This is a genomic window from Streptomyces sp. NBC_01381, from assembly GCF_026340305.1.
Lineage (GTDB): Bacteria > Actinomycetota > Actinomycetes > Streptomycetales > Streptomycetaceae > Streptomyces.
Map to the genome: position 1 here is coordinate 1870469 of NZ_JAPEPI010000001.1, position 922746 is coordinate 2793214.

Genomic DNA, 922746 nt, shown 5'->3' on the forward strand with positions numbered 1-922746 from the left:
GCCGGTCCCCGATCGCGTACGCGATATAGCCGGAGAGGATCGGCACCATCAGCGTGAAGCCGATGACACCGATCTGGTTCACATGCATCCAGAAGGAGTCGTCCGGGATGACGAGTCCGCCCTTGGGGTCGGTGTGACCGCCGAGCGAGAGCGAGATGGCGATCAGCAGACCACCGACCACGACGAACGGAATCATGTACGAGACGCCGTTCATCAGCGCCTTGTACGCGACGCTGCGCTCCTTGCCGCCGCCTCCGCCCGTGATCGGATCGGCGGCGCCACCGCCGCCACCGGCCCCGTGCACCGGAGCGCTCTGCACCTGCTCGATCAGCCGCTCGGGGTTGCTGATGCCTTCGGAGACGCCGACGGACAGCACGCGCTTGCCCACGAACCGGCTGCGGTCGACGTCCTTGTCGGCCGCGATGATGATGCCGTCCGCCTCCCTGACATCGTTGTCAGTCAAGACATTCTCGGCCCCGATGGAGCCCTGCGTCTCCACCTTCATGTCGATGCCGAGGCTCTCCGCGGCCTGCGAGAGCTTCTCCGCGGCCATGTACGTGTGAGCGATACCGGTCGGACAGGCGGTCACCGCGAGCAGCTTGAGCTTCGTCCGCTCGCTGCCGCCACCGCCTATGGGGGGATCGGCCGGATGGTTCACGTGGATCTCCTAACGCCTAACGCCTTCGTCAAACAAGATCGCGCAAATGTTCCCGATCTCAAGGCATCCTGCAACACATGCGGGGAGGATCAAAAGAGCAAAGGTCCCGGCTTGCCCGGGTCTGTGTTCCTTTCTTCCACCACCCCATCCGTACCGGCTCTCCCACCACCCCATCCGTACCGGCTCTCCCACCACCCCATCCGTACCGGCGGGTTCGGAGGCGGGCTGGGGCAGGCTCGGCCAATCGGTGTAGCTTTGTGACTGAGCCAGACGTCGCTGCTGATGGCGGTCGGGCGGTCCGCACGCGGACCGGCCGAGGGAGAGAGGGCCTCCGACGGACTGCGCTGCTGCGCACCGGTGCACCTCTGTGCCGTTGTCGCAGGTCAGCCATGTCCACCCACCCTCGATCTACCCACGAGGAGCAGCTCGCACATGACGACTCTCATCAACGGCCAGGACTTCAAGGTCGCCGACCTCTCCCTCGCCGAGTTCGGCCGCAAGGAGATCACCCTCGCCGAGCACGAGATGCCCGGCCTGATGTCGATCCGCAAGGAATTCGCCGCCGCCCAGCCGCTGGCCGGCGCCCGCATCATGGGCTCGCTGCACATGACCGTGCAGACCGCCGTCCTCATCGAGACCCTGGTCGCCCTCGGCGCCGAGGTCCGCTGGGTCTCCTGCAACATCTTCTCCACCCAGGACCACGCGGCCGCGGCCATCGCCGTCGGTCCGAACGGCACCCCGGACAACCCCCAGGGCATCCCGGTCTTCGCCTGGAAGGGCGAGACCCTGGAGGAGTACTGGTGGTGCACGGAGCAGGCGCTCACCTGGCCGAACACCCCCACCGGCGGCCCGAACATGATCCTGGACGACGGCGGCGACGCCACGCTCCTGGTCCACAAGGGCGTCGAGTACGAGAAGGCCGGCAAGGTCCCGTCCGAGGACACCGCCGAGTCGGACGAGCACCGCGTCATCCTGCAGCTGCTCAACCGCACCATCACCGACGGCTCGCAGAAGTGGACCCAGCTCGCCTCGGAGATCCGCGGCGTGACGGAGGAGACCACGACCGGCGTCCACCGTCTCTACGAGATGCACCGTGACGGCACCCTCCTCTTCCCGGCGATCAACGTGAACGACGCCGTGACGAAGTCGAAGTTCGACAACAAGTACGGCTGCCGCCACTCCCTGATCGACGGCATCAACCGCGCCACGGACGTCCTGATCGGCGGCAAGACCGCCCTCGTCTGCGGCTACGGCGATGTCGGCAAGGGCTGCGCGGAGTCCCTGCGCGGCCAGGGCGCCCGGGTGATCATCACCGAGGTCGACCCGATCTGCGCCCTGCAGGCGGCGATGGACGGCTACCAGGTCGCGACGCTCGACGAGGTCGTCGACAAGGTCGACATCTTCGTGACGACGACCGGCAACAAGGACATCATCATGGCCTCGGACATGGCCAAGATGAAGCACCAGGCGATCGTCGGCAACATCGGCCACTTCGACAACGAGATCGACATGGCCGGCCTCGCCAAGATCCCCGGCATCGTCAAGGACGAGGTCAAGCCGCAGGTCCACACGTGGACGTTCCCCGACGGCAAGGTCCTCATCGTCCTCTCCGAGGGCCGCCTGCTGAACCTGGGCAACGCGACGGGCCACCCGTCCTTCGTGATGTCCAACTCCTTCGCGGACCAGACCCTGGCCCAGATCGAGCTGTTCACCAAGCAGGAGGAGTACCCGACCGACGTCTACGTCCTCCCCAAGCACCTCGACGAGAAGGTCGCCCGCCTCCACCTGGACGCGCTCGGTGTGAAGCTCACGACCCTGCGCCCGGAGCAGGCCGCCTACATCGGCGTAGAGGTAGAGGGCCCGTACAAGCCCGACCACTACCGCTACTGACCGAGCCGGTCTCCGGGCCCGACCCCGGCAACCACGCTCATCAGCAGGCCCTCGCCCAACCGGGCGGGGGCCTGCGCCCGTTGGAGCAACTTGAATGTTCGGGGCGCGCCATCTCGCGGGGCGCTGACCTGTGAACGCCGCCGGTCGGCCGGCTCACCTGCAGGCCGGTACGTGCGCAGCCCTGCGGTATCCGTGGACCCGTGAAGATCGGGCCGATCCTGCTGGCCACACGGCCCGCGCCGCCCTGCGGTATCCCTGGACCCGTGAAGATCGAGGCCGGTCCACCTGACCACTCGGCCTGCGCGCCCCGGGGCTTGCACCAGCAAGACGCCGGGGCCCACCGGCTGCCCCGCCTGCCCACGCGGCTACCCACCCCGGAAGCCTGTGCCCATGAGGGGGCCGGTCCAACTGGTCACTCGGCCTGCGTGCCCCGGGGCCTGAGCCAGCGAGACGCCGGGCCCACCGGCCGGCCCGCCCTGGCACCCGGCTGCCCACCCCCGGAGAGGCCTGTGCCCGTGAGACGTGCCGGGCCGGCTGCTCACTCGCCCCCATCCCATCCCAGCTCGCCCCAGCTGAGCCCAGCCCCAGCCTCTTCAGCTCGGCCCGGCCCAGGGGCGCCCCCGCCCCCAGCCACGCCACTGCCACCATGGTGCCGACAGCCAACAGCACTGCCCGGCTTGGCCCCGGCCAAGAACTCAGCCCCCGACGAGGACCGAACCCCCATGCCCCGCGGCCACTATTCGCTTCACGACCCGCACGACCACACCCCCCTCGGTGAGGAACACTTCCACTGCGCCCCCGGCCCCTCCGGCTGGCGCTACGTCTCCCAGCGGATCGCCCCGTCAGGCGAACACACCGGCTCCGTCGACCTCGCCCTCGACGAACTCGGCCGCCCCATCCGCCTCGAACTCCACGCAGGGGACTGGCAGATCCGCGCCGCCGCGATCGACGGCGTCACCTGGGTCCGCACCGACGCCACCGGCGCCCATGCCACCGAGAACAACGCCCCCGCCCACGCCTTCACCGGCACATCCCCCGCTTTCCTCATCGCGACCACACGCCTGCTGCGCCTCACCCCCGCTTCCCCCGCGACCCGCGTCCGCCTCGTCGCCTTCACCGACCCGGTCCTCGCCCCCCGCACCCTCGACCAGTCCTGGGCCCTGCTGAAAAGCGAAGCACACGCCACTGACAACGGCCCTCTGACCGTGGACGAATACCAGGTCACAGCCCTGGACACCGGCGAACAGCACGCCGTACACATCACCGGCGACGTGGTCCTCTCCGCCCCCGGCATCGAACTCGAGAACCTCGAAACCCCGCCCTCGACGTTCGCCTGACCCTCGCCCTACGCGGGCGGCACGAACCCCGTGCTCGGAGGCGCGGCCTCAGCACCTTCCTGCCCGACCACCGGACGGACCGCGGCAGTCGGCTGAGCCGGGTACGCCGCGTGAACCGGGGGAGAGGCGGCAACCGGCGGCAGAACACCGCCCGGGTACCCCGCAGCGCCCTCCGGCGTTTCATGCCCCGGACCAGCCGCACCCCCGCCGAACGCCCGCCGCGCATCACGAGCCTGCCGCTCCTGCACCACGGCGGCCAGGTACGCGGCCGGCGGAACCCCCTGCGGAGCAGGCGCCCCCGTCCTCTCCGCGAGATCCCCCGCCAGCCGCTCCGCCATCGCCCACCCCACCTGCGGATCCAACTGCCCCATCCGCGTCAGGTACTGCCGAATGGCGAGCCAGAGCCCCTCGGGCACCCCGGACAGATCGAGCCCGGAGAAGCGCCCCGCAAGCCAGGGCGGCGGCGGAGGAACAAAGGCCGCGCGCCCCGCAGGCACCCGCTCCCGCACGACGAGCGTCCCCGCGAACACATCCCCGAGGCGGCGCCCACGCGCCGACACCAACGAGGCGATACACGCCACGACCCCGAAGGTCAGCAGAATCTCGACGACCCCGACAGCCCCCCGCACCAACGCGTGCCGAAAGCGAATGGGCCCCCCGTCGTCCCGCACCACCCGAAGCCCGCACGCCATCTTCCCGAGCGACCGCCCATGACTGAGCGTCTCCACGGCAATTGGCCCACCGACCAGGATCAGTACGAAGGTGGCCACAGCGATCGCCGCGGCCGCCGCGTCGTCCAACGAGGACGTCGAGGCGACGATCGCCACGGTCACGCCCAGGTAGACCGCCCAGGCCACCACCAGGTCGATCAGTACGGCGAGCGCCCGGCTCGGCAGCTTCGCAGGGCGCAACTCCAGCGCAACCGCCTCGCCCGTCACAAGCTCACTCACGCCAGCCGCCCTTCCCTGCCCTGCCCTAGGAATGGCCAGTCTGCCAAGCTGAGGCAGCATCGCGCCGCAGTACGAGGAGCAGCCACCTGATGGACCTCGACGTCTTCGTGTCCGCCCACCGAGCCGAGTGGGACCGACTCGACGCCCTGCTGCGCCGCCAGCGCCGCCTCAACGGAGCCGAGACCGACGAACTCGTCGCCCTCTACCAACGCACGGCCACCCATCTCTCCCTCATCCAGTCCAGCGCCCCGGACCCGCAGCTCACCGGCCGCCTCACACACCTGGTGGCACGCGCGCGCAGCGCGGTGACAGGCACCCGCCGCTCCTCTTGGCGCGACGCGACCCACTTCCTGACCCACGGTTTCCCGGCAGCGGTCTACCGCAGCCGCCACTGGTGGATCCCCACCGCACTCCTCTCGACGCTCCTCGCCGCCGTCATCGGCTGGTGGATTGCCACACACCCCGAGGTCCAGTCCTCGATCGCCGCCCCCGGAGAATTGCGCGAGCTCACCCGCCCCGGCGGCGAGTACGAGACGTACTACTCAAGCCACCCCGCGGCATCCTTCGCCGCCCAGGTCTGGACGAACAACGCCCAGGCAGCGGCGATGTGCCTGGTCCTGGGCGGCTTCCTCTGCTTCCCGGTCATCTGGATCCTCTTCCAGAACATGCTCAACCTGGGCGTGGGCATCGGCTTGATGTCTTCCGCGGGGCGCCTGGACACCTTCCTCGGCCTCGTCCTGCCGCACGGCCTCCTGGAACTGACCGCGGTCTTCGTAGCCGCCGGTACGGGCCTGCGCCTCGGCTGGACACTCATCGACCCGGGCCCTCGAACGCGCCGCACGGCACTGGCGGAGGAAGGCCGAGCAGCCCTGGGCATGGCGGTGGGCCTGGCCCTGGTCCTCTTCGTCTCGGGCGCCATCGAAGGCTTCGTCACCCCTTCCGGCCTGCCGACCTGGGCCCGCATCGCCATCGGAATCGCCGCTGAACTGGCATTCCTTGCGTACGTCTATCTCCTGGGCGGCAGAGCGGCACGCGCCGGCGCCACCGGCGACCTGGACCCCACGGAACGCAGCGCGGCGGTTCCCACCGCCGCCTGATGTGCGTACGACCCCGCTGACCTGCTAGTCTCCTCGACGCCCCAAGAAAACCGTTGACACGGAAGGACTGGGGAGGTAGATTAGAACAGTTGCCTAGAACTGGACAAGTCCAGTGGCGGCAGTTAACATCTGCCTGCTTCTTGAATTTCATCAAGCAAGAAGCCACTCCCGATAAATCGGAAACTCCGAGCCGGTCAGTCCGGCGGAAAACTTCTGATAAAGTCGGAACCGCCGGAAAGGGAAACGCGCAAGGCCGAGAGGCCGGAGCGGAAACCTGAAAGGCACCGAGGAAATCGGACACGAAAGAGTCTGATAGAGTCGGAAACGCAAGAACGAAGAACAGAAACACCGAAGGGAAGCGCCCGGAGGAAAGCCCGAGAGGGTGAGTACAAAGGAAGCGTCCGTTCCTTGAGAACTCAACAGCGTGCCAAAAGTCAACGCCAGATTGACAACCCCGTCTCGACCGTCATGGTCGGACGCGGTTCCTTTGAAAAGTCCACCCTTTGTGGTGGCAACATCAGCGAGGACGCTGTGAACGAGGGGATTATTCCTCCCCTTTGTTCCGCTCAACGCGGATGCGCACCCGATTACGGGTAAACATTCACGGAGAGTTTGATCCTGGCTCAGGACGAACGCTGGCGGCGTGCTTAACACATGCAAGTCGAACGATGAAGCCCTTCGGGGTGGATTAGTGGCGAACGGGTGAGTAACACGTGGGCAATCTGCCCTGCACTCTGGGACAAGCCCTGGAAACGGGGTCTAATACCGGATGACATTCCCTCTCGCATGGGAGGGGATTGAAAGCTCCGGCGGTGCAGGATGAGCCCGCGGCCTATCAGCTTGTTGGTGAGGTAGAAGCTCACCAAGGCGACGACGGGTAGCCGGCCTGAGAGGGCGACCGGCCACACTGGGACTGAGACACGGCCCAGACTCCTACGGGAGGCAGCAGTGGGGAATATTGCACAATGGGCGAAAGCCTGATGCAGCGACGCCGCGTGAGGGATGACGGCCTTCGGGTTGTAAACCTCTTTCAGCAGGGAAGAAGCGAAAGTGACGGTACCTGCAGAAGAAGCGCCGGCTAACTACGTGCCAGCAGCCGCGGTAATACGTAGGGCGCAAGCGTTGTCCGGAATTATTGGGCGTAAAGAGCTCGTAGGCGGCTTGTCACGTCGGTTGTGAAAGCCCGGGGCTTAACCCCGGGTCTGCAGTCGATACGGGCAGGCTAGAGTGTGGTAGGGGAGATCGGAATTCCTGGTGTAGCGGTGAAATGCGCAGATATCAGGAGGAACACCGGTGGCGAAGGCGGATCTCTGGGCCATTACTGACGCTGAGGAGCGAAAGCGTGGGGAGCGAACAGGATTAGATACCCTGGTAGTCCACGCCGTAAACGGTGGGAACTAGGTGTTGGCGACATTCCACGTCGTCGGTGCCGCAGCTAACGCATTAAGTTCCCCGCCTGGGGAGTACGGCCGCAAGGCTAAAACTCAAAGGAATTGACGGGGGCCCGCACAAGCAGCGGAGCATGTGGCTTAATTCGACGCAACGCGAAGAACCTTACCAAGGCTTGACATATACCGGAAAGCATCAGAGATGGTGCCCCCCTTGTGGTCGGTATACAGGTGGTGCATGGCTGTCGTCAGCTCGTGTCGTGAGATGTTGGGTTAAGTCCCGCAACGAGCGCAACCCTTGTTCTGTGTTGCCAGCATGCCCTTCGGGGTGATGGGGACTCACAGGAGACTGCCGGGGTCAACTCGGAGGAAGGTGGGGACGACGTCAAGTCATCATGCCCCTTATGTCTTGGGCTGCACACGTGCTACAATGGCAGGTACAATGAGCTGCGAAGCCGCGAGGCGGAGCGAATCTCAAAAAGCCTGTCTCAGTTCGGATTGGGGTCTGCAACTCGACCCCATGAAGTCGGAGTTGCTAGTAATCGCAGATCAGCATTGCTGCGGTGAATACGTTCCCGGGCCTTGTACACACCGCCCGTCACGTCACGAAAGTCGGTAACACCCGAAGCCGGTGGCCCAACCCCTTGTGGGAGGGAGCTGTCGAAGGTGGGACTGGCGATTGGGACGAAGTCGTAACAAGGTAGCCGTACCGGAAGGTGCGGCTGGATCACCTCCTTTCTAAGGAGCATCTAGCTTCCGCAAGGAAGCCAGAGCCACTACGTCGGCAAATGTTCGACGGTGGTTAGCTCATGGGTGGAACGTTGACTACTCGGCACAGTCGGCCAACTCGGGCCGCAAGTACTGTCCTTCGGGGCGTGGAACGCGGATCTGGGGAGGGGACTGGGTCGGGCACGCTGTTGGGTATCTGAAGGTACGGCCGGGTTTTCGGCTGCCTTCGATGCCGACCCCAGTGAAGCACTGTGAATGCAGTGTGTGATGGGTGGTTGGTCGTTGTTTGAGAACTGCACAGTGGACGCGAGCATCTGTGGCCAAGTTTTTAAGGGCGCACGGTGGATGCCTTGGCACCAGGAACCGATGAAGGACGTGGGAGGCCACGATAGTCCCCGGGGAGTCGTCAACCAGGCTTTGATCCGGGGGTTTCCGAATGGGGAAACCCGGCAGTCGTCATGGGCTGTCACCCGCTGCTGAACACATAGGCAGTGTGGAGGGAACGCGGGGAAGTGAAACATCTCAGTACCCGCAGGAAGAGAAAACAACCGTGATTCCGGGAGTAGTGGCGAGCGAAACTGGATGAGGCCAAACCGTATACGTGTGATACCCGGCAGGGGTTGCGTGTGCGGGGTTGTGGGATCTCTCTTTCACAGTCTGCCGGCTGTGAGACGAGTCAGAAACCGTTGATGTAGGCGAAGGACATGCGAAAGGTCCGGCGTAGAGGGTAAGACCCCCGTAGTCGAAACATCAGCGGCTCGTTTGAGAGACACCCAAGTAGCACGGGGCCCGAGAAATCCCGTGTGAATCTGGCGGGACCACCCGTTAAGCCTAAATATTCCCTGGTGACCGATAGCGGATAGTACCGTGAGGGAATGGTGAAAAGTACCGCGGGAGCGGAGTGAAATAGTACCTGAAACCGTGTGCCTACAAGCCGTGGGAGCGTCGCGCATTGAGTTTACTCAATGCGTCGTGACTGCGTGCCTTTTGAAGAATGAGCCTGCGAGTTTGCGGTGCGTTGCGAGGTTAACCCGTGTGGGGAAGCCGTAGCGAAAGCGAGTCCGAATAGGGCGATTCAGTAGCGCGCTCAAGACCCGAAGCGGAGTGATCTAGCCATGGGCAGGTTGAAGCGGCTGTAAGAGGTCGTGGAGGACCGAACCCACCAGGGTTGAAAACCTGGGGGATGACCTGTGGTTAGGGGTGAAAGGCCAATCAAACTCCGTGATAGCTGGTTCTCCCCGAAATGCATTTAGGTGCAGCGTCGTGTGTTTCTTGCCGGAGGTAGAGCACTGGATAGGCGATGGGCCCTACCGGGTTACTGACCTTAGCCAAACTCCGAATGCCGGTAAGTGAGAGCACGGCAGTGAGACTGTGGGGGATAAGCTCCATGGTCGAGAGGGAAACAGCCCAGAGCATCGACTAAGGCCCCTAAGCGTACGCTAAGTGGGAAAGGATGTGGAGTCGCAGAGACAACCAGGAGGTTGGCTTAGAAGCAGCCACCCTTGAAAGAGTGCGTAATAGCTCACTGGTCAAGTGATTCCGCGCCGACAATGTAGCGGGGCTCAAGCGTACCGCCGAAGTCGTGTCATTCACACAATAGGGCCAACGCCTGTGTGGATGGGTAGGGGAGCGTCGTGTGCCGGGTGAAGCTGCAGCGGAAGCTAGTGGTGGACGGTTCACGAGTGAGAATGCAGGCATGAGTAGCGATACATACGTGAGAAACGTGTGCGCCGATTGACTAAGGGTTCCTGGGTCAAGCTGATCTGCCCAGGGTAAGTCGGGACCTAAGGCGAGGCCGACAGGCGTAGTCGATGGATAACCGGTTGATATTCCGGTACCCGCTGTGAAGCGTCAAACATTGAATCAGGCGATGCTAAGTCCGTGAAGCCGTCCTGGAGCCTTCGGGCAAAGGGAAGTGGTGGAGCCGACGGACCAGACTTGTAGTAGGTGAGTGATGGGGTGACGCAGGAAGGTAGTCCAGCCCGGGCGGTGGTTGTCCCGGGGTAAGGGTGTAGCCCGTCATCTAGGTAAATCCGGATGACATGAGGGTGAGACCTGATGCCGAGCCGATTGTGGTGAAGTGGATGATCCTATGCTGTCGAGAAAAGCCTCTAGCGAGTTTCATGGCGGCCCGTACCCTAAACCGACTCAGGTGGTCAGGTAGAGAATACCGAGGCGTTCGGGTGAACTATGGTTAAGGAACTCGGCAAAATGCCCCCGTAACTTCGGGAGAAGGGGGGCCATCACCGGTGATCGGATTTACTCCGTGAGCTGGGGGTGGCCGCAGAGACCAGCGAGAAGCGACTGTTTACTAAAAACACAGGTCCGTGCGAAGCCGTAAGGCGATGTATACGGACTGACGCCTGCCCGGTGCTGGAACGTTAAGGGGACCGGTTAGTCCGACTTCGGTCGGGCGAAGCTGAGAACTTAAGCGCCAGTAAACGGCGGTGGTAACTATAACCATCCTAAGGTAGCGAAATTCCTTGTCGGGTAAGTTCCGACCTGCACGAATGGCGTAACGACTTCTCGACTGTCTCAACCATAGGCCCGGTGAAATTGCACTACGAGTAAAGATGCTCGTTTCGCGCAGAAGGACGGAAAGACCCCGGGACCTTTACTACAGTTTGATATTGGTGTTCGGTTCGGCTTGTGTAGGATAGGTGGGAGACTTTGAAGCGGGCACGCCAGTGTTCGTGGAGTCGCCGTTGAAATACCACTCTGGTCGTGCTGGATGTCTAACCTCGGTCCGTGATCCGGATCAGGGACAGTGTCTGATGGGTAGTTTAACTGGGGCGGTTGCCTCCCAAAGAGTAACGGAGGCGCCCAAAGGTTCCCTCAGCCTGGTTGGTAATCAGGTGTTGAGTGTAAGTGCACAAGGGAGCTTGACTGTGAGACCGACGGGTCGAGCAGGGACGAAAGTCGGGACTAGTGATCCGGCGGTGGCTTGTGGAAGCGCCGTCGCTCAACGGATAAAAGGTACCCCGGGGATAACAGGCTGATCTTCCCCAAGAGTCCATATCGACGGGATGGTTTGGCACCTCGATGTCGGCTCGTCGCATCCTGGGGCTGGAGTCGGTCCCAAGGGTTGGGCTGTTCGCCCATTAAAGCGGTACGCGAGCTGGGTTTAGAACGTCGTGAGACAGTTCGGTCCCTATCCTCTGTGCGCGTAGGAATATTGAGAAGGGCTGTCCCTAGTACGAGAGGACCGGGACGGACGAACCTCTGGTGTGCCAGTTGTCCTGCCAAGGGCATGGCTGGTTGGCTACGTTCGGAAAGGATAACCGCTGAAAGCATCTAAGCGGGAAGCCTGCTTCGAGATGAGTATTCCCACCCCCTTTGAGGGGTTAAGGCTCCCAGTAGACGACTGGGTTGATAGGCCAGATCTGGAAGCCCGGTAACGGGTGGAGGTGACTGGTACTAATAGGCCGAGGGCTTGTCCTCAGTTGCTCGCGTCCACTGTGTTGGTTCTGAAACCACGAACAACCCCATGCCCGGGGCCACCGGGTGTGGTGCGGTTGACAGTTTCATAGTGTTTCGGTGGTCATAGCGTGAGGGAAACGCCCGGTTACATTCCGAACCCGGAAGCTAAGCCTCACAGCGCCGATGGTACTGCAGGGGGGACCCTGTGGGAGAGTAGGACGCCGCCGAACTATTTTTGAATGGGAAACCCCCGCACCGGGATACGGTGCGGGGGTTTTCTGCGTTTAAGGGGTGCTTCCCCTTTTCCATTTCAGGGGTTTCCCTTTTCGTCAGAGGCGGCCGGCCGCTTTCAGGGACAGGTATGCGTCCGCCAGAGCGGGGGGCAGTTCTGTGGGTGTTGCGTCTACGACTGTGACGCCGTGCCGGATGAGTTGTTCTGCTGTGCGGTGGCGTTCCGCGTTGGCCTGGGCGGCTGCTGCGGCGTCGTAGACGGCTTCAGTTGTTCCTCGGGCCTTGGCCATCTGCTCGATGTGCGGGTCCGCGACCGATGCCAGCAGGACCTTGTGGCGCTGGGTGAGGCGGGAGAGCACCGGGAGCAGGCCCTCTTCGATGGGGGCCGCGTCGAGGCTGGTCAGCAGCACGATCAAGGAGCCGCGGTTGGCGGTGCGGAGGGCTGTTGAGGTCAGGCCACGGGCGTCAGTTTCGACGAGTTCCGGTTCCAGTGTGGCCAGGGCGTTGACGACCGAGGGGAGGACTTCGCCCGCGGCTTTGCCCTGGACCAGGGCGCGTACCCGGCGGTCGTATGCGAGTAGGTCCACGCGGTCGCCGGCTCGGGAGGCCAAGGCGGCGAGGAGCAGCGCGGCGTCCATGGAGGCGTCCAGGCGAGGGGCGTCGCCGACTCGACCCGCTGACGTGCGGCCGGTGTCGAGGACCAGCAGGATGTGGCGGTCGCGTTCCGGGCGCCAGGTGCGGATGGCGACGGTGGACTGGCGGGCGGTGGCGCGCCAGTCGATGGATCGGGTGTCGTCACCGGGGACATAGTCGCGAAGGCTGTCGAACTCGGTGCCCTGACCGCGGGTCAGCATGCTGGTACGGCCGTCGAGTTCGCGGAGGCGGGCCAGCTTGGAGGGGAGGTGCTTCCGGCTGGTGAAAGGGGGCAGGACCCGGAGCGTCCAGGGCACTTTGTGGCTGCCCTGGCGGGTGAGAAGGCCCAGGGGGCCGTACGAGCGGATGGTGACGCGGTCGGACCGGTGGTCGCCGCGGCGGGTGGGGCGCAGGCGTGTGGTGAGGCGGCGGCGCTCGCCCGGAGGGATCGTCAGCCGGTGGCGGGACGCCTCGACTTCGGTGCCGGGTTGCCAGCTGCTGGGCGGCCAGGCGTCGCGGAGCTGGGCGCGCAGGGGGCGGCCGGAGGGGTTGGTGATGATCAGGTCGATGTCGGCGGTCTCGCCGAGACGTACGGAAGTGTCGCCCGAGCGGGTCAGGCCGAGGCGGCGTACGGGGGCGGCCAGGGCGAAGTCGCAGGCGCAGGCCAGGGCCAGGGGGGTGTTGACGGCGAGGATGCCGGTCCAGCTGGGGTCCCAGAGGCCCACGGGGAGGCTGCCGATGGCCGCCAGGAGGGCGGTGCGGCCGGTGAGGGCCATCAGCGGGGGACCGGGACGTGGGCGAGGATCGCGTTGATGACGGAGTCGGCTGTCACGCCCTCCATCTCGGCCTCGGGGCGGAGTTGGACGCGGTGGCGGAGGGTGGGGAGGGCGAGGGCCTTCACGTCGTCGGGGATGACGTAGTCGCGGCCGGTCAGCCAGGCCCAGGCGCGGGCCGTCGAGAGGAGCGCCGTCGCGCCGCGGGGGGAGACGCCGAGCGTGAGGGACGGGGACTCGCGGGTGGCGCGGCAGATGTCCACCACGTAGGCGGTGATCTCGGGGGAGACGGATGTCTTGGCGACTGCTGTGCGGGCGGCTTCCAGGTCCGCGGGGCCCGCGACGGGTCGTACGCCGGCGGCGCGCAGGTCGCGGGGGTTGAAGCCCTCGGCGTGGCGGGTGAGGACGTTGATCTCGTCCTGGCGGGAGGGGAGGGGGACCGTGAGTTTGAGGAGGAAGCGGTCCAGCTGGGCTTCGGGGAGGGGGTACGTGCCCTCGTACTCGACGGGGTTCTGAGTGGCCGCGACCAGGAAGGGTTCGGGGAGCGGGCGAGGGGTGCCGTCGACCGTGACCTGGCGTTCCTCCATCGCTTCGAGGAGGGAGGACTGGGTCTTGGGCGGGGTGCGGTTGATCTCGTCGGCGAGCAGGAGGTTGGTGAAGACCGGGCCCGGCTGGAACGAGAACTCGGTGGTGCGGGCGTCGTAGATGAGGGAGCCCGTGATGTCGCTCGGCATCAGGTCGGGGGTGAACTGGACGCGTTTGGTGTCGAGTTCGAGGGATGCGGCGAGGGCGCGGACGAGCAACGTTTTGGCTACTCCAGGGACTCCTTCTAGTAGGACGTGGCCGCGGCAGAGGAGGGCCACGACGAGGCCCGTCACCGCGGGGTCCTGGCCGACCACGGCCTTGGAGATCTCGGTGCGCAGGGACTCCAGGGAGGAGCGGGCGCTGCCGGAGTTCCCGGCGTTGTCAGTGGTCGGGTCCATCATGAAGAACGTACCTCTCTTTCGAGGGCGTCGAGTTGGTCGGCGAGGGCGATCAAGGCTGCGTCGTTGCCGGGGGGTTGGCCGAAGAGGAGGGGGAGCAGGTCCTGGCCGGGGGTGTGGAGACGGGCGGTCAGGGCGGGGAGCAGGGTCTCGGGCGCGTGCGCCTGGGCGGGGGATACGCCGACGAGGGGGGCGAGGCGGGTGCGGGTCGCCGAGCGGAGTGCCGCTGCCGCGCGGTCGCGGGCGTTCGCCTTGCGGTAGAGGCGGGCGCGGCCTTCGACGGTTTCGGAGGCGCGGATGGCGACGGGGAGGCGTTCGGGGACCAGCGGGCCGAGGCGGCGGGCGCGCCAGAGGGCGGCGAGTGCGGCGGCGATGGTGAGTTGCAGGGTGCCCCAGAGCCAGCCGGAGGGGATCAGGTCGAAGAAGTCGCGGTCTTCGGTGTCGGTCGCGGCGTCGTCGGAGAGCGAGGGGAGGTACCAGGCCAAGTGGGGGCGGGAACCGAGGAGTTGCAGGGCGAGCGAGGCGTTGCCGTGCTCGTCGAGGCGGTCGTTGAAGAGGATGTCGGGGGCGCCGAGTACGACGGTGTCGCCCTCTCCGTCGGCGGCCGGGAGCTGGAGGAGGCTGGGCAGGCCGTCGCTGAGGTAGCAGGCGTCGGCGTCCGGGGCCAGGGTGTCGTAGCGGAGGCCGCCCACGTCCGCGGAGCCGGCGCGCTGTGCGGCGGGCAGGGAGCAGCGGGGGGAGAGCGTCGAGTCGAGGCTGGGGGTGGCGTCTGCGGTGACCCCGGGGGCGAGTGTGTCGATCGACGGGGTTCCGGGGGTGAGGAGGACGGTGCGGCCTCCGGAGTCCTTGGTGGCCGCGTGGAGGCGCGACTGCTGGCGGTCGGTGAGCAGATCGGGGGAGGTCACCAGGAGCGTGGTGTCCGGGCCTGCCGCGGACCGGGCCTCTTCGGAGGTGGTGACGACGCGGGTGGACACGCCCCGGTCGGCGAGGAGTTCGGCGACGGCACGGCTGCCGTAGGGGTCGGCGGAACGTGGGTCGAGCCGGCCGTGCTGGGTTCCGGAGCGGACCGCGGCGATCGCGATGGCGGCAGCCAGGAGGACGACCAGGGCGAGCAGGATGCCGCGGGTTCGGGTCCAGATCCGGCGGGGGGTGGCCGAGATGGAGGTGGGGGCAGGCGCCGTGGTCGTGGAGGTGGTCGCGGGGGTGGACTGCTGAAGGGGGTCCGGGGGCGCGGTGGCGATGGGGGAGCCGCTTGGCGAGGGTGTCTCGCCGGGGTTCGGGGCGCTCGGGTGCGAGGTACTCGGGGCGGGCGCTTCGGGGATGCGGCGAGGTGTGTCGGGGCCGGGGTGGTTGGTGGGGGTGTCCGGCTCGGAAGGGTTCGCGGGGCCGGTCGGCAGGGGCGTCTCGCTCGGGTTCGAGGTGCCTGGGGCGGGCGTTCCGGGGGTATGGGGAGGCGCGTCGGAGCCGGGGTGGTTGGTGGGGATGTTCGGCTCGGAGGGGTGCGGAGGGCCGGGCGGTGGGGGTGTCTCGCCTGGGTTCGAGGTGCCTGGGGTGGGCGCTTCGGGGGTGCCGGGAGGGGTGTCCGAGCCAGGGTGGTTGGTGGGGGTGTTCGGGTCGGGAGGGTGTGTGGGGCCGGTCACTTGGGGGCTCCCTGGGGGAGGGGGCTGTGGGTGAGGGTCGGCTTGGTGTGGGTCAGGGTTTCGTCCAGGTCGGACATGAGGGCGTACGCGGCTTCGGTGGCGGTGCGGCCGCCGTATGTCACGTCGTCGAACTCCTGGGCGGCGGTGCGCAGTCGGGCCGTGTGCGCGGGAAGGGTGAGGGAGGCCTCGGCTGCCGCCTCGTCGGCGGTGCGGCCGGGGCGGGGGTCCAGGAGAGCGCGTTCCTCCAGGGAGCGGACGATGGCCCGCATGCGCTCCTGGACGGCCTGGTTCCAGTGGCCCTGGGCGGCGTGTGCCTCGGCGGCGGCGCGGTGTTCCGCAGCGCTGCGGGGGCGGTCGTCGAAGAGGGCGGGGGAGGAGGTGGGGGCCCGGCGGGGGGTGCCGAGGCGCCACCAGAGGGCCGCGACGACGGCCAGCACGGCGAGGACGATGACCAGGAGGCCGAAGCCGCCGCCCGGGGTCGCACCCGAGGCGGCGGTGAACAGGTCGTCGACCCAATCCCAGAAGCGGTTCAGGGCCCGCTGCAGGAGGCTGGGGTCGTTCTCGTGGTACATCGGCTTGGACAGTTCGCGCTCGGCCCCCTCCCGTGCGGGCCCGCGCGGAATCGTCACCGGTGGGTCCTCGCCGGTGCGGGGCAGGAGCGATGCCCCCGCCCCGAGTCCCCGCAGTACGTCCCCCGTCACCGCATCAGCTCCCGGGTGTGCCGGGGGCGTCGGATCCGCCCTGGAGACCCGCGGCGCGGGCGAGTTCCAGGTCGAGGGCTTCGCGGCGGATCCGCTGGTCGATGTAGAGCAGCACCGTCACGCCTGCGGTGATCGGGAAGGTGAGCATGGAGCCGATCACCGAGCCGATGCCGCTGACGATCAGGAAGGTCCAGCCGAGCTCGCCGGTGCCGCTGTCGAGGAAGCCGGTGACGCCGTCGCCGCTCACCGCGCCCGCGATGAGGGTGAACGGGATCACGATGATCGACGCGACGACGTTGGCGATGATCGCGGCGAGCAGCTGGATGCCGAAGACCCGCCACCAGGAGCCGCGGACCAGCTTCACGGAGCGGGTCATCGACTTCTTCACGCCCTGCTTCTCGAGCATCAGGGCGGGCGAGGCGAGCGAGAAGCGGATCAGCAGCCAGATGGCGACGATCAGAGCGCCGAATCCGCCGAGGACGGCGAGGCTGACGCCCGCGTCGGATGCGCCGGCCAGCGCGATCAGTACGCCCGGCATGATGCCGATCGCGACGACGGCGCCGCCGATGAGCGGGAGCAGCAGGGTCAGGCCGATCAGCCTCGGCAGCCGCGGCTTCGCGTCCCGCCAGGCCTCGGCCGTGGTCACCGACTTGCCGAGCACCGCGCGGCTGGTGACCATCGTGAGCAGAGCCGTGGCGACGATCGTGCCGAGCAGGGTGATCAGCAGGACCACGCCGGAGCTGAGCAGGGTGTCGCCGAGGGCTCGAGTCAGTTCGCCGACCGTCGCGCTCGGGTCGTTGAGGGCGTCCGTGTCGGCGGTGTCGTTGAGGACGAGCCCCTGCAGCAGGATGACGAGGACTTCCGTGAACACGGCCACGGCGAGGGAGATGCCGAGGACCGTGCGCCAGTGCGTGCGCATCGTGGAGACCGCGCCGTCCAGGATCTCGCCGACGCCGAGCGGCCGCAGCGGGATGACACCGGGCTTGGCGGCGGGCGGCGGGCCCTGCCATGCGCCCCAGCCGGGGTAGCCGCCGGGGCCGCCGGGACCCGGGCCGCCGGGGCGTCCGCCGCCCCAGCCTCCGCCGGGCGGCGGTGGTGGCGGTGGCGGGGTCTGGCCGGCGGGCGGAGGGCTCGGTGCGGACCACTGGGCGGGTGGCGGCTGCTCCTTGGACCACTTGGAACCCGGACCGTCCGGCTGGTCCGCGGGCTCGGTGGGTTCCTTGCCGGAGTCCTGTCCGTCGTCGGAGGGGGCAGATCCGGGCGAAGCCCAGCCCGGAGTGTCGTTCATCGTCGCTCCTTCACGGTGCCCGTCCGCGGTCGCGGCGGCAGGTTGCCAGCCATCGTGCCACGGCGTGCCCCGGTGGTGACCGGGTGCCGTAGGGGCTGCACATCTTCAATTGTCCGTCCGGTACGGGGCAGACTGGGCGGATGGCTGATCAGTACGCGCGATCCGGCGAGGACATACGGCCGACTCAGACCTCCGCGACCCCTGCGACGTCCGAGACCCCTGTGGCGCCCACGTCTCCCGCGATCCGCTGGGACGAGCCACCGGAAGGCCCCGTACTGGTCCTCCTCGACCAGACCAGGCTGCCGGGCGAGGAGACGGAGCTGGTGTGCACCGACGCGCCCGCACTGGTGCAGGCGATCCGCACGCTCGCCGTGCGCGGGGCGCCGCTGCTCGGGATCGCCGGGGCGTACGGCATCGCGCTCGCCGCCGTACGCGGCTTCGACGTGGACGAGGCGGCGGACGCGCTCGCGGGGGCCAGGCCCACCGCGGTCAACCTCGGGTACGGCGTGCGCAGGGCTCACGCGGCGTACCGCTCGGCGCTGTCGGGCGGGGCCGGCCAGGAGGGGGCGGCCGCGGCGGCGCTCGCGGAGGCGAAGGCACTGCACCGGGAGGACGCCGAGGCCAGCGCGCGGATGGCGGTGCACGGTCTTGCGCTGCTCGACGAGATGCTGCCGGGCGGCCAGCACCGGATCCTGACCCACTGCAACACCGGGGCGCTGGTCTCCGGCGGTGAGGGCACGGCGTTTGCGGTGGCCCTCGCGGCGCACCGCACAGGGCGGCTGCGCAGGTTGTGGGTGGACGAGACGCGTCCGTTGCTGCAGGGTTCGAGGCTCACGGCATATGAGGCGGCGCGCAGCGGAATGGCGTACACCTTGCTCACGGACAACGCGGCGGGGTCGCTGTTCGCGGCCGGTGAGGTGGACGCCGTGCTGATCGGCGCCGACCGCATTGCCGCCGACGGTTCGGTGGCCAACAAGGTGGGGAGCTATCCGCTCGCTGTGCTGGCCCGCTACCACCACGTTCCGTTCATCGTGGTGGCGCCGGTCACGACCGTGGACCCGGACACCCCGGACGGAGCATCCATCGAGGTCGAGCAGCGGGCGAGTCATGAAGTGACGGAGGTCACGGCACCCTATGTACCGGTGGCCGGCACGGAAGCGGGAGGCGGGATCGCGGTGGCACCTCTGGGGACCCAGGCGTACAACCCCGCCTTCGATGTGACGCCGCCGGAATTGGTGACGGCGATCGTCACCGAAGAGGGCGTCGTGTCTCCCGTGACGGCGGTGGGCCTTGCCGAGCTGTGCGCCGGATCCCGCTGACATCGGTGGGCGATATCAGTGGCTGATATCCACAGCTGTGGGCGACCGCAGACAGTAGTGGCCATATACGACTATCGTCACAGGTCAGTGACCTGCCTCACCAGCGCCCCGGTCACCGTTACGAGAATGGGATGATGTCAGGCATGAAGGGACGAGTCCTTGTCGTCGACGACGACACCGCACTGGCCGAGATGCTCGGGATTGTGCTGCGTGGTGAAGGTTTTGAGCCGTCGTTCGTAGCTGATGGCGACAAGGCGCTGGCCGCTTTCAGGGAGGCAAAGCCGGATCTTGTACTGCTGGATTTGATGTTGCCGGGCCGTGATGGCATCGAGGTGTGCCGCCTGATCAGGGCGGAGTCCGGGGTGCCGATCGTCATGCTCACGGCCAAGAGCGACACCGTGGACGTCGTGGTCGGGCTTGAGTCCGGTGCCGATGACTACATCGTGAAGCCCTTCAAGCCGAAGGAGCTCGTGGCCCGGATCAGGGCGCGGCTGCGGAGGTCGGAGGAGCCCGCGCCGGAGCAGCTGGCCATCGGTGACCTGGTCATCGACGTGGCGGGGCACTCCGTGAAGCGGGACGGGCAGTCGATCGCGCTGACGCCGCTCGAGTTCGACCTCCTTGTCGCGCTGGCGCGCAAGCCGTGGCAGGTGTTCACGCGTGAGGTGCTGCTCGAGCAGGTCTGGGGCTATCGGCACGCGGCGGACACCCGTCTGGTGAACGTGCATGTGCAGCGGCTACGCTCGAAGGTCGAGCGGGACCCGGAGCGGCCGGAGATCGTGGTGACCGTCCGTGGTGTCGGTTACAAGGCCGGACCGAGCTGACATGACCCGGGACAGTTCCCCCGTACCGCCCGGGGCTCCGGGTGGCCGCTCGGGGCGGACTGGAGGACCGGCGCGGCGCGGCTCCACGTTCGGGCGGCTCCTCGACGGCGGTCTGCTGTTGCAGGGCGGGGTGCAGGGCAGCCCCGTCCTGAGGCTCTTCTCGCGCTGGGTGCGGCGTCCGCTGCTGCCCGCCCTGCGGCTGTGGCGGCGCAACATCCAGCTGAAGGTCGTCGTCACGACACTGCTCATGTCGCTTGGTGTCGTGCTCATGCTCGGCTTCGCCGTCATGAGTTCCGTGAACAACGGTCTGCTCAAGGCCAAGGAGAAGGCCTCGCAGAGCCAGGCCGACGGCGGGTTCCGGGCCGCTCAGGAACAGGCGAATTCCGCCAGGCCGAGTGCCGGGCAGGAGAGCGGCACGCCGGACGGCCGGACCACACAGCCCACGGCCGTGTGGATGTCCGACCTGGTGGAGCAGCTCTCCAGCGGCGGTCAGAGCGCCTTCAACGTGGTGACGCTGAGCCCCACGTCCACGGGCGACGACGGCAGTGTGCGCGGACCGCGTGCCTCCGGGGGCGTGGACCCGATCCAGAGCGTGCCCGAGGAGCTGCGCGAGAGCGTCGACGAGGGCACCAGGGCCTATCAGGCCAATACGCGGATCGTCTTCAACGACGGCCGTGACGCTCAGCCGGGTCTGGTGATCGGCAAGCGGCTCAACGACCTCAATGGCGATGCCTACCAGCTGTACTACCTCTTCCCGCTGACGCAGGAGGAGGAGTCGCTCGGGGTGGTGCGGACGACGCTCGCCACGGCAGGACTGTTTGTGGTGGTGCTTCTCGGTGCCATCGCCTGGCTTGTGGTGCGCCAGGTCGTCACGCCCGTACGGATGGCGGCCGGCGTCGCCGAGCGGCTGTCCGCCGGGCGCCTTCAGGAACGTATGAAGGTCACCGGAGAGGACGACATCGCCCGGCTCGGTGAGGCCTTCAACAAGATGGCGCAGAACCTGCAGCTGAAGATCCAGCAGCTGGAGGAGCTGTCGCGGATGCAGCGGCGGTTCGTGTCCGATGTGTCGCATGAGCTGCGTACGCCGTTGACGACCGTGCGGATGGCGGCCGATGTCATCCATGACGCGCGCGTGGACTTCGATCCGGTGACGGCGCGGTCGGCCGAGCTGCTCGCCGATCAGCTGGACCGGTTCGAGACGCTGCTCGCGGATCTGCTCGAGATCAGCCGGTTCGACGCCGGCGCCGCGGCGCTCGAGGCCGAGCCGATAGATCTGCGGGAGGTCGTCCGCAGGGTCGTGGGCGGCGCGGAGCCGCTGGCCGAGCGCAAGGGCACGCACGTACGGATCGTCGGGGACCAGCAGCCGGTGATCGCCGAGGCCGACGCCCGGCGGGTCGAGCGGGTGCTGCGGAATCTCGTCGTCAACGCCGTGGAGCACGGTGAGGGCCAGGACGTCGTGGTGCGGCTCGCGGCGGCGGGCGGCGCGGTGGCCGTTGCCGTGCGGGACTACGGAGTGGGGCTCAAGCCCGGCGAGGCGACCCGGGTATTCAGCCGCTTCTGGCGGGCCGACCCGGCACGCGCGCGTACCACCGGTGGTACGGGACTCGGGCTCTCCATCGCGCTGGAGGACGCTCGGCTGCACGGCGGCTGGCTGCAGGCGTGGGGTGAGCCCGGCGGCGGTTCGCAGTTCCGGCTCACCCTGCCGCGTACGGCCGACGAGGCGCTCCGGGGATCGCCGATACCCCTGGAGCCCGAGGATTCGCGCCGCCACCGCGGCCTGAACGATGCCGGTCTTCCGCTCGGCGGTCTGAGCAAGATGGCCACGGTGCCGGCCCAGCCGTCGGCGGCGGATCGGGTGGCGCCGCCCGTCCCCGCGAGGGCGCCGATCGCGCCGAGGCTCGCGCAGGCGGCCATGGCGGTGGACCCGGCGGCGCTGCCCGGCAGCGGTGCGCGGGTGGTGCCGCGGCGGCCCCTGGACGACGAGGCGAGGCCGGGCGATGAGCCGCAGGGCGGTGCCTCCGGGGCGGACGACGGCTCCGGAGAGCCGCGTCTGCCGAGGGAAGCGGCATCCGACGCGGCGAGGGAAGCAGCGGCCGGGGAAGTTGAACCTGTCAGAGAAGGGGAGGCCTCTCGTGGGCGCTGACCACGATCGACGCGGTCACCGGCGTCCGCTGGCGGCAGGTGTGCTGTTCGGCTGCTGCGGGGCGCTGCTCGCGGGCTGTGCGTCGATGCCCGACAGCGGGAACCTGAAGGCGGTCGACGCGTCCCAGCGGCCCGACTCGCAGTCGCAGGTCCGCGTCTACGCGATGCCGCCGGGCGAGAACGCGGGCCCCACGGAGATCGTCTCGGGCTTCCTCGAGGCGCTCACCAGCGATGATCCTCAGTTCGACATGGCCCGCAAGTATCTGACCAAGGAAGCGTCCAGGAGCTGGCAGCCGGATCTGCGGACCACGGTGCTCGCGGACGGTCCGACCCAGGGCTCGGGGAACCCGGGCGACCGCGATGAGAACGGCCGTTCGTTCCCGCTGACCGGGCGCAAGGTCGCCATGGTGGACAAGCAGCACGCGTACCAGCTCAACAATGACGCGTACCGCGAGACGGTCCATCTCACCCGGCAGGACGGACCCAACGGCAAGGAGTGGCGGATCGACCGGGTGCCGCAGGGAGTGGTGCTTGGGCAGTCCGACTTCCAGCGCATCTACTGGTCCGTCAACAAGTACTACTACGCTTCGAATTCGTCCAAGACCGGTGCGGGCGGCGGCCAGGAGGCGCTCGTCGCCGATCCCGTCTACATACGGCAGCGAATAGACCCGCTGACGGAGACGGTCAAGGCTCTGCTCGAAGGGCCGACCAACTGGCTCAAGCCGGTCGTCACCACGATCTTCCCGGGCGGTACGCGGCTCAAGGAGGGCACCAAGACGCTGGCGCCCGACGACCAGAACAAGTTGACGGTGCCGCTGAACAAGGAGGCCGACAACTACGACCAGGGGTTGTGCACCAAGATGGCGGCGCAACTGCTCTTCACGCTCCAGGACTTGAAGTCGTCGAGCGTCAAGGAGGTGGAGCTGCAGCGCTCCAACGGGTCGCAGCTGTGTGTCCTGAGCGAGGACCGGGCCGAGACCGTGGCGCCGCACCGCACTGCCGACCACCCCGATTACCAGTACCTCGTCGACGACAAGAAGCGCCTGGTGCGGATGCCCGCGGGCGTCGCGGGCAGCAAGGCCGAACCGGTGCAGGTGCCCGGGCCGTTGGGCGATGGCGCGAAGTCGCTGCGTACGGCCGCCGTGTCGCGTGACGAGGAGCGTGCGGCCGGGGTGTCGCTCGACGGGCGCTCGCTGTACATGGGGTCGCTGACGCCGGGCAGTCCGCTGGGCAAGCCGGAGGCGCGCAGCAAGGCTAAGTCGGAGGAGGACGGTTTCTCCACGCCCAGTTGGGACGGCAGGGGCGACCTCTGGGTGGCCGACCGCGACGGGAAGGGGTCGCGGCTGCTCTGGCTCGACCAGGGCGCGGGCGAGCCGATGCAGGTGAAGATCGCGGGCCTCGACGGACGGATCGAGGCGGTGCGGGTGTCGGCGGACGGCGTGCGCATCGCGCTCCTGGTGAAGAAGGACGGCAAGACGTCCCTGCGGATCGGCCGCGTCGAGCGGACCGGCGCCAAGGGTGAGCAGCCGGACATCTCGGTGGTCGAACTGCGCCGGGCGGCACCGCAGATGGAGGAGGTCACCGCCATGTCCTGGGCGGGCGGCAGCCGCCTCGTGGTGGTCGGGCGCGAGTCCGGTGGTGTGCAGCAGATCCGGTACGTCCAGTCCGACGGCTCGGCGCTGCCAGGCGCGACGCTGCCCGGCCTGACCGGCGTGAAGGAGATCGCGGCGTCGGAGGACGAGCGGCAGCCGCTGGTGGCGCACTCGGACGACGGGATCGTGCGGCTGCCGACGGGCGCGCAGTGGCAGACGGTGGTCAAGGAAGGCACGGCTCCGGTCTATCCGGGCTGACGCTCCGGTCTGTCCGGGCCGGCCAGTCCCCCGTCTATCCGAGCCGACCTCCGGTTCATCCGGGCCGACCTGTCCCCCGATCGGGCGTAACGCCTCTGTCGTGCCGTGGAGTTGTCCACAGGCGGTTTTCCACAGGGGTGGCAGGGCTGTTCGCGCCTTGGCACAGTGGAGGACATGCGGGGGTGGTGGCAGGACCTCACCGATCTGGTGCTGCCGGCCGAGTGCGGAGGCTGCGGGAGGCCTCGTGCGGCGCTGTGTGCGGGGTGCCGCGAGGCCCTGTGCGGGGCCGTGCCGTGCCGGGTGCGGCCGGATCCTCGGCCGCCGGGGCTGCCGGTGGTGCACGCCGCGGCTCCGTACGAGGACGCGGTGCGGGCCGTGCTGCTCGCGCACAAGGAACGGGGCGCTCTGGCGCTTGCGGGGCCGCTCGGCGCGGGCCTCGCAGGGGCGGTGCGGGCTGGACTGCGGGCGGGGACGCGGGCCGGGACGCGGGGCGCTGCGGAGGGTGACGGGGCGGTACTGCTGGTGCCCGTGCCGTCGGCGCGGGGAGCCGTGCGGGCGCGGGGGCACGACCCGGTGCGGCGGATCGCGCTGGCCGCCGCGGGCGAGCTGCGCGGGGCAGGCACGCGGGCCCGGGTGCTCTGCGTGCTGCGCCAGCGACGTGCCGTGGCCGACCAGTCGGGGCTCAACTCCCGGCAGCGGCAGGTCAATCTGGCCGGAGCCCTGGAGGTGACCGCGGGTGGTCGCAGGCTGCTCGCCGGGGGTGGCCGGGTGGTGATCGTGGACGACCTGATGACCACGGGTGCGTCCCTGGCCGAGGCTGCCCGCGCAATGCGTGACGTACACACGGATTCGATAGGGCGGGCGGCGCCGGTAACAGCCCGTGAAATCACGGGTGAGAACGCGATCAGCGCGGCCGTTGTCGCCGCTTCACCGGAATCCTTCGAAATAAACCGGAACTGACTGGGAACTTGCATCGTTGCAGGTAGTGAGAGGGCCAATACCCCTGAATGGAGGTACGCGTCAGTAGAGGGTGACGACATCCGTCCGGGCGAGATATGTTCGGTTGTGAGGAATGGCGGACGCCGTCCCTCGCATATCGGAATGCCGGTCGCTGGGTTTTTCGCAATCACCCGGACCGGCCGGGGTGGAGATCTTGTTCGCGGGGGAGGAGGAGGTGGAAGTCACCGAGTCCGAGGCTCCGGGGAGTCACCGGGGCCTGGTGCAAAAGGGAGATGCTCCGCCGCCGAAGCGGAGCGATCCGGGAACGGAGTTCTGCGTGGACATCGTCGTCAAGGGCCGCAAGACCGAGGTGCCCGAGCGGTTCCGCAAGCACGTGGCCGAGAAGCTGAAGCTGGAGAAGATCCAGAAGCTCGACGGCAAGGTGATCAGCCTCGACGTCGAGGTGTCCAAGGAAACCAACCCGCGTCAGGCCGACCGTTCCGACCGGGTGGAGATCACTCTCCGCGGGCGCGGACCTGTGATCCGCGCGGAAGCCTCGGCAACTGACCCGTACGCGGCGCTCGACCTGGCCACGGCCAAGCTGGACGCCCGGCTGCGCAAGCAGCACGAGAAGCGCCACAACCGGCGAGGCACCGGCAGGCTCTCCGCCGCCGAAGTCGCCGAGCGGGTCCCGGACGCGGCGTACCTCAACGGAGACGGCACCGTCGCACGTGAGGAAGAGCCCGACGGCGTGCCGGTCAAGAGGATCGGCTCACTGGAGATCCAGGGCGAAGGCCCCCTCGTGGTCCGCGAGAAGACCCACGTCGCGGCCCCCATGTCGCTCGACCAGGCGCTCTACGAGATGGAGCTGGTCGGGCACGACTTCTACTTGTTCGTCGACTCGGAGACGAAGGAACCGAGTGTCGTCTACCGGCGGCACGCCTACGACTACGGCGTCATCCGCCTCAACACCGACCCGATGGTCGCGCAGGCCCAGTCGGCCGGCGGGGGCGGTGCGCTCGGCGGCTGACCTCAGCCGGCCGAGAGCTGAACAGGTGCCCCTGGAGCGCGCGTGCGCCCCCAGGGGCACCATCATGCGACCCCTGCGCGCACCGCACCGCGGCCCGGGCATGAAATCATGGGCGAGCCGGCCAACCGGCAGGCTGGTGCCTCGGGTTGGCGCAGCCAACGCACAACGGGCCATGGCCTTCAGGGGGAGGAACGATGGCGGACAGCTTCGGACCGATGCGGGATGAGGATGCCGACGACGGCATCGGCATCGGCACGGACGCGGGCGCACCGCGCAAGGAGCCCATCAGGGTCCTTGTGGTGGACGACCACGCGCTCTTCCGCCGGGGCCTGGAGATCGTCCTCGCCGCCGAGGAGGACATCCAGGTGGTCGGGGAGGCGGGGGACGGCGCCGAGGCGGTGGACAAGGCCGCTGACCTGCTGCCGGACATCGTCCTTATGGACGTACGGATGCCCAAGCGCGGGGGCATCGAGGCGTGCACCTCCATCAAGGAGGTGGCACCCAGCGCCAAGATCATCATGCTGACCATCAGTGATGAAGAGGCCGATCTTTACGACGCGATCAAGGCGGGGGCGACCGGTTATCTCCTCAAGGAGATTTCCACCGACGAGGTGGCCACGGCGATTCGCGCGGTGGCCGACGGGCAGTCGCAGATCAGCCCGTCCATGGCCTCCAAGCTGCTCACCGAGTTCAAATCGATGATCCAGCGCACCGATGAGCGCCGACTGGTGCCCGCGCCGCGGCTGACCGACCGCGAACTGGAAGTGCTGAAGCTGGTGGCCACGGGGATGAACAACCGCGATATCGCGAAGCAGCTGTTCATCTCCGAGAACACCGTGAAGAACCACGTGCGCAACATCCTGGAGAAGCTGCAGCTGCACTCCAGGATGGAGGCCGTCGTCTACGCGATGCGGGAGAAGATTCTCGAGATCAGGTGAGGCCGGGCGCGGGATCAGGTGAGGGCGCGGACGAGTTCCGCGGTCAGCTCCGGTCTGTTCACGCGCTCCACGCGTACGGAGTCGCAGTTGACCCAGGACGCCGCCTCGCGGATCGCCTGCGCCACCGCGGGCACGGCCTTGGGGCTGTCGAGGGAGATCTGTTTGGCGACCAGTGTGCTGCCCTCACGGGCCGGGTCCACGCGGCCGACCAGCTGTCCCCCGGCCAGGACCGGCATCGCGAAGTAGCCGTGGATCCGCTTCGGCTTGGGGACGTATGCCTCGAGCCGGTGGGTGAAGCCGAAGATCCGTTCCGTGCGCGCCCGCTCCCAGATCAGGGAGTCGAAGGGGGACAGGAGCGTCGTGCGGTGGCGGCCGCGCGGCGTGGTCTCCAGGGCCGCCGGGTCCGCCCAGGCGGGCTTGTCCCAGCCCTGCACCGTCACCGGGACCAGGCCCGAGTCCGCGACCACCGCGTCGAACTGCTCGCCCTTGAGGCGGTGGTAGTCCGCGATGTCCGCGCGGGTGCCGACGCCAAGCGCCTGTCCCGCCAGGCGGACCAGGCGGCGCAGGCACTCCGTGTCGTCCAGGTCGTCATGGAGCAGCGGGTCCGGGATCGCGCGCTCCGCGAGGTCGTACACCCGCTTCCAGCTGCGCCGCTCGGTGCAGACCACCTCGCCGTACATCAGCGCGCGCTCGACGGCGATCTTCGCGTCCGACCAGTCCCACCACTCGCCCTTGTTCTTCGCGCCGCCCAACTCGGTGGCCGTGAGGGGGCCTTCGGCGGTGAGCTGCTTGATGACCGTGTCGTACGCACCGTCCGGCAGGTCGTGGTGCCAGTGCGGCCGGGTGCGGTAGGCGCGGCGGCGGAAGGCGAAGTGCGGCCACTCCTCGATGGGCAGGATGCACGCGGCGTGCGACCAGTACTCGAAGGCGTGCGGCCGGGCCGGGCCTGTGCCGGACGCGCCGTCCCAGTACGCCGCCTCGATCCTGTCGCGGCCTACGGCGCCGAGCCGCGCGTACGGAATGAGCTCGTGGGAGCGGGCGAGCACCGAGATCGTGTCGAGCTGGACCGCGCCGAGGTGCCGCAACACGCCCCGCACGCCGGACCTGCGGTCCGGGGCGCCCAGAAACCCCTGGGCGCGGAGCACGATGCGGCGGGCCTCATCGGCGGAGAGGTCGGTGGCGGGGCGCGGCAGGCTCGTCATGCTCCGAAACGATAGGGGGCGGCACTGACAACGCGGCGGGCCTAAGCGGCCTCGGTGAAGTCCGGCGCGGTACCGCGCCCCGTAAGGGGCGCGGGGCCGTGACATGTGCGGCTCCGCCGCGGAGGGGGTCCTCCCTGTTCGAGCGAAGCCGAGAACTTGGGGGAGCGACCAGCCCCCACCGGTCCGCGGGTTCATCACCGCACTTCCCGCGGAGCGCTCAGCCGACCGGAGCCTGCCGTTCCGCCGGGGCGGGCAGGTAGGGGTGGCTCGACGGCAGGGACACGTCTGCCGGGAGCAGGGCGCCCACCCAGCAGTCGCGGAGTGTGCCCTTGTTCAGGAGGCCGGCCCGCAGGGTGCCCTCCACGGTGAAGCCCGCCTTCTCCGCGACCGTGCGAGAGCCCGTGTTGCCGACCTCGGCGCGCCACTCCAGGCGGGTGCAGCCCAGGTCGGTGAAGGCCCACTTGGCCAGGGCGAGGACCGTCTCCGTCATATAGCCGCGGCCCCGGTGCTCCTTCGCCGTCCAGAAGCCGACCTCCCAGGCGCCCGAGCGCGGGTGGTGCAGGCTGGCCGCGGCGACCAGCGGGCCGCCTTCCCGGGGACGTACGGCGAAGGTGTACTCCGTGTCGTGGCGCCAGCCGTCCGGGACCATGCCCCCGATGAAGCCCTCGGCGTCCACGCGCGCGTACGGCGAGGGAATCGTGGTCCAGCGCTGGATGTCGGGGTCCTGGCAGGCCTCGTACGTCTCGTCGGTGTCGTCCGGCGTGAACGTGCGCAGGCTCAGGCGCTCGGTGCTGAGTGTGACGGGCTCCATCCGGCGATTCTGGTGGCGTCCGGGACTTCGGGCCAGTGCTTTTCACCGGCGGTCATCGTCGGAAACCGGCACCTTCCAGGCCCCACGTCCGTTGACGTACTGGCAGACCTCCCGGCGCGGCCCGCTCCTCGCTTACGATGGCCGTTGCCCCATGAGTAAACCGACCATGCCAGGCCCGACCGGCAAGGAGACCAACCCTCGTGTCCGTCCTCTCGAAGATCATGCGTGCAGGCGAAGGCAAGATCCTGCGCAAGCTGCACCGCATCGCGGACCAGGTCAACTCCATCGAAGAGGACTTTGTCAGCCTCTCCGACGCCGAGCTGCGAGCGCTGACCGAGGAGTACAAGGGGCGTTACGCCGACGGCGAGACCCTCGACGACCTGCTCCCCGAGGCCTTCGCCACGGTGCGCGAGGCCGCCAAGCGCGCCCTCGGCCAGCGGCACTACGACGTCCAGATGATGGGCGGTGCCGCACTGCACCTCGGCTACGTCGCCGAGATGAAGACCGGCGAGGGCAAGACCCTGGTCGGCACCCTCCCGGCATACCTCAACGCCCTTTCGGGCAAGGGCGTGCACCTCATCACGGTCAACGACTACCTGGCCGAGCGCGACTCCGAGATGATGGGCCGCGTCCACAAGTTCCTGGGCCTGTCCGTCGGCTGCATCCTCGCCAACATGACGCCGGCCCAGCGCCGCGAGCAGTACGCCAGCGACATCACGTACGGCACGAACAACGAGTTCGGATTCGACTACCTGCGCGACAACATGGCGTGGTCGAAGGACGAACTGGTGCAGCGCGGCCACAACTTCGCGATCGTCGACGAGGTCGACTCGATCCTCGTGGACGAGGCCCGTACGCCGCTGATCATCTCCGGCCCCGCCGACCAGGCCACCAAGTGGTACGGCGACTTCGCCAAGTTGGTCACCCGCCTCACCAAGGGCGAGGCCGGCAACACCCTCAAGGGCATCGAGGAGACCGGCGACTACGAGGTCGACGAGAAGAAGCGCACCGTCGCCATCCACGAGTCCGGCGTCTCCAAGGTCGAGGACTGGCTGGGCATCGACAACCTCTACGAGTCGGTCAACACGCCGCTCGTGGGTTACCTGAACAACGCCATCAAGGCCAAGGAACTCTTCAAGAAGGACAAGGACTACGTCGTCATCGACGGCGAAGTCATGATCGTCGACGAGCACACCGGCCGTATCCTCGCCGGCCGCCGTTACAACGAAGGCATGCACCAGGCGATCGAGGCGAAGGAAGGGGTGGACATCAAGGACGAGAACCAGACCTTGGCCACGATCACCCTTCAGAACTTCTTCCGGCTCTACAAGCGCCATGACCACGACGGCAAGGAAACCCCCGGCCTCTGCGGCATGACCGGTACGGCCATGACCGAGGCCGCCGAGTTCCACCAGATCTACAAGCTGGGCGTCGTGCCGATCCCGACGAACCGGCCCATGGTCCGCGCCGACCAGTCGGACCTGATCTACCGCACCGAGGTCGCGAAGTTCGCCGCCGTCGTCGACGACATCGCCGAGAAGCACGAGCAGGGCCAGCCGATCCTGGTCGGCACCACTTCTGTGGAGAAGTCGGAGTACCTCTCGCAGCAGTTGTCGAAGCGCGGGGTTCAGCACGAAGTGCTGAACGCGAAGCAGCACGACCGTGAGGCGCCGATCATCGCCCAGGCCGGCCGCAAGGGCGCCGTCACCGTCGCCACGAACATGGCCGGACGAGGCACGGACATCAAGCTCGGCGGCAACCCCGACGACCTCGCCGAGGCGGAGCTGCGCCAGCGTGGCCTCGACCCCGAAGAGCACATCGAGGAGTGGGCCGCCGCGCTGCCCGCGGCCCTGGAGCGGGCCGAGAAGGCCGTGAAGGCGGAGTTCGAGGAGGTCAAGGACCTCGGTGGGCTCTATGTGCTGGGTACGGAGCGGCACGAGTCTCGGCGCATCGACAACCAGTTGCGCGGTCGTTCCGGACGTCAGGGCGACCCGGGTGAGTCGCGGTTCTACCTGTCGCTCGGTGACGACCTGATGCGGCTGTTCAAGGCGCAGATGGTCGAGCGCGTGATGGCCATGGCGAATGTTCCCGATGACGTGCCGATCGAGAACAAGATGGTCACGCGGGCCATCGCGTCGGCGCAGTCGCAGGTCGAGCAGCAGAACTTCGAGACGCGTAAGAACGTCCTGAAGTACGACGAGGTCCTCAACCGGCAGCGCGAGGTCATCTACGGCGAGCGCCGTCGCGTCCTGGAGGGCGAGGATCTGCAGGAGCAGGTCACGCACTTCATGGACGACACGATCGACGCCTACATCGCGGCCGAGACCGCCGAGGGCTTCGCCGAGGAGTGGGACCTGGACCGGCTGTGGGGCGCCTTCAAGCAGCTCTACCCGGTGAAGGTCACCGTCGAGGAGCTGGAGGAGGACGCGGGTGACCGCGCGGGTCTGACCGCCGAGTTCATCTCCGAGTCCATCAAGGAAGACATCACCCAGCAGTACGAGGCGCGTGAGGCGCAGCTCGGCTCCGAGATCATGCGTGAGCTCGAGCGGCGTGTCGTCCTTTCGGTGCTCGACCGCAAGTGGCGTGAACACCTCTACGAGATGGACTATCTCCAGGAGGGCATCGGCCTGCGTGCCATGGCGCAGAAGGACCCGCTGGTCGAGTACCAGCGCGAGGGCTTCGACATGTTCAACGCCATGATGGACGGCATCAAGGAGGAGTCCGTCGGCTACCTGTTCAACCTGGAGGTCCAGGTCGAGCAGCAGGTCGAGGAGGTCCCCGTGACGGATGCCGCCGCGGCGACGTCCCTGGACAAGAAGGACGCCGTTCCCGCGGGCGGTGGTCGTCCCGAGATCCGTGCCAAGGGGCTCGACGCTCCGCAGCGGCCCGACCGTCTGCACTTCCAGGCGCCGAACGCCGAGGGCGGGGTCGACGAGGGTGACTTCGAGACCGAGGACGCGGGCGTGCGGTCCGAGTCGGACGGCATGACGCGGGCCGAGCGGCGCAAGGCTCAGAAGGGCGGGCGGCGCCGCAAGAAGTAGCGCGTGGCGCTGCGCCGGCTGTAGCTGTGGTGTGAGGGGCCGGGTGCCGTAAGGTGCCCGGCCCCTCTGCGTTTGCCGGTGTTTCTGCCGGTGCTTCACCTGGCGGTACGGCTCTTGGGGGCGCCCACTTCCACCGCCGTGCAGCGCCACCTCTGGTCCGCGCCCAGGTGCAGGCGGAACGCCAGGGCCCGGAGCGCGGGGCCCGCGCCGATGCGGGCGAAGACCTCGTACACGCCGGGGCAGGGCTCGTAGTGGCCGATCCGGTGGATCGTGGGGCGGCGGCCGTCCACGTTCAGGGGCGTGTGCTCGGCCAGCCTGGCCAGGTCGTCGAAGGCCGTGTTCGCGATGTGGCGGGCCGCCCAGTGCACCGGCTTCTGGCCGCTGAGCACCAGGAGCAGGCGTTCGGTGAAGAGCTCCGTGGGGTGCGGTGGGGGCTGCGGGGCCGTCCTGGGCGGGCGGGTCTGCGCGGTGGGGCGGCGTGGGTCCTTGCGGCCCGGCGGGCGGGTGACCGCCGGTCGTGAGCGGGGCCTGGTCATCACCTTGTGCATGCCGCGTCGCCTCCGTCGCTGCCGTCCCGGTTCTGATACCGGGGGGTAACTTGTGTCGGAGATCTTGTACGGGGGCGTGGGGTGCCGTCGCAAGGGGCGTGGCCGCCGGGTGCGGGGCCGGGCGAATATCCCCTATCAGGGTGGCCGGGGGTGCGGGGTGCCTTGTGGTTGCCGGGTGGGGCCGGGTGACCCGCGGGCGCTTCGGGTGACGCGGGGGGAGGGTGTGGGGCGCACTCCGAAGGGGGACTCCCGGACGTATTCTGTAGGCCCTCCGGGCAGCTTCTGGAGGGTCATCCGGGCGGCTTCCGGCGGGAGTCCTTCCGACTACGAAAGCGGATCGTCATGCGCGTCTACGTTCCCCTGACCCTGCCCCGTCTCGCAGAGGCGTACAAGGCGGGCGAGCTGGGGCCCGGGCCGCTGACCGCGTACGCCGTGACGCCGGCGCTGCGTGAGTGGTACGTCTCGGACGACATCGAGGAGCTGGAGTACGCCGCCCTGAACCGGGCCGCGCTGGCTTCGCTGCGGCTGGTCGCGGGGGATCCGGGGGCGGCGCGGCGGCGGGTCGTGCTGGCGGCGGATGTGCCGGACGGGGCGGCCGTCATGGACCCCGACCGGGGGCTCGATCAGCGGGCGCTCGGTGAGGTGCGGGTCGAGGGGGGCCTGCGGCTGGGGAAGGTGGCCGCCGTGCATGTCGATGCGGGGGACGCCGAGGGGGATGTGGCCGCGGCTGTGGGGGTGCTGGGGGCTGCGGATCAGGGGGACGATGATGCGCGGTTCGTGGTGGACGGGGTCGAGGATCATGAGCTGCTGTGGTTCGCGACGCAGGAGATTCCTGGGCTGATTTAGCCCTGCGCTGCCCTGCGGGGCTTGGGCGGCTGGGGGGCGGGCCTGCGGGTTCGTTGCCGGCTGCGGTGCGGTGCGTCTTGGGGGCGGGGCCGCGCCGGTATGTCCGTACTCGCCATCTCGGTCTGGGCGTCTTGCTGCTGCGGCTGGGGAGTGCTGCGTACCGTGCTCCGTGCGGACATACCGGCACGTCCCCTCGCGTCCGCTGCCGGGTTCGGGTGGGTGGGGGTTTCTGTGCTCAGGCGTGCTGCGCGCCCGTAGGCGGTGGGGGTGTCTCCCGGTGGGAGGGCATGGGTACCGTTTCTGTATGGGGAAGCTGCAGCGCGGGGCGCACATCGTGTGGGACTGGAACGGGACGCTCCTGCATGACATTCATGCCGTGATCGAGGCGACGAACGCCTCCTTCGCGGAGATCGGGCTTGAGTCGATCACGCTTGAGCGGTATCGCGAGCTGTACTGCGTGCCTGTGCCCAAGTTCTACGAGCGGCTGATGGGGCGGCTGCCCACGGACGCCGAGTGGCAGGTGATGGACGCCGTCTTCCACAAGCACTACTGGGCGCGGGCCGAGGGGTGCGGGCTCGCGGACGGGGCCGCCGAGCTGCTCGCGGGGCGGCGGGCCGCGGGACGTACACAGTCGTTGCTGTCGCTCGCGCCGCACGAGCACCTGGTGCCGATCGTGCGGCGGCACGGCATCGAGGAGCACTTCGTGCGGATCGACGGGCGGATGGACGCCTCGCACGCCGGTAAGGCCGAGCGGATGGTGCGGCATCTTGATGCTCTTGGGGGAGTGGCTGCCGTCGAGCGGACCGTGGTGATCGGTGACGCCGTCGATGACGCGTTGGCCGCGGCGCATGTGGGGGCGCGGGCCGTGCTCTACACCGGGGGATCGCACAGCAGGGGCAGCCTGGCGGAGGCCGGGGTTCCGGTGGTCGACAGCCTGGCCGAGGCCGTGGAGGTCGCGGAGCGGTTGGCCGCGTAGGCGCCTCCCGCTGGGGGATCTGGAGTGGCTGAACCTGCGGTTGGCGTGGAGCCCGCTTCGGGTGCGGCGCCGTTCCCGCCTGTCCCGCCGCTTCGCGGCGGATCCTTTCCCGCCCGCCCACCCACCCGATCACCCCGCAGGGGCGCAACGCCCGGCGGACCGCCTGCCCTCGCCGACGAGGGCAGCCGACCGCTCTGTGCCGCTTCCTGGAGGTCCCGGGCGGGCGCCGTTAGCCATGACAGATGTGGGGGAGTTGACCACGTCACTGTCCGGCACCCCGCCCCCGGTCCGTCCGGGAAGCGGCACAGGAACAGCTTGGCGTTACGGGCGGGCGCCGCGCATCGGTAGCGCCTCGTACCCGTATACGCATTTCGCGGGAGTGGGCTTGATCGGTATACGTAGGGGAAGGGCGCGGCCGCCCCGCTACGTCACCGGCGCCTTCGCCCTCAGTACCGTGAGGAACTCCCTCATCCACCGGGAGTGATCGGGCCACGCGCGGGCCGAGACCAGTGTGCCGTCGACCACCGCCTCCGCGTCCTGGAAGGTCGCGCCCGCCGCCTGCATGTCCATCTCCAGGGCCGGATACGCCGTGACCCTGCGGCCGGTCAGGCCGCCGATCGCCGCCGTCAGGAGCGGGCCGTGGCAGATCTGGGCGACCGGCTTGTCGGCGTCGAAGAAGGACTTGAGGATCTTGCGGAGCTCGGGGTCGTTGCGCAGATACTCCGGGGCCCGGCCGCCCGGGATCACCAGGGCGGCGTACTGACCGGGATCCACTTCGGAGAAGGCGAGGTCCGCGGGCCAGGTGTAGCCGGGCTTCTCCGTGTACGTGTCGAAACCGGGCTCGAAGTCGTGCACCACGAACTGCAGCTTCTTGCGGGCGGGGGCGGCGATGTGCACGTCGTACCCCTCCTCGCGCAGCCGCTGGTAGGGGTAGAGGACCTCCAGTGACTCCGCCGCGTCACCGGTCACTATCAGGATCTTGGCCGCCATCGGTGCTCGCTCCCCAGGTGAGGTCTGCCCGTCGGGTCTGCTTCAACTGTCCGTCCGTCCCGCTCAACGTGCATCCGCCCGTCCGGTTTGCCAAGAGGGCCGGCAGCCGACGGATGGCGGGAAGTCTCTGTGCAGACTGTCAAAGTTGCACCCCCTCTTTTGTACACATACGGCTCATGACGAGTCCCGGGTGCGGGGCGATAGCCTTGACCCGTGATCAGCGCGATATCCCGCGGGGGCGCGAGCGCCCCCGTCCTGCGCCCGGTGAACACGGATGACATCCGTGCCCGGGCCGTCGCTGACGCTTCTTCGCGGTGCGGCCAGCCAGATCACCTCGGCCACCGGTCGGCGAACCCGCCGGCCATGCCGACAATGGCGCATAACCGCCCGCTCATCTCTCACCGCGGCATAACGTCGACTTCGACCGGAGACCCCGCGTCGTGGCGTTACGTCGAATCACTTCCTTCTACGTCACGCAACGGCGCGCGACAGGAGTCAGAGGACAATGCAGACCAAGCTGGACGAAGCCAAGGCCGAGCTGCTCATCGGAGCCGCCCGCGTAGCTGAGAACAGCCCGGTTGGGGGGCGCCTACCGAACGGGGCACCCACCGGGTCGAAGGGCGACGAGGCCACACCCGACCAGGACACGGTCCTCGCGTTCCTCCAGCGCTACTACCTGCACACCGCCCCGGAGGATCTGGAAGACCGTGACCCGGTCGACGTCTTCGGAGCCGCCTTCTCCCACTACCGGCTGGCCGAGAACCGCCCCCAGGGCACGGCCAACGTCCGGGTGCACACCCCGACCGTCGAGGAGAACGGCTGGCAGTGCAGCCACTCCGTCGTCGAGGTGGTCACGGACGACATGCCCTTCCTCGTCGACTCGGTCACCAATGAGCTCTCCCGGCAGGGGCGCGGCATTCATGTCGTCATCCACCCCCAGGTCGTGGTGCGCCGGGATCTGACCGGAAAGCTGCTCGAGATCCTGACGACCGATCTCGGTGCCGAGCGGCCGCACGACGCGGTCACCGAGTCGTGGATCCATGTCGAGATGGACCGCGAGACCGACCGCGCGGACCTGAAGCAGATCAGCGCCGATCTGCTCCGGATCCTGTCCGACGTACGCGAGACCGTCGAGGACTGGGAGAAGATGCGCGACGCCGCGCTGCGCATCGCCGATGAGCTCCCCACCGAGCCGACCGCCGACGACCTGCGCGACCAGGAGGTCGACGAGGCCCGCGAGCTGCTTCGCTGGCTCGCCGACAACCACTTCACCTTCCTCGGCTTCCGTGAGTACGACCTCACGGACGACGACTCGCTGACCGCCGTCCCCGGCACCGGCCTCGGCATTCTGCGCGCCGACCCGCAGCACGGCGGCGAGGACCACCACCCGGTGAGCCCCTCCTTCAGCCGGCTGCCCGCGGACGCGCGCGCGAAGGCCCGCGAGCACAAGCTTCTGGTGCTGACCAAGGCCAACAGCCGCGCCACCGTGCACCGGCCCAGCTACCTCGACTACGTCGGCGTGAAGAAGTTCGACGCCGAGGGCAACGTCATCGGTGAGCGGCGGTTCCTCGGGCTCTTCTCGTCCGCCGCCTACACCGAGTCCGTCCGTCGCGTGCCGGTCATCCGCAAGAAGGTCGACGAGGTCCTCAAGGGCGCGGGCTTCTCGCCCAACAGCCACGACGGCCGCGACCTGCTGCAGATCCTCGAGACGTACCCGCGCGACGAGCTCTTCCAGACCCCGCCGGATGAGCTCCGCTCGATCGTCACCAGCGTCCTCTACCTCCAGGAGCGCCGCCGGCTGCGGCTCTACCTGCGCAAGGACGAGTACGGGCGCTACTACTCCGCCCTGGTCTACCTGCCCCGCGACCGCTACACCACGGGCGTACGGCTGCGGATCATCGACATCCTCAAGGAGGAGCTCGGCGGCACCAGCGTCGACTTCACCGCCTGGAACACGGAGTCGATCCTCTCCCGGCTGCACTTCGTGGTCCGCGTCGCGCCCGGCGGCGGTCTTCCGCAGCTCACCGAGGCCGACACCGACCGCATCGAGGCGCGGCTCGTCGAGGCCGCCCGCTCCTGGGCCGACGGCTTCGCCGAGGCGCTGACCGCCGAGTGCGGCGAGGAGCGCGCCGCCGAGCTGCTTCGCCAGTACTCGGGCGCCTTCCCCGAGGGCTACAAGGCCGACCACTCGCCGCGCGCAGCCGTCGCCGACCTGGTGCACCTGGAGCGGCTGAAGGCCGGCCGCGAGGACTTCGCGCTCAGCCTGTACGAGCCGGTGGGCGCCGCCCCCGGTGAGCGCCGCTTCAAGATCTACCGCTCGGGCGCCCAGGTCTCCCTCTCCGCCGTGCTGCCGGTGCTGCAGCGCCTCGGCGTCGAGGTCACCGACGAGCGGCCCTACGAGCTGCGCTGCACGGACCGTACGAACGCGTGGATCTACGACTTCGGGCTTCGCCTGCCCAAGTCCCAGAACGGCAACGGCGACTACCTCGGCGACGACGGCCGCGAGCGCTTCCAGGAGGCCTTCGCCGCCGCCTGGACGGGCGAGGCCGAGGTCGACGGCTTCAACTCGCTGGTCCTGCGGGCCGGGCTGAACTGGCGCCAGGCGGTGGTGCTCCGCGCCTACGCCAAGTACCTGCGCCAGGCCGGCTCCACGTTCAGCCAGGACTACATGGAGGACACCCTCCGCAACAACGTCCACACCACCCGGCTGCTCGTCTCGCTCTTCGAGGCGCGGATGTCCCCGGACCGCCAGGGTGCCGGTGTCGAGCTGACGGACGCCCTTCTCGAGGAGCTGGACGCCGCTCTCGACCAGGTCGCCTCGCTGGACGAGGACCGGATCCTGCGGTCCTTCCTCACCGTCATCAAGGCGACCCTGCGGACCAACTTCTTCCAGGAGGCGGAGGGCGGCAAGCCGCACAACTACGTCTCCATGAAGTTCGACCCGCAGGCCATCCCCGACCTTCCCGCGCCCCGTCCGGCGTACGAGATCTGGGTGTACTCGCCGCGTGTCGAGGGCGTGCACCTGCGCTTCGGCAAGGTCGCGCGCGGCGGTCTGCGCTGGTCCGACCGCAAGGAGGACTTCCGTACCGAGATCCTCGGCCTGGTCAAGGCGCAGATGGTGAAGAACACCGTCATCGTGCCGGTGGGCGCCAAGGGCGGCTTCGTCGCCAAGCAGCTGCCCGACCCGGCCGTGGACCGCGACGCGTGGCTGGCCGAGGGCGTGGCCTGCTACAAGACGTTCATCTCGGCGCTGCTCGACATCACCGACAACCTGGTCGCGGGCGAGGTCGTGCCCCCGGCGGACGTCGTCCGGCACGACGAGGACGACACGTACCTCGTGGTCGCCGCCGACAAGGGCACCGCGACGTTCTCGGACATCGCCAACGAGGTCGCCGAGTCGTACAACTTCTGGCTCGGTGACGCCTTCGCCTCCGGCGGCTCGGCCGGCTACGACCACAAGGGCATGGGCATCACCGCCCGCGGCGCCTGGGAGTCCGTCAAGCGGCACTTCCGGGAGCTGGGCACCGACACCCAGACCGAGGACTTCACGGTCGTCGGCGTCGGCGACATGTCCGGTGACGTGTTCGGCAACGGCATGCTGCTCTCCGAGCACATCCGGCTCGTTGCCGCCTTCGACCACCGGCACATCTTCATCGACCCGCGGCCTGACGCCGCGACGTCGTACGCGGAGCGCCGCCGCCTCTTCGAGCTGCCGCGCAGCTCCTGGGCGGACTACAACAAGGAGCTGCTCTCCGCGGGCGGCGGGATCTTCCCGCGCAGCGCCAAGGCGATCCAGCTCAACGCGCACATCCGCGAGGCGCTCGGCATCGAGTCGGGCGTCGCCAAGATGACCCCCGCCGACCTGATGCGGACGATCCTCCAGGCGCCGGTCGACCTGCTGTGGAACGGCGGCATCGGTACGTACGTGAAGTCGTCGGCCGAGGCGAACACGGACGTCGGCGACAAGGCGAACGACGCGATCCGTGTCGACGGCGCCGATCTGCGCGTCAAGGTCGTCGGCGAGGGCGGCAACCTCGGTCTGACCCAGCTGGGCCGTATTGAATTCGCGCGCACCGGCGGGCACATCAACACCGACGCCATCGACAACAGCGCGGGCGTGGACACCTCCGACCACGAGGTGAACATCAAGATCCTGCTCAACGCGGTCGTCGCGAACGGCGACATGACCGTCAAGCAGCGCAACAAGTTCCTCGCCGCGATGACCGACGAGGTCGGGGAGCTGGTCCTGCGCAACAACTACGCGCAGAACACCGCCCTGTCGAACGCGGTCTTCCAGTCGCCGTCCCTGCTCCACGCCCACCAGCGCTTCATGCGGCGCCTTGGCCGCGATGGGCACCTGGACCGGGCCCTGGAGTTCCTGCCCACCGACCGGCAGATCCGCGAGCTGCTCAACTCCGGCCGCGGGCTCAGCCAGCCCGAGCTGGCCGTGCTCATGGCGTACACGAAGATCACGGCCGCCGACGAGCTGATCCAGACGTCGCTGCCGGACGACGCGTACCTGCGCCGGCTGCTGCACGCGTACTTCCCGCAGGCGCTGCGCGAGAAGTTCCCCGAGCAGGTCGACGGGCACGCGCTGCGTCGCGAGATCATCACGACGGTGCTCGTCAACGACACGGTGAACACGGGCGGTTCGACGTTCCTGCACCGTCTGCGCGAGGAGACCGGGGCTTCCCTGGAGGAGATCGTCAGGGCGCAGCTCGCGGCCCGTGAGATCTTCGGTCTGAGCAAGGTCTGGGACGCCGTCGAGGCGCTCGACAACGTCGTGGCGGCCGATGTCCAGACGCAGGTCCGGCTGCACTCGCGCCGGCTCGTCGAGCGCGGCACGCGCTGGCTGCTCAACAACCGGCCGCAGCCGCTGCAGCTCGCCGAGACCATCGAGTTCTTCAGCAAGGGCGTCGCCGAGGTCTGGTCCGAGCTGCCGAAGCTGCTTCGCGGCTCCGACCTGGAGTGGTACGAGGGCATCCGCGACGAGCTCGCGGGCGCGGGCGTCCCCGACGAACTCGCCCAGCGGGTCGCCGGGTTCTCCTCGGCCTTCCCGTCGCTCGACATCGTCGCGATCGCCGACCGCACGGGCAAGGACCCGATGGCCGTCGCCGAGGTCTACTACGACCTCGCCGACCGGCTGCGGATCACCCAGCTCATGGACCGCATCATCGAGCTGCCGCGGGCCGACCGCTGGCAGTCGATGGCGCGCGCGTCGATCCGTGAGGACCTGTACGCGGCGCACGCCGCCCTCACGGCGGACGTGCTCTCCGCGGGGAACGGCGAGGCCACTCCCGAGCAGCGGTTCAAGGCCTGGGAGGAGAAGAACACGGCGATCCTGAGCCGGTCGCGGACGACCCTGGACGAGATCCAGAGCTCGGACGCGTTCGACCTGGCGAACCTGTCGGTCGCGATGCGGACTATGCGGACGCTGCTGCGTACGCACTCGTAGTACGCCGTACGCCGAGAGGGGCGCCCCGAGCCGAGAGGCCCGGGGCGCCCCTTTCGCGTATCCGGACTGCGCCAATCACACCCCCCTGAAGGGCGCCAATCGGGCATTAGCGATAATTAGTAGGATGAGCCGGTATCTGACTGGAGGGACGCATGGGAGCGATAGGTGAGTGGGGGACGCCGGAGGCGCGACCCGATGTGTCCGTAGTGGTGATCGTCTACAACGACGCCGAGCGGCTGCCGACCGCCGTCGCCTCGGTGCTCGACCAGACGCTGCGCTCCGTCGAGGTCGTCATCGTCGACGACTGCAGCACGGACGCGTCGTACGAGACCGCCCAGCGCCTCGCGGCCGAGCACCCCGAACGGGTGCGGGCCTACCAGCTGCCGGAGAACAGCGGCGCGGGCGGCGAGCCCCGCAACGTAGGAATCGGGCACACCGTCGGCAGCCATGTGATGTTCCTCGACAGCGACGACGTCCTGGAGCGCAACGCCTGCCGCAACCTCCTGGAGGCCGCCGAGCGCGACGGCTCCGACATCGTCTCCGGGCTCTGCGTACGCCTCTCCATGGACACCCGCAACAAGAAGCGCGACCAGTGGTACCCCTGGCTCTACGCCACCACCCGCACCCTGGATTCCGTCACCGAGCTGCCCGACCTCTTCGTCTGGGACACGCTCTCCACGAACAAGCTCTACCGCCGCGACTTCCTCGTCGAGAACGCCCTGCGCTTCCCCAAGGGCATGTTCTACGAGGACCTGATGTTCATCGCCGAGGCCTATCTCGCGGCAGGACGCATCACGCTCATCCCGAACCAGGTCTACTTCTGGCACGTCCATGAGCGCGCCGCCGAGAAGTCGGTGACCAACCGGCGCCACGAGATGACCAACTTCCGGCACCGGATGGAGATCCACCGCCGGATCGACGCGCTGCTCGCCGAGCGCGGCCTGGACGAGCTGCGGCTCGCCAAGGACATCAAGTTCCTCAAGCACGACCTGGTGCTGCACCTGCGCGACCTGCCGTTCCGTGACGCCTCCTACCGGCAGGAGTTCGCGGGCCTTGCCCGTGACTACCTCGCCGGGCTCGACCGCGCCGCGTACGCCGAGGTGCAGCCCGTCCAGGCCATCTGCGCCTACCTCCTGGAGCAGGGCGACTGGGACAACCTGCTGCCCGCCGTGGACACCCTCACCAACCGCGACAAGATCTCCGCGCCGCTCGCCGAGCGGGACGGGCGCGTGTACTGGTGCGCCGAGCACCTCGACGACCCGTTCGGCCGCCAGGTCCTGGACGTGACCGCGCTCGGCTACCACGGCAAGCGCCTCGACCAGATGTTCCTGCGCAACGTCCTGACGCGTTACGAGGAGTCGGCAGGGACCGGGCAGTCGGCGGGGACCGTGCGGATGGCGGGCCGTGTCACCAACCCGCTCGGCATCATCGGCCCCGACGCCGTGCTCACCGCCGAGCTGGAGTTCAGCGCCCGGCGGCGCAGCCTGCAGTCCTTCCGCTTCCCCGTCTCCGAACTGCGCCACGAGGGCGAGGCGATCTCCTGGGAGGCCGGCGCCGATCTCGCCCGGCGGCTTCGCCCGCTCGGTGTCGTCGACGCGGTGTGGGACGTGCGGCTGCACCTCACCGCCGACGGGGTGCGCACCAGGACGCGGCTCACCGCGAGCACTCCGGGGCTCGCCGAGGGGCTGCTTCCGGTGCGGCCGCGGCTGACCCGCCTGGTCGCCGATCACATCGAGCCCGAGGTCTCGCAGCGCGGGCACCTCGCCTTCCGGCTCGTCACGCGGGACGCGGCCGGCGGCCGGATCCAGGACCTGGTGACGCGCGGCACCCACGGGATGCCGGGGCGGCTAGCCAAGTCCGGCTTCCGCAGGGCGAAGAAGCTGCGCAAGGACCTCACCTCCGGGCAGAGCAAACTGCGCGTCTACGACGAGGTGTTCAGCCGCCTTCCGGTCAAGAAGGGCACGGTCGTCTTCGAGAGCCACCTCGGCAAGCAGTACAGCGACAGCCCCCGCGCCATCTACGAGGAGATGCGCCGCCAAGGGCTCGACTTCGATGCCGTGTGGTCCTACTCCGGCAGCCCCAAGGGCTTCCCCGAGGACGCCACGCTGGTGCGGCGCTGGTCGCTGCCGTATCTGCGGGCCCTGGCGCAGGCCGAGTTCTGGGTCGACAACCAGAGCTACCCGCTCAAACTCACCAAGCGCCCCGAGACGACGTACATCCAGACCTGGCACGGCTCCGCGCTCAAGCGCATGGGCTTCGACGAGCCCGCCTGGAAGCTGCGCAGCAAGCCCCGGCAGGACGAGCAGCAGCGCGTCCTCGACCGCTTCGACCGCTTCCTGGTCCGCTCCGAGCACGATGTGCGCACCCTCGCGAAGGCCCTGCGGCTCAAGGAGAAGGTGCTGCTTCGCGTCGGCTATCCGCGCAACGACGCGCTGGTGCGGGCCAAGCGCCGCGAGGACGCGACGGGCGTACGCGAACGCGGCCCGCTGGCCGCCGAGTTGGGCATCCCCGACGACAAGCGGGTGCTTCTGTACGCGCCGACCTTCCGGCGGCACGGCGGCCGCCACGGACGCTTTGAACTGCCCTTCGACGTCGAGCGTTTCGCGGAGGAGTTCGGCGACCGGTATGTCCTGCTCGTGCGCTCGCACTACCTCAACCACGTCGTGCTCCCGCCGTCCGTGCGGGGCCGCGTCATCGACGTGTCGGCGCATCACGACGTCACCCCGCTCTATGAGCTCGCCGACGCGATGATCACCGACTACTCGTCCGTGATGTTCGACTACGCGCTCCTCGACCGGCCGATGCTCTTCTTCACGTACGACTACGAGGAGTACGTGCATGAAGGGCGAGGGACGTACTTCGATCTGCGGGAACGGGCTCCCGGCCCGGTGGTCGACACCGAGGAGGAGCTGTTCGGGGCGCTGAAGGCGCTGGACGAGCAGGCTCTGGAACACGCGGCGGCGCGGGCACGGTTCGTCGCCGAGTTCGGTGAGTACGACAAGGGCGACGCGGCCAAGAGCGTCGTCGAGCAGTTCTTCTCGCACTGGAGCGGCAAGTGATACAGACGGCGCAGCGCACGCGGGACATCTTCTTCGTCTCCAACAGCGTCAACGAGCTGGGCGGGATCACCAGTTGGTCGCACCAGATGGCGAAGCTCTTCGCCGGGCAGGGCCATCGCGTGCACGTCATCGGCATCACCGAGCCGGGCGTCCCGCAGGACATCGGCACGGATCTGCCCTACCCGACCACGACCCTGTACGACGAGCACCCGCCGCGCGTCGGCCCTGCGCGCGGCATCAAGGGGCGGCTCAACGTCGCCGAGCACCGGCTGCGGGCCCGGCGCCAGGAGGGCATGCACGAGCAGGCCGCCAGGCTGACCGCGCTGTTCGCGCAGGCCGGGCCCGGTGCCGTCGTCATCGTCACGCAGGTGTGGGCGATGGAGTGGGTCGAACTGGCCGACACCACTGGGCTGTTGGTCATCGGTATGAGCCATGAGTCGTTCGCGTACTCGCGGGCGTGCTCGCGCTTCGGGCGGGTGCGCAAGCACTACAAGGACGTCGACCGGATGCTCGCGCTGACCCGCGAGGACGCCGACCTGTGGATCAGACAGGGCCTGGACAACGCCTCCTTCATGCCGAACCCGCTGCCCTTCATGCCCGAAGTGCCGTCCAAGCGCACCGAGAAGGTCGTCACCAGCATCGGCAGGCTGCACGACCAGAAGGGCATCGACATGCTCCTCGACACCTGGGCGGAGGTCGCGCCGCTGCATCCGGACTGGACGCTGCGGATCTACGGTTCCGGCGAGGACGAGGAGATGCTCAAGAAGCAGTGCACGGCGCTCGGCCTCGACGGCTCCGTGGAGTGGATGGGGCGCACGAGCGACGTTCCGGGGGCGCTGCGCGGCGGCTCGGTGTTCGTGCAGTCGTCGCGCGGCGAGGGCTTCCCGCTGGCCCTGATGGAGGCGATGGCCACGGCGGTGCCGTGCGCCGCGTTCGACTGCGCGCCCGGCGTGCACGAGATTGTCCGGGACGGTGTGGACGGACTGCTCGCCCGGCTCGGCAACACCGCCGAACTCGCCCGCAGGCTGGACACGTTGATGTCCGACAAGGAGCTGCGGGACCGGATGGGCGATCTGGCGAGGGAGAACATCCGGCGCTATACGACGGACGAGATCGTGCGCCGCTGGGAGGAGCTGTTCCGGTTCCTCGAAAGGTGATCCCGGGGCGGTGATCCTGGGGCGGTGAGTTACTTCTTGCCGCCCGTGAACCGCTCGTACTCCTTGAGGACGTCCTCGGTCGGGCCGTCCATCCGCAGCTCGCCGTGCTCCAGCCAGAGCACGCGCTCGCAGGTGTCACGGATCGACTTGTTGTTGTGGCTGACCAGGAAGACCGTGCCCGCGCGCTTGCGCAGCTCGCGGATGCGGGCCTCCGAGCGCTTCTGGAAGGAGCGGTCGCCGGTCGCCAGGGCCTCGTCGATGAGCAGGACGTCGTGGTCCTTGGCGGAGCCGATGGAGAAGCGGAGCCTGGCCGCCATGCCCGATGAGTACGTCCGCATGGGCAGCGTGATGAAGTCGCCCTTCTCGTTGATGCCGGAGAAGTCGACGATGTCCTGGTAGCGCTCCTGGATCTGCTCGCGGGACATGCCCATCGCCAGGCCGCCGAGCATGACGTTGCGCTCGCCGGTCAGGTCGTTCATCAGGGCCGCGTTGACGCCGAGCAGGGAGGGCTGGCCGTCGGTGAAGATGCGGCCGCTCTCGACGGGGAGAAGCCCGGCGACCGCCTTCAGAAGCGTTGACTTGCCCGAGCCGTTCGTGCCGATCAGGCCGATGGCCTCGCCCTTGTACGCGGTGAAGGAGACCTTCTTGACGGCGTGCACCTTGCGTACGCCGGGGGACTCGCCCCGCTTCAGGATGCGGCCGAGCGCGGCGGTCGCGCTGCCGCGGCCCGTCGTGGCGCCGCCGTGGACGCGGTAGACGATGTCCACCTGGTCGGCGATGACGGTGGGTGCGGGGGCGTGGGCGGGTGCGGTTTCAGTGCGGGGTGCGATCGTCGTCTCAGCCACGGCCGTACGTCTCCTCTGCCTTCCAGAAGTAGATGAATCCGCCGACTCCGGCGAGCAGCGCCCACCCGATGGCCCAGGCCCAGACGTGCTGCGGGAGCTGCTCGTGCTGGAAGGTGTCGATCAGCGCGAAGCGCATCAGGTCGATGTAGACCGCGGCGGGGTTGCACTCCAGGAGGACCTTCACGAAGTGCGGCAGGTCCTTGCCCTTGAGGACCGTGTCGATGCTCCACATCACGCCGGACGCGTACATCCACGTACGCAGCACGAACGGCATCAGCTGGGCGATGTCCGGCGTCTTGCTGCCGAGGCGGGCCATCACCAGGGCCAGGCCCGTGTTGAAGGTGAACTGCAGGATCAGGACCGGGATCACCAGGAGCCAGGACGCGGTGGGCGGTACGCCGAAGCAGAGCAGGATCACCACCAGTGCGGCCATGGAGAAGAGCAGCTGCTGGAGCTGTTGCAGGCAGTACGAGATCGGCAGCGCGGCCCGTGGGAAGTGCAGGGCGCGCACCAGGCCGAGGCTGCCGGAGATGGCCTTGGTGCCGGCCATCACCGAGCTCTGCGTGAACGTGAAGATGAAGACGCCGGTGACCAGGAACGGGACGTAGTCGTCGACGTCGTGCTTGGTGTCCATCAGCACGCCGAAGATGAAGTAGTAGACCGCCGCGTTCAGGAGCGGGGTCATCACCTGCCAGACCTGGCCGAGCTTCGCCTGGCTGTACTGCGCGGTCAGCTTGGCCGTCGCGAAGGCGGTGATGAAGTGGCGGCGCTGCCAGAGCTGACGGACGTACGCCGGGAGCGTGGGGCGGGCGCCGCTGACGGTCAGGCCGTGCCGGGCGGCAAGCTCGGCCGGGTCGGGGGCCGCGGCCGCCGTGCGGGGTGGTGCGTCGAGGACCTGACTCACTGCCGCTGCTCCTTACTCGTTACGTCGTTACGTCGGGACGGACCCGTATCGTCGCAACGTCGAGAGTAGGGCGTCGCCACGTCGGAACGCAACCGTATCGTCGTCACGCTCTATGCTGTCCGCATGACGACGAGCAGGCCAGGAGATGAACAGCCGCGCCGCAGGGCGCCCGCGGGCGCCGCGGTGCTCCGTGAGGATGTGACCGAGGCCATCCGGGCCGCCGTCTTCGGGGAGCTCGCGGCGGTCGGGTACGCGCGCATGTCCATCGAGGGCATCGCGCGCCGTGCGGGCGTGGGCAAGACCGCCGTCTACCGGCGCTGGCGCTCCAAGCTGCACCTCGTGCTCGACCTGGTGTCGGCGATAGCGGTCCAGGGGCTCCCGGCGCCGGACACGGGCTCGCTCGAAGGCGACCTGCGTCTGCTGTACGAGGTGACGTCACGTGCCCTGCGGCATCCCGTGGCCTCGCAGGTGATCCCGGATCTGCAGGCGGAGGCGGCCCGCAATCCGGAGATCGCCGATGCCCTGCAGAAGGCGCTGCGGGAGGGGCAGTACGGGGTGGCGAGCGGCATCGTCAGGGCCGCGGTGGAGCGGGGCGAGATGCGCGACGGCGCCGACGAGGATCTTGCCCTCGACCTGGTGTCCGGGCCGCTCTACTGGCGCTCGGTCGTGGTGCGGGCCGAGTTGCCGAAGGGCTACCTGGGCAGGCTCGCCGCGGCCACGGCGGCGGGGCTCAAGGCGCTGTGAGGCGGCTCAGCGCTGGGCGGCGCGCTGCTTCTCGGCGCGCTTCATCAGGGCCAGGCCCACGCCCGACGCCAGGCACGCCGTGCCCGTGCCGACGCTGATCAGGACCTGCCGCATGCCGTCGACTGCGGCTGATGGCCGAGGGCCGGGACAGCGCGACGATCGCATCGCTGCTCGTAGTCTCCGACCGGGCGGTGAGCAAGCACATCGGCAACGTGTTCGCGAAGCTGGGCCTGCCGCCGAGCGACAGCGGGCATCGGCGGGTGCTGGCTGTGCTGGCGTATCTGAACAGGGGGTAGGGCGGGAGTCGATGTTGGCGGCGGGGGCGTTGCTGGGTCGGTGGTTTGTTGGCGCCGGGGCCGCCCGCTGTTACGAGGTTGGCGGTTCCGGGCCGGCCGTCAAGGGCGCTCCTTCGTCGCGTCGGCTGCGCCGATTGCGCTTCGCTTCACCCTTGACACCCGTCCCTCCACCGCGGGTGGACGTCGATCGGGCGGCCCGGGAAGTGGGCCTCTCGGGGACTGCCGGGAGGTTCATCCGGTGTCGCGGCCGGGTGCGGACTAGTTCGTCGCAGCGTGCCCCGGGTGGGAGGGGTGCGCGGCCGGTCCGGGGGTGGGTGCCGGTCTCGTCAAGCGTCTGGCGACCGGATCTTCCGGGGTGGCCGTCTCTTCTTGGTTGGGAGGGGGGGACCCTACTTTGGAAAAGTAGTGTTCTGGCACAAGGGGGGCGCACGCGACAACGAAACGCAACTTTCCCAAAGTAGCTTCCCCATACCCCCCTGCTCGGGCCGGGGCCGGGGCCGGGGCCGGGCCGGTTGGCAGATGCTTGACGAAGCCGGGACCCATCCCCGAGCGGACCGCGCACCCCTGCCCCTGACGGCCACCCCGGAAGAACAAGTCCGCACCCGGCGCTCAAACCGGATGGATCTCCCGGCAGTCCCCGTGAGCCCCGCTTCGTGGCCGCCCGGTCATCTCGCTTCTCGCGGTGGAGGGCTGGGTGTCAAGGGGGGAGCGCAGCGGAATCGGCGAAGCCGACGCGTAGCGCAGCGGAGCGCCCTTGACTCCCAGACCGGAACCGCCACCCTCAGGACAACCGGGCGGCCCCGGCGCCAATCAAAGCCCCAGGTGCAGCAAAATCCCGCCTACCGTGTCCGCGCCGCCTCAGGATGCAGCCGCACCCACCCCGCCCACGCCGACGTCACCATGTCGCGCACGTCCCGCTTGGCCGACCAGCCCAGTTCCCTGGCGGCGCGGTCCGCCGACGCCACCACGCGGGCCGGGTCGCCGGGGCGTCGTGCCGTGACCTCGGCCGCCGTGTCGTACCCCGTCACGTCGTTGATGAGGTCGGCCATCTCGCGGACCGAAACGCCCTCGCCCCGGCCGATGTTGAGGGTGAGGTCCGTGCCGGGCGCCGTCGCCGCCAGCTTGCGGGCCGTCACCACATGGGCCTCGGCCAGGTCGGCGACGTGGATGTAGTCGCGTACGCAGGTGCCGTCGGGGGTGGCGTAGTCCGCGCCGAAGATGCGGGGGGCCGCGCCGTCCGTGAGCTTCTCGAAGACCATCGGGACCAGGTTGTAGACGCCCGTGTCGGCCAGCTCGGGGGAGGCCGCGCCCGCCACGTTGAAGTAGCGCAGCGACGCCGTCGACAGGCCGTGCGCCCGGCCCGTCGCGCGGACCAGCCACTCACCCGCCAGCTTCGTCTCGCCGTACGGGCTCATCGGGAGACAGGGGGTCTCCTCCGTCACCAGGTCCACGTCGGGCATGCCGTACACAGCAGCCGACGAAGAGAAGACGAAGGACCGGACTCCCGCCTCCGTCACCGCCGAGAGCAGGACCCGCAGGCCCTCCATGTTCTCGTGGTAGTAGCGCAGCGGCTGTTCCACCGACTCGCCGACCTGCTTCTTCGCCGCCAGGTGCACGACGCCGGTGACCTCGTGCTCGGCGAGGGCGCGGGCCACGAGGTCCGCGTCCAGCGTCGATCCGGTCACCAGCGGCACACCCTGAGGGACGCGCTTGGCGATGCCCGACGACAGGTCGTCGTAGACCACCGCTCGCTCGCCCGCGTCCGTCATGGCACGGACGACGTGTGCCCCGATGTAGCCGGCGCCGCCGGTGATCAGCCAGGTCATGACGTATCCCGTCTTGTCGCGAGTGGAGTGCTTCTCGTGGACGTGCAGTTTCGCAGAGGCGGCGTGAGAGCCGCGTCAGCGGGCTCCGGCGCTCTGGTCCCCGCCGCCCAGGTCACGGACCAGGCGGGCAAGGCGCCGCTTCGCCACCCCCGCGACGCCCCGCATCCCCGGCGCGAGCCGCACCGCGAGGTTCCCCGCCTGCGTGGCGTACGGCTGGGCGAGCAGGATCCCGTGCCGCCCCGGCAGGACCGTGCGCCGCAGCAGTCCGGGGCCCGCGACCGCGCGCGCCGTGGTGTCACGCGTCGTCCCGTCGCCGAACTGCAGCCGAAGCCGCAGGTCCCACACGCCGCCGCGGAGCGAGCCGAGGTCGAGGACGGCTTCCGTCAGCCAGGTGCCGTCTCCTGCAGGGCTGAACGCGGCGGTGCGGCGCAGTCCGGGGCCCGTGCCGTCGCGGGCCGTCAGCTCCATGTCGACCGTGGCGGGGCCCGCGTCCGCGACCCGGCCGTACAGCTCGTGCAGCCGCAGGGTGAGACGGCTCCCGCCCGCGCGCGGCCGTAGCTCGGCGTCCACCGCGAGGGGGAGGAGCCGGACGGGGCGCACGAGGAGGTGCTCCAGCGTCACCTGGGGGAGGTCGTCCGACCAGATCGGCGTGGCGTCGGACGCCTGCGCGTACGGGGGCGAGAGGCGCGCGGGGCGGGCCGCCACCGCCTGCATCCGGGGCAGGTCGCGCGGCTCGGGGGACGCCAGGATCAGCCGGGCGATGATCCGGCCCGGCGCGGGCGCCGCGTCCAGGTCGGCGGTGTCGAACGTGGCGAGGTACGCACGCGTGGCCGTCCACCACTCCCGCCGGTACTCGGGGCTGCGCGTGGTCAGCTCGCGCGCGTACATCCGCAGGCCGTGGTCGAGGAACTTCGCGCGGGCCGCGCGCGCGAGCCGCTTGCCCGCCGTGCCCGTCGCGCTCGGCGCGTCCCGGAGGATCTCGACGGACTGGCGGTGGGATTCCATCCGGGCCTGCCAGTTGGCGATGCCCGTGCGGTCGAGGGAGATCGACAGCTTGGCCGCCGAGCGGCGCACGTTCCATACGTAGACGGGGTCGGGGATCAGCGCGATGCGCGGGCCCGCCGCGAGGACGCGGGCGGTGAAGACGAAGTCCTCGTACGTGAAGCGGCCCTCGGGGAAGCGGATCGCGTGGCGCCGCAGGAAGTCGGTGCGGTAGAGCTTGTTGACGCAGAGCGTGTCGTGGACGAGACGGGTGCGCAGCTCCGGGCGGGCGATGAGCTGCGCCTTCTTGTAGAGCAGCGGCTGCCAGGGGATCTCACGGCCGGACGGCAGCTCGCGGCGCACGCACAGGCCGGTGGCCACCTCGGCGTCGTGCCTGGCGGCGGCCGTCAGGAGCGCGTCGACCGCGCCGGGCGGCAGCACGTCGTCGCTGTCGAGGAACATCACGTACGCGGACGTCGTGGCCTCGACCCCGTCGTTGCGGGGAGTGCCGCAGCCGCCGCTGTTGGCCGCGCGGCGGATGGTCTTCAGACGTGGCTCCCGCGCGGCGAGCTCCGTGAGCAGCTCCCCGCTGCCGTCCGTCGAGCAGTCGTCGACGGCGATCACCTCGCGGACGGACGGGCCCTGGGCGAGCGCCGAGCGCACCGCGTCCGCGAGGTGCGCCGCGTCGTTGTAGCCGATCACGACGACGCAGACCTGCGGGGACGGGGACGGGGACGGGGACGGGCGCGGCGAAAGGGGCAGAGAAGGATCCACGGGGAAATCTTAGAGGTTACGGGTAATTATCCGATTAGGGGGTCTTTGTGGCGGACAGGACCGGACCGTACTGGACCGCCCTTACCCGGACACCCCGGACACCCGCGCAAGCACCTCTCCGGTCTGCGGCCCCCACGCCACCACCACCGCCTCGGACGGCACCCGCTGGTCCTTCGAGAGCAGCAGCCAGCGCACGTGGTAGCGGCGGGCGATCGCCTTGCGGTCGGCGCTGGTCGACTCCGGGGCGAGGTAGGCGCGCACTTCCTGGAGGCGGTGGTTGCGTTCGTCCTCGTCGAGCGCGGGGTCCGGCCAGGCCGGGGCGACGAGGTTGGCGCCGAACGCGGGGATCATGCGGGTGGGGCCATAGCCGTCGGTGAGGACGACGTCGCCCTTGTGCAGCCGGCCCGCCGCCCAGGCGTAGCTCGGCCAGCGCGGGGGCTGGTCGAAGCCGATGGGGTCGAGGGTGCGGGGGACGACGGCTCCCGCCTGGATCTGGAAGAAGCCGACGCAGGCGCCGAGCGTCGCGGCTCCCGCCAGGGCGGCGCGTCGGGTGCCCCACGGCCGGGGGGCCGCCAGCTCGATGGCGAGGGCGAACTGCAGGGGGACGAGGGTGAGCCCCAGGATGCGGCCGTAGGTGTAGTGGCCGCTGAGCCAGCCGTATGCGACGACCGCGAGCTCCAGGGCGAACATCAGGACCAGGGGGTCCTTGCGGTCCCTGCGCCAGCGGAGGTACAGGGCGGGCAGGCCGAGGAGCGCCAGCCAGAAGCGCTGGGGCATCTCCGTGTAGAGCTGCCGGTGGATCCAGTCGACGGACTCGTCTCCGACGAGGGAGAAGACGGAGAAGTAGGGCCAGGCGGCCGCAACTGCGGCTGCTGTCACGGCAGTTGCCGCCCAGCGCAGACGAAAGCTCGGGAGAGCGAAGGCCACCACCCCGATCACCGCCGCCACCGAAGAGATCGGGTGCACCAGCAGGATCGCCCCGCACAGCACCCCGAGCCCTGCGTACGACGCGATCCCCCGATCCCGCGAGGTCAGCGACCCCGCCCAGGCCCACGCCCAGAACGCCAGGCCGATCGCGAACGTCGACGGGTAGGCGAGGTTGCCCGTCATCGACATCAGGCCCAGATAGCCGCTCCACCACGCCATCCGGGTGCCCCACAGCACCACCATCGCGAACAGGGCGAGCACCGGCGCCCATTGACGAGGTGTCAGGACCTTCACGAACCGGCCGATGCCCGTGATCAGCACCAGCAGATTCAGCGGCCCCGCCAGCTTCACGACCTCCCAGCCCGCGAGCCCCGTCACCCGCGCGAAGACGCCCTGTGCCACCGCGTACGGCGAGTAGTACGGGCTACCCGCGCCCGGCAGGTCCGCCATCGGGTGGCGGGGGTGCAGGAGGTCGGCCTTGAGGCGCTCCACGACCGCCGCGTGCTGCCCGAAGTCGCAGCACATCGGCACCCGCCAGAAGGCGAGAGACATCACCAGCCAGAAGAGCCCACCGAAGACGACGTACGGGCTCGGCCGCCACCGCCTGCCGCCGTACAGGGCGGTCGCGCCCCGCAGCGGCCGGCGGGTGCGGCCCCCGGTCGCCGTGGTCGTCGTGGCCGTCATCGCATCAGCCTCTCCGCGACCCGGCCCGCGGCCCGCCCGTCGTCGAGGTCGCAGTAGGCCTCGCGGAACGCCGCGTACGCTTCCGCGTGCCGTGCGGTGATCGCGTCCAGGTCGCGCAGGGCCTCGACGACCTCGCCGGTGGAGGCGAGCAGCGGTCCCGGGGCGCGGGTCTCGAAGTCGAGGTAGAAGCCGCGGACCGTGTCGCGGTAGTGCTCCAGGTCGTAGGCGTGGAAGAGCATCGGCCGTCCGGTGTGCGCGAAGTCGAACATCAGCGAGGAGTAGTCGGTCACCAACACGTCGGCGATCAGGAGCAGTTCGGTGGTCCGGGAGTGCGAGGAGACATCGCGTACGAAGGGCGCGTCGGCTCCCGGCAGGCGGCCCGCCGTCAGCGGATGCTTGCGCACCAGCAGGACGTGGTCGTCGCCGAGCACGTCCCGCGCCGCGCGCAGGTCGAGCGCGGGCTCGTAGCGGAACCGGCCGGGAGAGCAGGCGAGATGGTCCCGGTAGGTCGGCGCGTACAGGACGATCCGCTTGTCGGGCGCGATGCCGAGGTCACGGCGGACGCGCTCGGCGGTCTTGTCGCGGTCGTCGGCGAAGAGCAGGTCGTTGCGCGGTGAGCCCGCCTCCAGGACCTCGCCCTCGTAGGCGAGCGCGCGTCCCAGGTGCGGGGTGGAGAAGCGATTCGGCGAGACGAGCACGTCCCACTGACGGGAGAGCCTGGGCAGCGCGTCGAGGTGGCCGTGGTCGGCGTAGAGGGTGTCGGTGAGGTCGGTGCCGATGCGCTTGAGGGGCGCGCCGTTCCAGGTCTGTACGACGGTCTGCCCCTCTCGCCTCTCGAAGAAGTCGGGCAGATGGCCCGCCGTGACGATGCGGCGGCAGCGGGCGAGCGCCTCGTACCAGTCGGCGCTGTGCTCCTCCACGCCCTTCGCGTCGATGGGTACGCGGGTCTGCTGGTCGTGGGTGACCCACAGGTGCTCCACGTCGGCGCCGCGCCGCACCAGCTCCTCGTGGACCGCGCGCGGCGAGTCCCCGTCGAAGTAGAGCACCGCGTCCCGCAGCGGCCGGGTGCGCTGCTGCGGATGGTGCGCGGTGCGCAGTTGGTGCTGCCGGTAGGCGCCGCGCTCGTCCCGCGCGAGCACCGACCCCGCCTCGACGAGCAGCCGGTCGCCGAACCGCCGGTCGACGGTGAACTCCCGCCCGTCGACGGTCCGATGGAGCGGAAAGCCCGCAGAAACGGAGGCAAGCAGCCGCACGGGCACACCGTCCTCGGCGCGCGTGCCACCTTCGACGTGGCTCCCGCCCTCGCCGGGCGTCTGGCTTTCGGCGCGGGGCCCGTCCTCGTCGGGTGTCCGGTCTTCGGTACGGGGCTCGCCCTCGTCGGGCGTGCGGTCTTCGGCGCGGGGCCCGTCCGTGGCGGGTGCTGCGTCCGTGGCGTGCGTTCCGTCCTCGCCGGGCGTTCCGTCCTCGGCGTGCATTCCGTCCGTGGCGTGGGGCTTGTCCTTGGCGTGCGTCCCGTCCTTGGCGTGCGTTCCGCTCTGGGCGCGGGGCCCGTCCGTGGCGGGTGCTGCGTCCTCGGGGTGCGTCCCGTCCTCGGCGCGCGTCCCGTCCCCGGTGTGCCTCTCGCCCTCGGCCCCCGCCCCGTCCCGCCAGGCCCCCCGCTCCCGCAGGAACGCGTACCACCGCCCCTCCCGCAGCACCCCGCCCCCCGGCGTCACGACCGCCCGGAAGCGTCCCGTGTCGCGCTCCGTCGGGATCGTCAGTTCCTCGTCGCGGCCGCTGTGCCGCAGGATGAGGTCGGCCTCGCCCCAGCTGGTGTCGGACACCGTGCCCTCGACCGTCAGGGTGCCGTCCGCGGCCCAGGCGATCCGGTCGGCGATCGGCTGCCGGGTCAGCTCGACGACCAGCTGGCCCAGGTCGTTGGCGGAGGCGCACAGCTCGCGGCCCGCGCGTGACGCGTACCGTCCCGGGGGCAGGGCGAGGGCCGCCGCCAGGGACTTCAGCTTGCCGTCCGGGAGGACCAGGTTGGCCTGCCAGCGGTCGCCGTGCGGGGGCTCGACGCCCTTGGGGGCCAGGTGCGGGGTCGGCGCGACGCCCTCCAGATCGGCGATGCGTACGCGGACGTCGAAGCGGTCGTCCGTCAGCGTGACGGGGTAGTCGAACTCGGCCGCCGCGTGCTTGTGGGTCAGGCGCAGGGCCGTCGGGCGCAGCCGGCCGGGGAGATGGCCGCTGAGGACCACGGACTCCCCGTCCCGGTGATGGGCGTCGACCCGTGCCACGTAATCCTGGATGCGAAGGACAAGGCGCCCCTTGCTGAAGCCGAGGACCAGGCGCAGCCCTTCGCCCAGTTCGCGTACGACGGACTGGGCGGACGAGCCGTCCAGGGGGCGCACGGCCGCCCGCCGCACCGAGCGGTGGCCGGCGACGACCACGCCGAGCAGCCAGTTCCCCGGGCGCCACTTGCCGCCGGTTTTCAGCTGCTCCGGGTCGATCGTCAGCTCGAACCCGGAGAGGTCGTAGCAGTGCAGCTGCTGCCGGGAGTTCTCGGTGGCCTGCGGCGCGGCGACCGTGCGGCAGACGACCTTCCTGAACTGCCCTTTGCTGTGCGCCGACTTGAGGATCGCCGCCTTCACGGAGTGACCGGGGCGCGTCGCCTCCAGGTTGCGTACGTACGCGTATCCGCTGATTCGCAGGAGGCCGTCGTCGCCCCAACCCGCCTCACTCACCCGGGAGATGACCGGCAGCTCCCGCCGCCCGAGCCGGGCCAGCTCCTGCGGCACGCGGATGTGACCGCCCGAGCTCTTCGGGTACGCGGCGCTGCGCCGCAGCACGCCACGGACCTGGAAGGCGCTTCCGTTGCGCTGCTCGAAGGTGAGCAGATCGATCAGGTCCTCGGTGCGTCCTTCGCGTACGAGATGCCATTTGACGCGCAGGGCCACCGGGAGCCCCGCGATGACGCCCGGGTCGGCGCGGCGCACGAACGCGGCGGCGTCCTTCATGAAGGCGGCGCGGTACTCGGGGCCGCCCATCGGCAGGCCCTCCAGGAAGTACACGAAGTCGTCGCGCAGGCAGGACACGTCGTACGTCCTGCGCATCTCGGGGTCGTGCTCGGCGAGGAACTTGCTGACGTGCGCGCAGGCGGCGATGCGGTCGCGGACACCCTTGACGTCGGTGCGCCGCCGGGTGATGGAACCCTCGCGCACCCGCCAGTAGTAGACGTGGTCGGACAGGACGTCCACGGCGCCCGCGAGGAAGTGCGCGGGGATCATGACGGGGGTGTCCTCGTAGAGCTTGCCCTCGGGGAAGGTGAAGCCGTGCCGGTCCCAGAAAGCGCGGCGGAAGACCTTGTTCCAGGCGACGCGGTCGGCGAGCAGGTCCAGATCACGGCTGATGTGGGTGCGCGAGCGCGGCTCGGTCAGCCATTTGTACTGCCAGGCCTGTTGCCGCCCGCGTTCGTTGAGCCGCCAGACGTTGCCGCTCGCGAAGTCGGACCCGGTGGAGTCCAGGCTTGCGGTCATCCGCGCGTACGCGTCGTGCGGCACGATGTCGTCGCTGTCGACGAACGCCAGGTACTCGGCGGTCGGGTTCGCATGCCGCACCCCGGTGTTGCGGGCCGCGCTGAGCCCCGCGTTCGGCTGGCGCACATAGACGAACCGCGGATCCTTCGCGGCGAACTCGCGGGCGATCCACGGGCTGCCGTCCGTCGAGCCGTCGTCGACGAGCACGGCCTCCAGGTCGGCCATGGTCTGCCCGGCGATCGACTCCAGGCACTCTTCCAGAAACTCTTCGACGTTGTAGATGGGCACGACCACGCTGAGACGGGGCTGCACGGCGACCGGCCTTTCGTACGCTCCCGGGGATGGGAGTAAGCAGGGGAGCAATCATGGGAGTACGGGCGTATTCATACCTTTTGCCCCCTTCGGGCCCCTTCTCGTCAATCCCTTTGCCTTCCTTCACTCCAATGAGTGAGGCAGGGTCTTCGACAGGCCGTGTCCGGCTGGCTACCGTCAGTGCCCATGTCGCGCTTCTCGGTTGTCGTCCCCGCCCATCGCGTCCAGGGCTACCTGCGGGAATGCCTGGACTCCGTGCTTGACCAGAGCTTCGGTGACCTGGAGCTGATCGTCGTGGACGACGCGTCGCCCGACGCCTCCGCGGCGATCGCCGCGGAGTGTGCGGAGCGCGACCCGCGCGTGCAACTCGTCCGCGCCCCCGCGCAGGCCGGACCCGGCCCGGCCCGCAACATCGGCGCGGACCGCGCCACCGGGGACTATCTGCTCTTCCTCGACGGCGACGATCTGCTGCTGCCGGGCGCCCTTGAGGCGATCGCGGCCGCCCTCGACCGGTCCGGCGACCCGGACGTGCTGCTCACAGGACACGACCGCGTCGACTGGTGGGAGAACGTGCGCGCGGGCGGCGACGACCCGGCCGGCGACCCCCTGGCCGTCACCGTGGCCGCCTGGAACCGTGTCTTCCGGCGCGTCTTCTGGCAGCGCCACCGCCTGACCTTCAGCGACGGGCCGTACGAGGACGTGATCCCCGTACACCGCGCGATCCTCACGCCGGGCGCCCGCGTCGCCGCACTCGACGAGCCCTGTGTGCGCTGGCGCGAGCGGCGCGGCGGCAGCTTCGCCAAGTCCCCGGGGCGGGCGCACTTCGCGGTCGTCGGGCGCTACGAAGAGCTGCTCGCCGCCGCCGACCCGGCGGGCCGCGAGCGGCTCCTGCCGCATGCCGCCGCGCATCTGCTCGCCGTGCTCGACGACCCCGGCCGCATCGCGCCGGGCGACCGCCGCGACTTCTTCCGCGCGGCGTCCCGCCTGTACCGCACCTACGCGGCCGCGCCGCCCGCCGGTGCGGGCGAGAAGGCCCTGGCCGCCGCCTCGTTCGCCGCCCACGAGGCGCAGCGCAAGCGGGAGTCCCGGCGCGAGGGCGTCGTCCGGCAGCTCAAGCGCCAGAAGAAGAAGCTCCGCGCCCGCGCCATGCGCGTCACCTACCGCACCGACCTGAGGCGCCCCCTCGACCCGCGGCTCGCGGTGTACGGCGCGTACTGGAACCGCGGCATCTCCTGCAACCCGGCCGCCATCCACGCCAAGGCCCGCGAAATCGCCCCGCACATCAAGGGGGTGTGGGTCGTGTCGAGCCGCAACAAGCACCGGGTGCCCGCCGGTGTCGAGTACGTCATCGAGGGCTCCCGGCGCTACTGGCAGACGATGGCCCGCGCCACCTACCTGATCAACAACTCCAGCTTCCCCGGCGGCTTCACCAAACGCCCCGGCCAGGTCTACCTCCAGACCCACCACGGAACCCCGCTCAAGAAGATGGGCCTCGACCAGCGCCGCTACCCGGCGGGCACACACGGCATCAGCTTCCAGAAGGTCCTCGACCACACCGACCAGTGGGACCTCAGCCTCTCCGCCAACCCGCACTCCACGGAGATCTGGGAGCGGGTCTACCCCTCGACGTCGTACGAGGCCCTGGAGACCGGCTATCCGCGCAACGACGTCTACTTCACGGCAGGGGAGAGTGAAGTCGCCTACATCCGCGAGGCGTTGGGGGTCGCGGACGGCCGGACGGTGCTGCTCTACGCGCCCACCCACCGCGACTACCAGAAGGGCTTCCTGCCCCGCGTCGACCTGGAGCGCTTCGTGCGCGCGCTCGGCCCCTCGTACGTGGTGCTCGTGCGCGCCCACTACTTCTACGGCGCCGAAGCGGGCCTGCGCGCTCACCCCCAGCTCATCGACGTCACCGGGCACGCACGCGTGGAGGAGCTGTGCCTGGCCGCCGACGCCCTGGTCACGGACTACTCGTCGCTGATGTTCGACTACGCCTGCCTGGACCGCCCGATCATCACGTACGCCCCCGACTGGCAGGCGTACCGGCTGGCCCGGGGGACCTACTTCGACCTGCTCTCCGGGCGGCCGGGCGAGACGCCGGGGGCCGTGGCCACCACCGAGAAGGAGCTCACGGACCTCTTCCGCGGCGGCGGCTGGGACACGGCCGAGGCGACGGAGCTGCGCGCGGCGTTCCGGGCGCGGTTCTGTCCGTACGACGACGGGGGCGCCGCCGAGCGGGTGGTGCGGCGGCTGTTCCTCGAAGGTCAGGCGCCCCGCTCGTAGGGGGAACGCACGGGGAAGTACGCCGTCAGGAACGCGCGGATGGCGAGCGCCATCTCCTCGTCGGACAGTTCGCTGTCCGGGGACTCGCCGATGCAGAAGGCCGTCTGGTTGCGGGACTGCAGCAGTTGGCCGAGGCGGGTGTGGTCCGCGCGCCGCCCGATGTCCACGAAGTCGTACGCGATGTCCCCCGGCACCGCGCGGCCGGTGAGATACGCGTAGTGGTGGTGCAGGGACGACACGAGCGCGAGGTCGCCGTTCGAGCGGAAGCGGCTGCGGGCGGTGGCCTCGAGCTCGTCCGCGAACCGTTCCGTGAGCTCGGCGAGCACGCCGCGGTGCAGGGCGTAGGGCGCGTGGAAGAAGCTGTGGGTCGCCGTCCTGCCGAACTCGCGGCGCAGCAGCTCGCGGTTGTTCTTCGCCGCCGCCAGATAGCCCTCGTCGTCCGGCGACACCGGGAGGGCGGGCACGGACGCCGTCGACCAGAAGAAGCGGGCGGTGCCGGAGCTGAGGAAGAAGGTGTCCGGGGTGGTGGGGCGGCCCAGGAACATGTCGTCGTTGAAGTAGAGGAAGTGCTCCGACAGGCCCTCGATGCGGTGCAGTTGGCTCTCGATGGAGTGCGAGTTGAAGGTGGGGAGCGCGGCGTCCGGGTCGGCGAAGAGATCGCGGTGGTCGACCACCGTCACGTCCGGGTGGTCCGTGTTCAGCCAGGAGGGCGTCTGGCCCGCCGTGACGAGGTAGATGTGCCGGATCCACGGGGCGTACATCGCCAACGAGCGCAGTGAGTAACGGAGTTCGTCGCGGTTGCGGAAGCGGACCGCGCCGTGGTCCGCGGACGAGCCGTCGTCGGGGCCGCCGAGCGTGGCCTCGCGGCGGGCGCGCCACTCGGGGTCGGAGTCGTCGACCCAGGTGTAGACGGCGTCGATGGGGAAGTCGACGTCTCTCATGAGGAGTTGGGAGAAGACGTCGAGGGTCGGGTAGGTGCGGTCGGCGACGCGCAGGGTCGCGGTGGGGGCGAGCGAGGGGAGTTCGGTCCCGGCGAGGGTGGTGCCGAAGGGGGCGCGGCGGGTGTCGGACCCGGGGTCGAGGCGCGGCCAGAATGCCACCGTGCAGGCCTGGCCGACGCCGTGCCGCAGGGAGAGCGTCGTCGTGGTCACCGGCTTGAAGACCCGGACGCCCGCGACCTCGCCGATGCGGTCGAGGCGTTCGGCGAGCACCACTCCGGGGGCCGCGTCGCGCGGGTTGACCAGCTCGGCGTAGACGGGCCGGCCGTGCAGGGACTCGGCGAGCGCCTTGAGGGCGCCGTCGCGCTCGTCGTCGGCCACGGCGATGGTGTGCGCGGTGCCGGCGTCGCGGACCAGGACGTACGGGATGTCCTGCGCCTCCAGGGCGGTGGCGGTGAGTTCGAGGTTCCAGTCGGCCATGTCGGGCGCGAGCACGTCGTCGCGCCGCTCGGCCAGGCGGCCCACCGAGCGGATGAGCGGTCCGCCGGTCTCGGCGGCGGCGATCTCGTCCTCGCGGGCGCGCTCGTCGGCGTCCGGGGCGGCGTCCAGGGTGTACGGGGTGGTCGGGCGGAAGCCGCTGCCGCCGGACGCGACGCCGAGCGCCACCCGGTCCGCCCGGTCGCGCAGCCGCTCGGGGGCGCCACGGCGGGCCACGAGCCGGGAGTACAGCTCCTGCCAGCGCGCGGTGACCTCGGCGGAGGAGAAACGGGCGTAGACGCCTTCGCGCGCGGCACGGGCGTAGGAGCGCCGGGTCTCCGGGTCTCCCATCAACTCGGCCATGGCGGCTGCCAGTTCACGTACCTCGCCGGGCGGTACGAGCAGTCCGTCCACGCGGTGCCTGACGATCTCGGCGGGCCCGGTCAGGACGTCGTACGCGACGACGGGCACGCCGGCCGCGAGCGCTTCGAGCAGCACCAGCGGGAACGCCTCGTTGTGCCCGGCGGTCATCAGGCTGAGCCCCGCCTTGGCCCACTCGGCGGCCATGTCCTGGCAGGGACCCAGGAGTTCGACGCGGTCCTGCAGGCCGAAGCCGTCGACCAGGCGGCGCAGCTGCTGCTCGCGGTGGCCGCCGCCGAAGATCCGCAGCGTCCAGTCGGGATAGGCGTCGGCCAGCTCGGCGAAGGCCCGTACGGCGTGGTCGACGCGCTTCTCGCCGGTGAGCCGCGCGGCCATGACGATGACCTTGCTCTCGCCGTCGGCGCGCGGCCGGAAGCCGTCGGGCACCGCGTTCGGGATGACCGCGAGCTCGGGGGCGGTGGCGCCGAGGGACTCCGCGATCCAGTCACGGGTGCGGTCGGTGAGGGCGACCAGGGCGTCCAGGCGCGGCGCGTGAAGCAGCAGGGGCTCGCCGGAGGGGCCGCGGCGCTGCGTCGGGCGGTGCTCCTGGTGCACGGTGACGACGTGGGCGGGGACCAGCTCGACGGCGGCGGCCATCAGGGCGGGCGTGGTGGTGACCAGGACGTCGGTGTCCAGCGTTGCGAGGGCGGCGGCCATCTCGACGTCGGAGAGCCGGTCGAACGCGGGCTCCCAGTCCGGCCTGATCAGCTCGCTGGGCAGCGCGGCGAGCGTCCGGCACGCCGCGTCGTCCAGGCGCGAACCGCGCACCGGCCGCTCGGGGGTGGCGCTGCGGTCCACCAGATAGCGGACGGGGAGGCTGCGGGCCTCGGGGAAGAACGGCTCGGGGCGGGTCCGGAAGACGGAGATGACCTCGACGTCGTGCCGGTCCGCCAGATGCTGCGCCTGGGTGTAGGTGGCCAGCTCGGTGCCGCCCATCTCGTCGCCCCAGCCGAGGAGGTACGTGATCTTCATGAGGTCTCCTGAGTGGGGTCCGGTCCGGACCCCGTCATGACGCCTGATCCGTGATGTCCCAGCAAGTGACCGCGAACGCCCCGGACTTGGTGAAGTGCGCGTGCGCCCGGACCAGGGCGCCGCCGGGCAGGGCGAAGACGCGGAAGGGGGTGGGGAAGGCGGTGGCGGGATCGCGTACGTCGTGGAGCCGGCGCCCCAGCGGCAGCGGGCCCTCGCCCGCGTCCGTGTCTTCGCCCTCCACGTGGAAGTCCCACACCCACTGGCCGGGGCTCGCCCCCGCCATCTCCCCGAGCGGCAGCCGGAAGCTGAACTCGGCGCCCTCCCACAGCGCCCCCACGGGGACGGTGACCCCGTCGCGCCGCCGCACCGCCCTCGCCCGCCAGCGCCGCCCCGCCGCCGTCCTGACGAGTCGCCCGTGCACGGTGATGCCGTCGCCGCCGGGCACGAACCGCACCAGCTCGGCACGCGGCCGCGACCGGGTCACCTGCAGCACGGCACGGCCGCTGCGGCAGCGGACGATGCGGATGAGCGTGCCGGTACGGGGGTTGGGGGCATGGAGGACGGTCGGCGTGGGCGGCAGGGCGGCGCCCCCGTCGATCCCGATGCCGCGCCGCCGCACCCGCCCCCGGGTATCGGCCGTGACCAGCGTCAGCCGCCAGACGCCGTCACCGAGGCGGGGCGAGCCCGCGGGGCCGCCGCTCGCCTCGTCGAGTACGTCGCGCAGCGTCGCCGTCCCGGTGAGCAGCGGCCCCCCGTCGGTGTGCCGCTCGAAGGCGAGCGGTACGCGGAAGCGCCGGTGTCCGCGCGACACCAGAAGATGCGCGCGTTCGATCCGCTCCCCGTCAGGGGCGGCGACCGCGAGGTTGAGCGTGCGGCTGTCCCGCAGCGAGAGGTGTACGGGAGGCGGAAGCAGCTCCGTCCGCCCGGTGGCGCGGCCCGCCGCGGCACGCTCCACGCGGAAGCGGGTCGTCCGTGCGGTGGCGAGGAACCGCCTGAACCGAATGTGGCGCATTGCACCACTTTGCCCGATGTTCACTCGCGGGCTCGGCGTGGCCGCGTACGGGTCACCCGGGTGGCGCAGGGGGGCGTGACCGGGCCGGGGGTGAGTGGGATAGGCACCCCAATGATCATTTCCCGTACGCGGCTTCGGCTGTCGCCGCACCTCCCTGCATCCCTTGCCCCGAGCCCCGGTCCCTTGCTCACCCGGCAGCGCGGGCACAGCAAGCGCGGCCGGAGTCCCGACGCACCCCGCGTCGACTCCCTCACCGGCCTTCGCTTTCTCGCCGCCCTCGCCGTCTTCGCCCACCACTTCACCGGACTCGGCGCCCAAGGCGGCGTCGCCCACGCGCCGCTGCTCTTTCCCTACTCCACGATGGGCGTGCACGGCGTCGGGTTCTTCTTCGTCCTTTCCGGCTTCCTGCTCACCTGGGGGCACCGCCCCGGCACCCGCGCCGGCCTCTTCTACTGGCGCAGGATCGGCCGCATCTGGCCCGCGCACCTGGCCGCCACGGTGCCCTGCGTCCTGGTCTTCTACTTCTGGGGCGGCGTCCCGACGGACCTCTTCAGCTCCGTCGCCTCGCTGTTCCTCGTGCAGGGCTGGTTCCCCGGCGTCGTCCCGACCCTGCCGGGCAACCCCGTCTCCTGGACCCTCGGCGTCGAGGCCTTCTTCTATCTGCTCTTCCCCTGCGCGATCCGCGCCGCCCTGCGGCACCGCACCCGCACCCTGGCCCTCGTCGCTGCGGCGGGCCTCGCCGCGATGTGGGTGCTCAACTGGTGGGCGGACAGCCACCTTCCGGCCCACACCGCCGAGTGGGTCATGCGGCATCCGGTGGCCCGGCTGCCCGAGTTCGCCGCCGGGATGGTCTGCGCGCTCGCCCTGCGCCGGGGGCATCGACTCCGGCTCGAACCGCCCGCCGTCGTCGCCACCTTCGCCGTGTACACCGCCGCGTACTGCCACCGCGAGACCTGGGCGTGGCCGCACCTCGCCGACCAACTCGGCTTGACCGTCCGGCCGTTGGCCGCCGTCTTCGCCGCCCTCCTCATCACCGCGTACGTCCAGCGTGAGCTGACCGGCCGCAGGGGCTGGCTCTGCTCCCGCCCCATGGTGCTGCTCGGGCTCTGGTCGTACGCCTTCTATCTGCTGCACCAGACCCTCAACCGGCTGTACATCGAGGCCTGGGACCGGCCGCAGCCCGAGAACTCCGCCCTGTTCACCCTGATCGGCGTCGCCGCCGTGGCGACCGCGCTGTCCTGGGCGATGTACACGTACGTCGAGGAACCGGCGAGGAAGTGGTGGGCCCGGCACACACCACGCCGGCTGACCGCCAAGCGGGCCTCCGCGGCGGTCAGTTGACGGAGTGACCCTTTGGGTGGATACGCGTTGAACGCGGGCACATCGAACAATCCCTGAGTCGAAGAATCCCTGAGCCGAACAATCCCTGAGTCGAAGAATCCCTGAGCCGAAGATCCCTGTGCTGGAGGAGACGTGCACCAGTCCGCGTACGAACAGATGGAACTCTGCGTCGAGCAGTACATGCCCAAGGGGAAACGTCACCGGGTGGTCGACCTCGGGGCCCGGATCTCCGACGGGCAGACCCGCACCCACAAGGCCCTGCTCGAAGGGCACGACACGGAGTACGTGGGCGTCGACGTGCTCGACGGCCGCAATGTCGACTCGGTGATGACCAAGCCGTACTGCATCCCCGTCAAGTCCCGCAGCGCCGACTTCCTCATCTCCGGGCAGGCCTTCGAGCACATCCCCTTCTTCTGGGCGACGATGCTGGAGATCGCCCGCGTCCTGAAGCCGAACGGCATCGCCTTCGTGACCGCGCCGTCGCGCGGCCATGTGCACGACGCGCAGGACTGCTGGCGTTACTACCCCGACGGATTCCGTGCCCTGGCCGCGTACACCCGGCTCGAACTCCGCGAGGCCTACACGGACTTCCCGCCGATGAAGGGCATCCGCCACGCCTACGGAAGGATCGACGCCAAGCACGCCTACTGGGGCGACTCCGTCGGCGTCTTCCAGCGGCCCGAGCGCTACCCGAGGCTGACGATGGCCCTGGTGCGGTCCACGACGAGGTGGTGGGCGAACAAGGTCGGCGGCGTCGAATCCGTCCCGCTGCCCAAGCCCCTCGAGGGCCGCGCACACTGCGGAAGGCCGAAGGTGGTGGCCCCGCGCGCGGGGGACGAACAGCCTGTATCGGCACCAAGTCAAGCCAGCTGACACCAGGTTGACGAAATGTGACATCACGGATGAGTCGCGCGTACTGTCCGCTCCCATGGCATGGCGACGCGCAGTGAACGGTGCTCTCAAGCAACTGACCGGATACCAGCTCACCCGCAACCCGGTGCCGGCCCAGCGGCCGACCGCGCCGGGCGCGGCGAAGCCGGCTCCGGCCTCGAAGTCGAAGGCCCTGAAACTCCCCGCGGACTACGACGACGAGGCGAAGGGCATCATCCGTGCGGTGAAGCCGTACACGATGACCTCTCCCGAACGGCTGAACGCCTTCATCCTGGCGACCCGGCACGTCGTCCGGCACGGCATCCCCGGCGACATCGTCGAGTGCGGTGTGTGGCGCGGCGGTTCGATGCAGGCCTGCGCCAAGACGCTGCTCGCCGCCGGTGACACCGAGCGCGACCTGTACCTCTTCGACACGTACGAGGGCATGACCCCGCCCACCGAAGAGGACCTGCGCCGGGACGGCAAGTCCGCGGAGGAGCTGCTCAAGGTGCAGGGCAAGGGCCGGCCGATCTGGGCGGTCGCCTCCCTCGACGACGTCAAGTCGGGCTTCGCGAAGGTGCCGTACCCCGAGGAGCGCGTCCACTACGTCCAGGGAAAGGTCGAGGAGACCGTCCCGCGCGAGGCGCCCGAGAAGATCTCGATCCTGCGCCTCGACACCGACTGGTACGCCTCCACCCAACACGAACTGGAGCACCTCTACGGCCGGTTGGTCAGCGGCGGCGTACTGATCATCGACGACTACGGCTACTGGCAGGGGTCGCGCCAGGCGGTCGACGAGTTCCTGGACAAGACCGGCGAGCGGCTGCTTCTGCTGCGCATGGACGAGGGGCGGATCGCCGTCAAACCCTGAACCGGACACACCTGTCATCGAGCCCCGTACCCGCAGGCCAACCGGCCGCGGGCACGGGGCTCGACGCGCGATCACTCGAATGGCTCGCGGCGGGTGACCCGTGAGGGCGGCCGTTGTTAACCAGTAGGTCCCCCGCAGGACGCGCAGCCGTGCCCGACAGTTCTCCGGAAGGAATGTGCGCAGCGCATGACACCCCGACTCACCGTCGTCGTCCCCGTCTACAACGTCGAGGAGTTCCTCGACTCCTGCCTACGGTCACTGGCCGAGCAGACCATGCCGGACCTCGAAGTGGTCATGGTCAACGACGGTTCCACCGACGGGAGTCCACGCATCGCCCGCGAGTTCGCCGCGCGGGACGGGAGATTCAGGCTGGTCGAGCAGGAGAACGCGGGGCTCGGCGCGGCCCGCAACGCGGGGGTCAGAACGGCGCGCGGCACCTTTCTGGCGTTCGTGGACAGCGACGACATTGTGCCGCCCGACGCGTACGAACGGATGCTGGCGGCGCTCCAGGAGTCGGGCTCGGACTTCGTCACCGGCAACGTCCACCGGCTGCGGTCCGACGGCGTGCGCAGGCAGTCCCCGATGTTCCGCAAGACGATGGAGACGGACCGCAGCGGCACCCACGTCACCCGCGACTGGGGTCTGCTCGGCGACCGCATCGCCTGCAACAAGGTCTTCCGCAGGACCTTCTGGGACCGGCACGACCTCTCCTTCCCGGAGGGCGTCCTGTTCGAGGACACCCCCGTGACGATCCCCGCCCACTTCCTCGCCGACGCCGTCGACGTGCTCAAGGACCCCGTCTATCTCTGGCGCGACCGCGACGGCTCCATCACCAACGGCCGCACCAGCCCGCGCGCCGTCCGCGACCGCACCGCCGCCGTCCTCGCGGCGAGCGGCTTCCTCGCCGGGAAGGCGGCGGAGACGGCGGGGACACCGGAGGGGGAGAGCTGGGCCGAGGCCAAGGGGCGCTACGACCGGACGGTGTTCTCCGGGGACCTGTGGCTGTTCATGGAGGCCCTGCCGCACGGCGACGCCGAGTACCACGAGGCCTTCCTCGACCACGCCAACGCCTTCCTCGCCACCGTCGACCGTTCGGTCGTGGACGCGCTGCCGCTCGCCCTGCGCGTCAGGTGGTGGCTCGTACAGCAGCGCCGCGCCGGCGACTTGATGGCTTTCATGGCGTACGAGAAGTCCAACCCCGGAGCCTTCCGGGTCCGCGGTCTGCGCCGGCGCCGGGCCGACTACCCCGGGATCGACGGCCTGCCGCGCGAGACGGTCACCCTCAAGCGCTCCGACGTGCCGCTCACCGCACAGCTCACGCACGCCGCGTGGGACGACGAAGGACTGCTGCGGCTCAAGGGCTTCGCGTACATCCGCAATCTGCCGGCCGGGCGGATCGGCGCACGGGCCAGGGCCGCCTGGCTGCGGTCGGGGCGGCGGCGGGTCCTGCCGCTGAAGCTGCGCACGGTGCGGGCGCGCGAGGCGACGTACCGCTCCAAGCAGGGTCTGCACAGCTACGACCGGTCCGGGTTCGAGACGGTCGTCGACCCGAGGAGGATCGTCACCAAGCGGCGCAGCACCACCTGGAACGTGGAGATGGGCGCGGTCAGCGGGCTCCTGCCGCGCACAGGGCCGGTCAGGATGAGCGGTGTTCCGGCGCTGCCCGTGCGGTATCTGGAGGACTTCCTGCGGGTGGCCGTCACGCACAGCAAGGGGCGGCTGCGGCTGCGCACCGAGCGGGTGGCGGCGCGGCTCGTCGCGCACGAGGGCTGCGGTGGTGCCGTCCGGTTGCACGGGCGGCTCGCGGCGGGCGAGTCCCAGGCCATCGACTCCGTACGCGTCGAGAACTGGCACACCAAGGAGGCACACGACGTCCCGGCCGTGGTGAACGGCAGGGATTTCAGCGCTGATGTGCCGCTCGGCCTCTTCCTGCCCGAGGTGGACGAGCGCACCGGCGAGCCGCGCAAGGCCGACCCGTGGGGCGTCGCGGTGATCCGCGGCGGCGAGGAGCGCACCCCGCTGGCCACCCGCCCCGAGGTGGCGCCGGGGCGGTACAGCCTGCGGCCGGGGCGTGAACTCCTCGTCCTCGCCAACAGGTCGGGCAACCTGGAGCTGCGCGACCAGACCGTGCGGCCGCTCGTCGACAGCGTGACCTGGGACGGCGCACTCGTCCTCGAAGGCAGCCACCCGGGCGAAGAGCCCCGCACCAGGGAGCTTGTCCTCGTCCACGGCGGCCACGGCGACGAGGCCGTCCTTCCGGTGCGGATCGACGGCGGCCGGTTCACCGCGGCCCTGCGCCCGGAGGCCGTCCGTGGCCACGCGGGCGCTCTGCCGCTCGCCGAGGGGCGCTGGAACCTCTTCCTGCGCGAGCCGGGCGAGAGCGACCCCGATGAGTACACCCCGGTGTGCGTGGCGCCCGGCACCTACCGCGGGCTTCCGCTCACCCGCACCCTGTCCGGCCGTGAGATCACCCTGAAGCGGCACGCCCAGGACGGCCTGCACCTGCGCTCCGGATCCGCGCTGCCCCTGGCCGACCGGGGCGGACCCCGGCAGCGGCGGCTGCGCGATGCGTACGCGGCACAGCGCGGCGGGCCGCTGCGGGACGCCGTCCTGTACGCCAGCTTCGACGGACGCCAGTACTCCGACTCGCCCCGCGCCATCCATGAGGAACTGGTGGGCCGCGACGCCGAGTTGGAGCACCTGTGGGTGGTGCGCGACCAGCAGGTCGACGTGCCCGAGAGCGCACGGCCGATCGCCATGTGGAGCGCCGACTGGTACGAGGCACTTGCCCGCTGCCGCCACATCGTGACCAACACCCAGCTGCCCGACTGGTTCGAGCGCGCCGAAGGGCAGTTCGTCGTGCAGACCTGGCACGGCACCCCGCTCAAGCGCATCGGCCGCGACCTGGCGGGACACGCGTCCGGGGACGCCGCCTACATGGCGACGCTGCCCGCCCGCGCCGCCCAGTGGAGCGTCCTCGTCTCCCCGAACCGCTTCTCGACGCCCCTGCTGCGCGGCGCCTTCGGCCACACCGGCGCGGTCCTGGAGTGCGGCTACCCCCGCAACGACCTGCTGCACGCCGTCGACCGCGAGAAGGTCGCCGCGTCCGTACGCGAACGGCTCGGCATCCCCGAGGGCAGACGCGTCGTTCTGTACGCGCCGACCTGGCGCGAGAACCAGCCCAAGAAGGGCGGCCGTTACGGCCTCGACCTGCAGATCGACCTGGCCGCCGCCGAGAGCGCCATCGGCGACGACCAGGTGCTCCTCGTGCGCAGGCACTACCTGGTGGGCGGCACCGTCCCCGAGTCCGACTTCGTCCGCGACGTCACGCGCTACCCGGACGTCGGCGAACTCCTCCTGATCAGCGACGTGCTGGTGACGGACTACTCGTCCCTGATGTTCGACTTCGCGCAGACCGGCCGCCCCATGCTCTTCCACACCTACGACCTCGACCACTACCGCGACACCCTGCGCGGCTTCTACTTCGACTTCGCGGCGCAGGCCCCGGGTCCGCTGCTCACGACGGGCGACGAGGTGATCGAGGCGCTGCGCGACCCGCGGGCTGCCACCGCCGCGTACGCCGACGCGTACGACAGATTCCGCGAGGTCTTCTGCGACCTGGACGACGGGCACGCGGCCGCCGGTGTCGTGGACGCCATGCTCGCCGGTGCCGTGCGCGGGGACGGCCTGCCCGAGGGAGGCCGCGCATGAGCACGCCCGATCTGCATGACGTCAGCTGTGTCGTCGTCGCCGGCGGCAGCGCGGCCGCACTGAAGGCCTCCGTGCGGTCCGTCGTCGGCCAGTCGATGGCGGGCGTCGAGGCCGTCGTCGTCGACCCCGGCACCGAGCCCGTGGTGAGCGAGGCGGCCGCCGCACTCGCCGCCGACCACCCGCACCGGGTACGCCTCGTGCCCGCCGACGGCGACCTGTCCATGGGGGCGGTGCGCAACCTCGGGCTCGACGCGGCACGCGGCCGGTACGTGATGGTTCTCGGCGCGGGCGAACGCCTCCAGGCGCACGCCTGCCGCAACCTCTTCGATGCGGCACGCACCACCGGCGCCGACCTGGTGGCGGGGCGCTGGACGCGGCTCATGGGAAGCGGCAAGAAGGAACGCGGCCCCGACTGGCAGGCTCAACTGCACGCCAGGACAAGGGTGGTGCACGACCTCGCCGACGCCCCCGAACTCGTCGTCAGGGACTCCCTGCTCACCGGGTTCTGCGTCCGCCGAGAGATTCTCGAACGGACGTCACTTCGGTACGCGGACGACCTCGCCCACAGCGAGGTCCTCTTCGGCGTCCGGGCCGCGCTCGCCGTCAAGGGCGTCGCCCTCGTGCCGAACCTGATCACCACCCGCCGTGCGGCTCCCGCCCCGGCCCGCGAGACCCCCGCCCTCGCGGAGGCCAACGCCCGCGTCGCCGCGCTCCTGATCGGCCTCGGCCGCCTCGACCTCTGCGACCGGCGCGAGCGGGCCTTCCTCGGCGACCATGTGCTGCCGTGCGCGCGGACGTTCCCGCGGCTCACCGCCGAGCAGCGCCACGAGACGGCATCCGCGCTCGCCCCGCACCTGAAGGGCAGCGTGGAGCTGCGCGCCCTGGACGAGCTCGCCCCGGTGGAGCGGGTGTGCGTACGGCTGCTCGCGGAGGGCGACACGGAGGGTGTCCTCGCGGCGGCGTACGCGCTCGCCAGGCCGGGGACGGTGGTCTCGGAGCTGACCGAGCGCGACGGCAAGGTCTGCTGGCGGGCCGACGGCCTCGACGACCCACGCGTGCGCGAGGTGCTCGACGTGACGGAACTCGGCCACCAGCACCGGCAGTTGAGCGACGTGCGGCTCCTCAACCGCCTCACCCGATGCGCGGTCGAGGGCGCCGAAGCGGTCCTCGAAGGCCGGGTCGTGCTGCCCGCCGAGCTGCTCCCGGAGCGCCCGCCGCTCACCGCACGGCTCCACGTCCGGGCACGCGGCACGGCACGGCGGGGCTTTCGCGTACCCGTCGAGGAGGTGCGCCACGACGGCGGTGCGATCGTCTGGCGGGCCAGGGTCCGGCTCACCGGCGGCCTGCGCGAACTCGGCACCGGTGACCGCGTGTGGGAGCCGCAGCTTCAACTGACGGCGGGTGCCCAGGACTTGACCACCGAACTCGTCGCCGAGCGGGAGACCGTGGGCCAGAGCCCGGGGATCACCGTCACCGGCGGCAACAAGGTGGAGCTGCGCCCGCACCCCCGCGACCGGGCCACCCGCGTCCTGCGCGCGGCACTGCACTACGCCACGCACTTCCGCCCCGCCCGCAAGCTGAAACTGCGGATCCGCGCCCTGCGCAAGAGGCTCGACCGGCTCGGCACGCAGCCCGTCAAGATCCGCTTCTACCGGCAGGTGCTGCGACGGCTCCCCGTCAGCAAGGGCTCGGTGGTCTTCGAGAGCCACATGGGCAAGTGCTACGGCGACAGCCCGCGCGCCGTCCACCAGGAGATCCTCGACCGGGGGCTGCGGCTCCGCTGCACCTGGTCGTACGCGAAGTCACCCGACGGATTCCCCAAGTCGGCCCGGCTCGCCCGCCGTTGGTCCTACCGCTATCTGTGGGCCCTCGCCCGCGCCGAGTTCTGGATCGACAACCAAGGCTTCCCGCACGCCCTGGAGAAGCCCCGCCACACCACGTATCTGCAGACCTGGCACGGCTCCGCGTACAAACGGATGGGCTTCGACGAGGCGCGCGTCAAGACGCAGAACGCACCCCGGCGCGCCCGGCTGCAGCGCGCCGTCGACCGCTTCGACCACTTCCTGGTGCGCTCCGAGCACGACGTGAACACCCTCGCCCGCGCCTACGGCATCCCCGAGGAGCGGCTGCTGCGCTGCGGCTATCCGCGCAACGACCGGCTCGTCGCCGCGCGCGCCGCGGACGAGACGTCGGGCCGCTTCCCGCGCCCGGCCACGGCCGTCGCACTCGGCATCCCCGACCACAAGACGGTCGTTCTCTACGCGCCGACCTTCCGCGGCCTGCCCAAGGGCAATAAGCCTGTACAACTCCCCCTGGACGTACGGAAGTTCGCCGACCGCTTCGGCGACACCCACGTACTCCTGGTGCGCGCCCACTACATGGAGGCCGCGAGCCTCCCCGTGTGCCCGCCCGGCACCGTCGTCGACGTCTCCGCCCACCACGACGTCAGCGAACTGCTCTGCCTCGCCGACGTCCTGGTGACCGACTACTCGTCGATCATGTTCGACTTCGCGCTCCTCGACCGTCCGCTGGTGCACTTCACCCCGGACCTCGACGCGTACGCGGCCGAGCGGGGCAGCTACTTCGCGCTGCGGGACGACGCGGGCGGACCCGTGGTCGAGACGCAGGAGGAGCTGCTGCGGACGCTCGCCACGCTGAAGCAGACCGACGGGGCGTGGGCCGACGCCCGGCGGACGTTCGCGCGGCGCTTCGGCGCGTACGACAAGGGGCGGGCCGCCGCGGACGTGGTGGACGCCCTGTTCGGGGAGCGGTTCGGGAACACGAAAGACGCAGCCAAGGGGGCCGGCACATGACCACCACGACCACGTCCGCGGAGCGCGGCCGCGACCTCTTCCTCGTCGCGAACACCGTCGACGAACTCGGCGGAGTCACCGCCTGGGCCCACCAGATGGCCCGCCTCTTCACGGCCGGCGGCCACCGGGTGCACGTCATCGGCGTCCACGAGGCCGAACTGAAACTGGTGCTCCCCGACGACCTCGGCTACCCCGTCACCAGCCTCTACCGCGAACACCCCCCGACACCGCGCCCCGTACGCGGTATCGGCCGCCTCAACGTCGTGGCGTGGCGCCGCGAATCGGCGCGGATCGCCGCCAAGAAGCGGACGGTCGACCGGCTCTCCGGGCTCTTCCGCGCCGCGCGCCCCGGAGCCGTCGCCATCGTCACGCAGGTCTGGCCGATGGGGTGGATCAGGGAGGCGGACACCGCGGGCCTGCGCATCATCGGCATGAGCCACGAGTCGTACGCCTACACCCGCGCCTGCCACCGCTATCGCTCGGTCAAGCGCAACTACCCCTCCGTGGACCGCTGGCTCGCGCTCACCCAGGAGGACGCCGACGACTGGATCGCCGACGGCATGCACAACGTGGGAGCGATGCCCAACGCCCTTGCCCATCTGCCCGAAGTCCCTTCGCAGCGCCGCCAGAAGGTGGTGTGCAGCATCGGCAGGCTCGCCGACCAGAAGGGCGTCGACATGCTCGTCGACACCTGGGCCCTGGTCGCCCCGCAGCGCCCGGACTGGACGCTGCGGATCTATGGCGCGGGCGCGGACGAGGCCGACCTCAGGCGCCAGTGCACGCGCCTCGGCCTCGACGGTTCGGTGCAGTGGATGGGCCGCACCGGTGATGTGCCGGGTGTGCTCGCGCAGAGCTCGGTCTTCGTGCAGTCCTCGCGCGGGGAGGGTTTCCCGCTTGCCCTGATGGAGGCGATGGCCAGTGCGGTGCCGTGCGCTGCCTTCGACTGCGCACCCGGCGTCCGGGAGATCGTCCGGGACGGCGAGGACGGTTTGCTTGCCCCCGCCGGTGACGTGGAGGCCCTCGCCGACAGGCTCCTGCGCCTGACCGGCAATCCCCGGATGCGGGATGCGATGGGAGAGCGGGCGCGGGTGAATGTGCAGCGGTTCTCGGAGGCGGCTGTGCTTGAGCGCTGGGAGGCGTTGTTCGAGCTTCTTGAGCGCTGAACGTTTGCTGCGGGTCGGTGGGGGCTTGTCGCGCAGTTCCCCGCGCCCCTTAAAGGGCGCGGGGACTGGCCTCTCTCAGTTACGTCCCGCGCGCGAAAGCAGCGACGCGAGCAGGCCCTTGGTGCGGGTCGGCTCGGGCGCCCGCTCCGGGGGCTCCCCGGCGTATCGGGACACCGGCTGCTCCGGTGACCGTGCCTGCTTGCCGCTGATTCGGATCATCGGGAACTCGGCGACCTCCTCGGCGCCGTGCCACATGTCGTCGCGCTCCTTCAGGAACGCCGCGAGATCGGTGTGGATCGCGTCGTAGGTGCCCCAGGTCCCGTAGAACTTGGTGGCCGTGATGCACAGCGGCTTGAGCCCCGTGCTCGCCACCGCGCCCCAGGTAGCCGCGGCCACGCCCGGACAGTGCTCGGCACGGAAATCGTCGAGGACGACGATCCCGTCGGCGCCGAGCACCTCGCGGGCCGCGGCGATGTCCGCGTGCACATGCTCGTACAGATGCGAGGCGTCGATGTGCACGAAGCGGCAGGTGTCCGGCTCCACGTGCGCGGTGATGCCGGCGGACGGCTCCTGGACGATCTGCGGCAGCTCGTCGTGGAAGGAGCGGTAGTTGGCCTCGAAGGCGCGGCGCGTGAGCGTGGACCGGTAGGAGCGGCCCATCTCCGCGGAGTTGGCCTCGTCGGGCGCGGGCGAGTCGAAGAGGTCGCAGACCGTGAAGGTCTCGTCCGCGCGCAGATACGTACCCATGAAGATGGCGCTCTTGCCGAGATAGGCGCCCAGTTCGAGGAGGTCGCCCTGCTCGGAACGTTCGTACTGGCGGCTCAGGATCCAGTCGAAGAGCACCTGGTCGACCGGATGGAACCATCCCTTCACGTCGGAGAGCTGGTGCGGCCGCGGCAACTGATCCGTGTCCGTGCCGTTCGTGGACGCGTGCGCTGTTGCTTGCTGCATGTCTGGGTCCTGGGATGGGGGGAGGCGGACAGTGCTGCCGGACGAGTGGGGGTCGTTTCGGCGCACGATGCTGTTGGAGCTGTCAGAAGCGCGGAGTGGGCTCGGAGACGTCGGCCCGCGGCAGCGGCTCATCGGCCACCCCCGCGGCCGGCGCGGGGTGCCGCTCCGCCAGTGGCGCCACAGACGGTAGACCCCCTGGCTCACCGAGCACCACATGCCTCACAACTCGTTCAGCCGCTCGCCCGTCGTCGTACACGCAGAAGCGGTTTCGGAAGGCCGTGCGCAGCTGGGCCGAGCGCGAGCCGCGCCAGTGGCCCGTCGCGAAGATGTCGGTGAGCTCGTCCTCGCTGCGTGCGACCGCGCCCGGCGGGAAGTCGCGCACGTCGAAATAGGTGCCGCGGGTCGCCTCGTAGGCCTCCCAGTCGTCGGCGTGCAGGACGACGGGCCGGTCGAGGTTGGCGTAGTCGAACATCAGCGAGGAGTAGTCCGTGACCAGGGCGTCCGATGCGAGGCAGAGGGACTCGATGCTCGGATGGTCCGACACGTCGATCAGGCGGCCCGACGAGGAGGCGAGCGGTGCCTCGTACGAGTGATGGGCGCGGGTCAGGATCACGAAGCGGGGGCCGAGCGCCTGCAGCACCCGCTCCAGGTCGAGGGCGCGCAGCTGGGAGCGGCGGTAGTCGCGGTGGGTGGGCGCGTAGAGGATGGCGACCGCGCCCTGGGGGATGCCGATGAGCTCGCGCTGGCGGGCCACGTCCGCGGAGGTCGCCCGCTGGTAGATGTCGTTGCGCGGGTAGCCGTACTCGAGGGTCGTGTACGAGGCGGGGAACACCCGCTCCCAGACCAGCGTCGAGTGCCGGTTCGCCGACAGGACGTAATCCCATTTGTCGGCGTTCTTCAGGAGCGCCCCGAAGTCCGTGTCCCGTGCGGCGGCCGGGCGGTCCTGGAGGTCGAGGCCCATCAGCTTCAGGGGCGTGCCGTGCTGGGTCTGGATCATCACCTGGCCGCGCCGCTTGACCAGCCTGCGGTCGAAGTCGACGTTGTTCACCAGGTACTTGGAGCGGGCGAGGGCTGTCCAGTACGCGGCCGTGCCGGGCCGGATCTTCCGGGTGGCCGTCGGCACCGAGTGGTGGTGGCTGGCGTCGGCGATCCACGCGGTGCGGATGTGCGGGGCGTGCTCGCGCACCGCGGCCTCCAGGGCGCCGGGGTTGCAGCCGTGGCCGCGCCCCCAGTACGCGGAGAACACCGCACGGTCGGCGCGCACCGGCAGGCGCAGCTGGATCCGGTAGTGCAGCTGGAGCGCGGCGCCCCTGGCGCGGCGGCGGGCGGTGGCCGCGTACCGCCTGGCCCTGGTCCGCACCCGCAGCGCCGTCCACAGGGTCCGGTAGGTGCGGTGCGAGCCCAGCCGCACAAGCGCGTGCCGCAGCCGGCTGCCGGGCCTGCCGCGCGAGCCGGGGACGCGGTAGCGGCGGTAGTGGGAGCGGGCCCTGCGCAGGAAGTCGGCGCGGGTGCCGCGCGGCAGCCGGTCGCGCTTGGTGAAGACCGTGCAGAAGTGGTCGACCATCCGCCGGAAGAGGACGGGCCGCCAGTCCGCCGAGAACTCGGGGTGCTCGTCGAGGAACGCGAAGACCCTCTCGTACTGGTCGAAGATGTCGAAGTGCCTGTGGCTCGTGGTGTTCAGGATGTTGCCGCGGCGCCGCTGCCGGTAGTGCAGGCAGACCCGGTCGAGGGTGCAGATCGAGTCCGCGGAGAGCATGACCGGCAAGGTCCAGGGGGTGTCCTCGTAGAACCCGGGCGGGAAGACGAAGCGCTCGCGCTCGATGAAGTCGCGGCGGTAGGCCTTGTTCCAGGCGACCATCAGGAGCCTCAGCAGGCTCGGCCGCTCGGCGAGCCGGAAGGGTGCTTCGCCGGCGTCCTCGTCGAGCAGGTTCGCGTACTGGTTGCGCACCGTCTCGCCCGACCAGTACGTACGCGCGTAGTCATAGACGAGGACGTCCGGCTCGTCCGTCTCCTTGAGGCGGTCGGAGATGGCCTGCAGGGCGCCGGGGGTGAGGGTGTCGTCGCCGTCGAGGAAGACCAGGTAGTCGCCGCCGGCGTGTTCCATGCCCGCGTTGCGTGCCCGGCCGAGGCCGACGTTCTCCTTCAGGTGGACGGCCTGCACGCGGATGTCGCGGGCCGCGAACTCGTCGATGAGGGCGCCGCAGGCATCCGGTGAGCAGTCGTCCACCACGATCAGTTCGAGATCCGTGAACGACTGGTCTAGGACCGATTCCAGACATGCGTGCAGATATGCCTGCACCTTGTACACGGGAACGATGACACTGAACCGGGGCAAGGCACATCCATGGGTCGGCGCGGGCATACTGCCCGAAAACGCCCGGAGGGCCGGTCGGGTTACGCCGGGTGCGGCAGACGGGGGATGGACGCAGGTGAGGCGGCCCCCGCCGGGGACCGCCTCACTCGGCGAACGAATGTACAAGTGCCTGACAAGTGCCTTTGTCGGGCGGCTACTTGACGGCTCCAGCCATCACGCCGGACACGAACTGCCGCTGGAACGCGAAGAACACGGCCAGCGGGATCACCATCGAGATGAACGCGCCGGGCGCCAGGATCTGCACGTTGTCGCCGAAGGACCGCACCTGCTGCTGGAGCGCGACCGTGATCGGCGGGCTGTCGGAGTCGGCGAAGATCAGCGCGATCAGCATGTCGTTCCAGACCCAGAGGAACTGGAAGATGCCGAGCGAGGCGATCGCCGGCGCGCCGAGCGGCATCACGACCCTGAGGAAGAGCCGCAGCTCACCGGCCCCGTCCAGGCGTGCCGCCTCCAGGAGTTCGCGCGGGATCTCCGCGAAGAAGTTCCGCAGGAGGAAGATCGCGAACGGCAGGCCGAAGGCCACATGGAAGACGACCACACCGACCGTCGTCTCGAAGATGCCGATCTCGCCGAAGATCTTGGAGACCGGAAGCAGCGCCACCTGCACGGGCACCACGAGCAGCCCGACGACGCCGAGGAACCACCAGTCGCGCCCCGGGAACTCCATCCACGCGAAGGCGTATCCGGCCAGGGACCCGATGATCACGACGAGCAGCGTCGCCGGGACGGTGATCATGATGCTGGACAGGATCGAGTCGGTGATCGTCTCGTCCTTGAGCAGGTTGGTGTAGTTGTCCAGCGTCATCTGCGACGGGGTGCTGAACACCTTCCACCAGCCGCTCTCGGCCATGTCGGACGAGGTGCGCAGCGAACCGAGAAGCAGCCCGATCGTCGGCACCAGCCAGAAGAGTCCGATGACGACGAGGAAGACGCGTACGGCACTGCCGCTGAGGACCCCGGCGATCCTGCTGCCGAGCGACTGCTTGGCCTTCACCACTTCGACCTGGGCACTCATCGCCGGGCCTCCCGTCGCAGCCGCCGGATATTGAAGAGCATCACCGGGATCACGAGGAGGAAGAGGAGCACGGCGATCGCGCTCGCCACTCCCGAATCCTTGTCGAGGAACGCGGAGTTGTAGAGCTGCAGCGCCAGCACGTTCGCGTCGTCCTTCGACGAGTTCGGCGCGATGATGAAGATCAGGTCGAAGATCTTCAGTACGTTGATCATGAGCGTGACCGCGACCACGGCAAGGACCGGCGCCAGGATCGGCACGGTGATCCGCCGGAACACCTGCCACTCGTTGGCGCCGTCCACGCGGGCCGCCTCCAGGAGTTCACGCGGCACGCTCGCCAGGCCCGCCGCGATCAGGACCATCGCGAAGCCCGTCCAGATCCACAGATACGAGCCGATCACCGCGGGCGTGATGAGGGACGGGCCGAGCCAGTCCACGCCGTTGTACGGCTCGCGGAAGTTCGATGCGGGGAACCGGAGTTGGGCCCCGTCGGCCTCCTTCGGCAGGGCGAAGGTGCCGTCGCCCGCCGCCTCGGCCGATGCCACCACCTTGCCGTCCTTGACGGCCTCGATCTTGATCCCGGGATAGCCGAACTCCGCCTTGTCCGGGGCGTTGAGCTCGCCCCGGCCCTTGCCGCGGGTGAAGTCCTGCCAGGCGGTGCCGGTCACCTGGTCCGGGTCCGGCTTCGCGGCCGCGGCCGACTTGGCGTTGTCCGGCATGTTGTCCGGTGCCACACCGGTCAGCGGCAGGGCGACGGGCGTGCCCGCCTCGACCGCCTCACGCGTGATGAAGGCGCCGCCGCCCGCCGACTTCAGCGGAGACTGCGTACTGGGATGCGCCTGCGGGAACGCGGACGACTCGGCGAAGGTGTCGTGCGCCGCCACGAACACGGCGTTGGCGACACCCCGGTCGGGATCCGACTCGTAGACGAGCCGGAAGATGATCCCCGCCGCGAGCATCGAGATCGCCATCGGCATGAAGATGACCAGCTTGAACGCCGTGCCCCAGCGGATCCGCTCGGTGAGCACGGCGAAGATCAGGCCGAGGCCGGTCGCGACCGTCGGGGCGACCACCACCCAGATCGCGTTGTTCTTGATCGCGGTGAGGATGGTGTCGTCGGTGAACAGGGTCTCGTAGTTGCCGAACGCCGTGAAGTCGCCCGACTTGTCGAGGAAGCTGCGGAACAGCGAGTACCCGATCGGGTAGAGGACGAGCGCGCCGAGCAGCACCAGGGCGGGCAGCAGGAAGAGCACTGCCACGGACTTACGGGTGCCGGTCACGCTCTTGCGCGGTTTGGCGGCCGGGGGCAGCGCCACGTTCGGCGTGCCCCCGGCGTTCGCGGACGCCATGTCGCGTCAGTCCTTGTAGGCCTTGGCGGCGGCCGTCTCCAACGCCTTCTGTGTGCCGGCGACGTCCTTCGGGTTCTTCAGGAAGTCCTGCAGCGCCTTCCACTCGCCCTTGCCGGGCGTGCCGCCGAAGGCCTGCGGGGCCTGGTCGGACATGTCGAAGCGGATGTCGTCGCCCGCCGCGATGAGCGCCTTGGCGATTGCCCGCTGCACGTCGTTCGGGTACGCCGCCAGGTCGAGGCTCTTGTTGGGGGACACGAAGCCGCCCGCCTCGGCCCAGATCTTCGCCGAGTCCGGCGAGGCCAGGAAGGTGAGCAGCGCCTGCGCGCCCTTGCTGTCCTTCAGCGCCACGGCCGCGTCACCGCCGACGACCGCCGGGGACTCTTCCCCGACCGCCGGGAAGGGGAACACCTTGGCGTCCGTACCGATCTTCGCCTTCGTCTCCGAGATCGGCAGCGAGACCATGTCGCCCTCGAAGACCATGCCCGCCTTGGGCTGGTCGCCGCCGGTGAAGGTCTGCTTCACCGAGGCGGGGAACTCGGTCTGCAGCGCGCCGTCCGCGCCGCCCGCGACGAAGCCCTTCTTGCCGTAGAGCTCGCCGAGCGTGGTCAGCGCCTCCTTCACGGAGGGGTCCGTCCACTTGATCTCGTGCTTGGCCAGCTGGTCGTACTTCTCGGGGCCCGCCTGCGAGAGGTAGATGTTCTCGAACCAGTCGGTGAGGGTCCAGCCGTCGGCGCCCGCGACCGATATCGGCGGCACGCCGGAGTCGTACACGGTCTGGGCCGTCTTCATGAAGTCGTCCCAGGTCTTGGGCTCTTCGGTGCCCGCGTTCTCGAAGACCTTGGTGTTGTACCAGACCAGGGACTTGTTGGCGGCCTTGAAGTACACGCCGTACTGCTTGCCGTCGACGGCCCCGAGGTCCTGCCAGCCCTTCGCGTAATTCTTCTCGAGCTGCTTCTGCGCCTCGGGCCCCACGGGCTTGGCCCACTTGTTCTTGACCGCCTGCTCGATGGCGCCGACCTGCGGAAGCATCGCGACGTCCGGCGGCTGGCCGCCGGCGACCTTCGACTCCAGGAAGCTGATGATGGGGTCCTGCGCGGGTACGAAGGAGACGTCGGCCCCGGTCCTCTTCTCGAACTCGTCGAGAACCTTGAGGAAGACCTTCCGCTCCGATCCGCCCCACACGGCGGCGACGGACACCTTCTGCCCGTCCAGCTTGGGCAGTTGGACCGCGGCCGCGCTCTCCTTGCCGCCGCCCTTGTCCCCGCCGCTCCCGTCGTCCTTGTCGTCGTCGCCACCGCACGCGGTGACGGTGAGGGTGAGCGCCCCCGCGACGACGGCCGCGGCGATCCTGGCGGTGGTACGCCGATGGTGCGGTGCCCTGCGTGTACGAAGAGTGCTGCGCATCACTGCCCCGTTCTCTTCACTGGCGAGCGAGTCCCGTGCGGCTTGTCTACGCCCGCCCGGGGAACACCGGCAAGAGCACCAACCATGACAACTAGCCGATCGTGATGCCGTTGTGACGTGCCGTCATGAACAGTGGGACCCTCGTCCGCCCCTGTTATGGGCAGGCGTTTCCGCAGGGCGCCCCCGCCCGCCCCTGTTGTGGGCAGGCGTTCCGCACGGCGAGTGGGGTCTCCCCTGCTCGAGCGAAGCCGAGAGCTTGGGGAAGGGTGGGCACAACGCAACGCTGCCGGGCACCGATTCAGCAGGGCGCCCGGCAACTGCAAGGTGCAGCGCTACAACAGGGACGGAACCTGCTCCGCGGAAACGGACCGCGCAGCCCGCTCCAGCGCACTGGCCAGCAAGGCCAAGTCAGTAGGCCCGTTCCCCAGCTCCCGCACCGGCCGCCGAGCCGGCGGATCCCCCATCCGCTCCCACTCCAGTGGAACAACAGTGGGCCGCAAGGTCGCCGTACGCGGAATGCGCCCAGTGACCCGCCCCGCCTGGAAGGCACTGACCCGCCCCTCGGCAGACCGCAACTCCCCCCGCCCGGGGGCAGGTTCCTCCGCCCCAGGAGACACCGCGTCAAGGACGATCCGCAGCGCGGCCCGCCGCCCCAACTCCGTCTCCGGAGTCCGCTCACTGCGCCCCGCTGTGGCCACCAGATGCACCCCCAACCGCTCCCCGTCCCGCGCCACAGCCTCAAGCGCCCGCACGACCGACCCCGCCGCAGGCCGCCCCGGCGACCCGAGAGCCGGCGAAAGCAACGCGTCGAAGTCGTCGACAAGAACGACGAGCCGAGGCAACGGCGGCCCCGGCTCGGCCCCCTTCCGCGCGGCGGCAGGCCGCAGCCGCATCGTGGAACTCGGCGGCGGATCAAGATCCCCGTCACCCGCGGCCGGAGCCGCCCCCGCGCCGACACCGCCACCAGCACTACCGCCCGCGCGCTGCGCGACCAGCCGCCCCGAAACCTCCTGCTGCGTATGCCACTCGGCGAACCCAAGCCGCCCGAGCAACTCCGCCCGCCGCTTCAGCTCGGCCGTCAGCGACTGCGCGAACTCCCGCATCCGGACCGGGTCGTTGGCGGCGAGATGCGTGGTGACGTGCGGCAGGTCGGTGCAGGACGACAGGCCTTCCCCGAGCCGTACGTTCCCCCCGCTCGTGCCGCTGCTCCCGCTCCCCGTGCTGTCCCGCCCGTCGATCAGCACGATCCCGAGCCGATCGGGCCGCTCGGCGGCGGCCAGCGACGCGGCGACGGACCGAAGGAGTTCGGTGCGGCCGCTTCCGGCGGGGCCCTCGGCCAGCAGATGGGGCCCCTCGGCGGCGAGATCCACGACCACGGGACCGCGCGGCCCCGCCCCGAGCACCGTCCAGGCCCGCCCGCCGAGCGCCTCCGGATCGTCGGCGGCCGCGGCCCACCGCGCCATCAGGGACGCGGGGGTGGCGCGGGCGAGCCCCAACTCGTCGAGCAGCCGCGCCATTTGGGGCAACGGCGCGGACACGCGCGCGTGCCCGTCACCGGGCGCCCCGTCCGTACGGAAGGGCGCAAGCGCGCGGGCGAACCGCTCGGCCCAGGCCTGCGACACCGCGTCCACCGCGGCGACCGTCCCGTGCCCCGCCGGATGCCCGTCCACCGTGCGCAGCAGCCGCAGCGCCGTCGCCACATCACCGCTGAGCAGCGCGACCGCACCGCAGGCACGGAAGGCGGGCGACACTGAGCAGGCGGCTTCGTACGTGGCGGACACCGGGGACGCGGGCGAGGCGGCCGGGGTCTCGGCGAGGCAGACGACATGGATGCCGGCCGCGGCCCCGTCCCGCGCGAGCCGCACCACGGCCTCCCGCAGCCCGGCGGCCCCGGGGTCGCCGTCCACCACCACGACGGTGCGCGCGGAGGGGCCGCCGGGCTCGGAACGGCCGGCCCCCGAGGTGTCCGTCAGGTGATCCTCCAGGCGGCGCAACAGCTCGTCCGTACGGGCAAGGGCCTGCTCGCGGTCGTAGGCGAGCAGGAGGCGGCAGTCCTGGCCGTGGGCGGGCCGCAGATGCGGGAGCCAGCCGAGCCAGGACCACTCGGCGACGCGCTCCGGCGCGGGCCGCGTGCGGTCGGTGCTCAGCAGCACGAGCTCCAGGGCGTCGGGGGAGTGCAGGGCCGCGAGCTGGGCGACGACCGCGCGGGCCAGGCCCGTGAGCCGCTCGCGCGGTCCGGCGAGGCCGAGGGCGCCCGCTTCCCGCAGGCTCACGGTCACGGGGACGGCGGGCAGCAGGCCGCGGTCGTCCGGCGTCGCCCTGTCGACCGTGCCGAGCCGGACCGTGAGCGCCTCGGGGTGGCCGGGGCCGCGCTCCCAGAGGCGGGGGCCGGGGCCGAGCGCGGTGAGCAGCAGGGCCGCGGGGTCGGGCCAGGACTCGGGGGTGCGTGCGGCGGCGGCCACCGCGAGGTCCTCGGGGGTGGGGTCGGCCGGTTCCGGGGAGCCGGTGTCGTACGCGTCGTCGTACTCGTCCTGGTCGGCCGGCGCGTGCTCGTCGTCCCGGCCTCCGGTCAACCGCCGGGCCCAGGCGGAGAGGCCGCCGCGCTTGCGCAGGCCGCGCGGCACGGTCGTCCCGCGCGGCGGAGTGCCGACGCGGGTCCGCTCGGCGTCGGGGGCGCCGCCCTGCTGGGGCACGAGCGGCACGTCGGTGACCGGCGTCTGCCCGTACGTGTGCGTGCCGTACGCCCCGTCCTCGCTGTCCGCGCTGTCCTGGCCGTCCCCGCCGGAGGCGCCCCACCCCGAGGTGCCGTAGGCGTGGTGTGTGCTCTCGGAGGGGGTGGCCGACTGGGGTGGGGTCTGCGGGGCGTCGGTGTCCTCTGCGGTCCGCACGCGCACGTGCCCCTCGCCGTCCGGCGCCGTCGCCAGCGCACCGCGCACGCCGTCCCCGCCGGTGAGCCGGAGCGCGGACTCGCCGAGCCGCAGCAGGGAGCCGGGGGAGAGGCGGACCGGGCGGCGGGTGATCTCGCGGCCGTCCACCGTCGTGCCGTTCGTGGAGCCCAGGTCCGTCACGGTCACCTGGCCGTCCGGGCCGAGCGTCACCGCGCAGTGCAGCCGGGAGACGTCCGGGTCGTCGAGGGGGACGTCCGCGTCCGCCGAGCGGCCGATGCGGATCTGCCCGCCGTGCAGCAGATGCACACCGCCCGCGTCCGGGCCCGCCACCACGTGCAACTGGGCCGCCGCGCCCGCCAGTTCGGGCCCAGGCTCGGCGGGGGAGCCGAGCGAGAGCACCGCTCCGTCGATCAGCGGGGGCTCGCCGAGGGTGCTGCGCTGGGCGTCGAGCCGCTCCGCTTCCGCGTACAGGACCAGGGGGCCTTCGCCGCCCGCGACGGCCGATGCGAGGCCGGAGGCGACGGCGGCGAGCGCGGTCCCTGCGGGGGCGGTCACCAGCACGTCACAGGCCCCGCGCGCGGGGCCGCCTTGGGGCTCGGTCCGGCCGCTGCGCGGCCCGAGGACGGTCAGCCGGATCTGCATCGCCGTCAGCGGTCCCTTCTGCCCTTGCCGCCGGGCAGGGGGACTCGCGCTGTGATTCCCCCACCACACACGGGCACGTCGGCCAGTATCAGGAAAGCATCCTCGCACCTGCCACTGACAACACGCCCGGCGGCCACCCGTAAGTGATCTTGATTGGTCGGCTCTGCTCGGAAAAGTGCCTGCTTGGACCGTTGCGATCAACGGTCGCCTGTTGGTGACGGAGGTCAATTCGCCGCCACCCGGCAACCAACGGCCCCGGTCGGGCGTCTTTCCACCGAACAACGATCCGGACACCTTGGGGCCGGCGCGGAATCTGACCCGCCGGTGCCCCGGACGGCGGCATTAGAGTGGGTCGGAACACCTTCCGGCGGGTAGCCGGGTCCGGACAGACCAGCCAGATCAGCAGGGAGCGCATGACGTGCGGCCGGTAGGCAGCAAGTACCTGCTCGAGGAGCCGCTCGGGCGCGGCGCCACGGGCACCGTCTGGCGAGCCCGCCAGCGCGAGACCGCGGGCGCCGAGGCGGCAGTCCCCGGCCAGCCCGGCGAGACGGTCGCGATCAAGGTCCTGAAGGAAGAGCTCGCCAACGACGCGGACGTCGTGATGCGCTTCCTCCGGGAGCGGTCCGTCCTGCTCAGGCTCACCCACCCGAACATCGTGCGGACCCGTGACCTCGTCGTCGAGGGCGATCTCCTCGCCCTCGTCATGGACCTGGTCGAGGGCCCGGACCTGCACCGCTATCTCCGCGAGAGCGGCCCGTTCACGCCGGTCGCCGCGGCCCTCATGACCGCGCAGATCGCCGACGCGCTGGCCGCGAGCCACGCGGACGGCGTCGTGCACCGCGATCTGAAGCCCGCGAACGTCCTGCTCAAGCAGGAGGCCGACGGCTCGCTGCACCCGATGCTGACCGACTTCGGCATCGCGCGCCTCGCCGACTCCCCGGGCCTGACCCGCACCCACGAATTCGTCGGCACGCCCGCGTACGTGGCGCCCGAGTCCGCCGAGGGCCGCCCGCAGACCAGCGCCGTTGACATCTATGGCGCGGGCATCCTGCTGTACGAGCTGGTCACAGGCCGCCCGCCGTTCTCCGGCGGCTCGGCCCTCGAAGTCCTCCACCAGCACCTCAGCGCCGAGCCGAGCCGTCCCTCCACGGTCCCTGACCCGCTGTGGACGGTCATAGAGCGCTGCCTGAGCAAGAACCCCGACCACCGGCCGAGCGCCGAGAACCTCGCGCGCGGCCTGCGGGCCGTGGCCGACGGCGTGGGCGTGCACGCGTCCAGCGCGCAGATCGCCGCCGCGGAGGGCGTGGGCGCCCTCCTGATGCCCGATCCGGCGCCCGCGGCGGTGCCGGGCACGGCCGGCGCCGCCGACCCCACCCAGGTCCTGCCGAGCAACGCGGGATCGTACGACCCGAACGCCGCGACGAGCCTCATGCAGAACACCGGCGGCCCGGGCACCGGGGACGCCGATCCGACGTCCGTGCTGCCGAACACCGGCGCCGCGGACCCGACGGCCGTCATGCCGCCGGTGCCGTCGAACCAGCCCGGCGCGAACCCCGACGACCCGCACCCCTGGCAGAACCAGATGCGGGCGGCCCGCGACCGCAACGAACAGACCCAGGTCCAGTACCTGGACCCGAGCCAGGATCCGCTGCGCCGCCGCCCCCAGCGCCAGGTGGCCCGCCCCCAGCAGCCGCAGCAGCGCCCCCAGCAGTACGCGCCGCAGCAGCAGCGTCCGCAGCAGTACGCACCGGCGCCGCAGCCCCAGCAGCAGCCGCGCCAGTACGCCGCGCCGCCGCAGCAGGCACCGCCCCAGCAGCCGCCCGCCGGGCGCGCGCCGCGCGAGCCGAGGCAGCGCAGCGCGAACCCGATGAAGATCCCGGGTCTCGGCTGCCTCAAGGGGTGCCTGTTCACCATCGTCATCCTCTTCGTGGCGAGCTGGCTCGTCTGGGAGCTGAGCCCGCTCCAGGAGTGGATCGGTACGACGAAGGGGTACTGGGACCAGCTGACCGACTGGTACGACTCGGTTTCCGGCTGGATAGGGAAACTGGGCGGGAACTAGCGCGGACCGAGAACCGAAAAAGCAGAGACCGGCCGGGAGCCACCAGCTCCCGGCCGGTCTCTCTTCTTCTCTGCCTTCTCTGTCTTCTCTGTCTTTATCGGCCCCTTCTTGACGAATCCCCTCCCGACTCTGGGGATTTGTCGACACCTGGGGGGTGATTTCTGCTCCTGGAGTGAAGGTTGGCGTCGAGGCCGCGTAGTTTTGTCGCCAACACGCATCCGTAGGAGCAGTCTTGGCACGCAAGATCGGCAGCCGGTACACCGCCCACCAGATCCTTGGTCGGGGCAGCGCCGGCACGGTGTGGCTCGGCGAGGGACCCGAGGGGCCCGTCGCCATCAAGCTGCTGCGCGAGGACCTGGCGTCCGACCAGGAGCTCGTCGGCCGCTTCGTCCAGGAGCGCACGGCACTCCTGAGCCTCGACCACGCGCGCGTGGTGGGCGTCCACGACCTGGTGGTCGACGGCAACGACCTGGCCCTGGTCATGGACCTGGTCCGGGGTACGGACCTGCGCACCCGCCTCGACCGTGAACGTCGCCTCGCTCCGGAGGCGGCGGTGGCGATCGTCGCGGACGTCGCGGACGGGCTCGCGGCGGCGCATGCGGCGGGGATCGTGCACCGTGACGTGAAGCCGGAGAACGTACTCCTGGACATGCAGGGTCCGCTGGGCCCCGGCGGGTCGCACCCGGCGCTCCTGACGGACTTCGGCGTCGCCAAGCTGATCGACTCCCCGCGCCGCACGCGCGCGACAAAGATCATCGGTACGCCGGACTATCTGGCCCCCGAGATCATCGAGGGCCTGCCCCCGCGCGCGGCGGTCGACATCTACGCCCTCGCGACGGTCCTGTACGAACTCCTGGCGGGCTTCACGCCGTTCGGCGGCGGTCACCCGGGTGCGGTGCTCCGCCGCCACGTCACGGAGACGGTGGTCCCCCTCCCCGGCATCCCGGACGAGCTGTGGCAGCTCATGGTCCAGTGCCTGGCGAAGGCCCCGGCATCCCGGCTTCGCGCCTCCGAGCTGGCCGCGCGCCTGCGGGAGCTGCAGCCGCTGGTGGCGGGGATGCCGCCGCTGGACGTGGACGAGCCGGACACGGAGCCGCTGCCGGAGGAGGCCGACGAGGAGCCCGCGCCGGACCCGGCCCCGGGCGCCCCCCGTCGGGGAGCGGTCCCTCTGGTCCCCGGAGCCGCCCCCGACTCGAACCGCGACACCCACACCTCGATGCGGGTCCCCGGCCCCGACGAGCTCGCAGGCGGTGCCCGAGGCACGGCCCGCGCCCCACGCGCCGCGGGTTCGGCCCGCCCCGGCTCGGCCCGCCACCGCGCCTCGGCCCGCCGCCGCAGGATCACGCTCGGCGTGGCGGGAGCGGTGATCGTCGCTGCCGCGGGCATCGGTACCTGGGCCGCCACCAGCGACGACGACGCGGACGCAACACCCCAGGACACGAAGAACTCGGCCCCAGAGTCCCCCTGACCCCCGCCTGCCCCACGGCGGGGCGCGCCCTTGTCCGCCGCTCCGCGCCGGATTCCCCACCCGCCCACCCGATCACCCGGCACCGGCCAGGAACCGTAGGGGCAGCCGGGCCGGGGTGTTCATCTGCCGCATGGTGGGGCGCGCTCCTGTCCCGCCGCTTCGCGCCGGATCTTTCCCGCCCACCCACCCGATCACCCGGCACCACGGCCTCACCGTGTGAAGCACCCCGCATGGGCGGGCAACCGCCCGAACCCATGAACGGCGTACACCCGCGCCCTGGCCCCCACCGCTCCGCGCCGGACCTCTCCCACCCGCCGCAGACCGGCGGGCAGACCCGAGCGGGCGGCGAGCGACAACCTGGGGTGGGTACTGCCTGCTCCTGCGGCCGGACAAGGCCCCCTGCGCCCCCTCGGTGCGGAGGCCGAGCGACAGCCCGGGGCGGGCACTGGCCGGTTCTGCGGCCGGGGCGGGATGCCGGGCAATCGGGCGGGTGGGTGGGGAAGATCCGGCGCGAAGCGCCGGGACAGGCTCCGCCCGCAGGGCAGCAGACGACCGACAGCCCGGGGTGGATCCGCCCCGCTCCTACGGCCGGGCCGTATGCCGGGCAATCGGGCGGGTGGGCGGGGAAGATCCGGCGCGAAGCGCCGGGACAGGCTCCGCCCGCAGGGCAGCACAAGCGTGACGTCCCCGCCCCACCGGGCAGCACACCCGCGACGCCCCCGCAGGGCAAGCACACCCGCGAGGCCCCCACAGAGCAAGCACACCCGCCCCGCCCCCGCAGGGCAGCACGACACCCCCGCAGGCCCGGCGACACCGTTCCCCCGCCCGGGAGGGCAGACCGCTTGCGCTCAGCCGTTAGGCTGGACCCGTGGCAGTCGTCGATGTATCCGAAGAGCTCAAGTCCCTCTCCTCGACCATGGAGTCGATCGAGGCCGTCCTGGACCTCGACAAGCTGAGGGCAGACATCGCCGTGCTCGAGGAGCAGGCGGCCGCGCCGTCCCTGTGGGACGACCCGGATGCGGCACAGAAGATCACCAGCAAGCTGAGCCACCTCCAGGCGGAGGTGCGCAAGGCCGAGGCCCTGCGCGGGCGCATCGACGACCTCGGCGTGCTCTTCGAGATGGCCGAGGAGGAGGACGACCCGGACACCCGCGCCGAGGCCGAGTCCGAGCTCACGGCCGTGAAGAAGGCGCTGGACGAGATGGAGGTCCGCACGCTCCTCTCCGGCGAGTACGACGCCCGTGAGGCGCTCGTCACCATCCGCGCGGAGGCCGGCGGCGTCGACGCCTCCGACTTCGCCGAGAAGCTGCAGCGCATGTACCTGCGCTGGGCCGAGCGGCACGGCTACAAGTCGGAGCTCTACGAAACCTCGTACGCGGAAGAGGCCGGCATCAAGTCGACCACCTTCGCCGTCCAGGTCCCGTACGCCTACGGAACGCTCTCGGTCGAGCAGGGCACCCACCGTCTGGTCCGCATCTCGCCCTTCGACAACCAGGGGCGTCGCCAGACCTCCTTCGCCGGCGTCGAGATCCTCCCGGTCGTCGAGCAGACCGACCACATCGAGATCGACGAGTCCGAGCTGCGCATCGACGTGTACCGCTCATCGGGCCCCGGCGGCCAGGGCGTCAACACGACCGACTCCGCGGTCCGCCTGACGCACATCCCCACCGGCATCGTCGTCTCCTGCCAGAACGAGCGCTCGCAGATCCAGAACAAGGCGAGCGCGATGAACGTCCTCCAGGCCAAGCTCCTCGAGCGCCGCCGCCAGGAGGAGCAGGCGAAGATGAACGCGCTCAAGGGTGACGGCGGCAACTCCTGGGGCAACCAGATGCGTTCGTACGTCCTGCACCCCTACCAGATGGTGAAGGACCTGCGTACGGAGTTCGAGGTCGGCAACCCGGAGTCCGTGTTCAACGGCGAGATCGACGGTTTCCTCGAGGCCGGAATTCGCTGGCGCAAGCAGCAGGAGAAGTAGCGGAAAGCGCTCGCGCCGCTTTATCGACAAGGCAACTGCTGCCACTGTGGCGGCAGTTGCCCTTTGTTGTGCCTCTTACGTCACAGTCACATCTCCGTACGCCGGTCAACTGATCCCATTTCAGACATCGCGCCCGCAACGACCTTGACGCTGTCATGAAAAGTGGAAAGGCTAGCGAGCGGCATGCGTATCTCTGGGACGCGTGTGATCTGTGGGGGCCGATCCATTGCCCCCGGCGAACGCAGTCCCGGACGCTGCCTCACTGACGATTCAGCTACTGGGGGTAGCAGCCAGATGACCAAGAAGACGCGGATCCGCGTGGCACGGATAGCGGCCGGTGCGGTGATCGCCGCGGGTGCTTCGCTGACCGCCGCCGGTGCCGCCTCGGCCCTGGACGTCGGCGTCGAGCTCGGCGGTGCGGGCGTCCACGCCAACGCCGACGAGAACGGCATCGGCGTCGACGTCGGCCTGGGCGATGACGACGACGAGCCCACCGAGGAGCCGACGGAGATCCCGACGGACCCGGAGGAGCCCACGGAGGAGCCGACGGAGCCCACCGAGGAGCCCACCGAGCCCACGGAGGAGCCGACCGAGCCCACCGAGGAGCCCACCGAGCCCACGGACGAGCCGACCGAGCCCACCACGGACCCGACGGACCCCACGGACCCGACGGACGAGCCCACCGCCGACCCGAGCGACCCGGGCAACGGCAACGGCACGGGCGGTAACGACAACGACCCTGACGGCGGCTCCAACCCCGTCGAGCAGGGCAAGGGCAAGGACAGCCTGACCGACACGGGCTCCACCCCGGTCGAGCAGGGCGGCGACAAGGCCGACAAGGGCGAGCTCGCCGAGACGGGTGCCGCCGAGACCACGTTCCTGCTGATCGGCGCCGCGACGATGATCGCCGGCGGCATCGGCTTCCGCGTTCTGCCGCGCTTCGTCGGCAACCGCGGCGCCGCTGCCTGATCCAGGGCACGCGGTTTGCGTACGTGATGTACGCGACGTACGTCAGAAGGGCCCGGAGCGCTGCTCCGGGCCCTTCTGGGTGTCCTGGCGCGCCCCTGGCGCGTGCTAAGCGGTCTGTTGCGCCAGCAGCGCCATCGCAGCGATCAGCACCACGAGGACCCCTATCAGGGCCGCGGGGCTGAGGCCGCCGAACGGCCCTTCTTGCTGCTGCTGCATGCGCTCGCGATTGGCCCGGCACACGGGGCAGCGGCCTTCGCTGACGGGCGCCGCGCAGTTCGCGCACACCAACCTGTCATAGGTCATGCGCTCCTCCTCCCGCACAGTCACAGCCTGCCCAACGCTAGGGGGAACCCAACCGTTCCCCTTCCACTGTGCCAGCTTCCACGGATTTCGGCGCGGCCCGCCCGGCACAGTCGGTTTCGGACTGATCTGTTCCGTGGTATATCCGCGACAATTCGCGCAACTCAGGACGCTGACTGCGCTCGCGCACCGCCTTCGCGTATGGTCACGCACACCTACCCCCGGCTACCCGTGGTGCATCCGTGATCCGATTCGACAACGTCTCCAAGGCCTACCCCAAGCAGTCCCGGCCCGCTCTCCGGGATGTCTCCCTGGAGATCGAGAAGGGCGAGTTCGTCTTCCTGGTGGGATCGTCCGGCTCCGGAAAGTCCACCTTCCTGCGGCTGATCCTCCGCGAGGAGCGCACCAGCCACGGCCAGGTGCACGTCCTCGGCAAGGACCTCGCCCGCCTCTCCAACTTCAAGGTGCCGCACATGCGGCGCCAGTTGGGCACCGTCTTCCAGGACTTCCGTCTCCTTCCGAACAAGACCGTCGGCGAGAACGTCGCCTTCGCGCAGGAAGTCATCGGCAAGTCCCGCGGCGAGATCCGCAAGTCCGTGCCCCAGGTCCTCGACCTCGTCGGTCTCGGCGGCAAAGAGGACCGGATGCCCGGCGAGCTCTCCGGTGGTGAGCAGCAGCGGGTGGCGATCGCGCGAGCCTTCGTCAACCGCCCCAAGCTGCTCATCGCGGACGAGCCGACCGGCAACCTCGACCCGCAGACGTCGGTCGGCATCATGAAGCTGCTCGACCGGATCAACCGGACCGGCACGACCGTCGTCATGGCGACCCACGACCAGCAGATCGTGGACCAGATGCGCAAGCGGGTCATCGAGCTGGAGAAGGGCCGTCTCGTCCGCGACCAGTCGCGCGGCGTATACGGCTACCAGCACTGACGACCCGTACTGATCCACAGCACTGATCCACTGAAAGGGAGCCATGCGCGCCCAGTTCGTCCTGTCGGAGATCGGCGTCGGTCTCCGCCGCAATCTCACGATGACCTTCGCGGTCATCGTCTCCGTCGCCCTCTCGCTCGCCCTGTTCGGCGGCTCGCTGCTCATGCGCGACCAGGTGAGCACGATGAAGGGCTACTGGTACGACAAGGTCAACGTCTCGATCTTCCTCTGCAACAAGGCCGACGCCGAGCAGGACCCCAAGTGTGCCAAGGGCGCGGTCACGAACGAGCAGAAGGAACAGATCCGCGCGGATCTGAAGAAGATGCCGGTCGTGGACAAGGTCGCGTACGAGTCGTCCGACGACGCGTACAGGCACTACAAGGAGCAGTTCGGCGACTCCCCGCTGTCCAGCTCGCTCACGCCGGACCAGATGCAGGAGTCGTACCGCATCAAGCTGAAGGACCCGGAGAAGTACAAGGTGGTCGCGACCGCCTTCTCCGGGCGTGACGGCGTGCAGTCCGTGCAGGACCAGAAGGGCGTCCTGGACAACCTCTTCGAGCTCCTGAACGGTATGAACTGGGCGGCGCTCGCGGTGATGATGCTGATGCTCGTCGTCGCGCTGATGCTGATCGTCAACACGGTGCGCGTCTCGGCGTTCAGCCGCAGACGTGAAACCGGCATCATGCGGCTTGTCGGCGCGTCGAGCTTCTACATCCAGATGCCGTTCATCATGGAGGCCGCCGTCGCCGGTCTCATCGGCGGCGGTGTCGCCTGCGGCATGCTCCTCGTGGGCCGTTACTTCATGATCGACCACGGTCTCGCGCTCTCCGAGAAGCTGAATCTGATCAACTTCATCGGGTGGGACGCGGTCCTGGCCAAGCTGCCGCTGGTGCTCGCCATCAGCCTGCTGATGCCCGCGCTGGCCGCGTTCTTCGCGTTGCGCAAGTACCTCAAGGTGTGACAAGACCCGCCTGTACGTAAGGGCGTCGTGCGGTTCAACCGGCCGTACGGCGCCCTTCGTTGTCCTAGACTCACCGGCATGTCAGGCCCCGACCGGTTCTGCGACCGGCTCTCCCGGCCCCGCCGCATCCGCCGTGGGGCCACGCTGACATTGGTCTTCGCGAGTGTCCTCGCCACCGGCGCGGCCACCGGATCCTGGAGCGAGGGCGCCGAGCAGGGCCGGAAGTCGCCCTCCCCTGCGACCCGTTCCGTCGCCTTGTCCGGCGACGCGGGCGACGCCGCCGATGAAGCGGCCGATGCCGCCGCCGAGGCGATGGCCGACGGCAAGTCCGGCGAGAAGGCCGCGGAGGACGCCGTCAGCCGCAGCGGTGACCGCTGGGGTTCGGTGTACTCCCCCGGGGAGTTCCAGGAGTTCGAGCAGGCCCTCGACGGCGCCTACACCGGAGTCGGCCTGTGGGCCAGGCGCGCGGCCGACGGGCGCATCGAGGTGTCCCGCGTCCAGCGCGGCGGCCCCGCCGACCGGGCCGGCGTACGCGAGGGCGACCGGCTCACGAGCATCGACGGCAGACGCGTGGCGGGGCTCCCCGTCACCGAGGTGGTGTCCCTGCTGCGCGGCGACCGCGCCGGCACCCCCGTCACCCTGGACCTGGAGCGGGGCACGCGCGCGTGGAGCGAGACGCTGCACCGGGCCCGCCTCTCCACGGACCCCGTCACGGTCACCCGGATCGCGGGCGGCGCCGTACTGATCAAGGTCGACGCCTTCACCAAGGGGTCGGGCGAGCGGGTGCGTTCAGCGGTGCGCAAGGCCCCCGAGGGCGCCGGGATCCTGCTCGATCTGCGGGGGAACTCCGGAGGCCTGGTGTCGGAGGCGGTCACCGCGGCGTCCGGCCTTGTCGACGGCGGCCTGGTGGCCACGTACGACGTGCGCGGCCGGCAGAAGGCGCTCCATGCCGAGCAGGGCGGGGACACCTCCAGACCTGTGGTCGCGCTGGTCGACGGCGGCACGATGAGCGCGGCTGAACTGCTGACGGGAGCGCTGCAGGACCGCGGCCGGGCGGTCGTGGTGGGCTCGCAGACCTTCGGCAAGGGCTCGGTGCAGATGCCGAGCCGGCTGCCCGACGGCTCGGTGGCCGAGCTGACGGTCGGGCACTACCGCACTCCTTCGGGGCGAGCGGTCGACGGCCAGGGCATCACGCCCGACCTGGAGGTCGACGGCGGGGCCGAGACCCGGGCCGAGACAGTATTGACTGGCCTCGGACCCCCCTCGTAGTGCGAAAATGGCCGCACTATGGCGAAGGAAAAGGTAAAGCGCAAGGCCGCGAAGGCCGCTGAGAAGGCCCCCGCCCGGAAGATGGTCGCGCAGAACAAGAAGGCGCGGCACGACTACCACATCCTCGACACGTACGAGTGTGGCCTCGTCCTGATGGGCACCGAGGTCAAGTCGCTGCGGATGGGCAGGGCCTCCCTGGTGGACGGCTTCGTACAGATCGACAACGGAGAGGCGTGGCTGCACAACATCCACGTCCCGGAGTACGTGCAGGGCACCTGGACCAACCACTCGGCCACGCGGAAGCGCAAGCTCCTGCTGCACCGGGCGGAGATCGACAAGCTGGAGTCCAAGTCGCAGGAGACGGGTCACACGATCGTGCCCCTGTCCCTGTACTTCAAGGACAGCCGGGTCAAGGTCGAGATCGCTCTTGCCAAGGGCAAGAAGGAGTACGACAAGAGGCAGACACTGCGTGAGAAGCAGGACACCCGCGAGACGAACCGCGCGATCGCGGCGGTCAAGCGGCGCCAGCGGAGCGCCTGAGGTGCTTGCCTCCTGAGGTCGCAAGGAATTGGCTGGCATCGTCGTGCGTTGGTCACGTACGATGGGTCTTGCTCCTCACAGCAGGGGCAAGCATTGAAAAATCAACATGGGGATGATCGGTTTCGACAGCGGATGTCGAAGCAGGGGAAGCGAGCCGAGGAAGCGGCAATGATCTCGTAAACCATATGTCGCAACCAATAATCGCCAATTCTAAGAGCGATTCCCAGTCCTTCGCCCTCGCTGCCTAATAAGCAGTGAGTGAAGGACCCTTAATGGGTGTCAGCCCGGGAGTGTTCCCGACCCGGATCCTGGCATAATTTAGGGAACTAAACCATCGAGCCCGGTCACGGGGTTCGATGGGAAATCAAACAGTGGCTGGGCCCGTCGGAGACTTGTTCGCGAGATCACCGGGGCCGAGAAAATCGAAGCGAACTGCGCTCGGAGAAGCCCTCCTTTAGCACCGTTGGACGCGGGTTCGATTCCCGCCATCTCCACAATTCCCATGTGAGGTTAAAGCCCCCTGGCCACCGGCCAGGGGGCTTTTTCCGTGTGCGGGGCACGGGTCGGTCGGGCACATCCTCTGGGCATGTGACTCGTTACTGCATCCGAGTGGAGGTTCACAGCAGCCGGCGGGGCAGAGGACGGCTGCGTACGCAAGAGCAGGAGGCAGTCGCTTGGATGCCACCGTCACTCTCTTCGGATCTTTTCTCGCCTGCCTGGGGGTGCTTGGCGCAGCAGTGGTGGCGTATCTGGGAAAGCGCGGGGAGAACGCGCTCACCGGCTTCTCCAGTCTGACGGAGAAGCTCCAGAGTGAGCGGGACCGGCTGGAGCGCCAGGTCGCCGAACGCGACGTGAAACTGGCCGAGTTAAACGCCCTGCACGCCCATGACCAGAGCGAGATCGCACGGCTTCTCATCGACAACCAACGGCTCGGAGGCACGCCGTGATCCAGCTCGAGCGACTCCTGGCCCGCCGTTGGCGCAGTGTGTTCCTCGTCTGCGTGCTCATTGCGCTCTCCGGTGTCGCGGCGATTCTCTGGGCCCGCATCGACGCCGGTGACCGCCGTGCCGACCAGCTCGCCGCGGAGGCCGACCGGCGCGGCGAGGCCGTGTCCACCCTCGCCCGGGATGTGCGCACGCTGCGTGCGCAGGTCAGGTCCCAGGGGGGCACGCCCGCGGCGCCGGACCCGTCCGACGCCATCGACGACCTGCTGGCCCGGGTGCGCGTGCCTGCCACGGCGCCCGGTTCGCCCGGCGAGGACGGCGCCGACGGTGCGGACGGCTCGGACGGGAAGTCGGGCGAGAAGGGCGCGCGCGGAAGCGGCGGGCAGCAGGGCGACCCTGGAGATCCGGGCGAGCCCGGGGAGCCGGGGAAGTCCGGTGAACCCGGAGAGCCAGGGCCGACGGGACCCCCGGGCGTGGACGGCCGGAACGGCGAGCAGGGGCCCGAAGGGCCGGCGGGCTCGGCAGGGTCCGACGGCCCTCCCGGCCCCGCGGGCAACGGCGGTGCCACGGGTCCCGCGGGACCGGCGGGACCGGCGGGACCCGCGGGGCCTCCCGGCGAGCGAGGCCCCAAAGGTGAAGCGGGGCCCAGCTGCCCCGAGGGCTACAGCCTTCAGCAGCCTCCCGGCGACCCCGACGCCCTGGTCTGCCGCCGCGAGGCCGGTGCCCCCGCCGACCCGGCACCGGCCCTGTTGCTGGCGGCCGCGCTGCAGGTCCGCTGCCGCCGGCCGCGGAGGACCGCGGAGTGGGGTCTGTCGCCGGGCGCCGGAGTCAGGGATGCTCCTGGGTCATGAGTAGACCCGTGAGACGCGTCAACACCCGTATGCGCCACTGGATCTGGCCCGCCGTGCTCGGCCTCGCGGCGGCCTCCCTCTCGCTGAGTGCCCCGGCCGGGGCGGACTCCGACCGCAGTGGTCTTCCCGAGGCGATCGACACGATCCTCGGCGATCCCCGGATGGAGGGCGGCGCCGCGAGCGTCGTGGTCGCCGATGCCACGTCCGGTGACGTGCTCTATCAGCACCTGCCCAGCGGGCGCCTGATGCCCGCGTCCAACACCAAGCTCCTCACATCGGCGGCCGCCATGGAGCGGCTCGGACCCGACCACCGCTTCACCACCGATGTCCTCACCGATGGCAAGCAGCACGGCCCCGTGCTCTCCGGCGATCTGTATCTGCGCGGCACCGGCGACCCGACGACGCTTGCCGAGGACTACGACCGGCTCGCCGCGAAGATCGCCGACGCGGGTGTCCGGCGGGTCTCGGGGCGCCTGGTCGCGGACGACACCCGGTTCGACGACCGGCGCATCGGCGACACCTGGGCCGGCGACGACGAATTCGCGTACTACGCCGCCCAGATCTCCGCGCTGAGCGTCGCCCCGGACACCGACTACGACACCGGGACGGTCATCGTCGAGGCGGTGCCCGGAGCGAAGGCCGGGGACAAGCCCAAGGTGACGGTGTCCCCGAAGACCGACTACGTAGACGTCGACATCAGCGCCGAGACGGTCGCGGCGGGCGGCGACGACACGCTCACCGTCGAGCGGGAGCACGGCACCAACACCATCACCGTCACCGGAACCGTCCCCGTGGGCGGCGACGCCACCAAGGAGTGGATAGCCGTCTGGGAGCCGACCGGCTACGCGGCCGCGATCTTCCGGGACGCGCTCGCCGCCCACGGGGTGCGGGTGAGCGGCCCCACCAAGGCGGGGATCGCGACTCCGAAGGGCGCGCGGCAGCTGGCCAAGCACGACTCCATGCCGCTGAAGGAGCTGATGATCCCCTTCATGAAGCTCTCCAACAACGTGCACGCGGAGAACCTCACGAAGGCGATGGGGTACGAGTCGACCGGTCGGTCCGGAAACTGGACGGACGGAATCGCCGCCATCAGCGGCTACTTGAAGACGGCCGGAGTCGATCCGGGCAAGCTGCGTCAGGTCGACGGCTCCGGGCTTTCGAGGAAGGACAACGCCCCTGCCGATCAGCTGATCAAGCTGCTTCTCGCGGCGAAGGGCGAGCCCTGGTACGCCGACTGGTACAAGTCGCTGCCGGTGGCCTGCGGCCCGGGCAAGTCTGTCGGGGGAACGCTGCGTTCGCGGATGTGCGGGACCCCGGCGGCCCTCAACGTGCATGCGAAGACAGGGTCGTTGACGGGTGCGTCGGCCCTTTCGGGTTACGTGAAGGACGCGGGCGGACGGGAACTGGTCTTCAGCATCGTCCTCAACAACTACCTGCCCTCCTCGGTGAAGGCCCTGGAGGACGCGATCGTGGTGACGCTCGCCAAGTCGACCGAGGACAAGGCGGTGTTGGTCAAGCCGCGTGCGAAGCGTGCGGGCGAGCCGAGCGGCGATCTGGAGTGCTCGTGGCGGAAGCCCGCGCGATGCTGAGCAGCAGCGCGCAGCACGCGGCGGTGACCGGGACCGCGTAACCCGTGGTGGCGCTCAGGTGCTCCACCACCCAGCCGCCGCCCGCAGCGCCGCAGGCGATGCCCCCGAGGAGGCCGGTCACGGCGAGGGTCATGCCCTCGTTCAACCGCCCCTCGGGGGTGAGCTGTTGGACGATGGTCATGCCGGTGACCATGGTCGGGGCGGTCGCCATCCCGGCGACCAGGAGGGCCCCGGCGAGCACCAGGAGCGAGCCGGTGAGGGCGGCCGCGAGGAGCGGCAGCGTCATCAGGGCTGCCATCGCGGTTGCGCACAGGATCTGCCGGCGGCGCAGCGAACCGCGCGGCCCGACCGCTCCGTAGAGCAGGCCCGCCGCACAGGAGCCCGCCGCCTGCAGGGCGAGGATCGCGCCCGCGGCGGACTTGTGGCCCTGGTCGTCGGCGTACGCGATCGTCACGACCTCCATCGAGCCGAAGACGGCGCCGGTGGCGAGGAACGCGGCGAGCAGGGTGGGCATCCCGCGCGCGTGGAGGGGCGATTTCCCCTTCGTGGCCGTACGTTCCTGGAGCGGCGGCTCCGTGGTGCGCTGGGCGGCGAAGAGGAGCACGCCCGTCAGGAGCAGCACGATGCCCACGAGGGTGCCCGCCTCCGGGAAGAACGCCCCGCACAGGAAGGCCGCGACGACGGGGCCGAGCATGAAGCACAGCTCGTCCGCCGCCTGTTCGAAGGAGTTGGCGGTGTGCAGGGCACGGGCGTCGCCCTTCAGGAGATGCGCCCAGCGGGCCCGGGACATGCCGCCGGTGTTGGGGGTCGTGGCCGTCGCCATGTAGGAGGCGAACAGGGTCCAGTCGGGCGCTCCGTAGTGCACGCACAGCAGCAGGGAGAGCGATCCGAGCGCGGCGATCGCGGTGGCCGGCACGGCGATCCGCGCCTGGCCGTGACGGTCGACCAGGCGCGCCGTCCAGGGGGCCACCACGGCGGTCGCGGCGAGGCCCGTCGCGGTGACGGCGCCGGCCAGCGCGTACGAACCGCGGGCCCCGGCGATCATGATGACGGCGCTCACGCTGAACATGCCCATGGGGAGGCGGGCGATGAGGTTGCCGACGGTGAAGGCGACGGCTCCGGGTATGCGGAAGAGGCGGGCGTAGGGGACACGGCGGGGGTGTTCGGCGGGCGGCATGGGATCACCATCACCGGGGCGGTGGCGCACGGTCCAACACCTTCTGGGTGCCGATTCACGCACCTGCGTTGTAAGTTCCCGGGGTGACCGGAGAGCCTCGTACATCTCATGACCTGGTGGGACCGCTCTCGCGCGACGTACGCGACCTGGTGGACCCGCGCCTTCTGCGGGCCTTCGTGGTCGTCGCCGAAGAGCTGCACTTCACCCGGGCCGCCGCCCGGCTGTACGTCGCACAGCAGGCGCTGAGCCGTGATGTGCGGCGCCTGGAACGGGAGTTGGGCGCCGGCCTTTTCGCGCGCACGACGCGGCAGGTCGCGCTGACGGCGGAGGGGGAGCGGCTGCTGCCGTACGCGCGGCGGGTCCTGGAGGCGCAGGACGATCTGGCGGCCGCCTTCCCGCGGGACCGAGGTGGGGCGGCGGCTTCGGCAAGGCCCCTCCTGGTGGACCTGAACAGCCCGGGGCTCGTCTTCGGGCGGATCCTGGAGCGGGCCCGCGAACTCGCCCCCGACTGCGAGCTGATGGCCCGCTTCGAGAGCGGTCTCACCTGGGCCGCGGCGGAGATCGACGCGGGGCGGCTCGATGTGTCCTTCGGGCGGTACGCCGGGCTCGAACCGGCGCTGCGGGCGCGGCTCGACCAGCAGCCCGTGCGGTACGAGCCGATGGCGGTGCTGCTGCCGCTCGGCCATCCGCTGGCCGAACTCGACGCGGTGCCGCTGGACGCGCTGGCCGGGGAGAGCGTGTACGCGGGTGCGGGCAATCACCGGACGCTGGAGTGGACCGACCTGGCGCACCGGCTCTTCGCAGGGCGCGGCATCGAGGTGGCGCCGCCCGCGCCGCTCGCGGTGGGCCAGGAAGAATTCGGGCGGATCATGGCCAAGAACCGGAACCCCGTGCTCGCCGTGGTGGACTTTCCGGCCATGCCCGGGGCCGTTCTGCGGCCTTTGACCGACCCTGTTCCCCTGTCGCCGGTGTCGCTGGTGTGGCGGAAGGGCCTGGTGCATCCAGGAGTGGACGCGCTGCGCAGGGCCGCCGCCGAGCTCGCCGCCGCCGAGGGATGGCTCCGACGGCCCGAAGACGGATGGGTTCCGGCCACAGATGCACTCATCATGATGAGACTGGACTGATGGATTAGTACGACTGTCGCCGCCGTGCGCTACATTCATAGCCCGGGCACGGTGTGATAGGGGGGCGCTCGGATCGGGTGGGGGCCCGGTCCGGACGGCAGAGTTGCCCGGAGTCGTGCGCGCCCGAGACAGGTTATGTGGGGGGTTGCGCGTACGCATGGACAATTGGCGAGAAGATGCCCTACCGGAACACACCCATGATCCGAACGAGGTCACCGTTCAGATCGACGGGGTGGGGCGACAGCTGGCGGACTTCTCCGCCGGGAGTGACCAGGACGCGCCGGACGGGCCGGTTTTCGTCGACGAGACGGGCCGCCGCAGTCGGCGGTACCGCCGCATCGGCGTGATCGTCGCCATCGCCTGTGCCGTCTACGCGGTGATCATCGTCGGCACACTGCTCTCGGGCAACTCCAGCGCGCCCTGGCTGCCGGTCAAGCCCAAGGACGACAAGCCGGCCAGCCAGGTGGACACCCCCGACCGCCCGGCGGACTCGGCCGACCCCTCGGCCTCGCCCGGCGTGACACCGTCGCCCGGCGCGACGGACGCCAGTGGCACCGCGCCCGCGCCCGGCGGCAGCGACCCCGCCGACCCCACGAAGCCCGGCGACGGCACCGGCAAGCCCGGCGAATCGCCCGACCCCGACCCGACGGACGACGGCAAGCCCGACCCGGACCCGACGGACGACGGCGGCGATCCCGACCCCACGGACAAGCCCACCACGCCCGACCCCGACCCGGACCCGACCGAGCCGACGGACCCGCCCACGGATCCCGACCCCACCGAGTCCTCCAGCGGCGGCGCGGGAGGCGGCGGCGAAGTCCCCGTGGTGAACCCCGCCGCCGACCAGCAGTCCACGAGCGCCCAGTCGGTCGGCTACCAGTCCCCGCAAAGCGCTGACCAGCAGCCCTCGGAGGCCGCACAGCGATGAACGCCCGCACCAACAGCCGCTCCGTTCCGGCAGGGCACGGGCGCAGTCGGTCCCGTCGTGCCCAAGGGCGCCGCGTCAAGGCGACGCGCACCGTCAGGCGGCGCAGACTCCCCATGCGCTATCTGCTGCCCTCGCTGCTCCTCGTCGCCCTGATGGCGATGCTGATGCTGCGCGGGTACACCCACAGCGAGATCCTCGCCGACCACCGTGTGCGCCCGCCCGCGGCCACCGACAAGGTGCCCCAGAAGGTCCTCGAAGGCGGCCCGGTCATCGACACCCGGGGCGGTCACGAGGAGACGCTGAGCGTCCCCGACCACCGCCTGGTCCTCACCTTCGACGACGGCCCGGACCCGGAGTGGACCCCCAAGGTCCTGGACGTACTGAAGAAGCACCACGCGCACGGCGTCTTCTTCGTCACCGGCACGATGGCGTCGCGCCACCCCGACCTGGTCGAGCGCATGGTCGCCGAGGGCCACGAGGTCGGCCTGCACACGTTCAACCACCCGGACCTCTCCTACCAGTCCACGAGCCGCATCGACTGGGAGCTCTCGCAGAACCAGCTGGCGCTCGCGGGCGCGGCAGGCATCCGCACCTCCCTGTTCCGCCCCCCGTACTCCTCCTTCTCGGACGCGATGGACAACAAGTCCTGGCCGGTCACGAAGTACATAGGCAGCCGCGGCTATCTCACCGTCGTCAACAACACCGACAGCGAGGACTGGAAGCGCCCCGGCGTCGACGAGATCATCCGCCGTGCCACGCCCAAGGGCGGCAAGGGCGCCGTCGTCCTGATGCACGACTCCGGAGGCGACCGCTCGCAGACGGTCGCCGCGCTCGACACCTTCCTGCCCGATCTGCAGGACAAGGGCTACCACTTCACCAACCTCACCGAGGCCCTGGAGACGCGCAGCGCGCACGCGCCGGTCACCGGCATAGAGCTGTGGAAGGGCAAGGCCTGGGTCTTCCTGGTCGGTGCGTCGGAGCAGATCACCGGCGGCCTCGTCGTCGCACTGGCAGTGATCGGCTTCCTCGTGATGGCCCGCTTCGCCCTGATGCTGCTGCTCTCCGCGGTGCACGCGCGCCGGGTCCGCAGACGCGGCTTCCGCTGGGGCCCCGACGTCACGGAACCGGTCTCGGTCCTGGTCCCCGCCTACAACGAGGCCAAGTGCATAGAGGCCACGGTCCGTTCACTCATGACGAGCGACCACCCCATCGAGATCATCGTCATCGACGACGGCTCGACGGACGGCACCGCGCTGATCGTCGAGGGCCTGCGCCTGCCGAACGTACGCGTCGTACGCCAGCAGAATGCGGGCAAGCCCGCGGCGCTCAACCGCGGGATCGCCAACGCCCGTTTCGACCTCATCGTGATGATGGACGGCGACACGGTCTTCGAGCAGTCCACCGTCCGCGAGTTGGTGCAGCCGTTCGGCGACCCGCGCGTGGGCGCGGTGGCGGGCAACGCGAAGGTGGGCAACAGGGATTCGTTGATCGGCGCGTGGCAGCACATCGAGTACGTGATGGGCTTCAACCTGGACCGCCGGATGTACGACATGCTCGGCTGCATGCCGACCATCCCCGGCGCCGTGGGAGCCTTCCGGCGCTCGGCACTTGAGCGGGTCGGCGGCATGAGCGACGACACGCTCGCCGAGGACACCGACATCACCATGGCGATGCACCGGGACGGCTGGCGGGTCGTGTACGCGGAGAAGGCGCGCGCCTGGACCGAGGCGCCGGAGACGGTGCAGCAGCTGTGGTCCCAGCGCTACCGCTGGTCGTACGGCACGATGCAGGCGATCTGGAAGCACCGCCGCTCGCTGATCGAATCGGGCCCGTCGGGCCGCTTCGGCCGGGTGGGCATGCCGTTGGTGTCGTTGTTCATGGTCTTGGCGCCACTGCTTGCCCCCCTGATCGACGTGTTTTTGCTGTACGGACTGGTCTTCGGCCCCACCCAGAAGACGATCATCGCGTGGCTCGGCGTCCTCGCCATCCAGGCGGTGTGCGCGGCGTACGCCTTCCGGCTCGACCGCGAGCGCATGACCCATCTGATCTCGCTGCCCCTCCAGCAGATCCTCTACCGGCAGCTGATGTACGTCGTGCTGCTGCAGTCCTGGATCACTGCCCTCACCGGAGGCCGCCTGCGCTGGCAGAAGCTCCGGCGTACGGGAGTGCTGGGATCGCCGCCCTCGATTCCGCAGCAGCGGGCGGGCGGCGCTGATCGGAGGCCCGTCGCATGACCTATCCCACGCAGCCGCTGCCGCAGGTGCCTCAGGCGGCGCCTCCTGTGGCGCCCGCTCCCGCTCCCGCTTCCGCTTCCGTTGCCGGAAAGAAGCCGGGCCGGGACCGCTATTTCGACGTACTGCGCTCGCTGGCCCTGGTCCGTGTCGTCATCTACCACCTGTTCGGCTGGGCCTGGCTGACGATCCTGTTCCCCTCGATGGGCGTGATGTTCGCGCTGGCGGGCGCGCTGATGGCGCGCTCGCTGAAGCGTCCGGCGTGGGGCGTGATCAGGGGCCGAATACGCCGACTGCTGCCGCCGATGTGGGCGTTCAGCGCGGTGGCCCTGTTCCTGCTGTTCTACGGCGGCTGGAACGTGACCAAGGACCCGGACCACGGGGACACCTGGGGCCTGGTGTCGATGCTCAACTACGTGTTCCCGATAGGCGCCCCGCCGTTCCCCTGGCACATCGGGGACAAAGCGGGCCTCCTGGAGGACACCTGGCCGGCGCAGGCCGCGGGCCCGCTCTGGTACATCCGCGCGTACCTGTGGTTCGTGATCGCCTCGCCGTTGTTGCTGTGGGCGTTCCGCAGGCTCCCGTGGGTGACGCTGTTCGCGCCGCTGGCGCTGACGGCGGTGCTCGCCACGGACGTCGTGAAGATCCCCGGTGAGACGGGCAACGCGGTGACGGACTTCGCGATGTACGGCAGCTGCTGGGTCCTGGGCTTCGCCCACCAGGAGGGCGTACTGGCGCGCGTCCCGCGCTACTTGGCGGTTTCGGTCTCGGCCCTGATCATGGCGTTCGGCCTGTGGTGGGCGTCGGGCCATCTGGGCCCGGACGGCTGGGACCTGAACGACATCCCGCTGGCCCAGGCGGCATGGTCCTTCGGCTTCGTCGTCATCCTGTTCCAGTACTCACCGTCGTGGCAGGAGCTGCCGGGCCGCTTGAGGAAGTGGGACAAGCTGGTGACGCTGTCCAACAACCGGGCGGTGACGATCTACCTCTGGCACAACCTGCTGATCATGGCGACGGTGCCGATCATCGACATGGCGTACGACTTGCCGTTCATGCAGGACGAGCAGTGGAGCTCGGCGCTGGACACGACGTACATGCTGTGGATGACGGTGCTGGTGTGGCCGTTGATCGGGCTGATGATTGTGGCCGTGGGCTGGCTGGAGGATGTGGCGGCACAGCGGAGGCCTCGGCTTTGGCCGAATGGGGCGAAGGCGGGGAAGGGGCGGCGGGCCGCTCGGTAGCGCGCGCGTCAGCGTGAGGGTGGCCGTGGATCGCACTTTGGTGTGGTGTGCGGCCACTTTTGTGTGTGGGGGCGACTCGTATGAACTGCGGGCCACCATCACTTGGAAGATCAGCTGGACCAGCACCACGGGTGAGGGCGGTGACCTTCCTGACCGTGAGTTCGGGGCGGAGCAGGGCGTCGTCGTTGAGGAGATCCAGACCGTCAACCGCTGACCGGCTCGTCGCGGCGTAAAACGCTGACGCAAATGTGCCTGGGTGCCCGGAAGTTCGGGCCCCCGTCAAGGAGGCGAGGGTGGTCTCACTCGCTCAGTGTGGAGAGGGCCGCGTTGCGCGTCGCCGGGGCTGATACGGGGTCCTTATGTGCCGATATGCCTGCTGCCCGGTGAACATGCTGCTGGCATCAGCCGTGGCCCGTGGATAGCTTCCGGGACTCCAGAGGATCTTCTCGCTCCAGGAGCTGACAGTGATTCGGCGTCCAACTTTGCTTGTAGCGGCTGCTCTGACTGCTGCTGTTGTGGTTGCTTCGCTCTCGGCTTGTGGGGGTGGGGACGAGAAGATCGCGGGGGTGGGGTCGGGGGAGACGGGGAGAACTTCGCCGTCTCCGGCCGTGTCGGGGGATGGGATCGATCGGCCTGAGATCCGGCTGCCGAAGGGTGTCGAGAACACCTTTGAAGGTGGTGAGACAGGTGATGTGAAGAAGGACGCGGTGCTTGCGGACAACCAGCGCGTGATCAACTCAATTGATGAGGCCATCACCGTCGATGCCAAGAAGCACCCGGCGCTGGAGTTCTACTCGGCGGGCGACGCGCTCGTCAGCGCTGCCACGTATGTCCAGTCGTTCTATGACGCAGGCGTCTCGTGGGTGGGACTGACTCGGTACTACGACCAGCAAGTCACGTTCCTCAAGGGCGGGGCCGCGGCTGTCACCTACTGCGGCGACGAGACGAAGGCGTACAGCGCGAACCGCAAGACCGGGGCGGTCAAGAAGACCCCCGGCGACTCGGATGACTACATCTCGTACAACGTGCGCATGGAGAAGAACACCGACGGCGTCTGGCAGGCGACGAGCGTGACCTCCGAGGAAGGCGCGCAGAAGTGTCAGCCATGAGCGGACTCAATCGACGGGCCCCGATGCTCGTGGCTCTGGTTCCGGTTCTGGCTTTGGCGCTGGTTGCGAGTGCGTCGTCTGTTCTTGCGTACGCGGGTGACAAGAGCCTGGGTGGAAGCCACGGGAGTGCTCGGGGTGGCAAGCAGGGCAAGACCATCACCGTCCGGACGAGTATTCAGACGAGGGTCAACGGACATTCAGGGGCCATCAGGAGGACGGGCAACCTCTCCTCTGTGGATGGCAACTGGACTCCTCCGGCGTGCTGGTACGAGCCCGCGTTCTCGCCCAAGGAAATCGAAGCGGTGGTCAAGCGGATGCGCGGTCTGGGTGTCGGCGTTCCGTTCATGGGCGGTATCGGCGCCGCTCTCGGGAACGTCTTCGACGCGTATTACAAAGACGGTCACCCCTACAAGAACTACAACCTCGACAAGCAGGGCGAGGGGATGTTCTGGGCCCGGGTGGTCAATCCCAATCGCAAGGACGACCCGGAGGCGATGGCCTGCGACCGGCCACCCTTCTGGGTCGACAAGGGGGAGTCGCCGGACGAGCCTCTCGCCGTGAGCCCGGCGGTTCTCGCCGCGTACGCGTACGACGAACTCCCCGTCCCCGACACGGAAGTCGCCATGGCGCCGCCCGGCGAGACCAAGGTCAATCTGCCGACCTGGATCTGGCTGGACAAGGCCAAGTTCAAGAAGGTCTCGGTGACCGCGAGTATTCCGGGAGCCGGGCTCTCCGCGACCACGACCGCTCGGCCCGTCTCCCTCACGATCGATCCCGGCACGGCGGACGCCGAGACGTTCCCACCCTCGGGAGAGTGCCCCATCAGAGGCGGGCGGATCGGTGCGCCACGGGCCAAGGGGACGCCGGCGGAGACGCTGCCGCCGTGTGGCGTGCGGTATTTGCGGGCCCCGGGCCAGGGCGGCGCGTACGAACTGAACGCCACTCTGACTTGGCAGATCAGTTGGACCAGTACGGCGGGTGACGGGGGTGGTCTGCCGGACGGGGTGTATGGGGCGGCGCAGGACGTCGTGGTGCAGGAGATCCAGTCCGTCAACCGGTGAGCGTGAGTGTCTACGTATTCGCAAGCAGAGGAGAAGCGCGCGCGATGGCGGATCGGCTCGTGGTCGACGGTGATGAGCTCGAACACTTCATGAAGCTGCTCAACAGATCGAGGGATTCGCTGAAGAGCATGCGCAAGGCGTTGGGTGATGCGACCACCATGGGCCTCGGGACGGACGACCTCGACTGGGCCTGCACGGACTTTCAGGACGACTGGAAGTACGGCACGGAACAGATCGGTGAGCAGGCCGAGGATCTCGCGAAGATCATCAATGCGAGCAAGGAGAGTTACCGCGAGGTCGACAAGGCGCTGGAGGAGTGCCTGAAGGAGAAGGGCAGGAGCAAGGCGAAGCGCGGCGGTTCTGGGGGCGCGGCTTGACGTACGATCCTGCTGCCGCGACGACGCTCCCGTCGAATTCGCCGGCCCGCCGCAACGGCCCGCTTCCGCAGGGCATGAAGTCCTCTCCGGAAGTCCCGAATCCTGACTACCCGGATCTTGGGTTCAACCCGGTGCCGGGCGACACCGACACGGTGGAGGCGCTGCGCCGGAAGCTGGTCGACTGCGCCACGACTCTCCATGAGACGCACGGTGTGGTGACTCGATTGATGGACGGCAGCTACTGGAAGGGCGACGCGGCCGTCGCCTTCCGGGAGCAGATCGAGGATGGCCCACTCCCGAAAAACCTTAAGGACGCGGCCAATTCCATCGGCAAGGCGGCCAAGCATCTGAATCGCTGGCACGGCGAGCTCGACGATTTCCAGCGCCGGGCCAAACGCCTGAATCAGGCGGCGAAGGATGCACGCGTTGCCCTGGAAGCTGAGAAGGGGCGCGCCGAGCGTGCGGGTGACGAACCGGACCTGGACAAGGCGGGCGCGGCCCGGCACGACGACGCGAAGAAGGCGTTGCGACGGGCCAACGGGCAGGTGCAGGACGCTCAGGACGAACTCGACCGGATTCTGAAGAAGGCCCGGGACCTGGCCAGCGAGCACGAAGAGCGGGCCAACTACCGGGCGGGCAAGATCCGTGACGCGACGCACCGGCTGGCGCCGAACGAACCAGGCTTGTTCGACAAGGCGACCGACTGGGTCAAGGAGAACCTGCCGGACATTCTCAGTGCGCTGTCTGGGGTCGTCGCCCTGGTGGCGATCGTCTTTTCCGGTCCGTTGGGGATCGCGATGGTGGCGGCGTTGATGTTGGCGTCTTCGGCGTTGAGTGCGGGTGCGCTTGGGATGAGGGTGTCGGATCCGGAGGTGCGGGCGTCGCTGATGGACGGGGTTACCAAGCGGGAGTTCGATGCGGACTTTTGGAGCAATGCGGTGTCGGTGGGGGCGGATGGGTTGGGGATGGTTCCGGGGCTTGTGGCTGTCATTAAGGGGGGTGTGAAGGCCGTGGATACGGTGCGCCGGAGCACTCAACTCATGAGTCTCGGACAGCGGATGGCCACTGTCGGTACCAAGACCATGGATGAGGCACGGACCATCGCAGCCCTGGACAACCGACTTATCGCGCACGTGGTCCGTGGTTGTAGCGACCCAGCCAAGGCTGCCAAGGCGGTAGCCAGCGGTTCAGGGGCCCTTGGTGTGGGCACAGCGAACTTCGGCCTGATCGACAGTGCCATGGACGGCGACGACACCAAGGTCAAGGACGGTGCCGTCGCCGGGATCGACGGTGCGCGGCTGGGCCTCGACAGCGGTGGGCTTCTGAGCCTCGCCCGCCATGCTTTCTCGTAGCCCTCTCGACGGAAAAGAGTGCCTAATGAATCCTGCCGACTTCGCCACTGCCTGGGACCACCCGCCGACCCGTCTGACCTGGCTGAGACATATGTGTATGAACGTGCTCGGGCTCATCGGGTGGGCGGGAGGCTGGATCGTACTCTTGGGCATCTCGACCTACACGCCCAACTGGGTTGTGTGGATCTTCATGCCTTACTTCTTCTACGGGTTTTACCGGGTAGCCATCCAGTTTAAGTACTTCCACCCGGCGCTGCGCATGCTGCGTATCCTCCGCACGTACCCATGGCAGGTGCTACGGGGAGTCCCGAATGGGCTGGGCGACCATCCTGACGTTGTCGGCAGCCAGTACGGGTGGTTCGAGTTCTCTAATCCGTCCTACCCCGATCAGCTACTTCCGTTGGTCTTTGGCCAGCACATGCGCACGGAATGGTGGCGCCGAAGGTTGGCCCCCCGCGCCAAGCCGAAGCTGAAGGCGCAGATCGAAGTGGTGTGGTTCGCCGGTGATCCCCGCTTCATCGGACTTATCGCTGCCCCAACGGCCAGTGGTCAGGCGCCCAGGCGTCTCCAAGTCATCAACCAGCAGATGGCGGCCGATGGTGGCCGCAGCTTCTCCAGCTGGGGCGCAACCCCCGATGACATCGAGCGCGGCCGACGCGTCGGCATCTACCCGGCCTAGCCCCTGAAGAGGCATGCCCCCATGAGTAGCGACACCTCCACCCCCTTCTTCACCCTCCACGAATCCGCCCAAGACCCCGACGCCGACCTCTGGTTCGTCGAACCGGCCGGCTTCACCACCATCCCGCTCGACGTGTTCCTCGCCCCGCAGGATTCCCCAGCCACCGAGAAGCTGCGCACCGCCCTCGCCCCACTCCTCGACGCGGCGCCCGATGGCACGGCTGCACGTCAGCAGATCATCGCCCAACTATCCGCAGGGAAGCAGATATTGGCAGCCCTGTGCCAAGCCGGGACAGTGCACTGCTCCGTAGGCCTGCATCGCGACGACGTAGGCGGAACAGGCGGCCCGCTGCTGCTCTCCCTCCTCACGCTCGCCTGGCGGGACATCGCCCTCGCGCCGCCCGCCGTCACCGCCGCCCGTGCCGTCGCGTCGTCCGAGGGGCACACACACGTCGAGTACGTCGAACTGCCCTGCGGGCCCGCGTCCGTAAGCGAGACCGTGCGCACGCCTTCCCTCGGCAGCGGCCTCCTGCAGCAGCAGCTCCTCCAGATTCACGCCCACCTCCCGCACCCGGCGGGCAAGCGACTTGCCGTCGTCACCCTGACCACCGCCGAAGTCGCTCGCCGGGAGCATTACCGCGCCATCCTCGGACAGGTCGCGGAGCTGGTCAGCTTCGATGATCCGCTCGCCGACGTCATCCCGCGGCCCGCCTGAGAGCTGCCGCGAGGAGTGCCGGGGGACCGTCCACCGCATTGCTGTGCAGGACCTCGGTGCGGTGAACCAGCCGTGGTGCGGAGACGGGGACCGAGTTGATGCCGGGGATGCCCTCGATTGCCGGCTGGGGCAGTAGCGCGAGGCCGTGGCCTGCGGCGGTGAGGGCGAGGAGTCCGCGTACGTCGGTTCCTTCGTAGCGCAAGGACGGGCGAAAGCCGTCGGTTCCGCTCGTGGTGCGCAGCTGTGCCAGTGGGATGGCGGTGTCGGGGGCGTCGATCCAGCGGGCGTCTGCGAGGTCGACCAGGCGGAGGCCGGCCCGGCCTGCCAGTGGGTGCTGAGCGGGGAGAGCGACGGCCGGCCGTTGTTCAGTGACAGCTGTCGCCGTGAGTGGGCCGACGTCGGGGAGGTGGAGTGGGTCGTTGGGCGCGGCCACGCCGTCGACCAGGCCGATGTCCAGTGCTGCGGTGGCGACTTGGCGGGTGATGACCTCACGACTCAGGACGCGTACGGTCACCTCCCAAAGGGGCTGCGTCCGGCGTATGTCGGCAAGCGTTCGGGTGAGCTGTGGCGTCAGGGCCAGAGGCGAGACGCCGATGACGGTGCGGGCAGCTGCGGGTGCCGCGGTGAGGCGCGCTATGTCCGCGCGGGCGGCGTCCAGTCGCAACAGCAGCGGCCCTGCGTGCTCCAGCAACCGGACGCCGACGCCCGTCGGAGAGACCGGTCGCCGCTGCAGCAGGACCGCTCCGAGGTCGCTTTCGAGCGCGGCGATGTGCTGGGACACCGCCGACTGGGTGTAGCCCAGTTCGCGAGCCGCCTCGGAGAAGGAACCGCAGCGCGCCACGGCAACGAACGTACGGAGAAGGTGCGGATCCATGCCCATCAGTATTGCCATCAGTATTGCTAATGGGAGGGTCGCGGATCATCGTTGGTGCTGAACTCGGCTGCCGGGTCAGGATGTTCGCATGCCTGAGCCTTCGAACATTTCGACGGCCCGCCTCGCGCTGGTGGGCGACCGCTCGCCCGGCGTGCGGGCCCACACTCGTATCCCCGGTCTTCTCGACGCGCTGGCCCAGCGTGACCAGTTGGTCCTGGACGCGTACTGGATCCCGACCCAGGACGCGGAAGCCGCCGACGGTCTCAGCGGATTCGATGCCATTTGGCTTGTGCCCGGAAGCCCGTATCGCAGCGAAGCCGGAGCGATCGCGGCGGCCCGCACCGCGCGTGAGCAGGGGATCCCGTTCCTGGGCACGTGTGGTGGCTTCCAGCACGCGCTCCTGGAGTTCGCGCGCGGCGTGTGCGGGCTCTCCGGTGTTGACCACGCCGAGAACCGACCGGAGGGGGACGACTTGCTCGTCGTCCCCCTGGCCTGCTCCCTGGTCGGGCACGAAGGCGTGGTCAAGGTGGTGGCGGGCTCGTTGGCGGAGCGTGTCCTTGGTGCTGAGCGGACTGTCGAGCGGTACCACTGCTCGTATGGCCTCAGCCCGGCCCATCTGAATGTGCTGCGTGCGCACGGGCTGCGCTTCAGCGGCGTCGACGAGGCGGGCGACGTGCGTATGGCCGAGCTGCCGGACCACCCGTTCTTCCTCGCCACCTTGTTCCAGCCCGAGCTCGCGGACGACGGCACTCGGCCCCACCCGATCATCCGGGCGCTGGCCGCTGCGGCGGTCGACCATGCGGCCGCGGCCGAGGGCTCTGTGCCGTTCAGTACCCGGCGGTGAAGCGAGTGCGCCGGTGCTTGGGGAGTTCGGCCTCGTCCAGGAGCGCCACCGCCAAGTCCTCCATGGAGAGGGACGAGTTGCCTTCCGCGTCGACGATGAGCTCATCCGTGCCGAGCCGGAAGGTGCCGGTGCGGACGCCCGGCTCGAGCAGGGCGGACGGGCTCAGATACGTCCAGTCGACCTCGGTGTCGGCGGTGCGGACGGCGTCGTACTGATCGTTGGAGGCGAGGGCGATGTGCCGCCAGGCGGTGGGGACGTAGGCCGGGTCGTCGATCGCCAGGACGCCTTCCTTGCCCGGCACGGTGAGGCTGCCGGCCCCGCCGACGATCATCAGGCGTACGCCGTTGATGTCCGCGAGTCCTGCGAGCAACGCCCGGCTGATGGCGGCGTGTTCGCGTTCGCGGCCGGGGGCGGGTCTGGTGGCGTTCACCACGAGGTCCTGGCCGGCACTCAACTCGGCGATCTGCTCGGGGTCTTGGGCGTCGCCGGTGCGGTGGGCGGCGTCCGGGTGCAGCTCGCCGAAGCGGGCGGGGTCGCGGACGACGGCGGTGACTTCATGGCCGCGGGTGAGGGCCTCGGTGACGACGCGGCTGCCGACGTTTCCGGCTGCTCCGAAGACGGTGATGCGCATGGGGACTGCTCCTTGGGTGGTGGCGTAGTGGGGTGGTGGGGTGGTGGGGTGGTTGATCGTGAGTGTTCCGTGAGTACGTGAGTGCTTTACGGGTGCTTCCGGGCTGTACGGCGGCCCTGCCCGACCAGGACGCTCGCCACGACGAGGACGAGCCCGCCCGCCTGCCAGAGGGTGAGGGTCTGCCCGAGCAGAACCAGCCCGGCGAGGGTGGCGACGACGGGATTGGTGAGCCCCAGGAACGACACGGACGAGGCGGGGAGGCGCTCGATGCCGCGGAACCAGAGGGCGTAGGCGATGGCGGTGCCGATGATGCCGAGGTAGGCGTAGCCGGCGAGGTTGGCGCCGGTGAAGTGGTCGGGGAGTCCTTCTGCGGTCAGCGCGATGGGCGCCAACACCAGGCCACCGGCGGTCAGTTGCCAGCCGGTGAGGGCGAGCAGTGAGACGCCTTCCGGGCGTCCCCATCGCTTGCTCAGTACGACGGCGAGGGCCATCAGCGTCGTCGCGACCAGCATGGCGACGATTCCCGCGAGGTCGACGGATGCGTTGCCGCGCAGCACGAGGAGGGCGACGCCCGCGACTCCGACGAGCCCGGCGGCGAGGGTCCGACGCGTGGGCCGCACCTTCAGAACCCCGATCCCGAATCCCGCGACCAGCAGCGGCATGACCGCGCTGATGGTCGAGGCGACGCCGCCGGGGAGGTGGTAGGCGCCGAAGAAGAGGAGTGGGAAGAACGCCCCGAAGTTGAGCAGGCCGAGGATGCCGGCCTTCCACCACCAGTCGCCGGTGGGCAGCCGCCGGGTCAGCGCGAGCAGGATGAGCCCGGCGGGCAACGCGCGGAGCGCCGCGGCGAGCAGCGGGCGGTCCGGGGGCAGCAGCTCGGTGGTCGTGACGTAGGTGGTGCCCCAGGTGGCGGGGCCGATGGCGGCGAGGCCTGCGGCGGCGAGGGCGGAGGTGCGGGGGCTGCGGGTGGCGCTGCCGGTGGGGGTGGTGGCGGTGCTGATGGTCCTGACAGTGGTGGGCATATCGGTTCCCCTCGTTTCCCCTCAACGCTGTTATTCTCAACGTTGAGATAAATATGGACCCCAGGGTCTGCGAACGTCAAGTATCTGAACGTTGAGATATCTGGTGATCCGGGGTCGGGGGCTTCGACGACGAGGAAGGAACCAGGCGTGGCGGCTGAGCAGGAGACGGACCGGCGACCCGAGGTGGCAGGCCCCGACGCCATCGACGAGCTGCGGGCTCAGTGGCACCGTGAGCGCCCGGACATGGCGGCCGCGGGCCTGGACGCGATGGCCCTGGTGGGCCGCATCAAACGGGCGGACCACCTGCTGAGCAAAGGCATGAAGCCGATCTTCGCCGAACACGGCCTGGAATTCGCCGAGTTCGACGTCCTGGCAACCCTCCGCCGGGTGGGCGCCCCGCATGAGCTGACGGCGGGCGGCCTCCTGAAGTCCGCGATGGTGACGTCAGGCGCGATCACCAACCGCCTCGACAAACTGGAACGCAAGGGCTTGATCGAACGCCACCCCGACCCGGCGGACCGCCGGGCGATTCGTGTGCGCCTGACGGAGGCGGGGCTGGAGTTGGTCGACCGGGCGGTGGTCGATCATGTCGCCAACGAGGAGCGGATGTTGGGGGCGTTGTCGGCCGAGGATCGACGGGCGTTGGACGGGGCATTGCGGAGGTTGTTGGTGTCGTTGGGGGATGTGCGCCTGGGGTGAGTGCCGCTGAGTTATCGCACTCTATGTATCTCCAGACACCGGTCACGTCTACCGACTCCCGAAGGGTTAGGTCAAGAGGGCATGATCTGGATCTACTGCGAGGATTGGAACACCCTCACCGAGGAGCCGATGGATCCGCTGAAGCCCAGGGAGGCTCAGGCCCGTCACTCTTCCGGAGAGCTGTACACCGCCGTCGCCTACCTCGCAGAAGGCTCAGCTCCAGAACTGCGCGTGCACATCCGGCTCGAAACGGGCTATGCCGCTGTTGCCTTCATGGACGGCTACGGCCGCACATCCCTGGAATACACTTTCACCGTCATCAACGGGTCGCTATTCCTTGAGACGGTGACCTCGTACGAGTACGGAACTTCTGTCGAACGCGGCGGATACGCGGACGCCGAGCGCATGGAATCTTACGACTTCACGCCGGACGGAATTGTGGTTCAAGAGATCGAGATCGGAGACGAAGTCTCCAGTGAGAGTCGTCGAAACATCGACATGACCAGCAACTGGGAGCGCATCCCCCAGTTCGGCGCCTACGACTCCCTGATCCGACGCGAACGTTGATCACCGGCGTCCCCTTCGCGCCGCTCCGCCCTTGAGGGTGCGTATCAAGGCGTGCAGAGGGTTGGGGGTGGTTGTCAGGATGATGTCCGGGGTGTCGCTTTCGCGGAGGCGGAGGGTGCCGTCCGGGGTGGCGGCTATGTAGACGCAGTTCGATGCGTCGCCGCTGTACGTGGACTTCTGCCAATTGTGCGTGTCCATGGTCGGTTCCTCAGAGTTCCTTGGCCAGTTTGTGGATCAGATGGCGTGATGGAGATGGCTCGAGCGCGCCCCTCTCCATGCGGTCCAGGACGGAGCGGTATTTGGTCAACTGTGCCTCTGCGTCCAGGAATTCGCACCCGTGGTGTGTGTCCAACTGGACGGTGTCGAGCCGTGGGACAGGCCCTGCGAGATAGTCGACGGACTGCCCTGTCCCGGGAAAGGGGACGTGGCCGAAGGGGATCACTCGGACGCATACGTTGGGTAGTTCACTCATCTCCACGAGGTGTTGGAGTTGCGCGCGACTGACGACCGCGCCGCCGAACCCCATCCGCAGGGCGGATTCGTGGATGACAGCGGTATACGGGGTCGGGGTTGCCCGGTGGAGGATCTCCTGGCGCTTCATGCGATGCGTGAGGCGGTGCTCGATCTCGTACTGCCGCATGGGCGGAACTACCTCGCGGAAGAGCGCGCGGGCGTGGTCCGTGGTCTGCAGCAGCGCGGGCATGTGGATCACGAGGGCGACGCGCAACGCAGTTGCGTGGTGCTCCAGTTCGGCGAGGTCGATCAGGCCGACGGGCAGGTATTCGCGGTAGTCGTCCCACCAGCCGCGCTTACGACCGCCGGTCATGGACGCCAAGGCCTCGACCAGGGGTTCGTCGGCGCAGCTGTAGCTGCGCGCGAAGGTACGCACGCGGTCTGCGCCTACCGGGTAGCGGCCTGCCTCGATGCTGCTGATCTGGCCCTGCTTGAGGCCGAGCAGTGCGGCGGCGGCTGTCGCGGTCAGCCCTGCGTGTTCGCGGAGCTTGCGCAACTCGGCTCCTAGTCGCCGTTGGCGCAAGGTGGGGCTAGTGCTGGGTGGCACGTTTGCCTTCTCTCTCCTGGTTCGCCCCTCGGTCACCCACACGAGGGAAACGTGAAGCTGAATGCCGATTCGGTATCAAGTATCACACCGACTGCTCTACGGTGAGGGCCAAGCCGCTCAACTGGCCGCGTCTGTAAGCCGGAAGAGCACCGTGTGATGCGGTACCGCCACCGCTGGACGCAGTTGCCGGGCGGCTCGAGTCCCTTCCTTTCAGGAGGCATCCATGCTCACCGTAGCCCCGCCCCAAGGTTGGTCGTACGCCCTTCATCTGCCCCACGATCCAAGAGCACCCCGCGTTGCCCGTATGACTCTGCGTGCCGCGCTCGCCGGACACGGGATGAGTGAACTCATCGACGTGGCCGAGCTCTTGGCGTCCGAAATGGTGACCAACGCCTATCGGCATACGAAAGGTCCCGCCTCGCTGCGGCTGCGGTCCGTGCGAGCCGGGCGGTTGCGGGTCGGGGTGTGGGACAGCAGTCCCTTCATTCCCGCTCCCTTCGACAAGCCTCCCGGCGTCTTCGGGGCTCCCATGCCGCCGATGGACTCCGATGGTGGGCGTGGGCTGCTTCTCGTACGGGAGTGTGCTGATGCGTGGGGCGGGTGGCCGCTCGGAGATCAACTCTTTGGCAGTGGGGGGAAGTTGTTGTGGTTTGAGGTGGGGGAGGGGGTGGCGTGCGGTGCGGGCGTGGCCGTCTGAAGGGTGGCTGCCGCTTGGGTCAGGTGGGTCAAGGTCGCCGTCAGTACCGGGTCCTGCTCCGTGCCCGTGCGGATCGCCGCGAAGACGTGGCGGACCGGGGGCTCGCCTTCGGGGGTGCGGAGGATCAGGGCGGGGCGGTGCAGGGGTTGGAGGAGGCGGGGGATCAGGGCTACGCCCGCGCCTGCTTCCACCAGCGCCGCCAGGGACTGCCAGTCGTTCACCGCGTGGCGGATCTCCGGGGTGAAGCCTCCCGCCGCGCAGACCGAACGGGTCACCGCGCCGCAGCAGCTGCGGGCGTCTCCGACTATCCAGGGGTCGGTGGCCAGTTCGCGCAGGGGGATGCGGGGGAGGTGCGCCAGGCGGTGCTTGGCCGGCAGGGCTATGTCGAGGATGTCCGTCAGGAGGGGCGTCCGGGTGTAGCGGCGGTCCGTGAACGGGGGTGCCTGTGCGAAGTCCACCGCCACGGCTATGTCGATCTCGCCCGCGTCCAGGCGCGTGAAGAGGTCCGGGGGTTCGGCTTCTACGACTGAGATCGATATGTAGGGGTGGGTTGAGGACAGGGTTGTCATCGCTGCCGGCAGCAGGCCTGAGATTGCGCTCGAGAACGCGCCGATCGTCAGGGCGCCCCGTTGGCCCTGGCCCCACGCGGCGAGTTCGGCTCGGGCGCGCTCCAGCTGGGCCGCTATTGCGTCCGCGTGCTGCAGCACCACCCGTGCCTGGCCTGTGAGTCTGACGCCGCGGCCTTGGCGTTCGATCAGGGGTACGCCCAACTCGCGGGAGAGGGCGGTCAGTTGCTGGGACACCGCCGAAGGGGTCAGGTGCATTGCCTCCGCGGTTTTCGCCAGGCTGCCCCTGCGGTCCAGTTCGCGCAGGGCGCCTAGGCGGCGCAGGTCTATCGTGAAGGTGCCGCTTACCTGTTCCATCCAGAAACATTAACTGGACCTGATGGGCGGCCGCCTCGACGATCGGTGTCATGACTCCGACCTCCGTGACTCCGGCCCCGTACTCCTCCTTTCTGATCCTCCACGGGTGGCAGAACCACCGGCCCGAAGGGCATTGGCAGCGGTGGCTGGCCGGTGAACTCGGCGGTCGTGGTGCTCGCGTGAGCTATCCGCAGCTTCCGGATCCTGATGATCCGGATCTTGAGGTGTGGCTGGGGCGGCTTCAGGCTCTTCTCGATGGTGAGCAGGTCGTCGTCTGTCACAGCCTTGGTGTTCTGTTGTGGTTGCACGCCGTGGCCCGTGGTGGGGGACGGGTTGATCGGGTGCTGCTGGTCGCGCCGCCCTCCGGCGACGTGCTCGCGCGGTACGAGGAAGTCGCGGGGTTCGGCGGGCCCGAGGTCAGCGCCGCGCAGGTGGCCCGTGCTGCCGGTGAGGTCCGGCTCGTGGCCGCCGACGACGATCCCTTCTGTCCCGGCGGTGCCGCCGCGCGGTACGGCGTGCCGCTCGGGCTCGACACCGATGTCGTACCGGGTGGCGGGCACCTGGATCTGGACGCGGGGTACGGGGCTTGGCCGTCGGTCCTGGAGTGGTGTCTTGATCCGGGGGTGCGGGTGTCCGGGCGAACAGACTAGAAGGTGAGGCCGTGCTTCGTGACGAGCGCCATCGTCGCTTCCATGTCCAACGAGCAGCCGTAGAGCTCCGCCTTCTGCTGCATCGCCTCCGGGGGCAATTCCTCGGTCAGGCGGTCGAGCCAGCGGAACAGTTCCTCCAGGCCTCCCGGAGAGATGATCTCCAGTAGCCGGGCCGGGGTGTCGCCCGCATTCCAGAACGTGTGCCACTCGTCGCGCGGCTTGAATACGAGACTGCCGGGACCTGCCACGACTTCCTCGTCGCCGAACCTCGCGCCGACCGAACCTTCGAGGATGAAGCTGAACTCGTCCTCGCGGGTGTGCTTGTGCACCGGGGCGGCGAGAACCTTTGGCGGCAGGCGATGTTCGACGAGTGTGAAGCGGCCGCCCTGCTCACGGCTGTTGATCAGGAACCGGTCCCCGCATGCTTGTGCGGGTTCGTAGAGCTCGCCGTCTTGTGGACCCAATATCCGATGCTCGATCACTGGGCGCGCACCGCCCTTCGAAGCAAGTCGTCCCAATTCGACCCAATTCGACGATACGCGTGCGGACTGCCTTGTGCCGCCGATGCCCGTGGTGGATGTTGGGGGAGGGCGGGGGCAGGGGGTCTCCGTCGGGCTCTGTTCAGGGGCCGGACAGCGAGGGGACCCGTACCGATATGACCCAGCCTCCCGGACAGCCGCCGCAGGACGGTTTCGGCCCCCCGCAGGAGCCCGAGTCGCCCGTACCGGGACCGCCCGCCGGTCCTTACGGCGCACCGCCGCCCCCGCCGCTGCAGCAGCCCGACGGGCAGAACCCGTACACGGGGGCGCCGCCCACCCAGCCGCTGCCCGCTCACCCGCCCTACGGCCAGCCCCCGCAGGGCACCACCCCCTACGGCCAGCCGCCCCAGCCCTCATACGGCCAGCAACCGCCCCCTTTCGGCCGCCCCGACCCCCAATACGCCGGCTACCCGCCGCCCCCTCCGCCCAGCGGCGCCCCCGGCAAGAAGAAGCTCGGCATCATCATCGGCTCCGTAGCCGTGGCCGCCGCCCTCATCGGCGGCGGCATCTTCCTCGCCACCAGCGGTGACAGCGACGACGGCGATCAGAAGCCCAAGGCCGACAAGAGCGTCTCGGCCGGCCCCTCGGAGCCGCCGGCCGAATCGGCGGAGCCCTCCGAGGACCCGGCCACGGAGGACCCCGTCACCGAGGCCCCCAGCGAAGACCCCGCCACCGAAGACCCCCTCGAAGAAGAAGAGCCGACCCGGCCCGCCGGGGACACCGGCTTCGAGGGGCAGTGGCAGAACGACGAGAACAAGACACTCACCATCGGCGCCAAGCTCACCTCCGGCGAGGGCAAGGGCAAGAACTCGGTGTCGTACATCGATGCCGGCGGCAAGGGCCTGTGCATGGGGCTCGGCCAGGCGCAGGGCACCGGTTTCCGCATCGCGCTCAAGTGCGGCACCGGCGACGACGCCAAGTTCATCGCCGCGAACCTCACGCAGGCCGACGACGAGGTGACGATGAAGTGGGACAAGGGCGGGACCGACGTCCTGCCCTGGGTCGGCTGACCCAGGCCTCGGGCCCAGGCCCCCGCCCAGGCCTCACGTCCAGACACAGGCTCCCCGCGCAAGCCCCCTCACCGCCCACCCCACCCCCACGTGAGAGCAACGTTCCCCGCCGGTCACCGCATGGCACAGGGCTGAAACCCGGTCTCCCTACCTTCGAGGCCATCAGCCCTAGCTGTGGGAGATGCGGAGGCCTGTCATGTCATGGATTCAGCGGTGGGACCCGGAAGACGACACGTTCTGGGAGGAGGAGGGGGAACGGGTCGCGCGGCGGAATCTGGTGTTCTCGATCCTCTCCGAGCACATCGGTTTCTCCATCTGGACCCTGTGGTCCGTGATGGTGCTCTTCATGGGACCCGAGTACGGGATCGACCCCGCAGGGAAGTTCTTCCTGGTGTCGATGGCGACCCTCGTCGGGGCCGTCGTCCGCGTCCCGTACACCTTCGCCGTCGCCCGCTTCGGCGGGCGCAACTGGACGATCATCGCGGCCAGCGCGCTCCTCATCCCGACGACAGCCGCCTTCGTCGTCATGGAGCCCGGTACCTCCTACACCACCTTCATGGTGTGTGCGCTGCTCACCGGCGTCGGCGGCGGCAACTTCGCCTCCAGCATGACCAACATCAACTCCTTCTTCCCCCTGAGGAAGAAGGGGTGGGCGCTCGGGCTCAATGCCGGCGGCGGCAACATCGGCGTACCCGTCGTGCAGCTCGCCGGGCTCGCCGTCATCGGGGCCGGCGGTGGGCCGCGGGTGCTGCTCGGGGTCTATATCCCCTTCATTCTCGTCTCCGCCGTCTGCGCCGCGCTCTTCATGGACAATCTCGCGACCGTGAAGAACGACACCGGGGCCGCCAAGGAGGCCGTCAGGGATCCGCACACGTGGATCATGGCCTTCCTGTACATCGGGACCTTCGGGTCCTTCATCGGGTACAGCTTCGCGTTCGGGCTCGTGCTGCAGACCCAGTTCGGGCGTACGCCGCTGCAGGCCGCCTCCATCACCTTCATCGGGCCGCTGCTCGGCTCGCTGATCAGGCCCGTCGGCGGGCGGCTCGCCGACCGGTTCGGCGGGGCCCGGATCACGCTGTGGAACTTCGTCGGGATGGGCGCGGCCACGGGCGTCGTCGTCATCGCCTCCATGCGGGAGTCGCTCGCCCTCTTCGTCGCCGCCTTCGTCGTGCTCTTCGTGCTCACGGGGCTCGGGAACGGGTCCACGTACAAGATGATCCCGGGCATCTTCCAGGCCAAGGCCGTCCAGAAGGGACTTGAGGGGGAAGCAGCCGCGGCTTACGGGCGGCGGCTCTCCGGCGCCTCGATGGGGCTCATCGGAGCCGTCGGCGCGCTCGGCGGGCTCGGGATCAACCTCGCCTTCCGGCAGTCCTTCCAGACCGTGGGGTCGGGGACCGGCGCCTTCGTCGCCTTCCTGGCCTTCTACGCGGCGTGCTTCTGCGTCACGTGGGCCGTATACCTTCGCCGCACCGCGGCCCCCGAGGCGGCCGAGCCGCACGCCGAGGCGAAGCCCCAGCTCACGTACGCGGAAGTCTGAGCGAAGCCTGACCGTAGCCTGGCGTAACACGTACGACATCGTGGTGATCCGGGGTTGTCACGGGCCCTTGGCAGGCTCGTTCAACCCCGGACCGGATACGAAGCGGCTCCGGAGCACGGAGCACCACACCATGCGGTACTAGCGGGACGAGAGCAGCCATGCACGCGAGCCAGCAGAACGGCCCCCTCGCCGGATTCACCGTCGGCGTCACCGCCGCCCGGCGCGCCGACGAGCTCGGCGCGCTGCTCCAGCGGCGCGGCGCCACCGTCCTGCACGCGCCCGCGCTGCGCATCGTCCCGCTCGCCGACGACAGCGAGCTGCTCTCCGCCACCAAGGAGCTGATCGACCACGCTCCCGATGTCGTGGTCGCCACCACCGCCATCGGGTTCCGAGGGTGGGTCGAGGCCGCCGACGGGTGGGGCTTCGGCGACGCGCTGCTGCGGTGTCTGCGCGGGGTCGAGCTGCTTGCCCGCGGGCCCAAGGTGAAAGGCGCCATCCGTGCCGCCGGGCTCACGGAGGAGTGGTCGCCCTCGTCCGAGTCCATGGCGGAGGTGCTCGACCGGCTGCTCGGGGAGGGCGTCGCCGGGCGGCGCGTCGCGCTCCAGCTGCACGGCGAACCGCTGCCCGGCTTCGTGGAGTCCCTGCGGGCCGGGGGAGCGGACGTCGTCGTGGTGCCCGTCTACCGGTGGATGCCGCCGGAGGACCTCGGGCCCGTCGACCGGCTGCTCGACGCCACCGTCGCCCGCGGCGTCGACGCCCTGACCTTCACCAGCGCGCCCGCCGCCGCGTCGCTGCTCGCCCGCGCCGAGGAGCGGGGCATGTCCTTCGAGCTCTTCGCCGCCCTGCAGCACGATGTGCTGCCCGCCTGCGTCGGTCCGGTCACCGCACTGCCGCTGCAGGCGCGCGGGGTCGACACCGTGCAGCCCGAGCGCTTCCGGCTCGGCCCCCTCGTACAGATCCTGTGCCAGGAACTGCCTTCCCGCGCCCGTACGTTGCCCATCGCGGGGCACCGCATAGAGATCCGCGGCCATGCCGTCCTGGTCGACGACGAGCTGCGTCCGGTGCCGCCTGCCGGCATGTCGCTGCTGCGGGCGCTTTCCCGCCGCCCGGGGTGGGTGGTCGGCCGCGCCGAACTCCTTCGGGCGCTGCCCGGTGCCGGGCGCGACGAGCACGCGGTGGAGACGGCGATGGCCAGGCTGCGCACGGCACTCGGCGCCCCGAAGCTGGTCCAGACGGTCGTCAAGCGCGGCTACCGGCTCGCGCTGGATCCGGCCGCCGGGTCCAAGTACGCCGACTGACGGGCCCTGCTGTCCCGGCCGAAGAGCACCAGCGCCCGTGCGAGCAGGCCCGTCGCGACGGTGCAGAGCAGGGCCCGCACGATGTTCCAGGCCACCCACGCGTCCTCGAACTTCTCGCGCACGGCGGCCGGATCGGCGATCTTCGCCGGATCGCCCGCGGCCGCGAGGTCGTCGTTCAACGGCACGTTCACGGCCGACGTGAGGGCGAAGGCCACGACGTAGACGACGAGCGCCGCGAGGACCCACCGGCGCGGGCCCGTCCCGCGCAGCTGCCACGCGGAGACCGCGGTGAAGACCAGCGCCCCGATGAAGCTCGCGAAGAAGACCGGGTTCTCGATGACGTCGTTGATGTTCTGCATGACCTCGATGTAGACGCGGTCACCGCTGCGCCCGAGTGCGGGCATGACGGCGCACGCGAAGACATAGAAAGCTCCGGCGATCAGGCCCATGGCGACCGTGGCCACCCCCAGCACGATCCCGGCGGTGCCCCGCCCCCGACTGTCCGCCTTGTCCGCCCTGTTCGTCACGCGTATGTCTGTCATGGGGCAGAGTCAATCGTGCGGGCGGGCGCCGGACCATCGCTTTAAAGCGCGCCTCCATAAGCGGGCGTCTCACCCGCGCCCGGTGGCAGGGGTTCCGTGCCCGCCCGCGGCGAGGCACTGTAGGGGGAGCACTCACCGGTAACCCCACAAGGCGGTGACAGGCGCATGGCGTTGGGCATGGACCCGGCCACGTACGAGCTGCGATTCGACTCCGGGCGGAGCTGTCTGGATCTCGTGGCGACGACCCATCCGGCGGAGCGGCTCGACTCGGTGGACCGGCTGCGCGCCTGGCTCGCGGGCGCCGGGCTCGTCCCGGACCGTACGGCGCTGCCGGGCGCGGGCCCCGGCTGGCTCATCGCCTTCCGTGAACTGCGGGGCAACATCGGGCAGTTGGTGCGCGGCGAGCTGGAGGGGCGGTCCGCCGACGGTGCGCTCGCCCGGGTCAACGCGTTCGCCGCGGCGGCCCCGCCGTCCGCCCGCGCGATCCGGCGCCCCGACGGCTCCCTCGCCCGCGTACTGAACGGCGACCCGGGCTGCGCGGCACTCCTCGCGGCGGTCGCCCGCGACACCGTCGACCTGCTCACCGACCCCGCGGCGCGCGCCCTCCTCCGGCAGTGCGAGGGCGACAACTGCCCCATCGTGTATCTGGACACATCGCGCGGGCGGCGCCGCCGCTGGTGCTCGAGCGAGGTGTGCGGCAACCGCGAGCGGGTGGCCAGACATCGGCGCAGGGCGGCGCTGGCGAGGGCGTGATCGAAGGCTCTGTGAAGGCGTGATCAGAAAAGTTCGAGACGCGATTGAACACCTGCGCTGTTTCCTGCGTACATCCCCGGTGAGCCAGTCAAGACGAGCCCGACGAAGTGCGGACACCGGAGGCAGACGTGCGCAAGGATTCCGCCGTGGCCGATGAGCGCCCCCAGGGGCGACCGCACCGACATCGTCTGGTCCAACGTGGTGGACCAGACGAGGAGTTGATGCGCGCGCTCTACCGCGAGCACGCGGGTCCACTTCTCGCCTATGTGCTCCGACTTGTGGCGGGAGACCGGCAGCGCGCCGAAGATGTCGTACAGGAAACGCTCATCCGTGCCTGGAAGAACGCCGGTCAGCTCAACCGAGCGACCGGTTCGGTACGCCCCTGGCTGGTGACGGTCGCCCGGCGCATCGTCATCGATGGCCACCGCAGCCGGCAGGCCCGGCCGCAGGAGGTCGATCCCTCACCGCTGGAGGTCATCCCCGCGGAGGACGAGATCGATAAGGCGCTGTGGCTGATGACTCTCTCGGACGCTCTCGAGGACCTGACTCCCGCACATCGGGAGGTACTTGTCGAGACCTACTTCAAAGGGCGTACGGTCAATGAGGCGGCTGAGACGCTGGGTATACCCAGTGGGACGGTGCGCTCGCGGGTGTTCTACGCGCTGCGCTCGATGAAGCTGGCGCTGGAGGAGCGGGGGGTGACGGCATGAACGAGTTCCCGTACGAGTCGGCAGGCGGGCACGGCGCTCCCGATGTGCACGAGACCGTCGGTGCCTACGCCCTCGGCATCCTGGACGACGCGGAGGCGACCGCCTTCGAGGCACATCTCGCGGGCTGCGATTTCTGCGCGCGCCAGCTGGAGGAGTTCTCCGGCATGGAGCCGATGCTGGCCGCGCTCGCCGACTTCCCCGGCGCCCGCGGCGTACGCCCCGTACCGGAGGTCGGCGAGCAGCTCGCCGCCCGGCCGAGCCCGCGCCTCGCTGACCGGCTCGTGGACGAGGTCGCGATCAAGCGCGAGCAGAAGCGCAGGCGTGGCTTCTACCTGGTGGCGGCCGCCGCGGCGCTGATCATCGGCGGTCCGCTCACGGTCCTCGCGGTGAGCGACGACGGCGGCGGTTCGAAGGACGTGGCGGGCGAGCCGCACCCCACGAGCCCCGCCGAGGACGCCTTCTTCAACCACATGGACGACAAGATCAAGGCCACCGACCCGACGACCAAGGTCAGCGCCACGGTCGGCACGGAGAAGAAGGCCTGGGGCACGCACGCGGTCCTGGAGCTGAAGAACGTGAAGGGCCCGCTCAAGTGCTCGCTGATCGCGGTCGGCAAGGACGGCGAGAAGGAGACGGTGACCACCTGGTCCGTCCCGAAGTGGGGCTACGGCATCGAGGACAGCTCGAACAAGTGGGCGCGCAATCCGCTGTATGTCCACGGAGGCGCCGCGATGGACCGGAACGACATCGACCACTTCGAGGTGACCACCTTCGACGGCAAGCGTCTGGTGGAGGTGGACGCGTAGTCGTCGCGTAGGAGAAGTGCACATCGGGGCCCCCTTTCGCGTACGGTAGACGGCTGCTCGGTAGGGCAGCTGCACGCAGGAAAGGGGCCTCGGTGGCCGACGTACGCGACCGCGAGATCAGCGTCGAACAGGAACATCTCGACCAGGTCTACCGGCGTCTCGAGGAGAAGATCCACGAGGCCGAGTTCCTGATGAACGACGCTGCCAAGCGCTCCCAGGTCGGCACGCCGGGCGCGCTTGCCGAGCGGGACGCGCAGGTCTTCCGCGCCGGCGTCCATCTCAACCGGCTCAACAACGAGTTCGAGGACTTCCTCTTCGGGCGCATCGACCTGCTGCTCGGCAAGGACGGCAAGAAGGGCCCGGACGGCGCGTACACGTCGGTCGAGCCGGCCGAGGACGCGGTCTCGGCGAACAACACCGCCGAGATCGCCGAGACCCTGCACATCGGCCGCATCGGCGTCCTGGACGCGGACTACTCCCCGCTCGTCATCGACTGGCGGGCCCCGGCCGCCGCGCCGTTCTACCGCTCGACGCCGGTCGACCCGGGCCGTGTCGTACGCCGTCGGGTCATCCGCTCCAAGGGCCGCCAGGTCCTCGGCGTCGAGGACGACCTGATGCGTCCGGAGCTCACGGCGACCCTGAAGGGCGAGACGCTGCCCGTCATCGGCGACGGCGCCCTGATGGCGGCGCTCGGCCAGGCCCGCAGCCACACGATGCGGGACATCGTGGCGTCGATCCAGGCCGAGCAGGACATGGTGATCCGCGCGCCCGCCGCATCGGTGACGTACGTCGAGGGCGGCCCCGGCACGGGCAAGACCGCCGTGGCGCTGCACCGCGCGGCGTACCTCCTCTACCAGGACCGCCGCAGGTACGCGGGCGGCATCCTCATCGTCTCGCCGACCCCGCTGCTCGTGGCGTACACGGAGGGAGTCCTTCCGTCGCTCGGCGAGGAGGGCCAGGTCGCGATCCGCGCGGTGGGCTCCCTGGCCGACGAGCAGGGCGCGGAGGCCACGGTCTACGACTCCCCGGCGGTGGCAAGGGTCAAGGGCTCTTCGCGGATGCTGCACGTTCTGCGGAGGGCGGCGCGGGGCGCCCTCGAAGGTACGACGACCGCTGTGGGCAGGCGTTCCGCGAACCCGCACACTGCAACGGCGAACACCCCCACCGAACCGGAGCAGCTCACCTTCGGCGAGGAAGAGGACGAGACGGCGCCCAAGGCCCCTGCCGAGCCCCCCACCCGCCTCCGAGTCGTCGCCTTCGGCCGCCGCCTGGAGCTGGAGGCCGACCAGCTGACCCGCATCCGCCGTAACGCACTCGGCGGCACGGCTCCGGTCAACCTCCTCCGCCCCCGCGCGAGAAAACTCCTCCTGGACGCCCTCTGGTCCCAGTCCGGCTCCGCGGGCCGGCACAGCGACCCGGAGCTCGCCGCCGAACTCCGCTCGTCCTTCGACGACGACATCACGTCCGAGGACGACTTCATCCGTTTCCTGGACGCCTGGTGGCCCGAGCTCACCCCGCGCGGGGTGCTCTCCGCGATGAGCGACGAGCGGCGCCTCGGCCGCTGGGCCCGACGCGTCCTGAACCCCGGCGAGGTCCGCAAGGTGGCCCGCTCCCTCAAGCGGGACGAGCTCTCCGTGCACGACGTGGCGCTCCTCGACGAGCTCCAGGCGATTCTCGGTACGCCGCCCAAGCCCCGTAAGAAGAAGGATCTGGACCCCCTCGACCTGCTCACCGGCCTCGACGAGCTGATGCCGCAGCGCGAGGAGTCGCAGCGGGAGCGCGCCGAGCGGCTCGCGGCGGAGCGCACCGAGTACGCGCACGTCATCGTCGACGAGGCGCAGGACCTCACCCCCATGCAGTGGCGGATGGTGGGCCGCCGCGGCCGGCACGCCACGTGGACGGTCGTCGGCGACCCGGCGCAGTCCTCCTGGTCCGACCCGGACGAGGCGGCCGAGGCCCGTGACGAGGCGCTCGGCACCCGCCCGCGCCGCCGCTTCACGCTCACCGTCAACTACCGCAACCCCGCCGAGATCGCCGAACTCGCCGCCAAGGTCCTCGCGCTCGCGATGCCGGGCTCCGAGTCGCCTTCGGCCGTCCGGTCCACCGGTGTGGAGCCGCGCTTCGCGGTCGTACGCGACGGAGACCTCGGCAGGTCCGTGCGGGACGAGGCGGCGCGGCTGCTCGACCAGGTCGACGGCACGGTGGGCGTCGTCGTGGCGATGAACCGGCGCGAGCAGGCGGCGCGCTGGCTCGCCGGGCTCGGCGAACGGGTGGTCGCGCTCGGCAGCCTGGAGGCCAAGGGTCTGGAGTACGACGCGACGGTCGTCGTCTCGCCCGCGGAGATCGCGGACGAGTCCCCGGCGGGCCTGCGGGTGCTGTACGTGGCGCTGACGCGCGCGACCCAGCAGCTGACGGTCCTGTCGGGCGAGCGCGACGAGCCGGACGCGGACGGGGTCCCGGACCTGCTCCGAGACTGACATCCGATGCCGACTTCAGGGACTTGTCGGGACGGGAATTGCCTTACGGGGATCGTTTGTTACCGTTGACGTGGCACCGGCTCGATCCAAGCCCCCGGGCCCAACCTTCGTCGCTACGAGCGACCACTTGCCGCGAGGCGAGCATGGCGGGTCGGTGTCATTTACGTAGGAGAGGTCCTCGTCACCCAGTGACGAGGACCTCTTTCCGTTTCCCGCACCTGCTTGCTCCTTCCCCCTACCGACACCCCGCAACTTCTCGTATGGTGGAAACAAGTTTCCGAAAACCTCGTGAACGAAACGTTCGCAATCCGGGGCGGCTACCACGTACTCAGTGGTAGGTGCGACGATCGGACGGCAAGAGCTACACGGTGAAAGCAGAGGAAGTCGGCCATGGCAACGGCGCCCAGCGTCTCCTACTCGAACACGGTCCGGTTGGAGGTGCCCGCGAGCGGCACCGCGGTCTCCCAGATCACCACGGCCGTCGAGTCCCACGGAGGCTCGGTGACGGGCCTCGACGTCACGGCGTCCGGCCACGAGAAGCTCCGGATCGACGTCACCATCGCGGCGACGTCCACGACGCACGCCGACGAGATCGTCGAGCAGCTGCGCACCATCGAGGGCGTCACCCTCGGCAAGGTCTCCGACCGTACGTTCCTGATGCACCTCGGCGGCAAGATCGAGATGCAGTCGAAGCACCCCATCCGTAACCGTGACGACCTCTCCATGATCTACACCCCGGGCGTGGCCCGCGTGTGCATGGCGATCGCCGAGAACCCCGAGGACGCGCGCCGTCTCACCATCAAGCGCAACTCCGTTGCGGTCGTAACGGACGGTTCAGCCGTTCTTGGCCTGGGGAACATCGGCCCGAAAGCCGCGCTCCCCGTCATGGAGGGCAAGGCGGCCCTCTTCAAGCGCTTCGCCGGCATCGACGCCTGGCCGCTCTGCCTGGACACCCAGGACACCGACGCCATCGTCGAGATCGTCAAGGCCATCGCCCCCGGCTTCGCGGGCATCAACCTCGAGGACATCTCGGCGCCGCGCTGCTTCGAGATCGAGGCCCGCCTGCGCGAGGCCCTCGACATCCCCGTCTTCCACGACGACCAGCACGGCACCGCGATCGTCGTGCTCGCCGCGCTGACCAACGCACTTCGCGTGGTCGGCAAGGGAATCGGCGACGTACGCGTCGTCATGTCCGGCGCGGGCGCGGCCGGTACGGCCATCCTCAAGCTGCTCATCGCGGCGGGCGTCAAGCACGCCGTCGTCGCCGACATCCACGGCGTCGTGCACGCCGACCGCGAGGACCTCGTGGACGCCGCGCCGGACTCGCCGCTGCGCTGGATCGCCGACAACACCAACCCCGAGGGCGCCCGCGGCACCCTCAAGGAAGCGGTCGTCGACGCCGACGTCTTCATCGGCGTGTCGGCTCCGAACGTCCTGAACGGAGACGACGTCGCGGCCATGGCCGACGACGCCATCGTGTTCGCGCTCGCGAACCCGGACCCCGAGGTCGAGCCCGCAATCGCCCGCCAGACGGCGGCAGTTGTGGCCACCGGACGCTCGGACTTCCCGAACCAGATCAACAACGTCCTGGTCTTCCCCGGTGTCTTCCGCGGTCTGCTCGACGCCCAGTCGCGCACCGTCAACACGGAGATGATGCTGGCGGCGGCGGGCGCCCTCGCGGACGTCGTCGCCGAGGACGAGCTCAACCCGAACTACATCATCCCCAGCGTCTTCAACGACAAGGTCGCGGGCGCGGTCGCCGATGCGGTGCGCAGCGCGGCGAAGGCCGCAGGGGTGGCTGTGACAGGCGCCACGGCCCCGTAGTACGGCGCGTCGTGGAACGCAGGGCCCGTAAAGGCCCTCTAGGGTGGCGTGGAAGCGCGCCCCCGACTGCCACCTTCCCAGGGGCGGTGAAGCTTTTCGTGTGACCCCCACGGGCCCCGGATTGGCTTTCCCGCCGCAGGTGGGGGCAGGATGCCTTTCTGGGCGCGAGGGTCTGGATGACGGACCCGGGTCCGGGGCCTGACCGAGGACCCTGGCAGCATCGGCTTCGCTGTGCCCATCATGCGGCCCTGCCGCGTGGCACGCCTCAACGGCAAGAAGAACACGGGAGTACAAACATGAACCGCAGTGAGCTGGTGGCCGCGCTGGCCGACCGCGCCGAGGTGACCCGCAAGGACGCCGACGCCGTGCTGGCGGCGTTCGCCGAGACCGTCGGCGAGATCGTTGCCAAGGGCGACGAGAAGGTCACCATCCCCGGCTTCCTGACCTTCGAGCGCACCCACCGTGCCGCTCGCACCGCCCGGAACCCGCAGACCGGCGAGCCGATCAACATCCCGGCCGGCTTCAGCGTCAAGGTTTCGGCGGGCTCCAAGCTTAAGGAAGCCGCCAAGGGCAAGTAAGCCTCAGGCAGTACGCAGAAGGGGCGGCCACCCGAACCGGGTGGCCGCCCCTTCTACATGTCCGACGAGGTGTCAGCCGAGCTGTGCCCGCCCCGGCAGCTCCACCTTCGCGCCGAGCGACACGAGCTTGTCCATGAAGTTCTCGTAGCCGCGGTTGATCAGGTCGATGCCGTGGACGCGGGACGTCCCCTGCGCCGCGAGCGCCGCGATCAGGTACGAGAAGCCGCCGCGCAGGTCGGGGATGACCAGGTCGGCGCCCTGCAGCTTCGTCGGGCCGCTGACGACCGCGGAGTGCAGGAAGTTGCGCTGCCCGAAGCGGCAGTCGGAGCCGCCCAGGCACTCGCGGTAGAGCTGGATGTGAGCGCCCATCTGGTTGAGCGCGGAGGTGAAGCCGAGACGGGACTCGTAGACCGTCTCGTGGACGATGGAGAGCCCCGCGGCCTGCGTGAGCGCCACGACCAGGGGCTGCTGCCAGTCGGTCTGGAAACCGGGGTGTACGTCCGTCTCCAGGGCGATCGCGTTGAGCGAGCCGCCCGGGTGCCAGAAGCGGATGCCCTCGTCGTCGATCTCGAAGGCACCGCCCACCTTCCGGTAGGTGTTCAGGAACGTCATCATCGAGCGCTGCTGGGCGCCGCGGACGTAGATGTTGCCTTCGGTCGCCAGGGCCGCGGAAGCCCAGGAGGCGGCCTCCAGGCGGTCCGAGAGGGCGTGGTGGTTGTAGCCGCCCAGGCTGTCGACACCGGTGATCCTTATGGTCCGGTCGGTGTCCATGGCGATGATCGCGCCCATTTTCTGCAGGACGCAGATCAGGTCTTCGATCTCGGGCTCGACGGCGGCGTTCGAGAGCTCCGTCACACCTTCGGCGAGCACGGCCGTCAGGAGGACCTGCTCGGTGGCGCCCACGGACGGGTACGGAAGGCGGATCTTGGTGCCGCGCAGCCGCTGCGGGGCTTCCAGGTACTGCCCGCCCTCGCGCTTCTCGATGGTCGCGCCGAACTGGCGGAGCACCTCGAAGTGGAAGTCGATCGGCCGGCCGCCGATGTCACAGCCGCCGAGGCCGGGGATGAAGGCGTGCCCGAGGCGGTGCAGGAGCGGGCCGCAGAAGAGGATCGGGATGCGCGACGACCCGGCGTGGGCGTCGATGTCCGCGACGTTGGCGCTCTCCACGTGCGAGGGGTCCATGACCAGCTCGCCCGGCTCCTCGCCGGGGCGGACCGTGACGCCATGCAGCTGCAGGAGTCCGCGTACGACACGTACGTCGCGGATGTCTGGGACATTGCGCAGCCGGCTCGGAGCGCTGCCGAGCAGCGCGGCGACCATGGCCTTGGGCACGAGGTTCTTCGCGCCGCGGACACGGATCTCGCCCTCCAGCGGGGTTCCGCCGTGGACAAGCAGTACATCGTCGGTGACGGTCATGAATCTCGCGTTCCGATGAGATGGACGGGTGGACCAAAGGGCAAGCGTAATGGGCGCGTACCCCCCTTCCGTAAGGCCAAGGGCGCGCCAAACCTGTCAGAAGTCCGTGACAACACGAACCGTTCGGAACCGGACACTCCGGGTCACCGGATCCGGCGTGCGCTCACGGCGCTCCTTTGCGCCCTGAGCTGCATTCACTCGCGTACGCGCATTGCCTCCCCCCGCGGGGCAAAGATGCGGGATCATGTCGTTCATGACCGAGGTGTCCTCGCTCACAGGGCGGCTGCTCGTGGCCACGCCTGCCCTGGCGGACCCGAACTTCGACCGCGCGGTGGTGCTGCTCCTCGACCACGACGAGGAGGGCTCGCTCGGCGTGGTCCTCAACCGGCCGACGCCGGTGGAGGTCGCGGACATCCTGGAGGGCTGGGGCGACCTGGCGGGCTCGCCCGGGGTGGTCTTCCAGGGCGGCCCGGTCTCGCTCGACTCGGCGCTCGGCGTCGCGGTGATCCCCGGCGGTGAGGGGCCCCTGGCCTGGCGCCGGGTGCACGGCGCGATCGGCCTGGTCGACCTGGACGCCCCGCCCGAGCTGCTCGCCCCCGCCCTCGGCTCCCTGCGGATCTTCGCCGGTTACGCGGGCTGGGGCCCCGGCCAGCTGGAGGACGAGCTGGTCGAGGGCGCCTGGTACGTGGTCGAGTCCGAGCCCGGCGACGTCTCGTCCCCGGATCCCGAGCGGCTGTGGCGCTCGGTGCTGCGGCGCCAGCGGAGCGAGCTGGCGATGGTGGCGACGTATCCGGATGATCCGTCGCTGAACTGACCAAGTCTTCCGGGAAGTCGCAGAGGTTCACCTTCTCCGACTGGCTGGAGGGGGCGTGATCCTCGTCATCATCGGGGCGGCGTCGTACAAGTTCCTGGGCTGACCCGCGCGTTGAGCAGGAACCGCGCCGCCAGCGGATGCGCGTCCCGCGCCGGGACCGCCAAGTGCACCGCGACCGGCGGCGCGTTCTTCAGGCGTACGTGGCGCAGAGCCGGGTGGGTGTGTCTGCGGGCCACCGGCTCAGGGGCCACCCCGACGCCGTGACCTGCCGCCACCGCCTCCAGCCACTCGTCGAAGTTGTCGGCGGTGCAGGCGAGCCGGGGGCGGCGGCCCTCGGGCCACAGGTCGGGGCGGGTGGTGCCGGTGACCGTGTTCACCACCAGGGGGACGTCGGCAAGCTCCGTCCAGTCCACGACGCGGCGGCCCGCGAGCTCCGCCGCGCCGCGTGCCACCACGGCGACGCGCGGCTCGTGGAGCAGGGCGCGGGTGTGGACGGCCGCGCCGGGCGGGATGTCGCCCCGTACGACCGCGATGTCGCAGGCGCCCGACTCCAGGCCCGCCAGCGGGGTGTCGCGCCGGACCAGGCGGACGCCCGCGCCGGTCGCCGCCTTGAAGGCGGAGCTCAGGGCGACGCAGGCCTCGGGCAGCACGGAGGTGAAGCCGAGCCGGAGCAGGGGCGGTTCGGCGAGGGGTGCGCGCAGCGCGGCGTCCAGGCGGGTCAGGAGCGGGGCGAGCTCCTCGCGCAGGCGTTGGCCGGCCTCGGTGAGTTCCACGCGGCGCGTGGTGCGGGTGAGCAGGCGGGTGCCGAGCGCCTGCTCCAGGGCGCGGACGGTGCGCGTGAGGGTGGGCTGGCCGGTGCGCAGGGCCGCCGCGGCGTGCGTGAAGTTCAGTTCATCGGCCACCGCGAGGAAGCCGCGGAGGTGGCGGAGGTCGATCGAGGCCAGGTCCGGGCGTACTGCCTGCTCATCCATGTTTCCCCAGCATAAATCGGTGCTCGCGGGCATTTCCGCGGGCGTCGCGACGCTGCCTACGTTTCCCTCCCGCGGCCTCGCAGGCCGCTTCGTACGAGGGAATGGGTGGGGTGTTGTGCGCAAGATCTGGCTGCTGATGCTGGGGGCCTTCACATTGGGGCTCGACGCCTATGTGATGGCCGGGCTGCTGCCGGTGGTGGCGGCCGACCTGGGGACGAGCGTCTCCCTCGCGGGGCAGATGGTCACCGTCTTCACCCTCGCCTACGCCGTGAGTGCGCCGCTCGTCGCGGGCATGGCGTCAGGCGTGCGCCCCCGGGTGCTCATCATCGGCGCGCTCGGCGTCTTCACCCTCGGCAACGCGATGACCGCCCTCGCGCCGGGGCTCGGGGTGCTGCTCCTGTCCCGGGCCGTCGCGGGCGTCGGGGCCGGGGTCTACTCCGCGCTGTCCACCGCTGCCGCCGCCGCGCTCGTGCCGGGGGAGCGGCGTGGCCGTGCGCTCGCCCTGGTGATGGGCGGGATGAGTTCGGGCACGGTGCTCGGGGTGCCGCTCGGTGTGCTGCTCGCCGAACAGGCCGGGTGGCGCGCCACGATGTGGGGCGTGACCGTGCTCGGCGTGGTCGCGCTCGCGGGGCTCGCCGGGTGGCTGCCGACCGTGCCCGCCGACCCGCCGGTGCCCGCGCGGGCCCGGCTCGCCGCGCTCACCGACCGCGGTGTCGTACCCGTCGTCGGTGTCTCCTTCCTCGGGGCGATCGCGAGCCTCGGCCTGTACACCTACCTCGCGCCGGTCCTCGACGCGGCGGGCGGCGTCGGGGAGGGCGGCGTCGCGCCCTACCTGTGGGCCTGGGGCATCGGCGGGGTCATCGGCAGCGTCGCCGCCGGGCCGCTCGTGGACCGTACGGGAAGGGTGGTCGCCCTGGTCGGCGGGCTGATGGCGGCCCTGGTCGTCGCCGTCGGCACGCTTCCGCTGCTCGGCGCCGCCGCCTTCCCCGCGCTCGTCGTCTGGGGCGCGGCGGGCTGGGCGCTCCAAGTCCCCCAGCAGCACCGCCTCCTGGCCCTGCGGGCGGAACGCGGGAGTGTGGCCCTGGCCCTCAACAACTCGGCGCTGTACCTGGGGAGCGCGGTGGGGTCCGGTCTGGCCGGTCTCGCCCTGTCGGCGGGACTCCCGGCCGACCGCCTGCCCTGGGCGGCGGCCGCGGTGGCGGCGGCGGGGCTGCTGCTGCACGGCGCGACCGGTGCGCGTGCCCGATACGGGCGCAGCCGATGCCCGGACCCGGCAGGCGTAGGTACCCTTGGATGCCATGAGCACTCTTGAGCCCGAGCCCGAGCGCGGGGCAGGTACGGGGACCCTCGTAGAGCCGACGCCGAAGGTGTCGCACGGTGACGGCGACCACGAGCGCTACGCGCACTACGTCCAGAAGGACAAGATCATGGCGAGCGCGCTCGACGGTACGCCCGTCGTGGCGCTCTGCGGCAAGGTGTGGGTGCCGGGTCGTGACCCGAAGAAGTACCCCGTCTGCCCCATGTGCAAGGAGATCTACGAGTCCATGGGCGCCGGTGGCGACAAGGACAAGGGCGGCAAGGACGGCAAGAAGTAGCCTCCGGACCCGGTCCACTGCCTGCTGTGCGGAGGGGCGTTGCGTGTGCCGCAACGCCCCTTTTGCGTTGTGCAATCGCGTGGAAGTCTCGCCGCATGACCTTTGAGGAACTCATCCCGGCGCCGAGCAGCAGCCACTGGGTACCACCCACACAGGGCCTCTTTCCCCTGGACGACGAGACCGTGCTTCATGCCTCGCCCGGCACTGAGGGTGTCGCGCGGTGGCTGCGCGACACGGTCGGAGCGGCGACGGGGCTGCCGTTCCCCGCCGGGGAGAACGACAACGGGATCGTGCTGCGGATCGATCCCGCGCTGCTGGACGAGGCCTACCGCCTCGTCGTGGACGGCTATGCGATCCGTATCGAGGGCGGCAGCGCCGCGGGTGTCTTCTGGGGAGCGCAGACCTTCCGCCAGTTGCTCGGCCCCGAGGCGTTCCGGCGGGCCCCCGTCGACCCCGGGCGGGAGTGGACCGTACCGATGGTCGTCATCGAGGACGCCCCCCGCTTCCGCTGGCGCGGCATGATGCTCGACGTGTCCCGGCACTTCATGCCCAAGGACGGCGTCCTGCGCTACCTCGACCTGCTCGCCGCGCACAAACTGAATGTCTTCCACTTCCACCTCACCGACGACCAGGGCTGGCGCATCGAGATCAAGCGCCACCCGAAGCTCACCGAGGTCGGGTCCTGGCGGCCGCGCTCCAAGTGGGGGCACCGCGCGTCCGAGCTGTGGAACGAGACGCCGCACGGCGGCCACTACACGCAGGACGACATCCGCGAGATCGTCGCGTACGCCGATGCCCTGCACATCGCCGTCGTACCCGAGATCGACATCCCGGGGCATTCGCAGGCCGCGATCGCCGCGTACCCGGAACTCGGCAACACCGACGTCGTCGACACCTCCTCCCTCGGCGTCTGGGACACCTGGGGCGTCAACCCCAACGTCCTCGCCCCCACCGAGGAGACCCTCCGCTTCTACGAGGGCGTCTTCGAGGAGGTGCTCGAACTCTTCCCCTCCACCTTCATCCACGTCGGCGGCGACGAGTGCCCCAAGGACCAGTGGAAGCAGTCGCCCACCGCGCAGGCCCGCATCAAGGAGTTGGGGGTCGGTGACGAGGACGGGCTTCAGAGCTGGTTCATCCGGCACTTCGACAAGTGGCTGTCCGCGCGCGGGCGTCGGCTCATCGGCTGGGACGAGATCCTCGAAGGCGGACTCGCGGAGGGCGCCACCGTGTCGTCATGGCGCGGGTACGGGGGCGGCATCGCGGCGGCCAAGGCCGGGCACGACGTCGTCATGTGTCCCGAGCAGCAGGTGTACTTGGACCACCGGCAGCACGGCGGAGCCGACGAGCCCGCACCCATCGGGTACGTCCGCACCCTTGAGGACGTCTATCGCTTCGAGCCGCTGCCACCGGAGCTCACCGAGGACGAGCGCGGGCACGTTCTCGGTACGCAGGCCAACGTGTGGACGGAAGTGATGGAGTACCACGCACGCGTGGACTACCAGGTGTTCCCGCGCCTCGCCGCCTTCGCCGAGGTCGCCTGGAGCGCGCTCCCCGACCCCGCCGAGCGCGACTTCGCGGACTTCGAGCGGCGAATGACCGCTCATTACATGCGACTTGATGCCCTCGGCGTCGACTACCGGCCACCCGGTGGCCCGTTGCCGTGGCAGCGCCGCCCCGGCGTGCTCGGACGCCCGATCGACGGGTCGCCCCCAAACGTGTGAGAGGCACCCGATAGTGCTGTGTCGGGCCGCCCGCGCTGGGACCGTGGGCGGCCGGAAGAAAGTCGTACAAGGTTCACCGAAGAGTGGCAATTCCCGCCGACCGGTGAGGGCGTGCGAAACCGGCACATCCCCCAGGTCTGCGGATGAATGTCTCCTAGCGGACCCCCGCGCCGGGGGCCGGGGAACATGTGCCAGAGTTGCCACGTCCGGGCAGTGAGCACGTACCGTACGGCGGAACAGGCGTAACGGTGGGAACGGCGAGAAAGCCGCCGGGCATCGGGAAGGGGCAGCCGGTTTTGACCACGCACGCACCGCAGGCGGCGCTCACCGCGCACACGGCGAAGCTGCCTGGGACGCTCGACGAGGCCGTGGAGGCACTCGCCGCGATGCCCGCCGCCGTGCCCGTCGCCGGCGGCACCGATCTCATGGCCTCGGTCAACGCGGGGCTCCTGCGCCCCGCCGCGCTCGTCGGCCTCGGCCGCATCAGCGAGATCCGCGGCTGGCAGTACCAGGACGGTCACGCGCTGCTCGGCGCCGGACTCACCCACGCCCGCGTGGGGCGGCCCGACTTCGCGGCCCTGTTCCCGGCGCTCGCGGCCGCCGCGCGCGCCGCGGGACCCCCGCAGATCCGCAACGCGGGCACGCTCGGCGGCAACATCGCCAGCGCGGGCCCGACCGGTGACACGCTGCCCGTCCTCGCCGCCCTGGAAGCCGTACTGATCATCGCGGGCCCCGGCGGCGCACGCCGCGAGGTCCCCGTCTCGCATCTGCTCGCCGGGATGGACATGCTCCGCCCCGGCGAACTCATCGGCTTCGTACGCCTTCCGCTGCTGCACGCGCCGCAGGTCTTCCTGAAGGCGACGGGGCGCACCGGACCCGGCCGGGCCATCGCCTCCGTCGCGCTCGTGCTCGACCCCGCGCGGCGCGGGGTGCGCTGCGCCGTCGGCGCCGTCGCGCCGATGCCGCTGCGGCCCCTGGAGGCCGAGCAGTGGGTCGCCTCGCTGATCGACTGGGACGGCGAGCGGGCGATCGTGCCGGAGGCGCTGACGGCCTTCGGCGAGTACGTCGCCGCCGCGTGCATCCCCGACCAGCCACCGGCGGATGACGGCTCCCCGCAGCCGCATCCGCCCGCCGTACTGCACCTGCGGCGCACCGTCGCCGCGCTGGCCCGACGGGCACTGGGGAGGGCGCTGTCGTGAGTGACGACCAGGACAACAACGGGGGCTGGCAGCCGCACCCGCAGGGCGAGTACGACTCCGACGCCACTGCCTTCGTGCAGCTGCCGGAAGGCCTCCTGGACGGTTCTCCGCTCGCCGCGCCCGGCCACGGCTATGTGCCGCCGCAGATAACGGTCACGCCGACGACCGCCGACGCGACGGACCCGGCGGCCACCGGGACCTGGGTCATGCCGGCCGATGTGACCGGGGCGGGGACGGCTTCCGGTGTGCAGGGCGGGCAGGGCGGGCAGGGTGTGCAGAACGTGCAGTGGCCGGTTGCCGGTGAGGTGCCGGTCGAGCCGTCCGTTCCGTCCGCTCCGTCCGTTCCTGAGCAGGCGTACGACCATGGCGCCACCGGGCAGTGGAGCTTCCACGAGGCGGAGGCGGCGGCGCCCGCGCCCGCCGATGTCACCGGGCAGTGGTCGATTCCTGTCGCCAATGGTGATCTTCCGGATGAATCGGGCGAGTTCACGACGTCCTCGCTCGCTGCGCAGTGGGGTGGTACGCCGCCCGCGACGCTGCCGGGCGGGGCGGCCGCTCCTTGGGCGACGGGGGGCGCCGGGAAAGGTGAGCCGTGGTCTCCGGAGCCGGAGCCGCTGCCGGAGCCGCAGGTCGCCGCCGAGGTCGAGGTGGAACCCCAGGTCGCGGTCGAGCCCGCGCCGGCGCCGGCGCCCGTGCCTGTCGCTGAGCCCGAGCCTGTTCTTGAGCCCGAGCCCGAGCCCGTATCGGCCGAAGTGACCGACGACGCCCCCGTGGAGTCGCTTGAGGCCCCGGCCGTCCCTGACGCGGAAGCCGAAGCGGAGGCCGAAGCCGCCCCCGAAGACCCCCCGTCGACCTCCGCCGACCTCGGCGACGAGCACCCCCTCTGCTCGTACGTCCTGCGCGTCAACGGCACCGACCGCCCCGTCACCGACGCCTGGATCGGCGAGTCCCTGCTCTACGTGCTGCGTGAGCGCCTCGGCCTCGCGGGCGCCAAGGACGGCTGCTCGCAGGGCGAGTGCGGCGCCTGCAACGTCCAGGTGGACGGGCGCCTCGTCGCCTCCTGCCTGGTGCCCGCGGCCACCGCCGCCGGCAGCGAGGTGCGCACCGTCGAGGGTCTCGCCGCCGACGGTCATCCGTCCGACGTGCAGCGCGCGCTCGCCGCCTGCGGTGCCGTCCAGTGCGGTTTCTGCGTACCGGGCATGGCGATGACCCTGCACGACCTCCTGGAGGGCAACCCCGCCCCCTCCGATCTGGAGACCCGCCGCGCCCTGTGCGGCAACCTCTGCCGCTGCTCCGGCTACCGGGGCGTGCTCGACGCCGTGCACGAGGTGGTGGCCGAGCGCGAGGCGTCCGCGGCCGCCGCCGAGCCCACGAGCCCCGACGACCCGCCGGACGCGCCGCGCATCCCGCACCAGGCGGGCCCCGGCGCCGGCGGGGTCAACGCGGCGGCGTACGACGGAACGTACGAAGGCCCCGGAGCGTACGAAGGACCAGGAACGTACGAGGGACCATACGGCCAGGACGGAGGCCAGGCGTGAGCAACGAAGCCGCGGGGGGCGCGAGCACCGCGACCGCAGCGGAGCCGCAGCCCGGCCCGGAACCCCTGCCGCACGGCATCGGTGCGTCGCTGCCGTCCGCCGAGTCCCGCGCCAAGACCGAGGGCACGTTCCCCTACGCGTCCGACCTGTGGGCGGAGGGGCTGCTCTGGGCGGCCGTCCTGCGCTCCCCGCACGCGCACGCGCGGATCGTGTCGATCGACACGTCGCAGGCGCGCGAGATGCCGGGTGTGCGGTCCGTCGTCACGCACGAGGACGTGCCGGGCGAGGCGCTGCAGGGCCGCAAGACCCCGGACCGTCCGGTCTTCGCCTCCGATGTCGTACGCCACCACGGCGAGCCCATCGCGGCCGTGGCCGCCGATCATCCGGACACGGCGCGGATGGCCGCCGCGGCCATCTTCGTCGAGTACGAGGTGCTTGAGCCGGTCACCGACCCGGAGAAGGCCTTCGCCGCCGAACCCCTGCACCCCGACGGCAACTTGATCCGGCACATCCCGCTGCGGCACGGCGACCCGGAGGCTGCGGGCGAGCTCGTCGTCGAGGGCCTGTACCGCATCGGCCGTCAGGATCCCGCGCCGATCGGAGCGGAGGCGGGCCTGGCCGTGCCACGCCCCGACGGGGGAGTGGAGCTCTACATCGCCTCCACCGACCCACACACCGACCGGGACATGGCCGCGTCCTGCTACGGCATCGACCCCGGCATCGTGAAGGTCGTCGTCACGGGTGTCCCCGGCGCGACCGCCGACCGCGAGGACGCGAGCTTCCACCTGCCGCTCGGTCTGCTCGCCCTGACCACCGGCTGCCCGGTGAAGCTGACGGCGACGCGTGAGGAGTCCTTCCTGGGGCATGCCCACCGCCACCCGACGCTGCTCCGCTACCGCCATCACGCGGACGCCGAGGGCAAGTTGGTGAAGGTGGAGGCGCAGGTCCTGCTCGACGCGGGCGCGTACGCGGACACGTCGTCGGATGCGCTGGCGGCTGCTGTTTCGTTTGCGTGTGGGCCGTATGTGGTGCCGAACGCCTTTATTGAGGGCTGGGCGGTGCGTACGAACAATCCGCCGTCCGGGCATGTCCGGGGCGAGGGCGCGATGCAGGTGTGCGCGGCGTACGAAGCCCAGATGGACAAGATCGCGAAGAAGTTGGGCATCGATCCGGCGGAGGTGCGGCTGCGCAACGCGATGGCGACGGGTGACATTTTGCCCACCGGCCAGACCGTGACGTGCCCGGCGCCGGTCGCTGAACTCCTCACCGCCGTACGGGACTTCCCGCTTCCCGAGCTGCCGAAGGACACGCCCGAGGACGAGTGGCTGCTGCCCGGTGGCCCTGAGGGTGCGGGCGATCCTGCGGCGGTGCGGCGGGGCGTCGGCTATGGCCTAGGCATGGTCCAACTCCTGGGCGCGGAGGGCGCGGACGAGGTTTCAACGGCCACGGTGAAGGTCCAGGACGGTGTCGCCACGGTGATCTGTGCGGCGGTCGAGACGGGGCAGGGTTTTACGACTCTGGCTCGTCAGATCGTTCAGGAGACGCTGGGGATCGATGATGTGCGGGTCGCTCCGGTGGATACGGATCAGCCGCCTGCGGGGCCGAGTTGCCATGGGCGCCACACGTGGGTTTCGGGTGGTGCGGTGGAGCGTGCGGCGAAGATGGTGCGTACGCAGTTGCTGCAGCCTCTTGCCCATAAGTTCGGTATGTCCACTGAGCTGTTGCAGATCACCGACGGCAAGATCACGTCGTATGACGGGGTGTTGTCGACGACGGTGACGGAGGCGATGGACGGCAAGGAGTTGTGGGCCACGGCGCAGTGCCGGCCGCATCCGACGGAGCCGTTGGATGCTGCCGGTCAGGGTGATGCCTTTGTGGGGATGGCGTTCTGTGCGATCCGTGCGGTGGTCGATGTCGATGTCGAGATCGGTTCGGTGCGGGTCGTTGAGCTGGCGGTGGCTCAGGATGTGGGGCGCATTCTGAATCCTGCGCAGTTGAAGACGCGTATTGAGGCGGGTGTTACGCAGGGGGTGGGGGCGGCGTTGACGGAGAACTTGCGGACGCCGCGGGGGCTTGTTCGTCACCCGGATTTGACGGGCTATGCGCTGCCGACTGCCTTGGATATTCCTGACATTCGCATCGTGAAGTTGGTGGAGGAGCGGGACGTCGTTGCTCCCTTCGGTGCGAAGGCGGCCAGTGCGGTGCCGGTTGTTGCGTCGCCGGCGGCGGTTGCTTCTGCGGTGCGGGCGGCTACGGGCCGTCCCGTCAATCGGTTGCCGATTCGGCCGCAGGCGGCGGTGGCTACGTGACGTTGCCCTTTTTAGCGGGTGGAGTTGTCGTCATTACCGGGATCATGGCGTCCGGTAAGTCCACGGTGGCGCAGGCGTTGGCTGAGCGGTCGCCGCGGGCGGCGCATGTGCGGGGTGATGTTTTCCGCCGGATGATCGTGTCGGGTGGTCAGGAGTATGAGCCCGGCGCGTCGGGGGAGGCTGAGGCTCAGCTTCGGCTGCGGTATCGGTTGTCGGCTTCGACTGCGGATGCGTACGCGGGTGCGGGGTTCGTCGCCGTCGTCCAGGACGTCATTCTGGGCGAGGAGTTGAAGGCGTACGTGGAGCTTTTGCGTACGCGGCCTGTGTACGTCGTTGTCCTTGCCCCGCGTCCGGATGCGGTTGCCGCGCGGGAGGCTGGGCGTGGGAAGACGGGGTACGGGGCCTGGACGGTGGAGGATCTGGACGCGGGGCTGCGGGGCGGGACCCCGCGGATCGGGTTGTGGCTGGATAGCTCTGATCTGACGGTGGATGAGACCGTGGATGCGGTTCTGGCGGGGCTGGACGGGGCGCGGGTCTCTTAGTGACCCGGCGGTGGAGTTCGTACCGGGGCCGCCCGGTTGTCCTGAGTTTGGCGGTTCCGGGCCGGGTGTAAAGGGCGCTCCCTTCGGTCGCGTCGGCTTCGCCGATTCCGCTTCGCTTCACCCTTGACACCCGTCCCTCCACCGCGAGAAGCGAGTTGACCGGGCGGCCACGAAGCGGGGCTCTCGGGACTGCGGGGTTGGGTCATCTGGCTTCGCTGCCGGGTGCGGACTAGTTCGTAGCAGCGCAGCCGGGTGGGAGGGTGCGCGGCCGGTCCGGGGATCGGTGCCGGTCTCGTCAAGCGTCTGCCGACCGGCCCCGGCCGAGAGGGGGGTGGGGGACCTACTTTGGGAAAGTTGTGTTCTGGCATAAGGGGGGCGCACGCGTTGCGTGGCGCGCTGGTGACTTGCTACTTGCCGAGGTACGCGTCGTAGATCGACAGCGTTGACTTGTTGCCCTGCTTGTCCGTGAGGTTCGCTCGGAGCGCGATTGCCTTGCCTGCGGCAGGGTTCTTGACGGTGATCCTTCCTTCCGTGACCGGGGTCTTCTTCTATGTCCGGCCTGCGTCGTAAGAGGCGTACACCGTGAGGGACTTGACGTTCCCCGGGGCTGCGGCCGGACCCTGTACCTTCACCGGGATCGACTGCCTCGGACCATGACGGATGCTGGTGACGTCCGGGCGTGTTCAGCGGCATGATTCCTGTGCGGACATCGCATAGCCACGTTTGCATGGCCGTGTCGATAAATCACTCGATCGCTTGTCTCAATCTCGCTTCGTCATGCTCACGCATTTCCTAGATCCCCTATTCTTGCGCTATCTTTCTGCGTCTGATGATGCCTCAGACGTCGCCGAAGGAGTACGCCGCTACATGAAAATTGAACGCCGCCTTGGGGTATCTCCGCGGGCACGTAAGCAGTGTTTGAGTGAGGCCAATTGCCCAGACATCTTTGAGCTGGCTGACGGTAGATTTGTCATCATTGGTGATGACATCACGGCGGACGTGACGTCAATCCTTCCCCAGGATGCGGGGATTGGCCCGAATGAACGGGCCGTCGTCATCACCCGTGAAACACTGACGGCAGCGCGGGGGGATATCCCGTTGTCGTGATGGCTACGCCTGGCGACGCAAAGGTGTGGTGGATCCAGCGGCCTGGTAGGCGCGCTCTGCGATCACGGCGAATCGAGCCTCAGCGGAGTCGCCTGGCACTCGATTTCGGTCGTGAATCCGCTCCCAGAACTCCCGCCATACCGGGACGGTGAAGAGGGCTTGCAGTACCGCCTCGATCGCAGCTTCTGAGTAGTCTCCCACCTCGAAGGCGAGATACTGCAGGGACAGCACTTGGTTGATATATAGGTACTGCTTCCTCTTCTCCTGTGGAAGGTCGCCGGTCAGCGTCGGCCATGTCGCCGCCAGGTCCGCGTCGCTCATGGCATCCCTGAGGATCGCGATGTGCAGCCCGCGGACCAAAGCCTCCGATGTACGGTGAATTTCACCCTTCATCATCCGTGTTTCGCCGCAGTGCTCTTCCATGACCCGTTGCTGATTCTGCAGGACGATACGTTGCATCTCCGACTCCTTCTCCTGCATGCGCATTGTGCGTGCCATGTAAAAGAGAAGAACAGTCGACGATGCGGCTGCGGCCGCACCGAATGCCTGCCCTGCATTGCTGCTACGGTCGCCTTGCAGGACGGGTACTTGCACAAGTGTCATGCTGAGTAGCACACAGCCGACGCAAGCCAGAGCGATCGTTGAAATGGACAGGGCTACGCGCTTTACGGCTGCACGTAACTGTCGCCCGTCCATTCATCCCCCTATAGTCAATTGCACTGCCTGCATTGTTTCCGTCCCGCGGAGAAAGGAAACTGTCGGCGACATGCAACGTTTCTCACATGAGTGAAGTCGATCTGTTTGACTAAAAGGTTTGAATGGGTAGCGTGAAGGTTGCACAACCTCAGGTGCTGAAGCGGTAGCTGTTGTGATATGCGCGGGACTCGGTTCCGCTTTTCTTGTGAGATTTGTATGGATGCGGCCGATACTTTTCCGCTGCGCACCGGTCGCTGCTTCTTTAAGTGTTGGCGGTGCAGCGCCATGCATCGATGCGCTGGGGCATGCATCTGGACTGCGATGGGCTCTCGTGTACGTCGCCGCTGTGCGCAGAGGTTCGCGACCGGCCAGGGCCGCGGGCCCTCGTCCAATGCACCTCGTCAAGGTGCAGATCAACCGAGACGGGGGCCGAGTGGGCCGGCACCCCTTCTGGGGTGTCGGCCCCTAGTTCGCTTGCTCAAGGCGGTAGAGGCCGTGGCGGGAATCGAACCCGCGTTACTGGATTTGCAGTCCAGCCCCTAAACCACTCGGGCACACGGCCAAGTCGATGACCTGACCCCTCGAACGTAGCCGTGGCCGTCGGCCCGGCCAAGGGATCATCGGCCGCTGCAACGGGACTGCCATACGGCGTTAACGAATAGAGGGTGGGCGGGGCGGTTCCGATTTCCGCCCAGATTGTCTTGCAGGGGGCCGGTCCCGGTTCCGTACCCCACCGGTCGGACAGTGCCGCGACCAGGAGCAGCCCTCTGCCCGACTCGGCGTCTGGGGAGGGTAGTTGGGGTTCGGCCGGTGGGTCGCGGTCCGCCCGCGCGTGGGTCACCTCGATACGGAGCGTGGCCGCCTCGGTGAGCGTGAGTGCCAGTCGGAAGCTTCTGCCGGGTACGTGGCCGTGCAGTGCCGCGTTGCTCGCCAGCTCGGCGACGAGCGGATGAGCCCGGTTGGGACGTTGACCCTGAGGATGAGATCAGTGCGGTGGTCGAGGTGGTCGGTCACCATCTGAAATTGCGGAGGGAAGCTGCGGGCCTTCGGGTGGCCGAGTTCGGGGAGGCCATCGGGTGCGGGGAAGACCTGATCCGGAAGATCGAGCGCGGGGCGCGGATTCCTCGTCCCGAGTAGCTGGACAAGGTGGACGAGGTGTTGGGGGCGGGTGGGCTTGGTCGGTCGAGGTCTTGCTGTACAGCAACCACAACGTCCACGGGTTGCTGCAGACGGAGGGCGCATGCGTGCATTCTTCGCGGGATGGTTGCCCGCCTACACGCTGGACGAGATGGATCGCGTGGCGGCTGCTCGAACGCCTTCTAGAAGCGGGTCAGTTGAGTCGTGCGCGTCGGAGAGCTGCCCCGAGGCGAGCCGTGTGGTCAGGAGACCGGGAACCAGGCCGACAGGCGCTTGGCGATGGTCGGTACGTCGATGTTGTCCTGGGCGACTTCCTCGACGAACGGGCCCGCGATGGAGACGTCCGGCGGGCGAACAGCAGCGCTCACACCGTTGACGCGCAGAAAGAAGCGCATCGCGAGCCAGGCGGTGCGCTTGTTGCCGTCGATCAGTGCGCGGTTGTGGGCGAACGAGTGCAGCAGGGCTGCCGCTTTCTCATGGAGGGTCGGATACGGCTCGGCCCCGAACACGTTGGTCCGGGGCCGTTCGATCGCTGAGACCAAGAGTCCCATGTCGCGCACGCTGTGTTCGGTACCGTTGACCGTGCGGGCGATCGTGAGGATCTCGTCGATCTGGACGTATCGAACTTCGCTCACTTGAGGTAGTCCAGGATCTCCGCGTCGCTGTCCATCAGCTCGGCCAAGACGTCATCGATCTTCAGCTCGGCCCGGTTCTGGGCGTCGCGGATGGCCTCGATGGCGAGCTCCTGCTTGCTGCGGCGCTCGCGGCGGGCGCGCTCAGTGAGGGCCTGGTCGAGGTCGTCGGGGAGTCGGAGTGTCATCGCCATACGTCGATGATACTGGACAGGTATCAAGGTAGCTAGGTGATACCAGTCCCCTACTCGCCGGTAGCGGAGGCGTACGACCAAGGGACCAGAAGGCCAGCGACTTCGGACAGGGGTCACCGAGGGGAATGACCCTTACGCTGGCCGGCATGACCGCTCTGGAACACGGTGACACCGACGTCACCCCCGACGCATCGATATCGCCGCCCGAGGGGTCCCAGGGCGGAGGGGTGCTGCGCAAGCCCTATCGTGCGCTCAGCTTCGGCATCGTCTCCGTCGTTCTGCTCATCGCCTTCGAGGCGACCGCCGTCGGGACCGCCATGCCGGTCGCCGCCCGTGAGCTGGACGGGGTGTCGCTGTACGCCTTCGCCTTCTCCGCCTACTTCACCACCAGTCTCTTCGGCATGGTGCTCGCCGGGCAGTGGGCCGATCGGCGTGGGCCGCTCGGGCCGCTTGCCGGCGGGATCGCCGCCTTCGCCGCGGGGCTGCTGCTCGCCGGGACCGCCGGGGCCATGTGGATGTTCATCCTCGGGCGGGCCGTGCAGGGGCTCGGGGGTGGGCTTGTCATTGTTGCGCTGTACGTCGTTGTCAGTCGGGCCTATCCGGAGCATTTGCGGGCGTCCATTCTTGCTGCTTTCGCGGCCAGTTGGGTCGTGCCGTCCGTCGTCGGGCCGCTGGTCTCCGGGACCGTCACCGAGCACCTGGGGTGGCGCTGGGTCTTCGTCGGGATCCCTGTTCTTGTCGTCGGGCCGCTCGCGCTCGCGCTGCCCGCCATCCGGCGCACCGCCTCCGGGCCCGTCGACCCCGCCGCCCCCGTCGAGGCCTTCGACCGGCGGCGCATCCGGCTCGCCCTGGGGATCTCGCTGGGGGCCGGGCTCCTGCAGTACGCGGGGCAGGACTTGCGCTGGCTCTCGCTGCTGCCCGCGGCCGTCGGAGCTGCCGTGCTCGTTCCCGCCGTGCTCGGGCTGCTGCCCCGCGGGACCTACCGGGCCGTGCGCGGGCTGCCCTCCGTCGTGCTGCTGCGTGGCATCGCCGCGGGGTCCTTCATCGCCGCCGAGTCCTTCGTGCCGCTGATGCTGGTCACCGAGCGCGGGCTCAGCCCGACCATGGCGGGGCTCTCGCTTGCGGTGGGCGGTGCCACCTGGGCGCTCGGGTCGTATGTGCAGTCGCGGCCGCGTATGGAGCCGTACCGGAGCAAGCTGATGGTGGTGGGGATGGTGCTTGTCGCCTCCGCCATCGTTGCCGCTCCGAGTGTGCTGATCCATGCCGTGCCCGTGTGGATCGTCGCCGTCGCCTGGGCCTTCGGCTGCTTCGGCATGGGCATGGTCATCGCGTCGACCAGCGTGCTGCTGCTCAGGCTCTCGGCGCCGCAGGACGCCGGCGCCAACTCCGCCGCCCTGCAGATCTCCGACGGCCTCTCCAACGCCCTGCTGCTCGCCGCCGGAGGGGCCGCCTTCGCCGCGCTCGGCGGCGGAATGGTCGGCGCGGGGCACGGCGTGGGCGAGGCGGGCGGGTCCCATCCGGCGGCCTTCGTCGCCGTCTTCCTGCCGATGGCGGCAGTCGCCCTGGTGGGGGCGTGGGTGGGGACGCGGCTCAAGGAACGTACGGACTGAGCGGGTCATGTGACACCCGTCGCACCGGGCCCAGACTCCGCATTGTCGTCGGCCGCGCGTCAACACATCACCGGTAAGGTGGCCCGGTTGTCGTACGTACCCGATCGTCAAAAACGGAGACCGTGACTACCACCGCCGCCTCCTCGTCCGCCGCCTCCCACCACCTCTCTCCCGCCTTCCCCGGCCGGGCCCCGTGGGGCACGGCCAACAAGCTGCGTGCCTGGCAGCAGGGTGCGATGGAGCGGTATCTGCAGGAGCAGCCGCGTGACTTCCTCGCCGTCGCGACGCCCGGCGCCGGCAAGACGACCTTCGCCCTGACGCTCGCGTCCTGGCTGCTTCACCACCATGTCGTGCAGCAGGTCACCGTGGTCGCGCCGACCGAGCACCTGAAGAAGCAGTGGGCGGAGGCCGCGGCCCGCGTAGGGATCAAGCTGGACCCGGAGTACAGCGCGGGCCCGCTGAGCAAGGAGTACCACGGCGTCGCGATCACGTACGCGGGTGTGGGCGTGCGGCCCATGCTGCACCGCAACCGCGCCGAGCAGCGCAAGACCCTCGTCATCCTCGACGAGATCCACCACGCGGGGGACAGCAAATCCTGGGGCGAGGCCTGCCTGGAGGCGTTCGAGCCCGCGACGCGGCGCCTGGCGCTGACCGGTACTCCGTTCAGGTCCGACACCAACCCGATCCCCTTCGTCACGTACGAAGAAGGGAACGACGGCATCCGGCGGTCCTCCGCCGACTACACGTACGGATACGGGAGTGCCCTCGGCGACGGGGTCGTGCGGCCCGTCATTTTTCTTTCCTACTCCGGCAACATGCGGTGGCGGACCAAGGCCGGTGACGAGATCGCTGCGCGGCTCGGCGAGCCGATGACCAAGGACGCGATCTCGCAGGCCTGGCGGACGGCCCTCGACGCGCGTGGCGAGTGGATGCCGAACGTGCTCAAGGCCGCCGACCAGCGGCTCACCGAGGTCAGGAAGGCCATCCCGGACGCGGGCGGGCTCGTGATCGCGTCCGACCAGGACTCCGCGCGTTCCTACGCCAAGCTGATCCGGGAGATCACCGGGACGAAGGCGACGGTCGTCCTCTCCGACGACACGGGCGCCTCGAAGCGGATCGACGACTTCAGCGACGGGAACGACCGCTGGATGGTCGCGGTCCGGATGGTGTCGGAAGGCGTCGACGTCCCGCGTCTCGCGGTGGGTGTGTATGCCACGACGATCTCCACTCCGCTCTTCTTCGCGCAGGCCGTGGGGCGTTTCGTGCGCTCACGGCGGCGCGGCGAGACCGCGTCCGTCTTCCTGCCCACCGTCCCCGACCTGCTCGGCTTCGCCAACGAGATGGAGGTCGAGCGCGACCACGCGCTCGACAAGCCGAAGAAGGAGGGGGAAGAGGACCCCTACGCCGAGTCCGAGAAGGAGATGGACGAGGCGAACAAGGAGCAGGACGAGGACACGGGGGAGCAGGAGCAGTTCTCCTTCGAGGCGCTCGAGTCCGACGCCGTCTTCGACCGGGTGCTCTTCGACGGTGCCGAATTCGGCATGCAGGCCCACCCGGGGAGCGAGGAGGAGCAGGACTATCTCGGCATCCCCGGTCTGCTCGAACCCGACCAGGTGCAGATGCTGCTCCAGAAGCGGCAGGCCCGGCAGATCGCGCACAGCAAGAAGCGGCCGGACGAGGAGGCGGATCTTCTTGAACTCCCGGCCGAGCGGCGGCCCGTGGTCTCCCACAAGGAGCTGCTCGAACTGCGCAAGCAGCTCAACACGATGGTCGGCGCGTACGTCCATCAGAGCGGCAAGCCGCACGGCGTGATCCACACGGAGCTGCGCCGCACCTGCGGTGGCCCGCCGAGCGCGGAGGCGACGGCGGGACAGCTGCGGCAGCGCATCGCCAAGGTCGGGGAGTGGGCTACTCGAATGCGCTGAGGTCCTCGCGCAGGGTTTCGGCGATGTCCTCGGGGACGTGCGGGATCAGCCAGCGCAGGAAGCGGGCGCCGTACTCGTCGCCGGCCGCCTCCAGGATGACGTCGGCGTCCTCGGGCGCGGCGAGCCCGAAGTGCCGCTCCAGCCAGGCGAGATACTCCTCGTGCCCGGCGGAGGGCTCCTCGTCCTCTTCCTCGTCCTTGTGCAGGTACCACTCGTCGTCGAGCGCGAGCAGCTGGAAGAGCTCCCGCAGGCCGCGCGCGACGACGTCGAGATCGCCCTCGTCGCCGAAGAAGACGACCGGCAGCGTCGCCAGATCCTCCCGGTCGTCGCAGCGCCACAGCGCGTAGAACGAGCCGGAGCCGGTGGCCTGGGCGAAGGGGATGAGCCGGTCGAGGAAGGGCTTCTCCTGATCCAGGCCGAGCCACTCGACGAGGCCCGCGTCGCGCCGGTCGTACGTGTAGAACTCGAAACCGTCCGCGAAGCCGTACCGCCCGGCGGGGCTCTCGTCGAACTCCTTGAGGAGGTTCAGCTCGGGTATGAGGGAGTACGTGATGTCGGTCATGGCAGCGGACGCTACCGGCCGCCTCTGACAGCGGCGGGGCCCGCGCTCCGGGCCCTCTGGGCGCCCGCCACGGAAGGGTGTGTTCCGTGTGGAGGGGTGGTGCACGCTCCGCCGCCCGCGCTCCGCGTAATGGGGCAATGAGGGGCGCAGCTCCCATCGCGGTGCCCGGATTCTGGACGGAGTCTTCCGCTGAGCGGGACGGCCTCGCTACTGTCCCCGCAACGTAAACGCCCCGTGGCAGCGCCGCCGCGGAGCGCAGCCGGAGTTCCGACCGGCGGCCTCTGACGCGCGTCGCCCACGGGACCGGCGACGCAACCGCCGCGTAAAGGGGCCGTCGACTCTCACCTAAGGAGTGGGCGTCGTGACCGCGGAGACTTCCCAGACGCTCGACCGAGGACTGCGTGTCCTCAAACTGTTGGCCGATACCGATCATGGACTCACCGTCACCGAGCTGTCCAACAAGCTCGGTGTGAACCGCACCGTGGTGTACCGGCTGCTCGCCACCCTGGAGCAGCACGCGCTGGTCCGCAGGGACCTGGGCGGCCGGGCCAGGGTGGGCCTCGGGGTGCTCAGGCTGGGCCGCCAGGTGCATCCGCTGGTGCGGGAGGCCGCGCTGCCCGCGTTGCGCTCGCTCGCCGAGGACATAGGTGCCACCGCGCACCTGACGCTGGTGGACGGCACGGAGGCCCTGGCCGTCGCCGTGGTCGAGCCGACCTGGACGGATTACCACGTGGCCTACCGGACGGGCTTCCGGCACCCCCTCGACCGGGGCGCCGCGGGGCGAGCCATCCTCGCCGCCCGGCAGGGGTCGGGCACCGATCCGGGCTATGCGCTGACTCATGGCGAGCTCGAGGCCGGCGCGAGCGGGGCTGCCGCCCCGCTGGTGGGTGTGACCGGCATAGAGGGGAGCGTCGGCGTCGTCATGCTGGCGGACTCCGTGCCGGAGCGGGTGGGGCCGCGGGTGGTGGATGCGGCGAGGGAGGTAGCGGACGCCTTGCGCTGAGGCCGCGCGGGCGAACCGTCGATCACCGGCTTCGCCGAGTTCGTCCTCAATCTCCCCCAAGCTCTTAAAGAGCAGGGGGGACCCCCTCGACGGGCTCAATATTGGGCACCTGGATCGTCACGTTAGATTGATCCCGTGTTCTCCCTCTCCAGCCTCTCGCGCCCCAAGGCCCTCGGCGTCTGCGCCGTCCCCGTGGTCGCCCTGCTCGCCGTCGCGGGCCTGGCGCCGCTGCCGTTCGCCGTGGCCCAGCCGGGGTCGACGGCGAACGTACTCGGGGAGAGCGAGGGCAAGCGGGTCATCACGATCACCGGCGCCCCCACCCGGGAGCCCAAGGGGCAGCTACGGATGACGACGATCGTCGCCACGGGTCCCGAGACCGACGTCAGCCTCGGCGACGTGGTGGACGGCTGGTTCCGTACGGACCGGTCCGTGATGCCCAAGGACTCGGTCTACCCCACCGGCGACGACGTGAAGGAAGTCGAGAAGCACAACCTCGGCGACATGAAGAAGTCGCAGGACACCGCCACGCGGGCCGCGCTCGCCTATCTCGACGAGAGCGGCGTGGACGGCACGGACAAGGTGAACGTCGACGTCGACCTCGGCAAGATCGGCGGCCCCAGCGCGGGCCTCTTCCTCTCCCTCGGCATCATCGACCTCATCGACGGCAACGGCAGCGGCGGCGACCTCACCGGTGGCCGCGACATCGCGGGCACCGGCACGATCTCCGCCGACGGCAAGGTCGGCCCGGTCGGCGGTGTCTCCATGAAGACGCAGGCCGCGAGGCGCGACGGCGCCACCGTCTTCCTGGTCCCGAAGGACGAGTGCGCGGACGCGGAGGCGGAGAAGCCGAAGGGGCTTCAGCTGATTCCGGTCACGACGCTGACAGGCACGATCGAGTCCCTGCGGGCCCTTGATAAGGGCGGGAAAGTTCCGAGCTGTTGACGAGCCAGAGGCCCAACTCGACCATTCGCCAGCCGAGTTGAGTACGCAGTTGGGGGCGCTGCTTCCGTAAGGGTGCCGCTTCGTGGAGTTCGGCGGCGCGGGCGTGGTGCATCAGGAGATGGATGTCTGCGTGCATCGCTTGCGGAGCCCTCTCAGTCGGGTCGTCGCGTCGGGAAGACGTGGGTGTGGATGCGTACGAGTTCGGCCTTCGGGTCGTCATCGGCGGGGGCCAATTCGCGGTAGCTCTCGATCAGTTGATGGACCTTCTGGTCCAGCTCGCTCGCCAGCTCGGGGGTGAGTCGCATGGTGTGGTCACTGATGTCCGCGCTGGACTGCCACTCCTCGGGCCACTCATGGCTCGTGCCGACCCAGGTGGAAAGTCCCTCGGCGTGAAAGGCCGCGACGTGCTGCAGGTAGAGCGCCGCCGCCCCGCGCACCACCGGGTCCGCGTCGCGGGCGAGCCTGTCGTTGAACACGGTGGTTTCGTGCGCCGCCCGCCACCACCGCTCCCGCCCCTTGCCGTGCTCGGGGGCGTCCTCGACGAAGCCGTGTGCCGCGAGCTGGCGCAGGTGATAGCTGGTCGCGCCGCTCGACTCCCCGAACCTGGCAGCGAGTTGGGACGCGGTGGCCGGGCCGTCGATGCGCAACGAGCCGAGCAGCCGCATCCGCAAGGGGTGCGCGATGCCCCGCAGGGAGCGGGCGTCGAGCGTACGGACCTTCCGGCCCTCGGGTTGCTCCGTCATGCCGTTGAGCGTAGAGATGCAAAGACTCCGTTGCAACGGTTTCTCTGCAACGGAGTCTTTGCATCTCGCTTGATGATCAACGGAGTTGGGCCTACTCCTTGATGAACCCCTCCTGGATCAACCAGTCCTTCGCCACCTCATGCGGATCCTGCCCGTCCACATCCACCTTGGAGTTCAGGTCCTGCGCCACCGTGTTGTTCAGCTTCTTCGTGATGGGCGTCAGGACCTCCGCGATCTCGGGGTGTTCCTTCAGCGCCTTGCTGTTGATCTCCGGAGCCGCGTTGTAGTTGGGGAAGAAGTGCTTGTCGTCCTCCATCGGCGTCAGGTTCATCGCCTTGATGCGGCCGTCGGTGGTGAAGACCTCGCCGTACGTGCACGTCCCCTTGGCGGCCTGGGTGTAGATGATCCCGGTGTCCATCTTGGTGATGTTGGAGTTCGGGATGCTCATCCCGTACGCCCTCTGCATGCCCGGCAGACCGTCCTCGCGCGAGGCGAACTCGCTCTCCACGCACAGCGTGACCGCCTTCGGGTCCCGCTCGGCGAGGGCGGCCACGTCGGACAGGGTCTTCGTCTTGTACTTGGCCCTGTTCTTCTGGTTCATGGCCAGGGCATAGGTGTTGTTCAGCGTGGACGGCGCCAGCCAGGTGATGCCGTTCTTCAGGTCCGCGTCGTGCACCGCCTGCCACTGCTTCTGCGGGTCGTCGATGGGTTCGGAGTTGCCCTGGTACGTGATCCAAGCGGTGCCCGTGTACTCGTACATGCCGTCCGCGTCACCGTTCTTGACGGCCTCCCGCGCGCCGATCGAGCCCTGGATGCCCGTCCGGTCGAGGACCTCCGCGCCGGCCGCCTCGAAGGCGATGCCCATGATCGCGCCGAGGATCAGCTGCTCCGTGAACTCCTTGGAGGTGACGGTGAGATCGGCGCCCTTCAGGGGAAGCCCCTTGCCGATCGTGCCCGGCTTGACGTCGTCCACCATGGGGCTGCCGCTGGTGAGCCCGCAGCTCACGAGCAGGGCCCCGCCAAGGGCGCCGACCGCCGCCGTACGCAACGTGACCCTCATGACCCCACCTCCAGCCCGCGGGGACGAAGCACCAGTTCGGCCAGGGACGCCAGCCAGTCCACCAGGAGTGCCAGCGAGATCGTCAGGATCGAGCCGAGCACGAGCACCGGCATCCGCTGCGTGGTGATGCCGGTGGTGATCAGGTCGCCGAGACCGCCGCCACCGCCGAACGTGGCGAGTGTCGCCGTGCCGACGTTCAGGACGAGCGCGGTGCGCACACCCGCGAGGATCAGCGGTACGGCCAGCGGGAGTTCGACCTTGCCGAGGACGCCCCATGCCGACATGCCGATGCCGCGCGCGGCCTCCATCAAGGTCGGGTCATTGGCGTTCAGGCCCGCGATCGTGTTGGACAGGACCGGCAGGACGGCGTAGATGATGATGCCGATCAGGGCCGCCTTCTCCCCGATGCCGATCCAGATCACAAGCAGGGCCAGGAGACCGATCGCCGGGGTCGCCTGGCCGATGTTGGCGACGGCCATGGCGACGGGCGCCGCCTTGCGCAGCTTCTTGCGGGTCAGCAGGATGCCCAGCGGGATCGCGATGATCAGCACGAAGAAGGTCGAGATCGCCGTCAGTTGGATGTGCTGGCGGAGTCTGAGCCAGACATTGCCTTCCGCCAGGGCGTTCTCGGCGATCGAGTCGAGCTCGGCCTGCTCGAACCACCACCAGGTGAGGAGCAGGATCACCGCGAGCACCGAGGGCAGGAAGGTGAGCTTCAGCCAGCCGATCCGCCGCTCCTTGCCCGTGTCCGCCGGGGGCGCCGGCTCCGGCTCGCCCTCTCCCGAGTCGCGGAACGGGTGACCCTTGACGTCGTGCTCGCCCTCGGGCCGGTCGTCGTCGGCGCCGTTGCCGTTGCCGGGCGACGGCTTGTGCTCGGGGATCCGGGGGCTGCTTCCGGGGATGCTACTCACGCCTTCGTCTCCCCTCCGTCGCCCTCCTGCTCGTGGTGGGTCAACAGGGCGCGCTGTTCCTCCAGTTCGTGCTGGTGCTCCACGGCGTCGAGCCGGTCGGCCTCCAGCATTTCGTGGACGGAGTTCATCAGGGTCTCCATGTCCACCACACCGGTGTACTCGCCGCGCCGCCCGGTGACCGCGACCCGCCCCGCGTTGTCCGTGAGGACCGCTTCGAGCGCGTCGCGCAGGGTGGCGTCACGGGTGACGGTGTCGTGCACGAGGGTGCCCGCGCGGGCCAGCGAGCCCTTGGCCCGCATCAGGTCGCCGCGCCGCAGCCACTTGTAGGGGCGGCGGCGCTTGTCGAGGAGCAGCAGTTCGTTGGTGCCGCTGGCCCGCAGCCTGTCGAAGATCTCCTGGAGCGGGTCGTCGACGGTCACCGTCGCGAAGTCCGCGATCTCCACATCGCGTACGCGGGTGAGGTTGAGCCGCTTCAAAGCCGCGCCCGCGCCCACGAAACCCGACACGAAGTCGTCGGCGGGGTTGGTGAGGATGGCCTCCGGGGTGTCGAACTGCGCGATGTGCGAGCGCTCCCGAAGGACCGCGATGCGGTCGCCCAGCTTGATCGCCTCGTCGAAGTCGTGGGTGACGAAGACGATCGTCTTGTGCAGCTCGTGCTGGAGCCGGATCAGCTCGTCCTGGAGGTGGTCGCGGGTGATCGGGTCGACGGCGCCGAACGGCTCGTCCATCAGCAGCACCGGCGGATCGGCCGCCAACGCCCTTGCCACACCCACGCGTTGCTGCTGGCCGCCGGATAGCTGGCGCGGATAGCGGTGGTGGAACTCGGCGGGGTCGAGCCCGACCAGGTCGAGCATCTCCTCGATCCGGTCCTTGATCCGCGACTTCCCCCAGCCGATCATCTTCGGTACGAGCGCGATGTTCTGAGCCACCGTCATGTGCGGGAAGAGCCCGGACGACTGGATCGCGTACCCGACCTTGCGGCGCAGCTTCACCGGGTCGATGTCGGTGACGTCCTCGCCGTTGATGCGGATACGGCCGCTGGTCGGCTCGATGAGCCGGTTGATCATCTTCAGCGTGGTCGACTTGCCGCAGCCCGACGGGCCGACGAAGATGACGATCTCGCCGGCCTTGATCTCCATGCTGACGCTGTCCACGGCGGGGTCGCTGCTGCCCGGATAGCGCTTGGTGAGGTTCTCCAACTCGATCGTCGCGCCGGTCGTGGCGGCCGGGGCCGCGGTGTCCTCGGCGGTCGCGGTGGTCTCAGACACGGATACCCCTCGGGATCGTCAGCCGGCCGATCAGGACGTACGCGGCGTCGAAGAGAAGCGCCAGGATGATGATCCCGAGCGTGCCCGCGAGCACCTGGTTGAGCGCGTTCTTGCTGCCGAGCGAGCCGATGCCGCGGAAGATCTCGTTGCCGAGGCCGGGGCCCGACGCGTACGCGGCGATGGCGGCGATGCCCATCAGCATCTGCGTCGACACCCGGATGCCGGTGAGGATCGGCGGCCAGGCGATCGGCAGTTCCACCCGCATCAGGCGGGTGATCCGCGACATGCCGATGCCCTTCGCGGCATCGACCAGGGAGGGGTCGACGCCGCGCAGGCCGACGATGGAGTTGCGCACGATCGGAAGCAGCCCGTACAGGGTCAGCGCGATGACGGTCGGCGCGACACCGAGCCCGACGATCGGGATCAGCAGACCGATCATGGCGAGCGACGGGACGGTCAGAAGGGCGGAGGTGGCGGTCGTGGCCAGATTGCCCGCCCACTCGCTGCGGTACGTGACGATGCCGATCAGTACGCCGACGACGGTCGCCACGACCATGCACTGGAATACCGCGCTTGCGTGCTGGTACGCGTCCGTCAGCAACTGCTGGTGGCGGTTGCCGAGGTAGTCCCAGAAGCTCACTGAACTGCTCACCTCACCCAGGCGCGGTTCAGACGGCGCCGGGAGGCTCCCGGCGCCCGCGTGCTGCGTACGATGCTCGCTGTTCGATCCCTACCTACCCGCGTCAGGCATCACCTGACGCCTGTTCGACCAACGGGATGATCCGCAGCGGAACAGGGTTCTCCATGACGATCGCCGTGGAAGCCCGGACGATGCCATCAAAACCCACCACCCGGTCGATCACACGCTGGAGATCGGCGTTCGACCGGGCGACGAGACGGCACAGCATGTCGCCGTGCCCGGTGATGGTGTGCAGCTCCAGTACCTCCGCGACGGTCGCCAAATGCGCCCGCACATCGGCCCCCTGACCCTGTTTGATCTCCAGCGTGGCGAAGGCCGTGACGGGGTAGCCGAGGGCCGCCGGATCGACGTCCGGGCCGAAGCCGCGGATGACTCCGTTCGACTGAAGGCGGTCCATCCGGGCCTGTACGGTGCCGCGCGCGACGCCGAGCCGCCGGGACGCCTCGAGGACGCCGATACGGGGCTCGCGGGCGAGCAGCACGATGAGCCTGCCGTCCAGATGATCGATCGCCATGGTCGCCTCTGTCTCCCCTGCGGTGGTGGTCATCATGTACAGATAGCCCCGCCATACTGACCTGCTACTGGTCAGATTGCCCAGCAAAAACGCGAACTATTGCGCACCTTGCGATACGGCGGGAGCCTGCGGATATGGCAGCTACCGCGAACACCCAGCCCACGTCGGCCACCTCTGGCACCCCTAACACCGCGCGCGAGGCAGATCCCTTCCCGGTCAAGGGAATGGACGCGGTCGTCTTCGCCGTGGGCAACGCCAAGCAGGCGGCCCACTACTACTCGACGGCCTTCGGCATGAAACTCGTGGCGTACTCCGGCCCGGAGACCGGCAGCCGTGAGACCGCCTCATACGTCCTGACCAACGGCGCCGCCCGCTTTGTCCTCACCTCCGTCATCAAGGCGTCGACGGACTGGGGCCACTTCCTGGAGAGCCATGTCGCCGAGCACGGCGACGGCGTCGTCGACCTCGCCATCGAGGTGCCGGACGCGCGGGCGGCTTACGCGTACGCCGTCGAGCACGGGGCGCGCGGGATCACCGAGCCGTACGAGCTCAAGGACGAGAACGGCACGGTGGTGCTCGCCGCCATCGCGACGTACGGCAAGACCCGCCACACGCTGGTGGAGCGCACCGGCTACGACGGCCCCTACCTGCCCGGCTTCTCGCCCGCCTCGCCGATCGTCGAGCCGCCGGCCAAGCGGACCTTCCAGGCGATCGACCACTGCGTCGGCAACGTCGAACTCGGCAAGATGAACGAGTGGGTCGCCTTCTACAACAAGGTCATGGGCTTCACGAACATGAAGGAGTTCGTGGGCGACGACATCGCGACGGAGTACAGCGCGCTGATGTCAAAGGTGGTGGCGGACGGCACCCTGAAGGTGAAGTTCCCCATCAACGAACCGGCCATCGCCAAGAAGAAGTCCCAGATCGACGAGTACCTGGAGTTCTACGGCGGCGCGGGCGTCCAGCACATCGCGCTCGCCACGAACGACATCGTGGAGTCGGTCCGCACGATGCGGGCGGCGGGCGTCAAGTTCCTGGACACCCCGGACTCCTACTACGACACCCTCGGCGATTGGGCGGGCGAGACCCGCGTCCCCGTGGAAACCCTCCGCGAGCTGAAGATCCTGGTCGACCGTGACGAGGACGGCTACCTGCTCCAGATCTTCACCAAGCCGGTCCAGGACCGCCCGACGGTCTTCTTCGAGATGATCGAACGCCACGGCTCGATGGGCTTCGGCAAGGGCAACTTCAAGGCCCTGTTCGAGGCGATCGAGCGGGAGCAGGAGAAGCGGGGGAATCTCTGACCGACGGTTCCTGAGCGGGCGGCTCCCGACGCTTCTGCCCCGTCGTCGACGGCGCGCTCGAAGCGGCGGGTGCCGCCTGCCTCGGGGCAGGGGCGTACATCTGTTCCGGGCCGCCCTCCGGAGGGTCGCCCAGGGACTCCAAAGCCGATTGGGCCGCCGGGGTCAGCAGTGGAGAGAAGTGTGGGTTGATGCGGAGGGCCTCGGTGATGTGGCGGCGGGCCGCGCCGTACTTGCCCAGCTCCCGCTCGATCTCGCCCCGGTGGTAGGCGAAGGGCGCGCTGCGCGGGCCCTTGTCCGTTGCCTTTGTGGCGTACTTCAGGGCCAGTTCGGAGTCGCCGGAACGATGCAGCGCCCAGCCCAGCGCGTCCGCCACCTCCGGGCTCGCATGCCGCTTGAACTCCGCCCGAAGCCGCCGCACCGCCTCGTCCGGGTCGCCGTGGTCCGCCTCGAACAAGCCCAGGATCCGCTCGTCGTTGACGCCGTTGACCCCCTCCTGCTTCACCCGGGTCCTCAGTACCTCGTACTGCGCGCGCGCCGCCGGGGTCAGGCGCAGCGACTCGTACAACTCGCCAAGCGCCAGGGCGTATTCAGGTGCGGGCTGACGGGTCAGGGCGCTTCGGTACGCGTTCATAGCCTCAGGCGTACGGCCCAGGGCCGCGAGCGCGCGGCCCTTGCCCGCCAGGGCGGGGTGGTGGTCCGGGTCCGCGGCGAGCGCCGCCTCGTAGTAGCGCAGGGCCTCCGCCGGCTCACCCCGCTCCCACGCCAGCTCGCCCACCCGGTGCAGGCACAAGGCCTTCTCCGCGGGCCCTTCCGCCAGCGCCGCCGCGTCCGTCAGCGTCGCCGCCGCGTCCTCGCGCCAGCCGCGGTCCCGGTACACCTGCCCGGCCCGCACCATCACCGGGCTGCCCGAGCGCAGCTCCTGCAGGGTCTCCAGCGCCTTGCCCACCGCCTTCGCCTTGCCCAGGCCGCTGTACGCGTCGATCAGGACGGGGTACGTCGTCCACCGCTTCGGCGCCTCCTTGACCGCGCTCTCGCCCCACTTCCGCGCCCCACGGAAGTCGTGCCGCGCGTTCGCCAGCGCCGCGAGCCCCGTCAGCGCCTCCACGTTCCCGGCGGGCCGCGCCTTCAGCGACGTACGCAACGCCTGCTCGGCCTTGGGGTAGTACGCGGTGTCCGCGGTCCGCCGCCCCCGCTCGACGTAGGCGGCCCCGAGCACCGCCCACGAGTGGTCGTCGGCGGGATGCGCCCGCAGATGCGCCTCCCGCTCCCCGATGAGCACCGCGAGGTCCGGCAGCGACGCCGGAACCCCCGCGCCCGCCGCCGCCATCGCCCGCCCGGCGGGCCCCAGCGCGGGCGGCGCCGCCTTCCCGCCGCCGTCGGGCAGCACCACGAGTACGCCGCCGACCACCACACACCCGGCGACGGAGGCGATCAGTACGCGCTTCACCGAAGGCTTCATGACGCACACTGTGCGTCAATACGAAGAGCACATCCCGGCATGCGGACCGGCGTCGCACACGGGTTCACACCGATGGCCCCGGGTGCGAGGCTGTGATCATGAGCCGCACACTCATCGAACTCCTCTGTGTCGGTAGCGAGGCCCTCCCCGCCGACGCCGTCCTCACGGACCCGGACATCACGTCCTCGTACGCGAACGACATGGCGAGCTTCTGCGACGCCGGCACCCCCGCGGTCGTCGTCCTGCCCCGCACCGTCGAGCAGGTCCAGCACGTCATGCGCACGGCGACCGAGCTCCGCATCCCGGTGGTCCCGCAGGGCGCCCGCACGGGCCTGTCCGGCGGCGCGAACGCCAGCGACGGCTGCATCGTGCTGTCCCTGGTCAAGATGGACCGCATCCTGGAGATCAGCCCTGTCGACCGCATCGCGGTCGTCGAACCGGGCGTCGTCAACGCCGACCTCTCCCGCGCAGTCAACGAACACGGGCTCTACTACCCGCCGGACCCGTCGAGTTGGGAGACCTGCACCATCGGCGGGAACATCGGCACGGCCTCGGGCGGCCTGTGCTGTGTGAAGTACGGAGTGACGGCGGAGTACGTGCTCGGCCTCGACGTCGTCCTCGCCGACGGACGGCTCATGAGCACCGGGCGGCGGACGGCCAAGGGCGTCGCGGGCTACGACCTCACACGCCTCTTCGTCGGCTCCGAGGGCAGCCTCGGCATCGTCGTCCGCGCGGTCCTCGCCCTGAAGCCGCAGCCGCCCCAACAGCTGGTCCTGGCCGCCGAGTTCGGCTCGGCCGATGCCGCCTGCGATGCCGTATGCAAGATCATGGAAGGGGGGCACGTCCCCTCGCTCCTCGAGCTGATGGACCGTACGACCATCAGGGCCGTGAACGCGCTGGCCAACATGGGCCTGCCCGAGACCACCGAGGCACTCCTCCTCGCGGCCTTCGACACTCCGGACCCGGCGGCCGACCTCGCCGCCGTCGGCGCGCTCTGCGAGGCCGCGGGCGCCACCCAGGTGGTCCCCGCCGAGGACGCCGCCGAGTCCGAACTGCTGCTACAGGCGCGGCGGTTGTCGCTCACCGCGCTGGAAGCGGTCAAGGGCACGACAATGATCGACGACGTGTGCGTGCCGCGCTCGAAGCTCGCGGACATGCTCGCCGGCGTCGACCGCATCGCCGATAAGTACAGCCTCACGATCGGGGTCTGCGCGCACGCCGGCGACGGCAACACCCACCCCACCGTCTGCTTCGACGCGGCAGACCTCGACGAGGGCCGCCGCGCCCGCGAGTCCTTCGACGAGATCATGGCCCTCGGCCTGGAACTCGGCGGCACGATCACCGGCGAGCACGGCGTGGGCGTCCTGAAGAAGGAGTGGCTGGCACGCGAGATCGGCCCGGTGGGCGTGGAGATGCAGCGCGCCATCAAGTCGGCGTTCGATCCGCTGTCCCTCCTCAACCCGGGCAAGCTCTTCTGAGGTTTCGAAAGCTCTGGCTCCGCTGTCGCCCCCGTGGCTGCGGAGCTCACTCACCGTCCTTGGACTCGTCGCTCGGCCACGGGTCGCGCAGCCATAGGTCGTCGGCCGGGGTCGGCGTGAGCAGCTCGGCGAGGCCGTCGTCGATGCCGAGCCGCTCAGCCTCAGAGCCCGGAGGGACCACCCGCAGCGTGCGCTCGAGCCAGGCGGAGACGGCGGGCGCGGGCGCCTCCAGGAGCGCGTCACCGTCGGGTGAACTCAGCGCCATCAGGACGACGCTGCGCCCCTCGACCTTGGTCGGCCAGACCCGGACGTCGCCGTGGCCGCAGGGCCTGAACACCCCCTCGACGAGGAGCTCGCGGGCGAATGTCCAGTTCACCGGGTTCTCGGAGCCGATGTGGAAGGAGATGTGGACGGCGTACGGGTCGTCGGTGCGGTAGGTGAGGCGGGCCGGGACGGGGATGGCGCGTTCCGGAGAGAGGACGAGTTTGAGCTCAAGCTCGCGTTCCACCACGGTGTGCATGTCGGTGCGTTCCTTCCTTGTTCGGGGCCCTGGGAGCGGACCCGTGCAAGGAGAGAGCGCGAGGTGGCCGGAGCATTACGCGACTTCCGGAAAGTTTTTTCTTGGAGGTTGAACTGTGCCCCGATGGGGGCCGGAAGGGCAGGACCCGCACAGCCGGCGGCGGAGGTCTGATAGATGTGGAGCCTCAAAAAGACCCCCGAGCAGATACGGGACGACGGACATGAGCGCCCCAACTCCGGCCCCAGGCGACGACAGGCCCCGCGAAGGCTACTACCCCGATCCGTCCATTCCCGGATATGTCCGGTACTGGAACGGCGCGGCCTGGGTGCCCGGTACGAGCCGTCCCGCCCCGTCCGAAGGCGAAACGCTGCCCGCGCCGCCCGGCGCGGGTGCGGCGGCGGCTCCCGCGGCATCGCTGCCGCCCGCTGAGCCCGCGGCGCCCGCCGCGGAGGAGACCGGTCCGGTCTTCTTCGACGAGGAGCCGATGCCGGAGGCGACGGGCGGCGCCGCCTCCGCTGCGGCCTCCGCCGCCGCCGACGCCGACGCTCAGCACGGGGCGAGGCCCGAGCCCGCGTCGGCTTGGCAGGCGGACGCGGGGCGGCAGACGGGACTCGGCGGCGAGCAGGACCGGCGGGTGTCGTGGGGTGCGGCCGGGCAGGGCGATCCGCGGGACCCGCGCGTACCGAGCGAACGCCCGGCGGCACAGCCGGAGCCCCCGTCTCCCTCTCCTTCTCCGTCTCCCTCCGCTGCCTCTCCCTCCGCGGGGGAGGAGGGGCCAGGCACGGTACAGATCCGCGCAATCAAGCCGGGTACGTCCGGCACATCGGGCACATCGGGCACATCGGGCACATCGGGTACGCCCGCCAAGCAGCCGCCGCCGGCGACCGACGGCACTGTCACGTTCCGCAGGCCCAGTGGGCCGTTGCGGCCCGCCGCGGCGAACGAGCAGCCCTCGGCCGGTACCGAAGGCACCATGGCGATCAGGGCCCTGCGCCCTAAGTCCTCCGGCGGCGCGCCGCAGGCCGCTGTTCCTCCGCAGGCCGCGGCCTCGCCCGCGCCGGCCCCCGCGCAGCCTTCCGTTCCGCAGCAGGGCGGTGCGCACGGCGGCGTGCCGTCGCCGGTGACCTCGGGGCCCGGTGGCGGTTCGCCCTCGTGGGCCCAGCAGGTCCACCAGCTCGCCGAGTCCGACGGCCAGGCGCAGCAGCCGGTGGCGCCGTGGAAGCCGGTCGCCAGCGATCCGTTCCTCGCGGCGGCGCAGGCCCAGGCGGCGGCGCGGCCTGCGGGCATGGGCAAGCGGTTCGCGGCGCGGCTCATCGACACGGTCGTGCTCGCCGCGGTCACCGGTGCGGCCGCGCTGCCGCTCGGCACGAAGGCCGCCGATCACGTCGACAGCAAGATCGACGCGGCGAAGATGTCCGGCGAGAAGGTCACGGTGTGGCTCCTGGACGGCACCACGGCGGGCTACCTGGGCATGGTCCTGGCGGTCCTGCTCGTCTTCGGCGTCCTCTACGAAGTGCTGCCGACCGCCAAGTGGGGTCGGACGCTGGGGAAGAAGGTGCTGGGGCTCGAGGTGCGGGACATGGGGGAGCACGAGGCGCCGTCGTTCGGGGCGGCGTTGAAGCGGTGGCTGGTGTATGCGGTGCCGGGCGTGCTGGTGATCGGCCTCGTGGGCGTCCTGTGGGGCCTCTTCGACCGCCCGTGGCGCCAGTGCTGGCACGACAAGGCGGCGGGCACATTCGTGGCGGGCTAGCCCGCCAGCTGTCTTTTCAGCCTGTCGAGGGGGTCCCCCCTGCTCTTTAAGAGCTTGGGGGAGTTTGAGGACGAACTCGGCGGAGCCGGTGATCTGCGGTCACCTCGCGGCCGGCGCAGCCGGAAGGGATTCGGGTAGGGGCGGGGTCGGGGAGAGGGAAACCCGCCCTTAACCCGTACAGCCGCTCGCCGGATGCGGACATCGCGCCCTCAGGGTCCACTCGCCCCATGAGTACCGAACCGCCGCCGTACCCACCGCCCCCCGACGACGACAACGACCCCTTCCGGAAGCAGCCCCCGCCGACCCCTCCGCCGTACGGCGGAGGCGGCGGTGATCCCTACGGCAGCGGTGGCGGATACGGCGTGCCGGATCCCCTCGCCGGGATGCCACCCCTGGCCGACAGCGGGAAACGCGTCCTCGCCCGCATCATCGACATGATCCTCGTCGGCGTGGTCGTCTGGCTGCTCTCCTGGCTCTTCAACACCAACGAGTTCGACGTCGACCCGGACAAGGTCGAGTACGGCAAGAGCTTCGGCCAGTCCCTGCTCGCCGCCGTGCTCTACATCGCGTACGACACCTTCCTGATCGCCAAGACGGGTCAGACCCTCGGCAAGAAGTGGCTGGGGATGCGGGTGGCGAACCTCAACGACGGGGCGACGCCCGCCCTGCAGGCCGCGCTCGCCCGCGCGGCCGTCCTCTGGATCCCGTTCGCGTTCTGCTGCGCCTGCATCTGGACGGCCATCTGCGGCGGCTGGAGCTTCTTCGACAAGCCCTACAAGCAGGGCCTGCACGACAAGGCGGCCAAGACGGTGGTGGTCAGCACCACTTAGGAGGACGCGGCGGCGGCTGCCTCAGTGACAACAGCGGGCTCGTGATCCTCACGGGCCCGCTGGTTCGCGTACGGACTCGGCAAGCACAGGCGCGGCGGCGGCCCGCTGAACCGGTACGCGCTCCTCGGCGGTGCGTACGACGGAAGCGACCCGCGCGGCCGGAGCGGCGGGCTTCGGCTGGGGGACGGTCATGGCGACCAGTAACCCGAGACCGAGCGCGGCGAAGACTATGACCGCCACCCCGATCCCCGAACTCGTCTGGGAGAGCAGCAGCATGGCGAGCGTCGAGAAGACGACGGTCACTGTGCCGTACGTGAGCTGTGCGGGCGTGGGACGAGGCAGCGGCATGGGACGAGGCATGGCGTAATCCGTCCTCGGAAACAGCGGATGCGGAGGGGTGTCGAACGGTATGAGTTGTGCTGTATAACCGTGGATCCGAAGTGCTGTACACGAATCAAAGGGTGCCAGGCGACGGCGACTTGAGAAGTGCCGTCGCGCGCTGTGGCGCACCGTCGATTGACTCTAATCCGCTGCATGCCCGACGGGAACGGGCGGTAAGCGTGACCTAACCCACGGTGCGGCAGCACAGGGGGCGCACGGGTTCATGGCGTCCACCAAGTGGACGTCCGGACGCGCCCGTTGACCTTCTCGGCGGACGCCCACGCGCGTTCCGGCAGCCGCCCGCGCGTGTCCGGATAGCGGATCTCCGCGACTGCATAGTGCACTTGGCCTGTTCAAGTCAAGGTCTGTCTTTTCTCCAGCATCTCCGGTCGAATGTCGTCACTTGTGACGCGTATCGCGCGCGGACCTCCTCCGACCGGGACTCGTCCGCCCCCGCGCGGACGCGGGGGAGGACAGCATCAAGTGACAGTCAGAAGACGGACGTTCAGAGCCACCGCGGCTGCCGTGGCGATGGCCGCGGCCGCCGCCACGTTCTCGGCAGCCACCGCATCGGCCGAGGACGGCGGGTCCACCGGGGCTCCCGCCATCGACCGGCAGGACCCGAGCCGGGCCAAGGCCCAGGTCGACCACGACCTCGAAGGGCCCTTCAGCAAGCAGCAGGCCCAGCAGCGCCAGTCGGCCCTCGAGCAGGTCGTCGCGGGCGACGCCAAGATCCAGAAGCGCGACGGCTCCCAGGTCGTGAAGCTCGACGACAAGAAGTACGTCGAGCTCGGCCGGCAGCAGACCGACAAGATCTTCACGATCCTGGTGGAGTTCGGGGACAAGGTGGACGACACCACCATGTACGACCCCGACGGTCCGGACGGACCCGAGAAGCCGGCCAAGAAGTACGGCGGCAAGCCCGGCCCCGCGCACAACAAAATAGCCGAGCCGGACCGTGCGAAGGACAACAGCACGGCCTGGCAGAAGGACTACAACCAGAAGCACTTCCAGGACCTCTACTTCGGTGAGGGCAAGGACGCCAAGGGCAAGACCAAGCACTCGCTGAAGACCTACTACGAGAAGACCTCATCCGGCCGTTACTCGGTCGACGGCGGGGTCTCCGACTGGGTCAAGGTCGACTACAACGAGGCGCGCTACGGCTCCAATTACTGCGGCGACACCAACTGCGCCAACGTCTGGGACGCGGTGAAGGACGGCGTCACCGCCTGGACCGCCGACCAGAAGGCCCAGGGCCGCACGGACGCGCAGATCAAGGCGGACCTCGCCAAGTACGACCTGTGGGACCGCTACGACTTCGACGGCGACGGCAACTTCAACGAGCCCGACGGGTACATCGACCACTTCCAGATCGTCCACGCGGGCGAGGACGAGTCGGCCGGCGGCGGCGCCGAGGGCACCAACGCCCTCTGGGCGCACCGCTGGTACGCGTACGGCAACGACGCGGGCAAGACCGGCCCCGGCGAGAACAAGGCGGGCGGCACGCAGATCGGCGACTCGGGCATCTGGGTCGGCGACTACACGATGCAGCCGGAGAACGGCGGCCTCGGCGTCTTCGCCCACGAGTACGGCCACGACCTGGGTCTGCCCGACCTGTACGACACCACGGGCAAGGCCGAGAACTCGGTCGGCTTCTGGTCGCTGATGTCGGCGGGCTCCTGGCTCGGCACCGGCAAGGACGCCATCGGCGACCTGCCGGGCGACATGACCGCCTGGGACAAGTTCCAGCTGGGCTGGCTCGACTACGCCAAGGCGAAGGCGGCGACCAAGTCGACGCACAAGCTGGGCGTTTCGGAGTACAACACCAAGAACAAGCAGGCGCTCGTCGTCGAGCTGCCGAAGAAGGCCGTCACCACCACGGTGGTCAAGCCGACCGAGGGCTCCAAGCAGTGGTGGAGCGACCAGGGCGACGACCTCAAGAACACCCTGACGCGGTCGGTCGACCTGACCGGCAAGTCCAAGGCCGAGCTGTCCCTTGACGGTTGGTGGGACATCGAGGCCAACTACGACTACCTCTACACCGAGGTGTCGACGGACGGCGGCGCCAACTGGACGCCCGTGGACGGCACCGCGGACGGCAAGGCCATCCCGCGCGACGCCGGTGACAAGCCCGCGTTGACCGGTGTCTCGGGTGCGTACAAGAAGCTCGCCTTCCCGCTCGACGCGTACGCCGGCAAGAAGATCGACCTCCGTTTCCGGTACGCGACGGACGGCGGCACCGCCGGCAAGGGCTTCGCGGCCGACAAGCTCGCCGTGACGGCGGACGGCGCGAAGGTCTTCGACGACGGCGCCGAGGGCGACGACAACGGCTGGACGGCCAAGGGCTTTTCGCGCATCGGCGAGTCCTTCACCAAGGACTACGACCAGTACTACCTCGCGGAGAACCGCCAGTACGTGTCGTACGACAAGACCCTGAAGGTCGGCCCGTACAACTTCGGTTTCTCCAAGTCCCGTCCGGACTGGGTCGAGCACTACGCGTACCAGACCGGCCTGATGGTCTGGCAGTGGGACACCTCGCAGAAGGACAACAACGTCAGCAAGCACCCCGGCCAGGGTCTGATCCTGCCGGTGGACGCGCACGCCAAGCCGCTGCAGTGGGCGGACGGCACGTTGCTGCGGAACAAGATCCAGCCGTTCGACGCGCCGTTCAGCAAGTACGCGACGGACGCGTTCACGCTCCACAACGCGGACGTGGCGATGAAGATCAAGTCCCAGAAGGGCGTCCCGGTCTTCGACGACCGCAAGGGCACCTACTGGTTCAAGGAGAACCCCACGGGAAGCGTGAAGGTCACTGACACCAACACGCAGATCAAGATCGTCAAGCAGCCCAAGGACGGCTCGTCGATCACGGTCCAGGTGGCCCCCTCGGTGAAGTAATTCGCATTTCCGCAGGTCAAAGCATGATCGGCCGTCGCCCTCTAGCGGGCGGCGGCCGATCGTGTTTAGGTGCGTGCTGTGGATTTCTTATTGACGCGGGGTCCGGCCAGGGGCCTCGTGCGATGTCTCACGGGGGTGTGACCAGCCATGTCCGCAGGAGGTTTCAGCAGGCTGCCGAACGGCACCGTGGTGGTGGCCCTGACGCTGCCGAGCCCGTCGGTGTGCGGCGGGAATGTCCGGATGATCGTGCACGCGGTGAACCGGGCGAGGGCGCTGACGCGGCTGCGGAATCTCGGGCTGCGGGCGGTGTATCTGCGGGGCAACGCGGAGCCGCCTACGCCGGATGAGATCACGGCGGTTCTGCATCATCCGGATGGGCTCATATGGCGTACGGCGCCGGACGGCGCCGAGGAGCTGTGGCACCCGATCAGGGCCCTGATGCGGCAGAGACCGGGGGTGCGGTCGTCCGGGGTGTGAGGGCTCCGGAAGGCCTCTGCGGGTGCGTCGTGGCTGGTCGCGCCCACGCGGCGGAGCCGCACATGTCACAGCCCCGCGCCCCTTCGGGGCCCGTCACCTCGCCCGCTCTAGACCACCGGCTTTCCCGTCAGCTCCACGCCCGCCTCCCGGAGCTCCTCAAGAGCCCGCTCCGTTGTCGCCTCCGCGACGCCCGCGGTCAGGTCCAGGAGGACCACCGTGCTGAATCCTTCCCGCACGGCGTCAAGCGCGGTGGCCCGTACGCAGTGGTCCGTGGCGATGCCGACCACGTCCACCTCGGTGATGTGCCGCGCCCGCAGCCAGTCCGCGAGGGAGACGTCGTTCTCGTCGACCCCCTCGAAGCCGCTGTACGCGGCCGAGTAGGCCCCCTTGTCGAAGACCGCGTCGATCGCCCCCGAAGCGACCACCGGCGCGAAGTTCGGGTGGAAGCCGATCCCCTCGGTCCCCGCCACACAGTGCGCCGGCCAGGAGCGGGCATAGTCCGGGTGGTCGGAGAAGTGGTCGCCCGGCTCGATGTGGTGGTCCCGGGTGGCCACCACGTGCCGGTAGCCCGCCGGGGCCTGGCCGATCAGCTCGGTGATGGCGGCGGCCACGTCCGCGCCCCCGGCCACCGCGAGGCTGCCGCCCTCGCAGAAGTCGTTCTGCACATCGACGACGATCAGAGCGCGGCGCATCGGGTGTCCTTCGGTCGGCAAGGCTGGCTGGTAGGTGCGGGGGACTCGGCCGGATGAACCGAGCGTAGAGACTTCCGTTGCGTTGCGGGAGGGGGTGTTCGGCTGCCCCGGCGTGCGGCCACCGGCCGTCCCGTGGCGTCAGGCGTACTCCGTGGGAATGACCGCCTCGCCCTTGGAGAGCTGGGTGGCGGAGAGGGGGAGCCGGGCCCGTGCCGCCGCGTGCCGGTCGCGGACCGTGTCCAGCGGCTCGCGCGCCACCACCTCACCGCCCTTGATCAGCTCGACGAGGAGTTCGTGGTCGGCGAGCTCCACCGGAACCGGGCCCGTGCCGATCACCTCGGCCTCGGCGACCCCGTGCTCGTCGGGCCGCCGGGCGGCCCACTTGCGGCCGCCGACGGACGACTTCCCGCCCACGGACTTCTTCGCCACCGCCTCCAGCGGAGCTTGAGGGTCCGCCGAGTGGGCGCGGGCCACCAGCTTGTAGACCATCGAGCAGGTGGGGTGCCCGGAACCGGTGACCAGCTGGGTGCCCACGCCGTACGCGTCGACGGGCGCCGCGGCCAGCGAGGCGATGGCGTACTCGTCGAGGTCGGAGGTGACCACGATCTTGGTCTTCGTGGCGCCGAGCTCGTCCAGCTGCTGGCGGACCCGGTGGGCGACCAGGAGCAGGTCGCCGGAGTCGATGCGTACGGCGCCGAGCTCGGGCCCGGCGACCTCGACGGCCGTACGGACGGCCTCGGTCACGTCGTATGTGTCGACCAGGAGCGTCGTGCCGGGGCCGAGGGAGTTCACCTGGGCCTGGAAGGCGTCGCGTTCGTTGTCGTGCAGGAGGGTGAAGGCGTGCGCGGACGTGCCGACCGTGGGGATGTCGTAGCGGAAGCCCGCCGCCAGGTCGGACGTGGTGGTGAAGCCGCCGACGTACGCGGCGCGCGATGCGGCGACGGCCGCCAGTTCGTGGGTGCGCCGTGCGCCCATCTCGATCAGCGGGCGCTCACCGGCGGCCGACGCCATCCGGGACGCTGCGGCCGCGATCGCCGAGTCGTGGTTGAGGATGGAGAGGATCACCGTCTCCAGGAGGACGCACTCCGCGAAGGAGCCCTCGACGCGCAGGATCGGCGAGCCCGGGAAGTAGACCTCGCCCTCCGGATAGCCCCAGATGTCACCGCGGAAGCGGTACGAGGCGAGCCACTGCAGGGTCTCCTCGTCGACGACACGGCGCTCGCGCAGGAAGCCGATGACGTCGGCATCGAAGCGGAAGTTCTCCACGGCGTCCAGGACACGGCCGGTGCCGGCCACCACTCCGTAGCGCCGTCCCTCGGGCAGTCTGCGCGTGAAGACCTCGAAGACGGAGCGCCGGTCGGCGGTGCCCGCCTTCAGCGCTGCCTGCAGCATCGTCAGCTCGTAGTGATCGGTGAAGAGCGCCGTCGACGGAACATCCACCGGCAGCCCAAGGTCCGCTGTGTTCATACGAAGGATGCTACCCCGCATCTCGTCACTCTGACGATTTCCCGGGTCCATTTGTGCGATGGCCCCCTGCGGGTGGCAGCATGGGACAAGTGAGTACGGCTCCCGCAGAGATCACGCGCCCGGAATCGGCCGAAGAGACGTTCGCCGTCCCGGAGCCCGACGTCCCCTGGATCACGCTCGTCCACAACGACCCGGTCAACCTGATGAGCTACGTGACGTACGTGTTCCAGGCGTACTTCGGGTACTCGAAGCACAAGGCCACCAAGCTGATGATGGATGTGCACCACAAAGGCCGAGCCGTGGTCTCCACCGGCACGCGCGAAGAGATGGAGCGCGACGTCCAGGCCATGCACGGGTACGGGCTTTGGGCCACCCTCCAGCAGGACCGCAAGTAGCAGGCCGACAGCAGTGGACCGGAAGCAGCGACGCATCTGATGCCAGGACAATTCGAAGCGATCCCCGGGGGCGGCGCCGCCGTCGCGCTCGACGAGGTCGAGATCTCGATCATCCGCTCCCTCGCCGTCCAGCTCCTTGAGCTGATCGGCCCCGGACCGGGAGAGGACGCCTCCGACGACCCGCTCGCCGAGCTGTTCGCGGACGGCCCCAGCGAGCCGCCGACCGACCCGGTGCTCCAGCGGCTGCTGCCCGACGCGTACGGCGGACCGGGCAGCGAGAAGGCCGACGAGGACGAACTGCGGGCGTACTCCGCGGAGTTCAGGCGCTTTACGGAGAACGACCTGCGGGCCAAGAAGCGGGACGACGCCCTGGTCGTGATCCGCTGCCTGGACTCCATGACGGCGGCAGGCGACGGCGGCGCCGTCCTCAAGCTGTCGGCGGAGGAGTCCCGGCACTGGCTCGGCGCCCTCAACGACCTCCGGCTCGCGATCGGCGCCCGCCTCGACGTCATCGACGAGGAGGACACGGACCTCCTCTACCAGCTGCCGGACGAGGATCCGCGCAAACCGATGGTGATGGCCTATTTGTGGCTGGGCGGTCTGCAGGAGACGCTGGTCAGCACGTTGATCGTGTAGTTGCTGGTGCAGTTGCCGGTGTAGTGGAACGGCTCACGGGGGCCGAAAATCGATGTAGACGGCACCTGTAACAGGTGTTCGCTCAGCGGATCCTCAAATCCGGATAACGATCACGTCACTTCAATGCCCCCGTATGACGCCGCGGGGGAATTTTGTCCGCTTCTTCCAGTGGTCTGCGCCACACGTGGCTGAGCCGATCACTGTTGCGACCGTGATAAATCTTCACGACCACTCGGTGACGCCACCCATGTCACCGATGGCGCTCGGGCCGGCAGACCGCCGGTAGCACTCCATCCATATCCGGGGGGATCAGGACCTGATCCGTGGCCATACGCAGACTGCGGGCACGGATCAGCGTGGAGAAAGGCGTCACCATGACCTCAGTGCAGGTCGAAGAGCATCACGACGGCAATGAGGCCGATCAGGCCAAGGGCTCGTCCGGTTCATCCGGCGAGGGCTATCAGCGCGGGCTCGGGGCCCGCCAGATCCAGATGATCGCGATCGGCGGTGCCATCGGCACCGGCCTGTTCCTCGGCGCGGGCAAGGCCATTCACAAGGCCGGCCCCAGCCTCATCCTGGCGTACGCCATCGCCGGCCTTGTCATCTTCTTCATCATGCGGGCCCTGGGCGAGCTGCTCATGTACCGCGCCGTCTCGGGTTCCTTCTCGGAGTACGCGCGCGAGTTCATCGGCCCGTTCTTCGGATACGTGACCGGCTGGACGTACTGGCTCTTCTGGGTCGTCACCGGCATCACGGAAGTCACGGCCGCGGCCCAGTACATGCAGTACTGGACCCACAACTCCATCCCACAATGGGCGTACGCGCTGATCTTCACGGTCATCCTGTACGGCGCCAACCTGATCTCCGTGAAGCTCTTCGGTGAGCTCGAGTTCTGGTTCTCGATGGTCAAGGTCACCGCGATCATCGGCATGATCCTCATCTGCGCCGGCATCCTCACCATCGGCTTCTCCGACGCCGGTGACACCGCGTCCGTGAGCCACCTGTGGGACCAGGGCGGGTTCTTCCCCAACGGCATCGGCTCCACGCTGATGACGCTGCAGATCGTGATGTTCGCCTTCCTCGCCGTCGAGCTCGTCGGCGTCACCGCGGGCGAGTCCAAGGACCCCAAGACCGTCCTGCCCAAGGCCATCAACACCGTGCCGTGGCGCATCGCCGTCTTCTACGTCGGCGCGCTCATCATGATCCTCTCGGTCGTGCCGTGGACGTCCTTCAAGCCGGGCGTCTCCCCGTTCGTGAAGGCCTTCGAGGAGATGGGTCTGGGCATCGGTGCCGCCATCGTCAACTTCGTCGTCCTGACGGCCGCGCTCTCCTCCTGCAACTCCGGCATGTACTCCACGGGCCGCATGCTCCGCGACCTGGCGCTCAACGGCCAGGGCCCGCAGTTCTTCACCAAGCTGACGAAGAACGGCCTGCCGCTGGTCGGCACCACCGTCTCCGCCGCGTTCATGCTGGTCGGCGTCTGGATCAACTACCAGTGGCCGGGCGAGGCGTTCAACTACGTCGTCTCCTTCGCCACCATCTCCGGCATGTGGGCCTGGATCATGATCCTGGTCTGCCAGATCAAGTACCGCCGCAAGGCCGACCGCGGCGAGCTGCCGCAGTCCACCTTCCGGGCTCCGGGCGCGCCGTACACGAGCTGGTTCGCACTGCTCTTCATCGGCATGGTCATCGTGATGATGGGCGTCGACAAGGACGCGCGCATCTCGCTCTACGCAGCCCCGGTGTGGGCGCTCATCCTGGGCGTCGGCTACCTGGTCATGCAGAAGCGCAACGGTCAGCCGACGGGCGGCGGCGACGCCGAGCCGCAGGACGCGATCAAGTCCTGACTCCCGCCTGATCCCTGCTGATCCCAGCATGTGGGCCCGTTCGTACCACACTTCGGTACGGACGGGCCCCTCTGCTTATCCTGGCTCCCATGCTGACCCTGACCCAGGCCCTCCACGACCAGATCGTCGCGCACGCGCGCCAGGACCACCCCGACGAGGCGTGCGGCGTGGTCGCGGGTCCCGCGGGCACCGGCCGCCCCGAGCGCTTCATCCCGATGCTGAACGCGGCCCGCTCGCCCACGTTCTACGAGTTCGACTCGGGCGACCTGCTCAAGCTGTACCGCGAGATGGACGACCGCGACGAGGAGCCGGTGATCGTCTACCACTCGCACACGGCGACCGAGGCGTACCCCTCGCGCACCGACATCACGTACGCGAACGAGCCCGGCGCGCACTACGTCCTGGTCTCCACGGCGGACACCGACGGCGCGGGCGACTTCCAGTTCCGCTCCTACCGGATCGTCGATGGCGAGGTCACCGAGGAAGAGGTCAAGGTCGTCCAGGCATACTGAGCCTCACCTTTGAGGCGGCAGGACCCAGGAAGCCGGTGCGAATCCGGCACGGTCCCGCCACTGTGACCCCACCCTTCGCGGGTGGGGCAGTCAGGAACTGACCTGCCGCCCTCTCCCACGGATACAGGGGACGCGGAATCCCCTGGAGGAGGCACAGCTCAGCCATGTCCCGACCGCTGCGCGCACTCATAGCCGCCGCCCTGTTCGCCCCGCTCGCCGCGTGCACGAGCTCCGCGGAGCCCGATGCCGCGCCGGGGGCGAAGGCCGCCGGGTTCCCGTACACCGTCACCAACTGCGGCGTGAAGACGACGTACGATGCGCCCCCGAAGCGCGCCGTGACGATGAACCAGCACACGACGGAAGTGATGCTGGAGCTTGGCCTTGCGGACCGCATGGCGGGCACCGCCTTCCTGGACGACAAGGTGCTTCCGTCGTACGAGAAGGCCTACGCGTCCGTCCCGGTCCTGGCCAAGGAGTACCCCTCCTACGAGAAGCTGCTCGCCGCCAACCCCGACTTCGTGTACGGCGGTTACCCGAGCGCCTTCCTCGCGGGCGAGGGCCGCAGCCGCGCGGCGCTCGCGAAGTCCGGCATCAGGACCCGCCTCGACGTGGAGGGCTGCGCGAAGCGCCCGGTGACCATGAAGGACGTCTTCCGGGAGGTCCGCGAGGTCGGCTCCACCTTCGGGGTACGGGCACGGGCGGACCGCTGGGTGAGCGGCGCCGAACGCGAACTGGCCGACACCGAAAAGAAGTTGAAGGGCGGCAAACCCCTCCCGGTCTTCGTGTACGACAGCGGCGACAAGACGGCCTTCACCGCGGGCGGCCGGGGCATCGGCAACGACATCATCGAGCGGGCGGGCGGCCGCAACGTCTTCGCCGACCTGGACAAGTCCTTCGGCGACGCGTCCTGGGAGTCGGTGGTGGACAGCAGCCCCGAGGTGATCCTGATCCTCGACTACGGCGGCACGACCGTCGCCCAGAAGAAGCGCCGCCTCCTGGAGGACCCGGTGCTCGCCGACGTCCCCGCCATCAAGAACAAGCGGTTCGCGGTGCTGCCGCTGTCGGATGTGGTGACGGGGGTGCGGGCTCCGGGTGCGGTGAAGAAGCTGGCGGAGCAGCTGTGAGCCGCACCTCTCAGAAACCGCCCTACGCAGCCGTCATCACCGCCCTCCTCATGGCCCTCGCCGCAGCGGCCACCGCAGGCCTCGCCCTCGGCTCGGTCAAGATCCCCGTGACCGATGTCCTGGAGATCCTCACGGGCAGAGCGGAACCCTCCCCCTTCCGCACGATCGTGCTGGACGCCCGCCTACCCAGGGTCCTGCTCGGCGCGGCCGTGGGCGCGGGCCTCGCCGTCATAGGCACGGTCCTCCAAGCCCTGGTCCGCAACCCCCTCGCGGACCCCTTCCTCCTGGGAGTCTCCTCCGGCGCGTCGGCCGGCGCGGTCGCCGCGATCGTCCTCGGCAGCGCCTTCGGCATCGGCGCGGGCCTGTCCCTCACGGTCACGATCCCGGCCGCGTCCTTCGCGGGCGCGCTCCTCTCCCTGCTGCTCGTCTACACCCTGGCCAGAAGCGCCGGCGGCGGCTTCGCCACGGGCCGGCTGATCCTGGCGGGCGTGGCCGTCTCGTACATCCTCTCCGCCCTGACCAGCCTGATCCTGGTCGTCGCGGACAGCACGGACCATCTGCAGGAGGTCCTGTACTGGACGCTCGGCGGCCTCGGCAGCGCCCGCTGGGACATGCTGGCCCTCCCCGCAGGCGTACTGATCGTCGGCACGGCGCTCCTGCTCGCCCTGGCCCGCCCCCTGGACCTGCTCCTCGTCGGCGAGGAGGGCGCCACCGTCCTCGGCCTGGACACCGCACGCTTCCGCGCCGCCGTCTTCGTCGTCGCCTCGCTCCTGACCGGCGTACTCGTCGCGTACAGCGGAGCCATCGGCTTCGTCGGCCTGATGGTGCCGCACGCCGCCCGGATGCTGGTCGGCGCATCCCACCGCGCGCTGCTGCCGGTCGTGGCGCTCGCGGGCGCGGTGTTCCTGGTGGCCGCCGACCTCGCCGCGCGCACGGTCGCCGCCCCGCAGGACATCCCGGTGGGGGTGCTCACCGCGCTCACCGGCGGCCCGTTCTTCCTGTGGCTGCTGCGCAGGAGCCGTGGCGGGGAGGCGGCCGTATGACCGCCCTGAGCACCGAGAACCTCGCCTATCGGGCGCCCGGCGGCCGCCTCCTCGTCGACGGCGTCACGCTGCACGCCGCCGACGGCGAGACCGTCGGCATCGTGGGCCCCAACGGCAGCGGCAAGACGACCCTCCTGCGCTGTGTGTACGGCACGCTGACGCCCACCGGCGGCCGCGTCCTCCTGGACGGTGACGACCTGGCGGGCAGCTCCGCCAAGGCCCGCGCCCGCCGCATCGCCACCGTTCCGCAGGACGGCCACGGCGGCTTCGAGCTCACCGTCCGGCAGATCGTCGCGATGGGCCGCTCCCCGCACAAGCGCTTCTGGGAGGCGGACACGGCCGAGGACGAGCGTCTCGCCCGCGCGGCCCTCGAGCGGGTCGGCGCGGCCGGCCTCGCGCACCGCACCTTCGCCGGACTCTCCGGCGGCGAGCGCCAACGCGCCTTGGTGGCAAGGGCGTTGGTGCAGCAGCCCGCCGTACTGATCCTGGACGAGCCGACCAACCACCTGGACATCCGCTACCAGCTGGAGATCCTCGGCCTGGTCCGCGCCCTCGGCACGACCAACCTCCTCGCCCTGCACGACCTGAATCTCGCGGCGTACTACTGCGATCGTCTGTACGTTCTCGACGCCGGCCGCCTCCTCGCGTCAGGACCGCCGAAGGAGGTCCTGACCAGCGAGCTCCTGGCCGAGGTGTACGGGGTGACGGCAGAGGTCTCGGTCCACCCCGCGACCGGGGCGCCGACGGTCACGTATCTCCCGCCATCCACGTGATGGACGTAATCCGTCCACCATGCGAGATCACATTCCAGAACCCGGACCGGGAATCGATACGATGACCGCATGGTTCCCCACGACGTGAGCGACAAGATGCCGGGCATGCTGCTCGTTGCGCGTCTGCACGTCGATCTGTGCAGGCTCTCGAGCGCGATCTGTCCGCGCTGACCGCTGCCGCCGTACGGCCGTGAGCCGCGGCGCCACCACCGCGTCCTGCCCTTGCACCACGCATTACGCATCAAGCACCACGCACCCGCACGACCGGGCCGCCGCGCGCCCACCACGTGACTTCTCCCGACAGGAGCCCTCAGCCATGGCCATCGAGGTCCGCATCCCGACCATCCTCCGCACCTACACCGACGGCGAGAAGGCCGTCCAGGGCAGTGGGGACACCCTCGCCGAGCTCTTCGCCGACCTCGACTCGCGGCACGCGGGCATCGCCGAGCGCATCGTCGAAGGCGACAAGCTGCGCCGCTTCGTGAACGTGTACCTGAACGACGAGGACGTCCGCTTCCTGGACGGCATCTCCACCAAGCTCACCGACGGCGACAACGTCACGATCCTCCCGGCCGTGGCCGGCGGCATGGTCTGATCCCGGATGCCTCGCTACGACTCCCCGCTGGCGGCCGTGGGCAACACGCCCCTGGTCCGTCTGCCGAGCCTGTCCCCATCGGACGACGTACGCATCTGGGCGAAGCTGGAGGACCGGAACCCGACCGGTTCCATCAAGGACCGCCCGGCCCTTCACATGGTCGAACAGGCGGAGAAGGACGGGCGGTTGACGCCCGGCTGCACGATCCTGGAGCCGACGTCCGGCAACACCGGCATCTCGCTCGCGATGGCGGCCAAGCTCAAGGGCTACAACATCGTGTGCGTCATGCCGGAGAACACCTCGCAGGAGCGGCGTGACCTCCTCGCCATGTGGGGCGCGGAGATCATCTCCTCCCCGGCGGCGGGCGGCTCCAACACGGCGGTGCGCGTCGCCAAGGAGCTGGCGGCGGAGCACCCGGACTGGGTGATGCTCTACCAGTACGGGAACCCGGACAACGCGGGCGCGCACTATGCGACGACCGGCCCGGAGATCCTCGCGGACCTGCCCTCCATCACCCACTTCGTGGCGGGCCTCGGCACGACGGGCACGCTGATGGGCGTCGGCCGTTTCCTGCGCGAGCAGAAGCCGGACATCAAGATCGTCGCGGCGGAGCCCCGCTACGACGACCTCGTCTACGGCCTGCGGAACCTGGACGAGGGCTTCGTCCCCGAGCTGTACGACGCGTCCGTCCTGACGTCCCGGTTCTCCGTCGGCTCGGCGGACGCGGTGACGCGCACGCGGGAGCTGCTCCAGCAGGAGGGCATCTTCGCGGGCGTCTCCACCGGGGCCGCGCTGCACGCCGCGATCGGCGTGGGCAAGAAGGCGGTGGCGGCGGGGGAGTCCGCCGACATCGTCTTCGTCGTGGCCGACGGCGGCTGGAAGTACCTGTCGACGGGCGTCTACACGGCACCGACGACCGAGGCGGCCATCGAGACCCTGCAGGGGCAACTCTGGGCGTAGGGCGGTCGCTGCGGCGCCTTGCCTGCAAACTCCGGACGGGCTGGATCCTCCAGCCCGTCCGCCGTTGTACGTCCTACCCCGCCAAGTGCCGGACCTGATCCCAGAGCGCCGGGTCCACGATCCCCGCCCGTCTCCGGAACTCCCACACCGGCACGTCCCGCAGCTCGTCCGTCTCCAGGAAGCTGGGCCGGCCGTGCGCGTCCCCGACGGAGCCGGGCGGCAGCGGAATCACCCCGGCCCGCTCGTCGTGGTACTTGCTGGTGATCTTCGCGACGACCGCGCTCTCGCCCCGCACCGACAGCACGAGACAGGGCCGGTCCTTGCCCCCGGGCCCGTCCTCGTACGGCACCTTCGCCCACCAGATCTCCGCCGGCTTCGGCGCGGGCAGCCTGCGCCGCGGCCCGCGCGGCCGGCCCGGCGGCCGGGTGGTCCGCCCGCGGGGGCCGCGGCTGCCGCGACCCCGGCCGTCCACCACCGCGGCGACCACGGCGAGCACCACCACAGCGGCAAGGGCGAGCCACCATGACGTATCCATACCGCAGACGGTACCGGCGCGCCCCGGCTCTCGCGCTCGGCTATCTACGGGGCCGCCGGGATCAGGGAGTTGTGAAGCTCGACGACCACCGTGTCGAACGGTGGCGCTCCAAGCTCCGTCGCGGCCGGGATGACCGTCCCTTCCAGGAAGCGCCGGAACGCGTCTTCCGACTCCCATACGTCGATGACTTGCCAGCCACCCGCTTCGCGAGGCGCCCCGAAGTGGGCGATGAGCCCAGGGGGTGGATTCGTGCGGTCCGGGATCACCCGGTCGAAGGCCGCGTCGTAAAGCTCCTGGGTCCAGTCGGCGCTTTGGTTGTGTACCAGCACTGCCATGCGCGGATCCCTCGATTCACAGTTGGCGTCAGCTCTTGGTTTCCGACGCTAAATCCGCAGATCGGCGACAGCGAGCGCAGCTGAGCCGCCCTGCGCCGTCCGGTGTAACGCGGTGTGATGTGCCCTGGATGTGCCCTGCATGTGTCCTCGGGCCTGAACTCGAACAACTGGGCGCCAGATGGCATCCGAACCGGTGACAGCGCAGGTGAGTTCTCCCACAACGGCCCACGACAGAGGAGCGACCGGCCCTTTTGCGCCTTACGCTCGACGGATCGCAGAACTCCTCGAAACTCCTCGAAGGGCCTCTCACAGGCTCTTCGCGAGCTCCCCGCAAGGCTCCTGCACAACCCCCGTTTCGCCCCCGGAGGTTCCAGCTCCATGAAGCTCACCGTCGTCGGCTGCTCGGGGTCGTTTCCGTCCGCGGACTCGGCCTGCTCGAGCTACCTCGTCGAGGCCGACGGCTTCCGGCTGCTGCTCGACATGGGCAATGGCGCCCTGGGCGAGCTGCAGCGCCATGTCGGTCTCTACGACCTCGACGCGATCTTCCTCAGCCATCTGCACGCCGACCACTGCATCGACATGTGCGCCTACTTCGTGGCGCGCTACTACCGGCACGACGGCGGCCGCTGCGCCCCCATCCCGGTCTACGGCCCCGAAGGCACCGAGCAGCGCCTGACGACCGCGTACGCGGACACGCCGTCGGCCTCCTCCATGAGCGAGGTCTTCGACTTCCACACGGTCAAGCCGGCCACCTTCGAGATCGGGCCCTTCACGGTCCGTACGGAGAAGATGCGGCACCCGGTGGAGGCGTACGCCATCCGCGTCGAGCACGGCGGCAAGGCACTCACGTACTCGGGAGACACCGGTGTGTGCGACGCGCTCGACGAACTCGCCGCGGACACCGATCTGTTCCTCTGCGAGGCGGCCTTCACGCACGGCAAGGAGAGCATCCCCGACCTGCACCTCAACGGCCGCGAGGCCGGCGAGTCCGCCCGCCGGGCCGACGCACGGCGGCTCGTGCTCACCCACATCCCGCCGTGGACGGACCCGCAGGTCAACCTGGCGGACGCCCGTGCGGTGTACGGCGGCCCGGCCGAGATCGCGGTGCCGGGCAGGTCGTACGAGGTCTAGGCGGCCCACAGAACACCAAGAAGCCCCTCGCCGTCGGTGACGACGGCGAGGGGCTTCTTCTCTGAACTGCGGCTGAGGCTACTTCGACTCGGCCTTCAGGAGCTCGGCGAGCTCCTCGTCGGACTCGCGGCCCGGCGTCGGCAGGTTCCACTTGGTGATCGCGAAGCGGAAGACCACGTAGTAGACCGCGGCGAAGCAGAGACCGACAAGGGCCAGGCCCCATGGGTTGCTCGCGATGCCGAGGTTGAGGAAGAAGTCGACCGCTCCCGCCGAGAAGCCGAAGCCGTCCTTCATGCCGAGCGCCCAGGTCAGGGCCATGGAGACACCGGTGAGCACCGCGTGGATCGCGTACAGGACCGGCGCGATGAACATGAAGGTGAACTCGATCGGCTCGGTCACACCGGTCACGAACGCGGTGAGCGCGAGCGAGAACATCATGCCGCCGACGACCTTGCGGCGCTCGGGACGGGCGCAGTGGACGATCGCGAGGCAGGCCGCCGGGAGGGCGAACATCATGATCGGGAAGAAGCCGGTCATGAACTGGCCCGCGGTCGGATCACCGGCCAGGAAGCGGTTGATGTCGCCGCTCTTGCCCTCGTACGAACCGGCCTGGAACCACGGGAAGGAGTTCAGGAGGTGGTGCATGCCGACCGGGATCAGCGCGCGGTTGGCGACACCGAAGATGCCCGCGCCCACGGCGCCCGAACCGACGAGCCACTCGCCGAAGTTGTGCAGGCCCGTGCCGAGGACCGGCCAGATGTAACCGAAGACGATGCCGAGGAGCAGGCCCGCGAAGGCCGACAGGATCGGGACGAGGCGGCGGCCGCCGAAGAAGCCGGCCCAGTCGGGCAGCTTGGTCCGGTAGAACTTCTGGTAGAGCAGCGCGACGACGATGCCCATCACGACGCCGCCGAGGACCTTGGCGTCCACGGGTGCCTCGGTCATGACTATCTTGCCGTCGACGACCTTGGCGATCTTGTCCAGGTTCGGGTCGGTGAACGTGGCGAGCACGTTCTTGAAGACCAGGTAGCCGGTGACGGCGGCGAGCGCGGTCGAGCCGTCCGACTTCTTGGCGAAGCCGATCGCGATGCCGACGGCGAACAGCAGCGCCATGTTGTCGAGAATGGCGTTGCCGCCCGCGGCCATGAAGCCGGCGATCTTCGTGACGAAGGTCGGGAACGACTCGCGTCCCAGCATGTCGGGGTTGCCGAGGCGGACGAGCAGGGCGCCTGCGGGCAGCACGGCGACCGGCAGCATCAGGCTGCGGCCGATGCGCTGCATGACAGCCATCGCGCCGGCGCCCTTCTTCTTCTCGGCCGCGGGAGCGGAACTGGCCGTGGACACAACTTCCTCCAGTGGGCAAGGCGCCGCCTGGGACAAGGAAGTGGGGGACGGCGGCGTCTCCGGGGGCCGCGGCGGGACGGCCGCGTGGTCTACACCATTAAGTGGTGTAGACCTGTTGTAGCACGGTGAAGGTGACGTAAGGAACCCACGAGTTTTGTGGGGTCGGCCATAACGCGAAATGAACGGCAAAAGACCCCCGGATCGTGGATCCGGGGGTCCTTCGCGGAGGGCGTGAAGGGTGGGCGGTCAGGCCTTGGTGACGTCCTCGACCTCGTCCTCCGGCTCGCGGCCAGGGGTCTTCAGATCGAACTTGGTGATCGCGAAGCGGAAGATGACGTAATACACCAGCGCGAAGCCCAGACCGATCGGAATGATCATCCATGGCTTGGTGGCGAGACCCCAGTTGATCACGTAGTCGATGAGGCCCGCGGAGAAGCTGAAGCCGTCCTTGACGCCCAGTCCCCAGGTCACCGCCATCGAGACGCCGGTGAGGATCGCGTGGACCACGTACAGGAGGGGCGCGATGAAGACGAAGGAGTACTCGATCGGCTCGGTGATGCCCGTGACGAACGAGGTCAGCGCCAGCGAGACCATCATGCCCCCGACCGCCTTGCGCCGTTCGGGCCGCGCGCAGTGGTACATCGCGAGGCAGGCCGCGGGGAGGGCGAACATCATGATCGGGAAGAAGCCGGTCTGGTAGATGCCGGCACTCGGGTCCCCGCTGAGGAACATGTTGATGTCACCGTGCACCGTGGTGCCGTCCGGCTTGGTGTACGAGCCGAACTGGAACCACAGCGGGACGTTCAGGAACTGGTGCAGGCCGATCACGAGCAGGGCGCGGTTGGCGACACCGAAGATGCCCGAACCCCAGGCACCCAGACCCTCCAGCCAGTCGGAGAAGCTCTCCAGGCCGTCACCGACCGGCGGCCAGACCCACAGGCACAGCACCGCGAAGACGATGCCGATGAACGCCATGATGATCGGGACGAGCCGGCGGCCGTTGAAGAAGCCGAGCCAGGAGACCAGTCGGGTGCGGTGGAAGCGGACCCAGAAGAAGGCCGCGAGCAGGCCCATGATGATGCCGCCGAAGACGCCCGGATTCTGGTACGTGAAGACGGTCACGGTCCCGTCCTCGACCTGACAGCCCGTCATCACCGCCTTCGATCCGCCCGGGCAGTCGTCCGGGAAAGCGTGCAGCACACCCCGGTAGACGAGGAAGCCGGCCACCGCCGCGAGCGCCGTCGAGCCGTCCGCCTTCTTGGCCATGCCGATCGCGACGCCGATGCAGAACAGCAGCGGCAGACCCAGGTCGGCGTCGAGCAGGGCGCCGCCCGCGCCGGCGAAGACCCTGGCGACATCGGTCCAGCCGAGGCCGTCGGCGCCGAAGACGTCGGGCTGCCCGAGGCGGTTGACGATGCCCGCGGCAGGGAGCACGGCGATGGGCAACTGCAGGCTGCGCCCCATCTTCTGGAGCCCCTGGAAGAAGGTGCTCCAAGGGCTCGGCCGTGGTGCTGCGGCAGCGTTCGCACTCATGGGCGTCCTCCCGGAACGAGCCAGGTTTGGCGGTCGTGGAAAACTGGTGTAGACCAGTTGCGGAACGGGTGGGGGTGCTGTCCCGAGAGGGGTGACACCTTGATCGTCATCATTGGTCACGAGTGCCGTAACCGCCCGCGAAGATGCTCCAACCGTGCGTTACCGTGACAAAGCGGACCTACGGTGTGGTGAGGCCGCGTCCTTAGGAACAGGGAGAACACCATGGCCAGCAAGGCTGAGAAGATCGTTGCCGGGCTCGGCGGCATCGACAACATCGACGAGATCGAGGGCTGCATCACCCGCCTTCGCACCGAGGTCCACGACCCGAGCCTCGTCGACGAGGCCGCGCTGAAGGCCGCAGGCGCCCACGGCGTCGTCAAGATGGGCACCGCGATCCAGGTCGTCATCGGCACCGACGCCGACCCGATCGCCGCAGACATCGAAGACATGATGTGAGTCTCTGAACTCACCGCTGAGGGGCCCCTCCTACCTGGCGGGGCCCCTCAGCCATGTCCGGATAGGCTCAACCCCATGTCCTCACAGCCCCGCATCGACGGCCGCACCCCCGAACAGCTCCGCCCCATCACCATCGAGCGCGGCTGGAGCAAGCACGCCGAGGGCTCCGTCCTCATCTCCTTCGGCGACACCAAGGTCTTCTGCACCGCCTCCGTCACCGAAGGCGTGCCGCGCTGGCGCAAGGGCAGCGGCGAAGGCTGGGTCACCGCCGAGTACTCGATGCTGCCGCGCTCCACCAACACCCGCGGCGACCGCGAATCCGTACGCGGCAAGATCGGCGGCCGCACCCACGAGATCAGCCGCCTCATCGGCAGGTCGCTGCGCGCCGTCATCGACTACAAGGCACTCGGCGAGAACACCATCGTCCTGGACTGCGACGTCCTCCAGGCCGACGGCGGCACCCGCACCGCCGCCATCACCGGCGCGTACGTCGCCCTCGCCGACGCCGTCGCCTGGGCCCAGGGCAAGAAGCTCATCAAGCACGGCCGCAAGCCCCTCACCGACACGGTCTCCGCCGTCTCCGTCGGCATCGTCGGCGGCGTACCGCTCCTCGACCTCTGCTACGAGGAAGACGTCAAGGCCGACACCGACATGAACGTCGTCTGCACCGGCGACGGCCGCTTCGTCGAGGTCCAAGGCACCGCCGAGGCCGAGCCGTTCGACCGCAAGGAGCTCAACGCGCTCCTCGACCTCGCCGTCGGCGGCTGCGACGAACTGGCCGCGCTCCAGCGCCAGGCACTGGAAGCGATCCTCCAGAACGGCTGAATCGCACTGCCCGCGCCGCCGGTTGACGGCAGCCGGTCAACCGTCCGATCCCCGACGGCGTTGTCACGGATACGACGGGCGCGCGGGCCAGGCCGCGCGCTCACCCGTGTCCCGGGGAGGGCTTCACCCATGGCCGCGCGTCACCGCCGTCTCGTCGTCGCCACCGTCACGACCCTGCTGCTCGTCCCAGGAGCCCTCGGACTCGCCGCCTGCGAGCCGGGCGACGCCGTGGACTGCGTCCGCGCCGCCGACGCGGTCTCCGACGGCGCCGACGCCCTGCGCAAGGCCGCCCAGGAGGCGGCCCTCTACCCGGAGAAGGCCGACGAGTCGTTCGGCAGCATCACGTCGGACCTCGACGAGATCCGCGACAAGAACGACGACCAGGACATCCGCGACGCCGTCGACGAGATGCAGAAGGCAGTGGACAACGTCGAAGAAGCGGTCGACGACGGCGACAGGACCCCGGACCTCACCCCCGTCGTGAACGCGGGCCGCAAGGTCACCAAAGCCTGCACCCCGTAAGGTCATCAAGGCCGTCCGCCGGCCCGCAGCGATCAAGTAAATGCACGGGTCACCGATCCGGCAAGCAACCATCAAGCCCCTTAGGGGCGTTCTTACGAGTACGGGCGCGCGGGCCAAGCCGTGCGCCCGTCCGCACCCCCTGGGGAGGGACCGAACCATGGCCGCGCGCCACCGACGTATCGCCACCGCCGTCACCGCCGTCCTGATCGCCGTGCCGGCAGGCATCGGCCTTGTCGGCTGCGACGCCGTCAACAAGGCGCTCGACTGCGTCCAGACCGCCGACTCCATCGCCGAGAGCGTCACCGACCTGCAGACGGCCGTCGAGAACGCGGCCGACGACCCGACACAGGCCGACAAGGCACTCGACGACATCGGCAAGAACCTCGACGAGATCGGCGACAAGACCGACGACGCCGACGTGAACAAGGCCGTCGACGACCTCGACAAGGCCGTCGACAACGTCCGCCAGGCCATCAAGGACGGCGACGCCACCCCGGACGTCGGCCCGGTGACGGACGCGGCCGGCGAACTGACCAAGGTCTGCACGCCGTAGCGGAAAGCGGGCGCGGATACTGGTGGCCATGACCCGCCTCATCCTCGCCACCCGCAACAACGGCAAGATCACGGAACTGAAGTCGATCCTCGCCGACGCAGGTCTCCCTCACGACCTCGTCGGCGCGGACGCCTACCCCGAGATCCCCGACGTCAGGGAAACCGGCGTGACGTTCGCCGAGAACGCCCTGCTGAAGGCTCACGCGCTCGCCCGCGCCACCGGCCTCCCCGCCGTCGCCGACGACTCCGGCCTCTGCGTCGACGTACTCGGCGGCGCCCCCGGCATCTTCTCCGCCCGCTGGGCAGGCAAACACGGCGACGACCGCGCGAACCTGGACCTCCTCCTGGCCCAACTCGGCGACATCGACACCGACACCCACCGCGGAGCCCACTTCGCCTGCGCCGCGGCCCTGGCTCTGCCGGACGGCACGGAACGCGTGGTCGAGGGCCAACTGCGCGGCGTCCTGCGCCACACCCCGTCGGGCACGAACGGCTTCGGCTACGACCCGATCCTCCAACCGGAGGGCGAGACACGCACGTGCGCGGAGCTCTCCGCCGAGGAGAAGAACGCGATCAGCCATCGGGGGAAGGCGTTTCGGGCGTTGGTGCCGGTGGTTCGGGAGTTGTTGGGCTGAGGGGGCGTACGTACGGCGAAGGCCCGGCTCGCGGGGTGCGCGAGGCGGGCCTTCGGCCTTGGTGCGCCCGGTCGGATTCGAACCGACAACAGCTGGTTCCTAGGACCAGTCTCTCTGCCAATTGGAGTACAGGCGCAAGTAGCGCCGCCTACTTTACCGGGCGAGGTTGTCTGTGGGCGGGGAGAGGGGCATTACGACGCCTGTCGCTGACCACCTCGACACCACGTGGTGGTGATCGCGTGGCAGTTGGGGCACAGCAACCGCAGGTTCTCGCGCCGGTCGTCGCTCCAGTCGCCGTTGATGTGATCGATCTCCAGCGTCATGGGCCGCCCGGTCCAGTGAGGTGGGGCACCGCACTTGTCGCAGCGCTCAGGAAGGCCGACGTCGCGCAGCGCCCGGCGCAGGAGGGCGGTCGTCGTGCGGCGTCGGCCATCGTGCTGGACCAAGATCTCCGCAGCCGCCTTCCTTGGGACCGTACCTGGCTTGCCTCGCTGGTGCGCTTGGCCGAGGAAGTGGGATGTGTCGAGGCCATCCTCGGCGATCCAGCCACGGAACAGCGTTCGCAATCGAGCGTTGTCCGGCCGACCCAGTGAGCGCAACGTGGTCGCGATGGAGGTCGAGTTGTCCACCGCCTGTCGCAATTCCTCAGGTGTCGGGCGAGGCTTGGCCCCACGTGAGCCGAGGCGTGGCAGGTGGGAGATGTCGATGCCGAAGTGGTCGAACCGTTTGAAGAGGTAGCGGTGGAGGGTCCCATAGGGGCGTGTTCCCAGGAATGCGGTGACTTCCTCGATGGTCGAGCACCTCTCTGCCGCCTTCGCCAGTAGCTCCCGCGTGTAGCGGATTGGCTCGCTCATGACTGCCGCCCCTTGGCGCGGCCTCGGTATGTGTCCGTGACTGAGTGGCAGTTGGGGCAGAGGAGGCGCAGATTCTCGACCCGGTTGTTGTGCCAGTCTCCGTCGATGTGGTCGACCTCGAGAGGTAACGAGCACCCCAGCCAGACGGGTTTCATTCCGCAGAGCGCGCAGCACTCTGGTACGCCGACTTCGAGCATCGCCCGCTGCAGCCGGGAGCCGGGCTCGCGCCGGGTTAGCTCTGGGTCTGCGACCAGGAGCTCTGTGGGTGTGCGTCGTCGGCGGTTGTTCCGCATTGATTCGGTGCGTTCTGGAGGCGTGAAGTGCGACGTGTCGATGCCGTAAGCCCTCACGCGACGGCTGATGTGGGTGTGATGGCCCCCGACGACCTCAAGCCCAAGACGCCGCAAGACTTCGCACATGCTCGTAGACGCGGCCACCACCGGTTCGAGGAGCTCCCGCGTCCACCGAGCCCCCTCCCGCTCGAAGTGCGACGTATCCACGCCCAGCTTCTTCATCCGCTCAAGGACGTACCGCCGCGTCGAACTCTTCGGATCCACCCCCAGTTTCACCAGCGCCTCGGACAGCGTCCGTGACGACTTGGCGGCCTCCTCCAGGCGTTCCCTGGTGTACGGACTGACCGGCATCGTTCCCCTCCGTATCCGGCCGCGCGTTCGCAGCCTCGTACGGGCTAACGAACCGATAGTCGGACTGTTACGTCCGAAATGCGGAACGGCCCGTCTCACTTGCGCGGGCAAGTGGGGCGAGCCGTTCCGGAGGTGCGGGGGAGGAGCCTCAGACGCCCAGGTCCCTGATGATCTTGGCTACGTGGCCCGTCGCCTTCACGTTGTAGAAGGCGTGTTCCACCTTGCCCTCCTCGTCGACCACGATCGTCGAGCGGATCACGCCCGTCACCGTCTTGCCGTACAGCTTCTTCTCGCCGAAGGCGCCGTACTCTTCGAGGACCGACTTCGACGGGTCGCCCACCAGCGTCACCTTGAGGTTTTCCTTCTCGCGGAACTTTGCGAGCTTCTCCGGCTTGTCGGGGGAGACGCCGATGACGTCGTAGCCTGCCGCCGCCAGTACGTCCAAGTTGTCCGTGAAGTCGCATGCCTGCTTGGTGCAGCCAGGCGTCAGCGCGGCCGGGTAGAAGTAGACGATGACCTTGCGGCCCTTGTGGGCGGCGAGGGAGACGTCCTTGCCGTCGGCGTCGGGCAGGGTGAAGGCGGGGGCTGTGTCGCCGGGCTGCAGTCGCTCGCTCATCTTCGGTCTCCTCGCGCGGGGTGCTCGTAACAACGTGTGGTGATGGAGTCGAGCGTAATAGGGGTGCCGTGGGGTGCGGTGCGGGTGGAGCTGACAGACTGTCGGGGATACGTATCAGCAGGAGCAGACAGCCGGACACGATCACGGAGGCAGCGCGGTGTCGGACACGTCGGATATCAGGACCCCGGCGCAGATCGAGGCGGACATCAAGCGCCGCCGCGAGACGCTCGCCGAGACCCTCGACGAGATCGGGGTGCGGGTCCACCCGAAGACGATCGTCGGGGACGCCAAGGCCAAGGTCGCGGCGAGCGTGGACAACTCCCTCGGGCGGGTGTACGTGGGGGCGAGCAGGATCGTCTCTGATGTGAAGGGGCATCTCGTCCGTGACGACGGGGCGCCGCGGCTCGAGCGCATCGTGCCGGTGGCGCTGGTGGCCGTGGCGCTCGTGGGGGTCCTGACGGTGTCCTCGCGGCGTCGCAAGGGCTGACCCGGGATCGTACGGGCGTGCCTACGGCAGGTAGGTTCGGGGCGTGAGCGCCAACAGCAAGGGACGCGGTTCCCACGACGACAAGCTGCCCATCCGGATGCTGCACGACCGTGTGCTCGTGCGGCAGGACACCGCCGAGGGCGAGCGCAAGTCGGGCGGCGGCATCCTGATCCCCGCGACCGCCGCCGTCGGCAGGCGTCTGGCCTGGGCGGAAGTGGTCGCCGTCGGGCAGAACGTGCGGGCCGTGGAGCCGGGTGACCGGGTTCTGTACGACCCCGAGGACCGGGCCGAGGTCGAGGTGCGGGGCGTGGCGTACGTGCTGATGCGCGAGCGCGATCTGCATGCCGTGGCCGCCGATCGGTTCGAGGGGTCTGAGGACTCGACCGGTCTGTATCTGTAGGACGGGTAGAGCTTGAGAAAGGGCTGGTGACCATCGTCACCAGCCCTTTTGCGGCTTCTTTGCTACCTTGGAGTTACCCGACGAGACGCGCCGTACCGGGATTCCGCAAAGACGACGCACCCCCAAAGAAGAACGCGTTTCCGCGTTCCTGTTGCCGGAGGTGCCGTCGTGGCATGGGTTCTGTTGATCGTCGCCGGTCTGCTCGAAGTGGGCTGGTCGATCGGGATGAAGTTCACCGAGGGGTTCACGCGGCTGTGGCCGAGTGTGTTCACCGGACTCGGGATCGTCGCGAGCATGATGCTGCTTTCGCACGCCGCCAAGACGCTGCCCATCGGTACCGCGTACGGCGTGTGGGTCGGCATCGGTGCCGCCGGTGCGGCGGTGGTCGGGATGATGGTGCTCGGTGAGCCGGCCACCGCCGCCCGGATCTTCTTTGTCGTTCTGTTGTTGGTTGCTGTGGTGGGGCTGAAGGCGACCTCGGGGCACTGACTACCGGTCGGCGGAAGCGTCTCGCCTTCTGGTGACCGAGTCGTCCGTCAGGCCGCCCAGGGCGCCTCCGTCGGTCGCGCCGCCGTCCGCGGTGCCGCCGTCGGTCTGGCCGCCCTGGGCCGCGCCGCCGTCCGTCTGGCCGCCGTCGACCGCCCCGCCGTCCGTGGCCCCGCCGTCCGTGGCGCCGCCGTCGGTGGCGCCACCGTCCGTCTGGCCCTGGGTCTGGCCCTGGTCCTGGCCTTGGGTCTGGCCTTGCGTCTGCCCTTGGTCCTGCCCCTGCGTCTGGCCCTGGTCCTGGCCGGGGGTCTCCTCCCCGCCGGTGGTCTCTCCGCCGGTCGTCGGGTCCTCGCCGATGTCCGTCGGGTCCGGGATCTCCGGTACGTCGGCGCCCTCCGCCAGCCGCAGGTCGAAGTCCTGGACCGGCTCGCCCTGCAGGGCGTCCCTGGTGAACTGCGCCCAGATCTGCGCCGGGTAGGCGCCGCCGTTGATGCGGGGCTGGCCGAGCGCCCCGTACAGCGGGGTGTGCGCGCCGGTGTCCGGGTCCTGGCCCATCACGGCGACCACCGTGGCGAGTTCGGGGGTGTAGCCCGCGAACCAGGCCGCCTTGTCCTCCTCGGCGGTGCCGGTCTTGCCCGCTGCGGGGCGGCCCGCGGCCTGTGCGGCCGTGCCGGTGCCGCCGTCGACGACGCTCTGCAGGATGGACGTGGTGGTGTCGGCGGCCTCGCGGCTGACCGCCTGCTCGGTGTTCTGCTCGGGCAGTTCGACTTCCTGGCCGCCCTTGGTGACCTTCTCGACCATCGTGTACGTGCCGTGCCTGCCGTGGTTGGCGAGCGTCGCGTACGCCTCCGTCATGTCCAGGACGGAGGCCGTGGACGGGCCGAGCGCGATGGACGGGGACGCGGTCAGGTCGGGCGTGGACTCCGGGACGCCGAGGGCGACGGCCGTGTCCTTGACCTTGCCCGAGCCGACGTCGACTGCCATCTGCGCGTAGACCGAGTTGACGGACTTGTCGGTGGCCTCGCGGACGGTGATGTTGCCGTAGTCGACGTTGTCCTCGTTCTCGGGGGCGTACGTCCCGCCGTCCCAGCCCTGCACCGGGCGCTTGTTGGTGCCGTCGTAGATCGTGTTCGGGGTGATCAGGCGGCCGTCCTGGGTGACCGAGCCGTTCTCCACGGCCGAGGTGAAGACGAACGGCTTGAAGGTGGAGCCCACTTGGTAGTCGCGGCGGGTCGCGTTGTTCACGTACTGCTTCGTGTAGTCGATGCCGCCGTACATCGCGACGACCTTGCCGGTGTCGGGGTCGATGGACGCGCCGCCCGCGCGGACGTTCCGGTCGACCTTGCGGGCGTCCTTGTCGACCTTGGACATCACCTGGTCGTCGACGGCCTCCTTGAAGGCGTCCTGGCGGTCCTTCTGGAGCGTGGTGGTGATGCGGTAGCCGCCCCTGGCGAGGGTGTCCTCGTCGACGATCTTGTTGGTCGTCAGATAGTCCTCTACGGCCTGGACGAGATAGCCGCGCTGCCCGGAGAGGCCGGAGGCGCCCTTGGCCTCCTTGGGCTTCGGGAACTTGATGTTGGCCCGGTCGGACGGGCTGAGCCAGCCCTCCTTGACCATGCCGTCGAGGACGTAGTTCCAGCGGGCCACGGCGCGCGGCTTGTTCTCGGGGTGGGTGGCGACGTCGTACGCGTTGGGGGAGTTGAGGAGCGTCGCCAGGTAGGCGCCCTGCGCGGTGTCCAGGTCGTCGACGTCCTTGCCGAAGTACGCCTGGGCCGCGGCCTGCACGCCGTACGCGTTGCGTCCGAAGTAGCTGGTGTTGAGGTAGCCGGCGAGGATGTCGTCCTTGCTGACCTCGCGGTCCAGCTTGATCGAGATGAAGAACTCCTTCACCTTGCGGGTGACCGTCTGCTCCTGGCCCAGGTAGTAGTTCTTGACGAACTGCTGGGTGATCGTGGAGCCGGACTGTTTGCCCTTGCCGGTGACGGTGTTCCAGGCCGCGCGGATCATCGCCTTGGGGTCGATGGCGGACTCGCTGTAGAAGTCGCGGTCCTCGGCGGCCAGCGCTGCGTGCTGGACCTTCTTGGGGATCTGGCTGAGGGGGACGTTCTCGCGGTTGACCTCGCCGTCGCGGGCGAGCTGGGTGCCGTCGGCGTACAGATAGACGTTGCTCTGTGCGGTGGCCGCCGCGTTGGCCGGGGGGATGTCGACGATGAGGTAGCCGGCGACGAAGCCGCCGACGCAGAGCAGGACGATCAGGATGAAGCCGCCGAGGACCATGCGCCAGGTGGGGAAGATCCGCCGCCAGCCCTTGCGCTTGGGGCGCTTGGGCTTCTTGCCCTTCTTGCCGGTCTGTCCTGCCTGTCCTGTCTGTCCTGTCTGTCCCTCGGGTTCCGGCGCGTCCGCCGGGCCTTCAGGGGTGCCGGAGGCGCCAGGGGTGTCCACAGGTTCGCGGGGCGCCCAGCCCTTGGGCCCTTGGGCACCCTGCTGCTGCGGCTCGTCGCTGCTCATGTCTGGTGGAACTCCCGGTTCGCGTCGTACGTCACGTACGCCTCGTACGAGCCATTGCACACTGTCGATTCGCGCGTTCCGCGCCAGGCACGCGCCGGGCGTGGAAATTGCCTGGCACGGGCGCCATCGACCGCACTAGGCTCCGACCCTTTGGCCCGGAACGGGGCAAGGCTCTCGCTAAAGGGGATGCGTGTGCGTACAGGACGGTTCCGCTTGTACGCGGCCGTCGCCCGGGGAGGGTTCAGGCGGTACGCCACCTACCGGATCGCGACCCTGGCCGGGGTCTTCACGAATACCGTCTTCGGGCTGATCCTCGCGTACACCTACATCGCCCTTTGGGATGAACGGCCGGGGCTCGGCGGCTACGACCAGTCGCAGGCCCTGACGTTCGTGTGGCTGGGGCAGGCGATGCTCACGGTGATGGCGTTGATGGGCGGCGGTTTCGAGGGCGAGCTGATCGAGCGGATCCGTACCGGGGACATCGCGATCGATCTGTACCGGCCGGCCGACCTGCAGGCCTGGTGGCTGGCGAGCGATCTGGGCCGGGCGCTGTTCCAGCTGCTTGGGCGGGGTGTCGTGCCGATGGTGGTCGGCGCGCTCGTCTTCGACCTTGCGCTGCCCACGGATGCGCTGCGCTGGCTTGCGTTCCTGGTGGCGGTCCTGCTGGGCATGGTGGTCAGCTTCGCGATCCGGTTCCTGGTGGCGCTCTCCGCGTTCTGGCTGATGGACGGTGCGGGCGTGTCCCAGATGGCGCTGCTCGCGGGCACCTTCTTCTCGGGGATGCTGCTTCCGCTGAACGTCTTCCCGGGCGCGCTCGGCGAGTTCGCCCGTGCGCTGCCCTGGTCGGCGCTGCTCCAGGTGCCCGCCGACGTGTTCCTCGGCAAGCACACGGGCGTCGGCCTCCTTGCGACGTACGCCTTCCAGATCGGCTGGGCGGCGGCGCTGCTCACGGCCGGGCGGCTGCTGCAGGCCGTGGCGACGCGGCGGGTGGTGGTCCAGGGTGGCTGACCTGGCGCAGGTGCGCAGTGGGCTGCGGGCCTACCGGCTGATCTCGGCCATGTGGATCCGCTCCCTGATGGCGTACCGGATGTCCTTCGCGATGACGGCGCTCGGCAACTTCGCGGTGACCGCGTTCGACTTCGTGGCGATCCTGCTGATGTTCTCGCAGGTGGACCGGCTCGGCGGCTATTCGCTCGCCGAGATCGCTTTCTTGTACGGCACGTCGTGCACGGCCTTCGGCTTCGCGGATCTCGCGATCGGGTCCGTGGACCGTCTCGGCAGGCGGGTCCGTGACGGGACGCTCGACACGCTCCTGGTGCGCCCTGCGCCGGTCATCGCGCAGGTCGCCGCCGACCGCTTCGGGCTGCACCGGCTGGGGCGGGTCACCCAGGGGGCGTCGGTCCTCGTGTACGCGCTGGTGGTGCTGGACATCGACTGGACCGCGCTGAAGGTCCTGATGGTGCCGATGATGCTGCTCGCCGGTGCGGGGATCTTCGCCGCGGTGTTCGTGGCGGGCGCGGCCTTCCAGTTCGTGGCGCAGGACGCCGCCGAGGTGCAGAGTGCCTTTACGTACGGCGGCACCACGCTGCTGCAGTATCCGCCGACCGTCTTCGCCAAGGAGCTGGTGCGGGGCGTCACCTTCGTGCTGCCGCTCGCCTTTGTGAACTGGCTGCCCGCGCTGTACGTCCTGGGGCGGCCCTATCCGCTGGACCTGCCGACGTGGGTGGCGTTCACGCCGCCGCTGGTGGCCGCGGGATCTCTTGCCCTGGCCGGTCTCGCCTGGCGCGCGGGCCTTCGTTCGTACCGCAGCACAGGGAGCTGAACTGCCGTGGAAGCAGACCTCATTGAGCTCGACGGCGTCGAGAAGGTCTTCGACGTACGCAAGAAGTCCGGTTTCCTGCGGCGTGCGAAGCACGAGGTGCGTGCCGTGGACGGCATCTCCTTCACCGTGCCGCGCGGCGAGATGGTCGGCTACATCGGGCCGAACGGCGCGGGCAAGTCGACGACGATCAAGATGCTGACGGGGATTCTGACGCCGAGCGGCGGTCGGCTGCGTGTCGCGGGCATCGACCCGTCCCGTGAGCGGACGCGCCTGGCCCAGCGCATCGGGGTGGTCTTCGGGCAGCGTACGACGCTGTGGTGGGACCTGCCGCTGATCGACTCGTACCGTCTGATGCACCGGATGTACCGGATCCCGGACGCCCGCTACAAGGAAAACCTGGACCGGTGCGTCGAACTCCTCGAACTCGACGTCCTGTTGGACGTCCCGGTGCGTCAACTCTCGCTCGGTCAGCGGATGCGCGGCGACATCGCGGCGGCGCTCCTTCACGATCCGGAGGTCCTGTACCTGGACGAGCCGACGATCGGCCTGGATGTCATCAGCAAGGCCAAAGTCCGGGAGTTCCTGCGGGACTTGAACGCCGAGTCGGGCACGACGGTCCTGCTGACCACGCACGACCTGACCGACATCGAGCAGCTCTGCAAGCGCGTGATGGTCATCGACCACGGGCGTCTGATGTACGACGGTGCCCTCGCGGGGCTGCACGAGGTGGGGGAGAGCGAGCGCACCCTGGTCGTGGACCTGGAGCGGGAGCTTCCGCCCATCGAGGTCGACGGGGCGCGTGTGGTGAAGGTGGAGGGGCCGCGGCAGTGGCTCGCCTTCCCGGCGGCGGAGTCGGCGGCTCCGCTTGTCGCGCGGATCGCGGCCGAGTATCCGATGGCCGACCTCTCGGTCAGGGAGCCCGACATCGAGGCGGTCATCGCCAAGATGTACGCGGAGAAGGTGACTTCGTAGGCTGTCCTTCATGAGTCTCGTAGGCTGCTCCGCATGAGTGAAGAACTCCCCGAACTCCGGGCATCCGACGCCGACCGCGAGCGGGTCGCCGAACAACTCCGGGACGCGATGGCCGAGGGCCGCCTCGACATGACGGAGTTCGAGGAGCGCCTCGACGCGACGTACAAGGCGCGTACATACGGCGAGTTGGCCCCCATCACCCGCGATCTCCCCTCGCACCCCGGCCGGGTGTCCATGGTGAAGCGGCCGGTGAGCGACGACCCCGACGCCATCGACTGGGCCGAGCGGATGGGTGGCGAGGCCACGTCGACCGGGGGCTTCGCCTTCTGGAGCGGCTTCACGCGCAAGGGCGGCTGGACGATCGGGCGGACGTTCACCGCGTTCGCGATGTGGGGCGGCGGCGAGATCGACCTGCGCGAGGCGCGGTTCGCGACGCGCGACGTCGAGATCCGCTGCTACACGATCATGGGCGGCCTGCAGGTCGTCGTCCCGCCGGAGATGAACGTCGTCGTCAAGGGCTTCGGCATCATGGGCGGCTTCGACGACAACGCGACGGGCGTGGGCACCCCCGACTCCCCGCGCGTCCTCGTCAAGGGCTTCGCCCTGATGGGCGGCGTCGGCGTGGACCGCAAGGTGCGCAGGCAGGAGAAGCTGCGGCTCAAGGAAGAGAAGCTGCAGATGAAGGAGCGGCGGCGCCGCGAGCGCCTGGAGCGCCGCGACGAGTGGCGCGAGATGCACGAGCGCAGGCGCAGGGAGCGCCGGGAGCTGGAGTGAGCGTGTGCCGGGGGCTTACGGGCCCCCGGCCTGCACGGTCCGCCGCCGCTACAGCTCGGCGGCCGCGGACCCCTTCAGGTGCACCAGGTTGAACGTCTCGGCCATCTTGCGGTAGCCGGCGTCGCTGGGGTGCAGGTGATCGCCCGAGTCGTACTGGCCGCGCAGCTTGCGGGGGTCGTACGGATCCCGCAGGGCCTTGTCGAAGTCGACGAACTCGTCGAAGACCTTGCCCTCCCGGATCTCCTTGTTCACGGCCTGCCGCACGTTCTCCAGCTCCGTCTCGTACCCCCGGTGCCCGCCGAACGGCATGAGCGTGGCCCCGACGACCCGCAGCCCGCGGGTGTGCGCCTGCCGGGTCAGCTCGCGCAGGCCCTCGACGATCCGGTCGGGGTCGTTCTGGTGCGGGTTGCGCAGGATGTCGTTGACGCCGAGCGCGATCACGACGGCCTTGACACCCGTTCGGTTCAGTACGTCCCGGTCGAAGCGGGAGAGGCCGCTCGGGTTGTCGGCGGGGGTGCCGTTGCCGTCCGAGAGGACGCGGTTGCCGCTGATGCCCTCGTTCACGACGCCGTAGCGCGGGGCGCCCGACTCGTCGCGCAGCCGGTCGGCGAGCACGTCGGTCCAGCGGGCGTTGGCGCCCATGGTGGAGGAGATGCCGTCGGTGAGCGAGTCGCCGAAGACGACGACGGTGCCGTCCGACGTGTTGCTCAGGACGTCCACGGCCGACAGATAGCGCCACGAGGTGCTCTGCTGGGCGAACGCCTGGCCGTTCGGGTCCTCCGTACGGTCGCCGTCGGCGACGAAGCTGACCTGGCGGGCGTGCGGGTGGAAGGTGACCGGGCCCGACGGGGTCGGCGAGAACGTCGTGACCAGCAGATCACCGTCGTGCGGCACCCGCAGCCGGACCGCGTCGCTCATCACCTGCTCACCCGCGGGGATCACCACCGACGTGTTGCCGTTGAAGTTCAGGCGGCGCAGTGTGTCCGGCGCCACGGCCGGGTTGTTCGACCCGGCGGCGATGGCGATCGAGGCGTGCGTGATGCTCAGCGGCTGGCGGCCGTACAGGTTCGACAGGGTGATGCGGGCGCTGTCGCCGCCGACGCTGGTGTGCACGACGTTACGGATCGTGCGGCCCGCGAAACCGCGCCGATGCGTGTTCGGTTCGGCGGCCGCGGGGGACGCCGCCCAGGTGCCGACCCAGGTGCCCGCGGAGGCAGGCGCCGCGGAGTTGCGCGGAGAGCGCGGACCCGTGCTGATGGTGTCCTGCGAACCGTCGTCGGTGCGCGACACACCGACGTATATGGCGGCAGAAATCACCACTATCACCGCGAGGACCGCGGCAAGCAGGGCATAACCGTGACGCTTGGTCATGCGGGCTGTGTCTCCTCGAGCAGGGGGAGCCCGAGGCTCCGATGTGATCACCCCATGATGCGTCATGGGCCGTGAGGCGGCCGACACTGCCCCCCTCCGACCAATGAGACGCCGGGAACTTGTCGTCCGTTCCAGGAGTCGTCAGGAAGGGACGCGCTCGCCAGGAAGGGACGCGCGGAGATGGGGACAATGCGGATGAGGACGACGCGAACGGGCCAGGTGGATTGAGTGGATCGTACGGAACCATCAAATCCGGAGGATGCGGCAGAGGCGGCACGGGCTGCGCAGGTGGCGGGAGTGTCTGCGCAGGTGTCGGAAGCGGCACGGTCGGCTGAAGCGGCACGGTCGGCTGAAGCGGACACTGGGCAGCATGCCCGCGGGCCGCGCCCCTCACGCGCCGCGGACGGCCCGGCGCGCGGCGGCGGCTTCATGTACAGCCCCGCCGACGAGGAGAAGCGGCGCGGCGTCCGCCGGATGAAGATCACCGCCACGGGCCTCCTCGTCTTCGTCGCACTCGTCTACGTCCTGGCGAAATGGGCGCAGAACTCGGGCGCCGGAGCCTGGGCGGGCTATGTCGCCGCGGCCGCAGAGGCGGGCATGGTCGGCGCGCTCGCCGACTGGTTCGCCGTGACCGCGCTCTTCCGTCACCCGCTGGGCCTGCCCATTCCGCACACGGCCATCATCCCGAACAAGAAGGACCAACTGGGCGCATCGCTCGGTGACTTCGTGGGCGAGAACTTCCTCTCGTCCGATGTCGTACGCGATCGACTGCGCGCCGTCGGCATCGGCGGCCGCCTCGGCAGCTGGCTGGCCGAGCCCGCGCACGCCGACCGAGTGACGGCCGAACTGGCGACGGCGCTGCGCGGAGCCTTGACGGTCCTGCGCGACTCCGACGTCCAGGCGGTCGTCGGCGAGGCCATCACGCGCCGTGCCGACGCCCAGGAGATCGCGCCCGGCATCGGCAAAATGCTGGAGAAGGTGGTCGCGGACGGCGGCCACAAACGCGTCGTGGACCTGGTCTGCGTACGCGCCCACGACTGGCTGGTGGAGCACGACGAGTCGGTCATGGACGCGGTGCAGGGCGGCGCCCCCGGCTGGACCCCGCGGTTCGTCGACAAGAAGGTCGGCGAGCGCGTCTACAAGGAACTGCTCCGCTTCCTCGCCGAGATGCGGGACATGCCGGAGCACCCGGCGCGCGGCGCCGTCGACCGCTTCCTCGCCGACTTCGCCGCCGACCTCCAGTCCGACTCCGACACCCGCGAACGCGTCGAACGCCTCAAGCGCGAGGTGCTCGGCCGCGGCGAGGTACAGGACCTGATCGCGTCGGCCTGGGCCGCGGTACGCCAGATGATCGTGGCCGCGGCGGAGGACGAACGCAGCGAGCTGCGCCTACGGGTGCGGGCGGCCCTGCTGTCGCTGGGCGCGCGGATGTCGACGGACGCGCGACTCCAGGAGAAGGTCGACGGCTGGGTCGAGGGCGCGGCGGTGTACGTCGTCACGACGTACCAGAACGAGATCACGTCCCTGATCACGGACACGGTGGCGGGCTGGGACGCGGAGCACACGTCGAAGAAGATCGAGGCGCATATTGGGCGTGACCTGCAGTTCATTCGGATCAACGGCACGGTGGTGGGGTCGTTGGCGGGGTTGGTGATTTATGCGGTTTCGCGGGGGGTGGGGGCGTGAGGCTCCCTCCCGGGGGGTTGGGCTGTTTCAGCCTGTCCGGCGTTTGAGGACGAACTCGGCGGAGCCGGTGATTGACGGTGCGCCCGGTGATGGACGGTGCGCACGGTCCCGGCGGAGCCGGGTTTTTTCGGGAAGGGGCGGGGTTGGGGAAAGGAAGCCGCTGTGAGGATCACCCCATGACCGGCGCACCCACCAACAAGCCCCACAAGCTCGCAGTCCTCGTAAGGCACGGCGTACTCCCCATGGAGCTGGGCCTGATCCACCAGCTCTTCGGCAACGCCCGCTCCCCCTCAGGAGCCCCCCTCTACAAGCCCCTGACCTGCGCCCTGACCCCCGGCCTCATCCGCACGGACGCCGACTTCCCCATCTACGCGGAACACGGCCCCGAGGCCATCACGACCGCCGACACGGTCATCGTCCCCGCCTCGCACGAGGAGGACGAGTCACTCCTGCCGGGCACCCTGCCGCCGGCCCTCGCCGCAACGCTCAAGTCCGCCACAGGCGCCCGCGCCCGCATCGCCTCCATCTGCACCGGCGCCTTCGTCCTCGCGGCAGCCGGCCTCCTGGACGGCCGCAGGGCGACGACGCACTGGCTCTCCACGGACCTGTTCGCCCGCACCTTCCCGACCGTCACGGTCGACCCGGACGTCCTGTACGTGGACGAGGGCGAGGTCCTCACCTCGGCAGGCGAGGCGGCCGGCATCGACCTCTGCCTGCACATGATCCGCCGCGACCACGGAGCGGCGGTGGCGGCGGACGTGGCCCGCCGCACCGTCGTACCCCCACATCGCGAGGGCGGCCAGGCCCAGTACATCCGCCGCCCGGTGGCGGAACCCCGCACGGCGTCGACGGGCCGGGCTCGCGGGTGGGCCCTGACGCGCCTTGGCGAGCCGCTGACGCTCCGAGAGATGGCTGACCGGGAGTCGATGAGCGTACGTACCTTCAGCCGCCGCTTCCGCGAGGAGACCGGCCTGACCCCGATGCAGTGGCTGACCCAGCGCCGGATCGACCGGGCGAGGGCGCTCCTGGAGGAGACGGACCACACGGTCGACCGCATCGCGACGGACGCGGGCTTCGGCACGGCGGCGTCGCTGAGGCAGCACTTCCAGGCGGGGCTCGGGGTGTCGCCGGGCGCGTACCGGATGACGTTCAGGGGAACGCGGGGCGCGTAAGGGGGCCGGGTCGCCGCAAGCCCGGCCGTCGATCTGAGTACGCGTACTCTGTCCGCCCCGCCGCCCCGCCCGGCAGCCTCGTACGCATGACGGCAAAGTCGATGCACATGAGCGCGATACCGCACGGTGCGGCGAACCTGCTGAGCCGGCTGAACTGGCTGAACCGGCTGAACTTGCTGAGTCAGCTGCCGAAGCGGCCCCTGCTGGAGCGGTGGGCGACCCGCGCCGCGGGGGCGGCGCTGGCGGCCGCGGCGTACCTCGTCTGCCTCCCCTGGGACCTGCGCAATCGCCCCGAGACGCCGGGCGCGATCAACGAGACGTCACCGGTGTCGGCGCCGGGAGTGATCTTCCTGGCGGTGTCGATGCTGGCCCTCGCGGCCTACTTCGGCTTCAGGGACCGCCTCGTCCTGGCGCTGCTCCTGGTGGCGGGACCGCCGGCGACCTTGATGTACGTGTCCTTCGACAGCCACCCGGAGCCGGACGCGGCGGTGTGGCCGGTGGCGTGGGCGTTCTTCACTCTGGTGATGGGGACGGGGGTCTTGGCGGTGGCGGGCTTCGCACGGTTGTTCAGGGACAGTGAGGGCTGAGCTGTCTGCTCGGGGGCGGCGAGGTGTGAGCTGCCTGCTCGGGGGCGTCGAGGCCTGAGCTGCCCGCTCGGGGACAGCGGGGCGTGAGCTGCCCGCTCAGGGCGGCGGCGACGCCTGAACCCGCCGCCGCCCCAGCCCAGTTCAGCCCCGCCGGTCCACAAGCGCCCAACTGGCAAGCCCCACGCCCCCGGCGACCCCGAAGACCGCGGGCCATGCCCCGACCTTCTTGGCCAGCGGATGCGACCCCGCGAAGGCGGCGACGTACGCGGTGCTGAGCGCGGCGGCGGTCCTGCCGCCCGCCTTGGCCTGCCACTCCTTCGCGGCGACGGCGCCCGCGGCGGCGAGCACGACGCCACCGAGCGGCCGCTTCTTGGTCCACCGGGCGACGGCGAACCCTCCAACAAGCCCCGTGGCGGCCACTGCTGCCGCCGGCACCTTCGCCATGCCTGCCTCGCTTCCGTTCGCTTCCGTTGTCCGTTGCTTCCGGCCGATACGTCCTCAATACGTCTGCGGCCGAGGCTAACGCGCCGCCTGGAAAGCCTTGCGGCGAGGGGCCCCGTCCCGCATAGGTTTGGTGGTACACCGCACCCGACGAGGGACCGATAGCAGAAATGACCGCGCGAACCCCCACCCGCGCCCGTACCGCCCTGGTCATCGGGGGCGGCATCGCAGGCCCGGTAGCGGCGATGGCGCTGCACAAGGCGGGCATCGAGGCAACGGTGTACGAGGCGTACGACTCCACGAAGCGCGTGGGCCCGAGCCCCGGCATGACGATCGCCCCCAACGGCCAGCAGGCCCTGTCCGCGATCGACGCGGCGGACGTGGTGAGCGCGATCGGCACCCCGGTGACGTCAACGTCCTTGCGCAGCTGGACAGGTAGGCACCTCGCCGCCCTGACCCCGCCCCCCGACCTCCCGCCGACCCGATTCGTCTGGCGCACGGACCTCCACGAGGCGATCGACGAGGAGGTGGCACGCCGCGACATCCCCGTCCACCGGGGCAAGCGCCTGCTGGACGCGACGGATACCGGCACGGGCGTCACGGCCCGCTTCGCGGACGGCTCGCTGGCGAGGGCGGACATCCTGATCGGCGCGGACGGCCTCCGCTCGACGGTCCGCCCCCTGATCGACCCCTCGGCCCCAACTCCCCACTACGGCGGGACACTTACCTTCACAGCGAGGGTGACGGAGACTGAACTCCCCTCCACCTCGGGCGTATTGCACCAATGCCTCGGCAAGCGCGCGTACATGACGTACCAGATCTTCGACGACGGCTCGGCGGTGTGGTCCGTGACTCTGCCCCACCGTGAACCCATGACGACGGCGGAGGCGCGCTCGGTCGGCCCGGCAGCATGGCTGAGCCGCCTGACGGAGGCGTTCACGGGCGACCGCACGGCGGCAACGGAACTCCTCGACTCCACCCCGGCCCCCGCCCTCCTCATCACGGGCCCCACGGAGAACATGCCCCCGCTCAGCACCTGGAGCCGAGGCCGCATGATCCTGATAGGCGACGCGGCGCACGCAACACCTCCCACGTCAGGCCAAGGCGCATCCCTCGCCTCGGAGAGCGCGGTCCAACTGGCCCGCTGCCTGCGAGACTTGCCCCCTTCCAAGGCCTTCAGGGCGTACGAGTCCCTGCGCCGCCCCCGGGTGTCCCGCATCCTCAAACACGCCACATCCACCCCGACATCCACCTCGGCCGCGGCCCGCACGGCGTCCCCGAAGCCGGCGGGTCCCCTGACCCGCGCGCTCCGGGACGCGGTGCTGCCGGTGGCGACGAAGGTGGGAGCCGGTTCGGTATGGGGAACGTGGCAGTTCGACCACCGGATCGACTGGGATGAGCGGGTGGACTAGGGCGGCCCCCGGAGTCGTCGCCGGGGGGGGGCATCAGGCGACGGCGGTGCCCTCCAGCTCGACCATCTGGCCGGGGACCGCAAGCCGGGTCACCCCGAGCATCGTGCTGGTCGGCGCCACCCCTGAGGCGCCCAACCGCCCTGCCAGAACGCCGTAGTGCGGAAAGAGCAGCTCGACGTCGGTCGTGTAGACGTTGAGCCGGACGAGGTTGGCGAGAGACATGCCGGCCTCGGCGAGCACGGCCTCCAGGTTGTCGATGCTCAGCGCCAACTGCGCTGCCATGTCCCCGTCGTGCTGGGGTTTGCCGTCACGGCTCATCGCGGTCTGCCCCGAGACGTACAGGGTCCGGGTGTGCCCGGAGACGACTTCACCCTGGTTGAACCCCAACTCCGCGGACCAGGTAACCGGGTTGACCGCAGTTCGCTCCACTGTCACGTCAGCTCCATTCGCTTCTTCGCTTCTTCGGTTCATGGGGAGTACGTACGTCGATCGGCTCGGTAACCGCCAAATTTCGACGCCGTGTTGTCGCGTCAACGAGCCTCGCAACTAATCACGACATCCTTGGTCACGTATCTCGCTAAAGTTCCCGCATGCGCGCCGACCGCTTGGTCTCACTGGTGCTACTCCTGCGCCAGCGCGGTCGACTGACTGCGGACACGCTGGCCGGCGAGCTGGAGGTATCCACCCGCACGGTGCTGCGCGACATCGAGGCGCTGTCCGCGGCCGGCGTCCCGGTCTACGCGGAACGCGGGCGGTACGGCGGGTTCGCGTTGTCGCCCGGTTTCCGGACCGAGCTCACCGGTCTCAATCACGACGAGGCCCTGGCCCTGCTGACCGCCGGATCGGGTCGCGGGGAGCAGACGTTCGGCCTCGGCTCGGCACTCGCTTCGGCCATGCGGAAGGTGGTCGACGCGCTGCCCGAAGGCCACCGGGCCACCGCGAGCGACGCGGTCCAGCGGTTCCTCGTAGACCCGGAGACCGACCTGCTCTCACGCAGGCAGGCCACCGAGGCACCCGACACCACCACCATGTTCGAGGTCAGGCGCGCGGTGCTCGCCGGCCACAAGCTGCGCATCCACTACGCGGCCACGGGCCAGGCGCCGCAGTGGCGCACGGTGGACCCGATCGGCCTGGTCACCGTACGAGACCGGGGCTACTTGCTGGCCACGAGATCCGGCGCGGACCGCACGTACCGCCTCTCGCGGTTGCTGGCCGCCGAGGAACTCCCCGAACCGGCACAGCGACCGAACCGAGTAGATCTGGACCGGATCTGGCAGGAACGCTCCGCGCGCTTCCTCTCCGACGGCGACCACATCTCCGTACGGATACGCGTGAACCCGGCACGACGCGAGGAGCTGCTGGACACGGCCCTGGCAGTCCGCACAGAAGAACCCGCCCCCGGCGCAGCGGGCTGGCTGAGCCTGGAGGTGACCTTCCAGGACCCCCGCCACGCCGAATGGGCGCTGTGGCAACTCGGCACGGACGCGGAAGCCCTGACGCCGAAGTCGCTGCGCACTGCCTTGCGCAACCGCGCGGCAGCGATGGCGACCCACTACAGAGACTCATCTTGAGGTCTTGAGGTCTTGAGGACGACGACGCAGGGAGAGCCCCAGAGAGCCCCCCCATCCAGCCCCCCATCCCCTCACGAACAGTCGGAGTGGTACCGGAAGGGCATGTCGGGACAGCCGTGCGCGCAGACGAAGAGATACATGCCACCCATGTCGCCGAGCATGATGCCGGGCGCGCACTGCAGGGCGTTCCGCTCCTCGTAGGGAAGCGCAAACACGCTCCACCCGTCTTCACCCGCGCCGGACCTGTCCTCGACAGGCACCCAGCGCCGCCATGAGGCCCCGTCGAACTCGGCGCTCTTGATGGTGACGAGATGCCGCATACGCTGCCCGCACGGGCCGGGACAGGTGGGCCAGTAAGGATCCTGGGTCCAACTCGGATAGCCACCGACTTTGATGCCGGGAGCAACGCTGAGATGCGACCAGTAGGCGCAGGGACTCCCGTCCTCCTCGGCACGATCCTCCATCTCCTCGAACGCCTCCTCCAGCTCCTCCGCGACCTCGTCATCGAGATCCCAGCTCGGATACTCGACGACACGCTCGGGGTGCAGCACGCAGGGATCCGGCAGATAGTCGTCACGGGCACCGACGGGCCGCGGCGGCTCCTCGACGAGCGGCTCACACCGCGCGCTGTCCCGCCAGAAGATCTCGGGCCGAGGCACATACCCGGCCTCGTGATCGAAGGGACACCAGAGGACTTGCAGTACGTCGGTGCCTTCAGGGAAGGGCAGTTCGGGAACATCACGCGCGTAGAGCTGAAGCACCGGAACCATGGCCTGCGCGACACCATCGTCGACGGGCGCGAACCGTGTCCGCGGATGCGAGTCCCCACAGTGCGGCCAGGCCTCAGCGGCCGGCCACGCCGGCGCCCCACCCACAGAACTGTCCCTTGGCCCGGGCTGCCCCCGCCGAGGATGCAGCCGGACGGCCTCGCGACGGAGGGGCGCGATGGCGGGGAAGAGGGCCTCGACGTCGAGGAGGGGTGGCGGGGTGGTGCGGGACGCGCACGACGAGATCTCGGCGCCAGACGGGGGTCCCTTTGGCACGGCGGCTCCTTACGCAGGGGATGAATGACGGAAATTGACGGAAGAGGTTCGTCTTCACCCGGCCACCAGGCCTTCCACCTACGGGACTTGCCGGTGACCGGCCGCCACCCAGGCAACGGCTGCGGTCGGCGCTCTGCCTTGGCCGGCTTCGGTCACCGGCTCCCGGGTGTCGGGCGTCGGACGTGTTTCGCCGATTGGAGCACCGCCTCCACCTGGGTGGCCACTTGCTCCGGCTTCTCGTGCTCCCAGAAGCGGAGGACGGTCCAGCCGAGTGATTCGAGGTGGGCGGTGGTCCTGGCGTCTCGGCCGGCGTTCTTGTTGATCTTTTCGTGCCAGAACTGGGAGTTCGCCTTCGGGTAGGTGGCGTGCTCGGGGCAACCGTGCCAGAAGCAGCCGTCGATGAAGACGGCGACGCGAGGCCCGGGGAAGGCGATGTCGATCGTGTTGCGGGCCATTCCGGGAACGCGTCGCTGTAGCCGATAGCGGAGGCCGGCGGCGTGCAGCAGCCGGCGGACGGCGACTTCCGGCTTGGTGTCCCGAGACCGTTGCCTGCTCATGCGGGCGGAGACGGCGTGGGACGAGGGGGTCGGGCGTGAGGCGGGCACGATCTCAGTGTGGGGCGTCTGCCCGGGCCTCGTCACGGACCTGCGGGGACCATTCGGCGAGGGCACGCCACGCGTCCTCGCCCGGCGTCGCCAGGCCGAGCGCGGCACTGAGGACGTGGATGCCGAGGCGGGGTGGAACGGCGTTGCCGATCTGTTGGGAGATGTCGCCGCCGGACCAGGGGAACCGCTTCGGGAAGGTCTGGAGCTGCCCCGCCTCGCCCGTGCTCAGCCGGGGCAGGTCGAGCTCTGTGGTGTCGTCGGTGACGATGCGGTTGCGGGAGACCTTTCCGGTCACCGTGGCCGAGGGCTCGCAGGAGCGGCGTCTGCCGCGGAGCCTGGGATTGCCGCCGGTGCCGTAGTTGGAGACGACCTGGAAGCGGCCGATGCGCTCGGTCAGCACGTCCTCCATGGCCACCCAACTCTGGAGCACGAGATCGCCCGGTGGGCGTGGGGCGCCCTTGCGGTAGCGCTGATGGGTGGGGGTGGGGAGGGCGGCCGTGTGCCCGTTGCGCCGGGCGACGAGGATCGCGCGGCGGCGGGTCTGCGGAACGCCGAACTCCTCGGTGTGCAGGATGCCGTGTGCCACCGAGTAGCCCTCGTCGGTGAGGGCCGCTCCGTACGCCTCCCAGACGGGGAGGGCCGCGGGCACCTGCTCGAGGACGATGGCTTCGTACGGACGGAGCTCGTCGTTGTCGATGGCGCTCAGGGCCCAGCGCAAGGGCTCCAGGACAAGCCCCGTGCGCTCGTCGTCCATCTCGGCGAGGTCGGCATCGATATTGGCGCGTGCGTCGCGATCGACGAGGCGCTGTACGAATTTCAGCACGTCGTCCAGGGCGCGGCGACCTGCCCCGGTGCCTGCGACGGTGAAGCTCTGACAGGGCGGGCCGCCTGCGAGGACATTTGCCTCGGGGAAGTCCTTCGGACCGTAGCTGCGTACGTCGCCGTGGACGGTCCGGAGCCCTGCCGCCTCACGTGTCGTGACGGCGTTCGCGTCCCATTCGATGCCCAAGGAGGGCACGCCCAGAACCGTCGCGGCCATGTCCAGCCCGCCGGGGCCGGCGAAGAGGTCCACGATGCGGAAACCCACAGGTGGGAGCTGGCGAGGCAGAGCGACGGTCATGGTGAGCGAGTTTATAGGTGAATGGACGGGGCGAGGGAGCCGGAGGAGGACCGGTGACGTCACGCGGTCGACAGCGCGGCGTGGATCGCGCGCCCCAGCGCCTCGCCGACCGGCGGTGGGGAGGCATGCCCGACCTGGCGGTAGCGGGCGGTCTTGCGTCCCGCGAAGGCCCAATCCTTGGGGAACCCCTGGAGCAGGGCGGCCTGCTCGACGGTGAGCGGCATCATGCCTTCGCGGCCCAGGGCCGGGTTCCACTTGAAGTAGGGGCCCGGTGCCTCGTCGGCGACCGTGCCGCCGTCCACGCCGATGCGGGCCCAGGCCTTCTTGGAGCCGGTCGGGCCCAGGTCGGCGCCGCCGCGTTCCCAGGAACCTCCGACGAGGGTGGGGGCGACGTCGGTGGCCTGTGCCGCCCACTCGGCGGCACGGGGCCAACCACGGGCTGCCATGGACGGGCCGAGCGCCTGGCCGACACTGATCGGAGGTTCGGGAGAGGGCTGCGGAATCCGGAACGCCTCGGCCGCCGCGGTGCTCGCGAAGGCGAGGAGGATGCCCTGTTTCCGGTCCTGCGGCACGCCATGGTGGGCGGCGTTGAGGACGAACCAGTGCAGGGCGTAGCCACTCGCGGACAACTCTTGCTGCACGGCTTCCCGGAGCGGTGCGTACATGTCGCTCGTGACCAGATCCGGCACGTTCTCGATCAGGAGGGCGCGGGGACGCAGCAGCCGGGTGAGGGCGACCGTGGCGTGGAAGACCGCCAGCTCGTGGTCGTTGCCGCGTTCGCGGGCGACGGCGGCCGCCGCCTTCACGCGTGGCAGACCGCCGGAGATCAGGTCGAGCCCCAGCATGCCCGGTTGTTGAAGGACCACGGCCGGATCCAGCGTGCTCAGGTCCGCCTCGTGTATGCGCCAGCCGGGTCGGTTGAGGCGCAGGGTGTCGAGGGCGACGGGGCGATTGTCGATCAGCAGCATGGGGTCGAAGCCCGCCCTTTCCAGGCCCAGTGCGAGGCCGCCGGCACCCGCGCACAGCTCCAGGGAGGTGAGGCGACGGGTTGGGGATACGGGCGCCTGTTCTGCCGCCGTGAACGGTGCGAGCAGATTGAGTTCGGGTCCTGACGGCATCGAGTGTGTGGGCGTGGGCGCGGGATCCGAAGTGGCCGGCAGCGCTTCGTAGAGCTTCAACTCGGCGGCTGCCGCCGTGAACGGTGCGAGGAGATCGTGTTCGGGGTTGTCTTCGGGTTCTGGCCGGATCCAGTGTGGGGGTGCGGGGTCCGAAGTGGCCGGCTGCGCTTCCTCGGGCCTCAGGGCGGCCACCGACTCCTCGGCCACGGCGCGCAGTTCGGCCCGCAGCTCGGCGTCGTCCAGAGCCTCGAAGATGACGAAGGGGGCGAGCCTGAGGAGCCGCTTGAGGAAGTCGCGCAGCACTTCACGCTCGGCGAGGCCGTGCAGGTCGACGGCCGCCCAGGCGTGAAGGATGTTGCGTACGAGATGAGGGCTGCCGCCGAGGGACTTGCGGCGGGCGTAGATCTGGTCGAAGGCGGCCTCGCCGAGGATGTCGAGTGCCGCGTATGGCTCGGAGGCCGCCGGGTCGCGGACGAGGTGTGCGCGCCACCACAGGCGGCCGAAGACGTGCCGGGTGAGGTCGCTGGCCACGACGCGGTCGCCCGGCGGACGGGGGTAGCGCCAGTACGCCACGTCGGGGAGCAGCACCAGCGCGAGAAAGGCCCAGATGTCGCCGGACGCGGCTTCGGCCGGCATCAGGTCCATCTCGGCGTGCAGGAGCGCCGCCAGGTCGAGGTCGAAGCGGGCCCGGGCCGCGCGGGAGGGCTCCTCGGGGAAGCCCGCGCGCTCGGCGACCTCCATGACACGGGCCCGCAGGTCGCGTAGTTGTCCCTCGGTGATCCGGTCGCCGCCGGTGGCGACGTAGACCGCGGACTCGTGGCGGTGCGTGACACGTTCGGCCAGGTCGCGGGGGGCCATCTCCTTGTACTGCTGGTGGAGCGGTCTGGCCTGTCCGGCGAGGAGGCGGGGGTAGAGCAGAGCCATGGATCACGCCTCCTGGAGGATGCGGGTCGCGGCCTGGAGGTCGGAGGCGAACAGGCTCGGCGAGCTCTGCCGGCGCTGCCGCAGGTCCTGGATGGTGCGGCCGGGGAAGAGCCGGTGGAAGAGATTGACGAGGGTGGCGCCCAGAGAGTCCTCGGAGAAGTCCGCGTCGTCGGCGAACTCCTCCTTGAGCAGGGCATGTTCCACCATGATCCGGGCGCAGTCGGAATACACCATCGAGAGGACGACGCGATCCACCGGGCCGGGTCTGGCGGCGTGTGCGAAGGCGATGGACACCTCCTCGGCCTTCTCGTTGACGAGGAGGAGCATGGAGCCCATCGCTGCGGCGTTCAGGTCCGAGCCGAGTTGCAGGTGCCAGGCCGCGCCGTCCTTGAACGAGGTGTGGGCGAAGTCGATCACAGTCATCGGGAAGAGCGGCGCATCGCCCTGGAGGCGCAGTGCGGCCGCGTCGTCCCAGAGCAGTGACCCGGCGCGGCGCGGAGCGAAGGGGGCAGCCGTCCCGTTCGTACGGGAGAGGACGAGCACCGTTTCCAGGGAGAGCACGCCCCCGAGTTGGGCACCCGGCAGGACGGCGTGAAGATTGACGGTCCGCACGCCGTCACCGGTCAGCGGAACCCGCTGCACAGAACCTCGGAGGTTGGATCCGGAGGCGGTCCAGATGGCCGCGAGGGTGAGCACCGCGCCGTCGGTGAGGGCCGCTCCCGCACGGGCCGCCGACAGGTCGACCTGCACGGTGCGGCTCAGTTCGACGTCCATGCGGTAGTCCCAGAAGTCCAGCGACTCGGGGAGGTCGGTGGTGGCGCCTTCGAGGACGAGTTGCCACGGTTCGGCCCGGACGCAGGAGGCGGCGGGAGAGCGGTAGGGGAGGGCGAGCCTGCTCACGGGGCGACCACCGCCTGGGTCTTCACGGTGATCTCCGTGATGGTGTCCGGGGCCGGGCGGACGACGGCGCGCCAGACCGTGTCGTCGCCGCCCTCGATGACGAAGGTGGGAGAGGCGTGGAGCGTCCCGGCCGGGTCCTCCCAGCCGACGAGGCCGGGCATGGCGGCACCCGCGGGAGGGTCGGTCTCGCGATTGCCGGTGCCGGGCAGGGCCACGGCCAACTCGACCCGGACGCGCTGCACGACCGGCGCGGGGAGGGTGAACGCCTGCACGAGCACGGAGTGCCCGAAGCGCTCCTCGTACGTGGTCTCGCCCGCGTACTTCACGCGAGGGCGGGGAGCACGGGCCGTGCCGTCTTCCGGGGGCGAGGCATCGGCCGTGCCGGTGGCCCGGCCGCTGCGCCGCGAGCCCGCGCGGGCTCGCCGGTCCGGAAGCTCTTCGTCGTCGTCGGGCGCCGCGGTGGCGCGGCCCGTGGAAGAGGTGCCGTAGTCCGTGGCGCCCCCGGTTCCCCAGGCGCCGCCGACCAGCGGGGAGAAGCGGGCGCTTGCCGCGCCCAGTGCCACGTTCGCCGAACCCTCTCGGGTGGATCCACCCAGCTGGAGGAGCTCGTCGACCGCTTCCTTGAGGCGGGTGAAGGTGGTGCGGACGAAGGTCCGGTCCTGACCCTCGAGGCGTTGGTGGTTCCACGCGTCATGCGTGGGGGGTTCAGCCTCGGCGTAAGTGGCGTCCATCTCCTCGGCGGCGCGGAAGACGCCGGCGTACGACAGGAGTTCGGCCCCGGTCTCACGCCCCGGCCAGTAGGTGACCACCAGCTCCGCGGGGCGCATCAGTGCCACGTGGTGCACGGACCGCTCGACCTGAACCATCTCCATGGCCCGGCGTGCGGCGGGGGAAGGCTCGAGAGGGACCACCGGGCGCTGGACGAGTCCCAGCCGCCCCAACTCCCTGATGGGCTTCTGGCACGACAGCGTTCGGCCCTCATCCGTGGCCAACTGGCGGTAGGCGTCCACGAAGAGATTGAGCGGGGTGGTGGTGCGCGGGTCCGGGACGGGGAAATCGTGCCCTTCACAGGTGACGGAGAACCGCATGGGCAGAGTGCCGTCGGCGCGCTCCAGCATCTTGGGCCACAGGTGCCAGGCCACCGTCTCGGAGAGGTAGGCCGCGGCCTCCTTGGGCTCCAGGCCGTCGAGTTGGGGATCGAGGACGACGATGCTGGTACCGGTCTCGTCCTTGCCGAACGGTGCGAGGCCCAGTTGGCGAGCCGTCTCCTCCGCGCCGGCGCCGACGAGCGGGTCGATCACGTCTCCGGAAGCGTCACCCCACCAGTGCCGGCCCGTAAAGCGCCGCTCATTGCCCTCGGCGTCCCTGTCCCGATAGCTGCTCCACAGGGCGCAGCCGATCAGGCGGGTCTCCAACTCTCCCCGGTCGTTGCGGCAGCGGGTGTGCACGAGCACCGTGCCGAGGCTGGAGAGAAGGTAGAAGATGGCCTTGCCGAAGCCGTAGGTGCCGCCGCCGAGCTTGGTGTCGCGGGGCTCACCCACGTTCCGGACGAAGGCGACGAAGTCCTGACGGCCCTTGGCGATCTCGTCGGCACGGATCGGGCCGCCGAGGCCGTTCGTGCCCCGGTCGGAGATCGTCATGATCCGGATGCCCGCGCGCAGCGCCTTGCGCAGGGCGAGATGGTCGTTCGAAGGAGCACCGTTCAGCAGGAGCCTGCGCCACGCGTCGGCAGACGCCGGGCCCACGTATCCCAGGTCGATGCCGAACCGGACAGGTCCGTCGTGCCGCGAGTCCTTGGCGTCCCAACTGTTCTGGGCGGCTTCCCGTACGAGGATGGTGAGCAGGTCCAACTCGGGGCGGCCGAGCTGGTTGCGAATGCCCTCGGCCGCGCTCGCGCCTTCCGGCGGATACGGCTGGGAGCGCCACTGTGGTTCGGTGCGCGCGTCTGTCACTTGCTCTCCCCGAGCATGGCGGCCAGATGTCTCTCCACCCCGGTCATCGGGAGAGGGCTTGGTGAGGGCACGGTGAGATCCACCGTGTATTCGACGTCGGTCACGTTGCCGGGCACCTCGGCGACGGCGAGGTCGGCGGTCGTGATGCGGGGGAAGCCGGCGCCGACCGCATACCAACGCTCTTCGCGGATGAGGAGGCGGGTCGTGCGGTAGCGCTCCGCGTCGACCGTGTGATACCCGACCTCGGCGAGGAGGCCGAGCAGTGTGCTCTCGTCGTCGCACAGCCGCAGCGCCCGTTCCACCAGGTCCACGACGCTCGTCCCCTCGCCCCCCTCGGGCACACGCTCGACGCGCAGGCAGGCGAGTTGAAGGGAGCCGCCCTCCGGTGGTTCCAGTTGGCGCAGGCCATGGACGCGTACGCGCAGTGCGTCGCCGGTGGTGGTCTTCACCTCGACGGCGTCGGTTCCAGAGGTGAAGTCGTGCGGACAGCCGCTCGGCCCCGTCCACAGTCTGTGGGCGCTGGGGTTCTCGGCGAGGAGGCGAAGCAGTATGTGCAATTCGCCGTACAGGCCTGCGAGTTGTTCCGGGCCCAGCAGCGTTCCGGACGTGCGGAACAGGGCTCGCCAGCGATCCAGGACCCGGTGCAGGGCCTTGAGCGCCTGGGAGGAGGCGGGAGTCTGCTCTTCCTCGCCGAGTCCGGCCATCTCCCGCAGGACGTTCTCGCCGAGTCCGGTGAACACGTCGTCGAGGTCGCGGCGCAGGCAGCCGAGATCGGCGTAGTACTGGAAGATGTCCTCGTCCTCCAGGGGACGCCTGCGCAGGCGCAGTACCTGGCCGTCGCGGATCTCGCGGACGTGCTGATTCCCGGCGATCGGTATCAGCAGGTGCCGATGACCCTCGTGATCGACGGCGGCGAGGACCGGGCCGCGCGATGTGGTGACCGGCAGCGGGGCGGTGCGCAGCCGGTTGTCCGCGGACACGGGGGTGAGCAGGAGATCCCGCCAGCTCTCCTCCAGCGTCCGCCGGAATATGTCGGTCACGCTGCGTCCTCGCCCTCGAGCGTACGCAGGTCCTCGTCGTCGGTGTCCTCCAGCCGGATGCCGGAGAGGTCCGCCGAGATGTAGCTGCCGTCCCAGTCGACCGCGCTGTCCTGCCGGGGTTCCGGGAAGACCAGCCCGATGCCGATCACGTGATCCTCGGCGTCGAGCGGCTCACGGGACTTCTTGCGGAGCTCGGAGGGACGGGAGTCCTTGTCGATCGGGTACAGCACGAGCAGACCGGTGTCCGGGAGCTGCTTGCGGCGCTCCCGCTTGATCTCGTCCTCCTCCAGCCCACGGGGGACGTCCACCAGGTCGACGGTGGCGTCGGCCCGGCTCATGAGGGTCTTGATGTCGGCGAAGTCCGGTTCTCCCGTGGGGCTTTGGAGACGGGCACGCGTGATGCGACCGACGGCGATGTCCGGGGCGAAGGTGAAATCGGTGTCGGTGTCGCCGGCGCGGTTGCCGACGATCGCGACGTTCCAGCGCAGCAGGGAGCCTTGCTGAACGCGACGCCGAACGTATGAGGAGATCAGGGCGGCGTCGCACTCCTGGGAGCTCTCGTGGAAGCGGTACCTGCTCAGGAAGTCGAGCACATCGGTGTGCGGGACTCCATGCAGGATGTGACGACCGTCCTCGGGGCGCGAGTCCTGTGTGACGGCTTCTGCGACAGCGCGACGCACCAGGTCGCGCGCGGCATTCTGGTTGTCGCGCAGCCAGTCGGCCCGGGTGTGGAAGTAGCGGGTCTGAATCCGGCGACCGCCGTACGCCGCGCTGGCCCTGATCGCGGACTGCATCTTGGCCGCGGCGGTCACCCGCAGCACCGGGTGGGTGCGCAGGCGGACCGCGAACGTCTGCGGGGTCTCGTTCTCGTGGAGGTACACGTCGATGTCGCGACGCATGTCCGCCTCGACCGTGGCCAGATGCCGGAAGGCGGCGTGGAGTTCGTCCGTCATCCACACGCGGGGGAGATCGGCGTACCCGTGCCGGAAACCGAACCAGCGGCCCATCTGGAGCAGGGTGTCGTATGCCGAGGCCGCGCGGACGAAGTAGGTGACGGCGAGTCCTTCCAGGGTGAGGCCTCGGGAGAACTTGTTGCCGCCGACCGCGATGGCGACCACCGGGCCGTTGTCGTAGTCGAGGGTGTCCTCGCTGTCGGAGTTGTCCATGATGATCCGGCAGTCGCCGATCACGCCCGGCAACTCTTCCAGGAGCGTGTCGAAGGGGACCTTCGTCTCCCCGAAGTCCTCGGCGGCGACCCGCGCGGTCTCCTCGTCCCAGAGGGTGCGCAGCCGCCGCAGCGTGCCGGGGTCGTCCAGGTGGTCCAGGGTGTGCGCGCGGATCTTCTTGAGCGGTATCCGGAAGCTGTTGTGGACCTGGATGCGCATGCTGGTGTGGATCAGCATGGTGGCGTGCTTGTTGCCGGTGCCGCGTACCCGGCGGGCGGCCGAGGTGAGCCAGAAGTACTGGACGGCCTCTTCGAGGGTGTCGGTGATCTCGGGCGTGAAGCCGTCGGCGTCCGCCCTCGTCGAGGGGCTTACCAGGGGGACGTCCTCGGCGGGGACGCTGCGGATCATGTCGTACCCGTCGTCCACGTCCTCGGGGTCCTCGCCGTCGAGGGCGTACCGACCGAAGAGGACCTCCGTGCCGAAGTGCGCCTTGGGCTGGGGCAGGTTGACGATGAAGTCGCTCGGATACAGGTCCTTCGCCGCCGGGTCGATGAGGACGTTGGCGAAGGGGGTCGCGGTATATCCGACGTACGCAGCCTTCGGCAGGGTGTCGAGAATGCGGAGGATCAGCGGATTGATCGATGTGGTGGCGACGCTGGCCTGGTCGGCCTCGTCGTCGATCACCAGCGCGGGTGCCTGCTGCAGGTAGTCGGAGGCCGACTCCAGCCAGAGGGCGAACTTGCGGAGCACGGTGGCGTTCTTCTTCACCACGCACAGCACGTGGGTGCTGTTGCTGCCGCCGAAGAAGGAAGCGGCGTTCTCCGTCGGGACGAAGTCACGGTCGAGGCCGGTGAGTTGGGACCAGCTGGTCGGGTTCGACTCCACCAGTTGTTGGGCGAGCCGGGCCTGGGTCTGGCGACGCAGGCCGTTGTGGATCCCGGCGAGAACGATGAAGAGCTTGTAGCCGCGGTCGGCCGCCTTGGCCATCACCGAGGTGAAGTTGGTGGTCTTGCCGGACTGTACGTAGCCGACCACGAGGCCACGCGTGGAGAAGTCGGGTTCCTTGGGGTGGTTGAGCAGCGAGACGACGCGCGTGGATGCCGAGTCGAGGTCCTCGATCGCGTCCGGTCCCCAGCCGGACCTCTCCAGCTCGCGCTGGATGGCGGGCCACGCGCGGTCGTTCTCGCGCGGGCCGGTGTACCAGGTCTCCCGGTTGCCGTTGACGGCTACCCGCGGCTCCTCCATCTCCTTGATCGAGAGCAGCTGGTGTTCGTGGAACTCGCGAATGCGCTGGATCCGCTCGTCGTCGACCCCGAGGATCTCCAGCTGCTTCACCGCCTCTGTGGGTGTGCTGGTTTCGAGGAGGTTGCGGAAGACGTCGTACATTCCGCCGAGTTCGCCGCTCACTTTGTCTCCTTACCGGGCCGCGCGTGGCGCCACTACCCCGAGTACTTGCCTGGCTCGACGAAGTGGAGCCGTGAAATTCCGGAATGCGCGCTCGGCGCTATTCGGGGTGCAGGCCGACCGGGCTCACCGCTGGGGCAATACAGCCGAGATGCCGGGGGCCTTTGAGGCGGGGCGCCTGTGTGATGCCGTGGGTGGGCACGTCGCGGTGCCGGTCGGCGGAGGGCGCGTAAGGCATGGGCTGTGATGTTCCTCGGGAGCGCGGGGCCGGGTCTGCGCAAGCAGATGCAACGGCTCGGCAGTCCCCAATTTCCCCTGCGACGGTATCGCACGGGAGTTTTATCGGGGGCATGGATGCCGAAGTGCGGGACCAAGGGCTTGGCCAAAGGTCCTGAAAGGGTCCCGACGGCTGGATTTCGGCGGTCCGCCGTTCGGTTATGGCCTCCCGTGACACTCCCCATAAACCCGCCCCGACCCACACCAACACCCCTCATCCCCCCGAGGCGGCCACCCCACGGCCCGCCCCCGTGCCGCCAGCGTCGTCGCGTACTGCGGCAGCAGGGACACGTCCGTCGGCTCAGAGCCCTCCGACGCCGCGAACGCCTCGTACGACGGGACCGTTCCCGTCACGATGCCCAGGTTTGGGGTGCCGGAGGCGGCCAGTTCTCGTAGTGACGACTCTATGGTCGACAAGTGCGCCTCGTGGGACGGGTATTCCGATTCCAGCGACGGGTACGCCGTCAGGAGTTCTTCCAGTTCCGTTGACGGCCAGTGCAGGATCGCCACCGGGAACGGGCGGGACAGCGCCTCCCTGTACGAGCCCAACTCCGCCTGGATTCGGGAGATTTCCGCGCGGAGTTCCGCGGGGTCCTGTGAGCCGAGGGACCAGATGCGCTTGGGGTCGTGGAGTTCGTCCAGGGGGACGGGGGACGTCGAGATCTCGTCCGCCAGGGCGTCCCAGGAGTCGTGCTCCGCGCCCAGCAGGCGGCGTACGCGGTGGCGGCCGAAGAGCAGGGGGCGCTTCTCGTACGACGGGTCGTTGACGTCCGTCTCCGTCAGGAGCAGTTCCACCGCCTCGGTGAAAGTCTCCTGCGCCTGGGTCAGTTCGTCGTGCGATTCGAGGGACTCCGCCACGATCACCCACGGGGCCGGGTCCCGCGGAGCCGCCGCCCGGACTCCGTCGATGATCGCCCGTGCCTCCGCCTCGTGGCCGTATTCCCAGAGGTTCGAGGCCTTCAGGGCGCGGATGAGGAGCGGGGCCGAGGCCGGGCTGGCGGCCTCCGGGGACAGGAGACGGTCGTAGAGCGTCGTTGCTCGGTCGCGTTCGCCGGCCAGCTCCAGGTGGGCCGCGGCCTGGAGCAGGAGCTGCTCGGCGTCCTCGGGGTACAGGCCGGCCGTGCGCTCAAGGCGCTCGGCTTCGGCGATGTGGTCGGCAGGCGTGTCGGGGCGCATACGGGACACCGTACTGCCGAGGGGGTGGATTGCAGGAGGGTTGCCGTGGCGATCGGCGTCGGCTCGTGGGCATGGCTCGTGGGCATGGCTTGTGGGCATGGCTTGTTCGGCGTGTTGGGTTTATCTTGCGGGCGGTCTTGGGAGGAGGGTGCGCGTGCGGGTTCCTGTTGTTGTGCAGGGGCGGCGGAGGACCTCCTCCGTCCGCGCGCTGTGGAACCTTGCCGAAGTCGCCGTCACCCTCGGCGTCGTACTCCTTCTTCTCGTCGCCCATCAGCTGTGGTGGACCAACCGGCAGGCCCGGGAGGGCGCCGAGCGCCAGGTCCACGCCCTTGAGGAGGAGTGGGGGCGCGATTCTCAAAACTCCCGTGACTCCCGTGACTCCCGCGACTCCGCCGTGGAGCAGCCGGCTCCCTCCGGCGGCGCGGAGGATGCGCCCGCCTCCGACCCGGACGACGCCGATCCGCCCTCGCCCCGCCGGCAGCAGCAGGCCGCCCAGGCCCCCACCCCCCGCTGGGATCAGGCCTACGCCGTCCTCCGCATCCCCCGGATCGGGATCCGGGTCCCCGTCGCGGAAGGGGTCAGCAAGAGCGGCGTACTCAACAAGGGGTACGTCGGGCACTACGGGCGCACCGCCCAGCCCGGCCAGGGCGGGAACTTCGCCCTTGCGGGGCATCGGAACACCCACGGTGAGCCGTTCCGGCGGATCGATCGGCTGAGGGGTGGGGATGAACTGGTCGTCGAGACCAAGGGGGCCGTTTACACGTACGTCGTCGACAAGACCCTCGCCCAGACCTCCGCCGGTGACAGCGGCGTCATCGCTCCCGTGCCCCGCAGTCGCCTCAAGCCCGGCCACGGGTACAGCTCGCCCGGGTACTACATCACCCTCACCACCTGCACTCCGGAGTACACCTCCAAGTACCGGCTCATCGTGTGGGGGAAGCTGCAGTCCATGCGCCCCAGGTGACCTCCCTGGTATAACGGCTGTACGCGATATGTCGTATCGGCGAGCGAGCGAGCGAGTAGCTGGCGAGTAGCTGGAGAGGGGGGACCGCAGTGCAGGACGTACTCCGTAAGTGGAAGGGCGCCCTTCGGCCCACCGGGCTGCTGCTCTTCCTTCTCGTCGAAGTCGTACTCCTCGATGCCGGCAGCCTCAGCGCCGCCGTCGCCCTCGCCGCCACCGCCGCCGCAGGGTCCGCGCTCGCCCTCTGCTCCCTGATCGCCGCGCGCTGCGCGCCCGCCGTGCCCCCGACCCGGGTGCGTACGGCCATCCGCGACCGCGAGCAGCGCACCGCGTTCCTGCCCCAGCGCGACCCCGACGCCGCCGGGCGCAGGCGGCCCCGAGCACCGGGACGTCTCGTCCCGACGGCCGCGTAGGGCGCACACAGCCACCACTGAGCAGTGCCCGTCCCCACGTGGGTCGTCACGCCGAAACGTACTTCTTCCTCGGCACGACGAGACCCCCGGAGGGTTCCTCCATGTCCGCCTTTATGTCCCTCTTCGCCGACCTGGTCGGCTCCATCGCCGATCTGCTGCAGCCGGTCTTCCACGGCTCCGCGATGGCCGCCGCCATCGTGCTTTTCACCGCGTGTGTACGTCTCCTCGTCCACCCCTTGTCGCGGGCCTCGGCCCGCGGCCAGAAGGCGCGCGCCAAGCTGTCGCCGCAGATCGCGGAGTTGCGCAAGAAGCACGCCAAGAACCCCGAGAAGCTGCAGAAGGCGGTCCTTGAGCTGCACCGGAAGGAGAAGGTCTCCCCGCTCTCCGGGTGCCTGCCCAGCCTCTTCCAGCTTCCGGCGTTCTTTCTGCTCTACCACCTGTTCTCCAGCACGAGCATCGGCGGCGAGGCCAACGCCCTGCTCGATCACAAGCTCTTCGCCGCGCCCCTCGGCGGGCGCTGGGCCGACGCTCTCGGCGACGGCGGGGTCTTCGGGGCGCAGGGGCTCGTCTATCTCGGGCTCTTCGCGATCGTCGCGGCCGTCGCCACCTTCAATTTCCTGCGTACGAAGAAGCAGATGGCGGCGAGCGCCGCGACCACGCCCGCCGGTGACGCGGGGCAGCAGATGCCCGGCATGGGGGCGATGGCCGCGATGACCAAGGTCATGCCCCTCATGTCCTTCATGACGCTGTTCACCGTCGCCTTCGTGCCGCTGGCCGCCGCGCTGTACGTCGTCACCAGCACCACCTGGAGCGCGGTCGAGCGGGCCGTGCTCTACCGCGACATGCCGTACGGGGCCGGGGCGCTGGCTGCTACTGCCGGGTAACGGTCCGGTCTGTGAACAGGGTCTTGCAGGATGGACGGTGACCTTGGAGGATCGGCCAAACCTCCGATGGCCGCAACCCTTCCCCAAGCTCTCAACTTCGTTCGAGCAGGGGAGACCCCATTCCGGGCCACGCGGACAGCCAGGGAGTACTGGGCGCGCTCGACCAAAGGGAGATTGACCATGAAGCTGCTCCGAGTCGGTACGGCGGGGTCCGAGCGCCCGGCGCTGCTCGATGCCGAAGGCACCCTGCGGGACCTGTCAGGGACCGTCACGGACATCGACGGCGCGCTGCTCGCCGACACCGCCGCCCTGGACCGGATCCGGGCCGCCGCCGAGTCGGGCGAGCTGCCCGCGCTCGACGCCGCGGGGCTGCGGGTCGGGCCGCCGGTGGGCCGGATCGGCAAGGTCGTGTGCATCGGGCTGAACTATCACGATCATGCGGCCGAGACCGGGGCCGCGACGCCCGCCGAGCCCGTCGTCTTCTTCAAGGCCGCGGACACGGTCGTCGGGCCTGACGACACCGTCCTGGTGCCGCGCAAGTCGGTCAAGACCGACTGGGAGGTCGAGCTCGCGGTCGTCATCGGGCGCACCGCGCGCTACCTGGACTCCGACGAGGAGGCGCTCGCGCACGTCGCCGGGTACGCGGTGGCGCACGACGTGTCGGAGCGCGAGTTCCAGATCGAGCGCGGCGGCACCTGGGACAAGGGCAAGAACTGCGAGACGTTCAACCCGCTGGGCCCGTGGCTCGTGACGGCCGACGAGGTCGCCGACCCGCAGAACCTGTCCCTGAAGCTCTGGGTCAACGGCGAGCTGAAGCAGGACGGCTCCACGTCGCAGCAGATCTTCCCGGTCGCTGAAGTGGTGCGCTACGTAAGCCAGTTCATGACCCTGTACCCGGGGGATGTCATCAACACGGGTACGCCGGCGGGTGTCGCCATGGGGCAGCCGGAGCCCAAGCCTTATCTGCGGGCCGGGGATGTTGTTGAGCTTGAGATTGAGGGGCTGGGGCGGCAGCGGCAGGAGCTGAAGGGGGCGTAGCCCTCCATCTGCGGGTGCGTCGTGGCTTGTCGCGCAGTTCCCCGCGCCCCTGGGGGGGGGCGCCCCTTCGGGGCAGCCCCCCCCAGGGGGGCGCTTACGCGAACCGCTCCAGAGCCTCCACCACCATCGCGTGATCCTCGATCTGCGGCAGCCCCGACACCACCACCGCGCCGATGACCCCCGCGCCCCTCACCGCGATCGGGAACGCGCCGCCGTGCGCCGCGTACGCGTCCGGGTCCAGGCGTGAGGACTCCTCGAACGTCGTGCCCTTGGCGCGGAAACGGGTGCCGACCAGGAGGGACGAGCAGCCGTAGCGTTCGACGACGCGGCGCTTGCGGGCGATCCAGGCGTCGTTGTCCGGGGTCGAACCCGGCAGGGCCGCGTGGAAGAGCTGCTGGCCGCCGCGGGTGATGTCGATCGCCACCGGGGCCCCGCGCTCGCGGGCCAGGTCGACCAGGAGGCTGCCGAGCGCCCAGGCGTCGTCGTACGTGAACTGGGGGAGGACCAGGCGGAGTTCCTGGGACTCCAGCTCGTCCACCGTCGGTGCGGCGGGTGTGGCAGGCGTCGTCATACGATCACCGTCACGCTGTCGCGCGCCGAGCGGCGGGCCGCCTCCAGGACGTCGAGGGCCGCGGCCGCCTCGTACGCGGAGACCGGGTTCGTGCCGGTGCCGCGGAGTGCGGCGGCCACGGCGGCGTAGTACGCGGGGTAGTCGCCCGGCAGCGTCCGGACCGGGGTGCCGCCGCCGGTCAGCGGGGACTCGCCGGAGCCGACGCGGCCCCACAGCGACTCGGGCTCGACGCCCCAGTTGCCCCCGCCCTCGGGGGTCGGGCGCTCGCCCTCGCGCAGGGCTGCCTCCTGTGGGTCGAGGCCGTACTTGACGTAGCCCGCTTTCGATCCCAACGCACGGAAACGCGGGCCGAGTTGGGCGGTCGTTGCGCTCACGTACAGATGCGAGCGGACGCCGCTCGCGTGCGTGATCGCGATGAACGTGTCGTCGTCGGCCGCCGCGCCGGGGCGGCGGATGTCGGACTCGGCGTATACGGACATCGCCGGGCCGAAGAGGACCAGGGCCTGGTCGACCACGTGGGACCCGAGGTCGTAGAGCAGACCTCCGATCTCTTCGGGGTCACCGGACTCGCGCCAGCCGCCCTTGGGCTGCGGACGCCAGCGCTCGAAGCGGGACTCGAAGCGCCATACGTCGCCGAGCTCGCCGTCGGCCACGAGCTTCTGGAGCGTACGGAAGTCGTTGTCCCAGCGGCGGTTCTGGAAGACGGACAGGAGAAGGCCGCGGTCGTCGGCGAGGGCGGCGAGCTCGCGCGCCTCGGCGGCGGTGCCGGCGATCGGCTTGTCGACGACCACGGGGAGGCCGGCCTTGAGGGCGGCGTGCGCGAGCGCGACGTGCGTCTTGTTCGGGGACGCGATCACGACCAGGTCGAGCTCGTCCGCGCGGTCCCACAGCTCGTCGGCCGTCGCGGCGAACCGCAGCTCGTCGCCGAACTCGGCGCGGGCCTGTGCCTGGCGCTCGGGGTTCGACGTGACGACCGTGTCGAGGGCCAGGCCCTCGGTGGCGGCGATCAGCGGGGCGTGGAAGACGGAGCCCGCGAGGCCGTATCCGATGAGGGCCACGCGCAGAGGGGAGCCTGTACCAGTCATGCGTTCCACTTAAGCAACGCTGTTGCCAAAGCGCAAGCGCGGGCGACAATGGGGGTGTGAACAGGACTGATGGTGCGAGGGCGGTCGGCGGCGGCGGTGGCGGCGCCAGGGCGAGCGGCGCAGGGGTGAACCTGCTTGCGCTGCGCGGGCACAACGCCGCCCTCGTGCTGGACCTGCTGCGCACGGCGGACGCGGACGGCATAAGCCGCCTGGAGATCGCCGAGCGCACGGGGCTCACCCCGCAGGCCGTCAGCAAGATCACCGCACGGCTGCGTACGGAGGGACTCGCGGCGGAGGCGGGCCGCCGCGCGTCGACCGGGGGCAAACCGCGGACGCTTCTGCGCCTCGTCCCCGAGGCCGGTCACGCGGTCGGCCTTCACCTGGACCGCGACGAACTGACCGCGGTCCTCGCGGACCTGACGGGGCGGGTGGTCGCGGAACGGCGGGCTCCGCTGGACTTCGGGGCGGGCGCGGACGCGGTGGTCGACGCGGCGGTGGATGTGGTGCGGGAACTGGTCCGTCTCCCGGGGGATCCGGGGCGGCTGCTCGGCGTCGGCATCGCGCTGCCGGGGCCGCTTGACCACACGGACGGCGTGCTGCACCGGGTGACCGGGTTCCCCGCGTGGGACGGGTTTCCGCTGCGGGAAGCGTTCGCCGCGCGGCTTGGGCTGCCGGTCGTCGTCGACAAGGACACGAACGCGGCCGCGCTCGGCCTGGCCCTCGGCGGTGTGGCGGAGTCCTTCGCGTATCTGCACCTGGGTACGGGACTCGGCGCGGGTCTCGTCCTCTCCGGCGGCCTCTACCGCGGCGCGCGGACCGGCGCCGGCGAATTCGGCCACCAGGTGATCCAGCTGGACGGCCCGCGGTGCGGCTGCGGCGACCGCGGCTGCATCGAGGCACTGTGCCTCGCGGCGGTGGCCCGCGGCGACACCGCGGAGGCGGCCCGCGCGCTTGGCGTGGGCGCGGCGAACCTGGTGAGCCTGCTGGACATCGACCGCGTGCTGCTGGGTGGGCGGGCAGTCTTCGCGGCCGCGGAGTCCTTCGTACGCGGAGTGGGCGAGGTCGTCTCCGAGCGTGTGCGGCGGGGCGGCGGCGATACGGAGGTGCCGGTGGCGGTGGCTTCGGGTGGGGATCGCGGGGTGGCGGAGGGGGCGGCACAGTTGGTGCTTGCGCCGGTGTTCGGGCGGGGCGGGTAGCTGCGCCTTGCTTGAGCGGGGGCTTTGCTGAACCGGGGGATCACCGGCTTCGCCGAGTTCGTCCTCAAGCGCCGGACGGGCTGGGCCTCGGTCCGTGCTTGTCTGTCGGTGCATCGTGGCTTGTCGCGCAGTTCCCCGCGCCCCTGCGGGGCGCCAATCGCACTTGACCGAAAATCCGCTGAATCAGGGGAGTTGGCGCCGCCACTCGGGCGCATGGGGCTGTGGCGGGGGCGGAGGTGGCCGGGCCCGCGTGGCAGGGTTTCGGCCCATGGCCAGTGGCTTCCGCCCGCCCGATCCGTGCTCAGCAAAGGCCCCTATGCGACTCCGCCGCCACCTCGCCTCCGGCGTCACCGCAGCCGCTGCCGCCGCGTTGGTGGCGGGGGCGGCAGCCGGCGTGGAGGCGGCGGGGAGACCGCAGGGCCAGGTTCCGCGGCCGACGTGCGCCTCCGCCGTCCACGGGGAATTCCCCATCGATACGCAGATCGGGGGTGGCCCCGGCGCCTATGAATCCGGCGGCGGCTTCCGCGGCTTGACCGTCGAACTGGCCAACACCACGCGCGGCACCTGCGGGAACATCCACCCCGTAGTCGTCATCGTCGACCAGGAGCGTCAGCTGCGGCCCCGGCAGATTCAGCTGGAGTTCCACGACGGCGCACGGTGGCGGCCGGTGCGGTTCGAGCGGACCGACCGGGACGAGAACGTCGGCGTCTTCGGTGCCGGAGGCAAGGGCGGCTTCGCCGGGTTCACGGTCGGCGCGGGGAAGCGACTCGGCGTCAAGGTGCGGCTGTCCTTCACCTCCGACGCGCGCTCCGAGCGTGCCGTGGCCTCCGCCGCGATTGTTCAGCGGCGGGACGATGACGGTGACTGGGTGGGGGAGTCGCGGGACTACGCGTTCGCCATCCGCGAGGAGGAGGCCGGTGACGGGGGTCGGGACGAGGGCGGCGGCGACACCACCGCGGGTGCTGATGGCGGTGGTCGTGAGGGCGAGGCGTCTGCCGGTGACGGGTTCTCGTACGCGGATGAGCTTGCCGCCACCGGGCCGGGCACGCTGCTCCGTGTCGGTGCCATTGCCGCGGCGCTGTTCGCCTGCGGCTGGGGCTTGATGGTGGGGACGCGGCGGATCCTCGCGGGCAGGAGGCGTTGATCGTAGCCCCGCGGCGGTGCGCTCCGCGGGTAGGCCGGTGTGGAATCTGCGGGTCGTCCGTGGCTTGTCGCGCAGTTCCCCGCGCCCCTTACGGGGCCGGTCGGCGCCCCGCGTCCCTTACGGGGCCCGGTCGACGCCCCGCGAGGGCCCCGCACCCGCCGTTCACCCCCCAGTTCACCGACGTCTGCGAACATCCCTCCGTGAACAACCCGAACTCCCCGCACCCGCCCGCCCACCTGCTCGATCAGGCCCCCGGAGCGCCCATCCGCTCCGGTATCCCCGAGCATGGACGCATCCCGAAGTACTACGCCGTCAAGGCCAGGATCGCCGCCCTGATAGAGGAGTTGGGGGACGGGCAGACGCTGCCGACCGAGCGGGATCTGGCCGTGCGGTACGAAGTCGCCCGGGAGACCGTGCGCCAGGCGCTGCGTGAGCTGCTGCTCGAAGGGCGGCTGCGCAGGCAAGGGAGGGGCACCGTCGTCGCCGGGCCCAAGCTGGAGCAGCCGCTCTCCCTCGCCAGCTATACCGAAGGGGTGCGCAGGCAGGGGCGTACACCTGGGCGAAATCTCATCTCACTCGACCGTTTCCCCGCCCCCGGGCCCCTCGCCGCAGAGATCGGGGTGAAGCAGGGGGAGCCCGTCTGGCACATGGAGCGTGTGCTGCTCGCCGATGACGAGCGGGTGGGGCTCGAGAGTACGTATGTGTCCGTGGCCCGCGTTCCCGACATCGACCGTGACTTCGAGCCCGACTCCTCCTTCTACGCCTATCTGCGCGACCGGCTCGGCATCTCCTTCGGGGACGCCGACGAGCGCATCGAGACGGTGCTTGCCACGCCTCGCGAGGCGCTGCTCATCGGTACGCCGCCCGCGCTCCCGATGCTGCTGATCCACCGCGTGTCACGGGACACCTCGGGCCATCCGCTGGAGCGGGTGCGCACGCTCTACCGGGGCGACCGCTTCTCCTTCACCACCCACCTGGGCGGCCGCGGCGACAGCGACAGCGACAGCGACAACGGCTGAAGCTCCCCTCCCCGAACCGCGATCGATCCACGACGATAACGAGAACGTAACGGGTCTAGGCCAACCTTGGGTGGCCGTTCACCGTCCCGTTGCCGTCCAGCCCCGTGCGGGTCACTCGTCCCCAGGAGCGTTGCCGTCGTGAGAGTCATCGTCGTAGGAGCCGGCGTGGTGGGAACCATGCACGCCTGGCACGCAGTGGAACGCGGCCACGAGGTCGTACAGATCGAGCGAGAGACCGAGGCCCGAGGAGCCTCGCTGCGCAACTTCGGCCAGATATGGGTGAGCGGCCGCGCCGGCGGCGAGGAGCTCGAAACGGCGCTGCGGGCGCGTGAGTTGTGGCAGGGCATCGGCGAGCGTGTGCCGGGCCTCGGCTTCCGGGCCAACGGCTCCCTCACCCTCGTACGCAATGAACGCGAGCACGCCGTCGCCGAGGCCGCGCTCACCCGCCCCGACGCGGCTGAGCGCGGCTACAAGCTGCTGACCGCCGACGAGGCCCGCGACCTCAACCCCGCCCTGCGCGGCGAGTTCAGTTCCGCCCTGTGGTGCGAGCGGGACGCCGCCGTGGAGCCGCGCACGGCTCAACTCCGGCTGCGGGAGGCCCTGTTGGCGAACCCGCGTTACACCTTCCTGCCGGGGCGCGAGGTCCGCGAAGTCGTCGGTGAGAGCGCGGTGCGGGACGACCACGGTGACGTACACACCGGTGATGTCGTCGTGCTCGCCACCGGCGCCTGGCTCGGCGGGCTCGTGCGCGAGCTGGCGGGACCGGATCTGCCCGTGCGGCGCGTGCGGCTGCAGATGATGCAGACGGAGCCACTCGGCGAGGCGCTCACCACCTCCGTCGCCGACGCGGACAGCTTCCGTTACTACCCGGCGTACAAGTCGGACGCCCTCGACGCGCTCAACGCCGGGCAGGCGCAGACGCCGACCGCCGCCGCGCACAAGATGCAGCTGCTCATGGTGCAGCGCGCGGACGGCGGCCTGACCATCGGCGACACCCACGAGTACGAGCACCCCTTCGCCTTCGACACCCTCGAAGACCCCTACGACCACCTCACCGAGGTCGTCGAGGGCTTCCTCGGGCGGCCGCTGCCGAAGATCAAGCGGCGCTGGGCCGGGGTGTACGCGCAGTGCGTCGACACGAGCCGCGTCGTCCACCGCCAGCAGGTGCGCGACGGCGTGTGGCTGGTCACCGGGCCCGGCGGGCGCGGCATGACCTGCTCGCCCGCGATCGCCGAGAAGACCGCCGACGAGCTGGGATGGTGAGTGAATTGACCGCGAAGAGCATGGGTCTGGTCGTGCTCGACATGGCCGGGACCACCGTCGCCGACGGAGGCCTGGTCGAGCAGGCTTTCGCCGTCGCCGCGCAGGAGCTCGGCGTACAGCCGGGATCGGCCGACCACACCGCGAAGCTCGACTATGTGCGCGCCACCATGGGCGAGTCCAAGATCTCCGTCTTCCGGCACCTGTTCGGTGCGGAAGCCCTCGCCCAGCGTGCCAACGTGGCCTTCGAGAAGGCGTACGGGGAGCTGGTGGACGGCGGGCGCATCGCGCCGATCGCCGGGGCCAGGGAAGCCATCGAGGAGCTGAAAGGGGAGGGGCGGACCGTCGTCCTGACCACCGGCTTCGCCCGCGTCACCCAGGACGCCATCCTGGATGCGCTCGGGTGGCGGGACCTGGTCGAGCTGACCCTGTGCCCGGCCGACGCGGGCGGTCGCGGGCGGCCCTGTCCGGACATGGTCCTGAGCGCGTTCCTGCGGACGGGGGTGGTGGACGGCGTCCGGCAGATCGCCGTCGCGGGCGACACGGCGTACGACATGATGAGCGGCGTCCACGCGGGGGCCTCGGTCGTCGCGGGCGTGCTCACCGGGGCGCACGACGACGCGGCGCTGCGTGCGGCCGGCGCCACACACATACTCGGTTCCGTCGCCGAACTCCCCGCGATACTCAGGGGTGTTGACGCATGAGTGACGGCACCCCCGCACGCAGCGGTATCCGCTTCGATCATGTCTCGGTCGCCTATGGCAAGAACACCGTCCTCGACTCGCTCGACCTGACCGTCGAGCCCGGCGAGGTCATGGCCCTGCTCGGGCCTTCGGGATCCGGCAAGACGACCGCGCTGCGGGCCGTGGCCGGGTTCGTGAAGCCCGTGTCGGGGCGGGTGTTCATCGGCGAGCGCGATGTCACCGGTCTTCCGCCGCATCAGCGGGGGATCGGAATGGTCGTCCAGCAGTACGCGCTCTTTCCGCACATGCGGGTCGAGGACAATGTCGCCTTCGGCATGAAGGCGCAGAAGGTGGCCAAGTCCGAGATTCCCGGGCGGGTCGCCGAGGCGCTGGAAATGACGGGCATGGGGGCGTACGCGAAGCGGTTTCCGCGCGAGCTGTCCGGAGGGCAGCAGCAGCGGGTCGCCATCGCGCGGGCGTTGGCCATTCGGCCGGGGGTGCTGTTGCTCGACGAGCCGCTTTCCGCGCTTGACGCGCAGTTGCGGTCGGGGATGCTGGCGGAACTCGCCCGGTTGCACCGGGAGTTGCCCGACGTCTCGATTCTGTACGTCACCCATGACCAGGTGGAGGCCTTGACGCTGGCCGACCGGATTGCCGTCATGGACCGGGCGCGGCTGCAGGATTGCGGGACTCCGCAGGAGCTTTACCGGGCGCCGCGGAGTGAGTTCACGGCGTCCTTTGTGGGGAATGCGAATCTGCTGCCGGTGCGGGTTGCCGACGGAGGTGTCTCCTTCGAAGGGGCGTCGCTGAAGGTGGACACCGGGGAGGCGGTGGCGGGGGCGACCGCCACGCTGTGCGTGCGGCCGCATCTGGTCGGGCTGGGGGATGGGCCCAACGCCCTTACGGGCAGTGTGGCCGAGGTGCAGTGGCGGGGGGCCACGCATCGGTTGTACGTGGATGTGGGCGGGCAGCGGGTCAAGGCGGACCTTCGGGAGCTGCGGAATCCGCCGGGGATCGGTGACTCCGTCACGCTGCACTTCGCTTCGGAGGATGCGGTGCTGTTGGGCGCGGGGGTGACCGATGGCTAGCACCACGCTGACCGCTCCCGCGCGGAAGGAGCGGAAGGAGGAGCCGCCCCTGAAGATACCGAGGTGGGTGTGGGCCCTGCCCCCCGTCGCGCTGCTCGGGGTCTTCTTTCTCTACCCCATCGCCCTCGTCGTCCAGCAGTCCGTGCAGCCCGATACCGGGGGGACCTCGGTTCAGCCGTACTCCGATGTGTTCGCATCGGAGGCGTTTCGGGAAGCGCTCGGGACCACCGTGTGGCTGGCCGTGGGGTCGACCGTGGGGTGTCTGGTGCTCGGGTTCGCGCTCGCGCTCGTCATTGCCTTTGTGCCGTTCCCGGGAGGAAAGGCCGTCGCGAAGTTCATCGACGTCTTCCTCTCCTTTCCGTCCTTCCTCATCACCCTCGCCCTGCTGTTCATCTACGGCACCAAGGGCATGGCCAACGGGATATGGACGGATGCGACGGGGGCTGCAGACGGGCCGTTCCAGTTCCTCACCACGCCCTGGGGTGTTCTCCTCGCCGAGATCACCTACTTCACGCCCTTCGTGATGCGCCCGCTGCTCGCCGCGTTCTCGCAGATCGACACCGCGCAGATCGAGGTCGCGTCCAGCCTGGGCGCCAAGCCCGCCCGTATCGTCCGGCGGGTCATCCTGCCCGAGGCGCTGCCCGCCCTCGCCGCCGGCGGCAGCCTCGTACTCGTCATGTGTCTGAACGAGTTCGGGATCGTCCTCTTCACCGGGGCGAAGGGTGTGACGACCCTGCCGATGCTCGTCTACAGCAAGGCCATTCTCGAATCCGACTATCCGGCGGCCTGTGTCGTCGCCGTGGTCAACATCGCGATCTCCGTGGGTCTTTACAGCCTCTACCGGGTGGTGAGCCGTCGTGTTGGTGCATAGCCGCAAGGGGAAATGGGCCACCTGGGTTCTTTTCTTCGTCTTCTTTCTTCCGCTCTTCGCGTTGCCGTTGCTGGTCATCCTCGCCGCGTCGTTCTCCTCGCACTGGTCGGGGGCCTTTCCCTCAGGGTTCACCGCCGAGCACTACTCCTCCGCCACCCGCGGGGAATCCCTCGAGGCGCTCACCACCAGCCTGGTCACCGCCGTCGGCGCGAGCCTGCTCGCGCTGACCGTCGGGGCCTGGGCCGCGCTCGCCGCCGCCTCGCTGAAGAAGGGCGGCAAGAGGGTGCTCGACACGCTCTTCGTGCTGCCCGTCGCCGTGCCGTCCGTCGTCGTCGGCCTCGCGATCCTCGTCGCGTTCAGCAAGCCGCCGATGATCCTCAACGGCACACGCTGGATCGTGATCCTCGCGCACACGATTCTTGTCACGGCGTTCGCCTACCAGTCGGTTGCGGCTGCCATCGTGCGTCTCGACCCGGCGTACGAACAGGCCGCCGCATCGCTCGGTGCCCGGCCCTCGTACGTCCTGTGGAAGGTGAAGCTGCCCCTCCTGCTGCCGTCCCTGAACGCGGCCGCCGGGCTCTGCTTCGCGCTCTCCATGGGCGAGTTGAGCGCCACGATGATGCTCTACCCGCCGGACTGGATGCCGCTCCCCGTGCAGATCTACGCGGCCACCGACCGCGGCTCCCTCTTCACCGGAGCGGCCGTCGCGGTGGTCCTGATGGCGGCGACGCTGCTCGTGCTCTTCGCCGTCTCGCGCATCCGCACCCGCGCCTCCTATCGCTGAACCGTCCGTCCCCGAACTGTCCGTCCCCGCAAGGCTCTTCAAGGTCCTTCTGGTTCTTCAAGGAGTAGGAAACGTCATGTCCCGTCACACCACGCGCATCAGAACGTTCGCCGCCGCCTCCGGCAGCCTCGTACTCGCCGGATCGCTCACCGCGTGCGGCGGCGACTCGTCGGCGTCCGACGCCAAGGAAGTCACCGTCTACAGCGCCGACGGCCTCAAGGGCGAGAACGGCGACGGCTGGTACGACCAGGTCTTCAAGGACTTCGAGAAGAAGACCGGCATCAAGGTGAACTACGTCGAGGGCGGCTCCGGCGAGATGGTGCAGCGCGCCGTCCGCGAGAAGTCCAACACGCAGGCCGACGTCATCATCACGCTGCCGCCGTTCATCCAGCAGGCCGACGAGAAGGGCCTGTTGCAGGCCTACAAGCCCAGGGGGTCGGAGGAGGTCGACGGCGCCGACAAGGCCGCCGACGGCAAGTGGACCTCCGTCGTGAACAACTACTTCGGCTTCATCTACAACAAGAAGGAGCTCGGCGGCGGCAAGGCGCCCAAGACCTGGGAGGACCTCACCGACTCCTCGTACAAGGACAAGGTCCAGTACTCCACGCCCGGCGTCGCGGGCGACGGAACCGCCGTGCTCATCAAGGCGATGCACGACTTCGGCGGCAAGAAGCCCGCCATGGACTATCTGAAGAAGCTCCAGACGAACAACGTCGGTCCGTCCGCCTCCACCGGCAAGCTCGCGCCGAAGGTCGACAAGGGCGAGCTGCTCGCCGCCAACGGCGATGTCCAGATGAACTTCGCGCAGTCCAAGGACATGCCGAACCTGGGCATCTGGTTCCCGGCCAAGGAGGGCGGCAAGCGCACCACCTTCGCCCTGCCCTACGCGGCCGGCCTGGTCAACAAGGCCCCGCACAGCGCCAATGCGAAGAAGTTCCTCGACTACCTGCTCAGCCAGAAGGCGCAGCAGCAGGTCAGCGAGATCGGCGGCGGCTTCGCGGCGCGCAAGGACATCAAGGCCACCGACGCCAACGCGGTCGCGCTCGACAAGATCGTCGAGGGCGTCGAGGTCTTCGAGCCGGACTGGGCGGACATCTCCGAGAACCTCCAGACGTACGTGGAGGACTGGAAGTCGGCCACCGGCAGCTGACCTCAAGTTCACCTGGAATCACGAGAGTTCACCGCCGCGCCTCTGGCCCCGGCGGTGAAGTAGCGAAAAGATAACGGGTATGGACCCAACGCCCCTGGTTCTCCAGGGGCGTTGGTCTGCGCTCCCGCCCCTTCCGACTGGAGGACCACGTGTCGCCCCGTATGACCCGCCGCTCGTTCCTCGTCTCCACCGCCGCGCTCGCCGCTGCCGCAGGACCCCTGTCCGCCGTCGCCGGCGCGGTGGCCAAGACCCCGAAGGTCCTGGTCATAGGCCTGGACGGCGCCCTGCTCAACAGAATCAAGGACGCGGACGCGCCCGCCCTCAAGGCGCTGATGTCGGCCGGCCTCACCGCCCCCAGCGCCATCTACGCCAACCCGCTCGCCCCCACCTCGTCGGGCCCCGGCTGGTCGACGCTCATCACCGGCGTCTGGCCCGACAAGCACAAGGTGCTCAACAACGACTTCACCGGCCACCAGCTCGCCAAGTACCCGGACTTCATGACCCGCGTCGAGGCGGCGAAGCCGAACCTGCGGACGTACGCAGTCTCGTCCTGGGCCCCGATCACCGACATCATCTTCTCCGCGAAGGTGGACACCCGGGTCTCCACGCCGTCCGCCGAGTACGACGCGGGCACCACCACCCGCGCCGTCGCCGAGGTCAAGAGCGGCAACCCCGACGCCGTCTTCGTCCAGCTCGACAACATCGACCACGCGGGACACGACAGCGGTGCCGCCAGCCAGGCCTACCTCGACGCGATCCACGGCGCCGACACCCAGGTCGGCCAGATCCTCGACGCCGTCAAGTCCCGTGCCACGTACGGCAATGAGGACTGGCTCATCATGATCACCGCCGACCACGGGCACACCGACCCGGGCGGCCACGGCGGCTCCAGCTGGCCCGAGCGCCAGACGTTCATGATCGCCACCGGCTCCACGGTCGCCGCCGGTTCGGTCCGGCACGACGTACGCATGCCGGACATCGCCGCGAGCGCGCTCGCCCACCTGGGCGTGGCGATCGACCCGGCCTGGGGCCTGGACGGCCGCCCGATCCAGCAGCCCACGCCGGACGACTTCGATGCCCTGCGGGCCAAGCTGACGGGCCCGGTCGACGAGGGCGGCATCGGCTCCGGCGTCATCGGCTTCACGCACACGCCGCCGAGCGGCTGGAGCGTCGACAACTCGAAGATGGGCACCGGCGGCATCACCGAGTGGCGCGGCTGGTCCTTCACGACAGATGAATTCTGGACGAAGACCGAGCGTGACCAGCAGCGCGAGCTCAACATCCGGGCCCGCAACGTCTTCGCGGTCGCCGACGGCGACGAGTGGTCCGACAAGACCTTCTCGGGCACCTTCGACTCGACACTGATCAGCCCCGCGTACGACGTGACGGGCGGCCGCCCCGCGACGCTCACGTACACGACGTACTACCGCCAGGAGGCCCCGCAGAAGGGCGAGGTCCTGGTCTCGTACGACGGTGGCGCCCCGGTCACGGTGAAGACGTACACGGCGGACACGCCGTCCGTGGTCGAGAGCGTCCGGCTCGATGTGCCGGCCGGAGCGCGCAAGGCTCAGGTCCGCTTCCGCTACACCGGAGGCAACAACTGGTACTGGGTGATCGACGGGGTCAAGATCACGGCTTCCTGATTAGGGTGGGGGGCGTCGGCACAGCGCCGTCCCGGCGCCCCTCACGCAACCAGCAGATCGCAGACCGCAGGAGTGCACCCCATGGCAGAGCGCAAGCCCATCGAATCGTGGCTCACCGACATGGACGGCGTGCTCATCCACGAGGGCGTTCCGATCCCTGGCGCCGACGCGTTCATCAAGAAGCTCCGGGAATCGGGCAAGCCCTTCCTCGTCCTCACGAACAACTCCATCTACACCGCGCGCGACCTCCAGGCCCGGCTGACCCGGATGGGCCTCGAGGTCCCGGTCGAGAACATCTGGACCTCCGCGCTCGCCACCGCCAAGTTCCTGGAGGACCAGCGGCCCGGCGGCACGGCGTACGTCATCGGCGAGGCGGGGCTCACCACCGCGCTGCACGACATCGGGTACGTCCTGACCGACCACGACCCGGACTACGTGGTGCTCGGCGAGACCCGCACGTACTCCTTCGAGGCCATGACCAAGGCCGTACGCCTCATCAACGGCGGGGCGCGGTTCATCTGCACCAACCCCGACGAGACCGGGCCCTCCACGGAGGGGCCGCTGCCGGCGACCGGCGCCGTCGCGGCGTTGATCACCAAGGCGACGGGGAAGAACCCGTACTTCGCGGGGAAGCCGAATCCGCTGATGATGCGGACCGGGCTGAATGCGATCGGGGCGCACTCGGAGACCAGCGCGATGATCGGTGACCGCATGGACACGGATGTCCTTGCCGGACTGGAAGCGGGGATGGAGACGTTTCTGGTGCTTACGGGGCTGACCTCCCGTGCCGATATTGATCGGCATCCATTTCAGCCCTCGAATGTGGTTGATTCCATCGCTGATCTTGTTGAGCGGATCTAGGCGCCGCTTCGCGGCGAATTTTTCCCGCCCGCCCACCCGTTTGCCCCGCATCAAGATGCGAGGTGGGGCTCTGCGCGTGAATCTCGTATGAGGAGGTTTACGATGCGTAGAGGCTTGCTCACCTTGCGTGGCATAGCCGTGGCGGCCGCTCTCGTCGCCGCCGCGGCCCCCGCTTACGCCCATGACCAGGGCAAAGTGCACGCCACGATCACGCCGTCCAGTGCCGAGCCCGGCAGCCGGGTGGAGGTCAGCGTCACGGGCTGTGGGGGGACGACGGGGGCCGCCAGCTCCGGGGCCTTCACCGGGGAGGCCAAGCTCACCGGGCGTGACGGCGACAAGTACTCCCTCAACGGCTCGGCCATGATCAAGAACGATATCGGCGGTACGTACGACGTCACCGTCATCTGCGACGGCCACCCCCACCAGGGCGCCGGCACCGTGCAGGTCGGGCAGCACAACCAGGCCCCCGTGGCGCCGGTCCGCGCGGGCGGCGGCGGCGCCGCGCAGCTGGCCGTCACCGCCGAGGAGGAGGGGCCCGGCACCCTGCACGCGGTGATCGGCCTGGTCCTCGCCGGGGTCGCGGCCGTGGCGGTGGCGTTCCGCAGCGTCCGCCGGCGCCGCTCCGAGTGACGGGTGCCGAACGACATGTCCGAGGGTGAACGACCGTCCGGTACCAGCGGGCTCCTCACCGGCGTCGCCTGGGCGATGCTGCTCGTCGGGCTCTGGCTGTGGGGCAGCGAGATCACGGACGGCGGCGGCCACTCGGGCCCCACGACCGGTGACGTCGCGGCGGTCGGACGCCCCTTCGGTGTCGAACTCCCGGACGCGCACAAGCCGTTGGCCCCAGCGGCGCCCCAGCGGGTCGATGTGCCCTCGCTCGACGTGCGCGCGCCCGTGGTGGCCCGCGGCCTCGACCGGGACGGTGCGATCGACCCGCCGCCCTTCGAGCAGTCGGGCACGGTCGGCTGGTACGGCGGCGGGACGCGCCCCGGCGCCGCGGGCACCTCCCTGTTCGTCGGCCACGTCGACACCGAGACGCGCCCCGCGGTCTTCTACGACCTCAGCGCCGTGCGCCCCGGCGCGAAGATCCGGGTGACCCGCGACGACGGCTCGGTTGCCGAGTTCACCGTGGACGACGTCCAGGTGCTCGGCCGCGACCGCTTCGACGCGAAGAAGGCGTACGGCCCCCATGAGGACGGCCGCGCCGAGCTCAGGCTCATCACCTGTGGCGGCACCTTCGACCCGGCGACCAAGACGTACTCGGCGAACGTGGTGGTGTCCGCCTACCTCACCGGCACGCGGTCGTAGCCAGGCCATGCGTACGCGAACAACCTGGCCCGGTCGGCGGCCCGCTCCCCCCGGAGCCGTCGACCGGGCTGGTCCTCGACCGCGCGCGCACGAGCTGCGGGAGTAGCCCGGCGCCGGCGCGGGAGGCTCGGTGGCCGTTCCGATGGTGCGGAACGGGTCGGTCCGGCCGGGGGCTTGGGCCGTTGGAAACGACTTTAGAACGGATGAGCCCAGGAACCTAGAGGTGGATTGACGCCATGTTGCGTCACGCTTCCCCTCTGTGATCATCGCAGGTGGCGGCGGACGTCAGGGTGCTTCCCCGGAAGGTTCGGACCATTCGTCGCGCAGCGCCGCGTCGTCGAGCGAGCCTTCGATCACCGATGTGGCGACCACCGTCATGACCAGCTGTTCTCGACGTGCGTACCGTCGCAAAGCGGCAAAGGCTTGGTCCACTGAGGTGTGCCAGCGCTCGGCGAGTATGCCTTTGGCCTGTTCGATTCGAATACGGCTGGTCAGGGCCGATTGGAGCTGGGCGGTGAGCGTTCGATACTCCGTGTAAGTGCGGTGGTTGTGCAGGCCGACCGCGGCCATGTCGGCGATCGCCTGAGCAAGGCGCAACTCACCGTCCGCGGCGCCGCCGTGGGACGCGTCGGCCACAAAGAGGTTGAGCGCGCCCAGCGTCGTCTCGCGCTGCCGCAGCGGAACCGCGTAGGTCGCCCCGATGCCGTGCGCCCGGGCCCGCGCCGTGAACTCGGGCCAGCGGCGCGCCGATTCGGCGGTGGTGAGCCGGACGGGCGGTACGGCCCGCCCCGTACCGAGGCTGTCCACGCACGGGCCGCCGCCCTGCTGGGTCTTGAGCAGGTCGAGGGCGAGCGGCCGGGGGTGTCCGCTCGCGACGAGGGCGGGCAGGTGGTCGCCGTCGACCAGTACCCCGGCCGCGGTCGCGTCGAGCAGTTCGACGCAGTGGCCGGCGACACGGCTGAGGTAGAGCTCGGGATCGAAGTCGTCGGCGACTGTGTCCGAGGTTTCCACCAGGACTTCAGCCAGTCGTAGTTCAGAGGTGCGGTCCCGCATGATCTCCTCCCAGAGAGGGTCACCCCGCAGCCTGCGCCTACCCTCTGGCGCCGCGCTGTAACAGGTCTCCAACAGGTCCCGGCAGCGGACGGGCGGGCCTCGTGGGCAGGGAGTGCGTATGTCAGGATTGAGAATCGGACAGTGCACCCAAGGGGGAGTGGATGTACCACAAAGGCACCGGCCGCGGACATGGATTCGCGGCCAGGGGGGTGAAGGCTGCGGCGGCGCTTGCGGGGGCTGCGCTGCTGCTGTCGGGGTGCTCCTCCGATGACTCCGGCAAGGACAACGAGTCGTCGGGACAGCCGGTGAAGCAGCAGCCCAAGGGCACCGACCCGTACTGGGTCAACCCGGACGGCAACGCGGCCAAGCAGGTCGCCTCGTACGAGAAGGACGGCAAGAAGGACGACGCGGAGCTGATCCGGCAGATCGCCGAGCAGCCGGTCGCCGAATGGATCGTCCCGGAGAACGCGGAGGAGCAGGCGCGCGGCTTCACCGAGGCCGCGGAGAAGGCCGACCGGGACGCCCTGTTGGTCCTCTACAACATCCCGCACCGCGACTGCGGTCAGTACTCGGGCGGCGGCGCGGCCGACGGCAACGAGTACAGGAAGTTCATCGACCAGGTCGCCAAGGGCATCGGCGACCGCAAGACCACGGTCATCCTGGAGCCGGACGCGGTGCTCCACATGGTCGACAACTGCACGCCGGAGGAGTTCCACGAGGAGCGTTACGACCTGCTCAAGGGCGCCATCGAGAAGCTCAAGTCCCTGAAGAACACCAAGGTGTACCTGGACGCGGGCAACGCGGGCTGGAAGAACCCGGACTCGCTCTGGGAGCCCCTGAAGTGGTCCGGCGTCGAGCAGGCCGACGGCTTCTCGGTGAACGTCTCCAACTTCCAGACCACCGAGGCCAGTACGGAGTTCGGCAAGAAGCTGTCGGCGAAGATCGGCAACAAGCCGTTCGTCATCGACACCGCGCGCAACGGCAACGGCGCGTACACCAAGGGCAAGGACTCCTGGTGCAACCCTCCTGGCCGCGCTTTGGGCGAGGCGCCCACCACGAAGACCTCCGACCCGCTCGTCGACGCGTACCTCTGGGTCAAGCGGCCCGGTGAGTCCGATGGGACGTGCAGGGGTGGCCCCAAGGCCGGTGAGTGGTGGCCCGAATACGCGTTGAGCCTCGCGGAAGCGGCTAAGTAGAGCGCCGCGGGGTGGCGCCCCGTAGGGGCGCGGGGAACTGCGCGAGCAACCAACGAAAAGCCGCAGTCGCGTCTGCCGAGTTACCTGGCAGACGCGACTGCGGCTTTTATGTGGCTGAGCGCGCAGTTCCCCGCGCCCCTGGCGGGGCGCTGCTTACGGCACGTGCACCCACTGGGCCTTGCTCGGGGTGCCCTGGTCGTCCGTGACGAAGAGCATGTACCAGCCCGACTCCACCAGGCTCCGCTCCTTGGGAATCGTCACCGTGACGCCGTCCGCGGACTTCTTCAAGTCCAGGGCCACCGACGTCTGGTCGATGTCCGTCACATGCGTCGACGCACTCGGCCGAATAAGGCGGGCCGTCTTGATGGACGAGGCATGCTTCGACTTGAACGTGCCGGACCCGCCCCGCCTGATCTCCTCCGGGCCACCGCTCAGCGTCGGCTGCGAGCCGTGGTACAGGTACGGCGGCGTGTAGATCTCGATGCGCTGCTCGAACTCGCCGGGCTTGGTGTTGGCCTTGTCGGCGTAGAGCGAGTCGGAGCCGAAGAACATCACGCGGCCGTCGGGCAGCAGGAGCGAGCCCGAGTGGTAGTTGCGGCCGACCTCCGGGTCCGCGACGCGGCGCATCTTGCCGGTCTTGGCGTCGTAGATCCGCGCCTGCTTGATGTTCGAGTCGCCGCGGCCGCGGTAGTCCTCGGAGCCGCCGGATATCAGCACCGAGTCGTCGGGCAGCGTCGAGGCCTGCGGGTAGCGCGTGCCCTTCTCCAGCTCGGGCCCGTCGACGAACTTCGGGTTGTCGTCCAGGAGGTCGACGATGCGCGTCTTCTTGCTGGATTTCTTGGACTCGCCGACACCGCCGCCGCCGACGACCATGTACTTCTGGTCCTGCGCGGGCGGCAGCTCCACCGTGTTGGAGGTCTCCAGGAGGTTCGGGTCGCTCATGCCCGGAATCGTCTTCCAGCTGCCCTTGGTCTCCAGGTCCCAGGTGCCGGGCTTGCGGCCGACGTCGTCAGGGCCGTAGCCCGCGTTCGACCCCGAGTAGAAGAGCCTGCCGCTCTCCAGCTGGAAGACCGCCGGGTAGGTGGGGAACTGGCGGACCTGCTTGGTGTACGTCCACTTCTTGGTCTTCGGGTCGTAGATCTCGTTCTTGCCCGGGACCAGCTGGCCGATCTCGTCAAGGCCGGAGAGGCTGAGCACCTTGCCGTCCGAGAGCGTGGTCAGCGTGGGGTACCAGCGCGCCTCGTTCATCGGGTCGACCTTGATGTACTTCTCGGCGACCGGGTCGAACTCGAAGGAGTCCTTGATCCCCTGGAAGTCCTTCTTGTCCAGGGCGAGCTTCTGCGCGATGCCGTACGTGTTGCGGGTGGCGGCGCCGCTCAGGCCCTGCACGCGGTAGTTGTCCTGCGTGCCCGTCTCGTGCTTCGTGCCGCTCTTCTGCGCCTCGACGTACACCCGGCCGAGGCCCGGCTCGTTGCGTATGAACGCGCCGGTCTGCTTGTCGAAGACCTTCTTCGCGCGCTCGACGACGACCGGGTCCTTGGAGACGAACGTCTTGCCGTTCTTCTTGCCGGTGAACTTCGTGCCCGGCGGCAGTGTGATCGGCTTGTCCGGGTCTTCGTTGTGCACCACCATCAGGCCGCCGGCCTTGGTGATGTCGCCCTTGAGCTTCTCGTAGCGCTGGGTGCCGCCGGCTATGAGGAGATTGCCGTTGGCCAGCTGGGTGTGGCCGGTGCAGAAGAGGTCGACGGGCGTCTTGATCTTCTTGATCGTGTTCTTGACCGGGTCCCACAGGCGCGTGTCGAACTTCTTGGCGTCGAAGTTCTTCTGGTTGTTGCCGGAGCCGGCGACCAGGAGGATCTTGCCGGTGTGCAGGAGCGCCGCGTGGATGGTGTTCTGGCGGTACTCCTCGGGGAAGTTCACGACCTGCCAGTGGCCGTTGTCGGCCTTGTACTCCGGCTTGTTGATCTTGTAGTCGTGGTACTTCTCCGAACCCACGCGCCACAGCCACGGGCCGTTCATCCCGGCCAGCGCTATGACCACCGCCGCGCCTATCGCGATGCGGCGGGCGCGGCGGCGGCTGGAACGGTCTTTCATTTCTTACGTCCCCCAAGGGAAATCTGCATGGTCTGGTCGGTCGCCGCCCAGCTGGGCTTCTGCTGCGGCGCGTGCGGTGCCTGTGGCGTCTGTGGTGCCTGTACTGCCTGCGGCAGCTGTGCCGTGGTGTCGCGCTGCTGCGGCACCATCGGGTCCCCGCCGCCGGACGGTGGTCCCGAAGGTCCTGCCCCATGCCGCGACTTGCGCTTCTTCTTCTCCTGCCGCATGCCCCAGCGCCACGCGAAGATCGGCGCCGCCGTGATCAGCAGGGCGAACGTGGCCCAGATGATCATCGCCGGGTGGGCGTGGTCGTACACGAACGCGGCGGCCATCGAACCGCCGAAGACCAGGATGAAGAACAGGTGGATGCGGAACGTGCCGAACAGCGTGTCCGGGCTGGCCGAATCGCCCTTGGGGGTCACCACGAACTTGCTCTTGCGGCGCAGCACGGTGTCCAGGAGCGAGCGCGCGTACACCGGCGCGGAGAGCGCGGACATGATCATGCCCGCGATACCGCCGGAGCCCTCGGGCTCGTGCGGCGAGACGTTGTGGCGACGGTTCCAGATGTAGAGGCCGATCTGCAGCGCCGACGCGTTGCCGTACAGCATCAGCCAGATCGTCGGGTCGATGTTCACGCCCGATGCGCCCATGCCCAGGAACAGCGCGCAACTGAGCGCGGCCAGGATCCAGTTCATGGCGGACATCGGGTAGAAGATGACCATCATCGTGTAGTTGAAGAGCCGCCCGGGCGGCAGCGAGAACGGCGCCTTCCAGAACTGCTTGAGGATGGTCTCGTACGTACCGCGCGACCACCGCAGCTGCTGCGTGAAGAAGTCCGTCCAGGCGTTGGGGCCCTCGCCGACCGCGAGCACGTCCGGGGTGTAGACCGACTTCCACTTCTTGCCGGTGTTCGGGTTCGTGGCCCGGTGGATCTCGAAGCCCGTCGCCATGTCCTCGGTGATCGAGTCGTACAGACCGCCGATCTGCTTCAGCGCCCTGATGCGTACGGCGTTGCTCGTACCGACGAACATCGGGGCGCCGTAGGCGTTGCCCGCACGCTGGATGAGGGCGTGGAAGAGGAACTGCTGGGACTCGGCGGCCTTCGTGATGAAGTTGTCGTAGTTGCCGTAGACCTGCGGGCCGATGACGAAGCCGACGTTCTCGTCGCGGAAGAAGCCGAGCATCCGCTCCAGGTAGTTCGGCATCGGGACGTGGTCGGTGTCGACCGACGCGAAGTAGTCGTAGTCGTCGCCGTGCGCGTCCAGCCAGGCGTTGTAGTTGCCGTGCTTGGTCTTGGCGCGGTGCGGGCCCTTCGCCAGGTTCCACTTCGCGACGCCCTTGCGGGAGAAGTGGTGCACGCCGAGCCGCAGGCAGACCTCCTTGACCGCGGGGTCGTCGCCCTCGTCGAGGAGCCAGACGTGCATCAGGCCGCGGTGGCGGATCTTGACCGCCGCCTCCAGCGTCTTCGTCACCATCTCGAGCGGCTCCTTGCCGGGCACGAACGAGGTGAGGAAGGCGACCCTGGTGCCGGTCTCCGGCACGACGGGTATCGGGTCGCGGGCGACGAGCGTGGCGTGCGCGTTCGAGAGCACGTTCATGCAGCGGAAGAACTCGATCAGGCCGATCGAGACGAGCATGACGACGTCGAGCACCGGCAGCCAGTCGTTGGCCACGTAGTCGCGCTCGGTCCAGTGCGTCGGCTGGAGCAGCCAGGCGAGCAGGACGAGCGAGAGCAGCGGCGCGGCGCCCAGCATCAGGGCGGCCCGGATCCGGTGCGGCTCCTGCGAGAGCAGGGAGCGGTACTGCACCTTGTACGGCTTGTTCGGATCAGGCTGCGTGAGCGGCCCCGCCAGACGGCTGTAGTGCTCGTAGTCGTATCTCGGCAGGGCCTTCTTGATACGCCGGAACCCGCCTGTCCGGTGCGATGGCACCCGCAGCTGGGTCGTCTGTGACGGGTCGTCCGGCCGCGCGCCCGTCGGCGTCGACGTCATGAGTCATCCCCCCGCACGCGGTCGCCCGCGTGTTCGTTGGTCCTTCCGCCCGGTCTGGTCCCCCTCGACCTTCACGGGCGCATCAGTGGCAGGCCACCGTCCCCTTAGACGGGGACGACAACCTTCCGGTTGCATGATGCCCCCCTAGGCATCCATTAACGAACGGGACCCCCGTCCCCGTGGCTCATCCCGGTAGGTGGTGAGGCCCCCCAACTGCCCCGTACCGCCTGCCTCATGAGAGCCAGTGGCTCCAGCACAAGGTTCTACGCCCCTAGCCATGATCGCAAGAGCGAAACAAGGTGTTTACCGGTCATACGAGCGATTTGGGGAAACCTCTGAGGCGGGAGAGCTCAATCGCGTTCGAATATTACCGAAGTGTTCCCGTATTGCCCGCTCGGCTCGGACCGCGTCCCCGGAACGGACCGCGTCGAGGATGTCGCGGTGCTGGCGGCAGGTGACCTTGGGATCGTGCGGCACGTCCACCAGGTCGGTGCGCACCCGATGGAAGGCGTCCCAGAACGCCTCCAGGACCTCGCCGAGCAGCGGATTGCGCAGACACCGGTAAAGAGTGGCGTGAAATGCGCGGTCGGTATCGGCGTGGACGGTGGCGTCCCGGCTGTTCCGCGTGCCCTGCGCCGTCGCCTCGGCCTCCATTTGATCCACGAGGGCGTCCAGTTCGGCCAGGTCGGCGGCCGGGATGGCGCCCGCGAGGCGCGCGATGAGCCCGGTCTCCACGGCCTCCCTCAGCTCCAGGAGCTGGAGCAGGCTGTCCTCGCCCCGATAGTGACCGGCCACCGTGCGGAAGGCGAGGCCCTCGATCATGGGCGCCATCGACATGGGTCCGACATAGGTGCCGAAACCATGACGGATCTCCACGATCCCCATCGCCTGGAGGGCCTTGAGCGCCTCCCGTACGGAGTTCCGACTGACGCCGAGGCGCTCCATCAGCTCCGGTTCGGTGGGCAGGGAGGCGCCGGAGGGCAGCCGCTGGTCGATGATGAGCTTCTTGATCCGCTCCTGGATGTCGCGCGCCATGGCGCAACGGTAGCGGCACCCGTGCCAGTGGTGGCATGACAAAAGCCCCCCGCGTGAACGGAGGGCTTTCGCAGTCTGTGCGCCGCCAGGGACTCGAACCCCGGACCCGCTGATTAAGAGTCAGCTGCTCTAACCAACTGAGCTAGCGGCGCGTGCTGACCTGGAGAACTCTACCGGATGCCGACGGGTGCTCCGGACCATCCGGGAGCTTGCGGGTGCTCGGGGTGGCATTGGGCTGAGCTTCGAGCGCGCTTTGCTCGGGGCCGGTCCGGGGACGGTGGGGGGAGTGAATGCGGGGTGGATCCACCTTTCGGACCGTCAACATGCGATATCGCCGGACAGTTGAGAAACTGACGATCGTGCAGATGCGACGCGGACATTCTTATCCGGAGTGTGAGGGGAATCGCATGGACGGTGCTCCGGTATTCGAGGAATTCGAGCCCGAGAGCGACTGTGACTGCCCCGGATGCATTCACCGGCGAAGGGACCTGGCCCGCGGACTTCCCGTACGTCTTGGTGGCCACCCCGCGGCGCATGGGGCTCGCCGGGCCCTCGTGCTCGCCACGGCGGCGGGCACGGTGCTCGGCGGCGGACAGGCGCTGCCGGCGGTGGCGGCGCCGGGGGTGCCGGGGACACCGGCCGGTCCCGTCGTCCCCGGGGACGACGGTCCTGGCCCGCAGGGCGGCACGAGCGCGCTGCACGGAGCGCCGGGCGCACTGGGCGCTCCGGGCCCGGCGGTCGGCTCCGCGGTACGGGCGACGACGCGGGCCGAGATCCTGCAGCGGGCCAGGCAGTGGGTCGCCGCGAAGGTGCCGTACAGCATGGACGCCTTCTGGTCCGACGGATACCGGCAGGACTGCTCGGGCTTTGTCTCGATGGCCTGGGATCTCGGCGGCAATGAATGGACGGGAAGCCTCGCGGCGTACGCGGTCCGTATTACGAAGGCCCAGCTGAAGCCCGGGGACATTCTTCTCTTCCACAATCCGGCGAACCCCGAGAAGGGTTCGCACGTGACGATTTTCGGCGGCTGGACGGATGCGTCGCACACCCGATACACGGCGTACGAACAGGCCCGTCCGTACGCCCGGAAGCAGACGACTCCCTATGCCTATTGGAGCAATGCGGGCCGCTATCTGGCCTACCGCTACAAGGGCGTGACGGACGGCACTCCGGGCGGCTCGGGCCCGAGCACGGGAATGCGCTACCCGGGAGCGGGGTCGTTCGGCCCCGGTGCGGACAACAAGTACGTCACGCGGCTCGGCAAGGCGCTGGTCGGCCGGGGCGGCGGCCGCTTCTACCGCACGGGGCCCGGGCCGCGCTGGGGCGACGCGGACCGCAGGGCCACGCAGGCGTTCCAGCGGGCGCAGGGCTGGAGCGGCGCGGACGCGGACGGCCTGCCGGGGCCGACGACGTGGTCGTACCTGATGAAGGGCAAGGGGCGCGACATCCCCGCGGCGGGGGCGGGGGCGGGGGCCGGTGGCGCCCACGGCAAGGTCCCCGCGTACCCCGGCAGGGGAGTGTTCCGCCCCGGACAGTCGAGCCCGTCCATCGAGAAGCTCGGCAGACAACTGGTGAAGAAGGGCTTCGGCAAGCACTACGCCAAGGGCCCGAGCCCGCGCTGGAGCGAGAGCGACCGCCGCAACGTCGAGGCGTTCCAGCGCGCCCAGGGCTGGCGGGGCGTCGCGGCGGACGGCTATCCGGGGCCCGAGACGTGGCGGCGGCTGTTCTCGTGAGCCCCCGGCCACGGGTCGGACCGGGGCACGAAGGTGACTCGGTTACGTATGAGATCGAGGTACGAATGAAGTGGAGGCAAGGATGAGTGCGACGGCGGCATCAGAGCCACAGACCCCGCAGCCATCCCACCCCGACGGGCAGCCGGACCCCGCCGCCCGCTCGCAGCGGCTCATCCACAGCGAGGCCACCACCGAGATCCCCCTGCACCTGCTCTTCCGGGACGACCCGGGCGATCCCGGGGTCCCGCTGACGCCCGCGGTCGTGCGGCGGCGGCAGGGCACGGGCGAGCAGCCGCGCACCACTGCGCGGCGGCCCGCGCCGCGGCCCGCGGCGGCGCGTCCCGTGCCCGCCGTCGACCCCGCCATCGCCGAGCGGCACGCGCGGGTGCTGCCCGGCGGGGTCGGCGTGCTCGGCGGGGCCGCGGGTGCCGCCGGGTGTGCGGCCGCGCTGTGCTGGGCCGGGGTGCTGCCCGAGCCGTTGGCGGGGGCGGCGGGGCTGCCGGCGGCCGCGGAGTACAGCGGGATCGGCCTCGCGCAGTGGGCATCGCTCGCGGGGTCCGGGGCGCTCGCCCTCTTCGGGTTCGGGGGCCTGGCCAGGGGCCGGGTCGGCAAGGCGTGGGTGCTCACGCTCTTCGGGCGCTACCGGGGCAGTGTCCGCCGCACCGGTCTGATGTGGGTGAACCCGCTCCTGCTGCGCCGCCGTGTCGACGTACGCCTGAGGCACTGGCGCAGTGAACCGATGCCCGCCGTGGACCGGGGCGGGGTCGGGCTGCGGGTCGTCGTGCTCGTCGTGTGGCGGGTCAAGGACGCGGCGCGGGCGACCCTCGGCGTCGCCGACCACCAGGAGTATCTGCGCGAGTGCGTCGAGGCGGCGACGGCCCGTGTGCTCTCCAGGCTGCCCGCCGACGCCTTCCACGACGACACCCCGACCCTGCGCGACGCGGACGCCGTCGGCGACGCGCTGACCCGGATGCTCGCCGCGGAGGCCGAGCCGGTCGGCATCGAGATCTTCTCGGCCCAGCCGACCCGGATCGAGTACGCCCCCGAGGTCGCGGAGACCATGCACCGCCGCCGGGTCGAAGCCCTGGATGCCCGGCACCGCGACACCGTGCTCACCTCGGTGGTGGACTCCGTCGAGGACACGGTGACCCGGCTGACCACCCGGGGCCTGGTCGAGCTCGACGACTACGAGCGCAAGGCCTTGGTCAAGGACCTGACGGTGGCGTTCTATACGGGGCATGGAGACCGCTGACCCCGCCACGCCCGAACTGACCGCCCTCGCCAAGGACGCCTGGCGGCTGACCGCGGGCCGGCCCCGCACCCTCCTGGGGATCGCGGGGCCGCCCGGCGCCGGCAAGTCGACGCTGGCGCGTGCCCTTGTGGCGGCGATCGGTGAGGGTGCCGCGTATCTGCCGCTCGACGGATTCCACCTGTCGAACGCCCAGTTGGAGCGCCTCTCCCTCACCTCCCGCAAGGGTTCGGAGCCGAGCTTCGACGTGCGGGGATACGTCGCGCTGCTCGGCCGGGTCCTCGACGACACCGGCGCGGACATCTACGTACCCGATTACGACCGCACCCTCCACGAGCCGGTGGCCGCCCGGCATCGCATCCCGCCTGCCGCCCGGCTCGTCGTCACCGAGGGGAACTATCTCGCCTGCGATCTGCCCGGCTGGCGTACGGCCCGGGAGCTCATGGGGGAGTGCTGGTATGTGCAGACGCCGGGAGAGGTGCGTCAACCAAGGCTCCTTGAGCGGCAGTTGGCGGGTGGGCGGACGTCCGACGAGGCCCGTGCGTGGGTGGCGACGAACGACGACCCGAACGGCGACCTGGTCGAGAGGTCGCGCCACCGCTGCGACCGAACCCTCTCCACACTTGGTATGGACATGTTCAACTACCGGCCATAATCTGGACTTGGTCTAGACCGCAGAACTCGCCCCGCAGCGCGCGCACAGCTCACGGAACTCCCCCCACGTTTCCCCCTGGAGCGGCAGCATGCGAAACAAGAAGACGTACGCGGCCCTGCTCGGCGTCACCACGGTCGGGGCCCTCGCGCTCTCGTCCGGCGGCGCGAGCAGCCACGGCTACACGGACCTGCCGGCCAGCCGCCAGATCAACTGTGCCAACGGCACGGTGAGCGGCTGCGGTTCCATCCAGTACGAACCCCAGAGCGTCGAGGGCCCCAAGGGCTTCCCGGCGGCGGGTCCCGCCGACGGCAAGATCTGCTCGGCGGGCATCGGCGGCTTCGACTCGCTCAACCAGCCGACCGCGCCGGGCGGCGGCGCCTGGCCCGCGACCAGTGTCAGCGGCGGGCAGAGCTACACCTTCCGCTGGCAGTTCACGGCACGGCACAGCACCACGGACTTCAAGTACTACATCACCAAGCAGGGTTGGGACGAGAGCAAGCCGCTGACCCGGGCGGCGCTCGACACCACGCCGTTCCTCGACGTCCCCTACGGCGGACAGCAGCCGCCCGCCACGCTCTCGCACGCCGGGACGATCCCCGGCGGCAGGAGCGGGCACCACGTGATCGTCGCGGTGTGGACGGTCCACGACACGTCGAACGCCTTCTATGCCTGCTCGGACGTCAAGTTCTGAGCTTGGCTTGAGGACCTGCGGCTCTCCCCACGGGTAGGTTCTGCGCACGCCGTCCATGACCGGGACGGCGTGCGCGGAACAGCACCAGCAGCTGGTGCGACTTGCATCAACTATCGGGGGATAGCCATGGAGTTCATGTTTTACGCCGTACCGACCCTGATCGCGGCGGTGGTGATCGCCATGGCGGTCAAGGTGGTCAAGCGCTTCCTGGAGCTCAGGCAGGCCTGGTCGAGTGGGCTCACGGCGGAGGCGCGCTGCCTGCGGACGTACACGACGACGAGCGGCGGCGGCCACAACGACCACGTCACCACCACGCTCCACCACGTCTACGAGTTCACGCCATCCGGCGGCCGGGCGGTCCGCTTCGAGGAGGAGAACGGCCCGGCGACGACCGTCGAGGGCGACTTCGTCACCGTGCACTACACGGCCGACCGCCCCGAGAAGGCGACGGCGCACGCGCCGAGCCCCGTCAAGAGCGCGGCGGGCACGATAGGCCTGCTCTGCTTCTTCGGCGTCATGCTCGCCTTCTGCGTCTTCTTCATGGTGACGGCGAACGACATGTTCGGGTCAGACCTCCCGTAGGCCCTCTCCTCATCTGACGGCCCATCAATTATCGTGCGCGGCCATGAAGGCCACCGGGAGTACCGTCGCGGAACTCGTACAGGCGCGCTGGGGCGACCACCGCCCCGGCCTGCACTTCGAGGACAAGGCGCTGACCCACCACCAGATCGCGGCGGGCGCGGCGGCCAGGGCCGCGCTCCTCGCGGACCTCCTGCCGAGGGGAGCCGAGCCGCACATCGGCGTGCTGCTCGACAACACCCCCGAGTACCCCCTGTGGTTGAGCGCGGCGGCGCTCGCGGGCGCTGCGGTCGCGGGCATCAACCCGACCCGCAGAGGCGCCGAGCTGGCCCGCGACATCGTCCACACGGACTGCAGGGTCCTGGTGACGGAACGATCCCACCTCCCCCTCCTCGACGGTCTCCAACTCCCGGACATACGCGTCCTGGTGACGGATTCGGAGGCATACGGCGAACTTCTCTCCCCCTACGCCGGCGCGGCCCCGGAGACATCCCCTGCCGCGACGCCGGCCGCCCGGATGCTCCTCTACTTCACCTCGGGTTCGACGGGCGCGCCCAAGGCGGCGATCTGCAGCCAGGGCCGCCTGGCCGCGGCGGGGGAGTCCCTGGTCACGCACTTCGGGGTCGATTCGTCCGACGTCCACTACATCTGCATGCCCATGTTCCACGGCAACGCGGTGATCGCGGACTGGGCGCCGGCGCTCGCGGCCGGGGCGGGGGTGGCGCTGCGGCGGCGCTTCTCGGCCTCGGCGTTCCTGGACGACGTACGCGCGTACGGGGCGACGTACTTCACCTACGTGGGCCGCGCCGTCCAGTACCTCCTGGCGACGCCGGAGCGGGCCGACGACACCCGGAACCCCCTCCGTATGGGCTTCGGCACGGAGGCCGGAGCGGTGGACGCGGCGCGGTTCGAGGAGCGGTTCGGGGTGCGGCTCGTGGAGGGGTACGGGTCGTCCGAGGGCGGGGCGGCGATCCAGCGGACGCCAGGGACGCCGCCCGCGGCGATCGGCAGGGCGGCGCCGGGGGACGAGCTCGCTGTGGTGGACCCCGGCACGTTTTTGGAGTGTCCCCCCGCGGTCTTCACCTCGGACGGGCGGCTGCTCAACGGGGATGCGGCGATAGGGGAGTTGGTGAACAAGGGGCGCAGTCCCTTCGAGGGGTACTGGCGCAATGCGGAGGCGGAAGCGGCGCGGCTGCGGGGCGGCTGGTACTGGACGGGGGACCTCTTCTACCGCGACGCGGAGGGCTTCCTCTACTTCGCGGGGCGCACGGACGACCGGCTCCGGGTGGACAGCGAGAACCTGGCGGCGGCGGTGATCGAGAACATTCTGGCGCGGTATGCCGGGGCGGCGGGTGTGGCGGTGTACGCGGTGCCGGATCCGGTGGCCGGGGATCAGGTGATGGCGGCGGTCGCGCCCCGTGCCGGTACGGACTTCGACCCCCTCGCCTTTGCCGAGTTCCTCCTCTCCCAGCCGGACTTGGGCACGAAGATGGCACCCCGCTTCGTACGGGTGGTCCAGCGGATGCCGGTGACGGCGACGAACAAGGTTGCGCGGAGCACTTTGCGGAAGGCGGGCTTCCGTTGCCCCGACCCGGTCTGGTGGCGCCCCCCGGGTTCGGCCGCCTACCGCCGCCTTACGCCCGAGGCGGTGGCCTCCCTCCTGGCCGAGTACCGCGCCCACGCCCGCGAGGGCCTGCTGCCGCCCAGCTGACCGGCACCGCGCGGCCTCGGGCCCCGAACACCCCTCTCCCACCCACCCGCCCGATCACCCCGCAGCCCCGGCTCGCCGAACACCCCTCTCCCACCCACCCGCCCGATTGCCCCGCAGCCCCGGCTCGCCGATCAGGCCTTTCCTGCCCGCCCGCCCGATTGCCCCGCAGGCTCGGGTCGCCGATCAGGCCTTTCCTGCCCGCCTGATTGCCCCGCAGGGTGATCGGGTGGGTGGGTGGGAAAGATCCGCCGCGAAGCGGCGGGACAGAGCGGGTTGGGCGATGGGACCCGGAGTCGCAGCCTGGTGGGCAAGGGGAGCAGGCCCCGGGCGGGACCCCGTGTCGCAGACCCGGGGTGCAGGGGAGCAAGTCCCGGGCGGGACCCGGTGTCGCAGACCCGGGGTGCAGGGGAGCGAGTCCCGGGCGGGACCCGGTGTCGCAGACCCGGGGTGCAGGGGAGCAAGTCCCGGGCGGGACCCGGTGTCGCAGATCCGGAGGGGAGCAAGTCCTGGTCGGGGCGCGGTGTCGCAGATCCGGGGTGCGGGGGAGCAAGTCCCGGGCGGGACCCGGCGTCGTAGCTGCCTCGTTCCTCGCAGGGAGGGCTCCCGCATACCCTGCCCCCATGGCCCAGGAGAGCGTGTGGACGGCGCTGCGGCGGCGGGGGTACCTGGCGAGCAGTGCTCCGTGGCGGGCCCTCGGTTACCTCGGGGGCGGTGTCGGCCTCGGAGTGGTCGTGCTCGTCGGTGGTCTTGCCGCGGCCCTCGCCGGCGTCGCGCTCAGCCTCGTACTCATCGGCCTTCCCCTCCTCGCCCTGCTCGCCTTCACCGGCATCCCCGTCGCCGCCCTGGAGCGCCGGCGCCTCCGCCCCGTGGATCCCGGCCCCGCGCCGACCCCTCACCGCACCCCCGAAGTCCCCGGCATCCACGCCTGGTTCGCGCTGCGGGTCAAGGAGCAGGCCACCTGGCGGGAGCTCTCGTACACCGCGCTGCTCGCCCTCGTGCTCTGGCCCCTTGACCTGCTCGTCCTGGCCTGCACCGTCGGCATCCCCGCCCTGCTCATCGCGGCCCCCGCCCAACTCGCTCTCGACGGCGGCGAGATCCGCGCCGCCAAGCTCTGGCTGATCGGCGACTACCCGAGCGCCTTCGCCGCCGCCCTGCTCGGCCTGGCCCTGCTCGCTCCGCTCCTCTACCCCCTCGGCGGTTACGCCGCCGCCCGCGCCGCCCTCGCCCGCCTCCTCCTCGCGCCCCGCGACGCGGAGCTCAGCAGCAGGCTCGCCGAAGTGACCCGCTCCAGGGCCCGTCTGGTGGACGCCTTCGAGGCCGAACGGCGGCGTGTTGAACGGGACTTGCACGACGGGGCCCAACAGCGGCTCGTCGCTCTCACCATGGCCCTCGGCCTCGCCAGGCTCGACGCCACCCCCGGCAGCCCCCTGGCGGCCCAGCTCGCCACGGCCCACGACGAAGCGGGGAACGTCCTCACGGAACTGCGTGAGCTCATCCGCGGCATTCATCCCCAAGTCCTCGCCGACTACGGCCTCGCCGCAGCCATCGAGGACGCCGCCGACCGCTCACCGATCCCCGTGGACACCGACCTGGACCTGCCCCGCCTCCCCGAACCCGTGGAGTCCGCCGGGTACTTCACCACCCGCGAGGCCCTCACCAACATCGCCCGCCACAGCGAGGCGCCCCTCGCGCACATCACGGCACGTCATGAGCGGGGCCTCCTCCGCATCGACGTACGGGACGAAGGCAAGGGCGGCGCGGACCCCGGCCGTGGCACGGGCCTGACCGGCCTCGCGGACCGCATCGCGGTGCTCGATGGCACACTGACGGTCACCAGTCCGCCCGGCGGGCCGACCGTACTGTCCATGGAGATCCCGTGCCGAGCCCAGCCGCAGCCAGCGCAAGCACCAGCAGCCGCCGACTGAAGATCGTCCTCGCGGAGGACAGCGTGCTGCTGCGCGAGGGCCTGATCGGGCTGCTCACCCGCTTCGGCCACGAGGTGCCTGCCGCGCTCGGCGACGCCGAGGAACTCCGCACCGCCGTCCAGCGGCACGACCCGGACCTCGTCCTCACCGACGTACGCATGCCCCCCGGTTTCCAGGACGAGGGCCTGCGCGCCGCCGTCGCCCTGCGGGCCGAGCGGCCGAAGCTCCCGGTGCTGGTGCTCAGCCAGTACGTGCAGCGTTCGTACGCCGCCGAACTCCTGGACACCGGCGACGGCACCGGCGTCGGCTATCTGCTCAAGGACCGCGTGGGCCAGGTCGAGCAGTTCGCCGATGCGGTCGAGCGGGTCGCGGACGGCGGAACGGTCGTGGACCCGGAAGTCGTACGGCAGTTGCTGCGCCGCCGCCGCGACCCCCTTGAGCAGCTCACGCCGCGCGAGCGCGAGGTGCTCGGCCTGGTCGCCGAGGGCAGGTCGAACGGCGCGATCGCCGCCGAACTCGTCGTCAGCGAGGCGGCGGTGGGCAAACACATCGGCAACATCCTCGGCAAGCTGGGGCTGCCGCCGGGGGAAGGAACGCATCGCCGGGTCCTTGCGGTACTGACGTACTTGCGGGCGTAGTCCGACGGTCCGACGGCACCACTGTCCAGATCCTTGCAGTGGCCACCGGCATGGTCGATTACGATCCATAACCATGAGCACGTCAGACCAGATGAGGGCAGGCCTCACCCCGAGCCAGGCACGGCGCATACGGATCGCCGCGGCCTCGGTGCTGATGGCCGCGGCGGCCGTGGTGCTCGCCATACGCCTGGCGAGCCGCTCGTCCGTCCTGGTCGTGGGGGTGTACGGGCTGCTGCTCGTCCTCTGCGGCCTGGTGATCGAACTCAGCAGGCGGGGCAGGACCCGGCTCGGCAGCTATCTGCTCGCCGTCGGCCTGGTGGCGGCGCTCGTCATGGACTGGGTGGTGCTTGCCTGACCGGCACCTCGCCGGCGGGCGGCGCCTCGCGGAGCCCGTACCGCTGATGGATGCGCCGCAGCGACGGCGGTGCCCACCAGGCGCGGCGCCCGAGCAGCGTCATCGTGGCCGGTACGAGCAGCATCCGGACGACCGTTGCGTCGATGAGGACCGCGAGCGTCAGACCGAGGCCGATCTGCAGGATCGGTGAGAACCCGCCGGTCATGAAGCCGCCGAAGACGATCGCGAGCAGCAGCGCCGCACAGCTGACCACGCGCCCCGAGCGGCGCAGCCCTTCGACGACGGCGGCGCGGTCGTCCCCCGTCTCCAGGCGGCTCTCCCGCATCCGGGACAGGATGAACAGCTCGTAGTCCATGGCGAGTCCGAACGCGATCGCGATGATCAGCGGCGGCGCGGTCAGGCTCAGCGCCCCGAGCCCCTCACCGCCGAGCAGCCCCGCCAGATGCCCGTCCTGGAACACCCACACCACGACGCCGAGCGCCGCGCCCAGGCTGAGCAGGGTGGTCAGGAGCGTACGAAGGGGAATCAGCAGCGACCCGGTGAACGCGAAGAGCAGGGCGAACAGGCCGGCCAGGACGGTGAGTACGGCCCAGGGCGCGCGCTCGGCGAGCATCGAGCGGAAGTCGACGAGGCTCGCGGCGTTCCCGGTGACCTCGACGGGATCGGTGCCGCGCAGGTCGCGGATGTCCTCCACGAGCCGGGTGGCGACGGGCCCGTCGACGGAACCGGCGGGTGTGAGCTCGAGGAGGACCGTCCCGTCGGGGAGCCGCTCGCTCTCGGCCGCGGCGATGCCCGGCAGGGCCCGGATCGCGCCGTCGTAGCCGGATTCCGCCCCCGGCCTGATGAGCACCCGCACCGGATCGGTGTCCGTCCCCGCCGGATAGTGCTCGCGCACGGTGTCGTACAACTGCCGCGCCTCGGTGCTCTCCGGCAGCTGCCGCGCGTCGCCGATGTTGATCCGCATCCCGAAGGCGGGCAGCGCGAGGACGGCGAGGACGGCGACCACGGCGGTGCCGACGGCAACGGGACGGCGCGCGGAGAAGAGCGCGACACGGGCGAAGAAGGCACCGGGCTCGGCGGCCGGCTTGCCCTTCCGCCGTGCGATCTTGCCGCCGAACAGGGCGAGCAGCGCGGGCAGCAGGGTCAGCGCGGCCAGCATGTCGACGACGACCACCGCGCCGGCGGCAAGACCCATGCTGCGCAGGAACGGGCTGGCGAACCAGACGAGCCCGGAGAGGCTGATGGCGACGGTGAGCCCGGAAAACAGGACGGTGCGTCCGGCACGGGAAACGGTCGCGTGCACGGCCCGCGCCACATCATCCGTCTTCCCACGCTCCTCACGGAACCGCATCACCATCAACAGGGCGTAGTCGACGGCGAGTCCGAGCCCGAGCATGGTGACGATCTGGACGGCGTAGACGGAGATCTCGGTGAACTGGCTGAAGCCGTAGAGGGTCAGGAAGGCGCCGGCGACGCCGCTGACGGTCACCAGGAGCGGAAGTCCGGCGGCCCGCAGCCCGCCGAAGATCAGCAGCAGGACGATCAGCACGGCGGGCAGGGTGATCAACTCGGCCCGTGCGACGTCCTCTTGGGCCCGGCCGCCGAGTTGCTCGCCGAGCAGCGGGCCGCCGCTGACGGCGACATCGGCGGCGCCGATCTCACGGATCCGGTCGGCCGCGTCGCCGACCGCCTCCTCCTCGGCGTCGTCGTCGAGGCCGCCCTTGAGGGTGACGGGGATCAGGAGCGCCCTGCCGCCCTCGGCGACGAGGCCGCGGGTGGCGTAGGGGTCGGGCACCTGGGCGATGCCGGGCTGCTTCCGTACGTCGGTGACGGCGTCCGCGACCTGCGCGCGGACCCGCGTGGACTCGACGTCGGCGCCGGAGAGAACGGCGTTGATGGAGTCGCCGTCCGGGGTGAGCCTGCCGAGCAGCTCGTCCGCCACGACGGATTCACTGCCGGGCACGTCCTCGACGGTCGACGTGAGGTCACCGAAGACCCGGGTGCCGAAGCCGAGGCCCAGGACGAGGAGGAGCAGCCAGGTGAGGATCACTGTGCGGGGGTGGCGGGTGGCTGTGCGGGCGAGGGTGGCGAGCATGGCGGCTGCCTCCTTGGACGGGATTCAGGGTGCCGTCCCTCAGAGTCGCGGCGCCGACGGCGTGGGGGATCGCCGTGGGGGGTGGTCTTGCGGGGTCCCTCGCGGGGGCTAGGTGCCGGTCGGGCGGGGGAGGGGGTTTCTCTTTCCCTGAGCCCGCGGGGCAATCGGGTGGGTGGGCGGGAAAGATCCGCCGCGAAGCGGCGGTCTTGAGCGGGTCCGGGGCCGAGCCCCGATGCCGAGCCACGGCCGCGGCTAGCTCTCCCCCGGAACCACAAGACCCGTCTCGTACGCGCAAATGACAGCCTGCACCCGATCCCGTAGCACCAGCTTGGACAGGACATTGCTGACGTGGGTCTTCACCGTGTGCTCGCTGACCACGAACGCCGCCGCGATCTCCGCGTTGGAGAGCCCACGGGCCAGCAGCCGCAGGGTCTCCTCCTCCCTCGCGGTGAGGACCGCGAGGCGTTCGGACGGCGACATGGGCGCGGCACCGAGCGCCGCGCGCCGCCGCTGGACCACGTCCGCGACCAGTCGCCGCGTCACCGAAGGGGCAAGGAGCGAGTCCCCGGCGGCCACCACCCGCACCGCGTGCACCAGGTCGTCCCTGCGGACGTCCTTGAGCAGGAAGCCGCTCGCTCCCGCGTACAGCGCCTCGTACACATACTCATCGAGGTCGAAGGTGGTCAGCATGACGACCCGGCAGCTGGTCCGCGCGCACACTTGACGGGCCGCCTCGATGCCGTCCGTGCCCGGCATGCGGATGTCCAACAGCAGCACGTCCGGGGCGTGTTGGCGCACCGCGGCCACCGCCTCCGCGCCGTCACCCGCCTCCGCCACCACCTCGATGTCGGGCTGTGCCTCGAGGATCATCGAGAAGCCGCTGCGCACCAGCTCCTGGTCGTCGGCGACCACCACCCGGATGCTCATCCCCCAAGGATGCCGTGGGCAGCCGCGCGGCGACACGGAATCCGCCGTCGGGTCCGTCCCCGGCTTCGGCGGTGCCTCCGCAGGCGGCGGCGCGTTCATGGATCCCGATGAGCCCGTGCCCCGCCCCGGACCGGCCGTCGGCGGCAGTTCCTCTCCCGTCGTCGACGACCGTGATCACCAACTCCTCATCCCCCCAGCCCAGTCGGACGCGAACCTCCTGCGCCGCAGCATGCTTGACGCAGTTGGTCAGCGCTTCCTGGACGATGCGGTACGCGGCCACCTCGACGTCCGGCGGCAACGGCCGAGGCATCCCGTCCACCCCCAACTCGACCCGCACACCCGCCTGTTCAACCACCACCGCCAGCTCCGGCAACGCGGCGAGCGTAGGCTGCGGCCCGAGCCCGCCGGGAACGGAAGGCTCCCGCAGCACCCCCAGAATGCGCCGCAACTGCACCATCGCATCGCGCCCCGCCCGGCGATCGCGTCGAACGCCCCCTCCGCGCGGGCCGGATCGCTGCGGACGACGACGGGCCCCGCCTCCGCCTGGACCACCATCAGGCTCACCGCGTGGGCGAGGATGTCGTGCATGTCGCGCGCGATCCTGGCCCGCTCCTGGCTGACCGCCCGCGCCGCCTCGCCGGCCCGCTCCCGTTCGAGCCGCCGGGCCCGGTCCTCGATCGCGGCGGTGTAGGCGCGCTGGACGCGGGAGAAGGCTCCGAGGGCGTACGCGCTGATGAGGCTGAGCAGGTGGAAGGGGTACTCGTACGGCTCGGCGTGCTCCTTGAAGGCCATGGTGACGGCGGCCCCCGTCAGCCAGCCGGCGAGCATGACGCGCCGTTTCCAGGGCGAGCCGATGGCGGCCACGGTGTAGAGGGCGACCATGCCGCCGAAGCAGATGTCGGGCGGGGGCCGGTGGTAGAGCGCCATGGCGGGCGTGAAGAAGGCGATCACGGCGGCGCAGCCGAAGGGGGCGCGCCGCCGCCACACCAGCGGCACCGCGGTCCCCGCACCGAGCGCGAACCCGCCCCAGGTCACCTCGTCGCCGCCCTCCTCGGGGAAGAGGAACTGCAGCGAGACGGCGCAGAGCACGAGGGCGCCGAGCGCGCCGTCGACGACGTACGGACGAGTGACGTACGGACGAGTGACGTACGGACGAGCGGACCACAGAACCTTGAAGCGGGGCATGGGCGGCATGACGGACTCCTCGGGGCAGGAGGCCGTGCCAGTATCGCGACGCCCGCCGGGAGCTGTCCTCACCGGTGCGAGGGATATACGAGGGTTATGCGAGGGATATACGCGAGAAGCCCCCCGCTTCCGCGGGGGGCTTCTCACCGTCTGTGCGCCGCCAGGGACTCGAACCCCGGACCCGCTGATTAAGAGTCAGCTGCTCTAACCAACTGAGCTAGCGGCGCCTGCTGACTCAAAAATAATACCTGGTCCCGGAGGGTGCTCCGGACCGCGCCGGACGGTCCCCGGCGGCGGCCCAGGCGCCGCCCCTAGATCGCAAGCGAGAGCAGCACCGGCGCCGCCCCGCGATTCAGCGTGTCCGCGGCCTCCCGCAGCCGGTGCGCGTGCTCCACCGGCAGGGAGAGGGCGAGGCAGCCGACCGCGGAGCCCGCGGTGATGGGGACGGCGGCGCAGACCGTGCCGACCGCGTACTCCTGGAGGTCGAGGACGGGGACCGTGGCGGGCTGGGCGGCGAGGTGGTTGAGCAGGACCCGCTCGTTCGTGATCGTCCGCGAGGTGAGGCGGGCCATCTTGTGGCGGGAGAGGTGATCGCGCCGGCCGTTCAGGTCGAGCTGGGTCAGCAGGCTCTTGCCGACCGCGCTGGCGTGCGCGGAGGACCGGAAGTCCACCCACTCGTTGACCTTGGGCGTGCCGGGTCCGTCCGCGAAGTCGGTGATCTTGATTTCGCCGTCCTCGTACCGGCTGATGTAGACGGCGGCGCCGATCGAGTCACGGAGCCCGTCCAGGGTCTCCTTGAGCTTCTGGCGCAGCGCCTGGTCGCGGCGGTGGGCCGAGCCTAGGCGGTTGAGGGATTCTCCGGTGACGTACGCACCGTCGGCGATCTGCTCGACGTAACCCTCGCGGCGCAGCATCCGCAGCAGGGTGGTCAGCTGCGGCGCGGGAAGGCCGGTCTGGCGGGCGAGCTCGGTGTCGGTCACTCCGGCTCCCCGCCGGGCGACGATCTCAAGCACTCGAAGTGCGCTCTGCACCGAGCGCTGTGGCGTGGTCGGCTCATGCTTCAGCGCCACGGCTTCCCCCTGCGTGGAACGGTTCCGGACAGCTGGGCTCCGTCCCACGATAACCGCCAAGAGGCCGATAAGGAGCGGCTGTTGGGAAGATTGGTGGCGCGCTCCGGCCCTCTCGGCAGGAACGCGCCACCTTGGCATATGCCAGAGTCACCATCCGAGGCCATAGCCTGGGCGATTACGGCGGGGAGTCACAGGACTGCGCTCAGGAACTCCCGGGTCCGCTCGTGCTCGGGTTCGGTGAAGATCTTCTCCGGCGTCCCGGATTCGATGACCCGGCCCGAGTCGAACATCAGGACCTGGTCCGAAATGTCACGGGCGAAGTTCATCTCATGCGTCACGCAGAGCATCGTGATGTCCGTGGTGTGCGCGATGTCCCTGAGAACGTCGAGGACACCGGCCACCAGCTCCGGGTCGAGCGCGGACGTGACCTCGTCCAGGAGCAGCACCTGCGGGCGCATCGCGAGAGCGCGCGCGATGGCTACGCGCTGCTGCTGGCCGCCGGAGAGCTGGGACGGGTACTTGTCGATGTGCTCGGTCAGTCCGACCAGGTCGAGCAGCTCGCGGGCGCGCTGTTCGGCCTCGTCCTTGGACAGGCCCAGCACCTGGACCGGCGCCTCGGTGATGTTCCGCAGGACCTTCATGTTCGGGAAGAGATTGAACTGCTGGAAGACCATCCCGATGTTCTTGCGGACCTCGCGGATGTACTTCTCGCTCGCCGGCACGAGCTTGCCGTTCTTGTTCTCGTGCGTGAGGTACTCGCCGCCGACCTTGATCGTGCCCTCTTCGGGCTTCATCAGGGTCATCAGGAGCCGCAGGATCGTCGTCTTGCCGGATCCGGATGGTCCGATCAGCGTGACGTGTTTGCCCGAGGCGACGGAGAAGTCGAGCTCGTCGAGGACGACATGGCTGCCGAAGCGCTTGGTGACCTTGTCGAAGCGGATCAGCTCGCTGCCGTCCGCCGTCGGGTTGGCGGTTTCGTTCGAGGTGCTGCTGTCAGCGGACAAGGCGACGCTCCAAGACTCGGAGAAGGACGGAAGCCGGGTAGGCAATGACGATGAAGGCGATACCTACGATGGTGATCGCCTCGTAGGTGAAGGTCGCCTGGGTGAATCCCTTGGCCTCGCCCAGCATCTCCAGGGCGCCGATGGCGGCGATCTGCGGGGAGTCCTTGAGCATGGACACCACATAGTTGCCCAGCGCGGGGATCACGCGGCGGATGGCCTGCGGCAGGATGATCGCGGTCCAGGTGCGGCGCTTGGGCAGGCTGAGCGCCGTGGCCGCCTCCCACTGGCCGACGGGGACACCCTCGATGCCCGCCCGGTAGACCTCGGCGGTGTACGTCGAGTAGTGCAGGCCCAGGCCGACGATGCCCGTGGTGAGCGGCGACATCGTGGGACCGAACTCGGGAACCACGGTGAACAGGAAGAACAGCTGCACCAGCAGCGGGGTGTTCCGGATGAACTCGGTGACAGCCGTCACGGGCCAGCGGACCCACTTATGGTCGGAACGCTGCGCGACCGCCCAGAGCAGGCCGAGCGAGAACGCGATCAGGGTGCTCCAGGCCACCGCCTGGAGGGTGACGAGCACCCCGTCCCAGAAGTGCGGCATGAAGTCTTCGACGTTGGACCAGTCCCAGCTCACTTGGCACCCCCGGTACCGGTCACGGCGTCGATCGACGACTTGGAGCGCAGCCCGCTGAAGAGGCCGAGCTTCTCGGGCGCCTGGCCGACCTTCGACTTCGCGTGCCGCTCAAGGAGCCGCATCCCGCGCGTCAGGAGGAAGGCAAGGATGAAGTAGACGACCAGCAGAACCGTGTAGACGGGAGCGCTCTCGGCGGTGACGAGCCGCCACAGGTTGCCCGCGAAGGTCATGTCGGCCACCGAGATGAGCGAGACCAGCGAGGTGCCCTTGAGGAGCTCGATCAGCAGGTTGTTGAACGGGGGCAGCATCTCGGGCCAGGCCTGCGGGATTTCGATCTTCCGCAGGCGCTGCGCCGGGGTGAAGTTCAGCGCAACCCCCGCCTCGCGCTGCGCGACCGGCACGGCGGCAAGGGCGCCACGCACGATCTCCGAACCGTACGCCCCGTACGTCATGCCAAGGGCCAGCACACCGGCGGCCATCGGCATGAAGCTGAAGCCGAACAGCATCGGCACCGTGAAGGCCATCCAGAACATGAAGACCAGGGCCGACGTGCCGCGGAAGACTTCGAAGTAGGTCCCGGCCAGGAAACGTACGATCCACAACCGCGACGTACGCAGCACACCGATCGGGAAGGCGATCGCGAAGGCCAGCGCGGCGCTGTAGACCGTGATCTGCACGGTGATCCAGAGACCGGGCAGGAACCACTTCTCGATGAAGTCCGCCGTCATCATGAGGAGGTTCCCTTCACCGGTGGGCACAGATCCTCGAGCGTCAGGTCGGTCATCTCCTGCTTGGTGAAGCCGAACTTGCCGACGACCCGCAGCAGTTCGCCGCTCTTCTTCATCTTGTGCAGCTCTTTGTTGAAGGCGTCGCGCAGGTTCTTCTCCGACTGCCGGAACGCGAATCCGCCCGCGCCGTAGGCCGGCTTGCCGCCCAGCTCGGGCTGGAAGGCCTCGGTCACCTCGGCCCGGTTGCTGCCCTTCACCACGTCCCGGGTGGTGATGGCGGTGCCCGCGAAGACGTCGACCCGGCCCTGCACGACCGCGTCGAGGCCGGCCACCGGGTCCGGGAGGATGAGGATGTCCTTCACTCCCGCGTCCTTCGCGTAGTCGATCTCGGCGTACGCGGTGCCGCTCGCCATCTTGAGCTTCTTCTTGACGACGTCCTCGTACCGCTTGATCCCGTGCGGATTGCCCTTCTTCACGATGAAGGCATCGAGCATCAGGTAGTCGGGGTCGGAGAACAACACGCGCTCGCAGCGGCCGGGGTTGATGTACATCCCCGCGGACACGACATCGAACTGCTGCGCCTGAGTGAGCCCCGGGATCAGTGCGCCGAATTCGGTGGGAACCGCCGTGACATTCGGTACGCCGAGCCGCGGGAAGATCACCTTGGCGATCTCCGGCGCCTCACCGGTGACCTCGCCCTGCTTGTCGATATAGCCGAACGGGAGTTCTCCCGCCACGCCGATCCTCACGGTCCCCGCATCGCGGAGCCGACTGAGCAGATCCCCGCCCTCGACCTTCCCTTCCTCCGGGACCTTGGTGCACCCCGCAGCCCCGATCGCCCCGACCGCCGCTGCCCCTGCGAGCAGGGAGCGGCGGCTGAGCCTGCCTGTGAATCCCTCGTTGTTCTCATGTGGTGGAGCCATGGGCGCGCGACTACCCGACTCGACACAAGATATGCGGGCCAATTTCAGCCCCTGATGCAATCGTTGTCCTCTTGACCCAGGGAGGAGCATGGGACACATGGCAGACCGATTCATCGAAGTCTCCCTCGCCAAGCGGGGAGTTCAGTGCACGGCAAAGCTGCTCGACGACCGGGCGCCGATCACCTGCGCGGCGGTGTGGGACGCACTCCCTCTGGGCGAGGACGTCTATCACGCGAAGTACGCCCGCAATGAGATCTACGCCCTCTTTCCGGCCTTCGCAGACCGCGAGCCGCCCCTGGAGAACCCGACCGTCACGCCCATCCCCGGAGACCTCTGTTATTTCTCCTTCAACGGTACGCAGCTGGGCACCCAGGCCTATGGGTACGAACCGGCTGCCGACGTCAAGGCAGGGGCGACCGTCGTCGACCTCGCCCTCTTCTACGAGCGCAACAACCTGCTCCTCAACGGCGACGTCGGCTGGGTCCCCGGCATCGTCTGGGGCCAGGTCGTCGAAGGCCTCGACCAGATGGCCGAGGCCTGCAACGACCTGTGGCGCGGTGGCGCGCAGGGGGAGACGCTGAACTTCCGCAGGGCCTGAAGACCAGCAGTTCCGCCGGGCCTGAAAGACCGGGCCTGAAAGTCAGCTCACCGCGGGCGGCGCGATTCCCGCGCTGCCCGCCTCGTACAGCGCATGCGCGGCCCGCAGGACCAGCGCGTCGGCATGCCGCGCCGCCACGATCTGTACCCCGACCGGCAGCCCCTCGCCGTCCACCCCGCAGGGCACCGTCGCCGCCGGCTGCTGCGTCATGTTGAAGGGGTACGTGAACGGCGTCCACCCCGTCCACCGGCGATGACCGGAACCTTTCGGTACCTCCGCTCCCGCCTCGAAGGCGGTGATCGGCAGCGTGGGAGTGACGAGCAGGTCGTACGTCGAGTGGAAACGGCCCATCCGGCGGCCGAGCTCCATCCGTACGTCGACCGCCGCGAGATATTCGAGCGCGCTGTACCGCGCGCCCCGCGCGCAGATCTCCCGCAGCCCCGGGTCGAGCAACTCCCGCTGTGCGGGCGACAGATGCTGCGTCACCCGCGCCGCGCCGCTGAACCACAGGGTGTGGAAGGCCTCCACCGGCTCCGAGAAATCGGGGTCGGTCTCCTCGACGTACGCACCCTGCGCGGCCAGTGACTCCACCGCGCGCCGCACCGCCGACGCGACCGCGGGCCGCACCGCCACCTGGCCGCCGAGCGAGGGCGAGTAGGCGATGCGCAGACCGCGTACGCCGCCTTCGATGCCCGCCCGGAAGCTGCCGGCGACCGGGCCCAGCTGCGACCAGTCGCGCCAGTCGGGGCCACTGATCACATCCATCAGGAGCGCCGCGTCCGCCGCGTCCCGAGTCATCGGCCCGACGTGCGCGAGGGTGCCGAACGCCGAGGCCGGATACAGCGGCACCCTTCCGTACGTCGGCTTCAGCGCGAAGATCCCGCAGAACGCGCCGGGGATCCGCACCGAGCCGCCGCCGTCCGTGCCCAGGGACACCGGCGCGGCGCCGTACGCCACGGCGGCCGCACTGCCGCCGCTCGATCCGCCCGCGGTGCGCGAGTGGTCGTACGGATTGCGCGTGACCCCGTTCCGCGGGCTGTCCGTGACGCCCTTCCAGCCGAACTCGGGCGTCGTCGTCTTGCCGATGAACACCGCGCCGTGCTCCCGGAGCCGGGCCACCGAAGGCGCGTCCTCGTCCCAACTCCCTTCCGCGCGAACGGTCTTGGAGCCCCGCAGCGTGGGCCCGCCGCGCTGCAGCAGGATGTCCTTGACGGAGACCGGAACCCCGTCGACAAGACCCCGCGGCTCGCCCCGCCGCCACCGCTCCGCACTCGCGTCGGCCGCCGCGATCGCCTCGTCGGCGTCGATGCGCACGAACGCGTTCACGGCGGGCTGCACCTCCTCGGCCCTGCGCAGCGCGGCCCGTGTCGCGTCGACCGGACTGAATTCACCCTTGCGATAGCCGTCGACGAGTTGTCCGGCGGAGAGATCCGTGAGCTCGGTCATGCACGCTCCTCGGTGCAGAGGGGATGGGGCCGTGGATCAATGCCCGGGTACATACCCACGTTTCTTGTCGACCACGTTCGACAGGGGCCGCCCGGCCGCCCACTCCTCGTACAACTCGACGAACTGCGCGCCCAGTTCATCGCGCCAGCCCACCGTGTCCCCGCTCATGTGCGGCGACACGATGAGCCCCGGTGCCGTCCACAGCGGGCTGTCCGCGGGCAGCGGCTCGTGCTCGAAGACGTCGAGCGCCGCGCCCGCGATCCACCGGTTCGCCAGAGCGGCGGCGAGATCGTCCTCGACGACGAGCGCGCCGCGCCCGATGTTGATGAAGCGCGCGGAGGGCTGCATCATGCCGAACCGCCGCCCGTCGAACATGCCGCGCGTGGCGTCCGTCAGCGGCGCCGCGCAGATCACCCAGTCGGCGCGCGCCATGAGCCGGTCGAGCTCCTCGGTGCCGTGCACGCCGTGCTGCGCCTTGCGGCCCACCAGCGCCGTGATGATCCCCAGCGCCTTCAGCGTACGGACGATCGCGTGCCCGATCGGGCCTGAACCCACCACGCACGCGCGCGTGCGGGCCACCCGCTGGGACTCGCGGTGCCGCCAGGTCCGCTCGCCCTGGAGCCGCAGGGTGTGCGGAAGGTCCTTGGCCATCGCCAGGACGAGCGCGGCCACGTACTCGGCGATCGGCTGGTCGAAGACGCCCCTGGCGTTGGTGACCACGGTGTCGGAGGCGGCCAGTTCGGGGCACATGAGGCGGTCCACGCCCGCGCTCGCGGTGTGCACCCAGCGGGGTCTCGGCCCCTCGCCGGGCCAGGCATCGCGCACCGCGTCCGAGAGGAAGTCCCACACCAGCAGCACATCGGCGAGCGGAAGTTGCTCCGCGAGGGTGTCCGCGTCCGCGTGCAGGATCCGGGCGCGCCCGGTGAGGCTGCCGAGGCGGGGCGGCGGGGCGGGATAGGGGGCGTCGAGGACGAGGACCGTGGCGGCCGCGGCATCAGCCGCCGCATCGGGCGTCGAATCGGACATCGGGGAGAAACCGTTTCGCAATGAGAGTCCGCTTCCCTGAGATACGTGTCGGCCAGGGCCGTCTGAGATGCGCGGATTGACCACGCTCGCACCTGAAACTACCTTCGTCAACAGAGGTGCTCTATCACAAGCACCCCATAACTGAGTACTCTCCGTACGAGGTCATAGCACTCTCTGTAGCGCTTTCTTGGCGCATCTTGCCCCGTCCCGACGTCCCGGCGCGTCGCCGGTTCCGCATCATCTCCCGGCCCCCGGCCGGTCCCTCCAATGCACGCACGCACGAACTTGGGGCCTGCTCATGGACGTCTCCTTCCTCGGCGGACCACACCCTCAGCGCGGTGTAGGTGTCGTCGCCCCTTTCGACTTCGCCCTCGACCGGGAACTCTGGCGCTGGGTTCCCGACGAGGTCTCCCTCCATCTGACACGTACTCCGTACGTGCCCGTCGAGGTCAGCCTCGACCTGGCGCGCCTGGTCAGCGAGCACGAGACGCTCGGCGAGGCGGTCCGCGCGCTGAGCGCCGCCGAGCCGGAAGTCCTGGCGTACGCCTGTACATCGGGCAGTTTCGTCGGCGGCATCGCCGGTGAGCGGGCGATGTGCGAGGCGATGACCCGCGAAGGCGCGGTCACCTCCGTCACGACGTCGGGCGCGCTGCTCGAAGCGCTCGACGACCTGGGCGCGCGGCGCATCGCCCTCGTCACGCCCTACACCTGGTCGGTCACCCAGTCCCTCGAGGACTATCTGGCCGAGGCCGGGGTGACCGTCATCGGCCGCGCCTATCTGGGCCTGACCAGGCACATCTGGAAGGTGCCCTACCGGGACGTGGCCGACATGGCGCGGCGTGCGGTGCAGGGCGGCGTCGACGCGCTGTTCATCAGCTGCACCAACCTCCCCACGTACGACGTCATCCCACAGCTGGAGGCCGAGCTGCGGGTTCCGGTCATCTCCGCGAACCAGGTGACGATGTGGTCCGCCCTCCGCCGGCTGGGTACGCATGCGGTAGGGCCCTACCAGGCGCTGATCAGCCCGAGCGCGAGGCCGGGCGCGGGCACCGTCCCCGGTCCCGGGGCGGTGCCGGACGCCATGCCGCTCGACCCGCCCCAGGGGCTGCCCGAAGGACCACCACCGCTGCCTTGAAGGAGGCTGGAAGTGACCGCACTTGGTTTCCTCTACCCGGGTCACTCGGCTGAGGACGACTACCCCCGCATGGAGCAGATGCTGGGCAGTGACATCCGTCTTCAGGTCGTCCACACGGACATCGGAGAGGACGCGCACCGGGTCGACGCGCTCCTGGAGATGGGCTCGCCGAAGCGGCTCGCGGCGGGCGTCGAGGAGCTGCGCCTGTCCGGCGCGGAGGCGGTGGTGTGGGCGTGCACCAGCGCGAGCTTCGTCTTCGGCTGGGAGGGCGCGCACGACCAGGTCCGCGCGCTCGCCCGGGCGGCGGGTCTCCCGGCGTCCAGCACGTCGTTCGCCTTCGCCCATGCGGTACGTGAGGTGGGCGCGACCCGGGTCGCGATCGCGGCGACGTATCCGGAGGACGTGGCGGGGCACTTCGCCGCGTTCCTGAACGCCGCGGGGACCGAGGTCGTCTCGACGCGGGGGAGCGGCATCATCACGGCGGCGGAGGTCGGCACGTGGGGCTGGGAGGAGGTCAAGGCGATGGCCCTGGCGGGCGACCACCCCGATGCGGAGGCGGTGCTGCTCCCGGACACGGCGCTGCACACGGCGGCGCACGTCCGGGCTCTGGAGAAGGAACTGGGAAAGCCGGTCCTGACGGCCAACCAGGTAACGGTCTGGGAGGCCCTGCGCCTGGCGACACGCAGGGTGAACGCACCGATGCTGGGGGCCTTGTTCACGAAGGAGCCGCTGGTCCAGGTGAAGGGCTAGCTCTCCCTGCCGCTTCGCGGCGAATTTTTTCCCGCCCACCCTGCGGGGCAATCGCCGGATCTTCCCCGCCCACCCTGCGGGGCAATCGGGTGGGTGGGCGGGAAAGCCTTGTCCCACCCACCCACGGAAAGCCGAAGGAATAAACCGGAGCCACCCTCCTGTTCGCACCCTGCGGAGCAAGAACTCACCCCAGCAGGAGGCAGGGCACCGTGACCGTGGACCCGACCGACGACATCCGAGGCACCCGGCAGGGAACGGCCCCCGTCCCGCTGTCCGTCCTGGACCTGGTGACCGTGGGCGCCGGCCGCACGGCCACCCAGGCACTGCGGACCAGCGTGGACATCGCCCGCCTCGCGGAGACCCGCGGCTACCACCGCTACTGGGTGGCCGAGCACCACTCCATGCCGGGAGTCGCCTCCTCGTCGCCCGCGGTGATCCTCGCCCACCTGGCGGCCCACACGACCCGCATCCGCCTGGGCTCCGGCGGCGTCATGCTCCCCAACCACGCCCCCCTGGTCATCGCGGAGCAGTTCGGCACCCTGGAGGCGATGGCCCCGGGCCGCGTCGACCTGGGCCTCGGCCGCGCCCCCGGCACGGACGGCGCGACCGCGGCCGCGCTCCGCAGGACGGACCGCCTCAATGAGGGCGCGGACGACTTCCCCGAGCAGCTCGCCGAGCTCACCCGCTTCCTCGACGACGACTTCCCCGACGGGCATCCCTACGCCCGCATCCACGCCGTACCCGGCCCCGTCCAGGCCACCTCGCCCGGCGGCGTCCAGTCCCCGAACCGCCCGCCGATCTGGCTGCTCGGCTCCTCCGGCTTCAGCGCCCGCCTCGCCGGCGCGCTCGGCCTGCCCTTCGCCTTCGCGCACCACTTCTCCGCGCAGAACACGGTCCCGGCGCTCGACCTCTACCGCGAGTCGTTCAAGCCCTCCGCGGTCCTCGACGCCCCGTACGCCCTCATCGGCGTATCCGCCCTCGCCACGGACGAGGAGCAGGAGGCCCGCCGCCAGATCATGGCCGCCGCCCTGAACATGGTCCGGCTGCGCACCGGCCGCCCCGGCCTCGTCCCCACCCCCGAGGAGGCCGAGACGCACGAGTTCACGGAGATGGAGCGGGAGTTCGTCAGGAGCTGGAACTCCAACGTCATCCACGGCACCGCCGACCAGGTCCGCACCGGCCTGGACGACCTCGCCAAGCGCACCGGCGCCGACGAGCTGATGATCACGGCCAACGCGCACAGCGGCGAACTGCGCCTGCGCAGCTACGAACTCATCGCGGACGAGTACGGACTGCCCAAGGGATAGCCGTCACGTCCCGGTGAGCAACGCGGAGATACGATCCGGCGCCACGGGCCGGGAGTACAGCCACCCCTGACCCGTGTCGCACCCGATCCCCCGCAGCCGCGAGGCCTGGGACGCGGTCTCCACGCACTCCGCGGTCACCGTGAGCCCGAGCCGGTGCGCGAGCTGCACCAGGGCCTCCACGATGATCTCGTCGGCGGGGTTGATGTGCGCCTCGCCCGCTTCCGCGTCGTACTGGAAACCCCGTACGAAAGAGCCGTCCAGCTTCAGGACGGACACCGGGAGCCGGCTCAGATACGCCAGGTTCGAGTACCCGGTGCCGAAGTCGTCGATGGCGATGCGCACCCCCATGTCGCTGAGCGACTGCAGCGCCTGCAGCGGCCGGCCCGCCGAGCCCATCACGGCGGACTCGGTGAGCTCCAGTTGTACGAGTTCGGGGGCGAGCCCCGTCTCGGCGAGGATCTCCGCGACGTCGGCGACCAGGTCGGAGTCCCAGACCTGGCGCACGGCGACATTGACGCTCACGAAGACCGGCGGCCGTTCCGGGTGGTCCAGCTGCCACTGCCGGGCCTGGAGGCACGCCGTACGCAGTACCCAGCGGCCCAGTTGGACGATCGAACCGTCTTCCTCCGCCAATCCGATGAACCGATTCGGCGTGAGCAGCCCGAACTGCGGATGCTGCCACCGCACGAGTGCCTCCACCCCGTGCAGCCGGCCGTCGTCGAGGCCCACCAGCGGCTGGTAGTCCAGGACGAACTCGCCCCGGTCGACGGCGGGACGCAGTGAACTGGCAAGCGCCTGGCGGGTCATGCGGTGGGCGTTGCGCTCGGGGTCGAAGAGCGTCCAGCGGGCCTTGCCGTCGGCCTTCGCCCAGTACAGCGTCGTGTCGGCGGCCTGCATCAGGCAGGTGGCCGTGGTCCCGGTGGCCCGCCGCTCCACGACGCCGATGGACGCCGACACGGACAGCCGCTGGCCCGACAGGTCGAAGGGGGCCTGCAGCGCCTTGAGCGCCGCGTCGGCGAGATCCGCCAACTGGTCGGTGCCCGTGGAGTCCTCCACCAGCAGCGCGAACTCGTCGCCGCCGAGCCGCGCCACCAGCGGCGCCGCGGTCCTGCCGTACCCGGCGTCGTCGGCGCACCGCGTGAGCCGCTCGGCGACCGCGGCGAGGAGCCGGTCGCCGACCCGGTGGCCGAGGGTGTCGTTGACCGCCTTGAACCCGTCGAGGTCGAGGTAGCACAGGCCGATCCGTCCGGTGCCCGTGTCGTCGTACGCACCCGCCTCCAGTGCCCCGGCGAGCCGCTCGAAGAACAGGCTGCGGTTGGGCAGCCGGGTCACCGGGTCGTGCATCTGGAGGTGGCGGAGCCGGGCCTGGAGCTCGCGGCGCGCGCTGATGTCCGTGGCGGCGAGCAGCACCGTGCGGCCGCCGGGCATGGGGGAGACGGTGAGCTGCACCCATAGGGAGTGCCCGTCGGGGTGCTTCAGGCGCCGGGTGCAGCGCAGCTTCGCCTGGCGGCCGCGGAGCACTTCGCGGTATGCGTGCCAGGTGCGGGCGTCCGACGCGAGATCCACCAGATCGGCGGCGAGGCGGCCGCTCAGCTCGTCCGGGGACTCGCCGAGCAGCTCGGCGAGCGCGTCGTTGGCGTCCATGACGAGGCCTTCGGCGTCGACCACGGCGAGGGCGAGCGGGGCGGCGGCGAAGGCGGCCCGGTGGTCGGCCGGCTCGCGGCGGCCACGCTCTGTGAGGGGCGCCCGGGCGAGGCCGGGCGCTGTGACTGCTGTGGCCGTTGTGGGCAGGGGGCCTTTAGACGTTCCGTTCACCGCTTGCTCCCGCAGTGCAGTTGTTCGGCGAGGCCGGGCACGCGCAGGGTCGGCGAGGCCGGGCCCGCGCGGGAAAGAGTGCCGATCATAGGGGCAGGCCAGCGGGCGCTTCCAGCCGCGGCACGGCGTCGCGTGGCGGTCGCGGCGTGCGCGGAGCCGGTGCGAGCGCCGGGTGGTGCCGGGGCGCGCCGGGCGACAGATCGTTTCTGCTCGCCCCTGCGTCGCTTCCTTCGCACGACGACCACTTGTGACGTTCCGTGAGCGCTCGGACGGTGCTCTCACCCGGCTGGTCCAGGCAAACAGGGCGAATGCGATTAAAGCACCTCAGGGTGGGTGGGATGCCCCGTATTCCGCACCCGGAGGTCGACGTGCCGCGTCAGCTACCCCCCTGGGGACTCACCCGTGGAGGGGAGAGACCCCGGCTGCGCAGCACGGCCGCCGCCCTCACGTCCCTGACCGCCCTCGCCGCCACCGGTCTGGTCGCGGGGCCCGCCATCGCCAAGACCACGGCGGGCCCGTGCGCCCTGCAGCGCACATCGGCCCACCACTCGGAGGGCCTCGACACCTGGAACGCCGCCTATCCCCGCCCGGACCGGGACCTCGACGCGGTGATGATCTTCCTCTCCTTCCCCGACTCCCCGCCACTGACCGACCCCGACGAACTGGCGGCCGACTACTTCCCCGCCACCAGCGACTTCTTCGACCGCGCCTCGTACGGCAAGTTCGCGCTGCGCCCGCATCCGCGGCGCGAGTGGGTCGAGATGCCGGAGGACTCCACCTCGTACGCCATAGAGCGCGACTGGAACGCGTCGCGGCGCAGCGCCTATCTGCGCGACGCGGTGGCCGCGGCCGACCCGGGCGTCGACTTCTCCCGCTACGACGTCGTCTACCTCGTCGCCGACCCGGACGCGCCCGGCGTCGACTCGGACGCGACGAAGGTCGTCAACTTCGACCGGCCGATGCGGGCCGACGACTCCGACATCAGGCGCATCGTGACGGTCTTCGAGCGGCACCCGCCGGACCGCAACGTCCTGGCCCATGAGACGGGCCACGTCTTCGACCTGCCCGATCTCTACCACCGGCCGACCGACGGCAAGGGCGACTGGGACACGCACGTCGGCGACTGGGACGTCATGGGCAGCCAGTTCGGGCTCTCCCCCGACCTCTTCGGCTGGCACAAGTGGAAGCTCGGCTGGCTGGACCCGCGGCAGGTGGTGTGCGTGTCGGGCGGGGAGCGGCGGCTGACCCTGGAGCCGCTGTCGGTCAGGCCGGCGCGCGGTGGCGTCGGCGGCACCAAGCTGGTGGTCGTCCGCACGGGCCACGGCAGCGCGATCGCGATCGAGGCCCGGGGCGCCGAGGGCAACGACCACTCGACCTGCAGCGAGGGCGTGCTCGTCTATCACGTACGCAACGAGGCGCCGTCCGGCGGCGGCCCGGTCGAGGTCGTCGACGCCCACCCGGACACGGAGGCCTGCTGGGGCGACTCGGTGTATCCGCCGCTCGCGGACGCGCCGGTGGGGGTGGGGGAGAGCTTCACGGTGCCGGACGCCGATGTGCGGATCGAGGTCGAGGGGCGGACGGCCACGGGGGCCTGGACGGTGAAGGTCTCGGCTGGGTGAGCGCGGCTGGGTGAGCGCGGCCGGGTGAGCACGGCGCGGTGACATGCAAGAAGCCCCTCGCTTCCGCGAGGGGCTTCTCACCGTCTGTGCGCCGCCAGGGACTCGAACCCCGGACCCGCTGATTAAGAGTCAGCTGCTCTAACCAACTGAGCTAGCGGCGCCTGCTGACGTCGTAGACCTTAGCACCCTGATCGCCGCCAGGAAAAATCGATATACGGACCGCGGAGCCCGCCGTGGCGCGGGCCGCGCGGACGCAGGCCCAGAGCATCACCTCGGGTCCAGGGAGCCAGGGATGCCGGGTGTCGGGGGCGACCAGCCAGCGGGAATCGAGCCGCCCCGGGGTGGGTGTCTCCCGCTGTCCTGCGGTGATCGGCGGCACCGTCACGGCGTCGCCCGTGCCGTGGCAGAGCGCCGAGGGGACGGCGCGGCCCCACTCCTCCCACTCGAGCAGCGAGGGCAGCCGGTGGGCGGTGCCGGGGGCGGCGAAGAGCAGCGTGCGGCCGCGGTGCTCGGCGACCGGGCCCGAACCGGGGCCCTCGTCCCATAAGCGGTCGAGCATCCGGCGCCCGAAGACCGCGGGGACGCTCACCACGTCGAAGACGGTGCCGCAGGGGAGCACGGCCGGGGCGGTGGGGCGGGCGCGCCAGTGGGTGAGCATGCTGTGCGGATACGTTTCCGCAGAGGCGAGCCAGGCGGCTCCCTCGGCGGTGACGTCGCTGATGGGGGCCGGGTGGAGATGCGTGCTGCTCATGGCAGATACATCTACCGGTAGTAGGCGTTCCATTTCTGAGAGTTATTGGAAATCGGGACAAGAGTGGGGCAGGGGGAGTACCTTGCCCCACTGGCATATGCCCCGTGATCTTGTTCGGGAGAGGGGTGTCGGATCAGGCGTCCCTCGCGCCGGTCCCGCGCAGCAGGTCCCGGCCGAACTCGACCATCTTCTTCGCGTAGTCCTCGGTCCACTGCGCGCGCTCGGCGATCGCCGCGTGCGTGAGGCGGTCGAAGCGGCGCGGGTCGGCGAGCTGGGCGGCCGCGATGGCCTGGAACTCGATCGACCGGTCCGTCGCGGCACGGAAGGCGTGCGTCAGCTCGGTGGCGCGGTCGAGCAGCTCACGGGGGTCCTCCATCGACTCCAGGTCGAAGAAGTGCTCCGGGTCGGCGGCCGCCTCCGCGGGCTCGAAGAGCAGGGGCGCGGGTCGCAGACGCTGTTCGGACCGGGGCCGCTCGGGCTCCGCCATGGTTCTTCCTCCTCGTACGGTTTCCGGCCATCGGCCATCTTCCATTGTCTCGTGCCGCGCAAGAGTGCCTCGGGCGCAGAGCTAGGGCCGCCAGGCCACCCGGTGCTCCGCCAGGCGGCCCAGGACCGCGTGGTTCGCCTCCCAGCCGTCCGGGCTGTATTCATTGGCCGCCTCCGGCGGCGTGCCGGACTCCGTCCGGCGTGGGCGGCGGGATGTGCCGGTGCCGGGTGGCGGGCGCCCAAATGCCGGTCACGGTCGCCACGCCACCCGGTGCTCCGCGAGCCGGGCAAGCACGGCGTGGTTCGCCTCCCAGCCGTCCGGGAACTTCACCGTCATGCCCAGCTGGACCGGTTCCGTCGACGGGTGGTCGTCCAGGAGTTCGCTGACGCCCGCGCGGCAGATCACGATGCAGGCGTGGCGGTGGCGGGATGCCAGGACGCAGAGGCGGCCCGTCTCCAGGTGGAAGGCGGTGGCGTCCGGGCGGCCGGAGAGCGGGTGCAGGACCACCGTCACGTCGAATTCGCGGCCCTGCAGCCGGTTCGCGGTGTCCACCGTGACGTCCGCGACCCCCAGCTCCGCGAGGGCCGCGCGCACCGCCGCCGCCTGGTCGCGGTGGGCGGTGCCGACGGCGATGCGGTCGGCGGTCAGCGGCGTGGGGTCCGGGCCGCGCTCCGAGGTGGCCGCGCCGCCCCGGTCCAGGAGGCGGCGGACGACCTGGGCCACCGCCCGTACGGCCTCCGGGTCCGTACGCGGCGTGTTCCGCGCGGGCAGCTCGAGCAGGCCCCAGCCCGACTCCGCCGCCTCGTCGATCACCCGGTCGGGCCCCGAACCGTCCGACGGCACCCCGAAGCCGAGCCTCCGCTCGCCGTGGTCCGTGCCGCTGCGGAAGGGCGTGTACGGGTAGAAGGCCGCCGACACGAGGGGCGCCGCCGACGCCGGGAGGCGCCAGGACACCGGCAGGCGGTGCTGCGGCAGCTCCGGATTGTGCGCGAGCAGCGTCGTCACCGCGGACGCCGACGGGTCGTACGCGAGGCCCGCCCACTGCTCGGCGCCGACGATCGAGAACGGGTCGAGCTGACCCGGGTCGCCCACGAACAGCGCCCGCTCGAAGAGCCCGGCCACGGCGAGCAGCGCGTCCGAGCGCATTTGGTACGCCTCGTCCACGATGGCGTGCCCCCAGGGACCGTCGAGCTTGGCGACCTCGACGTGCGCCCACTTCGCCGCGGTCGAGATGACCACGTCGAGCCCGGCCAGATCGGCGGCCTTCGTGGACGTCCGCACGGACGGCACATCGTCCAGGGCCTTGTCGTACGCGTCCGGATCGCTGCTGTGCAGCCGGCCGACCGGGAGGTCCGGGTCCTTCTCGGCGAGCCGCAGGACCAGGTCGTCGACCTGCGCGTTCGTCTGCGCGATGACCATCAACGGGCGCCCCGCGGCGGCCAGTTCGCGGGCCGCGCGGACCACGAGCGTCGACTTGCCCGCGCCCGGCGGGGAGTCGACCACGACTCCCCGGTGCGCGCCGTGCAACGTGTCGTGCAGGATCGCGTCCGTGGCCCTGGCCGCTGCCGCGCCGGGGTCGAAGGGGGCTGCTACGGGACTCACAGGGTGTCCTCCGGAGTCACGGGATCGGGGCTCTCGGCGGCGTCGCCCGGCGGGCCGCCATGGGTCCAGGGGGTCGCATCGGGGTCGGGCAGCTTGGGGCCGCCGCGCTGCTCGTGCTCGAAGAGCGTCCAGCAGATCCGGTCGCCCTTCTCCGGCACCGAGCCTGCATCGGGTTCCTTGCCGCGCCCCATCTTGTCGGTGACGCGGAGGATGACGGCGCCTTCACCTTCGTACGCGACGAACTCGGCGGTCTGCGGCTTGCCTTGGAGCGAGCGGTACACCTTCGCGCGCTCGGCCAGGTGCGGGTGGTCGTCCGTCCGGATCGTGACCAGGGGGCGCGGCCTCGGGTTCTTGCTCTCGCTGTACGCCATGACCACCTCCGTCACCTCACCGGTGAAGGCCTCTCCGGCGAGCCGGCGGCCCGCCATCACCAGGGGGTCGTCGAGCGCCTCCTGGGCCTCCAGCCTGGCCTGTTCGCGCTCGCGGGTGGCCAGCTTGTTGGCCGCAGTGACCGCGTCGTCGATGCGGGGCTGCGGGGGTTCGCCCGCGGTCACGCGGTCCCGGTGGCCGGTGAACGACCAGCGGTCGCGAGTCCAGCGGTCCGCCGCGTGCGGCGCCTCGGGGAGCGTGCACAGCGCGTCAAGGCCGCGCCACACCGCGTCCCAGGTGGGACGGGTCCTGCTGTCGATCAGGGCGCGGATCTCCCGCTCGGCGGCGGCCAGTTCGGCGAGGCGGGCGTCCGCCTCGACACCGTCCTCGGCGGTGGCGAGGACGCCGCGCGCGCGGTCGTAGCGCTCGATGGCCGGGGCGAGCAGGCGGTTGTCGAACGCGGGGTCCGTGGCGGGGCCCGCGGGCGGGCAGAGCAGCTGGCCGTCCTTGTCCCGCGCCAGCTCCGCGCGGAGCGCGGCGTCGGCTCCGGAGGTGCCGTCCGGGGCCTCGATCCACGCGAGGAGAGCGCCCAGATGCTGGTCCTCCAGGCTGCTCTGGCCGGTGGCCCAGTGGCGCGAGAGTAGATCGGTCATGGCGGTCAGGAGCGAGGACCCCGGGACACGGGCACGCTCCCCGAAGTGCGTGAGCCAGCGGCCGAGGAGGGGGACGCGGGGCGGCGCGGGGTAGGGCGCATCCGGGTCCTGCTCGGCGGTGCGGCGGAAGCGGGTCGAACGGCCGATGAGCCGTACGAAGTCGATGCCGGCCCGGCTCGGGACGATCAACTGCGGGGCATCCGCGCAGAGTTCGACCTCCACCTTCACCCGCTTGCCGGTCTCCGGATCCGTCTCGCTGCGCTCCGCCGCCTCGACCTCTTCGGCGTACGAATCGACGTACTCCAGGACGGTGTCCGCGAGTTGGGAGAGGAAGGTGAACCGGAGGTCGCGGTCGCGGGGCTGGGGTACGGCGATGAGGCGGGGCGCGGTGCGCTCCGTGCCGACGAGGGCGCCCAGGGGGGCACCGGCTTCACCGGCGGTGGTGAGGGGGACGAGGACCAGGGGGCGCTGGGAGAGGTGCCGGTGTCTTACGGTCGCCCGCGGCTGCGCCCGCCCGCTGGTGACCGCCTCCAGACGGGCGAGGTTGTCGATCAGTGACACGGGGCCTCCTTTTTCGCCTGCGGGCCGTGGCCGCCAACGCCGCCGCTCCGCGACGGATCCTCCCCGCCCACCCACCCGTTCACCCGGCATCGGGCGCCCGCCGTCGGCCGGCGGTACGGGCGGCTGAGGTCGTCGGTCAGGGAGACGGGAGCCTGCTCCAGCCGCGGACCGCGCCTGCCGGCCTCGCCGCTCCGCGGCGGATCCTCCCCGCCGACCCACCCGTTCACCCGGCATCGGGCGCTTGCCGTCGGTCGGCGGTACGGGCGGCTGAGGTCGTCGGTCAGGGAGGCGGGAGCCTGCTCCAGCTGCGGACCGAGCCTGCCGCTCTCGCTGCTCCGCGTCGGTTTCTCCCCGCTCACCCACCGGTTCACCCGGCATCGGGCGCTTGCCGTCGGTCGGCGGTACGGGCGGCTGAGGTCGTCGGTCAGGGAGGCGGGAGCCTGCTCCAGCTGCGGACCGAGCCTGCCGCTCTCGCTGCTCCGCGTCGGTTTCTCCCCGCTCACCCACCGGTTCACCCGGCATCGGGCGCTCGCCGTCGGCCGGCGGTACGGGCGGCTGAGGCCGTCGATCAGCGGCAGGGGAGCCTCTTTCACCCGTGGACCGCCATCGCCCGCCCCACCGCTCCGCGGCGGTTTGCCCACCCGGAGCCAACCGGCCGCTGCCGGGTGTACGGGCGGGTGGGTGGGAGAGCAGTTGGCTGCGGCAGGGGAAAGGCGCGGTAGGGTGAGGGGGCCGTCGACGGTCGCTGCCGGGTTAACGGGCGGGCGGGTGGGAGAGCAGTTGGCGGGGCGCGCAGCGAGGGGGGTCAGCATTCAGCACCCCCGGCAGGGCCGCTCGAGGCGCCCACGCCAGCAAGCGCCTCGGCCCGCAGCGCCGCCGCCCTCCGCAGCGCCGCCACCGCCGGGTCCTTCGGGTCACCCGTCACGCCGTGTGCCGCCGAGAGGACTCCCTCGACCGTCGTCAGGCCGCCCAGCTCGCCCCGCACCGCTCGGCCCAGGGACGTGACGGCGCCTTCCTCGCGGGAGCGTTCGCGGCAGTGGAAGGCCAGTTCGCAGGCGGCCAGGCACTCGGGGGCGTAGGTCGCGGGGACGGATTCGACCGCGGCCGTCAGGGCTTCGGCAGGGCCGTTGACGTCGAACGTCGTGCCCGGCGGCAGCGCCGCCGCGATGTCCTCGATACGGGTGAGGCGCGCCAACTGGCGTCTGGTCACCGAGAGTTGCTTGCGGACGTCGATGGCCGACGCCGCGGGGAGATTCGAGAAGTCCTTGGGGCAGACGAGCAGGACGTGATGCCGGACCCGGGGCGCGGGCTCCATGCGGGCCGCCACGCGCTCGAGCGCAAGTGCGTACACCGCCGACTGGCGTGCCGCCGCACCCACCTTCGACGCGTCCGCCGAACCGTCGATCATCGGGAAGGACTTGATCTCGACGACCGTCCAGGTGCCGTCCGGATGGATCACCACCGCGTCCGGCTCCAGGAACGCCGGTGTCCCTGCGACGTCCAGCGCCAGCATCGGGTGGTCCAGGAGCGTCCAGCCCCCCGCCGACGTCGCCTCGCGCAGGGCAAGTGACGTACGCGCGGCCCGTCCCTCGGGGCCCACCGCGGCCAGGTCGGGGACCGACGACTCGCCCGGCACCGGATCGGGACCGCCCCCGAGCCGCGCATGCGCAAGGCGAAGGAGCTCCGCGCCGCCGTCCGCCTTGACCCGCGCCTCGAAGGCGTTGCCCCGCATGAAAGCGAACTGGGACTGCCCGAAGGAGCCGGGGGAGCCGAGCGACTGCGCGAGCGTCGCCTTGTCCACCCCCGCACCGTCGAGCAGCGCGCGCCTCTGGCATCCCGGGTTCGCGGCGAGGGCGGCGAGCGCACGGGCGTCGAGCGGCTTCGCGGGGACGTCAGGTCCGCGCAGCTCAGCGAGCCGCTGTCGCAGTGCTGTCCCCGGCGTCGGCGGACTGGGCACCCGGCTCGGCTCCTGACTCGGCAGGCCGCTTGCGCGGTCGGGGAATTCGCTCACCTGTCGAAGTCTGGCACTCGCCACTGACAATTGAGGATTCTGGGGCGTGCGAGGCACCGCGCCGCGCGGTGGACGAGCCACTGAGCGCCCCCGCCCCCGCTCCCGATGCCCCGACCCCCGATGCCCCCGCCGCGGCCGAGCCGGAGTGCGAGGTGACCACGGCCGACGGCCGCCACGCCCCCACCGGCGCGAGCTCGAACCGCTCCCGCACCCGGTCCGCGAGCCCGAGCACCGGCCGTACGAGCAGCAGGCCCACGCCCATCACGGCGATCCCCGCGACCGCGTCGAGGAGGTAGTGGTTCGCGGTGCCCATCACGACGATCGTGGTGAGCAGCGGATAGGCGACCGCGACGGCCCTGGTCAGCGGGGTGCGGCCGTGGCGCCACAGCAGCACCCCGCACCACAGCGCCCACCCCACGTGCAGGCTCGGCATCGCCGCGTACTGGTTGGTCATGCCGCCGAGACCGCGCGGCGCGCTCGCCTCGCCGCCCCACCAGCCGAAGTTGCTGTACTGCGCCATGGTGTCGACGAAGCCGTGGCCCTTGGCCAACAGGCGGGGCGGGCACGTCGGAAGGAGGGTGAAGCCGACCAGGCCGATCAGGGTGGAGATCATCAGCCACGCGCGTGCCGCGCGGTAGTGGACCGCGCGGCTGCGGAAGAGCCATATGAGGACCGCCGGGGTCACCAGATAGTGCAGCGAGGCGTACCAGAAGTCGGCCGGGACACCTATCCAGGAGTTCGCGGTGAAGAGGCGGTTCAGCGGACTCTCGGCGTTGATGTGCAGGAACTTCTCGGCCCGCAGCAGCGCCAGACCGTGGTCGACGGCGGTCGACACATCGCCGCGCGCGAGCAGCCGGCCCGCCGAGTACGCGGCGTACACCAGGGCTATCAGCGGCAACTCGGTCCACCAGCGAAGCCGGTGCCCGCTGCTCCCCCCGATGCCCGGAGCGTCGGTCTGCGGCATCCGGCCGGTCCCCCATCCATTGTCTTCTTGCGGTCGCCCAGTGGTCGTTCCGCGTTCGTACTCCAGTACTGGCCGACTCACTTTACGGCGTACGCGAATACCCCCCGGAGGCGACCTCAGTGGACTTAGACGCTGAGATCGTCGGACGGGTTGCTCCTTGTGGGCACAAGTGATCGGGGCCTCGCGCGTGGGTGATGATGGAGGGTACGGACAGCCATCTGTCCGCAGAATTCGTCCTTTGGCGGCCGATGGCCGCCGACTCGGAAAGGCTCGTCATGGCACCGCGCATCCTGCTGGCCCGGCACGGACAGACCGAGTGGTCCCTGTCCGGAAAGCACACCGGCAGGACGGATGTGCCGCTCCTGGAAGAGGGCCGCCGCGGCGCGAAGCTCCTGGGTGAGCGACTGCACCGCGCTCCCTATGACGGCCTCCCGGACGTCGAGGTGCGCACGAGCCCCCTCTCCCGCGCGCGGGAGACCTGCGAGATCGCCGGCTTCGGGGACCGGGCCACCACCTGGGACACGCTCATGGAGTGGGACTACGGCTCCTACGAAGGAATGACCCCGGCCGACATCCAGGCGGTCCGCCCCGGCTGGTTCATCTGGCGCGACGGCGTCCCCAGGGGAGAGACCCTGGAGCAGATCACCGCCCGCGCGGACGAGGTGGTGGCCTGGGCGCGCGAGGCCGACCGCGACGTCCTGGTCTTCGCGCACGGACACATCCTGCGGTCCATCGGCGCACGCTGGCTGGGCCTCGGCATCGACTTCGCCGCCCGCATCCGGCTCAACCCGACCTCGATCTCGGCCCTCGGCTGGGCCTATGGCGAACCGGCCATCGAGTCGTGGAACGAGACCGGGCACCTGGCATAGAAGCGGGCACCTGGCACAGAAGGCCGAAAGCGGCCGCGGCTACACGGCCCGCGGCAGCGATGCGTGCCGCTCCAGGAAGCCGCCGACCCCCGAGGCCCGCCGATGCGGCAGCAGCACCCGCGCCGTCGTCGCGAGCATCGACTGGATACGGGACGACTGCACCTCGTCCAGGAGCGTGAGCACGCGCAGGCCCGCGGTCGCCGCCTCGTCGGGGCGGCCGGCCCGGGCCAGGTCGTCGGCGAGCTCGGCGGTGTAGAGGGCGATGTTCCGGGTGAACTGCGGGGTCTGCGCCGATGCCACGCCCGCCGCGCGCCGGGCGTGCCGGGCCGCCCGCTCCCAGTCGCCGAGCGCCGACCAGCTCTGCGCCTCGAGCCCGTCGAGTTCGGCCTCCCCGTAGAAGCTCATCCACTCCGGGTCGGCGTCCGCAGGGCCCCGGTCGAAGAGCGCGTGCGCGCGGGCCAGCGACCGCTCGCAGCCCGCACGGTCGCCGAGCCCCGCCCAGCCCCCGGCCTCGCGCAGCGCGATCAGCGAGACCAGCCGGGGCGACGAGAGGTGCCGGGCGGCCCGCGCCGCCGCCTGCGCCGCCCGCACCGCCTCCCGGGGCCGGCCCGCGTCGCGCGCCAGGAAGGCCGTGTTGCAGAAGGCGTGCGCCTCCAGGGCCGGGTCGCCGGCCATCCGGGCCGTCGCGAGGGCCTCGGCGTAGTGCGAGCGCGCGTCGTCGAAGCGCCCCGAGTCATGCGCCAACCAGCCCACGGAGATGGCGAGTTCACCGGCTCCGGTGTGCAGCCGGTCCGCCGTCGACTGCCGGGTGGTGCCGGCGTCGAGCAGGGCGTAGGCGGTCTTCAGTGGGGCGGAGGCCCTTCGGTAGAGCCCGTCGGCGCCGTGCCGGTCGTCGAGCAGCCGGATCCTCCGCACGGCCTCCTCGACCGCGCTCACCTCCGCTTCGCCCGCACGGCTGCCGCGCTGTGCGGCGGCCACGGCCGGGTCCTGGGCGGCGAGCCCGAAGGGGCCCAAAGAGGCGGCGGCCACGGTGGCCGTGCCGCTCATGAATGCGCGACGCCGCACGTCGCTCTCCTCGTGACTCTGGATCTCGTACGGGTCGCACTCGTGGAACTCGGAGCCGGGCGGCCCGGACGGAGGTGACTCATACAGCTGGATCGTGGTGTGTGGCGCGGGCGCTTCGGACTCGTTGCGCGCCCCCCGCCCGCGCACCGCCGAGCGGGGGGCGAACCCCAGGTCCGTCAGCGTCCGGCCGGGGAACATGTGCAGGAACACCCGCTCGTACGCGTAGTTGGGGCAGCGGATCTCGCCCGCCTCCACGCGCCCGATGTAACGGGCGTCGCAGCTGACGCGCTCGCCGATCTCACGAGCGGCCCGGCGGACCGCGGCGGCGAACTCGCCCGGCGAGCGCTGTCCGCGCAGCTGCCGGAAGAGAAGATTCCGTCGTGGAGACTGAGTTGACGATGTCATCGGTGACGACGCCATGGCCTGACCCTCTCGTGCGGATCGTGCCGGAGTGTGCCGCATCTCGTGGATCTGGCGGTGCTGCCCCTGTTCCGGCGGAGCACGAACGTACCGGCTGTGACCGGGGCGCCACGCGGAGTTTGGCTACAAACGGGATATCTCACCCACGATCTGCCATGAACTGCCATCCTTTGCGGCGGCGTGCCGCCGTAGCCGTTGACGCCGCCTCGCGTTGAACCATGCGGAGAGGGAGCGACGCGGCTTCCGCCCTTGCGAGGAGGGGTCCCCATGTTGGAGATCGGCACGGAGAACGCTGTATCGCGGGCGTCGTCGACGACGGCTGCCCATCTGCCGAGCCAGGACCACAGCGCGGCGCCCGCCTCGCCGCCGGGGCCTGCGGACTGCTGCGACCTGGTGACGGTGCCGGCCCGGCAGGGCCTCGAAGCCGTCGACATCCTGCGCCGGGGCGCGGGCGAGGGCGACGGGGTCGGGCCCGTGCTGCACGACGGGAGCTGCGACACCCTGGGCTTTCTGGTGCCGCCGGGGACCGCGGACGGCTGGGATCTGCCGGGGAGCGCCTGTACGCAGACCTTCGGGCACGGGGTGAGTGTGTACAGCGCCGAGCCGGAGCCGGTTCCTGCGCCGCCTGTCGCCGGGACGGGGTGGCTGCTTCCGCCGTCCGGCGAGGCCGATCCGGTGACTGATCCCGCTGTGCTGCGGGCCGCGCTGGGGCTGGCTGCCCGGACCATCGAGGCCGCGGACAGCTGTCGCTGAGGCCCTGCCCGCGGCAGCGCGGGCAGGGGTGCTGTTCTGCGCGGATAATGGGCTGATGGCAAGAAACAGGCGGGGGCGGGAAGCGGCCGAGGCCGTTGTCGAGGAAGTGGACGGCGGGCTCGCCGAGCTGATGCCCGACCGGGACCGGCCGCGTGCCTGGACGCTGCTCGTCGACGGTGCCCCGCAGTCCCACGTAGACCTCGACGACCCGGCGTATCTCGACTTCGAGTACCAGCGCAGGCTCGGGCACGTGGTCGATCTCGTGGCGCCCGCCGGAAAGCCGATCCACGCCCTGCACCTCGGCGGCGGCGCCTTCACCATGGCCCGCTACATAGCCGCGACCCGCCCCCGCTCCACCCAGCAGGTCATCGAGCGCGACACGGCGCTCATCCAACTCGTGCGCCGCGAACTGCCGTTGGACCCCCAGGCCCGGGTACGGGTGCGCGGCGCCGACGCCCGCGAAGGCCTCGCCAAGATCGCGGACGGCTGGGCGGACCTCGTCATCGCCGATGTCTTCAGCGGGGCAAGGACGCCCGCACACCTCACCAGCACGGAATTCCTCACCGACGTACGCAGGGTCCTGAAGCCCGGCGGGTACTACGCGGCCAACCTCGCCGACGGGCCGCCGCTCGCGCATCTGCGCGGCCAGCTCGCCACCGCCGCCACCGTCTTCCCGGAGCTCGCACTCATCGCCGACCCCGCCGTGCTGCGCGGCAAGCGGTTCGGCAACGCGGTGCTCGTCGGCAGCGATCTGCCGCTGCCGATCGCCGAGCTGACCCGGCGCAGCGCGGGGGACTCGCATCCGGCGCGGGTCGAGCACGGCAGGGCGCTCGCCGATTTCAGCGGGGGAGCGGCGCCCGTCATGGACGCCGGAGCGGTGGCGTCGCCCGCGCCGCCCCCGTCGGTCTTCCGCTGAATCGGCCGACCGGCCTCAGTACTTGTTGATCTCGACCGCCGGGGCGTGGTCGTGCCACGTACAGAAGGCCGAGACCCGGTCGGCGCCCGACGTGAACTCCACCCTGATCCAGGTGTCCTGCTTCCACACCTGGACCGACCAGCCCGCCGCCGGGGTCGCCGAGACCAGCGTCGCCGAGTCCTTGCCGAGGTCGAAGACGACCCGGCCGCCGTCGGTCGAGTAGCTCTTCACGTTGCCCGCCGTGGCGTCGGGGGTGGAGGAACCGCTCGGCGGGGGCTTCGGTGGATCCTTCTCGGGGGACTTGGACGGTTTCTGCGACTTCGACGGCTTTGAGGGCTTCGAGGAGTGCGTGGCGCCGGTGGTCGGCGTCGGATCGGGGCGGTGCGTCGAGGAGGAGAGCGGCTCGGCGTCGCCGCCGTCGGCGGAGAGCGGGACGGCCCGCGGCGGGTCGTACGCCGTGCCCGCCATCACCGTGTGGACACCCCACCAGGACAGCGTGACCGCGGCGCCGGTGGCGAGCGACCAAGCCATTGCGTGTACGAGTCCTCTGCGCATCGCGAGCCATACTGCACCACGCACCGCACAGGTGTCCCAGGAGGACCGCTGTCGCCCGTATGGCGTACGGTGCCGCCCATGGCAAGTGTGCTCGTCGTCGAGGATGACCAGTTCGTACGCTCCGCCCTCATCCGGCATCTGACCGAGGCATCGCACACCGTGCGCAGCGTCGGCACGGCCCTCGAGGCGCTGCGCGAGGTCGCCCATTTCCGCTTTGACGTGGTGATTCTTGACCTCGGTCTGCCCGATCTGGACGGTTCCGAGGCATTGAAGATGCTGCGCGGGATCACCGACGTACCCGTGATCATCGCGACCGCGCGGGACGACGAGGCCGAGATCGTACGGCTCCTGAACGACGGCGCCGACGACTATCTGACCAAGCCGTTCTCCGTCGAGCACCTGTCGGCCCGGATGGCCGCCGTGCTTCGCCGCTCGCGCGCGACGGCGGGCGAGGCGCCGGCCGGCCGGGAGGAGATCCGGGTGGGCGGGCTCGCCATCGATCCGCTGCGGCGCCAGGCGGAGCTGGACGGGGCGCGGCTCGATCTGACCCGGCGCGAGTTCGATCTGCTCGCCTTCCTCGCGGGGCGGCCCGGAGTCGTCGTACCGCGCAAGGAACTGCTCGCCGAGGTGTGGCAGCAGAGTTACGGCGACGACCAGACCATCGACGTCCATCTGTCGTGGCTGCGGCGGAAGTTGGGCGAGACGGCGGCGCGGCCGCGCTATCTGCACACGCTGCGGGGTGTCGGCGTCAAGCTGGAGCCGCCGCTGACGGAGCCACCGCTGTGAGATGGGCCCTGGTCAAGGTCTGCCTGGCCGTCACGACGATGGTCGTGGTGGCCTTCGCGGTACCGCTCGGGCTCGTCATCCAGGAGATGGCGCGGGACCGGGCCTTCTCGAACGCTGAGCGGCACGCGGCCGGCATGGGCCCCACACTCTCCATCACCACCGACCGCGATCAGCTGATGCGGGCCGTCGCCACGTCCGAGGCGGGCGGCGAGGGGCGGATGGCCGTCTACGTACCGGCGATCGACAAGACGCCCGCCCTGGAGATCGGCGACGGGCGCGCGGACGCGGCGGCGGTGGAGACCACGCGCAAGGAGGGCCGGGCGCGGACGGCGACGGTCGAGGGCGGCTTCGCACTGCTCCAGCCGACGGCGCTCAGCTCCGGCAAGATCGCGGTCGTCGAGATCTTCGTGCCCGAGGGCGCGGTCAGCAACGGTGTCACCACGGCGTGGCTGGTGCTCGCGGGCGTCGGCATTGCGCTGGTCATCGGGTCCGTGGCGGTCGCGGACCGGCTCGGCGTACGCATGGTCCAGCCCGCCAAGCGCCTGGTGGGCGCCGCGCACGACCTCGGCGAGGGGAAGCTGGGGGCGAGGGTTCCGGAGGAGGGCCCGACCGAACTGCGCCTGGCGGCGGTGGCGTTCAACTCCATGGCCGATCAGGTCGTCCAACTCCTCGCGAACGAACGCGAGTTGGCGGCCGACCTCTCGCACCGCCTGCGTACTCCCCTGACGGTGCTGCGGCTCAACGCGGCCTCGCTGGGGGATGGTGCGGTGGCGGAACAGACCCGCATGGCGGTGGAGAAGCTGGAGCGCGAGGTCGACACGATCATCCGTACGGCGCGGGACGCGAAGCCGCAGACCGCCACGGTCGGGCCCGGCGCGGGCTGCGACGCCTCCGAAGTGATCCAGGAGCGGATGGCCTTCTGGTCGGCGCTCGCGGAGGACGAGGGGCGCGAGGTGCGGGTGGCGGGGGTGGACCTGCCGGTGTGGATCCCGGTGGCGCGCCCCGAACTGGTCGCCGCGCTCGACGCGTTGCTGGGCAATGTCTTCCGGCACACGCGGGAGGGGGCGGCGTTCGCGGTGGACGTGCACAGCGGCGAGGACGCGGTGATCGTCCTGGTCTCGGACGCGGGGGGCGGCATCGCCGATCCGCAGGCGGCCCTGACGCGGGGCGGCGGCTCCGGGGAGGACGGGTCGACGGGGCTCGGCCTGGACATCGTGCGGCAGTTGGCGGAGTCGACGGGCGGGGATGTCCGGATCGGCCGGTCCGTGCTTGGCGGCACCGAGGTCCGCATCTGGATCCAGCTGGACGGCCGCAGGCCCGTGCCCGGGGGGCGGGGGCACCGGGGTTCGGTACGCCGCCGAAGGCGGGCCACTGCGGGGTAGTCCCCGCCCGCGGTCGTCACCGAAGGCGAGCCGCTGCGGGGTAATCGCGCGGGGCGCGAAAACACACCCACCCGCTGCGGGGTAATGGGCGGGTGGCTGGGGAAACCCCGCGCGGAGCGCGGAAATCCACCCACGACCTGCACCGGGCAGCGAACAATTAACCACCCCCGATCGCTCCCTTAAGCCCACCCTAAGATCCAGCCCACCGCCCGCTATGCCCCAAATGCCGTGCCCCCGCGGGGCTAACGTGCTGCACGCACCCACCCCCCGCACCCCCAAGGCAGGCAAGCGATGAGCACAACGCACCGGCGCACGGTAAGCACCAAGGCCAAGGTCATGGGCGGCCTCGCGGCAGCAGCCCTCGTCGGCGGCGGAGCCTTCGCCTTCTCCGCAACGGCCCAGGCGACCAAGGCCCCCGTGGAGAAGACCCCCGCCAAGGCCGCCGCCCAGGCGAACTTCGCCCCGTTCGTGGACACTTCACTCGCCCCCGCGTACGACCTCGTCGACACGGCGACCAAGACCGGCGTGAAGGAGTTCAACCTCGCCTTCATCACCTCCGGCGGCGCCTGCGAGCCCCTGTGGGGCGGCACCACCGGCCTCGACGACGACAAGGTCGCCTCGCAGATCGGAGCCCTGCGGGACAAGGGCGGTGACGTACGCGTCTCCTTCGGCGGAGCCGCGGGATCCGAGCTCGGCCTCAAGTGCGACACTGCCGACGCGCTGGCCAAGGCGTATGGCAAGGTCATCGACAAGTACAAGCTGACGAAGGTCGACTTCGACATCGAGGGTGCCGCCCTGCCCGACACCGCCGCCAACACCCGCCGCGCACAGGCCATAGCGCAGCTGCAGAAGGAACACGAGGGCCTGGATGTCTCGTTCACGCTGCCGGTGATGCCCGAGGGGCTGACCCAGCCGGGCGTCGACCTCGTCGCCGACGCCAAGAAGAACGGCGTGAAGGTATCCGCCGTCAACATCATGGCGATGGACTACGGGCCGTCCTACAGCGGCGACATGGGCCAGTACGCCATCGATGCCGCCACCGCCACGCAGAAGCAGATCAAGGGCGCCCTCGGCCTGTCCGAAGAGGAGGCCTGGAAGGCGGTCGCGGTCACCCCGATGATCGGCGTCAACGACGTCACCACCGAGATCTTCAAGGTGGAGGACGCCACGCAGCTGGTGAAGTTCGCCGAGGAGAAGGGCATCGGCTGGCTCGCCATGTGGTCGTCGACCCGCGACAAGGCGTGCGAGGGCGGCGCCAACAACGGCGCGCAGCCCACCTGTTCATCGATCGAGCAGGAGCCGCTCGCCTTCACGAAGGCGTTCGGCGCGTACAAGTAACGCGGAAAGCCCGCAGAGTCCACAGAGCCCACACCTGAGCAACCACCCCCCAACGGCGCCTCGACCGGCATCCCCCCCACCCGGTCGAGGCGCCCCTTTTTGGGTCCGGTCAGTCGGCGACGTACTCCCGTGGCAGCTCGCCGCTCGCGGCCAGCCTCGCGTACCAGTGGGCGCTCGACTTCGGGGTGCGGGCCTGCGTCTCGTAGTCGACGTGGACCGCGCCGAACCGCTTGCTGTAGCCGTACGCCCATTCGAAGTTGTCGAGCAGCGACCAGAGGAAGTAGCCGCGTACGTCCGCGCCCGCGAGGATCGCGTGGTGCACGGCCGCGATGTGGGAGTGCAGATAGCGGACCCGGTCGGGGTCGTGGACCTGGCCGTCCTCGCCGGGCTTGTCGTCGTAGGCGGCGCCGTTTTCCGTCACGTAAAGCGGAACCCCGGGAGCTTGAGCGGTGTACTCAAGTAGAAGGTCCGTGAGGCCGGTCGGATCCACCGGCCAGTCCATAGCGGTGAGTTCACCGGGCGCCCGGTGGAAGGAGACATGCTCGTCGGCGCCCGGCCAGGGGGAGTGCTCGCTGGCCCCGTGGCCGTCCTTGCGCGGGCCGGCGGCGTCTTCTTCGGTGGCGGCCGAGACGACGGCGGGCGAGTAGTAGTTGATGCCGAGAAAGTCGAGGGGGTGCCGGGTGATGCGCAGATCGTCGTCCTGGACGAAGGACCAGTCGGTGAGGCGTGCGGTGTCGGCGACCAGATCGTCGTCGTACGTTCCTCGGAGCATGGGCCCGGTGAAGACGCGGTTGGCCAGCGCGTCGATCCGGCGGCGCGCGTCCATATCGGCGGCCGATGCGGTGAGCGGGCGCACCGCGCTCGGGTTGAGACTGACGCCGATGCGGGCGCGGGCCGGCAGCTGCTCGCGCAGCGCCTGGGCGCCGAGACCGTGCGCGAGGTTGAGATGGTGAGCCGCGCGCAGGGCGGCCACGGGGTCGGTGCGGCCCGGGGCGTGCACCCCCGAGCCGTAGCCGAGGAAGGCGCTGCACCAGGGCTCGTTGAGCGTCGACCACATCTCCACGCGGTCACCGAGCGCCTCGCCCACGATCCCGGCGTACTCGGCGAAGCGGTACGCGGTGTCGCGCTCCGGCCAGCCGCCGCCCGCCGCGGATCCGCTGGGGAAGGCGTCCTCCAGCTCCTGCGGGAGGTCCCAGTGGTAGAGGGTCACCATCGGCCGGATGCCGTGGGCGAGCAGTTCGTCCACGAGTCCGCGATAGAAGTCGAGCCCGCGCTGGACGGCGGGCCCGCGCCCGGTGGGCTGCACCCGCGGCCAGGAGACGGAGAAGCGGTACGAGGTCAGGCCCAGGTCCGCCATCAGGCGTACGTCGTCGCGCCACCGGTGGTAGTGGTCGACGGCGACGTCCCCGGTGTCCCCGCCGAGCACCTTGCCCGGCGTATGACTGAAGGTGTCCCAGATGGAGGGGGTGCGGCCGTCCTCCCGCGCGGCCCCCTCGATCTGATACGCGGCGGTCGCGGCGCCCCACAGAAAGCCGGGCGGAAAGCGCAGATTCTCACGTGCCATAGGAGCGCTCCCAAGGGTTGTACGGGAAGGGGTAAAGGAAGGGGGGAAGGGGCCCCGAAGGGGCGCGGGGCTGTTACATATGCGGCTCCGCCGCGTGGGCGCGACCAGCCACGACGCACCCGCAGCCGACATTCAGGGGCTAGTCGCCAGGCCCAGGGGCCAGCTAGCCCTTGACGGCGCCCTGCATGATCCCGCCCACGATCTGCTTGCCGAACAGCACGAAGGCGATCAGCAGCGGCAGCGTGCCGAGCAGTGCGCCCGCCATGATCACGGACTGGTCCGGGATCTGCCCGCGGCCCAGGCCGGCCAGGGCGACCTGCACGGTGGGCTGGCCCTCCTGGGTCAGGGCGATGATCGGCCAGAAGAAGTCGTTCCAGGCCATGACGAAGGTCAGCATGCCCAGGACCGCCATCGCCGGGCGCGCGGCCGGGAAGACCACGTGCCAGATCACCCGCAGACTGCTCGCCCCGTCCACCCGTGCGGCCTCGATGAGTTCGGTGGGCAGCGCCTCCTTGAGGTACTGCCGCATGAAGAACACGCCGAAGGCGCTGACCAGGGTGGGCAGGATGACGGACTGCAGCTGGTCGGTCCAGCCGAGATCCGCCACGACCATGAAGAGGGGGACGACGCTGAGCTGGGGCGGCACCATCATCGTGCCGATCACCAGGAGCAGCAGAGTGTTGCGGAACCGGAAGCGGAGCTTGGCGAAGGCGAAGCCCGCGAGGGTGGCGAAGAGCACCGTGCCGACGGTGATGGTGCCGGCCACCACCAGGGTGTTGAGCAGGGCCGTGCCCATATTGGCGTCGGTCCAGGCGATCTCCAGATTCTTGAAGAGATTGCCGCCGAACCAGAAGGGAGGGGGAGTCTCGGCGAGCCGGGTGTTGTTGCGCGATGCGGCGATCGCGGTCCACACCAGCGGGAAGAGCGAGCCGATGGTGAAGACGATCAGCACGGCGTACGTCAGCTTCCCGCCGTGCAGATGGCGGCCTGCGCCCCGCTTCTTCGCGCTCTTCGTGTCCGGCTCCGGCGGCGTACCCGGCTTGCGGGACCGCATGGACAGAGTGGTCGTCACGTCATCCCCTCACGCGCTCTTGCGGATCCGGCGGCTGATGGCCCAGTTGACGAGGCCGATCAGCACGAGAATCAGGAACATCGTCCAGGCGATGGCCGACGAACGGCCCAGGTGCTGGTTGAACCAGCCCTGCTCGTAGAGATAGAGGCCAAGGGTCTGGAACTGGTGGTCGGAGCCGCCGGTGGGGCTCGCGCCCTGGCTGAACAACAATGGCTCACCGAAGAGTTGGGTCGCCCCGATCGTCGAGACGACACAGGTGAACAGGATCGTCGGCCGCAGCGAAGGGATCGTGACGTGCAGGAACTGCTGCCAGCGGCTCGCGCCGTCCAGCGCGGCCGACTCGTACAGATCGTTCGGGATGGCCTGCATCGCGGCGAGATAGATCAGCGCGTTGTAGCCGGTCCAGCGCCAGATGACGATGGAGGAGACCGCCAACTGCGCGGTCCAGTCACCGTTCTGCCAGTCCACCGCGTCGACCCCTACGAGCCCGAGCGCCCAGTTGATCATGCCGTGGTCGGTGCGGCTGAACATCAGGACGAAGACCAGCGTCGCGGCGGCCACCGATGTGGCGTACGGGGTGAGGATCGCGACGCGGAAGAACATCGAGCCGCGCAGGCGGTAGTTGAGGAGGTGCGCGAGACCCAGTGCCATGAGCAGCTGCGGCACGGTCGAGATGAGGCCGATGGTGAAGGTGTTGCGCAGCGCGTTCCAGAAGAACTCGTCATCGATGAGGCGCGAGAAGTTGCGCAGCCCCACCCATTCCATGTCGGTGGGCGTCCCCAGCTCCACACGGTGCAGCGAGGCCCACCCCGTATAGAGCAGCGGAAAGAGCCCGAAGGCGATGAAGAAGAGGAAGAACGGCGCGATCAGCGCGTAGGGACTCCATTTGACGTCCCAGCGGTAGCGGCGGCTGCGGCGTTCCCTCTTCCGTTCCCTGCGGCGCTCGTCGGCGGGGTCGGTCAGGGCGACGGCCCGTGCGCGGGGGGCCGCGCCCTCCTCCCGCTCGGAGGGCGCGGCGGCGTGTGCGTCACTGGTCATTCCGGCTCACTGGTCCAGTGCGTTGTCGATCGTCTTCACGGCTTTGTCCCAGGCCTTGTCGGGGGCGGTTCCCTTCTGGTCGATGCCGAGCATTCCGGTGTCGGCCAGGTACTGGGAGATGATTCCGTCCTTGGGGCCGATGGGCTGGACCGGCACGCCCTCGGCGGCCTTGGAGAAGATCTGGCCCACGGGCGCGTTGCCGAAGTAGGGGTTCTTGGCGTCCTTCACCTCGGGCAGGGCGTACGCGGCGTCGGCGCTGGGGAAGCTGGCCCGCTCGTCGAAGAGCTTGGCGAGCTGCTTGGGCTCGGTCAGCCAGGCCGCGAGCTTGGCCGCCTCCTCCTTGTTCTTGCCCGCTTCGGGTACGGCGAGGAAGGAGCCGCCCCAGTTGCCGGGCCTGGGCGAGGCGGCGACGTCCCACTTGTCCTCGCCCTTGTCGCCGGCCTTGTCCTTGATGTAGCCGAGCATCCAGGGCGGGCAAGTGATGGTGGCGAAGGCGCCGTTGGAGATCGCCTGGTCCCAACTGGGCTGGAACTGCTGGAGCTTGCTGGTCAGGCCCGCCTCGGCGAACTGGGCGGCGATGTCCCAGCCCTCCTTCACCGTGGCGCTGTCCTTGTAGATCAGCTCCCCGTCCTTGTCGTAGAACTTCTCCTTGCCGGAGGCGTGCACGGCGGCCATCACGCCGGTCGCCCCGTCCACGAAGGAGGTGCCCTTGGGTGCCTTCTCCTGGTACTGCTTGCCGACGTCGAGGTACTTGTTCCAGTCACCCGCCCACAGCTTGGCCACGTCCTCGCGGTCGCTGGGCAGGCCGGCCTTCTTGAAGAGGTCCTTGCGGTAGCAGATACCGGTCGGTCCGACGTCGGTGCCGAGGCCGATCGTCTTGCCGTCGTCGGTGGTGCCCTGCTGCCACTTCCAGTCGAGGAAGTCGTTCTCGTCCACTCCGGCGACCTTGCCGAGGTCCATCAGCTTGTCGGAGTGGGTCCCGGTCAGCTCGGCGATGTTGCCCACCTCGACGGCCTGGATGTCGGAGAGGCCGCTGCCGCTGCTGAGGTGGGTGAGCAGCGCGGGCCAGTAGTTCTCGTTGCGCTGCACGGAGTTCTGCTTGATCTTGATATCCGGGTGGAGTTTCTCGTACTCCTTGTAGAGCCCGGCCTCCTCCAGACCGAAAGCTCCGAAGACTCCGACGGTCAGCGTGGTCTTGCCCTCGCCGCCTCCGCCGCCTCCGCCCGAGGAGCCGCCGGGCTCCTCCTTGTCCTCGGCGCAGCCGGCAAGCAGCCCGGCGCCCAGTGCGGCGACGGCCGCGAGGACCACCGCCTTGCGGGACGTGCGAGGTGAAAAGCGCATTGCGTCCTCCTCGTGCTCCGACGTGCCGGCCGCCCTTGGTCAACTGCGGTGCGTGGAGTGTGAATCGGGGCAGGGTACGTGCGGGTCGTGTAAGAGCCAGGTACGGTGGGAGCGCTCCCATGTGTGATGTCTTGAAGAGTCGCGGCTCGGCCCGGGGGTGTCAAGGCACCCGACGGCGGGAGTTGGTCCTTCCGTGGCGGAAGCCGTAGATGTGTGCGACCTGCAACCATGGCCGGCTGTTAGATTGCGCGAGGTGGGGAGGCATTGATGGGGAGTCGTCAGCCCAAGAGCCGCAGCGGGGGACGTCCGACACTCGAAGAGGTGGCCGCGCGTGCCGGTGTCGGCCGCGGCACCGTGTCCCGCGTGATCAACGGCTCGCCGCGGGTCAGCGAGCACACCCGCGCCGCCGTCGAGGAGGCGGTGGCCGAGCTCGGCTACGTACCGAACACGGCGGCCCGCGCACTTGCCGCCAACCGCACGGACTCGATCGCGGTGGTCGTCCCCGAGCCGGAGTCGCGCTTCTTCGCCGAGCCCTACTTCTCCGACATCATCCACGGCGTGGGCGCGGCCCTCGCCGACACGGAGATGCAGCTCCTGCTGACCTTCGCGGGCGGCGACCGGGAACGCAGACGACTGGCCCAGTACTTGGCCGCGCACCGCGTGGACGGCGTACTCCTCGTCTCGGTCCACGCGGACGACCCGCTGCCGGACCTCCTGGAACAGCTGGAGATCCCGGCCGTGATCAGCGGCCGCAGGTCAGCCGACGAGACGCTCGCCTCGGTCGACTCCGACAACTTCGCCGGCGCCCGCGAGGCGGTGAAGCACCTCCTGTCCCGCGGCCGCCGCACCATCGCGACGATCACCGGCCGCCTCGACGTGTACGGCGCCCAGCGCCGCCTCGACGGCTACCGCGACGCCCTGACGGAGGCGGGCACGCCGCCCGACGAGGACCTGATCGCCCCCGCCGACTTCACCGAGGAGGGCGGCCGCCGCGCGATGACCGAGCTGCTTGACCGCAGGCCGGACCTGGACGCGGTCTTCGCAGGCTCGGACGTGATGGCGGCGGGCGCCCGCCAGATCCTGCGCACCGCCGGCCGCCGCATACCGGAGGACGTGGCCCTGGTCGGCTTCGACGACTCGGCGATCGCCCGCCACATGGACCCGCCCCTGACGAGCGTGCGCCAGCCGATCGCGGAGATGGGCCGCACGATGACGGACGTACTCCTCGCGGAGATATCGGACCGCCGCCCCGCAGCCTCCCGCCGTCTGGACCGCCCGCAGATCATCCTGCCCACGGAACTGGTGCCACGCGCCTCGTCCTGAGGCCTTCACTCCCCCAAGTGGCGTCCCCCGGTTGACAGGCAGACCATGGAATGAAGGGGGAGTGTGGGCACGGCCGAATGGAGGCAGTCGTCATGATCGAGGTCAAGGCGGTCGAGAAGCCGGACGAGCGGCGCGATTTCCCCCGCGGCCACCTCGAAGCCGTCCATCTCACAGGGCTCGACTTCGCCGTGGGTACTTTTGAGCCCGGCTGGCGCTGGTCCGAGTCCGTGGCGCCGATCGCGGGGACCAAGAGCTGCGAGATCCACCACAACGGCTATGTCGTCGAAGGGCGGATGCACATCCGCATGGACGACGGAGGCGAGGCCGAAGTCGGACCGGGCGACGTGTTCGTGGTCCCGCCCGGACATGACGCATGGGTCGTGGGTGAGGAGCCTGCCGTCGTGTACGACTTCGCGGGAGGCATGGCACAGGAGTACGCGAAGGCGGCGGAGGGATAGCCGTCTCGGTTCCCGTTCGTTTCCCAAAGATCAGGACATGAAGAAGGCCCGACCCGCTTTCGCGGATCGGGCCTTGATCATTCAGGGTGAGTGACGGGACTTGAACCCGCGGCCACCTGGACCACAACCAGGTGCTCTACCAACTGAGCTACACCCACCATGCCCGGTCTTTTTTCGTTCTTCCGACCGGCCGAGAAAAAGTGTACAGGGTCCGAAGGGGTGCTCGCGCACACGTTTTCCGGACCCCGTACACAGGGCCTTCGCTGAGCTACTCCGCAGGCAGCACGTGCTTGGCCGCGATCGTCTTCGCGGTGTCCGAGTCCGGGCCGGGCTGGGGCACGAAGATCGCCTCGCGGTAGTAGCGCAGCTCGGCGATGGACTCGCGGATGTCGGCGAGTGCCCGGTGGTTGCCGTTCTTGTCCGGGCTGTTGAAGTACGCCCGGGGGTACCAGCGCCGGGCGAGTTCCTTGATCGAGGAGACGTCGACGATGCGGTAGTGGAGAAACTCCTCCAGCGTCTGCATGTCGCGCAGCAGGAAGCCCCGGTCGGTGCCGACCGAGTTCCCGCAGAGCGGAGCCTTGCGCGGCTCCTTGACGTGCTCACGTACGTACGCCAGGACCTGCTCCTCGGCGTCGGCCAGCGTGGTGCCGCCGGCCAGTTCGTCGAGGAGCCCCGAGGTGGTGTGCATTTTGCGCACCACCTCGGGCATGGTCTCCAGCGCCGCGTCCGGCGGGCGGATCACGATGTCCACACCTTCGCCGAGCACGTTCAGTTCCGAGTCGGTGACCAGTGCGGCCACCTCAATAAGTGCGTCATCCGTCAGCGAGAGCCCGGTCATCTCGCAGTCGATCCACACCATGCGATCGTTCATGCGTCTTACCCTACGGCGCACTCCTCTGCCCGGGCAGAGGCGGACGGCCTGGCGCGTACACATCTGAGCTCGGCTTTCCCGGATCCGCCGACAGCGAGGCCGTCGGTCCCAGGGCGCTCGCCGCCGCCGTACGGCGTGTCTGCGACGGTACGGGACCGCTCTCGACGACAGCGGCGGGCACCGCCTGCGCGCTCGCCGCGGCCGCGGCAGCCTCCAGGGACCGCTCGCCCTGCGGCCTGCGGGCGCGGTAGGCGGCCCGGTAGGCGGCGGGGGACGAGCCCAGCTGGCGCCGGAAGTGACCCCGCAGTGCCACCGGCGAACGGAAGCCGCAGCGGCCCGCGACCTCGTCGACGGAGTAGTCGGAGGTCTCGAGCAGCCGCTGCGCCTGCAGTACGCGCTGAGTGATCAGCCACTGCAGGGGAGCGCTCCCGGTGAGCGAGCGGAACCTGCGGTCGAAGGTGCGCCTGCTCATGTACGCGCGCGCGGCCAGCGTCTCCACGTCGAACTGCTCGTGGAGATGTTCCAGCGCCCAGGCGACGACCTCGGCGAGCGGGTCGGCGCCGATCTCCTCTGGTAAAGACCTGTCGAGATAGCGCTCCTGGCCGCCGGCCCTGCGCGGTGGCACGACGAGCCTGCGGGCGAGCGCGCCCGCCGCCTCGTTGCCGTGGTCCGTGCGCACGATGTGCAGACAGAGGTCAATGCCCGCCGCGGTGCCGGCGCTCGTCAGGACGTCGCCGTCGTCGACGAACAGCTCCCGCGGGTCCACATGGACGGACGGATATCGCTTGGCCAGCGTCGGCGCGTACATCCAGTGTGTGGTCGCCGGACGGCCGTCGAGCAGTCCCGCCGCGGCGAGCACGAACGCACCGGTGCACAGGCCCACGATGCGCGCGCCCTCTTCGTGCGCGCGGCGCAGCGCGTCGAGCGCTTCCGGCGGCGGCGGTGATGTGATCGACCGCCAGGCCGGTACGACGACGGTGCCTGCCCGCCCGATCGCTTCCAGGCCATGCGGTGCGGTGAGTTCGAGACCGCCGGTCGTGCGCAGCGGTCCCTCTTCACCGGCGCAGACCAGCAGCCGATACCGCGGGACCCCGGCGTCCTGCCGGTCGATGCCGAACACGGAGAGCGGTATCGAGCTCTCGAAAATGGGGCCCCCGCTGAACAACAGCACCGCGACGATCTCCCGGCGGCGCCGCCCGGAGAGTTTCCGAGCCGCGGCTTCTTGCACGGCAGTGGAGTCGTGGCTCATGGCGCTAAGCCCCCCTCGGTGGTCGCGGCTCCCTGTTCTTGGCGCGCTCTGCGTGTTCTGTGTTCTCGGCGCTCTTGTCGGACCTGTCGCTCCTGCACGTTTCCCCTCGGTCCTCCACCAGTCCCCCGCCGTAATACAGTCATGATCGAATCTACTGCGTCCCGTGGTGCCGGGGTGACCAGTTAAGGACCCGGCACTATGTCGACATGGCAACTTGGCGTGAAGCATTCGATCACGAAGCGTTGCACTCGCGGGCGTTGCAGGGAAGTGCGCCTCGGCTCCGTGGCCGGTCCCCGTAGGGTGCCAGCGCCTTTTTCACACCTTTCAGCCCTGGTGGGACCGGGGTTGAGTACCCGTTCGGCCAAGGAATGCGCGCCCGCCGGAAGTTGGCTGAAAAGCTACGGGCGCGTGTGCGCGAATCGGTCAGTCCCCCGGCGTGGACCCACCAGCATGCCGACCGCCCCTGTGCGCCCCCGCGCCCGTCCGGCCGTGCCGCCCCCGGTGAGCACATCCCTGCTCGGCGATCAGCCGCGCCGCCCCTCGCTCGGACTGCCGCAGGAGCACCCGGCAGACCCCCGTCACGGCGGCGAGTCCGATGGCCGCCCCGGCCGCCCCGGCCAGCGACGTCCCGTACCCCACAAGGACGACGGGCACCAGGACGCAGCTGAACGCGGCCCAGCGGACGACATCGCTCGCCGAGTCCTGCGCCGGAGCGGACGGCGTCTCCTGGGTGCGCGGCGCCTGCGCGCCGCCCCGTCGGCGCTCGCGCGCCCCCTCGGGCGTGCGACGGCGGCTCTGTGCGACGGGTGAGGACGCGGTCGGCGGTCGTGGCACGGCGTGCTCCCTGTGGCGGTGGCGTTCAGAGGTTCAACGCGTGGCCGCGCGGCCGGTCACTGGCGTGAACCTTGTGGCCGATGACAGCCCACGCGGGTGGGTGCCCAAACCGCCTGTACGAGGCAGCAACCATTGCCATACGGGCGCCGCTCATGCATGCTCCGGTGAACGCCGTGAGGCTCCCGCAGGGCCTGTCGAAGGCTCTGGGCAGGAGAGGAGTGTCGCCGTACCCTTAGGGGTATGGGGTTGGGAAGATGATTCCCGGACACAGCTCCGGTGCTCGTCGCAGCTCACCACCCGTCCCTGCCCGAACTTGTTCCATAACTGCGCCGTACGACCCGAACAAAGTCGACCCTCCCACAGAGGACTCCTTCGCCGAGACACCCATGGCCGGTCACGAATTCTCCGAACCCGCGGACCGCAAGCGGCAGGTCGCCGATCCGACAGCGACCCCCCAGGCGGCGGAAGAACCACGTCACTCCTGCGATCCAGCCTTCCGGCACGGGGTCGTCGTCGGTTTCGACGGCTCGACCTCCAGTGAGCGCGCGCTCTCGTACGCGATCGGGATGGCCCATCGCTCCGGCTCGGGCCTGATCATCGTGCACGTCGCCAACCGGCTGCCCACCACGGTGTGGGCGGGCTGTGAGCCGCCGGTCTTCGTCGATGTGCCGGACCACCGCACGGAAGTGCTCGGGCTCGAACTGGCCTGTGCGGACTATCTGGCCGAAGTGCCCTGGATCCTCGTCGAGCGGGGCGGCGACATCTGTCACGAACTCGAAGAGGTGGGCCGCGAATACTCCGCGGACGCGATCGTCGTCGGATCGACGCACGGCATCGTGGGGCGCATCTTCGGTTCGGTCGCGGGCCGGCTCGCGCGCCGCGCGCAACGGCCTGTCGTTGTCATTCCGTAACGTCTCGTCGTCCCAGGTGAGATGAGAGCGGCGGGGCGTCAACTTCCTTCCCCTTTCCCTCCGTTGTAGATAAATCTACTCGTGCGTAGAGGTGGTTTGTGCCCTTGTGAAGGGTACGTACAGGTGGCACAACAACTGCACACCGCACCTGAAGGGAGCCCGCCGTGGACAAAGACGTCTCTGCGGGAAGTACCACCTCGACTCTCGGCCATCTCGCCCTGGGGCTCACGCTGTTGGCCTTCGGGATCGGTCACACCGAAGTGATCGACGGGGTGACGGCGCTGGACGCCGCCGTCCTCGCGACGTTCGTAGGCGGCGTCGCGCTCTTCGTCGCCGGCCTGTTCGCGTTCCGTGACAGCGACGCGTTCACCGGTACGGCCTTCGCCGCGCTCGGCGCGCTCTGGTTCACCTGGGGCCTCACGGCGGAGGTCGAGGCCTCCGCCAACGCCGCGGGCCTCTTCCTGCTGCTCTTCGCGCTCGTCACGCTCAGCCTGACCCTGGGGGCACCGGGTGGCGCGGCGCTCACGCGGGGGTCGTACGGGCTGCTCTTCGTGTCCCTCGTCCTGATCGCCGTCGCGCAGTTCGGTGACAGCGCCGGTCTTGCGAAGGCGGGCGGCTGGTTCGCCGCGGTCGGCGGACTGCTCGCCTGGTACGGCGCGACGGCGGCCCTGGCCCACTGGCCCACAGCTCTCCCGGGGCGCGGGCGGCCTGCCGGCCAGGGAGTGACGGCTACCGGCTGAGGCAGGCGCGGGTCGGGGGAATGGGCGCCCCTGGCCCTCTGGGAACGGGCCCCCTGCGCTTGGTGGCACGCATGGGGCCCGTTCCGTTTGTCTGTCCGTGCGGGGCGGTGGGGGCTTGTCGCGCAGTTCCCCGCGCCCCTTACGGGGCTATTCCACCGTCACCGACTTCGCGAGGTTCCTCGGCTTGTCGATGTCCCTGCCCAGGGCCAACGCCGTGTGGTAGGCGAGGAGTTGGAGCGGGATGCCCATCAGGATCGGGTCCAGCTCGTTCTCGTTCTTCGGGACCAGGATGGTCTGGTCGGCCTTCTCCTGCTCCTGGTGCGCGACCGCGAGGATCTTGCCGCTGCGGGCCTTGATCTCCTCCAGGGCGGCGCGGTTCTTCTCCAGGAGGTCGTCGTTCGGGACGATCGCGACCGTGGGGAGCGCGGGCTCGATGAGGGCGAGCGGGCCGTGCTTCAGCTCGGAGGCCGGGTAGGCCTCGGCGTGGATGTACGAGACCTCCTTGAGCTTCAGGGAGGCCTCGCGGGCGACGGGGTAGCCGCGTACGCGTCCGATGAAGAGCATCGAGCGGGCGTCTGCGTAGTCCTTCGCGATCTTCTTGATCTCGTCCTCCTGCTTGAGGATCTCCGAGATCTGGCCGGGCAGCTTGCGCAGGCCCTCGATGATCCGCTTGCCGTCGGAGACCGACAGGTCACGGATGCGGCCCAGGTGCAGCGCGAGCAGGGCGAAGGCGACCGTGGTGTTCGTGAAGCACTTGGTCGACACGACGCAGACCTCCGGGCCCGCGTGGACGTACACGCCCGCGTCGGCCTCACGGGCGATCGCCGAGCCGACGACGTTCACGACGCCCAGGACGCGGGCGCCCTTGCGCTTCAGCTCCTGGACGGCGGCGAGCACGTCGTACGTCTCACCGGACTGGGAGACGGCGATGTAGAGGGTGTCGGGGTCCACGACGGGGTTGCGGTAGCGGAACTCGGAGGCGGGCTCGGCGTCCGCGGGGATGCGGGCCAGCTCCTCGATCATCTGGGCGCCGATCATGCCCGCGTGGTACGAGGTGCCGCAGCCGAGGATCTTGACGCGGCGCACCTTGCGGGCGTCGTGGGCGTCGAGGTTCAGGCCGCCGAGGTGCACGGTGGAGAAGCGGTCGTCGATGCGGCCGCGCAGCACGCGGTCGACCGCGTCGGGCTGCTCGAAGATCTCCTTGTGCATGTACGTGTCGTGGCCGCCCATGTCGTACGACTCGGCCTCCCACTCCACGGTGGTCGGCGAGGCGGTCGTGCGCGAGCCCTCGGTGGTGTACGTGCGGTAGTCGTCGGCCTTGATGGTGGCCATCTCGCCGTCGTCGAGGGTGACGACCTGGCGGGTGTGCGAGACGAGGGCGGCGACGTCCGAGGCGACGAACATCTCCTTCTCGCCGATGCCAAGAACGACGGGCGAGCCGTTGCGGGCGACGACGATGCGGTCGTTGAAGTCGGCGTGCAGGACGGCGATGCCGTACGTGCCCTCGATGTGGCGCAGGGCCTCGCGGACCTTGTCCTCCAGCTTGTCCGCCTGGGCGCGGGCGATGAGGTGGGTGAGGACCTCGGTGTCCGTCTCGGAGAGGAACTCGACGCCGTCGGCGGTGAGCTTGGCGCGCAGCTCGGAGGCGTTGTCGATGATGCCGTTGTGGACGACGGCGACCTTGTTGTCGCCCGACATGTGCGGGTGGGCGTTCTCGTCGGACGGGGCGCCGTGGGTGGCCCAGCGGGTGTGGGCGATGCCGGTCGTGCCCTTGAAGCGGGCGGGGACCTTGGCCTCCAGGTCACGGACGCGGCCCTTGGCCTTGACCATCTTCAGGCCGCTGGCCTTGGGGCCCGTGATGACGACGCCGGCGGAGTCGTAGCCGCGGTACTCCAGGCGCTGCAGGCCTTCGAGGAGGAGGGGGGCCACGTCACGCTTGCCGATATAACCGACGATTCCACACATAAAGGGTGTCCTAGCCGTAGAGGGTTGGGTGTTTCTCAGCCGTAGATCATGCGGCGCAGCTGTCTGAGACTGAGCTCGGGCGGCGCGACCGCGCGGTATTCGAGGTCCGCCGAGATCTGCTCGAAGATCGCCGCGTTCAGCAGGCCCTGACCTTGCAGTTCGCGGTGGCGGCGACGGACGAACTCTTCGGTCGTCTCGTCGAAGTAGGCGAGCACGTCCTGGATGACCCGCAGGGCTTCGCCCCGCTGGAGCGGGGTGCTGCGGGTCAGGTGGTCCACCAGGTCGTCGTGCATTCGTTGATCCTGGAGGAATAGGCCTCCGGGCGCAACAATCCTGCCCGATTCCGGGCAGGAGCGTGGCAAAATTCCGGCCCCAGCGGCTCACAGGCGGCTTACATCCGCTTCAGGACCGCCTGCTTGGCGAGGGAGAACTCGTCGTCCGTGAGTATCCCGGACTGATGAAGCTCCCCCAGCTCGCGGAGCCGCCGCAGCAGCGCGTCATGATCGTCCCCGGACGCTTCCGGGGGTGCCGCCGACGGGGCCGCCGGCAGCGCGGGCGCGGCCTGAAGCTCGGCCGGGGCGGGCCCGGAGGGATGCGGCAACCGCACCTGCACAGCCGCAGCGACCAGCGCCATCAGCGGATCCTTCTTGAAGCCCCACAGCTCGACCGAGTTCGGGTCGTACTTCGGCGGAGCCTTGGTGGGGGAGTGCCGCACGGTGAAGCGGAGGTACCCGTTCTCCAGGCCGACCGCCGGCTGCCACTCGACGGCGGCCACATCGGCGAGCGCCAGCGAGCGCGTGCCCGATGCGGACTTCGCCTCCTCCGTCTTCCAGTTCCACTCCAGGCGGATGTGCTCACCGTCGAAGCTGGCGGTGCCGTCACCGGCGGAGACCGACAGCGGCACGGAAGGCCCCGGCAGCAGATAGCTCTCGCAGGACGCGGCCGGCACCTGTTCGAGAAGGAGTGCGTTGCGCACCTCGTCGACGACGTACTCGGCGACCCCGTACCGGTCCGGCTCCACCGCCAGCTGGTAGGGGTCGGCGGCGTCCCCGAGTTTGCCTCCGGTGGCCTGCAGCAGCGGGTCCGCGCCGTCCCGCAGGCGCAGCCGCAGCCGGCCCGACTTCTTGCCCTGCTCGAAGGCGATTCCCGCCAACGCGGCCAAGGGGACGGCCAGTTCCCCCAGCGACTTGCGCAGCAGCGACACGTTCTTGTCGCGTCCCGGCACAAGGCGCAGCGTCTCTCCGTCGAAGGTCCAGGTCCCGTCGCGCTGGATGATTTCCGCCATGGGAGGATTCTTCCATCGGCGGGCGGCGGAAGTGGTCTACACCCTTGACCCGTCACGGGGCGCAAGGTACCCATGGTGACCGTTCAATCAAGCCGTACCAGTGATGCACCACAGTGAGGCGCCACCCGTGACGTAGCCCCGTCGAAGGGACCCGCTTGTGAGAGAGCACCACAGATCGACCCGCCTGTTCGGCTCGCTGCTGCTCGTCGCCGCGGCCGGACTCTCGTCGGTGGCCGCCGTGCCGTCAGGTCAGGAGGCAGCCACGACCCCCGCCCCGACCCCGCTCGGCCAGGTGATCCCGGCGCCCGCGTCGGCGGTCCCCGGCGGATCGGCGTACGAGATCAACTCCAAGACCCGCATCCGGGTCGACGACTCGCGTGACGCGCAGCGGATCGGCGGCTATCTGGCGGACGTCCTGCGTCCCTCCACCGGCTACGCGCTCAAGGTCACCGACGACGAAGGCCGCGACGGCATCCGCCTTCGGCTCTCCGCCAAGGACAAGTCCCTTGGTGACGAGGGCTACCGCCTCGAATCCAAGCGCGGTTCCGTCACCATCACCGCCCGCAAGGCCGCCGGGCTCTTCTACGGCGTGCAGACGCTGCGTCAGCAGCTTCCCGCGGCCGCCGAGAAGAAGACGAAGCAGGCGGGGCCCTGGCTGGTCGCCGGCGGCACCATCGAGGACAAGCCGCGCTACGAGTACCGCGGCGCGATGCTCGACGTGTCGCGGCACTTCTTCTCGGTGGACAAGGTCAAGCGCTACATCGACCAGATGTCGCTCTACAAGGTCAACAAGCTGCATCTGCACCTGAGCGACGACCAGGGCTGGCGGATCGCCATCGACTCCTGGCCCAAGCTCGCCGAGTACGGCGGCTCCACGCAGGTCGGCGGCGGCAAGGGCGGCTACTACACCAAGGCCCAGTACAAGGAGATCATCGAGTACGCCTCATCGCGTCAGCTCGAAGTGATCCCCGAGATCGACATGCCGGGCCACACGAACGCCGCGCTCGCCTCGTACGCCGAGCTGAACTGCAACGGCGTGGCGCCCCCGCTCTACACCGGCACCGAGGTCGGCTTCAGCTCGCTGTGCGTGAAGAAGGACGTGACGTACGACTTCGTGGACGACGTGATCCGCGAGCTCGCCGCCATGACGCCCGGCAAGTACATCCACATCGGCGGTGACGAGGCGCACTCCACCAGCCACGAGGACTACGTGGCGTTCATGAACAAGGTCCAGCCGGTGGTCGCCAAGTACGGGAAGACGGCGATCGGTTGGCACCAGCTGACCGGCGCGACTCCCGCGAAGGGCGCGCTCGCGCAGTACTGGGGTTACGACGCCACCAGTGCCGCCGAGCGCGAGCAGGTCGCGAACGCGGCGAAGAACGGCACCAAGCTCGTCCTCTCGCCGGCCGACCGCGCCTACATGGACATGAAGTACAACAAGGACACCCCGCTCGGCCTCGCCTGGGCGGGCTATGTCGAGGTGCAGCGCAGCTACGACTGGGACCCGGGCACGTATCTGACGGGCGCGCCCGCGGACTCGATCCAGGGTGTCGAGGCGCCGCTGTGGTCGGAGACGATCTGGGAGTCGAAGCACATCGAGTACATGGCGTTCCCGCGGCTTCCCGGCATCGCCGAGCTCGGCTGGTCGCCCGCGTCGACGCACGACTGGGACAAGTACAAGGTGCGGCTCGCCGGACAGGGGCCGCGCTGGGACGCGATGGGCATGGACTACTACAAGTCGCCTCAGGTGCCTTGGCCGTCCAAGTAGCCATCTGCGTACGTATATGAGTGGGGCTCCCAAGGACCGTCTTGGGAGCCCCACTCGGCTTATGAGGGACGACCGCTCACGCGAGCGGGTTCTTCAACGTCCCCACCAGCTGCAGCGCGCCCGCCGGGTCGGCGAGGTCGACCATCTGCTCGTTGTCCCGCAGCTGCAGCCGGTTCAGGCAGGACCGGGCGAACTCCGGGGCGAACAGGTCGTACTGCTTGAACTTGTCGGCCAGTTGGGGCGTCGCCTCCTGGTAGGTGGTGACGCACTCGGCGACCGCGGCCCAGAAGCCCTCCTCGTCGACAAGGCCCTCCGTGACGAGGTTCGCCGACAGGAAGCGGAAGAAGCAGTCGAAGACGTCCGTGAAGATCGACAGGAGTTTCTGGCCCTCGGGGACCTCGACGCGCAGCCGCTCGACCGTCGGCGGAAGCACCGCGTCCGGGTCCATGACCGCGATCTCCTCGGCGATGTCCTTGAAGATCGCCCGCTGTACGACGCCGTCCTTCAGGACCAGGATCACGTTCTCGCCGTGCGGCATGAAGACGAGGTCGTACGCGTAGAAGCTGTGAAGCAGCGGCGTCAGATAGGCGTGCAGATAGCCGCGCAGCCACTCGGCCGGGGTGAGACCGGAGCGCTCGATGAGGGCGCCCGCGAAGGACGTGCCGTCCCGGTCGGTGTGCAACAGCGAGGCCATGGTGGCCAGTTGCTCGCCCTCGGCGAGCGACGGCACGGGGCTCTCGCGCCACAGGGCGGCGAGCATCTTGCGGTAGGGGGAGTAGCGGTCGGTCGCGGCCTCGTACTCCAGGTGGCGATAGCCGACGGCGGCGCGCTCGCGGATGATCGTCAGGCCGGTGGACTTCAGGGTCTCGTCGGTGTCGATGAGGTTCGCGAGCCAGTCGTTGATCGCCGGGGTTGCCTCCATGTACGCCGCCGAAAGGCCGCGCATGAAGCCCATGTTGATGACGGAGAGCGCCGTCTTCACATAGTGCTTGGCGGGTTCGGTGGAGTTGAAGAAGGTGCGGATCGACTGCTGGGCCAGATACTCGTCGCCGCCCTCGCCCAGACACACCAGGCGCCGCTGGGCGACCTCGGCCGCGAAGGTCACCGACAGTTTGTTCCACCACTGCCAGGGGTGGGCCGGGATGAGGAGGTAGTCGTCGGGGTTCAGGCCCTGGTCGCGGAGTTTCCGGTCGAAGCGGTCCAGGGTCTCCTGGCCCAGCTCGGCCCGCAGGAACGACTCGTACTCAAGGCCCGCGCCCGCCGTGAAGGCCGCGCGCTCCTTGCTCGCCGCCAGCCACACCAGACGCACGGGGCTCGCGGTCTCGGGAGCGTACGAGAGGTACTCGTGCACGCCGAAGCCGAGCCGGCCGTTGTTCGCGACGAAGCAGGGGTGGCCCTCGGTCATGCCCGTCTCGATCTCCTGGAAGCCGGAGCGGGAGAGCTCGGCGGCCGGGATCGCGGGCTTGGTCAGTTTGTAGCAGGTGCCGGAGAGGGTGGAGGAGATCTCCTCCAGGTAGACCGGCAGGATCTCGTCGCTCAGGCCGAGGGCGGTGCGCAGCTCGACGAAGAACTCCAGGGCATCCAGGGGGAGTTCGGAGCCATCGCGGTGGCGGGTGATCGAGTCGGCGTCGATGTGCCAGTGGTCGAGCCGCAGGCGGCGGGCGCTGAACCGGTAGCGGGTCAGGGCGTCGTCGCTGCGGATGACGAATTTGTCGTCACCCAGCGGCTCCGGGGTGAACAGCCGCTCGTGGGAGAACTCGGCGATGGCCTTGCGGATGAGGAGGCGGTTGGCCTGCTCCCAGCGCTCGGGGGTCAGGTGCGCCACGGCGTCGGACAGGGTCATATCGCCAACTCCCTTTCACTTACTGCTGCTTCGAACTGCTCGCGGGTGCAGAAGCTCAGCAGGGCTTCCTTCTCCGGCTTCTGGATGACGTGCGCGGGAGTGAACCCGACGGCTTCGTTGAGGGCGTGCACCGCCGTGTTGCGTACGTCCGGTTCGACCACGACGCGTCGCGTTGCGGGGTCCGCGAAGAGCGTCGCCATCACTTTGGTGATCACGGCGCGGGTGAAGCCGGGGACGCGGACGTCGGACGGTGCGGTGAGGAAGTGCATGCCCACGTCGCCGGGCTGGGGCTCGTAAAGACCCGCGAGTTCGACGTGCGCGGGGTCGTAGCGCTCCATCAGGAACGCGGGCACGCCGTCGCGCAGGCCGAGGAACGCGTCGTGGTGCTCGGCGGCCGCGATCGCCATGTACTCGCGCTCGACGTCCGGGAGCTTCGCGTCCTGCATCATCCAGAACGCGGCCTTGGGGTGGGTGACCCAGCCGTGAAGGAGCTCGGCGTCGGTCAGCGGGTCCAGGGGGCGGAGGGTCAGCTCTCCTGTGGTGGCGCTCATACGGCGAACTCCTGGAAGGCGATGGACTTCTCGACGGGGTAGTACTCGCAGCCGAGCAGCTCGCCGATGATGTAGGCGTTGCGGTAGGGGCCCATGCCCAGGTCGGGGCTGGTGAGCGAGTGGGCGTGCACGGCGCCGTTCTGCAGGAAGATGCCGCGCCCCGTGGTGTCGATGGAGTAGTTGCGGGCGACTTCGTAGCGGCCCCGGCCGTCCCAGCGGATCCGGTCGCGCACCGGCTCCAGGAAGTCCGGCATGACGTACTGATAGCCGGTGGCGAGGATCAGGCCCTCCGAGCTCAGCTCGAAGTCCTTGCCCTGCTCTTCCTGGTGCAGCCCGAGGGTGTAGCTGCCGTTTTCGTAACGGGCGCTGTGCAGCGCCGAGTTGGTGAGCAGGCGGGTGGGGACCGGGCCGCCGATGTTCTTCTGGTAGAGCAGGTCGAAGATCTCGTTGATGAGGTCGCCGTCGATGCCCTTGAAGAGGGTCTTCTGCTGGTCCTGGAGGCGGTAGCGGGTCTCTTCCGGCAGTGCGTGGAAGTAGTCGACGTACTCCGGAGAGGTCATCTCCAGCGTCAGCTTCGTGTACTCGAGGGGGAAGAAGCGCGGGGAGCGGGTGACCCAGTTGAGCTGGTAGCCGTGTACGTCGATCTCGCTCAGGAGGTCCTGGTAGATCTCGGCGGCGGACTGGCCGCTGCCGACGAGCGTGATCGACTTCTTCCGCTGCAGCTCCTGCTTGGCCTGCAGATAGCGGGAGTTGTGGATGAAGTCACCGCCGAGGTCCCGGCAGGGCTCGGGGATGTGCGGCGGGGTGCCGGTGCCGAGGACGAGGTGGCGGGCCCGGAAGGTGTCGCCGGTCTCGGTACGGACGACGTACAGCTCGTTCTCGTCCTCGTATGTCACCTCGGTCACCGTCGTGTTGAAACGGATCGACGAGAGTCTCGCGGCCGCCCAGCGGCAGTAGTCGTTGTACTCGGTCCGCAGCGGATAGAAGTTCTCGCGGATGTAGAAGGAGTACAACCGCCCCGATTCCTTCAGGTAGTTGAGGAAGGAGTAGGGGGACGTGGGGTCCGCGAGGGTGACCAGGTCGGACATGAACGGGGTCTGGAGGTGGGCGCCGTCGAGGAACATGCCCGAGTGCCACTCGAAGTCCGGCTTGGACTCCAGGAACAGGCCGCTCAGCTCGTCGACGTGCTCGGTCAGACAGGCGAGGCCGAGGTTGAAGGGGCCGAGCCCGATGCCGATGAAGTCCAGGGTTTCTCGGTGATCAGGAAGCGCGTTTTCAGGAAGCGCGGTCAAGGGTCTCTCCCAGGTACTGCTCGGCGTGGCCGGCGATCAGATCGAGGACGGCCGAGATGTCGTCGGCCGTGGTCTCGGGGTTGAGCAGGGTGAACTTGAGGTACTGGCGGTCGCCCACCTTGGTGCCCGCCACGACGGCGTCACCGGAGGCGAACAGGGCCTTGCGGGCGTACAGATTGGCCCGGTCGATGGCCGACGGGTCGCAGATCGACCCGGGTATGTAGCGGAAGACGAGCGTCGAGAGCTGGGGCTCGACGACCACGTCGTAGCGGGGGTCGGCGGCCAGCATCTTCCAGCCGTGCTCGGCGAGGGCACAGACCTCGTCGAAGAGGTCGCCGATCGCGTCCGCGCCCATCACGCGCAGCGTCATCCACAGCTTCAGGGCGTCGAAGCGGCGCGTCGTCTGCAGGGACTTGTCCACCTGGTTGGGGATGCGCTCCTGCACCATGCGGCGCGGGTTGAGGTACTCCGCGTGGTACGTCGCGTGGCTCAGCGTCGCGCCGTCCCGCACCAGGACGGCGGATGAACTCACCGGCTGGAAGAAGGACTTGTGGTAGTCGACGGTGACGGAGTCGGCGTGCTCGATGCCGTCGATGAGGTAGCGGTTCTTGCGCGAGGCGAGCAGACCGCAGCCGTACGCCGCGTCGACGTGCAGCCAGGTCTCGTACTGCTCGCAGAGCCCGGCGATCTCGGGCAGCGGGTCGATGGAACCGAAGTCGGTGGTTCCTGCGGTGGCGACGACCGCCATGGGGGAGAGGTCGTCGCGGCGGCAGCGCTCCAGCTCGCGGGCGAGGGCCACGGTCTGCATGCGCTTGTTCTGGTCGGTGGGGATGGAGACGACCGCGTCCTGGCCGAGGCCGAGCAGCGTGGCGGCTTTCTGGACGCTGAAGTGGCCGACCTCGGAGGCGAAGATGCGAAGGCGGTCGATGGGCTTTCCTGCCTTCGCCGCCTCCTCGCGGGCGAGCAGCAGGGCCTGCAGATTGGACTGGGTGCCGCCGCTGGTGAACACGCCGTCGGCGGCCGGGCCGAGCCCGATGCGGTCGGCGGTCCAGTCGATGAGGCGGCGCTCGATGAGCGTGCCGCCGGCGGACTGGTCCCAGGTGTCGAGCGAGGAGTTGACCGCGGAGAGCACGGCCTCGCCCAGGACGGCGGGGATGACGACCGGGCAGTTGAGGTGGGCGAGATAGCGGGGGTGGTGGAAGTACACGGCGTCGCGCAGGTAGAGCTCGTCGAGCTCGTCCAGGGCGGCGATCGTGTCGTGCAGGGGCTCGTCCAGGTCGACGGCCTCGATGCGGGGAGCGAGCGCGTCGACGGAGATCCCGGTGAACGGGCGGGAGGTGGTGGCGATTCTGGCCGCCACCCGCTCGACTCCCTCGGTCACGGAGCGGCGGTATCGCTCCGCGGTGGTGTCGTTGAGCAGGTGCGAGCGCATGAACGGTCCTCTGGGTGAGGTGGTTTGGGGAAGTGAGGTAAGCCTAACCTAACTTCCTGTCTCATTGAACCCAGGGGTCCCAAAAACGGAGCTGCCCCCTCCGCGGCGCGTGGAGGGGGCAGCTCTTTGTTCTTGACGGGGTGTCGGATTCAACCGGACGTCGGCTCAGCTGACCTTCTTGGCCTTCTCGATCGCGTCGGCGAGGTCCTCGAGGATCGGGGCGCACTTGTCGTACGAGTAAATGGGCTCGGTGACGCGCGGGATGACCTGCCCGGCCTTGACCGCGGGCAGCTTCGCCCAGGTCGGCTTGTCCAGGTCGGCGGGCTGGATGGTGGCGGTGCGGTTGTCCATCATGATCACGTCCGCGGCGTGCTTGTTGACGTTCTCCCAGCTCAGGTTCTCGAACCAGCCGCCGCTCGCCTTCTTGGCGGCCTCGGACGGCTCGACGAAGTTCACGCCGAGGGACTTGAAGTACTCCAGGTCGGCGGAGAGGTTCGTGCCGGAGACGTAGAAGATGTCCTGACTGGCCGAGCCGACGAGGACCTTGATGTCCTTGTTCGTCTTGGCCACCTTGCGCAGCCGCTCGGCCGCGGCCTCGAAGCGCTTCTTCGCCTTGACGACCTTGTCGGCCTTCACGTCGGCGCCCAGCGACTCGGCGAGCGCGAGCAGGCGCTGCAGGGGCTCGGTCATCTTGCGGTCGAAGACGCTGATGCCGGCGCTCGGGGCGAGCTTGAGGATCTTGTCCTTGCTCTCCTCGGGGACGGACCAGAGGGTGCCCGCGTCGTCGAACATCGTGGAGACGAGGAGGTCGGGGGCGAGGCCCGCGTACTTCTCGATGTTGAACTTGCCCCACTCGTTGCCGAGGATCGTCAGCTTGCTGATGTCCATGTCGCCGGCCTGGACGTCGGGCTTGCCGTCCTTGGTCTTCGTCGGGCCGAAGACGCCCTTGACCTCGATGCCGTAGTCGAAGAGGGCGGCGGCGACGCTGGTGAAGGCGACGATGTTCTTCGGCGTGGACTTGCTCTTGGCGGTCGTGCCGCGGTCGTCCTTGAAGCTCCAGGGCCCGGAGTCCGAGGCGCCCGCCTTGCCCGAACCACCCTTTTTGTCATCGCCGCAGGCTGCCAGCAGGGCCGTGAGGCCAAGGGCGCCGCCGGCGGCGAGTATGCCGCGACGGGAGGGCTGAGGGAGGCGGGCGTGGGACATGAGGGTCTCTGCTTTCGTGAGGACGGCGACGGGCCACTGGCCGGAACTAGCGCTTAGGTTAACCTAACCTAAGGCGATGTCCAGTGGCCCCTGGCGCCTGCCCTCGGGGACCCGGTCCTACTCGGTTCCCGTCGGTCCCGGTCGGTCCCAGTCGGTCCCAGTCGGTCCTAGGCGGTGAAGCCCAACTCCCGGGCGATCAGCATCCGCTGCACCTCGCTGGTCCCCTCCCCGATCTCCAGGATCTTGGAGTCGCGCCACATCCGGGCCACCGGGTACTCATTCATGAAGCCGTACCCGCCATGAATCTGCGTGGCCTCACGCGCGTTGTCGACGGCGACCGTCGACGAGTACAGCTTCGCGATCGCCGCCTGCTTCTTGAACGGCTCCCCGCTCACCAGGCGCGACGCCGCGTCCCGCCAGCCGACCCGCGCCATGTGCGCCCGCGTCTCCATGTCGGCGATCTTGAACTGGATCGCCTGGTTCGCCCCGATCGGCTTCCCGAAGGCGTGCCGCTCCTTCGCGTACTTCACGGACTCGTCGACACAGCCCTGCGCGAGGCCCGTGGCGAGCGCGGAGATCGCGATCCGGCCCTCGTCCAGGATCCGCAGGAACTGGGCGTAGCCGCGGCCCTCTTCGCCGAGCAGGTTCGCCGCGGGGACCCGGACGTCGGAGAAGGCCAGTTCACGGGTGTCCGAGGCGTTCCACCCCACCTTCGAGTACGGGGCGGCCACCGTGAAGCCGGGCGTCCCGGACGGCACGATGATCGCGGAGATCAGCGGCCGGCCGTCCGGCTTGCGGCCGGTGACGGCGGTGACGGTGACCAGACCCGTGATGTCCGTACCGGAGTTGGTGATGAAGCACTTGGAGCCGTTGATCACCCACTCGTCGCCCTCGCGCACCGCGGTGGTCCGCGTGCCGCCCGCGTCCGAGCCGCCGTCCGGCTCGGTCAGGCCGAAGGCGCCGAGCAGTTCACCGGAACAGAGCCGGGGCAGCCACTCGCGCTTCTGCTCCTCCGTACCGAAGAGGTGGATCGGCATCGCGCCAAGCGAGACGCCCGCCTCCAGGGTGATCGCCACGGAGGAGTCGACCCGCGCCAGCTCTTCGAGCGCGATGCCGAGGGCGAGATAGTCGCCGCCCATCCCGCCGTACTCCTCGGGGAAGGGCAGTCCGAACAGGCCCATGCGGCCCATCTCGCGGACGATCTCGTACGGGAACTCATGGCGTTCGTAGAGGTCGCCGATCTTCGGGGCGACGACGTCGTGCGCGAACTCCTCGACGGTGCGGCGGAGTTCCTCGTGCTCGGGGGACAGACGGTGGTCCATCGTTCTTCACTGCTCCTGGTGGGAGGCGCCCGTCAGGGCACGGACGGTGCGGGAGGGGCTGGGTCGGCCCAGTTGTCCGGCCATCCACGCGCTGGTGGCGGTGAGACGGCCGAGATCGACGCCGGTCTCGATACCGAGGCCGTCGAGCATCCATACGAGGTCTTCGGTGGCGAGGTTGCCGGTGGCGCTCTTCGCGTACGGGCAGCCGCCGAGGCCGCCGGCCGACGCGTCCACCGTGCGCACCCCGTGCTGCAGGGCGGCCAGGGTGTTGGAGAGCGCCTGGCCGTACGTGTCGTGGAAGTGCACGCCGATGCGGTCGGTGGGCACGCCCTCCTCGTTCAGCTCGGCGAGCAGCGCCAGGACATGGCCCGGTGTCGCCACACCGATCGTGTCGCCGAGGCTGAGCTCCTCGCAGCCCATGTCGAGGAGTGCCTTCGCGGTGCGGACGACCTGGGCGATGGGCACGGGGCCCTCCCAGGGGTCGCCGAAGCACATGGAGAGATAGCCCCGGACGTGCACCTTCTGCTCGCGTGCGCGGGCCACCACCGGCTCGGACATCGCGAGCGCCTCGTCCATCGTGCGGTTGAGGTTGGCCTTGGCGAAGGACTCGGTGGCGCTGACGAAGACGGCGACATTGCGGGCGCCGAGGGCCAGGGCCCGGTCGAGTCCCCTGCCGTTGGGCACGAGGACCGGGAGCTTCGCGTCCACGTCCCCCAGGAGGGGGAACAGCTGCTCCGCGTCGGCCAGTTGGGGCACCCACTTGGGGTGCACGAAGCTGGTCGCCTCGACGGTGGTGAGTCCCGCGTCCGCGAGGCGGTGGATGAACTCCGCCTTGATCTCCGTGGGGACGACCGATTTCTCGTTCTGCAGGCCGTCGCGTGCGCCCACCTCGTAGATACGGACGCGGGGCGGCAGATCCTGGGTGGGGACGACCATGGGGAGGCCGGTCTTGGCTGGGGTGGTCATTTCTTGTCCTCCTCCGGCTCGTCGGGGAGCACCACGGCCAGGACCTGGTCCATGGCGACGGTCGAGCCAGGCGTGACGTCCAGTTCGGCGACGGTGCCCGCGTGCGGGGCGGAAATGACGTGCTCCATCTTCATGGCCTCCACGACAAGGAGGCTCTGGCCCGCGGTCACGTGATCGCCGGTGGAGACCTTGACGACGGTGACCGTGCCGGGCATGGGGGCGGTGAGGGCGTCGGCCCCGCTGTGGGCGGCGCCGCTCAGGTTCGCCGCCACGGGGTCGTGGTCCTGGACGTGCCAGGCGTCGCCGTCCCGGCCCAGCCAGTCGCCGGCCCGGTGGAAGGTGTGGGTGAGGCCCTCCAGATGGACCGTGACGCTGCCGGGCTCCACGGTGCGCGGACCCTCGGCGGCGATGTGCGCGACGGGGTCGTGTCCCGGTACGCGCAGCCAGTGCGTCAGCGGTGCCGGGGTGCCACCGAGCCGCCAGCCCGCCGGCACCGAGAAGGGGTCGCGCCAGCCGTCACCGGTGGGTTCCAGGGCGGTGGTGCGGGCCGCTGCGGCGGCTTCGTACACCTCGTCGGGCACTCCATCGGGCACCAGGTCGTCCGCTTCCCGCTCGACGAGTCCCGTGTCCAAGTCCCCGGCGACCACCGCCGGGTGGGCGAGGAGCCGCCGCAGGAAGCCCGCGTTCGTCGGCACCCCCAGCGTCACCGTCCGGGCGAGCGCGGCCCGCAGCTTCCGCAGCGCCGTCGCGCGGTCGGGGCCGTACGCGATGACCTTCGACAGCATCGGGTCGTACAGACTCCCGACCTCCGTGCCCTCGCTCAGCCCCGAGTCGGTCCGCACGCCGTCGCCCTGCGGCTCGTGCAGCGCGAGCACGGTGCCGCCGGAGGGCAGGAAGCCGCGCGAGGGGTCCTCCGCGCAGATGCGGGCCTCGATCGCGTGGCCCGTGAGGGTGATGTCCTGCTGTGCGTACGGGAGTTCCTCCCCGGCCGCCACCCGCAGCTGCCACTCCACCAGGTCGAGGCCCGTGATCAGCTCCGTCACCGGATGCTCCACCTGGAGCCGGGTGTTCATCTCCATGAAGTAGTACGACGAGGGGTCCTTGCCCGGCACGATGAACTCCACCGTGCCCGCGCCCGCGTACCCGCAGGAGCGTGCCGCCTGGACCGCCGCCTCGCCCATCGCGGCGCGCGTGGCCTCGTCCAGGAGGACGCTCGGCGCCTCCTCGATGATCTTCTGGTGGCGGCGCTGGAGGGAGCATTCGCGCTCGCCGAGGTGGATCACATGGCCGTGGCCGTCCGCGAGGACCTGGATCTCGATGTGCCGGGGGCGGTCGATCCACCGCTCCACGAGCAGCGTGTCGTCGCCGAAGGAGGCGCGTGCCTCGCGCCGGGCGGCCGCGATCTCGTCCGCGAGGAGCGCGGCGTCCCGCACCAGGCGCATGCCCTTGCCGCCGCCGCCCGCGGAGGGCTTGAGCAGGACGGGGGTGCCGATCTCCCGTGCCGCTTCGGCCAGTTGGGCATCGGTCAGGCCACTGCCCGAAGAGCCCGGCACGACCGGGACGCCGGCCGCCTTGACCGTCTCCTTGGCGCGGATCTTGTCGCCCATCAGGGAGATGGCCTCGGCGGGCGGGCCGATGAAGGTGAGCCCGGCGGCCGCGCAGGCCCGCGCGAACTCCGCGTTCTCCGCGAGGAATCCATAGCCGGGGTGCACCGCCTGCGCGCCCGTCCGGGCCGCGGCCTCAAGGAGGCGCTCCACGGACAGATAGCTCTCGGCGGCCGGCGCGGGACCGATCCGTACGGCCGTGTCCGCCTCGCGCACATGCCGCGCGTCCGCGTCCGCGTCGCTGAACACGGCGACCGAGCGGACGCCGAGCGCCCGCAGCGTACGGATGACGCGGACCGCGATCTCGCCTCGGTTGGCGACCAGCACGGTGTCGAACATCGTCCCTCTTCCCGGTGTGGTCCTCTGGTGGAAGCCGCTCATCGTCCGCCCCTCACATCCGGAAGACGCCGAAGCCGGGCTCGCCCAGCGGGGCCTCGGCGCAGGCGGTCAGGGCGAGGCCGAGGACCTGCCGGGTCTCCATGGGGTCGATCACGCCGTCGTCCCACAGGCGTGCCGTCGCGTAGTAGGCATTCCCCTGCTGTTCGTACTGGGCGCGGACCGGGTCCTTGAAGGCCTCCTCGTCGGCCGCCGACCACTCCTCGCCGCGCCCCTCCAACTGGTCGCGCTTGACGGTCGCGAGGACCGACGCGGCCTGCTCGCCGCCCATCACGGAGATCTTGGCGTTCGGCCACATCCACAGGAAGCGGGGGGAGTAGGCACGGCCGCACATCGAGTAGTTCCCCGCGCCGTAAGAACCGCCGACCACCACCGTCAGCTTCGGCACGCGCGTGCAGGCCACGGCCGTCACCATCTTCGCGCCGTGCTTGGCGATGCCGCCCGCCTCATAGTCTCTGCCGACCATGAACCCCGAGATGTTCTGCAGGAAGACCAGGGGGATGCCGCGCTGGTCGCACAGCTCGATGAAGTGGGCGCCCTTCTGGGCGGATTCGGAGAACAGGATGCCGTTGTTGGCGATGATGCCGACCGGGTGGCCGTGGATGTGGGCGAAGCCCGTCACCAGCGTCTGGCCGTACTCCGCCTTGAACTCGGCGAAGCGCGAGCCGTCGACCACGCGCGCGATGACTTCCCGGACGTCATAAGGGGTGCGGGAGTCCGTCGGCACCGCTCCATAGAGCCCCAGCGGGTCGACCTTGGGCTCCTCCACTGCCCGGACGGACCACGGCAGTTCGCCGCGCTCGGGGAGCGTGGAGACGATCGTGCGGACGATCCGCAGGGCGTGCGCGTCGTCCTCCGCGAGGTGGTCGGTCACTCCGGAGACGCGGGAGTGGACCTCGCCGCCGCCCAGCTCCTCGGCCGTCACGACCTCGCCGGTCGCGGCCTTCACCAGGGGCGGGCCGCCGAGGAAGATCGTGCCCTGATTGCGGACGATCACCGCCTCGTCGCTCATCGCCGGGACATACGCCCCGCCCGCCGTGCACGAGCCGAGGACGGCCGCGATCTGCGGGACGCCCGCGCCGGACATCCGCGCCTGGTTGTAGAAGATCCGCCCGAAGTGCTCGCGGTCCGGGAAGACGTCGTCCTGCATGGGCAGGAAGGCGCCGCCCGAATCCACCAAGTAGAGACAGGGGAGGCGGTTCTCCAGGGCCACCTCCTGGGCCCGCAGGTGCTTCTTCACCGTCATCGGGTAGTACGTCCCGCCCTTGACGGTGGCGTCGTTGGCGACGATCACGCAGGTGCGCCCGGAGACCCGGCCGATCCCGGCGATGACGCCGGCGGCCGGAGCGTCCCCGCCGTACAGCCCGTCGGCCGCGAGCGGCGCCAGCTCCAGGAAGGGCGAGCCGGGGTCGAGCAGTGCGTCCACGCGGTCGCGGGGCAGCAGTTTGCCGCGCGCGACATGGCGGGCGCGCGCCCGCTCGCCGCCGCCGAGCCTGGCCGCCGCGAGCTTGGCCCGCAGGCCTTCGACGAGGGCGGTGTGCGCCGCCTCGTTCGTCCGCCATGCCTCGGACGCGGGATCAGCCGCGCTCCCAAGGACTGGTGCCTGCTGCATCCGTCGAGCCCCCTTGCTCGGTTAATGAGCGTTAACGCGTTTCCTCCAGGTTAACGAGCGCTAACCGACCTGTCTAGAATTAATTTCATGGCCACCAGAACCGATGCCCCCACCCGCCGCGAGCAGATCCTCAGAGAGGCCGCGCGGCTCTTCGCCGAGCGGGGTTTCCACGGCGTCGGCGTGGACGAGATAGGAGCCGCCGTCGGCATCAGCGGGCCCGGCCTCTACCGGCACTTCGCGGGCAAGGACGCGATGCTCGCCGAGCTGCTCGTCGGCATCAGCGGCCAGCTCCTGACGGGCGGCAAGCGGTGCGTGGCCGACACGGACGGCTCGCCGGAGCGGGTCCTCGACTCGCTCATCGAGGGGCACATCGACTTCGCGCTCGACGACCGCTCCCTGATCACCCTGCACGACCGCGAGCTCGACCGCCTGCGGGACAGCGACCGCAAGCTGGTCCGCCAGCTCCAGCGGCAGTACGTGGAGATCTGGGTCGACGTGGTGCGCAAGGTCTACCCGGACCTCGCCGAGAACGCGGCGCGGGTCGCCGTGCACGCGGTCTTCGGCCTGCTCAACTCCACGCCGCACCTGAGCCGCCGCGACGCGCTGCCCAGTCGCACGGCGATGGCGGAGCTGCTGCACCGTCTCGCGCGCGGGGCGTTCGCCTCGGCGGTGGCGCCCACGGCGTGACGAGGGGGCGCCCCCAGCGTGACGGGAGCGACAGACGCTCTCTCTGGACGGCCTCGTGACCGGCGGGTAACGTTGCTCTGAGCAAGCGCTTAGTCCGTTCTTGGACCACAGTCGCAGCCGCTGGGGCCGTCGTAGCAGAGGGAGTTTTCCGTGCGCCGTACCGTTTTCAATGAGGACCACGAGGCGTTCCGGGAGACCCTGCGCGCCTTCATCGAGGCCGAGGTCGTCCCCGTCCACGACGAGTGGTTCGCCGCCGGTGAGGTGCCGCGCGAGTTCTACTACAAGCTCGCCGAGCTCGGCCTCTTCGGCATCAACGTCCCGGAGGAGTTCGGCGGCGCCGGTATGGACTCGCACAAGTTCGAGGCCATCCAGTACGAGGAGACCTCCCGCGCGGGCGTCACCTTCGGCGGCTCCGGCGTGCACGTGCTGCTCGCCCTGCCGTACATCAAGATGCTCGCCACCGACGAGCAGAAGAAGCGCTACCTGGAGAAGTTCGTCTCCGCCGAGGAGATGTGGGCCCTCGCGATGACCGAGCCGGGCACCGGCTCCGACGTCGCGGGCATGAAGACCACCGCCAAGCTCTCCGAGGACGGCACCCACTACGTCCTCAACGGCTCCAAGACCTTCATCACCGGCGGCGTGCACGCCGACCGCGTGATCGTCTGCGCCCGCACCTCCGCGCCGCGCGAGGACGACCGCCGCTTCGGCATCTCCCTCTTCGCCGTCGACACCAAGTCCGAGGGCTACTCCATAGGCCGCAAGCTCGACAAGCTCGGCCTGAAGACCTCCGACACCGCCGAGCTGGCGTTCGTCGACGTCAAGGTCCCCGCCGAGGACCTCCTCGGCGAGGAGAACAAGGGCTTCTACTACCTCGGCAGCAACCTGCCCTCCGAGCGCTGGGGCATCGCCTACGGCGCGTACGCGCAGGCCAAGGCCGCCGTCCGGTTCGCCAAGCAGTACGTGCAGGAGCGCACCGTCTTCGGCAAGCCGGTCGCCTCCTTCCAGAACACCAAGTTCGAGCTGGCCGCCTGCCAGGCCGAGGTGGACGCCGCGGAGGCCGTCGCCGACCGCGCCCTTGAGGCCCTGGACGCCGGTGAGCTGACCGCCGCCGAGGCCGCGTCCGCGAAGCTGTTCAACACCGAGGTCGCGCACCGCGTCATCGACAAGTGCCTCCAGCTGCACGGCGGCTACGGCTTCATGAACGAGTACCCGATCGCCCGCCTGTACGCGGACAACCGCGTCAACCGCATCTACGGCGGCACCAGCGAGGTCATGAAGATGATCATCGCCAAGGACATGGGCCTGTGAAGAAGGACATCGGCCGGTAAAGATCGCCCTGTAGAACTGCATTCATGAACCAGGCACTTGAGTCCCTCCTCGATCTGCTCGACCTGGAGCAGATCGAGGAGGACATCTTCCGGGGCATGAGCCGCTCGGCTCTCGTCCCGCGCGTCTTCGGCGGCCAGGTGGCCGCCCAGGCGCTCGTGGCGGCCGGCCGCACGGTCCCCGCCGACCGGCCCGCCCACTCCCTGCACGCGTACTTCCTGCGTGCCGGGGACCCGGGCGCGCCGATCGTCTACACCGTCGACCGGATCCGCGACGGCCGCTCCTTCACCACCCGCCGGGTCGTCGCCGTCCAGCACGGGCAGCCGATCTTCCACCTCTCCGCGTCCTTCCAGACGCACGAGGAGGGCCTGGAGCACCAGACCGGGATGCCGTCGGCGCCGGACCCGGAGACGCTGCCGACCGCCGCCGAGATGCTGCCGCGCCATCTGCCGGCCGACGTCGCCGAGCGCCTTGTCGAGGCCCGCGCGGCCGTCGATCTGCGCTATGCGGACGTGCCGCCCTGGGGCACGGTCGGGCAGCCGCGGGAGCCGCGCTCCCAGGTGTGGTTCCGCACCAACGGCAAGCTGGCCGACCACCCCTTGCTGCACGTCTGCCTCGCCACGTACGTCTCCGACATGACGCTGCTCGACTCGGTGCTGCTCGCGCACGGCCGGGGCGGCTGGGCGGTCGGCGACGTCGTCGGCGCGTCGCTCGACCACGCGATGTGGTTCCACCGCCCCTTCAGGGCGGACGAATGGCTCCTGTACGACCAGGAGTCGCCGTCGGCGTCCGGCGGGCGCGGCCTCGGCCAGGCACGCATCTGGACGCAGGACGGACAGCTCGCGGTGACGGTGATCCAGGAGGGCGTGGTCCGCGTCCCCCGGGGCTGACCTGTGGAGCTGCTGCCGGACCCGATGGGCGCCGTGCCGGGAGCGTCTGGGATGCCACTCCCGAGAGCCAATGGCGGGCATGCCGTAACCAGTGTGCGGCTGACGCGTTAGTACGACTGTCACGTCGGCAGCAACTTGCCCATGGCGTGACAGATCAGGCGGGTCTCGTACTCGCCTCCGCCGCCGGGAGGGTGGTGGCCGGACGGGCATGACCCGTCAAACTCCCCGGAGCGATCCAGGGGAGAGTCTCACGCAGTTCGCGGGAGAGAACTCCAAGACGGCATCCACACCCTGATGCGCGTCAGACAGCCCAACGGGCTGGTTGCTCCGGACGTAGCCTCAGTGACGTCCCAGCTGGAGCGGTCCGCCTCGTCGCGCACCGGCCTCAAGCAGGCGCGCGGCGAGGCGGACCGCTTCGGGGTGAAGCTCAGGCGCTATCTGCGGCACACCCCCGACACCGCGGTGAAGGCCGTGGTCCTCGAGGACTCCGCGGCGCTCGCCGGCCTCGCGCTCGCCGCGGCCGGTCTGCTCGGCGGGCAGCTCACCGGGTCCGGCGTCTACGACGGCATCGCGTCGCTGTGCATCGGCGTGCTGCTCGTGTACGTCGCCTGGGTCCTCGGGCACGCCAACTCCGAGCTGCTCATCGGGCGCCCGCTGCCCCAGGAGATGCGGCAGCACATCCGCGAGGAACTCCTCGCCTCCGAGCACGTCGAGGCCGTCCTCGAACTGACCACCCTGTTGCAGGGGCCGCGCGAGGCGCTCGTCGCCGCCAAGGTCGACTTCCGCGACACCTCCACGGCGGCCCAGGTCGAATGGGCCTGTGAGCAGGCCGAGCGGCGGCTGCGCGAGCGGTTCCCCGCCGTACGCCGCGTCTACCTGGACCCGACGCCGGGATTCACGCAGCGGCGCGAGGAGGGCCTCAACCCGTGGCCGTAAGTCCCGTGGCCGTGAGTCCCGTGGCCGTGATTCAGGCCTCCGGAGTGAGCCCCGCCGAGTCCAGGAGGTACGCCGTCATCGGGTCGTAGAAGCGCGGGCTCGTGACGTGGTCGTCCAGCGGGACCGTCACCTGGAGGGTGCCCTCGGCCTCGCCGATGAACAGCGCCGGGTCGTTGCAGTCCGCGTACCCGACGGAGTCGATGCCGCGCTGGCCGGCCCGTCCAGCCCAGCCGTGGTCGGCGACGACCAGGTTCGGCTGCGGGCGGCCCTCGCGCTCCAGGCCGTCCAGGATCGCGTTCATCGGCTCCGGGGAGTGCGTGTGCCACAGCGTCGCGCCGCGCTCCAGCATCGCCACGTCCGCGAACTGGAAGACCATGCCCTCGTCGGCGGTGAGGCCCTCCGGGATGACGACGATCTCGCAGCCCGCCGTGCGCAGGGCGGCCGCCGTCGCGCGGTGCACGTCGAGCAGGCCCCCGGGGTGGCCGGTCGCGAAAAGGACCCGCTCCTTGCCGGCGGCCGCCTTCCGGAGGCGTGCGGCCATCCGCTCCAGGGCGTCGACCGTCAGCTCCGGGTCGATCGTGTCCTGCCCCTGCCGGTACTCCGCGTCGTCGATGACACCGCACCGCTCGGCCATCACCGCGAGGACGTCCTGCTCGTCGCTCCAGCGGTCGCCGAGCTCCAGGCCGAGCCAGTAGTGGCGGTCGCCGTTCGCGAGCTTCCTGTAGTGGCTGAGGTTGTTCTCGCGGGGGGTGGCGACGTCGCCCGCGATGCGGGAGCGTACGAGGTGGTCGACGAGCGCGGCACGGCTGGGTATCGGCATGGCTCCTATTCTGCCGTCCGTGACCGTGCGGTGGCGGGCTGTCCCGATGCCTGGACCGTGTGATGTGCGCCAAGCGCTGCGCTGGGCTTGAGCAGTGGCGGTCTGTTCCCGACTGCGGGCCGTATGTGGCTGAGCGCGCAGTTCCCCGCGCCCCTTACGGGGCGCCCCCCCCGGCGCCTCTTAAGAGGTTCGCTTTAGCGCGAACCACAGCTCCATGCGGACATCGGGATCGTCCAAATCTGCCTCCAGTAGTGCCGCGCATCGCGCGACGCGTTGGCGCACCGTGTTGCGGTGCACCCCCAGTGCCGTTGCCGTGCGGTCCCAACTGCCGTGCAGGGAGAGCCAGGTGCGCAGGGTCTCGGTGAGGGCCTGGCTGTCGCCCAGCGGGGCGAGCAGCACGCGCGCGTGGGCGTCGGCCTCGGCGGGCGCGACCAGCGCGGCGATGCCCGCCTCACGGTGCCGGACCAGCGGCGTGCGGGTCGCTTCCGCGCGGCGCAGGGCGCGGGCCGCCTGGGCGTCGGCGGCGGGCAGGTCGCCGGTGGCGGCGGGTGCGGAGGCGCCGAGCGTCCAGCCGGGCTGCTCGGCGATCTCGCGGTCGGCGGGGAGCAGCAGCCGTGCGACGCTCTCGCCCGCGTCGACCAGGCCGCAGTCCAGCGCCGCCGCGAGCGCGGACGCGGCCATGGCACGGGCCACCGGATCGGCGTCCGCGTCCCCGCGCGCGTGCACCACGGTCCAGCGCTCGGCCCCCAGGAGTGGTGTGACATCGCCGGCCGTCGCCCCGAGCAGCAGCCGCACCAGCGCCGCCGAGCGCGTGGACTCGGCGGCCCCCTGGTGCTTGCCGGTGAGGAGGGAGAGGAGAACGATCGCGACGCCGGTGATGGTGTGGTCCCCGGGTTCGCGCTGCTCGGCGGCGACACCGAGCGCGAAGCCCTGACCGCCGCCGAGCGCGTACGCGGCGAGCTGGGTGCCGCCCACGGAGTCGGTGGCGGACGCGGGGCTCGGGCCGGTCCTGCCGCCGGGGCGCACCACCCCGGCGAGGTCGCACAGCGCGTTGCGGGCTCCCGGCTCCGGCACTGTCCCCGCCGTGTGCAGCACCGCTCCGTCCGGCGCGTACAGGACCGTCCAACCGCCCAGGCGCGCCGCCAGCTGCCGCAGCACCGCCGGGACCGGGTCCGGCCGTGCCGCCGCCGTGGCGAGCCCTTGCTGGGCCTCCGTCACCCGGCGCAGCTCCGCGTGCCTGGCCTCCGCCACCAGCTGCCACACCGCGCGGGCGACCCCGCTGAACGTCGTACGCGGCGGCACCTCCAGAAGGGGCAGCCCATAGCGGTCGCAGGCCGTCACCAGGGCGCGCGGCACCGTGTCGTGCACCGGCGCCACTCCGAAGCCGAGCGCCGCGCCGCCCGCCTCCACGATGCGCGCCACGTAGTCGTCGAGATAGACGCCCGCGCCCGCCGGGTCCGTGATGTGCACGCCCGCCGTCAACAGCATCTCGCCGCCCAGGAGATACGGATACGGGTCCGCCATCTCCGAGGTGTGCACCCAGTGGATGGCCGCCCCGGAGCCGGCGGCGTCGGGGCCCGCGATCTGGCGCAGGCCCAGGTCCTCCCGGGCCAGGAGGGCGGTCAGCGGGACGGGCGGGGTCGGGGGAGCGATGGACGAGGCAGGTGGGCCAGGTGAGCCGGCTGATGAAGCTGAGCCGGCTGATGAAGCTGAGGCAGATGATGCGGCAGGGTCCGGCACGGTGGACGTTCCATCCATCTCGGTCGCTGGGAGTGGATGAAACGTACACTTCAGCGTTGCTTTCCGGCCACCTAAGGTCGTGCCGACCGCAGGCCGCGGGTACGGGCGGATGTCCCCACGGCCGGTCATCACCCCCATCTGCACGACACGCCACCGAGGTGCGCGAAGGAGGCCCCCTTTATGGCCGTCGACTACACAGTGATCGTCGTCTATCTCGCCGGCATGCTCGCCATGGGCTGGTGGGGCATGCGCCGCGCCAAGTCCAAGAGCGAGTTCCTGGTCGCGGGACGCCGCCTCGGGCCGTGGATGTACTCCGGGACCATGGCAGCCATCGTCCTCGGCGGCGCGTCCACCATCGGCGGCGTCGGCCTCGGCTACCAGTACGGGCTCTCCGGCGCCTGGATGGTCGTCACCATCGGCCTCGGCCTGCTCGCGCTGAGCGTCTTCTTCTCGGCGCGCATAGCACGGCTGAAGGTCTACACCGTCTCCGAGATGCTCGACCTCCGCTACGGCGGCCGCGCGGGCGTCATCTCCGGAGTCGTCATGTGGGCGTACACGCTGATGCTCGCGGTCACCTCGACCATCGCGTACGCCACGATCTTCGACGTCATCTTCGACATGAACCGCACGCTCGCGATCATCCTCGGCGGCTCCATCGTCGTCGCGTACTCGACGCTCGGCGGCATGTGGTCGATCACGCTCACCGACATGGTGCAGTTCGTGGTCAAGACGATCGGCGTGCTGCTCCTGCTGCTGCCCATCGCGGTCGTCAAGGCCGGTGGCTTCAGCGAGATGAAGGCCAAGCTGCCCACCGAGTACTTCGACCCGCTGGGCATAGGCGGCGAGACGATCTTCACGTACGTACTGATCTATACGTTCGGCATGCTCATCGGGCAGGACATCTGGCAGCGCGTCTTCACCGCGCGCAGCGACAAGGTCGCCCGCTACGGCGGCACCGTCGCCGGTACGTACTGCCTGGTCTACGCGGTCGCGGGCGCCGTCATCGGCACGGCGGCCAAGGTCATGTACCCGAAGCTGCCGAGCGCGGACGCGGCCTTCGCCACCATCGTCAGGGACGAACTGCCCATGGGCGTACGGGGGTTGGTGCTCGCCGCAGCCCTCGCCGCCGTGATGTCCACGTCCTCCGGCGCACTGATCGCCTGCGCGACCGTCGCCAACAACGACATCTGGTCGCGGCTGCGGGGCGTCGTCAAGGCCGACGGAACGAACGACGAGCCGCACGACGAGGTGAAGGGCAACCGCCTCTTCATCCTGATCATGGGCATCGCCGTCGTCTGCATCGCCATCGCGCTCAACGACGTCGTCCAGGCGCTGACCGTCGCCTACAACCTGCTCGTCGCCGGCCTTCTCGTGCCGATCCTCGGCGGGCTGCTGTGGCGGCGCGGCACCGCGGACGGCGCGCTCGCGGCCGTCGCCGCGGGTGGCCTCTCGGTCATCGGGCTCATGTGGGGCTACGGAATCCTCGCCAACGAGCCCATCTACTACGGCCTCCTGACGTCGCTTGCCGTGTACGTCGTCGTCTCCCTCGCCACGAAGCCGACCGACGCGGCGGTGCTCGCCGCATGGCGCGACCGGCTGGCGGGGCGGGGCACGCAGGAGGTGGCGGAACCGGAAGCTCCGGTAGCCGTCTAGCTTTGCGCGCGGCCCGCTGCTGGTGCTCACTGTCAGTGGGCCGCGCGACACTTGAAAACGCAGCACTCGCATCAGCAGGAGGAAACCGACCATGACCAGCGCCGAGACCCCGACCCCCCGCGGCCCCGTCGACTCCTCCCGCATTCCCCGGTACGCGGGCCCGGCGACGTACGCGCGGCTGCCCCGACTCGACGAGGTCGGCGGCAAGACGGACATCGCCGTGGTCGGCGTGCCCTTCGACAGCGGTGTCTCGTACCGCCCCGGCGCCCGCTTCGGCGGCAACGCGATCCGCGAGGCCTCGCGCCTCCTGCGTCCCTACAACCCGGCGCAGGACGCCTCGCCCTTCGCGCTCGCGCAGGTCGCGGACGCGGGCGACATCGCCGCCAACCCGTTCAACATCAACGAGGCCGTCGAGACGATCGAGGCCGCCGCGGACGACCTGCTCGGCTCGGGCGCCCGCATGATGACGCTGGGCGGCGACCACACCATCGCCCTGCCGCTGCTGCGTTCCGTCGCCAAGAAGCACGGCCCGGTCGCCCTGCTGCACTTCGACGCCCACCTGGACACCTGGGACACGTACTTCGGCGCCGAGTACACGCACGGCACGCCGTTCCGCCGCGCGGTGGAGGAGGGCATCCTCGACACCGAGGCGCTCTCCCACGTCGGCACGCGCGGCCCGCTGTACGGCAAGCAGGACCTCACGGACGACGAGAAGATGGGCTTCGGCATCGTCACATCGGCGGACATCTACCGCCGCGGCGCCGACGAGGTCGCCGACCAGCTGCGCCAGCGCATCGGCGACCGCCCGCTGTACATCTCCATCGACATCGACTGCCTGGACCCGGCCCACGCGCCCGGCACCGGCACCCCGGAGGCGGGCGGCATGACGTCGCGCGAGCTCCTGGAGATCCTGCGGGGGCTCTCCTCCTGCAACCTCGTCTCGGCGGACGTCGTCGAGGTCGCCCCCGCCTACGACCACGCGGAGATCACGGCCGTCGCCGCCTCGCACACCGCGTACGAGCTGACGACGATCATGTCCCGCCAGATCGCGGAGGGGCGGGCGGCCAAGTGACGCACGACCACGACGTAGTACTGCGGCCCACGGACGCGCAGACGCGGGCGGCCCTCAACCCGCCCGCGGGCCGCAACGGCGGCGACCTCGTCGTCGAGACGCTCCAGGGCCTCGGCGCGACCACGGTCTTCGGCCTCCCCGGACAGCACGCGCTCGGCATGTTCGACGCCCTGCGCCGCTCGTCGCTCTCGTACGTCGGACTGCGCGTCGAGAACAACACGGGCTTCGCGGCGGACGCGTACGGCCGGATCACCGGAGAGGTCGCCCCGCTGCTCCTGTCCACCGGCCCCGGCGCGCTGACCTCGCTCGCCGCGCTCCAGGAGGCGGCGGCCGGGTCGTCACCCGTGCTCGCGATCGGCAGCCAGATCCCGGTGGCGGGCCTCGGCGGCGGCCGGCACGGCTATCTGCACGAACTGCGCGACCAGCAGGCCTCGTTCAGGGACGTGGTCAAGTCCGTCCACACGGTCCGCACGGCCTCGCAGATCCCCTCCGCGATCGCCGCGGCCTGGGAGTCGGCGCTGACCGCACCGCACGGCCCGGTGTGGGTGGAGATCCCGCAGGACGTGCTGCTCGCGGAGACGACGCTGCCCGTCGTCACGGCCATGGACGCGACCCCGGACGAGGTCGTGCCGCGCCCCGAGCTGACCGCGGTGGCGGCCGACCTGCTGTCCCGGGCCGAGCGCCCGGCGATCATCGCGGGCGGCGGAGTCGTACGTTCGGACGCGAGCGGCAAGCTGCTCGCGCTCGCCGAGCTGGTGAACGCCCCGGTCGTCACGACCTTCGGCGGCAAGGGCGCGTTCCCCTGGGAGCACCCGCTCTCGCTCCAGTCGTGGCTGGAGGACCGGTACACGACGGACTTCCTGGAGGACGCGGACGTCCTCCTGGTGGTCGGCTCCGGTCTGGGCGAGCTCTCCTCGAATTACCACACGTTCAAGCCGCGCGGCCGGGTCATCCAGATCGAGGCGGACGCCGGGAAGCTGGAGTCCAACCACCCGGCGCTCGGCATCCACTCGGACGCGCGTCTCGCGCTCTCCGCGCTCCTGGAGACGATCGACGCCCCCCGGGAGGACCCGACGGCCCCCGAGCGGGTGCGGTCCGTGCTCACCAAGGTCAAGGACCGTATCGCCGCCCAGGAGCTCACCCTGGAACAGCAGGTCCTCGCCTCCGTGCGCGCGGCCCTCCCCGACGCGGCGCCGTCCTTCTGGGACATGACGATCCTCGCGTACTGGGCGTGGTCCGCCTTCGACGCGCGGCGCCCGAACACGATGCACTCCGCTCAGGGCGCGGGCGGCCTCGGCTACGGCTTCCCCGCGGCCCTTGGCGCGGCGGCCGCGGATCCCTCCCACCCGGTCCTCGCCGTCTCCGGTGACGGCGGCGCGATGTACTCGATCGCGGAGCTGGCCACGGCGAGGCAGTACGACCTCCCCGTGACCTGGCTGATCGTCGACGACGGTGGCTACGGAATCCTCCGCGAGTACATGTCCGAGGCCTTCGGCGAGGCGAGCGCCACGGAACTCTCCCGCCCGGACTTCGTCGCCCTCGCGGAGTCCTTCGGGGTGCCGGGCGTCCGTACGACCCCGGAGACCCTCCGCGACGACCTTGCGAAGGCCCTAGCGGCCCCCGGCCCCTCGGTGGTCGTGCTCCCGGCGGTCCTGCGCATGTTCGAGCCAACGCACCTCTGAGGCTTGTCACGGATCGGTCATCTGTTCCAGAGTTGTGCAACCCCGTACGGTTTTCGTGAGTCATGTGAGGCGAGTGTGCCGGGGGGCGCATTTGTGCGGGGCCCTTGGGTCTTGTACGGAACCAAGGGGATGGGAAGACTCCGATGACTCACCCGATATCCGGGATATCCAGGCGTGCCCGCGTGCTCTCGGCGGGCCTCACCGCCGGGGTGCTCGTGCCGCTCGGCGCGGTCGCGACCGCCACGCCCGCCGCCGCTGCCGCCGCACCGAGCGTCACCTGCACCTCCGCGCAGGCGGGCCTGGCCGCCAAGCTGACGAAGGACATCACGGCGGCGCTGAAGAACCGCACGGGCACCGTCGCGGTCGGCCTCCGGGACCGCACCACGGGCACCACCTGCACCCTGCGCTCGACCACGTCGTTCGACTCGGCGAGCGTCGTCAAGGCGACCGTCCTCGCCACGCTCCTGTGGGACGCCCAGCAGACCAGCCGCGCGCTGTCGTCCCGCGAGAAGAGCCTCGCCACCTCCATGATCACGAAGTCCGACAACGCAGCCACCAGCACGCTCTGGCGCCAGCTCGGCGCGGCCAAGGTGAAGGGCTTCCTCAGGGCCGCCGGGATGACGAAAACGGTGCCGGGGTCCGGCGGCTACTGGGGCCTCACCCGGATCAACGCCACCGACGAGCAGAAGCTCCTCGCCCTGATCACCGGCCAGAACACGGTCCTGACCGACGCCTCCCGCGCCTACCTGCTCAAGCTGATGGGCAAAGTGATCCCCTCGCAGCGCTGGGGCACCCCCGCGGGCGCGCCGTCCGGCGTCGAGATCCACGTCAAGAACGGCTGGCTGCAGCGGTCGACCCACGGCTGGCGCGTGCACAGCATCGGCGCGTTCAAGGGCGGCGGCCACGACTACACCCTCTCCGTGCTCACCCACGGCAACAGCACCATGAACTACGGCGTCGCCACCATCCAGGGCGTGGCCAAGGCCGTCCACAAGGACCTGGCGCCCAGGACCCCCGCGGCCGGGCGCTACGCCCCGACGGAGGCGCCGCGGGAGGCGTTCGTGGCGGCCCCCGGCAGCTGACAGGGACCTAGGCCGGTCCTAGGTCCTCAGACCCCTCTTTGTTGCAGCGGGATGAAATCCGCGCCCCATCAGGTTGTGCCTCTCGGCAGGTCAGGTCGACGGGAGGCAGAACGTGACGGAGCAACGGGGCGGGGTTCGGCCGGAGGAATCCGGCTGGGCGAAACGGCTGACCGGGTACGCGTGGCGGTACCCGAAGGACGTCGTGCTCGCGCTCGGGGCCTCGCTCGGCGGCATGGCCGTCATGGCGCTCGTCCCGCTGATCACCAAGGTGATCATCGATGACGTCGTCGAGGACCAGACCCGGTCCATGCTCCCCTGGGCGGGAGCCCTCGTCGGCGCCGCCGTCATCGTGTACGTCCTCACCTACATACGCCGCTACTACGGCGGCCGCCTCGCCCTCGACGTCCAGCACGATCTCCGTACCGAGATGTACGACACGATCACCCGGCTCGACGGCCGGCGGCAGGACGAGCTGTCCACCGGGCAGGTCGTCGGGCGGGCCACGAGCGACCTTCAGCTGATCCAGGGCCTGCTCTTCATGCTGCCGATGACCATCGGCAACATCCTGCTCTTCGTGATCTCCCTCGTGATCATGGCGTGGCTCTCGCTGCCCCTCACCCTCGTCGCGCTCGCCGTCGCCCCCGCCCTGTGGTTCATCGCCAAGCGCAGCCGCAACCGCCTGCACCCCTCGACCTGGTACGCGCAGGCCCAGGCCGCCGCCGTCGCCGGAGTCGTCGACGGCTCCGTGTCCGGCGTACGCGTCGTGAAGGGCTTCGGTCAGGAGGAGCAGGAGACCGGGAAGCTCAGGGAGGTCAGCCGCAAGCTCTTCGCGGGACGCCTTCGGACCATCCGGCTCAACTCCAAGTACACGCCCGCCCTGCAGGCCGTGCCCGCGCTCGGGCAGGTCGCGATGCTGGCCCTCGGCGGCTGGCTCGCGGTGCGCGGGCAGATCACGCTCGGTACGTTCGTGGCCTTCTCCAGTTATCTCGCCCAGCTCGTCGGCCCGGTGCGGATGCTCGCCATGGTGCTCACCGTCGGCCAGCAGGCGCGGGCCGGCGCCGAGCGCGTGCTTGAACTCATCGACACCGAGCCGACGATGGAGGACGGCAAGAAGGAGCTGCCCGCCGACGCTCCGGCGACCGTCGAGTTCGACGACGTGTCGTTCGCGTACGAGGACAGCCGCCCCGTCCTCGACGGGCTCTCCTTCGAGATCAGGCCCGGCGAGACCCTCGCCGTCGTCGGCTCGTCCGGCAGCGGAAAGTCCACCGTCTCGCTGCTGCTTCCCCGCTTCTACGACGTGACGCACGGCGCCGTCCTCATCGGCGGGCACGACGTGCGCGAGCTGACGGCCGACTCGCTGCGGGCCGCCATCGGGCTCGTGCCCGAGGACTCCTTCCTCTTCTCCGACACCGTGCGGGCGAATATCGCTTACGGGAAGCCCGACGCCAGCCAGGAGGAGATAGCGACCGCGGCCCGCGCCGCGCAGGCGGACCGCTTCATATCCGAGCTGCCCGACGGATACGACACGACCGTCGGCGAGCACGGGCTCACTCTCTCCGGCGGTCAGCGCCAGCGCGTCGCGCTCGCCCGCGCCATCCTCACCGACCCCCGCCTTCTCGTCCTCGACGACGCCACGTCGGCGGTGGACGCACAGGTCGAGCACGAGATCCACGAAGCCCTGCGCGGCGTCATGGCCGGCCGTACGACTCTCCTCATCGCCCACCGCCGGTCCACCCTCAATCTCGCCGACCGCATCGCCGTGCTCGACGACGGCCGGCTCGCCGCGATCGGCACGCACGAGGAGCTGACGGAGAACTCCCCGCTCTACCGGCGTCTGCTGACCGACCCCGACGAGCTCGGCGGCGTATCACCCGGTCACGCGGTCCCGGTCGAGATCCCCGAGGACACCTCCCTGCGCGAGGAGCTCGACGCCGAGTTCGACGCCGAGCGCGGTATCACCCCGCCGCTCTGGGTCGGTGACCGCGAGCCCAAGGACACCGCGCTGTCCGGGATGCCCGCGACGCCCGAACTCATCGCCCAGGTCGACGCGTTGCCCCCGGCGACCGACACCCCCGGCATCGACGAGGCGCGGGCCGTCACTCCCGAGGAGTCCTACGGGCTGCGCCGCCTCCTCGCCGGGTTCGGCAAACCGCTGCTGCTCGCCCTGCTCCTCGTCGCCGTCGACGCGGGCATGGGCCTGCTTCTCCCCGTGCTGATCCGGCACGGCATCGACGAGGGCGTCTCGCAGCTCGCGCTCGGCGCGGTGTGGGCGGCCGCCGGGCTTGGTCTGCTCACCGTACTCGTCCAGTGGACGGCGCAGATCGGCGAGACGCGGATGACGGGACGGACGGGCGAGCGGGTGCTCTACTCCCTCCGCCTGAAGATCTTCGCCCAGCTCCAGCGGCTCGGACTCGACTACTACGAGCGGGAGTTGACCGGGCGCATCATGACCCGGATGACGACGGACGTGGACGCCCTTTCCACCTTCCTGCAGACGGGTCTGGTCACCGCCTTCGTCTCCGTCGTCACCTTCTTCGGCATCATGGTCGCGCTCGTCGTCATCGACGTGGAGCTCGCGCTCGTCGTCTTCGCGACGCTGCCGCCGCTGATCATCGGTACGTTCTTCTTCCGCCGCTCCAGCGTCAAGGCGTACGAACTCGCCCGTGAGCGGGTGTCGGTAGTCAACGCCGACCTCCAGGAGTCCGTCGCGGGCCTGCGCATCGTGCAGGCCTTCCGGCGCGAGCGCTCCGGCGGCAAGAAGTTCGCCGACGCCAGTGCCGACTACCGCAGCGCGCGTATCCGCGGGCAGTGGCTGATCTCCATCTACTTCCCGTTCGTGCAGCTGCTCTCGGCGGTCGCGGCGGCGGCGGTCCTCATGGTCGGTGCGGGCCGCGTGGAGGCGGGCACCTTGACGACGGGCGCCCTCGTCGCCTATCTCCTCTACATCGACCTGTTCTTCGCACCCGTCCAGCAGCTCTCCCAGGTCTTCGACGGCTACCAGCAGGCCACCGTCTCGCTCGGCCGCATCCAGGAACTCCTCCAGGAGCCGACCTCGACCAAGGCCGCGGACGAGCCGCTCGACGTCCTGTCCCTGCGCGGCGAGATCGCCTTCGAGGACGTGGACTTCGCGTACGGCGGCGAGGAGGAGGCTCTGAGCGACGTCCGCCTGCGGATACCGGCGGGGCAGACCGTCGCCTTCGTCGGCGAGACCGGTGCGGGCAAGTCGACCCTGGTCAAACTGGTCGCCCGGTTCTACGACCCGACCGGCGGCCGCGTGACGGTGGACGGCACGGACCTGCGGTCCCTCGATCTGACCTCGTACCGCCACCGCCTCGGCGTCGTCCCGCAGGAGGCCTACCTCTTCGCGGGCACGGTGCGCGACGCGATCGCCTACGGCCGCCCCGACGCCACGGACGCCGAGGTCGAGGCCGCGGCCCGCGCGGTCGGCGCCCACGACATGATCGCCACCCTGGACGGCGGCTACCTCCACGAGGTCTCCGAGCGTGGCCGCAACCTCTCCGCGGGACAGCGCCAGCTGATCGCCCTGGCCCGCGCCGAGCTCGTCGACCCGGACATCCTGCTCCTCGACGAGGCGACCGCCGCCCTCGACCTCGCCACCGAGGCGCAGGTCAACCAGGCCACCGACCGCATCGCGGGCAAGCGCACCACCCTGGTCGTCGCCCACCGCCTCACCACCGCCGCCCGCGCGGACCGCGTGATCGTGATGGACCACGGCCAGGTCGCCGAGGACGGCACCCACGACGAGCTGCTCGCGCTCGACGGGCGTTACGCGCGGCTGTGGCGGACGTTCGTGGGGGAGGCGGAGCCCTCGGCTGCGTGATCGCCGCGAAGAATCGGGACCGCAACGCAACCGCGCCCCCTTCGGGACGCGTCCGTACATCAGTACGCTGATGCGGAAGTGGCGGGAGGGGAACCGGTGGGCAACGGTCGAATACGGCGGCGTCTCGCGCTCGGTGCCGCCGTCCTTGCGGCGTCCGTCCTGGTCGGGCTCATCGGCGCCGGCACGGCGCAGGCGCAGGTCTCGGTGGCCCGCTGCGCCGGCCACAAGGTGCGCACCCTCGCCTTCAGCACCGGCAAGGTCGAGATCTACAAGAAGCGCGGATATGTCTGCGCCATCACCGTCGCCAAGCGTCCCGGCGCCCGCAAGACCATGTCCGTCAGCGTCCAGGCCCGCGGCAACCGCCCCGCCAAGGACGCGGGGCAGTTCACCCATCACGCGGGCCCGGTGACGGTGCACGCGGGACGCAGATGCGTGTGGGTGAAGGGGACGGTGGGATCGGGGAGCACCAGCTCGGGATGGATCCTGTGCTGAGAGCGGCTTCCGAGCTTTTCTGAGGAGAGTGCCCCCTTTGTGACGTACTGCGTCCTGGTGTGACGCAAGAGCCCCTAGTAGTGAGCGAGTTGCTCCGATAAGTTCCGGCGGACGCAATCGCGAACTTAGGGGAGAGTGCATGCGCAAGGCGCTCAGATGGCTGCTGTCGCTAGTGGTGCTCATAGGCACCGTCGGCACAGTGGGCGCGGCAGGGGCGGCCACCGCCGCCGAGCCGCAGGCCATCGACACACAGGCCACGGACATAAAGGACCGGCTCCTCGCGATACCGGGCATGAGCCTGATCGAGGAGAAGCCGTACACCGGCTACCGCTACTTCGTCCTCAACTACACCCAGCCGATTGACCACCGGCACCCCTCCAAGGGCACCTTCAAGCAGCGCCTGACGGTGCTGCACAAGGACACCGCCCGCCCCACCGCCTTCTTCACCAGCGGCTACGGAGTCTCGACCAACCCGAGCCGCAGCGAGCCGACGCGGATCATCGACGGCAACCAGGTCTCCATGGAGTACCGCTTCTTCACGCCGTCCCGCCCCGAGCCCGCCGACTGGTCCAAGCTCGACATCTGGCAGGCCGCGAGCGACCAGCACCGCATCTTCAAGGCGCTGAAGCCCATCTACGACAAGAAGTGGGTGGCGACCGGCGGTTCGAAGGGCGGCATGACGGCGACGTACTACGAGCGCTTCTACCCCAAGGACATGGACGGCGTCGTCGCGTACGTCGCCCCGAACGACGTCGTGAACAAGGAGGACTCGGCCTACGACGAGTTCTTCGAGACGGTCGGGACGAAGGAGTGCCGGGCCGCGCTCGAGGCCGTGCAGCGCGAGGCCCTCGTGCGGCGTGAGCCGCTGGAGAAGAAGTACGCCGCGTTCGCCGAGAAGGGCAACTACACCTTCAAGACCGTCGGGAACCTCGACAAGGCGTATGAGGCGGTCGTCCTCGACCTGGTGTGGGGCTTCTGGCAGTACCAGCCGGAGTCCGCGTGCGCGGACGTCCCTGACGCGTCGTCCGCCTCCGACCAGGCGATCTTCGACTACGTCGACAAGGTGGGCGGCTGGTCCTCCTACACGGACCAGGGTCTGACCCCGTACACGCCGTACTACTACCAGGCCGGTACGCAGCTGGGCTCGCCCGACATCGCCCAGCCCTGGCTCGGCGACCTGAGCCGCTACGGCTACCAGCCGCCGCGGAACTTCGTCCCGCGCTCCATCCCGATGAAGTTCCAGCCGGGTGTGATGCGGGATGTGGACAGCTGGGTGAAGCGCAACTCGCAGCGGATGATGTACGTCTACGGGCAGAACGACCCGTGGGGTGCGGAGCCGTTCCACCCCGCGACGGGCGGCAAGCACGACTCGTACGTCTTCACGGCGCCCGGCGGGAACCACGGTGCGAACGTGGCGGGCCTCGTCGCGGACGAGAAGGCGAAGGCGACGGAGCGGATCCAGGCGTGGGCCGGCGTCTCGACGTCCTCGGCCACGGCGAAGCCGCTGGCTCCGTATGACGCGAAGCTGGACCGCAAGGACACGGACCGGAAGCAGATGCTGCGGCCGTAGATCACCGCCTTCGGCGAGTTCGTCCTCAAACGCCGGACGGCTGGACACATCCAGCCCGTCCGGCGTTTGATCGCTCACACCCGCACCGCACACCCCACCGGCTTCCCGCCCCCCAGCGACACGTAAAGCTCCGTCGCAGGCGGGCAGTTGGCGCGTTCCGAGACCGAGGTCGTCACCCGGTACTCGGGGGGTTTCGTGCCGGAGCCGTCGCAGGCCGTCTCTCGGACCTCGCCCTGTCCCGCGCTGTAGACGCAGTCCCCGACGACCGTGCGGGGGCCGCCCCCTCCCCCGGGGTCACCGGGATGCGGCGCCTCAAGGTTCCGCATGCACGCGTACCCCCGCGGCACCGCCCCGTTCCCGTCCTCGTCCACCGCGGGCCGGTCCTCGCTGATGTGCAGGACGAAGTCGGTGCGGGCGGGGCACGACGGGCCCTCCGCCACCTTTCCGTCGTAGCGTGCGGTCACCCGCGCCGCCGCGCGTTCACTCGTGCACGACACCTCCGTGAACGTCTCGCGCCCCCGCGAACTGCACTCGTCCACGGCGAGGAAGACCGCACCGTATCCGGATGATGCCGGCGCGGACGGCCGGTCGTCGTCGAGCCGGCCCGACGAACCCGCCCCCGGATCCGCGGACTTCTGGCAGCCGGCCGCGCCGACGAGCACGGCGAGCACGGCGAGCACCGCAAGGACCGGCACCCACCTCGCCCCCACGCGCCGTGCCGTGTTCCAGCCAGGCATGGCCAGCATGGCAAACCCCCCGATATGTGCACCCAGCGTGACCCGCCGGGGCGGGCGCACGCCAGGTGCACGGGGTGCTTTGGGTCAGTTGGCGGTGGTGCGCCGGTTGTGCGGCGTACGGTCAGTACGTCAGGCCGTGGCCCACCGGGTACAGCACCTGCGTCGGATCGTCCGCCCGCTGCACCGGCACCGGCAGCCGCCCCTGCGGCCGCGCGCGACCCGCGATCACCCTTACGGCGGCGCGCAGTTCGACGTCCGTCCAGCAGTAGGCGGCCAGCGAGGCGCCCACGGAGCCGAGCCGCGCCACGTCGTACGGGTTGCGGATCGCCACGGCGACGACCGGGACGCCGGTCGCGACCAGGGCCTCCACGAGGGCGATCTGGGTGCTTCCCGCCCCCACGTTGTACGTGCCGACGACCACCGCGTCCTTGCCCGCGGCCGCCGCGACCGCCTCCGCGATCTTCGTGGTCGAGGGTGCCGTGCCCGTCGGAAGGACCGTCGCGGTGAAGCCGAGCTCCGTCAACTCCCGCCCGATGACGGCCGTCGGCGGTCCCGTGGTGCCCGATGGCGACGCCGGGTCGGCGCCCACCACCAGGATCTCCTGGTGCGTACGGCGCGAAAGCGGAAGCAGTCCGCCCCCGTTCAGGAGCAGCGTCGTCGTCTCCTCCGCGATCCGGTCGGCGGCCGCGAGATGCGCACGGGTGCCGACCGCCTTGTCGACGCCGCGCGAGGTGACGTACGGGTCGGAGAAGAGGTCCAGTTTCGCCTTCAGGCGCAGGATCCTCAGCAGGGACTCGTCGAGCCGCGCTTCCGTCAACTCGCCGTCCCTGACCGCCTGGAGCACCGCGTTCCACGCGATCTCCGGCTTCGGCGGGTTCAGGAGCTGGTCCACGCCCGCCTTCAGGGCGAGCACCGGGACGCGGTCGTCGCCGTACTTCGTGCGGACGCCCTGCATGCCGAGCGAGTCCGTCACCACGACCCCGTCGTAGCCGAGTTCCTCGCGCAGGATGCCGGTGAGGATGGGGCGGGAGAGGGTGGCCGGGTCCTCGGCTGGATCGAGGGCGGGTACCACGATGTGCGCGGTCATGATCGAGTCGATGCCCGCGGCCACCGCGGCCCGGAACGGCGGGGCGTCCAGGGTCTCCCACTGCTCACGGGTGTGGTGGATGTACGGCAGCTTGGAGTGGCTGTCGTCCTTGGTGTCGCCGTGGCCGGGGAAGTGCTTGGACGTCGACGCGATGTCCGTGCCCTGGTAGCCCTTGACCTGCGCGGCGACCAGGCCGGCGACCGCTTCGGGGTCCGAGCCGAAGGAGCGTACGCCGATGACGGGGTTGGCCGGGTTGACGTTCACGTCCGCGACCGGGGCGTAGTTCTGCCGGATGCCGAGCGCGCGCAGCTCGGCGCCGGCGATGCGGGCCGCCTTGCGCGCGGTGGAGTTCGAGCCCGCGGCGCCGAGCGCCATCGCGCCGGGCAGCAGCGTGGCGGGGATGCCGACGCGGGCCACGGCGCCGTGCTCCTGGTCGGTGGAGATGAGCAGCGGGATGCCGGAGGTGGGGGACTGTCCGGGGGTCTCCGGGGTGAGGGCCGCGCGCTGGATGCCGTTCGAGAGGTCGGCGATCTGGTGCGGGGCACGGGTGTTGTGGGCCCAGCCGAAGTAGATGATGCCGCCGAGGCGGTACTTGGCGACGGCCTCGGCAGCGGTGCGTACGCCCAGTTCCTTGAGGTTGGCGTCGATGTCCGCCTGGTCGGGCTCGGTGGCGGAGTGGCCGTACACATGCATCACGAAGAGCTGGCCGACCTTCTCCTCCAGGCTCATGCGGGAGATGCGTTCCCGGAGCCTCCGGTCGCGGTCGCGGTCGCCGCTGCCCGCCGCGTGCACGGACGGGGCGGCAAGGGCCGTCGCGGCGACGGCGGTGGCGGCGAGCAGGGTGCGTCTGGAGGTGTTGCGGTGGGACGACATGTGCGCTCCTTCGGGGAGGACGCCGGACCGGAGCCGGGCTGGGGGAACCGGCTGAAGGAAACTTTCCCGAGTCACGGATATCCCGAAGATTTCTGCCGGTCAAGGGATCCGGCGGCCACTGTGGAGGAGTGAGGGGCCGTCACCGGTGCTGTTGGAGGGGGGCGCACCGGTGACGGCATGCTGCCGGCCGCAGGCGGCGGAGAGGGTGGTCAGCGTTCGCAGCCAGCAGCGATGCCGACACCGCCTCGCGGAGACTCACCCGGCAGCACGCCCGTTGGACGCCGCCCCCTTCGCGTGGGTTCCCGGCCGGGGAGTATTTCCGGAAAGTGGTACGTCCGTGAGAGCTGAGGCTCAGTGAGCCGCTTCGGGGGCTGCTTCGGGCCAGTGCGCCTGCAGCGTCCTGACCGTCTCGGCGATCGCGGGGCGCCGGGATGCCCCGGCCCGCCACAGGGCGTAAAGCCGCCGCACCGGCACCGGATCGAGCCGCACGGTGACCGCCCCTTCGGGGACCGGGCCGCGGCCCAGGCGGGGGATCAGCGCGACGCCGAGCCCCGCGGCGACCAGCGCCACCAGGGTGGGGTTCTCCTCCGCCATGTGTGCGATGTCCGGCTCGCAGCCCGCGTCGCGCAGGGTGCGGATGAGCCACTCGTGGCAGACCAGGCCCGGCGGCTGGGTGATCCACCGCTCGTCCTTCAGCTCCTCGCGGCGCACGGATGCGCGCCCCGCGAGCCGGTGCCCGGCGGGCACGACGAGGTCGCAGAGGTCGTCGCCGATGACGGCCTGTTCGACGCCGGGAGGCGTCGGCAGCGGCGCGATGTCCCAGTCGTGCACGATGGCCAGGTCCACCGCGCCCTTGGCCACCAGGTCGATGGAGAGATGCGGGTCGATCTCCGACATCCGGGCGTCGAGCGCGGGATGCCGCAGGGCGAGATCCGCGAGCACCCCGGGCAGCAGGCCGCGCGCCGCCGATGCGAACGCGGCGATGGTGAGCCGCCCCGCTGGCAGCCCGCGCCGCTCCTCCAGCTCGGTCTCCGCGCGCTCCACGATCGCCATCAACTCCTGGGCGGTGGCGGCGAGATGGCGTGCCTCCTCGGTGAGCGCGACGCCCCTGCCCCGCCGTTCGAGGAGGGTGGTGCGGGTCTCCCGCTCCAGTTTGGCGATCTGCTGGGAGACGGCGGACGGGGTGTAGCCGAGCGCGGTGGCCGCGGCGCCGACGGTGCCGTGCACCGAGACGGCGTGCAGGGCGCGCAGCCGGGCGAGATCGAGCACGAGGACCCACTCCATCCATCCATGCGGGACATGATTCGTTAGCGTTGCTTCATCCCATCATGCAGATATCCGTGCTGGTCCTACATGGTCATGCCGGGTGATCCTCGACGCATGCGACCCGTACATGTCTGCCTGGCCGTTCTCGTCGCCGCCGTATGGGGCGTCAATTTCGTCGTCATCGAGGTGGGGCTCGACCACTTCCCGCCGCTGCTCTTCTCCGCCCTGCGCTTCCTGGTGGCCGCGCTGCCAGCGGTCTTCTTCGTGGGGCCGCCCAAGGTCGCCTGGTGGATTCTGGCCGTCGGACTCGTCCTCGGGGTCGCCAAGTTCGGTCTGCTCTTCATCGGCATGGACGCGGGGATGCCGGCCGGCATGTCGTCCCTCGTGCTGCAGATCCAGGCGGTGTTCACGGCCGTCTTCGCCTTCGCGGTGCTCGGCGAACGGCCGGGCGGCATACGCCTGTTGGGGATGATCGTCGCCCTGACGGGCATCGGAGTCGCGGCCGTCGACGAGGGCGGCTCCGGCACGCTCACGGCCTTCGCGCTGCTCATCGCGGCGGCGGCCTGCTGGGGCGCCTCCAACGTCCTGACCCGCAAGGCGTCCCCGCCCGACGCCCTCAACTTCATGGTGTGGGTGAGCACGGTCCCGGTGCTGCCGCTGCTCGGCCTCTCCCTCCTCTTCGAGGGCCCTTCGCGGGACCTCGAAGCCCTCGGCTCCCTCGACTGGCAGGGCGCCGGGATCATCGTCTACGTCGCCTGGATCACCACGGTCTTCGGCTTCGGCGCCTGGGGCTACCTGCTGCGCCGCCACCCGGCCTCCACCGTGGCGCCCTTCTCCCTCCTGGTCCCGGTGTTCGGCATGTCGGCGGCCGCGCTGGTACTCGGCGAGTCGGTGAGCGGACTCGGGTGGTGCGCGGCGGCGCTGCTCGTGTGCGGGGTCGGCCTGACGTCCTTCGCCGGCGTCAGGCCGCGCGGTTCAGGAGCCGGGACAGGAACTCCCGCCCAGGACCGAGCAGTTCGGGCAGCGGAGCCGCTGCCTCGTACCACCGCTTCTCGTACTCCCAGCACAGCCACCCGTCCCGGTGCTCCCCGCTGAGCAGCACGTCCACGCACTCGGCGAGCGGCAGCACGCCATCGCCGAGCGCGAGCGGCGTCGTGTCCTGTGCGGACGCGATGTCCTTCACCTGTACGTAGCCGAGGTACGGGGAGAGGGCCGCGTAGCTGTCGGCGGGGGACTCGCCGCCGAGCCAGGTGTGCATCAGGTCCCACAGGGCGCCCGCGTTGCGATGCCCGACGGCACCGAGGACGCGGGTCGCCGCGGCTCCCGTGCGGTGCGAGTCGTGGGTCTCCAGGAGGATGCGTACGCCGAAGTCCGCGGCGTACTCGGCCGCGGTGCCGAGCCGCCGGGCGGCCGTCGCGTCGGCCTCTTCGGCGCTCTGCTCGGTGCCGCCGCCGGGGAAGACGCGGATGAAGGGGGCGCCCAGATCGCGGGCGAGGGTGAGCAGCGTACGCATCTCGTCGAGCACGGGTCCGTCCTCGCCGGGCGCGGCCACGCGCGCGTACCCGGCGATGCCGACGATCTCCACGCCCGCGTCCTTGAACCGGGCGGCCGCGTCGGCGCGTTCGGTGAGCCCGATCCCCGGATGGACCGGCTCCTCGGGATGCGCGCGCAGCTCGACGCCGTGGAAGCCGTGGGTGGTGGCGAGACGCAGCACGTCGGCGAGGGGGAGTCCGGGCACGCCGAGGGTGGAGAAGGCGAGTTTCATGACGCCGACCCTAGATGCAGGTGCCAGTCCTGCCCCATGAGATCGGCACCGAACGAGCGGTGGGGCTTCTCCTCGGCAAGGACGAAGCCGTGCCGCTGGTAGATGGCGCGGGCGGCGCGCAGGACGTCATTGGTCCACAGGGTCATCTCGCGATAGCCGACCCCGCGGGCGAACTCGACGCAGGCGTCGACCAGTTGATCACCGATGCCGCGCCCCCGCGCGTCCGGTTCGACGAGCAGCAGCCGCAGCCGCGCGGTCCCCGGCGCCTCGTCGCGTACGCACATCACACTGCCCACGGGCCGCCCGTCGAGCTCGGCGATCCATACCCGCTCCAGGTGCGGATCGTGATCCTCCGCGAAGTCGGCGACGATCCGCGCGACCAGGCCTTCGTAGTCGGTGTTCCAGCCGAACTCGGCGGCGTACAGAGCGGCGTTGCGCTGCACGATCCATCCGAGGTCACCGGGAGCGGGCTCACGGAGCAGCGGGCGCGAGACCGCGGCCCCGCCCTCGCCCTCGCCCTCGCCCTTGCTCAGGATCTCCCGCACGGTGCGCATCGCGGTGGCGAGGCGGGGCCGCTCGGCGGCCGGGACACCCGAGAGCAGCGAGCCGATGGCTTCCGTGGACCGCTCGTCGAGGAGCCCTGCGGTCTCCCGCCCCCGCGCGGTGAGCGTGATGCGCTGCCGCCGCGGATCACGCGCGGAGGGCGCGCGCTCGACGATCCCGTCCTTCTCCAGCTTGCCGAGCAGACGGCTCAAGTACCCGGCGTCGAGGGAGAGTTCGGAACGCAGGTCGGCCGCGTCGAGATGGGAGGCGTGGGCCAGCTCGTAGAGGACGCGGGCCTCGGTGAGGGTGTACGGGACGTAGAGCTGACGGCTGTAGTCGAGAGCGCCGATCAGATTCGTGTAGAAGCGGTTGAAGGCGCGGATCTCATGGATGGGCGTATCGGAGGCGTGGGCCATCGCGGTTCACTCCGGGTCATCGGGACGGGTCACCTTTGACTGAGTCAACGGTACGCCGCGTCGCCCATGACCGCCATGCCTTGCCAACGGCCGTGCCTGTCCGGCTCAGAGGCGGCGGCAGTGGAAGATGCCCCAGCGCAGCTGCCCTCGGTGCGCCGCGTCCACCCACAAGGACAGGCTGTTCAGCAGTGTCTCGACGTAGTCGGGGCTGATGACGGTGCGCAATTCCTGTTCGCGTTTGTGGGTCTCCTCGATGAGGCGCTCATAGTGGTTGCCCATCTGCTCGCTGAGATCGTCGAAGTCGACCTGCGACATGCCGAGCCCGCAGAGCGATCGCCGGTAGAAGTCCGGCGTGGCCAACTCATCAACCCCCAGTCGGGCCACGGCGGGGCGCAGCGTCCGGGCCGAGGTGCCCTCGTCGGCCATCAGGTCGGTGAAGACCAGGGCTCCTCCCGGCTTGAGGACACGCACGGCCTCAGCCAGGGTGCGTGTGCGGTCCGGGCTGTGACAGAAGGCTTCCTGGGACCAGACGACATCGAAGCGGCCGTCCTCATAGGGGATGTCCTGGAACGTTTCCGTGACCACCTCGATGAGGCGGTCAAGCCCACGCTCGGTGTTGACGGCGCGGTGGCGTCGGTTCTGCGTCTCGCTGATGTTCAGGGCGGTGATCTGGCAGCCGAAGCCGGCGGCCAGGTGGCGGGCGGGACCGCCGTAACCGGACCCCATGTCCAGCACGGCGGCCTCGGGCGTGAGGAGGTCGGCCACCTTGTCGGCCACCCGCTCCACCGTGCGGCGAGAGGCGTCCGCGACCGCCTCGCCCGCCTGCGTGTAGATGCCGGTGTGGATGTCTTCGCCGCCCCAGACATAGGCGTAGAACGCGTCGACGTCGCTGGTCTCGTAGTAGTCGCGGGCCATGTCCTCGCCTCGCGAACCGCCGTGGTACGGCATGGATCTGCCTCCGTTGCTCGCCGACGCAGGGGGAGTCAGTCTCACGACCGTGCCACCTGCCTGCATAGAGGCCGAATGAGCCATGGGCTGGGCGCCGCGTCACCGCATACGGATGCGGACCACGCCGTAGCTCCCGATCCTGGTCGGGCGGCGGTGGACGGTGCAGACGCTGTCCTCGGTGTCGATGATCACGTAGAGGGGGATGCCGCATTCCGCATAGAGGCGGACCTTCTTGGCGAAGCCGTTGTCCCGGCTGCTCTGCGAGACGACCTCGATGACCGCCTCCAGACTGTGCCACTCGAAGCGGCCTCGGCTGTTTCGGATGTCGGCGACATCGAGGCCTCACCGACACGGCGGCGCCGTGGACCCCCGCACCATCAGCTCCGCCCCGATCGTCGCCACGCCCCCCGGCGGCGGCTCCTCCGCGCCCGTGGCCAGGCGGCCCGCGCGTGCGCCCGCCTCGTGCAGCGGCAGTCGTACGGTCGTCAGGGCGGGGACGGCGTCGATCGAGAAGGGCAGGTCGTCGAAGCCCGCCACCGAGATGTCCTGCGGGATGCGCAGTCCGCGGTCGCGCAGGGCGGCGGCCGCGCCCAGGGCGACCGTGTCGTTGGCGGCCACGATCGCCGTCAAGTCCGGGGCGCGGCGCAGGAGTTCGAGGGTGGCCTCGTAGCCGGACCGGCGGGTGTAGGGGCCGTGGACGGTCAGCTCGTCCTGGTCGCCGTGGTCCGCGGCGGACGCCGCGAGCGCCTCCCGGTGGCCCTCCAGGCGGTGCCGGGTCGTCGTCCGCTCCATCGGGCCCGCCACGTATCCGATCCTGCGGTGCCCCAGGGTCAGCAGGTGCTCGGTGAGCCGCCTGCCGCCGTTGCGGTTGTCGAAGGTGAGGGTGGCGGTCGCCGCGTCGGTGTCCGCGAGCGGCGGCCGTCCGCACAGCACGATCCGGGTGCCCGCGTCCGCCAGGCGCGCCAGCTTCGCGGAGACCGCGGCCGCGTGGTCGGGGTCTTCGAGGGCGCCGCCGGTCAGCACGACCGCGGCGGCGCGCTGCCGCTGGAGGAGGGTGAGGTAGGTGAGCTCGCGCTCGGGGGAGCCGCCGGTGTTGCAGACCACCGCCATCCGCTCGCCGCCCGCGCGCCCGCCGGGACCGCCGATCTCGGACTGGACCGCGCCCGCCATGATCCCGAAGAAGGGGTCGGCGATGTCGTTCACCAGGATGCCGACCAGGTCGGACGTGGCCGCGGCGAGCGAGCTCGCCGGTCCGTTGAGGACGTAGTCGAGGTCGTCCACGGCGCGCAGGACGCGCTCCCGGGTGGCCGCGGCCACCGGGTAGTTGCCGTTCAGCACGCGGGAGACGGTAGCGGGGGAGACCTGGGCGCGGGCCGCCACGTCCGCCAGGGTCACGGTCATCTCGTCGTCCTCCGGTCGCGGCTCTGGTCCGAAGCACTTGTCCGAACCTTGTGCGGCAGGCTAGCTTCTCCTTGTGTAGAAAGCGCTTGCTATGCGCCTACGTGCGTACGGAGGGACTGCTGTGACTCGTAAGACGGTGCGCATCGCCATGAACGGTGTGACGGGACGCATGGGCTACCGCCAGCACCTGGTCCGCTCGCTCCTGGCCCTGCGTGAGCAGGGCGGGCTCGCCCTGGGTGACGCCGAGGGCACGGTGCTGTGGCCCGAGCCCGTCCTGGTGGGCCGCAGAGAGCACGCACTGCGGGAGATCGCCGAGCGGCACGGACTTGACGCCGGGGCGAACGTCTCGACGGACCTGGACGCGGTCCTCGCCGACCCCACCATCGACATCTACTTCGACGCGCAGGTCACCTCGGCGCGCGAGACCGCCGTCAAGCGGGCGATCGCCGCAGGCAAGCACGTCTACACGGAGAAGCCCAGCGCCACGGGCCTGTCCGGCGCCCTCGAACTCGCCGCCCTCGCCAAGGCCGCCGGCATCAAGCACGGCGTCGTACAGGACAAGCTCTTTCTGCCGGGCCTGCTGAAGCTGAAGCGGCTGATCGACGGCGGCTTCTTCGGCCGGATCCTGTCCATCCGGGGCGAGTTCGGCTACTGGGTCTTCGAGGGCGACTGGCAGAGCGCCCAGCGCCCGTCCTGGAACTACCGCACCGAGGACGGCGGCGGCATCGTCGTCGACATGTTCCCGCACTGGGAGTACGTCCTGCACGAGCTGTTCGGCCGCGTACGCAGCGTCCAGGCGCTGACCGCGACCCACATCCCGCAGCGCTGGGACGAGCAGAACAAGCCCTACGGCGCCACGGCGGACGACTCGGCGTACGGCATCTTCGAACTCGAAGGCGGCGCGATCGCGCAGATCAACTCCTCCTGGACGGTCCGCGTCAACCGCGACGAACTCGTCGAGTTCCAGGTCGACGGCACCGAGGGCTCGGCCGTCGCGGGCCTGCGCAACTGCCGCGTACAGCACCGCGCCACGACCCCCAAGCCGGTCTGGAACCCGGACCTGCCCGTCACGCACTCCTTCCGCGACGAGTGGCAGGAGGTCCCCGACAACCAAGGGCCCGACGGATACGACAACGGATTCAAGGCGCAGTGGGAGCTGTTCCTGAAGCACGTGTACGCCGACGCGCCCTACCACTGGGACCTGCACGCGGGCGCACGCGGCGTGCAGCTCGCCGAGCTGGGCCTGAAGTCCTCCGCGGAGGGCCGCCGCATCGACGTACCGGAGATCGCCCAGTGACGCTCCTGCTGCCGCGCGCGGACGGCACCGCGTACGCGTACGAGCCCCTTGGCGCCCCCCTGTCCCTGGCGCCCGGCGGCCCGCCCCTCACCTCCCGCACGGTCTTCTCGGCGGCCCATGTGGTGGCGGACCCGTACGCCGACGTCTCCCCGGACTCCCCGGCGGCCGTCGACTGGGACGCCACCCTGGCCTTCCGCCGCCACCTGTGGGCGCAGGGCCTCGGGGTCGCCGAGGCGATGGACACCGCACAGCGCGGCATGGGCCTGGACTGGACGGGCGCGGCGGAACTGATCAGACGCTCGGCGGCGGAGGCGAAGTCGGTGGGCGGCGCCATCGCCTGCGGCGCGGGGACGGACCAACTGGCTGATCCCGCAGACCTGTTGACGGTCCGTTCCGCGTACGAGGAGCAGCTGGCCGTGGTCGAGTCGACCGGCGCACAGGTGATCCTGATGGCCTCGCGGGCGCTGGCGGCAGCCGCGAAGTCGCCCGACGACTATCTCGAGACATACGGCCACCTCCTGCGCCAGGCGAGCGAGCCGGTGATCCTGCACTGGCTCGGCCCGATGTTCGACCCGGCGCTGACCGGCTACTGGGGCAGCGAGGACCTGGACGCGGCGACCGACACCTTCCTGGAGGTCATCGCCGCGCACCCCGACAAGGTCGACGGCATCAAGATCTCCCTCCTGGACCCTCAGCGCGAGATCGCCCTGCGCCGCCGCCTCCCGAACGGCGTCCGCTGCTACACGGGCGACGACTTCAACTACCCCGAACTGATCGCGGGCGACGACCAGGGCTTCAGCCACGCCCTGCTCGGCATCTTCGACCCGCTGGCACCGCTGGCGGCGCGGGCGGTGCGCGCGCTGGACACGGGCGACACGAAGGCGTTCCGCGCCCACCTGGACCCCACGGTCGACCTCTCCCGCCACCTCTTCGCGGCGCCCACCCGCTTCTACAAGACGGGCGTGGTGTTCCTGGCATGGCTGGCGGGCCACCAGGAGCACTTCACGATGGTGGGCGGCCTGCAGTCGGCGCGCTCGCTGCCGCATCTGGCCCGCGCCTACGAACTGGCGGACGGCCTGGGCCTGTTCCCGGACCCGGCGGTCGCCGAGTCCCGGATGAAATCCCTGCTGACGGTGTACGGAGTCGCCCCATGCCAGTAACGCCTGCGGTGAGCGAGGAACTCGCGCGCTTCTCCATCAACCAGATGACGGTGAAGCAGCTGTCGTTGCCGGAACTGGTGAGCGCGTGCGGGGAGTTGGGAATCCCCGGGGTCGGCCTCTGGCGCGAACCGGTGGCGGCCTACGGCCTGGAGCGGACCGCCAGGCTGATGCGTGACGCGGGCCTGTCCGTGACGACGCTCTGCCGGGGCGGTTTCCTCACGGCGATCGACCCGCACGCGCGCGTGGCGGCGATCGAGGACAACAAGGCGGCGATCGACGAGGCGGCGACGCTGGGGACGCGGACGCTGGTCCTGGTCTCCGGCGGCCTGCCGCCGGACTCGAAGGACCTGCGAGGGGCACGCGAACGCATCGCCGACGCGCTGGCGGAGCTCGCCCCGTACGCGGCGGTGCGGGGCGTCCGCCTGGCGATCGAGCCACTCCACCCGATGTTCGCGTCCGACCGCTGCGTGGTGTCCACCCTGGCGCAGGCGCTGGACCTGGCGGAGCGGTTTCCCGCGTCGCAGGTGGGGGTGTGCGTGGACACGTACCACGTCTGGTGGGACGACGAGGCCCCCGCCGGAATCGCCCGCGCGGGCGCGGCGGGCCGCCTGCACGCCTTCCAACTGGCGGACTGGGTGACGCCATTGCCCGAGGGCGTCCTGAACGGCCGCGGGCAGCTGGGGGACGGTGTGATCGACATGCGGGAGTGGCGGGGGTACGTGGAGCGGGCGGGGTACGCGGGCCCGGTGGAGGTGGAGTTGTTCAACGAGACCCTGTGGGCGAGGGAGGGGAGGGAACTCCTGTCGGAGACGGCTACGCGGTACGTGGCGTATGCCTGACGGGGACGCGGCGGGTCAACGTCTTGGCAGGTCGCACTCACTTCGGGTGACGGTACCGTCGTACAAGAGACCGCGACGCGCACCGGCGTCCAGACTCGCGCCCATGGGAGCAGTGATGACGAACCATCGGCAGGAGCAGGCCACCGAGGAAACCTGGATGTTCCCGCCGGCAGACGGCTGGACCTTTGACCAGGTCAAGCACTTGGAGCTGCCGTTCGACTGGGAACTCGTGGACGGAATGATCATGCCTCGCGGGCAGACCAAGTTCTGGCACAACCGGGTCCGGGACAGGATCGCGTACGCATTGGAGGCGGCCGCTGTCGACCCGTATGCCGTCGTGATCGAGCAGTGCGTCATGCTCGACGACCAGAACACCCCAAAGCCCGACGCGATCGTCTTCGATCCGCGTGGGCTCAGCTTCTTCGAGACCGAGTGCGTTCCCGTCGACAAGGTGGCCCTGGCCGTCGAGGTGGTCTCCCCGGGCTCCCGTCAGGACGACCGAGTCCGCAAGCCCGCGCTGTTCGCCGGGGCCAAAGTGGCTTGCTACTGGCGCGTGGAGCTCGACCGTGACCACCGGCTCGCGGTCCACGAATACTGGCTGCACGCCGAGACGCGGTCGTACATTCCCGCTCCCATGCATCCGGTGCACCACGACAAGCTGACGACGGAAGTGCCGTTCCCCGTGGAGATCGACCTCACGGAGCTCACCGAATTCTGACGCCTTGCTGAAAGGTTGCCCGCTGCCGCCGTACAACCCTTCTCGCCCGAAGAGGGTCGTACTTGGTGTCAGGGCTTCCGCAGGGGGGATCCGGGGGGATTCGCGGAGGGCCGGCAGGGGAGGGGAGACCCGTGGGGGCCCGGTCGGGAGAAGACCGGGCCCCCACGGGTCTGTAAGGCCGGAGTTGTACACAGGGCGCCCGCGCTGTCAGTGCCCGGCGGTAGCGTCGGATCATGTCGAGTCCAGTGGGAGTGACGACGGGATCGGTGCCCGCGGCGCGTGCCGCGGTCGTCGAGGGTGTCCTGGAGCGGATCACGTACGCCAACGAGGAGAACGGGTACACGGTCGCCCGCGTGGACACCGGCCGCGGCGGCGGCGATCTGCTCACCGTCGTCGGTTCGCTGCTCGGTGCGCAGGTGGGGGAATCGCTGCGGATGGAGGGGCGCTGGGGCTCCCATCCCCAGTACGGCAAGCAGTTCACCGTGGAGAACTACACGACGGTGCTGCCCGCCACCGTCCAGGGCATCCGCCGTTACCTCGGCTCCGGCCTCATCAAGGGCATCGGCCCCGTCATGGCCGACCGCATCACCACCCACTTCGGCGCCGACACCCTCGACATCATCGAGACCCAGCCCAAGCGGCTCGTGGAAGTGCCCGGCCTCGGCCCCAAGCGGACCAAGATGATCGCCGCCGCCTGGGAGGAGCAGAAGGCCATCAAGGAGGTCATGGTCTTCCTGCAGGGTGTCGGTGTCTCCACCTCCATCGCCGTGCGCATCTATAAGAAGTACGGCGACTCCTCCATCTCCGTCGTCAAGAACGAGCCCTACCGGCTGGCAGCCGACGTCTGGGGGATCGGTTTCCTCACCGCCGACCGCATCGCCCAGTCCGTCGGCATCCCGCACGACAGCCCGGAACGCGTCAAGGCGGGACTGCAGTACGCGCTGTCGCAATCCACCGACCAGGGGAACTGCTACCTCCCGGAGGAGCGGCTCATCGCCGACGCGGTGAAGCTGCTCCAGGTCGACACGGGGCTCGTCATCGACTGCCTCGCGGAACTCGCGGGCGAGGAGGAAGGGGTCGTACGGGAGGCAGTTCCCGGGCCCGAGGGGGAGCAGGACGTCACCGCCGTCTATCTCGTCCCCTTCCACCGTGCCGAACTCTCCCTCTCCGCCCAGCTCCTGCGCCTCCTCAGGACGACGGAAGACCGTATGCCCGGCTTCCGCGACGTGGACTGGGACAAGGCCCTGTCCTGGCTGGCCGGCCGCACCGGCGCCGAGCTCGCCCCGGAGCAGCAGGAGGCCGTCAGGCTCGCCCTGACCCGCAAGGTCGCCGTCCTGACCGGCGGCCCCGGCTGCGGAAAGTCCTTCACCGTCCGCTCGATCGTGGAGCTGGCCCGCGCCAAGAAGGCGAAGGTCGTCCTCGCCGCCCCCACGGGCCGCGCCGCCAAGCGCCTCGCCGAACTGACGGGGGCGGAGGCCTCCACCGTGCACCGTCTCCTCGAACTGAAGCCGGGGGGCGACGCGGCGTACGACAAGGAGCGGCCGCTCGACGCCGACCTGGTCGTGGTCGACGAGGCGTCCATGCTGGACCTGCTGCTCGCCAACAAGCTGGTGAAGGCCGTTCCGCCGGGTGCCCATCTGCTCTTCGTGGGCGATGTGGATCAGCTGCCGAGCGTCGGTGCGGGCGAGGTGCTTCGGCACATGCTCACCGACGAGAGCCCCGTCCCTGCCGTTCGGCTGACCCGTATCTTCCGGCAGGCCCAGCAGTCCGGGGTCGTCACCAACGCGCACCGGATCAACTCCGGCCTTCCGCCCATCACTCAGGGCCTCAGCGACTTCTTTCTCTTCGTGGAGGACGAGACCGAGGACGCCGGCCGCCTCACGGTGGACGTGGCCGCCCGCCGCATCCCGGCGAAGTTCGGCCTCGACCCGCGCCGCGACGTCCAGGTGCTGGCGCCCATGCACCGGGGCCCGGCGGGCGCCGGCAACCTGAACGGGCTGCTCCAGCAGGCCATCACGCCCAGCAGACCGGACGTACCGGAGAAGCGGTTCGGCGGCCGGGTGTTCCGCGTCGGCGACAAGGTCACCCAGATCCGCAACAACTACGAGAAGGGGCAGAACGGCGTCTTCAACGGCACGGTCGGCGTGGTCACGGCCCTCGACACGGACGAGCAGCGGCTCACGGTCCTGACGGACGAGGACGAGCAGATCCCGTACGAGTTCGATGAACTGGACGAGCTCGCCCACGCGTACGCGGTCACCATCCACCGCTCCCAGGGCAGCGAGTATCCGGCGGTGGTGATCCCCGTGACCACGGGGGCATGGATGATGCTGCAACGGAACTTGCTCTATACGGCGGTGACGCGCGCCAAGAAGCTGGTCGTTCTGGTCGGATCGCGCAAGGCTCTGGGACAAGCGGTACGCACGGTCTCGGCGGGCAGGCGCTGTACAGCGCTGGATTTTCGGCTCGCGGGCGGCCGGGCAAGTACCTCTCGAAGCCCCTCCGGATCCCCCGCCGGATCGCCCTCCGGAAATTTTGATCGATCATTCGAGTAGGAAAGGTCACAGAGCACTTCCAGAACCCGGGCGAACGGGGCAGGATGAGCAGGTTGGCGGCACTGAGTGCCGCCATTAGGCCCAATGGTCGACCCCGAGTGCACTCTCCAGGGCCAAATGGGGGATGGTAGAGACAGTCAGGGCACCTCGAAGAAGAGGCACAACGTCGGTGAGGGATGACGTGAGCGACAACTCTGTAGTACTGCGGTACGGCGATGGCGAGTACACCTACCCGGTGATCGATTCGACCGTCGGCGACAAGGGCTTCGACATCGGGAAGCTCCGCGCCCAGACCGGTCTGGTGACCCTGGACAGCGGCTATGGCAACACCGCCGCCTATAAATCCGCCATCACCTACCTCGACGGCGAAGAGGGAATCCTCCGGTACCGCGGCTATCCGATCGAGCAGCTGGCCGAGCGCTCCACCTTCCTCGAGGTGGCGTACCTGCTGATCAACGGCGAGCTGCCGAAGGTGGACGAGCTCTCCGCCTTCCGCAACGAGGTCACGCAGCACACGCTGCTGCACGAGGACGTCAAGCGGTTCTACGACGGCTTCCCGCGCGACGCCCACCCGATGGCGATGCTGTCGTCCGTGGTCAGCGCGCTGTCGACGTTCTACCAGGACAGCCACAACCCGTTCGACGAGGAGCAGCGCGACCTCTCGACGATCCGCCTTCTCGCCAAGCTTCCGACGATCGCGGCGTACGCCTACAAGAAGTCCGTGGGCCACCCGGTCGTCTACCCGAGCAACAACCTCGGCTACGTCGAGAACTTCCTGCGCATGACGTTCTCCGTGCCGGCCGCGGACTATGAACTCGACCCGGTCGTCGTCTCCGCGCTCGACAAGCTCCTGATCCTGCACGCGGACCACGAGCAGAACTGTTCGACCTCCACCGTGCGTCTGGTGGGCTCTTCGCAGGCGAACATGTTCGCCTCGATCTCCGCCGGCATCTCGGCCCTGTGGGGTCCGCTGCACGGTGGCGCCAACCAGTCCGTCCTGGAGATGCTCGAGGGCATCAAGCAGGACGGCGGCGACGTCGACACCTTCATCCGCAAGGTGAAGAACAAGGAAGACGGCGTGAAGCTCATGGGCTTCGGGCACCGCGTCTACAAGAACTTCGACCCCCGGGCGAAGATCATCAAGGCGGCGGCGCACGACGTCCTCTCGGCCCTCGGCAAGGATGACGAGCTGCTCGACATCGCGCTGAAGCTCGAGGAGCACGCGCTGGCCGACGACTACTTCGTCGAGCGCAAGCTCTACCCGAACGTGGACTTCTACACCGGTCTCATCTACCGGGCCATGGGCTTCCCGACCGAGATGTTCACCGTGCTGTTCGCGCTGGGCCGTCTGCCGGGCTGGATCGCCCAGTGGCACGAGATGATCAAGGAGCCGGGTTCGCGCATCGGTCGCCCGCGCCAGATTTACACCGGTGAGGTTCTCCGGGACTTCGTCCCGGTCGAGGGTCGCTGACTTTTCCGGAATCTGCAGGCCGGCTGTGGCTGGTCGCGCCCACGCGGCGTAGCCGCATATGTCACAGCCCCGCGCCCTTCGGGGCGCTCGGTCCAGCCCTAGCGAAAAGCGCCCCGCCGCCGATCCCCCCACGGGTCGACGGTCGGGGCGCTTTCCTTTTTCCCGGTTCGGATTCCCCCCACGGGATCCGGCCGGGCGTCTGCGGTGGTGCGCCGTGCTGCGATCTGCCGGGACGCGTACCAACCGGGAGGGCCGCTCAAGCTCCCCGGTGCACGTGCCCCGGCCAACGCACTCCAGGAACATCCCCCAAGATGTCCCCGATGTCTAGAGACGTCCCCCAAGACGTCTCTGGCATCGCACTCTTAGACTCGCGAGCCCCCTCAATGGTTACGTTCGGATCATTGTGATCTGCGTCTCTTGCATATGTCCCGAACGGGCGCAAGGGCCCCGATATGCCGATCGGGGCTCAAGGGTGAGGATACTGCGACCAGTATGTGAAGAGGCTATGTAAGTGACCTCAAGGCTATGCAAAGGTCCTCAGGCGCAGGCTGTTGCTCACCACGAAGACCGACGAGAACGCCATCGCGGCGCCCGCGATCATCGGGTTGAGCAGACCGGCCGCGGCGAGCGGCAGCGCGGCCACGTTGTAGCCGAAGGCCCAGAAGAGATTGCCCTTGATCGTGGCGAGGGTCCTGCGGGAGAGCCTGATGGCGTCGGCCGCGCCGCGCAAGTCCCCGCGCACCAGCGTCAGATCGCTCGCCTCGATCGCCGCGTCCGTGCCCGTGCCCATCGCCAGGCCCAGATCGGCGGTGGCGAGCGCGGCCGCGTCGTTGACCCCGTCCCCGACCATCGCCACGACCTTGCCCTCGCCCCGCAGCCGTCGTACGACATCGACCTTGTCCTCGGGCAGGACCTCGGCGTACACGGCGTCCGGGGCGATGCCGACGGCCTGTGCGACCGCTGCGGCGACGGCCCTGTTGTCGCCCGTCAGGAGCACCGGCGTCAGACCGAGCGCGCGCAGTTCGCGCACCGCTTCGGCGCTGGTGTCCTTCACGGTGTCGGCGACGCCGAGGACACCGCGCACCCTGCCGCCCCAGGCGACCAGGACGGCGGTGTGCCCCGCGGCCTCGGCGGCGGCCCGCGCGCGGGCGAGTCCGTCGGGGACCGCGACCTCGTCGACGATGCCGTCCCGGCCGACGAGCACCTTGCGCCCGTCCACCGTGCCCCGCACCCCGAGCCCGGCGACGCTCTCGAACGTGCCGGCGGGCGGCAGCTCATCGGTGCCGATTCCCAGGCGCTCGGCGGCGCCCGCGGCCACCGCCCGTGCCACGGGGTGCTCGGAAGCGTGCTCCAGGGCGCCCGCGAGCCGCAGCAGTTGCTGCTCGTCGGTGCCTTCGGCGACGTACACCTCGCGCAGTGTCATACGGCCCGTCGTCACCGTCCCGGTCTTGTCCAGGACGACCGTGTCGACGCGCCGCGTGGACTCCAGGACCTCCGGGCCCTTGATGAGGATGCCGAGCTGCGCGCCGCGTCCCGTGCCGACCATCAGGGCGGTCGGCGTCGCGAGGCCGAGCGCGCACGGGCAGGCGATGATCAGGACGGCGACGGCCGCCGTGAAGGCCGCGGTCGCGTCGCCGGTGAGGCCGAGCCAGGCGCCGAGCGTGGCGACGGCGATCAGGAGCACCACCGGCACGAAGACCCCGGCGATCCGGTCGGCGAGCCGCTGCACCTGGGCCTTGCCGGTCTGCGCTTCCTCGACGAGCCGCGCCATCCTGGCCAGTTGGGTGTCGGCGCCGACACGGGTGGCCTCGACGACGAGCCGCCCCGAGACGTTCGTGGTCGCCCCGGTCACCGCGTCGCCCACCGCCACGTCCACCGGCACGGACTCGCCGGTCAGCATCGACACGTCGACCGCGGACGCGCCCTCCACGACGGTGCCGTCGGTCGCGACGGTCTCCCCGGGGCGTACGGCGAAACGGTCGCCGACGGCCAGCCGGTCGACCGGAACCCGCACCTCCCTGCCGTCCCGCAGCACGGCCGCGTCCTTGGCGCCCAGTTCGAGCAGCGCCCGCAGCGCCGCGCCGGCCCGCCGCTTGGAGCGGGCCTCCAGCCAGCGGCCGAGCAGGATGAACGTGATGACGCCCGAGGCGACTTCGAGATAGATGGTCGAGGCCGCGTCGGCGCGCGACACCGTGAACTCGAAGGGGTGCCGCATGCCCGGCATGCCCGCGTCGCCGAGGAACAGCGCCCACAGCGACCAGCCGAAGGCGGCGAGCGTGCCCACGGACACCAGGGTGTCCATCGTCGCGGCGCCGTGCCGCAGATTCGTGAACGCCGCCCGGTGGAAGGGCAACCCGCCCCAGACGACGACGGGCGCGGCAAGCGTCAGCGAGAGCCACTGCCAGCTGTCGAACTGCAGCGAGGGGACCATGGCGAGCAGCACGACGGGCAGCGAGAGCAGCGCGGAGACGATGAGCCGCTGCCGCAGGGTGTCGGGCTCGGTGATGTCGGCGGTGGTGGGATGCTCCCCGGCCCCGGGTTCGGCGGGCTCGGGGACGATCTCCTTCGCCGTGTAGCCGAGCTTCTCGACCGTGGCGACCAGCTGCGCGACCTCGGTCCCTTCCGCGTACGAGACCTTCGCCTTCTCCGTGGCGAGGTTGACCGAGGCGGTCACGCCCTCCATGCGGTTCAGCTTCTTCTCGATGCGGGCCGAGCAGGAGGCGCAGGTCATACCGCCGACGGCGAGTTCGACTTCGTTCATGGTTCTCTCGTGACTGCGTGACTACTGGGATGGTGTGGCTGCGGGCCCTGTGACGGTGCCACAGGGCCCGGGGTACCCGGCAGGCGGCAGGTCAGGCCTTGACGCCGGTCAGCTCGTAGCCCGCCTCGTCGACCGCGGCGCGCACCGCGGCCTCGTCGAGCGGGGCGTCGGAGACCACGGTCACCTGGCCCGTGGAGGCCACCGCCTTGACCGAGCTGACGCCCGCGAGCTCCGAGATCTCGCCGGCGACGGCGCCCTCGCAGTGGCCACAGGTCATGCCGGTCACCTCGTACACGGTGGTCACGGCGCCCTGCGGCGTCTCGGCGGCGCCGCCCGAGTGGCAGGAACCACTGGGGGAGCAGCAGGAGCCGGCGGTCTCGGTCTCGGCCTGCTGGAGCTCGGTCTGGGCGCTCATGTCGTTCTCCTCGGTGAGGGTGCGGCGTATGTGCGTATGCGACGTAATGTGCAGGAGGGGCCCCGGAGTCCCCGGGGGCCTCCCGACGCTCACCACACTATACCCCTAGGGGGTACTTCTCAACGAGGGGGGCGCGCTGCGCGGCCCGCTCGGAGGGTCAGTCCCTGCGCCCCCGGTTGCCGGGCCGCGCCGCGACCCAGGCGCGGATCGTGTCCGCGTACCAGTAGGGCTTGCCGCTCTCCACGTGGTCGGGCTCGGGAAGCAGGCCGTGCTTGCGGTAGGAGCGCACGGTGTCGGGCTGCACCCGGATGTGTGCGGCGATGTCCTTGTACGACCAGAGCCTTCGGTCGGTCATCAGTGGCACCTCCCTGCGGGTGCCGCAGGGGCGGCTCGGGGGGAGCCGTCGGGGGAGCTGCGGCACGACGCTGGCGATCACTCAGCCTTGTGCCCGGTGAACGACGCGGAGTGAGCGCAGGGGGGCGGCTGTCGACTGCCTGTGACGCAAGGCCCGCGTATACGGGACATGTGTGACAGGGGGAGGTTCTTTGTGACGCGTGTGATGCATCCAGGGGGGCGCGTCAGCGCGGCGCGAAACGGGCGCACGGATACGGAGCGCGAGGGGGGCGGCCCGAAGCGAGGTGGACCGGACCTGCTGCGCCAAGCCCGGTCCACCGGCTTCCCCGCAACCCCTGTGCCGTACAGGCACCGAAGGGGTCCCCCTCGCCGGTTGGCTCGAAGGCAACAGCCTGCCGCCGGCGCGTCCCGCCGGTCTTGGAAAAAACCGCAGCCCTAAAGACCGCAGCCCTAGAGAAGGACCAGGCTCGTCGGTTCGTCCGCGAGGCGGTCGGCCGCCGGTGGTCCTTCGAGCGGCCGGGGCGTGCGCCGCCCCGCTGCGAACTCGCGCGGCGTACAGCCCGTCATCGCCTTGAACTCGCCGCTCAGATGCGACTGGTCGTAATAGCCGCAGACCGCCGCCGTCTCCGCCTGGCTGCGCCCCGCAGCGAGCATCCGCCGTGCCCGCTGCAGCCGAAGCACCCGGCCCGCGGCCTTGGGCCCGATGCCGATCCGCTCCCGGAAGCGGCTCTCCAGCTGCCGTACGCTCCAGCCGACTTCATCGGCGATGTGCCCGACCGGGGCGGCGCCCCCGGTGCGCACCAGCTCGCCCCACGCCCGCACCGTCCGCGCCCCGGCCGGCGGCCCCGCGGCGGACCAGCGGGCGAAGGCGTCGTCCAGGAGGGCGAAACGGGTGCTCCAGGAGGGCGAAACGGGTGCTCCAGGAGGGCGAAACGGGTGCTCCAGGAGGGCAGGGAGTCCAGCGCCGCGGCGAGTTCGGCGATCGAGTGCCAGCGGCCGGGGCCGGGCCGCACGCCCAGCGCGTCCGGGTCGAGGCTGCGGTCGGCCACCTCGTGCAGGGCGGTCCCGAAGAGGGTGAACGCGGCCCACGGCGTGAGCAGCACCTCGATGCCCGCGAGGTGCCCGTCGTGCTCGCCGATCACCGGCGTCGTGCCGAGCCCGGAGAGCACGGAGACCAGCGACACGCTCTCCGGCTCCGGGCCGCCGCCCGTGAGCGCGGAGATTCGCACCGGGCGCTCGAAGCCGAGCATCAGCGTCACCGCGCCGATCGGCACCTCGAGCCTGCGCCGCGGCCTGCCGAGCGCGAGCCGGATCCCCCGGTAGCTGATGACCCCCGGCCGCAGCCGGGGGTGCGGGGCGGCGAGCGCCACCTCCCAACTGCCCAGCGGGCAGCGCGCGTACCGGGTGCCCGGAGCCATCGGGGCCGCCCCTAGGCGCCGCAGGAACGCAGGAACGAGCGGGTGCGGCGGGCGATGGGCCCCGGCTTGTCCGGCGGGCACGGATACATGTCCTGCTCGACGATGGCGAACAGATCCACGTCCAGCTTCTGCGCCGCCGCGAGCACCGGCTCCAGGGCGGGCACCCCCGACGGCGGCTCGCACATCACACCGCGCGCCACGGCGGGACCGAACGGCATCTCCTGCGCCCGCACCTCGGCGAGCACCGCCGGGTCGACCTGCTTGAGGTGCAGATAGCCGATGCGCTCGCCGTACGTCTCGATGAGCTTGACGCTGTCGCCGCCGCAGTAGGCGTAGTGCCCGGTGTCCAGGCAGAGCGAGACGAGGTCGGAGTCCGTCGCGTCGAGGAAACGCGTCACGTTCTCCTCGGTGTCGATGTGCGTGTCCGCGTGCGGATGGACGACGACCCGCAGGCCGTACCGCTCGCGCACCCGGTACGCCAGGCGCTCGGTCTGCAGCGTGAGCTGGCGCCACTGCTCCGGTGTGAGCGTGCGGTCCTCCAGGACCTCGCCGGTCTTGTCGTCGCGCCAGAAGGAGGGGATGACGACCAGATGCCGGGCGCCCATCGCCTGGGTGAGGGCGGCGATACCGGCCACGTGCTCCCAGGTCCTGTCCCAGACGGCGGGCCCGTGATGCAGGCCGGTGAAGACCGTCCCGGCGGAGACCTTCAGGCCGCGCCGCTGTGTCTCGGCGGTCAGTTCGGCGGGATCGGTGGGCAGATAGCCGTACGGGCCGAGCTCGATCCACTCGTATCCGGAGTCCGCCACCTCGTCGAGGAAGCGGCTCCAGGGGACCTGCCCGGGATCCTCGGGGAACCACACGCCCCACGAGTCGGGCGCCGAGCCGATGCGGATGCGTGACAGCGTCGTCATGGCAGCCAGCTTTCAGGGCGGCGGAGAAGAGTGTCAAGGAGTCGTCCGAATGTAAGGACAATGTGTTGACAGGGTTCGTGGGGCGGGATTAGACCTAGGGGTGGGCGACGCCGAGAGGGAGTGCAGGGTGACGGTGGCTGATCCGTATGCCGATCCGTATGTCGATCCGTTTGACGTCATCACCATGGGGCGGATCGGGGTGGACCTCTATCCCCTGCAGGCCGGGGTGCCGCTCGCCGAGGTCACCACCTTCGGCAAGTACCTCGGCGGCTCCGCGTCGAACGTCGCGGTGGCGGCGGCACGCCTCGGCCGCCGGGTGGCGCTCCTCACGCGCACGGGCGAGGACCCCTTCGGGGAGTATCTGCACCGGGCGCTGCGGGAGTTCGGGGTCGACGACCGGTGGGTGAAGGGGGTCGCCGGGCTCCCCACGCCGGTCACCTTCTGCGAGGTCTTCCCGCCCGACGACTTCCCGCTCTACTTCTACCGGCAGCCGAAGGCGCCCGACCTGGAGATGTACGAGAGCGAACTCGACCTCGGCGCGATCGCCGCCGCGCGGGTGTTCTGGATGACGGGTACGGGGCTGAGCGCGGAGCCCAGCCGCTCGGCGACGCTGGCGGCGCTCGCGGCCAGGAGCCGGCGCGAGGTCACCGTCTTCGACCTGGACTGGCGGCCGATGTTCTGGAGCGACCCGCAGGAAGCCAGACCCTTCTACGCCGAAGCCCTGCGGCACGCGACCGTCGCCGTCGGCAATCTCGACGAGGTTGAGGTGGCGACGGGGGAGCGGGAGCCGTACGCCGCCGCTCGGGCCTTGCTGGCGGCGGGAGTTGAGCTGGCCGTGGTGAAACAGGGCCCGAAGGGTGTGCTCGCCGTCAGCCGCTCCGGGGAGGTCGCCGAGGTGCCGCCCTTGCCCGTGACCGTCCTGAACGGTCTGGGGGCGGGGGACGCGTTCGGCGGGGCGCTGTGTCATGGGTTGCTCGGGGGGTGGGGGCTTGAGCGGGTCATGCGGTACGCCAATGCGGCGGGGGCGATTGTCGCTTCGCGGCTGGAGTGCTCGTCCGCCATGCCGTTCCCTGATGAGGTCGAGGCGGCGGTTGAGGCGGGGGAAATCTCAGCCCGTCCGGCACTTGAGGACGAACTCGGCGAAGCCGGTGATCGACGGTGACTGATATCGCCGGGCTCACCCGCATCAGGGCCTCCCGCCCAGAAGCCATCGCTGAGGCCGCTTCCCGCCGTACCCGGCGGCCTCTCCTCGGCGACGGCGGGCGATTGATGATCATCGCTGCCGATCACCCCGCACGCGGCGCTCTCTCCGTGGGGGGACGTCCGTTCGCCATGGCCAACCGCGGGGACCTCCTCGAACGGCTCTGTCTCGCGCTCTCGCGCCCCCGCGTGGACGGCGTGCTCGCCACCGCCGACATCCTGGAGGATCTCCTCCTGCTCGGCGCCCTCGACGGGAAGGTCGTCATGGGTTCCATGAACAGGGGTGGACTCGCCGGGGCCTCGTTCGAGCTGGACGACCGGTTCACCGGGTATCGCGCAGAGGATCTGGAACGGCTCGGGTTCGACGCGGGGAAGCTGCTGCTGCGGGTCGACTACGACGACCCCGGATCGCTCGCCACCATGGACGCCGCCGCACGGGCCGTCGACGCGATGGCCGCCCGCAGGCTGCCCGTCTTCGTGGAGCCGTTCCTCTGCCGCCGCCCGGCGGACGGCGGACCGCCGCGCAACGATCTGAGCGCCGACGCCGTCACCACGTCCATCGCCATCGCCTCCGGCCTCGCCGGGACATCGGCGTACACCTGGCTGAAGGTCCCCGTCACCGAGAACCCGGACGACATGGAGCGGGTCATGGAGACCAGCACACTGCCCGCCGTGCTGCTCGGCGGTGATCTGGGGGACGACAGTGACGCCGCGTACGAGAAGTGGCGCGGCGCCCTGCAACTGCCCACCGTCCAAGGGCTCGTCGCGGGGCGCACGCTGCTGTACCCGGCGGACGGGGACGTGGCGGGCGCGGTCGACACCGCCGTCGGACTGCTGTAGGAGGGCCACATGACGTACGTACCGAAGGGCAGTGCGGTCGAGCCGCCGTACGTCCTCGACCTCGGTCCCAAGCGGACCGGACTCAGCCATTCCGAGCTACGGGTGATCGAACTGGAGCCCGGCACCACGCACTCCTTCGCCACCGGAGAGAGTGAATGGATCGTGCTCCCGCTGACCGGCGGCTGTACGGTGCAGGCGGAAGGCGAGATCATCGAACTGCTGGGCCGGGACGGCGTGTTCAGCGGAGTCAGCGACTTCGCCTATGTGCCCCGTGATGCCCAGATCCAGATCGCCTCCGGCGCGGGAGGCCGCTTCGCCCTGGCAGGAGCGAAGTGCGAGCGTCGACTCCCCGCCCGCTACGGCTCCGCGCCGGAGGTCTCCGTCGAACGACGCGGCAGCGGCAACTGCGCCCGCGAGGTCCGCAACTTCGCGTCCGCCGACGCCTTCGACTGCGACCGTCTCATCGCCGTCGAGGTGATCACACCGGGCGGCAACTGGTCCTCGTACCCGCCGCACAAGCACGACGAGAACCGCCCCGGCCTGGAGACCGAGCTCGAAGAGATCTATTACTTCGAGATCGAGTCGCCGGGCGGACACGAAGGCTTCGGGTATCAGCGCGTGTTCCCCTCCCGCCCCGGCGGCACCGACGTCCTCGCCGAGGTGCGCACCGGCGACGCCGTGCTCGTCCCCGACGGCTGGCACGGGCCTTCCATCGCCCAGCCGGGGCACGCCATGTACTACCTGAACGTGATGGCGGGACCGGGGCCCGAGCGGGAGTGGCGGATCTGCTTCCACCCCGATCACACGGAGGGATACCGATGACCGTGACGAACACGGTGAGGCTCACCACCGCGCAGGCGCTCGTCCGCTTCCTGTCCCGGCAGTTCACCGAGCGGGACGGCCGTCGGCAGAGGCTCATCGGCGCCACCTGGGGCATCTTCGGGCACGGGAACGTGGCGGGGATCGGCCAGGCGCTCGTCGAGTACGCCGATGAGATGCCCTACCACCAGGGGCGCAACGAGCAGGCCATGGTGCACGCCGCCGTCGGGTACGCCCGCCAGTCCGGCCGGCTCTCCACGCACGCCGTCACCACCTCCATCGGGCCCGGCGCGACCAACCTCGTCACCGGCGCCGCGCTCGCGACCGTCAACCATCTGCCGGTCCTGCTGCTGCCCGGCGACACCTTCGCGACCCGACCCGCCGACCCGGTGCTCCAGCAGCTCGAAGTCCCGTACGCGGGCGATGTGTCGGTGAACGACTGTCTGCGGCCGGTGTCCAAGTACTTCGACCGGATCACCCGGCCCGAGGCCCTGATCCCGGCCGCGCTCGCCGCGATGCGCGTGCTCACCGACCCGGCCGCCACCGGCGCCGTCACGCTCGCCCTGCCGCAGGACGTGCAGGCGGAGGCGTACGACTGGCCGGCGGAGTTCTTCGCGGAACGGACCTGGGCCGTACGCCGCCAGGCGCCCGACCCGCAGGAGCTCGCCGCCGCCGCACGGCTCGTACGGGACTCCCTGCGCCCCCTGATCGTCGCGGGCGGCGGAGTGCACCACAGCGCCGCCGAGGACGCGCTGCGTGAGCTCGCCGACGCCACCGGGATCCCGGTCGCCTCCACACAGGCCGGCAAGGGGTCCCTGCGCTTCGACCACCCGGCGGACGTCGGCGGCATCGGGCACACCGGCACCGCGACCGCCGACGAACTGGCCTGCACCGCCGACCTGGTGATCGGCGTCGGCACCCGCTACAGCGACTTCACGACGTCCTCCGGGACGCTCTTCGCCGCGCCGGACGTCCGCTTCCTCAACCTCAACATCACGTCCTTCGACGGTCACAAGATGGCGGGCACCCCGCTGATCGCCGACGCGCGCGCCGGGCTGCGGGCCCTGACCGGGGCGCTCGACGGCTACCGCGTCACGGACGCCTATGCCGCCGAGTACACCGACGACAAGGTGCGCTGGGAGCAGCGCGTCGACGCGGCGTACGCGGTCGACGAACCCGACGTACGGCCCACTCAGGCCCAAGTCCTCGGCCTGCTCGACGAGTTGGTCACGGAGCAGGACGTGATCATCAACGCCGCCGGGTCGCTCCCCGGTGATCTGCACAAGCTGTGGCGGGCCCGCTCGCCGCGCCAGTACCACGTCGAGTACGGCTACTCCTGCATGGGATACGAGATCCCCGCCTCGATCGGCGTCGCGATGGCCGCCCCGGACCACCACGTCTGGGCGCTGGTCGGCGACGGGACATATCTCATGATGCCCACCGAAATCGTCACGGCCGTCCAGGAGAACATTCCGGTCAAGATCGTGATCCTGCAGAACCACGGGTACGCGTCCATCGGCGGCCTCTCCGAGTCCGTGGGCGGCGAGCGCTTCGGCACCGCCTACCGCTTCCGGGCGCCGGACGGGACGTACACGGATGCCCCGCTGCCCGTTGATCTCGCGGCCAACGCGGCCTCGCTCGGGATGCGGGTGATCCGCGCCAAAACCGTCGGTGACCTGCGCGATGCCCTCGCCGATGCGCGCTCGGCCGACCGGCCCACATGTGTCTACATCGAGACGGAAACGGCAGACACAGTGTCGGGCCCGCCCCCCGCGCAGGCATGGTGGGATGTGCCCGTGGCCGAGACAGCGACCCGACCGTCGGCGGTCAAGGCCAGAGAAGAGTACGACCGGCACGTCACAGCCCGACGCCGCCATCTGTGAGGCCTGTGAGGCCTGTGAGACCTGTGCGAGTGCCGCCGCCAGCTGAGAGTAGGGATGCTTGATCATGACGAAGACCGTCAATCACTGGATCGGTGGGAAGACCGTCGAGGGTGCGTCGGCTACGTACGGTCCGGTGACCGACCCGGCGACCGGCGCCGTCACCACCCAGGTCGCCTTCGCCTCCGTGGACGAGGTGGACGCCGCCGTCGCCTCCGCGAAGGCCGCGTACGAGACGTGGGGCAAGTCGTCCCTCGCCAAGCGCACCTCGGTGCTCTTCGCCTTCCGCGCGCTGCTCGACGCCAACCGTGACGCGATCGCCGAGCTGATCACCGCCGAGCACGGCAAGGTGCACTCGGACGCGCTCGGCGAGGTCGCCCGTGGCCTGGAGATCGTCGACCTGGCGTGCGGGATCACCGTGCAGCTGAAGGGCGAGCTGTCGACGGAGGTGGCATCGCGCGTCGACGTGTCGTCCATCCGCCAGCCGCTCGGCGTCGTCGCCGGCATCACGCCGTTCAACTTCCCGGCCATGGTGCCGATGTGGATGTTCCCGCTGGCCATCGCGTGCGGCAACACCTTCATCCTGAAGCCGTCGGAGAAGGACCCGTCGGCGTCGATGAAGATCGCCGAGCTGCTGAGCGAGGCCGGTCTGCCGGACGGCGTCTTCAACGTCGTACACGGTGACAAGGTGGCCGTGGACGCGCTGCTCGAGCACCCGGACGTGGCCGCCGTCTCCTTCGTCGGCTCGACGCCCATCGCCCGCTACATCCACACCACCGCGTCCGCCAACGGCAAGCGCGTGCAGGCGCTCGGCGGCGCCAAGAACCATATGCTGGTCCTGCCGGACGCCGACCTGGACGCGGCCGCGGACGCCGCGGTCTCCGCGGCCTACGGCTCGGCGGGCGAGCGCTGCATGGCCATCTCGGCCGTGGTCGCGGTCGGCTCCGTCGGTGACGCGCTGGTCGCGAAGATCAAGGAGCGCGCCGAGAAGATCAAGATCGGTCCCGGCAACGACCCGACGTCCGAGATGGGCCCGCTCATCACGGCCGCGCACCGCGACAAGGTCGCCTCGTACGTGACGGGCGCGAAGGCCGAGGGCTGCGAGGTCGTGCTCGACGGCACGGGCTACACTGTCGAGGGCCACGAGGACGGCCACTGGATCGGCCTCTCGCTGCTCGACCGGGTGCCGACCTCCGCGAAGGCCTACCAGGACGAGATCTTCGGCCCGGTGCTCTGCGTGCTGCGGGTCGACACGTACGAGGAGGGCGTGGCGCTGATGAACGCCTCGCCGTTCGGCAACGGCACCGCGATCTTCACCCGTGACGGGGGCGCCGCGCGCCGCTTCCAGCTGGAGATCGAGGCGGGCATGGTCGGCGTGAACGTGCCGATCCCCGTGCCGGTGGGCTACCACTCCTTCGGTGGCTGGAAGGACTCGCTCTTCGGCGACCACCACATCTACGGCAACGACGGCACGCACTTCTACACGCGCGGCAAGGTGATCACCACGCGCTGGCCGGACCCGTCGGACGCCCCGGCGGGCGTCGACCTGGGATTCCCGCGCAACCACTAGCGGCTGCGCGCCGGGCGGTGCGCCCCGTTCATCACCGGCTTCGCCGAGTTCGTCCTCAAACTCCCCCAAGCTCTTAAAGAGCAGGGAGGCACCCCCTCGACGGGCTGGAGATCCAGCCCGTCCGGCGTTTGAGGAGCGGGGTCCGGGGGCCGCTCGTACCGCACCCGTCGTACATGGGAGCCCGCGCCTACTCCCCAGGTAGGTAAGCGGGTTCACCCCGGCGGCTGCCTCGGATGTCGGCCCCCGCCCGTACGGTTGACGCATGGATCTACGACTGCCCAAGCGCGGACTGCTCGCCGCCGGCGCCGCCCTCGCGGTGCTGGTGGGCGCGGGCACCTGGACGGCGGTGGCATCGGACGACGCCCCCGCCGTGCACCGCTCGGACCGCGTCATGGAGATGAGGAGCGCGGGCGGCGCGAAGATCGATACGTCGTACTTCACCGCGGGCGACAGCGACGCGAAGCGCCCGGCCGTCCTCATCGGCCACGGCTTCGGAGGCAGCAAGGCCGATGTGCGGGACCAGGCCGAAGACCTCGCCCGCGAGGGCTATGCCGTGCTCACCTGGTCCGCCCGCGGCTTCGGCAGGTCCACCGGCAAGATCGGCCTGAACGACCCGAAGGGCGAGGTCTCCGACGTCTCCCGGCTGATCGACTGGCTGGCCGACCGCCCCGAGGTGGAGCTGGACAAGGACGGCGACCCGCGGGTGGGCCTCACCGGCGCCTCGTACGGCGGCGCGATCTCCCTCCTCGCCGCAGGGCACGACCAGCGCGTGGACGCCATCGCCCCCCAGATCACGTACTGGAACCTCAGCGACGCACTCTTCCCCGACGGCGTGTTCAAGAAGCTCTGGGCGGGCCTCTTCATCAGCACGGGCGGCGGCTGCGACCGGTTCGAGAAGCAGCTCTGCGAGATGTACGACCGGGTCGCGGTCTCCGGGAAGCCGGACGACCGGGCCCGCGAGCTCCTCGCGGACCGCAGCCCGTCCGCCGTCGGCGACCGCATCAAGGTGCCCGCCCTGATCGTGCAGGGCCAGTCCGACTCCCTCTTCCCGCTGGGCCAGGCCGACGCGATGGCCAAGGCGATCCGCGGCAACCACGCACCCGTCTCCGTCGACTGGATCTCCGGCGGCCATGACGGCGGGGACCGCGAGACGGGCCGGGTGAACGCCCGCATCGGGTCGTGGTTCGACCGCTATCTGAAGGACGACAAGAGCGCGGACACGGGACCGGCGTTCCGGGTCACGCGCACCGGAGGCATCGACTCCACCGATGGCGCCGCCACGTTGCGCGGCGCGAGCGCGGACCGGTATCCGGGCCTGGAGAGCGGCCTCCGCAAGGTGCCGCTGACCGGCAGCGCACCCGGAATCGCGGCCGGGGGCGCGTTCGGGCAGGGCGCCGCCGGAAGCGAGGACCGGCGTGCGGTCGCCGGGCGCGAGCAGAGCTTCGAGAATCCGGCGGGGGCCGCGCCGCCCGCGATCTCCGCGCTGCCGGGCGTCGGAGGCGGCGGCCTCTCCCAGCTGTCCTCGCTCGGCGTCGGCGTATCCCTCGACTTCCCCGGGCAGTACGCCGCGTTCGAGTCGGCGCCGCTGAAGGACGACGTGCGGCTCACCGGATCGCCGACCGTGCGGGTGCACGTGAAGTCCGAGAGCGACGACGCGGTGCTCTTCGGGAAGGTGTACGACGTGGGTCCGGGCGACGAGCAGCCGGTGCTGCCCGCGCAACTGGTCGCGCCGGTAAGGGTGGAGGGCGCGGGAGCCAAGGGCGGCAAGGACGTCGACCTGACCCTGCCCGCCGTCGACCACGACCTGCAGAAGGGCCACCGCCTCCGCCTCGTCCTCTCCTCGACGGACCTGGGCTATGCCTCTCCGGCGGAGCCCACCACGTACACGGTGTCCCTCAAGAGCGACCTGTCGGTCCCGACCGCGCCCGGCGTGAAGACGGCGGCCGCGCCGCTGCCCTCCTGGGTGTGGTGGCTGCCGCTCGCCGGGGCGGTCATCGCGCTCGGGCTCCTGCTGACCGCGCGGCGCCGGACGACGGCGCCCGCGCCGGACCCGCAGCTCGCCGAAGTCCCGCTGCAGATCACGGACTTGAGCAAGCGGTACGCGAAGTCGACGGACCGGTACGCGGTCCGTGACGTGTCCTTCCGCGTGGAGCGGGGCCAGGTGCTCGGCCTCCTGGGGCCGAACGGCGCGGGCAAGACGACGACCCTGCGCATGCTGATGGGCCTGATCCGCCCCGACGCGGGCGAGATCCGCGTCTTCGGGCAGGCGATCCGGGCGGGCGCCCCCGTCCTCTCCCGGGTCGGCGCCTTCGTCGAGGGCGCCGGATTCCTCCCGCACCTCTCCGGCCGGGAGAACCTGGAGCTGTACTGGAAGGCCACCGGACGCCCCGCCGGGGACGCCCACCTGGACGAGGCGCTGGAGATCGCGGGGCTCGGCGACGCGCTTGCCCGCGCGGTGCGGACGTACTCCCAGGGCATGCGGCAGCGGCTCGCCATCGCCCAGGCGATGCTCGGCCTGCCGGACCTGCTGATCCTCGACGAACCGACCAACGGCCTCGACCCGCCGCAGATCCGCGAGATGCGCGAGGTGATGATCCGGTACGCCGAGGGCGGCCGCACGGTCATCGTCTCCAGCCATCTCCTGGCGGAGGTCGAACAGTCCTGCACCCACCTGGTGGTCATGGACCGCGGCCGTCTCGTCCAGGCGGGCCCGGTGTCCGAGATCGTCGGCTCCGGCGACACCCTGCTCGTTGGCCTCGCGGACGACATCTCCGACCCGCTGGTCGACAAGGTCGCCGCGCTGCCCGGCGTGGCTTCGGCGGTCCGCGCCGACGGCGGCCTCCTGGTGCGGCTCGACGGCACGGACGGCGCGAGCGCCGCACGGCTGCTGCCCGAACTGGTGCGCCTGGAGCTGCCCGTGGACGCCCTCGGCCCGCACCGCCGCCTTGAGGACGCCTTCTTGACCCTGATCGGAGGGGACTCCGCGTGAGCGCCATCACTGAGCAAGAGCCCGTGCCCACGGCTGGGCCCAGGCTCGTCGAGACCGCGCCCGGCTACCGCCCGGGGCGGACGCTGCCGCTGCGGGTCGAGGCGGTACGCCAGCTGAAGCGGCGCCGCACGCTGGTGATGGGCGCGGTGATGGGCCTGCTGCCGTTCATCCTGCTCATTGCCTTCGCCGTCGCGGGGTCGCCGGGCGCCGAGAACGGCCGGGTGACGCTGATGGACACGGCCACCGCGTCCGGCGCGAACTTCGCGGCGACGTGTCTGTTCGTGTCGGCGGGCTTCCTGCTGGTCATCCCCGTGGCCCTGTTCTGCGGAGACACGATCGCCTCAGAGGCAAGCTGGTCGTCCCTGCGCTACTTGCTGGCGGCCCCCGTACCGCGAGCCCGCCTCCTCTGGTCCAAACTGGCCGTCGCGCTGGGCCTGAGCGCGGCGGCCATGATCCTGCTCCCTCTGATCGCCTTCGCGGTCGGTACGGCGGCGTACGGCTGGGGCCCGCTGGAGATCCCGACCGGCGGCACGATGCCGGCGGGCACGGCGGCGCAGCGCCTCGTGATCGTCGTGGCGTATGTCTTCGTGTCCCAACTGGTGACTGCCGGGCTCGCGTTCTGGCTTTCGACGAAGACGGACGCGCCTCTGGGCGCGGTCGGCGGGGCGGTCGGCCTGACGATCGTGGGCAACGTCCTGGACGCGGTGACGGCGCTGGGCAGCTGGCGCGATTTCCTGCCGGCGCACTGGCAGTTCGCGTGGGCGGACGCGATTCAGCCTCGGCCGGAGTGGGGCGGGATGATTCAGGGGGCGGCGGTCTCGGTGACGTACGCGGTGGTGCTGTTCGCGTTGGCGTTCCGGGGGTTTGCGCGGAAGGACGTGGTCAGCTGAGGTTCCCTGCCGGGGGTTTTGGTGGGCCTGTGGTGGTGTTCGTACCGGGGCCGCCCGGTTGTCCCGAGGTTGGCGGTTCCGGGCCGGGTGTAAAGGGCGCTCCTTCGTCGCGTCGGCTGCGCCGATTCCGCTTCGCTCCACCCTTGACACCCAACCCTCCACCGCGCGAAGCCATATGACCGGGCGGCCCTGGAAGCGGGGCTCTCGGGGACCGCCGGTCGGGTCATCAGGCTTCGCGGCCGGGTGCGGACTAGTTCGTATCAGTGCAGCCGAGTGGGAGGGGTGCGCGGTCGGTTCGGGGATGGGTGGCCGGTTTCGTCAAGCGTCTGCCGACCGGATCTTCCGGCCCTGACCGGGAGAGAGAGGGGGTGTGGGGAACCTACTTCGGCAAAGTTGCGTTTCGTAGTGCCGCGCGCCCCCCTTGTGTCAGAACACTACTTTTCCAAAGTAGGTCCCCCACCCCCCCCACCTGCCCATGACCGTGACGGTCACCCCGGAAGATCCGGCCGGTAGACGCTTGACGAGACCGGTGCCGATCCCCGGACCGGCCGCGCACCCCTCCCACCCGGCTGCGCTGATACGAACTAGTCCGCACCCGGCAGGAAAGCCGGACACCCCACGGACCCGTCCCCGTGAGCCCCGCTTCGTGGCCGCCCGGTCAATTCGCCTCTCGCGGTGGAGGGTTGGGTGTCAAGGGTGGAGCGCAGCGGAATCGGCGCAGCCGACGCGCAGCGCAGCGGAGCGCCCTTGATTCCCGGCCCGGAACCGCCACTCTCGGGAGAACCGGGCGGCCCCGGCGCCGATCAAAGCCACAGGCCCGGCAAAGCCCCCCACCGCACACCACGCGGAACGTAACCTCGTAGGGATGGCGCGTACAAGGGGAAGGGGACGGGGCCGGCAGCCCCAAGTCCTGCCCGGGCACCGGGTGCGGGAAGCGCCGGAACCTGCGGCGCAAGGCCCTGACCGGTCGTGGCTGCTGGGCGTCGGCGCGGCAGTCGCAAGCGTGAGCGTCGTCGTGCTGATCGTCGTCCTGGCGCCGCGCCATCTGCTGGGCTGGGACACCGCCGGGGCTCGTGTCCCGGACCGCGCGAAGGCGATCAACGACATTCGGACCACCCTGCTCCAAGGGCTGGCCGGGATGGCTCTGCTGGTGGGAGCGTTCTTCACCTGGCGGCAACTGCAGGTGACGCGATACGGGCAGCTCAGCAACCGATTCACCGCCGCGGTCGAGCAGCTGGGCAGTCCGAGCGTGGAGGTACGCATCGGCGCGGTCTTCGCCCTGGAGAGGGTCGCCGTCGACTCCCGGGACGACCGCGCCACCGTCGCCGAGGTGCTCTGCCTCTTCGCTCAGCGCAACGCGCTCGCCACACCGCTCGATGCCCGTCCGACCCCCCGCGACATCGCGCACAGCCATGAAGTGGCCTTGGCGCACGCGGGTGACTCCCTGCTGGTCGTGCGTTCCCCGGATGTGCACGCTGCGGTCACGGTGCTCGGACGTGCTCCGCGACCCGAGGGTCAGGAACTGCGTCTTCAGCGAGTGGATCTACGGCGCTCGATGCTGGACTACGCGAATCTCGCCGATGCGGACCTGCACTATGCCGATCTGACGAACGTGCACCTACAGGGCGCCAATCTGAAGAGAGTCGACCTGTCCGGAACGTGGCTGGTCAGAGCCATTCTCATGAAAGCCGACCTGCGGCAGGCCTCTCTGCGGTCCGTACTGCTGTGTCACGCCCGGCTCGACGGCACCGACCTGCGGGCCACGGACCTCAGCAATGCCGATCTGACGGCGGCAGTCGTCGATGGTGCGCGATTCGAGATGGCCGATCTGCGCGGCGCTGTTCTGACGGGCACCAACCTGGCCGAGGCCATGCTCACCGGTGCCGTGGCCGACACCACCACGGTCTGGCCCCGAGGGTTCGACGCGGCAGCCGCCGGAGTGCTCCCGGCACAGGACGCGCCGCCGCTGCGACCCCTGAGCCTCTTCCCGCAGGACCCCGCGCATGGCGGGTGAGGATCGTCATGGCCCGGCTCGTCGTAGCCACATCGAGACGCTTCCGCAACATCCCCGAGCGATCCCGCCGCCCGCCCCCGGCGTCACAGTCACGAGTGCTGACGAAGCAAGGGGGACCACCATGCGGACCTGGAAGATACGGCAGGCGTTGGTTGCCGCTGCCGTGGCCGGTGGGTTGCTGATCACCGGATGCAGTGGGGGCGGCGGGGGCGAGCGTGCCTCCGACAGCGCGGACAAGAGCCGCGGCAGCGGCGGTGCCACGGGGCCGATGCCCGCGCCTGCCATGCCCTCCGCGCCGGACGGCGACCAGCGGCAGGAGGACGGTGCGGAGCGGGACTTCGCGCCGCCGCCCGACTATCTCTCCACCTTCGCCCTCGATGTCGACACCGCCTCCTACGGCTTCGCCCGCCGCACCCTCGCGGAGGGCAGGCTCCCGGACCCGTCGACCGTGCGGCCGGAGGAGTTCGTGAACAGCTTTCGGCAGGACTATCCCCGGCCCGAGGGCGACGGGTTCTCCGTGAATGTGGATGGGGCCCGCACTGACGCGGATGGGTGGTCGATGATGCGGGTGGGGCTCGCGACCGGTGCCGGGGAGTCGCAGGGCGAACGGCCGCCCGCCGCCCTTACCTTCGTGATCGATGTCTCGGGCTCCATGGCCGAGCCGGGGCGGCTCGACCTCGTCAAGGAGTCGCTCGGCATCATGACCGACCAGCTCCGCGACGACGACTCCGTCGCGCTCGTCACCTTCAGCGACAGCGCGGAGACCGTCCTGCCGATGACCCGTCTCGGGGGCCATCGCGGCAAGGTGCACTCGGCCGTCGATCGGATGGAGCCCACCCAGTCCACCAATCTTGAGGCGGGCATCCGGACGGGGTACGACACCGCCGTGCGCGGTCAGCGCGAAGGTGCCACCAACCGTGTCGTGCTGCTCTCCGACGCCCTCGCCAACACCGGTGAGACCAGCGCCGACGGCATCCTCGAGCGGATATCCGACGCCCGTCGCGAGCATGGCATCACGCTCTTCGGGGTGGGTGTCGGCAGTGACTACGGGGACGCCCTGATGGAACGCCTCGCCGACAAGGGGGACGGGCACACCACCTACGTGTCGGACAGCGAGGAGGCCGAGAAGGTCTTCTGCGAGCAGCTGCCGGCCAACATCGAGCTGCGTGCCCGCGACGCCAAGGCGCAGGTCGCCTTCGATCCCGAGACGGTCGAGCGGTTCAAGCTCATCGGGTACGAGAACCGAGACGTCGCCGACGACGACTTCCGCGACGACAGCGTGGACGGCGGCGAGGTCGGGCCCGGACATACCGTGACCGCGCTGTATGCCGTACAGATGAAGCCCGGCGCGAGCGGGCACGTGGCGACCGCCAACGTCCGCTGGCTCGACCCCGACAGCCGTGCCCCGCACGAGGAGTCGAATCAGATCGAGTCGGGGGACTTGGAGGGCGAGCTTTGGGGTGCGGACGGTGGGCTGCGGACCGCTGCGGTCGCCGCTTACCTCGCGGACGCGCTGCGGCGCGGGACCTCGGGGGCGACCGAGCCCGGCGACCCAGCCGTGCGGCCCGACAGCAGCACCAGCACGTCGACGTCCACGGACGGTCCCACACCGGAGCCCCGGTACACGTCCGGCACCGGGCAGCCCCTGCCCGGCGCACCCGACCTCAGCGAACTCGCCCGGCACGCCGAGGACTTGCCCACGGGCGCGGACAGCCGGGCCGTGCGTGATCTCGTCACGGCCGTCCAGCAGGCCGACCGCCTGACCGGAGGGCACGGAGGCGGAGGCAGCGGTGAGATGCGGGAGTGAGCGGTCGCTTCCGGTCAGCCCCGGCACAGCTCCTTCTCCGCCCGGACCGGATCGTTCGGGAAGCGGAAGGACGTGCGTTCCCAGGAGCCGGTGATGTTGCGCCAGAACCTGTCGGGCGTCATCGGGTCCCGTGTGGCCGCCCGCAGCTCGGCTAGCTGCCCGCAGCCCAGTGCCCGGCGGGCCGCGGCGACGCCCGTCGGGTCGAGGCCGGCGGGGAGTTCGCCGTCGCCCCGGTCGGCGAAGATCCACGCGTCGGGCAGCCGCTTGTCGTGGCCCACCCGGCCGGGGATCCGCTCCGAGTGGGCCGCCAGGGGATAGGCGAGCCCGATCGGGTCGAGCGCCGCCCCGTTCAGCGGGACGACCGTGCCGCTGAAGCCGAGGGTGCTGTAGACGCCGGTGACGGTAGGGGAGTTGGCGGTGACGGGGGTCCTGGCGAGGAACAGCGTGGGCGTGCCTGCGCGGGCGGCGTCGCGGACGAGACGGGCGTAGTCGGCGTTGGCGCCGTAGCCCGCGAAGCTGTGGTGGAGGGGGTGCGGGGCGGCGTTCTGGCGTACGTACACACCGCGCTCGTCCGCCACTCCGCCGGGCCCGATCAGACCCGCGTACGGAACGCGCAGCCAGCCCGCGCAGACCACGGCCCACAGGGCGACGCCGAGCGTCGCCATGGCCCAGGCGCGCGTGAGGGGCACCAGGAAGACGGGCAGGAGCATGAGCAGCAGGCCCGGCAGGAACATCCGGCCGTGCATGAAGTCGCCGCCCACCTTGATGACGTAGGCCCAGCAGAGCAGCCCGGCGACGACGGGGGCGAGCGCGGGGACCAGCGGCGGCATGACGGCCCGCCCGCGGCCCGACGGGAGGACCGCGACCACGATCAGCAGGGCGGGCATCCACAGCAGATAGGGCCCGGCGAAGTCCGTGAGGTAGAACACCCCGCGGACCCACAGGCTCTGCGAGGCCTCCTTGGTCACGCCCGGCAGCGGCATCAACTGCCCGTAGTAGCCGACCCGGAAGATCTCGTACGCGAGAGGCAGCGCCATCGCCGCGCCGAGCCCGCCGAGCGCCACCCACCGCGAAGGACGCACCATCAGCCACTGCGCGCCGAGGAACACGGCGGATACCAGCGCCAGGTCCGGTCTGACGAGCGGGCCGAGGCCGAGCACCACGCTGGTGGCGACCGAGTACGGCCGCGATACGAGCAGCAGCCAGGCCCCCGCGAGCCAGCAGGTGGCAAGGCCCGTCTCCAGGCCCGAGGTGGCGAAGTCCCAGACGGGCGGCAGCGCGAGGAGCACGAGGCAGCCGAGGGGGAGGATCCGGGCCGTCGAGTACAGCCGCAGCGCACCGAGCGAGGCGAACGCGAACCCGGCAGCCGTGAGCAGCAGCCCGCCGTACATCGCCGCCGTCGCGATGTCGATGCCGGGCAGTCCCACGAGCGCGAGCAGCCACTGCCAGAGGGTGCCGGTGGAGGACTCGGCGCGTTCGCCCGCGTTGAAGACGGGTCCGTTGCCCGCCAGGATCTGACGGACCGTACGGACATAGATGTGCCCGTCGTCGGACATCCAGCGCCGCCGGAACCCGGCGACCGCGATGAGCAGGGCGGGGAGCAGACAGAGTGCCACGCGTACGTAGGGTCGCGGGGTGGTCAGGGGGCCGCCGCGGTTGCTGTTGAGCAGCCCCAGGGCGGCGTCCGGCTCACGGCTGTAGGAGTGCGTCGGCGTCATGTTCTTACCGTCGATCACCGGCTTCGCCGAGTTCGTCCTCAAACGCCGGACGGGCTGAGATTCCCCCGGCCGGGTCTCGTCTCAACGACCGGACGGCCGGAACCGGCTCAGCGAATCTGCCGCCCCGAGATGGCCCTGGCGATCACGAGCCGCTGGATCTCACTCGTCCCCTCGAAGATCGTGTAGATCTTCGCGTCCCGGTACATCCGCTCCACCGGATGCTCCCTGCTGTACCCGGCGCCGCCGAGCACCTGCACCGCCTTCTCGGTCGCCGCGACGGCCAGTTCGCCTGCGCGCAGCTTGGACATCGAGCCCTGGCCCGCGTCGAACCGCTTGTCGTTGCGTGCCATCCAGGCCGCCTGCCAGATCAGCAGCCGCACCGCCTCGATCTCGGTCCGCAGATCGGCGAGGGCGAAGGCGATGGACTGGTTCTCGATGATGGGGCGGCCGAAGGCGACCCGCGAGCCGGCGTAGTCGAGCGCGTACTCGTACGCGGCCCGCGCGATGCCCAGCGCCTGCGCGCCCACCGTCGGCCTGCTCACCTCGAACGTCGCCATCGCCGCCTGGCCCCGACCCTTGCCGCCGCCCTCGCGGACCCGCGCGAGCCGCGCGTCCAGACGCTCCTTGCCGCCGAGCAGGCAGTGTCCCGGCACGCGTACGTCGTCCAGGAAGACGTCCGCCGTGTGCGAGGCCCGCAGCCCCAGCTTCTTGATCTTCCGGGCGCCTTCGAGGCCCCGCGTGCCCGGCGGCACGATGAACGCCGCCTGCCCGCGCGACCCGAGGGCGGGGTCGACGGACGCGACCACGACGTGCACGTTCGCTATGCCGCCGTTGGTGATCCACGCCTTCTGGCCGCTGAGGGTCCACTCGTCGCGTGCCGCGTCGTACGTCGCGCGCGTCCGCATCGCCGAGACGTCCGAGCCCGCTTCGGGCTCCGAGACGCAGAACGCCGCGACCTTGGGGTCGTCCTCGTCGCCGAAGCACTGCGGCACCCACTCCGCCAGTTGGTCCGGCGTGCCCGCGGAGAAGATCCCGGCCACCGCGAGGGATGTGCCGAAGAGGGCCATGCCGATGCCCGCGTCGCCCCAGAAGAGCTCCTCGTTGGCGATCTGGAGGGAGAGTCCCGACGGGTCGCCGAAGAGGTCGGCCAGGGACTCGAAGCCGTAGAGGCCGATCTTCGCCGCCTCCTGGATGACGGGCCAGGGCGTCTCCTCGCGCTCGTCCCACTCGGCGGCCGCCGGACGCACGACGCCGGCCGCGAAGCCGTGCACCCAGTCGCGCAAGTCCCGCTGCTCTTCGGTCAGTTCGAAGGAGAAGGGCATCGCCGGGTCACCTCACGCCTTCGGGATGTCGAAGTAGCGGGTCAGACCGGAGGCGAGCGCCACATCGCCGGCGATCTTGACCTTGCGCATCATGAACATCGTCACGGGGCTCGCGTTGCCGGAGACCAGCTTGAGGAACTCGGCGTCGGACATGATGAGCGTGACGCGCGGCTCGGCGTCCGAGCGGCCCTCGCGGACGGTGCAGGTGCCCTCCGCGATCTCCGTCTCGTACACGATCTCGTCGACGCCCGTGATCTTCCAGCGGATCAGTGCCTTGAGCGAGCCCGCCGCGTCCGGCTTGAACTGCCGCTCCATGCGGGCGAAGACCTCCGCGAGGACGCGGGCGCGCAGCTCGCCGTCCTGGGCGATCTCGGTGATCTCCTTGCCGGACAGGCCCTTCACGATCTTCGCGAATTCCTCGGGGGTGACGTTCGCGAAGTCCAGACCGGCGATTCCGTCCGTGCCGCCGATGCCGCCGGTGCCGTTGTCCGCCATGGCAATCTCCTTACTCTTTAGTAAACTTACTGTTGGGTAAGATAGGCCCGACCTGAGAGGGTGGCAAGGGTGACGGTGAACAGGAGTTCCGAGGGACGTCGGCGGCGCGTTCCGCGCAAGGAGCGCGAGCAGCAGATCATCGACGTGGCGGTGCGGGTCTTTGCCAAGCGTGGCTATCACGCCGCGTCCGTGGACGAGATTGCCGAACTCGCGGGAATCTCCAAGCCGATGGTGTATCTCTACCTCGACTCCAAGGAAGGCCTCTTCCTCGCCTGCCTGCGCCGTGAGGCCGACCGGCTCGTCGCCGCGTTCCAGGGGGCCGCGCGGGCCGGGGGCGCGGCGCCCGAACTGCGGCTGCACGCGGGTCTTTCGGCGTTCTTCGCCTTTGTCGCCGAGCACCGCGACAGCTGGGTCGTCCTGCACCGTCAGGCGTCGGAGCTGAGCGAGACGATCGCGGCCGCCGTCGCCGACGCCCGCCGGGCGGTGATGGCGCAGGTGGCGGGCCTGGTCTGGGACGGCATCACGGAGAGCGGCGGCGGCGCGCCGCGGGTTCAACTCTCCGACGAGGACGCGGACTTCGTCGCCCATGCGCTGGTCGGCGCGGCGGACTCGCTGACCGACTGGATGGGCAGCCACCCGGACCAGTCCCCGGAGGGGGTCACGCTGCGGCTGATGAACATGGTGTGGGTCGGGATGGGCCGCGTCCTGGAGGGGGAGGTCTGGGTGCCGGCGCGGGAGTGAGCTCCCGGGGCTCGCCCAGTTCTTCGCTGTCCGCGCCATTGAATTTTCCCTACGCTTGAGTAAGTTGACCTCCCAGTAAGTACGCAACGCACCGCATCACCTCTGCACGTCAGCTGGTAGCCGGAGCCGGGAGCCGTCATGGGCGTACGCAAGGATCTGAAAAGAGCACAACGCCACAGCGAGCTGGCGGAGCGCACCACCGTCGAGATCGTCCGGGACGAGCACGGGATCGTGCGCGAGGCGAGCGTCGCCCCGCTCGCGGCGACGGCCACCGCGGGCAGTACCGCCGACATCCCCTTCACCAACGCCGCCGAGGCGCCCGACGCCGTCGTCCTGCGCCGCAAGCAGGGCGACCAGTGGCGGCCGGTCACCGCGGCGGCCTTCGCGCGGGAAGTCACCGCCGTCGCCAAGGGGTTGATCGCCGCGGGACTCGAACCGGGCGGCCGTGTCGCGCTGATGTCCCGTACCCGGTACGAGTGGGCCGTCCTCGACTTCGCGATCTGGGCGGCGGGCGGGCAGAGCGTGCCCGTGTACGCGACATCGGCGGCCGAGCAGATCGAGTGGATCGTGCGGGACTCGGGCGCGGGACTGCTGATCGCGGAGAACCCGGAGAACGTGGCGACGGCCGAGGCGGCCGTCGCGGACCTCGCCGAGCCGCCGCGCGTCCTGTGCATCGACGACGGAGCCGTGCTCCAACTGGTGCAGGGCGGCCGGGAGTTGTCCGACGAGGAAGTGACCAAGCGGCGGTCCGCACTCACCCCGGACTCCATCGCCACGATCTGCTACACCTCGGGCACCACGGGCAAGCCCAAGGGCTGCGTCCTCACCCACGGCAATCTGCACGCCGAGGCAGCGAACACGGTCGACCTCCTCCACCCCGTCTTCAAGGAGATCACCGGCCAGGTCGCGTCGACGCTCCTCTTCCTGCCGCTCGCCCACATCCTGGGCCGCACCATCCAGATCGCCTGCATGCTCGCCCGCATCGAACTCGGCCACTGCCCGAGCATCAAACCGGACGAGCTCCGCCCCGAACTCCGGTCCTTCAGACCCACGTTCGTCGTCGGCGTCCCGTATCTCTTCGAGAAGATCCACGACACGGGGCGCGCGACCGCCGAGAAGATCGGGCGCGGCGCGTCCTTCGACCGGGCCGAGGGGATCGCGGTGCGGTTCGGCGAGGCGTACTTGAACAAGTTCCTGGACAAGCGCGGGCCCGGACCCTCGATCGGGCTCTATCTGGGCTGGGCGCTCTACGAGTTGCTCGTCTACCGGCGCATCCGCAAGGAGGTCGGCGGCAGGCTGCGCTACGCGATCAGCGGCGGCTCACCCCTCGACCGCCGCCTCAACCTCTTCTTCTACGCCGCCGGGATCGTCATCTACGAGGGGTACGGCCTGACGGAGACCACCGCCGCCGCGACCATCACCCCGCCGCTGAAGCCCCGCCCCGGCACGGTGGGCCTGCCGGTGCCCGGCACCGCGATCCGCATCGCGGACGACGGGGAGGTGCTCATCAAGGGCGGCATCGTCTTCGGCTCGTACTGGAACAACCCGGCCGCCACGGACGCCGTGCTGCGGGACGAGTGGTTCGCGACCGGAGACCTCGGGGCGCTCGACGACGACGGCTATCTCACCATCACCGGGCGCAAGAAGGACCTCATCGTCACCTCCGGCGGCAAGAACGTCTCCCCGGCGATCCTGGAGGACCGGCTGCGCAGCCGGGCGCCGGTCGGCCAGTGCATCGTCGTCGGCGACAACCGCTCCTACGTCGCCGCGGTCATCACGCTGGACCCGGAGGCCGTCGAGCACTGGCTCTCCGTGCGCAAACGCCCCAAGGACACCCCGCTCGCCGAACTCTGCCGGGACCCGAAGATGATCGCCGAGGTCCAGAAGGCCGTGGACTACGCCAACTCGGCTGTCTCGCGCGCCGAGTCAGTCCGTAAATTCGTCATCGTCGAGGGTGAGTTCACCGAGGACAACGGGCTGCTCACGCCATCCCTGAAGATCAAACGGCACGCGGTGGCGACGGCGTACGCGGGCGAGATCGAGGCGCTCTACGGCGAGTGAAGGGTCACGGGTCTCCCGGGGCGCGTACGACTTCGATGTGCTGGTGGTGGGCAGCTCCGGTACGCGTTTCGCTTGTACCCGGAGCCTGGCCAGGCGAGGGCACTGGCGCGGGCGTTCGGGTGCGCCCGCGTCGTGTTCAACGATGCCGTGCGCGCCTGCCGTGACGCCCATGCCGCGGGCCGTCCCTGCCCTTCGCACCGCGCAGGCCGAGCGCGCGATGTTGCGGCTGCCGGAGTGAGGGCCTGCTCGGACTACTTGGAGAGGAGCCGTTCCAGCCTGCCCCGTGCCTCGCTGTCCCGCGGCAGATGCACGGAAACGCGCAGATCCTGCCGGGTGGCGGGGTGCATGACGAGGTGATCGAAGGTCATCTCGCCCATGACCGGGTGGACCACCGACTTCGTTCCATGGGATTCGGAACGTACGTCGTGCTGGTCCCACAACCGCGCGAATTCCGGATTGTTTTCGTAGAGCTCGCGCTGGATCGCGGTGAATCGCGTATCGCCGGGGAACGCGGCGGCCGCGCTGCGGAAGTCGGCCACGACCTGCGGTGCCAGACCGGACCAGTCGGCGAAGAAGGACCGGTATCGAGGTTCGCTGAAGAACAGCACCAGGCAGTTCTCGCCGCTGCGCGGAACTCCGAAGACCGCCTGAGCCGATGAATTCGTCAGGACGTAATTCCACCAACGGTCCAGTACATAGGCGGGATACGGCAGCCATGAATCCATGAGCCGTTCGAGCTCGGGCAGTTCAGGTGCCTCCGCGGGCGCCACGGCCGGCGGCGGAACGAGCCCCACAAGGCGGTGCAGGTACCCGCGTTCTGCCGCGTCGAGGCCGAGGACGCGGCTGATGGACTCCACGACCGACCCCGACACCTGGATGTCCCTGCCCTGTTCGAGCCAGGTGTACCAGGAGATGCCGATCCCGGCGAGCGTGGCGACCTCCTCACGGCGCAGGCCCGGAGTCCGCCGCAGTCCGCGGCCCGGAAGCCCGACGTCCTCGGGCATCACCCTGGCGCGACGCGAACGCAGGAAGTCACGCAGATCCTCCCTTCGCCGCCGGTCGTGAACCGCGCGATCGGAGTTCGTGTCGTGGGTGGTGGTCATGACACCACCATAAGTTGGCTCTCCGCACCTCCCGGCAACAGAGAGCAGCATCTTCAGGTGAGCGCGAACGGCCGACAGCTCATGTCCAGACGGCCGACAGCTCATGTCCATTCGTATCCATTGCTTGAATTGCCGGGGATTCCATGACGCAGAACACGTACGACGCAGCCCGTTTCGAAGGCTTCGACGCGGCCCGTTTCGAAGGCAAGGTGGCCTTGATCACCGGTGGCGCCACCGGGATGGGTCTGGCGACCGCGCGGCGCCTGCTCGACGAGGGCGCGAAGGTCGTCATCACCGGCCGCAGCGAGGACCGCCTCAAGCGCGCCGCCGAGCGCCTCGACGCGGGCGACCGGCTGCTCGCGCTGCCCGCCGACGTCGCCAAGCCGGCCGACCTCGACCGGCTGATGGGAGCGGTGCGGGAGCGCTTCGGCCACCTGGACGTGGTGTTCGCCAACGCCGGTGTCGGCGTCTTCAAGCGGATCGAGGAGTTCACCGAGGAGGACTTCGACAGCGTGGTGGACGCCAACTTCAAGGGCGTCTTCTTCACCGTCAAGCACGCGCTCCCGCTGCTCAAGGACGGCAGCTCGATCGTGATCAACGCTTCGTGGACCCACCACAAGGGCCTGGCCATCGGCTCCCTGTACGCGGCGACCAAGGCGGCCGCGGCCAACCTCACCAAGACCCTCGCCAGCGACCTCTCCGACCGCGGCATCCGCGTCAACGCCGTCAGCCCCGGCTACATCGACACCGACATGTTCCGCGAGTCGGTGCCGACCGACGAGGCCCGCGAGGCGAGCCGCCAGGACGTGGTGCTCAAGCGCATCGGCACCCCGGAGGAGGTCGCGGCCGCCGTCGCCTTCCTCGCGTCGCACGACGCGTCGTACGTCAACGGAGTCGACCTCCTCGTCGACGGCGGCGTCGCCAACTCCATCCCCGCGTGACCGGCACCCGTGGCGCACAAGCACTCGCACTCGCACTAAGGAGCGCAAGAGTTGTCTTCCCGTTCAGGTGGGCGAACCCGGGGATCGAACCCCCAAGTCACGTTGATCGCGGTCCTGTTGACCCTGCTGATCCTGCCCACCTCGGTCACCGGGTCGGGCGTGGCCCTGCCACACATCGGCCAGGACACGGACGCGTCCCTTGATGCCCTGCAATGGGTGGTGCACGCCTACAACTTGACCTTCGCGAGCTTCATGCTGGCGTGCGGCGCGCTGGCCGACCTGCTCGGGCGGCGGCGCGTGTTCGCCGTCGGTGCGGTGCTGTTCACGGTGGCCTCGCTGGTCAGCGCGGTGGTCAGCGACATCTACGTACTCGATCTGGCGCGTGCCGTGGCCGGTGTGGGCGCCGCGGGTCTCCTGACCAGCGGCAGTTCCATCCTCGCGACCAGCTTCGACGGCGCCGCCCGCACCCGGGTGTTCGCCGCCGTCGGCATCGCGACGGGCGCGGGTCTCGCGCTCGGCGCGATGGTGGCCGGCGTCCTCGCGGACACCCTCGGCTGGCGCTCCTTCTACGGCGCGCACGCGGTGCTCATGCTGCTCGTGCTCTTCGCGGTGCCGTTCATGCAGGAGTCCCGCAGCGAGTCCGCCGCCAAGGTCGACTGGCCGGGCACGGCCACCTTCGTCGGCAGCCTCTTCCTGCTCATGCTCGGCATGGTCGAGGGCCCGCAGTGGGGCTGGGCGAGCCCGGGCGTGCTCGGCTGCCTGGTGGGCGCGGTGCTCCTGATGGCGGTCTTCGTCCTGGTGGAGAAGCGCCGGCCGCACCCGATGTTCGATCTGTCGCTGCTGCGCAACGCCAGGTTCATGGCGCTCTGCCTGATCCCCGTCGTGGTCACGTTCGCCTTCGTGATCCTGCTGCCGCTGCTCCCGAACTACCTGCTGGTCGCGAACAATTCGACCAGTCAGGCGGCGGGCAGCACCATGCTCCTGATGACGCTGCCCATCCTGCCCACGCCGCTGCTCGCGGGACGTCTGGTCAAGTGGGGCTGGTCGCCGCGTTCGGTCTTCGCGCTGAGCCTGGCCTGTCTGACCCTGGGTGTCGCCTGGCTCGCCGTCGTCCTGGAGCCCGGCATCGGCCTCGGAGCCCTCGCCGGACCGCTGATCCTGCTCGGCATCGGCCTCGGCCTGAACTTCGGCCTGGTCGACGGCGCGGTCCTCACGGTGGTCGCCCCCGAGGCCACCGGCACGGCGGCCGGGTTCCTCAACACCCTGCGCCTGGGCAGCGAGGCCGTGGTCATCGCCGCGGTGGGCTCCGCGCTCGTCAACCTCGTACAGAACTGGCTGAACGACGGCCTCGACAAGTTCCCCGCGTACAAGGGCGATCCCGCCGACCTGGCCAACAGCGTCAACTCCGGTGATCTGAGCGGGCCGTTGGAGAAGCTGCCGGAGAAGGTGCAGCCCAGCTTCTTCGACTTCGTGAGCGAGGGCTTCACCGGCGCCTGGCAGGCGGTCCTGTGGGCGAGCGCCGTGATCTGCGCGCTTCTCTCGGTGGCGATCTACGTGATGCTGTCCGAGAGGAAGAAGGGCGTGACGGTCGCCATGGGCGGCCCCGCGGCGACTCCCGAGCGGAGCGAGGCCACCGTGGATAGCCTGTCCTGAGGTCGGCCCATCGGCTGGTACGACCTTGTCCGCTGGCGGACTGGCCTGCATGTTTGCATCGGCTGGACTGCTATCGGGCAAGGTCATACTGGTCACCGGCGCCAGCAGCGGTATCGGCGCCGCTGCCGCGGGAGTCTTTGCCCGTGAGGGCGCGGCGAGGACGCGCAGCGCGCGGTCGACGCGGCCGTCGAGCGGCACGGGAAGCTGGACGGCGCCTTCAACAACGCGGGCACCGGCGGCAACCCGGAGCCCCTGCACACCACGGGCGACGACGTCTACGACCGCATCGGCGCGGTGGCCTCGGTGAGGTGCGCGGGGCGGGGTCCGTGCTCCGCCGCGGCGGACTCCGCCGCGTACTGCTCGCGGTAGTAGCCCGGCTGCTGGAGCAGTTCGCGGTGGGTGCCGCGTTGCGCGATGCGGCCGTCGCGGAGCACCACGATCTCGTCCGCTTCCTCGAGCCCCAGGATGCGGTGGCTCACCAGGAGCAGCGAGCGGTGGCCTGCCGCGGCAAGTGCGTCGGCGAGCACGGCGCCCGCGGCCGCCGGGTCGAGCGACTCCGTGGGTTCGTCGAGGACCAGCACCGCGGGGTCGGCGAGCAGCGCGGCGGCCAGGGCCAGGCGCTGACGCTGGCCTCCCGCCAACTGGGCGGCGTCGTCCCGCACTTCGGTGTCGAGCCCGGCGGGCAGCGCCCGCACCCACGCGGCCGCGCCCGCCCGCTCAAGGGCGTCCCACAGCCGTGCCTCGTCCGCGTCCGGGCGGCCGAGGAGCAGATGTGCGCGGACGGTGCCGGCGAAGACGTAGTGGTCCTGGGTGAGTCCGGAGACGAGGCGCGGCCGCAGCTCCCGTCCGGGGATCCGGTCCACCGGGACCCCGTTGAGGCGTACCTGTCCGGCCGACGCCGGGACGAAGCCCAGCGCGACGGCGAGCGCCGTGCTCTTGCCCGAACCGCTCGGCCCGACCAGGGCGACCCGGCGCCCGGCGGTGAGCGTGAGCCCGAAGTCGCTCAGGGCCGGCCTGACCGCCCCCGGGTGGACCACGGTGACGCCGGTGAACTCCAGGGTGAGAGGGCCTTCCGGCACCGGCAGCGGATCGTCCGGCTCTGGCACGGCGGGCCTGGCCCGAAGCACCGCCCTCAACCGCCGCAGCGCGCTGCCGAGTTCGCCGAACTTCTCGGCGGCCGCCTGCACGGGCACGGCCGTCTCCAATGCCGTGAGCGCGGCCAGGGTGAGGACGGCGGCGGCGACGGGGCCGAGGCGTCCTTCGGCCTGGGCCCGCGCCGCGAGCACCGCGACCGCGGCCGTGGTCGCCAGCTGGGTCAGCAGCCCCGCCGCGGTGACCGTGGCCCCGCGGCGTGCCGCGGAGCGTTCAAGGCGGGCGACGTCGCGGGCCGCGTCCTGCTCCCGCCGCTCGGCCGCGGCTGCCGCGGCCGCCCCGCACACCGCGAGGTCCTCGCGCCCCTCGATGGCGTCCACGCCACGCACGGCGAGCTCCGCGCGGGCGGCCACGAGCCGGGTCCGCACCCGGTCGAGGGTCAGGGCCGTGAGGAGGGGAAGGACCATTACACCCATGAACAGGCCGACGCCCAGGGCGAGTCCGGCCTCGGGGAGCTGAAGCGACGCCCATGCGGTGACGCCGCCGCCGACCACGAGCGCGGCGAGCGCCGGAAGCGCCACCCGCACCGTGGCGTCCTGCACCGCCTCCACGTCCGCGACCATCCGGGTCAGCAGATCGCCCCTGCGGAACGCGGGAAGCCCGGCGGGGGCCAGCGGCTCCAGGACGTCGAAGAAGCGGCCGCGCACCCTGTCCATGATCCGCAGCGCGGCGTCGTGCCCGGCGAGCCGCTCGGTGTAGCGCAGCGCGCCGCGCGCGATGGCGAGGGCGCGCACCGCGACGACCGCCAACGAGAGGGTGGCGAGCGGGGGTTGTTCCGAAGCACGGCAGATGAGCCAGGCCGCGGTGGCGGTCAGCGCGACCGCGGCGGCCTCGCACAGGGCGGTGGCGACAGCGGCGAGGGAGAGCCGCAGCATGGGCTCGGCCAGGCCGCTGCGGGGAGCGGATGCTTTCACCGCGTGAACCGTCCTTCCGTGGCGGTGAGGACCTGGCGTGTTGTCTCGCCGTCGGGGCGGTTCTTCGGTTCGCCGAGTCGCGGCGCGGGCGGCCCCGCCAGGCCGTTGCGGGGAACGGATGCTGTCACCGTACGAACCGTCCTTCCAAAGCGGGGCGGGGCTGTGGCGTGGTGTCGCCGATGCGGGTCACGGTGTCGGCGTATTCCATGACGCGGGGGCGGTGTGTGACCACCAGCGCCGTTGTGCCCGGCAGTGCGTGCAGGGCGGCGAGGATCTGGTGCTCCGTCTCGCAGTCCAGGCGTGCGGTCGGTTCGTCGGGGCGCAGCACCGGCCACCCCGCCAGACCGCACCCAGGAGCGGAGGCTGTCACCGTACGGACCGTCCTTCCAAGGCGGTGAGGGGTTCGGGCGTGGTGTCGCCGATGCGGATCACGGTGTCGGCGTTCTCCATGACGCGGGGGCGGTGTGTGACCACCAGCGCCGTTGTGCCCGGCAGGGCGTGCGGGGCGTCGGGTATCTGGTGCTCCGTCTCGCAGTCCGGGCGTGCGGTCGGTTCGTTGGGGCGCGGCACCGGCCACCCCGCCAGACCGCACCCAGGAGCGGAGGCTGTCACCGTACGGACCGTCCTTCCAAGGCGGTGAGGGGTTCGGGCGTGGTGTCGCCGATGCGGATCACGGTGTCGGCGTTCTCCATGACGCGGGGGCGGTGCGTGACCACCAGCGCCGTTGTGCCCGGCAGTGCGTGCAGGGCGGCGAGGATCTGGTGTTCCGTCTCGCCGTCGAGGCGTGCGGTCGGTTCGTCGAGCAGCAGCAGGGCCGGGCGGCGGAGCAACGCCCGGGCGAGCGCTACGCGTTGGCGTTCGCCGGCGGAGAGCTGGAGTCCGCCGTCGCCGAGTCTGGTCGCCGTGCCGTCCGGGAGCGCGTGGACGAAACCGGTCGCGCCCGCCTCCTCCAACGCCCGCTCCACCTCGGCGTCGGTCGCGTCCGGCCGGCCGAGGCGTACGTTGTCGGCGAGTGACGTGGCGAAGAGGTACGGGCGTTGCGGCACCACCCCGAGGTGCGCGGTCCACGCGTCGCCCGGCACGGGGGACAGGGGGGTTCCCCCGACCCGGATCTGGCCGCCGAGCGGCGGGAGCAGCCCGGCGAGGGTGCGAAGGAGCGTGGTCTTGCCCGCGCCGCTCGGGCCGGTCAGCGCGTGGCAGCGCCCCGGTTCGAGCACCAGGGAGAGCTCGGTGAGCGCCGGGGCCGCGGCAGAGAAGCCCACCGTCAGCCGGTCCAGGACGATCGGAACGCCGGCCGGGTCGGGGGCGCCGGGCAGTCGCGGGGACGACGGCTCGGCGGGGGCAGGTGACGCCTCCCGGATACGGCGGGCCTGCGCGAGCACGGTCTTGCCGTCCTGGCTCGCGTGGAAGCGGGTGGAGAGGGTGCGCAGCGGCCGGTACGCCTCCGGGGTGAGGAGGAGGATCGCGAGCCCTGCCGAGAGTTCCATGCTGCCGGACAGGAGGCGGAATCCGACGGGTACCGCGATCAGCGCCACCGCCAGGGTCGTCATCGTCTCCAGGACGAACGAGGAGAGGAACGCCTGGCGCAGGGTGGCCATGGTGACCACCCGGTGCTCGGCGGAGACCGAGCGGATCCGCCGGGCCGCGTCGTCCTGCCGCCCGAAGACGCGCAGGGTGGCGAGACCGGAGACCGCCTGCAGGAAGTGCCCGCCGAGCCGGAGCAGCAGGGCCCACTGCCGCTCCGTACGCGCCTTGGTGTGCATCCCGACCAGGGCGAGGAGCAGCGGCACGAAGGGCAGGGTGGCAAGGACGGTGAGCCCGGACGGCAGGTCCAGGAACAGCAGGGTGCCCACGATGACGGGCGGCGCCAGCACGGCGTGCGGCAGCACGGACACCGTGCCGGCGACATAGCCGTCGAGCGCGTCGCCGCCGCGGGTCAGCAGCGCCACCACGTCGGCCGTGGGCGGGCCGGTGCCGCGGATCCGGCCGCGCCCCGCTGCCTCGGTGAGGCCGGCCCGCAGGGTGCGCTTCACCTCGGCGGCCACCGTCGCCGGATACCAGCGGTCCCACCAGGCGAGCGCGCACCGGCCGACGACCACCCCGGCCGCCAGGGGCAGCGGGAACGACGCGAGCGCCCGGCGGGCGCCGACGGCGAAGAGGTCCGCGAGCAGCTGGGCCAGGAGCAGCGCCTGAGCGACGGTCAGGAGCGTGGCCAGCGCCGCGGAGACCGTGCACACGGCCAGATACCGCTTGATGCCGGGGTGGATGCGGACCAGCTCCGGATCGAGCGGCCCGCTGCCCCGCGTACCGTCCGTGCTGCCGCGCCCGCCGCCCCGGCTCCCCTGCCTACCGCGCCCGCCGCCCCGGCCCCTCTGCGTACCGTCCTTCACGCGACCGCCCCCGCCTCAGTGGAATGCGGGCGCGGCCGCCCGCTCCTCGGTGGTGCGGAACAGCCACCACATCCGGATCTGCACGGCGATCACAAGGAGGAGCACCGGCCCGGCGGTCCACGTGATCAGCGCGAGGGACGTGCTGTCCGCGGCGAGGTCCTGGACCGCCGTGGCCGCGGTCCCGGAGTCCGAAGGGGTCACCAGATAGGGGTACTTGGCGGCAAAGACCGCCACCGGGAGCAGCCCCACGGCCGTGGCGGTGGCCGCGAACGACTGCCAGGGGCTGCCGCCGGACATCCGGCGGTGGGCGGCGAACAGGGCCACCCCGGCGGCGGCCATCAGGAACACGGCGATCCAGGGCCTGCGCAGCGCGTCGCCGTCGAAGTGCCCGCCCGCCAGGCCCGCGAGGACGGTGACGGCGGCCAGCGCTCCGCCGGCGGCCCCCAGCGGCCCGGTGATCCGCGCCGCGCGGGCCGCGCTCTCCCCGGTGGTGCGGGCGGCGGTGAAGGCCGCGCCGTGCGCGGCGAACAGCGCGACCGCGGCGAGTCCGCCGAGCAGCGACACCGGGCTCAACGAGGCACCGCTGCCGGTGACATGGCCCTCGCCGTCGATGTCGAGTCCGCCGGCGACGGCGGTCAGGAACCCTCCCCAGCCGAAGGCGGCGGCGATGCCGGCGACGCAGATCGCCACGTCCCAGCGGCGCCGCACCGCCAGGTCGGGGTGCCTGCTGCGCAGCATGACGGCGCTGGTGAGGACCAGCGCGCCGCTCAGCGCGGTGAGCGCGAACGGGGCGGCGCCGACCAGGAGTTGGGTCTTCAGGCCGGGGAGTGTGCCCACCAGGATGCCGACGGAGACCAGCAGCCAGGCCTCGTTGCCGAGTAAGAAGGGGCCGAGCCCGCCGAGCACGGTCCTGCGCTCGCGGTCGGTGCGGGCGGTGACCAGGAGGGTCGACCCCACCCCGTAATTGGCGCCGGCGAGCATCAGATAACCGGTGAACAGGGCGATGAACCCGATCGTCCACAGGGTCGGGTAACTCATGGCCAGGGTGCTCCTTGTCTGGGGGAAGGGTGTCCGGGGCGGACGGGGTGGCCGGGGCGGCCGGGACCGGCCGGTTCCTGCCGCTAGATCAGTACGCCGTCGCGCTTCTCGTCGTCGCGCCCGCCGTCGCCGCGCCCGCTGTCATCGTGCTCGCCGTCCTCGTACCCGGCCTCTTCCGGCGCCTGCTCCCAGAGGTCGGCCCGCTGCGGGCCGCGCATCGCCGTCTTGCCGAGCAGCCACCAGTCGAGGACGAGCAGCGCGGTGACGAGCAGTCCGAGCACCACCAGGGAGACGGTCAGCTGGGTCGTGGTGAGCGAGGGGGTCAGGGCCTGCTCGGTGGTGAGGATGTCGTCGATGACGAAGGGCTGCCTGCCGTACTCGCGCAGCACCCAGCCCGCGATGTTGGCGACGAAGGGCAGCGCCATGACGAACACCAGGGTCCGCTGCAGCCCCCGCCTGGTCAGCATCCGGTCGTCGCGCAGGGAGATCAGCGTCCAGATGGCGACGACCAGCAGGACGAGCCCGATGATGATCATCGAGAAGGCGCTGATCTGGACCAGTGGCCCGGACGGCAGCTCGACGCCGTCGCCGAAGCGCTTCACCAAGGCCTGCTGGAAATCGGCGAGTTCGGCGTCCTTGCCGTCGACGAGGGCCTGCTTGATGGGCTGTTCCATCTCGACGCGCTCCATCTGGAGCGCACCGCTGCCGCCGACCAGGACGGTTCCCCAGAGCGCTGCGTGCGCGCCCATGCGCATCGAGTGCCGCAGGAATTCGTCGGAGGCCCGGCCGCGGCGGCGAAGGAGCACCGAGACGCCGAGCATGAAGAAGCCGCCGACGCCGATGGCTCCACCGATGACGTGCAGTACGGCGATCCAGGCGTTGGCGTTGGTGAACAGGGCCAGCGGGTCGTCCAGATGGAGCTCGCCGCCCCGCATCTCGTACGCGACCGGGTTCTGCATGAAGCCGTTGGCGAGCAGCGCCCAGATCGCCGACATGTAGGCGGCCGCCGCGACGATCCAGATGCAGGCCAGGTGGGCCTTGGCGGGAAGCCGCTGCCAGCCGAAGATCCACAGGGCGAGGAAGGTCGACTCGACGAAGAAGGCGACCACGGTCTCCACGGCGAGCGGGGCGCCGAAGACGCTGGCCGCCATGTTCTCCAGGCCCGACCAGTTGGCGCTGAGCTGGTACTCCATGGCGATGCCCGCGGCGATGCCGACCGCGTAGTTGATGACGTAGAGCGTGCCCCAGTACTTCGTCGCCTGTTTCAGTGCCGGGTCGCCGGTGCGCACCCAGCGGGTGTGGTTGATCGCGACCATGACCACGAGCCCGAGCGTCAGCGCGACGAGCAGGTAGTGCACGCCGACCGTTAACGCGAACTGAAGGCGCGCCAGTTCCACGGTTCCCATGCCGTATTCACTCCAAGTGATCGGTCCGTCATCCGGCCGGAGTGGCCGCCGGCAGCCATGTTAGTGACCATGGTTTGTCTATACTAGATTTTCTATCAACACTAGACATTGGGTCGTCGATACCCCTATGGCCGACCGGTACGAGAATCCTCTTCGCCGGCGTCGGCAACTTCGGTCGCGTGCACCCCCTCCTTCCCCTGGCGCTGGCCGTGCGGTCGGCCGGACGCGAGGTCCGGTTCGCCACGGGCGAGCAGTTCCATCCGATCCTGAGCGCCGTGGGCCTGGAGCCGGTGACGGCAGGTCGTTCCGTCCCCGACGCGTTCATCGAAGCAGCCGGCGGTCAAGCCTTCCTTGAGTCGCAGGGCGGCGACATACACCCGAGCGAGCTGCCCCCCGAGGTGCTCACCGCCCTGGGCATAAAGGCGTTAGCTCCTCGTTGGTGTGCGGGCCGTACATGTCCGCGGTGTCGAGGAGGTTCACGCCCAGTTCGAGCGCCCGGTGGACGGTCCTGACCGCCTCCGCCTCGTCCGAAGTGCCGAATTGGATTCTATCATTGATAACAAATCTTTCGACGCTATATATGCTAACGTCGATCGCATGACTCCCAGAGAGCGTCGACTGCGTGAACAGGCGGAACGCCGGCGGCTGATCCTGACCACGGCCCGGGAACTCGCCGAGGCCGAGGGGTGGGACGCGGTGACCACCCGGCGTCTCGCGGATCACATCGAGTACAGCCAGCCGGTCCTCTACCAGCACTTCAAGAACAAGGACGCGATCGTTCACGCGGTGGCCCTCGACGGCTTCGGTGAACTCGCCGCCGGACTGCGCGAGGCCCGTCTCGCGGGCGAGGGCCCCGAGGAAGCCCTGCGCCGCGCGGCCCGCGCCTATCTGGACTTCGCGGCCGCCAACCCGATGCTCTACCAGGCGATGTTCACGCTCTCCGTAGGCCTCGAGTTCGCCCAGGAAGAGACTCCGCAGCAGATGACCGACGCCTTCGGGGAGATCATGTCGGCGGTCCGGCCCCTGGTGGGGGACGGGGACGCCGAGCTGCAGACCGAGGTCCTGTGGTCCGCCTGCCACGGCCTTGCCAGCCTCACCTGGGGCGAGCGGCTGCGGCCCGGCCTCGCGGACGAACGCCTCTCCGCCCTCGTGGACAGCTTCGTGGCCAGGAGCGTCCCCCGCGTCTGAGGCGACGGGGCGCGGGGGACGCTCCCCGGTGACCGCGGGCAACGTCAGGCCGCCCGCGGAGCTTCTGCGTGCCAGGTCACCGAGAGCCCGGTGTAGACGTAGCGGCTCGCCTCGATGCGGAGCAGGAACAGGCGCTGTCCCGGCTGGATCCGGCCCGACACCCAGCCCGCGTCGAGCGAGAGCGGCACGGCCGCGGACCCGGTCGCGCCCACCTCGGTGAGGTTCTCCACGATCCGGCCCTGCAGCGTCTCGTAGCCCGCGGCCGACAGTCCTGCCTCCCCGAACTCGCTGGAGAAGTACTCCGCGTCGCCCTCCGGCAGGACGAGGCGTCCACCTCGTCGAGCGACCAGCCGGAGCGCCGCAGCAGGTCATGGATGGCCGTGACGAAGACCTTCGGGCCGAAGGTCGAGGTGCCGGGCACGTCGATCTTCATCTCCAACAGCCGCTTGCGGCGCTGCTGTTCGGCCTGCGCGACATCCGTACCGCCGCCGATGATCTGCATGCCCGGCTTGCGCAGACCGCCCATGCAGTCGTTGACGAAGGCGAACTCGCCCTGGGCGCCCGCCGCTTCACCGGCCGGCTCGGCGCACAGCAGCACGGCGCCCGCACCGTCGCCGAACGTGTACAGCGTGAGCCGGTCGCGCATCCGTACGCTCTGCGGGTCCTTGCCCAGGTAGATCGGCGCGAGTGGCGGGGAGATCGACTCGCTGCCGATCACCAGGGCCGTGCGCGCGGTGCCGTCGGCGAGCTGCCTGCGGGAGATGTCCAGGGCCTGCACCGCCCCCGCGCAGCCGGCTCGTACCTCGATGGCCGCACAGCGTTCGAGCCCCAGGTAGTGCTGCACCGTGGTCGCCACGTTCGGCAGCAGATGCTCCGGGCTCGCCGTCGAGACGACAAGCAGATCGACGTCGCCGGGCTCGAGGCCTGCCCGGTCAAGGGCCTGCCGGGCGGCGCTCTCCGCCATCCGGCTCGTGGTGGTCAGATGCTCGCCGGTGGCCGGATCGGCCATCCAGTGCCGCGTCCTGACCTGGATGCCCGCCAGTATGTCGTCGGGCAGCGGCCCGCCCAGCCTCTCCAGGGCGGCGTTGTCCAGCGGATCACCGGGCAGAGCCGAAACTGCCCAACTCCCGAGCTATACATGGGGAATGGCAACCTTCGTACTCATCCACGGCGGCGGCGACAGCGGCTGGGCCTGGCATCTCCTCGAAGCCGAGCTGCGCGCCCGGGGCCATGAGACCGTCGCCCCGGACCTGCCGTCGGACCAGCCGTCGGCGGGCCTCGGCGACTACGCGGATGCGGTCGTCGAGGCTGTCGGTGAGGCCGTCGGTGAGCGGCGGAATCCCGTGGTCGTCGTCGGGCATTCCTACGGAGCCTTCACCGCGCCGCTGGTGACCGAGCGGCTCCGGGCCGGCGTGCTGGTCCTGCTGGCCGGGATGATCCCGGCGCCGGGCGAACGGCCGGACGACTGGTGGGAGACGACCGGCTGCAACGAGGCCCGGGAAACGGCGGGCCTGGCGGCCATCGAGGACCCCTTCGAGAGCTTCTACCACGATGTTCCGCGCGGCCTGGCAGAGGAGTCCATGCGCAGGGAACGGGAGGAATCCTCTCGGGCAGGCAACGAGCCCTGGCCGTTGGCGGCCTGGCCGGACGTACCCACGAAGTTCATCGTGTGCAAGGACGACCACTTCTTCCCGCCCGAGTTCTTCCGCGGCCTCGCACGAGCGCGGCTCGGCATCACGCCCGACGAGATCGGCGGCGGTCACTGCGTCGCGCTCAGCAGGCCGAAGGAGCTGGCGGACCTGCTGGTGGGGTACGTCCAGGAGTGACCGCCGGGCTGACGACGCCCAGTTCGTGGCGAATCCCGACGCGTCGTGGCGAGTCGTGGCGAGGGGCTATGGGCTATTCCACCGGCAGTCGCCCGATCCCGGACACCGGCCCGAGATGGCCGATCTTGTCGGGGTTCGAAACGGAGTGGATCGCCCGGACCACGCCGTCGGAGATATCGAGTTCGACCACACTGGCGACGCGCCCTTCGGCGTCGTACGTCACCGCGCCCGGCCGCCCGTTGACCCGGGCCGGCCGGAGGGCGGCGCCGAGCTTCCTGACCCGGCGGACCCCGCCGACGAACAACTGTCCGACGCGCCGCGGCTCGGTCACCGGGTTCCTGGTCGCCCGCGCCTTGCCGCCGCCGTCCCCGTGGAACACCACTTCGGGCGCGAGCATGCCGAGCAGCGCGTCCAGGTCACCGCCCTCGGCGGCCGCGAAGAACCTACGGGCGAGCTCCTCGCCCTCCGCGCGCCGCGCCGGGGCCGGCGTGCTGCCGGCATCCGGCGCCCCGGCGGCGACGCGCTTTCTGGCCCGGGCGAATATCTGCCGGCAGTTCGCCTCGGACTTGCCGGTGCTGCTCGCCACGTCCGGATAGCCGTACCCGAACACCTCGCGCAGCATGAACACCGCGCGCTCCACGGGGGAGAGGTTCTCAAGAAGCACGAGGAACGCCATGGACAGCGAGTCGGCCAGCTCGGCGTGCTCGGCCGGCCCGGGCCGCTCGGCGGTCACGACGACCGGCTCGGGCAGCCAGTTCCCCACGTAGGTCTCGCGCCGCACCCGCGCCGAACTCAGGTAGTTGATCCCGAGCCTCGTCACCGCGGTGGTCAAGTACGCCTTCGGGGCGGTGATCGCGGTACCTGCCTGGTGCGCCCGGGTCAGCCCGAGGAAGGCGTCCTGCACGATGTCCTCGGCGTCGCCCACCGACCCGGTCATCCCGTAGGCGATGGAGAACATCAACGCCCGGTAGCCACCCGCACCACCCGCGTCGGCCCCATCCATCACATCCGCCCCACCCATCGCATCCGTTGATCCCGGCACGGACCCCAACCCCTCCTTGGTGAGACGCACGTCACACCCCCCGCCGTCACAGCTTGCCGGGGTGCCCTGTCTTAGAGGAGCAACAGCGAACAACTGGCCCGACAACCCTGCAAGGACAAAGCCATGAACCTCGCCCTGTGGATCGTTACCGGACTGCTCGCCGTCGCCTACCTGCTCGGCGGCGGCTTCAAGGTGATCACGCCGAAGGAGAAGATAGCCGCCAGTGGGGCCAGCGCGAGGTGGGTCGAAGATTTCAGCGACGGCGGCGTCAAGGCCATCGGGGCCGTAGAGGTCCTGGCCGCAGTGGGCCTGATCCTGCCCGCGGCGCTCGACATCGCCCCGATCCTGGTGCCGCTGGCCGCACTCGGCCTGGTGCTGCTGATGATCGGGGCGGCGACAGTCCGCATCCGCCGCCACGAGAACAAGCTGGTGGCGGTGGACCTGATCTACGTGGCCCTGGCCGCTTTCGTGGCCTGGGGCCGCTTCGGCCCCGAGTCCTTCGTGGGGTGACCTGGGGGCATCGAGGGCTGACCCGGGGCCGGCATCGAGGACTGGCCGGGCGCCTTCGCGCAAAGCGCCCCCGGCAGGACTCGAACCTGCGGCCAAGCGCTTAGAAGGTACGCGGGCCTAAGCGATGTGCTCACCCGCGTGTTCGCAGGTCGCCCACGAACGAAAATCGTCAAGGCGCTTGCTGTCGATTCCGGGATTCCTGCTCGATGGTCGTCTCGGGTGGCGAAGGCGCGTGCCGTCGGCCGGAGCCAGGGCGTTCGACAGCGGTGACGCCGAAACAACTAGACCGTGAGGTATTTAGGTACTATGGCGGCGGAGGTGTTGACGATGACGACGGCGGCGAAGTCGGTACGCCAGTCCCCGCTGAAGGTGGACCCGGCGACGGACAAATTGATCAGCCAGGGCGCTCATTTCCTGGGGTTGACGAAGAAGGACCTGGTGGCTGAGGCGGTCCGGGTGTATCTGGAGCAGCGCCGTGAGGATCTGCGGTCCGGCATGGTGGAGGCGCTCAGTGTGCTGGATGGCTCGCTGAAATCGGATGTGATGCTGCTGACCGGGCTGACCGCGGAGGAGATCGACGCGGTCGGGGGAATCGAGGAATGAGCGGACCCGGCCCGCTGCGCCCGGCCCGCCCGACGCTGCGCTGCTTACGCGAGGACTTGTGCCTCAAGGTGCCGCCGGTCACGGTGCCGCTGGACGAGATCGACCACCCGGTGCTGGCCAAGGCGTCCGAGCAGTTCGCGGACGAGGACGGCAAGCACGAACGCATCCGGTCCGTGGACGACCAGGTCCTGTTCAAGGTCAAGGTGCAGCGATGGCGCGGCGCGGTATGGCTGGACGCCGATCTGCCGTGGCTGGTCGCGGCGGGTCGGCGCGAGGACGGCTCGGGCGATGACTTCTATGCAGCCCTGGAGGCCGACGGCCGCGCCGTCCGGGCTCGCTACAACGCGGAACATTCCGACGGCCTGAAGACCGCGACACACACCGCTCACCTCCTGCCGGCACGCGAGGACCATGTCCGGTACCGCGCCGAGGCCGGTGTCCGCTTCGTGCGCCGCCTGCGGGCGACTCTGCTGGACCTGGCGCACGCCACGCTGCGCGACGGCCGTGAGCACACACGCGAGTTCGACACCTTCACTCTTGGCCTCCAGGTGCGTGCGGACGACGGCCACGAGACCTACCTTGCCGTCCGGATCACCGGCTCCGTACCGCCGAACCTGACCGTGCTGATCCTGCGCAACGTCCCCGGCTGCGAGGCTGAGGGCTGGTATCCGGAGTACGCCCTGCCTGAGCGAGACCTGCTCCCGGCCGAACAGGCGTGGTCCAACCTCATGGACCCACGCGCGGCTGCCCAGGTGCTGGGCGGGGAGCGGTAGCCAGGCATCCGTCGGCTCGAACTGCAACCCGATGTCGGGGTGTGTATCCACGATCGTGGACAGTCAAGGCGCTTGGTCTCACAGCGATGTGCATCCGGACATCAAAGAACCCCTCACGCGTTTCCGCAGGGAGAGGGTGTGTGCGCCCCCGGCAGGACTCGAACCTGCGGCCAAGCGCTTAGAAGGCGCCTGCTCTATCCACTGAGCTACGGGGGCCGGGTGGTGGCCGGTGGCCTGGAGCCCGGGTGGGACGAGCCGTGACCTTGCCGGGGACAAGGATAGGGCTCCGGGGTCCTTGTCCCTGGTGCTTCGCCTCCGCGGCACTATGTGGAGGTTCGGTGAAGCGGTCCTGATAATCGCAGGCAGGTACGAATCCTGCATCGCTTTTGGCGTCTCGCGCCCCGGGTGTTGTGCACTCGTTATGCCTGCGCCCCAGTCGCCCCTTCCGTCCCCTGTGTCCGATCGGCGCGCAGGGACGTCCATATGCTTCAGAAAGCCGCCAAAATTGGGCATTCTTCGCATGTGGTGACCTTGGACGTACCGCCTCAACTGCTCGACGCACTCTCCGCCCTGCGCGAGCGTGTCGCCGCCGCACGCTTTCCGCTCCCCCTCGCGGGGGCGCCACGCGCGCGTGCCAACCGCGACGAGCTACTCGCGCAGCTCGACGACTACTTGGTGCCCCGGTTGCGGGCCCCCGAAGCGCCGCTGCTCGCGGTGATCGGGGGGTCCACCGGGGCGGGGAAATCGACCCTCCTGAACTCTCTGGTCGGGCGGCGGGTCAGCGAGGCGGGGGTGCTGCGGCCGACCACCCGTACGCCCGTCCTCGTATGCCATCCGGAGGACCATCACTGGTTCGCCGGAATGCGCGTACTGCCCGAACTCACGCGCGTGTGGGTGCCCCGGCCGGAACCCGCCGACGGGGAGGAAGAGGCCGACGATCTCCTCGCGCCGCTCGGGGCGGACGGCGAGCGCGCGCTGCGGATCGAGACCGTGGAGACCCTGCCCAAGGGGCTCGCGCTCCTCGACGCGCCCGACATCGACTCGCTCATCTCCGACAACCGGATCCTCGCCGCCGAGCTGATCTCCGCGGCCGATGTGTGGGTCATGGTGACGACCGCGTCCCGGTACGCCGACGCCGTGCCCTGGCATCTGCTGCGTACCGCCAAGGAGCATGACGCCACGCTCGTCACCATCCTCGACCGGGTGCCGCACCAGTTGGTGAACGAGGTCTCGCGGCAGTACGCGGCGCTGCTCACCAAGGCGGGCCTGGGCGACGTGCCGCTGTTCACCGTGCCCGAGCTGCCCGAGTCCGCCGGCGGCGGGGGGCTGCTTCCGGTCACCGCCGTCGCGTCCCTGCGCGCCTGGCTCACCCACCGGTCGCAGGAGCCCAGGGCCCGTACGCAGGCGATCGCACGGACCGCGCGCGGCGTCATCCAGTCCCTCGACGTACGGCTGCCGGAGCTTGCCGGAGCCGTCGCCGCGCAGTATGCGGCCGCCCTGCGGCTCACCTCCGCCGTCGATGAGGCGTACGAGAGCGAGCACGCGCGCGTGCGGGGGCGGTTGCAGGACGGGGCCGTGCTCGCCGGGGACGCCCTGAAGCGCTGGCGCAGCTATCCCCTGGACTGCGGTGCCGGGGAGCTGCTCGACGCCGTCGGCGAGAGTCTGGAGGCGCTGCTGCTGTGCGCGGTGACCGCCGCCGACGAGCGGATCGACGACGCGTGGCGGCGCGAGCCGGCCGCCGGCGCCCCCGGGCTCATGGACCGTGTCCGTGTCCCCGAGAGCGCGGAGGACCGCATCGGCATGGCGGTGCGGCGCTGGCGGCGCGTCCTTGAGGAGTACGCCGAGGACGAGGTCCGCGGGCTCGACAGGCTGGAGAAGAACCTCGTCCCCGACCCCGAGTCGGTGGCCGCCCTGCTCGCCACCGCCCTGCTCGGCGGCCGCCGCGGCCGTTCGGCGGGCGAGACGCTCGCCGAACGGATCGGCGCCCATGGCGCGCTCCGGCTGCGGGACCGGGGCGGGCGCCTGCTCACCAGCTACCTCGACACCGTCCTCGGCGCGGAACGGGAACGACGCCTCGCCCCCCTCGACGCCCTCGACGTGAACCCCGAACCCCAGGCCGAACTGATCGCCGCGCTGTCCGTACTGCAGAAGGAGAGGTGACCGCGGTGACTGCCGTCACGGATCACACTGAGCACGAGCATGAGCGCGAGGACGACCCCGAGCGCGAGCGTGAGCACGACGAGCGTTCCGCAGGGCCCGAGGAGACGGGGGCTTCGGCGGACACGGGCCGCGGCTCCGAAGGCGTGTGGGACGACGGGCTCATCGCCCGCCGCGGCCCCGAACGGGGGGCGGGCAGCACCACCGAGGGGTACGCCCCGACGGACACGGGGTCTTCCGGAACCGGCTCGTCCGCCGCTCAGACACCCAGCACATCGACCGCGTACGACGGGCCCCTGCGCGCCCGGCTCGACGCCCTGCGGGAACTCGTCGGGCTCTCCCGCACCCGCCTCGACAGCGCCACCCTCGCCGAGGCGGGCCGGGTGCTCGACGAGGCGGCCGCCCGGCGCAGGCTCTCCGACCGGCACACCGTCGTCGCCGTCGCGGGCGCCACCGGCAGCGGCAAGTCGACGCTGTTCAACGCCCTTGCCGGGGTGACGATCTCGGAGGCCGGGGTGCGCAGGCCGACCACCGCGGCGCCCATCGGCTGCAGCTGGACCGACGGCGCGGCGCCCCTCCTCGACCGGCTCGGCATCCCCGGGCGGCTGCGCAGGCGCCCGCTCCAGGGGCCCGACGCGAAGACGCTGCAGGGGCTCGTCCTGATCGACCTGCCGGACCACGACTCGGCGGTCGCCGAGCACCGCGAGCACGTGGACCGGATCCTCGGGCTCGTCGACGCGGTCATCTGGGTCGTCGACCCCGAGAAGTACGCCGACGCGATGCTGCACGAGCGCTATCTGCGGCCCATGGCGGGCCACGCCGAGGTCACCTTCGTCGTGCTCAACCAGGTGGACCGGCTGCCCGGTGAGGCCGCCGACCTGGTGCTCGACGATCTGCGGCGGCTGCTCGACGAGGACGGCATCGCACTGGGCGAGCACGGCGAACCCGGCGCCACCGTGCTCGCGCTGTCCGCCCTGACCGGCGAAGGGGTCGGTGAACTGCGCGAGTCCCTCGGCCAGTTCACCCAGGGGCGCGGGGCCGCCGCCCGGCGGATCGAGGCCGACCTGGACGCCGCGGCCGACCGGCTGTGGCCGGTGTACGCGGCCGGTCCTTCCGGCGGGCGGGGCACGCGGCGCATCGGGCTCAGCGAGGAGGCGCGCGACGAGTTCGCCGACCGGCTCGCGGACGCGGTGGGCGCGGCGGCCGCCGGGCTGGCGGCGGAACGGGCCTGGCGGCGCACCGCGGGCAAGGCGTGCGGCACGCCGTGGCTGCGCCTTTGGCGTTGGTACGAGGCGCACCGCTCGCCGCGGTACGTCGGCTGGCCGGTGCCGGACCCCCCGCCGGACGAGGAGGCCACGGCCCGCCAGCGGGTCGAGAACGCCGTACGCATGGTGGCCGACGAGGCGGCGTCGGGGCTGCCCACGCCCTGGGGGCAGGCCGTGCGGGAGGCGGCCGTGCGCGGGGCGGAGGGGCTGTCGGAGGCGCTGGACGAGCTGACCGCGAAGGCCGGGGTGCCGAGGGGGCGGCCGCCGCGGCCCGGCTGGTGGCCGGTCGCGGTGTTCGCGCAGGCGACGATGACGCTGCTCCAAGTCCTCGGCGGGCTCTGGCTGGTCGCGCAGATCATCGGGGTCGCCTCACCGAACCTGGGGGTGCCGGTACTGCTGATGCTGGTCGGCATCGTGGGCGGCCCGGGCGTGGAGTGGGCGAGCCGGATGGCGGCGCGGGGACCGGCGCGGCGCTATGGCCTGGACGCGGAACGAAGACTGCGGGAGGCGGCCACCGGGTGCGGGCGCGCACGGGTGCTCGATCCGGTGGCGGCGGAGCTGCTGCGGTATCTGGAGGTGCGGGAGCAGTACGTGCGGGTTACGGGGGCGGGAGTGGGGTGAACGGAGGGCGGCTGGGCCCTGGTTGGTCCTCGGTCGGGTGAGGGAGTTATCCACAACTGGTGGGTAGACCACAGGGCTCAGCGGGCCGGTCCGGACGCGTGCACTCTGAGATCACAGCCGCGCAGGCGGTGTGGAGCGGAGTGGATGAGGGAGGGGTTCGGATCATGAACGAGACCTTGGTGACGGTGGTGGGGAATGTCGCGACGACGCCCGTGTTCCGGGAACTGGCCTCTGGGCCGGTGTCACGGTTCCGGCTCGCGGTGACCTCGCGGCACTACGACGCCGTGCAGAAAGTCTGGGCCGACGGGCATACCAACTTCTTCACGGTGTGGGCCAGGCGATCGCTCGGGACGAATGTGCAGGCGTCCCTGACGATCGGTGAACCGGTCGTCGTGCAGGGGAGGTTGAAGGTGCGCGACGAGGAGCGGGGCGGTCAGCACTGGACGTCGGCGGACATCGACGCGACGACCGTCGGCCACGATCTCTCGCGCGGCACGGCGGCGTTCCGGCGCGTGCTCAAGGCGAACCCGGCGCTCACGGATCCGGCGTCGGCGCGCGAGGCGGAGCCCGAACCGGTGGGGTGATGGTCCGTCAGTGCCGGGGTCGAGATGGGCGACCGATGTGCGGCTTATCGGCGAATGGGTGCCGTTGATTTGTCGATAAGCCCAGCCCAGCAGGGGTGTTGGCGATAACGATTCCGATTCGGATCGGTTATCGAATGGCACTACTGGGGATCGTGGTCTGCCGCGTACCTAGGATGCCGGACGTAGCTCACGGGGCAGTTGGCAGTGGATGCCACGCAGGTGGCAGGTGATTCTGCCCCTTTCAACCGGCTGGCGGGACCACCCCCCTCGATGTGAACGGGTCCCGTCCGGAGGGGAATTCTGTGTCTTTTGCGCGTTCTGTTTTCTCTGCGGGCTCCGCGTGCACCGAGCCGTCGCGCAGACGGGGCACGTCCCGCGTCGCCGCGCTGACCTTGGCGACCGGGCTCCTGGCGGCGGGCGCGATAGCCGGTGCGGGTGCGGCCGCCGCGGACGAGGTCCCGCAGCACCAGGGGGGCGCCACCGCGACGCTGGGCGGGCTCCAGACGTACGACCAGGCCGTCATCCGTGACGGCGGCACGAGCCAGCAGGTCCCCGCCGGACTCTTCGAGATGTCGGTGGACGGCGGCGGCACCCTGCAGAGCTACTGCATCGACATCCACAACCCGACGCAGAAGGACGCCAAGTACCAGGAGACCCCCTGGAGCGGCACTTCGCTGAACGGCAACAAGGACGCGGGCCGGATCCGCTGGATCCTGCAGAACTCCTACCCGCAGGTGAACGACCTCGCCGCGCTCGCGCGAAAGGCCGGCGCGCGGGCGCTCACCGAGCAGTCGGCGGCGGCCGGCACCCAGGTGGCGATCTGGCGCTACTCGGACGGCGCCGACGTGGACGCGCTCGACCCGCAGGCCGAGAAGCTCGCGGACTACCTCTACAAGAGCGCCCGCGCCACGGCGGAGCCCAGGGCCTCCCTGACGCTCGACCCGCCCGCGGTCTCCGGGCGCGCGGGGGAGCGCCTCGGCCCGGTCACCGTGCGCACCGACGCGGACGCCGTGTCCGTGACACCGCCCGCCGACTCCGCGGTCAGCGGCGTCAAGATCGTCGGCAAGAACGGCAAGCCCGTCACGTCCGCGGCCAACGGCAGCCAGCTGTTCTTCGACGTCCCCAAGGGCACCCCGGACGGCTCGGCGGCGCTCACCGTCCAGGCGACGACCACGGTGCCGGTCGGCAGGGCCTTCGCCTCCGAGACCAGGAGCCAGACGCAGATCCTGGCGGGCTCCAGCCAGTCCACGGTCTCCGCGACGGCGAGCGCGTCCTGGGCCAAGAAGGGCGCGATACCCGCTCTGTCGGCGGAGAAGAACTGCGCCAAGAGCGGCGTGGACATCACGGCGAGCAACAAGGGCGACCAGCCGTTCACCTTCCGCCTCATGGGCTTCAAGCACACCATCGAGGCGGGTACATCGCGGACGGTGACGATCCCGCTGCAGGAGGACCAGCCCTACGACTTCACGATCAAGGGGCCGAACGGCTTCGAGAAGCGCTTCAAGGGCGTACTCGACTGCCGTACCGAGGGCAGCACGATCGGCAACAAGACCCAGCCCCTCCCCGACCCGAGCCCCGCGTCGGCGGGCGGCGGCACGGGCGGCGACGACCTCGCGGCGACCGGCGGCTCCAGCGCGACGCCGATGATCGCCGGGATAGCGGTGGTCATGGTGGTGCTGGGCGGCGCGGCGATGTTCCTCCTGCGCAAGAAGAAGGCCCCGGCACAGGCGCCGACCGACGAGCAGTAAACGCAGGGCAGTCGGGGCGCGTCGCAAGCATGGCGACGCGCCCTTTGCGTTGCCTGCTGACAGCGGCAGAGTCCCCCTGTCAGCAGCTGTCAGCGCGCTGTGGGCGTGGTGTCAGGACCCCCCGGCAGAGTCTTGCTCATCAACAACGGCAAGCACCCGCCGGGAACGCCAGCAGGGCCTGCCCAACCCAAGGAGCACACACCATGTCCATCACCCTCACCGACCAGGACAAGCTCACCCTCCGCACCGCCGCCTACGGAGCCATCTCGCTCCTGGCCGCCGCCGACGCAGCCGGCTCCCCCCACAAGATCGCCACCCAGGGCTCCATAGCCCTGGCCTCAGCGACGGGCCCCGTCGGCTACGTCCTCGCCGAGAACTCCAAGGTCGGTGACCTCGGCGGCAAGTCGGTGGCCGAACTCGCCGACACGGTCCTGCCCGCCCTGACGGCAGCCACGACCCTCCTCAAGAAGCAGGACCCGGCCGAGGCCGACAACTTCCGCGCCATCATCACCGTCGCCCTCGAAACGGCCACCCAGGCCCGCAAGGGCGGCCCCAGCCCCACCATGACCGACATGACCCGCAAGATCACCACCGCCATCGACGCTGCGTGACGGGAACGGGCGGGCCGGGACCGGACGGACCGATAACGACAGACGGTGACACTTCGCTCACCGTCGCGTGTCAGGAACGTCCAGGTCACGGCCCTCGCCCAGTACTGGTTTCCTCCGGGAGGTGGCCGTCAGGCAAGATGGGGTGTATCTGCCCACTCACTGATTGCCGGACGGTTTCTCTTGGCTGAGTACATCTACACCATGCGCAAGACGCGCAAGGCGCACGGCGACAAGGTGATCCTCGATGACGTCACCTTGAGCTTCCTTCCTGGCGCGAAGATCGGTGTCGTGGGCCCCAACGGCGCCGGTAAGTCCACGGTGCTGAAGATCATGGCCGGGCTCGAGCAGCCGTCCAACGGTGACGCGTTCCTTTCGCCCGGCTACAGCGTCGGCATCCTCATGCAGGAGCCGCACCTGGACGAGTCGAAGACCGTTCTGGAGAACGTCCAGGACGGCGCCGCCGAGATCATGGGCAAGCTCAAGCGCTTCAACGAGGTCGCCGAGCTCATGGCGACCGACTACTCCGACGCGCTCATGGAAGAGATGGGCAAGCTTCAGGAGGATCTCGATCACGCCAATGCGTGGGATCTTGATGCCCAGCTCGAGCAGGCCATGGACGCGCTCGGCTGCCCGCCCGGCGACTGGCCCGTCACCAACCTCTCCGGTGGCGAGAAGCGCCGCGTCGCGCTCTGCAAGCTCCTCATCGAGGCGCCCGACCTGCTCCTCCTCGACGAGCCCACCAACCACCTCGACGCCGAGTCGGTGAACTGGCTGGAGCAGCACCTCGCGAAGTACGCCGGTGCCGTCGTCGCGGTCACCCACGACCGGTACTTCCTCGACAACGTCGCCGAGTGGATCCTCGAGCTCGACCGCGGCCGCGCCCACCCGTACGAGGGCAACTACTCCACGTACCTGGAGAAGAAGGCCGCGCGTCTCAAGGTCGAGGGCCGCAAGGACGAGAAGCGCGCCAAGCGGCTCAAGGAAGAGCTCGAGTGGGTGCGGTCCAACGCCAAGGGGCGTCAGGCCAAGTCCAAGGCGCGTCTGGCGCGCTACGAGGAGATGGCCGCCGAGGCCGACAAGATGCGGAAGCTGGACTTTGAGGAGATCCAGATTCCGCCGGGTCCGCGGCTGGGATCGATCGTCGTCGAGGTCGAGAATCTGTCGAAGGCCTTTGGCGACAAGGTGCTCGTCGACGATTTGAGCTTCTCGCTGCCTCGCAACGGCATCGTCGGCATCATCGGTCCGAACGGTGCGGGCAAGACCACGCTGTTCAAGATGATCCAGGGCCTGGAGACTCCGGACTCCGGCAGCATCAAGGTCGGCGACACGGTCAAGGTTTCGTACGTCGACCAGGGGCGCGCCAACATCGACCCGAAGAAGACGTTGTGGGCCGTGGTGAGCGATGAGCTCGACTACATCAATGTCGGGCAGGTTGAGATGCCCTCGCGGGCGTATGTCAGTGCCTTTGGTTTCAAGGGGCCTGACCAGCAGAAGCCTGCCGGGGTGCTCTCCGGTGGTGAGCGCAACCGTCTCAACCTGGCGCTGACCCTCAAGGAGGGCGGCAACCTGCTCCTCCTCGACGAGCCGACGAACGACCTGGACGTCGAGACCTTGTCCTCGCTCGAGAACGCGCTCCTGGAGTTCCCGGGTGCGGCTGTGGTCATTTCCCACGACCGGTGGTTCCTCGACAGGGTCGCCACGCACATCCTCGCCTACGAGGGTGACTCCAAGTGGTACTGGTTCGAGGGCAACTTCGAGTCGTACGAGAAGAACAAGATCGACCGCCTGGGTGCGGACGCCACTCGCCCGCACCGTGCCACGTACAAGAAGCTCACCCGGGGCTGAGACTGACATGAGTCGGCATATCTACAGCTGCCCCCTCCGGTGGTCGGACATGGATGCCTTCGGGCACGTCAACAACGCTGTCTTCCTGCGGTACTTGGAAGAGGCGCGGATCGACTTCATGTTCCGGCTCGCACCGGGGGACGGCAGCCCGTCGTTCTCGGGCGGGTCCGTCGTGGCCCGTCATGAGATCGACTACGTACGGCCGTTGGTCCACCGGCACTCGCCGGTGACCATCGAGTCGTGGGTGACGAAGATAGGCGCTGCCTCGCTCACCATCGCGTACGAGGTCAAGGACCCCGAGCAGGTGTATGTGCGGGCCTCGACGATCGTCGTCCCGTTCAACCTGGAGGCGCAGCGGCCCCGGCGGATCACCGCCGAGGAGCGTGCGGTGCTCGAGGGGTACATGGACGACAGTGCCGGTGGTGCGGAGGCGCTCGTCGCATGACGGCGCAGCTGCACTTCGCCGATGCCGGGGAGGCGGCGGACCTCGCCGCCTTTCTGGCGCGGCTGATCCACTACGACAAGGCCGCGGCGGTGCGGCTGCAGGCGGCGGGGGAGACCCTCGCCGTGTTCGGGCGGCCGCCGTCGTTCGAGGTGCTTGCGATTCGTACGGCGCGGCTTGCCAAGCCGTACGAGTACGGGCTCGACACCTCGATGGATGTCACTGTCTCCGCGGGTGAGCTTCTGGAGTCCGTGGATCCCGCGGGTTCCGCGGGTGTGCCGGAGGCCGTCACGGGGCCGCCGTGGGCCGGGGTGCTTCCGCCTCGCGGGGGCTGGCGGTCGGAGGCGGGGCTGCCGGGGATGGGTGAGCTGCGGGGGCTTGTTGCTGCCGCCGTCGCTGAATTCAAGGCTCGGGTGGAGGAGCTGCCGGCGGAGCGGCGGGTTCGGGCCGAGCTGGATCAGGTGGGGCGGGAGATTTGGTCCCGGTCCATTGGGGATACGGGGCTTCCTGTGCGGGCCGCGCATGCGGCGCAGGCCTTGGGCTTTTTGCGGGGGGAGTCGCTGGACCTGCTGTCCAGCGGGGCTTGGCTTCGGTTGCGTACGTCTTATGGGTCTGTGGCTGTGCGGCGGGCCGGTGTCGGGGGGCTTTCCGTCTCGCCGGTGTAGGGCGTTGCTGGGCCCCTTGCTTGAGCGGTGCTCGGCAGTGGGGCACAACGCCGGCAGCCGTCAGTTGTCGCCGTCCGGCCATACGCCGATGTGGTCACGTTCCAGTTCCAGGGCCACCCTGTCCCGCATTCCCAAGGCTTCTGTGTAATCCGCCGGGAGCTGCAGGCGGCCCGCGCGGTCCAGCATGGCGTATTCGCGGGAGATCACTGATTCCTGGCCCGTGGTCTCGTCCACCTCTGTGCGGCGCAGGACCTCCGTCGATGTGCGGCCGTCCCGGATGGCGACCGTGCGGCGGACCTCTGAGGCCACGGCCTGGTCGTGGGTGACGATGACGATCGTGGTGCCCAGGTGTTCGTTCGCCGTGCGGAAGGCCGCGAAGATCTGCTCGGCGGTGTGTGAGTCCAGTTCTCCGGTGGGCTCGTCGGCGAGGAGGACCGAGGGGTTGTTGGCGAGGGCCACCGCGATCGCCACGCGTTGCTGCTGGCCGCCGGACAGTTGCCGTGGGTGCCGGTCTCTGCAGTCCGCCACGTCCAGCAACTCCAGGAGTTCCATGGCCCGTTGAGCCTTCCGGGCTCGACGGCCAAAGCCGCCGCCGCCCCGCAACTGCATCGGCAGTGCCACATTCTGAGCCGCCGTCAGGTATGGCAGCAGATTGCGTCCCGTCTGCTGCCATACGAAGCCGACCACGTCCCTGCGGTAGCCGAGGCGTTCCTTCGCGCCCATCGTGAGGAGGTCGCGGCCCGCCACCCGCGCCGCGCCCGCGGTCGGCTCGTCGAGTCCGGCGAGGATGTTCATCAGCGTCGATTTGCCGCTGCCCGACGCGCCGACCAGGGCCATCAACTCGCCCTCGCGGACCAGGAGATCGAGCCCCTGTAGCGCCTGCACCTCGACGCCGTCCGTGGAGAAGACGCGGACCAGTCGGTCGCAGGTGATCAGGGCGTCATGGCCGTAGGCGGGCCGGTCGCGGTGGGCGGTGGCCCGCGCCTCCAGGTCGGCGAGCGACGCGGGGGATGTGTTGGTCGTCATCGGGTGTCTCCCGTTCTCAGTTCGGTGGCGGTCGTGCGCCGCGACGTCCACCAGGCCTGTACGAAGGCGACGCCCGCCGTCAGGAACACCACACCCGCGGCGGGCAGCAGCAGTGACCAGGGATCCGCCCGCAGCGTCATGTCGCCGAGCCCGGAAAGCGGGCCGCCTGCCGCGAGGGCGACGCGGGCCAGGTCGATGCCCGGTGACAGGAGGCCGATCGCCGCCCATCCCACCAGCGCACCGCCGCACGCCGCGAGCAGCGCCTGCGGCAGGGACTCCAGGACCAGGAGCCGGCGCCCCTGCCCCGTGCTCAGGCCCATCGTGCGCAGCCTGGCGAGGAGCGCGGCGCGTCGCGGTGCGGAGTGCAGCAGGGCAAGGAGCACGGCCAGTACGGCGTATCCGGCGCCCGCCGCGACCGCCGCCCCGTAGATGCGCTCGGCGCCCGACTGGAGGGGCGAGTCGGTGAGTTCGGCGCGTTCGGCGGTGCGGAAGTGCGCCTCGACGCCGTCACCCGCGGCCCGCGCCGACCTGCCGAGCGCCGCCGTGTCGATCCGCTGCCCCGAGGCGCCCGTCGCCAACAGCGCGGTGCTCGGCGGCCGTTCGAGATGCCGCCGGTCGATCAGCAGGAACGCGCTGCCCGACGGGAGCGCCGGAGTGCTGTTCCGGACGGCACCGACCGCCGCCCGGAAGCTCCCGGCGGGCGTACGGAAGGAGTGCGGGCCCTTGCCGAGCCGCCGGGCCACCTCGGGCGACGCGACGGCGGGAAGCACGGCGCGGGAGTCACCGCCCGCCGCCAACTCGGCCTCGCCGAACGGCCCGAGGCCCGTCGAACGGGTCAGCCGGGAGTAGGCCGCCGGGTCGACCGCGACCAACGGGACCGTCGACTGGTCCGGCAGCCGCAGGTACCAGTCGATGTGGACGGACGTGACCTCGCCGACGCCCGGCGTCCGGCGGATCTCCGCGGCGAGCGACGCGGGCAGCGTGCCGTTGCCGCGGTCCACGCGCACGTCCGCGCCGACGGCAAGCAGCGCCGTGCGGTCACGGGCATCGGCGACCCCGGTCAGGACGGAGCCGCCGAACGCCGCCGTCGTCAGGGCGAGCAACAGGCCGAGCAGCGGCAGCGCCTGGGTGGCGGACGCGCGGCCCGCGCTGGCCATCGACAGGAAGCCGAGGGCGCCGCGGCGGCGGGCGAGCGGGCGGGTGAGAAGCCGCAGGGGCAGCGGGTACAGACGTACGAGAAGAAGCGCGGCGATACCGCCGACGAGGAGGGGCGCCGCGCTGACCAGGGCGCCGCCCGCCGAGTCACCGCCGGTCCCGGACCGCCGCAGGGTCACCACCGCGCCCACGGCCAGGACGAGCAGCACCAGTTCGGCCACCGTGCGGCGGCGCGACGGCCGGGCCGTCAGGAGATCGTCGCGGCCCTCGTGCGCACGCGGCCTGCGGTGCGTGAACGCCGCACGCACCGGCAGCGCGGCACAGCCGAGCACGCACACCCCGGCGGCCGCGGCCACCGAAGGCAAGGCGGGCGCGTCCGGCACGACGAGCACCGCGAGCAGCAGCCCCAGCGCGGCGGCGGGCACCGCGACCACCGATGTCTCGGCGAGCAGCCGCCCCGCGATGCCGCGCACGGAGCCGCCGCGGGAGCGCAGGAGCGCGAGCTCGTCGTGGCGTCGTACGGCGGCCAGGGAGCAGGTCATCAGGAGGACGACGGCGGCGACCCCGCCGACTCCGTACGCGGCCACCGCGACGATCGGCGACACGGCGCCGCGCAGCCCCTCGTACCCGGTGAGGACCTTGTCGAGCTCGGTGGAGGCCAGGGCGTCCGGGCCGGCGAAGCGGCGCAGTTCGGTGCGGAGCGGCCCCGCTTCGAGGGAGGCGATGCGCTTCTTCAGGGCCGGCAGGTCGCGGGCGGTCAGGGCGGCGAAGTCGGGGGCGACGCGCCAGTACTGCTGCGGGACCTGGTCGACGGCGGGCAGGAAGGCGCCCGCGCCGGGCGCGAGGAGCAGGGCGGCGTGCCAACGCTTCTTCGGCGACTGGGAGTTGTTGCCCGGTACGTCGATCAGGGACGGGGTGCGCAGGACCGGATCGTAGGACCAGTAGGCGGACTCGGGGTGCCGCGGCTCGACGATCCCGGTGATCCGTACGGTCACGCGCTCGCCGGTCAGGGAGTCGATACGGACGGTCGAACCGGGCCTGAACTTCATGACGCGGGCCGTCTGGACCGTCACCGCTGCCTCGACCTCGCGGCTGTCCGCCGTCACGTCCGCCTTCGGCAGCCGGCCGTCACGCACGCGCGCGTGCGCGTCGACGCCGGACTGGGCGGCCAGCGTGAACTGCGGCGGGATCTCGTACGGTTGAGGCAGGGAACGGTCAAGTCCCGCGGGTGGCTTGACGGTTCTGACGCCGTACGTGGATTGCGCGCCGTCCACCCGGATCGGCGGGGGCATGGCCGCCACGACCTTGCGGTACTGCCCGCGCAGGACCGAGTCCCGCATCGCGTCCCCGCGCTCCGGCTGATCCCAATCAAGTCCGGGCGCGGGCGCGGTGAGTTCGATGCCGGCGCGCGTAGCCCCGGCGTCGGTGATCGCGCTGCGTACCCCTTCGCTCTCGTACGCGTCGACCGCGCGTGGGAAGACGGCGGCGAGGAACGCGGTGGCGAACACCAGCAGGGCGAGCGCGACGGCGGGCGCGGGTGCGGCGCGGAGCCGGGTGCGGGTCCAAGGGGCGACGGGGGGCACGGGGCGCATGGGGAGCAAGGGGAGGAAGGGAAGGTCTTTGCGGCGCATGTCAGTTGCCTCCCTCGTGGCGCAGTGACACCTTCGGGTCGCCGCGGCTCACGGACAGGGCGGCGATGATCGCGAAGGGGACGGCCGCGATGGCCGCGAGGAGCGTGGCCGCCTGGGGGAGCGGCAGTTCCACCAGGACCGGGGGCACCGGCCGTGCCGCGTCTCCGGTGAGCACGATCAGGGGGACCACGGCCCGCGTCAGGACCGCGCCGATGGCCACGCCGACCAGCAGGGCGACGGCCAGGAGGAAGCCCTGCTCCGCCGCGATCATGCGGGCCAGCTGGCGGCGCGGTGCGCCCAGTGCGCGCAGGACCGCGAACTCCGCCGAGCGCTCGCGCAGCGACCCCGCCGCGCTCACCGCGAAGCCCACCGCCGCGAGCAGGGCCGCCGCCACCGCCACGGCGAGCAGCGCCGACTGGGGGCCCGCGCCCAGCGGGTCGTCGCGCAGCTCCGCGGCGATCTCGTCGCGGACCAGGACCTGTTCGGGGTCGATGTCGGGGCGGGCGCGCAGGGCGGCGGCCGCGTCGGCGGAGGCGCCGGGGCGGGTGGTGAGCCACCACTCGGTGGGGGTGAGCGGCTTCCCGCCGTCCGCCTGGAGCACCGCGTTCACGCCCGGCAGGTCCAGGAGCAGCGCGCCCCCGTCGGTCCCGGGATCGGCCGCATCGGTCGTCGGCAGCTCCGGCACCGCCTCGACGATGGTCACCCGCAACGAGCCGCCGGTCACCGGCACATCGACCCGGGAGCCCACGGCCGCCCCGCTGGAGCGCAGGAACTGCTCGGTGGCGACCGCCCCCGTCTTCCCGGACCGCAGGGCTTCGGCCAGCGCCGCACGGTCGGTGCGGTCCTCCCTGATCAGCAGGCCCGGCAGCGCCCGCGCACCGTCGAGCGCGAGCACCGTCGCCTGCCGGTCGTCGGCGAGGTCCATCGTGGAGCGCGCGGCGGGAGCGGCATCACGGACGCCCGGAAGCGACGCGTACACCTCGGCCTGCTCCTTCTCCGGTACGCGACTGGCGAGCACCCTGAGCTGCGTACCGGCCCGGAAGTCCGCCTGGTCCTCCTGCGAGCGGTCCCAAGAGGCCCCCTGGCCGATCGCGAGGAGGCCCAGCGCCACCGCGAGCACCAGGAGCAGCACGGGCCCCGCGCCCCGCAACGGCCTGCGGCTCAGCTGCCAGCCGGCAAGGGCACCCGGAAGCCCGCGCCCCCGCGCCGCCCTGCGCTCGGCGAGGCGTGCGGCGGGCGGCAGCAGCCGCAGCGTCACGACCGTGCCGGCCAGGAGGGCGAGCGCGGGCGCGGCCACGAGCAGCGGATCGATGCCGAGGCCGCCCGCGCCGTCACCGCTCAGCGCGCCCGCACCGGACGTCCTGCTGTCCAGCTGCCAATACGCCACCGCCGCGATCACCAGGAGCCCCACGTCGGCGCCTGCCCGCAGCGGGGCGGGCAGCGCCGCCGACCGGGCGCGCCGCAGCGGCCCGGTGCTCGACGCGAGGGCGGGCGCGACCACCGCGAGCGCACAGCCCAGGGCCGTGGCCACGCCGATCAGCCACACCTCCGTACCCGTCGATGTGCCCGTCGACGTGTCGAGCCGCACCCCCGTCCTCGCCAGTGCGCCGTGCCCCGCGAGCAGCCCGGTCAGCGGGCCCGCGAGCAGCGGCGCGAGCACCGCGGCGGGCAGGGCGAGCAGCAGGGCCTCGACCGTGGCGAGCCAGGCGACCTTGCCGCGCGAGCCGCCGCGCGCGATGAGCAGCGCCGTCTCACCGCCGCGCTCCGTGCCGAGCAGCCGGGCCACGAGCAGCAGCGCGTACCCGGCGAGCATGATCAGCTGAAGGGCGACGATCAGGAGCGTCGAACGGGACACGAGCAGCGCGCGCTCGGCCCGGTCGAGCACCTCGGGCAGCGCGGTGCTCGCGCTCGGACTGCCGCCCAGGGACGCCGACTTGGCGAGCGCGGCGGGTCCGTCGGCGGCCGCCGAACGCAAGTCGCCGACCCGCTCCGTGGTCACCCCGCGGAAATCCGCCGTCGCCAGCCACTGCGTACGGCCCGCCGAGACCTCCCCCAGCGCCGTCGGATCGGCGAGCAGAGGTCCATACGTCAGGAAGACGCTCTCGCGCACCCCGCGGCCGCCCAGCTCGTCCAGCTGCCAGTACGGCTCCGTGGGATCGGCGGGGCGGTACACGCCGGTCACCTCGACGGTGACCTTCGGCCCGGTCAGCCGGTCGGTGAGGGTGAGCGGGGCGGAGCCGGGGCCGAGCTTCAGCCGGGCGGCGGCGGCCTCGGGGAGCGCGACCTCGACCGGGCCGCCCTTTGCGTACGAGGAGGGCCAACTCCCCTTCGTCAGGCGGATCCTGGAGCGGTCGAGCGCCGCGAAGTGCGTGAGGTCGGGGTCGCCGCCCTGCCGCGCGGTGCCCGGCAGCGCGTACGGCCCCGAACGGGCCAGCGAGCGAAGGCCCACCGGCAGCCCGTCGAAGGTGCGCCGCGCGCCCTCGCGCACCGCCCGGTCCGCCGACTCCCGTGCGCCGGGCGGTACTTGGGCCCCCACGACGAGCGAGGCCTGCGCCGCGGAGCGGGTGCGGAGACTGTGCCGCAGTGCCGCGTCGCCGATCGAGCCGGAGAACGCGGTGAGGGTGGCGAGGACCGCCGTGGTGAGGAGCACGGCGAGCAGCGCGGCGGCCAGCAGCAGCCGGTGCGCGCGCACGCGCAGAAATATGAACCCCGTCACACCCGGTCGCCCCCCGTGCCCCGTGCCCCGCGCTGTACGCCGTACGTCCCCCGAAAGTCTGAACGGATGCTTTCAGAGGGCAGGCAGTTGCGGAAGGGGTCAGAGAGGGCCGGATCCGGTCAGAACACCGGATTCAGGCCGGGGCTCAGCCCTCGGAGTTGACCATGGACGCCGCCGCGTACGTCAGGTAGTTCCACAGCGTCCGCTCGTGCTCCTCGGAGAGCTTCAGCTCCTCGACGGCGGCCCGCATGTGCTTCAGCCAAGCGTCGTGCGCGGCCCGGTCGACGGTGAACGGGGCGTGCCGCATCCGCAGCCGGGGGTGGCCGCGGTTGTCGCTGTAGGTGCGCGGGCCGCCCCAGTACTGCATCAGGAACAGCGCGAGACGCTCCTCGGCCGGGCCCAGATCCTCCTCCGGGTACATCGGCCGCAGCAGCGGGTCCTCCGAAACCCCCTGGTAGAAGAGGTGCACCAGGCGCCTGAAGGTCTCCTCGCCGCCGACCTGTTCGTAGAAGGTCTGCTCCTGAAGCGTGCCGCGCGGGATCTCATTCACATGGTCCATGCTCTCAGACGGGGCGGCCGAGTACGGAAGACTTAGGTCCTGACCATCGCGGAGGGCCCCTGCCGCTCGCATCGCGGGCCGTACGGCAGCACAGTTGCTGTATGGGATCCGAAGCCGAAACCCCGCTCGCCGCGCGGGCCAGGGCCGCGTTGGTGCGCGAGATCGAGGCGAGCGGTGCCTGCGCCGGGGATCCGGCGCTGCTGACGGCGTTCACACAGGTCCCGCGCCATCTGTTCGTGCCGTACTACTACGTGGCGGCGACGGGCGGCGGCTATGAACGTCTCTGGGGCGAGGACCCCGACCCCCTGCGCAGGGCGCGCTGGCTGGACGGCGCGTACGCGGACGCCCCGCTCGCCACCCGCGTACGCGACGGAGAGCTGCTCTCGTCCAGCAGCCAGCCCTCCCTGATGGCGAAGATGCTGGCGGAGCTCGCGCTGCCGCCGGACGGCTGCGACGTCCTGGAGATCGGCGCGGGCACCGGCTACAACGCCGCCCTGCTCGCCCACCGCCTTGGCGATGAGCACATCACCACCGTCGATCTCGACCCGGAGATCACCGAGTCCGCACGGCGGCATCTGGCGACCGCCGGCTACCACCCGGCCGTGGTCACCGGCGACGGTGCCGCGGGCTGCCCCGAGCGCGCCCCGTACGACCGGATCATCGCGACCTGCACCCTGAGCTCGGTGCCGCGCGCCTGGCTCGCCCAGTGCAGGCCCGGCGCCCACGTTCTCGCGCCGCTCGCGACCGGTCTGATCACGCTGACGGTGCGGGACGCCGAGCACGCCGAGGGGCGCTTCCTGCACACCCCCGCGTACTTCGTGCCGCTGCGGGGCGGCAGCACAAGGGCCCCGCAGGAGCAGCCGCTGGGCGGGCTGCCCCGCAGGGCCCTGCAGAACGAGCTGTTCCGCTTCTTGCTCGAGCTGACCGCGGGCACCCTCAACCCTTACGAGGCGCTTGCCCTGTGGCAGCGCGAGGGCCGGCCGGTGCGCGAGCGGTACGGCGTCAGCGTGAGCGGCCCGCACGAGTGGGCCTGGCTGGACGACCCCGAAGGGCCGTACGCCTGGCCGCTCTGATCCCGTGCTCTAGCCGTGCCTGATCGTGATCGTCGTCCAGGCGCCCACATGCACCTGGTCGCCGTCCTGCAGCGGCACGGGGACGAACGGCTGGATGGGCTCCTCGCCGTTGTTGACCGTCGTGCCGTTGGTCGAGTTCTGGTCGACGACCGCCCAGGTGCCGTCCGGCTGCTGGACCAGGACCGCGTGCTGGTGCGAAACCCCCGGGTCCTCCGGCGGCACCGACAGGTCGATGTCCGGGGTGTCGCCCGTGGAGTGGCGGCGGCGGCCGATCGTGATCTGGTTGCCGACCAGCGGACGCTGCTGCTCGGGCGAGTACGCGGGCAGGTTCAGGCCCGATGCCTCGGGGCCGCTGCGGTGCATCATCGCCATGAAGTACTCGCGGTCAGGGCCGATCGTCGCCGTCCAGGAGACGGTGCCGACACCGGGCCCGGGGACCGACTGGAAGCCCTGCGGCGGCTGCGTCTGCGGAGCCTGCTGACCCCAGTCGCCCTGCTCGGGAGCCTGCGGGGCCGCCGACGAGGGCGGCGGGAGCACCCAGTCGTCGCCGAACGACGGGCCGGGAGCACCGGGTCCCTGCGGAGGCGGCGGGGTGCCGGTCTCCTGCGGGAACGCGGGCGGCGCGGGCGGACCCTGCTGCTGGAACGGCTGCGGGGGCTGACCGGAAGGGTCGCCGCCGTTGAAGGGCGGCGGTACGGGCGCCTCGCCGCCGTACGGCGGGGGGACCTGACCCGAGCCGTTGCCGCCGTTGCCGAACGGTGGGATCGGCTCGGCGGGGCGGTTCATCTGCGAGGGCCGCGAGCCCTGGTACCCGAAGGGGTCCTGACCCGGCTGGGTGCCCGCGGGGGGTCCCGGCGGGCCCTGCTGCTGGAACTGCTGGGCCGGGTTCACCGGCGGGTGCGGGGCGGCCGGGGTGTACGAGGTCGCCGTGTTCGTCAGGAAGTTCCAGCGGCACTCCTCGCAGAACGGCGCCATCGCCTCGCGGGGCGTGCGGCACTGCGGGCACAGCTCGGCCTCGGCACCCTGGTCCGGCACGGCGGCCAGATGCGGGCGTCCGGGGCCGGGCTGCGGGAAGCCGGGGTCCTGGCCGGGGCCCGGCGGCGGATAGCCGTAGCCGGGAGCGCCCGGGGGCGGTGGCGGGGGAGGCGGCGGCACGGCACCGGCCATGCGGTGACCGCAGACCTCGCACCAGTCGTCGGAACCCGACTGGTGTCCGTTCGGGCAGGTCGGCATGTCGGCGCTTCCCCCTCTCCTTCTCCGGCCCGAGGGCCGTACGTGCTGTTGGTGGGGCTACTACGTTGAGTTACTGGGCTATTGCTCAGTACTGGCGGTGCTACTTCTTCACGCGAACAGTCTTCGTGGACCGCGTCTCGAGAGTCATCTCGTCGGCCTCGGCGACCCTCGCCTTCAATCGAACAGTACCTGCCACGGCATCCACCACGTCGACCACCTTCGAAAGCAGCTTGGCGGTGTCCGTGTTCCCCGAAGCGCTCGCGAGCTGAACGGCACGGCCCAGTTTGGCCGTTGCTCCGTCGACATCTCCCGATTTGCGCGCATCGAGGCCCTGCTGGATCACCTGTGCCAGTTCCGCCTGGCCCGTGTAGTGCGCCACCTGCGGATTGATCGACGTCGATGCGGCCATGTCGTCCGTCCACACCGCCCGCACTAGGCCCTGCGACAGCGTCTGCACGCTGCCGTCCGGCTGCGGCACGATCAGCGAGACGCGGGCCGCGAGCATCTCCTGGCCCAGCTCGGCGTTCGGCACCTCGACACAGATGTGGTAGTCGCGGGACTCGTCGCCCCAGGACCCGGTGGGATAGTCCCCGGCACGGGGTCCCGCCTCCGTGCGGCGATCGGTCAACTCCTCGACCGTGGGCGCCACTTGCTTGACGAACTTGATCTCCACGCCCATCGGCGTCCACAGCCGCAGACCGACGTCGGCGACCTCCTTGCCCATCGCCGCCTCCATCATCTGCGTGAAGTCGGCGGACAGACCCGAGGGGTCGGCGACGATGTCGGCCGTGCCGAGCAGCGCGGAGGCGATGCCCGTGACCTCCTTCACCTCCCAGTCCGTGCCGACGCCGCGGGCGTCGCAGGTGAAGCGGCCGGCGCAGGAGTCGAGCGCGGCCTTCAGGTCCCCGGGTGACTCGTGTTCATTGCGGCCGTCGGTCAGCAGGATTCCGTGCCGGATCGATACGTCGGCCGAGGCGAGCAGCCGGTCGGCAAGGCACAGCCAGGTGCCGATCGCCGTGCCGCCGCCCGCGCTGAGCTTGCGCAGCGCCTGCTTGGCCTCGCCCCGCGTCCGCGCGTCGGCGACCGCGAGCCGGCCGTCCCCCGGGTAGACCTCCTTGGCGACATGCGTGCCGCCGATCACCGCGAAGTGGACTCCGTCACGTACGGCGTCGATCGCGGCGGACGTCGCGTCCCGGGCACCGCGCATCTTCGTCGGCGGATAGTCCATCGACCCTGAACAGTCGACCATGATCGCCACGGCCGCGTCCGGGGTCTGGCCCGCCGAGTACAGGTGCGGGGCGCTGACCGCGGAACCGACCGTGCCACCGCCCGTCGAGGTCACCGTGGCGATCGCGTTGACCTCGCGGCCGCCCTCCGGGAGGTACTCGTTCTGATACACGTCGACCGAGAACTGCGGCACGTTCGACTTCGAGAAGTTGGCCATGGATCCCTGCTCCCCCTAGACGTCCCACCCGCTTCCCCAAGCCGGTGGGTGACAAGTGCGTGTGCCCCGAGGCCCGTTGCCGGGGCCTGCTCTAGGCCGATCCTGCCCCTTGCGGCATGACACGGAACGGCAGAATGGCCACTGTTACGTTGTCGTGGCCCCCGCCGTCCAGCGCGTGACCGACCAGGACCTGGGCGCTGTGCAGCGGCCGCTCGGCGGAATCGGCGGGTACGGCACGTGCCATCTCCTCCACACCCTCCGCGTAGTTCCACAGTCCGTCCGTGCACACCACCACTACACCCGCACGGTCCGGCTTGAAGGAAGCGGTGTGCGGCTCCAGTTCGTACGCATCCGCGCCGAGCCAGCCCGTGATGGCGTGCGCGCGCTCGTCCGCGTACGCCTCCGCCTCGTTCATCAGACCCGCCGCCACCATCTGCGCGGCCCACGAGTCGTCCTCGGTGAGGCGGACGGTCGGGCCGCTGCGGTCGTCGGGGACCCAGTAGGCACGGCTGTCGCCGACCCAGCCGACGACGAGCAGGCCGCCGGCGACGATCGAGCCGACGAGCGTGCACGCGGGCGCGTTCTGGTGCGGGGCGTGCTCCCTGGCCTGAGTGGGCTCCGCGGCAAGGGCGTTGACCGCCTCGGACGCCGAGAGGATCGCGTCGTGCATGGCCTGCTGCGGATGCGTGCCGCGCGGCAGCGCGTCGAGCAGCGACTCGTTGGCCGCGCGCGACGCGGCGAGGGAGGCCTCGTCGGGGCGGGTCGCCGAGGAGACGCCGTCGCAGACGATCGCGACGACGGCGGGCGAACCGTCCGGCAGCGCGGCCGACGAGATCGCGAACGCGTCCTCGTTGCGGTGGTGGCGCAGACCGCGGTCGCTGACCGCGGCGACCGCGCCCAGCTCCTGCTCCATGTGGTCGCGCTCGCGGGGCTGGGCGTGCCCGCAGTTCTCGCAGTAGCCGTCCGGGTCGACACGGCCCGAACGGCAGGCCACGCAGAGCTTGGTGCCGGCCGGCGGCGTCGGCTCCGGCAGCGCCGTACGGGGGTCGGCGGGCTCGGGCTCCGGGCGGGCTCCCGGCGCGGGCAGCGGGTACTCGTCCGGCTCGGCGGGGGCGACCTGCGCGTCCACCGAGAGCTCCCCGCCCGCCGAGTCCGTGCCCGGCAGATCGGTCGGCAGGTGCGCGGGCACCGGCATGTCCGAGCTGTCCACGTCCGGGGCGACGGGCCAGTCCGCGGACGAGGCGTCGGACGCCCGGGGCGCCGGCGGTGCTTGTGGCGCAGCGCCGTTGATCGCGATCGTGGGATGGTCGCCGCCGTCGGCCGCGCCCACCGGCTGCGCCGACAGGTCGTACCCGCAGGCGCCACAGAAGAGGTCACCCGCCTCCAGCGGCTCTTCGCAGCCGGGGCACGTGGAACCGGCGGCCCCGGCAGTCTGCTGGTGCATCTGCGACATCTTCACACCCACGTCCGGGGGCGGAATCGGTTGGCCCGTTCCACCAGTTCGATCCTCTCCTCGCCACCCTGGGCGAGCCGGGCAAGCGTTCGGTACGAGCGCTCGAGGCCGAAGCGGAGTCCGCGCTCGTCCAGGTCGCTGCCAAGGAGCACGGTCCGCGAGCCCGACGACGCCGTTGGCGGCGCGGCGGCGTGACCAGAGTGACTACCGGAGAGTACCCAGTCCAGCGCCGTGCCGAGGACCTCGGTCGACAGACGCTCCCTGCGCACCGCGTCGAGGCCGAAGCCCGCGAGGGCCTCCACCTGCCCGGCGGCCGCCGTCAGGTCGTCAAGGAAGTCGAGCAGGGCGCCGCCGGGCGGCGGCGCGGTGTCCCCCGCCAGTCGCGCCCGCAGCCGCGCCCGGACCGCGGCCACCCGGGCCGCCGTGTAGTGGATCGAGGCCTCCGGCACCGACTCCAGGGTGCTCACGGCGCCCCGCCGGTCGCCCGCCGCGAGCTGTACGCGGGCCAGGCCGAACGCCGCGCTGACATAGCTCGGGTCGGTGGTCCACACCAGGCGGTAGTACTCGGCCGCGTTGTCCAGCTGGCCAAGGACCTCCGCACAGACGCCCAGGGCCAGCTTGGGCGCGGGCTCGCCGGGGAACGCGTCGTACACGGCGTCGAAGGACAGCGCCGCCGTCTCGTGGTCACCGGTCGTCAGTGAGGCGATGCCCCGGTACCAGACCACCCGCCAGTCGTCCGGATGCTGCACCTCGAGCTCCGCCAACGCCTGGGCGGCCGAATCCGGTTCACCCATGGAGAGCCGGGCGCGCAGGCCGCGCAGCCGCAGCTCCACCGAGTCGGCGGGCGCCGCCCGCAGAGCGGTGATCAGCTCGGCGGGCGCGGAGGCCATGAGCCCGGCGAGGAAGCCGGCGTTCGGGTCGTTCGGGTCGACGCGGGGCACCGGAAGCGCGAGCGACGTCGCGGACGCGTCGAGGTGGCGGACGATGCGGGCGGGCGGCGCGGACGGGACCGGCGGCGGACCGCCGTTGCCCGTGGTGAGCTCGCGGCGCCCGGTGGGCAGCGCACGCGCCCCGAGGCTCGACACGTCCCCGGTGAGCTCGGTGAACAACTCCGTGTCCGTGACCTTGACTTCGGGCCCGAACAGCGTGGAGAGCGCGGGCCTGGGCCGTCCCGTCTGCAGCGCGACGACCTCCCGCAGGACGCCCGTGAGCTGCTCCGCCATCTCCTGCGCGGAGGCGAACCTGCGGGCCGGGTCCGGGTCGGTGGCGCGCACCAACAGGCGGTAGAACGACTCGTACTTGCGGAAGACCTCGATGTTGTCGGGGTCCGGCAGGGAGTCCACGAACACGTTCGTATAGCCCTGGAAGTCGAAGGTGAGCACCGCGAGGGTGCGCGCCACCGTGTAGAGGTCCGAGGCCACTGAGGGCCCCGCCTCCGCGACTTCGGGGCCCTGATAGCCGACCGTGCCGTAGATCGCCGATTCCTCGTCGTCCATCCGGCGGACCGCGCCCATGTCGATCAGCTTGAGCTGGTCCTCGGTCTGGATCGCGTTGTCGACCTTGAAGTCGCAGTACAGAAGATTGCGGCTGTGCAGATGTCCGAGCGCCTCGAGGGCCTCGATGCCGAACGCGCAGGCCTGCTCCACCGGCAGCGGATCGCGCTTTCCCTCCGCCGTACGGCGGCCGTTGGCGATCTCCTTCAGGGACTTTCCGCCGACGTACTCCATGACGATGTAGCCGTCCATGGAGCCCGTGCGCTGGTCGAGGTGCTCGACGAAGTTGTAGATGCGGACGATGTTCGAGTGCTCGATCTCGGCGAGGAAGCGGCGCTCGGAGATCGCGGCGGCCATCGCGTCCTGGTCGCCCGTGTCGAGCAGGCCCTTGAGGACCACCCAGCGGTCGGAGACCGCGCGGTCGATGGCGAGATAGACCCAGCCGAGGCCGCCGTGCGCCAGACAGCCCACGACCTCGTACTGACCGTGCACGATGTCGCCCTGGTTCAGCTTCGGCACGAACGAGTACGGGTGGCCGCACTTGGTGCAGAACCCCTCCGTGCGGCCCGGCCGGTCACCGCGGGCGCGGCCCACCGGCGCCCCGCAGTCGGAGCGCGAGCAGAACCGCTTCCGCTCGGGCACCTCGGGGTTCTCCTGCACCGCCTGGCGCGGGTCGGGGCGCGGCACCTCGGGCACCTGCACCAGGCCCATGCCCAGCCTGCTGCGGCCCGAGGAGCCCGCCGCCGATCCTGAGCTGCGCACCGACACCGAACGGGACGAAAGGCTGCCGGACAGGGAGCGCGAGAGCCGCCCCGAAACCGAACGGCGCGAGGACTGGGAGCGCGACGAGGAACGGGACGATGCGCGCGAACTCGACCTGGAGCTGCTGCTGTTGGAGCCCTTGCCGCCGCTGGTGAGGCCGGTCGGCGGCGACGACACCATGCCGTTCGGCGAGACGACCGGGGCCAGGCCACAGGTGTCGCAGTACAGCTCGCCGCCGCCCATGTCCTCGTACGACCCTGTGCATCCGGGTCGCTGGCACTTCCGCTGCTCGCTCATGCTTCCCCCCTCCGGTCGGTGGGACCGCCCTGTTGCGGGACCCTCGGTGCAAGGACTTCGGCGGCCGCCTGCTGGAAGCGCAGGACTGCCTGCTCGGCCACGCGCAGATCGCAGGGCGCGCTCCACAGCATCCGGCGCGCCGCGTCGTACCGCTCGATGAGCAGCGGATCCTCCGCGTGGCCGAGCCGGGCGACCTTCGCCTTGTAGGCGTCGAGGCGGCCGCGCAGCTCGGCGCGGACCGCGAGGGGCTGGGTGACGGCCGTCAACGACTCGCGGGCACGCAGCAGTTCGTCCTCGGCCTTCTGCTCAAGGGACTCCAGGAGCGGGGAGAGCCGGTGCCACTGGGCGTGCCTGCGGTAGTCGGACGCCATGGCCAGCTGCTCCTGCAGCACCGTCGGCGGGCCGCTCACGGCGGGCACTTCGGAGGCGGCGATCTTGGCGAGGACCTCCCCGCGCGCGGACCGCGCCTCGGCGAGCGTGCGGTCCGCGCGGGAGAGCACGTCGCGCAGCCTGCCGAGCCGCAGCTCCGCGTCCTGCCGGACGGTGAGCACCGCGTCGATCTCCCGGCGTACGTCCTCCAGGGCGCGCGCCTCGCGGTCGTACCGCTCGGTGTGCGGGCGGCCGCCGCCGGGGGCCGAACTGCCCGTCGCGGGCTGCCAGAAGGCCAGCGGATCGGTCACCACCTGCTCGCGAAGCAGCGTCAGCTCGGCGGTGATCCGCTCCAGGTCGTCGCCCGCGGGATGCTCGCCGGGCCGTACGCCCACGGAGTGCGCGAGCTGGCGGGTGCGGTGCAGCTCCGCCGCCAGGAGGTCGATCCGGGCGGGCAGCGCGGACCACACCGCGTCGGCGGCGACGACCATGTCGAGCGAGTGCGCGTACAGGTCGTTCATCCGCGCGACCAGGTCGCTGAGCGTGAAGCGTTCGGTCAGCTTGGCGGGCCCGGTGATCGACGACGGCGCGGGGGCGGCGCCGCCGGCGACCGTGACGCTCTCCCCGCGCAGCAGCTCGGTGAGCTCCGTCAGGTCGTCACGGTTGGGCCAGCGTCTGCGGGCCCGGATGTCGCGGGCGGTGCGCAGCGCACCCGCGTACGCGTCGAAGTACGCCCAGAGCAGGGTGATCTGCCGCTCTGTGGCCGTCCAGCGCTCCTGGGTGGTGCCGGTCAGGCCCGCACCCTCCAGGAGGCGGCGGCCCGCGTGATCCTGCAGGGCGAGGAGCGAGGTCTCGATCGCCTCGTGCTCGGCGTCGAGCCGCGCCAGCGCACGGTCCACCTCGTCCCGGTCCATCACAGGACCGGGGGGTCCCGCGACGCTCATCGATCACCTCTCCGCTCTGCGTTGCCGTTCACTTGGGGGTCAGTCGGTGTACGTCGGTGCGGGCGGTCCCGCCGATTCGCCGAGCGCCGGCTTGAGCCAGTTGTCGTACGACTTCTGCCAGCCGCTCTTGCGGTAGTCCACAAGGATCTGGTTGACCCGCCGCACCAGGTCGTCCGCGCCCTTCTCCGGCTTCTTCATCGCCACGCCGTAGTACTCCGTGTTGAGCGGCGCGTCGCCCTTCAGCTCGACCGTCGGGTCCTGGGCGGCCTGGCTCGCGGCGAGCGCGCTGTCCGTCACGACGGCGTCCACCTCACCGAGCTGGAGCCGTACCAGACAGTCGAGTTGGTTGGGAACCGTAGTCCCGATGTCGGCATCGAGGCCCTTCTTCTTGAGCTCCTCCAGCTTGGTGAGCGCCGTGGAACCCTTCGCGGAGCAGACCCTCTTGCCGTCCAGCGAGTCGTCGAACCCGGTGATGTCAGAGGACTTGGGGGCGAGGACCTGCTGGCCGGTCTTGAAGTAGGCGGTGGAGAAGGCCACTTCCTTCTCGCGCTCGCAGGTGATCGTCATCGTCCGTACGACCATGTCGACCTGGCCGCTCTGGATCGCCTTGACGCGCTGGTTGGTCGGGATGGCGCGGAACAGGACGGCGTCGCGGTCGCCGAGGATCTCCTCGGCGATCTTGTGCGCCAGGTCGATGTCGAAGCCTTCGAGCGTCGCCGTCTTCTTGTTCGGGTCGCGATAGCCCCAGCGGTAGCTGTTCTGGTCGACGCCGATGATCAGCTTCTTGACCTTGCGGGCCCGGATCGCGTCGATCGTCGGGCCGTCCTTGTCGTCCGGCGACAGGCTGGCCTCCGGCTTCTCGCACTCCTCGGCACGCGCGGGAGCGGCCGCCGACGAGCCGTGGCCCGCGCGGCCGGCACCGTCCCCGGCCGCGCCGCCCGCCTCGGGCAGCACAAGGACGAGGGAGCCCGTGAGGGCACAGGCCACCGCCATGGAGGCAGCTCCGCCCCAGCCGCGCAGCCTCGCGAGTCCTCGCGTACGCATCGTCCGCTCGCCCCCTCTCACCGGTACTCCGACAGCCTGCGCCCGATGCCGAGCACGGCACCGGCCGCCGCGAGCACCGCGAGCACGGCGGCACCCACCGGAAGGCCCGCCATCGCGCTCTTGCCGTCATCGGCCGCCTGCTTGAACTCGCGCTGCTCGTGCGCGAGCGCGACCTCAAGCGCGTCGTCGACGTTGTCGAAGCACTCGCCGGTCGGCTCGTCCTTCTTGTCGCCGACGATCTTGTCGAGCGCGCCCTTGTAGTTGCCCGCGTCGTCGATGTCCCGCGCGGTCTTGTGGCGGTCCTTCCAGACCGACACGTTCTTCGCGGCGTCCTTGACGGGGTTCTTGCCCGCGGCGTCGTCGGCGATGGCCACGGCCTTGCCGAGCAGGCCGCTCTCGGCCGTGCCGAGCCGCTTCATCGACGCCTGGTAGTCGACGTCGAACTTGTCCTTGATCTCCACCTCGTCGCCCGAGCCGACCTCGACGGTCTCGGCGCCCCGGCTGACCAGGGTCAGGTTCTCGTTGCCGCGGGCCTTGAGGGAGTCGATGCGGGCGTCGTTCAGGACGTTCAGGGACTTCACGCCGTGGTCGTACGAATCGCTGAGCCCCGACCGCGCGAAGGTGTGCCCGGCGACGAGCCAGAGCAGCACGACCGCGGAGGCGGCCGTCGCGGCGACCAGGCCGTGGTTGAACACCCTGTTCGTCCGGCGGTAGTTGCGCCGCTGGGCCAAGACGAGCGCGGCGAGCGCGAGCAGACCGAGGGCGATGGCGAACCAGGGGTAGGGCTTCGCGTCGTCGTAGTCGGCGCTCAGCCGCTGGTTCTCCGCGGTGTAGAGCTTCTCCGCGGCCGGGAGCATCTGCTTCTGCATCTTGTCGTTCGCGTACCGCAGATAGGCGCCGCCGAGCGGGAGGCCCTGGCGGTTGCTCGCGCGGGCGCGCTCGATCAGGCCGGTGTACTCCGGGAGCAGCTTGTTCAGCTCGCTCACCGAAGTCGCCGCCGATGAGCCCGCGCCCGCGTTCGACGCGGCGGTCGCCAGCTTCTCGGAGGCGCTCTTGATGTCGCGGTTGTACCGGTCGCGGACGTCGGCAGGCTCCTGGCCGCCCGCCAGGAAGCCGCTGGAGGCCGCCGTGTTGGCGTCCGCGAGGGAGCGGTAGATGGCGGCGGCGTCGGCGCTCAGCGGCTGGCTGCGGTTGAGCACGCTGTTCGCGGCGTCCGAACGGCTGGTCATCTGCCAGGTGGTGACCGCGCCGAACGCCACGACGAGCAGCGCGAGCACGGCGCCGATGATGCGCAGCTTGCCCGGTTCCGTCGTCGCGGCGGCGCGCAGCCGGTCCCGGCCCTCGACCCACGCGGGCCTGCGCGGGGGCGCGGGAACCGTCGACTGCGCGGCAGGCACAGCGTGCGCGGAGCCAGCTTGAGGCGGGACGGCGGGCATCGTCGGCGCTGCCTGCCCTGGCGGCGCGGCGCTGCCGTTCGGCGGGTATGTCACCTTGACCTCGACCTCCCCCTCGGTCATCGGACGGTCACCTCCGCCCGCCGTGCGCGGCGCGGGAGGAAGTGCACGGCCGCAAGTATTGCCGCAGGGACTGACATCCGCACAGGCCTTGACTGGATCTTGTTCGGATCAGCCCGCCCGGACGACCGTCCCTCGAGCAACGCGAAGATCGCGCACCACCCCTGCCCTTGAATACGCGATTCAGAACAGTTCGGTTCCCTGCCCTGCCAATGTGCTCAGCCGCTCCAGGCTCCCACGTCCCTCGCGCCGCACCCCGATGGGCACGAGCGCGGCGCGTCCCGGAATCCGTACGCCGCCCGTGAACGCGACCCGCGTGCCCGCCCCTTCGGGCGCCGCCGCCACACCGATCAGCAGGAACCTGCTCTGCAGCCAGCACCAGCCGGGGCGGCGCACGCCGCGCAGCAGGGCGCGCATGCCGTAGCGGCTGCGGGCCAGGGCCTCGATGTGCTCGCCGTCCGTACGCAGGACGCGCAGCCGCCGCATGTCCGGGACGATCCGCCCGAAATCACCTTCCAGATCGGCGAGATGGGCCCGCACGCGGTCGAACGGGGCGTCGACGTACCCCTCGGTGACGTGCGCGCCTCGGATGCCGGCGGCGAGGACGTGCAGTTTGCGTACGTTGTCCAGGTCGGCGGCGGGCCAACCTCGGTCCGGCTGTTGGTTCGTCATGAGGTCCACGCCTTCCGGAAGGTGTCGCGCGCCCGGTGCAACCGGGACTTGACGGTGCCGACGCGGATGCCGAGCAGCTCGGCGGCGGCGCGTTCGTCCAGGCCCTCCACGTCACGCAGGACGAGCACCGCGCGGTGCTCGGGGGAGAGCCGGTCCAGTACGTCCCTTATGTCGGCGGCGAGTTGGGGGTCACCGCGCGTGGGGAGCGTGCTGAGGTCGGCCGGTACGGCGCGGGCCGCCCGCTTGGCCAGGCGGACCGCCTCGCGTACGGCGATGGCCCGCACCCAGCCGTGCAGGGCGGCCGGTTCCTTCAGGGTGCGCAGGGCGCGGAACACGGCGACCAGGGCCTCCTGGGCGGCGTCCGGGCCCTGCTCCAGAGCGATGGATCCGCAGATGCGGCCTACGTAGGGAGTGAGTTGGTCGAGCAGACTCGCCATGGCGAGGGTGTCGCCGCGTTGCGCCGCGCGGACCAGGCGGGCTGTCTCCTCATCGGACACGTACGGCTTCCTCCCTGCGGGCGACGCGTACGGCCGCCGCGCACAGGATGGCGCAGAGCGGCGTGTAGAGGCCCAGGTTCAGCCAGTAGAAGGCGGTGTCCGTCTCCTTGGCGAAGAGCCAGTAGACGCCTGCGAGCGTCCGCAGGGAGAGCCCCGCGGCGACGGCGAGGGTGCCGGGACGGCTTCCCGCCAGGACGAGGGCCGAGGCGGTGAGGAGGAGGGTGGCGAGGGGGATCAGGATGGGCGGGGTGAAGGGGACGTCGGCGCCGAGCACCGCGTACGACAGTGACTGCTCGCTTGCCGCCGGCCAGGTCTGGCCGGTGGCCCAGTAGAGGTGGAGGAGGGCGTCGGTGGTGAGGACGGCGGCGATGAGGGTGGCTGCGGGGTGGCGTGGCATGGGGGCCTCCTGCGGGGGCGTACGTCATGAGTGACGGTCACCCTGCAGAGGAGCCGGGGCTGCGATTCGTTCCCCCGGGGCTTCTTCTCTTTCCCCAACCCCGCCCCTTCCCGAAAGCGGGGCTCCGCCCCGGACCCCGCCCGTGGCTCTGTACCGGGGCTGCGCCCCAGACCCCGCTCAAGCCCGCCGCTTCGCGGCGGATCCTTTCCCGCCCACCCACCCGATTGCCCCGCAGCTGCCCACCCACCCGAATCGGCCACGCTTCCTCAGCCGACGTCGGCGAAATTTCTAGCCCGTCCGGCGTTTGAGGACGAACTCGGCGGAGCCGGTGATCAACGGCCACCCTCGTAGTGCGCTCGCACCCGCTCCAACGCCCCCGCCGACGCCCCCACACGGTCAAGCCCCAGCAGCGCCGCCCCCAGCACGGGGCGTACGGACACCACCCGAGGGACCGCCTTCGGGGCGCGTGCCGCCAGCAACGCGCGGACCGCGTCGTCCAGTTGAGGGTGGCCGGCAGCCAGCACGCTCCCCCCGAGCAGCACCGGCGTCTCCTCCTCCAGGAGGCCGAGCCGGGCCAGGGCGACGCCCGCCATCGCCACCACCTCCTCCGCGAGGCGGTCCACGATGGACCGCGCCACGGCGTCCCCCTCGACCGCCGTGGCGAAGAGGACCGGCGTCAGTTCATGCCGCCGCAGCTCGTCGATCCGGGACAGGTGCAGCGCCTCGATCAACGCGTACATGGACGGCAGTCCGAAGTGCGCCGGAAGAGTGCGCGCAAGAGACGTGGGGCCGCCGCGCCCGTCCTCCGCGCGGGCCGCGTGCCACAGGGCCTCCTCCGCGAGGCCCCAGCCGCCGCCCCAGTCACCGGAGATCCGCCCGATCGCGGCGAAGCGGGCCGTGCGGCCGTCCGGGCGCATGCCCACGCAGTTGATGCCCGCCCCGCACACCACGGCGACCCCGCGCGGCTCGGCGACCCCAGCCCGCAGGATCGCGAAGGTGTCGTTGCGCACCGCCACGCTCGCGCCCCAGCCGCGCGCGTCAAGGGCGGACGCCAACTGCTCCTCCTCCACCGGGAGATCGGCGTTGGCCAGGCACGCAGAGACATGGTCGGCCCCGGCGGCCCCGGCGGCTGCGAACACCTCGCGCACCGCCGACTCCAGGACGTCCACGGCCGTCTCGACGCCCACCGCCGGCGGCTGGAACCCGCCGCCGCGCGCCGCCGCGACGACGGTGCCGTCCGCGGCGACCAGCGCGACGTCGGTCTTGCTGTTGCCCGCGTCGATCGCGAGAACCGACCCGGATACGGAACCGCTCATGCCCACGCGAGGTGCTCCCGGTTGTGCGCGATCAGCTGATCGGTGAGCTGCTCGGCGTACTCGAACTGGCCGATCAGGGGGTGGGCGAGCAGGGCGCGGTAGACACGGTCGCGGCCGCCCCGCAGAGCCGCCTCCAGTGCCAGGTCCTCGTACGCGGTGACGTTGGCGGTCAACCCCGCGTACAGCGGATCGAGTTCGGGCACGGCGAGCGGCGTGGCGCCCTTCGTGCCGACCGCTGCCTGCACCTCGATGACCGCGTCGTCCGGCAGGAACGGCAGCGTGCCGCGGTTGTAGGTGTTCACCACCTGGTAGGGGCTGCCCCCGCCGGCGAGCAGCGCCGCCGCCAGGTCGACCGCGGCCTCCGAGTAGAAGGCCCCGCCCCGCTTGGCGAGCAGCTCCGGCTTCTCGTCGAGGGCCGGGTCGCCGTACATCCTCAGCAATTCACTCTCCATCGCGGCGACTTCGGAGGCCCGTGACGGCTTGGTGCGCAGTTCGCGTACGACCTCGTCGTGGGCGTAGAAGTAGCGCAGGTAGTAGGAGGGGACGACGCCGAGCCGGTCGAGGATCTGGCGCGGAAGGCGCAGGTCCGCCGCGATCGCGTCGCCGTGCTCGGCGAGCAGCCTGGGGAGCACGTTCTCGCCCTCGGGGCCGCCGAGGCGCACCGCCGTCTCCCAGGTGAGGTGGTTCAGGCCCACGTGCTCCAGATGGACGTCACCGGGGGTCACGTCGAGCAGTTTCGCGAACTTCCGCTGGAAGCCGATCGCCACGTTGCAGAGGCCGACCGCCTTGTGCCCGGCCTGGAGGAGGGCCCGCGTGACGATGCCCACCGGGTTGGTGAAGTCGATCAGCCAGGCGTTCGGATTCGTACGCCGTACGCGTTCGGCGATGTCCAGGACCACCGGCACCGTCCGCAGGGCCTTCGCGAGGCCGCCCGCGCCCGTCGTCTCCTGGCCGACGCAGCCGCACTCCAGCGGCCACGTCTCGTCCTGGTTGCGCGCGGCCTGACCGCCGACGCGCAGCTGGAGCAGCACGGCGTCGGCGCCCTCCACGCCCGAGTCCAGGTCGGCGGTGGTGACGATCCGGCCCGGGTGGCCCTGCTTGGCGAAGATCCGCCGGGCCAGACCGCCGACCAGGTCGAGGCGGTCGGCCGCCGGGTCGACGAGCACCAGCTCCTCGATGGGGAGCGTGTCCCTCAACCGGGCGAATCCGTCGATGAGTTCGGGGGTGTAGGTGGATCCTCCGCCCACCACGGCGAGTTTCATGTTCAGCCCTTCACTCCGGTCAGCGTGACACCCTCGACGAACGCCTTCTGTGCGAAGAAGAACACGAGGATCACAGGGGCCATGACCAGCAGGGTCGCGGCCATGGTCAGATTCCAATCCGTGTGGTGCGCGCCCTTGAACGACTCGAGGCCGTACGAAAGGGTCCAGGCGCCCGGGTTCTCGGACGCGTAGATCTGCGGCCCGAAGTAGTCGTTCCAGGCGTAGAAGAACTGGAACAGGGCGACGGCGGCGATGCCGGGCTTGGCCATCGGCACGACGACCCTGAGCAGGGTCCTGAGCTCGCCGCAGCCGTCGACCTTCGCGGCGTCGACGTACTCGTTCGGGATGGTCATCAGGAACTGCCGCAACAGGAAGATGGAGAACGCGTCGCCGAACGCCATCGGGATGATCAGCGGCCACAGCGTGCCGGACAGATCGAGCTGCTTCGCCCAGAACAGATACATCGGGATGATGATCACCTGCGGCGGCAGCATCATCATCGAGATGACCAGCATCAGGGAGAGATTGCGGCCCCTGAAGCGGAACTTGGCGAGCGCGTACGCCACGGGCAGCGAGGACACGACCGTCAGGAGGGTGCCAAGTCCCGCGTACAGCAAGGTGTTGCGCCACCAGGTCAGAAAGCCCGGGGTGTCGAAGACCTTGCTGTAGTTCGACCACTCCCAGGTGTCCGGGATCAGATCGCGGGTGAGCGTCTGCTGGTCGTTCATCAGCGAGGTGAGGAAGAGGAAGACGAACGGCAGCAGGAAGAACAGCGCCACGGTGACGCCGAGCGTGTGCACGGCGATCCAGTGCAGGAACGCCTTGCGGCGTGCGGTGCGGGCGGCGGGAGTGATGGCGCCTTCGCTCAACTCAGGTTTGCGTTCCAGTAGTTGGGTCATGGTGGGTCAGTCACCTGCCTGGATGAGGCCGCCGCGCCGCCGCATCAGAAGCGCGGTGAACGCCATGGCCAGGGCGAAGAGTACGAGCGCGATCACACAGGCGGAGCCGTAGTCGAAGCGCTGGAAGCCGAGGTTGTAGACGAGCTGCGGCAGGGTCAGCGTCGACTTGTCCGGGTAGCCGGGCTCGAACTGCTGCCCGGAGCCGCCGATCACGCCGGACGCGACCTTCCCCGCGACCAAGGGCTGTGTGTAGTACTGCATGGTCTGGATCACGCCCGTGACCACCGCGAACATCACGATCGGCGAGATGTTCGGCAGCGTCACGAAGCGGAACCGCTGCCACGAGGACGCGCCGTCCAGCTCGGCGGCCTCGTACTGCTCCTTCGGCACGTCGAGCAGCGCGGCCATGAAGATGACCATGAGGTCGCCGATGCCCCACAGGGCGAGCATCGTCAGGGCGGGCTTGGACCAGGCGGCGTCGTTGAACCAGCCCGGGGTGGGCAGGCCGAGGTCGCCGAGCAGCGAATTGACCGGCCCCGTACCGGGGTTGAGCAGAAACGCGAACGCCATGGTGGCGGCGACCGGCGGCGCGAGATAGGGCAGATAGAAGAGGGTCCGGAAGACACCCGCACCGGTCTTGATCTTGGTGATGAGCAACCCGATGCCGATGCCGAAGACGACCCGGCAGGACACCATGACGACGACCAGCCACAGCGTGTTGCGCAGCGCGGGCCAGAACATCGGGTAGTCCGCGAAGACATAAGACCAGTTGTCCGTCCCCGTCCAGGTCGGCGGCTTGAAGCCGTCGTACTGCATGAACGAGAAATAGACGGTCGAGATCAGCGGATAGGCGAAGAAGACGGCGAAGCCGATCAACCAGGGCGACATGAAGGCGGCGGTCCGCAGCGCCGAACGACGCCGCTTCGAGCGCAACGTATAGGTACTCATCGGGCGACGGCTACTTCGCCTGCTCGATGTCCGTGTCGATCTCGTCGGCGGTCTTCTCCAGACCGGCCTTCAGATCCTTCTGCTTGCCCTTCTCGAAGTCGTAGCCGAGATTCTGGATGGAGACGAGGTAGGGCCCACCGTTGACCGACGCGGGAGTCGTCGTCGAGTCCGGGTTCTCGGCGATGTCCAAGAACGTCTTGAAGCGCGGGTCGTACTTCAGCTTCGGCGACTTCAGGGCGTCGTGCGTGGACGGCACGTTGTGGATGGCGTTGGCGAAGTCCACGACGGCGTCCGTGTTCGTGGTCATGAATTTGACCAGCTCCCACGAGGCGTTCTGCTTCTCGCTGGTGGCGGCGATACCGGCGATGGTTCCGATGACATAGCCCTTGCCGTACGTCTCCTTCTGGTCGTCGGGAACGGGCAGCGGTGCGACGCCGATGTCGAATCCGACCTTGGCCTCCTTCGCCATGCCGAGCCGCCACTCGCCGTCCATCTGCATCGCGACCTGCCCGGTGTGGAAGGGGTGCTTGGCACCCCACTCGTCACCGAACGTCGACCGGTACTTCTCCAGCTTCTGATAGCCGCCGAGTTCTTCGACGAGCTTTTTCTGATACGTGAATCCATCCGCGAAGGCCGGGTCCTTGGCGACGTTCGACTTGCCGTCCTTGTCGAAGTACGTGGGGGACCACTGCCCGAAGTAGTGCTCGGTCTTCGTCTCGTAGCCGTGATAGTTCGGCATGAACCCGAGCTGCTCGTACGAGTCGCCCTTCGCCTTGGTCAACTTCTTGGCGACGGAGGTGAATTCGGACCAGGTCTTCGGCGGGCTCTTGATGCCGGCCTTCTTGAACTCGTCCTTGTTGTAGTAGAGGCCGTACGCGTCACCGAGGAGCGGTGCGGCGCAGCGGTTGCCCTCGAACTGCGTGTACTCGTTCATGGTCTTCGGGAAGGTCTTCTCCGGATCGATCTCATCCTTCTTGAAGAAGGGATCGAGATCGACCCAAGCACCCGATGAACAGAACTTGCCGACGTTGTTGGTGGTGAAGGAGGAGATGACGTCCGGGGCCTTCGAACCACCCGCACGCAACGCCTGATTGATCTTGTCGTCGTTCATGTTCCCGACGACCTTGACGTGAATGTTGGGGTGCGCCTTCTCGAAGGCGTCGACATTCGCCTGGACGGCCTTCACCTCGGACGGCGCGCTCCAGCCGTGCCAGAAGTTGATTGTCGTCTCTTTGGAAGCGTCGTCGTCCGCACCCGAACTGCTCTGCCCCGTACAGGCGGTGGTCGCGAGCAGGGCTATGGAGGCGGTCGCGGCGAGCGCGACAGCGGTCGCGCGGCGGTTTTCGGGCATGACGGAGTACTCCCTGGGCAGGACGGGCTCGGACGAGGGGTTACGTCAGGGGGTGCGGGGAGGGGATCAGCGCGAGGTGTCGAAGACCTCGTCGCGGGTGGCGGCGAGCGCGCTCTCCAACGCGCCGCGCAGCACGGGGTGTTCGGCGACTTCCCCGACGACGAGACGGGGACGTGAGACGGCCAGCTCGTCGAGCTCGGCCTGGATCAGCTGACGCAGCGGCTCGCCGCCCGCGGTGTGCAACGAGCCGCTGAGCACGACGAGTTCGGGGTCGAATACGGCGATGAGTGAGGCGAGGCCGGTGGCGAGGCCGGTCGCGTACGTCTCCAGGAGCTGCCGGTGGGGCCCGTCGTCGACGGCGGCGGCCTGCGCGAGGAGGGCGGCGGCGACATCGGCGTACGGACCGTGGGGGATGGGCGAGATCCCGAGGTCGCGGGCGAGCTTCGGGATGACCTGCGACCCCGCAAGCTCTTGATAGCCACCGCTGTTGGCCCTGGTGACCTGGCGTACGAGAGGGGCGCCGGGGACGGGCAGGAAGCCGATCTCGCCCGCGCCGCCGGTCCAGCCGCGGTGCAGCCGCCCCCCGATGACGAGGGCGGCGCCGAGCCCTTCCTGATTCCACAGCAACACGAAGTCTTCATGCTCTCTCGCCGCTCCGAGCCGCTGCTCGGCGATCGCGGCGAGGTTCACGTCGTTCTCGTACTCGACGGGCATCGGCAGCGCGGCCGCGAGCTCGTCGAGCAGGGTGGCGAAGTGCCAGCCGGGCAGGTGGGAGGCGTACCGGAGGCGACCGGTGTTGGGGTCGAAGGCGCCGGGGGTGCCGATGACGAGCCGGTGCACGTCGGAACGGGCGAGCCCGGCGGCCTTCACCGCGCCGTCGAGGGCCTCGGTCACCTGGCGTACGACGGGCTCGGCGCGGCGGCCGGGCGTCGGGAGCCGGAACTCGCCGACGGTCTTGCCCGTGACGTCGGCGACGGCGGCGCGGATGCGGTCGGGGTTGACGTCGAGTCCGGCGGCGTAGGCGGCGGTCGGATTGACGCCGTACAACTGGGCGTTGGGCCCGGGCCGGCCCTCGGTCGTCCCTGTGGCCTTCACCAGCCCGGCCGCTTCGAGGCGGGCGAGGAGCTGGGAAGCCGTGGGCTTGGAGAGCCCGGTGAGCTTGCCGATCTTCGTTCGTGACAGGGGGCCGTGCGCGAGCAGCAGGTCGAGGGCGGCGCGGTCGTTCATGGCGCGCAGGACCCGCGGGGTGCCGGGTGTGGACCCGGCGCCGGTCGCGCCGCGGGCCGAACTCTCGGTCGAGCCACCCATGAGCTGCTCCTCGCCCCTGCGTCAGTACGGAACTTGCCTGTACGGACCGTACCGGCGCCGCACTGTTAGGAAACTTTCCTATTGGGTGTGAGGAAGGTAATTCCGGCGTGGCGGGGGCGTCAATAGCGGGGGTGGGGGTGGCAACCAAGTCGTTACCTGGGGGTGGCTTTGCTGGGCCTGCGCTGAAGATGGCGCCGGGGCCGCCCGGTTGTCCTGAGGTTGGCGGTTCCGGGCCGGGAGTCAAGGGCGCTCCTTCGTCGCGTCGGCTTCGCCGATTCCGCTTCGCTCCACCCTTGACACCCACCCCTCCACCGCGAGAAGCCATATGACCGGGCGGCCACGAAGCGGGGCTCACGGGGACCGCCGGTCGGGTCATCAGGCTTCGCGGCCGGGTGCGGACTGGTTCGTATCAGCGCAGCCGGGTGGGAGGGGTGCGCGGTCGGTTCGGGGATGGGTCCCGGCTTCGTCAAGCGTCTACCGACCGGATCTTCCGGTCTCGGCCGGGAGAGAGGGGGGTGTGGGGAACCTACTTCGGCAAAGTTGCGTTTCGTAGTGCCGCGCGCCCCCCTTGTGTCAGAACACTACTTTTCCAAAGTAGGTCCCCCACCCCCCCCACCTGCCCATGACCGTGACGGTCACCGGGAAGATCCGGTCGGTAGACGCTTGACGAGACCGGGATCGATCCCCGGACCGGCCGCGCGCCCTTCCGCCTCACGGTGCCTGCTACGAACTAGTCGGCACCCGGCGCTGAAGCGGGATGACCCATCCCCGCTGTCCCGTGAGCCCCGTTTCGTGGCCGCCCGGTCAATTTGCTTCTCGCGGTGGAGGGACGGGTGTCAAGGGTGGAGCGAAGCGGAATCGGCGAAGCCGACGCGACGAAGGAGCGCCCTTTACACCCGGCCCGGAACCGCCAACCTCGGGACAACCGGGCGGCCCCGGCGCCAATCAACCACCGGCCCAGCAAAGCCCCCGCTACTTCGAAAGATTCGGCGGCGGTGCGATCGGCGAAGCCGCCAGGGACTGGGGCGACGTCGAGGACGCGTACGCGGAAGGGGCCGCGACTCCCGCCGAGGGGTCGGGCGCCGTCTCCTCCGTCGCCTGCAGGGGCAGGCCGCCCACGATGCGGATCCCCGCCGCGTCGAACGCCTGCTTGATGCGCCAGCGCAGCTCCCGCTCCACACCCAGCGCCTTGCCCGGCATCGTCTTGGCGGAGACGCGCACCACCATCTGGTCCAGGAGCACACTGTCCAGGCCCAGGATCTCCACCGGCCCCCAAAGACGCTCGTTCCACGGCTCGTCCTTCGCCATGGTCTCGCCGACCTCCGTCAGCGTGGCCTTCACCTTCTCCAGGTCCTCGTCCGGACGGACCGTCACGTCCACGCCCGCTGTCGACCAGCCCTGGCTGAGGTTGCCGATGCGCTTGACCTCGCCGTTGCGGACGTACCAGATCTCGCCGTTGTCGCCGCGCAGCTTCGTCACGCGCAGGCCCACCTCGATCACCTCGCCCGACGCGACGCCCGCGTCGATCGAGTCGCCCACGCCGTACTGGTCCTCCAGGATCATGAAGACGCCGGAGAGGAAGTCGGTGACGAGATTGCGCGCGCCGAAGCCGATCGCCACGCCCGCCACACCGGCGGATGCGAGCAGCGGGGCCAGGTTGATCTGGAACGTGCCGAGGATCATCAGCGCCGCCGTGCCGAGGATCACGAACGACGCCACCGAGCGGAGGACCGAGCCGATCGCCTGCGAACGCTGGCGGCGGCGCTCCACGTTCACCAGAAGCCCGCCGAGCGCCGTGCCGTCGACGGCCTGCGCCGTGCGGTTCATGCGGTCTATCAGCTTGGTGATGGCGCGCCGGATCAGGACCCGCAGGACGACCGCTATGGCGACGATCAGCAGGATGCGGAGCCCGATGCTGAGCCAGGTCGACCAGTTCTGCTCCACCCAGCTCGCGGCGTTCGTCGCGCTCTCCTGGGCGTCTTCCAGGGTCGGGGGTTTCGTCGACTTGTCGTCCGGGTCCGATCCGGCCGCTGACAGGACGGACAAGAGCACGGCAGGTACCTCCAGGCATAGCGGTCTGCCCAGGAGATGCGCCGGGCAGAGACACCACACTAACGGGGCATTGTGTGTGGATCGTTGTCATGTTCGAGGGAGAGACGGTGCTCACCTGGGGAAGATTGAGGGTGACGCACAGGTGTGGTCGAAAACACTCCGAGCCCGTTACCGGCACATGGTGGCGCTTGGACCAGGCATGAGGGGAGACTGGCTACAGATCGTCCCGGCGCGAGCCACGCGCCGCCGGCGTACAAGGAGGCATCCGTGCCGCACGTCCTGGTCCTCAATGCGTCGTACGAGCCACTGGGTGTCGTACCGCTCCGCCGCGCGCTCGTCCTCGTCCTGGAGAACAAGGCTCTCTGCCTCGAGGAATCCGGCGCCTTCATGCACAGCGCAACGCGCACTGTCCCCGCACCCAGCGTGGTCCGCCTCAAGCGGTTCGTCCGGGTCCCTTACAGGGGGCCCGTTCCTCTGACCAGGCGGGCGCTCTTCGCCCGCGACGGCGGTCGGTGCATGTACTGCGGTGGCGTCGCAACCAGCGTCGACCACGTCATTCCAAAGAGCCGAGGCGGCCCGCACGCCTGGGAAAACGTGGTGGCCTCGTGCCGCCGCTGCAATCACGTCAAGGCCGACCGGCACCTCCTGGAGCTGGGATGGCGCCTGCGTCACAAGCCCGCGCCGCCCTCGGGGCTCGCGTGGCGCATCATCGGGACCGGGCATAGGGATCCGCGCTGGCTGCCGTACTTGCAGCCGTTCGGCGCGGACGACGCGATGGCTCGGATCGACGGCATTTCTGCCTAGCAATCGATCCGGGCCTTTGTTGTACGTGGGTGTGTGCGGTCGTCAGTCGTCGGCGACCGCGTACGCCTCCACCGACCACAGCGAGTAACCGAACCGCGTCGCCCGCTTGTCGCCCTGTATGCGGATGTAACGCGTGTCACGCGCGTCCATGCGGACCGCCTCGCGGCCGCCCTTGCCGTCCTTCACCGTCGCCGCCGTGCGCCACGTCCTGCCGTCGGCCGACGTCTGCACGCGGTAGCCCGCCGCGTACGCGTCCTGCCAGCGAAGGACCACCTGGCCGAGACGGACCGGCTCGGCCAGCTGCAGCTGCCACCAGGCGTTGTCCTTTGCCGGGGACGACCAGCGGGTCTTCGGGTCGCCGTCGTTGGCGCCGGACGCCGGGAAGTCCTTCGTCTCGTCGCCGGACGAGGACGCCTTCGCGCCGCGCGCCAGATCGCGGCCTCCGGTGCGCGGATAAGCGCGGATCGAGACGGTCTTGGTCTGGCCGTCGAACGTGACGGGAATCTCGTACGTTCCCGAGCGCGTGCCCGCGGGGACGGTCACATCCACCGGGACCTCCACCTCGGTGCCGCGCGGCAGCGTGGACCTCTCCGGGGTGCGGACCTCGATGCCCTTGGGGGCCTTGGCCGTGACCTCGCCCCGCACGTCCCCGGGCCGCAGCGAGAGCAGCCTGGCCGTGACGCGCTGCGGGCCGCCGCCGATCTCCGCGTCGGCCTCCGTGCGGGCCAGCGAGAACTTGGCGGCGGGGGCGTCGGCGTACCAGGGCACGACATGGCGGACGGTGCCCTCGGTGACCGTGACACGGACGGCGTCCGCGCGCTCGTCCTTCGCCCTGGCCTCCGTGAAACCGCTGCCGGACAGGGCGCCGATGCGGCGCCAGCCCTCGCCCGGGACATGGGCCTCGACGCTGCCCTTCGTGCCGGGGTCGGTCAGCGCCGTCACCGCGGCGAGGGGGCGGGCCCGGGGCATGCGGACCGTCGCTCGGTCCGACGCCTGGTCGCTGTCGAGCCCCGCCCAGGTGCCGTACGCCTTCTGCGCCCGCGCCAGGAAGGGGTCGAGGACGCCCTTGCCGACCGTCACCTGCGCGGCCTTCAGCTCCTTCTGGAGTCCGGCCAGGGTGCGCGAGGCACGCCAGGCGGCGGCGCCGTCGCCCTTGGACTGCGCGTGCAGCATGTCGACCGCTGTCTCGCCGGCCTCGCCATAGCGGGCCAACTGCTGGATCCAGGGCCCGACTTCGGCGTCCAGACCGCTGTCGGCGAGCCGCCGCGGCGCCTCCTTCATGACGGTGAACGCGTCGCGCAGCGCCTGCCCCGACTTCTCGATACGGGCCTTGTCGGTCGTCGTGCGGGAGCGCCAGAGGCCGTCCATGAGCGGCCGCAGATACGCCGACTCGTCCGCGCCGAGCACGGACGACGCGTCATTGCCCGCGAGGGCGCGCAGGGCGCCCCGCGCCTTCGCGTCGCCGCCCGAGAGGTCGTCGATCGCGGCGAGCCAGGACTCGTGCGGGCGGTAGGCGCGGGGGTTCCACGCGTAGTCGGCGGCGGTGAACAGCGGGATGCGGGACGCCGACGGCTGCTCCATCGCGTTGCCGAGCAGCGCCGCGGAGCCGGTGGCCACGGCGGGCTCGCGGCCCGTGTAGGGGCCGAGGAAGATCCGGTCCTGTGCGAAGTCGTTGACCGGGTAGTTGTCCATCGTCACCAGCGGGTGCGAGCCGAACGCCTCGCGGGCGCCCGCCAGTTCGCGCCCGGTGATGGTCTTGGGGACGACGCCGACGCCGGTCCAGGCGACCTCGATGCCGCGGTCCAGTTCCGCCGCGACGGCGTCGCGGTACGCGGTCGAGCCGTCCTGGAAGTACTCGGTCGGCATGAGGGAGAGCGGCTTCGCGTCCGGGTGGCGCTCGGCGAGGTGCGCGGCTACGGCGTTGGCGACCCGGGCCTGCGCCTTCGCGGCGGCCTCGGGCCCCGAACCGAACGTTTCGGCGTCCTGGTCGCAGTGCCATTCGCTGTAGCTGACGTCCTGGAACTGCAGCTGGAAGGCGCGCACGCCCAGCGCCCACATCGCGTCGATCTTGCGGTTGAGGGCCTTGACGTCCTTGTCCGACGACATGCACATGGCCTGGCCGGGGGCGACGGCCCAGGCGAGCGTCACGTGGTTGCGCTTGGCGCGGTCGGCGAGGGCGCGGAAGTCGGCGCGCTGGTCGGCGGGGTACGGCTCGCGCCAGCGGGCCTGGCGGTAGAGGTCGTCGCCGGGCGCGTAGAGGTACCGGTTCTGCTTGGTGCGGCCCATGAAGTCCAGCTGGTCCAGGCGCTGTTCGCGGGTCCAGGGGGTGCCGTAGAAGCCCTCCGTCATGCCGCGCACCGCGGTGCCGGGCCAGTCGCGGATGTTCACGCCGGGGACGGTCTTCCCGGAGCGCAGCTGCTTCAGGGTCTGTACGCCGTGGAAGAGGCCGTCGTCGCCCGCTCCGGAGAGGGCGATGGTCTCCTGCCCGGCGACGCGGCCCACCGCGAGGCGGTAGCCGCCGGACGGGAGGTCCCTGCGGTCGCGGGCGCGGAGGGCGCGCAGGGTCTGGTCGGCGCCGGTGCCGTCGACGCGGACGACCAGACGGTTGCCGCCTGCGGGGAGCCGCTCCCCGTCCTGCACCTCGGTGATCCGGCGGGCGCCCGCGTCCCGCAGGAGGGTGCGGAGGGCTTCCATGGCGTACGGGTCCGGGGCGCGGCCGCCGGTCGCTGCCGTGACGAGGACGACCTCGTCGGTGACGGTGACCGGTGCTCCGGCGGCGGTCATCGACTGGGGGCGGGGCCAGACCGGGGGGAGGGTGCCGTCGGACTCCCGGTCGTCGTCCGGAGTGGTGGCGGGGGCGCCGGGCTGTCCGGGGATGCCCGGGGCTGCGACGGCGCCGGGGGCGCCGCTGAGTGCGCCTGCGATGACGGCGACGGCGATGGCGGCCGCGCCCTTCCTGCGCCGCAGCTGCACGGCCCTCTCCTTGTTGTCCCTTGTGCTCGTCACGAGTGAGGTGATGATCACATGTGGTGCGTCGGTTGTCTCAGGGTGTCACTGAGCCCACCACCTGGGTGGCGGGGGTGTCAACGGCGGTGGGGGTTGTGGGGGGTTTCTCCCTTCTCCGGCCCCGCGGCTGCGGTGCCGCCCCGGAAAGGAAGATCTTGCGGGGGGTGTGCGCTTTTGGGAAACGAATGTGAGTACGCGCACGTTCACACAACGGATATGTCTGCGAACCCGCGCACTGGGTAGGGCTGCGATGACCTGCCCCCTGAAAAGGAGCTCCCACGTGGCCGCTTCGGCGAATCTCCTCCTCTCCGCCCTCTCCAAACAGGTCTCGGACCCCGACTCGGGACTCGACGGATCCTGCTCCTGCGGCTGCCTCGAACCGCCCCTGACCAGCGAGCCCCCGCTCGCGGATGCCGCCCCCCTCACCAGCGAGCCGCCGCTCGCCGACGCCGCGCCGCTGACCAGCGAGCCGACCTCCACCGGCACGGCCTCGGGCCTGGACTACATGGGGGTCTAGATGGCCCCACCCGGAGCTGCCGCCGGCGAACCTTCCGGGCTTTCACGCCTCGCCGCCTGTCATGGCGTGGCGACTTCTTACTCCCCGTCTCCGGACCGCACGGTCCCGGCCGCGGACACCGCCGTCGTCGCGGCCCTGGCCGCCCTCGACGTGGACGCGAGCACACCCGACGCGATCCGGGACGCCCTCACGGCGTACGAGACCGGTCGGCGGGCGCGGCTGCTGCCGCCGACGGTGGTGGTGTGGCAGGGCGGGCCAGAACAGGGCGCGTCCGAGCACGGCGGGCCGGAGCAGGCCAAGCCCTGGGCAGGCCTGCCGGGCGGTACGCGCATGGCGGTCCGCACCGAGCAGGGGGAGCGCCTGGAGTGGGAGACGCCGGGCGAGCCTCCGCGACCGCTGCCGCACGGCGTGCACCGGATGCGGGCCACCGTCCCCGGCGGGCAGAGCGCGGGCGCGCATCTCATCGTCGCCCCCTACCGCCTCCCGCCCCCGCCCGAGCGGACCCACGGCCTGCTGGTCCAGCTCTACTCACTGCTCTCCGCCCGTTCCTGGGGCATGGGCGACCTCGGCGACCTGACCGAGCTCGTGGCCTGGTCAGGGCGGGCCGTCGGCGCCGGATTCGTACAGGTCAACCCCCTGCACGCCGCGGTCCCCAAACCGTCGGGCGGGCCGTCGGACCCCTCCCCGTACCGCCCCTCGTCACGCCGCTTCCCCGATCCCGTACATCTGCGCATCGAGGAGATCCCCGAGTACGCGTACCTGCGGGGCGAGGCCCGCGACCGGGTCGACGCGCTCTCCCGCCACGCCGCACGCCTGCGTGAATCGGTCCTCCACGAGGGCGAGTTGATCGACCGTGACGCGGTCTGGGCGCTCAAGCTCGAAGCCCTCGAACTGATCGCGCGGGTCCCGCTCGGCCCCGGACGCAGAGCCGCCTACAACGAGTTCATCGCCGAGCGCGGCGAGGCGCTCGAAGACCACGCCACCTGGTACGCGCTCGCCGAGCTGCACGGCCCCGACTGGCACGCCTGGCCCGCCCCGCTGCGGGACCCGGTCTCGTCCCCGACCGCCCGCGCGCGCCGCGACGCGATGGACCGCGTCGACTTCCACAGCCGCCTCGCCTGGCTCACCGACGCCCAGCTCGCCACCGCGCAGCGCACCGCGCGCGACGCGGGCATGGGCATCGGCCTCGTCCACGACCTCGCGGTGGGCGTGCACCCGGGCGGCGCCGACGCGTGGGCACAGCAGCGGCACTTCGCCGCCCGCATGTCGGTGGGCGCCCCGCCGGACGCGTTCAACGCGCGCGGTCAGGACTGGGGCCTGCCGCCCTGGCGCCCCGACCGCCTCGCCGAGTCCGGGTACGCCCCCTACCGTGCCCTGTTGCGCGGACTGCTCCGGCACGCGGGCGCCCTGCGCGTCGACCACGTGATGGGGCTCTTCCGCCTCTGGTGGGTCCCCGAGGGCCGCGCGCCCACGGACGGGACGTACGTCCACTACGACGCGGAGGCGATGCTCGCGATCCTCTCCCTGGAGGCGCACCGCGCGGGCGCCCTCGTCATCGGCGAGGACCTCGGCACCGTGGCGCCCGGCGTCCGCGAGACCCTGCGCGGGCACGGCGTGCTCGGCACCTCCGTGCTCTGGTTCGAGCGGGACTGGGAGGGCACGGGGCGGCCGCTGCCGCCCGAGCGGTGGCGCGCCGACTGCCTGGCCACCGCCACCACGCACGATCTGCCGTCCACCGCGGCCCGCATCACCGGCGAGCACGTCCAACTCCGTTATCTCCTGGGCCTGTTGACCCGCCCGGCGGAGGTGGAGGGCGCCGCGGCCGCGGCCGACGTGCGGGAGTGGCTCGGGCTGCTCGCCCGGCTCGGCATGCTGCCGGGCGGCGGCGGTCACGAGGAGGACGAGATCCGCGCCGTACACCGCTTCCTGCTCGCAACCCCGGCCCGCATGGTGGGCATCTGGCTGCCGGATGCGGTCGGCGACCGGCGCCCGCAGAACCTGCCCGGCACGCTGGACGAATATCCGAACTGGCGGCTGCCGATCGCGGACGCCGAAGGCCGCCCCGTCACCCTGGAGGAACTGACCGCGGCACCCCGTCTGCACACGTTCATGGACGTGTTCCGCGGCCGCGGCCAGGGCCGCGATCGCACTCGTACGGCACCCCCGGGCGCGCGCCCCGTTTAGCCGTTCGCTACGTTGGCACCGTGGACAAGAAGAACGCCCTGCGCGCCGGCGCCCTGGCTTCCGGTACGACGCTGATGATGCTGCTCATGTCGTCCCCCGCGCTCGCGCTCACACGCGACGACGGCGACGACCCGGGTCCGGGCCTGAGCGTGATCGACACGCTCGGCCTCTATGTCGTGGCGCCCATCGTGCTGTTCCTGGTGATCGCGGGCCTCGTGATGGTCGGTGACAAGACCCGCAAGCAGGAGAAGCAGGGCTGACGCCGCACTTCACTTCCTGAGCACTTCCTGAGCTCTCCGTAGGGGGCGCTCTTCATCGACGTACGCGACGCATGCGTACGTACGTACGTCGATGAGGGGCGCCCCCTACGCGTTTTCAAGGTCCGAGCCGCTCACCGACGATGACCATTCTATTTTCCTTAATGGAATGGTCGAAAAGTTTCGATGGACCTGACTGGTCGGCGGGTGCGACGGTAGTCCCTCAATCAACCCCCGGGCCGCCCGGGAGAGAGACAAGGGATACAACGTGACTGTCCTGGACCGGACCTCCCTCACCACCGCGTCGACCGCGACGACGAGCGAGCCGAAGCGGGCGCCGCGCGCCGCCCGACCGATCGGCGTCGGCCTCGCCCTCGCGGCGCTCGCCACGGTCGTCTGGTCGGGCAGCTTCGTCACCTCCCGGGCCCTGCACGACAGCGTGCCGCCCATCCAGCACGCGTTCTGGCGGTGGATCATCGCCATCGTGGCCGTCGCGCCGTTCGCGGCACGGCAGACCTGGCGGCAACGGGCCCTGCTCCGCAGGCACTTCCGCTTCCTGCTCCTGGCGTCCTTCCTGGGCATCACGGTCTACAACACCCTGGTGAACCAGGCGGCGATGACCACGACCGCGGGCAACATGGGCATGATCATGGCCGCTTCGCCGGTCCTGATGGCGGTGTACGAACGCGTCGGCGGTACCCGGCTCGGGGCGCGCCGCGTGACGGGCATGCTGATCGCCTGCGCGGGCGTCCTGATCCTTGTCTCCGGGGGCTCCCTCTCCATGGACTTCGCGGTCGGTGACCTGTGGGTGATCGCGGGGGCGATCTCCTTCGGCTCGTACAGCGCGCTGCTCAAGCGCAAGCCCGCGGAGATCGGCGGACTGCCGTTCCTCTTCGCGGCGTTCGGGCTCGGTGCGCTGATGCTGCTTCCGGTGTTCGTGGCCAGCTATGTGATCCAGGGCGGCTTCGAGCCGACGGTCGGCACGGTCTCCCCGCTCCTGTACGTGGGTGTGGTGTCGTCGGCGGTCGCCTTCTTCGCCTGGAACAAGGCGATCTCGATCATCGGCGCGGCCCGTGCCGGAGTCATCTACTACCTCCAGCCGGTGTGCGTGGCCCTGCTGTCCTTCGCGGTGCTCGGCGAGGCGATGGGGTGGCTGCAGGTCATGTGCATGGGGCTGATCCTGGGCGGGGTCGTGCTCGGCTCCGCCGGCAGGGCGAAGTGACGCGGCGCCGCGCGGGGGTGCGGGGCGATGCTGCGGGCTGACGGGCGCGGCCCGGTAGGTACGTTGGCTTCCATGAGCGAGTGGGACATCAAGAAACTGCAGATCCTGCGTACGTTGAGCGAGCGGGGCACGGTGACCGCGACGGCGCAGACGCTGCGGATGACGCCGTCGGCGGTGTCGCAGCAGCTGTCCAACCTCGCCAAGCAACTGGGGGTGCCGCTGCTCGAGGCGCACGGGCGCCGGGTGCGCCTGACGGACGCGGCGCATCTCGTCCTGCGGCACGCGGAGGCGGTCTTCGCGCAACTGGAGCGTGCGGACGCCGAGTTGGCGGCGTATGCGCACGGGGAGGCCGGGGAGGTGCGGGTCGGGGCGTTCTCGACCGCCGTGCCCGCGCTCGTCGTGCCGGCGGTGCGGGCGTTGCGGGCGGCGGCGCCGGGCATCTCCGTACGGGTGCGGGAGGCGGAGGCGGCGGAGGCGTACGAGCTTCTCGCGGCGGGGGAGGTGGACGTGGCGCTGTCCCTCGCGGTCCAGGCGCCGGCATCGCCCGACGCGGACACGCGCTTCACGCGGGAGTCGCTGCTTGCCGACCCGCTGGACGTGGCGCTTCCGGGGGATCATCCGCTGGCGTCGGCGGAGGGGCTGCGGCTCGCCGATCTCGCGGGCGAGCCGTGGATCTTCGGGGGGAGCGGGCCGTGGTCCGAGATCACGCGGGCGGCGTGCGAGGGGGCGGGCTTCTCGCCGGAACAGGCGCACTCCGCGTCCGGCTGGACGGCGATCCTCGCCATGGTGGAGGCGGGGATGGGGGTGGCGCTGGTCCCGAGGATGGCGGCGGCCAGCCGTGACGGCGTGACGATGCGGGAACTCTCCGCCGACCGGCCTCGCCGCCATGTGGTGGCGGCGGTGCGCCGGGGGGCCGCTGCGGGGGCGGCCGTCTCCCGAGTCCTGACGGCTCTCCGCGAGGCGGTCCCTACGCGGGTTCCGTAGCCCGGCGCCCGCCCCCGGCGCCTGACTGCCGCGGCCTCGCCCCCACCCACCCTTTGCCTGGGGCGTCATCGCCCTGCACCATGCGGCGCCGCCTCTTCCCCACCCACCCGCCCCCGCCTTTCCCGGAGCGTCGTCCGGGGCCTGGAGGCTGGGCGATCCGCGGTGCGGCTCTGCCGGGCCTGCGGCGTTGGTTGGTGCCGGGGCCGCCCGGCTGGTGGTTCTGGGCCGGGCGTGAAGGGGGCTCCTGGCGTCGTGTCGGCTGCGCGGGAGGGGGGACCTCTGTCTTGTCTGGCCTGCCGCCGGGGGTGCACTTCCCCGCGTCACGCGGCGCCGCCATGTCCCCACCCACCCGCCCCCTCCAGGCCGGGCATCTCGCGGGGTCTTTGCTGGGCCGGTGGTGGTGTTCTTGCCGGGGCCGCCCGGTTGTCCTGAGGTTGGCGGTTCCGGGCCGGGTGTAAAGGGCGCTCCTTCGTCGCGTCGGCTGCGCCGATTCCGCTTCGCTTCACCCTTGACACCCACCCCTCCACCGCACGATGGAGATGACCGGGCGGCCCTGGAAGCGGGGCTCTCGGGGACCACCGGATGGGTCATCCGGCTTCGCGGCCGGGTGCGGACTAGTTCGTAGCAGCGCAGCCCGCTGAAGGGGTGGGAGGCGTGCGCGGCTGGTTCGGGGGTCGGTGCCGGTCTCGTCAAGCGTCTACCGACCGGATCTTCCGGGGTGGCCGCCGCTTCCCGGTCGAGAGGTGGGGGTGGGGGACCTACTTTGGAAAAGTAGTGTTCTGGTAGAAGGGGGGAGCGCGCGTTGCGTGATGCGCCGCTACGTTTGCGTTGTCGCTTGCTGGCGGCAATGCAGCGGGGGAGCCTCCTCCTAGGGGCAATCGGGTGGGTGCGCGGGGAAGATCCGCGCGGAGCGCGGTGAGGGGGATACGGACCGCAGCCGAAGTCGGGAGGCCCTCCGCTCAGGAGGAAGCCGGCCGGGCGGGGGCCGGTGTGTCGGCTGCCCCGCCCGGGCGGAGGGCTATGCGTCGGCTGACTGGGCCCGCAGGGCCCGCTCCACGCCCGCGCGGGACTCCGTGATCAGGCGGCGCAGGGCCGCCGAGGGGGAGGCCGAGGAGAGCCATGTGTCCGTGGCGTCCAGGGTTGCCTGGGAGACCTGGAGCGACGGGTACAGGCCCACCGCGATCTGCTGCGCCATCTCGTGCGAACGGGAGTCCCACGCGTCCTTGACCGCCGCGAAGAACTTCTCCGTGTAGGGGGCCAGAAGTTCGCGCTGGTCCGTCTGGACGAAGCCGCCGATCACCGCCTCCTGGATCGCGTTCGGGAGCTTGTCCGATTCGACGACCGAGGCCCATGCCTCGGCCTTCGCGGCAGCCGTCGGGCGAGCGGCCCGCGCCGACGCCGCGTGCCGCTCGCCCGCCGCCGTCTTGTCGCGGTCCAGCTCCGCCGCGATTCCGGCCTCGTCGAGCCGGCCCGTCGCCGCGAGGCGGTGCACGAACGCCCAGCGCAGCTCCGTGTCGACGGCCAGGCCCTCGATCGACTGCTTGGCGGAGAGGAGTTCCTCGAGGAGCGTCAGCTGCTGCTCCGTACGCGCCGTCGCCGCGAACGCCCGTGCCCACGCCAGCTGGTGGTCGCTGCCCGGCTCCGCCGAGCGGAGGTGCGAGAGCGTCGCCTCGGTCCAGCGGGCCAGCGCCTCCTCGCGTCCGGACGGCGCCGCGTACAGGTCGAGCGCCAGCTTCACCTGACGGTGCAGGGACTGCACGACGCCGATGTCCGACTCCTTCGCGATGCCCGACAACACCAGCGCCAGGTACTCCCGCGTCGGCAGTTCCGCGTCCCGCGTCATGTCCCACGCCGACGCCCACGACAGCGCCCGCGGCAGCGAGGCCTCGAAGTCACCGATGTGGTCCGTCACGTACGCCAGCGACTCCGCGTCCAGGCGGACCTTCGCGTAGGAGAGGTCGTCGTCGTTGAGGAGGATCACGGCCGGGCGCACGCGGCCCACCAGCTCGTCCACCGCCGTCAGTTCGCCGTCCACGTCCAGTTCCACGCGGTCCGTGCGCAGCAGCTTGCCGCTCTCGTCGTCCATGTCGTACAGGCCGATCGCGATGCGGTGCGGGCGGAGGGTCGGCTCGCCCTTCGCGCCCGCCGGGAGCGCCGGGGCCTCCTGCTTGACCGCGAATGAGGTGATCTTGCCCGACGTGTCGACGTCGACCACCGGACGCAGGACGTTGATGCCCGCCGTTTCAAGCCACTTCTTCGACCACGTCTTGAGGTCGCGCCCGCTCGTCTCCTCAAGGGCGCCGAGCAGATCGGAAAGGCGCGTGTTGCCGAACGCGTGCGCCTTGAAGTACGCCTGCACGCCCCGGAAGAACTCGTCCATGCCGACGTACGCGACGAGCTGCTTGAGCACGCTCGCGCCCTTGGCGTACGTGATGCCGTCGAAGTTGACCAGGACGTCGTCGAGGTCCCGGATGTCCGCCATGATCGGGTGCGTGGACGGCAGCTGGTCCTGGCGGTACGCCCACGTCTTCATGGAGTTGGCGAACGTCGTCCAGGAGTGCGGCCAGCGCGAGTTCTCCGCGTACGCCTGACAGGCGATCGACGTGTACGTGGCGAACGACTCGTTCAGCCACAGGTCGTTCCACCACTCCATCGTCACCAGGTCGCCGAACCACATGTGGGCCAGCTCGTGGAGGATGGTTTCCGCGCGCGTCTCGTACGCCGCGTCCGTCACCTTCGAACGGAACACGTACTGGTCGCGGATGGTCACCGCACCCGCGTTCTCCATCGCGCCCGCGTTGAACTCCGGCACGAAGAGCTGGTCGTACTTGGCGAAGGGGTACGCGTAGTCGAACTTCTCCTGGAACCAGTCGAAGCCCTGCCGCGTCACCTCGAAGATCGCGTCCGAGTCGAGGAACTCGGCCAGCGAGGGCCGGCAGTAGATGCCGAGCGGAACCGACTGGCCGCCAGGACCCTCGTACGAACTGTGGACCGAGTGATACGGACCGACGATGAGCGCCGTGATGTACGTCGACATGCGCGGCGTCGGTTCGAAGACCCAGACGTCACCGCTCGGCTCGGGAGTCGGGGAGTTGGAGACCACCGTCCAGCCCGTCGGCGCCTTCACGGTGAACTGGAACGTCGCCTTGAGGTCGGGCTGTTCGAACGACGCGAAGACGCGGCGTGCGTCCGGGACCTCGAACTGCGTGTAGAGATAGGCCTGTTGGTCGACCGGGTCGACGAAGCGGTGCAGGCCCTCACCGGTGTTGGTGTAGTCGCAGTCGGCGACGACCTTCAACTCGTTCGGCCCGGCCTCGAGGTGCTTGAGCGCGATGCGCGAGTCGCGGAAGACCGCCGCTACGTCCAGCGAGTGGCCGTTCAGGACCACCTCGTGGACCGCCGGGGCCACCAGGTCGATGAAGGTCTCGGCGTTCGCCTCCGCGGAGGCGAAGCGCACCGTGGTCACGGACCGGTAGGTGCCGCCCTCTTGCGCGCCGGAGAGGTCGAGATCGATCTCGTACGAATCAACGGTGAGCAGCTTCGCCCGCTGCTGCGCCTCTTCGCGGGTCAGATTGGTGCCGGGCACGCGGTCATCTCCTCAGGTACGTCAGGTGCGACTTGTGGCGTTTCCGGTCATCCTTCCACGAGGCCGCGGGAGCGTGCCGGGGCATTGTCCGGTGGCCGACATGCGGCATTGTTCGCCGCCCGTCGTGCCGCTAGCATCCGCGCGGCGAGGAACGCCCCGGGGGGAGCGCTCATGGCACGTTCACGTTCACGATTACGGCCACGATTACGCGGCGCGGGGCGGGCGGTGCCGCAGCCATGATCGACGTACTCGTCGCGGGAGCCGGGATCGGCGGACTGACCACCGCCCTCGGTCTGCACGCCGCGGGCATCGAGGTGCGGGTCGTGGACGCGGTGGACGCGCTGCGCCCCGTCGGCGTCGGCATCAACCTCCTCCCGCACGCGGTACGGGAGTTGACGGAACTGGGCCTGGGCGCCGAGCTGGCCGCCACGGCCGTGCCGACCGCCGAGATGATCCACTTCGACCGGCACGGCAACCACATCTGGAGCGAGCCGCGGGGCGTCGCGCGCGGCCACCACTGGCCGCAGTACTCGCTGCACCGGGGCGCCCTGCAGATGCTCCTGCTCGACGCCGTGCGCGACCGGCTCGGCGAGCACGCCGTGCGCACGGGCACGGCGTTCGTGCGGTACGCCGAGACCGAGGGGTCCCGGTCGGTGCTCGTGACGCTGCGGGACGTGGCGCGCGGGCGGGAGTACGCGGTGCCCGCGCGGGCCCTGATCGGCGCCGACGGGCTTTACTCGGCGGTGCGGGCGCGGCTGCATCCCGGGGAGGGGCCGCCGCTGTGGAACGGCATCCGGATGTGGCGGGGCGTCACCGAGTGGGAGCCGGTGCTCGGCGGGCGCACCATGGCCATCGCGGGCAGCAACGCGAGCGTGAAGCTGGTCGTCTACCCGATCTCCCGCGAGGCGGAGACGCGGGGGCGTGCGCTGCTCAACTGGGTGGCCGAGGTGCGGTTTCCCGTCCACCACCACGGGGTGGCGGGGCCCGTCGACTGGAACCGCTCGGGGCGGCTTTCCGACGTGCTTCCGCACTTCGCCGGGTGGCGCATCGGCGACCTCGACGTGCCGGCGCTGCTTGCCTCGACGGGGCGGATCCTGGAGTACCCGATGGTGGACCGGGATCCGCTGCCGTGGTGGGGGCAGGGCCCCGTGACGCTCCTCGGGGACGCGGCGCATCCGATGTACCCCGTGGGGTCGAGCGGCGGCTCCGAGGCGGTGCTCGACGCGCGGGTCCTCGCCCGCTGCCTGGCGCTTGCCGCGCCGGACCGGGTGGGGGGACTGCGGGCCTACGAGGCCGAGCGGTGGGCGTCCGCGAACGCGGTGGTTCTGGCGAACCGGGCGATGCCGGCGGACACGGTCCTCCGGACGGTCGCGGAGAGGGCGCCGGAGGGATTTGTGCGGGTGGAGGATGTGCTGACGGAGGGGGAGCTGGCGGAGCTGGGGGAGGGGTATCGGCGGATGCGGGGGGCTTGGTAGGGGCGGTCGGTCTGGACCGCCGCTTCGCGGCGGATTCTTTCCCGCCCACCCACCCGATTGCCCCGCAGGTCTCGGTGATCGACGGCCACCTCGCGGCCGGCGCATCGGGGTTGGGGAAAGGCAACGTCTGAAACCCGCCAGCCCCCACCCACCCGCACGCGCGACCCTCGACCCATGACCACCACCACCGCGTACCACCCCCGCCCCATCGACCCCGTAGCCCTCAAACAGCTCCGCGACACCGACGACGCGGGCCGTCCCTGCGCCCCGTACACGGACCCGGAAGGCGGCGACCCCCTCCGCTGCTGTCTGCGTCCCGTCGCCCCCGGCGAGCGCGTCGCCCTCGTCTCGTACGCGCCGCTGCGGCGCTGGGCGGCGGACACCGGCGCCACCCCCGGCGCCTACGACGAGCAGGGGCCCGTCTTCATCCACGCGGAGGATTGTGAGGGACCCTCCCCGGACGGGGAGGGTTACCCCTTCGCCCGCTCGGGAGCCCTCCGCACCCTGCGCCGCTACAGCGCCGAAGGCCGCATCGTCGGCGGCCGCCTCTTCGAGATCCCCGAGGACGCCACCGCCGGCTTCGACGCCGCCCTCGCGGAGGCCTTCACCGACCCCGAAGTCGCCCTCGTACACGTCAGGGCCGTGGAGTACGGCTGCTTCCACTTCGAGGTGCGGCGGCCCTGACGCTCGACGCGGCGACCGCCCGTGCGAACGCCCGCACCCGCTCCGTCTCCGCGTCCCGGTGCCACACCATCCCGAGCACCGAGTCCGGCAGCCCCTCCACCGGCACGAACGTGACGTCACGGCGGCCGTGATACTCCGCCGTGGGGCTGCACAGCAGCATCGCGCCCCGCCCCGCCGCGACCAGCGTCAGCCCTTCCTGGAGGGTGCGCACCTCCGGCGCGGGCGCGGCGGAAGGGGCGTGCGCCTCGCGCCAGTAGGCCGGTGCCGGAGCCGCCGCCGCGATCAGCGGAGTGTCCGTCAGCTCGGCCGCGCTCAGCAACTCCCGCCCCGCGAAGGGGTGGCGTACCGACACGGCGACGTTCTGCGGCTGGCGGGAGAAGAGCGGGCCGAGGACCAGGTCCGGTTCCGCCACCGGCAGCAGCACGATCGCGGTGTCCACCGCGCCGTGCCGCACCGCACCGAAGGGGTCCGCGAAGGGGATCTCCACGATCTCCGTCACGCACGCCGGATGCTGCTCCTGGAAGTCCGTGATCGCCTCCATCAGCCGGGCGTCCGCCGTCCCCTGGAAACCGATCCGCAGCCGCCCCGAGACCCCACGCGCCGCCTCCCGCGCCGAGTCCACCGTGGCGCTCAACGCCTCGTACGCCGGGCGCAGTTCGGCAAGGAAACGCTCGCCCGACGGGGTCAGCCGCACCCGGCGGCTCGACCGTTCGACGAGCCGTGTGCCGATCCGCCGCTCCAGATCCCGCAGCAGTTGGCTGACGCGGCTCTGCGAGACGTAGAGCCGCTCGCCCGCACGGCCGAAGTGCAGCTCGTCGGCGAGCGCGATGAAGCACTCGAGCTCCCGTATCTCAAGCCCGCTCACCGGGTCCGCCTTTCATCCACTCATCCACGAGCCTCGCCTCATCGATGAGCCTCGCTCATTCAAGGATGAGATCTTCGGCGTTGTTCCCGGCGGGCGCCCCACGAAGGCTGGAGTCCATGAAGAACAACACCGCCCTGCCCCTCTCCGTACTCGCCGTCGCCGCCACCACCTTCTCCGTCGTCACTACGGAGATGCTGCCCGTCGGACTCCTCACCTCCCTCTCCTCCGGCCTCGGCGTCTCCGACGGCACCGCAGGGCTGACCGTCACGCTGCCCGGCGTGGTCGCGGCGCTCGCCGCCCTGCTGCTGCCCGTCGCCGCGCGCAGCGCCGACCGGCGGATGGTGCTCTGCACGCTCACCGCGCTGCTCGCCGCCGCGAATCTGCTCTCCGCGCTCGCGCCCTCCTTCGGCGTGCTGCTCGCCGCGCGGGTCCTGGTCGGCGTCTGCATCGGGGGCGTGTGGGCGATCGCGGCCGGTATCGGCGTACGCCTCGTGCGCGAGGAGGCGGCCGGGCGGGCCACCACGGTGATCTTCAGCGGGATCGCGGTGGCGTCCGTGCTCGGCGTCCCCGCCGGTACGTTCCTGGGTGAACTGGCGGGCTGGCGCTGGGCGTTCGTGGCCATGGGCGCCTTCGCCCTCGCCGTCGCGGGACTGCTCGCCGCGGTCCTGCCCAAGCTGCCGTCGTCCGAGGCGGTGCGGCTCGGCGCGTTCCCGGGGCTGCTGCGGACGGCGCCGCTGCGGTCCGCGCTCCTGGTGGTGCTGCTCCTGGTGACAGGACACTTCGCCGCGTACACCTACGTGCGCCCGGTCCTGGAGCGGGTGCCGGATCTCGGCGCCGGGCTGATCAGCGGGCTGCTTCTCGCGTACGGCGTCGCGGGCATCGCCGGGAACTTCGTGGGCGGCGCCTTCGCGGCCCGCGACCCGCGCCGGGCGCTGCTCGCGATCAGCGCCGGGCTCGGCGCCGTGGTGCTCCTCATGGGGCCCGCGGGCGGCTCGCTGCTCGCGTCGGTCGCGCTGCTCATCGCCTGGGGACTGACGTACGGCGGGGTCTCGGTCTCCACCCAGCAGTGGGTGATGGCCGCGGCACCGGGGGCCCGCGAGGCGGCCTCGGCGCTCTTCGCCGGGGTGTTCAACGCGGCGATCGCCCTGGGCGCGCTGACCGGCGGCCTGGTCGCGGACAGCCGCGGGGTGAGCGACGTGCTGTGGCTCGGCGGCGGCCTCGCGGTGCTCGCGCTGCTCGTGGTGGCGGTCGCGGGCACGCGAAAGGGGCGGTCACCGCACAGCGGTGCCCGCCCCCGACGGCGTACGGAAGACCGTACGGAAAACCGTACGGAGAAGCAGGACGTCGTCAGCCCTTGAGCTCGGCCGCCACCAGCTCCGCGATCTGCACGGCGTTCAGCGCCGCGCCCTTGCGGAGGTTGTCGTCGGAGATGAAGAAGGCCAGGCCGTTCTCCACCGTCTCGTCGCCCCGGATACGGCCCACGAAGGCGTCGTCCTTGCCCGCGGCGACCAGCGGGGTCGGCACGTCGGTGAGGACGACACCCTCGGCCGAGGCGAGGATCTCGGTGGCGCGCTCGGGGCTCAGCGGACGCTCGAAGCGGGCGTTGACCTGGAGGGAGTGCCCCGTGAAGACGGGCACGCGCACGCAGGTGCCGGAGACCTTCAGGCCCGGGATCTCCAGGATCTTGCGCGACTCGTGGCGGAGCTTCTGCTCCTCGTCGGTCTCGTTCAGGCCGTCGTCGACGATGGAGCCCGCGAGCGGAAGCACGTTGTACGCGATCGGCGCGACGTACTTGTCCGGCTCGGGGAACTCGGCGTCCGAGCCGTCGTGCGTGAGCTTCGGCGCGTCCTCGCCGACCTTCTTGACCTGCTCGAAGAGCTCCTCGACACCGGCGAGGCCGGAACCGGACACGGCCTGGTACGTCGCCACGACCAGCGCGGTGAGCCCGGCCTCCTGGTGCAGCGGCTTCAGGACCGGCATCGCGGCCATCGTCGTGCAGTTCGGGTTGGCGATGATGCCCTTGGGGCGGTCCGCGATCGCGTGCGGGTTCACCTCGGAGACGACCAGCGGTACGTCGGGGTCGCGGCGCCAGGCCGAGGAGTTGTCGATCACCACGGCGCCCTGCGATGCGACCTTCTCGGCGAGGGCCTTCGACGTGGAGCCGCCGGCGGAGAACAGGACGATGTCCAGGCCCGTGTAGTCGGCCGTGGAGGCGTCCTCCACCGTCACGCCGTCCAGGACGGTCCCTGCGCTGCGGGCCGAGGCGAACAGGCGCAGCTCGTCCAGCGGGAACTTCCGCTCGGCGAGGATCTTGCGCATGACCGTGCCGACCTGACCGGTGGCTCCGACGATTCCGACCTTCACAGGGACTTCCTCCGTATGTGCATGCGCGTGGCCCGCTGACCTGGCGCTCGGGGTGCGTTCCATGATGCGTCTGTCCACCGTCGCCTTGTCCAATCCATTGTCCGAAGTACGGGATGTCACATCCCCGAGTACCGGATGTCACATCCCGGCGGCCGCCGGCGAACGTTTCGGGCCGTCCCGGCGTCCTAGGGGAAACGTGGGGATGGGAGGGGTGCCTTGCTGCGGAGGAAAACGCGCCGGGCCGCCGAGCGGCACGAGAAGGCGGATCCGCTCGACGCGGCCCAGGAGGACCGGGTGCGGGCGGTGCTCGCGCTCGGCGGAGTGCCGCAGGCCGATCTGTCCGACGGCGTCCAGCAGGTCAGGCTGAAGCTTCTGGAGCGGGCCGCGGACGGGCGCGAGGCGCCGCGTGACGTGTCCGCGTGGGCGGCGGTGGTCGCGTCGAACCTCGCCATGGACTGGCACCGGGCGCGCCGCAGGCAGGAGCGCCTTGGGGAGCGGCTCGCCGTGCTGTGGCGGGAGACCACCGACGAGGACGGGGCGGAGTCGCGGGCGCTGTCCCTCGCCGTCACGCAGGGGCTCGGCGAGCTGCCGGACGCCCAGCGGCAGGTCGTGGTCCTGCGGTTCTACGCGGATCTGCCGGTCCGGGCCATCGCCGATGAGCTGGGCATCCCGGAGGGCACGGTCAAGAGCAGGCTGCACTCGGCGGTACGGGTGCTGCGGACGCGGCTGCACGAGGGCGAGGTGGTGTGACGGTGCCTGGGACGCACGACGAGGCCTACGAGGCGTTGATGCTTGCGGTCACGGGCGACCCCGTGCCGGACGAGGTGCGCGATGATCCCGAGTTCCGCGCCGAGCATGCGGCGGCCGTCGCGGATGTCGCCCTGCTGCGGGAGCGGCTCGCCGCGGCGGGTGACGCGCTCGCCGCTCCGGGGCCGGCACCGGGGCCCGCGGTCGCCGTGCGCCCCGACGGGGTCCGGCGCCGCCGCGCGCCGGCGCTCGCCCTGGCCGCCGCCACGGCGGCCGCCGCGCTGATCGGCGGGCTCGGCTGGCTCGCGGTGGACAGTGGTGGCGGCATCACCCAGAGCGACGCCGACACGGCGAAGGGAGCGGCTCCGGGGGACGACAAGGCGCATGACGGCACGGCGGACGACGGTACGGCGGACGACGGGGCTGCCGAGGACCTCACGGACGAGGGGTACGTGGCGTGCGCGCGGCTCATCGTGGAGGGGACGGTGCGCCGGGTCGAGGCGATTCCCGGTGCCGAGCAGGACCGGATCGTCCTGGACGTCTCCCGCTACTACAAGCCGGACAGCGGCAAGAAGCGGATCACGTTCGTGATGAACGTGGACGTGGACCCGCGGCTGCGCCCCGGCGACCGGACGCTGATCGGCATCCCGCGGGGCGGGGTGTCGCCGGACATCTGGTCCACGGGCGATGCGGCCATCGCCAAGGAGCGGGCGTGGATCGAGCGGGCGCTGCCCGGGGCGGAGGGCCTCAGCTGTTAGGCGCCGGCCGGGGCTGCCCGCGGGGCCCGGGAACCGCCCCCGGCACGGCCTCCGCGCGTAAGGACCGAATGGCCCCTAAGATTGCTACATGACGAGCCAAGTGCCCCTGCCCGAACCCGACTTCACCCCGCTGGACGATGTCTTCGTCAGGAAGCACCTGGGCGTGCCGGACATCGACGTCGCCGACTGGACCCTGACCGTGGAGGGCCTGGTCGAGCGTCCCCTGCGGCTGGACATGGCCGCCGTCCTTGCGCTCGGGGCCGAGCGGCTCCCCGCCTTCCACGAGTGCTTCGGGAGTCCGTTCGCGCCGGACGTGCCGACGCGGGCGGTGGCGCAGGTGGAGTGGGCGGGGGTGCCGCTGGCCGTGTTGCTCGACCGGTCGGTGCCTCGCGCGGCGGCCCGGCACGTCTGGTTCGAGGGCGCGGACACGGGGTCTTTCCACGGGGAGGACGGCCTGACGTACATGAAGGACCTGCCCCTGGACGTGGCCCGCCGTGACGTCTTCCTCGCCCACCGGATGAACGGCGAGCCGCTGCGCGCCGAGCACGGGTACCCGCTGAGGGCGGTGGTGCCCCGGATGTTCGGCACGAACTCGGTGAAGTGGCTGACCCGGATCGTGCTGGCCGACCGCAGGGCGGACAACATGTTCACCACGCGGTTCTACAACCGCGTCCTGCCGGGTGACACGGAGGCGACCCCGGTGCGCGAAGTGGACGTCAGCAGCAAGCTGTTCGCGCCACGGGACGGCGCGCGCGTCGCGGCCGGCGGTGTCGATCTTTCGGGGCGGGCCTGGAGCACGACGGAGATCGTGGCGGTCGGCATCTCGGTCGACGGGGGCCCCTGGGAGCCCGCGGCGGTGGACGCGCCGGGCGCCGGGCCCACCTGGCAACGCTTCGCCCTGGTCCGGGAGTTGGCGCCGGGCGCGCACCGCATCCGCTGCCGTGCGACGGACCGGGCGGGCCGGGTGCAGCCGTTGGAGGGGGCGCGCAACGCGGTGCACGAGGTGACGGTCGAGGTGGCCGGGGGTGCTCCCGGGTAGCCGGCGGAACAAGTTGCCAGCCACCCGGGAGCAGGGAAGCCTCAAGGAGAGGCCTCAAGAAAAGGCCGCTACGGCGTGACCTTCTCGATCGACACGCTGCCGTTGCCGGCGACCGTGCCGCCCGCGTTCAGGAGCGACACCTCGCCGAACAGCGCACGGCCGTCCGCGGCCGGGGCCTTCGCCACGATCTCCGCAGTGACCTGGGCCGAAGCGCCGTTGGCCAGCTTCACCGGCGCCGACTCGTCGACCGTGACCGCGCCGAGCGCCGCCGAGAAGAACACGTCCAGGTAGTCGTACTCGGTGCTCCCGGCGGGAATCGAGTATCCGGCGACCTCGATCTCGTACGTACCGGCCGCGGGCTTCGGCAGGCTGACCGACTCCTCCGAGTCGCCGTCCGCCGACGAACCGACGACCTTGCCGTCCTTCAGGACCGAGAGGTCGAGGTCGGCCGCCGAGTCGGACGTCGAGCCGATCGCGACGTCGAGCCGCTCGGCGCCCTCCGGCACGACCACGGTCGTGGTCTGCGTCTCGCCCTGCTTGATCGAGGGCCGCGCGGCCTTCGACGACCCCAGCGGGCCGCCCTTCAGCTTGCCGTCGACCGCGGCGAAGTTGTTCGTGACCTTCCAGGAGACCGGCGCCGGCGTGCCGACCTTGGCCTCCGGGACCTTCTGCACGGCGGGGTCGAAGGCGACGCCCAGTGCGGCGACGTCCAGCTTGTACGGGTTGTCGAGCAGCGGCGACGTCCGGCGCGACTCGATCTCGATCTCCCAGACGCCCGGCTGCGGGTCCGCGTACGAACGCAGGTCGGGACGGCAGGTGTTGTCCGGGTTCTCGTAGTTCGGGTAGCAGACGAGCGACGAGGTCGAGTCGACCGGGACGCCGTACGGGTGCACCGCGATGAACCGCGTCTGGCTCTTGTCCTTCAGGCCGCCGAGGGCCACCTCGAGGGACTTGGCGCCCTTGGGCACCGTCACGAAGTACGACTTGGTGCTGTTGCGCTGCACCGAACCGGCCGCCGAGAAGGTGTACGACGGCTTGGCGAGCGGCGCCGAGACGACGACCGTCGACATGATCTGCTGGTCGACGCCCTTGGTGCGCTCGTCGTCCACGGTGAGGATCGCGCTGTGCAGCCCGGCGGAGGTGGGCCGCGCCTGGACCTTGACCGTGACCGGCTTGTTCAGCGGCAGCGAGATCTCGTCGTCGCCGAGCAGCCGGAACGTACCGCCGTGGTTGTTCTCGAAGTCCAGCTCGTGGCGCACGGCGCGGTCCGGACCCGACGTCCGCGTGATGGTGACCTCGTACGTCCGCTTCTGGCCCGCCTTCAGGCCGCCCTCACGGTCGTAGATGCCCGTGCCGGGCTTCTTCAGCTCCTGCTCCAGGGCGGTGTCGACCGGCGCCTTCACCGTGTAACCGTGCGCGCTCGCACCGGACTTGATGGCACCCCAGGCGCCCACGATGTCGATCAGGCCGGTGCCCTGCGCGTACGCCTGCTCGCCGCGGATGCGGTCCGCGGTCGACGTGAGCGCGGTGCGCAGCTTGGCCGGGGGCAGCGCGATGTTCTTCTGCTTGGCGGCGGAGAGGAGCAGCGCGGATGCGCCCGCGGCCTGCGGGGACGCCATCGACGTACCCTGCAACATCTGGTAACCGGCGGGGAGTTTGTAGCCCGCCTCGGCGACCGGGGCGCCCGGCAGCCAGGTCTGCGTGGTGTTGATGGCCGAGCCCGGCGCGGAGATGATCGGCGCGAAGCCGCCGTCCTCGCGCGGGCCGCGCGAGGAGAAGTTCATCATCGCGTACGGCTTCCGCACGACGGAGCCGTAGTTGGCGGCCCAGGTGTCCTTGGATATGGACGCGCCGACGGAGATGACCTTGTCGGCGAGGCCGGGGTCGCCGATGGTGTTGGCGCCGGGGCCGGAGTTGCCGGCCGAGATCACCAGCTGTACGCCGTACTCGTCGATGAGCCGCTTGTAGAGCTCGGCGCGCGCGTTGTTGCCGTCGTTGAGGGCCGGGAGGCCGCCGATCGACATGTTGACGATGTCGACGCCGCGCTTCGTCACGAGGTCGATCATGCCCTCGGTGAGCGCGACGTTCGTGCAGCCGCCGGTCCAGGTGCAGGCGCGGGACGAGACCAGCTTGGCGCCGGGCGCGGCGCCGTTCATCTTGCCGCCGAACAGGCCGTTGGCCGCGGTGATGCCCGCGACGTGCGTGCCGTGCTCGGACTCGATGAGGCCGATGTTGACGAAGTCGGCCTTCTTGCCGACCCAGTCGCCGCCGTACGGGTCGGTCGGCACGTCCTTGCGGATCTCGACGACGAACGGGACGCGCTCGACGACGTCGGTCGCCGGGTCGTCCTTGCCGAAGTAGGCGACCTGGTGGCCGTCCTTGTACGGCTTCATGGCGTCGTCGTCGGTGAAGTCACTGTTGTTGTTCAGGTCGACGTGCACCGTCCCGGCGGCCGGGTCGTAGAGCACGCCCCAGGTGTCGGTGGTGTCGCCGTCGCGGTTCAGGTCGCCCTTGGCGTCGCCGCCGGTGGTGGCCTTCTCGCTGAACCGGCTGATCTGGTACGAGCCCGCGGGGGCCTTCCAGGTCTGGCCGTCCCAGGTGAAGACGGGCCCTGTGACGGGGTTGGTCATCCGCCGCCAGGTCGCGTCGGCGTCGACGATCGGGTCGGTGGCGGTCACCCAGTCGGTGATCTTCCGCTCGCCCGTGGTCGTCTTCTGCAGCGCGGGGTGACCCAGGTCGATGCCGGAGTCGAGGATGCCGATGGTGGTGCCGCGGCCGTCCGCCTTCGGGTTCTGCTTCACGAAGTCGACGGCGCCGGTCTCGAAGGAGGGGTTGTACGGGTTCTTCGCCGGGGTGTTCTTGTCCGGCCCGGCGTACATCCCCTGCGCCGCCACGTCCGCGCCCTTGGCGTGGTCGGCGGCGGGCGTCGGATCGTCGAGCTCGATCTCGTGCCGCAGATCGATGCCGTGCACGGAGGACAGCTTCCCGGCGGCCTCGATCGCGGCGTCGGCCTTCGCGGTGGGCACGGAGGCGCGGACGTAGCCGAGCTTGTCGTCGGTGCGGCCGACGGAGCCGCCCTTGACGGCGTCGAGCTGGCCGGCGACCTTCTCGGTGGCGCCGGGCGCGGTGGCGACCATCATCGTGACGGTCTTCTCACCGTCCGCCTTGGCCTCCGCGAGCAGGTCGGCGTCGGCCGAACCGAGCTTGCCTTCGGCGGACTTGGGGGCGGCGGCGCCGGGGTCGTCGTCGGCGGCGAGGGCCATGGGTATGGGCCCGGCTGCGGAGAGCGCGGCGGTCAGACCGACGGCTATCGCGAGCCGAGCCGTGCGTCTCGCCCGCGATATGGGTGTGGAGGGTGTGGCTTCGGGGGTCATCAGCATCCCTGTACGTAAGGTCGAAAGGGTCCGGAATTCGGTACCGGATGACCGCTTAGCTTCACGTAAGTGACTGCTGTTTGGGGAGAGTTGTCCGGGGTGGATCGAGGCGTGGCGTAATTCCGCCATGTGCCACCGGCGGCATTGCGGACTATTCGCCCCCCGGGGCTACGGGTGCCGCCTGTCACCGCCTCCGGCGAGTTCGTCCTCAATCGCCGGACGGGCTGAAAGATTCAGCCCCTCCGGCGTTTGAGGAGCGGGGTCTGGGGCGGAGCCCCAGTTCGGGAAGGGGCGGGATGGGGGAGAGCTCCGCAGGGACCGCCCTAATCCTCGCGAGACCTGGCGTAATGGCGGGACGCCTTCGCCCTGTTGCCGCAGATCGCCATCGAGCACCACCGCCGCGTCCCGTTCCGCGACGTATCGAAGAAGTGCAGAACACACGCCTCATGGGCGCACCGCCGGATCCGATCCGGCGCCGCGGCCAGCAGCCCCAGGTAATCCCGCGCCGCCAGCCACGCCGCGCCCCAGCTCGCGTCCTTGAACTCGGGCTCCTCGCCTGGCCCTTGCTCGCTCAGCGTCGCCCGGATGCGCCCGTGCACGAGGACCTTGTTCACGCGGGCGACCCCCGCGGCCTCGCCCGGCGCGTCCACCACCGAGGCGATCGCGTCGCGGGCCTGCAGGACATGCTCCAGCGTCCGCCCGTCCACCTCGAAGCGGTCCGCGATGCCGTTGGCCGCGAGCCAGACGCCGAGGCCATCGACATCGGTCAGCAGGTCCTGGCGTACGCCGTCCAGCATCCACCGGGTGTTGAGCAGGTCGAGGGAGAGCGGCTCGCCGACGAGGGGGCGAGGATCGCGAGCGGCATCGGCGGACATGGTGGCTCCCTTCACGGCTAACCAGTAAAGGGTACGTGACCGGTTGACGCTCGCCGTGCCTAACCTCTAACCTGAATGTGAACGGTTAGCCCGCGTCAGGCGGGCCGCCGCCGCTGACAAGGGGAGAGTCATGACCGCGACCAGCACGCCGAGCGCACTCCGCACCGGCCACATCGGCCTGAACGTCACCGACCTGGACCGCTCGCTCGCCTTCTACCGGGACGTCATCGGCTACGGCGTGATCGGCGAGGGCAAGGAGGAGGGCCGCAGGTTCGCCTTCCTGGGAGAGGGCACACGGCCCGTCCTCACGCTCTGGCAGCAGGCCGGCGCCGCGTACGCCGCCGGAAACGCCGGCCTGCACCACCTGGCGATCGAGGTCGACACCATCGAGCAGGTCCGCGCGTACGAAAGCGCTCTGCGTGCGTACGGTGTGGAGTTCGCCTACGACGGCGTCGTCCCGCACGGCGAGGGCGCCGCGTCCGGCGGCATCTTCTTCCACGACCCGGACGGCACCCGACTGGAGATCTACTCCCCGACCGGCGCCGAGACGGCCACCGCACCCGTGGAGTCGGCACCCACCTGCGGCTTCTTCTAAGCCTGTACGCCCGTAACCCCGGAAGGACGCGATGAACCCCATGGCCTCGCACGCACCCGAAGGGCCCTACCACCACGGCTCCCGCACCGTCCAAGACCGCGTCGGCGTACGCGACCTCGCCGATCACGTGGGCCGCTCCATAGGTCAGGGCATCCGCCCGGTGGCCGCCGCCTTCCTCGAACTCCAGCCCATGCTGGTGCTCGGCGGCGCGGACACCGATGGCGCCGTGTGGGCCTCGCTGCTCACCGGCGCCCCCGGGTTCGTGCGGGCCACGGGGCCGGAGCAGATATCGGTCCGGGGAGGCGTGCACGCCAGAGACCCGCTGGCCCGGAGCCTCGCCCGCGAAGGCACCCCCGTCGGCACCATCGCCCTCGACCCCCGCACCCGGCGCCGTATGCGGCTCAACGGCAGGGCGCGCCCCACCCCGCACGGCCTGGCGATCGAGGCCGACCAGGTCTTCTCGAACTGCCCCAAGTACCTCCAGAAGCGCGACCTTCTGGAAGGGAAGGCGCCGGGTCGGCCGTCCTCGCCCCGCCACGGAGTGAAACTCACCGGCGACCAGCGCGCGTTCATCGCCGCCGCCGACACCTTCTTCCTCGCCACCGTCCACGAGCACGGCGCCGACGCAAGCCACCGGGGCGGCGACCCGGGATTCGTCGAAGTGCCGTCCCCCTACGAGCTGGTCTGGCGGGACTACCCGGGCAACTCCATGTTCCTGACCCTCGGCAACCTCGCCGCCGACCCCCGCGCCGGGCTCCTCTTCCTCGACTGGGCGACCGGCACCACCCTCCAGCTCTCCGGCACGGCCCGCACCGAGTACGCGGCGGACGGCTCCCGCACGGTCCGCTTCACCGTCGAAAGGACCGCGGAAACCCTGGGAGCGAGCCCCTATGCGTGGTCGCCGCCCGAATACTCACCGGCGAACCCGCGATAGGACGACCGTAGAAGGACCGTATAAAGGCCCTATCAGGTCTAGCGGTGCCCTATTAGGTCTAGCGTCAGCCTGTGCACAAAGAGCTCCGGGTGGCGGCCTACGCCGTATGCGTACGCGACGGGCAGGTGTTGCTGGCCCGCTGGGTGGCGGGCGACGGCAGCAAACGCTGGACGCTGCCCGGCGGCGGCATGGACCACGGGGAGGATCCGTACGACACGGTGATCCGCGAGGCGGACGAGGAGACGGGCTACGTCATCGAGCCGGTCACGCTGCTCGGCATGGACTCCCTGCGCCGCCGCTACCCCCGCAGGCTCGGCGCCGTCGCCGACTTCCACGGCCTGCGCATCATCTATGAGGCCGGGATCACCGGCGGCGAGCTGCGCCACGAGACCGACGGCTCGACCGACCTCGCGGCATGGCACCCGCTGGACGCCGTCCCCGACCTCGACCGGGTCGGGCTCGTCGACATCGGCCTCGGCCTCTGGCGGGAGCGTCCGGCCGACGGCCACCTGGCGACCTGAGGCTCCAGTGCCCCTTCCCTTCCCCGAAAGGTGAACATGGAGTGACCGCCTCCTCTCCGCCCGGAGAGGGGTTGATGGCCGCTCAGGGTGCCCGATGATCCACGTACGGTGATCGGCGCTGCCCGTTGCGGTCTCGTTAACGTGCAGGTCATCCCGGATGCCAACGATCCAGTACGAGCGGGAAGTTCGGTCGGTGCAGTACGCCGGACTCCCCGCGACCACTGCCGACGCGTTCGCAATCGGGGAGACCGCGCCATGCCGCGCATACGCTCTGTCGCCACCGCCGCCAAGACCGCCACCCACTCCGTCGCCTCCGCCGCATCGGCAGTGGACCGCCGGGCCTTCCTCGCAACCACTGGAGCGATCTCCCTCTCCGCGGGCGTCGGCTACGCGCTCCGGCCGGGCAGCAGCCATGCGGCCGCGGGCGGCCCCGCCCCCGTCGCGCTCTCCCGGCCCGCACCCGCGGCGCCCCTGATGCCGTACCGGGGCGGCACCACCCTGGCCACCGTCGCCGCCCCGCGCGGCGGCTCCGGCTACCGGCGGCTCGGCGACGGGCCCGCCTGGGAGCGGGTGGTCCGCGGCGACCTGGCCGCCGCCAAACCCGGCCGCGAGGGGCGGCGCACCGCGCTCGCCGCGTTCGTCCAGTTCACCGACCTGCATCTGGTCGACGTACAGCACCCGCTTCGGTACGAGTATCTGCGCGCCCAGACCGCGAGCGCCTGGCGCCCGCAGGAGGCCCTGTCGGTCGCGGGCGCGGTCGCCCTCGTCGAGCGGGTGAACGCGCTGCGCGGCGCGCCCGCCACCGGATCGCCGCTGCACTGCGTGGTGACGACCGGCGACAACACCGACAACAACTCCCGCTCCGAACTCGACTGGTTCCTCAAGGCGATGAGCGGCGGCCGCATCACCCCCAACACCGGTGACCCGCGCCGCTACGAAGGCGTGCAGGACAGCGGGCTCAAGCTCTACTGGCATCCGGACGGCGACCTCCGCGACGCCGACAAGGCCCTGGGCTTCCCGCGGGTCGACGGCTTCCTCGACGCCGCCCTCCGCGAGGTCAACAGCCCTGGCCTCGCGCTCCCTTGGTACTCGACCGTCGGCAACCACGACGCGCTGCCCGGCGGCTGCTGGGGCCCCGGAGACTCGTACTTCACCGAATTCGCCGTCGGCGGGCGGAAGTTGATGTCCCTGGACGAGTCGCGCGGCGCCGCCCTGTGGAAGGCGGTCAAGAAGGGGCGCGACCCCAAGGGTGCCCAGTTCAAGGAGCTCCTGAAGAGCGAGTCGCGGCGGATGCGCTCGGTCACCCCGGACGAGAGCCGGGCGCCCTTCACCCCCGCCGAGTACGTCCATGCGCACCTGGACCCGGCGTACAAGGGCCACGGCCCGGTCGGCCACGGCTACACGCAGGAGAACCTCGACGCGGGCACCCAGTACTACTCCTTCCGCATCAGCGACGACGTACTCGGCATCAGCCTGGACACGACGGACCCCGCGGGCCACTACGAAGGCTCCATCGGCACCGACCAACTGAACTGGCTGAAGCGGGAGTTGAAGGCCAACGAGAAGAAGGCCGGCGGCGGCTCCCACGTCGTCGTCTTCAGCCACCACACCAGCAAGAGCATGCGGAACCTCCGCCAGGACCCGCACCGCCCGCGCGAGGCCCGGCACGGCGGCGACGAGATCGTCGCCCTGCTCGGCCGCCACCGCTCCGTCCTCGCCTGGGTCAACGGCCACAGCCACAAGAACGACATCACCGCGCACCAGACCCCGCACGGCTCCTTCTGGGAGGTCTCCACGGCCTCGCACATCGACTTCCCGCAGCTGGCCCGCGTCGTGGAGCTGACCGACAACCACGACGGCACCATCTCGCTCTTCACCACCCTGATCGAGTCGTCGGCCCCGCACCGCACGGACTACGCCGACCTCTCGCAGACCGGCCTCGCCGCGCTCTACCGCGAGCTCTCCTTCAACGCCCCGGGCGCGAAGCCCACGCTGGGCGGCGAGCCGGGGGACCGGAACACGGAGCTGATCCTCCGGAAGGGCTAAATCCCGCTCAACCCGCGCGGTCCTGTCAACCTCCGAGCCCGCGCCGCGAGTCCCCTGAGTCGACCACGTTCGATGACGAAGGGACAGCGGATGTCGATGCGTACGGGGATCACGGGGGTGGCGGCGGTCGTGGCCGCGACACTGGCGGCGGGTGCGTTCGCGGCGCCCGCGCTCGCCTCGGCGCCCGAGCCCGGGTCCGGGCACGGGGACCGACACCGGGCGACCCAGAAGGCGATGGAGGCCGCCGTCAACGAGGACGCCCCCGGTGTGACCGTCCAGGCCAGGGACCGGCACGGCGCCTGGAACTCCGCCGCCGGCGTCGGGAACCTCCACGACCAGAGCCCGCGCGGGGCCCACGACCACTACCGCGTCGGCAGCATCACCAAGACCTTCGTCGCCACCGTGCTGCTCCAGCTGGAGGCCGATGGGGAGCTCGACCTGGACGACAAGGTCGGGCGGTGGCTGCCGGGCGTAGTCGAGGGCAACGGCCACGACGGCGACAAGATCACGGTGCGCCAACTCCTCAACCACACGAGCGGCATCTTCGAGGTGTCGGCCGATGCGGGCTTCCAGGAGAAGGTGTTCACGGAGAAGTTCCTCGAACACCGCTATGACACCTGGACCCCCGAAGAGGAGGTCGCCATCGCCATGCGCCACAAGCCGGACTTCAAGCCCGGCAAGGGCTGGAAGTACTCCAACACCAACTACATCCTGGCCGGAATGATCATCGAGAAGGTGACGGGTGCGTCGTACGCGGACGAGATCGGCCGGCGGATCATCGAACCCCTCGGCCTGCACCACACCACTCTGCCCGGCACGGACGCGTCGATGCCGGAGCCCAGTTCACGCGCGTACACCAAGCTGTCCGACGCCCCGGACGCCAAGAACCACGACGTGACGGAGTTCAACCCGTCCGTGGCGGGCGCGGCGGGCTCGATGATCTCCGACTCGGCCGACCTGAACCGCTTCTACACCGCACTCCTGCGCGGCAAGCTCCTGCCGAAGAAGCAGCTCGCCGAGATGAAGAAGACCGTCCCGAGGGGCGAGGACCGGCCCGACAGCCGGTACGGGCTCGGCCTGGAGAGCCTCAAGACGTCCTGCGGCAAGGTCGTCTGGGGCCACGGCGGCGACATCCACGGCTCGTCGTCAATGGCGGGCACGACGGCGGACGGCGGCCATGCGCTCGCGCTGAACTTCAACGGGCCGGCGGGGGACGGCCCTTCGGTCCTGGAGGCAGAGTTCTGCGGCAAGTAGGTCTGTAGAGCGGTATTCCGTAATGCGTACGCGAAAGGGGGCGGGGCCCGCCGTCCGGGTCCCGCCCCCTTTCGCTCCCCTCCTATCGGGCAGCGCCGCCCCGCGTCATTTGGGCAGCACCACCACATACGCCGCGGGGTCACGGTCGGTCGCGGCCATCAGTGCGGTCCGTACGACGGTCGCCTGCTGTTCGAGCGAATCCCGCAGCTTCTTGGGCGTCAGATGGACGACGGTGATGCCGAGCCGCTCCAAGTGCTCGCGCTTACGGGCGTACTCGGACCACAGGGCGTCGTCCTCCTGACGGAAGCCGTGGCGCGGCGCCCGGGTGTCGAGCTCGACCGCGACGGCCAGATCGGGCCAGTAGGCGTCGACGCCCCCCAGATGCGGCCCGCCGGGCAATCGCAGATCGACGTTCCACAGCGGATCGGGAAGACCGTGCTCGGCGACCATCTGGTAGAGCCGGTCCTCGGCGATCGCCCGCCCCTCGGCGAGCAGCGCGTCGACGGCGTTCACCACATGGGGGCGGGAGAGCAGCCGCGCCTGGTTCAACTCCCGCACGATGGCGGCCGGTTCGCAGTGTCCGCCGCGCACCGCCTCGGTGAGCAGCCTGCGCACCGCACCGGCCTCGGAGAGCCCCGCCACCGCGTCGGCGAGCGCACGCGGCACCGGCGCCACCGGGACTCCCGTGATCTGTACGGCGGTCGGCAGCGCGGGGGTCCGCACGAGGCGCGCGAATCCGGTGGACCGCAGCCGCCGGGTGCGGGGCACCAGGATGTCGATGCGGTCGAGCGAGAGCAGCGGGGGAGCGGACGAGAAGCGGTGCAGGGCGAGCGCCGCGAGGCCGGTGATCAGCGCGTCGGCGTACGGGGCGTGGGCCTCGCCCGGGCCGGGCTGCGCGGGCACGGTCTTCGCCGCCTTGGCCGGCGGCCGCCCCGCGTACAACAGGGCGCCGTGCAGCCGCTCTTCAGGGGTCGGCGGCCCCGGGTGCAGCAGGCACACCCCGGGGAGCAGCTGCTGCCAGGGCCCTTCCGGGCGGCAGTGGGCGGCCGTGTCGGCGGCGGAGATGCCGTGGGCGCGCAGCTGGGCGGTGCTCATGACGCGGCGCTGGACGTTGGCGAGGTGCTGCTGGGGGCGGGGGGAGAGCGGGGTGTTGTGGTTCATGACCGGGCTATCCCCGCCCCCACTCGCCCCCCTAACCGCTGTTACACGCCCGTCGACATAACCGGACAACCCCGCACTAAAGTGCAGACGTTCGACTGCCGAAAAGGCCCGTTTGCGCGCGGTACGTTCCACGGGCCACCGCATTCGCCTCCCCGCGTTGCGGACAGACGTTCCACACACCGAATCCCCACCCCGATCGCCCCCGCTGTGGCCAGGTGTTTCGCACGCCGGATCCCCGCCCCGGTCGCCCGCGTTTGTGGCCAGGTGTTTCGCACGCCGGATCTCCCACCCTGGTCGCCCCCGTTTGTGGGCAGGCGTTCCGCACGTCGGATCTCCCACCCCGGTCGCCCGCGTTTGTGGGCAGGCGTTCCGCACGCCGGGCCCCCAACCCTGGTCGCCCCCGTTTGTCGGCAGGCGTTCCGCACGCCGAATCCCCACCCCCGGTCGCACACGCTGTGGCCAGGCGTTCCGCACGCCGGATCCCCACCCCGGCCGCCCCCGCCGTGGCCAGGCGTTCCGCACGCCGCCCCCCACCCGGGTCGCCCCCCCCGTTGTGGGCAGGCGTTCCGCAGGGCGGAACGGGTGGGCACAACGCACAGCTGCCGAGCACCGATGAACGAGGCGCCCACCCAAGTCGACCTACGAAGCGGCGGCGGCAGCCGAATCGCAAGCCTGGGCCCGCAGAGACCGAGCAAGGTCATCCCGAGCCTCGACGACAAGCCGCCGCAGCGCAGGAGCGGAACCCGCATGCGCCGCGAGCCACGCGTCCGCCGCGTCCACCGTCCCCTGACGGTCCTGCAGATGAGGGAACAGCCCCTTGACGACGTCCATCCCGATCTGGATGGACCGCTCCTCCCACACCCGCTCAATGGCAGCGAAGTACTTCTCCGCGTACGGCGCGGTCAACTCCCTCTGGGAGGCCTGGGAGAACCCCGCGATGGTCGCCCCGACCAGCGCGTTGGACAGCACATCGGACTCCACCACGGCGGCCCACGCCTGCGCCTTCACCGCCGCGGAAGGCCGCGAGGCCAGGCACCGCACCTGATGCCGCTTGCCCGAAGCGGTGTCGTCCCGCGCCAGCTCCGCGCCGAGGACCTTCTCGTCGGCGACCCCGTGCGAGGCCAGCGGGCCGAGGAAGGCCCACCGCAGCTCCTGGTCGACATCGAGCCCGTCGATCTTCGCCGTGCCGTCCAGAAGACCCCGCAGCAACTGCAGATCGGCGTCCGAAGAGGCCACCGCCGCGAAGAACCGCGCCCACGTCAACTGGTGCTGGCTGCCCGGCTCCGCGATCCGCAGCTCCCGCAGCGCACCCTCGGCGAGCGCACGCCCGCCCTCCTCGCGCCACGCGGGCGCCGCGTAGTGCGTGAGCGCGGAGTCCGTCCACGCGTGCAGCATCTGCAGCACCCCGATGTCGCTCTCGCGCCCCGCGAACCGCAGCACGAGCCCGATGAAGTCCCGCGCGGGCATGAGCCCGTCCCGGGTCAGGCTCCACAGCGCCGACCAGCACAGGGCACGGGCGAGGGGGTCGGTGATGTCGCCGAGGTGCTCCCGCAGCGTGACGAGGGAGTTCTCGTCGAAGCGGATCTTGCAGTACGTCAGGTCGTCGTCGTTGACCAGGACCAGCTCGGGAGCCTCCTCGCCGGCCAGCTCGGTGACGACCGTGCGCGGCCCGTCGACATCCAGCTCCGCGCGTGCGTACCGCGTCAGCTCGCCCTCGACGGAGCGGCGGTACAGGCCCACCGCCACACGGTGCGGCCGCAGTTCGGGATGGGACTGCGCCGCCTCCTGGATCACGGAGAGCTCCGTGATCCGGCCCTCCGCGTTCAGAATCACCTGCGGGGTCAGGGAGTTGACCCCCGCCGTCTGCAGCCAGGACCGCGACCAGGACGCCATGTCGCGCCCGGACGTCTCCTCCAGGACCGAAAGGAGGTCGCCGAGGCGGGTGTTGCCGTACGCATGCCGCTTGAAGTAGCGCCGCGCGCCTTCGAGGAACGCGTCACGCCCGACGTACGCCACCAGCTGCTTCAGTACCGAAGCGCCCTTCGCGTACGTGATCCCGTCGAAGTTGAGCTTGGCGGCCTGCAGGTCGTGGATGTCGGCCGTGACCGGGTGGGTGGAGGGGAGCTGATCGGCGCGGTACGCCCACGCCTTGCGGTTGTTGGCGAAGGTGATCCAGCCGTTGGTGAAGCGGGTCGCCTCGACCATGGAGAAGGAACCCATGAAGTCGGCGAAGGACTCCTTGAGCCACAGGTCGTCCCACCAGCGCATGGTGACGAGGTCGCCGAACCACATGTGCGCCATCTCGTGCAGGATCACATTGGCCCGGCGCTCGTATGACGCCTGGGTCACCTTGCCGCGGAAGATGAACTCCTCGCGGAAGGTCACACAGCCCGGGTTCTCCATCGCGCCCAGGTTGTACTCCGGCACGAAGGCCTGGTCGTACTTCCCGAACGGGTACGGATAGTCGAAGTTGTCGTGGAAGAAGTCGAGGCCCTGCTTCGTCACCAGGAAGACGTCGTCGGCGTCGAAGTGCTTGGCGAGGCCCTTGCGGCAGAGCGCGCCGAGCGGGATCTCCAGGGTCGTGCCGTCGTCGAAGGTGCGGCTGTAGGAGTCCGTCACGTAGTGGTACGGGCCGGCGACCACGGCCGTGATGTACGTCGAGATCGGCTTGGTCTCGGCGAACTTCCATACGCCATCAGCCAGTTCACCGGAGCCGTTGGACCACGCCGTCCAGGCCTCCGGGGTCTGCACCTCGAACCGGAAGGGCGCCTTCAGGTCGGGCTGCTCGAAGTTGGCGAAGACCCGGCGGGAGTCGGCGGGCTCGTACTGCGTATAGAGATAGACCTCGCCGTCCTCCGGGTCGACGAAGCGGTGCATGCCCTCGCCGGTGCGGCTGTAGGCGCACTGGGCGTCCACCACCAGCTCGTTCTCCGCGGCCAGGTCCTCCAGGGTGATCCGCGAGCCGTCGAAGACCTCGGAGGGGTCGAGGTCCTTGCCGTTGAGGGAAACGGCCGTGACGCTCGGGGCGATCAGATCGGCGAAGCTCGTGGCGCCGGGCTCCGCGGAGCGGAAGCGGATCGTGGTGACGGAGCGGAAGGTGCGCGGCTCCTGGTCGCTCTCGCCGATCGCGGAGCGCAGGTCGAGAAAGACCTCGTACCCGTCGACGGACAACAGCGCGGCCCTTTCCTGGGCCTCGTCGCGGGACAGATTCTCACCGGGCACGGGCGGCACTCCCTTGTGACTCGCATGTCTGAAGCCGTGGATCGCACGACTCGTACGCAGGTCTCGTACGAATGTCACGATCCTCGCATGTGTGGTCGGCGCCCGGTATCCGGGAATGCCCTGGTGCGTCACCGACGTTTCCCCCGCCAGATGCGAACGGATTCCTTAGGGAGAGACATGTCCGAGAACGGCACCAAGACCCCCGTCGACTTCTGGTTCGACCCGCTGTGCCCCTGGGCCTGGATGACGTCCCGTTGGGTCCTCGAGGTCGAGAAGGTCCGCGACATCGAGGTCCGCTGGCACGTGATGAGCCTCGCCGTCCTGAACGAGGACAAGATCGACGAGCTCCCCGAGGAGTACCGCGAGATGCTCGCGACGAAGGCCTGGGGCCCGGTCCGCGTGGTCATCGCCGCCCAGCAGAAGTACGGCGAAGAGATCACCGGAGCGCTCTACACCGCGCTCGGCACCCGCTTCCACAACCGCGGCGAGGGCCCGACCATCGAGGCGGTCACCGCCGCACTCAAGGACGTCGGCCTGCCCGAGGACCTCGCGCGGTACGCGGACTCCGACGAGTACGACGCCCAACTGCGCGCCTCCCACAAGGAGGGCATAGACAAGGTCGGCCAGGACGTGGGCACCCCGGTCATCGCCGTCCCCGGAGCGGACGGCGAACAGATCGCCTTCTTCGGCCCCGTGGTGACCCCCGCCCCCAAGGGCGAGGAGGCGGCGAAGCTCTGGGACGGCACGCTCATGGTGGCCTCGGTCCCCGGCTTCTACGAGATCAAGCGGACGCGGACGCAGGGGCCGATCTTCGACTGACCCCCGCTATTTGAGCTTGCGGGGCAGATAGAAGGGCGACTTGTCGAAGGCGGTACGTAGGGTTCCGCAGCCCGGTGCGTCGCAGGCCCAGTAGTCGCCGGTGTACTTCAGGCCGGAGTCGTCCTTGAGCTGCTGCTGCTCGCCCTTGCTCAGCGGGTGGTGCGGCTCGTCCCGTTTGCAGGTGCTGCAGTACATCTTCCGTGGTGTCGGCATGTCGACACCGTCCACCGGAACCCCGGATACCGACAGGCCCCCGTGAGTCACGTCCTCACGGGGGCCTGTCCTTTTTCCGCCCGCCCGCGCGAAGGTTGAGAAGACGATCACGAGGCGGGACGTTTCACGGGGTCAAGCGGCTCACGGGCTCAGCAGAAGGCTGTTCACGCGCTGCTTGGCGGCCTCGTAACGCTTCGCCACGTCCTGCCAGTTGACGACCTGCCACATGGCCTCGATGAAGTCGACCTTCTGGTTCTTGTACTGCAGGTAGAAGGCGTGCTCCCAGGCGTCGAAGACCAGGATCGGCGTCGAGCCCTGGCCGACATTGCCCTGGTGGTCGTAGACCTGCTCGACGATGAGGCGGTTGCTGAGCGGCTCGTAGGCGAGCACGCCCCAGCCCGAACCCTGCGTCGTCGCCGAGGCCTTGGTCAGCTGGGCCTTGAACTTGGCGAAGGAGCCGAAGGACTCGGCGATCGCGTCCGCGAGGTCGCCGACGCCGTCCACGGCCAGCGGCTCGCCGCCGCCACCGTCCTTCGGGCCGTTCATGTTGTGCCAGTAAATGCTGTGCAGGATGTGGCCGGAGAGGTGGAAGGCCAGGTTCTTCTCCAGGCCGTTGATGGCGCCCCACGTCTCCTTGTCGCGCGCCTCCTCCAGCTGCTCGAGGGTGTCGTTCGCGCCCTTCACGTACGCCGCGTGGTGCTTGTCGTGGTGCAGCTCGATGATCTGCGGGTTGATGACCGGTTCGAGCGCCGCGTAGTCGTACGGAAGTTCAGGAAGCGTGTAAATGGCCATGGTCCGAGCCCTCCGACTGCTGCTCTGCTGTGCTCTGCTGTGGTGCAACGCTTATTGCAATCAATGTGCAACTGCAGGCTAGCAGCAGGAGTGGCGCTGAGTTGATCAGCCCTTGGTCCTAGGCCCCGGACGCGCCAGAGGGCCCCGAGTCGAAAGACTCGGGGCCCTCTGGCAGACGTGAGAGTTACTCGGCGGCCGACAGCGCCGCCCGCTTCTCCGCCGCCTTCTGCCGCGCGAACCCGATCGCCGCGAGCGCCAGCGTCAGCGCGCCCGTGGCCAGGAGCTGCTTGCGGGTGTCCGGCTGCTCCGTCATCAGGTAGAAGATGTACGCCATCGCGGCCAGGGCGACCCAGGTCAGGAACGGGTAGGCCCACATCTTCACGACCAGCTTCTCCGGCTCCTCGCGCTCCGTCCTGCGGCGCAGGATGAGCTGCGAAGCGGCGATGAAGATCCAGACGACCAGGATCATCGCGCCGATCATGTTGAGCAGCCAGGGGAAGACGTCGTCCGGGCGCCAGTAGCTGAGCAGGACGCAGACGAAGCCGAAGACCGAGGAGGCGAGGACCGCGAGGCGCGGGACGCCGCTGTAGACACGGCCGAGCACCTTGGGGCCCTGGCCGCGCCGGATCAGCGAGTACGACATGCGCGAGGCGCCGTAGATGTTGGCGTTCATCGCGGAGAGCAGGGCGATCAGGACGATGACGTTCATGATCTGGCCGGCGCCGGGGATGCCCAGGTGGTCGAGCGTGGCGACGTACGGGCCCTTCGCCACGACCTCCTTGTTGTCCCACGGCAGCAGCGTGACGACGACCATCATCGAGCCGACGTAGAAGAGGGCGATGCGCCACATCGCCGTGCGCACGGCCTTGGCGACGGACTGGACCGGGTTCTCGGACTCCGCGGCCGCGATCGTGACCGTTTCCAGACCGCCGTACGCGAAGACGGATGCGAGGAGGCCGATGATCAGGCCGTCCGTGCCGTTCGGCATGAACCCGCCCTCGCCGGTGAGGTTCGCGGTGCCGGGGGCGGGCGCGTCCGAGCCGGGCAGGATGCCGAGGATCGCCAGGACGCCGATGCCGAGGAAGAGCGCGATCGCGCCGACCTTCAGGGCGGCGAACCAGAACTCGAACTCGCCGAAGTTCTTCACGGCCGTCAGGTTGGCGCCGCAGAACACCAGCATGAAGAGCGCGACCCAGGCCCACTCGGGGCTGTCGGGGAACCAGCCCACCATGATTTTCGCGGCGCCGATGCCTTCGAGGCCGACGGCGACGCAGAGCAGGAACCAGAAGCCCCAGCCGGCGGTGAAGCCCGCCCAGGGCCCGATCGCGCGCTCGGCGTGGACCGAGAAGGAACCGGAGGCCGGGTTCGCGGCCGACATCTCGCCGAGCATGCGCATCACGAGCATGACCAGCGCGCCGGATATCGCATAGGCGAGCACGATCGAGGGCCCGGCCGCGGCGATACCGGCTCCGGAGCCCACGAAGAGGCCGGCGCCGATGACGCCACCGAGGGCGATCATCGAGAGATGCCGCTGCTTGAGGCCGTGGACCAGCGGTGAATCGACCTTGGGGGCCTCGGGGGCCGCGTCGGGTGCTGCGTCCTGGGAGGTGGACGTCCGAGACATGGGCGAGCCCTGTTCAGTAGCTGAGACGGGGGAGCGAGCGGCCCACAGTCTGAAGTCCGGTACCGCTGACAGGGAACACCTGACCGCTATACGGACACGACGCTCACACGTTGTGAAGGTATGGCCACGAAATGTTCACACCCACTTTACGTGTGACTCGGCCGTGCCTCGCGCCACTCCCGCAGCCCGGCCACCGCCAGCACGAGCCCCGTCGCGCCCGCCGACCACAGCAACTGCGGCCGCGCCCCGTCGTCCGTCAGCATCAGCCCGAGCACGGCGGCCATCGCCGCGAGCGCCGCCCACGTCAGATAGGGGAAGGCCCACATGCGCAGCACGAGCCGCTCCGGAGCCTCGCGCTCGATGCGCCGCCGAAGCCGCAGCTGCGACACCGCGATCAGCGCCCACACGAAGAGCAGCACCGCGCCGACCGAGTTGAGCATGTAGAGGAAGACCGAGTCCGGCCACTTCAGATTGAGTACGACGGATACGAAGCCGAAGGCGACGGACGCGAGCACCGCACGCCGCGGCACTCCGCCGCCCGACACCTTCAACAGCGCCTTCGGGGCCTCGCCGCGCTCGGCGAGCGAGAAGATCATCCGGGAGGAGCCGTAGAGGTTGGCGTTGAGCGCCGAGAGCAGCGCCACGAACACCACGATGTTCATGATCGTGCCCGCGGACGGCACCCCGATCGAGTCGAGGACCGTCACATACGGACTGACGCCCGCCTTCTCCGCCGTCCACGGCAGCACCGTCACGATGACCAGCATCGAACCGACGTAGAAGAAGAGGATGCGGTAGACGGCGCTGCGCACGGCGCGGGCGACCGAGCGCACCGGGTCGTCGGACTCGGCGGCCGCGATCGTCACGACCTCGAGCCCGCCGAAGGCGAAGACGACGGCGAGCACGCCGGAGGTGACGCCCTCCCAGCCGTTGGGCAGAAACCCGCCGTGCCCGGTGAGATTCGTGAACCCGACCGGGTTGCCAGAGGAATTAGACGCAGCCGGCAGCACCCCGAAGATCGCGAGCAGCCCGAGCGCCAGGAAGGCGACGATCGCGAAGACCTTCAGGGCCGCGAACCAGAACTCGAACTCGCCGAAGTTCTTCACGGCGGCGAGATTGGCGCCCGTGAACACCAGCATGAAGATGAGGACCCAGGCCCACTGCGGTACGCCCGGCGCCCAGCTGTTGGCGATCTGCGCGGCCCCGGTCGCCTCCACGGCGAGCACGACGACGAGCAGGAACCAGTAGAGCCACCCGACGCTGAACCCCGCCCAGCGCCCGAGGGCACGCTCGGCGTGCACGGAGAAGGACCCCGACGCGGGCATCGCGGCCGACATCTCACCGAGCATCCGCATCACACACATCGCGAGCGCACCCGCGATCAGATACGAGACGACGATCCCGGGCCCGGCAACGGCAATCCCGGCCCCGGACCCGACGAAAAGCCCGGCCCCGATGACCCCACCGAGCCCAAGCATGGTGAGATGCCGCTGCTTGAGTCCCCCGCCGAGCGGTTCAGGCTCGGCCTCCATGGTTGTGGGCAGGCGTTCCGCACGGCGAGTGGGGCCTCCCCTGCTCGAGCGAAGCCGAGAGCTTGGGGAAGGGTGGGCACAACCCTCGCTGCCGGGTGCCGACTGATCGGGGGGTGCGTCGTGCATGGTGCTAAGCGCTGCTCTCGGGCTCACAAAGGAATTGGCGGGAACCTACAGTCTCCCTGGGCGGCATCCCCGTACGCAAAACGGGACCCATACGCGGCCCACCTCAGTGACAAGCATCACGCCCCCCGCAGGGGTACCCTCCACCCTTTGTCCAGAGCCCACCACCAGATCCCCAACCACCTTGTCACCCACCACCGGTGTTAGGCGCCCCCGCCTGAGATAGCGTCACGAGGTCCCACCTCCCCGTCCCAGAACGCCCAGAACCCGCGGAGTCCCGATGAGCATCGCCGCCGTCTCTTCCCGTCCCGGCCAGGTCCTCGCGGACCTGCTCCCCGCGTCCCGCGCGAAGGACGCGGCCTTCGTCATCGGCGGCGCCGCCCTCACCGGCATCGCGGCCCAGATCGCCGTGCCCGTACCGGGCTCCCCCGTGCCGGTGACGGGACAGACCTTCGCCGCGCTCCTCGTCGGCACCGCCCTCGGCGCCCGCCGCGGCTTCCTCTCCCTCGCGGTGTACGCCCTCGTCGGCATGGCCGGCATGCCGTGGTTCGCGCAGGCCGGTTCCGGCGTCGCGGCGCCGTCCCTCGGCTACGTCCTCGGCATGCTGCTCGCCGCGACCGTGGTCGGCGCCCTCGCCCGCCGCGGCGGCGACCGTTCCGTGCTGCGCACCGCGGGGACGATGGTGCTCGGCTCGGCGATCATCTACGCCGTCGGCGTCCCGTACCTGGCCGCCGCGACCGGCATGTCGCTGACCCAGGCCGTCGCCGCCGGGCTCACGCCCTTCCTGATCGGCGACGCCGTCAAGGCCGCGCTCGCGATGGGTGCGCTGCCCACGGCGTGGAAGTTCCTCAACCGGTAGCGGTCACCCCATAGTTCCGCCTGAAGAGGTTCGCCGGGTCGTATGTGGCCTTGAGTCCGGCGAGCCTCTTTCGCGTTTCGGTGTCGTACAGGCCGTCGGTCCGGTCCCCGGCGGCGAAGGCGAAGTTGAGCAGCCGGCCCTCGCCCGCGAAAAGACCGAACGCCCGCTCCTGCACGGCCCGCACCGCGTCGAGGTCGGTGCCGTCCAACGGCGAGAGCACCCGCACCAGCCACCCCGCGTCCCGGTACGGCACCGCGTTCCCCGCGGGCTTCGCCAGCGCCCCGCCCAGCTGGTTGATCTGGACGACGTGCATCGTCTCGGCGGCTGGACCGGTCAGCGCGAACAGCTCGCACGCCGCCGCGACATCCAGCTCACGCACCACCACGCTGTCCCCGTAGTAGGAGTGCGGGAAGTCCGGATCGCTGTGAATCGTGTGGCTGTCGGTGTACGGCATCTCCCGCAGCGAGTCCGACACCATGGGCCCGATCTCCCGCAGCGGCGCGACAAGCTGCTCGCCCTCCGCCTCGGAGCCGGTGTAGGCGACCCGGACCGTCACGAGATAGCGGCCCCGCAGATGCGGCGGAAGCTGTGGCAGGTCCGGGTAGACGAGAGCTGCCACGGACGAGGTCACCTCGTCCGGCACCGTCCGCGTCCACGCCTCGTAGGCCCCCAGCACGGCCGCCGGATCGACCTCGCGCCCATCGAAGGAGATCGCCCCGCCGTAGAGCCGGGCCACCGGCACCAGAGCGATCTCCAGGGCCGTCACGACCCCGAGGTTCGCGCCCCCGCCGAGCAGCCCCCAGAACAGCTCGGGCTCGCTCTCCGCGGTGACGTGCCGCAGCGCGCCGTCCGCGGTGACGACATCGAGCCACCGGACGTGGTCGGCCGCGTACCCGAACTCCCTTGCCAGGATGCCGAGTCCGCCGCCCAGCGTGTACGAGACGGCGCCCACGCCCGGCGCCGAACCGTTCAGCGGGGCGAGCCCGTGCTCCGCCGCGGCCTCGACGACCTGGCCCCAGCGGACGCCCGCGCCCACGGTGACGGTGCGCGCTGCGGCGTCGACGCGGACGGAGTCCATCCGCCGGGTGCTGATCAGCACGCCGCCCTCCGCGGCCCCCGGCAGCCCGTGCCCGGTGGCCTGCACGCCCACGGGCAGCCCCGCGTCGGCGGCGTACGAAACGGCGGCGACGACGTCATCGGTGCTCGAAGCCGCGAACACGATCTCCGGCCGCTGCGCGAAACCGGTCTGGAACCCGGCGGTCTCCGCGTCGTACCCGTCGTCGCCGGGCCGGAAAACGAGTCGCCCATCGGTGAAGTCCACGGTGATCCTCCCAGCAGCGCCGGTCCGTCCGACCGGCTGACGGAACAGACCATCCCCGGAAAACCTGCCACCTGCCGTCATGTTTTCCGGCGTTCTTCCGGCCCTTAGAGAACCGCGTGAACTGTGCTGTCATAAAAGGAGGTTGGGGGTGAACGCCCATGCCGGAGCGTCGGGTGGCGGGCCGCTACCGCCTGCTCGAAGTCATCGGCCGTGGCGGCATGGGCCGCGTGTGGCGAGCGGCCGACGAGCTGCTCGACCGCGCTGTCGCCGTGAAGGAGCTGCGGATCGACGCGGGCGACGGCGGCCTCGACCCGGAGGACCCCCGCGTGCGCAGGGAACGCGCGCTGCGCGAGGCGCGGGCCAGTGCGCGGATCGACCACCCCGGTGTCGTACGCGTCTATGACGTCGCCGAGGAGGACGGCCGCCTGTGGATCGTCATGGAGCTGGTCGACGCCCGGTCCCTCGCCCGGTACGTCGACGACGAGGGGCCGCTGGGCGAGCGCGAGGCGGCGCGCGTCGGCCTCGCCCTGGTGGCGGCGCTGCGGCGGGTGCACGCGGCGGGGGTGCTGCACCGTGACATCAAGCCGGCGAACGTGCTCATCGGCCCCGGTGACCGGGTCGTCCTCACCGATTTCGGCATCGCCGCGATCCAGGACACGGGCCGTCTGACGCAGACGGGCCTGCTGGTGGGTTCGCCCGAGTACATGGCGCCCGAGCGGGTCTCCGGGGCGCCGCAGGGCCCGCCGTCCGACCTCTGGTCCCTCGGCGCGACGCTCTGCGCGGCGCTGCGCGGCAGCTCGCCCTTCGCCCGTGAATCGGCGCTGACGACGCTCGTGGCGGTCCTGCACGAGGACCCTGAACTGCCGCCGGAATCAAGCGGGTTACGTCCCCTGCTCGCGGCGCTGCTGGCCAAGGAGCCGGCGGGGCGGCCGGGCCTCGACGCGACGGAGGCGGCCCTGCGGGCGGCGCTCATGGCGCCGCCCGCAGAGCCGCCTCCGGGGGAGGACGGGACGTCGGGTGCCGACTGGCGTCCGCGCGTCCTGACCGCCCTGGTCCTGCTGGTCACGGCCGCCGTGGCGGCCGTCATGTTCTTCACCGCGCGCGATCAGGGCGGCGGCGATCCACCGCCCGGACCGGGCTCACGGCCACCGACGGTGGCGGGTACGTCGACCACGCCACCGTCCGGCGGCTCCGGCTCCGGTTAGGCGTCGACGTCGACCGTGTCGGTGTCGGACACGGCGTCGCCGTCGGTCACGGCGTCGGTGTCGACGCGGGGCCGCACCTTCTCCCGTACGACCGAGAAGATCACCACGAACGCCGCGGCGAGCAGCGAGAGCAGCACCTGCTTGCGTCCTGCCTCGTCGGTCAGCATGTAGACGAGGACGAACGAGATCATCGCGATGGTGACCCACGTCAGATACGGGAAGAGCCACATCTTCACGACGAGCTTCTCGGGCTCCTCGCGCAGGATGATGCCGCGCATCCGCAGCTGCGTGAAGCAGATCATCAGCCAGACGAAGAGGGCCACCGCGCCCGACGAGTTCAGCAGGAAGTCGAAGACGGTGTCCTGCCACTGGTAGTTGAACCAGACGGCGATGAAGCCGAAGACGACCGAGCCGAGGATCGCGGCCTGCGGCACACCGCGGGAGTTGGTGCGCGCGAAGGACTTGGGCGCGTCGCCGCGCTGGCCGAGCGAGAAGGCCATGCGGGAAGCGGTGTAGAGCCCGGAGTTGAGGCAGGAGAGAACGGCCGTCAGGACGATCACGTTCATGACCTGACCGGCGTGCGGGATGCCGATCGAGTTGAGCGCGGCGACGTACGAACCGTCCTTGAGGATCGACTTGTCGTCCCAGGGGAGCAGCGTGACGACGATGAAGATCGAGCCCAGGTAGAAGACACCGATACGCCAGATGACGCTGTTCGTCGCCTTGGTGACGGCGCGCTGCGGGTCCTCGGACTCACCGGCGGCCAGCGTGACGATCTCGGAGCCCATGAACGAGAAGACGACCATGAGCACACCCGTGAGGATGGCGCCCGCACCGTTGGGCATGAACCCGCCCGCGTCGGTGAGGTGCGCGAATCCGGCGCCGGGGTTGTCGGAGCCGGGCAGCACGCCGAAGACGGCGAGCAGGCCGATGACCACGAAGCCGCCGATGGCGACGACCTTGATCCCGGCGAACCAGAACTCGAACTCACCGTAGGAGCCGACCGAGACGAGGTTCGTCAGGGTGAGCACCACCATGACGATGAGCGCCCAGCCCCACTGCGGTACGGCCGGTATCCAGCCATTGAGGATGACGGCACCTGCGGTGGCCTCCACCGCGAGCACGACGACCCAGAAGAACCAGTACAGCCAGCCGATGGAGAAGCCGGCCCAGCGGCCGAGCGCCTGGTCCGCGTAGGTGGAGAAGGAGCCGGAGGTCGGCCGTGCGGCGGCCATCTCTCCGAGCATCCGCATCACGAGAACGACCATCGTGCCGACGAGGGCGTACGAGACGAGGATGGCGGGCCCTGCGGCGGCGATGCCGGAGCTGGAGCCGACGAAGAGGCCGGCGCCGATGACACCACCGATGGCGATCATGGACAGATGGCGATTTTTCAGCCCGGCCTTGAGGCCGTCACCGGTGTCACCAGACTGCGGATCCCCAGGTTCGTTGGGGTTGCGGTCTGCCTTCGCAAGGGAGGGTTGCGAGGTCATGGACGAATCCTTAAGTTCTCGGGTCACGAGCCCACGCATTCAAACTCAGGGGTGCCCGGGACGGAAGTCCTGACTCCGGATCGTGACATTCGGCTCGTCCGGCCCGGACCGGGGTGACCAAGGTCCCGGCCCGGTCGCGGCCGCCCGGCCCGCGACGTGCCACACTCGGACCCATGCGCGTGTACCTCGGCTCGGATCATGCCGGCTACGAACTCAAGAACCACCTGGTCGAATGGCTCAAGAGCCACGGCCACGAGCCCGTCGACTGCGGGCCCCACATCTATGACGCCCAGGACGACTACCCCCCCTTCTGCCTCCGCGCCGCGGAGAAGACGGCGGCGGACGCGGAGTCCCTCGGCATCGTGATCGGCGGCTCCGGCAACGGGGAGCAGATCGCGGCGAACAAGGTCAAGGGCGTCCGTGCGGCCCTCGCCTGGAGTGAGCAGACCGCTGCGCTGGGTCGTGAGCACAACAACGCCAACGTGGTGTCGATCGGCGGCCGGATGCACACGCAGGAGGAGGCGACGAAGTTCGTCGAGATCTTCCTGTCCACCCCGTACTCGGACGAGGCCCGCCACACCCGCCGCATCGAGATGCTGGCGGCATACGAGACGACGGGCGAGCTGCCCCCCATCCCGGCCCACCACCCGCAGGGCTAGCAGTCAAGACCGCCGCTCCGCGGCGGATCTTTCCCGACCACCCACCCGATTGCCCCGGATCTGCCCGCCCACCCCGTCGGCAGGTCTTCCACCCCATCGGTAGGTCTTCCAGCCCGGCCGCAGGTCTTTCAGCCCGTCCGGCGTTTGAGGACGAACTCGCCGAAGGCGGTGATCTGCGGCCACTTCGAGGCCGGCGGAGCCGGAAATTTTCGGGAAGGGGCGGGGTTGGGGAAAGAGAACCCGCTCTGACCGAACCCAGGAGGACCCCGTGCCGGAGGGGCACACCATCCACCGGCTCGCGGAGGATCACCGCGCCCGCTTCGAAGGGCGCGGACCCCTCCGCGTCACCAGCCCCCAGGGCAAGTTCTCCGACAGCGCCGCCCTGCTCGACGGGCAGGAGATGGGCACCGCCGAGGCCCACGGCAAGCACCTCTTCCTCGGCTTCGGCGAAGCCGACTGGGTCCACATCCACCTCGGCCTCTTCGGCAAGTACACCCAGGGCGAGACCCCGGCCCCGCCCCCCACGGACACCGTCCGCCTCCGCCTCCTGAGCGACACGCACTACTCGGACCTCCGTGGGCCCACCACCTGTGCCCTGCTCACCGACGAGGAAAAGCAGGCGATACACGACCGCCTCGGCCCGGACCCGCTCCGGGAAGCGGACGACCCCGAGCAGGCGTACCGCCGCGTCTCGCGCAGCCGCACGACCATCGCCGCCCTCCTCCTGGACCAGAAGGTCATCGCGGGCGTCGGCAACGTCTACCGCGCCGAGGTCCTCTTCCGGCACGGCATCGATCCGTACACACCGGGCAAGGACATCACCGCCGCCCAGTGGCAGGCGATCTGGGACGACCTGGTCGGCCTCATGCGCGAGGGCGTACGCCTCAACCGCATCGACACCGTCAGGCCCGAGCACACGCCGGAGGCGATGGGCCGCCCGCCGCGCGTCGACGACCACGGCGGCGAGGTGTACGTGTACCGCAGGGCCACCATGCCCTGCCACATCTGTGGCGGCGAGATCCGCACCGCCGATCTCGCCGCCCGCAATCTGTTCTGGTGCCCGCAGTGCCAGCGGACGGCGTCCTGAACCCCCATGGGCGGCTCGCATGAGCTCCGTTGGGTGGTCCTCATCATCAACATCGCCTTCGGCGCCTCGATCATCGGCTGGCTGGTCGCCCTCTACCTGGCGACCCGCAAGCCGACGACCACCCCGACGCCCCAGCCCCTCTGAAGCCCCCGGCTAGAACCCGTGCGGCAGCCACGGCGCGACATCCGACCCGAAGGCCAGTGCCGCCTCCGCGAGTGCGCCGGGCCGCAGCTCCCGCACCCGGCCGGCCGCCGCGAGCGACATCAGGGAGTGACCGCCGAGATAGGCCGCTCCCAACTCCCGTACGGACAGGGCGAGATCGGCGTCGTCGTCGGTGCGCTCACAGGTCGCGCCCTTCACGTCGCCGGTGAGCCGCCAACGCCCTTGGTTCCAAGGGCAGAAGGCGTCCTCGACGTCGAACACCAGGTTCACCGGCGCCCGATAGGTGCGCGCCTCCAGGGCGGCGCCGACCTCCACCAGTCGTACGTGCAGCGAGTCCCGCACCCGGATGTTGCAGCGCCGCGGGTCCGTGACGAGCTGAAGGACCGCGTCGTCCATCGGACGGCTGTGCGCCTCGACCTTCGACATCAGGTCGATGCCGAAGAGGAACCGCCACAGCGCCGCGTACGCCGCCGGGTCGTCGGCCTCCAGATCGCTCACCTTGACCGTGCCCTTGGGACCCGCCGCGTCCCAGTCCGGCTTCGTACGGAAACGCGCGTACCCGACGAGTTCCCCGTCCCGCTCGGCGAGCACGCACTGCAGCGGTGACGCGCCGTGCCGCTCGCTCTCGACGTCGAGCAGACCCAGCCGCTCCCAGCCGGGCTGCCGGGCCAGCATGCCCGGACGCTCGCCCACCCGGCGCGCGTAGAGCTCCTCGCACGCCGCGTGGACGTCGGCGGGCTTGGCGTACCGAAGCCGTACGTCATCGGTGCCGGGCGGCACCGAGAGCCGGACCCGCGTCGTGTCGATCTCGGCCTGCAGCGCCTGCGTCGCCGCGCCGTACCCGAACCGGCCGTAGATGACGGGCTCGGACGCGGTGAGCACGGCCAGTGCCTCGCCCTTCGCGCGTACGTCGTCCAGCTGGCGGCGCATCATCGACGTCAGGATCCCGCGCCTGCGGTGCGTCGCCGCGACGCTCACCATCGTCACGCCCGCCGCGTCCACCAGGGCGCCGCCCGGCACGGACAGGCGGAAGCTGAACGCTCCCGTCGTGCCGACGCAGGTGTCGCCCTCCCACGTCCCGAAGAAGCGGTCGAACTCGGTCAGCGCGTTCCAGAGCTCATGCTCCTCGGGTGCCTCGGCGACTCCGCCGAAGGCGAGCTCCAGCGTTCCGTAGTACTTGTCCCAGTCCTCAGGCCGCAACTCCCGCAATTCCGTCGTCATATGCCATGCCTACCAGGGTGAAGCGGGCGAAGCGACAGGATTTACGCGCGCTGACCGCGTGCCCCTGACGGGGGACAACCGGCACCTCCCGTGCGAAGTGTCTGGCCCGGTAGATAAGGTCCGGGAGCAATGGCAGGCAGGCGAGCGGAAGCAGAGACGTTTACAGCCCGGATGAAGAAGCGGATCCACCGGGCTCGGATAGGGCTGCGCAAATCCGGTGTCGACTACTTCAGAGGCGACGGCTCGGACTGGATCGCCCTGGCGGGACTGCTCCTCACCATCCCGCTGATCACCGTCTGCACGATCATCAACAACGTCTGGTGCTCGCCCGCCGCCCTGGTCCTGCCCATCGTGGCCGGCGGCCTGCTCCTGCGCCCCTCCAGCCTGCTCGGCCTGTACGCGGCATCGGCGGCCGCCCTGATCGTGGAGTCCGTCCAGCTCGGCCCGTACGCGGAAGGACCGTCACGGGTCACCCCCGGCGTCGTCCTTGTCGTCGCGGCCTGCGGCTTCTTCGGGCTGCTCATCGCGCAGTTCCGCACCCGTGTCGGGGTGCCCTGGCGCGGCGGCGGAACGATGCTCTTCGACCTGCGCGAACGTATCCGCGTACAGAGCAAGCTGCCGAAGCTGCCCCGCGGCTGGCACCGCGAGATGGCGCTGCGGCCGGCCGGCGGCCAGTCCTTCTCCGGCGACTTCGTCGTCGCGGCGCGGACGAACGGCGGGCGCACCCTGGAGGCCGTCCTCACCGACGTATCGGGCAAGGGCATGGACGCGGGCTCGCGCGCCCTGCTCCTGTCGGGCGCCTTCGGCGGGCTGCTCGGCTCGCTGCCGCCGCACGCGTTCCTGCCCGCCGCCAACGGCTATCTCCTGCGGCAGGACTGGGACGAGGGCTTCGCGACCTCGATCCACCTGGTCCTCGACCTGGAGACCGGCGACTACGAACTCTTCTCGGCGGGCCACCCGCCGGGCCTGCAGCTCAGCGCGGGCAACGGCCGCTGGGAGGAGAAGGTCGCCGACGGCCCGCTCCTCGGGGTCTACGACGGGGCGCAGTTCGACCCGGTGAAGGGCTCCCTGCGCCCCGGTGACGTCCTGATGCTGTTCACCGACGGCATCGTCGAGGCGTCCGACCGGGACATCAGCGAGGGCATCGACCGCCTCACCGGGGAAGCCGACCGCTATGTCGCGGGCGGCTTCCACGGCGCTGCCTGGCATCTGATCGAGGCCGTCGCCAAGGACGTCAACGACGACCGTGCGCTGCTCCTGATCTGTCGCGAGGCGTCAGCCTGATCTGCCGCGAGGCGTCAGCGGGCGCCTGAAAGTTCGGGCGCGTCCTGCCGTTCGCCGTTGCCCGGCAGGATCCTGGCCAGCCACTTCGACCGGCCCGCTGCCAGCGGTCCGAGCACCGCAAGGACGAGCACATACCCCGCGATGAAGGGGGAGAGGCGTTCGTCGAGGCCCGCGGTGGCGGCCATCGTCGCGAGGATCAGGGCGAACTCGCCGCGGGCGAGGAGCGTCGTGGAGATGTTCGCCGCGGGGCCCGCCCCGAAGCCGTACACACGCGCCGCACCGAGACCCGCGAGGACGTTCATGAGCAGCGTCAGGGCCACGGCGGCGAGCACCGGCCAGACCACCACGGGCAGGTCGCCCGGGTCGATGGAGAGCCCGAACGCGAAGAAGAAGATCGCCCCGAACGCGTCCCGCAGCGGATGCACCAGCTTGCGGATGCGCTCGCCCGACGCGGTGCTGCCCAGCATCAGGCCCACCATGAACGCTCCGATGGCGTCCGCGACCCCGAACCACTCGGAGACCCCGGCGACGAAGACGGCGGCCCCGAGGAAGGAGATGACGAGCAGCTCGTCGTCCTTGGTGTCCATGAGCCGCCCGACGACCTTCGTGCCGAAGCGCGCCGCGAGCGCGAGGAGCAGCAGGAAGCCGAAGGCCTTGCCGCCATCCATGACGGCCGCCGAGAGGCTGTCGGCGCCGGACAGGATGGGCTGCAGGGCGGCCAGATAGAGGGCGAGGAAGATGTCCTCGACGACGATGATGCCGAGGATCGGCTTGGTCTCGGGGTTGCCGAGCCGTCCGGTGTCGACGAGCACCTTGGTGACGATCGCCGACGAGGAGATGCCGAGCACTCCGGCGAGGACCAGCGCTTCGGAGGTGCCCCAGCCGAGCGCGAATCCGAAGCCCAGGCCCGCGCCGACGTTCAGCGCGAGATACGTTCCGCCGGCGATGGCCATCTTGCGGCCGCCGGTCTTGAGGTCGTCCATGTGGAACTCGAGGCCCAGATAGAAGAGCAGCAGGACCAGGCCGAGCGCCGAGAGCATCTCCAGGTCGTGGGGGTCGGAGACCAGGACCACGCCGGGGGTGTGCGGGCCGAGGAGGATCCCGGCCAGGATGAAGAGGGGGATGGTGGGGAGTCCGATGCGGCCGCCCACGCGGGCGAGCACGGCGGCGGCGAGAAAGGCGCCGCCCATGGCTATCAGGGTGTCTGCGTGTCCGATGGGCCCGTTCCTCCTGGTAGTCGGCGACGCCCTCCTTTGGCAAAGAGAGCGTCAAGAACGCGTCAATAGTTAGCTTACCAAACGATTTAGGTGGCAACTATGTAGGGCGTACATCCGACCCTTCCTGGGGCTAACCCCACCCCCGATCCGCCGGGCGCCCTCATGGTCCACAGCACCCCCGAATCCGTACGTTCGAGGTATCGACCAGGCGATCAGGACGTACGGACGGAAGGCGGACGGAATCATGGGGCTGCGGCGCAAGAAGCGGACCGGCGAGGGCAGTTCCGAGGTGCCGCCGATGCCGGCCACGGCTCCCGGCGGCGACTGGGCCGTCGAACTGCGCGGCGTGCGCCGCCGGTACGGCCGCGGCTCCTCCGCCGTGCACGCACTCGGCGGCATCGACCTCGCCCTCGAACGCGGCAGCTTCACCGCGGTCATGGGCCCCTCCGGATCCGGCAAGTCGACCTTCCTGCAGTGCGCCGCCGGGCTCGACCGGCCGAGCGCGGGCACGGTCCGCCTGGGCGGCACGGAGATCACCGGCATGAGCGAGAACAAGCTCACCGAGCTGCGCCGGGCCCGCCTCGGCTTCGTCTTCCAGGCCTTCAACCTGCTGCCCTCGCTGACCGTCGAGCAGAACGTGGTGCTGCCCATGCGTCTGGCAGGACGCCGCCCTGACCGCCGGGCCGCCGCCGCCATCCTTGCCCGCGTCGGCCTCGGCGGCGACAAGCACAAGCGGCGCCCCGGCGAGCTCTCCGGCGGCCAGCAGCAGCGCGTCGCGATCGCCCGCGCCTTGGTCACCGCTCCGGATGTGGTGTTCGCCGATGAGCCGACGGGCGCGCTGGATACGACGACGGCCGCGGAGATCCTCGGCTTGCTCCGCTCGGCGGTCGACGGCATGGGCGCCACCGTCGTCATGGTCACGCATGATCCGGCGGCTGCGGCTTATGCGGACCGGGTGCTGTTTCTCGCCGATGGCGTGATCGTGGACCGCCTGGAGCGGGGGTCCGCCGGGGAGATCGCCTCGCGGATGGCCGACTTGGCTGCGCCGGCGTTTGCGGCTGCCGCGGCTTGAGTTTCTTTCTGCGGACCGGCTGTGGCTGGTCGCGCCCACGCGGCGGAGCCGCACATGTCAGAGCCCCGCGCCCCTTCGGGGCGCTCGTTCCCCTCGACTCCGGAGACCAGCCGTGAAGTTCATGCCGAACGGGCTCGCGCGTGCCGCGGTTCGTTTCAAGCCCGCCGCCTTCGTCGGCACGTTCGTCGCGCTGATGATGGCCGCGACGATCGTGTCCGCGTGCGGCATCCTCCTGGAGACGGGCCTGCGCGCGTCGGTGCCGCCGACCCGGTACGCCGGCGCCCCCGTGGTGGCCGCCGCCGACCAGATGGCCCACTTCAAGGTGGGCGACAGCGACTCGACCTCGGTGGTGCCCGACCGCGCGCGGCTCGACAACTCCCTTGTGGCCAAGGCTGGTTCGGCCCCCGGGGTGCGTAAGGCCGTCGCTGACGTCAGCTTCCCCGTGCAGTCGCGCGGCGCGGACGTCACGGCGCACGGCTGGGGCTCCACCGCGTTCACCGGCGAGAAACTCACGGCGGGCAAGGCGCCCCGGAGCGGCGAAGTGGTCCTATCGGGCGCCAAGGCGTCCGTGGGGGACCGCGTCACGCTCACCACGGCGGACGGCCCCCGGGAGTTCCGCGTAGCCGGCTTGACCGCTCAACAGGGCGCCCCTACGGCCTGGTTCGCCGACTCCGACGCCGTACGCATCTCAGGGCACCCCGGCCGCGTCGACGCCATCGCCGTACTGCCGAAGGCGGGCGTCACGGACGCCGCCCTCAAGTCCCAGGTGGCGCACGCCATCGGCGGCAAGGCCAAGGTGTACACGGGCGACGACCGCGGCAGCGCCGGGGACGCCACGCTCGACAACGCCAAGGAGCTCCTGACCGGACTCGGCGGCTCCTTCGGCGGCGTCGCCACCATGGTCGCCGTGTTCACCGCCGCGGGCACCGTGGCGCTCTCCGTCGGCCAGCGGGCCCGTGAGTACGCGCTGCTGCGGGCGATCGGCACGACCCCGCGGCAGATCCGCCGCACCATCGCCACGGAGACCCTCCTGGTGGCGCCGCTCGCGGGCGCGCTCGGCTGCCTGCCCGGGATCGCCCTGGCGAGCTGGTGGTTCGGCCAGCTGCAGGAGAAGGGCGCCATCCCGGAGGCGGTCGACCTGTCCATCTCCTTCATCCCGCTCGTCTCCGCCGCGGGCGCCGTCCTGCTCACCGCGCTGTCCGCCGGCTACATGGCGGCCCGCCGCCCCTCCCGCATCAAGCCGGGCCAGGCGCTGAGCGAGTCCTCCGTGGAGCGCCTGCGCCCCGGCTGGATCCGTACGCCGCTGGGGATCGCGGCAGCGGTCGGCGGATGTGTGCTCGCGGGCGTCGCCTCGTCGACGAGCGGCGCGGACGCGGCGAACGCGGCGCTCGGCGTGGTGATGCTGTTCATGCTGGCCGTGGCCCTGCTCGGCCCGCTGGTCGCCCGCGCGTGCGCCGCCCTGTTCGGCCTCCCGCTGCGCGGCGCGGGCGCCTCCGCGTCGCTCGCGGCCGCCAACTCCCGTACGAACGCAAGGCGGTTGGCCTCGGCGATCACCCCCATAGTCCTCGCGATGGCATTCTCTTCCACCCTCGTCTTCATGCACACAAGCGAGGACCGGGTCGCCCAGGACCAGCAGCGCGATGGCATAACGGCGGACCACATCGTGACGGCGTCGGGCACGGGCCTCGCCCCCGACGCGGTGTCGCGGGCCGCACAGGCGCCCGGGGTCACCTCGGCGGTGGGTCTGCTCAAGACGTCCGTCCTCGTCCCGGCGGGCTCCGGCGGCGACCGTTGGCTGGAGTCGGCGTCGGCGCAGGGCGTGACGGGCTCGATGCGTGATCTCACCAAGGTGCAGGACCTGGACGTGAAAACCGGCTCCCTGTCCACTCTCGGCAAGGGGGAGGTCGCCGTCGACGCGATGCTGGCGGACAACGCACACGTGAAGACGGGGGACAGGCTGAACCTCCGTATGCCGGACGGCACAGAGGCCTCGCGGAAGGTGGTCGCGACGTACGGCAGGGGCCTCGGCCTCTCCCAGGTCACGCTCCCCGCCACGGACGTGAAGCGCCACGTGACATCGCCCTTCGCCACGGAAATCTGGACCACGGGCAAGGCCCCGAAGGCACTGACCGCCCTCGGCGAACTCCGCGACCGCGACGGCTACGCCACCGCCCAGTCCCTGGACCGCGAGCTCAACGCCTGGGCGAACACGACGATGGCGGCGGTACTCGGCGGCTTCGCGGCGATCGCCGCGGTGAACACTCTCGCCATGACGGTCCTTGACCGGCGCCGCGAACTGGCCACCCTGCGGCTGATCGGCTCCACGCGCCGCCAGGTGATGGGCATGGTCCGCTGGGAGGCACTCCTGGTCGCGTGCGCGGGCATAGTGATCGGCTCGGCGATAGCCCTGGCAACGCTGATCCCCATGACCAACGGCCTGACGGGCGAGTCCCCGTACATCCCACCGGCGGTGTACGCAGGGTTCGCGACGGCGATCCTGACCCTGGGCCTGGCATCGACCCTGCTCCCGGCGAGGGCGGTACTACGGGACTGATTCTTTCCCACCCACCCACCCGATTGCCGGGCAGCGGCCCCAGCCCGCCGCCGCGCCGTCGTCGGCCGCGCCGCCGTACCGCCGCTTCGCGGCGAAAGCTTTCCCGCCCACCCGCCCGATACCCGGCACTTGCCCGCCCACCCATCGAAAGGTCTTCGCGCCCGGCCGCAGGTATTTCAGCCCGTCCGGCGTTTGAGGACGAACTCGCCGAAGGCGGTGATCTGCGGCCACCTCGCGGCCGGCGCAGCCGGAAATTTTCGGGAAGGGGCGGGATTGGGGAAAGAATCCCCGCATGAACCCCAACCCCAACCCCAACGCTAGCCCGAGCCCCAACCCCAACCCACGCCCCCACCTAACCCTCCCCGAGGTAGAAGCCATAGCCCGAGAGGCCCACGCCGCGCAGAAGGACAAGGCGGGGCGGCCCTACGCCGAGCACCTGCAGGCGGTAGCGGAGGGGACCCGATCCCGCGGCGGCACCCCGGACCAGATCGCCGCCGCCTGGCTCCACGACGCCGTGGAAGACGACGCGCTCAGCGACCAGTGGCTGCGGGACGCGCCCCTCACCCAACGTACGAAGGACATCGTCCGCGCCCTCACCAAGCAGAAGGGAGAAACCCCCGAGACCTACGCGACCCGCATCCTCGCCACCCCCGGCGCCCGCCTGGTGAAGGAGGCGGACATGGCCCACAACGCGAACCCGGCCCGCCTAGCGAAGCTAGACGGGCCGACCCGCACCCGCCTCACAGCGAAGTACGCCCACATGCGCGCCCTGCTGGGCGCATGACCAGCGGCTAACGGCTAACGGCTAACGGCTAACCGGCGCCGGAAGAAGCCTTGGCCCGCTCCCGGGCCAACGCCGCCGCATCCCGCTTGAACGCCCACTCCATCTTCGGCTCCATGGCGAAACGGAACATCCGCTGCACCGGAGGCGTACAGAGCAGGGTCACCACCGCGGCGGCCACCAGCGTCACGACGACCTCACCGGCCGGCTTGTGCATCCACTCGTAATCCTCGAACCAGCCCCAGAAGCGCGAGCCCTTGGCGAGGAAGCCGTGCAGCAGATAGCCGTACAGCGTGCCCGCGCCGAGCACCGTGAACCACATCTTCCGACGCGGCACCCACGCGAAGAAGCACGCGGTGAGGACGGCGGAGCAGCCGAACAGCGCCAGCGTCATCACGACACCGGCCCACCACGGCGCGCCCAACTCCTGCGCGCTGTCCCGGCGGTAGAACCATGCGGAGCTCATCCGCGGTGCGGCCCAGTACGCCATGAGCAACGCGCTCGCGAAGACGGGGATGGACAGCAGCCGCACCTCGCGCCGCCGCACCAGCTGGAAGTACTCGGGCTTCATGAACAGGCCGAGCACGAAGAACGGCATGAACTGCAGCACCCGCTGCAGATCGAGATCGTCGCCGATGTCCGGCGAGATCGTGGCGAGTACGGCGATGGCGATGGCGAGCGGCACCGGCCAGCGCACGATCTTCCACAGCGGGGTCGTCAGACGCCAGACGAAGAGCGCGACCAGGAACCACGTGAGGTACCACGGGTCGAGGAGGCTGATCGGCTGGGTCGGATCGTCGTCCGCATAGCGCTTGAAGAAGGTGTACGCGACTTCGAAGATGACGTACGGCACGGCGACACCGGTCACCAGACGCTTGAGCCGGTCGGCCCGCATGTCGAAGCTGCGCGAGAAGTAGCCGGAGATCAGGATGAACGCCGGCATGTGGAAGGTGTAGACGGTCATGTACAGCGCCTCGGCGGCGCGGCTGTGATCCGTCAGCGGCTCCCAGGAATGAGCCATGGCCACCAGGACGATCGCCAGATACTTGGCGTTGTCGAAGAACGCGTCGCGCTGCTTGGCGGGTTGGCCCGTGGAAGCCGGTTTTCCTGGTCGGGCGGTGTTGCCGGCCGCTGCGTGGGAAGGGGTCGCGGCCGTGGGGAATTGGGGGGCGCGGGGAGTAGGCACTCCGGCCGCCGGCTCTTGGGCCGGGGGGAGCGGCGCCCGGTGGCGGCCGTGCGGTTGAACCGAGTTCGTCACAGGCCCTCCCACCATGAGCTCGGTGAGACGATCTGGGACCGCACTGCGCTTGCGGGGATGGTGGCAGCGTGGAACATCTGAGGCACCCTAGCGTCGCCCGAGTGTTTTCGTAAAACCCTCAACACAGCTGTCATCTCAATCACAGACGGATCCTGGCTAATACGGTGCGAGTACCCGAGGAATCACCAAAGTCGACATGGTGATTCGCCTCCTTACGGGCCGCTCACGGGCCGTCAGGGTGTCCAGAACGTCACAACTCATCCCGCTTAAACGCCGCATAACGCCCGCAGGCGACTCTGGTGAAATGTCCGATTGATTGGCTCTTTGTGGAGCCCGCGGTGTGGGCCCGGCGACAATTCGAATTTCCCGCGAACAACTTGTGTGGCGATGGAAACGATCAAGCCGAATTAGCGGACGTGCGCGGGGCTCGAATTGCCGTGTGGGGGCGCCCTGTTCATACGCCCCAGGGCCGCCCCCCGGCCGCCGGGGTCGCGCCCGGCACGTGCGGCGCTGGCCGACGATGTGTCACCTGCCGCATACGGATGGCGCGTTGGTGGCACGATGGTTCTGGCGGGGGTGTGCGGGGTCGTACCCCCCGGGCCGGGGAGAGACCGACCTAGGGTGTGATCAGTGTGGCCATTTCGCTGTCAGTGGTGTTGCTGTTGGCGATCATCCTTGTGGTGCTGATCCGCGGGGGATCGATCAAGGCGGGGCCCGCGATCGTCGCGGTGCTCTTCGGGTTCTTCCTCGCCTCAACCGGAATGGCGCCCTCCATAAACCGCTTCCTCAACGAAGTGGCGGAGACCATCAACTCGATCAGCTTCTGAAACGCCTCAGGCCCGGTTCCGAAGAACCGGGCCTGAGGTCGACAGAGCGGGTGACGGGAATCGAACCCGCGTAGCTAGTTTGGAAGACTAGGGCTCTACCATTGAGCTACACCCGCACAGATCGCGCCACGGGAATCGCTGGTCAGCGACCGCGGCACGGCAAGCATCGTAGCGGGTCGGACGCACTCCCCGCACACCCCGTACGTACTCCCGATTAAGCGGGGGTCGCACGGCCTGCGGGCATGTACCCTACGTGTCGCACCGACGGGGTGTGGCGCAGCTTGGTAGCGCGTCCGCTTTGGGAGCGGAAGGCCGTGGGTTCAAATCCCGCCACCCCGACCACCAGGCTGATCGATCAAGTCGATCGAGGCCACCCCGCTGATCAGCCGCTCGACGGGCCTCTCAAGATCGCATTGTGGGTCGGCTCCCGCTTGCCGTTACTATGCAAGCTGTGTGCCCGTGTGTCTCTGAGCCGGGCAGAATCCCAAGAAGTCAGCCCCAAGGAGACCGAACCGTGAAGAGCGCCGTGGAGACCCTGAACCCGACTCGGGTTCGGCTCACTGTTGAGGTGCCCTTCGAGGAGCTCAAGGACAGCCTCGACGCGGCGTACAAGAAGATCAACCAGCAGGTCACGGTGAAGGGCTTCCGCAAGGGCAAGATCCCGGCCCGCGTCATCGACCAGCGGTTCGGTCGCGGCGCCGTTCTCGAAGAGGCCGTCAACGACGCGCTCCCGAAGTTCTACACCGAAGCGGTCAACGAGGCCGAGCTCAACGTCCTGGGCCAGCCCGAGGTGGACATCACCGAGCTGAAGGACAACGAGACCCTCAACTTCACCGCTGAGGTCGACATCCGTCCCGCGATCGAGATCCCGGACTACTCCGGCATCGAGGTCGAGGTCGACGCGGTCGAGGTCAGCGACGAGGACGTCGAGAAGGCCGTCGAGGAGCTCCGTGAGCGCTTCGCGTCCACCTCGCCGGTCGAGCGTGCCGCCGAGGACGGCGACGTCGTGACGATCGACCTGGAGGCCAAGGTCGAGGGCGAGGTCCTGGAGGACGGCGTCGCGTCCGGCGTCTCCTACACGATCGGCTCCGGCGAGCTCCTCGAGGGCATCGACGACGCCGTGAAGGGCCTGGAGGCCGGTGGCGAGGCCACCTTCACCTCCGAGCTCAAGGGCGGCTCGGCAGCCGGCAAGGAGTCCGAGGTCACCGTCAAGGTCACCCAGGTCGCCGCCCGCGAACTGCCGTCCCTGGACGACGACTTCGCGCAGCTCGCGTCGGAGTTCGACACCCTGGACGAGCTCAAGGCCGACAGCCGCAAGCGCCTCGAGAACATGAAGCAGTACGACCAGGCGACGCAGGCCCAGGAGCGCGTCCTGGAGAAGCTGCTCGAGCTGGTCGAGGTCCCGGTCCCCGAGAAGCTCCTCGCGGACGAGATCGAGACCCGCAAGCACAACCTGGTGAACCACCAGCTCGGCCAGATGGGCCTCGACCTCGCGAAGTACCTGGAGATCCAGGGCAAGACCGAGGAAGAGTTCGACGCCGAGACCAAGCAGCAGGCCGAGAAGGGCATCAAGACGCAGTTCGTCCTTGACGATCTCGTCAACAAGGAGAAGCTGAACGTGAACCAGGAGGAGCTCACCGAGCACCTCATGCGTCGCGCGCAGTCCTCCGGCATGTCCCCCGACCAGTTCGCCCAGGCCGTCGTCGAGGGCGGCCAGGTCCCGATGCTGGTCGGCGAGGTCGCCCGCGGCAAGGCCCTCGCGGTCGTCGTCGAGGCCGCCACGGTCAAGGACACCAACGGCGAGGTCGTCGACCTGGACGACGAGGACGAGACGGAGACGGCCGCCGAGGTCGTCGCCGAGGCGACCGACGGCGACGACACCGTCGCCGAGGAGAAGCCCGAGGCCTGAGCAGCCTCGCTCTGAAGCTCGTACGACAGGCCCCCGGGATTTCGATCCCGGGGGCCTGTCGCGCCCTTAGGGGTGCGGGGAACTGCGCGAGCAGCCAGGTACAACCCGCACTCGCCGTAGAGCCTGCTGCGGCAGACGCGACTGCGGCCCTGCGGGGGCTGAGCGCGCGGTTCCCCGCGCCCCTGACGGGGCGCCCCCGGCGCTGTGCTACCTGCGCTCACAGCGAACAGTCACCTTTGCGGGATTCCCCGGACGGGGCTGAGCGTTAGGGTCCATGAATACGAGGGCAGGGGAGTCCCCGAAGCCGCCCCGGAGCGGCGAGCACGCGGGGTCCCTAGCCTCAGAAGAAGACGTGAGACGGCCCGGCGCCGTCGTAAGACGAGCAGGTGGATACGTGACGAATCTGATGCCCTCCGCCGCCGGCGACCCCTCCATCGGTGGTGGCCTCGGCGACCAGGTCTACAACCGGCTGCTCGGCGAGCGGATCATCTTCCTCGGCCAGGCCGTGGACGACGACATCGCCAACAAGATCACCGCGCAGCTGCTGCTCCTTGCCGCAGAGCCGGACAAGGACATTTTCCTCTACATCAACAGCCCTGGTGGATCCATCACGGCCGGCATGGCGATCTACGACACCATGCAGTACATCCAGAACGACGTGGTGACGATCGCGATGGGCATGGCCGCCTCGATGGGCCAGTTCCTGCTCAGCGCCGGCACGCCCGGCAAGCGCTTCGCGCTGCCGAACGCCGAGATCCTGATCCACCAGCCCTCCGCCGGACTCGCGGGCTCCGCGTCGGACATCAAGATCCACGCCGAGCGGCTCCTTCTCACCAAGAAGAAGATGGCCGAGCTCACCGCGTTCCACACGGGTCAGACCGTCGAGCAGGTCACGCACGACTCGGACCGTGACCGCTGGTTCGACCCGCAAGAGGCCAAGGCGTACGGCCTCATCGACGACATCATGCCCAACGCGGCCAGCATGCCGGGCGGCGGCGGCACCGGAGCCTGAGCCTCACCGCTCAGCCATCCGAAGCCGACACAGCCCACGCTCCTCAGGAGACCTACAGAGATGAAGAACTACCCCGGCAGCGGCCTCTACGAGCGCACTCAGGCCGAGTACACCGGCCCCACCGCCGAATCCCGCTACGTCATCCCGCGCTTCGTCGAGCGCACCTCGCAGGGCGTGCGTGAGTACGACCCGTACGCGAAGCTCTTCGAGGAGCGCGTGATCTTCCTCGGCGTGCAGATCGACGACGCGTCCGCCAACGACGTCATGGCGCAGCTCCTGTGCCTGGAGTCGATGGACCCGGACCGCGACATCTCGGTCTACATCAACAGCCCCGGCGGCTCCTTCACGGCGCTCACGGCCATCTACGACACGATGCAGTTCGTGAAGCCCGACGTGCAGACGGTCTGCATGGGCCAGGCCGCCTCCGCGGCCGCCGTGCTCCTCGCGGCGGGCACGCCGGGCAAGCGCATGGCGCTGCCGAACGCGCGCGTCCTGATCCACCAGCCGTACAGCGAGACCGGCCGGGGTCAGGTCTCCGACCTGGAGATCGCCGCCAACGAGATCCTCCGGATGCGTGCGCAGCTGGAGGAGATGCTGGCCAAGCACTCCACGACGCCGATCGAGAAGATCCGCGACGACATCGAGCGCGACAAGATCCTCACTGCCGAGGACGCGCTGTCATACGGCCTGATCGACCAGATCATCTCCACCCGGAAGATGAACAACTCCTCGGTCGTCTGACGCAGAGCTGTAGCATCTGCCGCTCCTTGGCATGGTTCGCGAACCGATCGCGATCGGTTCACGTCAAAGCGAACCGTGCCAAGGGGGGCCCGAACGGGGGGCCCGGCAAGGTACCGTCGGATATGAGGCACCAGGAGCCGCTGAACGTGGCGTCTCCCAGGCGAAGGGGAAGCACCTCGTGGCACGCATCGGTGACGGCGGCGATCTGCTCAAGTGCTCGTTCTGCGGGAAGAGTCAGAAGCAGGTCAAGAAGCTCATCGCAGGCCCCGGTGTGTACATCTGCGATGAGTGCATCGATCTCTGTAACGAGATCATCGAGGAAGAGCTCGCGGAGACGAGCGAGGTGCGGTGGGAGGAACTCCCCAAGCCTCGCGAGATCTACGAATTCCTCGAGGGATACGTCGTGGGCCAGGAGCCCGCGAAGAAGGCTCTCTCGGTAGCGGTGTACAACCACTACAAGCGGGTCCAGGCCGGCGAGACCGGCGGGGCGCAGGGACGTGACGACGCGATCGAACTCGCGAAGTCCAACATCCTGTTGCTCGGTCCGACCGGCTCCGGCAAGACCCTCCTCGCGCAGACGCTCGCGCGCATGCTGAACGTCCCGTTCGCCATCGCCGACGCGACGGCGCTGACGGAGGCGGGCTATGTCGGCGAGGACGTGGAGAACATCCTCCTGAAGCTGATCCAGGCCGCTGACTACGACGTCAAGAAGGCCGAGACCGGCATCATCTACATCGACGAGATCGACAAGGTCGCCCGCAAGAGCGAGAACCCGTCGATCACGCGCGACGTATCGGGTGAGGGCGTCCAGCAGGCCCTGCTGAAGATCCTGGAGGGCACCACGGCCTCCGTCCCGCCGCAGGGCGGCCGCAAGCACCCGCACCAGGAGTTCATCCAGATCGACACGACGAACGTCCTGTTCATCGTGGGCGGTGCCTTCGCGGGCCTGGAGAAGATCATCGAATCCCGCGCGGGCGCGAAGGGCATCGGCTTCGGCGCCACGATCCACTCCAAGCGGGAGCTTCAGGAGAAGGACCGGTTCGAGGACATCATGCCGGAGGACCTGGTGAAGTTCGGGATGATCCCCGAGTTCATCGGCCGCCTCCCCGTGATCACCTCGGTCCACAACCTGGACCGCGAAGCGCTCCTCCAGATCCTGGTCGAGCCGCGCAACGCCCTCGTGAAGCAGTACCAGCGCCTGTTCGAACTCGACGGCGTGGAGCTGGACTTCGAGCGCGAGGCGCTCGAGGCGATCGCCGACCAGGCGATCCTGCGCCAGACCGGCGCGCGAGGCCTGCGCGCCATCATGGAGGAGGTCCTCCAGTCGGTGATGTACGAGGTCCCGTCCCGCAAGGACGTGGCCCGCGTCGTCATCACGGCGGACGTCGTCCACTCGAACGTGAACCCGACGCTGGTGCCGCGCGATGCGCGGGGTCCGGGTGCGGGGGAGCAGAAGTCCGCGTAGTTTCCAGGCGTACGTGAAAGGGGCGTCCGGCGATTCGATCGCCGGACGCCCCTTCTCGTTGAACAGCCTTGTGGCGTCGGCTACTTGACCTCGACGCGGACGTCGTCCCGCAGGTTGGTCACGAGGCTGGCGACGTTCTCCAGCTCGATGTTCCCGCCGCTCGCGGTGACAGCGGCGTCGGAGTACGAGGCGTACGCGACCGTGCTGTGGTCACCCCAGATGCAGATCGGCGTCTTGAAGCTGTTGGGCACGCCCTCGTCGTCCGGGCCGACCTCGCCCATCTTGAACTCGGCTTCCTGACACTTCATGATGCCGTTCTCGAAGCCGTCCGGCGTGAACTCCTCGGGGCTGCCGATGAGGCTCAGGCTCCCGGGCTCCTCGGTGGACTTCTTCTTCATGTCGGCGAACATGGCGTCGACGACTTTCTCCGGGTCCTCGATCTCGCCGTACACACCGGAGTAGTTGAGGGACTTCATGGCCGTCCCCTCGCCGTAGTTGTACGCGGCGAAGACGTCCTTGGGGTTGCTGACGCCCTGCTTCTCCAGCTCCTCGATGTCGCTCGACGACATGCCGCCGCCACCGCCACCGGCGGACGAGTCGGACTTCTTGTACTCGCCGCCGAGGACACTGGCGGGCGCCGTCAGCTTGTACGTCTTGCCGTCATCGGCGACGGACCCGCTGTCCTTGCCCATGGTGAACCACCACACGCCGGCGCCTATCGCGGCGATGGCGACGACGGCACCGATGATGAGCCCGGTCTTCTTCCCCCCACCGCCGACGGGCGGCCCCTGAGGGAATTGCCCGTACGGGGCCTGAGGCGGCTGCCCGTACGGAGCCTGGGGCTGCTGGGGGTAGCCGTAGCCGGGCTGCGGGGCCTGCGGCTGCTGGCCGTACGGCCCTGGCTGCTGCGGCTGCTGACCGCCGTACGGACCCGGCTGGTTGTAGCTCATTACGTGGGTTCCCCTCCGCGCAATTCGATGGTGCCGGTCAGAGCTTGACGCGGACTTCCTTGCGGAACTTCGCCGTCTTCTCCGCGGCCTCGTCGAGGTCGGCGGCCTTGCCGGCCATCGCGCTCGCCATGTCCGTGGTGATCACGATGCCGAGCGTGCTGTTGTCGCCCCAGATGCAGGTCGCCATCGACATCTCGCTCGGGCCCGCGGTGCTGCCGGTGCCTGCCGAGCCGCCGCCCAGGTCGAACTTCATCTCCTGGCACTTCAGCACCGCGCCGTCGAGCCCGGCGGGGCTGTACGACTTGGGGCTGCCGACCATCTTCATCGACTCGCCGCTGCTGTCAGTCCCCCCCTTGGCGTTCTTCGCCGCCTCGCCGAACATCGCGTCGACGACCTTCTCGGGGTCCGCGATGTCGCCGTAGACGCCGTTGAACTGCAGGATCTTCTGCGACAGCGGGTTGCTCTCGTCACCCGACTGGTACTGGGCATCGACGTCCTTGGCGTTCTTCACGCCATGCTTCTCGGCTTCCGCGACGTCACCGGAGGTCATACCGCCCCCGCCGCCGGCCTCGTCCTTCTTCTTGTACTCGGTGAGGACCGTCGCGGGCGTTATCAGCTTGTGCGGGCCGTCGTCCTTGACCCCGGCCCCACCGCCGTCCGCAACGTCAGAGGAGCCGCCGCCCTTGCCGTTGCCCTTGTCGTCGTCACCGCCCGCGAAGACGAAGTAGCCGCCGACGGCGGCGGCGGCGACCACGGCGGCCGCGGCGATGATCAGGCCGACCTTCTTGCCGCCGCCCTGCGGGGGCGGAGGCGGCGGGACCTGCCCGTAGGGGGCCTGCGGCTGCTGGCCGTACGGGGTCGGCTGCTGGGGCTGGCTGTAGCCGCCCTGCTGCGGGGCCTGCTGCGGATAGCCGTAGCCGGGCTGGGGGGCCTGGGGCTGCTGACCGTAGGGGCCGGGCTGCTGAGGCTGCCCACCGCCGTACGGTCCGGGCTGCTGGGGCTGCTGGCCACCGTACGGGCCCGGCTGGTTGTAACTCATTGTCTGGGGTTCCCTCCGTGCTTATGCGTATCAGACATCCTGACGGAAGCAGCCCCGGCCGATGCGACCGGGGCTGCTGAGCGAGACGCGCGATGCCGCGCGGCGTCAGGCCTTGACTCGGACTTCCTTGCGGAACTTGGTCGTTGTGTCGGCGGCGTCACCGAGCGAGGGGCTCTTGCCCGTCATGGCGCTCGCCATGTCGACCGGGATCACGACACCGACGGTGCTCTTGTCGCCCCAGATGCAGACCGGCATGCGGATCTCCTTGGGGCCGGAGCCACCACCGCCCTCGACCTTCATCTCCTGGCACTTGAGGACCGCGCCGTCCGCGTCGAAGCTCTTGGGACTGCCGACCGGTGCACCCGTGTCGGACTTGTCCTCCGCGGCGTTCTCCTTCATCTTGGCGAACATGCCGTCGACCACCTTGGACGGGTTGTCGATCTCGCCGTAGACGCCCATGAACTTGATCATCTTCTGCGCCAGCGGGTTGCTCTTGTCGCCCGACTGGTACTCGGCGTCCACGGGCTTCCCGTTCTTGACGCCGTCCTTCTCGGCCTTCTCCATGTCCTCGTCGCTGAAGCCCTCGTCGGTCGAGGCCTGCTTCTTGTACTCGGAGAGCACCGTCTCGGGCGTGACGAGCTTGTGCACCCCGTCGTCCACCACCGCCGAATTGCCCCCGGAACTGTCGTCCTTGCCGGCCGTGAACCACCACACGCCGCCGCCGATCGCGACGAGGGCGACGATCGCGCCGATGATGAGGCCGGTCTTCTTGCCGCCACCGGCGGGCGGCGGCGGAGGCGGAACCTGCCCGTAGGGGGCCTGCTGCTGACCGTAAGGGCCAGGCTGCTGGGGCTGGCTGTAGCCGCCCTGCTGCGGAGGAACACCCTGCGGCGCCTGCTGGGGGTAGCCATAGCCGGGCTGCGGGGCCTGGGGCTGCTGGCCGTAGGGGCCCGGCTGACCCGGCTGGCCCGGCTGCTGACCGTACGGTCCGGGCTGCTGCGGCTGCCCGCCGTACGGGCCCGGCTGGTTGTAGCTCATTGCGTGGGTTCCCCTCCGAACGCTTATGTGTTCCCGACATCCTGTACGAAGGAGACGCGCCATGGGGCGCGGGGCCGCAACCGTTACTGAAGAATCCGGTTTCGGGACGGGCCTGTGACACCTCTAAACTGAGCCCGTGACCGAGAACACTCAGCAGCAGAATCCAGCGCCCACCTCCGAACTGCCGACCCAGTACGCGCCGGCCGAGGTAGAGGGGACGCTGTACGAGCGCTGGGTAGACCGGGGCTACTTCGCCGCCGACGAGAAGAGCGAGAAGCCGCCGTACACCGTCGTCATCCCGCCGCCGAACGTCACGGGCTCCCTGCACCTGGGCCACGCCTTCGAGCACACGCTCATCGACGCCCTCACCCGCCGCAAGCGCATGCAGGGCTTCGAGACGCTGTGGCAGCCGGGCATGGACCATGCCGGCATCGCCACCCAGAACGTGGTCGAGCGCGAGCTCGCCAAGGAGGGCAAGTCCCGCCACGACCTGGGCCGCGAGGCGTTCGTCGAGCGTGTCTGGCAGTGGAAGGGCGAGTCCGGCGGGCAGATCTCGGGGCAGATGCGGCGCCTCGGCGAGGGCGTGGACTGGGACCGTGAGCGGTTCACGATGGACGAGGGTCTCTCGCAGGCCGTCCAGACCATCTTCAAGAAGCTGTACGACGACGAGCTGATCTACCGCGCCGAGCGCATCATCAACTGGTGCCCGCGCTGTCTGACGGCCATCTCGGACATCGAGGTCGAGTATCAGGATGATGACGGCGAGCTTGTCTCCCTCAAGTACGGGGACGGGGACGAGACCGTCGTCGTCGCCACCACCCGCGCCGAGACGATGCTCGGTGACACCGCCATCGCCGTCCACCCGGAAGACGAGCGGTACAAGCACCTCGTCGGCAAGCTCATCAAGCTGCCGCTGACCGACCGCTCCATCCCGGTCGTCGCGGACGAGCACGTCGACCCCGAGTTCGGCACCGGCTGCGTCAAGGTGACGCCCGCCCACGACCCGAACGACTTCGAGATCGGCCAGCGCCACGGCCTGCCGAACATCGCGGTCATGGACGAGCACGCGGTCATCACCGTCCCTGGTCCCTTCCAGGGGCTCGACCGCCTTGAGGCGCGTTCCGCCATCGTCGGCGCCCTGCGCGCCGAGGGCCGCATCGTCGCCGAGAAGCGTCCGTACTCCCACTCGGTCGGCCACTGCTCGCGCTGCAAGACCACCATCGAGCCGCGTCTTTCGATGCAGTGGTGGGTCAAGGTCGGCCCGCTCGCGAAGGCCGCGGGCGACGCGGTCCGCGACGGCCAGGTCAAGATCCACCCGCAGGAGATGGAGAAGCGCTACTTCGACTGGGTCGACAACCTCCACGACTGGTGCATCTCGCGCCAGCTGTGGTGGGGCCACCGCATTCCGGTCTGGTACGGCCCGAATGGTGAAGTCGTCTGCGTCGGACCGGATGACGAGGTGCCGACCGGCGAGGGCTGGCACCAGGACTCGGACGTCCTGGACACCTGGTTCTCCTCCGGCCTGTGGCCGTTCTCCACGCTCGGCTGGCCCGAACAGACCGAGAGCCTCGAGAAGTTCTATCCGAACTCGGTCCTGGTCACCGGCTACGACATCCTCTTCTTCTGGGTCGCCCGGATGATGATGTTCGGCCTGTACGCGATGGACGGCACCCCGCCGTTCCACACGATCGTGCTGCACGGCATGGTCCGCGACCAGTTCGGCAAGAAGATGTCGAAGTCCTTCGGCAACGCGGTCAACCCGCTGGACTGGATGGACAAGTACGGCTCGGACGCCCTGCGCTTCACGCTGGCCCGCGGCGCCAACCCCGGCACGGACGTGCCGATCGGCGAGGACTGGGTCCAGGGCTCGCGCAACTTCGCCAACAAGATCTGGAACGCCACGCGCTTCGCGCTGATGAACGGCGCCACCACCGAGGGCGAACTCCCGCCCGCGGAACAGCTGTCGGCCACCGACCGCTGGGTGCTCTCGCGGCTGAACGCGACGGTCGCCGAGGTCGACGCGTTCTACGACGACTACCAGTTCGCCAAGTTGTCGGACGCCCTCTTCCACTTCGCGTGGGACGAGGTCTTCGACTGGTACGTCGAGCTGTCCAAGACCACGTTCATGGGCGGCGGCGAGGCGGCCAGGGTCTCCGGCCGTGTCCTGGGTGAGGTCCTCGACGTCACCCTGCGTCTGCTCCACCCGATCGTCCCGTTCGTCACCGAGACGCTGTGGACGGCGCTCACCGGCCGCGAGTCGGTCGTCATCGCCGACTGGCCGGTCGACAGCGGCTTCCGCGACGCCGCCGCCGAGCGGGAGATCGAGACGCTCCAGCAGGTCATCACGGAGGTCCGCCGCTTCCGCGCCGACCAGGGACTGCAGCCGGGCCAGAAGGTCCCGGCCCGCCTCACCCTCGACGGCACGGCGCTCGCCCCGCACGAGGCCGCCATCCGTCAGCTCCTGCGCCTCCAGCCGGAGGGCGACGCCTTCACGGCGACGGCGACCCTGCCGGTCTCGGGCGCCACGGTCGCGCTCGACCTGTCCGGCACGATCGACGTGGCGGCGGAGCGCAAGCGCCTCGCCAAGGACCTCGCGGCCGCGGAGAAGGAGAAGGCGCAGGCCACGGCGAAGCTCGGCAACGAAGCGTTCCTGGCGAAGGCGCCGGACAACGTGGTCGACAAGATCCGCGGCCGCCTCACCAAGGCGGACGACGACATCGCCCGGCTGCAGGCCCAGCTGGAGGGTCTGCCGCAGGCGTAGTCAGACGAAGACGACAGAGGGAGGGCCCCGGAACCGTACGAACGGTTCCGGGGCCCTCCCTTTCCCGTCAGCTTCCGTCAGTTTCCTGTCACGCCGTACGCAGCCCGAGCCGCTCGAGCTCCGCCTCCGCCAGGGCGTCCAGGGTTGCCGGGTCGGCGTTGCGCCAGCCCTCGGCGAGGCTGCCGGGAGTCGCGTCCGGGATGGCGTCGGCGGTGGCGGCCACCTCGTCCAGGGGGCGGAGCAGCGAGCGCAGGGCGAGCAGTTCGCGGCCGTCGTCGCTCGCCGCCAGCTCGTGGGCGGCCGCCGCCTGCCGGGTCCAGCGCAGCCGGCGGGGGAGCCAGCTGCCCAGGACGAGGCCGACGGGTACGAGGAAGACGGCGACGGCGCCCGCGGTCACCGCCGCGCGGACGATCACCGGGTCGCCGGTGTCGGCGGCGTCCGCGACGCCCCGCAGCGCGGAGTCGACGCGGTGGCCGACCAGGGGCAGCCGGGCGGCGGGTGAGCCGGGTGAGCCGGGGGCGGGCGCGGAGGCGGCGGATCCGGCCGCTGGGAAGGCGAACTTGCTGGCCAGCCGGTACGTGACGACGGCGGCGGTGGACCAGAACGCGATCCAGAGCAGGATCGCGCCGTCGCCGGTGATCTGGCGGGCTCGGAGGCCGTAATTCTGGGCATACCACATGGTCCGATTTGACCCGTGGTGTGCGGAACACGGGGGCAGCCGCGCCGGGTTGGGGGCCCGGCGTCGCCGAGACGGTCGAGTGCGGACCCCCTCGGCCGTCCCGGTCTGCCAAATTGAGTGATAAAACAAATACCGCCCCAACGTGCGCGAAATCACTGAATTCATGACATACGCCCGATGGATCGGGCCGAAAGACCTTGGATGATGGAGAGCATGCACGACCTGTCCGCCGCCCAGGCGATCCGCCAGGCGACGGCCACGGGCCGCCGCCTCACGGCGCGCTGGGCGCAGGCCCCCCGGGCCCAGGACGCGCTCACCGCGCTGAGCTGCCTGGCCCTGATGAGCCTGGACATCCCCGGCCTCGCCGAGGCGGACAACTCGCTCAACGGCCCGCTCGCCGCGCTGGTCCTCGCGCTCGGCGCCGCCTCCCTGATGCTGCGCCGCTCGGCGCCGTGGGTGACGTACGCGGTCGCCCTCGTCCTGCTCTCCTGGCTGCACGAGCTGACGCTGGCGCAGTTCGCGCTGTACTCCCTGGGCAGGTACCGGGGGCGGCTCGCCGGTGCGGTGGGTGTGCTCGGCTATGTGGCGTTCGCGTACGTCATGTTCAGCCTCCCCGGCTGGCCGGTGCACCGGGGCGACAGCCTGAGCTCCTTCCTCAGCCTGGTCGTCCCGATCGGCGTGCTTGCGGCGGGGGTCGGCGTCGCGGCCAACCGGCAGGACCTCGTCAGGGCGCTGCAGGCGCAGCGGGCCGAGACGGACGCGCTGCAGGCCGTGCAGCGGGAGCGGTCCCGTATCGCGCGGGACGTGCACGACTTCGTGGGGCGTGAGCTGACGCTGCTGAGCGTGCGCTCTCAGGTGCTGGCGCGGCGGGCCGCGGGCGGGGACTTCGAGGACGGCTTCGAGGAGCTTTCCGATACGGCGCGGTCGGCGCATCGGATGCTGAACGAGATCATCGTCCAGCGGGGCGTGGACGGTGCGCCCACGCCCGGCCTTGACGCGCTGCCGGCGTTGGTCGCGGCGAGCGAGCGGGCCGGGAGTCCGGTCGACCTGCTGGTCGATGCCGCGGCGCACCGGCTTTCGCCGATTCGGCAGGCGGCCGTGCATCGGGTGGTGCAGGAGTGTCTGACCAATGCCGCCAAGCACGCGCCGGGGGAGCGGGTGGATGTCCGTGTGCGGCTCGCGGAGGGTGAGCTGCAGATCCGCGTGCGCAACGCGCTGCCCGGCGCCGTGCCGGTGGCGCCGCCGGTGTCCTCCGGGACGGGGACGGCGGGGATGGCCGAGCGGGTCCACACGGTGGGCGGCAGCTTCTCGGCGGGGCCGAGCGGCGCGATGTACGAGGTCCTGGCCGCCCTCCCGGCCGGCGCCTAGCCCCGCCGCCCTGCTCCATCGCTCACCCGGCAGCTGGGGCTGTGCCCACCCGTTCCGCCCTGCGGAACGCCTGCCCGCAGCAAGGACGGCCGGGTGGGTGGGGGTGCGGAACGCCTGCCCGCAGCGAGGGCGGCCGGGTGGGTGGGAGTGTGGAACGCCTGCCCACAGCAAGGGAGACGGTCGGGTGGGTGGGAGTGCGGAACGCCTGCCCACAGCGATGGCGGCCGGGTTGGGACGCCTGCCCGCAGCGAGGGCGGTCGGGTGGGTGGGGGCTACGCCGCTGTCATCACCCTCTCCAACCCGTCGAAGTCCTCCACGCACTTCCCGCAGCCCAACGCCACGCTGTCCAGGGGGTCGTCCGCGGTGAACACCGGGATCCCGGTGGCCGAGGCCATGCGGAGGTCGAGGGCGGGGAGGAGGGCGCCGCCGCCGGTCAGGACGATGCCGTGTTCCATGACGTCGCCGGACAGCTCCGGCGGGCACTCCTCAAGGGTCGCCCGAACCGCGGAGATGATCGCCTCCACCGGCTCGTCCAGAGCCGCCCGCACCTCCCGCACCGTCAGCTCCACCGTCTTGGGCAGGCCGCCCACCTTCTCGCGCCCTCGTACCGTGAACGTCCGCGATTCGAAGGCGGCCGAGTCCTCACCCGGCACCGGCCACGCCGAGCCGATCGCGACCTTGATGTCCTCCGCGGTCCGCTCACCGATGAGCAGCGTGTGCTCCTTGCGGACGTAGTCCGTGATGGCGGCGTCAAGGCGGTCGCCCCCGACCCGCAGCGACTGCGCCGTGACGATCCCGCCCAGGGAGATGACGGCCACCTCCGTGGTCCCGCCCCCGATGTCGACCACCATCGAGCCCCGCGGCTCCGCGACCGGAAGACCCGCCCCGATCGCCGCCGCCATCGGCTCCTCCACCAGATGTACGGCCCGCGCCCCCGCCCGCTGCGACGCGTGCACGATCGCCCGCCGCTCGACGGGGGTGACCCCGCTCGGCACGCACACCACCATCCGCGTACGGGGACGGCGCCCCGGCACCGCCTTGCGCACGAAGTGCCTGATCATCTCCTCGGCGGCTTCGTAGTCGCTGATCACGCCGTCCCGCAGGGGGCGGATCGCGGTGATGGACCCCGGCGTACGGCCGATCGTCTCCTTGGCCTCCGTGCCGACCGCGAGGGCCGTCCGCGCCCCCTCCTTGACGGCGACCACGGACGGTTCGTTGAGCACGATGCCCTGACCGCGCACGTAGAGAAGGGTGTTCGCTGTGCCGAGGTCGATGCCTATGTCCATGATCGCCAAGTTTGCCCGGCGATCGGCGGGATGGGCGGGACTTTGGTCCTGAATCGGCAGGGCCCAAAGTCCCCACAGGTCCCGTGCGGCGCCTGGGCAGGTCCCGACGGCGGCTGTCGGTGGCGCTCCGTAGACTGAGGTACGTGAGTGACCTCCCCCAGCACGACGGCCCGCACGACAACGACGACAACGACGGTTTCGACGAGATCGTCGCCGCCGAGACCGACCGCGACCCCGACCTCGCGGTGATCGAGGCCGGCAGCCGCACCCTGCGCGCCCAGTCGGGCCCGCCGCAGGGCGACATCCCCGCCCGCCCCACCGACCCGGAGGTGGACAAGGCGCTGCGCGAGGTCGAGGCGGAGCTCGCGAGCCGCTGGGGAGAGACGAAGCTGGAGCCGTCGGTCAGCCGCATCTCCGCCCTGATGGACGTCCTGGGCGAGCCCCAGCGCGCGTACCCCTCGATCCACATCACCGGCACGAACGGCAAGACGTCCACGGCCCGCATGATCGAGGCCCTGTTCTCCGCCTTCGAGCTGCGCACCGGGCGTTACACCTCGCCCCACGTCCAGTCGATCACCGAGCGGATCAGCCTGGACGGCGCCCCCATCGAGGCCGAGCGCTTCGTGGAGACGTACAACGACATCAAGCCGTACGTCGAGATGGTCGACACTCAGCAGGAGTACAGGCTCTCCTTCTTCGAGGTCCTCACCGGCATGGCGTACGCGGCCTTCGCGGACGCCCCGGTGGACGTGGCCGTCGTCGAGGTCGGCATGGGCGGCAGCTGGGACGCGACGAACGTGATCGACGGCTCGGTCGCCGTCGTCACGCCCATCGACCTGGACCACACGGACCGCCTGGGCACCACGCCCGGCGAGATCGCCAAGGAGAAGGCCGGCATCATCAAGCCGGACGCGACGGTGATCCTGGCCCAGCAGCCGGTGGACGCGGCGCAGGTGCTCCTGAAGAAGGCCGTCGAGGTCGACGCGACGGTGGCCCGCGAGGGCCTGGAGTTCGGCGTCGTCTCCCGCACGGTGGCGGTCGGCGGCCAGCTCCTGACCCTGCGCGGCCTCGGCGGGGAGTACGAGGAAGTCTTCCTGCCGCTGCACGGCGCGTACCAGGCGCACAACGCCGCCGTGGCGCTCGCCGCGGTGGAGGCGTTCTTCGGCATCGGCTCGCAGCACGCGCGCCCGCTCGACATCGACACCATCCGCAAGGCCTTCGCCTCGGTCTCGTCGCCGGGCCGCCTGGAGGTCGTGCGCACCTCGCCGACCATCGTCCTGGACGCCGCGCACAACCCCGCGGGTGCCCGCGCCACCGCCGAGGCGATCAGCGAGGTCTTCGACTTCAGCCGCCTGATCGGCGTGGTCGCGGCGAGCGACGGCAAGGACATGAAGGGGCTGCTCGAAGCCTTCGAGCCGATCTTCGCCGAGGTCGTCATCACGCAGAACTCCAGCCATCGCGCCATGGACGCGGACGAGTTGGCCGGTATCGCCGTCGAGGTCTTCGGCGACGACCGCGTCCAGGTCGAGCCGCGCCTGCCGGACGCGCTGGAAGCCGCGATCACCCTCGCCGAGGAAGAGGGCGAGTACGCGGGCGGTGGCGTCCTGGTCACCGGCTCCGTCATCACGGTCGGCGAGGCCCGACTGCTCCTGGGGAGGGGCTGACTCCTGTGCGTACGCTCTGTGCTTCCACGCTGATCGGCGAGTTCTTCGTCATCGGTTTCGCCGGTCTGGTCGCGATGAAGGACCCGGACCTGTCCATGGGCACGGTCTGGACGGTCAGTGGCATCGCGATGCTGCTGTGCGTGCTGCTGTGCGGAATGATCACCAGGCCGGGCGGGGTGCAGCTCGGCTGGGCCCTGCAGATCGCGCTGATCGCGAGTGGGTTCGTGGTGCCGACGATGTTCTTCATGGGCGCGGTGTTCGCCGTGCTGTGGTGGGCGTCGATCCACTTCGGCAAGAAGATCGACGAGGCGAAGGCCAGGTTCGCCGCGCAGGCCGAGGCGGAAGCCGGGGCCGAGGCCGGGGCCTGAGGTAACGCGGCGTAGTGGGTCCCGGTATCGTGCCGGGCATCCCACGTCGTAGTTAACTGCTTGGAGCCGCACATGACCCAGCGCACTCTCGTCCTGCTCAAGCCCGACGCCGTCCGGCGCGGACTGATCGGCGAGATCATCGGCCGTATCGAGCGCAAGGCGGGCTGGACGATCTCCGCGCTCGAGCTGCGCTCGCTCGACCAGGAGACGCTGGAGCTGCACTACGGCGAGCACAAGGGCAAGCCGTTCTACGAGCCGCTGGTCGACTTCATGTCGTCGGGCCCGGTCGTCGCGCTCGTCGTCGAGGGCGAGCGTGTCATCGAGGGCGTGCGCTCCCTCGCCGGCCCGACCGACCCGATCGCCGCTGCCCCGGGCTCCATCCGCGGCGACTTCGGCACCATCGTCCGGGAGAACCTGATCCACGCATCGGACTCCGAGGACTCCGCCGAGCGCGAGCTGAAGATTTTCTTCCCGGGTGTCGCCTAGCCCGCGTTGCGTAAAGAATCGCGTAAATACTTCTGACGCGTCGTCAGCAGGGTGCCCGCCCTGACCAGGGGTGGCCGAGGAAAAATCGGCCGCCCCTTGGCATATGCACCCCCATTGGGGGAACCCGTGCCCCCGATGGCACGTCTCCAGAAGCGGGACGGCTCATCATCTGCTGACATTGGCGAAGACCCTAGCGCTGTGTTCGTGCAGGCGAGACTACGATGGAAGCCTCCACGCCACACAGCACCCACCTCGCCTACCTAAAAAGCCATCAGACGCTCCAGGGAAGGCCAGACGCATCCTCATGGGGAACAACATGTCGTTCATCGGCCGTGACATGGCTGTCGACCTCGGGACCGCCAACACGCTGGTGTACGTCAGGGGTCGAGGGATCGTTCTCAACGAACCGTCCGTCGTCGCGATCAACACCAACACCGGTGGCATCCTCGCTGTCGGCGCCGAAGCCAAGAAGATGATCGGTCGCACGCCGGGCAACATCGTCGCCGTGCGTCCACTGAAGGACGGCGTCATCGCCGACTTCGAGATCACCGAGCGGATGCTCCGCTACTTCATCCTGAAGATCCACAAGCGGCGCTATCTCGCCCGCCCGCGGGTCGTCGTCTGTGTGCCCTCCGGCATCACCGGAGTCGAGCGCCGCGCCGTCATCGAGGCCTCCTCGCAGGCGGGTGCGCGCCAGGTGCACATCATCGAGGAGCCCATGGCCGCGGCCATCGGCTCCGGCCTGCCGGTCCACGAGGCCACCGGCAACATGGTGGTGGACATCGGCGGCGGCACCACCGAGGTCGCCGTCATCTCGCTCGGCGGAATCGTCACGGCACAGTCCATCCGTGTCGCGGGCGACGAGCTGGACAACGCGATCATCCAGCACATCAAGAAGGAGTACTCCCTCCTCCTCGGCGAGCGCACGGCCGAGCAGATCAAGATCACCATCGGTTCGGCGTACGACATGGACGCCGACGAGCACACCGAGATCCGCGGCCGGGACCTGGTCTCCGGGCTGCCCAAGACCGTCGTCATCTCGGCCGCCGAGGTCCGCAAGGCCATCGAGGAGCCGGTCAACGCGATCGTCGACGCGGTCAAGACGACCCTCGACAAGTGCCCGCCGGAGCTGTCCGGCGACGTGATGGACCGCGGCATCGTTCTCACGGGTGGCGGCGCGCTGCTGCGCGGGCTCGACGAGCGGCTCCGTCGCGAGACGGGCATGCCGATCCACATTGCCGAGGACCCGCTGGACAGCGTGGCGCTCGGCTCTGGCAAGTGCGTCGAGGAGTTCGAGGCGCTGCAGCAGGTGCTTGACGCCCAGCCGCGCAGATGATCTGACGCGAAAAGGTCCGCCGTACGAGTGCCTGCCATCTCGTGCGGCGGATCGTTGATATAGAGGCAAGGCATAACAATTCCGCGGCGTCCGCAGACGCCGCGGATTCCGATTGCTTAGATTTGTGCAGAGTTACGCACACTTGCTCCGCACAGTTGCTCAGAATTCCAAGGATTTCCAACTGAGGAAGGCACGGCCGCCGCACGTGAGGGACACACGAGAGAGCCGGCTGCTCCTGGTGCTGCTGATCGCCATCGCGTTCGCTTTGATCACGGTGGACATCCGCGGTGGCGAGGACTCGCCGGTCGACGGTGCCCGCCAGGCCGCCGCCACGGTCTTCGGCCCGGTCGAGGAGGGGGTCTCCACGGCCGTCGACCCGATCGGCAACGCCATCGGCGCGGTCCGGGACTCCGGCGACCGGCATGACCGGATCGCCGAACTCGAGCGTCAGAACGCCGCGTTGAAGGCGAAGCTCGGCAGCGACAACCGCAACCGCAGCCGCGTCAGACAGCTGGACAGCATGCTGAAGAAGGCCGGCGCCGGCCAGTACGGCATCAAGGGCGCCGAGGTCATCGGCATAGGAGCGGCCCAGGGCTTCTCCTGGACCGTGACGATCGACGCCGGCGCGAACGACGGAATCAAGCGCGACATGACCGTCCTGAACGGCGACGGTCTGGTCGGCCGCGTCACCACCGTCGGCCCCGGCACCGCGACCGTCCTGCTCGCCAACGACCCCGATTTCACCGTCGGCACCCGTATGGAGAAGACCGACGAGCTCGGCTTCGCCACCGGACAGGGCGACCGCCCGCTGTCGGTGCAGATGCTCAACGGCAAGGCCAAGGTCAAGAAGGGCGACCGTCTGGTCACCTTCGGCTCGCAGAAGGACAAGCCGTTCGTGCCGGGCGTACCGGTCGGCGAGGTCGTCCGCGTAGACCCGTCCGGCGGCGACCTGACGCGCAACATCTACATCAAGCCGTACGTCGGCTTCACCAAGCTGGACATCGTCGGCGTCGTCGTCGAAGCGCCCCGCGAGGACCCGCGCGACACGGTCCTGCCGTCCAAGCCCGCGAAGCCCAAGCCGACGCCCACGGTGACCGTCACGGCCACCCCGTCGGGGCAGCCCCCGGCCGACGGCGTCGACAACGGCAACGAGCAGTAGGAGATCCGGACCCATGCGCTTCAACCGAATCCTGCTCTCCAGCACCCTGGTCGTCGTGGCCCTCGTCATCCAGGTCAGCGTCCTCGCGCGGCTGCAACTGCCGGGCGCCGTCCCGGACCTGGTGCTGCTCACGGTGCTCGGCCTCGCCCTGGTCTACGGCCATGTGGGCGGCGCCCTCATCGGCTTCGGGGCCGGACTGCTCTCCGATCTCGCGCCGCCGGCCGACCACGCCGCCGGGCGGTACGCCCTGGTGCTCTGCGTCGTCGGCTATCTCGCGGGCCTGGCCAAGCCGGAGACCGGACGGCTCCGGTCCGCCACAGGGCCGCTCGTCGTGGTCGTCGGCGCCGCCATCGGATCGACGCTGCTTTACGCGGGTGTGGGCGCCCTCGTCGGGGACACCGCCGCCCGCCATGTGGGCCTGGGCGGGCTGCTCTTCACGGCCGCCCTGTACGACCTGCTGCTCGCGCCGTTCACGGTGCCGCTGATCATCGCGCTCGCCCGGCGCGCCGACAACGATCCGCTGGGGGAGAGCTCCTCCGGCGCCAAGGCCACCGACGTCTCCGAGGGATGGCTCTCCTCCGGTACCGGTCTGCGCATCGGCAATCAGCGCGGCGGCCTGCGGATGAAGGCGGCCAAGGCCCGCGTCGCGCGCGCCGGACGCATCAAGGGGGTCAAGCGCCTGTGAGGGCTCGGAACTTCACGCCCGGCTTCACCTTCAGGGGAGGGGAGAAGTGACCAACATCCCGGAGACCGGACGGACCCCACGGGTCCAGATCCGCCTCGTCGTCATCCAGATCCTCGTACTCTCCCTCCTGCTCACCCTCGGCGGCCGCCTCTGGTACCTCCAGGTCCGCAACGGCGATGAGTACGCCAAGGAAGCCTCCGGCAACCACGTCCAGCAGGTCGTCCAGCCCGCCGTGCGCGGCTCGATCCTCGACGCCCGCGGCGTCCCGATCGCCGACAACGAGACCCGTCTGGTCGTCTCCGCGTCCCGCACCGACCTGATGAAGATGAAGGACGACGGCAAGGCGGTCCTCGCCAAGCTCGCGGACGTCCTCGGCATGAGCGCGAAGGACGTCGGCGAGAAGGTCCGCCTCTGCGACTCCGAGACCCCGCAGCCCTGCTGGAACGGCTCGCCCTACCAGCCGATCCCGATCACCGACGAGGCGTCGCCCAAGCAGGCCCTGCAGATCCGCGAGCGCTCCGAGGACTTCCCCGGCATCACCGCGGAGCCCACGGCCGTCCGCCGCTACGCCGCCCCCGGCAAGTCCAACACCGCGCAGGTGCTCGGCTATCTCTCGCCCGTCACCGACGAGGAGATCAAGAAGGCCGAGAACACCGACTCGCCGTTCCTCCGCTCCGACCAGGTCGGCCGCTCCGGCCTTGAGCGGACGTACGACGCCCAGCTGCGCGGCAAGGCGGGCGTCACCCGCTACGAGGTCGACAAGCTCGGCCGCGTCCTCGGCAAGGCCAAGGACGACCCGACCGAGCCGGGCGCGAACGTCGTCACCAGCATCGACGCGCGCGTGCAGGCCCTGTCCGAGTACTGGCTCAACGACGCGATGAAGAAGGCCCGCAAGGAGCTCGACAGGAACACCAACGAGAACTACAAGGCCGACGCGGGCGCCGTCGTCGTCATGGAGAACAAGACCGGACGCATCGTCTCCATGGCGTCCAACCCGGACTACGACCCGAACGCCTGGGTCGGCGGCATCTCCGGCAAGGACTACACGAAGCTCACCGGCAAGAAGTCCAACTACCCGCTCCTGAATCGCGCCATCCAGGGGCAGGCGGCCCCCGGCTCGATCTTCAAGGTCATCCCGACCACGGCGGCGGTCAACGCGGGCTACGACTTCAACGGGAGCTATCCCTGCCCCAGCTCGTACTCCGTCGGCGGCCAGGTCTTCAAGAACTTCGAGTCCAAGGGCCACGGCTCCATCACGCTCGGCCAGGCCCTCGAAGTGTCCTGCGACACCGTCTTCTACAAGCTCTCGCACGACCAGTGGATCAAGGACGGCGGCATCAAGCCGAAGAGGGACGCCAAGGACTGGTTCTACAAGACCGCCCACCAGTTCGGCCTCGGCAAGGAGACCGGCATCGACCTGCCGAACGAGGTCACCGGACGCGTCCCGGACCGCCAGTGGAAGAAGGACTACTGGAAGGCCAACAAGGACGGCTGGTGCAAGCAGGGCAAGAAGGGCGGTGACTACGTCGAGAAGATCGCGTACGAGAACTGCCTCGAAGGCATGAAGATGCGCGCCGGTGACTCGGTCAACTACGCCATCGGACAGGGCGACACCCTCGTCACGCCGATACAGATGGCGACGATCTACTCCGCCATCGCCAACGGCGGCACCATGTACGACCCCACCGTCGGCAAGGCGATCATCAGCGCCGACGGCAAGCGGGTCGAGGAGATCGCGCCGAAGTCGCACGGCAAGCTGCCCATGAACGAGAAGACGCGCACCGACATAGACGGTGCCCTCGCCGACGTGGCGACCAAGGGAACGGCCGCCTGGCGGTTCGGCGGCTGGCCGCAGGACAAGATCCCGATGCACGCCAAGACGGGTACGGCGGAGGTCTACGGCAAGCAGACCACCTCGTGGTTCGCGACGTACACCAATGACTACACGATCGTGATGACGATCTCCCAGGGTGGTACGGGTTCCGGAGCCTCGGGACCCGCCGTCCGCAAGATCTACGACGGCATCTACGGCCTGGACGAGGACGGCAACCAGGACCTGAAGAAGGCGCTGCTTCCGCAGCCGCAGAAGAACCTGCCGAAGATCGAGAAGGACGGTTCGATCGACTCCCCGAAGATCAAGCCGTACAAGCCGGAGGCCCCCAAGCCGCCGAAGGAGCAGCAGGAACTGGCGGGCCCGCCCGCGAACTGGAGGCGTGACTAGTGGCCGGCAACAATGGCTTCTCCGTCCCCGGCTACGGTCCCGAGCGCTCCAAGGCGTCGATCGCCCGCCTGTTCGCCCGCGACTCGATGCTGCGCAGGCTCGACTGGCCGATACTGCTCTCGGCGCTCGCGCTCTCCGCGATCGGCTCCGCGCTCGTCTACTCGGCCACCCGCAACCGCACCGAGCTGGTCGGCGACGACCCGTACGCCTTCGCGCTCAAGCACCTCCTGAACATCGGCATCGGGATCGTCCTGATGGCCGGCACGATCTGGCTCGGCCACCGCACGCTGCGCACGGCCGTGCCGATCCTCTACGGCATCTCGGTCTTCCTGGTGCTGCTCGTGCTGACCCCGCTCGGCGCGACCATCAACGGCGCGCACGCGTGGATCGTGATCGGCGGCGGCCTCTCGCTGCAGCCCTCCGAGTTCGTGAAGATCACGATCATCCTGGGCATGGCGATGCTGCTCGCGGCGCGGGTCGACGCGGGCGACCGGGTCCACCCCGACCACCGCACGGTCGTCCAGGCCCTCGGTCTGGCCGTCGTACCGATACTGATCGTGCTCCTCATGCCCGACCTCGGGTCGGTCATGGTGATGGCGATGATCGTGCTCGGCGTGCTGCTCGCATCCGGCGCGTCCAACCGCTGGGTCTTCGGACTCCTCGGCACGGGCGCGGCGGGCGCGGTCGCCGTCTGGCAGCTCGGCGTCCTGGACGACTACCAGATCGCCCGCTTCGCGGCCTTCGCCAACCCCGCGCTCGACCCGGCGGGCGTCGGCTACAACACCAACCAGGCGCGCATCGCGATCGGCTCCGGCGGCCTGACCGGCACCGGCCTGTTCAAGGGCTCGCAGACCACCGGCCAGTTCGTGCCCGAGCAGCAGACGGACTTCGTCTTCACCGTCGCGGGCGAGGAGCTCGGCTTCCTGGGCGCGGGCCTCATCCTGGTCCTGCTCGGCGTCCTGCTCTGGCGGGCCTGCCGCATCGCCCGCGAGACGACCGAGCTGTACGGCACGATCGTCGCCGCCGGGATCATCGCCTGGTTCGCCTTCCAGGCCTTCGAGAACATCGGGATGACGCTCGGCATCATGCCGGTGGCGGGGCTTCCGCTGCCCTTTGTGTCGTACGGAGGATCATCGATGTTCGCGGTCTGGGTGGCCGTCGGGCTGCTCCAGTCGATCAAGGTGCAACGGCCATTGTCGGCCTAGCGCCGTCCTGGGGCTGCCCAGGGTTCCGTTTCGCGTCTAGATTCGGTTCATGGGGCAGACGAAGCGGGAGATCGAGCGGAAGTACGACGTCGCGGCGCCGCACCCGGCGCTGCCCGACCTGACCGGCGTCGCCGGGATCGCGAACGTCGTCGACAAAGGTGTCGTCGACCTGGACGCCGTCTACTACGACACGGCCGACCAGCTCCTGCTCGCCGACTCGATCACGCTGCGCCGCCGCTCCGGCGGCGACGACGCGGGCTGGCACCTGAAGCTGCCGGTGTCGCTCGCCGAAGGCGTACGGGACGAGATCCACGCCCCGCTCTCCGAGACGGTGCCGCGCGCACTGTCCGGCATGGTGCGCTCCCGGGTCCGCGAGGCCGAACTCGTCCCCGTCGTACGCCTGTTGTCCGCGCGGGACCTGCGCCATCTCGTGGACGACAAGGGCGCACTGCTCGCCGAGCTCAGCATCGACCGCGTACGCGCCGAGCGGCTCACCGAGGGCGGCGGCACCGCCGAGTGGGCCGAGATCGAGGTGGAACTGGCGGACGACGCGGACCCCGCGCTGCTCGACAAGGTCGAGAAGAAGCTGCGCAAGACGGGCGTGGAACGCTCGGCGTCGACGTCGAAGCTGGCCAAGGCGATCGCGGCGACGGCGCCGAAGGGGCGTAAGACCACGAAGTCCGGGAAGAAGGGCGAGGCCTTCATGGGCGTCGACGTCCCCGTCACCGCCGGTGACCACGTCCTCGCCTACCTCCGTGCCCAGCGCGACGCCCTCGTCGCCCTCGACCCCGCCGTGCGCCGCGACCTGCCGGACTCCGTGCACCAGATGCGGGTCGCCACGCGACGCATGCGCAGCGCCTTCCGCTCGTACGGAAAGATCGTCGACCGCACCGTCACCGACCCGATCGGCGACGAGCTGAAGTGGCTCGCGGCCGAGCTCGGCGTCGACCGGGACCAGGAGGTCCTGACCGAGCGGCTCACGGCCCGCATCGCCGCGCTGCCCCGCACGCTCCTGCTCGGCCCCGTGCGCGGACGCCTGCGCATCTGGACCGCCGCCCGCCGCAGCGGCTCGCGGCGCAGGACCGTCGCCGTGCTCGACGGGAAGCGGTACCTGGCGCTCCTGGAGTCCGTCGACGCGCTGCTCGCCGACCCCCCGCTGCGCAAGGCCGCCGCGGCGCCCCCGGCCGACGCCCTCCCCAAGGCCGTGCTGAAGGACCACGACCGCCTCGCCGCCCGCATCGAGCACGCCCTCGCGCTGCCGCCCGGCGAGGAGCGCGACCTGGCGATGCACGAGGCCCGCAAGGCCGCCAAGCGCGCCCGGTACGCGGGCGAGGCGGCGACGCCCGCGCTCGGCAAGCCCGCCAAGCGGTTCGCCCGGCGCGCGAAGGACGTCCAGAGCGTGCTCGGCGACCACCAGGACAGCGTGGTGGCCCGCGAGGCGCTGCGGAACCTGGCGATCCAGGCGCACGCGGCGGGCGAGACGGCCTTCACCTGGGGACTCCTGTACGGCCAGGAGGAGGCCACCGCCGCGGAACGCGAGCGGGAGCTGCCGGAGGTGTGGGCCCGGGCCTCGCGGCCGAAACTTCGGGCGGCACTGGGAAGCTGAGCGCCGGGGTACGCTTGATGGTCACCCCTGCCAGCTCATGAGAGACGCCGAGATGCCTGTCGAGTCCGTCTTCCCACGCCTGGAAGCGCTTCTCCCGCACGTCCAGAAGCCCATCCAGTACGTCGGCGGAGAGCTCAACTCCACCGTCAAGGACTGGGACGCATGCGACGTCCGCTGGGCGCTCATGTACCCCGACGCGTACGAGGTCGGGCTGCCCAACCAGGGCGTCATGATCCTTTACGAGGTACTGAACGAGCGCGATGGCGTCCTCGCCGAGCGCACGTACAGCGTGTGGCCCGACCTCGAAGAGCTGATGCGGGAGCACAAGGTCCCGCAGTTCACCGTGGACAGCCACCGCCCCGTCGGCGCCTTCGACGTCTTCGGGCTCAGCTTCTCCACCGAGCTCGGCTACACGAACATGCTCACGGCCCTCGACCTGGCCGGGATTCCCCTGGAGTCCAAGAACCGCACGGTCGACGACCCGATCGTCCTCGCCGGCGGGCACGCGGCCTTCAACCCCGAGCCGATCGCGGAGTTCATCGACTGCGCGGTCATCGGCGACGGCGAGCAGGCCGTGCTCGACATGACGGCGATCATCCGCGAGTGGAAGGCCGAGGGCCGCCCCGGCGGCCGCGAGGAAGTCCTCTTCCGCCTCGCGCGCACCGGTTCGGTGTACGTCCCCGGGTTCTACGACGTCGAGTACCTCCCGGACGGGCGGATCGGCCGCGTCGTACCGAACAAGTCGGGTGTCCCGTGGCGCGTGTCCAAGCACACCGTCATGGACCTGGACGAGTGGCCCTACCCGAAGCAGCCCCTCGTGCCGCTCGCGGAGACCGTCCACGAGCGCATGTCCGTCGAGATCTTCCGCGGCTGCACCCGCGGCTGCCGCTTCTGCCAGGCTGGCATGATCACGCGCCCCGTGCGGGAGCGAAGCATCACCGGCATCGGCGACATGGTGGAGAAGGGCCTCAAGGCCACCGGCTTCGAAGAGGTCGGGCTGCTCTCCCTCTCCTCCGCGGACCACACCGAGATCGCGGACGTCGCCAAGGGCCTCGCCGACCGGTACGAGGAGGACAAGATCGGCCTGTCCCTCCCCTCGACCCGCGTCGACGCCTTCAACATCGACCTGGCGAACGAGCTGACCAGGAACGGCCGCCGTTCGGGCCTGACCTTCGCCCCCGAGGGCGGCAGCGAGCGGATGCGGAAGGTCATCAACAAGATGGTCTCCGAGGAGGACCTGATCCGCACCGTCGCGACCGCGTACGGCAACGGCTGGCGCCAGGTCAAGCTGTACTTCATGCTCGGCCTGCCCACCGAGACCGACGAGGACGTCCTGCAGATCGCGGACATGGCGGCGAACGTCATCGCCAAGGGCCGCGAGGTCGCGGGCCACGACATCCGCTGCACGGTCTCCATCGGCGGCTTCGTGCCCAAGCCGCACACGCCCTTCCAGTGGGCCCCGCAGCTGTCGGCCGAGGAGACGGACGCCCGCCTCACCAAGCTGCGCGACAAGATCCGCGGCGACAAGAAGTACGGCCGCTCGATCGGCTTCCGCTACCACGACGGCAAGCCCGGCATCGTCGAAGGCCTGCTCTCGCGCGGTGACCGCCGCATCGGCTCCGTCATCCGCGCCGTGTACGAGGACGGCGGCCGCTTCGACGGCTGGCGCGAGCACTTCAGCTACGACCGCTGGATGGCCTGCGCCGAGAAGACGCTGCCGGACTTCGGCGTGGACGTCGACTGGTACACGACGCGTGAGCGCACGTACGAGGAAGTCCTGCCCTGGGACCACCTGGACTCCGGTCTCGACAAGGACTGGCTCTGGGACGACTGGCAGGACTCGCTCGACGAGACCGAGGTCGAGGACTGCCGCTGGACCCCGTGCTTCGACTGCGGCGTGTGCCCGCAGATGCAGACCGAGATCCAGATCGGCCCGACCGGCAAGAAGCTGCTTCCGCTGTCGGTAGTGAAGTAAGTGACGCACCCGAGGCCGGTGGACGGGGCGGTTGGTCCTCGACTCGCCCTGCCCACCGGCCTCGTGCATCTCTCCTTCGTCGCCGCGATGGAGGAGTTCCGCGCCGAGGGGCGCGGCGGCGATGACGACGACACCACGCTCGGCCGGACCCTGCGCGACTACGGCGACAAGTGGCACGACCCGGTGGTCTTCGAGCGCTACGTCTGCGAGGTCCGCGCCGCCGCCCGCCCCGCCGAGCCGCTCTCCGTCCCCGTCACGACCCTCTGGTACGCGGACGGGACCGACTACTTCGGCCGGCTCGCCATCCGGCATCACGTCGGCACGCGCTTCCTGCGTGAGTACGGCGGCCACATCGGCTACGACGTACGCCCCACCGCCCGCCGCCGCGGCCACGCCACGGCGATGCTGATCGACTCTCTTCCGTACGCCCGTGAACTGGGCCTGGAATCCGTCCTGGTGACCTGCGACACCGACAACACCGGTTCGCGCAAGGTGATCGAGGCCGCGGGCGGCGTCTTCGAGGACGAGCGGGGCGGAAAGCTCCGTTACTGGGTCGGTACCGGCACGCGGCCGAATTCACCGAACCAGCACCCGCACTGACGCGTCTAGGACGGCATGGACCTGGAAAAACGGCCTCCCCGGCAAGAGAGTGCGCCGGAGCCGAGGCAGGCCGAGGGATGTCTCGCGGTCGCGATCCGCATTCCGGTGCGGATCGTCGTGCTGGTGCTCGTCGTCCCGGTGCGTCTGGTGTGGGACGCGCTCGCCGCCTGCGGGCGCTTCGTGTACTTCAGAGGGCTGCGGCCGGTGGGCCGCGCGTTCGCCTGGCTGGGGCGGACGCTGATCGTGACGCCGCTGGAGTGGCTGTTCAAGGCGCTGTTCGTGTGGCCGTGGGTGGGTCTTTGGCGGTACGTGCTCGTGCCGGTCGGCCGGGGTCTCGGCTGGCTGGGGCGCGTGCTCGTCGTCGTACCCGCGATGTGGCTGTACGCCTCCGTCCTCACCCCGCTCGGGCACGGCATCGCCTGGTGTGTGCGCGGCACGGGCGCCGCGCTGGCGTGGCTGGGGCGGACACTCTTCGTGATCCCGGCCGTGTGGCTGTACCGGTCGGTGCTGACGCCGATCGGGCATGGCGTCACCTGGCTCGCGCGGGCGATCGGCGCCGGGCTCGCGGCCACGGGGCGCGGCATCGGCATCGGTGTGATGTGGCTGCTCAAGGCGCTGTTCGTGTGGCCGTGGGTGGGTCTTTGGCGGTACGTGCTCGTGCCGGTCGGCCGGGGGCTCGGCTGGCTGGGGCGCGTGCTCGTCGTCGTACCCGCGATGTGGTTGTACGAGTCCGTCCTCACCCCGCTCGGACACGGCATCGCGTGGCTGGGGCGCGGCATCGGGACCGTACTGCGCTGGATTTTTGTCGTGCCCGCCGTCGCCGTGTGGCGCTGGGTGCTGGTGCCCGTCGGGCGCGCCATCGGTGTCGTCCTGCACGAGATCGGAGCGGCGCTCGGGCACGCCTGGCGGGTGGCGGGGCATGTGTCGCGGGCCGTGTGGCGGTTCATCGGCAGGGTCCTGCGGTGGGTCTTCGTCGACCCGGTGCGGTGGGTCTACCGCACCGTCCTCACACCCGTCGGGCACGTCCTGCGCGACGGGGTCTGGCGGCCCGCCGTCCAGGCCGCGAAGGAGGCAGGACGCGCCACCCGGCAGGCCATCGCATCGGCGCGCCGCAGTGTGCGCGAGGCACGGGCCGACGTACGACGGATGCTGTTCGGGGCACCGCGCGAGCCCGAACCGGTGCCGGTGCCCGAGGCCCGGCGGGAACCACATCCGGCCGAGGCACGTACTCTAGGTAGCAGTACGACCGCACTCACGAAGGACTGAACGACACTGGGCAAGCGACAGCCCGTAGGCCCGCCGCCCGCACCCGCGGTGCAGCGCATCCGCCTGCGCTACACCAAGCGCGGCCGCCTCCGGTTCACCAGCCACCGTGACTTCCAGCGCGCCTTCGAGCGGGCGCTGCGCCGCGCCGAGGTGCCCATGGCGTACTCGGCGGGGTTCACCCCGCACCCGAAGGTGTCGTACGCCAATGCCGCACCCACCGGCACGGGCAGTGAGGCCGAATACCTGGAGATCGCACTCACCGAGCAGCGTGACCCCGACAAGCTGCGCGAGCTGCTCGACGAGTCGATGCCGGTCGGACTCGACATCATCGACGCCGTCGAGTCGCACACCTCCGGGCTCGCCGACCGGCTCACCGCGTCCATCTGGGAGCTGCGCCTCGACGGCGTGGAGCCCGTGGACGCCGAGCGGGCCGCCGAGGCCTTCCGGGCGGCTTCGAGCGTCGAGGTCCAGCGCCGCACGAAGAACGGCATGCGGACGTTCGACGCCCGCGAGGCCGTCGTGAGTCTCCAGGCGGTCGCGGCGGACGAAGCGCTTGCTCACGACACTGATAGGCCGACCGACCAGCCCTGTGCGATACTGCGGCTGGTTGTTCGGCACGTGACACCTGCCGTACGACCCGACGACGTCCTGTCCGGTCTCCGAGCTGTGGCCGACCTGGCGCCGCCGGTCCCCGCAGCGGTGACCAGGCTGGCGCAGGGGCTCCTTGACGAAGAGACCGGCACGGTGACCGACCCGCTCGCGCCCGACCGCGAGGCAGCCACCGCCCCACCTGTGAACGAAGGGGCAGCCGCTGCCGCCGCGAAGGCGTCGGCGCCGGAAGGTCCCGCGTAGGGACACGTCGTAGCGCAGCCCTCGTACTCGGGAGCCACCTGGGTCGGGCAGCGCACTGACCGAGACTTTCGCCAGGCCGTTCGCATTTGGGCGTACGGAACCGGCGAGACAGACACATAGAGCTCCCGTGCGGCGCCCACGCCCCCGGATGGCGGCCCCGCGTAGGACATAGCGAGGGCCGCGGACATCACCGGACCAGGCGCGGCGCCCGGGGGCCTGACGGGAGAACCGCCCGCATGCTTGAGCCGAACGAACCCACTGAGGGCTCGGACAACAACACCCCCAGCGACACCTTGCCGCCGCGCCGCAGGCGCCGTGCGGCGTCGCGTCCCGCGGGCCCGCCCGCGGGTACCGCCAAGGCCTCGGCGCCGGCCATACCGGCCGCCCCCGCCGCCGATGAGACCGAAGAGACCACCGACGAGGCCGTAGCGGCCGACGCGGTGGCCGAGCCCGCCCCGCGTACGCGCCGTCGCGCCACCCGCCGCGCCTCCGCACCCGCGGGTGCGCCGCAGACCGCAGAGGCCGAGGCCCCCGCCGCCGAGCCCGCGAAGACCGAGCCGGCGAAGACCGAGGACGAGGCCGAGGAGGCCGCTCCGGCCGCCGCACGTCCGCGTCGCCGTGCGACGCGCCGCGCCTCCGCACCGGCCGGTGCGCCGCAGGCCGCCGTCGAGACGCCCGCCGCCGAGCCCGCCGCCGCGCAGGACGAGGAGCCCGTGACCGCCGCCGAGCCCGAGCCGCAGCCGGAGGCCGGTGACGCCGCCCCGCGCCGCGCCCGCCGCCGCGCGACCCGCTCCACGTCCGCGCCCGCCGCCGAGGCCGCACCTGCCGCCGAGGCCGCGCCCGTGGCGGAGCCGAAGGCCGCCGAGAGCGCGGCCGCCGAGCCCGCCGAGGACGAGGCGCCCCGTGGCCGCAGGCCCCGTCGCGCCACCCGCAAGGCCGCCGCCGGTTTCTCGGCGCCCGCCCCGCAGAAGACCCGCAAGGCGCAGGCCGACGCCGACGAGGACTCCGGCCGGAAGCCCGCGCGGCCCGCCGTGGCCGTCTTCCAGGCGCCGGTGTTCGCCGAGCCGATGTTCCAGACCCCGGAGCGCGCGGCCGCCGCTGCCGCCGCCGCGCAGGCCGAGGAGCCCGTCGAGGAAGAAGAGGTCGAGGCCGAGCCCGTCGCCGCGCCCGTGGCGGAGGAGGAGACGGGACCGCGCCGTCGCCGCCGCCGTCGGGCCGCCGACGAGCAGCCCGCCGCCGAGCGCGAGCCGGCCAAGGCCGCGCCCAAGGCCGAGGAGCCTGCGGAGGAGCCCGCCGAGGCGGAGGCCGAAGCCGAGGACACCGGCGACAGCGATGACGCCGAGGACGCCGGTGAGCGCCACGGCCGCCGTCGCCGTCGTGGTGGCCGTCGCCGCCGCCGCGGTGAGTCCGCCGACGCCGAGGGCGAGCAGCAGGACACCGAGTCCGACGAGGGTGCCGAGCAGGCGGACCAGGACGCCGAGGCCGAGTCCGACGCCGAGCAGGCCGAGGAGAACGGCGCCGAGGACAACGGATCGGGTGCCGGTTCCAGCAGCAGCCGTCGCCGTCGCCGCCGTCGTCGCCGTGCCGGTGACTCCGGCGAGGCCGAGTCCGCCGCCGACGGCGACCCGGAGCGTACGGTCGTGAAGGTCCGTGAGCCGCGCAAGAAGGAAGAGCGCGAGCCCGGCACCGGCGCCGACGAGGTCCAGTCCATCAAGGGCTCGACCCGCCTCGAGGCAAAGAAGCAGCGCCGCCGCGAGGGCCGCGAGCAGGGCCGTCGCCGCGTCCCGATCATCACCGAGGCCGAGTTCCTCGCCCGTCGCGAGGCCGTCGAGCGCGTGATGGTCGTCCGCCAGAACGGCGAGCGCACCCAGATCGGCGTCCTTGAGGACAACGTGCTCGTCGAGCACTACGTAAACAAGGAGCAGGCCACCTCGTACGTCGGCAACGTCTACCTGGGCAAGGTCCAGAACGTGCTGCCGTCCATGGAGGCCGCGTTCATCGACATCGGCAAGGGCCGCAACGCGGTGCTCTACGCCGGTGAGGTCAACTTCGAGGCCCTTGGCATGGCCAACGGCCCGCGCCGCATCGAGTCGGCCCTGAAGTCCGGCCAGTCGGTCCTCGTGCAGGTCACCAAGGACCCGATCGGCCACAAGGGCGCCCGCCTGACCAGCCAGGTCTCGCTGCCGGGCCGCTACCTCGTGTACGTCCCCGAGGGCTCGATGACCGGCATCAGCCGCAAGCTGCCCGACACCGAGCGCGCGCGTCTGAAGACCATCCTTAAGAAGATCGTCCCCGAGGACGCGGGCGTCATCGTGCGCACCGCCGCCGAGGGCGCGAGCGAGGACGAGCTGCGCCGTGACGTCGAGCGTCTGCAGCAGCAGTGGGAAGAGATCCAGAAGAAGGCGAAGCAGACCTCGACGAGCTCGCCGAGCCTGCTGTACGGCGAGCCGGACATGACCGTCCGTGTCGTCCGCGACATCTTCAACGAGGACTTCTCCAAGGTCATCGTCAGCGGCGACGAGGCGTGGGACACCATCCACGGATACGTCGCGCATGTCGCGCCCGACCTGGCGGACCGCCTCTCGAAGTGGACCTCCGAGGTCGACGTCTTCGCGACGTACCGGATCGACGAGCAGCTCGCCAAGGCGCTCGACCGCAAGGTCTGGCTGCCCAGCGGCGGCTCGCTGGTGATCGACAAGACCGAGGCGATGATCGTCGTCGACGTCAACACCGGCAAGTTCACCGGCCAGGGCGGCAACCTCGAAGAGACCGTGACGAGGAACAACCTCGAAGCGGCCGAGGAGATCGTGCGCCAGCTGCGCCTGCGCGACCTGGGCGGCATCGTCGTCATCGACTTCATCGACATGGTCCTGGAGTCCAACCGGGACCTGGTCCTGCGGCGGCTGCTCGAATGCCTGGGCCGCGACCGTACGAAGCACCAGGTCGCCGAGGTCACCTCGCTGGGTCTCGTCCAGATGACCCGTAAGCGCGTCGGCCAGGGCCTCCTGGAGTCCTTCTCGGAGACCTGCGTCCACTGCAACGGCCGTGGCGTGATCGTGCACATGGAGCAGCCGACCTCCGCCGGTGGCGGCGGCAAGCGCAAGAAGCGCGGGCGCGGCGGCTCCGAGCAGCAGGACCACGCTCACGAGCACGAGGCCGTGGAGAGCACCGAGAGCGTCGAGACCGAGGCCGAGGTCGCCGCGGAGGTCGCCGCCCCGGTGGCGCTCCCCGAGCCGGAGTTCGTGCCCGACGAGGAGCTCTACAGCAGCGCGCACGAGGCCGAGGCCGCCGCTTCCCGTGGCCGTTCGCGGCGCCGGGCGACCCGGCGTGCGTCGGCTCCGGCCGGTGCCCCGAAGGCGGAGACCGCTCCCAGGTCGGAGCGGCGTGGCAGGTCGAAGGCCGCCAAGGCCGAGGCAGCGGCCGAGGCCGTGGCCGAGGTCGAGGTCGCTCCGGAGGCCGAGGCCCCCGTGGTCGAGGCCCCGGTCGTGGAAGCCCCGGTCGTCGAGGCCGAGGCACCTGCCGATGACGCCGCCCCGAAGGGACGTACGCGCCGTCGTGCGACCCGCAAGGCGACCTCGCCGGCCGGTTCGCCGAAGACCGCGCAGAGCGCCGAGCCGGAGGCCGCCGAGGTGATCGTCACCGAGGCGCCCAAGGCCGAGCCGGTCGCTGAGCCGGCCCCCGAGCCGGTCGTCGCCGAGGCCCCCGCCGACGCCGCCCCGGCCCGTCCGCGCCGCCGTGCGGTGCGCAAGGCCACGGCGCCGACCGCGTCCGAGGACGCTGCCTTCCTGGTCGTCCCGGCGCCGGAGAAGGCCGCTGAGAAGGCCGCCGAGAAGCCTGCCGAGCAGGTGGAGGCCGAGGCCCCCGCCGAGGAAGCGGCTCCGGCCAAGAAGGCGGCGCGCAAGACGGCCAAGAAGGCGACCGCGAAGAAGGCCGCCACCAAGAAGACCGCGGCCAAGAAGACGGCCGCCAAGAAGACGACGGCCAAGAAGGCGACGAAGAAGACCGCCGCGGCGGAGCAGACGCCGTCCGGTGTCAACGCCTCCGCGGGCGACGAGGGCTGACCCTCCGTCACGGTCCGCACGTACGCATGACCTTGTGCCCCCGGCACGGCGCATTCCGCCGAGCCGGGGGCACAGGCGTTCCCGCACGTCGCACAGGGTGGACGGACCTTCGTACGTAAGATCACTGAAGCGTCACGGCAGCCGCGTTCGTACCCCCGCCCTCTTGGAGCGCGGTGAAGTACCTGTAAAACTCATGCGGTTGATGAAGGAACACGCGAACGTGACGTTTGGGGAAACGTCGGGTTCGTGAAAGGGGAGGGGACCGCCGATGGCGCACAAGCGCCTGAGAGGCACGGGACGTCACCGTGCCGTGAAGCAGATCAAGGGCGGACGCCAGGCCGTCGCGCTGGCCACCGTCCTTTCGGCGGCGGGGATCCAGACCGTCAGCGCCATGGGCACGGCGGCCGCGGACACGCCGATGTGGACCGAGGGCCCGATCTTCAACGATCCGCTGGGCAGCACCGACGAGCAGTACGCGATCCGCACCCGCCTGATCGAGCTGACGAACTCCGCGGTGCCCGGCTCGACGATCAAGGTCGCGGTCTACCACGTATGGGAGGCCTCGGTCGTGGACGCGCTCGTGGCCGCCAAGGACCGCGGCGTCCGCGTACAGATCCTGCTCGACGAGTCGAGCAGGAGCGACCGCCCGGCGAACACGTCCTACAGCACGCTCGCCGCGGCGCTCGGCACCGACAAGAGCAAGCCGTCCTTCGTATCGCTCTGCCCGGCGGGCAAGTCCTGCCTGGGCGATCCCAAGTACGGCCAGTCGATCATGCACAACAAGTTCTGGCTGTTCTCGGAGGTCGAGGGGGCCAGGGACGTCGTCGTACAGACCACGTCGAACGCCACGCCGTCGGCGCACACGAAGTTCTTCAACGACGCGCTGGTGCTCCCGGACAACCCGACCATGTACGACGCGTACGCCGACTACTTCACCGACATGCTCGGCAAGGACTGGCGGAACTGGGACTACCGCACGGTCAGCAGCGGCCTCTACAAGGCGTACTTCTTCCCGCGCGCCGGCACGGTCAACGAGACCGACACGATGTACTCGGTCCTGAACAACGTGCAGTGCAATTACAAGGACGCGGCCGGGGTCACCCGGCACACCAAGGTCCGCGCCTCGATATTCAAGATCACCCGGCAGCAGATCGCCGACAAGCTCGTCTCCCTGAAGAAGGCCGGCTGCTCGGTGAGCATCGTCTACGCCGAGACCGACAGCGCCAAGAGCCAGGGCGGCACGCCCGGCACCTGGGAGGCGCTGCACAAGTCCGGCGGGCCTTCCGTGCGCTGCTTCAACGACGACCGGGACCCGCTGAACCCCGGCACCAAGCTCGTGACGCCCTACATCATCCACTCGAAGTACCTGCTCATCGACGGCGTGTACGACGGCAAGCGGAACAAGCTCTCCTTCACCGGCTCGCAGAACTACACGGCGCCCGCCCTGCGCGAGAACGACGAGGCGATCGTCAAGGTCGACGACGACTCGGTGCACGACGCGTACCGCTCGCACTTCGACCACGTACGCACCATCGCCTGGCCGGGCAGCGCCGACACCACCGACCTGTGCAAGGGCGTCAAGCCGCTGCCGCCGGACGGTGAGAAGACGACGACGTGAGGGGCGGTACGGGGCCGGTTTGACCCTTCCGGGCGGGCCCCGTAACCTTGACCGTCGGCGTGTTCCTATGCACCGCCACCCCCTGTAAACCTTTTCCTCCCGGCTTCGGGCTCGGGAGAGGCCGCCCGCTTTCGTGGGCGGCTGGACTGCGGGGGCACCGTTCCGAGCGAAAGAGAGATCCGCGTGTACGCCATCGTGCGCAGCGGTGGTCGCCAGCACAAGGTTGCTGTCGACGACATCGTTGAGGTTGACAAGATTCCCACCGCCAAGGTTGGCGACACGGTCGAGCTCTCGACCCTGCTCGTTGTCGACGGCGACGCCGTGACGAGCGACCCGTGGGTGCTTGCCGGTATCAAGGTCACGGCCGAGGTCGTGGACCACCACAAGGGCGCGAAGATCGACATCCTTCGCTACAAGAACAAGACCGGCTACCGCCGTCGCCAGGGTCACCGCCAGCAGTACACGGCGATCAAGGTCACCGGTATCCCCACGGCTGCGAAGTAAGGGACTGAGACAAGATGGCACACAAGAAGGGCGCATCGTCCACTCGGAACGGGCGCGATTCCAATGCTCAGCGGCTCGGTGTGAAGCGCTTCGGCGGTCAGACCGTCAACGCCGGTGAGATCCTGGTCCGCCAGCGCGGCACCCACTTCCACCCGGGCACGGGCGTCGGCCGCGGCAAGGACGACACCCTGTTCGCGCTGGACGCCGGTGCGGTGGAGTTCGGTACCCACCGTGGCCGCAAGGTCGTGAACATCGTTCCGGTCGCCTGAAACAGGCTTCTGTAGAACACGTTCTTCGCGAGGCGGACCTCACTTCCCGTACGGACTCCGTACGGGAAGCGGGTCCGCCTTTCGCGTGTTACACCTAGGGCATTTCGCCCTTGACATTCCGTACGTTTCTGGAGGCACATCCCATGACCACCTTCGTGGACCGCGTCGAGCTGCATGTCGCCGCGGGTAGCGGGGGCCACGGCTGTGCCTCCGTCCACCGTGAGAAGTTCAAGCCGCTCGGCGGCCCTGACGGTGGCAACGGCGGCCGTGGCGGTGACGTGATCCTGGTCGTCGACCAGTCGGTCACCACGCTGCTCGACTACCACCACTCGCCGCACCGCAAGGCCACCAACGGCATGCCCGGCGCCGGCGACAACCGCTCCGGCAAGGACGGCCAGGACCTCGTCCTGCCCGTGCCGGACGGCACCGTCATCCTCGACAAGGACGGCAACGTCCTCGCCGACCTGGTCGGCCAGGGCACGACGTACGTCGCGTCGCAGGGCGGCCGCGGCGGCCTCGGCAACGCGGCGCTCGCCTCGGCCCGCCGCAAGGCGCCGGGCTTCGCGCTGCTCGGTGAGCCGGGCGACGCGGGTGATGTCGTCCTGGAGCTCAAGACCGTCGCCGATGTCGCCCTCGTGGGTTACCCGAGCGCCGGCAAGTCCTCGCTGATCTCGGTCCTGAGCGCGGCCAAGCCGAAGATCGCGGACTACCCGTTCACGACGCTGGTCCCCAACCTCGGTGTGGTGACGGCCGGTGCGACCGTCTACACGATCGCCGACGTGCCCGGTCTGATCCCGGGCGCAAGCCAGGGCAAGGGCCTCGGCCTGGAGTTCCTGCGGCACGTCGAGCGGTGCAGCGTCCTGGTGCACGTCCTGGACACGGCGACCCTGGAGTCCGACCGTGACCCCGTCTCCGACCTCGACATCATCGAGGAGGAGCTGCGCCAGTACGGCGCGGGCCTGGAGAACCGTCCGCGCATCGTCGTCCTGAACAAGATCGACGTACCCGACGGACAGGACCTCGCGGAGATGGTCCGGCCCGACCTGGAGGCGCGCGGCTACCGCGTCTTCGAGGTGTCGGCGGTCGCCCACAAGGGCCTCAAGGAGCTGTCGTACGCGCTCGCCGAGGTGGTGGGCGCGGCCCGTGCGGCGAAGCCGAAGGAAGAGGCGACCCGCATCGTCATCCGGCCCAAGGCCGTGGACGACACGGGCTTCACCGTCACGCTCGGCGACGACGGCATCTACCGCGTGCGCGGCGAGAAGCCGGAGCGCTGGGTGCGCCAGACCGACTTCAACAACGACGAGGCCGTCGGCTACCTCGCGGACCGGCTGAACCGGCTCGGCGTCGAGGAAGCGCTGATGAAGGCGGGCGCGCGCACGGGCGACGGCGTCGCCATCGGCCCCGAGGAGAACGCGGTCGTCTTCGACTGGGAGCCGTCGGTCATGGCGGGCGCGGAGATGCTGGGCCGGCGTGGCGAGGACCACCGCCTGGAGGCGCCCCGTCCTGCCGCGCAGCGCCGCAAGGACCGGGACGCGGATCGGGATGACGCGGATGCGGAGTACGACGACTTCGAGCCGTTCTAGGCGGGAGCCGCGCCCCGTAGGGGCGCGGGGAACTGCGCGACAAGCCACGACGCACCCGCAGTCATGAACGTGAGAAGGGCCCCCGGAGCAAAAGCTCCGGGGGCCCTTCTCACGACCGGACGGTACTTACGCCGTCACAGAGTCCTCAGCACCGTTCTGCTCAGGAGTCGCCTCGGACTCCATTTCCTCCGCCGCGTCCTCCGCGGCCCGCTGGCCGGGGATTTCCGCGTCGATGCGGGTGGCCATCCGGAGCCGTCGCTCGTCGGCCTTGGCCGACAGGGCGAGCGTCGCCTCGTTGAAGCGGACCAGGGACGGCGGGTCCGAGGGGCCGAGGAGGTGCTCCTTGAGGGCGGCACGGGAGTCGGCGTGGATGTCCTTCTCCGGGGAGCGGACGGACTCCATCAGGGCCGGGACGTCCTCGGCGGTCGGCGTGAGGATCGCCGCGGCGCTCACCGTCGGGAAGCTCGTGCGGAAGTCCGCCTCGGACATGCCGGACGTGTTGGCGACGGCGTACGGCTTCTCGCTGAACAGCCAGTCCGAGACCACCGAGGAGACATCGCTGATCAGCAGGTCGGCCTGGTTGAAGCAGGAGAAGATCGCCGGACGCGCGGTCGTGATGATCTGGTGCTCCCACTCGGGGAACGAGGCCCAGTACGCCGCCTCCCAGGCCGCCGTCGCCTCGGCGACCGCGGTCTGCTGGTCACCGTCGGGCGTGCCCTGGAGCATCATCCGCTCCATCTCGTCCACGCCCTTGCGGAACGCGGTCGAGGTCAGCCTGTCGAGCTCCGCGGCACGCAGTTCGAGCTCGGCCGCGGCCTCCGGGCCGGGGCGGGAGCCGGAACGCCGGGCGGCGGCGTCGCGGATCATCGCCTTGATGCGCTCGTTGGCGGCGCCCGCGCGCGGGTCCTGCGAGCCGGTCATCGGGTGCGGCTTGTAGATGAGGCGTACGCCGTCGTCGGCGAGGAGGTTCCGGACGATGTTCTCGCCCGCGAGGGTCACCGACGTGTTGCCGGGGTTGCCGTCCCAGCCCTCCCAGGTGGGGGCGTACAGAACGGTCGAGTACGTGCCCTGGGGGGCGCCCGTGTACGGCAGGATCGGGGACAGCTGGGGGCGGCCGACCTCGACCACGTCCTTGTCCTCGACGCCGACGTCGGCGGCCTGGTAGCGGTCGCGGGCGGCGGGGCCCGCCACCCACACCTCGTCGTACGCCTTCGCGTACGGGTTGCAGGAGGACAGCTTGTCGCTCTCGCCGTGGTTGATGAAGGCGTGCTTGATCGTGGGGATGCGCAGGACCTGCGAGGTCTTCGCGGCGTTCGCCGGGTGCAGCATCATCTTCAGCGTCGAGGTCTCCAGGGAGAACATCGTCGCGACCTTCGGGAAGCAGATGATCGGGACGTCCGTCGCGTCGATCTTCTGCACCATGAACCGCTCACGCAGCACGATCAGCGGGTTGCCGTCGAGCCGGGAGAGCGTGGAGAGCCACATGTTGGCCTGGTACGCGGACGTCGTGCCGCCGGAGAAGTACATGGCGACGGTCGGCTGGTACTCGGCCAGCCACTCGTCGAGCCACTCCATGACCCGCTGGTCGTTCTTCGCGCGCTTCTTGGGAAGCAGCCAGGTGGCGAGGTAGATCGCGCCGATGCCCATCATGGCGATGGAGAGGCCGAGGCCGATGCCGCCCCAGTAGGCGTCCGTCGTGGCGGCGGTGATCACCAGGCCGACCGTGGTGGGGATCGAGAACGTCAGGAGGCGGTGTGCCTGGCGGCGGGCCAGGATCCGCGGAGGGGCCGCGGTCAGGTGCAGCGCGGAGGCGTCGATGTTCCGCGTGACGATCGGCAGCTGGCGGGTGCGGCGCACCAGTATGGCGGTGGCCTGGCAGCCGAAGTGCAGGAAGTAGAAGGCGAGCAGCGAGATCGTCAGCGGCGACTGCTCGGCCAGCGGCTCGATGCCGTCGATGCGCAGCAGGCCGACCAGGATCAGCATGTCGCGCAGGAGCTGCCGCACCGTGACGTCGAAGCGGATCTTGCCAAGGAGGGAGAGGAGCCCCGGCTGCTTGTACTGCAGATAGACGTCGAGCGCGAGGTTCGCTGCCGACGCGGCGACGAACACCGGGACATACGGGACCAGCGCGCTGACGAGCTGGGCCGTGAAGAGCGCGAACATCGAGAACAGCGCGGAGAGCTGTGCGATGCGGCGTGGGGCGAGTCCGGCAGAGGGCACGGGCTTGGGCTCCTGGCGGGGGATCGGGGCGATCGGGGGGATCGGATGGGGGAGGTCGACCACTGACCGTATGACGTGCGGCGGCTCTGTAGCAATCTTCCGTGACCACAATCACCGGATAAAGGGGCAAAGGTAACGGAACCCGAAGGGCTTGATTCCCCTCAGGGGCGGGGGTCCGCCCTTCGGAATGGGCGGGCACCGGCTGTCCGCACTCGCGTAGATTGCAGGTCCAAGCGCGCAGGGACCATTTGGGGTAGACGTGGCAGGGGCAAGGCAGGGCATCGCAGAGGCCCACAGGGTCGTCGTCAAGGTCGGGTCCTCGTCCCTGACCACCGCGGCGGGAGGTCTGGACGCCGACCGTGTCGACGCCCTCGTCGACGTGCTCGCCAAGAGCCGCAGCGGCGGCGAGCGCGAGATCGTGCTCGTCTCGTCCGGCGCCATCGCCGCCGGCCTGTCGCCGCTGGGGCTTCGCAGGCGGCCCAAGGACCTCGCGCGGCAGCAGGCGGCCGCCAGCGTCGGCCAAGGCCTTCTCGTGGCCCGCTACACCGCTTCCTTCGCGCGTTACGGCGTACGCGTCGGGCAGGTGCTCCTCACCTCCGACGACATGGCGCGGCGCGCGCACCACCGCAACGCCTCGCGCACCCTCGACCAGCTCCTGGCGATGGGCGCGCTGCCCGTGGTGAACGAGAACGACACCGTGGCGACCGACGAGATCCGCTTCGGCGACAACGACCGGCTCGCCGCCCTCGTCGCCCATCTGGTCCGCGCCGACCTGCTGGTGCTGCTCTCCGACGTGGACGGCCTCTACGACGGTGACCCGGCCAGGCCGGGCACCTCCCGGCTCTCCGAGGTCACAGGGCCCGCCGACATGGCGCACGTCCAGATCGGCAGCGCGGGCAAGGCGGGCGTCGGCACCGGCGGCATGGTCACCAAGGTCGAGGCTGCGGGGATCGCCGCGGCCGCCGGGATCCCGGTGGTCCTGACCTCCGCGAGCCAGGCCGCGGACGCCCTCGCGGGCCGCGACACGGGGACGTACTTCCACCGCACGGGACGCCGCTCCGCCGACCGTCTCCTGTGGCTGCAGCACGCATCCGAGCCGCAGGGCGCGCTCACTCTCGACGAGGGGGCGGTGCGCGCGGTGGTCGAGGGGCGCAAGTCGCTGCTGCCCGCCGGCATCGCTGCCGTCGAGGGCGACTTCTCCGCGGGCGACCCGGTGGAGCTGCGGGACGCCGGGGGGCGAGCCGTGGCGCGCGGCCTGGTGAACTTCGACGCCAAGGAGCTGCCGCAGCTGCTCGGACGTTCCACGCGGGAGCTCGCGCGGGAGCTCGGACCGGCGTACGAGCGGGAGGTCGTGCACCGCGACGACCTGGTCCTGCTGCACCACTAGCCCCTCGCGAGCCCCCCCGGGCGGTCCGTGGTTCCGCCGTACCAGCAGCCACAGAAGCCTCCGGGGGCCTCGGCCGAAAACAGGCGCGAACGCCCCGCGCCGACCGGCCCCTGCGAGGTGAAACTCCCCAAAACCGCCCCGCGGGGGCGCTTGGCCTGCTCAACTTTGTTCCAGACACTTCCGCACGACCGTTGCGTATCGGCACCACCATTGAGTAAAGGAGGCCGTCGTGAGACGAGTGCGCCCAGGGGCGGCGTCCCGCGGGTCGGCCGAGCGGGCCCTGACGAGCGTCGCCGCGGGGGCGACGTACGCAGGTGGCACGCGAGCGGCGGGCGAGAGGGACGGGACGGATGAGCGGCCCGAGACGGACGAGAGGGAGGGCGAGACGGTGGAGGCGCCCCGTCTGTGGCACGTCACGCTGAGCGTCTCGGGAGCCGAGGCCCCCCTCAAGGAGGTCCGACGCGGCCTCGAACAACTCGCCCACGACCATCCCTTTCTGCTGACCAGCAGGTACGCGCCCGACCACGCGGAGATCCGCTACTGGGAAGAGGCCAGGGACCTGCACGACGCGGCCGCCGTCGCGCTGCGCCTCTGGGGCGAGCACCGGCAGAGCGCGCAGCTCCCGCCGTGGGAGATCGTGGGGCTCGAAGTGATCGACCGCGACACCTACCACCAGCGGATCGCGGAAGGGTACGGCCCGCTGCCCGCGACCCCGGTGGGCGTCCACCCTTTTTGAGCCGTCGTGGGCTCGAGCCGTCGTGAGCACCGTGGTCTCGGCTGCTGAAACGAGGGGTGGACCGCGCCCGCCGCGCATTACCCTGCGGGCATGACGTCCCTCTCGCCCGTCTCGCCCTACGACAACCTCTCGCCGGTCGCCCAGGCCGCCTACCGCGCCCGCGGCGCCGCCGCCACGCTCGCGCCACTGCCGCGCGCCGCCAAGGACGACGCGCTGCTCGCGATCGCCGACGCGCTCGAGGTGCGCACCGCCGAGATCGTCGAGGCCAACGGCAAGGACACCACGCGCGCGCGCGAGGCCGGCACCAGCGAGTCGATCGTCGACCGGCTCACGCTCACCCCGGAGCGGGTCCGCGCCATCGCCGCCGACGTGCGCGACGTGGCCGCGCTGCCCGACCCGGTCGGCGAGGTCGTCCGCGGCTCGACGCTCCCCAACGGCATCGACCTGCGCCAGGTCCGCGTCCCGCTCGGCGTCGTCGGGATCATCTACGAGGCCCGTCCGAACGTCACCGTGGACGCGGCCGCCCTCTGCCTCAAGTCCGGCAACGCGGTGCTGCTGCGCGGCTCGTCATCGGCGTACGAGTCGAACACGGCGCTCGTGCGGGTGCTGCGCGACGCGGTGCACGGCGCCGGACTTCCCGCCGACGCCGTCCAGCTCGTCCCGGGTGAAAGCCGAGACTCCGTACGGGAGTTGATGCGCGCCCGCGGCCTCGTCGACGTGCTCATCCCGCGCGGCGGCGCCTCGTTGATCAAGACCGTCGTCGAGGAGTCCATCGTCCCGGTCATCGAGACCGGCACCGGCAACTGCCATGTCTACGTGGACGCGAAGGCCGACATCGACATGGCCGTCGACATCCTGATCAACTCCAAGGCGCAGCGCCCCAGCGTCTGCAACGCCGCCGAGACGCTGCTCGTGCACGCGGACATCGCCGACGCGTTCCTGCCGCGCGCCCTGGACGCGCTGGCCGATGCGGGCGTCACCGTGCACGCGGACGAGCGTGTGCTCACCTACGCCGACGCGTCCAAGGCCACCGTCGTGCCGGCGACCACCGAGGACTGGGAGACCGAGTACCTCTCGTACGACATCGCTGCGGGCATCGTCGACTCCCTGGAGCAGGCCGTCGAGCACATCCGGCTGTGGACCTCGGGGCACACGGAGGCCATCGTCACCACCTCGCAGCAGGCCGCGCGCCGCTTCACGCAGCTCGTGGACTCCACGACGGTCGCCGTGAACGCCTCCACGCGCTTCACGGACGGCGGCCAGTTCGGCTTCGGCGCCGAGATCGGCATCTCCACGCAGAAGCTGCACGCCCGTGGGCCGATGGGGCTGCCCGAGCTGACCTCGACGAAGTACATCGTCACCGGCGACGGCCACATCCGCTGAAGCCGCCCCCGCGGAGCATCGGCTGAATTCCCGTACCGCCTGCCCAGATTGCCCCTTCCGGGGCTACGCTGGAAGGGTGCCGGAGGACGTGGGGGGCACGCCGTCGTTTCCTGACGGCGGGGAGCCCGACGACGACCGCGACCGCGGGGGTGCGGACGAAGAGTTCGCCTCCGTGGTCTTCGACGAGGACTTCGTCAAGGCCGCCGAGGTCCATGAACCGACCGCGGTGGAGCGGCTGTTGGCCGCCGCCCAGGCGCGCGCCGAGGCCTCCGAGGCCGAGGCCCGCCGGGCCCGCACCCGTGGTCCAGGACGCGAATCGCCGGACGACGACTTCTATGAAGACGGCTTCGGCCCGGACGACGGCGGAGAGTTCGGCCACGACCCCGACCTCGACGACGTCTACGACCGTGACTTCGCGCAGGACGGCTACGGCCGGCCTGGCGGCTACACCGGCCAGGCCCGCTGGCACCGCCCCGTCGCCTGGATGCTCGCCCTCCTGATGGGCATCGGCATGGTCGCGCTCGCCTTCACCGCGGTCTACCGAGGAGCCTCGTCGGGCCGCCAGGACCGCATCCCGCCGCCCGTATCGACGGAGCCATCGGCCTCCGCGGAGTACGGCCAGCCGCCCGTCTCGGCGGCGCCGCGCACCCCGTAGGAACTTGTCAGAAGTTGTCGCGCACCAGCGCGTTTACCTGACAGCCAGGAGACCTACCCTGAAAGTATGGCCGGGCCAGGAGAACCACCTGAGGGGACACCCGAGGGCGCTCCCGCCGGTGGCGAGGACGAGTACCGATCCGTCGTCTTCGACGAGTCGTTCGTCCGCGCCGCACGGCTCCAGGAGTACTCCGCGCAGGAGCGCATGGGTGATCACGCACGTGCGGTGCGCCGCCGCCCCGCCGCGGCCCGCAGGAACTACTCGAAGCAGGCCGTGATCCTCGTCCTGCTGATCGCCGTCGCCTTCGGCACCGCGATCTACATGGGCGTACGCCACCCGTATCAGGCCCCGGTCGCGCAGCGCCCCGAACCGCTGCGGATGACGGTCATACCGCTCGCCCCGCAGGGAGTCGTGCCCGGCGCCGAGAAGCCCGCCGAGCTGTACGCGCACAGCCCCGCCGCGCAGTTCCGGGTGGGCGCGTCCGGCATCAACCTGCCCTCGTCGCGCGGCACTTCACACTTCTCGGACGGTCAGGTCATGACCGCCCTGACCACCGCCAAGGACTATCTCGTCGAGTCCTCGCTCGACCCGGACGTGCTCACCGGCGGCACCGTGCGGTCCGCGCGGATCCTGCTCGACCCGCAGCAGCTCGACCAGTTCGACCAGAGCTTCGCCCACCCCGCCGCGGACGGGCGGCACGCGCCCACCGGCTGGCTGGTGCGGTTCGACCCGACGAAGGTCGCCCTGGCCTCGCCCGGCATCCGCGTCCAGGGCTCGCTGCACGCCACCGAGACCGACAAGAACACCCTCGAGGTGACCTCGGACCACACCTTCGTCTACGCCCTGCGGCCCGTCGGCAAGGAGGCCAAGGACGCCGAGGACGAGCACGCCAAGGCCTCGCTGTTCACCGTCCGCCGCGAGCTGCAGTTCCGCTTCGACCGCGACGACCTGCGGATGCGCCAGACCGAGCTGATCGTCTCGTACACGCAGGCAGGACCGCTCACCTGCTCCGCGGACGCCGCGAACCAGCTGCGCCCGCTGCTCGCCGGGCAGAAGGCGAAGGCAGGCGGCCCCGCGGGCACCGATCCGTACGCGACGGGGGATGCCACGGCGCTGTGCGGGTCGCTCGCGGCGACCGCCCAGCCTTCGCTGTGAGGGGTGGCTGTGAGGGCTACTTGTCCTCGGTGGGGCCGCGGTCCTGCCCGCTCTGCCCGCCTTGCCCGCCGCCCCCGGTGAACTTCCCGCGCAGCTTGCCGCCCAGGTCGCCCGCGCCGCCCGCGATGTCGTTGACCAGCTTCATCAGCGGGTCCTTGCTCTGCCGCACGTCGTCCGCGTAGCTGGATGCGGACTGGCGGAAGGAGTCCGAGACCGAGGTGTCCTTGTCCTCGTCGCGGCGCGGGTAGTGGCCGTCCATGATCCGCTGGTAGTCGCGGGTCTCGGCCCACTTCTTCAGCTCGGCGGCGCGCACGGTGGTGAAGGGGTGCGTACGCGGCAGCATGTTCAGGATCTTCAGTACGGAGTCGCGCAGGTCGCCCCCGGCCTCGTACTCCGCGGCCTGCTCCAGGAACGCGTCCACGTTCATCTCGTGCAGGTGGTTGCCGCCCGCGATCTTCATCAGGCCGCGCATCGACGCTTTGAGGTCCTGGCCCACCAGGAGCCCCGCGCGGTCCGCCGACAGCTCGGACTTGCGGAACCACTCGCGCAGGGCGGTGACGATCGCCATGATCGCCACATTGCCGAGCGGGATCCACGCCACCTTGAGCGCGAGGTTGGTGAGGAAGAGCAGTATCGTCCGGTACACCGAGTGGCCGGACAGCGCGTGCCCCACCTCGTGGCCGATGACCGCCCGCATCTCCTCCTCGTCGAGCAGCTCGACCAGGCCCGTGGTCACCACGATGATCGGCTCGTCGAGGCCGATGCACATCGCGTTCGGGTTCGGGTCCTGGTTCACGTACATCGGCGGGACCTTCTCCAGGTCCAGGATGTAACAGGCGTCCCGCAGCATGGTGTTGAGGTGCGCGAACTGTGCGTCGGAGACCCGTACGGAGTCCGAAAGGAAGAGCAGCCGCAGGCTCCGCTCGGGGAGCAGCCCGCTGAGGGCCTTGAAGACCGTGTCGAAGCCGCTGAGCTTGCGCAGGGCCACCAGGGCCGAGCGGTCCGCCGGGTGTTCGTACGCCCGTGACGAGATGCCGGGGAAGCGCCTGCGCTGCCGGCTCGGCACGTTCTCGTGACCGCTGTCTTCTTGGCCGCCGTTCGCGTGGCCGTGGTCGTTGTCGTCGGTCATGCCCCATCCCCCATGCTCGTCCAGTCATGCCCCCGAGGTGGGTCCCAGCGTAGGCGGAGTTACCGTGACAGGGCAGCACAGCGAATGGAGTCGTCCGTCATGTCGTCCGTCATGGAGCACAGCGCCGCAGCCCACCACTGGGTCACGGAGGCGGCAGACCTGGCCGCCAAGGAGCAGGGGGCGGGCAATCTGCTCCGCGTTGTGCTGATCGTCATGGTCGTCGGCTGTGTCCTGGTGGGGTGGTTCCTGCTCCGGGGATACAAGCAGGGTCAGGACGAGGTCCCGGGCGAGAGTCAGGGCGAGGAGCGCGCCGAGCGGGACGGCTGAGTCGGCGTGAGCTCCGCCGTGGCCCCCGCATACGATGGCCCGGAAGTCTTTATGTCCATCCCACCCCCGGATAGGTCCTGCCTGAGATGAGCCTCCACAGCACCGCCGCCCAGCTGGTCACTCTCGCCTCCGAGGGCGGCGAGCACGGCGGCAACCACGAAAGCCTCAACCCTCTCATCACCGGCGGCGGCGCGTTCGTCGCGCTGCTCCTGCTCCTGTGGATCACCACGCGCTTCAACCGGGACCGCTGAGCGGTCCCGCTGAACGGACGCTGAAACGGAGCCCGTCCGCCGGGCCGGTAGGGTCTGCACGCATGGGAGAGCAGGACATGCCTACCGGTCCCGGTACCGGCCCGGCCAGCAAGGGCAAGCGTCGCCTGGGCGTCATGGGCGGAACGTTTGACCCGATCCACCACGGACACCTGGTGGCGGCCCAGGAGGTCGCCGCGCAGTTCCACCTCGACGAGGTGGTGTTCGTGCCGACCGGGCAGCCGTGGCAGAAGAGCGACAAGGTGGTGTCCCCGGCCGAGGACCGCTATCTGATGACGGTCATCGCGACTGCCGAGAACCCCCAGTTCTCGGTGAGCCGCATCGACATCGACCGCGGCGGACCGACGTACACCACGGACACGCTGCGCGATCTGCGCACGCTCAACCCGGACACGGACCTCTTCTTCATCACGGGCGCCGACGCCCTCGGCCAGATCCTGACCTGGCGCTACACGGAGGAGCTCTTCTCCCTGGCGCACTTCATCGGGGTCACCCGGCCCGGCCACACACTGGCCGACCCCGGACTTCCCGAAGGCGGCGTCTCCCTTGTGGAGGTGCCCGCTCTCGCCATCTCGTCCACGGACTGCCGTGCACGGGTCGCCAAGGGGGACCCCGTCTGGTACCTGGTGCCGGACGGTGTGGTGCGTTATATCGACAAGCGCGAGCTGTACCGCGGCGACTGAGCCGAGAGGGGCACCGGTGAACGACCGACAGTACGACCCGTACGCGGGCGGCGACCCGTATGCGGGCGAGTACGCGGCTGACCAGTACCAGGTCGTCGGGTACGACGAGTACGGGCAGCCGGTGTACCAGCAGGTGCAGCCCTCGGCTTCGTACGACCAGTACGGGGCTCAGCAGCAACAGGCTCCGCGGCAACAGCAGCAACAGCAGCCGCAGCAGCCGCAGGGCTACGGCTACGACCCGTACGCGACGGGGCAGCAGCCTCCCGTGCCGCCGTACGACTCCGGGGCGTACGACACCGGTTCGTACCCGCCGTACGGCCAGCAGCAGGCGCCGCAGCAGCAACCGCAGCAGGCCCCCCAGCAGACCCAGACCGGCTGGATCCCGCAGCAGCAACAGCCTCCGCGGCAGCCCCCGGAGGCCGTACCGCCGCAGCCGCAGCCGCAGCCGCGGCGGCCGGCGCCCGAGCGTGAACGCGAGCGTGCGTACGAGACGCAGCAGTTCTCGTTCATCGAGGAGCCGGACGAGGAATCCGAAGACGTCATCGACTGGCTGAAGTTCACCGAGAGCCGCACCGAGCGGCGCGAGGAGGCCAAGCGGCGCGGGCGTTCCCGGGTCGTCGCGCTGATCGTGGTGTTCGCGCTCGTCATCGCGGGCGGCGTCGGCTACCTCTGGTACGCGGGCAAGCTGCCCGGTCTCTCGGACGACAAGACCGGTGGCGGCGGCGCCGCGGCAGGACCGCAGAACCGCGACGTGATCGTCGTCCACCTGCACAACACCAAGGGCGGCGGCACCTCCACCGCGCTCCTGGTGAACAACACCACCGCCAAGCGCGGCACCACCGTGCTGCTGCCCAACTCCCTCTCCGTGACGGACGACGACGGTACGGGGACGACCCTGGGCAAGTCGGTCGACGACGACGGCTCGACCGGCACGCGCGAGTCGATCGACGCGCTGCTCGGCACCCAGGTCGAGGGCACCTGGCGCCTCGACACCCCCTACCTGAACAACCTCGTCGAGCTCGTCGGCAACATCGACATCGACACGAACGCCAATGTCCCCGACCCCAAGGCGAAGAAGGGCGAGGCCCCGCTCGTCAAGAAGGGCGAGCAGCAGACCCTGAGCGGCCCGATGGCCGTCGCGTACGCCACCTACCGGGCGTCCGGCGAGTCCGAGACGGACCAGCTCGGCCGGTTCGGCGCGGTCATGCAGGGCGTCCTGCGGAAGCTGTCATCCGACCCGCAGGCCGCGACGACCACCGTGCAGTCGCTCGCCCAGATCCTGGACCCCTCGCTCAAGGAGAAGGACCTGGGCGCCTTCCTCGCCAAGCTCGCCGACCGCGCCAAGGGCGGCGACTACGCCACCCAGCTGCTCCCGGTCCAGCAGGACGGGACGCTGTCGGAGAAGACCGGCGAGAGCGTGGTCGAGAACGTCCTGGGCGGCGCGGTCAAGAGCCCGGACAAGGACGCGGCCGTGCGGGTCGGCGTCAAGAACGCCTCCGGGACCAAGGGCGCGGGACAGGACGCACGGATCTCCCTGGTCAACGGCGGTTACACCTTCGTCGACAGTGGCGCGGGCTCGGTCGCCCAGGCGGCGTCGCAGGTCACGTACGCCGACACGGCCAAGAAGACGCAGGCCGCCGAGGTCGCCAAGACCCTCGGCCTGCCGGAGAGCGCGGTCCGCAAGGGCAAGACCGCACCGAACGCGGATGTCTCGGTGGTGCTCGGCCAGGACTACAAGACGGGCTGAGACGAGCGCTGTCCGCTGCGTCGCCCCGGCCGGGAACACCGCCGGGGTGACGCAGCAGACAGGGTGATCGAAAAAACGCCGGGGGTGCTGTCGGCGGTCCGTGAGACCCTTGGTGAGGTATTGCCCTCCGAAGGAAAGCTCAACTGTGACCGCCACGGACCGCTCCATCGAGCTCATCACCACCGCCGCGCAGGCGGCGGCCGACAAGCTCGCGCACGACATCATCGCGTACGACGTCAGCGACGTGCTGTCGATCACGGACGCCTTCCTGCTCGCATCCGCGCCCAACGACCGCCAGGTCAAGTCGATCGTCGACGAGATCGAGGAGCAGCTGAACAAGCAGCTCGGCGCCAAGCCGGTCCGCCGCGAGGGGGACCGCGACGCCCGCTGGATCCTCCTCGACTACGTGGACATCGTGGTGCACGTCCAGCACAGCGAGGAGCGTGTCTTCTACGCCCTCGAGCGTCTGTGGAAGGACTGCCCCGAGATCGACCTGCCCGAGGACGCCAAGGCGACCCGCGGCAAGGCCGCCGAGCACGCCGAGCAGCGGGCCGCGGAGGAGGCCGACCTGGACGGTGAGCTTCGGTGAGCAACCGCGGCTGCCGGATCATCCTGTGGCGGCACGGCCAGACGGCATGGAACCTGGAGCGCCGCTTCCAGGGCTCCACGGACATCGAGCTGACCGACACCGGCATCTCGCAGGCCAGGCGCGCCGCCCGGCTGCTCGCCTCGCTGAAGCCGGACGCGATCGTGGCGTCCGACCTCAAGCGGGCCGCGGCCACGGCGGATGAGCTGTCCGCCATCACCGACCTCCCCGTCACGCACGAGGAGGGTCTCCAGGAGACGTACGCCGGTGAGTGGCAGGGCCTGACGCACGACGAGATCATCGCCCGCTTCGGCGACCAGTACGCCGCGTGGAAGCGCGGCGAAGCGGTGCGCCGCGGCGGCGGCGAGCTCGAGACCGAGGTCGCCGACCGGGCCGCGCCGATCGTCCTGCGCCATGCCGAGAAGCTGCCGGACAACGGCACGCTCGTGGTGGTCAGTCACGGCGGCACGATCCGCACCACCATCGGCCGCCTCCTCGGCCTGGAGTCCCACCACTGGGAGGGCCTCGGCGGGCTCTCCAACTGCTGCTGGTCCGTCCTCGGCCAGGGCGCGCGCGGCTGGCGCCTCCTGGAACACAACGCGGGAACGCTGCCGGAACCGGTGCTCGGCGACGACGACTGAGCGCCCCGGAACCGCTTCGGCGGGCGGCCGGACCCGGATTTCACATTCCGGCTGGTCGCAGGCTAAAGTTCTTCTTGTTCGCCCGCCGAGCGGGGAGAACGCAAGGGGCTATAGCTCAGTTGGTAGAGCGCCTGCATGGCATGCAGGAGGTCAGGAGTTCAATTCTCCTTAGCTCCACAATCCGGATCCCGTCCTCGTCAGAGGGCGGGATTTTCCGTTACCGGGGCCGCTATGGGGCCGTCGGTTCTATGGATCCCATCGGTTCTACGAGGGCTATGGGTTCTATGGCTTCCACGGGCCACAGCGGCTCCCGCATCTCGCGCAGTCGCGCCGTCCGCTGCCTGCTCTCCTCGTCGTCCGGTGTGTACGCGACGATCCGGCACTCCGGCATGCCGTTGATGGACAGCGAGACCGACGTCATCCGCAGCTCGCCGACCGCCTCGTGCCGGAACGTCTTCACACGGGGTCCCGGCGGCGCCACGTTCCCGCTCTCCCACAGCTCGGCGAAGAGCGGGCTCGCGGAGGACATGCGGTGGATGAACGCCTCCCAGGCGGGCTCGCCCACATGCCGGCCGTACGCACTGCGCAGCGTCGCCACCATCACCGGCAGCTCCGTCTCCCGGTACACCAGCGGGCACACGGGGTCGGGCACGATGAACAGCGTCCACAGCACGTTCGGTACGCCGAGCGCCGCGACCTGCGGGACGAAGAAGAGGTCGCGGTAGGCGGGGTTGGTGGCGAGGATGTCGTACCGCGCGTTGTAGACCACCGCCGGGTGCGGATCGAGGGCGTCGATGATGCCCTGGATCTCCGGGCCGACGGCCTTGGCGGCGCACTCCGGGTCCGGCGAATAGGGCACCTCGGCCAGGTGGTAGAGATGCTCGCGCTCGGGCTGCTCCAGGCGCAGCGTGCGCGCCACGGCGTCCAGGACCTGCGCGGACGCGTTGATGGGGCGGCCCTGCTCCAGCCACGTGTACCAGGTGACGCCCACCCCGGAGAGCTGCGCGACCTCCTCGCGGCGCAGGCCCGGGGTGCGGCGGCGCAGGCCGGGCGGCATGCCCACATCGGCCGGTGTCACCCGGGCCCTGCGGCTGCGCAGGAAGGCGGCGAGCTCCGGCCGCCGTCGCTGAGTCGTCCCCATCGTCGTCACATCCCCCATCGTCCGTGCCCGCGCCGAGCGCTGCCAGGTGCTGTCAGTACCAGCATCGGCAGGCTCTCGTTACCCGTACCGAGCCGCGCGCAGGCTCGCTGCCATGGCAACGGCAACTCCGACCGATCCCACTGGTCCAAGTCACCTCCTCAGTAAAGCCCCCGGCACTGACAATCGCCCCGGACGGCTGCTCGCGGTCGTCATCGCGGCCCAGTTCATGGCGCTGCTCGACGTCTTCATCGTCAATGTCGCCGCCCCCACCATCCGCGACGAACTCGGCGCGTCCGGCGCCGGGTTGCAGCTGGTGATCGCCGGCTACACCATCACGTACGCGGTGCTGCTCATCACCGGAGCGCGGCTCGGCGAACGCGTCGGGCACCGGCGGATGTATCTCGTGGGGCTCGCGGTCTTCACCGTCGCCTCGCTCGCCTGCGGACTCAGCCAGGGCACGGGCGAGTTGATCGCCTTCCGGCTGCTGCAGGGCGCGGGCTCGGCGCTGCTCATCCCGCAGGTGCTCAGCCTGATCCAGCGCAACTTCACCGGCGAGGCGCGCACGCGGGCCCTCGGCGCGTACTCGGCGGTCCTCGCGATCGGGGCCGCGGCGGGCCAGGTGCTCGGCGGAATCCTGGTCAGCGCCGATCTGTTCGGCACCGGCTGGCGCCCGGTGTTCCTGGTGAACGTGCCGGTCGGCGTGGCCCTGCTCGTCGTGGCGGGGCGGGTGCTGCCGCGCGACGGCGGCGGTGGCGTCGGGCGGGGCGGGGAGACGGTGGGGGAGCGGGCCGGGGAGACGGCGGGGGAGCGGGCCGGGGAGGCGGCGACGGCGCGGGCCCGCGGGCTCGATCTGCCGGGGCTTGTGCTGCTCGGCGCCGCGGTGTCGCTGTTCACCGTGCCGCTGGTGCTCGGCCAGGAGAAGGGCTGGCCGCTGTGGTCATGGCTCTGCCTCGGTGCGGCGGCGGTCGTCTTCGCGCTCTTCTGCGGCTACGAGTCCCGGCTCTCCCGCGGTGGCGGGGCGCCGCTGATCGCGCCGCGGGTCCTGCGCATCCCGGGCATGGGCCTCGCGGTCTTCCGGATCGCCGTGGTGATGGCGGTCAACGCGGGCTTCCTCTTCGTGCTCACCCTGCACATCCAGGGGGGCCTCGGCTACAGCGCGTTGCGTGCCGGGCTCACGTTCGCGCCGACCGCCGTGGTCTTCGGCGCGGTCGGCCTGACCTGGCGGCGCTGGCCCGCGGCGGCCCAACGCGCGCTGATTCCCGGCGGGTTCGCACTCACCGCGGTGTCCGCGCTCGCCGTGGGCCTGGTCCTTCGCGACGGCGGGGAGGGCGGCCCGTGGCTGTATGCGGCCTTCGTGGGCATTGGCGTGGGCCTCGCCCTCGGCTTCAGCCCGACGCTCACCCGGGCGCTTTCCACCGTGCGCCCGGAGGACGCCGCGGACGCCAGCGGCCTGCTCTCGACGGTCGCACAGCTCGGCCAGCTGACCGGTGTCGCGGCCTTCGGCGCACTTTTCCTCAACCGGCTTGAGTCACAAGGGGCCCCGGGGGCGTATTCATCCGCGGACGCGCTCCTGGTGTGCTCGTACGCACTGGCAGGGGCGGCCGCCCTTGGCGCCGTGTCCGGACTGGTACGAATGCGTCGCTGACCGGTTCGCTCAGACCGTGGCAGAATCGGACGGCCGGAAGGGGACCGCACCAGATCACCGAATGTGACCCGACGGAAGGGAGAGCGATGCCTGCGAGCATCCTCGAAGGGGCCGAAGGCCTCATCGATGTGGCCGCGCCGCGCCGCGCTGCCGCTCCCTTCGCGGCGATCGCCCTCCTGACCTGTCCGTCCTGCGGTTCGTCCCATGTCGCCCAAGTGCTCGGCGACAACGGCGGTGTCTCGTACGTGTGCACGGCCTGCGGCCACAGCTGGAGCTGATCGATGGGTGCACACAGGCGGAAGTGCGACTGGTGCGGCAGTGGTACGCCGATCGTCCGCGACATGGAGCCGGTCAACCAGGACTACCAGTACTGGTGCGAGGAGTGCGCGCGGGCGCTGATCATAAAAGGCGACCCCATCGAGACGTACCGCGAGCTCGAAGGGGAGCCGATCTACGGTCGGCTGCTCGACGAGCACTGCACGCTCAAGCGCTTCTACTCCTTCGCCACGGCTTGATCGCCGGTCGGGTCATCCGGCGTCCCATCCCTTCGACCCCTTGCAGCAGGAACGCCAAAGCGGTCACTACGTAGAGGGCGGACAGCGTCATCTGGCCATAATTCTGGCCGAGTTCAAGCCGTCCCACGCCATGCGGCACCCACCACAGGGCGTACGAGCAGAAGACCAGCGTGACGGCTCCGGTCGCCGCCCATCTGGCCAGGCCGCCCCGGCGCACCGCCGCCGTCCACGCAAGCAGCGCCATCGGTACGCACCACACCCAGTGGTGCGACCACGACACCGGGCTGACAAGGAGCGCCGTCGCCGCACAGGCCACCGCCGCGCGGGCGCGCTCCCCGCGCAGCTCGGCGGCGACGGCGACGGCGAGGCCGACCGCGCCGACCGCCGCCGCGGTCACCGCCCATCGCAGGCCCGGTTCCTCGGTGTGCAGAAGCCGCGCGAGGACCCCGCGCAGGGACTGGTTCGCGGTGTCCTCGGCGAGCCCGACCCGGCCCGCGTCGAAGACCATCCGGGTCCAGAAGCGCCAGGAGTCGTACGGCAGGACGGCGGCCGCGAGCAGCGTCGCGCCGGCGAACGAGGCGGCGGCCACGCACGCGTGCCGCACATGTACCCGCCACTGCCCCCGCCGCACGGCCTCGGCGGCACCGGTCAGCAGCAGGAACACCGCGAAGAGCGCGGGCGTGAGCTTGATCGCCGCTGCGACGCCGATGCCCACGCCCGCCCAGCGGTGGCCCGGCCGCCGGGACAGGTCCCACAGGACCAGGACGGCGAGCAGCAGATTGATCTGGCCGTACCGCAGCGTGGTCCACACCGGCTCCGCCCAGATCGCGAACGCGGCCACCCACAGGGCGCTCTCCACGCGCGCGTGCAGCGGATCTCCGATCAGGCGCAGGGAGAGGCGGACGAGCACCACGAGCAGCAGCAGGTTCCCGAGCGTCGCCAGAGTCCGCATGTCCGCCGTGTCCAGGAGCGTCAGCGGCGTGAAGAGGAGGGCGGCGAACGGCGGGTAGGTGGTGGGCAGATGGGCCTCGGTGGTGCGCAGCGCGTAGAGGTCGCCGCCCGCGCGCACGGTCTCGCCCTCGGCGCGGTAGACCATCAGGTCGATCATCGAGACGTCGGCGGCACGCTGCGCGAGCCAGAAGGCCGTGAAGGACAGCAGGCAGCCCCAGGCGGCGGGGGGAACGCGGCGACGGGCGGCGGCGAGCGCGATCACGGTCACGAAGGCAGACAGTACCGGCCGTATCCGTACAGAAGGGAAACGATTTGGTGGAGCACGGGGAGGACCGTGTAATGTTGGCGGAGCCGCCGGGGGAACCGGGCGGAAGCAAACAAGGGGCTATAGCTCAGTTGGTAGAGCGCCTGCATGGCATGCAGGAGGTCAGGAGTTCAATTCTCCTTAGCTCCACAGAAGATGAGAGCGGGCCACCCGGATCGGGTGGCCCGCTTTCGTGTGTCTAGGAGCGCCCGCTTCCCAGTGCCCTGCGGCCGCGGCCCGGTGGCAGGGCGGGAGGCAGTGCCGGGCGCGGTGGTGCCACCGAGGGGTCCTCCTCGATGCGGAGCGCGAGCGCCGGGCAGCGGCGTACGGCACGCGCGGCGCGCGCTTCGGAGTACTGCGGTACGGGCGCCTCCGCGACGCCGGGGAAGCCGTCCGGGCCCAGCTGGATCAGCTCCGGGACGATGTCCGCGCACAGGCCGTGGCCCTGGCAGAGCGTCCAGTCGACAGCGAGCTTGCGACCGCTCGGCGCCTCTCCCTGGGGGGCCTCCGCCTGGAGCGGCAGGACACCCTCCACGGGGCGGCCGCAGCCGCCGCCCAGGACATGTGCGGCGAGGTCGTCCGTGAACGCCGAGATCGTCGAGTCCAGGAAGGCCGCCGAGCCGTCCGGGTGCTTGCAGGCGCCGCGCCGCTTCACGGCCCGGGTCACCTCGCGCAGCGCCTCCAGGGCGGTCGGTCCGCCGCCGTCCAGGATGTCCGCGAGGCCGCGCGCCGCCGCCGGAAGCCCCAGATAGCAGGGGCCGCACTGGCCCGAGCTCTCGGCGGCCAGCCAGTGCGCCACGCGCAGCGACTCCCCGAGGGCGCAGGTGCCCGGGCCGATGGGCAGGATGGCGCCCGCGCCGAGCGCGCCGCCGCAGGCCTCCAGGGAGGCGCGTGAGACGACCGCGTCATGGGCGGTGATCGCGTCGAGCCATTTGCCGTGATAGCCGCCCGTCAGGACGCCCTGGGGGAGCGGCGGCGCGCCGGCCAGCTGCAGGACGTACCGCAGGGGCACTCCGGTGGGGACCTCCACCACCATGGGGCGGGCGACCGCTCCGGAGACGGTGAGCAGCACCGTGCCCGGCTCGTCCCGCAGGCCGGTGCGGCGGTAGCGGTCGGCGCCGATCCGGGCGGCGACCGCGAGCTGGGCGAAGGTCTCCGCGTTGGACAGCAGCGTGGGTGCGCCGCCGACCCCGGAGTCGGAGGTCCGCAGTTTGCGCCCCGGGGGCAGCGGCGGGCCGCCGTCCGCCGAGCGGACCAGGGCCGACGACTCGCCGGTCACCATGCGCACCGGATTGCGCTGCACGCGCGCGCGGATGCCCGATCCGCGCCGGTTGGTCAGGCCGCGCTCGGCGAGCGCCGACCGCATGGAGGACTCCGTGGAGTCGCGGGTCACGCCGATGACGAGGGTGCGGGCGCCCAGCGCCTCGGCCGCGAGGAGCGCGCCGTCCAGGATGAGGTGCGGGGCGCGGTTGATCAGGACGGTGTCCTTGCGGCAGGCCGGTTCGTCCTCGCTTCCGTTGACGACGACCACGGGGCGCACCCCGCGACGGATCGCGGCGTCGGCGACCGCGCGCAGCTTCCGGGCGAAGGGGAAGCCCGCGCCGCCCCTGCCGCGCAAGGAGATGTCTTCGGAGAGGGTGGCCAGAGACTCACCTGCCATCGGTTCCAGGGGCCCGTGCACCTTCAGGTGCATCGCCAGATCAAGGCGCTCGACCAGGTCGAAGCCCGAGGTCAGGAGCGGAAGTCCGACCACGCGGACTTCGGGGACATCGGGCAGCGACGCGTTCACTTGGGGCCTCCGGTGGCGGCGTTCCAGGGTTCGCCAGGACTCGGCGCCTGGAAGGTGTGGGGCAGCGGTTCGGTGGCGGGACCGCTGTCGTACGGGGCTTCGTACGTGGGCGTGGGGTCGTACGCCGGTTCGTACGTGGAGCCGTACGAGGTGTCGTGGGAGCGGTAGGCGGCCTCTTCGGAGACGTACGCCGTGTCGTGCGTGGTGTCGTAGGAGTCATTGGAGGAGTCGTACGGCATACGAGGGGCCTCGGCGGGAGGCGGCGGGGACGGGGACGGCCAGCGGGGCGGCGGGTCGGTGACGGGCAGGACCTCCGTGGGCCTGTTGTCGGATGCGAGCACGCGGTAGGCCGCGGCGATGCCGACCACGGGGGTCGGATCGGGCTCGGCTTCGGGGTAGGGGGCACGGCCGGGAGCGCCGGTCGTGCCGGGGAGCGGCGATTCGGCGGTGTCCCTGCGGGCGGGCCTGTTCCGCTTCTCCGGTTCGAGGACGGCCAGGATCCGGGCGGCGACCTTCCGCTTGACCGGGAGCGGGGCGGCGCGCAGCGCGACGGCTCCCGCGACGGCGACCAGGCACAGGCAGTAGAGGGCGATCACCCACGGTTTGGGCGCGCGTCCCGCGTACAGGCCGTGGATCAGCGCCGAACACCAGGCGGGGTAGGCGAGCATGTGCAGCGCCCGCCAGCGCGAGGCGATCTGGGCCGGTGACGCGAAGGCGCTGCGCAGGGCCCCGGTGATGCCCGTGGCCACCATGAGGAGCCCGGCGAGCGAGCCGAGGCCGATGAGCCCGTCGCTTCCGGAGAAGCCGAGGCCGAAGGGGATGAGCGCGCCGACCGGCGACACATGGTCGAGCGCGAGTTTGACGGTGACGTGCAGCAGCAGGAAGCCGATGGAGGCGACCGCCGTGGCCCGGTGCACGGCCTGGGCGAGCAGTCGCTGACGGGAGTGCAGGAAAAGGCGGTCCGTGGCGACCAGGCCCCAGACGACGGCGCCGGTCAGGCTGACCAGGGACAGGACGCCGGTGGTGAAGTCGAGGGCGGCGCGGAAGGCGTCGCTCCCGGCTATGACGAGCAGGGGTATCAGCAGCAGCGCCGCCGTGGAGAGGATCCCGCGGGTGGTTCTGCTGGGCTCGGGGAACGCGGGGAACGTGCGGCTTTTGCGATCAGTGCGGCTCTTGCGGCCCGAACGGGGCGAACGGGCCTTGCGAGTGGTGCGAGTGGTGCGGCTCGTGCGATCGGTGCGGCTTGCGCGGCTCTTGTGATGAGGATTCAGAGGGTTCATGGGGGCGACTCCGAGATGGCTCGATCGCCGCATGCTAAGTCGCCGCATACCAGTGAGTACGAGGTTTGAGTTATTGCGTTGTTATAAAACCGCGACGCGATCTTGGTGTTGCCCCGATAGTTGTCGGTACGCGGAGTAACCCTTGGCCAAAGGTGGAGTCCGAGCTTCCGGTGGGCCTCCGGAGCGTCATGAGGCGTGATCGAGCGTCACGGCCCGGCTCGTCGCGGGCCGCGCGGGCGCTGCGGTACCCTGACGCCATGCGTGCCGTACGCCTTCTGCTTAGCGGGCCGCGCTGATCAGTCCCGACCGCCGGAAATTCGCGGTCGGCATCGGCGCGGCGTCCCCTCCTGTGTGAGGGGCATTTTTATTTGACCAGGACGGTCAATTCCGCAGGCAGAGACGATCGATGGAGCTTTGAGGATCATGAGCGAGACGAATTCTGCTGCCGCCTCCGAGGTGGCCGCGCCGCACCGCTACACGGCCGTCCTGGCCGCCGAGATCGAGGCACGCTGGCAGGACTTCTGGGACGCCGACGGCACGTACGAGGCGCCGAACCCGAGCGGCGACATGGCGGCGGGCGACGCCGCGCAGGCCGCACTGGTCGCCAAGCCCAAGCAGTTCATCATGGACATGTTCCCGTACCCCTCCGGTGCGGGCCTGCACGTCGGTCACCCCCTGGGGTACATCGCCACGGACGTCTACGCGCGCTTCCAGCGCATGACGGGCCACAACGTCCTGCACACCCTGGGCTTCGACGCCTTCGGCCTGCCCGCCGAGCAGTACGCCGTGCAGACGGGCACCCACCCCCGGGTCTCCACCGAGGCCAACATCGAGAACATGAAGTCGCAGCTGCGCGGTCTGGGCCTGGGCCACGACAAGCGCCGCTCCTTCGCGACGATCGACCCGGACTACTACAAGTGGACCCAGTGGATCTTCGTCCAGATCTTCAACTCCTGGTACGACGACGAGGCGAAGAAGGCCCGTCCGATCGCGGACCTGGTCGCGCAGTTCGAGACCGGTGAGCGCGCCGTACCGAACTCCACGCGCGCGTGGCACGAGCTGAGCGCCAACGAGCGCGCCGACGTCCTGAGCGAGTACCGCCTGGCGTACGCCTCCGACGCCCCCGTCAACTGGTGCCCCGGCCTGGGCACGGTCCTGGCGAACGAGGAGGTCACCGCCGACGGCCGCTCCGAGCGCGGCAACTTCCCCGTCTTCAAGGCCAAGCTGCGCCAGTGGAACATGCGCATCACCGCGTACGCCGACAGGCTGCTGGACGACCTGGACGCCCTGGACTGGCCCGAGGCAATCAAGCTGCAGCAGCGCAACTGGATCGGCCGCTCCGAAGGCGCCCGCGTCGACTTCCCGGTCGGCTCCGGAGACGACGCGATCACCGTCTTCACGACCCGTCAGGACACCCTGTTCGGCGCGACCTACATGGTCCTGGCGCCCGAGCACGAGCTGGTCGACAAGATGATCCCGGCCGCCTGGCCCGAGGGCACCCACGACGTGTGGACCGGCGGGCACGCGACGCCGGCCGAGGCCGTCGCCAAGTACCGCGCGTTCGCCGCCGCCAAGTCCGACGTGGAGCGCCAGGCAGACGCCAAGGAGAAGACCGGCGTCTTCACCGGCGTCTACGCCACCAACCCGGTCAGCGGCGAGCAGGTCCCGGTCTTCATCGCCGACTACGTACTGATGGGCTACGGCACCGGCGCGATCATGGCCGTCCCGGCGCACGACAGCCGAGACTTCGCCTTCGCCCGCGCCTTCGAGCTGCCCATGCGGTGCGTGGTCCAGCCCTCGGACGACCGTGGGACCGACGCGTCGACGTGGGAGGACGCGTTCGGTTCGTACGAAGCGAAGCTGGTCAACTCCTCCGGAGAAGGCATCTCGCTGGACGGCCTGGGGGTCGTCGAGGCCAAGGCGCGCATCACGGAGTGGCTGGCCCGCAAGGGCATCGGCGAGGGCACCGTCAACTTCCGCCTGCGCGACTGGCTGTTCAGCCGCCAGCGTTACTGGGGCGAGCCCTTCCCGATCGTCTACGACGAGGACGGCATCGCCCACTCGCTGCCCGAGTCGATGCTGCCCCTGGAACTGCCGGAGGTCGACGACTACAGCCCGCGCACCTTCGAGCCGGACGACGCGGACACCTCTCCGGAGACGCCGCTGTCCCGCAACGAGGACTGGGTCAACGTCACCCTGGACCTGGGCGACGGGCCCAAGAAGTACCGCCGCGAGACCAACACCATGCCCAACTGGGCCGGTTCCTGCTGGTACGAACTGCGCTACCTGGACCCGAACAACGACCAGAAGCTGGTCGACCCGGCCATCGAGCAGTACTGGATGGGCCCGCGCGCGGGCCAGCCGACCGGCGGTGTCGACCTGTACGTGGGCGGCGCCGAGCACGCCGTGCTGCACCTGCTGTACGCCCGTTTCTGGTCGAAGATGCTGTTCGACCTGGGGCACATCTCGTCCGCCGAGCCGTTCCACAAGCTGTTCAACCAGGGCATGATCCAGGCCTACGTGTACCGCGACAGCCGTGGCTTCCCGGTCCCGGCCACCGAGGTCGAGGAGCGCGACGGGCAGTACTTCTTCGAGGGCGAGCCGGTCAAGCGCGAGCTGGGCAAGATGGGCAAGTCCCTGAAGAACGCGGTCACTCCGGACGAGATCTGCGAGGAGTACGGCGCGGACACCCTGCGTCTGTACGAGATGGCGATGGGCCCGCTGGACGTCTCGCGCCCGTGGGACACCCGCGCGGTGGTCGGCCAGTACCGCCTGCTGCAGCGTATGTGGCGCCTGATCGTCGACGAGTCGACCGGTGAGGTCACGGTCGCGGACGTCGCGGAGACCGAGATCGCCGAGGGCACCCTGCGCGCCCTGCACAAGGCGATCGACGGGGTGCGCCAGGACCTGGGCGGCATGCGGTTCAACACCGCCATCGCCAAGATCACCGAGCTGAACAACTACCTGACCAAGGAGGGCGGCGCGCTGCCGCGCTCGGTCGCCGAGCGCCTGGTGCTGCTGATCGCTCCGCTGGCCCCGCACGTGGGCGAGGAGCTGTGGCGCAGGCTGGGCCACAGCGACTCGGTGGTGCACCAGGACTTCCCCGTCGCCGACCCGGCGTTCGTCGTGGACGAGACCGTGACCTGCGTCGTGCAGATCAAGGGCAAGGTCAAGGCGCGTCTGGAGGTCTCCCCGGCGATCTCGGACGATGAGCTGGAGAAGGTGGCCCTGGGCGACGAGCGGGTACTGGCGGCGCTGGACGGCGCCGGGATCCGCAAGGTCATCGTGCGGGCGCCGAAGCTGGTCAACATCGTCCCGGCGTAGTCGTCCGGGCGTAGCCGACCCCTTCCGCCCCTGCGTCGCTCCTGCGCGAGGACGCGCGCGGGGCATGGGGGTAGTCCCCTACGGGCAGGTTGGGGGTTCCGCTGGAACCCTCGGCCTGCCCTTTGCGTTTACCGTTGAAGGGTCGGTGCGGAACCCGCCGCAGGACCTGAGAGGAGCGTCATGGAAGCCGTGATCGCAGTCGTGGCGCTGCTCGTCGTCCTGTTCCTGGCCCTGGGTGCGTACGCGACGGTGAAGGTGGTCGGCGCGGCCAAGCGCGGCGTGGACCGCACGATCTCCCAGGCACGCCGGACGGTGGAGGACACGACGCTCCGGGCGAAGAGCTTCGGACAGATCGGCCCCGCGGGCGAACTGGCCCAGCTGCGGCTCTCGTTGCGCACCTCGATGCGCGCCACGCAGGAGACGCTGCAGGCGGGCGTGGCCGAGGACGCCTCGCTGAAGGAGTCCCTGGGGCTCTTCGAGCGGCTGAGCGCCCATGGCCATGAGCTGGACGACGAACTCAGGCGGCTCGAGCGGGACCCGGACAAGGGCAGCCTGGCCGAGCGGCTCCCCGGGCTGCGGGAGCGCACGGAACAGATCACGAAGGCGGCGGACTCCTTGCGGTGGTCGGCGCGAGACCGGGCCCGCAGGTTCGCCGACGACGACCTGGACTCGCTGAGTACGCAGATCGACATGGAGGCGGGCGCGCTGCGGCACTGGACGACGGAGCCGTCGTCGACGCAGACCCCCGCCTCTGCGACCTCCTGGCCCGAGCCGCAGGCCGGCGCGGACCAGGACGCCGAGCAGACCTGGGCGGAGCCGTCCAAGACGTCCGAACAGGAGCCGGAGCAGCCCGCGATCAACCCGCCGGCGCCGCAGCCGGTCTACCCCTGGCAGAAGAAGGCCAGGCCCGAGAGCACGACCTGACGGGCCCGTCCGCAAAGGGGTCGGGCTGCCGCCCCCGGCTCCAGGCAGGTAATCTCCAGCGCATGTCCCGTCATGTCGCGATCGTCACGGATTCAACGGCCTACCTGCCGCAGCGGACGATGGAGCGGCACGGCATCACAGCGGTGCCACTGACCGTGGTCCTCGGCGATCAGGCACTTGAAGAGGGCACGGAGATCTCCGCCCGCTCGCTCGCCCTGGCGCTGCAGAAACGGCGGCCGGTGACCACCTCCCGGCCGAGCCCCGAACTCTTCGCCCAGACCTATCGCAAGGTCGCGGAGGCGGGCGCGACGGCGATCGTCTCGCTGCATCTGTCCGCCGAGTTCTCCGGCACGTACGACGCGGCGGTCCTCGCGGCGAAGGACGCGCCGGTGCCGGTGCGGGTGGTGGACACCGGGATGGTCGCGATGGCCCTGGGGTTCTGCGCGCTCTCGGCGGCGGAGGCGGCCGAGTCCGGCGGCTCGGTGGACGATGCGGTGGCGGCCGCGGAGAAGCGGGCCGCGGGCACGTCCGCCTACTTCTACGTCGACACGCTGGACTATCTGCGCCGGGGCGGGCGGATCGGTGCGGCGCAGGCGCTGCTCGGCTCCGCGCTCGCCGTGAAGCCGCTGCTTCAGCTGGACGGCGGACGCATCGAGATGCTGGAGAAGGTACGGACGGCCTCGAAGGCGATCGCCCGTCTTGAGGAGATCGTGGTCGAGCGGGCCGGGGCGAACCGCGTCGACATCGCGGTGCATCACCTGGCTGCGCCGGAGCGGGCCGCGGCGCTCGCCGAGCGGCTGAGGGAACGGGTGCCGGGCCTGGCCGAACTGCATGTCAGCGAGGTGGGCGCGGTGATCGGGGCGCACACGGGGCCGGGGCTGTTGGGGGCCGTGGTCTCGCCTCGCTGAGGCGGTCGGTGCGCCTGTGGGTGACGGAGTTATCCACAACTCGCGGGTAATCCACGGGAATTGACCAAGATCAACATGATTTTGGTGCAGTGCCTAGCGTCGTTGGCATGGCACTTCGATCACCTTCACAGGCATCTTCTGCATCCCCTACATCTCCTGCGCGTCCTGCACGGACTTCTGGCGCTACGAGTGGGCCGGGGCGGGGCCGCGGTTCCGACGGTCGCGCATCGGACGGTCGCGGGGGTCAGTGGCACGCCCGCAGACGATCCGTTCGGCGGCATGCTTCGGCGGAGGCGCTGCGGCTGCGCGCGGAGACGCTGTTCGCCGAGCCTGAACGGGCGGACGGCGGCGTCGGGTTGAGGTCGGGAGCGCCTCCGGATGCGCGGCCGGCGGGGCGGCCCGTCGCCGAAGCGGTGGGGCCTGTTGCGGAGCCGCCGGTGCGGGGGCGGGTGGGTCTTGCCGTGCGGGAGCGGCTTCCGCTGTGGCTGCAACTCAGGTGTGGGCTGGAGCGGCGGAGCCTGATCGCGCTGGTGGCCGTGCTCGTCCTCGCCGCGGTGCTCGCCGCCCAGCACTTCTGGGTGGGGCGCACGCTGCCGGTGCGGGCGCCGGAGGTGGTGCGGGCGGCGTCGGACGGCGAGGCGGAGCCGTCTCCGTCGCCTGGGATTCCGCCTTCGGAGGGCGGCGGTCCGGCGGCGGCTGGTTCAGAGGGCGCGGGTGGCGGCGTCGTCGTGGACGTCAGCGGGAAGGTCCGCAGTCCCGGCATTCTGCGGCTGCCCGCGGGATCCAGGGTCGCCGACGCGCTGAAGGCGGCGGGCGGGGTCCGCCCCGGCGCGGACCTGGACGGCCTCAATCGCGCCCGGCTGCTCATCGACGGCGAACAGGTGGTGGTGGGCGCACCGGCGACGGCACCACCCGCCGTGCCCGGCGCCGGGGCTGCGGCGGGGCCGACGGGAGCGAGTCCCGCCGCGCCGGTCGGGCTCAACACGGCCACCGCCGAGCAGCTCGACGGGCTGCCCGGTGTCGGTCCGGTACTGGCCCAGCACATCATCGACTACCGCACGGAGCACGGCGGCTTCCGCTCGGTCGACGAACTGCGCGAGGTCAACGGCATCGGCGACCGCCGCTTCGCCGACCTACGGAATCTGGTGCGGCCATGAGGCCGGCGCCCTCGGCCGCGGGGGCCGCCACGCCCCCGGTCCGCCCCGCGGTGCACGCGTCGTCCGGGCGCCGGCTCGGGGACTCGCACCCCCGGCAGGAGGGCCCGGTGGACCTCCGCCTCGTGCCGCCCGCGCTGGCGGCCTGGGGGACGGCGGCTCTGGCGCTCGACGCCCCGCCCCGATGGGTGATCGCGGCCGTGGTCGTCTGTGTGGTGGTGGCGGGCGCCCTGCTGGTGACGCTGACGGTGCGGGGGTGGCCGACGGGCGCGGGTCGACCGCGGGCTGCGGGGCGTCGGCAGTCGTGGGGGCGGGTCTCGGTGGCGACGGCACTGCTCTGCAGCGCGGCGGCCGCGACGTCGGCGGGCCTGCACGGTGCCGACCTGCACCGGGGGCCCGTCCCCGCACTGGCCCGTCAGTACGCGGAGGTGGACGCCGAGTTGGAGGTCACGTCCGACCCCCGCCACACCCGCCCTCACGTCACGGGGGACCGGTCCGTCCCGCCCTCCGTCATGCTGAACGCGGAGATCGTGCGGGTCGGTTCGGCGAACGGCGCGACATCCGTGACGCGCGCCCCGGTCCTGGTCATCGCCAGGGACGCGACCGCTGAGCGCGGCCGTGCCGGGGATCCCGGCAGGGGCGGGCGTCCCGATCCGCGTGCTCGTCCGGCGGGCTGGTTCGCGTTGTTGCCCTCGACCCGGGTGCGGGTTCAGGGGAGTCTCGCGCCTCCGTTGCCTCGGGGGGATCGGGTCGCGGCGGTGCTGCGGGTCTCCGGGGAGCGGGAGCCGCGTGTGGTGGAGGGGCCGTCCGGGGCGCAGCGGGTCGCCGGACGGCTGCGGGGCGGGTTGCGGGAGGCCACGGACGGGTTGCCGGCCGACGCGCGGGCGCTGCTGCCCGGGCTCGTGGTCGGGGACACCTCGCGCGTGCCACCCGATCTCGACGAGGCCTTCCGGGCGACCGATCTCACCCATCTGCTCGCCGTCAGCGGGGCCAACCTCACGATCGTGCTCGCGCTGCTCATCGGCCCGCCCGGCATAGCGCAGCGCGCCGAGCGGCGGGGCATCGCCCCACGGCTTGGGATGTCGTTGCGGACGACCGCGCTCGTCGGGGGTGCTCTCACTCTGGGCTTCGTGATCGTCTGCCGACCGGATCCGAGCGTGCTGCGGGCGGCGGCCTGCGGTCTCATCGCCCTGCTCGCCATCGGCACCGGGCGCCGCCGGTCGTTGATCCCCGCCCTGGCCGCCGCCGTGCTGCTGCTCGTCCTCTACGACCCATGGCTGGCCCGCAGCCCCGGATTCCTGCTGTCCGTCCTGGCCACCGGCGCCCTGCTCACCCTCGCCCCGCGGTGGAGCGCGTCACTCCAGAGGCGCCGGGTTCCCCCGCGCCCGGCCGAGGCGCTCGCCGCGGCGGCCGCCGCGCAGGCGGTGTGCGCACCGGTCGTCGCCGTCCTGGCGGCCCGGGTGAGCCTGGTGGCGGTGCCCTGCAATCTCCTTGCGGAGGCCGCCGTCGCGCCCGCCACGGTCCTTGGCTTCGCCACCCTGGCGGCGGCGCCTGTGATGATGCCGGTCGCCAAGTTCCTGGCGTGGTGCGCCAGTTGGCCCACCGGATGGATCGCGGACATCGCCCGTACGGGTGCGGCGCTGCCCGGCAGCGGTGTCGACTGGCCCGGTGGCTGGCGCGGCGGGCTGCTGCTCGCCGCCGGCACGGTCGTCGTCGCCCTGGTGGCGCGTGGGCTGCTGCGGCGCCCCTGGCTCGCCGCGGCCTGCGTCCTGCTGATCCTCCTCGCGGTCGTGCAGCCGCCGCCGCTGACCCGGGTGATCGCGGGGTGGCCCCCGGCGGGGTGGCGGTTCGCCATGTGCGACGTGGGTCAAGGGGATGCCACCGTGCTCGCGGCGGGGGACGGTGCGGGGGTGGTCGTCGACGCGGGGCCCGACCCGGTGCTCGTGGACCGCTGTCTGCGTTCGCTCGGCGTGACGCGCGTTCCGCTCGTGCTCCTGACGCACTTTCACGCCGACCATGTCGCGGGCCTGCCGGGCGTGCTGCGCGGGCGCCGGGTCGGTGCGATCCAGACGACGGGGTTTCAGGAGCCGCCGGACCAGGCGGAGTTCGTGCACACGCAGGCGGCCGCCCATCGCATTCCGGTGACCCGGGCCGTGGCGGGGGAGCGGCGGCGCACCGAGGGCCTTGACTGGCAGGTGCTGTGGCCCATGGCCCAGGGGGCGGGCCGGGGGCTGACTCCCGAGGGGCCCAACGATTCCAGCGTCACGCTGCTCGTCCGCGCCGAAGGGCTCACGCTGTTGCTGCTCGGAGATCTCGAACCGCCCGCCCAGCGCGCCCTGTTGCGGACGTCTGCCGTGGCATCGCTGCCGGAGGTGGATGTGCTCAAGGTCGCCCATCACGGCTCGGCGTATCAGGACCCCGGACTTCTGAGACGGTCCGCGCCCCGCCTCGCGCTCATCTCCTGCGGCCGCGACAACTCTTACGGCCACCCTTCACCGCGCACGGTCGAGGCGCTGCGGGCCGGGGGAGCGGAGGTGCTGCGGACGGACAGGAATGGCTCGATCGCTGTCATCGGACCGAGGGCAGGAGCGGCGGAAGGCGCGGCTCCGGAGATGGAGGTGGTCACCCATCCGCCCTAGCTGATCAATCCGCCCGAGCTGATCAATTCGGGCCAGTACGGGCCAGTCGCGACAGTTCAAGCGCCAGTGCGTGATTCCTGCGATGTAGGGCCGTGTTGCATCGAATGCCGCAACGGTGATCGAATGCCCCTTCGGGACAGGAGTTGTCAAGTAGCGCGGGGGTATGTCGCACATGTTCGGCCGTTGGCTGGGGAACCGTACGAACCGAGGCGGCGGAGCAGGGGGACTGCTGTCCGCCGTGCCGGTTCCGTCCAGTGCGGGGGTGCTCAGCTGCCGGGTGCTCGACCCCGTCAACGAACCGGTGCGGCACGCGGAGTTCGCGGTCAGCGACGCCACGGGGCGCAAGGTCGTCACCGGGGGGATGGATCCGTTCGGCTCGTTCGTGACGACGGTTCCGGCCGGTGACTACCGCCTGGCGGTCTCCGCGGAGGGGTTCACGCCGTACCGGGCGAACGTCACGGTCGGGGAGAGCACGCACGCGTCCCTCGGCGATGTGATGCTCCAGGTCGCGCACCCTCCGGCGCTGCCCGACTCCGGGGACTGGGAGATCGACCCCCTGCACTCGTCGGTCGGCTTCACCGCGCGGCACATCGGTCTTGCCCGTATCCACGGACGCTTCAACAGCTTCGCGGGCGCGATCCGGATGGCCGACCGGATGGAGAACTCCGCGATGCATGTCGTCATCGACGCGGCCTCCATCGACACCGCGGTCAAGATGCGCGACGACCATCTGCGGTCCCGCGACTTCCTCGACGTGGAGCGGTTCCCGACGATGGAGTTCTACAGCGACCGCTTTGTGCACAAGGGCGGCAGCCGCTGGGCGGTCACGGGCGGCCTCACGCTGCACGGCGTGACGCGCACGGTCACGTTGGACACCGAGTATCTCGGGGTCGGGCGGGGGCTCGAGGGCGAGACCCGGGTCGCCTGCCGTGCCACCACCGAGCTGCACCGCGACGACTTCACGATCACCTGGCAGACGATGCTGGCGCGCGGTATCGCCGCGGTCGGCCCCAGCATCACGATCGACCTCGACATCCAGGTCCTGCCCAAGGGCTGACCGCCGGAGGATCCCTACGGGGCCTCCAGCCAGCCCTCGTACTCCGCCGCGAGCGCGTCGAGGGCCGCGCGGTCCAGGCGCCGCTCCGGGTCCTCGACCACGACCAGCCACTGGGCGTCCTCGGCGTCGTCCTCGCCGGCCAGGGCGTCACGGACGAGCTGAGGCTCCTCGGCGACACGGAAACGGTCGGGGAGCTCTTCGGCCACTTCCTCCGCGGCATCGCGGTCGGGCAGCACCAGGACATGTCGTACGTCGGTCACCTGCCCATTCTCCGGTATCGGGTGAGCGGCTCGGGAACCGGCCGTACGGGATGGACTGCGGTACGGGCTGGGCTGCCGTACGGGATGGGCTGCCGTACGGATGGACTGTCAGTGCCGCGTGGGATGCTTGACCGCGATGGCCAGGAAGACAGATACCGCCGACCCGCTCGCTCCCCTCACGCTCGCCGTGGGGCAGGAGGACCTTCTCCTCGACCGTGCCGTGCAGCAGGTGGTCGCCGCCGCCCGCGCATCCGACGCGGACACGGACGTACGCGACCTCACCCCCGATCAGCTGCAGCCCGGCACGCTCGCCGAGCTGACCAGCCCCTCGCTCTTCTCCGAGCGCAAGGTCGTGATCGTACGGAACGCGCAGGATCTGTCGGCCGACACGGTCAAGGACGTGAAGGCGTATCTCGGTTCGCCGGCCGAGGAGATCACCCTCGTCCTGCTGCACGCGGGCGGCGCCAAGGGCAAGGGCCTGCTCGACGCGGCCCGCAAGGCGGGGGCCCGTGAGGTCGCCTGCCCCAAGATGACCAAGGCCGCGGACCGGCTCTCGTTCGTACGGAGCGAGTTCCGCACGCTCGGCCGTTCGGCCACGCCTGAGGCCTGCCAGGCCCTGGTCGACTCGATCGGCAGCGATCTGCGGGAGCTGGCCTCCGCGGTGTCCCAGCTGGTGGCGGATGTCGAGGGCACGATCGACGAGGCGGTCGTCGGGCGGTACTACACGGGTCGTGCGGAGGCCTCCAGCTTCACGGTGGCCGACCGGGCCGTGGAGGGGCGGGCCGCGGAGGCGCTGGAAGCGTTGCGGTGGTCTTTGTCGACCGGCGTCGCGCCTGTTCTGATCACCAGTGCGTTGGCGCAGGCCGTGCGGGCGATCGGGAAGCTGTCCTCTGCGAGGGGCGGGCGGCCGGCTGACCTCGCTCGTGAGCTGGGGATGCCGCCCTGGAAGATCGATCGGGTTCGGCAGCAGATGCGGGGGTGGACGCCGGATGGGGTCGCCGCCGCGCTTACCGCTGTCGCGGCGGCCGATGCGGGGGTCAAGGGGGGCGGGGATGATCCTGAGTACGCCCTGGAGAAGGCTGTCGTCGCCATCGCTCGCGCCGCGCGGTCTCGCCGTTAGGCATCCGCCGGTTCGCTGACTGCGGGTCGGCTGTGGCTGGTCGCGCAGTTCCCCGCGCCCCTAAAGGGGCATACCCCACGGCAGCCAAACCCGCGCCCCTAAAGGGGCCCCCGCAGCTGAAGGGGCCGCCCCCGGCAGGTCAGCACCCAAACACAGCAATGCCCCCAGAGTGGGTCCGGGGGCATTGGCGCAGCGTGGCGTACTGCGGAGTCTGTCCGCGATTCGAGGTAGAGGGCTCGAATTACCCTCGCGGGAGGATTGATCAGCGCCCCGGCGAGCCGGGGCAAGGGCTTCAGCCCTGGAGGGTCGAGACCTTCGAAGCAAGCGCCGACTTCTTGTTGGCGGCCTGGTTCTTGTGGATGACGCCCTTGGAGACGGCCTTGTCGAGCTGGCGCGAAGCCTCGCGCGTCGCCTCGACGGCCTTCTGGGTGTCACCCGCGGCAACGGCCTCGCGGGCCTTGCGGATCGCGGTCTTCAGGGAAGACTTGACCGCCTTGTTGCGCTGACGCGCCTTCTCGTTGGTCTTGATCCGCTTGATCTGGGACTTGATGTTCGCCACGAAAGAGCCTTTTCAGGTTCAGGTACTGCAGAGGTACTGCAGATGAGTTTTTTTGACACGTGCCTCAGAACCGAGAGGGCCAGGAGACACAGCTGCCCAGATTACCAGCCGCCCCGCGACCGGCCCAATCCGGGCGTGGCCCCCGCCGCGAGCGGCCCACACCTGGCCCAGTGCCCCACCCATGGGACCATGGAACCTACGTATCGATCCGGAGATCCGACCCCGAGGCGACAGGCGCCTCAAGAGACAGGACCCTGCGTGCCCGCGACCCCTAAGAATGTGCCCGAGCCGAGCCGTACCGACCCGGCTCTGATCCGTAATTTCTGCATCATCGCGCACATCGACCACGGCAAGTCCACGCTCGCCGACCGCATGCTCCAGCTGACCGGTGTGGTCGACCAGCGCCAGATGCGTGCTCAGTACCTCGACCGGATGGACATCGAGCGCGAGCGCGGCATCACGATCAAGTCCCAGGCGGTGCGTCTGCCCTGGGCCCCCACCGAGGGCCCCGAGCAGAGCAAGACCCACATCCTCAACATGATCGACACCCCGGGGCACGTGGACTTCACGTACGAGGTGTCGCGTTCGCTTGCGGCCTGTGAGGGCACGGTCCTCCTCGTCGACGCCGCGCAGGGCATCGAGGCTCAGACTCTCGCCAACCTCTACCTGGCGATGGAGAACGACCTCAAGATCGTCCCGGTGCTCAACAAGATCGACCTGCCGGCCGCCCAGCCGGAGAAGTTCTCCGAGGAGCTGGCCAATCTCATCGGCTGCCAGCCGGAGGACGTGCTGAAGGTCTCCGCGAAGACCGGCATGGGCGTCGAGGCGCTGCTCGACAAGGTCGTCGCCGAGGTCCCGCCGCCGGTCGGTGTCGCGGACGCGCCCGCCCGCGCGATGATCTTCGACTCGGTCTATGACTCCTACCGGGGCGTCGTGACGTACGTACGTGTCGTCGACGGCCAGCTCAACAAGCGTGAGCGGATCCGGATGATGTCCACCGGCGCCACGCACGAGCTGCTCGAGATCGGTGTCTCGTCCCCGGAGATGACCTCGGCCGACGGCATCGGCGTCGGCGAGGTGGGCTACATCATCACCGGCGTGAAGGACGTCCGTCAGTCCAAGGTCGGTGACACGATCACCTCCCTGCACAAGGGTGCGACCGAGGCCCTGGGCGGTTACAAGGACCCGAAGCCGATGGTCTTCTCGGGTCTCTATCCGCTGGACGGCTCGGAGTACCCCGACCTGCGCGAGGCCCTGGACAAGCTGCAGCTCAACGACGCCGCGCTCGTCTACGAGCCGGAGACGTCGGCGGCGCTCGGCTTCGGCTTCCGTGTCGGCTTTCTGGGCCTCCTTCACCTCGACGTGATCCGTGAGCGGCTCGAGCGCGAGTTCGGGCTCGACCTCATCGCCACCGCGCCCAACGTGGTCTACCGCGTGATCATGGAGGACGGCGCCGAGCACACCGTCACCAACCCGAGCGAGTTCCCCGAGGGCAAGATCGACGAGGTCTACGAACCCGTCGTACGCGCCACGATCCTCGCCCCGAGCGAGTTCATCGGCTCGATCATGGAGCTGTGCCAGAACCGGCGCGGCACCCTGCTCGGCATGGACTACCTCTCCGAGGACCGCGTCGAGATCCGCTACACGCTGCCGCTCGCGGAGATCGTCTTCGACTTCTTCGACCAGCTGAAGTCCAAGACGCGCGGTTACGCCTCCCTCGACTACGAGCCCACGGGCGAGCAGGCCAGCAGCCTGGTCAAGGTCGACATCCTGCTGCACGGCGACAAGGTCGACGCCTTCTCCGCCGTCACGCACAAGGACGCGGCGTACGCGTACGGCGTGCGGCTCGTCGCCAAGCTGCGCGAGCTCATCCCGCGGCAGGCCTTCGAGGTGCCCGTCCAGGCCGCGATCGGTTCCCGGGTCATCGCCCGCGAGACCATCCGCGCCATCCGTAAGGACGTCCTCGCCAAGTGCTACGGCGGTGACATCTCGCGTAAGCGCAAGCTGCTCGAGAAGCAGAAGGAGGGCAAGAAGCGCATGAAGATGGTCGGCTCCGTCGAGGTGCCGCAGGAAGCCTTCATCGCGGTGCTCTCCAGCGACGACAGCGGCCCGGGCAAGCCCAAGAAGTAGTCCCGGCAACCCCGGGAAGTATCAGACGCCCCGCCCGACGCGGGCATCACGACGGGTCCGTCGCGCTTTTGCGCGGCGGACCCGTTCTGTATGAGGTGGCAGGCAGAAGCTGTAGGAAGTGACAGGCAGAAGGCCCTTACGCAGCGGGCTTCGGCGCTCTACTCTGATCACCACTCGCAGGTTACTCGCAAGTTAAACAAGCAGCCGCCAGAGCAAATCAAGCAGGCCGCCAGCCAGTCGCCGCACTGTCGCGGGCCCGGAGGATGTCGTGAGCGACACACAGACCTTGATCGAGAACCGTCCGCCGTCCGTGGCGCATCTCTTCCTGGAGCGCGTGGCTGCCACGCCGGACGCCGAGGCCTACCGCTATCCCGTGCCGGCGGCCGCCGGCGAGGGCCCCGACGACTGGAAGTCGCTGAGCTGGGCGCAGGCCGCCGAGCGCGTCTACGCCATCGCCGCTGGCCTGATCGACCTCGGCCTCGCGCCCGAGGACCGGGTGGCCCTCGCCTCGTCGACCCGGGTCGAGTGGATCCTCTCCGACCTCGGCATCCTCTGCGCCGGCGCGGCCACCACCACGGTGTATCCGCAGACCAACGCCGAGGAGTCCACCTACATCCTGGCCGACTCCGGCAGCCGGGTGCTGATCGCCGAGAACGCCGAGCAGCTCGCCAAGGCGCGCGAGAAGCGGGCCGAGCTGCCCGAGCTCAAGCACGTCGTGGTGATCGACACCGAGGGCGCCGAGCCCGTCGACGGCGACCCCGAAGGCTGGCTGCTCACGCTCGCCGACCTGGAGGCGCGCGGCGCCGCCCACCTGGAGAAGAACCCGGAGGCGGTCAAGGAGCGGATCGCCGCCATCACCAAGGACCAGCTCGCCACGATCATCTACACCTCCGGCACCACGGGTAAGCCCAAGGGCGTGCGGCTGCCGCAGGACAACTGGTCGTACATGGCGAAGGCCATTGCCTCGACCGGCCTGCTCGGCCCCGACGACGTGCAGTACCTGTGGCTGCCGCTCGCGCATGTCTTCGGCAAGGTGCTGACCTCCGGGCAGATCGAGCTCGGACACGTCACCGCCGTCGACGGCCGCGTGGACAAGATCATCGAGAACCTTCCGGTGGTGCAGCCGACGTACATGGCGGCCGTGCCCCGCATCTTCGAGAAGGTCTACAACGGCGTCGCGGCCAAGGCGCGGGCCGGCGGCGGCGCCAAATACAAGATCTTCCTGTGGGCGGCCGATGTCTCCCGCGAGTACGCGAAGGTCAGCCAGGACAACTTCCGCAGGACCGGCAACGCCTCGGTGCCCTTCGGGCTCGGCGCCAAGCACAAGGTCGCCGACGCGCTCGTCTACTCCAAGCTGCGGGAGGCCTTCGGCGGACGGCTGCGCGCCGCCGTCTCCGGCTCGGCCGCGCTCGCGCCGGAGATCGGCTACTTCTTCGCCGGCGCGGGCATCCACATCCTGGAGGGCTACGGCCTGACCGAGTCCTCCGCGGCCTCCTTCGTGAACCCCGGCGAGGCCTACCGCACCGGCACCGTCGGCAAGCCGCTGCCCGGCACCGAGGTCCGGATCGCCGACGACGGCGAGATCCTGCTGCGCGGCCCCGGCATCATGGAGGGCTACCACGGCCTGCCGGACAAGACGGCCGAGGTGCTCGAATCCGACGGCTGGTTCCACACCGGGGACATCGGCGAGCTGTCCCCCGACGGGTACCTGAAGATCACCGACCGCAAGAAGGACCTCATCAAGACGTCCGGCGGCAAGTACATCGCGCCCGCCGAGGTCGAGGGCCAGTTCAAGGCCGTGTGCCCGTACGTCTCCAACATCCTGGTGCACGGCGCCGACCGGAACTTCTGCACCGCCCTGATCGCCCTCGACGAGCCCGCCATCCTGGACTGGGCCAAGGAGAACGGTCTGGAGGGCAAGAGCTACGCCGACGTGGTCGCCGCCCCGGCGACGGTCGCGCTCATCGAGGGCTATGTGAAGCAGCTCAACGAAGGCCTGCAGCGCTGGCAGACCGTCAAGAAGTTCAAGCTGCTCCCGCGCGACCTGGACATCGAGCACGGCGAACTGACGCCCAGCCTCAAGCTGAAGCGCCCGGTCGTCGAGCGCGAGTACCAGCACCTGATCGACGAGATGTACGCGGGCTCGCGCGAGGCCTGAGCCTCAACTCCCGCACGCGGACGGGGTGTTCACGGGGCTTCGTGGCCCTCACCTGCCACCCCGTCCGCGCCGCATCTCCTTCACCATCTCCTCCATGTGCGTCACATGGTGGCGCAGTTCAAGGACGTCCTTGAGGCTGCTGGCGGCCATGTGCGTCTCGATCGCCGCGAGGCGCGCCGCCAGCTCGTCGAACTGCTGCTGCTCGCGCGCCAGGATGCGCTCCAACTGCTGGTTCTTGCGGTGCAGTTCGAGGAAGACGGTGACCTTGGCGCGCAGCACCCAGGGGTCGAACGGCTTGGTGAGGTAGTCGGCGGCGCCCGTCGCGTAGCCGCGGAAGGCGTACCCCGCGTCGTTGTCCGTGCCCGTCAGAAAGATGATGGGTACGTCCTTGGTCTGGTCGAGCCGTTTGATGTTCGACGCGGTCTCGAAGCCGTCCATCCCCGGCATCCGTACGTCCAGGAGGATCACGGCGAATCGTTGCCGCAGGATCGCCTTCATTGCCTCCTCGCCCGAACGGGCGCGTACCAGTGGTTCGTTGAGCGACCCCAGAACGGCTTCGAGCGCCATCAGATTGTCCTCCATGTCATCGACAAGGAGGATGCTCGCGCGGTTGTCGTTCATGACCTCAGTGCTCATGGTGACGGTGCCTCACTCGGACCTCGGCGGAACAGCGCTCTCCCCTGGTGCGCGCGGCTGCTCCGGGACAACGGGTTTCTCGGGTGGTGTGGTGGCCGGCGCGGACAGCTCCACCGCGGCCGCACCGCCCTCGGGGGCCAGCAGGGCGCAGGCCACGCTGAGCAGTTGGTCCACATCCACGGGCTTGGGTACGTAGTCGGTGGCGCCCTGCGCGATCGCCTTCTCGCGGTCGCCGGGCATCGCCTTGGCGGTCAGCGCGATGATGGGGAGGCCGGACCAGCGCGGGGTGCGGCGGATCGCGGCGATCGTTTCGTAGCCGTCCATCTCCGGCATCATGATGTCCATCAGGACGATGTCGACGTCCGGGTTGCGCTCCAGGGTCTCGATGCCCTCGCGGCCGTTCTCCGCGTACAGGACCGGCATGCCCACCCGGCTCAGTACGTGTGTCAGCGCGAACACATTGCGGATGTCGTCGTCCACGATGAGCACCCGGCGGCCGCGAAGCACCCGGCCCGCCCGGCCGTCGCGGTACTCCTCCAGCTTGGTGGGCGTGGGCCAGTTGTCGCCCTGGTCGCGGAAGGTGTGCGGGGACATGGCGGCCGCCTGGTCCTCCGGGGGCGGCGGGGCGTTGGTCCGGGCCGCCGCGTACGCCACCGCGGCGGCGCCGTGTCCGGGGTGCACCACGGGGATGTACAGCGTGAAGGTGGAACCCTGGCCGGGGCTGCTCTCCGCGGTGATGCGGCCGCCGAGGAGTCCGGCGATCTCGCGGCTGATGGAGAGGCCGAGGCCGGTGCCGCCGTACTTGCGGTTGGTGGTGCCGTCGGCCTGCTGGAACGCCTCGAAGATGACGGGGAGTTGCTCGGGAGGGATGCCGATGCCGGTGTCCTTGACGGCGAAGCCGATCAGGTCGTCGCTGTCCTGGCGCGGCCGGTCGGCGGGGTGCTTGACGCGGGTCACGCGCAGCTCGACGCGGCCGCTCGCGGTGAACTTGACCGCGTTCGACAGGAGGTTGCGCAGGATCTGCTGGAGGCGCTGCTCGTCGGAGAACATCTCGCGCGGCACGTCCTCGCCGACCGACACGTCGAAGGCGAGACCGCGGTCGAGGGTGAGCGGGCGGAACGTCGCGTGGACGTAGTCGAGGACCTTGATGAGGGGGAGGCTCTTGGGGCGCACGTCCATCCGGCCCGCCTCGATCTTCGACAGGTCCAGGATGTCGTTGATGAGCTGGAGAAGGTCCGAGCCCGAGCGGTGGATGGTCGTCGCGAACTGGACCTCCTGGTCCGAGAGATGGTCGTCGGGGTTGTCGGAGAGCAGCCGGGCCAGGATGAGCAGCGAGTTCAGCGGGGTGCGCAGCTCGTGCGACATGTTCGCGAGGAACTCCGACTTGTACTGCGACGACGTGGCGAGCAGCGCCGCCTTCTCCTCCAGTTCGGCATTGGAGCGCTGCAACTCGGCCTGCTGGAGCTGGAGTTCGTCCGAGCGGTCCTGCAGCTGGGTGGCGAGCCGCTGGGACTCGCTGAGCAGTGATTCCGTACGGGAGTTGGCGATGATGGTGTTGATCGCGACGCCGATGGTGCTCACGAACTGGTCGAAGAACGCCAGGTGGACGTCGGAGAAGCGGGAGAACGTGGCCAGCTCGATCACGCCGAGCAGCTTGTCCTCGAAGAGGATCGGGATGATCACGAGGCTGGCCGGTGTTGCGTCCCCGAGCCCCGAGGTGATCTTGATGTAGTCGGGCGGCACCTCGTCGACGAGGATCCGCTTCTTCTCGAGCGCCGCCTGCCGCACCAGACCGTGCGCGGGCATCGCGCCGGTGTCGACGACCGAGCCCTGCGCCGAGCCGTATCCGGCGATGAAGGCGAGCCCCTTGACCGGCGGAGTCTGCGGCGTCGCGCTGTCCTCGGCGTCCGGGTCGGCCAGGAAGAACGCGCCGTACTGGGCGTTCACCAGCGGGGTCAGCTCCCGCAGGATCAGATCGGCGACCTCCATCAGGTCGCGGTGGCCCTGCATCAGGCCCGCCAGACGGGCCAGGTTGGACTCCAGCCAGTCCTTGGCGCGGGTGGTCTCGCGGAGGTTGGACACCATCAGGTTGATGTTGTCCTTGAGTTCGGAGACCTCGCCGCGGGTCTCGACCGTGATGGAGCGGGTCATGTCGCCCTGGGCGACGGCGGACGCGACCTCGGCGATCGCGCGGACCTGGGTGGTGAGGTTGAGGGCCAGCTCGTTCACGTTCGTCGTCAGGCGCTTCCACGTGCCGTAGACGCCCTCGACCCTTGCCTGGCCGCCCAGTTGACCCTCGGAGCCGACCTCGCGGGCGACCCGGGTGACCTCGGAGGAGAACGAGGACAGCGTGTCCACCATGGTGTTGATGGTGGTCTTCAGCTCCAGGATCTCGCCGCGCGCGTCGACGTCGATCTTCTTGGACAGGTCGCCCTCGGCGACCGCCGTCGCGACCTGCGCGATGTTGCGGACCTGGCCGGTGAGGTTGTCCGCCATGTAGTTGACGTTGTCCGTGAGGTCCTTCCACACGCCCGATACGCCGAGGACCTGGGCCCGGCCGCCGAGCCGCCCGTCCGTGCCGACCTCGCGGGCCACCCGCGTCACCTCGTCGGCGAAGGCCCGCAGCTGTTCCACCATCGTGTTGACGGTGTCCTTCAGCTCCAGGATCTCGCCGCGCGCCGTCACCGTGATCATCTTGGACAGATCGCCGTTGGCGACGGCCGTCGTCACCTGTGCGATGTTCCGCACCTGCGACGTCAGGTTCAGCGCCATGAAGTTGACGTTGTCGGTGAGGTCTTTCCATACGCCGGAGACCCCGCGCACCTGCGCCTGACCGCCGAGGTTGCCTTCTGTGCCGACCTCGCGCGCCACCCGTGTCACCTCGTCGGCGAACGCGGAGAGCTGGTCGACCATCGTGTTGATCGTCGACTTCAGTTCGAGGATCTCGCCCTTCGCCTCGACCGTGATCTTCTTGCCGAGGTCGCCCTGGGCGACGGCCGTCGACACCAGCGCGATGTTGCGGACCTGCGAAGTGAGGTTGTCCGCCATGAAGTTGACGTTGTCGGTGAGGTCCTTCCAGACCCCTGACACCCCGCGCACCTGAGCACGCCCGCCCAGATTGCCTTCCGTGCCGACCTCGCGCGCCACCCGTGTCACCTCGTCGGCGAACGCGGAGAGCTGGTCGACCATCGTGTTGACCGTCGACTTCAGCTCCAGGATCTCGCCCCGCGCGTCGACGGTGATCTTCTGGCTCAGATCGCCGTTCGCGACGGCGGTCGTCACCTGTGCGATGTTCCGTACCTGCGAAGTGAGGTTGGAGGCCATGAAGTTGACGTTGTCGGTGAGATCCTTCCAGACCCCCGACACACCCCGCGCCTGCGCCCGGCCGCCGAGCTGACCCTCCGTGCCGACCTCGCGCGCCACCCGCGTCACCTCGGCCGCGAACGCGGAGAGCTGGTCGACCATCGTGTTCACGGTGAGCTTCAGCTCAAGCAGCTCGCCCGTCGCCTCGACCGTCACCGTACGCGTCAGGTCGCCCTGCGCCACCGCCGTCGTCACCAGGGCGATGTCCCGGACCTGGGCGGTGAGCCGGGACGCCATCGTGTTGACGGCCTCCGTCACGTCCCGCCAACTCCCGGACAAGCCACGGACTTTGGCACGCCCGCCGAGCCGCCCTTCCGTGCCGACCTCGCGCGCGACCCGGGTGACCTCGCCCGTGAAGAGCGACAGCTGGTCGACCATCGTGTTCACCGCGCGGCCCAGGCGCCGCAGATCGCCCCGCAGTTCACGCGAGCCGTCGTGCAGGTCCACACGCTGGGTGAGGTCGCCGCCCGCGACCGCGTTCAGGACGCGCGTGGCGTTGGCCGCCGGCGCGACCAGCGAGTTGAGCAGCGAGTTCACGTTCATGACGCGGGTGGTCCAGCTGCCCTGTCCGGGGCTCGCCGAGAACCGTTCGTCGAGGTGGCCGTGGCGGATGATCTCCCGGCGTACGCGGGTGAGTTCGCTGTCGAAGTGGAGCGAGCGGTCCAGCATCTCGTTGAACACCGTGTGCAGCTCGGCGGCCAGGCCGCCACCGGTCACCGCGGTCTTGGTGAAGTCCCCGTCCCGCGCGGCCCGCATCGCCGCCAGGAGGGAACGCAGATCGGAGGTCAGCTCCGCGGAGCTCTCGACGGATGCGGCCGTGTTTTCGACGGATACGGCCGTGCTTTCGACAGACATGACCGTGTCCTCGACGGGTGTGACCGTGACCGGATCCGGCACGGGTATCGGAGCCGGAATCTGACCGAAACCGAGCGCAGGCATACCACTGTTCTCACTCATAACGGCCCACTTCAGTAACTCGGTGCTTATGGGCGTGGCCAGTCTGTCACTCTGTCCGTGTCGCCTGAGGCGTATTCGACCGAACTGCTCAGGAGCCGAAACGTGGGGTCCATTCCGATGCAACGGGAGACCACTTTCCGTGCGTCCCTCCAGCCGGAGCACCGCCCCGGCCCGCCGGCGGTGGTGCGCACATCGCTGCCCGGCAACCCGATGGCGCCCGCCGCCGCGCGCAGGTTCGTGCGCGCGGCGCTCGCCGACTGGACCGAACTCGCCGTGCCCGCGGCCGCGGGCATCACCGACCGCCTCGCGGACGACTCGGTGCTCCTGGCGAGCGAACTCGTCACGAACGCCGTGGTGCACGCGGGCACCACCGTCGAGCTCCTGTGCCGGCTCGACGAGGCAGGCCTGGGCGAGAGCGCCGACGCCCTGGTCATCGAGGTCTCCGACCACCACCCCGCCCGCGCCGTCCGCAGCGAGCCCGTGCCCCAGCCGCCCGGCACCCCCGAGTACGGCAGGGGCCTGCAACTCGTCGCGACCCTCTCCGAGTCCTGGGGCATCACCTACCGCACCGGCACCAAGACCGTCTGGGCCCGCCTCCCCGTCGAGGGCGTACAGGCCGTCCAGGAGATCGAGTCGTACGCCAGTGAACAGGCCCTGCAGCGCGGGCTGCGCGCCGCCGAGATCCTCGCGCCGCTGCCGAAGCGGATCACGCACGACACGGAGTGGGTCAACCGCGGCGCGCTCACCTTCCTCGCCGAGGCCTCCGACCTGCTCGCCGGACAGTTCGACGAGGATCTGGTGGCGGCGCTCGCCGGGCAGCTCCTGGTGCCCCGGCTCGCCGACTGGTGCGCCGTCTGGCTCGACGACGAGACGGAGGCCGCCGGGCGCGGCGTCGGCGCCGGGGAGCCCGGCACCCGCCTCGCCCGCGTCTGGCACACCAGTGAGCAGCGCATAGAGGAACTGCGCCGCACCTTGGAGAAGGACCCGCCCCGGCTGTCCGACGCGGTCGGCTCCGGCGCGATCCCCGTGCCCTGGCCCGCCGAGGCGCTGCCCGGCGAGGAGGCCGGCACGGCGCTCGCCTACCGCCTGACCGCGGGCGGACGCGCGCTCGGCACGCTCGTCATCGGGCGGTCCGGAATGGTGCGCTTCGCCGACGAGGTCACCGGACTCATCGAGGACTTCAGCCGCCGCGTCGCCCTCGCCGTCAGCGCGGCCCGCCGCTACCAGCGACAGGCCAATATCAGCCAAGTCCTGCAGCGCGGCCTGCTGCCAGGTTCCGTGGCCGAAATTCCCGGCGTACAGAGCGGCATCGTCTACGAACCGCGGGACAAGGGCGGCCCCGGCGGCGACTTCTACGACGTGTTCCAGGCCGGCAAGGGACGCTGGTGCTTCGCGCTCGGCGACGTCCAGGGCAAGGGCGTCGAGGCGGCCGTCGTCATCGGCCTCGCCCGGCCCTGGCTGCGGCTGCTCGCCCGCGAGGGCTACCAGGTCGCGGAGGTCCTCGACCGCCTCAACCAGCTCCTCCTCGACGACGCGACGGAGGCGGCGGACGCGGCCGCCGCGGTGGTCGCGGTGGCGGGCGGCCAGGGCGTGCCGCCGGACGGCGCCACGTCCCGCTTCCTTTCCCTCCTCTACGGCGAGCTGGTGCCCGTCGAGGGAGGCGTCCGCTGCACCATCGCGAGCGCGGGACACCCGCTGCCCCTCCTGCTCTCCCCCGACGGGGACGTCCGGGGAGCGGCCACGCCCCAGCTCCTCCTCGGGGTCGTCGACGACGTGACGTACACGAGTGAGACCTTCGAATTACGGACCGGCGACACGCTCCTCTGCGTCACGGACGGCGTCACGGAGCGCCGCTCGGGCCGCCACATGTTCGACGACGAGGACGGCCTCGCGGCGGCGCTGGCCGGCTGCGCGGGGCTCGACGCCGGTCTGGTCGCGGAGCGGATCAAACGACTGGTGCACGAGTTCTCCGAGCGGCCGCCGGACGACGACATGGCGGTGCTTGTGCTGCAGGCGCAGTAGTCGCGTCAGGGCAGAACGAGGGCGGCTCGGGGATTCCCGGCGGTGCGGGACAATCGAAGGTATGCCTTCCGCACTGCCCGATGGTGAGCCCATGCCCGAGGACGGGACGCTGCCCGCGTCCGCCCTGCAGGGGGCGGGGGCCCGTCCGCTCGGCTTCTACCTCCACGTTCCGTACTGCGCCACGCGCTGCGGATACTGCGACTTCAACACGTACACGGCGACCGAGCTGCGCGGTTCCGGCGGCGTCCTCGCCTCGCGCGACAACTACGCGGACACGCTGATCGACGAGGTCCGCCTCGCCCGGAAGGTACTGGGCGACGACCCGCGCCCGGTGCGGACCGTGTTCGTGGGAGGGGGTACGCCGACGCTGCTGGCGGCGGGTGATCTTGTCCGCATGCTGGGTGCCGTACGGGATGAGTTCGGCCTCGCGGACGACGCGGAGATCACTACTGAGGCGAACCCGGAGTCGGTCGGGCCCGAGTACCTGGGCGAGCTCAGGGCCGGTGGCTTCAACCGCATCTCCTTCGGCATGCAGAGCGCGAAGCAGCACGTCCTGCAGGTGCTCGACCGTACGCACACGCCGGGCCGCCCCGAGGCGTGCGTGGCGGAGGCCCGTGCGGCGGGCTTCGACCACGTGAACCTGGACCTGATCTACGGCACCCCGGGGGAGTCCGACGCCGACTGGCGGGCCTCCCTCGACGCGGCGATCGGGGCGGGCCCCGACCACGTCAGTGCCTACGCGCTGATCGTGGAGGAAGGCACCCAGCTGGCGCGGCGGATCCGGCGCGGGGAGGTGCCGATGACGGACGACGACGTGCACGCGGACCGGTACCTGATCGCCGATGAGGTGCTCGGGGGCGCGGGATTCTCCTGGTACGAGGTGTCCAACTGGGCCACCTCGGAGGCGGGGCGGTGTCTGCACAACGAGTTGTACTGGCGGGGGGCCGACTGGTGGGGGGCCGGGCCGGGGGCCCACAGCCATGTCGGGGGTGTGCGGTGGTGGAACGTGAAGCATCCGGGGGCGTACGCGGGGGCGCTGGCTGCCGGGCGGTCGCCCGGGGCCGGGCGGGAGCTCCTCTCTGCGGAGGACCGCCGGGTGGAACGGATCCTGCTTGAGCTGCGGCTGCTTTCTGGGTGCCCTTTGTCTTTGCTCCGCCCTGCGGGTCGGGCGGCGGCGGGCCGGGCGTTGGAGGAGGGGCTGCTGGAGGCGGGGCCGTTCGGGGAGGGGCGGGCTGTGCTGACCCTGCGGGGGCGGTTGCTGGCGGATGGGGTGGTGCGGGATCTCGTCGACTGAGGGGTGCGCCGGCCGCGAGGTGGCCGTCGATCACCGGCTCCGCCGAGTTCGTCCTCAAACGCCGGACGGGCTGAAATACCTGCGGCCGGGAGCGAAGACCACAGGCTGGGCGGGCGGGCAACTGCCGGGTATCGGGTGGGTGGGCGGGAAAGCTTTCGCCGCGGAGCGGCGGTACGACGGCGCGGCCGACGACGGCGCGTCGGCGGGCTAGGGGGCCGTGACGAAGTCGATCAGTTCTTCCACCCGGCCCAGGAGTTCCGGCTCCAGATCCCGGTAGCTGCGTACCGAGCCCAGGATCCGCTGCCAGGCGGCGCCTGTATTGGGGGCCCAGCCCAGGGCATGGCAGACGCCCGTCTTCCAGTCCTGGCCCCGCGGCACCCGGGGCCACCCCGCGATGCCCACGGACCCCGGCTTCACCGCCTCCCACACGTCGATGTACGGGTGGCCGACGACCAGCGCGTGCGCGCTGCTCACGGACGCCGCGATACGGGACTCCTTCGAGCCGGGAACCAGGTGGTCCACCAGGACGCCGAGCCGCGCGTCCGGCCCTGGCGCGAACTCCGCGACGATCGCGGGCAGGTCGTCGATGCCCTCCAGGTACTCGACGACCACCCCCTCGATACGGAGATCGTCGCCCCAGACCCGCTCCACCAGCTCCGCGTCGTGGCGGCCCTCGACGTAGATCCGACCCGCGCGGGCGACCCGGGCCCGCGCTCCCGGCACCGCCACCGAACCGGAAGCGGTACGGGTGGGGCGTACCGGAGTGGAGGTGGCCGCCCTCACCAGCGTGACCGTACGGCCCTCCAGGGAGAAGCCGCCCGGCGTCATCGGGAAGACGCGGTGCTTGCCGAAGCGGTCCTCCAGGGTGACCGTCAGCCCCTCCGCGGTCTTCTCGCAGCGGATCACCGCCCCGCAGAAACCGGTGCTCAGCTCCTCCACCACGAGGCCCGCATCCGCGGCGACCTCCGGCACGGGCTTCGGCTTCTTCCACGGCGGGGTGAGGTCGGGGGAGTACTGGCGCATTCGGATGACGATAGGAAGAGGCGGCGCCCCACCGCCTACGACACGCCGAAGCGTGCCGCCAGTGTGGCCCGTTGCGCACGGACAAACTCCGCATTCACCACGGCTCCGTGCCCGGGGACGTACAACGCGTCCTCCCCGCCCAGGTCGAGGAGCCGGTCGAGCGCCGCCGGCCAGTGCTTGGGGACCGCGTCGGAACCCGCCTGCGGTTCGCCCGACTCCTCCACCAGATCGCCGCAGAAGACGATCTCGGGGGACGCTTCCGTGCCGGGGACGAGGACCGCCAGGTCGTGGCCCGAGTGGCCGGGGCCGACGTTCGCGAGCAGCACCTGCACCCCGCCGCCCAGGTCGAGCGTCCACTCCCCGCACACCAAGTGATGCGGGTGGACGAGGAGATCGGCCGCCTCGGCTGCGGCATCCAGCGGGACACCGTGCCGTACCGCTGAGTCCCGCAGCTCGTCGCGGCCCTTGGCGAGGAGCGAGTCCAGGCCCACCGCGCCGTACAGCTCAACCCCCGCGAACGCCGCCGCCCCGAGCACATGGTCGAAGTGCGGGTGGGTCAGGGCGAGATGGGTGACCCGGCGGCCGCCGCCCAGGATGGTGCGGGCCTGGGTCCGCAGCTCCGCGCCCTCCCGCAGCGTCGCGCCCGCCTCGATCATGAGGGCGGATTCGCCGCCGACGACGAGCCCCGCCGTGCAGTCCCACACCGGAAGGCGCCGCCGCCCGACATGCGGCGCAAGCCGCTCCCAACCCGCCTCGTCCCATGCCAGCGCCACGTCCATAAGCCGACGCTAGCCCCCGGCGGACCGGTTGGCAGCCGCTGCCTCGCCCGCTGTTCCGAACCGCGAGGTCCGGCCCTTGCCGGGCCCGTACCCGTCGGCCGTACACTGGGCGCGGTGAGGACTGGCACTCGCCCGAGGGGAGTGCCAGGCAGGGGCTCAGGGCAGACAAATGTCAGGGCGAAGCGGTGGACGAATCGGTGGAGGTGTGCGCGGATGCTCAGTGAACGCAGGCTCGAGGTGCTGCGCGCCATCGTCCACGACTATGTGGGGACGGAGGAGCCCGTCGGCTCCAAGGCCCTCACCGAACGGCACAGCCTCGGCGTCTCCCCGGCGACGGTCCGCAACGACATGGCGGCGCTGGAGGAGGAAGGGTTCATCGCCCAGCCTCATACGAGCGCGGGGCGCATCCCGACCGACAAGGGGTACCGCCTCTTCGTCGACCGGCTCGCCGGCGTCAAGCCGATGGCGGCGCCCGAGCGCAGGGCCATCCAGAACTTCCTCGACGGTGCCGTCGACCTCGATGACGTGGTCGCTCGTACGGTGCGTCTGCTCGCGCAGCTGACCCGGCAGGTCGCCGTCGTGCAGTACCCGTCCCTGACCCGCTCGACCGTCCGGCACGTGGAGCTGCTCTCGCTGGCCCCGGCCCGCCTGATGCTCGTACTGATCACGGACACCGGACGGGTCGAGCAGCGCATGATCGACTGTCCGGCGCCGTTCGGCGAGACCTCGCTCGCCGACCTGCGGGCGCGGCTCAACAGCCGGGTCGCGGGCCGTCGCTTCGCGGACGTGCCGCAGCTGGTGCAGGACATGACGGACTCCTTCGACGCGGAGGACCGGGGCACGGTGGCCACGGTGCTCTCCACGCTTCTCGAAACCCTCGTCGAGGAGACCGAGGAGCGGCTGATGATCGGCGGAACGGCCAATCTCACCCGCTTCGGACATGACTTTCCCCTCACCATCCGGCCCGTCCTCGAGGCCCTCGAGGAGCAGGTCGTACTCCTCAAGTTGCTTGGCGAGGCCACGGATTCGGGCATGACCGTACGGATCGGTCATGAGAACGCCCATGAGGGACTCAGCTCCACGTCCGTGGTCTCGGTCGGCTACGGTTCGGGCAGCGAGGCAGTAGCCAAACTCGGCGTGGTCGGACCGACACGCATGGACTATCCGGGAACGATGGGAGCAGTACGCGCAGTGGCACGTTACGTCGGACAGATCCTGGCGGAGTCGTAAGTGGCCACGGACTACTACGCCGTACTAGGCGTGCGCCGCGACGCTTCCCAGGACGAGATCAAGAAGGCCTTCCGGAGGCTGGCGCGTGAGCTTCACCCGGATGTGAATCCGGATCCGAAGACTCAGGAGCGCTTCAAGGAGATCAACGCCGCGTACGAGGTGTTGTCGGACCCGCAGAAGAAGCAGGTCTACGACCTCGGCGGCGACCCGCTGTCCCAGGCGGGCGGCGGCGGTGCCGGCGGCTTCGGGCAGGGCGGGTTCGGGAACTTCTCGGACATCATGGATGCCTTCTTCGGTACGGCGTCGCAGCGCGGACCGCGCTCGCGCACGCGCCGTGGCCAGGACGCCATGATCCGTCTGGAGATCGACCTCGACGAGGCCGCCTTCGGGACCACCAAGGACATTCAGGTCGACACGGCTGTCGTCTGTACGACCTGTAGTGGGGAGGGTGCCGCTCCCGGCACCTCCGCCCAGACGTGTGACATGTGCCGCGGTCGCGGTGAGGTGTCGCAGGTCACGCGGTCCTTCCTCGGCCAGGTCATGACCTCGCGGCCCTGCCCGCAGTGTCAGGGCTTCGGCACGGTCGTGCCCACGCCGTGCCCCGAGTGCGCCGGTGACGGCCGCATCCGGTCGCGGCGGACGCTCACCGTGAAGATCCCCGCGGGTGTCGACAACGGCACGCGGATCCAGCTCGCGGGCGAGGGCGAGGTCGGCCCCGGCGGCGGTCCCGCCGGTGACCTGTACGTCGAGATCCACGAGCTGCCGCACGCCGTGTTCCAGCGGCGCGGCGACGATCTGCACTGCACGGTGACGATCCCGATGACGGCGGCGGCGCTGGGCACGAAGGTGCCGCTGGAGACGCTTGACGGGCTCGAGGAGATCGACATCCGGCCCGGTACGCAGTCGGGGCAGTCCGTCCCGCTGCACGGGCGTGGCGTAACGCATCTGCGGGGCGGGGGCCGTGGCGATCTGATCGTCCACGTCGAGGTGCTCACGCCGACGAAGCTGGACGCGGAGCAGGAGCGGGTGCTGAGGGAGCTTTCGCAGCTCCGGGGCGAGGAGCGGCCTACCGGCCAATTCCAGCCTGGGCAGCAGGGGTTGTTCTCGCGCTTGAAGGATGCGTTCAACGGGCGGTAGCGCCTTGCTTTTGCCCCCGGCAGTGGATTGCTCCCTGCCGGGGGCACTTTGTCGTCTGCGGGTCGTTCTTGGTTGCTCGCGCAGTTCCCCGCGCCCCTTTCGGGGCGCTACAGCTAACGGAAGGGGCGATTCGGCCGCCCGCCCAGGGCATGGCACGATGCGTTCATGTCCACCGCGCTGACCGATCTCTGCCGCTACCCGATCGTGCAGGCCCCCATGGCGGGCGGTGCTTCCTGTCCGCAGCTCGCCGCCGCCGTGTCCGAGGCCGGGGGGCTCGGCTTCCTCGCCGCCGGGTACAAAACGGCCGACGGGATGTACCAGGAGATCAAACAGCTGCGGGGGCTCACCGCCCAGCCCTTCGGCGTGAATCTCTTCATGCCGCAGCCCGAGTACGCCGACACCGCGGCCGTCGAGGTGTACCGCAACCAGCTCGCGGGCGAGGCCAGCTGGTACGAGACGCAGCTCGGTGATCCGGACAGCGGCCGCGACGACGGCTACGACGCCAAGCTCGCCATTCTGATCGACGATCCCGTGCCGGTCGTCTCCTTCACCTTCGGGTGCCCCACCCGCGACGTCTTCGACGCCTTCGCCCGCGTCGGCACGATCACCGTCGCCACGGTCACCACCCCCGAAGAGGCACAGACCGCGCAGTGGTCCGGCGCCGACGCCGTCTGCGTACAGGGCGTCGAGGCCGGCGGCCACCAGGGCACGCACCGCGACAACCCCGAGACGGACGGCTCCGGGCTCGGCCTGCTCTCGCTCATCGCGCAGGTGCGCGAGACCGTGCAGATCCCCGTGGTCGCGGCCGGCGGCCTGATGCGAGGCGCGCAGATCGCCGCGGTGCTCGCGGCGGGTGCGGACGCGGCGCAGCTCGGCACGGCGTTCCTGGTCTGCCCCGAGTCGGGCGCGAACGTCCTGCACAAGCAGGCCATGACCAATCCGCTGTTCACCAGGACCGAACTGACCCGCGCCTTCTCCGGCCGCCCCGCCCGCGGCCTGGTCAACCGCTTCATGCGCGAGCACGGCCCGTACGCCCCCGCCGCCTACCCCCAGGTCCACCACCTCACCAGCGGACTGCGCAAGGCCGCCGCCAAGGCCGGTGACGCGCAGGGCATGGCGCTCTGGGCCGGGCAGGGGCACCGGATGGCACGGGAGCTGCCTGCCGGGCAGCTCGTGGAGGTCCTCGCGGCCGAACTGGCCGCCGCGAAGGCCGCGTTGGCGGCCGGCGGGCAGCAGGGGATCCAGCCCGGGGGCCAGGCATGACCGCCCCGGTCTTCGTCGTCGAGCACTTCGACGCGGGTGGCGAAGGACGCTACGTACTCGATGGTCCCGAAGGGCGGCACGCCGTCTCCGTGAAGCGGCTGAACCCCGGTGAGGAGCTTGTCCTCACCGACGGCGCCGGGCGATGGGCGGACTGCGTGGTCCTCGAAACCGAGGGCAAGGACCGGCTGATCGTGCGGATGGATGCCGTACGGGAAGAGGCTCCCGAGGAGCCCCGGATCACGGTCGTGCAGGCGCTGCCCAAGGGCGACCGCGGTGAACTCGCCGTGGAGACCATGACGGAGACCGGCGTCGACGCGATCGTGCCCTGGTCGGCGTCCCGCTGCATCACGCAGTGGAAGGGCGAGCGCGGGCTCAAGGCGCTCGGCAAGTGGCGGGCCACGGCGCGCGAGGCGGGCAAGCAGTCGCGCCGGGTGCGTTTCCCGGAGGTCGCGGACGCGGCGACGACCAAGCAGGTCGCGGCGCTGCTCGCGGAGGCGGACCTCGCCGCCGTCCTGCACGAGGAGGGCAGCGAACCCCTATCCACGGCGCAGCTTCCGGCGGCCGGGCACATCGTCCTCGTGGTCGGCCCCGAGGGCGGCGTCTCCCCGGACGAGCTCGCGGCCTTCGCCGCCGCGGGGGCGAAGCCGTACCGCCTGGGGCGTAGCGTGTTGCGAACATCGACCGCGGGGACGGCGGCGGCCGCACTGCTCCTCGGGCGCACGGGCCGCTGGTCCTGAACCCCCGCACAAGGCAGGGGGATGCCATGGAACTGGCCCAAGTGCGGCTGCTCGTATCGGACTTCAGCGCCTGCTACCACTTCTACGCCGACGTCCTCGGCCTCAAGCCGCAGTCGGGGGCGGTGGACGGACCGTACGAGAAATTCAGTCCGGCGATCGGCTCCGCGGGGATCGCTCTCCAGGACCGCTCGATGATGGCTCAACTCCTGGGCGAACTGCGGGGTCTCAAGGACCCGGAAGGGAACTTGGTGGAGCTGCAGGAGTGGCTGCTGCTGCGCGGCTGAGGGCACCCTCCAGCAGCGGCCAGCCGTCCACTTCTTGCCGGCCCGCGCCTTCGCCGGGCAGCAGTCCCCGTGCCGTCGCCTCGTCGACGAGCAGCCGGACGGATCCGGGCTCGTAGAGGTTGAGCCACTTCCGGTCGTCGTTCTCGGTCATGTCCACCAGCGATCCGTACTCCCAGGAGCCCTCGGAGATGACGCGACCGGGCCCCGCCCGGAACACGATCGCCGTACGGAACCGGCCGCCCTCGCGGTACAGGGACAGGACATGACGGCAGTCCGGGCCGCCGACGCCGGTGGCGCTGTCGTGGCGGTGCCGGAACGACCACAGGTAGGTGGTGCGGTCGTCGACGACAAGGCGCCGGAGCCTGCGGTCGTTTCCCATGCGGGGAGGCTACGACTGTTTCCCGGAGTGGACGCAAAGGGGTCTACCGTCAGGCGGCTTGTGGTGGCACTCTGCCGCCTATGGGGGCATTGAGGCGCTTACGGGATCGTGCGGTGGTCGTGCGCGGGCGGCGTCGGCGGGTGCTGTACGCCGTCGCGCTGGCGGGGGCCGCGGTGGTCGGGGGCGCCGCGTGCGATCCCGTCGACGGGGGCATGAACACCGCGTCCATCGCGATCACCACCGACGAGATGGCGACGAAGGAACTGGAGCGGCAGCACCTCGACGTGCTGTGGATCAGCTGCACCGCCCGTTTCAAGGACAAGGTCACCCCGTCCAGCGGGGATCGGGACCACGAGGCCGTCGCCCATGTCGACTGCCAGGGGCAGGCCAGGAAGGGCAAGGGGTCCGACGACACCAGTGACATCACCGTCAAGGGGACCGTCTGGTCCGTCGTCGACGGGCACTGCGTACGCGGGAACCTGACCGCCAAGGTCGACGGCAAGGAGTGGTTCCGGGTGGACGTGCTCGGCGACTGCTCCGGGGGTGACGACGGCAACGGCAATGGCGGCAACAACAACGGCGGCAACGACAACGGTGGCGGCGGTGACCACGGCGGTGACGAGCCGACCCAGGCCCCGACGTCCCATCAGCCGCCCGCGCCCACCGTCACGGTGACCGTCACGCCCGATCCGCCGCCCGCGACTCCCGCCCCGACGTGCTCGTGCTTCAAGGGCAAGTGATCCAAAACGCTGACCGGCTCCGCCGCACCTGCTTAGGCTGGCCGTGTGACACTGACTGGGCACCCTGCGTATCTTCGGTTTCCGCATCTGCGCGGCGAGTTGGTCGCCTTCACCGCTGAGGACGACGTCTGGGTCGCTCCCCTCGACGGCGGCCGGGCATGGCGCGTCAGCGCCGACAACATGCCGGTGAACCACCCCCGCATCTCCCCGGACGGCACGACCATCGCCTGGACGTCCACACGGGACGGCGCCCCCGAGGTGCATGTCGCCCCGGTCGACGGCGGATCCTCCAAGCGCCTCACGTACTGGGGGAGTTCGCGTACGTCGGTGCGGGGCTGGACCCCGGACGGGCAGGTCCTCGCGGTCAGCACGTACGGCCAGGCATCGCTGCGCCGCAGCTGGGCGCGGGCCGTCCCGCTGGACGGCGGGCCCGCCGACACGCTGCCGTACGGACTGGTCGGCGATGTCGCGCACGGCCCGCGGGACGGTCAAGTCCTGCTGCTCTCCGCGCCGATGGGGCGCGAGGCCGCCTGGTGGAAGCGGTACCGGGGCGGCACGGCGGGGAAGCTGTGGATCCGGCGTGGCGGCGCCGGTGACGAGGGCGGCGACGACCGCTTCGTACGCGTCCATGAAGAGCTCGACGGGAACATCGAGTACCCGCTGTGGGTGGGGGAGCGCATCGCCTTCCTCTCCGATCATGAGGGCGTCGGGGCCGTCTACTCCTCGCTGCCGGACGGGTCCGATCTGCGCAGGCATACGGGGGTCGACGGTTTCTACGCCCGGCATGCCGCCACCGACGGCACGCGTGTCGTCTACGCGTCCGCGGGTGAACTCTGGCTCCTGGACGACCTGGTGGACGCCGAGCCGCGCCGCATCGACATCCGCCTCGGCGGCCAGCGCACCGACCTCCAGCCGTTCCCCGTGAGCGCGGCGCGCTGGTTCGGCGCCGCCGCTCCCGACCACACCGGACGCGGCAGTGCCGTCTCCGTGCGCGGCGGCGTGCACTGGGTGACGCACCGCGAGGGTCCTGCCCGCGCCCTCGCCGTCGAGCACGGGGTGCGCGCACGGCTGCCGCGCACGTTCCGCGTCGACGGCGAGGAACACGTCGTCTGGGTGACGGACGCGGAGGGCGACGACGCGCTCCAGTTCGCGCCCGCCACGGGGCTCGCGCCGGGCGCCACGCCGCGCAGGATCGCCGCCGGGCAGCTGGGCCGGGTGCTCGGGCTCGCCGTGGCGCCCGACGGCAGCCGGGCCGCCGTCGCCTCGCACGACGGGCGTGTGCTGCTCGTCGAGCGGGAGAGCGGCGAGGTGCGCGAGGTCGACCGCGGGGAGCACGGCGACGCCACCGGTCTTGTCTTCTCGCCGGACTCGGCCTGGCTCGCCTGGTCGCACCCGGGGCCGCGTCCGCTGCGCCAGCTGAAGCTGGCGAACACGGCAGACCTCTCGGTGTCCGAGGCGACTCCGCTGCGATTCCGTGACTACGCACCCGCGTTCACCCTCGACGGGAAGCACCTGGCGTTCCTGTCCGCGCGCTCCTTCGACCCCGTCTACGACGAGCACGTCTTCGACCTCGCCTTCGTCGGCGGATCGCGGCCCTACCTGATCACGCTGGCCGCCACCACGCCATCGCCCTTCGGGCCGCAGCGTCACGGGCGGCCCTTCGAAGCGCCCGACAAGGACGAGACTCCGGACAGCGAGGGCGCTCCCGTCACCCGGATCGACCTCGACGGGCTCGCCGACCGCATCGTGCCCTTCCCCGTCGAAGCCGCCCGCTACTCCACGCTGCGGGCCGCCAAGGACGGCGTCCTGTGGCTGCGGCACCCCGTGCGCGGAGTCCTCGGCGCCTCCCGCGCCACCCCGTCCGATCCCGACCCGCAGACCGAGCTCGAACGCTACGACCTCGTACAGCAGCGCATCGAGGAACTGGCGTCGGATGCCGACCACTTCTCCGTCAGCGGGGACGGCAAGCGGGTGCTGCTGTGGGTCGACGGCAAGCTGAAGGTCGTGCCGAGCGACCGGCGCGCCTCCGGCGACGAGAACTCCGACTCCAACATCACCGTCGACCTCACCCGGGTCCGCCAGACCGTCGACCCCGCCGCCGAATGGCGCCAGATGTACGACGAGGCCGGGCGGCTCATGCGGGACAACTTCTGGCGGCCGGACCTGGGCGGGATCGACTGGGACGGCGTACTCGACCGCTACCGGCCGGTGCTCGACCGCGTCGCCACGCACGACGACCTCGTCGACCTGCTGTGGGAAGTCGCGGGAGAGCTCGGCACGTCGCATGCGTACGTCTTCGGGGGCGGGGCCTGGGGGACTCCCGCGGTGCGGCAGGGGCTGCTCGGGGCGGATGTCTCGCGGGGCACGGACGGTGCGTGGCGGATCGACCGGATCCTGCCCTCCGAGACGTCGGACCCCGCCGCCCGTTCGCCGCTCGCCGCTCCCGGGGTCGCGGTGCGGGCCGGCGACGCGCTGCTCGCCGTCGCGGGGCGGCCGGTCGATCCGGTGACGGGTCCTGGGCCCTTGCTCGTGGGTACGGCGGGCAAGCCCGTCGAGCTGACCGTGTCGCCCGCGGGGGGAGGCGATCCGCGGCACGCGGTGGTCGTCCCCGTCGATGACGAGGAGCCGTTGCGGTACCACGCGTGGGTCGTGGACCGGCGGGCGTACGTCCACGAGCGGTCCGGCGGGCGGCTCGGCTATCTCCACGTGCCGGACATGCAGGCCCCTGGCTGGGCGCAGATCCACCGGGACCTGCGGGTGGAGGTGGCCAGGGACGGCCTCGTGGTGGACGTACGCGAGAACCGTGGCGGGCACACGTCGCAGCTGGTCGTGGAGAAGCTCGCCCGGAAGATCGTGGGCTGGGACCTGCCGCGCGGCGCGCAGCCGTACAGCTACCCGGCGGACGCGCCCCGCGGGCCGGTCGTCGCCGTCGCCAACGAGTTCTCCGGTTCCGACGGGGACATCGTGAACGCGGCGATCAAGGCGTTGGGGATCGGGCCCGTGGTGGGGACGCGGACGTGGGGCGGGGTGATCGGCATCGACAGCCGGTACCGCCTGGTGGACGGGACGTTGGTGACGCAGCCGAAGTACGCGTTCTGGCTCGAGGGGTACGGGTGGGGCGTCGAGAACTACGGCGTGGACCCGGACGTGGAGGTGGTGACGACACCGGAGGACTACGCGTCCGGCGCGGACCCTCAACTGGACGAGGCAATTCGCTTGGCGCTGGCGGCACTGGAGACGACCCCGCCAAAGACGGCACCGGAGCTGCCGGGGACGTGAGCGAGCTGGACTTCCCTTGCTGTGGGCAGGCGTTCCGCAGGGCGGAACGTCTTTCCCGCCCACCCACCCGATTGCCCCGGGTAATCGGGCGGGCGGGCGGGAAAGGCCCGTTCCAGGCGGGACCGCGGGGCGCAGCCCAGCGCTGCCGGGGGCGTGGAGGCGGCCAGGCGTGGGCGCAGCCCGGATAGCATGCGGGGGGCATAGTGAATCAGCTCGGACCGGAGGCGCCCCATGGCGGGAGAACCGCAGGCAGACTGCCTGTTCTGCAAGATCGTCGCGGGTGACGTACCCGCGACCGTCGTGAAGGAGACGGAGACGACCGTCGCCTTCCGGGACATCAACCCGCAGGCCCCCACCCACATCCTGGTCATCCCCAAGGTGCACTACGCGGACGCCGCCGCCCTCGCCGCCGCCGACCCCGCCATCGCCGCCGACCTCCTCCGCGAGGCCGGCGACGTCGCCGCCGAGGAGAAGGCGGAGAGCTACCGCATCGTCTTCAACACCGGCTCCGGCGCGGGCCAGACCGTCTTCCACGCGCACGCCCACCTCCTCGGCGGACGCGGCCTCCAGTGGCCCCCGGGATAACGCACCTTGTCCGTACGCGAATTGGTGGTCCTCGGCACCGCGAGCCAGGTCCCCACCCGGCACCGCAACCACAACGGCTACGTCCTGCTCTGGGACGGGCAGGGAATCCTCTTCGACCCCGGCGAGGGCACGCAGCGGCAGATGCTGCGTGCCGGCATCGCCGCGCACGACCTGCACCGGATCTGTGTCACGCACTTCCACGGCGATCACTCGCTCGGTCTTCCCGGCGTCATCCAGCGGATCAATCTGGACCGGGTCCCGCATGACGTGACCGTCCATTTCCCGCGCTCGGGGCAGCACTTCTTCGACCGGCTGCGGTATGCCACCGCCTACCGCGAGTCGGTCGCGCTGATCGAGCAACCCGTCGACGGAAACGGGCAGTTGGCCGTCTCCTCCTCCTTCGCGCTCGACGCCGTCCGGCTCTCGCACCCCGTCGAGTCGTTCGGCTACCGCATCGCCGAGCCCGACGGCCGGCGGATGCGGCCCGAGCTGCTCGCCGCGCGGGGGATCACCGGTCCGGACGTGGGACTGCTGCAGCGCGAAGGCGTACTGCGGGGCGTCGCGCTCGACGAGGTGAGCACCGTGCGGCGGGGGCAGCGGTTCGCCTTCGTCATGGACACCCGGCTGTGTGACGGCGTCTACGCCCTCGCGGAAGGGTGCGACATGCTCGTCATCGAGTCGACCTTCCTGGATGAAGACGAGCAACTTGCCGTCGATCATGGGCACTTGACCGTGGGGCAGGCGACCCGTGTCGCCATGGAGTCCGGTGTCCGGCATCTCGTACTGACCCACTTCAGTCAGCGCTACCCCGACTCCCGCGTTTTCGAGCAGCAGGCCCGGGAGGCCGGGTTCGACGGTGAACTCACCGTCGCACAGGACCTGTTGCGTGTACCCCTGCCCAAACGAACCACCTGAGTGAGCCGCCGCCATGCCCCTTCCCAAAGCCGAACTCCACCTCCACATCGAGGGGACGCTCGAGCCTGAACTGGCCTTCGCCCTCGCCGCCCGGAACGGCGTCACCCTGCCGTACGCCGACTCCGAAGAGCTCCGCAAGGCCTATCTCTTCGATGATCTGCAGTCTTTTCTCGATCTGTACTACGGGTTGATGGCTGTCCTGCTGACCGAGCGGGACTTCGAGGAGCTCGCCGACGCCTATCTGGCGCGCGCCGCCCGGCAGGGCGTGCGGCACGCGGAGATCTTCTTCGACCCGCAGGCGCACATGGCGCGCGGCGTCGGCATCGGCACCGTGGTGGAGGGGCTCGGGCGCGCCCTGGACCGCAGCGAGGAGCGGCACGGGATCTCGACCCGGCTCATCATGTGCTTCCTGCGGGACCAGTCCGCCGAGTCCGCCCTGGAGACGCTGGACGCCGCCAAGCCCCACCTCCACCGGATCGTCGGCATCGGGCTCGACTCCGCCGAGGTCGGGAATCCGCCCGCCAAGTTCCGCGAGGTGTACGAGGCGGCCGCCGCGCTCGGTCTGCGCCGGGTCGCGCACGCGGGCGAGGAGGGGCCGCCCGCGTACATCACCGAGGCCCTGGACGTCCTGGGCGTCGAGCGCATCGACCACGGGCTGCGGTGCATGGAGGACCCGGCGCTCGTGGAGCGGCTCGTGCGGGAGCGGGTGCCGCTCACGCTCTGCCCGCTGTCCAACGTCCGGCTGCGCGCCATCGACGTACTCGAAGAGCACCCGCTGGCCCGGATGATGGACGCCGGCCTCCTGTGCACGGTCAACTCCGACGACCCCGCGTACTTCGGCGGCTATGTCGGCGACACCTTCCACGCCGTACGGGAAGCGCTCGGGATCGACCAGGAGCGGCTGCGGGAACTCGCGCGGAACTCGTTCGAGGCATCTTTCCTCGACAGGAGCGCGGAGGACGAGGCGCTGCGGGCGCGGTATCTCGCCGAGGTCGCCGATTATTCGTTCGACTGATCGTCAGGGGCGGAGCTACGGTTCACGCATGGATTCCATCGCTCAGCTCTACGGCTGACACGGCCCTCATAGGCCCGGGCGCCCCGCGATCAGCGGCTGCGCCGGGCCGTCGTGTCCTCGTCCGCAGCAGTTGAATCACACGAAGGAATCTCCATGCATCGTCCAACGTCCCGTCGCCCTGCCCATGTCGCCATGGTCGGCGTCCCGATGGTCAGCCATGTGCTGCCCAGTCTGGAGATCATCCGCGAGCTGGTGGCGCGCGGGCACCGGGTGACGTACGCGAACGACCCGGCGACCCGCGAGCTGATCGAGCCCACCGGTGCCGAACTCGTCCCCGTCACATCGGTGTTGCCCTTCAAGGACAACATCTGGCCCGAGGACCCGATCGCCGCGAGCGCCCTCTTCCTCGACGACGCGATCGCGGTGCTTCCGCGCCTGCGCTCGTTCTACGACGACGACCCCGCCGATCTGTATCTGTACGACATCGGCGCGTACGTCGCCCGTGCGCTGGCCGAGGGGCAGCGGCGGCCGTTCGTGCAGCTGTCGCCCACCTATGTGGCCTGGGACGGCTACCAGGAGGAGGTCGGGGCGCAGCTCCGGCAGCTGCCGGGTGCCGCCGAACTCGAGGCCCGGTTCGGGGAGTGGCTCGCGGGGAACGGGGCCACGACCCTGGACGTCGGCGCCTTCTCGGGTACGCCCGAGCGGGCCGTCGCGACGATCCCCCGGGCGATGCAGCTGTTCGCCGACCGGGTCGATCCGCGGCGGGTCAGCTTCGTCGGGCCCTGCTTCGGGGACCGGTCGGGGCAGGGGAGCTGGCAGCGGCCCGAGGGCGCCGAGAAGGTGCTGCTCGTGTCGCTGGGCTCCGCGTACACCCAGCAGCCCGAGTTCTACCGGCAGTGCGTGGCCGCGTTCGGCGGGCTCGCCGGGTGGCATGTGGTGCTGCAGATCGGCAAGCACGTGGATCCCGCGGAGCTGGGGGAGGTGCCGGGGAACGTTGAAGTGCGCTCGTGGGTACCGCAGTTGGCGATCCTGGAGCAGGCCGACGCGTTCGTCACGCATGCGGGCATGGGGAGCAGCAGCGAGGGTCTTTTCTGTGGGGTGCCGATGATCGCGGTGCCTCAGGGGGCCGAGCAGCCGCTCAACGCGGATCGCCTTGTGGAGCTGGGGGTCGCGTGGCGGATCGATACCGCCGATGCGACGGCTGACGCACTGCGGGCCGCTCTCCTCGAGCTGACTTCCGATGCCGATGTCGCCGGTCGGGTCGCCCGGCTGAAGGCGGAGGTGCGGGGCGAGGGCGGCACGGTCCGGGCCGCTGATCTCGTCGAGGCGGAGCTCGGAATCTCCTAGCCCCTCGAGGCGCACGGCACGGCATGGACGACTCCATGCCGTGCCACACCGAGTGGCCGAAAGCTCCGTCGGTTACGTTGCCTGCATGGTCGTACCCCTCAAACCCAGCGTCGACCCGCTCAAGGCGGCCCGCAGAGCCGGTGATCCGGACTGCGACGTCTACCTCACCGGCACGGTCTTCCTCGACATCATCTTCACCGGGCTCGACTCCGCGCCCGTGCGCGGGACCGAGTCCTGGGCGCGGGGGATGGGGTCGAGCCCCGGTGGCGTGGCCAACATGGCGACCGCGCTGGCCCGGCTCGGCCTGCGCACCTCGCTCGCGGCGGCGTTCGGCGACGACCACTACGGGGAGTACTGCTGGGACGCGCTCGAACAGGGCGAGGGCATCGACCTCACGCCGTCGCGCACCGTGCCCGGCTGGCACTCCCCGGTGACCGTGTCCATGGCGTACGAGGGTGAGCGGACCATGGTCAGCCACGGGCACGAGCCGCCGCCCGACGCCGATGCCCCGGACGGCGGCGCCCCGCACTGCCCGCCACGCGCGCGTGCCGCCGTCGCCGCCCTGACGCCCGGCACGCGCGCACCGTGGATCGCCCAGGCCGCCCGCAAGGGGACCCGGATCTTCGCCGACGTGGGGTGGGACGACACCGGGCGCTGGGATCTGGCGGGGCTCGCGGACCTGGAGCACTGCGAGGCCTTCCTGCCGAACGCGGAGGAGGCCATGCGGTACACGCGAACCCAGTGCCCGCGTGCCGCCGCGCGGGCACTGACCGAGCACGTTCCGCTCGTCGTGGTGACGCTGGGCGCCGAAGGGGCGTACGCCGTGGACGGGCGGACCGGCGAGACCGCCGAGGTCCCCGCGATCGCCGTCGAGGCGCTCGACCCCACGGGGGCCGGGGACGTGTTCGTGGCGGGCTTTGTGACCGGGACGCTCGCGGACTGGCCGCTGGCCGACCGGCTCGCCTTCGCGGGGCTCACGGCGGCGCTTTCAGTGCAGGAGTTCGGCGGGTCCCTGTCGGCGCCCGGGTGGGCGGAGGTCGCCGCGTGGTGGCGCACCGTGCGGGAGGTCGACGACCAGGACCCGGCGGCGCTGCACCGCTACGGCTTCCTGGAGGGCCTCATTCCCGAGGTGACCCGTCCGTGGCCGTTGCGGCGGGCGGTGCCGACGATCGGGTTCCGTTCGGCGTAAGGGCGGGGCAGGTCAGCCGGCCTGGAGCTGCGCCCGGACTTCCCCGTCGGGCCCCGCCAGGAACACCGGCGTCCCGGCCCCGCCAAGGTCCCGCACGGCGGAAAGGTCCTCCGCCGGCAGCTCCTCGGCACCGGAGACGACCGCAGCCGCCTCCAGGGACTCCGCGCCGGAGGCGACAGCCATGGCCACCGCCGTCCGCAGCGCGGAAAGCTCGAGCGAGGCGAGCGCGACGGTCCCGGCGACGTACGTACGCCCCGTCTCGTCCCGCACGGCGGCCCCCTCGGCCACTCCGTTCCGCGCCCGCGCCGAACGAGCCAGCGTCACGATCTTCCGGTCCTCAGCGCCCAGCGCGGTGCTCTCGGTCATGATCCGAGCATACGGAGCTACATCGCCACCGGAAACATGGACCCCCGCCGCCCCTCCGGCGACGCGAGCCACTCCAGCTTCGCCGCCGTCTCCGCCTCGTCCAGCGGCGTGTGAAGCACGATCGTCAGATCGGGCCGGGCCGGCACCCGCAGCGCCGTCGACTCGACGTGCAGCGAGCCCACCAGCGGATGCGTCAGCTCCTTGTGGACCTGCCCGGCCGGCTGGATGTCCCGCCGCTCCCACAGCTCGGTGAACTCACCGCCCGCCGAATCCCGCAGCTCGGCGAGGATCGCCTGGAAGCCCTCGTCGTCCGGGGACTCCGAGCACGACGCCCGGAACTGCGCGACGACCCGCGCCGCGTTCTCCTGCCAACTCACGCTCCGTGAGCGGTAGATGGGGTCCGTGAAGAAGTCGACGATGCAGTTCTGGGTGATCTCGGGGCGCATCCCGAAGACCATCCCGGCCGCGTCGTTGTACATGACGCAGTTGTAGTAGCGGTCCATGATGTGCGCCGGGTACGGCATCCATGTGTCGATCAGGCGCTGCATGCCGTGGCACATGTCCCGGTCGGCCTGCTCGACCTCCGGCGCGGGCGGGTTGAGGCCGGCGAGGACGTACAGATGCCGCCGCTCGGCGCTCGACAGCTTCAGGACGCGCGCCACGGAGTCCAGGACCTGCGGCGACACCGAGATGTCGCGGCCCTGCTCCAGCCACTGGTACCAGGACGCGCCGACCCCGGCGAGCACGGCGACCTCCTCACGGCGAAGACCCGGCGTACGCCGTCGCGCCCCGCCGTCCGGAAGCCCCGCCTCCGCGGGGCTGACCCGGGCCCGGCGGCTCATCAGGAACTCGCGCAGCTCACCGAGCCGCCTCGCCTTGGACGCGTCCTGCGGCCGTACCGCAGCCGCCTCGCTCGTCCCCGCCATGTACGGCTCCCCCCTGCCTGGTGTTCCGACCACCAGCATAAGTTCCAGCTCCCCACGGCTATTCCGGACACCGGAAGCTCATGGACATGGCGATCGACACCTCCACTCCCTCTTCCGCACCAGCCGCTCCCGCGGCGCCGCGGCAACCTCGGGCCCCCAAGCTCTCCACCCGCGACAGGCTCGTCCTCTTCGTGCTCTGCGCCGCCCAGTTCATGGTGGCGCTGGACTTCTCCGTGCTGAACGTGGCGCTGCCCGTCCTCGGCGCCGACCTCGGCATGAGCCAGTCCGCGCTGCAGTGGGCGGTGACCGCGTTCGCCCTGCCGTCCGGCGGCTTCCTGCTGCTGTTCGGCCGCACCGGCGACCTGTTCGGGCGGCGCAGGCTGTTCCTCGGCGGGCTCGCCCTGTTCGGCCTTGCCTCGCTGCTCGCGACGTTCGCCTGGGACCCGGCGTCGTTCCTCGCCGGGCGCGCGCTGCAGGGCGTGGCCGCGGCGGCGATCGTGCCGACCGGCATGTCCCTGCTGACCACGACCTTCCCCGAGGGCCCGCAGCGCGACCGGGCGCTCGGCATCTCCGGCACCCTGCTCTCGCTCGGCTTCACCATCGGCATGGTGCTCGGCGGCGTACTCACCGACACGCTCGGCTGGCGCTCCACGATGGGCCTGCTGACCCTCTTCGCGCTGATCGTGCTGCCGCTGGCGCCCCGCCTGCTGCCCGAGTCCCGCACCCCTGACCGCCCGCGCCTCGACATCCCGGGCGCGGTCACCGTCACCGGCGGTCTGCTCGCCCTGATCTACGCCCTGTCCACGGCCGCCGAGCGCGGCTTCGGCGGCACCGACGTCATCGTCACGCTCATCGGCGGCGTGCTGCTGCTCGCGGCCTTCGGCCGCATCGAGTCGCGCGCCGCGGCGCCGCTGGTCTCCCTGCCGATGCTGCGGCGGCGCACGGTGGCGTGGGGCAACCTGGGCGGTCTCGTCACCTTCTCGATGATGTCCGCCGTCATCTTCGTCCTCACGCTCTATCTGCAGGAGGTCCTGCGCCTCTCCGCCTCCCAGACCGGTCTCGTCTTCGGCGTGCAGGGCGTGCTCTCCGTGGTCGCCGGGATCTACGCGCCCAGGGTCATCAGCCGCTTCGGTGCGCACCGCACCCTCGTCGTCTCGCTGCTCGGCCAGGGCCTGTTCATCGCGTCGCTGCTCGGCATCGACGAAGGCACCTGGTCGGTCTGGCTCGCCACGGCGGGCGTCTCGATCGCCAGCATGTTCCATCTGGGCGCGATCATCTCGTACGGCGTGACGGTCACATCGGGCGTCCCGGACGAGGAACAGGGCCTGGCCACGGGCCTGGTCACCTCCACCCAGCAGGTGGGCATCACCGTCGGCATCCCGCTCCTCGGGGCCATCGCGACCACGGGCACGGATCTTCTGGCGGGGACGCGGACGGTGCTCCTGATCGACACGGCGGTGGTCCTGGCCACGGCGGCCCTGGTGGCCGCGGGTCTGCGCCGCACGGGCGCACGCGGCTAGGGGCGGTCGAGCCGGAGGCGCTCCGCCCGCGGGAGGCCCGCGACGACCAAGTCGTACGAGTCCTCGATGAGCTCCCGGACCTGCCGGTCCGGGAGCTCTCCGTCGACGGTCACCGTGTTCCAGTGCCGCTTGTTCATGTGCCAGCCCGGCACGATCTCGGGGTGCGCGGCCCGCAGTTGGACCGCCATGTCCGGTTCACACTTGAGGTTCACCTTGAGCGGCTGCGCGTCGAGGTGGCAGAGCGCGAACATCTTGCCGAGGACCTTGAAGACCGAGGTGTCGGGGTTGAACGGAAACTCCTCCACCGCCGCGTTGAACGACAGACAGAACGTACGCAGCTCCTGCGGCGTCACCCCGAAGTCCCCTCTCTCGCGCCACCCGGCACGACCGGCTCCACAAGCACCGTCACGATCTTGTTCCGCCGCCCCGCCGCGGACTCCGCGGTGAGCCGCAGCTCCCGCCCGTCCGGCAGCGGCACGATCGACGACGCGTCGGCGATCGGCACCCGGCCGAGCGCCTTGGCGAGCAGGCCGCCGACCGTCTCGACGTCCTCGTCGTCGAACTCGTCGAGCCCGAAGAGCTCGCCGAGGTCACCGATGTCGAGGCGCGCGGTGACGCGGTAGCAGCCGTCCGCGAGCTCCTCCACCGGCGGCAGTTCACGGTCGTACTCGTCGGTGATCTCGCCGACGATCTCCTCGAGGATGTCCTCGATGGTGACGATGCCCGCCGTGCCGCCGTACTCGTCGATGACGACGGCGACGTGATTGCGCTCCTGCTGCATCTCGCGCAGCAGATCGCCCGCGTTCTTCGTGTCCGGCACGAACGTGGCGGGGCGCATGGCCGTCGACACCAGTTCGTTCTCCGCGTCGCGGTTGATGTGCGTCTTGCGGGCCAGGTCCTTCAGATAGACCATGCCGACGACGTCGTCCTCGCTCTCGCCCGTCACCGGGATCCGCGAGAAACCGGACCGCAGCGCGAGCGTCAGCGCCTGCCGGATCGTCTTGAAGCGCTCGATGGCGACCAAGTCGGTCCGGGGCACCATCACTTCGCGTACGAGGGTGTCGCCGAGCTCGAAGACGGAGTGCACCATGCGGCGCTCCTCGTCCTCGATGAGGGACTCCTTCTCCGCGAGGTCGACCATCGCCCGCAGCTCGGCCTCGGAGGCGAACGGGCCGCGCCTGAAGCCCTTTCCGGGTGTGAGCGCGTTGCCGATGAGGATCAGGAGCGGCGGGATCGGCCCCATGACGCGGGCCAGCGGCAGCAGGACGTACGCGGCCGCCGTCGCCGTGTTCAGCGGGTGCTGACGCCCGATGGTGCGCGGCGACACCCCCACGGCGACGTACGACACCAGGACCATCACCGCGATGGCGACGGCGAGCGCCTGCCAGGTCTCGGGGAACTCCTTCAGGCAGGCGTACGTCACCAGGGACGCCGCGGCCATCTCGCAGGCGACGCGCACGAGCAGTGCCACATTGAGATAGCGGGTGGGATCGGCGGCGACCTGCGCGAGCTTGGCGCTGCCGCGCCGCCCGGAACGGACCGCCTCCTCCGCCCGGAAGCTGGAGACGCGGGCGATGCCCGCCTCGGCGCAGGCCGCGAGCCAGGCCACGACGACCAGGGCGACGGCGCCCGCGATCAGTTGAGGACTCATGACGGCGTCGGCGGCCCTAGGAGACGGTGGGCGCGGGAGACGGCCCGGTCAGGCCGTGCTCGGCGCGCCAGCCGTCGACGATGGCCGCCTGGAGACCGAACATCTCCGCCTTCTCGTCCGGCTCCTCATGGTCGTACCCGAGGAGGTGAAGCACTCCATGGACGGTGAGCAACTGCAGCTCCTCGTCCATCGAGTGCTCCGTCTCCGCTTCCTTGCCCTGCCTGAGCGCGACCTCGGGGCAGAGCACGATGTCGCCGAGGAGGCCCTGCGGCGGCTCCTCCTCGTCCTTGGCGGGCGGGCGCAGCTCGTCCATCGGGAACGACATCACGTCCGTCGGCCCCGGCAGGTCCATCCACTGGATGTGCAGCTGCTCCATGGCGTCGGCGTCCACGACGATCACCGAGAGCTCGGAGAGCGGGTGGATGCGCATCCGCGCGAGTGCGTAGCGGGCGATGTCGAGGATCGCCTGCTCATCGACCTCGGTCCCGGATTCGTTGTTGACGTCGATCGACATGGTGCGGTTTCCGCTACTTCCCGTGTTTCTTGTTCTGCTGACGCTGCTGGCTGTCGTCGTACTTCTCGTACGCGTCGACGATACGGCCGACCAGCTTGTGCCGTACGACATCGCTGGAGGTGAGCCGCGAGAAGTGCACGTCGTCGAGGCCCTCCAGGATGTCCTGCACCTGGCGCAGACCCGACTTGGTGCCGTTGGGCAGGTCGACCTGCGTGACATCGCCCGTGACCACGATCTTCGAGTCGAAGCCGAGGCGGGTCAGGAACATCTTCATCTGCTCGGCGCTGGTGTTCTGCGCCTCGTCGAGGATGATGAAGGCGTCATTCAGGGTCCTGCCCCTCATGTATGCGAGGGGGGCGACCTCGATGGTCCCGGCCGCCATCAACCGTGGAATCGAGTCCGGGTCCAGCATGTCGTGCAGGGCGTCGTAGAGCGGCCGCAGATACGGGTCGATCTTTTCGTAGAGCGTGCCCGGCAGGAAGCCGAGCCGCTCGCCGGCCTCGACGGCCGGGCGGGTCAGGATGATGCGGTTGACCTGCTTGGACTGCAGGGCCTGCACGGCCTTGGCCATGGCCAGGTAGGTCTTGCCGGTGCCCGCGGGGCCGATGCCGAAGACGATGGTGTGCTTGTCGATGGCGTCGACATAGCGCTTCTGGTTGAGGGTCTTGGGGCGGATGGTGCGGCCCCGGGACGAGAGGATGTTCTGCGTGAGGACCTCGGCCGGGGTCTCCTGGCCGTCGCCTTCTCCTGCCTCGTCCGCCCTGAGCATGGCGATCGAGCGTTCCACTGCGTCCTCCGTCATCGGCTGACCGGTGCGGAGCACCAGCATCATCTCGTCGAACAGGCGCTGGATGAGGGCGACTTCATGGGCGTCACCGACCGCGCTGATCTCATTGCCCCGGACATGGATGTCGGCCGCCGGGAAGGCCTTCTCGATCACGCGCAACAGGGCGTCTCCGGAGCCGAGCACCGTCACCATGGGATGGTTCGCCGGGACGGTGAAGTGGGCTCGGGACTGCCCCTGGGCAGGGGTACGAGCTGTGGGTGTCTGAGTCATGGGCCGGCTCTAGGGCCTGCTCATCCTCCTCATGCGGGGCTTGGTGGCCGCTCGACAGCCTTGCACTGCCAAGAGTACGACGCACCACTGTCACCGCCGCAGTGCTTTTCCACTCCCGGCGCGGGTGGCCGCCGGTCCCGCACCGGCCGGGCATCAGACCGCGTCCGGGCCCCGCTCGCCGGTCCGTACCCGTACGACGGAGTCGACCGGCACCGACCACACCTTCCCGTCACCGATCTTCCCGGTGCGGGCCGCGCGCACGACCGCGTCGATGACGGCTTCGGCGTCCACGTCGTCGACGACGACCTCGATCCGCACCTTCGGCACCAGGTCCACCTGGTACTCCGCGCCCCGGTACACCTCCGTGTGCCCCCGCTGGCGTCCGTAGCCGCTCGCCTCGGTGACGGTCAGACCCTGGACGCCCAGTTCCTGCAGCGCCGTCTTCACCTCGTCGAGGCGGAACGGCTTGATGACCGCGGTCACGAGCTTCATGCGAGGGTGCTCCCCTTCGGGTGGTGCGGGACCGTGCTGCCCTTCAGGGGGCCGCCGACCAGGACGCCGTGATCGTAGGCCGTCTCCGCGTGGTGCGTCTGGTCGAGGCCCGTCAGCTCGTCCTCGGCGCTCGCGCGAAAGCCCATCAGCTTGTCGATGGCCTTGCCGATGCCGTACGTGACGGCGAACGTGTACGCCGCCACCGCGAGGACCGCCAGCGTCTGCTTGCCCAGTTGGGCGAGCCCGCCGCCGTAGAAGAGGCCCTCCGCGCCGTCCGTCATCGTGGCCGTCGCGAACAGGCCGATCAGGAGCGTGCCGATCACGCCGCCGACCAGGTGGACGCCGACGACGTCCAGCGAGTCGTCGTAGTCGAAGCGGAACTTCCAGCCGACGGCGTACGAGCAGACCACGCCCGCCGCGAGGCCGATCACCGCCGCGCCCAGGATGCCGACGGCCCCGCACGACGGGGTGATCGCCACCAGGCCCGCGACCGCGCCCGACGCCGCACCGAAGGTGGTGGGGTGACCGTCGCGCCGCTGTTCCACGAAGAGCCAGCCGAGCAGGCCCGTGCAGCCGGCAAGGAGCGTGTTGAGGAGGGCGGCCGCGGCGAGGCCGTTCGCGCCGAGCGCCGAGCCGCCGTTGAAGCCGAGCCAGCCGAACCAGAGCAGGCCCGCGCCCATCAGGACCATCGGCAGGTTGTGCGGGCGCATCGCGTCCTTCTTGAAGCCGATGCGCGGGCCGATCACCAGGCACAGGGCGAGTCCCGAGGCGCCCGACGCGATCTCCACGACCAGGCCGCCCGCGAAGTCGATGGCGCCGAGGGAGGAGGAGATCCAGCCGTCAGGGCCCCACACCCAGTGCGCCACGGGAACGTATACGAGCAGCGCCCACAGCGGCACGAAGACGAGCCAGGCGGCGAACTTCGCGCGGTCCGCGATCGCGCCGCTGATCAGCGCCGTGGTGAGGATCGCGAAGGTCAGCTGGAAGGTGGTGAAGAGGAGGGTGGGGACCGTCCCGGTGAGCGTGCTCGGTCCGATGCCCGCCATACCCAGGTGGTCCAGGCCGCCGATCAGGCCCGCGAAGGCGTCGTCGCCGAAGGCGAGCGAGTAGCCCGCGAGCAGCCATACGACGGTGACCAGGGCGATCGACACGAAGCTCATGAGCAGCATGTTCAGGACGCTCTTCGTGCGGACCATGCCGCCGTAGAAGAGCGCGAGGCCCGGGGTCATGAGGAGGACGAGTGCGGTGGCCGCGAGCAGCCAGGCGGTGTCGCCTGTGTCGGGGCCTTGTGCTGCGGCCAGAAAAGTCATGGGGGAGAGCGTCACCGGCACGCGTTTCGGAACGGGCAACCACGCGTTTCCGCCGTGTTTCGCGTTGCGCGGGGGTTTCCGGAAGCTCACCGGGGTGGCGTCGCGCCGCCGCCGGGGCCCATGCGTGCTGCGGGCCCCCGTCGATCAGGGACAATGGGCGCCATGAGCGTTCGTACCCAGTCATCCGAGCCGTCCGAGGCCATCCACCGCGCCGGCTTCGCCTGCTTCGTGGGCCGCCCCAATGCGGGCAAGTCCACCCTCACGAATGCTCTGGTCGGCCAGAAGGTGGCGATCACCGCCGACCAGCCGCAGACCACGCGGCACACGGTGCGGGGCATCGTGCACCGGCCCGACGCGCAGCTGATCCTGGTGGACACCCCCGGGCTGCACAAGCCGCGCACGCTGCTCGGCGAGCGGCTCAACGACGTCGTCCGCACGACGTGGGCCGAGGTCGACGTCATCGGCTTCTGTCTGCCCGCGAACGAGAAGCTCGGCCCCGGCGACCGGTTCATCGCCAAGGAACTGGCCACGATCAAGAAGACGCCGAAGATCGCGGTCGTGACGAAGACCGACCTCGTCGACAGCAAGACCCTCGCCGAGCAGCTCATCGCCATCGACCAGCTCGGCAAGGAGCTCGGCTTCGAGTGGGCGCAGATCGTGCCGGTGTCGGCGGTCGCCGACAAGCAGGTCGGGCTGCTCGCCGACCTGATCGTCCCGATGCTGCCGGAGAGCCCGCCGCTGTACCCGGAGGGCGACCTCACGGACGAGCCCGAGATGGTCATGGTCGCCGAGCTGATCCGCGAGGCCGCGCTTGAGGGCGTACGGGACGAACTGCCGCACTCCATCGCCGTCGTGGTGGAGGAGATGCTGCCGCGCACGGACCGCCCGGCGGACAAGCCGCTCCTGGACATCCACGCGAACGTCTACATCGAGCGCCCCAGCCAGAAGGGCATCATCATCGGCCCGAAGGGCAAGCGCCTGAAGGACGTCGGCATCAAGTCCCGCCGCCAGATCGAGGCACTTCTCGGTACGCCGGTCTTCTTGGACCTGCACGTGAAGGTGGCCAAGGACTGGCAGCGGGACCCGAAGCAGCTGCGGAAGCTGGGGTTCTGACGGGCTAAGCGGCTTTGGCGAAGTCCGGTGCGGTTCGGGTGCGCCCCGAAGGGGCGCGGGGAACTGCGCGACCAGCCCCCACCGGCCCGCAGATGACCCGGTAGCCGTCCGGTGAAGGATGCAGCCGGTCGGCCGCGAACCACTCGCCGGCGATCGCCGGCGGTCCGCCCGTCGGCAGGTGGAAGACCGCCGGGGTGCGGCGGGCCACCGTCCTCAACTGGCGGTCCAGGAGTCGGACATAGACGTCCAGCGGGCCCCGCGCCGGGCGGGGCGGCGCGGCCACGCGGGTCATCGGGGGCAGGCCCGCGAAGACCATCGGGACGTCCTCGCCGAGACGCAGTCGTTCGACCCCGCGGCCACCAGGACCAGGTCCGGCCGCCAGCCGGTCGTCGGGTCCGTCAGACCCGGCAGCAGGCCCCGCCGCACCACCGGCACTGTGGCCCCGGCCTTCGCCGACACCCGCCAGGAGACCGCGCGCCCCGTCATCGCCGTCAACGCCTGGGCGAGCTGACCGCTGAGCGCCTCGCCGTGGCTCGCCGCCCCCACGCCCGCGGCGAGCGAGTCGCCGATGACCGCGAGCCGCAGCGGAGGACCCCCGTTCTCCCGCTGCGGCCCGGTCAGCCCGGCGTCCTCCCCGGCCGCTTCCGGCAACCTCACCAGGCGTCCCCGCATTCCCCGTGCGAACATCCCGAGCCCCTTCCGCGCTCCGTGTCCCGTCCCCCATGCGCAGCCCCGCCGCACTCAGCGCCCGCCGCCTGGTCAAGTCGGTCGGGGCCTCGACGATGGCCGTCTACACCCACTTCGGGTCGATGCCCGAGCTGGTGCGCGAGGTCATCCGGGAGGGCTTCGTGCGGTTCCACGCCCGCGCCGCCGGCATCGAGCAGGGCGCCGACCCCGTCGTCGAACTCGCCGGACTCTGCCGCGTCTACCAGGAGTTCGCGCGCGCCGAACCCGACGTCTACGCCGTGATGTTCGGCAGCTCGGTGCTCACCGGCTTCGCGCTCTCCGACGACGACCGCCGGATGGGTACGTTCCTGCTGCGGGCCCCGCGCGACGCGATCCGCCGCTGCGTGGACGCGGGCCGCTTCCGCGCGGACGCGGACCCCGATCTGCTGGTATCGGCCGCTGTTTCCCACCGTGTGGGGTGCGGTTGACGCGGGGGCGTTGTAGATCGGTGCCCGGCAGCGGTGCGTTGTGCCCACCCTTCCCCAAGCTCTCGGCTGCGCTCGAGCAGGGGAGACCCCACTCGCCGTGCGGAACGCCTGCCCACAACGGAAGCGGTCAGAGGGCTACTCCACGCCCCTGATCCGCGTCACCAGCACCGCCCCCGCCAGTCCCACCACCGCCGCCACCAGGTACAGGACCCGGTAGCCGCCCAGATACGTCACGATCGGGGCCGCGATTGCCGGGGCCGCCACCTGGGGCAGCGAGTTGGCGATGTTGATGACGCCCAGGTCCTTGCCGCGGTCAAGGGCCTTCGGCAGGACGTCCGTCATCAGGGCGAAGTCCACCGACGTGAAGACGCCGAAGCCGATGCCGAGCACCGCCGCCGCGACGATCGCGCCCGGCCAGGTCTGCCACACCGCGAGGAGGCTGGTGGCCACCGCCATCAGGCAGCCCGACCAGATCACGAAGGGTTTGCGGCGGCCCACCCGGTCCGACCAGGCGCCGCCCACCACGACCGTGGCCAGCATCGTCACGCCGTTCACGGCCGTCAGGATCAGTACGCCCGACTCCGGGTCGGAGCGGTGCAGGCGGTCGCGGAGGAAGTAGAGGAGGTAGAGCAGCACCACCGAGTTGCTGACGTTGATCAGGAAGCGGGTCAGCCACGCCCAGCCGAGATCCGGATAGCGGCGCGGGCTCAGCCAGAAGCCGGCCAGGAAGCTCCGCCAGTTCCACGGCGGGCGGTCGGCGGCATCCAGGCGCAGGTCCCGATGGCGTACGACATAGGGCAGCACGCCCGCCACGGTGAACACCGCACACGCCGCGTACCCCGCGACCGTCCCGCCCGCCACCGTCGCAAGGCCCGTCCCGACGACCACGCCGAGCAGCTGCGCCGCGCCCAACCAGCCGCCCACGGAGCCCCGTTGAAGGCGCGGCACCCGGTCGGGCACCGCCGCCGTGACCGCGGCGAAGGCGGCGTTCAGGGTGAGCTGGACCAGGCACCAGCCCGCCGCCATCCACCACACCGAGCCTGCTGCTGAGAGCAGGAGGAGCGAGGCGGCGCCTCCTGCCGTGCCCGCCACGATCCACGGGGTGCGGCGGCCCCAGAGGGACGTCGTGCGGTCCGAGAGCGCGCCGAAGAGCGGGTTCGAGGCGAGAGACACCACCGCGCCCACGCCCGTCACCCAGGCGAGGACCGTCTCCTTCGACGTGCCCGCCGGGGCCAGGTCCTCCGCCTGCACGGCGAGCAGGATCTGCAGCGGGCCGTACCAGCCCACCCAGATCGCCCCGTTGGCGACCGACAGGGCGCCCGTCCAGCCCCTGCCGACCCGCTCGACCGGCTCCCGCAGCGCGCTCGCCGTCATGCGCGCTGCGCCCGCAGGGCCTCGCGCAGCCAGCCGTACGACGCCTTCGGGGTGCGTTCAAGGGTGTCGTAGTCGACATGAACGAGGCCGAATCGCTGCCGGTAGCCCTCCGCCCACTCGAAGTTGTCCATCAGCGACCAGACGAAGTAGCCGCGCACGTCGACCCCCGCCTCCAACGCCCGGTGCAGAGCCCGCAGATGACCGTCCAGGTAGGTGATCCTGTCCTGGTCGTCGAGACCCTCGTACGAGCAGCCGTTCTCGGTGATGACGAGAGGCGGAAGCCGGTCGCCGTACCGGTCACGGAAGCCCGTGAGCAGTTCCGTGAGCGAGTCCGGGACCACCGGCCAGCCGAAGTCCGTCACCGGATAGCCCTCGATCTCCCTTGGCGAGAAGGGGAGTTCGGGCGGGAGAGTGAGGCCGGAGAACTCGGTGGCCGTGCTCTCCGGCAGCGGCGCTCCCACCTTCGTCGGCTGGTAGAAGTTGACGCCGTACCAGTCGAGCGGCTCGGAGATCACCTTCAGGTCCGCTTCGAGGTCGTCCGACGGCATCAACTCCCCGATGCCGTCCGGGTATTGCCCGAGCAGCGGCGGGTCCGCGAAGAGGCGGTTGAGGAGTACGTCGTAGAAGTCGGCCGCCGCCGTGTCCTCGTCGGCGGCCGACGCGGGCCAGGTCGGGCCGTGCGAGTTGGCGATGCCTATGTCGCCCGCGCCCGCCGCGCGCAGCGCCCGCACCGCGAGGCCGTGCGCGAGGAGCTGGTGGTGGGCGACCGGCAGCGCGTCGAAGAGGAGCTGCTCGCCGGGGGCGTGCTGGCCGAGCGCATGACCAAGGAGGGTGTGTTCCGCGGGCTCGTTGAGGGTGATCCACTTCGTGACGCGGTCGCCGATACGGGCGGCCACCACGGCGGCGTAATCGGCGAACCGCTCGGCCGTCTCGCGCCGCAGCCAGCCGCCGGCCTCCTGCACGGCCAGCGGGGTGTCCCAGTGGAAGAGGGTGGGGACGGGCCGCACGCCCGCCGCGCACAGCTCGTCGACGAGACGGTCGTAGAAGTCGAGGCCCGCGGCGCTCACCTCACCCGCGCCCGTCGGAAGCACCCGCGGCCACGACACCGAGAAGCGGTACGCGCCCACGCCCAACTCCCGTATGAGCGCCACGTCTTCGCGGTAGCGGTGGTAGTGGTCGCAGGCGACGGCGGCCGTCGTGCCGTCCTTCACGTTCCCCGGCACGGCCGTGAACGCGTCCCACACCGAGGGGCCGCGCTCGTCGACGGCGCCCTCGATCTGGTGGGCGGATGTGGACACCCCCCACAGGAAGTCGCGGGGGAATTGGGGTATCGGTTCGCGCGCATCGCTCGCTGCCATGGGCGCGATCTTCCGTACCGCCCAGTAAGGAAGTCAATGGGCGTACACGAGAAAAGGTGAACACCGCTCAAGTTTTACGAGCCCTTTTTACGAGCCCTTTTTACGAGCCCTCCTTCAGGACCCGTGAGATCAGCTTCCGCTGCGGCTCGGTCAGGCGGGGATCCGAGCAGTACACCGTGTGCCCGTCGACGGTGAGCTGGTAGTTGAAGCCGTCCGGCACCCCTATGGGCGGCGTGCCCCGGCCCTCGGCCATGGCCTCTTCGGCCAGGGCGTGCCACTCGTGGGCATCGGGCAGTCCCGAGGTGTCGATCTCGGCGTGCCGCTCGATGCCCGCGAATCCTCCCGTGCGCTTCACCTGGATACGCATGGGTCCTGTCTACTCCAGGAGGCGGTCAGTTGGTAGGCACCCCGACCTGGGACCACGCCTTCACGACGGCCCCGTGCTCCTCGCCGTCGCCGTACTTGGCGCGCGCGGCGGCCACCGTCAGCTTCGCGAAGTCGGCGAAGGAGGCGTCCTGGGCCAGCTCGCCGCCGGTCAGGACGGCGTACCAGATCTGTCCGGCCCGCTCCCACGCGTGGCCGCCGAGCGCCTCGGCGAGCAGATAGAAGGCGTGGTTGGGGATGCCGGAGTTGATGTGCACGCCGCCGTTGTCGCGGCCCGTCCTGACGTAGTGGTCCATGTCGGCGGGCTGCGGGTCCTTGCCGAGCACGTCGTCGTCGTAGGCAGTGCCCGGCGCCTTCATGGAGCGCAGGGCCTTGCCGGTGACGCGCGGGGCGAGCAGCCCGGCGCCGATCAGCCAGTCGGCCTCGGCCGCGGTCTGGCCGAGCGTGTACTGCTTGATCAGCGAGCCGAAGACGTCCGCCATGGACTCGTTGAGCGCGCCCGGCTGGCCGAAGTACGTGAGGTTCGCCGTGTACTGCACGACGCCGTGTGTCAGCTCGTGGCCGATGACGTCCACCGGAATGGTGAAGTCGAGGAAGATCTCGCCGTCACCGTCGCCGAAGACCATCTGTTCGCCGTTCCAGAACGCGTTCCCGTAGTTCTCGCCGTAGTGGACCGTCGCGTTCATCGGCAGTCCGCTGCCGTCGATGGAGTTGCGCTCGTACGACTTCAGATACAGCTCGAAGGTCGCGCCGAGGCCCGCGTACGCGCGGTTGACGGTCGCGTCCTTGCCGGGCTTGTCGCCCTCGCCGCGGACCTTGCGGCCCGGCAGCTCGGTCTTGTGCTTCGCGTCGTAGATCGTGCGGTGCGGCTTGCCTTCGGCCGCTTCCTTCGGCGGTGTGACGGAGGGGGCGCCGATGACCGTGGTCAGCCGGCGGTGGGTGCGCTCGATGGCGTCCCGCTCCAGGGTGCGGCGGGCGGGTCCGGCGAGCGCGGCGTCGTCACTCTGGGCCAGAGTGTCGAGCACGTGGGGCGGAATGATGGTGCAGAAGACAGGCTCGAAGCCTGGATTGGCGGTCATGGCGGCAATGTGGCACTGAGCTATGCCGCTGTCACTACCTGCAACCATGATTAGTGAAATAGAGGGATTGATCACCACTAGGCCGTTACCTGGCTGCGATCCCGCATACTGATACGCATCCGCGCACACAGCGCGGCTCGGCTAGGCTGCGGAGCATCATGCGTTACGGGCTGCTTCTCCTTAGCTGCCGCGGCGAGGGCCTGTAGTCGAGGCCGACCCCCTCCCCGCGGAGTTCGGTGTTGCTCGCGAAAGCGACCGTCGGCCGTCCTTAAGGACACACCCGAGGAGCCCCGCATCATGGCGATCAAGCCGAATTTCCAGCGCGCCACGTCCATGCCGATCCACAAGTACGGGCAGTACGAGCAGGTCGACATCCCCGACCGCACGTGGCCGCAGAACCGGATCACCGTCGCGCCCCGCTGGCTCTCCACGGACCTGCGCGACGGCAACCAGGCGCTGATCGACCCGATGTCCCCGGCCCGCAAGCGCGAGATGTTCGACCTGCTGGTCCGCATGGGCTACAAGGAGATCGAGGTCGGCTTCCCCTCGTCCGGGCAGACGGACTTCGACTTCGTACGCTCGATCATCGAGGACGGCGCGATCCCGGACGACGTCACGATCTCCGTCCTGACGCAGGCCCGCGAAGAGCTGATCTCCCGCACCGTCGAGTCGCTGGTCGGCGCCAAGCGCGCCACCGTCCACCTGTACAACGCGACCGCGCCCGTCTGGCGCGAGGTCGTCTTCCGTGGCTCGAAGGATGCGGTCAAGCAGATCGCCGTCGACGGCACGCGTCTGGTCATGGAGTACGCCGAGAAGCTGCTGGGCCCCGAGACGGTCTTCGGCTACCAGTACAGCCCCGAGATCTTCACGGACACCGAGCTGGACTTCGCGCTGGAGGTCTGCGAGGCGGTCTGTGACGTGTGGCAGCCCGAAGAGGGCCGCGAGATCATCCTCAACCTGCCCGCCACGGTGGAGCGTTCGACCCCCTCGACCCACGCGGACCGCTTCGAGTGGATGTCCCGCAACCTGTCCCGGCGCGAGCACGTCTGCCTGTCCGTGCACCCGCACAACGACCGCGGCACCGCCGTCGCCGCCGCCGAACTGGCCATCATGGCCGGCGCCGACCGCATCGAGGGCTGCCTGTTCGGCCAGGGCGAGCGCACCGGCAACGTCGACCTGGTCACCCTGGGCATGAACCTGTTCTCGCAGGGCGTCGACCCGCAGATCGACTTCTCCGACATCGACGAGATCCGCCGCACCGCCGAGTACTGCAACCAGATGGAGGTCCACCCCCGCCACCCGTACGCGGGCGACCTCGTCTACACCGCCTTCTCCGGCTCCCACCAGGACGCCATCAAGAAGGGCTTCGAGGCCATGGCGGTCCGGGCCGAGCAGCAGGGCAAGACCGTCGACGACATCGAGTGGGCCGTGCCGTACCTGCCCATCGACCCCAAGGACGTCGGCCGCTCCTACGAGGCCGTCATCCGCGTCAACTCGCAGTCCGGCAAGGGCGGCATCGCCTACGTCCTGCAGAACGACCACAAGCTGGACCTGCCGCGCCGCATGCAGGTCGAGTTCTCGAAGATCATCCAGACGAAGACCGACAGCGAGGGCGGCGAGGTCACGCCGGACGCGATCTGGGGCATCTTCCAGGACGAGTACCTGCCCAACCCCGAGAACCCGTGGGGCCGCATCCAGGTCAAGAACGGCCAGACGACCACGGACAAGGACGGCACGGACACCCTCACCGTCGAGGCCACGGTCGACGGCGCCGACACGGTCCTGACCGGCACCGGCAACGGCCCGATCTCGGCCTTCTTCCAGGCGCTGCAGGGCATCGGCATCGACGTACGCCTGCTGGACTACCAGGAGCACACGATGAGCGAGGGCGCCTCCGCGCAGGCCGCCTCGTACATCGAGTGCGCGATCGGCGACAAGGTCCTGTGGGGCGTTGGCATCGACTCCAATACGACCCGGGCCTCGCTGAAGGCGGCTGTTTCTGCCGTCAACCGCGCGGCGCGTTGACGCTCCGCTGGGGGCTGGTGCGCTTCGTCTGCGGGCGCGTCGTGGCTTGTCGCGCCCACGCGGCGGAGCCGCACATGTCAGAGCCCCGCGCCCCTTAAGGGGCGCGGCCCCCCGGGTCAAAGCGCCGGACCGGCTCATTTTGAGCCGGTCCGGCGCTTTTGTGCGCCCTCGCGCTCTGGTCGTCTACCGGCCATCTCTCGCACAGGGTGCTGACGCCACATCAACAATGTGGCTAACATCACGCCCAACCAGGCAATGTTGCCGGGGCGTTACGGAGGTGCGTGGTGCTGCCAGATCGGGGACGAAACGGCCGGGAATCCCGCATCTTCGCCACGCCCGTGTCCCGCGCGCGGGTGCTGCGCAGGCGCGTGATCGGCGTGCATACGGCCTGGACCACCGTCGGGGACGGCGAGTTCTTCTGCCCCGGCTGCGGCGGCGACCGCAACTACCAGCGGCGCACAGGCCGTCGCCGCTTCGTCCTCCTCGGCGTGCCCGTGCTGCCCCGCGGCACCACGGGCCCCATCGTCGAATGCGCCGCCTGCCAGGACCACTTCGGTACGGATGTTCTCGGCCATCCCACGACCACCCGGCTCTCCGCGATGGTGCGCGACGCCGTGCACACCGTGGTCCTCGCGGTCCTCTCCGCCGGCGGCACCTCGTCGCGCACGACGCTCGACGCGGCCGTCGCGACGTTGCGAGCGGCCGGATACGACGACTGCTGCGAGGAACAGCTCGTCGCGCTCGTCGAGGCGCTCGCCGCCGACACCGGGCGGGCCACCGTGCCGGACTATGTGCCGGGTCTGGCCATAGAGCTGCACGAGGCGCTCGGCCCGCTGGCCCCGCACCTCGCCCCCGCCGGACGCGAGTCGCTGCTCCTGCAGGGCGCGCGGATCGCCCTCGCCGACGGCCCTTACACCCCCGCCGAGCGCGAGGTGCTCGGCACGGCGGGCGGGGCGCTGACCATCGGCGCCGACGAGGTGACCCGGCTCCTGGTGGCGGCGCGCACGACGCAGTCGTAGCGGGCGGGCTCCGGCAAGGGGCGGCGGCCCTCTCGTACGCGGCCGCAGTACTCCCCCGGGAGTATCCATCTCCCCTTGACTCCCTGGGGTGTACGACCCAACTCGCCCTCCGGCCCGACGGATTGGCCCCCCGATTCCGGGAGGGTTGGCGCTGAACCTGCCAACCTGCCGGAAGGAGGCCTGTCATGCGGGCCGAACAGACCACCGCTCGACGGCGACGAGCCGTGCCCTGGGTGTTCCTCGTGCTGTGGATCGGCGTCATCGCGCTCGCCGCGCCCTTCGCGGCGAAACTGGCCGACACCCAGCAGGACCGCGTCGTCGACTACCTCCCCGCAAGCGCCGACTCCACCGAAGTCGCCGAACTGGAAGACCAGTTGCCCGGCGGCGAGGCCACCGAGATGGTGCTCGTCTACCACCGCGACGGCGGTCTGACGGCAGCCGACCGCAAGACCGCGGCGGACCAGGTCGCCGAGATCCAGGGCGCCCACAAGCTGACCTCCGAGCCGCGCGCCGTACCGTCCAAGGACGGCACCACGCTGATGTACCCGGTGGCGAGCACCGGGCCCGGCCAGGACGAGAAGAAGCGGGACGCGCTCGTCGAGGACGTCCGCGAAGTCGCCGAAGGCCAGGGCGGGTTGAGCGTCGAGGTGGGCGGCGACGGGGCGTTCGGCACCGACGCCGGCAAGGTGTACGACTCGCTGGGCGGCCCGCTGCTCTACACCACGGCAGGCGTGGTGGCGCTCCTCCTGATCCTCATCTACCGCAGCCCGTTCCTGTGGCTGGTTCCGCTCGCCGTCGCCGGCCTCGCCGACTACCTCGCGATGGCCATCGCGTACGGACTGCACGAATGGTTCGGCACGGCCGTCACCGGCCAGAGCTCGGGCGTGATGACGATCCTCGTCTTCGGCGCGGGCACCGACTACGCACTGCTGCTCGTCGCCCGCTACCGGGAGGAACTGCGCCGCATCGAGCGCCCCTACGACGCGATGATGGCCGCCCTGCGCGGCTGCGGCCCCGCCGTGCTCGCCTCGTCCGGCACGGTCGCGGCCGGTCTGCTCTGCCTGCTCGCCGCGGACCTCAACAGCAGCCGGGGCATGGGCCCGCTCGGCACGGTGGGTGTGCTGTGCGCGCTCGCCTCGATGCTGACGCTGCTGCCCGCGATCCTCGTCCTCCTCGGGCGGAAGGTGTTCTGGCCGCTGATTCCCGCGTTCGGCAGCGAGCCCAAGCAGCGCCGCAGCCTCTTCTCCATGATGGGCAGCTCGGCCGGGCGCAGGCCGCTGACGGTCCTCGCCGGTGGCGCGGTGCTCCTTGGCGCGCTGGCGCTCGGCGCGCTGAACCTGCCCGGTGCCCTCAAGCAGGAGGACTCCTTCACCAAGACGCCCGACTCCGTCTCCGCCATGGAGACGCTCGCCAAGGCCTACCCGGAGCGGGGCAGCCAGCCGATCACCGTGATGACGCCCACCGAGGACGCGGGCGCGGCGCTCACCAAGATCCAGGACACCAAGGGAGTGGACAGCGCGGCCAAGGGACGTACCGCGAAGGGCTGGACGGAGATCTCCGTCATCGCCTCCTCCGCACCGCAGTCGGCGGGCGAGACGGCGACCATCGAATCCCTGCGGTCGGACCTGGATTCCTCGTACGTCGGTGGGGCGAGCGCCCAGCAGATCGACCTGAAGGACACCAACGCCCGTGACCGGAACATCGTCGTGCCGCTGGTGCTCGCCGCGGTCCTGCTGATCCTCGTGGCGCTGCTGCGGAGCCTGGTCGCACCGCTGCTGCTGCTCGCCGCGGTGGTCGCGGTCTGGGGCGCGTCCCTCGGCATCGCAGGACTCGTCTTCGAACCGCTCCTCGGCCTGGAGGGCACGGACCCCGGTCTGGGTCTGCTCTCCTTCGTCTTCCTCGTCGCCCTCGGCGTCGACTACGGCATCTTCCTGATGCACCGCATGCGCGAGGAATCCCTGGCCGGTGCGGAGCCGGGCGACGCCGCCCTGACCGCGCTGCGCACGACGGGCGGGGTCATCGCATCGGCCGGGCTCGTCCTCGCCGCCACGTTCGCCGTACTCACCAGCATGCCGCTGGTGCAGCTGGTCGAGCTGGGCTTCGTGATCGCGGTCGGAGTGCTCCTCGACACCTTCCTGGTGCGGACATACCTGGTGACGAGCGCGAGTGTGGCCCTGGGCCGGAAGGTCTGGTGGCCCGGAGCGCTGTCGCGTCCCGCGGCGGTGGCGAAGGAAGTGGACACGCCCCCGGTTCCGGTGTCGTAGCCCCGGTCGGCCTCAGACGCCGGGCGGGCTGGATGGACTCCGGCCCGTCCGGCCTCTGAGCAGAGGAGCCCCACAGGGAAAGCGACGTACGGGAGGATCGAGCGGTGGTGGAAAGCCTGCGGGTTCAGAACGGTTCAGAGGAGCGGGACGAGGCGCGGGGGTTCGACGGCGCGGGGCTCCTGCCGTTCAGCGGCGCGGCCCCCGGCAGCCGAAGGGCCCTGCGGGACGACGCCGTCCTCGCGGCGGCGGTCGCCCTGCTCGCCGCGCTCCTCGCCGCGTTCGTGAAGGACGAGCACCGCCCGGACGCCATCGGGTGGGCCCTCCTCATGGCCGCCAACATCCCCATCGTGTGGCGGCGGCGCAGCCCTCAGCTGGTGCTGCTCGCCGTCGCCGCCTTCGTAGTGCCGTACCACACCGCCGAGTTCACGGACATCGCCGCCGTCCCGGTGGAGATGCTGGCCCTCTACACCGTCGCGGCCACCGGCCGCCCCCGCCGCGCCCTGCTCACCGGCCTCACCGTCGTCGGCGTCCCGCTCGCCATCAACGCGAGCGTCGCCCCGTACCAGGTCACGGAGGTGCTGCGGATCTCCGGCTGGATCGTGGCCGTGCTGCTCCTCGGGGTGTATGTGCGCATCCATCGGCAGTACGTCGCCTCCGTCGTGGAACGTGCCGAGCGGGCGGAACGTACGCGCGAGGAAGAGGCGCGGCGGCGCGTCGCCGAGGAGCGGCTGCGGGTCGCCCGGGATCTGCACGATCTGCTGGCGCACAGCATCACCCTGGTCGGCGTCCAGACCTCCGTCGCGGCGCACGTCCTGGCCGCCGATCCGGAGCGGCTCGACCGGAAGGCGGTCGCCAAGGCGCTGGACGACATCGCGGACACCTGCAGGTCCGCACGCGGCGAACTCCGGGCCACGCTGGAGGTGTTGAGGTCGGAATCCGACGAGTCGCGCGGGCCGCTGCCCGGCCTCGACGGCCTGACCGATCTGGCGGAGGCCGCACGGATCTCCGGCGCGGAGGTCGACCTCGCGGTGCACGAGACTCCGGCGGACGCACCGCCCGCCGTGGGCGCCGCCGCGTACCGCATCGTCCAGGAGGCCCTGACCAACGCCGTCCGGCACGGGGGCCCCGGCCTCACCATCCGGGTGGGCGTACACACCGAGGACGTGGCGCTGCGGGTGACGGTCACGGATGACGGGCGTGCCGTACGCGATCCGGACCACACGCCCGGCTTCGGCCTCGTCGGCATGCGCGAGCGGGCCCGCAGCGTGGGGGGCACCCTGGAGGCGGGGCCTCGGGACGAGGGCGGTTTCATGGTGGACGCCGTACTGCCCCTGGTGCCCGTGGGAGGCCTCCGATGACGATCCGTGTGCTGCTCGCCGACGATCAGACGCTGGTACGGGCGGCGTTCGCGCTGCTCGTGGAGTCGGCGCCGGACATGGAGGTGGTCGGGCAGGCGGAGACGGGCCGCGCGGCCGTCGACCTCGCCCGCTCCGAGCGGGCCGATCTCATCGTCATGGACATCCGCATGCCGGATCTGGACGGCATCGAGGCGACGCGGCTGCTGGCCAAGGACGAGGATCTGGCGGGCGTGAAGGTGCTGATGCTGACGACGTACGACACCGATGAGCACGTCGTCGACGCGTTGCGGGCCGGGGCGTCGGGCTTCCTGGTCAAGGACACGAAGCCGGCGGAGCTGCTCGATGCGATTCGGACGGTGGCGGCGGGGGAGTCCCTGCTGTCGCCGGGCCCGACGTCCCGCCTGATCGCCCGCGTGCTGCGGGCGCCGGCCGCTCCGGTGGGGCTGGGGGCGGGCGGGCCCGAGGGGCTCTCCGAGCGGGAGCGTGAAGTGCTTTCGCTGGTGGCGCGGGGCCTGAACAACACGGAGATCGCCGAGGCGTTGGGGCTGAGCCCGCTGACCGCGAAGACGCATGTCAGCCGGATCATGGGGAAGTTGGGGGCACGGGGTCGGGCGCAGCTGGTGATTGTGGCGTACGAGTCGGGGCTTGTGCGGCCGGGTGGGGGTGCGGGGTCGGAGGGCTGAGGCGGTCCCTGCGGGGCTTCTTCCCCAACCCCGCCCCTTCCCGAAAATTTCCGGCTGCGCCGGCCGCGAGGTGGCCGCAGATCACCGGCTCCGCCGAGTTCGTCCTCAAACGCCGGACGGGCTGAAATACCTGCGGCCGGGCTGGAAGACCTGCTGATGGATGGGCGGGCAACTGCCGGGCAATCGGGAAGGGGGTCCCCCCTGCTCATTAAGAGCTTGGGGGAGGGCGGGAAAGCTTTCGCCGCGAAGCGGCGGTACGGCGGCGCGGCCGACGACGGCGCGTCGGCGGGCTGGGGCCGCTGCCGGGCAATCGGGTGGGTGGGCGGGAGCTACAGCAACCCCGCCCCCGCCAAGAACTTCCCCACCCGCTCCACCTCCCCGGAGGACAACGGCACCTGTGGCTCCGCAGTCGCCGCGCACGCGATCACGCCCCGCAGCTGCAGCGCCGCCTTGAACGCCCCGAGCCCGGACGAGCTGCCGCCCATCCGGGAGGGGTCCCCCACCCGCACCATCCCGAAGAGACCGCACAGCCGCTCCTGCTCGGCCCGCGCCAACGCCCAGTCCCCTTCCCGGCAGTAGCGATAGAGCCGCGCATACCCCTCGGGGTCGACGTTGCCGAGCCCCGGCACCACCCCGTCCGCCCCCATCGAAAGCGCCGCGTCCACCGTCGTCTCCGACCCCGTCAGCACACTGAACCCGCTCACATCCCCCCGCGTACGCGCCCCCAGAATCACCTCCCGGAAGCCGCCCTCGTCCCCGCTGGAGTCCTTCAGACCGGCGAGCACTCCCTCCGCCGCCAGGCCGAGGACCAGCTCCGCGCCCAGCTTCGAATGGACGGCGACAGGCAAGTCGTACGCGAAGACCGGCACCGTCGACCCTGCGGCGATCAGCCGGAAGTGGCGGGCGATCTCCGCCGGGTGGGTGCGCGTGTAGAACGGAGCGGTCACCACCACCGCGTCCGCTCCCGCGTCCGTCACCGAACGGACATGGTCGAGGACCCGGGGCGTGGCCGTGTCGATCACCCCTGCCAGGACGGGGAGTTGACCCCCGACATGGCCCACCACCGTGTCGATGACCTTCCTCCGCTGCCGGTCCGTAAGGAACGCGACCTCGGACGTCGAGCCGAGCACGAAGAGTCCGTCGACGCCCCCGGTCACGAGGTGGTCCACGAGGGTCACCAGCGACGAAGCATCCACCTCACGGTCCGGTGTCAGTGGAGTACAGACGGGCGGAATGACACCGGTGAGCGGGGCGGGAATGGTCATTGAGGCTCCCTTGATGTTGTGTCCGTGGCGGCGGACTGGATGACGAGCTCGTGCGTGGACTGGCCGTCCCGCACGGGGTGGTGGCATCGGTAGCGGTGCCCGGACCCCTCCGTCGACGCGAAGTCCGGCATGGCGGCGGCGCAGCTCTCGTCCGCCTTCCAGCACCTCGTACGGAACGGGCAGCCGCTCGGCGGCCGGGTGGCCGACGGGACCGGGCCGACCAGTGGGATCGGGTCGATGGGGTCGAGCAGGCCGGGGGTCGCGGAGAAGAGCGCCCGTGTGTACGGGTGCCTGGCCCGGTCCAGGATCTCCTCGGCCGGGGATTCCTCCACGATTCTGCCCAGGTACATGGTGATCACCCGGTCGCTCATCCGCCGCACCGTCTGGATGTCGTGCGAGACGAACACCAGGGCAAGGCCGAGGCGCTCCTTCAGGTCGAGGAGGAGGTTGAGGATCTGGGCGCGTACGGAGACGTCAAGCGCGCTCGTCGGCTCGTCCGCGACCACCAGCTCCGGTTCGAGCGCCAGGGCGCGGGCGATCGCCACGCGTTGGCGCTGGCCGCCGGACAGTTGTCCGGGCAGGCCGTCGGCGAGCACCTTCGGGAGGCCCACCAGTGACATCAACTCCCGCACCCGCTCCTCGCGTTGAGCGGACGTACCCATCCTGTGCACGTCCAAGGGGTCCCGGAGGATCTGCCGTACCGGCAGCCTGCGGTTCAGTGCAGTCGAGGGGTCCTGGAAGATCATGCCGGTGTTCCGGCCGATCGCGGCGCGCCGCTCGGCCGGCTTCATCGTCCACAGGTCCCGGCCGCGGAAGGACACCGTGCCGGCCGTGGGGCGCTGCACCCCCACGAGCACCTTCGCCAGGGTCGACTTGCCGCAGCCCGACTCGCCGACGACGCCCACGGTCTCGCCGGGTGCGATGGAGAGGTCGGCGCCGGTCAGGGCGTACACCCGGTCCCGGGAGAACAGGCCGCCGGAGCGGGCCCGGTGCACGACATGCGCGTCGGAGAGGGAGATCAGGGAGTCAGGGGAGCCAGGGGAGCCGGGGGAGTCGGGGGAGTCGGGGGATGCATCGGTCGGGGTCTGGGTCACTTCAGGGCCTCGCTTCCCCTGGGTTCCGGCAGCCGCGGCGGTTCGACGGCCGGATGGTGGCAGGCGATGGAATGCCGTGCCCCGCCCAGGAGTTCGGGTGCCGTCGTGCGGCACACCTCACTGGCGAGCGGGCACCGGTCGGCGAACCTGCACCCCGCGGGGAAGTCGGCGGGCGACGGGACGACGCCCTTGATCTGGGTGAGGCGCTGTGCCGCCGACTCCAGGGAGAGCACCGAGCCGAGCAGGCCGCGCGTGTAGTGGTGGGACGGCGACTCGACCAGGTCCGCCGTCACGCCCGTCTCGACGATCTGCCCGCCGTACATCACGACGACCCGGTCGGTGACGTCGGCGACGAGCGCCAGGTCGTGCGAGACGAGGATCAGCGCGAAGCCCAGCTCCTCGCGCAGCCGCAGGAGGAGCTGGATCACCTGGGCCTGGACGGTGACGTCCAGGGCCGTCGTCGGTTCGTCCGCGACGATCAGTTTCGGGTCGCGGGAGAGCGCCATCGCGATGAGTACGCGCTGGCGCTGGCCGCCCGACAGCTCGTGCGGATAGCTGCGCAGGGTGCGGTCCGGGTCCAGGCCGACCAGTTCGAGGAGTTCGACCGCCGTGCGGCGCCCTCCTCGCCGTACGACCTGTTTGAGCTGGGCGCGTACCGTCATCGCGGGGTTCAGGGACGACAGGGCGTCCTGGTAGATCATCGCCATGTCATGGCCGAGCAGCCGCCTGCGGGCGCGCATCGGCATGCCGATCAACTGCTCGCCGTCAAAGGTGACTTGGCCGCCGATGCGGGCGCCCTTGGGTTCCAGGCCCATCACGGTCAGCGCGGTGAGCGACTTGCCGCAGCCCGACTCGCCGACCAGGCCGAGGACTTCGCCCGGCCGCACGTGGAAGCTGATGCCGTCGACGATGTCCACGCCGCCGTGCCGGGCGTCGAAGCCGATGGTGAGGTCGGAGACCGTCAGGACCGGGGTCCCCTCCGGCAGCGGACGTGCGCGGGAGCGCAGCCGCTGTGCCGCCTCGGTCAGCCCCGGCAGCTCAAGCACCTTGCCGCTGCCCGGCTCGGGAGCCTCGATCTGATCCTCCTTGCGGGCCGCGCCCGGCACGTCGCGGGTCGCGGGCGCCGCCCAGGCGTCCGATACGCCCTCGGAGAGGATGTTCAGGGCGAGGACCGTGATCAGCATGAGGAGGCCGGGGAAGACCGTCGCCCACCAGCCGCCGAGCAGCACCATGTTCTTGCCGTCGGCGATGACGCTGCCCCAGGACGGGTCCGGGGGCCGGACACCGGCGCCGATGAAGGACAGCGAGGCCTCGAAGACGATGGCCTCGGCGACCTGCACCGTGCAGAACACCAGGATGGGGGCGGCGCAGTTGATGGCGACGTGCTTGATGAGGATGTGCGGGGTGCGGGCGCCGACGATGTGCTCGGCGACGACATAGTCCTCGCCGTACTGATCCATCACATTCGCGCGTACGACCCGTGCGATGGGTGGCGTGAACAGGAACGCGATGGCGCAGATCAGGACGAGGATGCCGCCTCCGAAGACCGCGACGAGCACGGCGGCGAGCGCGATCCCCGGGAACGCCATCACCACATCCAGGCACCGCATCAGCGTCTCGTCGACCGCCTTGCGCGAGGTCGCCGCGATCGCGCCGAGCACCGCGCCGACGATCAGGGCGAGCAGCGTCGCCCCGAGCCCGATCGCCAGGGACCAGCGCGCCCCGTACATCAGCCTGCTGAGGATGTCCCGGCCCAGGCTGTCCTGCCCCATCCAGTGGTCGCCGGACGGATGTCCGGTGCCGTCGGTCTGCGGCTGCTGGTCGAGCGGGTCGTGCGGGGCGAGCAGCGGTGCGAAGAGCGCCACGAGCACGACGACGCCTACGACGCCGACCGCGAACCGGGAGAGGAGGGGCAGACGGCGCAGGGACTTCAGCCGGATGCCGGGCCGCGAGAGCCGCTCGGCCAGTGCCTTGCGCGACGTGATCATCAAGCGGCCCCCCTCAGGCGCGGATTGACCAGCAGATGGAGGATGTCGAGGACGAGGTTCACGACGACGAATCCGACGGCGGTCGTGATGACGACGCCCTGCACGACGGCCGGGTCGCCGTTCTTCACGGCGTCGATCATCAGCTTCCCCATCCCCGGCAGCGAGAAGATCGTCTCGATGACGACCGCGCCGCCGAGCAGATAGCCGACGCGCAGGCCGAGCACGGTGAGCGGATTGATGAGCGCGTTGCGGAGCACATTGCGGCCGACGACCACGACCGGCGGCAGGCCGCTGCCGATCGCCGTGCGTACGTAGTCCTTGTCGAGCTCCTCGACCACGGCCGTACGGATGATGCGGGTGAGGCCGGCGGCCACGGGCAGGGAGAGCGCGAGGGCGGGCAGCGTCATGCTCTTGAGCCAACCGCTCAGCGAATCCCCGGGGTTGACGTAGCCGCCGGTCGGAAACCAGCCCAATTCCACCGCCAGATACTGGATCATGAGCAGCGCGAGCCAGAAGCCGGGCGCCGCCACACCGGTCAGCGAGACGACGCGGATCAGCTGGTCCGGCAGCCGGTCACGGTAGATCGCGGCGGTCACGCCGAGAAGCAGCGAGATGACCACCGCAATGCCAAGACCCATGAAGGTCAACTGCATGGTGAGCGGAAGCGCGGTGGTGACCTGGTCCACCACCGGTGAGCGGGTGAGCACGCTGATGCCCATGTCGCCCTGGGCCAGGTCGCCCACGAAGGCGACGTAGCGCACCGGCAGCGGATCGAGCAGCCCGTTCTCCTCGCGGAACTGCTGCAGTTGCTCCTGGGTCGGATTGGCGCCCTGGAAGAACGCCGAGGCCGGATCGACGTCCGAGAACCGCATCACGAGGAAGACGAACAGGACGATGCCGAGCAGAAGCGGGACGAGCAGGGCGATGCGGCGGGCCAGGATTCTGACGATCGCGGTCACGTCGTACGACTCCCAACGGTCTTACCGGCAGGGCTGGTTGGCCAGTCGACTAGCCGGCTAGTCGGCCCACTTGGCCTGGAGGAGATTGATCCCGGGGTAGGGCTGGGCCTTGATGCCGGTGAGCTTCTTCGGGTCCCATGCGGTCATCAGCTCGTTGTGGACGACCGGATAGATCACGGCCTGCTCGGCGACGATGTCGATGTAGTCCTGCACCATGGCCTTCTTCTTGGCCGCGTCGGGCTCGCGCGTGGCCTGGTCCATGTCCTTGAAGAGCTTCTTGGCGGTGGAGTTGCCGGCCCAGCGGGCGTAGCCCATCCACAGGTTCTCGGGCCCGTAGTTGTAATGCATGATCAGGTCGGCATCGATCCCGAACTGATTGGGATTCGAGGCGGCGGCAACGACCTGATAGTCCTTCTTCTGATCCATCTTGGTGAAGACGGCGGTGGTCTCCTGCGGATCGAGCGTGGTCTTCACGCCGATCGCATCCCACGAAGCCTTGATGGTCGGAAGACAGTCGACGATCCAACTGACGTTCACAGCCATCAAATTGACGGTGAGATCCTTGACCCCGGCGTCCTCCAGAAGCTGCTTCGCCTTCTTCGGGTCGTACGCGTAAACCGTTTTGGCGGGCCGGTAGGCGGGATTGGACTCGTTGAGGAACGAAGTCGACGCCTTGCCATGCCCCTTGAGGGCGACCTCGATCATCTTCTCCGTGTCGATGGCATAGTGCAGCGCCTGTCGCACACGCACGTCGTCGAAGGGCTTGTGCGCGGTATTGAACATCAGGAACAGGTTGTTCATCCCTGCCCCGCCCTCGACGGTGAGCCCGTCCTTCTCCAGCTGCGTGATGTTGGCGTACGGGATGTTGTCCGAGATCTCCGAGTCCGCGCTGCCGCCGGAGATCTTCGCGACGCGGGGTGCGGCGTCCACGATGGTCAGCCAGTTCATCTTCTTGAAGGCAGCCTTGCGGGGTCCGTTGTAGTCGTCGAACGCCTCGAAGGTGGTGTTGGACTTCGGGGCGTGCGAGGCCTGCTTGTACGGTCCCGAGCCGATCGCCTTGCCCTTGGTCGCCTCGTCCCAGGCGCCGGGCTTGGAGAAGACGTGCTTAGGCATGATCTTGGCGAGGGAGAGCCGGGCGACGCCGTCGGGGAACGGGAACTTGAGGGTGAGCTCGACGGTGGTCGCATCAACCTTCTTGACGCCCTTGAGCCAGCTTTCGAAGAAGCCCTTGGCGAGGGTCTGCGTCTTCGGATCGAGGATCCGGTCGAAGACGAATACGACGTCATCGGCGGTGACGGGCTTCCCGTCGTGCCACTTGGCGCCCGCGCGCAGGGTGAACTTCCAGGTGGTCGCCTTGGGGTCGGTGGGGACCTCGGTGGCGAGGGCGGCGTACGGCTCGCGGGTGATGGGGTCGGTGCCGAGGAGACCCTCGTAGATGTGCTCGTTGCCGGCCATCGCGAACGCGGACGCGGTCTGCGTCGGGTCCCAACTGCCGTCGTTTCCATACCCGATGACGGCGGTAAGCGTGGACCCTCCACCCTTGCCGCCGCCCCCGTCGGCCTCGTTGGTGGACTCGGGTCCCGAGGAACAGGCGGAGAGCGTGGTGGTGATGGCCGCGGCTGCGCCAAGGGCACCCGTGTACTTGAGGAAGGAGCGGCGGTCGGGTGCGGGTTGGGTGGAGCCGATGCTGGTCTTCTGGTCGCTCACTGTGTCTCCCTTGCTCCTTGAGAGATCCCACGTCCTACGTCGTGGTGGCGTGGCGACCATAAGAGCGCCGCGATGGCCGGTCAAGAGATCGCGCACGGATCGGATTCCGCGCCGATTCCGCGCCGCTTTGACGCTTGCGCAGATGATCTGGATCCGGAGGTGGGACGTGGGATGTCATCCGTGCCTACGATGTGCCGCATGCCTCAGGAGCCAGTCCGCGAACGGCGCGTGGGCAGCCAAGTCCAGCGCGCTGTCATGCAGTTGATCCTCGACCGGAGACTTCGCCCGGGCGCGTCGCTGCCCACCGAGGCCGAACTGATGGAGGACCTCGGTGTCAGCAGGAACTCGGTACGGGAGGCGCTGAAGGCGCTTCAGGCGCTGGACATAGTGGAGATCAGACACGGCTACGGCACATACGTGGGCCAGGCTTCACTGACCCCACTCGCGGACGGCCTGACATTCCGAACCCTGCTCCAACTCTCGGACGACACCCACGCGCTGGCGGAAATCCTCCAACTCCGAGAGGTCCTGGAGGAGGGCCTGATACGCCGGGTCGCGTACCTCCTCACGGACGGTGAGCTGTCCGAACTGGAGGCGCTGGTAGGAAAAATGGAGCAGGCGGCAGGTCAGGGCGCCGCCTTCCCCGACCTGGACCGCGAGTTCCACGAGACCCTGTACCGCTCCCTGGGCAACGAACTGGTGCCACAGCTCCTGACCGCGTTCTGGAACGTCTTCCACCGGGTGGCAGGCGTCCGAGGCTGGTCGAACGACCCCGCCCCGGAGCTGACGGTGAGCAGACACCGGGACATCGTGACGGCGCTACGGGCCCGGGACGTACCCCGGGCCCAGCGGGCGATGGCGGATCACTTCAGGGGGATCGAGGCGCGGGCGGGGCAGGAGTCGAGGGGGGTGGGGTGAGGCGTTCGCTCGTCGGGGTCGACCGGATCAAGGGCTCAGCCCTGCACAATCTCAAAGAGCTGCGGCCCGGTTGAGCGCCGCGAGGCGGAGTACATCGCCGACCGTGAGAGGGAGCTGGGGAAGTGAGCGGACACATCAAGTGGTCGGCCAGTGGTCACCGCGAGCGGGCGGAGGAGCTCTCGGGCGGCCGGGAGGCGTTCCTCGACGGCGCCGAACGCATGCTCGCCGAGGCTCGCGCGTGGCGCCTGGCCGAGATGCGGCAGGAGCGCGGCTACACCCAGGCGCAGGTGGCCGAGCGCATGGGGGTCAGCAAGGGCAGGGTCTCCCAGATCGAGAGCGGTCAGGTGTCCGGCACGGATGTCGTGGCGCGCTATGTCGAGGCGCTGGGCGGCAGCCTGGTGATGGTTGCGGTGTTCGGTGACGGGGAGCTGCGGAAGGTTGGGTGAGGTGCCGTGCTCTTGTCGGCTTAGCCCTCGTCCCCTTCACGAGCCTCCATGTACGCTTTCGCGCCTGCGAGATGTGGCCCGCTGACGGCATCGGCGCCCGTGACGAGCAGGAGCCAGCGCAGTTCGGCACAGGCGAAGAAGGATTCGCCCCAGGTGTCGACCCAGATCCGGATGCTGCCCTCCGTCGACCGCGTCAGATCCCACCAGGCCCAGCCTCTGGACTCGGACTCGGGGTCGAACTCGTAGAGCCACTCCTGAAGCCTCCAGGGCGCACCCTGGAACGCGGATATGTAGCGCTCTCTGCCGCGCCTCGCGAATTCAGGGGAATCCCCGGACAGAGGGCCGCTGACCGTGGCGAACCACTGGGGGACGGAGTCCACGGGCAAGTCGGTGTCGAAGTCTTCGGAGAGGGCCAGGGTCAGCGCGGTATCGAGTACGGGCCGCAGGCGGGCCGCGTACTCGTCGGCCGGCACCGTCGGTGTCACATCAAAGAAGCTCAGCACCGGCGGTGTGCCCTGAGGGGAGGGGCGCTGGGCGACGCGGAGCCTTTCCCGCTCGATGTCCTTGATCTCATGCAGCATGTCAGCAGGTTTCCTCATCAGCCTTGAACGGCTGCGCAACGTCCGATGGCGGACGCCGGATGGCTGCCGTCAGGGTCGGGTCGTGGGACAGGGCGACCGTCAGGGCGCGGAAGATGCGGACCTCCGGGTTGTCGTCGTTCGCGCGTACCGCCAGGTAGCTGCTCACCCATGGGGCGTCCAGGATCGGTACGAAGACCGCGCCCGGCCAGGCGTAGTAGCGGGCGAAGGACTTGAGGCCCGAGCCCGCCGCCGTGCCGGTGATCACCCCGGTCAGGACCTCCTGCGGGGTCACCGCGTACGCCGTGCTGCGGCGCCTGGCCTCGTGGTCGAAGTAGAGGTAGTCCGTGAAGGTGCGCGGCGTGTGGCCGGGGACGCGGATGAACGGGAGGTCCGCGATGTCGGCCACCGTCGCGCCGGTCAGACGGGCGTCGGCCAGGGCGGAGCCCTCCGGAACGACCACGATGCGCTGCTCGGTCGTCAGGACGTCGGCGGTGATCCGTTCGTCGTCGGGGCCCGGGCGTACGAAGGCCACGTCCACACGGTCCTCCGTCAGGGCCGTGACGTGTTCCGTGAAGTCCAACTGGCGGATCTCGACGGCCACTTCGGGGCGTGCGCGGCGGAACGCGTTGATCGACGCAGGGGTCAGCTCCGCCGAGCCGTGGCCCATGATGCCGACCCGCAGGGGCCGCCCGGCAGCGGGCGTCGTCGCCTCGGCCATGTCGTCGAGCGCTGCGTTCGACGCGGCGAGCAGCACGCGCGCGTGCCCGGCCAGGCGGGTGCCCGCCGGGGTGGGGACCACGGGGCTGCCCGTGCGGTCGAGCAGCCGTGTGCCGAGTTCCGTCTCCAGGCGGCGGACGTGCTGCGTCACGGCCGGCGGGGAGAGGAAGAGGCGCTTGGCCGCCTGCCCGAAGTGACCCTCCTCGACCACCGCCAGGAAGGACGACAGGAGTCGCAGGTCCAGGGGCGCGGAAGGCATGCGGACCAGCGTAAGTGAGGTGATGGTGGGCGGCCGCACGGCATTTACGAATCGTGAACGGAGGCGGCGGGCGGGCGCCGGGCAGCCATAGAACTGGGCCTCATGAGCACCACCGTCACGCATCTCGCCCCGATGGAACAGCCGTCCGCGCCCGCCCCGAGCCATGGACTCCGGACGGGCTGGATCATGATGGCCTCCGGCTGGAGCGCCAACCAGTTCTCCGCCCTCCTCGGCGCCTACCGCTCCGAGCTCGGCTTCTCCGAGTCGGCGGTGACCGGCCTCTTCGCCCTGTACGTCATCGGCCTCATCCCCGGCCTCCTGGTCGGCGGACCGCTGGCGGACCGCATCGGCCGCCGCCCGGTCGCCCTGACCGCGCTGGCCCTGAACCTCGTTTCCACCGGCTTGCTGATGCTGGGCGCGGGGGCCACCGCGTGGGTGCCGCCGGGTCGCTTTCTGACGGGCGTCAGTGCGGGCGCGTTGCTCGCGGCGGGCAGCGCGTGGATCAAGGAACTCTCTTCTCCGCCGTACGTCGCCGAGAGCGGCCCCGCGTCCACGGCCTCCCGCCGGGCGGGCCTCTTCGTGTCGGCGGGCTTCGCGTCGGGCGGCCTCGCGGCGGCGCTGATCGCAGAGTGGGCACCGCATCCGCTGATCACGGCGTATCTGCCCCACGTGCTGCTGGCGGCGGGCGCCGGTCTGGCGGCGCGCAGGTCCCCGGAGACCGTTCCCGCCGGTCTGAGCAGCCCCGCCGGTCTGAGCAGCCCCGCCGGTCTGAGTCGCCCCGCCGTTCCGCGCCGCCCCGCCGTCCCCGCCGTACCGAGTCCGACGGGCGAGGGCGCTCGCCCCGGGAGGCACTTCCGGCGGGCCGTTCTGCCGCTGGCCCCCTGGATCTTCGCCGCCCCCGCGACCGGCTTCGTCACGCTCCCCGCCCTGGTGCACGGCAGCCTCGTCTACACCGGCGTGGCCACCGCCGTCGTCCCCGGCGCCGGTCTGCTGATCCAGCCGGCGGCCCGCCTCCTGGCGGCGAGGCACCGTCTGGCCACGGCGGTGGCCGCGCTGACGGCCATCACCGCGGGCCTCGCCCTGGCCGTACCGGCGGTGAAGGCCGACCAGCAGCTCCTCGCCCTCGCGGCCGCGGCGATACTCGGCGTGGGATACGGCCTGGCCCTTACCCACGGTCTCACCGAGGTCACGGCCATCGCCCCGCCCCGGCGCCTGGCCCGCATCACCGCGTACTTCTGGACGGCGGCGTACGTCGGCATGTTCACCCCGTACGCGGTCACGCTCCTGTCCGGCGCCGGCCCGCTCTCCCCGCCCGCGATCCTCACCGGCATGGCGGCACTCGCGGCCCTCACCTGCGGGCTGTTCATCGCCCTCAACTTCCGTACCGGACCGCGCTAGGCCTTCAGTGCTTACCTTCTGGTCAGCCACTGGCCGAACGTTCGGCGGCGGGGCTCAAGGGAGCCTGCGTACGTAGCGAATGCCTGGGCGGCCGTCCAGGTCGGGCAGTTCGGCCTCCGCCATGAAGCCCGTGCGCGTCAGCACCGTCTGCGAGCCCGGGTTGTCGAGCGTCGTCTCCGCCCGCAGCCTGCGCAGGCCGTACTCCTCGGCCGCCCGCACGCACACCTGGCGTACCGCGCGCGTCGCCAGGCCCCGGCCCGCCGCGCTCTCCGCCATGCGGTAGCCCAGCTCCGCCTCGCCGTCCGGTGTCACGTCGATCAGGTTGACCCGGCCGAGGATCTCGCCGCCGTCTCCCACCAGTACGTGGAAGTGGCAGACCCCGGCCGCCTGTTCGGCGAGGAGGGACGTGTGGCGGGCCTCGAAATCGGTGAAGTAGGTGTCGCCTCGGTCAGGGACCGACTTGGCGAAGTACGCGCGGTTCTCCTGCTCGAAGGCGAGCAGGGCCGGGGCGTGGTCGGGGCGGAGGCGCTGGAGTTCGGGCATGCGTGAACGCTAGCCCCGGCCGCCCTCCTGCCGCACCGGGAAATACTGGCGCGGCGTCAGACCCACGATGCGGTGGAACGCCGCCACGAACGAACTCGCCGAGGCGTAGCCCACCCGCGCCGCCACCGCCTCGATCGTCATGCCGTCCGCCAGCAGCGGCATCGCCGCCTGCATGCGAAGGCGCTCCCGCCACTGGCCGAACGCCAGGCCCGTGTCGGACGAGAAGGCGCGGGCGAGCGTGCGGGCGCTTGCGCCTGCCGTCCGGCCCCATGCCTCCAGTGGGCGGCCGTCCGAGGGGTTGGCCGCCAGGGCTCTCGCCACCTCCCTCGCCCGTGCGTCCTTCGGCTCCGTCACGGAGATGCTCGTCACCGGGACGGGGTGGAGCACGTCGAGCAGGACCCGCTCCGCGCGCGCCCGTGCGGCCACGTCCAGATCCGTGCGGAGCAAGTGGTCGATCAGGGCGCGCAGGAGCGGGCCCGCCGCAAGGACCGTCGGCTCCGTCCACGACGCCGCCGCGGGGCAGCTCGCCGGTTCGATGTACGGGCTGCGCATCACCGTGTCGCCCGCCGCCTCCGTCGCGTGCGGCAGCCCCGCCGGGATCCACAGCGCGAGCGTGGGCGGCAGCAGCCAGGAGCCGGTCGCGGTTCTGATGCGGAGCAATCCCCTTGCCGACCAGGCGAGTTGATGCCGCAGGTGGTGGTGCGTGGCGAAGCGCAGACCGCGCGGCATCGTGAAGTCGCCGACGAAGATCGCCGTCAGCCCTTGAGGGGAGTGTCCGGTCTGCGACATGGGACGGCAGCCTAGCCCGTGTCGGACACCTCGGGCCCGGACCTAGCGTCGCCGTATGCCGATGAACCGAGCACACCGCAAGCTGTGCAGCTCCCAGCAATGGGCCCAGGCCGTGAAGGACCGCCTCCTGCCCTGGGCCCTCGAAGACGTCGAACTCGGCGAGGACGTCGTGGAGATCGGCCCGGGGTACGGGGCCAATCTGCGCGTACTCGTCGACCAAGTGCCCCGCCTCACCGCCGTCGAGATCGACGGCGACACAGCAGGGCTTCTGCAGCGCCAGTGGGGCGACCGGGCCCGCATCCTGCACGCCGACGGCTCCGACATGCCGCTCCCTGACGACACCTACTCGTCCGTCGTCTGCTTCACGATGCTGCACCACGTGCCCACCGACGCACTCCAGGACCGCATCTTCGCCGAGGCGTTCCGCGTGCTGCGGCCCGGCGGCGTCTTCGCGGGCAGCGACGGCCAGCCCAGCCTCCGCTTCCGGCTTCTGCACTTCCGCGACACGATGAACACCGTGGCCCCGGCGGACCTCCCTGCGCGCTTGGCGGCCGCCGGTTTCACCGAGCCGGTCGTGGACTGCCATCCGGAGAGCGGCGGCCTGCGCTTCAGGGCCCGCAAGCCCTGACGCCGCGCGCCGCGATCACGAGTCCTTGTCGTCCTTGTCGTCCAGGTCCAACCGGTACTGGATCACGTCACGGGCGCACGAAAGCACCCGGCGGTTGTGGCTGTACGCGTAGGCGCGCAGGCGTATCAGCGCCTGCGCGCAGGGGATCTCCAGCTGCGCGGCGAGCATGCCGGTCGCCTGGTGGACCTCCGCGAAGTGCAGGCAGGTCTCGTCCAGGAGCAGACCGGAGGAGGGGGCGGGACGGGCGGTGAGCGTGATGACGACCTGGGAGAGGGTGTCCGCCAGCGCGAACGCGTCCGCGAGCTGATCGGTGCCGAGCGGCCCCGGCGTCGTGCGGTGCCCGGTCAGCGCCCCCAGTGCGATCACCCCGATCCGCAGCGGGAACGCGAACACGGCCGCGACGCCCAACTCCTCCACCGAGTACGGCAGTCCGGGCCAGCGCACGACCGCGAAGCCCGTCGCATCGCCCATGTCGGGCATCAGGAGCAGCGCGCCGTCGTCGGCGGCGTCCCTGCTCGGCCCATGACCCTGGGTGAGCTGCAGATCCTCCAGCGCACCGGTGCGTTCACCGAAGGACTGCACCAGCTCCGGAGTGCTGCCCTCGTGGGCGAGGAGCAGCGCGAGACCGTCGAGGCCCAGCGCTTCAGAGCACGCCTGCAGGGGCAGCGGGGCAAGCCCCGGACCCGAGTGAGTGTGCAGTGCCCGCAGATACGACGCCATCGCGTGCAGCGGCACCGCCCTCACCCCTCAGCGTCCGGGGTCCAGTAACACGGGGTCGGCCGTGTCCTCCAGGACCTGTCGGGCGACATCGGTCAGCCGCGCGTTGTGACTGCGCGCGTATTGCCGCATCACCGTGAACGCCTCCTCCACCCCGGTCCGGCGGCGGTGGGCGAGATACCCCTTGGCCTGCTCGATCACGATCCGGCTGTCCAGGGCCGACTGAAGTTGTGCGGCCACTACCATCTGCTCGCTCACCGCCCGCTGTTGCAGCACACCGATGGTGGCGGTGTCCGCAAGCGCCTGGCCGAGCCGCAGCTGGGGCGCGTCCAGCGGGCCGGGGTCGCTCCGGAACAGGTTCAGCGCGCCGATCACCTGGTCGTGCATCCGCAGCGGAGCCGCGACGACCGAGGTCAGCCCCAACTCCACGGCGTACGGCGCGAATCGGGGCCACCGATCGCGGGCCGTGTCGGTGTCGAGCGGTACGTCGGGCACGTGGAGACCGCCGCCGAGCACACAGTCCCGGCACGGCCCCTCGTCCCACTCGATGCCGTTCATCTCCAGTACGCGGGTCTGCTCGTCCGATGCGGCGGCGTCCACCACCTGGCCTGCCGGCGTGGTCAGCAGCACCCCGGCCGCGGACACGTCCAGGAGATCCACACAGTGCTCGGCGAGTGTGTGCAGGAAGCCGATGACGTCGAAGTCGCGTACGAGCGTGTCGGCGAGGTCGACGAACGCGGCCGAGAGCCGTTCCTCACGGGGAGGGCTGGACATGCCCCAATCGCCTCCAGGGGGCCTGGGAGTCATCCCGCTCGCTGCCCCGCGACAAACGCGGACCAGGCTTCGGGGCGGATGAACAGGGCGGGACCCTGAGGGTTCTTGCTGTCGCGGACGGGAACTATGCCGGGGAGTCCGTCGGCTACTTCGACGCAGGCCTCCCCGCCGTCGCCGCCGCTGTAGCTGCTCTTGCGCCAGCGGACGCCTACGAAGTCGTACGTGACCTCGACGCAGTTGCCGCCTTCACCGTTGCTGTAACTGCTCTTGTGCCAGCGGGCGTTGCTCAGGTCGTACTCGTACATCGTCTGTAATCCTCAGCTGCCGACTCGACCAGGGCGAGGGACGCCTTCGGCGGCAGCGCGGCGCCCCTGAGTAGATCGTAGGCGCGCTGGGCCCGCACCACCACCGCCGGTTCGTCGACGAGGGTTCCCGAAAACGCCGTCTCTGTATAGGCGGTTGGGGGAGCGTCGTCGAACTCCATGAGCCTCAGGTCCCCGGTCATGTTGGCGTGCGCCCCCGCCTCGTACGGAAGCACCATCACCAACACATGCCGCTCCCGCATCAGCTTCGCGACGTGGTCCAACTGCTGAGCCATCGCCTCCGGTCCACCCACCGGGATGTACAGCGCGTTCTCGTGCAGCACCACCCAATACTCGGGCCTTGTAGCGTCCTTGAGGACGCGCGCCCGCTCCAGCCGGGCGGTCACCTTCTCGTCCACGTACTCGTCGGTGACGAACGGGTTGGCCGCCACGGTCACCGCGCGGGCGTACGCGGCGGTCTGCAGGAGGCCCGGAACCAGGGTCGGCGCGAACTCACAGATGCGCGTCGCCAGCGCCTCCAACTCCACGACCGCCGCAAAGTAATCCGCGTACCTCTTGTCGTCGATCAGCTTCCGGCACATCCGCTCGAAAAAGCCATCGGTTTGTAGGACCTCATCGATCCTCTCCGCGACATCCAGCTGTGGCTTACGAATTGCCTGTTCGAATTGGCCGATGTATCCGCCGGATACGAAAACCCGTACCCCCAGCGCCGACTGCGTAAGTCCCGCATCCTCTCGGCGCCGCTTCAACTCCGCTCCGAAGAACTCCCATGCCGCCTGCCTCGAACCATTGGCCATGGCCAACCCCCAGTCCCTGCCCCGCAGTTGTAGGAGACAGACTCCTGCCGATTGTAGGCGGATGCCGTCACCGTAGGGATGCGAAGAGTGAGATCCGACGGCAAAGGGGAACCACCCGATGGCTGAGAACAAGACACATGCGCCGGTCTGTGTCGAAGAGGCGGAGGAAACCATGAAAGAATTGCGCGCCGCACTCCAGCGAGCGGGAATTTCGTTGCCGTCATTGCGGATCGACCCCACATCTTTTGCCCGTGAAGCGCCCTGCCCGCTCATTGAATTGGGCGGCTGTCGCGTCGACATGGCGGCCCGGCTGACCGCCGCTCTGGGGGTCGCGCCATGAACGCCAACGCGCTCCCCATCGGTACGTACGCCGTGGACACCCGCACCGGGCAGGTCGGCAGAGTCATGGGCCACGAGGGCCCCTACATCCAGCTGCGCCCCTTCGGCGGCGGCAGGGAGTGGGACTGCGCCCCCGACGCGCTGCGCACCGCCACCACATCCGAACGCCTCCGCGCCGCGACGGCGTATGCGAACGCCCGAAGCCGGGGCGAAGTGCCGTGACGTAGGGTGCGGGCGCATGGCGATATGGAGGAAGTGGAGCAGGCCGAAGACCGAGTCCAAGTACCCGGCGCGGCTCACCATGCACCAGCTCTGGATGGTGTCGCTGAGCGCGCCGGTCAGCAGGGACAAGGACGCCTCGCGTACGACGCTGTATCCGTTCACCCGCATCGATGACGCCAAGGCCGAGGCCTGGCTCGCCCAGCAGTGGGAGATCACCGCGCCCGAGCAGCTGCTCGGGCGCCTGGGCCGCCTCGCGAACACCGGGTACCGGGCGATGGCCCAGCGGCGTCTGGGCGTCGCCCCGCTCGCTTGGGATGTCGCGCTTTACGTGGACATCTCACGGCGCGGCTTCGCGTGCGGGATGCTCACCGAACCCGACACCTGGACGCTGCTCAAGAACATCGTCCCGGCGGTGGCCGGAACGTACGCGTCCTGGCAGGAGTACGCCGACCACTACCTCCTGGGCCGGCAGGTGTGGCGGGACAACCTGGAGGCCGCCCGCGGTGACGGCGAGGGCCTCCCCGCCCCGCAGACGGTGTCGGATGCCCACCTTCGGTCCCTCCTGGACCCGGCGAACCGCACGAGCCCGTGGAACCTCGCCCCCTGGGAAGCGATCAGCAACCCGGACAGGCCGCGACGCCGGGGCTAATGCTGCTGCGGCTTCGCGGGAGTCGCCTCGCTCGGCCGCACGATGACGTACCCCTCGCCCTTCAGCATCAGCTGGACCGCCTCCCCGGAACCACCCCTGATCATCGAACCGATCGACTGCGAGCGATGCAGCGAGGTGTCGAGTCCTGCGGTCCAGCCGACCACCGCGTCCGTGTCGACGTACACCGGCTGCTGCGGCGAGACGGGTATCACCAGCGGATTGCCCTCGCAGACGAGCCCGAGGCGGCCCGCTCCCGTGAACACGCTGTTGAAGAGGCCGCCGCCGGTGACGCCCGCGCCCTTCACGGTCTTGATCTCGTACGAGAGCGTCGCGTCGAAGCACAGGACGTTGCGGCCGTTGACGGTGAGGGCGTCGCCCGGCTCGATGTCGACGATGAAGCAGTTCTGCGCCTCGTGCGCGAACCACGCCTCGCCCTGGCCGCGCACGGCCATGAGCGGCAGCCCCTCACCGGTGACCGCCCGCTTGAGCATGCCGCCCATGCCCTGGCTCTTGCGCTCGAACTGCAGGCTGCCGCGGTAGGCGATCATCGCGCCCTGCCTGGCGTGCATCTCGCCGTTCACCGCGTACTTGATCGACTTGGCGTTCTGCAGGGTCATCCCCGGGACGGCGGACGGCTGCACCATGTGCTCGGTGGAGAACAGGTCACTCTTCATGCGGGCAGTTTGTCAGGTGTGGGCGGTTGTGCCAGGGGTTGGGGTGCAACAGTCTTTCGGCAAAGGGCAGTTGACACCCCTGACGGCCCGCGTCATCGTCACGCCGATGGAGAACATGGAGCTGACCGCCACCGAAGCGCGCGTGTGGCAGGCGTACGCGCGCGGCCGCACCGTCGACCTCCGGCCGACGGACGGTGCCGCCGCCGACTCCGGGGCGCAGTGGGGGCCAGAACGCACCGTGCGCGCCGAGGTGCTCCGTGCGCTGCTCCTGGAGGCGCCACGCCAGGCGGGCGAGACACCGCTGCTCCGGCTCACCGGTGCGCGGATCAGCGGGCGACTCGACCTCCAGTACGCCGAGGTGGCGGCGCCCATCCATCTGTGGGCCTGCTACTTCGACGAGGAACTCGACCTGTACGGGGCGCAGCTCCGGCAGCTGAACCTCGGCAGGTCCGTACTGCCCGGCCTGCACGCCATCACCCTGCGCGTCGACGGCTCGCTGCGGATGAGCGGGTGCCGCGTCCGGGGGCCCGTCCGGCTCGGCGGTGCGCGGATCTCGGGGGCGGTCTTCCTCGACGGGGCGGAACTGGGCGAGGCGGGCGTGCGGCTCACCGAGCCGGTCCTCGCGCTCAACCGCGTCACGATCGACGACGACCTCCAGGCCGACGGGGGCCTCACCGCGCACGGCCTGGTGCGCCTCGCGGGTGCCGTCATCGCCGGGAACATCACGTTCGACGACGCCGTGCTCAGCAATCCGGGCGGCACGGCCCTGCACGCGTCGAGCCTCAGCGCCGGTACCGGTCTGCACGCGATGCGGTTGACGGCGCACGGCCGGATCAACATGCCCGGTGCCCGCATCCCCGGCCAGCTCAACCTGGAGGGCGCCCGGCTCTCCAACCCGGGCGGCACGGCCCTGCGCGCCAGCGGCCTCGTCGGCGGCACGCTCGATCTGCTTCAGGCCGAGCCCATCGAGGGCACCGTCACCCTGCGCGGCTGTCAGCTCGAACTCCTGAACATCGCCCCGGAGACATGGCCGGACGAGGTCCGCCTCGACGGTCTGACGTACATGAGGCTCGGCCCGCACGAGCCCGCCGAGCGCCGGCTCCAGGTCCTGGAACGCGACACCGACGGCTACGTCCCGTACGCCTACGAGCAACTCACCGTCGCCTACCGTCACATCGGCGACGACGCGGCCGCCCGTACCGTCCAGCTCGCCAAACTGCGCCGCCACCGCGGGACGCTCTCCTGGTGGGCCAGGGCCTGGGGGTACCTCCAGGACATCACCGTCGGCTACGGCTTCCGGCCCGCGCGCGCCGCCCTGTGGCTGCTCTCTCTGCTGCTGATCGGCTCCGTGACGTACGCGCTGCACCACCCGCGCGCACTGAAGCCGGCCGAGGCACCCGACTTCGACCCGTTCTTCTACACGCTCGATCTGCTGCTCCCCATCATCGGCTTCGGCCAGGAGCAGGCGTATGCGGCAGAGGGCGCGTACCAGTCCCTCTCGTACGCCTTGATCGTCATGGGCTGGACCCTGGCGACCACGATCGCGGCGGGCGTCACACGGGCGATCAGCCGCCAGTAGGGGCGATCGGCGCCCCCGGCCCCGGCCGCCGACCCCGTACGCGAGAATGAACCCATGAGCCTGTTCCGTGATGACGGCGTCGTGCTGCGCACCCAGAAGCTGGGTGAGGCGGACCGCATCATCACGCTGCTCACACGCGGTCACGGACGTGTGCGGGCCGTTGCCCGTGGCGTGCGGCGGACCAAGTCCAAGTTCGGGGCGCGGCTTGAGCCGTTCTCCCATGTCGACGTGCAGTTCTTCGCGCGCGGCAGCGAACTCATCGGGCGCGGGCTTCCGTTGTGCACACAGAGTGAGACCATCGCTCCGTACGGTGGTGGGATCGTGACCGACTATGCGCGGTACACCGCCGGTACGGCGATGCTGGAGACCGCCGAGCGGTTCACCGATCATGAGGGTGAGCCGGCCGTGCAGCAGTATCTGCTGCTGGTGGGCGGGCTGCGGACGCTCGCTCGCGGTGAGCACGAGCCGCATCTCATCCTCGACGCGTTCCTGCTCCGCTCCCTCGCCGTGAACGGCTACGCGCCGAGCTTCACGGACTGCGCGAAGTGCGGCATGCCGGGACCCAACCGCTTCTTCTCCGTCGCGGCGGGCGGCTCGATCTGCGTCGACTGCCGGGTGCCCGGCAGCGTCGTGCCGTCGGCGGAGGCGCTCGCGCTGCTCGGCGCGCTGCTCACCGGCGACTGGGACACGGCGGACGCGTGTGAGGCGCGGCACGCCAGGGAGGGCAGCGGACTTGTTTCCGCCTATCTGCATTGGCACTTGGAGCGCGGACTGCGTTCACTGCGGTACGTAGAGAAGAACTGAAGCTAGCTAGGAGAGAGCCCCCCATGGCAGTGTCACGACGCGGAATCCTCGGGCGGTCCCGCCGTGAGTACAAGACCCCCGAGCCGCACCCCACGGGCGTCAAGCCGCCGAAGATCCCCGGCGAGTTGGTGCCGAAGCATGTCGCCATCGTCATGGACGGCAACGGACGGTGGGCCAAGGAGCGCGGCCTGCCGCGCACCGAGGGGCACAAGGTCGGCGCCGAGCGCGTCCTGGACGTGCTGCAGGGCGGCATCGAGATGGGCGTCGGGGCGATCTCGCTCTACGCCTTCTCCACCGAGAACTGGAAGCGGTCCCCGGACGAGGTGAAGTTCCTGATGAACTTCAACCGCGACTTCATCCGCAAGACCCGCGACCAGCTCGACGAGCTCGGTATCCGGGTGCGCTGGGTGGGCCGTATGCCCAAGCTGTGGAAGTCGGTCGCCAGGGAGCTGGAGATCTCCCAGGAGCAGACCAAGGGCAATGACAAGCTGACTCTTTACTTCTGCATGAATTACGGCGGGCGGGCCGAGATCGCCGATGCCGCGCAGGCGCTCGCCGAGGACGTGAAGGCGGGGCGGCTCGACCCTTCGAAGGTGAGCGAGAAGACCTTCGCGAAGTATCTGTACTACCCGGACATGCCGGACGTCGACCTGTTCCTGCGGCCCAGCGGCGAGCAGCGCACCTCCAACTATCTGCTGTGGCAGAGCGCTTACGCCGAGATGGTCTTCCAGGACGTGCTGTGGCCGGACTTCGACCGTCGTGATTTGTGGCGCGCCTGCCTCGAATACGCCTCGCGGGACCGCCGTTTCGGTGGGGCGATCCCCAATGAGCAGCAGATCGCAGAGAGTTAGGCGTACACGGCCTTACACGGACGAAGGGCCCGCACCGTCGCGCTGACGGTGCGGGCCCCTCGCCGTATGGCTACATCTTCGTACGGCTACTTCTTCTTCGCTTCCGCGCACTCCGCGCACGTACCGAAGATCTCCACCGTGTGCGCCACGTTCACATATCCGTGCTCGGACGCGATCGTCTCGGCCCACTGCTCCACGGCCGGGCCCTCGACCTCGACCGCCTTGCCGCACACCCGGCAGACCAGGTGATGGTGGTGGTCGCCGGTGGAGCAGCGGCGGTAGACCGACTCGCCCTCGTCCGTGCGCAGCACGTCGACCTCGCCGGCGTCGGCGAGGGACTGGAGCGTTCGGTAGACCGTCGTCAGGCCCACCGAATCGCCTTTGTGCTTGAGCATGTCGTGCAGGTCCTGCGCACTGCGGAACTCGTCCACCTCGCCCAGAGCCGCCGCCACCGCGGCGCGCTGCCTGGTGGACCGGCCTCGTACCGGGGGTCCCGCAGCTGTTGTCACAGGTGCCTCCTCAACTGATAACTCGCACGATCGCCCGCACATCTGTCATATCCCGTGGGGCCATTGTGCCAGCTCGCTCTCAGACGATGGCCTTGTCGGCCGAGCGCCGGGCATCGGGGACCTCCGCCGTGCAGGTCGCGGCCTCGGCCGTCGCCAGGGTCCTGGCCCGGCGCCTCGCGAGCGGCGTCGCGAGGGCGGTGAGGACCACGAAGACGCCGATCGCCATCAGGACGATCGTCGCCCCGGGCGGCACGTCCTCGTAGTACGACGTGACCGTGCCGGACAGCGTGACGGCCGTGCCGATGACCACCGACAGGACGAACGTCACCTTGAAGGAGCGGGTGATCTGCTGGGCCGCCGCGACCGGCACCACCATCAGCGCGCTCACCAGAAGCAGGCCCACGACGCGCATCGCGACCGTCACCGTCACCGCCGCCGTGACCGCGATGAGGAGGTTCAGCACACGCACGGGCAGCCCCGTCACCCGCGCGAACTCCTCGTCCTGGCTCACCGCGAACAGCTGCTTGCGCAGCCCGACCGTGACCAGGACCACAAACGCCGCGAGCAGGCAGATCGCCGTGACGTCGGAGTCGGAGACCGTCGAGAGCGAGCCGAAGAGATACGAGGAGAGGTTCGCGTTGGAGCCGGTGTCCGAGAGGTTGATCAGCAGGACACCGCCCGCCATGCCGCCGTAGAAGAGCATCGCGAGGGCGATGTCGCCGCGCGTCTTCCCGTACGCCCTGATCAGCTCCATCGTCACCGCGCCGACGACGGCGATCAGCGTCGCCATCCACACGGGGCTCGAGTTGAGCAGGAAGCCGAGGCCGACGCCCGTCATGGCGATGTGGCCGATGCCGTCGCCCATCAGGGCCTGGCGGCGCTGGACGAGGTAGATGCCGATGGCGGGGGCCGTGATGCCGACGAGGACGGCGGCGATCAGCGCCCGCTGCATGAATGCGGTCTGGAGAATTTCCATGATCAGGTCAGCAGTCCCGTGCGGATCGGCTCGTGCTCGTCGGCCGAGTGCGGATGTACGTGGTCGTGGCCGGGCAGGGCGTGCTGGCCGACCGCCTTCGGGGGCGGGCCGTCGTGCGTCACACAGCCGTCGCGCAGCACGACCGCGCGGTCGATCAGCGGCTCCAGCGGGCCCAGCTCGTGCAGGACAAGGAGGACCGTCGCGCCCGCCGCGACCTGCTCGCGCAGCGTCCGGGCGAGGATCTCCTGGCTGGCCAGGTCGACGCCCGCCATCGGCTCGTCCATGATCAGCAGTTCGGGCTCGGAGGCCAGCGCGCGGGCGATCAGGACCCGCTGGTGCTGGCCGCCGGAGAGGGCGCTCACGGAGTCCTTGGCGCGGTCGGCGAGCCCGACGAGCTCGATGGCCCGGTCGACCGCCGCACGGTCCGCCTTGGTCGTCCACCCCAGCTGCGCCAGCTTCGTACGCGAGAGACGCCCGGCCGCGACGACCTCGCGGATCGTGGCGGGGACGCCGCTGGCGGCCGTGGTGCGCTGCGGGACGTAGCCGATGCGGGACCACTGCCGGAAGCGCTTCAGGGGCGTACCGAACAGGCTGATGTCGCCGCCCGTGAGCGGGATCTGGCCGATGACCGAGCGGACGGCGGTGGACTTGCCCGAGCCGTTCGCGCCGAGCAGGGCGACGACCTCGCCGCGTCCGACGGTGAGGTCGATGCCGCGCAGCACCGGGCGCGCGCCGAGAGTGGCCGTGGCCGCCCGCACGGATATGACGGGCGGGGTGTCCGCTCCGGATATGGATTCCGTGGCTTCCATGGCGTGTGCCTCCGATGCTGCCGACTGCCGTGCGGTCACTTCGCGCCGAGGGCCTTCTCGAGCGCGGCGAGGTTGGACTCCATGACCTCTACGTAGTCATCGCCCTTGGACTTGCCCGTGATTCCCTCCAGCGGGTCCAGGACGTCCGTCTTGAGGCCGGTGTCCTTCGCGAGGGTCTTGGCGGTCTTGTCGCTGGCGAGCGTCTCGAAGAACACCGTGGAGACGTCGTCCTCCTCGGCGATGCCCTGGAGCTCCTTGATGCGGGCCGGGCTCGGGTCCGACTCGGGGTCGATGCCGGAGATGCTCTCCTGGTCCAGGCCGTAGCGCTCGGCGAGGTAGCCGAAGGCGGAGTGCGTGGTGATGAAGGTCTTGGTCTTCGTGTTCTTCAGGCCGTCCTCGAACTTGGTGTTCAGGCCGTCCAGCTTCTTGACCAGGTCCTTGGTGTTCTTCTTGTACGCCGCCGCGTGGTCCGGGTCGGCCTTCTCCATCGCCTTGCCGACGCCCTCGGCGACCTCGGCGTACTTCACCGGGTCGAGCCAGATGTGCGGGTCGGCACCGGCTTCGCCTTCGCTTTCGTGGCCGTGCTCTTCGCCCTCATGGCCGTGGTCGTGGCCGACCCCCGTGCCGTGCTTCTCCAGCTTGGTGAGCTCGGCGGCATCCACGGTGTTGCTCACGCCGGACTGGCCGATGGCGTCGTCGACGGCGGGCTGGATGCCCTTGAGGTAGAGGATCATGTCCGCTTCGCCGAGCGAGGCGGTCTGCTGCGGGCTGAGCTCCAGGTCGTGCGGCTCGACGCCCGGCTTGGTCAGGGTGTCGACGGAGACGTGGTCGCCGCCGATCTCCTGGGCCAGGAACTGCATGGGATAGAACGACGCGACCACGTTCAGCTTGCCGTCGCCGTCCTTGTCCGCCGCGTTCGAGGAGGAGCAGGCGGAGAGGGCCGTGAGGCCGAGGACGGTGACGGAGGCGATGGCTGCGGTGGGTATGAGTCGGCGTACGTTCATGACACTCATTTTCAACAAATCTGGAAACGATTGTCAACTAGCGGTCGCTGCGGGCTCTACTCGGGAACCGATTTGATTAGGGGGGTAAGGCCGCCGGTAACCTGAAGCATTCGCTTCGCCCACCGTCGTAATGAAGAGAGCACCGTGGCCGCCGACAAGATCGACAGCATCGTCAGCCTGAGCAAGCGCCGTGGCTTTGTTTACCCGTGCAGTGAGATCTACGGGGGCCAGCGTGCCGCCTGGGATTACGGGCCGCTCGGCGTCGAGCTCAAGGAGAACCTCAAGCGCCAGTGGTGGCGCTACATGGTCACTTCGCGCGAGGACGTCGTCGGAATCGACTCGTCGGTGATCCTGGCGAGCGAGGTCTGGCAGGCCTCCGGCCACGTCGCGACCTTCTCCGACCCGCTCACCGAGTGCCTCTCCTGCCACAAGCGGCACCGCGCCGACCACTTGGAAGAGGCGTACGAGGCCAAGCACGGCCGCGTCCCGGAGAACGGCCTCGCCGACATCAACTGCCCCAACTGCGGTACGAAGGGCCAGTTCACCGAGCCCAAGCAGTTCTCGGGCATGCTCGCCACGCACCTCGGCCCCACCCAGGACAGCGGCTCCGTCGCCTACCTGCGTCCCGAGACCGCGCAGGGCATCTTCACCAACTTCGCCCAGGTCCAGCAGACTTCGCGCAAGAAGCCGCCGTTCGGCATCGCGCAGATGGGCAAGTCCTTCCGCAACGAGATCACGCCCGGCAACTTCATCTTCCGGACCCGCGAGTTCGAGCAGATGGAGATGGAGTTCTTCGTCAAGCCGGGCGAGGACGAGAAGTGGCAGGAGTACTGGATGGAGCAGCGCTGGAACTGGTACACCGGCCTGGGCCTGCGCGAGGAGAACATGCGCTGGTACGAGCACCCGGCGGAGAAGCTCTCCCACTACTCCAAGCGCACCGCTGACATCGAGTACCGCTTCCGCTTCGGCGGCAGCGAGTGGGGCGAGCTGGAGGGCGTCGCCAACCGCACGGACTACGACCTCTCCGCGCACTCCAAGGCGTCGGGCCAGGACCTGTCCTACTTCGACCAGGAGGCCGGCGAGCGCTGGACTCCGTACGTCATCGAGCCGGCGGCGGGCGTGGGCCGCACCATGCTGGCCTTCCTCCTGGACTCCTACATCGAGGACGAGGCCCCCAACGCCAAGGGCAAGCTGGAGAAGCGCACGGTCATGCGCTTCGACCACCGCATCGCCCCGGTGAAGGTCGCGGTGCTGCCTCTGTCCCGCAACCCGGAGCTGTCCCCGAAGGCCAAGGGCCTGGCGACGGCCCTGCGCCAGAACTGGAACATCGAGTTCGACGACGCGGGCGCCATCGGCCGCCGCTACCGCCGCCAGGACGAGATCGGCACGCCGTACTGCGTGACGGTCGACTTCGACACCCTGGACGACAACGCGGTCACGGTGCGCGAGCGTGACTCGATGAAGCAGGAGCGCGTCTCCCTCGACCAGATCGAGGGCTACCTGGCCAGCCGCCTGGTGGGCTGCTGAGCCTTGACGCCGTTCTGGCGTTCACTGAGTGAAGCTTGAAAGAAGCCCCCGGTTCCAGGTACGGAACCGGGGGCTTCTGCTGCACACTGTTCGCCATGCCTTCGATGACCACGAGCAAGGTCAGCAGATGGGACCAGCACGGGCGCGAACACGTCGTGCACGTGCAAAAGGCGGGTGTCCAACGCCAGTTGAGCTGCGACACGTGCGGCTGGGAAAAGCGGGTGCAGTTCCTCCCGTGGCTCAAGGCGGAGGAACACCTCGCCGAGGAGCACCAGGCCACGGTGGATCCTTCGGTGCCGTGACGCTCCGCCTCTCCGGAACACCCCTACGACTTCCGAGTTTCGACCTGCGAGCAACGAGTGACGATCCGAGACCTGACGTCGGCTGAGAACCCGGAGCTCTGGGCATTCCTGGAATCACTGCACCGCGGCGAACTCCTCTCCGGCACCATCGCAGCGATCGAACGGTTCGGCGTCTTCGTGGCGTTGGACGCCGGCCCCGACCACCCGGTCTTCCCCGGCGTCGGGTTCATCACGATCCCCGAACTGTCCTGGCGGTCCTTCGAAGCGGTCTCCGACGTCGTACGGGTCGGACAGCGCGTCTCCTGCGAGTTCCTCCAGTTCGACACATGGAACCTGGAGGCCAGACTCTCCTTGCGAGCGACGCAGGCCGATCCGTTCCAGGCATACGCCGACCGCCATGCGGTGGGACAGAAACTACGCGGACAGGTCACCAAGCTGGTCCCGTTCGGCGTCTTCGTCCAAGTCGCCGATGGCATCGAAGGCCTTGTCCACCTGCGAGAACTCGAAGGCGCGGCTGTGGAAGCACCGTTGGACGGCGTCCAGGTCGGCGACGAGTTCACGGTCGTCATCACCGAGATCGACCGAGAACGACGCAGGCTGGCCCTCTCCCGGCGACTGGTTCGGTCAGATCACTAGGGACGCAAGCCGCGCAGTACCAGGTCCAGTACGGCAGTGAAGGCCGCGTCGATTTCTGGGCTTGACCACTGGGGGGCGTAGGCCGGGTCGTGGAAGCGGTTCGTGGCGTCGAAGACTGCGCGGGCGGTCAGCGCCAGGTCGGGGAGCGGTGACGTCAACTCGCCTTGCTGGACGCCCTCTTCGAGTATGACCTCAAGCTGGCCGACCAGCTCACCGATGTGCTGCTCGACGACGGAACTGCTCTCGCCGAGCAGCACCTCATACGTCGCGAACAGCTCCGGATCGTCCCCCGCCTTGCGGCGCTTGGCCGCGAACAGCGCGGAGAACCAGTGGCGGAGACGGACGTCGGAGGGCACCGAGCGATCCTCGACGACCAGCGTCAACTCGCCCGTCGTACGGTCGAGCCACCGCTTCGTGACCGCCTCCCGCAGTTCCGCCTTCGTACGGAAGTGGCGGTACACCGTGCCATGGCTGACCCCCAGGGCGCGGGCCACGTCCACGACCGTGGCCTTTGCCGCGCCGTGGCGGCGCAGCATGTCCTCGGTCGCTTCGAGGATGCGCTCGGGGGTCAGGGTGCCGGTTGCCATGACATTGACCGTACCTGGGATGGATCAGTGCTCGCTGTCGAGGTGTGCCATCTGAGCCTCCGGGTAACGCGCGCCGGATGCGGCTCCCGCGGGGACGGCCTGCTCGATCGCGGCGAGGTCGGCCGCGTCCAGCGTCACGTCGAGTGCGCCGAGCGCCTCGGTCAGGCGGTCGCGGCGGCGGGCGCCGACCAGCGGGACGATGGCTGCGTCGTGCCGGGGGCCCTGGGCGAGCACCCAGGCGATGGCCGTCTGCGCGACGCTCACGCCCTTCTGCTCGGCGATCTTGCGCAGGGCGTCGACGAGGTCGAGGTTGCGGTCCAGGTTCTCGCCCTGGAAGCGGGGGCTCATGGCGCGGAAGTCGTTCGCGGCCAGCTGCCGGTCGCGGGTGAAGTGGCCGGAGATCAGGCCGCGGGAGAGGACTCCGTAGGCGGTGACGCCGATGCCGAGCTCGCTGACCGTCGGCAGGATCTGGTCCTCGATGCCGCGCGAGATGAGCGAGTACTCGATCTGCAGGTCGGAGATGGGTGCCGTGGCCGCCGCGCGACGGATCGTGTCGGCGCCGACCTCCGAGAGCCCGATGTGGCGGACGTACCCCTTCTCGACGAGCTCGGCGATCGCGCCGATGGTCTCCTCGACCGGCACGTCGGGGTCGATGCGGGCGATGCGGTAGACGTCGATGTGGTCGACGCCGAGCCGCTGGAGGGAGTACGCGGCGAAGTTCTTGACGGAGGCGGGGCGTCCGTCGTAGCCGGACCAGCCGCCGTCCGGGTCGCGGACGGCGCCGAACTTGACGCTGGTGAGGGCATGTTCGCGGTGCGCGGCGGGCGCGGTGCGCAGGGCTTCGCCGATCAGCATTTCGTTGTGACCCATGGCGTAGAAGTCGCCGGTGTCGATGAGGGTGACGCCCGCTTCGAGGGCGGCGTGGATGGTCGCGATGGACTCCGCGCGGTCGGCTTCGCCGTAGAGGGCGGACATGCCCATGGCGCCGAGGCCGATGGTGGAGGTGTGGGGGCCGGTGGTTCCGAGGGTGAGTGTGCGCATGCATTCACCATGCCATGACAGATGACAGATTTCAATATCTGTCATCTGTCATTCGTTAGTCGGCTGCTCCCCCTCAGCCGAAGCGAGCCACAAAGCGCCGCTGCCAAGGCGTCTCCACCGCCCTCGGTGCATAGTGCTCCCGCACATACGCCACCGCGTCGCCGTTCGGCACCCCATCAAGTACCGCGATGCAGGCCAGCGCCGTCCCCGTACGCCCCTGCCCGCCACCGCACGCGACCTCGACGCGCTCCTCCTCCGCCCGCTCCCACGCCTCGCGCAGGGCGGACGCCGCCTCCGCGCGGTCGGCCGGCAACCGGAAGTCGGGCCAGCGCACCCAGCGGGCCTCCCAGGCGACGGCGGGCGGCTCCTTGCCCAGCAGGTAGAGCGCGAAGTCGGGGGTCGGCCCCTCGGGGAGGGGGTGCCTCAGGCCCCGGCCGCGGACGAGCCGGCCCGAGGGGAGTCGTAGTACGCCAGGCGCTGTGGGTTCCCAAGTCGCAGTCACGGCGCGAGCGTAGTGCGGGGCAGGCCCTCCGAGCCCTCGGAACCCACTGCCTCCGAGCCCTCCGGGCCGGCGTCGAGCCGCTCCGCCGTCCGTCGCGCCGTCTCCCTCGCCCACCTGCCGCTGGTCAGCGCGCCGAGGAGCAGGACCGCGAGGCCGCAGCCCGTGATGATCCACCAGGCGGGGCGGCTCGCCTCGGTGAAGACAGCGGCGTACGACGAACTCCCCACCCCCGATGCCAGGACCGCGCCGATCACCGCGACGCCCAGCGTCTGGCCGATCTGGCGGCTGGTGGAGGCGACGGCCGCGGCGACGCCCGCCTGGGCGCGGGGCATGCCGGAGACGGCGGTGTTGGTGATCGGCGCGTTCACGAAGCCGAAGCCCAGGCCGAAGAGGACGTATCCGAGGAAGAGGGTCGCGTTCGTGGTTTCGGCGTCGAAGGCCGCGAAGAGGACTCCGGATGCCGTCATCGCGACCCCTGCGATCAGGAGGGAAAGGCGCGGGCCGCGGCTGCCCACCAGGCGGCCCGACAGCGGGGCGCAGATCAGCGTCATCGCCGCCATCGGCAGCATCCACACGCCCGCGTCCAGGGCGTTCAGGCCGCGGACGTTCTGGAGGTAGAGCGTGGAGAGGAAGAGGAAGCCGCCGAGCGCCGCGAAGGCGGAGATCGCGATCACCGTCGCCCCGCTGAACGGCGCCGAGCGGAAGAAGCGCAGGTCGATGAGGGGGTCGGCGCGGCGGGGTTCGTAGCCGAGCAGGCCGAGCAGGGCGAGCAGCGCGGCGCCCGCGAAGCCGATGATCAGCGGCGACGTCAGGCCCGCCGTCGGCGCCTCGATGATCGCGTACGTCAGGGCGCCGAGCAGGACGATCACCAGGAGCTGGCCCACGGGGTCCGCGCGGCGGGGCCTCGGGGCGCGGGACTCGGGGACGTACCGCATGGTCAGGAGCAGGGCCGCGAGGCCCACCGGCAGGTTGATCCAGAAGATCGAGCGCCAGCCGACGGAGTCGACGAGCACGCCGCCGACCAGCGGGCCCGCCGCCATGGAGATGCCGACCACGCCGCCCCAGACGCCGATGGCGCGGGCCCGCTCGCGGGGTTCCGTGAAGGTGTTCGTGATGATCGACATCGCGACCGGGTTGAGCATGGAACCGCCGACCGCCTGGATCATGCGGAACGCCACGAGGGATTCGAGGTTGGGGGCGAGCGAGCAGAGGACCGAGGCGATGGTGAAGATCACCAGGCCCGCCTTGAAGATCCGGCGGCGCCCCACCCGGTCCGCCGTCGAGCCCGCCAGCATGAGCAGCGCGGCGAGGACCAGGGTGTACGCGTCGATCGTCCACTGCATGCCGGAGATGTCGGTGTCGAACTCGCGCGCCATGGAGGGCAGGGCCACGTTCAGGACGGTGTTGTCGAGACTGACGATCAGCAGGCTCATGCAGCAGATCGCGAGGACGAGCATGCGTCGGCGGTGCGTGAGCTCTTGCTGGGGCATGGGTTCGACGGTATCTCGGAGGGGGGCGGGGTGGCGCGTGTGCGGCTCCGCACGACTGGGCCCCACACGCGCCCCCGGGCCCGTACGCGCCCGTCCCCTCAACCCAGCCGCCGGGGCAGCCGCAAGCTCAGCAGGGCCAGGCCGATCAGCCCCGCCAACTGAGCCGTGAGGACGATCGCGAACGCGTTCCGCATCCCGAGGTCCGGCACCAGGGCCAGGAAGAGCGAGCCGAGCGTCGCGACGCCGACAGCCAGGCAGGCCTGCTGCACCGTCGCCGCGAGCCCACTGCCCGCGCCCGCCCGAGCGGCAGGGACCGCTGCGAGCACGATGCGGTAGTACAGGGCGAGTTGGACGCCCTGGCCGAGGCCGCAGAGGGCGAGGCCGGGAGCGAGGGCGAGCGGGCTCACTCCGGGCCACGGCGTCGAAAGGGCCGTCAGCGCGAGGACCACCAGGCCCGCACCGTGTACCAGCGCGCATGCCGTCATCGCGCGGCTGCCGAGCCGTGCGACGAGCCGTGGCGCCAGCATGGACGTCGCGAACTGCGTGACGCCCATGGGGACCAGCGTCAGACCGGCCTTCAGAGCGCTGTAGTGCAGACCCTGCTGCAGGGCCACCGCGGTCACGAACAGCCAGCCGCTGAAGCCGACGAAGATCGGCACACCCAGGACGAGCCCCTTGCGTACGCCGGGTTCGCGCAGCAGCGACGGGGGCAGCAGAGGGCTGCCGCCGGTGCGTTCGGCGCGCCGCTCCACGTACGCGAAGGCGGCGGCGAGCAGGGGCGCCGCGGCGAGCAGCGCGACCGGCCACAGGGGCCAGCCCGCGGCCCGCCCCTCGGACAGGGGAAGCAGCAGGGCGGTGAGTGAGGCACCGAACAGGACCGTGCCGCCGACGTCGCTGCGCCGTGGCTGCTCCGCGCGGCTGTCAGGCACGGCGCGAACCGCGCACACGAGGGCGGCCACCGCGACCGGCACGTTCACCAGGAAGGCCATGCGCCAGCCCGTGCCCGCCACGTCGGCGGCCACCAGGACCCCGCCGAGGACCTGCCCGAGCACCACGGCGAGCCCGCTCACCGAGCCGTACATCGCGACGGCCCTGGCACGCCGCTCGCCCCGTGTCGTCGCGTGGATGGTGGCGAGGACCTGCGGCAGCATCAGCGCGGAGGCCGCCCCCTGTGCGACGCGAGCCCCCACCAGCCACCACGCCCCGGGTGCGAGCCCGCAGGCCAGCGACGTCACGCCGAAGGCGGCCACGCCCCACAGAAAGAGCTTCCTGCGCCCGTAGGCGTCACCGAGCCGCCCGCCGAGGACGAGCAGCACGGCGTACGCGACCGCGTAGCCGGCGACGACCATCTCCAAGGTGGCGGGGGACGCGTGCAGGTCGCGCTCGATGCTGGGCAGGGCGACGTTGACGATGAAGAAGTCGATGCTGGAGAGGGAGGCGCCGAGCAGGACCGTGATCAGGCCGAGGGGGGTGAGGGCGGTCGGCGCGGAGACGGATGTCCCGGCGGTGGGAGACGTACGGCCGTGGGTGTCATGGGGTGTGAGAGTCACGGGTACGACGATGATCCGGCGCTCACAGGGGTACCAGAGTCTCCTTATCCTGGTACCAAACGCACCTGGAAGCAGGCTGCGGTATGGGGCAGCCTTGAAGGGTGACCGTTACCGCAGTGCCGGACGCCACCGGCTGCCACTCTGACCGAGCCCTCGGCCCCGTTCCCGATTCCGGCGCCACCATCCGTCGCCAGGAACTCGCGGCCTTCCTCCGCAGCCGCCGCGAGCGCGTCACACCCGAGCAGACGGGCCTGCCCCGTGGATCGCGCCGCCGCACGCCGGGGCTGCGCCGCGAGGAGGTCGCACAGCTCTCCTCAGTGGGCGTCACCTGGTACACGTGGCTGGAACAGGCGCGGCCCATCAAAGTGTCGGCGCAGGTCATCGACGCGATCGCCCGCGCGCTCCTGATGGACCCGAGCGAGCGCGCCCACCTCTTCGCGCTCGCGGGTGCCGTCGACCCGCGCCCCGAGGCGGAGTGCACCGCGCTCTCGGCGCCGGTCCGGCGGCTGATGCACCGCATCGCCCCCTACCCTGCCGTCGTGCAGAACGGCCGCTACGACGTCCTCGCCCACAACCGTTCCTGGACACACGTCTTCGGCGACTTCGATGCGATGGAGCCGCGGGACCGCAACTGCCTGTGGCTCCTCGCCACCAGCGAGAGCTGGCGCGAGACCTTCCTCGACCGGGAGGAGATGCTGCCCGACCTGACCGCCAAGTTCCGGGCAGCCATGGCCGAGCACGGCGCCGAGCCTGCCTGGAAGGAGCTGCGCGACCGGCTGCTCGCGGCGTCCGCCGAGTTCCGCGAGCTGTGGGAGCGACACGAGGTGGCGACGATGTCCCCGCACGTCAAGCGCTACCAGCACCCTCAGGTCGGGCTGCTGCGCCTTGAGCACCGCATGCTGTGGATGGCCCCGCTGATGCAGGCGCACCGTCTGATCGCGTACGTGCCGGCCGACGACGAGACGGACGAGCGGCTCGAGCGGCTCGCGGAGCTGTCCGGGGAGCTGTCCGGGGAGTGAGGGCAGGCGGTGCGTGAGGTGAGGGACAATGGATGCTTGCCCCCCCCCGCCCCGTCGTCCGTATGTCCCGGAGAGATCCCCGATGTCCCAGCCGCCGCAGCCGCTGTCGATTGGCCCGCACACCGTGCGGCCCCCCGTCGTGCTCGCCCCCATGGCGGGCATCACGAACGCGCCGTTCCGGACGCTGTGCAGGGAGTTCTCCGGCGGCAAGGGTCTCTTCGTCAGCGAGATGATCACGACGCGGGCGCTGGTCGAGCGCAACGAGAAGACCATGCAGCTGATCCACTTTGATGAGACCGAGAAGCCGCGGTCCATCCAGCTGTACGGCGTGGACCCGGCGACCGTCGGCAAGGCCGTCCGCATGATCGCGGAGGAGGACCTTGCCGACCACATCGACCTGAACTTCGGCTGCCCCGTCCCCAAGGTCACCCGCAAGGGCGGCGGCTCCGCGCTGCCGTACAAGCGGCCCCTGCTGCGGGCGATCCTGAAGGAAGCGGTCAGCGGCGCGGGTGACATCCCCGTCACCATGAAGATGCGCAAGGGCATCAACGACGAGCACATCACCTTTCTCGACGCCGGCCGCATCGCCGTCGAGGAGGGCGTCACCGCCATCGCGCTGCACGGCCGCACCGCCGCACAGCACTACGGCGGCACCGCCGACTGGGACGCCATCGCCCGCCTGAAGGAGCACGTCCCCGAGATCCCGGTGCTCGGCAACGGCGACATCTGGTCCGCCGCCGACGCCGTGCGGATGATGAAGGAGACCGGCTGCGACGGTGTCGTGGTGGGGCGTGGGTGCCTCGGGCGGCCCTGGCTCTTCGGTGATCTCGTCGCCGCCTTCGAGGGGACGGGCGCTCCCAAGGCCCCGGACCTGCGCGAGGTCTCGAAGGTCATGCTGCGGCACGCGACCCTCCTCGGCGAGTGGATCGGCGACGAGGCGCGCGGCGTCATCGACTTCCGCAAGCACGTGGCCTGGTACCTGAAGGGCTTCGCGGTCGGCTCGGAGATGCGCAAGCGGCTCGCGATCACCTCGTCCCTCGCCGAACTGGAGGACGGGCTCGGCGAGTTGGACCTCGACCAGCCGTGGCCGGTCGGTGCCGACGGGCCGCGCGGGCGCACGTCGGGCAACAACCGCGTCGTCCTGCCGGACGGCTGGCTGAAGGACCCCTACGACTGCGCGGGCATCAGCGAGGACGCCGAGCTGGACACGTCCGGAGGCTGAGCCTCACCGGAGGGTCACCGTGACCGGAAGCTCCTTGATGCCGTTCACGAAGTTCGACCGAACGCGCCGCACCTCACCCGTCACCTCGATGTCCGCGAGCCGCGGAAGCAGCTCCTCGAACATGACCCGCATCTCCAGGCGGGCAAGGGAGTTGCCCAGGCAGAAGTGCGGGCTGCCCTTGCCGAAGGTGACGTGGTCGATGTTCTGCCGCGTCACGTCGAAGCGGTAGGGATCCGGGAAGACATCCGCGTCCCGGTTCCCCGAGGCGAACCACAGCACGACCTTGTCGCCCTCCCTGATCAGCTTGCCGCCCAGCTCGACGTCACGCGTGGCCGTGCGCCGGAAGTGGTAGACGGGCGAGGCCCAGCGCAGGCACTCCTCGACGCCGCCCGGGATGAGGGAGGGGTCGGCGGTGAGCTTCGCGCGCTCGTCCGGGTGGTCGATCAGCGCGAGCATGGAGTGCGAGATCGCGTGCCGCGTCGTCTCGTTCCCGGCCACCACGAGCAGCAGGAAGTAGTTGTCGAAGTCGGTGGCGGAGAGCGGGACGCCGTCCTTGGGCGAGTTGTTGACCAGCGTGCTCACCAGGTCCGTCCCGTCGCCGCCGCGCCGCTTCGCCGCCAACTCCCTTCCGTACGCGAAGACTTCGAGCGCGGCGGGGGAGCGGAACGGCAGATTGCGGTAGCGCTCGCTCTCCGCGCTCTCCAGGAGTACGTCGGCGTAGTCCGGGTCGGTGTTGCCGATGATGCGGTTGCCCCAGTCGATGAGCTGCTGCGTGTCCTCCTCGGGGACGTCGAGCATCCGCGCGAGGACGTTGATCGGGAAGTCGGCGGAGACCTCCTTGACGAAGTCGAAGGTGCCCTTGGGCAGCGCGGCGTCCAGGGTGCGGGCGGTCAGGCCGCGCAGGAACGTCTCGTACGTCGCGACCGCGCGCGCGGTGAACTGCCTCTGCAGGATCAGCCGCAGCGCACGGTGGCGCAGGCCGTCGGTCTCCAGGAGGGAGCGGCGAAGCGCGATGAAGTCCTCGTCGACCTCTTCGAGGTTGGTGAACCGCTCGGAGGTGAAGGTCTCCGGGTCACGGTCGACGCGCACGATGTCCGCGTGCCGGGTGACCGCCCAGAAGCCGGAGTTGGGCGCGGGCTCGGGCTGCCAGTGGACGGGGTCCTCGCGGCGCAGCACGTCGAACATCCGCCAGGGCAGGGTGCCGTCGGTGAAGCGGTCGTTGTCGGCGAGGTCGACGTCGGAGAGGGCTAGGGGCGCGGCGGCGCTCGTGACCGTACTCATGGGACGTACTCCTACTGACGGTGGGTGCGGTCGGTCTCATCGGATTCGGGTTCAGATGAGGAAGGCGTACTCCGTGAACTCCCAGTCGGTGATGTGCTGTTGGAAGCGTTCGATCTCGTTGCGCTTGTACGTGAGGAAGGCGCCGGTGAAGCCGTCGCCGAGCAGCCCGGTGAGCGCCTCGTCGGCCTCCAGGGCGTCGAGGGCCGCGCCGAGCGTGCCGGGGAGGCGGGGCGCGGAGTCCTCCTGGTAGCCGTAGCCCTCCAGCGGTGCGGGCGGCTCCGGCTTGTCGCGGATGCCGAGGAGGAGGGCCGCCACGGCGCCCGCGATGCCGAGGTAAGGGTTGGCCGACGCATCACCAAGTCGCAGCTCCAGCCTGGTTCCTGATCCCCTCTCAGGCGGGATCCGGAGCATCGCGCTGCGGTTGTCGAGGCCCCAGTCGATCAACCAGGGGGCGAGGGTGTCGGGTCCGAAGCGTTTGTACGAGTTGATGGTGGGGTTGAGCAGGGCGCTGAGGGCGGGTGCGTGTGCCAGGAGCCCGGCGATGGCGTGCCGGGCGGTCGCGGAGAGCCCGTCGGGGGCGCCGGCGTCCTCGAAGACATTGCGTCCCGCGGCGTCGACCAGCGAGATGTGCAGATGGAAGCCGGAGCCGCCGAGCGCGTTGAACGGCTTGGCCATGAAGGTCGCGAGCCGTCCATCGCGGCGGGCCGTCTCCTTGACGGCGGCCTTGAAGCGGAAGGCGCGGTCGGCGGCGTCCAGGGCCTCGGAGTGGTCCAGGTTGATCTCGAACTGCCCGCCGTCGAATTCGTGGTTGCCCGCGATCGCGCCGATGCCGAGCTCGGCCAACTGCCGCAGGGTGCACAGCAGATGACCGTCCGGGTCGCCGCGCCGTCCCGCGCTGTATACGTTCCCGGTGGCGCCGCCGTACGCCGACCAGCCGGCGGCCGTGGTGGGGTCGGCGTCGCACAGGAAGTACTCGAGCTCGGGGCCGACGACCGGGGTGACGGCGCCGCCCGCGTACTCGTCGGCGGCATCAAGTACCCGCCGCAGCAAGGCGCGTGGCGACTCCGGGGTGGGTTCGCCGGTGGCGGGATCGAAGGTGTCCCCGAGACACCAGGCGACCCCGGGCTCCCAGGGGAGCGCCTGCAGGGTGTCCAGATCGGGCCGTACGGAGACGTCGGGGAGCCCCGCGTCGAGGCCGCCCGTGACGGGGACGACGTCGCCGCGCGGGGTGGTGTGGTAGACGGCGCGGCAGAAGGAGAGGCCGTGCCCGCAGGCGCCGGGCAGCTGGCTCACGAGGATGTCGCGGCCCCGGTCGGCGCCGATGAGATCGGGGTAGATGACGCGGACGATGTCGGTGCCCTGGGCGCGGAGCGCGTCGACCGTTTCGGCGACTTGGGGGTTCCCGGCGGCTTGGTTGCGGGGTGTTGCGGTTGCTTCACTCACCCGTGGTCCAGCCTTTCGCGCGGCTGTCGTTTGAATCCAAACGGTAAGGTGCCGTGCGGGGCTGCGCAAGGCCCTCCGGGGGGATTGGCGGTGGGGGTTGTCTTGTGCGGCGGGGGTGCACTTGCCGTAGGAGCCTTTTCCGCCCGCCCACCCGTGACTCGGGGTGCTTCGGGGTGCTTGTGGGGGCGGGTGGGGAATTGCCTGTCCGCCCGACCGTCCGCCTGAGTCCCGCTACTTCAAACCCCGGCGCCCTCACGCCGGCAAGGCGTATGACAGGCCCGGCCTGCGGGAATGGCTACGCGGCAAGCGCATCGTGGCCGGCCGCTACGGGTTGTCCATGGGGCGCCATTCCTACGGCTTGAGCTGCTCGGGTTCCAACCCCTTCGGCCGGCAGGTGCGAGCGTTCAACTTGGCGCCCGAGAAAGAGGTCTCAGGGCCGGCGACAGCCGCCTGGCTCAGGTTCGCGCTGTGCAGCGATGCTCGGCGCAAGTCGGCGTTCACAAGGCTCGCGTCCTGCAGATTGGCTCCGATCAGGTTTGCTTCCCGCAGATCGGCGTTGGTGAAGTCTGCCCCGGTCAGGTCTGCATCCTGGAATCTTGCGCCACGCAGATCAGCGTTGGTGAAGTCCGCGTCCCCGCCCCCACTCCCGTTTTCGATCACATCGCGCTCATGATCGATAGGGATACGGATACGGATACGCCTTCTTATCTCCCCGGGCCGACGAGTGGCGTGAGTGCGCGTAGGCCGGCGATGACGTCGGGCGCCTGGGGGGCCTGCTGTGGGTCGGTGAGCCATTGGGCCATCAGGCCGGTGAAGAGCGCGAGTTGGGTGGCTCCCAGAGTGCGGGCCGTGGCGTCGTCGATCTCGTCCTCCGATGCGCCGCGCAGCAGGGCTGCGAGCCCGCGGCGGCCCTGGACCTGCCCCCCGGACAGATAGCGGCGCAGGTCGTCGGAGTGCTCGGCCTGCACCAGGGCTTCCAGGGTGGCGAGCCAGAGTGTGCGGTCGTCGGTGAAGGACTGGATGACCGCGGCCCACAGGGCTTCGTAACGCTCTGCCTCGCTCGCGCCTTCGGTGCCGTACGCGGACAGGGTGCGGCCGAGCCGGGTGCCCCATTCGTCGATCGCCTCGATGAGGGCCGAGGTCAGCAGGGCTTCGCGGGAGCCGAAGTGGTAGCCGATCGCGGCCATGCTCACGCCCGAGGCCGCGGCGATGTCGCGCACCGTGATGCGCGCCCAGCCCTTCTCGTCCAGGCAGCGTCGGGCTCCGGCCAGCAGGTCTTCGCGGTTCCCCATGGCCACGGAGGCTACCGGACGCTCGGCGCATACGCCTCAGACGATCGATCTATACAAGCGTATTGCGCGCTTGCCCAAATCCTGGCTAAGGTCGTCCCGTTCGCATCGACCAACACCTACGGAACTCACGGGAGTTGCCATGAACCGCCGCCGTCTGATCAGCCACACCGCCGCCACCCTCGCCGCGGGAACCCTCCTGCCCCTCGGCGCCGCCTCCGCCGAAGCCGCCACCAAGAACAGCGACCCGGTGGTCAACTCACTGCAGCAGCACGCAGTGCCCCTGAGCGACCTGGACGGCGTCGTCCGGATGGTGGGCGACGCGCGGATCGTGGGCCTTGGCGAGGCCAGCCACAGCGGCCACGAGTTCTTCACGCTCAAAGCGCGCGCCTTCAAGAAGCTGGTCGCCACCCGGGGCTTCACCACCTTCGCCCTGGAGGCGAGTTGGAGCACCGGACTGCGGCTGGACAACTACGTGACACACGGTGTCGGCGACCCGGAGCAGATCATGCGTGAGGAGTTCCAGGGCCAGTACGTCTTCTGGAACACCGACGAGTACCTCGACCTCATCCGCTGGATGCGCCGGTACAACGTCAGCCACCCCGACCGGCCCACGCTCCACTTCGTCGGCAACGACCTCGGCTACCCGGGGGCCGAAGCCTTCGAGCAGGTCACCTCGTACGTCACCGCCCACCGCCCCGAGCTGGCCGGACGGATCGACGCCCTGTACGCGGGCCTGCGCCCGCCCCGAGGGACACAGGCCGGTGACTGGATGGGGCAGCAGCTGGGCAAGGACCTCGCCTCTCGTCGCGCCGAGGCCGATCGCGCCGAGCAGGCCCTCGACCTGCTGCGCGGGGCCGGGCGGCCCAAGGGTTCCAGGGGTCGGAGCTACGACTGGGCCGTGCAGAATGCCACCGCCGTCGCCCAGAGCTTCACCGGGTACGCCTTCCCCGACGAGGAGTTCCCGGAGCGGATGCGCTACCGCGATCGGGTCATGGCCGACAACACCGCCTGGTGGCTGGCCCACACGAACGGCAAGATCCTGCTCGCCTCCAACAACGGCCACGTCGCCTACGCCAGCGACAACCCGCAGGAGTTCCCCGAGCCCGTCGGAGCGTTCCTCCACAAGCAACTCGGCACGAAGTACGTGAACATCGGCCTGACCTTCGATCGGGGCACCATCAACGCCCTCCCCGACTACACCGCACAGCAGCCGCAGACATACACCGTGGACCCCGCCCCCGCCGGCTACAACGAGCACACCCTGGACCAGGTCCGCCACAGCGACTTCGCCCTGGACCTGCGTACCGCCCCGGCAGCGGCCCGCTCCTGGCTCAACACCGCCCGCTCCACCCGCTCCTACGGCCTCTACTGGTCGGACAAGGACCCCCAGACCGCCCTGGCCCACTCCTACGACGTAGTCATTCACCTGCACCGCGTCGAGGCTGCCCACCTCCGATAGCCGGCCTGGTCTGCCAGCCGGTCATCAAGGACCTCCTCGCCCCTCGCTGAGCGTTCCAGTTGGCGGACGGTGCCAACTGGAACGCTCCTGGCATCGCAGCCCTCGTGCGAGAGGCCGGGCTGACAGTGTCGCCGGAAAGGCATATCGTACGGGGTCAAACAAGTGTGCCCGCGTACGCCCAAGGAGCCCTCCCATGGCCGGAGTTCAAGGATTCTTCCCGCCCCGGACCGCGACGGGGCGTTCCGCCCTCATCCCCGCGCCGCCCTGGCGCTACTCGGGCGACCTTCTCACCGTCGAGTACCGGACCGACCCGGCCAAGGTTCGTGAACTCCTGCCGGAAATGCTGGAGTTGGCGCCCGAGGATCCCGGTGCCGTCGCGCTCATCTGGGCCGACTGGCAGTCCTGCGGGGACGCCGGGGCGGAGCTGCTCGACCCGGTCCGCGCCCAGTACAAGGAGTGCTTCGCCGTCGTGCGCTGCGGCTATCGCGGACGTACGTACTCGCGCTGCGTCTTCATCTGGGTCGACAAGGACTTCGCCGTCGCCAGGGGGATCCACCAGGGGTATCCGAAGAAGCTCGGGTCCATCCATATGACTCGGCCGCACCCCTACGGACCCGCCCCCCGCATCGCGGCGGGCGCCGCGTTCGGGGCCACGCTCGCCGCCGCCGACCGGCGCATCGCGCAGGCCGTGGTGACCCTGCGCGAACCCTCGGAGACGAACGGCTTCGTCAACGCCCACCCCATGGCCCACCACCGCCAACTCCCCGCCATCGACGGGAAAGGGCTCGCACTGGATGAACTCGTCGCCTCCGGTGCAGCGTCCTTCGAGGGCGGCCAGGCGTGGGTCGGTGACGCCGAGCTTGATCTCTTCGACGTGCCGACGGAGGAGCTCGCCGCGCTGACGGTCGAGGAGCCGATCGGGGCGTACTACCGGCAGGTGGGGGTGGTCTGGAACGGGGGGACGTTGCTGGAGAGGGCGCTGTAGGGCTGCCACCCCGCTCCCCGGTCTTGGGAGACTGGGGCCGCCGGCCGGAACCACAGGAACGACGGCCGGACACACGAGAACGAGGGGACACGCACGTGACGGGCTACCGCTCCATCCGCGAGACCGAGAAGGCGGTCCGGGCCAAACTCGGCGGCACGCCCGTCAAGTACGAGCAGATGGCCGCCGTCGCGAACATCTACCGCGCGGCGGCGGCCGTGCGGCAGCACTTCGAGAACTCCGTGCTGCGGGGCGCCGAGCTGACGTGGACGTCGTTCGTGGTGCTGTATGTGGTCTGGATCTGGGGGGAGATGGAGACCCGTCACGTCGCGGAGGAGGCCGGGATCTCCAAGGGGACGCTGACGGGCGTCGCGCGGACCCTCGCCGGGCGGGGGCTGCTTGAGCGGCGGGGGCACCCGGACGACGGGCGGCTCGCGCTGCTGCGGCTGACGGGGGAGGGGGAGCGGCTGATGGAGAAGGTCTTCCCTGCCTTCAACGCGGAGGAGGCGTTCGTCGCCGACGGGTTGACGGATGCGGAGTGCCGGACGCTGGCGGATCTCCTCCGGAAGATCGTGGTGCGGACGGAGGAGAAGGGGGAGGAGCGGAGGGTCGAGCTCCTTGACGGGGCCGAGCCGGCTCCCCGGCGGAGCGGCAGGCGGGCCAAGGGGTGATCTTTCCCCAACCCGCCCCTTCCCGATGTTCGTAAGTAGGTGTTCTGTCCCGCCCGGCATCTGACCGGGCGGGACATCTTCTTTCCTGCGCCTGTGACTACAGGGTGGGGATCTCGTCGTCGGGGGTTGGTCCGGCTCCGAGCTCAGGGGCGCACTCGGGGCAGGCGTACAGAGTGGTTCCGGGGCCGCTCATGCTTTGAATCCAGCGGACAGCCACGGGCGCGCTGGTGTTCTTCTTGCACAGGATGCAGAGCGCCACCGTCACGACAGGCGTTGCGGCGGTCAGTCCCTCGCTCGTCATGCCGACGCCCCCACAGCGGCGAACGCGGACGGGCCGAACGGGGCCCCTGGATAGCTGTATGGGTAGTCCACGCCCATGGTCGCAAGAACGGCAGCGCGGCGACGTTCCCGGATGAGTCCGAGTTCCATCGCGGTCTCGGAAGGCTGCCGGAAGGACGCTGCGGCTTCCTCCTTGGTCGGTCCGGTCCACGGACGTGCCCACGGGTTGACTGGTGTGGGGGTCGGCTCGGCCTGGTCCGCGAGGAATGCGGCGGAGTGCCGTCCGGGGCGACGTGGGGCGAGGACCGAAAGGGTCCATGCGAGGGCTCGGGCGATACGATCACGCATAGTCGTTCAGCTCCTAGAAAGCTGTTCGGCGGAGCCCCGGCGGACCGGTCCAAAGCGGTCTGTCGGGGCGTTTTCATGCCTGACGTTAGAGCAACCGGTATAGCCCCGTCTAGGTCGGTGCAGTCCGGTACAGGAATGGTCGGTTGTCTACGCTTCACGTCATGGCAGCGCTTGAAATCGATCACCAGGCACCGGAGCCCCCGTACCGGCAGATCGCTGCCGATCTGACGGGGCAGATTGAGCGGGGTGAGCTCGTCGCCGACCGGCCCATCCCCTCGGAGAAGGCGCTCACGGACCGATACGGGGTTGCCCGGAATACGGTCCGGTCAGCGATTTCCGTACTCAGGGAAAATGGACTCGTCTACACCGTGCCGAACCGGGGGACCTACGTTCGAGGCCGCAGCGCCCCCGACGACGAGTAGCCCCGTCCGACGGGTCTGGATCGCCGTCGTCGGACGGGGCTGCAAAAGAGGCTTCGGCTTCTCCGGATCCGAAGCGGATTCCCACACCGCCCAGGGTTGTACCCCAGCGAGAGGGCTTGAGGTCAGAAGCTCTCAGCGGGGAGTGTGGGGGGATCGTCGGCGTTCGTGTGAGAGGCCCGTGCCAGGGGCAGAGCTTCGAGCAGCGTGTTTGCTGCGGCTACCCGGAGAACGCCGACTTCCACGTACGCGCGCCCGTTGCCGGTGACCAGACCACGAACCCGTGACGCGTCGTCTTCGGAGAGCCCGGCACGGATAAGGGCGGCTCGCATGAGCCCCGCGATGTGGTCAGCTTCTGTGCGCGCGCTCTTGTACTGATCCATGGGAATCATGCGCGCCGCCTCTTTCTGTGCGGATGATTCCGGATCTCGACGTTCAGGTCTGAGACCTTGGACATGTTGTCCGCGGTCCGTGCCTCGCTGCGCTCTCCGCTCAGTGCCCCGCATACGTCGCAGCCGGGCGCTGGGTGAGGGTCGCCTTCTAGTCTCAAGGGCAGTTCTACGGGCGGACTGGGATACGTCGTCGGGTTAGTCATGGGTGGACCCCTTGCGTCGTCCTTAGGGTGACAACGCTAGGAACCTGCCTGCCGCAAATCACAGCGGATTGCACGTGATTGCAGGGCAATCACTCAAGCGAGTTGATTGACGCTGTGATCAGCGCCCGAGCCTTCGTGCCATAGACCGCCATGTCGGCCAGCATGCTGAACGTGTCTGCATAGGCGCTTACTTCGCTGGGCTGCGTGAGCGTGAGATAGCCCGAGATGAGTTCGACGTTGACCTGCGCCCTGTCGTAGATCCAGAAGCCCTCAACCGGCATCCTTGATCGGCTGAGGCGGGTGGGTACCACGCCCAAGCTGACATTGGGAAGCGAGCCGATCGTGAGCAGGTGCTCAAGCTGTTCAAGCTGCGTGTCTGACTCCCCGAGCCCGTTCCGCAGAACCGACTCCTCAATCAGGAATGCGAAGCGCCGGTCTCCCTCGTAGAGGACGCGCTGACGTTCCATGCGTACTGCCACGGCGTCGGCCACGTCATCGACTGTGACCCGCCGCCGCTGGACAGCACGCAACACGTCCTCGGTGTACCCATGAGTCTGAAGTAGGCCAGGCACCAACCATGAGGAGTAGGCGCGGAACCAGTGAGTACGTTCGAAGAGAGGTAGAACAGCCTCCTGCGCCCGTCGCAGCCCTGAGCGCTCCATACGGCGCCATTCCACCCACATCCCTTCAACGGCTCGCAGAGAAGCGATGAGGTCTTCCGCCTGATCGCCAGCGCCACACGCACGGCACCAGGCCCGAATGTCGTCAACGCTTGGCTGGGTCTTCGCTGTCGAGATACGGGACACCTTGGACGGGTGCCAGCCACACAGAGCGGCCACGTCCTTACCTTCCAACCCAGCGTCCTTCACCAACTCCCTCAGACGGCCGGCAAGAAGACGCCGGGCTTGCTGAACACTCGATGATCCTGAAGCGGGCATGGGCGGTCAGGTCAGCTTGTAGTCCTCGTGCGGCGTGGCTCGTTCCCACACCGCTTCAAAGGCCGAGCTGACCAACTCCACAACGGCGGCATCGGTGCACCATTCCCGGTCCACAACTTCACCGTCCCCAGAGAAGTAGGTGAACAGCACTGACGAGCTGTCGAACATCCAAAGGTCGGTACCCGGTAGTGCGATATCGGCCGCCTTGCGGCGCGGCAGCCAACGCACCAGTTCTCCCGCCGCCACGTTGGCGAACGTCAGGTCATGCTCGTACCGGATGTATTCGGTGACCGGCTCCGAGACGATCCGAGCGCGGCGCATCACCACTCCGCGCGCCGTCATCTCGCCCACCAGGTCCCGCCAGGACCCCCACCACTCGGGCAGCTTCGCGGGATCGTTGCCGCACCGGTGACCAGCCCGCCAACGGGCGAACTCGGGGTCATCCGGGGTGTAGTTGTCGCGCATCTCCAGATGCACGGCGGAGCGCTGCGTCTTTGCCAGTCCCTCACGTACGGGGTACTTCACCGTTGTCGCCTTCCGGTTGCGGGATGTACTTCAGCATGACTGCCGGAAGCCGGATGGTCGTCTCGTGATCCGGAACGTCTGTGGAGTGACCGGGAATGGAGCCGATCTCCTGGCACGCCTTCACGTCTTCTTCCGTGGCCTTGTAGGACTGGATCAACAGGTCTCCCGTGTCCTCGTCCAACCAGATGGTCGGCGAGTCGTCCACGGGCGTGTTCGGGATGATCCCAAGGAAACGTAGCTTCATGACTTCTCCCTCTGTCGATCCGATTGCGCTCGATTGCACGACCATCACCCTCGTGGCGGGGAGCGTCAAGAGGGCCTAGCTGTAGGGCGCTTGAGACAATGCCCGGGACGACGAAACCCCCGCACCCGCCGCCCTGGTGGGGCGGCGGGCGCGGGGCTCTGTGGTTGCGGGTCAGTCCCACGCGTCCGAGTCGCCATCGTCCGGCTCGGGTGCCGTGATGGCAGTGCTGGCACTCGGCGAGAGGCCCAACTCACGTATGTAGCGTGCTAGTTGAGAACGGTATTGTGCTGCCATGCTGGCTGCACCGTTCTTCACGGTGTGCCCCGTTCGGCGGTCACCATGAGCCCGCGCTGTGAAAGGTCCCGCTCCGCCTGGCCGATGCGGGCGACGCACATGCACAGGTCCTTGACCGTGGTGTGGTCCACCTCGCCGATACCGGCGGCCACTTCCAGAATGGGGACGATGCGTCGCCACTCCTCGGAAGCGACATCCCGGCACCGGGCGTTCGCTGGCTCAACAGTGGGATCGGGAGAGGGCGGGACCACCCCCGTCCAGTCTGGCTCGGCGAGGATCGCGCGAGGCACGATCACGCCCTCTTTGCTTACCGCTGCGGCAGGATAATCAGCGGGCGGTGCATCAAAGCTGGATCCACGTCGTCTTCAGCTCCGTGTACTTCTCCAGCGCGTGCAGCGACTTGTCCCGGCCGTTCCCCGACTGCTTGTAGCCGCCGAACGGCACCGTCACGTCGCCCTCCTCGTAGCAGTTGACCCACACCGTGCCCGCCCGCAGCCGGCGCGCCACCGTGTGCGCGGTCGACAGGTCCGAGGTCCAGAGCCCGGCCGCGAGCCCGTACGCCGTGTCGTTGGCGAGGGTGACCGCCTCGTCGAGCGAGCCGAAGGTGAGGACGGCGAGGACCGGGCCGAAGATCTCCTCGCGGGCCAGCGGCATCTGCGGGGTGACCTGGTCGAAGACCGTGGGGGAGAAGTAGCTGCCGCCGGGGACGACTTCGAGCCGGGTGCCCCCGGCGCGCAGCCGGGCGCCGGCCTCCGCGCCCCGGCGTACATGCTCCTGGACGGAGTCCACCCGCGCTGTACCGGCCAGCGCCCCCATCTGCGTGGCCGGGTCCAGGGGATCGCCGACCCGCAGCGTCCCGGCCCGCTCGACGACCGCCGCCGTCACCTCTTCCGCCACTGCATCGTGTACGAGCAGCCGCGAGGGCGCCGTGCACATCTCGCCCTGGTTGAAGAAGACGCCCCAGGCCGCGGTGGCCGCTGCCGCCGCCAGGTCGGGGGCGTCGGGCAGGACGATGTTGGGGGACTTGCCGCCGAGCTCGAGCCAGACCCGCTTGAGGTTGGAGTCGGCGGCGTGGCGCAGGAAGTGGCGGCCCACGGCCGTGGAGCCGGTGAACGTGAGAACGTCCACGTCAGGGTGGCGGCCGAGCGCGCGGCCCGCGGTCGGGCCGTCGCCCGCGACGACGTTCAGGGCGCCGGGCGGCAGCCCCGCCTCGTCGGCGATCCTGCCGAGCATCAGGGCGGACAGGGGCGTGAGTTCGGAGGGTTTGAGGACCACCGTGCAGCCCGCCGCGAGCGCCGGGGCCAGCTTCCAGGCCGCGAGCGTGAGCGGGAAGTTCCAGGGGACCACCGCGCCGACGACGCCGGAGGGTTCCCGTGTGACGAGTGCCAGCGTGTCGGGCTCCGTGTGCGGGGACGTGTCGGTCAGCTTGTCGGCGAGCTGGCCGTACCAGCGGAAGGTGTTCGCCAGGGCGCGCAGCTCGATCGCGTACGACTCGGAGATCGGTTTGCCGTTCTCCAGGGTGACCGTGAGGGCGAGAGTGGAGCGGTGCTCTTCGATGAGAGCAGCGATCCGCAGCAGGATCCGGCCCCGGTCGGCGGGGGAGAGGCGCGGCCACGGCCCGGTGTCGAAGGCCCGGCGGGCGGCGGCGACCGCGAGGTCCACCTCCTTCTCGCCCGCGTCCGCGACCAGTGCGAGGGTGCGGCCGTCGCGGGGAGAGACGACGGGGAACGCGCCGCCCGAACCGTCGGCATCGGCGCCCGCGACGCGGTGCCGGGTGGGCAGCTCGGGGACGAGCGCGTCGGCCCGCCGCATCCAGTCCTGGTGGCTGCTGGTGGACAGGGCGTCGTCCGGCATGGATGCCTCCGGAGGGGGAGTGGCGCAATTCGTTTGGTCTCAAACGGTAGTCCAACACCGCGCTCCCTTCGAGGGGTTGACCCGCCCGACTCCGCGCTCATAATGTTGTTTGGGTTCAAACGAACTGGCGAACTGGAGGATGCCATGGCTCCCCCCGCTCCCGGACCACCGGCCGACGCCCCACGTGCCCCGAACACCCTGAAGGCCCCGGACGCCGCGCCCGTCACACCTCTCGCGATCGTCGCCGGCGTCCCCGTCGACACCCGGCACTGGATCGGCGGTGAACGCGTCGCATCCGCCGCCACCTTCACCGACCGCTCGCCGATCGACGGCGCGCCGCTCGCCGAGATCGCCCGCGGCGGTGCCGCCGAGGCGCGCGCCGCCGTGGCCGCCGCCCGTGCCGCCTTTCCCGGCTGGGCCGCCACCCCGCCCGCCGAACGGGCCCGGCTCCTGCACGCCGTCGCCGACGGGGTCGAGGCCCGCACCGAGGACCTCGCGATCGTCGAGACCACCGACAACGGCGCCCTGCTGCGCTCGCACCGCCGCGGCGTCATGCCCCGCGTCGCCCACAACCTCCGCTACTTCGCCGACCGCCTGCTCGCCCTCGCCCACGACGACTTCGAGACCCGGGGGCACGTCAATCGCGTGAGCTGGGATCCGGCGGGGCCCGCCGTCCTCATCACGCCGTGGAACGCCCCGCTGATGCTGGCCAGTTGGAAGGTCGCGCCGGCGCTCGCGGCCGGCTCCACCGTCGTGCTCAAGCCCGCCGAGTGGACCCCGCTGACCGCCTCGCTCCTCGCGGACATCGCGCACGAGGCGGGAGTTCCTGCCGGGGTCCTCAATGTCGTGCAGGGGTACGGCGCGGAGGTGGGTGAGCCCCTCGTCGCCGACCCCGACGTACGCCGGATCAGCTTCACCGGGTCCGTGCCCAGCGCGCGGCGCATCGCCGGAACGGCCGCCGCGCACCTCGTGCCGTGCAGCTTCGAACTCGGCGGCAAGTCGCCGCTGCTCGTCTTCGCCGACGCCGATCTGGAGCTGGCCGCCGATCTCGCCGTCGAGCAGTTCGACAACGCGGGGCAGGTCTGCCTGGCCGCCACGCGCATCCTGGTCGAGGAATCCGTACGCGATGCCTTCCTTGGTCTCTTTCTTGACCGGGTAACGAAGTTGACCCAGGGAGATCCGCGCGACGGGAGCACTGATCTCGGGCCCAACATCGACCCCCGGCACATCGAGCGCGTCGACGGATTCGTGCGGCGCGCCCTGGACGCGGGTGCCAAGGCCGTCGTAGGCGGCGGCCCCAACGAGGAGCTGACCGCGCGCCTCGGCGGGAACTACTACTTCCCCACCCTCCTCACCGACGTCGCCCAGGACTCCGAGATCGTCCAGGAGGAGGTCTTCGGGCCCGTCCTCACCCTCCAGACCTTCCCCGACGGCGACGAGGACGAAGCCGTGCGCCTCGCCAACGGCACCCGTTTCGGCCTCGCCGCCACCCTCGCCACCGGCGACCACGACCGCGCCCGCCGGGTCACCGCACGGCTCGTCGCCGGGACCGTCTGGGTCAACTGCTTCTTCGTACGCGACCTCTCCGCACCCTTCGGCGGCTCCCGCCAGTCCGGCATCGGGCGCGAGGGCGGCGACTGGTCCTTCGACTTCTACTGCGACCTGAAGAACACCGTAACCGCGCCGAAGGGTTGGGCCCGCCATGGGTGAGATCGTCGGGGCGGGCCTGCTCGCCCACGTGCCGACCATCGTGCTCCCCGAGGAGACCCGCAAAGAGCTCAACGAAGGCCGCGAGATCAGCCTCGTCCCCGGCCTGCGGCGGCTGCGCGAGGAAGTCTTCGAGACGCTCGCGTACGACACCGTCGTCGTGCTCGACTCGCACTGGGCGACCACCGTCGAGTTCGTCGTCTCGGCACAGGACCGGCGTGCCGGGCTCTACACCTCCGAGGAGCTGCCGCGCGGCATGAGCCGGATGCCGTACGACTATCCCGGAGACCCCGAACTCGCCCACTCCGTCGCCGAGTTCGCCGAACGGCACGGCACCTGGATCACCCCGATCGACGACCCGTTCCTGCCCGTGTACTACGCCACCATCAATCTCTGGAAGTACCTGGGCGAAGGCCTCCCCGCCAGGAAATGGGTCTCGATCGGGGTCTGTCAGACCGGAGACACCGAGGACCATCTGCGGCTCGGCCGCGCGCTCGCCGACGGCATCGCCGCGCTGCCCGACCGCAAGGTGCTCCTCGTCGCGTCCGGCGCCCTCTCGCACACCTTCTGGCCGCTGCGACAGCTGCGAGACCACGAGTCGAGCGGGCTCAGCCACATCCGTACGCCCGAGGCGCGGGCCGCCGACGAGCTGCGCATCGCGTGGCTGGAGCGCGGCGACCACGCGCAAGTCCTGCGCACCATGCCGGAGTTCCTCACCCACAAGCCCGAGGCGCGCTTCGGCCACTACCTGATGATGATCGGTGCTCTCGGAGGAGAGCAGTGCTCTGCCGCCGGTCGCGCCTACAGCGCGTACGAGAACTCGGTCGGCACCGGACAGATGCACCTGTGGTTCGACCGCCCCGCCGGAGGCTGGACGGCCGTCCCCGACATGGAGGCCGAGGCCAGCGCATGACGGACAGCAGCAACACCACCACCACCGAATACCGCCGGATCCTCCTCGGCGGAGCCGCCGTCCAGGTCGTGCGCGACGGCGATGAACTGGTCGCCGCCGACGGCCGCCGCGTCAAGGCGGCCGAAGCGAGCCACCTGCCTCCCGTACGCCCCTCCAAGGTCATCGCCGTGCACCTCAACCACCGCAGCAGGGTCGAGGAGTTCGGGATCGGCCTGCCGCCCGCTCCCACCTTCTTCCACAAGCCCGTCTCCGCCCTCAACGCCCACGGCGGTGCGGTGGTCCGCCCCGACGGCTGCAAGTACCTCAACTACGAGGGCGAGATCGGCATCGTCATCGGCCGTACGTGCCGCAACATCGCCCCCGCCGACGCGGGCGCGTACATCGCCGGATACACCGTCGCCAACGACTACGGCCTGCACGACTTCCGCGACACCGACGCCGGCTCGATGCTCCGCGTCAAGGGCTCCGACACGCTCTGCCCGCTCGGCCCCGGACTCGTCACCGGCTGGGACTTCCACGGCAAATACCTGCGGACGTACGTCAACGGGTGGCTCGTGCAGGACGGTTCGACGGACGAGATGGAGTGGGACATGCACTATCTCGTCGCCGACATCGCCCGCACGATCACGCTGGAGCCCGGCGACGTACTCCTGTCCGGCACCCCGGCCAACTCCCGTCCTGTCGCGCCGGGCGACCTCGTCGAGGTGGAGGCCGAAGGTCTCGGCAGGCTCATGAACCGCATCGTCACGGGGCCGACGGCGATCCGCTCCGACGTCGGCGCCCAGCCCACCGAGTCCGAGGAGGTCGTCTCGACGGCCTTCGGCGGCGACTGGGAGTTCCGCGGCGTCCGGCCGCCGCGCCGCTGATCCACCCACGTACAGAAGCACGTACAGAAGCACGTGCAGAAGGGAGTTGAGATGCTCAGGATCACCGTCGACATGAAGGTCTGCCAGGACCACGGGCAGTGCGTCTTCGCCGCGCCGGACGTCTTCACGCTCGATGACGACGGCCGTCTCGTGTACGTCGCCACGCCCGACGACTCGCTGCGCGCCGACGCCGAGGACGCCGCCGACGTCTGCCCGCTGCAGGCCATCCGGGTCGAGGGCTGACCCGCCGTGGCCCCGGCGGGAATCGCCGTCGTCGGCGCGTCGCTCGGCGGTCTGCGCGCGGCGGAGCAACTGCGCGCGGCGGGCTGGCAGGAAGCGATCACCGTGTACGGGGCCGAGCCCCATCTCCCTTACAACCGGCCTCCGTTGTCCAAGGAGGTCCTCGCGGGCGAGGCGCCCGCGACCGTAACGGCGCTGCGTCACCGACCCAGCGTCCAGGACGTCGAGTGGCGGCTCGGCACGGCGGTCGTCTCCGCCGATCTGGCCGCGCGCACACTCACCCTGGCCGATGGTTCGACGCATGCGTACGAGGGTCTGGTGGCCGCCACGGGGGTGCGGCCACGCAGACTCCCACTCACCGGGGGACCGCCCCGGCATGTCGTGCGCACCCTGGAGGACTCGGCCGGACTGCGGACCGAACTCGACGAAGACGTACAGGTGTTGGTGATCGGCTCCGGATTCATCGGCTGCGAGGTGGCGGCCACCGCACGCAAGGCCGGATGCGAGGTGACGGTCGTCGCACCGGAGGCCGAGCCGATGATCCTGGCGCTCGGCGAGGGCCTGGCACGCGTACTGCGGGGGCGGCACGAGGCGTACGGGGTGCGCTTCCGCATGGGCCACCTGGTCGCCGAACTGACTGACGGGTACGTGGTGTTGGACGATGGCGCCACATGCCCGGCGGACGTCCTGGTCGAGGCCGTCGGGTCACTGCCCAACACGGAGTGGCTGGCCGCCACCGAGGGCATCGACCTCACCGACGGCATCCTCTGCGACGAGCATCTGCGCATCGGCGGCCTCCCCCACGCGGTGGCCGTCGGGGACGTGGCGCGCTTCCCCAACCCCCGCTACGGGCCGGTCGCGCGGCGCGTCGAGCACTGGTCGATCCCCTCCGACAGCGCGAAGCACGCGGCCCGCGTCCTGGTCGCGGGGCTCACCGGCGGGGAGCACGGCCTGGGGCCGTTCGCGCCGCTGCCGACGTTCTGGAGCGACCAGTTCGCGATGCGCATCCAGTCGTTCGGCCAGCCGGGGCTCGCCGAACGGTGCCAACTCCTCCAGGGGGACCCGGAGTCGTACGACAGTGATGTGCTGTACGGCTACTACCGGGACGAGCGGCTGATCGGCGTCGCCGCACTCGGCGGCCCCAAGGCGGCGGCACTCGCGGGGAGTTACCGGCGCGAGCTGATGGCGCTTCCGGAGGCGGAGGCCGCCGCGTAAATCCCTGCCGGGCCGGTCGCCCTGCGACTAGCCTGGCCCCGGCAACCGACCCTCCCAGGAGCTGAGATGCCCGGTCACCCGAGCGCGCGCTGACTTCGTAGGTCACGACCGACCTGTCATCGCGTGCTGCCCTTGAGCTGCGGCACGGCGAGCTTTCCCGCGCACCGTCTTCAGCATCTCCAGGGGCTTTTGTGTGGCGTGACCGTGATTTCCGCCGGCTCTGGGTGGGCCAGACCGCATCCCAGCTCGGCGAACAGTCGGGCCAGGTGATCCTGCCGCTCATCGCCGTGCTCGCCCTGGACGCGGGCCCGGGACAGCTCGGCGTCCTGCGCGCCGTGGAACAGGCGCCGATCCTGCTGCTCTCGCTCTTCGCGGGCGCGTGGGTGGACCGCAGACGGGCCCGCACGGTGATGGTGTCCGCGGACCTCGCCCGCGCCGTCGCCCTGGCCGCGCTGCCTGTCGCGTACGTACTGGGCGTACTCGGCGTTCCGGCGCTGCTCGTCGTCGCCTTCGCCGTCGGTGCGCTCAGCGTGTTCTTCGACGTGGCCTACCAGGCCTCTCTCGTACGGCTCGTACGACGCGATCAGTTGATACGCGGCAACAGCGCCCTTGAGGGCAGCAGATCCGCCGCGCGGATCGGCGGTCCCGCGCTCGGCGGTGCGCTGGTGACGCTCCTGTCCGCGCCGGTCGCCGCGGTGGCAGGCGCGTTCTTCTTCCTGCTGTCCTTCTGCTCGATCCGGCGGATCCGCCGCGATGAGTCGATACCGGACCGTAGTGGCCTGCAGCCTCCTCCCGTCCGGCGACAGATCCGCGAAGGGCTCCAACTCGTCGTCGGCGACGGCTCGTTGCGGGCGGTGGGCATCGCATCCGCCCTCTTCCAGTTCTCCTTCGCCGCCGTGATGACCGTCTATCTGCTCTTCCTGCCGCGCGGGCTGCACCTGTCGGGCGCCGAGGTGGGTCTCGCACTGGCGGCGACGGGTCCTGGCGCCGTCGTCGGCTCGCTCCTCGCCGCACGGCTGCCGGGAAGGTTCGGCCACGGCGTGGTGCTCGTGTCCTCGGCGGTCGCCGCGGACGGGGCGCTGCTCTGCGTACCGGCACTGCACGGTTCCGGCACCGGCACGCTCGTCGCGCTCATGGCGGTGAACTTCGTCTTCGGCACGTTCAGTCAGCTCGTCAACGTCACCGTGATGGCCGTGCGGCAGGCCGTCACGCCGCTCCGGATGCAGGGCCGGGTCGTCGCGACGATCAACTTCGCCGGGATGGGCCTGACCCCGCTCGGCTCGCTGCTCGGCGGCCTGCTCGCCGCCCAGTGGGGACTGCGCACCGGCCTCCTGATGACCGCGGTCGCCCTCGCGCTGTCCCCGCTGTACATGGCCTTCTCCCCACTGGCCCGCCTCGGCAAGGACCTCCCGGTGGCCGCTACACCCCTCCCACCGCGGTGAGCAGGGCCAGCGGCGCCGCCGCCGACCGGGACTCCCGTACGCAGGCGTGCGGATACGGAACCGGCCCCGGATAGGCCTCGCGCCCGTACCCCGCAAGCACCTCCGGGAGCCGGTCCCCGCCCGTCGACGCCGCCGCCACGAGCGCGCGGGCCACGGCGCGCGCCTCGTCGTGTAGACCGTAGCGAGCGAGGCCGAGCGCGATCAGTGCGTTGTCGTGCGGCCACACCGAACCCCGGTGGTAGGACAGCGGGTGGTACGCCGCCTGGCCCGCGGCCAGTGTCCGTACGCCCCAGCCCGAGAAGAAGTCCGGTTCCAGGAGGCGGCGGCCGACCGCCTCGCCGTACTCCTTGTCCAGGAGGCCGGACCAGAGCAGATGGCCCGCGTCCGACGCGAGGGCGTCGACCTGGTTGCCGTCACCGTCCAGGGCGAGCGCGGGGAAGCCCTGCCCGGGCATCCAGAAGTCCCGCTGGAAGCGGTCCCGCAGGTCGGCGGCCGCCTGCGTGAGCAGATCGGCGTACACCTTGTCGTCCCAGACGGTGCGGGCCAGCCAGGCGGTGCGGCCGAGCGCGTCGTACGCGTATCCCTGCGCGCCCGCGGCCATCACCGGGCCCGTGGCGCGGCTCCCGTCGGCGGAGCAGATCGCGCCGGGGGAGTCCTTCCAGTTCTGGTTGGCGAGGCCGCCCTTGTCCGCGCGGTAGACGAGATAGCCGCGCGAGGTGAGCCCGCCGTGGTCCAGGATCCAGCCGACGGCGGCCCGCGCGTGCGGCTCCAGGCGGCGGGCCAGGGCGGTGTCGCCGGACTGCTCCGTGTACGCGCCGAGCAGCACGAGGAAGAGCGGGGTCGCGTCGACCGAGCCGTAGTAGCGCCCGTACGGAACCTGCCCGAAGTGGGCGAGCTCCCCGTGCCGCACCTCGTGCACGATCTTGCCGGGCTGGGCGACCGCGCCCTCGGTGGACTCCGTGGCCTGCGTCGCGGCGAGCGCGGGCAGCGTCGCCGCGGCCAGGCGCGGCAGATAGGGGAGCGCGAAGAGGGAGGTCAGGAGGGCGTCGCGGCCGAGGAGCGTGAGGAACCAGGGGACGCCGGCCGCCGGGACGCGCAGGGCCTCGCCGTCCGGGCCCGACGCGGGGACCTGGAGCGCGGCGAGGTCGGCGAGGCCACGGCGGCACGCGGCCGCCAGCTCGGGCCAGGCGCCGGGCAGCGTCACGCCGGACATGAAGTCCTCCTCGACGGCCGCGAGTTGCCGCACCGCCTCCGCGGGAGTGTCCGGCACCTCCGGCTCCGGCGCGCCGTGCGGACGCGCCGCGGCACGCAGTGCCACCTCCGCGGTGCCGTGCGCGTCGAGGCCGAGGGACCAGACGAGGCGCCGCGCACCGGTCCCGGTCTCCTCGACGGCGTCCGGCGCGGGCTCGGCGGTCACGGTCGTACAGGAGCGCCACTCGCGCCGCCGGTAGCCGAACTCGATGCCCAGGACGGGCCCTTCGCCGCCGCCGCCGATGACCCGCCGCGACCTGACGGCGCCCGTCTTCGCGTACGTACGGTGGTCGGCCCGCAGTTCGAACTGGTCGGTGAAGTCGGCGTCGACGGTCAGCGCGACCTGTACGGTCGTCGGCACCCCGCGATTGCTGGTGACCCGAAGGCACTCGACGAACGTGCCGTCGGTGACCGCCTGTTCGCGGAAGACGGTGTACGCGGGAGGCTCCTGCCGGCCGCCGCGCGGCACCAGGACGCACCGCCCGGCGCCCGCCTCCGCGTCGGCCCGCGACACCGGCGTGAGGATCTCGGGGACGGCCCCGTCGACCGTCAGCTGCCAGCGGCTCAGATGCCGGGCGTCACGGACGAAGAGCCCGTCCGGGGCCGTGCCGCTGCCGCGCACCCCGCTGATGTCGCCGCTCGCGCCGATGGTGGCGAACGTGCCGCCGCGCACCAGCAGTTGATGTCCCTCAGTCATCCCCAAAACCCTCCCTCATCCGCGAACTCTCCCTGGTCACGCCCGGCGGGATCGTCGAGCAGCAGATCCAGGGCGAGCGCGGCGCTCCAGCCGAAGCCGCGCGCACCGCAGCCCCGCCCCGTGTACGGGTCCACGTACTCCGCGAACCCGGACTCCCCGGCCACATCGAGCAGCGCGCGCCGCAGGCCGTCCGCCCGCGCCCGCTCGCCGTGCAGCCGAAGTCCCCGCTCCAGCAGCCAGTTGGTGTTGAACCACGCGGGCCCGCGCCAGTACCGACGGGCGTCGAAGGCGCTCCCGGTGAGGTCGTAGCTCGGCACGAGGCGCGCCGCGCCGCCGAGCCCGAAGTGCGGTCCGTGCGCGGTGCGGACGAGCGCGGCGGCCACGGATGGCGGCAGCGCGGGCAGGATCAGCGGGATCAGACCGCCGACCCCGCGCTCCGGCACCAGCTCCCCGGAGAGCTGGTCGCGGCAGAAGAACATGCCTTCCGCCGCGTCCCACAGCCGCTCCACGAGGACCTCGGTCAGGGTGTCCGCGCGGGCCGCGCGCCCGGCGGCCGCGTCCGACAGGCCCAACTCGGCCTCGATACGGGCCAGTGCGTACTCGGAGGCGATGAGCAGCGCGTTGAACGACGGGTCCTCGACGGCGAACTCGCCCGCCCCGTCCGCGTACCGGCGGTCGCGGTAGTCGGCGGCCAGGCGCACATATCTGCCGTAGTCGAGATCGGTCGGCCGGTCTTCGGCGGCCCCGTGGTCCAGGTCGGCGCGCCGGTAGGCGGCCGGGTCCGCGGGGGTCACCCGGCTCAACGGGGCGTCCCAGCAAGGGCTGTTGTCCATGCCCTGCTCCCAGGGGTGCACCACGGAGGCGAGCCCGGCGCCGCCCGCGTCCCTGCTGCCGAGCAGATAGCCGTGCCAGGCGGCGAGGCGCGGCTGCACGCGGGCGAGGAAGGAACGGGCCCGGGAGAGGCCCGGGTCGGCCCGGTGCACCAGCCAGGCGGAGAGTGCGTGCACCGGCGGCTGCACGATTCCGGAGGTCTGCACGGCACCGGGCGCCCCGGCGGTGCGTCCCGCCGTCGTGGAGCGCCAGAAGTCGGGGCTGGGAAAGTAGGCGTCCAGCGGGACGGCGGGGTTGAACACGATGTGCGGTACGCGGCCGTCGCTCCACTGCGCGAAGAGCAGCGTCTCCAGCTCCAACTGGGCCCGTAACGGGGAGAGATGGCGGAGCCCGATGGCGATGAACGCGGAGTCCCAGGACCACTGGTGCGGATACAGGGCACGGGAGGGGACGGTCGACGCCCCTGTCCAGTTGGCCCACAGGACATCGGCGGCGCGTTCGCGCAGCGAGGGCGGCGTGAGGGGGCGGGCGGTCAGCTGGGCTGTGCGGCCCACGTTCGTGCGGCTCACGTTCGTGCGGTCCACGCGGATCTCCCCGAGGGGCTCGACGCCCTGTCAGTTTGGTGTTATCCAGCATAGGGTTACGTCTACTTAACACGCAAAACTCAATATGTAACGTGGAGTTGATGAGCGCAAGGGGAGAGTGGATGCCGGGCAGATCGGTTCGCGAGGATCGTGCGGGGCGTGCGGGGCAGTCGGCGGGAGGGCACATGGGGCAGGCTGCGGGAGGGCGCACGGGCGGACCCCACGCCGGCGCCGGTGACCTGCTCGACCTGGTCCGCAGCGGCCGTGCCACCACGCGCGGCGCCCTCCAGCAGGTCACCGGACTCTCCCGCGCCACCGTCGGCCAGCGCCTCGACCGGCTCTTCCGGGCGGGCTGGCTGCGCGAGGGGGCGGGCGGCCCTGGGGGGTCACCGCTCGGGGGCCGCCCCGCGCTCCGCCTGGAGTTCGACGACGCCCACGCCGTGGTGCTCGCCGCCGACCTGGAGACCCGGCACGCCCGCACCGCCCTCCTTGGCCTCACCGGCGAGATCGTCGCCGAGCACGCGGGCCCGCTGTCGATCGAGGAGGGCCCGGACGCGGTGCTCGGCGAGCTCGGCGCCCGCTTCGCCGAGCTGCTGCGCAAGGCAGGGCGGGCCCCGGACACGGTGTGCGGCATCGGGCTCGCCGTGCCGGGCCCCGTCGACAGCGAGACGGGCCGCGTCGTCCAGCCGCCGATCATGCCGGGCTGGGACGGGTACGACATACGAGGCCGCCTGAGCCGAGCCTTCGCCGAGCACACGGGCGGCCCCGTCGACCTCCCGGTCCTCGTCGACAACGACGCCAACCTCATGGCGTACGGAGAACAGCGCGCCTCCTACCGGCAGTGCTCGGCCTTCGCCCTGGTCAAGGTCTCCACCGGCATCGGCGCGGGCGTCGTCGTCGGCGGCGCGGTGTACCGGGGCATCGACGGCGGCGCCGGGGACATCGGCCACATACGGGTCATGGACGGGACACGGGGTGCCGCCGCCCTCTGCAAGTGCGGGTCCTACGGCTGCCTGGCCGCCGTGGCCAGCGGGCGAGCGGTGGCCGCTCAGCTGAGCGCGGCGGGCGTCCCCGCGGCGTCCGGCTCGGATGTGCGCGCACTTCTGGACGCCGGGCACCCGGAGGCCGTCGGGCTCGCGCGGGACGCGGGGCGCCGGGTGGGCGAGGTGCTCGCGACCGTCGTCACGCTGCTCAACCCTGGAGTTCTGATGATCGCCGGAGATCTGGCCGGAACTCCCTTCCTCACGGGCGTGCGCGAACTCCTCTATCAGCGGGCCCTGCCGCGCTCCACGGCTCACCTGGAGATCGTCACCTCGCGGCTCGGCGAGCGTGCGGGCCTGGTCGGGGCGGGTGCGCTGGTGGTGGAGCATCTGTACGCGCCGGGGCGGGCCGAGGAGCGGCTCGCGGCGCTCGGCGTATGACGGCGGCGCAACCATCCGGACCGGGGTCCGGATGCTGACATCGGGCCCCTCCGGACAGCGTGATTCTCGCCACCCCTGATAGGGGTTGCGCTCAGATGAGCGGATCGTGGGCGAATGCACTTCTCCAAGGGGTGGCACTCAGTGCCAATGCTCGATCATTCAAAAGGTGAACTCACATCTGAAATTTCTCTGCTCATCTGAGCAAATCCCAGGTTCTACAGGGGTTGATCGTTCAAGACTTGAACGCACGATGGGGCGAGGACCTACCGTCGAGTTACTTTCGATCTACTGGCGGACGGGTGGTTACAGCCGTATGACGCACAAGTGGACGTACCCAGGTGCCTTCGATCTGGGTATGTTCCTCGCCGTCAGGGCAGCCACCGAGTCCTCGAGGAGTCGAGACCCGTGTCGGAAAACAAAGATCCCCACGTAGCGACGCAGAGCGATGCGGGCGTGAAGTTCGTCTACGACTTCACCGAGGGCAACAGGGACCTCAAGGACCTTCTCGGCGGGAAGGGCGCGAACCTCGCCGAGATGACCAACCTCGGCCTGCCCGTCCCCCCGGGCTTCACGATCACCACCGAGGCGTGCAAGACCTACCTCGCCAGCGGCGAGGAGCCGGTCGAGCTGCGCGACGAGGTGAGTGCACACCTCGACGCCCTTGAGCAGCAGATGGGCAAGAAGCTGGGTCAGGCCAACGACCCGCTGCTCGTCTCGGTCCGCTCGGGCGCCAAGTTCTCCATGCCCGGCATGATGGACACCGTCCTGAACATCGGGCTCTCCGACAAGTCGGTGACGGGCCTGGCCAAGCAGTCCGGCGACGACCGCTTCGCGTGGGACTCCTACCGCCGCCTCATCCAGATGTTCGGCAAGACCGTCCTGGACGTCGACGGCGAGCTCTTCGAGGACGCGCTGGAGGCCGCCAAGGCCGCCAAGAAGGTCACGGTCGACACCGACCTCGAGGCCGCGGACCTGAAGAAGCTGGTCACGAAGTTCAAGAAGATCGTCAAGACCGAGGCCGGTCGCGACTTCCCGCAGGACCCGCGCGAGCAGATGGACCTCGCGATCCGCTCGGTCTTCGAGTCCTGGAACACCGACCGCGCCAAGCTCTACCGCCGCCAGGAGCGCATCCCCGGCGACCTCGGCACCGCGGTCAACATCTGTTCCATGGTCTTCGGCAACCTCGGCCCGGACTCCGGCACGGGCGTCGCGTTCACCCGCGACCCGGCCAGCGGCCACCAGGGCGTGTACGGCGACTACCTGCAGAACGCGCAGGGCGAGGACGTCGTGGCGGGCATCCGCAACACCGTCCCGCTCGCCGATCTGGAGCAGATCGACAAGAAGTCGTACGACCAGCTCATGCAGATCATGGAAACGCTCGAGACGCACTACAAGGACCTGTGCGACATCGAGTTCACCATCGAGCGCGGTCAGCTGTGGATGCTGCAGACCCGCGTCGGCAAGCGCACCGCCGGTGCCGCCTTCCGCATCGCGACGCAGCTCGTCGACCAGGGCCTGATCGACGAGGCCGAGGCGCTGCAGCGCGTCAACGGCGCGCAGCTCGCGCAGCTGATGTTCCCGCGCTTCGACGAGAGCGCGAAGGTCGAGCAGCTCGGCCGCGGCATCGCCGCGTCACCGGGTGCCGCGGTCGGCAAGGCGGTCTTCGACTCGTACACGGCCATCAAGTGGTCGCGTTCGGGCGAGAAGGTCATCCTGATCCGCCGTGAGACCAACCCCGACGACCTCGACGGCATGATCGCGGCCGAGGGCATCCTGACCTCCCGCGGCGGCAAGACCTCGCACGCGGCCGTGGTGGCCCGCGGCATGGGCAAGACGTGCGTGTGCGGCGCCGAGGACCTCGAGGTCGACACGAAGCGCCGCCGCATGACGGTCGGCGGAACCGTCGTCGAAGAGGGCGACGTCGTCTCCATCGACGGCTCCACCGGCAAGGTCTACGCCGGCGAGGTGCCCGTGGTCCCCTCCCCGGTCGTCGAGTACTTCGAGGGCCGTATGCACGCGGGCGCCGACGACGCCGACGAGCTGGTCGCCGCCGTGCACCGGATCATGGCGTACGCGGACCGGGTACGCCGCCTGCGGGTCCGCGCCAACGCGGACAACGCGGAGGACGCCCTCCGCGCCCGTCGCTTCGGCGCGCAGGGCATCGGCCTGTGCCGCACCGAGCACATGTTCCTCGGTGAGCGCCGCGAGATGGTCGAGCGCCTGATCCTCGCCGACGCGGACGACGAGCGCGAGGAAGCCCTGAAGGAGCTGCTCCCCCTCCAGAAGCGCGACTTCGTCGAACTCTTCGAGGCGATGGACGGCCTCCCGGTCACGGTCCGCCTCCTGGACCCGCCCCTGCACGAGTTCCTCCCGGACATCACGGAGCTCTCGGTCCGCGTCGCCCTCGCCGAGTCCCGCAAGGACTCCAACGAGAACGACCTGCGCCTGCTGCAGGCGGTCCACCGCCTGCACGAGCAGAACCCGATGCTGGGCCTGCGCGGCGTACGCCTGGGTCTCGTCATCCCCGGCCTGTTCACGATGCAGGTCCGTGCGATCGCCGAGGCTGCGGCCGAGCGGAAGAACGCCAAGGGCGACCCGCGTGCGGAGATCATGATTCCGCTCGTCGGCACGGTCCAGGAGCTGGAGATCGTCCGCGAGGAGGCCGAGCAGGTCATCGCGGAGGTCGTCGAGGCGACGGGCGTAGACCTGAAGCTGGCCCTCGGCACGATGATCGAGCTCCCGCGTGCCGCGCTCACGGCGGACCAGATCGCGGAGGCCGCGGAGTTCTTCTCCTTCGGCACGAACGACCTCACGCAGACGGTCTGGGGCTTCTCCCGCGACGACGTCGAGGCCTCCTTCTTCACGGCATACCTGGAGAAGGGCATCTTCGGTGTCTCCCCGTTCGAGACGATCGACAAGGACGGCGTCGGCAAGCTGGTGAAGGACGCGGTCAAGGCCGGCCGCGCCACCCGCCCCGACCTCAAGCTCGGCGTCTGCGGCGAGCACGGCGGTGACCCGGAGTCCGTGCACTTCTTCCACGAGGTGGGCCTGGACTACGTCTCCTGCTCGCCGTTCCGCATCCCGGTGGCCCGCCTGGAGGCAGGCCGCGCCGCTTCCCACTCCACGGGCAGCGACCACCGGTAAAGCCCCGGGACCGTCGCCGTGTCCCCGACCCTCAGAACCGATGCGGCGACGGTCCCGGTCCACGATGAAGGGGCAGCACCCTGTGCGGGGGTGCTGCCCTTTCGGGTTGAGGCGGGGGACCGGTTGGGGGATCACTGGCTGCGCGAGGTTGCCGCCCTGAGGGCCAATGAATCAAGGAGCGGGGGCCTGCCCCGCTCCTTGATCCATGGGAGGAACACCGATGCGCGTTCGTACCACCTTGATTGCCCTGGGCCTGGCCACTGGCAGCGTGTTGGGGGCCATCGCACCGGCCGCCGCAGCCCCGCCCGCTGAAGCGGAGAAGCGGGCGGGCGAAGCCCGGATCGGGCTGATGGCGGAGACCACAGCCGCGTGTCTGGGATGCCGGCCAAGGCCCCGCTGAAGAACGTGCCGGGGCTGACCACGTTCACAGTGAACGACCTGGCCCGCTGGCGGGCCGAGGGCGCCGAGCGGTGCGTGGAGCAGATCGCCAAGGCTCCGAACAACCCCGTCAACGCCCTGATCCGGCGGCCCGCCCGCCCATGAAGCCGCCGGTCGCCGTGCCGGATGAGGTGAACCCTCTGAAGGCCGCCCACCGCGTTGCCCCCGGCGATGACATCGGCCCGCAGGGCGCCCTGGTCACCGACTCGCTCAACAAGCTGTGTCTCGGCATCCCGATCAAGGCCAACATCCAGAACATCATCGGCCTGGTGAACATCGGGGTCCAGGACATCCCGGTCCTCTCGGCTCCGCAGACCCAGCAGTGTGCCGACAACTCCATCCAGGCCAAGGGCGACGAGCCGATCTCTCACATCCTCGACGACATCCCTGTTCTCAGCTCGAACGGCGTGAGCAACGAATGATCCGCTTCGAAGCGGCCTGACATGACTGGGCCCCCGAACCGCGAGCGATTCGGGGGCCCAGCTCCTGGCGTCTAGGACTGCGGCTGGTCCGGCTTGTCGCTCTTGAGGCCGAGCTTGTCCTGGGCCTGCTCGCGCGCATTGTCGACCTTGGGGCCCAACTGGTCGGTCTTCTCGTCTACTTCCTCGGTCGCCGCGTCGGTGATGTCCTTGTCCTTGAAGCTATCGGTGACGCCCACGATGGGGCTCCGCTCGGTGAGACGCATGGCCCACAGGCGAGCCCGGGCAGCGGCGACCGGGAGAGCAGAACGATGCTGCTCACGGTGGCGAGCGGGCCGGTTGAACACACGCCTCTCCCGACGACATCGCCGAGCAGCGCGGGTACGGCCTGTGGGGCGCTGATCGGCCCTCATGGGTGAGCACAACGACTGCAGTTGGCGTCTCGCCGCAAGGGCCCCGAGCCTCCGGCACCAGAGGCGTTCTCGGCTGGCCGTCCGGCCGCGCTCACCGTCGTGCCTCTTTCAATGTCCGCCGCAGCGCGCTGCCTTCGGCGCAACGGGCGGGCTCGTCGGCGCACTGTTCGCAGCCCTGCGTGTGGTCGAGGAGCGCCTTGTAGCTGTCTTCCGGTGAGAGCCGCAGTTGTCGCCCTCTGCTCTCGGCGATGCGCAGGACGTCTCCGAGTGACTCGGTCAGTCGGGCGGCCAGGAAGCGCAACTCCGTCACCGACAGCGGGTGCTCGGTCAGCATCGACCGTGAGTGGTCCAGGAGTTTGACGCCTATGTCGAGCTGTACGGCTTCCAGGCTGTCCGCCAGTCGCGTCACGGGTCCGGATCCGTCGGTCGAGAGATAGGCGGGATTCCCGCCTGGCCCGGACCAGGGCAGTAACCGAAATCCGTGTCCCCGGCTTTGAGCAGGCGGGGGTCGCCGAGGTGATTCGTGAGGGATTTCTGGCATACGGGATCTCTCCCTGCGTCAGGGGATGCCAGGAGACGAGAATCTCCCTAGGGAGATTCTCGTCACAGTTCCCTAGGGAGGTCAAGGATTCCGAGTGAAGTGTCCGGTGCAGCAGGTGAGTTGAGGTGTGCGTGAGTGGTGGTGCCGTCAGCTGGTGAAGTCGTACTGGAGCACGTAGGCCCCCGCGTTCAGGAGCATCCGGTTCAGTTCCACCGGCCGGTGGTCGGAGGTCAGCGCCGTGCGGTAGATCTCGACGACCGGCGTCCCTGCGGTGAGTGCCAGTTGCTCGGACTCCTCCGAGCTCGGCATTCGGGCGCGCAGTTCCTCGGTGAAGTTCTCGGGCGCGGCTCCGATCTCGGCGAGCCGGGCGTACACACCTCCGGGACCCGTATCAGGCTGGACGATCTGGGTCTCCCGGACGAGATCGGCCGGGAGGTAGGAGGTCGCCTGTTGGACGGGCTTCCCGTCCACGAAGAAGCGGCGGCTGCGCACGATCACGGGTGCCTGCTCGGCCAGGTTCAGCCCCTTGGCCGCCCAGCGTGGTGCTTCCGTCTCATACACCTCGATGTCGCGCACTTCCACGGAGCGGTCGGCGGTGTCCGCCGCCCAGACGGACTGGCCGGAGGACCACTGTGCCGCCGACAGACGCTTGTTGGCCGCGCGGTGGATCGGCTGGAACTCGCGTACGTAGGTGCCGGATCCGGGGTGTGAGTAGGCGAGGCCCTCAGTGATCAGGAGCTTGAGCGCGTTGCTCGCGGTCATCTTGGCGACGCCGTACTGCTGGACGAGTTTCGGCTCGCCCGGCAGCCGGGCGCCAGGCCTGAACTCCCCGGAACTGATGCGTGCCCGCAGATCATCGGCGATCTGGCGCGCCGTCTCGGGCATTGCTGGTCCTCCGGCTCCCTAGGGTGGGACCACCCTAACGAATTGGTGTGCGGGGGCACTGTTCGGCGGCGAGGGGTGCTGCTGGGCATGGGCGGTGGCCGGCCCGGTTGCGGGCAGTCGTCGACGCGGTCCATTTGACTGCGCGAGCCTCGGGCCCTTGCCGCGCGAACTGCGGCTGCCGCGCATGGTGTTGGGTCGTACGCGGTGGAGCGCGGGTACTCACGCTAGGTCCGCTGAGCCTCGTTTGTCCTCGACGTGGACGACGTGAAGTTCGGTGCTGTCCCGGTGGCGCTTGGAACGTCCGAACAGCCCGACAGCGATCTCCGACCCGTCCATAGGCTCATCAGGGCCGACATAGGTAAGGACGTCGTTGTGGTGCCCGGTGACGACCCATCCCTCAGCATCCTTGAGGTCGATCACCCCAAAGTCTCCTGCCGAAGTTCCGGCATGCGCCGGGCCGAACTCTCCCAGGATCTCGGTGGCCTGTTCAGCCAGTTCTCCATCCGGAGCAGTCAGCACGACACAAGTGCCATGCTCGAACAGCACCCACGACTTGCGAGGATCGGCGAGAAGCCGCTGCCAGACGGCTACCAGTATCTCGGTGTTCACGGCGGTCATCATGCCGCAGAGCACCGACACAGGGTGACGGTCGACCGGCATCATGGCGAATACGTGACTCCTGAACATGCGGGCCTATCCGTCCCAGAGACCTTGATCTGCTCGGCGATCTTCTCGTCGATGCAGTCGGCGAGGCGTATCTCAAAGAGGGTGTACTCGTGGATCTCGCCATTCTCCTCGTACGTCCTGATGCCGTCGCCGAAGCGGCGCCGCACCGCGTCCAGTGCCGGTCCTACCTCGAGGGAGGCCGTCAGAGCTGCGGGGGGCATGCCCAGCAGTACGTCGAGTAGGAGGCTGAAGCCTTCCGTCTCGTCGTCGCCGTCACTCTTTTCGACGTGGGCGACGTCGAGGGCAGCCCGTCGCCGGATCTCGGCTGCGATCGCGTCGGCCGTCTCCGGGAGGCCGATCGCCTGCAGGGTCACCTCTGCCTGGTGCCGGGTGTCCCGGTAGATCTCATCGTCCTCCAGGACCGCCAGCAGCGTCGGTGTCGCGGGTGCCGCGGCCGCCCCCGCCTGTCTGAGGGCGTACAGCAGGCGGTACTTGGTCGACTCGTCGCGGAACCAGTGGTCGGCGTCCTCCCGGGTCGGGAAGGGAAACGCGCGGAGTGCCGCGTGCACCGCCGGGACCGCGGCAGCGCCCCGTTCGCCCAAGGCGGCTGAGGTCAGCACTCCGAGGAAATTGCCGATCCCGGGCAGGCTCGCGATGAGGTCCTCCGTCGTGGAATCGTCCTCGCCGGTGAAGTGCGCCAGCAGCCGCTGGGCGGAGCCGTGGCTGTCGTGGCGGGCGAACATCTCGTAGAGGGCGGTGGTGGTCCGGCCCTCGTCGATCTCCGCCAGCGCGATCACCGCGGCCTCCCGGGCCGCCGGGTCCGCACCGTTCACGATGAGGGTCGCCAGCGCGTCCGTCGCCGTCCCCTGCCAGGCTCCGTCGAGGTTACCGGAGGCCAGCTCACGGACCGCGGCCACACTTGCCGGGCCGTCGTCCCAGTGGTGGCGGACGTCGTCGAGCAGGGTCTCCACGTCACTGCCGTCCATCGCCCAGGAGGGTCGGCCGACGCGTCGCGGCACGAGCCCGGCATGGCCGGACCAGTGGAGAACGTGGACCTGGCCGCCGCGCCCGCCGATCAGCCAGCACTGCCCGTCCGGCGTACCGGCCACATGGGTCAGCTCCCGGGGGCCGGAGGGTGCGCGGGGCGCGAAGCGGGCGGCGGGTGCGTGGTCGTGCAGCCGCCAGAGCGCGGCAGTTCCGTCCTGGGAGACCGACATCACCAGGTCGGTGCCGGTGGCGAGCGCCAACGCCCGGACGCGGGCGCCATGCGCTTGAACTCGCCCGAGGCAGTGTCCCGAGCGGGCATCCCACCACGACAGCGAACCGTCCCGTCCGCCGAGCACCACCAGCGGTCGGTCCGGATGCGCCGCGACCGCCGTCGGCCGGGCGGGCGGGGCGAACGCGGTCACGGCCGACCCGGTCTCCGCGTCGAGTACGACCACCCTGTCGCGCCGCTGGGACACCACGAGCCGCCCCAGGTCGCAACAGCGCGTCAGCCGCTGATCCGCCGCATCGCGTCCGTCGAAGGCCCACACGAGTTCGGTGTCTTCGTAGGTCTTCCCGGAAGGTCGCCGCCAGGCGGCGATCCCGCCCTGGTCGGTGCTCACGACGAGCAGACCGGAGGCGGTGCGTCCCAATGCCATCGGGGAGTCCGACTTGATGCGTCCGTAGAGGGGACCGAAGACGCCAAGCCAGCGAAGGTCTCCGCACTGTCTGAGCACCGCCTCCTGGTCGGAGTGCGTGAGCAACCGGCCGCCGTCCCACGGGAGTTGCCGCCAATCCAGGGCCTCGGCCGTCACCGTCCACAGCGAGGCCGATGGGCCCGTGGTCAGCAACTGGGGCCGCTCGGCGTCGCCGATGAACGCGGCGTTCTCCACCGGCCCGTCCTGCAGCCTTCCCACATAGGCGGTCAGCAGGCCATGGCTCAGGTCCCACAACCGGATCTCGCCGGAGCGCGTGCCGGTCGCGCCGATCCGTCCGTCCGGGGAGACCGCAACCGCGGTGACGGCATCGCCGTGGTCCTCCGACGCCCCCAAGTGCAGATCATCTTCATCGGGCATTCCCTATGCGTAGCACGTTTGCGGGGTGTCCTACGACTCGCATTCCGGATGCGGGTGTGAGTGGCGCGGTCCATCCCGCCGGCGTCTGTCGGCGGGCCATCGATCACGTCGCGAGCTCTGCCTGTTTCTGTTGATTCCCTTGTGAGACTGGGGAGTTGAGTGGTGTAGTCCACTGCCATGACGAACCTCTCCCGTCGCACTCTCATCGCCGCGACAGCCGTCGCGGGCGCGGCCGTCGCCCTTCCGTCGCCCACGGCTCACGCCGTGGGCGCGGGAGCGCCCCCTGCCGGTGCCACGAGTCGGGGCAATGCCCGCCCGGCCGTCATTCCCGCCCTCCAGGAATGGGCCGGCGGCGACGGCGCCCACCGGCTCACCCCGGAGTCTCGGGTCGTCGTGCCCGCTCAGGATGCCGGTCAACTTCTCGTCCTGGCACAGCAGTTGACGCGGGACATCGCCGACATCACAGGGCTGAAGCTCGCCGCGCCCCGCGCCGTCCGCCGCTCCCGCGCCGCCGACGGCGAGATCCTGCTGCGCCTCGACGCGGCCGCCCGGCACGCCAAGGGTGGCGAGCTCTACGCCCGCGAGGGGTATGAACTTGCGGTCAGGGCCGATGCCGTCACCCTTACCGCGCCCGCCTACAGCGGTGTCTACTACGGCACCCGCTCACTTCTTCAGGTTCTCCTCCACGACGAGCAGCGCTCCCGCGTGCCCGTCGGGACCGCGCAGGACTGGCCCAACTACCGTCTGCGCGGCTTCATGCTGGATGTCGGGCGGCGCTTCTTCACGCCCGGATTCGTGCGGGACTACCTGCGCGTCATGGGGTGGTTCAAGCTCAATGATCTTCAGCTCCATCTCAACGACAACGAGATCAAGGCTCCCGGCGGCGACTGGAGCAAGGCCTATGACGCCTTCCGGCTGCGGAGTGACGCCGCCGAGTGGGAGGGGCTTGCGGCGCCCGACGGTTCGTACTCGCGCGCCGACTGGGACTCCTTCGAGGACACCGCCGCCCTGCATGCCGTGCAGCTCACCCCGGAGATCGATGCCCCGGCCCACTCGCGTTCCTTCGTACGCTTCCGGCCCTCGCTCGGGCTCGACGGCGGCAACTCCGACCACCTCGACCTCGCCAAGCCCGAGACCACAGCCTTTATGAAGGCCGTCTTCGAGGAGTTCGTGCCGTGGTTCCGCAGTCCCGAAGTGCACTACGGGGCCGATGAGTACACCGGGCCCGAGGCCCAGTACCGCGCGTACTTCAACGACATGGCGGAGCATCTGCGGAGCCTCGGCAAGCATCCGCGTGCCTGGGGGAGCCTGACCGAGATGGCCGGTTCGGCGGACGGGTACGACCGCGACGTCACCATCCACAGCTGGAACAACGGCTGGTACGGGCCGCAGGCCGCCAAGGCCGACGGCTACGAGATCGTGAACACGAACGACGGGCTGTTGTACGTGGTGCCGTTCGCCGACTACTACCACGGGCACGGCCTCGACGGCCGCTATCTGTACGACAGTTGGGAGCCGCACGTCTTCCCGGGGAGCGAGAGTCTGGACCCCGGCGATCCGCAGCTGCGGGGTGCCATGTCCGCCGTGTGGAACGACCTCGTGCATGCCACGTATACCCAGCAGGACGTGCACGGCCTCATCGAGAAGACGTACGGCACCCTTGCCCAGAAGATGTGGAGCGGCGGCGAACAGGGCCTCGCCTACGGGGAGTTCACCGCGCTGCTGCGGCGCGGGGCGCGGGGCCCCGGGCTCTCCACCGTGACCCCGACACTGGCCGATCCCGACGAGCTCGCCTTCGGTGCGGCCGCGACCGCGTCGTCGGGTGCGCATGCGTCGTACGTGTCCGACGGCAGCCACGTCACCTGCTGGACCAGCGCCGCCGAGGCGGGGGGACCGTGGGTGCGGGTCGACCTCGGTGCGGTGCGGCACGTGGGGCGGGTGCGGTTGGACTGGGGGCGGGAGCACGGCCGTTCGTACGACGTTGAGGTTTCGGACGATGGGAGCGCGTGGCGGAGGGTCGCCTCCCGGCGGGGGCTTGAGCGGGCCGGCTGGGACGAGCTGGAGTTCGGGGGTGTGGAGGCGCGGTACGTCCGGGTGCGGGGGCGGGAGAACGGACGGGTGCGGTGGGTGTTGTGGTCCGTGCAGGTTTTCGACGTGCCTGATCTGGCTCGGGGGCGGGAGGCGACGGCTTCTTCCGCGGAGACGGCTTCGCTGGGGGCGGAGAACGCGGTCGATGGGGATGCGGGGACTCGGTGGGCCTCGAAGTACACCGATGGTGAGTGGATCGCCGTCGATCTCGGGGAGGAGCGGAGTGTGCGGCGGGTGCTTCTCGACTGGGAGGCGGCTGCTGGGCGGGACTATGACGTGCAGGTCTCGGCGGACGGGGGGCCGTCGGGGTGGCGGACTGTTGCTGAGCGGCGGGGGCGGGAGGAGGCGGGGGTCGATGTGGTCGACCTGCCGTCGGTCGCGGCGCGGTTTGTGCGGATGCAGGGGGTGAAGCGGCAGACGGAGTACGGGTATTCGTTGTACCGGTTCGAGGTGCGGGGGTAGGCGGTGGACCTGCGGGGCTCTTCTCCCCAACCCCGCCCCTTCCCGGCTGTGACATTCGCGGCTCCGCCGCGGGCCGCTGCGCGGGGGCTTTGCGTGCCGTAGATCACCGCCTTCGGCGAGTTCGTCCTCAATCGCCGGACGGGCTGGAGATTTCCCTACCGCAGGTCCGACGCCTCGAACACCCCCCGCGCCCCCTCCGCGTCCAGGCGGGCGGACAGGCCGGCGAGCACCTCGGCGCCTGTCCGCAGCAGCCCCCGCTGCTTCGCATCCCGCGCCCCCGAGTCCAGGCGGTGCAGCAGCAAGGGGTTCTCCGCGAGCACCTGGGGGTCGAGTTCCACACGGTTGCCCAGGGAGTCGCTCAGGACCAGGCGCGCCGCGACGCCCGGCTCGTGCCGCACCGCGGTCAGCAGGCCCGTACACACGTGACGGCCGCGCAGCAGTCCGCGGACGGCCAGCCACCCGGGGCCCGCCGTCACCCGCACCGGATGCAGGATGACGTACAGGAGCGCCGAAAGCGCCGCCCACAGCCCGGCCCGCACCGCGTCCAGCGTGCCGTTGGCCAGGTCGACGAGCGTGACCAGGAGGAAAAGGGCGAGGGCGCACAAGGCCGCGGCCCGTACGTCGCCCGCCCAGCGCCGGTCGGACACGGTGTCCTCCGCGGCGCCCTCCCACGCCTCCACGCCCCTGCCGAGCACCCTGCCCCGTGTCGTCCTGTCATGTCCCATGTGCGGCACCGTAGGCCCGGCACCGCGTCAGGCCAGCGGTGTTGACGGGCCGCTTACTCCGCCGTCGTACTCCTTGACGTACCGCTGATGCCACGCCGTGGCCCGCGCGACCCCGAGAGGTCCCCGCGCGACCCCCGCGAGACTCCCGCGTCAACGACGCGTGAAGATCCCGGCCCGGCGCGCAAGGGAGTCACCAAGACGGCGCGCGGGGCGTGCCGTGCGCCCAGACGCTGGGCATTCCTTTGCCACCCCTGCCTGGAGGTACGCCCATGACCACCGTGTCCGAGTCGCCGGACAGCGGCAGCAGCCCCGTCGCCGTCGCCGTCGAGGAACCCCCGGATACCGACGCGGCGGCGTCGGCCCGCGCGGACCGCCATCGGCTGACCGCCGTTCAGGGGCTCGCCGCGCTCTCCCTCGACGCCATGGCGTCCGTCGCGTACGGCCCCGAGGCCATCGTCCTGGTGCTCGCCGCGGCCGGCGGCCACGGCCTCGGGTTCACGCTCCCGGTGACGCTCGGCATCGCCGCACTGCTCGCCGTGCTCGTCGCCTCCTACCGCCAGGTCATCGCCGCCTTCCCCGACGGAGGCGGCAGCTATGCCGCCGCCAAGACCCACCTGGGGCGCCGGGCCGGGCTCGTCGCCGCGGCCTCGCTCGTCCTCGACTACGTACTCAATGTCGCCGTCGCCGTCACCGCGGGCGTCGCCGCGCTCACCTCCGCCTTCCCCGAGCTGTACGGCGACCGGGTGTGGATCTGTCTGGCGGTGCTCGTCGTCGTCACGGGCGTCAATCTGCGCGGCATCGTCGACTCCGCGAAGGTCTTCATCGCGCCGACCGCGATCTTCGTCGGCGCGATACTCGCGATGGTCGTCGCCGGGCTCTTCCGGGACGGTCCTGTCAGCACGGCCGCCGCCGAGGGGCACGCCTCCGTCCTCGCCGACAACGCCACCACGGTCGGCGCGCTGCTCCTGCTCAAGGCGTTCGCCTCGGGCTGCTCCGCGCTCACGGGCGTCGAGGCGATCGCCAACGCCGTGCCCTCCTTCCGCACCCCGCGCGTCAAGCGCGCCCAGCACGCGGAGGTCGCGCTCGGCGCGCTGCTCGGCGTGATGCTGATCGGTCTTTCCGTGCTCATCTCGCGGTTCGGGCTTCAGCCGGTCGAGGGCGTCACCGTCCTCGCGCAGCTCGCCGACGCCTCGCTCGGCCACAACTGGGCTTTCTACGTCGTGCAGTTCGCGACGATGATCCTGCTGGCCCTGTCCGCCAACACGTCCTTCGGCGGCCTGCCCGTCCTGATGAGCCTGCTCGCCCGCGACAATTACCTGCCCCACGTCTTCGCCCTCAAGGCCGACCGCCAGGTCCACCGGCACGGCGTCCTCGCGCTCGCCGCCGTCTCCGCCGCGCTGCTCGTCTTCTCCGGCGGCGACACCAACACCCTCGTGCCGCTCTTCGCGATCGGCGTGTTCGTCGGCTTCACGCTCTGCCAGACCGGCATGGTGCTGCACTGGCGCAAGGCGGGCAGGCCCGCGAAGGCCCTGCTCAACGGCTTCGGTGCGGTGCTCACCGGCATCTCGGCGGTGGTCGTCACGGCCACCAAGTTCACCGAGGGCGCCTGGCTGATCGTGCTCGCGCTGCCGGCGATCGTGCTCTGCTTCGAGGCCGTGCACCGCGCCTATCTCAGGATCGGCGACGACCTGGGTCTGGGGCGCGTCCCGGAGCCCCCGCACCGCGATCACTCCCTGGTCATCGTCCCGGTGTCGAACCTCTCCCGCCTCACCTGCGAGGCGCTGGGCGCCGCCGTCTCGCTCGGCGACGAGGTCCGCGCCGTCACCGTCACCCATGCCGACCCCGAGGACCGGCGCGCCGCCGAGGCGCTGCGCCGCGACTGGGAGCTGTGGAACCCGGGTGTCGACCTGGTGGAGCTGCCCTCGCAGACGCGCACCGTCGGGCGGCCGGTGTCGGCGTACGTACGGAAGATCTACACGTACCACCCCACCACCCGCGTCACCGTCCTGATCCCCGAGGTGGAGCCCGCCCATGTCTGGCAGCGGCTGCTGCAGAACCAGCGCGGCTCGGTCCTCGCGCACGCGGTGCGCCGCGACACGGACGCGGTCATCTGCCGACTGCGGTTCCGTCTTGCAGCGGGGCGGCGCCGGTCCTAGCGTCGGCGCCATGAGCGGAAGCGCGAGCCATGCGGGTGCGGGCAAGAAGATCGCCGGAAGCGCCGGCAAGAAGATCACCGAGAAGTTGTCGGACGAGGCGCTGCGCGAGGCGACCGGCAAGGGGTGGGAGGAGTGGTTCGCTCTGCTCGACGCCTGGGGCGGCACGTCCCGCAACCACACCGAGATCGCCCGCCACGTCCGCGAGGACCACGGTGTCGACGGCTGGTACGCGCAGTCCGTGGCCGTCGGCTACGAACAGGAGCGCGGTCTTCGCGAGGTCGGCCAGAGCAGCACGGGCGAGTGGCGGACCAGCGGCAGCAAGACGATCGACGCCACGGCGGCGCGGGTGATCGAGGCGTTCACCGACGACGGCCTGCGGGCGCGATGGCTGCCGGACGTCGACTTCACGGTGCGCACGCACCGCCCCGCCAAGTCGGTGACCGCCGACTTCAAGGACGCGGACGGCGGGGGTGCCGGGCGCATCTCCGTGACGCTCACGGTGAAGGCGCCGGGGAAGACGGTGGTGGGGGTCGGCCACGAGAAGCTGCGGGACGCGGCGGAGGTCGCGGCGTACAAGTCCTTCTGGAAGGACCGCCTTGCCGCGCTGAAGTCCCTTCTCGAGCAGGGGAGTTAGCGGGCGGGACAGGAACGCCTGGTCAGCCCTTCAGCTCCCCGAACTCAGCCCTTCAGCTCCCCGAGTTCAACCCTTCAGCTCCCCGTACTCGACCCCGGTCAACCCCTCCGACGCCTCCCACAGCCGCCCCGCGCCCACATCGTCCCGCGTCCACCCCGCCCGCCAGGACCTCGCCGGCGCCCCGCGCCAGCCCAGAATCCTCGGCCCGGTGAAGGAATCCGGCCGCACTCCTGGTGCCGTGGCCGCGAAGAGCGTGGGCAGCGCGCCCGCGTCGGCCGACTGCGCGACCAGGCCGTTGCCGAGCCGCATCACGCGCTCGGCCGCCTTGCGGCCCTCCATCCGGGGTGCGGCCGCCTGGAGGTTCGTCGACGCGTAGCCGGGATGCGCCGCCGCGGCCACCACATCGGAGCCGGCGGCCGCGAGGCGCCGTGCCAGTTCGTGGACGAAGAGCAGGTTCGCCGTCTTGGAGCGGCCGTAGGCGATCCAACGCCGGTAGCTCCGCTCGCTGTTGAGATCGTCGATGTCGATGTTCGCCACGGCGTGCATGCCGCTGGACACCGTGACGATCCGTGCGCCCGGCGTCCGCAGGAGCAGCGGAAGGAGCAGTCCCGTGAGCGCGAAGTGGCCCAGGTGATTGACGCCGAACTGCGTCTCGAAGCCGTCCACCGTCTGCCGGTACGGGAGCGCCATCACCCCCGCGTTGTTGATGAGCAGATCGAGACCGCCCTGCGTCTCACTCTCGTGCGACGCCGCGAACTCCCGTACGGAGCCCAGATCTCCGAGGTCGAGTCGCCTGAACTCGGCCTCCGCGCCCGGTACTTCGGAACGCAGCCGGGCCAGCGCCCGCGACCCGCGCTCCTCGCTGCGGCAGGCGAGGACCACGCGCGCGCCACGGCGGGCGAGTTCGCGTGCCGTGACATAGCCGATGCCGCTGTTGGCTCCGGTGACCACGGCCGTGCGGCCGCTCTGGTCGGGGATGTCACTCGCGTTCCAGCCCGCCATGACACAGCTCCCTCCGCTGCCGAGAGGGAGCGAGCCTACGCCAGTGCGTCAGGCGGCGGCACCCCCGTCGATCACCAGGTCCGCCCCGACCACCGACGCCGCGTCGTCCGACGCGAGGTACAGCACGGCCGCGGCGACCTCCGCGGTCGTGGACACCCGGCCCAGCGGCGTCGCGGTCTTCATCCGCTCCGTGCGCTCGGCCTCGCTCTCGCCCGGAAGCAGCGACATGCTGGTGTCCGACGAGCCGGGGCTCACGGCGTTGATCCGTATCCCGTCCTGGATGTGCTCGGCCGCGGCGCCCTTGGTCAGGATGGAGACGGCCGCCTTGGTGGTGGCGTACGCCGTGGTGCCCGGACGGCGTGTGTGGGTGCCCAGGACCGACGCGATGTTCACGATCGCCCCGCCGCCCGGCTGCGTACGCATCTGCTTCACCTCGGCCTGCAGGGCGAGGAACACCCCGGTGACGTTGATGTCGAGCAGCGTCCGCCAGTCGTCCTCGGGCAGATCGGCGACCGGCTGCCCCGCACGCAGGACGCCCGCGTTGTTGACGGCCACGTCGAGCGAGCCGAACCGCTCGACCGTGGTGGAGACGAGGGTCGCGAGATCCGCGCTCCGGGTCACGTCGGCGGTGACGGCGAGCGCGCTGCCGCCGGCCTCCTCGATGAGCCCCACGGTCTCCTTGAGCGGGCCCTCCGTGCGCCCGGCGACGACGACGTTCGCACCCTCGGCGGCGAAGGCGAGCGCGATGGCCCGGCCGAGGCCGGAGCCGCCGCCGGTGACGAGGGCGGTGCGGCCGGTGAAGCGGGTGCGCGGTCCTGAAGTCATGACAGAGCTCTTTTCTTGAACGATCGGTTCAGTATGAGGGCATAAAAAGGGGCCAGAGGGTGCGCCGGAATTTCAGTCGGGCATTCAGTCGGGCATTCAGTCCAACAGGCTCAGCGCCTGCTCCGTCGCGTCCCGCACCCGCGCCGGATCCTGCGAGGCCTTGCCGACCACGCGCAGCCCCTGCATCAGGGTCAGCAGCATGCGCGCGATGGCGAGCGGATCGCGGTCCTCCGGAAGCTCGCCCTGCGCCTGCGCGCGGACGAGCGCCGAGTGCAGCAGCGTCTCGATGTGCTCCCAGCTGCGCTCGACGCAGCGGGCGGCCGCCTCGTCGTGCGGCCCGAGCTCGGCCGCCGTATTGGTGATGAAACAGCCGTTCAGGCGGGCGTCCTCGGAGGCGGACTCGCTCCCGAAGCGCCGCACCACCGCGCGTACGGCGGGCAGTGCGGGCCCCGGCTGCGAGAGCTCGGCGAGCAGGCGGGGGTTCTGGAACTGGGCGTACCGGTCGAGCGCCTTCATGTACAGCTCGTGCTTGTTGCCGAACGTGGCGTAGATGCTGGCACGACCGATGCCGAGCGCCCCGACGAGGTCGGCCATCGACGTCGCCTCGTAGCCGCGCCGCCAGAACAGCTCTAGGGCCGACTGGAGCGCGGCGTCCGGATCGAATTCCTTGGTCCTGGCCACGAGGAGAGATTAAGCAATATTGGAACGCTCGGTCAAGTAGCTCTGATCGTAAGTAGCCCTGATCAGGCAAGCCGCACCCTATGCGTCTCCACCGTCACCGAGTCGTCGTCCAGGCACCGGCCCGTCTCCAGGTCGAAGCGCTGCTTCAGGAGCGGCGACGCGACGAACGGACGTCCGCCCGCCGCGCCGAGCAGCCCGCGCGAGAGCACCGCCGCGCCGGTGAACGGGTCACGGTTGTCGATCGCGTACGCGCGGCCCGCGCGGTCGATGAAGAGTGCGGCCTGGCGGCCGTCGGGGAGCAGGGCGGCGATGCCCCGGCCCGGCTGCAGCCGTGCGCGGTCGCAGACCTCGAACCAGTCGCCGTCCAGGCGGAGTTGAACACTCATAGGGGCAGTCATCGGGGTACTCATCGGGGCACTCATCAGGATGCCGCACCTTCCAGGTCGCGAGGGCGGGAGCCGATGCTCAGCAGCGGCAGGTCGGGCTTGATCTGGTCCCGCTCGGGGACGAAGCTCACCGTGGGGTCCGGGACGTCCGGCGCGTTCACGAAGGAGACGAACCGGGCGAGCCGCTCGGGGTCGTTGATGGTCTCGGACCACTCGTCGCGGTAGTGCGCGACATGGTCGGCCATCAGGGCCTCGAGCTCGGAGCAGATGCCGAGCGAGTCGTGGACGACCACATCGCGTACGTGGTCGAGGCCGCCCTCGATCCGCTCGAGCCAGGTCGAGGTGCGCTCGAGGCGGTCCGCCGTGCGGATGTAGAACATCAGGAACCGGTCGATGAGGCGCACCAGTTCGGCGTCGGACAGGTCCTGTGCAAGCAGGTCCGCGTGGCGCGGGGTCGCACCGCCGTTGCCGCCCACATACAGGTTCCAGCCGCTGGAGGTGGCGATCACGCCGAAGTCCTTGGACTGGGCCTCCGCGCACTCACGCGCGCAGCCGGACACGGCCGACTTCAGCTTGTGCGGGGAGCGCAGGCCCCGGTAGCGCAGCTCCAGGTCGATCGCCATCCGCACCGAGTCCTGTACGCCGTAGCGGCACCAGGTCTGCCCGACGCACGACTTCACCGTCCGGAGCGACTTGCCGTACGCGTGACCCGACTCGAAGCCCGCGTCCACCAACCGCGCCCAGATCATGGGGAGTTGTTCGACGCGGGCGCCGAACATGTCGATGCGCTGGCCGCCGGTGATCTTCGTATAGAGCCCGAAGTCCCGTGCCACCTCGCCGATCACGATCAGCTTGTCCGGGGTGATCTCGCCGCCGGGGATGCGCGGGACGACCGAATAGGAGCCGTTCTTCTGGAGGTTGGCGAGGAAGTGGTCGTTCGTGTCCTGGAGGGAGGCCTGTTCGCCTTCGAGTACGTAGCCGTCGGCGCCGATCGTCGGGGCGAGCGAGGCGATGATCGAACCGACCGCCGGCTTGCAGGTCTCGCAGCCCTCGGTGCCGCGGGCCGCCTCGCGGCCGTGGGCGTCGAGGAGCTGCCGGTAGGAGGTGATGCCCAGGGTGCGGACGATCTCGTACAGCTCCTGGCGGGTCTGGCCGAAGCAGCCGCACAGGCCCTTGTCGACCTCGACGCCCGAGGCCTCCAGCTCGTCGTTGACCAGCTGGCCCAGCACCTTCACACAACTGCCGCAGCCCGTACCGGCCTTGGTGCACTTCTTGACCTCGGGCACGGTGGTGCAGCTGTGCTCGGTGACGGCGCCGCGGATCGTGCCCTTGGTGACGTTGTGGCAGGAGCAGATGACCGCGGAGTCCGGCAGCGAGGACGGGCCGATCGACACCGGGCCGCCGGCGCCCGCGGGAAGGACCAGCTGCTCCGGCGAGACCGGCGGCACACTGCCGGTCAGCGGCCGAAGCACGCCGTACGCCTCCGCGTCGCCGACCAGGACACCGCCGAGCAGCTCGCCGCCCGGACCGATGACCAGCTTCTTGTACGTTCCCGAGCGCGAGTCGGAGTAGACGACGTCCAGGCAGTCGGGAGCCGTGCCGTGCGCGTCGCCGAAGGAGGCGACGTCCACGCCGAGCAGCTTGAGCTTGGTGGAGAGATCGGCGCCGGTGAAGCTCGACTCCTCGGCGGCGATCGCCGCGGCGGCCGTCTCGGCCATCTCGTAGCCGGGCGCGACCAGACCGTAGACCCGGCCGTCCGAGGCCTGCGCGCACTCGCCGATCGCGTACACGTCCGGGTCACTGGTGCGGCACTGCTCGTCGACGGTGATGCCGCCGCGCTCGCCCACCGACAGGCCGGTGTCACGGGCGAGTTGATCGCGGGGCCGGACACCGGCGGAGAACACGACCAAATCGGTGGCGAGTTCACTGCCGTCCGACAGCTTCATCCCGCTGACCGCGCCCTGGTCGCCGACGATCTCCTGGGTGCCGACACCCGTGTGCACGGTCAGGCCCATGTTCGTGATGGTGCGAAGGAGGGCCGCGCCGCCGCCCTCGTCGACCTGCACCGGCATAAGGCGCGGCGCGAACTCCACGACATGCGTGTCGAGTCCGAGCCCGCGCAGCGCGCCCGCCGCCTCCAGGCCGAGCAGGCCGCCGCCGACCACGGCACCTGTCTTCGCGTACGTCTTCGCGTACTCCTCGATGGCCAGCAGGTCCTCGATGGTGCGGTAGACGAAACAGCCCGTCGTGTCCTTGCCAGGCACCGGCGGCACAAAGGGGAAGGAGCCGGTGGCGAGGACGAGCGTGTCGTAGGCGAAGGTCTGCCCGGAGCGCGCGGTGACGGTCTTCGCGTCCCGGTCGACGGACTCGGCGGGATCGCCCACGTACAGCTCGATGCCGTGCTGCTCGATGAACTCCGGGTCCGTGAGGGAGAGTTCGTCGGGGGTGCGGCCCGCGAAGTACGAGGTGAGCTGTACGCGGTCGTAGGCGGGGCGCGGCTCCTCGCACAGGACGACCACGCGGTGCGTGCCGGTCAGACCGCGAGCGGCCGCGGCCTCCAGGAAGCGCTGGCCGACCATGCCGTGCCCGACGAGCACGATGGTGCTCCGGGCGGTGCTGTGGCGGGGGGTGTCCGTGGGCATGTCAGAGGCCTCCGTCGTGGGTGAGCAGGTGGAGCAAGGGGCTGCCGTCGTCCTCGGGCAGCGGGTCGTCGGACTCCCATGCGCGGGCGAGCGCGCCGACGGTGCCGAGCTCGCCGAGCAGGACCCCGCCGACGAGCCGGTCGCCCCGCACGACGACCTTGCGGTAGGTGCCGCGGGTCGCGTCCGCGAGCTGCACCACGTCGTCGTCGGGCCGGGGCTCGGGGTCGCCGAAGGCCGCCAGGTCCAGGGGAGCGGAGCCCGGACGGCCGGTGTGCAGGGTGAGCCGGGTCAGGGCGCGGGTACCGGAGTACGGCCGCGCGCTGTCCGGCGAGAGCAGGGAATCGGCCAGGGCGTCGGCCTGTTCGAGGGCGGGCGCCGCCAGGCAGCGCACCTCGCCGGAGTGCTCGGCGCAGTCGCCGATGGCCCGGATGTGCGGATCGGACGTGCGCAGCTCGTCGTCGACGACGATGCCGCGCCGCACGTCGAGCCCGGCGGCCTGGGCGAGGCCCACGCGGGGCCGGACGCCGCAGGCGAGCACGGTGAGGTCGGTGCCGAGCAGATAGCCGTCGGCGAGCTCGACGGACCGTACGGCCCCGTCGACCTGCCGCACGCCGCGCACCCGGCACTCGGTGTGCACCTCGACGCCGAGATCGGTCAGGTGCCGGTGGACGAGTTCCGATGCCGCCGGGTCGAGCTGGCGCTCCATGAGCCGGTCGCCCTGCTGGGTGAGGACGACCTGGGCGCCGCGCACGGCGAGCGCGCGGGCGGCGGAGACACCGAGCAGCCCGCCGCCGATGACGACGGCGCGCACGCCCGGACGTATCGCGTCCGAGAGCGCGAGGCAGTCGTCCATGGTCCGGAAGGGGTGCACACCGCGCGGCAGCTCACGGGCGTCCGGCGCGAAGAGGCCGCGCAGGGGCGGCAGGACCGGGTTGGAGCCGGTGGCGAGCACGAGCGTCTCGTACTGGACGACGCCGCCGTCGGCGCAGTGCACGAGCCGGTCCTCGCGGTCGACCCGGACGGCGCGGGTGCGCAGGAACTCCCCGGGGGCGGCCGGCAGGCCGATGACCTCCGGTCCGTACCGGCCCGCGAGGACATCGGCGAGCAGCACCCGGTTGTACGGCGCGTGCGTCTCCTCGCCGATGAGCACGGCGGCACCCCCGAGCCGCTGGGCGAGCCGCACACCGGCAAGGCCTGCGCCGATCACCGCCACACGTGCGTTCGAGGTCGATGAGGTCATGTACGGAAGCGTGCGTGGGCGGTGTTACCCGTCCGCATCCTCACTGTTTCCCGGGGGGAACGCTGCCCTCAGCGGGGGTGGGGGTGGGGTGTGAGGGGCGCGTCTAGGGGGCGGCCTGCGGTGCCGGCACGCCGGACGGGGCGCGGTCGGGGGCAGGCGGGGCCGCGGGGGCGATCGTGAGGGTGAGCGCCGTGGCGACCAGCGCACTCGCCCCGGCGAGGCCCGCCGCCAGTTTGCGGCGGGACTGGAGGGTGGGGCCCTGGACGGGGCCTGCGGGTTTGCGGTGACGTCCCATGTCTCAGATCTCTCGAACCAGAACTCGGATCAGAACTCGGATCAGAAGGCGAATCAGAAGGCGAATCAGAAGGCGATGCAGAACTCGGATCAGAAGGCGAAGCACTCGGCATGGATGCGTTCCTCCGGGACCCCGGCCCGCACCAGCGCCGCCGTAGCCGACGCGGACATCCCCGGCGGCCCGCACAGATAGACGTCGTGCTCGGCGAGGTCCGGCACCAGGTTCCGCAGCGCCTGCGGGGAAATGGGGTCTCCCCTGCTCGAACGAAGTTGAGAGCTTGGGGAAGGATCGAAGGACGCGTCGGAACGGCCGAGGAGATAGTGCAGTGCCGCACCCCGGCTCCGGGCGATGCCTTCCAGCTCGTCCCGCAGCACGAGCTGCTCCGCGCTCCCCGCCCGGTAGAGCAGCGTGATGTCCCCGGGCCCGCCGGGCAGCGTCTCGAAGAGGGCCCGCATCGGCGTGATGCCGACCCCGCCCGCGAGCAGCAGCACCTTCCGCCGCGTACGCCGATGCGCGGTCAGCGCCCCGAACGGCCCGGTGGCGAGCACCCGCGTGCCCGGCCTGAGCCGCCGCACCCGCCGGGTGTGGCCGCCGATCGCCTTCACCGTGATCCGCAGGGTGTCGTCCCGCACGGGCGCGGAGAGCGAGAACGGCAGCGCGGTGCGCCACAGCCCGCGCCGCAGAAAGCGCCACCGGAAGAACTGCCCCGGCTCGGCCCGCAGCCCGTCGAGCCCGATGCCCTGCATCACGACCGAGACGACCCCAGGACCTTCGTCGCGTACGTCGATGACGCGCAGGCTGTGCCGGAACGCCTGCCGCACCGGCACGACGACGCGGTACCAGACGAGGAGCACCGCGACGACGGCGTGCAGGAGCGACCAGGCCCACACGGTGAGGACGCTGCCCGCCACATCGGGCCCGGCGAGCTGGTGCACGAAGGCGAGCGCCGCGCCGATGTGGGTCAGCAGATGCACGGCCCGCCACGTCTCGTGCGGGACGCGGCGGCGCACCGCACGCGCGGACGTCACGCCGACGGCCACGAACAGCGCGGTGCCGACGGCGGCGAGGGCAAGACCCGGGTAGCCGAGCAGGTCGAGCGTGGCGTCGACCAGGTCGGTGTCGGCGTGGGCGGCGTATCCGCACAGGGCGAGGAGCGCGTGGCCCAGGCAGAGGGAGAGGACGTAGCGGCCGCCGAGGGCGTGCCGCCGCGCGAGCCGGTCGGCGCCGACGCCGTGCTCGACGGCGGGGACGCGGGCCATCAGGAACAGCATCACGAGGATCCCGTAGCCGGCCAGCAGCCCGGTCAGATGCGCGCCGGTCGCGAAGAGCACGTCGAGCCGCGCCGACGGCTCGGCCTGCGCGGCCCACAGCGCGGTGACGGCGGCCGCACCGCCGACGATGCCCGCACGGAGGGCGGCGGGGCTGACGCGGAGTGCGGGGCACGCGGCGAGTTGGGGATGGGCTGCCTCGGTGGTCACGGCCGCAGCGTAGGCGGGCGGTGCGCCTGAAAGTGGCTGGTCAGAGGGGTATCCGTGATCCTTAAGGCGGGCTTGAGGATGGGCTCAACGAGGGTTAAGCATCGGAGCTCCGGTGAACACTTCAGAACCTCTGAAGTCCCTCAACTCTCCCCGATTTCATGGACGGCATGATCACCCGATCCATAGGGTCGCGATCATGCCTGACATATCGCTGACCACCGTCGTCGTCCTCTGTATCGCCGCCCTCGCGGCAGGCTGGATCGACGCGGTGGTCGGCGGCGGCGGGCTGCTTCTGCTGCCCGCGCTGCTGATCGGGCTTCCGGGGTCGACCCCGGCCGCGCACGCCCTCGGGACGAACAAGGCCGTCGCCATCGTCGGCACGACCGGCGCCGCGGTGACGTACGTACGCAAGACACCCGTCGACGTGCCGACCGCCGTGCGCATCGGGCTCGCCGCGCTCGCCGGGTCGATGGGCGGCGCCGTCTTCGCCGCGGGGATGAGCACCGAGGTGCTCAAGCCCGTCATCATGGTCGTCCTTGTCGCCGTCGGCGCCTTCGTCATCTTCAAGCCCGACTTCGGCACCGCGCCCGCCGCCCGGCCCGCCTCGCCCAAGAGGATCCTCGCCGCGATCGGCCTCGCGGGCCTCGGCATCGGCTTCTACGACGGGCTCATCGGCCCCGGCACCGGCACCTTCCTGGTGCTCGCGCTCACCGCCGTGCTCCACCTCGACCTGGTGGCGGCCTCCGCCACCGCCAAGATCGTCAACTGCTGCACCAACGCGGGCGCCCTCGCGATGTTCGCCTGGCAGGGCGCTGTCCTGTGGCAACTGGCCGGTCTGATGGCCGTCTTCAACCTCGCGGGCGGCATGTTCGGCGCGCGCACCGCCCTGAAGAAGGGCAGCGGTTTCGTCCGGGTCGTGCTGCTGACCACCGTGTTCGGGCTCGTGGCCAAGATGGCGTACGAGCAGTGGGTCGCCTAGCCGCAGCCGCAGCCGCAAACACCTTTCGGAGTCTCAGCGCACGCCCGTCAGATGGGCGAAGACCACCACGTTGCCCTCGTAGCCGGTCTTGCGCGAGTACGTGCCGCCGCACGTGATGACCCGCAGCTCGGGGCGGTCCGCCGCGCCGTACACCTTCTCGTCGGGGAAGTTCTTCGCGGCGTAGACCTCGTTCGCGTCGACGGTGAACATCGCCACGCTGCCGTCCCTGCGTTCGACCTCGATGGTGCGGCCCTTGGTCAGGCCGCCCAGGTCGTAGAAGACGGAAGGGCCATCGGCGTTGTCGACGTGCCCCGCCACGATGGCGGTCCCGGTCTCGCCGGGCGTGGTCCCCGACTCGTACCAGCCCGCGAGATTCGTCTGCTTCGGCGGCGGTACGTCGAGGCTGCCCTGGCGGGTGAGGCCGAGCCCCATGAGTGGCGCGTCGACCCGGATGGAGGGGATCCGGATCCGGTCGGGCGGCGACGGGGGGAGCGCGGACGACGCGGGGGCGGGGCCGATGCCGGTGCCCGCCGAAGCCGAAGCCGAAGCGGCCTGCGCGGCGGACGGCTGCGGCGGCGGGCCCGGACCGGCGCCGCTGTGCAGCAGCCAGGCGCCGGAGCACAGGGCGATGGCGGTGACCGCCCCTATCGCGGAGTTGAGGGTCCATCTGCGCATACGTGTTCGTCCTCCTCGGGGTCGGGGAGTCCGGCCCCTCGTCCCCCTCCCGGTCCGCGAGGGACATCGCGGGCCGGGAGGGGGAGGGGGCTTGCGGTACCGGTGGACAGCGGAGGGTGTCCGTCAGATCCTGTCGCCTCTCGCCCGGCGATGCAGGAGCCAGGTACCGCCCGCGGCGGCCACGGCAAGCGCCGCCACACCCGCCGCGGTCTGCACGGGGTCGGGGCCGAGAGCGCCGCCGACCCCCGTCTTCACATGTCCCTTCGGGGTGACCTGCTGCTCACGGGCGGCGGCCGTGGACGTGATCGTCACGACCAGATCGCCCGCCACCTCCTTGCCGCCCGAGCCGGAGCCCGAGCACTTCGCGACGATCTCGTACGTGCCGGGCTGCGCCGACGGCGGCACCTTGAACTGCCCGATCGCGTTCTCCTCGTGCGTGCCCGGCGCCAGTGTGAAGGCGCCCGCGCCCACCGCGCTCGCGTCGCCCGTCGCCGTCCCCTCGCTGCCGCACGCGGTGGTGTTCACCGTGACGGTGCTGCCGGGAGTGACCGTGGACGGAAAGACCTCCAGGCCCCCGCCGGCGGCGAGCACGGCGGCCGCGGCGGGCGGGGTGAGCAGACCCGCCGATGCGACGGCTAGCGCGGCGGTGGTCAGCAGGCGGGCTGTGCGCATCGTGCTCGCTCCTCCGAGGGACCTTCAGAGGGCACGGCCCGCGGCACCCCCAAGTGCCGCTGCGTCGGTCGAACCCCGCTCTACCGAGGTAAGTGGCACTTGCCGGAGCACGCCTCCTGAAGGCCCGTCAGAAACTCTGCGGTGGAGCGGCTTCTGACGTTTCGGCGGATACGTTCCAGCAGGTCACCCGGCGTGTCGCGGAGAAGAATCCGAAGGGGGTGCGGGGCGCCTGTGAATGGGTGACCCGGCGCCCCGCGAGGGACCTGATGCCGGCTCAGAAGTCGACACGGGCTTCGCCTCAGACGGCGTCCCAGGGTGCGCTCTCGTACGCCTCCGTCACGGCCCGCATCAGCTTCGCGTCGACCGCGAACTCCGTGTCGTCGATCCGCCGCACCGGCGCGATGCCGCGCGCGTTGGTGACGAAGGCGGCCGTGTACGACGGCAGGTCCGCGAGGGTGACCGGGCCGTGCCGCGTGGGCAGCCCGGCGTCCGCGAGACGTGGCTCGATCAGCTGCATGGTGATGCCGGCCAGGCAGGGGGCGTCCGGCCAGACGACCTCCGTCCCGTCGTAGAACGCGATGTTCGTGACGGCGCCCTCGCTGATCGTCCCGTCGGGCCCGGTGAGCAGCGCGTCGTCGAAGCCGGCGCGCCGCGCGAGCTCTCCGTAGCGGGCCTGTCCGAAGCCGCCCAGATGCTTGATGTGCGGGAAGGGCCGCAGATAGGGCACCGACTGCAGGGCCTGCGCGTCCGCCGGCATCCGGCCCGGCGCCCGGACGGTGACCATCACGGTCGGTTCGCCGTCGGCGGAGGCGTGGACGAGGACGCGTACGGACGCGTCGGTGATGTCGTCGCGCAGTACGTGCCGGATGAGGCCGCGGACGTACTCGCCGTCGAGATCATGGCCGAAGAGCTCGCGCGTCGCCGCGTCGAGCCGGGCCAGATGCAGCGCGAGCCCCTGCGCCGCGCCGCCCCTGACCTGCAGGGCGGTGAAGTGCCCGACGGCGCCGAGCGCGGGCAGGAGCAGCCGGTCGGCGGTGGCGGCCCGGCCGTCGATCTCAAGGCGCTGTACCAGCTCGGGAGTTGTCATGCCTCTCACCGTACGAGGTGGCGGGGACCCCGAGGAGACACCCTCTTGGAGACCGGCGCGAGATCGGCCACGGGAGCGACTTGACCTCAAGCAAGGTTGAGATAGGAGGCTCTTCCCCATGACTCAGAACACGCTTGTCAACGAGACCCCCGTCCCCACCCCCCTGCGCGTCACCGTCATCATCGGCAGCAACCGCGAGGGCCGCTTCGGGCCGACCATCGCCGACTGGCTGCTGTCCCGGCTCGGCGAGCGCACGGACTTCGAGGTGGACGTCGTCGACCTGGCCGATTCCCGGCTGCCGACCGCGCTCTCCTTCGACCCGTCGCCCGAAGTGGTCGCCGAACTGGAGAAGGTCACCCCGAAGCTGGCCGCCGCCGACGCCTTCGTCGTCCTCACCCCCGAGTACAACCACTCCTACCCCGCGTCGCTGAAGGCCCTCATCGACTGGCACCACGCCGAGTGGCAGGCCAAACCCCTCGCCTTCGTCTCCTACGGAGGGCTCTCCGGCGGCCTGCGCGCGGTCGAGCATCTGCGCCCGGTCTTCGCCGAGCTGCACACCCACACCATCCGCGACACCGTCTCCTTCCACAACGCGGGCGGCCTCTTCGACGCCGACGGCACCCACAAGGACCCGACCGGTCCCGACGCGGCGGCGAAGGCGATGCTCGACCAGCTGCAGTGGTGGGCCTGGGCGCTGCGGAGCGCCAAGGAGGCACGCCCTTACGGCAGTTGAGGACTGAAGTTCACTGCGGGTCCGAGCCCCGAAGGGGCGCGGGGAACTGCGCGACAAGCCCCCACCGGCCCGCAGGTCCATCTCAGCCGTCGGTCTCCGGCAAGTGGACCGCTGCCACAGCCCCGCAGGGCCACGCATTGCTCAGCTCCACGCGCGCGCCGATCACCTGCGCCTGGCCGAACGCGATGGTCAGACCGAGGCCCGTGCCCTGACCGCGCTCCCGCGCGCCGGTCTGGAAGCGCCGCGGGCCGTCCGCGAGGAGATGCTCGGGGAAGCCGGGCCCCTGGTCGCTGACCGTGACCACGGGCCCGGCGACCCGCACCTCCACCGGTTCCGCGCCGTGCCTGCGGGCGTTCGCCACGAGGTTGGCGACGATCCGCTCCAGGCGGCGCGCGTCGGTGCGTACGAAGACGTCGTCAGGGCCCGCGGCGACGAACCGCACCCCGTACCCCGACCGCCGGACGATCCCCTCGACCAGCACGGCCGGCGGATGCACCTCCAGGTCGGGCCGCTCCACCTCCGCGTCGAGCCGCGCCACTTCGAGCAGATCCTCCGTGAGGGTGCGCAGGGCCTGCACCCGGTCGAGCACGAGCTCCGTGGGGCGGCCGCGCGGCAGCAGCTCGGCCGCCGTGTGCAGCCCGGTCAGCGGGGTGCGCAGCTCGTGGGCGACATCGGCGGTGAAGCGCTGCTCGGCCACCAGGCGCCGCTGCAGGGACGCGGCCATCGTGTCGACCGCGGCGGCCAGTTCGGCCACCTCGTCCTTGCCGTGCCCGGTGCCGCCCCGGACGTCCGGCGACCGCGGATGGCCGATACGGGCGTCCAGCTCGCCCTGGCTGATGCGGCGCGCGGTGGCCGCCGCGGTCCGCAGTTCGCGGCTGAGCCGGCTGGCAAGGCCGGCGCCGCCGAGCGCGGCGAGCACGACGACGACGGCCCCCGAGACGATCAGCTGCCGGTCGAACTCGGCCATCTCGGCGGCCTGTTCGCCCAGCGGCTCCCGCACCGACAGGACATGGTCGCCGACCGGCCGCGCCGCCCAGACGGCGGGGTCGGCGGCGCCCATGTCGAGGTAGGTGGTCCGCCGCCCGTCCAGCGCGGCCGCCCGCAGCGACGCGGGCAGGTCCGGTGAGTCGAGGGCGGCGTCCGTGCCGTCCGTGGTGTCCGTGTCGACCTGTCCGGTCAGCTCGTACAGCTGACGCACCCGCACCAGCTGCGCGACCGCACCCGACCTGGCGCCCGCGGAGACCTGTTCGAGCCGCGCGTGGTGCACGAGCAGGCCGATGGCCACGGCGACCACCGCGCAGCCGAGCGAGAGCAGCGCGGCGATCTTCCAGCGCAGGCCGAGCGAGTTGAGGGCGGCGCGGGCGCGCCGGGCGATGCCCCTCACTCGCCGGGCTCCGAGCCGCGCGAGGGCGCCGGGGCGGGGGACCGGGTGCGGTCCTGGCCCGGCGTCTTCCCGTAGTTCTTGTAGTTCTTGTAGTTCTTGGTGTCGCTCACCGTGGACATCCGTACGCCGTCCCAGCGGAACCGCACCGCCTGCTCCCCACCGCCCGCGCACGAGCTGCGCAGCAGCAGATCCGGGCCGATCGTCTCGATGCTCACGCGCTTCCCCGAGGCGAACAGGATGGGGTAGACGCGGCCGCCGAGCGCCCGGTAGACGGAGAGCACACTGCGTCCGCTCTCCGTGTCGGCGGCCACGAGCAGCTCGGGCTTCCCGTCGCCCGTCAGGTCCTTCAGCATGACCGGCCTGAGCCCGGCCCGCCCCGGCCGTTCGATCGCGGGGCGGTCGGCGAGGGCGCGCATCCGCGGGTCGGCCCGCAGGACCGCACGGAAGTCGAGGCTGCCGATGCCCTCCTTGCCCACGTCGGGCAGCCCGTCCAGGGGTTCCGGCGGCGGCTGGTGGGTGGCGGTGTCGGCGCCGGGCGCCTTGGCCGACGTACCCGACCAGGCGGGCCAGAGCGGCTCGGGGCGCGGCTGCACGGAGACGGACGGCGCGGGCTCACCGGCGTCGAGCCCGTCCACGCTGCCGCATCCGGCAAGCACGACGACCGCCGCGGCGGCGGCGAAGGGCGCGCCGCGCAGGAGGCGGGGGCGGGGGCGGCTGAGTTTCATGGCCCTGTCGACGTTAGGAAGCGTCCGTCACGGAGACCGGGAGGTTGTGTAACAGCCGTCGGTACGCCGCCCCGGCGCGCGCGGTTCGGGACCTTCGGCAGGGCCGGTGGCCCTGTCCTGCGAGCGTCTCCGGCGAGAATCGGTGCATGACGTCGACGTACGAAACCGGAGAGCCGGCGGTGGTCACCGTGCTGACCACGACCGACACCGCCCAGAAGGCAGAAGACCTCGCGACCGGCGCGGTGGCGGCGCGGGTCGCCGCGTGCGCGCAGATCGGCGGGCCCGTCGTCTCGGTCTACCGGTGGGAGGGCGGCATCGAGACCGCGCGGGAGTGGCAGATCCTGTTCAAGACGGCAGCCGCGCGGTACGACGCCCTTGAGGCGTGGCTGACCGCGGCCCACGACTACGACACCCCCGAGATCATCGCGACACCGGTGGTGCGGGGCAGCGCCGCGTACCTGGAGTGGGTGGCGCGGGAGACCGCCGAGTGAGCCCGGCGGCGGCCCGGCTGCCGTTCTTCGTTTACGGGACGCTGCGGCCGGGGGAGCCCAACCACGACGTCCACCTGCGCGGCCGCGTCGCCGCGGAGGAGCCCGCGCGGCTCGCGGGGGCGGTCCTGTACGCGGGGCCCGGCTATCCGTACCTGGTGGAGGACCCCGAAGCGGGCCCGGTGCGCGGCGAGTTGATCACCGCACTGCCGTCCGCGTACGACCGGCTCCTCGCCGAGCTCGACGTACTGGAGGACTACGCGCCGGGCGACCCCCGCAACCTGTACGACCGGGTGGTGCGGGACGTGACACTCCTGGACGGGGCCACGGCCCGGGCGTGGGTGTACGTGGCGGCGCCGCGGGTGGCGGCGGGGCTGCGGGCCTCGGGGGCGGTGATCGGGGGAGGGGACTGGGCGTGGTTCCGGGCGCGTCGGTGAGGGCGTGCCGGGGCCGGTCCGTGGCGCGGATTTCGCAGCTCAAACGCCTGCGCACTCGATCCGGTGGACTCCGTCACCCGTGCGAGCTACGCGCACGAATCACATGATCACGAAGGGTCGCGGTTATGGCACTCTCCGTGTGCACCAGTCGGTGCGCGAGTCGGTGCGTGAGCACCACGTCCTCAGCAGGAGCTGCCCCATGAGCCTTCGCCGTTCGCTTCCGGCCCTCGTCGGCGCCGTAGCACTCACTCTCGGCCTCCCCGTGGCGGCCGCCGCGTCCGCTCACGCCCCGACCGCCGTCATGAACCCCTGCGGGTTCTACGAGACCGGCAGCGACGCGTTCTACAACCACTGCACGAGCGACGGCTCGAACGTCGTCATCCAGGTGCGGGTCGCCCTCGCCCCCGACTACGAGCGCTGTGTGGGCCCGGGCAACCACTGGCTGGGTTCGGCGAGCAAGATCCAGGGCGCGCACTACGTGAACCGCACCTGCTGATTCCCGCAGACGCGTGACCGCGGGCTACTCCCTCTCAAGGCGTACCGCACACACCTTGAACTCCGGCATCCGCGAGACGGGGTCGAGCGCCGGATGCGTGAGGGAGTTGGCCCGCCCCTCGCCCGGCCAGTGGAACGGCATGAAGACCGTGTCCGACCGGATCGCCCCGGTGATCCGCGCCGGGGCGACGGCCCGCCCCCGCCGCGAGACCACCGTCACCGGCTCGCCCTCCTCGATCCGCAGCCGCGCCGCGAGCCGCGGATGCAGCTCCACGAACGGCCCGGGGGCGGCTGAGTTCAACTCGTCGACACGGCGCGTCTGGGCCCCCGACTGATACTGGGCGAGCACCCGCCCCGTGGTCAGCAGCACCGGATACTCCGCGTCTGCCTCCTCGGCGGCGGCCCGGTGCACGACCGGCACGAACCGCGCGAGCCCGTCCTCGGTGGCGAACCGGTCGAGGAAGAGGCGCGGGGTCCCGGGGTGCACGGCGTCCGTCCCTTCCTCTTCCTCCTCCGCCGGGGCCAGGTCCTCCGCAGGGCAGGGCCAGAACACCCCCTCCCCGTTCCCTTCCTTCAGGCGTGCGTACGAGATGCCGGAGTAGTCCGCGGGGCCGCCCGCGCTCGCCCTGCGCAGTTCGTCGAAGATCTCCTCCGGGTCCGTCGGGAAGCCCTTCTCGTGGCCGAGGCGCGCGGCGAGGCCGTGGAGCACGTCCAGGTCGCTGCGGACCCCGTCGGGCGCCGTCACCGCCTGGCGGCGCAGAAGCACCCTGCCCTCCAGGTTCGTCACCGTGCCCGTCTCCTCGGCCCACTGCGTCACCGGCAGCACGACATCGGCCAGTTGAGCCGTCTCGGAGAGGACGACATCGGCCACCGCCAGGAAGTCGAGCGACCGCAGCCGCTCCTCCACGTGCGCGGCGCGGGGCGCCGAAACGACCGGGTTGGAGCCCATCAGGAGCAGCGACTTGATGTCCCCGCCGAGTGCGTCGAGCAGTTCGTACGCGGACCTGCCGGGGCCCGGCAGCGAATCGGGGTCGACGCCCCACACCCCGGCGACGTGCGCCCGCGCCGCCGGGTCCGTCAGCTTGCGGTAGCCGGGCAGCTGGTCCGCCTTCTGGCCGTGCTCGCGTCCGCCCTGGCCGTTGCCCTGCCCGGTCAGACAGCCGTAACCGGCCAGCGGGCGGCCCGCGTTGCCCGTGGCGAGGCACAGGTTGATCCACGCGCCGACCGTGTCCGTGCCCTTGGAGTGCTGTTCGGGGCCGCGCGCGGTGAGCACCATCGCCGACTCGGCGGCGCAGAACATCTCGGCCGCGTCCCGCAGCTGAGGCACCGGAACGCCGCTGATCCGCTCCACGTACTCCGGCCAGTGCGCCATCGCCGCCGCCCGCGCCTCCTCCCAGCCGCTGGTGCGCTCCGCGATGAACGCCTCGTCCGTCCGCCCCTCGGCCACCACCAGATGCAGCAGCCCGAGCGCGAGCGCCAGGTCGGTGCCGGGGCGCGGCGCCAGATGCAGATCGGCCTGCTCGGCGGTGCGGGTCCTGCGCGGGTCGACGACGATCAACTTGCCGCCGTTCGCCTTCAGTTCCGTCAGATACCGCAGTGCGGGCGGCATCGTCTCGGCGAGGTTGGAGCCGACCAGGATGACGCAGCCCGTGCGCGGGACGTCCGCGAGCGGGAACGGCAGACCCCGGTCGAGCCCGAAGGCCCGCTGCCCGGCGGCCGCAGCCGACGACATGCAGAACCGGCCGTTGTAGTCGATCTGCGACGTGCCGAGCACCACCCGCGCGAACTTCCCGAGCGCGTACGCCTTCTCGTTGGTCAGACCGCCGCCGCCGAACACCCCGCACGAGTCCGGGCCATGCTCCGTACGCGTGCGGGAGAGCCCGTCGGCGACGCGGTCGACGGCCTCCTCCCAGGTGGCCGGTTCGAGCCGGCCCGTGGCGTGGGATCGGATGAGTGGCTCGGTCAGACGCACCCGGGAGGAGAGCACAGCGGGCGCCGTACGGCCCTTGCCGCACAGCGCGCCCCCGTTCACGGGAAACTCGGGACGCTCCACGACCTCCACCCCGCCGGGGCCGGACGTCAGGCCCATCCCGCATTGCAGCGCGCAGTACGGACAGTGGGTCGGTGTCGCCTTGGTGTGCATACCACCCAGAGTCCGCCGCGCGTGTTACACGCCCCGACGCGCCCGCGTTACACACGCGGTAACCCAACCTCAGCGAGCCCCACACCCCACTGTGAGCCCCGGTCGTGCCCCGTCAGGGGCGCGGGGAACTGCGCGAAAGGCCCCGGCCCAGGTCGTGCCCCTTTAGGGGCGCGGGGAACGGCGCGAGGACGGACCACGCCCCGCACCCGGCGGACAAGCGGGAGCAGGCAGACGCATCCCCGACCCCGCTGAAGACCCCGGCCCAGGTCCTGCCCCTTTAGGGGCGCGGGGAACTGCGCGAGGACGGACCACGACCCGCACCCGGCGGACAAGCGGCAGCAGGCAGACGCAACCCCGCTCAAGGCCCAGGGGCCAGACCCCGCTCAAGGCCCAGAGGCCAGGCTCAACGAGGCGCGGCCAGCGCCCGATCCACGCCCGGCTCCCGGGGCCCGAGGAACCGCGGATCCGGTTGAAACGCCGAGTCCACCGCCGCCTTGCCCGCGGCGAACAACTCCCGCGCCCCGCCGTAGTACCACGTCGCATCGTGCTTGGCGTCGACCCCGACGCCGTACGACGCGACGCCCGCCGCGCGGCACAGCGCGACCGCCCTGCGTATGTGGAAGCCCTGGCTGATCAGCACCGCCCGGTCGACGCCGAACACCTTCTTGGCCCGCACACAGGAGTCCCAGGTGTCGAAGCCCGCGTAGTCGCTGACGATCCGCCGCCCCGGCACACCGCGCTCGGTCAGATACGCGCGCATCGCGTCCGGCTCGTCGTAGTCCTCCCGGCTGTTGTCCCCGGTGACCAGGACGACCTCGATCCGCCCCGCCTCGTACAGCTCGGCCGCCGCGTCCAGGCGGTGGGCGAGATACGGCGACGGCTCGCCCTCCCACAGCCCCGCGCCGAAGACCACCGCGACCCGCGTGTGCGGCACGTCCGCCGTCGTACGCAACCGGCCGTCCGTCGTCACGAACAGCCACGTCGCCGGCAGCAGCGCCACCACGCAGGCGGCCATGAAGACCTGCACGGCCCGCCGCTGCCCCCGCCGCGTGCGCGGCAGCCGCAGCCGCCGCACGCGGGCCCACAGCGATGTGACCCCCTGCTTCCAGTGGGCCCACCGCGCCCACCCCGGCCGTTCCATCCCGAACCCCCGTCCCCCGCCGGATCCCCCGATCCGATCACTGTCCACAACGGTAAGCGAGCCCACCGACAATTGCTGACAGCGCTGCCCAGCCCGCCGTGAGCCCGGCTGAAACGACCCGTCACCGGCGCGCAACGCCGACGCAATCTGCCGCGGCCATCCTCGGTTCATGACGGCGTCGAACCCTCTTCGCGACGAGTCCTCTGTGCCCCAGCTCCTGAACGGCACCCCTCTCGAAAGCACGGCGCAACTCATGGACCGGATCACCAGCCAGCTCGGCAGCCAGCTCAATCTCGTGTCGCTCGACGGCAGGCGCCGCACCGACCCGGCGCCCGCGCTCGTCGTGGTCGCGCACGGCAGCCGCGACCCGCGCGCCCTCGCCACCGTCTCGGCGCTGCTCGAACGGGTCCGCGAGCAGCGCCCCGGACTCACCGTGCGGCTCGGCCACATCGAGCTGAACGAACCGCTGCTCACCGACACCCTCGCCGCGGCGACCGGCTCCGCCGTCCTCGTGCCGCTGCTGCTCAGCCGCGGCTACCACGTCAAGCAGGACATCCCCGACGCGATCGCCGCCGCGCCGCACCTCGACGCGCGCGTCGCCGCCCCGCTCGGCCCGCACCCGCTGCTCGTCGACGCGCTGCACGCCCGGCTCGTCGAGGCGGGCTGGCCGACCCGCCCGAGCGAGGCCGTGCGCCGCACCAGCGGAGTGGTGCTCGCCGCCGCCGGCTCCCGCGACCCGGACTCCGCCGCCGACACCCGGCGTACGGCGGATCTCCTCGCGCGGCGCCTCGGCGTGCCGGTCGTGCCCGCCTACGCCTCGCCCACCGCGAACTCCCCGCTGACCGTGCCCGCCGCGGTGCGCTCGCTCGCCGCCCGCGGACGCCACCGGGCCGCCGTCGCCTCGTACTTCACCGCGCCGGGCCGGTTCGCCTCGCAGTGCGCCGAGGCCGCGCCCTGGATCGCGGCGGCCCCGCTCGGCGACCACCAGGCGATGGCCCGCCTCGTCCTGCACCGCTACGAACAGGCCCGCACGACCGCGGCACCGGCGACCGCGGCCACCTGGCCCCCGGCCCGTCAGCTGACCTCCGCCTGACGCCCGTCCCGCGGCCGCACGGCCGATGAGAGGCCCCTGAAGCCCTCTTTGTCACTGCTTGCGTTTACTGTCGGTGCATGGAAGGCACTGCACCGAACGCGTACGACGACGAGGCCGCCTACGACAAGGCGGTCTACGACAAAGCCGCCTACGACAAGGCCGCCGTCGAGCGATGGGCCGCCGAGCCGGACAAGAGGCCGGGGCGCACCGCCTTCCAGCGGGACCGCGCGCGCGTCCTGCACTCCGCGGCGCTGCGCCGCCTCGCGGGCAAGACCCAGGTGGTCACCCCCGGCACCCGGAGCAACGAGGCCTGGGACGCCAGCGCCCGCACCCGCCTGACGCACTCCCTGGAGTGCGCCCAGGTCGGCCGCGAGCTGGGCGCGGCCCTCGGCTGCGACCCGGACCTGGTGGAGACGGCCTGCCTCGCGCACGACATGGGCCACCCGCCCTTCGGGCACAACGGCGAGCAGGCGCTGAACGAAGTCGCCGAGAGCTGCGGCGGTTTCGAGGGCAACGCGCAGTCGCTGAGGCTCCTCACCCGCATCGAACCGAAGCGCTTCATCCGAAGCGAGGAGACGGACGAACTGGTCAGCGTGGGCCTCAACCTGACCCGCGCCGCCCTGGACGCCGCCACCAAGTACCCCTGGCCGCGCGGCTCCCACCCCACCGACCCGGCGTCCCTCAAGTTCGGGGTCTACGAGGACGACCGGCCGGTCTTCGACTGGGTCCGCAGTCAGGCCCCCGGCCGCCGCACCTGCTTCGAGGCCCAGGTCATGGACTGGTCGGACGACGTCGCGTACTCGGTCCACGACTTCGAGGACGGACTGCACGCCGGGCACCTCGACCCGAACGTGCTGCACGCCGAGCCCGAGCGCCGGGACATCTTCGCCGTGGCGATCGGCCGCTACGTACCGGCGGACACCGACCCCGAAGAGCTCTCCCAGGCCCTCGACCGGCTCCTCGACCAGGAGTGGTGGCCGCACGGGTACGACGGATCGGCCGTCGCCCAGGCCCGGTTGAAGGACGCCACGAGCCAGCTCATCGGCCGCTTCTGCCTCGCCGCGGAGGCCGCCACCCGCGCGCGCCACGGCACGGGCCCGCTCACCCGGTACGCCGCCGAGCTCGTCGTCCCGCGCGGCGCCCGCCACGAGTGCGCGGTCCTCAAGGCCGTCGCCGACCGCTATGTGATGCAGCGCCCCGCCCAGGAGCGGCTCCGCGCCGACCAGCGGATCGTCGTCGCCGAGCTGGCAGAGGCGCTCACGGCCCGCGCCCCCGAAGGACTCGACCCGCAGTTCCGCGCGCTGTACGACGTGGCGCCCGACGACCGCGCGGCCCTGCGCGTGGTCGTGGACCAGATCGCGTCACTCACGGACGCCGCCGCCCGCTCGCTGCACGCGCGGCTCACGGCACGGCGCCCCATTTCCGAGCAGACCGACCACGGGGCGTGACGAAAACTGGCCGGATAGGGCCGCAACCCCTTCCCCCATCACGCTCTGTGCGGGACGCTCCCCTGACGGCAAGGCTTTGAGGAGGCATCAAGTGGTCGACGCGGATCAGACGTTCGTCATTGTCGGAGGAGGTCTCGCGGGCGCGAAAGCGGCCGAGACACTCCGGTCCGAGGGCTTCACCGGCCGGGTGATCCTCATCGGTGACGAGCGCGACCACCCGTACGAGCGCCCGCCCCTGTCGAAGGGGTATCTGCTGGGCAAGGAGGAGCGGGACAGCGTCTTCGTCCATGAACCCGCCTGGTACGCGCAGTCGGACGTGGAGCTGCACCTCGGCCAGACCGTCGTCGCCATAGACCGCACCGCCAAGGCCGTCCGCCTCGGGGACGGCGCCGTCATCCACTACGACCGGCTGCTTCTGGCCACCGGCGCCGAGCCGCGCCGCCTCGACGTGCCGGGCACCGACCTGGTGGGCGTGCACCACCTGCGCCGCCTCGCGCACGCCGACCGGCTCCGTCAGGTTCTGGCCAGTCTCGGCCGTGACAACGGCCACCTGGTGATCGCCGGAGCCGGCTGGATCGGCCTGGAGATCGCCGCGGCCGCGCGGACGTACGGCGCGGAGGTCACCGTCGTCGAGCCCGAGCCCACCCCGCTGCACGCGGTCCTCGGCCCCGAGCTCGGCCAGATGTTCGCCGACCTGCACGCCGAGCACGGCGTCCGCTTCCACTTCGGCGCGAAGCTCACCGAGATCACCGGACAGGACGGCCTGGTCCTCGCCGCCCGCACCGACGACGGCGAGGAGCACCCGGCGCACGACGTGCTCGCCGCGATCGGCGCCGCCCCGCGCACCGCGCTCGCCGAGTCGGCCGGGCTCGAAATCGCCGACCGGGCGCACGGCGGCGGAATCGTCGTCGACGCCAGCCTGCGCACCTCGGACCCGGACATCTTCGCGGCGGGCGACGTGGCCGCCGTACTGCACCCGCTCTTCGACATGAGGCTGCGCGTGGAGCACTGGGCGAACGCGCTCAACGGCGGCCCGGCGGCCGCCCGCGCGATGCTCGGCCAGGACGTGACGTACGACCGGGTGCCGTACTTCTTCTCCGACCAGTACGACGTGGGCCTCGAGTACTCGGGCTGGGCGCCGCCGGGGACGTACGACCAGGTCGTGGTCCGTGGCGACGCCGGGAAGCGGGAGTTCGTCGCCTTCTGGCTGAGCGAGGGAAGGATCCTCGCCGGGATGAATGTGAATGTGTGGGACGTCACGGACACCATCCAGAAGCTGATCCGCGCGGGTGCCCGGCCGCCCGCCGAGTCCCTCTCGGATCCCTCCGTCCCCCTGGAGTCGCTGCTCCCGTGACCGGCCGGGCGGGAGTGTCACAGCAGGGCCGTAGTATTCCTACGTGGCAGGCAGGATCAATGACGAGGACGTGAAGGCGGTTCGGGACGCGGTCCCGATCGACGCCGTGGTCTCCGACTACCTCCAGCTGCGCAACGCGGGGGGCGGCAACCTCAAGGGTCTGTGCCCCTTCCACGACGAGAAGTCACCGTCCTTCCAGGTCAGCCCGAGCAAGGGTCTCTTCCACTGCTTCGGCTGCCAGGAAGGCGGCGACACGATCGCCTTCGTGATGAAGATCGACCACCTCACCTTCTCGGAGACGGTCGAGCGCCTCGCCGCCCAGGCGGGCATCACGCTGCGGTACGAAGAGGGCGGGTACAACCCCTCGAACCAGCGCGGCGAGCGCATCCGCCTCGTCGAGGCCCACAAGATCGCCGCGCAGTTCTACATCGACCAGCTGGAGAGCCCCGAGGCCGAGATCGGCCGCAAGTTCCTCGCCGAGCGCGGCTTCGACCAGGCCGCCGCAGCGCACTTCGGCGTGGGCTACAGCCCGGCGGGCTGGGACCACCTCACCCGCTTCCTGCGCGGCAAGGGCTTCAGCGACAAGGAGCTGACCCTCTCCGGCCTCTCCCAGGAGGGCCGCCGCGGCCCCATCGACCGCTTCCGCGGCCGCCTGATGTGGCCGATCCGCGACATCAGCGGCGAGGTCGTCGGCTTCGGCGCGAGGCGTCTACGCGACGACGACAACGGCCCCAAGTACCTGAACACCCCCGAGACGCCGATCTACAAGAAGTCTCAGGTTCTGTACGGCATCGACCTCGCTAAGAAGGAGATTGCCAAGACCAGCCGTGCTGTCGTCGTTGAGGGATACACGGACGTGATGGCTTGCCACGTTGCAGGTGTGGCCAATGCGATCGCTACCTGCGGTACCGCGTTCGGTGGCGACCACGTCAAGATCTTGCGGCGGTTGTTGATGGATAACTCGCGGTCGAAGGTGATCTTCACGTTCGACGGTGATGCCGCGGGGCAGAAGGCTGCGTTGCGAGCTTTTGAGGATGACCAAAAGTTTGCTGCACGGACGAACATTGCCGTCAGCCCAGGGGGCATGGATCCATGCGAATTGCGGCTCGCTCAGGGTGATGTGGCCATCCGGGAAGTCGTTGACGGAAGTACGCCGCTCTTCGAGTTCGCGATCCGTTCCCTGGTGGACCAGCACGACGTGGAGACCCCAGAGGGGCAGGCAGCGGCTCTGGAAGCGGCTGCCCCGATCGTGGCGCACATCAAGGACGAGGCCATCCGGCACAAGTACGCCGTGATGTTGTCGGGCTTGCTGGGCTACGTGACCGACAACCAGTTCGTGGTGCAGCGCATTGCGCGGTTGTCGCGCTGGGCGCGGGACCGGCGCAGCAGAGGGCCGGCGCCAGCCACCTCGCAGCGCGTTCCCCAGGCGCAAGTATCCGCTCCAGTGGCCCCCACGGGGCCCGCGCTGAACCTGCGCAGCCCCGCCCACCGCACCGAGCGCGAGCTGCTCAAGCTGGCCCTGCAGCGCCCGGAGCTGGTCTCCCCGACCTTCGACGCGTACGGCATGGACGAGTTCACCGCCCCGCCCTACGCCGCGGTGCGCCGCTGCGTGGAGGAGGCGGGCGGCGCCGACGCGGGCATCGCCGAGCCGCAGGCCTATCTGGCGAGGGTCCTGGACGCGGCGCCCGACAACTCGGTCCGCGCCATGGTCACCGAGCTGGCCGTCGAAGCGATCCTGCGCAGATCCGTCGACGAGATGTACGCGGGCATCCAGCTCGTCCAGGTCAGACTGCGCGCCGTCGACCGCCGCATCCGCGAGGTCCAGGGCAGCCTGACCCGCCTGGGCGGCCAGGGCGACCCGGCGCAACTGACCGCCGTACAGAACGAGTTGTGGGTCCTCCAGCAGTACGCCCAGGCGCTGCGCGAGCGAGGCGCGGACGCCCTTTAGAGCCCGCTCCGAGGTTCACCCCGGACGGCACCGGTTACCCGTCGGGTAACCACCCGGTCACGGACCGGACTCAAAAAGTCACCGCACGCCCCTCGTGGCGGCCGTGTGTCGTGCCCCACACTGGGTTGCGGTGCCTGAGTCCTCGGAGCGCGGCCGGCCCGCAGACAGCGAATGCGGATCCGGTACACCCGCGGTTCCACACATCGTGTTCGGGACGGACAGCGGCGAGGCCGTCGAAGCCGATCCCGCTGTACCGCTGCCGCACGCCTCAGCAGCGATCATCATGGAGGTCGCCCCCGTGCAGACCCAGACCCTCACACAGAGCGAGACCGCCGTGCCCGCGAAAGCGGGGGCGGAGGCCGGCGCGGACCTCATAGCGGCCGTACCGCCGCAGGGCCGCGCCGCACGGCGCCCGGAAACGGGCCCCGCGGTCCCCGCGAGCACAGAGGCCCCGGACGCCCCTGAACCCGCCGAGGCGCTCGAACCGGACACCGGCGAGCTGCCCCCGGCACCCCGCGGCCGCACCGACACCGGCGGCCCGTCGTCCGACCTGTTCCGGCAGTATCTGCGCGAGATCGGCCGGATCCCGCTGCTCACGGCGGCGGAGGAGGTGGAGCTCGCCCGCAGCGTCGAGGCCGGGCTCTTCGCCGAGGAGAAGCTGCGGCTCGCCCCCGACCTGGACTCCCAACTCGCGCTCGACCTGGACAAGTTGGTCGTCGCAGGACGGATGGCCAAGCGCCGCCTGATCGAGGCCAACCTCCGCCTGGTCGTCTCCGTCGCCAAGCGGTACGTGGGACGCGGGCTCACCATGCTCGACCTCGTCCAGGAGGGCAACCTCGGCCTGATCAGGGCCGTCGAGAAGTTCGACTACGCCCGGGGCTACAAGTTCTCGACGTACGCGACCTGGTGGATCCGCCAGGCCATGTCGCGGGCCCTCGCCGACCAGGCCCGCACCATCCGCGTCCCGGTGCACGTGGTGGAGCTGATCAACCGCGTCGTGCGCGTCCAGCGCCGCATGCTCCAGGAGCGCGGCTATGAACCCACGCCCGAAGAGGTCGCGGCCCACCTGGACCTGCCGCACGAGCGGGTCAGCGAAGTCCTGCGCCTGGCCCAGGAACCGGTGTCCCTGCACGCCCCCGTGGGCGAGGAGGACGATGTCGCGCTCGGCGACCTCATCGAGGACGGCGACGCGACAAGTCCCGTGGAATCAGCGGCGTTCCTGCTGCTCCGCGAGCACCTGGAGGCGGTGCTCTCCACGCTCGGCGAGCGCGAACGCAAGGTCGTCCAGCTCCGCTACGGCCTCGCGGACGGCAGGCCCCGCACCCTGGAGGAGATCGGCCGCATCTTCGGCGTGACCCGAGAACGCATCCGCCAGATCGAATCCAAGACCCTCAACAAGCTGCGGGACCACGCCTTCGCGGACCAACTGCGCGGCTACCTGGACTAGTCGACCTCGGCCACGGCCTCGGCGAACTGGGCCTTGTACAGCCGCTCATACGCCCCACCGGCGGCCAGCAGCGCGTCATGCGTGCCCTGCTCGACGATGTCCCCGTCCTCCATCACCAGGATGGTGTCCGCGTCCCGGATCGTGGAGAGCCGGTGGGCGATGACGAACGAGGTCCGCCCGTGCGCGAGGCGGGCCATGGCCTTCTGGATGAGCACCTCGGTCCGGGTGTCGACGGAACTCGTCGCCTCGTCGAGGACGAGGATCACGGGGTCGGACAGGAACGCCCGGGCGATCGTGATGAGTTGCTTCTCGCCCGCGCTCACCCCCGTGCCCTCGTCGTCGATCACCGTGTCGTAACCCTCCGGAAGCGTCCGCACGAAACGGTCCGCGTGGGCCGCCCGCGCCGCCTCCTCGATCTCATCGCGGGTGACCTCCTTGGCCGCTCCGTACGCGATGTTCTCCGCGATGGTGCCGCCGAACAGCCAGGTGTCCTGGAGCACCATGCCGATGCCGGACCGCAGTTCGTCGCGCGACATCCTCGCGATGTCGACCCCGTCGAGCGTGATGCGCCCGCCGGTGACCTCGTAGAACCGCATCAACAGATTGACCAGCGTGGTCTTGCCTGCGCCCGTCGGGCCGACGATGGCCACGGTGTGGCCGGGCTCGACCTTCAGGGACAGGTCCTCGATGAGCGGCTTGTCCTTCGCGTAGCGGAAGGAGACATGGTCCATCTCGACCCGGCCGCTCAGCCGGCCTATGCGCTCGCCCGGCACCGGGTCCGCCTCCTGCTCGTCCGCGTCGAGCAGTTCGAAGATCCGCTCGGCGGACGCGACACCGGACTGCACCAGGTTCGCCATCGACGCGACCTGCGTGAGCGGCATCGAGAACTGCCGCGAGTACTGGATGAAGGCCTGCACATCGCCGATCGACAGCGCGCCCGACGCGACCCGCAGGCCACCCACCACGGCCACGAGCACATAGTTGAGGTTCGACATGAAGAACATCAGCGGCTGCATGGCCCCGCTGTTGAACTGCGCCTTGAACCCGGCCTCGTACAGCGCGTCGTTCTGCTCGGCGAAGGCCTTGGCCGACTCCTCCTGACGCCCGAACACCTTCACCAGGCTGTGCCCGGTGTACATCTCCTCGATGTGCGCGTTGAGCTTGCCGGTGGTCTTCCACTGCTGCACGAACTGCGGCTGCGACCGCTTGCCGACCTTCGTGGCGACGTAGAACGACAGCGGCACGGTGATCAGCGCCACCAGCGCGAGCAGCGGCGACACATAGAACATCATCACCAGTACGCCGATGATGGTGAGCAGCGAGTTCACCAGCTGCCCCATGGTCTGCTGCAGCGTCTGCCCGATGTTGTCGATGTCGTTGGTGGCCCGGCTGAGCACCTCACCGCGCTGCCGCTTGTCGAAGTACGACAGGGGGAGCCGCGACAGCTTCGTCTGTACGTCCTCGCGCAGCCGGAAGACGGTCCGGTTGATGGCGCGGTTGGAGAGCCGCGTCGCCACCAGCATCAGCAGGCCCGCCGCCAGGAACGTACCGAGCGCGAGCAGCAGCACCTCGCCGACCGCGCCGAAGTCGATGCCATCGCCCGGCGTGAAGTCGACCCCGGAGAGCATGTCGGCCATGCCGCCGTCGCCCTTGTCCCGCAGCTGCTCGATCGCCTGGTCCTTGGTGACCCCGGCCGGCATGTCACGGCCGACGATGCCCGCGAAGAGCAGGTCGGTCGCCCTGCCGAGGATCTTCGGGCCGAGCACGGTGAACGCCACGCTGAGCACCACGGCGGCGATCATCCCGTACATCGTGGCGCGCTCGGGCCTGAACTGCGCCAGGAGCCGCTTGCCGGACCCCTTGAAGTCCATGGACCGGGAGTCCGGCCCCATCATGTGTCCGCCCGGACCGGCCATTACGCGGCCTCCGCTTCCGTCAGCTGGGAGAGCACGATCTCCCGGTAGGTCTCATTGCTCTCCATCAGCTCGTGATGGCGTCCGGTTCCCACGACCCGGCCCTCGTCGAGGACGATGATGCGGTCGGCGTCCCGGATCGTCGACACGCGCTGGGCGACGATCACGACGGTCGCCTCGGCGGTCTCGCGGGACAGGGCGCTTCTGAGCGCCGCGTCCGTCGCGTAGTCGAGGGCCGAGAACGAGTCGTCGAAGAGGTAGATCTCCGGGCGCTGGACCAGTGTCCGCGCGATGGACAGGCGCTGGCGCTGACCACCGGAGACGTTCGTGCCGCCCTGCGAGATCGGCGCGTTGAGCCCCTCCTCCAGGCCCTCGACGAAGCCCTTGGCCTGGGCGACCTTCAGGGCGTGCCAGAGCTCGTCGTCCGTCGCGTCCGGGTTGCCGTAGCGGAGGTTGGTGGCGACCGTGCCGGCGAAGAGGTACGGCTTCTGCGGGACCAGGCTCACGGTCTTCGCGAGCAGCGTCGGCTCGACGGTGCCCACGTCGACGCCGCCGACAAGGACCTGCCCCTCGGTCGCGTCGATCAGCCGCGGTACGAGACTGAGCAGCGTCGACTTGCCGCTGCCGGTCGACCCGATCACCGCGGTCGTCTCGCCGGGGCGCGCCACCAGGTCGATGGCCTTGATGACGGGCTCCTCGGCGCCGGGGTAGCGGAAGCCCGCGGCCCGGATCTCCAGGTGGCCGTGGCTGCGCAGTTCGCGCACCGGGTCGGCCGGGGGCACCACGCTGCTCTCGGTGTCCAGGACCTCCTCGATGCGCTCGGCGCAGACCTCGGCGCGCGGCACCTGCATGAACATGAAGGTGGCCATCATCACGGACATCACGATCTGCATCAGATACGCGAGGAACGCGGTGAGCGCCCCGATCTCCATGCCGCCGCTGTCGATGCGGTGCGCGCCGAACCACACCACGGCGATCGACGAGATGTTCACGACGGTCATGACGATCGGGAACATCAGGGCGAGCAGCTTGCCGGTGCCCAGCGACACCTCGGTCAGCGCGCCGTTGGCCTGCCGGAAGCGGTCCTTCTCGTACTCGTCACGGACGAAGGCGCGGATGACGCGGTTGCCGGTGATCTGCTCGCGAAGGACCCGGTTCACGGTGTCGAGGCGCTCCTGCATCGTGCGGAAGAGCGGGCGCAGCCGCTTCACGATGAGGCTCACGCAGATCCCGAGGACGGGCACGACCGCGATCAGGACGCCCGAGAGCGGTACGTCGAGGCCGAGGGCCATGATGATGCCGCCGACGCACATGATCGGCGCCGACACCATCAGCGTGAACGACATCAGGACCAGCATCTGCACCTGCTGGACGTCGTTCGTGGTCCGGGTGATCAGGGACGGCGCGCCGAACTGGCCCAACTCCCGTGCGGAGAACGACTGCACGCGGTCGAAGACGGCGGCCCGGATGTCGCGGCCGAGCGCGGCCGCGGTGCGGGCGCCGTAGTAGACGGCGCCCACGTTGCAGACCACCTGGGCGACGGTGACGGCGATCATGACGCCGCCGAACGACAGGATGTAGCCCGTGTCCCCCTTCACGACACCCTTGTCGATGATGTCGGCGTTGAGCGTGGGCAGATACAGCGAGGCGCAGGTCTGCAGGAACTGCAGCAGCACCAGCAAGGCGATGGGCTTTTTGTACGGGCCCAGATGGGCTCGCAGGAGTCGTATGAGCACGGGGTCTCTTCGAGAGGCGTGGGCGGGGTTTCTGGCGAGGTCGCCCCCCATACTCCGGTACCGCCCCCGGGCGTGTGCAACCGATTAAGCCATGACCCAGTAAAAAAATTGTCCGGGTCAAGAAGTAGGCACGCCCCTGCGGGTGCGTCGTGGCTGGTCGCGCCCACGCGGCGGAGCCGCAGATGTCACAGCCCCGCGCCCCTTACGGGGCGCTCCTCCCCGGCACCCTCAGAAACCGCTGGCTGCGAACGCTCCCGGATGTGACTGCTCCCGCACCGTTCGGTACTGCTGGCGTACCGCCTGACCCACCGGCAGTTCCTCGCCGGGCTCGAAGACCTGGGCCGATGCCCCCTGCCACTGCGGCAGTTGGCCGGTCAGGGCCCAGGCAGCCTGGCGTGCCGCGCCGATCGCCGTGTAGTCCGCGGGCTGCGGCACCACGACCTGCGTACCGAGCAGCATCGGCGCCGCGGCCTGCACGGCCGGCAGCTCGGCGGCGGCACCGAGCAGGAACACCCGCCGGACTTCCACCCCCCGCCCCCGCAGCACGTCGAGCGCGTCACCGAGCCCGCACAGCATGCCCTCGAAGGCGGCCCGCGCCAGATGCTCGGGCCGCATCGACTCCCGCCGAAGCCCGGTCAGGGTGCCCGCGGCGTGCGGCAGATTCGGCGTCTTCTCACCCTCCAGATACGGCAGGAGTACGAGCCCGTGCGCACCCGGCGTCGACTTCATGGCCAGATCGGAGAGCCCCTCGAGGTCGGCAACGCCCAGCATCTCGGCGGCGCCCCGCAGCACCCGCACCGCGTTCAGCGTGTGCACCACCGGCAGATGCATTCCCGTGGCATCGGCCAGCGACGTGATGGTCCCACTCGCATCGACCAGCGCCTCGTGGTGCACCGCCATCACCGACCCCGACCTCCCCAACGAGACGACCGCGTCGCCCTGTTGGACCCCGAGCCCGAAGGCCGCGGCCATCGTCTCGCCCGTACCGGCAGAGATCAGCAGCCCCTCGGGGGTCGTCCCCGCGGCCTCGGCGGGACCGATCACCTCGGGCAGCATCACCTGGTGGCCGAGCGCGAGCTCGACGAGATCCGGTCGGTACGTCCCCGACGCCGCCGACCAGTAGCCGGTCCCGGAGGCCCCGCCGCGGTCGGTCGTGCGCCGTGCGGGACGGCCCAGGAGCTGCCACACCAGCCAGTCGTGCGCCTGCATCAGCGCGGCGACGCGCTGCGCCGCCTCCGGCTCGGTCCGCGCCAGCCAGCGCAGCTTCGTCACGGGCTGCGCCGCCTGCGGCACACACCCGACGGCCTGCGCCCAGGCCTCGCGGCTGCCGAACCCGTCGATCAGGTCGGCGGCGGCGACCTGCGCCCGCCGGTCGTTGCCCACGAGCGCGGGCCGCACGGTGTTGCCGTGCTGGTCCAGGGCGACGAGGGCGTTCTGCTGCGCGGCGACGCCGATGGCCTGCACGCCCTCGAGCAGCCCACCGCCCGCCGCCTCGCCGAGCGAGAGCAGCCAGGCCTGCGGATCGACGTCCGAAGGCCGCCCTCCGCTCTCGGTGTTCTCCAGCGGATGCGGGGCATGGCCCTGCCTGAGTACGGCGCCCGTGTCCGCGTCACAGACCACGATGCGCGTGAAATCGGGCGAACTGTCCAGCCCAGCGACTATCCCCATGTGGGAATTCTGCCGCACCGCGCACCGTGTCCCGTACCGCAGGCCCCAGCCGGCGCTGCCGTCTAGGTGTTGCTGGTTCCCCAGTCGTCCTCGGCGGGCGCGCCCTGCCCGCGCTCGCGCAGCGAACGCACCCGGTCGGCCACCGATTCGGGCACCCGGTCGCCGACCTTCTCGGACACCGAGTGGAAGGCCTTGCCCGCCACATCGCGCCCTTGCTGCGTCGCGGACTCGACGGTGTTGCGCACGGCCGGGTTCTGCGCGAACTCACGAGCCGATTTCTTCAGCTGCTCGTAACGTTCGCGTCCGGCCCTGGTCCCGAGCACGTACCCGAGAGCCAGTCCCGCCACGAAAGTGAGCCGGTAGCGCATGGCTGCCACCCTTCCCTTGCGTCGGAGGGGGATACCGATTGGCGGAGCACCCCCCTGCTTGCGCTAATGTATGTGTCGCAGCGAGCGAACGCCGCCCGGGAATCCCCAGGTAGGTGACATCGTTGCGACGAGACGATCCCCTGTAGCTCAATTGGCAGAGCAGCCGGCTGTTAACCGGCAGGTTACTGGTTCGAGTCCAGTCGGGGGAGCTCGGTCTCCTGTAGCTCAATTGGCAGAGCAGCCGGCTGTTAACCGGCAGGTTACTGGTTCGAGTCCAGTCGGGAGAGCTGTGAGAAGGGCCCCTGAGTTTCAACTCAGGGGCCCTTTTTCGTGCCCGGTGGAACCATGTGGGCAGCACTGCGGTCCTCATGGTCGAGTGATGCCGACCATCCGAAGCAGGAGATCGTATGAGCGGCTATGCTGCGGCAGACGGCGCGCACAAATGTGCGCGACGCGCCGTTAGGGGCGGTAGCTCAGCCGGTTAGAGCAGCGGACTCATAATCCGTCGGCCGTGGGTTCGAGTCCCACCCGCCCCACCATCTGTTGCCCATGCAGGAACGTTTTAAGCAGCGGTGACATGCGGCCCCCACCATCGGCGGGGGCCCTCTCGGCGCCTTGGGCCGGGCTAGACCGAGAGCGGTACGGAGTGGATCTCCGTTGGCGGGTGTCCTGTGCGCTCGTGAATGCGCTTCACGGCGTCCGCGGAGGGTGCCTCGGAGAGGCAGTACACGACTCCGGCGTCGGGGTCGGCCCACGCACGCTCGAAGTGCACCCCTTCCTCGCCCTCGATCGCCAGATCCGCCTTGTGTGCTGCCGAGAGCTGCTCGGCAGTGATGCCCTTCATGTCGTGGTGGACATCCATGAACATGGTCATCGCCCGCCACCTCCGGTCGTTCTCATCGGACTCATGGGTGGTGCGGAGCTGTGGGACGGCCCCTCGTCCTGGCGGCCACAGACCTACTCCCTCAATCGTCCGCCCGGCACTTTCCCGGTGCAACCAGGGGTCGAGGTCCCCACGGTCAGAGGGGCGCCTGCCACGAGGAAGCCCCGTCGCATCGAGCACGCGACGGGGCGGGGAGCCGTTCAGCGGTGAGGCGGAACGGTCTGGTTACGAGGATGAAGCGAGTGCCCTCACGGGTCGGTTCACCTGTTGAAGCAGGCGTTGCCGAATGCAGGGTTGAGAGCTCCGATGACGCTCACTGTGTTCCCACACGCGTTGACGGGCAAATGAACGGGCACCTGGACGACGTTGCCGCTGACGAGGCCGGGTGAGTACTGCGTGGCACCAACGGCATGGGCGCTGGGGAAGGGATCGGCGGTGGCCGCGCCGGCTCCGCCGATGACGGTGGCCGTGGCGAGGGCGGCTGTGGCGAAGAGCGTGCGCATGCGCATGGGGTACCTCCTGGTGAGGGGACGGACCTTTCGAGTGCCAGGTCTCACCGCCCCCGCCCGCAGATAAAACGATCATGGTCCGTCTGCGGTAACCGAGCCGTCCGTTCGCGGGACCCCGGCTGCGTCCAGGAGGTGGCATTCCGACCGGCTTCTCCATGAGATGCGCACGGGCGGGCCATGCGCATCTCATGCACGTCCGGTGACAGACGAGCGATGTTCGTGCCCACGGACACTGCCATCGTGGAAGGGCAGAGGCACCGAGAAGGTGGCCGACCGGGAGGCTTTTCGTGGACAAGCGCTACGAGGTGTACTGCCTCACTCACCCGCATTTCTACGATGCGCCGCACCACGGCCGGACGCGTGGCCGCTTCCCGCAGGCCGGGCGTCCGCTTTCCGCATCGTGGGTGCGCGAGGAACTCGACGAGTGGCTGGTCTGCCGTCCCACCGACGTGGTGCTCCCGCCGCAGGGCTGGAAGATCCACGTCTCGGCGTGTCCGGACAACGCGGAGTCGATCCTGGAAGCGGTGTGGGACTACTGCGTCCCGCGCCGCATCGCCTTCAAGTTCCTTCCCGGCATGGATGCCCTGTTCCTCGCCAACACGAAGTACGCGCATCGCGGGTCGAGCGGGAAGTTCGTGACGGTCTACCCCGTCGACGAGGCCCAGTGCGAGTGTGTGCTCACCGAGCTGGGAGCCGTCCTCGACGGCAGGCCGGGACCGTACATTCTCAGCGATCTGCGCTGGGGGGACGGTCCCCTCCATGTCAGGTACGGGGCCTTCGCCGACCGGTACTGCGTGTCGGCCGACGGCGTACTGGAGCAGGCGGTGGAGGATCCCTCCGGGCGTCTGGTGCCCGATGTGCGCGGCCCCACCTTCCAGCCGCCCCAGTGGGTGAAGCTTCCCGGGTTTCTCGAGCCCCACCTCGCCGAGAGCCGCCGGACCACGGTCGCCGACCTGCCCTACCGGATCGAGAAGGCGCTGCACTTCTCCAACGCGGGCGGACTGTACGCCGCGGTGGACACCCGCACGCAGGAGCGCGTCGTCCTCAAGGAGGCCCGGCCCCACGCGGGGCTCACGCCGGACGGCGCGGACGCCGTCGTCCGCCTCGAGCGCGAGCGGGACGCCCTGGAACGGCTGAGCGGCCTGCCCTGCGTCCCCGCGCTCCGCGATCAGTTCGAACTGGGCGGTCACCGCTTCCTCGTAGAAGAGTTCATCGAGGGGACGGCCCTGCACACGCAGTTCGTCAAGCGCTATCCGCTCACCCAACTGGACCCGGACACCGGTGCCTTCGCCGACTACACCTCCTGGGCCCTCGACATCGCCCGGCAGGTGGAGGACGCGGTCGCCGCCGTCCACGAGCGGGGCATCGTGATCGGCGACGTCCACAGCGACAACGTCCTGGTCCGCCCCGACGGCAGGGTGGTGCTGATCGACTTCGAGGGCGCGTCGGACGTCGCGCACGCGCGCCAGCAGGTCCTCGCGGCTCCTGGCTTCCTCGCCCCGCGCGGGACCAAAGGCTTCGACATCGACCGGTACGCGCTGGCCTGCCTGAGGCTCTTCCTCTTCATGCCGCTGACAGGCCTGATCGACCTGGACGGAGGCAAGGCGGGGCAGCTCGCCAGGGAGGCCGCCCGACTGTTCCCGGTACCCCGCCGGTTCCTCGACGAGGCCGTAAGCACCATCACCGGCGACGGCGGGATGAGCGCCCGGGCGGATGACGGGCCCCGCCTCGAACCCGACCACTCCGGCTGGCTGCGCGCGCGGGAGTCGATCTCCGACGCCATCCTGGCCGCCGCCACACCAGGGCGCGACGACCGGCTCTTCCCCGGCGACATCGAGCAGTTCGCCCTTCCGGGCGGCGGCCTCGACCTGGCGCACGGCGCCGCGGGCGTGCTGTACGCGCTGGACGTGACGGGCGCAGGACGCCACCCCGACCACGAGGACTGGCTGATCCGGCGCGCACTGAACCCGGAACCTGGCACCCGCCTCGGCTTCTACAACGGCATGCACGGCATCGCGTACGTCCTCGAACACCTCGGACGCCACGAGGAGGCCGCCAAGGCCCTCGACATGTGCCTGGGCGAGCGCTCGGAGGCCCTGGCCCTCGACCTCAAGGGCGGGCTTTCCGGCATCGGGCTCAACCTGCTGCACTTCGCGGCCACCACCGGCGACGCCGCCTGCAGTGACGCCGCGGACCGCGTCGCGGAAGCCGTCGCCGACCGCCTGGGCCCGGCCGACGCGGTGCCGACGACCAGCGGCGGCGCCCATCCGAGAGCGGGCCTGATGTACGGGGCGTCCGGGCCCGCACTGATGTTCCTGCGCCTGTATGAACACGGCGGCGACCCGGCCCACCTCGACCTGGCCGCCACCGCGCTCCGCCAGGACCTGCGCCGCTGCCTCGTGCGCGAGGACGGGTCGATGGAGGTGAACGAGGGCTTCCGCACCATGCCCTATCTCGCCGACGGCAGCGTGGGCATCGGCATGGTCCTCGACGCGTACCTGGCGCACCGCGCGGACGAGGAGTTCTCGGCCGCCGCCGACGCGATCCGCAAGGCGGCCAGGGCGTCCTTCTACATCGAACCCGGGCTCTTCGACGGCCTCGCCGGGATGATCCTCCACCTCAGCCACCCGCACCCGTCCGGCACGGCGGCCGCGCGGGACCCGCTGATCGCGGACCACGTACGCCGTCTGGCCCGCCACGCCTGCCTGCTCGACGGCCGGCTCGCCTTCCCCGGCGAGCAGTTGATGCGGCTGTCCATGGACCTGGCCACCGGCGGTGCGGGCGTCCTGCTCGCCCTGGGCGCCGCCTTCCACTCCCGCCCCACCGGACTCCCGTTCCTGACACCGGAACCGGCCGCACCCGACGTTCCCGTCCCCATCCGAGTACGAGAGAGGAGGTGAGGATCCATGTCAATCCTCGAACTCCAAGGTCTGACCATCGAACCGGAGAACGGCCACGGACCGCCGCCAGGCAGCCGGGCCAGCAAGGCCTGCACCGGAGGCGGAGACGCAGGCAGCCGTCTCAGCCTGCTGCTCTGCTAGTTCGCACCACTACGGCGGGGACGCTTCCGGTGTCCCCGCCCCTTTCCTTGGAACCGTACGACGACGGGAGCGGCCCGTGGACCGACGTGCGGCGGACCGTCTGCTCCTTGCGACGGTCCGGCGAGGCGGTGCCTGGGGTGGCGTCCTGGCCGCCACGTCCCTTCTGCTCGCCGCGATCTATGTCGTCCTGCCCGCCCTCATGGGCCGCACGGTCGACGCCGTCCTTGGACACGGTGACTCGTCACTCTGGCTGACCCTGACCGCCGTCGCCGTCGTGCTCCTCGTGGTGTGCGACGCCGTGGACGACTACGCGGGTGCCGTCGCCAACTCCCGCTCCACGGCCTGGCTCCGGCACACCCTGCTCGGGCACATCCTCGACCTGGGCGCCCGCGCCACCCGCCGCTACACCCCCGGCGACCTGGTGGCGCGCCTGGTGGGCAACACCGCCCGGGCCGGCAGCGCCCCGGCGGGCCTGGTGTGGGCGGTGACCGACCTGATCCCCCCGGTCGGAGCCGTGGTGGCCCTGGCCCTGATCGACCCTTGGCTGTGCCTCACCTTCTGCGCCGGACTGCCGCTGATCGTCCTGGTGGTCCGCTCCTTCGTCCGCGACGTCTCCGACCTCAACGACCGCTACTTCGCCACGCAGGGCCGGATCGCCGCCCGGCTCACCGACGCGCTCACGGGAATCCGCACCATCACCGCGGCGGGGACCACGACACGCGAGGCGGACCGGGTCCTTGAACCGCTGCCCGAACTGCACCGCCACGGCATGGGGTTGTGGCGTGCGTACGCCCGGGTCTCCGCACGGGACGCGGCGATCGTCCCCCTCCTTGAGATCGCCGTGCTGGCCGTGGCCGGCCTTGAGCTCTCGCGGGGCCGCATCACACCGGGTCAGATGCTGGCCGCCGGCGAGTACGTCCTGCTGGCCACCGGCGTGAGCTCACTGGTGGCCGCGGCGAGGCGGCTCGCCTTCGCACGCGCCACCGCCGGGCGGGTCGCCGAGGTACTGGACGAACCCGTGCCGGCGTACGGCGGCGCTCGCCTGCCCGACGGAGGCGGCGGCCGCCTGGAGTTCCACCGGGTGACCGTACGCACCCCCGAGGGCGACACCGTCCTTGGCGGAGTCGACCTGGACCTGCCGGCGGGCGCCCTGACCGCCGTCGTGGGGCGCTCGGGATCCGGCAAGTCCCTGCTGGCCGCGCTGGCCGGGCGCCTCACCGACCCGGACGGCGGCGAGGTGCGGCTCGACGGGGTGCCGCTGCGCGACGTGGACCGCGCGGAGCTGCGAGGGGCCGTCGCGTACGGCTTCGAACGCCCGGTGCTGCTCGGCGAGACCTTCGCCGACGCGATCGGGTTCGGGCCGCGGACGCCCTCCGACACGGAGGTGCATGCGGGGGCCGCCGCCGCACGCGCCGACGCCTTCATACGGACCATGCCCCAGGGGTACCGGACCCCGCTCGCCGAAGCCCCGCTGTCCGGCGGGGAGACCCAACGGGTCGGCCTCGCGCGCGCGTTCGTACAGGCCGGCCGGATCCTCGTCCTCGACGACGTGTCGGCCAGCCTCGACACCGTCACCGAACACCACATCGAACAGGTGCTCACCGGGGACGGGGCGCTGGCGGGCCGTACGCGGCTCGTCGTGACCCACCGGGCCGCCACCGCCGCGCGCGCGGACCTCGTCGTGTGGCTCGGCGCGGGCCGTGTCCAGGGGCAGGGCACGCACAGTGAGCTGTGGGCGGAGCCGGCGTACCGGGCCGTCTTCTCACCGGAACCGGAACCGGAACTCCACGGGGGCATGCGGTGAACGGGGGCCCGCGCGGTCTGCTGCGCTCCGCACTGCACACACGGCGCCGGGAGCTCATCCGGCTCACCGGCTGGTCGCTGGTGCAGGCCTTGCCCGCGCTGCTGTCCGGCCGGCTCGTGGCCCAGGCCGTCGACGACGGCTTTCTCGCCGGGCGCGGCACGGCGGGCTTCGCCTGGCTCGGGCTGTTTGCCTGCGCCGTCCTGGTCGGCGCCTGGGGCACCCGGCGGGCCACGCTCGAACTGGCCGGGATCGTCGAGCCGTTCCGCGACGTTCTGGTCGATCTCGTGACCACCGGCACGCTGCGCCGCTCCGGCCGCCTCGGGCAGCCCGCGGACACGGCGGGCGTGGCCCGGCTGACCGAGCAGGTGGAGATAGCCCGGGAGGCGTACGGGGCGGTCGTGATGTTCGTGCAGACCTTCAGCGTCACCGCGGTGAGCGTGCTGATCGGCCTCGCCTCACTCGATCCTGTCCTGCTCCTCCTTGTGGCGCCGCCCCTCGCGGCCGGTCTTGGACTCTTCCTGTCGGCTCTGCGGGCCATGGCGGCCCGGCAGCGGGCGGTCGTCCTCGCCGACGAAGCCATCGCCGAGTACGGGGGCGCGGTGGCCGGCGGCCTGCGGGACGTGACGGCCTGCGGCGCCGAGGAACGCGTACGCGGCCGGGCCGGTGTCCGTATCGACGACGCGGCGAGCGCGGCCCGCGCCCTGGCCCGGCTCACCGCCCTGCGCACCGCCGCTCTGGGCGTCGGCGGCTGGCTGCCCGTCGTGCTCATCCTGGTCGCGGCCCCGTGGCTGGTCCGCGGCGGGGCGACGGCCGGCGCGATCCTGGGCGCCCTGACGTATGTGTCGCAGAGCCTGCAACCGGCCCTGCGGGGCTTCGTCCAGGGGCTCGGCGGCAGCGGCCTGTGGCTCCTTGTCACCATCGGCCGCATCCTGGAGGCGGCCGATGGCGACAAGGAGCCACAGGCGACGGCAAAGGAAACGGGGACAGCCCCGCCCCGGGCCGCCGGTTCAGTGAAACCGGGGGGCGTGGACGGCCGGGTCGAGCTGCGCGGCGTCACGTTCGGCTACGCCCGCTCCGCCGAACCGGTCGTCCAGGATCTCGACCTCGACCTGCCGACGGGCACCCACCTCGCGGTCGTCGGCCCCAGCGGCACCGGCAAGTCCACCCTCGCCGCGCTCATCGCGGGGGTGCTCGAACCGCAGGCCGGCCGCATCCGCCTGGGCGGTGTCCCGGTCCGGCCGCCGGACAACGGCCGGCTGTCCCGGTCCCGCGTGCTGATCCCGCAGGAGGCGTACGTCTTCGCGGGCACCCTGCGCGAGAACCTCGCCTACCTCCACCCCGAGGCCACCAAGTGCGACCTCGACACGGCGGTCCACGCCATCGGCGCGGGACCGCTCACCGAACGCCTCGGCGGCTACGACGCCGCCGTGGACCCGGCCCGGCTCTCGGCCGGCGAGCGTCAGTTGATCGCCCTCGTCCGCGCCCTGCTGCCGCCCGCCCGCCTTGTCCTGCTCGACGAGGCCACCTGCCACCTCGACCCCGCCGCCGAGGCGGTCGCCGAACGCGCCTTCGCCCGCCGCCCGGCCACCCTGATCGTCTGCGCCCACCGGATCAGCTCCGCGCTGCGCGCCGACCTCGTGCTCGTCATGGACGGCCCGCGCTGCCGCATCGGCACCCACGACCAGCTGACCGCCGACTGCGCCCTCTACCGTGAACTGGTCGGCCACTGGGGCGACTTGGAGCAACCGCGGGCTGCCGTCGGGAGCGGCGGAGCGAAGCGGTGGCGAAGCCGCCTTTGAAGGGGGCCTGCAACCGGGGCCCACAGCCGGGGCCTGCAAAGGGCCTACAGCCACCCCGACTCCCGGGCGATCCGGATGGCGTCGATGCGGTTGCGTGCGCCGGTCTTCCTGGAGGCCGCGTTCAGGTGGTTGCGGACTGTTCCCACGGACAGCGAAAGCCGGTCGGCGATCTCACGCGTCGGCGTGCCGTCCCCCGCGAGGCGCAGAATCTCCAGCTCCCTCCGGGTCAACGGGCTCTCCGCCGAGCAAAGCGCAAGGACCGCCAGTTCGGGGTCGACGAACCGCTCGCCCGCCGCCACCTTGCGGATCCCCGCGGCGAGGGCGTCGCAGGGGGCGTTCTTGCCGATGATGCCCGCGACGCGCAGCGCCAGCGCCTGTCTGAGGTAATCGGGGGGCGTCGAGCCGGCCACCAGCAGGGTCCGGCACTCCGGCAGCCGCACGGTCAGCTCCGTCGAGGCGCAGAGCGCCCTGTCCGCATTGCCGTCGATGTCGATGACGACCACATCGGGCCGGTACAGCAGAGCCCGGGGGACGGTGTGTTCGTTCCCCGGTGCCTCCCCGACCACCTCGATGTCCTCTTCGGATGTCAGCAGGGCCGCGAGTGCCCCGCGCACGAGATCTGTCTCCTCGACGAGAAGAACACGGATCACATCGCTCCCGCCCGGCCGTACGCGGCCTCCGTCATGCCAAGCGCTCCCGGTCACTCCGACGGCGCCGTACGAAGTATGTCCAGTGGTCACCCTATTTGCCCGGAGCCGCCCCGCCTCTCCGGCGGCGCCCGTCAGCCCGGGCCGATCTCTGCTCAGACCGGCGACTGCCAGGTCAGGGTCGTGCCCGTGGTGCCGTCCTCCGTCGCCCCGTCGTCGTGCACCGTGAGCCGTACGCCCCTTCTGCCGTCGGGCAGGGTGGCGCGGGCGTCGACGACGACGTCGATGCGGGAGCAGTCCGGGCGGTGGGACGCGGCGGCCAGGGCGCGGCGCAGGGCCGCGAGGAGCTGGGTGCCGACCGGGTCCGTGACCTTCGTGTCGACCGGTCCTGCGAAGTGCACCGACGGCTGGAAACCGAGCACCGCGGAGGCACCCGCCGCCTCGCGGAGCACCTTGCCGCGGAACGTCGTCGGGGCGTCGGCGGGCGGCTGCTGGAGCGCGAAGATCGCCGTACGCACTTCCTGGATGGTCGACTCCAGCTCGTCCACCGCCTGGTCGAGGGCGGACTCCACCTTCGGTGAGCCAGCCCTGCGTCGGGTCGACTCCAGCATCATGCCGGTCGCGAAGAGCCGTTGGACCACGAGGTCGTGCAGGTCTCGGGCGATGCGGTCGCGGTCCTCGAACACCGCCAGGCGCTGCCTGCTCTGCTGGGCGTCCGCGAGGACGAGGGCCAGGGCGGCCTGTGAGGCGAACTGCGTCGCGAGCAGGCGCTCCACCGAGGTGTACGCGCGGGCGCCGCGGGAGCGTGGCAGGGCGAGCGTCCCGATGAGCCTGCCGCCCGCCTGCAGCGGCAGCATCATGCTGGGCCCGAAGCGGGTCCGTACGCGGGTGGTCATCCGGGGGTCGGTCGCGGAGTCCTCGATGAACACCGGCTCCCCGCCGAGCAGTTGCTCAAGGACGGCGCTGCCGGGCTCGATGGTGGTGCCGATGAGGTCGCTCTGGGGGGACGGGAGGGACCGGGCGTGCGCCGGCCGGGGGGCGTCGTCCTCCGTCGTCGCCGCCGCGACGATCCGCATGCCGCCCTGGTCCGTCGGCTGCAGGATGACCGCCGCCGTGGCGTCCGCGAGGATTCTGGCCCGTTCCGCCACCGTCATCAGGGCGTCCGCCGCGGGCTCGCCGGTCAGCAGGGCCGTGGTCACCGCCGCCGCACCGTCGATCCACCGCTCGCGCTGCCTGGCCGCCTCGTAAAGACGGGCGTTGCCGATCGCGATGCCCGCCTGACTGGCCAGGACCCGCAGGAGCTGCAGGTCGTCCTCCGTGAAGGGGCCGCCGCGCTTCTCGGTGAGATAGAGATTGCCGAACGGCTCGTCGTGGACGTGGATCGGTACGCCGAGGAAGCTGTGCATCTCCGGATGCCCCGGCGGTACGCCGCACGAGCGCGGGTCGGCCGTCAGGTCGTCGATGAGCAGCGGCCGGGGGTCGGTGATCAGCGCGCCGATGATGCCCGCGTGGCCGTCGGGGAGGCGGCCGATGCGGCTGCGCTCGGCCTCCGACAGGCCCGTCGTGAACAGGTCGGTGACCTTGCCGTGCGCGGGGTCGATGACGCCGAGCGCGCCGTACCTGGCGCCGGTCAGCTCGGCCGCGCTGTCCACCAGGTGCTGCAGCGTGGTGTGCAGCTCGAGGTCCGTGCCGACGCCGAGCACCGCCTCGAGCAGCGGGTCGAGGGGGAGGGGCGGGCCCGCGGGGTTCATCGCGGGGCGCCCGTGCGCGCGGCGGCGCCCCGCGTGGCCATCGGCTTCTGTATCGGCTTCGGCTTTGGCTTCGACATGCGGATGCTTTCCCCTTGAGCTCGGATCGGCGGGAGCCGGCCCGTATCGGCAGGGGCCGGCCCGATCAGCCGGACAGCGGGTCGAGGACCAGCGGCTGGATCTTGCCCTCCAGCATCGCCCCGAGCCCGAGGACGGCGCACGCATCCGGCCGTTCGGCGATCTCCACCGGCATCCCCGTGGCGTCCCGCAGCATCTGGTCGAGCCCCGGGAGCAGCGCGCTGCCGCCGACCATCATGATTCCGCGGTCGGCCAGGTCGGCCACCAGATCGGGCGGGCAGTCGCGCAGCACCTTGCCGATGCCGTCGAGCACGGCGGTCAGCGGGGTGTGGATCGCGTCGCGTACGGCGGCGGTGTCGACGTGCACCGAGCGGGCGAGCCCCGTGGCGACGTCACGGCCGTGGATCTCGGTCGACTCGGGCCCCTCAGACGTGAGCCCGTTGCCGCGCAGGGCGAGCTGAAGGGGACGTACCGACTGGCTGGGAAGCATCAGCTCGTGGTGGTGGCGCAGATGCTGGACGATCGCGTTGTCGATGGCCTCGCCGCCGACCGGGATCCGCTGGGCCGTCACGATCGCCCCGAGCGACAACACCGCGACCTGCGTGGTCGCCGCCCCGCACACCAGGATCATGGTCGCTTCCGGCTGCTCGACGGGCAGCCCGCAGCCGACCGCCGCGGCGATCAGCGTGTCCACCAGCTCGACCCGGCGCGCCCCGAGCCCGACCATCGTCTCGATGGCGGCGCGCTGGGCCAGCGGATCCGCGTCGTGCGGCGTGGTGGCGGCGGCGCGAAGGCGCGGCTTGCGGCGCAGAGCGCGGCGGAGCTTCTCGCCGAGCAGGTGCCGCAGCATGCGCTGGGCCATCTCGATGTCGATGACGGTGCCGCCGGAGACGGGGCGCACGACGCGGATGTAGCCGGGCGTGCGGCCCGTCATCTTCTCGGCGAACTGGCCGACCGCGATGAGCGCGCCGGTGCGCGTGTTCACGGCGGCGGCGCTCGGCTCGTCGACGACGAGACCCGCACCCTTCACGAACACCCGGGTCCTCGCGGCACCCAGGTCGACGGCGATGTGGCAGCGGCGCAACTGCTCCAGACTGACGGTCATGGCAGATCCTCCCGAGAGCGCAGACCGTACGGACCGTCGGACGACGGTCCTCTCTCGCATCGTGCGATGGCCGCGGGCGGCGCGCGCGCTGGGCTGAGCCGGGCGGGGTGCGGCCGCACGGGTGGTCTTGGTCGCCTCGCGGGCCGCGCGGTTAGCATCCCGTGTGACGCATACGCCCCCGGAAGAAGACGAAGCCGAAGGCCCCCGGACACCCGGAGCCGACAGCAACCCCCCGATACCCCCGCTTCCAGTGGAGCCCCACGGGCCCGTCACGAAAAGGCGGATACTCGCCGATCTGACGCCTTTGCGTACGTCCGTCGACTACCGCCGCCTCTGGGCCGGCAACACGATCTCCTGGATCGGCCAGGCGATGACCTCGCTCGCGGTCTCCCTCCAGGTCTACGACATCACGCACTCCAGCTTCTCGGTGGGCCTCGTCGGGCTGTTCTCCCTGGTGCCGCTGGTCGTGTTCGGTCTGTACGGGGGCGCGATCGCGGACACGGTGGACCGGCGGAAGCTGGGCCTGTACTCGGCGCTCGGCTCCTGCGCGCTGTCACTCGCCCTTGCGGCGGGCGCGTTCGCGGGCTTCCACCACGTGTGGTTCCTGTACTCCGTGGTCGCGCTGCAGGCGGTCTGCGGGGCGCTGAACTCGCCGGCGCGTACGTCGATGATCCCGCGGCTCCTGCCGCCGGAGCAGCTGCCCGCGGCCAACGCCCTGTCGTCGATCACGACGACCGGGGGCATGATGCTCGGCCCCATGCTGGGCGGCTTCATCGTCGGCCTGTGGGGCTATCAGGCGGCGTACGCGGTGGACGCGGTGGCCTTCAGCGCTTCCCTGTACGCGATGTGGCGGCTGCCTGCGATGCGGCCGGAGGGGGGCGGGGCCGGGGCCAAGCGGGCCTCGGTCCTCGACGGGCTGCGGTTTCTCGCCACCCGGCCGAACCTGCGGATGACGTTCTTCACGGACATGTGCGCGATGGTGCTCGCGCATCCGCGTGCGCTGTTCCCCGCTGTGGCGGTGGTCTGGTTCGGGGGCGACGCGACGACGGTGGGCCTGCTGGTCGCGGCGCCCGCGGTGGGGGCGCTGCTCGGGAGTGTCTTCTCCGGGTGGATCGGGCGGATCCGGCGGCACGGGCTCGCGATCCTGCTGTCGGTGGCGGGGTGGGGGACGGCCGTCGCCGTCTTCGGACTGACGCGCGAGCTGTGGCTGGGGCTGCTCTTCCTGGCGTTGGCGGGCTGCGCGGACACCATCTCGATGGTCTTCCGCAGCACGATGCTGCAGGCGGCGGTGCCGGACGAGATGCGGGGGCGCCTGCAGGGGGTCTTCATCGTGGTGGTCGCGGGCGGGCCCCGGCTGGGGGACTTCGTGGCGGGGGCGGTGGGGGACGTGGCCTCGCCGGTGCTCGCGGTCACGGGCGGCGGGGTCGCGTGTGTCATCGCGGTGGGGTTGCTTGCGCTCAAGTGGCGGGGGTTTGCGCGGTACGACGCGAAGGTGCCGGAGGCGTGAGGGGCCCCGGGCGAGGTCAGGTGCCGCGGACCGCGTCGGTCAGCGAGGCGAGCCAGTCCACCGTCTGCTCGCAGCCTTCCGCCTGGAGCCGGCGGTGGGACTTCTCGTCGCGCCGGTAGCCGATGAACGGCAGCCCGATCTGCCGTGCGGCGAGCAGCTCCGCCGCGGATGAGCCGACCATCACGCACTGCCCGGGCTCGGCTTCCAGTGCCTGGAGCGCACGGCGCAGACAGTCGGGGTCCGGCAGCAGGGGGGAGTCCGTGCGGCGGCCGTGCGTGCCGCCGGGGACCCTGGCGGCGAGGCCGCGCCTGGTGAGCAGCTCCGCCATGACGTCGGAGTCGCAGTCCCCGGCGACCGCGACGGCCATGCCCCGTTCCGAGAGGGTGTTCAGGAGCTCGGGGAGGCGCGGGGTCGGCCGGGCGTTCTTCAGGCTCTGCTGTTCGATGTTCCGGAGCCGGGCGCGGAGTACGCCGGCGGACGCGTGGTTCTGATGGGCGCGGAGCAGGTCCATCGGGTGGCCGCCGCCCTCGTACCCGTCCAGTGCCCCCTCCAGCGGCGGCCTGCCCTCAAGAGCGTCGTCGACGCCGCGGGCCTCCGTGAGGGCGCCCATCAGGTCGAGGACGGTCTCGCGGGCCCGTGAGGCCGGGAACAGCGGCACGACCGGGCCGTCGAAGCCGAGGATCACGGCGCTGCGGCCGGCGAACAGGGTGCTGAGGGAGGCCGCCGGCCGGGCCTCGGCGGGCGCGGTGACCTCGCAGTACCAGTCGTCGGACTGCGGGACCTGCGCGAACCGGGCGTCGCTGCTCCGTCCGGAGCGGACGAGCCGGTCGTGCAGGTCGTTGGAGACGATCACGACGGCGCGGCTGCCGGGGCGGCCGAAGACGTGCCGCAGCTCGGCGGGGAAGGCCGGGGCGGACACCGTGGGGTCCGGCTCGTGGGTGACGGTGACGCCGAGCCCGATGTGCGGCAACTCCGCGAGAGCGACGGGGAGTTGATGGAGGGCCGCGGTCAGCGCGTGCAGTACGTGGACCTCCGGGGCGACGGCCACGTCCCAGCCGCGCGGGCGGGGACGCAGCTCGAAGCGGTCGGGGCCGATGCCGCCGGTGATGAGGAGGTGGGAGATCTCCCGGCCGAGACGGTGCAGGGTCTCTGACTGGGTGCCGGTGGGGCGGGTCAGGTACTCGAAGGTGAGGGTGGTCCCCGGGGGTGTGGGCTGGTCGTCCGGCAGTTCACGGCTGACGCCGAGGTCGTTCAGCTGGGTGCTGGGGAGTTCCTCTTGGGGGGCGAGGACCTCGTCTTCTGTGTGGGGGAACTCCTGGAGCAGGTCGGCCAGTTCGGCGGAATCTTCGGCCGTGGCATCCCCGTCCCGGCCTTCCAGATCGCCCCAGGTGCGCAGGAGGGACTGCCGCAGTTCGGCGATGGTGACGCGGGTGGCGAGGGCCGCCGGGCCGGGTACGTCGAGCAGCGGGGTGCCCCGCCACAGTTCCAGCGCGGACCGCACGAGCTGCCGGGAGCGGGTGAAGTCGCCCGCGAAATAGGCGTCCTGGGCGTCCGCCGCAAGACGCTGGCAGTGGAACAGGTCGACGCCGTCGGGGCCTGACGGCAGTGGCAGGGTGTAGCCCTCGTCCCCGGCGGTCAAGGTCTCGGGGGCCAGCGTGCCGGCCAGGCGGTGCGCGCAGGCGCGGAGATCGCCTTCGGCGCGTCCGGGGGCGGAGGGGCCCCAGATTCCCTCCGTCAGCTCGGCGTACGGGACGGGGCGGCCGCGCTTGAGCAGGAGCATGCAGAGGAGGGCTTGCTCTTCGGGGGTTTCGATGGCGAGGGGGTGGCCTTGTCGGGTCACGTGGAGAGGGCCCAGGACGGAGTAGACGCAGTCGCCGGACCTGGGTGCGGCGAGCTGCTCAAGGAGGTGGAGGCCTGCTCCCCAGCGGGCCGGATCGGTCGAGTCCAGGTGGCCGACGGCCGACCTCAGCGTCTCGCCGCGCGCGAGGCGCGCGGTCCTCGGAGGCTGGGTCAACGGTCCCGACCCTGTTGCCGCTTCTGCGCCTTCGCGCATCGCGCGCACGAGGAGACCCAGCGAGCGGAGGTCCGCCGAGCGAGTCTCGGGGGCGAAGGGGGCGAGCCTGAAGCCGCACAGCACCGGGCCTCGCCGCGAGAGCCGTACGTAGCCGGGGGAGAGGGCACCATGGGCGAGGCCGCCCGCGTGCAGCGCGGCGACGGTGCGGGCGATGGGCCGGATCAGCTCCAGGAGGAGGTCGTAGGGCAGCCCGTCGGGGTGGTCGGCCAGCAGCTCCGCGAGGCTGCGGCCGTCGACGAACTCGACCACCAGGAACGGGACATCGTCGCGGGCGACGTAGTCCCGGACGGTGGCCACATGCGTGTGCCGGAACCGGGAGAGCTCCTCTGCGGCCTGCGTGAAGTGCCGCCCCCGGGGCCACCGGGGGAAGCGCTGCACCACAAGGGCCCGCCCCTCCTCCCGTATGTCCTGCGCGAGCCAGCTGCTCTTTCCGAGCCGCTCCATCAGTCGGTATCGCCCCCAGACCAGCTCCGAACGCCCCGCCCCGCCCCCCAACTGCCGCACACTCTCCGGAGCCACCGTCGCAAACGGCTCCCCCGCAGGAGCTCGGCCCTCGGCGCCCCCGCCGGCGGAAGGCGCCACCGCCCGCAGCTCCCCCGGCGCCACCCCCGCCCGCTCGTCGATCAACCCGCCCACCCGGGCAAGCAGCTCCCGCGTACGCCCCCGCGCGGTTCTCGGCAGTGTACGGAGCAGCAACTCGCGTACTCCGTCGCGGAATTCATACGCCCCGGCGCCCGCGCCGGAAGCAAGCATGCCGCTCAGGATCACCTCCGCCAGGTGCTGCGGGCGTGGGCGTTCCTCCACCGCCGCCTGGACCAGGCGCATCACCGGCAGCTGGGGCTCGCCCACCGCCAAGTGGCCCGCCAGGCGGAAGGCCTCGGGGGAGGCCGTGGAGCGGAAGCGGAGTACCAGGTCCTCGGGGGTGAGGTCGGTGACGGCCTCTGCCTCGGGCTCCGGGGTGGGCGGGGTGTGCGTCAACCAGGCCACCGAGCCCGGGAGTTGGCTGCCGCCCGCGTCCGCCACCAGTGATGCCCAGTGAGACAGCCATGTCGGCGATGGCTCCAGTACCGGGATCGGCGTCGCGTCGGAGGGTGGGGGCGCGGAGTCGGCAGCGTACGGCGTGAAGGTCAGAGAGGCGGAAGGGGACGCCGGGTGTGGGGCGGAGAGGGTGCCCGGGGTCGTGGGGAGCGCCGTGGTGCGCCAGAGGCGTTCCGGGAGTGGCTGGATCAGGGCCAGCGGCAGTCGGGAGGCCCACCGGTGGAGGGTGCGGTACCAGAGGCTGCCCGCGGGGCCTTCGCGCCACTGCGGGCCCATGCAGTCGCTGATCAGGAGGACGACCGTGCGGCCCGTCGCGGGCGCGTGCGCGGCCTGCGGCGGGAGCTTGCCGTCCGGTGTCGCACGGTGCAGCTCCACCGTGCGGAAGATGCCGGACTGGGCGAGGGCGGTGTGCAGTTCGTGGATCAGGGGGCGCCAGATCGGCATCGTCGGGCCCGCGTCGTACACCAGGCAGAGGCGCAGCCAGCGTTCCTCGGCGGGGCGGAGCACCGGAAGCCAGCCGCGCGGGTGGCCGCCGAGGCGGGCGATGCGGTGGGCCGTCGCCTCCTCGTCGATGACCTGCCCGACGGGGGAGGGGACGCGGCGTTTGAGGGGGCGCAGGGCGCGTTGCAGGGCGAGGGGGTGCGTCACCATCGGGGGGACGGGGACGCGGAGGGGTGTGTGGTCCGAGGCGGCTTCCGGTGCGCCGTCCGGCCCGGGGGCCGGTGCCGGACCGCCGTTGCCCGTCGGGGCCGGAAGCCGCAGCGGCACCCGATCGTCCGGGCGAGGGGTGGGTTCAGCGGGTGCCTCGCTCGGTGGTGACACGCGCGTCGGCTGTGGCGTGGACGGCGTCGGTGGCGTTACGCCGTCGGGGGCGTCCGGCGGCGCAGGCTCGGCAGTTCCGTCCATCTGCCGTGCCAGCCACACCAGTTCGGCCAGCTCGATCGACGTCGGCCGGGAGCCGTCCGCCGTCCGGGAGAGGAGATCGGCCAGCCTGGCGAAGGGCCCCCGGTCCCGGGGCTCGTCAGTGTGCATCGGGGCCCGGATCCGCCGACTGCGTCAGATACGGCATGAGCTGCCGCGCGAGGTCGTCGCGCGATGCGGCGTCGACGCCCGCCGCGCCGGTCAGATAGATCGCGTTGAGCAGCTGGTCGGTGGCGAGTTCGCCGCCGGTGCCGCGCTCAAGGAAGCGGGCGATGAGGGAACGGGCGGACGCGTCGGGCTCGCCCAGGTGGGCGCGGACGATCTCCTCCAGATGCTCGTCCCGCGGCTGGCGAAGGCGCAGCGTGACGCAGCGGCGCAGGAAGGCGGGCGGGAACTCGCGCTCGCCGTTGCTGGTGAGGACGACGAAGGGGAAGGCCCGGCAGCGTACGCGGCCGCGCTCGACCGTCACCGGGTCGTCGGAACCGTCGGTCAGCAGGTCGGCCTTCGGGGTGTGCTTGGCGATGCGGACCAGCTCGGGGATCTCGTACTGGCCCTCCTCCAGGATGTTCAGGAGGTCGTTGGGCAGGTCGAGGTCGCTCTTGTCGATCTCGTCGATGAGCAGGGCGCGGGGGCGCTCGTAGGGGAGCAGCGCGGTGCCGAGCGGGCCGAGGCGGAGGTGGTCCTCGACGCCCGCGCCCGAGCGGCGCTCCTCGGCGCCGATGCCGCCGGAGCGGCCGTGCCGCGGCTCCCGCGCGGCCTGGTCCTTCGCCGCGTACAGGCGGGAGAGCGGGTCGTACTGATAGAGGCCGTCGTGCAGCGCGCTGCGGCTCGTGATGTTCCAGCGGAGGACCGGGCCAAGGCCCAGCTCCCGTGCCACCGCGTACGTGAGGCTCGACTTGCCGCTGCCGGGCGGGCCCGTCACCAGGAGCGGGCGCCTCAAGTACAGGGCGGCGTTGACGAGTTGGACGCAGGTGTCCGTGGCGCGGTACGTGTGCGCACGGTGGACGCGGTCCGGGGAGGTCGCCGAGCCGTCGTCCGTGGGGGTTTCGATGACCGGGCCGCCGTCGAAGGCGCGCCAGGGCGGGGGCGGAGGCAGCTCGGTGATCCCGTCGTGGGGCTCGTTCGTGCCGGTGTAGACGGGCCACAGGGACATGGTCTGGGTTCTCCGGTTTCGTACGTCGGTGTTTCGTACGGCGGGCTCACGGTCTTGTGCGTCGGGCTCACGGTTTCGTACGGCGGGCTCAGGCGACGGGGGAGTGGCGGTGGGCGGCGGGTGCGTCGGGGAAACAGCGCGGGTCGTCCCAGAGGAGCTGCACGTCCCGCGCCCAGTGTCGTTCCGGCTCGTCCGCCGCCTCGGCGGACTCGCGCAACGCCAGTATGGTGCGCGGGAGTTCGGCGGGTGAAGTGCCGTCCACATGGGCCGCGATGCGGTCGAGGAACTCCGAACCGGGGCAGCCGGCGCCCGCCGGGCCGTGGCCATCGGCGCCGTCGCAGCCCGTGCGGGGCCACAGCAGCACCGGCGCGGGTGCGGTCAGCGAGACGTCGAAGTGCGTCACGTCGGCGCCTGGTCCGGTGCGGTCGGCCGGGGGTGGTGCCCCGAACCCCGCGAGGTCCGCGCCGTCCCGCCGCAGCCGGAAGCGCAGCTTGTTCGGCTTCTCCTGGGTGCCGCACTCGACACGGTGCAGGGAGGCCGCGGGGTGGCCGTCCAAGTACTCCCATTTACGGGCGAGTTGATGACGCAGGCCGCCCTTGCGGCGGGACCGCTCGGTGACGACCAGGGGGTAGGAGCAGCCGAGCGGCGTCGGGTCGTCGGCGCCGCACTCCCACCGGGCCACCGGCCAGTTGAGCAGCGCGCGGGGCAGCACGAACGCCAGCAACTCGTCCGTACCGGGGGCGAGATGGGAGAAGGCGTCGTCGACGCGCTCCTGGACGTACGTACGCACGCTGCCGGAGGCCAGGGTGTCCGAGCCGACGGGATGACGGTGGCCCTCGCGGTAAGCGGAGACCTCGACCAGGAGCTGGTCGTCGCCCGCGCCGCTGTGGTCGATCTCGACGAGGATCGGGGACCAGTCCGGCGGCGCACCGGACGGGGCCGTGGACCGGGGCGCGTCGAGCAGCCCGGTGAGCCGGTCGGCCAGACGGGTCAGCGCTTGTGGCTCCTCGACCTCGGAGAGCACGTACCAGGCCGCCGACCACAGCGAGCCGAAGCCGCCGTGCGGCACGGGCGGGCCGAAAGGGCCCACCGCGTCGTTGTACAGCCGCTCCGGGTCGACCGCCGGGCCGCTGCCGGCCGCCCGCTCCACCAGCTCGCGAAGCCGCTCCTTCGCCGCCCGGTGGTGGCCCGGGGTCGGGATGAAGTCGCCGAGCGGGGCCCAGTAGCGGGCCATGACGGAGGTGGGCAGCATCCTGCCGTTGCGTACGCCGCTGGAGGCGCGGGCGGCGGCCGACACCATGCCCACCACGCGGTTGCTGTCCGCGAGGGTCACCGCCGCGCCGCTGAACCCCGGTGCGAGGGGCTGCCCGTGGGCGCTCCACGCCTCCAGCTGCACCCACTCGTCGGCGATCAACTGGGCCGCGGTGGCCCGGTATTCGGCGATGGTGCCCTCCGGATAGCCCTTGGGGAAGCCGTACACGAGGAGCCTGGGCCGGGGTTCGGCGTACGCGTCGTCGGGCGCCGCGAACTCGGCGGGCCGCACCGGCACGGGGCGCGCGAGCTCCAGGACGGCGAGGTCACCCGGGTCGGCGCCCGCCCCGTCCCACCCGCCGTGCGCACCGACGGCAGCGGACACCTCGCCGAGGTCCCCGCGGTGCGGAAAGGAAACGGTGACCGCCGCCCGGCCGCTGCCCCGCACGACATGCGCACAGGTCAGCACATGCCGCTCGGACACCAGGAACCCAGCCCCGACCTCGCTGCCGCAGACGATCCGGGCATGCCACGATGCGCTGCTCATGAGGTGGCGGTGGCCTCCGGGGGCAGGCCTGCCGGGGGATCGGCGACGGGCGCCGGGGACTGGCCGGGAGTCCACGCCAGGCGCACCACCAGATGGCCCTCGGCCGTGCCCTTCACGATCACCGCGCCGGCCTCCGCCGTCATCCGGACCCCGAACTCGATCTCCACCGAGTCGGGGCGCAGGCTGCCGTCCCGGAACACCCGCAGCGCGGACTCCGCGGCCGCTCGCGCCCCGGCCAGTGAGCCCTCGAAGGTGCGGGCGGCCTGTGCGGGTCCTTCGCCGTGGCGCGAGATGAGGTGGGAGCCGTGCAGGTCGTCCACGTCGGCCATGACGACCCGTGCGCCGTCGTCGGTCCTGAACTCCACCAGATCGTCCATCACTGCCCCTGTCGAACCCCGGGCACCACGTGCCGCACATCCTGACTGTCTGCCAACTGCATTGTCACGGAAGGTGCTCGTCGCTGTCAGCCGTCTTCCGGGCAACGGCCTGAGACAGGTGTGGCTGGCGGGAAGGTGCCCTGGCGGCTTCCCGCCAGGACCGGTCAACATCCCCGCAACACAAGCCCCCTGACACTCGTCGCAGCACCCGGGAACCACCCCCGCCCGGGTCCGACGAAGAGAGGGCACCCATGACCAGAGCACCCGCGTGGCGAAGAGCGAGGCTGCTGCCGGCCTTCGGCCTCGCGTTCGCCCTGCTCCCGGCAGGGCAGGCCGCCACCGCGGCTCCTTCCGACGCGCCGCAGGGACGAGCCACGCCCGCCGCCCACACCGTCACCCTGGTAACCGGCGACAAGGTCACCGTCACGGAACTCGGCGGCGGCAAGAAGACCGTCACCGTCGACCGGCCCGAAGGGTCCACCGGAGCCGTCCGGAGCGAGATATCGGGCGGCCGCATCACCGTCGTACCGGACGAGGCGCGGCCCTATCTGAACGTGGGGACCCTCGACGAGCGGCTCTTCGACGTGACGGAGCTGATCCGGCAGGGGCTCGCCGGGAAGAAGGCCGGCCCTCTTCCGCTGATCGTCACCTACGAGAAGACGGCGCGTGCCGCGGGGCAAGAAGTGCCGCGTGGTGCCGACAAGGTGCGGTCGCTGCCGAGCGTCGGCGGCGTCGCGGTGAAGGCGGGCAGGCCCGGCACGTTCTGGCGGTCCGTGGCGCCTGATGCCGTCAACTCCGCAGAATCAAAGGGTGGTTCACGGGAAGGTGAGCTCGCCGGCGGCATCGGCAAGATCTGGCTCGACGGCCGCGTCGAGGCCGACATGGCGCAGAGCAACGAGCAGATCGGCACCCCCAAGGCCTGGGAGGCGGGGCTCACCGGCAAGGGCGTGAAGGTCGCCGTCCTCGACACCGGGGTCGACACCTCCCACCCCGGTCTCAAGGACCGTGTCGACGCCACCAAGAGCTTCATCCCGGGCGAGGAGGTCGCCGACCGCAACGGCCACGGCACCCATGTGACCTCGACTGTCGGCGGCAGCGGCGCAGAGTCCGACGGCGACAAGGAGAAGGGCGTCGCGCCCGGCGCCGCCCTCTCCGTCGGCAAGGTGCTCAGCGACGCGGGCTCGGGCAGCGAGTCGCAGATCATCGCGGGCATGGAGTGGGCGGCCAAGGACGTCGGCGCCAAGGTCGTGTCGATGAGCCTCGGTTCGCAGGAGGCGAGCGACGGCACCGACCCGATGGCCGTCGCCGTCGACACGCTCTCCAAAGACACCGGAGCCCTCTTCGTCATCGCCGCGGGCAACACCGGCGCCCCCTCCTCGATCGGCTCGCCCGGCGCCGCCGACTCCGCGCTGACGGTCGGGGCCGTCGACTCCGCCGACAAGGCCGCGTACTTCACCAGCCAGGGCCCCCGCTTCGGCGACAACGCCCTCAAGCCCGACCTGTCGGCCCCCGGCGTGGACATCCTCGCCGCCCGTTCCCAACTCGTCGGCGGTGAGGGCTACTACACCAAGATGAGCGGTACGTCGATGGCGACCCCGCACATCGCGGGCGCCGCGGCCCTGCTCGCCGAGAAGCACCCCGACTGGAGCGGCGCGCGGCTCAAGGACGCGCTGATGTCGACGTCCGCGCGGCTCGACGCCTCGGCCTATGAGCTGGGCGCGGGTCGCGTCAGCGTGCCCGGCGCGATCGACGCCCGGATCACCGCGAGCGGCAGCGCCGACCTGGGCTTCTACTCCTGGCCGTACGGCGACAACAAGCCGGTCACGAGGACGCTCACGTACACCAACTCATCGGACGCCGCAGTGGAGTTGACGCTTGCCGCCGAGGGTGCGGCGGAGGGTGTCGCGACCCTCGCCGACAAGACGCTCACCGTCCCGGCGCACGGCACCGCCTCGACCACGGTGATCGGTGACGGCGCGAAGGCGCCCGTCGGCAACACCAGCGGCCGCATCGTCGCGAGCGCCGCCGGGAAGCCGGTCGCGCACACCGCGTTCGGCCTGGTCAAGGAGGAGGAGCGGTACACGCTCACCGTCCACGTCAAGGACCGTGACGGCGCCGCCACCGGGGCGGGCCTCGTGCTCCAGCGCCTCGCCGAGGAGGTCGACCCCTTCCAGACGGAGGTCGGTGACTCCGGCACGCTGGAGCTGCGCCTGAGGCCGGGAACGTACGCCCTCTCCTCCTTCCTCGACGTGCGCGGCGCCGGCGGCAAGGACTCCCTCGGCCTCGGCTTCCTGGCCGCGCCCGAGATCGTCCTCGACAAGGACCGCGAAGTCACCCTGGACGGACGGAAGTTGCGCGAGGTCGGCGTGGACGTCGGCCGGCGCACGGAGACCCGCCAGCTCCTCATGGAGTACGACCGCAAGGCGAACGGCGCCGAGCTGATGGGCGCGGTCCAGGTGCCGGTCAAGTACGACAGCGTCTTCGCGGCGCCCACCGAGAAGGTGACGAAGGGCAGCTTCGAGTACCGCACCGTCTGGCGTCTGGGCAAGTCCACCCTGGACGTGAAGGGACTCGGCGAGGTCGTCGCGCAGCCCGGCGGCACCGTCACCGACGGCCGCAGCAGGCTGCCGCTCGTCGACGTGGGCGGCGGCACGGCTGCCGAGTACGCGGGCAAGGACGTCAAGGGCAAGGCCGTCGTCGCGCGCCGCTCGGCGGCCGCGACACCCGCCGAGCTCGGGCAGGCCGCCCAGGACGCGGGCGCGAAGGCGCTGTTCGTGACGGACGACGTGCCGGGGCGTCTGAACGCCTGGTTCGGCACGGACGACAACGCGGACCGGCCGCTGCAGATCGGCACGGTCGGCGCGGCGGACGGCGCACGGCTCATCGCGGCGGCGAAGGCGGGCAGGGCCGTGGAGACCACGGCGACGTCCCGCACGCCGTACGTCTACGACGTGTCGGAGGGCCACAAGGGAGCGGTGCCGCGCGACCTGACGTATGAGCCGTCGAAGCGTGAACTCGCCGTCCTGGACACGAAGTTCCACGCGGTGAAGCCGGTGGCGGGCGGCGAGTTCCGCTACTCCCTGACGGACACCTTCGCGATCGGCTTCGGCTTCCAGGAGGAGATCGACTACCCCGTCGAGCGGACGGACTACGCATCGACGGGTGCGGGCCAGCTGTGGCACGAGTCCGTGTCGGTCGGCCCCGGCGCTTTGGAGGAGCGCGGCGGCCTCGTGAAGTACCGGGGCGGTCAGCGCTCCACCCTGAACTGGTTCAAGCCGGTGTGGCATCCGTGGCTGGGCACGGGGCTCGGCTGGGGGCAGCAGCGGGCCGGCAACACCCTGGAGTTCAACGTGCCGGGGTGGGGTGACTCCGGGCCCGATCACACGGGGTTCGGCGACGTGTGGAACGACGACTCGATGACGCAGGTCAGTGCGGTGTACGCGGACGGGGAGCTGGTGGACCGGCGGCAGAGTTCGGGGGTCTATGTGTGGGACGCGGATCCCGCAGAGCGGACGTACAAGGTCGTGACGGACACGACGCTGGACCCGGGGCGGTGGCGGCTCGCGACGAAGGGCCACTCGGAGTGGACCTTCAAGTCGAAGGAGACCCCGGCCGACCGGAAGACGTTCCTTCCCTTGCTGAACCTCGGGTTCGACGTGGACACGGACCTCGCCGGGGACGTACCGGGCGGGCGGACCGTGGACGTCGGGATCTTCTCCGAGTACGTCAAGGGAGCGGCGGACGTCGGGACCATCGGCGGCGCCAAGCTGGAGGTGTCGTACAACGACGGCGCGAACTGGACGGAGGTCGCCCTGGACCGGAACGGCGAGAAGGCGTCCTGGGGTGGCGAGTTGAAGGTTCCTGGGTCTGCGGAGTTCATCTCGCTGCGGGCGTCGGCGAAGGATGACAGGGGCGGCTCGGTCACGCAGGAGATCGTCCGGGCGGTGGGGGTGAGGTAAGGGGCAGCCCCCCCGTACAAGATGGCCTCAAACGCCGGCCGGGCTGGATTTATCCAGCCCGGCCGGAATCATTCAGCCCGTCCGGCGTTTGAGGACGAACTCGGCGGAGCCGGTGATGGACGACCGCGGGGCAAGCACACCGCAGGCCCACGCACCCCCTGCACGCACTCGTAATGCAGGCGTTACGCCAGTGAAGGTGCTGTGTCACAGTGATCGTTGAGGCTGATGTAGCCGATTGCCCCGGTTTCTGGGGCTAGTTGGCGGCTCAACAAACGAATCCGGTCCTCCCCCCACAATCCGAACAGGATGGGACCACACTGATGACCCTTCAATTGCCCCTGGGGCCCGATCCACTCATGTCGGCCGCGCCCCCCGGCGGCCACGTCCTGGCCGTAGGTTCGCCGGGGCCAAGCCGTGAACTGCTCACCCGGACGCTGAAGCTCACCGGGTACGAAGTCACCCATGCCGTACCCGGCGACGTACACCGTCAGGTCAGGCTCGCGCCGCCCGACGCGATCGTGGCCCTCGACGACGGCCCGGACGGTCGGCGCCTCGGCCTCGACGTCATACGGGAGGTGCGCGCCGACCCCGCAGGGCAGGCGCTGCCCCTGCTCATGGTCACCGGGGCCCGCACGCACGCCCCCGGCACCGTCGCCGATCTGCTGCAGAGCGGCGCCGACGACTGCCTGCCGGAGGCGTCCGACCCGCGTGAGCTGTCCGCGCGGATAACGGCCAAGCTGCACCGCGTCCCGGTCCCGGTCGAGAACCTGCTGCGTGACCCGCGCACCGGCCTCTACTCGGGGCCGCACTTCATGGACGAGCTCGACCGCGAGCTCAGCCGCCCGCCGGCCGCCCGGCGCGGCGGCGTGCTCGCCGTCGTCGGCGTCGCCGAGATGGCCGCCCTGGAGTCGCGGCTCGGGCCGCGCGTGCGGCGCGAGGTCGCCGAGCGTCTCGCCGGTGTCGCCGAGAAGATGGGCGGCGTCTGCGACCGGCTCGGCTGGGACGAGGGCGGGCAGCTGCTCGTGCTGATGCCCGGTGTCGACGAGGAGACCGCCACGCGGAGCCTGCGGGAGTTCGCCGCGTCCGTGGCGGGCACCCGGTTCGTCGTCGCGGACGAGAACGTCCGGCTCACCCCGGCGATCGGCTGGACCCCGCTCGCCGAGTACGCCGACCACAGCCGGGCGGCCGAGCACGCGCGGGACGCCGTGTCCGAGGCCGTACGCCACCGGGACCTGCGCCCGGTGCGCTACGAGCCGTGGATGCGGGCGAGCGCCCCGCACGGCCACCGCCGCGCCCGCGCCGGGTTCCGGGTCCTGCTCACCTGGCTGACCCGGCTGATCTCACCCGTGCTTCCCCTTGTGCTCGGCGTGGGCGTGCCGTTCGCGCTCTACCAGCAGGCGTACGAACTGGGCTGGGACGCGGCCGGGTTCGCCTACTGGGTGGTGGTGGCCGGGCTCGTGCTCTCCGCGCTGCTCATCATGCTGGAGTGCCTGTTCTCGCTGGACGCCACGCCCAGGCCCGACCGGGCCGGCTCGCCCTATCCGGCCGCCAGCGCCGTCATTGCCGCGTACCTGCCGAACGAGGCGGCGACGATCGTCGACACCGTCGAGTCGTTCCTGCGGCTCGACTACCCCGGCGAGCTGGAGATCGTCCTCGCGTACAACACACCGCATCCGCTGCCCGTCGAGGACACCCTGCGGGACATGGCGGCCGGCGATCCGCGCCTCGTGCTCCTGCCGGTCGTGGGCAGCACGTCCAAGGCGCAGAACATCAACGCCGCGGTGACGCGGGTGCACGGCGAGTTCGTCGGCATCTTCGACGCCGACCACCATCCCGCGCCGAACGCCTTCCGGCACGCGTGGGACTGGCTGTCCAACGGCTACGACGTCGTGCAGGGTCACTGCGTCGTACGCAACGGGGACAGCTCGTGGGTCGCCCAGACGGTCGGCGTCGAGTTCGAGACGATCTATGCCGTCAGCCATCCCGGACGGACCCGGATGTACGGCTTCGGGGTCTTCGGCGGGTCGAACGGCTTCTGGCGCACGGACCTCCTCGCCAGGACCCGGATGCACGGCTCGATGCTCACCGAGGACATCGACTCGACGATGCGTGCCCTGAACGAGGGCGCCCGGATCGCCATGGACCGGACGCTCATCTCGCGTGAGCTCGCGCCGACCCTGCTGCGGCCGCTGTGGAACCAGCGCTCGCGCTGGGCGCAGGGCTGGCTCCAGGTGTCGCTGCGGCATCTGTGGGGCGCGCTGCGCTCGCCGGTGTTCTCGCGGCGCCAGAAGACGGGCCTGTTCGTGCTGCTCGGCTGGCGCGAGGTGCAGCCGTGGCTGACGCTGCAGATCCTGCCGATCCTGGCGCACGCCGCCTGGCGTGCGGGCGGCGTGGACCGGCTGGACTGGGCGGTGCCGGTCTGCCTGATGGCGGCAGCCGTCACGATGTCCGCCGGGGTGGTGCAGGCCGCCTTCGCCTGGCGGCTCGCGGTGCCCGAACTGCGCCGCCGCAAGGCGTGGTTCTGGCGCTATCTGCTGGTGTCGACGTTCTTCTACAGCCACTTCAAGAACATGGTGGCGCGCCAGGCGCACCTGAAGGAGGCGCTCGGCGACCGGCAGTGGCGGGTCACGCCACGGGCCGCCGCCGCCCCCGAGGCCGCCGAACCGGCGGTGCGGGCATGACCAGCACCCTCACCCCCCTCACGGCCACCCGGCCCAGGCCGGCGCCTCCCGCTCCACGCCCGTCCCGCGGCCGTGCGCTCGAACTCCAGGGATACCGCGGCCTCGCCGCCCTGAGCACGGTCCTCTTCCACGTATGGCAGGAGTGGTACACCTACGACGCGGCGGGCGCGCACCCGCCGGTCGACAGTCCCTGGCTGGGCGCGCTGGTCTCACTGGAGGTGATCGACCTCTTCTTCGTGATGTCCGCGTATCTGCTCACGCTGTCGTACGCCCGCGCGGCCATCGACGGCGGCACGATCCGCACCGGCCGGAGCTTCCTCTTCCGGCGGGCGATCCGCATCCTGCCGCTGTACTTCCTCGCGGTGCTCGTCGTCTGGGCGAGCCGCAATCCGACCCTGCCGGGGGACTGGCGGGACCTGGTCGAACACCTCACGTTCACGCACATCTTCGACCAGGAGCGGATCTTCTACACCCTCGGCCCCACCTGGTCCCTGTCCCTGGAGGTCGCCTTCTACCTGGCGCTCATCGCGCTCGGCCCGCTGGCGGTGCGGGTGTGCCGGAGGCTTTCGACACGGCGGGCCCGTGTCGCGGTGTGCGCTTCGGGGTGCGCGGCGCTGTTCGTCCTGCCGGTGGTCTGGATCTCCGTCGCGCGTTACGTCGTCGGGGTGCCGCACACCAACTGGCCGGTGTACTTCGGACCGCAGGCCCGCTTCGGGGGGTTCGCTGCGGGCATGGCGCTCGCGGTGCTGCTCGTGGCGCTGGGTGAGCGGGGCCGGCTGAGCGCGCGGGCGACGGTGCCGCTCTCGGCGGGGGCGCTGGCGGGGCTCTACGCCCTGTCGTACCTCTCCGAACCGGAGAACTTCGCGCACACCTACTACCACCCGATCGCGTCCGTGCTGTGGTTCACGCTGCTCTACGCCACGCTGCAGGTCCGCTCGGGCGAACAGGTGCGCTGGCACGGCGTGCTGCGGGCGCGCTGGGTGACGGCGGTCGGGCTCATCAGCTACAGCCTCTACATCTGGCACGAGCCGGTGATGCTCTGGCTCATCAAGTCCGGTCTGGTGCCGACGAGTCAGGCCGGTTTCCCGTTCGCCGCGCTGATCGTGCTCGCGGTCGCACTGGCCGTCGGCACGGCGAGCTACTGGCTCATCGAGTACCCGGCGAGCCTGCTCGGCAAGGCGAAGGACGGCAAGGGCGGTGCGCGGGAGTTCTATCCGGATCCGACGCGCTGACACGGCGGTGCCGCCTCCCCGTGGGACGGGGGAGGCGGCACCGTGCTGAGAACTCCGGGTGACGTCAGACCAGCCAGCCGAGGAAGTGGGCGAGACCGGCGACGACGTCAGTGATGAGGTTCATGGTGGTGCTTCTCCTTGTGGGACGTGCTCAGGTCTTCTTCCAACTCCCGGACCTCGTATGGGACATGGGCCGGGAACGCGGCAACTACGGTCTGCAGCCCGTCGCTTGCGTTCCGTAATCATCGTCAATCGCATGCGTCACATGCAATCCCTGAGGCGACGATCACCTGTTCCAGGGAACACCTGCTCCCTTGTTCGCATTTTCGGGATCGGATGCTGTACTGACGCCCCGTCAATCAAGGGGCTGCTCATGCGATCTCGGAGAACAGTGCTCGCGGTGGCGTCGACCTCCGCACTCCTGGCGACGGGAGCCGCTCCCGCTTCCGCCGACCGCGCGGCCTGCTCCCCAAGGGTGTCCGTCTCCGGCTACTCCGACGCCCTGAACAAGACCACCGTCGACGGCCGCCCGGTGGGAGGCCTCTCGGCGCTCAGTGTCGAGCGGGACGGCAGCGTGACCGCGGTCTCCGACCGCTCGGCGCTCTTCGCGCTCGATCTGCGCGGGAGCGAGCCACGCGCCACGGGGTTCGTGCCGCTGGCCGACGAGACGGGCGCGGTGCTCGACTCGGAAGGGCTCGTCACGGACCGCGACGGCAGCCGCCTGGTCGCCGACGAGCGGGCCCCTTCCGTCCTCCGCTACGACGAGGACGGAACCACCCTCAGGGGCCGGTTACCGGTCCCGGACCCTCTCCGGGTGGCCCCGGCGGGCCGCGCCCGGCAGAACCAGACCTTCGAGAGCCTCGCCCTGCTGCCCGGCGGACGCACCCTGGTCGCGGGGATGGAGGGCCCGCTGGCCGGCGACGGCACGGACGCCGCGGGGCGCACCCTGAACCGCGTACAGACCTGGCAACGCGGCGCGCACGGCGGCGAGTTCCGCGTCGGGCCGCAGTACGGGTACGCCGTCGACCCCGGCATGGGTCTGGTCGAGCTCGCGCCGGCCGGGGACGGCCGCCTCCTCGTCCTGGAGCGCGGCTTCACACCGGACTTCATGATCTCCGTACGGCTGTACGTCGCAGAGGTGCGCGGCGCCGAGGAGACCGGCGCGGTGCAGCACCTGGACGGGAACACGCGCGTGCTGCGCAAGACGCTCCTGGCCGATCTCACCGACTGCCCCTCCCTGGGCGCACCCTCGAACCTGCCGCCCGGCAACAACCCGCTGATCGACAACATCGAGGGCATGGCGGTGACCGGCCGCGGTGGTCACGGCGGTCATGGCGGTCACGGCGCGCTGCGGCTGCTGCTCGTCAGCGACGACAACGAACTGCCGCAGCAGATCACCCGCCTCTACAGCCTTCGGGTGAAGCTGCCGCCGCGCCGGTGAAGGAGCGGCCGCGCGGGGCGCGACGATGGGGCCATGGAGACCCAGCCGTTCCCCGTGCGCCGCGTGTACGACCCGCCGAACGAAGCCGATGGCGTACGCGTCCTGGTGGACCGCCTGTGGCCGCGAGGCGTCTCCAAGGAACTCGCCGTCATCAGCGAATGGCCCAAGGAGGTCACGCCTTCCAGCGCGCTGCGCACGTGGTTCCATCAGCACCGGGACGAGTACGAGGAGTTCGCGCGCCGCTACCGCGCCGAGCTCGAAGGACCGGAGCAGCAGGACGCGATCCTGCATCTGCGGGAGCTCGCGGACGCCGGGACGGTCACCCTGATCACCGCGGTGCGGGACCCGGAGCACAGCCATGTCCCCACGCTGCGGTCCGTGCTGCTGGAGGGGAAGGCCTGAGCCCCTGCGTCAGGAGCCGCCCAGAGTGAAGGACTGGTGCGCCTCGACGAAGTGGCGCTCACCCGCCGCCGCACGCCCGGCGGGCGCGGAGACCCACAGGTCGTACATCTTGCCGCCCTCGTCCCAGCTCAGGTCGTAGGTGCGGCGCGGCCCGCCGTCACCGGCGCCGCCGTCCCAGGTGAACTCCCAGACGGCGGCGGGGTGGCCGTTGTGCGTGGTCTCGCGCACCGAGCCGTCGCGGTAGCCGGGGTAGTCCGAAGGCCCGTCCTTGTGCGCCTGCCGCATCACCGCGACCGGGCCATCCGGATCGAGCGGCTGGGGGTGGACGCCGATGCGGAAGACGTTGTCCGCCGAGTTGTAGAAGACGCGCGGCGGTTCGTTGGAGCGGACGAATCCGGTGGGCGTCGCCATCGTGAACCCCGTTGGGTCGTCGACCGTCTGATAGCCCGCGGGGGCGGGATCCTCGGCGGGCTTGGAGGGGGTCTTCGTCCCGGCGGGGGTGGGCTTGGCGGTGCCGTCGGTGGAGGGCTTGGGGTCGATGGCCGGCTTCTTGCCGGGGCTCTTCGGCTTGTCGGGGTTCTTGGAGGGCTTCTTCGTCGGAGTCTTCGACGGCTTCGCGCTCTCCGGCTTCTCACTCACCTCGTCGGCAGCCCCGCCGCTCCCCGTGGCGTCCGTCTTCGTGCTGCTGGAGTCGTCCCGCGTCATGACCCACGCGCCCGTGCCGCCCGCGGCGAGCGCGAGCACCAGGGCGCCGGCCAGGAGCGCCGTACGGATCCGGGGGCGTGCGGTGGGTGCGGGGGCGGCGCCGAGCACGATCGCGTCGTCGGACGGGGGCGGCGCCGCGGGTCTGCGGGCCACCGGAGTGCGGGGCACGGTCGGCATCCGCTCCTCCACGAGGAAACCGCGCAGCGCCTGCTCGGCCTCGTCGGCACCGAGCCGCTGTGCCGGATCCCGCTCAAGCAGTCCCCGTACGACAGGAGTCAGCGGACCGGCGGATTCCGGCACCTGGATCTCGTCCATCACGACGGCGTGCAGAACCCCCGCCACCGAGTCGCGATGGAACGGCGACTCGCCCTCCACGGCGGCGCAGAGCAGCACGCCGAGGGACCACAGGTCGGACTCCGGGCCGGTGCGCTTGCCCGACATGCGCTCGGGGGCGGTGTATTCGGGCGAGCCGACGAACGCACCCGTCTCGGTCAGCGTCGTCTGCCCGTCCACCTGGGCGATCCCGAAGTCGGAGAGCACCACGCGCTCCGTGGCCGCTTCCAGGAGCACGTTCGCGGGCTTGAGGTCACGGTGCAGGACGCCCGCCGCGTGGGCGGCACGCAGCGCGGCGAGCAGCGCAAGACCGATCCGGGCGGCCTCGGCGGGCGGCACCGGGCCGTCCACGGCGATCCGGTCGGCGAGCGACCTGCCGTCGATCAGCTCCATCACCAGCCACGGCTGCCCGTCGTGCTGGACGACGTCGTGCAGGACCAGGATGCCCGGGTGCCGCACCTGCGCCACCGAGCGCGCCTCGCGCAGCGTGCGCTCGCGCCGGCTCTCGGCGTCGGCGGGCGAGAGGCCCGCGTCGACGTGCAGCTCCTTCACCGCGACGGCGCGCCCCAGTAGTTCGTCCTTCGCCCGCCAGACCGTGCCCATGCCGCCGCGCCCGAGCGGTGTGGTGATGCGGTAGCGCCCCGCTATGAGATCCCCGTGACTTGCCATGGCCCGCATCATACGAACTCCCGTTGCAGATGGCGCAGTTGGGAGCTCTGATGGTGATGGTGCGGCTGTGCCGTGACCATGCAGTGAAGAGAAGTGAACGGCGCACGTGCCACAGGGATGTGCCCCCGCACGCCGGATACGTGGCGTGCCTGATCGCCTACTTTAGGTGACTTGAGCGGTGCCGCGTAGGGAGCGGCCCGTGCGGCGGAGGGGATCTCACTCATGATGCGACGACGACGCATGGCCATGACCCTGGGGGCGATGGCGGCAGCGGCGACTCTGACACTCGGGATGTCGGGCTCGGCGTACGCGGCGGAAGGCGTCCTGACCATCAACGGCAACGCGTACGTCGACCCGAGCGGCTGCTACCCCGTCGACTGGTTCCCGTCATCGGTGACCAACAACACGAACGCGATCGCCGAGGTCCACAGCGGCCCCGGCTGCTCCGGCCAGGTCGAGTGGCTCGTCTACCCGGGCGAGACCTACTACACGGAAACGGCTCAGAGCGTCTTCATCCTCTGACCCCACGAACGACACCGGCGCCCCGCCCCCACAGGGCGCCGGTGTCTCCGTGGCCTGATCGCGGGCTTACCCGGCGCGCGATAGGAAGGCCGGATGCCAGCTCCCCAACTTCCGTCCGTGTGCGGCCCGGAGGGCCCGATCCGGGCCACCGCCCCGATGCTCGTCACCGCGCCCCGCGCGGTGCTCTTCGACTTCTCCGGGACGCTCTTCCAGATCGCCCCGTACGCCGAACGCATCCGCGCCGCACTGCCGGACCCGGTGGACGAGCCCACGATGGACGCCATCCTCACCGCCCTGGAGAAGGGCCTCGCGGACCCGGCGGTCATCGCGGCGCAGCACGCCCGCGACGTCTCGTCCGAGGCTCACCGCCACGCGTTCACCACCTGGTACGCCTCCGCCCAGGCCCTCGCCCCGCACGCCGGCACCCTCTACGAGCAACTCCGCTCCCCGGAGCACTGGTTGCCGTACGCGGACGCCGAGCGCACCCTGGCCGCGCTCGCCTCGCGGGGCATCGCGCTCGGCATCGTCAGCGACGTCGGCTGGGACCTGCGGGCCACGTTCGCCCGGCACGGCCTCGACGGCTACTTCTCAAGCTGGGTCCACTCGTACGAACACGGCACGGAGAAGCCGGACCCGCACCTCTTCGGCCACGCCTGCGCGGAACTCGGCGTGGCTCCAGCCGACACCCTGATGGTCGGCGACCATCCCGCCAAGGACGGCGGCGCGGCGGGCGCGGGCCTGCGGTCCTATGTGCTGCCGGGTGGGGCGGCGCCGGGGTCCGTGCGGGGGCTCGGGGCTGTGCTGAAGCTCGTGGCTGCGGCTCACTGATCTCGGCGGTGCACCGCCGTCACCGCGACGGCGGCGGCCGCCAGGGGCCACGCCGCGTAGACGGTCCACGCGCCCGTGCTCGTCGACGGTGCGGCCCTCGGTGGCCAGGCGGCGGAAGAGGCCGCATACCCACAACACGCCTTCTGGTTCGAGGCCGTTCCACCAAGGACGCCCGGCCCCGGGGCTCGATCACCGGCATCAGCGACCGCGAACGCGAGGTCCTCACCCTCGTCGGCAGCGGTCTTTCCAACACGGAGATCGCCGCCGAACTCACCATCAGCGTCGCCACCGCCAAGACCTGTCTGACCCGGCTGCTCGCCAAGCTCGACGCCCGCGACAGGGTGCAATTGGTGATCATCGCGTACGAGGCGGGCCTGGTCGGAACACCCCGGTGACCTGGGCATGGGCGTTGTCGGGTGCACGTCGAGGGTTGCTAGCCTGCGGTGCGCACAACCGAACCCAGGAGGCCTCCGTGTCACCCGACCGCCCCGCGATCGCGCTGGTCACCAGCAGCATCCAGCTGGAGACCGGCATCGACCGTGATCTCCCCGAGCTCGCGCGCTCGCTCGGCGAAGCGGGGTCTGACGTGGCCACCGTGACCTGGGACGACCCCCGGGTCGACTGGGAGCGGTTCGACCTCGTCGTCATCCGGTCCACCTGGGACTACAGCTGGCGCGGCGCCGAGTTCCTGGCCTGGGCGGGGCGCGTCGCGCGCCTCACCGTCCTCGCCAATCCGGCGTCCGTCGTGCGGTGGAACACCGACAAGCGGTACCTGGGGGAGCTTGCGGACGCGGGGGTCCCCGTCGTGCCCACCCGGTATCTGGCGGCCGGTGACCCGGTCGAATTCCCGGACGGCGGCGGCGAGTTCGTCGTCAAGCCCACCTCCGGGGCGGGCGCGCGCCTCGCCGCCCGGTACGGGGCCGGCGAGCACGACGCCGCCTCGAAGCATGTCGCGAAGATGCACGAGGACGGGTTCACCGCGATCGTGCAGCCCTATATGCCCCGCATAGACGAGACCGGCGAGCGCGCGCTCGTCTACGTCGGCGGGCGGTTCCTGCACGCCGTCCAGAAGGGTGCGGTGCTTGCGCCGGGGGCGGCGTACGACGATGAGAAGGTGCCGCACCCCGATCTGCGTGCTTGGCAGCCGACTGCTGCCGAACTTGACGTCGCCGAGCGGGCGTTGGCGGCGGTGCCGGGTGCGCCCGAGCTGCTTTACGCCCGGGTGGACCTTGTCGACGACGCGGCCGGGAATCCCTGCGTCATGGAGCTTGAACTCGTCGAGCCGAACCTCTTCATCGACCTTCACCCCGGCTCGCTGGCTGTGGTGACGGAGGAGATCCTGAACGCCGCGAGTTAATCGGGTGGACGTGGCGCGCGAGGCGTGAATAGCCTGCGGCCATGACCAGCCCTGAGTCCGACAGACTCTAGCCACCGGCCCGGCATGTCCGGTGGCCAGTAGTTCTCTCGATGCCGACGCCCCACTGCGGGTGCGTCGTGGCTGGTCGCGCCCACGCGGCGGAGCCGCAAATGTCGCAGCCTCGCGCCCCTGCGGGGGCGCTCCCTTTCGCGGAGTACCTTCATGCCCTTTGCCATCTACATGCTCGGACTTGCCGTTTTCGCGCAAGGAACCTCCGAGTTCATGCTCTCGGGTCTCGGCCCCGACATCGCCGCCGATCTGAACGTGTCCCTGTCCACCGCGGGCACCCTCACCTCGGCCTTCGCCGTGGGGATGGTCGTCGGTGCCCCGCTGATGGCCGTCCTCAGCCGCCGCTGGCCGCGCCGGAACGCGCTGCTCGGCTTTCTCGTGACCTTTCTGCTCGTCCATGTCGTCGGGGCGCTGACCAGCAGTTTCGCGGTGCTGCTCGCTACGCGTGTCGTCGGTGCGCTCGCCAACGCGGGGTTCCTCGCCGTGGCGCTCGTCGCCGCCACCGGCATGGTCGCGCCGGACGCCAAGGGGCGGGCCACCTCCGCCCTGCTCGGTGGGGTCACCATCGCGTGCGTCGCGGGTGTGCCCGGCGGTGCGCTGCTCGGGCAGTACTGGGGGTGGCGGTCGGCGTTCTGGGCGGTGGCGCTGGTCTCGGTGCCCGCCGTCGTCGCCATCCTGCGGTCCGTGCCGGCCGGCGCCCCCGACACGGCCGGGACCGGCGCGCGTGGGGAGCTGCGGTCGCTGCGCGGCCCGCGGCTCGGCGTGACCCTCCTCCTCGCGGCGCTGGTGAACGGCGCCACCTTCTGTACGTTCACCTATCTCGCGCCGCTGGTCACCAACGTCACCGGTTTCGAGGAGAGTTGGGTGCCCGTGCTGCTCGCGCTCTTCGGGGTCGGATCGTTCGTCGGCGTCACTGTCGCCGGGCGGTTCGCGGACGTGCGGCCCGTGCCCTTCCTCCTCTGCGGTGCGCTCGCGCTGCTCGCAGGCTGGGTGCTCTTCGCGCTGACCGCGGGGAACCCGGTGGCCGCGGTCCTGCTCGTCCTCGTCCAGGGCGCGCTGTCCTTCGGCGTCGGCTCGGCGCTGATCACCCAGGTGTTGTACGCCGCGACCGGCGCCCCCACGCTGGCGGGCGGCTTCGCCACGGCCGCGCTGAACGTGGGCGCCGCGGTCGGGCCGGTGGGCGGCGGACTCGCCCTGGGCGCGGGGCTCGGCTACCGCTCGCCGCTGTGGGTCAGCGCGCTGCTGGTGGCGTCGGCCCTCGCGGTAGCACTGGTAAGGCCTCAGGCGCCGTCCGGGAACGACACCCGCTGGAGCAGCCCCCAGGTGAACTCCGCGACGCAGCGCCGTGGTTGACCCGAACCGTCGGGAGCCGTGAAGACGAGCCGCCAGCGCGTCGGTGCCGTGCCCTCCATCGGGTGGGCCGGGGCGAACGCGCGGGCGGCCTCGTCGACCGTGCACGACCAGGGGGTGAGGTCGTCAAGGGTGTGGAGTCCGGGCCCGGGGGAGCCGGGCGCCCGGACCAGCCACTCGTTCCACACGGCGCCGTTCGGTGCGAGCAGCACCTCGAAGCGCAGGGTGGGCCAGAGCGGCACCGGCCACAGCAGGGCCTCGCACTCCAGGTCGCCGATGCGGCGGGGCACGGTGGCGGCCGGTGGGCCGAGCACCGAGCGGTAACGGGAGGCCGAGCCCCGTGCGCGAGGGGAGCGGGTCATCGCCTGCCAGCGGCGGTTGGCCTCGCGCATGTCCGCGATGGAGACGCCGAGCTCGTGGCGGGCGTCCTCCACCAGGTCCGGGTTGTGGTCGGCCATGCGGCGCAACAGGACCAGTTGGAAGTCGAGCGGAGTGAAGGGGCCGGGCTTCGGTGAGGAGGCGGAGGCGGAGCTAGCGGGCATGGGCTCCATGGTCGCGCACCGCGGCGCCTCCCGGGCGGCGGCCGCGGGGAAGGAAGAGCACCGAGTTGACGTACCGGGGGTGCCGGGGCGTGAGGGCTCTGCGCAGTAGCCCCTGCGACACGACGTACGCCGTGTCGTGCTGGTGCGCCTCCAGGTCGAAGCCTTCAAGCGGCAGCCAGGTGTCGTGCGGCAGGACCCAGCCCTGGTAGCCGTGGTGCCGGGTGAGCAGGTCGACGATCGGGGTGATCGGCTGGATACGGGACTCCAGTTCGATGAAGAGCGCCGGGCGGTCGCGGGTGAGCAGATCGTGCGCGCCGCGAAGGACCTGGAGCTCGTTGCCGTCCACGTCGATCTTGATGAAGTCGACGTCGTGCAGGCCGAGTCCGTCGAGCGTCAGGCACGGCACGTCGACCGCCTTCGCGTGGATGTCCCTGCGGATGAGCGAGGAGACACCCCGGTCGCCCCGGTCGCCGCGCGGCAGCCAGAGGCGCGCCGTGCCGGGACGGTCGGTGGCCGCGGCCTGGATCACCCGGACGTTGCCGGGAGTGGAGTCCTCCAGGAGGCGGGCCAGATGCGGCACCGGTTCCACGGTCACCACGCGGCGCGCGCGGGACGCCAGGCGCCGCGACCACGGGCCGTACCAGCCGCCGACGTCGACCGCCGTGGAGCAGCCGCGCGGGCAGAGGTCGCCGAGCCGGGCGAGTTCCGGTTCGAAGCGGGGGTAGACGAGCCGGGCCAGGGCGCCGATCAGCCGGGCGGGAAGGTGCGGGGCGAGGCGGGCGGCGACGGTCTTGTGGGGCCCCGCCGGAGTCTTGTCGGGCCCCGTCACGGTGAGATCCGCTTCAGGAGCTGCTCGTGCTCGTCCTCCGGTATCTGCTCGCCGGAGGAGGGGAGGAGCTGCGGTATGCCGTCGATGATCGGGTAACGGCGGCGCAGCCGCGGGTTGTAGAGGACCTCTTCCGGCACGAGGGGTTCCTCGGGCTCAAGGAGGTGCAGCGGGCCCTTGTCGAGCGGGCACGCGAGGATCTTCAGCAGCGGGTCTTCGGGGTTCATCAGCTGGTCAGCTCCTTGGTGGGGGTGGGGGGTTGGGCAGGCGGCTCGGGTCGGGGGTCGTGCTTGGGCATGGCGAGCAGCACGGACACCGCGAGCGCCGTGCCCGCGATGCGCAGGGCGAGCCGCAACGGTTCCTCCGGCAGCGGCTCGCCGAAGGCGAGGGTCCCGAGTACGGCGGTGAACAGCGCGGTGACCGTCGTGCACACGGGGACGATGAGCGAGGCCCGGCAGCGCTGCAGCGCCGCCTGCGACATGATCAGGCCGAACACGCCGGTGAAGAGCAGGAGATACGGATACGGGGAGCTCAGCAGATCGAGCAGCGCCGAGCCGAGTCCCTCCGTCGTCAGATAGCTGGAGACGCCCTTGATGGCGAGCGAGCTCACGCCGTAGAGCAGGCCGACGGCCACCCCGTACTCGACGCCGGTCGTCGGAAGCCGGTGCCGGTGCCTGGCCCGGCGCTCGGCCGATCCGTACAGCAGGACCCCCGCCGCGAGCGAGGGCAGACAGACGGCGAGGACCAGCGGCACGGGCGCGCTGCGGCTCACCGTGTCCGAGCCCTCCCGCAGCGAAAGCACGACCATGAGCAGCGCGGCCAGGATGGCCCCGACGGCGTACCGCTCGCGCCCGGAGGTCTGCTCGCCGAGCAGCTTGGAGGAGAGCAGCAGCAGAAGGACGAGTCCGGATACGAAGATGCCCTGCGCGGCGGCGATCGGCAGTGTCCGGTAGACGGCGAGCTGCGCGCCGAACCCGGCGGCGAGCGCCAGCGATCCGCCGATCCAGAGCGGGCTGCTGATCACCTGCTTCAGGAGCCGCGCCGGGCTTCGCACGCTGACGGACGGCATCGCGGTCAGGGCCCGCTTCTCCAGGACGAACCCGGTGCTGTAGAGCACGTTCGCCAGCAGAGCGGCGGCCACACCCCACCACATGGCTCTAAGTCCTTCGGGCGTGCAGCAGCAGGATCGACGAGGCGCTCGGCACCGCGCAGGCGAGCCGGTCCAGGGCGCGCAGTGGTCGTGGTACGCCGTGGAAGGGTGCGCCCGCGACGCGGACGACGTCGAAGCCGGACGCGGCGACGAACTCCCGCAGGGCGCGCGCGGTGTAGAGCCGCAGATGCCCGACGACCTCGGTGCCGGGGCGGCCGTGGATCCCGCGCAGGCTCACCTCGGAGAAGACGGGCTGCACCCCGGCGAGCAGCAGCCCGCGGTTGTACCAGGCGGCGAGGTTCGGCGTGGACAGCATCAGATGGCCGCCAGGCCTGAGGACTCTGCGCAACTCGTCGAGCGCGCTGTCGGGGTCCACGAGATGCTCGATGACCTCGCTGAACAGCACGGCGTCGGCCGAGCCGTCCGCGAACGGAAGCCCGCCGTCGGTGAGTTCACCGCGTACGACGTACGAGAGATGGGAGTGGGCGCGCTTGAGGGCGTCCTGCGACCAGTCGACGCCGATGACGCGGTGCCCCGCGAGGAACGGTGCCGCGGCCGCCGCCGCGGTGCCGTCGCCGCAGCCGATGTCGAGGACGACGGCGGTGCGCGATGTGGCGGGGCCCAGGGCGTCGGCGAGCATCCGGGCCTGGCGCAGGCTGCGGGCGTCGCCGGACGCGACGGGGACGGACGGGTCCTCGTAGAAGTCCCGCAGGTCGCGGGGGGCGCTGCTGGTGGAACTGGTGGACCTGGTGGGCGCTGTCATGACGAGGTGCCCTCCTCCGTGGCGTGCAGATAGTGCTCGAAGAGGTCCCGCAGATGGGCCCCGTCCCCATGGCTGAGCAGCGTCTTCGACCAGCGCAGGGCGAGATGGAGGCGGCCCGCGGTGGACGCGGTGGTCACGGTCAGGCCGCGCGGAAGGCGGGCGGGCGCGGAGAACCAGACGGCGTACGCGCGTCCCGCGTCACCGAAGTCGAGCGGGTACGGCACGCGGCCGATGTTGCTGAGCAGCGTGGTGGAGGTCCAGGGCCCGGCGGCTCTGCGCAGGCCGCGGGTGAGGGCGGCCCTGACGGTGACGGGAAGCACGGGGGAGGTCAACAGGGCGGCTCCGTGGCCGAGTTGGGGCCGGTCGAGGGCCTTGAGGGCGCGGGTGCGCTCGGCGGTGCGCCGCAGCAGTGCGCCGATTTCCTCGGGTCCCCATTCCTTCCCGGTCAACTCGCCCGCGCTGAAGGGGACTTCGACGAGCCGGGTGCCGTTGCCGATCGGCATCTCCATGTCGCGCGGCCGGTCGTCGACGGGCATGGTGATCCGGAACGGCCGGGGGCGCGATCCGTGCTCCCGGTTCCAGTGCGCGATCATCAGCGCGGTCGCCACCATGAGCTGGTCGTTCACGGTGAAGGGCGCGCCCTTGGGCCGGCGCGGCACGGCAAGCTCCGCGACGAGCATGCCGTTGCCGGGGGACGGCTCGGGCGTCCCCTTGGACACCCGGGCAGGGGGCGCCCACCCGGAAGGCGCGTCGACCGGGGCCCGTTCCGCCTCGGGGGCGGGCGACGGGGCCGTACGCAACGGGGGAGGAGCGGCGGGGGAGTTGTCCTGGCCGTCGTACAGCTCGGCGGCGGTCGCGAGCACGCGGAGGCAGGCGGGGCCGTCGAGGGCGGTGTGGTTGATGGTGAGGAAAAGAACGCTAGGGGTGCCGTCCTCGGGGCGGCCGTCTGCCACCTCGGAAGCGATCACCTCCATGCGGATCGGAGGTGAGGCCGACAGCGGCGGCGAGTCGGAGAGGGAGCGTATGCGGGCCTTCTTGAGGGCGTCCCGCTCCGGCGGCGGGAACGACACCACCTCGACGTCCGGCTCCGCCGTCAGTTCCCACTCGTAGCGGCGGCGGTACCAAGGCCCCCGCGCCTCCCGCATCAGGATGCGCGGGTGACGGCGCAGGGCCTCGGTGAACGCGGCCTTCAGCCGGGCCGGGTCCGGGGTGCCCGGCAGGTGCACCTCGATGTGCACCGTCTCCGGCTCCTCCTCCTGGAGGCAGTGCCTTGCGACCTCGTCGACGACGGGGAACGGCACGCGTTTCGGCCGCCGTTCGGGTCCGTCCGCGTGACGTGCCGGCTGGTCGAGTGCGGTCATCGCTCTGTGTCCTCCCCCGGGCCTGTCGGGGCCGCGGTCCCCGCGAACCCGCCCGAAGCCTTCGGCCTGCGCCGCCTGAACCGTGTGGTCCGCTCGCCCGGCGGGGCGGGCTCCGGCTGTGCGGACGCGGGCCCTCGGGCGGAGATGGTCGAACTGGCGGCTTGCGGCTCGCCCTCCGACGACTCGCCTTCCGTTTCCGTACCGGCCCCCGGCCCGCTCTCCCCGCGCTTGCGGCGGGGCAGCGGCTGGGTGCCCAAGTCCCGGTCGGGGCCCAGCGGGAGGGGTCCCGTCGAGGGATCAGGAGCCGGCGGGGACGGCGCGGGAGCCGCGGGCGGGGCGGCCTGGGGCGGCGGGCCCCATGGCGTCGCGCCGCCGCTGCCGGGGCCGCCACTGTCAGGACCGGAAGGATCACCCGAACCCCCAGGCCCGGCAGCCGCAGCCGCAGGCACAGCAGTCCCCGAAGCCGAGGACCCCACGCTCACCAGCGCCGCGAACAGCGCGATGATCGCCAGGAGTTGGGCCGCGGGACCGAACGCCCCCTCGTCCGAAGCGATCGGCTCGCCCGCGCCGATGGCCGCCGCGATGCCCGCCCCGGCCATCGCCACGAAGGCGACCGGCACGAGCAGCGCGTGGCGGCGCCAGGCGAGGAGGGCGAGCGCGGGCACGATCAGCGCGAACCAGCCCGCGATCACCGCGGCGACCAGCGTCAGCGCGACCGCGCCGAGGACGAGGCCGGGCGCGGGCGGTGCCGTGTCCGGGCCTTCCGGGTTCGGCTCGCGGCGCCGGATCAGGACCAGGGCGACCAGGGCGAGCACCCCGACGCCACCGCCGATCAGGCCGATCTCGTAGACACGCGAGGGCTCGTAGGTCAGCTTGACGGTGCCGCCCTCGCCCTTGGGGATCAGCCAGCCCTGCTGCCAGCCGTCGAGGCGTACCGACGAGAGCTCCTCGCCGTTCAGCGTCGCCTTCCAGCCGTCGTTGATGTTCTCGTACGTCGAGAGATACGAGGCCGCGCCCGAGCCGACCGACAGCTCGCGCCGGTCGCCGAGCCAGTCCTTGATGTCCAGGGCACGGGACTTCCGGTCGATCGCGCCCGGCGTGCCCTGCGTCATCGAGACGTCCATCAGGGTCAGCGGACCCGCGTCACCGGCCTCGACGGTGTGCTCGCCGGAGCCGAGCGACACATTGGTGTTCTTCTCGCCCCGGCTGCAGAGCGTCACCTCGATGGGACGCCGCTCCACCAGATCCCGCACCGAGCCCTTGGCGCTCGTCGCGTACAGCTTGCCGTCGACGGCGAGCTCCGGGCCCTTGCCGCAGGCGAGTTCGAAGGTCGCGGACGCCTCCGGCTGCGGTGTGCGGTACTTGTCCAGGGCCGGGACGTACACCTCGGTCAGACCCACCGGAAGCTGCAACTCGGCGTCCGCCACCGGGTTGTGCACCGTCAACGGCGCGGTCTCGGTGATCGTGATGGTCATCTCGTCCGTGGTGATCGGCGCGAAGCGCGCCACGCCGTTCTCGTCGACGCCCACGATCGCGGCGCCGTCCGGCGAGCTGATCTCGATCTTCTCGGGACGCGTCGACAGACCACCGGCCGCCGGAAGCACGATCTCGCCGACCGCCTGCTTGTCCGGCCACTTCAGATGGACGACCGGAGTGTCGCCGGCGATCCAGGCCGTCGTCAGGTCGCCGTCCGTCAGATTGCGCGGCGACAGACTCCTGCCGAGCCCCGACGTGGAGTCGGCGGTGGCGATGATCTGGTCCTTCTGCTCGGGCGCCACCTGGTAGAGCAGCTTGTCGAGCTCCTTGCCCGGTACGGCGACCGCGCTCGCGGACACCTCGTAGTCGCCTTCTGCGGGTGTCGTGAAGCGGCGGTGCAGGCCCGACTCGGTGTTCACCGGCGACAGCGCGCTCGGGTCCGACGAGCGGTGCATCGAGTACGTCGTCGCGTCGGCGCCGACAGCGGTGTCCCTGGAGGAGCCCCCGGTGTCCGACGGCATCTTCAGGAGCTTCGTCACCTTCACACCGGGCACGGTGATCTCGGAGAACCCGGCACCGGTGAGACCCTCGTGCCCGATCTGCGCGTCCAGGATCGTGATCTTCAGCCAACTCGACGCACCGGCGGGCGACTTGATCCGCTGCCGCATGCCGTCGGGCTGCAGGGTGCTGGTGGCGCTGCCCTGCTCGGTCTCCACCCGCACCTTGGTGGGCGCGGCCCGCACACCCTCCTGCGGCAGCGGGATGACCTTGATCGAGGAGGGGATCGACTCCTTGGACCGGAACTCGGCCTTGATCCACGAGCCCTTCGGCTTTCCGGGACTGCCCTCGGCCCAGGCCGTCTCGGGGTTCCCGTCGAAGGCGTTCACGGGGTCGTACTGCGGCAGATGGAACAGCCAGTTGCCGTAGCTCGACGCGGTGACGGACTTCGCGCCGCGCAGCTGCGCCGTCGTCTGGTGCTCGATCCCGTCGGTGGGCAGGATCTGATGCGGCTTCTTGCCCGGCTCCTGGAGGGCGTCGCTCGCGTTGCGTTCGCCCGGTCCGTACGTATAAGAGGTGTTGTTGTTGACCAGGCCGAAGCGGGTGTCCGCGCGGCGCAGTCCGTCACCGACCGCCTGGAGTCCGGGCGCCCCGATCCCCGGGTGGTTGTCGCCCGTCAGGACGGAGGGACGGTCCCGCATCGAGGGGTCGGCGGAGAGCGGGAGCAGCGACTCGGGTCCGCCGCTCACCACGGCCGTGTTGGAGACCGCCTTGATCCCGGCCTGGCCGGGGCGTTCCGCACCCGAGCCGGGGGCGTAGATCTCCACCGGGCGCTCGCGCGGATACAGGCCCTCGATCTGGAGCGGAGTGTCGTTGGGGATCTTCCCGCCGGTCTCGGTGGGGCCGAAGCCGGTGACCCGCTCGAATCCCGACTCCTCCAGGGTCCGCTTCACCGTCGCGGTCGGCACGTTGCCGACCTGGTCGGGGTCGAGGTCATTGCGTACGACGACGTAGTACATCCCGGCGCGGGTCAAGTAGTCGCGCAGACCGGGTACTTCACTGCCCGTGGCGAGTGCCTGCTCCACCGCGTCCATCGCGCGCCGGTTGCCGGGCGTGCCGAACGGGACGTAGTCGCGCTGGGCCCAGCGGGACTCGGCGAGCACGTCGAGGGGCTGGTCGATGGGCGAGCCCCAGGTGTAGATGCCGTGCGCGGTCGCGGGCACGACGAGCGCGCGGGAGTCGGGGGAGTACTTCTCCAGCCAGTCGGCCGTCGCCTGCCAGTAGTTGGGCAGCTTCTGGAACGAACCGGGCTGCAGGATCGACCCGTTGAGGTAGGGGAACGCGAGCCCGGGAAGCACCAGTACGGCGGCGATGAGGGGAGCGTACTTGCGGCCCTTCACCGGCCGCGCCCCGCGCGCCTGCGCGGCCACGCCCACCAGGTGCATCAGGCCGAAGACCAGCGCGAGCGCGAGGCCCGTCTGGAACTTGTAGATGTTGCGGAAGGGGACGAGCCCGCCGTTCAGCCAGCTCTGCACGGTCTCGTGGAAGGGCGCGCCGAACGCGCCGCCGTACCCGGCAAGCGTGACCAGGACGACCGAGAGCACGGTCAGGACGAGCCAGCGCCGCTCGGGCAGATCACGCCGGGCGAGGCCCGCGAGGCCGAGCGCAGCCGCGAGCGCCGAGCAGACCACCACGACGACGGAGGTGGCGACCGTCCATCCGGCGGGCAGCCAGGCCTCGCCGAAGTGCAGATACGCGACCCAGTTGCCGGCGCCGCGCAGCGTCTCCGTGGCCGACATCGTGCCGGTCGTGGTGGCCGAATTCTCCACGTACGGAAGGAAGTTCTCGCCGTAGATGCCGAGCATCAACAGCGGCACCACCCACCAGGCGGTCGCCAGGATCACTCCCGGAACCCACCAGGTGATCAGCTTCCGCTTGCGCGGTCCGTTCGGCCGGGAGAGGAGATAGAGGCCCACCGGGAGCAGGGACGCGAGCGTCGCCGCCGCGTTCACGCCGCCCATGAAGGGGATGAAGAGCGCGGAGCGGCACGCCGCGAGACGGGCGCTGATGCGGTCGTTCGTCAGCGGAAGCAGCACCCACGGCAGGAGCGCGCCGGGCAGCGCGGCCGCCGACGTCGACCCGACGACCACGGTGAACGTCGGCCACAGCGCGTACGCCACCGCGCCGAGCAGCCTGCTCGCACTGTTGCCGATCTTCAGCCGCTCGGCGAGCCGCAGCGCACCCCAGAACGCGACCGACACGATCAGCGAGAGCCAGAGCCGCTCCGCGAGCCACACCGGCAGCTGGACGAGCTTGGCCAGGCCGTAGAACGGCAGCATCGGCCAGGCGTAGCCGACGTACTGGTCCTGGATCCCGCCGAAGCCGCCCCGGTCGTGCCAGAGCTGGCCCAGATCGGAGAGGAACTGCCAGGGATCGACGGCGACGCCGAGCTTGGTGTCGAACGTCATCCGCCCCGGTTTGACGGCGAGGAAGAGCACGAGCACAACGGCCCAGAACCCCAGCAGCCAGCGCTTGGAGCGTGGCCCCCGTTCGGGTTCCGGGGCGGCAGTCGTGGGGCGGACCGCCGCCGGGGGTGGGGCCTGGACCGTGGTCATGGACACCGCCTGAGGATGAGGAGGAGATTCCAGGTGGCGAACTCGCGCACGCCGGGCACCTTCGTGATGCCGCCGGCCAGGAACGGCCAGTAGCGGGACCGTGCGGACACGACGGAGACGTCGTCCCTGGCCCGCACCTGGCGCAGCGTGGGGCCGATGTGGTGGGCGAAGAGGTTCTCGCCCAGGGTGTGCTTGGCCTTCTTGCCGGTACGCCGCTCATAGCGGGCCCGGGCCCGGTCGGCGCCCAGGAAGTGCCAGGGCGCCCACTCGTGCCCGCCCCACGGCGAGTACCAGTTGGTGAACGAGACATAGATCAGACCGCCGGGCCTGGTCACCCGCACCATCTCGCTGAGGAACGTCTGCGGGTCGTCCACGTGCTCCAGAACATTGGAGGAGAACGTGACGTCCGCGACGCCGTCCGCGAGCGGCAGCAGATAGCCGTCAGCGACGACCGAGCCCTCGGGGGGCTTGGCGCCCAGCTCCGCCGGGTCCGGTTCGAAGAGGAAACTCTGCGCACCGCGCCGCCGGAACTCCTCGGTGAAGTAGCCACCGCCGCCGCCGACATCGACGACGATCCGGTCCCTGACCGTGCCGTACGCCTCGACCTGGTCGGCGGCGTCACGGGCGAGCAGCGTGTAGCACCGCTCGGGCTCCTGCTGCTCACGCAGGAAGGCCCGGAAGAGGGTCAGGGAACGGCGCAGCGAAGGGTCCTTCACGCGGACCCCTGGGAGGCGTGATATGCGACCGCCTCTGCGGCGACCGTCTGGAACTCGCGTACGGAGTTGGCCCAGCGGAAGCTGGCGGCCCGCTCGCCGGCGGCCTTGCCGAAGGCCGTTCGCCGCTCGGCGCTCAGGGCGAGGGCGCACCAGGCGGCGGCGAAGGAACTCTCGCCGCGGGCGAGGAGCCCGGTGACGCCGTCCTCGATGGAGTCGCGGATGCCGGGTACGTCGAAGCCGACCGCGGGGGTGAACCGAGTGGCGGCCTCGGTGACGACCAGGCCCCAGCCCTCCACCGCCGACGGGTGCAGGAGCAGCCAGGCCTCGCAGAGCAGCCGGTGCTTCTCCGCCTCGGAGACATGGCCCTTGAACTCCACGCCGGGACCGGCGAGTTGCTCGAGCCGCTCCCGCTCGGGCCCGTCGCCGACGATCACCAGACGGCCGCCGGTGACGGGTCTGACGCGCTCCCAGAGCCGCAGGAGCAGATCGATGCGCTTGTACTCGACGAGCCGTCCCATCGCGAGGAACAGCGGCTCGTCGGAGCGGGGATGGAGGGGGCCCGGTTCTTCGACCCCGTTGTGGACTATCCGTATTCGCTCCCGCTCCACGCCTATCGCGCGCAGGGCGGTGGCCGTCGACGGCGAGACGGCCACGAGCAGGTTGCCGCGCTGGGCTCCCGAGAGCGACCAGTGCTCGAGTCTTCGGCCGAGCCGGGCCGCGGGGGCGAGCGCGCCCTGAAAGCGCATCCCCCACAGGTCGGTGTGGACGTGGTTGACCAGGCACAGCGTGGGACCGCGGTGCCACAGCGGCGCCAGGTACGGCATGCCGTTGCAGACCTCGACCAGCAGGTCGCAGTCGCCGACCTGCCGGGCGAAGGCGGAGCGCGAGCGCAGATAGTGACCGAGGTCGCCGCCCGCCGACACCACGCGGTAGTCGCGGAAGGCGGCAGGACCCCCGCACAGCAGGGTGACCTGGTGGCCCAGCTTGCTCAGGCCGTCGGCCAGCCGGTCGACGAGCAGTTCGGACCCGCCCGCGGCCGGATTGCCGAGGTCGCGGCGGGCGAGGAAGACGATCCGGCGCGGCTGTGGGGGAGGCGCCGGAAGGCGCTGCGCGACCCGAGGGGTGGCGGCGCGCAGCGGGGATGGCACGTGCTGGGGCATGCGTGCTCCAACTCGTCAGGGTGCGGATCCGTGGGGGGTGGAACCGTTCGGGTCACTTACGGGGGTCTTGCGGGTGCGGGGTCTTGCGGAGGTGCTGTGCTCGGTCTGTGCGGGGGCGGTGCGGGGACTGTGTTCGGGTGGGGTGGATAGTTTTCGCCGCCCTGTTCGACGCGGCTACTCACCGAAGTGATAATTTCGGGGGTTTCATTAGCTGACGTCTCATCACATCGTGGTGGGTTGCAGGGCGCTTGGTGACGTATCGCCATTCGGACGGTCCGGCTCCGCTGCTGAATCCAGTCCTCCGGACCCATTTGCCCCACTATTGGACCGCCGTCCCCTGACGACGAGCACGACTCCCGCGGCGGTGAGCAGCGCACCCAGCGCACCCGCACCCACGGGCAGCGTCGTGCCCACCAGCTTCAGCCGGCTGCTGTCGTCGTCGGCGAGACCGACCTGCGTCTTCTGCGTCTTGGCCGTGAACGCGATGCGCTTGCTGTCGAGCAGCACCGTCGCGTCCTTCTCGGAGCCCGGCGCGCGCAGTGTCTTGCGGGGCCCGACCGCCGCGTAGATGATCCGGCCCGTGGTCTTGTCGGCCACCAGCTCCACGCCGTGGTTGGCGTACCACTCCTCGGCCAGCACATTGCTGCGCTTGGGCTGTCCGACCAGGCGCCCCGGCACGAGCCGGGTCCCGGTCTTGGTGGGCTTCACCTTGGCGGTGAAGCGGTAGCCCTCGTACCCCTGGATCTTCTTCGTGCCGCGGAAGGTCAGCGGGACGGTCGCACCCAGGGTGTTGTCCCACCAGACGTACGAGCGTTTCTCCACGTCGAAGGGGAACTTGAGGTAGGCCTCGCCCTCGAAGTACGGCTTCTCGCCGCAGCAGTGCACCGGCCTGTTGGTCTCCCGGTCGGTGACCCAGCGCTCCTGGGTGAACAGGAGCGAGTCGTGCGGGTCCGCGGCCGGCAGGGACTTGTCGGGATCGACCGACGTGACCACGTCCCAGACTGCGTGTTCTTTGGTGCTGTCCTCCACGTCGCCGCGTACCTGACGCGTGATCGTGAGGTTCTTGTTATGCACCGTCTTGATCTTCTTGGTGTCGAAATAACTGCCTTTGCCCTTGAAGACCGTAATGGTGTCGATGTCGACCGGCGTGCGTTTTGCCCGTGGCTCGACGTACCACGCGAGCAGCGGTGCCAGGACGAGCAGGAAGACGCCGAGTCCCAGGAGGACCAGCGAGAGGGGCGAGGCTGTGCGGCGCATCCGGCACTCCTGATGGCGGGGGCGAAGGTTACCGAGCCGTATGGGGCCGGAACGCTAGGCGGACCCTTGACTTTGTGTCAATGCATTGATGAAACTGTGCTCTCGCCGGGCGGGGCCGGTAAAGGACTGTGCGAACACCAGCTGTGCGACCAGGGTGGGGACGACCTCCAGCAGAGAGGCTGACCCTGACATGCACCGATTGCTCGCCGCAGGACTGACCGCGGTGGCCGCCGCCGCCCTCGCCGTGGCTGCCGCCTTCGGCCTCGTCGCTGCCCTGAACGCGACCCCGGACCAGCCCAATACGCCCCTCGTGCACTACGAGCCGCCGCGCGGGGGCAGTGAGTGACCGTGCCCGTGAGCGAGAGCCAGGGTTCGCTGTCCGTCCGTTCCGCCTGGCGGGATGTCCCGCCGATGCTGGTACGGCAGTTCGCCGCGCTCGCCCTGGACGAGGTGCCCGCGCTGGCCCAGGACATCCTGCGGGAGATCCGCGCCGAGTACCCGGGGCTTCCCGTGGTCCTCGACGACTCGGGCGAGCCGATGGCGCTCATCGGCATCCGGCGCGCCCTCGAAGGCTTCGTCCAGCAGATCGCGGCCGGCGAGGGCCGGCCGTGCTATCCGCTGGAGGTCTTCCAGGAATTCGGCCGCGGGGAGGGCCTGCACGGCCGCAGCCTCGACTCGCTGCAGGCCATCTACCGGCTCGGCGTGCGCCTCGCCTGGCGCCGCCTCGCCGAGATCGGCCAGCAGATCGAGATCCCGCCGCCCGCCATGTACGAACTCGCCGAGTCGGGCTTCGAGTATCTCGACGGCCTGGTCGACCAGTCGGTACGCGGCTACGCCGAGGCCGCGGCCCGGCAGGCGGGCGAACGGCTGCGCCTGCAAAGGAAGTTGATGGAGCTGCTGCTCTCCGAGCGGCGCGGCGATGCCTGGACCGGGGTGCAGGGCGATTCCGCTTCCGCCGGTGGCCCGTATTCCGGTTCGGCGCAGCCGGGCGGCGCCCTCGATGAACGGGCCGCCCGCGTCGGCTGGCAGCTGCCCGAACGCGTCGCCGTCGGCGTACTGCTCAGGCCCGCGCGGGAGGCCGTGGCGCCCGCCGTCGGGCAGGGCGTGCTGCTCGACATGGAGACCGAGCAGCCCCGCATGGTCATCCCCGACCCGGACGCGGCCGGGCGCCCCGAACTGCTGCGGCGCGCCATGACGGGCTGGTCCGGCGCGATCGGCCCGCCGGTGGCGCTGGCCGACGCCGCCAAGTCGCTGCGCTGGGCGCAGGCCGCGGTCCGCCTGATGGAGCGCGGCCTGCTGCCATCCGGCGAGGTCCTGCACTGCACCGAGCACACCGAGGCCCTGGTCCTGCTGCAGCCCGAGGAGCTCATCGATGACCTGGCCCGGCGCTGCCTCGCACCCCTGGCCCACTGCGGTCCCGCACACGGCCGCCGCCTGGCCGAGACCCTCCTCGCCTGGCTGGAGACGCGGGGCGGTGCGCCCGAAGTGGCGGCCCGGCTCGGCGTCCACCCGCAGACGGTGCGCTACCGCCTGCGGCAGATCAGGGAACTGTGGGGCGACGAGGTGGACGACCCGGACCGCCGCTTCGAGCTCGAACTGGTCCTGAGAGCAAGGAGGTTGCGGGGCGAGCTGGGACCGGTGGGCCGATCGGCGGCGCGCGGGTAGCCTGCCGGGATGGACATAGCGGTACGCGCGCAGGCAGCACTCGGCGAGGGCCCCACGTGGGACGCCGCCGCCCGGCGGCTCATCTGGGTCGACATCCTGAGCTCACGCGTCCACACCTACGACCCGTCGACCGGGCACCGCTCGGTCATGGCCACCGAACAGCACGTCGGCGCCGCCAAGCCCCGCGCGGGCGGCGGCCTGGTGGTCAACCTCCGGGACGGAGTGGGACTTTACGACGCCGCAGCCGACGGTTCCGCTTTCCGGTGGCTGCACCGCGATGTCGTACCGGGCCGCCGGGGCAACGACGCGGCGGTCGCACCGGACGGTGCCCTCTGGGCGGGCACCATGCGCTACGACGAGACACCGGGCGCCGCCAACTTCATCCGCCTCACCGGCGACGGCACCGCCACCGAGGTGTTCGGCGACGTATCCGTGAGCAACGGCATCGGCTGGAGCCCCGACGGCCGCCTCATGTACTACATCGACACCCCGACCCGGCGCATCGACGTACTGGACCTCGGCGACGACCGACTCCCGCGCTCCCGGCGCCCCTTGGCGGTCGTCGAGGACAGCGCCGGCTACCCCGACGGGCTCACCGTCGACGCCGACGGCTGCGTCTGGGTCGCCCTGTGGGACGGCGCCGCCGTCCGCCGCTACACCCCGTCCGGCGCCCTGGATCGGGTGATCGAACTCCCCGTGGCGCGCCCCACCGCGTGCGCGTTCGGCGGCACCGATTTGCGGGACCTCTACATCACCAGCGCGCGCACGGGACTCGACGCGCCGCACCCGCTCTCCGGCTCGGTGCTCGTGGTGCCGGACGCGGGCCAGGGCGTGGCACAGGCGGCGTTCGCCGGATAGCTGTGCTTTCAGGCCGGGTTGACCGAGTAGCACCACATCCACCTGGCGTTTTCCGCCGGAACATTCGATTCCGCACACAACCTTCACGGCAGTCGCTTCCTCTGTTCCCCGTGGCTCACCTAGCCTCCATGCCTCATGGACTACTGCCACCCGTGCCACAGGCACCTCAACGGCGCCCTGGCCTGCCCGGGATGCGGAACCCCGGCCGAAGCCTGCCGTGAGTACGCGGAGGCCGTCGGCGAGCAGGAAGTGGTGGACGGCCCCGAGGGTGTGTCCGACGTGGCGGCGCCGCGTGTCCGGGGCCGCCGCCGCAAGGAGCGCGGCCGCAAGGCGCACCGGCGCAGGCGCCGCAGGATCCTCCTTGCCACGGCCGGCCTCGCACTCGCCGCGGGCGGCCTGAGCCTGGCCGAGCTCGGCACCGAGGGCCCCTCCGACGACCCCACGGCGGCGTCCGCGCCGGACGGGGACGCGGGCGAGCGCCCTTCGGCACGGGAGTCGGCGGGCCGGGACGAGGAGACGGCGTACGAGGACGGGTCCACGGCGACCGCTTCGGCCAGCCCCACGGCATCGGCGTCCGCGACCGACAAGGACGAGGCGGCGCGGCAGAAGAAGAAGTCCGAGGAGGCCAAGGAGAGGGAGGCGGACAAGGCGGACGACGGGGCCGATTCCCAGGCCCCGGTCACCAGCTCCGCACCGGACACCCCCGACACCCCTCAGACCACGCGCCCCGCACCCCCGCCGACCTCGCAGAAGCCCGACCCGAAGCCGGAGCCGACCCCGTCGGAGACGTGCGACCGGTTCCTGTGGTGGTGCACGTAGCGCAGGCTCAGCCCTCGCTCTCGCCGACCATCCTGCGCAGCAGCCCGCGCAACGACAGCCGCTCCTCGTGGGTGAGCTCGGCCAGCGGCTCGCGGGCGAAGCTCAGGGATTCGCGCAGGCTCCGCGCGACCCGCCGGCCCTCGTCCGTGGGGGCGGCCAGCTTCACCCGGCGGTCGGCCGGGTCGGGGCGCCGCTCTACCAGGCCGCGCGCCTCAAGGCGGTCGACGATCCCCGTGATGTTCGACGGCTCGCACTTCAGCTTCTGGGCTATGCGCCGCATCGGGACCGGTTCGAGCGAGAGAAGGCCGAGGACGCGCGCCTGCGCCCCGGTGAGGGCGTGCTCACCCGCCGCCTCCTCGTACTCCTCGTGGTAGCGGGCCACGACCGTGCCGATCAGCTCGACGACTTCGAGTGTCAGAGGGTCGGTGCGCGGAGGGCGGGAGCTGCTGGTGGCCATGGCACCAGACTACCCGGTTACTTGACATCATCAAATATGTAGGCGCATGGTTGTTTCACCACATGAAGCAGTGTTCCAGGAGGACGCCCCGCATGTCCGTCACCCCCGAGTCCGCAGAGCTCCCCGCCGTCAGCCGTGAATGGCACCTCGTCCGTCGCCCGCACGGCTGGCCGGTCCCGGAGGACTTCGCGCTGCGCGAGGCCCCCGTCACCGCCCCGGCCGACGGTGAGGTCCTGGTCCGCAATCTGCACTTCTCCGTGGACCCGTACATGCGCGGCCGCATGAACGACGTGAAGTCCTACACGCCGCCGTTCAAGCTGGACCACCCCATGGAGGGCGGCGCGGTCGGCGAGGTCGTCGCATCGAACGCCGAGGGCCTCGCCGTGGGCGACCACGTCCTGCACTTCGGCGGCTGGCGCGAGTACGCGACCTTCCCGGCCAAGCACGCCACCAAGGTGGACGGCAAGGCCGCGCCCCTCTCGGCGTACCTCGGTGTGCTGGGCATGACGGGCCTGACGGCGTACGCGGGCCTCTTCGAGGTCGCTTCCTTCAAGGAGGGCGACTCGGTCTTCGTGTCCGGCGCCGCCGGTGCCGTCGGTGCCCAGGTCGGCCAGATGGCCAGGCTCAAGGGTGCGTCGCGGGTCGTCGGCTCGGCGGGCTCGGACGAGAAGGTGAAGCTCCTGGTGGAGGAGTACGGCTTCGACGCGGCGTTCAACTACAAGGACCCGCGCCCGGTGGTCGAGCAGCTGAAGGAGGCCGCTCCCGACGGGATCGACGTCTACTTCGACAATGTCGGCGGCGAGCACCTCGAGGCGGCCATCAGCCGGATGAACGTGCACGGCCGCGCCACCATCTGCGGCATGATCGCCGGCTACAACGACACCGAGCCGACGCCGGGCCCGCGCAACATGGCCATGATCATCGGCAAGCGCCTTCGCCTGCAGGGCGTGCTCGTCGGCGACCACGCCGCGCTGCAGCCGCAGTTCGTCGCGGAGGTCGGCGGCTGGATCCGTTCCGGCGAGCTCAAGTACAACGAGACCTTCGTCGAGGGCGTCGAGAACGGCGTGGAGGCGTTCCTCGGCATGCTCCGCGGCGAGAACACGGGAAAGATGATCGTTTCCCTCGTCTGAGCCCCTGTGCTGGGCCTGTGCTGGGCCCTGTGCTGGCCCTGTGCTGGGCCTCCTGAGACGGGCGGCAGATGGCCACCTTCCGGCATCCGATAAAGTCTTTCCAAAATGCCGCACTGTGGGCGCGCAGAGCGGCTCGTCTCAGGAGGAACCGGCACTTATGTCCATCCAGCAGATCGACGTCAAGTACACCGCCGTCGCCACCGCCGAGAACGGCCGTGACGGCCGCGTCGCCACCGACGACGGCAAGCTCGACGTCGTCGTCAACCCGCCGAAGGAGATGGGCGGCAGCGGCGCCGGCACCAACCCCGAGCAGCTCTTCGCGGCCGGCTACAGCGCCTGCTTCCAGGGCGCGCTCGGTGTGGTCGCCCGCAAGGCGAGCGCCGACATCTCCGGCTCGACCGTGACCGCGAAGGTCGGCATCGGCCAGAACGAGGCCGGCGGCTTCGGCCTGGAGGTCGCGATCACCGCCTCCATACCGAACGTGGACGCGGCCACCGCGCAGTCCCTGATCGAGCAGGCCCACCAGGTGTGCCCGTACTCGAGCGCCACGCGCGGCAACATCAAGGTGGAGCTGGCGACCGCCTGACCCGCACTGCGCGTACGTGACGAGGGCCGCACCCCGAAGCAGGGGTGCGGCCCTATGTCATGCGGTCCGGCAGGTCAGCCTTCCCCCGGTCGGCCAGTGCCCCGGTCAGCCGGTGACCGCCGCCGTGTGGATGGCCCGTACGAGACGCGCGTCCTCCGGGGGCGGTCCGCCGGGGAAGGGGAACCTGCGCCGCGTATAGCCGTACGCGAGCCCGCTGCGCGGATCGGCGAAGGCCTGCGAGCCGCCCACGCCCTTGTGCCCGATGGAACCCGCGCCGAGGAACGGGTACCCGGCTTCGGCGGTGTTCTGGAACCCCACCCCGAACGATTTATGGGCCTGCGTCACCAAGTCGTACCCATTGGAGTGGATCTGCCCGAACTCGGCCACGGTGTCCGGCTTCAGGAGCGGCTCCCGCCCGTCGAGCCCGCCGACCGCCGCCGCGTACATCCCGGCGAGACCGCGCGCGGAGGCGACACCGCCGACGGAGGCGGGCCCCTTGGCGCGTACGAGGCGGGAGTTGGGGAGTGACTCCAGGTCGGTGGGCTGTGCGCCGTTGCGGTTGAAGGCGATGGAGTTCAGGGTGTCCGGCTGCGGCGGCTGTGCGTCGAGGAAGGCGCGCTCCGTGGCCGACGGGATCATCGGAAGCACGGAGCGGAAGCGGGGCTCTTCCGCCTCGGGGAGGCCGAGGTGGAAGTCAAGACCGTAGGGGGCGCGGACACGCTCTTCGTAGATGTCCTGCAAGGTCCGCCCGGTGACCCGGAAGACGACTTCACCGGCGAGCGCGCCGATGGAGAGCGCGTGATAGCCGAAGGCGGTACCGGGGCGCCAGTAGGGCCGCTGGGTCGCGAGGCGGGCGGCGATGGCGCGGTCGTCGGCGAGCTCCTCCGGAGTGAAGCCGGTGTCTGCGCCGACGACACCCGCGCGGTGCGAGAGCAGCTCCCTCAGAGTGACGCCGCCCTTGCCCTCGGCGGCGAACTCCGGCCAGTAGTGGGCCACTTCCCTGTCGAGGTCGAGGACCCCGTCCTGCACGAGCAGGGCGGTCGTGAGGTGGGCGGCGCCCTTGGTGGACGAGTACACCCCGAAGAGCGTGTCACCGTCCGTGTCGGGCCCCACCCACAGGTCGACGACCCGCCTCCCCTTTACGTACGCGGCGAGCTGCGCGGCATGCTCGGGCTTCTCCCCGGCGAGGAGAGCGGCGAACTCGCCCCGAACGGCTTCGTATCCGGCTGCGGTGGTGCCGTGCACCTTGATCTCACGGGTCATGCACTCTTCTTCCCCAACCCGCCCCTTCCCGAAAGATCCGCCGCTTCGCGGCGGATCTTTCCCGCCCTCCCCCAAGCTCTTAATGAGCAGGGGGGACCCCCTTCCCGATTGCCCGGCAGCGGTCCCAGCCTGCCGACACGCCGTCGTCGGCCGCGCCGCCGTACCGCCGCTTCGCGGCGAGTTTCCCGCCCACCCGCCCGATACCCGGCACTTGCCCGCCCACCCATCGGTAGGTCTTCGAGCCCGGCCGCAGGTATTTCAGCCCGTCCGGCGTTTGAGGACGAACTCGGCGAAGCCGGTGATCTACGGCCACCTCGCGGCCGGCGAAGCCGGAAGTGATTCGGGTAGGGGCGGGGTCGGGGAAAGATCCGCCGGAGGCAGAACCTCAGCCCACGCTCAGCAGCGCCCTCCCCACCTGCGGGAACACCCCCTTCGGATGGTCACGGAACAGCGGCTCCGTGCCGAACAGGACGACCCCTGAACCCGAAGCCGATGACCCGCTCACCACAGACGCCTGCCCCGCCGCATCCGCAGGACCACCCGCCCCGTCCACCGGCCGCCAATGCCCGGACAGCAGCGGATTCCCGTCCCCATAGGACTGCTCGACCCGCACCCCACTCCCCAACTCCGAGAACCACACGGGCGCGTACACGAACGAATGCGACGGCGCACCCCGGGTCAGCGGCCCGGCATTCACCACCCGCACCACACCATTCGCATCCCCGTTCCCGGAAACAGCCTTGGCGGCAAGCAACTTGGCATCGGAGTTCAGCGCGGCACCCTCCGCACCGCGCCCGACGACCCCGCCGCCCCCGGCGATGAACCCGTCGAGCCCGTCCCGCGCCTCCGCGTTCAACTCCCCGTAGGAAAGCCCGGCCGAGACGAACAGCGCGTCCACGCCACCCGACTTCTCCCAGTCGAACCCCGCGTTCAGCACGGCGGTCGAAACCGGCACCACATCAAAGTTCATCTCCCGCAGAGCGAACAGCTCACCCGGCGTCACGGCCGCCGCGACCCGCGTGCGCCGCACCACCGACCCCGCCTTCGCCTTGGTCGCGTCGAACGCCACGTCGTACTTCTTCGCCGCGGCGAACGCCGCACCCCGCGCCTTCGACGAGAGGATCACGCTGCCGTCGTCACCCGCGGCACGCCGCACTGAAACCCCGCGCCCGAGCAGCCAGTTGAGCGCGGCCACCTCCCGCGCGTCGTCGAGCCGCAGCCGCAGATCCCCGCGCGACGCGACCCGCCCGACCCGCGAGGGCTCGTGAACGGCCCTGGCGGGGACGCCGTCGAGGCCGCCGCCCCGCACCGATTCGACCGTGGCGCCCCACAGCCGGCCGAGGCTCCATCCGGAGATGTCGTACATCGTCGACACCTTGTCGCTGATGTCCCGGCCGTCGGCGAGCATCACATTGGCCAGACCGCGCTTCGGCTGACGCATGTCGATGACGTACGAACCCTTGTCGTACGAGGTCCCGCCGAGCCGGAAGTCGCGCGTCGCACGCTCCACCCGCACGTCGTTGTCCAGCAGATGCCGCACCAGCCGCGAGGCCGCCGCCGCCGAGCGCTGGTCGCGCGACCCGGCCGGGATGACGTACGCACGCGGGAAGTCCGTGGTGTACACGTCCTCCGGGCCGATGCCCGGAACCCCGGGCACGGTCTCCGGCGACACCGGCACCTGTGTCGCACCCGCGGCGCCCCGACGGAACGTCTCGATCTGGTCGGCTATCACCGAAGTGCGGTGCTCTTGCGTGTAGTTGAGCGTTGCCGACATCGCCGCTCCCGCGATGTCCACGTTGATCGCCGACCGGCGCCGCAGCTCCGGCACCGGGAGGTCGTCGTACTCCTCGTTGTTGACGACCATCGGGAACTCGATGGTGTGCGCGGCGACCGCGCCGTGGAACGGCATGTACTGCGGGGTGAAGATCGGCGGCCAGTCGTCCCAGCCCTCCTCCTGGTCACGGAAGGGGATGACCGCGGGCTCCACGCCGTCCTTCTCGGGGGTGTAGCCGAGGCCGTTGACCGCGGCTTCCATGCCGAGCGCGTTGGCGTAGGTGTTCTTCAGGAAGAGGTCGTACTCGTAGTTCTCGCCGTGCGGCGGAGTCGTCGGCTCGATCAGTGTGCCGTTGACGTATCCGTGCAGGTCGATCATGACGGCCGGCTGCTTCGCGATGGCGATGTCCCGCATCGCGCGGGCCTCGGGCTGCGACGCGGTGATGAAGTCGCGGTTGAGGTCGAAGCCGTTGGCGTTGGCGCGGGTGCCCGCGATACGGCCGTCGGGGTTGGCCGTGACGTTGAAGTAGAGGCGGTTGTGGGCCAGGAGGTCCTTCGACTTCCCGTCCTCGGCCTTCGCCAGCTTCTCGATGAGCTTGAGGGCCGCGTCCGTGCCCTCCCACTCATTGCCGTGGATGTTGTTGTTGATGAAGACCGGTGTCTTGTACGAGGACTTGACCGCCGGATCCTTGGCGGCGGCCTCCGGCGCGTTCTCGATGAGCTCGCGCATCCGCTCCTGGCGGGCGGCCTCCTTGGCCGACTCGGGCGCGGTGACGGTCACCAGGTAGAGCTGGTGGCCGCCGGCCGAGCGGCCCGCGATCTCCACGCTGACGCGGTCGCCGATGCCCTGGATGTCGTTCAGCTTCGGGGCTAGGGAGTGGTAGGGCGCAAGGCCCAGTTTTATCGACTTGTCGTCAGGGTTCGCGGGGGGTGGGGTCAGCTTCTGTTCGCGGGGGTAGCCGCGGTTCCTCGTGTCCGTGAGGCCGGTGCTGCCGCTCGCGTCGTCGAGCGCACGGTCGGCCGCGCTCGCCGGACCCTTGGCGGCCCGCTCGGTGCTGCTGAGCGGCGAGCCCTCGCGGTGGATGTCGCGGCCCGGACTCGGGTCGGCGGTCGCGCTGCCGGGTGCGAGCGTGGTGAAGACGAGGGCGCCCGCGGCGGCGAGCGTGGTGAGCAGGACGGGTCTGGACGGCCGGGATGGCCGGGATGGCCGGGATATGCCCATACGTACCTCCGGAATCGGATCGATACGCGTGGTCTACCCTTTCAACCCCCGCACAACAAGAGGGCCTTGGGCCCCACGCGTCACTCCTGTGACCGGCGGATAGGCTGTGCCGCATGCGTGATCTAGGACGGGGCTTCGGCTACTTGATGAAGGGCCAGCGCTGGGTCGCCCAGCATGGCAAGCAGTATGGAGTCGGCCTGTTGCCCGGCCTGATCACCCTGCTTCTCTACGCGGGGGCGCTCGTCGCGCTCGGCCTGTGGGGCGCGGACTTCGTCGACTGGGCGACGCCGTTCGCCGACGACTGGTCATCGCCGTGGGCCGGACTGTTCCGCGGCTTCCTGACCGCGCTGCTCTTCGCGCTCGCGCTGCTCCTCTCGGTGCTCACCTTCACGGCGGTCACCCTCCTCATCGGCCAGCCCTTCTACGAGTCGCTCTCCGAGAAGGTCGACATCTCCGTCTCCGGGTACGCCCCCGAGTCGGGCCTGCCGCTCTGGCGCGAACTGCTGATCTCGGCGCGGGACAGCCTGCGCATCCTCGTGCGGGCACTGGTCTGGGGTGTCCTGCTCTTCGCCCTCGGCTTCATCCCGGTCGTCGGCCAGACCGTGATCCCGGTGGTCGGCTTCTGCGTGACGGGCTTCTTCCTGGTCGAGGAGCTGACGGGCGTTGCACTGCAGCGGCGGGGCGTCGAACTCCGCGAGCGGCTCGCGCTGTTGCGCGGCCACAAGCAGCTGGCCTGGGGCTTCGGCACCCCGCTCGCTGTCGCCTTCCTGGTGCCGTTCGTCGCGGTGTTCCTGATGCCGGGGGCGGTCGCGGGAGCGACGCTGATGGCGCGGGAACTGGTGGGGGAAGACACCGCTGACACCGCTCCCGCGGCGGACGACCCGGAACCGGAACCTACCGCCGGGCGTTCATAGCGGCCGTCAGGATCTGCCGTACCTGCGCGATGATGTCGAGCCGGTTGCGGACGAACTCGGGATCGGTGACCTTGCCGGTCGCCGGGTCCGTGTTGCCGGCGCCGAACTGCAGCACCGGCGTGTGCACATGGCCGCCCGGCAGGCTCTCGTGCAGCCCGAGGCGGTCGCGGAGCAGCGTCGCCCGGTAGGCGATCTCGTTCGAGAGGTAGTTCCCGCCGCCGCCCTCCCGCGCCGTAGAACCCGCGGTGGGCCCGTCGGGGCGGACCACGGGATCGGTGCCGCCCGCCGGGATCTCGGTCACCGAAGTGTTGTCGTACACGGGGAAGCGGCCCGTCGCACCGTTCACGATCTCCTTGTACGGGAGGGTCGTCGACGTCCACTGGGGCTGTGTGGCCGGGTCGGTGACCGGGATCGTCTCCGTGCGGGAGAGGGTCTCGTTGTCGGGGAATCCGCCGCGCCAGGCCCCGTTGGTCCGCTCGATGTCGAAGCGGCCGACGCGGCCCTGGCTGATGGTGGTGAACAGGTCGACGCGCGGCAGCTTGTCGCGCAGCACCCGCTCGACCGTGCCGTCCGCGAAGTCCTGCCAGCGGACGGGGAAGACGGTGGTCTCGACGCGGGCGGGGCCGTCGGCGGTGTCGATGACGGTGCCGTCCAGGGCGAGCGCGGTGGCGCCCGACGGGTTGCTGATGCGGACGTCCCGGTCGAGCGTGAAGGGGTCGAAGCCGGTGACGAGGATCCGCTTGATGCGGTGACCCGCGGCGTCCTTCTTCGGATGGCTCGGGTGGCGGATGGAGTCCTGGCCGCGCGATGTGGTCTCCAGGGCCCGTATGAGAGCCGCCTGCCGGTCCTTGTCCACCCCGAAGTCGTGCTCCGCGCCCGACCATTGGCGAAGCTCCCGTGTCATCGCGATGCGGGCCCAGTACAGCGGCCGGTCGTCGTCCCTGCTCAGGTCGCCGGCCGCGGGGCCCCGGTCCTGTGCCCGGTCGACGGCACGCTTCCACAGCGCGGAACCCTGACGTACGACGATGCGCTCGGCCTCGCCGTACGACTGCGCACGGTCGAGCGCGCGGGCGAACTGGGGTGCCACGGCGTCGAATCCGCTGCGCCGCAGGATCTCCTGCGGGGCGGCGCGGTCGAGCCGCTGCTCCTCGACCGAGGCCGAGGCGGTCTTTTCGGCGGTGGCTGTGGTGGATGCCGCCGCGGGTGCGGTCGTGGCGGCGAGCAGCAGTGCGGTGCCGACCGCGGTGAGCCGGGGGAGCGCGGGGCTCTTGGGGAGGTGGGGAGGCTTGAGTGACACGGGAGTCCTTCCGTGGCCGGTGGGGGTGGAGGCAGTATTCCGGCAGGAAAGGCGCCGCGGCTACAGCTTCTCGGTCTTCTCGGCGGCGTGATCCGCGAGGACCTCCTCGATGACGTGCCGCGCGGTGCTCGCGATCGTCTCGTTCCTCGTCCGGTAGTACGGCAGCTCGATGAGCGCGATCGACAGGGCCCAGCCGCGCCCCCGCGCCCAGGTCGCGTCGTCGACGTCCAGGGCGGCGCGGAACTCCTTGCGCGCCTCGCCCGTCAACAGGCTCCACGCCGTGATCAGGTCGACGGCCGGTTCGCCGATGCCCATGCAGCCGAAGTCGATGACGGCGCTGAGGCGTCCGCCCGTGGTGAGCAGATTCCCCGGCTGCAGGTCGGCGTGGACCCAGACGGGCGGGCCCGCCCACTCGGGGGCGCGCAAGGCGGCGTCCCAGGCGGCGGCCGCCGCGCCGGTGTCGATGACGCCGTCCAGTTGGGCGATGGCGTCGCGGGTGTCCCGGTCGCGCGGGGCGAGCGGGCCGGGGCGGTACGCGGTGGGCAGGCCGGTGGGCTCGACCCGGTGCAGCGCGGTCACGAACCGCGCCAAGTCCGCCGCGAGCAGCTTCGGTTCGGCGACGCCGCCGATGAGCGGATTCGCCCCGTCGAGCCAGCGGTAGACGTACCAGGGCCAGGGGTAGCCGTCCCCGGGCTCGCCCTTCCCCAGCGGCGCGGGCACGGCGAAGGGGACCCGCTCGGCGAGCCGCGGCAGGTGCTCTACCTCGGTCCGTACGTCGTCGACGCCTCCCGCGACGCGGGGGAGCCGCACCGCCATGTCGTCGCCGATGCGGTAGATCGCGTTTACGGTGCCGTTCGACTCGACGGGCGTGACGGTGAGCGAGGCCCACCGCGGGAACTGCGCGGCGAGCAACCGCCGTACGAGCGCCGCGTCGATGTCGGCTTCGTCGGCGTGCATCTTGGCCGGGGGCATGGGGTGACCTTCGGGAGAAAGTACGGCGGACAGCGCGTCGGACAGCGCGTCGGACGAGTCACCACTCACGAGCGGCGATCAGCTCCTCCACGTCCGCGTCCGCGAAGCCGTACGCCGACGCCACGAAGGCGAAGTCCTCGCCTATCGCGTCCCGCGCGATCGTCTCGATCTCGCTGTCGGCGGCGACGAACTCCTCCTCCAGCGCGTTGAACTCCTCCGTCGCCGCCGCCGTCAGGACGTACAGCGCGTCCAGGTCGGCGGGCCGCTCGGACTCGATCCGCGCGCAGAGCCCGAGCAGGATCGCCTTCCCCTTGTCGAGGAGGTGATCGGGGTAGTACGAGTCCCCGTAGAGCTCCCCCAGAAATCCGTGCCCGACCACCTGCTGGTTGCTGACCGGCATGACGATCCCCCCTGCCTTCCTCGTTCCGTGCTTCGATGATGCACGCCCCCACTGACAACGCCCGCTTCACCCCGAAGCGATCTGCCCCGCGGAGAAGGTGATCCCCTCGGTCCCGGAGTCGCCGCGGCTGATCCACCAGCGGGCCGGGACGTTCTTGCGGGACCAGGTCAGGACGAGCTCGGCGGATGCGCCGCCGAAGGCGCCCGCCGTGAAGATGCCGATCCGGCGGTCATAGGGCTTCAGCGTCTTCCCGGCGTACCGCTTCGGCCCGTTGATGCGCACGCTGTGCCGGTCGGTGCCCGAGAGGCCGCCGTCGCGGCCGTGCAGGACGACGACGCCCTTCAGGTCCTTGGCGAGGATCGCGTCCATGTCCGTGCCGTACTTGGTGATCAGGTCGTCCTTGCCGTCACCGTTCAGATCGGCCGCCTCCAACTGAAGGCCGAGCGCCTCCGATCCCCGGACGGTCTTGGTCACCGGGGCGCCATAACGCTCACGGGAGCCGTACGCGACGACGATCGGGGCGAGGTCGTGCGGTGTGGCGGAACCGTCCACGGCCTCGTTGTTGCGGCTGCCGCTGTCCCCGACGGCGATGTCGCCGCGGCCGTCCCCGTCGAAGTCGCCGAGCGCGGTGGCACTGCCCAGGGGCAACCGGTGCTCGGCGGCCGGGAAGCGGCCCCCGCGGCCCCCGGCGGCGCCGCCGAGCAGCAGCACCGCGGCGGTCTGCTCGCCGTCGCCTGACGGCTGGACGACCAGATCGGTCGCCGCGTCGCCGTTCACGTCACCGGCGGTGAGTTCGGCGATGTCGTCGTGGCAGCAGTCGCTCCCGGCCAGCCGCGACGGCACCCGCCAGTCGGTCGACGTACGGGCCGCGCCGCCGCCCCGCGTGAAGGGGCCGTACCGCACTTCGAGGCGGTCGTCCCGGGTGAGGGCGAGATCGGTGTGGCCGTCGCCGTCGAAGTCGCCCGGCTGTCCCGTGATGGAATCCGGTTCGGCCGCGGTGGCCAGCGGGGTCGGGTCGGCGGCGGGGTCAGGTCCTTCGGGGCCGCCCCAGACGATGTACTGCCCGATGGTCGGCTGCGGCGTGCCGGGCGCCGCCGGATCCGACGGGCCGGGCGTCGCCGGATCGGTGGCCGCCTCGCTGAACAGGCCGACCAGGTCCGCGAATCCGTCCCCGTCGAGGTCGCCCGTCCGGACGGTTCCGCTGGGCGAGAACCGGGAGCCGGGTCCCGTGACGGCCGTGCGCGCGGCGGGATCGAGACCGTCGCGGGAGCCGTAGACCACGGTCAGCCTGCTCTTCTTCTCGTACGTCACCGGGAGCACCAGGTCGCCGTGCCCGTCCCCGTTGACGTCCGACGGCAGCTCGCTGCCCTTGCCGCGCGGCACGTCCGCCGTCGCGGGCTTCCAGGCGGGCAGCGAGAGGTCCCGCTTCCCCGGCTTCGGCCGCGCGGAGTCCTCGGAGCGCTCGTCGCCGGCCGCGCAGGCCGTGGCGAGGAGCCCGCAGCAGAGGAGTACGGCGGAGGCACGGAGCACACGTCGGGTCATGAGGCCTCACCTCACACCGGGGGAGCGGGGCGGCACCAGGGAATGATCACCTTCGTGCCAGGACCGTTATGACTCTGCCTGCTGACCTACGACGCATCCCCGCCGAGCAACCCCAGGAAATCCCTGAACGCCCCCGCCATGTCCACCGATTCGGGGTCCAGGAGCCACTGGTACTGGAGCCCGTCCATCACCGCGACCAGCAGCGGTGCCGCCGCCTCCGGGGTGAGGCCGCCGGGCAGCCGGTCCCCGTACTCGGCGCGCAGCACGTCCGCGAACTTCTCGCGCACCGAGCCGTACCGCCCGGTGAAGTACTCGCGCGCCGGATGCCCGTCCGTCACGCTCTCGCCGAGCAGCGCGGAGAAGGTCTGGATGATGCCGGGGCGCATCGCGTTGTACTCGACGAGCGAGCCGAGCAGATCGAGGCGGATCGCGCTCGTCGGCACCGCGTCCCACTGGTCGCGGGCCTCCAGGACGGCGACGAGCAGCGCCTCTTTCGTGGGGAAGTAGTGCAGCAGGCCCTGCTGGGTGAGGCCGACCCGCTCGGCGACGGCGCCGAGGGTCGCGCCGCGGTAGCCCCGCTCGGCGATCACCTCGAAGGCGGCCCGGAGGATCTCCGCACGCCGCTCCTCGCTCCTGGCCCTGCTCCTGGCCTTGGGCGCCATGGCACCTGCACCTGCCTCTTCGCGTTCCTGAGTCGCCTGCTCGCAGACCGTACGCCACCGTCATGCTCCCCCAAATGTAACGGCGGGATAACTAAATCTACCGATCTACAGGTAGCCGGTGCAGGATGAGGGAACGTACGGAACGGACTTCAACGAGGAGGTACCGCCATGGCGGGAACACAGGGCCCCGGAGCCACCCGCGCCGACCAGGCGCGCGAGGCGGCCGTCGAGACCGCGCTCGGCACGCTGGATCTGGACGCCAAGGCCCGGCTGCTCGGCGGCCGTGACATGTGGTCGCTGCACGCCCTGCCCGAGATCGGCCTTGAGCCCCTCGTGATGTCCGACGGCCCGATCGGCGTGCGCGGCATCCGCTGGACCGCCGACGACCCGTCCATCGCGCTGCCGTCCCCGACCGCGCTCGCCGCCACCTGGGACCAGGACCTGGCCCGCCGCGCCGGCACCCTGCTCGCCCAGGAGGCCCGCCGCAAGGGCGTCCACGTCCTCCTCGCGCCGACCGTCAACCTGCACCGCTCACCGCTCGGCGGCCGCCACTTCGAGGCGTACAGCGAGGACCCGTACCTGACAGGCGTCATCGGCACCGGCTACGTCCAGGGCGTGCAGTCCGGCGGCGTCGGCACGACCGTCAAGCACTTCGTCGCCAACGACGCCGAGACCGACCGCTTCACGGTCGACAACGCGATCTCCGGGCGCGCCCTGCGCGAGCTGTACCTGGCCCCCTTCGAGGCGATCGTCGCCAACGCCCACCCCTGGGGCATCATGACCGCGTACAACCAGGTCAACGGCGCGACGATGACCGAGCACCGCTACCTGGTCAATGAAGTCCTGCGCGGCGAATGGGGCTTCGACGGCTACAACGTCTCCGACTGGATGGCCGCCCGCTCCACCAGCGGCGCCATCGACGGCGGTCTCGACGTCGCCATGCCGGGACCCCGGACCGTGTACGGCGATGCCCTCGCCGAGGCCGTGCGCGCGGGCGAGGTCAAGGAGTCGACGGTCGACGAAGCCGTCCGCAACGTCCTGCGCCTCGCCGCCCGCGTAGGCGTCCTCGAAGGCGCCGAGCCCGTCGTCGCCGATCTGCCCGCCGAGATCGACGGCGAGGCCCTCGCCCGCGAGATCGCCCGCCGCGCCTTCGTCCTCGTACGCAACGAGAACGGCGCGCTGCCCCTGGAGCGCACCGCGTCCGTCGCCCTCATCGGCGCCGCCGCACGCGACGCCCGCGTCCTGGGCGGCGGCTCCGCGACCGTCTTCCCCGCGAGGGTCGTCTCGCCGCTCGACGGTCTGACCGCGGCGCTCGGTGCCGATGCGGTGACGTACGCCGTCGGCGCCGACCCGAGCGACGAACTCGCCCCCGCCGACAAGGGGTTCGCGCTGCGCGCCATCTGCCGGGACGCGGCCGGCAACGTCCTGGGCGAGGGCAGCCTGCCCTCCGGGCAGGTCCAGTGGATCGGCGACGATCTGCCCGACGGCGTCACCCACGAGACGATGGCGAGCATCGAGGTCGTCGGCACGTTCACGCCGCGCGAGAGCGGCGACCACTCCTTCGGGACGCGCGGGCTCGGCGCCTTCAGGCTCACCGTCGCCGGCGAAGTCGTCTTCGACGGGGAGCAGGTGATGGGGGCCGAATCCGACCCCTTCGAGGCGTTCTTCGGCTCACCGGTCGAGCGCGCCAAGGTGAACCTGACGGCCGGTGAGACGGTCGAGGTCTCCCTCCACCACGGCCTCGACAAGGGGTACGCCCCGCCGCTGCCCGGCGTCGTGTTCTCCTTCGTCCACCTCGGGCCGCGGCGCGACCCCGACGAGCTGATCGCCGAGGCGGTCGAGGCCGCCCGGGGCGCCGACACGGCGGTCGTGGTCGTCGCCACCACCGAGCGGGTCGAGTCCGAGGGCTTCGACCGGCAGGACCTGCGGCTGCCGGGCCGCCAGGACGACCTGGTGCGGGCCGTGGCCGCGGCGAACCCGCGGACGGTCGTGGTCGTCAACTCCGGCTCCCCGGTGGAACTTCCGTGGCGCGACGAGGTCGCCGCCGTCCTCCTCGGCTGGTTCCCCGGACAGGAGGGCGGCGCCGCGCTCGCGGACGTCCTCACCGGCGACGAGGAGCCGGGCGGCCGCCTCCCCACGACATGGGGCACCCTCACGGACGCACCGGTCACCGCGGTGACCCCGGCCGACGGCCAACTCGCCTACTCCGAGGGCGTGTTCATCGGCTACCGCGCCTGGGAGAAGGAGGGCAGGACCCCTTCGTACGCCTTCGGCCACGGCCTCGGCTACACCGACTGGACGTACGAGTCGCTCACCGTGGAGGGCGCGACGGCCACGGTCCGCGTCCGCAACTCCGGCCAGCGCGCGGGCCGCGAGGTCGTCCAGGTCTATCTCGCACCGGCCACGCACGACGGCGACCGCCCGGTCCGCTGGCTCGCCGGGTTCGCGGGCGTCGAAGCCGCGCCCGGAGAAAGCGTGGAGGTGCGGGTCGACATCCCGCCCCGCTCCTTCGAGATCTGGGACGAGGCCGCCAACTCCTGGGCACGCCAGGGTGGTTCGTACGAAGTGCAGGCGGGCCGCTCGATCGCCGACCGCCGCCTGAGCGAGTTGATCATCGTGTGACGGTTCGGCGGTGGATCGGTGCGGGCCCCGGGGCGGTACCCCCGGAGCCCGTGGCGTGCGGGGCGGCTGTGGCAGACTCGCGGGCCGACAACAGCACGTTCGGGGGAGAAACACATGTACCCAGGTCAGCAGGGTCAGCCATACCCGCCTCAGCCCTATCCGCCCCAGCAGGGCCAGCCGTACCCGCCCCAGCAGCAATATCAGCAGTTCCCGCCCCAGCAGCAGTACCAGCAGTTCCCGCCGCAGCAGCAGTATCAGCAGCACCCGCCCCAGCAGGGCCAACAAGCCGTGGGCGACGGCATGATGGCGCCCGCGCCCGGTCTCAGCCCCGAGCAGCGCGACCTGGTCCTGCGCATCCAGAACACCACGAAGGTGTTCGTGCTCGGGCTCTTCGTCGGCATCCCGGCCACCTTCGGCGGCGCCCACTTCGGCATCACCGAGAAGCCGCTGGGCTTCGCGGCCGTGCCCGTCGGCATCGTCGGCTTCGTGGTCGGCGTCATCTCGTTCCTCAAGATGAACGCCATGAAGCGGCAGCTCCGTTCGATCACCGCGGACGCCTGGCGCTCCCCGGTCGCCCACCTCCAGAGCGCCCGCAAGGCGGCCACGCTCGCGGCGTATCTCAACGGCCTGCTAGCCCTGCTCTCGCTGGCCGTCGCCGTGTTCCTGCTCATCGCGGGCGCCGGCTGGGGCGCATACGGCAACTCGTTCGGCTTCGGCGCCCTGATGCTCGGCGCGGCCATCCCGCTCGGCCAGGCACTCGCCGCCGCGTCCACCATCCCGCAGCTCCTGCGGGTGATCCCCGCGGGAGCCAGGGTCGGCCAGTCGCTCTACTCGGTGCTGCTGCTCCTCGGCATCATCGTCACCTTCCGCGGCAGCGGCTGGGACACCAAGGCCATCGCGGCGGTCTTCACGCTGATCTGCCTGGGCGCCGTGACGCTGCTCGCCAAGGCGGGCAGGACGATGCGCGGCGAGAGCGGCTGAGAAGTCTCTCGGCGCATCAAGATCCCGCTCAGCGCACCGAGAACCCGTACACCGTCTCCGACTCGTACACCCCACCCGGCCGCAGCACCGTGCTCGGAAACTCCGGCCGGTTGGGGGAATCGGGGAAGTGCTGTGTCTCCAGGGCGATCCCGTCCCCCGGCGCGAACGGCAGCCCCGCGTCGAAGTGGTCCGCCGTGTAGAGCTGAAGGCCCGGCTCCGTCGTCGCCACGGTCAGCACACGCCCCGACGCCGGATCGCTCAGCTCCGCCGCCTCGACCGGCTCCGCGGTGACCCCCTTGTCCAGCACGAAGTTGTGGTCGAAGCCGGCCCCGGCCTTCCGCGCCGCCCGGAAGTCGAACCGCGTCCCGTCGACCTCCTCGTACGCCCCCGTGGGAATCTGCGCCCGGTCCGTCGGCGTGATGCGCGCCGCCGCGATCCGCACCTCGTGCCCGCCTGCGCCACCGCTGCCGGCCCCGGCCAGATTCCAGTACGTGTGGTTGGTGAGGTTCACGACCGTCGCCGCGTCCGTCGTCGCGCGATAGGCGATCCGCAGCCCGCCCGCCTCGTCCAGCGTGTACGTCACCGAGACCGCGAGCCGCCCCGGATACCCCTCCTCGCCGTCGGGACTCACCCGGGAGAGCCGCACCCCGTGCTCGACCTCCGCCGCCTCCCACACCCGCTTGTCGAACCCGGCGTCCCCGCCGTGCAGCGCGTTGGCCCCGTTGTTCCGCGCCAGGCGGTACGTACGGCCGTCGAGTTCGAAGGAACCCCCGGCGATCCGGTTCGCGTACCTGCCGACCAGTGCGCCGAAGTAGGGGCCGGGATGGTCGACGTACCCCTGAAGATCGTCGAACCCGAGCGCCACCGCCCCGCTCCGCCCCGACCGGTCCGGAACTTCCGCCGACTGGATGATCCCGCCGTACGTCAGGACACGTACCCGCACCCCGCCCCTTTCCAGGGTCCAGCGTTGGACGGGCGTGCCGTCGGGGAGCGTCCCGAAGAGTTCGCTGCGCATGATCGCGACCCTACGCCGGGCCGCGCGGCCTCACCCGGCCGGATCCTTGGCGGGGTTCTTGGCCGGATTCTTGGCCTTCACCTGCCGGTAGGCCATCTCCGCGAGCCGCGACTGCCCGTCCTTGCTGGGGTGGAACCAGTCCCAGTGGCTCAACTGGTCGCCGTCGAAGCGGAAGTCGAAGACCGCCCCGCCGTCGTACCGGCAGCGCAGATCCTTCGCGCACACGTCCTTGAGCACGTCGTTGTACGCGACCACGCGGTCCTGCACCGTGTCCCTGCGCTGCGTCGCCTTCGCGTCCACCGCGTCCGGATCCGCCAGCATCGAGGAGCAGATGCCCAGCTTCCACACCTGCTTGCCCAGCGGGTTGGTCCGCCCCTGCGACCAGAGCCGCTTCAGATCCGGCACGGAGGCGACGTACACCTGAGTCTTCGGCAGCTCGCGCCGCAGCGTACGCATCGCCTCCTCGAAGTCGGCGCGGAAATCGGCGACCGGCGTCATCGCCTCCGCCGACGTGCGGCAGGCGTCGTTCGCGCCCGCCATCACCGTGATCAGCTCGGGGCGCTCGGCCGCGGCCTCCTCCAGCTGCCCGGGCACGTCCGCCATCCGGGCGCCCGTCTTCGCGTGGTTCCAGCTGTGTTCGGCGGCCCGGTCCTTCCCGAGCAGCCGGGTCGCCAGGCTCTGCACCTCGGAGTCCGTGCCGGTCGCCCAGGAGGCCTCGGGGCAGTCGGAGAGCACCGAGCAGGCGTCGAAGCCGCGGGTGATGGAGTCGCCGACCGCGGCGATGGAGCGCGGCGTCGAGTCCCAGGTGGGGGTCGGCTTGGGCTTCGGCTTCTTGTGCGCCGACGGGCCGTTGGGGGCGGGAGACGCGCCGCCCTGGGCGTCGCACGCGGTCAGGGCGGCGGCGCCGAGAAGAACCGCCGTCGCGGTGGCGACGGCGGCACGTGAGCGGTGCCTTCGGTTCCGCATCCCCAGGTCCCCTCTGTCGTCGGCGTATCTGTGGTCCGCGTACGCGAACTGAGCGATATGGCGCCCCGTCGGGTGAATGGTGGGCGATTCCTGGCTTTGGGACCGACGGTACGTCACACTCCTTGCGCCGCCGCACGGTAGCCTCGCCACCCAGTGGCACCCTCTTCTCGCGGTTCCGCTAAATTACATCACGTCACATCTGTCCCGTTTTCGGGAGTTTCTCGAATTCAGGGAACAACGCTCGGCACGGGCGCGAGGCCGCTGGGGAAGGCGAACCTCGACCCACACTGGAGGTCCCGGTGACGACACGTGGAGTTCTGTACGTGCACTCCGCGCCCCGCGCGCTGTGTCCGCACGTCGAATGGGCAGTCGCGGGCGTGCTCGGCGCGCGCGTCAACCTCGACTGGATCCGGCAGCCCGCGGCGCCCGGCAGCTGGAGATCCGAGTTCTCCTGGCGGGGCTCGGTGGGCACCGCGTCCAAACTGGCGTCCGCGCTGCGCGGCTGGGATCTGCTGCGCTTCGAGGTCACGTCCGAGCCGTGCGCCACGGCCGAGGGCGAGCGCTACAGCGCCACACCCGAGCTGGGCATCTTCCACGCCGTCACCGGCATTCACGGCGACATCCTGATCCCGGAGGACCGGCTGCGCGCCGCCCTGGCCCGCTCCCAGCAGGGCGAGAGCGACCTGGAGGCCGAACTCGCCAAGCTCCTCGGCAAACCCTGGGACGACGAGCTCGAGCCCTTCCGGTACGCGGGCGAGGGCGCGCCGGTGCGGTGGCTGCACCAGGTGGTCTGACGCGTGGTCTGACGCGTACGAAAAGGGCCCCCACCGATCGGTGGGGGCCCTTTTCGTACGCGTCCTGGGTCAGACCGTCCTGAACGCGAGCACCACGTTGTGGCCGCCGAAGCCGAACGAGTCGTTCAGCGCCGCGATCCGGCCCTCGGGCAGCTTGCGCGGCCCGCCGCGGACGATGTCCGCGTCGACCTCGGGGTCGAGGTTCTCGAGGTTGATCGTCGGCGGGGCGACGCGGTTGGTCAGCGCGAGGACCGTGGCCACGGTCTCCACGCCGCCCGCGCCACCGAGCAGGTGACCGGTCATCGACTTCGTGCTGGTGACCGCCATGTGGTCGACGTCGTGACCGAAGGCCTTGCGCAGCGCCTTGATCTCGGCGACATCGCCCTGCGGGGTCGAGGTCGCGTGCGCGTTCACGTGCATGATCTCGGCGGGCTTCAGGTCGGTGTTGTCGACCAGGTTCTGCAGCGCCGCCGCGATGCCGTTGCCGGACGGCTCGGGCTGCGTGATGTGGTGGGCGTCGGCCGAGATGCCCTGGCCGACGGCCTCGACGTAGATCCGCGCGCCGCGGGCCTTGGCGTGCTCCTCGGACTCCAGGACGATCACGCCGGCGCCCTCGCCGAGCACGAAGCCGTTGCGGTCGGCGTCGTAGGGGCGCGAGGCGCCCGCCGGGTCGTCGTTGTTCTTGGACATCGCCATCATGTTGCCGAACGCCACGATCGGCAGCGGGTGGATCGCCGCCTCCGTGCCGCCCGCGACGACGACGTCGGCACGGCCGGTGCGGATCATCTCGATCGCGTAGCCGATGGCCTCCGCGCCCGACGCGCACGCCGACACGGGGGTGTGGACACCGGCGTGGGCGCCCAGCTCGATGCCGACGTTGGCCGACGGGGAGTTGGGCATCAGCATCGGCACGGTGTGCGGGGAGACGCGGCGTACGCCCTTCTCCTTGAGCACGTCGTACTGGTCGAGCAGGGTGGTCACGCCGCCGATGCCGGAGGCGATGACCGCGCCGAGGCGGTCGGGGTCGACGCTCTTGTCCTCGCCGGCCTTGTCGGTGTAGCCGGCGTCCGCCCAGGCCTCCTTGGCCGCGATCAGCGCGAACTGCGCCGAGCGGTCCAGCTTCCTGGCCTGCGGACGCGGGATGATCTCGCCGGGCTCGACGGCGATCTGGCCGGCGATACGGACGGGCAGCTCGGCCGCCCAGTCCTGCTCGATCAGGCTCACACCCGAACGGCCCGCGAGCAGACCTTCCCAGGTCGAAGCTGCGTCGCCACCCAGCGGTGTGGTTGCGCCGATACCGGTGACGACCACGGTGCGATTGGTCGAGTTCACAGGAAAATTCTCCACGGTGTTGAGGGGATCAGCGGCGCCACCGCCGGGTGGCGACAGCAGTGCGGCCTGATCAGGCCTGGTGCTCGACGATGTACTTGGTGGCGTCGCCGACCGTCTTGAGGTTCTTGACGTCGTCGTCGGGGATCTTGACGTCGAAGCGCTCTTCGGCGGCGACGACGACCTCGACCATGGACAGCGAGTCGACGTCCAGGTCGTCGGTGAAGGACTTGTCCAGCTGGACGTCCTCGACCGGGATGCCGGCGATCTCGTTCACGATCTCGGCGAGACCGGCGACGATCTCTTCCTGAGTGGCGGCCATGTTGGCGCTCCTTCTTATGTATCCAGAGGGTGTGGCGGCTTCCGAACCGGACCGGATGATCCGGACGAGATGCCTAGGGGAGGGTAACGACCGTGGCGGCGTACACGAGACCCGCCCCGAAGCCGATGACGAGCGCGGTGTCGCCGCTCTTCGCCTCGCCGGTCGCCAGAAGCCGCTCCATCGCGAGCGGAATCGAGGCGGCCGACGTGTTGCCGGTGGTCTCCACGTCACGGGCGACCGTGACGTGCTCCGGCAGTTTCAGGGTCTTCACCATCGAGTCGATGATCCGCATGTTGGCCTGGTGCGGGATGAAGACGTCCAGGTCGTCCGGGCTCAGGCCGGCGGCGTCCAGCGCCTCCTTGGCGACCTTCGCCATCTCGAACACGGCCCAGCGGAAGACCGCCTGGCCCTCCTGCGTGATGGCAGGGAACTTGTCGGGCGCGCCCTTGCGGTACGCGTCCCAGGACTCGGTCTGCTTGATCGTCTCGGACTTGTCGCCCTCCGAGCCCCAGACCGTCGGGCCGATCTTCGGCACGTCGGACGGGCCCACGATCACGGCGCCCGCGCCGTCACCGAACAGGAAGGCCGTCGCGCGGTCCTCCAGGTCGGTGAGGTCGCTCAGCCGCTCCACGCCGATGACCAGGACGTACTCGGCGGAACCCTCGACGACCATGCCCTTGGCGAGGGTGAGGCCGTAGCCGAAGCCCGCGCAGCCCGCGGAGATGTCGAACGCGGCGGGCTTGCCCGCGCCGATCTTGTCCGCGATCTCGGTGGCGATGGCCGGGGTCTGCTTGAAGTGCGAGACGGTCGAGACGATCACGCCGCCGATCTGCTCGGGCGTGATGCCCGCGTCGGCGATCGCCTTGCCCGAGGCCTCGATGGACATCGCGGCCACGGTCTCCTCGTCGGAGGCCCAGTGGCGGGTCGCGATGCCGGAGCGGGAGCGGATCCACTCGTCGGACGAGTCGATCGTCTCGAGGATCACCTCGTTGGGCACGACACGCGTGGGCCGGTAGCCGCCGACGCCCATGATGCGCGCGTAAGGGGCTCCCTTACTGGGCTTGATCTTCGACATGCTCTCCAGGCTCCTTCTCAGGCACCCGCCGCGTCGGCGGCGGATGCGGTGTCGGTGATCAGCGCAGATGCGGCGTCGAGGTCGTCCGGGGTCTTCAGGGCCACCGTCTTCACACCGGGCAGGGCGCGCTTGGCGATCCCGGTCAGCGTGCCGCCGGGGCACAGCTCGATCATGCCCGTGACGCCGAGCTCCTTGAACGTCTCCATGCACAGGTCCCAGCGCACCGGGTTGGCCACCTGGCCGACAAGGCGCGACACCACGTCGGAGCCGGACGCCACGGCCTTGCCGTCACGGTTCGACACGTACGTCAGCTTCGGGTCGGCGACGTCGAGGGCCTTGGCGGCCTCCTCGAGCGTGGCGACGGCCGGAGCCATGTGGTGCGTGTGGAACGCGCCCGCGACCTTCAGCTGCACGACACGGCGGACGCCCTCGGGCTTGTCCGCCTCGAGCGCGGCGAGCTGCTCGGCGGTGCCCGCGGCGACGATCTGGCCCGCGCCGTTCACGTTCGCCGGCGTCAGGCCGAGCTTCTCCAGGTGCGGGACGGTGACCTCGGGGTCGCCGCCGAGCAGCGCCGCCATGCCGGTCTCCGTGATCGCGGCGGCGTCGGCCATGGCGAGCCCGCGCTTGCGTACGAGGCGCAGCGCGTCGTCGTCGGTGAGCACACCGGCGTACGCGGCAGCGGTGACCTCGCCGACGCTGTGCCCCGCGACCGCGCCGGGCTTGTTCGCCGCGAGCGCGTCACCGAGTGCCTCGGCGGCGAGCAGACCGGCGGCCACAAGGAGCGGCTGGGCCACGGCGGTGTCGCGGATCGCGTCCGCGTCGGCCTGCGTGCCGTAGTGGGCAAGGTCCAGCCCGATGGCGTCCGACCACGCGCCGAGGCGGTCGGCCGCGCCGGGGAGTTCGAGCCAGGGAGTCAGGAAGCCGGGCGTCTGAGCGCCTTGGCCGGGAGCGACGAGTACGAGCACTCTCACACTCTCTCTTGTGGACGGTGCATGCCGCCCGTGGGGACAGGGACGAAGAACCGCTGGGGGAATTGTAGGGGCCCGACAAAATCCTACGGTTGAAGATCTCCGTCGGCCAGACGCCCCAGGATCAGCGCGATCCGCAGCGTGAATGCGGAGCGTACGTCCGATGGCGACCAGCCGGTGACGTCAGTCACACGTCGCAGCCGGTAGCGCACGGTGTTGGGGTGCACGAAGAGCATCCGGGCGGCCCCTTCGAGGCTGCTCGCCTGTTCCAGATAGACGCTCAGCGTCTCCAGGAGCGCGGAGCCCGCCTCCTCCAGCGGTCTGTAGATCTCCTCCACCAGCTGCTCCCGCGCGGCGGGATCGCTCGCGATCGCGCGCTCCGGCAGGAGATCGTCCGCGAGAACGGGCCTCGGGGCGTCCTGCCAGGCGGCGCACGCCTTGAGCCCGGCGGCCGCCGCCTGTGCGGAACGGGTGGCCGCGAGCAGGTCGGGGACGATGGGGCCCGCGACGACGGGCCCGGCCGCATACGGACCGATGAGCCCCTTGGCGACATGCAGCGGATTGTCGCTGCCGCCCGCGATGACGACCAGGCGGTCGCCCAGCACACCGGTCAGGACCTGCAGCTTGGCGTGCCGGGCGGCGCGGCGGATGGCCTCGACGGTGAGCTCGCTGTCGCCGTCGGGCGCGGTGCCGAGGACGACGCAGACGTGTTCGGGCGAGTTCCAGCCGAGCGCGGCGGCTCTGCTCACCGCCCCCTCGTCGGCCTCCCCGGACAGGACGGCGTTGACGACGAGCGACTCGAGCCGGGCGTCCCAGGCACCGCGTGCCTCGGCGGCCTGCGCGTAGACCTGGGCGGTGGCGAAGGCGATCTCGCGGGCGTAGACGAGCAGCGCCTCGCGGAGGATGGACTCATCTCCCGGGGCCGCGATCTCGTCGACCGCGGACTCCATCACCTCGATCGTCGTACGCACCATCTCGACGGTCTGGCGCAGGGTGATCGCCCTGGTCAGCTCGCGGGGTGCGGTCCCGAAGACATCGGTGGAGATGGCCTGTGGCGCATCCGGATGCCGGAACCACTCGGTGAAGGCGGCGATACCGGCCTGCGCCACCAGGCCGATCCAGGACCGGTTCTCCGGTGGCATCGCCCGGTACCAGGACAACGTCTCGTCCATGCGCGCGATGGCCTGCGCCGCCAGACTGCCGGAGGACTGCTCCAGGCGCTTCAGCGTGGCTGAGTGCGCGTGAGCCTTCCGATGTGCGTCCTGACGGGCGGCTTCCTCATGGGCTGCCTGGTGGGCGTCCTGGTGGGCTTCGTTCGCAGAGGGTTCGGGCACGGGGACAAGACTGCCTTATCGGGACGGCGGTGTGCGGTGCCGGGTCGTATGTGGGGTGGGGATTGGGGGTGGCGGCGCACCGTACCGGAGGTTGGCCGGGGTGTGGGTTTCCGGGCGGGGGCGGGCGATGCGCGGTCTACCGTGGGTGCGTGATTGATGTACGGCGCTCCGGCGATCGGTACCGCGGCGGGGAGCCCGGCACCGGTATCGAGACCTTCCACGCCTTCTCCTTCGGGCCGCACTACGACCCCGACAACCTCCGCTTCGGCGCGATCCTGGCCTGCAACGAAGAGCGGCTCGCGCCCGGCGCGGGCTTCGACGAGCACCCGCACAGCCACACGGAGATCGTGACGTGGGTGGCCGAGGGCGAGCTCACCCATCGTGACTCCACGGGCCAGCAGTCGGTGGTCCGCCGGGGCGACGTCCAGCGCCTGAGCGCGGGCGGCGGCGTCCGCCATGTGGAACGCAACGACGGAGCGGATCCCCTGGTCTTCGTCCAGATGTGGCTCTCCCCGCTCGCACCGGGAGGCGACCCGTCCTACGAGGTGGTCCACGGCATCGCGGACTCCACCCCTTACGCGGTCCCGGCAGCGGGAGCCCTCCTCCACGTCCGCCGCCTGTCCCCGCAGGAACGCACCGCGCTACCGTCCGCGCCTTTCGTGTACGTCCACGTGGTGCGCGGCGAAGTCCGCCTGGGCGGGGCGGATCTACGGCAGGGCGACGCGGCCCGGCTGACGGGGGAGGCCCCTCAGGAGGCAGCGGCTACGTCTCCGACGGGGGCGGAACTGCTGGTGTGGGAGATGTCGGGCTGAGAGCGGGACGCGCCTAGCGGCACCCGCTGCCGCGCACCGCCGCCGCCGTTGTGGGCAGTCGTGCCGCTGGGGCGGCACGGGTGGGCACAACGGCGGCACCCCGCAACCGCCGGGCTGCGGAAACCCCCGTCCGGCACCCAAGACGCGGGGCACAGCCAACCCAGGGGTCGATCAAGGCCCGCTTACAGCTCGGAGAGCACCGCATCGGTAAACGCGGGCCACACCTCAACCGCCCAAGGCCCAAACGCCCGATCCGTCAGAGCGACACACGCCGCCCCCGCATCAGGGTCGACCCACAGAAACGTCCCGGCCTGCCCAAAGTGTCCGAACGTCCGCGCCGAAGAAGAACTCCCCGTCCAGTGCGGCGACTTGGAGTCCCGGATCTCGAATCCGAGCCCCCAGTCATTGGGATTCTGATGCCCGTACCCCGGCAGCACCCCCTTCAGCCCCGGATACGCCACGGACATCGCCTCAGCCACAGTCCGCGGATCCAGCAACCGCGGCACCTGCACCTCCGCCGCGAACCTCACCAGATCATCCACGGTGGATACCCCGTCCTTGGCGGGCGATGCACCCCCTTCGAGCGACGTGGCCCCCATGCCCAGCGGCTCAAGCACCGCCTGCCGCAGATACTCCCCGAAGGGAATCTCCGTCGCCTTGGCGATGTGATCCCCAAGCACCTCGAACCCCGCGTTCGAGTACAGCCGCCGCGTCCCGGCAGGCGCCGTCACCCGGTGCTCGTCGAAGGCGAGCCCACTGGTGTGCGCGAGCAGATGCCGCACGGTCGACCCCTCGGGCCCGGCGGGCTCGTCGAGCTCGATCGCCCCCTCCTCGTACGCCACCAGCGCCGCGTACGCCGCGAGCAGTTTGGTGACCGAGGCGAGCGCGAACCGGTGCCCCGTGGGCCCATGGGCCCCGACGATCGTGCCGTCCGCTCGGACGACGGCGGCGGCAGCGGTCGGTACCGGCCAGTTCTCGATCAACGCCAGGCTCTGCATGCGTACGAGCCTAAGCGCCCTAGAGGCTCAGCCGCATAGAGGGGTCCGGCCTGCGCACGAAGCCGAGCGAGGCATAGAGCGGCTCCGCCTCCGCCGACGCGTTGAGATCGACACTGCCCGCACCCCGCTCACGGAACCAGTCGAGCAGCGCCTCCATACAGGCCCGCGCATACCCGTGGCGCCGCTGCTCGGGATCGGTGGCGACACTGAACACATAACCGACGGCCCCGTGCGGATTCCCCGCCCGCCCGATGCGGTAGTCCAACGTCCCCACGACCGAGGCCGCCAGCCTCCCCGGCCGGTTGGGGAAGTCGACGACGAACGCCGCGAACTCCCCGTCCGGATCGGCCAGTCTGCCCCGCACCGTGGGCACGGACTCGGCATGCCAACTGGTGTCGGACTTGCCCCCGGAACGGGCGGCGAAGACCGAATCGATCATCACCTGCCGCAACCTGATCAGTTCCTCGGCATCCTCTGGCAGCGCACGGCGAACAACAGTCATGATCGACACCGTAGTCACCGCTCGACGGGATTTCCCGTGGATTGTTTCCGTCACATATTTCCTCCCGGTACCGCTTGCTTCGAGCGCACTCCAAGGTTCTAGCGTGGTGGTCATGACGGTGATGGAGACCGAGACCACCCCCGCACAGGGACTGACCGACACAAAGGCTGACGGCTGCGCCTCGGCGCCCACCGCCCACCCACGCCCGGACGGGCAGGACCACTACACGATCAGCGAGGTCGTCGCCTTCATCGGCCTGACCGCACACACTCTGCGCTGGTACGAGCGAATCGGCCTGATGCCCCACATCGACCGCTCCCACACGGGCCAGCGCCGCTACCGCAACCGCGATCTCGACTGGCTCACCTTCGTCGGCAAGCTCCGCCTGACCGGAATGCCGGTGGCCGACATGGTCCGCTACGCCGAACTGGTCCGCGAAGGCGACCACACCTTCAACGAGCGCCACGAACTCCTCGAACAGACACGCCGCGACGTCCGCACGCGCATCGCGGAACTCCAGGACACGCTCGCCGTACTCGACTACAAGATCAACTTTTACTCGGACGCCCGACAGGCGCCGGAGAGGCACTGAACCTGATGACCGCACAGACAGGCCAGATCGCGAAGGTCCAGCTCGGGACGGAAGGACCCGAGGTCGGCGTCCAGGGACTCGGCTGCATGGGCATGAGCTTCGCGTACGGCCCGACCGACGCCGACGAGGCCCGGGCCACCCTGGAACACGCCCTGGACCTGGGCGTCACCCTCTACGACACCGCCGACGCCTACGCCGCCGGTGAGAACGAGCAGTTCCTCTCTCCCTTCTTCAAGGCCCATCGCGACGAGGTCGTCATCGCGACCAAGTTCGCCCTGGCCGTGCACCCGGACGATCCGACGAAGCGGATCATCAACAACGACCCCGCGTACATCCGTTCCTGCGTCGACGCGAGCCTGCGACGCCTCGGCGTGGACGCCATCGACCTCTACTACATGCACCGCCGCGACCCGAACGTGCCGATCGAGGAGACGGTCGGCGTGATGGCCGAACTCGTCGCCGCCGGCAAGGTCAAGCACCTGGGCCTCAGCGAGGTCACCGGCCCCGAACTCCGCGCCGCCCACGCCGTCCACCCCATCGCCGCCCTCCAGTCGGAGTGGTCGCTCTTCAGCCGGGACATCGAGCGGGGCGTCGTCCCCGCCGCCGCCGAACTCGGCGTAGGCCTCGTCCCCTACTCGCCGCTCGGCCGCGGTTTCCTCACCGGCTCGTTCGTCAGCGCCGACAAGGAACTCGGCGAGGACGACTTCCGCCGCCAGCAGCCCCGCTTCACGGGCGACAACGCCGCCGCCAACTCGGCCCTCCTCGAACCGGTGCGCACCGTCGCCGACGCCCACGGCGTGAGCCTCGGCCAGATCGCCCTCGCCTGGGTCCAGCGGCAGGCCCAGACCTACGGGCTGACCGTCGTCCCCATCCCCGGCACCCGCAAGCGCACCCGGGTCGAGGAGAACACCGCGGCCACCCGCATCGAGCTCACCCCCGCCGAACTCGACCTCCTCGCCCCCATTGCCGCCCAGGTCGCGGGCGACCGCTATGCCGACATGACGTTCACCTCGGCCGGCCGGGAGTAGCCCCAGGGGGACGCCTCGGCCCTGCCGGGTCGTCCCCGCCCACCGGCTCGGGCCGGTCACGCCAACCCCAGGGCGAAGACCGCGAACCCGGCCGCCAACAGCCCGGCGAGGGCCCGACGCCCGTGCGTCGCCCGCTTCCAGGGAGCCTCGAAGCCGCGCGTGCGGCTGCCTATCAGCACCAGCAGGGCCCCAAAGACCGGAAGCCAGGCGATCCGGGCGACTATCCAGCCCAGGGTGTCCGGTGCCGCGGTCAGCCCCGGCACCGTGCCCCCGAGGAACGAACCGGGCACGGCCGCGGCGAGCAGCGCCGTCTGGTGCCAGCACAGGATCGTCATCGCCGACAGGTTGATCACGACGACCGGCGCCCACAGCGCGGGCCTGCGCAGCAGCCTGCCGATCCGCTCGCGCAACAGGATCGCCGCACCGCTCTGCGCGGCCGCCAGCGCCAGGACCAGCAGCGACGGAGGATGCGAATTGGTCCGGGCCTCGCCCGGCACGCCGACCATCGACGCCGGATAGTGGAACGCGAGCAGCAAGGCGGCGAACAGGGCCGTGCCCCCGATCAGCAGCAACCACGCGCCGCGCCTGCCCAGCTTCTTCTCGCCCCAGCTGACGCCCAGTTGATAGGCGAACATCCAGCCGGGCAGCAGATTCAACAAGCTCAGCCAGGACGGCATGGCGTCCCCGACCGGCCCGTAGCGCAGGAAGTCGACGACGGCGACCGAGCCGAGCAGCGGCGCCGCGGCCCAGGCCCCGAGCCGCTCTGCCGCTCGGATGCACCACGGCGTGAGAGCGGTGATCACCGCATAGATGCCGACGAACCACAGCGGCTGTATGACCAGCGTGGACCCCGTGCGCAGAGTCGTCCCCGGCACCCCCAGCGCGTACAACACCGGGAGCAACGCGGCCCATACGGCCGTCACCCCGAGGACCGGGCGCCCGAGACGCGCCACCCGCCCGCGGAGCCAACGCCCCGTCGACTCGCCGCGCGCCACCGCACGGCGGTACGACAGAGCGGAGGCATATCCGCCGACCAGGAAGAAGATGCCCAGCATCTGCAGCACCCAGCTCAGCGGTGCGAAGAATCCGAACGCGGCCAGGGGACTGGCATTGTGCAGCGCGCCTTCCGCGTCGAGGGTGAAGCCGCCGAGCAGCCAGTGCCCGGTCGGCACGGCGAGCAGGGCCAGCGCGCGCAGCCCGTCTATGGCCCGGTCGCGATGGGCGGGCGTCTTGGCGTCGATCGCTGCCGCGGTCCCGCGCAGCTTGGCCAGGGGTGCAAGGCTCATGACCGCTCTCCGATGGGACGGGCGCCGGCGGTGGGCTCACTTCCGTCGATGCCGCTGTCCGGTGTGGTGCCGGAAGGTGTCCGTGCGATCGCGGCGAAGGCCTGCAGCGAATCCGTCCCCGGCGCGAAGTAGCCGGTGTGGCCCTCGGCCCGTTCGGCGGGAACGCGCCGGGCGCCGAAGCCCGGTCCTGCCGGGTCCGCGCCGTGGCCGAGGCCGAACAGCTCGACGTTCGGCACATCGCCGATCCAGTCGCTGTCGTCCCGGGCGGCCCAGACGCGGGCGGTGGTGTGCAGATCGGAAACGCTGTCCGCACGCATGCCGGGGGAGCCGAGCACCACCAGGTCGGACGCCGGCAGCTTCGGAGCCGCGAGGCCGCACACCACCGAGCCATAGCTGTGGCAGAACACGGCGGGCCGTGGGGCACCCAACGCCGTCAGTCCCTGCACGAATCGCGCGAGGCGGGGAGCACCCGCTTCCGCGAGCCGTCCCGTCGCCGCGTCGGGGCCGAGACCGACCGGCGTGGTGTACCCGACCCAGGCCACCACGGCCGTGCGGTCACCCGCCGCCGCGTGCAGCGAACGTGCCATCCCCGCCGGTGTGCCGTACTGGTCCTTCGAGCGGTCGAAAGTGCTCAGGTCGATGTCGGATCCCGGCACGACGACCGACACACGGTCGGCGCTCGCCAAGTCGCCGTAGACCTCCGCGATTTGGCCCCTGCCGCGCGGGTCGAAGGCGAGTATCCGCCGACCGGGATCCAGCAGCTCTTCGTACCGGGCGACCAGGGAACGGGCCCGCTCATGATCCTGCTGTGTGAGGCCCGGATCGCTCGCACGGGCCCGCTCGCGGTCACGCTCGGCCTTCAGGGAAAGGGAGTTGGCCTCGTACCGCAATGAGATCGGGGCGCCGTCCAGATTGCCGACGACCGACGGGTGCCGCTCCGCCAGCTCACGCTGCCGGGCGTCGCTCAACGAGCCGAAGAACGCGGCCACTCGGGCGGGGGGCGCGGTCGCCGGATCCGGCAGCTCCACCCCCTGCGTATGGTCTGCGCGCCAGGCATGCGTGCCCGGTGGTGGGCCGGTGATCGGCTGCTGTTCATTACCGACGGCCCAGCCCGTCGTACCGGCCACGACCGTCGTCGTGAGAGCCGCGGCGATCAGCGTCCGCTTGCTGCGGGCCTTCCAGTTGCCGCGAGACCTGGTAGACCTGCGAGACCTGCGAGATTCCTGAGAACGAAGGCCCATGGCCCGTCTCCCTCCCCAATTCGTTGCGCGCTCTGGCGTGACGAGGGGAAAGGTAGGAAGACGATGACCCGCGACACCTCACACTGCGGTGCCAACTCGCAACTGATACCGGGGTATGTGGAGCTGATACCGCGGTAGGGGGGGCGGGAGCTCTACTGCTCGCCGGGCGTGATGAGGCCGGACTCGTACGCGAAGATCACGGCCTGTGCGCGGTCGCGCAGATCCAGCTTGGAGAGGACCTTGCCGATATGGGTCTTCACCGTCTGCTCGGCGAGGACCAGACGCTCGGCGATCTCCTGATTGGAGAGCCCGCGCGCGATCAGCACCAGTACCTCGGTCTCACGCGGCGTCAGGCCGTTCAGCCGCAGCGACTGGTCGTTGCGCGGCCGCTGCTTGGCGAAGTCCGTGATCAGTCGCCGCGTCACCGACGGTGCGAGCAGTGCCTCCCCGGCCGCCACCACGCGGACCGCCGAGATCAGATCGGCGGGCGGGGCGTCCTTGAGGAGGAAACCCGAGGCGCCGGAGCGCAGCGCCTCGTACACATAGTCGTCCACGTCGAAGGTGGTGAGCATCAGCACCTTGGGAACGTGCACCACGCCGGGCGGCGGGTCCAACAGGGCCCGAGTGGCGGCCAGTCCGTCCATCTCCGGCATCCGGACATCCATCAGGACGACATCGGGATGGGTGCGGCGGCTGACGTCGACACCCTCCTTGCCGTTCGGCGCTTCGCCCACGACGTCGATGTCGCTCTGCGCCGCGAGCAGCGCGGCGAAGCCGGCCCGCACCATGTTCTGGTCATCGACGATGATCACGCGGATGGTCATGCGGTTCCGGAGTCCTTCTTCAGGAGGGGGAGTTGGGCCGCGACGCGGTAGCCGCCGTCGGGCAGTGGCCCGGTGTCGACCGTGCCGCCGACCAACCGTACGCGTTCGCGCATGCCGACGAGTCCGTGTCCCGTGCCGCCGCTCTCCAGCGGAGCGGGTGGATCGGTCGCCGGGCCGTTGACAACGAGGATCAGCAGGTGTTCCTCGTCCAGGGTCAGGGTGATGGAGGTGCGTGCTCCCGGCGCGTGCCGCATCACGTTCGACAGGGCTTCCTGGACGATGCGGTACGCGGACAGGTCGACGGCCGGTGTCACATCGGCCAGTTGTGTGAGCACGGACAGTTCGGGACGGGACAGATCGACCGGCAGGCCGGCGCGCACCGTCGCCTCCACCAGCTGCGGCAGTCGGCTGAGCCCCGGCTGCGGTGCCCGCTCGCCCTGCGCGTCCTCACTGCGCAGCACCGCAAGCAGCCGCCGCATCTCCGTGAGGGATTCACGGGCGCTCGCCGCTATGCTCCCGAACTCCTCGCGGGCCGACTCCGAAAGGCCGTCCAGGCGGTAGGGCGCGGAGTCCGCCTGCACCGTGATGACGGACATGTGGTGGGCCACGACATCGTGCAACTCCCGGGCGATACGCGCCCGTTCCTCGAGGAGGGTGCGCTGGGCGCGCTCGGCCTCGCTGATGGTCTCCTGCTCGACGAGTCTGCGCTGTGCGTCGCCGCGCTCCCGCAGCAGGGCGCCGAGCAGCAACGCGACACCGCTCAGCACGATCAGCAGCACGCTGGTGTCCTGGCTGCCGGCGTCGCGGAACGCGCCGAGGACAAGGCTCGTGACGACCGTGACCAGCCAGATGCCCAGGAGGGTGCGCCGGCTCTCGCGCAGCGAGAGGACGAGGCACAGGGCCACGTACGCCACGATGATCATGGCCGTCCAGGGGGCGGGGCGGTCCTGGCTCGCGGACATCGTGACGATCGCCCCGAGGACATCGGCGACGATCATGATGTACCAGGCGAGCATGGGGCGGCTGATCGCCAGCAGCAGGGGTGCGGACTGGGCGACGCCCAGGGCGCCCGCGAGGCCGCCGCTCGCCCCGTAGTCGTTCGTGAGCACCTGGGTGGTGACCGGGATGAGTGTCGCGACGAACGCCAGCGCGATGATCAGGGGCAGCAGCCGCATCCAGCGCTGGGGAGCCTGCGCCAGCACAGGATCGGTCCGCCCCGCGGGCGTCGTGAAGAACACCCCGGCCCGTCCGAGCCCTTCGCGGGCGCCCGCGGTCGCACGTCGAAGGGCGCCCCCGCGCCGGCCCGGCTCGGCGGCCGATGGGCGGGGATCCTGGTCCGGTGGTGTCGATGCGCTGCTCATGGCCTGCTCAGCGTAGGCATGAAGCATCTCGCTCGGCGTCGTACCGCGGAGCTGACCCGCACCTCATACCCAGGTACGAACAGAGCCCCCGGCCATACCGAGGTATGACCCGAGCCCCGCAGGCCCCGCCATGCCCCGTGACCCGGCTCCGACCTTGCAGCTCCCGCCTCGCAAGGTCAGAGCTCCGCCAGCAGCTCGGCCTTCTTCGACGTGAACTCCTCGTCCGTCAGCAGCCCGGCCTGATGCAGCTCGCCGAGGTGCCGGATACGTTCGGCGATGTCCGCCGGATCGCGCCGGGTCACCGGGGCGGCAGCGCCGACCGTGCCAGGGGTCAGAGCCGGGCCCGACGCCCGCACCGCGGCGAGCACCGACGCCGCGAAGGGCAGCGACTCGTGCACCGGGCCGTAACCGAGACCGAAGACGACGGCCGCGGGGTCCTGGTCCGCCTGCGCGGGCTGGGCGACGGGGGTCTCGCGACGCAGCAGCCGCAGATGGCCCTCGAAGACCTCGGGAGAGCGCCACTCGACGCCGCTCAGGTCCGTGACCAGGAAGCTCTGGTCGCCGGCCTTCCACTTCGCGGACGAAGCGCCGGTCCAGAACCATCGGAAGGCCACCGATTTGCCGTCGAAGGACGCCTTGCCGTCGTACGCCTTGAACTGCAGCGGCGTCTCCGGCGCGGCGACCAGATAGCGATCCGGAGGCCCGCAGTCGTCCGGGGTCAGCAGGGCCCGCAGCTCGTCCGCGTAGTACTCCGCGAGCGTCTCCCGCTCGGCGGGCAGCACGAGCCTGTACGGGTCGCAGCCGTCCTTGAGCTGACCCGCCGCTGCCTCCATCAGCGGATCCGCGCCCGGTCTCGGCACGGCGTGCAGGACGACAGTCCCGCGCTTGCCAGGAGTCAGTGTCACCGCTGCGATCGCCTCATGGGGGATGCGGCGTTCACCGAGCGCCTGCAGGAGCTTCGGTGTGCGGATCCCCCGTTCGTAGCGGATGAGCACGGAGTCGGACTCGAACTCCCAGGCGGCATGAAATCCGGCCAGTACGTCACCCATGCGGCTCATCGTAGGCGGCACGCGCGCCTCCGTCCCTCCTGCGGCGGGCCGCTGTTTTGTCGATTTCTACGCGCGTCAGGCCGCTGTCGTGCCGGAAAAACCCTCCCGGCACGCGTCATCCCCGTCCGCGCACCGCACTGAGCGGTACGAGCCAATGCCGATGTCGGCGAAGTTCCTGAGGCTCTCCGTGCCCGGTTCGAAGTACCCGGTGTGGCCGACCGCGCCCCTGGCGGACAGCACCCGCGCGCCGAAGTCCCGTGAGACCGGATCGGCCCCGTGACCCAGCCCGCCGACCTCCATGTTCGGTACATCTGCGATCCAGTCGTCGCCGTCCCTGGTGGCCCAGACCCGGGCACCGGTGCCCAGCTGCGACGCCGAGTCGGCGCGCATTCCGGGGCTGCCCGCGACCGCGATGTCGGAGACGCGGGACGGCAGGTCCCGCGCGGCGACCCCGCAGACCACCGAGCCGTAGCTGTGGCAGTACAACGCGACGGGGGAGTGGCCGGGCAGTCCGCGCACCAGGGAGTTGAGCCGGACCGCGCCGTCCTCCGCGCGCATGGACGTCGCCGCGTCCACACCGAGACCGACGGGCGCGGTGTAGTCCGCCCAGGCGATCACGGCGGTACGCGCGCGTGGGCTCGCCGCACGCTCCGCGCCGTACAGGGCCTTGGCCATGCCGACGGGTGCCGAGTACTTGCGGTTCGTCCGCTCGAAGGTCAGCAGGTTGGTGTCCACACCGGGCACCACGACCGACACCCTGGACGCCTTTTCGAGGTCTCCGAAGACCTCGGCTATGCGGCCCGACCCCATCGGGTCGAAGGACAGGACCTGCCGGCCCGGGCGCATCATCACGCCGAACCGCTTCATCCTGCGCTCTGCCTCCTGCTGCCCGAGGGGCGAGAGGCGCTTGTCGTGCATGCGTCGCTGCTCGATCTTGCGGGCCTTGCCCAGCGCGACGTTGTTCGCGCGGTATCGCAGCTCTACGGGGGCACCGTTCATGTTGCCGACCGCCAAGGGGTACCGGGCGGCGAGCCGGGCGCGATCCTGCGCGTCGAGCGAGGCGAAGAAGTGGGCGAGCCTGCCGGCCGGGCCATCGGGGTCGGGCAGCGCCCGGCCGTTGATGTGCCCTCGCTCCCAGGCGGAGAGCGTGGCTTCGAGCGGCGACGCGGCGTGTTTGTGGTTGCGCACCGCGGTCCAGCCGGTCGTCGCCAGCATGACGAACACGACGGCGAGCGCGAGCAGTGCGCGCCAGACGTTGAGTTGGGGGGAGGAGTCGAAGGAAGTCACTACGGAACAGCCTAGGAGAATCGTGATGCCTGCCGTGCACTGGGTGAGGCAGATCACGTTTCCTGTGGGGTAATTGAGGCAAAGCGGGCGCGCATCGAGCGATTTCATCACGCTCCGTAGGTGGCGCGTAAGCGCAGCGCACTCGGGGCGCATGGTTACGTACGGTGCTTACCCGTGCCGCTCAACGTAGCGAAACGCTCCGGAAGTTGATCGCGTCACGTGGGTCGCACCCTGCGTACGCGATCACTCCTTGCGCCAGTTCTCCGCCAGTGCCGGCCCCAGGTGGTCGAGATACGACTCGGTGAGCGCGCGGATCGATTCGACGCTGGTGTCCTCGCCCGCTCCCCACAGTTGACCGGTCACCCGCATCACCCCGCTGAACGCGGCGACCACCACCCGCGGTCGCGGGTCCTCGTCCATGTCGAGACCCTCGCGCTCGGCGATCACGCGCGCGATCTCCTCCTCCATCTCGATGGAGCGGCGCAGGTGGACGGCGAGCAGGGAGGGGGTGGATTCGATCATCCGGTAGGTGCGCATGTGGAGTTCGACCGGGACGACCTCCTCGATGGACCGGCCCATCGCGTCCCAGGCGCCGATGACGGCCTCGCGCAGCGCGACGAACGGCGCTTCGTCGGCGGGCCGTTCGCGCAGCACCTCGACGAACCGCCGCTCAACCATCTCCTGCACGGCGAAGGCGGTCTCCTGCTTGTTGGCGAAGTACCGGAAGAATGTGCGCTGGGAGACGTCGACGGCCTCGGCGATCTCGTCGACGGTCGTCTCCTCGTACCCCTTGGTCGTGAAGAGCTCGAGCGCCGCATGCAGGAGCGCGTTACGAGTGCGCTGCTTCTTGCGCTCGCGAAGGCCCGGCCGGGAGGGCCCGTCGGCCGTCTCTCCGTACGCCTCGACCTGCGACTCCGCCGAGTCCGACGCTTGCTGCTCGGTCCTCACACCGTGGTCCTCTTCCTGCCTGTCCGCTCAGCTCACCTTATCTGTGAGCGACGTGACAGTTACCGACTTGTGAATTGGTTTGTCAACTGTCAGCGGCTGACATTAGCCTCGCGCACATGACTAGTCAGACCACCGTCGACAAGGCGGACAAGGCGCCGGAGCCCTCGTCCGCTCCGGCCGCGACCAAGGGCCTGCGTGGCCACCCTTGGCTGACGCTCTTCTCCGTCGCGATCGGCGTGATGATGGTCGCGCTGGACGGCACCATCGTGGCGATCGCCAACCCGGCCATCCAGAAGGATCTCGGCGCCTCGCTCGCGGACGTCCAGTGGATAACCAACGGCTACCTCCTCGCGCTGGCCGTCGCGCTCATCACGGCGGGCAAGCTCGGTGACCGCTTCGGCCACCGGCAGACCTTCCTCATCGGCGTCGTGGGCTTCGCCGCCGCCTCGGGGGCCATCGGCGTCTCCGGGAGCGTCTCCCTGGTGATCGCCTTCCGTGTGCTCCAGGGTCTCTTCGGCGCGCTGCTGATGCCGGCCGCCCTCGGCCTGCTGCGCGCCACGTTCCCGGCCGAGAAGCTGAACATGGCGATCGGCATCTGGGGCATGGTCATCGGAGCCTCCACCGCGGGCGGCCCGATCCTCGGCGGTGTGCTGGTCGAGCACGTCAGCTGGCAGTCGGTGTTCTTCATCAACGTGCCGGTCGGTGTCGTCGCGCTCGTCCTCGGCCTGGTGATCCTCAAGGACCACCGCGCGGAGAACGCGCCGAAGTCCTTCGACATCCCCGGCATCGTCCTGCTCTCGGGCGCGATGTTCTCCCTCATCTGGGCGCTCATCAAGGCCGGTGACGCCTGGGGCTGGGGCAGCGGCAAGACGTGGGCCTTCCTGGGTGCGGCGGTCGTGCTCTTCGTGCTCTTCGCCGTGTGGGAGACCAAGGTCAAGGAGCCGCTCATTCCGCTGGGCCTGTTCCGCTCCGTACCGCTCTCCGCGGGCACGGTGCTGATGGTGCTCATGGCCTTCGCCTTCATGGGCGGGCTGTTCTTCGTCACCTTCTACCTGCAGAACGTGCATGGGATGAGCCCGGTCGACAGCGGTCTGCACCTGCTGCCGCTGACGGCGATGATGATCGTCTCCTCGCCGATCGCCGGCGCGCTGATCACCAAGTTCGGGCCGCGGATTCCGCTGGTGGGCGGCATGGTGCTCACGACCGTCGCGATGTTCGGCATGACGACCATGACCACGGAGACCGGCACGGCCGCGATGTCGCTCTGGTTCGCCCTCCTCGGCCTGGGCCTGGCCCCGGTCATGGTCGGCGCCACCGAGGTGATCGTGGGCAACGCCCCGCTGGAGCTCTCCGGCGTGGCGGGCGGCCTCCAGCAGGCCGGCATGCAGGTCGGCGGCAGCCTCGGCACGGCCGTCCTCGGCGCCGTCATGTCCAACAAGGTCAACTCCGACCTCGCGGGCAAGTGGAAGGACTCGGGTCTGCCCGACGCGCCGCCGCCGGGCCTCGACAAGGCGGCCGCGATCGGCGCCGTGCCCGAGCAGGTGGCCAAGGCCCCCGGCGTCAACGAAGGCGTACTCGCCAAGATCACGGACGTCGTCCACGACACGTTCATGTCCGGCATGGGCCTGGCCTTCACCGTCGCCGGTGTCGTCTCGGTCATCGCGGCCCTGGTGGCCGTCCTGACCAAGCGCGGCTCCAACGCCGATGCGGGCGCCGGAGTTGGGCACATCTAGGGCATACGCCGCGTACACCGTATGCGTCGTAGCCGTCGCATACATCGCATTACGCCGAGCAAGCATCCGCCCGGCGTCCGCGCATCAGGGAAAGCCCCTCAGGGTCCGCCTGGGGGGCTTTCGCCTATCTGGGTGACGCACATCCGTACCCCTTCCGACGGAGCGAGCGAGTGGGTCACAGTTCTGACAAGTGATCGACACGACACGGGAGTTGATTCAGATGCGTACGACCATGCCCGCAGCCATCTCCGCAGCTACCGCCCTGGCCGCGGTGATCCTGACACCCGCACACGCGGGGGCCACGACGACCGCCGCGCAGGCCGATTCCATGACCCCGGCCAAGCGCGCCGGCGCCGCCGCGCCACCGACACTCGCCGGGTGCGGGCCAGGGGAGCTATGCCTCTGGGGGAAAGCGGACTTCCGGGGTGCTCGACAGGTGTACGACCTGTCCGAGATCGACATCGAGAGCTGTGTAGCGCTGCCGGAGGGGGGCAGCGCTGAAGCCCTCGCCAACCGCACCGGCCGACCGGTCACCACCTACCAGTCGGCGGAGTGCGCCGAGACGGGGGAGTTCGACACCTATCCCGGCGGCGGCACCTGGACACCCGAATCGCCTTATCGCGTACGGGCCTTCAAGGTCTGGGAGAACTGACCGGGGGCACCTCACTCGTCAACGCCGCCACCTGCGCCCGCAGCGCCTGCACCTCCACCGTCAGCGCCTCGATCGCGGCCGTCTGGCGCCGCTCCTCGACATCGTCCCGGTCGAAACGAGCGATGAACCAGGCCGCGATGTTGGCGGTGACGACACCGAGGAGCGCGATACCCGACAGCATCAGACCGACCGCGAGGATCCGCCCGAGCCCGGTCGTGGGCGCGTGATCGCCGTAGCCGACGGTGGTCATCGTGGTGAAGGACCACCACACCGCGTCGCCAAGGGTCTTGATGTTGCCGTCCGGCGACTCCCGCTCAACCGAAAGGACAGCCAGTGAACCGAACATGAGAAGGCCCACCACAGCGCCGGCGACATAGGTCGTCAGCTGAATCTGCGACGCCATCCGGGCTCGCCGCCCCACCAGCAGCAGAGTCGAGACAAGTCGCAGCAGTCGCAGTGGCTGCAGCATCGGGAGGATGACAGCACACAGGTCGAGCCAGTGCGTGCGGACGAACCGCTTGCGGTGGTCGGTGAGGCGGAGACGTATGAGGTAGTCGGCGGCGAACGAGCCCCAGACGATCCACTCCACCACGGTGCAGGTCTTCGACACGGCTCTGCTCGCGTCGGGCACCACGATGGGTACGGCGTAGGCGACGGCGAAGGCCACCGCGAGCGCGAGGAGCGGACGCTGGGTGCGTCGCTCCCACCGGAGTTGTGCGGTCGACTGCTTCGTGGGCGCTTCCATACGGGCATCGTAGGAAACGCCAAGGGGCGACGGAGCCTGTGGTCCGCCGCCCCCTGCTCAAGGCGTGTGCTGTCCAGCGCGTGCCGGCCAGGCACGCGTCAGGCGTCGCCCCCGGCGGCACCCGGGTCCGCGGCCGTCACATCGAGCAGCTGGTAGCGGTCGATGGCCTGCTTCAGTACGGAGCGGTCGAGCTTGCCCTCGCGGGCCAGCTCGGTCAGCACGGCGACCACGATCGACTGCGCGTCGATGTGGAAGAAGCGGCGTGCGGCACCGCGGGTGTCCGCGAAACCGAAGCCGTCCGCGCCGAGCGACTGATACGTGCCGGGAACCCAGCGCGAGATCTGGTCGGGGACACTCCGCATCCAGTCGGAGACGGCCACGAACGGGCCCTCGGCGCCGGAGAGCTTCTGCGTCACGTACGGGGTGCGCTGCTCCTCCTCGGGGTGCAGGAGGTTGTGGCGTTCCACCTCGACCGCCTCGCGGCGCAGTTCGTTCCAGGAGGTCGCCGACCAGACGTCCGCCTTGACGTTCCACTCCGAAGCGAGGATCTGCTGGGCCTCTACCGCCCACGGCACCGCGACACCGGAGGCGAGGATCTGTGCCGGGATGGCTCCCTGCTCGCCTGCCTTGAAGCGGTAGACGCCCTTGAGGATGCCGTCGACATCCACATCGGCGGGCTCGGCCGGGTGCTGGATCGGCTCGTTGTAGACGGTGAGGTAGTAGAAGACGTCCTCGCTGTCGGGGCCGTACATCCGGCGCAGGCCGTCCTTGACGATGTGCGCGATCTCGTAACCGAAGGCCGGGTCGTAGGCGACACAGCCCGGGTTGGTCGAGGCGAGCAACTGCGAGTGGCCGTCCGCGTGCTGGAGGCCCTCGCCGGTCAGGGTCGTACGGCCGGCGGTGGCGCCCAGGACGAAGCCGCGGGCCAGCTGGTCGGCCATCTGCCAGAACTGGTCGCCGGTGCGCTGGAAACCGAACATCGAGTAGAAGACGTACACGGGGATCAGCGGTTCGCCGTGTGTGGCGTAGGCCGAACCCGCGGCGATGAGGGACGCCGTGCAGCCTGCCTCCGAGATGCCGTCGTGCAGCATCTGGCCCGTGGGCGACTCCTTGTACGCGAGGAGGAGTTCGCGGTCCACGGCCTCGTACTGCTGGCCGAGCGGGTTGTAGATCTTCGCGCTCGGGAAGAAGGCGTCCATGCCGAAGGTGCGGTACTCATCGGGGGCGATCAGCACGAAGCGCTTGCCGATCTCCTTGTCCCGCATGAGGTCCTTCAGGATGCGGACGAACGCCATGGTGGTGGCGATCGACTGCTGGCCCGAGCCCTTCTTCGCGGTCGCGTAGGTCTTGTCCTCGGGGAGCGGCAGCGGCTTCGAGCGCACGACACGGGTCGGGACGTAGCCGCCCAGGCCCTGGCGGCGGTCGTGCATGTACTGGATCTCTTCGGAGGCCCGGCCCGGGTGGTAGTACGGCGGGGCGCCGCCCTCCAGCTCCTTGTCCGTGATCGGGATGTGCAGACGGTCGCGGAAGCCCTTGAGGTCGTCGGCCGTCAGCTTCTTCATCTGGTGGGTGGCGTTGCGGCCCTCGAAGTTCGGGCCGAGGGTCCAGCCCTTGACCGTCTGGGCGAGGATCACGGTGGGCTGGCCCTTGTGGGCCTTGGCCGCCGCGTAGGCCGCGTAGACCTTCTTGTGGTCGTGGCCGCCACGGCCCAGGTGCAGGATCTGCTCGTCGGTCATGTTCTCGACCATGGCGCGCAGCCGGTGGTCGCCGCCGAAGAAGTGGTCGCGGATATAGGCGCCGGTCTCGGTCGCGTACGTCTGGAACTGGCCGTCGGGCGTCGTGTTCAGCTTGTTGACCAGGATGCCGTCGCGGTCCTGGGCGAGCAGCGGGTCCCAACTGCGGTCCCACACCAGCTTGATGACGTTCCAGCCGGCGCCGCGGAACTGCGACTCAAGCTCCTGGATGATCTTGCCGTTGCCGCGCACCGGGCCGTCGAGGCGCTGGAGGTTGCAGTTGACGACGAAGGTCAGGTTGTCCAGGCCCTCGCGTGCGGCGATGGAGAGCTGGCCGAGCGACTCGGGCTCGTCCATCTCGCCGTCGCCGAGGTAGGCCCAGACGTGGGACTTGGAGGTGTCGGCGATGCCGCGCGCCTCCATGTAGCGGTTCATCCGCGCCTGGAAGATCGCGCCGAGCGGGCCCAGGCCCATGGAGACCGTCGGGAACTCCCAGAAGTCCGGCATCAGGCGCGGGTGCGGATAGGACGACAGGCCGTGGGGAGCCTTCGACTTCTCCTGGCGGAACGCGTCGAGCTGCTGCTCGGAGAGCCGGTCGAGGAGGAACGCGCGGGCGTAGATACCGGGGGACGCGTGCCCCTGGAAGAAGATCTGGTCGCCGCCGTCGCCCTCGTCCTTGCCACGGAAGAAGTGGTTGAAGCCCACGTCGTAGAGCGAGGCCGAGGAGGCGAAGGTGGCGATGTGACCGCCGACCCCGATGCCGGGGCGCTGGGCGCGCGAGACCATCACCGCGGCGTTCCAGCGGGTCGCGTTCAGGACCTTGCGCTCGATCTCCTCGTTTCCGGGGAAGAACGGCTCGTCCTTGGTGGCGATCGTGTTGACGTAGTCCGTGCTGCGCATCTCGGGCACGGCGACGCGCTTCTCGCGCGCGCGTTCGATCAGCCGGAGCATCAGGTAGCGGGCCCGCTCGCGGCCGCGTTCGTCGACCGCGGCATCGAGGGAGTCGAGCCACTCCTGGGTCTCTTCGGGATCGAAGTCCGGGACCTGACTCGGCAGGCCGCCAATGATGATCGGGTTGCGATCGGATCCGGAAGCCACGCTGTTCCTTCGCTGTTGGGGCTTTCGCCTGGGTTCTGCCTGGCTGTGAGACGTTCCCCATCGTGTACCGCGGGGGCGGAATCGTCATCTCTACCGAGAGGTAACAGAGAGGTCCGCGCGGTGGCCCTGGGGTAGGCTCGGCCAAATCGCAACGATACGCCCATCCTGCCTAGTCGCTTCGTAAGGTCGTTCGGACGTCAGTCCCCATCGGCCCGCATCGGCGCCGTACGAGCGAAGTACGCGCCAGGAACGCGCGAAGAAGGATCTGGCAGATGGGTCTTGAGTTGCGGCGACACGGCCGGGAACGTCACCGTTTCAGCGGTCTTGACGGCCGGGTACTTGCGCGATCCGTCCCGCCCGTGTGGACTACGGCCAACGCCCCGCGCACGCGCGTGGCTGAAGGCATACCCAAAAACATGATCAGGAGGCAATCCGTGAGCGCGACCGCGGACCACGCGGAGACGAACCTTGCCGTAAGGCTTGGTTTCCAGCCCGAACAGGTGGTCCAGGAGATCGGCTACGACGACGACGTCGATCAGGAGCTCCGCGAGGTCATCGAAGAGACCATTGGCTCCGAGCTCGTCGACGAGGACTACGACGACGTGGCTGATGCCGTGGTGCTCTGGTTCCGTGAGGACGACGGGGACCTGACTGATGCGCTGGTGGATGCCATCGCGTACATGGAGGAGGGCGGCCACATCCTGCTGCTGACTCCGAAGACCGGTCGGGAGGGTTACGTCGAGCCGAGTGACATCGGTGAGGCGGCCACCACCGCGGGTCTGTCCCAGACCAAGAGCATCAACGCAGGCAAGGACTGGAGCGGCAGCCGCCTGCTCACGCCGAAGGCGGCAGCCAAGAAGCGCTAGCCACTCGCGCGAGCCGCGACCCCAGCAGAGACCGCTGTGAGGCCCCCGTCGACATCTGTCGGCGGGGGCCTCACGCATGCGTGAGGTGAACGTCCGATGTACGTGTGCGGCGGGGGACCGATGCGCCCAAAGGGGCGCAGACCGGCGGACGTAGGGTGGGTGTCACCCGAACAGCCCCACCGGAGGGGCACCGTCGAAGGGATGCGTACTCATGGCGCTCGCTGGACTCGTGACCGGCACCAAGGCCCCGGACTTCGAGCTGAAGGACAATCACGGGCGGACCGTGCGGCTCTCGGACTTCCGCGGCGAGAAGAACGTGGTCCTGCTCTTCTATCCGTTCGCGTTCACCGGCGTCTGCACCGGCGAGCTCTGCGCGCTCCGTGACGAGCTGCCGAAGTTCGTCAACGACGACACGCAGCTCCTCGCCGTCTCGAACGACTCCATGCACACGCTGCGGGTATTCGCCGAACAGGAGGGTCTGGAGTACCCCCTGTTGGCCGACTTCTGGCCGCACGGCGAGGTCTCGCGCGCGTACGAGGTCTTCGACGAGGAGAAGGGCTGCTCGGTGCGCGGCACCTTCATCATCGACAAGGAGGGCGTGGTGCGCTGGACTGTCGTCAACGGCCTGCCGGACGCCCGTGACCTCAATGAGTACGTCAAGGCACTCGACACCCTGTGATTCCTCAGGGGTGACACCCTGTGATTCTTCAGGTGCAGAGCCTGTGGCGGCCGGGAACCGGTCACTAGGATCCACTCGTTGATCTGATGGCAAAGCACGACTGGGGCTCCCCGCCCCTGGACAACTATTGGGAGGACTTGTGGGAGTCAGCCTCAGCAAGGGCGGCAACGTATCGCTGAGCAAGGAGGCGCCCGGCCTGACCGCTGTTCTGATCGGTCTGGGCTGGGACGTCCGCACCACGACGGGTACGGACTTCGACCTCGACGCCAGCGCGATCCTGACCAACGCCGAGGGCAAGGTCAGCAGCGACGGCAACTTCGTGTTCTTCAACAACCTGAAGAGCCCGGACGGATCCGTCGAGCACACGGGTGACAACACCACCGGTGAGGGCGAGGGCGACGACGAGGCGATCAAGGTCGACCTGGCCGCCGTCCCGGCCGACGTGGACAAGATCGTCTTCCCGGTCTCGATCTACGAGGCCGAGTCCCGCCAGCAGTCGTTCGGCCAGGTTCGCAACGCGTTCATCCGCGTCGTGAACCAGGCGGGCGGCGCGGAGATCGCGCGGTACGACCTCTCCGAGGACGCCTCGACGGAGACGGCGATGGTCTTCGGCGAGCTGTACCGCAACGGCGCCGAGTGGAAGTTCCGCGCCGTGGGCCAGGGTTACGCATCGGGCCTGCGCGGCATCGCGCAGGACTTCGGCGTCAACGTCTGAGCCGAGTAACACCCTCCGCCTTGCCGTCCGGCGCCGCACACCACCCGTGCGGCGCCGGACGTGCTCGGCATCGCTTGCTCAACTGCTCAACCGCTCAACTCCCGCTCCCACAACAGGGGAGTCCTGGGAACTCTTGCTCTCGAACCACGGGGAGGACCACATCATGGGCGTCACGCTCGCCAAGGGAGGCAATGTCTCCCTCTCCAAGGCCGCACCGAACCTCACACAGGTCCTGGTCGGACTCGGCTGGGACGCGCGCTCCACCACCGGCGCACCCTTCGACCTCGACGCCAGCGCGCTGATGTGCAACTCGGGCCGGGTTCTGGGGGACGAGTGGTTCGTCTTCTACAACAACCTGAAGAGCCCGGACGGCTCTGTCGAACACACCGGCGACAACCTCACGGGTGAGGGCGACGGGGACGACGAGTCGCTCCTGATCGACCTCTCCAAGGTTCCCGCCGACGTGGACAAGATCGTCTTCCCTGTCTCGATCCATGACGCGGACAATCGCGGGCAGACCTTCGGCCAGGTCAGCAACGCCTTCATCCGCGTGGTCAACCAGGCCGACCTCCAGGAACTCGCGCGCTACGACCTCAGCGAGGACGCCTCCACGGAGACCGCGATGATCTTCGGCGAGGTGTACCGGTACGGCGGTGAATGGAAGTTCCGTGCCGTTGGGCAGGGGTACGCGTCGGGACTGCGGGGCATCGCTCTAGACTTCGGGGTCAATGTTTCGTAAAGCCGGGGACCGGCGCGGGGGAGACCGCTAAACGGGAGCCCGTACACACACGATTGGGTAGCCAGTGCTTCTGAAAACCTTCGGCTGGTCGTTCGCGGTTACCGCGCTCGGCCTGGTCGCGGCGGTGCTCTACGGGGGGTGGACGGGATTCGGGGTCGTGGCGATCCTGTCGGTCCTCGAGATCTCGCTGTCCTTCGACAACGCGGTGGTCAACGCCGGGATCCTGAAGAAGATGAATGCCTTCTGGCAGAAGATCTTCCTCACCATCGGTGTGCTGATCGCCGTCTTCGGCATGCGGCTTGTGTTCCCCGTCGCGATCGTGGCCATCAGCGCCAAGATCGGCCCCATCGAGGCCGTGCGGCTCGCGCTCAATGACAAGGACCAGTACCAGCAGCTGGTCACCGACGCGCACCCGTCGATCGCCGCCTTCGGTGGCATGTTCCTGTTGATGATCTTCCTCGACTTCATCTTCGAGGACCGTGACATCAAGTGGCTGGGCTGGCTCGAGCGCCCGCTCGCCAAGCTCGGCAAGATCGACATGCTGTCGGTCTGCATCGCGCTCATCGTGCTCATGGTCTCCGCGATGACCGTCGCCACCCACGCCCACCAGCATGGCGGCACGCACGTGGACAAGGCGGAGACGGTGCTTCTCTCCGGCGTCGCCGGACTCATCACGTATCTCATCGTGGGCGGACTCTCCGGCTACTTCGAGAACAAGATCGAGGAAGAGGAGGAACGCGAGCACGAGGAGGAGGAAGCGGCCAGGCGGAGCGGCAAGAAGGTTCCTGCGGTCGTCCTGGCCGGCAAGGCCGCGTTCTTCATGTTCCTCTACCTCGAGGTCCTGGACGCGTCGTTCTCCTTCGACGGCGTCATCGGCGCCTTCGCCATCACCAACGACATCGTCCTGATGGCGCTCGGCCTCGGCATCGGCGCGATGTACGTCCGGTCGCTCACGGTCTACCTGGTCCGCCAGGGCACCCTCGACGACTACGTCTACCTGGAGCACGGCGCGCACTACGCGATCGGCGCCCTCGCGGTGCTCCTGCTCGTCACGATCCAGTACGAGATCCACGAGGTCATCACCGGCAGCATCGGCGTCCTCCTGATCGCCTGGTCCTTCTGGTCGTCCGTACGCCGCAACCGCGCGCTGGCGGCGGCCGAAGGGGACTCGGGATCGGACGAGAAGGCCGAGGTCTCGTCCGGCGTCTGACGCTCTGACGCTCTGACGTTCTGACCTCCGGGGTGTGACCGGGGGCCCAGTGAGGAACGCTTCAGCGGGGCGGTCTTCGAGGAGGACTCCTCGAAGACCGCCCCGTTCGGTATACGCACGCGACTTTGGGGGCGGCAATGTCCTTCTGGGACGGTTTATGGCGTGGGCGCTCGATGGACTTCGAGTCGGGCAGCGCCGCGACCAACTCGATCGAACTCACCAAGCGGCATCCGACGGTCTCGCTCAACAAACAGGGCGCGGCCACCGGCAATCTGCGGGTTAACCTCTCCTGGCAGATGCGTACGTCCGACATCATCGGCAAGCAGCGCGGGGGCGGCGGTCTGCTGCGGCACCCCTTCAAGATGTTCCAGCCCGACGTGGTGCAGGCGCACACCCAGGGCGTGGTCAACGTGGACCTGGACCTCGGCTGTCTGTACGAGATGGTGGACGGCGCCAAGGGTGTCGTACAGCCGCTCGGCAGCTTCTTCGGGAGCCTCAACGCCCCGCCGTACGTGAAGCTGAGCGGTGACGACCGGTTCGGTTCGCCGTCCGGCGAGACGGTCTATGTGAACCTCGACCACCGCGAGTCGATCAAGCGGCTGCTGTTCTTCGCGTACATCTACGACCAGACGCCCGCCTTCGACCGCACGCACGCCAAGGTGACGCTCTACCCCAGCAACGGCCCGCGGATCGAGATCGACCTCGACGAGCGCCAGCCGCAGGCCAGGTCGTGTGCTGTGGCCTCGCTGGAGAACGTCAAGGGTGAGCTGGTCGTGCGCCGCGAGGTGAAGTTCGTGTACGGCTTCCAGGCCGAGCTCGACCGGCTGTACGGCTGGGGCCTGCAGTGGGGCCGGGGCTACAAGGCGAAGGCGGGCGGCGGCTGAGTGCCTCCCTGCGGGGCGCCGAACGCCCCCTGCGGAGCCCGCCCCCGCTCAGCGGTTCAGGAACTGCGGCCCCTGCGGGGGCAGCCGGAAGTTCGGGTCGGGCATCGGCGTGACCGGCTGCGGATAGCCGTACGAAGGCTGTGCGACCGGCGCCGGCTGGGCGGGCGCGGGCTGCGGATAGCCGTACGAAGGCTGCGGCATGGGCTGGCGCGTGGGCTCGGGCGGATAGCCGTACGAGGGCTGGGGTGCCGGCGCGGGGAAGGGCCGCGGGACCGGCGCGGTGGGCGCGGCGGACGACGGGAAGGGCCCTGGATCGGGCTGCGGCTGCGGCTGGGCCTGAGCCTGGGCCGGCTGCGGGAGCGAGGCCTCGGGCGTCGGCTCCGGCACGGCCTCCGACTCGTCCACGGAGATGCCGAAGTCGCCGGCGAGGCCCTCCAGGCCGTTCAGATAGCCCTCGCCCAGGGCGCGGAACTTCCAGGCGTCGGCGCGGCGGTAGAGCTCGCCGCAGATCAGCGCGGTCTCGGCGCCGGTCTGCGGGGTGATGTCGAAGTACGCGAGAGGTTCGCCCTCGGTGGTGGCGGCGTCGTACAGCAGGATCCGCAGCGCGCGTACGCGCTCGAAGGGGACGTCCTCCGCCGATGCGACGAGCAGGACCCGGCTCACAGCCGGATCGAGGCCCGCCATGTCCGTCTGGATCGTGTCGGTCAGGCCCTCGGCGACCCGCTTCTTGCCGAGCCGCCAGACCTTGCCGGAGGGGTGGCGCGGCTGGTTGTAGAAGACGAAGTCCTCGTCGGACCGCACGCGGCCGTCGGTGCCAAGGAGGAGCGCCGACGCGTCGACGTCGGGGACTCCCTGTCCCGGGGTCCAGCGCAGCACGGCGCGGACGGCCGTGGCTTCGAGCGGGACGTTCGACCCCTTCAACATCGCGTGCGTCATGCGGTCATCCTGCCTTCCCGGTCGCGGACGGGACAACGCGGGGGTGACTGTGTGTGGTGTCTGTGTCTGACATGGCCGGGTTACCTGAATTTCATGCCCATGGGGAACCCTTGACACCCGTCCCTACGTACTATTACCGGCCACATCACGTCGGACCGCGCCGACGAGTACAGGGGAATTTCATGCGTCATTTCGGGCATATCGCCCCAGAGGTGCGACAGCGCCTCTTCCATCGGGAGCCGTGCGACTTCACCGCCGACTCCTCTCCCCGCCTGCTTGCGGCGGCGCTCGGCGCCACGCTGTACAGCCCTGCCACACGCCCCCGGCTCGCCGACGACATCCTCAAACAGGCCGGGCGTGGCGTGATCTCGATGGTGCTCTGCCTCGAAGACTCGATCGACGACGCGGAAGTCGTCGGGGCCGAGGAGAACCTGGTCAGGCAGTTCGCGGACCTTGCCGCCCGGAAGGACGCCAAGCCGCCGCTGCTGTTCATCCGGGTCCGCACCCCCGAGCAGATAGCCGACCTCGCCCAGCGCCTCGGCGACGGCATCCGTCTGCTGTCCGGATTCGTGCTCCCCAAGTTCACCGAGGAGCGCGGAGTCCCCTTCCTGGAGTCGCTCTCCGCGGCCGAGGCGGCGACCGGGCGGCGGCTCTTCGCGATGCCCGTCCTCGAGTCGCCCGAGCTGCTGCACCTGGAGAGCCGCACGGAGAACCTCGCCGGGATCGCCCGCACCGTCGACAAGTACCGCGAGCGGGTGCTCGCGCTGCGCCTCGGCGTCACCGACTTCTGCTCCGCGTACGGCCTGCGCAGGCCGCCGCACATGACCGCGTACGACGTCCACATCGTGGCCTCCGTCATCGCCGACGTGGTCAATGTCCTCGGCAGGGCCGACGGCACGGGCTTCACCGTGACCGGTCCGGTGTGGGAGTACTTCCGCGTCCAGGAGAGAATGTTCAAGCCGCAGCTGCGCCGCAGCCCCTTCCTGGAAGGGCGGGCGGAGGAGCTGCGGCAGGCGCTCATCGAGCACGACATCGACGGGCTGCTCCGCGAGATCGAGCTGGACCGGGCCAACGGCCTGCTCGGCAAGACCTGCATCCACCCCTCGCACGTGCTGCCCGTGCACGCCCTCTCGGTCGTCAGCCACGAGGAGTTCAGCGACGCCGAGGACATCCTGCGCCCGGAGCGGGGCGGCGGCGGGGTCATGCGCTCGGCGTACACGAACAAGATGAACGAGGTGAAGCCGCACCGCGCCTGGGCCGAGCGGACCCTGCAGCGCGCCGAGGTGTTCGGCGTCGCGCGCGAGGACATCGGCTTCGTGGAGCTGCTCACCGCCGGGCTCTCCGGTTGAGGAACGTGTTGAGGAACGTAAGGACTGTGAACGACGAAATGGTGTGGTCCGGGACCTGGGTCGCCGAGCGGCTCGGTGTGGAGCTCGTCGGTGACGCGAGCCTGGGCGAGCTGCTCGGGCTCGCCCTGCGCCGCAACCCCAAGCGCGCGCACCTGCTGGTGTCGAACGTCCTCGGCAAGCATGTGCCCCAGCGGCCATCCGTCGTGTACGCGGCCGGGCACGACCTGGGTGTCAGGGCGCGCGCCCTGCTCGGCGACGCGGAGGCGCGGCGTGCGGTCGTCCTCGGCTACGCGGAGACGGCGACGGGCCTCGGTCACAGCGTCGCGGACGGCATCGGCCTCGCGCCCTATCTGCACTCCACGCGCCGCCCGGTCGACGGGGTGCGCCAGGCGGGCGGCTTCGAGGAGTCCCACTCGCACGCGACCTCGCACCTGCTGCTCCCGGCCGACCCCGAACTCCTCGCCGGGGACGGGCCGTTGCTCCTGGTGGACGACGAGTTCTCCACCGGCAACACGGTCCTCAACACCATTCGCGCGCTGCACGAGCGCTATCCGCGCGACCGGTACGTCATCGTGGCGCTCGTCGACATGCGCTCTCCCGAGGACCAGGGCCGCCTGGCCGGTTTCGCCGAGGAGATCGGCGCGCGGGTCGACCTGATCGCGATGGCGTCCGGCACCGTGCGGCTGCCGGACGGCGTCCTGGAGAAGGGGCAGGCGCTGGTCGCGGAGCACGAGGCTGCGGCGCCGCTTCCCGCGCCGCGCCGGGAGCGGGGCACCGTCACCCGGGTCGAGCTCGACTGGCCCGCCGGTGTCCCGGACGGCGGCCGCCACGGGTTCACTCCCGAGCACCGGGCGGTGCTCGACGCGGCGCTGCCGGGGATGGCGGAACGCCTCGCCCAGGCGCTGGCCCCGGATTCCGCACCCGTCCCTGCCCGCGTCCTCGTCCTCGGCTTCGAAGAGCTGATGTATGCGCCGCTGGCCCTCGGGGAGGCGCTGGAGGAGTGGCTGGGCGGCAGCGGCGCCGAGGTCCGGTACTCCACCACCACCCGCTCGCCCGTCCTCGCCGTCGACGACCCCGGCTACGCCATCCGCAGCCGCCTCGTCTTCCCCGCGCACGACGAGCCCGCCGACGGGCCCGGTGAGCGGTACGCGTACAACGTCGCGGGCGGCGGCTTCGACGCGATCGTCGCCGTGGTCGACTCCGTGGGCGACGGGCCCCAACTGCACGCCCCCGACGGCCTGTTGGCGCAGCTCGCCGCGCACACCCCGCGGGTCCTGCTCGCCGTCGTGCCGTCGTACGTTCCCGAGCGCGCCCCTGAGTACGTTCCTGAGTACGTCCCCGAAAGGCCCCCCATGCTGCCCGAGCCCCTCCGCGGCCCCGACTTCTCCTCGTACGCGCCCGAAGACGTCGGCTGGCTGCTGCAGGACCTCTCGGACGTGACGCTGGAAGCGCCCACCGAGGAGCGCGAGGAGGCGATACAGAGCGGTGGCGCGCACTACGCCGAGTCGCTGCCGGTCGAGTACCAGCCGAGCCCGCAGTACCAGGAGCTGTTCCGGGCCGCGCTCGACACCTCCGCCGCACGGATCGCACAGGCCGTCGGTACCGTCACCGAGACCGTGCTCGCCGAGCGTTCGCCCCGCCCGGTGCTCGTCTCCCTTGCCCGCGCGGGCACGCCCGTCGGCGTACTGATGCGCCGCTGGGCGCAGCACCGGCACGGTCTCGACCTGCCGCACTACGCCGTGTCGATCGTGCGCGGGCGCGGCATCGACGCCAACGCGCTGCGCTGGCTCGCCGCCCACCACGACCCGGCCGACGTCGTCTTCGTCGACGGATGGACGGGCAAGGGCGCCATCACTCGCGAACTGGCCGACGCCGTACGGGAGTTCGAGGAGTCGGGTGGGTCCACCGGGTTCAACCCGGAGATCGCCGTGCTCGCCGACCCCGGCTCGTGCGTGCGCACCTACGGCACCCGCGAGGACTTCCTCATCCCCTCGGCCTGCCTCAACTCGACGGTGTCCGGCCTGATATCGCGCACCGTGCTCCGCGCCGACCTGGTCGGCCCGGACGACTTCCACGGCGGCAAGTTCTACCGCGAGCTCGCCGGCACCGACGTCTCCCTCGACTTCATCGACGCCGTCGTGGACCGCTTCGGTGAGGTGGCCGACGCCGTCGACGCGCAGGTCAAGGATGTGCTCTCGGCGGACAGGGCGCCGACCTGGGAGGGCTGGGCGGCCGTCGAGCGGATCAGTGAGGAGTACGGCATCCACGACGTGAACCTGGTGAAGCCGGGTGTCGGCGAGACGACGCGCGTGCTGCTGCGCCGCGTGCCCTGGAAGATCCTGGCGCGGGCCGGCGCCGGGGCCGACCTCGATCACGTACGACTCCTCGCCGAACAGCGCGGCGTACCGGTCGAGGAAGTGGACGAACTCCCCTACACCTGCGTCGGACTGATCCACCCTCAGTTCACGCGCGGAGCCACCGGCACGGACGGCAAGGCGGTGGCGGCCAAGTGAGCACTCCCCGCACTCCCCGGACGGTACTCGTCGCCAGCGACCTGGACCGCACCCTCATCTACTCCGCCGCCGCGCTCGGCCTGACCATGCCCGACGCCGACGCGCCGCGCCTGCTCTGCGTCGAGGTCTACGAGAGCAAGCCGCTTTCGTACGTCACCGAGACCGCCGCCGGGCTGCTCGACGAGGTCGGCCGTGGCACGGTCTTCGTGCCGACGACCACGCGTACGCGCGAGCAGTACGGCCGCATCCATCTGCCGGGCCCCGCACCGAAGTTCGCGATCTGCGCCAACGGCGGGCATCTCCTGGTCGACGGGGTGTCCGACCCCGAGTGGCGTGTGGACGTCGACCGTCGCATCGCCGCCGAGTGCGCCTCGCTCGACGAGGTCCGCGCGCACATGGTGCGCACCGCCGACCCCGCCTGGCTCCTGAAGGAGCGGGTGGCCGAGGACCTCTTCGCGTATCTGGTCGTCGAGCGTTCCCTGCTGCCCGAGGGCTGGGTCAAGGAGCTCGCCGAGTGGGCGGACAGCCGCGGCTGGACCGTCTCGCTGCAGGGCCGCAAGATCTACGCCGTGCCGAAGCCGCTCACCAAGAGCGCGGCGGTGCGCGAGGTGGCACGGCGGATCGGCGCCGACGAGATCCTCGCGGCCGGGGACTCGCTCCTCGACGCCGATCTGCTCCTGGCCGCCGACCGCTCGTGGCGTCCGGGCCACGGGGAACTGGCCGACACGGGGTGGACGGCACCGGGCCTCACGGTGCTGCCGGAGCGCGGGGTCGCGGCGGGGGAGGAGATCCTGCGGGGGTTCCTCGCGGCGTCGAGGTAGGGCTGCGGGGGTTCCTCACGGCATCGAGGTGAGGCTGCGGCTGTTGCGACTTCAGCCGCAGCAGCCCCCGCCGCAGCAGCCGCCTCCGCCTCCGCCTCCGCCGCCGGCGCTCGGGCCGGGCGCGGCGCTCGTCCCGCCGACGGCCACCGCCGAGAGCAGCTTGACGGTGTCGTCGTGCCCGGCGGGGCAGACGGCGGGGGCCGAGGACTCGGCCATCGGGCGGCTCAGTTCAAAGGAGTCGCCGCAGGAACGGCAGCGGTATTCGTAGCGGGGCATGGGCACAGGTTAGCCTCGTCTGCGGCTGTGTTGTGGCTGGTCGCGCCCACGCGGCAGAGCCGCACATGTCACAGCCCCGCGCCCCTTCGGGGCGCACCGAACCGCACCGGACTCCGCCGAAGCCGCTTAGCGCATCACGGTCCCAGGCCCCGCCCCCAGCAACCCCAGCTCCGCCCTGGTCGGCGCGCCCTCCCAGTCCCCGTGCGACGCCACCGCGAACGCGCCCGTCGTGACCGCCCGGTCCAGGCGCCCCGCGACGTCCTCGCCGTCGAGCAGCGCCGACAGGTACCCGGACACGAACGCGTCGCCCGCGCCCACCGCGTCCACCGCCCGCACCGGACGTGCGGGCACGTGCAGCTCACCCCCGGACGTGTGTGCGGTCGCCCCGTCGGCGCCGAGCTTGACCACGACTTCGCGGATCCCGCCGTCGAGCAGCAGCTTGGCCTGCGCGGACGCGGCGGTGCCTTCCGGTACGCACAGCGGCAGTTCGTCGTCCGATGCGATGAGGACATCGACGTACGCGATCCATGAGCGAAGCACCGCTGCGGCCTCCTGCGAACTCCACAGCCTGGAGCGGAAGTTGACGTCGACGCAGACCGTCGTGCCGTGCTCCCGGGCCAGTTCGAGGGCGCGTCGGCAGGCGTCGGCGGCGGACGGGCCGAGGGCCGGGGTGATGCCGGTCAGATGCAGTACGCGCGGCGCGGGGCCGCCCGCGAAGGCCCGCTCGACCGCGTCCGGCGCGATGCGTGAACCGGCGGAGCCCGCACGGTAGTAGTGCACGCGGGTCACTTCGGGCAGCCGCGGTTCGAAGAGGATGAGCCCGGTGGGCGCGCCCGCGTCACGCGTCGCGCCGGTCACGTCGACGCCCTCGGCGCGCAGCGTGCGGAGCACCAGCTCGCCCGCCTCGTCGTCGCCGACGGCGCCCGCCAAGGCCGCGGTGTGCCCGAGCCGGGTGAGGCCGATGGCCACGTTCGACTCGGCGCCCGCGATGGAGAGGTCCATCGAACCGCCCAGCTTCAGCGGGCCGCTGCCGCGCAGGGCGACCATGGTCTCGCCGAGCGTGAGTACGTCGAGGGCGCCGAGGCGGCTCCCGCTTCCGGCCGCGCTCATCGGCGTACCCCCGCGACCGCCACGAACTCCGCGGCACGCTTGCGCAGCGCGGCCAGGTCACCGCCGTCCGCCGCGTCCCCGACGAGCGGCGAGCCGACGCCCACCGCGACCGCGCCGAGCGCCAGATACTCCGCGGCGGCCACCGCGTCCACGCCGCCCACCGGCACGAACGGCACGTCGGGGAAGGGAGCCCGCAGCGCCTTGAGATACGCGGGTCCGCCCATGGCCGACGCGGGGAAGATCTTCAGGGCGGTCGCGCCCGACGTGCCGGCCGCGATCACGTCGGTCGGGGTGAGGACCCCGGCGGCGACGGGCAGCTCGCGCCGCACCGCCTCGTCCACACCGGCGCCGAGCCCCGGCGTCACGACGAGGTTGGCGCCCGCCTCCGCGGCCCGCCGGGCGTCGTCCGCGGTGAGCACGGTGCCCGCGCCGAGCCAGGCCTCGTCGCCCAGTTCGGCGCGGGCCCGGCGCAGCACGCCGAGCGCGTCGACGCCGCTGAGGGAGACCTCGACGAGCGGTACACCGGATTCGACGAGTGCCATGACCGTCCGGAACGAGGCCTCCGCGTCGCTGCCGCGCACGATGGCGACCAGGCGCCGGGCCCGCAGGGCGGTACTGAATGCTGAGGTGAGGTCGGACATGGCCCCAGGCTCGCACAGGGGTTCAGGCGGCCGCCCGAGGGGTGACGTCCCTGCTCAGGGGTGCCGTGCGGTCAGTGCTTCGGGTTTGGATTCGCGTGCTCGGCGTGGCGTTCCGCCTCTGGATGGCGCGACTTCCAGTACGGGTTGTCGTGTGGCAGGGCCGAGCCGACACGGCCGTACATCCCGAAGAGCATCAGCAGGACGCCGACCACAAAGCTGAACAGCACGTTCTGGATCTCGAAGGCGAGGAAGTTGTAGTCGCTCTCCAGCAGGGCGAGATTGACGAAGCCGCTGAGGACGAACAGGACGCCGAGGCTCATGTTCAGCGTCGAGGCGAAGTTGCCGCCGATCACCATGCCGACGAAGAGGAGCAGCCCGACACAGATCGACAGGACGCTCAGCGCGCCGTTCGTGTTCAGGGTGGCGACGGTGTCGCCCTGGGTGTCGAAGAACCCGATCCTGTCGATCAGGCCGAGGATGCCGAAGGCGAGCAGGACGAGCCCCATCAGGCCCGCGCCGACGCGGTAGACGGTGCTGAGGCGGTGGTCGACGGGCAGGTGCTCGTTGAGCGTCACATGCCGCCTGGGCCCCTTCGTCCCCCTCGTCCCCTTCGTTCCCGGGTGAAGTACATGCGTGGCCATGTCCGCCTCCTTGGTGTGCGGGGAGGCCGCTTCGTACGTGGCACTGCGTGCGGATCGCCGCGTGCGTACATCCAGGATCCGCCTTCGGCGGCCGGACCGCCAACCACGGCTGCCGCCGCCCCGGGGCGGCTACGCCCCCTGCCCCCGCTCCTCCCGGATCTGCGTGACCACGCGGGCCACGGTCCGCCGCACGGCCTCGGTCTCGGTCAGGAAATGCCAGTAGTCCGGGTGGCGGCCCTCCAGGGACGCCACCGCGCGGTCCAGACGGGCCACGGACTCGTCCAGCGGGCGGGCGTGCCGCTGCTCCGGGGTGTGGCGGCCCGCCATGGCCAGGCGCTGGGCGTCGCGGATCGCGAAGCGGGTGCGCTCGATCTCCTGCTGGGGGTCCTTCGCGACCGCGTTGAGCCGCCGCAGCCGGTCACCGGCGGCCGAGACTGCCTCGTCCGTCGAGTTCAGCAGGGCGCGGACCGTGGAGAGCAGGGAGGTGGCGTCCGGCCAGCGCTGCTCGTCGCGCGCCTGTCCGGCCTCCTTGAGCTTGGCCTCGGCCTGCCGCACATTCTCCGCGGCCTGGTCGGGAACGCGCTGCAGGTCCTGCCAGCAGGCGGCGGTGAAGCGGCGCCGCAGCTCACTCAGGATCGGGTCGACCTGCCCGCTGCGGGTGGTGAGGGCCTGCGCGCGCGTACGCAGCGACACCAGACGCCGGTCTATCTCGGCGGCCCGCTCGGGCAGCCGCTCGGCCTCGGCGCGCACGGCTTCGGCGTCCCGAAGCACGCGGTCGGCGCGCTGCAGCGTCTCCGGTACGCCGTGCTGTCCGGCTCCCTGATTGAGCTTGGTCAGCTCAGGCCCGAGGGCGGCGAGGCGAGCGGCGAGATCATCGGCCTTGAGCCCGGCGCCCCGTACGGCATCCAGCGCGTTGCTGGCGGCGAGGAGGGTCTGCCGGGCCCGCTCGACGGCGGGGGCGAGCCGGGCGAGCTGGGTCTCCGCCTTGTCGAGCAGCGGCCCGAGCCCCTGCTGGAACCGGTCGAGGTCCTGCTTGGCCCTGCCGAGATCGTCCTTGGCGCGGGTCAGCTCGGCGCGCGCCTGGGCCGCGACGGACGCCTCGAGATCATCCCGATCGAGATCGTGCGCGTCCACGGCGCTGATGTACTGATGACTGACCTCGTCGATCCGCCGCCCCATGGCCTCGAAGTCCGAGACGGCGCGCTGTGCGGCGGGCGACGAGTCGACGGCGACGATGGTCTCGATGGAGATCCGCAGATCGCGCTGGGCGGTGTCCAGCTCGTAGAACGCGGCGGCCGCCGCGTCCTTGGCGGCCTGCGCATCGGCACGCATGCTCTCGCCCCGCCCGCCGAACCACCGCCGGGTGCCGCCGCCGGCGAAGGCGGCGGGGAGGGCGATGGCGACAAGGGGGAGGGGCAGGAGGGCGAGAGCGACGATGTCACGGAGGGCGCGGCGGGAGCTTCGAGAGGAAGACGACGGTCGGGAGTCCGGCTGCGGCCACACGCTCCCGCGGCGACGACGCGCGTGCGGCGTGCTCGGCGTGCTCGACCTGCTGGACGTACTTGGCGTGCTCGACCTGCTGGACGTATAGGACTTGCTAGACGTGTCTGGCGTGTACGGCTGCGATGGTGTCGCCGTCACTATCCCTCTCCCGTGCTGTCGTCCGCCTTGCCCGGTGTCACATTCTCCCACCGGTTAATGACGAACACACGGGTCGGTTAGTTCGCGTCGCACCCCGTGACTTTGCCGCCTTCGCTGCGGGCGGACACCGGCCGCGGAACGCGTTTGGGAGGCACCCCCACCGGCAAGGTAGGCTGTCGAAACCTTCCGGGCGCGTAGCTCAGGGGTAGAGCGCTGCCCTTACAAGGCAGATGTCGGCGGTTCGAAACCGTCCGCGCCCACCGGGAAGAAGACCCCCAGTCGATCATGGCTGGGGGTCTTCGGGTTTCTGGTCAGCACTCCATCGTCCAAGTGTGGGAGTCGCCGCTGTCGTTGGCCCAGCCGCTGGGGGCGGCGATTTCCTGGCCGGGGGACAGGCAGACCGTGCCGAAGCCGACCAGGCCCGGGTTTTCGTAGACCTGGACGTGGTCCTTGATGCCGGGGCCGGAGATTCCGTGGTTGGCCCAGGAGGAGTCCTGGTCCTGGATCGGGTCCTCCCAGTCGTGGTCGTCGCCCGACCAGTTGGTGCGCTGGCCGCCGAAGTCGGCGTCCGTCCAGGCGCAGAACTGGCCGCTCGGGCACGAGGCCGCCTGGGCCGCGGCCGACGTGGTCACGGCCGTGCCGATGGCCAGGAGCGTGGCGGCGAGCAGGGCCGTGGGCTTGCTGATCATGTGGGGGTTCTCCTTCTGCGGTGCTGAGGTGCTGAGGTTCTGACGGTCGCTTTTCGCCGTGGTGTCAGGTGGACAGCTGGGTCGTGGCGCGGCGCAGGGCCTGTTCGCGCATGCTGTGCCAGTCGGACAGTTCCGTACGGTGCCGGGCGCGGACCCAGGCGAGACTGCGGTGGCGGTGGGCCGCCTCCGGCTTGAGGTTGTTGGCGATCGTCGAGACCTGGAACCAGCGCCGCTGGTCGCCGTAGAGCGTGCGCTGTGCCGCGGCCAGGCAGCCGTCCGTGTGGGCGCGTACGGAATAGCCGGTGGGGAGGGTGAGTGAGAGCTCCGTTGGGCCTGCGCCGAACAGGGCGTCCGCAATGCGTTGGGAGTTCCTTTTATCGGCCGGCGTCGCTGCCTGGCGTTCGCCCGCGCGGGGCGGGGTCAGGCCCTGGCGTTTCAGGCAGCGGTCCGTCAGTTGTTGTTGGGCCGCCTTGATGACGTCCTCGGGTGGCATCGCCGGGCGGGTGGGCGTGGTCGCGCAGCCGCCGAGCAGGGCGGTGCAGAGGAGCACGAAGAGGGGGCAGATGTGCCTCGTACGCATGGTCTGTCAGCCCGGCTCGCAGCCCAGCATTTCGTGGCTCACGCCGTCGAGTTTGGTGGCCCAGGCCGTCCAGTTCTCGTCGTAGTCGTCCGTGCGGATCTCGCGGTAGACGCAGCCCGATCCCGGGCCGTAACTGATGGCGTAGACACTGCCGTTGGCGCGGGACTCGAAAGAGTAGGCGTTGCGCTGCGTGCCGTTCTCGGCCTCCGCGTAGCCGGGCGGGCCGTAGCACCAGCCCTGGCCCATCATGCCGGGCTTGGTCCAGAAGCAGACCTGGCCCGGGGGCGTGGCGGCTCGTGACGTGGGTGGTTCCGCGACGGCCGAGGGCGTGAACGTGGTGAACAGGGCCGTGAAAGCGGCGGTGACGGCGGCGGTTTTGAAGCGCATGCGGGTGGCTCTCCGAGGGTGGTCGATGCGTTGTGCATGACCTCAATCCCCGCCGTTTTCGCAGGTAAGCGCGGTGTCACGGAGATAGACCCTGATAGGTGAACTGGTGGGCAGCGTCAGCGGCCCGAGCCCGGATGCGTCCTGCGGTACCTGCGGTCCCAGCGCTCCTGGCGTTCCTTGCGGAGGCGGTAGTCGCGGTACGTCTTCGGGTAGCCACCGCCCCCTCCGCCTCCGGCGTTCCCTCCAGCGACGCCTCCGCCGCCCGAGCTCCCTCCGGAGCCGGAGCCGCTTCCGCTGCCGCTCTTGGAGCCCGCGCGGTCGTACTGCTGGAAGATGAAGAAGACGAGTGCCGCTGCGGCCAGCCACAGGAGCGGTTGGTTGAAACCCAGGCCGATCAGGGCCAGGAGCAGGACGACCAGCAGCAGATTCATGGCAGCACCTCCTCGGCGTAGAGGGAGTCAACGCCCGCTGTCACTCCGTGTCAATGGCTTTCTCATGGACGTGTTTGAGGTGTGCGCGGGCCGCCACCGCGTCCGGTCCCGTCACCTCGTCCCAGAAGCGATGACAGGTGACAAACACCGCCAACTCCCGCTCCCGTTCGCGGAGTTTCTCCACCTCCGCCTGTTCGTCCGGGGTCCAGCCCGGGGACGCGGGGCGCTCCACCTTGCGCCAGCCGTGGTCGTCGCTGAAGCCGTCCAGGGGCGTGACCGACCAGGGGAGCCGCTTCAGCAGGGCCAGGAGTTCGGCCCGGACCTGGTGCAGCTCCTCCTGTCCGGCGAGGAGGTCGCTCGGGAAGTCGTACGCAGGGGTTGCAGGCACGGGCGTAATGGTACTCCTGTTCGATTTTCAGGGGCGAGCGATGCCACACGGGAAACGGGGGAACTTCGGGGCCGAACTTCAGGGCCGAACCGGGCCGATCTTCCGGGCCCTCGCCCCGACCGCCCCGGACGCGGCAAGCTGGAGGCATGTGCCGCAGCATCAAGACGCTCCGTCCGCCCGCCATCCCCGAGGACGCCACCGAGGAGGAGATCCGGGCCGCCGCGCTTCAGTACGTGCGCAAGGTCTCCGGATTCCGCGCCCCGGCCGCGCACAACCGCGAGGTGTTCGACCGCGCCGTCGACGCCGTCGCCGAAGCCACCGCCGAGCTGCTCGAAGGGCTCGAGATCCGCGGGGCGAGCAAGGCGAGTGCCTAGCCCCGCCTCAGCGGCCCACTCCTAGTGCGCGGCAGCCCGCGGCCGCCGCACCAGGAACGCCGCTCCCGCGCCCGCGCCGAACAGCGCGACCAGGGAGACGCCCGTGGCCAGCCACGTCGCGCCGAGCCACTGCCCGCCGAAGTAGCCGAGCGCCACGCTGTACCCGGCCCAGGCCACGCCCGCGAGCGCCGACCAGGGCAGGAACTCGCGCACCTTGCGATGGGCCGCGCCGGCCGCGAGCGAGACGATCGAGCGGCCCGCGGGGGCGAAGCGCGCGAGGATCACGAGGGCGCCGCCGCCCCGTGAAAGGGCCGTGCCGAGTCGTTCCTGCGCGCTGGTGAGGCGGCGGGAGCGGGCGATGGCCCGGTCCAGACGCTCGCCGCCGCGCCAGGCGAGGCGGTAAACGGCGAGGTCGCCGATGACGGAGGCGGTGGCCGCGCAGAGCAAGAGGGCCAGGATGTCGGGGACCTCGTGCGTGACGTGCCCCGCGCCCGTTCCGGCCGCGCTCGTTCCCGCCGCTGCCGCCGCGGTGGCAGCCGTGATGACGAGGACGCCACTGGGCAGCACGGGGAGGACGATGTCGAAGAGCACGGAGAGTGCAACTACCGCGTAGATCCATGGGCTGCCGGTCAGTGCGCCCAGATTTTCCAGCACCGAAATTCCCCGTAACTCCCCGGTCGACGACTTGGCTGCCGCGACGTCGCGGGGGAGCGGCAGGGGCGGCTTGTGACAGCTGTACAGCGTACGCCGCGCCCTTCGCCGGAGATCCCCGGGGGGCTCAGATGTTCGCTACATCACGTTCACCCGGCTGCCCCTCCCGACGCGGCGTACGGCGCCGAAGTCCCGTACGAAGGACCCGTATGGAGTGACATCGGCTGATGAGTACGGAAACTCATGGGTACGGAAGGAGCTGGGCGATGGTGGCAGGAATGCTCGCCGGGACCGTGGCGGCGGCGGTGCTCGCCGCGGGCGGTGGCGTGGCGGGTGACGGAGCGGCGCACTGCTACCGGGTGCGGGTCGACGGGCAGTTCGCGCCGCCCTCGGCGTTCGTGCCCTCACCCGCGATCACGTACGACATGGATCTGGTGCCCGCGGCCTCCTGGATCGGGGTCGAGCAGCACGGGAAGCCGGGCGGCAGCATGACGGTCACCCTCCGGGTGAAGGGGCTGAAGCCGGGATACGCGTACGGCGCCCATGTGCACCAGAAGCCGTGCGGCACCGAGCCGACCGCGGCCGGTAGCCACTATCAGCACCGCAAGGACCCGGTGCAGCCGTCGACGGACCCGGCGTACGTCAATCCGCGCAACGAGGTGTGGCTGGACTTCGCCACGGGCCCCGACGGCGCGGGCCGGGCGAGCGCCCGTCACGCATGGGAGTTCCGGCCGGGCGGGGCCGGGTCCGTCGTGCTGCACCGCGAGCAGGGCGGTGCGGGGGACCGTCTCGCGTGCTTCACGGTGCCGTTCGCCCCGCGCGCCTGAGGGCGCCGCCGGACGCGACGGAGCCCCCTTCCCGGTACGCGTACCGGGAAGGGGGCTCCGTCGAGCCGTGCGGGAGTTACGCGGCCACCGGCGTGCGCTCCGACGCCGTGTCGTCCTTGCCCTCGCCGCGCGCGGCGAAGAGGCGGTCGATGCCGAGCGCGCCGGAACCGGTGAAGACGAGCAGGAGCAGGGCCCAGCAGAACATCGCCGAGGCCTCTCCGCCGTTCTCCATCGGCCACAGGGCCTCCGGCTGGTGCACCTTGAAGTACGCGTACGCCATCGATCCGGACGAGATGAACGCGGCGGCGCGGGTGCCGAGGCCGAGGGCGACCAGGCCGCCGCCGACCAGCTGGATGACGGCCGCGTACCAGCCGGGCCAGGTGCCCGCGTCGATCGTGCCGCCGCCCATCGCGCCGCCGAGCACGCCGAAGAGTGAGGCGGCGCCGTGGCAGGCGAAGAGCAGGCCGACCACTATGCGGAACAGGCCGAGTGCGTAGGGCTGGGCGCTGTTGAGACGTCCAGTCATGGTGGGGGACTCCTTCGGTTTGGGGACGTGAACCGAGCGGAGGCCCAAGGTTAGGGGAACCTAATCGATGCTTGCAAGTTCAACATCTGGCCATTCGGGCGATTCCGCTTCCGCCACCGCTTTCACTGCCGGGGCCGTCGCCGCCGTCCGCAGCACGGCCCGCGCCACCGCGTCCGCGTCCGACAGGGTCACCGAGTCGACACCGGGCCTGGCCCCCGCCGCCGTCACCCAGTGCACGCCCTCCGTGGGCACGCCGAACGCGAACCGCCGTGTGTGCGCCCGGCCTTGACGGTCGATCAGACGGTACGGGCGGGGTGTTACGTCGAGACCTCCGGTTTCGTAACCGTCGACGACATGGGGGCGGCACTGCCCCGTCCGCACGAGCCGCCCGAGCAGTTCGTCCGCGGTGCGGCGCACGTCCGGCTCCGGGAGTCGTGCCTCGATCAGTGTGGTGACGCGCACATCGGATCCCGGAACGTCGGGCGAGTGCGCGTGAAAGGTCCCGTCCGCGCCGGCTCGCACGTCCAGGCGCGGACCGAGCACGTCGAGGACGCCCGCCTCGATCAGCGCCGTCATCTCCTCGATGCGCCGCCGGGGCGGTCCGATCGAAAGGAAGGCGTTGAGCGGCGTGTACCAGCGGTCCAGGTGGGTGCGCCGGGACGGTCCCGCGATGCCGCCGTGGTCGACGATCAGGCGCAGTTCGTTGCGCAGGTCGCGCAGCACGTCGAGGGCGGACTTCAGGGGGCTCGCGACATTGCCGAGCGCGGCCTGCGCGGTGTCCTCGCGCAGATACGTCAGGAGCCAGCCGCGGAAGTCGTCCGGCGAGCGGAAGGCGCGGTCGGCGCACGGCCGCGCGAGGCGGTCCCAGGACCAGCGCGCGGCCTCGGTGATCCCGAACTCGTCCAGGATCAGGGCCTCTTGAGGGCTGCGGTGCGGTACGTCGAGGAACGCGGCACGGAAGGCGGAGGACCGCCCGGCGGGGCGGACGAGTGCCGCGTAGTAGACCGTCTCGACCTCTTTCGCGACCAACGGCCATATCTCGTCGAGGAAGTCGGGGGCGCCGCCGCTGTCCGCGCGCTTGCGGAAGCGGGCTATGACGTCCGGGGTGAGGACAGCGGGATCGTGCCGCCCGTACGCGCCCTTCGCGTTGTCGCCGCGCGCCTGATAGGGGATGCCGCGCCGCGAACCGGCGTACAGCTTCGGCTCGTGCCCCGACGGCCGGTAGCGCAGCCCGCCCGACGGCGCGGTCATGAAGCGTCCGCCGCGGCCCTGGGTCAGCAGCGCCATGTGGTCGAAGAAGTTCAAGCCGAGGCCGCGCAGCAGCACGCGCTCACCGGGGGCGATCGCCGAGAGGTCGACGTCGGCGGGGTTGGCGGGGGCGATGTGTCGAAGACCGTGCCGGGCGGCGTGTTCGGCGAGGAGGAGACCGTCCTGGCCGTCGACGGTGGGCAGATGCCCCTGCGCGAGCACGACGGCTCCGAGCCCGCGGATCTTGCGCCCGTCTTCGAGTACGAGCAACTGGGCGCCGTCACCCGGGTCCTCGCCGCCGCTGCTCCCGGCCGGGTCCCCGTCGAGCCGCACGGCCCGCGCCGCGTGCACCTCGACGCGGACCCGGCCGGGAGCGCCGCGGAGGGTCTCGGCGAAGACCCACTCCAGATAGCGGCCGTAGCAGGCGCGGGTGGGGTAGTCGTCCGGGCCGAGCCCCGGTGCGTGCCCCGCGGCGGCCCACTCGTGCAGGCTCGGCCCGCGCAGGACGGGGCCCGCGCAGTCGACGCTCTCGTCGGTGAAGAGGGTGACCTGCGAGGCGACCGTGTTCATCAGCAGCTCGGACGGCTGGGCGGTCCGCCAGACGCGCCCCGGGCCCGGCGGCGACGGATCGACGACGTGGACCGTCAGCCGTGCACAGGGCGGCAGAAGTTCGGCGGCCGACGCGCAGAGACGTTCCAGAACGCTGGTGCCGCGGGGTCCCGCGCCGACGACGGCGACAGCTACGTCCTGGTCCGGTGCGGTCGCTGCGGGTGCTGCGGACAAAGGCGTGACTCCGGGACGTAGAGGAGCTGGAAGCGGATGGTCCGCCTCCTCGGAGGTCGCCGGAAGCGGATGGTCCGCCTCATCATGCCGCCGGAAGCGGGGAAGTCGAACCCCGATGCGGAGGATCGTAGTCCGGGTGTGGGCCGTGTCACGCGGGGCCCGTGGGGCGGGGTTCGCCTTTGCCTAGGAAAGTCGTGACTCCTCCGTCTGCTCCAGGCGCACCGCCCCGCGCACCGTCCGCGCCTGCTCCAGGCGCACGCTCGCCGAACGGCCGCGCAGCGTCAGCGTCATGAGCTGGTTCCCGAACCAAGGGCCGCCCGTTTTGCGCCAGTTGATGGCCGCCCGCGCCGTTCTGCCATGCCGTACGAAGCGGCGGCCGAGGGCCCGGCCGACCTTGCTCCAGCCGAAGTGGAAGCCCATCTTTATCGACGCGGGGATGGAGTTGTGGACGGGGGAGCACGTCAGCTGCAGGACGCGCGCATCCGGTCCGCCGCCGCCCGGCCAGGTCGGTTCCGCTATGTACGCGTGATGGACGTCGCCGGACAGGACGCACACCGTCGCCGGGGCGCCGGCGCCGCTGCCCGCCTCGGCGATCAGCGACGTCAGCCCGTCGAACGACGCGGGGAACGCCGCCCAGTGCTCCAGGTCCGAGCGCCTGCGCAGGTTCTCGCCGAAACGGGCCCAGCGCTCGCCCCGTTCGCCACGGCACAGCGCGGCGTTCCAGCCCTCCGCGTCATGGATGAGATGGGGCAGCAGCCAGGGCAGCGACGTGCCGATCAGCAGGTGGTCGCAGCCGCCCTCAAGCGCCTGCTCGCGCAGCCAGCGCGCCTCGTCCGGGTCGAGCATCGCGCGGTTCTGCTCGTCCAGGACGCGGGCCGCACGGGTGTCGACCATGAGCAGGCGTACGCGGCCGAAGTCCCGGCGGTAGCTCCACCGGGTCGCCGTGGGGTCGGCGTCCGACGCGGCGGCGAAGGCGCGCAGGGTGTCGGTGCCGTCGGGCGTCGCACGCACCGCCGCGTACAGCTCGCTCCGTTCGAGCTCCGCGGGCGGCAGATTGCCGAGGTGCTGGTGGACCCAGTACGACATCAGGCCGCTCAGGACGCGCTCGCGCCACCAGGGGGTCGCGCGCATCTCGGCGAGCCAGGCGGCGCTGGTGTTCCAGTCGTCTATGACGTCGTGGTCGTCGAAGATCATGCAGCTGGGCACGGTGGAGAGCAGCCACCGCACCTCGGGGTCGAGCCAGGACTCGTAATAGAGGTGGGTGTACTCCTCATAGTCCGCGACCTGGTCGCCCGGGGGATCGGCGAGGCTCCGGCGGGCGGCGAGATAGCGGCGGGTCGCCTTGGACGTCTGGTCCGCGTACACCTGGTCGCCGAGCAGCAGAAGGACGTCGGGGCGCTCGCCGTCCGGGTCGGCTGCGATCCGGGCGGCCAGGGTGTCCAGGGCGTCGGGACCCACCGGGTCGTGCTCATCGCTGGGCGGGGCCGCCCAGCGGCAGGAACCGAAGGTGACCCGCAGCGGTTCCTCGTCGCCCTCGCCCGGCGTGCGGATGGTGCTCGGCGGGAACGGCGAGTCCGGCAGCGGCCACACCGGAGCGTCAGCGGCGCCGAGCCGCACCTCGTACGCCGTCTCCGTGCCCGGCCGCAGTCCGGTGACCGGGACGATCGCGTAGTGGTGGCCGTCGATCTGAAAGGTGTGCGCCGTCCCCTTCGCACCGTCCGCGCACCGCACTTCGGCGGTGCACGGACGGTCGGCCTCGACCCAGACCGTCGCCGTCGAACCGTCGACATACCTCAGCAGCGGACCCAGGCGCAGCCGTGCCACGTTGATCACTCCCCTCCGTCGCCCCGTACGGTACGGAACGACGGAGGCTCATGGGGAGGTTCCGGGGATCAGGATCGGCCGCTGATCAGCAGCCGTTGAGGATCGAGGACAGGGCGCTCTTCTCCTCCGGGTTCACCGTGAGGTCGTAGTGGTGCTTCACGTCCACCCACATGCGGGCGTAGTAGCAGTGGTACGAGGCGGTGGGCGGCAGCCACTCGGCCGGGTCCTGGTCGCCCTTGCTCTGGTTGACGTTGTCGGTGACCGCGATCAGCTGCGGGCGGGTCAGGTCGTTGGCGAAACCTTCCCGCTGGTCGGTGGTCCAGCCGCTCGCGCCGGACTTCCAGGCCTCGGAGAGCGGCACGACGTGGTCGATGTCGACGTCGGCCGCGGCGGTCCAGGTGCCGCCGTCATAGGGGGACTTCCAGGTGCCCGAGGTCGCCGCACAGCTGGAGTCCTGCTCGACGTTGGTGCCGTCCCGCTTCAGGACGACCTCGCGGGTGTTGCAGGCGCCGGACTGGGTGCTCCAGTGCGGGAACTTCTCGCGGCTGTAGCCGTCGGACGAGCCCTCCGCCTGCTCGGTGAGCTGGCCGAGATAGGTGCGGGCGGTGGCGGCGGAGACCGGTTCCGGAGGAGCGGCCTGGGCGGGGCTGCCGGTGAGGAACGTCGCACCGGCGGCGAGGGCGGTGGCGGCGGTGAGAGTGGCGAGGCGTCGACGCGCGTAGACAGCGGACATGCGAACTCCCTTGATGTGGGGGGAAGTTGACCTATGGGGGGTCATGGTGACGCGGTGGGGTTTCCTGCGGATGTGCATCAGGTGACAGGGTCGCGTCAATCAGGTGGTCAGTTCAAGGGTTCTGGCGCCATGTCATGGGCGTTCATGTGTACGGGAGTTGGTGCGGACCGTGCGCGGGGGTTGGTGCGGACCGTGCGCGGGAGCCGGTGCGGCCCCGGTATTCATGACCTGGATCACAGATTCCGGGGGCCGAAAGGCCCTGGACCGGGGCCGTCGGACGTCACGTACGATGTATGACGCAGAAGGGGAGTAGCTCTTCGCCGGACCGTCGACATACTGCTCAGCTCGTCTGAGCCGGCGCCCGGAGGCAGGCCCCGTCATCGACGTGGTCGGCCAGCGAGACCTTCGGCAAGCAGTGCCCGGCGTACACATCCGTGTGCGTCTGTTGTGCGCTGCCGTGCCGAGGTGTCGTACGCGAAGTACCGAATGCTCTCGGCGGGGCGGCCCCGACCGATTGAGGAATCTTGATCAGCATCAGCGTGATGGCGCTCGTCTTCGGTGTCGTCTTCCTTGCCGAGCTCCCGGACAAGACAGCGCTGGCCGGGCTCGTCCTCGGGACGCGCTACCGCGCCTCGTACGTCTTCGTCGGGGTTGCCGCCGCCTTTGTCGTCCATGTCGTGCTCGCCGTCGCGGCGGGCAGCGTGCTGACGCTCCTGCCCCAGCAGCTGCTGCACGCGCTCACCGGTGTGCTCTTCCTCGGCGGCGCGGCGATGCTGCTCCTGAAGGGCGGCGAGGACGAGGGAGAGGTCCGCGAGCCCAAGGATCAGAGCTTCTGGAAGGTCTCCGGCGCGGGCTTCATGCTCATCCTGGTCGCCGAGTTCGGCGATCTGACGCAGATCATGACCGCGAACCTGGCCGCCCGCTACGACGACCCGCTCTCGGTGGGCCTCGGCGCGGTGCTCGCGCTGTGGGCGGTGGCCGGGCTCGGCATCGTCGGCGGAAAGGCGCTGATGAAGCGGGTGCCGCTGTCGCTCATCACCAAGATCGCGGCGCTGCTGATGCTGGGGCTCGGGCTGTGGAGCCTGTATGAGGCGATTGCCTGAGGGGGCCCGACGGGGGTGCCGTCGGGGGTTGCGTCGAGGGTCCGGTCCGGGGTCCCGGCGGGGGTCCTGTCGGGGGTGTGACCTGGGCTGCTGGCGATCGGCGCCCTCGTTTTGTATCGTGTGGGAACAAAGTGGCTCCGCCCGTATTCCCTGACCGGCGGGCGGAGCCGCCTTGATTCTTCCTCTGCGGAATCTCTCTCTGCGCTCTGGAGTACGTCGATGACGGCTGCGAATGCCACGGTTCTGACCGCCCGAGCCCTTCTCCTGGACATGGACGGGACCCTCGTCAACTCCGACGCAGTGGTCGAACGCTGCTGGCGGCGCTGGGCCGAGCGGCACGGGCTCGACTTCGAGCACGTCATCAAGATCGTCCACGGGCGGCAGGGGTACGCCTCCATGGCGGTGCTGCTGCCGGAGCGGTCCGTGGAGGAGAACTACGCGGAGAACCGCGTGATGCTGGCCGAGGAGACGGCGGACATGGAGGGTGTCGTGCCGGTGCCCGGCGCCGGCGCCTTCCTGGAGTCGCTTGCCGGTCTTCCGCACGCCCTCGTGACGTCCGCCGACGTCCCGCTGTCCACCGGGCGGATGGCCGCGGCCGGGCTGCCGCTTCCCGCTGTGCGGGTGACCGCGGAGAACGTGGGCGCGAGCAAGCCGGACCCCGAGGGGTTCCTCAAGGGGGCCGCCGAGCTGGGCTTCGACCCCGCGGACTGCGTCGTCTTCGAGGACTCGGGGGCGGGGATCGCGGCGGGGCGCGCGGCCGGTATGCGGGTCGTGGGGGTCGGCCCGCGGGCCGGGGAGTTCGCACCGACGGTGCAGGTCGACGATCTGACGCAGGTACGGGTCACCGCCGTGCCCGGCGGGGGGCTTGAGCTCAGCTTCGGGTGAGCACAACGGGGGCGACGGTGGCTGCCGGGTAATCGCGTGGGTGGGAGAAGCTTTCGCCGGCCGCGGGGGCCAAAGCACCTGGCAGAGGGCTAAGGCGTGGTCTCCGCCTCCAGCGCAGCCCTCGTGGCCGCGCCGTACACGCCCTCGCCGTCCGCCCCATCGGTTCCCCGCGCCACCTGGAACCGGGTCAGGGCCGACGCCACCGGCGCGTTGAAATTGCCGTGGGCCTCACCCTCGTACAGAGAAAGCTGCTGAAGCCGTTCCTGGAGGTCCACGACCTCGGCGCCCCGGTCGCCGCGCCGCAGCACCTGGCCCGAGGCCGGCGCTTCCGGCTCCACGGAGCCCGTGGCCCGTGCCGTGGACCGCGTCGCGGACGGTGCGGACGTCGAGGCCGACGCCGACGACGTACGCGATGGCGAGGGATCCGCGCTGCGGGACGCGGACGCCGAGGCCGACGCGGACCCCGAAGGCGCCACGGAGCCGGACGGCACGTCCACCGCGCTCGTCGGCGCGTCCGGCAGCGCCCGGTCCCGCCGCGGCTCGTCGTCGGAGGAGAACACCCCCGCGGCCAGGACGGCGACGGTCACCACGGCCACCGCCGCGCCCACCCCGGCGTACCAGGCCGTACGGCCCCGACGCGGCTCCGGTTCGTCGTAAGGACCGTACGAAACCTCCGGCGGCGGCAGATCGCCCTCCGGCGCCCGGGACGCGAAAAGACCGACATCCGCCGACCGGGGCGCGTCCCCGACCGGCGGCGCCACCACGGGCATGGGTTCCGTCGCCCCCGCCGCGGGCTCCGGCAACGTCACATAGGGACGGATCCGCAAGGGATCGAAGTCGGCTGCCGCCTCCGCCGACCCGGCCTCGCGTGCCGCGTCCCCCGCCCGCTCCGCACAGCCGCACGCCGGCGCACCGCCCGCCTCGCGCGCCGTGCCGCACTGCGGGCATGTCTGTCTCCGGCCGCCACGGCCGGCTGCTGCGCTGTCCACTCTTCGTACCCCACCCCTAGAGAACTCCAGAGATTATGCAGACCCCCGCTTCAACGAGCCATAACGGGTCACACGCACCAGGATGGAGAAGGAGGCCCCGCAAGGAGAACCCAGCGGAGAGCCCCTAGGTCAAGGACCCTCAGGAGGTGTCCATGACGCAGGACGTCACCGCCCGCCCGGCGGGGCCCGACCCCGTCCCCGGACCGCCGGACGAGCACGCGCACGGCGGCGTACTGGTCTCCATCGGTGCGCTGCTGCTCGGCATGCTGCTCGCCGCCCTCGACCAGACCATCGTCTCCACCGCCCTGCCGACCATCGTCAGCGAACTCGGCGGCATGGAGCACCTCTCCTGGGTCGTCACCGCCTACCTCCTCGCCGCGACGGCAGCGACGCCGCTCTGGGGCAAGCTGGGGGACCAGTACGGCCGCAAGAAGCTGTTCATGCTGGCCATCCTGATCTTCCTGATCAGCTCGGCGCTCTGCGGCATGGCGCAGAACATGCCGCAGCTCATCGGCTTCCGCGCACTGCAGGGCATCGGCGGCGGCGGGCTGATGGTCCTGTCCATGGCGATCGTCGGCGACATCGTCTCGCCGCGTGAACGCGGCAAGTACCAGGGCCTGTTCGGTGCCGTGTTCGGCGCGACGAGCGTCCTCGGCCCGCTGCTCGGCGGCCTGTTCACCGAGCATCTCAGCTGGCGCTGGGTCTTCTACATCAACCTGCCCATCGGTGTCGTCGCGCTCCTCGTCATCGCCGCGACCCTGCACATCCCGGTCCGCTCGCAGAAGCACACCATCGACTACCTGGGCACCTTCCTCATCGCCTCCGTCGCCACCTGCCTCGTCCTCGTCGCCTCGCTCGGCGGCACCACCTGGGACTGGGGCTCGCCGCAGATCATCGGCCTCGCGGTGCTCGGCGTCGTGCTCGCCGTGGCCTTCGTCTCCGTCGAGCGCAAGGCGGCCGAGCCGGTCATTCCGATGAAGCTGTTCCGGGTCAGGACCTTCACCCTGTCCGCGATCATCAGCTTCGTCGTCGGCTTCGCGATGTTCGGCGCGATGACCTACCTGCCGACGTTCCTGCAGGTCGTCCAGGGTGTGTCGCCGACCATGTCGGGCGTGCACATGCTGCCGATGGTGGTCGGCCTGCTGATCTCGTCGACCGCGTCCGGCCAGATCGTCAGCCGCACGGGCCGCTGGAAGGTCTTCCCGGTCGCGGGCACCGGCGTCACGGCCCTGGGCCTGCTCCTGCTCCACCAGCTGAACGAGAACAGCAGCACGGGCGAGATGAGCGCCTACTTCTTCGTCTTCGGCTTCGGACTCGGCCTGGTCATGCAGGTCCTCGTGCTCATCGTGCAGAACGCCGTCCCGTACGGGGACCTGGGCGTCGCCACGTCCGGCGCGACGTTCTTCCGCTCCATCGGCGCCTCGTTCGGTGTCGCCATCTTCGGCACGATCTTCGCCAACCGGCTCGTCAGCAAGCTCTCCGACGCCGTCGCGGGCCAGGAACTGCCGCCCGGCGTCAGCGCCGACTCGCTCACCGCCGACCCGCGCGGCATCTCCGAACTCCCGGCGAGCCTGCGCCCCGACGTCCTGCACGCCTACTCCTCGTCCATCACGGACGTCTTCCTGTACGCGGCGCCGGTCGCCCTGGTCGCCTTCGTCCTCGCCTGGTTCCTGCACGAGGACAAGCTGCGCGGCTCGGTCACCGCACCCGACACGACACAGACCCTGGCCAGCAACCCCGTCGAGCGTTCCTCGTACGACGAAGTGGCGCGGGCCCTCTCGGTCCTCGGCACGCGCGAGGGGCGCCGCAAGATCTACGAGACCATCACCGAGCGCGCCGGCTACGACCTGCTGCCCGCCGCCAGCTGGCTGCTGCTGCGGATCAGCCGCCACGGCCATGTGGAGCCCGCCGCGCTCGCCGATCGCAGCACGGTGCCGCTGACCGTGATCACCGCGGCGTCCCGCCAGGTCGAGGAGCGCCGTCTCGCCAAGCGCGAGGGCATGGGTCTGACCCTGACGGACACGGGGCGTGAAGCGGTCGCCAAACTCTCCAAGGCCCGCGAGGAGTCCCTGGCCGAGTTGCTGGGCGACTGGTGGGGTCCGGACCGGCCCACCGATCTCGTCCAGCTCGTCGAAGAACTGGGCGCCGAGATGTGCGGCTCGGACACCGAACGGCCGCACAACGGCAGGCCACTGCAGCGCGGGGTGTGGGCCGACTGAGCGGTGGGCCCGCACCCCGCTCCGGCCTCAACCGGCCACCGGGGCAAGGTCCTTGGCGTACCAGATCTCGGCGTACATCCGCTCGGCCAACGGCTCGGTCTCCGCGTACCCGTGCCGCGTGTACAGCGCCCGCGCCTCGACCAGATCGAGCCGCGTGTCGAGGACGATCCGCCGCGCCCCGAGCGCACGGGCTGCGTCCTCGGCGGCGCCGAGCAGCACTCCCGACCCACCCTTCCCTCGCAGCCCCTCGCGTACGAAAACCCGCTTGAGCTCGGCGACCCCGTCCCCCGCATCGACCATCCGCACCCCGGCCGTGCCCGCGGGCTCGCCTCCGAGGCGGGCGACGAGAAGCACCCCGTCCGGCGGCCGCAGATCGTCCCCGGTCTCCGCGGCGACCTCACGCTCCAGCTCTTCGGGATCGGTCGTACGCCCCTGATGGAGCAGGTAGTAACGGTCGCTGACCTCGGTGTAGTACGCGCGCCACAGGGCACGGGCGGCAGAGGAGTCGACTGCTTCGGGCGCGACGGTCCAGGAGGCGGAGCCCGCGATGCCGTGCTGCTCGGTGTGGTTCATGGGGGCCATTTCCTTAGTCCTTGCGGCCCGTCGCCGCGATGCTGACGCCGAGTCCGATCATGGTGAGCCCGCCGATCCCGCCGACCGTCGAGAGCCGCTTCGGCGAGTGCGCGAACCAGCCCCGCGCGGTGGCCGCGACCAGGCCCCACACACTGTCGCAGGCCACGGCGATGGCATTGAAGACGAGGCCGAGCAGCAGCATCTGGGCCATGACGTGGCCCTGCTCCCGGTCGACGAACTGCGGCAGCACGGCCGCGAAGAAGACGATGGTCTTGGGGTTGGCCACGCCTACCGCGAACCCTTCCCACAACGTACGCAGGCCGCTGTGCGCAGGCGCGTCGCCGGTGAACGCGGCGTGCAGCGAAGCGCGTTGGCGCACCGCCTTGACTCCCAGATAGATCAGGTAGGCGGCGCCGAGCAGCTTGAGCGCCGTGAAGACGACGACCGAGCGCTCCACCACGGACCCGACGCCGAGCGCCACGGCCACGACGAGTACGTACGCGCCGATCGTGTTCCCCACCACCGTGGTCAGCGCGGCCCGGCGCCCCTGCGCCAGCGCCCGCCCGATCACGAACAGGACGCTGGGGCCGGGAATCACGATCAGCAGGAAGGACATGGCCGCGAAGGCGAGTATCCGGTCGGAGGACATCATGCGGCCCATCGCACCACGGAGGCGGCACACGCCGGTATCGCTTTTCCGGCTTCGGCCGGCGTGTGCGCGTCGGCTCCCGCGCTAGCTCTTGGGCGCCGCCTGCTGCACGACCTCGAACGACCAGACCGCGGCACTGCTCGACGCGGGCTTGGGACGCTCACCGCCACCCGGGCCGCCGCCCTGGTGGGCCGACTTCATCGGCCCTTCCATCCACGCCTTGAAGGACTCCTCGTCACGCCACCGCGTGTAGACCAGGTAGTCGTCGGTGCCCTCGATGGGGCGCAGCAGCTCGAACCACTCGAAGCCGTCGGAGCTCTCCACGGCGCCGGCGCGGGACGCGAAGCGCTGTTCCAGGACCTCACGCTGCTCGGCGGGCACGGTCAGGACGTTGATTTTCACGATGCTCATGGGCCCATCCTCGCGCATGCCCCGCGTGGGATCAGTCCGGGTGGCGTTCGCGCCAGGTGCGGGCGATCTCGTCGACGTCGAAGGGCTTCAGGCCGAGCGGCGGGCCCGGTGGTGGTCTGCGCAGGGCCTCGGTGATCTTTTCGTTGAGGTCGGTCACGAGGCGGCGCGCCATGCTCTCGGACGGGGCGTCCGGCGCGGCGGCCAGCACGTCCTCGGCCTCTTTGCGCAGGGCCAGGGTCGGGGGGAGGTGGGAGACGCCCTCGCGGACCATCTTCTGCTTGATCCACCACTGTTCGTCGTACGACGTGGTGTCCAGGCCTTCCGGCAGCGGTTTCCCGCGGCCGGGCAGCGAGGCGAAGTCGCCGCGCTGCTCCGCCTCGCGGATCTGTTTGTCGATCCACGACTCGAAGGTGACTTCCGGTGGCTTCCGTTCAGTCATGTGTCCATTGTTCCAGCCAGGCCCCTGTTTCGGGGAGACGGTGCGGTCGCGCGACGGTGCGACTTAGGATGCGGCGGCGCGGTGCGTGGGGTGTTCCGGCGGCCGTGCATTCGATCAGTGAGTTCGATGAGTTCGTTCAACGAGAGTTCGAGAACTGAGGAGCGTACGTGCTGGAGCTCACCATGGCCTCCGTGTCCGGGGCGGACGCGGGCGCGACCGCGGGCATGCTCATGGCTGACGCGCCGAGTGAACCGGGTGCCGTGCTGCGGGTCGGGCGCGATCGCGGTGTGTGCCGTCTTGTGCCGCCCGACGACTGGCTGTTCGTGTCGCGTACGCATCTGGAATTCCGCTGCGGTGCCGACGGGGACTGGTCCGTCACCTGGCTGCGCGGGTCGCATCCGGATCCCTCGTCGGAGGTGCGCGTGACGGTGGACGGTGTGGCGCGGCCCATCGAGTACGGCGGGACCGCCGCGCTGCCCCGGGGCGGGTCCGGCGAGGTGGTCATCCAGGACCGGTCGGGGCAGCGCAGCGTGAACGTCGGGTTTTATCAGGAGGGTTGAGGCAGTGGGGCTCGGTTGCGGGGCTCGGCGGCGTGCTCAGTCCAGGATTCAGTCCACGACTCGGGCCAGGGCGAAGCCGTCGTAGCCCTTTGTGCCCACCGTCTGCAGTGCCGTGCCGGTCAGTTTCGGGTGCCGGGCGATGAGTTCGAGCGCCTCGCGGGTGCCCTGGATGCTCGGCTCGGTGCTCGCGGCGTCGGTCACCGCGCCGCTCCGCACGACGTTGTCGACGATGATCAGGCTGCCGGGGCGGGTGAACTTGAGCGACCACTCCACGTAGTGCGGGTTGTTGGCCTTGTCCGCGTCGATGAAGACCAGGTCGAAGGGCTCGGGGTGCTCGACGTTCAGCGCGGCCAGCGATTCGAGGGCCGGGCCCACGCGGACCTCGGTGATCTTGTCGAGGCCTGCGCGTGCGAGGTTGCCGCGGGCCACTTCGGCGTGGACGGGAGAGTACTCCAGGGTGATCAGCCTGCCGTCCGCGGGCAGGGCGCGGGCCAGCCAGATCGTGCTGTAGCCGCCGAGCGTGCCGATCTCCAGGATGCGGCGTGCGCCCTGGATCTGCGCGAGGAGCTGGAGGAACTTGCCTTGGTTCGGCGCCACGTTGATCTGCGGCAGACCGGCGGCGTCGCTGTCCCGCAGGGCCGCGGTGAGCGCCTCGTCGGCGGGGGTGAGCAGGTCGGTGAAGTAGTGGTCGACTGCGGTCCACTGCTGCTGGGACATGGGGGATCGGCCTTTCGGGGTGCGGAGTTGGGGTCGCCTCTGTCTTTGCTGTCTTTTGTGTGTCTAGTTAGTTTTGCTAAGGATGCTAGCGGGGTGGGGGGCTAATGTCAGTGGTGACTCGCATACTGGGGGCGTTGGGCCGAGTTGGTGGTCTGCGGACTGCGGGGGTTGAGATGGAGATGACGTACGGGACCGGGCAGAAGGCGCCCGCTGCGGCGATCCGGGGTCTTGCCGACCGGTGGCTTCCCTTGATGGCCGAGCCGGGGGAGCCGGGTGCCGGTGTACCGGGCCTATCGGGAAGCGCTGCCGGACGTCGGGTTCGGGCCGATGGAGCCCGATGAGATCGACGCGTGGGTGCGCGAAGCCACGGGCGGTCTTGTCGAGCGGCTGCCGGTGGTGATCACTCCGGATGTGCTGCTTGTCCTTGTCAACGCGCTGGCGCTGAAGGCGCGTTGGGAGATTCCCTTCGAGGGGGCGGGCACGCGGGACCAGGACTTCACCGACGCGCTGGGCGTGCGGCACCGGGTGCCGACGATGCACCGGCCCGTTCCGCTGAACGGTGCGTGGACGGTGGGCGGGGCGAGCGTCGTCGAGCTGCGCTGCCGCGCCGAGGGCGGCCGTGCGCCGGCCCGGGTGCGCTTCGTGCTCGGTGAGCCGGGCGCGGGGCCCGCCGAGGTGCTGCCGCTGGCGTGGGCGCCGGAGGGGCGGTGGACCGGGATCGACGCGGAGCAGATCAATATGGCGCTGCCTCGGCTTTCGCTGCGTACGCGGGTCGATGCGACGGAGCAGTTGGCGGCGCTGGGGGTGCGGTGGGCGATGAGTGAGGGGGCGGACTTCTCCGGGATGTCGCCGGAGCGGCTCGCGATATCGCAGGTGGTGCAGGAGGCCGTGGTGAAGGTGGCGGAGGAGGGGGTTGAGGCGGCTGCGGTCACTGCGGTGCCGATGGCTCCTGGTGGCGTGCCGTATGTCCCTCGACGGATCGAGTGGATCGCCTTTAACCGGCCCTTTGGGGTTGTTGTGCTGGATGGGGCGGGGGAGGTTCCGTTGTTCACCGGGTGGCAGGCCGGGGTGCCGGTGGGGTAGGGGCTTCTTTTTCCCCAACCCCGCCCCTTCCCGGCTGTCACATTTGCGGCTCCGCCGCGGGCCGCTGGCGCGGGGGCCTTGCGTGCCGTCATCACCGCCTTCGGCGAGTTCGTCCTCAAACGCCGGACGGGCTGAAATATTCGCCGGGGCGGGCTGAAATGTTCGCCGGGGCGGGCTGGAATATCGGCCTGGGGCGGGCTGGGTTACTGCGTCGCAGACGGGCTGGAAGATTCCACCGCGGGCAGTGAGCCCGGCAAGGGCTTCCCCGCGCTCTCGCCCATGAACCACACCGCGATGCCGCCCACCACCGCCGCCGCCATCATGTAGTACGCGGGCATCATCATGTTCCCCGTGGCTCCGATCAAAGCCGTCACCACCAAGGGAGTTGTGCCGCCGAAGATCGATACGGAGATGTTGAAGCCGATCGAGAGTGAGCCGTAGCGGACCCTCGTGGGGAACAGGGCCGGGAGTGCCGACGGCATCGATGCCGTGAAGCAGACCAGGAGCAGGCCGAGCGCCGCCATGCCCAGGCCGATCGCCCAGAGCGAGCCCTGGCGGATCAGGAGCAGGGCGGGGATGGACAGGAGCAGGAAGCCTGCGCAGCCTGCCGCGATCACGGGGCGGCGGCCCACCCGGTCGGTCAGCGCGCCCGCGAACGGCTGGACGCACATCATCAGCGCCATCACCGCCAGGACGACCAGGAGGCCGTGCGTCTCGTCGTACTTGAGCTCGCTCGTCAGATAGCTCGGCATGTACGACAGCAGCATGTAGTCCGTGACGTTGAAGACCAGGACCAGGCCCATGCAGAGGAGCAGGGCCTTCCACTGGCCGGTCACCATCTCGCGCAGCCGCACCTTCGGTCGGGACTGCTCGTCCTTGTGCGCCTTCGCGAGCTCCGCAGCGAACGCCGGGGTCTCCTCCAGCTTCATCCGGAGGTAAAGGCCGATCAGACCCATCGGGCCCGCGATCAGGAACGGGATGCGCCAGCCCCAGGAGAGCAGGTCCTCGGAGGAGAGAAGCGCCGTCATCAGGGTGACCAGGCCCGCGCCGCCGATGTAGCCGGCCAGCGTGCCGAACTCCAGCCAGCTGCCGAGGAATCCCCGCTTCTTGTCCGGGGAGTACTCGGCGATGAACGTGGAGGCGCCCGCGTACTCGCCGCCCGTCGAGAAGCCCTGCACCAGACGGGCGAGCAGCAGCAGGACCGGGGCGCCCACACCGATCGTCGCGTACGAAGGGATCAAGCCGATCGCGAAGGTGCCCGCGGCCATCATGATCATGGTGAGGGCGAGGACCTTCTGGCGGCCGATGCGGTCGCCGAGCGGGCCGAAGACCATGCCGCCGAGCGGGCGGATCAGGAACGCCGCCGCGAAGGCGCCGAAGGTGGAGAGAAGCTGGGCCGTGGGGTTGCCCGAGGGGAAGAAGACCTTGCCGAGCGTCACGGCGATGTAGCTGTAGACGCCGAAGTCGAACCACTCCATCGCGTTGCCGAGTGCGGCCGCCTTCACCGCGCGCTTGACCAGCGCCGGGTCGACGACGGTGACCTCCGCGGGTGCGTGCGGGGACGGCGGGGTCTGGGTGCGGGGTGCGACGGGTGTGGCGGTCGGCAAGGGTTCGCTCGCCTGCCTCTCGGTTGACGACAAGGACAGAGCCGCCCGGCAAGAAGGGGGCGGCTCGAAAAGCGACCATAGGTGCAGGCAGCATCATTACGGGCGGTGTCCGGTCCGCCGCGCACCGCACGGAAAGTGCCGCTATCCAGGGCATATGCCCCTGCGTCCGGTGGTGGCGAGAAGGCCCGTTTGTGATCTATGTCGCGGCTCGGGCGGGGAACCGCGCCAGGGAGCCAAGCCCGTCATCTTCTGGACAGTGGGGGGTGAGGTATCGGCCATGCGGACGAAAGGTTTGGTTAGGAAGTACGCGCAAAAGCCGGTAGAAAGCGGTGTGGCTGCCAGGTGAAATGGGGGTTGCGCGCGTCTCACCCGACGGGCGCCGCGCCCATGAGTGACGGAGCAGGGACGACGAGCGGGGCGGGAGGGCAGACGGCACGTGGCGAACATTGAGCACAGGGGACCGGGAAACGCCTTTGGGGCAGGCGCGTCCGGTACACCCAAGGCGCGAATCGGGGCAGTCCGTGCCGCCCTCTGGATGATCGCCGCCATACTCGCGGTACGGCAGGTGGCCGATGTCGTGCGTACGCCGAAGGGTGAGCGCCTGACCGACCTGGAGACCTGGATCGGTCCTGACGGCGTCCTGCATGTGAACGGCTCCCTCTACGACGCGGACAAGTTCACCGGTACTCCCTTCGCCGGACTCGTGCTCAAGCCATTCGCCCGCGCGGCCGAACAGGCGCTCGGCTGGGGCTGGACGTTCGGCACCCTGATCCTCGTCGCGGTGCTCGGCCTCGTCGCCGCCCGCGCCCTGCCGCAGCCCGTGTCCCGGCGCATCTCGCTGCTCGCCGCGCCCGTCGCGATCTGCCTCCTGATGCTGTCGCTGCCGGTGCGCAACACCCTGCATCTGGGCCAGACCAGCATCATTCCCGTCCTGCTCGTGCTGCTCGGCTGCTTCGCCGTCCGGGGCGAGCGGGCCAGCGGCATCCTGATCGGCATAGGAGCGGCACTGCAGCCGACCGTGCTGCTGTTCGCCGCCCTGTTCTGGTTCACCGGCCGCAGGCGCGCGGCCGCCGCCACCGGTTCCACCTTCCTCGCCTGCACCGCGCTCGCCTGGGCCGCGATGCCGCACGACTCGTGGGCGTACTGGGTGCACCACCTGGCGGGCGCGGGCCTCGGCGCGCGCCCGGACGGTCTCGCCAACCAGTCGCTGCACGGCGCGCTGCTCCGGTTCGGCCTCGAAGGGCCGCTGGAGATCGGCCTCTTCGTGCTCCTGAGTGCGGCCGTGATCTTCCTCGGCCTGCGCCGCGCCGTCCGCTACGCCCAGGACGGGCAGCTGCTGCTCGCCGTCGCCATCACCGGCTGCGTCGCGGTCGCGGTGTCCCCGACGACCTGGCAGCACCAGCTCCTGTGGGTGCTGCTCGCGGTGGTCGGCCGGGTCGGCAAGAAGCAGTCCGACCGGTACATGTGGCCGGTCGCCGTGATCCTGGTGTCGACGCTGCCGGCGAAGATGATGCTGCCGAACATGCCGGTCGTGGAGCCCATCCGCGACAACCTCGTGCTGATCGCCGCGCTCGCCGCCGCCACCGTCGTGCCCTTCCTGTCCCGTACGGCACCGCAGTACCAGAGCCCCATCCCCACCGACTACGCGGCGCCCGTGCCCGCGCGCTGGAGCCGGGTGCCGCTCATCCCGTTCTGGCGGCGGGTCACGACCCGGCCGAACCTGCTCCTCGAACTGCTCCTGATCCGTGTCGGCTACTCCGCCTATCAGCAGGCGCGGCTCGCGGCGACCGGCGGCACCATCTCGGGCGGCCGGGCCACGGCCGAGCAGCACGGCGAGCAGATCTACTCGATCGAGCAGTTCCTGCACATCGACATCGAGCACTGGGTCAACCACGCGGTGGTGAAGGTCAGTTGGCTCGAGGAGTTCTTCAACTTCTACTACACGTCGTTCCACTTCCTGGTGCCGCTCACCGTCCTCGGCGTCCTCTACGTCCGCCGCCCCGCCGAGTACCGCTGGGCGCGCTCCGCGCTCGGCTTCGCCACGGTGCTCGCGCTCGTCGGGTTCTGGCTCTACCCGCTGGCACCGCCGCGCCTGATGCCCGACCTCGGTTTCATCGACACGGTGCACGGCGTGCAGGACTTCACGCAGCCGGACTACGGCACGCTGACCGCGCTCACCAACCAGTACGCGGCGATGCCCTCGCTGCACTTCGGCTGGTCCCTGTGGTGCGGCCTGGTGATCGCGATCCTCGCGCCGAAGTGGTGGATGAAGGCGCTCGGCCTGCTGCACCCGCTGTTCACGGTCTCCGCGATCGTGGCGACCGGCAACCACTGGGTCCTTGACGCGGTGGGCGGCGCGACCGTCGTCGGCGCGGGCTTCGGCCTCGGTTATCTGCTCGCCGGGCCCCGCGTACGACAGCCACTGAAGGTGGCGACGGGGGCCGAGCCGGTCATCGACATGACGAAGGACTCGGCGAAGGACCGTACCCCGAGCTGATCCGGTAGGTCCCCGGCGCGGACACCGTGAGCCGGGTGAACTCGCCGTGCCGCTTCAGGCAGGCCCCCTCGGCCCGGAGCCACGGCGAGTACACCAGGCGCAGCGTCACCGGCTCCCGGGTGGGGACGCGGACCACCATGTCCGAGCCCGTGGACCGGACGACGGACGCGGGCGCGGACACCATCGGCACCGGGTCCTCCACCCGGAAGATCTGCCAGTGCGCGTCCTTCCACACCGGCTTCAGCCAGTCGGGACCGCTCTCCACGAGCGCCGCCTCGTCCTCGGCGAACCCGTCCGGCTTGCCCGAGGGCAACACCACATAGCCGACCGCCCACTTGTCGAGCCACGCCCGGTAGGTGGCGGCCGAGAAGGACCCGTCGTAGAAGAGCCGGCCGCGCTCGACGTCGAGCTGGCGGTTCCAGCCGCGCGCCATGTTCACATGCGGGGCGAGGGCCGTGGCCTCGCGGTGGTTGCGGGCGGGGACCACCTCGACGCGGCCCCGGTCGGCACCGAGCCGCTCCAGCTCGCGCACCACGCCGTGGGTGTCGACGGCCCACTTCGGCACGGCCGTCGACACCGTCAGATCGTCCGCCGTCTTCTGCGCCACCCAGGCCGTGGACAGCACGAGCGCGATCGCGAGCACGGTCCTGCGTACGCGGTCGAGCGAGGGCGCGAGGAGCGCGGCGAGCAGCACGGCGGGCGCGAGCAGCTCGGCGAGGCGCTCCACGTTCGTGCCGATGGGCGAAGGGACGAGATATGTGAGGACCGTGCCGGCCGCGTACACGGCGGCACCCCACCGCAACACCCGCCACCGGCGCGGCGCCGCCACGACGACCGCGAGGCTGAACACCACCGGCGGGAAGATCCGGTCGAAGGGCATCAACTGCTCGCCGGTGAACGGGAAAAGCGCGGTCGTCGCCCCCACGACCACCACCGGCGGCGCGAGCAGCGCCGCGGCCCGCTTCCAGTCCCGTACGAGGAAGAAGCCGGCGCCCGCGACCAGCAGGAACAGGCCGGCCACCGGGCTGGACATGGTGGCAAGCGCCCCGAACGCCACCGCGGCCCACACCCGGCGCTCCCGCACGAGCGCCAGGCAGGCGGCGAACCCGAAGGCGAGCCCGAGTGCGAAGGTCGTGCGCCCCGACGCGACGTTGCACCACACGGCGAGCGAGGCGAGCACCGCGGGGCACAGCGGGCGGCGGACGCCGGTGCGCGCGATGAGCACGGCGACCAGCCAGCCACCGGCGACGCCCGCCGCCACCGTCACCGTCTTCACGCCCACCGCGGCCATCAAGTAGGGAGAGATCAGGCTGTAGTTGGCGGTGTGCATGCCGCCGTACCAGAACAGGCCGTACGCGGCCGCGCCGTGCTCGGAGGCGAACCGCGCCCAGGCCTCCTGCGCCGCCAGATCGCCGCCGCCCGTGGCGAGGAACGCCGCCCAGACCGCGTAGAGCGGCAGGGTGGGGACGGTGGCGAGGAGCGGCACCCTGTTGCGTCGCGCGAAGGCACGCAAGGCCCCGTTCCGCTCGGTGGGTGCGCTGCCCGACGGCACGAGAGAGATATCGGCGGAGACCACAGCCACCATTTCCGTTGAGGACTTTGACGACTTGGAGAGGCACGGTTCACTTCTCAAGACGCCGCACGCAACGGAAACGTTGGTTCCCTGGGCCAGGAGGAGGCAGGGGCAGGGCGTAGGGGGGAGTCGCCCCTGCCTCCCTGGCAGCGGGTCAGCCGGTGCTGACCTGCAGTTCCTTGACCCCGTTCAGCCAGGCCGAGCGCAGTCGCCGGGGGTCGGAGACCAGACGCAGATCGGGCAGGGCGTCGGCGATCGCGTTGAAGATGAGGTTGATCTCGACGACCGCGAGGGACTTGCCGAGGCAGAAGTGCGGGCCGCCGCCACCGAAGCCGAGGTGCGGGTTCGGGTCGCGGGAGATGTCGAACTCCCCGGGCTCGTCGAAGACTTCGGGGTCGTTGTTGGCCGAGGAGTAGAAGAGGCCGACGCGGTCGCCCTTCTTGATCTGTACGCCGCCGAGCTCGGTGTCCTGGGTCGCGGTGCGCTGGAAGGAGACGACGGGGGTCGCCCAGCGCACGATCTCCTCCGCCGTGGTCTGCGGGCGCTCGCGCTTGAAGAGCTCCCACTGCTCGGGGTGGGTGAGGAAGGCGTGCATGCCGTGGGTGATGGCGTTGCGGGTGGTCTCGTTGCCGGCCACCGCGAGCAGGATGACGAAGAAGCCGAACTCGTCGCCGGAGAGGTTCCCTTCGTCCTCGGCGGCCACCAGCTGGCTGACGATGTCCTTGGCCGGGCACTCCTTGCGGGCGGCGGCGAGGTTCATCGCGTAGCTGACGATCTCCATGGCCGCCTCGGTGCCGACCTCCTCGGTGATCGCGTACTCCGGATCGTCGTACGCCGCCATCTTGTTGGACCAGTCGAAGATCTTCGTCCGGTCCTCCTGGGGGACGCCGATGAGTTCGGCGATGGCCTGGAGGGGCAGTTCGACGGCGACATTGGTGACGAAGTCGAAGCTGCCGTCGGGGGCGGCGTTCGCGAGGGCCGTCTCGACGATGGAGTGGGCGCGGTTGCGCAGGGCGTCTTCCAACGAGCGTATGGAGCGGGGCGTGAAGCCGCGCTGCACGATCTGGCGGACCCGGGTGTGCTCGGGCGGGTCCATGTTCAGCATGATCAGCTTCTGGACCTCGATCTGGTCGCGGCTGATCGTCTCGTTGAAGCGGATGACCGCGGTGTTGAGGTTGGAGGAGAACAACTCCGGGTGTGTGGAGACGTACTTGACGTCCGCGTGCCGTGTGACGGCCCAGTAGCCCGCGTCGTCGAAGCCGGAGATGCCGCGCGGCTGGTCGATCCAGCGCACCGGTTCCGTCTGGCGCAGCTGGGCGAACTCCGGGAGAGGCACGCGGTCTTGAAGCAGGTCGGGGTCGGTGAAGTCGAACCCGTCGGGCAGCGCTGGACAGGGCATCGGCAACTCCAGGAGTTCAGTTCTTTGTTCTGACGGTCCATCAGGAGATGTACCGCAAGGTAGTAACGGGTTCTATAAGTGGCAAGGCCCGTGACAGGCCCGCTTCGTGCAGGTCGTGCGCAAGGTACGTGCAAGACCCTTGCGGCGCCGGGGTGCGGCTCAGCAGACTGCATGCAGAACTAGAACGCGTACTAGTTCTCCGTGCGGGTGCCGGGACGCCCCCGCGGGATGTGGATGGAGAGGACGCTCATGGCCGCGGAACCTGTCATCGTCGAAGCCGTACGCACCCCCATAGGTAAGCGCGGAGGGGCGCTCGCCAATCTCCACCCCGCCTATCTGCTCGGCGAGACCTACCGTGAACTCCTCGGACGCACCGGCATCCACGCCGACTGCGTCGAGCAGATCGTCGGCGGGACCGTCACGCACGCCGGTGAGCAGTCCATGAATCCGGCGCGCACGGCGTGGCTCACGATGGGTCTGCCGTACGAGACCGCGGCGACGACGGTGGACTGTCAGTGCGGCTCGTCGCAGCAGGCGAGCCACATGGTCGCCAACATGGTCGCGGCCGGGGTCATCGACGTGGGGATCAGCTGTGGCGTCGAGGCGATGTCACGGGTGCCGCTGGGGTCGGGCTCCAAGCACGGTCCCGGCAAGCCGTTCCCCGACGAGTGGAACGTGGACCTGCCCAACCAGTTCGAGGCGGCCGAGCGGATCGCCCGCAACCGCGGTCTCACCAGGGAGAACGTGGACTCGCTCGGGCTCATCTCGCAGGAGCGCGCCGCCGTCGCCTGGGCCGAGGAGCGCTTCAAACGCGAGACCTTCGCCGTCCAGGTGCCGACGACGGAGGAGGAGCAGGCCGCCGGGCAGGGCATGTGGCGCCTGGTCGACCGGGACGAGGGTCTTCGCGACACGACGATGGAGGGCCTGGGCGGGCTCAAGCCGGTGATGCCGACCGCCGTGCACACGGCGGGCAACTCCTCGCAGATCTCCGACGGCGCGGCGGCGATCATGTGGGCGTCGAAGCGGATGGCACGGGCCCTGAAGCTGAAGCCGCGGGCGCGGATCGTCGCGCAGGCGCTGGTGGGGGCCGATCCGCACTATCACCTGGACGGGCCGATCGACGCGACGCGGGCGGTGCTGGGGAAGGCCGGGATGTCGCTCAAGGACATTGATCTTGTGGAGATCAATGAGGCGTTTGCTTCCGTGGTGCTGAGCTGGGCGCAGGTGTTTGAGCAGGACCTGGAGAAGGTGAATGTGAACGGGGGCGCGATCGCGCTGGGGCACCCCGTGGGCGCGACGGGGGCTCGGCTCATCACCACGGCTCTGCATGAGCTGGAGCGGCGCGACAAGGAGTTCGCGCTGATCACGATGTGCGCGGGGGGCGCGGTGGCTACGGGGACGATCATTCAGCGGCTGTGAGTCCAGACCTCGGGCTGAAAACGCGCCGGACCCCGGGCTGAATTCATTCAGCCCGGGGTCCGGGAAGTATCTAGCCCGTCCGGCGATTGAGGACGAACTCGGCGGAGCCGGTGATGTTCCGGTCCGCCGGAGAGGCATCGGCTCAGTACCAGCCGTTGGCCTGCCAGAAGCTCCAGGCCTCGGCGGGGCTGCCGTAGCGGTCGTTCATGTAGTCGAGGCCCCACTTGATCTGGGTCTCGGGGTTGGTCTTCCAGTCCGAGCCGGCCGAAGCCATCTTCGAGCCGGGCAGGGCCTGGACCAGGCCGTAGGCGCCGGAGGATGCGTTCGTCGCGGTGGGGTTCCAGCCGCTCTCGTGCTCGACGATCTTGCTGAACGCCTGGTACTGCGCGGCATCCGGGATCAACTTCTTCGCGATCGCCTGGGCCGAGGAAGGCGCCGCGGCCGGAGCGGCGGCCGGAGCGGCAGCCTTCGCGGCGGTCGGGGTCGCGGCCTGGGCCGGACCCGCGGCGATCAGCATGCCGGTCGTGGCGGCGGCCACGGCGACACCGGCGAGGGCCTTCTTCGGGGCGGCGATACGGCGGAGGAGCGAGGCGGACAAAGCGTGACCTTCCGTGGGGGACATGGTGTCGCAAGCACGCCTTGGCCATGGAAAGTGGCGGGGGGAATGCGTAAGCGCCTTGGACCCGAAGGTCGTCGGCGCTGTGCGACTCGATCCAGAGAAGCAGGGCTGTTGCGTCTCCGCAATGCCCCCTTTTGCTAGTTGCTGTCGTACTTGAGCCGAACGCCCCCTCTGTGACGTGGCTCTCAATCCGCAGGTCAGGGCGGGAATCGACGCGTGCACGTCAAGCAGAAAGCGGTACGAAACGGACTAGTAGAGGACCAAAGGCCTGTGGGCCGCCTCACCGTCCGAGGGCCCTTCCTGTAACGGAGAGCCAACGGCCGCCTACGCCTTGGGCCCCTCGAATGTGACCTGGGCCTCGAAAGCGGCCCGCCGTGTGGCCCGGCGCAGCGCCTTGAGGACGGCCGGACCGAGGGCGAGGCTCAGCAGGACGGTGACCACGGCGCGGGGCAGGTCCCAGCCGAGCGAGGTGGCCAGGCAGTACGCGATGAAGCGGCCCAGGTTGTCGCCGACGGGGTCCCCGGGGACAAAGGAGACGCCGGTCGCCAGGCCGCCCAGGTAGGGCCAGCCCTGCAGGTTCATGACGGTGCCGTAGAGGACGGAGGACACCGCCCCGTAGGCCGCGAGCAGCCACAGTTCGCGGCGGCCGCGGATCGTGTCCGGGCCCGGCAGCAGCCCCGCGCCCATGCAGACCCAGCCCATGGACAGCATCTGGAACGGCATCCACGGGCCGACGCCCCCGGTGAGCAGCGCCGAAGCGAACATCGACACCGCCCCGAGCACAAACCCGAAGCCCGGCCCGAGCACCCGGCCGCTGAGCACCATCAGGAAGAACATCGGCTCGATCCCGGCGGTCCCCGCGCCCAGCGGCCGCAGCGCCGCTCCGGCCGCGGCGAGCACCCCGAGCATGGCGATGGCCTTCGCGTCGAGCCCGACGTCCGCGATGGTCGCCACGACCACGGCGAGCAGCAGCGGAAGCAGCGCCGCGAACAGCCAGGGCGCGTCCTGCGCGTGCGCGCTCAGCCCCGAGCCGCCGCTCGCGATGAGCGGCCACCCGAAGGCGACCACCCCGACGGCGCTGACCAGCGCGAGGGCGCCGATGGAACGGGGGCCAAGCCGGATGGGGCGGGCCTGCCGCTCGGGCCCGGCGGGCCCCGGCCTACCGCCCGGGGAAGCGGGGCTCACGGCTGCGCTCCTTCTGGAGGCATGTCGCTGGGCAGGTCCGGGCGTGTGCTTGGGTCCGGGTCTGCGCCAAGGTGCGGGCGTGTGCTTGGGTCCGGGTCTGCGCCAAGGTGCGGGCGTGTGCTTGGGTCCGGGTCTGCGCCAAGGTCCGGGCGTGTGCTCGGGTCCGGGTCCGCGCCAAGGTCCGGGCGTGCGCTCGGGTCCGGGTCTGCGCCCGGGTTCGGGCGTGTGCTTGGGTCCGGGTCTGCGCCAAGGTGCGGGCGTGTGCTTGGGTCCGGGTCTGCGCCCGGGTTCGGGCGTGTGCTTGGGTCCGGGTCTGCGCCAAGGCGCGGGCGTGTGCTTGGGTCCGGGTCTGCGCCAAGGTGCGGGCGTGCGCTCGGGTCCGGGTCCGCGCCAAGGTCCGGGCGTGCGCTCGGGTCCGGGTCTGCGCCCGGGGTCGGGCGTGTGCTCGAATCCGGGTCCGTGCCCTGGTCCGCGCGTGCGCTTGAATCCGGGTCCGCGTCAAGGTCCGGGCGTGCGCTCGGGTCCGCGCGTGCACTCGAGTCCGGGGCCGCGCCCAGGTCCGCGCCTGCACTCGAATCCGGGTCCGCGCCAAGGTCCGGGCCCCCGCCCGGGCCGTGCCGCAGGTCTGTTTTCTCGCCGTCGGTCCGGTCCGCCCCTGCCGCCCGCAGGGCTTCCCGTACCTGCGGGACCGTCAGCCACTTCTGTGGGGCCAGGATCTTCGTCACCTGGGGTGCGAAGGACGGTGACGACACCACGATGTCCGGGGTCGGGCCGTCCGCTACGATCTCGCCGTCGGCGAGGATCGCCACCCGGTGGGCGAGTTCCGCGGCGAGTTCCACGTCGTGCGTGGCGAGGACGATCGCATGGCCCTCGGCCGCGAGCCCGCGCAGGACGGTGACCAGGCGGGCCTTCGCCGCGTAGTCGAGACCGCGGGTCGGCTCGTCCAGGAGCAGCAGGGGCGGGCGGGCCGTCAGGACGATCGCCAGGGCGAGTGTCAGGCGCTGGCCCTCGGAGAGGTCACGGGGGTGGGTGTCGTCCGCGATGCCGGGGAGCAGCTCGCTGACCAGGGCCCTGCAGGTGCCCGGCGCCGCGTCCGCGTCATGGTCGGCGGCCGCGCACTCGGCGGCCACCGTGTCCGCGTACAGCAGATCGCGCGGTTCCTGGGGGACCAGGCCCACGTGGCGGATCAGTTCGCGCGGGCCCGTGCGGTGCGGGACGGTGCCGCCCACCCGGACCGAACCGGACGCGGGTTCGAGCAGGCCGACCAGGGTCGAGAGGAGCGTGGACTTCCCGGCGCCGTTGCGGCCCATCAGGGCGACCGTCTCTCCCGCGCGGACGGTGAGGTCCACACGGCGCAGGGCCTCGACCCGGCCGCGGCGGACGGCCAGCGACGTGACGGCCGCCGCGGGCTGGGGCTCGTCGCTCGTCTTCGTACGCCGGCGAAGGCTCGGCCTGCGGGGCGCCGGCTGCTCGGCGGGGCGCACGGCCGTCGTCTCCTCGGGCGGCTCGGCCCCGGAGAGGCGTTCGCGCAGGGCCCCCGCCCGCCGCCGCGCGTCCCGCACCGTCAGCGGCAGCGGCGACCATCCTGCGAGGCGGCCCAGGGCGACCACCGGCGGGAACACGGGGGAGCGTGCCATCAGGGCGGCCGGGTCGCCGAGCACCGGGACCTCGCCCGGCGCCGCGAGCAGCAGCACCTGGTCCGCGTACTGCACGACCCGTTCCAGGCGGTGCTCGGCCATCAGGACGGTGGTGCCCAGGTCGTGCACGAGGCGCTGAAGGACGGCGAGCACCTCCTCGGCGGCGGCCGGGTCGAGCGCGGAGGTCGGCTCGTCGAGCACGAGGACCTTGGGGTGCGGGGTGAGGACCGAGCCGATCGCGACCCGCTGCTGCTGGCCGCCGGAGAGCGTGGCGATGGGCCGGTCGCGCAGATCGGCGAGGCCGAGCAGGTCCAGGGTCTCCTCGACGCGGCGGCGCATCACGTCCGGGGCGAGGCCGAGCGACTCCATCCCGTACGCCAGCTCGTCCTCGACCGTGTCCGTCACGAAGTGCGAGAGCGGGTCCTGGCCCACCGTGCCGACGACATCGGCGAGTTCGCGCGGCTTGTGCGTACGGGTGTCGCGCCCGGCCACGGTCACCCGGCCGCGCAGAGTGCCGCCGGTGAAGTGCGGCACCAGGCCGCTGACCGTGCCGAGCAGCGTCGACTTGCCGACCCCGGACGGGCCGACGAGCAGCACCAACTCGCCTTCGGGTACGGCGAGTTCGACCCCGCGAACTGTGGGCTCGGCGACGCCTTCGTACGTCACGGAGACATCCTCGAAGCGGATCATGGGGTCTCCTTGGGGGGAACGGAGGCCGCCGACTCACCGGCGGGAGGTGACGCGGTCTTTCGCCAGGCGGCGGGCGAGGGCTTCGTCAGGGGGACGGGTGCGGGCCGCTCGGCGTGGGAGGCCGCAGGCGCCGACTCCTCGGGCGGCACCGGCGCCACGAAAGCGGGCAGCAGGCCGATCAGCACCGCCGCCGCGGGCCACAGCGGCAGTGTCGGTGCGGTCAGGGGGACGACTCCGGGGTGCAGGGCGGCCGTGTCGTACGCCGATGCCCAGATCATCAGGCCCGCCACCGCGATGCCCGACCCGGCGACGAGCCAGGCGCGCACGCCCCAGGGGTCGGGCCGGTAACGGGTGCGCACGGAGCGGCGGCCGCCGAGGCGGAGTCCTGCCAGGGCGGCGAGCAGACCGCCGGCGAGCACGGGCAGGCCGTAGCCCGCGCCTTCCGACGAGAGCAGGCCGTACGTCCCCGCGCAGACGCCCATCAGGCCGCCGAGCGTCAGGGCGGCGGTCGTCCTGCGCACCCGGACCGGGACGTCGGCGGTGCGCCCGAAGCCCCGCGCGTCCATCGCGGCGGCCAGCGCCACCGACCGCTCAAGGGCGCCCTCCAGGACCGGAAGTCCGACCTGGAGCAGTCCCCGTACGCCCTTGTCGGGCCGCCCGCGCAGGCGCCGCGCGGCCCGCAGCCGCTGCACGTCGGTGATCAGGTTCGGCGCGAACGTCATCGCGACGACGACGGCGACCCCCACCTCGTACAGCGCGCCCGGCAGCGACTTGAGCAGCCGGGACGGGCTGGCGAGCGCGTTGGCCGCGCCCACACAGATCAGGAGTCCGGCGAGGCGGATCCCGTCGTAGAGGGCGAAGAGCAGTCCCTCGGCCGTCACCCGGCCGCCGATCCGCACCCCCTTCGCCCAGTCGGGCAGCGGGACTTCGGGGAGCGTGACAAGGACATGCGTACCGGGGATCGGCGAGCCGAGGACGATGGCGAAGACGAGGCGGATCGCGATGACGACGAGCCCGAGCTTCACGAACGCGCCGTACGACCGTGCCCACGGGGCGGAGGTACGGCGCGCGGCGACGACGTAGCCCGCGACGCCGATGAGCAGCCCGAGCAGCAGCGGATTGGTGGTGCGGGATGCGGCCGTGCCGAGGCCAAGGGCCCACACCCACCAGGCGCCCGGGTGCAGGGCGTTGCTTCGGTGGGCGGTCGGGGCGAGGTACTGAATCTGCGGGCCGTATGTGGCTGGTCGCGCCCACGCGGCGGAGCCGCTCATGTCAGAGCCTCGCGCCCCTTGCGGGGCGGTGCGGAACCGCTTGGCGGGACCGGTCATCGCGGGATCAGCCGCGGCGGCGGCGGGCCTGCCAGACGGCGGCCGCGCCGAGCACGGCGATGGCCGCCACGCCCGCGATCAGGCCGACGGACGGACCGCCGGATTCGTCGTCCTTCTTCTGGGCCGACTCACTCGCGGCCGGCTTCTTCTCCGACTGCCCGTTGCCGGAGACCTGCTCGCCGCAGCCCGACTTCGGGTAGTCCGCGATGGCGCAGAGCAGCGCGTTGCTGTCGTAGCGCAGCGGCTTGGCCACGGCGGCCAGCGCGTCCGCGCTCGTCGCGTCGTCGGCGACCCGCGCGCACGCGGTACGCGGCTTCGGCGGGGTCTCCCCGTCGGGGGCGTCCTGCGCCGTGCCGAAGTCGATGACGACGGCTACGCGCTTCCGGCCGTCCTCGGCGGGGGTCTTGGCGCAGATCGCGGCGAAGTCCGCGGGGCCCCGCGGCTTCGCGGAGTCCTGCGAGTCCTCGGACACGGAGAACCGGAAGCCCTGGACGGCCCCGTCGTCGGGGCGTGCGGTGCTCGGCCCCTGGGTCGCGTAGGCCCACTTGGCGCCGTCCCGGTCCCAGAAGGACCAGTAGCGGTAGCCGGCGGCCTGGGCGGGAGCGGCGGCAAGGACCGCGAAGAGCGAGGCGAAGAGCGCGGTGAGGACCGCCCCGGCCACGAACCGTGCGGGGCGGCCGGAGCGGACCCGAGTCACAGCTGCGACTTCTTGTTGCGGCTGCTCAGGAGGAAGCCGATGCCCGCGCCGAAGACCAGGCCGACGCCGATGATCCACCACACGCTCACGCCGCCCTCGTCGTCGCCGTCCTTCTTCTCGTCGGCGGGCTGCTCGGTGGCCTGCGGTGCGGGACCCTGCGCGTTCAGCTGCTTGACCAGGTCGGCGCCGCCGAAGTCGCGCGGGTCGAGGCCGGCGGCGTTCGCGGCGAAGATCAGCTGGGCGTACGCGGCGGGTCCGGACGTCTTCGCCCACTCCGCGGAGTTCTTCGCCAGCCACTGGGCCGACTTCTTCGCCTGCTCCGGCTGACCGGCCGCGGCGAGGGCGATCACGGACTCCGCGGTGTTGCCCAGGTCGGGCATGTTCTTGGCGCCGGCCAGCGACGACATCAGATGGTCGTCGCCCTCGGCGAGGGCCTTCAGGAGGTAGCCGGCGCCGTTGGACGCGGCCTTCTCGGCGGTGTCCGCCTTGACGCACTTCGGGGAGGCCGGCTTCGTCGCCTCGGGCGGGTCCACGACCAGGCCCCTGCCGTAGCCGCCGAGGACGCCTGCCGCCGTCGCGTCCGCGTTCGGCGAGAGCTTGCCGGTCTTCATGTCGGCGAGGCTGAAGGCGCCGCCGTCCTTGCCGCAGTCCATGGCGAGCTCGGGCAGCGCGTCGTAGGGGGACTTGCCGTCCTGCGACTTCACCGACTGCGGCTTCTCGCCGGCCCCGGTGAGGGCGCCGATCACGATGCCGGTGGAGTTGGCGTCGGAGTCCATGCCGGGGTTGTAGCCCCAGCCGCCGTCCTTGTTCTGCACCGACTTCAGCCAGTCGACGCTCTTCTTGACCGTCTTGTCCTGACCGGTGAGGGCGGTGAGCGCCTGCACGGCGGCCGCGGTGGAGTTGCTGTCGACCATCGTCTTGGAGTCGCAGGGCTCGCCGGCGTCGGCGCGGTACGCGGCGAAACCGCCGCTCGCGCACTGCTGTCCGGTGAGCCAGTCGACGGACTTCGCGGCGGGCTTCACACCGGCCGAATCCTGGGCGAGCAGGGCGTAGGACTGCCGGAACACCCCGTCGAACTTGGGGTCCTTGTCGCCGTACAGACCGGAGGGGAGCTTGGCGGAGGGCGACGGCTTCGCGGTGTCGGCGAAGGCGGCCGGGGCGGCGGCCGAACCGAACACGGCGACGGCGGCCAGGACCGCGGCGCTGCGGCGAACGTTCATGATGCGGCGGGTGCCTCTCCCTGCGGGGAGCGGGGCAGCACGGGCGCGTACGGGCACGGGCACCGGGCGGCTCCGGCTCCGTATACCTCGACGGTGCCGTTCATCGGGGGGTCCGATGAGGCGAGCCGGTCACGCTCCGGGCGGGGCAATCCGGCTTACCGCGAGCCTTGCGGGCTGCGGTTCACGAGTGGGGTCTCCCCTGCTCGAGCGAAGCCGAGAGCTTGGGGAAGGGTCAGCGCCGGATTCGCACCGGCTTCCCCCCGTACGGGCATGATGACGACGGGGGTCACTCTACCGGCCCGTAGGGGGCGTGCCCGGGGCGCCCGTCCCGCCGCGCTCAGACCGCCACGTACCGCACCGGATCGCTCCCCATCGCCTCCGCGCGCCCCAGTTTCACCAGGCGCCGCACATGGGCCTCGGCCTCCGACACGGCGATGCTCCGTGAGCCGTAGCGGATCTCGGCCCAGGGGCGGTTCCACTCCATGCGCTCGGCGAGCTGCCAGGGGGTGAGGGGTTCGGCGAGCAGGGCCAGAAGGTCGTTCAGGCGTTCCTCGTGGTGGGCGAGGATCTCCCGTACGCGGGCCGGTGCGTCGGTGAACGCGTGCTGGTGGGCGGGCAGGACCTCGGCGGGGCCCAGGCGGCCGACCCGCTCAAGGGAGTCGAGGTAGTCGCCGAGCGGATCGGTCACGGTGTCGTCGTCGGGGTCCTCGTACAGGCCGATGTGCGGGGTGATCCCGGGGAGCAGATGGTCGCCGGAGAAGAGGCGGCCGTGGCCCGGCAGCCGGGCCGGGTGCTCCTCCTCCAGGTGCAGACAGACATGGCCGGGGGTGTGCCCCGGCGTCCAGATCGCGCGGAGCCTGCGGCCCGGCAGTTCGAGCAGCTCGCCCGGTGTGATGTCCCGGTCGGGCAGCGCGGGGGCCAGGCCCGGCAGCTTCGGCGTGCGACCCGCGTCGCGGGCGGCGATCAGCGGTGCGACGTGCTCGGCGGGGGCGCCCGCGGCCGTCAGCTTCTGGACCATGTAGTCGAACCAGCGCCCCGGGGCGTTGGAGCGGGTGCGCCGCACCACCGACGCGTCCGCCTCGTGCATCGCGATCCAGGCGCCCGAGGCCTCGCGGACCTTGGCGGACAGGCCGTGGTGGTCGGGGTGGTGGTGGGTGATGACGACGCCGTGCACCGCGTCGACGGACGTGCCGCAGGCGCCGAGGCCCGCCTCCAGGGCGTCCCAGGACGTCGGGTCGTCCCAGCCCGTGTCGATCAGGACCGGACCGCTGTCGGTGTCCAGGAGATGGACGAGGGTGAAGCCGAGGGGGTTGTCGGGGATGGGGACCTTGATGCTCCATACGCCCCCGCCGTGCTCGGTCACCTGCGGATCGGCCACCTGCGTCATCGGGAGCCCTCGTCTCTCATCGGCTGCACGGCCATGACCTCAGCCCTCACACGACCTCAGCCCTCACGGCCATAACTAGAACTAGTTCCAATGATCGCCCAAGTCGACTGTTTCGTCAGGAGACTTGGAAGTGAGGCGCCGGTCACACTCGCCGGGCCCGATGTCACACCCGGACCCCCGCCCCCGCTCCTAGGGCATAACCACGCACAGAGGAGACCCGCCATGTCCGGCACTTCCGAGGCGGACGACGCCACCCGAGCCTTCGTCGACCACCGCGAGCTGCTGTTCTCCCTCGTCTACAACATGCTCGGCACCGTCGCCGACACCGAGGACGTGCTGCAGGAGACCTGGCTCGCCTGGGCGCCCCGGCACGCGGCCCGCGACGCCGAGCCGATCGGGAGTCCCCGCGCCTATCTCGTACGCATCGCCGTGAACAAGGCCCTCGCCCGGCAGTCCGTCATCAGTCGCCGGCGCGAGACCTACATCGGTCCCTGGCTCCCCGAACCGCTGCTCACCCGGGCCGTCGAACCCGTCCATGAGCCGGACGCCGCCGAAGCGGTCGAGCGTGCCGAGTCGGTGTCGATGGCGCTCCTCGTGGTCCTGGAGACCCTCTCCCCGCTGGAGCGCGCGGTCTTCGTCCTGCACGAGGTCTTCGGGTACGCGCACACCGAGACCGCCGAGATCATCGGCCGGACCCCGGCCGCCGTGCGCCAGCTCGCCCACCGGGCCCGTGAGCATGTGCGGGCCAAACGGCCCGCCGGAAACGCGGACGCGCGCCGCCGCAGAGAGGTCACCGAGCGGTTCGCCGAGGCGGTGGCTGCGGGGGACGCCGAGACGCTGCTGCGGCTGCTCGCGCCGGATGTCGTCCTGTGGGCCGACGGTGGGGGCAAGGCGCCGGGGGCGGGGCCGCGCCCGCTGCGGGGCGCCGACAGGGTGGCCGAGCTGTTCGTCAAGCGTGCCGCGCTCAGGCCCGCGGGGGCGGAGCTCCGCTACTGCCACATCAACGGCGATCCCTCGGTGCTGCTGTTCAACGAAGGCGCCCCGTACGCCGTGCTCGTCCTCGACCTGACGCCGGACGGCGAGCGGGTGCGCGGGCTCTACAACGTCATGAACCCCGACAAGCTCGCCCACCTCGCCTGAACGGCCGTTCCCCGCAAGGGAGTCAAAGGGAGTCACTCATGTTCATCGCCTATGTGGCCGTCACCCTGCTGGCGGCCGCCGCCAACATCTACGTCGCCTTCGTCGACTACGCGCGCTCGCCCCAGGTCATCGCGAACATGGACCGGGCCCGCGTCCCGCGTTCCTGGCTGTTCCCGCTGGGCCATCTCAAACTGGCCGGTGGAGCAGGCCTGTTGGCGGGCTTCGCCGTGCCCTGGATCGGTGTGGCCGCCGGGGCCGGGCTCGTCCTCTTCTTCACCGGCGCCGTTCTCTTCCATCTGCGGGCGCGGGTGTACACGCTCCAGTACCCGCTCGGGTTCTGGGGACTTGCCGCGGCGGCGCTGGTCACCGGGCTCGCCCACCGGGGGATCTGAGGCCGCGGTGACATCCCCGTGGACTCCTGGAACTAGAACTGGTATCAGTTCTGCCAAAGCGTTCTGAGGCAGTGTCAGAAAGCGTGCCGCGCAGGGCGGAATCCCGCAGGAGGCAGTCAGCCATGACCGAGCTCGTGGAACACGGACAGCTGTTCATCGGCGGGGAGCTTGTGGACCCCCTCGGCAAGGACGTCATCGAGGTGATCTCGCCGCACACGGGCCGGGTCTTCGCAACGGTCCCGCATGCCGCGCCCGCCGATGTCGACCGGGCCGTCGCCACCGCGCGCAAGGCGTTCGACGAGGGCCCCTGGCCCCGGATGACCCTCGACGAGCGGATCGAGGTGATCACAAAGATCAAGGACGCGATCGCCGTACGGCACGAGGAGATCGCCCGCGTCATCAGCTCCGAGAACGGCACCCCGTACACCTCCAGCGTCATGGTGCAGGCCCTCGCCGCGATGATGGTCTGGGACGCGGCGCTCACGGTCGCGCGCAACTTCACGTACGAGGAAGCGCGCGACGGAGCCCTCGGCAAGATCCTCGTCCGGCGCGAGCCGGTGGGCGTCGTGGCGGCCGTGGTCCCGTGGAACGTCCCGCAGTTCACCGCCGCCGCCAAGCTCGCGCCCGCGCTGCTCGCCGGGTGCCCGGTCATCCTCAAGACCTCGCCGGAAGCGCCGCTCGACGCCTACATCCTCGCCGAGATCGCCACGGAGGCCGGGCTGCCCAAGGGCGTGCTCTCGATCATCTCGGCGGACCGCGAGGTCAGCGAGTACCTCGTCGGGCACCCCGGCGTCGACAAGGTGTCCTTCACCGGTTCCGTCGGCGCGGGCAAGCGCGTCATGGAGGTCGCCGCCCGCAATCTCACCCGCGTGACCCTGGAGCTGGGCGGCAAGTCGGCCGCGGTGATCCTGCCGGACGCGGACGCGGCGAGCGCCGTCGCGGGGATCGTGCCCTTCGCCTGGATGATCAACGGCCAGGCGTGCGTGGCCCAGACCCGCATCCTCGTGCCGCACTCCCGCTACGACGAGTTCGCCGAGGCCTTCGCCGCGGCGGCCGGCGCGCTCAAGGTCGGCGACCCGCTCGACCCGGCCACCGAACTCGGTCCGCTCGTCGCCAAACGCCAGCAGCAGCGCTCCCTCGACTACATCCGCATCGGCCAGGAGGAAGGCGCCAAGATCCTCACGGGCGGCGGCCGTCCGGCCGGACTCGACGAGGGCTGGTACGTCGAGCCGACGCTCTTCGGCGGCGTCGACAACTCCATGCGCATCGCCCGTGAGGAGATCTTCGGCCCGGTCATCTGCCTTCTTCCGTACGGCGACGAGAGCGAGGCCGTGAAGATCGCCAACGACTCGGACTACGGGCTCAGTGGCAGCGTCTGGACGGCGGACGTGGAGCGCGGCATCGACATCGCGCGCCGGGTGCGCACCGGGACGTACTCCGTGAACACCTTCAGCCTCGACATGCTCGGACCGTTCGGCGGCTACAAGAACTCCGGTGTGGGGCGGGAGTTCGGGCCCGAGGGGTACGGCGAGTACTTCGAGCACAAGATGATCCATCTGCCGGGCGGCTATGAGGGGACCGGTGCCTGATGGGGGACCGCTGGCACGTCGAGGTGGACCGGTCCGTGTGCATCGGCTCGGGGATGTGCGTGCTGACCGCTCCCGGCGGCTTTGAACTCGACTCCGCCCGGCAGTCGCACCCCGTCGCCGCCGACACCGACGCGAACGAGAAGGTCCTCGAAGCTGCGGAGGGCTGCCCGGTCGAGGCGATCACGATCACCCTGACGGGCAGCGGGGAGGTCGTGTTTCCCCCGGAGGACTAGCCGGGTCGGGGCGGGGCCTTCCGGTGGTGTGGGTGATCTTCACGTTTGTGACGGTCCGGGAGCCGCCTGGTGTTACCGCCGTGCACACCCTCTGCGCTCGAACAGGTGCGAACGGGACTTTACGTATGCGTTCCGCACGCCCATCCGATGACATCTGTGACTGTCCGCCCTCTTTGCGGTCTGCAACTCTCCTTGCGACGCCGCATGGGGAGGGGAAGCCGTGGACAAGCGGTACGAGGTCTACTGTCTGGCCGACAGGCTCTTCTACGAGACTCCGGACCGCTTGTCCGCGGGCGGCACGGGCGCCCCCGAGTTCGGGACGGCCGGCCGTGCGGTCCCGGAAGGGTGGCGCTCGGCGCGCACCGGCGACTGGCTGACCCTGGGCCCGGTCGACGAGGACGGGCACTCGCGGCCCGCGCCCGCACAGGGCTGGAAGATCCATGTCTCCGCCACGCTGGACAACGCCGACCGGATGGCGGCGGTGGTGTGGGACTACTGCGTGCCCCGCGCCGTGCCCTTCAAGTTCATCGCGGGGCGCCATCTGCTGCATCTGCGCAACAGCAAGTACGCGGGACGGGACGGCAGCGGCAAGTTCGCCACGATCTACCCGGCCGACGAAGACCAACTGCACACGGTGTTACGTGAGTTGGGCAAGGCGCTCGAAGGGTGCGAAGGTCCCTACATCCTCACCGATCTGCGCTGGCAGGAAGGACCGCTGTACGTCAGGTACGGCGCGTTCACCCGCCGCATGTGCGTGGACGGGCGGGGCGCCCTGGTCCCCGCGATCGAGGACGACCGGGGCAGGCTCGTCCCCGACTCGCGCGACCCGGCCTTCCGGGTGCCCGAGTGGGTGACGCTGCCGCCCTTCCTCGAACCCCAGCTCGCCGAGCGCAACCGGACGACGGTCACCGACTTGCCGTACCGCATGGAGAAGGCCCTGCACTTCTCCAACGGCGGCGGTGTCTACGTGGGCACCGACACCCGCGACGGCCGCAAGGTCGTCCTGAAGGAGGCCCGCCCGCACGCGGGTCTCGCATCGGACGGGGCCGACGCCGTGGCCCGCCTCGAGCGCGAGCGGGACGCGCTGGGGAAGCTGGCGGGCCTCGGCGTCGCGCCCGAGGTGCGCGACTGGTTCGAACTCGGCGGCCACCGTTTCCTCGTCATGGACTTCCTGGAGGGCCGCACCCTCAACTCCTTCTTCGCCGACCGCCATCCGCTGTGCGTCAGTGAACCGGATCCCGACGCGATCGCCGCGTACACGGACTGGGCGCTGCGGATCCACCGGGCCGTCGAGGACGCCGTGACGGCGGTGCACGGGCGGGGGGTCGTCTTCAACGACCTGCACCTCTTCAACATCATGGTCGCGCCCGACGAACAGAGCGTCGCACTCCTCGACTTCGAGGCGGCGACCGCCGTGGACGCGGGCGGACGTCAGGTCGTCGCCCACCCCGGATTCGTCGCGCCCCCCGACCGCACCGGCAAGGACGTCGACCGGTACGCGCTTGCCTGTCTGCGGCTCGCGCTGTTCCTGCCGGTCACCACGCTGCTGGCCATCGACCGGGGCAAGGCGGCGCATCTCGCGCAGGTGATCGCGGCCGAATTCCCGGACGTGCCAAGGGAGTTCCTCGACCGGGCGGTGGCGGAGATCGAGCGGGTCGTGCCCGGTGAGAAGGTCGTGCCCGGTGAGAAGGGTGTCTCCGGTGACAAGGGTGTCTCCGGGCCCGTCATTCCTTCGGCAGCGGCGGCCGCACCGTTCGTCGACCCCGCCGACTGGCCGCGCAGCCGGGACTCGATGGTCAAGGCCATCCTCGCCTCGGCGACCCCGGAGCGCGACGACCGGCTCTTCCCCGGCGACATCGCGCAGTTCGCCGAAGGCGGCGGCCTCGGCCTCGCGCACGGCGCCGCCGGAGTGCTGCTCGCCCTCGCCGAAAGCGGCGGCGAACGCTACGAAGAGGGCGAGCGGTGGCTCCTGGAGCACACCGAACCCGCCCCGCCCGGCACGCCGTTGGGGCTCGACGACGGCCTCGCGGGCATCGCCCATGTCCTTGACCGGCTCGGTCACCGCAACCGCGCCCTCGACCTGACGGGGCTCATCCTCCAGGAGAACTGGCAGCGGCTCCCCTCCGACCTGCACGGCGGCCTCGCCGGGCTCGGCCTCGCCCTCGACGCCCTCGCCGAGAGCACCGGCGAGCACGTGCTCGGCCAGTACGCCCTGAAGGCGGCGGAGCTGCTCGGCGAGCGGCTCACCGCCGCGCGCCCGCCCGAGGGGAAGCCACGGGCCGGCCTGCTGCACGGGGCCACCGGTCCTGCACTGCTCTTCCTGCGGCTGTACGAGCGGAACGGCGATCCCGCGCTCCTCGACCTGGCGGGGCGTGCGCTGCGCACGGACCTCGCCCGGTGCGTGGCGCGGCCCGATGGCAGCCTCGGTGTCGACGAGGGCTGGCGCACGATGCCGTACCTCGGTGACGGCAGCGTCGGCATCGGGATGGTGCTCGACGACTACCTCGCCCACCGGGACGACGCCGGGTTCGAGGCGGCGCGGCCGGGCATCCTGGCCGCCGCACGCTCACGCTTCTGCGTGCAGCCCGGCCTGTTCCGGGGGCGGGCCGGACTGCTCCTTCACGTCAACCGCAGCACCGCGCCGGGCATCACGCCCGACGACGTCGCCGCGCAGATCGAGGAACTCGGCTGGTTCGCCATGGCGTACGAGGGCCAACTCGCCTTCCCCGGCGAGCAGATGATGCGCCTCTCCATGGACCTGCACACCGGGACGGCGGGCTGTCTCCTCGCCCTCGCCGCCGCGCTCGGCGACGGCGGAGCGCACCTCCCCTTCCTGCCGCCGCTGCCGCGGCCCCAGAGCCGGTCCCGCCTTTCAGCGGGGTCGTGACACAACCCATAGGGAACACCACGTCCCCAAACGAGAGGGAAGCTCATGGCACTCCTCGACCTGCAGAGCATGGAATCCGACGAGATGACGGGTGGCGGCGGAGGCGGCGGCAGCCAGCTCAGCCTGCTCCTGTGCTGGAGCACCGCCAGCATCACCCTTTGTCTGTGACGCGGTCCGTGACGCCACTTCGCGACTGACGGCACGGAATTGAAGGTCCGGACGGCACCCCGGCAAGGGGCCGTCCGGGCCCGCCGCCACCGCCACGGACACAGAGGCCCGCAGGCCGCCAGGCCCCGCGGGCCACGAGGACGACGAGGACCCGCACCGCATGGCGACGACGACCCCCCGTCCGCAGCACCACCCCACATCCGACGCCGGCCTGTTGCGCGCCGCGACCCGCCACAGTGCCGCCCGCTGCACGGTGCTGGCCCTGTGCACCGTCGCGGCCGCGGGCGCGAGCCTGCTGCTGCCGCTCGCGATCGGCCGCGCCCTGGACGCCGTTCTGACCGGCCATGCGACCGGCGGCGCGACCGGTGACGGCGGATCCGACGCCACCCGCTGGATCCTCGTGTGCGCGGCGCTGATCGGCGTCAGCGCCCTCCTCGACGCCGTCGACGGCGTCGTCACCGGGACCACCAACGCCCGCACCACGGCCTGGCTGCGCGGCCGCGTCGCACGCCATGTGCTCGCCGTCGGCCCGCGCACCACCGCACGCTTCGCCCACGGCGACCTGGTGGCCCGCCTCGTCGACAACGCCGCACACGCGGGCATCGCGCCCGCCACCTTGGCCGGGCTGCTCGCCGCCCTGGTCACACCCGTCGGCGCCGTGGTGGCCCTCGTCCTGATCGACGGCCTGCTCGCCGTGGTGTTCATCGCCGGGGTGCCCGTACTCGTCCTGCTCCTGCGAGCGTTCGTGCGCGTCTCGTCGGACTGCGTGGCGCGCTACCAGCGGGTCCAGGGGGACATCGCGGGCCGCCTGAGCGAGGCGATCGGCGGGGCCAGGACGATCGCGGCCGCGCGAACCGAGGACAAGGAGGCGGCGCGCGTCCTCGGGGCGCTGCCCGAACTCACCCGCCAGGGACACCGGATGTGGCGGGCCCAGGGCCGCTCCCAGGCGCAGGCGGTCATGGTCGCGCCGGTCCTGCAGCTGGCGGTCGTAGCCGTCGCGGGCCACCTTCTTCTCCAACACCGCGTCACCGTCGGAGAGTTGCTTGCCGCATCCCGGTACGCGGTGCTCGCCACCGGGATCGGGATGCTCGTCGGACAGCTGGGCGGCCTGGTGCGGGCGAGGGCGGCCGCGCGGCGTCTGGGAGAGGTGCTCGCGGAACCGGAGACCGCGTACGGTGCAGCCGAACTCCCCGCAGGCGGAGGGCTGTTGGAGATGCGCGGGATCAAGATGACACGCGGTGGGCGTACCGTGCTCGACGGCGTCGACCTGACGGTGCCCGCGGGCGGCACGCTCGCCGTGGTCGGCCGTTCCGGCGCGGGCAAGTCGCTGCTCGCCTCCCTCGCGGGGCGGCTCGCCGACCCCGACGAAGGGGACGTACGCCTCGACGGCGTCCCGCTGCGCTCGCTCGGCCGCGCCGAGCTGCGCCGCGAGGTCGGCTACGCCTTCGAGCGCCCCGCGCTGCTCGGCGCGACCCTGGAGGACACGATCGGCTTCGGCGCCCCGCGCCCGGCCCCCGCCCGCATCCGCGAAGCGGCCGGCGCGGCCCGCGCCGACACCTTCATCACCCGCCTCCCCGACGGCTACGCCACCCCCTGCGCCCAGGCGCCGCTGTCCGGCGGCGAGGTCCAACGCCTCGGTCTGGCAAGGGCGTTCGCGCGCGGCGGGCGGCTGCTGATCCTGGACGACGCGATGTCGAGCCTGGACACCGTGACGGAACACCACATCGCCGAGGCCCTGCTCCACCGCACCCCGCACCGCAGCCGCCTGATCATCGCCCACCGGGCCACGACGGCGGCCCGCGCGGACGCGGTGGCCTGGCTGCACGAGGGCCGGATCCGGGCGGTGGGGAGGCATGAGGAGCTGTGGGAGCGGGCGGAGTACAGGGAGGTGTTCGGCGCGTGACCGGCCCGCCCACAGGAGCCCAAAGCCCCTACCGCCGGGGTGTCCGCTTCCTGTGGCGCTCCCTCCGGGCGGTAGGGGCGCATCTGCAGGTGTGGGAACGGCGGGAGTTCCGGGAGGTGTTCGGCGCGTGAGGCTGCCCGCAGGTGCCAAGGGTCCGACACCGGGCCCCTCGACCACCCCGAAGGGCCCCTACAGCCGGGGTGTCCGCTTCCTGTGGCGCAGGTGGCCGGTGGTGCTGCGGCTCGCCCTCTGGTCCGTACTGGAGACCGGGCAGACCTTCCTCACCGGGTACGCCCTCGCGCGCGCCCTGGACGACGGGTTCCTCGCGGGGGACGAGGCGGTCGGCCTCGGGTGGCTCGGCGCGGGCGCGCTGGGCGTGGTGGCCGCCGCGTACGGCACGGGGCGGGTGTACCGCGCGGTCGCCGACCTGGTGGAACCGCTGCGGGACACCCTGGTGCGGCAGGTCGTCGACCGGGGCCTGCGGGAGGCGGACGGCGCCGCCGTGTCCCGGCTCACCCAGCAGGTGGAGATCGCCAGGGACACGTTCGCGGGCCTGGTGATGGTGTCCCGCTCCTTCGTCCTCACGGCGGTGGGCGCGCTGGTCGGCTTGTTCTCGCTGGCCCCGCTGCTCCTCCTGGTGGTCGCGCCGCCGCTGCTGGCGGGCATCGCCCTGTTCCTCGTGTCCCTGCGGCCCCTTGCCCGCCGCCAGGAGACGTTCCTTGTCGCGGACGAGGGCATCGCAGGCCAACTGGGCGCGGTCTGCCCGGGGTTGCGGGACGTCGCCGCGGCGGGAGCGGAGCGGGACGTGGCCGCCGACCTGGACCGGGGCGTCGCCGCGGAGTACGCGGCGGCCCGCGCCCTCGCCCGCTGGGGCATCCTGCGCACGGCGGCCCTGGCGACCGGCGGCCAGCTCCCGCTGGTCCTGCTCCTCGCCACGGCCCCCTGGCTCCTGAACCGCGGAGTGACACCGGGCGCCTTGGTAGGAGCCATCGCCTACGTGACCCAGGCCCTGCTCCCCGCCCTGCACAATCTGATCAACTGCCTGGGCACCAGCGGCTCCCGCCTGGCGGTGGTCCTCCAGCGGCTTGCGTGGGCACCGCCGGTTCGGGAGGCCGAGGGCGCGCCGGGCTCCTTGCCTGCGTCGGGCTCCGAGCCCCCGCCGGGCTCCGCGCCCGAACCGGGCTCCGCGCCCGAACCGGGCTCCGCGCCCGAACCGGGCTCCGCGCCCGAACCGGGTTCCGTGTCTGCGCCGGGTTCCGTGTCTGCGCCGGGCTCCTTGCCTGAGCCGGGCTCCGTGCCTGAGCCGGGCTCCGCGCCTGAGCCGGGATACGTGCCCGCTCCGGGATCTGTGCTCGCGTCGAGCTCCGCGTCCGCGGCGGATTCCGCGTCCGCGCCGGGATCCGTGCCCGGGCCGGAATCCGTGTTGGCGTCCGGGTCGGAATTCGAGCCCGCGTCGGGCTCAGCGCCTGAGCCGCGCTCCGTGCCCGCGCTGGGACCCGTGCCCGCGCCGAAATCCGTGCCTGCGCCGGGCTCCCCGCCCGAGCCGGACCCCGCGCCCGAGCCGGACCCCGCGCCCGAGCCGGACCCCGCGTCAGCCCCAGACCCCAAAGCCCTCAATTCCGCCACCCCCGAGGTGATACCCGCCCTCCATCTGTCCCGCGTCACCTTCGCCTACGGCCCCCGCGCCGAGCCCGTCGTACGCGATCTGTCGCTCACCGTCCCCCGCGGCGGTCACCTGGCCGTCGTCGGGCCGAGTGGGATCGGGAAGTCGACGCTGGCGGGTCTGGTCGCCGGGCTGCTGACGCCGGGGGAAGGGGTCGTCCGGGTGGACGGGAGGGCGGTGCTGGGGCAAGAGGCCGTTGCGCGGCGGGTGTTGATTCCGCAGGAGGCGTACGTCTTCAGTGGATCGGTGCGGGAGAATCTGGCCTATCTGCGGGCGGGCGTCGTGCCGGATGGCGAACTGGTGGCGGCCGCGCGTGCCGTCGGGGCCGATTCGCTCATCGAACGGCTCGGCGGGCTCGCGGCGCCGGTCGACCCGGCCGCCCTTTCCGCGGGCGAGCGCCAGCTCATGGCGCTGACCCGCGCCCATCTCTCGCACGCACCGCTCGCCCTCCTCGACGAGGCCACCTGCCACCTCGACCCGGTGGCCGAGTCCCGCGCCGAACGCGCGTTCGCGGCCCGCCCCGGCGGCACCCTCGTCGTCATCGCCCACCGCATCAGCTCGGCCCGGCGCGCGGACCGGATCCTGGTGATGGACGGGCCGCGCACCCTGTGCGGCAGCCATGCGGAGCTCGTCGAACGGTCCGCGCTCTACCGCGATCTGGCCGGCAACTGGGGGCCCGCGAACAGGACCAACGGGACTTCAGACCCAGCCCTCCCCCCGCGAGATCCGGATCGCGTCGATCCTGTTGCGGGCCCCGGTCTTACGGGTGATGGCGGCCATGTAGTTGCGCACCGTCCCGTTGGACAGATGCAGGCGGTGCGCTATCTCGGCGACGGGAGCGCCCCCGGCGGCGAGTGAGAGCACCATCAACTCCCGGTGGGTCAGCGGCATTTGAGAGGCCCTCAGGAAGGCGTGGCCCAGCGAATCGTCCACGAACCGCTGGCCGGCCGCCACCGCCCTGATCCCGGCCAGCAGCCGTTCGGGGCCGCTGCCCTTGTCGACGTAACCGAGCGCTCCGGCGTCCATGCTGCGGCGCAGCAGGCCAGGGCGGTCTCCGCTGGCCAGTACGAGGATCGGGCAGCCCGGGTGGCCCGGGGTGCCGCTCACCGGCCGGGACAGCTCCTCGAACGCGTCGGACGCGTACTCCGTCTCGCTGTCGGGGTCGACCACGCAGAGGTCGGGCCGCACCGTGCCGGTTCGCTCGCGTGCGTTGTTCCACGGCGCATGGAACACCTCCAGGTCCGGCTCCCGGGCGAGACGTTCCGCCAGGGCCGATCGCAGCAGACAGGCATCGTGCACGAGAAGTACCCGGATCACGTTCCGCCCCTCCAGCTCTGCCACGGTTCCGGCTGCTTCGTTCAGCACGTAAGCCATTCATAGTGGCGCCGAGGGTCCGCACGGACGCGGATAACTGGCCAAGCACGACCGGGAGAGGCGCGGGGGCGCAATTGCCAGGCGACAGTGCGCCCCCTGTGCCCCGTGCGCGGGGGTCTACGCCGCTGCTTCCGGAGGGCTACGCCGCCGCTTCCGGCGCCGTCAGATCGATGAGCCGGCACACCATCTCGATGTCGATCTTGACCTGGGCGATCGACGCCCGCCCGGAGAGCCAGGTGATCAGGGCCGAGTGCCAGGTGTGCTCGATGACCCGGACCGCCGAGAGCTGCTCGGGCGTCGGCGGCTCCGTCAGGCCCATCGCGTCCAGGATGATCGCCGTGGTCAGCCGCGAGACCGTGTCCACCTCGGGGCTCACCGAACGGTCGGCGAAGGTCAGCGCCCGCACCATCGCGTCCGCCAGGTGCGGCTCGCGCTGCAGGGCGCGGAAGGCCCGCATCAGCGTCTCGGCGACCCGCTCGGCAGGGGTCTCGCCGGCGGGCGGGCGCTTACGGATCGTCCCGTGCATGTGCTGCAGCTGGTCCTGCATCGTCGCGACCAGGAGATGCACCTTGGAGGGGAAGTAGCGGTACAGCGTGCCGAGCGCGACGCTGGAGGACTCGGCGACCTCACGCATCTGCACCGCGTCGAAGCCGCCCCTGCTGGCGAGCTGGGCGCTGGCGTGCAGGATGCGGCGGCGGCGCGCCTCCTGCCGTTCGGTCAGGGGCGGCGACGCCGGATCAGCCGCCGTGACGTCCACTGCTCTGGCTTCCGCTGTCATATGTCCCGTTGTTCCGTCGTCCCGTTTCCGGCCAGGTATGGGGTCTCCCCTGCTCGAGCGAAGCCGAGAGCTTGGGGAAGCGTCAGCATGGCAGGAGGTCCGCCGTGGCGCGAATCACCTGATCCGGGCCTTACAGCTCGGCTACCTGCCGGTAGATTCAGAGCTCGTCCAGCGATCATTCAACGATCATTCAGTGACCAAGTCTGAAACTTGTTCTAGATTACCGTCCCGGCGTAACCTCGCGGACAACTGCACGGAGAAGGGGGCCGAGAGTGACCGCTGAGGCCATGGAGGCGGGCCCCCGAGAGGGCTCCGACGCCGACGGCGAACGACCGTTGCGCATCGCTCTCCTCACGTACAAAGGGAACCCGTTCTGCGGGGGACAGGGCGTCTACGTACGTCATCTCTCGCGCGAGCTCGCCCGCCTCGGCCACAGCGTCGAAGTGATCGGCGCACAGCCCTATCCCGTCCTGGACGAGGGTGCGGGCCTTGAGGGCCTCAGGCTCACCGAGCTGCCGAGCCTCGACCTCTACCGCTCGCCCGATCCCTTCCGCACGCCGAAGCGCGACGAGTACCGCGACTGGGTCGACGCGCTCGAAGTGGCGACGATGTGGACCGGCGGCTTCCCCGAGCCCGCCACCTTCAGCCTCCGCGCCCGCCGGCATCTGCGCGCCAGGCGGGGCGAGTTCGACGTCGTGCACGACAACCAGACGCTCGGCTACGGCCTGTTGGGCGACCTGGGCGCACCGCTCGTCTCGACGATCCACCACCCCATCACCGTGGACCGCCAGTTGGAGCTGGACGCGGCGCCCGACTGGAAGCGCCGGATGTCCGTGCGCCGCTGGTACGCGTTCACCCGCATGCAGAAGCGCGTGGCGCGCCGGCTGCCCTCCGTGCTCACCGTCTCCGGCACCTCGCGCCAGGAGATCGTCGACCACCTCGGCGTACGCGACGACCGCATCAGCGTCGTCCACATCGGCGCCGACACGAACCTCTTCTCGCCCGACCCGTCCGTCCCCGAGGTGCCGGGCCGCATCGTGACGACGTCCAGCGCGGACGTCCCGCTCAAGGGCCTGATCCACCTCATCGAGGCGCTGGCCAAGGTCCGCACCGAGAACCCCGCGGCCCACCTCGTCGTCGTCGGCAAGCGCGCCGAGGACGGCCCGGTGGCCCAGGCGATCGAGCGGCACGGCCTGCAGGGCGCCGTCGAGTTCGTCAAGGGCATCACCGACGCCGAACTGGTCGACCTGGTCCGCTCGGCGCAGATCGCCTGCGTCCCTTCGCTGTACGAGGGCTTCTCGCTCCCCGCGGCAGAGGCGATGGCGACGGGCACGCCGCTGCTCGCGACGACCGGCGGCGCGATCCCGGAGGTCGCGGGCCGCGACGGCGAGACGTGTCTTGCCGTCCCGCCGGGCGACCCCGGCGCCCTGGCCGACGGTCTGACCCGGCTGCTCGGCGACCGCGAACTGCGCGTCCGCCTGGGCGCCGCGGGCCGCGAGCGGGTGCTCGCCAACTTCACCTGGGCCCGCGCCGCCCAGGGCACCGCAGAGCTGTACCGCGCGGCGATCGCCCGCAACGCGGGTTCGCCATCCGGCCGCCGCCCCGCGGCCACCCCGACATACTCCGGGAGCCATCGCTGATGCTGACCGTCGACTTCACCCGCTTCCCGCTCGCCGCGGGCGACCGCGTACTCGATCTGGGCTGCGGCGCGGGCCGGCACGCCTTCGAGTGCTACCGGCGCGGCGCCCAGGTGGTGGCACTCGACCAGAACGGCGAGGAGATCCGCGAGGTCGCGAAGTGGTTCGCCGCGATGAAGGAGGCGGGCGAGGCCCCGGCGGGCGCCACGGCGACCGCGATGGAGGGCGACGCGCTCAACCTCCCCTTCCCCGACGCCTCGTTCGACGTCGTGATCATCTCCGAGGTCATGGAGCACATCCCCGACGACAAGGGCGTACTGGCGGAGATGGTCCGGGTCCTGAAGCCCGGCGGCCGCATCGCGGTGACCGTCCCGCGCTACGGCCCCGAGAAGGTCTGCTGGGCCCTGTCGGACGCCTACCACGAGGTCGAGGGCGGGCACATCCGCATCTACAAGGCGGACGAACTGCTCGGCAGGATGCGCGAAGCGGGCCTCAAGCCGTACGGCACGCACCACGCGCACGCCCTGCACTCGCCGTACTGGTGGCTCAAGTGCGCGTTCGGCGTGGACAACGACAAGGCGCTGCCGGTGCGGGCGTACCACAAGCTCCTGGTCTGGGACATCATGAAGAAGCCGCTTGCGACGAAGGTGGCGGAGCAACTGCTCAACCCGATCGTCGGCAAGAGCTTCGTGGCGTACGCGACCAAGCCGCACCTGCCGAAGACCGACGTGAAGACCGACGCGAAGACCGACGCGAAGACTGACGCGTGACGAGCCCGGAGCGGACGGAGCACCTCGTCCTGCCCGGAGTCCTGACGGCCGATCAGGCCGCGCACACGGTACGCGGGATACTCGCCGTCCAGCGCGAGGACGGCGCGATCCCGTGGTTCCGCGGCCACCACCTGGACCCGTGGGACCACACCGAGGCCGCGATGGCGCTGGACGCGGCGGGCGAGCACGCGGCGGCGGCCCGCGCCTACGAGTGGCTGGCCCGGCACCAGAACCCGGACGGCTCCTGGTACGCGGCATACGCCGACGGCGACCCGCACGACGTGACGGACCGGGGCCGCGAGACGAACTTCTGCGCGTACCTGTCGGTAGGCGTCTGGCACCACTACTTGTCCACGGGGGACGACACGTTCCTGGACCGCATGTGGCCCGCGGTGGTGGCGTCGGTGGAGTTCGTCCTCGCCCTCCAACAACCCGGCGGCGAGATCGGCTGGAAGCGCGAGCCCGACGGCACCCCGGTGAACGAGGCGCTCCTGACCGGCAGTTCATCGATCCACCAGGCACTGCGCTGCGCCCTGGCGATCGCGGACCAACGCGAAGAACCCCAGCCCGACTGGGAGTTGGCGACGGGATCGCTCGCCCACGCGATTCGCAGCCACCCCGAGCGGTTCCTGGACAAGGACCGCTACTCGATGGACTGGTACTACCCGATCCTGGGCGGCGCGCTGACGGGCGAGCGGGCCAAGTCCCGCATGGAGGCGGACTGGGACCGCTTCGTCGTCCCGGGTCTCGGCGTACGCTGCGTCGTCCCCAACAACTGGGTGACGGGCGGCGAGAGCGCCGAACTGGCCCTCTCTCTCTGGGCGTTGGGCGAGTCGGACCGCGCCCTGGAGATCCTCCAGTCGATCCAGCACCTGCGCGACCCGGAGTCCGGCCTCTACTGGACGGGCTACGTCTTCGACGACAAGGCGATCTGGCCCCGCGAGCTGACGTCATGGACGGCGGGCTCGATCCTGCTCGCCGTGGCGGCGCTGGGCGGCGACGAGGCCACCTGCGCGGTGTTCGCGGGCGACCGGCTGCCGGTGGGGCTCGTACCGGAGTGCTGTGGCGCCGCTGCGGGGGGTCCTTCCGGCGGTCAGTAGCGCCGTAGCCGGTTGGCCAGGGCGTGGCCCACGAGCACGTACACGACGGCTGCGAGCCCGTAGCCCGCGACGACCCTCGCCCAGGCCTCGTCGAACGTGAACAAGTCGTGCGACCAGCCCGCGAGCCAGCGCGCCACGCCGTGGATGAACTCCACGAAGTCGTTGGCGCGGTTCGCGTCCAGCAGGTACATGAGGATCCACAGGCCGAGGACGAAGGCCATCACATCGGCGATGATGACGATGACCTTCGCCGCTCCACTGGTGCCGCTGGTGCTTCTGGTGCCACGTGCGTGTCGGGTGGACATGAGGGGCGGGTACCAGGGACGGCTTCGGTCAAACCCGTTCGGTGAAACCCGTACGGATCGCCTGGGTGGCGACCCCCGTCGCCGGAGGTGAGGCTGCCGGGAGAGCTGTCCACTCCGGGAGGTCCCCCGTGTTGCTGTCCGCCGCTGCCGTACGCCGGTGTCTCGTCGTGCCCGTACTGTGCTGCGCCCTGCTCGCGGGCACGACGGCATGCGGCGGCGACGACGAGGACACGTCGGCGACACCGTCAGGCACGAGCTCGGCGGAGCGGCAGAAGTTCGCGAAGACGCGGTTCGTCGCCAACGCGGGGATCGCGGCCGGGGCGACGTATCAATGGATCGTGAAGCCGTATCGCGCGGGCAAGTTCAAGAGCGGCGCGGACGGCCGGAAGGTCGCGCTGGTCAAGGCGGGCCTTGCCGGGACGCTCGCCTACAACCGCCTGAAGGCGGCGACGAAGAACGCGCAGGGCGATCCGACGCTGGCGCGGGCGGTGGCGCCGCTGACGGCGGGCATCGACGCGCTGAAGGGCCTCCCGTCGAAGCTCCGCAAGGGCGACTCGACGGACTCGGTGGTCAGCTCCTTCGACGGGGTCATCAACTCCGTGAAGGACGCAGGGAAGGATGCGGGGGCGGAGGTCACGAACAAGGTGCCATCCGCAGGGGAGTTGGCGCGGGGCTGAGCCGCAGCCGTTCCAGCACTGGCTCAGCCACGCCCTGAAGGGGCGCGGGGAACTGCGCGACCGGCCACGAAGGTGCCGCAGCCGAACGACGGCACGGCGTGGCACGTCCAGCAGGGCGCTCAGCCGTTCAACTCGGCCAGCACCCGCAACGTATGCCGGTCCGGCGCCAGGACAAGCAGATCCGTCACCGGCCCCTTCCGCCACAGCTCAAGCCGTTCGGCGATCCGCTCCCGGGGTCCCACCAGCGAGATCTCATCGGCGAAGGAGTCCGGCACCGCAAGGACTGCCTCCTCCCGGCGCCCCGCGAGAAACAGCTCCTGAATCCGCCGCGCCTCGCTCTCGAACCCCATCCGGGCCATCAGCTCCGCATGGAAGTTCCGCGCGGAGTGCCCCATCCCGCCGATGTAGAACCCCAGCATCGCCTTGACCGGAAGCAGGCCCTCCGCCACGTCGTCGCACACCTTGGCCCGTGCCATCGGCGCGACCATGAATCCGTCCGGCGCCTCCGCCAGCGAAGCCTCGTACACATCCGTCCGCATCGGCGACCAGTACAGCGGCAGCCACCCGTCCGCGATCCGCGCCGTCTGGGCGATGTTCTTCGGCCCCTCCGCGCCGAGCAGCACCGGCAGTTCGGCCCGCAGGGGATGCGTGATCGGCTTGAGGGCCTTGCCGAGACCGGTCCCGTCAGCTCCCCGGTAGGGGTGCGCGTGGAAGCGGCCGTCCAGGGCCACCGGCCCCTCCCGCCGCAGGACTTGGCGGATGACGTCCACGTACTCCCGTGTGGCCGTCAGCGGCGACTTCGGGAACGGCCGCCCGTACCACCCCTCCACCACCTGCGGCCCGGAGAGCCCGAGACCGAGCGTCATCCGGCCGCCGGAGAGGTGGTCGAGCGTCAGCGCGTGCATCGCGGTCGTCACCGGTGATCGCGCCGCCATCTGCGCAACCGCCGTACCCAGCTTGATCGTCGACGTCTGTGCCGCGATCCAGGTCAGCGGCGTGAACGCGTCCGAGCCCCAGGCCTCGGCGGTCCACACGGAGTCGTAGCCGAGCCGCTCGGCCTCCTGGGCGAGCGCGACATGATCCGGGTCGGGGCCGCGCCCCCAGTAACCGAGTGCGAGTCCCAGACGCATGCCTGATCCCTCCAGATTGACTGACGGTCCGTCAGTTCATCGCCGTCGGGCGACTGTACGACAACGGCCCCCCGCCCGGAAGGGCGAGGGGCCGCTGCGCTGCAACGTGCGTGGACTCAGCCGCGCTGGATCCCGGTGATGTCCTGCAGGACGCCGCGACGGCCGTCCTGCGTCTGGGCCACCAGGCCGGGGCCGCGCTGCTCGACGGCCAAGTACCAGGTACCGGGCGCCAGTTCGGCGATCGGGGTCGGCGAGCCGTCCTCCGCGTACAGCGGACGCGGAGCCGGCACGGCGAACCAGAACGGCGAGAAGTCGCCGGCGGGCTGCGCCTGCGCGGGCGGCGGCGTCTGCTGCTGCGGCTGCGCACCGTAGGGCTGCTGCCCCTGCTGCGGCTGGGCACCGTAGGGCTGAGCCTGCTGCGGCTGGCCCTGGGCGCCGGGGTACCCGTAACCACCCTGCGGCTGGCCGCCGTAGGGCTGGGGGGCGGCCGGGCGCGGGGCGCCGACGAGGGGAGCCTTGAAGGCGGGGATCGTCAGTGCGAGAACCGCACCGGCGGCCATGATCAGCGTGGCGATCAGGGAGAGGATGGTGCCGACACCGGCGTCGAGGCCGCTGTCACCGCCCTGCCCCATGTTGTCGAAGCCGCCGGCCGGGTCGAAGATCTGGCCGAGGGCGCTCCAGGCGGCCGCGACGGTGAAGGCGACACCGAAGTGTCCGAGGTCGAGGCCGAGCACCTTCGGGGGCGTCGGCAGGCCGCGCGAGACGACGATGCAGACGGCGCCGATGAGCCCGGCCAGGGTGACGCCCATCAGGAACGCGCCGCTGTTCCAGGCGTTCGGCAAGTCTGCGGAGTCCGAGGCACCTTCGATGTCGAAGATGTCCAGGAACGAGGCGATGAACAGCAATACCGCTGCCCCGATCACCACGCCGTCGCCTCGAGTGAGAGAGCGGATATTCACTTCAGGTCCTTCGTAAGTCGTCTCGTCGGTGGAGGCGTCGCTGGCGCCCCAGGGATGCGGCGCAAAGCGCGGGGGTGGCCCCCCATCGTACGGAGGACATTATCGTCCGCACGGGTGGGGTGTCTGCTCGGGATAAAGACCGACCCCCAGACCCCCGCGCTACCCGCGCAGGAAGCTCACGATTCCGTCAGAGATGCCCTGCGCGGCCTTCTGCCGCCACGCGCCGCTGGTCAGCAGCGCCTCGTCCTTGGCGTCCCGCATATTGCCGCACTCGATGAACACCTTGGGAACAGTTGACAGGTTGAGGCCGCCCAGATCCTTGCGTACGTCGAGTCCCGTGCCGTCGCCGATGTAGTTGGAGGGGGCGCTGCCCGTCGCGCTCACGAACTTGCCCGCGATGCGTTCGCCCAGGTCGCGGGAGGGGGCGACGATCTTGGTGGTGTCAGCGGAGCCGGCGTTGACGGCTGCGGGAAGGATCACATGGAAGCCGCGGTTGCCTGCCGCCGAGCCGTCGGCGTGGACGGAGACGACGGCGTCCGCGTCCGCTTCGTTGCCGATGCGGGCTCGCTCGTTGACGCAGGGGCCCCAGGGGCGGTCGGCGTCCTGGGTGAACTTGACGGTGGCGCCCTGCTTCTCGAGGAGGGTGCGCAGGCGGTGCGAGACGTCGAGGGTGAACTGGGCCTCGGTGTAACCGTTGTTGGTCGACGTGCCCGTCGTGTCGCATTCCTTGCGGTTCGTCCCGATGTCGACCAGGCGGTTGATCTCCGCCGTGTGCTTGGCGTTGCCCGGATTGTGGCCGGGGTCGATCACGACGACCTTGCCCTTGAGGGGGCCGGACGCGGCGGGGCGGCCGCTCGTCTTGGACGGCTTCGCCGGCTCTGAGGTGCTCGGGTCGCCGCCCTCCTTGCCGTCGCCCTTGTCACCCTTGCTGTCCTTCTCGGACGTTGACGGGGACGGCTCGGTGGAGGACGACCCCTGCGCCGACTGGCTCGACGCGGGGAGGGTTCTCGGCGGCTCGCTGCCGCCGGGCCCGCTCGTGGCCTCGTAAATGAGCCACCCCGCAAGGCACGTCGGCACCAGCGCGGCAAGCGTCACGGTGAGCGGACCGCCGCTGAAACGGCGGGGCGGGCGTGGGGGATGACTGTCCGGACCTACGTACGACACGACAGCCACCTTACGGGCCGTTCACGTGCTCCGCAGGGTCCCCGGACTCTCCGCTACCCGTGTTAGCCGTTGGGGTTCACACCGCCCATGCAGACAGCCCCGGCGTACCCGAAGTCCCACCCGGCGTCGCTGCTGTGCCCACCGGGCCGGATCGTGCCCTGCACCACCAGGCGGTCAGAGCCATTTGACTTCCATACGACTGCATTGACACGCAGGTTGTTCACGTACGACCTGATATAGGGCATCGGATGCGCCCCATACACAAGGTCGATGCAGGCCTTGGTGCTGGTAGACGTGATCGCCAGGTTGCGGTAGTCGCCGCTGTCGTACAGGCACAGCTTTCCGGACGGACAGCCGCCGACCGCTGCCGCCGGCGCCGCCGTGGCGGCGAGACTGCCCCCGGCCATGGCCAGCGCGCTTACCGCGAGAGTGACCTTACGGATCCAAGCCATGATGAGCCCTTCGTTGACGAGAAGAGTGCTTTCGTCCAAGAGCTAAGGGTGTCCGAGTCCGGGAATCCCAGCTTCCGCAGACCGGTTGACCGGATCTCGCCTTCCTCGGTGACTGTCTGGCTTGATCGCGGTGGAGAATGAGTAATCGATCTAGGGGGAGGCTCAGTGGCGGGCTGGCAAGGGCGGTTGGCGTGTGCCGTAGCGGTTGTTGTGCTGACGGCCGGGTGCGGCGCAGGCTCTGACGACAAACCCTGGGAGGCCGTCGGGGACCCTTCAGCCCCTGGCGTGGACGGTACTGCCGACCCTGGACGACTCTTCAGCGACGCCGAGTTGGCGAAGCGTCTGGCGCCGTCGGAGACGTTCGGCAAGGGCGTCAAGGGCGGGCGCGTGCACCTGGGGGAATTCAACACGGAACCGGGCCTCCGTGGCTTGGACTGGGACGAGTGCGAGCTGGACGAAGACGCAGAGCCGTTCAGCGGGTACATGCGGGAGCTTGTGTCGTACCGGGGAGCCAGCGCCCAGCAGACGGCGACCAAGTGGACGAAGCCGGAGGACAAGAGAGAGCCGGGTGAGGGGCCTGAGATGGAGGTGACCCAGTCCCTGGTCTCGATGCCCGCCAAGGACGCCAGGCGTTACCTCGAGCTCCAGCGCAACATCTACTCCTACTGCGCGGAGGTCACCTACGACACGGACGCGGGCATCGCCGTGGACCACAACGAGGTCGAGCGGCTGGAGGGCGTGGGCGACGGGGCGCTCCTGGAGTCGACCGCGGTCACGGGAGATGACGGGATCGAGAGCGAATACGACTCCCCGAAGCACTACACCGTCGAGGTCCGCGTCGGCGGTGTGATCCTCAGCGTCGGCAGCCACCCCGACAAGGACAAGGTGATCGCCTGGGCGGCGCTGCTGGCCCGCGGCGTCGGCAAGGACCTCTACGGCACTGCGTAGCCCCGGTGGGTCAGATCCCCGTTCCCGTTCGCCGCAGGACGCGCAGCGAGTCCGTTGCCGAGACCTCGGTGAACGCGCCGGACTCCAGGGCCCTGAGGTAGACGCGGTACGGGGCCTGGCCGGTCATGATGTCCACCGGGTCCGGGAAGACGTCGTGGATCAGGAGGAGGCCGCCCTGCGCGACGTGCGGCGCCCATCCCTCGTAGTCGGCCGTGGCGTGCTCGTCCGTGTGGCCGCCGTCGATGAAGACCAGGCCGAGCGGCCCGCCCCACGCCTTCGCCACCTGCGGCGAGCGGCCCACGATCGCGATCACGTGCTCCTCCAGGCCCGCGCGGTGCAGCGTGCGGCGGAAGGTCGGGAGCGTGTCCATCTGCCCCACCTCCGGGTCGACCGTCTCCGGGTCGTGGTACTCCCAGCCCGGCTGCTGCTCCTCGCTGCCGCGGTGGTGGTCGACCGTGATCGCCGTGACGCCCGCCTCGCGTGCGGCGTCCGCCAGCAGGATCGTGGAGCGTCCGCAGTACGTACCGACCTCCAGGAGCGGAAGGCCGAGCGCCGCGGCCTCGGCCGCCGCGGCGTACAGGGCGAGGCCCTCGTCGGCCGGCATGAAGCCCTTGGCCGCCTCGAAGGCGGCCAGGATCTCCGGCTTGGGCTGCGCGGCGGCGGCCATGGGGTTCCTCCCGGTCGTAAGGATCGTCAGGTCGTAAGGGTCGTAAGGGTCGTCAGGTCGTAAGGGTCGTCAGGTCGTAAGGGTCGTCAGGTCGTAAAGATCGAAAATACGGTGGGGTTCCTCTGGGGGCCGCCCTATGCTGCCGCATGGCCCGGCCGTTCAGGGAGGCGGGGCCGTCCACCAGGCCATGCGGAAGGCAGTACCCATGAATCTCGTCCCGGCCGATCCGACGGTGCTGCACCCGTTCCCGGACCAGCCCCGTGTCGTGCTCCTGAAGCCGCTGGTGAAGTCTGAGTTGATCGAAGTCGGGGAGTACTCGTACTACGACGATCCGGAGCACTCCACCGAGTTCGAGACGCGCAACGTGCTCTATCACTACGGTCCCGAGAAGCTCCGCATCGGGAAGTTCTGTGCGTTCGGGACGGGGGTGCGGTTCATCATGAACGGCGCCAACCACCGCATGGACGGGCCGTCCACCTTCCCCTTCCCCATCATGGGCGGGGCCTGGTCCGAGCACTTCGATCTGATCAGCGGGCTGCCGGGGCGGGGTGACACCGTCGTCGGACATGACGTCTGGTTCGGGTACGACGTGATGGTGATGCCCGGCGTGCGGATCGGGCACGGGGCGGTGATCGCTTCCGGGTCCGTGGTCGTGGATGACGTACCGGATTACGGCGTCGTCGGCGGCAATCCCGCCAAGCTCATCCGTACGCGATACAGCGAGTCCGAAGTGGAGCGGCTCCTCGCGGTGGCGTGGTGGGACTGGCCCGCGGAGCACCTCACGGAGCATGTCAGGACCGTCATGTCCGGCACGATCGACGATCTGGAGAAGGCCGCCCCGCAGGGCTGATCACCGGTTCCGCCCGCGGGGTTCGCCCTACGCCCGCACCTCACTCCCGCCCGGCAGCAGCAGGTCGACCTCCACCGCAGCCCGGTCATCCCCCTGATACGCCGCCGCCGAGGCCAGCGGCGCATGCCCCGCCGCCGTCGCCGCGAGGACGTAGGAGCCGTCGGAAGGGACGGCGAGCGAGTAGCGGCCGCCCTCGTCCGTCAGGGCCGCGCCCGCCTGCCGCCCCCGGCGGTCGATCAGCGTGACCTTGGCGCGCGCGACCGGCGCCCCGGCAGGGCTCAGAACCCGGCCGTGGAAGCCGGCCAGCGCCTCCTCCGCGGCCCGCAGATTCGCGTCCTCCTCGCTGCTGGCCCGCAGCTGCGGCTTGGCGGAAGAACGGCGCGCGGAGGGCAGGAAGAGAGCGAGCAGCAGGCCGAGGGCGACCGCGCCCGTGGCGATGAGGAACGACGTGCGGAAGCCGTCCATCGTGGGGACCGCGACACCGCCCACGTGGTTCGCCGTGTTGGCGAGGACCATGCCGATGACGGCACTCGACACCGACGTACCGATGGAGCGCATCAGGGTGTTGAGGCCGTTCGCCGCGCCCGTCTCGGAGGGGTCGACCGCGCCGATGATCAGCGCTGGCAGCGAGGAGTACGCGAGGCCGATGCCCGCGCCGACGACCACCGCGATGACGATGGTCTGCCAGGCCGCGCTCATCAGGCCGAGGCCCGCCCCGTAGCCGATCGCGATGATCAGCATGCCGAGGATGAGGGTCACCTTCGGGCCGTACTTCGCCGACAGACGGGCGTAGACCGGCGCCGTGAACATCATCGTCAGGCCCAGCGGCGCCACGCACAGGCCCGCGACGACCATGGACTGGCCGAGGCCGTAGCCGGTCGAGGTCGGGAGCTGGAGCAGCTGCGGGAGGACGAGGGAGATCGCGTAGAAGGCGACACCGACCATGATCGACGCCAGGTTGGTCAGGAGCACCTCGCGCCGGGCCGTCGTGCGCAGGTCCACCAGCGGAGCCTTCAGGCGCAGTTCCATCACGCCCCACAGGACCAGGACGACCGCCGCCGCCGCGAACAGGCCGAGCGTCGTGCCCGACGACCAGCCCCAGTCGCTGCCCTTGGTGATGGGGAGCAGGAAGAGGACCAGGCCCGCGGAGAGGCCGATCGCGCCGAGCACGTCGAAGGTGCCCTCCGCCTTCACGGAGCTCTCGGGCACGAAGAGGACGGTGAGGAGCATGGAGACGACGCCAAGGCCCGCGGCGCCGAAGAACAGGGCGTGCCAGTCGGTGTGCTGCGCGGTCAGCGCGGCCAGCGGCAGGGCGAGGCCGCCGCCGACGCCGATGGAGGAGCTCATCAGGGCCATGGCGGAGCCGAGCTTCTCGCGGGGCAGCTCGTCGCGCATCAGGCCGATGCCGAGCGGGATGGCGCCCATGGCGAAGCCCTGGAGGGCACGGCCGATGATCATGACGATGAGGTCGTCGGTGAAACCGCAGATCAGGGAGCCCACGACCATCACGGCCAGGCTCGTCAACAGCATGCGGCGCTTGCCGTAGAGGTCACCGAGGCGGCCCATGATGGGGGTCGAGACGGCGCCGGCGAGCAGGGTCGATGTCATGACCCAGGTGGCGTTCGACGGGGTGGTGCTCAGCAGGGCGGGCAGGTCCTTGATGACCGGCACCAGGAGCGTCTGCATCACCGCGACGACGATGCCTGCGAAGGCGAGTACGGGGACGACTCCGCGGGTGCCGCGTTGTCGGGTCGTCGTCGACTGCGTCATTACGTGGGGCCTCCGGGGGCGGTGCAAATACTGGCAGGGGTACGTGCAGAACGAACCTGTTTCCTGGGGCGACTATTCCGATGCGTGTCGTACGAGGGGAAGTCTTGACCCGTTGTTAACCAGCCGGTTAAGCGGGGTCCTCGGGTTCCGGTCAAGCGGGCCCGTATCTGACCTTCCGTCAGATTGAACCTTCCGTTGGATTGAAACGTGTTCTAGTCTGACGCCGTCCCGGAAGCTGCTACCGGCGAGGATGCGCATGGGGATCGGAATCACGCAGGAACAGCGGGAGTTGGCGGACGCGGCGCACGGCTGGATCACCCGCGCCGTGCCGCCCGAGGAGATACGCAAGCTGCTCGACGCTCCGTCCGGAGCAGGGAGCAGGCCCGCCTACTGGGACGGCCTCGCGGAGCAGGGGCTGCTCGCGGTGCATCTGCCCGAGGAGTACGGCGGCGGGGGCGGCGGGCTCGACGACCTCGCGGTGGTCCTGGAGGAGGCGGGCCGTGCCGCGCTGCCGGGGCCTTACCTCGCCAGTGCCCTCGCGTCGGTCGTGCTGCACCGGGCGGGTGCCCGGGAGCAGGCCGCCGAGCTCGCGTCCGGTACGCGGATCGGCGCCGTCGCGACGGGCCCCGGCACGCTGACCGCGGTGTCCGTGCCCGACGGGTACGTCCTCGACGGGACCGCGCCCCCCGTGCTCGGCGGGGCCGACGCCGACCTGCTGATCCTGGCCGCCGAATCGGCGCGCGGAACGCTCTGGCTCGCCGTCGACGCGGCCGCGCTGAACGTACGTACCCAGGAGAGCGCCGATCCGACGCGGCCCACCGCCGAGGTGACCGCGGACGGCGTCGAGGTGCCCGCGGGGCGGGTGCTCGACGTCGGATCGGCGCTCGTGCGGGATCTGGCGTGTGTCGTGTACGCGGCCGACGCGTGCGGCGTCGCGGCCTGGGCCCTGGAGACCGCCGCCGAGCACGCCAAGGTGCGCGAGCAGTTCGGGCGGCCGATCGGGCGGTTCCAGGCCGTCAAGCACCTCTGCGCCGACATGCTGGTGCGGGTCGAGCAGGCGCGGGCCCTGGTGTGGGACGCGGCGCGGGCGGCCGGCGAGCCGGATGAGGACGTGCGAGGGCTTGTCTCCGCGCTCGCCGCCGGGACCGCCCTGGACGCCGCCTACTCCTGCGCCAAGGACTGCATCCAGATCCTCGGCGGCATCGGCTTCACCTGGGAGCACGACGCCCATCTGTATCTGCGCCGCGCGGTCGTGGCCCGCCAACTGCTAGGTACGGGCGACACCCACCGGCTGCGGGCGGTGCGGCTCGCGGAGGGCGGTGCGCGGCGGGAGCTGCGGACCGAGCTGCCGGCGGAGGCCGCGGCGTACCGGGAGCGGGCGCGCGAAGCCGTCGCCCCGGCGCGCGGACTCGACCCGGCGGCCGCCCGCAAGGCCCTCGCGCCGACCGGCTACGCGGCGCCGCACCTGCCCGAGCCGTACGGCCTGGGCGCTGGACCGGTGCAACAGCTCGCCGTCCAGCAGGAGTTGGCGGATGCCGGGGTCCGGCTCAGCGAGCTGGGCATCGCCACCTGGGTGGTGCCCTCGCTCATCGCGTACGGGACGCAGGAGCAGCGGGAGCGGTATCTGCCGCCCACGCTGCGGGGCGAGCTGCTCTGGTGCCAGCTGTTCAGCGAGCCGGAGGCGGGCTCCGACCTGGCCGCGCTGCGGACGCGGGCCGAGCGCGTGGAGGACGGCTGGCTGATCAACGGCCAGAAGGTGTGGACGAGCGCCGCACAGTGGGCGGACTACGGGATCCTCCTCGCCCGCACGGACCCGGAAGCCCCCAAGCACAAGGGTCTTACGTACTTCCTCATCGACATGAAGCGGGCTACCGGTGTCGACGTCCGGCCCCTGAAGGAGATCACCGGGGACTCCCTCTTCAACGAGGTCTACTTCGACGACGTCCTGCTGCCCGCCGACGCGGTCGTCGGCGAGGTGAACGACGGCTGGCGCGTCGCCCGCCACACGCTGGGCAACGAACGCGTCCACATGGCCGACCAGTTGACCTTCGACACCGGTCTTGAGGCGCTCATCGGGCGGGCCGCCGAACTCGACGGGGCCCACCGCGCGCGGATCGGCGCGCTCGCCGCCGAGGCGCACGCGCTCGCCTGCATCGGCCTGCGCACCACGATGCGGCAGGTGGCGGGCGCGGAACCGGGGGCCGGTGCCTCCATCCGCAAGCTGGTGCAGACCCCGCATCAGCAGAAGGTGGCCGAGCTCGCGCTCGAACTCCTCGGCCCGGCGGGCGCGTTGCGGGAGGGGGCCGGGGAGCGGGCGCTGCACGGCTTCCTGATGTCGCGCTGCCTGACCATCGCGGGCGGGACCACCCAGGTGCAGCTCAACGTCGTCGCCGAGCGGCTGCTCGGCCTACCGCGTGACTGAGAGAGACATCGTGACGGAGAGGAAGACATGAAGGCGTACATCGTCGGCGTCGGCATGACCAAGTTCGAGAAGCCCGAGACGCGGGACTGGCAGTACTGGGACATGGCGAAGGAGGCCGGCACCAAGGCCCTCGACGACGCCGGGATCTCGTACGAGGAAGTGGAGCAGGTGCCTGTCGGGTACTGCTTCCAGGCCTCGACGGCCGGCCAGCGGGCCGCCTACGAACTGGGCCTGACCGGCGTCCCCGTCTACAACGTCAACAACAACTGCGCGACGGCGTCGACGGCGCTGATGATGGCGCGGCAGTTCGTCGAGGGCGGCATCAACGACTGCGTCCTTGCGCTCGGCTTCGAGAAGATGGCGCGCGGCGCGCTGGGGGGAGGAAGCGACGGCGGCGACTTCAAGACGTCACCTGTCGCCCGCCATTACGGCGTGATGGCGGCCCGGCACGGCTTCGAGATGACCCCGCCCACCGCCCAGATCTTCGGCAACGCGGCCCGCGAGCACATGGAGAAGTACGGCACGACGGCCGCGCAGCTCGCCGCGGTCGGCGCCAAGAACCACCGGCACTCGGTGAACAATCCGTACGCCCAGTTCCAGGACGCGTACACGGTCGACGAGATCCTCGCCGCCAAGACGATCCACCACCCGCTCACCAAGCTGCAGTGCTCGCCGACGTCGGACGGTTCGGCGGCGGCCGTGGTCGCATCCGAGCGGTTCGTGGAGCGGCACGGACTCCAGGACCGGGCTGTGGAGATCGCCGGGCAGGCGATGACCACCGACACGGGGGAGTCCTTCGACTCGGGGTCGTGCATCGACGTCGTGGGGCAGCCGATGTCGCGGGCGGCCGCGCGGGATGCGTACGACAAGGCGGGCCTCGGCATCGAGGACGTCGACGTGATCGAGCTGCACGACTGCTTCTCGGTCAATGAGCTTCTTACGTACGAGGCGCTGGGCATGTGCCCGGCGGGGGAGTCCGGCAAGCTCGTCGAGAGCGGCGCGACCACGTACGGCGGCCGCTGGGTCGTGAACCCGTCGGGTGGACTGATCTCCAAGGGGCATCCGCTCGGCGCGACGGGGATCGCCCAAGTAGCGGAACTGACCTGGCAGTTGAGGGGGCAGGCCGAGGAGCGGCAGGTGGCGGGCGCGCGGGTGGGCCTGGCGCACAACATCGGGCTCGGCGGCGCGGCGGTGGTGACGCTGTTGCGGCGGTAGTGGTCGTAGGAAGCGGTGGTCGTAGGAAGACGGAGTAGGAAGACGGCGTAGAAGGACCTAGTCCTCTTGTCCGAGGACCCGTGCAGCGAATTTCCGATGCACGCGGCGCCCGGCGCTTGAGAGGATGCCTGTCATGGTCAAGACGCCCGGCACCACTTACACGACCGAAGCCGACACCGCCCCGCCGAAGAAGTCCGCACCGGTGTGGGCGGTCCTTCTCGCCGCCTGCGCGGGCCAGTTCCTCGTCGTCCTCGACGTGTCGGTGGTGAACACCGCGCTGCCGTCGATGCGGGCCGACCTCGGCATGAGCGCGATCGGACTCCAGTGGGTCGTCAACGCCTACTCCATAGCCTTCGCGGGGTTCATGCTGCTCGGCGGCCGGGCCGGTGACCTCTTCGGGCGCAAGCGGATGTTCCTCGCCGGGCTCGGCCTGTTCACCGCCGCCTCGCTCGGCGGCGGCCTCGCACAGGAAGAGTGGCAGCTCCTCGCGGCGCGGGCCGTGCAGGGCCTGGGCGCCGCGATCCTCGCCCCGTCCACCCTGACGATCCTGACATCGGCGGTGCCCGAAGGCCCGGCGCGGATACGGGCGATCGGCATCTGGTCGGCGGTGGGCGCGGGCGGCGGCGCGGCGGGCGGCCTGGTCGGCGGGGTCCTCACCGACCTGCTCTCGTGGCGCTGGGTGCTCCTGATCAATGTGCCGATCGGCGCCCTCGTGATCGTCGCGGGCATCGCCTGGCTCGCCGAGTCCAGGGCAGGGCAGGCGCGCCGCCTCGACGTGCCGGGCGCGGTGCTCGTGACGGCCGGGCTCGCCATCCTCGCGTACGGCATCGTGCAGACCGAGGAGAAGGGCTGGACGGCGGCGGCGACCCTGGTTCCGCTGGCGGCGGGGCTCGCGCTGCTCGCGGCCTTCCTCGTGGTGGAGTCGCGCACGCAGGTGCCGCTGATGCCGCTCAAGCTGTTCAGGGTGCGGTCGGTGTCGGCCGCGAACGCCGCGATGTTCGTGTGCGGCGGCGGCATGTTCGCCATGTGGATGTTCATGACGCTGTACGCCCAGAACGTCCTCGGCTACTCCCCGCTGAAGGCGGGCCTCGCCCTCATCCCGTCCTCCCTCACCATCGTCATCGGCTCGATGCTGGCACCGCGCATGATGCCGGTGCTCGGCGCGAAGAACGTGTCCGTGCTCGGCATCGTGGTGGCCGCCGCGGGCTTCGGCTGGCAGTCGACGATGACCGTCGACGGCGCGTACGTCACCTCGATCATGCTGCCCGGCATCGTGATGATGTTCGGCGCGGGCCTGGCCGCGACACCGCTCGCCTCGCTCGCCACGTCCGGCGCGCAGCCGGGCGACGCGGGCCTGGTCTCCGGCCTGATCAACACCTCCCGCACGATGGGCGGCGCGCTCGGCCTCGCGGTGCTCTCCACGGTGGCGGCCGCGCAGATGGGCGGCTCGACGTCCCGGCAGGCGCTGACCGACGGATACGCGATGGCGTTCCGCACCAGCGGGTTCATCCTGCTTGCGGGCGTGGTGGTGGTGCTTCTGTGGATGCCGAGGCAGCGGGCCTCCGAAGGCTGAGGGGTCTCCAGGGTCCGAGGCAACGGTTCGTGGCCCTCATGGACTCCAATGTGCAAGGAGGTATTCATGGGGGAGCGAAAGCAGGTCTTGGACGGAGAGTTCCAGGGCTTCGTCACCAACCGCTGGTCGCAGCTGATGCGCACGGCCTTTCTTCTGACGGGCCAGCAGCACGCGGCAGAGGACCTGGTGCAGTCGTCCTTGGAGCGGACCTATGTGTCCTGGCGCAAGGTGAGCGCGGCAGGTGATCCGGACGCGTATGTGCGCCGGATCATGATCAACACCCATGCGCGCAGACACCGGAGAAAGCTCAAGGAGTTCCTGTCACTGCAGGACGAGGCCCCGGTGCTCGACACCTGCGAGCGCGGCGACCGCATGGCACAGGCGGACGACCGGGCGGCCCTGCTGCGCGCCCTCGCCCAACTGCCCGTGCGCCAGCGCGAAGCGGTCGTCCTGCGCTACTGGGAGGACTTGAGCGAGACCCAGACCGCCGAGGCCATGGGCTGCTCGGTGGGGACCGTGAAGAGCAACGCAGCCAAGGGGATCGCCAAGCTGCGCGCCATACCCGCACTGACCGAGAAGGTCGGAAGCCGAGGGGAGAACTGATGACCAGGGACCAGGACCCGGCGCAGGACGACACCGCCGCGCACAGTGACATCGCCCACCGCCTCGCGACTGTGGCGGACGAGGTCGAGATCGGCACGGCTCCGTACCAGGCGGTGCTGCGCGGCGGACGGCGCAGGAAGGCGCGCCGCTGGGTGGTCGGTGCGGTGGCGGCCGTGGCGATCGCCGGCTCCACGGGGTCGCTGGCGCTCGCGATGGTGGACGGACGCGACCAGGCCCAGGTGGCATCACAGGACGGGACGGCGAGGGAACGGCACGTCTACACACCTCAGTTCACCCCGCTGACCGAGGTCTTCGACGAGGCGGGGACCCCGGTGCCCCAGGTGGAGCTGCAGGTGTGGGGCGCTCCGCGCGACGACGCGGAGGCACGCGGCCAGAAGAAGGCGATGATCAAGGCCGGTGTGTGGGACGAGCGGACGACCGACCCCGTCCCGAACTTCGACGTGCCGTGGTACGCGGTCACCATCGCGGCCGACGGCAAGAAGAAGGTGGCGTCCTTCGGCCTCCAGGACAAGGACCCCGGCGGCGACGACGGGCTGAGCTTCGCCTCGGCGGAGATCGAGGTGCAGGGCAAGAAACTGACCGTCGGGCACGTAGGCCCGAAGACCACGCGCATCGAGTTCGAGTACGAGAACGGCACGTCCGAGCCGGAGCTGACCAAGGCGGCGGGCTCTGGGTACCTGTGGTTCACGCGGGAGGAGGACGGACCGGGCCCGGGCGGCAAGCTGGTGGCCATACGTCTCTACGACGGGGCAGAGAGGGTGGAGACGGTGGTGCAGGACTGAGCGCGGCCGGGGACCGGCGTCACCCACGGTGCGGCAGAGACCGGCGTCACCGTGGGTGCGGGGTCACAGCCACCCCTGCTGCCGGGCCTCCCGCACCGCCTCCATCCGGTTCCGCGTCCCCGTCTTGCCGATCGCCGCGGAGAGATAGTTCCGCACGGTCGACTCCGACAGGTGCAGCTTGCCCGCGATGTCGGCGACCGTGGCACCGTCCACCGAGGCCTTCAGTACGTCCGCCTCGCGGGCGGTCAGCGGGTTCGGCCCCGCGCTCAGGGCCGCCGCGGCGAGCGCCGGATCGATGACCGTCTCGCCCCGAAGGGCCTGGCGGATCGCCTCGGCCAGGTCCTCGACCGGCCCGTCCTTGACCAGGAAGCCGACCGCTCCCGCCTCCATGGCGCGGCGCAGATAGCCGGGCCTGCCGAAGGTGGTGAGGATGAGGACCCGGCACTCGGGGCACTCCTCGCGCAGGTCGGCCGCGGCCTCCAGACCGCTGCGGCCCGGCAGTTCGACGTCGAGCAGCGCCACGTCGGGGCGCGCGGTCAGCGCGGCGTCCACGATCTCGTCGCCCGCCCCCACCTGCGCCACGACCTCGATGTCCTTCTCCATGCCGAGCAGCAGGGCGAGCGCGCCCCGCATCATGCCCTGGTCCTCGGCGAGCAGGACTCTGATCATGGGGTGCGCTCCTCCGGGACGGTGCTCAACTCGGTGACCGGCAGCGTCGCCGTGACCCGGAAGCCGCCGTGCGGTGCGGGCCCCGACTCCAGGGAGCCGCCCGCCGCCGCCAGGCGTTCGGCCAGGCCCTTCAGCCCGCTGCCGGGCGCGGTCGAGCCTACGCCGCGGCCGTCGTCGGCGATCAGCAGCCGGGTCCGTTCGGCGGTGCCCGCGACCTCGATCTCGCAGTGGGTCGCGCGGGAGTGGCGTACGACATTGGTGGCGCACTCACGGACGACCCAGCCGAGCAGCGCCGCCGTCTGCGGGGCGAGCGGCGGCCCCGACTGGCGTACGACCGCGTCGATGCCCGCCGCCTCCAGGAGATCGCGGGCCCGGTCGAGCTCCGTGGCGAGGCTGCCCTCGCGGTAGCCGGTGACCGCCTCGCGGATCTCGGTCAGGGCTTGGCGGCCGACGGACTCGATGTCGGTGACCTGGCCGAGGGCCGCGTCCAGGTCGCGGGGGGCCAGGCGCCGCGTGGCCTCCGCCTTCACGACGATCACCGAGAGGGTGTGGCCGAGCAGGTCGTGCAGATCGCGGGAGAAGCGAAGACGTTCCTTCTCGACGGCGCTGCGGGCCAACTCCTCACGGGTGGACCGCAGTTCCTTGACCGTCTCGGAGAGAGCGAGGATCGCCCCGGTCACCATGACGGAGATGAGCGTGCCGTAGGCGATGCCCGCGGCGTCCCAACCGTCCCGAAGGCCGCCGACCACGGCCGCGGCGATGCTCAGGGCGATACCGGCGGGAGCGAGCTGCCTGCCGCGCAGGACCGCCCCGGTCGCGAGGCCCAGGAGCGGGAAGAACATCAGCCAGCTGCCGCCGTAGCCGATGGCGAGGGCGAAGGTCACCGCGGTCAGCGCGAGCAGGCTGTGCTTCGTCACGCGCGCCTCCCTGGCCTGCTTGTGGAAGGCCCGGAACACCACGTTGATGTAGAGGGAGTTGAAGGCCAGCAGGCCGATGCCGCCGATCCACGGGTTCCCGGTCTTGCCCTGGATGACATTGGAGAAGGAGCCCATGCCCATCAGGAGCCAGGGCAGCAGCGCGAAGCCGTTGGGCGGGCCCAGGTCGTTGGGGTCGCTGCGGCCGTACTTCTCCTTGGCCCGCATCTCGGAGAGCTGCGCCCTGGCACCCGCCTTCCAGCGGGTGATGTGACGCCCGAACTCCTGGCGCCGGGCGCTCTTCCCGGATATCGCTGACATGACCTCTCCTGTCGCGCCGTTGCGCCTCGCCGGCGTCGTCATACCGTCCGCGCAGCCCTGCGGTACGAGACCACAGCGTACGAACCGAACACCAGCAGCCAGGCGATGAGCACCGCGACCGTGCCGAGGCCGATCCCGGAGCCGTCCGTCACGGATGTGCCGAGGTCCGCGTAGCGGTGTGTGGGTGTCCAGTCGGACAGTGTGCGCAGCCAGCCGGGGAACAGGTCGACGGGGAACCACAGGCCGCCGAGCACCGCGAGCCCCAGATTGCACGCCGTGTTCACCACGCCCGTGGTCTGCGCGGTCAGGCGGTAGCCGTTGCCGAGCCCCAGCATCGTGAAGGGCAGCGAGCCGGCCCAGAGCAGCACAGCGGCCGCCGCCCACTGCCAGGGCGCCATGCGTACGCCGTTGACCAGGCCGCCCGCGGCGAACACGGCCACGATCGCCGGAAGCACCGTCACCGCCCCGGTCAGGGCCCGGCCGAGCACGACATCGCGGGGCGTCATCGGCGTGGCCCGCAGCTGCCGCAGCCAGCCGATCGTCTTGTCCTCGGCGACGCCGGTACCGGTGTTCAGGGCGGCGATCACGGCACCGTACGCGGCCATGCCGACCATGGACGTGGTCTTCCACTCGGCGTATTCGGAGCCGCCGCCGACGTTGGTGAACAGCAGATACATCAGGACCGGAAGGCCGATGCCGCCGATCACGAAGCCGGGGTCGCGCAGGGTCCTGCGTAGTTCGAGCCCGAGGTAGGCGACCATCACACGGCCTCCAGGGCGGACGCGGCAGGGGACGCGGGTGACGTCAGTGCGAGGAACGCGTCGTCGAGCGAGGCCGCCGCGACCCGCAGGCCACGGACCGCCCCCAGCTCCGCGAGCGCGACCACCGTCGCGTCGGAGTCCTCCGTACGCAGCGTGGCCCGGCCCCCGCGCACCTCCACGGACCGCACACCGGGCAGCAGGGTCAGGCCTTCCGTGCCGCGCCCGGCCAGGTCGAAGGAGACGGAGCTGCCGCCCGCGGCCCGCTTGACCTGCTCGCCGCTGCCGTCGGCGACGATCCTGCCGTGGTCCATGACGACGATCCGGTCGGCGTGCCGGTCCGCCTCCTCCAGGTAGTGGGTGGAGAAGAGGACGGTGTGGCCGCGCCGCGCGTAGCCGCGCATCGACGCCCAGAAGGCCGCCCGCGCCTCCACGTCGAGCGCGGCGGTCGGCTCGTCCAGGACGATCAGCGACGGGTTCCCGGCCAGCGCCACGGCGAACCGCACCCGCTGCGTCTGGCCCCCGGACAGCTTGTCCACGCGCCGCCCCGCGAGCTCCTCGATCCCGGCGAGCGCCAGCGCGTCGCCGAGCGGCATCGGCGCCGGATAGCGGCCCGCCACGAAGGAGACAAGCTCGCGCACGGTGACCCGCGGGACGAGCCGCCCCTCCTGGAGCATGGCGCCGACCCGCCCCGCGCGCACGGCGGCCCCGGGCGGGCCGCCGAAGAGCCGGACCTCGCCCGCGTCGGGGTCGTCGAGGCCGAGCAGCAGGGAGATGGCGGTGGACTTGCCCGCGCCGTTGCGGCCGAGCAGGGCCACGGTCTCGCCGGGCTCGATCCGCAGGCCGACGCCGTCGACGGCGCGCAGCGGGCCGAAGGCCTTGACCACGCCGGTGAAGGCCACGGCGGGTCCGTCCGCGGGGCTGCTCTCTGAGGTCTTCGTCATGTCTCTGACACTACGAATCCGGGGCGGCGCGGCGGCAGATGCGGTTGTACGGACTCGGCCGGTACAAATGTCACGGCTCGCCGTCCGCCCCGCCCGGCCGCTGAATCTGACGTGGTGTCAGGAGTCTTCACAAGTCCTGGGTGCTGGGCTATACATGGGGTCGCCGGACTGGAACGCGTTCTAGAACGGGCCGGTTCGACGACCGGCTCTCCGGCCCCGTTACGACCTCGGTGCGGCCGACGGTGCGGACGGCCGCGCCGAGGTCTCTGCCCTCCTCCCAAGGAGCTGCCACACATGCCCATCGACGCCGCGAAGGCCGTAGCCGCGGAGCCCAGGTCGGCCGAGATCGCCTGGGACCACAAGGACATCCAGCTCTACCACCTGGGTCTGGGAGCCGGCGTCCCCGCCACCGACCCCGACGAGCTGCGCTACACCCTGGAGTCCAGGCTGCACGTCCTGCCCAGCTTCGCCACCGTCGCGGGGGCGGGCATGGGCATGATGGGAGGCCTCTCCGCCCCCGGCATCGAGGTGAACCTCGCCGCCGTCCTGCACGGCGGCCAGACCATCACCCTGCACCGCCCGATCCCGGTCAAGGGCAGCGCCACGGCCACCTCCAAGGTCGCCGCCGTGTACGACAAGGGCAAGGCCGCCGTCCTCGTCCTGCGCTCCGAAGTGGCCGACGGAGAGGGCCCGTTGTGGACGAGCGACGCCCAGATCTTCGTACGCGGTGAAGGCGGATTCGGCGGCGACCGCGGCCCCTCCGCCCGCGTCCCGGCCCCCGACGGCGAGCCGGACCGTACCGTCGAACGCCCCGTGCGCGAGGACCAGGCGCTGCTCTACCGCCTCTCCGGCGACTGGAACCCGCTGCACGCCGACCCCGAGTTCGCCAAGCTCGCGGGCTTCGAGCGGCCGATCCTGCACGGCCTGTGCACCTACGGGATGACGCTCAAGGCCGTCGTGGACACGATGCTCGACGGCGATGTGTCGCGGGTGCGCGGCTACAGCACGCGCTTCACCGGTGTCGTCTTCCCCGGGGAGACCCTGCGGATCCGGATGTGGCGCACCGAGGGGCGCATCCAGGCGACCGTGACGGCGGTGGAGCGGGACGACGCGCCGGTACTCGCCGACACGGTCGTCGAGCACGCCTGAATCTTCGTACGAGAGGAGCCGCACCATGCGCGCAGCCGTACTGCACGAGATAGGCCAGGACAAACTCGAGGTCCTCGACGACGTCGAGGCGACGGGCTTCGGCCCCGGCAAGGTGAAGATCCGGGTGCGGGCCACCGGCCTGTGCCACTCCGACATATCGGCGATGAACGGCGTACTGCCGCAGCCCGCGCCGTTCATCCCCGGCCACGAGGGCGCGGGCGAGATCATCGACGTGGGCGACGGCGTGACCGGGCTCTCCCAGGGCGACCGGGTGCTGCTGTGCTGGCTGCCCGCGTGCGGCACCTGTCCCGCCTGCAAGCGCGGCCAGACCCAACTGTGCCTTGCCGGATTCATGAACGCGGGCACGCCCAACTTCAAGCGGCCCGGCGGGGACGTCTTCGGCTTCGCGGGTACGGGGACCTTCACCGAGGAGGTCGTGGTCGACGCGGGCTGCGCCGTGCCGATCCCGGACGACGTGCCCTTCGACATCGCGGCGCTGATCGGCTGCGGCGTGACGACGGGGCTCGGGGCGGCCATCAACACCGCTGATGTGGCCGCCGGTTCGTCGGTCGCCGTGATCGGCTGCGGCGGCGTCGGCATCTCCGCGATCCAGGGCGCGCGGCTCAAGGGGGCGGCGCAGATCATCGCGGTCGACCCGGTGGCATCGCGCCGCGAGGCCGCGCTGAAGTTCGGCGCGACGGAGGCGGTCGCCCCCGACGAACTCGCCGACGCCAAGCAGCGGGTGACCGCGGGCGAGGGCTTCGACTACGTCTTCGAGGTGGTCGGCAAGTCCGCCACGGCCCGCACGGCGTACGAGACGACGCGGCGCGGCGGCACGCTGTGCGTCGTGGGCGCGGGCGCCCTCGACGACTTCCTCCAGTTCAACATGTTCGAGCTGTTCTTCGACGAGAAGAAGATCCTGCCGTCCATGTACGGCGGCGGCGACGTCCTCACCTCTTACGAGCGGGCCATCACGCTGTGGCGCGCGGGCCGCATCGACCTGGAGAGCCTCATCACGCACCGGGTGCAGCTGCCCGAGATCAACGAGGCGCTGGATCAGATGCGTACGGGGGTCGCGCTGCGGACCTGCATCGAGATCTGAACTTCCCAGATCTGAACTTCCCAGCTCTGAACTCCCCGGTTCTGAACTCCCCGGTTCTGAAAGGACTTTGATCACTGATGTCACTGTCACCGTCACTGCCGCTCGAGGGTCTGTCCGCGATCGTCACGGGGGCGGGCCGGGGCCTCGGCCGCGCCGAGGCCCTCGAACTCGCCCGGCTCGGCGCGAGCGTCGTCGTCAACGACTTCGGGCAGCCAGGACGTGACGGCTCGGGCGAGGCCTCGGCGGCGCCGGCCGAGGAGGTCGCCGCGGAGATCCGTGCCGGGGGCGGGCAGGCGGTCGCGCACCTGGGCGATGTCGCGGACCACGAACAGGCGCGCGGGCTCGTCCAGTTGGCGATCGACACGTACGGCAAGCTGGACATCCTGGTCAACAACGCGGGCATTCTGCGGGACCGGATGATCTTCTCGATGAGCGAGGGCGAATGGGACTCCGTCATCCGCGTCCACCTCAAGGGCCACTTCAACACGACCCACTTCGCGTCGGTCCACTGGCGTGAGCGGTCCAAGGCGGCGGGGGAGCCGGTGTACGGCCGGATCGTCAACACGTCGTCGGAGGCGTTCCTCGCCGGGTCGGCGGGACAGCCGAACTACGCGGCGGCGAAGGGCGGCATCGTCGGTCTCACCACGTCGAGCGCGCTGGCGCTCGGCAAGTACGGGGTGACGGCGAACGTCATCTGTCCGCGGGCGCGGACGCGGATGACGGAGGACGTGTTCGCGGGCTTCCAGGAGCCGGGCGCGGGCGAACTGGACGCGCTGGCCCCTGAGCATGTGGCTCCGCTGGTCGGCTACTTGGCCTCGCCGGCCGCTGCCGCGGTGAACGGGCAGTTGCTGGTCGTCCATGGCGGGATGGTGGCCGTGGTCGAACGCCCGAAGGTGGCCGCGAAGTTCGACACGGCGAAGGGCGTGTTCACGTACGAGGAGCTGGACGAGGCGCTGTCTCCTTATTACGCGGGCCGTCCGGAGGGGGAGACGTTTGCGGCGGCGGAGGTGCTGGGGCTGAAGCGGGGTTAGCCCGTACGGCGGCGCGCCGTCGTCAGGCGCGCCGCCGTACCGCCGCCTCGCGGCGAAAGCTTTCCCGCCCACCCACCCGATTGCCCGGCAGCCAGCCGGAAGTGATTTGGGTAGGGGTGGGGTTGGGGAAGGATCAGCTCTCTTCGCCCTGGCGGCGGTGCCGCCCCCGCGGAGCCGTCTCCGCGTCCTGTGAGGCCACCGGCCCCCGATGCCTGCCGGGACCGGCAGACGCAGCCGCACCCTGCGGAGGCGCCGCCGCCACCCGCGGGTCGGGGACCTGCTCTGTCTCCGTACTGATCTCTGTCGTCATCAACACACTCACCCCGTAAAACGGTAAAGAAGATCGTTCGGTACAGCCGGGCGAGTCTAACCAACGCCCCCACGCCCGGTGAGAGGCGCCTGCTGCAACGGAACGGGCCGCGTGGCCACCGCCACGGGCGGCTCCTCCGGAGCGGGAGGTTCCACCTCCGCGACCCCACACGGCACCGCCCCCGTCGCGTACGGAAGACGCAGCACACCGTCCCGCGTCCACCGCCCCGCACCGGCCAACCACCCCTCGGGCGCCGCCAGTTGATACAGCCGCCGCTCGGCGGGACGCCACATGCCGAGCCGGCTCCCCGCCGCCCCGTCGATCCGCAGCGCCACCGCACAGCTCTCCGGCATCAGCGTCTGCCCCGGCTGGATCGCGAACGGAGTCACCGCGGGAGCGGCACAGTCCGGCAGGCGCAGACACTCGGGGAAACGCACCGGGCGCGTACCGCCCAACACCCCCCAGCCGAGCCGGTCGTGGCCCGGCGCGTCCGAACGGACCAGGAGCAGCCCGCTGTCGACGTCCGCGAGCAGCACCCGGTCGTCGCTCTCCTCTGCGATCTGGAGGAGGGGCGACACCTCGCCGTCCCGCCGCAGGTCCACCGCCACCGCCTTGACCCGGCCCTCCAACTCCCGGTCCAGGGACAGGATCCGGCCCTCCGCGTCCAGCCAGACCCCGCCCGCGCAGCGCCCGGGGATCTCCGCGAGGTGCTCGGGCCCGAAGGTGCCGCCCGCCACCAGCCACAGGTCCGTCGAGCTCTCGCCCACCGCGATCGCGTACGCGCACATGCCGCCCGGCGCCGGTGGCAGCAGGCTCAGCCGGGACGCGCCGCAGTCGACGGCGCCGAGCGGGACCTCACCCGTCCCGGGACCGGTCGGGTAAAGCAGCGCGAACGCGTGTCTGCCGTCCACCACGCGGTGGATGAGGACACGCCCGTCGGCCATCGGCAGGACCTCCGTGCCCGGCTCCTCCGGCTGGTTGCCGGGCAGCGGCACCGCGTACGGCTCGGGGGAGTCGAGGGTCCAGCGCTCGGGGAACCAGGATCCGCCGTCGTCGTGGGCGAGGCGCGCGGCGTACGCACCGTCGGCGGTGATCGTCACGGGGGCGGGAGCCGGGGCAGTTACCGGGGAAGGGGTCTGGACAAGGGCCTGGGCAGGTGCCGGGGCAGGGGCCTGGGCAGGCTCGATCGTGGGCGCTGTCATGGGGGGTACCTCCGGCCCCCGAAGCTAGTTTTCGCACGCACTGCCGTGGCATCTGTGGCCGCCCGCTTCACACAGAAGGGTGGCGATGTCCCGATTCGCCTGAGGGGGCGGGGGTGGTTGTGCTGGGTGGGGAGGCCGCGCTTAAAGTAAGGCGAACCTAAGTGGTCGTGGAGCGGTTCCGGGCGGTACGCCGCCCCGGCTCCACCGCGATCAGCACACACCCTGGAGCACCGATGTCCCCGTCCGCACGGTCCATACGCCCCCGCCGGCACCGCGCCACCGCCGCCCTCGCCCTCGCCGTGGCCGGCGCGCTCTCCCTCGCGGCCTGCGGATCCGGCGACAGCGGCGCGGACTCCGGCAAGTCCGACAACGGCAGCGGCAGCAAGTCCGTCGCCCAGGGCGGCGACGACTTCGCCAAGGCCGCCGAGCAGACGGCGAAGATGGGCACGAAGGCCGAAGCGGGCGAGTTCCCCCGCACCATCACGCACGCCCGCGGCAAGACCGAGCTGAAGGCGCAGCCCAAGCGGGTCGTGGTCCTGGACGTCGGCGAGCTCGACAACGTGGTGTCCCTCGGCGTGAAGCCCGTCGGCTACGCCCCCACCGAGGGCGACGAGGGCGTACCCGGCTACCTCAAGAAGGACGCCGGCAACCCCAAGGACGTCGGCACGATCAACTCCCTCAACCTGGAAGCGATCGCGGGCCTCAAGCCGGACCTGATCCTCGGCAGCGAACTGCGCGCCGCCAAGCTCTACCCGCAGCTCTCCAAGATCGCCCCGACCGTGTTCTCCATCCGCCCCGGCTTCACGTGGAAGGAGAACTACCTCCTGAACGCGGCCGCGCTCGACAAGACAGCGAAGGCGAAGACGGAGCTCTCCTCGTACGAGGAGAAGGCGAGGAACCTCGGCAGGGCGATCGGCGACGACAAGCCGACGATCACGATGCTCCGCTACATGCCGGACCGCATCCGCCTCTATGCGAAGGCGTCCTTCATCGGCACGATCCTCGACGACGCCGGCCTGCCCCGCCCGAAGAACCAGCAGATCAACGACCTCGCCACCGAGATCAGCCCGGAGAAGATCGACGAGGCGGATGCCGACTGGATCTTCACCGGCGTCTACGGCGACGCCGAGAAGACCGGCCGCTCCGAGGCCGAGAAGAACCCCCTGTGGAAGAAGCTCGGCGCGGTGAAGAAGGGGCAGGCGAAGGATGTCCCGGACGAGACCTGGTACCTGGGCCTCGGCGTGACGGCGGCGAACGAGGTCTTGGGCGACCTCAGGCACAACCTGGCCCCGTAAGGGGCGCGGGGAACTGCGCGAGCAACCAAAGAAGAGCCGCAGACGCGTCTGCAGAGCACTGAGCAGACGCGTCTGCGGCTCTTTCTGGGCTGAGCGCGCAGTTCCCCGCGCCCCTGACGGGGCACTCGGTAGTGGGCCTGCAGCGGTGCGTAACGCAAGACCTGCGGGGCACCGCGGGAAGGTAGCCTTTCTTCGTGCCCCGTCTGTCTGAAGTCATCGCCGCCCTCGACGCCCTGTGGCCCCCCGAGCGGGCCGAGCAGTGGGACGCGGTCGGCACCGTCTGCGGCGATCCCGACGCGGAGGTCTCCCGAGTCCTCTTCGCCGTCGACCCCGTCAAGGAGATCGCCGACGAGGCGGTGAGACTGGGCGCCCAGCTCCTGGTCACCCACCATCCGCTCTATCTGCGCGGTACGACGACGGTCTCGGCCGGCACCTTCAAGGGCCGCGTCGTGCACGACCTGATCAAGCACGACGTCGCGCTGCACGTCGCGCACACCAACGCGGACCAGGCCGATCCCGGCGTCTCCGACGCCCTCGCGGGCGCGCTCGACCTACGGGTCGTGAGGCCCCTGGTGCCGGACCCGGCCGACGGCCACGGCCGCCGCGGGCTCGGCAGGATCTGCGAGTTGGAGCACCCGCTGACGCTGAGCGAGCTCGCCGAGCGCGCGGCGAAGCGGCTGCCCGCCACCGCGCAGGGCATCCGGGTCGCGGGCGATCCGGAGCAGCTGATCCGCACCGTCGCGGTCAGCGGCGGCTCCGGCGACAGCCTCTTCGACGACGTACGGGCCGCCGGCGTCGACGCCTTCCTCACCGCGGACCTGCGCCACCACCCGGCGTCCGAGGCCCGCGAACGCACGCCTCTCGCGCTGCTCGACGCAGCGCACTGGGCCACCGAGTGGCCCTGGTGCGAGCTGGCCGCAGCCCAGCTCGACGAGATTTCCGACCGGAACGGATGGGGACTGCGCGTCCACGTCTCGAAGACGGTCACCGACCCCTGGACCGCCCACGCGGCCGCACCGCTTACCGACTCATCTGGAGCCCCCAACTGAACGCCGCGCCCGCCGACCAGATCCGACTGCTCGACGTCCAGGCCCTGGACGTACGCCTGCAGCAGCTCGCGCACAAGAAGAAGTCGCTGCCCGAGCACGCCGAGATCGAGTCGCTGAACAAGGACCTCGCGCAGCTGCGCGACCTGCACGTCGCCTCGACGACCGAGGAGAGCGACTGCGCCCGCGAGCAGACCAAGGCGGAGCAGGACGTCGACCAGGTGCGTCAGCGCGCGGCCCGCGACCAGCAGCGCCTCGACTCGGGCGCGGTCACCTCGCCCAAGGACCTGGAGAACCTCCAGCGCGAGATCGCCTCGCTCGCCAAGCGCCAGGGCGACCTGGAGGACGTGGTCCTGGAGGTCATGGAGCGCCGTGAGTCCGCCCAGGAGCGGGTCTCCGAGCTGGGGGAGCGGGTCTCCTCCGTGCAGGCGAAGATCGACGACGCGACGGCCCGCCGTGACGCGGCCTTCGAGGAGATCGACGGCGAGGACGCCACGGTCACCAAGGAGCGCGAGGTCGTGGCGGGTTCGGTCCCGGCCGACCTGCTCAAGCTCTACGACAAGCTGCGCGTCCAGCAGGGCGGTGTCGGCGCGGCCAAGCTCTACCAGCGGCGCTGCGAGGGCTGCCGCCTGGAGCTGAACATCACCGAGGTCAACGAGGTGAAGGCGGCGTCCCCCGACACGGTCCTGCGGTGCGAGAACTGCCGCCGCATCCTGGTCCGTACGTCCGAGTCGGGACTCTAGGAGCCTTGCCCGTGCGGGAGTTCATCGTCGAGGCCGACGGCGGGTCGCGGGGCAACCCGGGGCCCGCGGGCTACGGCTCCGTGGTCATCGACGCGGCGACGGGGGAGACCCTGGCGGAGGCCGCGGAGTACATCGGTGTCGCGACGAACAACGTCGCCGAGTACAAGGGGCTTGTGGCCGGTCTGAAGGCCGCGTACGCCCTTGACCCTTCGGCGTCGGTCCATGTCCGGATGGACTCGAAGCTGGTCGTCGAGCAGATGTCGGGCCGCTGGAAGATCAAGCACCCGGACATGAAGCCGCTGGCCGCCGAGGCGGCGCGGGTCTTCCCCGCGCCCCAGGTGACGTACGAGTGGATCCCGCGCGAGAAGAACAAGCACGCGGACCGGCTGGCCAACGAGGCGATGGACGCGGGCAAGCGGGGGCAGCAGTGGTCGGCTTCGGCTTCCACGGCCGAGCTGGACGCGAAGGCGTCGGTGCCGGTGTCGGTGCCGGTGCCTTCGGGGCCGCCCGGTGACGCCGCCGCGGGTGCGGCGAAGGCGCGGGCGGCGCTGGCGGAGCGACGGGCTCCGGAAGTGCCTTCCGGCAGTGCGGCGGATGTCCGTGCCGCGGGCAATGTGGCCGCGCAGGCCCCGTCGGCAGGTTGGGGCCCGGATCTCGGCGCCCCCGCGACCTTCGTCCTGCTGCGGCACGGCGAGACCGCGCTGACCCCGCAGAAGCGGTTCTCGGGCAGCGGCGGCTCCGATCCTTCGCTCTCGGACATCGGCCGCGAGCAGGCCGAGCGCGCTGCGGCGGCGCTCGCCGCCCGTGGCACGATCCAGGCGATCGTCTCCTCGCCGCTGAAGCGCTGCCAGGAGACCGCGCAGGCCGTGGCCGCCCGCATCGGGCTCGACGTACGTATCGAGGACGGGCTGCGCGAGACGGACTTCGGGGCCTGGGAGGGCCTGACGTTCGGCGAGGTGCGGGAGCGTCAGCCGGAGGAGCTGAACGCCTGGCTGTCATCGGCGAAGGCGGCGCCGCCCGGCGGCGAGTCCTTCGCGGCGGTATCCCGCCGGGTCTCGGCGGCGCGGGACCGGCTGACCGCCGAGTACGCGGGGCAGACGGTGCTGCTCGTCACGCACGTCACGCCGATCAAGACCCTGGTCCGCCTGGCGCTCGGCGCCCCGCCCGAGGCCCTGTTCCGCATGGAGCTCTCGGCGGCCTCATTGTCGGCGGTGGCGTACTACGCGGACGGCAATGCGTCGCTGCGCTTGCTGAACGAGACGGCGCACCTGCGCTGAGCGCTCCGCGGGAAGTGCGGTACTGGTCCGCGGGTCCGTCGTGGCTGGTCGCGCAGTTCCCCGCGCCCCTTCGGGGCGCTGCCGAACCCCAGCGGACTTCGACGGGACCGCTTCGCGCTGGGCGGGAAGTGCGGTACTAGTCCGCCGGTCCGTCGTGGCTGGTCGCGCAGTTCCCCGCGCCCCTTACGGGGCGCGGCGGTGTCAGCGCAGGGCTGCTGCCTCGCGGGCCAGGGACTCGACCCGGTCCCAGTCCTTCGCCGCCAACGCTTCGGCGGGCAGCATCCAACTGCCGCCCACGCAGCCGACGTTGGGCAGGGCGAGGTAGGAGGGCGCGGAGGCGAGCGAGACGCCTCCGGTCGGGCAGAAACGGGCCTGCGGAAGCGGGCCCCCGAGGGACTTGAGGTAGGCGGTCCCGCCGGCGGCCTCCGCCGGGAAGAACTTCATCTCACGCACCCCGCGCTCGAGCAGCGCGACAACCTCCGAGGTCGTCGAGACCCCCGGCAGGAACGGCACCCCCGACTCCCGCATCGCGCCGAGCAGCGTGTCCGTCCAGCCCGGACTGACCAGGAAGCGGGCCCCGGCGGCCACGGAGTCCGCGACGGCCTGGGCCGAGATGACGGTGCCGGCGCCGACCACGGCGTCCGGGACCTCGGCGGCGACGGCCCGGATCGCGTCGAGCGCGGCGGGCGTCCGCAGCGTCACCTCGATGGCGGGCAGCCCACCCGCGACGAGCGCACGCGCCAGCGGCACGGCGTCGGCGACGTCCTCGACGACGACCACGGGGACGACGGGGGCGAGATCGAGCACGGAGGCGGAGACGGGGTCCGAGGAATTCATGCCCCCATCCTGCCCCGCACCATTCAACATGCGCAAAGCCCATTGCGCACCGCGCAACGGCCCGTTCGTGCACCTCTGCACCGCAGGGCAATCGGGCGGGTGGGCGGGAAAAGGCTCGTGCGTGCACCCCCGCACCGCGGGGCAATCGGGCTCCCCCGGGCCGACTACCCTGGCCCGGGGGCCGCACCCCCCACCCGCATCCCTCCGAAGGAGACCCCGTGCTCGTGCTGCTGCCGCCCTCCGAAGGCAAGGCCCCCTCCGGCCGCGGCGCCCCCCTCAAGCCGGAGTCGCTCTCCCTCCCGGCCCTCGCGGACGCACGCCAGACCGTCCTCGACGAGCTGGTCGACCTCTGCCTCGCCGACGAGGAGAAGGCCCGCGACGTACTCGGCCTGAGCGAGGGCCTGCGCGCCGAGGTCGCCAAGAACACCGAGCTCCGCACGGCCGGCGCGCGTCCCGCGGGAGAGATCTACACCGGCGTGCTGTACGACGCCCTGGGCCTCGCATCGCTCGACGCGGCCGCCAAGCGCCGCGCGGCCCGCTCCCTGCTCGTGTTCTCCGGCCTGTGGGGCGCCGTCGGCATCACCGACCGCATCCCCTCCTACCGCTGCTCGATGGGCGTGAAGCTGCCGGGCATCGGCGCGCTCGGCGCCCACTGGCGTACGCCGATGGCCTCGGCGCTGCCCGATGCGGCGGGCGACGGGCTCGTACTCGATCTGCGGTCGTCGGCGTACGCGGCAGCGTGGAAGCCGAAGGGCGAGGTCGCCGGGCGGACGGCGACGGTCCGGGTCCTTCACGCGCAGCTCGACCCGGCGACCGGGGCGGAGAAGCGCTCCGTCGTCTCGCACTTCAACAAGGCGACGAAGGGCCGCATCGTCCGCTCCCTCCTGGAGACCGGCGCGCAGCCCAAGAACCCGGCCGAACTGGTCGATGCGCTCCGGGACCTGGGCCACGTCGTGGAGGCCGAGGCCCCCGCGAAGCCGGGCAAGGCATGGGCGCTCGACGTGGTGGTACGAGAGATCCACTGAGGCCGGGGCGGGCCGGTCCTGCTGCTCCGAGCCGTCCTGCTGCTCCGAGCCGTCCTGCTGCTCCGAGCCGTCCCGCTGCTCCGAGCGGCCCGGCGGGACGAGCGCCCGCGGCCCGCCCGGCCTACGCTCGGTCCATGCCCCGCCGCCATCTCCACGTGACCGGCGCAGCCGAGGCTCCGTTGCGGGGCGTGCTGCGTGAACTGCGGACGAAGCTGGGAGTGCCCGAGGAGCTCCCCGCCGATGTGCTCGCGGAGGCGGAGCGCGCCGCCGCCGCGCCACGGCTCCCCGACCACGACGCGACTGACATCCCCTTCTTCACCATCGACCCGCCGGCCTCCGTCGACCTCGACCAGGCGATGCACCTGTCCCGGCGGGAGAGCGGCGGATACCGGGTGCGGTACGCCATCGCCGACGTCGCCGCGTACGTCACGCCCGGCCAGGCGCTCGACGCCGAGGCCCACCGGCGCGTCACGACCCTCTACTTCCCCGACGAGAAGGTGCCGCTGCACCCCACCGCGCTGAGCGAGGGCGCGGCCAGCCTGCTGCCCGGGCAGGACTGCCCGGCCGCGCTCTGGACGATCGACCTCGACGACGAGGGGCGGACCCTCTCGACGGACGTGCGCCGCGCCCTCGTACGCAGCCGCGCCAAGCTCGACTACGACGGGGTGCAGCGGGCGATCGACGACGGCACCGCCGAGGAGCCGCTCGCGCTGCTCGCCGACATCGGGCGGCTGCGCGAGCGCCTCGAGGTCGAGCGCGGCGGCATCTCCCTCAACGTCCCCGAGCAGGAGATCGTCGAGCGGGACGGCGCCTACGAACTCGCCTACCGGGCGCCGCTGCCCGCCGACGGCTGGAACGCCCAGATCTCCCTGCTCACCGGGATGGCGGCGGCAGACCTGATGATCGCGTCGGGCACGGGCATCCTGCGCACCCTGCCCATCGCACCCGACGGCGCGGTCGGCCGCCTCCGTCGCACTGCGAAGGCCCTGCGCATCGACTGGCCGCACCACGTCCCGTACGCCGAACTGGTGCGCTCACTCGATCCGGCCCGGTCCCACCACGCGGCGTTCCTGCAGGAGTGCACGACGCTGCTGAGGGGCGCGGGCTACACCGCGTTCAGCGGCGGCGACGTCCCCGAACTCACCACGCACGCCGCCGTCGCCGCCCCCTACGCCCACTGCACGGCACCGCTGCGCCGCCTCGTCGACCGTTACGCCGCCGAGCTCTGCCTCGCGGCCTGCGCGGGCGCCGGCGTTCCGGAGTGGGTGCTCGCCGCGCTGCCCGAGCTGCCCAAGGAGATGGCGGACGGCACGCGGCGCGGCAACACCGTGGAGCGCGCCTGTGTGGACATCGTCGAGGCGGCGCTGCTCAAGGAGCGGGTCGGCGAGATCTTCGACGCGGTGGTGGTGGACGTGAAGGAGGACGAACCGGCCGCCGGCACCGTCCAGTTGACGGAACCGGCGATCGTCGCCCCGATCGAGGGCGGCACGGGGGAGCTGCCGCTGGGGGAGCGCCTGCGGGTCCGCCTTACGCAGGCGGACCCCGGGGTGGCGGAGGTGCGGTTCGCGCCCGCGTGAGGGCGAAGCCCCCAGGAACTGTCTCGAATTCGGGTGTGAGCTTGTGGCAAGATCGCGGGATGCTGCGACTCACCGATTTCATTATCGACTGCCCGGACACGATGAAGCTGGCGGCTTTCTACTCCGAGGTGACGGGCCGTCCGATCAAGGAAGGCAGCTCCGAGGAATGGGCCGGCATCCAGTTCGGTGAGATCGAGCTGGCATTCATCCGGGTGGACGACTACCGCGCTCCGCAGTGGCCCGACAGCGAGCACCCCAAGCAGTTCCACCTCGACTTCGAAGTGGACGAGATCGACTCCGAGCAGCGCCGCGTCCTCGACCTCGGCGCGACGCTGAGGCAGGACTTCATCGGCTCCGACGGCTACGGCTGGCAGGTCTACACCGACCCGATCGGCCACCCCTTCTGCCTGTGCCGCAACAAGGGCGTCATCTGGACCGACCAGGGCCCGGTCTGGCCCAAGCGCGACTAAGCGGCTTGCCTTGCCGATGGCGTCGGTGCGCCTTGGCCGTGTGCGCCGAGACGTTGTCCAGCACCACGGTGCACGGCCGCGAGCGCCAGGCGCCGACTTCACCCGAGCCGCTTAGTCGGTGTCCGCCGTCTCGCGGGTCGCCGCCTTGAGCGCGGCCAGCAGCCCCGCCGGATCGTCGGCGTGCAGCCGCACCGTCGTCACCGGGCGGCGCTTCCCGAGGAACCCGACGGCCGTGACGGGCTCCGTCAGCTCCAGGGTGAGGGAGGTCTGGGAGGCGACCGCCAGGTCGAGCACGCCGTCGGCGGGCTCGTGCGCGTAGCGCCGCTCACCGCGTACGGCGGCGATCCGGTCCAGCGGTATGAGCAGGTCGCAGTGGGCGCCCTTGCGTACGCGGAAGGCGTCGGCGGACAGCACGTGCGGCCGGGTCACGGACGCCGCCTGCACGCCGAGCATCAGGACGACGGTGTAGACGTCGACGAAGAGCGTGACCTCGTGGAGCACCGGCACATTCCGCAGCAGCACGGCAAGCCCGGCGGTCTCCACGACACACACGAAGATGAAGCCGTACATGAGCGCCGCCTGATCGCGCGCGTGCCCGAACGCCGTATCGCCCCGCCGCACCCCGTGCCGCCGCCGCGTCACCCACAGGAAGAGGCTGACCAGGGCCTTCAGTTCATGCCCGACGATCCGCCGCACGGGCTCGGGCGCGACGTCCCGGACCGCCTCCGCCCCGCCCCGCCGGTACAGGACCGCGAGCCCCGCACCCGCGACCACGAGCAGCGTCAGCGCGACGGCCTCGGCACCGACGAGCACGGCGGCGGGAAGCGCCGCACCCGCCAACAGGAGGGTGACAAAGGCGAGTTCAAGGGGCACGGACATCCAGAACAGGCCCCGCAGGAGCCGCGTCATCGCGCACCCCGCTCGGCGAGCAGCCGCATGGCGCGGCGCACGGCCGCCGCCTGCGCGGGGGCGAAGTCGGCGAAGAAGGCTTCGAGGAAGGCGGAGTTGACGGCATCGGACTCGCGCGCCCCTCCTTCTGCTTCCGCTGCGAACGCCGCAAGCTGCTCCCGCCCCAGCTCCTCGGCGAGCGTGTCCGGCAGACAGTCGGCGAGCGCCCGCGCAGTCTCATCCACACGCGGATCGCCGGGCTCGACGTCCGCGAGGTCTTCAAGGCGGGCGTACACGTCGTACGCGGCCTCCACCGCTTCCGGCCCCTGGAGCACCGGACGCAGCGCCGCGAGCAGCCGGTCCCGGTCCTGCGCGGGCGCGGCGGTCTCGATCAGGGCGAGCAGCTCCCGGTCCCTCGCGGCCATCGCGGAGCCGGGGTGGCCCTCGCGATGGCCGGCCGCGAGGCCCATCTCGCCGAAGAATTCGGCCAGTTCGGGCGAGACGGGACCATCGGCGGGCAGCCGTCCGCCGTTCGTGTCGGCGAGCAGCTCCCGCAGCCGCTCCCTGCGCCCCCTGATCGCGGCCTCCTGCCGGGCGAGGTCCTCGTCCAGCTCGGCGAGCACCTCGGCGAGCTCGCGCCCCGCGTCGTCCGCGAGCACGTCCCGCACCTCGGCGAGCCCGAGCCCCAGCTCGGTCAGCCGCCGGATCCGGGCGAGCACGACGGCATGCCGCAAGGTGTACTCCCGGTACCCGTTGGGCCGCCGCTCGGGCTCGGGAAGCAGCCCGAGATGGTGATAGTGCCTGATGGCCCGCGTGGTGACACCCACGACGCCGGCGAGCTCGCCGATCCGCATTCCGCTCATGGGGCCAGTAGAAACGTTGACGCTGCGGCAAGGTCAAGCGGACACGGGGCGAGACCCGTCGGGCGGGCGAACCCTGCGGCCGCGTGATCCTGCGCCACGATCGAGGGAACAACTCCCGATCTCATGGACGGCGGATCACCGATGTCCCAGTCTGGCGAGCGACCGAGGAAGGGGCGTGACATGACTGCCATGGCACACGAGTCGCTCACGCGGGCGGAGGTCCTGCTGGAGGGCTTCCTGGCCCTGGACACCCCGGAGGGTTTCCGGGCGGAACTGATCGAGGGGGACATTGTCGTCACGCCGCCGCCGGACGGGGACCACGAGCACTGCATCAGCGTGGCCGTGAGCCAGATGTACAGGCGTTCCCGGACCGACATGCAGTTCTCCGCGAACAAGGGGCTGAAGCTGAAGAGCGTGGAGGCCTGCCCGCAGAACCACGCGATCCCGGACGGTACCTTCGTCCCCATGGAGCTGCGGCTCTTCAAGGGCGCAGAGCCCTGGATGCCCGGCGACGGCGTAACCATGGTCCTTGAGGTCACCTCCACCAAGCCACAGCGGGACCGGGAAGCCAAGCGGCGCTGCTACGCCCGCGGCGGCATCCCGCTCTACCTGCTCATCGACCGTGACGAATCGTCGGTGACGCTGTTCAGCGAGGCCGAAGGGGACGACTACCGGCAGCACTGCACGCTCCCCTTCGGCAAAGCGGTCGCGCTCCCCGAACCATTCGGCTTCGAGCTGGAGACCTCGGAGTTCCACTGACCATCCCTGCCCCCCCCCGGCCACCCCGGCGGCGTACCGCAGAAGCGTCCAGCCATCCGCACAGTGCAACAACGTTCTAGACGTCCGCCATTGAACAACCCGAGACTGCCCGCATGACTGCACGCGGCTGGTTCCTCTTCTCCCTGATGGGTGTCCTCTGGGGCATCCCGTACCTGATGATCAAAGTGGCCGTCGAAGAGCTCTCGCCGTCGATGGTGGTCTTCGCCCGCTGCGCTCTCGGCGCCGCGCTGCTCCTGCCGTTCGCCGTACGACAAGGGGGACTGCCCCGTGTCGTACGCGCCCACTGGAAGCCCATGCTGGCCTTCGCCTGCACCGAGATCCTGGGCCCCTGGTGGACCCTCACCGACGCCGAGCGCCGCCTCTCCAGCTCCACGGCGGGCCTGCTGATCGCCGCGGTCCCGATCATCGGCGCGGTCCTTGCCCGCTTCTTCGGCGGCGGCGACACGGAACGCCTGGGCGCCCGCCGCCTCACGGGCCTGGGCCTGGGCCTGGGCGGAGTCGCCGTCCTGACCGTCCCCCAACTCACCGGCGGTGACGCCTGGTCCCTGACGGAGGTCCTGCTCACGGCACTGGGCTATGCCATCGCCCCGCTGATCGTGGCCCGCCACCTCAAGGCGGTCCCCACCCTCCAGTTGATCGCCCCCTGCCTGACCCTGGCGGCGCTCGTCTACGCCGTACCGGCCTGGGCCAGCCGGCCGTCCGTCGCCCCGAGCCCGCAGACCCTGGCCTCCCTCGTGGGCCTGGGCGTCATCTGCACCGCTCTTGCCTTCGTGGTCTTCCTCGAACTCATCCGCGAGGCGGGCCCGACGCGGGCGGTGGTCTTCACCTACGTGAACCCGGCGGTGGCGGTGGCGGCAGGCGTGGCCTTCCTCTCCGAACCCTTCACGGCGGGCATCGCGGCGTCGTTCGCACTGATCCTGGCGGGCTCGTTCCTGGCTACGGCGGGGTCCGCGGGACGGAGCTCCGGCACACGCCGGGTAGCATGGTCGCTACGGCAGACGAGCCGGGCGGACGGCCGCGTGAAGCTCCCCTCACCAGGGGCTCTTCCCGAGGAACGTCCGGGCTCCACAGGGCAAGGTGGTGGCTAACGGCCACCCGGGGTGACCCGCGGGACAGTGCCACAGAAAACAGACCGCCGGAGGCTTCGGCCTCCGGTAAGGGTGAAACGGTGGTGTAAGAGACCACCAGCGCCTGAGGTGACTCAGGCGGCTAGGTAAACCCCACCTGGAGCAAGGTCAAAAGGAAACGCCGCTTTGCAAAAAGGGGCGGTTCTGCGCGGACGTTCGAGGGCTGCCCGCCCGAGTCCGCGGGTAGACCGCACGAGGCCCGCAGCAATGCGGGCCCTAGATGGATGGCCGTCTCCCCGGCCGCCGCGAGGCGCCCGGGCGACAGAACCCGGCGTACAGCCCGACTCGTCTGCCCCTACGGCGTACGCCTTCCGCAAGAACCGCCACGACCTGGCCAGTAGACTCCACGGCTGTGGCGGACACCCAGTACGAAGACCTGTTGAGGCTGGCACTCACCTCCGGGACAGCCAAGGCCGACCGGACGGGCACCGGCACCCGCAGTATTTTCGGGCACCAACTGCGCTATGACCTCTCGCAGGGGTTCCCGCTGGTCACCACCAAGAAGGTGCATCTCAAGTCCATCGTCTACGAGCTGCTGTGGTTCCTGCGCGGCGACTCGAACGTCGACTGGCTGCACGAGCACGGCGTCACCATCTGGGACGAGTGGGCCGATGCGAACGGCGAGCTCGGCCCGGTCTACGGCGTGCAGTGGCGCTCCTGGCCCACCCCGGACGGCAGGCACATCGACCAGATCAGCGAGGTCCTCGACACGCTGCGCCGCGACCCGGACTCCCGGCGGATGATCGTCTCCGCCTGGAACGTCGGCGAGCTGGCCAAGATGGCGCTCGCGCCGTGTCACGCCTTCTTCCAGTTCTACGTCGCCGACGGCAGGCTCTCCTGCCAGCTGTACCAGCGCAGCGCGGACCTGTTCCTCGGCGTCCCGTTCAACATCGCCAGCTACGCCCTGCTCACGCACATGGTGGCGCAGCAGGTCGGCCTCGAGCCGGGCAGCTTCATCTGGACCGGTGGCGACTGCCACATCTATGACAACCACGTCGAGCAGGTGACCGAGCAGCTCTCGCGCACCCCGTTCGAGTTCCCCGAGTTGCGTCTGCGCCGAGCCGACTCGCTTTTCGACTACGCCTATTCCGATGTGGAAGTGCTCGGCTACCGGCACCACCCGGCCATCAAAGCCCCGGTGGCGGTGTGAATGTGAACCTGGACGTGGACGTGGACGTGGACGTGGACGTGGACGTGGACGTGGACGTGGACGTGGACGTCGGCGTCGGGATGATCTGGGCGCAGAACCCTGATGGCGTGATCGGCGCGGGCAACGCGATTCCGTGGCGAGTGCCTGAGGACATGGCGCATTTCAAGGCGACCACCCTCGGTCATCCAGTGGTGATGGGGCGCAAGACATGGGATTCGCTGCCTCCGAGGTTCCGTCCGCTGGACGGCAGGCGCAACATCGTGGTGACTCGCGACCCACAGTGGGTGGGCGAAGGCGCGGAGCCTGCCGGGTCCATCTCCGAGGCGCTGGAACTCGCAGGCGAGCCGCTGGAGTCGGCCGCCCCTACGGCGACGTGGGTCATCGGCGGCGGTGAGATTTATCGTGCAGCCTTGGAGTACGCCACGATGCTCTGGGTGACTGAAGTCGACTCGACGGTGGACGGCGACAGCTACGCCCCGACACTGGGCCCGACGTGGAAAGTCGTCGAGGACAAAGGCTGGCAGTCCTCGACGTCCGGGCTGCGTTACCGCATCCGCGCATACTCCCGGTGACAGTCGAAACAGTCGACAGTCGATGCACCAGGCCCTGATCCAGAACGGCCCCCCTCGCCCCGCCGCGCGGCTGAATTTGGCCGTAGCATGTCAAGAATCATGAAGGCGTGCCTTGCCTCCTCAAGGGGCCCGTGCCTCAATGGGCAGCGGTCGAGATGCTGACGGTGTGTCATATCTCGTACTCATCACCCCCCCCGCATTCCCCCCACCTGAAGGCAGGACCCCATGAGGCATGGCAGCAGCATGTTCCGCAGGCAGCACGGCAGATTCGGTGTCGGCAGGCTCGGCGCCGGGTCGGCGTTAGGGGTCGGGCTTGTTGCCGTCGGTGCGATGGTGATGGCTCCGGCCGCCACCGCCGTGACGCCGGACACCGCGACCATCTCGTTCGACTGTGGTTCCTACGGCTCCGGCACGGCGACGCTCAAGGCCACCCAGGACGGCACGGCCGCGACCATCAGCGTGTCCACGTCCGCGATCACCGCGCCCATCGACATCGCGGCCAACTCCGTCGAGTCGACGCTCTCGCTCACCAAGAACGGGTCGGACACGGCTACCTTCACCGGTAAGTCCAACCCGGCCATACCTGCCGGCGGTGAAGTCTCCACCGGGCCGCTCAATGGGACCGTCGCCATCGGCGACAGTCTTGAGGGCAAGTCGCTGCAGGTCGTGGTCCTCGGGATCAGCGTGACCTGCAATGCCACATCGGCGCAGGCACCCGGGCCATTCGTCTTCTGATTCTGAACAGGCGCGCAACGGGGCGGTGCGGATCGCGGTGCGGATCAGGGCCGGGCCGCGCCGTCCCCTTCGGCTGTCGCCAGTCGGCGCCAGTACTGGTTCTTGTCGTTGTCGCGTACGACGTAGCCCAGGTCCTGCAGGCTCTCGACGATGTCCCGTGCGTCCTCGGCCGACTTGCGCTTCAGTGCCGCCTTCCGCGCCGCAAGGAGCGCGTGGGCCTCCGCGGGCAGGGCGGGGACCCCGGGGATCCAGCGGTGGAACAGGGGTGCGTGCGGGTCGGACTCCCGCCAGGGGTAGCCGTGCGTGCGGAAGGCCTTGGCCAGGGTCGATGGCGATGCCGTGCGGGGGCCGCGTGCGAACTGGCGTGATGTGCCGTCGAGGATCACCAGGTCCTTGCCGTCCAGGAACACCGCCGAGACCTCGGCACGTGCGATCGTGCGGGTCAGGTCGTTCCGGTCGGTCTCCAGGTGGTCGTCGGTCAGCTTCAGTTTCAGTGCTTCGGTGAGTTCCGTGAGGGCGATGAGGAGGCCCGCCACCAGGCCTGCCGCCAGGCCCACCGCCATCGCGATGCCCGTCTGCCACGGCGTGTCCAGCGAGCCGACGAACGTGATGCCGTCCCGCCAGGGCAGCACCGGCGCCTTGGCCAGCCGGCGGGCGAGCGGCGGCAGGGCGGCGCCGAGCAGCAGGCCGAGGACGGGCATGCCGATCAGTACGACGAGCAGGTCGCCCCGCGGGTAACCCAGCACCGTCGTCCGGTCCTTGACGAGGGGGAGAGGGTGGGGGAGAGAGCTGGGGTGGTGGCTCATGGCCTTCTCGCCGGGCGTTCCGTGCGCTGCCTCTTTGCGGGTCATGTTCACGACGCTAGGGGCGTCGGAGCCGCCGTGGCTGCGGCCTAAAGTCGATGGGCCTCAGACTTCGGTCTGTATTCCATGCTCCATATTCCATATGCCATATTGCGTTGCCGTGCCACCGGCCGCCCTCTACCGTCCCGATCATGCTGCCCACCGTGGAAACCGACGAGCAATGGGACGCCGTCGTCCCCGACGAAGCCCTCATGCGGCCCGGCGTCGAGGACCTCTGCCGCAGGCTCGGGCTCGCGGGGGCGCCGCTGGTGCGGTTCCCTGCGGGGTCGCAGCCCGTGTACGCGGTCGGGGGCGAGCTCGTGCTCAAGCTCTTTCCCGGTGCGGCGGCGGCCGACGGCCTCGTCGAGGAGCGGGTGTTGAGCCATCTCGACGGGCGCCTTCCGGTCCGTACGCCACGGGTGCACGCGGCAGGCGCGTACGAGAACGGATGGCGGTACGTCCTGATGTCCCGGCTGCCCGGCGAGGAACTCGTCGCCGCCTGGCCGCGCATCCCGCGAGGGGGACGCGAACACCTCGTCGAGGAAGCCGGTGCTGTGCTCGCCGCGCTGCACGCCCTGGATCCCGCGCCCCTCGCCGACGTGCTCGGGCCCGGCGAGTCCGACGTGCTCGGACCCGGCGACTGGGGCGCCTTCCTCGGCAGACAGCGGGCCGGGGCCGAGCGGCGGCAGCGGGAGCGCGGGCTGCCGGAGAGCTGGGCCGAGCAGATCCCGGACTTCCTGAACTCCGTTGCCCTGCCCGGCGATCCGCCGCCCGCCCTGCTGCACACCGAGTTCATGCGTCAGCATCTGCTGGTCGAGGCCGACCCCGGTGGCCGGCCCGAACGCCCGCGCCTCAGCGGGCTCTTCGACTTCGAGCCCGCCATGATCGGAGACCGGGCGTACGACTTCGTGGGCGTCGGCCTCTTCGTCACGCGCGCCGAGCCGGGGCTGCTCGGCCGCTTCATGCGGGCCTACGGCCGCACCTTCGACCCCCGTGAACTCCTCGCCCACACCCTGCTGCACGTCTACAGCAATCTGCCCTGGTACCTGCGCGAGCTGCCCGCCCCGCCGGAGCCGACGCTCGAATCGCTCGCGGAGACGTGGTTCGACGCAAGCACCGGAACGGGCTGAGCCACGGGCTGAGTCCGCTTTGCGGGCGGCCCTGCTCAGGCCACCGGCATCAGCGTCAGATAGGCGAGGCCCAGGGCGCTGCGGTAGCCGCGCAGCCAGCTGTTGCGCTGGCGGTCCACCTTCTCGCGGGTCTCGGCGGCAAGGGGGTGGTCGGGGAACGTGGCCAGCCACTCCTCCACGTCCGAGCGGTAGCCGGACTCGAACTCCTCCCACTCCTCCGGGCTCGCGGTCTCCACCCACAGGGGGCGGAAGCCGGCCGCGATCGCCGCGTCCACCAGGTCGCCCAGGCAGAGGTGTTCGCCGACGTGGGCGTCCGGCCACATCGCGGCGAGTTCGTCGGGGGTCGGCGTGCGCTGCCAGAAGCCTTCGCCGAGCACGACGCGGCCGCCGGGGCGGACCAGGCGGCGCAGCTCGCGCAGGGCCTCGGCGGTGTAGTGGGGCGGTTCGGCGGCGCTGAGCGCATGGCTCGCGCCGAGGCACAGGACCACGTCGGCGGGGTCGCGGGTGGTGTCCCGCGCCGACTCCTCGGCGAAGGTGACCCGGCCGGCGAGCCCGCGCTTCTCGGCGTCGGTGCGGGCTCTGGCCAGGTCGTCCCCGTTCAGGTCCACGCCGGTGCCGGTGGCTCCGGGGGCCGCCTCCAGGACGCGCAGCAGCAACTCGCCCCAGCCGCAGCCGATGTCGAGCACGGAGCCGGCTCCCGGCGAGACGCGCTCGACGAGGCGTGCGGCCCGCGCCTCGGAGAGGGGGCCGTGGAAGGTGAGGTGGGTGAGGCGGGGCGGGACGTTCGTGGTGGTGTCGGTCATGGGAGGGGACGGTAATCGGTCAACTCGGCCGGGGGACACCGACTTTCGGTGCGGTGTACGCCGTGTGTCGCGCCGCGCGGTCCGGGGCGCCCTCCTAAAAGTGCCCTTCCCTGAAGGTGCCTCCCAAAGGCGCCTCCCAAGGGCGTCAGTCCGCCACCAGCCCTTCCTCGTTCTCCTCGTTCTCCTTGTTCTCCTCGCCCGTCTGCTCCTCCCGTACGTTCCGCTGCCGCGAGCCCACCGACACGAGCACCCCCACCGCCGTGCCCGCGAGAGCCGCCGGCACCATCCACGCCCGGTTGAAGGAGTGGCCGAGCGCTTCGTCGACCGAGTACGCGCCGGGGCCCGTGATCGCGAGGGTGGCGGAGACCAGGCCCAGGAACGCCGGGTACTCATATCCGCCGCCCATGCTGAAGAAGCCGTTGGGGGCGTGCACGGCGGTCGCTCCCGCCATGGCGCCCGCCGCAGCGGAACCGGCGGCCGGGGTCGCGAGGCCGAGCGCGAGGAGCAGGCCGCCGCCCGCTTCGGAGAGGCCCGCGATCATGGCGTTCGCCTTGCCCGGCTTGTAGCCGATGGACTCCATGAACGCGCCGGTGCCTTCGATGCCGTGGCCGCCGAACCAGCCGAAGAGCTTCTGGGTGCCATGCGCGACGAGTACGCCGCCCGTACCCACACGGAGGAGGAGCTGGCCCAGGTCGCGGCGGTCGAAGCAGGAACTGGTCATGGCGGCGTCTCCTGGGGTGGGGGAGGGGGGCCGGGTACGGCTCCTCCTCCACCGTCCGCCAGACCCGCCCCGCGCACCCGGCCCGATCGGCCGTACGAGTGACCCCGCCGCGTCCGGTGGCGCGCGGGCGCGGCCGGTGTGACCGTGGGGCCATGAGCATTCAGGTAAACCGGCTCGGCGACCCCGCGGTCCGGGCCTTCGTCACCGCGGTGAACGCCAACGACCGGGCCGCCTTCCAGGCCGTCCTCACGCCCGACGCGACCATGTCCGACGACGGTTCCGACCGGGACATCGCCGACTGGACCGAGCGCGAGATCTTCTCCTCCAACGGCCATATGGAGGTGGAGAACGAGTCCGACGGCGGGCGCACGCTGGTCGTCTCGTACCGCAACGACACGTGGGGCGAGATGCGCACGAAGTGGCGGTTCGACGTCGACGGCGGGAAGGTGTCCCGCTTCGAGACGGGCCAGGCCTGAGCCTCGCCCGGAGGCAGGCTGCCAGGCCCGACGTATCGGCAGGGCAACCGTTCCGCGACCCGGTGCCGCCCGCCGCTCCCCGACGGGCGGCACCGGGTCGGCACGGAGCGGCTGCCCTGCCCCCTCCCCCTTCACAGTGGCCTGTGGTGCCTCAGTGGCAGTTCTTGGAGCCGCTGTCGGCCGTCGTCCACGAGCAGGAGTCCTTGAGCGAGCCGCTCGGCTTGATGAGGCGGGCCTTGTCGCTGGTGTTGTTCCAGACGTACGAGCCGCGGCCCCAGTAGCGCACGCCCGAGGCGTTGGTGCCCTTGCCCGTGCGGACCTTGACGGTCTTGCCCGCGCCGATCTTGTAGCTGCCGAAGGTGTACGTGTAGCCGGTGTTGTCCTTCAGCTTGTAGCCCTTGAGCTGGATCGCCGAGCCGGAGTTGTTGTGGATGTTCACCCACTCCGCGTTCAGCGAGGAGTTGGTACGGCTGTCCCGGCCCGGACTGTCGTACTGGATGTAACCGAGGTGAAGTCCGCTCTGGTGGCGCGCGGCCGCGTTCGCCGGGGACACGGCGAGCAGCGAGGCCGACAGCGCGGCGGCGGCGAGGACGGCCGGGACCGCGGAACGTAAGCGCAAGATGTGCTCCGAGTGTGCTCTGAATGTGGAGTTCTCGTGGAGGGCTCGCTGAGCATACTGGGCGTGATGCGCGTAATTGACGCGGAGCGTCCTATTCCTTTTGTGCAGATGTTGGCCGACCGTGAGCGGCGGGTCACGGTCGGCCACTTGGCCGGGGGGTGCGTGCGGTGCGGGCGGTGCGCGCGGTGCGCTAACCCCGCCCGATGAACGGCATGTTCGTCGCGAGCACCGTCGCGAACTGCACATTCGCCTCAAGCGGCAGCTCCGCCATGTGCCGCACCGTCCGTGCCACGTCGGACACGTCCATCACCGGCTCGGGCATCAACTCCCCGTTGGCCTGCAGGATTCCGGACCGCATCCGCTCGGTCATGTCGGTCGCCGCGTTGCCGATGTCGATCTGGCCGCAGGCGATCCGGTAGGGGCGGCCGTCCAGGGAGAGGGACTTCGTCAGGCCGGTCAGCGCGTGCTTCGTCGTCGTGTACGCGATCGAGTGCGGGCGCGGGACCTGCGCCGAGATGGACCCGTTGTTGATGATCCGGCCGCCCTGCGGGTCCTGCTCCTTCATCTGCCGGAACGCCGCCTGCGCGCACAGGAACGCGCCGTTGAGGTTCGTGTCGACGACGTGCCGCCAGGCGGCGTAGGGCAGCTCCTCGACCGGGACGCCGCCGGGGCCGAACGTGCCGGCGTTGTTGAAGAGGAGATCGAGGCGGCCGAAGTTCTCGCGTACGGAGGAGAAGAGCGCGGCCACGTCCTGCGGCTCCGACACGTCGGTACGTACGCACAAGGACGTGCCCAAGGGTGTGGACGTCCCGTCGGGGGCGAGCGCCGCCGTCTCCTCCAGCGTCTCGACGCGGCGCCCCGCGAGCGCCACGGACCATCCCGCGCGCAGCAGTTCGACAGCGACGGCCCTGCCGATCCCGGAGCCCGCGCCGGTCACCACGGCCGTCCTTGTTTCCCCAGTTAGCTCTGCGTTCATGGCCCCGCAGCGTACGGGAGGGGTGTCCACGCGGACCTCATCCGCCCGCCATGTGGCTGTTGTGTACGCGACAGTCGGGCGTCGTCCCCCGCCACTTGCATGCCCCTGACAGCAATCGTCAGGGGAGGGCCACATGACACCCGCAGGCCGGCACCACGCACCCGAACTCCGAGCCGCCGCCCGCCACTTGGGCCGCCGCCGCTTCCTCACCGTCACCGGCGCGGCGGCCGCGCTCGCCTTCGCCACCAACCTGCCGACGGCGGGCGCCGCGAGCGCCGCCGAGCTCGACGCGCGAAAGATCAACAAAGACCCGTTCACCCTCGGCGTCGCATCGGGTGACCCGCTGCCCGGCTCCGTCCTGCTCTGGACCCGCCTCGCCCCGTCCCCGTACGAACCGGGCAGCGGCCTGCCGAACGAGCGCGTCACCGTCCAGTGGGAGCTCGCCCACGACGCCCGCTTCCGCCGGATCGCCAGACGCGGTTCGGTCACCGCGCACCCCGAGTTCAACCACTCCGTGCACGTCGAGGTGGACCACCTCGACGCCGGGCGGACCTACTACTTCCGCTTCAAGGCCGGCCAGTGGATCAGCGACACCGGCCGCACCCGCACCGCGCCCGCCACCGGCAGCAAGGTGAGCGCCCTGACGCTCGCCGCGGTGTCCTGCCAGGCGTACCACGACGGCTACTACACCCCGTACAAACACCTGGCGGAGGACGACGTCGACGTCGTCTTCCACCTGGGCGACTACCTCTACGAGTACGCGGTGAACGCGGTCGGCGGCGCCCGCAACTACACCGACCGCACGCTGCCCGCGCTCTATAACCGCGAGACGCAGACCCTCGAGGACTACCGACTGCGGTACGCCCTCTACAAGTCGGACCCCGACCTGCGCGCCGCGCACGCCGCGCACCCCTTCGTCGTCACCTGGGACGACCACGAGACCGAGAACAACTACGCGGGCGACCTCGACGAGAACGGCAACCCGCCCGCCGAGTTCCTCATCCGCCGCGCCGCCGCCTACCGCGCGTACTGGGAGAACCTGCCGCTGCGCAGCCCCCAGAGGCCGAGCGGCCCCGACCTCCAGCTCTACCGCCGCGTCAAGTGGGGGCGGCTCGCCCAGTTCGACATCCTGGACACCCGGCAGTACCGCTCCGACCAGGCGTACGGCGACAAGGCCCACGTCCCCGGACCGGAGACGGACGACCCGGCGCGCACCATCACCGGCGCCACGCAGGAGCGCTGGCTGATCGACGGCTGGCGCCGCTCGCAGGCGCTGTGGAACGTCGTGCCGCAGCAGGTCACCTTCTCCGAGCGGCGGCTCGACCTCAACGCCGAGGCGAAGCTGTCGATGGACGCCTGGGACGGCTACCGCGCGTCGCGGCAGCGGGTCCTCGACGGTGCGAAGTCCACCGGCATCGAGAACCTGATGGTGCTCACCGGTGACGTACACGTCGGGTACGCCTTCGACATCAAGGAGAGCTTCGACGACCAGTCGTCCAGGAACGTCGGTACGGAGATCGTCGCGACGTCCATCGCGAGCGGCAAGGACGGTGCAGAGAAGCCCGCGAACTGGGAGACCTACACCAAGGCCAACCCGCACATGAAGTTCTACAACGGGCGGCGGGGGTACGTGACGGTCGCCCTCGGCACCGAGTCCGCGCGCGCCGACTTCAAGACGGTGTCGGCGGTGACGACGCCGGGAGCACCGATCACGACGGCTGCGTCCTTCGTGACGGAGTCGGGCGACCCGGGGCTCAAGCCCGCGTAGTCGGACGGCAGTTGCGGGGTGCGCTCACTCGCCCGGGTAGCGCACCCCGATCCGCTCCCGTACCGCGTCCAGGGTCCGCATCACCGCGAGGGTGCCGTCGAGGGGGACGAGGGGGGACTCGGTGTCGCCGGCGCGCAGGCGGTGCATGACCTCGGCGGCCTCGTGCCGGAGGCTGTCGCGGGGGCCGTCGTCGGGGGCGGCGGTGAACTCCTCGGGGGCGCGGCCGTCGCGGTGCAGCACGAAGCGGTCCGGGAAGAAGAAGCCGTACGGGATGTCGATGCGGCCCCGCGAGCCCGTGACGGAGGCGGTGACGGGGGTGCCCGCGTTGATGGAGCAGTGCAACACGGCGTGAGCACCGCTCTCCCACGAGAGCAGCATTCCCGTCTGGAGATCAACGCCCTCATCCGAGAGCGCTGCTCTCGCACTCACCCCCGACGGCTCCCCGAGCAGCAGCTGCGCGAACGACACCGGGTACACCCCGAGATCGAGCAGCGCGCCACCGCCCTGTGCCGGATCCCGAAGGCGGTGCGCCGGAGGGAAGGGGCCCGCGAGCCCGAAGTCGGCCTGCACGGTGCGCACTTCACCGATCGCCCCGTCGTCGATGAGCGCCTTCAGTCGCCTGACCAGCGGATGGCAGTACATCCACATGGCCTCCATCAGGAACAGGCCGCGCCGCCTGGCCAGCGTCACCAGCTCCCGAGCCTCCCGCGCGTTCAGCGCGAACGCCTTCTCGCAGAGCACCGCACGGCCGGCCTCCAGACAGAGCCCGGCCGCCGCCCGATGCGCCGAGTGCGGTGTCGCGACGTACACGACATCGACGTCCGCGTCTGCGGCGAGCGCGCCCCAGTCGCCGTACGCGCGGGGTATCGCGAACCGTTCGGCGAACGCCTTCGCCGACGCGTCGGTGCGTGAGGCCACCGCCACGACCTCCGCGTCCGGCATGTCGAGCAGATTCGCCGTGAACGACGCGGCGATCCCGCCCGTCGCGAGGATGCCCCAGCGCACGGGCTCACGGTTGTCTTCCACCATTGGGGCCGCCCCTGTCCGTACCGCGCAGTACCGCGGAAATGGTCTCAACCAGCACAGCTGAGCTGAGAGCATAGGTAATCGCACGCCTAATCGGGAGGGAATCCGCATGCCGGAACACGGCAGCCGCACGACGGGAGGGGCCGAGGGGCCGCGCATACGGCAGTCCGGAACGGCAGAGCCGAGCGCCTCCGGCGAGCAGGCCGCAGCGGGAGCCGTCCCGGCTCAGGGCTCCGCCCGATCCGCGCGGGCGGCCGGAGAGCCGAGCGGCTCGTCCCTCGTCGCCGACGCACCCGGCCCGGCGCCCCGCGCACCCGGCCTCACCGCACGGCGCCGCACCAGCCTCCTCGTCACCCTCGCCCTCGGCGGGCTCACCGCGGTGCCGCCGCTCTCCATGGACATGTACCTCCCGGCCCTCCCGGAGGTCACCCGCTCGCTGCACACGCCCGCCGCGACCGCCCAGCTGACGCTCACCGCCTGCCTCGCCGGCATGGCGCTCGGGCAGCTGGCCGTCGGGCCGATGAGCGACAAGTGGGGGCGGCGCAGACCCCTGCTCATCGGCCTGTTCGTCTATATCTTCGCCACCGCGATCTGCGCCTTCGCGCCCACCGTCGAACTCCTCATCGGATTCCGGCTGTTGCAGGGCCTCGCGGGCGCCGCGGGCATCGTCATCGCCCGCGCCATCGTGCGTGATCTCTACGACGGCGTGGAGATGGCCCGGTTCTTCTCCACCCTCATGCTGATCTCCGGGGTCGCCCCGGTCGTGGCGCCCCTCATCGGCGGCCAGGTCCTGCGCCTCACCGACTGGCGCGGCGTCTTCGCCGTGCTCACCGCCGTCGGCATCGCCCTGACGGTCCTCGTCTGGCGGCGGCTCCCCGAGACCCTCGCCCCGGAGAAGCGGCACAGCGGCGGCACCGCCGAAGCCCTGCGCACCATGCGCGGACTGCTCGCCGACCGCGTCTTCACCGGCTACATGATCGCCGGCGGCTTCGCCTTCGCCGCGCTGTTCGCCTACATCTCCGCGTCGCCGTTCGTCATCCAGGAGATCTACGGCGCGTCCCCGCAGACCTTCAGCCTGCTCTTCGGCGTCAACTCCGTCGGCCTGATCGTCGTCGGCCAGATCAACGGCAAGATCCTCGTCGGCCGGGTCAGCCTCGACAAGGCGCTCACCTTCGGCCTCACCGTCATCACCCTCGCCGCGGCCGCGCTGCTCCTGATGACCTCCGGCGTCTTCGGCGACGTCGGCCTGTTCCCCGTCGCCGCCGGGCTCTTCGTCCTGATGTCGGCGATGGGCCTCGCGATGCCCAACACCAACGCGCTCGCCCTGATGCGCACCCCGCACGCCGCGGGCTCGGCCTCCGCGCTGCTCGGCACGTCCTCCTTCCTCATCGGCGCGATCGCCTCACCGCTGGTGGGCATCGCCGGCGAGGCCACGGCCGTCCCGATGGCCCTCGTACAGCTCGTCTGCGCCCTGGCGGCGATCGGCTGCTTCGTGGGACTGTGCCGACCCTGGCAGCGGACTACGCGGGGGGAGGCGGACCACTGACCGCGCCCCGTCTTCTGCGCCCCGGAACACCGGACCGCGCGGGACTCGACACGGATGAGATGACCCATCTCGTACGAGAGGTGCGCGCCCTGACGCGCGGCGAGCGGCCCTGGTGCGCGGGCGCCGTGGTGCTCGCGGGACGCGGCCCGGTGATCGCCGTCGAGGAGGCCGCGGGATACGCGGTGCGCTACAGCGCGTACGACCCGGTGGCCGACGCGGGTGTCGAACTGCCGCCCGAGGAGCGGGTGCCCGCCCGCACCGACACGCCCTTCGACCTGGCCTCGCTGACCAAGCTGTTCACCACCGTCGCCGCCATGCAGCAGCTGGAGCGCGGCAGGCTCGGCATCGACGCACTGGTGTCGGCGTACCTCCCCGAGTTCACGGCGGCCGCCGAGCACCGGATCAGCGTGCGCCAGCTGCTCACCCACACCTCGGGCCTGCGACCCGAACTCCCGCTGTACGCCTGCCCGGACGACCGGGCGCGGCTCGACGCCCTGCGCTCCGAGGCCCCCTCCGCCGAGCCGGGCACGTACCGCTACTCCGACCTGAACACGCTGCTCCTCCAGCACGTCCTTGAGCGCATCACCCGCCGCCCGCTCGACGTCCTCGTACGCGAGGGCATCACCCGGCCGCTCGGCATGGCGGCCACCGGCTTCGGGCCGCGCCCGGACGCGGCCGCCACCGAGGACCAGCGCACCCCCTGGGCCAAGGCCGACCGGGGGATGCTGCGGGGCGATGTGCACGACGAGAACGCCTGGGCGCTGGGCGGCGTCGCGGGCCACGCCGGGCTCTTCTCCACCGTGCGCGACCTCGCGGTGTTCTGCCGCGCGCTGCTGTGCGGCGGCTCCTACGGCACGGCGCGCATTCTCGGCCCGGACTTCGTGGAGTTGATGCTGATGCCGCCGGGGCTCGGCTTCGGCCTCGACCAGGAGTGGTTCATGGGGGAGCTGGCGGGGAGGGGCGCCGCGGGGCACACCGGCTTCACCGGTACGTCACTCGTCCTCGACCCTGCCACGGACACGTTCCTGATCCTGCTGGCGAACACGGTGCACCCCCGGCGGCGGGCGGCCGACAGTGCGCCGCGGGCTCGGGCGGCCACCCGCCTCGCGCGGGCGGCGCGGTGACGCTCCGCTGCGGGGTGCGGTGATTCGCCTGCGGGTGCGTGGGGGCTGGTCGCGCAGTTCCCCGCGCCCCTTCGGGGCCCGGACGTGGCTGGTCGCGCCCGCGCGGCGGAGCCGCACATGTCACGGCCCCGCGCCCCTTCGGGGCGCTCCCTCGCGGCCCGTAGAATCACCGGGTGAACCCCCCGATCTCCCAGGCCTCCCCCGCCGAAGCCCTGCGTGCCGCCCTCGGCGGGCTGCTTGCCGGGCTGCCGCCGAAGCAGGCCGCGCAGGCCGTTGAGCGGCTGATCGC

At 70.5% G+C, this 922746-nt stretch carries 792 protein-coding genes, 15 tRNA genes, 3 rRNA genes, 2 other RNA genes, 16 pseudogenes and 2 riboswitches (2 of these 830 only partly in view); of the genes and pseudogenes, 441 read left to right on the forward strand and 387 right to left on the reverse strand.

Annotation, left to right across the window (positions count from 1 at the left end):
• Positions 1-658: the beginning of a fructose-specific PTS transporter subunit EIIC gene (locus OG453_RS09050; protein ID WP_266866275.1), read on the reverse strand. It extends 1403 nt beyond the left edge of the window; only the first 658 of its 2061 coding nucleotides appear in the window; it begins with the start codon at positions 656-658; the stop codon falls past the left edge of the window.
• A 432-nt stretch (positions 659-1090) separates the two neighbouring features.
• Here OG453_RS09050 and ahcY point away from each other — a divergent pair, with 432 nt between their 5' ends.
• Complete coding sequence (gene ahcY / locus OG453_RS09055; protein ID WP_266866277.1) at positions 1091-2548, forward strand: adenosylhomocysteinase; 1458 nt, start codon at positions 1091-1093, stop codon at positions 2546-2548.
• Positions 2549-3270: 722 nt separating this feature from the next.
• Positions 3271-3885 (forward strand): hypothetical protein, encoded by a 615-nt coding sequence (locus tag OG453_RS09060; RefSeq protein ID WP_266866279.1) that lies wholly within the window; start codon positions 3271-3273, stop codon positions 3883-3885.
• Positions 3886-3893: 8 nt separating this feature from the next.
• On the opposite strand, the gene OG453_RS09065 is transcribed toward OG453_RS09060, so the two are convergent.
• Positions 3894-4835, reverse strand: coding sequence for an RDD family protein (locus tag OG453_RS09065; protein WP_266866281.1), 942 nt, complete (start codon positions 4833-4835; stop codon positions 3894-3896).
• Positions 4836-4924: 89 nt separating this feature from the next.
• Here OG453_RS09065 and OG453_RS09070 point away from each other — a divergent pair, with 89 nt between their 5' ends.
• The 4 genes from OG453_RS09070 (at position 4925) to rrf (ending at position 11699) form a co-directional block, all read left to right on the forward strand.
• Complete coding sequence (locus OG453_RS09070) at positions 4925-5932, forward strand: stage II sporulation protein M (protein ID WP_266866283.1); 1008 nt, start codon at positions 4925-4927, stop codon at positions 5930-5932.
• A 600-nt stretch (positions 5933-6532) separates the two neighbouring features.
• Positions 6533-8058 (forward strand): 16S ribosomal RNA (locus OG453_RS09075).
• A 309-nt stretch (positions 8059-8367) separates the two neighbouring features.
• Positions 8368-11490 (forward strand): 23S ribosomal RNA (locus tag OG453_RS09080).
• Between the two features lie 92 nt (positions 11491-11582).
• Positions 11583-11699: ribosomal RNA gene (rrf, locus tag OG453_RS09085) — 5S ribosomal RNA — on the forward strand.
• Together the 16S, 23S and 5S rRNA genes form the textbook arrangement of a ribosomal RNA operon.
• A gap of 99 nt (positions 11700-11798) precedes the next feature.
• Here rrf and OG453_RS09090 read toward each other — a convergent pair.
• The 5 genes from OG453_RS09090 to OG453_RS09110 all read right to left on the reverse strand — a co-directional run bounded on the left by OG453_RS09090 (position 11799) and on the right by OG453_RS09110 (position 17718).
• Positions 11799-13109, reverse strand: a complete 1311-nt coding sequence (locus OG453_RS09090) for a DUF58 domain-containing protein (protein ID WP_266866285.1) — start codon at positions 13107-13109, stop codon at positions 11799-11801.
• Positions 13109-14089, reverse strand: coding sequence for a MoxR family ATPase (locus OG453_RS09095; protein ID WP_266866287.1), 981 nt, complete (start codon positions 14087-14089; stop codon positions 13109-13111). Before OG453_RS09095 ends, OG453_RS09090 begins: the two co-directional genes overlap by 1 nt.
• Positions 14089-15249 carry a DUF4350 domain-containing protein gene (locus OG453_RS09100; RefSeq protein ID WP_266869765.1) on the reverse strand — a complete coding sequence of 387 codons (1161 nt, stop codon included), beginning with the start codon at positions 15247-15249 and terminating at the stop codon, positions 14089-14091. Before OG453_RS09100 ends, OG453_RS09095 begins: the two co-directional genes overlap by 1 nt.
• A gap of 476 nt (positions 15250-15725) precedes the next feature.
• Entirely contained in the window at positions 15726-16430 is a 705-nt protein-coding gene (locus OG453_RS09105) for a DUF4129 domain-containing protein (RefSeq protein ID WP_266866289.1), read from the reverse strand.
• A 4-nt stretch (positions 16431-16434) separates the two neighbouring features.
• Positions 16435-17718 carry a glycerophosphoryl diester phosphodiesterase membrane domain-containing protein gene (locus OG453_RS09110; protein WP_266866291.1) on the reverse strand — a complete coding sequence of 428 codons (1284 nt, stop codon included), beginning with the start codon at positions 17716-17718 and terminating at the stop codon, positions 16435-16437.
• Between the two features lie 140 nt (positions 17719-17858).
• Between OG453_RS09110 and mtnA the strand changes: the two genes are divergently transcribed.
• From mtnA to OG453_RS09145, 7 genes are all read left to right on the forward strand, one after another.
• The gene (mtnA, locus tag OG453_RS09115; protein ID WP_266866293.1) at positions 17859-19037 is read left to right on the forward strand and encodes an S-methyl-5-thioribose-1-phosphate isomerase; all 1179 of its coding nucleotides are present in this window, start codon (positions 17859-17861) and stop codon (positions 19035-19037) included.
• A gap of 131 nt (positions 19038-19168) precedes the next feature.
• Positions 19169-19858 (forward strand): two-component system response regulator MtrA, encoded by a 690-nt coding sequence (gene mtrA / locus OG453_RS09120; protein ID WP_189176211.1) that lies wholly within the window; start codon positions 19169-19171, stop codon positions 19856-19858.
• A 1-nt stretch (position 19859) separates the two neighbouring features.
• The gene (gene mtrB / locus OG453_RS09125) at positions 19860-22001 is read left to right on the forward strand and encodes an MtrAB system histidine kinase MtrB (RefSeq protein WP_323178620.1); all 2142 of its coding nucleotides are present in this window, start codon (positions 19860-19862) and stop codon (positions 21999-22001) included.
• Positions 22002-22086: 85 nt separating this feature from the next.
• On the forward strand, positions 22087-23850 hold the full coding sequence (locus tag OG453_RS09130) for an LpqB family beta-propeller domain-containing protein (RefSeq protein ID WP_266869766.1): 1764 nt from the start codon (positions 22087-22089) through the stop codon (positions 23848-23850).
• Positions 23851-24024: 174 nt separating this feature from the next.
• A complete protein-coding gene (locus tag OG453_RS09135) occupies positions 24025-24810 on the forward strand; it encodes a ComF family protein (protein ID WP_266866306.1) in 786 nt (261 codons plus the stop codon).
• 259 nt (positions 24811-25069) lie between these two features.
• Positions 25070-25819, forward strand: a complete 750-nt coding sequence (gene raiA, locus OG453_RS09140; protein WP_266869768.1) for a ribosome-associated translation inhibitor RaiA — start codon at positions 25070-25072, stop codon at positions 25817-25819.
• A gap of 194 nt (positions 25820-26013) precedes the next feature.
• A complete protein-coding gene (locus tag OG453_RS09145) occupies positions 26014-26757 on the forward strand; it encodes a response regulator transcription factor (RefSeq protein WP_266866308.1) in 744 nt (247 codons plus the stop codon).
• 14 nt (positions 26758-26771) lie between these two features.
• On the opposite strand, the gene OG453_RS09150 is transcribed toward OG453_RS09145, so the two are convergent.
• Both OG453_RS09150 and OG453_RS09155 read right to left on the reverse strand, forming a co-directional pair.
• Positions 26772-27959: a winged helix-turn-helix domain-containing protein gene (locus OG453_RS09150; protein ID WP_266866310.1), complete on the reverse strand. Its 1188-nt coding sequence runs from the start codon at positions 27957-27959 to the stop codon at positions 26772-26774.
• Positions 27960-28176: 217 nt separating this feature from the next.
• A complete protein-coding gene (locus OG453_RS09155; RefSeq protein ID WP_266866311.1) occupies positions 28177-28770 on the reverse strand; it encodes a GNAT family N-acetyltransferase in 594 nt (197 codons plus the stop codon).
• 200 nt (positions 28771-28970) lie between these two features.
• Between OG453_RS09155 and secA the strand changes: the two genes are divergently transcribed.
• Positions 28971-31811 carry a preprotein translocase subunit SecA gene (gene secA, locus OG453_RS09160; RefSeq protein WP_266866313.1) on the forward strand — a complete coding sequence of 947 codons (2841 nt, stop codon included), beginning with the start codon at positions 28971-28973 and terminating at the stop codon, positions 31809-31811.
• A gap of 95 nt (positions 31812-31906) precedes the next feature.
• Here secA and OG453_RS09165 read toward each other — a convergent pair whose 3' ends face one another.
• Positions 31907-32359 carry an Rv3235 family protein gene (locus tag OG453_RS09165; RefSeq protein WP_266866315.1) on the reverse strand — a complete coding sequence of 151 codons (453 nt, stop codon included), beginning with the start codon at positions 32357-32359 and terminating at the stop codon, positions 31907-31909.
• 342 nt (positions 32360-32701) lie between these two features.
• On the opposite strand from OG453_RS09165, the gene OG453_RS09170 reads away from it, so the two are divergent.
• Together OG453_RS09170 and OG453_RS09175 are read left to right on the forward strand one after the other, a co-directional pair.
• Entirely contained in the window at positions 32702-33205 is a 504-nt protein-coding gene (locus OG453_RS09170; RefSeq protein WP_266866316.1) for a hypothetical protein, read from the forward strand.
• A 304-nt stretch (positions 33206-33509) separates the two neighbouring features.
• The gene (locus tag OG453_RS09175; protein WP_266866318.1) at positions 33510-34181 is read left to right on the forward strand and encodes an HAD family hydrolase; all 672 of its coding nucleotides are present in this window, start codon (positions 33510-33512) and stop codon (positions 34179-34181) included.
• A 423-nt stretch (positions 34182-34604) separates the two neighbouring features.
• On the opposite strand, the gene OG453_RS09180 is transcribed toward OG453_RS09175, so the two are convergent.
• On the reverse strand, positions 34605-35171 hold the full coding sequence (locus OG453_RS09180; RefSeq protein ID WP_266866320.1) for a DJ-1/PfpI family protein: 567 nt from the start codon (positions 35169-35171) through the stop codon (positions 34605-34607).
• A gap of 505 nt (positions 35172-35676) precedes the next feature.
• Between OG453_RS09180 and OG453_RS09185 the strand changes: the two genes are divergently transcribed.
• The 3 genes from OG453_RS09185 to OG453_RS09195 all read left to right on the forward strand — a co-directional run bounded on the left by OG453_RS09185 (position 35677) and on the right by OG453_RS09195 (position 44842).
• Complete coding sequence (locus OG453_RS09185) at positions 35677-40626, forward strand: NAD-glutamate dehydrogenase (RefSeq protein WP_266866322.1); 4950 nt, start codon at positions 35677-35679, stop codon at positions 40624-40626.
• A 152-nt stretch (positions 40627-40778) separates the two neighbouring features.
• On the forward strand, positions 40779-43685 hold the full coding sequence (locus OG453_RS09190) for a bifunctional glycosyltransferase family 2 protein/CDP-glycerol:glycerophosphate glycerophosphotransferase (protein WP_266866324.1): 2907 nt from the start codon (positions 40779-40781) through the stop codon (positions 43683-43685).
• Complete coding sequence (locus tag OG453_RS09195; protein WP_266866326.1) at positions 43682-44842, forward strand: glycosyltransferase; 1161 nt, start codon at positions 43682-43684, stop codon at positions 44840-44842. The genes OG453_RS09190 and OG453_RS09195 overlap by 4 nt, the downstream gene beginning before the upstream one ends.
• A gap of 29 nt (positions 44843-44871) precedes the next feature.
• Here the strand turns inward: OG453_RS09195 and OG453_RS09200 are convergent, their stop codons facing one another.
• Both OG453_RS09200 and OG453_RS09205 read right to left on the reverse strand, forming a co-directional pair.
• The gene (locus tag OG453_RS09200; protein WP_266866328.1) at positions 44872-45687 is read right to left on the reverse strand and encodes an ABC transporter ATP-binding protein; all 816 of its coding nucleotides are present in this window, start codon (positions 45685-45687) and stop codon (positions 44872-44874) included.
• Positions 45680-46591 carry an ABC transporter permease gene (locus OG453_RS09205; protein ID WP_266866329.1) on the reverse strand — a complete coding sequence of 304 codons (912 nt, stop codon included), beginning with the start codon at positions 46589-46591 and terminating at the stop codon, positions 45680-45682. The genes OG453_RS09200 and OG453_RS09205 overlap by 8 nt, the downstream gene beginning before the upstream one ends.
• Positions 46592-46714: 123 nt before the next feature.
• On the opposite strand from OG453_RS09205, the gene OG453_RS09210 reads away from it, so the two are divergent.
• Together OG453_RS09210 and OG453_RS09215 are read left to right on the forward strand one after the other, a co-directional pair.
• The gene (locus OG453_RS09210; protein WP_266866330.1) at positions 46715-47335 is read left to right on the forward strand and encodes a TetR/AcrR family transcriptional regulator; all 621 of its coding nucleotides are present in this window, start codon (positions 46715-46717) and stop codon (positions 47333-47335) included.
• A 122-nt stretch (positions 47336-47457) separates the two neighbouring features.
• Positions 47458-47631: pseudogene (locus tag OG453_RS09215) on the forward strand (LuxR C-terminal-related transcriptional regulator); the annotation flags it as partial.
• A gap of 839 nt (positions 47632-48470) precedes the next feature.
• Here OG453_RS09215 and galE read toward each other — a convergent pair.
• The 4 genes from galE to OG453_RS09235 all read right to left on the reverse strand — a co-directional run bounded on the left by galE (position 48471) and on the right by OG453_RS09235 (position 56650).
• Entirely contained in the window at positions 48471-49457 is a 987-nt protein-coding gene (gene galE, locus OG453_RS09220) for a UDP-glucose 4-epimerase GalE (RefSeq protein WP_266866332.1), read from the reverse strand.
• Between the two features lie 75 nt (positions 49458-49532).
• Positions 49533-51212, reverse strand: a complete 1680-nt coding sequence (locus OG453_RS09225; protein WP_266866334.1) for a glycosyltransferase family 2 protein — start codon at positions 51210-51212, stop codon at positions 49533-49535.
• A gap of 81 nt (positions 51213-51293) precedes the next feature.
• Complete coding sequence (locus tag OG453_RS09230) at positions 51294-52823, reverse strand: hypothetical protein (protein WP_266866336.1); 1530 nt, start codon at positions 52821-52823, stop codon at positions 51294-51296.
• Positions 52820-56650 (reverse strand): CDP-glycerol glycerophosphotransferase family protein, encoded by a 3831-nt coding sequence (locus tag OG453_RS09235; protein ID WP_266866338.1) that lies wholly within the window; start codon positions 56648-56650, stop codon positions 52820-52822. Before OG453_RS09235 ends, OG453_RS09230 begins: the two co-directional genes overlap by 4 nt.
• 186 nt (positions 56651-56836) lie before the next feature.
• Between OG453_RS09235 and OG453_RS09240 the strand changes: the two genes are divergently transcribed.
• Positions 56837-58933: a CDP-glycerol:glycerophosphate glycerophosphotransferase gene (locus OG453_RS09240; RefSeq protein ID WP_266866340.1), complete on the forward strand. Its 2097-nt coding sequence runs from the start codon at positions 56837-56839 to the stop codon at positions 58931-58933.
• Here OG453_RS09240 and OG453_RS09245 read toward each other — a convergent pair.
• Positions 58915-61740, reverse strand: coding sequence for a stealth conserved region 3 domain-containing protein (locus tag OG453_RS09245; RefSeq protein WP_266866342.1), 2826 nt, complete (start codon positions 61738-61740; stop codon positions 58915-58917). The genes OG453_RS09240 and OG453_RS09245 overlap by 19 nt on opposite strands.
• A 34-nt stretch (positions 61741-61774) precedes the next feature.
• A complete protein-coding gene (locus OG453_RS09250; RefSeq protein WP_266866344.1) occupies positions 61775-62752 on the reverse strand; it encodes a hypothetical protein in 978 nt (325 codons plus the stop codon).
• Between the two features lie 183 nt (positions 62753-62935).
• Between OG453_RS09250 and OG453_RS09255 the strand changes: the two genes are divergently transcribed.
• The 6 genes from OG453_RS09255 (at position 62936) to OG453_RS09280 (ending at position 73521) form a co-directional block, all read left to right on the forward strand.
• Positions 62936-64093 carry an acyltransferase gene (locus OG453_RS09255; protein WP_266866346.1) on the forward strand — a complete coding sequence of 386 codons (1158 nt, stop codon included), beginning with the start codon at positions 62936-62938 and terminating at the stop codon, positions 64091-64093.
• Positions 64094-64225: 132 nt separating this feature from the next.
• Complete coding sequence (locus OG453_RS09260; RefSeq protein WP_266866348.1) at positions 64226-64966, forward strand: methyltransferase domain-containing protein; 741 nt, start codon at positions 64226-64228, stop codon at positions 64964-64966.
• Positions 64967-65021: 55 nt separating this feature from the next.
• The gene (locus OG453_RS09265) at positions 65022-65834 is read left to right on the forward strand and encodes a TylF/MycF/NovP-related O-methyltransferase (protein ID WP_266866349.1); all 813 of its coding nucleotides are present in this window, start codon (positions 65022-65024) and stop codon (positions 65832-65834) included.
• 186 nt (positions 65835-66020) lie between these two features.
• The gene (locus OG453_RS09270; protein WP_266866351.1) at positions 66021-69545 is read left to right on the forward strand and encodes a bifunctional glycosyltransferase/CDP-glycerol:glycerophosphate glycerophosphotransferase; all 3525 of its coding nucleotides are present in this window, start codon (positions 66021-66023) and stop codon (positions 69543-69545) included.
• Complete coding sequence (locus OG453_RS09275; RefSeq protein ID WP_266866353.1) at positions 69542-72358, forward strand: CDP-glycerol glycerophosphotransferase family protein; 2817 nt, start codon at positions 69542-69544, stop codon at positions 72356-72358. Before OG453_RS09270 ends, OG453_RS09275 begins: the two co-directional genes overlap by 4 nt.
• Positions 72355-73521, forward strand: a complete 1167-nt coding sequence (locus OG453_RS09280; protein WP_266866355.1) for a glycosyltransferase — start codon at positions 72355-72357, stop codon at positions 73519-73521. The genes OG453_RS09275 and OG453_RS09280 overlap by 4 nt, the downstream gene beginning before the upstream one ends.
• A gap of 75 nt (positions 73522-73596) precedes the next feature.
• Here OG453_RS09280 and OG453_RS09285 read toward each other — a convergent pair whose 3' ends face one another.
• From OG453_RS09285 to OG453_RS09310, 6 genes are all read right to left on the reverse strand, one after another.
• Complete coding sequence (locus tag OG453_RS09285; RefSeq protein WP_266866357.1) at positions 73597-74472, reverse strand: class I SAM-dependent methyltransferase; 876 nt, start codon at positions 74470-74472, stop codon at positions 73597-73599.
• A gap of 82 nt (positions 74473-74554) precedes the next feature.
• Positions 74555-76807 (reverse strand): bifunctional glycosyltransferase family 2 protein/CDP-glycerol:glycerophosphate glycerophosphotransferase, encoded by a 2253-nt coding sequence (locus tag OG453_RS09290; RefSeq protein WP_266866359.1) that lies wholly within the window; start codon positions 76805-76807, stop codon positions 74555-74557.
• 172 nt (positions 76808-76979) lie between these two features.
• Positions 76980-77861 carry a carbohydrate ABC transporter permease gene (locus OG453_RS09295; protein WP_266866361.1) on the reverse strand — a complete coding sequence of 294 codons (882 nt, stop codon included), beginning with the start codon at positions 77859-77861 and terminating at the stop codon, positions 76980-76982.
• Entirely contained in the window at positions 77858-79138 is a 1281-nt protein-coding gene (locus OG453_RS09300) for a carbohydrate ABC transporter permease (RefSeq protein WP_266869769.1), read from the reverse strand. Before OG453_RS09300 ends, OG453_RS09295 begins: the two co-directional genes overlap by 4 nt.
• Before the next feature lie 75 nt (positions 79139-79213).
• Positions 79214-80611 carry an ABC transporter substrate-binding protein gene (locus OG453_RS09305; RefSeq protein WP_266866363.1) on the reverse strand — a complete coding sequence of 466 codons (1398 nt, stop codon included), beginning with the start codon at positions 80609-80611 and terminating at the stop codon, positions 79214-79216.
• A gap of 332 nt (positions 80612-80943) precedes the next feature.
• Positions 80944-84141 (reverse strand): FHA domain-containing protein, encoded by a 3198-nt coding sequence (locus OG453_RS09310; protein ID WP_266866365.1) that lies wholly within the window; start codon positions 84139-84141, stop codon positions 80944-80946.
• A gap of 418 nt (positions 84142-84559) precedes the next feature.
• Here OG453_RS09310 and OG453_RS09315 point away from each other — a divergent pair, with 418 nt between their 5' ends.
• The 4 genes from OG453_RS09315 to OG453_RS09330 all read left to right on the forward strand — a co-directional run bounded on the left by OG453_RS09315 (position 84560) and on the right by OG453_RS09330 (position 90612).
• Positions 84560-86200, forward strand: a complete 1641-nt coding sequence (locus OG453_RS09315; RefSeq protein WP_266866367.1) for a serine/threonine-protein kinase — start codon at positions 84560-84562, stop codon at positions 86198-86200.
• A 232-nt stretch (positions 86201-86432) separates the two neighbouring features.
• On the forward strand, positions 86433-87668 hold the full coding sequence (locus OG453_RS09320) for a serine/threonine-protein kinase (RefSeq protein ID WP_266866369.1): 1236 nt from the start codon (positions 86433-86435) through the stop codon (positions 87666-87668).
• An 868-nt stretch (positions 87669-88536) separates the two neighbouring features.
• The gene (prfB, locus tag OG453_RS09325; protein ID WP_266866371.1) at positions 88537-89643 is read left to right on the forward strand and encodes a peptide chain release factor 2; all 1107 of its coding nucleotides are present in this window, start codon (positions 88537-88539) and stop codon (positions 89641-89643) included.
• A 294-nt stretch (positions 89644-89937) separates the two neighbouring features.
• The gene (locus tag OG453_RS09330; protein ID WP_266866373.1) at positions 89938-90612 is read left to right on the forward strand and encodes an LPXTG cell wall anchor domain-containing protein; all 675 of its coding nucleotides are present in this window, start codon (positions 89938-89940) and stop codon (positions 90610-90612) included.
• A 105-nt stretch (positions 90613-90717) separates the two neighbouring features.
• Here OG453_RS09330 and OG453_RS09335 read toward each other — a convergent pair whose 3' ends face one another.
• Positions 90718-90915, reverse strand: coding sequence for a hypothetical protein (locus tag OG453_RS09335; RefSeq protein ID WP_266866375.1), 198 nt, complete (start codon positions 90913-90915; stop codon positions 90718-90720).
• A 239-nt stretch (positions 90916-91154) separates the two neighbouring features.
• On the opposite strand from OG453_RS09335, the gene ftsE reads away from it, so the two are divergent.
• The 8 genes from ftsE to dacB all read left to right on the forward strand — a co-directional run bounded on the left by ftsE (position 91155) and on the right by dacB (position 97998).
• On the forward strand, positions 91155-91844 hold the full coding sequence (ftsE, locus tag OG453_RS09340) for a cell division ATP-binding protein FtsE (protein WP_266866377.1): 690 nt from the start codon (positions 91155-91157) through the stop codon (positions 91842-91844).
• Between the two features lie 43 nt (positions 91845-91887).
• Complete coding sequence (gene ftsX / locus OG453_RS09345; protein WP_266866379.1) at positions 91888-92805, forward strand: permease-like cell division protein FtsX; 918 nt, start codon at positions 91888-91890, stop codon at positions 92803-92805.
• Between the two features lie 78 nt (positions 92806-92883).
• On the forward strand, positions 92884-94074 hold the full coding sequence (locus OG453_RS09350) for a S41 family peptidase (protein WP_266866381.1): 1191 nt from the start codon (positions 92884-92886) through the stop codon (positions 94072-94074).
• An 18-nt stretch (positions 94075-94092) separates the two neighbouring features.
• Positions 94093-94614, forward strand: a complete 522-nt coding sequence (smpB, locus tag OG453_RS09355; RefSeq protein ID WP_266866383.1) for an SsrA-binding protein SmpB — start codon at positions 94093-94095, stop codon at positions 94612-94614.
• Positions 94615-94722: 108 nt separating this feature from the next.
• Positions 94723-95111, forward strand: a transfer-messenger RNA (tmRNA) gene (gene ssrA, locus OG453_RS09360).
• Between the two features lie 177 nt (positions 95112-95288).
• On the forward strand, positions 95289-95561 hold the full coding sequence (locus tag OG453_RS09365; protein ID WP_266866385.1) for a hypothetical protein: 273 nt from the start codon (positions 95289-95291) through the stop codon (positions 95559-95561).
• On the forward strand, positions 95558-96409 hold the full coding sequence (locus OG453_RS09370) for a collagen-like protein (protein ID WP_266866387.1): 852 nt from the start codon (positions 95558-95560) through the stop codon (positions 96407-96409). Before OG453_RS09365 ends, OG453_RS09370 begins: the two co-directional genes overlap by 4 nt.
• Positions 96406-97998 (forward strand): D-alanyl-D-alanine carboxypeptidase/D-alanyl-D-alanine-endopeptidase, encoded by a 1593-nt coding sequence (gene dacB / locus OG453_RS09375; protein WP_266866389.1) that lies wholly within the window; start codon positions 96406-96408, stop codon positions 97996-97998. The genes OG453_RS09370 and dacB overlap by 4 nt, the downstream gene beginning before the upstream one ends.
• Here dacB and OG453_RS09380 read toward each other — a convergent pair.
• A complete protein-coding gene (locus OG453_RS09380; protein WP_266866391.1) occupies positions 97922-99175 on the reverse strand; it encodes an MFS transporter in 1254 nt (417 codons plus the stop codon). The genes dacB and OG453_RS09380 overlap by 77 nt on opposite strands.
• A gap of 116 nt (positions 99176-99291) precedes the next feature.
• On the opposite strand from OG453_RS09380, the gene OG453_RS09385 reads away from it, so the two are divergent.
• From OG453_RS09385 to OG453_RS09435, 11 genes are all read left to right on the forward strand, one after another.
• Entirely contained in the window at positions 99292-100299 is a 1008-nt protein-coding gene (locus OG453_RS09385; RefSeq protein WP_323178621.1) for a LysR family transcriptional regulator, read from the forward strand.
• 157 nt (positions 100300-100456) lie between these two features.
• On the forward strand, positions 100457-101227 hold the full coding sequence (locus OG453_RS09390) for a hypothetical protein (protein WP_266866393.1): 771 nt from the start codon (positions 100457-100459) through the stop codon (positions 101225-101227).
• Between the two features lie 113 nt (positions 101228-101340).
• Positions 101341-103461, forward strand: coding sequence for a glycosyltransferase (locus OG453_RS09395; RefSeq protein WP_266869771.1), 2121 nt, complete (start codon positions 101341-101343; stop codon positions 103459-103461).
• Complete coding sequence (locus tag OG453_RS09400; RefSeq protein ID WP_266866395.1) at positions 103458-104699, forward strand: acyltransferase; 1242 nt, start codon at positions 103458-103460, stop codon at positions 104697-104699. The genes OG453_RS09395 and OG453_RS09400 overlap by 4 nt, the downstream gene beginning before the upstream one ends.
• Before the next feature lie 25 nt (positions 104700-104724).
• A complete protein-coding gene (locus OG453_RS09405) occupies positions 104725-104913 on the forward strand; it encodes a hypothetical protein (RefSeq protein ID WP_266869966.1) in 189 nt (62 codons plus the stop codon).
• A 250-nt stretch (positions 104914-105163) separates the two neighbouring features.
• Positions 105164-105808, forward strand: coding sequence for a hypothetical protein (locus tag OG453_RS09410; RefSeq protein ID WP_266866397.1), 645 nt, complete (start codon positions 105164-105166; stop codon positions 105806-105808).
• A gap of 233 nt (positions 105809-106041) precedes the next feature.
• Positions 106042-106869 carry a hypothetical protein gene (locus OG453_RS09415; RefSeq protein ID WP_266866399.1) on the forward strand — a complete coding sequence of 276 codons (828 nt, stop codon included), beginning with the start codon at positions 106042-106044 and terminating at the stop codon, positions 106867-106869.
• Between the two features lie 44 nt (positions 106870-106913).
• Complete coding sequence (locus tag OG453_RS09420; RefSeq protein ID WP_266866401.1) at positions 106914-107246, forward strand: hypothetical protein; 333 nt, start codon at positions 106914-106916, stop codon at positions 107244-107246.
• Positions 107243-108598 (forward strand): putative T7SS-secreted protein, encoded by a 1356-nt coding sequence (locus OG453_RS09425; protein ID WP_266866403.1) that lies wholly within the window; start codon positions 107243-107245, stop codon positions 108596-108598. The genes OG453_RS09420 and OG453_RS09425 overlap by 4 nt, the downstream gene beginning before the upstream one ends.
• Positions 108599-108623: 25 nt before the next feature.
• On the forward strand, positions 108624-109277 hold the full coding sequence (locus OG453_RS09430) for a hypothetical protein (RefSeq protein WP_266866405.1): 654 nt from the start codon (positions 108624-108626) through the stop codon (positions 109275-109277).
• A gap of 21 nt (positions 109278-109298) precedes the next feature.
• Complete coding sequence (locus OG453_RS09435; protein ID WP_266866407.1) at positions 109299-109991, forward strand: hypothetical protein; 693 nt, start codon at positions 109299-109301, stop codon at positions 109989-109991.
• Here OG453_RS09435 and OG453_RS09440 read toward each other — a convergent pair.
• On the reverse strand, positions 109972-110865 hold the full coding sequence (locus tag OG453_RS09440) for a LysR family transcriptional regulator (RefSeq protein ID WP_266866409.1): 894 nt from the start codon (positions 110863-110865) through the stop codon (positions 109972-109974). The genes OG453_RS09435 and OG453_RS09440 overlap by 20 nt on opposite strands.
• Positions 110866-110953: 88 nt before the next feature.
• Here OG453_RS09440 and OG453_RS09445 point away from each other — a divergent pair, with 88 nt between their 5' ends.
• The gene (locus OG453_RS09445) at positions 110954-111709 is read left to right on the forward strand and encodes a hypothetical protein (protein WP_266866411.1); all 756 of its coding nucleotides are present in this window, start codon (positions 110954-110956) and stop codon (positions 111707-111709) included.
• On the opposite strand, the gene OG453_RS09450 is transcribed toward OG453_RS09445, so the two are convergent.
• Together OG453_RS09450 and OG453_RS09455 are read right to left on the reverse strand one after the other, a co-directional pair.
• The gene (locus OG453_RS09450; protein ID WP_266866413.1) at positions 111693-112340 is read right to left on the reverse strand and encodes an NAD(P)-dependent oxidoreductase; all 648 of its coding nucleotides are present in this window, start codon (positions 112338-112340) and stop codon (positions 111693-111695) included. The two genes, OG453_RS09445 and OG453_RS09450, sit on opposite strands and share 17 nt — an antisense overlap.
• Positions 112341-112426: 86 nt before the next feature.
• Positions 112427-113362 (reverse strand): EamA family transporter, encoded by a 936-nt coding sequence (locus tag OG453_RS09455; RefSeq protein WP_266866415.1) that lies wholly within the window; start codon positions 113360-113362, stop codon positions 112427-112429.
• Between the two features lie 147 nt (positions 113363-113509).
• Here OG453_RS09455 and OG453_RS09460 point away from each other — a divergent pair, with 147 nt between their 5' ends.
• Both OG453_RS09460 and OG453_RS09465 read left to right on the forward strand, forming a co-directional pair.
• Complete coding sequence (locus OG453_RS09460) at positions 113510-114061, forward strand: MarR family winged helix-turn-helix transcriptional regulator (protein WP_266866417.1); 552 nt, start codon at positions 113510-113512, stop codon at positions 114059-114061.
• A gap of 81 nt (positions 114062-114142) precedes the next feature.
• On the forward strand, positions 114143-114628 hold the full coding sequence (locus tag OG453_RS09465) for a hypothetical protein (RefSeq protein WP_266866419.1): 486 nt from the start codon (positions 114143-114145) through the stop codon (positions 114626-114628).
• Here the strand turns inward: OG453_RS09465 and OG453_RS09470 are convergent, their stop codons facing one another.
• Both OG453_RS09470 and OG453_RS09475 read right to left on the reverse strand, forming a co-directional pair.
• Complete coding sequence (locus OG453_RS09470) at positions 114629-114826, reverse strand: DUF397 domain-containing protein (protein ID WP_266866421.1); 198 nt, start codon at positions 114824-114826, stop codon at positions 114629-114631.
• A 10-nt stretch (positions 114827-114836) separates the two neighbouring features.
• Positions 114837-115688: a DUF5753 domain-containing protein gene (locus tag OG453_RS09475; protein ID WP_266866423.1), complete on the reverse strand. Its 852-nt coding sequence runs from the start codon at positions 115686-115688 to the stop codon at positions 114837-114839.
• Between the two features lie 223 nt (positions 115689-115911).
• Here OG453_RS09475 and OG453_RS09480 point away from each other — a divergent pair, with 223 nt between their 5' ends.
• Positions 115912-116385 carry an ATP-binding protein gene (locus OG453_RS09480; RefSeq protein ID WP_266866425.1) on the forward strand — a complete coding sequence of 158 codons (474 nt, stop codon included), beginning with the start codon at positions 115912-115914 and terminating at the stop codon, positions 116383-116385.
• Here the strand turns inward: OG453_RS09480 and OG453_RS09485 are convergent.
• Positions 116304-117308 carry a LysR family transcriptional regulator gene (locus OG453_RS09485; RefSeq protein ID WP_266866427.1) on the reverse strand — a complete coding sequence of 335 codons (1005 nt, stop codon included), beginning with the start codon at positions 117306-117308 and terminating at the stop codon, positions 116304-116306. The two genes, OG453_RS09480 and OG453_RS09485, sit on opposite strands and share 82 nt — an antisense overlap.
• Before the next feature lie 50 nt (positions 117309-117358).
• Here OG453_RS09485 and OG453_RS09490 point away from each other — a divergent pair, with 50 nt between their 5' ends.
• Positions 117359-117958 carry an alpha/beta hydrolase gene (locus tag OG453_RS09490; RefSeq protein WP_266866429.1) on the forward strand — a complete coding sequence of 200 codons (600 nt, stop codon included), beginning with the start codon at positions 117359-117361 and terminating at the stop codon, positions 117956-117958.
• Here OG453_RS09490 and OG453_RS09495 read toward each other — a convergent pair.
• Entirely contained in the window at positions 117955-118440 is a 486-nt protein-coding gene (locus OG453_RS09495) for a cupin domain-containing protein (RefSeq protein WP_266866430.1), read from the reverse strand. The genes OG453_RS09490 and OG453_RS09495 overlap by 4 nt on opposite strands.
• 173 nt (positions 118441-118613) lie before the next feature.
• On the opposite strand from OG453_RS09495, the gene OG453_RS09500 reads away from it, so the two are divergent.
• The 3 genes from OG453_RS09500 (at position 118614) to OG453_RS09510 (ending at position 122342) form a co-directional block, all read left to right on the forward strand.
• Complete coding sequence (locus OG453_RS09500; RefSeq protein ID WP_266866432.1) at positions 118614-119507, forward strand: hypothetical protein; 894 nt, start codon at positions 118614-118616, stop codon at positions 119505-119507.
• Between the two features lie 196 nt (positions 119508-119703).
• Positions 119704-121044, forward strand: coding sequence for a NarK/NasA family nitrate transporter (locus tag OG453_RS09505; RefSeq protein WP_266866433.1), 1341 nt, complete (start codon positions 119704-119706; stop codon positions 121042-121044).
• A 158-nt stretch (positions 121045-121202) separates the two neighbouring features.
• Complete coding sequence (locus tag OG453_RS09510) at positions 121203-122342, forward strand: uroporphyrinogen-III synthase (RefSeq protein ID WP_266866435.1); 1140 nt, start codon at positions 121203-121205, stop codon at positions 122340-122342.
• Here the strand turns inward: OG453_RS09510 and OG453_RS09515 are convergent.
• Entirely contained in the window at positions 122294-122884 is a 591-nt protein-coding gene (locus tag OG453_RS09515) for a DUF1772 domain-containing protein (protein WP_266866436.1), read from the reverse strand. The two genes, OG453_RS09510 and OG453_RS09515, sit on opposite strands and share 49 nt — an antisense overlap.
• Positions 122885-123049: 165 nt before the next feature.
• Between OG453_RS09515 and OG453_RS09520 the strand changes: the two genes are divergently transcribed.
• The 6 genes from OG453_RS09520 (at position 123050) to OG453_RS09545 (ending at position 130032) form a co-directional block, all read left to right on the forward strand.
• Positions 123050-123637, forward strand: a complete 588-nt coding sequence (locus OG453_RS09520; protein WP_266866437.1) for an ABATE domain-containing protein — start codon at positions 123050-123052, stop codon at positions 123635-123637.
• Positions 123638-123765: 128 nt separating this feature from the next.
• Entirely contained in the window at positions 123766-124347 is a 582-nt protein-coding gene (locus OG453_RS09525; protein ID WP_135334888.1) for a sigma-70 family RNA polymerase sigma factor, read from the forward strand.
• Entirely contained in the window at positions 124344-125153 is an 810-nt protein-coding gene (locus tag OG453_RS09530; protein ID WP_266866441.1) for an anti-sigma factor, read from the forward strand. The genes OG453_RS09525 and OG453_RS09530 overlap by 4 nt, the downstream gene beginning before the upstream one ends.
• Positions 125154-125245: 92 nt before the next feature.
• A complete protein-coding gene (locus tag OG453_RS09535) occupies positions 125246-127630 on the forward strand; it encodes a UvrD-helicase domain-containing protein (RefSeq protein ID WP_266866443.1) in 2385 nt (794 codons plus the stop codon).
• Between the two features lie 390 nt (positions 127631-128020).
• Positions 128021-129454 (forward strand): NAD-dependent malic enzyme, encoded by a 1434-nt coding sequence (locus OG453_RS09540; RefSeq protein WP_266866444.1) that lies wholly within the window; start codon positions 128021-128023, stop codon positions 129452-129454.
• A 296-nt stretch (positions 129455-129750) separates the two neighbouring features.
• The gene (locus OG453_RS09545) at positions 129751-130032 is read left to right on the forward strand and encodes an HU family DNA-binding protein (protein ID WP_030680681.1); all 282 of its coding nucleotides are present in this window, start codon (positions 129751-129753) and stop codon (positions 130030-130032) included.
• A gap of 72 nt (positions 130033-130104) precedes the next feature.
• Here OG453_RS09545 and murA read toward each other — a convergent pair whose 3' ends face one another.
• Positions 130105-131448 (reverse strand): UDP-N-acetylglucosamine 1-carboxyvinyltransferase, encoded by a 1344-nt coding sequence (gene murA / locus OG453_RS09550; RefSeq protein WP_266866446.1) that lies wholly within the window; start codon positions 131446-131448, stop codon positions 130105-130107.
• 253 nt (positions 131449-131701) lie between these two features.
• Between murA and OG453_RS09555 the strand changes: the two genes are divergently transcribed.
• Positions 131702-132262, forward strand: a complete 561-nt coding sequence (locus OG453_RS09555; protein ID WP_266866448.1) for a YqgE/AlgH family protein — start codon at positions 131702-131704, stop codon at positions 132260-132262.
• A 68-nt stretch (positions 132263-132330) separates the two neighbouring features.
• On the opposite strand, the gene OG453_RS09560 is transcribed toward OG453_RS09555, so the two are convergent.
• Positions 132331-133233: a LysR family transcriptional regulator gene (locus tag OG453_RS09560; protein ID WP_266866450.1), complete on the reverse strand. Its 903-nt coding sequence runs from the start codon at positions 133231-133233 to the stop codon at positions 132331-132333.
• Positions 133234-133252: 19 nt separating this feature from the next.
• Between OG453_RS09560 and OG453_RS09565 the strand changes: the two genes are divergently transcribed.
• The 7 genes from OG453_RS09565 to OG453_RS09595 all read left to right on the forward strand — a co-directional run bounded on the left by OG453_RS09565 (position 133253) and on the right by OG453_RS09595 (position 142137).
• Positions 133253-134545, forward strand: coding sequence for an MFS transporter (locus OG453_RS09565; RefSeq protein ID WP_266866452.1), 1293 nt, complete (start codon positions 133253-133255; stop codon positions 134543-134545).
• Positions 134532-134828, forward strand: a complete 297-nt coding sequence (locus tag OG453_RS09570; RefSeq protein WP_135336496.1) for a DUF3039 domain-containing protein — start codon at positions 134532-134534, stop codon at positions 134826-134828. Before OG453_RS09565 ends, OG453_RS09570 begins: the two co-directional genes overlap by 14 nt.
• A 95-nt stretch (positions 134829-134923) precedes the next feature.
• A complete protein-coding gene (locus tag OG453_RS09575) occupies positions 134924-136549 on the forward strand; it encodes a beta-N-acetylhexosaminidase (protein WP_266866455.1) in 1626 nt (541 codons plus the stop codon).
• 296 nt (positions 136550-136845) lie between these two features.
• Positions 136846-137748 (forward strand): xanthine dehydrogenase family protein subunit M, encoded by a 903-nt coding sequence (locus OG453_RS09580; protein ID WP_266866457.1) that lies wholly within the window; start codon positions 136846-136848, stop codon positions 137746-137748.
• Positions 137745-139286 (forward strand): (2Fe-2S)-binding protein, encoded by a 1542-nt coding sequence (locus tag OG453_RS09585; RefSeq protein WP_266866459.1) that lies wholly within the window; start codon positions 137745-137747, stop codon positions 139284-139286. The genes OG453_RS09580 and OG453_RS09585 overlap by 4 nt, the downstream gene beginning before the upstream one ends.
• Positions 139283-141595: a xanthine dehydrogenase family protein molybdopterin-binding subunit gene (locus OG453_RS09590; RefSeq protein ID WP_266866461.1), complete on the forward strand. Its 2313-nt coding sequence runs from the start codon at positions 139283-139285 to the stop codon at positions 141593-141595. The genes OG453_RS09585 and OG453_RS09590 overlap by 4 nt, the downstream gene beginning before the upstream one ends.
• A gap of 2 nt (positions 141596-141597) precedes the next feature.
• Positions 141598-142137 (forward strand): AAA family ATPase, encoded by a 540-nt coding sequence (locus tag OG453_RS09595; protein ID WP_266869772.1) that lies wholly within the window; start codon positions 141598-141600, stop codon positions 142135-142137.
• 407 nt (positions 142138-142544) lie between these two features.
• On the opposite strand, the pseudogene OG453_RS09600 reads toward OG453_RS09595, so the two are convergent.
• Positions 142545-142778: pseudogene (locus tag OG453_RS09600) on the reverse strand (hypothetical protein); the annotation flags it as partial.
• 226 nt (positions 142779-143004) lie between these two features.
• Here OG453_RS09600 and OG453_RS09605 point away from each other — a divergent pair.
• Positions 143005-143244 (forward strand): hypothetical protein, encoded by a 240-nt coding sequence (locus OG453_RS09605; protein WP_266866463.1) that lies wholly within the window; start codon positions 143005-143007, stop codon positions 143242-143244.
• Between the two features lie 3 nt (positions 143245-143247).
• Here the strand turns inward: OG453_RS09605 and OG453_RS09610 are convergent, their stop codons facing one another.
• Entirely contained in the window at positions 143248-143847 is a 600-nt protein-coding gene (locus OG453_RS09610; protein ID WP_266866465.1) for a DUF6082 family protein, read from the reverse strand.
• Positions 143848-144430: 583 nt separating this feature from the next.
• A tRNA-Cys gene (locus OG453_RS09615) sits at positions 144431-144502 on the reverse strand.
• A 353-nt stretch (positions 144503-144855) separates the two neighbouring features.
• Here OG453_RS09615 and OG453_RS09625 point away from each other — a divergent pair.
• Positions 144856-145172: pseudogene (locus OG453_RS09625) on the forward strand (helix-turn-helix domain-containing protein); the annotation flags it as partial.
• 147 nt (positions 145173-145319) lie between these two features.
• Here OG453_RS09625 and OG453_RS09630 read toward each other — a convergent pair.
• The gene (locus OG453_RS09630) at positions 145320-145712 is read right to left on the reverse strand and encodes a type II toxin-antitoxin system death-on-curing family toxin (protein WP_266866467.1); all 393 of its coding nucleotides are present in this window, start codon (positions 145710-145712) and stop codon (positions 145320-145322) included.
• Positions 145709-145903 carry a hypothetical protein gene (locus OG453_RS09635; protein ID WP_266866469.1) on the reverse strand — a complete coding sequence of 65 codons (195 nt, stop codon included), beginning with the start codon at positions 145901-145903 and terminating at the stop codon, positions 145709-145711. Before OG453_RS09635 ends, OG453_RS09630 begins: the two co-directional genes overlap by 4 nt.
• A 146-nt stretch (positions 145904-146049) precedes the next feature.
• On the opposite strand from OG453_RS09635, the gene OG453_RS09640 reads away from it, so the two are divergent.
• Both OG453_RS09640 and OG453_RS09645 read left to right on the forward strand, forming a co-directional pair.
• A complete protein-coding gene (locus OG453_RS09640) occupies positions 146050-147513 on the forward strand; it encodes an MFS transporter (RefSeq protein ID WP_266866471.1) in 1464 nt (487 codons plus the stop codon).
• Between the two features lie 122 nt (positions 147514-147635).
• Positions 147636-149438: a DEAD/DEAH box helicase gene (locus OG453_RS09645; RefSeq protein WP_266866473.1), complete on the forward strand. Its 1803-nt coding sequence runs from the start codon at positions 147636-147638 to the stop codon at positions 149436-149438.
• Here OG453_RS09645 and OG453_RS09650 read toward each other — a convergent pair.
• A complete protein-coding gene (locus OG453_RS09650) occupies positions 149422-150000 on the reverse strand; it encodes a hypothetical protein (protein WP_266866475.1) in 579 nt (192 codons plus the stop codon). The two genes, OG453_RS09645 and OG453_RS09650, sit on opposite strands and share 17 nt — an antisense overlap.
• A 361-nt stretch (positions 150001-150361) precedes the next feature.
• Between OG453_RS09650 and OG453_RS09655 the strand changes: the two genes are divergently transcribed.
• Both OG453_RS09655 and OG453_RS09660 read left to right on the forward strand, forming a co-directional pair.
• Entirely contained in the window at positions 150362-151003 is a 642-nt protein-coding gene (locus OG453_RS09655; protein ID WP_135330836.1) for an IclR family transcriptional regulator, read from the forward strand.
• Between the two features lie 135 nt (positions 151004-151138).
• Complete coding sequence (locus OG453_RS09660) at positions 151139-151945, forward strand: S16 family serine protease (RefSeq protein WP_266866478.1); 807 nt, start codon at positions 151139-151141, stop codon at positions 151943-151945.
• A 152-nt stretch (positions 151946-152097) separates the two neighbouring features.
• On the opposite strand, the gene OG453_RS09670 is transcribed toward OG453_RS09660, so the two are convergent.
• From OG453_RS09670 to OG453_RS09695, 6 genes are all read right to left on the reverse strand, one after another.
• Positions 152098-152688 carry a transcriptional regulator gene (locus OG453_RS09670; protein WP_266866482.1) on the reverse strand — a complete coding sequence of 197 codons (591 nt, stop codon included), beginning with the start codon at positions 152686-152688 and terminating at the stop codon, positions 152098-152100.
• Positions 152689-152779: 91 nt separating this feature from the next.
• Positions 152780-153748 carry a glycine betaine ABC transporter substrate-binding protein gene (locus tag OG453_RS09675; protein WP_266866484.1) on the reverse strand — a complete coding sequence of 323 codons (969 nt, stop codon included), beginning with the start codon at positions 153746-153748 and terminating at the stop codon, positions 152780-152782.
• A complete protein-coding gene (locus tag OG453_RS09680; RefSeq protein ID WP_266869773.1) occupies positions 153745-154629 on the reverse strand; it encodes an ABC transporter permease in 885 nt (294 codons plus the stop codon). Before OG453_RS09680 ends, OG453_RS09675 begins: the two co-directional genes overlap by 4 nt.
• Positions 154630-154655: 26 nt before the next feature.
• On the reverse strand, positions 154656-155927 hold the full coding sequence (locus OG453_RS09685) for a betaine/proline/choline family ABC transporter ATP-binding protein (RefSeq protein ID WP_266866486.1): 1272 nt from the start codon (positions 155925-155927) through the stop codon (positions 154656-154658).
• Positions 155920-156567, reverse strand: a complete 648-nt coding sequence (locus OG453_RS09690) for an ABC transporter permease (RefSeq protein ID WP_266866488.1) — start codon at positions 156565-156567, stop codon at positions 155920-155922. Before OG453_RS09690 ends, OG453_RS09685 begins: the two co-directional genes overlap by 8 nt.
• Positions 156568-156670: 103 nt before the next feature.
• On the reverse strand, positions 156671-157141 hold the full coding sequence (locus tag OG453_RS09695) for an Lrp/AsnC family transcriptional regulator (RefSeq protein ID WP_266869774.1): 471 nt from the start codon (positions 157139-157141) through the stop codon (positions 156671-156673).
• A gap of 134 nt (positions 157142-157275) precedes the next feature.
• On the opposite strand from OG453_RS09695, the gene hppD reads away from it, so the two are divergent.
• The gene (gene hppD / locus OG453_RS09700; protein ID WP_266866490.1) at positions 157276-158445 is read left to right on the forward strand and encodes a 4-hydroxyphenylpyruvate dioxygenase; all 1170 of its coding nucleotides are present in this window, start codon (positions 157276-157278) and stop codon (positions 158443-158445) included.
• Here hppD and OG453_RS09705 read toward each other — a convergent pair.
• Positions 158390-159904, reverse strand: coding sequence for a tetratricopeptide repeat protein (locus OG453_RS09705; protein ID WP_266866492.1), 1515 nt, complete (start codon positions 159902-159904; stop codon positions 158390-158392). The genes hppD and OG453_RS09705 overlap by 56 nt on opposite strands.
• Positions 159905-160002: 98 nt before the next feature.
• Between OG453_RS09705 and OG453_RS09710 the strand changes: the two genes are divergently transcribed.
• The gene (locus OG453_RS09710) at positions 160003-161382 is read left to right on the forward strand and encodes an FAD-binding oxidoreductase (RefSeq protein WP_266866494.1); all 1380 of its coding nucleotides are present in this window, start codon (positions 160003-160005) and stop codon (positions 161380-161382) included.
• 46 nt (positions 161383-161428) lie between these two features.
• On the opposite strand, the gene OG453_RS09715 is transcribed toward OG453_RS09710, so the two are convergent.
• Positions 161429-161902, reverse strand: coding sequence for an SsgA family sporulation/cell division regulator (locus tag OG453_RS09715; RefSeq protein ID WP_266866496.1), 474 nt, complete (start codon positions 161900-161902; stop codon positions 161429-161431).
• 220 nt (positions 161903-162122) lie between these two features.
• Between OG453_RS09715 and OG453_RS09720 the strand changes: the two genes are divergently transcribed.
• A complete protein-coding gene (locus tag OG453_RS09720) occupies positions 162123-163652 on the forward strand; it encodes an RDD family protein (protein WP_266866498.1) in 1530 nt (509 codons plus the stop codon).
• A 227-nt stretch (positions 163653-163879) separates the two neighbouring features.
• Positions 163880-164482: an RDD family protein gene (locus tag OG453_RS09725; RefSeq protein WP_266866500.1), complete on the forward strand. Its 603-nt coding sequence runs from the start codon at positions 163880-163882 to the stop codon at positions 164480-164482.
• A 48-nt stretch (positions 164483-164530) separates the two neighbouring features.
• Here the strand turns inward: OG453_RS09725 and OG453_RS09730 are convergent, their stop codons facing one another.
• Positions 164531-164824 (reverse strand): hypothetical protein, encoded by a 294-nt coding sequence (locus tag OG453_RS09730; RefSeq protein ID WP_266869775.1) that lies wholly within the window; start codon positions 164822-164824, stop codon positions 164531-164533.
• A gap of 522 nt (positions 164825-165346) precedes the next feature.
• Here OG453_RS09730 and OG453_RS09735 point away from each other — a divergent pair.
• Both OG453_RS09735 and OG453_RS09740 read left to right on the forward strand, forming a co-directional pair.
• Entirely contained in the window at positions 165347-167761 is a 2415-nt protein-coding gene (locus tag OG453_RS09735; protein WP_266866502.1) for an immune inhibitor A domain-containing protein, read from the forward strand.
• Between the two features lie 147 nt (positions 167762-167908).
• Complete coding sequence (locus tag OG453_RS09740) at positions 167909-168238, forward strand: hypothetical protein (RefSeq protein WP_266866504.1); 330 nt, start codon at positions 167909-167911, stop codon at positions 168236-168238.
• A 107-nt stretch (positions 168239-168345) separates the two neighbouring features.
• Here OG453_RS09740 and OG453_RS09745 read toward each other — a convergent pair whose 3' ends face one another.
• Both OG453_RS09745 and OG453_RS09750 read right to left on the reverse strand, forming a co-directional pair.
• Positions 168346-168930 (reverse strand): isochorismatase family protein, encoded by a 585-nt coding sequence (locus OG453_RS09745; protein ID WP_266866506.1) that lies wholly within the window; start codon positions 168928-168930, stop codon positions 168346-168348.
• Between the two features lie 138 nt (positions 168931-169068).
• Positions 169069-170397 (reverse strand): nicotinate phosphoribosyltransferase, encoded by a 1329-nt coding sequence (locus OG453_RS09750; RefSeq protein ID WP_266866508.1) that lies wholly within the window; start codon positions 170395-170397, stop codon positions 169069-169071.
• Positions 170398-170477: 80 nt separating this feature from the next.
• Here OG453_RS09750 and clpS point away from each other — a divergent pair, with 80 nt between their 5' ends.
• The 10 genes from clpS to OG453_RS09795 all read left to right on the forward strand — a co-directional run bounded on the left by clpS (position 170478) and on the right by OG453_RS09795 (position 178282).
• Positions 170478-170792 carry an ATP-dependent Clp protease adapter ClpS gene (gene clpS, locus OG453_RS09755; RefSeq protein WP_266866510.1) on the forward strand — a complete coding sequence of 105 codons (315 nt, stop codon included), beginning with the start codon at positions 170478-170480 and terminating at the stop codon, positions 170790-170792.
• 39 nt (positions 170793-170831) lie between these two features.
• Positions 170832-171428 carry a DUF2017 domain-containing protein gene (locus OG453_RS09760; RefSeq protein WP_266866512.1) on the forward strand — a complete coding sequence of 199 codons (597 nt, stop codon included), beginning with the start codon at positions 170832-170834 and terminating at the stop codon, positions 171426-171428.
• Positions 171429-171802: 374 nt separating this feature from the next.
• A complete protein-coding gene (locus tag OG453_RS09765; RefSeq protein ID WP_266866514.1) occupies positions 171803-173275 on the forward strand; it encodes an amino acid permease in 1473 nt (490 codons plus the stop codon).
• An 89-nt stretch (positions 173276-173364) separates the two neighbouring features.
• The gene (locus OG453_RS09770; protein WP_266866516.1) at positions 173365-173787 is read left to right on the forward strand and encodes a M67 family metallopeptidase; all 423 of its coding nucleotides are present in this window, start codon (positions 173365-173367) and stop codon (positions 173785-173787) included.
• A riboswitch (cobalamin riboswitch) is annotated at positions 173760-173908 on the forward strand. (Overlaps the previous gene by 28 nt.)
• Before the next feature lie 43 nt (positions 173909-173951).
• Positions 173952-174911, forward strand: a complete 960-nt coding sequence (locus tag OG453_RS09775) for an ABC transporter substrate-binding protein (protein ID WP_266866518.1) — start codon at positions 173952-173954, stop codon at positions 174909-174911.
• A gap of 50 nt (positions 174912-174961) precedes the next feature.
• A complete protein-coding gene (locus OG453_RS09780; RefSeq protein WP_266869777.1) occupies positions 174962-175954 on the forward strand; it encodes an iron ABC transporter permease in 993 nt (330 codons plus the stop codon).
• Complete coding sequence (locus tag OG453_RS09785) at positions 175951-176727, forward strand: ABC transporter ATP-binding protein (RefSeq protein WP_266866520.1); 777 nt, start codon at positions 175951-175953, stop codon at positions 176725-176727. Before OG453_RS09780 ends, OG453_RS09785 begins: the two co-directional genes overlap by 4 nt.
• Positions 176728-176796: 69 nt before the next feature.
• Positions 176797-176898 (forward strand): putative leader peptide, encoded by a 102-nt coding sequence (locus OG453_RS45120; RefSeq protein WP_323178622.1) that lies wholly within the window; start codon positions 176797-176799, stop codon positions 176896-176898.
• Positions 176899-177043: 145 nt separating this feature from the next.
• Positions 177044-177322, forward strand: coding sequence for a MoaD/ThiS family protein (locus OG453_RS09790; RefSeq protein ID WP_266866522.1), 279 nt, complete (start codon positions 177044-177046; stop codon positions 177320-177322).
• 6 nt (positions 177323-177328) lie between these two features.
• A complete protein-coding gene (locus OG453_RS09795) occupies positions 177329-178282 on the forward strand; it encodes a PLP-dependent cysteine synthase family protein (RefSeq protein ID WP_266866523.1) in 954 nt (317 codons plus the stop codon).
• Positions 178283-178355: 73 nt separating this feature from the next.
• Here OG453_RS09795 and OG453_RS09800 read toward each other — a convergent pair whose 3' ends face one another.
• Complete coding sequence (locus OG453_RS09800) at positions 178356-178817, reverse strand: type II toxin-antitoxin system PemK/MazF family toxin (protein WP_266866524.1); 462 nt, start codon at positions 178815-178817, stop codon at positions 178356-178358.
• A 44-nt stretch (positions 178818-178861) separates the two neighbouring features.
• Positions 178862-179152, reverse strand: a complete 291-nt coding sequence (locus tag OG453_RS09805; protein ID WP_266866525.1) for a hypothetical protein — start codon at positions 179150-179152, stop codon at positions 178862-178864.
• 378 nt (positions 179153-179530) lie between these two features.
• Between OG453_RS09805 and OG453_RS09810 the strand changes: the two genes are divergently transcribed.
• Complete coding sequence (locus OG453_RS09810) at positions 179531-180283, forward strand: MBL fold metallo-hydrolase (RefSeq protein ID WP_266866527.1); 753 nt, start codon at positions 179531-179533, stop codon at positions 180281-180283.
• A gap of 78 nt (positions 180284-180361) precedes the next feature.
• Here OG453_RS09810 and OG453_RS09815 read toward each other — a convergent pair whose 3' ends face one another.
• Both OG453_RS09815 and OG453_RS09820 read right to left on the reverse strand, forming a co-directional pair.
• Positions 180362-181627 carry a PTS transporter subunit EIIC gene (locus OG453_RS09815; protein WP_266866529.1) on the reverse strand — a complete coding sequence of 422 codons (1266 nt, stop codon included), beginning with the start codon at positions 181625-181627 and terminating at the stop codon, positions 180362-180364.
• Positions 181628-181873: 246 nt separating this feature from the next.
• Positions 181874-183160 (reverse strand): PTS transporter subunit EIIC, encoded by a 1287-nt coding sequence (locus OG453_RS09820; RefSeq protein ID WP_266866531.1) that lies wholly within the window; start codon positions 183158-183160, stop codon positions 181874-181876.
• Between the two features lie 222 nt (positions 183161-183382).
• Here OG453_RS09820 and OG453_RS09825 point away from each other — a divergent pair, with 222 nt between their 5' ends.
• The 5 genes from OG453_RS09825 to rdgB all read left to right on the forward strand — a co-directional run bounded on the left by OG453_RS09825 (position 183383) and on the right by rdgB (position 186150).
• Positions 183383-183616, forward strand: a complete 234-nt coding sequence (locus tag OG453_RS09825) for a glucose PTS transporter subunit EIIB (RefSeq protein ID WP_135330865.1) — start codon at positions 183383-183385, stop codon at positions 183614-183616.
• 75 nt (positions 183617-183691) lie between these two features.
• A complete protein-coding gene (gene rph, locus OG453_RS09830) occupies positions 183692-184441 on the forward strand; it encodes a ribonuclease PH (RefSeq protein ID WP_266866534.1) in 750 nt (249 codons plus the stop codon).
• Between the two features lie 129 nt (positions 184442-184570).
• Positions 184571-184963, forward strand: coding sequence for a hypothetical protein (locus tag OG453_RS09835; protein ID WP_266866536.1), 393 nt, complete (start codon positions 184571-184573; stop codon positions 184961-184963).
• Positions 184964-185120: 157 nt separating this feature from the next.
• Positions 185121-185516 (forward strand): hypothetical protein, encoded by a 396-nt coding sequence (locus OG453_RS09840; protein WP_266866538.1) that lies wholly within the window; start codon positions 185121-185123, stop codon positions 185514-185516.
• Positions 185517-185544: 28 nt separating this feature from the next.
• Complete coding sequence (gene rdgB, locus OG453_RS09845) at positions 185545-186150, forward strand: RdgB/HAM1 family non-canonical purine NTP pyrophosphatase (protein WP_266866540.1); 606 nt, start codon at positions 185545-185547, stop codon at positions 186148-186150.
• 59 nt (positions 186151-186209) lie between these two features.
• Here the strand turns inward: rdgB and OG453_RS09850 are convergent.
• The 4 genes from OG453_RS09850 to bcp all read right to left on the reverse strand — a co-directional run bounded on the left by OG453_RS09850 (position 186210) and on the right by bcp (position 188264).
• Positions 186210-186286 (reverse strand) — tRNA-Leu (locus tag OG453_RS09850).
• Positions 186287-186341: 55 nt separating this feature from the next.
• Complete coding sequence (locus OG453_RS09855) at positions 186342-187004, reverse strand: HNH endonuclease (RefSeq protein WP_266866542.1); 663 nt, start codon at positions 187002-187004, stop codon at positions 186342-186344.
• Positions 187001-187648, reverse strand: a complete 648-nt coding sequence (locus tag OG453_RS09860) for an HNH endonuclease (protein WP_266866544.1) — start codon at positions 187646-187648, stop codon at positions 187001-187003. Before OG453_RS09860 ends, OG453_RS09855 begins: the two co-directional genes overlap by 4 nt.
• Positions 187649-187796: 148 nt before the next feature.
• Positions 187797-188264 (reverse strand): thioredoxin-dependent thiol peroxidase, encoded by a 468-nt coding sequence (bcp, locus tag OG453_RS09865; RefSeq protein WP_266866546.1) that lies wholly within the window; start codon positions 188262-188264, stop codon positions 187797-187799.
• 157 nt (positions 188265-188421) lie between these two features.
• Between bcp and OG453_RS09870 the strand changes: the two genes are divergently transcribed.
• From OG453_RS09870 to OG453_RS09880, 3 genes are all read left to right on the forward strand, one after another.
• Positions 188422-188751: a DUF3618 domain-containing protein gene (locus OG453_RS09870; RefSeq protein WP_266866547.1), complete on the forward strand. Its 330-nt coding sequence runs from the start codon at positions 188422-188424 to the stop codon at positions 188749-188751.
• A 97-nt stretch (positions 188752-188848) separates the two neighbouring features.
• Entirely contained in the window at positions 188849-189151 is a 303-nt protein-coding gene (locus OG453_RS09875; RefSeq protein ID WP_190080540.1) for a co-chaperone GroES, read from the forward strand.
• Between the two features lie 56 nt (positions 189152-189207).
• Positions 189208-189272: riboswitch (guanidine-III (ykkC-III) riboswitch) on the forward strand.
• A gap of 47 nt (positions 189273-189319) precedes the next feature.
• Positions 189320-189640 (forward strand): multidrug efflux SMR transporter, encoded by a 321-nt coding sequence (locus tag OG453_RS09880; protein WP_160505255.1) that lies wholly within the window; start codon positions 189320-189322, stop codon positions 189638-189640.
• Here OG453_RS09880 and OG453_RS09885 read toward each other — a convergent pair whose 3' ends face one another.
• On the reverse strand, positions 189641-192145 hold the full coding sequence (locus tag OG453_RS09885; protein WP_266866550.1) for a transglycosylase domain-containing protein: 2505 nt from the start codon (positions 192143-192145) through the stop codon (positions 189641-189643).
• Positions 192146-192331: 186 nt separating this feature from the next.
• On the opposite strand from OG453_RS09885, the gene OG453_RS09890 reads away from it, so the two are divergent.
• Genes OG453_RS09890 through OG453_RS09905 form a run of 4 tightly spaced genes read left to right on the forward strand, consistent with a single transcriptional unit; the run spans position 192332 to position 195713 of the window.
• Complete coding sequence (locus OG453_RS09890; RefSeq protein WP_266866552.1) at positions 192332-193153, forward strand: ABC-2 family transporter protein; 822 nt, start codon at positions 192332-192334, stop codon at positions 193151-193153.
• A gap of 49 nt (positions 193154-193202) precedes the next feature.
• The gene (locus OG453_RS09895; RefSeq protein WP_266869778.1) at positions 193203-193967 is read left to right on the forward strand and encodes an ABC transporter permease; all 765 of its coding nucleotides are present in this window, start codon (positions 193203-193205) and stop codon (positions 193965-193967) included.
• Positions 193968-193973: 6 nt separating this feature from the next.
• Positions 193974-194939, forward strand: coding sequence for an ATP-binding cassette domain-containing protein (locus OG453_RS09900; protein ID WP_266866553.1), 966 nt, complete (start codon positions 193974-193976; stop codon positions 194937-194939).
• Between the two features lie 33 nt (positions 194940-194972).
• Positions 194973-195713: a DUF1707 domain-containing protein gene (locus OG453_RS09905; protein ID WP_266866555.1), complete on the forward strand. Its 741-nt coding sequence runs from the start codon at positions 194973-194975 to the stop codon at positions 195711-195713.
• Between the two features lie 48 nt (positions 195714-195761).
• On the opposite strand, the gene OG453_RS09910 is transcribed toward OG453_RS09905, so the two are convergent.
• Complete coding sequence (locus OG453_RS09910) at positions 195762-197084, reverse strand: SGNH/GDSL hydrolase family protein (protein ID WP_266866557.1); 1323 nt, start codon at positions 197082-197084, stop codon at positions 195762-195764.
• Positions 197085-197513: 429 nt separating this feature from the next.
• Here OG453_RS09910 and OG453_RS09915 point away from each other — a divergent pair, with 429 nt between their 5' ends.
• From OG453_RS09915 to OG453_RS09925, 3 genes are all read left to right on the forward strand, one after another.
• On the forward strand, positions 197514-198770 hold the full coding sequence (locus OG453_RS09915; protein ID WP_266866559.1) for a DUF445 domain-containing protein: 1257 nt from the start codon (positions 197514-197516) through the stop codon (positions 198768-198770).
• Between the two features lie 176 nt (positions 198771-198946).
• Positions 198947-199942: a GlxA family transcriptional regulator gene (locus OG453_RS09920; RefSeq protein WP_266866561.1), complete on the forward strand. Its 996-nt coding sequence runs from the start codon at positions 198947-198949 to the stop codon at positions 199940-199942.
• Between the two features lie 86 nt (positions 199943-200028).
• On the forward strand, positions 200029-200529 hold the full coding sequence (locus tag OG453_RS09925) for a hypothetical protein (protein WP_266866563.1): 501 nt from the start codon (positions 200029-200031) through the stop codon (positions 200527-200529).
• A gap of 141 nt (positions 200530-200670) precedes the next feature.
• Here the strand turns inward: OG453_RS09925 and OG453_RS09930 are convergent, their stop codons facing one another.
• On the reverse strand, positions 200671-200973 hold the full coding sequence (locus tag OG453_RS09930) for a hypothetical protein (RefSeq protein WP_266866565.1): 303 nt from the start codon (positions 200971-200973) through the stop codon (positions 200671-200673).
• 167 nt (positions 200974-201140) lie between these two features.
• Between OG453_RS09930 and OG453_RS09935 the strand changes: the two genes are divergently transcribed.
• A complete protein-coding gene (locus tag OG453_RS09935) occupies positions 201141-202382 on the forward strand; it encodes an NAD(P)/FAD-dependent oxidoreductase (protein WP_266866567.1) in 1242 nt (413 codons plus the stop codon).
• Between the two features lie 33 nt (positions 202383-202415).
• On the opposite strand, the gene OG453_RS09940 is transcribed toward OG453_RS09935, so the two are convergent.
• Positions 202416-202811, reverse strand: a complete 396-nt coding sequence (locus OG453_RS09940; RefSeq protein ID WP_266869779.1) for a RidA family protein — start codon at positions 202809-202811, stop codon at positions 202416-202418.
• Between the two features lie 161 nt (positions 202812-202972).
• Between OG453_RS09940 and OG453_RS09945 the strand changes: the two genes are divergently transcribed.
• Positions 202973-203953, forward strand: coding sequence for a YafY family protein (locus tag OG453_RS09945; protein WP_266866568.1), 981 nt, complete (start codon positions 202973-202975; stop codon positions 203951-203953).
• A gap of 71 nt (positions 203954-204024) precedes the next feature.
• Here OG453_RS09945 and OG453_RS09950 read toward each other — a convergent pair whose 3' ends face one another.
• From OG453_RS09950 to OG453_RS10000, 10 genes are all read right to left on the reverse strand, one after another.
• A complete protein-coding gene (locus OG453_RS09950; protein WP_323178623.1) occupies positions 204025-204996 on the reverse strand; it encodes a DUF1963 domain-containing protein in 972 nt (323 codons plus the stop codon).
• Positions 204997-205148: 152 nt separating this feature from the next.
• On the reverse strand, positions 205149-205553 hold the full coding sequence (locus tag OG453_RS09955) for a very short patch repair endonuclease (protein ID WP_266869782.1): 405 nt from the start codon (positions 205551-205553) through the stop codon (positions 205149-205151).
• 52 nt (positions 205554-205605) lie between these two features.
• On the reverse strand, positions 205606-206721 hold the full coding sequence (locus tag OG453_RS09960) for a DNA cytosine methyltransferase (RefSeq protein WP_266866569.1): 1116 nt from the start codon (positions 206719-206721) through the stop codon (positions 205606-205608).
• A gap of 59 nt (positions 206722-206780) precedes the next feature.
• Positions 206781-208763, reverse strand: coding sequence for a DUF6339 family protein (locus tag OG453_RS45125; RefSeq protein ID WP_323178624.1), 1983 nt, complete (start codon positions 208761-208763; stop codon positions 206781-206783).
• A 3-nt stretch (positions 208764-208766) separates the two neighbouring features.
• On the reverse strand, positions 208767-209663 hold the full coding sequence (locus tag OG453_RS09975) for a hypothetical protein (protein WP_266866571.1): 897 nt from the start codon (positions 209661-209663) through the stop codon (positions 208767-208769).
• Entirely contained in the window at positions 209660-211615 is a 1956-nt protein-coding gene (locus tag OG453_RS09980; RefSeq protein WP_266866573.1) for a hypothetical protein, read from the reverse strand. Before OG453_RS09980 ends, OG453_RS09975 begins: the two co-directional genes overlap by 4 nt.
• A complete protein-coding gene (locus tag OG453_RS09985) occupies positions 211612-212655 on the reverse strand; it encodes a PD-(D/E)XK motif protein (protein ID WP_266866575.1) in 1044 nt (347 codons plus the stop codon). The genes OG453_RS09980 and OG453_RS09985 overlap by 4 nt, the downstream gene beginning before the upstream one ends.
• Entirely contained in the window at positions 212652-215228 is a 2577-nt protein-coding gene (locus tag OG453_RS09990) for a Z1 domain-containing protein (protein WP_266866577.1), read from the reverse strand. Before OG453_RS09990 ends, OG453_RS09985 begins: the two co-directional genes overlap by 4 nt.
• Positions 215229-215325: 97 nt before the next feature.
• The gene (locus OG453_RS09995) at positions 215326-215463 is read right to left on the reverse strand and encodes a hypothetical protein (protein WP_266866579.1); all 138 of its coding nucleotides are present in this window, start codon (positions 215461-215463) and stop codon (positions 215326-215328) included.
• Between the two features lie 197 nt (positions 215464-215660).
• Positions 215661-216677: an SEC-C domain-containing protein gene (locus OG453_RS10000; protein ID WP_266866581.1), complete on the reverse strand. Its 1017-nt coding sequence runs from the start codon at positions 216675-216677 to the stop codon at positions 215661-215663.
• Between the two features lie 154 nt (positions 216678-216831).
• Between OG453_RS10000 and OG453_RS10005 the strand changes: the two genes are divergently transcribed.
• The 4 genes from OG453_RS10005 to OG453_RS10020 all read left to right on the forward strand — a co-directional run bounded on the left by OG453_RS10005 (position 216832) and on the right by OG453_RS10020 (position 219973).
• Positions 216832-217641 carry a class E sortase gene (locus OG453_RS10005; RefSeq protein ID WP_266866583.1) on the forward strand — a complete coding sequence of 270 codons (810 nt, stop codon included), beginning with the start codon at positions 216832-216834 and terminating at the stop codon, positions 217639-217641.
• Between the two features lie 89 nt (positions 217642-217730).
• On the forward strand, positions 217731-218051 hold the full coding sequence (locus tag OG453_RS10010; protein ID WP_266866585.1) for a DUF6412 domain-containing protein: 321 nt from the start codon (positions 217731-217733) through the stop codon (positions 218049-218051).
• Between the two features lie 101 nt (positions 218052-218152).
• Positions 218153-218935, forward strand: coding sequence for a YidC/Oxa1 family membrane protein insertase (locus OG453_RS10015; protein ID WP_266869784.1), 783 nt, complete (start codon positions 218153-218155; stop codon positions 218933-218935).
• Positions 218936-219115: 180 nt separating this feature from the next.
• Complete coding sequence (locus OG453_RS10020) at positions 219116-219973, forward strand: fumarylacetoacetate hydrolase family protein (RefSeq protein WP_266866587.1); 858 nt, start codon at positions 219116-219118, stop codon at positions 219971-219973.
• Between the two features lie 94 nt (positions 219974-220067).
• On the opposite strand, the gene OG453_RS10025 is transcribed toward OG453_RS10020, so the two are convergent.
• The gene (locus tag OG453_RS10025; protein ID WP_266866589.1) at positions 220068-220544 is read right to left on the reverse strand and encodes a heme-degrading domain-containing protein; all 477 of its coding nucleotides are present in this window, start codon (positions 220542-220544) and stop codon (positions 220068-220070) included.
• The gene (locus OG453_RS10030) at positions 220541-221629 is read right to left on the reverse strand and encodes a Gfo/Idh/MocA family oxidoreductase (RefSeq protein WP_266866590.1); all 1089 of its coding nucleotides are present in this window, start codon (positions 221627-221629) and stop codon (positions 220541-220543) included. Before OG453_RS10030 ends, OG453_RS10025 begins: the two co-directional genes overlap by 4 nt.
• Before the next feature lie 56 nt (positions 221630-221685).
• Between OG453_RS10030 and OG453_RS10035 the strand changes: the two genes are divergently transcribed.
• The 13 genes from OG453_RS10035 to OG453_RS10095 all read left to right on the forward strand — a co-directional run bounded on the left by OG453_RS10035 (position 221686) and on the right by OG453_RS10095 (position 234636).
• Positions 221686-222825 (forward strand): ROK family transcriptional regulator, encoded by a 1140-nt coding sequence (locus tag OG453_RS10035; protein WP_266866592.1) that lies wholly within the window; start codon positions 221686-221688, stop codon positions 222823-222825.
• A 316-nt stretch (positions 222826-223141) separates the two neighbouring features.
• Positions 223142-223969, forward strand: a complete 828-nt coding sequence (locus tag OG453_RS10040; protein ID WP_266866594.1) for a hypothetical protein — start codon at positions 223142-223144, stop codon at positions 223967-223969.
• A 200-nt stretch (positions 223970-224169) separates the two neighbouring features.
• The gene (locus OG453_RS10045) at positions 224170-224988 is read left to right on the forward strand and encodes a GntR family transcriptional regulator (protein ID WP_266866596.1); all 819 of its coding nucleotides are present in this window, start codon (positions 224170-224172) and stop codon (positions 224986-224988) included.
• 138 nt (positions 224989-225126) lie between these two features.
• Entirely contained in the window at positions 225127-226251 is a 1125-nt protein-coding gene (locus OG453_RS10050) for a TIGR03364 family FAD-dependent oxidoreductase (RefSeq protein WP_266866598.1), read from the forward strand.
• A 20-nt stretch (positions 226252-226271) separates the two neighbouring features.
• Entirely contained in the window at positions 226272-226952 is a 681-nt protein-coding gene (locus tag OG453_RS10055) for a phosphonatase-like hydrolase (RefSeq protein WP_266869785.1), read from the forward strand.
• Complete coding sequence (locus OG453_RS10060) at positions 226949-228019, forward strand: ABC transporter ATP-binding protein (RefSeq protein ID WP_266866600.1); 1071 nt, start codon at positions 226949-226951, stop codon at positions 228017-228019. Before OG453_RS10055 ends, OG453_RS10060 begins: the two co-directional genes overlap by 4 nt.
• The gene (locus OG453_RS10065) at positions 228012-228890 is read left to right on the forward strand and encodes a 2-aminoethylphosphonate ABC transporter permease subunit (RefSeq protein ID WP_266866602.1); all 879 of its coding nucleotides are present in this window, start codon (positions 228012-228014) and stop codon (positions 228888-228890) included. The genes OG453_RS10060 and OG453_RS10065 overlap by 8 nt, the downstream gene beginning before the upstream one ends.
• Positions 228877-229674, forward strand: a complete 798-nt coding sequence (locus OG453_RS10070) for an ABC transporter permease (RefSeq protein ID WP_266866604.1) — start codon at positions 228877-228879, stop codon at positions 229672-229674. The genes OG453_RS10065 and OG453_RS10070 overlap by 14 nt, the downstream gene beginning before the upstream one ends.
• Positions 229675-229750: 76 nt before the next feature.
• Positions 229751-230824: a 2-aminoethylphosphonate ABC transporter substrate-binding protein gene (locus tag OG453_RS10075; protein WP_266866606.1), complete on the forward strand. Its 1074-nt coding sequence runs from the start codon at positions 229751-229753 to the stop codon at positions 230822-230824.
• Positions 230825-230985: 161 nt separating this feature from the next.
• Positions 230986-232467, forward strand: coding sequence for an alkaline phosphatase family protein (locus OG453_RS10080; RefSeq protein WP_266869786.1), 1482 nt, complete (start codon positions 230986-230988; stop codon positions 232465-232467).
• Between the two features lie 81 nt (positions 232468-232548).
• The gene (locus OG453_RS10085) at positions 232549-233328 is read left to right on the forward strand and encodes an HAD-IIA family hydrolase (RefSeq protein ID WP_266866608.1); all 780 of its coding nucleotides are present in this window, start codon (positions 232549-232551) and stop codon (positions 233326-233328) included.
• Positions 233329-233430: 102 nt separating this feature from the next.
• On the forward strand, positions 233431-233958 hold the full coding sequence (locus OG453_RS10090) for a hypothetical protein (RefSeq protein ID WP_266866610.1): 528 nt from the start codon (positions 233431-233433) through the stop codon (positions 233956-233958).
• Between the two features lie 15 nt (positions 233959-233973).
• Entirely contained in the window at positions 233974-234636 is a 663-nt protein-coding gene (locus OG453_RS10095; protein WP_266866612.1) for a class F sortase, read from the forward strand.
• A gap of 285 nt (positions 234637-234921) precedes the next feature.
• On the opposite strand, the gene OG453_RS10100 is transcribed toward OG453_RS10095, so the two are convergent.
• Entirely contained in the window at positions 234922-235689 is a 768-nt protein-coding gene (locus tag OG453_RS10100; RefSeq protein ID WP_266866613.1) for a GAF and ANTAR domain-containing protein, read from the reverse strand.
• A gap of 161 nt (positions 235690-235850) precedes the next feature.
• Here OG453_RS10100 and OG453_RS10105 point away from each other — a divergent pair, with 161 nt between their 5' ends.
• Positions 235851-236885 carry a glycoside hydrolase family 6 protein gene (locus OG453_RS10105; RefSeq protein ID WP_266866614.1) on the forward strand — a complete coding sequence of 345 codons (1035 nt, stop codon included), beginning with the start codon at positions 235851-235853 and terminating at the stop codon, positions 236883-236885.
• Between the two features lie 153 nt (positions 236886-237038).
• On the opposite strand, the gene OG453_RS10110 is transcribed toward OG453_RS10105, so the two are convergent.
• The 4 genes from OG453_RS10110 to OG453_RS10125 all read right to left on the reverse strand — a co-directional run bounded on the left by OG453_RS10110 (position 237039) and on the right by OG453_RS10125 (position 242157).
• Positions 237039-238979, reverse strand: a complete 1941-nt coding sequence (locus OG453_RS10110) for a kelch motif-containing protein (RefSeq protein ID WP_266866616.1) — start codon at positions 238977-238979, stop codon at positions 237039-237041.
• A complete protein-coding gene (locus OG453_RS10115) occupies positions 238976-240970 on the reverse strand; it encodes a glycosyltransferase family 2 protein (RefSeq protein ID WP_266866618.1) in 1995 nt (664 codons plus the stop codon). The genes OG453_RS10110 and OG453_RS10115 overlap by 4 nt, the downstream gene beginning before the upstream one ends.
• Before the next feature lie 303 nt (positions 240971-241273).
• Positions 241274-242005: a FadR/GntR family transcriptional regulator gene (locus OG453_RS10120; RefSeq protein ID WP_266866620.1), complete on the reverse strand. Its 732-nt coding sequence runs from the start codon at positions 242003-242005 to the stop codon at positions 241274-241276.
• A gap of 78 nt (positions 242006-242083) precedes the next feature.
• A tRNA-Lys gene (locus OG453_RS10125) sits at positions 242084-242157 on the reverse strand.
• Between the two features lie 255 nt (positions 242158-242412).
• Here OG453_RS10125 and OG453_RS10130 point away from each other — a divergent pair.
• The 9 genes from OG453_RS10130 (at position 242413) to OG453_RS10170 (ending at position 251541) form a co-directional block, all read left to right on the forward strand.
• A complete protein-coding gene (locus OG453_RS10130; protein WP_266866622.1) occupies positions 242413-243738 on the forward strand; it encodes a peptidoglycan-binding protein in 1326 nt (441 codons plus the stop codon).
• Between the two features lie 82 nt (positions 243739-243820).
• A complete protein-coding gene (locus OG453_RS10135) occupies positions 243821-244990 on the forward strand; it encodes an SPFH domain-containing protein (protein ID WP_266866624.1) in 1170 nt (389 codons plus the stop codon).
• The gene (locus OG453_RS10140) at positions 244977-245642 is read left to right on the forward strand and encodes a nucleoside/nucleotide kinase family protein (RefSeq protein ID WP_266866626.1); all 666 of its coding nucleotides are present in this window, start codon (positions 244977-244979) and stop codon (positions 245640-245642) included. Before OG453_RS10135 ends, OG453_RS10140 begins: the two co-directional genes overlap by 14 nt.
• A gap of 88 nt (positions 245643-245730) precedes the next feature.
• Positions 245731-246333 (forward strand): lytic polysaccharide monooxygenase, encoded by a 603-nt coding sequence (locus OG453_RS10145; RefSeq protein WP_266866628.1) that lies wholly within the window; start codon positions 245731-245733, stop codon positions 246331-246333.
• A gap of 126 nt (positions 246334-246459) precedes the next feature.
• Positions 246460-246915, forward strand: coding sequence for a DUF3592 domain-containing protein (locus OG453_RS10150; protein WP_266866630.1), 456 nt, complete (start codon positions 246460-246462; stop codon positions 246913-246915).
• 43 nt (positions 246916-246958) lie between these two features.
• The gene (locus tag OG453_RS10155) at positions 246959-248623 is read left to right on the forward strand and encodes an AMP-binding protein (RefSeq protein WP_266866632.1); all 1665 of its coding nucleotides are present in this window, start codon (positions 246959-246961) and stop codon (positions 248621-248623) included.
• 620 nt (positions 248624-249243) lie between these two features.
• Positions 249244-250548, forward strand: a complete 1305-nt coding sequence (locus OG453_RS10160; protein WP_266866633.1) for a sensor domain-containing protein — start codon at positions 249244-249246, stop codon at positions 250546-250548.
• Positions 250500-251186, forward strand: a complete 687-nt coding sequence (locus OG453_RS10165; RefSeq protein ID WP_266866635.1) for a response regulator transcription factor — start codon at positions 250500-250502, stop codon at positions 251184-251186. Before OG453_RS10160 ends, OG453_RS10165 begins: the two co-directional genes overlap by 49 nt.
• 73 nt (positions 251187-251259) lie before the next feature.
• Positions 251260-251541: a hypothetical protein gene (locus OG453_RS10170; RefSeq protein WP_266866637.1), complete on the forward strand. Its 282-nt coding sequence runs from the start codon at positions 251260-251262 to the stop codon at positions 251539-251541.
• Here OG453_RS10170 and OG453_RS10175 read toward each other — a convergent pair.
• The 9 genes and pseudogenes from OG453_RS10175 to ehuB form a co-directional block, all read right to left on the reverse strand.
• Positions 251516-253636, reverse strand: a complete 2121-nt coding sequence (locus OG453_RS10175; RefSeq protein ID WP_266866639.1) for an MMPL family transporter — start codon at positions 253634-253636, stop codon at positions 251516-251518. The genes OG453_RS10170 and OG453_RS10175 overlap by 26 nt on opposite strands.
• Positions 253637-253888: 252 nt before the next feature.
• Complete coding sequence (locus OG453_RS10180; protein WP_266866641.1) at positions 253889-254563, reverse strand: response regulator transcription factor; 675 nt, start codon at positions 254561-254563, stop codon at positions 253889-253891.
• Positions 254457-255748, reverse strand: a pseudogene (locus OG453_RS10185) (sensor histidine kinase). Before OG453_RS10185 ends, OG453_RS10180 begins: the two are co-directional and overlap by 107 nt.
• Before the next feature lie 153 nt (positions 255749-255901).
• A tRNA-Lys gene (locus OG453_RS10190) sits at positions 255902-255975 on the reverse strand.
• A gap of 84 nt (positions 255976-256059) precedes the next feature.
• Positions 256060-256818, reverse strand: coding sequence for an IclR family transcriptional regulator (locus tag OG453_RS10195; protein ID WP_266866643.1), 759 nt, complete (start codon positions 256816-256818; stop codon positions 256060-256062).
• Between the two features lie 188 nt (positions 256819-257006).
• Complete coding sequence (gene ehuA, locus OG453_RS10200; protein ID WP_266866645.1) at positions 257007-257822, reverse strand: ectoine/hydroxyectoine ABC transporter ATP-binding protein EhuA; 816 nt, start codon at positions 257820-257822, stop codon at positions 257007-257009.
• A complete protein-coding gene (ehuD, locus tag OG453_RS10205; RefSeq protein WP_266866647.1) occupies positions 257812-258459 on the reverse strand; it encodes an ectoine/hydroxyectoine ABC transporter permease subunit EhuD in 648 nt (215 codons plus the stop codon). Before ehuD ends, ehuA begins: the two co-directional genes overlap by 11 nt.
• Complete coding sequence (ehuC, locus tag OG453_RS10210) at positions 258456-259190, reverse strand: ectoine/hydroxyectoine ABC transporter permease subunit EhuC (protein WP_266866649.1); 735 nt, start codon at positions 259188-259190, stop codon at positions 258456-258458. Before ehuC ends, ehuD begins: the two co-directional genes overlap by 4 nt.
• A complete protein-coding gene (ehuB, locus tag OG453_RS10215; RefSeq protein WP_266866652.1) occupies positions 259187-260110 on the reverse strand; it encodes an ectoine/hydroxyectoine ABC transporter substrate-binding protein EhuB in 924 nt (307 codons plus the stop codon). The genes ehuC and ehuB overlap by 4 nt, the downstream gene beginning before the upstream one ends.
• 97 nt (positions 260111-260207) lie before the next feature.
• Between ehuB and OG453_RS10220 the strand changes: the two genes are divergently transcribed.
• Positions 260208-260708 carry a DUF3830 family protein gene (locus OG453_RS10220; protein WP_266866654.1) on the forward strand — a complete coding sequence of 167 codons (501 nt, stop codon included), beginning with the start codon at positions 260208-260210 and terminating at the stop codon, positions 260706-260708.
• Between the two features lie 42 nt (positions 260709-260750).
• Here the strand turns inward: OG453_RS10220 and OG453_RS10225 are convergent, their stop codons facing one another.
• Positions 260751-262154: an amidase gene (locus OG453_RS10225; RefSeq protein ID WP_266866656.1), complete on the reverse strand. Its 1404-nt coding sequence runs from the start codon at positions 262152-262154 to the stop codon at positions 260751-260753.
• A gap of 36 nt (positions 262155-262190) precedes the next feature.
• On the reverse strand, positions 262191-263180 hold the full coding sequence (locus OG453_RS10230) for a D-2-hydroxyacid dehydrogenase (protein ID WP_266866658.1): 990 nt from the start codon (positions 263178-263180) through the stop codon (positions 262191-262193).
• A gap of 298 nt (positions 263181-263478) precedes the next feature.
• On the opposite strand from OG453_RS10230, the gene OG453_RS10235 reads away from it, so the two are divergent.
• The 3 genes from OG453_RS10235 (at position 263479) to OG453_RS10245 (ending at position 266372) form a co-directional block, all read left to right on the forward strand.
• Positions 263479-264315, forward strand: coding sequence for an aspartate/glutamate racemase family protein (locus tag OG453_RS10235; RefSeq protein ID WP_266866659.1), 837 nt, complete (start codon positions 263479-263481; stop codon positions 264313-264315).
• A 12-nt stretch (positions 264316-264327) separates the two neighbouring features.
• Complete coding sequence (locus tag OG453_RS10240) at positions 264328-265065, forward strand: decarboxylase (protein WP_266866661.1); 738 nt, start codon at positions 264328-264330, stop codon at positions 265063-265065.
• A 215-nt stretch (positions 265066-265280) separates the two neighbouring features.
• Positions 265281-266372: an LLM class flavin-dependent oxidoreductase gene (locus tag OG453_RS10245; protein ID WP_266869787.1), complete on the forward strand. Its 1092-nt coding sequence runs from the start codon at positions 265281-265283 to the stop codon at positions 266370-266372.
• 3 nt (positions 266373-266375) lie between these two features.
• Here the strand turns inward: OG453_RS10245 and OG453_RS10250 are convergent, their stop codons facing one another.
• Positions 266376-268187: a bifunctional diguanylate cyclase/phosphodiesterase gene (locus tag OG453_RS10250; protein ID WP_266866663.1), complete on the reverse strand. Its 1812-nt coding sequence runs from the start codon at positions 268185-268187 to the stop codon at positions 266376-266378.
• 338 nt (positions 268188-268525) lie between these two features.
• Here OG453_RS10250 and OG453_RS10255 point away from each other — a divergent pair, with 338 nt between their 5' ends.
• Positions 268526-269806: a M6 family metalloprotease domain-containing protein gene (locus OG453_RS10255; protein WP_266866665.1), complete on the forward strand. Its 1281-nt coding sequence runs from the start codon at positions 268526-268528 to the stop codon at positions 269804-269806.
• Positions 269807-269893: 87 nt separating this feature from the next.
• Here the strand turns inward: OG453_RS10255 and OG453_RS10260 are convergent.
• The 7 genes from OG453_RS10260 to OG453_RS10290 form a co-directional block, all read right to left on the reverse strand.
• Positions 269894-269967: transfer RNA gene (locus OG453_RS10260), tRNA-Lys, on the reverse strand.
• Positions 269958-270557 (reverse strand): bifunctional DNA primase/polymerase, encoded by a 600-nt coding sequence (locus OG453_RS10265; protein ID WP_266866666.1) that lies wholly within the window; start codon positions 270555-270557, stop codon positions 269958-269960. The genes OG453_RS10260 and OG453_RS10265 overlap by 10 nt, the downstream gene beginning before the upstream one ends.
• A 133-nt stretch (positions 270558-270690) precedes the next feature.
• Complete coding sequence (locus OG453_RS10270; protein ID WP_266866668.1) at positions 270691-271044, reverse strand: hypothetical protein; 354 nt, start codon at positions 271042-271044, stop codon at positions 270691-270693.
• A 249-nt stretch (positions 271045-271293) separates the two neighbouring features.
• Positions 271294-272646: an AAA domain-containing protein gene (locus tag OG453_RS10275; RefSeq protein ID WP_266866670.1), complete on the reverse strand. Its 1353-nt coding sequence runs from the start codon at positions 272644-272646 to the stop codon at positions 271294-271296.
• Positions 272643-274229, reverse strand: coding sequence for a hypothetical protein (locus tag OG453_RS10280; protein ID WP_266866672.1), 1587 nt, complete (start codon positions 274227-274229; stop codon positions 272643-272645). The genes OG453_RS10275 and OG453_RS10280 overlap by 4 nt, the downstream gene beginning before the upstream one ends.
• An 805-nt stretch (positions 274230-275034) precedes the next feature.
• Positions 275035-276186 (reverse strand): hypothetical protein, encoded by a 1152-nt coding sequence (locus OG453_RS10285; protein ID WP_266866674.1) that lies wholly within the window; start codon positions 276184-276186, stop codon positions 275035-275037.
• Positions 276137-277204 carry a phosphatase PAP2 family protein gene (locus OG453_RS10290; RefSeq protein ID WP_266866675.1) on the reverse strand — a complete coding sequence of 356 codons (1068 nt, stop codon included), beginning with the start codon at positions 277202-277204 and terminating at the stop codon, positions 276137-276139. The genes OG453_RS10285 and OG453_RS10290 overlap by 50 nt, the downstream gene beginning before the upstream one ends.
• A 275-nt stretch (positions 277205-277479) precedes the next feature.
• Here OG453_RS10290 and OG453_RS10295 point away from each other — a divergent pair, with 275 nt between their 5' ends.
• Positions 277480-278073, forward strand: coding sequence for a histidine phosphatase family protein (locus tag OG453_RS10295; RefSeq protein WP_266866676.1), 594 nt, complete (start codon positions 277480-277482; stop codon positions 278071-278073).
• A gap of 39 nt (positions 278074-278112) precedes the next feature.
• On the opposite strand, the gene OG453_RS10300 is transcribed toward OG453_RS10295, so the two are convergent.
• Positions 278113-279558 (reverse strand): tetratricopeptide repeat protein, encoded by a 1446-nt coding sequence (locus tag OG453_RS10300; protein WP_266866678.1) that lies wholly within the window; start codon positions 279556-279558, stop codon positions 278113-278115.
• A 267-nt stretch (positions 279559-279825) separates the two neighbouring features.
• On the opposite strand from OG453_RS10300, the gene OG453_RS10305 reads away from it, so the two are divergent.
• Both OG453_RS10305 and OG453_RS10310 read left to right on the forward strand, forming a co-directional pair.
• Positions 279826-280311, forward strand: coding sequence for a hypothetical protein (locus tag OG453_RS10305; RefSeq protein WP_266866680.1), 486 nt, complete (start codon positions 279826-279828; stop codon positions 280309-280311).
• Between the two features lie 55 nt (positions 280312-280366).
• The gene (locus tag OG453_RS10310) at positions 280367-281227 is read left to right on the forward strand and encodes a spermidine synthase (RefSeq protein ID WP_266866682.1); all 861 of its coding nucleotides are present in this window, start codon (positions 280367-280369) and stop codon (positions 281225-281227) included.
• A gap of 15 nt (positions 281228-281242) precedes the next feature.
• On the opposite strand, the gene OG453_RS10315 is transcribed toward OG453_RS10310, so the two are convergent.
• On the reverse strand, positions 281243-281782 hold the full coding sequence (locus OG453_RS10315) for a hypothetical protein (RefSeq protein ID WP_266866683.1): 540 nt from the start codon (positions 281780-281782) through the stop codon (positions 281243-281245).
• 78 nt (positions 281783-281860) lie between these two features.
• On the opposite strand from OG453_RS10315, the gene OG453_RS10320 reads away from it, so the two are divergent.
• The 3 genes and pseudogenes from OG453_RS10320 to OG453_RS10330 form a co-directional block, all read left to right on the forward strand.
• Positions 281861-282568, forward strand: coding sequence for a response regulator transcription factor (locus tag OG453_RS10320; RefSeq protein WP_266866685.1), 708 nt, complete (start codon positions 281861-281863; stop codon positions 282566-282568).
• Positions 282565-283950, forward strand: a complete 1386-nt coding sequence (locus tag OG453_RS10325; protein ID WP_266866686.1) for a HAMP domain-containing sensor histidine kinase — start codon at positions 282565-282567, stop codon at positions 283948-283950. Before OG453_RS10320 ends, OG453_RS10325 begins: the two co-directional genes overlap by 4 nt.
• Positions 283951-284391: 441 nt before the next feature.
• Positions 284392-285288 (forward strand): annotated as a pseudogene (locus OG453_RS10330) (chitinase); the annotation flags it as partial.
• Positions 285289-285397: 109 nt separating this feature from the next.
• Here OG453_RS10330 and OG453_RS10335 read toward each other — a convergent pair.
• The 4 genes from OG453_RS10335 to OG453_RS10350 all read right to left on the reverse strand — a co-directional run bounded on the left by OG453_RS10335 (position 285398) and on the right by OG453_RS10350 (position 290303).
• Entirely contained in the window at positions 285398-286852 is a 1455-nt protein-coding gene (locus tag OG453_RS10335) for a GH1 family beta-glucosidase (protein WP_266866687.1), read from the reverse strand.
• A 163-nt stretch (positions 286853-287015) separates the two neighbouring features.
• Positions 287016-287906: a carbohydrate ABC transporter permease gene (locus OG453_RS10340; RefSeq protein ID WP_266869788.1), complete on the reverse strand. Its 891-nt coding sequence runs from the start codon at positions 287904-287906 to the stop codon at positions 287016-287018.
• A 27-nt stretch (positions 287907-287933) separates the two neighbouring features.
• Positions 287934-288962, reverse strand: coding sequence for a carbohydrate ABC transporter permease (locus tag OG453_RS10345; RefSeq protein WP_266866689.1), 1029 nt, complete (start codon positions 288960-288962; stop codon positions 287934-287936).
• A gap of 6 nt (positions 288963-288968) precedes the next feature.
• A complete protein-coding gene (locus OG453_RS10350) occupies positions 288969-290303 on the reverse strand; it encodes an ABC transporter substrate-binding protein (protein WP_266866691.1) in 1335 nt (444 codons plus the stop codon).
• Positions 290304-290570: 267 nt separating this feature from the next.
• Here OG453_RS10350 and OG453_RS10355 point away from each other — a divergent pair, with 267 nt between their 5' ends.
• Together OG453_RS10355 and OG453_RS10360 are read left to right on the forward strand one after the other, a co-directional pair.
• Positions 290571-291626: a LacI family DNA-binding transcriptional regulator gene (locus OG453_RS10355; protein WP_266866692.1), complete on the forward strand. Its 1056-nt coding sequence runs from the start codon at positions 290571-290573 to the stop codon at positions 291624-291626.
• A 92-nt stretch (positions 291627-291718) separates the two neighbouring features.
• On the forward strand, positions 291719-292084 hold the full coding sequence (locus OG453_RS10360) for a cupin domain-containing protein (RefSeq protein ID WP_266866694.1): 366 nt from the start codon (positions 291719-291721) through the stop codon (positions 292082-292084).
• A gap of 85 nt (positions 292085-292169) precedes the next feature.
• Here the strand turns inward: OG453_RS10360 and OG453_RS10365 are convergent.
• The 4 genes from OG453_RS10365 to OG453_RS10380 all read right to left on the reverse strand — a co-directional run bounded on the left by OG453_RS10365 (position 292170) and on the right by OG453_RS10380 (position 294861).
• Positions 292170-292242, reverse strand: a tRNA-His gene (locus tag OG453_RS10365).
• Between the two features lie 110 nt (positions 292243-292352).
• Complete coding sequence (orn, locus tag OG453_RS10370) at positions 292353-292955, reverse strand: oligoribonuclease (RefSeq protein ID WP_266866695.1); 603 nt, start codon at positions 292953-292955, stop codon at positions 292353-292355.
• 10 nt (positions 292956-292965) lie between these two features.
• Positions 292966-294204, reverse strand: a complete 1239-nt coding sequence (locus tag OG453_RS10375) for a GlxA family transcriptional regulator (RefSeq protein ID WP_266866697.1) — start codon at positions 294202-294204, stop codon at positions 292966-292968.
• A 423-nt stretch (positions 294205-294627) separates the two neighbouring features.
• A complete protein-coding gene (locus OG453_RS10380) occupies positions 294628-294861 on the reverse strand; it encodes a hypothetical protein (RefSeq protein ID WP_266869790.1) in 234 nt (77 codons plus the stop codon).
• Positions 294862-295424: 563 nt separating this feature from the next.
• Between OG453_RS10380 and OG453_RS10385 the strand changes: the two genes are divergently transcribed.
• Both OG453_RS10385 and OG453_RS10390 read left to right on the forward strand, forming a co-directional pair.
• Positions 295425-295949 carry a universal stress protein gene (locus OG453_RS10385; protein WP_135333169.1) on the forward strand — a complete coding sequence of 175 codons (525 nt, stop codon included), beginning with the start codon at positions 295425-295427 and terminating at the stop codon, positions 295947-295949.
• A gap of 164 nt (positions 295950-296113) precedes the next feature.
• On the forward strand, positions 296114-296689 hold the full coding sequence (locus OG453_RS10390) for a GPR1/FUN34/YaaH family transporter (RefSeq protein ID WP_266866699.1): 576 nt from the start codon (positions 296114-296116) through the stop codon (positions 296687-296689).
• Between the two features lie 147 nt (positions 296690-296836).
• Here the strand turns inward: OG453_RS10390 and glmS are convergent, their stop codons facing one another.
• The 3 genes from glmS to OG453_RS10405 form a co-directional block, all read right to left on the reverse strand.
• Complete coding sequence (gene glmS, locus OG453_RS10395) at positions 296837-298654, reverse strand: glutamine--fructose-6-phosphate transaminase (isomerizing) (protein ID WP_266866701.1); 1818 nt, start codon at positions 298652-298654, stop codon at positions 296837-296839.
• 35 nt (positions 298655-298689) lie between these two features.
• The gene (locus OG453_RS10400; RefSeq protein ID WP_266866703.1) at positions 298690-298947 is read right to left on the reverse strand and encodes a hypothetical protein; all 258 of its coding nucleotides are present in this window, start codon (positions 298945-298947) and stop codon (positions 298690-298692) included.
• A 98-nt stretch (positions 298948-299045) separates the two neighbouring features.
• Positions 299046-299939, reverse strand: a complete 894-nt coding sequence (locus tag OG453_RS10405; RefSeq protein ID WP_266866704.1) for a DUF4429 domain-containing protein — start codon at positions 299937-299939, stop codon at positions 299046-299048.
• A gap of 157 nt (positions 299940-300096) precedes the next feature.
• Here OG453_RS10405 and OG453_RS10410 point away from each other — a divergent pair, with 157 nt between their 5' ends.
• Entirely contained in the window at positions 300097-301707 is a 1611-nt protein-coding gene (locus tag OG453_RS10410) for a beta-N-acetylhexosaminidase (RefSeq protein WP_266866706.1), read from the forward strand.
• A 76-nt stretch (positions 301708-301783) separates the two neighbouring features.
• Here the strand turns inward: OG453_RS10410 and OG453_RS10415 are convergent, their stop codons facing one another.
• The 9 genes from OG453_RS10415 to OG453_RS10455 all read right to left on the reverse strand — a co-directional run bounded on the left by OG453_RS10415 (position 301784) and on the right by OG453_RS10455 (position 313928).
• Complete coding sequence (locus tag OG453_RS10415) at positions 301784-303550, reverse strand: IucA/IucC family siderophore biosynthesis protein (RefSeq protein ID WP_266866708.1); 1767 nt, start codon at positions 303548-303550, stop codon at positions 301784-301786.
• Complete coding sequence (locus OG453_RS10420; RefSeq protein ID WP_266866710.1) at positions 303547-304101, reverse strand: GNAT family N-acetyltransferase; 555 nt, start codon at positions 304099-304101, stop codon at positions 303547-303549. Before OG453_RS10420 ends, OG453_RS10415 begins: the two co-directional genes overlap by 4 nt.
• Positions 304098-305393 carry a lysine N(6)-hydroxylase/L-ornithine N(5)-oxygenase family protein gene (locus OG453_RS10425; RefSeq protein WP_266866712.1) on the reverse strand — a complete coding sequence of 432 codons (1296 nt, stop codon included), beginning with the start codon at positions 305391-305393 and terminating at the stop codon, positions 304098-304100. Before OG453_RS10425 ends, OG453_RS10420 begins: the two co-directional genes overlap by 4 nt.
• The gene (locus OG453_RS10430; RefSeq protein ID WP_266866714.1) at positions 305377-306825 is read right to left on the reverse strand and encodes an aspartate aminotransferase family protein; all 1449 of its coding nucleotides are present in this window, start codon (positions 306823-306825) and stop codon (positions 305377-305379) included. The genes OG453_RS10425 and OG453_RS10430 overlap by 17 nt, the downstream gene beginning before the upstream one ends.
• A gap of 165 nt (positions 306826-306990) precedes the next feature.
• Positions 306991-308028, reverse strand: coding sequence for an ABC transporter substrate-binding protein (locus tag OG453_RS10435; RefSeq protein ID WP_266866716.1), 1038 nt, complete (start codon positions 308026-308028; stop codon positions 306991-306993).
• 167 nt (positions 308029-308195) lie between these two features.
• On the reverse strand, positions 308196-309350 hold the full coding sequence (locus OG453_RS10440) for an acyl-CoA dehydrogenase family protein (RefSeq protein ID WP_266866718.1): 1155 nt from the start codon (positions 309348-309350) through the stop codon (positions 308196-308198).
• A 6-nt stretch (positions 309351-309356) separates the two neighbouring features.
• Positions 309357-310316 carry a hydroxymethylglutaryl-CoA lyase gene (locus OG453_RS10445; protein ID WP_266866719.1) on the reverse strand — a complete coding sequence of 320 codons (960 nt, stop codon included), beginning with the start codon at positions 310314-310316 and terminating at the stop codon, positions 309357-309359.
• Positions 310313-312259, reverse strand: a complete 1947-nt coding sequence (locus OG453_RS10450; RefSeq protein ID WP_266866721.1) for an acetyl-CoA carboxylase biotin carboxylase subunit — start codon at positions 312257-312259, stop codon at positions 310313-310315. Before OG453_RS10450 ends, OG453_RS10445 begins: the two co-directional genes overlap by 4 nt.
• A gap of 52 nt (positions 312260-312311) precedes the next feature.
• Positions 312312-313928 carry a carboxyl transferase domain-containing protein gene (locus OG453_RS10455; RefSeq protein ID WP_266866723.1) on the reverse strand — a complete coding sequence of 539 codons (1617 nt, stop codon included), beginning with the start codon at positions 313926-313928 and terminating at the stop codon, positions 312312-312314.
• An 87-nt stretch (positions 313929-314015) separates the two neighbouring features.
• Here OG453_RS10455 and OG453_RS10460 point away from each other — a divergent pair, with 87 nt between their 5' ends.
• From OG453_RS10460 to OG453_RS10475, 4 genes and pseudogenes are all read left to right on the forward strand, one after another.
• Positions 314016-314615, forward strand: a complete 600-nt coding sequence (locus OG453_RS10460) for a TetR/AcrR family transcriptional regulator (protein WP_266866725.1) — start codon at positions 314016-314018, stop codon at positions 314613-314615.
• Positions 314616-314765: 150 nt separating this feature from the next.
• On the forward strand, positions 314766-315923 hold the full coding sequence (locus OG453_RS10465) for an acyl-CoA dehydrogenase family protein (protein WP_266866727.1): 1158 nt from the start codon (positions 314766-314768) through the stop codon (positions 315921-315923).
• Positions 315924-315967: 44 nt separating this feature from the next.
• Positions 315968-316831, forward strand: a complete 864-nt coding sequence (locus tag OG453_RS10470) for an acyl-CoA thioesterase II (protein WP_266866729.1) — start codon at positions 315968-315970, stop codon at positions 316829-316831.
• Positions 316832-317200: 369 nt separating this feature from the next.
• Positions 317201-317767, forward strand: a pseudogene (locus OG453_RS10475) (cation diffusion facilitator family transporter); the annotation flags it as partial.
• 31 nt (positions 317768-317798) lie between these two features.
• On the opposite strand, the gene OG453_RS10480 reads toward OG453_RS10475, so the two are convergent.
• Positions 317799-318587 (reverse strand): phosphatase, encoded by a 789-nt coding sequence (locus OG453_RS10480; RefSeq protein ID WP_266866731.1) that lies wholly within the window; start codon positions 318585-318587, stop codon positions 317799-317801.
• Positions 318588-318767: 180 nt separating this feature from the next.
• Positions 318768-320465 carry a PucR family transcriptional regulator gene (locus tag OG453_RS10485; RefSeq protein WP_266869791.1) on the reverse strand — a complete coding sequence of 566 codons (1698 nt, stop codon included), beginning with the start codon at positions 320463-320465 and terminating at the stop codon, positions 318768-318770.
• Positions 320466-320507: 42 nt separating this feature from the next.
• Between OG453_RS10485 and OG453_RS10490 the strand changes: the two genes are divergently transcribed.
• The 7 genes from OG453_RS10490 (at position 320508) to OG453_RS10520 (ending at position 331719) form a co-directional block, all read left to right on the forward strand.
• Positions 320508-321980 carry a sodium:solute symporter gene (locus OG453_RS10490; RefSeq protein ID WP_266866733.1) on the forward strand — a complete coding sequence of 491 codons (1473 nt, stop codon included), beginning with the start codon at positions 320508-320510 and terminating at the stop codon, positions 321978-321980.
• 91 nt (positions 321981-322071) lie between these two features.
• Positions 322072-323052 (forward strand): agmatinase, encoded by a 981-nt coding sequence (gene speB / locus OG453_RS10495; RefSeq protein WP_266866735.1) that lies wholly within the window; start codon positions 322072-322074, stop codon positions 323050-323052.
• Entirely contained in the window at positions 323049-324734 is a 1686-nt protein-coding gene (locus OG453_RS10500; protein ID WP_266866737.1) for a thiamine pyrophosphate-binding protein, read from the forward strand. The genes speB and OG453_RS10500 overlap by 4 nt, the downstream gene beginning before the upstream one ends.
• A gap of 143 nt (positions 324735-324877) precedes the next feature.
• Entirely contained in the window at positions 324878-325816 is a 939-nt protein-coding gene (locus OG453_RS10505; RefSeq protein ID WP_266866739.1) for a serine hydrolase, read from the forward strand.
• Between the two features lie 112 nt (positions 325817-325928).
• The gene (locus tag OG453_RS10510; protein ID WP_266866741.1) at positions 325929-329657 is read left to right on the forward strand and encodes an ABC transporter ATP-binding protein; all 3729 of its coding nucleotides are present in this window, start codon (positions 325929-325931) and stop codon (positions 329655-329657) included.
• Positions 329658-329753: 96 nt separating this feature from the next.
• The gene (locus OG453_RS10515; protein ID WP_266866743.1) at positions 329754-330149 is read left to right on the forward strand and encodes a hypothetical protein; all 396 of its coding nucleotides are present in this window, start codon (positions 329754-329756) and stop codon (positions 330147-330149) included.
• 139 nt (positions 330150-330288) lie between these two features.
• The gene (locus OG453_RS10520; RefSeq protein WP_266866745.1) at positions 330289-331719 is read left to right on the forward strand and encodes a S28 family serine protease; all 1431 of its coding nucleotides are present in this window, start codon (positions 330289-330291) and stop codon (positions 331717-331719) included.
• A 74-nt stretch (positions 331720-331793) separates the two neighbouring features.
• Here OG453_RS10520 and OG453_RS10525 read toward each other — a convergent pair whose 3' ends face one another.
• From OG453_RS10525 to OG453_RS10535, 3 genes are all read right to left on the reverse strand, one after another.
• On the reverse strand, positions 331794-332456 hold the full coding sequence (locus tag OG453_RS10525; protein WP_266869792.1) for a hypothetical protein: 663 nt from the start codon (positions 332454-332456) through the stop codon (positions 331794-331796).
• A gap of 121 nt (positions 332457-332577) precedes the next feature.
• Positions 332578-334416 (reverse strand): glycoside hydrolase family 3 protein, encoded by a 1839-nt coding sequence (locus OG453_RS10530; protein ID WP_266866747.1) that lies wholly within the window; start codon positions 334414-334416, stop codon positions 332578-332580.
• A gap of 351 nt (positions 334417-334767) precedes the next feature.
• Complete coding sequence (locus OG453_RS10535; RefSeq protein WP_266869793.1) at positions 334768-335685, reverse strand: LysR family transcriptional regulator; 918 nt, start codon at positions 335683-335685, stop codon at positions 334768-334770.
• Positions 335686-335796: 111 nt separating this feature from the next.
• Between OG453_RS10535 and OG453_RS10540 the strand changes: the two genes are divergently transcribed.
• Positions 335797-336777: an EamA family transporter gene (locus OG453_RS10540; protein WP_266866749.1), complete on the forward strand. Its 981-nt coding sequence runs from the start codon at positions 335797-335799 to the stop codon at positions 336775-336777.
• Here the strand turns inward: OG453_RS10540 and OG453_RS10545 are convergent.
• The 5 genes and pseudogenes from OG453_RS10545 to OG453_RS10565 all read right to left on the reverse strand — a co-directional run.
• Positions 336731-337447: pseudogene (locus OG453_RS10545) on the reverse strand (sugar phosphate isomerase/epimerase family protein); the annotation flags it as partial. The gene OG453_RS10540 and the pseudogene OG453_RS10545 overlap by 47 nt on opposite strands.
• Entirely contained in the window at positions 337444-338406 is a 963-nt protein-coding gene (locus OG453_RS10550) for a bifunctional helix-turn-helix transcriptional regulator/GNAT family N-acetyltransferase (protein WP_266866750.1), read from the reverse strand. The gene OG453_RS10550 and the pseudogene OG453_RS10545, both read right to left, overlap by 4 nt.
• Before the next feature lie 105 nt (positions 338407-338511).
• A complete protein-coding gene (locus OG453_RS10555) occupies positions 338512-339354 on the reverse strand; it encodes a cyclopropane-fatty-acyl-phospholipid synthase family protein (protein WP_266866752.1) in 843 nt (280 codons plus the stop codon).
• 99 nt (positions 339355-339453) lie between these two features.
• The gene (locus tag OG453_RS10560) at positions 339454-339678 is read right to left on the reverse strand and encodes a Uma2 family endonuclease (RefSeq protein WP_323178650.1); all 225 of its coding nucleotides are present in this window, start codon (positions 339676-339678) and stop codon (positions 339454-339456) included.
• An 18-nt stretch (positions 339679-339696) separates the two neighbouring features.
• Positions 339697-340755 carry a LacI family DNA-binding transcriptional regulator gene (locus OG453_RS10565; protein ID WP_266866754.1) on the reverse strand — a complete coding sequence of 353 codons (1059 nt, stop codon included), beginning with the start codon at positions 340753-340755 and terminating at the stop codon, positions 339697-339699.
• A 121-nt stretch (positions 340756-340876) separates the two neighbouring features.
• Here OG453_RS10565 and OG453_RS10570 point away from each other — a divergent pair, with 121 nt between their 5' ends.
• The 6 genes from OG453_RS10570 to OG453_RS10595 all read left to right on the forward strand — a co-directional run bounded on the left by OG453_RS10570 (position 340877) and on the right by OG453_RS10595 (position 348795).
• Complete coding sequence (locus OG453_RS10570) at positions 340877-342052, forward strand: Gfo/Idh/MocA family protein (protein ID WP_266866756.1); 1176 nt, start codon at positions 340877-340879, stop codon at positions 342050-342052.
• Positions 342049-343212, forward strand: a complete 1164-nt coding sequence (locus OG453_RS10575; RefSeq protein ID WP_266866758.1) for a dihydrodipicolinate synthase family protein — start codon at positions 342049-342051, stop codon at positions 343210-343212. The genes OG453_RS10570 and OG453_RS10575 overlap by 4 nt, the downstream gene beginning before the upstream one ends.
• Positions 343203-344051: a sugar phosphate isomerase/epimerase gene (locus tag OG453_RS10580; RefSeq protein ID WP_266866760.1), complete on the forward strand. Its 849-nt coding sequence runs from the start codon at positions 343203-343205 to the stop codon at positions 344049-344051. The genes OG453_RS10575 and OG453_RS10580 overlap by 10 nt, the downstream gene beginning before the upstream one ends.
• A gap of 115 nt (positions 344052-344166) precedes the next feature.
• Positions 344167-344769, forward strand: coding sequence for a Uma2 family endonuclease (locus OG453_RS10585; protein ID WP_266866762.1), 603 nt, complete (start codon positions 344167-344169; stop codon positions 344767-344769).
• A gap of 233 nt (positions 344770-345002) precedes the next feature.
• Positions 345003-347324 carry an ATP-dependent RecD-like DNA helicase gene (locus OG453_RS10590; protein WP_266866764.1) on the forward strand — a complete coding sequence of 774 codons (2322 nt, stop codon included), beginning with the start codon at positions 345003-345005 and terminating at the stop codon, positions 347322-347324.
• A gap of 124 nt (positions 347325-347448) precedes the next feature.
• Positions 347449-348795 (forward strand): citrate synthase, encoded by a 1347-nt coding sequence (locus OG453_RS10595; protein WP_266866766.1) that lies wholly within the window; start codon positions 347449-347451, stop codon positions 348793-348795.
• A 523-nt stretch (positions 348796-349318) separates the two neighbouring features.
• On the opposite strand, the gene OG453_RS10600 is transcribed toward OG453_RS10595, so the two are convergent.
• The 4 genes from OG453_RS10600 to OG453_RS10615 form a co-directional block, all read right to left on the reverse strand.
• On the reverse strand, positions 349319-351556 hold the full coding sequence (locus tag OG453_RS10600; RefSeq protein ID WP_266866768.1) for a cation-translocating P-type ATPase: 2238 nt from the start codon (positions 351554-351556) through the stop codon (positions 349319-349321).
• 91 nt (positions 351557-351647) lie between these two features.
• Positions 351648-351971 (reverse strand): heavy-metal-associated domain-containing protein, encoded by a 324-nt coding sequence (locus OG453_RS10605; protein ID WP_266866770.1) that lies wholly within the window; start codon positions 351969-351971, stop codon positions 351648-351650.
• A gap of 157 nt (positions 351972-352128) precedes the next feature.
• A complete protein-coding gene (locus tag OG453_RS10610) occupies positions 352129-352326 on the reverse strand; it encodes an AlpA family transcriptional regulator (RefSeq protein ID WP_266866772.1) in 198 nt (65 codons plus the stop codon).
• A gap of 449 nt (positions 352327-352775) precedes the next feature.
• Positions 352776-353147, reverse strand: coding sequence for a helix-turn-helix transcriptional regulator (locus OG453_RS10615; protein ID WP_266866774.1), 372 nt, complete (start codon positions 353145-353147; stop codon positions 352776-352778).
• A gap of 270 nt (positions 353148-353417) precedes the next feature.
• Between OG453_RS10615 and OG453_RS10620 the strand changes: the two genes are divergently transcribed.
• The gene (locus tag OG453_RS10620) at positions 353418-353648 is read left to right on the forward strand and encodes a hypothetical protein (protein WP_266866776.1); all 231 of its coding nucleotides are present in this window, start codon (positions 353418-353420) and stop codon (positions 353646-353648) included.
• A gap of 106 nt (positions 353649-353754) precedes the next feature.
• Here the strand turns inward: OG453_RS10620 and OG453_RS10625 are convergent, their stop codons facing one another.
• A complete protein-coding gene (locus OG453_RS10625) occupies positions 353755-354654 on the reverse strand; it encodes a sugar phosphate isomerase/epimerase (RefSeq protein WP_266866778.1) in 900 nt (299 codons plus the stop codon).
• 133 nt (positions 354655-354787) lie between these two features.
• On the opposite strand from OG453_RS10625, the gene iolC reads away from it, so the two are divergent.
• The 9 genes from iolC (at position 354788) to OG453_RS10670 (ending at position 368663) form a co-directional block, all read left to right on the forward strand.
• Positions 354788-355816, forward strand: coding sequence for a 5-dehydro-2-deoxygluconokinase (iolC, locus tag OG453_RS10630; protein WP_266866780.1), 1029 nt, complete (start codon positions 354788-354790; stop codon positions 355814-355816).
• A complete protein-coding gene (locus OG453_RS10635) occupies positions 355813-356694 on the forward strand; it encodes a deoxyribose-phosphate aldolase (RefSeq protein WP_266866782.1) in 882 nt (293 codons plus the stop codon). The genes iolC and OG453_RS10635 overlap by 4 nt, the downstream gene beginning before the upstream one ends.
• A 9-nt stretch (positions 356695-356703) precedes the next feature.
• Positions 356704-357516 carry a 5-deoxy-glucuronate isomerase gene (gene iolB, locus OG453_RS10640; protein ID WP_266866784.1) on the forward strand — a complete coding sequence of 271 codons (813 nt, stop codon included), beginning with the start codon at positions 356704-356706 and terminating at the stop codon, positions 357514-357516.
• Entirely contained in the window at positions 357513-359396 is a 1884-nt protein-coding gene (iolD, locus tag OG453_RS10645) for a 3D-(3,5/4)-trihydroxycyclohexane-1,2-dione acylhydrolase (decyclizing) (protein WP_266866785.1), read from the forward strand. Before iolB ends, iolD begins: the two co-directional genes overlap by 4 nt.
• Positions 359397-359460: 64 nt before the next feature.
• Entirely contained in the window at positions 359461-360963 is a 1503-nt protein-coding gene (gene mmsA, locus OG453_RS10650; RefSeq protein ID WP_266866787.1) for a CoA-acylating methylmalonate-semialdehyde dehydrogenase, read from the forward strand.
• 262 nt (positions 360964-361225) lie between these two features.
• A complete protein-coding gene (locus tag OG453_RS10655) occupies positions 361226-363952 on the forward strand; it encodes an alpha/beta fold hydrolase (RefSeq protein WP_266866789.1) in 2727 nt (908 codons plus the stop codon).
• Positions 363949-364842 carry an ABC transporter permease gene (locus tag OG453_RS10660; protein WP_266866791.1) on the forward strand — a complete coding sequence of 298 codons (894 nt, stop codon included), beginning with the start codon at positions 363949-363951 and terminating at the stop codon, positions 364840-364842. The genes OG453_RS10655 and OG453_RS10660 overlap by 4 nt, the downstream gene beginning before the upstream one ends.
• 1003 nt (positions 364843-365845) lie before the next feature.
• The gene (locus OG453_RS10665) at positions 365846-366856 is read left to right on the forward strand and encodes a pentapeptide repeat-containing protein (protein ID WP_266866793.1); all 1011 of its coding nucleotides are present in this window, start codon (positions 365846-365848) and stop codon (positions 366854-366856) included.
• A gap of 121 nt (positions 366857-366977) precedes the next feature.
• A complete protein-coding gene (locus OG453_RS10670; protein ID WP_266866795.1) occupies positions 366978-368663 on the forward strand; it encodes a VWA domain-containing protein in 1686 nt (561 codons plus the stop codon).
• 14 nt (positions 368664-368677) lie between these two features.
• Here OG453_RS10670 and OG453_RS10675 read toward each other — a convergent pair whose 3' ends face one another.
• From OG453_RS10675 to OG453_RS10685, 3 genes are all read right to left on the reverse strand, one after another.
• Positions 368678-370381, reverse strand: coding sequence for a hypothetical protein (locus OG453_RS10675; RefSeq protein WP_266866797.1), 1704 nt, complete (start codon positions 370379-370381; stop codon positions 368678-368680).
• Between the two features lie 107 nt (positions 370382-370488).
• A complete protein-coding gene (locus tag OG453_RS10680) occupies positions 370489-371703 on the reverse strand; it encodes an acyl-CoA dehydrogenase family protein (protein ID WP_266866799.1) in 1215 nt (404 codons plus the stop codon).
• A 12-nt stretch (positions 371704-371715) separates the two neighbouring features.
• On the reverse strand, positions 371716-372198 hold the full coding sequence (locus OG453_RS10685; RefSeq protein ID WP_266866801.1) for an SCP2 sterol-binding domain-containing protein: 483 nt from the start codon (positions 372196-372198) through the stop codon (positions 371716-371718).
• Between the two features lie 69 nt (positions 372199-372267).
• Between OG453_RS10685 and OG453_RS10690 the strand changes: the two genes are divergently transcribed.
• The 3 genes and pseudogenes from OG453_RS10690 to OG453_RS10700 form a co-directional block, all read left to right on the forward strand.
• Complete coding sequence (locus OG453_RS10690) at positions 372268-372939, forward strand: TetR/AcrR family transcriptional regulator (RefSeq protein WP_266866803.1); 672 nt, start codon at positions 372268-372270, stop codon at positions 372937-372939.
• A gap of 138 nt (positions 372940-373077) precedes the next feature.
• Positions 373078-375000: a long-chain fatty acid--CoA ligase gene (locus OG453_RS10695; RefSeq protein ID WP_266866805.1), complete on the forward strand. Its 1923-nt coding sequence runs from the start codon at positions 373078-373080 to the stop codon at positions 374998-375000.
• Positions 375001-375072: 72 nt separating this feature from the next.
• Positions 375073-375156, forward strand: a pseudogene (locus OG453_RS10700) (helix-turn-helix domain-containing protein); the annotation flags it as partial.
• Between the two features lie 95 nt (positions 375157-375251).
• On the opposite strand, the gene OG453_RS10705 reads toward OG453_RS10700, so the two are convergent.
• Entirely contained in the window at positions 375252-376103 is an 852-nt protein-coding gene (locus OG453_RS10705) for a helix-turn-helix transcriptional regulator (protein WP_266866807.1), read from the reverse strand.
• Positions 376104-376246: 143 nt separating this feature from the next.
• On the opposite strand from OG453_RS10705, the gene OG453_RS10710 reads away from it, so the two are divergent.
• The 3 genes and pseudogenes from OG453_RS10710 to OG453_RS10720 all read left to right on the forward strand — a co-directional run.
• Positions 376247-377044, forward strand: a complete 798-nt coding sequence (locus OG453_RS10710; protein WP_266866809.1) for an SDR family NAD(P)-dependent oxidoreductase — start codon at positions 376247-376249, stop codon at positions 377042-377044.
• A gap of 117 nt (positions 377045-377161) precedes the next feature.
• Positions 377162-378697: an MFS transporter gene (locus tag OG453_RS10715; RefSeq protein WP_266866811.1), complete on the forward strand. Its 1536-nt coding sequence runs from the start codon at positions 377162-377164 to the stop codon at positions 378695-378697.
• 49 nt (positions 378698-378746) lie between these two features.
• A pseudogene (locus OG453_RS10720) lies at positions 378747-378979 on the forward strand (short-chain dehydrogenase); the annotation flags it as partial.
• On the opposite strand, the gene cydC reads toward OG453_RS10720, so the two are convergent.
• The 8 genes and pseudogenes from cydC to OG453_RS10760 form a co-directional block, all read right to left on the reverse strand.
• Positions 378973-380724: a thiol reductant ABC exporter subunit CydC gene (gene cydC / locus OG453_RS10725; protein WP_266869795.1), complete on the reverse strand. Its 1752-nt coding sequence runs from the start codon at positions 380722-380724 to the stop codon at positions 378973-378975. The pseudogene OG453_RS10720 and the gene cydC sit on opposite strands and share 7 nt — an antisense overlap.
• Positions 380725-380759: 35 nt before the next feature.
• Entirely contained in the window at positions 380760-380891 is a 132-nt protein-coding gene (locus OG453_RS10730) for a hypothetical protein (RefSeq protein WP_266866813.1), read from the reverse strand.
• The gene (locus tag OG453_RS10735) at positions 380888-381133 is read right to left on the reverse strand and encodes a hypothetical protein (protein WP_266866814.1); all 246 of its coding nucleotides are present in this window, start codon (positions 381131-381133) and stop codon (positions 380888-380890) included. The genes OG453_RS10730 and OG453_RS10735 overlap by 4 nt, the downstream gene beginning before the upstream one ends.
• Positions 381130-381375 (reverse strand): hypothetical protein, encoded by a 246-nt coding sequence (locus tag OG453_RS10740; protein WP_266866816.1) that lies wholly within the window; start codon positions 381373-381375, stop codon positions 381130-381132. Before OG453_RS10740 ends, OG453_RS10735 begins: the two co-directional genes overlap by 4 nt.
• Entirely contained in the window at positions 381372-383153 is a 1782-nt protein-coding gene (gene cydD / locus OG453_RS10745) for a thiol reductant ABC exporter subunit CydD (protein WP_266866818.1), read from the reverse strand. The genes OG453_RS10740 and cydD overlap by 4 nt, the downstream gene beginning before the upstream one ends.
• Before the next feature lie 15 nt (positions 383154-383168).
• The gene (locus tag OG453_RS10750) at positions 383169-384191 is read right to left on the reverse strand and encodes a cytochrome d ubiquinol oxidase subunit II (protein ID WP_266866820.1); all 1023 of its coding nucleotides are present in this window, start codon (positions 384189-384191) and stop codon (positions 383169-383171) included.
• Between the two features lie 83 nt (positions 384192-384274).
• On the reverse strand, positions 384275-385597 hold the full coding sequence (locus OG453_RS10755) for a cytochrome ubiquinol oxidase subunit I (protein WP_266866822.1): 1323 nt from the start codon (positions 385595-385597) through the stop codon (positions 384275-384277).
• Positions 385598-386023: 426 nt separating this feature from the next.
• Positions 386024-386128: pseudogene (locus OG453_RS10760) on the reverse strand (aldo/keto reductase); the annotation flags it as partial.
• A gap of 66 nt (positions 386129-386194) precedes the next feature.
• On the opposite strand from OG453_RS10760, the gene OG453_RS10765 reads away from it, so the two are divergent.
• The gene (locus OG453_RS10765) at positions 386195-386785 is read left to right on the forward strand and encodes a TetR/AcrR family transcriptional regulator (RefSeq protein WP_266866824.1); all 591 of its coding nucleotides are present in this window, start codon (positions 386195-386197) and stop codon (positions 386783-386785) included.
• Positions 386786-386861: 76 nt separating this feature from the next.
• Here the strand turns inward: OG453_RS10765 and OG453_RS10770 are convergent, their stop codons facing one another.
• On the reverse strand, positions 386862-387794 hold the full coding sequence (locus OG453_RS10770) for a 3-oxoacyl-ACP synthase III family protein (RefSeq protein WP_266866826.1): 933 nt from the start codon (positions 387792-387794) through the stop codon (positions 386862-386864).
• Between the two features lie 136 nt (positions 387795-387930).
• Here OG453_RS10770 and OG453_RS10775 point away from each other — a divergent pair, with 136 nt between their 5' ends.
• Positions 387931-388611, forward strand: coding sequence for an alpha/beta fold hydrolase (locus OG453_RS10775; protein WP_266866828.1), 681 nt, complete (start codon positions 387931-387933; stop codon positions 388609-388611).
• A gap of 73 nt (positions 388612-388684) precedes the next feature.
• Here OG453_RS10775 and sigJ (OG453_RS10780) read toward each other — a convergent pair whose 3' ends face one another.
• Complete coding sequence (gene sigJ / locus OG453_RS10780; RefSeq protein ID WP_266866830.1) at positions 388685-389614, reverse strand: RNA polymerase sigma factor SigJ; 930 nt, start codon at positions 389612-389614, stop codon at positions 388685-388687.
• A 162-nt stretch (positions 389615-389776) separates the two neighbouring features.
• On the opposite strand from sigJ (OG453_RS10780), the gene OG453_RS10785 reads away from it, so the two are divergent.
• The 3 genes from OG453_RS10785 to OG453_RS10795 all read left to right on the forward strand — a co-directional run bounded on the left by OG453_RS10785 (position 389777) and on the right by OG453_RS10795 (position 391539).
• Positions 389777-390163, forward strand: a complete 387-nt coding sequence (locus OG453_RS10785) for a DoxX family protein (RefSeq protein WP_266866832.1) — start codon at positions 389777-389779, stop codon at positions 390161-390163.
• Positions 390164-390490: 327 nt separating this feature from the next.
• Positions 390491-390766, forward strand: a complete 276-nt coding sequence (locus tag OG453_RS10790) for a hypothetical protein (RefSeq protein ID WP_062648491.1) — start codon at positions 390491-390493, stop codon at positions 390764-390766.
• Positions 390763-391539 (forward strand): hypothetical protein, encoded by a 777-nt coding sequence (locus OG453_RS10795; RefSeq protein ID WP_266866836.1) that lies wholly within the window; start codon positions 390763-390765, stop codon positions 391537-391539. Before OG453_RS10790 ends, OG453_RS10795 begins: the two co-directional genes overlap by 4 nt.
• A gap of 143 nt (positions 391540-391682) precedes the next feature.
• Here OG453_RS10795 and OG453_RS10800 read toward each other — a convergent pair.
• Positions 391683-391755 (reverse strand) — tRNA-Arg (locus tag OG453_RS10800).
• A 306-nt stretch (positions 391756-392061) separates the two neighbouring features.
• On the opposite strand from OG453_RS10800, the gene OG453_RS10805 reads away from it, so the two are divergent.
• The 8 genes from OG453_RS10805 to OG453_RS10840 all read left to right on the forward strand — a co-directional run bounded on the left by OG453_RS10805 (position 392062) and on the right by OG453_RS10840 (position 401477).
• Positions 392062-393699 carry a dynamin family protein gene (locus OG453_RS10805; protein ID WP_266866838.1) on the forward strand — a complete coding sequence of 546 codons (1638 nt, stop codon included), beginning with the start codon at positions 392062-392064 and terminating at the stop codon, positions 393697-393699.
• Positions 393696-395582 (forward strand): YfjP family GTPase, encoded by a 1887-nt coding sequence (locus OG453_RS10810; RefSeq protein ID WP_266866840.1) that lies wholly within the window; start codon positions 393696-393698, stop codon positions 395580-395582. The genes OG453_RS10805 and OG453_RS10810 overlap by 4 nt, the downstream gene beginning before the upstream one ends.
• A gap of 164 nt (positions 395583-395746) precedes the next feature.
• Positions 395747-396166 (forward strand): single-stranded DNA-binding protein, encoded by a 420-nt coding sequence (locus tag OG453_RS10815; protein WP_266866842.1) that lies wholly within the window; start codon positions 395747-395749, stop codon positions 396164-396166.
• Between the two features lie 302 nt (positions 396167-396468).
• A complete protein-coding gene (locus tag OG453_RS10820) occupies positions 396469-397914 on the forward strand; it encodes a Cys-Gln thioester bond-forming surface protein (RefSeq protein WP_266866844.1) in 1446 nt (481 codons plus the stop codon).
• 203 nt (positions 397915-398117) lie between these two features.
• Positions 398118-398525, forward strand: coding sequence for a hypothetical protein (locus OG453_RS10825; RefSeq protein WP_266866846.1), 408 nt, complete (start codon positions 398118-398120; stop codon positions 398523-398525).
• A gap of 180 nt (positions 398526-398705) precedes the next feature.
• Positions 398706-400370: an energy-dependent translational throttle protein EttA gene (ettA, locus tag OG453_RS10830; protein WP_266866848.1), complete on the forward strand. Its 1665-nt coding sequence runs from the start codon at positions 398706-398708 to the stop codon at positions 400368-400370.
• A 7-nt stretch (positions 400371-400377) separates the two neighbouring features.
• Positions 400378-400815, forward strand: a complete 438-nt coding sequence (locus OG453_RS10835; protein ID WP_266866850.1) for a thioesterase family protein — start codon at positions 400378-400380, stop codon at positions 400813-400815.
• Positions 400812-401477: a hypothetical protein gene (locus OG453_RS10840; RefSeq protein WP_266866852.1), complete on the forward strand. Its 666-nt coding sequence runs from the start codon at positions 400812-400814 to the stop codon at positions 401475-401477. Before OG453_RS10835 ends, OG453_RS10840 begins: the two co-directional genes overlap by 4 nt.
• A 60-nt stretch (positions 401478-401537) precedes the next feature.
• Here OG453_RS10840 and OG453_RS10845 read toward each other — a convergent pair whose 3' ends face one another.
• From OG453_RS10845 to OG453_RS10860, 4 genes are all read right to left on the reverse strand, one after another.
• A complete protein-coding gene (locus tag OG453_RS10845; protein WP_266866854.1) occupies positions 401538-402503 on the reverse strand; it encodes an ABC transporter ATP-binding protein in 966 nt (321 codons plus the stop codon).
• Positions 402500-405289, reverse strand: coding sequence for an FtsX-like permease family protein (locus OG453_RS10850; protein WP_266866856.1), 2790 nt, complete (start codon positions 405287-405289; stop codon positions 402500-402502). Before OG453_RS10850 ends, OG453_RS10845 begins: the two co-directional genes overlap by 4 nt.
• 1 nt (position 405290) lies before the next feature.
• The gene (locus tag OG453_RS10855; RefSeq protein ID WP_266866858.1) at positions 405291-408005 is read right to left on the reverse strand and encodes an ABC transporter permease; all 2715 of its coding nucleotides are present in this window, start codon (positions 408003-408005) and stop codon (positions 405291-405293) included.
• A 145-nt stretch (positions 408006-408150) separates the two neighbouring features.
• Positions 408151-408564 carry a globin gene (locus tag OG453_RS10860; protein WP_266866860.1) on the reverse strand — a complete coding sequence of 138 codons (414 nt, stop codon included), beginning with the start codon at positions 408562-408564 and terminating at the stop codon, positions 408151-408153.
• A gap of 101 nt (positions 408565-408665) precedes the next feature.
• On the opposite strand from OG453_RS10860, the gene OG453_RS10865 reads away from it, so the two are divergent.
• On the forward strand, positions 408666-409637 hold the full coding sequence (locus OG453_RS10865; protein ID WP_266866862.1) for a methyltransferase domain-containing protein: 972 nt from the start codon (positions 408666-408668) through the stop codon (positions 409635-409637).
• A gap of 9 nt (positions 409638-409646) precedes the next feature.
• On the opposite strand, the gene OG453_RS10870 is transcribed toward OG453_RS10865, so the two are convergent.
• The 17 genes from OG453_RS10870 to OG453_RS10950 all read right to left on the reverse strand — a co-directional run bounded on the left by OG453_RS10870 (position 409647) and on the right by OG453_RS10950 (position 430892).
• Positions 409647-410870, reverse strand: a complete 1224-nt coding sequence (locus OG453_RS10870; protein ID WP_266866864.1) for an FHA domain-containing protein — start codon at positions 410868-410870, stop codon at positions 409647-409649.
• A 100-nt stretch (positions 410871-410970) separates the two neighbouring features.
• The gene (locus OG453_RS10875) at positions 410971-412314 is read right to left on the reverse strand and encodes a VWA domain-containing protein (RefSeq protein WP_266866866.1); all 1344 of its coding nucleotides are present in this window, start codon (positions 412312-412314) and stop codon (positions 410971-410973) included.
• 91 nt (positions 412315-412405) lie between these two features.
• Positions 412406-413767, reverse strand: coding sequence for a protein phosphatase 2C domain-containing protein (locus OG453_RS10880; RefSeq protein ID WP_266866867.1), 1362 nt, complete (start codon positions 413765-413767; stop codon positions 412406-412408).
• Positions 413768-413769: 2 nt separating this feature from the next.
• Entirely contained in the window at positions 413770-416319 is a 2550-nt protein-coding gene (locus tag OG453_RS10885; protein WP_266866869.1) for a serine/threonine-protein kinase, read from the reverse strand.
• Positions 416316-417632 carry a hypothetical protein gene (locus OG453_RS10890; protein WP_266866871.1) on the reverse strand — a complete coding sequence of 439 codons (1317 nt, stop codon included), beginning with the start codon at positions 417630-417632 and terminating at the stop codon, positions 416316-416318. Before OG453_RS10890 ends, OG453_RS10885 begins: the two co-directional genes overlap by 4 nt.
• Positions 417633-417671: 39 nt before the next feature.
• The gene (locus tag OG453_RS10895; RefSeq protein WP_266866873.1) at positions 417672-418676 is read right to left on the reverse strand and encodes a glutamate ABC transporter substrate-binding protein; all 1005 of its coding nucleotides are present in this window, start codon (positions 418674-418676) and stop codon (positions 417672-417674) included.
• A 17-nt stretch (positions 418677-418693) separates the two neighbouring features.
• Complete coding sequence (locus tag OG453_RS10900; RefSeq protein ID WP_266869796.1) at positions 418694-420166, reverse strand: hypothetical protein; 1473 nt, start codon at positions 420164-420166, stop codon at positions 418694-418696.
• 207 nt (positions 420167-420373) lie between these two features.
• On the reverse strand, positions 420374-420862 hold the full coding sequence (locus tag OG453_RS10905; protein WP_266866875.1) for a hypothetical protein: 489 nt from the start codon (positions 420860-420862) through the stop codon (positions 420374-420376).
• Positions 420859-421299 (reverse strand): RNA polymerase sigma factor, encoded by a 441-nt coding sequence (locus OG453_RS10910; protein ID WP_266869798.1) that lies wholly within the window; start codon positions 421297-421299, stop codon positions 420859-420861. Before OG453_RS10910 ends, OG453_RS10905 begins: the two co-directional genes overlap by 4 nt.
• A gap of 49 nt (positions 421300-421348) precedes the next feature.
• Complete coding sequence (locus OG453_RS10915; protein ID WP_266866877.1) at positions 421349-421756, reverse strand: DUF3995 domain-containing protein; 408 nt, start codon at positions 421754-421756, stop codon at positions 421349-421351.
• 332 nt (positions 421757-422088) lie between these two features.
• Positions 422089-423072 (reverse strand): N-acetylglucosamine kinase, encoded by a 984-nt coding sequence (locus tag OG453_RS10920; protein ID WP_266866879.1) that lies wholly within the window; start codon positions 423070-423072, stop codon positions 422089-422091.
• Positions 423069-424334 carry a 6-phospho-beta-glucosidase gene (locus OG453_RS10925; protein ID WP_266866881.1) on the reverse strand — a complete coding sequence of 422 codons (1266 nt, stop codon included), beginning with the start codon at positions 424332-424334 and terminating at the stop codon, positions 423069-423071. Before OG453_RS10925 ends, OG453_RS10920 begins: the two co-directional genes overlap by 4 nt.
• Positions 424335-424336: 2 nt before the next feature.
• Positions 424337-425233: a carbohydrate ABC transporter permease gene (locus tag OG453_RS10930; RefSeq protein WP_266866882.1), complete on the reverse strand. Its 897-nt coding sequence runs from the start codon at positions 425231-425233 to the stop codon at positions 424337-424339.
• 6 nt (positions 425234-425239) lie between these two features.
• The gene (locus OG453_RS10935; RefSeq protein ID WP_266866884.1) at positions 425240-426181 is read right to left on the reverse strand and encodes a carbohydrate ABC transporter permease; all 942 of its coding nucleotides are present in this window, start codon (positions 426179-426181) and stop codon (positions 425240-425242) included.
• Positions 426182-426191: 10 nt separating this feature from the next.
• Positions 426192-427532, reverse strand: coding sequence for an ABC transporter substrate-binding protein (locus OG453_RS10940; RefSeq protein WP_266866886.1), 1341 nt, complete (start codon positions 427530-427532; stop codon positions 426192-426194).
• 66 nt (positions 427533-427598) lie between these two features.
• Positions 427599-428840, reverse strand: a complete 1242-nt coding sequence (locus tag OG453_RS10945) for an ROK family transcriptional regulator (RefSeq protein ID WP_266866888.1) — start codon at positions 428838-428840, stop codon at positions 427599-427601.
• 972 nt (positions 428841-429812) lie between these two features.
• Positions 429813-430892 (reverse strand): mechanosensitive ion channel family protein, encoded by a 1080-nt coding sequence (locus OG453_RS10950; protein ID WP_266866890.1) that lies wholly within the window; start codon positions 430890-430892, stop codon positions 429813-429815.
• Between the two features lie 267 nt (positions 430893-431159).
• Here OG453_RS10950 and OG453_RS10955 point away from each other — a divergent pair, with 267 nt between their 5' ends.
• Positions 431160-431696 (forward strand): HNH endonuclease, encoded by a 537-nt coding sequence (locus OG453_RS10955; RefSeq protein ID WP_135331961.1) that lies wholly within the window; start codon positions 431160-431162, stop codon positions 431694-431696.
• A 42-nt stretch (positions 431697-431738) separates the two neighbouring features.
• On the opposite strand, the gene OG453_RS10960 is transcribed toward OG453_RS10955, so the two are convergent.
• Positions 431739-434669: a beta-N-acetylglucosaminidase domain-containing protein gene (locus OG453_RS10960; RefSeq protein WP_266869799.1), complete on the reverse strand. Its 2931-nt coding sequence runs from the start codon at positions 434667-434669 to the stop codon at positions 431739-431741.
• Between the two features lie 313 nt (positions 434670-434982).
• On the opposite strand from OG453_RS10960, the gene OG453_RS10965 reads away from it, so the two are divergent.
• From OG453_RS10965 to OG453_RS10985, 5 genes are all read left to right on the forward strand, one after another.
• A complete protein-coding gene (locus OG453_RS10965) occupies positions 434983-435219 on the forward strand; it encodes a hypothetical protein (protein ID WP_266866893.1) in 237 nt (78 codons plus the stop codon).
• The gene (malQ, locus tag OG453_RS10970; protein WP_266866895.1) at positions 435220-437403 is read left to right on the forward strand and encodes a 4-alpha-glucanotransferase; all 2184 of its coding nucleotides are present in this window, start codon (positions 435220-435222) and stop codon (positions 437401-437403) included.
• A 20-nt stretch (positions 437404-437423) separates the two neighbouring features.
• Complete coding sequence (locus OG453_RS10975; RefSeq protein ID WP_266866897.1) at positions 437424-437663, forward strand: hypothetical protein; 240 nt, start codon at positions 437424-437426, stop codon at positions 437661-437663.
• 352 nt (positions 437664-438015) lie between these two features.
• Entirely contained in the window at positions 438016-438882 is an 867-nt protein-coding gene (locus OG453_RS10980; protein ID WP_266869800.1) for a DMT family transporter, read from the forward strand.
• Positions 438883-438954: 72 nt separating this feature from the next.
• The gene (locus OG453_RS10985; protein WP_266866899.1) at positions 438955-439866 is read left to right on the forward strand and encodes a LysR family transcriptional regulator; all 912 of its coding nucleotides are present in this window, start codon (positions 438955-438957) and stop codon (positions 439864-439866) included.
• A gap of 1018 nt (positions 439867-440884) precedes the next feature.
• Here the strand turns inward: OG453_RS10985 and pepN (OG453_RS10990) are convergent.
• The gene (gene pepN / locus OG453_RS10990; RefSeq protein ID WP_266866901.1) at positions 440885-443452 is read right to left on the reverse strand and encodes an aminopeptidase N; all 2568 of its coding nucleotides are present in this window, start codon (positions 443450-443452) and stop codon (positions 440885-440887) included.
• Between the two features lie 239 nt (positions 443453-443691).
• Here pepN (OG453_RS10990) and OG453_RS10995 point away from each other — a divergent pair, with 239 nt between their 5' ends.
• Entirely contained in the window at positions 443692-444927 is a 1236-nt protein-coding gene (locus tag OG453_RS10995) for a flavin-dependent oxidoreductase (protein ID WP_266869801.1), read from the forward strand.
• Positions 444928-445101: 174 nt separating this feature from the next.
• Complete coding sequence (locus tag OG453_RS11000) at positions 445102-445611, forward strand: DUF1203 domain-containing protein (RefSeq protein WP_266866902.1); 510 nt, start codon at positions 445102-445104, stop codon at positions 445609-445611.
• Here the strand turns inward: OG453_RS11000 and OG453_RS11005 are convergent.
• The gene (locus tag OG453_RS11005) at positions 445562-446476 is read right to left on the reverse strand and encodes a LysR family transcriptional regulator (protein WP_266866903.1); all 915 of its coding nucleotides are present in this window, start codon (positions 446474-446476) and stop codon (positions 445562-445564) included. The genes OG453_RS11000 and OG453_RS11005 overlap by 50 nt on opposite strands.
• A 116-nt stretch (positions 446477-446592) precedes the next feature.
• Here OG453_RS11005 and OG453_RS11010 point away from each other — a divergent pair, with 116 nt between their 5' ends.
• Complete coding sequence (locus OG453_RS11010) at positions 446593-447834, forward strand: MFS transporter (RefSeq protein ID WP_266866904.1); 1242 nt, start codon at positions 446593-446595, stop codon at positions 447832-447834.
• Here the strand turns inward: OG453_RS11010 and OG453_RS11015 are convergent.
• A complete protein-coding gene (locus OG453_RS11015; protein ID WP_266866906.1) occupies positions 447824-448840 on the reverse strand; it encodes an aspartate-semialdehyde dehydrogenase in 1017 nt (338 codons plus the stop codon). The two genes, OG453_RS11010 and OG453_RS11015, sit on opposite strands and share 11 nt — an antisense overlap.
• Before the next feature lie 216 nt (positions 448841-449056).
• Between OG453_RS11015 and OG453_RS11020 the strand changes: the two genes are divergently transcribed.
• The 3 genes from OG453_RS11020 (at position 449057) to OG453_RS11030 (ending at position 451384) form a co-directional block, all read left to right on the forward strand.
• On the forward strand, positions 449057-449590 hold the full coding sequence (locus OG453_RS11020) for a sigma-70 family RNA polymerase sigma factor (protein ID WP_266866908.1): 534 nt from the start codon (positions 449057-449059) through the stop codon (positions 449588-449590).
• Between the two features lie 2 nt (positions 449591-449592).
• Positions 449593-450345, forward strand: coding sequence for a hypothetical protein (locus tag OG453_RS11025; protein ID WP_266866909.1), 753 nt, complete (start codon positions 449593-449595; stop codon positions 450343-450345).
• Between the two features lie 88 nt (positions 450346-450433).
• Complete coding sequence (locus tag OG453_RS11030; RefSeq protein ID WP_266866911.1) at positions 450434-451384, forward strand: molybdopterin-dependent oxidoreductase; 951 nt, start codon at positions 450434-450436, stop codon at positions 451382-451384.
• Positions 451385-451452: 68 nt separating this feature from the next.
• Here the strand turns inward: OG453_RS11030 and OG453_RS11035 are convergent, their stop codons facing one another.
• Positions 451453-454758 carry a S8 family serine peptidase gene (locus tag OG453_RS11035; RefSeq protein WP_266866913.1) on the reverse strand — a complete coding sequence of 1102 codons (3306 nt, stop codon included), beginning with the start codon at positions 454756-454758 and terminating at the stop codon, positions 451453-451455.
• Positions 454759-455081: 323 nt separating this feature from the next.
• Positions 455082-455633: a CGNR zinc finger domain-containing protein gene (locus OG453_RS11040; RefSeq protein ID WP_266866915.1), complete on the reverse strand. Its 552-nt coding sequence runs from the start codon at positions 455631-455633 to the stop codon at positions 455082-455084.
• Between the two features lie 130 nt (positions 455634-455763).
• On the opposite strand from OG453_RS11040, the gene OG453_RS11045 reads away from it, so the two are divergent.
• The 5 genes from OG453_RS11045 to OG453_RS11065 all read left to right on the forward strand — a co-directional run bounded on the left by OG453_RS11045 (position 455764) and on the right by OG453_RS11065 (position 460983).
• Entirely contained in the window at positions 455764-456228 is a 465-nt protein-coding gene (locus OG453_RS11045; RefSeq protein ID WP_266866917.1) for a VOC family protein, read from the forward strand.
• Between the two features lie 40 nt (positions 456229-456268).
• The gene (locus OG453_RS11050; RefSeq protein WP_266866919.1) at positions 456269-457162 is read left to right on the forward strand and encodes a pyridoxamine 5'-phosphate oxidase family protein; all 894 of its coding nucleotides are present in this window, start codon (positions 456269-456271) and stop codon (positions 457160-457162) included.
• Positions 457163-457233: 71 nt separating this feature from the next.
• Positions 457234-457683 (forward strand): NUDIX hydrolase, encoded by a 450-nt coding sequence (locus OG453_RS11055; protein WP_266866921.1) that lies wholly within the window; start codon positions 457234-457236, stop codon positions 457681-457683.
• 255 nt (positions 457684-457938) lie between these two features.
• Positions 457939-459729, forward strand: coding sequence for a TIGR03767 family metallophosphoesterase (locus OG453_RS11060; protein ID WP_266866923.1), 1791 nt, complete (start codon positions 457939-457941; stop codon positions 459727-459729).
• Between the two features lie 72 nt (positions 459730-459801).
• Positions 459802-460983, forward strand: coding sequence for a serine hydrolase (locus OG453_RS11065; protein ID WP_266866925.1), 1182 nt, complete (start codon positions 459802-459804; stop codon positions 460981-460983).
• Between the two features lie 105 nt (positions 460984-461088).
• On the opposite strand, the gene OG453_RS11070 is transcribed toward OG453_RS11065, so the two are convergent.
• A complete protein-coding gene (locus OG453_RS11070) occupies positions 461089-462144 on the reverse strand; it encodes a hypothetical protein (protein ID WP_266866927.1) in 1056 nt (351 codons plus the stop codon).
• Between the two features lie 639 nt (positions 462145-462783).
• Positions 462784-465366, reverse strand: a complete 2583-nt coding sequence (gene pepN / locus OG453_RS11075) for an aminopeptidase N (RefSeq protein ID WP_266866929.1) — start codon at positions 465364-465366, stop codon at positions 462784-462786.
• A gap of 177 nt (positions 465367-465543) precedes the next feature.
• Here pepN (OG453_RS11075) and OG453_RS11080 point away from each other — a divergent pair, with 177 nt between their 5' ends.
• A complete protein-coding gene (locus tag OG453_RS11080) occupies positions 465544-466185 on the forward strand; it encodes a DsbA family protein (protein WP_266866931.1) in 642 nt (213 codons plus the stop codon).
• A gap of 6 nt (positions 466186-466191) precedes the next feature.
• On the opposite strand, the gene OG453_RS11085 is transcribed toward OG453_RS11080, so the two are convergent.
• The 4 genes from OG453_RS11085 to OG453_RS11100 form a co-directional block, all read right to left on the reverse strand.
• Complete coding sequence (locus OG453_RS11085; RefSeq protein WP_266866933.1) at positions 466192-466398, reverse strand: hypothetical protein; 207 nt, start codon at positions 466396-466398, stop codon at positions 466192-466194.
• Between the two features lie 141 nt (positions 466399-466539).
• The gene (locus OG453_RS11090; RefSeq protein WP_266866935.1) at positions 466540-467190 is read right to left on the reverse strand and encodes a superoxide dismutase; all 651 of its coding nucleotides are present in this window, start codon (positions 467188-467190) and stop codon (positions 466540-466542) included.
• Positions 467191-467374: 184 nt separating this feature from the next.
• On the reverse strand, positions 467375-468814 hold the full coding sequence (locus OG453_RS11095; protein ID WP_266866937.1) for an amino acid permease: 1440 nt from the start codon (positions 468812-468814) through the stop codon (positions 467375-467377).
• Positions 468815-468960: 146 nt separating this feature from the next.
• Positions 468961-470346 (reverse strand): amino acid permease, encoded by a 1386-nt coding sequence (locus tag OG453_RS11100; protein ID WP_266866939.1) that lies wholly within the window; start codon positions 470344-470346, stop codon positions 468961-468963.
• Between the two features lie 403 nt (positions 470347-470749).
• Here OG453_RS11100 and OG453_RS11105 point away from each other — a divergent pair, with 403 nt between their 5' ends.
• Positions 470750-471328: a biotin transporter BioY gene (locus tag OG453_RS11105; protein ID WP_266866941.1), complete on the forward strand. Its 579-nt coding sequence runs from the start codon at positions 470750-470752 to the stop codon at positions 471326-471328.
• On the opposite strand, the gene OG453_RS11110 is transcribed toward OG453_RS11105, so the two are convergent.
• Positions 471318-472649 carry an FAD-binding oxidoreductase gene (locus tag OG453_RS11110; RefSeq protein WP_266866943.1) on the reverse strand — a complete coding sequence of 444 codons (1332 nt, stop codon included), beginning with the start codon at positions 472647-472649 and terminating at the stop codon, positions 471318-471320. The genes OG453_RS11105 and OG453_RS11110 overlap by 11 nt on opposite strands.
• A gap of 158 nt (positions 472650-472807) precedes the next feature.
• Between OG453_RS11110 and OG453_RS11115 the strand changes: the two genes are divergently transcribed.
• Entirely contained in the window at positions 472808-473854 is a 1047-nt protein-coding gene (locus tag OG453_RS11115; RefSeq protein WP_323178625.1) for a serine/threonine-protein kinase, read from the forward strand.
• Here OG453_RS11115 and OG453_RS11120 read toward each other — a convergent pair.
• Positions 473851-475347: an amino acid permease gene (locus tag OG453_RS11120; RefSeq protein WP_266866945.1), complete on the reverse strand. Its 1497-nt coding sequence runs from the start codon at positions 475345-475347 to the stop codon at positions 473851-473853. The genes OG453_RS11115 and OG453_RS11120 overlap by 4 nt on opposite strands.
• A 173-nt stretch (positions 475348-475520) precedes the next feature.
• Between OG453_RS11120 and OG453_RS11125 the strand changes: the two genes are divergently transcribed.
• The 3 genes from OG453_RS11125 (at position 475521) to OG453_RS11135 (ending at position 477237) form a co-directional block, all read left to right on the forward strand.
• Positions 475521-476006 (forward strand): ribose-5-phosphate isomerase, encoded by a 486-nt coding sequence (locus OG453_RS11125; RefSeq protein ID WP_266866947.1) that lies wholly within the window; start codon positions 475521-475523, stop codon positions 476004-476006.
• 268 nt (positions 476007-476274) lie between these two features.
• A complete protein-coding gene (locus OG453_RS11130; protein WP_266866949.1) occupies positions 476275-477093 on the forward strand; it encodes an Fpg/Nei family DNA glycosylase in 819 nt (272 codons plus the stop codon).
• Between the two features lie 6 nt (positions 477094-477099).
• Entirely contained in the window at positions 477100-477237 is a 138-nt protein-coding gene (locus tag OG453_RS11135; RefSeq protein ID WP_266866951.1) for a hypothetical protein, read from the forward strand.
• 9 nt (positions 477238-477246) lie between these two features.
• Here OG453_RS11135 and OG453_RS11140 read toward each other — a convergent pair whose 3' ends face one another.
• A complete protein-coding gene (locus tag OG453_RS11140) occupies positions 477247-478476 on the reverse strand; it encodes a GNAT family N-acetyltransferase (protein ID WP_266866953.1) in 1230 nt (409 codons plus the stop codon).
• A gap of 129 nt (positions 478477-478605) precedes the next feature.
• On the opposite strand from OG453_RS11140, the gene OG453_RS11145 reads away from it, so the two are divergent.
• Positions 478606-479760, forward strand: coding sequence for a PP2C family protein-serine/threonine phosphatase (locus OG453_RS11145; protein ID WP_266866955.1), 1155 nt, complete (start codon positions 478606-478608; stop codon positions 479758-479760).
• Positions 479761-479774: 14 nt separating this feature from the next.
• On the opposite strand, the gene OG453_RS11150 is transcribed toward OG453_RS11145, so the two are convergent.
• Positions 479775-480950: a cation:proton antiporter gene (locus OG453_RS11150; RefSeq protein WP_266866957.1), complete on the reverse strand. Its 1176-nt coding sequence runs from the start codon at positions 480948-480950 to the stop codon at positions 479775-479777.
• A gap of 271 nt (positions 480951-481221) precedes the next feature.
• On the opposite strand from OG453_RS11150, the gene OG453_RS11155 reads away from it, so the two are divergent.
• From OG453_RS11155 to OG453_RS11165, 3 genes are all read left to right on the forward strand, one after another.
• Positions 481222-482049, forward strand: a complete 828-nt coding sequence (locus tag OG453_RS11155; RefSeq protein WP_266866959.1) for an ABC transporter ATP-binding protein — start codon at positions 481222-481224, stop codon at positions 482047-482049.
• Positions 482050-482170: 121 nt separating this feature from the next.
• Positions 482171-484603: an FtsX-like permease family protein gene (locus OG453_RS11160; RefSeq protein ID WP_266869802.1), complete on the forward strand. Its 2433-nt coding sequence runs from the start codon at positions 482171-482173 to the stop codon at positions 484601-484603.
• A gap of 292 nt (positions 484604-484895) precedes the next feature.
• Positions 484896-485387 (forward strand): HD domain-containing protein, encoded by a 492-nt coding sequence (locus OG453_RS11165; RefSeq protein WP_266866961.1) that lies wholly within the window; start codon positions 484896-484898, stop codon positions 485385-485387.
• A gap of 28 nt (positions 485388-485415) precedes the next feature.
• Here the strand turns inward: OG453_RS11165 and OG453_RS11170 are convergent, their stop codons facing one another.
• Positions 485416-486642: an acyltransferase family protein gene (locus OG453_RS11170; protein WP_266866963.1), complete on the reverse strand. Its 1227-nt coding sequence runs from the start codon at positions 486640-486642 to the stop codon at positions 485416-485418.
• Between the two features lie 632 nt (positions 486643-487274).
• On the opposite strand from OG453_RS11170, the gene OG453_RS11175 reads away from it, so the two are divergent.
• The gene (locus OG453_RS11175; protein WP_135335839.1) at positions 487275-487469 is read left to right on the forward strand and encodes a hypothetical protein; all 195 of its coding nucleotides are present in this window, start codon (positions 487275-487277) and stop codon (positions 487467-487469) included.
• A 45-nt stretch (positions 487470-487514) separates the two neighbouring features.
• Here OG453_RS11175 and OG453_RS11180 read toward each other — a convergent pair.
• Positions 487515-487585 (reverse strand) — tRNA-Gly (locus OG453_RS11180).
• Positions 487586-487734: 149 nt separating this feature from the next.
• Here OG453_RS11180 and OG453_RS11185 point away from each other — a divergent pair.
• The 5 genes from OG453_RS11185 (at position 487735) to clpX (ending at position 492596) form a co-directional block, all read left to right on the forward strand.
• Positions 487735-487811, forward strand: a tRNA-Pro gene (locus OG453_RS11185).
• A 172-nt stretch (positions 487812-487983) separates the two neighbouring features.
• A complete protein-coding gene (tig, locus tag OG453_RS11190; RefSeq protein ID WP_266866967.1) occupies positions 487984-489378 on the forward strand; it encodes a trigger factor in 1395 nt (464 codons plus the stop codon).
• A gap of 406 nt (positions 489379-489784) precedes the next feature.
• Positions 489785-490390, forward strand: coding sequence for an ATP-dependent Clp protease proteolytic subunit (locus OG453_RS11195; protein WP_266869803.1), 606 nt, complete (start codon positions 489785-489787; stop codon positions 490388-490390).
• A gap of 60 nt (positions 490391-490450) precedes the next feature.
• Entirely contained in the window at positions 490451-491131 is a 681-nt protein-coding gene (locus OG453_RS11200) for an ATP-dependent Clp protease proteolytic subunit (protein ID WP_266866969.1), read from the forward strand.
• 178 nt (positions 491132-491309) lie between these two features.
• Entirely contained in the window at positions 491310-492596 is a 1287-nt protein-coding gene (gene clpX / locus OG453_RS11205; RefSeq protein ID WP_160505024.1) for an ATP-dependent Clp protease ATP-binding subunit ClpX, read from the forward strand.
• An 80-nt stretch (positions 492597-492676) separates the two neighbouring features.
• Here clpX and OG453_RS11210 read toward each other — a convergent pair whose 3' ends face one another.
• The 3 genes from OG453_RS11210 to OG453_RS11220 all read right to left on the reverse strand — a co-directional run bounded on the left by OG453_RS11210 (position 492677) and on the right by OG453_RS11220 (position 495623).
• Entirely contained in the window at positions 492677-493546 is an 870-nt protein-coding gene (locus tag OG453_RS11210) for a hypothetical protein (RefSeq protein WP_266866973.1), read from the reverse strand.
• A gap of 37 nt (positions 493547-493583) precedes the next feature.
• Positions 493584-494585 (reverse strand): hypothetical protein, encoded by a 1002-nt coding sequence (locus OG453_RS11215; protein ID WP_266866975.1) that lies wholly within the window; start codon positions 494583-494585, stop codon positions 493584-493586.
• A gap of 105 nt (positions 494586-494690) precedes the next feature.
• Positions 494691-495623, reverse strand: a complete 933-nt coding sequence (locus tag OG453_RS11220; RefSeq protein WP_266866977.1) for a hypothetical protein — start codon at positions 495621-495623, stop codon at positions 494691-494693.
• Between the two features lie 136 nt (positions 495624-495759).
• Between OG453_RS11220 and OG453_RS11225 the strand changes: the two genes are divergently transcribed.
• Positions 495760-498384, forward strand: coding sequence for a valine--tRNA ligase (locus tag OG453_RS11225; RefSeq protein ID WP_266866979.1), 2625 nt, complete (start codon positions 495760-495762; stop codon positions 498382-498384).
• Positions 498385-498472: 88 nt separating this feature from the next.
• Here OG453_RS11225 and OG453_RS11230 read toward each other — a convergent pair whose 3' ends face one another.
• Positions 498473-499063, reverse strand: coding sequence for a hypothetical protein (locus OG453_RS11230; RefSeq protein WP_266866981.1), 591 nt, complete (start codon positions 499061-499063; stop codon positions 498473-498475).
• A gap of 213 nt (positions 499064-499276) precedes the next feature.
• Between OG453_RS11230 and OG453_RS11235 the strand changes: the two genes are divergently transcribed.
• Positions 499277-500431 (forward strand): sensor histidine kinase, encoded by a 1155-nt coding sequence (locus OG453_RS11235; RefSeq protein ID WP_266866983.1) that lies wholly within the window; start codon positions 499277-499279, stop codon positions 500429-500431.
• A gap of 272 nt (positions 500432-500703) precedes the next feature.
• Here the strand turns inward: OG453_RS11235 and OG453_RS11240 are convergent, their stop codons facing one another.
• Positions 500704-501717, reverse strand: coding sequence for a rod shape-determining protein (locus OG453_RS11240; protein ID WP_266866985.1), 1014 nt, complete (start codon positions 501715-501717; stop codon positions 500704-500706).
• Positions 501718-501860: 143 nt separating this feature from the next.
• Between OG453_RS11240 and OG453_RS11245 the strand changes: the two genes are divergently transcribed.
• The 18 genes from OG453_RS11245 to obgE all read left to right on the forward strand — a co-directional run bounded on the left by OG453_RS11245 (position 501861) and on the right by obgE (position 525175).
• Positions 501861-503381 carry a folylpolyglutamate synthase/dihydrofolate synthase family protein gene (locus OG453_RS11245; RefSeq protein WP_266866987.1) on the forward strand — a complete coding sequence of 507 codons (1521 nt, stop codon included), beginning with the start codon at positions 501861-501863 and terminating at the stop codon, positions 503379-503381.
• Between the two features lie 5 nt (positions 503382-503386).
• Positions 503387-503749 carry a DUF4233 domain-containing protein gene (locus tag OG453_RS11250; protein ID WP_266866989.1) on the forward strand — a complete coding sequence of 121 codons (363 nt, stop codon included), beginning with the start codon at positions 503387-503389 and terminating at the stop codon, positions 503747-503749.
• A gap of 72 nt (positions 503750-503821) precedes the next feature.
• A complete protein-coding gene (gene ndk, locus OG453_RS11255) occupies positions 503822-504235 on the forward strand; it encodes a nucleoside-diphosphate kinase (protein ID WP_266866991.1) in 414 nt (137 codons plus the stop codon).
• Between the two features lie 316 nt (positions 504236-504551).
• Positions 504552-505571 (forward strand): rod shape-determining protein, encoded by a 1020-nt coding sequence (locus tag OG453_RS11260; RefSeq protein WP_030362602.1) that lies wholly within the window; start codon positions 504552-504554, stop codon positions 505569-505571.
• Positions 505572-505776: 205 nt separating this feature from the next.
• Positions 505777-506730 (forward strand): rod shape-determining protein MreC, encoded by a 954-nt coding sequence (gene mreC / locus OG453_RS11265; protein ID WP_266866993.1) that lies wholly within the window; start codon positions 505777-505779, stop codon positions 506728-506730.
• Between the two features lie 13 nt (positions 506731-506743).
• On the forward strand, positions 506744-507415 hold the full coding sequence (mreD, locus tag OG453_RS11270; protein WP_266866994.1) for a rod shape-determining protein MreD: 672 nt from the start codon (positions 506744-506746) through the stop codon (positions 507413-507415).
• Positions 507416-507461: 46 nt separating this feature from the next.
• Positions 507462-509636 (forward strand): penicillin-binding protein 2, encoded by a 2175-nt coding sequence (mrdA, locus tag OG453_RS11275; RefSeq protein ID WP_266866996.1) that lies wholly within the window; start codon positions 507462-507464, stop codon positions 509634-509636.
• A complete protein-coding gene (gene rodA / locus OG453_RS11280) occupies positions 509636-510841 on the forward strand; it encodes a rod shape-determining protein RodA (RefSeq protein ID WP_266866998.1) in 1206 nt (401 codons plus the stop codon). The genes mrdA and rodA overlap by 1 nt, the downstream gene beginning before the upstream one ends.
• Before the next feature lie 49 nt (positions 510842-510890).
• On the forward strand, positions 510891-512447 hold the full coding sequence (locus OG453_RS11285; protein ID WP_266867000.1) for a CYTH and CHAD domain-containing protein: 1557 nt from the start codon (positions 510891-510893) through the stop codon (positions 512445-512447).
• A 52-nt stretch (positions 512448-512499) separates the two neighbouring features.
• On the forward strand, positions 512500-514422 hold the full coding sequence (locus OG453_RS11290) for a TIGR03960 family B12-binding radical SAM protein (protein WP_266867001.1): 1923 nt from the start codon (positions 512500-512502) through the stop codon (positions 514420-514422).
• Entirely contained in the window at positions 514423-515022 is a 600-nt protein-coding gene (locus OG453_RS11295) for a GNAT family N-acetyltransferase (RefSeq protein WP_323178626.1), read from the forward strand.
• Between the two features lie 15 nt (positions 515023-515037).
• Positions 515038-516288, forward strand: a complete 1251-nt coding sequence (locus tag OG453_RS11300) for a hypothetical protein (RefSeq protein WP_266867003.1) — start codon at positions 515038-515040, stop codon at positions 516286-516288.
• 48 nt (positions 516289-516336) lie between these two features.
• Positions 516337-517140: a TIGR03936 family radical SAM-associated protein gene (locus tag OG453_RS11305; RefSeq protein WP_266867005.1), complete on the forward strand. Its 804-nt coding sequence runs from the start codon at positions 516337-516339 to the stop codon at positions 517138-517140.
• Between the two features lie 236 nt (positions 517141-517376).
• On the forward strand, positions 517377-521201 hold the full coding sequence (locus OG453_RS11310) for an Rne/Rng family ribonuclease (protein WP_266867007.1): 3825 nt from the start codon (positions 517377-517379) through the stop codon (positions 521199-521201).
• Between the two features lie 268 nt (positions 521202-521469).
• Positions 521470-522819, forward strand: coding sequence for a phospholipase D-like domain-containing protein (locus OG453_RS11315; protein ID WP_266867009.1), 1350 nt, complete (start codon positions 521470-521472; stop codon positions 522817-522819).
• Positions 522820-523002: 183 nt separating this feature from the next.
• A complete protein-coding gene (rplU, locus tag OG453_RS11320; RefSeq protein ID WP_223774625.1) occupies positions 523003-523323 on the forward strand; it encodes a 50S ribosomal protein L21 in 321 nt (106 codons plus the stop codon).
• Between the two features lie 14 nt (positions 523324-523337).
• A complete protein-coding gene (gene rpmA, locus OG453_RS11325) occupies positions 523338-523592 on the forward strand; it encodes a 50S ribosomal protein L27 (protein ID WP_030362615.1) in 255 nt (84 codons plus the stop codon).
• 143 nt (positions 523593-523735) lie between these two features.
• The gene (gene obgE, locus OG453_RS11330; RefSeq protein ID WP_266867013.1) at positions 523736-525175 is read left to right on the forward strand and encodes a GTPase ObgE; all 1440 of its coding nucleotides are present in this window, start codon (positions 523736-523738) and stop codon (positions 525173-525175) included.
• 126 nt (positions 525176-525301) lie between these two features.
• Here the strand turns inward: obgE and OG453_RS11335 are convergent, their stop codons facing one another.
• Positions 525302-527395 carry a hypothetical protein gene (locus OG453_RS11335; RefSeq protein ID WP_266867015.1) on the reverse strand — a complete coding sequence of 698 codons (2094 nt, stop codon included), beginning with the start codon at positions 527393-527395 and terminating at the stop codon, positions 525302-525304.
• A gap of 259 nt (positions 527396-527654) precedes the next feature.
• On the opposite strand from OG453_RS11335, the gene proB reads away from it, so the two are divergent.
• From proB to OG453_RS11360, 5 genes are all read left to right on the forward strand, one after another.
• Positions 527655-528782, forward strand: a complete 1128-nt coding sequence (gene proB / locus OG453_RS11340; protein ID WP_266867017.1) for a glutamate 5-kinase — start codon at positions 527655-527657, stop codon at positions 528780-528782.
• Positions 528783-529011: 229 nt separating this feature from the next.
• Positions 529012-529518, forward strand: a complete 507-nt coding sequence (locus OG453_RS11345; RefSeq protein WP_266867019.1) for a hypothetical protein — start codon at positions 529012-529014, stop codon at positions 529516-529518.
• Between the two features lie 90 nt (positions 529519-529608).
• The gene (locus OG453_RS11350) at positions 529609-530901 is read left to right on the forward strand and encodes a glutamate-5-semialdehyde dehydrogenase (RefSeq protein ID WP_266867020.1); all 1293 of its coding nucleotides are present in this window, start codon (positions 529609-529611) and stop codon (positions 530899-530901) included.
• Between the two features lie 76 nt (positions 530902-530977).
• A complete protein-coding gene (locus OG453_RS11355; RefSeq protein ID WP_266867021.1) occupies positions 530978-531556 on the forward strand; it encodes a hypothetical protein in 579 nt (192 codons plus the stop codon).
• A 66-nt stretch (positions 531557-531622) separates the two neighbouring features.
• Complete coding sequence (locus OG453_RS11360) at positions 531623-532711, forward strand: hypothetical protein (protein ID WP_266867023.1); 1089 nt, start codon at positions 531623-531625, stop codon at positions 532709-532711.
• 16 nt (positions 532712-532727) lie between these two features.
• Here OG453_RS11360 and OG453_RS11365 read toward each other — a convergent pair whose 3' ends face one another.
• Entirely contained in the window at positions 532728-533840 is a 1113-nt protein-coding gene (locus OG453_RS11365; RefSeq protein WP_266867025.1) for a M48 family metallopeptidase, read from the reverse strand.
• Between the two features lie 111 nt (positions 533841-533951).
• Between OG453_RS11365 and OG453_RS11370 the strand changes: the two genes are divergently transcribed.
• The 7 genes from OG453_RS11370 to OG453_RS11400 all read left to right on the forward strand — a co-directional run bounded on the left by OG453_RS11370 (position 533952) and on the right by OG453_RS11400 (position 538270).
• Entirely contained in the window at positions 533952-534167 is a 216-nt protein-coding gene (locus OG453_RS11370; RefSeq protein WP_266869807.1) for a hypothetical protein, read from the forward strand.
• A gap of 86 nt (positions 534168-534253) precedes the next feature.
• The gene (locus OG453_RS11375) at positions 534254-534418 is read left to right on the forward strand and encodes a hypothetical protein (RefSeq protein WP_266867027.1); all 165 of its coding nucleotides are present in this window, start codon (positions 534254-534256) and stop codon (positions 534416-534418) included.
• A 62-nt stretch (positions 534419-534480) separates the two neighbouring features.
• Positions 534481-535119, forward strand: coding sequence for a nicotinate-nucleotide adenylyltransferase (gene nadD, locus OG453_RS11380; RefSeq protein WP_266867029.1), 639 nt, complete (start codon positions 534481-534483; stop codon positions 535117-535119).
• Positions 535120-535135: 16 nt separating this feature from the next.
• Positions 535136-536866 carry an LCP family protein gene (locus OG453_RS11385; protein ID WP_266867031.1) on the forward strand — a complete coding sequence of 577 codons (1731 nt, stop codon included), beginning with the start codon at positions 535136-535138 and terminating at the stop codon, positions 536864-536866.
• A 145-nt stretch (positions 536867-537011) separates the two neighbouring features.
• A complete protein-coding gene (gene rsfS / locus OG453_RS11390) occupies positions 537012-537455 on the forward strand; it encodes a ribosome silencing factor (protein ID WP_266867032.1) in 444 nt (147 codons plus the stop codon).
• Positions 537452-538093, forward strand: a complete 642-nt coding sequence (locus OG453_RS11395; protein ID WP_266867034.1) for a histidine phosphatase family protein — start codon at positions 537452-537454, stop codon at positions 538091-538093. The genes rsfS and OG453_RS11395 overlap by 4 nt, the downstream gene beginning before the upstream one ends.
• Positions 538094-538197: 104 nt before the next feature.
• A tRNA-Ala gene (locus OG453_RS11400) sits at positions 538198-538270 on the forward strand.
• 52 nt (positions 538271-538322) lie between these two features.
• On the opposite strand, the gene OG453_RS11405 is transcribed toward OG453_RS11400, so the two are convergent.
• Positions 538323-539234, reverse strand: a complete 912-nt coding sequence (locus OG453_RS11405; RefSeq protein ID WP_266867036.1) for a helix-turn-helix transcriptional regulator — start codon at positions 539232-539234, stop codon at positions 538323-538325.
• A 112-nt stretch (positions 539235-539346) separates the two neighbouring features.
• On the opposite strand from OG453_RS11405, the gene OG453_RS11410 reads away from it, so the two are divergent.
• The 3 genes from OG453_RS11410 to OG453_RS11420 all read left to right on the forward strand — a co-directional run bounded on the left by OG453_RS11410 (position 539347) and on the right by OG453_RS11420 (position 541394).
• Positions 539347-540879: an MFS transporter gene (locus OG453_RS11410; protein ID WP_266867038.1), complete on the forward strand. Its 1533-nt coding sequence runs from the start codon at positions 539347-539349 to the stop codon at positions 540877-540879.
• 86 nt (positions 540880-540965) lie between these two features.
• Positions 540966-541157, forward strand: coding sequence for a hypothetical protein (locus tag OG453_RS11415; protein WP_266867040.1), 192 nt, complete (start codon positions 540966-540968; stop codon positions 541155-541157).
• Positions 541158-541160: 3 nt separating this feature from the next.
• Complete coding sequence (locus OG453_RS11420; RefSeq protein ID WP_006137425.1) at positions 541161-541394, forward strand: hypothetical protein; 234 nt, start codon at positions 541161-541163, stop codon at positions 541392-541394.
• Here the strand turns inward: OG453_RS11420 and OG453_RS11425 are convergent.
• Positions 541363-542613: a glycosyltransferase 87 family protein gene (locus OG453_RS11425; protein WP_266867044.1), complete on the reverse strand. Its 1251-nt coding sequence runs from the start codon at positions 542611-542613 to the stop codon at positions 541363-541365. The genes OG453_RS11420 and OG453_RS11425 overlap by 32 nt on opposite strands.
• Positions 542614-542726: 113 nt before the next feature.
• Here OG453_RS11425 and OG453_RS11430 point away from each other — a divergent pair.
• Positions 542727-542799 (forward strand) — tRNA-Ala (locus tag OG453_RS11430).
• 49 nt (positions 542800-542848) lie between these two features.
• Here OG453_RS11430 and OG453_RS11435 read toward each other — a convergent pair.
• Positions 542849-544438, reverse strand: coding sequence for an NADH-quinone oxidoreductase subunit NuoF family protein (locus tag OG453_RS11435; protein ID WP_266867046.1), 1590 nt, complete (start codon positions 544436-544438; stop codon positions 542849-542851).
• The gene (locus tag OG453_RS11440; RefSeq protein WP_266867048.1) at positions 544435-545718 is read right to left on the reverse strand and encodes a cytochrome b/b6 domain-containing protein; all 1284 of its coding nucleotides are present in this window, start codon (positions 545716-545718) and stop codon (positions 544435-544437) included. The genes OG453_RS11435 and OG453_RS11440 overlap by 4 nt, the downstream gene beginning before the upstream one ends.
• Positions 545719-546141: 423 nt before the next feature.
• On the opposite strand from OG453_RS11440, the gene leuS reads away from it, so the two are divergent.
• The 6 genes from leuS (at position 546142) to OG453_RS11470 (ending at position 555724) form a co-directional block, all read left to right on the forward strand.
• Complete coding sequence (gene leuS, locus OG453_RS11445) at positions 546142-549042, forward strand: leucine--tRNA ligase (protein WP_266867050.1); 2901 nt, start codon at positions 546142-546144, stop codon at positions 549040-549042.
• Positions 549043-549222: 180 nt separating this feature from the next.
• Positions 549223-549966: a hypothetical protein gene (locus OG453_RS11450; protein WP_266867052.1), complete on the forward strand. Its 744-nt coding sequence runs from the start codon at positions 549223-549225 to the stop codon at positions 549964-549966.
• A gap of 62 nt (positions 549967-550028) precedes the next feature.
• Positions 550029-550874, forward strand: a complete 846-nt coding sequence (locus OG453_RS11455) for a DegV family protein (protein ID WP_266867054.1) — start codon at positions 550029-550031, stop codon at positions 550872-550874.
• Between the two features lie 356 nt (positions 550875-551230).
• Complete coding sequence (locus OG453_RS11460; RefSeq protein WP_323178627.1) at positions 551231-552031, forward strand: ComEA family DNA-binding protein; 801 nt, start codon at positions 551231-551233, stop codon at positions 552029-552031.
• The gene (locus tag OG453_RS11465; RefSeq protein ID WP_266867058.1) at positions 552028-554667 is read left to right on the forward strand and encodes a ComEC/Rec2 family competence protein; all 2640 of its coding nucleotides are present in this window, start codon (positions 552028-552030) and stop codon (positions 554665-554667) included. Before OG453_RS11460 ends, OG453_RS11465 begins: the two co-directional genes overlap by 4 nt.
• Before the next feature lie 172 nt (positions 554668-554839).
• Complete coding sequence (locus OG453_RS11470; protein WP_266869808.1) at positions 554840-555724, forward strand: YceI family protein; 885 nt, start codon at positions 554840-554842, stop codon at positions 555722-555724.
• A gap of 14 nt (positions 555725-555738) precedes the next feature.
• Here OG453_RS11470 and OG453_RS11475 read toward each other — a convergent pair whose 3' ends face one another.
• Positions 555739-555984, reverse strand: coding sequence for a hypothetical protein (locus tag OG453_RS11475; protein WP_135334173.1), 246 nt, complete (start codon positions 555982-555984; stop codon positions 555739-555741).
• Positions 555985-556120: 136 nt separating this feature from the next.
• On the opposite strand from OG453_RS11475, the gene holA reads away from it, so the two are divergent.
• Entirely contained in the window at positions 556121-557104 is a 984-nt protein-coding gene (holA, locus tag OG453_RS11480) for a DNA polymerase III subunit delta (RefSeq protein ID WP_266867062.1), read from the forward strand.
• A gap of 292 nt (positions 557105-557396) precedes the next feature.
• On the opposite strand, the gene rpsT is transcribed toward holA, so the two are convergent.
• Positions 557397-557663 carry a 30S ribosomal protein S20 gene (gene rpsT, locus OG453_RS11485; RefSeq protein ID WP_266867063.1) on the reverse strand — a complete coding sequence of 89 codons (267 nt, stop codon included), beginning with the start codon at positions 557661-557663 and terminating at the stop codon, positions 557397-557399.
• A 258-nt stretch (positions 557664-557921) separates the two neighbouring features.
• On the opposite strand from rpsT, the gene lepA reads away from it, so the two are divergent.
• The gene (gene lepA, locus OG453_RS11490; RefSeq protein ID WP_266867065.1) at positions 557922-559793 is read left to right on the forward strand and encodes a translation elongation factor 4; all 1872 of its coding nucleotides are present in this window, start codon (positions 557922-557924) and stop codon (positions 559791-559793) included.
• 268 nt (positions 559794-560061) lie between these two features.
• The gene (locus OG453_RS11495) at positions 560062-561951 is read left to right on the forward strand and encodes a long-chain fatty acid--CoA ligase (RefSeq protein WP_266867067.1); all 1890 of its coding nucleotides are present in this window, start codon (positions 560062-560064) and stop codon (positions 561949-561951) included.
• Positions 561952-561999: 48 nt separating this feature from the next.
• Here OG453_RS11495 and OG453_RS11500 read toward each other — a convergent pair whose 3' ends face one another.
• Together OG453_RS11500 and OG453_RS11505 are read right to left on the reverse strand one after the other, a co-directional pair.
• Positions 562000-562587 carry a two-component system response regulator gene (locus tag OG453_RS11500; protein WP_266867069.1) on the reverse strand — a complete coding sequence of 196 codons (588 nt, stop codon included), beginning with the start codon at positions 562585-562587 and terminating at the stop codon, positions 562000-562002.
• Positions 562588-562599: 12 nt separating this feature from the next.
• Positions 562600-566706, reverse strand: coding sequence for a HAMP domain-containing protein (locus OG453_RS11505; RefSeq protein ID WP_266869809.1), 4107 nt, complete (start codon positions 566704-566706; stop codon positions 562600-562602).
• 303 nt (positions 566707-567009) lie between these two features.
• On the opposite strand from OG453_RS11505, the gene OG453_RS11510 reads away from it, so the two are divergent.
• Together OG453_RS11510 and hemW are read left to right on the forward strand one after the other, a co-directional pair.
• Complete coding sequence (locus OG453_RS11510; RefSeq protein ID WP_266867071.1) at positions 567010-568929, forward strand: SpoIIE family protein phosphatase; 1920 nt, start codon at positions 567010-567012, stop codon at positions 568927-568929.
• 61 nt (positions 568930-568990) lie between these two features.
• Positions 568991-570223: a radical SAM family heme chaperone HemW gene (gene hemW / locus OG453_RS11515; protein WP_266867073.1), complete on the forward strand. Its 1233-nt coding sequence runs from the start codon at positions 568991-568993 to the stop codon at positions 570221-570223.
• Between the two features lie 207 nt (positions 570224-570430).
• On the opposite strand, the gene OG453_RS11520 is transcribed toward hemW, so the two are convergent.
• Together OG453_RS11520 and OG453_RS11525 are read right to left on the reverse strand one after the other, a co-directional pair.
• Positions 570431-571246 (reverse strand): DUF3097 domain-containing protein, encoded by an 816-nt coding sequence (locus OG453_RS11520; RefSeq protein WP_266867075.1) that lies wholly within the window; start codon positions 571244-571246, stop codon positions 570431-570433.
• Positions 571247-571281: 35 nt separating this feature from the next.
• The gene (locus tag OG453_RS11525) at positions 571282-572025 is read right to left on the reverse strand and encodes an MBL fold metallo-hydrolase (RefSeq protein WP_266867077.1); all 744 of its coding nucleotides are present in this window, start codon (positions 572023-572025) and stop codon (positions 571282-571284) included.
• Between the two features lie 213 nt (positions 572026-572238).
• Between OG453_RS11525 and hrcA the strand changes: the two genes are divergently transcribed.
• The 5 genes from hrcA (at position 572239) to OG453_RS11550 (ending at position 576676) form a co-directional block, all read left to right on the forward strand.
• Positions 572239-573255: a heat-inducible transcriptional repressor HrcA gene (hrcA, locus tag OG453_RS11530; protein ID WP_135335328.1), complete on the forward strand. Its 1017-nt coding sequence runs from the start codon at positions 572239-572241 to the stop codon at positions 573253-573255.
• The gene (gene dnaJ, locus OG453_RS11535) at positions 573256-574392 is read left to right on the forward strand and encodes a molecular chaperone DnaJ (RefSeq protein ID WP_266867083.1); all 1137 of its coding nucleotides are present in this window, start codon (positions 573256-573258) and stop codon (positions 574390-574392) included.
• A gap of 165 nt (positions 574393-574557) precedes the next feature.
• A complete protein-coding gene (locus OG453_RS11540) occupies positions 574558-575655 on the forward strand; it encodes a nitronate monooxygenase (RefSeq protein WP_266867085.1) in 1098 nt (365 codons plus the stop codon).
• Complete coding sequence (locus OG453_RS11545; protein ID WP_266867087.1) at positions 575652-576392, forward strand: 16S rRNA (uracil(1498)-N(3))-methyltransferase; 741 nt, start codon at positions 575652-575654, stop codon at positions 576390-576392. Before OG453_RS11540 ends, OG453_RS11545 begins: the two co-directional genes overlap by 4 nt.
• A 26-nt stretch (positions 576393-576418) precedes the next feature.
• Positions 576419-576676 carry a hypothetical protein gene (locus OG453_RS11550; protein WP_266867089.1) on the forward strand — a complete coding sequence of 86 codons (258 nt, stop codon included), beginning with the start codon at positions 576419-576421 and terminating at the stop codon, positions 576674-576676.
• Here OG453_RS11550 and OG453_RS11555 read toward each other — a convergent pair.
• A complete protein-coding gene (locus OG453_RS11555; RefSeq protein WP_266867091.1) occupies positions 576618-577055 on the reverse strand; it encodes a hypothetical protein in 438 nt (145 codons plus the stop codon). The genes OG453_RS11550 and OG453_RS11555 overlap by 59 nt on opposite strands.
• A 119-nt stretch (positions 577056-577174) precedes the next feature.
• Here OG453_RS11555 and OG453_RS11560 point away from each other — a divergent pair, with 119 nt between their 5' ends.
• The 7 genes from OG453_RS11560 (at position 577175) to OG453_RS11590 (ending at position 586125) form a co-directional block, all read left to right on the forward strand.
• Positions 577175-577795 (forward strand): hypothetical protein, encoded by a 621-nt coding sequence (locus OG453_RS11560; RefSeq protein WP_266867093.1) that lies wholly within the window; start codon positions 577175-577177, stop codon positions 577793-577795.
• 51 nt (positions 577796-577846) lie between these two features.
• Entirely contained in the window at positions 577847-581074 is a 3228-nt protein-coding gene (locus tag OG453_RS11565; protein WP_266869811.1) for a S41 family peptidase, read from the forward strand.
• A gap of 231 nt (positions 581075-581305) precedes the next feature.
• Positions 581306-581659: a histidine triad nucleotide-binding protein gene (locus OG453_RS11570; protein WP_266867095.1), complete on the forward strand. Its 354-nt coding sequence runs from the start codon at positions 581306-581308 to the stop codon at positions 581657-581659.
• A 6-nt stretch (positions 581660-581665) separates the two neighbouring features.
• Entirely contained in the window at positions 581666-582574 is a 909-nt protein-coding gene (locus OG453_RS11575) for a ribonuclease Z (RefSeq protein ID WP_266867097.1), read from the forward strand.
• A gap of 13 nt (positions 582575-582587) precedes the next feature.
• Positions 582588-583589: an adenosine deaminase gene (locus OG453_RS11580; protein WP_266867099.1), complete on the forward strand. Its 1002-nt coding sequence runs from the start codon at positions 582588-582590 to the stop codon at positions 583587-583589.
• 153 nt (positions 583590-583742) lie between these two features.
• Entirely contained in the window at positions 583743-584936 is a 1194-nt protein-coding gene (locus OG453_RS11585; RefSeq protein WP_266867101.1) for a macrolide family glycosyltransferase, read from the forward strand.
• Positions 584937-585021: 85 nt separating this feature from the next.
• Entirely contained in the window at positions 585022-586125 is a 1104-nt protein-coding gene (locus OG453_RS11590) for a carbohydrate kinase family protein (RefSeq protein WP_266867103.1), read from the forward strand.
• Between the two features lie 12 nt (positions 586126-586137).
• Here OG453_RS11590 and OG453_RS11595 read toward each other — a convergent pair whose 3' ends face one another.
• Both OG453_RS11595 and OG453_RS11600 read right to left on the reverse strand, forming a co-directional pair.
• Complete coding sequence (locus tag OG453_RS11595; RefSeq protein ID WP_266867104.1) at positions 586138-586491, reverse strand: cytidine deaminase; 354 nt, start codon at positions 586489-586491, stop codon at positions 586138-586140.
• A 17-nt stretch (positions 586492-586508) separates the two neighbouring features.
• Positions 586509-587333: a helix-turn-helix transcriptional regulator gene (locus OG453_RS11600; RefSeq protein WP_266869812.1), complete on the reverse strand. Its 825-nt coding sequence runs from the start codon at positions 587331-587333 to the stop codon at positions 586509-586511.
• A gap of 170 nt (positions 587334-587503) precedes the next feature.
• Here OG453_RS11600 and OG453_RS11605 point away from each other — a divergent pair, with 170 nt between their 5' ends.
• Positions 587504-588937 (forward strand): MFS transporter, encoded by a 1434-nt coding sequence (locus tag OG453_RS11605; RefSeq protein WP_266867106.1) that lies wholly within the window; start codon positions 587504-587506, stop codon positions 588935-588937.
• Here the strand turns inward: OG453_RS11605 and OG453_RS11610 are convergent.
• The 6 genes from OG453_RS11610 to OG453_RS11635 all read right to left on the reverse strand — a co-directional run bounded on the left by OG453_RS11610 (position 588934) and on the right by OG453_RS11635 (position 593961).
• On the reverse strand, positions 588934-589290 hold the full coding sequence (locus tag OG453_RS11610; RefSeq protein ID WP_266867108.1) for an MmcQ/YjbR family DNA-binding protein: 357 nt from the start codon (positions 589288-589290) through the stop codon (positions 588934-588936). The genes OG453_RS11605 and OG453_RS11610 overlap by 4 nt on opposite strands.
• Complete coding sequence (locus OG453_RS11615) at positions 589287-590588, reverse strand: hemolysin family protein (RefSeq protein ID WP_266867110.1); 1302 nt, start codon at positions 590586-590588, stop codon at positions 589287-589289. Before OG453_RS11615 ends, OG453_RS11610 begins: the two co-directional genes overlap by 4 nt.
• Before the next feature lie 16 nt (positions 590589-590604).
• Positions 590605-591102 carry an rRNA maturation RNase YbeY gene (gene ybeY / locus OG453_RS11620; protein WP_266867112.1) on the reverse strand — a complete coding sequence of 166 codons (498 nt, stop codon included), beginning with the start codon at positions 591100-591102 and terminating at the stop codon, positions 590605-590607.
• A 13-nt stretch (positions 591103-591115) separates the two neighbouring features.
• Complete coding sequence (locus tag OG453_RS11625; protein ID WP_266867114.1) at positions 591116-592159, reverse strand: PhoH family protein; 1044 nt, start codon at positions 592157-592159, stop codon at positions 591116-591118.
• Between the two features lie 153 nt (positions 592160-592312).
• Positions 592313-592651, reverse strand: a complete 339-nt coding sequence (locus tag OG453_RS11630) for a P-II family nitrogen regulator (protein ID WP_266867116.1) — start codon at positions 592649-592651, stop codon at positions 592313-592315.
• The gene (locus tag OG453_RS11635) at positions 592648-593961 is read right to left on the reverse strand and encodes an ammonium transporter (protein ID WP_266867118.1); all 1314 of its coding nucleotides are present in this window, start codon (positions 593959-593961) and stop codon (positions 592648-592650) included. Before OG453_RS11635 ends, OG453_RS11630 begins: the two co-directional genes overlap by 4 nt.
• A gap of 153 nt (positions 593962-594114) precedes the next feature.
• Here OG453_RS11635 and era point away from each other — a divergent pair, with 153 nt between their 5' ends.
• Positions 594115-595074, forward strand: coding sequence for a GTPase Era (gene era, locus OG453_RS11640; protein ID WP_266867120.1), 960 nt, complete (start codon positions 594115-594117; stop codon positions 595072-595074).
• Positions 595075-595078: 4 nt separating this feature from the next.
• On the opposite strand, the gene OG453_RS11645 is transcribed toward era, so the two are convergent.
• Together OG453_RS11645 and OG453_RS11650 are read right to left on the reverse strand one after the other, a co-directional pair.
• Positions 595079-595390: a hypothetical protein gene (locus tag OG453_RS11645; RefSeq protein WP_266867122.1), complete on the reverse strand. Its 312-nt coding sequence runs from the start codon at positions 595388-595390 to the stop codon at positions 595079-595081.
• Positions 595363-595761, reverse strand: coding sequence for a GDSL-type esterase/lipase family protein (locus OG453_RS11650; RefSeq protein WP_266867124.1), 399 nt, complete (start codon positions 595759-595761; stop codon positions 595363-595365). The genes OG453_RS11645 and OG453_RS11650 overlap by 28 nt, the downstream gene beginning before the upstream one ends.
• A gap of 35 nt (positions 595762-595796) precedes the next feature.
• On the opposite strand from OG453_RS11650, the gene OG453_RS11655 reads away from it, so the two are divergent.
• Positions 595797-596228 carry a TetR/AcrR family transcriptional regulator gene (locus OG453_RS11655; protein ID WP_266867126.1) on the forward strand — a complete coding sequence of 144 codons (432 nt, stop codon included), beginning with the start codon at positions 595797-595799 and terminating at the stop codon, positions 596226-596228.
• Positions 596229-596363: 135 nt separating this feature from the next.
• On the opposite strand, the gene OG453_RS11660 is transcribed toward OG453_RS11655, so the two are convergent.
• The 4 genes from OG453_RS11660 to OG453_RS11675 all read right to left on the reverse strand — a co-directional run bounded on the left by OG453_RS11660 (position 596364) and on the right by OG453_RS11675 (position 600423).
• Positions 596364-597602 carry an MFS transporter gene (locus OG453_RS11660; protein ID WP_266867128.1) on the reverse strand — a complete coding sequence of 413 codons (1239 nt, stop codon included), beginning with the start codon at positions 597600-597602 and terminating at the stop codon, positions 596364-596366.
• On the reverse strand, positions 597599-598960 hold the full coding sequence (locus OG453_RS11665) for a GH1 family beta-glucosidase (RefSeq protein WP_266867130.1): 1362 nt from the start codon (positions 598958-598960) through the stop codon (positions 597599-597601). The genes OG453_RS11660 and OG453_RS11665 overlap by 4 nt, the downstream gene beginning before the upstream one ends.
• Positions 598961-599060: 100 nt before the next feature.
• A complete protein-coding gene (locus OG453_RS11670; RefSeq protein ID WP_266867132.1) occupies positions 599061-599327 on the reverse strand; it encodes a protealysin inhibitor emfourin in 267 nt (88 codons plus the stop codon).
• 25 nt (positions 599328-599352) lie between these two features.
• Positions 599353-600423 (reverse strand): M4 family metallopeptidase, encoded by a 1071-nt coding sequence (locus OG453_RS11675; RefSeq protein WP_266867134.1) that lies wholly within the window; start codon positions 600421-600423, stop codon positions 599353-599355.
• 297 nt (positions 600424-600720) lie between these two features.
• Between OG453_RS11675 and leuA the strand changes: the two genes are divergently transcribed.
• From leuA to OG453_RS11700, 5 genes are all read left to right on the forward strand, one after another.
• Entirely contained in the window at positions 600721-602448 is a 1728-nt protein-coding gene (gene leuA, locus OG453_RS11680; RefSeq protein ID WP_266867136.1) for a 2-isopropylmalate synthase, read from the forward strand.
• Positions 602449-602771: 323 nt separating this feature from the next.
• On the forward strand, positions 602772-603467 hold the full coding sequence (locus OG453_RS11685; protein ID WP_266869813.1) for a TerB family tellurite resistance protein: 696 nt from the start codon (positions 602772-602774) through the stop codon (positions 603465-603467).
• A 185-nt stretch (positions 603468-603652) separates the two neighbouring features.
• The gene (locus tag OG453_RS11690; protein WP_266867138.1) at positions 603653-605731 is read left to right on the forward strand and encodes an MMPL family transporter; all 2079 of its coding nucleotides are present in this window, start codon (positions 603653-603655) and stop codon (positions 605729-605731) included.
• Positions 605732-605910: 179 nt separating this feature from the next.
• Positions 605911-607089, forward strand: coding sequence for a sensor histidine kinase (locus OG453_RS11695; RefSeq protein ID WP_266869814.1), 1179 nt, complete (start codon positions 605911-605913; stop codon positions 607087-607089).
• Positions 607086-607772 (forward strand): response regulator transcription factor, encoded by a 687-nt coding sequence (locus OG453_RS11700; protein WP_266867140.1) that lies wholly within the window; start codon positions 607086-607088, stop codon positions 607770-607772. Before OG453_RS11695 ends, OG453_RS11700 begins: the two co-directional genes overlap by 4 nt.
• A 329-nt stretch (positions 607773-608101) precedes the next feature.
• Here OG453_RS11700 and OG453_RS11705 read toward each other — a convergent pair whose 3' ends face one another.
• The 5 genes from OG453_RS11705 to OG453_RS11725 all read right to left on the reverse strand — a co-directional run bounded on the left by OG453_RS11705 (position 608102) and on the right by OG453_RS11725 (position 614785).
• Positions 608102-609037 (reverse strand): dihydrodipicolinate synthase family protein, encoded by a 936-nt coding sequence (locus tag OG453_RS11705; RefSeq protein WP_266867142.1) that lies wholly within the window; start codon positions 609035-609037, stop codon positions 608102-608104.
• Positions 609034-610056, reverse strand: coding sequence for an ABC transporter ATP-binding protein (locus OG453_RS11710; protein WP_266869815.1), 1023 nt, complete (start codon positions 610054-610056; stop codon positions 609034-609036). Before OG453_RS11710 ends, OG453_RS11705 begins: the two co-directional genes overlap by 4 nt.
• A gap of 71 nt (positions 610057-610127) precedes the next feature.
• Entirely contained in the window at positions 610128-612119 is a 1992-nt protein-coding gene (locus tag OG453_RS11715) for a dipeptide/oligopeptide/nickel ABC transporter permease/ATP-binding protein (protein WP_266867144.1), read from the reverse strand.
• Positions 612119-613078, reverse strand: a complete 960-nt coding sequence (locus OG453_RS11720; RefSeq protein ID WP_266867146.1) for an ABC transporter permease — start codon at positions 613076-613078, stop codon at positions 612119-612121. The genes OG453_RS11715 and OG453_RS11720 overlap by 1 nt, the downstream gene beginning before the upstream one ends.
• A gap of 57 nt (positions 613079-613135) precedes the next feature.
• Positions 613136-614785, reverse strand: a complete 1650-nt coding sequence (locus OG453_RS11725; protein ID WP_266867148.1) for an ABC transporter substrate-binding protein — start codon at positions 614783-614785, stop codon at positions 613136-613138.
• A 189-nt stretch (positions 614786-614974) separates the two neighbouring features.
• Here OG453_RS11725 and OG453_RS11730 point away from each other — a divergent pair, with 189 nt between their 5' ends.
• Entirely contained in the window at positions 614975-615703 is a 729-nt protein-coding gene (locus OG453_RS11730) for a FadR/GntR family transcriptional regulator (RefSeq protein ID WP_266869816.1), read from the forward strand.
• Positions 615704-615825: 122 nt separating this feature from the next.
• Positions 615826-616149, forward strand: coding sequence for a helix-turn-helix transcriptional regulator (locus OG453_RS11735; RefSeq protein ID WP_266867150.1), 324 nt, complete (start codon positions 615826-615828; stop codon positions 616147-616149).
• 20 nt (positions 616150-616169) lie between these two features.
• Here OG453_RS11735 and OG453_RS11740 read toward each other — a convergent pair whose 3' ends face one another.
• Together OG453_RS11740 and OG453_RS11745 are read right to left on the reverse strand one after the other, a co-directional pair.
• Complete coding sequence (locus OG453_RS11740; RefSeq protein ID WP_266867152.1) at positions 616170-616730, reverse strand: hypothetical protein; 561 nt, start codon at positions 616728-616730, stop codon at positions 616170-616172.
• Position 616731: 1 nt separating this feature from the next.
• Positions 616732-617706: a LysR family transcriptional regulator gene (locus tag OG453_RS11745; protein ID WP_266867154.1), complete on the reverse strand. Its 975-nt coding sequence runs from the start codon at positions 617704-617706 to the stop codon at positions 616732-616734.
• Between the two features lie 102 nt (positions 617707-617808).
• On the opposite strand from OG453_RS11745, the gene OG453_RS11750 reads away from it, so the two are divergent.
• A complete protein-coding gene (locus OG453_RS11750; RefSeq protein WP_266867156.1) occupies positions 617809-619104 on the forward strand; it encodes an MFS transporter in 1296 nt (431 codons plus the stop codon).
• Between the two features lie 54 nt (positions 619105-619158).
• Here the strand turns inward: OG453_RS11750 and OG453_RS11755 are convergent, their stop codons facing one another.
• Together OG453_RS11755 and OG453_RS11760 are read right to left on the reverse strand one after the other, a co-directional pair.
• Positions 619159-619647 (reverse strand): GNAT family N-acetyltransferase, encoded by a 489-nt coding sequence (locus OG453_RS11755; RefSeq protein ID WP_266867158.1) that lies wholly within the window; start codon positions 619645-619647, stop codon positions 619159-619161.
• A gap of 9 nt (positions 619648-619656) precedes the next feature.
• Complete coding sequence (locus OG453_RS11760) at positions 619657-620436, reverse strand: helix-turn-helix domain-containing protein (RefSeq protein ID WP_266867160.1); 780 nt, start codon at positions 620434-620436, stop codon at positions 619657-619659.
• 55 nt (positions 620437-620491) lie between these two features.
• Here OG453_RS11760 and OG453_RS11765 point away from each other — a divergent pair, with 55 nt between their 5' ends.
• Complete coding sequence (locus OG453_RS11765; RefSeq protein WP_266867162.1) at positions 620492-621064, forward strand: class I SAM-dependent methyltransferase; 573 nt, start codon at positions 620492-620494, stop codon at positions 621062-621064.
• Positions 621065-621079: 15 nt separating this feature from the next.
• Here OG453_RS11765 and OG453_RS11770 read toward each other — a convergent pair whose 3' ends face one another.
• From OG453_RS11770 to OG453_RS11785, 4 genes are read right to left on the reverse strand one after another with little or no spacing between them, the layout of a single operon-like run.
• Positions 621080-621799: an ANTAR domain-containing protein gene (locus OG453_RS11770; RefSeq protein ID WP_266867164.1), complete on the reverse strand. Its 720-nt coding sequence runs from the start codon at positions 621797-621799 to the stop codon at positions 621080-621082.
• 12 nt (positions 621800-621811) lie between these two features.
• Positions 621812-622555, reverse strand: coding sequence for a GAF and ANTAR domain-containing protein (locus tag OG453_RS11775; protein ID WP_266867166.1), 744 nt, complete (start codon positions 622553-622555; stop codon positions 621812-621814).
• A 29-nt stretch (positions 622556-622584) separates the two neighbouring features.
• Positions 622585-622860 carry a DUF397 domain-containing protein gene (locus tag OG453_RS11780; RefSeq protein WP_266867168.1) on the reverse strand — a complete coding sequence of 92 codons (276 nt, stop codon included), beginning with the start codon at positions 622858-622860 and terminating at the stop codon, positions 622585-622587.
• On the reverse strand, positions 622842-623675 hold the full coding sequence (locus OG453_RS11785) for a helix-turn-helix transcriptional regulator (RefSeq protein WP_266867170.1): 834 nt from the start codon (positions 623673-623675) through the stop codon (positions 622842-622844). Before OG453_RS11785 ends, OG453_RS11780 begins: the two co-directional genes overlap by 19 nt.
• Positions 623676-623793: 118 nt before the next feature.
• On the opposite strand from OG453_RS11785, the gene OG453_RS11790 reads away from it, so the two are divergent.
• The 3 genes from OG453_RS11790 to OG453_RS11800 are packed head-to-tail and all read left to right on the forward strand — an operon-like array spanning position 623794 to position 624885.
• The gene (locus OG453_RS11790) at positions 623794-624015 is read left to right on the forward strand and encodes a hypothetical protein (protein WP_266867172.1); all 222 of its coding nucleotides are present in this window, start codon (positions 623794-623796) and stop codon (positions 624013-624015) included.
• Positions 624012-624236 carry a hypothetical protein gene (locus tag OG453_RS11795; protein ID WP_266867174.1) on the forward strand — a complete coding sequence of 75 codons (225 nt, stop codon included), beginning with the start codon at positions 624012-624014 and terminating at the stop codon, positions 624234-624236. Before OG453_RS11790 ends, OG453_RS11795 begins: the two co-directional genes overlap by 4 nt.
• 16 nt (positions 624237-624252) lie before the next feature.
• Positions 624253-624885, forward strand: coding sequence for a DUF1266 domain-containing protein (locus OG453_RS11800; RefSeq protein ID WP_266867176.1), 633 nt, complete (start codon positions 624253-624255; stop codon positions 624883-624885).
• On the opposite strand, the gene OG453_RS11805 is transcribed toward OG453_RS11800, so the two are convergent.
• Positions 624882-625559 (reverse strand): AIM24 family protein, encoded by a 678-nt coding sequence (locus OG453_RS11805; protein WP_266867178.1) that lies wholly within the window; start codon positions 625557-625559, stop codon positions 624882-624884. The two genes, OG453_RS11800 and OG453_RS11805, sit on opposite strands and share 4 nt — an antisense overlap.
• A 106-nt stretch (positions 625560-625665) precedes the next feature.
• On the opposite strand from OG453_RS11805, the gene OG453_RS11810 reads away from it, so the two are divergent.
• From OG453_RS11810 to OG453_RS11820, 3 genes are read left to right on the forward strand one after another with little or no spacing between them, the layout of a single operon-like run.
• Positions 625666-627138, forward strand: a complete 1473-nt coding sequence (locus OG453_RS11810) for a membrane-associated oxidoreductase (RefSeq protein WP_266869817.1) — start codon at positions 625666-625668, stop codon at positions 627136-627138.
• 54 nt (positions 627139-627192) lie between these two features.
• Positions 627193-627942, forward strand: coding sequence for a DNA repair protein RecO (gene recO, locus OG453_RS11815; protein ID WP_266867180.1), 750 nt, complete (start codon positions 627193-627195; stop codon positions 627940-627942).
• Between the two features lie 23 nt (positions 627943-627965).
• Positions 627966-628793, forward strand: a complete 828-nt coding sequence (locus OG453_RS11820) for an isoprenyl transferase (protein ID WP_266867182.1) — start codon at positions 627966-627968, stop codon at positions 628791-628793.
• 86 nt (positions 628794-628879) lie between these two features.
• On the opposite strand, the gene OG453_RS11825 is transcribed toward OG453_RS11820, so the two are convergent.
• The 4 genes from OG453_RS11825 to OG453_RS11840 are packed head-to-tail and all read right to left on the reverse strand — an operon-like array spanning position 628880 to position 632091.
• Positions 628880-629344, reverse strand: a complete 465-nt coding sequence (locus OG453_RS11825) for a Fur family transcriptional regulator (protein WP_266867184.1) — start codon at positions 629342-629344, stop codon at positions 628880-628882.
• A 37-nt stretch (positions 629345-629381) separates the two neighbouring features.
• Positions 629382-630278, reverse strand: coding sequence for a metal ABC transporter permease (locus tag OG453_RS11830; RefSeq protein ID WP_266867186.1), 897 nt, complete (start codon positions 630276-630278; stop codon positions 629382-629384).
• Positions 630279-630280: 2 nt separating this feature from the next.
• Positions 630281-631087 (reverse strand): metal ABC transporter ATP-binding protein, encoded by an 807-nt coding sequence (locus OG453_RS11835; RefSeq protein ID WP_266867188.1) that lies wholly within the window; start codon positions 631085-631087, stop codon positions 630281-630283.
• A 35-nt stretch (positions 631088-631122) separates the two neighbouring features.
• Positions 631123-632091 carry a metal ABC transporter substrate-binding protein gene (locus OG453_RS11840; RefSeq protein WP_266867190.1) on the reverse strand — a complete coding sequence of 323 codons (969 nt, stop codon included), beginning with the start codon at positions 632089-632091 and terminating at the stop codon, positions 631123-631125.
• A gap of 144 nt (positions 632092-632235) precedes the next feature.
• On the opposite strand from OG453_RS11840, the gene OG453_RS11845 reads away from it, so the two are divergent.
• The 3 genes from OG453_RS11845 (at position 632236) to OG453_RS11855 (ending at position 634556) form a co-directional block, all read left to right on the forward strand.
• Positions 632236-633618: a glycine--tRNA ligase gene (locus OG453_RS11845; protein ID WP_266867192.1), complete on the forward strand. Its 1383-nt coding sequence runs from the start codon at positions 632236-632238 to the stop codon at positions 633616-633618.
• 95 nt (positions 633619-633713) lie between these two features.
• Positions 633714-633920 carry a hypothetical protein gene (locus tag OG453_RS11850; protein WP_266867194.1) on the forward strand — a complete coding sequence of 69 codons (207 nt, stop codon included), beginning with the start codon at positions 633714-633716 and terminating at the stop codon, positions 633918-633920.
• A gap of 57 nt (positions 633921-633977) precedes the next feature.
• On the forward strand, positions 633978-634556 hold the full coding sequence (locus tag OG453_RS11855) for a S1 RNA-binding domain-containing protein (protein WP_266867196.1): 579 nt from the start codon (positions 633978-633980) through the stop codon (positions 634554-634556).
• Here the strand turns inward: OG453_RS11855 and OG453_RS11860 are convergent.
• The 5 genes from OG453_RS11860 to OG453_RS11880 form a co-directional block, all read right to left on the reverse strand.
• Positions 634553-635143 (reverse strand): TetR family transcriptional regulator, encoded by a 591-nt coding sequence (locus OG453_RS11860; RefSeq protein WP_266867198.1) that lies wholly within the window; start codon positions 635141-635143, stop codon positions 634553-634555. The genes OG453_RS11855 and OG453_RS11860 overlap by 4 nt on opposite strands.
• A 24-nt stretch (positions 635144-635167) precedes the next feature.
• Positions 635168-636184 carry an aldo/keto reductase gene (locus tag OG453_RS11865; RefSeq protein ID WP_266867200.1) on the reverse strand — a complete coding sequence of 339 codons (1017 nt, stop codon included), beginning with the start codon at positions 636182-636184 and terminating at the stop codon, positions 635168-635170.
• A 73-nt stretch (positions 636185-636257) separates the two neighbouring features.
• Positions 636258-636686, reverse strand: a complete 429-nt coding sequence (locus tag OG453_RS11870) for a protein-tyrosine phosphatase family protein (RefSeq protein WP_266867202.1) — start codon at positions 636684-636686, stop codon at positions 636258-636260.
• Positions 636683-638176, reverse strand: a complete 1494-nt coding sequence (locus OG453_RS11875; protein ID WP_266867204.1) for an MFS transporter — start codon at positions 638174-638176, stop codon at positions 636683-636685. The genes OG453_RS11870 and OG453_RS11875 overlap by 4 nt, the downstream gene beginning before the upstream one ends.
• 98 nt (positions 638177-638274) lie before the next feature.
• The gene (locus OG453_RS11880; RefSeq protein ID WP_266867206.1) at positions 638275-639726 is read right to left on the reverse strand and encodes an MFS transporter; all 1452 of its coding nucleotides are present in this window, start codon (positions 639724-639726) and stop codon (positions 638275-638277) included.
• 182 nt (positions 639727-639908) lie between these two features.
• Here OG453_RS11880 and OG453_RS11885 point away from each other — a divergent pair, with 182 nt between their 5' ends.
• A complete protein-coding gene (locus OG453_RS11885) occupies positions 639909-640745 on the forward strand; it encodes a helix-turn-helix transcriptional regulator (protein WP_266869819.1) in 837 nt (278 codons plus the stop codon).
• Between the two features lie 82 nt (positions 640746-640827).
• Entirely contained in the window at positions 640828-641967 is a 1140-nt protein-coding gene (dusB, locus tag OG453_RS11890; protein ID WP_266867208.1) for a tRNA dihydrouridine synthase DusB, read from the forward strand.
• Positions 641968-641970: 3 nt separating this feature from the next.
• On the opposite strand, the gene OG453_RS11895 is transcribed toward dusB, so the two are convergent.
• Entirely contained in the window at positions 641971-643248 is a 1278-nt protein-coding gene (locus tag OG453_RS11895) for a cytochrome P450 (RefSeq protein WP_266867210.1), read from the reverse strand.
• A 51-nt stretch (positions 643249-643299) separates the two neighbouring features.
• Positions 643300-644598 carry a glutamine synthetase family protein gene (locus tag OG453_RS11900; RefSeq protein WP_266869820.1) on the reverse strand — a complete coding sequence of 433 codons (1299 nt, stop codon included), beginning with the start codon at positions 644596-644598 and terminating at the stop codon, positions 643300-643302.
• Between the two features lie 322 nt (positions 644599-644920).
• Between OG453_RS11900 and OG453_RS11905 the strand changes: the two are divergent.
• Positions 644921-645004 (forward strand): annotated as a pseudogene (locus tag OG453_RS11905) (IS5/IS1182 family transposase); the annotation flags it as partial.
• Positions 645005-645042: 38 nt separating this feature from the next.
• On the opposite strand, the gene OG453_RS11910 reads toward OG453_RS11905, so the two are convergent.
• Positions 645043-645351, reverse strand: a complete 309-nt coding sequence (locus OG453_RS11910; protein ID WP_323178628.1) for a pentapeptide repeat-containing protein — start codon at positions 645349-645351, stop codon at positions 645043-645045.
• 44 nt (positions 645352-645395) lie between these two features.
• Positions 645396-645983 carry a TetR/AcrR family transcriptional regulator gene (locus tag OG453_RS11915; RefSeq protein ID WP_266867214.1) on the reverse strand — a complete coding sequence of 196 codons (588 nt, stop codon included), beginning with the start codon at positions 645981-645983 and terminating at the stop codon, positions 645396-645398.
• A 139-nt stretch (positions 645984-646122) separates the two neighbouring features.
• On the opposite strand from OG453_RS11915, the gene OG453_RS11920 reads away from it, so the two are divergent.
• The 3 genes from OG453_RS11920 (at position 646123) to OG453_RS11930 (ending at position 649095) form a co-directional block, all read left to right on the forward strand.
• Positions 646123-647442, forward strand: a complete 1320-nt coding sequence (locus OG453_RS11920) for an erythromycin esterase family protein (protein WP_266867217.1) — start codon at positions 646123-646125, stop codon at positions 647440-647442.
• Between the two features lie 193 nt (positions 647443-647635).
• Positions 647636-648427 (forward strand): acetoacetate decarboxylase family protein, encoded by a 792-nt coding sequence (locus tag OG453_RS11925; RefSeq protein ID WP_266867219.1) that lies wholly within the window; start codon positions 647636-647638, stop codon positions 648425-648427.
• Between the two features lie 95 nt (positions 648428-648522).
• Positions 648523-649095, forward strand: coding sequence for a MarR family winged helix-turn-helix transcriptional regulator (locus OG453_RS11930; RefSeq protein WP_266867221.1), 573 nt, complete (start codon positions 648523-648525; stop codon positions 649093-649095).
• A 97-nt stretch (positions 649096-649192) separates the two neighbouring features.
• Here the strand turns inward: OG453_RS11930 and OG453_RS11935 are convergent, their stop codons facing one another.
• Positions 649193-649396, reverse strand: a complete 204-nt coding sequence (locus OG453_RS11935; protein ID WP_266867223.1) for a hypothetical protein — start codon at positions 649394-649396, stop codon at positions 649193-649195.
• Positions 649397-649883: 487 nt separating this feature from the next.
• Here OG453_RS11935 and OG453_RS11945 point away from each other — a divergent pair, with 487 nt between their 5' ends.
• A complete protein-coding gene (locus OG453_RS11945; protein ID WP_266867227.1) occupies positions 649884-650144 on the forward strand; it encodes a winged helix-turn-helix domain-containing protein in 261 nt (86 codons plus the stop codon).
• A 122-nt stretch (positions 650145-650266) separates the two neighbouring features.
• On the opposite strand, the gene OG453_RS11950 is transcribed toward OG453_RS11945, so the two are convergent.
• From OG453_RS11950 to OG453_RS11975, 6 genes are all read right to left on the reverse strand, one after another.
• Positions 650267-650524, reverse strand: a complete 258-nt coding sequence (locus OG453_RS11950) for a hypothetical protein (RefSeq protein WP_266867229.1) — start codon at positions 650522-650524, stop codon at positions 650267-650269.
• Positions 650525-650825: 301 nt separating this feature from the next.
• Positions 650826-651674: a helix-turn-helix transcriptional regulator gene (locus OG453_RS11955; RefSeq protein WP_266867231.1), complete on the reverse strand. Its 849-nt coding sequence runs from the start codon at positions 651672-651674 to the stop codon at positions 650826-650828.
• A 6-nt stretch (positions 651675-651680) separates the two neighbouring features.
• Entirely contained in the window at positions 651681-652199 is a 519-nt protein-coding gene (locus OG453_RS11960) for a DUF6879 family protein (RefSeq protein ID WP_266867233.1), read from the reverse strand.
• Complete coding sequence (locus OG453_RS11965; protein WP_266867235.1) at positions 652180-652443, reverse strand: hypothetical protein; 264 nt, start codon at positions 652441-652443, stop codon at positions 652180-652182. The genes OG453_RS11960 and OG453_RS11965 overlap by 20 nt, the downstream gene beginning before the upstream one ends.
• 311 nt (positions 652444-652754) lie before the next feature.
• Positions 652755-653033, reverse strand: coding sequence for a P27 family phage terminase small subunit (locus tag OG453_RS11970; RefSeq protein WP_266867237.1), 279 nt, complete (start codon positions 653031-653033; stop codon positions 652755-652757).
• Positions 653034-653079: 46 nt separating this feature from the next.
• Positions 653080-654591 carry an aldehyde dehydrogenase gene (locus OG453_RS11975; protein WP_266867239.1) on the reverse strand — a complete coding sequence of 504 codons (1512 nt, stop codon included), beginning with the start codon at positions 654589-654591 and terminating at the stop codon, positions 653080-653082.
• Positions 654592-654735: 144 nt separating this feature from the next.
• On the opposite strand from OG453_RS11975, the gene OG453_RS11980 reads away from it, so the two are divergent.
• The 6 genes from OG453_RS11980 to OG453_RS12005 all read left to right on the forward strand — a co-directional run bounded on the left by OG453_RS11980 (position 654736) and on the right by OG453_RS12005 (position 660974).
• Positions 654736-656301, forward strand: coding sequence for an aldehyde dehydrogenase (locus OG453_RS11980; protein ID WP_266867242.1), 1566 nt, complete (start codon positions 654736-654738; stop codon positions 656299-656301).
• Positions 656294-657211 carry a catechol 1,2-dioxygenase gene (locus OG453_RS11985; RefSeq protein ID WP_266867244.1) on the forward strand — a complete coding sequence of 306 codons (918 nt, stop codon included), beginning with the start codon at positions 656294-656296 and terminating at the stop codon, positions 657209-657211. The genes OG453_RS11980 and OG453_RS11985 overlap by 8 nt, the downstream gene beginning before the upstream one ends.
• The gene (locus OG453_RS11990; protein WP_266867246.1) at positions 657208-658077 is read left to right on the forward strand and encodes a fumarylacetoacetate hydrolase family protein; all 870 of its coding nucleotides are present in this window, start codon (positions 657208-657210) and stop codon (positions 658075-658077) included. The genes OG453_RS11985 and OG453_RS11990 overlap by 4 nt, the downstream gene beginning before the upstream one ends.
• Before the next feature lie 51 nt (positions 658078-658128).
• Positions 658129-658320, forward strand: a complete 192-nt coding sequence (locus tag OG453_RS11995; protein WP_266867248.1) for a ferredoxin — start codon at positions 658129-658131, stop codon at positions 658318-658320.
• A 6-nt stretch (positions 658321-658326) separates the two neighbouring features.
• Positions 658327-659532 carry an NAD(P)/FAD-dependent oxidoreductase gene (locus OG453_RS12000; RefSeq protein ID WP_266867250.1) on the forward strand — a complete coding sequence of 402 codons (1206 nt, stop codon included), beginning with the start codon at positions 658327-658329 and terminating at the stop codon, positions 659530-659532.
• Between the two features lie 191 nt (positions 659533-659723).
• Entirely contained in the window at positions 659724-660974 is a 1251-nt protein-coding gene (locus OG453_RS12005; RefSeq protein ID WP_266867252.1) for an MFS transporter, read from the forward strand.
• Here the strand turns inward: OG453_RS12005 and OG453_RS12010 are convergent.
• The gene (locus OG453_RS12010; protein WP_266867254.1) at positions 660952-662922 is read right to left on the reverse strand and encodes a glycogen debranching N-terminal domain-containing protein; all 1971 of its coding nucleotides are present in this window, start codon (positions 662920-662922) and stop codon (positions 660952-660954) included. The genes OG453_RS12005 and OG453_RS12010 overlap by 23 nt on opposite strands.
• Positions 662919-664307 carry a hypothetical protein gene (locus tag OG453_RS12015; protein WP_266869821.1) on the reverse strand — a complete coding sequence of 463 codons (1389 nt, stop codon included), beginning with the start codon at positions 664305-664307 and terminating at the stop codon, positions 662919-662921. Before OG453_RS12015 ends, OG453_RS12010 begins: the two co-directional genes overlap by 4 nt.
• A gap of 215 nt (positions 664308-664522) precedes the next feature.
• Here OG453_RS12015 and OG453_RS12020 point away from each other — a divergent pair, with 215 nt between their 5' ends.
• The 4 genes and pseudogenes from OG453_RS12020 to OG453_RS12035 all read left to right on the forward strand — a co-directional run.
• Positions 664523-665758: an ROK family protein gene (locus tag OG453_RS12020; protein WP_266867256.1), complete on the forward strand. Its 1236-nt coding sequence runs from the start codon at positions 664523-664525 to the stop codon at positions 665756-665758.
• Between the two features lie 405 nt (positions 665759-666163).
• Complete coding sequence (ppdK, locus tag OG453_RS12025; RefSeq protein WP_266867258.1) at positions 666164-668902, forward strand: pyruvate, phosphate dikinase; 2739 nt, start codon at positions 666164-666166, stop codon at positions 668900-668902.
• A gap of 369 nt (positions 668903-669271) precedes the next feature.
• Complete coding sequence (locus OG453_RS12030; protein ID WP_266867260.1) at positions 669272-669445, forward strand: hypothetical protein; 174 nt, start codon at positions 669272-669274, stop codon at positions 669443-669445.
• A gap of 77 nt (positions 669446-669522) precedes the next feature.
• Positions 669523-669762 (forward strand): annotated as a pseudogene (locus OG453_RS12035) (rodlin); the annotation flags it as partial.
• 71 nt (positions 669763-669833) lie between these two features.
• On the opposite strand, the gene OG453_RS12040 reads toward OG453_RS12035, so the two are convergent.
• The 5 genes from OG453_RS12040 to OG453_RS12060 form a co-directional block, all read right to left on the reverse strand.
• Positions 669834-670025 carry a hypothetical protein gene (locus OG453_RS12040; protein WP_266867262.1) on the reverse strand — a complete coding sequence of 64 codons (192 nt, stop codon included), beginning with the start codon at positions 670023-670025 and terminating at the stop codon, positions 669834-669836.
• Between the two features lie 238 nt (positions 670026-670263).
• Positions 670264-670581, reverse strand: a complete 318-nt coding sequence (locus OG453_RS12045) for a hypothetical protein (RefSeq protein WP_266867264.1) — start codon at positions 670579-670581, stop codon at positions 670264-670266.
• Positions 670582-670860: 279 nt separating this feature from the next.
• Complete coding sequence (locus OG453_RS12050) at positions 670861-671598, reverse strand: GntR family transcriptional regulator (protein ID WP_266867266.1); 738 nt, start codon at positions 671596-671598, stop codon at positions 670861-670863.
• A gap of 219 nt (positions 671599-671817) precedes the next feature.
• Entirely contained in the window at positions 671818-672219 is a 402-nt protein-coding gene (locus OG453_RS12055; protein WP_266869822.1) for a hypothetical protein, read from the reverse strand.
• 38 nt (positions 672220-672257) lie between these two features.
• On the reverse strand, positions 672258-674324 hold the full coding sequence (locus tag OG453_RS12060) for a WD40 repeat domain-containing protein (RefSeq protein ID WP_266867268.1): 2067 nt from the start codon (positions 674322-674324) through the stop codon (positions 672258-672260).
• Positions 674325-674501: 177 nt separating this feature from the next.
• Between OG453_RS12060 and OG453_RS12065 the strand changes: the two genes are divergently transcribed.
• Positions 674502-676874, forward strand: a complete 2373-nt coding sequence (locus OG453_RS12065; protein WP_266867270.1) for a discoidin domain-containing protein — start codon at positions 674502-674504, stop codon at positions 676872-676874.
• Positions 676875-677029: 155 nt separating this feature from the next.
• Here the strand turns inward: OG453_RS12065 and OG453_RS12070 are convergent, their stop codons facing one another.
• Positions 677030-677599 carry a hypothetical protein gene (locus OG453_RS12070; RefSeq protein ID WP_266867272.1) on the reverse strand — a complete coding sequence of 190 codons (570 nt, stop codon included), beginning with the start codon at positions 677597-677599 and terminating at the stop codon, positions 677030-677032.
• Between the two features lie 269 nt (positions 677600-677868).
• Here OG453_RS12070 and OG453_RS12075 point away from each other — a divergent pair, with 269 nt between their 5' ends.
• Both OG453_RS12075 and OG453_RS12080 read left to right on the forward strand, forming a co-directional pair.
• Positions 677869-679755 (forward strand): APC family permease, encoded by a 1887-nt coding sequence (locus OG453_RS12075; protein ID WP_266867274.1) that lies wholly within the window; start codon positions 677869-677871, stop codon positions 679753-679755.
• Positions 679756-679765: 10 nt separating this feature from the next.
• Entirely contained in the window at positions 679766-680389 is a 624-nt protein-coding gene (locus OG453_RS12080; protein WP_266867276.1) for a hypothetical protein, read from the forward strand.
• Between the two features lie 66 nt (positions 680390-680455).
• Here OG453_RS12080 and OG453_RS12085 read toward each other — a convergent pair whose 3' ends face one another.
• The 8 genes from OG453_RS12085 to OG453_RS12120 form a co-directional block, all read right to left on the reverse strand.
• Positions 680456-681391, reverse strand: coding sequence for an oxidoreductase (locus OG453_RS12085; protein ID WP_266867278.1), 936 nt, complete (start codon positions 681389-681391; stop codon positions 680456-680458).
• 48 nt (positions 681392-681439) lie between these two features.
• On the reverse strand, positions 681440-682216 hold the full coding sequence (locus OG453_RS12090; protein ID WP_266867280.1) for an SDR family NAD(P)-dependent oxidoreductase: 777 nt from the start codon (positions 682214-682216) through the stop codon (positions 681440-681442).
• Positions 682217-682312: 96 nt separating this feature from the next.
• Complete coding sequence (locus OG453_RS12095) at positions 682313-682897, reverse strand: TetR/AcrR family transcriptional regulator (protein WP_266867282.1); 585 nt, start codon at positions 682895-682897, stop codon at positions 682313-682315.
• Positions 682898-682959: 62 nt separating this feature from the next.
• Entirely contained in the window at positions 682960-683283 is a 324-nt protein-coding gene (nirD, locus tag OG453_RS12100; RefSeq protein WP_323178629.1) for a nitrite reductase small subunit NirD, read from the reverse strand.
• A 35-nt stretch (positions 683284-683318) separates the two neighbouring features.
• Positions 683319-685925: a nitrite reductase large subunit NirB gene (nirB, locus tag OG453_RS12105; protein WP_266867286.1), complete on the reverse strand. Its 2607-nt coding sequence runs from the start codon at positions 685923-685925 to the stop codon at positions 683319-683321.
• A gap of 1 nt (position 685926) precedes the next feature.
• Complete coding sequence (locus OG453_RS12110) at positions 685927-687165, reverse strand: NAD(P)/FAD-dependent oxidoreductase (RefSeq protein WP_266867288.1); 1239 nt, start codon at positions 687163-687165, stop codon at positions 685927-685929.
• A gap of 103 nt (positions 687166-687268) precedes the next feature.
• Positions 687269-687460 (reverse strand): hypothetical protein, encoded by a 192-nt coding sequence (locus OG453_RS12115; RefSeq protein ID WP_266867290.1) that lies wholly within the window; start codon positions 687458-687460, stop codon positions 687269-687271.
• An 89-nt stretch (positions 687461-687549) separates the two neighbouring features.
• Entirely contained in the window at positions 687550-688938 is a 1389-nt protein-coding gene (locus OG453_RS12120; RefSeq protein ID WP_266867292.1) for a ferredoxin reductase family protein, read from the reverse strand.
• A gap of 196 nt (positions 688939-689134) precedes the next feature.
• On the opposite strand from OG453_RS12120, the gene OG453_RS12125 reads away from it, so the two are divergent.
• Positions 689135-689917, forward strand: a complete 783-nt coding sequence (locus OG453_RS12125; protein WP_266867294.1) for a TSUP family transporter — start codon at positions 689135-689137, stop codon at positions 689915-689917.
• Between the two features lie 33 nt (positions 689918-689950).
• Here the strand turns inward: OG453_RS12125 and OG453_RS12130 are convergent, their stop codons facing one another.
• The 3 genes from OG453_RS12130 to OG453_RS12140 all read right to left on the reverse strand — a co-directional run bounded on the left by OG453_RS12130 (position 689951) and on the right by OG453_RS12140 (position 692351).
• Complete coding sequence (locus tag OG453_RS12130; RefSeq protein ID WP_266867295.1) at positions 689951-690592, reverse strand: class F sortase; 642 nt, start codon at positions 690590-690592, stop codon at positions 689951-689953.
• A gap of 123 nt (positions 690593-690715) precedes the next feature.
• A complete protein-coding gene (locus OG453_RS12135) occupies positions 690716-691264 on the reverse strand; it encodes a hypothetical protein (protein WP_266867296.1) in 549 nt (182 codons plus the stop codon).
• 298 nt (positions 691265-691562) lie between these two features.
• Entirely contained in the window at positions 691563-692351 is a 789-nt protein-coding gene (locus OG453_RS12140) for an aminotransferase class IV (RefSeq protein WP_266867298.1), read from the reverse strand.
• A 118-nt stretch (positions 692352-692469) separates the two neighbouring features.
• Between OG453_RS12140 and OG453_RS12145 the strand changes: the two genes are divergently transcribed.
• Complete coding sequence (locus OG453_RS12145) at positions 692470-693084, forward strand: NADPH-dependent FMN reductase (RefSeq protein WP_266867300.1); 615 nt, start codon at positions 692470-692472, stop codon at positions 693082-693084.
• An 82-nt stretch (positions 693085-693166) separates the two neighbouring features.
• Here the strand turns inward: OG453_RS12145 and OG453_RS12150 are convergent, their stop codons facing one another.
• The gene (locus OG453_RS12150; RefSeq protein WP_266867302.1) at positions 693167-694468 is read right to left on the reverse strand and encodes a HAMP domain-containing sensor histidine kinase; all 1302 of its coding nucleotides are present in this window, start codon (positions 694466-694468) and stop codon (positions 693167-693169) included.
• Positions 694465-695193 (reverse strand): hypothetical protein, encoded by a 729-nt coding sequence (locus OG453_RS12155; protein ID WP_266867304.1) that lies wholly within the window; start codon positions 695191-695193, stop codon positions 694465-694467. Before OG453_RS12155 ends, OG453_RS12150 begins: the two co-directional genes overlap by 4 nt.
• A gap of 146 nt (positions 695194-695339) precedes the next feature.
• Between OG453_RS12155 and cutA the strand changes: the two genes are divergently transcribed.
• The 3 genes from cutA to OG453_RS12170 all read left to right on the forward strand — a co-directional run bounded on the left by cutA (position 695340) and on the right by OG453_RS12170 (position 696614).
• Entirely contained in the window at positions 695340-695684 is a 345-nt protein-coding gene (cutA, locus tag OG453_RS12160) for a divalent-cation tolerance protein CutA (RefSeq protein WP_266867305.1), read from the forward strand.
• Positions 695681-696118, forward strand: a complete 438-nt coding sequence (locus tag OG453_RS12165; RefSeq protein WP_266867307.1) for a gamma-glutamylcyclotransferase family protein — start codon at positions 695681-695683, stop codon at positions 696116-696118. Before cutA ends, OG453_RS12165 begins: the two co-directional genes overlap by 4 nt.
• Positions 696119-696317: 199 nt before the next feature.
• Positions 696318-696614 carry a DUF6355 family natural product biosynthesis protein gene (locus tag OG453_RS12170; protein ID WP_266867309.1) on the forward strand — a complete coding sequence of 99 codons (297 nt, stop codon included), beginning with the start codon at positions 696318-696320 and terminating at the stop codon, positions 696612-696614.
• Positions 696615-696638: 24 nt separating this feature from the next.
• On the opposite strand, the gene OG453_RS12175 is transcribed toward OG453_RS12170, so the two are convergent.
• Positions 696639-698756: a molybdopterin oxidoreductase family protein gene (locus OG453_RS12175; RefSeq protein ID WP_266867311.1), complete on the reverse strand. Its 2118-nt coding sequence runs from the start codon at positions 698754-698756 to the stop codon at positions 696639-696641.
• A 403-nt stretch (positions 698757-699159) separates the two neighbouring features.
• Entirely contained in the window at positions 699160-699897 is a 738-nt protein-coding gene (locus OG453_RS12180; RefSeq protein WP_266867313.1) for a vancomycin high temperature exclusion protein, read from the reverse strand.
• A 169-nt stretch (positions 699898-700066) separates the two neighbouring features.
• Here OG453_RS12180 and OG453_RS12185 point away from each other — a divergent pair, with 169 nt between their 5' ends.
• The 5 genes from OG453_RS12185 to OG453_RS12205 all read left to right on the forward strand — a co-directional run bounded on the left by OG453_RS12185 (position 700067) and on the right by OG453_RS12205 (position 707187).
• A complete protein-coding gene (locus tag OG453_RS12185) occupies positions 700067-700990 on the forward strand; it encodes a sirohydrochlorin chelatase (RefSeq protein ID WP_266867315.1) in 924 nt (307 codons plus the stop codon).
• 77 nt (positions 700991-701067) lie between these two features.
• The gene (locus OG453_RS12190) at positions 701068-702438 is read left to right on the forward strand and encodes a deoxyguanosinetriphosphate triphosphohydrolase (protein ID WP_266867317.1); all 1371 of its coding nucleotides are present in this window, start codon (positions 701068-701070) and stop codon (positions 702436-702438) included.
• 91 nt (positions 702439-702529) lie between these two features.
• Positions 702530-703792 carry an NAD(P)/FAD-dependent oxidoreductase gene (locus OG453_RS12195; protein ID WP_266867319.1) on the forward strand — a complete coding sequence of 421 codons (1263 nt, stop codon included), beginning with the start codon at positions 702530-702532 and terminating at the stop codon, positions 703790-703792.
• A gap of 43 nt (positions 703793-703835) precedes the next feature.
• Positions 703836-705740, forward strand: a complete 1905-nt coding sequence (gene dnaG, locus OG453_RS12200; protein ID WP_266867321.1) for a DNA primase — start codon at positions 703836-703838, stop codon at positions 705738-705740.
• A gap of 130 nt (positions 705741-705870) precedes the next feature.
• On the forward strand, positions 705871-707187 hold the full coding sequence (locus tag OG453_RS12205; protein WP_266867323.1) for an RNA polymerase sigma factor: 1317 nt from the start codon (positions 705871-705873) through the stop codon (positions 707185-707187).
• On the opposite strand, the gene OG453_RS12210 is transcribed toward OG453_RS12205, so the two are convergent.
• From OG453_RS12210 to OG453_RS12225, 4 genes are all read right to left on the reverse strand, one after another.
• Complete coding sequence (locus OG453_RS12210; protein ID WP_266867324.1) at positions 707184-709103, reverse strand: ABC transporter ATP-binding protein; 1920 nt, start codon at positions 709101-709103, stop codon at positions 707184-707186. The genes OG453_RS12205 and OG453_RS12210 overlap by 4 nt on opposite strands.
• Positions 709103-710836 (reverse strand): ABC transporter ATP-binding protein, encoded by a 1734-nt coding sequence (locus tag OG453_RS12215; protein ID WP_266867326.1) that lies wholly within the window; start codon positions 710834-710836, stop codon positions 709103-709105. Before OG453_RS12215 ends, OG453_RS12210 begins: the two co-directional genes overlap by 1 nt.
• 228 nt (positions 710837-711064) lie before the next feature.
• Positions 711065-712504 carry an FGGY-family carbohydrate kinase gene (locus tag OG453_RS12220; protein ID WP_266867328.1) on the reverse strand — a complete coding sequence of 480 codons (1440 nt, stop codon included), beginning with the start codon at positions 712502-712504 and terminating at the stop codon, positions 711065-711067.
• 62 nt (positions 712505-712566) lie between these two features.
• Positions 712567-712872 (reverse strand): YtxH domain-containing protein, encoded by a 306-nt coding sequence (locus tag OG453_RS12225; RefSeq protein ID WP_266867330.1) that lies wholly within the window; start codon positions 712870-712872, stop codon positions 712567-712569.
• A gap of 136 nt (positions 712873-713008) precedes the next feature.
• Here OG453_RS12225 and OG453_RS12230 point away from each other — a divergent pair.
• From OG453_RS12230 to OG453_RS12240, 3 genes are all read left to right on the forward strand, one after another.
• A tRNA-Asn gene (locus tag OG453_RS12230) sits at positions 713009-713081 on the forward strand.
• 5 nt (positions 713082-713086) lie between these two features.
• Positions 713087-713159, forward strand: a tRNA-Asn gene (locus OG453_RS12235).
• Between the two features lie 175 nt (positions 713160-713334).
• Positions 713335-713411, forward strand: a tRNA-Ile gene (locus OG453_RS12240).
• 86 nt (positions 713412-713497) lie between these two features.
• Here the strand turns inward: OG453_RS12240 and OG453_RS12245 are convergent.
• Together OG453_RS12245 and OG453_RS12250 are read right to left on the reverse strand one after the other, a co-directional pair.
• On the reverse strand, positions 713498-713746 hold the full coding sequence (locus tag OG453_RS12245) for an SCO4226 family nickel-binding protein (RefSeq protein WP_266867331.1): 249 nt from the start codon (positions 713744-713746) through the stop codon (positions 713498-713500).
• 269 nt (positions 713747-714015) lie between these two features.
• Entirely contained in the window at positions 714016-714258 is a 243-nt protein-coding gene (locus OG453_RS12250; RefSeq protein WP_266869823.1) for a chaplin, read from the reverse strand.
• Between the two features lie 293 nt (positions 714259-714551).
• Here OG453_RS12250 and lanKC (OG453_RS12255) point away from each other — a divergent pair, with 293 nt between their 5' ends.
• The 4 genes from lanKC (OG453_RS12255) to OG453_RS12270 all read left to right on the forward strand — a co-directional run bounded on the left by lanKC (OG453_RS12255) (position 714552) and on the right by OG453_RS12270 (position 720908).
• Positions 714552-717164, forward strand: a complete 2613-nt coding sequence (gene lanKC / locus OG453_RS12255; RefSeq protein WP_266867332.1) for a class III lanthionine synthetase LanKC — start codon at positions 714552-714554, stop codon at positions 717162-717164.
• A 6-nt stretch (positions 717165-717170) separates the two neighbouring features.
• The gene (locus tag OG453_RS12260; RefSeq protein WP_266867334.1) at positions 717171-717305 is read left to right on the forward strand and encodes a SapB/AmfS family lanthipeptide; all 135 of its coding nucleotides are present in this window, start codon (positions 717171-717173) and stop codon (positions 717303-717305) included.
• A gap of 76 nt (positions 717306-717381) precedes the next feature.
• Positions 717382-719109: an ABC transporter ATP-binding protein gene (locus OG453_RS12265; RefSeq protein ID WP_266867336.1), complete on the forward strand. Its 1728-nt coding sequence runs from the start codon at positions 717382-717384 to the stop codon at positions 719107-719109.
• On the forward strand, positions 719106-720908 hold the full coding sequence (locus OG453_RS12270; protein WP_266867338.1) for an ABC transporter ATP-binding protein: 1803 nt from the start codon (positions 719106-719108) through the stop codon (positions 720906-720908). The genes OG453_RS12265 and OG453_RS12270 overlap by 4 nt, the downstream gene beginning before the upstream one ends.
• 44 nt (positions 720909-720952) lie before the next feature.
• Here OG453_RS12270 and OG453_RS12275 read toward each other — a convergent pair whose 3' ends face one another.
• The 3 genes from OG453_RS12275 to OG453_RS12285 all read right to left on the reverse strand — a co-directional run bounded on the left by OG453_RS12275 (position 720953) and on the right by OG453_RS12285 (position 724486).
• Positions 720953-721558: a response regulator transcription factor gene (locus tag OG453_RS12275; protein WP_266867340.1), complete on the reverse strand. Its 606-nt coding sequence runs from the start codon at positions 721556-721558 to the stop codon at positions 720953-720955.
• A gap of 152 nt (positions 721559-721710) precedes the next feature.
• Positions 721711-723306 (reverse strand): GAF domain-containing protein, encoded by a 1596-nt coding sequence (locus tag OG453_RS12280; RefSeq protein WP_266867342.1) that lies wholly within the window; start codon positions 723304-723306, stop codon positions 721711-721713.
• A 142-nt stretch (positions 723307-723448) separates the two neighbouring features.
• Positions 723449-724486, reverse strand: coding sequence for a rod shape-determining protein (locus OG453_RS12285; RefSeq protein ID WP_266867344.1), 1038 nt, complete (start codon positions 724484-724486; stop codon positions 723449-723451).
• A gap of 250 nt (positions 724487-724736) precedes the next feature.
• On the opposite strand from OG453_RS12285, the gene OG453_RS12290 reads away from it, so the two are divergent.
• On the forward strand, positions 724737-725993 hold the full coding sequence (locus OG453_RS12290) for an MFS transporter (RefSeq protein WP_266867345.1): 1257 nt from the start codon (positions 724737-724739) through the stop codon (positions 725991-725993).
• Positions 725994-726009: 16 nt separating this feature from the next.
• On the opposite strand, the gene OG453_RS12295 is transcribed toward OG453_RS12290, so the two are convergent.
• The 4 genes from OG453_RS12295 to OG453_RS12310 all read right to left on the reverse strand — a co-directional run bounded on the left by OG453_RS12295 (position 726010) and on the right by OG453_RS12310 (position 733354).
• A complete protein-coding gene (locus tag OG453_RS12295; RefSeq protein WP_266867346.1) occupies positions 726010-730137 on the reverse strand; it encodes an SAV_2336 N-terminal domain-related protein in 4128 nt (1375 codons plus the stop codon).
• Positions 730127-731179: a MoxR family ATPase gene (locus tag OG453_RS12300; protein WP_266867348.1), complete on the reverse strand. Its 1053-nt coding sequence runs from the start codon at positions 731177-731179 to the stop codon at positions 730127-730129. Before OG453_RS12300 ends, OG453_RS12295 begins: the two co-directional genes overlap by 11 nt.
• 88 nt (positions 731180-731267) lie before the next feature.
• A complete protein-coding gene (locus OG453_RS12305) occupies positions 731268-732977 on the reverse strand; it encodes a trypsin-like peptidase domain-containing protein (protein WP_266867349.1) in 1710 nt (569 codons plus the stop codon).
• On the reverse strand, positions 732974-733354 hold the full coding sequence (locus tag OG453_RS12310; protein WP_266867350.1) for a CU044_2847 family protein: 381 nt from the start codon (positions 733352-733354) through the stop codon (positions 732974-732976). Before OG453_RS12310 ends, OG453_RS12305 begins: the two co-directional genes overlap by 4 nt.
• A 251-nt stretch (positions 733355-733605) precedes the next feature.
• Between OG453_RS12310 and OG453_RS12315 the strand changes: the two genes are divergently transcribed.
• From OG453_RS12315 to OG453_RS12335, 5 genes are all read left to right on the forward strand, one after another.
• The gene (locus OG453_RS12315; RefSeq protein WP_266867351.1) at positions 733606-737313 is read left to right on the forward strand and encodes a S8 family serine peptidase; all 3708 of its coding nucleotides are present in this window, start codon (positions 733606-733608) and stop codon (positions 737311-737313) included.
• 356 nt (positions 737314-737669) lie between these two features.
• On the forward strand, positions 737670-739994 hold the full coding sequence (locus tag OG453_RS12320) for a glycosyltransferase (protein ID WP_266867352.1): 2325 nt from the start codon (positions 737670-737672) through the stop codon (positions 739992-739994).
• A complete protein-coding gene (locus OG453_RS12325; protein ID WP_266867354.1) occupies positions 739991-741226 on the forward strand; it encodes an acyltransferase in 1236 nt (411 codons plus the stop codon). The genes OG453_RS12320 and OG453_RS12325 overlap by 4 nt, the downstream gene beginning before the upstream one ends.
• A 373-nt stretch (positions 741227-741599) precedes the next feature.
• Positions 741600-742667, forward strand: a complete 1068-nt coding sequence (locus OG453_RS12330) for an esterase-like activity of phytase family protein (protein ID WP_266867356.1) — start codon at positions 741600-741602, stop codon at positions 742665-742667.
• A gap of 33 nt (positions 742668-742700) precedes the next feature.
• Positions 742701-743069 carry a DUF488 domain-containing protein gene (locus tag OG453_RS12335; protein WP_266867358.1) on the forward strand — a complete coding sequence of 123 codons (369 nt, stop codon included), beginning with the start codon at positions 742701-742703 and terminating at the stop codon, positions 743067-743069.
• A gap of 9 nt (positions 743070-743078) precedes the next feature.
• Here OG453_RS12335 and OG453_RS12340 read toward each other — a convergent pair whose 3' ends face one another.
• Positions 743079-744776, reverse strand: coding sequence for a serine/threonine-protein kinase (locus OG453_RS12340; protein WP_266867360.1), 1698 nt, complete (start codon positions 744774-744776; stop codon positions 743079-743081).
• A gap of 222 nt (positions 744777-744998) precedes the next feature.
• On the opposite strand from OG453_RS12340, the gene OG453_RS12345 reads away from it, so the two are divergent.
• From OG453_RS12345 to OG453_RS12365, 5 genes and pseudogenes are all read left to right on the forward strand, one after another.
• Positions 744999-745298 carry a hypothetical protein gene (locus OG453_RS12345; protein ID WP_266867363.1) on the forward strand — a complete coding sequence of 100 codons (300 nt, stop codon included), beginning with the start codon at positions 744999-745001 and terminating at the stop codon, positions 745296-745298.
• Between the two features lie 93 nt (positions 745299-745391).
• Positions 745392-746126, forward strand: a complete 735-nt coding sequence (locus OG453_RS12350; protein WP_266867365.1) for an HAD family hydrolase — start codon at positions 745392-745394, stop codon at positions 746124-746126.
• A gap of 194 nt (positions 746127-746320) precedes the next feature.
• Positions 746321-746521 (forward strand): annotated as a pseudogene (locus OG453_RS12355) (response regulator transcription factor); the annotation flags it as partial.
• 98 nt (positions 746522-746619) lie between these two features.
• A complete protein-coding gene (locus OG453_RS12360) occupies positions 746620-747483 on the forward strand; it encodes a RimK family alpha-L-glutamate ligase (RefSeq protein ID WP_266869824.1) in 864 nt (287 codons plus the stop codon).
• Between the two features lie 222 nt (positions 747484-747705).
• Entirely contained in the window at positions 747706-748905 is a 1200-nt protein-coding gene (locus OG453_RS12365; RefSeq protein ID WP_266867367.1) for a Cmx/CmrA family chloramphenicol efflux MFS transporter, read from the forward strand.
• Here the strand turns inward: OG453_RS12365 and OG453_RS12370 are convergent.
• The 10 genes from OG453_RS12370 to OG453_RS12415 all read right to left on the reverse strand — a co-directional run bounded on the left by OG453_RS12370 (position 748833) and on the right by OG453_RS12415 (position 761266).
• The gene (locus tag OG453_RS12370) at positions 748833-749453 is read right to left on the reverse strand and encodes a hypothetical protein (protein ID WP_266867369.1); all 621 of its coding nucleotides are present in this window, start codon (positions 749451-749453) and stop codon (positions 748833-748835) included. The two genes, OG453_RS12365 and OG453_RS12370, sit on opposite strands and share 73 nt — an antisense overlap.
• Entirely contained in the window at positions 749434-750273 is an 840-nt protein-coding gene (locus tag OG453_RS12375; RefSeq protein WP_266867371.1) for an FkbM family methyltransferase, read from the reverse strand. The genes OG453_RS12370 and OG453_RS12375 overlap by 20 nt, the downstream gene beginning before the upstream one ends.
• Complete coding sequence (locus OG453_RS12380; protein WP_266867372.1) at positions 750270-750497, reverse strand: Trm112 family protein; 228 nt, start codon at positions 750495-750497, stop codon at positions 750270-750272. Before OG453_RS12380 ends, OG453_RS12375 begins: the two co-directional genes overlap by 4 nt.
• On the reverse strand, positions 750497-751411 hold the full coding sequence (locus tag OG453_RS12385; protein WP_266869825.1) for a hypothetical protein: 915 nt from the start codon (positions 751409-751411) through the stop codon (positions 750497-750499). The genes OG453_RS12380 and OG453_RS12385 overlap by 1 nt, the downstream gene beginning before the upstream one ends.
• Positions 751412-751427: 16 nt before the next feature.
• A complete protein-coding gene (locus tag OG453_RS12390; protein WP_266867373.1) occupies positions 751428-752183 on the reverse strand; it encodes a bifunctional 2-polyprenyl-6-hydroxyphenol methylase/3-demethylubiquinol 3-O-methyltransferase UbiG in 756 nt (251 codons plus the stop codon).
• Positions 752180-753544 (reverse strand): condensation protein, encoded by a 1365-nt coding sequence (locus OG453_RS12395; RefSeq protein WP_266867374.1) that lies wholly within the window; start codon positions 753542-753544, stop codon positions 752180-752182. Before OG453_RS12395 ends, OG453_RS12390 begins: the two co-directional genes overlap by 4 nt.
• A complete protein-coding gene (locus OG453_RS12400; RefSeq protein WP_266867376.1) occupies positions 753541-758133 on the reverse strand; it encodes a DUF3367 domain-containing protein in 4593 nt (1530 codons plus the stop codon). The genes OG453_RS12395 and OG453_RS12400 overlap by 4 nt, the downstream gene beginning before the upstream one ends.
• Positions 758130-758849: a class I SAM-dependent methyltransferase gene (locus OG453_RS12405; RefSeq protein WP_266867377.1), complete on the reverse strand. Its 720-nt coding sequence runs from the start codon at positions 758847-758849 to the stop codon at positions 758130-758132. The genes OG453_RS12400 and OG453_RS12405 overlap by 4 nt, the downstream gene beginning before the upstream one ends.
• A complete protein-coding gene (locus OG453_RS12410) occupies positions 758846-760009 on the reverse strand; it encodes a glycosyltransferase family 4 protein (protein ID WP_266867378.1) in 1164 nt (387 codons plus the stop codon). The genes OG453_RS12405 and OG453_RS12410 overlap by 4 nt, the downstream gene beginning before the upstream one ends.
• Before the next feature lie 222 nt (positions 760010-760231).
• Entirely contained in the window at positions 760232-761266 is a 1035-nt protein-coding gene (locus OG453_RS12415; protein WP_266867379.1) for a DUF3068 domain-containing protein, read from the reverse strand.
• A gap of 190 nt (positions 761267-761456) precedes the next feature.
• Between OG453_RS12415 and OG453_RS12420 the strand changes: the two genes are divergently transcribed.
• From OG453_RS12420 to OG453_RS12435, 4 genes are all read left to right on the forward strand, one after another.
• Positions 761457-761612, forward strand: a complete 156-nt coding sequence (locus OG453_RS12420) for a hypothetical protein (protein ID WP_266867380.1) — start codon at positions 761457-761459, stop codon at positions 761610-761612.
• Positions 761613-761677: 65 nt separating this feature from the next.
• Complete coding sequence (locus OG453_RS12425; protein ID WP_266869827.1) at positions 761678-762931, forward strand: helix-turn-helix domain-containing protein; 1254 nt, start codon at positions 761678-761680, stop codon at positions 762929-762931.
• A 9-nt stretch (positions 762932-762940) separates the two neighbouring features.
• Positions 762941-763789, forward strand: coding sequence for an SMP-30/gluconolactonase/LRE family protein (locus tag OG453_RS12430; RefSeq protein WP_266867382.1), 849 nt, complete (start codon positions 762941-762943; stop codon positions 763787-763789).
• 135 nt (positions 763790-763924) lie between these two features.
• Positions 763925-764608 (forward strand): hypothetical protein, encoded by a 684-nt coding sequence (locus tag OG453_RS12435; protein WP_266867384.1) that lies wholly within the window; start codon positions 763925-763927, stop codon positions 764606-764608.
• Positions 764609-764615: 7 nt separating this feature from the next.
• On the opposite strand, the gene OG453_RS12440 is transcribed toward OG453_RS12435, so the two are convergent.
• The gene (locus OG453_RS12440) at positions 764616-765065 is read right to left on the reverse strand and encodes a MarR family winged helix-turn-helix transcriptional regulator (RefSeq protein ID WP_266867386.1); all 450 of its coding nucleotides are present in this window, start codon (positions 765063-765065) and stop codon (positions 764616-764618) included.
• A gap of 92 nt (positions 765066-765157) precedes the next feature.
• On the opposite strand from OG453_RS12440, the gene OG453_RS12445 reads away from it, so the two are divergent.
• Positions 765158-766195 carry an NADP-dependent oxidoreductase gene (locus OG453_RS12445; protein ID WP_266867388.1) on the forward strand — a complete coding sequence of 346 codons (1038 nt, stop codon included), beginning with the start codon at positions 765158-765160 and terminating at the stop codon, positions 766193-766195.
• 157 nt (positions 766196-766352) lie between these two features.
• The gene (locus tag OG453_RS12450; RefSeq protein WP_266867390.1) at positions 766353-766781 is read left to right on the forward strand and encodes an organic hydroperoxide resistance protein; all 429 of its coding nucleotides are present in this window, start codon (positions 766353-766355) and stop codon (positions 766779-766781) included.
• A 105-nt stretch (positions 766782-766886) separates the two neighbouring features.
• Here the strand turns inward: OG453_RS12450 and OG453_RS12455 are convergent, their stop codons facing one another.
• The gene (locus OG453_RS12455; protein ID WP_266867392.1) at positions 766887-768044 is read right to left on the reverse strand and encodes a serine hydrolase domain-containing protein; all 1158 of its coding nucleotides are present in this window, start codon (positions 768042-768044) and stop codon (positions 766887-766889) included.
• A 385-nt stretch (positions 768045-768429) separates the two neighbouring features.
• Positions 768430-771039 (reverse strand): M14 family zinc carboxypeptidase, encoded by a 2610-nt coding sequence (locus OG453_RS12460; RefSeq protein WP_266867394.1) that lies wholly within the window; start codon positions 771037-771039, stop codon positions 768430-768432.
• A 113-nt stretch (positions 771040-771152) separates the two neighbouring features.
• On the opposite strand from OG453_RS12460, the gene OG453_RS12465 reads away from it, so the two are divergent.
• The gene (locus tag OG453_RS12465; RefSeq protein ID WP_266867396.1) at positions 771153-771953 is read left to right on the forward strand and encodes an EI24 domain-containing protein; all 801 of its coding nucleotides are present in this window, start codon (positions 771153-771155) and stop codon (positions 771951-771953) included.
• On the opposite strand, the gene OG453_RS12470 is transcribed toward OG453_RS12465, so the two are convergent.
• The 5 genes from OG453_RS12470 to OG453_RS12490 all read right to left on the reverse strand — a co-directional run bounded on the left by OG453_RS12470 (position 771934) and on the right by OG453_RS12490 (position 776826).
• Entirely contained in the window at positions 771934-773178 is a 1245-nt protein-coding gene (locus OG453_RS12470; RefSeq protein WP_266869828.1) for a pyroglutamyl peptidase, read from the reverse strand. The genes OG453_RS12465 and OG453_RS12470 overlap by 20 nt on opposite strands.
• A gap of 132 nt (positions 773179-773310) precedes the next feature.
• Positions 773311-774222: an aminoglycoside phosphotransferase family protein gene (locus OG453_RS12475; protein ID WP_266867398.1), complete on the reverse strand. Its 912-nt coding sequence runs from the start codon at positions 774220-774222 to the stop codon at positions 773311-773313.
• 58 nt (positions 774223-774280) lie between these two features.
• Positions 774281-774622, reverse strand: coding sequence for a DUF5713 family protein (locus OG453_RS12480; protein WP_266867400.1), 342 nt, complete (start codon positions 774620-774622; stop codon positions 774281-774283).
• Positions 774623-774688: 66 nt separating this feature from the next.
• Positions 774689-776164, reverse strand: coding sequence for a VCBS repeat-containing protein (locus OG453_RS12485; RefSeq protein WP_266867402.1), 1476 nt, complete (start codon positions 776162-776164; stop codon positions 774689-774691).
• Positions 776165-776250: 86 nt separating this feature from the next.
• Positions 776251-776826 (reverse strand): TetR/AcrR family transcriptional regulator, encoded by a 576-nt coding sequence (locus OG453_RS12490; protein WP_266867404.1) that lies wholly within the window; start codon positions 776824-776826, stop codon positions 776251-776253.
• Between the two features lie 168 nt (positions 776827-776994).
• Between OG453_RS12490 and OG453_RS12495 the strand changes: the two genes are divergently transcribed.
• Positions 776995-779448 carry a glycoside hydrolase family 3 protein gene (locus OG453_RS12495; RefSeq protein WP_266867406.1) on the forward strand — a complete coding sequence of 818 codons (2454 nt, stop codon included), beginning with the start codon at positions 776995-776997 and terminating at the stop codon, positions 779446-779448.
• Between the two features lie 114 nt (positions 779449-779562).
• Entirely contained in the window at positions 779563-780429 is an 867-nt protein-coding gene (locus OG453_RS12500; RefSeq protein ID WP_266867408.1) for a hypothetical protein, read from the forward strand.
• Between the two features lie 28 nt (positions 780430-780457).
• Here OG453_RS12500 and OG453_RS12505 read toward each other — a convergent pair whose 3' ends face one another.
• Together OG453_RS12505 and OG453_RS12510 are read right to left on the reverse strand one after the other, a co-directional pair.
• Positions 780458-781444, reverse strand: coding sequence for an aldose epimerase family protein (locus OG453_RS12505; RefSeq protein WP_266867410.1), 987 nt, complete (start codon positions 781442-781444; stop codon positions 780458-780460).
• A 30-nt stretch (positions 781445-781474) separates the two neighbouring features.
• Positions 781475-782410: an SGNH/GDSL hydrolase family protein gene (locus OG453_RS12510; RefSeq protein ID WP_266867412.1), complete on the reverse strand. Its 936-nt coding sequence runs from the start codon at positions 782408-782410 to the stop codon at positions 781475-781477.
• Positions 782411-782709: 299 nt separating this feature from the next.
• Here OG453_RS12510 and OG453_RS12515 point away from each other — a divergent pair, with 299 nt between their 5' ends.
• Positions 782710-783204, forward strand: coding sequence for a DUF3145 domain-containing protein (locus OG453_RS12515; RefSeq protein ID WP_266867413.1), 495 nt, complete (start codon positions 782710-782712; stop codon positions 783202-783204).
• Between the two features lie 69 nt (positions 783205-783273).
• Here OG453_RS12515 and fabF read toward each other — a convergent pair whose 3' ends face one another.
• From fabF to fasR, 5 genes are all read right to left on the reverse strand, one after another.
• Positions 783274-784536 carry a beta-ketoacyl-ACP synthase II gene (fabF, locus tag OG453_RS12520; protein ID WP_266867415.1) on the reverse strand — a complete coding sequence of 421 codons (1263 nt, stop codon included), beginning with the start codon at positions 784534-784536 and terminating at the stop codon, positions 783274-783276.
• 70 nt (positions 784537-784606) lie between these two features.
• Positions 784607-784855 (reverse strand): acyl carrier protein, encoded by a 249-nt coding sequence (locus OG453_RS12525; RefSeq protein ID WP_266867416.1) that lies wholly within the window; start codon positions 784853-784855, stop codon positions 784607-784609.
• A gap of 73 nt (positions 784856-784928) precedes the next feature.
• Positions 784929-785930 (reverse strand): ketoacyl-ACP synthase III, encoded by a 1002-nt coding sequence (locus OG453_RS12530; protein ID WP_266867418.1) that lies wholly within the window; start codon positions 785928-785930, stop codon positions 784929-784931.
• Between the two features lie 17 nt (positions 785931-785947).
• The gene (locus OG453_RS12535) at positions 785948-786895 is read right to left on the reverse strand and encodes an ACP S-malonyltransferase (protein WP_266867420.1); all 948 of its coding nucleotides are present in this window, start codon (positions 786893-786895) and stop codon (positions 785948-785950) included.
• A gap of 89 nt (positions 786896-786984) precedes the next feature.
• Positions 786985-788124 (reverse strand): fatty acid biosynthesis transcriptional regulator FasR, encoded by a 1140-nt coding sequence (gene fasR, locus OG453_RS12540; protein ID WP_135330829.1) that lies wholly within the window; start codon positions 788122-788124, stop codon positions 786985-786987.
• Positions 788125-788381: 257 nt separating this feature from the next.
• On the opposite strand from fasR, the gene OG453_RS12545 reads away from it, so the two are divergent.
• Positions 788382-789044: a pirin family protein gene (locus tag OG453_RS12545; RefSeq protein WP_266867422.1), complete on the forward strand. Its 663-nt coding sequence runs from the start codon at positions 788382-788384 to the stop codon at positions 789042-789044.
• A 182-nt stretch (positions 789045-789226) separates the two neighbouring features.
• On the opposite strand, the gene OG453_RS12550 is transcribed toward OG453_RS12545, so the two are convergent.
• Both OG453_RS12550 and OG453_RS12555 read right to left on the reverse strand, forming a co-directional pair.
• Positions 789227-790042, reverse strand: coding sequence for a serine hydrolase (locus OG453_RS12550; protein ID WP_266867424.1), 816 nt, complete (start codon positions 790040-790042; stop codon positions 789227-789229).
• A gap of 19 nt (positions 790043-790061) precedes the next feature.
• A complete protein-coding gene (locus tag OG453_RS12555; RefSeq protein ID WP_266867425.1) occupies positions 790062-790544 on the reverse strand; it encodes a GNAT family N-acetyltransferase in 483 nt (160 codons plus the stop codon).
• Between the two features lie 112 nt (positions 790545-790656).
• Between OG453_RS12555 and OG453_RS12560 the strand changes: the two genes are divergently transcribed.
• The gene (locus OG453_RS12560; protein WP_266867426.1) at positions 790657-791136 is read left to right on the forward strand and encodes a MerR family transcriptional regulator; all 480 of its coding nucleotides are present in this window, start codon (positions 790657-790659) and stop codon (positions 791134-791136) included.
• A gap of 5 nt (positions 791137-791141) precedes the next feature.
• Positions 791142-792164: an aldo/keto reductase gene (locus OG453_RS12565; protein ID WP_266867427.1), complete on the forward strand. Its 1023-nt coding sequence runs from the start codon at positions 791142-791144 to the stop codon at positions 792162-792164.
• Positions 792165-792220: 56 nt separating this feature from the next.
• Here OG453_RS12565 and OG453_RS12570 read toward each other — a convergent pair whose 3' ends face one another.
• The 7 genes from OG453_RS12570 to OG453_RS12600 form a co-directional block, all read right to left on the reverse strand.
• Positions 792221-793450 (reverse strand): acyltransferase, encoded by a 1230-nt coding sequence (locus tag OG453_RS12570; protein WP_266867429.1) that lies wholly within the window; start codon positions 793448-793450, stop codon positions 792221-792223.
• A complete protein-coding gene (locus OG453_RS12575; RefSeq protein ID WP_266867431.1) occupies positions 793447-794691 on the reverse strand; it encodes an alpha/beta hydrolase in 1245 nt (414 codons plus the stop codon). Before OG453_RS12575 ends, OG453_RS12570 begins: the two co-directional genes overlap by 4 nt.
• A 152-nt stretch (positions 794692-794843) precedes the next feature.
• Complete coding sequence (locus OG453_RS12580; RefSeq protein ID WP_266867433.1) at positions 794844-795515, reverse strand: response regulator transcription factor; 672 nt, start codon at positions 795513-795515, stop codon at positions 794844-794846.
• Positions 795512-796876, reverse strand: a complete 1365-nt coding sequence (locus OG453_RS12585; RefSeq protein ID WP_266867435.1) for a sensor histidine kinase — start codon at positions 796874-796876, stop codon at positions 795512-795514. The genes OG453_RS12580 and OG453_RS12585 overlap by 4 nt, the downstream gene beginning before the upstream one ends.
• Positions 796877-797052: 176 nt before the next feature.
• A complete protein-coding gene (locus tag OG453_RS12590; RefSeq protein WP_266869829.1) occupies positions 797053-797934 on the reverse strand; it encodes a DUF4429 domain-containing protein in 882 nt (293 codons plus the stop codon).
• 66 nt (positions 797935-798000) lie between these two features.
• Complete coding sequence (locus OG453_RS12595) at positions 798001-799212, reverse strand: alpha/beta hydrolase (protein WP_266867437.1); 1212 nt, start codon at positions 799210-799212, stop codon at positions 798001-798003.
• Between the two features lie 243 nt (positions 799213-799455).
• Positions 799456-800034 carry a TetR family transcriptional regulator gene (locus OG453_RS12600; RefSeq protein ID WP_266869830.1) on the reverse strand — a complete coding sequence of 193 codons (579 nt, stop codon included), beginning with the start codon at positions 800032-800034 and terminating at the stop codon, positions 799456-799458.
• Positions 800035-800276: 242 nt separating this feature from the next.
• Between OG453_RS12600 and OG453_RS12605 the strand changes: the two genes are divergently transcribed.
• Both OG453_RS12605 and OG453_RS12610 read left to right on the forward strand, forming a co-directional pair.
• The gene (locus OG453_RS12605; protein ID WP_266867439.1) at positions 800277-801893 is read left to right on the forward strand and encodes an MFS transporter; all 1617 of its coding nucleotides are present in this window, start codon (positions 800277-800279) and stop codon (positions 801891-801893) included.
• Positions 801894-802113: 220 nt separating this feature from the next.
• On the forward strand, positions 802114-802545 hold the full coding sequence (locus tag OG453_RS12610) for a peptidase inhibitor family I36 protein (protein WP_266869831.1): 432 nt from the start codon (positions 802114-802116) through the stop codon (positions 802543-802545).
• On the opposite strand, the gene OG453_RS12615 is transcribed toward OG453_RS12610, so the two are convergent.
• Positions 802526-803290 (reverse strand): potassium channel family protein, encoded by a 765-nt coding sequence (locus tag OG453_RS12615; RefSeq protein ID WP_266867441.1) that lies wholly within the window; start codon positions 803288-803290, stop codon positions 802526-802528. The genes OG453_RS12610 and OG453_RS12615 overlap by 20 nt on opposite strands.
• Before the next feature lie 98 nt (positions 803291-803388).
• A complete protein-coding gene (aceE, locus tag OG453_RS12620; protein ID WP_266867443.1) occupies positions 803389-806121 on the reverse strand; it encodes a pyruvate dehydrogenase (acetyl-transferring), homodimeric type in 2733 nt (910 codons plus the stop codon).
• Positions 806122-806555: 434 nt separating this feature from the next.
• Here aceE and OG453_RS12625 point away from each other — a divergent pair, with 434 nt between their 5' ends.
• From OG453_RS12625 to OG453_RS12650, 6 genes are all read left to right on the forward strand, one after another.
• Positions 806556-806987, forward strand: coding sequence for a DUF3052 domain-containing protein (locus tag OG453_RS12625; protein WP_266867444.1), 432 nt, complete (start codon positions 806556-806558; stop codon positions 806985-806987).
• Between the two features lie 211 nt (positions 806988-807198).
• Positions 807199-807666, forward strand: a complete 468-nt coding sequence (locus tag OG453_RS12630; protein WP_266867445.1) for a peroxiredoxin — start codon at positions 807199-807201, stop codon at positions 807664-807666.
• A gap of 139 nt (positions 807667-807805) precedes the next feature.
• Complete coding sequence (locus OG453_RS12635) at positions 807806-808381, forward strand: TerD family protein (protein WP_135330821.1); 576 nt, start codon at positions 807806-807808, stop codon at positions 808379-808381.
• Positions 808382-808544: 163 nt separating this feature from the next.
• The gene (locus tag OG453_RS12640) at positions 808545-809120 is read left to right on the forward strand and encodes a TerD family protein (RefSeq protein ID WP_266867447.1); all 576 of its coding nucleotides are present in this window, start codon (positions 808545-808547) and stop codon (positions 809118-809120) included.
• A 64-nt stretch (positions 809121-809184) separates the two neighbouring features.
• Entirely contained in the window at positions 809185-810330 is a 1146-nt protein-coding gene (locus tag OG453_RS12645; RefSeq protein WP_266867449.1) for a DUF475 domain-containing protein, read from the forward strand.
• Between the two features lie 137 nt (positions 810331-810467).
• Complete coding sequence (locus tag OG453_RS12650) at positions 810468-811214, forward strand: Tellurium resistance (protein WP_266867451.1); 747 nt, start codon at positions 810468-810470, stop codon at positions 811212-811214.
• Between the two features lie 48 nt (positions 811215-811262).
• On the opposite strand, the gene OG453_RS12655 is transcribed toward OG453_RS12650, so the two are convergent.
• Positions 811263-812150 (reverse strand): TerD family protein, encoded by an 888-nt coding sequence (locus tag OG453_RS12655; RefSeq protein WP_266867453.1) that lies wholly within the window; start codon positions 812148-812150, stop codon positions 811263-811265.
• Positions 812151-812332: 182 nt separating this feature from the next.
• Between OG453_RS12655 and OG453_RS12660 the strand changes: the two genes are divergently transcribed.
• The 3 genes from OG453_RS12660 to OG453_RS12670 are packed head-to-tail and all read left to right on the forward strand — an operon-like array spanning position 812333 to position 816833.
• Positions 812333-813499, forward strand: a complete 1167-nt coding sequence (locus OG453_RS12660) for an HpcH/HpaI aldolase/citrate lyase family protein (protein WP_266867455.1) — start codon at positions 812333-812335, stop codon at positions 813497-813499.
• Positions 813500-813537: 38 nt separating this feature from the next.
• Positions 813538-816012, forward strand: a complete 2475-nt coding sequence (locus OG453_RS12665; RefSeq protein WP_266869833.1) for a phosphoribosyltransferase — start codon at positions 813538-813540, stop codon at positions 816010-816012.
• Positions 816009-816833 (forward strand): HAD family hydrolase, encoded by an 825-nt coding sequence (locus OG453_RS12670; RefSeq protein ID WP_266867456.1) that lies wholly within the window; start codon positions 816009-816011, stop codon positions 816831-816833. Before OG453_RS12665 ends, OG453_RS12670 begins: the two co-directional genes overlap by 4 nt.
• A 51-nt stretch (positions 816834-816884) precedes the next feature.
• Here OG453_RS12670 and OG453_RS12675 read toward each other — a convergent pair whose 3' ends face one another.
• From OG453_RS12675 to OG453_RS12695, 5 genes are all read right to left on the reverse strand, one after another.
• Complete coding sequence (locus tag OG453_RS12675; protein ID WP_266867458.1) at positions 816885-817109, reverse strand: zinc ribbon domain-containing protein; 225 nt, start codon at positions 817107-817109, stop codon at positions 816885-816887.
• Positions 817110-817235: 126 nt separating this feature from the next.
• The gene (locus OG453_RS12680; protein WP_266867459.1) at positions 817236-818219 is read right to left on the reverse strand and encodes a sugar kinase; all 984 of its coding nucleotides are present in this window, start codon (positions 818217-818219) and stop codon (positions 817236-817238) included.
• Entirely contained in the window at positions 818216-818860 is a 645-nt protein-coding gene (locus tag OG453_RS12685; RefSeq protein WP_266867460.1) for a bifunctional 4-hydroxy-2-oxoglutarate aldolase/2-dehydro-3-deoxy-phosphogluconate aldolase, read from the reverse strand. The genes OG453_RS12680 and OG453_RS12685 overlap by 4 nt, the downstream gene beginning before the upstream one ends.
• Positions 818861-818931: 71 nt before the next feature.
• Positions 818932-819501: a DUF4383 domain-containing protein gene (locus tag OG453_RS12690; protein ID WP_266867462.1), complete on the reverse strand. Its 570-nt coding sequence runs from the start codon at positions 819499-819501 to the stop codon at positions 818932-818934.
• A 129-nt stretch (positions 819502-819630) separates the two neighbouring features.
• On the reverse strand, positions 819631-820938 hold the full coding sequence (locus OG453_RS12695; RefSeq protein WP_266869834.1) for a hypothetical protein: 1308 nt from the start codon (positions 820936-820938) through the stop codon (positions 819631-819633).
• On the opposite strand from OG453_RS12695, the gene OG453_RS12700 reads away from it, so the two are divergent.
• Positions 820937-821092 carry a hypothetical protein gene (locus tag OG453_RS12700; RefSeq protein ID WP_266869967.1) on the forward strand — a complete coding sequence of 52 codons (156 nt, stop codon included), beginning with the start codon at positions 820937-820939 and terminating at the stop codon, positions 821090-821092. The two genes, OG453_RS12695 and OG453_RS12700, sit on opposite strands and share 2 nt — an antisense overlap.
• Before the next feature lie 238 nt (positions 821093-821330).
• Positions 821331-821402 (forward strand) — tRNA-Val (locus tag OG453_RS12705).
• Between the two features lie 51 nt (positions 821403-821453).
• Here OG453_RS12705 and OG453_RS12710 read toward each other — a convergent pair.
• The 5 genes from OG453_RS12710 to OG453_RS12730 form a co-directional block, all read right to left on the reverse strand.
• On the reverse strand, positions 821454-821831 hold the full coding sequence (locus tag OG453_RS12710) for a peptidase inhibitor family I36 protein (protein WP_266867464.1): 378 nt from the start codon (positions 821829-821831) through the stop codon (positions 821454-821456).
• 64 nt (positions 821832-821895) lie between these two features.
• Complete coding sequence (locus OG453_RS12715) at positions 821896-822411, reverse strand: hypothetical protein (protein WP_266867466.1); 516 nt, start codon at positions 822409-822411, stop codon at positions 821896-821898.
• Between the two features lie 6 nt (positions 822412-822417).
• Positions 822418-822798 (reverse strand): hypothetical protein, encoded by a 381-nt coding sequence (locus tag OG453_RS12720; protein ID WP_266867468.1) that lies wholly within the window; start codon positions 822796-822798, stop codon positions 822418-822420.
• A gap of 116 nt (positions 822799-822914) precedes the next feature.
• Positions 822915-823229, reverse strand: coding sequence for a hypothetical protein (locus tag OG453_RS12725; RefSeq protein ID WP_266867470.1), 315 nt, complete (start codon positions 823227-823229; stop codon positions 822915-822917).
• A gap of 40 nt (positions 823230-823269) precedes the next feature.
• Positions 823270-823626, reverse strand: a complete 357-nt coding sequence (locus tag OG453_RS12730) for a hypothetical protein (RefSeq protein ID WP_266869835.1) — start codon at positions 823624-823626, stop codon at positions 823270-823272.
• A gap of 137 nt (positions 823627-823763) precedes the next feature.
• Here OG453_RS12730 and OG453_RS12735 point away from each other — a divergent pair, with 137 nt between their 5' ends.
• On the forward strand, positions 823764-823991 hold the full coding sequence (locus tag OG453_RS12735) for a DUF2277 domain-containing protein (protein ID WP_266867472.1): 228 nt from the start codon (positions 823764-823766) through the stop codon (positions 823989-823991).
• A gap of 21 nt (positions 823992-824012) precedes the next feature.
• Here the strand turns inward: OG453_RS12735 and OG453_RS12740 are convergent, their stop codons facing one another.
• Complete coding sequence (locus tag OG453_RS12740; RefSeq protein WP_266867474.1) at positions 824013-824645, reverse strand: DedA family protein; 633 nt, start codon at positions 824643-824645, stop codon at positions 824013-824015.
• 263 nt (positions 824646-824908) lie between these two features.
• On the opposite strand from OG453_RS12740, the gene OG453_RS12745 reads away from it, so the two are divergent.
• On the forward strand, positions 824909-825469 hold the full coding sequence (locus tag OG453_RS12745) for a superoxide dismutase family protein (RefSeq protein ID WP_266867476.1): 561 nt from the start codon (positions 824909-824911) through the stop codon (positions 825467-825469).
• 76 nt (positions 825470-825545) lie between these two features.
• Here the strand turns inward: OG453_RS12745 and OG453_RS12750 are convergent, their stop codons facing one another.
• The 4 genes from OG453_RS12750 to OG453_RS12765 all read right to left on the reverse strand — a co-directional run bounded on the left by OG453_RS12750 (position 825546) and on the right by OG453_RS12765 (position 830583).
• The gene (locus OG453_RS12750) at positions 825546-825995 is read right to left on the reverse strand and encodes a DoxX family protein (protein WP_266867478.1); all 450 of its coding nucleotides are present in this window, start codon (positions 825993-825995) and stop codon (positions 825546-825548) included.
• Between the two features lie 60 nt (positions 825996-826055).
• Positions 826056-828026: an FAD/NAD(P)-binding domain-containing protein gene (locus OG453_RS12755; RefSeq protein ID WP_266867480.1), complete on the reverse strand. Its 1971-nt coding sequence runs from the start codon at positions 828024-828026 to the stop codon at positions 826056-826058.
• A gap of 183 nt (positions 828027-828209) precedes the next feature.
• Positions 828210-829850 carry an alkaline phosphatase D family protein gene (locus OG453_RS12760; protein ID WP_266867481.1) on the reverse strand — a complete coding sequence of 547 codons (1641 nt, stop codon included), beginning with the start codon at positions 829848-829850 and terminating at the stop codon, positions 828210-828212.
• Between the two features lie 85 nt (positions 829851-829935).
• Positions 829936-830583, reverse strand: coding sequence for an HNH endonuclease family protein (locus tag OG453_RS12765; RefSeq protein WP_266867483.1), 648 nt, complete (start codon positions 830581-830583; stop codon positions 829936-829938).
• A 524-nt stretch (positions 830584-831107) separates the two neighbouring features.
• Between OG453_RS12765 and OG453_RS12770 the strand changes: the two genes are divergently transcribed.
• Both OG453_RS12770 and OG453_RS12775 read left to right on the forward strand, forming a co-directional pair.
• Positions 831108-831686 (forward strand): TMEM165/GDT1 family protein, encoded by a 579-nt coding sequence (locus tag OG453_RS12770; RefSeq protein ID WP_266867485.1) that lies wholly within the window; start codon positions 831108-831110, stop codon positions 831684-831686.
• A gap of 219 nt (positions 831687-831905) precedes the next feature.
• The gene (locus tag OG453_RS12775) at positions 831906-832571 is read left to right on the forward strand and encodes an HAD-IA family hydrolase (protein WP_266867486.1); all 666 of its coding nucleotides are present in this window, start codon (positions 831906-831908) and stop codon (positions 832569-832571) included.
• 89 nt (positions 832572-832660) lie between these two features.
• Here the strand turns inward: OG453_RS12775 and OG453_RS12780 are convergent, their stop codons facing one another.
• Entirely contained in the window at positions 832661-833560 is a 900-nt protein-coding gene (locus OG453_RS12780) for a peptidoglycan-binding protein (protein ID WP_266867487.1), read from the reverse strand.
• Positions 833561-833823: 263 nt separating this feature from the next.
• Between OG453_RS12780 and OG453_RS12785 the strand changes: the two genes are divergently transcribed.
• Positions 833824-835779 (forward strand): MFS transporter, encoded by a 1956-nt coding sequence (locus OG453_RS12785; RefSeq protein ID WP_323178651.1) that lies wholly within the window; start codon positions 833824-833826, stop codon positions 835777-835779.
• A gap of 27 nt (positions 835780-835806) precedes the next feature.
• Here OG453_RS12785 and OG453_RS12790 read toward each other — a convergent pair whose 3' ends face one another.
• The 4 genes from OG453_RS12790 to OG453_RS12805 all read right to left on the reverse strand — a co-directional run bounded on the left by OG453_RS12790 (position 835807) and on the right by OG453_RS12805 (position 837851).
• Positions 835807-836352, reverse strand: coding sequence for a GNAT family N-acetyltransferase (locus OG453_RS12790; RefSeq protein WP_266867489.1), 546 nt, complete (start codon positions 836350-836352; stop codon positions 835807-835809).
• Between the two features lie 13 nt (positions 836353-836365).
• Positions 836366-837004 (reverse strand): LysE family translocator, encoded by a 639-nt coding sequence (locus tag OG453_RS12795; protein ID WP_266867491.1) that lies wholly within the window; start codon positions 837002-837004, stop codon positions 836366-836368.
• A gap of 81 nt (positions 837005-837085) precedes the next feature.
• Positions 837086-837412 (reverse strand): antibiotic biosynthesis monooxygenase, encoded by a 327-nt coding sequence (locus tag OG453_RS12800; RefSeq protein ID WP_266867493.1) that lies wholly within the window; start codon positions 837410-837412, stop codon positions 837086-837088.
• A gap of 31 nt (positions 837413-837443) precedes the next feature.
• Positions 837444-837851, reverse strand: a complete 408-nt coding sequence (locus OG453_RS12805) for a DUF1992 domain-containing protein (protein WP_266867495.1) — start codon at positions 837849-837851, stop codon at positions 837444-837446.
• 167 nt (positions 837852-838018) lie between these two features.
• Here OG453_RS12805 and OG453_RS12810 point away from each other — a divergent pair, with 167 nt between their 5' ends.
• Complete coding sequence (locus OG453_RS12810; RefSeq protein ID WP_266867497.1) at positions 838019-838411, forward strand: hypothetical protein; 393 nt, start codon at positions 838019-838021, stop codon at positions 838409-838411.
• 48 nt (positions 838412-838459) lie between these two features.
• On the opposite strand, the gene OG453_RS12815 is transcribed toward OG453_RS12810, so the two are convergent.
• The gene (locus tag OG453_RS12815) at positions 838460-839128 is read right to left on the reverse strand and encodes an O-methyltransferase (protein WP_266867499.1); all 669 of its coding nucleotides are present in this window, start codon (positions 839126-839128) and stop codon (positions 838460-838462) included.
• Positions 839129-839401: 273 nt separating this feature from the next.
• Here OG453_RS12815 and OG453_RS12820 point away from each other — a divergent pair, with 273 nt between their 5' ends.
• On the forward strand, positions 839402-840211 hold the full coding sequence (locus OG453_RS12820; RefSeq protein WP_323178630.1) for a serpin family protein: 810 nt from the start codon (positions 839402-839404) through the stop codon (positions 840209-840211).
• Between the two features lie 203 nt (positions 840212-840414).
• Here OG453_RS12820 and proP read toward each other — a convergent pair whose 3' ends face one another.
• Positions 840415-841818 (reverse strand): glycine betaine/L-proline transporter ProP, encoded by a 1404-nt coding sequence (gene proP / locus OG453_RS12825; protein ID WP_266867501.1) that lies wholly within the window; start codon positions 841816-841818, stop codon positions 840415-840417.
• A 436-nt stretch (positions 841819-842254) separates the two neighbouring features.
• Here proP and OG453_RS12830 point away from each other — a divergent pair, with 436 nt between their 5' ends.
• The gene (locus OG453_RS12830; protein WP_266867503.1) at positions 842255-844315 is read left to right on the forward strand and encodes a bifunctional glycosyltransferase 87/phosphatase PAP2 family protein; all 2061 of its coding nucleotides are present in this window, start codon (positions 842255-842257) and stop codon (positions 844313-844315) included.
• Here OG453_RS12830 and OG453_RS12835 read toward each other — a convergent pair.
• A complete protein-coding gene (locus OG453_RS12835) occupies positions 844269-845900 on the reverse strand; it encodes a glycosyltransferase family 87 protein (RefSeq protein ID WP_266867505.1) in 1632 nt (543 codons plus the stop codon). The genes OG453_RS12830 and OG453_RS12835 overlap by 47 nt on opposite strands.
• Before the next feature lie 142 nt (positions 845901-846042).
• Positions 846043-847287, reverse strand: a complete 1245-nt coding sequence (locus OG453_RS12840) for a cytochrome P450 (RefSeq protein ID WP_266867507.1) — start codon at positions 847285-847287, stop codon at positions 846043-846045.
• A 249-nt stretch (positions 847288-847536) separates the two neighbouring features.
• On the opposite strand from OG453_RS12840, the gene OG453_RS12845 reads away from it, so the two are divergent.
• The gene (locus OG453_RS12845) at positions 847537-848706 is read left to right on the forward strand and encodes a steroid 3-ketoacyl-CoA thiolase (protein ID WP_266867509.1); all 1170 of its coding nucleotides are present in this window, start codon (positions 847537-847539) and stop codon (positions 848704-848706) included.
• A gap of 142 nt (positions 848707-848848) precedes the next feature.
• Here the strand turns inward: OG453_RS12845 and OG453_RS12850 are convergent, their stop codons facing one another.
• The 7 genes and pseudogenes from OG453_RS12850 to OG453_RS12880 form a co-directional block, all read right to left on the reverse strand.
• A complete protein-coding gene (locus OG453_RS12850) occupies positions 848849-849328 on the reverse strand; it encodes a transglycosylase SLT domain-containing protein (RefSeq protein WP_266867511.1) in 480 nt (159 codons plus the stop codon).
• 321 nt (positions 849329-849649) lie between these two features.
• Positions 849650-850510 (reverse strand): ECF transporter S component, encoded by an 861-nt coding sequence (locus OG453_RS12855; protein WP_266867513.1) that lies wholly within the window; start codon positions 850508-850510, stop codon positions 849650-849652.
• 665 nt (positions 850511-851175) lie between these two features.
• A pseudogene (locus OG453_RS12860) lies at positions 851176-852837 on the reverse strand (ABC transporter ATP-binding protein); the annotation flags it as partial.
• Complete coding sequence (locus OG453_RS12865; protein ID WP_266867515.1) at positions 852834-854108, reverse strand: energy-coupling factor transporter transmembrane component T; 1275 nt, start codon at positions 854106-854108, stop codon at positions 852834-852836. The gene OG453_RS12865 and the pseudogene OG453_RS12860, both read right to left, overlap by 4 nt.
• A 64-nt stretch (positions 854109-854172) precedes the next feature.
• Positions 854173-854862 carry an SCO2322 family protein gene (locus tag OG453_RS12870; protein ID WP_266867517.1) on the reverse strand — a complete coding sequence of 230 codons (690 nt, stop codon included), beginning with the start codon at positions 854860-854862 and terminating at the stop codon, positions 854173-854175.
• The gene (locus OG453_RS12875; RefSeq protein WP_266867519.1) at positions 854859-856082 is read right to left on the reverse strand and encodes a prenyltransferase/squalene oxidase repeat-containing protein; all 1224 of its coding nucleotides are present in this window, start codon (positions 856080-856082) and stop codon (positions 854859-854861) included. Before OG453_RS12875 ends, OG453_RS12870 begins: the two co-directional genes overlap by 4 nt.
• Positions 856083-856419: 337 nt before the next feature.
• Positions 856420-857469, reverse strand: a complete 1050-nt coding sequence (locus tag OG453_RS12880) for an MBL fold metallo-hydrolase (protein WP_266867521.1) — start codon at positions 857467-857469, stop codon at positions 856420-856422.
• A 222-nt stretch (positions 857470-857691) separates the two neighbouring features.
• On the opposite strand from OG453_RS12880, the gene sigJ (OG453_RS12885) reads away from it, so the two are divergent.
• The 8 genes from sigJ (OG453_RS12885) (at position 857692) to OG453_RS12920 (ending at position 868302) form a co-directional block, all read left to right on the forward strand.
• A complete protein-coding gene (gene sigJ / locus OG453_RS12885; protein WP_266867523.1) occupies positions 857692-858609 on the forward strand; it encodes an RNA polymerase sigma factor SigJ in 918 nt (305 codons plus the stop codon).
• 38 nt (positions 858610-858647) lie between these two features.
• Positions 858648-859001 carry a DoxX family protein gene (locus OG453_RS12890; protein WP_266867525.1) on the forward strand — a complete coding sequence of 118 codons (354 nt, stop codon included), beginning with the start codon at positions 858648-858650 and terminating at the stop codon, positions 858999-859001.
• Positions 859002-859123: 122 nt separating this feature from the next.
• A complete protein-coding gene (locus tag OG453_RS12895) occupies positions 859124-860590 on the forward strand; it encodes an aldehyde dehydrogenase (RefSeq protein ID WP_266867527.1) in 1467 nt (488 codons plus the stop codon).
• Positions 860590-860823: a ferredoxin gene (locus tag OG453_RS12900; protein WP_266867529.1), complete on the forward strand. Its 234-nt coding sequence runs from the start codon at positions 860590-860592 to the stop codon at positions 860821-860823. Before OG453_RS12895 ends, OG453_RS12900 begins: the two co-directional genes overlap by 1 nt.
• A 220-nt stretch (positions 860824-861043) precedes the next feature.
• A complete protein-coding gene (gene lanKC / locus OG453_RS12905; RefSeq protein WP_266867531.1) occupies positions 861044-863710 on the forward strand; it encodes a class III lanthionine synthetase LanKC in 2667 nt (888 codons plus the stop codon).
• Between the two features lie 45 nt (positions 863711-863755).
• Entirely contained in the window at positions 863756-863878 is a 123-nt protein-coding gene (locus OG453_RS12910; protein ID WP_266867533.1) for a SapB/AmfS family lanthipeptide, read from the forward strand.
• Between the two features lie 160 nt (positions 863879-864038).
• A complete protein-coding gene (locus OG453_RS12915; RefSeq protein WP_266867535.1) occupies positions 864039-865781 on the forward strand; it encodes an ABC transporter ATP-binding protein in 1743 nt (580 codons plus the stop codon).
• A 229-nt stretch (positions 865782-866010) separates the two neighbouring features.
• Complete coding sequence (locus tag OG453_RS12920; RefSeq protein ID WP_323178652.1) at positions 866011-868302, forward strand: ATP-binding cassette domain-containing protein; 2292 nt, start codon at positions 866011-866013, stop codon at positions 868300-868302.
• Here the strand turns inward: OG453_RS12920 and OG453_RS12925 are convergent.
• Together OG453_RS12925 and OG453_RS12930 are read right to left on the reverse strand one after the other, a co-directional pair.
• A pseudogene (locus tag OG453_RS12925) lies at positions 868228-868818 on the reverse strand (LuxR C-terminal-related transcriptional regulator); the annotation flags it as partial. The gene OG453_RS12920 and the pseudogene OG453_RS12925 sit on opposite strands and share 75 nt — an antisense overlap.
• Before the next feature lie 139 nt (positions 868819-868957).
• Complete coding sequence (locus OG453_RS12930) at positions 868958-869596, reverse strand: TetR family transcriptional regulator (protein ID WP_266867537.1); 639 nt, start codon at positions 869594-869596, stop codon at positions 868958-868960.
• Positions 869597-869868: 272 nt separating this feature from the next.
• Between OG453_RS12930 and OG453_RS12935 the strand changes: the two genes are divergently transcribed.
• From OG453_RS12935 to OG453_RS12945, 3 genes are read left to right on the forward strand one after another with little or no spacing between them, the layout of a single operon-like run.
• Positions 869869-871236, forward strand: a complete 1368-nt coding sequence (locus tag OG453_RS12935; protein ID WP_266867539.1) for a glycosyltransferase family 4 protein — start codon at positions 869869-869871, stop codon at positions 871234-871236.
• Positions 871236-872003 carry a class I SAM-dependent methyltransferase gene (locus OG453_RS12940; protein WP_266867541.1) on the forward strand — a complete coding sequence of 256 codons (768 nt, stop codon included), beginning with the start codon at positions 871236-871238 and terminating at the stop codon, positions 872001-872003. The genes OG453_RS12935 and OG453_RS12940 overlap by 1 nt, the downstream gene beginning before the upstream one ends.
• Positions 872000-873103: a prenyltransferase gene (locus tag OG453_RS12945; RefSeq protein WP_266867543.1), complete on the forward strand. Its 1104-nt coding sequence runs from the start codon at positions 872000-872002 to the stop codon at positions 873101-873103. The genes OG453_RS12940 and OG453_RS12945 overlap by 4 nt, the downstream gene beginning before the upstream one ends.
• On the opposite strand, the gene OG453_RS12950 is transcribed toward OG453_RS12945, so the two are convergent.
• A complete protein-coding gene (locus tag OG453_RS12950) occupies positions 873097-873408 on the reverse strand; it encodes a hypothetical protein (RefSeq protein ID WP_266867545.1) in 312 nt (103 codons plus the stop codon). The two genes, OG453_RS12945 and OG453_RS12950, sit on opposite strands and share 7 nt — an antisense overlap.
• Before the next feature lie 131 nt (positions 873409-873539).
• Here OG453_RS12950 and OG453_RS12955 point away from each other — a divergent pair, with 131 nt between their 5' ends.
• On the forward strand, positions 873540-874085 hold the full coding sequence (locus OG453_RS12955; protein WP_266869837.1) for a hypothetical protein: 546 nt from the start codon (positions 873540-873542) through the stop codon (positions 874083-874085).
• Positions 874086-874204: 119 nt separating this feature from the next.
• Here OG453_RS12955 and OG453_RS12960 read toward each other — a convergent pair whose 3' ends face one another.
• From OG453_RS12960 to OG453_RS12975, 4 genes are all read right to left on the reverse strand, one after another.
• Positions 874205-875215 (reverse strand): LLM class F420-dependent oxidoreductase, encoded by a 1011-nt coding sequence (locus OG453_RS12960; protein WP_266867547.1) that lies wholly within the window; start codon positions 875213-875215, stop codon positions 874205-874207.
• A gap of 116 nt (positions 875216-875331) precedes the next feature.
• Positions 875332-876174 (reverse strand): hypothetical protein, encoded by an 843-nt coding sequence (locus tag OG453_RS12965; RefSeq protein WP_266867548.1) that lies wholly within the window; start codon positions 876172-876174, stop codon positions 875332-875334.
• 159 nt (positions 876175-876333) lie between these two features.
• Positions 876334-877338: an N-acetylmuramoyl-L-alanine amidase gene (locus OG453_RS12970; protein ID WP_266867550.1), complete on the reverse strand. Its 1005-nt coding sequence runs from the start codon at positions 877336-877338 to the stop codon at positions 876334-876336.
• Between the two features lie 62 nt (positions 877339-877400).
• Positions 877401-877829 carry a proteinase inhibitor I36 SMPI gene (locus tag OG453_RS12975; protein WP_266867552.1) on the reverse strand — a complete coding sequence of 143 codons (429 nt, stop codon included), beginning with the start codon at positions 877827-877829 and terminating at the stop codon, positions 877401-877403.
• Between the two features lie 246 nt (positions 877830-878075).
• Between OG453_RS12975 and OG453_RS12980 the strand changes: the two genes are divergently transcribed.
• Entirely contained in the window at positions 878076-878738 is a 663-nt protein-coding gene (locus OG453_RS12980) for a hypothetical protein (RefSeq protein WP_266867554.1), read from the forward strand.
• A gap of 10 nt (positions 878739-878748) precedes the next feature.
• On the opposite strand, the gene OG453_RS12985 is transcribed toward OG453_RS12980, so the two are convergent.
• A complete protein-coding gene (locus tag OG453_RS12985; RefSeq protein WP_266867556.1) occupies positions 878749-879405 on the reverse strand; it encodes a class I SAM-dependent methyltransferase in 657 nt (218 codons plus the stop codon).
• Between the two features lie 205 nt (positions 879406-879610).
• On the opposite strand from OG453_RS12985, the gene OG453_RS12990 reads away from it, so the two are divergent.
• Positions 879611-880255 carry a CatB-related O-acetyltransferase gene (locus OG453_RS12990; protein ID WP_266867558.1) on the forward strand — a complete coding sequence of 215 codons (645 nt, stop codon included), beginning with the start codon at positions 879611-879613 and terminating at the stop codon, positions 880253-880255.
• A gap of 27 nt (positions 880256-880282) precedes the next feature.
• On the opposite strand, the gene OG453_RS12995 is transcribed toward OG453_RS12990, so the two are convergent.
• On the reverse strand, positions 880283-882025 hold the full coding sequence (locus OG453_RS12995; RefSeq protein WP_266867560.1) for an MFS transporter: 1743 nt from the start codon (positions 882023-882025) through the stop codon (positions 880283-880285).
• Positions 882026-882281: 256 nt separating this feature from the next.
• On the opposite strand from OG453_RS12995, the gene OG453_RS13000 reads away from it, so the two are divergent.
• The 5 genes from OG453_RS13000 (at position 882282) to OG453_RS13020 (ending at position 888641) form a co-directional block, all read left to right on the forward strand.
• On the forward strand, positions 882282-884447 hold the full coding sequence (locus tag OG453_RS13000; protein ID WP_266867561.1) for an acyl-CoA dehydrogenase: 2166 nt from the start codon (positions 882282-882284) through the stop codon (positions 884445-884447).
• Positions 884448-884474: 27 nt separating this feature from the next.
• Positions 884475-885662: a lipid-transfer protein gene (locus OG453_RS13005; RefSeq protein ID WP_266867562.1), complete on the forward strand. Its 1188-nt coding sequence runs from the start codon at positions 884475-884477 to the stop codon at positions 885660-885662.
• 133 nt (positions 885663-885795) lie between these two features.
• The gene (locus tag OG453_RS13010; protein WP_266867564.1) at positions 885796-887235 is read left to right on the forward strand and encodes an MFS transporter; all 1440 of its coding nucleotides are present in this window, start codon (positions 885796-885798) and stop codon (positions 887233-887235) included.
• 66 nt (positions 887236-887301) lie between these two features.
• Positions 887302-887838, forward strand: a complete 537-nt coding sequence (locus OG453_RS13015; RefSeq protein WP_266867565.1) for a SigE family RNA polymerase sigma factor — start codon at positions 887302-887304, stop codon at positions 887836-887838.
• Positions 887838-888641: a hypothetical protein gene (locus OG453_RS13020; protein ID WP_266867567.1), complete on the forward strand. Its 804-nt coding sequence runs from the start codon at positions 887838-887840 to the stop codon at positions 888639-888641. Before OG453_RS13015 ends, OG453_RS13020 begins: the two co-directional genes overlap by 1 nt.
• A 63-nt stretch (positions 888642-888704) precedes the next feature.
• On the opposite strand, the gene OG453_RS13025 is transcribed toward OG453_RS13020, so the two are convergent.
• From OG453_RS13025 to OG453_RS13040, 4 genes are all read right to left on the reverse strand, one after another.
• Positions 888705-889310, reverse strand: a complete 606-nt coding sequence (locus OG453_RS13025; RefSeq protein WP_266867569.1) for a response regulator transcription factor — start codon at positions 889308-889310, stop codon at positions 888705-888707.
• Complete coding sequence (locus OG453_RS13030) at positions 889307-890452, reverse strand: sensor histidine kinase (protein WP_266869838.1); 1146 nt, start codon at positions 890450-890452, stop codon at positions 889307-889309. Before OG453_RS13030 ends, OG453_RS13025 begins: the two co-directional genes overlap by 4 nt.
• Before the next feature lie 131 nt (positions 890453-890583).
• The gene (locus OG453_RS13035; protein WP_266867570.1) at positions 890584-891306 is read right to left on the reverse strand and encodes an ABC transporter permease; all 723 of its coding nucleotides are present in this window, start codon (positions 891304-891306) and stop codon (positions 890584-890586) included.
• Positions 891306-892247, reverse strand: a complete 942-nt coding sequence (locus OG453_RS13040) for an ABC transporter ATP-binding protein (protein ID WP_266867572.1) — start codon at positions 892245-892247, stop codon at positions 891306-891308. The genes OG453_RS13035 and OG453_RS13040 overlap by 1 nt, the downstream gene beginning before the upstream one ends.
• 294 nt (positions 892248-892541) lie before the next feature.
• Between OG453_RS13040 and OG453_RS13045 the strand changes: the two genes are divergently transcribed.
• The 3 genes from OG453_RS13045 to OG453_RS13055 all read left to right on the forward strand — a co-directional run bounded on the left by OG453_RS13045 (position 892542) and on the right by OG453_RS13055 (position 895529).
• On the forward strand, positions 892542-893396 hold the full coding sequence (locus tag OG453_RS13045) for a MaoC/PaaZ C-terminal domain-containing protein (protein WP_266867574.1): 855 nt from the start codon (positions 892542-892544) through the stop codon (positions 893394-893396).
• Between the two features lie 25 nt (positions 893397-893421).
• Positions 893422-894498 (forward strand): Zn-dependent alcohol dehydrogenase, encoded by a 1077-nt coding sequence (locus OG453_RS13050; protein WP_266867575.1) that lies wholly within the window; start codon positions 893422-893424, stop codon positions 894496-894498.
• 83 nt (positions 894499-894581) lie between these two features.
• Positions 894582-895529 (forward strand): 3-oxoacyl-ACP reductase, encoded by a 948-nt coding sequence (locus OG453_RS13055; RefSeq protein ID WP_266869839.1) that lies wholly within the window; start codon positions 894582-894584, stop codon positions 895527-895529.
• 366 nt (positions 895530-895895) lie between these two features.
• Here the strand turns inward: OG453_RS13055 and OG453_RS13060 are convergent, their stop codons facing one another.
• Positions 895896-897041: a hypothetical protein gene (locus OG453_RS13060; protein ID WP_266867577.1), complete on the reverse strand. Its 1146-nt coding sequence runs from the start codon at positions 897039-897041 to the stop codon at positions 895896-895898.
• Positions 897042-897274: 233 nt separating this feature from the next.
• Between OG453_RS13060 and OG453_RS13065 the strand changes: the two genes are divergently transcribed.
• From OG453_RS13065 to OG453_RS13080, 4 genes are all read left to right on the forward strand, one after another.
• Positions 897275-898336, forward strand: a complete 1062-nt coding sequence (locus tag OG453_RS13065; RefSeq protein WP_266867579.1) for an ABC transporter substrate-binding protein — start codon at positions 897275-897277, stop codon at positions 898334-898336.
• Positions 898337-898530: 194 nt separating this feature from the next.
• Entirely contained in the window at positions 898531-899385 is an 855-nt protein-coding gene (locus OG453_RS13070; protein ID WP_266867581.1) for a Nif3-like dinuclear metal center hexameric protein, read from the forward strand.
• The gene (locus tag OG453_RS13075) at positions 899382-900125 is read left to right on the forward strand and encodes a zinc ribbon domain-containing protein (RefSeq protein WP_266869841.1); all 744 of its coding nucleotides are present in this window, start codon (positions 899382-899384) and stop codon (positions 900123-900125) included. The genes OG453_RS13070 and OG453_RS13075 overlap by 4 nt, the downstream gene beginning before the upstream one ends.
• Positions 900126-900136: 11 nt before the next feature.
• On the forward strand, positions 900137-901402 hold the full coding sequence (locus tag OG453_RS13080; RefSeq protein ID WP_266867583.1) for a bifunctional RNase H/acid phosphatase: 1266 nt from the start codon (positions 900137-900139) through the stop codon (positions 901400-901402).
• 201 nt (positions 901403-901603) lie between these two features.
• Here the strand turns inward: OG453_RS13080 and eda are convergent, their stop codons facing one another.
• Positions 901604-902239, reverse strand: a complete 636-nt coding sequence (gene eda / locus OG453_RS13085) for a bifunctional 4-hydroxy-2-oxoglutarate aldolase/2-dehydro-3-deoxy-phosphogluconate aldolase (RefSeq protein ID WP_266867584.1) — start codon at positions 902237-902239, stop codon at positions 901604-901606.
• Between the two features lie 218 nt (positions 902240-902457).
• On the opposite strand from eda, the gene yaaA reads away from it, so the two are divergent.
• The 3 genes from yaaA to OG453_RS13100 all read left to right on the forward strand — a co-directional run bounded on the left by yaaA (position 902458) and on the right by OG453_RS13100 (position 905311).
• Entirely contained in the window at positions 902458-903264 is an 807-nt protein-coding gene (gene yaaA / locus OG453_RS13090) for a peroxide stress protein YaaA (RefSeq protein WP_266867585.1), read from the forward strand.
• Positions 903265-903398: 134 nt separating this feature from the next.
• A complete protein-coding gene (locus OG453_RS13095; protein ID WP_266867587.1) occupies positions 903399-904841 on the forward strand; it encodes an RNB domain-containing ribonuclease in 1443 nt (480 codons plus the stop codon).
• A gap of 59 nt (positions 904842-904900) precedes the next feature.
• Positions 904901-905311 (forward strand): VOC family protein, encoded by a 411-nt coding sequence (locus OG453_RS13100; protein WP_266867589.1) that lies wholly within the window; start codon positions 904901-904903, stop codon positions 905309-905311.
• Between the two features lie 111 nt (positions 905312-905422).
• On the opposite strand, the gene OG453_RS13105 is transcribed toward OG453_RS13100, so the two are convergent.
• Together OG453_RS13105 and OG453_RS13110 are read right to left on the reverse strand one after the other, a co-directional pair.
• Entirely contained in the window at positions 905423-906220 is a 798-nt protein-coding gene (locus OG453_RS13105) for a hypothetical protein (RefSeq protein ID WP_266867590.1), read from the reverse strand.
• Positions 906217-907053: a MerR family transcriptional regulator gene (locus OG453_RS13110; protein ID WP_266869842.1), complete on the reverse strand. Its 837-nt coding sequence runs from the start codon at positions 907051-907053 to the stop codon at positions 906217-906219. Before OG453_RS13110 ends, OG453_RS13105 begins: the two co-directional genes overlap by 4 nt.
• 189 nt (positions 907054-907242) lie before the next feature.
• Between OG453_RS13110 and OG453_RS13115 the strand changes: the two genes are divergently transcribed.
• The 6 genes and pseudogenes from OG453_RS13115 to OG453_RS13135 all read left to right on the forward strand — a co-directional run bounded on the left by OG453_RS13115 (position 907243) and on the right by OG453_RS13135 (position 911426).
• The gene (locus OG453_RS13115; protein WP_266867591.1) at positions 907243-907821 is read left to right on the forward strand and encodes a Uma2 family endonuclease; all 579 of its coding nucleotides are present in this window, start codon (positions 907243-907245) and stop codon (positions 907819-907821) included.
• Positions 907822-907934: 113 nt separating this feature from the next.
• Positions 907935-908768, forward strand: a pseudogene (locus tag OG453_RS45335) (DMT family transporter); the annotation flags it as partial.
• 73 nt (positions 908769-908841) lie between these two features.
• Positions 908842-909261, forward strand: an RNA gene (gene rnpB, locus OG453_RS13120) — RNase P RNA component class A.
• Between the two features lie 60 nt (positions 909262-909321).
• Positions 909322-910119 carry a thymidylate synthase gene (locus OG453_RS13125; RefSeq protein ID WP_266867593.1) on the forward strand — a complete coding sequence of 266 codons (798 nt, stop codon included), beginning with the start codon at positions 909322-909324 and terminating at the stop codon, positions 910117-910119.
• A gap of 80 nt (positions 910120-910199) precedes the next feature.
• The gene (locus OG453_RS13130; RefSeq protein WP_266869843.1) at positions 910200-910691 is read left to right on the forward strand and encodes a dihydrofolate reductase; all 492 of its coding nucleotides are present in this window, start codon (positions 910200-910202) and stop codon (positions 910689-910691) included.
• 225 nt (positions 910692-910916) lie between these two features.
• The gene (locus OG453_RS13135) at positions 910917-911426 is read left to right on the forward strand and encodes a hypothetical protein (RefSeq protein ID WP_266867595.1); all 510 of its coding nucleotides are present in this window, start codon (positions 910917-910919) and stop codon (positions 911424-911426) included.
• A gap of 44 nt (positions 911427-911470) precedes the next feature.
• On the opposite strand, the gene OG453_RS13140 is transcribed toward OG453_RS13135, so the two are convergent.
• Positions 911471-912277 carry a hypothetical protein gene (locus OG453_RS13140; protein WP_266867597.1) on the reverse strand — a complete coding sequence of 269 codons (807 nt, stop codon included), beginning with the start codon at positions 912275-912277 and terminating at the stop codon, positions 911471-911473.
• A gap of 143 nt (positions 912278-912420) precedes the next feature.
• Between OG453_RS13140 and OG453_RS13145 the strand changes: the two genes are divergently transcribed.
• The gene (locus OG453_RS13145) at positions 912421-913398 is read left to right on the forward strand and encodes a phosphotransferase family protein (protein WP_266867599.1); all 978 of its coding nucleotides are present in this window, start codon (positions 912421-912423) and stop codon (positions 913396-913398) included.
• Between the two features lie 35 nt (positions 913399-913433).
• Here the strand turns inward: OG453_RS13145 and OG453_RS13150 are convergent, their stop codons facing one another.
• Positions 913434-914201 (reverse strand): cyclopropane-fatty-acyl-phospholipid synthase family protein, encoded by a 768-nt coding sequence (locus OG453_RS13150; protein ID WP_266867601.1) that lies wholly within the window; start codon positions 914199-914201, stop codon positions 913434-913436.
• A gap of 145 nt (positions 914202-914346) precedes the next feature.
• Positions 914347-914922 carry a DoxX family protein gene (locus OG453_RS13155; RefSeq protein WP_266867603.1) on the reverse strand — a complete coding sequence of 192 codons (576 nt, stop codon included), beginning with the start codon at positions 914920-914922 and terminating at the stop codon, positions 914347-914349.
• A gap of 152 nt (positions 914923-915074) precedes the next feature.
• On the opposite strand from OG453_RS13155, the gene OG453_RS13160 reads away from it, so the two are divergent.
• Positions 915075-915398 (forward strand): nuclear transport factor 2 family protein, encoded by a 324-nt coding sequence (locus OG453_RS13160; protein ID WP_266867605.1) that lies wholly within the window; start codon positions 915075-915077, stop codon positions 915396-915398.
• 151 nt (positions 915399-915549) lie between these two features.
• Here the strand turns inward: OG453_RS13160 and OG453_RS13165 are convergent, their stop codons facing one another.
• Together OG453_RS13165 and OG453_RS13170 are read right to left on the reverse strand one after the other, a co-directional pair.
• Complete coding sequence (locus OG453_RS13165; protein WP_266867606.1) at positions 915550-916017, reverse strand: lamin tail domain-containing protein; 468 nt, start codon at positions 916015-916017, stop codon at positions 915550-915552.
• Between the two features lie 190 nt (positions 916018-916207).
• Positions 916208-916993 (reverse strand): SDR family oxidoreductase, encoded by a 786-nt coding sequence (locus tag OG453_RS13170; protein ID WP_266867608.1) that lies wholly within the window; start codon positions 916991-916993, stop codon positions 916208-916210.
• A gap of 133 nt (positions 916994-917126) precedes the next feature.
• Here OG453_RS13170 and OG453_RS13175 point away from each other — a divergent pair, with 133 nt between their 5' ends.
• Positions 917127-918761: an alkaline phosphatase gene (locus OG453_RS13175; RefSeq protein ID WP_266867610.1), complete on the forward strand. Its 1635-nt coding sequence runs from the start codon at positions 917127-917129 to the stop codon at positions 918759-918761.
• 24 nt (positions 918762-918785) lie between these two features.
• On the opposite strand, the gene OG453_RS13180 is transcribed toward OG453_RS13175, so the two are convergent.
• On the reverse strand, positions 918786-919790 hold the full coding sequence (locus OG453_RS13180; protein WP_266867612.1) for a Gfo/Idh/MocA family protein: 1005 nt from the start codon (positions 919788-919790) through the stop codon (positions 918786-918788).
• Positions 919791-919896: 106 nt separating this feature from the next.
• Here OG453_RS13180 and OG453_RS13185 point away from each other — a divergent pair, with 106 nt between their 5' ends.
• From OG453_RS13185 to OG453_RS13195, 3 genes are all read left to right on the forward strand, one after another.
• The gene (locus OG453_RS13185; RefSeq protein ID WP_266867614.1) at positions 919897-921333 is read left to right on the forward strand and encodes a Bcr/CflA family multidrug efflux MFS transporter; all 1437 of its coding nucleotides are present in this window, start codon (positions 919897-919899) and stop codon (positions 921331-921333) included.
• A 59-nt stretch (positions 921334-921392) separates the two neighbouring features.
• On the forward strand, positions 921393-922457 hold the full coding sequence (locus tag OG453_RS13190; protein WP_266867616.1) for a serine hydrolase: 1065 nt from the start codon (positions 921393-921395) through the stop codon (positions 922455-922457).
• Positions 922458-922630: 173 nt separating this feature from the next.
• On the forward strand, positions 922631-922746 hold the start of the coding sequence (locus OG453_RS13195; protein WP_266867618.1) for a small ribosomal subunit Rsm22 family protein. Its footprint extends 892 nt past the window's final position; 116 of the gene's 1008 nt are visible here — the first part of the coding sequence; its start codon is at positions 922631-922633; its stop codon lies beyond the right edge, outside the window.

Bases quoted from the DNA above. Each gene is read 5' to 3' on its own strand.
- ahcY (WP_266866277.1), top strand. From the start codon at position 1,091: ATGACGACTCTCATCAACGGCCAGGACTTCAAGGTCGCCGACCTCTCC.
- OG453_RS09060 (WP_266866279.1), top strand. From the start codon at position 3,271: ATGCCCCGCGGCCACTATTCGCTTCACGACCCGCACGACCACACCCCC.
- OG453_RS09070 (WP_266866283.1), top strand. From the start codon at position 4,925: ATGGACCTCGACGTCTTCGTGTCCGCCCACCGAGCCGAGTGGGACCGA.
- OG453_RS09090 (WP_266866285.1), bottom strand. From the start codon at position 13,109: ATGGCCCTCACCGGCCGCACCGCCCTCCTGGCGGCCATCGGCAGCCTC.
- OG453_RS09095 (WP_266866287.1), bottom strand. From the start codon at position 14,089: ATGGACCCGACCACTGACAACGCCGGGAACTCCGGCAGCGCCCGCTCC.
- OG453_RS09110 (WP_266866291.1), bottom strand. From the start codon at position 17,718: ATGAACGACACTCCGGGCTGGGCTTCGCCCGGATCTGCCCCCTCCGAC.
- mtnA (WP_266866293.1), top strand. From the start codon at position 17,859: ATGGCTGATCAGTACGCGCGATCCGGCGAGGACATACGGCCGACTCAG.
- mtrA (WP_189176211.1), top strand. From the start codon at position 19,169: ATGATGTCAGGCATGAAGGGACGAGTCCTTGTCGTCGACGACGACACC.
- mtrB (WP_323178620.1), top strand. From the start codon at position 19,860: ATGACCCGGGACAGTTCCCCCGTACCGCCCGGGGCTCCGGGTGGCCGC.
- OG453_RS09130 (WP_266869766.1), top strand. From the start codon at position 22,087: ATGCCCGACAGCGGGAACCTGAAGGCGGTCGACGCGTCCCAGCGGCCC.
- OG453_RS09135 (WP_266866306.1), top strand. From the start codon at position 24,025: ATGCGGGGGTGGTGGCAGGACCTCACCGATCTGGTGCTGCCGGCCGAG.
- OG453_RS09145 (WP_266866308.1), top strand. From the start codon at position 26,014: ATGGCGGACAGCTTCGGACCGATGCGGGATGAGGATGCCGACGACGGC.
- OG453_RS09150 (WP_266866310.1), bottom strand. From the start codon at position 27,959: ATGACGAGCCTGCCGCGCCCCGCCACCGACCTCTCCGCCGATGAGGCC.
- OG453_RS09155 (WP_266866311.1), bottom strand. From the start codon at position 28,770: ATGGAGCCCGTCACACTCAGCACCGAGCGCCTGAGCCTGCGCACGTTC.
- OG453_RS09165 (WP_266866315.1), bottom strand. From the start codon at position 32,359: ATGCACAAGGTGATGACCAGGCCCCGCTCACGACCGGCGGTCACCCGC.
- OG453_RS09170 (WP_266866316.1), top strand. From the start codon at position 32,702: ATGCGCGTCTACGTTCCCCTGACCCTGCCCCGTCTCGCAGAGGCGTAC.
- OG453_RS09175 (WP_266866318.1), top strand. From the start codon at position 33,510: ATGGGGAAGCTGCAGCGCGGGGCGCACATCGTGTGGGACTGGAACGGG.
- OG453_RS09180 (WP_266866320.1), bottom strand. From the start codon at position 35,171: ATGGCGGCCAAGATCCTGATAGTGACCGGTGACGCGGCGGAGTCACTG.
- OG453_RS09185 (WP_266866322.1), top strand. From the start codon at position 35,677: ATGCAGACCAAGCTGGACGAAGCCAAGGCCGAGCTGCTCATCGGAGCC.
- OG453_RS09190 (WP_266866324.1), top strand. From the start codon at position 40,779: ATGGGAGCGATAGGTGAGTGGGGGACGCCGGAGGCGCGACCCGATGTG.
- OG453_RS09210 (WP_266866330.1), top strand. From the start codon at position 46,715: ATGACGACGAGCAGGCCAGGAGATGAACAGCCGCGCCGCAGGGCGCCC.
- galE (WP_266866332.1), bottom strand. From the start codon at position 49,457: ATGACCTGGCTGATCACCGGCGGCGCCGGCTACATCGGGGCACACGTC.
- OG453_RS09230 (WP_266866336.1), bottom strand. From the start codon at position 52,823: ATGACGGCCACGACGACCACGGCGACCGGGGGCCGCACCCGCCGGCCG.
- OG453_RS09240 (WP_266866340.1), top strand. From the start codon at position 56,837: ATGTCGCGCTTCTCGGTTGTCGTCCCCGCCCATCGCGTCCAGGGCTAC.
- OG453_RS09245 (WP_266866342.1), bottom strand. From the start codon at position 61,740: ATGAAGATCACGTACCTCCTCGGCTGGGGCGACGAGATGGGCGGCACC.
- OG453_RS09250 (WP_266866344.1), bottom strand. From the start codon at position 62,752: ATGCGCCACATTCGGTTCAGGCGGTTCCTCGCCACCGCACGGACGACC.
- OG453_RS09265 (WP_266866349.1), top strand. From the start codon at position 65,022: ATGGCATGGCGACGCGCAGTGAACGGTGCTCTCAAGCAACTGACCGGA.
- OG453_RS09270 (WP_266866351.1), top strand. From the start codon at position 66,021: ATGACACCCCGACTCACCGTCGTCGTCCCCGTCTACAACGTCGAGGAG.
- OG453_RS09275 (WP_266866353.1), top strand. From the start codon at position 69,542: ATGAGCACGCCCGATCTGCATGACGTCAGCTGTGTCGTCGTCGCCGGC.
- OG453_RS09280 (WP_266866355.1), top strand. From the start codon at position 72,355: ATGACCACCACGACCACGTCCGCGGAGCGCGGCCGCGACCTCTTCCTC.
- OG453_RS09285 (WP_266866357.1), bottom strand. From the start codon at position 74,472: ATGCAGCAAGCAACAGCGCACGCGTCCACGAACGGCACGGACACGGAT.
- OG453_RS09295 (WP_266866361.1), bottom strand. From the start codon at position 77,861: ATGAGTGCCCAGGTCGAAGTGGTGAAGGCCAAGCAGTCGCTCGGCAGC.
- OG453_RS09305 (WP_266866363.1), bottom strand. From the start codon at position 80,611: ATGCGCAGCACTCTTCGTACACGCAGGGCACCGCACCATCGGCGTACC.
- OG453_RS09310 (WP_266866365.1), bottom strand. From the start codon at position 84,141: ATGCAGATCCGGCTGACCGTCCTCGGGCCGCGCAGCGGCCGGACCGAG.
- OG453_RS09330 (WP_266866373.1), top strand. From the start codon at position 89,938: ATGACCAAGAAGACGCGGATCCGCGTGGCACGGATAGCGGCCGGTGCG.
- OG453_RS09335 (WP_266866375.1), bottom strand. From the start codon at position 90,915: ATGACCTATGACAGGTTGGTGTGCGCGAACTGCGCGGCGCCCGTCAGC.
- ftsX (WP_266866379.1), top strand. From the start codon at position 91,888: ATGCGCGCCCAGTTCGTCCTGTCGGAGATCGGCGTCGGTCTCCGCCGC.
- OG453_RS09350 (WP_266866381.1), top strand. From the start codon at position 92,884: ATGTCAGGCCCCGACCGGTTCTGCGACCGGCTCTCCCGGCCCCGCCGC.
- smpB (WP_266866383.1), top strand. From the start codon at position 94,093: ATGGCGAAGGAAAAGGTAAAGCGCAAGGCCGCGAAGGCCGCTGAGAAG.
- dacB (WP_266866389.1), top strand. From the start codon at position 96,406: ATGAGTAGACCCGTGAGACGCGTCAACACCCGTATGCGCCACTGGATC.
- OG453_RS09380 (WP_266866391.1), bottom strand. From the start codon at position 99,175: ATGCCGCCCGCCGAACACCCCCGCCGTGTCCCCTACGCCCGCCTCTTC.
- OG453_RS09390 (WP_266866393.1), top strand. From the start codon at position 100,457: ATGGACAATTGGCGAGAAGATGCCCTACCGGAACACACCCATGATCCG.
- OG453_RS09395 (WP_266869771.1), top strand. From the start codon at position 101,341: ATGCGCTATCTGCTGCCCTCGCTGCTCCTCGTCGCCCTGATGGCGATG.
- OG453_RS09400 (WP_266866395.1), top strand. From the start codon at position 103,458: ATGACCTATCCCACGCAGCCGCTGCCGCAGGTGCCTCAGGCGGCGCCT.
- OG453_RS09420 (WP_266866401.1), top strand. From the start codon at position 106,914: ATGGCGGATCGGCTCGTGGTCGACGGTGATGAGCTCGAACACTTCATG.
- OG453_RS09430 (WP_266866405.1), top strand. From the start codon at position 108,624: ATGAATCCTGCCGACTTCGCCACTGCCTGGGACCACCCGCCGACCCGT.
- OG453_RS09435 (WP_266866407.1), top strand. From the start codon at position 109,299: ATGAGTAGCGACACCTCCACCCCCTTCTTCACCCTCCACGAATCCGCC.
- OG453_RS09440 (WP_266866409.1), bottom strand. From the start codon at position 110,865: ATGGATCCGCACCTTCTCCGTACGTTCGTTGCCGTGGCGCGCTGCGGT.
- OG453_RS09445 (WP_266866411.1), top strand. From the start codon at position 110,954: ATGCCTGAGCCTTCGAACATTTCGACGGCCCGCCTCGCGCTGGTGGGC.
- OG453_RS09450 (WP_266866413.1), bottom strand. From the start codon at position 112,340: ATGCGCATCACCGTCTTCGGAGCAGCCGGAAACGTCGGCAGCCGCGTC.
- OG453_RS09455 (WP_266866415.1), bottom strand. From the start codon at position 113,362: ATGCCCACCACTGTCAGGACCATCAGCACCGCCACCACCCCCACCGGC.
- OG453_RS09465 (WP_266866419.1), top strand. From the start codon at position 114,143: ATGATCTGGATCTACTGCGAGGATTGGAACACCCTCACCGAGGAGCCG.
- OG453_RS09470 (WP_266866421.1), bottom strand. From the start codon at position 114,826: ATGGACACGCACAATTGGCAGAAGTCCACGTACAGCGGCGACGCATCG.
- OG453_RS09480 (WP_266866425.1), top strand. From the start codon at position 115,912: ATGCTCACCGTAGCCCCGCCCCAAGGTTGGTCGTACGCCCTTCATCTG.
- OG453_RS09485 (WP_266866427.1), bottom strand. From the start codon at position 117,308: ATGGAACAGGTAAGCGGCACCTTCACGATAGACCTGCGCCGCCTAGGC.
- OG453_RS09490 (WP_266866429.1), top strand. From the start codon at position 117,359: ATGACTCCGACCTCCGTGACTCCGGCCCCGTACTCCTCCTTTCTGATC.
- OG453_RS09500 (WP_266866432.1), top strand. From the start codon at position 118,614: ATGACCCAGCCTCCCGGACAGCCGCCGCAGGACGGTTTCGGCCCCCCG.
- OG453_RS09505 (WP_266866433.1), top strand. From the start codon at position 119,704: ATGTCATGGATTCAGCGGTGGGACCCGGAAGACGACACGTTCTGGGAG.
- OG453_RS09510 (WP_266866435.1), top strand. From the start codon at position 121,203: ATGCACGCGAGCCAGCAGAACGGCCCCCTCGCCGGATTCACCGTCGGC.
- OG453_RS09515 (WP_266866436.1), bottom strand. From the start codon at position 122,884: ATGACAGACATACGCGTGACGAACAGGGCGGACAAGGCGGACAGTCGG.
- OG453_RS09520 (WP_266866437.1), top strand. From the start codon at position 123,050: ATGGCGTTGGGCATGGACCCGGCCACGTACGAGCTGCGATTCGACTCC.
- OG453_RS09530 (WP_266866441.1), top strand. From the start codon at position 124,344: ATGAACGAGTTCCCGTACGAGTCGGCAGGCGGGCACGGCGCTCCCGAT.
- OG453_RS09540 (WP_266866444.1), top strand. From the start codon at position 128,021: ATGGCAACGGCGCCCAGCGTCTCCTACTCGAACACGGTCCGGTTGGAG.
- OG453_RS09545 (WP_030680681.1), top strand. From the start codon at position 129,751: ATGAACCGCAGTGAGCTGGTGGCCGCGCTGGCCGACCGCGCCGAGGTG.
- murA (WP_266866446.1), bottom strand. From the start codon at position 131,448: ATGACCGTCACCGACGATGTACTGCTTGTCCACGGCGGAACCCCGCTG.
- OG453_RS09555 (WP_266866448.1), top strand. From the start codon at position 131,702: ATGACCGAGGTGTCCTCGCTCACAGGGCGGCTGCTCGTGGCCACGCCT.
- OG453_RS09560 (WP_266866450.1), bottom strand. From the start codon at position 133,233: ATGGATGAGCAGGCAGTACGCCCGGACCTGGCCTCGATCGACCTCCGC.
- OG453_RS09570 (WP_135336496.1), top strand. From the start codon at position 134,532: ATGAGCACTCTTGAGCCCGAGCCCGAGCGCGGGGCAGGTACGGGGACC.
- OG453_RS09575 (WP_266866455.1), top strand. From the start codon at position 134,924: ATGACCTTTGAGGAACTCATCCCGGCGCCGAGCAGCAGCCACTGGGTA.
- OG453_RS09605 (WP_266866463.1), top strand. From the start codon at position 143,005: ATGAAAATTGAACGCCGCCTTGGGGTATCTCCGCGGGCACGTAAGCAG.
- OG453_RS09610 (WP_266866465.1), bottom strand. From the start codon at position 143,847: ATGACACTTGTGCAAGTACCCGTCCTGCAAGGCGACCGTAGCAGCAAT.
- OG453_RS09635 (WP_266866469.1), bottom strand. From the start codon at position 145,903: ATGGCGATGACACTCCGACTCCCCGACGACCTCGACCAGGCCCTCACT.
- OG453_RS09640 (WP_266866471.1), top strand. From the start codon at position 146,050: ATGACCGCTCTGGAACACGGTGACACCGACGTCACCCCCGACGCATCG.
- OG453_RS09650 (WP_266866475.1), bottom strand. From the start codon at position 150,000: ATGACCGACATCACGTACTCCCTCATACCCGAGCTGAACCTCCTCAAG.
- OG453_RS09670 (WP_266866482.1), bottom strand. From the start codon at position 152,688: ATGACGGAGCAACCCGAGGGCCGGAAGGTCCGTACGCTCGACGCCCGC.
- OG453_RS09675 (WP_266866484.1), bottom strand. From the start codon at position 153,748: ATGAGGGTCACGTTGCGTACGGCGGCGGTCGGCGCCCTTGGCGGGGCC.
- OG453_RS09695 (WP_266869774.1), bottom strand. From the start codon at position 157,141: ATGGCGATCGATCATCTGGACGGCAGGCTCATCGTGCTGCTCGCCCGC.
- hppD (WP_266866490.1), top strand. From the start codon at position 157,276: ATGGCAGCTACCGCGAACACCCAGCCCACGTCGGCCACCTCTGGCACC.
- OG453_RS09705 (WP_266866492.1), bottom strand. From the start codon at position 159,904: ATGAAGCCTTCGGTGAAGCGCGTACTGATCGCCTCCGTCGCCGGGTGT.
- OG453_RS09710 (WP_266866494.1), top strand. From the start codon at position 160,003: ATGAGCCGCACACTCATCGAACTCCTCTGTGTCGGTAGCGAGGCCCTC.
- OG453_RS09715 (WP_266866496.1), bottom strand. From the start codon at position 161,902: ATGCACACCGTGGTGGAACGCGAGCTTGAGCTCAAACTCGTCCTCTCT.
- OG453_RS09720 (WP_266866498.1), top strand. From the start codon at position 162,123: ATGAGCGCCCCAACTCCGGCCCCAGGCGACGACAGGCCCCGCGAAGGC.
- OG453_RS09725 (WP_266866500.1), top strand. From the start codon at position 163,880: ATGAGTACCGAACCGCCGCCGTACCCACCGCCCCCCGACGACGACAAC.
- OG453_RS09740 (WP_266866504.1), top strand. From the start codon at position 167,909: ATGTCCGCAGGAGGTTTCAGCAGGCTGCCGAACGGCACCGTGGTGGTG.
- OG453_RS09745 (WP_266866506.1), bottom strand. From the start codon at position 168,930: ATGCGCCGCGCTCTGATCGTCGTCGATGTGCAGAACGACTTCTGCGAG.
- OG453_RS09750 (WP_266866508.1), bottom strand. From the start codon at position 170,397: ATGAACACAGCGGACCTTGGGCTGCCGGTGGATGTTCCGTCGACGGCG.
- clpS (WP_266866510.1), top strand. From the start codon at position 170,478: ATGGGACAAGTGAGTACGGCTCCCGCAGAGATCACGCGCCCGGAATCG.
- OG453_RS09760 (WP_266866512.1), top strand. From the start codon at position 170,832: ATGCCAGGACAATTCGAAGCGATCCCCGGGGGCGGCGCCGCCGTCGCG.
- OG453_RS09765 (WP_266866514.1), top strand. From the start codon at position 171,803: ATGACCTCAGTGCAGGTCGAAGAGCATCACGACGGCAATGAGGCCGAT.
- OG453_RS09770 (WP_266866516.1), top strand. From the start codon at position 173,365: ATGCTGACCCTGACCCAGGCCCTCCACGACCAGATCGTCGCGCACGCG.
- OG453_RS09775 (WP_266866518.1), top strand. From the start codon at position 173,952: ATGTCCCGACCGCTGCGCGCACTCATAGCCGCCGCCCTGTTCGCCCCG.
- OG453_RS09780 (WP_266869777.1), top strand. From the start codon at position 174,962: ATGGCCCTCGCCGCAGCGGCCACCGCAGGCCTCGCCCTCGGCTCGGTC.
- OG453_RS09785 (WP_266866520.1), top strand. From the start codon at position 175,951: ATGACCGCCCTGAGCACCGAGAACCTCGCCTATCGGGCGCCCGGCGGC.
- OG453_RS45120 (WP_323178622.1), top strand. From the start codon at position 176,797: ATGGTTCCCCACGACGTGAGCGACAAGATGCCGGGCATGCTGCTCGTT.
- OG453_RS09790 (WP_266866522.1), top strand. From the start codon at position 177,044: ATGGCCATCGAGGTCCGCATCCCGACCATCCTCCGCACCTACACCGAC.
- OG453_RS09795 (WP_266866523.1), top strand. From the start codon at position 177,329: ATGCCTCGCTACGACTCCCCGCTGGCGGCCGTGGGCAACACGCCCCTG.
- OG453_RS09800 (WP_266866524.1), bottom strand. From the start codon at position 178,817: ATGGATACGTCATGGTGGCTCGCCCTTGCCGCTGTGGTGGTGCTCGCC.
- OG453_RS09805 (WP_266866525.1), bottom strand. From the start codon at position 179,152: ATGGCAGTGCTGGTACACAACCAAAGCGCCGACTGGACCCAGGAGCTT.
- OG453_RS09810 (WP_266866527.1), top strand. From the start codon at position 179,531: ATGAAGCTCACCGTCGTCGGCTGCTCGGGGTCGTTTCCGTCCGCGGAC.
- OG453_RS09820 (WP_266866531.1), bottom strand. From the start codon at position 183,160: ATGAGTGCGAACGCTGCCGCAGCACCACGGCCGAGCCCTTGGAGCACC.
- OG453_RS09825 (WP_135330865.1), top strand. From the start codon at position 183,383: ATGGCCAGCAAGGCTGAGAAGATCGTTGCCGGGCTCGGCGGCATCGAC.
- rph (WP_266866534.1), top strand. From the start codon at position 183,692: ATGTCCTCACAGCCCCGCATCGACGGCCGCACCCCCGAACAGCTCCGC.
- OG453_RS09835 (WP_266866536.1), top strand. From the start codon at position 184,571: ATGGCCGCGCGTCACCGCCGTCTCGTCGTCGCCACCGTCACGACCCTG.
- OG453_RS09840 (WP_266866538.1), top strand. From the start codon at position 185,121: ATGGCCGCGCGCCACCGACGTATCGCCACCGCCGTCACCGCCGTCCTG.
- rdgB (WP_266866540.1), top strand. From the start codon at position 185,545: ATGACCCGCCTCATCCTCGCCACCCGCAACAACGGCAAGATCACGGAA.
- OG453_RS09855 (WP_266866542.1), bottom strand. From the start codon at position 187,004: ATGAGCGAGCCAATCCGCTACACGCGGGAGCTACTGGCGAAGGCGGCA.
- OG453_RS09860 (WP_266866544.1), bottom strand. From the start codon at position 187,648: ATGCCGGTCAGTCCGTACACCAGGGAACGCCTGGAGGAGGCCGCCAAG.
- bcp (WP_266866546.1), bottom strand. From the start codon at position 188,264: ATGAGCGAGCGACTGCAGCCCGGCGACACAGCCCCCGCCTTCACCCTG.
- OG453_RS09875 (WP_190080540.1), top strand. From the start codon at position 188,849: ATGCTGCACGACCGTGTGCTCGTGCGGCAGGACACCGCCGAGGGCGAG.
- OG453_RS09885 (WP_266866550.1), bottom strand. From the start codon at position 192,145: ATGAGCAGCGACGAGCCGCAGCAGCAGGGTGCCCAAGGGCCCAAGGGC.
- OG453_RS09890 (WP_266866552.1), top strand. From the start codon at position 192,332: ATGCGTGTGCGTACAGGACGGTTCCGCTTGTACGCGGCCGTCGCCCGG.
- OG453_RS09895 (WP_266869778.1), top strand. From the start codon at position 193,203: ATGTGGATCCGCTCCCTGATGGCGTACCGGATGTCCTTCGCGATGACG.
- OG453_RS09905 (WP_266866555.1), top strand. From the start codon at position 194,973: ATGAGTGAAGAACTCCCCGAACTCCGGGCATCCGACGCCGACCGCGAG.
- OG453_RS09910 (WP_266866557.1), bottom strand. From the start codon at position 197,084: ATGACCAAGCGTCACGGTTATGCCCTGCTTGCCGCGGTCCTCGCGGTG.
- OG453_RS09915 (WP_266866559.1), top strand. From the start codon at position 197,514: ATGTACAGCCCCGCCGACGAGGAGAAGCGGCGCGGCGTCCGCCGGATG.
- OG453_RS09920 (WP_266866561.1), top strand. From the start codon at position 198,947: ATGACCGGCGCACCCACCAACAAGCCCCACAAGCTCGCAGTCCTCGTA.
- OG453_RS09925 (WP_266866563.1), top strand. From the start codon at position 200,029: ATGACGGCAAAGTCGATGCACATGAGCGCGATACCGCACGGTGCGGCG.
- OG453_RS09930 (WP_266866565.1), bottom strand. From the start codon at position 200,973: ATGGCGAAGGTGCCGGCGGCAGCAGTGGCCGCCACGGGGCTTGTTGGA.
- OG453_RS09935 (WP_266866567.1), top strand. From the start codon at position 201,141: ATGACCGCGCGAACCCCCACCCGCGCCCGTACCGCCCTGGTCATCGGG.
- OG453_RS09945 (WP_266866568.1), top strand. From the start codon at position 202,973: ATGCGCGCCGACCGCTTGGTCTCACTGGTGCTACTCCTGCGCCAGCGC.
- OG453_RS09955 (WP_266869782.1), bottom strand. From the start codon at position 205,553: ATGAGCAGGCAACGGTCTCGGGACACCAAGCCGGAAGTCGCCGTCCGC.
- OG453_RS09960 (WP_266866569.1), bottom strand. From the start codon at position 206,721: ATGACCGTCGCTCTGCCTCGCCAGCTCCCACCTGTGGGTTTCCGCATC.
- OG453_RS45125 (WP_323178624.1), bottom strand. From the start codon at position 208,763: ATGGCTCTGCTCTACCCCCGCCTCCTCGCCGGACAGGCCAGACCGCTC.
- OG453_RS09995 (WP_266866579.1), bottom strand. From the start codon at position 215,463: ATGCCTTACGCGCCCTCCGCCGACCGGCACCGCGACGTGCCCACCCAC.
- OG453_RS10000 (WP_266866581.1), bottom strand. From the start codon at position 216,677: ATGCGCCCCGACACGCCTGCCGACCACATCGCCGAAGCCGAGCGCCTT.
- OG453_RS10015 (WP_266869784.1), top strand. From the start codon at position 218,153: ATGTCCGCCTTTATGTCCCTCTTCGCCGACCTGGTCGGCTCCATCGCC.
- OG453_RS10020 (WP_266866587.1), top strand. From the start codon at position 219,116: ATGAAGCTGCTCCGAGTCGGTACGGCGGGGTCCGAGCGCCCGGCGCTG.
- OG453_RS10025 (WP_266866589.1), bottom strand. From the start codon at position 220,544: ATGACGACGCCTGCCACACCCGCCGCACCGACGGTGGACGAGCTGGAG.
- OG453_RS10030 (WP_266866590.1), bottom strand. From the start codon at position 221,629: ATGACTGGTACAGGCTCCCCTCTGCGCGTGGCCCTCATCGGATACGGC.
- OG453_RS10040 (WP_266866594.1), top strand. From the start codon at position 223,142: ATGCGACTCCGCCGCCACCTCGCCTCCGGCGTCACCGCAGCCGCTGCC.
- OG453_RS10055 (WP_266869785.1), top strand. From the start codon at position 226,272: ATGGGTCTGGTCGTGCTCGACATGGCCGGGACCACCGTCGCCGACGGA.
- OG453_RS10060 (WP_266866600.1), top strand. From the start codon at position 226,949: ATGAGTGACGGCACCCCCGCACGCAGCGGTATCCGCTTCGATCATGTC.
- OG453_RS10065 (WP_266866602.1), top strand. From the start codon at position 228,012: ATGGCTAGCACCACGCTGACCGCTCCCGCGCGGAAGGAGCGGAAGGAG.
- OG453_RS10075 (WP_266866606.1), top strand. From the start codon at position 229,751: ATGTCCCGTCACACCACGCGCATCAGAACGTTCGCCGCCGCCTCCGGC.
- OG453_RS10080 (WP_266869786.1), top strand. From the start codon at position 230,986: ATGACCCGCCGCTCGTTCCTCGTCTCCACCGCCGCGCTCGCCGCTGCC.
- OG453_RS10085 (WP_266866608.1), top strand. From the start codon at position 232,549: ATGGCAGAGCGCAAGCCCATCGAATCGTGGCTCACCGACATGGACGGC.
- OG453_RS10090 (WP_266866610.1), top strand. From the start codon at position 233,431: ATGCGTAGAGGCTTGCTCACCTTGCGTGGCATAGCCGTGGCGGCCGCT.
- OG453_RS10095 (WP_266866612.1), top strand. From the start codon at position 233,974: ATGTCCGAGGGTGAACGACCGTCCGGTACCAGCGGGCTCCTCACCGGC.
- OG453_RS10100 (WP_266866613.1), bottom strand. From the start codon at position 235,689: ATGCGGGACCGCACCTCTGAACTACGACTGGCTGAAGTCCTGGTGGAA.
- OG453_RS10105 (WP_266866614.1), top strand. From the start codon at position 235,851: ATGTACCACAAAGGCACCGGCCGCGGACATGGATTCGCGGCCAGGGGG.
- OG453_RS10110 (WP_266866616.1), bottom strand. From the start codon at position 238,979: ATGAAAGACCGTTCCAGCCGCCGCCGCGCCCGCCGCATCGCGATAGGC.
- OG453_RS10115 (WP_266866618.1), bottom strand. From the start codon at position 240,970: ATGACGTCGACGCCGACGGGCGCGCGGCCGGACGACCCGTCACAGACG.
- OG453_RS10120 (WP_266866620.1), bottom strand. From the start codon at position 242,005: ATGGCGCGCGACATCCAGGAGCGGATCAAGAAGCTCATCATCGACCAG.
- OG453_RS10130 (WP_266866622.1), top strand. From the start codon at position 242,413: ATGGACGGTGCTCCGGTATTCGAGGAATTCGAGCCCGAGAGCGACTGT.
- OG453_RS10135 (WP_266866624.1), top strand. From the start codon at position 243,821: ATGAGTGCGACGGCGGCATCAGAGCCACAGACCCCGCAGCCATCCCAC.
- OG453_RS10140 (WP_266866626.1), top strand. From the start codon at position 244,977: ATGGAGACCGCTGACCCCGCCACGCCCGAACTGACCGCCCTCGCCAAG.
- OG453_RS10145 (WP_266866628.1), top strand. From the start codon at position 245,731: ATGCGAAACAAGAAGACGTACGCGGCCCTGCTCGGCGTCACCACGGTC.
- OG453_RS10150 (WP_266866630.1), top strand. From the start codon at position 246,460: ATGGAGTTCATGTTTTACGCCGTACCGACCCTGATCGCGGCGGTGGTG.
- OG453_RS10155 (WP_266866632.1), top strand. From the start codon at position 246,959: ATGAAGGCCACCGGGAGTACCGTCGCGGAACTCGTACAGGCGCGCTGG.
- OG453_RS10160 (WP_266866633.1), top strand. From the start codon at position 249,244: ATGGCCCAGGAGAGCGTGTGGACGGCGCTGCGGCGGCGGGGGTACCTG.
- OG453_RS10170 (WP_266866637.1), top strand. From the start codon at position 251,260: ATGAGCACGTCAGACCAGATGAGGGCAGGCCTCACCCCGAGCCAGGCA.
- OG453_RS10175 (WP_266866639.1), bottom strand. From the start codon at position 253,636: ATGCTCGCCACCCTCGCCCGCACAGCCACCCGCCACCCCCGCACAGTG.
- OG453_RS10180 (WP_266866641.1), bottom strand. From the start codon at position 254,563: ATGAGCATCCGGGTGGTGGTCGCCGACGACCAGGAGCTGGTGCGCAGC.
- ehuC (WP_266866649.1), bottom strand. From the start codon at position 259,190: ATGATGACGGCGGACTTCATCGAGAAGTGGTTCCTGCCCGGTCTCTGG.
- ehuB (WP_266866652.1), bottom strand. From the start codon at position 260,110: ATGGCTCCACCACATGAGAACAACGAGGGATTCACAGGCAGGCTCAGC.
- OG453_RS10220 (WP_266866654.1), top strand. From the start codon at position 260,208: ATGGCAGACCGATTCATCGAAGTCTCCCTCGCCAAGCGGGGAGTTCAG.
- OG453_RS10225 (WP_266866656.1), bottom strand. From the start codon at position 262,154: ATGACCGAGCTCACGGATCTCTCCGCCGGACAACTCGTCGACGGCTAT.
- OG453_RS10230 (WP_266866658.1), bottom strand. From the start codon at position 263,180: ATGTCCGATTCGACGCCCGATGCGGCGGCTGATGCCGCGGCCGCCACG.
- OG453_RS10235 (WP_266866659.1), top strand. From the start codon at position 263,479: ATGGACGTCTCCTTCCTCGGCGGACCACACCCTCAGCGCGGTGTAGGT.
- OG453_RS10255 (WP_266866665.1), top strand. From the start codon at position 268,526: ATGCCCCGTATTCCGCACCCGGAGGTCGACGTGCCGCGTCAGCTACCC.
- OG453_RS10265 (WP_266866666.1), bottom strand. From the start codon at position 270,557: ATGAGCAGCACGCATCTCCACCCGGCCCCCATCAGCGACGTCACCGCC.
- OG453_RS10270 (WP_266866668.1), bottom strand. From the start codon at position 271,044: ATGGCGGAGCCCGAGCGGCCCCGGTCCGAACAGCGTCTGCGACCCGCG.
- OG453_RS10290 (WP_266866675.1), bottom strand. From the start codon at position 277,204: ATGCCGCAGACCGACGCTCCGGGCATCGGGGGGAGCAGCGGGCACCGG.
- OG453_RS10295 (WP_266866676.1), top strand. From the start codon at position 277,480: ATGGCACCGCGCATCCTGCTGGCCCGGCACGGACAGACCGAGTGGTCC.
- OG453_RS10300 (WP_266866678.1), bottom strand. From the start codon at position 279,558: ATGGCGTCGTCACCGATGACATCGTCAACTCAGTCTCCACGACGGAAT.
- OG453_RS10305 (WP_266866680.1), top strand. From the start codon at position 279,826: ATGTTGGAGATCGGCACGGAGAACGCTGTATCGCGGGCGTCGTCGACG.
- OG453_RS10310 (WP_266866682.1), top strand. From the start codon at position 280,367: ATGGCAAGAAACAGGCGGGGGCGGGAAGCGGCCGAGGCCGTTGTCGAG.
- OG453_RS10315 (WP_266866683.1), bottom strand. From the start codon at position 281,782: ATGCGCAGAGGACTCGTACACGCAATGGCTTGGTCGCTCGCCACCGGC.
- OG453_RS10320 (WP_266866685.1), top strand. From the start codon at position 281,861: ATGGCAAGTGTGCTCGTCGTCGAGGATGACCAGTTCGTACGCTCCGCC.
- OG453_RS10335 (WP_266866687.1), bottom strand. From the start codon at position 286,852: ATGGCACGTGAGAATCTGCGCTTTCCGCCCGGCTTTCTGTGGGGCGCC.
- OG453_RS10340 (WP_266869788.1), bottom strand. From the start codon at position 287,906: ATGCGGTCCCGCAAGCCGGGTACGCCGCCGGAGCCGGACACGAAGAGC.
- OG453_RS10345 (WP_266866689.1), bottom strand. From the start codon at position 288,962: ATGACCAGTGACGCACACGCCGCCGCGCCCTCCGAGCGGGAGGAGGGC.
- OG453_RS10350 (WP_266866691.1), bottom strand. From the start codon at position 290,303: ATGCGCTTTTCACCTCGCACGTCCCGCAAGGCGGTGGTCCTCGCGGCC.
- OG453_RS10355 (WP_266866692.1), top strand. From the start codon at position 290,571: ATGGGGAGTCGTCAGCCCAAGAGCCGCAGCGGGGGACGTCCGACACTC.
- OG453_RS10360 (WP_266866694.1), top strand. From the start codon at position 291,719: ATGATCGAGGTCAAGGCGGTCGAGAAGCCGGACGAGCGGCGCGATTTC.
- orn (WP_266866695.1), bottom strand. From the start codon at position 292,955: ATGAACGATCGCATGGTGTGGATCGACTGCGAGATGACCGGGCTCTCG.
- OG453_RS10375 (WP_266866697.1), bottom strand. From the start codon at position 294,204: ATGAGCCACGACTCCACTGCCGTGCAAGAAGCCGCGGCTCGGAAACTC.
- OG453_RS10385 (WP_135333169.1), top strand. From the start codon at position 295,425: ATGGCCGGTCACGAATTCTCCGAACCCGCGGACCGCAAGCGGCAGGTC.
- glmS (WP_266866701.1), bottom strand. From the start codon at position 298,654: ATGTGTGGAATCGTCGGTTATATCGGCAAGCGTGACGTGGCCCCCCTC.
- OG453_RS10400 (WP_266866703.1), bottom strand. From the start codon at position 298,947: ATGCACGACGACCTGGTGGACCACCTGACCCGCAGCACCCCGCTCCAG.
- OG453_RS10405 (WP_266866704.1), bottom strand. From the start codon at position 299,939: ATGGCGGAAATCATCCAGCGCGACGGGACCTGGACCTTCGACGGAGAG.
- OG453_RS10415 (WP_266866708.1), bottom strand. From the start codon at position 303,550: ATGACCCTGTCCGACGCCGTGGCGCACCTGACCCCCGAGCGCTGGGAG.
- OG453_RS10420 (WP_266866710.1), bottom strand. From the start codon at position 304,101: ATGAGCGCCACCACAGGAGAGCTGACCCTCCGCCCCCTGGACCCGCTG.
- OG453_RS10430 (WP_266866714.1), bottom strand. From the start codon at position 306,825: ATGCGCTCGCACCTGCTCAACGACACCACCGCGGAGCGATACCGCCGC.
- OG453_RS10435 (WP_266866716.1), bottom strand. From the start codon at position 308,028: ATGTCCCACGCCCGCCTCCCTCAGCCCTCCCGTCGCGGCATACTCGCC.
- OG453_RS10440 (WP_266866718.1), bottom strand. From the start codon at position 309,350: ATGGACCACCGTCTGTCCCCCGAGCACGAGGAACTCCGCCGCACCGTC.
- OG453_RS10445 (WP_266866719.1), bottom strand. From the start codon at position 310,316: ATGACCACCCCAGCCAAGACCGGCCTCCCCATGGTCGTCCCCACCCAG.
- OG453_RS10450 (WP_266866721.1), bottom strand. From the start codon at position 312,259: ATGTTCGACACCGTGCTGGTCGCCAACCGAGGCGAGATCGCGGTCCGC.
- OG453_RS10455 (WP_266866723.1), bottom strand. From the start codon at position 313,928: ATGCAGCAGGCACCAGTCCTTGGGAGCGCGGCTGATCCCGCGTCCGAG.
- OG453_RS10460 (WP_266866725.1), top strand. From the start codon at position 314,016: ATGGCCACCAGAACCGATGCCCCCACCCGCCGCGAGCAGATCCTCAGA.
- OG453_RS10470 (WP_266866729.1), top strand. From the start codon at position 315,968: ATGAACCAGGCACTTGAGTCCCTCCTCGATCTGCTCGACCTGGAGCAG.
- OG453_RS10480 (WP_266866731.1), bottom strand. From the start codon at position 318,587: ATGCCGATACCCAGCCGTGCCGCGCTCGTCGACCACCTCGTACGCTCC.
- OG453_RS10485 (WP_266869791.1), bottom strand. From the start codon at position 320,465: ATGGGGGTGATGACCGGCCGTGGGGACATCCGCCCGTACCCGCGGCCT.
- OG453_RS10490 (WP_266866733.1), top strand. From the start codon at position 320,508: ATGGCCGTCGACTACACAGTGATCGTCGTCTATCTCGCCGGCATGCTC.
- speB (WP_266866735.1), top strand. From the start codon at position 322,072: ATGACCAGCGCCGAGACCCCGACCCCCCGCGGCCCCGTCGACTCCTCC.
- OG453_RS10505 (WP_266866739.1), top strand. From the start codon at position 324,878: ATGACTCACCCGATATCCGGGATATCCAGGCGTGCCCGCGTGCTCTCG.
- OG453_RS10520 (WP_266866745.1), top strand. From the start codon at position 330,289: ATGCGCAAGGCGCTCAGATGGCTGCTGTCGCTAGTGGTGCTCATAGGC.
- OG453_RS10525 (WP_266869792.1), bottom strand. From the start codon at position 332,456: ATGCCTGGCTGGAACACGGCACGGCGCGTGGGGGCGAGGTGGGTGCCG.
- OG453_RS10530 (WP_266866747.1), bottom strand. From the start codon at position 334,416: ATGTCGTCCCACCGCAACACCTCCAGACGCACCCTGCTCGCCGCCACC.
- OG453_RS10540 (WP_266866749.1), top strand. From the start codon at position 335,797: ATGCGACCCGTACATGTCTGCCTGGCCGTTCTCGTCGCCGCCGTATGG.
- OG453_RS10550 (WP_266866750.1), bottom strand. From the start codon at position 338,406: ATGGCCCACGCCTCCGATACGCCCATCCATGAGATCCGCGCCTTCAAC.
- OG453_RS10555 (WP_266866752.1), bottom strand. From the start codon at position 339,354: ATGCCGTACCACGGCGGTTCGCGAGGCGAGGACATGGCCCGCGACTAC.
- OG453_RS10565 (WP_266866754.1), bottom strand. From the start codon at position 340,755: ATGACCGTGACCCTGGCGGACGTGGCGGCCCGCGCCCAGGTCTCCCCC.
- OG453_RS10580 (WP_266866760.1), top strand. From the start codon at position 343,203: ATGCCAGTAACGCCTGCGGTGAGCGAGGAACTCGCGCGCTTCTCCATC.
- OG453_RS10585 (WP_266866762.1), top strand. From the start codon at position 344,167: ATGACGAACCATCGGCAGGAGCAGGCCACCGAGGAAACCTGGATGTTC.
- OG453_RS10590 (WP_266866764.1), top strand. From the start codon at position 345,003: ATGTCGAGTCCAGTGGGAGTGACGACGGGATCGGTGCCCGCGGCGCGT.
- OG453_RS10595 (WP_266866766.1), top strand. From the start codon at position 347,449: ATGGTAGAGACAGTCAGGGCACCTCGAAGAAGAGGCACAACGTCGGTG.
- OG453_RS10600 (WP_266866768.1), bottom strand. From the start codon at position 351,556: ATGAACGAAGTCGAACTCGCCGTCGGCGGTATGACCTGCGCCTCCTGC.
- OG453_RS10605 (WP_266866770.1), bottom strand. From the start codon at position 351,971: ATGAGCGCCCAGACCGAGCTCCAGCAGGCCGAGACCGAGACCGCCGGC.
- OG453_RS10610 (WP_266866772.1), bottom strand. From the start codon at position 352,326: ATGACCGACCGAAGGCTCTGGTCGTACAAGGACATCGCCGCACACATC.
- OG453_RS10625 (WP_266866778.1), bottom strand. From the start codon at position 354,654: ATGACGACGCTGTCACGCATCCGCATCGGCTCGGCGCCCGACTCGTGG.
- iolB (WP_266866784.1), top strand. From the start codon at position 356,704: ATGACGTACGTACCGAAGGGCAGTGCGGTCGAGCCGCCGTACGTCCTC.
- iolD (WP_266866785.1), top strand. From the start codon at position 357,513: ATGACCGTGACGAACACGGTGAGGCTCACCACCGCGCAGGCGCTCGTC.
- mmsA (WP_266866787.1), top strand. From the start codon at position 359,461: ATGACGAAGACCGTCAATCACTGGATCGGTGGGAAGACCGTCGAGGGT.
- OG453_RS10655 (WP_266866789.1), top strand. From the start codon at position 361,226: ATGGATCTACGACTGCCCAAGCGCGGACTGCTCGCCGCCGGCGCCGCC.
- OG453_RS10670 (WP_266866795.1), top strand. From the start codon at position 366,978: ATGCGGACCTGGAAGATACGGCAGGCGTTGGTTGCCGCTGCCGTGGCC.
- OG453_RS10675 (WP_266866797.1), bottom strand. From the start codon at position 370,381: ATGACGCCGACGCACTCCTACAGCCGTGAGCCGGACGCCGCCCTGGGG.
- OG453_RS10680 (WP_266866799.1), bottom strand. From the start codon at position 371,703: ATGCCCTTCTCCTTCGAACTGACCGAAGAGCAGCGGGACTTGCGCGAC.
- OG453_RS10685 (WP_266866801.1), bottom strand. From the start codon at position 372,198: ATGGCGGACAACGGCACCGGCGGCATCGGCGGCACGGACGGAATCGCC.
- OG453_RS10695 (WP_266866805.1), top strand. From the start codon at position 373,078: ATGGGCGTACGCAAGGATCTGAAAAGAGCACAACGCCACAGCGAGCTG.
- OG453_RS10705 (WP_266866807.1), bottom strand. From the start codon at position 376,103: ATGACCACCACCCACGACACGAACTCCGATCGCGCGGTTCACGACCGG.
- OG453_RS10710 (WP_266866809.1), top strand. From the start codon at position 376,247: ATGACGCAGAACACGTACGACGCAGCCCGTTTCGAAGGCTTCGACGCG.
- cydC (WP_266869795.1), bottom strand. From the start codon at position 380,724: ATGCTGCGGCTCTCCCTCGCCGCTGTCGCCACCGCCCTGTGCGAGGCC.
- OG453_RS10750 (WP_266866820.1), bottom strand. From the start codon at position 384,191: ATGAGTTACCCGACCCTGTGGACGATCGGGTTCATCGCCCTGTTCACC.
- OG453_RS10755 (WP_266866822.1), bottom strand. From the start codon at position 385,597: ATGGGAACCGTGGAACTGGCGCGCCTTCAGTTCGCGTTAACGGTCGGC.
- OG453_RS10765 (WP_266866824.1), top strand. From the start codon at position 386,195: ATGACTCCCAGAGAGCGTCGACTGCGTGAACAGGCGGAACGCCGGCGG.
- OG453_RS10770 (WP_266866826.1), bottom strand. From the start codon at position 387,794: ATGGCCGATCCGGCCACCGGCGAGCATCTGACCACCACGAGCCGGATG.
- OG453_RS10775 (WP_266866828.1), top strand. From the start codon at position 387,931: ATGGCAACCTTCGTACTCATCCACGGCGGCGGCGACAGCGGCTGGGCC.
- sigJ (WP_266866830.1), bottom strand. From the start codon at position 389,614: ATGGATGGGGCCGACGCGGGTGGTGCGGGTGGCTACCGGGCGTTGATG.
- OG453_RS10785 (WP_266866832.1), top strand. From the start codon at position 389,777: ATGAACCTCGCCCTGTGGATCGTTACCGGACTGCTCGCCGTCGCCTAC.
- OG453_RS10790 (WP_062648491.1), top strand. From the start codon at position 390,491: ATGACGACGGCGGCGAAGTCGGTACGCCAGTCCCCGCTGAAGGTGGAC.
- OG453_RS10795 (WP_266866836.1), top strand. From the start codon at position 390,763: ATGAGCGGACCCGGCCCGCTGCGCCCGGCCCGCCCGACGCTGCGCTGC.
- OG453_RS10815 (WP_266866842.1), top strand. From the start codon at position 395,747: ATGAACGAGACCTTGGTGACGGTGGTGGGGAATGTCGCGACGACGCCC.
- OG453_RS10825 (WP_266866846.1), top strand. From the start codon at position 398,118: ATGTCCATCACCCTCACCGACCAGGACAAGCTCACCCTCCGCACCGCC.
- OG453_RS10835 (WP_266866850.1), top strand. From the start codon at position 400,378: ATGAGTCGGCATATCTACAGCTGCCCCCTCCGGTGGTCGGACATGGAT.
- OG453_RS10840 (WP_266866852.1), top strand. From the start codon at position 400,812: ATGACGGCGCAGCTGCACTTCGCCGATGCCGGGGAGGCGGCGGACCTC.
- OG453_RS10845 (WP_266866854.1), bottom strand. From the start codon at position 402,503: ATGACGACCAACACATCCCCCGCGTCGCTCGCCGACCTGGAGGCGCGG.
- OG453_RS10850 (WP_266866856.1), bottom strand. From the start codon at position 405,289: ATGCGCCGCAAAGACCTTCCCTTCCTCCCCTTGCTCCCCATGCGCCCC.
- OG453_RS10860 (WP_266866860.1), bottom strand. From the start codon at position 408,564: ATGGACCATGTGAATGAGATCCCGCGCGGCACGCTTCAGGAGCAGACC.
- OG453_RS10865 (WP_266866862.1), top strand. From the start codon at position 408,666: ATGGGATCCGAAGCCGAAACCCCGCTCGCCGCGCGGGCCAGGGCCGCG.
- OG453_RS10870 (WP_266866864.1), bottom strand. From the start codon at position 410,870: ATGCCGACCTGCCCGAACGGACACCAGTCGGGTTCCGACGACTGGTGC.
- OG453_RS10875 (WP_266866866.1), bottom strand. From the start codon at position 412,314: ATGGCCAACTTCTCGAAGTCGAACGTGCCGCAGTTCTCGGTCGACGTG.
- OG453_RS10880 (WP_266866867.1), bottom strand. From the start codon at position 413,767: ATGTCGCAGATGCACCAGCAGACTGCCGGGGCCGCCGGTTCCACGTGC.
- OG453_RS10885 (WP_266866869.1), bottom strand. From the start codon at position 416,319: ATGAGCGAGCAGCGGAAGTGCCAGCGACCCGGATGCACAGGGTCGTAC.
- OG453_RS10890 (WP_266866871.1), bottom strand. From the start codon at position 417,632: ATGAGCGTCGCGGGACCCCCCGGTCCTGTGATGGACCGGGACGAGGTG.
- OG453_RS10895 (WP_266866873.1), bottom strand. From the start codon at position 418,676: ATGCGTACGCGAGGACTCGCGAGGCTGCGCGGCTGGGGCGGAGCTGCC.
- OG453_RS10905 (WP_266866875.1), bottom strand. From the start codon at position 420,862: ATGACGAACCAACAGCCGGACCGAGGTTGGCCCGCCGCCGACCTGGAC.
- OG453_RS10910 (WP_266869798.1), bottom strand. From the start codon at position 421,299: ATGGCGAGTCTGCTCGACCAACTCACTCCCTACGTAGGCCGCATCTGC.
- OG453_RS10915 (WP_266866877.1), bottom strand. From the start codon at position 421,756: ATGCCACGCCACCCCGCAGCCACCCTCATCGCCGCCGTCCTCACCACC.
- OG453_RS10920 (WP_266866879.1), bottom strand. From the start codon at position 423,072: ATGAGCGGTTCCGTATCCGGGTCGGTTCTCGCGATCGACGCGGGCAAC.
- OG453_RS10925 (WP_266866881.1), bottom strand. From the start codon at position 424,334: ATGAAACTCGCCGTGGTGGGCGGAGGATCCACCTACACCCCCGAACTC.
- OG453_RS10930 (WP_266866882.1), bottom strand. From the start codon at position 425,233: ATGACCCAACTACTGGAACGCAAACCTGAGTTGAGCGAAGGCGCCATC.
- OG453_RS10935 (WP_266866884.1), bottom strand. From the start codon at position 426,181: ATGAGTACCTATACGTTGCGCTCGAAGCGGCGTCGTTCGGCGCTGCGG.
- OG453_RS10940 (WP_266866886.1), bottom strand. From the start codon at position 427,532: ATGCCCGAAAACCGCCGCGCGACCGCTGTCGCGCTCGCCGCGACCGCC.
- OG453_RS10945 (WP_266866888.1), bottom strand. From the start codon at position 428,840: ATGGGTGGCTCGACCGAGAGTTCGGCCCGCGGCGCGACCGGCGCCGGG.
- malQ (WP_266866895.1), top strand. From the start codon at position 435,220: ATGGCCCCACCCGGAGCTGCCGCCGGCGAACCTTCCGGGCTTTCACGC.
- OG453_RS10985 (WP_266866899.1), top strand. From the start codon at position 438,955: ATGAGCGAGTGGGACATCAAGAAACTGCAGATCCTGCGTACGTTGAGC.
- OG453_RS11000 (WP_266866902.1), top strand. From the start codon at position 445,102: ATGACCACCACCACCGCGTACCACCCCCGCCCCATCGACCCCGTAGCC.
- OG453_RS11010 (WP_266866904.1), top strand. From the start codon at position 446,593: ATGAAGAACAACACCGCCCTGCCCCTCTCCGTACTCGCCGTCGCCGCC.
- OG453_RS11030 (WP_266866911.1), top strand. From the start codon at position 450,434: ATGACGAGCCAAGTGCCCCTGCCCGAACCCGACTTCACCCCGCTGGAC.
- OG453_RS11035 (WP_266866913.1), bottom strand. From the start codon at position 454,758: ATGACCCCCGAAGCCACACCCTCCACACCCATATCGCGGGCGAGACGC.
- OG453_RS11040 (WP_266866915.1), bottom strand. From the start codon at position 455,633: ATGTCCGCCGATGCCGCTCGCGATCCTCGCCCCCTCGTCGGCGAGCCG.
- OG453_RS11045 (WP_266866917.1), top strand. From the start codon at position 455,764: ATGACCGCGACCAGCACGCCGAGCGCACTCCGCACCGGCCACATCGGC.
- OG453_RS11050 (WP_266866919.1), top strand. From the start codon at position 456,269: ATGGCCTCGCACGCACCCGAAGGGCCCTACCACCACGGCTCCCGCACC.
- OG453_RS11060 (WP_266866923.1), top strand. From the start codon at position 457,939: ATGCCGCGCATACGCTCTGTCGCCACCGCCGCCAAGACCGCCACCCAC.
- OG453_RS11065 (WP_266866925.1), top strand. From the start codon at position 459,802: ATGACGAAGGGACAGCGGATGTCGATGCGTACGGGGATCACGGGGGTG.
- OG453_RS11070 (WP_266866927.1), bottom strand. From the start codon at position 462,144: ATGAACCACAACACCCCGCTCTCCCCCCGCCCCCAGCAGCACCTCGCC.
- OG453_RS11080 (WP_266866931.1), top strand. From the start codon at position 465,544: ATGTCCGAGAACGGCACCAAGACCCCCGTCGACTTCTGGTTCGACCCG.
- OG453_RS11085 (WP_266866933.1), bottom strand. From the start codon at position 466,398: ATGCCGACACCACGGAAGATGTACTGCAGCACCTGCAAACGGGACGAG.
- OG453_RS11090 (WP_266866935.1), bottom strand. From the start codon at position 467,190: ATGGCCATTTACACGCTTCCTGAACTTCCGTACGACTACGCGGCGCTC.
- OG453_RS11095 (WP_266866937.1), bottom strand. From the start codon at position 468,814: ATGTCTCGGACGTCCACCTCCCAGGACGCAGCACCCGACGCGGCCCCC.
- OG453_RS11100 (WP_266866939.1), bottom strand. From the start codon at position 470,346: ATGGAGGCCGAGCCTGAACCGCTCGGCGGGGGACTCAAGCAGCGGCAT.
- OG453_RS11105 (WP_266866941.1), top strand. From the start codon at position 470,750: ATGAGCATCGCCGCCGTCTCTTCCCGTCCCGGCCAGGTCCTCGCGGAC.
- OG453_RS11115 (WP_323178625.1), top strand. From the start codon at position 472,808: ATGCCGGAGCGTCGGGTGGCGGGCCGCTACCGCCTGCTCGAAGTCATC.
- OG453_RS11120 (WP_266866945.1), bottom strand. From the start codon at position 475,347: ATGACCTCGCAACCCTCCCTTGCGAAGGCAGACCGCAACCCCAACGAA.
- OG453_RS11125 (WP_266866947.1), top strand. From the start codon at position 475,521: ATGCGCGTGTACCTCGGCTCGGATCATGCCGGCTACGAACTCAAGAAC.
- OG453_RS11135 (WP_266866951.1), top strand. From the start codon at position 477,100: ATGGGCGGCTCGCATGAGCTCCGTTGGGTGGTCCTCATCATCAACATC.
- OG453_RS11140 (WP_266866953.1), bottom strand. From the start codon at position 478,476: ATGACGACGGAATTGCGGGAGTTGCGGCCTGAGGACTGGGACAAGTAC.
- OG453_RS11145 (WP_266866955.1), top strand. From the start codon at position 478,606: ATGGCAGGCAGGCGAGCGGAAGCAGAGACGTTTACAGCCCGGATGAAG.
- OG453_RS11150 (WP_266866957.1), bottom strand. From the start codon at position 480,950: ATGGGCGGCGCCTTTCTCGCCGCCGCCGTGCTCGCCCGCGTGGGCGGC.
- OG453_RS11155 (WP_266866959.1), top strand. From the start codon at position 481,222: ATGGGGCTGCGGCGCAAGAAGCGGACCGGCGAGGGCAGTTCCGAGGTG.
- OG453_RS11160 (WP_266869802.1), top strand. From the start codon at position 482,171: ATGCCGAACGGGCTCGCGCGTGCCGCGGTTCGTTTCAAGCCCGCCGCC.
- OG453_RS11165 (WP_266866961.1), top strand. From the start codon at position 484,896: ATGAACCCCAACCCCAACCCCAACGCTAGCCCGAGCCCCAACCCCAAC.
- OG453_RS11195 (WP_266869803.1), top strand. From the start codon at position 489,785: ATGCCCTCCGCCGCCGGCGACCCCTCCATCGGTGGTGGCCTCGGCGAC.
- OG453_RS11200 (WP_266866969.1), top strand. From the start codon at position 490,451: ATGAAGAACTACCCCGGCAGCGGCCTCTACGAGCGCACTCAGGCCGAG.
- OG453_RS11210 (WP_266866973.1), bottom strand. From the start codon at position 493,546: ATGAGCTACAACCAGCCGGGTCCGTACGGCGGTCAGCAGCCGCAGCAG.
- OG453_RS11215 (WP_266866975.1), bottom strand. From the start codon at position 494,585: ATGAGTTACAACCAGCCGGGCCCGTACGGTGGCCAGCAGCCCCAGCAG.
- OG453_RS11220 (WP_266866977.1), bottom strand. From the start codon at position 495,623: ATGAGCTACAACCAGCCGGGCCCGTACGGCGGGCAGCCGCAGCAGCCC.
- OG453_RS11230 (WP_266866981.1), bottom strand. From the start codon at position 499,063: ATGTGGTATGCCCAGAATTACGGCCTCCGAGCCCGCCAGATCACCGGC.
- OG453_RS11235 (WP_266866983.1), top strand. From the start codon at position 499,277: ATGCACGACCTGTCCGCCGCCCAGGCGATCCGCCAGGCGACGGCCACG.
- OG453_RS11240 (WP_266866985.1), bottom strand. From the start codon at position 501,717: ATGGACATAGGCATCGACCTCGGCACAGCGAACACCCTTCTCTACGTG.
- ndk (WP_266866991.1), top strand. From the start codon at position 503,822: ATGACCCAGCGCACTCTCGTCCTGCTCAAGCCCGACGCCGTCCGGCGC.
- OG453_RS11260 (WP_030362602.1), top strand. From the start codon at position 504,552: ATGTCGTTCATCGGCCGTGACATGGCTGTCGACCTCGGGACCGCCAAC.
- mreD (WP_266866994.1), top strand. From the start codon at position 506,744: ATGCGCTTCAACCGAATCCTGCTCTCCAGCACCCTGGTCGTCGTGGCC.
- OG453_RS11285 (WP_266867000.1), top strand. From the start codon at position 510,891: ATGGGGCAGACGAAGCGGGAGATCGAGCGGAAGTACGACGTCGCGGCG.
- OG453_RS11290 (WP_266867001.1), top strand. From the start codon at position 512,500: ATGCCTGTCGAGTCCGTCTTCCCACGCCTGGAAGCGCTTCTCCCGCAC.
- OG453_RS11300 (WP_266867003.1), top strand. From the start codon at position 515,038: ATGGACCTGGAAAAACGGCCTCCCCGGCAAGAGAGTGCGCCGGAGCCG.
- OG453_RS11310 (WP_266867007.1), top strand. From the start codon at position 517,377: ATGCTTGAGCCGAACGAACCCACTGAGGGCTCGGACAACAACACCCCC.
- OG453_RS11315 (WP_266867009.1), top strand. From the start codon at position 521,470: ATGGCGCACAAGCGCCTGAGAGGCACGGGACGTCACCGTGCCGTGAAG.
- rpmA (WP_030362615.1), top strand. From the start codon at position 523,338: ATGGCACACAAGAAGGGCGCATCGTCCACTCGGAACGGGCGCGATTCC.
- obgE (WP_266867013.1), top strand. From the start codon at position 523,736: ATGACCACCTTCGTGGACCGCGTCGAGCTGCATGTCGCCGCGGGTAGC.
- OG453_RS11350 (WP_266867020.1), top strand. From the start codon at position 529,609: ATGACGTCCCTCTCGCCCGTCTCGCCCTACGACAACCTCTCGCCGGTC.
- OG453_RS11360 (WP_266867023.1), top strand. From the start codon at position 531,623: ATGGCCGGGCCAGGAGAACCACCTGAGGGGACACCCGAGGGCGCTCCC.
- OG453_RS11365 (WP_266867025.1), bottom strand. From the start codon at position 533,840: ATGACCGACGACAACGACCACGGCCACGCGAACGGCGGCCAAGAAGAC.
- OG453_RS11370 (WP_266869807.1), top strand. From the start codon at position 533,952: ATGGAGCACAGCGCCGCAGCCCACCACTGGGTCACGGAGGCGGCAGAC.
- OG453_RS11375 (WP_266867027.1), top strand. From the start codon at position 534,254: ATGAGCCTCCACAGCACCGCCGCCCAGCTGGTCACTCTCGCCTCCGAG.
- nadD (WP_266867029.1), top strand. From the start codon at position 534,481: ATGGGAGAGCAGGACATGCCTACCGGTCCCGGTACCGGCCCGGCCAGC.
- OG453_RS11405 (WP_266867036.1), bottom strand. From the start codon at position 539,234: ATGGGGACGACTCAGCGACGGCGGCCGGAGCTCGCCGCCTTCCTGCGC.
- OG453_RS11410 (WP_266867038.1), top strand. From the start codon at position 539,347: ATGGCAACGGCAACTCCGACCGATCCCACTGGTCCAAGTCACCTCCTC.
- OG453_RS11415 (WP_266867040.1), top strand. From the start codon at position 540,966: ATGCCTGCGAGCATCCTCGAAGGGGCCGAAGGCCTCATCGATGTGGCC.
- OG453_RS11420 (WP_006137425.1), top strand. From the start codon at position 541,161: ATGGGTGCACACAGGCGGAAGTGCGACTGGTGCGGCAGTGGTACGCCG.
- OG453_RS11440 (WP_266867048.1), bottom strand. From the start codon at position 545,718: ATGAACCCTCTGAATCCTCATCACAAGAGCCGCGCAAGCCGCACCGAT.
- leuS (WP_266867050.1), top strand. From the start codon at position 546,142: ATGAGCGAGACGAATTCTGCTGCCGCCTCCGAGGTGGCCGCGCCGCAC.
- OG453_RS11450 (WP_266867052.1), top strand. From the start codon at position 549,223: ATGGAAGCCGTGATCGCAGTCGTGGCGCTGCTCGTCGTCCTGTTCCTG.
- OG453_RS11455 (WP_266867054.1), top strand. From the start codon at position 550,029: ATGTCCCGTCATGTCGCGATCGTCACGGATTCAACGGCCTACCTGCCG.
- OG453_RS11465 (WP_266867058.1), top strand. From the start codon at position 552,028: ATGAGGCCGGCGCCCTCGGCCGCGGGGGCCGCCACGCCCCCGGTCCGC.
- OG453_RS11470 (WP_266869808.1), top strand. From the start codon at position 554,840: ATGTTCGGCCGTTGGCTGGGGAACCGTACGAACCGAGGCGGCGGAGCA.
- holA (WP_266867062.1), top strand. From the start codon at position 556,121: ATGGCCAGGAAGACAGATACCGCCGACCCGCTCGCTCCCCTCACGCTC.
- OG453_RS11500 (WP_266867069.1), bottom strand. From the start codon at position 562,587: ATGAGCACTGAGGTCATGAACGACAACCGCGCGAGCATCCTCCTTGTC.
- OG453_RS11505 (WP_266869809.1), bottom strand. From the start codon at position 566,706: ATGCGGGCCGCGCGGGACGGGGACTTCACCAAGACCGCGGTGACCGGT.
- hemW (WP_266867073.1), top strand. From the start codon at position 568,991: ATGCCTTCCGCACTGCCCGATGGTGAGCCCATGCCCGAGGACGGGACG.
- OG453_RS11520 (WP_266867075.1), bottom strand. From the start codon at position 571,246: ATGCGCCAGTACTCCCCCGACCTCACCCCGCCGTGGAAGAAGCCGAAG.
- OG453_RS11525 (WP_266867077.1), bottom strand. From the start codon at position 572,025: ATGGACGTGGCGCTGGCATGGGACGAGGCGGGTTGGGAGCGGCTTGCG.
- hrcA (WP_135335328.1), top strand. From the start codon at position 572,239: ATGCTCAGTGAACGCAGGCTCGAGGTGCTGCGCGCCATCGTCCACGAC.
- OG453_RS11540 (WP_266867085.1), top strand. From the start codon at position 574,558: ATGTCCACCGCGCTGACCGATCTCTGCCGCTACCCGATCGTGCAGGCC.
- OG453_RS11545 (WP_266867087.1), top strand. From the start codon at position 575,652: ATGACCGCCCCGGTCTTCGTCGTCGAGCACTTCGACGCGGGTGGCGAA.
- OG453_RS11550 (WP_266867089.1), top strand. From the start codon at position 576,419: ATGGAACTGGCCCAAGTGCGGCTGCTCGTATCGGACTTCAGCGCCTGC.
- OG453_RS11555 (WP_266867091.1), bottom strand. From the start codon at position 577,055: ATGGGAAACGACCGCAGGCTCCGGCGCCTTGTCGTCGACGACCGCACC.
- OG453_RS11570 (WP_266867095.1), top strand. From the start codon at position 581,306: ATGGCGGGAGAACCGCAGGCAGACTGCCTGTTCTGCAAGATCGTCGCG.
- OG453_RS11580 (WP_266867099.1), top strand. From the start codon at position 582,588: ATGCCCCTTCCCAAAGCCGAACTCCACCTCCACATCGAGGGGACGCTC.
- OG453_RS11585 (WP_266867101.1), top strand. From the start codon at position 583,743: ATGCATCGTCCAACGTCCCGTCGCCCTGCCCATGTCGCCATGGTCGGC.
- OG453_RS11590 (WP_266867103.1), top strand. From the start codon at position 585,022: ATGGTCGTACCCCTCAAACCCAGCGTCGACCCGCTCAAGGCGGCCCGC.
- OG453_RS11595 (WP_266867104.1), bottom strand. From the start codon at position 586,491: ATGACCGAGAGCACCGCGCTGGGCGCTGAGGACCGGAAGATCGTGACG.
- OG453_RS11600 (WP_266869812.1), bottom strand. From the start codon at position 587,333: ATGAGCCGCCGGGCCCGGGTCAGCCCCGCGGAGGCGGGGCTTCCGGAC.
- OG453_RS11605 (WP_266867106.1), top strand. From the start codon at position 587,504: ATGGCGATCGACACCTCCACTCCCTCTTCCGCACCAGCCGCTCCCGCG.
- OG453_RS11615 (WP_266867110.1), bottom strand. From the start codon at position 590,588: ATGAGTCCTCAACTGATCGCGGGCGCCGTCGCCCTGGTCGTCGTGGCC.
- ybeY (WP_266867112.1), bottom strand. From the start codon at position 591,102: ATGTCGATCGACGTCAACAACGAATCCGGGACCGAGGTCGATGAGCAG.
- OG453_RS11625 (WP_266867114.1), bottom strand. From the start codon at position 592,159: ATGACTCAGACACCCACAGCTCGTACCCCTGCCCAGGGGCAGTCCCGA.
- OG453_RS11630 (WP_266867116.1), bottom strand. From the start codon at position 592,651: ATGAAGCTCGTGACCGCGGTCATCAAGCCGTTCCGCCTCGACGAGGTG.
- OG453_RS11635 (WP_266867118.1), bottom strand. From the start codon at position 593,961: ATGACTTTTCTGGCCGCAGCACAAGGCCCCGACACAGGCGACACCGCC.
- era (WP_266867120.1), top strand. From the start codon at position 594,115: ATGGGCGCCATGAGCGTTCGTACCCAGTCATCCGAGCCGTCCGAGGCC.
- OG453_RS11645 (WP_266867122.1), bottom strand. From the start codon at position 595,390: ATGGTCTTCGCGGGCCTGCCCCCGATGACCCGCGTGGCCGCGCCGCCC.
- OG453_RS11650 (WP_266867124.1), bottom strand. From the start codon at position 595,761: ATGTTCGCACGGGGAATGCGGGGACGCCTGGTGAGGTTGCCGGAAGCG.
- OG453_RS11655 (WP_266867126.1), top strand. From the start codon at position 595,797: ATGCGCAGCCCCGCCGCACTCAGCGCCCGCCGCCTGGTCAAGTCGGTC.
- OG453_RS11660 (WP_266867128.1), bottom strand. From the start codon at position 597,602: ATGACGGCGAGCGCGCTGCGGGAGCCGGTCGAGCGGGTCGGCAGGGGC.
- OG453_RS11665 (WP_266867130.1), bottom strand. From the start codon at position 598,960: ATGGCAGCGAGCGATGCGCGCGAACCGATACCCCAATTCCCCCGCGAC.
- OG453_RS11670 (WP_266867132.1), bottom strand. From the start codon at position 599,327: ATGCGTATCCAGGTGAAGCGCACGGGAGGATTCGCGGGCATCGAGCGG.
- OG453_RS11675 (WP_266867134.1), bottom strand. From the start codon at position 600,423: ATGACCGCCAATCCAGGCTTCGAGCCTGTCTTCTGCACCATCATTCCG.
- leuA (WP_266867136.1), top strand. From the start codon at position 600,721: ATGGCGATCAAGCCGAATTTCCAGCGCGCCACGTCCATGCCGATCCAC.
- OG453_RS11690 (WP_266867138.1), top strand. From the start codon at position 603,653: ATGCGGGCCGAACAGACCACCGCTCGACGGCGACGAGCCGTGCCCTGG.
- OG453_RS11700 (WP_266867140.1), top strand. From the start codon at position 607,086: ATGACGATCCGTGTGCTGCTCGCCGACGATCAGACGCTGGTACGGGCG.
- OG453_RS11705 (WP_266867142.1), bottom strand. From the start codon at position 609,037: ATGACCATTCCCGCCCCGCTCACCGGTGTCATTCCGCCCGTCTGTACT.
- OG453_RS11715 (WP_266867144.1), bottom strand. From the start codon at position 612,119: ATGATCACGTCGCGCAAGGCACTGGCCGAGCGGCTCTCGCGGCCCGGC.
- OG453_RS11730 (WP_266869816.1), top strand. From the start codon at position 614,975: ATGTGCCGCATGCCTCAGGAGCCAGTCCGCGAACGGCGCGTGGGCAGC.
- OG453_RS11740 (WP_266867152.1), bottom strand. From the start codon at position 616,730: ATGCTGCATGAGATCAAGGACATCGAGCGGGAAAGGCTCCGCGTCGCC.
- OG453_RS11745 (WP_266867154.1), bottom strand. From the start codon at position 617,706: ATGCCTTCCGCGCCCCTGGACCTGCGACTCCTGTCGTCCTTCCTGGCG.
- OG453_RS11750 (WP_266867156.1), top strand. From the start codon at position 617,809: ATGAGCACCACCGTCACGCATCTCGCCCCGATGGAACAGCCGTCCGCG.
- OG453_RS11755 (WP_266867158.1), bottom strand. From the start codon at position 619,647: ATGCCCGAACTCCAGCGCCTCCGCCCCGACCACGCCCCGGCCCTGCTC.
- OG453_RS11760 (WP_266867160.1), bottom strand. From the start codon at position 620,436: ATGTCGCAGACCGGACACTCCCCTCAAGGGCTGACGGCGATCTTCGTC.
- OG453_RS11765 (WP_266867162.1), top strand. From the start codon at position 620,492: ATGCCGATGAACCGAGCACACCGCAAGCTGTGCAGCTCCCAGCAATGG.
- OG453_RS11775 (WP_266867166.1), bottom strand. From the start codon at position 622,555: ATGTCCAGCCCTCCCCGTGAGGAACGGCTCTCGGCCGCGTTCGTCGAC.
- OG453_RS11780 (WP_266867168.1), bottom strand. From the start codon at position 622,860: ATGTACGAGTACGACCTGAGCAACGCCCGCTGGCACAAGAGCAGTTAC.
- OG453_RS11785 (WP_266867170.1), bottom strand. From the start codon at position 623,675: ATGGCCAATGGTTCGAGGCAGGCGGCATGGGAGTTCTTCGGAGCGGAG.
- OG453_RS11790 (WP_266867172.1), top strand. From the start codon at position 623,794: ATGGCTGAGAACAAGACACATGCGCCGGTCTGTGTCGAAGAGGCGGAG.
- OG453_RS11795 (WP_266867174.1), top strand. From the start codon at position 624,012: ATGAACGCCAACGCGCTCCCCATCGGTACGTACGCCGTGGACACCCGC.
- OG453_RS11800 (WP_266867176.1), top strand. From the start codon at position 624,253: ATGGCGATATGGAGGAAGTGGAGCAGGCCGAAGACCGAGTCCAAGTAC.
- OG453_RS11805 (WP_266867178.1), bottom strand. From the start codon at position 625,559: ATGAAGAGTGACCTGTTCTCCACCGAGCACATGGTGCAGCCGTCCGCC.
- OG453_RS11810 (WP_266869817.1), top strand. From the start codon at position 625,666: ATGGAGAACATGGAGCTGACCGCCACCGAAGCGCGCGTGTGGCAGGCG.
- recO (WP_266867180.1), top strand. From the start codon at position 627,193: ATGAGCCTGTTCCGTGATGACGGCGTCGTGCTGCGCACCCAGAAGCTG.
- OG453_RS11820 (WP_266867182.1), top strand. From the start codon at position 627,966: ATGGCAGTGTCACGACGCGGAATCCTCGGGCGGTCCCGCCGTGAGTAC.
- OG453_RS11825 (WP_266867184.1), bottom strand. From the start codon at position 629,344: ATGTGCGGGCGATCGTGCGAGTTATCAGTTGAGGAGGCACCTGTGACA.
- OG453_RS11830 (WP_266867186.1), bottom strand. From the start codon at position 630,278: ATGGAAATTCTCCAGACCGCATTCATGCAGCGGGCGCTGATCGCCGCC.
- OG453_RS11835 (WP_266867188.1), bottom strand. From the start codon at position 631,087: ATGGAAGCCACGGAATCCATATCCGGAGCGGACACCCCGCCCGTCATA.
- OG453_RS11840 (WP_266867190.1), bottom strand. From the start codon at position 632,091: ATGAACGTACGCCGACTCATACCCACCGCAGCCATCGCCTCCGTCACC.
- OG453_RS11850 (WP_266867194.1), top strand. From the start codon at position 633,714: ATGCCTTCGATGACCACGAGCAAGGTCAGCAGATGGGACCAGCACGGG.
- OG453_RS11860 (WP_266867198.1), bottom strand. From the start codon at position 635,143: ATGGCAACCGGCACCCTGACCCCCGAGCGCATCCTCGAAGCGACCGAG.
- OG453_RS11865 (WP_266867200.1), bottom strand. From the start codon at position 636,184: ATGCGCACACTCACCCTCGGAACCACCGGCCCCCACACCTCCACCATC.
- OG453_RS11875 (WP_266867204.1), bottom strand. From the start codon at position 638,176: ATGCCCCAGCAAGAGCTCACGCACCGCCGACGCATGCTCGTCCTCGCG.
- dusB (WP_266867208.1), top strand. From the start codon at position 640,828: ATGTCCCAGCCGCCGCAGCCGCTGTCGATTGGCCCGCACACCGTGCGG.
- OG453_RS11895 (WP_266867210.1), bottom strand. From the start codon at position 643,248: ATGAGTACGGTCACGAGCGCCGCCGCGCCCCTAGCCCTCTCCGACGTC.
- OG453_RS11915 (WP_266867214.1), bottom strand. From the start codon at position 645,983: ATGGGGAACCGCGAAGACCTGCTGGCCGGAGCCCGACGCTGCCTGGAC.
- OG453_RS11920 (WP_266867217.1), top strand. From the start codon at position 646,123: ATGAACCGCCGCCGTCTGATCAGCCACACCGCCGCCACCCTCGCCGCG.
- OG453_RS11925 (WP_266867219.1), top strand. From the start codon at position 647,636: ATGGCCGGAGTTCAAGGATTCTTCCCGCCCCGGACCGCGACGGGGCGT.
- OG453_RS11935 (WP_266867223.1), bottom strand. From the start codon at position 649,396: ATGACGAGCGAGGGACTGACCGCCGCAACGCCTGTCGTGACGGTGGCG.
- OG453_RS11945 (WP_266867227.1), top strand. From the start codon at position 649,884: ATGGCAGCGCTTGAAATCGATCACCAGGCACCGGAGCCCCCGTACCGG.
- OG453_RS11950 (WP_266867229.1), bottom strand. From the start codon at position 650,524: ATGGATCAGTACAAGAGCGCGCGCACAGAAGCTGACCACATCGCGGGG.
- OG453_RS11955 (WP_266867231.1), bottom strand. From the start codon at position 651,674: ATGCCCGCTTCAGGATCATCGAGTGTTCAGCAAGCCCGGCGTCTTCTT.
- OG453_RS11965 (WP_266867235.1), bottom strand. From the start codon at position 652,443: ATGAAGCTACGTTTCCTTGGGATCATCCCGAACACGCCCGTGGACGAC.
- OG453_RS11975 (WP_266867239.1), bottom strand. From the start codon at position 654,591: ATGCCGGACGACGCCCTGTCCACCAGCAGCCACCAGGACTGGATGCGG.
- OG453_RS11980 (WP_266867242.1), top strand. From the start codon at position 654,736: ATGGCTCCCCCCGCTCCCGGACCACCGGCCGACGCCCCACGTGCCCCG.
- OG453_RS11985 (WP_266867244.1), top strand. From the start codon at position 656,294: ATGGGTGAGATCGTCGGGGCGGGCCTGCTCGCCCACGTGCCGACCATC.
- OG453_RS11990 (WP_266867246.1), top strand. From the start codon at position 657,208: ATGACGGACAGCAGCAACACCACCACCACCGAATACCGCCGGATCCTC.
- OG453_RS11995 (WP_266867248.1), top strand. From the start codon at position 658,129: ATGCTCAGGATCACCGTCGACATGAAGGTCTGCCAGGACCACGGGCAG.
- OG453_RS12010 (WP_266867254.1), bottom strand. From the start codon at position 662,922: ATGACTGAGGGACATCAACTGCTGGTGCGCGGCGGCACGTTCGCCACC.
- OG453_RS12020 (WP_266867256.1), top strand. From the start codon at position 664,523: ATGGGGCAGGCTGCGGGAGGGCGCACGGGCGGACCCCACGCCGGCGCC.
- OG453_RS12040 (WP_266867262.1), bottom strand. From the start codon at position 670,025: ATGCGTCTCACCGAGCGGAGCCCCATCGTGGGCGTCACCGATAGCTTC.
- OG453_RS12050 (WP_266867266.1), bottom strand. From the start codon at position 671,598: ATGCCCGAGACGGCGCGCCAGATCGCCGATGATCTGCGGGCACGCATC.
- OG453_RS12055 (WP_266869822.1), bottom strand. From the start codon at position 672,219: ATGATGACCGCCGTGAACACCGAGATACTGGTAGCCGTCTGGCAGCGG.
- OG453_RS12060 (WP_266867268.1), bottom strand. From the start codon at position 674,324: ATGCCCGATGAAGATGATCTGCACTTGGGGGCGTCGGAGGACCACGGC.
- OG453_RS12065 (WP_266867270.1), top strand. From the start codon at position 674,502: ATGACGAACCTCTCCCGTCGCACTCTCATCGCCGCGACAGCCGTCGCG.
- OG453_RS12070 (WP_266867272.1), bottom strand. From the start codon at position 677,599: ATGGGACATGACAGGACGACACGGGGCAGGGTGCTCGGCAGGGGCGTG.
- OG453_RS12075 (WP_266867274.1), top strand. From the start codon at position 677,869: ATGACCACCGTGTCCGAGTCGCCGGACAGCGGCAGCAGCCCCGTCGCC.
- OG453_RS12080 (WP_266867276.1), top strand. From the start codon at position 679,766: ATGAGCGGAAGCGCGAGCCATGCGGGTGCGGGCAAGAAGATCGCCGGA.
- OG453_RS12085 (WP_266867278.1), bottom strand. From the start codon at position 681,391: ATGGCGGGCTGGAACGCGAGTGACATCCCCGACCAGAGCGGCCGCACG.
- OG453_RS12090 (WP_266867280.1), bottom strand. From the start codon at position 682,216: ATGACTTCAGGACCGCGCACCCGCTTCACCGGCCGCACCGCCCTCGTC.
- nirD (WP_323178629.1), bottom strand. From the start codon at position 683,283: ATGAGTGTTCAACTCCGCCTGGACGGCGACTGGTTCGAGGTCTGCGAC.
- nirB (WP_266867286.1), bottom strand. From the start codon at position 685,925: ATGCCCACGGACACCCCCCGCCACAGCACCGCCCGGAGCACCATCGTG.
- OG453_RS12110 (WP_266867288.1), bottom strand. From the start codon at position 687,165: ATGACCTCATCGACCTCGAACGCACGTGTGGCGGTGATCGGCGCAGGC.
- OG453_RS12115 (WP_266867290.1), bottom strand. From the start codon at position 687,460: ATGGGACGTCACCGCAAACCCGCAGGCCCCGTCCAGGGCCCCACCCTC.
- OG453_RS12125 (WP_266867294.1), top strand. From the start codon at position 689,135: ATGCCTGACATATCGCTGACCACCGTCGTCGTCCTCTGTATCGCCGCC.
- OG453_RS12130 (WP_266867295.1), bottom strand. From the start codon at position 690,592: ATGCGCAGATGGACCCTCAACTCCGCGATAGGGGCGGTCACCGCCATC.
- OG453_RS12135 (WP_266867296.1), bottom strand. From the start codon at position 691,264: ATGCGCACAGCCCGCCTGCTGACCACCGCCGCGCTAGCCGTCGCATCG.
- OG453_RS12140 (WP_266867298.1), bottom strand. From the start codon at position 692,351: ATGACAACTCCCGAGCTGGTACAGCGCCTTGAGATCGACGGCCGGGCC.
- OG453_RS12145 (WP_266867300.1), top strand. From the start codon at position 692,470: ATGACTCAGAACACGCTTGTCAACGAGACCCCCGTCCCCACCCCCCTG.
- OG453_RS12155 (WP_266867304.1), bottom strand. From the start codon at position 695,193: ATGAAACTCAGCCGCCCCCGCCCCCGCCTCCTGCGCGGCGCGCCCTTC.
- cutA (WP_266867305.1), top strand. From the start codon at position 695,340: ATGACGTCGACGTACGAAACCGGAGAGCCGGCGGTGGTCACCGTGCTG.
- OG453_RS12170 (WP_266867309.1), top strand. From the start codon at position 696,318: ATGAGCCTTCGCCGTTCGCTTCCGGCCCTCGTCGGCGCCGTAGCACTC.
- OG453_RS12175 (WP_266867311.1), bottom strand. From the start codon at position 698,756: ATGCACACCAAGGCGACACCGACCCACTGTCCGTACTGCGCGCTGCAA.
- OG453_RS12180 (WP_266867313.1), bottom strand. From the start codon at position 699,897: ATGGAACGGCCGGGGTGGGCGCGGTGGGCCCACTGGAAGCAGGGGGTC.
- OG453_RS12185 (WP_266867315.1), top strand. From the start codon at position 700,067: ATGACGGCGTCGAACCCTCTTCGCGACGAGTCCTCTGTGCCCCAGCTC.
- OG453_RS12190 (WP_266867317.1), top strand. From the start codon at position 701,068: ATGGAAGGCACTGCACCGAACGCGTACGACGACGAGGCCGCCTACGAC.
- OG453_RS12210 (WP_266867324.1), bottom strand. From the start codon at position 709,103: ATGGCCGGTCCGGGCGGACACATGATGGGGCCGGACTCCCGGTCCATG.
- OG453_RS12220 (WP_266867328.1), bottom strand. From the start codon at position 712,504: ATGGGGATAGTCGCTGGGCTGGACAGTTCGCCCGATTTCACGCGCATC.
- OG453_RS12225 (WP_266867330.1), bottom strand. From the start codon at position 712,872: ATGCGCTACCGGCTCACTTTCGTGGCGGGACTGGCTCTCGGGTACGTG.
- OG453_RS12245 (WP_266867331.1), bottom strand. From the start codon at position 713,746: ATGACCATGTTCATGGATGTCCACCACGACATGAAGGGCATCACTGCC.
- OG453_RS12250 (WP_266869823.1), bottom strand. From the start codon at position 714,258: ATGCGCACGCTCTTCGCCACAGCCGCCCTCGCCACGGCCACCGTCATC.
- OG453_RS12260 (WP_266867334.1), top strand. From the start codon at position 717,171: ATGTCAATCCTCGAACTCCAAGGTCTGACCATCGAACCGGAGAACGGC.
- OG453_RS12280 (WP_266867342.1), bottom strand. From the start codon at position 723,306: ATGAACCCCGCGGGCCCGCCCCTCCCCCTCGACCCGCTGCTCGAGGCG.
- OG453_RS12285 (WP_266867344.1), bottom strand. From the start codon at position 724,486: ATGACCGTCAGTCTGGAGCAGTTGCGCCGCTGCCACATCGCCGTCGAC.
- OG453_RS12295 (WP_266867346.1), bottom strand. From the start codon at position 730,137: ATGCACACTGACGAGCCCCGGGACCGGGGGCCCTTCGCCAGGCTGGCC.
- OG453_RS12300 (WP_266867348.1), bottom strand. From the start codon at position 731,179: ATGTCCCTGTGGCCCGTCTACACCGGCACGAACGAGCCCCACGACGGG.
- OG453_RS12305 (WP_266867349.1), bottom strand. From the start codon at position 732,977: ATGAGCAGCGCATCGTGGCATGCCCGGATCGTCTGCGGCAGCGAGGTC.
- OG453_RS12310 (WP_266867350.1), bottom strand. From the start codon at position 733,354: ATGGACGATCTGGTGGAGTTCAGGACCGACGACGGCGCACGGGTCGTC.
- OG453_RS12315 (WP_266867351.1), top strand. From the start codon at position 733,606: ATGACCAGAGCACCCGCGTGGCGAAGAGCGAGGCTGCTGCCGGCCTTC.
- OG453_RS12320 (WP_266867352.1), top strand. From the start codon at position 737,670: ATGTCGGCCGCGCCCCCCGGCGGCCACGTCCTGGCCGTAGGTTCGCCG.
- OG453_RS12325 (WP_266867354.1), top strand. From the start codon at position 739,991: ATGACCAGCACCCTCACCCCCCTCACGGCCACCCGGCCCAGGCCGGCG.
- OG453_RS12330 (WP_266867356.1), top strand. From the start codon at position 741,600: ATGCGATCTCGGAGAACAGTGCTCGCGGTGGCGTCGACCTCCGCACTC.
- OG453_RS12335 (WP_266867358.1), top strand. From the start codon at position 742,701: ATGGAGACCCAGCCGTTCCCCGTGCGCCGCGTGTACGACCCGCCGAAC.
- OG453_RS12340 (WP_266867360.1), bottom strand. From the start codon at position 744,776: ATGGCAAGTCACGGGGATCTCATAGCGGGGCGCTACCGCATCACCACA.
- OG453_RS12345 (WP_266867363.1), top strand. From the start codon at position 744,999: ATGATGCGACGACGACGCATGGCCATGACCCTGGGGGCGATGGCGGCA.
- OG453_RS12350 (WP_266867365.1), top strand. From the start codon at position 745,392: ATGCCAGCTCCCCAACTTCCGTCCGTGTGCGGCCCGGAGGGCCCGATC.
- OG453_RS12365 (WP_266867367.1), top strand. From the start codon at position 747,706: ATGCCCTTTGCCATCTACATGCTCGGACTTGCCGTTTTCGCGCAAGGA.
- OG453_RS12370 (WP_266867369.1), bottom strand. From the start codon at position 749,453: ATGGAGCCCATGCCCGCTAGCTCCGCCTCCGCCTCCTCACCGAAGCCC.
- OG453_RS12380 (WP_266867372.1), bottom strand. From the start codon at position 750,497: ATGAACCCCGAAGACCCGCTGCTGAAGATCCTCGCGTGCCCGCTCGAC.
- OG453_RS12390 (WP_266867373.1), bottom strand. From the start codon at position 752,183: ATGACAGCGCCCACCAGGTCCACCAGTTCCACCAGCAGCGCCCCCCGC.
- OG453_RS12395 (WP_266867374.1), bottom strand. From the start codon at position 753,544: ATGACCGCACTCGACCAGCCGGCACGTCACGCGGACGGACCCGAACGG.
- OG453_RS12400 (WP_266867376.1), bottom strand. From the start codon at position 758,133: ATGACCACGGTCCAGGCCCCACCCCCGGCGGCGGTCCGCCCCACGACT.
- OG453_RS12410 (WP_266867378.1), bottom strand. From the start codon at position 760,009: ATGCCCCAGCACGTGCCATCCCCGCTGCGCGCCGCCACCCCTCGGGTC.
- OG453_RS12415 (WP_266867379.1), bottom strand. From the start codon at position 761,266: ATGCGCCGCACAGCCTCGCCCCTCTCGCTGGTCCTCCTGGGACTCGGC.
- OG453_RS12420 (WP_266867380.1), top strand. From the start codon at position 761,457: ATGCACCGATTGCTCGCCGCAGGACTGACCGCGGTGGCCGCCGCCGCC.
- OG453_RS12425 (WP_266869827.1), top strand. From the start codon at position 761,678: ATGCTGGTACGGCAGTTCGCCGCGCTCGCCCTGGACGAGGTGCCCGCG.
- OG453_RS12430 (WP_266867382.1), top strand. From the start codon at position 762,941: ATGGACATAGCGGTACGCGCGCAGGCAGCACTCGGCGAGGGCCCCACG.
- OG453_RS12435 (WP_266867384.1), top strand. From the start codon at position 763,925: ATGGACTACTGCCACCCGTGCCACAGGCACCTCAACGGCGCCCTGGCC.
- OG453_RS12440 (WP_266867386.1), bottom strand. From the start codon at position 765,065: ATGGCCACCAGCAGCTCCCGCCCTCCGCGCACCGACCCTCTGACACTC.
- OG453_RS12445 (WP_266867388.1), top strand. From the start codon at position 765,158: ATGTCCGTCACCCCCGAGTCCGCAGAGCTCCCCGCCGTCAGCCGTGAA.
- OG453_RS12450 (WP_266867390.1), top strand. From the start codon at position 766,353: ATGTCCATCCAGCAGATCGACGTCAAGTACACCGCCGTCGCCACCGCC.
- OG453_RS12455 (WP_266867392.1), bottom strand. From the start codon at position 768,044: ATGACCCGTGAGATCAAGGTGCACGGCACCACCGCAGCCGGATACGAA.
- OG453_RS12460 (WP_266867394.1), bottom strand. From the start codon at position 771,039: ATGGGCATATCCCGGCCATCCCGGCCATCCCGGCCGTCCAGACCCGTC.
- OG453_RS12465 (WP_266867396.1), top strand. From the start codon at position 771,153: ATGCGTGATCTAGGACGGGGCTTCGGCTACTTGATGAAGGGCCAGCGC.
- OG453_RS12475 (WP_266867398.1), bottom strand. From the start codon at position 774,222: ATGCCCCCGGCCAAGATGCACGCCGACGAAGCCGACATCGACGCGGCG.
- OG453_RS12480 (WP_266867400.1), bottom strand. From the start codon at position 774,622: ATGCCGGTCAGCAACCAGCAGGTGGTCGGGCACGGATTTCTGGGGGAG.
- OG453_RS12485 (WP_266867402.1), bottom strand. From the start codon at position 776,164: ATGACCCGACGTGTGCTCCGTGCCTCCGCCGTACTCCTCTGCTGCGGG.
- OG453_RS12490 (WP_266867404.1), bottom strand. From the start codon at position 776,826: ATGGCGCCCAAGGCCAGGAGCAGGGCCAGGAGCGAGGAGCGGCGTGCG.
- OG453_RS12495 (WP_266867406.1), top strand. From the start codon at position 776,995: ATGGCGGGAACACAGGGCCCCGGAGCCACCCGCGCCGACCAGGCGCGC.
- OG453_RS12500 (WP_266867408.1), top strand. From the start codon at position 779,563: ATGTACCCAGGTCAGCAGGGTCAGCCATACCCGCCTCAGCCCTATCCG.
- OG453_RS12505 (WP_266867410.1), bottom strand. From the start codon at position 781,444: ATGCGCAGCGAACTCTTCGGGACGCTCCCCGACGGCACGCCCGTCCAA.
- OG453_RS12510 (WP_266867412.1), bottom strand. From the start codon at position 782,410: ATGCGGAACCGAAGGCACCGCTCACGTGCCGCCGTCGCCACCGCGACG.
- OG453_RS12525 (WP_266867416.1), bottom strand. From the start codon at position 784,855: ATGGCCGCCACTCAGGAAGAGATCGTCGCCGGTCTCGCCGAGATCGTG.
- OG453_RS12530 (WP_266867418.1), bottom strand. From the start codon at position 785,930: ATGTCGAAGATCAAGCCCAGTAAGGGAGCCCCTTACGCGCGCATCATG.
- OG453_RS12550 (WP_266867424.1), bottom strand. From the start codon at position 790,042: ATGCAGAGCCTGGCGTTGATCGAGAACTGGCCGGTACCGACCGCTGCC.
- OG453_RS12555 (WP_266867425.1), bottom strand. From the start codon at position 790,544: ATGACTGTTGTTCGCCGTGCGCTGCCAGAGGATGCCGAGGAACTGATC.
- OG453_RS12560 (WP_266867426.1), top strand. From the start codon at position 790,657: ATGACGGTGATGGAGACCGAGACCACCCCCGCACAGGGACTGACCGAC.
- OG453_RS12565 (WP_266867427.1), top strand. From the start codon at position 791,142: ATGACCGCACAGACAGGCCAGATCGCGAAGGTCCAGCTCGGGACGGAA.
- OG453_RS12570 (WP_266867429.1), bottom strand. From the start codon at position 793,450: ATGAGCCTTGCACCCCTGGCCAAGCTGCGCGGGACCGCGGCAGCGATC.
- OG453_RS12575 (WP_266867431.1), bottom strand. From the start codon at position 794,691: ATGGGCCTTCGTTCTCAGGAATCTCGCAGGTCTCGCAGGTCTACCAGG.
- OG453_RS12580 (WP_266867433.1), bottom strand. From the start codon at position 795,515: ATGACCATCCGCGTGATCATCGTCGATGACCAGAACATGGTGCGGGCC.
- OG453_RS12585 (WP_266867435.1), bottom strand. From the start codon at position 796,876: ATGAGCAGCGCATCGACACCACCGGACCAGGATCCCCGCCCATCGGCC.
- OG453_RS12590 (WP_266869829.1), bottom strand. From the start codon at position 797,934: ATGAGCCGCATGGGTGACGTACTGGCCGGATTTCATGCCGCCTGGGAG.
- OG453_RS12605 (WP_266867439.1), top strand. From the start codon at position 800,277: ATGACTAGTCAGACCACCGTCGACAAGGCGGACAAGGCGCCGGAGCCC.
- OG453_RS12610 (WP_266869831.1), top strand. From the start codon at position 802,114: ATGCGTACGACCATGCCCGCAGCCATCTCCGCAGCTACCGCCCTGGCC.
- OG453_RS12615 (WP_266867441.1), bottom strand. From the start codon at position 803,290: ATGGAAGCGCCCACGAAGCAGTCGACCGCACAACTCCGGTGGGAGCGA.
- OG453_RS12630 (WP_266867445.1), top strand. From the start codon at position 807,199: ATGGCGCTCGCTGGACTCGTGACCGGCACCAAGGCCCCGGACTTCGAG.
- OG453_RS12640 (WP_266867447.1), top strand. From the start codon at position 808,545: ATGGGCGTCACGCTCGCCAAGGGAGGCAATGTCTCCCTCTCCAAGGCC.
- OG453_RS12650 (WP_266867451.1), top strand. From the start codon at position 810,468: ATGTCCTTCTGGGACGGTTTATGGCGTGGGCGCTCGATGGACTTCGAG.
- OG453_RS12655 (WP_266867453.1), bottom strand. From the start codon at position 812,150: ATGACGCACGCGATGTTGAAGGGGTCGAACGTCCCGCTCGAAGCCACG.
- OG453_RS12660 (WP_266867455.1), top strand. From the start codon at position 812,333: ATGCGTCATTTCGGGCATATCGCCCCAGAGGTGCGACAGCGCCTCTTC.
- OG453_RS12665 (WP_266869833.1), top strand. From the start codon at position 813,538: ATGGTGTGGTCCGGGACCTGGGTCGCCGAGCGGCTCGGTGTGGAGCTC.
- OG453_RS12675 (WP_266867458.1), bottom strand. From the start codon at position 817,109: ATGCCCCGCTACGAATACCGCTGCCGTTCCTGCGGCGACTCCTTTGAA.
- OG453_RS12680 (WP_266867459.1), bottom strand. From the start codon at position 818,219: ATGAGCGCGGCCGGAAGCGGGAGCCGCCTCGGCGCCCTCGACGTACTC.
- OG453_RS12685 (WP_266867460.1), bottom strand. From the start codon at position 818,860: ATGTCCGACCTCACCTCAGCATTCAGTACCGCCCTGCGGGCCCGGCGC.
- OG453_RS12690 (WP_266867462.1), bottom strand. From the start codon at position 819,501: ATGGCCACGCATGTACTTCACCCGGGAACGAAGGGGACGAGGGGGACG.
- OG453_RS12700 (WP_266869967.1), top strand. From the start codon at position 820,937: ATGTCACGGAGGGCGCGGCGGGAGCTTCGAGAGGAAGACGACGGTCGG.
- OG453_RS12710 (WP_266867464.1), bottom strand. From the start codon at position 821,831: ATGATCAGCAAGCCCACGGCCCTGCTCGCCGCCACGCTCCTGGCCATC.
- OG453_RS12715 (WP_266867466.1), bottom strand. From the start codon at position 822,411: ATGCGTACGAGGCACATCTGCCCCCTCTTCGTGCTCCTCTGCACCGCC.
- OG453_RS12720 (WP_266867468.1), bottom strand. From the start codon at position 822,798: ATGCGCTTCAAAACCGCCGCCGTCACCGCCGCTTTCACGGCCCTGTTC.
- OG453_RS12725 (WP_266867470.1), bottom strand. From the start codon at position 823,229: ATGAATCTGCTGCTGGTCGTCCTGCTCCTGGCCCTGATCGGCCTGGGT.
- OG453_RS12735 (WP_266867472.1), top strand. From the start codon at position 823,764: ATGTGCCGCAGCATCAAGACGCTCCGTCCGCCCGCCATCCCCGAGGAC.
- OG453_RS12745 (WP_266867476.1), top strand. From the start codon at position 824,909: ATGGTGGCAGGAATGCTCGCCGGGACCGTGGCGGCGGCGGTGCTCGCC.
- OG453_RS12750 (WP_266867478.1), bottom strand. From the start codon at position 825,995: ATGACTGGACGTCTCAACAGCGCCCAGCCCTACGCACTCGGCCTGTTC.
- OG453_RS12765 (WP_266867483.1), bottom strand. From the start codon at position 830,583: ATGTCCGCTGTCTACGCGCGTCGACGCCTCGCCACTCTCACCGCCGCC.
- OG453_RS12775 (WP_266867486.1), top strand. From the start codon at position 831,906: ATGACGGCTGCGAATGCCACGGTTCTGACCGCCCGAGCCCTTCTCCTG.
- OG453_RS12785 (WP_323178651.1), top strand. From the start codon at position 833,824: ATGCTGCTCGCCGCCCTCGACCAGACCATCGTCTCCACCGCCCTGCCG.
- OG453_RS12790 (WP_266867489.1), bottom strand. From the start codon at position 836,352: ATGAACCACACCGAGCAGCACGGCATCGCGGGCTCCGCCTCCTGGACC.
- OG453_RS12795 (WP_266867491.1), bottom strand. From the start codon at position 837,004: ATGATGTCCTCCGACCGGATACTCGCCTTCGCGGCCATGTCCTTCCTG.
- OG453_RS12800 (WP_266867493.1), bottom strand. From the start codon at position 837,412: ATGAGCATCGTGAAAATCAACGTCCTGACCGTGCCCGCCGAGCAGCGT.
- OG453_RS12805 (WP_266867495.1), bottom strand. From the start codon at position 837,851: ATGACTGAACGGAAGCCACCGGAAGTCACCTTCGAGTCGTGGATCGAC.
- OG453_RS12815 (WP_266867499.1), bottom strand. From the start codon at position 839,128: ATGTCCCAGCAGCAGTGGACCGCAGTCGACCACTACTTCACCGACCTG.
- OG453_RS12835 (WP_266867505.1), bottom strand. From the start codon at position 845,900: ATGGTGGCTGTGGTCTCCGCCGATATCTCTCTCGTGCCGTCGGGCAGC.
- OG453_RS12840 (WP_266867507.1), bottom strand. From the start codon at position 847,287: ATGCCCTGTCCAGCGCTGCCCGACGGGTTCGACTTCACCGACCCCGAC.
- OG453_RS12845 (WP_266867509.1), top strand. From the start codon at position 847,537: ATGGCCGCGGAACCTGTCATCGTCGAAGCCGTACGCACCCCCATAGGT.
- OG453_RS12850 (WP_266867511.1), bottom strand. From the start codon at position 849,328: ATGTCCCCCACGGAAGGTCACGCTTTGTCCGCCTCGCTCCTCCGCCGT.
- OG453_RS12865 (WP_266867515.1), bottom strand. From the start codon at position 854,108: ATGAGCGGCTCCGCCGCGTGGGCGCGACCAGCCACATACGGCCCGCAG.
- OG453_RS12875 (WP_266867519.1), bottom strand. From the start codon at position 856,082: ATGAACGTTCGCCGCAGCGCCGCGGTCCTGGCCGCCGTCGCCGTGTTC.
- OG453_RS12880 (WP_266867521.1), bottom strand. From the start codon at position 857,469: ATGACGCAGGTGGCCGATCCGCAGGTGACCGAGCACGGCGGGGGCGTA.
- sigJ (WP_266867523.1), top strand. From the start codon at position 857,692: ATGTCCGGCACTTCCGAGGCGGACGACGCCACCCGAGCCTTCGTCGAC.
- OG453_RS12890 (WP_266867525.1), top strand. From the start codon at position 858,648: ATGTTCATCGCCTATGTGGCCGTCACCCTGCTGGCGGCCGCCGCCAAC.
- OG453_RS12895 (WP_266867527.1), top strand. From the start codon at position 859,124: ATGACCGAGCTCGTGGAACACGGACAGCTGTTCATCGGCGGGGAGCTT.
- OG453_RS12900 (WP_266867529.1), top strand. From the start codon at position 860,590: ATGGGGGACCGCTGGCACGTCGAGGTGGACCGGTCCGTGTGCATCGGC.
- OG453_RS12910 (WP_266867533.1), top strand. From the start codon at position 863,756: ATGGCACTCCTCGACCTGCAGAGCATGGAATCCGACGAGATGACGGGT.
- OG453_RS12915 (WP_266867535.1), top strand. From the start codon at position 864,039: ATGGCGACGACGACCCCCCGTCCGCAGCACCACCCCACATCCGACGCC.
- OG453_RS12930 (WP_266867537.1), bottom strand. From the start codon at position 869,596: ATGACAGCGGAAGCCAGAGCAGTGGACGTCACGGCGGCTGATCCGGCG.
- OG453_RS12940 (WP_266867541.1), top strand. From the start codon at position 871,236: ATGCTGACCGTCGACTTCACCCGCTTCCCGCTCGCCGCGGGCGACCGC.
- OG453_RS12950 (WP_266867545.1), bottom strand. From the start codon at position 873,408: ATGTCCACCCGACACGCACGTGGCACCAGAAGCACCAGCGGCACCAGT.
- OG453_RS12960 (WP_266867547.1), bottom strand. From the start codon at position 875,215: ATGCGTCTGGGACTCGCACTCGGTTACTGGGGGCGCGGCCCCGACCCG.
- OG453_RS12985 (WP_266867556.1), bottom strand. From the start codon at position 879,405: ATGGCCGCCGCCGCGCAGCCCAAGCCGGAGATCCTGGCCGCCTTCGAG.
- OG453_RS12990 (WP_266867558.1), top strand. From the start codon at position 879,611: ATGAATCTCGTCCCGGCCGATCCGACGGTGCTGCACCCGTTCCCGGAC.
- OG453_RS12995 (WP_266867560.1), bottom strand. From the start codon at position 882,025: ATGACGCAGTCGACGACGACCCGACAACGCGGCACCCGCGGAGTCGTC.
- OG453_RS13000 (WP_266867561.1), top strand. From the start codon at position 882,282: ATGGGGATCGGAATCACGCAGGAACAGCGGGAGTTGGCGGACGCGGCG.
- OG453_RS13005 (WP_266867562.1), top strand. From the start codon at position 884,475: ATGAAGGCGTACATCGTCGGCGTCGGCATGACCAAGTTCGAGAAGCCC.
- OG453_RS13010 (WP_266867564.1), top strand. From the start codon at position 885,796: ATGGTCAAGACGCCCGGCACCACTTACACGACCGAAGCCGACACCGCC.
- OG453_RS13015 (WP_266867565.1), top strand. From the start codon at position 887,302: ATGGGGGAGCGAAAGCAGGTCTTGGACGGAGAGTTCCAGGGCTTCGTC.
- OG453_RS13020 (WP_266867567.1), top strand. From the start codon at position 887,838: ATGACCAGGGACCAGGACCCGGCGCAGGACGACACCGCCGCGCACAGT.
- OG453_RS13025 (WP_266867569.1), bottom strand. From the start codon at position 889,310: ATGATCAGAGTCCTGCTCGCCGAGGACCAGGGCATGATGCGGGGCGCG.
- OG453_RS13030 (WP_266869838.1), bottom strand. From the start codon at position 890,452: ATGCGGGCCAAGGAGAAGTACGGCCGCAGCGACCCCAACGACCTGGGC.
- OG453_RS13035 (WP_266867570.1), bottom strand. From the start codon at position 891,306: ATGGTCGCCTACCTCGGGCTCGAACTACGCAGGACCCTGCGCGACCCC.
- OG453_RS13040 (WP_266867572.1), bottom strand. From the start codon at position 892,247: ATGACGAAGACCTCAGAGAGCAGCCCCGCGGACGGACCCGCCGTGGCC.
- OG453_RS13045 (WP_266867574.1), top strand. From the start codon at position 892,542: ATGCCCATCGACGCCGCGAAGGCCGTAGCCGCGGAGCCCAGGTCGGCC.
- OG453_RS13050 (WP_266867575.1), top strand. From the start codon at position 893,422: ATGCGCGCAGCCGTACTGCACGAGATAGGCCAGGACAAACTCGAGGTC.
- OG453_RS13060 (WP_266867577.1), bottom strand. From the start codon at position 897,041: ATGACAGCGCCCACGATCGAGCCTGCCCAGGCCCCTGCCCCGGCACCT.
- OG453_RS13065 (WP_266867579.1), top strand. From the start codon at position 897,275: ATGTCCCCGTCCGCACGGTCCATACGCCCCCGCCGGCACCGCGCCACC.
- eda (WP_266867584.1), bottom strand. From the start codon at position 902,239: ATGAATTCCTCGGACCCCGTCTCCGCCTCCGTGCTCGATCTCGCCCCC.
- OG453_RS13095 (WP_266867587.1), top strand. From the start codon at position 903,399: ATGCCCCGCCGCCATCTCCACGTGACCGGCGCAGCCGAGGCTCCGTTG.
- OG453_RS13100 (WP_266867589.1), top strand. From the start codon at position 904,901: ATGCTGCGACTCACCGATTTCATTATCGACTGCCCGGACACGATGAAG.
- OG453_RS13105 (WP_266867590.1), bottom strand. From the start codon at position 906,220: ATGACGCGGCTCCTGCGGGGCCTGTTCTGGATGTCCGTGCCCCTTGAA.
- OG453_RS13110 (WP_266869842.1), bottom strand. From the start codon at position 907,053: ATGCGGATCGGCGAGCTCGCCGGCGTCGTGGGTGTCACCACGCGGGCC.
- OG453_RS13115 (WP_266867591.1), top strand. From the start codon at position 907,243: ATGACTGCCATGGCACACGAGTCGCTCACGCGGGCGGAGGTCCTGCTG.
- OG453_RS13130 (WP_266869843.1), top strand. From the start codon at position 910,200: ATGATCTGGGCGCAGAACCCTGATGGCGTGATCGGCGCGGGCAACGCG.
- OG453_RS13135 (WP_266867595.1), top strand. From the start codon at position 910,917: ATGAGGCATGGCAGCAGCATGTTCCGCAGGCAGCACGGCAGATTCGGT.
- OG453_RS13140 (WP_266867597.1), bottom strand. From the start codon at position 912,277: ATGACCCGCAAAGAGGCAGCGCACGGAACGCCCGGCGAGAAGGCCATG.
- OG453_RS13145 (WP_266867599.1), top strand. From the start codon at position 912,421: ATGCTGCCCACCGTGGAAACCGACGAGCAATGGGACGCCGTCGTCCCC.
- OG453_RS13150 (WP_266867601.1), bottom strand. From the start codon at position 914,201: ATGACCGACACCACCACGAACGTCCCGCCCCGCCTCACCCACCTCACC.
- OG453_RS13155 (WP_266867603.1), bottom strand. From the start codon at position 914,922: ATGACCAGTTCCTGCTTCGACCGCCGCGACCTGGGCCAGCTCCTCCTC.
- OG453_RS13160 (WP_266867605.1), top strand. From the start codon at position 915,075: ATGAGCATTCAGGTAAACCGGCTCGGCGACCCCGCGGTCCGGGCCTTC.
- OG453_RS13170 (WP_266867608.1), bottom strand. From the start codon at position 916,993: ATGAACGCAGAGCTAACTGGGGAAACAAGGACGGCCGTGGTGACCGGC.
- OG453_RS13175 (WP_266867610.1), top strand. From the start codon at position 917,127: ATGACACCCGCAGGCCGGCACCACGCACCCGAACTCCGAGCCGCCGCC.
- OG453_RS13180 (WP_266867612.1), bottom strand. From the start codon at position 919,790: ATGGTGGAAGACAACCGTGAGCCCGTGCGCTGGGGCATCCTCGCGACG.
- OG453_RS13185 (WP_266867614.1), top strand. From the start codon at position 919,897: ATGCCGGAACACGGCAGCCGCACGACGGGAGGGGCCGAGGGGCCGCGC.
- OG453_RS13190 (WP_266867616.1), top strand. From the start codon at position 921,393: ATGACCCATCTCGTACGAGAGGTGCGCGCCCTGACGCGCGGCGAGCGG.